This window comes from Trueperella bonasi (genome assembly GCF_030811535.1).
GTDB lineage: Bacteria > Actinomycetota > Actinomycetes > Actinomycetales > Actinomycetaceae > Trueperella > Trueperella bonasi.
On the sequence record NZ_JAUSQX010000001.1, the window covers coordinates 401166 to 1323911 of the forward strand.

The window sequence follows — 922746 nt, forward strand, 5'->3', positions numbered from 1 at the left end:
CGTCTTCGAGCACACTCGCGATTTCGGGATCGAGCTCGTCAAGGCTCTTATTGAGTAGGTCGGACATCTCGGCTTCTCCTTCTGCTCTGGTCTACCACCTGCGCTCTGGTCTACCACCTGCGCTCTGGGTTTCCAGTCTCGGGTTGGTCTACCTGCGCCAGTTTACAGCAGTATCTACGTTCAAGGTCTTGTCACGAACTCACGAGGCTACATCGATTCCTGAAATGGGCACACTCCTCCCTTGGTCATTCTCCGCGCATTTTCGCTTCCACCAATCGTCCCGACCCTGCCGATCATTCGGTTCCTGGACTACCCTGCCGTGAACGTCAACGAATTCCCACCCGTTCTCATAATGAATAGCCGTTATCTGTTCTCGATGGATTAGTGCATGATGATGCCAACACACCATTACCAGGTTGTCCAGATCTGTATTTCCACCGTTTTCCCAATAATGCGCATGGTGAATCCTGCTACTGGAATACGGTTGGGTGCATCCTGGAAATTGGCAGTGCCTGTCTCTAGCAATCACTGCCCTCGCCTGAGCCGGTGTGGCTGTTCGGTATCTTCGCCCCACATCCAGTACTTCCGATTCCTGCCCGAAAACCACCCTCGAAATTTGCGCGTCCGCCAAAATCATCTGCAGCTGACCCGGCGTTAAAGGCGTGCCGTCGTCCAAGGTGGCAGGCTCTAGACCTTCAAAGTAAGAAGCATCAACCCCGGGAGCAATCTCGGCAAGCTTGCGGCCGAGTGCGGAGGCTCTAAGCTCTGGCGCGCTATCTCGCGAGGTGCATCATCGCCGCTATACGCCGTACTCATCACCGCGTTCAGCAAATTGTTCACGAGCACGCCATTGATGGGCGTTAATCGCCCATTGATTACCCAATAATCGCCCCTATCGAAGAGGTGTAGTTTCTCTTCTTGCGCCTCTTCTTTTGCCTTGCGCTCCGCCTTTTTCGGCGCGTGCTTAATCGCCCACGCCTTAACTCTCTTAGCAAACCGTTCCACATCCATCGTGAGTGCGTAGCTCAGCAGTTTCCGTTCGCCGTCTGTTGCTCAAAAATCTCGGCCGTCCGGGCGCCAGAACCCTCCCAGTCACCTTCCCGGCGCACCGCATCCACGACGTCGTACCTCAACCCACGCACGCGCTTGGCTATCTGATCCATCCGGCTTGAGACGCTCAAGCGTGCTGTGGATCCAAGCTGATGCAAATCGATCCCCGCGAGAATATCCACAGCGCGCTCGATCTCATCAAGAGTGACGGCCACGATTTCTTCGGCGGCAACAATTCCAAAACCCGCGTCAACAGCACGCATGAGATACACCTCCTTCGGCAGTTCCTCCCGGTAGTAAGCGGGAAATGTTGATTAATGAAATTCTACAAACCGTCTCCGACAAATTTTTTCGCCACCAACACATGGCAGCATTCTCACAGACAACAACCGCCGTTTTTCACAACAAATGTTTAGCGCCTAAGCAACGTGGAATAATCGCTCCATGAGCCAAAACCCAAAAGAGCACCCAGACAGCAAAACCAGCGTCGTACTCGTCCCACTTCCCACACGTAACCCGCAGGAAACTGCCCAACAACTCGCCGAACACGTCAGCCCGGCCTGGCAACGGCTTTACGATCTCATCCGCGACCACCAGATCGAGCTCACCGACCACGCGGATAATCTCAGCCCCACAGTGGCTCAATTCCTCGAAGAATCGCTACAACCACTCAATCCCAATTTCCCAGTTCACAGGTTCGCCCTCGCACTAGCGCCCACCGCTACCGAGCCCGCCAGATTCAGTGCACTGCCAGCTCAGTCCATCGTCGGAGCAGCACACGCGATTCTCCCTCAGAACGAGAACACCTATACGGCTCACATCGACCTCTTCGTCGCACCCGCTTTCCGCCGTCGCGGCATCGGTTCATCAGCACTCGCACAGTTGTTGGAATTCCTGCGCGAAAACAACCGCACGCAGGCAGAAACTTGGCCGACGACGTCGTCGAATTCCGACGGCGAGCGGCTCAGCCCGCGCCTTGGCGTCGGTAGCCTACCGGCCGCAGACCCAACAGTCCGTTTCCTCTCCAGAAACAACTTTGGCCTCGAGTTGATCGAAAAGGTTTGCGAACTTCACCTCGAACATTTCGCAAGTCGCCTTTCCTCCGGCACACTCACCGTGCCCCAACTCGATTCCGACCTTGACATCCAGCATTACGGCAACGAGTTGGCAAACAGCATTACGCCCGAATTTATCGCGGCGATTAACGCGTTTAACGCCGAGCACCCACAGTCAGATTCGGCCACTCCGTTCACAACCTCGGCGCAGGAGTACGCGCAAGCCATGCGAAATTCAATTGATCGCGGAAACCAACACTGCGGGGTAATGATCCGCGAGCGGAAGTCTGGCCGCGTCGTCGCAATCACCGAAGCCCATTACCGCGGTTCGGTCGCAGCCCAATCTGACACCTGGGTGCATGCCGATTACCGCGGCCGCGGGCTTGCTACGCTTGCAAAAATCGAGCTGTACCGCATGCTCGTGGCACGCGCCCCGTCCGTCGTGAAAGTTTCCACCGAAAACGCCGAGTCGAATGTTGGTATGTGGAAGGTTAACGAACGGCTTGGCTTCAAGGTCGTGGCGGCGCAATCACACTGGGTATCCGTTTTCGGCGACGCCGGATGGGCATCGTATGGCGCTGGCTAAAGATCACCTTGTTAGCTAAAGATGACCGTGCGCTCACCGTTCATCATCACGCGGTGTTCGGCATGCCAGCGCACTGCCCGCGAAAGAACCTGCCGCTCAACTTCGGCGCCTTTGGACATGAGTTCAAGTTCGTCTTCGTCGTGGGCCACGCGTACCACGTCTTGCTCGATGATCGGTCCCTCGTCGAGGTCGGCCGTCACGTAGTGGGCGGTTGCGCCAATCAGTTTCACGCCGCGGATGTGCGCCTGCTGGTATGGCCGCGCGCCCTTGAAGGACGGCAAAAACGAGTGGTGAATATTAATTGCGTTACCGGCGAGTTTGCGGCACAAATCCTCGGATAGGATTTGCATGTAGCGTGCCAAAACCACCAGTTCGACGTCGCGCTCCTCGATCACTTTGAGCAGCTCGGCCTCCGCCTCCGGTTTCGTTTCGGCACTGATTGGGATGTGAATGAATTCCTTGCCGTAAAACTCGGCGAGCGAGCGTAGCGTTTCGTGGTTTCCTACGACGCCGACGACGTCGATCGGCAATCGCCCTTCGCGCTGTTTGGATAGCAGGTCCGACAGGCAGTGCGATTCTTTCGTGACCATGATGAGGGTGCGCATCGGCTGGCCGGCCGGTGAGATCGTGTAGTCCATTCCGTGGTTGCGCGCCAGCGCTGCGAACGCGTTTTCGATGGTGGGGATCCCGCCCGGAACTTCCGCTTCGATTCGCACAAAGAAGTAGCCCGATTCCCGGTCGTTAAACTGCTGAGATTCGAGAATGTTTCCGCCTACCGAGGCCAGCAAGCCCGTGATCGCGTAGGTGATTCCGGGCTTGTCGGGGCATTTTACGGTCAGAGTTAGATTGTCAGTCACGGGTTTAGGATAGGCCAAATGCACGGTTGGGGTGCAATCGGCTCATATTCGCTCCGAGCTTTCCGGCTAGGGATCCCACCCAGCTTCTACGAAGTCCGCTGAACCTTCGCCCAACCTGTTGCCACCGACGACGCGATCGCTAGCTTCAGCATGTCCCCCGGGATGAAGGGGATCACACCAGCGCCAAGCACTGCCGCTGACCACGGCGCGCCCATCCCGGTGGCCGCAGATAGCCAGATCAGGCCGGGTACGTATGGAATTGCGAGCCCGGCTCCAAACACCGCAATGGCACGCCAACCTTCGAGAGGCTTGCGTGCAGACATCCAGCCCACGAATGCCGCCGCGAGCACGAAGCCCACGATAAAGCCTGCCGATGCGCCTGCGCCCGAGCTGCCAGCTGCAAAGATCGGCATCCCTGCGGAGCCGAGTGCGCCATAAATCGCGAGCGAGGCTAGGCCACGGCCTGCACCGAGGCGCCATCCAACCAGCACGACTGCCAGGGTCTGCATGGTCACCGGCACCGGCTTGAACGGAATTGCGATCTGCGCTGCCAAAGCCAGGGCGGCCGTTCCGAGGACGATCGCGGCAACGTTACGAGCAATGTCGGCAGCTGTCCAGCGGGCGCTAGCCGCCCGGGCGGCCGCATGTGAAGAATTTCGAATCATTGTTATCTTTCGGTTAGGGGGTTCGCTCACGCGCAATCGGTTTCGGCGCAAACGACCTGGCAGACGGCGATCGCGTAGTCGCCGTCGTGGGAGAGGGAAATGAGGGCCCGCGTGCCGGGAACCGACTGGGCGTACGCCTCGCCGATCCGGCCCGTGAGAGTGATGTATGGACGCCCGTAGGCATCGCTTGTTATCTGGATTTGCGCCATGTCTACCGTCTCGACGACGGGCGCACGGCCCAGGAGCGCACCGGACCACGCTTTGATGAAGGCTTCCTTGCCTGCCCAGCGGGCGGCTAGGTGGTAGGCCTCATCGAGGCCGGTTTCAACGGCACGACGGCGGGCGGCCCGGCGTTCCGGCGCGGCAAAAGAGTTGCCGAAGCTGGTGCCGGGAGCCGCAAGCTGTTCGGCGAAGGACGAGATGTGGACGATATCCACGCCAAGCCCTAGCGTGCCGACTTTGCTTTCCACCGGCGGAGCCGTACGGGGCGCGGGAGGGAGATTGGCCTCCCGCGCCCTTGGTGAGCGGTTCTCGCCATTAGCCGGCATAAGATCCGCCGGCATAGAATCCATCCGCGCCAAGGCGTGCCTCAGGATCGAGAAGCATGGCTGCTTCAACCTCGTGGGCGTCGTAGTCCGCGGAGTCTTCCTTGAAGCGGCGGCCTTCGATCGGCTCGTACAGTTCGCGGCGGCCGATCATACCCTGCTCGAGGTGGCGGGCACCTGAGCGCATGCGCTCTTCGGCCCGCTCACGCCACCGATCTGCAGCCTCGCGGCCGTGCGCTCGTTCAACAGCGGCTTCGAATGCACCAGGGTGGACGAACGCCATCATCGAAGAAACGTGCCCGAAACCGAGCGAGGTGGCGAGCGCCGCCTTGATCGGGCTACGCTTGCCGAGGTTGAGCGGATCGCGCAACCACACCAGGTAGTCCCGGTCGTAGAACACCGGATCCAGGTTGTCGAGCGATCGATTCGCCGGAACAATGCCGTTGTTGAACACCTGGGTCAAGCCTGCAATCTGGAACAGCGCAGCGCCGCCCTTCGAGTGGCCCGTGAGCGTCTTTTGAGAGATCACGTGCAACGGATTGCCATCGGTACGCCCGAGAGCTTTCGCAAGGCGGTCATGCAGCTCCGCCTCGTTCGGATCGTTGGCATTGGTGGACGTGTCGTGCTTGGACAGCACCGCGATGTCGTCCACTTTCACGCCGAGCTTGGCGAGGTCGCGGGCCATTCGCGAGTTCTTGCCACCGTGTCCGGCCGCGAGTGCGCCGAGTCCGGGTGCGGGGATCGATGTGTGTGCGCCGTCGGCGAAGGTCTGCACATATCCGACCACCGCGTAGACGGGCAGCCCGAGCTCGAGTGCCAGATCGCCACGCGCAATCAGCACGGTTCCGCCGCCCTGGCCTTCCACGAAGCCGCCTCGGCGAAGGTCTCCAGCGCGTGAGAAAAAGCGATCATGGATGCCCTGCTCCTCAAGCGATGCCGAGTCGGCCGTAGCGTTCATGAAACCGAAGCCTTCTAGCGATTCCACGGAAATGTCATCGTTCGCGCCGGTCACAACGAACTTGGCTTTGCCAGTCGCGATCTTGTCAAGACCTTCCTCCAGCGATACGGCTGCCGATGCGCACGCCGCAACTGGCTGGACCATCGCACCGTAGCCGCCCACGTAGGACTGCATGGTGTGGGCCGCGATCACGTTGGGCAAGGTCTCTTGCAAGATATCCTGCGGAACGTCCTCGCCGAGGAAGCGCTCAACGAACAGCTTGCGCATTGAGCTCATGCCTCCAAAACCGGTGCCCTGCGTGGATGCGATCTGGGTTGGGTGCACTGCCTCAAGAAGTTCGGCCGGTTCGAAGCCTGCCGAAATGAAGGCATCCACGGTAGTCACGAGGTTCCACACGGCCATCTTGTCCGCCGATTCGATCATCGACGCCGGGATGCCCCAGCGGGTCGGATCGAAATCTTTAGGTAGCTGACCCGCGACGTAGCGCGAAAGAGTCGTCTTGCGCGGCACCATGGTCGTGGCACCCTTCTTGCGGGTGACGAGCCAATCGGGGTTCTCCGCCGACGGCGGGGTGATCTCAGTGAACTGCGGATCTGCGACCTCGTAGGCTCGCGCATCCTCTTCGGAGTCCACCGAGAACGTGATCGGGCGATCGAGGAACACCGTCACCATGTCAACGGTGCCGCCATCTTGGATCGGCCCATCGTCGGAAAGTCTGCGCACGCCACAGCGCGCCACGACTTCGTCACGGAAGCGTTCGTAGATCTCCGATTCATCGACGTAGTTATCTTCGGCGTCATACCAGCCGGCCTTAGGCGCTTCGTGCCAGGTCAGCAGACCCGTCATCCATGCGAGTTCGAGAACTCCTGCCGCGGTGAGGTCAACCTCGCCATCTGCCTGGATGCCGAGCTCTGCCGATAGGCGCGTACGGGATGAACCCCACGGCCCAGCCTCGCCGACGCCCACGATCACGATCGTGTCTTCCGGGCGCGCGCTGCCATCGGACCACACGTCCGAGTACTCGGGCAGGCCAACGACCTTCGGGCTGGGGAGCGCCGAAATGGTTTCGCCTTCGGGTTCGCTTGGAGCCGCTGGTTCCTCAACCTTCGCGTTCTTTGCCAGCTCGGGGAAATCGATTGCTTCCAGTCCGCCGGTTAGGTCCGCATCGATTGGCTCAACGCGAGCCTTTTCGCGGGATTCCTTCGATGCGAGGCCGACCAGCTGGTCCGCCATTTCATCGGTGGACCAGGTGCGAACGCCAGCGGCTTCCGCAGCTTCTACGAGCGGATCGTTCCCGCCCATGAGGCCGGTACCTCGCACCCACCCAATGCGGGCGTGTGCGAGGGTTACTCGATCGGCCCACGGTTCGACCTTCCACTTGTTAACGATCGCGTCAAAAGCGGCCTTGACCTCACCGTATGCACCGTCTCCACCGAATAGGCCGCGGTTGGGCGAACCGGGAAGCACCGCGTGCATGCGATGGCCCACAACGGTATCGGAACCGATCTTGGACAAGCCGGTGAGCAGGCGCTCAAGGCCCCACAGCATCAGGCGGGCCTGACTTTCGGTATCGGAACCAGCCTCATCCATCATGCCGAACACGCGCGGGGCAGCAAACGGGAAGAGCATGTCCGGTACCATCGCCGGCTTCTTCTCCTTCGTCTGCCCGCCCACGGTCTCACGCACCGGGTTACCGATCCACTCCACCAGCGAATCGATATCGCGATAGGAGGAAAGGTTGGCGGGAACGAGCCACAGGCTTGCGTCGCCGCGCGCATTTTCGCGGTAGAGCTTGCGCCCTGCGAGCAGACGCTTCTGGTCAACGCGCGAAGCGGTGGCAATCACGGTGGCACCACCCGCGAGCAGGCGTTTGGCTACGGCTCCACCGATCGAGTCGGGGGTCATTCCCGTGACGACGGCGATCTGGCCGCTGTATTCGCCAGTGGAGTTATCGACGGCAACTTTCGTGATCTCACCGAGGGCTCCCCGAATCTGGTCTGAAATATCGGCGTTGTCGATGTAGTACTGCGCCTGCCGTGCCACTTCAGCGCCAGTTCCGACGAAGCTTGACTCGTTCAGCGCTTCGATCGGTGTGTCACCATTGACCAGGCGTGCCAAATCTTCACGAGCGGTTGCCCACCTGTCGTTAAGCAAAACGGCCTTCTTCGCTGAGAATCCTGGCGCAACGAGCTTCGGCCAATTTGAGCCAAGCTCTGCGGTGACGGCCTCGACTAGCTCTGAGTCTTCCATCTGAGCTGCTGGCACAGGGGTGGTCTTGCCTAGCCGTTCGAGAAGATCGCGAGCGTTATCGGCGAGCACCGATGTGATTTCATCCGAGAAAGCATCGAGGGCGGCGGAATCAACCACAGCGCCGCCAGCTCCCCCACCAGCGCTCGGCTTAGCTACAGCGATCCCCTTCAACGCGCCCACGCGTTCAACAGCCGCGTCGATAAGCGCATCGACTTCAGCCACGGAGGTCGGGTTGGCCGGAAGCTGCGTGAGCTCGCCACCGCGAGCTGACTTGCCTTCGCGGGTATCAAGCAAAATAACTGCAGTGGCCCATGCCGTCCAGCCTTCGCCCAATCCCCAGGTGCCCGAGACGCGCTGGCCAATGTGATCCAGCCTCAGGCCGGCAGCGCCAAACAGCTTGCGGATGCGATCAGCCATCGCCTCCGAGAGAACCGGGCCGAATGGCTTGTAGTTGTGGGCCAGCTTGTTGACGGTCTTGGACAGCTCGGCCACGGATGCCTCCGCGGCGCCGTCGATTGACGACAGGTTGAGCTCGGACGACATGTCCATGAGCACCTGATTGCGCTTGGAAGACACACCATTGGTCAGCGATTCCACGTTATCTGCATCGCCCACCTGTTCGTAGGTGAGTTTGTTCGAATCGGCCAGCAACACGCGCGTGGCGTCCGCCGCGTCGAAGGTAATTTCTTCAATCGGCCCAGAAACACTAGCCGCAGGTGCGGGCGCTGCTGGCGTTGCCGGTGCCGAATCCACAGCTGGTGCCGCCTCCGCAGCGGGGCTCGCCTCTGCACCAGTTACTGCTTCGCCAGCACCAGTAGGAGCCGTATCACCCGCGGCCGGGCTACCACCTGCCGCCTCGCCGCCAGCCTCATCAGCGCCATCAGCCTGAACGGACACGAGTGGTTCAGCACTAGCCTGATCCTGGTTGTAGACGAGCTTCTCGTCGCGCTGCACGTTGTAAACGCTCACGCGGCGGTTGGCGAACTTCGGCTGAGCCAGCGTGCGCGAGGCGAGATTGGCCAGCGTCGGCGCGGCACCAAGGCCGATCTCCACGAGGTTTTCCACCCCGGCCCCGCCGTCGGCGATACCGCGGAAGAGGAAGTCCTGGGTTTCGATCCAACGCACCGGCGAGGCGAACTGCCACGCCAGCAGCTCCACGAGCAGGTCACGGGTGATCTTTCCGGCCTCGGCGCCAAGATCGACCTCGGACCACCGCTCTTTCAGACCGCGCACCGTCTCCGACGGCACGACCTCAAGGATCGAATCCAAGAAGTCCTCCGTCAGCTCGAAGGGGCGAGCCACAAGGTTCGGGATGTAGCGATCCACCAGCATCGCCGGGTCGATCTCGGCAGGCAACAGCCCGTCGAGCAGATTTCTGAAGTCTGGCACGCCGTCGCGCAATACCGTCGAGTGGAACGGCACGTCAATGCCCGGCACCAGCATGAACGGGCGCTTCCCACCAGCCTCTTCGGCCCGCCTTTCGGCATCGGCCGCGAGCGCCTCGATACCCGCAATGGTTCCGGCGATCGAATACTGCTGACCAGCCAAGTTGTAGTTAACGATCTCGATAAACTCGCCGGTCGCCTCAGCAACGGAGGCAACGTAGTCCTCCACCTGATCATCGCCCACGCCGAACTGGTTCGGCCGCAGGGCACCCATCTGGTAGTTGGAGAAGCCTTCCTCATCGCGCGGGACGAGGTTGTGCATCGTCGATCCGCGGTGGAACACGATTTCGATAACCGTCTCGAGTGGGAAGATCTGGCCGTAGGCGGCCAGCGCGTTGTACTCGCCAAGGGAGTGCCCAGCCAAGTACGAGCCTTCTACCAGTGCACCGGCCTCACGCAAACGTTCTGTCTGCGCAAATGCCACGGTTGCGAGCGCAACCTGAGTGAACTGGGTCAGGTTGAGCACGCCATTCGGGTGCCGGTAGGTCACGCCGTTGGCGGTCAGCACCTGCGGGTTATCCCGCACGATCGCCAGAATGGAGAAGTCGAGTGCGGCCCGCGTGTGTTTATCGGCGCGCTCCCACACGTCCCTAGCAGCAGCCGACGACGCCCGCTCGTCAAGCGCCATTCCTTGGGCTTGCACGCCCTGGCCGGGGTACACATAGGCAGTCTTGGCCGGAGTGACGGTGGCGGTCGCCTGCGAAACCACGTTCTTGTCCACACGGCAGTTAACTTCGAGGATGAGCCCGCCGCCCGGCACCGATCCGATGCGCTCGACGGAGATGTCCACCTCGTCGTTCAGATCTACCGTGCCGTACATTCGGTAAGTCCAGCCTTGGATGTGCCAGCGGTGGCCGTCCTCATCAGTCGCGGACACCGCGTGCTGGGCGGCGGCACACAGCCACATGCCGTGCACGAGCGGCGCTTCCATTCCGGCCACTTTAGCGGCGCGGTAGGAGGTGTGGATCGGGTTGTAATCACCCGATACCATCGCGAACGGGGTCATATCGCTTGGCGCGGTGACGCTCACGCGGCGTAGCACCGAGCGCGGCGTATCGCTAATCTCCTGGGCGATGCCGCCCGCGTAGGGTGGATCAACCGGGAGTTCCTTACCGAACACGCGGCCACGAATCGCAAAGCGCTCCATGAACGCTCCGATGAATTCGCCGTCGTGGGTGAGCTCCGTTTCGACGACGACAACGCGGCCCGAGCTGGATTCCGAATACGATGTGCAGCGGCTACGGGCGTCGAGGTGGTCGAGGCCGATCAGCCTGTCAGTGTCAAGGTTTTCAGTGTGGTCGAGGTGGACGGCGTTGAGTAGCCCCTCAATCACCGGATAGTCGTCCACGATCGCCGAGCCGAGCGCGGCGTAGATCGAAGGCCAGCACATGCCCAAAACGGCCGAAGGCACGATCGGCGCCAGCTTCAACGACGACGGCAGGCTATCAGCTGACACTCCTGCATGCAGGGTGCCCAGTTCGGGGCGGATGGAGAAGCGGTAGTGCGCTTCTCCGAATTCCGAATCGGGCGAGTTAGGCTCGATCCGTGGAAGTTCGGTGATCTGGTCACCCATCGGGTTGGGCGCACCCACACCCGCCGTCGCAGCTAACAGGCCGTACATCGCTTCCGGTAGACGCTCGTCGTCCACCACCGGCACGGCACCCGTCGTCGCTCCCTCCGGGATGATGAGCGGAACGCGCAGCTCGCGCACGGCGTGCTGCTTCGCGTCCGTGCCGTCCCACATCGTGTCGAGGTTGACCACGATGTCGTAGCCCTTCTTGGTTTGCACGAGGTTGTAGTTATCGACGACTGTCGCCGGGTTGGTCATAAGGTGGCCATGCCACTGGATGTGCGGCGTGGTCCGAACATAGTCCTCAACCGTTAGCGCATCGCGCGAGTAACGCTCGGCTGGCTCGGCCCCGTTGAGCGCCTCGATCGTGGCGTCCTCGTAGCGAGCCAAGATCTGCGCAACCGGCTCGTTCACCTTCGTGATGCCGGCAACGGACACCGGGCCTGGAATGATGCGCACCTGGTCGGCGATGTAGCGCGGATCGTGGCTCTGCCACAGGCCGTCGGTGCCCCACGAGCGCAAGAGCCCGCCGTCGATGATCGGCACGAACGGAACCGGCTTCGGATACTTGCGGCACAGCTCGACGAACCACGCGGCGTCAAACGTCGTCAATTCAATATCCTCGGCCTGCGGATATGCTTCCAAGATCTTCGAAATGACCACCTCGGGATCTTCCACCGATTCGACATCGGGAAACATCGAAACGATCTCCCCGGTCTCCACGGGCGCCAGGCGCGCCTCGACGCGCTGGGCGAGCTCGTGCCAGCGCTGAATCCACGAGATGTCGTTCCACGGGTGCGAGAGCTCGGCGTAGCGGCGCAGCACCTGCGCGTAGGTCATTTCGTCCAGATCGCCAAAGTATGGTTTGGCGGTTTTGTTGATGGCTTCCACGATCTCGTCGTGGCGTTCCACAAGCGCTTCGCGGTCGTTTTGTACCTCGATGATCAGGCGCGCAGCTGCCGAGGCGGAATTTTCGATTTCGTACATATCGGCGAGCAGGTGTGAAAGCCCGGAGGTCATTCCCCCGTTGATTTCCCCTTCACCAACCCAGCCTTCGTTGTCATCCGGCGACACGCCGGGGGTGTCGACGAGCAGCTGCTTGACGTCGTCGTTGGTCTTGGCTTCCTTCGCCGTCATCGCGGCGGTGCCGATCATGATCGCGTCAACAGGCATCTTGACGTTGCCGTGTTTGAGCGCCCATTCGCCGGTCATGAAGGCAGCGGCGCGTTCCGGCACGCCCAGCCCTCCTCCGGCAACGAGGATCGTGTTTTCTTCTGCGCGGATTTCTTCGTAGGTGGCGAGCAGGAGCTGGTCGAGGTCCTCCCACGAGTGGTGGCCGCCTGCGTGGCCATCTTCGACCATGAGCAGCACCGGCGCGCCTTCCACGCCGCGCGCGATCTCGAGCACTTGACGAATTTGCGCCACGGTTCCCGGCTTGAACGCCACGTAGGTAAAGCCCTTGGCGCGCAGGTCGTGAACGAGTTCGATGCCTTCTTCAAGTTCTGGAATACCAGCGGAGACGACGACGCCGTCGATCGGCGCCCCCGATTCGCGGTCACGGGAAACGATGTGCTGGGTGCCGAACTGGAGGTTCCACAGGTACCGGTCCATGTACATGGCATTGAACTGGACGGTACGGCCCGGCTCCAACTGCTCGACAAGGCCGGCGAGGTTGTCTTCGAAAACCTGCTCGGTCACCTGTCCGCCGCCGGCCATCTCCACCCAGTAGCCAGCGTTTGCTGCGGCTGCCACGATGTCGGGCTCGACCGTCGTCGGCGTCATTCCCGCAAGCAGAACGGGCGAGCGCCCGGTCAGGCGTGTGAACTTGGTGTCGACGACGATCTGGCCGCCGTCGAGCCTGGCGAGCTTCGGCGCGAATTCAGACCAGTCGGCGCCCTTCGTCCAATCGTTTCCGGGAATAGAAATTTGGTCGCGGGCATTCGAGGTCGACGCGTTAACGACGCCGATGCCTCGGCCCTTCGTGTTGTCTTCCGTGATCCGGTTTAGGCCAGCGCCCGGGCCAAGATCGATGATCCACTCGGTGCCTTCGGCTGCCTGTGCGAACACTTCGTCCCAATTGAGCCGCTTGGTGAGAACGGCGGCTGCCAGCGCGTCCACATCAACATCCGCGGACAGTCCGCAGGCGCCAACCCAATCGTGAACTTGAGCGAGTGCCGGTTCGAGCAGACCGGAATGGAAGGGGGCGGACACGTCGAGGAAGTCGACAATCGGTTCCATGGGTGCCCCGCCAATGGTCTTGTCTTCGCGGGCCTTCTTTTCGACTGCAGCGAGGTCTTCGAGATCGCGGCGCACGGCGTCGAGCTCTGCCGGCACGCCCGAAAGAGTGTAGGAAGTGCGGGTGTTACGGATTGCGAGCCACACGCCCGGGTGCCGCTTAACGATCTGCTTAAGCGCCGTTTCGGGGATGCCGCGTACCGCCATCATCGGGGTGAGTTCGCCGTGGCGTTCGGCGCCCGCCGCGCGCGTTTCCTTGGTCGCGGCCGCGCCAATCAGGCGTGCGAGCACAACGATCTTCGCCACGTGTTCGGCGTCGTCAACATGCTTGGCAAGCGCGACGGCGAGCACGCCCTGCGAGTGGCCGATCGTCGCCTGCGGTGCGGCGCTGACCGAAAAGTCGAGAAGCGCGCCGTACTGGGCAAGCAGAATTCCGGGCACCGATGCGAAAGCTTCGGCCGACGGGCTGTCGAACAGGTCAAGCTTGCCCGCGCTGATCCGCGTGATTTCGGGGAGCACGGGTGCAAGCAGCTGGTCGGTACGAGCGAGCACTCCATCGAGGGTCGAGCGGATGGCGGCGTCCTCGGACAGATCTTTCAGAGCCGAACGCCACGGGGTGGCCTGGCCTGCGAACTGGAGGACGTACGGCGCGCCGTCGTTGAGTTGATTAGCGAGTGTCATGTATTTCTCCTAGAAAAGGGCGTAAGTCGAGCCTTACATCGGCATGTTGCCGTGGCGGGCCGGGCCGGTGTAGATGGTGTTCTTGGTTTGAAGGGCCTCGAGTGAGGCGGAAATGGTTGCGCGCGTGTCGTTTGGCGAAATGATGCCGTCGAGCTCGCCGCGGGCAACCGAAAGATAGGGATTGACGTTATTTCGGGTGTAGGCGGCGGATAGTTCGGCGTGAACTTCGGCCTCGTTGCCCTCTTCGAGGGCTTTGGCCAGTTCGCGCCGGTGAATGATCGACACCGCGCCGTCGGCACCAAGCACGGCAATTTCTGCGCCGGGCCAAGCGTAGACGAGGTCGCCGCCAAGGGATTTCGACCCCATGACGATGTATGCGCCGCCGTATGCTTTGCGCAGGATCACGGTAACGAGCGGCACCGAGGCCGTCGCATACGCCCAGATAAGTTTGGCGCCGCGGCGAATAATTCCGGCCTGTTCCTGCTGGGTTCCCGGGCGGTAGCCGGGCACGTCCACGAGAGTCACCACCGGAATCTTGAATGCGTCGCAGAACTGCACGAAGCGGGCTGCCTTTTCCGAGGCATCCACGTCCAGCGTTCCGGCGTCGTGTATCGGCTGATTGGCAACGATTCCCACCGACCGGCCTTCGATACACGCGAAGCCGACGACGATATTACGCGCAAAGAACTCTTGGATTTGCACGAATTCGCCGTAATCAACGATCGCGGAAATAACATCGACGACGTCGTAGGGCACTTTCGTTTCATCGGGCACAATCGCGCCCACGTCGATGTGTACGTCCTCCTCGATGTAGTCGTAGAAGGGCACCGGTTCATCTGAGTTTGAGGGCAGGTAGGTGAGCAACGTGCGCGTGTAATCGAGCGCGTCATCCTCGTCTTCTGCGAGATAGTGCGCCACGCCAGATTGGAAATTGTGCACCTGCGCGCCGCCCAAGTCCGCGAACGAAACGTCTTCGCCCGTCGTCGCCCGAACTACGTCCGGGCCGGTGACGAACATGTGCGAATTGTCCTTGGTCATGATGATGAAGTCGGTGAGCGCCGGCGAGTACACGGCGCCGCCCGCACACGGGCCAAGGATGAGCGAAATCTGCGGGATCACGCCGGAGGCCTGGCAGGTTTTCTTGAAGATCCGGCCGTATTGGCCGAGTGCCACCACGCCTTCTTGGATGCGGGCGCCACCGGAATCCATGATCCCAATTACGGGGATGCGCAGCAGGAGCGCCTTGTCGATCGTGGCGATGATCTTGTCGCCTTCGGCCTCGCCGAGCGTGCCGCCCTGCACCGAAAAGTCTTGCGCGTAGATCGCCACCTGGCGGCCGTTAATTTGGCCAAGCCCACACACGACCGCCGCGCCCTTAAAACCTTCAGCCACGTTTCCGCCAACGAACTGGCCGATTTCGGTGAAGCTTCCCGGGTCGAGCAGGGTGTCGATGCGCTCCCGAGCGGTCATTTTGCCCTTGGCGTGCTGGCGCTGCTGGGCCTTTTCCTCCGCCTGCGCAGACAGCTCGTTCTGATAGGCAATGAAGCGCTCGCGGTCCACTTCGCGCGAGGAATGATCGATGGTTAGTGACTCGTCGGTCAACGTGATCATGGAATCGGACACGGATGCTCCTTTCGTTAGTTATTCGGCGTGATGGTGAGTAGTTGGTTTCCAGCGGCGACGTTTGCGCCTTGAGTGGTTGAGATGGATTCCACGACGCCGTCAATCGGCGCGTACACATAGCTCTCCATTTTCATGGACTCGAGCACGACGAGCAGATCGCCCTCTTTAACTTGCTGGCCTTCTTCGGCCACCACGCGCACCACAATCGCCTGAATCGGCGAGCGAACGTCGCCCGTCGCTGCTTCCCCGCCATTGGTCAGGCCTTCGCGTGTGCGGGGCGCGCGGCGCAGCGGCTGCGGGCGCGGCGAGGGCGCGGTAGCTCCACCGCCAAACAAGCCCTTGGGCACGCGCAGCTCGGAAAGCTTGCCGTCGATCTCGATGATGAACGTTTCACGCTCGGGTGTATTCGCACTGGGTGCCCCGCCTGGCTGTGGCGTTGACACTGCAACCGGTTGTGTACCTGCCGGTTTGGCTAATGCTAAGCCGGGCGCCGCCGTCGCGGACTGCTGCCAGCGCGGAAGGAAATCCTCTTCAAACCAACGGGTTGAGTACTCGACGTTCTTAAAGGTTTCGGTATCTATCACGTCCCGGTACAGGCCCATCGGCGTGGCGATGCCCTCGAAACGTAATTCGGCAAGCGCGCGCAGTGAGCGGGCGATAGCGATATCGCGGTTCGGGCCAGTCACAATGATCTTGGCGAGCATCGAATCGAAAGCGGAGGTAACGCAGTCGCCTTGCTGCACACCCGTTTCGATACGTACGCCGTGGCCGAGCGGCCATTGCAGGTTCGTGATCGTGCCTTCGGAGGGCATCATGTCGCGCGCCGGATCCTCGGAGGTGAGGCGGAATTCGAAGGAGTGGCCCACGGGTTCGGGCACCGCACTCATCGGCTGCCCGCTTGCGATCAGGATCTGCTCGCGCACGAGGTCAAGACCGGTGACCTCTTCGGACACCGTGTGTTCGACCTGCAGGCGCGGGTTGACCTCGAGGAAGAAAATCGCGCTATCTTCGCCCGCGACGGCGCGCTCAACGAGGAATTCGCACGTGCCAAGGCCAACAAAATCCGAACCCTCGAAGAGCGCTCGTGACCAGTCGAACAGCGTCTGTTCCTGCTCGGCGCTAAGCCCGGGCGCGGGCGCTTCTTCGATGAGCTTTTGGTTGCGCCGCTGGATCGAGCAGTCGCGCGTGGAAACCACCGCGAAGTTTCCATGCGAATCGCGCATGCACTGAGTTTCGATATGGCGGGCCGTTTCGAGGAACTTTTCCACGAAAATGCCCTGCGGGTTCGGTCCGGCTGCGGTGAAAAAGTGGTTGAGATCGTCGTCGTTACGGATAATCGTAATGCCGCGCCCGCCGCCACCGTCGGCCTTCTTCGTCACGATCGGGTACCCCCAACGTTCAATAAAGGCTTCGACTTCATCGCGGCCCGCGATCGCTTCGGAGATTCCGGGGACGGGTTGGACGCCGGAGCGTTCGGCGAGCTGGCGGGCCGAAATTTTGTCACCAAGTTCGCGCAAAGTGGCTGGTGAAGGGCCGATCCAGGTGATGCCCGCATCGGTGACGGCCTCGGCGAATTCGGGGCTCTCGGAGAGGAAACCGTAACCGGGATGAATCGCATCCGCGCCGGTTTGCTTGGCGAGGGCGATGAGCTTGGCGCCATTCATATACGTATCGGCGTAGCTTTGCCCACCGAGCGCGTGCGCTTCGTCGGCGAAGCGAGTGAATGGCGTTCCGAAATCTGCTTCGGCATAGCCCACCACGGTGGGGATCAGCATGTCTTTGGCCGTGCGAATCACGCGCATCGCGATTTCGGAGCGGTTGGCAATCAAAATCTTCACGGGGTTGTGTCCTTTGCTTAGTTGGCTGGCAGCTTGCCGTGTTCAACAAACATGGCGACTTCGGCTGGTGAGACCGTTGTTGCCCGTTCGCCTTGGAGAATGAGGTGGGCATCTTCGGTGAGTCCGGCGATCGTGCCCGTTTTTCCTGCCACGGTTACTTGAGTTCCGCGGCCGTGGAGGTGTGCGTTGAACTCTGCGATGAGTTCAGTTGCGTCTGCTTCACGAGCGAACGTGGCGATTCGGCTGGCTAGATGCGGGAGGTACAGCGCTAGTAGCTGTTGAGCCGGAAACGAGCACGTGAGTTCGGTGATATCGGAATCGTTGAGAACCGTGCCAGTGCCGGATACATCAAAGCCGGCGTGAGCGAGAGAGGTGGCGCCCTCCACGAGCTCGTGTTCGCGCTGGCTCACATTCACCCCGACGCCAATTGCCGCACACAGTTCTCCGCGCTGGGCCGAGTGTTCGGATAGGAATTCGCCGAGGATTCCGGCAATCTTCAAGCCGCCGAGCACGACGTCGTTGGGGAACTTCACCTCGAAACCATCGGCGCTCGCGGCGTTGGCCTTGGTGAACTCTGATTTAGTGAAATCAACGAGCGCCGCACGCATGGCAGCCGCACCAATCAGGGTAAGAAAGCCGATGCGCTCCCTCATGAGCTCGGAATCGGGGAGTGTGATGAACGTGGAGGCGAGGAGAGATTGGTTCGGGCCGGACTCCCAAGATCTGCCGAGCCTGCCGCGGCCTGCGGTTTGCTGGCCTGCACAGACTGTGGTGAGGTGCTCGGCGTTGGTGAGTGCCCGCACGTCGTCCTGAGTGGAGGTCGTGGTTTCCACAAAGCGAACGCTGTGGGCGCTTGGCCTGGCCGGAGCCTGCTGTAGCGGTCTATCCATGCAAGCTACCATAACGTAAGTTACCGAACGGTAGGGTAAGTTAGCTGTGCGAGTCCCCGCGAATCTCGCATCAAAAACCCCGCATTTTCGCAGGCTAACAGGGAAAAGTTACCCGCTTGTGACATTGCCTACGATACCGTAGGTCCATAATTGGACATCCCCGCTCCGGCGACACAGAGTTGGGCGGTGAACTATCTAAGAACGCGTAAGGGGCATGACCCTTGCAGATCATGCCCCTTACGCCAGTTCGGCTTCCGTGCAGGAACCAGCTGTTTTACTTGATCAGGCCCAGCGCGCGAACGGCGTCGAGCTCTTCTTGAGCAGCCTTGATGTTTCGGTCGATACCAGCCTGAGTAGCCTCGGAAATCTCCAAGCCCTCAACGATCTTCCACTCCCCGCCTTCTGCGGTTGCCGGGAAGCCAAAGATCAGGCCCTCGGGAACTCCGTAGTACGAGCCATCCGAGTAGATGCCTGGGGTCACCCAGTCGCCTTCCGGCGTGCCATTGACCCAGTCGTACATGTGGTCGATCGCGGCCGAAGCAGCCGAAGCGGCAGACGAGGCACCGCGCGCTTCGATAATCGCCGCGCCACGCTTGGCAACGGTCGGCACGAAGTAATCGTTCACCCATGCGTCGTCGACGAGCTCGGGAGCCGGGCGGCCACCGACGGTTGCCCACGTCAGATCCGGGTGCTGATCGGCCGAGTGGTTGCCCCACACCGTCATCTTCTTGATGTCCGCGACGCGCGCGCCGGTCTTTTCGGCAAGCTGCGAGATTGCACGGTTGTGATCGAGGCGCATCATCGCGGTGAAGCGCTCGTTCGGAACATCCGGGGCGTTCTGCATGGCAATCACGGCGTTCGTGTTGGCGGGGTTGCCGACCACGAGCACGCGAATATCGTCCGCCGCATGGTCGTTGATGGCCTTGCCCTGCGGACCAAAAATGCCGCCATTAGCTTCGAGCAGGTCGGCACGCTCCATGCCTTTTGTGCGCGGGCGGGCGCCGACCAGTAAACCAACGGAGGAACCGTCGAAAGCCTGGTTGGCGTCGTCGTAAATATTGACGGACTCAAGCAGCGGGAACGCCGAATCGTTGAGCTCCATTGCGGTGCCCTCCGCAGCTTTCAGGCCCTGCGGGATCTCGAGCAGATTGAGGCGGACCGGCACGTCGTTGCCGAGAAGCGCGCCGGAAGCGATGCGGAACAGTAGCGCGTAGCCGATGTTGCCTGCGGCGCCTGTAACTGTGACGGTAACTGGAGACTTTGCCATGTAGATAAACTCCTTTGGTGATTCCAACGCGCCGTTGCGCGTCCACCAGAAAGTCTAGCGGTTGGGGGTCACGACGGCGGCCGTCTTATGTCCCAAGCGAAGATCAGGCGACCAGCTTGGCTATGCTCAGCAGATCGGCGGGCATCGGGCGGTCAAGTTCCCACTCGATCGCCATTGGTTTCGAGCCGGCATGGCCCACGTACCTCGCCGTCCCCAGGCAGGTATACGGCTCCGTGCCGAGATCCCCAGTTTTTGCTTCCCTAACAAAAAGTACGACGCCGGAGCCACGGCTTTCGTGGTGAATGTAGCGTTGGCCAGTTGGTGAGTTTTCACCCGTCGTCGACTGGGACTCCCAGTGAAAACGGGTTGGCGAGATCGCGTAGTCGCGGTACATCGTGCTCGGCGAATAATCAGCTTCTGACTTCTTCAGCGTGATCAGAAGAAGGTCCACGTCCAGCTCTTTGACATGCTTGACGCCTTCACGAACATTTCCGGGCTTTTCCGAATCGAGCGTTCCAAGCCCGAACCCCGCGAGCAGCTCCTCGCGCGAATATCGGGCGTGGCTTTGAATCGGCAGTGACGCAAATTTGCCTTCAAGAGGACGGGCAAGCGTGCGGGAGATTTCCTCTCGTACATTCAACACTTCGCTGATTTCATCCCTAAGGATGCGCGACTTCGCAACCTCCACAAGCTTTTCGACCATTTCCTCACGTGCGCCGGTTGGCCACAGCGAATAGAAAAGCATCGGAACGAAGCTTTTCGCGTTACCCATTGCGTTGACAGCCTCGGTTGCTTCGTCGGTATCCGCGCTCAGGGCGAGTTCGCTCAGAATCCTGCGATACGCAGCGATGCGCGGAACGTCGTTCACGTGGGTAAACGCCCGAATTCTCTTAAGCAAATCAAGCTCGAAGAGGCTTGCCTGCTCAAGTTTCGCGCCGCCGTCGAAGGCAAGACTAGAAAAGGCCTGCCACGATCTGGGAATTTTACGCCCAGCTACAGAAGCGGTGGCAGCGCCCGCGCCATACACATCGCTCAGCGACCGATCGGCGTCATCCAAATAGGAACGCAGACTGTACGGGCGCTGTTCTCCCGCATGATCACGAATATCCTTGGTCAATTCCCGCGCCGACAGCGCGAGCGTGGATTTCAGGCTTTCAATCACTTCGGTTTTTGTTACGCGATCGAGAATGATCTGGGAACCAGCGGGCAAGAATGGAAAATCTGCCTCCACGGCCTTGCGAAGTTTCGCGCGCCCAAGTCCCGTAAGCGCTCGAAGCTTGATGTCGAAGCGGAAATTGGCGTGCTGGTGCCCAACAAAGTCGAGAACGGTCAGCACAGGCTTGGTTGGCGTGCGCCGCAGCCCGCGCCCAAGCTGCTGAAGAAAAATCGTTGCCGATTGGGTAGGGCGTGCCATGATAACCGTGTCAATTTCAGGGATATCAAGCCCCTCATTAAAAAGATCCACCGCGAACAGCGCGTTCACTTCACCGGCCCGAAGCGCGGCCAGCGCATCTGCACGCACCTCCTTGCTCGAACCACCGTGAAGTGCGACAGCCGGGATCCCAGATTCGGTGAAAAACTCCGCCATGAAATGTGCGTGCTCGACGCTGACGCAAAAGCCCAGCGCTTTCATGTGATGAACGTCAGTAACGATCCGGGTTGTGTTCTCAACGATCTTCGAAGCGCGCGCACGATCATCAATGTACAGTTGTGCAAGCTCGCTCTGGTCGTATTGACCGCGGCGGAATGTCACCCGGCTCAGATCAGTACCGTCCGCGATGCCAAAATAGTGGAAAGGCACCAAGAGAGCCGCATCCAGTGCATCCCATAATCTGAGCTCGGACGCGACTCGGCCACCAAAGAATTCAGTTGCGACGTTCACGCCATCTGCGCGCTCGGGTGTTGCCGTCAAGCCTAGGAGCTCTTTCGGGCGGAAATGCTCGAGAACTCGACGGTATGACGATGCTTCGGCGTGGTGAAATTCGTCGATGACGAGCACGTCGAAATGGTCCGGATCGAAAGTTGCCATCGTGTTCTGCAGACTTTGCACCGATGCGAAAACGTGGTCCTTGTGCTGCGGACGGTGACCCGCCACGAAAAGCTCACCGAACGAACCGTCGCGAAGTACGTCTCGATATATTCTTCGCGACTGCTCGAGAATCTCCTGGCGGTGCGCCACGAAGAGGAGCCTAGGTAAAATTCCTGGCGTATCAGTTGGTAGCTGTTGCGAGATACGTTGGTAATCGAGTGCTGCGATAACAGTTTTACCCGTCCCCGTAGCCGCAACCACGAGGTTTGCGTGCCGCCCTGCAACGCGCTCCGCTTCAAGCTCGTCAAGTATCACCTGCTGGTGCGGGTATGGGCGGACGAGTAAGGAACTGACAGTTCCCGCCGGCGACGGCGCGGTACCAGAGGAAATGCTGCGCGCACTTTGGAGCGCTTCGTCTAGTCGGCCTCGATCTGTGCTCGGATCGTATTGCTCATAATCGTTGGACGACCAATAGCTATCAAAGGTGGCATTGAATTTTTCAAGAACGTGCGCGGCAACGATTTCGCTCACCCGAACATTCCATTCGATTCCGTCGGTCATCGCGCTTCTCGACAAGTTCGATGAGCCGATATAGGCGGTGGAGTAGCCCGAACGGCGATGGAAGATCCAGGCTTTGGCGTGGAGCTTGGTAGACGCCGAATGGTAGTTAACTCGGATTTGGGCACCGAGGCGAGCAAGCTCATCGAGAGCTTTACGCTCGGTTGCGCCAATATAGGTGGTCGTAAGAACTCGAATTGGCACGCCGCGCCGGGCAAGGGATTCTAGCCCTGAAAGGAGAGTCCGCACGCCTGTCCACTTGATGAAAGAGCCGAGCAAGTCCACGCAGTCCGCCGATTTCATTTCCTTGATGATTTCCGCGGCAAGCCCAGGCTCGTGTGGACCGTTAGTTAAAAGTGCGATATCGGAGAGGGGAATTTCCGGGCGCTCTGGCGGCTCAGCGGCTGCTCCCTCTGTCAGGGAAAGTAGCTGCTCCGGGGAAGTCGCTCGGATCTCGAGGCCCTCGTTTGACAATTCTTTAAAGCTAAAGAGTTTTGTTGGTTCGGGCAGTAGTCCTAAAAGCTTGTTCGCCAGAGCCAGCCGCTCACCTTCTTGCGTTTGTTCGAGAGCGCTTTCGATTCGCGCTGCTAAGTGGGTAGTAAGCACGTGTGGCGCGTCTGCCGGATCGACAGCGGCGCTAGCCTTCACCAACGGCTCTGACTCGAGAAGCCGAGCCAATTCGTCGTCAATGAGTCGCTCGTATAGACCCGGCGGCAGCGCCTGCCAGCTCTTGCTGTTCTGCTCTTCCACGAAACCAGGGTAGCAGCCTAGCCAACAGTAGTTCTGCCGGCTCTCTACTACCATCTGGCGCCATTTGATGTGAGATTAGGGATTTTGCCGAGCGAAAACGGCCGAAAGGGCCGAAAAGTCACAGCAAATGGCCGGGGGTACGAGTAGCCAGCCGAGAAACCGGATAAAAGGCGCGGGCCTGGAACTGGTTGCAGCTCGTCTGCACAGTTCCAGGCCCGCGCCCCGCAAGAATCAGTCTCTACTTGCTCCGCTTTTCTAGGTAGTAGTTAATCAGGCCGCGCGTCGAAGAATCTTGCTTCGCGATCGCCTCCTGATCACCGGCAACCGCAGAAGTGAGCTGATTAGCCATCTGCTTACCGAGCTCAACACCCCACTGGTCGAAGGAGTCAATGCCCCACACGATGCCCTGAACGAACGTGATGTGCTCATACAGCGCAATGAGCTGCCCCAGCACAGACGGCGTCAGGGACGGCGCCATGATCGACGTCGTCGGCTTGTTGCCCGGGAATTCACGGGCGGTCACCAGGGCCTCGTCCACGCCCTCAGCGCGCACCTCATCGGCGGTCTTACCGAAAGCGAGCGCCTTGGTTTGGCCGAAGAAGTTACCGAGGAAGAGCTCGTGCTGATCGGCCTCGCTATCCTTGAGCGGGAAGGTCGGATTCGCAAAAGCAATGAAGTCAGCCGGAACCAGCTGCGTGCCCTGGTGGATCAGCTGGTAGAAGGCATGCTGGCCGTTCGTTCCGGGCTCGCCCCAGAACACCTCTCCGGTTTGCGAGGTCACCGGCGAACCGTCCCAGCGCACACGCTTACCGTTCGATTCCATGGTCAGCTGCTGCAGATATGCCGCAAAGCGGTGCAGATACTGCGAGTAGGGCAGGATTGCGTGCGTTGGCGCACCAACAAAGTTGACGTAAAAGATATTCAACAAGCCCATCAGCAGCGGCACGTTACGCTCGGCGGGCGCCGTCGCAAAGTGCGTATCCATAATCCTGAAGCCGCCCAAGAAATTCGAGAACGCCTGCGGGCCAATCGCAATCGCTAGCGGCATGCCGACTGCGGAATCCACCGAGTAGCGGCCGCCAACCCAGTCCCAGAATCCGAACGCGTTCTCCGGATCGATGCCGAACTCGGAAACCTTCTCCAGGTTCGTTGACACTGCGATGAAATGCTTGGCAACCGCACCATCGGTGGAAATGCCGCGCTCCTCGAGTTTACTCAGCAGCCACGAGCGCACCTGGCGCGCGTTCGTCAGCGTCTCGAGCGTCGTGAACGTCTTCGAGGCCACGATTACCAAGGTCGTCTCTGGATCGAGGTCCTTGAGCGTCTCGGACACGTCAGTCGGATCAATGTTCGAAATAAACCGGCACTCCAAGCCTTCCTTCACATAGGGCTTGAGAGCTTCGTAGGCCATCACCGGGCCGAGATCGGATCCGCCAATGCCGACGTTCACGATTGTCGTCAGCGGCTTTCCTGTTACGCCCGTCCACGACCCGTCCCGGACCGCGTCCGCGAACGTGTACATCCGCTTGAGAACCTCGTGAACCTGTGGGATCACGTTCTCGCCGTCCACAAGAACCTCGTCGTCCTTTTCGCGGCGAAGCGCGGTGTGTAGCACGGCGCGATTCTCGGTCACATTAATCTTTTCGCCGCTAAACATGGCGTCGCGACGTTCGGCCAGGTTAACCTGTTCGGCCAGCTCGATTAGGGCCGCCTTGATATCTTCAGTCAAATACGACTTCGACATATCAACATAAAGATCGCCTGCCTGGTACGTAAACTTCTCAGCGCGCGACTCGTCCTCGAACCACTTGCGGAAATCAACGTTGAGTTCCGCATGAAGCTGGCCAAGGCGGCCCCACGCATCGGTGAGTGTTGCATCAATAGGGGTTGTCATGTCACTCCTCAAAAAGACCATATTGGTAATGGCATTCTATCTAAGAACCAGTCGCAAAATGTGAGAGAATCGAAACGGACGCTTTCTTTGAAGGAGATCTCTTGGTAGCCGATACAAGCGCAACAAAAATCAAAATTGGAGTCCTCACCTCAGGCGGCGATGCTCAGGGGATGAACGCTATTGTCCGAGCAGTTGTTCGTACGGCCCTTCAACTCGGCGCGGAACCCTACGCTTTTCTCGAGGGTTGGCGTGGGCCCGTTGAAGGGGGCAACCTCATCAAAAAGATGTCTTGGAGCGACGTTTCCTCAACCATCAACAAAGGCGGAACAGCAATCGGCACGGCGCGTTCGGACGAGTTCCGTGAGCGCTCGGGGATGAAGAAGGCCGTCAAAAATTTCATCAAACACGGCATCGATCGGCTGGTTATCATTGGCGGAGACGGCACGCTGACGGGCGCCGACGAACTGCGTGCTCTGTGGCCAGAGCTTCTTCAAGAGCTTCTCGACGACGGCGAAGTGAGCCCCGAAGAAGCCGCCACTCACGAAAAACTGATGATTGCCGGCGTCGTTGGCTCAATCGACAACGACCTCGTGGGAACCGATATGACGGTCGGCGCGGATTCGGCGCTCCACCGCATTATCGAAGCGATCGACGCCATCCAGGCGACGGCGGCCTCTCACCAACGCACGTTCATCATCGAGGTGATGGGGCGCCGGTGCGGATATCTCGCCCTCATGTCGGCGATCGCGGGCGGCTGCGACTACGTGTTCATCCCCGAACTCCCACCGGCCGATGGCTGGGAGGAAGAGCTAGCTGACAAGCTTCGCCGGGGCCGCGAAAACGGCCGGCGTGATTCGCTGATCGTCATCGCCGAAGGCGCAACCGACCGGGATGGCACGCCAATTTCCGCCGACGACGTCCAAGCGGCCATCAAGGAACGTATGGGCGAGGATGCCCGAATTACGTCGCTTGGCCACGTGCAGCGCGGCGGAATTCCATCCGCCTACGACCGCTGGATGCCAACCCTCCTCGGCTACACCGCCGCTTATGAAATGTTCCACGCCACCCACGAAACCGAGCCCATGATCATCGGCACCCGCCGTAACAAGATCACGCGTTTGCCGATGATGGAAGCGATCGCGAACACACGCAAAGTCGCCGAATACCTTAAAGAGGGCGACTGGGATTCGGCAATGGCCTCACGCGGCGGGCACTACCGCGAAATGTACGACCTGTTTAACACCCTTTCCTCCCCCGAAGCTCGCGAGCGCTCGGAGGATTCCAAGCGGATCGGCATTTTGCATGCTGGCGGGCTAGCACCGGGAATGAATCCCGCTGCCCGCGCCGCGGTCAAGCTCGGCATCGACCGCGGCTACACGATGCTCGGCATCGAGGGTGGTTTCCCGGGTTTGCTCGATGGCAAGGTTCGCGAGCTGAAGTGGCACGACGTCGAAGGATGGGCCGAAGACGGCGGCGCCTACCTAGGCACGCGGCGCACAATCCCCGAGCTTGACCACTACTATGCGCTCGGCCGAGCCATCGAGGAAGCAAAACTCGACGGCCTTATCGTTATCGGCGGTTTCAAGGGCTACCGCATGGTTTATGAGATGCAGCGCGAGCAGGAACGCTACCCGGCGTTCAAAATTCCAATCGTGCTCGTTCCCGCTTCGATTGACAACAACTTGCCCGGTTCGGAGTTTTCGATCGGCGTGGACACCACGTTGAATTGGAACACGGCCACGATTGATCGGATTCGGCAGTCGGCTTCGGCTTCGCAGCGGTGTTTCGTCGTGGAAACAATGGGCCGTAAGTGCGGATATTTAGCGCTCATGAGTGGTTTGACGACGGGCGCCGAGCAGGTTTACCTGTATGAAGACGGCGTGACGCTCGGCCAGCTCGCTAAGGACACGAAGAAGATGATTCGTTCCTTTGATTCGGGCCGCCAGCTCTATCTGGTGGTGCGCAACGAGAATGCTTCGGAATATTACAGCGCCGACGTGATGGGCAATATTTTCGAAGAAGAGGGCGGCCATCTGTTCGATGTGCGTTCGGTGATTTTAGGGCACGCCCAGCAGGGCGGCAACCCCGTGCCTTTCGATCGAACGCTTGCGGTGCGGCTGGTTAACGTTGCGATGGCAAAGCTTCAACAGCAGCTCGATGAGGGTCGGCACGGTTCGTATCACGTTGGGATGATCGACGGTGAAATCCAGAGCCGGCCGGCGGCGCATATGCCCGAACTGATCGATATGAACGACCGGCTTCCCTACGATCCGTGGTACTTGCCGTTAAAGAACGTTGTTCACATCGTGTCCGATCAGACATACGACGGCGATCTCGAGCAGCTCCACATCGTGGCCGATGCCGAACGCTAGGTCTTAAATCCCCCTCGGAGGTCTCAGACTGGCGGAGTGTTACCCCAAGGTGCCAGCGCGATTAGCAAAACGGCGAAGATAACTGCGACGACGGCGTCGTGCGCTTTAGACCTGACCCGCGGCACGGCACCGTCTGGCAAGACTACTCGTGCGAATGCGAAGACGAGCAAGGAAACAGCCAGCGCGTACGTTGCCGTCTTCACGTCCGCAATAAAGCCAATTGCTACAACGGCGCCGATCCACCCTGCCAGCAGAACATAAACCGGCGCGGGAGGGAACTTGCGGCTTTTCGTCGTGTCCATAAAGCCAGTGTATGTTGTGGGCGATCAGTGGGCGAAGTGGCGCGTGTGCGTGAGATACATCGTGATTCCCGCGGTGCGGGCAGCTTCGATCACCTCATCGTCACGGATGGAACCGCCGGGTTGTACGACGGCGCGCACCCCGGCGTCGATGAGAACCTGCAGGCCGTCTGCAAACGGGAAGAAAGCATCCGAAGCGGCGACGGCGCCTCGGGCCCGCTCGGTGCCATGTGCGTTGGCCCGATCAACGGCGAGCCGACAGGAATCCACTCGGTTGACCTGGCCCATTCCAATACCGACGGTCGCGCCGCCGGCGGCCAGCAAGATGGCATTCGATTTCACGCAGCGCACAGCTCGCCAGGCGAATTCAAGATCGGCGAGTGTTTCGGCGTCGGCGGCCCCGCCCGCGACCAGTTCCCACGCGGCCGCCGAATCACGCGCCGGAACCAGCTCGTCGCGCTCTTGGATCACGGCTCCCCCACTAATCGGCACGACATCAAGGCCCGGTGCCGCGGGCGCAATACGAACGATTCGCAGGTTCTTCTTCTCTCGCAACACCTCCAAGGCTTCCGCCTCGAAGTCCGGCGCCGCTATAACCTCCGTAAAAATCGGCGCGAGCTGTTCGGCCAATGCCTTTGTTACAGGGCGATTCGAGGCCACCACCCCGCCGTAAGCCGAAACCGGATCACAGGCATGGGCACGCTCGTGAGCGGCGCGGACGTCTTGCCCTATCGCTACGCCACACGGGTTGGCATGCTTGACGATCGCGACAGCCGGCTGCTCGTGATCGTCCGCAGCGCGGATGGCCGCCTCCGTATCCTGATAATTATTGAAGCTCATCGGCTTACCGCCAAGCAGTTCAGCACTGGCTAGACCGGTTTGCGAGCCGTCACCGTAAAGGGCTGCCTTCTGATGGGGATTTTCGCCGTAGCGCAGGTCTGTCATCTTGACCCACGTTGGATTTAACGACGCCGGTAGCGCCGCGGCTTCTTGCGGATATTCGGGCGCATCCTGCGAATGTTCATCGCTTTGTAGCTGTTGGGCAAGCCAAGCCGCAATCGCGGCGTCGTAGCGGGCCGTCACCGCGTAGGCGGATGCTGCCAATTCCCGCCGAAACTCGGACGTAAAGCCGCTGTCGAGCGCGGCGACTACTCGCTCATATTGCGCCGGATCGGTAACTACGGCGACGTCGTCGTGGTTCTTTGCCGCCGCGCGAATCAAAGCGGGGCCGCCAATGTCGATCTGCTCGATGGCCTCCTCGAAGCTGGCTCCCCTGGCCACGGTTTGCCGGAACGGATACAGATTCACTACGACGACGTCGATCGGCGCAATCCCAAGCGCCGCCATCTGCTCGCCATGCAGATCGCGCCGGGCAAGGATCCCGCCATGAATATGCGGATGGAGGGTTTTGACTCGGCCATCAAAAGCTTCCGGAAATCCGGTCACGTCCTGAACTGGTATCGCCGGAATACCTGCGCTTGCGATGAGCGAGGCGGTGGATCCGGTGGCGATAATCTCGTAGCCAGCCTGATGGAGCGCGCGGGCAAAGTCGCTGAGACCGGTCTTGTCAGAAACAGAAATGAGGGCACGGCGTGTCACAAAAACCTCCTAGAGGGCAATGCCGCCATTGTACGTGCGTCTAAGAGTGCTCCTGCGAATCGTCCACGTCTTGCCCGGGCGAAGCCTCCGCTGGCTCACGATCTTCTTTGAACTCGTCAATCCGACTACGGACGCGCTCAATCGTTTCCTCGTGAGCCACGACGCTGCCGAGCAAAAACGGCAAACCGACAATGAGCAGCGTGAATCCGAAGAGCACAGCCGGGGTGGGTCCCGTTACTTGCATGCGGCCCGGGCCAATCGCACCGGATGCCATGAGGCCGAGCAGGGAGGCGATCATGGCGATAGTCGATACCGAGATCGCCGTGCGGATAAGGGTTTGCTTGAAAACGATATTTTCTCGGCGGGTGACGATCACGCCAAGAACAGTGAAAACTACCGCGATGATGATCAGCACCCATGGCCGCCCTTGAGACACTTCTGGTAGAGCGCCGAACACCGGAATCGCTGGAAGCGGTGCAGCCTCAACGCCAAGAACCGAGAATGCCGTCCCCTCACCAACAGCAAAGCCCGCTCCAAGAAACCAAGCCAGCGCCCAGACAATCCCCACAGGCACATATGCAAGTTGAAAGAGAACAAGCCCCACGCTGCCGATCATGCCGGTGAGATAAGAACCGTGGATCTCCAGTATCCGCGACCAACCTAAAATCACTGCTAGAACGCCGACAACCACGCTCGCGATTGCGAGTGCCCGCAGCAACAGCCTGATTCGATCCCAAGATTCGTACGCCCACTCCCATTTCAGCAGCTCATGGCGAGCGGCGGCAGTCGCCGTCGTCGCCCCAATCACGAACGCACCGAAAATCGCGGGCCACCAGGCACCGGAGGGCTGCATAAGCAAACCAATCACAGCGACTGTACCGGCTTGGGCAAATCCCGCGCTCGCAACCTCGCCCCACGTGGATACTTGACGCTTGCGGAAAGCCACGTAACTCGCGTAAATGGCGATAAAGGTGACCGTTAGCGGCATGAGCGAGACCGGAGTGCCACCGATGCTGAGCTCCCCGCCGTAGGCAGTCATCCACCAACCGGTCCCAAGGCGAGCGGCATCCGTCCAGGTGGTATCTCCAAGCATCGGAGCCGATGCCGTAAGGGTGTAGAGCACAACCGTGAACATGACCATGGCCAGCCACGTAAAAAATGGCGCCGCCAGCGCGCCGCGGGCTGCCACAATTTCACGGGAAAAGTCGATGGTTTTCACTCCTCCATCGTTCCCCGAACTTGGGCTCGGCAAGGAAAAGCGCAGCGGCGTGTTGGTCACTTCCTAAGTGAAGGCTTCAGCCATTTGCTGTGAGAAAACCCCCGGATTTATGCAAAATCGTTCACAGAAATCCTCAAACTCACAACAAATGGCTCGACCGCCCGACACCCCTACCGATTTGCCAGAATTTCCCGGGCCAGATTAGCGGTTTCAGTAGGGGTTTTGCCCACTTTCACGCCAACAGCCTCCAAGGCCTCCTTTTTCGCCTCCGCGGTTCCGGCAGAACCGGACACGATCGCGCCCGCGTGCCCCATCGTTTTGCCTTCGGGAGCCGTAAAGCCCGCAACGTAGGCCACAACCGGCTTCGATACGTTCTCCTTGATGTAAGTAGCCGCGCGCTCCTCGGCGTCGCCGCCGATCTCCCCGATCATCACGATCAGCTCGGTTTCGGGATCTTCCTCGAATGCTTTGATCGCATCAATATGGGTCGTTCCAATAATTGGATCACCGCCAATGCCGATTGCGGTGGAGATCCCGATATCCGCAAGTTCGTACATCATCTGGTACGTCAGCGTGCCAGACTTCGACACCAAGCCAATCTTGCCCGGACCCGTAATGTCGGGCGGCGTAATGCCCACGTTCGACTGGCCTGGCGTAATGATTCCCGGGCAGTTCGGGCCAATCAGCTGCACGCCTTTCTTCTGAGCATAAGAGAGGAATTCGGAGGCGTCTTTCACCGGAATTCCTTCGGTGATAATCACAACGAGCCGCATGCCGGCATCGACCGCATTGATCACGGCCTCTTTGGCAAATGCCGGTGGAACGAAAATCACGGACACCTCGGCCCCCGTGGCGTCCTTCGCCTCTTCCACGGTGCCAAATACGGGAACGGCTACCGTGCGTGCCTCGCGATTGTCCTTACCGTAGCCAATCGGCTCAACCTCAAATTCGATGGACTGGCCAGCTTTGCGCGGGTTAGTTCCGCCCACGATCTGAGTTCCGGCACCGAGCATTCGCCGAGTGTGCTTTTGGCCTTCGGCACCGGTCATGCCTTGGACGATGACCTTATCGTTTTTATCGAGAAAAATAGCCATTGTTCAACCTCTACTTTGCTGCCAGCTTGGCCGCCTGTGCGGCAGCGCCATCCATCGTGTCTGCGAGCGTGACCAGCGGGTGATTTGCTTGTTCTAAAATCGCCCGGCCTTCTTCGAAGCGGTTGCCGTCCAGTCGCACAACTATCGGTTTGTCCGCCGTATCACCAAGAATTTCCAAGGCGGCTACGATGCCACGTGCCACTTCGTCGCATGCTGTGATTCCGCCGAACACGTTCACGAATGCGGACTTCACATCCGGATCGTTGAGCACGACGTCGAGCCCGTTCGACATCACGGTTGCCGATGCGCCACCGCCGATATCGAGGAAGTTCGCCGGACCAACGCCGTATTCTTCGCCGGCATAGGCGACGACGTCGAGGGTCGACATGACGAGCCCCGCGCCATTTCCGATGATGCCGACGCAGCCGCCGTCGAGCTTCACATAGTTCAAGTCGAGCGCCTTGGCTTTTGCTTCAAGCGGGTTTTCGGTCCGCTTGTCAACGAGCTGCGCGTGTTCTTCGTGGCGGAATGCGGCGTTGTCGTCAAGCGTGACCTTGCCGTCGAGCGCGATGATCTCACCCTCCGGGGTTCGCACGAGCGGGTTCACTTCGACGAGCGTGGCATCTTCCTTCGCGTAAACATCCCACAGCTTGAGAATCACCTGCGCGACCCGCTTACCCAGCTCCGGTTCGAAGCCGGCCGCGCCGACGATCTCCTGCGCCTTCGTCTCATCGATCCCCACGAGCGGATCCACCGCGATGCGCGCGAGGGCCTCCGGGCGTTCCACAGCGAGTTGCTCGATATCCATGCCGCCCTCTTTCGAGCACATCGCAAGGTAGCGGCGCTCCGAGCGGTCGAGCAGGATCGAGAAATAATATTCTTCAGCTATGTCAGAACCAGCAGCGATAAGCACACGGTGAACGGTATGGCCCTTAATGTCCATCCCAAGGATGTCTTGAGCCTTATCGCGTGCCTCTTCCGCACTGCGAGCAAGCTTCACGCCGCCCGCCTTGCCGCGCCCACCGGTTTTCACTTGTGCCTTCACGACGACGAGGTCGGTTTCCTTAAGCAGCTGCGTTGCTGCGTCGAATGCTTCTTCTGGGGTTGATGCGATTTTTCCAGCCAACACGGGCACTCCGTGCTTGGCAAACAGATCACGAGCTTGGTATTCGTAGAGATCCACGAAGTGTCCTTTCGCTTGGCGAATCGGCCTAATTGTCTCGGCGTCGAGAGAATTTCTTCGAGCATACCGAAAATAGACGTGGATCACATGCTATTCGGGAAAGTTCCAGATACTTTTCTTCACATGAGTGCGGCACTACACTGCTATCCTTGGGTGCTCTCACCCAAGTGAAAACATGAATCGAAGAAGACGTAAAATTAAAGAAGTTCACCTCACTCGCAACTGTTGCGATGCAGTAACTTCTCTCGCTGCATGCAGCTCCGACGAGGACGCCGAAAAAACGTCAGCAGACAATGAAAGCTCACAAGAGGCAGCCCCCGGAGACGATGTCTCGAAGTTCAAAGAGCTACTCAAGACCCGATACGACGAAAACTGGCCATCGTCGATGGGCGTAGGTGCGGACGACTACGACGCGTGGGTGAACTGCGCGGCCGAGGCCGGTCTCGTCAAGGCTGCCGCCAATACCAGCTCGCTCAACGTCTCAGTAGAGAACGCCGAGGCGTGGGCCGCATGCGTGCTCCCCAAGATCGAGGATGACCTCACGGACCAAGACCGCAACAGTATTCTGCTCGGTCATACCCCAGTAGATGAGCCCGCAAACACCAAATTCTACGAAGCGTCCAAGGAGTGCTTAGACGCTGCGGCAACTGCAGAGAAAGAGGCGAATATGCCGACGGACGATAAGCTCCAGACCGGCATCCGTTCACTTCTTGACCGCGCTGAGGCACAGGAAAAGCTCGGAGTCGACTCCGCAGTTGTTGACGAAATTGCCCAGTGTATGGTTGCCCCCTTGAAGGAGGAAGTCGACGACGTTGACGTTCTGAACACGATTGCCAACGGAGATGCAAATCTCCCCATCGATGTGACCAGAAAGTTCACAAGCACTATGACTGATTGTGGTCTAGAGGTCATGGGACAGTAAATTCAATATCGCGAAAGCGATGAGGGGCGACGACGGGCGGCCGTCGTCGCCCCTTTACTGTTTATGTCACTCGTGTCCCGGCTTTCGATTGCTCACGCGAAATCCGGGAATTAGATGCGGCGAACTAATATTTTGGGCGCCCCTAACTTTTGCTACACTAAGCGGAGCTAATCCAGATAAGGCTCGAGAAAGAGGAAGCAGTGCGTTCACGCCCCACGTCCTCGCGCTTCACCATGCGGCCCATTGCGGCACAGGATTCCCCTTCCGTCGTGTACTTTTCGTCAGTTTCCGAGAACACAAAACGCTTTGTCGAAAAACTCGGCCTACCAGCCATTCGCATACCGCTGCGCCCCGCGCGTGAGGGCATGATCCAAGTCGTAAATCCCTACGTTCTTTTCGTCCCCACCTACGGCGGCGGCAAACAAGCCGCATCGGTACCAAAACAGGTGATCCACTTCCTCAACGACCCGACGAATCGATCCCTTATTCGCGGCGTCATTCCCTCTGGTAACAGGAACTTCGGCGTCGATTACTGCAAGGCTGGCGACATCATCTCCGCCAAATGCGACGTTCCCGAGCTCTACCGTTACGAGCTAACTGGTACAAGCCTCGATGTCCGGGAAGTCCGCGGCATCATCACGTCCCTTTTTGAAAACACCAATTCGCAAACCTGAGGAAATCATGACCAATAAAGTTCCCCCACATGTGCCCATCCGGCAAGCCACCGTCACGCCTCCGCACTATCCGAAGGATCCTCTGGCCCGATTTCGTCCGATCGATTGGAACACGCTCGTCGACGAAAAAGACCACGAGGTCTGGCATCGACTAACCACAAACTTCTGGCTACCCGAGAAAATACCACTGGCAAATGATATTCCTTCGTGGATGTCGCTCACCGATCAGGAGCGAGCAGCTACGCTCCGAGTATTCACGGGTCTCACAATGCTTGACACCCTTCAAGCATCGGTGGGAGAAATTAGCCAAATCCAAGATGCCCGAACCGAACACGAGGAGGCGGTCTACACCAATATCGCCTTCATGCAAGCCGTCCATGCCAAAAGCTATTCCTCGATCTTTTCCACGCTTTCTAATAGCGAAGATATCGAAGACGCCTATCGTTGGGTGGTCAACAACGACATCGCGCAAAAGCGCTTGACCATTGCGCTCGAACACTACTATGGGGATGATCCGTTAAAGAGCAAAGCCACCGCAACACTGGTTTCGTCACTACTTTTGTACCCAGGTTTCTACTTACCCCTGCATTGGGCAGCCCGCGGTAAGCTGATGAATTCAGCTGATATGATCCGGCTCATTCTTCGCGATAAAGCGGTTCATGGCTACTACTCCGGCTACAAGTACCAGCGCGGATTAGACACGGCGTCTGCGGAGCGCAAGGAAGACATGCGGATTTTTGTTGACGAGCTCAGCGATGACTTCTACGAGCTCGAGGTTGCTTACACCGAGGAGGTCTACGGCCCGCTCGGGCTTGCCGACGACGCCACCGCCTTTGTTCGTTACAACGCCAACAAGGCATACATGAACTTGGGTTATGAAGAAAAATTCACTCCCGAGGAATCGGCGGTAAAACCCGAAATACTTGCGGCCCTAGCTCCTGATTCCACCGAAACTCATGACTTCTTCTCAGGTTCAGGTTCCTCCTACGTCATTGGTGTGGCCGAAGAAACGGAAGACAGCGACTGGGAGTTCTAAAGCCTGCCCACTAGCGCATACCTAAATCATCGCGATCATGGTTGCGTGGAGCGCGGCTCCTCGGATAATTCAGCCGAAAACTCAGCCACGGATTCTGCCATCAGGTTGCCGTAAAAGTTCGCTCCCTCAAGTGAAGTGTGCGTTTGATCGACTTGCAGCAGCTCAGGATTCGCCGAAGCCGCCGCATGCCAATCGATCAGTGTAACGTTCGGGTACTGCTCGGCCACCTTGGCTAGGATCGCGTTCGAATCATCGATAAAAGTCGAGGGCGAATAGAGATTAACAAGCAAAATCATGCGTTCTTGACCGAGCGCTTGGATAACGCGATAAACATCGTTTTCGTCCGGGATACCCGCATTAGTACCAAAGTGAACGACGACGACCCGCCCGATCGAGTCCTCCGCCAGGCCCGCTTCAACCAGCCCAAGCGCATCCGACCATTTGAGATTTGATTCGGCAAGGAAGTTCATTCCCGGCATCGCAGCCTCAAGGCCGGTCTTTGAGGCCACCACCATCGAATCCCCGATCGCCGTGATCTCACTCCATTCCGGCATCGACGTATCCAAATTCGGAGACAGTTCTTCTGGCGGCGCCAAGATATCAGCCCCGGGGGTTGCCTCGCCGTCAGCTTTGTCGACCGCCGTTTCTGCCTCCTGCGCCTCGATCATGAGCTGCGTCTGGCTCTTCGCCGGCGCCACGATAAGCCCGACCGCCGTCGTTATCACTAAAGCCGCGAGCACAACCGCGCCGAACTTTCCAACCACGGTGTCAACGACGGCGTCGCGAACATAACGCATGGACGCCCGGATCCCATTTTTCCGAATTGGGGTTTCAACAAGGCGGTAAGACAGTTCGCAAATAATTCCGGTCCCAAGCAGGGCAACGGCAGAACGCAGGAGGTACTCTCCCGAGCCGATCGCGGCGGGCCATAAAACCGCGGCGATTACGAGCACTGGCCAATGCCACAGGTACAGCCCGTAGGAGCGTGTGCCCAGCCAGCGGGTAACTTTGCCTTCGCCAATCATGGCGAGAATCGAATCCGGGGCCAGCAAAGCCGCGATGAGAACCGCGGTGACAAGAGAGGCCAGGAACATGCCGCCGAGGTAGGCCCACGGCCCGGTATCGGGCATGATCCCCATAAAAATAATTAAGATCGCGAGCGCCGCCCAGCCGTACCCGGCCGAGTACCGCCGCCAATGTTCGCGCCCGAGTACGCTCGCGTTCGGATCAGACCAGATGAAGGCGAGCCCCACTCCGATCGCGATGCCAAAAGAATGGGTGTGCGTGCCGTAGTAAAGATTCGTGAGATTGTCGCCGTTGTAGAGGGCCATCATCAAACCGGCGGAAGTCAGCGCCAGTACAACAGCGAGGGCGAGCCGCGCCTTCCACGTTGCCAGCACTACCAGCACCACGATCATAATCAGCGGCCACAGCAAATAGAACTGTTCTTCGATCGCGAGCGACCATAGATTTTTGAACAGGTTGGGTGTGGTTTGGTCGAAGTATGAAGAGCCGTGCAGGATTTCGAGCCAGTTCGTGGTGAAGGTGAGCGCGCCGAGCACTTGGCGTGGTGTGCCGACGAGGAGGTCGCGGTGGGTGGCGAGTGCCGCGGGAATCACGATGATAATGAGGAGAATCAGCGCTGGGAGCAGCCTTCGGATTCGGCGCTGCCAAAATCCTTTAAGGTCAATGAAGTTGTAGGTGCGGTCTTCACGCAGGAGCAGGGTGGTGATAAGGAATCCCGACAGCACGAAGAACACGTCGACGCCAAGGAACCCGCCGCGTACAGCACTTGGGAACACGTGGTAGGCGATAACCGCAACGACGGCGAGTGCGCGCAAGCCGTCCAGCCCCTTAATGTATCCGCCGTGATCGGACATCGGCGAGGGCGGCGCTTTGACGGTCCGCCGCGAGCCTGGCCGGCTCCTGCCAACCGGATCGCGGGGCGCCAGTTTGCCGCTTTCGTCTCTTGACGCGATTCGAGACACTCGCTCTCGGCCATCTGTAGCGCGGGCGCGCGTCGTGCCAGACGCCGATGAACGTGAATCCAGCGAATGAGCGGGAGCGTTTTCACCGGGCACGCAAGCTGGCCGGTTCTCGCCTGAACCGCCGCGAGATGTTCGAAGTCCGTATTTGCTCATGCTTTCTCCAAAGGTGCGAAGCGAAGCATGAGGCGCTTCGTTGGCCCAGAATTAAATTTCACCTTGGCGATAGTGGATTTGCCTTTGCCCTCGAATGAGAGCACTTTGCCCACGCCGAACGACTTGTGCCGCACGGTATCGCCGACGGCGAGCCCGCCCGTTTCGGGCACGGCCGAGTTGGCGCCGGGCTCATTTGTGGCCGCTGCTGCACCAGCCTCGGGGCCGGCTGCTTCCGTCGCCGACGCCTTTCCGAATTTGCTCGCCTTAAACGTGGATGACGCAGGCTTTGATCGCCCATAAGCACCAGACCCGCTCCCGAAAGCCGGAGCGAAATCGTCGTCCTCGTCCCAAGTTTTGGTGTAACGCGCCCGTCCCCAAGCGGCGGAACCGCGCAGGGTTTGCATGGCGGATTCGTCGCGGCGCCAGTCGATGGTCTCGGCGGGAATTTCTTCAAGAAAGCGCGAGGCGGGCAGCTCTTGCGGGGCGCCCCACTGCGAGCGCGAACCGGCCCGCGTGATGAACAGACGTTGGCGGGCGCGCGTGAAGGCGACGTATGCGAGGCGCCGCTCTTCTTCGAGTTCATCCGGCGAATTCATGGCCCGAATGTGCGGGAATGTGCCGTCTTCCATGCCGGTCACGAACACGGCCGGGAACTCGAGACCTTTCGCTGTGTGAACGGTCATGAGCACGACCTCCCCCTCGCCGCCGTCCTCATCCGGGATCTGGTCGGCATCGGCCACAAGCGAGATCTGGTCAAGGAAATCCGCGAGCGTTCCCCCCTCGTTGACCACCCGAAAATCGGATGCCACAGAATGCAGCTCGGCAAGGTTTTCAACGCGTACCTCATCTTGCGGATCGTTCGACTTTTGGAGCGTTGCCACATAGTTCGAACGATCCATCACTTCGTCAAGAATATCGGCCGGTTCGGCACCTGCTTCCGCTTTGGCGCGCAGCTCTTCGAGCATTTCCACAAATTCGGTCATTGTTTTTGCGGCACGTGCCTGCGGGCCGTCGACGGGCGAGCGCCCGGCCTCGATCGCTGCCTCCGGATGCGCGACATCGGTGAGCGCAGCACCGAACGATATTCCCCAGCGCGCTGCGTGTGCGGCTACGGATTCCTCGGCTTTCGCGCCCAAGCCGCGCCGGGGCTCGTTGAGTATCCGGCGGATCGACACCGTGTCATCAGGATTGGCGATCGCCTGCAGGTAGGCGATCGCGTCCTTGATTTCTTTGCGTTCGTAGAACTTCGTGCCGCCTACAACCTTGTAGGGGATTCCCGAGCGCACGAACATTTCTTCGAGTGCTCGCGATTGCGCATTCGTCCGGTAGAACACCGCGACATCGCCGTATTTCAGTCCGGCATCGCGCAGGGTGTCAATCTCCTCAACGACGAACGAAGCCTCATCCGATTCCGCATCAGCGACGTAGCCGACGATCTTTTCTCCCGCGCCCGAATCGGTCCACAGCCGCTTCGGCCGGCGGCCCGCATTATTTGAAATCACTGCGTTCGCCGCTGAGAGGATATTTTGCGTAGACCTGTAATTTTGTTCCAACAGAATCGTCGTAGCGTTCGGGAAATCCTCCTCGAAGTCTTGAATATTTCGGATCGTGGCGCCACGGAAGGCGTAGATCGACTGGTCGGCGTCGCCAACCACCGTCAGCTCGCCGTGTGGCTCGTCGCTCTCCTCGCCCACCAGCTCGCGGATTAGTTCGTATTGGGCCACGTTCGTGTCTTGGTATTCGTCCACGAGCACGTGGCGGAACCTGCGCCGATAATGTTCGGCGATCTGCGGGTGCTGACGCAGTAGCTGGACTGTCAGCATGATCAGATCATCGAAATCCACGGCGTTCGCAGCTCGTAGGCGCCGCTGGTATCCGAGGTAAGCTTCGGCAACGACGGCGTCGTCGCGATCAAGCTCCCCGCGCGCGAATTCCTCTGCGCCAATCATTTCGTTTTTGAGGTCGGAGACTCTGCGCAGGAGCTTCTTGGGCGGATGTTGCTTGGTGTCGATGTTTTCCTCGCGGGCAACCATCGTCATGAGCCGGTTCGAATCTGCGGAGTCATAGATTGTGAACGTGGAGCGCATGCCGAGGGCTTTGTGTTCGGAGCGCAAGATACGCAGGCAGGCGGAGTGGAAGGTGGAGATCCACATGCGCCGCGCAGTTGGGCCAATCATGTGTTCGAGGCGCTCGCGCATTTCTTTCGCGGCCTTGTTCGTAAACGTAATCGCAAGAATTTCCGAGGGGCGAACGCGGCCCGCGGCGATCATGTAGGAGATTCGCGTGGTCAGCACGCGGGTTTTGCCCGAACCTGCTCCGGCTACAACGAGCAGGTGCCCGCCTTCGTGGGTAACAGCCTCGCGCTGTTGAGGATTAAGCCCGTCGAGCATCTCCTCGAGCTCGGCGTTGCTACGTTCACGGGCCGGCTGGCCGGTGCTGTGCTGGGTTTCCCATAGCGACTCTTGCACCTGGCGCGAGGTAGCCGGCGGGTTGATTTGTGGCTCGCAGCGGGAGATTCGCGCATTGCGTTCCTGCGCGGCAAGCACCTTGGCGCGCAAACGATCGGCTGGGGACATGTTCTGTTCAGACATAGCCCCTTCAGCCTAAATCAGCCCTCCGACAATTCACGGCAGGCACCCCGATGCCGCTCGGCACCGCACCTCAACTCGGTTGCTGACATTTGAGGGACGAATCCAGCACGATGTTGCTATATACGAAGATCGATCCGAAATCGTCCCTCAAATTCCTCGGCATTACGAATGTAGGCAAATAGGTGCCGTGGGCGGGCACCCAGAGTTCGGCAATTCGCGTGTTAAGAGCCCCGTTTAATTTGGGTTCCATGCACAACCCAAGCCTACATAATAGGATGAATACATCCTAGAGTTCGTTGTAAAGTGTCTACGGATAAGGAGATGCAAATATGAAGATAGACACCGAAACACTCGTTTCTATCACGGAAGCGAATCAAAATTTTTCTAGAGTTGCCCGCCTAGTCGACGAAAAAGGATCTGCAGTAATTTTAAAGAACAATGTGCCGAGGTACCTTATTGTTGAATTTGAAGCTGCCCAAGAAATGCAACTGGCATCAAACGAGACCGTAGACGAAATTTCTCAAAGATTAATTGAGAAAAATCAAGCAGCTTATAAAGAGCTAGCTAAATGATTCATCTTTCAAAAGAGCAAGTCTTAAAGCTTCACTCCGATCTCATCAGTAGCACTGGTGGATTGGAGGGAGTAAGAGATGCAAATCTCCTTGATTCTGCATTAGCATCCCCCTTTCAAAATTACGAGGGAAAAGACATCTTCCCTTCCCTCCACCAGAAAGCAGCGCGGCTTGGCTTCGGCCTCATTTCGAACCATCCCTTTGTTGACGGCAATAAGAGGACAGGCGTACACGTCATGCTTGTTTTTCTTGCTCTGAATGGAATTGAGCTGGAATATTCTCAAAAAGAACTTATTTCTCAAATATCAGCTATCGCCTCCGGTCAAGAAGGATATGACGAACTCCTTGATTGGATCATCACCCATCAAGTGGATTAAGCGCTAATTCGCATCATTCGCTAAGTTCCGTTTCCTCAAAGGCTCGCATTCACTAACACTATATTTTATTCCCACTCGATGGTGCCCGGAGGCTTGGCCGTCACGTCCAGCACAACCCGGTTCACACCATCAACTTCGGCAATGATCCGCTCCGAGATCCGCGCCAGCAAATCGTAATCAATCCGCGTCCACTGCGCGCTCATCGCATCTTGCGATTGCACAGGCCGCAACACAATCGGATGGCCGTAGGTGCGCCCACTCTCGCTCACGCCCACCGACCGAACGTCGGCCAGCAACACCACGGGGCACTGCCAAATTTCGCGATCCAGCCCGGCAGCACTCAGCTCCTCGCGCACGATTGCATCGGCTTCGCGCAACAGATCCAGACGCTCACGATCAACCGCGCCGATAATCCGAATGCCCAAGCCAGGCCCCGGGAACGGCTGACGCCACACCAGCTTCGCATCAAGCCCGAGCTCCTCGCCAATCACCCGCACCTCATCTTTGAAAAGATCACGCAAGGGCTCTACAAGCTCAAAATCTAAATCTTCGGGCAACCCACCCACGTTGTGATGCGATTTCACGGACACCCCGCCATCGGCGGCAAGCGATTCAATCACATCGGGATACACGGTCCCCTGCACGAGGAACTTGATGTCCGCGCCCTCGGTGCCGGCTTCCTCAAGAAGCTGCCGCTGCGCGGCCTCAAACGAACGAATGAACTCCCGCCCGATAATCTTGCGCTTTTCCTCCGGATCGCTCACGCCCTCAAGCGCGCTCAGGAAACGCTCCGATTCATCAATCGCTAAGATTCGCATGCCGCGAGCGCCCGCGTAATCACGCACAACCTGCTCGGCTTCGCCTTTGCGTAGCAAACCGTGGTCCACGAACACGGCCGTAAGCTGGTCGCCAATCGCTTCATGCACGAGCGCCGCCGCCACAGACGAATCCACTCCGCCTGACAGCCCAACAATCGCACGCTTATCCCCCACTTGGGTGCGGATTTTCGCGATCTGATCGTCAATCACCCCGCGCGCAGACCAATTCTTCTCCAGCCCGGCAACCGCCAAAAACTCTTCGATCGTCGCCGAATCGAATTCGCTAGCCTGCCAGTCCATTTCCAGCACAGGCGCGTCAAGCCCCTCAACGACACCAGTGGCACCTCGTGGCACGACCACCGCCTGCGGATCGCGCTCGAGCAACCGCTCCTTCGACCACGCCGCCGGCGCAAGCTCAGAAAAATATCCGGCCTTTCGGACCAGCCGTGCAACCAGTTGCACATTCGGGGAACCATCATCAATTACAAGCACAGGGCGTATTTCATTCACGCCACTAGTTTACCGCGCCCGGCTATCGTCCCGAAAGCTGCTCGCCACCGCCCCGAAAGCGGCCAGCCACCCCGAGCTACCACCCACACTAAACCACCAGCTCCGGCGCAAGCGCCAAGGTTCGCCGAGTTTTCACGACGACGTCCGTGCCATCCACCGGGTCCCTAAACGCCAACTGGGCCGCCAGCAACTGGGTCGGCAAATCGCGTGCCGCCGTCGCCTCCAGACTCAGCACATCCGGGTACAACGGATCGCCTACAATCGGCGCACCCAAATGATTCATCGTCGCCCGCAGTTGATGCAGACGCCCAGAAATCGGATGCAGTTCATACAGCGCAAGCCCATCCCCCAACTCGCGCACCATCCGAATATGCGTGCGCGAATTCGGCTCCCCATCCACAACATCGACGGCAATCGCGCCCGCCTCCCGCTCAATCCGCAGATCCACCGTCGCCCAACCATCACCGTACTCATCGCAGGCAACGCGCGCCCGGCCAGCCGCCACCGTCCGCATATCCACCGCAGGCGCCACCGCGAAATACACCTTGTGCACCTCCCGGCGCGCGAACAGATCCTGGTACGGCCCACGCCAGGCCGGCTCGCCCGTCAGCAACACGAGTCCGGCCGTCTCCGCATCTAGGCGATGGGCAGCCACGACGTCGTCGTTATGAAACTGCCGCCGCGCCGCCACCGTCACCGTTTTAGCCACGTACATCCCCCGCGGAATGGTCGCGATCCCATGTGGTTTATCGACGACGACGAAACGCTCGGCCCGGTGTACGACCTCCAGCACAATCGGCTCGTCCGGCTCATCAGGAACCGGGCGGAAGATCCACACTCGCTCACCTGCGCGATACGGATCATCGGCCCGCGCCGGAGCAGAAAAGTCAAAGAAAATATCGCCGCGCTCAAAAAGCTTACGCCCTGATTCACCGAACCGTTCCCGGGCCCACTCGCCCAAACACGCGAAATCCGCATCCGGCAACATCACCGGCGAGGCGTTTACTCCCGCGCGAAAAGCCGGCCGTAGCTCACGCTGGCGCTCGGAGCGGCGCTGGCTACGCGGGCGTCGTCGACTCATATAACCTCCTCTAACGCAACTATCGTGCGCCGGTTTTCGGCTGATTGCCAACTTGCCCACCGCCGCGGGTAAAAACGTGCGACGATAGTCCTGTTGCGCATGCTTAAGTCCGCATGCCTCACAATGACGAGAGGATGACATGACCAAGAGTGTCTATTTGACAGCAGCAGAGGGAAATTCTGGTACGCGCGCAGTGGCACGCGTCGTGATCGATCAGCTTTTGAACGATTATCCAAACCTCGGGGTTTTCCGCGCTTTCACGAACGGACCAATTAACTCCGACGACGAGTTCAAGGACCTTCTGGCGCAGGTCGGCCGTGAAGAGGACCTCGACGTCGCGTGGGGCACCACCAGGCAGGCGTACTTCGTTGATGAAGAGGCCGCCATGACCGACCTGGTGAAGCGCTATACCGATTACGCACACGGCTTTGACGCGGTTTTGATCCTTGGTTTACTCGATGGCGATCCCGTCAATCCAGACATGCTGGCTCGTACTGGCCGCGCCGCCGCCAACCTTGGAACGTCGGTCTTCCTCATCATGTCTGGCGCCACCCGCTCGCCGAAGGAAGTGGTAGACACCTCGCATCTTGTGGCGCAGGTGATCCAGAAGGAGAACGCGCCCATTTCCGCGATTGCTATGACGCATGCGGATCGCGAGCTTGAGCAGACTCAGGATCCGAAGGGCGAGCACACCCCGATTATCTACTTCTTCGACGGCGAAGAGGTGGTGCTCGAGGATCACGATCGCGAGGTTATTAAGGGCGCTATGGAACACGGCTCAGACGTGATCACGCCACTGAGCTTCCAGTCTTCGCTGATTTCCAGGGCGCGCGCGGATCGTAAGCGGATCGTGTTGCCGGAGGCTTCCGACGAGCGCATTTTGCGGGCTGCCGACGAGCTGATCGCCCGCGAGGTTGCTGACATCATTCTGGTGGGCGACGAGGCCGATATTCGCGGCCGGGCCGAGGCGCTCGGGCTCGATCTGAGCAAGGCCGAAATCGTTTCGGCGCAGGATCCGCAGCGCATCGACAAGTACGCCACCGAGTTTGCACTCCTTCGCGAAAAGAAGGGCGTCACCTACGAGCAGGCCGTTGAAACGCTCAAAGATCTATCCTATTTCGCCACCATGATGGTTCACATGGGCGACGCCGACGGCATGGTGTCCGGCGCTGTGAACACGACGGCGAATACAATCGTCCCGTCCTTCCAGATCATCAAGACCAAGCCGGGCACCAAGCTCGTTTCCTCGTGCTTCCTCATGCTGATGGAAGATCGCGTCTACGTGTACGGCGACTGCGCGGTAACTACCAACCCGAATCCGGAACAGCTGGCCAGCATTGCCGTGTCATCGGCCGAAACGGCCGTCCAGTTCGGAGTTGAACCGCGCGTTGCAATGCTGTCCTACTCGACCGGCACGTCGGGCGCGGGGCCGGACGTCGACGCCGTCGTTGAAGCAACCGCGCTAGCCAAGGAAATGGCGCCGGAGCTGCCGATCGAAGGGCCAATTCAGTACGACGCCGCGGTTGAGCCGAACGTCGCCGCTAAGAAGCTACCCGATTCCGAAGTTGCCGGGCGCGCCACCGTGTTCATTTTCCCCGAACTTAATTCGGGCAATATTGGGTACAAGGCCGTGCAGCGTTCCGCCGGTGCCGTAGCCGTGGGACCGGTCTTGCAGGGATTGAACAAGCCGGTCAACGATCTTTCCCGCGGCGCGCTCGTCGAGGACATCGTCAACACAGTTGCCATCACGGCAATTCAGGCGCAGGCATAGCAACCGCCGTCGTCGAAACGGCACAAACACAGGCACATACAGAATAGGAGAACTCCAGTGACAGTACTGGTCATTAATTCCGGATCATCGTCGATCAAATATCAGCTGGTTGACCCGAGTAGCGGCGAATCGATCGCCGTGGGTCTGGTGGAAAGGATTGGCGAGTCAACGAGCCATCTGGAACACGAGTACGACGGCGAAACCTACGAGTTGCACGAACGGATCGCCGACCACGGCGAAGGCTTGCGCCTCGTGATCGACATGTTCAACGAGCACGGGCCGAACCTCGAGGAGGCCGGCGTGCAGGCCGTGGGCCACCGCGTTGTGCAGGGCGGCAAGTATTTCGACAAGGCCGTGATCATCGACGACGACGTACAGGCCCGTATCGAAGAGCTCGCGCCGCTAGCGCCGCTCCACAATCCCGCGAACTTGAAGGGGATCGAGGTGGCGCGTGAACTATTCGACGTGCCAAACGTGGCCGTGTTCGATACCGCGTTCTTCCAGGCGCTGCCAAGGGAATCGGCCACTTACGCGCTTGATCGTGAGGTTGCCGAGAAGTATCAGATCCGCAGGTATGGTGCACACGGCACGTCGCACATGTTCGTCTCGCAAAAGGTGAGCGAGCTCGAGGGGCGCGATGATCTCAAGCAGATCGTGATGCACTTAGGTAATGGTGCATCGGTGTCGGCCGTGAAAGAAGGTAAGGCGGTTGACACGTCGATGGGCTTGACCCCGCTTGAAGGCCTCATGATGGGTACCCGCACCGGTGATATTGATCCGGCTGCCGTGTTCCATCTTGCGCGGGTGGGTGGCATGTCGATTGATGAGATTGACACGCTATTCAACAAGAAGTCCGGCCTAAAGGGGCTTGCCGGTGACAACGACATGCGCGCTGTGAATCAGCTTGCCGCCGACGGTGATGATAACGCGCTCGAGGCACTTGAGGTTTATGTGCATCGCCTGTTGCATTACATCGGCGCGTACTCGGCCGTGATGGGAGGGCTCGACGTGCTGACCTTCACCGCTGGCGTTGGCGAGAATGACAACCTCACGCGTGCCGCCGTCATCAAGAGGCTCGAACCTTTCGGGATCAAGCTCGATGAAGAAAAGAATGCGCAGCGCTCGAAGGAGCCGCGTGTGATTTCCACCGAGGATTCAACCGTGAAGGTGATGATTGTGCCGACGAACGAGGAGCTGTCGATCGCTCAGCAGGCGGTGGCGCTGCTCTAGGTATGGTACTGGTCTGGTGGTGCTGTCGCTCGGGCGGTGAGGCTTCATCCTTCGCACAGCACCACCAGACCAGTTTCGCCGCATCACTCTACTCACCGAGGGAGGTTCTTTTCGCCGCCGGAGGTCGATAAGCCAAGGAAGACCCGAAAAACACTGGCTTACGGATCCCCGCGAGGACTTACCAACCTCCGGAAACGTTATGGACCTCCGAGAATGCGATTAGCACCCGATTGGCTTATGACCACTTCTAAAAGTTGATCCCGTTTCACCTTTGCAGCCACTTTTCGATGAGGTTCGCACTGGTTTCGAAGATGTATTCCTTGTCGAAATCAATGGTGGCCACGTGATAGCTATTCCGTAATTCGTATTGGGCTAGATCCTGCACAGCAGTGCGCCTAGTTCCGCGAATTTATATTTGATTTCGTCGCTTCCCAAAGAAGGATTCACCAAAAATGCTCCGTCTATGTTTTCACGCTCGGCAAGCCGCACTGCGAGAGCACCACCCATAGATACTCCCGCTGAAAACACGTGGTCGCTTCGTTCGCGCAGCCAGTCATAGGCGCTTTCAATTGCGACATACCAGTCATGTCAAGGTGTTTTACTCATGTCTTGCCACGAGGTACCATGCCCCGGCAACACCGGCACCCCAACGCTCGCCCCTAGGGTGTGCCAATATTTTGCCCACGGCCGCATAACGGCGGGAGTCTGCCCGAATCCGTGTGCGAAAACGACGCCCGCGCCGTGCAACTTTCCCTCTTCGGTCTCCGCATAAAAACTTTGATTCTCTGGATCCGTAATGTCTACATCCCGGTGAGCCATATCCATGAGAATCAGCGAATAGCAACTCACCCGCTAGATAGTCGCTCACACAATAGCGGGGATTGGCTCACTTGGCAGTAGCGAGAGCAGCGAAAAATCCGAAAGCCACCGGAGACGCATCCCGCCACCGGAGGTCGGTAAGCCACGCACAATGCAAAAACCCGTGGCTTATGAACCTCCGCGGGGATTTATCAACCCCCGAAAACGTTATGGACCTCCGGTAATCTCACGACGCTTCCAAAATTCCACGAGTTCTCCTACTTGACGGCTTCCGCTGGGCCACAGTCGGAAAAACCTTTAGCCTTTCGCACCACTGAGCAAACCGCGCATCATTTCGGACGTCGTCCCACGTCATATGCAACACCCGGAAACCCAAAGCTTCGAGCTCAGCATCGCGATGCCGCTCCTCATGAAAGGCACCAATTACTCCACCGTCATGGAGTTCGTACTTTCCCTTGCCATCGGCTTCATAAATGAGCCGTTGCTGTGCGTCGAATCCGTCAGGACGCCGCTCGGACTGCCCAAATTTGATCCTGACTTGCGGTTCCGGGATCTCAAAACCACCGGAGTAAAACCTCCACCTCATCAGTGATTCGTGGGGAGATTCAACGCGGCCGTCAGCGACTTCATTCATCGACCAGAAATTTCGAATACCCGGTCGAGCTCCCTGCCTTTTGGCCACTTCCACGATTCGGGTTTTTGTTGTCAGTCCGTTGTGCAAAGCAAAATCCGCAGCGACGACGGCGGGTTCGGGGCCGTCCTCACATGCGAGATCGACAATCGTTTGCTCAAGACTAGTGACAATCACTCCCCCGAAATCGACGGCGTCGGGCTCCACCGAAGTACGCCTGGTTACGTGATTAACAGAACGCCCACCACAGTTTTTATTGGATGTTACGCGCCGCACCTTTTGCGGAATGTTTCGTATTCGCGGAAATCCCCAAACGAGCGCAGCAGACAAATCCGCGATAGCGGTTTGTGACTTCCATTGACTCAAGTACAAGATCTTATGGAAATGCATTCGTTCCTGCTCGACCCATTTTTTCAAATTTTCACGATCTGCGGGTTGTGCGAGGATTGCCGCATAACCTCGAGCGATTTTCTCGTAACCGCGAGTTTTCACATGTTTCCAAAAGTCTCGAGATCTTGCGAGAACCACTTGGCGGCCAGCGAGCTGTGCAGTGCGCCTATAAGACCAAAGCCGTTCTTTAGCCTGAGCTTCGAAGTGTGCACGCTGATGCTCCGCAAATTCTGGTTCCGCAGTTCGTATGATGCTCACTCTCCCGGAGCTCGTAGATGTTTGGGAACGAAAATCATAAGCAGGTTGTGACATGTTGCGATTTGATCAGAAAGCTAGAGTGCACATTCAGGGCTGCGGAGAATTTCGGCCAATTTTATGCATTTCACGGACTGTGGAGAAAACTTTGGGCGGCAAAGTAAGTTGCCGGAGGTGCTCGCCCGCGGAGATCCTCGCCACCGCCCGAGGCCCTTCTCGCCATCGGAGATCCCTCCCATCCCAAGAGGCCCATCCCGCCGCTGGAGATCCATCCCGCCGCTGGAGATCCATCCCGCCGCCGGAGATCGGAAAGCCAGGGAAAACCCGAAAATCGGTGGCTTATCGACCTCGTTGGGGATTTAGCGACCCCCGAAAACGTTGTGGATCCCCGGAAGCGCGATAGGCACCCGATTGGCTTAGGGATCTCCACGCGATTTAACGACCTCCAAGAGCGCGATCGACCGCCAAGAGCGCGATCGACTTCCTATAGCGGGGATTGGCTCACTTGGCAGTAGCGAGAGCAGCGAAAAATCCGAAAGCCACCGGGCTTAGCGGCCGCCGGGCTTAGCGGCCACCGGGCGGGGCGCCAACCCGGATCCGCGGCATTCCAAGACCAACCGGCACGGATTCCCCGGCGGCACCAGCACCGCCAATACCAACGCCACCAACGACGCCGGCATGGGCGCCACATCCACCAGGCCCGCCGCAGCCACAGCCACAGCCAGCGTTCATCTCAGCCGGATCCCATTCGCTCGGATCGCTCACAGCCAGATCAACATCGCCAGACAGGTCGAGCTTTTGCTCCCCCGCCTCGTGATTAATGAACGCCGTCGAGATCATGAGCTTGATGCGATTGAGCTGATTGACCTCGGAAGCGCCCGGATCGTAGTCGATCGCAACGATATTAGCCTCGGGATACTTCTGGCGAAGCGCCCGGAACATGCCCTTACCAACCACGTGATTGGGCAAGCACGCAAAAGGCTGAGCGCAAATAATATTGGGAGTGCCGTTTTCGATCATGTCCATCATGTCGGCGGTCAAATACCAGCCTTCGCCCGCCTGATTACCTAGCTGCGCGATCTCCTGCACCTTTTCGGCCAGCTCCTGGATCCGCGGCCCGGCCTCAAACCGCTCCGAGCGCGCGAGCGCCCTGCGATACGGCTTCTCATATTGCTGCAACACCCACAGCGCTAGATTCTGCAGCCGCCTACTCGTGTTCGAAATCGAGCCGAGCGTCTGATACTTCCAGTCGGCAGTCACCAGCGAGTTGTGGAAGAACTGCGCCAAGCTCGGCAGCTCGGCCTCGCACCCCTCACGCTCGATCACGCCAACCGCATCGTTATTCGCATCGGGGTGGTATTGCACTAAAATCTCACCCACCATGCCCACGCGCGGCTTGCGCGGAATATCCTGCAGCTCGACAGTGTCAAATTCGCGCGTAATCTCCTTAATCAACGCATGGAATCCGATCTTCCGCCCCAAAGTCGGCGAATACCCCCTGTACTCAAAGAACTCCCGGACGATCCGATCCCACTTCTCGTACAGCTCCACCACGTTGCCGTCGATCTGGTAGGGCCGCGTGCGCAGCACAACTTTTTGTAGCAGGTCACCCAGCGTGACCGACTGGATCGCCCTGTGCAGCATCGGCACGGTGAACTCGAAGCCCGGATTATCTTCCAGCCCCTGCGCAGACACCGCTATTACCGGAACCTGCGGATACCCCGCGTCGCGCAACCCCTTCCGCAACAGGCCCGCATAGTTCGTTGCGCGGCACATGCCACCCGTTTGAGTGATAGCCACGGCGGTCTTGTCCGGATCCGCCCGCCCTGCCAGAAACTCGTCCAACAGCTGCCCGATCACAACGATCGCCGGATAGCACGAATCGTTATTCACGTATTTCAGGCCGGTCTCAATGTTCGCCTTCGTCGTCTTTTCCAATAGCCGCACGTTATAGCCGCCGCGCCGCAGCACCGGCATGAGCAGGCGGAAGTGGATCGGCGCCATTTGCGGCACCAAAATCGTGTAGCCCTCTTCGCGCATTTCTTTGGTAAACGGCACTGGATCATAAATATGCCCGGCCTTGTATTCAATCTCCCCGGCGCGCCCCGGCGAAATCGCGTTCGTCCGGCGTCGCCCGTCCGCCTCGGCCTCGGAATCGAGGGACGCAGGATACGTCAAAACCTCCTCCGACTCCCGCTCGGCCCGCTCCTCCACCGCCGCCGCAAGCGAACGCAAGCGGATCCGCGCCGCACCCAAATTCGAAATCTCATCGATCTTCAGCGAGGTGTACACATCCCCGCGGCCTTCCAAAATCTCTTGCACCTGATCGGCGGTAATCGCATCCAAGCCACAACCGAACGAAACGAGCTGGACGAGCTGCATATCGTCGTCGTCACCGGCAGTGGCCGCCGCCTCGTAAAGCCGCGAGTGATAGGACCACTGGTCGCGTACGCGCAGCGGGCGTTCGAGTTTATTTTCGACGACGGCGTCCTCGGTCAGCACCGCCGCGCCAAGACCAACGATCAGCTCGGGAATGCCGTGGTTGATCTCCGGATCCAAATGATAGGGCCTGCCGGCAAGCACGATGCCTTTAATTTTGTTGTCCCGGATGTAATCCAGCGCTTCGCGGCCCTTCGCCTTGATCTCGGCCTGAACCGCGGCCATCTCCTCCCAGCCTGCGTCGCACGCCTCGCGGGCCTCATCCTCGGTGACGCCCCAGTCGGCGAAAGTCTCAGCAATCCGCCGCGGTAGAATCTCGCGATTCTTCAAGGAAAGGAACGGCGCGATAAACGTGGCTTTTTCCTCCGCCAGCCGCTCCATATTGTTCCGGATCACTTCGGGGTAGGTGGCGACGATCGGGCAGTTGAAGTTGTTATCCTGACCGCTGGTCGTATCCTCGGAATAGGACACGCACGGGTAGAAGATCGTCGTGATCCCCTTGTCGAGCAGGGATTCGATGTGCCCGTGGGCGAGCTTTGCCGGGTAGCACACGTTCTCCGAGGGAATCGACTCCATGCCGTCCTCAAACAGCTCGTGGTTGGAGCGCCCCGAGATCATCACCCGGAACTTCAGCTTGGTCAGCACCGTGAACCAGAACGGGTAGTCCTCGTACATGTTGAGCACGCGCGGAATGCCGATATCGCCGCGCGTCGCATCCTTTTCGCGCAGGCGCCGGTAACCGAAAATTCGCTTGTACTTCCACTCGTACATGTTCGGAATCGGTGATTTCGCGGGCACACGCTCAAGCGAGGCACCGCGCTCACACCGATTTCCGGACACGTGACGCTCGCCCGTCGAGAACGTCGAAATCGTCATATTGCAGTGGTTTTGGCACAGGCGGCAGGTTTTGAGCTCGGTTTCTACCGTGAGGCCTTCGAGTTCGTCCACCGTGAGCAACGACGACGGCCGTTCCGGATCCGCCTCCTCCGGCTTGTAATGCCGTTTGGCCGTGAGCGCCGCACCGAACGCGCCCATGAGTCCAGCGATATTCGGGCGCACGACCTCCCGCCCGGTCTGCAGCTCGAATGCGCGCAGCACGGAGTCGTTCAGAAACGTTCCGCCTTGGACCACCGGGTGATCCCCCAGCTCATCCGCATCTTTGAGTTTGATGACCTTATACAGAGCGTTACGCACCACGGAATATGCTAGACCCGCCGAAATATCGGCCACATCCGCGCCTTCCTTTTGCGCCTGCTTGACCGAGGAGTTCATAAACACCGTGCAGCGCGTGCCAAGATCCACGGGCGCAGTCGATTCGGTGGCGGCCTTCGCGAACGTGTAGATATCCGTGTTCATTCCCGCCGCGAAGGTTTGGAGGAAGGACCCGCACCCAGAGGAGCACGCTTCGTTCACGGAGATCGAATCGACCACCCCGTTTTTGATCTTCAGGTACTTCATGTCCTGGCCGCCGATGTCGATCACGGAGGTGACGCCGGGCTGCAGGAATTCTGCCGCCCGAAAGTGCGCCATCGTTTCGATTTCCCCTTCGTCCACCCCGATCGCAGACTGCACGATCCCCTCGCCGTATCCCGTTGAGCACGAGCGAACGATGCGCGCACCTTCGGGCAGGTCGTTTTGGAGGCGTTTTACAATCTCGACGGCGGCCGCCACCGGATCGCCCTCGTTCGAGGCGTAGTGGGTGAACACGATGCGGTCGTCTTCGTCGATGAGCACGGCCTTGATCGTGGTCGATCCGGCGTCGATCCCGAGGAAGCAGTCGCCGCGTGCCTGCGATGTTGGACGTTCTTCAACCGCGTTCTTGGCGTGCCGCTCGTAGAAGGCAGCCCGCTCGTCGTCGTTGGCAAAAAGCGGGCGCAGGCGGTTCGTCGTGGCGTCAACGGAACCCGCCTCGCGCAAGACGGTTGCCATCGTGTCGAGTTCCTTAACGTTGGCCTCGTCGGCGAGCATGGCCGCGCCAATTGCCACGTAAAGCTGGGCGCGCTCGGGCGTAACATAGGATTCGACCTTGTCGAGGATACGCTCGTAGGCGGCACGCAATTCGGGAAGGAAGTGGAGTGGGCCGCCGAGGAACATGACGTTGCCGCGGATCGGCCGGCCATTCGCCAATCCGGCAACCGTTTGAAGCGCAACAGATTGAAAAATCGAAGCCGCAATATCTTCGTGTGCAGCGCCCTGATTGAGCAAGGGCTGGACGTCCGTCTTCGCAAACACGCCACAGCGGGAAGCGATCGGATAAATGGTCTCGTAATCTTTGGCGAGTTCGTTCAAACCCGCCGCGTCGGTGTTCAACAAAGAAGCCATCTGGTCAATGAACGCGCCCGTTCCTCCCGCGCATGTGCCGTTCATACGCTGTTCTGGCGTGGGTTTGAGGTAGGTGAGCTTGGCGTCTTCGCCGCCGAGTTCAATAATGACGTCGGTGTCCGGGTAGGCTCTGCGCGTGGCCTCGGTTTCCGCGATCACTTCCTGCACGAACGGGATATCGAGGACCTCGGAAACACCCATGCCACCCGATCCTGTAACGGCCGCATTAACGTTGATTCCCGGATGTTCGAAAGCGATGTCATCAAGCAGCTTGGCCAACTCGGCGCGCACGTCGGCGTGATGGCGGCGGTAGTCTTCGAACACGACGTCGCTGCCGTCAAGCAATACCGCCTTGACAGTTGTTGAACCGACATCAATTCCCAAGCGAAAATTACTCATTCGAACCCTCATTCACGTGCGGGCGTGACGATCCCGTACACTGAAAACCGTAACGAAACGGCAAATCAATTTCAATGGCGCTGAAATTAGTAAATTCCACTGGCGAAACCGTGGAAATAGCAGGGAAAAATCGACTCGACTTTAGTCCCAATCTTTCCACGCCGTTGAAATTGGAGAGGAAAGAATGCAGGCTCCCAACACAAAGAGCCACGAAACACGCGGCCCCGCTGGCCGCCGCGGCGAAGTGCGCCAACGTTTGCTCGACGCCGGCAAGGATCTATTTTCACGCAAAGAATTTTCCGCCGTCACACTTCGCGATATCGCAGCACAAGCAGACTGCGACGCCGGCCTGATCAACTACTACTTCGGCAGTAAATCTGGCCTTTTCCGCGAAGCGATGTCCCTACCCTACGATCCGGTGGAAGTTATCCATGAAGCGTTTGGGAACGGCCGGCCCGGCGTCGGCGAGCGAGTATGCCTAGCTGTCATGCAACTGTGGGAAGAATCGACGGTCGAAACCAACATAAAAATTTACGGCTCGTCAATCCTCTCGCGTGAGGACACCTACGCCATGTTTTCCACCTGGGTCGAAGAGGAAATGTTGCGCCCCATGGCCGAGGCTCTTCCCGTTACCAATGCAATGCTCCGCGTTCAACTCGCGTTCGGACAAATACTTGGCCTGTGTTCGGCCCGCTATATTTTCGCTCGCGAACCGCTCGCCTCACTCCCTCGTGAGCAGGTGGCGCGAATTTACGGGCCCCTCGTCGACGCCGTCGTATTCGGTAAACTTCCAACTAATAAGCACGTCAAAGAATAGAACTAGGAAGCCATGCCAGTTGAAAGAGTAACTCGCGCCACCCCCGAACTCGTGGACGCCTTCAACCGCCTCATCCCACAGCTTTCGTCCACCGCCCCGGAGATGACGCTCGAGCGTCTAGAGGAATTCCTCAGCCTATATTCAACGAACCAATTCATTTTTCGCGGTGCCGACGGCGACATCCTTGGCCTAGCCATGCTCGTATGCTTTGAGATTCCGACCGGCAGGCGCGGGCGCGTTGAAGATGTGATCGTCGACGAATCCGCACGCGGCCAAGGCGCTGGACGCGCGTTGATTTACGCCGTCGTCGAACGCGCAAAAGAACTCGGCGTAAAATCGCTCGAACTCCAGTCTCACCCGACTCGCGAACCGGCGAACGCACTCTATCGCGGAACAGGGTTTTACGTACGTGAAATTAATTTGTACCGGCACGAAGACATCGGCCAAATTAAGCGGTAGTCACGCCGCTTTTCGCCGTAGACTAAGACTTGGCTGTTACAAGACGCGGCTGCGACAGGGCACGACTGCGCGGTGTAGCAACGACACAGGGCGCAGCAGTGATATAGAGAGGATCGACATGATCGAACTTGCCAGCTCGGCAACCCCAGACCTAGAAGAGGCATTCGCACGGCTCATTCCCCAGCTGTCCTCAAACTCGGCTCCGATGGACATCGAGCAGATCGAAGAATACCTCGCTCAACAGGCGATCGACCTCATTCTTTTCCGTGACGAGGGCGAAATCCAAGGCATGCTCACACTCGTTACCTTCACGATCCCGACGGGAACGCGCGCGTGGATCGAGGACGTCGTCGTTGATAATGCCGCGCGCGGCAAAGGTGCGGGCATGCAACTTGTGGAAGCCGCTATCGAACTTGCTCACTCACGCGGGGCGCATACCGTAGACCTCACCTCGCGCCCCTCGCGCGAGGCGGCAAACCGCCTATATCAGCGGGCGGGCTTCGAGAAACGCGAAACTAACGTGTATCGCCACGCTGCAGAAAGGTAAGCCTGCACCGTAGTTCCCCCCTCGAGCTACCCCAGCCCGCAAACGCGAGGACTCTTGGCCAAACGCGAGAGGAATTACCCCTCGCCGATGACCAAAAGTCCTCGCGCATGAGTGATCGAAAGTATCCAGCAGGCGGTTTAGTAATCGCCTACCATGGTCGTGACATCAAGAGCCGCGTTCAGCGTCTCCTCATCAATTTCGCCGCGCTCCACGAACCCAAGATCGATGGCAGCTTCCTTGACCGTCATGTTTTCGGCCACCGAATGCTTCGCGATCTTAGCGGCATTCTCATAGCCGATATGGCGGTTGAGCGGCGTCACGATCGACGGCGAAGACTCGGCAAGCTCAAGCGCACGCTCGCGGTTAACCTCGAGGCCATCGACAGTCTTCGTTGCCAGCACCTCACACATATTGCCGAGAATATTGATCGACTCAAGCAGATTCTGAGCCATCACCGGAAGTGTCACCAAAAGGTCAAAATTGCCCTGCGTGCCCGCAAAGGCAATCGCCGCGTCATTACCGATCACTTGAGAGGCCACCATGATCGTTGCCTCCGGAACCACCGGGTTCACCTTGCCTGGCATGATCGACGAACCTGGCTGGAGGTCGGGCAGGTGAAGCTCGCCAATCCCCGCGCGCGGGCCCGAGCCCATCCAGCGCAAATCGTTAGCAATCTTCACGAGCGAAACGGCCACCACGCGTAGGGCTCCCGACGTCTCCACCAAAGAATCTTGAGCAGCCTGCGCTTCGAAATGATTCGCGGCTTCCACGAACGGCAAGCCGGTGTTTTCGGCGATCAGCTCGATCACACGCTGTGAGAAGCCTTCGGGGGTGTTAATGCCAGTGCCCACTGCCGTGCCGCCAAGCGGAAGCTCCGCGAGGCGCTTTTCCGTGTCTTTCACACGCTCGATCCCGTAGCGGATCTGCTGCGCGTATCCGGAGAACTCCTGGCCGAAGGTAATCGGCGTTGCATCCATGAGATGCGTGCGCCCAGCCTTGACGACGTCTTTCCACTCCTGCGCCTTCGCCTCAAGGGAGGCAAGGAGCGTTTCCATCTTCGGATAAAGGGAGTCACGCAACGCTGCAAGTGCCGCAATGTGGATCGACGACGGGAAGACGTCATTGGAGGACTGCGAGGCATTCACGTGATCGTTGGGATGAATGTCGAGATCATCGGTTGAGGCGAGGGTTGCGATCACTTCGTTGGTGTTCATGTTTGACGACGTGCCCGAGCCGGTTTGGAAAATATCAATGGGGAAGTGATCGTCGTGCTTTCCGGCGATCACTTCCTCGGCTGCCGCCACGATCGCGTCTTTGCGAGCGCCATCGATCACGCCGAGTTCGTTATTGGCAATCGCCGCTGCACGTTTGATTTGGCCAAGTGCGTGGATGTGCGGAGGTTCGAGCCTCTTGCCTGAAATCGGGAAGTTCTCCACTGCGCGCTGGGTTTGTGCGCGGTACAGCGCGTCCTTGGGGACTTTCACTTCGCCCATCGTGTCGTGCTCAATGCGGTACTCGGTCATAACTCTCCTTCGAGAAAATATCGATTACTGGGTTGTCACAGAGCTATTTTCCCACTTTTGCCGGGGTTAATGAAGGAGTTACGCCGCAGGCAAGAGAAAACGGTTAGCAACTTCGGGGATCGATCACACCCACGGACGTCGATGACACTCGCCCGAGGTCGATAAACCAAGAAATTTGAGATTTTTCGCGGCCTATGGACCTCCCGCGGCAAGAGGGACCTCCGACGGTGGCAGCAACCCTGCCCGCCCCTACATACCGACGGAAACGAGCACTCGCTGGAATTCCTTCAGATCGGAATAGCCCGTCATCGCCATGGCGTGCCGAAGCGCTCCGGTAAAGTTCGTCAGGCCGTCAGCGCTGTTCGACGGGCCGTTAATGATCGTCTCCAAGCTCGCTACCGTGCCAACTTCCACGCGTTCACCGCGCGGCAGATCCTTGTGGTAAACCTCGGCGCCCCAGTGATATCCGCGCCCGGGCGCTTCACTTGAGCGAGCCAATGCCGTGCCAAGCATGACGCCATCGGCACCGCAAGCAATCGCCTTGACCAGATCGCCGGAGGTCGACACCTGCCCGTCCGCAATCACGTGTACGTACCGCCCGCCCGTTTCGTCCATGTATTCGCGCCGGGCAGCCGCCACGTCCGCAACAGTGGTAGCCATTGGTACAGCAACGCCGACAGTGCGGCGGTTCGCCGTCGTCGCTCCCCCACCAAAACCCGCAAGCACGCCAGCCGCGCCGGTACGCATCAGGTGCAGTGCAGCGGTATACGAAGCCGCACCTCCGACGACCACGGGCACATCCAGCTCGTAAATGAACCGTTTCAGGTTGAGCGGCTCGCGATTGGAGGACACGTGCTCGGCCGAAACCGTCGTGCCGCGGATGACAAACAAATCAACGCCCGCGTTCACCACCGTCCGCCAATGTTCCTGCGTTCGCTGGGGCGAAAGCGCGCCGGCCACAATCTGCCCCGATTCCCGGATCTCGTTCAGCCGCTCCTGAATCAGCTCCGACTTGATCGGCTCCCGGTAGAGCTTTTGCATCAGCGCCGTCGCCGACTCGGCGGGTTCGCGGGCAATCTGCTCGAAAATCGGGGTGGGATCTTCGTAGCGGGTCCACACGCCTTCGAGGTCGAGCACGCCCACGCCGCCCAACTCGCCCATCTTGATTGCCGTCCACGGGGAGGTTACCGAATCCATTGGCGCCGCCATAATTGGGATGTCGAGCAACGAGGCATCAAATTGCCAAGAAATCGACACATCCGCGGCATCACGGGTTCTTCGCGAAGGCACCACCGAAATATCGTCGAAAGAATAGCCGACCCGTGCGCGTTTACCGCGTCCAATCTCCGTTTCACTCATGTCCCCTATCCTATCGATTCAGACTCTCACCTGCGTGGGACTCGGCGTTTGTCGGAGCACCGCCCTAGACTTGAGCCATTCACCCAAGGAGACATGATGTGGACCAACCTCCCCCGCGCGGGATTCGACACCGAAACAACCGGCGTCAGCGTAACGAACGATCGCATTGTGACGGCCGCGATCATTATTCACGACGGTGAGCACGAGGAGCGCTATACGTGGCTTGCCGACCCGGGCATTGAGATTCCCGCTGCCGCCACCGCGATTCACGGCATCACCACCGAGAGGGTGCGGAAAGAGGGGCGGCCAAGCACCGATGTGCTCGCCGAGGTTGCCGAAATTCTGGAACGGCACATGGCGAACGGCAATCCCGTGGTTGCCTACAATGCTTCCTACGATTTCACCCTGCTTGAAAATGAACTGGCCCGGCATGGCCTGCCAACGCTCGCGCAACGGCTCGGAGGCCGGGTGCACCCCGTCGTCGACCCGTACTATCTTGACCGGCACGTGGATCGCTACCGCAAAGGCAAGCGCACACTCGAATACTTGGCGGCCCACTATGGGGTGCCAGCCGATGAGAATTTCCACGATGCCGAGGGCGACGTTTTAATGACCTTACGCGTGCTCGATACGATTTTGGCCAAATATCCCGAACTTGGCCAGACACCGCTTGATGTGATTGAAAATGATCAACGGGCCGCCTATGAAGAATTCACGGACTTCATATCACGGCGCTATCCTCGCCGGACTGGGGAGCCGCGCGGTTGGCCGGTGTCCCTCATGTCATGAGGATAACTAGTTCGAGGTGGGGGCGCCGATTTTTATTCAAAATGACCGCCGCATTCGGCGTAGCTATCCTTACCGCAATCGTATTCTTTGCGATCTTTGCTCGTAGTCCAGACTTGACTGTTCTGTGTTCGAATAACCGCGAATCGTGCATCGCGGTAGTTGAGGACTTTAACCAATCACGAGGGTATCGCGTCAAACTTCTGCGTGTTTCGACATCACAGGCTTTAGACCGCCTTCGAGGGGGGACGCAAGAGTTTGACGTCTGGATTGGAGGGCCAACGAGCGCATACGCGACCGCCGAAAGGGAAGGGTTTCTTGAACCTAGCGGGTTGGAGGTTAAAACACGGAGTGCTTCGATGACATCCGGCGCGTGGTTCGAAATTTACGGCGGAATTCTCTCCCTGTGTGTTGCGGATGGTATTGAGATCGACTCATGGGACGAACTAACGAATCCCGATTTCCGAATCGTCGCTCCCAGTCCCCTAACTTCCGGCACAGCAGGAACTTTTCTTTCTTTCCAACATCTTCGGCTAGGAAATAACGTAACACCGTACTTGCGCCAACTACATACAAATCTTGTAACTTATACCGATTCTGGCATTGCACCAGCCCACATTGTTGCGATCGGGCATGCGGACGTGGGAATAACCTTCGCTCCTTACTGCGAAAGGCTGCGTGCTGATGGAGCTAAAGTGCACACCGTCTTTCCAAAGGAGGGCACTGACTATGAAGTTGGCGGAGCCGCTCTTCTTCACGGCGCACGAAACCGCGAAATTGGAATCGAGTTCCTCGAATATGTCACGAGCGAAGAAGGGCAGCGCATTGGCGCACGTGCTGGACATCAAGTTCCTATTATTTCAAGCGAAGGCCACACTCTAGACGATCAATTATCCGAGCTAGAGGTGCCGCTTCTCCGCACCGATCCACGGCTACTCGCAGAAATTCTCCCGGGTCTGGTCGATGCGTGGAGACGGGAGGTTTACCATGCCCGCTCTTAGGCTGACAAAAACTCCTAGATCCTTGTGTTTTCTGACGATTCTTACAATTCCGAGCATGGTCCTTCTTGTCGATGAGATTATTTTGCGCACTTTCGTCAAGTCGTTGCTGGTAACGTTACCGATTGCATTTTGCTGCACGTTAATCGCGTTTCCACTTACAATTTTTGGCCGAGTATTTCACAAGAAAATAGCCACCATCCTTATTTTTTCTTCAGTCGCTTTCCTTTTGCTACCAGCTCCGGCAATCACGCTTATTCTCTTCAACTGGATCGCACCTTATTCATTCGATGCTTACGTGAGCACTGTGGCATTCGCATGCTTCCCAATAGCATTCGTTACTCAATACATCGTGTTTAACGTGTCTGCTCACCAACTTGTGGCTGCCAGCCAAACGCATCATTCCATAGTTCATTCCCTAACGAAGCTCTATCCAGACCAACTGCGTAGAGCGCTTGTCGCACCCACAATTTCAACGGGTGTTCTCATCACATTCGATCCGGGTATAGCAATGACTACGGGAACGACACAACCAGCATTTGGCCGGGCAGTTCTCGACTCACTTTCCTATTACGCCCCGCTACACGAACGAACAAACATTCTCATTCTGAGTGCGTTTGCGAGCCTGTGGATGGTCACGGCACACGCACGCCATGCGTCTAGTGGACTGCACGGTTTCGGCGCACGACCGAGAATGAAGCGCTGGCGCATCGTTCCGCGGCCTGAGTTTGCTGCACTTTGTTACATACTCTCAGCAGTTATTCTTGCTCTTTACTTCCTCGTATCTGGCCATTTGTTTGGCAGGGCCCTTCCACTATTTCCACATTCAGCGCACGCTCCGCTCGTAGTCACGTTACTTTCCTCGCTCTTCATCATCACCGTCAGCCTTTTGCTCGCGAGCATAGTTGCCACATGGAGCTACTGGTTTAAAGTTAAACACCGTCCGGCCCTCATCTGGCTGCACATGTGGCTAGCAGGGATCGGTCTTACCTGCGGCGGACTCGTCGTAGATTCTGTGTCTCGGACATTAGGACGCTTTGGACTGCCGCCTCTCTCGGGTGGCGCGGGAGTCGCAGGCGGCGCGATAGCCATAGTTCTCAGTCAGTTCTTAGTCGCTTACCCCGTTCTTTTTCTGCTGATTACCTATTTGCTGAGGCGCAACGCCCCAATCATCGCCAGCGCATACGACGCTGGCGCCAGTCGAGCTAGGGTATTCTTTTCTCTGTTTTCACACATCTCACGCTCACACTGGCTAATAGCCTGGGCTACGCTCGTTGCCTTCTTCATGACTCACGCCGCGCCGATCATTTTCGTCAGCTCACCCATTTGGCCGCAGCTGGGGCCGACCATCGCATTGGCAGCAAGTCAGGGAGCTATCGATAGACTGATCACGTTTTCCATGACTGGTTTCATCACCAGCACCTCATTTATTGGCTTATCAGCATTCGCGTTCACGCGCCTGACCAAAGGGGGATACGATGCCCGGGCTTGAGGTCACCAACCTACAAGTTTCAAACCGTTTCTCGGGCACTTTCACCGTTGAGCCAGGGCAGATACTTGCCGTCGTCGGGCCTTCAGGAAGTGGAAAAACTACGCTTGTTGAGGCGATTGCGGGGCTTGTCCCAGCATCCGGTTCGATAGCGTGGCAAGGCAAGGAAATCTCGAAATGTGCGCCGCAGAACCGGCCCACCGCTCTCGTCGCACAAACACCCGTCGTTTTCCCTGCTTTAACGGTTGCGGAAAACGTAGGATTTGCGCTTGATAACGCCAACATGTCAGAAGATATTCGCGTTTCACGTATTGACATCGCCCTTGCTGAAATGCGAATTACGGGAATCGCAGATCGACAACCTCATACTCTTTCCGGAGGTCAGGCACAGCGCACTGCTCTTGCGCGCACACTCGTACAAAGGCCAAGGATTCTTTTACTCGATGAACCTCTTGCGCATGTCGATTCCCATCTACGTATCGATCTTCAAGAAGTGTTGATCAACTATACGCGCGAACTTGGTGCCGCAACCATATACGTGACACACGATGTTGACGAAGCTTTTCACGTTGCAGATCGCATCGCGATCATCCATCATGGAAGCATTCTGCAAACGTCTGATCCAAGAGAGGTATATGAGCGACCCTCATGCCGCCACGTCGCACACATTCTCGGTATCTCAAATATTTTTAGTTGCTTTGTCACTTCAAGTTCGCTAGGTGAGTGCCGTGCGCAGATTGGTAACGTAGAGCTGAGCGCACGAGGTGATGTCAGCCGCGGCGAGGCACTGCTCTCATTTCCGGCCGAGTCCATTCGTTTCTCGGATCACGGGCTTATCCATGGGAAAGTTATGCGAAGCGTTTTCGTTCGATCGCACCTGTGGCATGACATTGAAACAAGCTTTGGGACTGTTCACGCGAGCACACCGACCACAGCACACATCCACCGAGGCGATCATGTTCATTTTGATATTGACTCACCGTGGATCATACCTAACGACGATTGCAACCCGCACAACCTTTCGAGAAGAAAATGACAGTACTGATAACATTTCTTGTTCTTCTGAGCGTTGGTTTGGCTACCACATGTACATACTTATTTTTTCAAACACGCACCCGACCAGACGTGGATGCCACGATCTCAGAAGACACGAAACTACCCGCAGTGATTTCACATGAATTACGAACCCCGCTCACGCTTATTCGAGGCGCTGCAGAGCTACTCGCAGAGGGCACACCCGGAACGTTGACCGACCTTCAGCAAGAGTTCGTAGGCACGATCCTTGACAACAGTCAGCTGGCTATCGATATTGCCGAAAACTTAGTGTCGAATATGCGATTATCGATATCTCAGCCAATTTTCACTCGAGTGGATGTTCGCCAAACAATAGCGCGAGCCGTCCGTGACATGCGTAGGTTCTCACCCGCTACTATTGAGGTTGACGCTCCGGGAGGACTACTGCCCATTTACGCTGATTCACAGCTTATCCACCAGCTAGTGTGGAACCTCGTCAACAATTCAGTTCGGCATGCGGGGCAAAATGCACTCATTCGCGTACGAGTCGCAAATGGCGAAAACGGCGGTCTCCACCTTCGAATTTCGGACAATGGCAGGGGAATGACTCCCGAAGAGCTCAAAAACCTTTTCGTCCCTTTCGTGTCGGGAACAGGAAGACGCCCCGGAGCTGGCATCGGAATGATGATTTGTCAAAAGATAGTCGAAGCGCACTCCGGGAAAATCATCGTAGATTCTGAGCCTGGCCGCGGCACCACTTTTCATGTCGCGCTGCCTCCACAACCGAAATTGTTAGACTTTCAGGCATGACAAAGCCTCTCGTCCTCGTCGTCGACGACGAAAAGCAAATGCTCTCGATAGTCACCTTTGCACTTAGCACTCAGGGATTCGACACTCGGACTGCTACGGATGTGGCAGGCGCGTGGAATCTTTTGACGACGACGGTTTTCGACCTCATCGTGCTCGATATCATGCTGCCGCACGGTTCGGGTTTAGACCTAACTAGACGAATACGAGCAAACGGCATGACTACACCGATCATTTTACTCACCGCTCTTGATGCGGAACACAACCGAATTGCGGGACTTGAAGCGGGGGCCGACGACTATCTGGCAAAGCCATTCTCACCTCGCGAGCTCGCACTTCGAGCCGAAGCCATATATCGCCGCACATCTGCAATCGAACCGCCAAAGGACTGCTTTGGTCCTCTCACAGCTTCACGCACAGGGATTTACACCGAATCCACTCTGCTAACGCTTAGCGCAACAGAGGCCCGCTTACTCAGGCGCCTCATTCGATACGCGCCGGAATCGGTTTCACACGTCCAATTACTCAATGAAGTATGGGAGACCACTGATCGGTCGGGGGCATCCGACATGATCAAGAGTACGGTTTACCGCCTTAGACGCAGACTTAGACAACAAGGAGTCAAGCAGGTGTCAATTGTCACCGTGCCAGGCGGGTATCAACTTGTCGAAAGCTCCCCGTCCATCAACTCTAATATTCCCACTCGGTAACAGAGCTGCCACCAACTGTTACTGCACAGAAAGATTTTGTTACTACGGCCACAGAACAATAGAAGCACAGATGAACAATGTTGTTTGAATGGAGGACTTCTATGTCACGCGCCGAGAGCACATCGGCACAGGAAAGCCGAAGTAAGTGGGGAATTTTAGCAGCCCCGTCACCGGCACCACGCCTTCCGAAAGAAAAGATCGATTCAACTTTTCGTAAGTACCGAGCTAGTTCATTCCTTGGAATTTTCATCGGGTATGCCGGATTCTATTTGATCCGTAATAACGTATCGCTAGTTTCTGGAATACTCAAAGAATACGACATTATGAATACCGTTGGGATCGGCATCGTTGCCAATGCCGTTCTCTTTTCCTATGGCTTATCAAAGTTCTTTATGGCCATGCTTTCCGACCGGGCAAACGCGAGATTCTTTTTACCCATCGGCCTTGCACTATCGGGCCTCATCAACATTCTCATAGGCATAGTGCCAGCATTGACAGCAACCGTTGGAATTTTCGCAACCGTCATGTTCATTAACGGCTGGGTACAAGGTATGGGCTGGCCACCTTCAGGCCGCACGCTCGTGCAATGGTTCTCCACTAACGAACGTGGAAGTATGACGGCAATTTGGAACACCGCTCACAATGTGGGTGGTGCTGGCGTCGGTGCAGCTGCGGCATTTGCCCTTCATCACTGGGCCAGCTCGCCCGCCGATTGGACACCAGCTTTTTGGTTCCCTGGCGCAATAGCAATCGTGGTCGCACTTATTGCCTTCCTGCTCATGCGAGACAATCCAGAAGCCATGGGCTTACCACCTGTGGAAGAATGGCGCAATGATCCCGCAAAGGTAGAGGGGACTGCCGAAGAAGCACAAGGTTCTTGGTGGCACATTGTTCGCAGGTATGTGCTGACGAATCCTGTGATCATTTTGCTGGCAGTTGCCAACGTCTTCGTGTATACGCTCAGATATGGCGTACTCAACTGGATCCCGGTCTACCTCACGGACGAAGTCGGCGCCGCGAACATCACTTCAGGCCTTGCTGGCTTCGCAATCTACGAACTTGCAGGAATTATTGGCACCCTTCTTTGCGGCTGGGTTTCTGACAAGATCTTTAAGGGATGGCGTTCGGGCGCTGGAATTCTCTTCCTCGTTCTGACAGGTATTTCGATCATCGCATACTGGCAGCTACCCCAAGACGCACCAATTTGGATGTACTACGTCCTGATTGCGATGATCGGCGGACTCATCTATGGGCCGGTTATGCTGATCGGCCTTCAGGCCATAGATCTCTCTCCTAAATTTGTTGCCGGAACAGCTGCCGGGTTTACCGGACTATTCGGTTACCTTCTTGGAGCAAGCCTCGCCTCAACCGGCGTTGGCGTTCTCATTCACAAATTCGGTTGGGATATTACTTACATGTTCCTTGCTGGAGTCGTAGTTCTCGCGATTGTGCTCATGGTAATCGTCGGGCGCTACGAACGTCGCCTTATGGACGAACACACACGGCGCACGCAAGCCTAGCTTTCAAAACACGTTGCCCCGGAGATTGATTTTCACATCAGTCTCCGGGGCATTGCATTCCTGTGCCCTGAGCTCTACTTAGCGCTATAGTTTGGTGCCTCGGCAGTCATCTGAATATCGTGCGGATGAGATTCACGTAGCCCCGCCGCAGTAATACGCACGAAACGTCCCTTATCCTGAAGTTCGGGAATCGTGCGAGCCCCGGTGTAAAACATCGTCTGATGCAGACCGCCCACGAGCTGGTAAATCACCGAACCGAGCGGGCCGCGATATGGCACCTGACCTTCGATCCCCTCGGGGACGATCTTGTCATCGGAAGAGACATCGGCTTGGAAGTAGCGGTCCTTCGAATACGACACGCGGCCACGCGAACTCATTGCTCCAAGCGAGCCCATACCTCGGTAGGACTTGAACTGCTTACCATGAACAAACACGAGTTCGCCTGGCGATTCCGCACAACCGGCCAGTAACGAGCCGAGCATAACAGTGGACGCTCCAGCTGCGAGTGCCTTACCGATATCGCCCGAGTACTGCAGGCCACCATCGGCGATCAGGGGAACCCCTGCCGGTTGACACGCTTGCGCGGCCAGCTGGATCGCCGTCACCTGCGGCACCCCGACGCCGGCGACCACTCGGGTTGTGCAGATCGACCCCGGACCAACGCCGACTTTCACGGCATCTGCGCCCGCGTCGATCAGGGCCTGTGCGCCTTCGCGGGTGGCGATGTTTCCACCGATCACATCGATGCCGTTGAACTTCAGATCGCTCTTGATGCGCGCGATCATCTCGAGCGCTAGCTTGGCCTCGCCGTTTGCGGTATCGACAACGAGGATGTCCACACCCGCCTCTGCCAATGCTTCCGCGCGCTCCCACGCATCGCCCCAATAGCCGATCGCAGCACCCACGCGTAGGCGGCCATCGCCGTCCTTTGTGGCATTCGGGTACTTCTCTGACTTGGTGAAGTCCTTCACGGTGATCAGACCCGTGAGCCGCCCCTCGCCATCAATCAATGGCAGCTTTTCAATCTTGTGTTCGCGAAGAAGCTGCTGGGCCTCTTCACTAGAAGTGCCATCCTGTGCGGTGACCAGTGGCATCGGCGTCATTGCTTCCGAAACCAGCATGGTGTCCCACTCTGTTTCCGGGATAAATACCAAGTCGCGGTTGGTAATGATGCCGAGCAGCTTATCACCGTCGTCGACGACGGGCAGGCCAGAAATCTTATACTGGCCGCACAGCTCATCCCATTCTCGGATGGTGGCGTTGGGACTGATGGTGACCGGATCGGAGACCATCCCGGATTCCGACCGCTTAACTACACGAACCTGATGAGCCTGCTCCTCTATCGAAAGGTTGCGATGCAAAATTCCTAGGCCACCTTGGCGGGCCATAGCAATCGCCATGCGTGATTCGGTCACCGTATCCATCGCTGCGGAAAGGAGCGGCACTTTCACACTAATATTGCGCGTTAGCCGGGAGGTTGTGTTTACCTCGGATGGAATAACATCGGTTGCGCCGGGAAGGAGAAGGACGTCGTCGTATGTCAAGCCCAATAGGCCAAAAGGATCTGTACTCACCCCTTCATTTAATCATGTTCAGTGCTGGCTCCCAAGGCAATATCCGAAGCACGTTCGCATGCGACCACGTGATTCGCCCGTTGATCGCAAAATTGCCGATTTCTGCTGTGCGGGCGGCCGGTTTCGATCATATATGAAATGTGAATTAGAACTATTCCAAAAACGGATTATTTCAGGTACCCTCGTCTCAGTGTTGAAGGTCGGGTCTCATTGCCGTTTAGGCAAAGCGGCCACGAAGGCATGATAAGGACGTGGTTGTGGTAGCTCGCATCAAGGATGTGCAGGGCGCACTCGTAGATTTTTGGGAATGGCAGGCGCTGGGATCATGCAACACGGTAGATCCCGAATTCTTCTTCCACCCGGAGGGCGAACGTGGCGGGCCGCGCAAGCGACGAATAGAACGCGCAAAGCGGATCTGCCGATCCTGCCCGGTGGTTGAGCAGTGCCGTGAATACTCGATTGTCAATCGCGAACCCTATGGTGTTTGGGGTGGCATGTCAGAAGAAGAGCGCCTGCGTGAAATCAGGAAGCGCAAGCACTCGCGAGCCTCTTAACACCCACTCAGGGAGCACCAATCGGCGCAGGGAGCGCCAAACGAGGGGGTGTTTCACCCGTTTGGCGCTCCGGTTAGGTCAGTTGGTGCTCCGCAAACGGGGTTCGAGCACAAAGCAAGAGCCCAAGCACGCAGCAAGGGGGCGGACCCATCGCGGATCCGCCCCCTCAAACTTCAGCTATTTAGCGAGTGACCACTGCAAGCACGTCGCGCTGGCTGAGGATGATGTACTCGTCCTCGCCATACTTAACCTCGGTGCCTCCATACTTGGAGTAGATCACAACATCGCCAACCGAAACGTCCATCGGGACGCGGTTGCCGTTGTCATCAACCCGGCCAGGCCCGACTGCAATAACGGTGCCCTCCTGGGGCTTTTCCTTTGCGGTGTCCGGCAAAACGAGTCCGGACGCGGTGGTTTCTTCAGCTGCAACCTGCTGGATGACGATGCGGTCATCGAGCGGCTTAATGGAAACCGACATTCGGCTCCCCCTTCTGTCTCAAATGTAAACAATTTTCGCTGGCTAACCGCCGTCGCGGGGGCCGGTAAAAACCAGGCGTAGCTTTTGCTACCTATAGAACTCTAACCATCTTTTGGCACTCGAGCAAGGCGAGTGCCAACCGCGCCGATAGTGGCTCGCTAACCGCGAACGCTGAACTGGTTGGCGTATGAGACCATTGAGACGTGTCTTTCACCGATCTACTCACCGAGGAGGGCCTCGAACTCCTCGATTCGCTTCCACCCTACGATTCCGAGAACGTCATGACTCTTTCGCAGCGATTGCGCCGCGAGGGGTACGACGCCGGCCTGGTCGCCGAAGCCCTCACACAGTCGCGGCTTCGCGATCGAGCCGCTGGCAAGTTCGGGCCGTTTGCGCAGCGAATGGTCTTTACGAAGGATGGGCTCGAGCAGGCGACAAGGCTTTCTGTCGGAGCTTTTCACGCCGAACGGTTTCGGGCAGCTGGCGCCTCGCACGTCATCGATTTCGGCTGTGGCATTGGCGCGGATTCAATGGCTTTTGCCGCACTTGGCCTGCGCTCGACTGCGATCGACATGGATCCGGATACGGCGGCCGCTGCTCGGCTTAATTTGCGGCCTTTCCCCGAGGCGCAGGTCTTGAATGAGAACGGTTTTGACCTCGATCTGGCCCAGCTTGGCGCCGACGCCATCTGGATCGATCCGGCCCGGCGAGCAGATGGGCGACGCCTCAAGGATCCGGAAGATTGGTCTCCCCCGCTCAGCGTCGCGAACGAGCTTGCGAGCCAGTTTCGCGCTGCCGGGATCAAAGTAGCGCCCGGCGTTGACTATTCTGCTCTGCCGCAGGATTCGCTTGTGGAATGGATCAGTGTCGACGGCGATCTGGTCGAGGCCGTCATCTGGCTCGGCTCTGCGGCTGCGCGACCTGGCAGGCACGCGTTGGTGATCAACTCTGATGGAAGCTCGCATCGTTGGGATTCCGGTATTCGTGATCCGCGCACGCCCGCAGTTCAGGTGATCCCTGATGCTCTCGGACTACTCGTCTACGAGCCTGATCCGGCGATTATCCGCTCGGGTTCGATCGCGTCCATATGTGAGCGCTACAACATTGCCCCGATCGCAGATGGCATCGCCTATTTGACCGGTAACGAATTGCTAGATTCGCCGTTTATTCAAGGGTTTACAGTTGTTTCGGTGATGCCCTTGGAACCCAAATCGATTCGTAAGGCGCTCGAGAAACTCGGCGTTGGCCGAGTAGAAATCAAAAAACGTGGCACAAACGTCGATCCCGAGGTTTTGCGCAAGAAACTGAAACTCGATCCGAAACTGCCCGGCGAGATGACCCTCATCGCCACGCCGACGATCACGGGAAAACATCGCGTGATCCTGTGCGAACGGGTCTAGCGCAAGACGATCTGTTCGCGCGGCAATCCCGTGTTGACCGTGACGTTCAGCGGCGATTCCGCCACGCCCTCGCGCACAAGTGACCACCCGAGTGCCGCGATCATCGCGCCGTTATCCGTACAGTAGCGAATCGGCGGGATGCGCACGCCAATCCCGTATTTTTCACCGCGCTCTGCGGCCATTTCCCGCAGCATCGAATTTGCCGAAAAACCGCCACCGATCACCAGCGTGTCTGAATCGAAAATCTGACATGCGCTGAACGCCTTTTCGAGCAAAACGTCGCACACCGCAAAAGAGAAGCCGGCCGCGATGTCCTCTCGCGGGATTTCCTCCCCACGTGCTTCGCAGCCTTCGATATAACGCGCAACCGCCGTTTTCATTCCAGAAAACGAGTAATTGAACTGGTGGCGTGCCTTATCCTTGCCGCGTGAAAGCCCGCGCGGGAAATTGATCGTGTGCCGATTACCCTGTTGGGCCAGCTTGTCCACGTGCGGGCCGCCCGGATATGGCAAACCGAGTAGCCTTCCAACTTTGTCGAAAGCCTCACCGGCGGCGTCGTCGAGTGTACCGCCGAGTTCTTCGATATCGGTGGCAATATTGCCGATCTTCAACAAATGCGAGTGCCCGCCGGACACCACGAGGCCAATAAAGCGCTCGGGAAACCCGCCGTTGACCAGCTTGTCGACCGCGATATGTCCCACGATGTGATTAACGGCGAAAAGCGGCTTATTCAGCGCCAGCGCTAGTGCTTTCGCGGCCGACATTCCGATCGTCAGCGGCCCAACCAGCCCGGGGCCAGCGGTGACGGCGATTGCGCCGACGTCGTCGAGTTCGACTCCCGCTGCGTCAAGTGCCGCATCGAGCGTGGGAATAAAAGATTCCAGGTGTGCACGTGAGGCGATCTCAGGGATGATCCCACCAAAGCGCGCGTACTCGTCCATGGAGGTTGCGGTGACATCGGCCAGTAATTCGCCATCGCGCACCAGCGCCACGCCGGTTTCATCGCAAGAGGTTTCAATGCCAAGAATCAGTTCATTCACGGCCGCCAGTCTACCCGTGCCAGAGAGCGTGTTTGGCCTAGCGTGCCCAGATTCATAACGTCGTCACGGGTTCCGTCATCTTGCGTTTGTTGCCTCCCACGGCGATAATTTAGCGTTCGCACTTTTTCAAGGATGTTCATTGCACGCACGCGTTACCGTCATTCAACCTGATCCGACCTCGCCTATTGACCTGTTTGGCGAATGGCTTCCCGAGCTTGGCGTGCAGATTGATCTAGTGGACGTCAACAAAGACCGGATTCCAAATGCCGATGCCAAGGATCTCGATCTGGGCGCCGGCCTCATCGTCCTCGGTGGTAAGTCGAATGCCTATTCCACCGCGCCGTGGGCCGAACCCGTCCGGGCCCTTCTTCGCCGCGCCGTCGCCGACGAGCTTCCCACGCTCGGCATTTGCTTGGGGCATCAGTTGCTTGCGGTTGCGCTCGGCGGCGAGGTATCGCTCGGAGAACCCGAGTCCGGTGAATTTGGTCCGACGACGATCGAGTGGTCCGATGCCGCACATTCGGATCCCGTTGTGGCCGGCATCGTTAGCGCTGATGGCGCGGGCAGAACAAGCGTTGTGACGCAAAACCACAACGACTGGGTTACCGCCCTGCCCGAGGGAGCTACCGAACTCGCGCATTCAGATCGCGGGCTTCAAGCCTTCCGCGCAGGTTCCGCGCTCGGTGTCCAATTCCATCCCGAAGGCTCTCCCGCTTCTGCACGCGATTGGCAACACCGCGACCGCGAAGCGCTCACTCTAGCTCTACACGCGGCCACTGAACCCATTTTGGTAACGGCCCGGGCAGTTGCCAAAGGTTATGCGAATCAGGTGCTTGACACGCATAAAAAGTAAGCTGCATCATATTCACATAGGCGCGTGGATGTGGGAGGCGAAATGGGACCTGCAGCAGTAGTAATTATTCTTGGAATTCTTGCAACACTCGCTGTCATCGGGGTCGTTGTCTGGTTCATTGTTACTCAGTACAGATGGTATAAAGGTATTCGTAGCGACGAACACGCTATGCGCCGCGAAGAACACGCAGTGCGCATGAAGAACCTGAATCAAAAATAGAGGCTCGCGCCAACGCCGTGTTCTAGCGATCTAGCCGCATGATCACGGCGTTGGCATTCCGGTAGTAGTTTTTCCGTAACCCCACCGGCACAAAACCCGCGCGCTCGTAGAATCCCTGCGCCCCGGCGTCGTTGGCACGCACCTCAAGGAATATCGCTTCGGCGCCCTGCCGCCACGCAATCTCGAGCAGCTCATCAAGAAGGAGCCGCCCCAAACCACGCCCGCGCACGTGCTCCGATATGGCGATCGTCAAAATCTCGGCCTCCGGGCCATGCGATACCCCGCCAACGCCCACAAGCGTTCCCTCGGCGCGGATCGGTCCGGGTTCCGACACCACGGCGCGATATGAACGCCCGGCGCTTTCCAGCTCGTACTCCCACATCGCGGTCGGCCAGGCATCGACGCCAAAGTTCGTCTTGTCGAACTCTGCGATTTTCCGCCACCACCTGGCAGGCGGGCTAACGATTCGAAAGCTCACCGCTAGGCCGCCGGTTGCGGGCTTCCGCCCTGGGTATCCGGCCGGCGCAGATAGAGCGGCTCCGTATCGAGCGATACCTTTTCGCCCGCATCGATCCGCGCGAGCCGCGATTCGGCAAGCCGGACCATCACAGCCGGCGTGACCTCCACAATTTCGCGCTCAACCCCGCGCACGTCATCCAGTTCGGGATACAGATCGGCACCAGTCGCGGCAAGTATCGCGGGCTCACGGCGCAAAATCTCCGCAAGATCCGCAGGTTTCATCACCGCATGATCGGCAATCACCGCCACGTCGTCGCCGCCCATCGGCCGCACCCGCATCGCGTACACCTCGCGGCGCCGGGCGTCGATCAGCGGCACGACCTCCTGCGCGCCCGCATCCACCGCGGCAAGCCCAAGAATCTCCAGCGAGGACAGCCCGTACACCGGCACGTTCCATGCCCGCGCGAGCGTGCGCGCGGTCACGAGTCCGGCGCGCAACCCAGTGAATGCCCCGGGCCCGGTTCCAACGACGACGGCGCCCGGCTTGGCCACGTCCGCATCGGCAAGTGCCTGCTCGACGAGCGGCGCCAGCTTTTCGGCGTGCTCACGCGTTGAATCACTCACGGCTCGCGAAAGCTCGACGTGCTGCCCCATCTCGGACGTGCACACGCCCACGGCGATCGTCGTCGAGGTATCAATCGTCAGGTAAATCACTGTCGTCCTTCGCCTTCTTGGTCCTGTAAACGTTGATCTTCTTTGCGGAATCCCTAAAGCGGGTCTTGGAGGCGGAATCGCCTTGGCTGCCCGTTCGCTGCGTACCCGAGAGCTCATCTGAATTCTGGGCCCCTTCGCGCCCTTGTTGCTCGGCTCGCAGCCACACGAGCGAGCCGACGAGAATCGCGATCACCCCTAAAATCATCGCCAAGGTCAACGCGAAGCTACGTCCATCTCTGGCCGCCGGCCTGATTGGATCTTCGGCCTGTGCACTCACCGGCTCCGGGCCCGATAAGATGCGTTCGCGCTGTTTTAAGAAATCGCCGAGCGGCACCGATCCAAGCACAATATTGGCGCCGGCGCTATCGGCGGGTTCGATCCTCGTTCCGCGCTGAAGATACCACGCGTCGAACCGCGTGTCCCACACAAGATTCGTGTCTTTATTTCCGCGCGCGATCGCGCTACCGAGGCGGGCATCGCCGCGCACGATCTCATCCCCGGCGATCCCATCGCTAAAATTCACCGAGACCGCCCCCACTGCCGATTCGCCGCTCATTATCGGGGCGATCCATCTTGAGGCTGGCTGGATGGCCGTTTCCGGAGTTTTGCCATTTCCCATGACCGAAGTCAGTTGTGGGCTTCCCACGGTCAGCGCAGCAATATCCTCCACCATCAGATCTGGAAAGGCTTGCTGGCCATACGAGCGCACGGTCGCCTGCGCCTTTTCCGAGAACCAGGCTGCCACCGCATCGGGAACCTTCGCGGGGTCCTCAACGGGGGCCGCGAATGCGGGCGTGGCGATGCCCAGAAGGATGGCAAGGGCGAGCAGGAGGCGTTTCATGTTTCCACCAAATCCTGTACTTCGGCGACGACGGCGCGGGCCAGCTCCTCCGCGCGGCTACCATGTGGGCGCACCGTCAGGGTTCGCGTCTCGTCAGCGCCAAGCTCCTCCATATCCGCGCGACCACCGACGGGCCGCTCAATGTCGATTTCAAGCCGCGAGCCGCTCAGGGTTTCCACTTTGCCGGCACCCCATTCAACGACGGTGAGCGAATCCTCGAGCGAGGCGTCGAGGTCAAGCGCGTCGAGCTCGTCGATTGACTCGAGGCGATAGGCATCGACGTGGACAAGGTCGATCCGGCCGGGGTGGATATGGGCAATCACGAAAGTCGGCGACGACACGTGGTCGGTTACCTCGAGTCCATCAGCGATTCCCTGCGTCATCGTGGTTTTACCCGCGCCGAGCGGGCCGTTGAGCATCACCAGATCGCCGGGCGCGGCGTGGCGGCCGATGGCTCTACCCACGCGGTGGATGTCATCAACGGTTGGAACAACGATGCGAGTCATATCTCCTACCTTTCGTCGATCATTGTACGCGCTTCCTAAGACGCATCCACGCGCGGGACGTGCCGGCCTATGCGGGTAACGATTTCGTATCCAATCGTGTGCGTTGCCGCAGCCCAGTCATCGGCCGTCGGCAGGCCATTTCTTTCGTCGCCCAACAAGATTGCCGTCTGGCCTGCCTCGAGGCCCGTGCCTTCGATCACGAATTGGTCCATGCACACCCGGCCTCGAATTGGGCACATTTGCCCACCCACCCGCACGTTGATGGCGTTGGAAGCAAGCCGAGGAACGCCGTCGGCATAGCCAAGTGGCACAACGCCGAGGCGTGCGGGCCGGCCCGTCACATAGGTGTGCCCGTAGGAAACTCCCGTGCCCGCCGGCACGTCGCGGACGGAGAAGATGCCTGCCTCGAGTTGCATGAGTCCGCGCAGGCCAAGTTCGGATGCGCGCTGGACCGCGGGATTCGGGCTGATGCCGTAAAGTGCGATGCCGGGCCGGACCAGATCGTAGTGCGCGGCCGGATGCCATAGCACGCCGGCGGATGCCGCCAGATGCAGGATGTGTGGCGTCACGCCCGCCCTCGCCAGTGCCGCACGTGCCTGCTCGAACACCGCAATTTGAGTTTCGGTTTTCCCGTTAGTTGACTGACCTGGGGCAGGTAGTTCGTCGGCGCAAGCAAGGTGTGACCACAGCCCGACGACGCTCACAACCCCCTCTGCTTCAAGTTCAGCGATGCGGGCCGAAGCCTTTGCCACGTCCGCGAGCATGAGCCCGCCGCGAGACATTCCGGTATCCACCTTCACGTGAATACGCGCCGTGAGCCCCGTTGCGTGAGCCGCAGCTTCGACGTCGTCGAGAGCCCACGCCGCGCCAATGGAAAGGTCGATATCGGCGCGCAAAGCCGCCGAAAGATCGGTGCCCGGCGTGAAGATCCACGTAAGGATGCGCGCGCTTGGCAGGTGCTCTCGCAGCTGCATAGCTTCGGTCAGTTGCGCGACGCCGAACCACCGCACGCCGTCGTCGAAAGCCCAGCGCGCAATTCGCTCCAGCCCGTGCCCGTAAGCGTCGGCCTTAAGGATCGCCATGAGCTCACTCGACGTGGAGGCGCGCAGTACGGCAAGGTTTTGGCTGAGCGCGCTTCGGGAAATCAGTGCGCGGGCCGGAAAGCTAGTCATTCAAGATCCTTTCGATGACGTGCGGGATGTGCGCGGCGATCTCACTCGCGCGGATTGGGCGGCCCACGCGACCCTGCGAGCAGGCAGCCGCGATCGCCGCCTGAGCGTGGATGTGGGATGCGGCGGCGGCAAGCTTCGCGGGCGTGATGCCCTGCAAATCGCCGGTTTGTAGATCGTGCGCGTGCATCGCCAAAAGTGCCCCCACGAGCCCGGCGAGCACGTCGCCGGCTCCCGCGGTTGCTGCCCATCCCGGCCCACCCGGTTGGGCGTACAGTTCACCGGAAGGAGCGGCGACGGCGTCGGTTGCGAACTTGGCGAGAACGGTCGCTCCCGTTAGCTGAGCGGCCTGCTTGGCTGCCCACGCTGGCCGGGCCTCCACGTCGTCCCGGGTAACAGCCTCGCCCTTTGCGCGAAGTAGCGCCGAGAGCTCGCCCGCATGCGGGGTGAGAACCACATGTTCGGGAAGGTCGCGCTCGTAGGCGAGCTCAATCCCGCCGGCGTCCAGCACGAGGGGCGTCCCAGCCGCAAGAGCCGCATCGTAGCGTGCCCTCGCCTCTGCGAGCGAAGTCAGGCCCGAGCCAATCACGAGGCTTTGCACCTGCCCGGCGGCGGGCACGACTTCCGGAAACGCTGGGACAACGAGCGGGGAATTGCCGAGATATCGCACCATTCCGGGCCCGGCGGCGAGCGCGCCCGCAGCGCTAAGAACGGCGGCGCCCGGGTAGGTATGCGAACCAGTCAGCAAACCGACGACTCCGCGAGTGTATTTGTGTTCCTTTTCGCCGGGTACAAGCCACAGATCTGCGACGTCGGCATCGGTGAGTGCCATCAATCCCGGTTCTGTTGGCAGATCCATTTCAGAGCCCAACTCGATTCCTCGGCCCATAACCCTCCCCTCAACATCCCCTATCCTACGCGGAGCACACATAAACCAAGCTGAACTCCCGCGATCCAATGCCACCAAGAAAATGTGCGAATTCGGCATGATCTTGGCACACTTAGGGAATGGCACACGATGAGATCTCCCCATACGTCACCTTCTCTCACGACGAATGGGCCGAACTGGCGCAAAGCACACCATTGCCGCTCACGCAGGCAGACCTTGACCGCATATCCACACTTGGCGATCCGATTGACCTCCAAGAAGCCGACGCGATCTACCGGCCGCTTTCAGCGCTCATGCAAACATACGCCAAATGCACTGGCCTGCTGTACAAAGAAACCAGCGGTTTTTTCGGCCGCCAAGCCGAGCGAACACCGTGGATCGTGGGGATTGCCGGCTCGGTCGCCGTCGGGAAATCTACGGCCGCGAGGCTTTTGCAACAGCTACTCTCCCGCTGGCCGCACACCCCGAACGTCGGCCTCGTGCCCACCGACGGTTTCCTCCACCCCAACGAGGTGCTCAAAGAACGCGGACTCATGGGGCGTAAAGGGTTCCCCGAATCGTACGACCGCCGCGCCCTCATCGACTTCCTCCACCGCGTGAAATCGGGAGAAGAAGAAGTTGACGTGCCTGTGTATGACCACGTGTCCTACAACATTGTGCCAGGGGAAAAGATCGTCATCCGCAAGCCCGATATCCTGATCGTTGAAGGACTTAACGTTCTGCAACCGGCTCACCCCAAGTCGCGTCCGCAGCTTGCGGTATCTGACTACTTCGACTTTTCCATCTACATGGACGCTTCCGAGGCCTCGCTACGCGAGTGGTACGTCTCGCGTTTTCGCTCGCTACGTTCAACAGCGTTTTCTCACGAGGATTCATACTTCCGCTCCTACGCCAATCTCAGCGACGACGAAGCGGAAGCCACCGCGCATCAGATCTGGTCCTCAATCAATCTGCCTAACCTACGCGAAAACATTGCACCCACGCGGTCACGGGCCACGGTGATCCTCACCAAAGGTGAGCAGCACAGGATTGAAAAGATTGCGCTCAGGAAAGTCTAGATCGAAAGCTTTTCCTGGACGATACGTGCCAAGCGTTCGGCCACGTCGTCGGTCTTATCCTGTGTTTTGGCTTCGACCATCACCCGAATGAGCGGCTCGGTACCAGAGGCTCGGATGAGCACCCGCCCGGTGTCGCCAAGTTCAGATTCGGCGGCGGCGACGTCGTCGTCGATCTCATTGACCCGCGTCTTATCCACATTTGAGACGTTAATCAGGCGCTGTGGCAACTCTTCAATGAACGACACCGCCTGCGCCAGCGGTTCCTGCCGGCGAGCGATCTCCGATGCGACCAGGATCGCGGTGAGTGTGCCGTCTCCGGTTGTTGCGTGGTTGAGGTTGATAACGTGGCCGGACTGTTCGCCGCCAAGGATATGACCGCCTCGTAGCATTTCCTCGAGCACATAGCGATCCCCCACTCCGGTGACCTCGTATTTGATGCCCTTGTCTTGGAGGGCGAGGCGCAAGCCAAGATTCGACATGACGGTGATCACCAGCGTGTCGTTTGGCAAGGTGCCGCTTTCCTTCATAGAAAGGGCAAGGAGGCCTAGGATTTCATCGCCGTTGACGAGCTGGCCGTAGTGGTCGACGGCCAGGCAGCGGTCGGCGTCGCCATCGAATGCGAAGCCCATATCGGCGTCGGCCGCTTTTACCATCGCTTGGAGGCGGTGGGTGTGGGTCGAACCCGAGTTGAGATTAATGTTTCGCCCATCTGGGCTCGCGTTGATCACGACGACGTCGGCGCCCAGTTCTTGGAAGACTTTCGGCGCCACGCGCGATGCTGCTCCGTTTGCGCAATCGAGCACGATCGAAAGGCCCTCGAGTGGGGCACCACAGCGCACGAGGTGATCCATGTAAACGCGGTCTGAAACCTCGGAAGATTCGTCAATATGGCCAACGTCAGCACCTATCGGACGCTCCCACGGATTGGTCATGGTGGCTTCGATCCGGTCCTCAATCGCGTCATCGAGTTTAAAACCTTTGGCATTGATGAACTTGATACCGTTATCGGGCATTGCGTTGTGTGAGGCGGAGATCATTACGCCCAGATCGTATCCGCGGGCCGAGGTGAGGTAGGCAATTCCGGGCGTTGGAATCTCTCGCACGTGCTCCACATCCACGCCGGCAGAGGCCAGGCCCGCGCCCACCGCGTGCGAAATCATCGCGGAAGACTGGCGAGTGTCACGGCCGATGATAGCTTTTGGCCGTTCATCGGCTTCTTCAGCAAGGACACGTGCTGCCGCCTGCCCAAGGATCAGTGAGAACTCTGGGGTGATCTCGCGATTTGCTAGCCCGCGTACACCATCAGTACCGAAAAGGCGTGCCATAAATTATTCTCCTTAAGCCCCAGCCTTATGTATTGGTAAAAGTATTGCACGAGTCTGCGCTAAGGAAGTGAAAGTAAGATTAGCGGTTTGCCACAATGTGGCCGACGCGTTGTGTGGCCAACATTTGAGGGATGTTTCCAGGCCGATCTTGCTATATATGGGGATCGTTCGAAAATCGTCCTCCAAATGTTCGACCTGCACAATCTGAACATCAAAACGGCCCGGAACCATCCGGTTCCGGGCCGTTGAGTGATGCACTTGCAACGCCGAGCTGCCAGTGCTCTGCGAAAATTAGCGCTTCGAGTACTGTGAGGCCTTACGTGCCTTCTTGAGTCCTGCCTTCTTGCGCTCAACTGCGCGAGCGTCGCGGGTCAAGAATCCAGCCTTCTTCAGGGCCGGGCGGTTCGCCTCGCGGTCGATCTCGTTAAGAGCGCGCGCGATGCCTAGGCGTAGGGCGCCGGCCTGGCCGGAGCTACCGCCGCCGCTAATCAAAGCGATAACATCGAAACGGTCCTTGAGATCAAGAAGCGTGAACGGATCATTGACGAGCTGCTGGTGCAACTTGTTCGGGAAGTAATCTTCTAGCGAGCGGCCATTAATGGTCCACTGGCCGGAGCCAGGAACGAGGCGAACGCGAGCTACAGCTTCCTTACGGCGTCCAAGGCCGGCTCCGGGAGCCATGAGGGAAGCTCCACGAGTGGCCTCTTCCTCGGATGGGTCGGTATTATACAAGCTCCAGTCTTCGAGCTCTTCGGTTTCAACGGTGGTCTCTGCCACGGTTCTCCTTCAATAAAAAATTCTTGCCAGTGGTTACTTGACGGGCTGCTTGAGTTCGTAGACCTCAGGCTGCTGAGCGGAATGCGGGTGCTCAGCTCCACGGTAGATCCTGAGCTTCGTCAGCTGCTTACGCCCAAGAGTATTCTTAGGAATCATGCCAGCGACTGCCTTGTAAACGGCGCGCTCGGGATTCTCCTCCAGGAGTTCAGCGTAGGACGTGGCCTTAAGCCCACCCGGGTATCCGGAATGGCGGTAGGCCATCTTCTGCTCATGCTTCATGCCGGTCAGTGCGACCTTGTCCGCGTTAATGATAATGACGTGATCGCCACAATCGACATTCGGAGTGAAGGTCGGCTTATGCTTCCCACGTAGCAGAGGGGCAACTTGAGCTGCCAGGCGGCCAAGCACAACATCGGTGGCGTCGATAACGTACCACTTGGTTTCGATGTCTCCGGCCTTTGGTGTAAAAGTGCGCACTTGCGTAGCCTTTTCTTCTCAGGTGTTGGCTAGCGGAATGGCTTGACCGCTATATGCCAATGGTCAAATCTTATTCGCCGTGCCGCGACGAGTGGGAAAGCATCATGGCACAACGATTTGCCAGTCTATCCGCGCGCCACTAACGAGGTCAAAGGTCTGCGGCCCTCTGTGGCAGGATTAACCCAAACGACGGCGGACGGCCGGCCATCGTACAACCGCACCAGCCAGCCAACACCACGACGCCACCCGTTGAGACGTCCTCGTCCACAAGCTGATACGGGCCCGCCGAAGAACCGCAAAAATCCTACGATGTCACACGTGAAGTCGAATAAGAATCCGCTAGTTACACAGTCAGATTTTGGTCTCGAGGACGGCGCCGTCGCGTCGATGTATGGCGTCGCCCTTTCAACCGATCCCGATCTACAGATCCATAATCTGACACACAATATTCCGCCCTACAATATCTGGGAGGGCTCATTCCGCCTTGCGCAGTCAATCGCCTATTGGCCGCAGGGCAGTGTTTTCGTTTCTGTGGTCGACCCGGGCGTTGGCTCGGATCGCCGTTCGGTCGTGGCTAAAACCGCAACCGGTCACTACATCGTCACACCCGATAATGGCACGCTCACACACGTTGATTCCATCCATGGGATTGCCGAGGTGCGCGAAATTGACGAAACACTGAACCGGCTCAAGGGCTCCGAAGCGTCCTACACGTTCCACGGTAGAGATGTGTACGCATTCACGGGTGCGCGCCTCGCTTCAGGAATTATTAGCTACGCTGAGGTGGGCCCCGAATGCGATCCGGCTTCGATCGTTCGCCTGCCGTATCGCACAACTGTAATCGACGACGGCGCTATCACCGGCATCGTCGACGCGCTCGACGTGCGTTACGGCTCACTGTGGACATCGATCCCGCGAGAGGAGTTCCTGTCACTCGGATTCGAGTTCGGTGATCGGGTGCGAGTTCACGTCAGCCATCAAGATGGTACCGTGCACGCCAATCACGTCACTTATGTGCCATCGTTTGCTTCGGTTGAGGTTGGCGAGTCGCTCGCCTACGTCAACTCACTTGACCGCATGGCGATTGCAATTAATCGTGGATCGTATGCGCGGGCTTTCGATATTTCCACCGGCCCGAATTGGCATATCACGCTTGGACATCCCGCCTAGTTTTATCTCACGGCAGTTTTTATATTGAGGAGACACAATGATTAACTCGCGAAAAGTCAGCCCGGTTGTTCAGGTTGTTGCCATCGGAATCGGCGCAGCCCTATTTTTTGTACTTGGTCGGTTTGTGGCTATTCCCTCCCCGATCCCAAATACGAATATCAGCCTGCAATATGCGGTGCTTGCAGTCTTTGCAGTGCTCTACGGCCCCATTGTTGGGGCGCTCACCGGTTTCATCGGCCATATTCTTATAGATGCCACATGGGGTATCTGGATCTCGTGGGAAATCGCCTCGGGAGTGTTCGGCCTGATCTTGGGTGCACTGCTGATCGGTAACAAGATCCGCGATGGCGAGTTCGGAACCAAGACGATCGTCCGGTTCAATCTCGGCGTGATTATCGCCCATGCGGTGGCATGGATCCTTGTTGCCCCACTTGGCGATATCTTGATTTATTCGGAGCCGGCGAACAAAGTATTCACGCAGGGGGCTATGGCCTTCGGATCCAACTCGATTATCACCTGCTTGTTAGGCACGATGATCTTGGCGATCTACGCGCGCACCCGCACCTCTTCGGGCACTCTTCGCCAAGAAGACTAGGCCATCAGAAGGTCTTACGATGCCGGAACCACTTATCGAACTTCGCGATTTCACTTTTCGCTATCGCAGTCAAGCCGATCCAACGCTACACGGCCTGAATCTAGTGATTCGTGCGGGCGAAAAGGTGGCGATCGTTGGGCGATCCGGGTGTGGGAAGTCCACGCTCATGAACGTGCTCAATTCCCTCGCGTTCAATCATCACGACGGGTTGATTGAGAGTGGTAGCGTGCGCGTCGCAGGCCTCGACCCCAGCGCGGCCAAGCTCGTGGACGTGTCGCGGCATGTGGGTACGGTCTTGCAAAACTCTGCCGATCAATTCGTCGGGCTCACCGTGGCCGAGGATATCGCGTTTTCGCTGGAAAATCAGGGCGTGCCTCAGGAGCGAATGCGCGAAGCGGTGGTGGAGGCCGCGCGCCGGGTTGGGATTGATGACCAGCTCGAATCTGCGCCCCAGGACCTTTCTGGTGGGCAAAAGCAGCGTGTGGCGATGGCAGGCGTGCTCGTGGACGACGTCGACATTTTGCTCTTCGACGAACCCCTCGCCATGCTTGATCCAGCCTCCGGCAGGGACACGATCGAGCTTATCGACCGTCTGAACACGGATCTTGGTAAAACGATCATTATTGTGGAGCATCGCCTCGAAGAGGTGCTCCACCGGCCAGTAGATCGCATCGTGCTCATCAACGACGGCGAAATTCTCGCCGATCTCCCACCTGACAAGCTCATTTCTTCCGGCCTGCTCGAGGTGAACGGCATCCGCCCGCCCCTGCACGTCACGGCCTTGCGCTACGCCGGGATTGATATCCTCCCCGAGATGCAGCCGTCGAATGCGGCGACGACGATCCTTTCCGACGCCGACAAGGCTCGGCTTCGTACGTGGGCTGGGGACGTCGACACCGAACCGGATAGCGCTGAGACACAAGCCGGACTGAAGCCAACCGACCAAGCCTCAGCCGACCAGGCCCCAGCCGAGCGGGAAGGTGCAAGCCGGGCGATCGACGTCGTCGATCTGAGCGTGGCCTACGAACAAAACGGTGACCTACCGGATATTCGGGTGCTCAATGACGTATCCACGCACGTGGAAACAGGATCTATGATCGGGATCGTGGGTTCAAACGGAGCCGGCAAATCAACGCTTGCCCGCGCAATCGCGGGATTTGTAGAGCCCAATGCAGGCAAGGTCACCATCAATGGTGAGGACGCGGCCACGTGGTCGCTGGCGGAGCAGGGTGAACGCGTCGGCTTCGTGCTTCAAGAACCCGGACAGATGATATCCACACCCTACGTGCGAGAAGAAATCGAACTGGGCCTGAAGGCCCGCGGCCTAGCCGATGACGACATCACGCAACGGGCCGATCAGGCGATGAGAGTGTGCGGACTATGGGCCATGCGCTCGTGGCCGATCTCGGCGCTATCGCACGGGCAAAAGAAGCGCGTGACGATCGCGATCATGCTCGCACTTGGCCCCGACATTCTCATTTTAGACGAACCGACAGCTGGCCAAGATTTTCGCCATTACACCGAGTTCATGGATTTCTTGCGCGAATTAAACGGGAACGGCACAACAGTCATCCTGATTACGCATGACATGCATCTGGCCCTTGAATACACCGATCGAAACCTCGTGATCTCGGACGGGCGGATCATTGCGGACGCGCACCCGTCTGTTGTGCAAACCACGCCGGAGGTGACACGGCGTGCCGACCTCGTCACCACCGGCCTATTCACAATCGCCAAGCGCGTGGGCGTCGATCCGGGGCGTTTGGTACGCCGATTCTTGGCGGTAGACCGCAAAAAGCGAGGCCAGGTAGGAACGGGGGATCTCAATGGCTAAGGCACTCTTGGGGTACATCGAGCGCCGCAGCCCGGTACACCGGCTGACTGGCACTGCAAAACTCCTGCTCGTCATTATGCTCATTATTGCCGCAGCCATTACTTTTGATGTGCGCCTGCTGGTGGTGCTAGCCGCGATGAATATCGGGCTGTGGTTCGCCTCTCACATCAAATTTTCGGACATGAAGGTAGTGATTACCATCATCGCCGTGTTCATGGTGCTCAATAACGTGATGATCTACGTGTTCTCCCCCATGTACGGAACCGAACTCTTCGGCACGACCCATATGATCTGGGATGGGCCTGGACGGTGGAATCTTACTTGGGAGCAGTTGTATTACCAGTCGTTGGTGACGCTGAAATACTTCGCAGTATTGCCCGCCGTTCTCGTATTCGTTGCGACGACGATTCCGTCCGAGTTCGCATCTTCGCTCAATAAGATCGGGGTGCCCTATCGGTTTTCTTATGCGGTTGCTTTAGCTTTGCGATTCATTCCGGACGTACAACGTGAGTTCAAAACCGTATCGCTTGCGCAACAAGCACGCGGATTGGATATTTCCCGAAAGGTCAGCCTTGGTACGCGGATCAAAAACGTTGCGCGAATTCTTATGCCGCTTTTGCTATCGACTTTTGACCGGATTGAAACAATCGCCGCGTCGATGGAATTACGCGGCTTTGGCCGCAATTCCAAGCGCACTTGGTTTGCCGCGCGTTCACTCAAAGCCGCTGATATCGCCGTCGTTCTTGTTGGCATAACGGCTGTTGGTGCCGCTATTGTTCTACTGAATGTGAACGACGGGCGGTTCTTTAACCCCTTTGTCTGATCGCTGTGAGCGGGCTACGTGCCAGTCCACTGCATGGAAAATTCTCCCCATTCACTACAATGTGCTCTAACCTTGGAAAGACTTAGCACAAGGAGGCCTTCGATGAGCCAGAAATCTTCACAAGAAGTCAAACAACGGAAAGGTTTGCTCAACCGTTTCCTCAACTTTGTTGAATGGACAGGTAATAAGCTCCCTGATCCGATCGTTATTTTCTTCTTGCTGTGCGTTGGCGTGCTCCTTCTATCTGCCGTGGCGGGATTGGCCAACTGGAGCGCAGTACATCCGGGCACGGGGGAAACGCTCACGGCCGTCAACCTGCTCAGCACGGACGGCATGCGGATCGTGATCGGCGATTCTGTTAAGAACTTTGGTGCGTTCCCGCCGCTTGGCATGGTGCTGATCGTCATGCTCGGAATCGGTGTTGCCGAGCGTTCGGGATGGTTCGAGGTTGCGCTACAGAACGCTGCGACGTCGGCTCCCAAGGTGCTCATCATTCCTTCGATTGCTTTTATCGGCCTGCTTGGCAACGTTGCCGGAGACGCCGCACCGATCGTGCTTCCTCCGCTGGCGGCAATGATCTTTTTGAAGATGGGCTGGCATCCGATCGCAGGCGTGGCTCTTGGTTACGCGTCAGCAACTGGTGGGTTCGCCGCGAATCTCTTGTTGGGGATGTCTGATGCTCTTGTTCAGGGATTTACACAACCCGCCGCAGAGCTCATCGACCCAACGATCGAAACAAACGTGGCCATGAACTGGTATTTCATTGCTGCGTCCGTATTTGTTCTGCTTCCCGTCATCTGGGTGATCACGTCCAAGGTGACCATCCCCCGTCTCGGTGTTTACGATCCTTCCGAGGGTGAGGACGTCGGATCGACGTCGCTTGAAATCACAGACCGCCAGCGCAGGGCTAATCGCTGGGCCTTCGTTTCGATCCTCGTGATGACAGTGCTCGTCATTGCCGTGACAATTCCAGAAAACTCTTTTATGCGGAACGCTGAAACCGGTTCAATTACCACGAACTCGCCATTGATGAACGGCATCGGACTGCTGCTTGCGATTTTCTTCTTCGTTCCGGGGTTGGTGTACGGAATTAAGGCTGGCACGATCAAGAAGTCTTCGGATGTTACGCGCATGATGACCGAATCAATGGCACAGATGGCCTCGTTTATAGTGATCGTTTTCTTTGCCTCCCAGATGTTGGCTTATATTACGGCGTCGAACATGGGCGCGATCCTGGCGATTCACGGAGCTAATCTGCTCAAGGGCCAAAACGGCATCGTTCTTATTGTGGGAATCATTGTGATCTCGGCGTTCATTAACCTGTTCATCGGTTCGGCTTCGGCAAAGTGGGCGATTCTCGCGCCGATTTTCGTACCGATGATGATGCTGCTCGATTACCATCCCGCGTTTACGCAGGTGATCTACCGTATAGGTGACGGCTTCACGAATCCGATCACGCCGATGTTCCCGTATTTCGCACTCGTGCTTGCCGTAGCGCAGCGATATGTGAAGAAGCTTGGTATGGGAACGTTTATTGCAACGCTGTTGCCATACTCGATTGCGATCGGCGCCGTGTGGACCGTGATGATGATCATTTGGTACGTACTCGGCCTGCCCGTGGGCCCGGGCGGCCCAATCTATCTGTAGCTATGCGGATAGCAGCCGGTCAGAGCCAATTAGGCAAACAATACGCTTCACAAACGCATATGATCGGTTTTAACTGCAGGAGAGGATATCGATGAGCGATACAGCCAAATATGTTGAAGATATGATCGCGTGGCGGCGCCACCTGCACATGTACCCGGAGGCGTCATTTGAAGAGCACGAAACAGTGAAGTATCTGCGCGAAGTTCTCACCGAACGGGCGCCGAGCGCCAAGCTTTCGCATCCCACGCCTACCTCGATGATCGCGGTATTCGATACGGGCCGTCCGGGCCCGAAGATCGGCCTGCGCACCGACACCGACGGGCTCATCATGAGTGAAGATCGCCCCGATCTCGAGTTCGCATCCAGGAACGAAAACCGGATGCACGGTTGCGGGCACGATGGCCACATGGCAGTGGTGCTTTCGGCAATGGCCTGGGTGGAGGACAATCTGGAAGACATGACGGGTACGATCGTCGGGATTTTCCAGCATGCTGAAGAGACCCCACCGGGCGGCGCTAAAGAAATGGTCGCCACCGGCCTTTTCGATGATTACGACTATATTTTCGGTTTCCACCTGTGGGCGACCTTGCCGATCGGCACGATTGACATCAAGGAAGGCCCCGCTTCTGCGAACTCTGATCTGTGGGAAATGACGTTCAAGGGTAAAGGCGCACACGCCTCAACGCCTGAAGACTCGATTTCTCCCACGGTGGCAGCCGCGAATATGACCAACCAGTTGTTGAACATCGCTTCGGTTCGCGTATCGGGGTTGGAGCCCGCCGTCGTTACGACGACGTTCATGGAGGCCGGTAGCGCCGATGCGCTCAACGTGATCCCGCCCGTCGCCAAAATCGGTGGCGTGGTGCGCACACATAACGACGACGTGCAGGTGAAAGTCCAGGAAATCATGCACGATCTTGTTGCCGCTGCCGAACGGGCCAATCCCGGCATGGAGATCGAGCTGGACTACCTCGTGGGGTATCCGATGGTGTGGAATGATCCCCAGCGCACCGCGATCGTGCGCGAGCTTGCCGAGGCGCGTTATCCGGGCAAAATTATTAGTGATCCGGCGATGCTTGGCGGCGAGGACTTCGCCGAATTCTCGCGTGTCGCACCTGCAACTTACATATTCGTGGGCGCGGGTAATCCAGAAAAGGGTTTCGACGCCGGCCATCACAACCCGCGTTTTGGCATCGACGAGGATTCGCTTGAGATTGCCCTGCAGCTGACGATAGACGTGCTCAAGAACCGCGAGCGCCTTGGCGGCATCCACAGTACTGATGCGTAGCTAGTTCCGCACCGATTGACGTGTGTCCTAGGATTCTAGTTTGGTCTGCGCATGCCGTTTCTAGTTCGGCGCATGCACACCGCTTCCCTTCGGACCGTCATCGGTGTTGAAACCAAATGCCTGCCGCTGTTGTTAATTCGCGTATCGCCAATGTAGACATCTCGCTGGGCTCCGTTTAGTGGCGACGCCGAAACCGCCATTGGGGTTCCTTCACCGTTCATCCACCAGCCACGATCACTGCCACCGGCGTACACGGCCATTTCGTTGGTAGCGTCCGGATCTGTTCTCACCGTTTCTTGCGTTTCTGGACCGCGCACGTCGCCGAAAAGCACCCAGCCCATTCCCGCTGCGGACTTTTTGAAACCGTCGGGGTTTGCCGCATAACCGCCAACCAAGATGTCTGGCTTCCATCACCGTTGAAATCACATGTGCTGGTTGATACCGCTAACCGGTAAAGGCTCGATGAGCGCCCATCCAGGTCAGGGGCTGAGGCATGTCGTCGTCGTTTGTGGCACTCGATTCTGGCACCTAACTGAAAAACCTGCGCCGCAGATCGCGAGCGCTCCAACACCCGCCATAAGCCGCTTTAAAATTTTATTTTTCACTTAGCTGTCATTCTCTTGCGAATAGTGAGCTGAACATTGAGCGAGAAGGCTCGCCATTCACAAACATCAATCACAGGAATTAGATAAGGCACGGGTTACCTGATTATTGTTTTGGTTGATTTCTCAACGATTACTAGCGGCGCCGAACAGGGTGCGACGCCCGTCTTAGCACGTGAAAAAGGGGACGCCTCGGATGAGACGTCCCCTCGCAGCTTGCATTATGCCACGCTAGACAATAACTTTTTGCTCCACATTGTCAATCACAGCGTACGGATCCCGTATGTCCGGGTTGTATACAGCGCGTTCGTAGCCGTCCTCGTAGAACAGTGGGCTGCCCACAAGGATGTCTGCGGTCGCGCGATTCATCGCGACAGGAATATTGTACTGAGTTGCAAGGCGCAACAGCGCCTTCACATCGGGATCGTGGGGCTGGGCAGTTTCGGGATCCCAGAAGAAGAACATCGCATCGAGACGATCTTCCACGATGCGCGCACCAATCTGGGCGTCTCCGCCCTTAGGCCCGGACTTCAAGATTTCGACGTCGAGGCCTGTCTCGTTGCGAATCAGCGTCGCCGTCGTTCCCGTACCGCACAGAATATGCTCCTTGAGCACGGGGCAATTGAACTGCACCCATTCCAGCAGTTCCTGCTTCTTACCATCGTGGGCAACAAGCGCGATTCTCATATGACACCTCTTTCTATTGTCTCTACCAGCCGGTTAGCTGGTCTCCAGATGAGTTCTGGCAACGGCACTTTGCCGTAGGCAACACGAAAGCCCCTTGGCGGGCTGCCAGGGGGCTTCTTTGCACTGAAAAGCATACCGACAGTTGCTGCCATGTCAAAGATCCGCGGGTGTGAAGCTCGCTACCGCCCTAGCCGCGGAATCTGCGCGCCGCCTGGGCCTGAGCTGCGTAGTCTTCAGCTTTTGGATAGCCAACGGCGTCGAGCGTCAGGGCATGAGGAGGAGCGACGACGACCTCCCCGTTTCTGCACGCTTCCGCTAGTCTGCGTGCGGGCCAGTCGTCACCTCGAACACCACGGCCGACCTCAATCAGCGTGCCCATGAGAGTGCGCACCTGCGAGTGGCAAAACGCATCCGCCTCTGCAATGCCAACGATGAGACCGGCGTCGTCGATAAACTCTAGCTTGCGCAAAGTCCGCACCGTGGATGCTCCCTCGCGAGGTCTGCAATAGGAAAGGAAATCGTGTTCCCCCAGCAGCGGCCTCGCGGCGCGGTTCATGGCGGTAACGTCAAGCTCCCGTTCTACCCACAGCACGTCCGTGCGACGCGGATCCCAATTGTTCGCCCCGTCGGCAATCCGATAGGAGTATCGCCGCCACAAAGCGGAAAACCTCGCATCGAAATCGGAGGGCACCTCGCGCGCTGACTTCACCACCACGTCGGTATACCCCTGTGGGCCCCGCGCATCGCGAGCCGTCATGGCATTAACCTTGCGCACGAGCGACTCCCCCGGCTCGCGCGCCGAACGTCCGGGCAGAGCCGCCCACCCGGCGTCGTCGACATCAAAATGCGCCACCTGCCCCGCCGCGTGCACGCCGGCGTCCGTGCGCCCCGCAACCGTTAACGCGATCGGCTCCCGCAAAACTGTCGAGAGCACGGCCTCCAACACACCCTGCACCGTACGCAAACCCGGCTGGGTGGCCCAACCGTGAAAGTTGGCGCCGTCGTAGGCAAGATCTAAGCGAATCCTCATGGCACTAGCCTACTGCTTGGCCGAAGTTTCGAATGTCAGGACTTTTGCGCTACGGTCTTTCCTATGGGAACCGAGGATCACACACGACTTGTCACGCTTTCCGTTGATTGCGGCGGAGGTGGCATCAAGTCGACCCTCTTGGATGCCGGGGGATTTCAACTCAGCGGCGTTGTGCGCACTCAAGTTCCTTACCCGTTCTCACCCGAGGACATGCTTCGGGTGATCGAGGCCCAACTCGAGGATATCGAGGCTGGCACGCGGCCAAATTTTCATCGCATCACGCTCGGGATGCCCGGGATGATCCGCCGCGGCGTGGTTGTGTACACGCCGCACTACATCCGCCGGGCAGGCCCACACACGCGAATTCTGCCCAACCTCGAACACGCGTGGACCGGCCAAGACATGCAGGCCGCGCTCGAAGCCCGCTTTGGCGTGCCCGCCCTCGTTCTCAACGACGCCGAAGTCGCTGCGGCCGGCATCGTTTCCGGCCGCGGGCTCGAACTCGTTTTGACTCTGGGAACCGGGCTCGGCTCGGCCTATCTGGATAACGGGACGCTCGCCCCGCATTTGGAGGTTTCCCATGCGCCGATGCGCTGGGGGCTCGTGTACGACGATGTTGTTGGTGAACACGAGCGGCTGCGGCTAGGTGACTCGGCGTGGTCACGCAGGGTGCTCAAAGCCGTGGAATCACTGTGGCCGGTATTCCGCTGGGACTCGCTCTATATTGGCGGCGGGAATGCCGCGCACATCACCAACTCCGTTCGCGCCCGCATGCCCGGCGTGAACTTCGTACCGAATATGGCGGGCATGCAGGGCGGCGTGCGTGCGTGGTCGATGGTGACCCGCGAGGAACGCAACCTCTAACCGGCAAACCCCTCAAATCCGGCTCAGGTATCGTGCCTCGCGTGAAAAAAGGGGGATACTCGCTGTCAGCATCGACGGCTAGCCAAAAAAACAGGCCCATTTATCCGAAGATTTTCCCGCGCAGGCCAAAGATGGGCCCGCACAGGCCTAAAATTTTCCCGGGCTAGCTAACGAAGTCGATCGCTCGAACCTCCACTGGCGGGTTGCTTTCGAGCCGGATACCGGTGATGGTCGAGCTGGCAACTTCGGCAGGAAGCTCGGTTCGAATCGTCGAAATCAGGTATTCACCGTTCGCGCTCTTCGAGGCCATGCTTACTAAGGCAGGGTTATTGTCACCAAAAGTGAGAACATGCTCGGCACCGCTCGCGAGTTCTAACGTGACGCTCAGCTCGGTGCGTTGCCCGTCCTGAGGTGTCCCAAAAGGAAGCAGATGCAAAGCTAAGTGCGTGGCATCCTCGATATTCACGTCGGCTCGCGCGCCGGTCAGATGCAGCACTTCGGAGCGCGTGGTGATCACTCCCATTTCCGGCTCCGGGCAAACGTTCGCAGGCGGGTTCGGATTCATTGGATCGGGATGGACGCAGACCTGAGCCGTTTCTCCCTTTAAAGCTGTGAAATCTGATAGTGGCACACCGGTGACATTCGGTGTATTCGTGGCCATCAACCACCGAATCTGGCTTCCTTCAAAGTCATCTGGAATTAGGTCTGTGGCCGAGATTGGAATCTCCGTATCCATATCGCTCAACGTTGAATTGATCCACTCGATGGTTGCATTAGCCAAAAAATCTTCGTGGTCCTTGGCATCTGGACAGTCTCTTTCGTCGCATCCAATACGATCATCCAACTCAGACTCCTGTAAGGCACGGTTAATGAACATATGACCGTAGCCGGGAATCTGCATCGAAAGTAGCGCCTCAGTGCGCGGCTCTTGAATGTGTTCGGTAAGCCACCAGTTCGCCGCACGATCGACGTCGCCGTCGTCGTCGCCGTTAAGCAGCAACGTTGGCACGTCTGGTAGCGGTGGGTCAATCCTTTCAAGGTCCTCGGCGTTGAAGGCTGCACCGTAGCCCAGCACCGACGCGAGCCGCTCTTCACCGAATAAGTCAATCGCGGTCGGGATAATCATGACGGAGCGCGAATGGACAACGAGGCCGGTCTTCGAGCTGTCGATTTTCCCTTTGATATCAAGGCCGAAGGTCTCGCTCTCGCCCGCAATGTCGGAGGCGAGCTGCCCATCAAGTGTCTGAACTATCTGTTGCCACATCTCCTGCTGACTGTACGGTTCGTCCTCCGCGTCACTCACCCACACCGGGGTCAAATCCGGGATCAAGGTGGCATATCCCTGTTCCGCAAGTCGTTCGCCAAGGTATTCCATTCCAAGGTCAAAGCGCCGTTCGTCTGAGCCATTCGTACAAGGCCAAGCGAAGGAATCGTCCGAGCAGTTGGGAGCACGCAAGTGGTTGACAACTATGAGTGGGGCGGGTTCATCAATGTCCGTTGGCACCACCAGTACACCACGCACTGGGGCAACATAACCGTCAACGTCAATATTTCCAAAGTCGACGATGCTGGTCTGCGCGGTTCCTGCGGCATTGGTTCGCGTTTCGAGGGGAGCGGGCTCCCTGTCCGGATCGGCCATCGGGCCGGGGAGGACGTTTGCGGCTTCGGTTTCCGATTGTGTTTGAGTTGGTTCTGCACTGGTGGTCGAATCAGAACACCCGGCAAGGACCAAAAGGGATGCTGTTGCTATGGCAATGGGAAGTTTTCTCATGAACACGATTATGCTCCTATCCGCACGTCCCTTCCGCGCCCGATATTCCACCCTCAGACGGATCCCCACACCACCCATACCACCCACATCGGGCAGGCTTATCTCGCCTCTCGTGAAAAAAGGGGGATATTCGCTGTCAGCATCGACGCCCAGCCAAAAACAGGCCCATTTATCCGAAGATTTTCCCGCGTCGGGCCCAAGACTGGCTGGTGGTGGCGGCGAAGCGAACCGACTGAGAGGCCGAGAAGGGCCCGGTTCCAAATACGGAACCGGGCCCCTTGACTGACAGCTTTCACAACAGTCGAGCTGCAAGCTGATTAACGAGTTGAGCTACTTCTCTTCTACATCATCTGCAGATTCGGCACTCTCCGCGCTTTCAGCGGATTCAGCAGACTCGGCGCTTTCAGCACTCTCAGCCGATTCGGCGCTCTCCGCGGATTCAGCGCTTGCTGCAGATTCGGCAGACTCTGCACTTTCGGCAGACTCAGCGCTGTCAACAGCTAAGTCTTCTTCAGCAGCAGTCTCCTCAGCCGCGGCAGCCTTCTGAGTAGCCTTTTCGGCTTCCTTCACAACGGCCTGCTTCGGTGAAACAGGTTCGAGAACGAGCTCGATCATCGCCATCGGCGCGTTGTCTCCCTTGCGGTGAGGAAGCTTGGTGATACGAGTGTAGCCACCGTTGCGCTCAGCAAACTTGGGCGCAAGTTCCTCGAAAAGAATGTACGCAGATTCGCGATCTCCAAGGACCTTGAGGGCGAGGCGACGATTGTACGTATCGCCCTTCTTTGCCTTGGTGATCAACTTTTCGATGTGCGGGCGTACGCGGCGTGCGCGCGCCTCGGTAGTCACAACTGATTCATTTTCGATGAGCGACTTGCACAGGTTTGCAATGATTTTACGCTCGTTGGCCGGGCTTCCTCCCAGACGTGGACCCTTTGGGGGCTTGGGCATGATTTCTCCTAAAATTCCTTCGCGGCTTAGGCTCTCACCTTTACCGCAGCCTTTCCCGACACGATCGGGTGGGCCAATCCAAACTTATGCGTCGTCGCTAAACTGCATGCCGTAGGCATCGTCTCCGAAACCTGACATGTAGCCGGCAGGCGAATCCTTCAGGCGCAGATCGAGCTTTGCCAGCTCATCCTTAACGTCCTCGATTGACTTCGCGCCAAAGTTGCGAATGTCAAGGAGGTCGGCCTCAGAACGCATAACAAGTTCACCGATCGTGTGAATCCCTTCGCGCTGCAGGCAGTTTTGCGAGCGTGCGGGGAGGTTGAGGATGGTGATGGGGCGCTGCAGGTCAGAAGACTGCTGCTCGACAACCGGGGCTTCCTTCAGCTCCAGGCCTTCCACTTCTTCATTGAGCTCGGTCATCAGGCCGAAAAGCTCTACGAGGGTTTTGCCAGCGGATGCGAAAGCATCGCGCGGCGCGGTGGATGGCTTGGTTTCGACGTCGACAATCAGCTTGTCAAAGTCGGTACGCTGGCCAACACGGGTGGCTTCGACCTTGTAGGAAACCTTGACAACCGGCGAATAAATCGAATCGATCGGGATTCGCCCAATCTCGTAGTCCGGCGAGTTGTTCTGCGCTGCGGAAACGTATCCGCGCCCGCGTTCAACCGTGAGGTCAACTTCGATCTTGCCCTTGTCGTTAAGGGTGGCGATCACGAGGTCCGGGTTGTGGATTTCGACGCCGGCCGGCGGCGTAATATCCGATGCCAGAACTTCGCCCGGGCCCTGCTTGCGCAGGTACATGAGGACGGGTTCGTCGTGCTCGGAGGTCACAACCAGTTCCTTCAAGTTCAAGATGATTTCGGCTACATCTTCCTTGCAGCCGGGGATCGTCGAGAATTCGTGGAGTACGCCGTCGATATGGATCGAGGTTACTGCCGCTCCTGGGATTGAGGACAGGAGGGTGCGGCGAAGTGAATTGCCGAGCGTGTAGCCAAAGCCGGGCTCGAGCGGATCGAGCGTAAAGCGTGAACGTGTTTCGGAAATTTGGTCTTCCGTCAGCGTGGGGCGCTGTTCAATGATCACTGATGATGTCCTTTCGTCGGGTGCCCGCTATATGACACCCTGAAAACTTCTTCTGTTGGGGCTTATCCCCAGGTAGTTCCGGGTTCCCGGTTCTACGGTGCCAGCCGCGCGTCCGATCGGCATGGACGGCTGGCAGTGGATCAAACGCGACGACGCTTGGGCGGGCGGGTTCCGTTGTGCGGGTGCGGGGTCACGTCGGAAATCGAGGTGACCTCGAGGCCGGATGCGGTGAGCGAACGAATCGCTGTTTCACGACCGGAGCCCGGGCCCTTGACGAAGACGTCTACCTTCTTCAAGCCTTGGTCCATTGCACGGCGCGCAGCGTTTTCCGCGGCGAGCTGTGCGGCGTACGGGGTGGACTTACGCGAGCCCTTGAACCCAACCATGCCTGCCGATGCCTGAGCGATGACTTCGCCCTTTGTGTCGGTGATGGAGACGATCGTGTTGTTGAATGTTGACTTGATGTGCGCCTGTCCATTGAGGACGTTCTTGCGTGCGCTGCGGCGCGGGCGGCGCGACTGTGACTTGGGTGGCATGTATAAACTCCTGATCTACCCTTACTAGGCCTTCTTCTTACCTGCAACGGTACGCTTTGGACCCTTACGGGTGCGCGCGTTCGTCTTCGTACGCTGACCGTGCACGGGAAGGCCACGGCGGTGGCGCAAGCCTTGGTAACATCCGATTTCAACCTTGCGACGAATGTCGGCCTGGATCTCGCGGCGGAGATCACCTTCGACCTTGTAGTTATCATCGATGTGATTCTTGAGTTTGACTAAGTCGTCCTCGGTCAGATCGCGGACACGCGTATCGGGGCTAACGCCCGTCGCCTCCAACGATTCTTGGGCACGGGTACGACCAATGCCGAAAATGTATGTGAGCGCAACCTCGACGCGCTTATCGCGCGGGAGGTCTACGCCAGAAAGACGTGCCATTGTTGGCTCCCTATTGTCTTATTCCGAAGGTGTGGAGCATTATCTTCCCGTTGGGCCTCAGCCTCCGGACTGAGGGTTGCGCTCCTCGCATGGATGTGCGCTGATAATGCAATTGCTTCGGGTGTTACCCCGATGTCAGCGTGTGCTGACGGATCTGCCGGGTTTAACCCTGACGCTGCTTGTGCCGCGGGTTGTCACAGATAACCATGACGCGGCCGCTGCGCCGGATAACCTTGCAGTTATCGCAGATCCTCTTAACGCTAGGCTTGACCTTCATTTGTGGTGCTTCCTATGCCGGAATTTCCGGCGGTCGATTGCGGTTTACTTGTAGCGATATACGATCCGGCCGCGATTGAGATCGTAGGGCGTGAGCTCTACGACGACGCGATCTTCCGGAAGGATCCTGATGTAGTGCTGACGCATCTTGCCTGAGATGTGCGCGAGCACGATGTGCCCGTTTTCCAACTCGACACGAAACATTGCATTCGGCAGGGCCTCTGTGACCGTGCCTTCTACTTCGATGACGCCTTCTTTCGCCATGTCCCCCGCTAACTTCATTCGAATGCATCGAAAGGAATCTTTCGACGGGTGCCGAGATGGCACCAACGCTCTAGCTTACGCGAAAGAGCGCTTGGTTTGAAAGGGCGTTCGTGGTGTATCTCGTCACGAACGCCACATGACTACTTCTTCCGTTCATCGGAGTTTCTCAAAACGGAGCCGAATCCGTTGCCTATCAAACCAACGACTCCTCACAGTAATGCCAGCCCGAGGTAGATCTCGAAAATTCCTATGTTCACCAGTCCGGGCGTTCCTTTGAACTCAGAGTTTAGCGGCACGAATTCGTCGTCGTTGGCGCCTGTGAAAACGGCGACCAGTCCGTTGGCAACGAACCCGACAGCCGCATAGATTACAGCTAACTCGAAGGATAGCGGAAATAGAACAGGCCAGATCAGGCCGAACGCCTGGATGGCTAGAGATGGAATGATCATCCACAAAAGATTAAATCCGTATAGGTAGCCATCGATACCGGAGACTATGAGGATGAAGATCGGAACACCGAATCTCAATAACGCCACGTCATGCTCAGAATAGGACATTCCCGTTTCGATGATCGCACATACATGGATCAGCACAATGAGAGCAGAAACACTGAAAACGCGGAGCATACCTGGCTGCATCGACTCAACCTGAGGAGTCTTTTTAGTTAACGGTCAAAAACTTTTGCGACGTTGATAACTCGATATCAGTCGATCGCTCGACGGAACTTGCGCCCCGCCAGGCGTCCTCGTTGCTCGCCTGCCGTTTTGCTCTTCGTTAGGCGGTTTAAAGAGAACGGCACCAAAGCAGTTGCCCATCAAAGCGTTCGCGCCGTAGATGAGCGTAAGCGACATTAGTTGGTCGCCCCCGCTCCGGTTGTGCCGGCGAGCAGGGTTGTCATTCGTGGGAAAATAGCCCAAGCAGATTCAGCCCCGAGATCGCGCCATCCAAACCAGCCGCTAAGAATAAGAAGGGTGGAACTAAGAGGAACGCACCAAGGGCAGTCAAAAGAAGATGAGTCATGTCCGCTGATGTTGCAGACATGCCAATGGTGACGAGGCGCAAAATTGATGCTCCGAATACTCGCCAATACTTCCCAAGGCTGTCACCTCCAGATCGCTCATAAACTTTGAGTTCTGAGAAAATTAGACTCAACGCCCCTTTCGGGATCGTCCGATATCCCACACCTTGGAGCGCGAACCACATTGACCGGCCAAGTGTGTACAGGCCCGCGATTACAATGACTTCTATCAGTACTCGTCAACGATTCACATCCGCCTACGAAGTAGGTGGGAACGTGAAAAGACGAACATGCAGTAATAGTTGAACACTTATGCCGCTAGGTATTAGAAGACTGAAGCACAGGAGGAAAGCATGGGAGAAATCTCCGTAGCGCAGATAAAGTCAGTGTTACTCGGAGCCGCTACAGGTGACGCTTTCGGAGTGCCGTTCGAATTTCTCCCGGCGTCTGCGGTAGCAGCGTTATCAATGGATGCTATGCGTGGCGCTGATGATAAGGAACCGGTTAATTCTCGCTGGGGACGAATTATCCCCGCAGGGTCCTGGAGTGACGATACGTCGATGGCCGTAGCTACGATGGAATCAATTATTCACAACGACGGCGAACTGAACCTAAGTAATCTGATGGATCGTTTTGTGGCGTGGTGGGAAAACGGTGAATATTGCGCCCTCGATCAACCGTTTGGGCTAGGGAAAACAGTTGCTGGAGCATTGGGTCGTTTTAAAAACGGAACTGATCCGCTTGATTGCGGCGGAACGCGCGTGTACGACAACGGCAACGGCGCTCTAATGCGCATTTTTCCGGTGGTGCTGTTGCTATGGAGAAAACCAACCGTCCGTGAGGAAAATTGGGAGACAATTAGCAAGGCTTCTCGGATTACGCACGGACATGCCATCTCGCAACTCTCCTGCATCATCTACAGCGAGTTTCTCAGTTCGCTCCTCGATGGAAAGAGCTTAGAGGGTGCCTACCAAGCTGCGGTTGATAAACCTTATCGGGATTGGCGAGAAAATGATGAAGAATGGCTTGCAGCTTTGGAAGCGCATCAACGAGTTTTGGATCCCAGCTTCCTTGCTCTCACACCAGCAGATTTAACCCCTTCAGGTTATGTTGTTGACACCTTGGAAATTGTTCTCCATTCACTTCTTCGTACCGAATCGTATCGGGAAGCGATTCAAACCACTGTTCGCCTTGGCGGGGACACAGACACCTACGCTGCTATCGCTGGAGCTGCAGCAGGCGCTTACTATGGGTTGGACGGAATTCCTCGGGAGTGGCCAGCCAAGCTCAAACGGCGAGCTTATCTCAACAACTTGGCCTTACGCTTCCACCAAGCGATCAAACCATCGTACTCCCTCTAGTTTCACCGAACGATCGCTTTCGTTGATCCGCGTACCAAGTGTTGGGATGACGGAACAGATGCGCGATGTGACACGACAGTAAAGAATCGGTACCACAACATGAAGGGCTCATCCCCGCCTTCGCGGGGAGCACTTTTGGGCGCAGTGAACGCCCTGTTGTGTGTAGGGCTCATCCCCGCCTTCGCGGGGAGCACACGGTACAGAATCGCGTCCTGTACTGGTCGACGGGCTCATCCCCGCCTTCGCGGGGAGCACTTTGAGGGCACGGTGGTTTCTGGGCGTTTGGCGGGCTCATCCCCGCCTTCGCGGGGAGCACTCGACGGACATTCTCGCGGAGGTTGCTGACCGGGGCTCATCCCCGCCTTCGCGGGAAGCACGTGGGAGTCCAGTTTGAAAGAGCAACCATATCAGGCTCATCCCCGCCTTCGCGGGGAGCACTTTGAAGCAAGGTTGGGGACGACGGAAGCGCAGGGCTCATCCCCGCCTTCGCGGGGAGCACCGGGCGTTTGTGTCGATTGGGGCGTCTGGGCCGGGCTCATCCCCGCCTTCGCGGGGAGCACGTCAAGGAGCTGGCTACGAAGGAGACGGAAGCGGGCTCATCCCCGCCTTCGCGGGGAGCACCGTACCGTTCGCCGCGTGTGGTTCGCGAACCGGGGCTCATCCCCGCCTTCGCGGGGAGCACTCTTGCTCGATCGAACCCGACTCACGCAACGCGGGCTCATCCCCGCCTTCGCGGGGAGCACTCTGCGCCTTGAGCTTCGCACCGTTTGCCCGTGGGCTCATCCCCGCCTTCGCGGGGAGCACGAAACCGGCGGAGAAGCGTACATTCCTTTAGCGGGCTCATCCCCGCCTTCGCGGGGAGCACTAAGCGTATGCGGCAGACATACAGCTACCCTCAGGGCTCATCCCCGCCTTCGCGGGGAGCACGCTCCCAGCCTGCGCGCACTGCTTCTGCTCGTGGGCTCATCCCCGCCTTCGCGGGGAGCACGAACGCCGCCCCCGCTGCCAACACAGGACCGTGGGCTCATCCCCGCCTTCGCGGGGAGCACGAAACCGGCGGAGAAGCGTACATTCCTTTAGCGGGCTCATCCCCGCCTTCGCGGGGAGCACTAAGCGTATGCGGCAGACATACAGCTACCCTCAGGGCTCATCCCCGCCTTCGCGGGGAGCACGCTCCCAGCCTGCGCGCACTGCTTCTGCTCGTGGGCTCATCCCCGCCTTCGCGGGGAGCACGAACGCCGCCCCCGCTGCCAACACAGGACCGGGGGCTCATCCCCGCCTTCGCGGGGAGCACCCCTAACCCATCGGTTAACCCTTACCCGAAGGGGGCTCATCCCCGCCTTCGCGGGGAGCACTACCACTATTTGCAAGACACGGGGTACACGAACGGCTCATCCCCGCCTTCGCGGGGAGCACAGTCTATCGTTACCGCACCCGAGGCGTTCATTCGGCTCATCCCCGCCTTCGCGGGGAGCACCTAGCCCCGTCTCGCCACAACATCAGGTCACGGGGCTCATCCCCGCCTTCGCGGGGAGCACCTCGCTGAGGTGGCTGACCGGTTTGGTTACCGGGGCTCATCCCCGCCTTCGCGGGGAGCACGTCATCTGCGCTGCTTGATCCACAAACCCGTTGGGCTCATCCCCGCCTTCGCGGGGAGCACAATAAGTGAGAGGGAAGGAGGGCGTGCCGTGAGGGCTCATCCCCGCCTTCGCGGGGAGCACGTCTCAGGCCGCGACTGGATCGACTTCATCTCAGGCTCATCCCCGCCTTCGCGGGGAGCACCTCAATTCCCGGCCACTACCTCCCGAGGGTGAGGGCTCATCCCCGCCTTCGCGGGGAGCACGCTTCTTTCCACATGTCGGTGTCTCCGAAGGGGGGGCTCATCCCCGCCTTCGCGGGGAGCACACACTCAGGTTGAATTCGCAAATATTGAACCAGGGCTCATCCCCGCCTTCGCGGGGAGCACGCGGAATGCGTCGGCGGCCGCCCCCGTGGCTGGGGCTCATCCCCGCCTTCGCGGGGAGCACCGGTCGATTCCGCGACGGGCGGCCGGGTCTAGCGGCTCATCCCCGCCTTCGCGGGGAGCACTTTGAAGGTTTTCTTTGAATTGTTTCAGCATGGGGCTCATCCCCGCCTTCGCGGGGAGCACGCGTTCTTGTTGTTCGATCCGGGTGTTTCGTTGGGCTCATCCCCGCCTTCGCGGGGAGCACGACCAGATAGAAAGTGTCGTCGTCGAAAGGCAGGGCTCATCCCCGCCTTCGCGGGGAGCACATCCGAGAGTTAGCGTGTTCATAGGATCACGTCGGCTCATCCCCGCCTTCGCGGGGAGCACTCGTCCACGACGGGAATTTGCCTTCAGGCGAGGGGCTCATCCCCGCCTTCGCGGGGAGCACTGGCACACAAGCAACAAGTGTTAGGCGCGAAGTGGCTCATCCCCGCCTTCGCGGGGAGCACTTATCCGGAAAGAGTTCAACAGCGATTACACGCGGCTCATCCCCGCCTTCGCGGGGAGCACCTGTCGAACAGATCAAGGCTTATTTGGCTGAGGGGCTCATCCCCGCCTTCGCGGGGAGCACTCTTGCTCGATCGAACCCGACTCACGCAACGCGGGCTCATCCCCGCCTTCGCGGGGAGCACAAATTCATCACGTTCGGTTGCGAGTTTGGCAAGGGCTCATCCCCGCCTTCGCGGGGAGCACTTCACGGCAGTTGGTGCACCGGGTTTCGACCGGGGCTCATCCCCGCCTTCGCGGGGAGCACTAGGCAGCGCTGGTTACTCATTCCCTGGTCTCCGGCTCATCCCCGCCTTCGCGGGGAGCACTCGAAGTGGCGGGGCGTGCTGGCGATGGTGAAGGGCTCATCCCCGCCTTCGCGGGGAGCACACTTGGTGACCAGCGCTTTTGATTCACCTTGGGCCATTCTACAGTTAACTTGGTCCGGGATTACGAACAATTTTAATTTTCTGAGACGGACAGGGCGTCTCCTCTCCCAACGTCACTCATTCTAACGAGGCCGCGGTCTCTTTCATCGTTCTAGATTCAGTTTGAGCTGAACTTTCTTCGTTGATGCCGAGCAGTCGACCACCCAGTCCGCCGCGGGTATCGAGACTTCTGTCGGCCATCTGGTCTGACCATTAGAGTGAGACCATCAAAATCAGTAGGTTTCCAGTCATGCCGGTGGGTTCGGAAAGCCATCCCTTGCTCATTATCCGAGGAATAAACCATGATGGCTCGGCCGTCTTTACATAGTTGAACTGTACGTTGCCAAACGAGATCACGGATTCTTGCACTTGGGTTTCCAACGAATACTCCCGGAGCAATTTCCATAAGCCACTTCGTAAGATCTCCTCGCAAGCCTGCGGGAACGGCAGTCACAGTCAAAACAAGCATCTCTACCCTTCAAAATCCCAATTGGTTCCCGCAGGAATCGTGTCAAGCTCACTCCAAAGAAACAGATCAACATCTGCATACGCATCTTCGCTATCGATTTCCATCACTTCTTGCAAATCACGAACCATCCGCTGCATCAAACGTGAACTGACAACCTTGTCTCGGATTCGTTTGCGAACGTTCAGCTCGTCATCCAAGTCGGTGGCCGCTACAGCTTCAAAAGCTGCAGGAATGGAAATCTCGGCCTTGTAGAGGTCAGCCACATCATATACGAATGCCCGATCAGTTCCTGAGTGAATAATTCCTAGAGAAGGGATGAACCCAATACCGACGATCACCGCATGAGCGATGCCGTATAGGGCCGCAGATCCCTCGGTAAGTGCGCGATTAATTGGATCACCGGAGTCGAAATCGTTGGGATCGTAAGACCTGCGGGACCACAAAACGCCCGTACGCTGCGCCTCAACCGCGTAGATAGTTTTCATGCGAGCACCCTCACGCCCGCGTAACTGCGCCATGGTCATTCCCTCAACGTCCTCGTTCGGGAATCTCTTCGCATACAATCGTCGAGCACACCTCAGCCGCGATCGCTGATTTGCCCAAATTTTCGCATGCGCTTCCGCAAATTTCGCTGTTTTCGCAGCTGGTCGACCGTGCGCGTAATACCGCACACCCTTCTCCCCTACCCACACAACCGATGTCCCGGCATCACCAAGTAGGGCCATGGCAGCATAAGTCACCTTTGTTCCGGGACCCATGAGAACGACGGCGATCTGGGTCGCCGGAACGTGGGCGATACCTCGTGAATCCTGAATAGTCAGTGCATTGCCGTCTCTATTGATGACCGCCCGTTCTACATAGAGAAAGGAAAGGCGATTTTCCATCCTCGTCAAATGCAGGCGTTCAATCGGATTCGCACTCGGATTCTCCGACACGTTTACTCCTGACTTCGAGCGAGAGTCAAGAGGCCGCAACCGTAACCTTTTGCCCGTCCAATACCGGCGACCAAGACCTGCCGAAGTTTCTCAGCGTCAACGATCTTCAGAGTACCTGCATACCGAGCTGTCACTAGATGCACCCGACCGTTCTTACTTTCGATCGACCGGCGGAAGTTAAGCGTTTTACTTTCGGTCACTTGGAACGATGGTTCGTCCGGTGGCCCTAAGTACACACCCATTGTCTCTGACTTTCTTTGAAGCCATTTCAATTGTTCGAAAATGCTGAGATGTGCGACCACCTTTCCGCGTGTGTCTCTACCGCGGTTGATCGTCTTCGTCGGGTTCGCCAAGAGTTCAAAATGCCATTCTTGACCTTGTTTAATTCGCGATAGTAAACGGTCATAATCGGCAGTTTCTTGGGGTCTAGATTCCCAGCCCGCTTCTTCAACAATGTGCGCAGCGGTCGGTTTTTCAGGACCGACGATGTAGAGAGCATGCTCGTGCCCTTGCTGGTCGAGTCGCCACAAAATCCTCTGACTACTTTGATCAATGTCAGGTGGGAAGCTCGCTCTTACCGCAGCGTGGAGTGCGTGAGGGTTTGCCAAGTATTTGCGTCCCTGACGACGCGCTGGATTAATTAGCACTCGAGAAAAAGTTGTCATGAGCTCACCACCTCGTCAAAGAAAGGATCACGGTTGGTACTTTCTTCGTTCGTGATCGTTTTAGAACCTGCGTATACAACCGTTCGCCAGTTATATTTTCTGTGTTCTTGAGCGTATGAGACGGGTACGTCCTGACGTGCGACGCCGTTCTCGCCGGGTTTTCCATCCCTAAAGATAGGCAACTCCACGGTCTGTAACGACTCTTTCTTGTGGGCCTTTGTTGCGTGCCACATACCGTGGTTGCGCAATGCGTCAACGACCGGTTCTTCTACAATTCCTTGGTCTAGATTCGGTGGTGCCGGGCAGGATCGCCGTCCTAAAAATAGTGGATATGCCGGTTCGCGCAAAGCCTTTTGGATCTCCTCGAGCTGGGCGCGGGATTCGCTTCCGATAGCAGCTAGAAAAGCAGCATCGGAAAGAAAGTATCGGGTGACCAGTTTCGCTGGGGCCGTGGCATCTTTCTGCCATGGCTGAGCCGTTTGATAGTCCCGAAGAAGTGAACCCGGCTGATCGACCCGGACTGCAAAGTCCAGAGACGCAAGATCGTCAACTGGCTCCTGCCTTTGGCGCCCAAGTGCGGCAGCTAGCAACCCGATCACGCCCGATTTACTCGGAGTGGACCCGGTTGCTCGTGTGGTGTATCGAGATTCGTCGCCCCAGGACTGCAGTGGGCCCTTTAGCAATAACAATAAAGAGTACGACATCTGCTACTCCGCTTTAGCTTGGCCGAGAACGTCAGCAACCTTCTCATAGAGTTGCGCGGAGTTAACCTTTTCTGCAAGACCCTCGAATTCTCGGGCGAGATTTCCGGTCCCGAGCACGAAGGCTGCTTTGGGTTTCATTCCATAAGTCTCTTCGATTTCTCGAGCTTCTCGCGCAAGCGCATCTGCGGCGGCCTCTCGCCGACTTCCATTGCCCTGCTCCACAGGTTCCTCGAAGGCATTAACTAACGAGACTGGGCGAGTGTTCCGCACCGCAACGTACACCATTTCTGGAAGCGTATTATTAGCGAAAGTATTTTGTTTGCCAGTGGGCATCGATTCAATAAAGGCCTTAATGAACATATTCGTTGCATCAACGGCCAAGTCCTCATTACCTAGATTTGAAGCGAGAGCCTCAACGTTGACGGTGGCGTAGCGGTAAAGAGTTGAAGACATCATCTGGGTCGTACCAATCATTCCCGCGCCTGTTTCTTCCGCATCCTCAAGAACATCATCGACCGCTGTGTAGTAGTCAAACTCAGGTTGCGATTCATGAACTCCTAAAGCATGAGCCACTTGCACGGAAGCATCCACGTTGAACGAAGGTGCATCAGCAAGCATGCGACCAAACATCGCTATATCAATCGAATGTTCAGTATCAAGAATGTCTTGAGCGTCTGCCTTCGTGATCTTGCCACCATCAGCATCGATAATCGCCTTGGCCGCACGTTCGATTTGGTGGGGGCTGAGGAAGAGGAGCGCCGCCGTCGTCGGATAATTCTTTTGATCCTCTGCTTCTTCGTCATCCTTTGCGGGCTTCGCCTCGACTAGCTTAATGCCATTTTTGGCTCCGGGAGCTTTAAACAAGGCACGAACGCCATCGATCGCTTGGTCTTCACCAAACTCCGGTGCAAGCTCCAGAACTCTCTTAACTATTACCTCCGGAAGGTTCCGTGAGCGGAAGCCGACTGTATCGCTCCCCTTCTCGAGTTCAAAGTGCTTTCTAATGGCGCGTTTCCAAGACTGTGATGAGACGCGCTGACGCGGGACCCCTCCGAAAATAGCCGACTTCGGCGCCCCCGTGTCATCACGATTAATGAGGCTCGGTGGGACCGTATGAAGTGCGTGAATATCAACGATGAGTGTCATGGTTTCTCCTAAATATCTGTATCAGTTTTCTGGTTCTTCAGTGTCTTTGGATGCCGAGTAGGTACCACGCGCAAATTCGCGCCCCCAACGAAGCTGTATTCCGGCACGCTTTTTTGGATTCGCCAGTGAACGAAGATCGGATGCTAAGCGCCCATAGTCAAAGCCAAGATCGTTCGAACGCATGAGCGTAACGAGTGAACGAATGTGAACAAGCCGAGCACTCTCACTGTTTGCGAGTAGCATCGCATCAATGCGTGGCTTAATAGATTTCGAAGCACTAATTGAATTCAGCGTGCCGCACGCCTGCGCGAAACTGACGTTGGTGACGTGAACAGGCTCTGAGGCTGACTGCATATGCACTGCGAAGAGAGTGAGAGCTACGTAGGCGGCATACTCTGACGGGGAGGGCTCGTCACCTTTTCCTTCCAGTTTCTCGCTGAAGTCTTCCCCCATGACAAAGAGAACATTGCCTAAAGCCAGCGGATTGTTCGCAAGATCCAAGCTAGCGTATCGACGCATTTCCGCGAGCGCGGCGCGAGCAGAACGATGGCTCTGCGAGTTCGGATCGGAAAAATAACCTCGTTGGAGGCGCTTGCACGTTAAATCAACTGCAGTCCCCAAGTGATTTTTTGACTTGTCTTCGTAGGCGACAGCTTCATCGCGCACTCCACCACCGAAATCCAGTTGTGTTTGCGTCATGACATACGCTCCTTATTCTCACTTGTACCTTTGCTACTCGAATTGGTGGTTTTTGGAAGGTTCTTGTCCAAAGCCCATTGCAAAAATTGGTAGTAACTAGCTGCAGAAACCATGCGCCCTGAGGACTCCTCGCTCTGGTCCAGTACGCGTCCAACAAATGCGCGAGGCCCGGCACCGCGTAATTCGATCTGCGCTTGCGCATCTATAACCGCGCGTACCTGAACTTGCCATTCCTTTGCCAAGTTCTCGACTTCCTCATTCACAATGGTGGCCTCCTCGTGTGAGAGCTGAGATAAATCCCGGAGCCAAGAATTGAACCGAGGTTCAAGATCGGCGAGAACACGATCTGTGCGTGAACTATCAAATTCATAGTCGCCGCCTGCGGCTAAGCGAAGATTCCCGGCGAATTGCCCCAGGGAAACAGCTGCCTTCATCGTGGCACCGGCGGCTTCCCTTATCTTTTGTCGAAGGTATCCGGCCTGCTCCATCAAAACAATGACAGGCATGCTCACCTGAGATGAGTATGTGGTCGAAACGGAGGAAGCCTGCGGCCCGTACTCGACAGACACGAGCTCTAAATTCAAAATGTCGGGTATCCCGTCAATTTCACGGCGAAGCTCGGAGAGCGCGTTTAGATTTCTTGGTCGTTTCGGAGCCTTTTCTTTATCGCTAAAACCGCCGTCAGTTTCCGAGACGACGAGTGCATCCAGAGCCTTCCAAAGTGTGCGATCAACGTCGTATGGCCTGGGATAATAGACATCTCTGCCTTTTTTCGATTTGTTTGTCGAATATCGATACGGAGTCATCGGATCGCCAAAAACGTTGGCTCCAGCATCGGGAATCCGGTCACCGTTACAGACCACCACTCCGGTAACCCTGTCGCCTTCCACATGCAATCGCACACGGCGTGCCTGCCAGGTAGCTAAGTCAGCAGCGCCCTGCGGATACGGATTTTCACCAACAGTTAAACGAGCATCAGGGCCGTCAGGGGTTCGCTCCCACACTGGATGATCATCGGGATTCGTGATGGCCGAAGAAGGCGAGTTAAGAATGAGGGTGTCCAATAGGTTCTCGCCTAGAACAAGGGTTCCACCCGTCATGCCGGACCACCCTGTCCCGATCGGATAGCCCTTACCCCCCTTAACCCGCGAGTCTCCCACTGCCCCAGATTTAATTCCCGAATAATCGAAGGCCTGCACATAAATGAGCCACCTCGCCGCTTCATCGAGACTAAGTGAATCTCGATCCTTGCCTGCTCGCATAGTAAAGTAATCATCCTGCGATTCCGGAACAATCGTGCTGACGTGTTTGATTTCGCCTGAAGCTACGTGAAGATCTGCTACTTGCATAAAAGGATGGGAAACATCAGTGAGTTTAAAACGATCTTCATAGTCAAACAAGTAGGTAAGCACTGCATCATCCCTACCCGTCTGCATTAAGCTTTCACGCAAATCTTCGAACCACTCGCCGTATTCGAACACCTCTCCCGGACCAACCCTTGTGTCTTTTTGATGAGCACGCCAGAAGATGGCCAGCAGAAGCCGAATAACCGCATAATTCTGCGCAGGAGAATCACCTTGGATTAGGGCAAGCTCATGGGATCCGTCAAAAACACCACGGATGCTGGTCGAGACGGGACCTCCGTTGCAATCAATAGCTTTAATCCACGGATCATCCAACAGGGAAAACATTGGATCTCCTTTCTTTACAGCACTTCTTTGCAATAAAAAGCATACCACAAGACTAATCTTCAAATGTTAATGAATTTAGGTTTCTATCGAAACGGTCCGATTTCACGTCCCGATTGCCATTATCACTCTTCAAGGTTGTATCGTAGGTGCCGATATATCCCTGAAATTTCAGGGATGAGCCTTCATTAACATTTGAAGAGTTCCCTTCCCCGCGCAGCGGGGTTACTATCTGACCGCTAGGCGTGTCTCTTATGACTCCGGCGTGTCGCATGGCACCCCCGAATCCGAATTGTCCCGAGCAGGGGCATCATTGACCTGAACGACAAGGCCGACTTCTTCGTCGTAGGAAACAAGAAAACGACCGAGCTCAGCTTTTCCAGACTCATCGAATCTCAGAGCTACTTGGCCACGAAGTATTCCTGACTCGCACCACTCACTAGGTGTCTGTGATTCCAGTGCACTAATAACCTCATCGAAATCACTCCCAGAGCGCGTCATTCGCGCCGGGAGTCGAACAGAACTAGCCCCAAGTTCAAGTGCCTGCTGGTAAGTAGGCAGAGCGCAGTCAAGTATTTCTCCGCTTTCGCCAAATGCTTTATAGCCGTGGTCGGTATCCCGAAGAGCGATGACTTCTACGCTAAACTCAGCATCACGCACTTGCGCAGAACCTCGTTGTTCATCACCCGGTCCAGGAGAATCATCGTGGACCAGATCGAAAAGCGCGTGGAGATTCGGCACGGTTGGTTCCGGAAAACGGAAGGTCTCTGCATTACGCGCAGACTTCGCCGTTGAATCCTCTCCAATACGGCACGCTTCGTCCCATCGTTCCTGCCACTCAACCGGAATCGTCGGGTTATCCGAATACACGTCACGCACTAAGCTGGAGACATCTGAAGGTCTACGAATGACATCCGGCATATATGCCATCGTTGCCAACAAAAGTTTTTCGCCATAGATCGCCACTGCGCCTCCATCAAACTCAGGCACATCCCGGTCGCGCTCTATGCCGCGAATGAAGATTTGAGGTACGCGCAATCCTTTAGGACGATCATCTTCAGGCCGCGAGTGCCGATGCAGACGGCCCGCACGTTGAATAATGAGATCAATCGGTGCAATATCCGTAACTAAAACATCGGCATCAATATCTAAACTCTGTTCAGCCACTTGGGTAGCAACGATGACTTTTCGTAGAGGTCTCCCCTCACCTCGCTTTGTGGAAGGGCCGAGTTCAGCACGTAAAACATCCTCTTTCTCGCTCCGATGAGACGCAATAAACGCAGAGTGATGGAGCTCGACCTCGTCGGGAAAGCTGTCGCGAAGATCTCGGTACGCATCCTGCGCCCTCTTAACTGTATTGCATATGACAAGGGCAATTCCGCCTTCTTCGAGAAGACTCTCAAGGGTACTCGTTAAGGTTGAAATCTCATCATTGATGTGTTGAATAGAGATTTCGGCATCATCAGGACGCGGCGGGACGGCTATAGCTCTCATTCCCTCCCTATCAACCACACTAATCAACGGATAGGAGGGGACATCGAGACATTGAGCGACTTCATCCGGTTCTGCAATATGCATCGATCCGTAAGCCGATGCTAGCTTCTTCCTCTGTGCAGGAGGTAGAGTCGCTGACATGAGGATCACGCTGACCCCATAGCGAGAAAGCCATTGAAGAACTCGATAGAGATACTGAGACATATAGGCGTCGTAAGCGTGAACCTCATCGATAATGACGACTTTTCCTGCAAAGGCTACGTGCCGAAGCATCGAGAATCGCACCTTCAATGCCATCATGAGCACCTGATCGATAGTGCCAACAACGAAATTTGACAGCAATCCCTTTCGAGAGCCCGACAACCACTGATTCGCTACCAGATCGCCAATGTTCTCTTGACGATCTGACCCCTCAGAATTAGCGCGCGCTTCCTGCCAGTTCGCACCTTCATGCAGACTACGAAATTGCTTTGAGAGACGATTCTTCGAGTGCGCCAAGTACATGGAAGACACACTCCCACCCTGCGAACTACGGCGCGCCCAATCGATCACACGTTCAAGCAAGCCATTTGCTGTCGCCATCGTTGGTGCGCCCAAGAAAACACCTTGGGCGCCCGATTTCTGCCCAAGAACATGAGCAGCGGCAAGCCCAGCCTCAGTTTTTCCTTCACCGGTAGGAGCTTCAATGATCATCAGAAGTGGACCGGATGCCTCCCGCGCAATCTTCACAGCAGCTTTCTGAACCGGACGTGCTTCTAAAGTTTTCTTCCAATCGAACGTTCTACCAAAAAGTTCAGCTGTGTCATCTTCAGGCGCCACAGGTTCCCAAGGCTTTGGAAGGTCAATGGAGTCCATTGCGACGGCAAGTCGATCTGGTTGAGGTATGATGACATCGTATGGGAAGGCATCCTCATTAGACGCAATCCAATCCGCCATAATCAGTAACCCAGTCATAAGCTGAGCGGCATCCGCGTATAGCTTTTTTACATCGCAAATGATCGCTCGAACCCCAGTCAAATCAGCCATCGAGTCAATTAACTCCCACGCGACATCATCGAATTTCGATGTGCGCCCTTCAAGCCGGTCCTCAGTCAAGTCCGTCGTTCTCGGCTCGGTAGTGAAACCATGATGGGCATCCACTACGGACGCAAGGCGAGCACTCACTCTCTTTGAAACAGAGTTTTCTAGAAGCCACTTTTTCAACAACCACGCCGAGGCAGTACCATGCGGAAGCTTCAGATCTGTTCCCTCTCCTTCCGGCCATTCAAGGGAAAGTCCGGCTTCCTCAATCGGCCGCAGTAGATAGAACGAGTCAGGACGGTGTTCAACAAGGCGCTGAAAGGACACCGTTGCTTTACCCACGTCGTGAACACCCGAGAAAAACACATAAAGGCGATGCACGCTTTCCTCTTTTACACCCCAACGTTCCACCATCGTGCGCTTCAAGGAATCCGAAACCCAGTTCTGCCATAGCCAGTCCGCAACACAAGCGGTATCTATGAGATGTTGGGGGAGTCGCAGATACGCATCTTCGCTGCCGGATTTAGCCCACAGGGAATGGGCCTGAGGGCTCAGACTTTTCAGCCACGTCTCCGCTTGATCGGCAATATTCACGAGGGCCTCCTCAAGGTATGGTTTAACCGTCCGCTTCATGGTGTCATGAGCCTCCGACACTTTTTGTACCGGAAAGGAAATCCTCCACTTTTGATCGCATATGTTCGCAAGAACCCAATGACGAAAGAAACACATTGGAGACGCCGATGAGCAGTAATGATATTGAAGTAAAACGATTCGCCAAACTACTCAGGAAACTGCCTGAACACTTACCGATTTCTGAGGCGATGGAGCAGGCTGACCCACAGAAGACTAGGCGCTGGTGGTCCTCGCAACGTGAACACATGGCCACCTGGTTCGCTTCGCAAGCTACTACTGGCAAGGGAGCTTTTACCCGAAAAACACCGAACCGCTCAGCAAAGAAAACCTACAACCGGTTGCAAAGTCCTGAAGGAATAGTCTGGATTGCAGAAGCTCTGGGAGCTGAACCAACTCTCCTCAAGCAGGTGGTTGACGAAGCACTAAAAGTTCCGAGGCGCAGGCGCAGCGGCTTCATCCGAAAACATCTGCCGTGGGACCTTATTGCTCACTTAGCAAAACACCATCTGGAATAAAGCAATAACTTACCGCGGTCACAGCTTTAATCAAACAACTCTCACACAATGCCGTGAGGCGCGAACCCGGATTACCCCTTAGGGACGCCCCGAAAGCATGTAGAAACCGGCTATCCTTCCTGTTTCGGTAGGAAGTCCTCCCCTGGAGGACTTGTCGCCGTTTCGACCTTGAGACTACCGACGATTGTCTGCAGAATCAACGAAAAAGTGAGTACAGGCTCAATTGCGGCCGTTTGTTTCAGTTGCATGACCACTTGCAAGTCACAGCTACCATGCATAACCTAGTAGTGCGCATAACCAATCAGCCACCATACAGCCCACTGAAAGGCGTTTCCATGCGAGAGACCTCGTCACAGATGCGCAAAGGCACTGTGGAATTAGCGATCCTCACCCTGCTCGCACGCCGGGATTACTACGGCGGTGAGCTCGTGAATGCGCTCGCTGAATATCACGGCTTAGATTCAAGCTCTGGGACGGTGTACCCCATCCTCAAACGGCTTGCGAAGGCCCGCCACCTCAGCACGCGCTGGGAGGAATCGCCGGCAGGCCCGCCTCGTAAGTACTACACATTAACCGATAGCGGACGGAAACATTTGCATTCCTTGACTGCAAATTGGCACGCCCTACAAGCCGCACTTAACGCAATTCTTTCCAAGGACTAATCACGAGACCAACATTCAACACAGCTGGCCTATCTGGCAATCCCGAAGCCCGAGAACGCTGGTGGGATCCGGCCGATCCCCGCGTCTTTGTTCCACGCGCCATCGGCATCGGATGGGACATCAACTTCGGCGCGATTGCCGTCAAGCTCGGCTGGATCCGCGAAGACGATTTTGACGATGACGTCGTTGCCGCCATCCCCCGCTCGTACCTGCAAGGTGCTCGCGCGGGGCTCATGCTCAGCAACGCCGGAGCGATCGGCGTAACACTGCTTAAGGCTGAAAAGTCGCGAGCTAAAACTATTGCAAATGCTGTTGGCACCGCCGCCATCACAGGATTCGCGACAACTCGAACGAATGCCGCAGACCGCCTCGCCACCGGAGCAATCGCAACCGGCATCAATACGGGGATCGCACTAAAAGGCCTAGAAAAGTCAGCTAACGCTGAAGGCTTACAGACGGGGGCGAAGATCGGTCAATTATTTGCTGTCTTTGGTCTACCTCTAGCGATCGTCACCGTCGGGCTACGCAAAGGTCTCGAACGCGTTGTCGAGCACACGAGGGCGGGCGCGGACCATGACTGACCTCCCACTCGACGTACAAATTACCCTGCTAGCGCATCATCGCGGCGCAAGTCGGGCTACAGATCTATGGGATTATCGTCTAGCTGCGTCTTTACCGTGGGCGAGCAGAAAGATTACGTGACCCTCGCCGTAATCGTCCTTGGACAACTGCTCGGCGCCATTCTCGGGGTGTCCGTGCTACTCCCCCAGCGCCGCGTAGAGCTTCAGACTCCACAGAAACATACGGAAATCGTCAATTCTCATACGGTCGACGAGCTACTTCACCAATGGCCGGATAGCGATGAGCACTCTGCTGTCACATTTTCCAACGTGACGAAAGAATTCGGTGACACGCGCGCATTGGACTCGGTGAGCATTAGAGTTCCAGGCCAGGGAGCGATAGGCCTTCTCGGCCCAAACGGGGCCGGAAAAACAACGCTCATTAAGATTCTCCTCGGCCTTACACGCCCAGACTTAGGCTCAGCCCAAATCGCCGGTGGCTTCCCACACTCTGACGCGCGTCGCCGGATCGGCTACTGCCCCGACGTTCCCTCCTTCGATTCATGGATGACAGGCCACGACGTCCTCAACATGGAGGCCCGCCTTCTCGGCCTCGATGAAAGTGATACGCGCCGTCGCGCAAGTGTGCTCCTTGCAATAATCGGATTGTCGAATGCGCAGGGCAAGGTTGGGGGATGGTCACGCGGAATGCGCCAGCGCCTCTCACTGGCACGCGCACTCGTCGGGTTTCCCACCCTCCTCGTTCTCGATGAACCCACGAGCGCACTTGACCCAGCCGGTCGTGCCGACGTCCTCGATCTGCTCAGCGCACTGGCGTCCAAGATCGCGATCATCTTCTCAACCCACCGAATTGAAGACGTCGAGCGGGTGTGCGATCGCGTCATTATGCTTGGCCAAGGCCGAGTAATTGCGTCACCCACCAAAGGACAATTCGTGGATGTAGCAACCACCAGCCCCGACATCGTCATTCACACTCCCAACAAGGAGCAACGCGACACGCTGGAACTGTTCTGCTCAGAACACGCGCTCAACTTCCTCGAACAGCATTCGCCGAAGTCGCTCGAAAACCTCTTTCTTGAACTCACGGGGGCACGATGATTACACGCTACGCATTCTCCCGGCTCCACGCTCTCCATCATTCACGCGGACTTGCCACAATAGTGGTCGCCATCTTCGCACTTGCAGGTTTTTCCATCATCATGGGCCGCTGGGGTGGGCAATTCCTTAGCTCCGCCACCGGCATGGATCTAGCCGCCATTATGGGACCACCGAGCACCCTCGTCATTTGGAATCAGTGGATGAGTAGCCTCAACCAGATCGTCCTTCTGGTGATTGCCATCTGGGCGGGCCATACCGCATACGCGCTGCGGCGCGATGGCACAGCAAAATGCCTACTCACAAAACCCATGTCACGCGAGGCCATACTGCACACGTCGTGGCTGGTTCCTCTCCTGCTCACAGTGGCAATTGCCGGCATTGGATCGATAGGAGTCACAGGCATCGGTCACGCACTTTACTCGGATGTATCCTGGTCACTAGCCGCAAGCTTTGGCCTATGGGTATTGAACGTCACGCTTTGGTCCAGTATCGGCGCACTCGCCGGCACTCTGACTTCATCCATAATTTCGGCCATTGTTGTACCAGTAGCAGCTCTTTTAATCGTCGGCATTTTCAGCTCGATCCTCATGATTGCAAACCACACTTTCGCGGGACTGTTTCCATTGTCGACAACCGCGGTAAGTAGCGGTATCACCGGTGATGCATGCTGGCCGATCATCTCAGCTGGCATCACGATAGTACTCGCTATTTCGGTAGCAACCTGGCTATTTGCACGCGAAGATCTCTGAAGCCGAACATTTAAGAGATGATCTCGGCGCGATCTTCGCATATAGCAAGATCGGCCCAGAATCGTCCCTCAAATGTCAGCGATAGCCAGAACAGCCAACTAGTCGAGCGGCACCGGCACAATGCCGTACGGCGCTAGCCCCTCGGCCCCTCCATCGCGAGCCGTCAAAACCCAAATCCCCCGCGAGTGTTTAGCCACCATATGCTCCCAGTGGGCAGTATCCGAACCGTCAACTGTCACAACGGTCCACTCATCATCAAGCACCTTGGTAGCCTGATTCCCCGCGGCAAGCATCGGCTCAATGCACACAACCATGCCATTCTTTAGCCTCGGGCTTCTACCCCGTGCACGGTAATTCAACACGTCCGGTTCTTGATGCATCGACGTGCCGATCCCGTGCCCCACGTAGTCACGCAAAATATCGGGCTGCTCACCCTTCGGCAAAGCCGTCACAAAATCGTCGATCGCAGCGCCGATATCGCCAACGCGCTTACCACGAGCCATAGCCGCGATACCAACCCACATCGCATCGTGGGTTATCTGCGAAAGTCGCTCGCGCCGAGCACTCACGGCCGGATCTCCACCGGGCAACACAATTGAAAACGCAGCATCGCCATGCCAGCCATCCACAACGGCCCCGCAATCCAAGGAAACCAAATCCCCCGGCTGCAAAACCCGCTCCCCTGGGATTCCATGCACTACAACCTCGTTCACGGATGCACAAATCTGCCCAGGATAGCCGTAATAGCCAAAGAAATTCGAGGTCGCTTCAGCCGCCTCCAACACCTCAAGAGCAACAGCATCGAGGTCAGCCGTGGTCATCCCTACATCAATCCGCTCGCGCAGAGCATCATGAATATCGGCAACCACCAACCCGGCTCTGCGCATCAGCCGAATCTGGTCGGGTGACTTGTATTCGATCACTCAGCGCTCTCGCCATTCTCGCGTAGGAACGCCCGCGTATTATCAACCAGCCGGTTACGAACCTCGTCAATAGTGCCAAGGCCGTCAATACCAACCAGCAGGTCACGGTCACGATACACCTTGAGCAGCGGTTCAGTCTTTTCGTGGTAGACGGCGATCCGGTGGCGAATCACGTCTTCGGTGTCATCCTTCCGGCCTTCCTTCTGAGCGCGGCTGAGCAAGCGCCCAACGATCTCCTCGTCCGGGATCTTTAACTCGATCACAGCATCCAGCGGCGCGTTATGTGCCTCAAGCATGCTATCGAGTGCATCAACCTGACTGAGCGTACGCGGATAGCCGTCCAGCAAAAACCCGTGCCTCGGATCGATCTCTTCCAAGTGGTTCTTGATCATCGCGTCCGTAACCTCATCTGGAACGAGGTTCCCGTTGTCGATATAAGAGGCGATCATTTCACCTATTTCAGATCCGGACCGAATCGCCTCCCGGAAAAGCTCCCCTGAGGAAATCCAAGTGATTCCAAGATCTTCAGAAACGTTTTTTGCCTGAGTGCCCTTACCGGCACCGGGTGGACCGACAATGACGAGCCGGTAGTTCATCGCAAAAATCCTTCATAATGACGTTGCTGCAACTGGGCATCGATATCCTTAACGGTCTGCAAACCAACACCCACAAGGATGATGATCGAGGTTCCACCGAAGGCCATCGACTGAATACCCATCGCGTTAAACACGAGCTGCGGGATGAGCGCAATCGTTGCCAAGTACAGTGCACCAACCCAGTTGATGCGATTAATGACGTAGCGCAGGTAGTCGGCAGTCGGCTGGCCGGCACGAATGCCCGGCACGAAACCGCCGTAGCGCTTCATGTTATCCGCGATCTCTTCCGGATTGAACGTGATCGAAGTGTAGAAGAACGCGAAGAAAATAATGAGCACGAAGTAGATCAGCAAGTACCAACCGGAGCTCGGCGCGAAATTATCCCGCAACCAGACCACCCAGCCCGCGTTCGGATCACCAAACTGGGCAATCATTTGGGGAAGCGCCAAAATCGAAGATGCAAAGATCACTGGGATCACGTTCGCCATGTTGATCTTGATCGGAATGTAGGTCGAGGTTCCGCCGTAAGTACGGCGCCCGACTACACGCTTGGCGTACTGCACAGGAATGCGGCGTTGAGACTGTTCAACGAAAACGACGACGAGCGTGATTGCCAAGAACATTGCAAGCACGATCAGCAGGCGGCTCACACCGCCGTCGGACTGATAAACGTTTCCAAGCATCGCGGGGAACGACGCAGCGATACCGGTGAAAATTAGAAGCGACATGCCGTTTCCAACACCGCGCTCAGTGATCTGCTCGCCAAGCCACATCACCAACGCCGTACCTGCCGTGACGGTGAGGATCGTGATCAGGTACTTCCACGGAGTAGCATTGGGGATCGGATCAAGATTACAGAGCGGGAACAGGGTCGAATTCGCGATTGTAACGACGACGGAGGCCTGGAGGATAGCCAAGAAGATCGTCAGATAACGCGTGTACTCAGTGAGTTTGGCTTGACCGCTTTGGCCTTCCTTATGCAGTTCCTCAAATCGGGGAATGACCACGCGCATGAGTTGAACGATAATCGACGACGTAATGTACGGCATGATTCCGAGCGAGAACACCGATAGCTGCAAGAGCGCTCCGCCCGAGAACATGTTCATCATCGTGAGCAGATCGTCCCCGCCTTGAACATCCAAACACTGTTTAACGTTCGCATACGATACGAACGGAGCAGGCAGGAAGGTGCCCAACCGGTAGATCGCCATGATGAACATGGTGAACAAAAGCTTGCGCCGCAGATCCGGAGTGCGGAATGCTGATGCCAGTGCTCTGAACAAGACAGTCCTCCAAGTGTCGGCCAAATGGCCTCGTGTTCGGAATTCCGAACATGTGTGTCGCCTATCCGGCACAGTGTCGCCTACGCGCCACCGTCTCACTATACCTGCAACTGGGAAATTCCCTAACAGTCACCAAATGCCGGATTGGCCACAGAATCCAGGTTAGCTAAATAGAACTAAATGTAAGGGGCCGGCTTCCAATAACGTGTGGAAGCCGGCCCAGCAAACATCTAGGCTTCGCGCTTTTCGAGCGAGCCGCCCGCGGCCTCGATCTTTTCCTTGGCCGAAGCGGACCATGCGTCCACGGTCACATTGACCTTCACGCTGATCTCGCCCGAACCAAGTACCTTCACGAGGCGGTTCTTGCGAACGGCGCCCTTCTCGACGAGGCTTTCCACGGTGACGTCGCCACCATCGGGGTAGAGCTCGTTCAAGGCATCGAGGTTAACAACCTGGTAGTACACCTTCGCCGGGTTCTTAAAGCCGCGAAGTTTGGGCAGACGCATGTGCAGTGGCATCTGGCCGCCTTCGAAACCTGGACGAACCGTGTTGCGAGCGTAGGTGCCCTTCGTGCCGCGGCCAGCGGTCTTACCGCGCTTGCCGCCCTCGCCACGCCCCACGCGAATCTTCGGCTTGTTCGAGCCGGGTGCTGGGCGCAGGTCGTGGAGCTTCAAAGGCTCTGATTTCTCAGTCGAATCAGCCATTAGTCGACCTCCTCCACTTCCACCATGTGACGAACCGTGTGGATCATACCGCGAACAGCGGGATTGTCCGGGCGCGTCACGGTCTGATGAATCTTCTTCAACCCGAGCGAACGCATCGTTTCGCGCTGGTTCTTCTTAGCGCCGATCAGGCTCTTCTTTTGCGTAATTTTCAGCATCATGCACCAACTCCTGCGGCGGCCGCTTCATTCTCTTCGCGCTGGGCTTCGAGTTCGGCATCTTCGCGTTCCTTGGCTTCGTGCTCTGCACGCGCCCGGAGCATCGCATGTGGCGCAACCTCGTCAACCGGAAGTCCGCGGCGTGCTGCCACAGCCTCAGGCTGCTCGAGTTCCTTCAATCCCGCAATCGTCGCACGAACGATGTTGATCGCATTGGCCGAACCGAGCGACTTCGTCAAAATGTCATGGATGCCTGCGGCTTCCATGACAGCTCGAACCGGGCCGCCCGCGATTACGCCGGTACCTGGTGAAGCGGGGCGCAGGAGTACGACGCCAGCGGCATCCTCTCCCTGCACCATGTGCGGAATTGTTGTGCCGATACGCGGAACCTTGAAGAAGTTCCTCTTGGCTTTCTCGGTACCCTTCGCAATTGCTGCGGGCACTTCCTTAGCCTTGCCGTAACCAACACCAACCGTACCGTTACCGTCACCAACCACAACAAGTGCGGTAAACGACATGTTGCGGCCACCCTTGACGGTCTTGGCAACACGGTTGATGGTCACAACACGTTCAATATATGCGTTCCTGTCATCGCGACGATCGGAACGACGCTCGTTACGACGCCCTTCGCGGCGATCTCGGCGCTCTTCGCGCTGATCGCCACCCTGGCGTCCACGCTGCTGTGCAGCCATGTCTATATCCTCTCGTTCCAGATCACAGGGCCAGGCCGGCTTCGCGGGCGCCATCGGCAACCGCGGCCACACGGCCGTGATACTTGTTTCCCGCACGATCAAAAACGACGGCGGAAATGCCGGCGTCGACCGCGCGCTTACCTACGCGTTCGCCAACTTCGCGAGCTACGGCAACCTTGTTCTCAAGATCGGACGGGAAGTCCGCTTCGAGACTCGATGCGTATGCGAGAGTAACACCCGCCGAATCATCAATGACCTGAGCGATCATGTTGCGATTCGAACGAGCAACCGCCAAGCGTGGACGATCAGCTGTGCCGACAACGCGCTTGCGCAGGCGGTGGTGGCGGCGCTTACGCGCTGCGTACTTTGACCTGTTAGCCATTACTTACCAGCCTTTCCAGCCTTGCGGCGCACGTGCTCACCCGCGTAACGAATGCCCTTGCCCTTGTACGGTTCAGGCTTGCGTAGCTTACGGATTCTGGCGGCAAGTTCGCCTACCAGCTGCTTGTCGATACCCGCCACCGAAAATTTGGTGGGGCTGTCAACGGTGAAGGTGATACCTTCCGGAGCTTTAACCGTGATTGTGTGCGAAAAGCCGAGGGAGAACTCAAGGTCTGTTCCCTTGGCAAGTACGCGGTAACCGGTGCCGTTGATCTCGAGATCTTTCTTGAATCCTTCGGTTACACCCACGACGTTGTTGTAGATCAAGGTGCGGGTCAAACCGTGCAAGGAACGCGATTCGCGTTCTTCGTTGGGGCGCTTGACGAGGATTTCCTCGCCTTCCACCTCAACAATAATCGGCTCGGGAATAGCCTGTGAAAGCTCTCCCTTGGGGCCTTTCACGGTGACGTTGCCGCCGTCGATCTTAACCTCAACACCGGAGGGGATGGCGATCGGGAGCTTACCAATACGTGACATTATGCTCCTTCCGATTACCAGATGTAGGCGAGGACTTCCCCACCTACACCCTTGTCCTTGGCCTCACGGTCAGTCAGCAGGCCGGAGGACGTTGACAAAATTGCCACGCCCAGGCCGCCGAGGACCCGAGGAAGATTCGTAGACTTTGCGTAAACGCGCAGTCCCGGCTTAGAGATACGGCGCAAGCCCGCGAGCGAGCGCTCACGATTCGGGCCGTACTTCAGCGTCAACGTGAGCGTCTTGCCCACCGTTGCGTCGTCGACCTTGTATCCGTCGATGTATCCCTCACGCTTGAGGATGTCGGCGATGGATGCCTTCATCTTCGAGTACGGCATATCAACCGACTCGTGAAACGCCGAGTTGGCGTTGCGCAGACGCGTGAGCATGTCTGCAATTGGGTCTGTCATAGACATCGGGCCTCAGCCCTTCCTCGTCGTGGTTTCCTCTTCGGACCTTCGACGTAGTTTCTTACCAGCTTGCCTTCTTAACACCTGGGAGTTCGCCAGCTAGGGCCATCTCGCGCAGGCAAATTCGGCACAGGCCGAACTTACGGTAGACGGAATGCGGGCGTCCGCAACGCTGGCAACGCGTGTAAGCGCGCACAGCGTACTTCGGCTTGCGAGCCGCCTTATTCTTCAGAGCAGTCTTTGCCATTGTCAGTTCTCCTTGAACGGGAAGCCGAGCTGACGCAGCAGAGCGCGCCCCTCGTCGTCGGACGTCGCGGTGGTGACAACGGTGATATCCATGCCACGGACGCGATCAATCTTGTCCATGTCAATCTCGTGGAATACGGTCTGTTCGGTCAGACCGAACGTGTAGTTACCATTGCCATCGAACTGCTTGGGCGAAAGTCCACGGAAATCGCGGATTCTCGGCAGTGCGGTAGACAGCAGTCGGTCAAGGAATTCCCACATGCGGTCACCGCGTAGGGTGACGTGGCAACCAATCGGCTGCCCCTCGCGCAATTTGAACTGCGCAATGGACTTGCGGGCCTTAGTGACCTGCGGCTTCTGCCCGGTGATCGCGGTGATATCGGCAATCGCACCGTCAAGGATTTTGGAGTCGCGAGCCGCTTCTCCAACACCCATGTTCACCACAATCTTTTCTAGACCGCCAACGGTGTAAATGTTGGGGTGGTTGAATTCCTTTTGCAGTGCCGGCAGGATTTCTTCGCGGTACTTAGTCTTCAAACGAGGCTGGCTCACAGCTCGATCTCCTTCCCGCCACGGCGACCAATGCGTTCACGCATGATCTTCTTACGGCCATCACGTTCCACCTCGACCTCGCGAAATCCCACGCGGACGGGCTTCTTGTCAGGGCCAACGAGCATCACATTCGACACGTGAATCGGCGCCTCAATGGTTTCGATGCCGCCGGTTGCGGCGCCACGATCGGTTCGCCCAACACGGGTGTGCTTCTTGACGCGCTGAACACCTTCAACGATCACGCGATCGTTACGGGTATCAACTTCGAGAACGCGCCCCTGAAGGCCCTTATCGCGGCCAGCGATAACCTGCACAAGGTCACCCTTCTTGATCTTCGCCATTAGATCACCTCCGGTGCCAGCGACACGATACGCATGAACTGCTTGTCGCGCAGTTCGCGAGCCACCGGGCCGAAGATACGAGTGCCACGTGGCTCATTTTCGTTCTTCAGGATGACTGCTGCGTTCTCGTCAAACTTAATGTACGAGCCATCTTTGCGGCGCGTACTCTTCTTCGCACGGACGATAACGGCCTTGACGACCTCGCCCTTCTTAACATTTCCGCCAGGGCTTGCGTCCTTGACGGAGGCGACGATCACGTCGCCAATTCCGGCGTAGCGCCGGCCTGAGCCACCGAGCACGGAAATGCAAAGAATTTCTTTCGCACCCGTGTTGTCGGCGACCTTAAGCCGCGACTCCTGCTGGATCATTTACTATCTCCTGTCGTCGTGCCGGTTCTCATTCCTGAGCCTTGCCGAACGGATGGGTTTTCTTCCTTGGGGGTATCCCCAAGAATCACTTGGCCTTCTCAATAACCTCGACCACGCGGAAGTGCACGGTCTTGGATAGCGGTCGGGTTTCCATGATGCGAACGAGATCGCCTTCGCGAACCTCGTTGGTGGCGTCGTGTGCCTTGATCCGCTTCGAGCGGGTCATAACCTTGCCGTAAAGACCGTGCTTGCGGCGGTCTTCGACAAGGACCACGACGGTCTTGTCCATTTTGTCACTGACGACATAGCCGGTACGCACCTTGCGGTAGTTACGCTGCGTCGTCGTTTGTTGCTCGCTCATCTGTGACCTCACTACTTCTTCTTAGCCGTCTTAGCCGTTGGGGCGGTGCGGATTCCGAGCTCACGCTCGCGTGCGATCGTGTAGATACGCGCAATGTTACGGCGCACTTCTTTTAGACGACCAGAATCTTCTAGGCGGTGGGTAACAGCTGAGAATCGGAGGTTGAAAAGTTCTTCCTTCGATTCCTTCAGGCGCTCGGCGAGCTCTGAATTACTGAGCTGATCGAGCTCTTCGGTAGTCATGCCCTTTGCCATTATTCACCATCCTCACGGGAAATAAAACGAGTCTTCATCGGGAGCTTGTGCTGAGCACGGGAAAGTGCTTCGCGAGCAAGCTGTTCGTCAACACCGGCGAGTTCGAAAACAACGCGGCCAGGCTTCACGTTGGCAACCCACCACTCGACGGATCCCTTACCCGAACCCATGCGGGTTTCGGCTGGTTTCTTCGTCAGTGGACGATCCGGGAAAATATTGATCCAGACCTTGCCACCACGCTTAACGTGACGGGTCATCGCGATACGAGCCGCCTCAATCTGACGATTGGTCACGTATGCCGGCTCAAGCGCCTGGATACCGTACTCACCGAATGCCAGGTTGTTTCCGCCCTTGGACATGCCCTTTCGAGTGGGGCGATGCTGCTTGCGATGCTTTGTTCGGCGGGGAATGAGCATGTAACTCAGGCCTCCTCTTGGGTTGCGGGCGCTTCGTTAGCCGGCGCAGCCTCTGGCTGCTTTGGCTCTTGCGCGCTTTCGGGCTGCGGGGTTTCAGGAGCAGCCTGCTGGGCTGCGGGCGCCTCGGTAGTTTGCGCTGCAGCGTTGGCTTCAGTTCGTTGCGGTTGGTTTTGACGACGACGATCGCCACCGCGTCCGCCACGCCCACGGCGTTCGCCGCCGCGTCCGCCACGCCCACCACGGCCACGCGAGGATTCTTCCTGCTGGCGGTAGTACTCGGCGTCGGTCAGATCACCGCGGTATACCCATACCTTCACACCGATGCGACCAAACGTGGTGCGGGCTTCGTAGAAGCCATAGTCGATGTTGGCGCGCAGGGTGTGCAGTGGCACGCGGCCTTCGCGGTAGAACTCCGAACGTGACATTTCAGCGCCGCCAAGGCGGCCGGATACCTGAACGCGGATACCCTTGGCACCAGCGCGCTCTGCCGACTGAATACCTTTGCGCATGGCGCGGCGGAACGACACGCGAGCAGCGAGCTGCTCAGCTATGCCTTGCGCGATCAGCTGCGCGTCAGTTTCCGGGTTCTTCACTTCGAACACGTTGAGAGCGACCGTCTTGCCAATAAGCTTGGACAGTCCCTGCTCAAGACGCTCTTTTTCAACGCCGCGGCGGCCGATCACGATGCCCGGACGCGCGGTGTGTACCTGGACCTGAACTCGGCCCGAGGACCGTTCGATATTGACTCGCGAAACGCCTGCGCGTTCAAGCTCCTTTTCGAGCTTTTCGCGGATCTTGATGTCCTCACCGATGTAATCGGCGTAGGTCTTACCTGCTTCGTTGGAATCCGTGAACCACTTCGACCGGTGATCGGTGGTGATTCCAAGACGGAAACCAATCGGGTTAACTTTCTGTCCCATTCTTAGGCTCCCTTCTCGTTCCCAACAATGACGGTGATGTGGCTCGTGCGCTTCAAGATGCGGTTTGCCCGCCCCTGTGCGCGTGGACGAATACGTTTCATCGTCGGGCCCTCATCAACGTACGTTTCAACAATCTTCAGCTCGCTGTCGTCGAATCGTTCGCCGGCCTGCTCGCTTTCGTAGCGGGCGTTGGCAATCGCGCTTTGGACGATCTTGCGAACGTCCCGAGCAACCGCCTGCGGCGCGAACTCAAGCAAGTCCAGGGCGTCGGATGCATTCATTCCGCGAATCTCATTGATGACGCGGCGTGCCTTCATGGGCGTGACGCGGACGTAGCGCGCCTGTGCCTTGGCTTCCATTTTCCTGCCTCTCCTGCCTTACCTGCGACGGCCCTTGCGATCGTCCTTATCGTGCCCTTTGAAGGTACGAGTCGGAGCGAATTCGCCGAGCTTGTGGCCAACCATGGCTTCGGTGATGAACACCGGCACATGCTTGCGCCCGTCGTGGACTGCGAATGTGTGACCGAGGAAGTCCGGGGTGATAACCGACCGGCGCGACCAGGTCTTGATGACGTTCTTCGATCCCTTTTCGTTTTGTTCATCAACCTTCTTTTGAAGGTGATCGTCAACGAATGGACCCTTCTTCAAACTACGTGGCATAGCGAACTACTCCTATCAGTGCTTCTTGCCAGTCTTGCGACGGCGCACAATGAGCTTGTCGCTGGGCTTGTTGGGACGACGAGTGCGCTGTTCCTTCTTGCCCCACGGCGATACCGGGTGACGTCCACCGGACGTCTTGCCCTCGCCACCACCGTGCGGATGGTCGAACGGGTTCATGACAACACCGCGCACTGACGGGCGAACGCCCTTCCAGCGCATGCGGCCTGCCTTGCCCCAATTGATGTTGGCCTGTTCAGCATTGCCGACCTCGCCAACGGTTGCGCGGCAGCGCGCATCAACATTGCGGATTTCACCAGAAGGCATCTTCAGCTGCGCGAGCTTTCCTTCCTTTGCAACCAGCTGCACGGATGAGCCGGCCGAGCGAGCAATCTTTGCTCCTCCGCCCGGGCGCATCTCAACAGCGTGGATCACGGTACCAACCGGGATGTTACGCAGTGGAAGGTTGTTGCCAGGCTTGATATCTGCCGACGGGCCGTTTTCTACGATCGTTCCCTGCTTCACATTTTCCGGAGCGAGGATGTAGCGCTTCTCGCCGTCTGCGTAGTGCAGCAGAGCGATACGAGCGGTACGGTTCGGATCGTATTCAATATGAGCGACCTTTGCCGGGATACCGTCCTTGTCGTGCCGACGGAAGTCGATCACGCGGTACTGGCGCTTGTGTCCGCCACCGATGTGACGGGTTGTGATACGGCCGTGATTATTGCGGCCGCCAGTCTTAGGGAGCGGGCGCAGCAGCGACTTCTCCGGCGTCGATCGTGTGATTTCGACGAAGTCGGCTACGCTCGAACCGCGACGACCCGGAGTCGTCGGCTTGTACTTGCGAATTCCCATGAGTTTTCCTCAATACTTCCCGCCGGCTTAGCCGACGATATCGCCGTAGATGTCGATGTGGCCCTCGCGCAGGGTGACGATCGCACGCTTAGTGTTCTTGCGGCGGCCAATGCCATCGCGGGTGCGGCGGGTCTTACCCTGGCGATTTTGTGTGTTCACGGATTCAACCTTGACACCGAAGATCTTTTCGATGGCAATCTTGATTTCCGTCTTGTTCGCGGAGGGGTGCACGATGAACGTGTACTTACCCTCATCTTCGAGGCGCGCTGCCTTTTCGGAGGCGACCGGCTCGAGGATTACGTCGCGCGGGTCCTTGTTGTGGAACGTTGCGTCAGTCACTTCGTCTCCTCCTTGGAGGTCCATGCCGTGTAGGCAGCTTCGGTGAATACGACGTCGTCGGATGCGAGCACGTCGTAAGCGTTGAGCTGGTCGGCGTAGATGATGTGCGCTTCAGGAGCGTTACGCAGCGAGAGAATCGTGATCTCATCGGTGCGATCGACAACGACGAGCGCCTTGTCGCGACCTTCAGTCACCTCGAGCAGGAGGTTCAAGGCCGTCTTCGTGGACGGCTTATCGCCTTCAACAAAGCCCTTGACGATGTGGACGCGGCCGTGTGCTGCACGGTCCGAAAGCGATTGGCGCAAAGCTGCGGCAACCATTTTCTTCGGGGTGCGCTGCGAGTAATCGCGCGGCTGCGGGCCGTGAACGACTCCACCACCAACCCACTGGGGTGCACGGATCGATCCCTGACGGGCGCGACCGGTTCCCTTCTGACGCCACGGCTTGATGCCGCCACCGCGGACTTCACCGCGGGTCTTGGTCTTGTGCGTACCCGCACGGCGTGCGGCGAGCTGCGCGTTAACAACCTGGTGCAAAAGGGCAATGTTCTTTTCTTCGACGCCGAACATGCCCTCGTCGAGCGTGATGTTGCCGGATTTCTTACCGGAAAAGTCGATGACGTCAACCTTGAGGTTCGCCATTGTTAGGCTCCCTTCGCGGCAGTACGGATCACGACGGCGCTGCCCTTGTTGCCTGGGATGGCGCCGGAGACAAGAAGAACGTCGTTCTCGGTGTCTACTGCGTGAATGGTCAAATTCTGGACGGTGACGCGGGCGTTACCCATGCGTCCTGCCATCTTCTGGCCGCGGAAGACGCGACCCGGGGTTGCTGCGCCGCCGATGGAACCGGGCTTGCGGTGATTGCGGTGTGCACCGTGCGATGCCTGGCCGCCGCCGAAGCCGTGACGCTTCATCGTGCCCGCGAAACCCTTACCCTTCGACTTGCCGACGACGTCGATGACGGTTCCGGCTTCGAAGGTATCGACGCCAAGTTCTTGGCCGAGCTCGTAGGAGTCGGCATCCGGCGTGCGAATTTCGGCAACGAACCGGCGTGGTTCCACGCCGGCCTTTTCGAAGTGGCCTGCAAGTGGCTTGGTGACGTTCTTGTTCTTCAGTTCGCCCGAAGCAATCTGCACGGCGCTGTAGCCGTCTGTTTCTTCAGTGCGAATCTGGGTGACAACGTTCTTGCCAACCTTGACCACGGTAACTGGTACGAGCTTTGCATTCTCGTCCCACACCTGAGTCATTCCTAGCTTTACGCCGAGCAGCGCCTTAACTGGCGCGGCGGCGGTCTTATTCTTCGTCATGATGCGTTACCTCAGAGCTTGATCTCTACGCTGACATCTGCCGGGAGATCCAGGCGACGCAGGGTGTCAATTGTCTTCAGAGTCGGATCGACAATGTCGATCAGTCGCTTATGCGTGCGCATTTCGAACTGCTCTCGACTGTCCTTGTACTTGTGGGGCGAGCGAATGACTGTGAATACGCTGCGCTTGGTTGGCAGCGGCACCGGCCCCACGACCGACGCTCCTGTACGGGTAACTTCGTCGACGAGCTTTTTCGCCGCGTTGTCGATGACCTCGTGGTCATATGACTTCAGACGGATGCGGATTTTCTGTCCCGCCATGGCGTCGTCTCCCTCTCTCTACCTCGGTGTTCGCTTCCCCCGCAGTCGGGCGTGTCGCACCTATGAGAGGTAGTTACGATGCCCTATACGATTGTTGCGATCCCATTGATGTACCGAGGGCGTCTTGCTCCCCGGCCAAATCTTTCGCTCGGCTGTTCCGAGCAACCTGAACAGTATGACAAAATCCGCGGACTTCCCGCAAATTACTTAACCATTTGGTGGCGTATCACACTGGCTTACGGAGGTTTTGCACCTCCAGGTTTGTCAGTCGTTTCTGACCTGGTGCACCACTTTATCAATATCTGCCGACGCGATCTATAGACAGCAGCTGTGAACCGAACCACCACGGGTATGATGTAAACGTATCGACGCACAGCAGGCAGGACGCACACACCTGATAACTACGCGCTCAGGCGAAGGAGCCGAGCAAATTACTGTAGGAGCACACGATGAGCAAGGGTTTGCACACCGCAGTCAAGAAAATGCGCGAGGCTGGCATGGGGGCCAGCGCTATTCGCTCATTCGAACACGCTTATGGCGAACTTGAAGCGGGCAAGACGGGCATCATTCCCGAAGCTTCGATAGATCCGGTGGCCGCCGTCGTGCGCGCAGCCGATATCGAGGCCAGCGACGACGACGCACACTCGACCCTCGCACAAACGGCTGTTATCCGCCTCAACGGCGGGCTTGGCACCTCGATGGGACTAGCCAAAGCTAAAACACTACTCAGAGCCCGCGCAGATAAAACTTTCCTCCAGCTCATCGTCGAGCAGATCATGTACCTACGGCAGCAAACTGGTTCGCTTCTTCCGTTGATCTTCATGAATTCCTTCCGCACGCGAACAGACTGCCAGGAACAGCTCGCTTCCTATCCCGACCTTCCGGTATCCGGAATCCCCCAAGATTTCATCCAAAACGCCGTGCCCAAGATTTCTCAAGAAACGCTCGCACCTGTCGAATGGCCGGCACATCCAGGCCTTGAATGGTGCCCTCCCGGCCATGGCGATATCTACACCACACTCGCCGACTCGGACTTGTTGCCGAGCCTTCTTGAACGCGGAATCAAATACCTATTTGTGGCTAACGGGGACAACCTTGGCGCGTATCCGGACGCCCGTATCGCAGCATGGTTCGCCAAAAGTGACGCACCATTCATGATCGAGGTAACCAAGCGCACTCCGGCCGACCTCAAGGGCGGGCATCTGGCACGCCGAAAATCGGATGGCCAACTCATTTTGCGTGAAATCGCTCAAACAGCTCCCGAAGATATCCAGCACTTTACAGACGGATCACGCCACCCCTACCTGAACTGCAACAACCTGTGGCTTGCGATCAAGCCGTTGCAGGAGCGCTTGAAGGAAACCTCGGGAGTGCTCCAACTGCCCCTCATCCGCAACGAAAAAACAGTGGATCCCACAAACCCGGCCTCCCCGAAGGTTTACCAGCTGGAATCGGCGATGGGAGCCGCCGTCGAACGTTTCCCCGGAGCGATCGCCCTCGAAGTTGGCCGCGACCGCTTCATTCCCGTCAAGACCACCAACGACCTCCTCGTTCTGCGTTCTGATGTTTACGACGTCGGCGAGGACTCGATTCCACGGCTGACGATCCCCGAAGCGCCGATAGTCATGCTGAACAAGAAGCACTTTGGCCTGATAGCTGACTTCGAGCAGCGTATCCCGGACGTCCCCTCGTTGCGCGAGGCGAACTCGCTCAAGGTCGAGGGCGATTGGACATTTGCCGAGGGCGTGCGCGTGATCGGAGATGTCACGCTGGCCGATCAGGGGCACCCGGCTACCGCACGTGGCGTGCTGACATAGTTGGTCAGCACAAGGCTGCCTTAGAGAAGCTTCGCAAGATCAGCCAACCGGTATTCGTTGACGTCCACAACATGCGCGCCACTGGCCCGCGCTGCCGCCAAGCCCGCTCTCGAATCCTCAAACGCTAGGCACTCGGTTGGCTCGGCTGCAAGCCGCTTCGCCCCGAGGAGGTAGGGACCGGGATCGGGCTTACCGGGCACGTCTTCACTACCCGTCACGACGGCGTTGAAATAGTTTTCGCCAAGCGCCTCCAGTGCGACATCGACGATGTCTTTCGGCGTGGCCGTCACCATCGCTTGGGCGATCCCGGCCTCGCGGAACGCTAGTAGGAGCTCGCGCGCCCCTTCGATGAGTGTGGCCGCGCCGTATACATCAGTTTTCATACGCTCACCGAGCTCTCTAAAAAGCTGGCTCGGGTCGGGGCGGGTGCCGACAGCGCGTTCTACGGCGTCAGCCATCCGCCCACCATGATCTTGAGTGTTGGCACCGCGAATAAAGGCGTCATCGTCGTCGTTCCACTCACCACCCTTGGCGAGGACGATCTGGCGGGTGATCTCGGCCCATTCCTCTTCGCTGTCAACGATGGTGCCATCCATATCCCACAGCACCGCCGCAGGAAGGCGCTCGCATCCAACATGATTCAAAACATCTTGTAAAGCCATGCCTCGATCCTACTATCTCTTGCTGGCAGCGGGCGCGGGTGGCAGTTTTCCATAACCGGGGAGCCAGAGCACTCCCCTGACATGATGTAGCAGGTCTACTACCTTTTATTTCGTTGAGCCTGCATCAGCGGGCTCGTATCTTAAGAAAGGCACAGCATGGTAGTTGCGATCGACAACCTCTCCTTCGCTTACGGGAAAGAGCCGGTGATCGAGAATCTCTCCTTCACAATCAAGCCGGGCGAAACCGTCGTCGTTCTCGGTCCGGACGGAACGGAAACACCACCCCAAGTGCAAGGTTGGCGAACAGCTACGGTGGATTGCATCTGCTTACCACAGCGCCGGGAAGAAAACCAAAGGCGTTGAAGAGGCGCTCTCCGAAGTCGAGCTCATGGATTTTATCGACCACCCACTCGGCGAACTCTCCGGCGGCCAACGACGCCGAGCCGATCGGCTAGCGCGCTTCAGCAGCCGTGGGGCACCTTGGTAGACGCTAGGGCCGATAACTCCCGCGGGACCAGTAGAGCACACAAGTAACGACACTCACCCAAAGGTCCATCTCACATCTGGAGGTCGGTAAATCACGTGGGGATCCGTAAGCCACTATTTTTTGGGGTTTCCGTGGCTTACCGGCCCCCGTACGTCGCAAGAACCCCCCCCCCCCGCGGGCAACAAGGGTCTCCCCGTGCCTGACTTGACTGCCAAAGGCCCCAACACCGCCACACCACAGCACCGAAGCACCCAAGAAAACCAACACGGACTGTCCTATAAGCCACACATCCAAGCACAGCAGTGGGCCCCGGCATAACTACCGGGGCCCACTGCATTAGGTCCTGTTGATACTAGCTATTAGCTGAGAATCTTGGTGACACGGCCTGAACCGACCGTGTGGCCACCCTCGCGGATAGCGAAGCCGAGGCCCTCTTCCATAGCGATCGGCTGGATCAGCTCGACCGTCATCTCGGTGTTATCGCCAGGCATAACCATCTCGGTGCCCTCAGGTAGCGTGATGACGCCGGTAACATCCGTGGTACGGAAGTAGAACTGCGGACGGTAGTTGGAGAAGAACGGATTGTGACGGCCGCCCTCTTCCTTCTTGAGGATGTAGACCTGAGCCTCAAAGTTGGTGTGCGGGGTGATCGTACCCGGCTTGGCAACAACCTGGCCACGCTCAACATCCTCACGGCGGGTGCCGCGAAGGAGCAGACCACAGTTTTCACCAGCATCGGCGTGATCCATCTGCTTGTGGAACATCTCGATACCGGTAACGGTGGTCTTCTGCGGTGCGCGGATGCCGAGAATCTCGACTTCCTCGTTCAGCTGGAGCTGACCACGCTCAACACGACCGGTAACAACGGTGCCACGGCCGGTAATGGTGAAGACGTCCTCAATCGGCATGAGGAACGGCTTGTCCATGTCGCGGACAGGATCCGGGAAGTAGTTATCAACCTGGTCCATGAGCTCTTCGACAGCAGCAACCCACTTCTCATCGCCCTCGAGCGCCTTCAGCGCCGAGATCTGAACGACCGGAGCTTCATCGCCGTCGTAGCCCTGCGAGGAGAGGAGGTCACGGACTTCCATCTCAACGAGCTCAACGAGCTCCTCGTCGTCGACCATGTCGGACTTGTTCAGTGCAACGATGATGTCCGGCACACCAACCTGGCGTGCGAGCAGGACGTGCTCACGGGTCTGAGCCATCGGGCCGTCGGTCGCCGCGACAACAAGGATCGCACCGTCCATCTGAGCAGCACCGGTAATCATGTTCTTGATGTAGTCCGCGTGTCCGGGAGCATCGACGTGAGCGTAGTGACGCTTCTCCGTCTGGTACTCGACGTGCGAGACGTTAATCGTAATACCACGCTGACGCTCTTCTGGAGCGTTGTCAATCGTGGAGAAGTCACGGCTCTCGTTGAGATCCGGGTACTTGTCCGCAAGAACCTTCGAGATAGCAGCGGTCGTCGTCGTCTTTCCGTGATCGACGTGACCGATGGTGCCGATGTTCATATGCGGCTTGGACTTGTCGTACTTGGCCTTGGCCACTTGCGCCCTCCTGGGACTAGATTTCTAAAGACTCGTTCAAACGAATCTTAACTGTCTGATGATATCTTGTAAATTTTGACAGCGAGCTACTCGCCGTGCGCTTTTTGAATAATCTCGTCCGAGACGTTCCTTGGAACCTCTTGGTACTTTGCGAACTGCATGGTGTAGACGGCACGTCCCTGAGTCTTGGAACGTAGGTCGCCAACATAACCAAACATTTCAGAAAGCGGGACCAGAGCACGAACGATCTTGACGCCGGTAGCGTCTTCCATCGATGCAATCTGGCCACGGCGAGAATTCAGATCTCCGATGACGTCACCCATGTACTCCTCCGGAGTACGGACTTCGACATCCATGACTGGTTCGAGGATAACCGGCTTGGCGCGCTTAATGCCCTCGCGGAATACCATCTGTCCAGCGATCTTGAACGCCATCTCCGAGGAGTCGACGTCGTGGTACGCGCCGTCTTCAAGAGTTGCCTTGACGTTCACCAACGGGTATCCGGCAAGAATACCGTTCTCCATCGCAGCCTGAATGCCTTCAGACACCGACGGAATGTACTCGCGCGGAACGCGTCCACCGGTCACTTCGTCGACGAATTCGTAGATCTCGCCTTCTTCGTTTTCCGGAAGCGGCTCGAAGGTCACGATGACCTTCGCGAACTGGCCGGAGCCACCCGTCTGCTTCTTGTGGGTGTACTCGATGGACTGTGCGGAACCGGTAATGGTTTCGCGGTAAGCAACCATCGGCGCACCAACATTTGCGTCAACCTTAAATTCACGCTTCATGCGATCGACAAGAATGTCGAGATGGAGTTCGCCCATACCGCCAATGACGGTCTGGCCGGATTCTTCATCAAGGCGCACCGTAAAGGTTGGATCTTCTTCGGCGAGCTTTTGAATAGCGGTGCCAAGCTTTTCCTGGTCTGCCTTCGACTTCGGCTCAATGGCCACGTGAATAACCGGCTCGGGGAAGGACATCGACTCAAGAAGAATCGGCGCGTCCTGCGCGGAAAGCGAGTCGCCCGTCGTCGTATCCTTCAAACCGATAACCGCGTAAATGTTACCGGCCGACGCGGAATCTACCGGCTGCTCCTTGTTGGAGTGCATCTGGAAGATCTTAGAAACGCGTTCGCGCTTGCCCTTGGTGGCGTTCAGGATCTGATCGCCCGCGTCGATCTTGCCCGAGTACACGCGAATGTAGGTCAGGCGGCCGAAGAACGGATGCGCTGCAATCTTGAACGCGAGGGCCGAGAACGGCTCGTCAACAGACGGCTTACGCTTCAGCTCAACCGATTCGTCCTTGACATCCGTTCCGAGGACGTACTCGACGTCGACCGGCGATGGCAAGTAATCAATGACGGCGTCAAGAACTGGCTGAACGCCAATGTTCTTGTAAGCCGAGCCAGCGTAAACCGGGAAGATCTCACCGCTGATCGTTAGACGGCGAATGACCTTCTTGAGCTCGGCATTGGAAATTTCCTCGCCGCCGAGGTACTTGTCAAGAAGTTCCTCATCGTTTTCCGCAACGGTCTCGATAAGTTCATTGCGGTATTCCTCAGCCTTGGCTTCGAGCTCGGCAGGGATGTCCTCGGTAACGACGACGGATCCCATGGTGGGATTACCCTTGTCGTCCTTCGCTGGGAAGCGGTAGGCCTTCATTTCCATGACGTCAACGACGCCGGCAAGCTGGTCCTCCGAGCCAATCGGGAATGCCAGGACAAGCGGGGTTGCCTTGAGGCGCTCCTTGATGGTCGTGACAGCGTGTTCAAAGTCTGCGCCCATCTTGTCCATCTTATTGATGAAGCAAACGCGCGGGACCTTGTATTTGTCAGCCTGGCGCCAAACGGTTTCAGACTGCGGCTCGACGCCTTCCTTACCGTCGAACACGGCAACGGCGCCATCGAGGACGCGCAGGGAGCGCTCAACCTCGACAGTGAAGTCCACGTGCCCGGGGGTATCAATAATGTTGATCTGGTTCTGCTTCCAGAAGGTGGTCACGGCTGCCGAAGTAATCGTGATGCCACGTTCTTTTTCCTGCTCCATCCAGTCGGTCGTCGATGCGCCGTCGTGGGTTTCGCCGAGCTTGTAGTTCAAGCCCGTATAGAACAGGATTCGCTCTGTCGTGGTGGTCTTACCTGCGTCAATGTGCGCCATAATTCCAATGTTTCGGACCTTGCGCAGATCCTTTTGTGGTTCGTGTGCCACTGCTTAGTTCCTTGTCCGGGCCCGCATGGGCCTCATTCGTAACTGGACGGCGAGTGTGCCGATCTTACCAACGGTAGTGAGCGAAGGCACGGTTGGCCTCTGCCATACGGTGGACATCTTCACGGCGGCGCACAGCGGCACCAAGGCCGTTGGACGCGTCCATGATTTCGTTTTGGAGACGCTCGAGCATCGTGTTCTCACGACGTTCGCGCGCGTAGTCTACGAGCCAACGAATGGCGAGCGCATTTGCACGGTTTGGCTTGACCTCGGTCGGAACCTGGTAGGTCGCGCCACCGACGCGGCGTGAGCGCACTTCAAGCGAAGGGCGAATATTATCGAGCGCCCGCTTGAGCACCGTCAATGCTTCCTGCTCGGTCTTTTCTTCGACGCCGGCAAGTGCGCCGTAGACGATACGCTCGGCTACTGACTTCTTGCCATCGCGCAGAACCCGGTTGATCACCTGGGTGACAATCGGCGAACCGTGGACTGGATCGTTAACTAGCGGACGCTTGCGGACTGGTCCTTTACGTGGCATCTTTACTTCTCCTTCTTCGCACCGTACTTGGAGCGGCCCTGACCGCGGGACTTCACGCCCTGCGTATCGAGCGCACCGCGCACAATGTGGTAGCGAACACCGGGAAGGTCCTTTACACGACCACCGCGAACAAGCACGATCGAGTGCTCCTGGAGGTTGTGGCCTTCGCCGGGGATGTATGCCGTAACTTCGATGCCCGTCGAAAGACGAACACGAGCGACCTTACGAAGAGCAGAGTTAGGCTTCTTCGGTGTAGTTGTATAAACACGCGTGCAAACGCCTCGACGCTGCGGGCTTCCCTTGAGGCCCGGGGTCGAGGAGGCTGCCGCCTTGTTTGAGCGGCCCTTGCGGACCAGCTGCTGAATAGTAGGCACTATTTCTCCTGTGTATGAGTTCAGATCGTCGAACTGCCCGCCTGTTCGGTTCGAACGTGCGAGAGGAAGGACACCGTACCTTCCTAGCGTCCGCGTGTCGTTTAAACTGCCGGTGGCTATTAGCAACTTTGACCATCCGACAAAGCAACGTCGACCCACGGAACGGGCACCGTGGTATAGATTAACGGTTTTGCGCTGGATCTGTCCAAGTTTGTGAGGTAAAACTGCCGTGGTACTACCCACATTGCGCGCCACGCTCAGTTCGACTCTAGCTATTGGTGCGTTAGCTTCCGGATGCTCTTCGGGGGAGGGATACCTTGCTCCAGTATTGCCAGCCGCAACTGAGGGAACGTTAGAGGGCGAATTTACGTGTGGCGGCATACATTATCCAGAGGCACTCCATTCGGTATTTGAGTGATCAGTCAATTCTGATAACAGGCCTAGGAATGCGGGCTGCGCAGGGATCAAGCCTGACCGCCCGGAGCAACCGTATTCCCAGACCCTCAGTGTTGCGCTACTCCTTAAGGGCACTAATTGAAATGACGTTGACCCCGTCCGGCCTGCGGTACGACAGTCCTCCGCCGGTAAACACAATCGCTATTGGCTCGGCAGGCAAGTGTTCACGAAAAGCTAGGAGATTACTTGCAGCACTATCGACGACGCTCTGGCTGTGCCCCAGTTTCGCCTCACAAATGACGGTGGTTTCACCCACGTCAAAGATGGCATCAACTTCAAGTCCAGATTGCAGCCGAGCATGAGCAATGTTGTTATTCCCGAGCAAACATCGCAGTTCGTGGATGACGAAAGACTCAAACAGCTGGCCAGCGTATTCCAAATCCTCGAGCAACAACTCAAGTGGCCGATCTAATGCAGCGACCGCTAGTGCTGGATCGACGAAATGCCGCTTTGGAGCCTTTCTCAGCGGCGTCCTTGACCGTAGTTGCAACGCCCACGCTGGCTGATCGACATGAATGAAAATCCTCCCCAACGCGTCAAGATAATCCATAACCGTGTCTCTAGTCAGGTTTGCATCCGTCGCCATCGTTGCAACTGTCATTTCGGTTCCCACCGCTCGAGCCAAACTATGCAACAATGCCAACACTCGAATCGGGTCACGCCGTTTTCCGTCGGGAGTGGAAATATCGATTTCGGCTACGGTCCGTAAGTAGTCACGATTGTTTGCCAGAGATTGCTCCGCACTCAGGCCCAAATTTCCCGGCCATCCGCCAACTGCGATGCGTTCCATAAGTTCCCGGAATCTAAGGCCTGAGTCTGCTGCACGTGGAGACTCGCCAGCAATAACCGCGCGCAGGGATACTTCTTCTGATGAGTGCCCAGACTCTTGGAGCGTCATTGTAGACATCACCAGCCGCGCAAAACGACCAGCTCCGGAATGGCGTGCTACCAGTTCCGAAGGTGCCGTGGAACCAGTCAGGATGAACTGTCCTTTCGCTTGACGCTCGTCGACGGCGTTGCGTACCACATCCCATAGCGCTGGCTGCTCTTGCCATTCATCTATCAGTCGCGGAGTGCTGCCCTCGAGGAGAAGGCTAGGCTCAACCTCCATCGCAGCTGGCACTCCTGGGTCCGTATTAACCCGCAAAACACTCTGCGCTACTTGCAGGGCGGTAGCGGTTTTCCCACACGCCTTTGGCCCCTCGATGAGCACCGCTCCCGCGCGCTTAAGAGCATCGGTTAATGCAGCATCCGCAACCCTTGGTAGATAGCGCACGTTTCCCCCAGTCGACATTTTCAAGCGATTCTAGTCGACATTTTCAAGCGATTCTAGTCGACATTTTCACGGCCCAGCCAAGAATCACCGAGCCCGACCGCCCGTCGCAACCGCATTCCCAGGCCCTACCACTGCATGATCGACAGCGAAAGGGACGCACTGCGTCGGGACGTAAACGGAGAGTCCCTAACAGTGCGCCCCTTGCGCGTACACATTTTAGAAGTTCAGCCCGAAGCCATACCCCATCGACGTGTCGTAGTCATCGAGTGAACCGTAGCCGTAGATGTCATCGAAGGAATCGAGACCGGCAAACGTGTTGAGTTGCTCGTATTCGGAGCGCGCCTCAGGAGTCGGCTCCACCTTCGGCTTACGCAGCTGCTCCAAGCCAGTACCGGCCGGGATGAGCTTACCGAGGATGACGTTCTCCTTCAGTCCCTCAAGCGGATCAGACTTGGCGTTGAGCGCAGCCTCGGTGAGAACCTTTGTGGTCTCCTGGAAGGATGCGGCAGAAAGCCACGAATCCGTTGCGAGCGAAGCCTTCGTGATACCCATCAGCTCTGGACGGCCCGACGCCGGCTTACCGCCCTCTGCCATGGCCGCACGGTTTGCCGTCTCGAATTGAGCAACATCCACCAATTCACCCGGCAATAACGTCGTCGTTCCCGAATCCAGGACGGTCACGCGGCGAAGCATCTGACGCACGATAACCTCAATGTGCTTATCGTGAATCTCAACGCCCTGCGAACGGTAAACGTCCTGGACCTCATCAACAAGGTGCAGCTGCGCAATACGGCGGCCAGAAATCCGCAGAACCTTCTTCGGATCTACCGAACCTTCCACGAGCTGCTGGCCAACCTGCACGTGCGAGTTTTCCGGCACGAGCAGCTTGGCACGTTTGCCAACGAGGTAGGTGAGGTCTTCGTCGCCGTCGTCGCGCTTGATAATCAAGCGCCGCGAACGCTCCAGTTCCTCAACCTCAAGACGGCCCGTCGCTTCAGCAATCGGCGCCTCGCCCTTCGGCGTGCGTGCCTCAAACAATTCCTGAACACGCGGCAGACCCTGGGTAATATCCTCCGCCGATGCCGCACCACCCGTGTGGAAGGTACGCATCGTCAGCTGGGTACCGGGCTCGCCAATCGACTGAGCCGCAACAATACCTACCGCTTCACCAATATCCACGAGCTTGCCCGTGGCGAGCGAACGGCCATAGCACATTGCACACGTGCCAACACGCGAATCACAAGTAAGCACGGAACGCACTGTAATTTCAGTGATGCCAGCGGCAAGCAGCGCCTCAAGAGCCACGTCACCGATATCCGTGCCAGCCTCAACGATCACGTTGCCCTCGGAGTCTTCAACATCCTTGGCAAGCGTACGAGCGTATACGGAAGTGTCGACGTCGTCGGCCTGGATGACTTCGGCACTTGCCCAGACCTCGGCGGAAACTTCCGCCTCGGTCACTTCGCGCTTAGCGCCGTCAACGTCGGCCAACTTGAGCTGATTACCCTCGTCGTCGACCAGTACGATGCTCTTCTTCAATCCACGCGAGGTGCCACAGTCGGACTCGCGGACAATCACGTCCTGAGCCACGTCCACCAAACGGCGGGTCAGATAGCCCGAATCGGCGGTACGGAGCGCCGTATCGGCCAAGCCCTTACGAGCACCGTGGGTAGCCGTAAAGTACTCGAGTGCCGACAGGCCCTCACGATAGTTCGACTTGATCGGACGCGGGATAATCTCACCCTTCGGATCAGCCACCAGGCCACGCATACCGGCAACCTGGCGAATCTGCATCCAGTTACCGCGAGCACCCGAAGTAACCATCTGGTTGATGTTGTTCAGGTCGTCGAAATTCTTGCGCATCTCGTCGGCAACATCGTCGGTTACTTCCGTCCACAGGGCAACAAGATCACGGCGGCGATCCTCATCGCGGATATTACCTTCCTGGAAGTCCTGCTCGATCTTCGCCGCCCGTTTCTCGGCCTCTTCGAGGATTTCTGCCTTGCTGTCAGGAGCGACGACGTCCGAGACGGCGATCGTCACGCCCGAGCGGCCGCCCCAATAGAAACCAATTTCTTTCAGGGCATCCAAGGAAGCGGCAGCATCAACCTTCGGGTAGCGCTCAGCAAGCTCGTTAACGATATTGCCAAGCACCTTCTTGTCGACTGTGCGGTTTACGTATGGGAACGTCGTCGGAAGCGCATCATTGAAGAATGCGCGGCCGAGCGTCGTGGCCAACAGGACGTCCTCGCCCTCTTCGTAGCCCTCGGGTGCCTGCCAGTCGCGCGGAAGCACAATTTCATCGGCCTTCCAACGGATGTGGCACGGTGCATTCAGGTGCAGTTCGCCCAGGTCGTAAGCCATTTCAGCTTCGGCCACCGACGTGAAGTAGCGCCCTGCGCCCGCCTCCTCATCGCGCTGCGTGGTCAAATGGTACAAACCAATGACCATGTCCTGCGATGGAACCGTGACCGGGCGGCCGTCGGACGGCTTGAGAATGTTGTTTGCCGAGAGCATCAAGATGCGCGCCTCTGCCTGCGCTTCAACCGACAGCGGCAGGTGTACTGCCATCTGATCGCCATCGAAATCCGCGTTGAACGCAGCACACACGAGCGGGTGCAAACGAATTGCCTTACCCTCGATCAGCTGCGGCTCGAAAGCCTGAATACCAAGGCGGTGAAGCGTGGGGGCACGGTTGAGCAGAACCGGGTGTTCTTGAATGATCTCTTCCAGAACGTCGAAGACCTCGTCGCGCTGGCGTTCGATCAGGCGCTTAGCAGCCTTAATATTCTTCGCCAGTTCAAGATCAACCAGACGCTTTTGCACGAACGGCTTGAACAGCTCGAGCGCCATCGTCTTGGGCAAGCCACACTGGTGGAGCTTGAGGGTCGGGCCAATCACGATCACCGAACGACCCGAGTAGTCAACACGCTTACCGAGTAGGTTCTGGCGGAAACGCCCCTGCTTACCCTTGAGCATGTCCGAAATCGACTTCAGCGGGCGGTTGCCTGCGCCCTGCACGGGCCGGCCACGGCGGCCGTTATCAAACAGCGCGTCCACGGCTTCCTGGAGCATGCGCTTTTCGTTGTTGACCATGATCTCCGGCGCGTTCAGATCGAGCATGCGCTGGAGGCGGTTATTGCGGTTAATGACGCGGCGGTACAGATCGTTCAGATCCGACGTCGCGAATCGGCCGCCATCGAGCTGCACCATCGGGCGCAAATCCGGTGGAATCACAGGGATGGCATCCAGAACCATGGCCTCTGGCGGGGTCTGCGAGTGCAAGAAAGCGTTTACAACCTTGATCCGCTTGAGGGCGCGGGTCTTGCGCTGAGCGGTACCGTTTTCGATCTGGTCAACGAGCAAATCGTGCTCCGCCTGCAGATCAAAGGTGCGAAGACGACGCTGGATAGCTTCGGCTCCGCGGTACGCTGCGAAGTAGTCGCCCCAGCGAGCCTCCATGTCGCGATATGCGTTCTCATCACCCTCAAGGTCACCGACCTTGAGCTTGGTGAACTTATCCCACACCTCTTCTAGGTTCTTAATGTCGTTCTCGTAGCGAGTGCGCACGCGACGCGTATCGGCCTGCACCGAACGCTTGATCTTGCCGATCGAAGAAGCATCTTCTCCCGCGGCCTCCGCCTTGGCGAGTGTTTCTTCCTCTTCCTTCAACGCGGCTTCGACGGCGGCGTCGCGTTCCTTTTCCAGGTTGGCGCGCTCAAGCTCGTACTCGGCCGTAAGGGTGGGCATGTCGTCGTGCCGACGCTGCTCGTCCACTTCGGTCACCATGTATGCCGCGAAGTAAATGACCTTCTCAAGATCCTTCGGCGCAATATCGAGCAGGTAGCCAAGACGCGAGGGCACTCCCTTGAAATACCAAATGTGAGTAACCGGAGCCGCGAGCTCGATATGGCCCATGCGCTCACGGCGCACCTTGGCTCGCGTGACCTCCACGCCGCAGCGTTCGCACACGATGCCCTTATACCGCGGGCGCTTGTACTTTCCGCAAGCACACTCCCAATCGCGGGTCGGGCCAAAAATCTGCTCGCCGAAAAGGCCATCCTTTTCAGGCTTGAGTGTACGGTAGTTAATCGTTTCAGGCTTGGTAACGGTGCCATGCGACCATTCACGCACGTCATCCGACGTTGCGAGCGAGATCGACAGCTGGTCAAAAAGATTGACGTCGAGCAAGATTCCTACTTCCTCAGTTCTTACGCCTTTATTGCCATTCGTCAGCGGAGCGGCGGGCGCTCACCGCACCACCGACGGTTAAATTGTTAAAAGTCTGCACCGGTTTCGAGATCTTCAAGACCCGTGGTGATACCTGCAGATTGCGGGGAACGGAACGCGTCGTCGTCGGAGTCTTGGAGCGAAATAGCATTCCCGCTCGCATCCAGCGCTTCGACGTTCAAACACAGCGAGCGCATCTCCTGGACGAGCACCTTGAAGGACTCCGGAAGGCCTGGTTCAGGAACGTTATCGCCCTTCACAATGGCCTCGTAAACCTTCACTCGACCAACCGTGTCATCCGACTTGATCGTCAACATCTCTTGGAGCGTGTGCGCGGCGCCGTACGCTTCAAGCGCCCACACTTCCATCTCACCAAAACGCTGACCACCGAACTGGGCTTTACCTCCCAGCGGCTGCTGGGTGACCATCGAGTACGGGCCTGTGGAACGCGCGTGAATCTTGTCATCCACAAGGTGGTGGAGCTTGAGCATGTACATGTATCCAACCGATACCGGATCCGGGAATGGATCGCCCGTACGGCCGTCAAACAGCCGTGCCTTACCGGTGTCGTCAACCATGCGCTCCCCGTCACGATTCGGCTTCGTCACGCTGAGCAGACCCTTGAGTTCGTCGGCTTCCACACCGTCAAACACCGGGGTTGCGACGGTACGGCCAGGTTCGGCCTCGATCGCATTCTCCGGCAGGCGCATCGCCCACTCTTCACCGGCCTTGCGCGCTTCAGTGGCATCCCAGCCGTGCTTGGCAACCCAACCCAAGTGGAGTTCAAACACCTGACCAAGGTTCATACGCGAAGGAACGCCGAGCGGATTCAAGACGATATCCACTGGCGTGCCATCCTCGAGGAACGGCATATCTTCAACGGGCAGAATACGCGAGATCACGCCCTTATTACCGTGGCGGCCCGCCATCTTATCGCCAATCGCGATCTTGCGGCGCTGCGCAATGTGAACGCGTACCGACTGGCGGATATCCGAGGGCAGTTCATCGTGGTTCTCTTCCGAAAACTCCTTGACGCCAATAACGATTCCTGCCTGGCCGTGCGGCACACGCATGGACGTATCGCGCACTTCCTTAGCCTTCTCACCGAAAATCGCACGTAGCAAACGCTCTTCCGAGGTCAGCTCCGTTTCTCCCTTTGGCGTGATCTTGCCAACGAGGATATCGCCAGCCGTCACCTCAGCTCCGACACGAATAATGCCGCGTTCATCAAGGTGGGCGAGCGCCTCTTCCGAAACATTGGGGATATCGCGCGTAATTTCTTCGACGCCAAGCTTGGTGTCACGAGCATCGACTTCGTGTTCCTCAATGTGGATCGAGGTCAATAGATCCTCGGACTGGCAACGTTGCGACAGGATGATCGCATCTTCGAAGTTGTAACCATTCCACGCCATGAACGCAACCAGCAAGTTCTGGCCGAGCGCAAGCTCGCCACCTTCGGTTGCAGGGCCATCGGCGATCAGCGAACCCGCCTCAAGCCGGTCGCCCTCACTCACCATGACTTTCTGGTTCGTGGAATTACCCGGATTCGAACGTTCAAACTTTGCAAGCCGGTATGTACGGTAGGTGCCATCGTCCTGTTCGACGGTCACGTGGTCGGCATCAACTTCGATCACGACGCCGGGAGCCTCGGCTACCAGCACGTCACCGGCGTCGACGGCCGCGCGGGTTTCGATACCGGTGCCAACCAGCGGTGCGACAGGCTTGATCAGCGGAACGGCCTGGCGCTGCATGTTCGCGCCCATGAGTGCGCGGTTGGCGTCGTCGTGTTCGAGGAACGGAATCGCTGCAGTGCCAACGGACACCATCTGACGTGCAGAAACATCCATGAAATCGACGTCGGCAGCCGGGATCAGCGCTGGTTCACCTCCGGGTAGGCGCACCAGCACCTCGTCCTCGGTGAACTCGCCCTTCTCGTTCATTGGAGCCGAAGCCTGGGCCACCGTGTAGCGGTCCTCATCTGCGGCATCGAGGTACTCGATCTCGTCGGTTACTCGCCCATCGACGACCTTACGGTACGGCGTTTCGATAAAGCCAAACGAGTTCACCCGACCATAGGTTGCGAGCGAACCGATCAGGCCAATATTCGGGCCTTCCGGCGTCTCAATCGGGCACATGCGGCCGTAGTGCGAAGGATGGACGTCTCGAACTTCCATCGAGGCACGGTCACGTGACAAGCCACCCGGGCCAAGCGCCGACAGACGGCGCTTATGCGTCAAGCCCGCCAGCGGATTGTTTTGATCCATGAACTGCGACAGCTGCGAGGTTCCGAAGAACTCTTTAATCGCGGCTACAATCGGCCGGATATTAATCAACGACGACGGCGTGATCGCCTCGGCATCCTGCGTGGTCATCCGTTCACGGACCATACGGTCAAGGCGAGCCAAACCGGTGCGTACTTGGTTTTGGATCAGTTCACCAACCGCACGGATACGGCGGTTACCAAAGTGGTCGATATCGTCACGTTCAACGATGACCTCGGCGCCGCCGTCGATCGTCGTCGTCTCTTTTTCTCCCGCATGCAAAGCGAGGAGGTAACGAATAGTCGCCGTCATGTCGGCAAGTGTGAGCTGGCGGTCATCAACCTCTTCGGGCAAGCCAAGCTTCTTGTTGACCTTGTAGCGGCCTACCTTGGCAAGATCGTAACGCTTGGGGTTGAGGTAGAAGTTATTGAGAAGTGTGCGGCCAGCTTCCGCCGTTGGCGGCTCACCTGGGCGAAGCTTGCGGTATAGATCCTGAAGGGCCTCTTCCTGGGTGTGCACCGCGTCCTTATCCAGCGCATCGAGCAGAAGCGGGTAATCCGAGAACTCTTCGCGAATCTCTGATTCCGTCATACCGAGTGCCTTGAGGAAGACCGTCACCGACTGCTTACGCTTGCGGTCCACGCGCACGCCCACCGAGTCGCGCTTGTCGATCTCGAACTCGAGCCAAGCACCGCGCGAAGGAATAATCTTCACATTGTAGATTAACTTATCCGAGGTCTTGTCCGGTGTTACCTCGTAATACACGCCCGGGGAACGAACCATCTGAGACACGACCACACGTTCCGTGCCGTTAATAATGAACGTGCCTTGAGGGGTCATCAGCGGGAAGTCGCCAATAAAAGTGGTCTGAGACTTAATCTCGCCGGTTTCGTAGTTCTGGAACTCTGCCGTCACGTAGAGCGCAGCCGAGTAGGTGAGATCCTTTTCTTTACACTCAGCGATCGACGCCTTCTCACCTTCAAGATGAGGATTCGACAGCACGAGCCCCATCGTTTCGGCCGTGTTTTGAATTGGTGAAACCTCGTCAAAAATTTCTTCGAGGCCTGACTTCTCCCCCGGCGCAGCATTCTCGCGCCATTCGTCTGAGCCAATCAGCCATCCGTAAGAAGAGGTTTGGAGTCCAAGTAGATCCGGTACCGGAAGTGGCTCCTCGATTTTCGCGAATGAGACGCGATCAGAAGTCAGCTTGCCGTTTACGACAGTTGTATTAGAGGTGCGCGAAGCAGCCAAAGGGCGATCCTTCCCTATAAATTGGTTAGGCCAGCGTGAGCCTCACATCTGTGCCACCGCCAAAGTTTTGGAAGTTTCAAGCACTTAACCAAACAAACTTGGGTACGACGAATGAGAGTGCACACAAGCTTCAAATTTACTCTCAAGGCGCATGAAAGTCTAGCCCCGCCCATGTGGAAGGGGTCACGACACCTAATAACATCCGTGATCCTCGAATCACCTCAGACTGTGTCTTCTTGAGGGTTCCTCGATACACGGAGTCTTTTTCGCGGATCTTCACCTACGTGCAATACCTCCGCTACACCGATGACTTTCGCACACTACGGCGCGATTTGCAAGCGACTCGCCCCGGTAGCATGAGAATCCCCCGGGTGCACGGTATGGAACCGTACTTCCCGGGGGATTCGTCTCAACCGCTGGTGATTCACCAACAAGTCAATATGCGGCCAGTGCCGCAAAAATTACTTGAGCTCGACGGTCGCGCCAGCTTCCTCAAGCTTAGCCTTCGCCTCGTCAGCTGCTTCCTTAGCTGCAGCTTCAAGAACAGGCTTCGGAGCTTCATCAACGAGAGCCTTGGCTTCCTTGAGGCCAAGACCGGTGATCTCACGAACGACCTTGATGACGGCAATCTTGGTGCCGCCTGCTTCGGTCAGAACGACGTCGAACTCCGTCTGCTCTTCGGCAGCGCCGCCCGCGTCGCCACCAGCTGCCGGCGCACCGGGAGCAGCAACGGCAACAGGAGCTGCAGCTTCGACGTCGAATTCTTCCTCAAACTTCTTCACGAAGTCGTTGAGCTCAACCAGAGTGAGCTCCTTGAACGCTTCAATTAGCTCTTCAGCAGTGAGCTTGGCCATGATAGACCTTCCTTCCTTTGCCTACTTGCGAGGCAGTCACCTCTTGCGAGGACTTTTACATTGTGTTTGATGCTGCGCTTAGGCAGCGGTTTCCTGCTTCGCACGCAGGGCGTCAACGGTACGAACAGTCTTCGTGGCGGGTGCCTTGAAGACGAATGCAGCCTTAACCAGCGAAGCCTTGAGGGCTCCTGCTGCCTTCGCGAGGAGGACTTCGCGCGATTCGAGATCTGCGAGAGCTTTAACGCCGTCAGCGTCGAGTCGCGCACCTTCCATCACGCCGGCCTTGAGAACGAGCTTGTCGTTCTCCTTAGCGAAGTTCTTCAGTGTTTTAGCTGCGGAAGCGACGTCACCGGTGACGAAAGCGAGAGCTGTCGGGCCTGACAGATCATCCGTGATGTCTGCGATCCCAGCTTCTTTTGCTGCGATGCGGGCGAGCGTGTTCTTTGCGACGTGGTAACGCACCCCGGCACCAAGCTCGCGGCGCAGAGACTTCATCTGCTCCACGGTCAGGCCGCGGTACTCAGTCAGCAGAACAGCGTCCGATTCACGGAACGAATCCGTGAGAACCGCAATCTCAGCCTGCTTCTCGGTCCTTTTCATGGGACCTCCTTCCGATACTTTGCCGCAGTAACCGGGCAATAAAAAACCTCGCGCACGCAGGCACGAGGTTACATGAGCGATTTACTCGACGTAAACGCATAATATTCTCTGCTATACCTGCGCGGGCTTCGATTGCTCGAAATCAACTCCGAAGAGACCTGCGGTCTTGGGCATGTTCAACAGTAATGGCTCGGCGCACCGGTTTCAAGGCACGCCTTGGGAACGTGCCCGACATAACAGGGCGGGGCCCGCATGATCGCGGGCCCCGCCTCGTTGAAAAGGTGCGCTAGTCTTCTTCCATGTCCTTGCGCGTCTTGGTGGCATCCAGGCGAATACCTGGGCCCATCGTCGTCGCAACGGTCGCCTTACGGATGTAACGCCCCTTGGCCGATGCCGGCTTCAGGCGGAGGATTTCCTCTTGAACAGCCGCGTAATTATCGAGCAACTGATCGAGCTCAAAGCTCGTGTTACCCACAATAAACGGAAGGTTACCGTGCTTGTCCACGCGGAACTCGACGCGCCCGCCCTTGATGTCCGAAACAGCCTTCGCAACGTCCATAGTCACGGTTCCGGTCTTCGGATTCGGCATGAGGCCACGTGGGCCAAGAACGCGGCCGAGTCGGCCAACCTTGCCCATCATGTCCGGGGTTGCGACTGCGGCATCGAAATCGGTCCAACCACCATCGACCTTCGCGATCAGATCGTCGTCGCCAACTTCGTCCGCACCGGCATCAAGTGCCGCCTGGGCATTCGGGCCCTGCGCAAAAACGATGACGCGGGCGGTCTTGCCCGTTCCGTGCGGAAGGTTAACCGTTCCGCGCACCAACTGGTCAGCCTTGCGCGGATCAACGCCTAGGCGGAACACAACTTCAACAGTTGATTCAAATTTGGTGACGGAGGTTTTCTTGGCGAGGTCGAATGCCTCGCGCGGGGAATAAAGTTCGCCGCGCTGAACGAGTTCAGCCGCCTTGCGATAGTTCTTTGAGCGCTTTGCCATTCTGCTTTTCTCCTTCGGCAGTCGTGGGAAGCGAGCCAGCTCCGGGCTCTACCACGTATCGCTATTAAATGTTGTCGGTCGTTACGCCCATCGAGCGTGCCGTGCCCGCAATGATGCGTGCGGCGTTGTCGATGTCGTTCGCGTTGAGGTCCGGCTCCTTGGTTTTGGCGATCTCGCGCAGCTGATCTGCGCTGAGGTGGCCAACCTTATCGGTGTGTGGAACACCGGAACCCTTCTTGATGCCCGCGTACTTCTTGATGAGGTCAGCGGCCGGCGGGGTCTTCGTAATGAAGTCGAATGAACGATCTTCATAGACGGTGATCTCAACCGGGATGACGTTTCCACGCATGGATTCAGTCGCGGCGTTGTAGGCCTTGACGAAGTCCATGATGTTAACGCCGTGCTGACCCAGCGCGGGGCCAATCGGTGGCGCAGGAGATGCTGCTCCAGCTTCAATTTGAAGCTTGATCAGACCTGCAACCTTCTTCTTCGGTGGCATATTTGATCCTTCTTTATTACTTGGAAACCATCACCATGGCAACGGTGATGGGCGTCAATCAGCGGCAAAGAAACGGGTGCCTTGCGGCGGTTTGGCTGGAGTTGCCGAACTACTCCATCTTCTTGACCTGGCTGAAGGACAGGTCGACCGGGGTTTCCTGGCCGACAAGAGTCATGAGCACGGTGAGCCTCTGGTTCGCCGCGTCAACCTGTGAAATTGTAGCTGGCATTCCGACCCACGGCTCCGTGGTAAGGGTCACGGTCTCGCCAACTTCGTAGTCGGTAACAAATTCCGGAGCGCCCGCAGTAACCGGTTTACCAGCGGCTTTAGCTGCTTCAGCAGCTTCTTGTTCGACGACGGGCGTGAGCATGTCCACGACTTCACGTTCAGTCAAAGCGACCGGATCGCGCCCATTGCCCACAAAGCCGGTCACACCGTTCGTGTCTTGAACAGCTCGCCAGGAGTCATCGGTCATTTCCATGCGAACAATCGCGTATCCGGGCATCCGAACGCGCGAAACAAGCTTGCGCTGGCCCTTTTTCACCTCGTAGACCTGCTCCATCGGAACCTGAACCTCGAAGATGTAATCTTCCATATTCAAGGTGTGGATACGGTATTCGAGATCCTGCTTAACCCGCTTTTCGTATCCGGCGTACGTGTGCAATACATACCAATCGCCAGGAAGTCCGCGAATTCGCTTGCGAACGGTCTCCTCGGTGACTTCATCCTCGCTACCTTCAGCCTCGACGTCAGCGGAGCTGGTGTTCTCGCCTTCCTCAGCGTCATTCTCGGCAGGGGTCTGCACCGCTTCGGTGTCCTCCACCGGTTCTTGATCGGTAGTAGACTCTTCGGCAACTTCAGGTTCCTGCGCAGGCGCGGAGGCATCCCCGGCACTTGCGGAATCAGAAAAGAGTTCCTCGCCTGCGAATTCTTCCTCGGACATCGTCCCTACTTTCGTTTCCAGTTGCCTAGCCAAAGATCCAGAACATGGACTGATTGAATACAACATCCAAGAGCGCAACGAAGATCATCACGATCGTCACAAAGAACACCACTGTAAGGAAAAGGTTCCACAGTTCTTTACGCGTGGGGCGCTGAACCTTCTTAAACTCGGCAATAACTTCCTTAAAGAAAGTGACGATTCGCCGCCACAGACTCTTCTTCTCGGCGGACTCACGGCCACGTGACGATGCGCTTGCTGATTGGCTCATCGATGTTGTCCTCTCGGTTTATGTGGAAAACGGCCCATTCTAGGGCCGCCTTCATTGCAGGGCAGGAGGGACTCGAACCCACAACCGCCGGTTTTGGAGACCGGTGCGCTACCAATTGCGCCACTACCCTATTGCCTGACATTCATGATGCCTGACGGGGTGTTACCAATAAAGGCAACTCGCACAAGTCTAGTCAGAATGACGCTAAAACTCTAGGTGGATAGCTCCGTTCGGCTGTAATTCTCACCACGTTGCCTGCCTTGACGACGTCGTTGGCACTAGTTTCGGTATCGCGCACGTCTCTCGTACGTACACATGCTGAACAAGCCAACCGGCTTTCATCTGAGTCTGCGAACATATTCCTATGGCTACACAACCTAAGAACAGAGTTTCCAAGCGCCTCGCAGCGCTTCAACCATCGGCAACCCTCGCCGTCGACGCAAAGGCAAAGGCTCTCAAGGCCGAAGGCAAGCCGGTCATCGGCTTTGGTGCGGGCGAACCGAACTTTCCCACCCCGGCTCATATCGTTGAGGCGGCGGTCGAGGCCGCAAAGGACCCCAAGAATCACAAGTACACCGTGGCTAAGGGCCTGCCCGAGCTGCGTGCGGCGATCGCCAAGAAGACCAAGGCCGATTCCGGAGTCGAGGTTGATCCCGGCAACATCATTGTGACCAACGGTGGAAAACAGGCCGTTTACCAGGCCTTCGTTTCCCTGCTTGACGACGGCGATGAGGTCATCCTGCCAGCCCCCTATTGGACGACCTACCCCGAAGCGATCGCGCTTAGCGGCGGTGTTGCAGTCGAGGTGCTCGCCGGTTCTGATCAGGATTACAAGGTCAGCATTGACCAGCTGAACAGGGCACTCACCGAGCGTACGAAGGTGTTGCTACTGTGTTCGCCGTCGAACCCGACGGGGTCCGTATACAGCGCCGATGAACTTAAGACGATTGGTAACTGGGCGCTCGAAAACGGCATCTGGATCATCTCAGACGAGATTTACGAACACCTCGTATACGAGGGTGACATGGCCTATATTTTGGCAGAAGTTCCCGAACTTCAAGACCAGACGATCATCGTCAATGGCGTAGCAAAAACTTATGCCATGACGGGTTGGCGCGTGGGCTGGATGCACGGCCCTGCCGACGTGATGAAGAAGGTGGCTAATTTCCAGTCGCACATTACGTCCAACGTATCTAACGTTTCCCAGCGCGCTGCACTTGCGGCGCTCGAGGGCGACCAGAGCGTTGTGGCGGAGATGAAAGAGGCCTTCGACCGCCGTCGTAAGACCCTCGTTGAGATGCTTCGTGAGATTGACGGTTTCGACGTTCCAATGCCGACGGGAGCCTTCTACGCGTACCCGAACGTGTCAGCTCTCCTGGGCAAGGACATCAACGGCCGGGTGGCGAACACGACCTCCGAGCTTGCCGAGCTCATTCTCGAAGAGGTCCAAGTTGCGGTGGTTCCTGGTGAAGCCTTCGGCGCTCCCGGCTACATCCGCATGGGATATGCCCTATCTGATGAGGACCTGGTCGAGGGCGTGGAGCGGCTCCAAAAGCTGTTCGCCTAGGCGCGGTTTGCGGGAAGGCGCGCTGGCAAAGCCGCGTCTGCCTCCCCCGCTTTGGCAAGCCACCATTCAACGACGTCGAGGCGCGAGCGAACCTGCGACTTCCAGTTCTTGCGCCCGCGATGGCGCGGCGATGCGACGAGCGAGAGCACGACGCCCGCAGCTGAAGCCGCGAGCGCAACCGGATCGACTTTCGAGCGCAACCGGTCAAACCAGCGGTCAGCAATTGCCTGGGCCTGCGCATATCTGGAGTTCAGGCCGGGGAGCACCGAAAGGTGCCCGAGGAGGCAGCCCCAGTCGTCTGCGCGGTATCCGGGGCCGAAGGAGTCAAGGTCGAGAAGGCCGCTGACTCGCCCGGTTGTGGGTGAGATCAAAATATTTGCCTCGTAGAAGTCGCCGTGGGTGGGCACGAGCGGGCCGTAATCGGCGGTCGAACGGTATTGGCGGATTGCGGCGGCGGCTTCCCGTGCACGCCCGGTGATCTCGGGCATGGCGATGCTTGCCGCATGCGCATAGTGTTCGCATCGATCGGCCCACACCGGGCGGCGTCTGAGCGCGCGCCCAATAATCGGCAGGGCGTCGAGGGTGCGCGTCAGCGAGTCGAAGGTGGCATCCAGGTTTTTTCCACTTGCATAGGAGGTGGACAGTGCCACTCCCGGCAGTGCCGAAGTTAGAACGAGGCCGTCTTTCGTGGCGGTAACCACCGTTGGAGCGGGCACTTTTGCCTGATCGAATGCGGCATGCCGGGCCGTGAGCGCTTCGACGACGCCGGGGCGCACAACCTTCACGTAGTACCGCTCAGTTTCTCCCTCAATTTTCAGTACGGCACGCCGCGTTGGCCGGTATCCGAGAAGTTCGATATCGACGTGTTGGCCGATGAATGCCGAAAGTTTTTCCGGATCGCACGCAAGCTCGAGGGCCGGCAGTTCCGGATCGGCCGGGTATTCCCACACGTGCACGGGCAGGCCGCCTGCGTAAAGTGTTTTTGCTCCTGCCCGTTCGAGCCGTTCTCGGCGAATGCGTGCCGTGGAGGCAAGCAGGTAAAGATCTTCACGGAGCCGGCGCTCGCCGTCGAACCGATCCCACACGAGAGAATAGCCAACCGAAACACTGGCGCCGGGGCGATGGTTGACCGCGTGTACGTGCCACGAACGTAAAATACCCGCCTCATCGAGTGCAAGCCGGAGCATGTCGCCTGCCGATTGCCCGGTGAGAAGGGCAAGTGCACGCCGTTCGTCGCTAACTCCCATAGCTCATTTATAGAAGTCTTTAAGCTTTGCCTCAACTCATCGGCGTGTAGTGTGCCGTGCAGGTGGGGTGGGCTGGCGGCTAAGCTATGGGTATGCGCAACCTGAAAACCCTTCCTAAAGCGCACCTTCATCTACATTTCACGGGATCGATGAGGGTGTCAACGCTCGCGGATCTCGCCCAGGAGCAAGGGATTCGGCTTCCGGCAAATCTCACTGATGCAACCGCCTTGCAAGTTCCCGCGGGCGAACGCGGATGGTTCCGTTTTCAGCGTGCCTATGACTCGGCGCGGAAGGTCGTACGCAGTGAAGCGGCGATGCGGCGAGTGGTGCGCGAAGCGGCTATTGACGATGCGGCGGAGGGTTCGCGCAGGCTCGAACTTCAAATCGACCCCACGTCATATGCCCCTTTCGTCGGCGGCATCACTCCGGCGCTTGAGATCGTGCTTGACGAAGCGGCGCTGGCCTCCACCGCCACCGGGGTTGAAGTGGCGATCATTGTGGCTGCCTCGCGAATCAGACATCCCCTTGATGCACGTACACTCGCCCGGCTTTCCGCCAAACATGCGGGCAACGGGCCAGGGCAAGTGATCGGCTTTGGGCTATCCAACGACGAGCGCCGAGGGGTCACCTCGAAATGGTCTGCGGCGTTCAATATTGCGCGCCGGGCTGGGCTTGCCTCCGTGCCCCATGCTGGGGAGCTACTTGGCCCCGAGCACATTCGCGAGGTCGTCACGCATCTGCGGCCCACGCGTCTCGGGCACGGCGTGCGCGCCGCCGAGGACTCAGACCTACTCGCGCGCATCGTTGGTGCCGGTATCGCGCTAGAGGTTTGCCCGACGTCGAACGTGCAGCTGGGTGTTTATTCCTCGCCGGACGAGGTGCCCTTACGCAGGCTTTCCGACGCCGGTGCGCAGATCGCGTTGAGCGCCGACGATCCGCTGCTCTTTCTCGCCCGGCTCAACGATCAGTATCAGATTGCGCGAGATCAGGGATTTTCCGACGCCGAACTTGCCGATTTCGCCCGGGATTCAATTACTGCGTCAATGGCCACGCTCGAATCTAAGCAAAAGTGGTTGGCCGAAGTTGACCAGTGGTTGGCGTCTCCGGCTTGATCGACGGGGATCGCTTCAACCGTGGGAGGTCGCTAAGGTTCCGCGGAGATCCGTAAGCCACGGAAAATCGAAAGATCGGCGTTTCACGGATCACCGCCAACGAGACGGACCACCACAAGACACGAAGCGCTCCCCTACCTTTAAGCATGCGTTAACCCTGAGTTTCATTAACCGTGTGAGAGTTGTGCAGTCTGCTCCTGCAGAAAATCAATTTCCATTACACACAGTAAGGCACAACGACATGACGATCTCAAAGAGCCGTAAGCTCAAGACACTCGTTCTTACTGGCGTTACCGCACTGGCCCTGACGGCATGCGGCAACACCGGAGCGCTAGACGAAAACGACGATTCCAACGGCGGCGCGAAGTCCACCGGCGGCCAGGTTATTACCTACAATTCACCTGCTGAATGGGGTAACTTCGGCAACGTTCACAAGGCGTTTACCGAAAAGACCGGCATCGACGCACCGAACGATCCAAAGAACTCCGGGCAGGCACTTGCGGCGCTACAGTCGGAAAAGGACAGCCCGGTAGCCGACGTCGTGTATACCGGCATCGCGTTCGCACCGCAGCTGATGGCTTCCGATCTGCTCGAACCCTACGTTCCAGAAAACGCTGATCAGATCGATGACAATCTCAAGGATCCAGACGGCCACTGGCACACCGTTCACTCCGGCGCCGTCGCCTTCATCGTCAACGAAGATTTCCTTGACGGCGCAGCCGTGCCCCAATCCTGGGACGATCTGCTCAAACCAGAATACGAAGGTAAGGTTGGCTTGCTCGCCCCAACACAGGCAGCCGTAGGCTACTCGGTAGCAACCGCCGTTAACTTCGCTATGGGCGGCGACTTCGAGAACTGGGATCCCGGCTTCGAATACCTCGAAGCGCTCGTGGATAACGGCGCGATCATTTCCGCGCAGACCGCGACAGCCAAGGTTTCGCAAGGCGAAATCCCGATCCTTATCGACGCCGACTTCAACGGTTACAAGCTCAAGTCTGAAGGCACCAACGTCACCGTTGTACTGCCAGAGGAAGGCACTATCCTTATCCCCTACACTATGGGTCTAGTTAAGGGCGCACCGAATCCGGAAAACGGCAAGGCGCTGCTCGATTTCTACTTCTCTGAAGAAGGCCAGGCTCTGTGGGCTGAAGGGTTTATGATCCCCGTTATCGGTGAAGTTGATAACCCAGACATGCTGCCGAAGTCCGAATACGACGAAAGGGCCAATGCTGTCGACTACATCAAGCAGGGCGAAGTCCAGCAAGACTTCAACGACCTGTACCGTCAGCGCCTCGGCTAAGACGCGAACCTGTGGTGGGCTGCGAATAAGCGCAGCCCACCCTTGTAGGACGTTCTATGACTGACATACTTATGGCCGCCCCGTCGGCACCAGCAAAACCCGAACGAAAGAAAAAGCGTGGCTTAGGATGGCTCCTTGCCGTACCCGCCGCTCTCGTCACCGCAGTGTTCGGGCTATACCCGCTATTCGTTTTGATCTACACCTCATTCGGATTGGGAGAACTGGGACCTTACGAATCAGAATCCTTTGAAGCGCGAGGTCCACTCAATGGTTACATTCGTGCGCTCGTCATCAATGACAGCGTTCGTGAAGCCATTAAGAATTCGCTCATCGTGGCCGGAGGAGCCGTTGTCATCACGGTAGCTCTCGCAATTCCCCTCGTTCTCTACTTGGCTCGCCAAGCGCGCGCGGGTAAACAAACAGGTGGAATTGATGTACTCATGACGTTTCCCATCGTCTTGCCAGGCATCATCATTGGCTTCTTTATGATCGTGCTTTTCGGCCGCAACGGCTTGCTCGTAGGGGCAATTCCGGGTACGCGCGGACTGGCCTTCACGATGGTTGGCCTCATGATTGCCTACGTGTACTTCTCAATTCCACGAGTCGTTGGGCCACTGCGTGGCGCAGCCGAAATGCTCGACCCCGATCTTCAAGACACCGCCTACTCTCTTGGTGCATCTCGAACCAGAGTATTCTTCACTGTCACGCTGCCACTAATTTTGCCGGCAGCGATTGAAGTCGCGGGTACAGCAGCCGCGGTCGCTCTGGGTGGATACGGAACGGTTGCGGCACTTTCCGAGGGTGTACGGCTATTGCCCCTCGACGTCGTCGACACGCTCAACAACGGTTATCACATCGCCACCGCATCAGCTTACGCGGTGATCTTGGCGCTCCTAACCGTGCTGTGCCTAGCAGTGGGCAACGTGTTGTCCAAACTCGTCAGGAGGGCATTCGCATGAGCGTACAACGCAATACAATCGGCCGGGTCATGGTCGTACTGGTGAGTCTATTCATCATAATCCCGGTGATCGCAACTATCGTGACCGCGATGTCCGTCAACTCCTCCCGTGGAGCTTTCGGCGACGGCGTCACACTCGACTGGTTCGTTATCGCGTGGAATAATATTTCCCCCATGATCGTGCGATCATTCTTGGTTGCACTGCTCGTGGTGGCGTTAAACATCCTCATCGTTTTCCCACTGGCGTGGTACTCGCCCAATCTTCCCGGTTGGATCCAGCGAATCCTCCTGCTATCGGTCAACCTACCGCTAGCGGTACCGGGCATCGCGCTCTCGATCGCACTGATCGGAACCTTCGCCGCACTTCGGCCGTCTGGAATACTTTTGATCTTCGGCCATCTTGTGCTCACGATGCCATTCACGCTTTCATCGCTCTTGCCCAGTTTGCGCGATCCAACCGTGCGGGAAGCTGAACAGGTAGCCAGATCTCTAGGTGCATCTTGGCCGCACGTCATCCGCACTGTCACGGTGCCCTGGGTCAACGTGGCACTCCTTCAAGCCATAACCATGGTATTCGCGATTTCGTTTGGTGAATTTAACATTTCGTTCTTCATCAACCCGCCGGCATCTCCGATGGCACCATTCGCACTATTCGACGCGTACTCGACCCAACGGCTCGAAATCGCGTCCGCACAGAGCGTTATTTTCATTTTGTTTACCCTCCCCATTCTCGCGGCTGTGACGTGGGCGCGCGGGCTGGTAACACGACGTAAGGCAGATTCATGACAACTCAAGATCCAGCCGTCTTTGACGGTCTAAAAGCAGATCAGGGCCTCGAAGTGGAAAACATCGAGGTTCGGTACGGCAAAAAAGTTGCCGTCACCAATATTTCACTCGGTGTAGAACCCGGGAAGATTACGGCAGTTATCGGGCCGTCCGGTTGCGGAAAGTCCACAACTCTGAAGGCCGTTGCCGGCTTGAACTTCGTTTCCGCTGGCAAGATTTTGCTCGGCGGTAAGGACATTACTGACCTTTCGCCAGACAAGCGCAATATCGGCCTCGTCCCACAGTCCTATGCTGTTTTTCCGCACATGTCCGTGGCGAAAAACATCGGGTATGGCCTGCGGGCCCGCAAAGTCGATTCAGCGCGGCTAGAAGAACGAGTTCAAGAAGTATTGGAGCTCGTGCAATTGACAGAGTTTGCTGATCGTATGCCCGATCAACTTTCGGGTGGTCAGCGCCAACGCGTTGCACTTGGCCGAGCCATCGCCGTCGATCCCGAGATCCTCCTCCTCGACGAGCCCCTCGCCGCTCTTGATCCGCAGCTGCGTTCGGACCTTCGCCGCCAGCTGGCCAACATTATCGAAGCGGCGGGAATGGGCACCCTCATCGTCACTCACGACCAGCACGAAGCCATGGCTCTTGCCGATCACGTGGCGATCCTCAAAGAGGGCGTTATGGTCCAGTACGGTACACCCGAAGAGCTCTTTGAGCGCCCCGTCAACACTTTCGTCGCGGACTTCCTCACGAATTCCACGCTCGTGGACGCCAAAGTCGAAGGTGACGTCGTCGAACTCTTTGACGGCGCATGGCAGGTGCCCGTCAGCGCGATGTCAAAGCAAGCCGATGCCCGCGACCCGCAGGTGCTCATCCGCAAAGATTCGCTCGAGGTGGTTGGTGCTGGTGAGCCAGGAAGCGTGCAGGGCACCTTCGAATCGGTCGAATATGCGGGCGGCAAGATGTTGACTGTAGTTAACATCGACGGCACGCGCATCCAAAGTGAAACCGAGGAGCTCGTCAGCGCCGGAGACACTGCGCACTTCGCAATCCGCCCGGGCAAGGCCGTGCTGATCGGAGGTGGAGCATGAGTCTCAGCGTAGAAGTTCTCGGTGCGAACGCCACTGCACCCGACGCCGTCGGCGCCGCATCCGGCTACCTCGTACAGGGTCAAACCGGTGTGGTGAAAGTCGACGCCGGGCCGGGCACCATGATGGCGTTCATGCAGGCGGGCCACCAGCTTGAAGACCTGCGCGCCATTGTCTTGACGCACCTGCATGCTGACCATTCGATCGACATTATGACGTGGGCCTACCGTTGGACCTTCCCCACCGTCAAACCGTCAATCCCGCTATATGTTCCACGTGGGGAGACGTACCAGCTCGAATCCTACGACGATCTATACGGCATTCCTACGCTGCCGACGATGAAACGGCCGATCACCGGCACCTTTGACATTCGGGAAATGGAGCGCGACGGCGAAAGCTCCTTCGAGGTTGACGGCCTGACATTGACCGCCTACCCGGCTCGTCACGCGGTGCCCTCGGCCGCTCTGCGATTCGAACGGGATGGAAAGTCCATCGTGTTCTCCTCGGATACGGGAGACTGCGACGGGCTTCGTGCGGCCGCGCAAGGCGCCAACGTGTTCATCGCGGAAGCTACCTATCTGGATCCCAATCCGGAGGCGATGGCGGCACACGGGCACCTCACGCCCGCGCTTGCCGGTGAAATCGCCAAGGAGTGCGGAGTAAAGAAGCTGGTGCTCACACACCTGTCTTTCTCCTCCGACGCCGAAGAGTCAGCCAAGCGAGCCGAGGCAACGTTTGGTTCACCAGTTGAGGTTGCCGTACCCGGACTGCGTATAACGGCCTAGCAGCTGGGCCTAACAGCTGATGGTATAGAAGCACGCAAGAAGTGGGCGGCAGGATCATCCTGCCGCCCACTTCGCATTGCTAAGACTTTGTCCAACTGGTTGAGCTCAGATATCTAGGCCGACAACTACCGGTTCGGGCACGAGCCGCACACCAAATTTTGCTTCGACGCCGTCGCGAATTTCACGTGCAAGCGCTGCAATATCTTCAGCTTTTGCTTGGCCGCGATTGGTGAGGGCCAGGCAGTGCTTGGTAGACAGCGCCGCCGGGCCGGGCATGTTGTAACCGGCTGGGAATCCGGCATGGTCGATCAACCAAGCCGCAGAGGTTTTCACCTGCCCCTCAATTCGCGGGGCGGCTGCGCCAATCTGGTTGACGGCGTCGTGCTTAGCCACGTCAAAACGCGGCGCGCCTTCAGGCAACCGTGCCGCTTCTTCTTCCGTGAGCACGGGATTCGTGAAAAACGAGCCGAGCGAATACGTGTCACGATCCGAATCATCCAGGACCATTCCCTTCGACCTGCGCAGCTCAAGTACCGCGGCCCGCACTTCGGAGGAGGGAGCGCGCTCACCTAGCTCAATATCCAGCTTCTTGGCAAGCTGGGCGTAGCCAACCGGGCGTGAAAGAGTTGCCCGGCGCATGTGCAAATCCACAGAAAGAACGATCCAGCGCGGGCTTGGCCCGAACTCAGCCAGTGAGCGCTTAAGAATCGAATCTCGGTAACCAAACTTCATATCGGAAAGAAACAGGGTGCGAATCTGCTTGGTCTGACGATCATAGGTGCGTACCGAAGCCAGTGTTTCCGCCAGTTCCTGACCGTAGGCGCCAATATTTTGCACGGGTGCGGCTCCCACCGAGCCCGGAATTCCTGATAGTGCCTCGATTCCCATCCAACCGCGCTCGACAGCGAACACGACGGCGTCATCCCACGGCGTACCTGCAGTCAGGCGCATTTGCGCTCCCCCGCAACCATCATCCATCAGCTCGGTGATTTCAGTGCGAGTATCTCTTACGACGACGCCGGGAAACGGCTCATCCGAAGCGAGGACATTGGACCCTCCGCCAATGACGAGAACGGGGAGCCCCTCGGAATCGGCCTGCGCTACGGCATCGATAATTTCTTCCTCGCTATCGGCGCTGACCACCTCGCGCGCCTGGCCGCCAACACCGATAGTCGTCATCTGAGAAAGAGATTCTCTGCCACGCATTCGGTGGGACGGAACTGGCGGTAGCGTCGTCGTTGGCTCAGAAGGTTCTGGAATGGAGCACGTCATGTCTTTTCCTTAACGTAAGTGGCGAAAATGTTAGGCGCCGTTGAGCCGGCGTGCCATCAGCCATTCAAAAGCGGCGTAAATCGGCCTGTTGATAACCAGGTCGAATTCGCCGATCTTTTCAAAGATTTCAGCGTTGAAACGCGATTTAAAGGAGAGCAACGAATCGTCCAGCGTGCCGTCCACCCCTCCCAGGGAAACGTAGTCAGCGCCGCCCGCAAAGGCGAGCTGGAGAGTTTCGACCCACAGGAGATCCTGGGCGGGGATTGTCCCATAATCACGGTTCGTACCGGCATACAGAAGTTCGAAACCAGTTCCATATCCAACCGCGAGGCAGCCCGCCAAGGTGACGACATCGCCGTCGGCCCTATGCCGCTCCTCCATTTCGGCAAGGCTCTTCTTTCGGCTCGCAATCTGTTCCGATAGCTGGTGGCGCTTCTTTTTTGCGTTCTCCTCAACGGCTTCTAGCTGTTCGTTGAGCTCCGCAATTTCCGTGTTGAAAACCTCGATTGCACGCGCAATATCGAGCTTACAGAGCATGAGATAGGCATCATCCCCGTAGGCGTTCAAGATCCGCTCGTAATAGCCGCGTGAACGCAGCGAAATACCTTTTTCTTCTTCGGTTGCTTCAATGACCTTCAAGAATTCATCGAGATAATGCATTCCTCCTCGCGCTACTTCAGCTTGGCGCCTCAAGGCTTGGCGGTAGTAGTTGCGAGTGCGCTTAGGCATCGCGGACAGCATATCTGTTGCGTCGCCTGGCCGAAGAGTCGCCGTCTGGAAACGCGGTTGCAAGGATTCGTGCAGCCCGGTAACGAAACCTCGATGTTTGAAGCCCGCCCCCTCGATCGTCTGGCGAACCACGGCTGCTTCTGGTGTACGTTCTTCAGGAAAAGCCTCCTTTGGACCCCGGTTGACAACCACTGGCGGATCGATACGGACCGCGATTGCGCGGGATTTCTTCGCGTAGTTGCCAAGCGCCTGTAAAAACCCCTGTATGACAGGCTCGTTGGAATAGTCGCCGATCGGCCCGTGCGGCACGTACCAAAACGAATAGCCGAGTGGAAGCGAGCGTTTGAGCACGAGCGCTGCGATCAGAATATCCCCACGTTCATCAACGAGTGCGGTGAGAGTGGAGTCCCATTCTGCTTTCACTTCCGCCCAGGCCGGCGACTGGAGGACGTTGCACTGTGGATGGCTCCGAACGAAATCCTCGTATTTTCTTCGGTCAACATCCGTCTCAAAAGTAAGCTTCATGTTTCCTTCCGGTTTTACCTTTGATTATCTCACGGGAAGTACTTGCATAGGAAAGAAAAATTGAGGCCCCTTGGGCCTCAATTTCTACGTGTTTAAGTTGTTTTCGCAACGCCTTGACTCACATAACGCGAGATCACATGACGCTAGGGCTTGGCCGTAATGGCGGCTGACACCATGCGAACTAGCGGGTTTCGCGATGCATGGTTGAGGAGTTGCAACGCGGGCAATACTTGTTGATTTCGAGACGATCCGGCGTATTGCGACGGTTCTTCTTCGTAATGTAGTTGCGCTCCTTGCAAACCTCGCATGCGAGGGTGATCTTGGGGCGAACGTCTGCAGACTTAGTAGCCACTGTTTTTCCTCACGTTCGGCTCAGAAGCTAATGCTTCGTTTTATTGTAGAGCGGGCGCCCTACTGGTCGTAGCGAGAGCGGGGTTTGAACCCGCGACCTCACGATTATGAGTCGTGCGCTCTGACCAACTGAGCTACCTCGCCTCAAACACTCCGCGGGAAACCGAAATTCCCCAAGAAATGAATGGAGCCCCGAGAGGGAATCGAACCCTCGACCTTCTCCTTACCATGGAGACACTCTGCCGACTGAGCTATCGGGGCGGCGCTGGCAAGCTTACCAACAAAGATAGGCTAACCAACATCGCGTGCGGTGAAGATCACCGCGTGCGCGCTACATACGTAGCGGTGGCGGATGAGGGATTCGAACCCCCGTAGCTTTCGCGTCTGATTTACAGTCAGATACCATTGGCCGCTCGGTCAATCCGCCCTGCAGTGGAAACCACGTGCGACTACCGAGATTAGCAAACTTCACCGTAGCACTGTCAAACTAAAAGGGCTTCTGGCACTGCCGTAATGGTCACACTTGGCGCGCTGGGCTAGTCTAGTGTGGATCAGCGCGCCCAACACGATCACTAAAAGGAGAAGAAGTGGCAGTTTCATCATTCGACATCGTGAGCCGATACGACATCCAAGAAGTAGATAACGCGGTCAACCAGACCGCAAAAGAAATCGGCCAGCGCTACGACTTTCGCAATGTGGGGGCCTCCATCGAGCTCAACGGCGAAGCCATCACGATGAGCGCGAACTCCGCCGAGCGGGTACTTGCCATCTGGGACGTCCTGCAAACGAAACTCATCCGCCGCGGCCTATCACTCAAGCAGGTCGATGTGGGCGACGCCGAACCCAAGGCTTCCGGCAAGGAATACAAGCTCGTTGGCGCGCTTAAAGAAGGCATCAGTCAAGACAACGCAAAGAAGATCACCAAGCTGATCCGCGACGAGGGCCCCAAGTCCGTCAAAGCCCAGATTCAAGGCGACGAGGTTCGCGTTCAGTCAAAGTCTCGCGACGACCTACAGGCCACAATCGCGCTTCTCAAAGACGCCAAACTGGATGTGGCACTTCAATTCGTCAATTATCGGTGAGCTCTAGTAGAGCTTGCCGTCGTGTTCTTCGCCGCGGGAGATCGCCGTCATGGTTTCGCGTTCGACAACCTTGATGCGGGCCCGCCCTTCCGCGGCTCCGAGTGCCATTTCAAACTCTTCCAAAAGCTGCCATCCGCGCCAAGTCGTGTAGCGAACCCCGCGTTCGTCGAGCACCGCCTTGGTTTCCTCCCAGCCGACGGCGTCGGTCGTGGCATGCAAGAGCCCGGCTTCGTAATCTTCAACCAGATGGCCAACCGTTTCCTGGGCGTCGGACTTGGTCGAACCGATAAGGCCAACCGGGCCGCGCTTAATCCAGCCGGTTGCATACATGCCTGGCACTACTTCCCCGCCAAGCTCGGCAGTCACACGGCCTTCAACATTGGGCACAATCCCATTCACGTCATCGAATGGCGCGCCAGGGATGGGCGAGGAGAAGTAGCCAACTGCACGGTAAACGGCCTGAACTGGATAGTCAACGAATTCGCCCGTCCCTTTCACTGAGCCGTCACCTTGTAGCGCGGTACGTTCCATCCGAATCGCCTCAACCTTGCCATCGCCCAAGATCTCCACGGGCGCTTGCAACATGTGGATGTGGATGCGGCGCGAGGCAGTCAGGTCCTCTTCCTCCTGAAACACCCATTCCGTTAGCTGTTCGACAACCTGACGGGTCATCTTTGAAGCTTCCATGTCCTGCTCAGAGCCTTCGTCGTAGTCGAAGTCTTCGGGATAGACGATAATATCGACGTCGTTCAGCTGCCCGAGCTCGCGAAGCTCCATCGGAGTGAACTTGACCTGAGCCGGCCCGCGACGCCCAAACACGTGCACATCCGTGATTGGTGAAGAGCGGAATCCCTCCTCCACATTCTTCGGAATTTCGGTGCTCATCAGATCTTCGGGATGCTTGGCAAGCATGCGCGCCACGTCAAGCGCTACATTACCCACGCCCAGCACGGCCACCTGCTCGGCTTCCAAAGGCCACGTGCGCGGATAGTCAGGATGGCCGTCGTACCAGTACACAAAGTCTGCAGCGCCGTAGACTTCGGGCAGATCAGCACCCGGGATGTCGAACGGCGCATCCTTATCGGCGCCGGTGGCCAAGATAATTGCGTCGTAATGCTCGTGGAGTTCGTCAAACGTGAGATCCTTACCGATCTCAACGTTTCCAACCAGCCGAATATCTCCGCGTTGCAACACGTTATAAAGCGCATTAATAATCGCTTTGATGCGCGGATGATCCGGCGCGACGCCGTACCGCACTAGCCCGTAGGGGGCGGGCAACTTTTCATAAAGGTCGATCTGAACGTCGATTCCCGATTTTGAGAGAATGTCCGACGCGTAGATACCGGCCGGGCCGGCCCCAATAACTGCAACATGGAGTGGTCGATCTGCCACGTGTACCTCTTCCAATTTTAGGCGCCGGCGCTACCGGCATAGATGCACCTCATCTTAGTTGTCACCGGACTAAGTTCCTATAGCAAGCTGGTGGCGGGTGACCAATTCGTCACCCGCCACCCCACATCACCATTGATGGGCTAGAGCATCAGGATTCTTCTCCGGGTCCGTAATCGGAGGTCGTTGCATCGAGTCGGATCACCCCGTACGTCCATCCGCGGCGCCGGTAGGCGGCACAGGGTTGCTTCGTCTCTTCGTCGATGAACAGATAGAAGGGATGGCCCACGAGTTCCATTTCGTCGATGGCCTGTTCGATCGACATTGGTTTGGCCTCATAGAGTTTCTGCCGGACAATCGCGGGCGAGTCACCGAGCGGGGTCTCCACTGTTTCACCGGGCTCACGCGGAATGCGCTGCTCTTCTTCTTCAACTTCCGGTTCGGGCTTCGATAGGAGCTCTTCTATAGGCAGATCTTCCACGGGATGTTCCCTCTTATCGCCCTTCCTGCGGTTCTTCAGCTTTTCGTGCTTGCGGCGAAGGCGCTCGAAAAGCTTTTGCGCGGCCAAGTCGAGCGCACCGTAACGATCGGAGGCTGAGGCCTCTGCTCGCACAACTGGCCCCTTATCCCGCACCGTGATTTCGATCCTTTCGGAGGTGTCATTTTGCGAAGGGTTAGGCTCGTGCGTGATTTCAACTTCGACGCGCTGAGTGTGCGGAGCAAATTGCTCAATTTTTTGCAGTTTGTCTGAAAGGTGCGTGCGGAAGGAGTCCTTGACTTCGGTGTTTCTGCCGGTAACTACAATTTCCATTTTGACCTCCTTTGGTCAAGAGAAGTGATCCGATACTGCGCGCTCGCCCCTGCGAGCATTTCATCACCTCCACCTGCGGTTTTGACCTGTGAGTTACCAAAAGTTTGGATGTCATTATTATATTGGCAATAAAAATTATTTGTGCTGTAACTCACGCATTTGCCGAGGATCGTGGGTCGCGGCAATCACCATCGCAGCGATAACGCGCCCGCCAGCCGATTTCACCGCACGCGAAGCCCCGGCCAAGGTAGCCCCGGTGGTCACCACGTCGTCCACGAGCACCACGTCGTAGCCCGTCAGATTAATTCCGGCTACGACGTCGATTGCCCGTGATTTGCGCTCGCGCGCGTCCATCCGCGTACCCCCGCGCACGCGTTTACGCACGAGCACATTTTCGTATCTGCCGTCAATCAAATCCGCTACCGCTTTGCCCATCACCCCGGTCACAAAGCACCCGGATCGTATGCGGGCGGATGAGGAGGGTGCTGGTACGACGACGGTCGGCGCGGCTCTGGCTAGAAACTCGGGGTTCTGCCGCGTGGCAATGAGGTCTTCAAAAGCCCAGTCGAGGCGGCGGTCAGTCACATTTTTCCATCGCACGATGGCGCGAGCCACGGGGCCGGCGTAATCCGCGAGCGCCAGCACGGCAAATGGAGAAGTGTCTGCCTTGCCATCGAAACTGACGTGACTGAGATATGGCAGGTGTTCTTCCACCCGAAACCAGGAGGTCGAGAATTCACCAAGGCAGTGGGCGCATAAGTCTTCGTCCCATTCCCCACACCCCGCACACCAGCGCGGAAAAATGATGTCGAGGATGTCATTCCATAGTTGCTTGGCTGGCACGCTCACAGTGTCGCACGGCTCCAGCGCATGAGACCACGTTCGGCACTACGCTGTGGATAGCCAGCGTTATTTGAGGGCTGTGAATATTCTTTGGCGCTCAGATGGGCTAACCAGGATACGCGGGCGAGGTCAGCGAGTCGGAAACAAGCCGCCAGCCTGCCCCGTCATAAGAAAAGAGGGTGTGCTGACTATTTTCGATGACGATCGAGTCAATTCCGCGCCCGGAGCTCAACGAAACCAGTCCGTCCACCGCGGCAAGGGAAACAGAGGAGGTACCAAGACCGACGATGTGGATCGAGCTGGTACTGGATCCCGGGTTGCGAGCAATCGCGGCCAGTCGAACTTCCGACACCCACGACACGTCGGTAACCTCAACCAACGACTGCCCGAATCTCACCGGATCCCCGATTTCGATGGGCGTGCCCGTTGCGTCGCGCGCGATGGAAACCGCGTTCATTTGCACGTCACCGGACTGCTCAGTCAAAATCACCATGCGAGCGCCCTCGCGCGAAACGGCAATATCTCGGACCGTCAATCCTCCCAACCACGGCAGCTGGAAAGTAGCGCGTTCACCGGTTTCAAGGTGGACGGCGAGAACCTCACCTTGCGATACCCTCTCTCCTGACCATACCCAGTCGTGGGCATCAATCGACGGTTCGACCAGCTGGCTACCTTTTAATAGTTCAGCCGTCGGGTTCCCCACGTAGCTCACCGCATAGATGCTCGCCCCGTCATTACCGAGCGCAGCGGCCACAGTCAAGGGATCGCTGTAGGCGGGCGCAATCGATGTCAGGCCAAGCCCGTCAACCAGCTCCGGATCAATCTGAGTCACCTCGCCGCCACTTACTTGTGCGGGCACACCATCACGCAAAGCAGCCAAAGTGTACGTTGCGTAAGGGTAGGCACTTAAGTCCACCTTGGAAGGAATGCTCATCTCCGCACCTTCGGAGGTGAGCACGACGCTTTGGACTCCCGGCACATTCATCAGCGTCTTCGAAACCTGTGCCTCGAATGCAATCAGATCCGTGCTCCGCATCGATGCAACGTCGGAGGAAAAGTCCACGCGCGCCACACCGTCGTTAACGCTCACGCCTCGGCTGGTCAGTGTGGTCTCTGGCGGAATCGCCGAGTGCGCACCGATCGCTAGCCATGTTGAGGGGCCTTCCAGTAGGCCATTGATGGCATAGGTTGCTTGCCCGGAGTTCAGGTACCACCGCACTTCGGGCACGAGGGCGGCCCTGTCTGCCGTGAGGAAATAGAGAAGGGTTTCGCTGTAAAGCGATGAAAAGATTGAGTTCGGGATGACGAGGCCATCATCCAGTGTGGCAATACGCCATTCCCCATCTTCATTTTTCACGAGGGAGAATTCAACGTTGATGATCGCTTCCGGGGTTGCCACGGAATAGCGGCCCCCACCATCGAGCGTTCCAGCCGCGCGAGCGCTAACACGAATAGCTCCGTTGCGCGTTTGCGAAATTGATGGAGTCTGGGTGTCCTCGTAAACGCGCAGCTCCGCTGACGGGTTCCACCTCGCTGCCGCCTCCTTAGTCAGAAATTGCCGAGCGACGCTAAAGTCACCGGATAGTCCCGCACCCGATGCGCGCAAGAAATCCGTGACGAGGTTCTCGGGCGAGGAACCCGGGGTGGGGCCCTGCGGGTCGAGAACGACCCCGCCATCAAGGCTTGCAGGCCGGGCTATCAACTCCGGCTCACCAGAAGTTGGCAGGCTCGCACATCCAGCAAGCGCGGTGGTGAGCACCATAAAAATCAAGACGAGACGTTTCATAGCTCGCCCCCTTCCGCTTTTTCATAGGGGCTCGGCGCTTCAAGCGGGATGGGCGGATCGAATGGGGCAAGAGGTTCTTTGGGCAGCGTCAAAAGGAAGGTTGATCCAACGCCCAGCTTTCCTGCGACCTCGAGTGTTCCGCCGTGGATCTGCGCGTCCTCGCGGGCAATGGTTAGTCCAAGCCCCGTTCCACCAGATTTGCGCACCCGCGAGGAGTCTGCCCGCCAAAAGCGTTCAAATACGTGCTCAATCTGTTCTGCGGAAATACCTATTCCGTGGTCTTGAACCATAACGCCCACGGCGGAGTCATTTGCTTCGACAACGACGTCGACGGGCCGCCCTTCAGCGTGTTCCAGTGCGTTGACCAACAAGTTCCGAACGAGTCTGTGAACTCTGCGTGGTTCAACTTCGGCATCCGTATCGCCGGCCGCCTGGTAGTTAACACGCACCCCGTTAGAAGCGGCAAGAGGTTCGGACACCTCGATAACATCTTCCACGAGCTCGCCAATATTGGCGTTTTCGGTTGCCAATGTCATGCCACCGGCGTCGTACCTGGAAATTTCGAGAAGATCGGCGAGTGTGGCATCAAGGTTGAGCACCTGTTTGTACTGGAGTTCTGTGGCTCGCTTCAGATTGGGCGAAAGCTGGTCACGGTTATCGTAAATTAATTGGCCGGCCATGCGAACGGTGGTCACCGGTGAACGTAGTTCATGCGAGACTGCCGACACGAATTCGGTTTGGACTTTGGAGATGCGTTCCATTTGATTGAACTGCGTCTCGAGGGATTCGGCCATCTGGTTGAAGGACTGCGCCAGTTGTGCGATTTCGTCTGTTCCGCGCACCTCCATTCGGGAGTCGAATTCGCCATCTGCAAGTTGGCGGGCGTTCTCGGATGCTTGGCGCACAGGGGTCAACACCCATCTCATCACCGCCCACGTCACCAAACCGAGAATCACGAGCAGAATGGCAACAGAAACCCACATCACACGAATCGTCGCATTAATGAGGTTCTGCTGGTTTTCAAGCGAATAGGCCGCATAGATTTCATAAATACCAGATCCTGGGATGTCGATGGACGTGCCGATCACCAAACCGGGCCGCACCGCGTTGTCGTCGGGAATACCTACTGACTGCCAGCCGATCTCGTTACCGCGGACCACAACTTGGCGTAATTCCGGTGTTACAAGGGATCGCACTCGGGTTGCCGAGGCTGTCGCGGGTTCAAAAATCTGGGTGGGTAGCGGATCTTGGCCGGGAGATCGCATCAGAACCGCGCCGAGCACACCGCGCGCAGGATCGTACATTGACGACACGAGTGTGTTGGCGATTTCCTGGGTTCTACCAACCGAGGGCGAGGTGGCTGCAAAACGTTCCTGCGCGAGCTGAACATCAGTGGAAAACTGTTCGACGTCCGTCTCAATCGCGGCATCGAAAACAGAGGCGCGCACCTGCGTTGAGATCGCTAGTCCCAAGATGATAATGCCTATCACACCGGCGGCTACGATGGAAAAAATTACTCTCAGCGACAGTGATGAATACCAGCGCTCACGTAGCGAATTTAAACGATGAGCGAGGGAACGAAAACGTTCAGAAACCGGCTCGCTCACGGATTCGAGGTTCCCGCACGGTATCCCACACCGCGAACAGTGATCACAACCTCAGGGTTTTCCGGATCTTTTTCTACCTTGGAGCGAAGCCGCTGAATGTGCACGTTAACCAGCCGGGTGTCCGAAGAGTGGCGGTACCCCCACACTTTTTCAAGCAGTTCTTCCCGGGTGAAGACTTGGAAAGGTTTTCGAGCGAGCACAGTTAGCAGATCGAATTCTAACGGTGTCAGGTGAAGAACCTCGTCGCCCCTGCGAACTTCGTGGGCTTTGAGATCAATCTCGAGATCAGAAATGCGCACAGTTTCCGATTCGGGCTCTTGGCGGCGCAAACGCGCCTTAACGCGAGCTAAAAGCACCGAGTTTTCAAACGGTTTGGTCACGTAGTCATCCGCTCCAGCTTCCAAGCCAGCGATGACATCCACAGAATCGGTCTTTGCACTCATCATAATGATCGGTACGTCAGACTCTTCACGTAGGGCGCGAGCGACCGACACGCCATCCATTCCTGGCAACATGACATCGAGGAGCACCAGGTCGGGATGTTCCGCACGAAATAGTGGGAGCACCGAATCGCCGCTCACACAGGCCGAGACTTCGTAGCCTTCGCTTTCAAGCAAGATGGCTACCATTTCGGAGATCGCCGGATCGTCATCTACTACAAGAATGCGCACTGACATCGTCTGCCTTCATCACCAGTCAACTAATACCCTGATCTTATCAGTCGGATCTTACAGTCTAGGGTCCGACCCGCAGTGGACTCTAAATCGGGTAAATTGGTCCTAGCACGTACTGAAAGGCTCATCATGACAGCTTGGAATAGCGATCCATACGGCAAGCCGAGCGAATCCGTGGCAAACTACCAGTCTCTGACAGGGCTAGGAGGAGTTTCGCGAAGCGTGATCCCGCTGCGTCCGCTCTCCGTTGGTGAAACACTAGATTCTGCCGTGCGCCTGATTCGGTTCAATCCCGTAGCGTTTATTGTGTTCCCGCTCATCGTGAACCTTGTAGCGGGAGCGTTCAACGTGCTAATAACCCTCCTGTTTGGGGAAACCACTATTCGCAACACTTCAATCAGTGCCGAGATACCAGTCATCTTTTCAATCCTGACGACCATAGTCGCGCTGATCGCGGGACTGATAGTGCTGGTTGCCGGAACGCGCGTCACACTCGCCTCAATCCGCGGCAAAAAGCTCACTTTGAACGAAACTTTCACCGAGGTTAAAGCCCAATTCGGCCGACTCTCAGTGCGAATGCTCGGCCTGCTACTGATCACGATTGCCGCTACGGTGTTATTTACATTTACAGCAATCTTTTTGGTGGTCAGTCTCGTTCGTGCATTCGAGCCAGGCGTGAGCGGCGTATTGTTTACTTTACTCATGATCCCGATGATCATCGGCGTTCTGGGCTTCCTCCTGTTTTACCGGTTCTCGGTAACGGCTCCCGCCATGGTTGCCGAGGATATCGGCCCACTGTCCGGGCTATCTCGCTCTTGGAGCCTAACCAAGGGCTCGTTGGGATACTTCATCGGTCTCCTGCTTACCCTGATTGTTATCGGCATCGCATTGAATATCGTCGCGGCGATATTCATAGCTTTGTTTGGTGGAATTGGCTTCGCAGGCAATTCGGAATCGGGCATGTTCCTCGCCGGTAGCGCGCTCGGAACCGTCCTCGTTGGGCTTGTGGTTTCGATTTTCATCGCGCCCTTTACTAGCGCGATCACGAATCTCGTTTATGTGAACATGCGGATGAGGCGAGAGAATTTTCATCAAGACGTACTATATTCAGCGGGTCCTGATCAATCTGCGGGCGGTTACATTCGCCAAGAAGGGCCGTACGGCCAGCCACCCCAATCGGGTTATGGCCAGTGGTCAAGCCCGCAACCACCAACCAACCCGGGATTCAACCAGTTCAATCACGGAACCGACCCCCAACGCCCCACGTGGTACGAAGGGAACTGGCCGAATTCGGCCGATCAGAGTTAGACCATGTTCGCAACGCCGTTCGCTCCAGATCGCGACGAAGCCCAAAGACTCGCCGAAGACGAGCTAGCCAAGGGCATGTACGCGGATGGCTCGTCACTGTTCGAGCGTTTCGCTTCCTGGTTAGAAAGAACTTTTGCACGCCTCGGATACGACTTCAATCCGACGACGGGCGGCGCGGGAAGCTACGCCGTTATCGTGATCGTTGTGCTCCTGATCGCTGCGATCATCTTTTTCTCTTTGAGGCGCTCACGCGTCGGTAGCTTGCGGCTTAAAGGCGCGGCCCGAACGGAACTTTTCGACGACGTCCGCTCTGCGAAACAGCTTCTCGCGGCCGCGAAGGCGGCAGAAGCAGCTGGAGATCTCACCTTGGCCGCGATCGAACTTTACCGCGCAATCATTCGCGAATTGGATGAGCGCGGTCTAATCAATGTTATTCCGGGGATGACGGCACTTGAGGCGGCTCGTGCTGGAGCTGAGAGCATTGGGGCCTCAGATCATTTTGCTCGGTGTGCAGGGATATTTAACGAGCTCTACTACTGGTCAGGTAGTGCGAGCCCGGAAGATCTCCACACACTACGCGCACTGCACGCGAAAGTGGACACGGCTCGCAGCCGCACCTTACAACAGGTGGAGGTACGCACATGACCGCCGTCGCAAAACCTGCGCCATCCAAGGGCACCGCCATTACCTTGACCCTCTTGGCCGCCCTCGCGCTGGCAATAATTATTTTCGTTCGCGTGCCCTCTCCCGGCAATCCCCTTTCGCCGTCGTCGACGAGTTCGAACGGCACCCATGCACTGGCCGAAATTTTGCGCGATCACGGGATGACCGTCGAAGAGATCAGCCCGGATCAAGCGCGTGATCTAGCCAGCCCGGACGTCACGTTCGTCGTTGACCACAGCGCCTACACCGAACCCTACATGCGCCAAGAGCTCATCGATTCGCGCGCAACGATAGTGCTACTAACCAACGTGGATTACGAAGAATGGGGCTTTGACGGGAAGCTGTTGAACCTGGATGGCGCCCGTCTGCGCGCGCAATGCGATGATCCTGATGCCATGGCCGCCGCTTCGATTGGGCCCATTAGCTGGCTTTTCGTGCCCGACGGCGCCGAAAGCGGCTGCTTCCCCGCCAATGGCGGATACGTCTGGACGCCCCAGGCCGACACCCCTCACCTTTCCTATTTGGCGGACGATTCGATACTTACGAATGAATACCTCGACGTCGATGGCAACGCCGCATTTGCACTTCGCAAGCTCGGCGCCAATCCGAAACTGTATTGGGTCGTTGGAGGAACGGATCCGCACCAGGAGCCGAAAGACCGTCGTTGGATAGGCCTACCGGACTGGTTCTTCCCTCTCGTGAGCGCCCTGACGCTCAGCTTGGGCTGGTGGGTGATCTACCGTGGCCGGCGCTTTGGCAAACTCGTGGCCGAGCCGCTGCCCGTCGTCGTTCCGGCCTCCGAAGTCACCGAAGGCCGCGCCATCCTGTACCAACGCGGAAAGAACCACGCCCACGCGGCCCGTGCGCTTCGTGCCGGCACGATCATGCGCCTTTCGCGCGGCCGAGGGATCAGCGACGACGCGAACCCCGACGTCGTCGTTTCAACCTTGGCGAATGCCAGCGGCTATCCGCCGGCCAAAGTCGCAGACCTCCTCTACGAGCGCCCAGTTTCGGGCGATTCAGACTTGATCGAGATCGCAGCCGAGCTCGAAAGATTCGAAAGGGATATCAATGGATAACTTCGCTCCCCACGGGTTTCGTCCCGTGACCCACGAACCCGCACCGGACGGGCCCGCCCAATCCGCGAGCGCGGAAAAGTTCCGTAGCATTCGCGGCGAAATCGCGAAGGCTGTGGTCGGCCAGGAGCACGGCGTGAGCGCCGTATTGATCGGATTGCTGTGTGATGGTCACGTACTACTTGAAGGCGTGCCCGGTACGGCAAAAACGCTGCTTGTGCGCTCACTTGCGGCAGCCCTCAATCTGGATGCCAAGCGGGTGCAGTTCACTCCCGATCTCATGCCCGGCGACCTAACCGGGTCACTTGTCTACAATTCTTCCGACGGGCAGTTCAGCTTCCGCCCCGGCCCGGTGTTTGCGAACCTGCTGATTGCCGACGAGATCAACCGAACCCCGCCAAAAACGCAGGCAGCACTGCTCGAGGCGATGGCCGAACAGCAGGTGTCGGTTGACGGCGAACCGCGTTCCCTGCCCGATCCGTTCATGGTTGTCGCCACCCAAAATCCGGTGGAATATGAGGGCACCTATCCCCTTCCCGAGGCGCAGCTTGACCGCTTCATGCTCAAAGTCCACCTTCCGCTTCCGCCGCGCGACGTGGAGCTCGAGGTCTTGCGGCGCCACGCATCTGATTTTGATCCGGGGAACGTGGACTCGGCGCAGATCCGCGCGGTTGCCAGCGCCGACGACGTGCTCGAAGCGCGCGCCGAAGTGCGGGCCGTGGAGGTGAACGAGCGGATTTTGGACTATATCGTTGACGTTGTGCGGGCCACCCGTGAGGCGCCAGCTGTTTTGCTCGGGGTTTCTCCGCGCGGAGCAACCGCACTCCTGCACGGCGCGCGAGCATGGGCGTGGCTGTCTGGACGCAGCTACGTCACGCCCGATGACGTCAAAGCTCTGGCTATCCCCGCTCTCAACCATCGCATCCAATTGCACGCCGAAGCTGAGCTCGATGGGATCAGTGCTCACGCAGTAGTCGAATCCGTGTTGAACTCGGTGCCGGTACCGCGCTGATGTTTATTCGCTGGCCAGCCTTTGCGCTTTCTGTGATCGGGGTCGTGCTCGCCGTTGCAACCCGTAGCTCAGCGTCTGCCTTGCTTGTTACCCTGATCATCGCGTGCGTGGCACTTTTGGACGCCGCTCTCGCGCCTTCACCGATGCGTGTGGACGTTTTCCGCTCTGGTGTTGCCTCAACGCGGATTGGCGAATCGGTGACAGCCCAGCTCACCGTTTCCAATCCGAGCCGGCGCAGTGTTTCTGGCCAGATTCGTGATGCGTGGCCGCCGTCGATGGGCGTTGAGCCATCACGGCACGTGCTCAAAATACCGGGAGGGAGCGAACAAACGGTCGAGGCACAGATCACACCCACCCGGCGTGGAACAGTGCGGTCGCATTCGGTCACGATACGCACTAACGGCCCCCTTGGCCTAGCGGGGCGCCAACGTTCATTTCCCACGAGCTGGTCGATGAAAGTGCTGCCCCCGTTTATTTCTCGGCGGCACATTCCCTCGCGTGTACGGCAATTGCGCGAGCTCGATGGTCAAGCGTTACTTCTGGTTCGCGGTGAAGGAACGGAGTTTGATTCGCTGCGCGAATACGTGGCTGGCGACGACGTGCGCGCGATCGACTGGCGTTCTTCGGCTCGCCTTGGCCAGACTGTGGTGCGAACGTGGCGCCCGGAGCGCGACCGGCAGGTCATCATCGTTGTGGACGCGGGCAGGGCGGGCGCGTTGCGAGTATCGCAGGCCCCGGCGTTTGACGCGTTTATCGAATCGGCGCTCCTGCAGTCGGCGATCGCAGGGCGCGCAGGGGATCAGGTCAGCGTGTTAGTTTTCGACGACGACGTCCGGGCACGGTTTGTGGGCAAGAAAGATCGTGCCATCACGCACGCCGTGGCCAACACTCTCGCAGATGTTGAGCCCACGTTGCGCGCCACCGATTGGACGGGCCTGCCGCGCCAGATCGCGGCGATCACCACACGCCCCGCATTCGTCGTCATTTTGACAACGCTTGGCGGGGGAACGCCCGCATCCGGGCTCATAGATATCGTGCCAGAGCTGGGCCGCTCGCATACCGTGCTCATCGCGTCGGCCACACTGGATGACGTCGACCAGCCCGGGGAACTAGATGCGAAAGCCGCTTTCAACAGGGCTGCCAGTGAACGCTCCAAGCTTGAGGCACGGAATCTGACTCGGATGATCGAACGGGCCGGGGCGTTCGTTATCCGTGAGGGAAGCGAAAACCTGCCCGTCGGCGTCGTCGATACCTATCTTGACCTCAAAGCCCGCGGACGGCTCTAGCTAGCCGCGTAAGCGACGAGTGTGTGCTCGTGGCGGTCCCCGGCTTGCCGGCCAAAGACGTAGACCCAGAGCCAAAAGGCCGCGAGTACGGCCGCGCCAATCGCAATTTTGACGCCCCAGGGAAGATAGGAGGGGGTGACGAATCCTTCCACGAGGGCGGACACGAAAAGAACTCCGATCAGCCCCAGCGCCATCACAATCGTATGCTTACCCTCCTCGGCAAGCGCAACCGTACGCGGGCGCTCACCCGGCATGAGCAACACCCAAAACAGGCGAAGTCCCGCCGCTCCGGCCACGAAGATTGCGGTGAGCTCCATCAATCCATGAGGCAAGATCAGCTGAAAGAACAGATCAAGCGAATCGTGATGATGCATCACGGCCCCGGCCTGCCCGATCGCAACCGCATTCTGTAGCAGTACCTTCACGGGGAAAATACCCGTGATTCCTCCACCGATCGCTTGCAGCGCGATCCACGCATTATTGGTCCACACCATTCCACCAAAATCAAACCCCGGATAGTCGCGGTAATAGGCCGCAAAAGCCTCGTTGGCGTACCAGGCTAGCTCGCTTGGCGTTCCAAGGAGTGCCAGCTGGCCGGGATTAGCCGCGAAATAACCCAAGACCAGCGCGAACACAGCTATGAATGCCAGGCCCACACTGTGAATCCACCAGCGGGTGCGATAAAAGGCGTACGGCATGGTGTTCGTGAGCGCGTGCCACAGGCCACGCAGGGTTGCCGAGCGTGGCTGGGTGAGCTTGCTACGCGCTGAGGAAACTATGGCCGAAAGAGTAAGGATGATGTCCGGGTCCGGAGCCTGCGTGCGAATCAGAGCCAAATGGGAGGCCGTGGCCTGATAGAGGCGCACGAATTCATCCGTTTCTTCACCGGTTAACGTGGCTTTACGAGAAAGATAGCGCAAGCGTTCCCACTGGTCCTCGTGGGCTTTCGCGAACGCCAAACTTTCCATACCTCTACAGTGCCACAGCAGGCACCCAATTTGCAGGTAATCTTGTACCATGATGGACGGATACAGTACACCCGAAGATGGGATCATGACCGGCGAGGGAGTCGAGCTCGAACTTCCGGCCGCCACGGTTCTTTCCCGAGTCGCCAGCGGTGTGGTGGATTACGGGCTTACTTTCATCACTTTCATCATCACTATGTTGTCCGCCCTACCGATCTTGAGAGAGTTCAACAAAGCACAGCTCACGGCTACCGTGATTGCCTCCATGGCGGTATTCTTCTGGCTCATTCCCGCGCTAATCACCACAGTAACGAAGGGGTCCTCGCTTGGCCGACTGATGCTGCGCACCCGCGTTGTCACGACCTCCGGCACCACTATCTCCGGGCAACAATCGTTCATGCGGGCAACCATTGGCATCGTCGAAATCTGGCTGACCTTCGGCGTGCTGGCCACGGTGGTCTCATTCCTGTCCAAGCGCGGTCAGCGCTTCGGAGACATGGCCGCTGGAACGTACGTCGTTCGCTGGCCAAAGAAAGCCACGTGGGCGCCCAATATCACCATGCCAGCAGAACTTGCCGGCTGGGCCCAACTGGCGCAAACCCGGCCGCTACCTACCGGACTGTCGCTGAACGCCGCAGCGTTCCTCAAATCCCGCACACGGTTATCGCTTCGGGCGCGCACGGCTCAAGCCCGCGCGCTGGCCACCGCCTGCGAATCATACGTCTCCCCGCCCCCGCCATGGGGCACCGATCCAGAAAGCTTTATTGAGGCCGTACTGCTCGTGCGCTACGACGTCGAACGGCGGCGCTACGAGGCCGTCAATGCACGACGCTCCAGGTTGGGGTGGCGAATCGGAACTGTTCCCTACGGTTTACCAGCGACGGGAAGGCGCTAAAGGTAGTCAATATCTTCCGGCAACCGGTTCAGGGCTGCGGCCAACTGGCTGGTCACAATCGAGTGGATCAGCATCCGCGGATCTGGATGGCTACGCATCGCATTCAAAATCGGCATGCGGTAAAAAATAATTCGCCCATGAATCTTAGCCGGACGTTCGAACGGCAAATATCTCGCGAGCGGCGCACCGCTTTCCCACGGCGCCGGATCCGTTCCGGGCACGTCCATGACCGCAAAATCGTAACGGTCCAATACCGGCCCCAAGTGCCTGCTGTATTCACCAAGTTCCCATCCCAAAAGATCATCAAACTGATCAGAGCGCGTTCGCCAACCGGGAATCGTCATCGGCAAAATGGGGCCACGAGGACCACGCCCGTGCCGGTCACGGCGCGAAGCATGCGATCTGCGGGGAATATGCATGGCACCACCCTAGCGCCTCAAACAACCACGCCCGGTGAAGCACTAGGCTTAAGGCCGTGAGTCCGATCCGAAAATGTTCCCGCGACAGGTGCCAAAAGCCCGCGGTGGCGACCATGACGTACGGCTACAAGGAAGCCACAGCCGTCATTGGTCCCCTATCGCCCATCCCGCAACCTGGCGCACTCGACCTGTGCAAAGATCATGCTCACTCCGTCACCGCTCCGGTCGGCTGGCAAATGGTGCGCCTACAGACCGAATTTGAAGATGCGCCCCCCTCACCAGATGACCTCCTAGCGCTCGCGGACGCCATCCGGGAAGCATCCAAACGTGATGTTCCCCCTCCGCAGCCTGCGCGGCGCGAGATCCGGCGGCCAGCAACGGACGTCAACGAGCGCCCACAGCCGCGGCCACGATTTACCGTCATTCCCGGCGGGGATGACGAGGTCTAGTTTTGCACGGTAATTCGAACGACCTGGCTCGTTGAAGAGTCCTCGGTAAGCGGGACCGATGCAATCCCATTGTGGTCGGCTATCCAAATGGCGCCATAGACTTCTGCATCGGAGGAAACCGCGACGAAGGCGGTATGTGCGGGAAGATCCACCGTACCCAGAGTATCGACGTTTATCGTATTTTCCCCCAGTTGCACGCCAGATTCATCGAAAGCCTGCCAGCGCGCCTGCGCTGTGCCCGCTAGCACCAGGCGCGCTGGCAACGGGCCAAAGGCTGCCGCGCCTGTCTGCATGATCGCCTCTTGCGCCGGTAACCACGCAATATCACGGCCAGCCTCATCGGCACGCACCACAGAAACTGCTGCTGATACATCGGCGGTCGATTCAACACGGATCGCATGGGACTGCGCGGAGAGGCCGTCAAGCGAAAGGTCAAGAACGGTTTCGGGTGCGATCTGGACCTGGGTGCCACCCGGTAGTGGGGCACTGCCATCGGCGGTGAGCACCGAAATTGTAATCTGCGCGGATTCGGTGTTCGGGTTCACAACGCGCAGCGCCGCCGTCGTGCCGGAGTCGGGCAACGGCCCGCCGTCGCGGCTATCCGAATCTCCATCAATCACCAAGCCCGGTATGACCAGATCGGTGCCGATGTTGGAAGCGGTTATCACGTCAACTCCTGCGGGCCGTGCGCCTTCGAGGGCCAAGCTTTGGAGCGAAGCGGTAAACGGCGCCGTCTTAGAAAACAGGTGGAGCGCGATCCGCGAATCTGTCGCTAACAACCCGTCTAATAAGATGGCCTGAGAGGACTGTGGAGCCAGGTGAATCATCGCATTCGATCCGAGGTCGAGCCGCCCGCGCGAAGAGTATCCGGACAGGGACACCGATACCTGAGTTGGGCCGGGATTAGTTACCTTAAGTTCAAGCGAAGAACCTAGTTCCGAAGATCCACCCACAAGCCACATCGAATGGGCCGGCCACTGGCACGGGCTGACGGCCACGGAATGTAAGTCACCGGCGCTTGCACTGTGCGTGGAAGCCCCGGCCACAATCCCGCCTTCCACTTCGAGCGTTCCGATTATTTGTGGCACGCCGAGCGCGGATTCTCCGAGCATCTGCGCAGGAAGAACTCCTTCGAAGGAATGTGCACCATCGGTGCCTTCGCGCGTGAAAATCACTTCTTGCCCGCTCAGCGCGCCAGCCCAGCCGGTGATGTTCTCCTCTACCTGCTCGACGTCGATTCCGCCTTGGATAGTTCGGCTGATCCCTCCGTCACATACGAGGGTCGAGATCGTATTCTTGGGCTCGCTCACCGGCGCGGATGCCGTCAATGACGCGGCGGGGGCTACGTGATGACCCACCACAGCCGCGCCCGCCGCCAAGCTAGCGGCTAGGGCCCCGGTGATGAACGCAAGAATCGAGCGGCCTAAGTTCTTCACTCCACTCCCCCTTTTCGGCGGCGAAGGGGCAGAGCAATGATCGCGCTCGCAATGAGCGAGAGCCCGCCCGCGGCACCGAGCACCTTGTGGACGGGATCATCGTAGGTGATCTCCACGGTTCCGGCCATGTTGGCAGGCACCGTCCACGCCTGGTACCACGCCGGATCGCCACCCGTGCTAACGCCGAGTTCGAGGCCATCGATGTGCGCTGACCAATGTGCGTTTGCGCGCTCTGCCAAGCGCAACTCACGTTCGGAAGGCTCGCCAGAAACTTCGACCTTCGCGTTGATGACGCCGGCATGGGTATTGGCCTCAGTGGTGTACGCGCGCGACGACGGCTCACTCACCCGCCAAAAAGTTCCAACCTCGGTATCGCTCACGTACTGCAGGCCGGGCGCCGATTGAATCCTGCCCACCAATTGGGCTCGAAATTCTGCCGATTCCCCTTGCTCAAGGGCCGGTACGAGCACCACCGAAACGGCGTGCTCACCCAAGCCTGACGCAGCATCTTGCGAGCCGGTTAGCAATCCCGAGGCCAATTGCGCGAGATCCTGCCCCGCCTCGTCGTTCCAAAATGGCGCCCCCGATTCGAGGGCTCGTGCTTGCGAAAGGCCGCGTGCCATCGTGTATTCGTGCAATTCCTGGCCGTTGCCTCGCCAAAGCTCAACCCCCACGCCGTCGGAAGACATGACCAGCGTGAGAACGCGCTCGTTGTTTTGAAAAGCCTCTTCAGCCAATGCCGGTACATCCGGAGCGTTATCGCCAAGTACGGGATCCGTTGTTTGCCACAGCGCGCGCCCACCGATAGCAATCGTGGCAATCGGTACGGCAACCATGGCCAGCCCGCCAATAATGTGGGTTGCGCCGAAATTTCGGCGTCGCATCGCGGTGCGAAGGGCGTGCGTGGCGCAGCCAAGGGCGAGCCACAGGCCAAACCATGCGATGGTGAGGCCAACGTGTGGGGAGGCGTCAACGCTTTCATAGCCACCGGGAATCCTGCGCACACCCACGTTGGCAAACTGCGCAAAAACCGCGTGCACGATTCCAGCTGCAACTATGACCCAACCGGCCCGAATCCACCACATACGGTGTAAACGCAAGAGCGCAAGCACGCCGGCACCCGCGATGACCGCTATCGGAAGCCACGCCAAAAGGTCCGCGCTCAGGGAATCAACCATGGAATGCGCACTTTGAGAACCGATCGGCACGCCTGTTTGAGCGAAGAAAAGGAGCGGATCGGGATGAGCCCTAAGCGTGGGAACTATCGCAAGCAGTGCGGGCACCACAAGCCACAGCCAACGCTTTCGCCGTCGATTAAACAGCAACCCGGACGCTGCAAGAATCGTGGTTGCAACGAGATAGATGGGTGCTGCCGCCGCCAGCAGGCCGAAGGTCAACGCGGCAAGCCCGAGCGCGGCCGCGCTCCCCCGCCATGCACCCACCACCGCGTACACACCGAGCGGGAGCAAAACGTGAGCGACGACGGCGCCAATCTGGCCCGTGTGCAACGCATCAAGAAATGACGGTGCAACCATCCACAGGGCAGCTAAAACAGATCGAGCAACCCATGATCTGGTGAGCCTGCCAGCCCCAAGATAAGCAAAACCTGCCGCTGCGGGAATGGCGAGGTAGAGGATCGCCGTAGCAAACCCACCCAGCGTTAACCCAAAAGGCTGGCCCAACATAACAATGGGAATCGCAGCGACCCAGAGCGGATCAAGTGGAAGGGGGTAGCCATCTCCGCTATCCAACCAGCCGGACCACGCGATGGCGGCAAGTTCACTTCCCACAGTCGCATCCGCTGCCAACCCGCCACCACTGAGCACACCCGAAGAAAACACCGGCAAATGAAAGACGACGGTGAACGCCGTGCCCAAGGCCAAAGTCAGCGCCGCACCGCGCCGAGTATGCCGCGCAAGATCCGCACGCGCCTTCATGGTGAGTGGATCGGGCTGCTCGGCAAGCATTTTGGCTTCTTTTTTCGATCGCCGCGACTCTTTGCGTGCAAGTCGAATTTCGGCTGGTCGCGCTTCAAGCCCAGCGAGCGCTTCGGGCCCGACTTGCGCAACCTTCGCGATCCGCCGTCGCCCCTTAACTACCGCACCAAGTGAAGCCACTAAGAGCACGGTGGCTTTCACCTCCGCCCAGGCGAGCACGTGCTCCTTAAAAACGAGCCGGGCAAGGGCCCGGAACGGGGCAGCCACAAGGTAAAAGACGGCGATAGCCGGCACCAGTGCACCGGGCGCGGCAAGCAGCGCGTTATACAGCTGGGCAGCGCGGCGCCGAGCGTATGTGGAGTCTGCTTCGCCTAGCCCTACTCGGGCGTGACGCACAGCGGCCTTCGGTTCGACGACGACGCGGTAGCCCGCTCGGCGTGCCCGCCTGGAAAACTCGAGCCCGTCGCCGAAGGGCCCCAATTGAGGATCGAGCCCGCCGAGCTTGTCCCACACTGCGCGGCGCACTAACATACCGGCCGTTCCCACTGCCAACACGTCGGTGCGCGAATCGTATTGGCCCTGGTCGCGTTCACCCTCTTCGATTTCGGGCACTCGGCGTGCGCTACGAGTTGCCCGGATCCCAACTTCTAGGACCACCGGCGCCTCGTCGTCGTTCCAAGCTATTTGCTTCGGGCCAACCACGGCAATCCGTTTGGAGGTTTCACCGCGGCGTAACAGGGCATCGAGAGCCCGTGGTTCCGGAGCCGAGTCCGCGTGCAAAAACCAGAGCCAATCGGCCCCACCCAGCTCGCCCGCGTCAATATATCGAATCATCTGGCCGAGATTCTCGGCATTTGACGTAACAAGCGATACCGCGTCGGAACCCGGTTCCAGATGCTCATGAATAGGCTGGACAGCCTCGGAATCGTGATTCGGTATCAGCACCACGATCCGATCGGGCTGATGCGTTTGCGCGCTGAGCCCGGAAAGCGTTGCGCCCAAAAAAGAAAGGTCACGGCCGTGGCAGACCACAATCGCCGTAACCTTTTCTCGAGTCACATCGGTGACCACTTACCGACCTCCGCCGCGCGCCGCCTTACGCTCCCGTGCCATTCGTTTGCGGTCATTATCAGACGTGCCGCCCCAAATGCCATGCCGAATATCGTTCGTTATCGCATATTCGAGGCACTCGGCGCGGACCGAGCAATTCTTACAAATCGATGTGGCCGGGGCCGTTGAACCACCCTTTTCCGGGTAGAAAATATCGGGATCGGTCTGCGCGCAAAGAGCATCCTCCATCCACCCAAGGTTCCCCTGATCGGCAAAACCGTAGCCGAGATCGAAGATCCCCTGCATGAGAGCCTGAGCCAGTTGAGGATCCTGCGATCTCTCGCGCAGGGCAGAGGTCGCCTTCGACAGCCTCATATATTCCTCCAATTTCAAATGTGTCTAGGTAAATTACATAGATGTAATCCGGCAAAGTCAAGGCGGATTGAGCACTTTGTTCATTCGACCGGCGTGTTGCCAAGCGTTTCGCCATGCAAATGTGAGATATTGCCAGCTTCAGTTTAAGGGTCTCATCACTCAAACAAGATTTCGCACGTTGTGTAAATGCGCGGGAGCATTTGCGAAAGCGTGACATCATAACCTTATGACTCCAAGCGAACTCGCAGATTTAGCCGAACTCGCAGCCCGCGCTGTTGGCCCCGCTCTTCTTTCCGCCTTCGATGATCCAGGCCCCGTTGAGTACAAGCGGAACTTTCACGACCCGGTCACAAAGCACGATAGGCGAGCCGAGCAGACAATTCGCGAACAGCTTTTCGCCGGCGCCCCGAGCACTCTTCTGCTTGGCGAAGAGGAAGGGCGCACGATCGACGCGCGGGGACGCACCGTCGTCGCCGGAACAGACGACGTCGTTTGGCTGGTTGACCCCATTGACGGCACGGCGAACTTCACCTCCGGCCTGCCATGGTGGTGCGTGTCCATTGCAGCCGCGAAGGGACCTTACGTGATTGCCGGCGTCATCTACCAGCCCAGCACAAACGTGCTGTACCGGGCAGACGATACGGGCGCCTACAAGAACGGCCAGCCGATCACCGTCACAGATGAGCCGCCACACCGCACGCTTTTCACCGGCGGCTTTCCGGGCGAAAAAATAGATGATTACGACGGCGCTGCCCGCGGCTACCAATTGCTCCTCGAAGGCACGAAGTCCATGCGCCGACTCGGTTCTACCGCCTTGCACCTCGCCGGCGTCGCCGATGGCACTTTTGGCGCAACCCTCGGAATGGGAACGCAACCGTGGGACATCGGCGCAGGAATCGCACTTATCCAAGCGGCGGGCGGCCTCGTCGTCGGATTGGATGACGAGCGCACCCAACACGACACCTACATCTACGATTGCCCGCATTACGTGGGAGCTGCGAACGCCCAAGCCTGCGATCTGGCGCTCGGGGCCATCGCGGAAGTTGGCCCGCAAAAGTTTTACACCGACTACTTTGGGAGAAGTTCATGACCATTACACCGACCGGGATCTACGAATCGCTTGTAGATACCGGAACCTCACCCGCGATCGTCTGGCACGAGCCCGATGGTCGCGTGGAGCTTTCGGGAAAAGTTTTCGCCAACCACATTGCCAAGATCGCCAATTACCTCGAACAGGAATGCGATCTCATGCCCGGCAGCCGGGTCGTGTTGGATTTACCCGCGCATTGGAAGTCGATCGCCTGGGCACTTGGCGGGCTGATGGCCGGCGGATTTGTGGTGATTGGCCGCGAGAAGATTCACGACTGCGAACCGGGCACAATCATCGTCACCGACACGCCTGATGAGGTTAGTGCTGATGATGCTGATGATCTCATTGTGGCGCTGAACCTTGACAGCTTCGGGTTTGCTTGGGACGGAGAGCTCCCCGATGGCGTGGCCGATGGAGCCGCGGAGGTCATCGGCCAGGCCGACGTTTTGTTGGTCGAGGGCCTCGATGAGGATTCAAACGCGTCATTCTGGGCGAATGTGCTTGGGGAAGTACCCGAGATCGAGCGGGCCGTTATGGCTGAACCAGCTCTCGCAGAAGCGGTCGCGCTCGCCTATCTCCAACTTGGGCGGGGTAAATCTGCAGTGTTTATCGCTACTGGAAACGCTGACGAACAGAAGATTGAGCAGATCGCTAAAGCAGAACTGGGGACGGTGTTGAACCTCTAGGCCGCGATGTGGCTCGGGTCACATAAGTAATATTTGATATCAAAGTTCCTTTATGTATAATTTGTGGTGATGAACGTGAACATGAATGATGCAGACCGCGAGATCCTCCCGGTCGTCGAACTATTTAAGGCGCTCGCGCACCCCATTCGTGTGCAGATCGTTCATCGGCTGACCGAGTCGCCAGCGCACGTTGGCGACATCGTCGAACACCTGTCCGGCGCTTCTCAGCCACTGGTTTCGCACCATTTGCGAATCCTGCGCGATGCCCACCTCGTTGAGGTCAACAGAGATGGGCGCAGCAACGAGTACTCCCTCGTTGACGATCACGTAGCGTCGATCTTCCTCGACGCCTGGAACCACATGAAGGAACATACCGATGACTGCTACCACTGACCATCGCCCGGCAGAAGCCCACGCGAACCACACCCACGGCCCGGACTGCGGCCACGAGGCGATCATTCATCTCGACCACGTCGACTACTTGCACGATGGCCACATCCATCGCTACCACGATGGCCACTACGATGAGTGCACCACATGCCAGTGCAATGATTGCTCAGATTTCTGTGCAACCTGCGAATGCGAGGACTGCACCTGCCCAACGTGCAACCACAACAAGTGCGAATGCGAGGACTGCTCCGATTTCTGCGCAACCTGCGTCTGCGAGGACTGCACCTGCGCGACTTGCGAGCACGCGGCCTAACACACTTCGGAGGGCCTGCAACACCTCACGGGGTGGGAGCCCCGGCTTTGGAACTCTTCGCTTACGTTCCTACGTCCGGGCTCCCACCCCGTTTTTCGCGCCTATGCCCAGAAGTGTCCATACCCAGAAGTGCCCGTATCCAGAAGCAGAAGACTCCCCGGGCGTATGAACAGCACAATCCGCAACTTCACCGACGGGGGCCCGTAAATCCCAGGGAGGTCCGTGACGCCCGGGGAGGCCGATAAACCACAGAAAGTCCGAAACCCCTTGGCTTACGGATCTCCGCACGACTTACCGACCCCCGACGCCGGGACGGGCCTCGCGCGGCGCGTCAGCTAGGCCGACTCGGCAATCCGCTTATCCGCGCGCACGGACCACAGGGCAAAGGCCATAAAGATTACGCCGCCAAAAAACGCCATCGCGGCCGACGTCGGCAAATTCAGCTTCCACGCGGTCCAAAAGCCAATTACTGCACTAGCGCAGGCTACACTCACGCTTACGCCGATAACACCGGGCATCGTCCGTGCCACGAGTAGTGCACACGCCACCGGAGATATCATGAGCGCGATAACGAGGATCGAACCCGCCACATTAAATGCGGTCACGATCGTCAAAGTCACAAGAAACATCAAAATATTGGACACCCGCCGCGCAGGCATTCCAATCACTTGCGCATATTCCGGATCGAACGTGCCAACGGTCAAAATTCGCCAATTCCGCACAATAAACCCCATGTTGATCGCTAACACTGCGATTAAAATCCACATCATTCGCGGGCCAATGTTGTAGCCAGCAATTACTAGATGTTCAGATGGAAGGGCCATTAAATTGAGGTCACCAGCTAACACCGTGTCAGCGCAGATATGCGCATCTGAAAACACCGTCGAAAGCATCAGAACACCGATTGCAAATAGCACCGGGAAAATGACGCCCTGATCGGCGTCTCCTTTGACGATATTCGAGTTGCGCAACCAATTTGCGCTAGCCACGATCAACAGTCCCATCAACGTCGCGCCCACAATCATCAACGGTGATTTAAGCGAACCGGTTAGCGCCACACCAAGCACAATCCCCGGTAGTACACCGTGAGAGATGGCATCAACCAGCATTGATTGTCTGCGCAGCACCACGAAGACACCGGGAACAGCGCACGTAACCGCCGTCGTCACCGATAGCAAGAAAGCCGCAACAATGAAAGACATGGTGGTCCCTATCGCCTCGCTCCCGTATGCCGGGGCCGGCGCGAGGTGCAAAGTGCGACGACGAAAACGGCGAATAGCACGACGACGACAACGGGACCAGTCGGAACGCGGCCCAAGTTAATCGATACGTACGCCCCCACCGCGCCAGCCAGCAGCCCAATAATCCCTGAACCTATGACAAGCTGCCCGAGCGAGCGCGCCCACTGATGCATGGCAGCGCCTGGGATGATCGCGAAAGCCACCATCAAAATCAGACCCACGGCCTTCACTCCCGACACGATGGCCACCGTGATGCACGTGGTCAAAACCGGGTTAATCACTTTTAGTTTAAAGCCATAAAGTTCGGCTGACTGCGGGTCAAAGATCGCGACCTTGATTTCCTTCCATCCAGCGCACAATACCAGGCCAAGCACCAAGGCAATCGCGGCGATGGTATGTCCATCGCTCGCTCGCGTGGTGGCTGCGTTGCCAAAAATATAATCCGAAAGCCCGGCCTTCCCGGGGATCGAGGAGTGGTTGAGCACGTGGAGTGCGCTGAGCCCTCCCCCGTAAAAGAGGGACAGGCTGATTGCCATCGCGGCATCCGCACCAATCACGGTGCGCTCGGTGATCCACTGCACGAGGAACACTGCGAGATAGCTGGAGATCGCGGCACCCGCAATTAAGACCGCAATGGATTGGCCGTTCGCCCCGAAAATACCGGCGGCGACGGCGAAACCGCCCACTACTCCCGCCAAGGAGGCGTGCCCCATGACGTCGGACAGAAGTGATTGCCTTCGCATATAAAGCAGAGACCCGAAGGAACCGGCTAGGAGCCCGACGAGAGCAGAGGTAAAGAAGGTAGTACGAAAACCGTACACGCTCAAGAAATCGAGCGGGCTGATCCAATCCATTAGAACCCAAGTCCGCCTATCTGGAAGGCCTCGGCGATTGCTTCACTGGTGAGAGCTTCACCGACGGGGCCGGTAGAAATAACCTCGCCCTCTCGAAGTAGTGTCGCATGCGTGCAAAATTCAGCAACTTGCGCGAGGTCGTGGTGGACGATCACAACGGTGCATCCCCGAGCCGCTTCCTCCTTAAGGATGTTGATGATGACGCTCTCCGAGGCGGCATCAACGCCCGCAAAGGGCTCGTCCATGATGAGCAGCTTGGCGTCTTGAGCAAGTAAGCGCGAAAGAAACACGCGTTGTTTTTGCCCACCCGAAAGCTGCGAAATGTGGCGCCCTGCCAGTTCGCTGAGCCCCACCTGAGCGAGGGCCTCACGTGCCCTTTCAAGATCCCGAGGCCGGGGCCTGCGAAACCACCCCAGCCTCGGGTATGTCCCCATCAAAGTCACTTCTTTGACGGTGATGGGAAAATCCCAATCGACTGCCGCTGCTTGCGGCATGTAGCCAACGCTTTTGCGGTGCTCGGCATAGGAGCCGCCAAAAAACAGGGCGGTTCCTTTCGTACCCGACAGCAGGCCGAGCACGGCCTTAATCAGCGAAGACTTCCCCGAACCGTTAGGTCCGACGATTGCGTGGATGTGGCCCTGCCCGACCTCCATCGTCACGCTCTTAACCGCTATGGTGTTGCGGTAGCCGGCCGTGAGATCACGAGTTGCGAGCGCCGGCGTGGCTACATCAGTCATTAGGAAAGGGCCTCCACGATCGCCTGCACATTGTGCTCGAAGGCGCCGAGGTAGGTGTCGGTTGGCGCACTATCACCAAGGGTATCGGCGTAGAGAACCTTGTCGGAAACTTCAACCTTGCCACCTTTCGCAACCACCGAATCCTGTAGGTGCTTGATGGCCTCGGGATTCTTCAGGTTGTCTTGGAAGATCACAGGAACCTTGTGGTCTGCGATCGTCTGGGCCAACTCATCAAGTTCGGCCGCCGAGATTTCGGCTTCCGACGTCACGAGATCCGTTGCCAAGACCGTCATGTTATAGGTGTCGCCAAGGTAATTAAACGCATCGTGACCCGTGATGAGGTAACGATTCTCCTCTGGAATCTTGGAGAGTTGCTCACTTGCCTTTACGTGGGCGGCCTGAATCTTTTCGTTGTAGGCAGCCGCGTTATCGCGGTAGGTCTGGGCATTATCGGGATCGATGTCAGCGAACTTCTCGCCGATACCCGTGACTACTTCCTGCCACAGCTCCGGGGAATTCCACACGTGCGGATCGTGCCCATCGACTTCGTCCTCCCATGGCAGGAGCTTCGATTCGTCAATGACTTCTGCGGCCGGGTGAGAGCGCTCGCCGAGCTTATCGAAGTGGTCACGCATCCGGTGTTCCATATCGTGGCTCGTCCACACCACGAGGTCCGCCTCGTTCACTGCCTCGATATCAGCGGTGGTTAGTTCCTGCGTGTGCGGATCTCCACCCGGCGCAACGAGCGTGCGTACCTCAGCATCAGGCGCAACATTGTTGATTGCGTCCGTGAGGTAGCCCGTCGTCGACACAACCGTCAAAGTTTCAGAGTTCGACGACGCCGATGTCTCGGCCGAGCCTGAAGAACCATTCGATTTATCTTCCGAGCAGGCACCTAGAACAGACATGCCCAACATCACCGAAAAGGCAATGCCAAGAATCCGCTTGACTTTCATAAATTTTCCTTCCAACTTTGGCAGATGCGCCAAATAGGCGCGACTAAACACACCATAGATTATGGGGCTCTAAAATAAAATTTGGAGATACCTAAATTCATTTGGTGCGAATATCCCCACAAGCGCACAGGCATGACTTTGCCCCGACGCGAAGCTAGGAATTGCGCTCAACGCGCCTAGAACGGCCATTCCCAGTGGGGCGACGTTCAGCGCTTCGACGGAAATAAAATGCCACTAGGGCTCCCGACATGTTGTGCCACACAGAGAAAATCACACCCGGAAGCGCCGCTTCGGGAGTGGCAGGAAAATGGGTTTTCGCAAGAGTTGCCGCCAGACCCGAATTTTGCATGCCAACCTCGATTGACACTGTCCGCGCCACCTGTGCAGAACTACCCGCAACACGGGTAGCCCAATACCCGGCAAAAAGGCCCGCGAGGTTATGTAAAATGACCGCAACGAAAACCACTGCAACTGCCGTTTGTAAAGCTTCAACCGATCCCGGCACCAACGCGGCCACCACCAACGTGATGCCAAGGGTTGATACCCATGGCAGAACGGGCAGTAGCCTATCCACAACTTTCGGGATCAGCAGACGTACAACCACGCCACCAACGACGGGAACGACCACGGTTGTCACGATCGACGCGGCCATGGCCCCGCTGTCGATCTGCGTCAGCGTGCCCGCTAGGGCCTGCACGAGGAGCGGGGTCAAAATTGGTGCCAGAAGAGTGGATACGGTCGTCAAGGTAACTGACAGCGCCACATCCGCTTTCGCTAAGTAGGCGACGACATTCGAGGCCGTGCCGCCCGGCGCGCAGCCGACGAGAATCACGCCGATGGCGATGCCCGTAGGCAGGTTCAGCAAGTGCACTAGGCCAAAAGCTACGAGCGGCGTGATCACGTACTGAGCGCTGACGCCGATGAGAACAGCTACGGGCCGCTGTGCCACGCGTTTGAAATCCTCGACCTGGAGGGTAAGCCCCATCGTGAACATGATGAACCCCAGGCCTGGCGACACGTACGGAGTGAGGTGGGCCGCCGTCGCCGGAAAAAAGTAAGCCCAGACCGCACCCGCGACGATAATCAGCGGAAAAACCGTCACCGCAACGAGCGCCGACCGATCCTCGGCACTCATGGCCGGCCCTTCGTTCATTGCCGCCACCTTTCAGCAGGTCGCACATCCGCACCTAAAATGAGCCATAATATAAGCATGCGTGGAATTATTCTGGCCGGTGGTTCAGGCACTCGACTTCATCCCATTACGCTCGGAACATCAAAACAGTTGGTCCCGGTTTACGACAAACCGATGATCTACTATCCGATGTCCACACTCATGCTAGCGGGCATTCAAGATATCCTCGTGATTACAACTCCGGAAGATGCGCCACAGTTCCACCGGCTTCTCGGTGATGGTCGTCAGTTCGGCATTAACCTTTCTTTTACCGTGCAAGAGGTTCCAAACGGACTGGCACAGGCTTTCGTACTTGGCGCTGACTTCGTCGGCAACCAGCCGGCCTCGCTGATACTTGGAGACAATATTTTCTATGGCCCAGGCATGGGCACCCAGCTACGGCGGAACACTGATCCTGAGGGCGGTGCGGTTTTTGCCTATCACGTCACCGATCCCGAGCGGTACGGAGTGGTGGAATTTGACGAAAATTTCAAGGCGGTTTCCATTGAGGAAAAACCGGCTAAGCCGAAGTCAAACTATGCGGTTCCCGGCCTATATTTCTACGACAACGACGTGGTGGAGATCGCGAAAGAGCTCAAGCCGTCGGCGCGTGGCGAGTATGAGATCACGGACGTCAATAAGGCTTATCTTGACGCCGGCAAGCTCTCGGTTGAGGTGCTCCCTCGCGGCACCGCCTGGCTGGATACCGGCACATTTGATTCGCTCGCCGATGCAACTTCTTATGTTCGCACCGTTGAGGCACGCCAAGGATTAAAGGTGGGCGCTCCGGAGGAGGTCGCCTGGCGTATGGGCTTCCTTGACGACGCCGGGTTGGCCGAGCGCGCCGAACCGCTCGTCAAGTCTGGGTACGGCCAGTATTTGTTGGACCTTCTCGAGTATGGGCGATAAGGCTTGATGGAAACTTTCGTCCACGTAAGCTACTACGAGCACCCTCGTGAGAAGGTTTTTGAGGCTCACCGTGATCCACAACTGTTGAAGGTTTTAACCCCACCCGGCAAGGGTCCTGTGGGCTTGCCGTGGCGAGTTCGCCCCACAGTGCTAGATCCGCCCCGCTTGTTCGAAGACGTACAGGTAAGCGGGCCGTTTTCCGCCTGGCGGCACCTATCGTACACGGAGAACTCACCAAGTTGTTCCAGTACAGGGAGCGCGCTCTGCGGGACTTTCTTGGTTAGGCTTGGGATGCGCGCTCCCATGAACTTTTACGGCAAGTTGTCGATCGCGTATTGTGCCTGCTCGTGCGTAAACCGTTCCCCATACCCACCAGCCAAATGGTCATAGATCTCTTGATCGGCGCTGTTGGCGTGAACTCCAAATGCTCCTCGGCAGCCCTCAATGCCTGCTCGTTCCAATCAACATCGAGGTTATCAAGCGCATACTCGGTTTCTTCTTTGGTGAAGTTGCTTCCGTACTCGGCCGTCAAACGCTCACGCAAACTTTCCTCTCAATAGGGCATTATTTCCAGTATCTGTTCAGCTGACTTTAAAGTGAAATGGTCCGGGTTTTCTTCCTAGGTGTTTACCCTGTTTTCTATTGTTGCTGTTTTTTCTCGTTGCTGCCAGTATTCCGTTTCGACCTCGTGTGGCGTGCGGTAGTTGAGTGCTTGGTGGAGACGCTTGGTGTTCCACCAGTGCACCCACTCGAATGTAGCGATCTCGACTTCGAGAACATCGGCCCATCGTCGGGTATGAATGATCTCGTTCTTGTATGAGCCGTTGACGTTCTCAGCCAGCGCATTGTCATAACTGTCACCCACACTGCCAGTGGATTCAACAATTCCAGCATCCACGAGATGCTGATGATAGGTCAAAGATACATATTGAGACCCGTGATCTGAATGATGAACCAGGCCTGTGGTTGAGCGAGCGTTCCAGATTGCTTGCTTGACCGCTTGGAGCGGTAATGCCTCGGTTTTCATGGAATCTGACAGCGCCCAGCCAACAATCTTCCTGCTAAAAGCGTCGATTACGAACGCCGCATACACGAAACCCGCAGTGGTTCTCACGTAGGTGATATCAGCGACCCACAATCGATTCGGAGCACTAGCTGTAAACTCGCGTTGAACCAAGTCTGGGCGAGTATCGATGTCCTTACTCTTGACTGTGGTGACAGGATTTTTACCTTTCCGTTTACCTGCCACTGCCGCCAATTTCATGATCCGCCGCGTTTGCTCACGACCAATGTCAACTCCTTGACGTTTCAAGGCACGCCACATCTTCCGCACCCCATACACCCCGTAATTCTCAGCATGAATCTGGCCAACGAGCTCGACCAGCTCGCGATCCCTGACCTGGCGAGCTGACGGGGCACGTTTCTTCGCATCCCGGTATCCACGGGAGGTGATAAAGCCTCCTTCACGGTGATTCTTCAACGTCTGACAAATGAACTCAACACTGAAACGATCGCGATACTCATCGATAAATGCGATCATTTCCGACGTTTGGGGTCGAGTTCGGACGCGAAAAAAGCCGATGCAGCCTTCAACAACTCATTCGTGTCACGCAACTCTTGAACTTCACGACGCAGTCTGGCATTTTCGGCAGCCAGATCTTCGGGCAGGCGTTGAGGAACTTCTCCTTCACGTCGAGCTGCCTGGGTCCATTGCCGGGCAGTATGCCACGAGACCCCGAGTTTTGGTGCAACTGCTTGGCATGCTGCCTGCATCGAAAGCCCCTCAGCAAGGATCCGATCCTCAACAAGACGAACCACACGATCCTTCGCTTCCTGATCAAACTTCTTCGCCATATTCCAGATTTTCCCATCTACTCAAACGGAAGAAAACCTAGACCATTTCAAAGCTTGTTCATTCCAATCGACGTCGACATTATCGACAGCATACTGGGCAGCTTCATGAGATAAGCCCTCGCCGTATTCGGAGGTTAGTTGATCATAAAGCTCACTCTTTGAGAAGGCGAATAATTCCAGATAAGACTCGGCATCTTTCATGGTCTCTTCGTACTCATCGGTTATTTCCGTTGGTTCATCGCCCCTCGCGGACGAATCATCTATCGGGTCATCTCCACCGCGAGTCGGTTGCAGTGTTTCCACAATCTCAGCCGAGGTAGCCATGTCTTCAGGATCATCGGAACCGCTAGCCAGCATCACAATACCGAATATCGCGGCTCCGGCGGCTAACACAAAGAGCATAATCGCCCACCACCGCTTGTACCACGGCTGACGCGGCTGAGGGCTGTAGGGGTTGGATCCCTGAGGTTGCCCGGGGGTGTCCGTATTGGTTACAAGCATTCCCCTGCAGCTGCGCATAAGAGTGCTGCTGATTCTGTCCTAGTACTGGCACGTATTGGCCCTGCCCGGGTCCGTTATGCCCAGCCCAGGTCTGTTGTTGGTTCGGCTGAGGCTGATAGGGCATCTGCTCAGTTGGGTTCTCGCCGGGCGGATTCTGGCTAGGCGGGTGTGGACGGTTCCCTGGTTGGAATCTACTTTGATCTTGCGCGGGGTCGACGTTGTTTGAGGACATGTCGATTTCCTTCGTGTCGTGTGCGCCGGTCGCTTAACCGTGCCGCGTCTGTTAGATCGTGGTTGAGTAAACGCTGGGATTTCGAGCCTGAATCGTCGGCAATTCTCATACTACCGTCACCTCGGTATGCGAAAAGTTCACCCACGAAAAGCATCGGCACTCGCGTTGTCATGAATAGCGCATGCGACAAACAATCGCCGATCCACCGCTCAACGTTGTTCCACGCAAATCCGCAAGGCGACGAACCGCCTCATAAACCTAGATATCTTCAATGTTCTTGGTCGCCATAGCTAAAATTCCACCATCAAGGCTCGAGTCTCACACGCATCCCTACTCCAAAGGCGGCGCAGTGAGATCGGCCGCGCTTTTAACACCCGCCTTTCGGCGACACCCGGATCACCCCGCCGCGAAAAATGCCATTATTTCAAGCAGTCAAAGCGAAATGTTAGCGACACCTTCATTTTAAATTGGACTATGGTGGCGGTTCGAGCAATAATCTTGGGCGTGGAAAATAATGCAACACCAAGCCCCAAACCAGCCCGCGAGGTCGCCTCATGAGCGATGCCTACATGCTACTTTCTTACGGCGGCCCCGACAAACCTTCCGACGTCGTACCGTTCCTACGCAACGCTGTGGCGGGTAAGGGGATTCCAGACGAGCGGCTCGAAGAAGTTGGCGAGCACTATTTCCTCTTCGGTGGCAAGTCCCCAATTAATGAGCTTAATTTCCAGCTCGCGCAACGTATCCGCGACGAATTAGCCGCTAGAGGCGACCACACGCCCGTCATCGTCGGCAATCGGAACTGGCACCCGTATGGCAACGAAGCATTGGAGGAGCTCTACTCCCAAGGCGCCCGGCACATTCGTGCGATTGCTACCGCGGCGTACGGTTCGTACTCCTCGTGCCGGCAATACCGCGAAGACGTCGCGCGCTGGTTAGGCGACCTCGAATACCCCGACCTACGCGTCGATAAGGTCAGGCCATTTTGGGAAACCTCGGGCTTCATGGAGGCCTACCTCGACGTCGTACGCAAGGCTCGCGAGCAAGCCGCACCACACGCCCGGGTCCTGTTCGTCACCCACTCGATACCGACGGCGATGGATCGGGCTTCTGGCCGCGCACTCAATCTGACTTACGAGCAGCAGCACCTCGAAGTGGCGCGCACCATTACACGTGAACTGGATATCACCGACTGGGATATGACGTACTGTTCCCGTTCGGGAAGCCCGCATACCCCCTGGCTGGAGCCCGACGTCAACGATCACATTGAAGAGTTAGCAGAACGCAGTGTGTCCGCTGTTCTCATCGTTCCCATCGGCTTTATTTCCGATCACATGGAAGTGATCTACGATCTGGACACGCAGGCCAAAGAAACCTGCGAGGCTCTCGGCATCGAACACTACCGCGCGGACACGATTGATCACTCGCCTGTTTTTGTCCAACAGCTTGCTGACCTGTTCCAAGGCGAAGGGGAAATATCATGCCCGTCCACGTGTTGCTGGGCGAGCGACTCTGCGCCCGCCCTGGCCGCAATATAGTCTGCCCAAGTCCACCACTATTGAAGGAGTTTTTATGAGCCACCACCCTGCACCCCATCACGGTGCCCCCCATCACGGTGCGCCCCACCACGGAGGCGGCCACGATTCGCACGGCCACCCCGATCCAGAGTTTGTTGATCACCTGAATTCAACGCGGCCGTTCGTGATGTGGGCCGTTTTCGCAGGCGGGCGCCATATCGACGACGTCGACGCCGCAGTTTCAGCCGCCGAATCGGCTATCGATGATTCGGGCGTGAAAGTGCGCGGCTTCTACGACCTAGCGGGCTACCGCGCGGACGCGGACCTCATGGCCTGGTTTATCGCGGACACCCCAGAGCAGCTGCAAGCAGCCTACCGCGCGCTCGCGAATTCGAAGCTGGATCTGACCCCCGTCTGGTCCGTCATCGCCCAGCACAAGCCGGCCGAATTTAACAAGGCCCACTTGCCCGGAATGTTCGTCCACGAGGAAGCGCCCGCCTACGCCTCTGTTTATCCATTCGTACGTTCCTACGACTGGTATTTGCTAGAACCGTGGAAGCGCGCATCGATCATGAAGAATCACGGCATGGCTGGCCGGGATTTCGGCGATCTAGTGACCTCCACGCTCGCCACCTTCTCGCTCTCGGATTACGAGTGGGTCGTGGCCCTCGAGGGCGATGATCTGACCCGCATCGTCGACCTCATGTACGCCTTCCGCAACACGGAGGCCCGCTTGTACGTGCGCCAAGACACCCCGTTCTTCACGGGCCGGCGCTGCGAGCTTCGCGACTGGGCCCGCCGCTAACCGCATGCGTCCACGCGTCCTAACTATCGGGGCGGTTATCCTCCTGATAGTTATGCTGGCGGCCGTTAGCATCGGCCCGGTGCTGACGCCGCCGGCTCACGTGTTCAGTGCCCTTGCCTCGATTTTCTCTGGCGCGGGCACCGCGTCTGATGCGTTAGTAACGGGAATTCGCCTACCCCGCGTGCTGATCGCGGCGCTGATCGGCGGCGCACTGGCCGTATCCGGAGCGGCGATGCAGGCAGTTTTCCGCAACCCGTTGGCCGAGCCCGGAATTACCGGCGTTGGTGCGGGCGCGGCCTGCTTTGCGGTTTTGGCGATCGTCACCGGCATGTCAGCTATCCACCCGCTTTTGCTTCCCATAGGCGCATTCTTGGGAGCCCTCGCCGCTACCTTTGTGGTTCAGCTGGTTGGCGGGCGCCGGATCGGCACTTCGAGCGCCACCCTCCTGCTGGTGGGTATCGCACTGAATTCTTTCCTGGGCGCGCTGATTGCAGCGATAATTGCAAATGCGCCCAACGCGGAAGATGCCCGCTCTGCCGTGTTTTGGTTGAACGGCGATCTGAGCGGGCGCACCATGGACGACGTCGGCCTCGTCGTCGTTCCCATATTGCTCGGCGTGGGAGTTGTGTTGCTGCACGCCCGGGAGCTCAATCTCCTCAGCCTTGGTGAGGCGACGGCACAAAGCAGCGGCGTGCCAGTCCGGCGCGTGACGCACGTCGTTCTCGCTTTCGCGGCGCTGGCGACGGCGGGGGCAGTGGCGACGACGGGGGTCATTTCCTTCGTCGGGCTCGTCGTTCCGCATTTGATCCGTTTGGTGGCCGGTGCGAATCACCGGTTTTTGCTACCCGCCTCCTTTATTTTTGGCGCAGTATTTCTGATCGTTGCAGACACAGTGGCCCGTATGCTGTTCAGTCCGGTGGTCTTGCAAACCGGTGTGATTACTTCACTGATTGGCGCGCCATTCCTACTCATTCTGGTGACGAGGCGGAGGGCGATAGCATGAGCCCGATCGAGCTTTCGCACATGCAGGTTTCCTACGGTAAACGCCGGGTGGTCAATATCGATTCGCTCCACCTGCGAAGTGGCGCCGTACACGGGCTAATCGGGCCCAACGGAGCTGGTAAATCGACACTCCTGAAAGCCATGCTCGGGCTCATCCCACACGCGGGCAGCGTCACGATTGACGGTGAGGATTTCACTACCCTGTCGGCCCGCGATAAGGCGACCAAGGTGGCCTACCTGACCCAAGATTCACTGGCCAGCAATTCTTTTACAGGCCGCGAGGTCGTGGACATGGCAAGGTATGCCCGCCAATCCCGTTTCGCGCCCCGAACAATCGACGACGAGAACGCCGTCGATCGCGCTCTAGCAACAACGGGTGCGGACGCGTGGGCGAACCGGCCCACTTCAGCAACCAGTGGTGGTGAGCGCCAGCTCACTGGGCTCTCCCGTGTGCTCGCCCAAGAAACTACGGTTCTGTTATTGGACGAACCCGTCTCGGCGCTCGACTTATCGCACGAGACCCGGGTGCTGAAAATGCTACGCGACTGGCTGGAAGCCAACGGCGGCCGCACCGTCGTCGTCGTGCTCCACGATCTGACGATGGCCGCGCGCTACTGCGATGAACTCGTGCTCCTCAAACCCGAAGAATCGGGGGCGACAGTCTGCGCACAGGGAACTCCGGAACATGTGTTAACCCCGGAGAAAATTGGGCAGGTTTACGACGTAGACGTGGATGTGCGGCGCAGTGCCGTGACGTCAAGTTTGGTGGTCACGGCACTGTGACCGGAATGTGATGGAGGATGGGATGAAACACTTACGAAAATTCGCCGGTGCGATTGCGATCGCCCTCGTTTTAGCTGGCTGCGGTTCGGATGACGGTGCGGCCGGCTCAACAGCAGCCCCGAGCGCGACGACGGCTGGCGCGGCTGATTCCGAACAGGCCAGTTCGGCAGCACCTGGTGAAGGGCAGGCAGAAGAGTCGAAATATGAGCGAATTGTTGCGGTTAACGCGGAAACAGCGGACTTGGCGCTCATGCTGGTCGGGCCGGAGAACATCGCCGCTATTTCAGAAACCGCGCAGTCGCCGCACATGGGTCAAGTTCCCGAGCTTGCGGAGCAGGTGAACAACACGCTGCCGCCGGGAATCGAACCGGATGCCGAGCAAATCCTCTCATTCAACCCGGACCTCGTACTGATCACCCCGCGTGCTCACGGCACGATGGAGTCGGTGCGCGATCAGCTCGTGGCAACAGGAGTAGAGACCCATCAGTTCACACCAACCGATTTTGACAGCCCGGAAGGATACGCTTCAGCTATCCGGGAATTGGGTGAGATTCTTGGCGTACCCGCCAAGGCCGAAGAGCTCGCCAGCGAGTTTGAACAACGAATCGCTGAACTTGACGAGCAAAAGGGCGATAAGTCGCCGTCGATGATTGCGTTGATGGCACGCGGGCCCTCGATCATGGTGTATGGCGAAACCAATGCGCTGCCGGGTCTAGCCATGCGCGCTGGGGCAACGAATGCTGCTGCCGATCTCGGTTTGACCAAGACTAGCCCAATCGATGCCGAACAACTCCTCAAAGCAAATCCGGACATCATCTTCCTCGAAGACTTCAACGGCGCGGGGATGGCGCCCTTCGAAGCGATGCTCGCCGATCCCGCGCTCGCCGAAGTTGCGGCGATTAAGAACGATCGAATCGTGCTTATTCCCATGACCGAGGCTTCCACGTTGGCCGGGTTGAACATGGTGACCGGCTACGAAAAAATCTTGGCCGAAGTTCAAAAATAGCGCGGTAGGGACAGATCATGAGCGGCAAACGCACGGACTTCTTCACGCCGGGTAACGCTCCTATTCGCTTGCAAACTGTGTTGCTCGCACTGCGCGCTCTTGGCGTGGGAGTGACGCTGTGGGCTGTCGGGCAACTGGTTGGTGGCGCTTTTGCTGGCGAGGTTTCCGGGGCGGCGATAGCCGCTGGCGTGGCTGGTGCGCTGGTCGCGGTGATGTGCGAATACGTGAACGGCATGTCGAAATCGGCAGGCGCGAGCCGGGAAGAAAAGCGTGTGCGCCAGGCGTTGTTGTCACATGCGTTCGGGCTTGGGCCAGCGCGTTTTACCGGTAAAGAAACCGGGCGGATCGTCTCGCTCATGACCGATTCCGTTGAACGGGTGGCCACCTATCGGCAGGGCTACCTAGGGCAGCTGATCGGCTCGGTGTTAAAGCCGTTTTTGACGTTGGCATTGATCGCTGTGCTCATCGATTGGTTGACCGCCCTTGTGCTGCTGGTGTGCTTGCCCTTCGTGCCGCTCGTGATCGGCGTTTTTCAGAAAAAATTTCGCAAAGATTCGGCCGGATCGCGAAGGATTCGCGGGAAGCTGGCAAGCCAGTTTTTAGAGGCTATTCAAAACCTGCCGACCTTGGTGGGGCTACGGGCTGCGGATCGGATTGGTGAGTCGCTTGCCGAGACCGGTGAAACCAACCGGAAAGCGCTCATGAAGGTGCTGGCACGCAACCAGCTGTTGCTGTTTGTGACGGAAGCAGTTTTTGCACTGTTCTTGGTAAGCGTGGGCGTGGCCATGGCGTGGGTGCGGCTTCGCAGCGGGGCAATCGGGATCGGTGATGCGGTGGCGCTGGTTCTCCTCACCACGCAGCTGACAACGCCCATCACGCAGGTTGGCGGCTTCTTCTACATCGGAATGGGCGGGAGAGCAGGGCAAAGCGCTATTCTCGGTTTCCTTGCGCGGAAGGCTTCGCAAGTTTCCGTTGCCCCCAGCGACAGTGTAGGCAACAGCACTGATGTCGGCAGAACCGCTGACGCGGGCGATACCGCTAATATCGGCGCCGTAGCAAACGATTCGGGGGCGCCCGAGTCAGCCGTCAACTTCAGCGATGTCGGCTTCTCATACACGAAAGATCAGCCGATTCTGCACGGCCTGAATCTTGATGTCTCCCCCGGCCAACGCACCGCGTTCGTCGGTTCTTCGGGCAGCGGCAAATCCACGATTCTCAGCATCATGGCTGGAGATCTTGTGCCGATCCATGGAGTAGCGAGCGTAGACGGCGTCGTGCTCGCGCCCATGACGCAAGAAGAGGTGCGGGGCAAAAGCGCGTGCGTCAATCAACAGACCTGGCTCTTCCATGGAACGCTGGCAGAAAACCTGCGGGTGGCGCGGTCGGATGCCTCCGAGGCGGAGATGTTGGACGCGCTCGAGGCGGTTAACTTGCGGGAATGGGTTGACTCTTTGCCGGAGGGATTGGGTACGCCGGTGGGCGAACGCGGGATGGCGGTCTCGGGAGGGCAGGCCCAGCGGATTTCGATTGCGCGGGCGATTTTAGCGGGGCGCGAACTCATCCTGTTTGACGAGCCGACCTCGCAGGTTGACCTGCATTCCGAACGCATCATCGAGCGGGTCATCGACGATTTGGCGCGGCGAGCTACCGTGGTGGTTGCCACCCATCGCCCCGCTTTGGCCAAGGGAGACGTGTACCGCGTTAGTGACGGCCATGTGGACGGGGCGAAGAATGATTAAAAGAATTTCTGCGATTAGCGACTGGCTCGTCTCGGTGACACGGCAGGTTCTGGCGCCATTGACGTGGTCGGTTTTATTCCGGCATCTTTACTTCGCGGCACATCTAGGACTGCTGACCGTAGGGGCGTGGGCGATCGGATCTTTGGCACGCGACCTAGCCAGCGGTGAACCGGCCTCGTGGAGTTTGTTGTGGCTCGTGAATGCGCTAATCGGCCTATCCTTGACGAAGGCTATCTTTAACTACCTCGAACATTTTCTTGGCCACCTCGTCGCATTCAAAGCGTTAGAGATCTTGCGGGTTGAACTGTATCGCAAGCTCGTGCCGCTAGCCACGCAGATTCGTAGCACATCAGGCGATCTCATGACCCGTGCTACAAAGGACATCGATCGGATCGAGGTGTTCTTCGCACACACTCTCGCGCCCGCATTTACAGCCGTTACCGTTCCGCTTGTGGCGCTCATTGTTGGGTTGTTCACGATTGGCTGGCAACTCGTGCTCATTGCGGCCATTGGCCTTCTTCTCGATGTACTTTTTGTGCCGTGGCTCGGCGCTCGGCGAAGCTTAGAATCCGCGCGAAAACTGAATGCCAGCCGTGCTGAACTCGCACAGCACGTAACAGATTCAGTTCAGGGCATGGCCGAAGTCACGGGATACGGGCACACCCGGGCTCGAATCGCGGAGATGGGCTCGGTTGACGAGCGGCTCGGGCAGGTGCAGAGGGTACGCGGCCGGTGGGATGCAATCCGGCAATCGGCGGCTATTGGGTTAAGGCTGTTGACTGTGTTGGCCGTAGCGATCGTGGGGGTGTCGAGCGGCGTGGATCCGGTCGCGCTGTGTGTTTGGGCGGTTGCCGTGTGGGGGCTGTATGACGTGACAGCTGGCATTCGCGAGTTCGTGGGCTCGCTCGACGCATCACTGGCTGCTGCCGAGCGTGTTCACCAAGTCGCAACGACGCCGCCGAAAGTCACTCAAATCGAAGCGCCGGTGGCGCTGCCCGAGTTCGGTTTAGATATCCGCGTGACCGGAGTGGACTACATCTATCCGAGCGAGCGTGTTCGGGACAATGCGCTAACAGATGTTGATCTTTATGTGCCCGCTGGTTCACATACGTGCCTGATTGGGACGTCAGGATCAGGCAAGTCTACGTTGCTGAAACTGATCGCCCGGCACGATGATCCCACGAATGGCAAGATCAGGCTTGCCGGCGAGGATCTGCGCGATGTGGCTCTCGATGATCTGCGCGTCCGTGTTCTACTCGTTGAGCAAACGGCCACTATTTTTAATGGCACCGTTGCGGAAAACTTGAGGTTGGCCGATGAGCACGCCGGGGACGATGCGCTTCGGCAGGCGCTCGAAGCGGTGAATCTGTGGGAGGAGCTTGAAGAGCGCGGCGGGCTCGAGGCCAAAGTGGGCGAACACGGGAAACTGCTATCCGGCGGGCAGAGGCAGCGTTTGGCGCTTGCCCGTGCGATTCTGGTCAAACCTGACGTGTTGTTGCTCGATGAGTTTACCGCCCATCTTGATGCCGAGAACGCGGCGGCGATGCGACGCAATCTTCAGTGTGAATTACCGGGTGTCACGATCATCGAATCAACACACACAGCGCTTGGACTCGAGGAAGCGGATCAGATCGTGATTCTCGATAATGGCCGGATTCACGAAAAGGGCACTCCCGCGCATGTGAAAGAATCGCTCAAACGACTTTTCGGGCTTCGCATCTGACCGTCCGAACATTTGAGGGACAATTCTGGCACGATCTTGCCAGATACGAAGATCGGCCCGGGATCGTCCCCCAAATGTCAGGTGAACGTGAGCTTGCGCTGATTGATCCGGCACTCGGTCAGATACATGTTGATAATCGTCTGGTACGGAACACCTGTACGCGCCGCTTCGCCCTTGAAATACTCAATATTGGCAACATCAAGGTTCATAGTTACGGGCTTGCGCAAGCGTTCAGCATAGGGGTTAGACTGACTTTCACTAAAATCGTATTCCTGCCTCATTTTCTTAATCTCCAATATTGATTTTCTTCGTTTCGAGTCGCTCTACGTGCGGAAAGAATGCGTATGACCGTCCCCTGCTGACGGACGCAGTGACTGACCGTCATAACCCGGGCAGACAAACTTAAGCCCAAGAGAATGAACCGTTCCTCTTCCGTTGAATGGTCTGGATCGTCAATCAAACGAGCATGCGGATCGTAGAAGGCCTCCACTGCCTCCGCGAAAGCTACTCCATGCTTGTGCTCATTAGACAGCGCTTTTCTATCATCCCACTCAAATTGAATGAAAGGTGGCTCCTCCATATGCACATAATACATATCCTATAAATATCTGTACGTGTTGGGTAACGAAAGTACTCGACTATTAGCCAACGGCGGCACCTAAAACCGCCGGTCCCGCTAGCCCTGTAAACATTTGAGGGATGATCCCAGCGCGATCTCGCCATATACGGAGATCGGCCCGGAATCGTCCCCCAAATGTCGCGAACTACTGAACCTCTTTCTCAGCTGAGCGGCGATAGAACATTGAGAGGAAGGCGCCGGAGAGGTTGTGCCACACCGAAAAGATCACGGCCGGAAGCGCGGTTTCCGGCGTGAAGTAGGTGCGCGAAAGCGTTGCGGCAAGGCCGGAGTTCTGCATACCAACCTCAACAGAAACGGTACGCGCCACCCGGTTATCAAGGCGGAACAGCTTCGCTGACCAGTATCCGATGATGTAGCCAAATAGATTGTGTAAAACTACGGCGGCGAAGATAGTAGCGCCAGCGGTGGCAAATGCTTCGGCCGAACCCGGGATCACGCCAGCTACAACGCCGCAGATTCCGAATGTCGAAATCCACGGAAGTACGGGCAAAATCTTATCGATCACCTTTGGAATCAAGAGCCGCAACAAAAGACCAGCAATCACCGGGATCAGCACGGTCTTCACGATCGACCATGCCATCGAGCCCCCATCAATTTCCATGTAGGTACCGGCCAGCCACTGCACTAGCAGTGGCGTCATGAGTGGCGCAAGCAGCGTGGAAATGGAGGTCATCGTCACCGAGAGTGCAACATCAGCCTTCGCAAGATAAGAAATAACGTTCGAGGAGGTCCCACCCGGAGCGCAGCCCACAAGGATCACACCAACAGCTACGGCATCTGGTAGGTTCAGAACCGTCGTTAGCAAAACTGCCATTGCAGGCATGATCACGTATTGCGCAATCACCCCGAGCAAAATCGGCAATGGGCGGGTAAAAACAAGCTTGAAGTCGGGAATGGTTAGCGTGAGCCCCATACCGAACATGATGATGCCGAGTAGCGTGGATACGTGCGGGGTAACATTCGATGCCGCACCGGGGAACATGAACGCCCAGACGGCGGCGATCACGATCAGGATCGGAAAAATGGTAACTGCGACGAGTGCCGCTTGGTCCTCCGCTGACCGCTTTGGTTGTGCATTATTTTTAGACATGGGCATATTGTTCCGCTAACAGCCCACAACGTGAACGCGGGTATCACATGGCGAAACAAACGTGGTCAAGCTCTCGCCCTCTATAGCTGCCACATGTTTCAGCCCACGTCAGCAAGCACGCTCGCAGCAGCCTCGTGCCAGCGCTGCTTCCAGTCGCCGATGGGCGCCACCCCGATCGCGTCAAGCTCATCGTGCCCGAGCACAGAATACGACGGCCGCGGCGCCGGTCGATTAAAGGCCGCGGCGGTTGTTTCCCCGACGATCTCAGGATCTTTCCCGTAAGCCCGCATGATCTCCTTGGTGAAACCGTGCCAGTTGGTCTGCCCAGATGCAGTCCCGTGGTAGATCCCGGCCGGCGCTTGCGCATCCACCAGTCGCCAAAGTAACTCCGCCAAATCCCTCGTCCACGTGGGCTGCCCGATTTCATCCGTCACAACCGAGAGTTCAGGATGCTTATCCGATAACCGCGCCATCGTCTTCGGGAAGCAGGTGCCATGCTCGCCATATAGCCACGCGGTTCGGACGATGAGGTAATCATCTGTTTCTGATCGCACTGCCCACTCCCCCGCGGCCTTCGTGCGCCCGTAAGCACTGGCGGGTGCGAGCGGGCCGTATTCGGCGTAGGGTTCGGTGGCAGTACCGGAGAACACGTAGTCGGTGGAGATATGCACGAGGCGGGCGCCCATGTCCCTGGTCTTCCGGGCGAGCAGTTGTGGCCCGACAGCGTTCACAGCGAAGGCTGTGGCCTCGTTTTCTTCAGCGGGGTCGACTGCCGTGTATGCGGCACAGTTGACGACGACGTCGGAGCTCGGAATAGTGCGCACGCTCGCCACGTCTGTGATGTCGAGTTCGGGTTGGTCAAGTTCAACGACCTCTTCGCCGCGTTCACGGAGCATCGTGACGACGTCGGTTCCTAGCATGCCGTTGGCTCCAATGATTGTCCAGCGCATGTTCTACTCCTTCGCTATCCGTTATCAGTCTTCTAATTCCGTGCCATTAAACATTCGCTACGAGTACAAAACGTCCCGTAAAGCGAGCAGATAGGTACGCCCGAATCTGGTGGTTGGTTCCAAGACCGCGCCCTCAGCCCATTCGTTCCATGCGTTGATGAACAGGATCCGGTCTTTCGGTTCCCGGGCAGCGAGTGAATTAACCAGTTCGCCTACCCAACGGCGGAAGGTGTAGGGATTCGATCCGAACCAGGCATCTGCCCGCCACTGGCGCCGAGCAGTATTGTCGAAGGTCACCATGGCGCCCGGGTAGTCGGTGTCACTCAGCTCGTTCGCCATCCGAACTGAGGCTGCTGCGGAAGCGTCGTAGCTCATGAGGTTACCGCGCCACCGGTGATCCAGCCCGATCTTCGCGGCCGGAGCTGCCACCCAGGGCAGGTTGTGCGGTGGGAATTGTAGCGTGCCGTCTAGGCCGTTGTCTGCGGCTGTTCCGCTGATTGCTCCGAAGTCTTTAGCCACGGAAACGGCCAGAATGTAGAGTTCGCCCAATCCGGCTGCGCGCGCACGTTCCCGCCACGTGGCAACCACCTGGGGGAAGTTCTCCATCTGGCCTGGTCGGTAGACGGCGAGGATCGGTTTACCTTCATAACACATGTACCGGGGATCCTTGAGGAAGTCCATGACGTCATCGATGAAGTCTTCTGCTGGCACCTCGTCATAGTTCTGGCCGATCAGAATGTCTTGCGAGCGACCGTCCCAGCGGCGCGTCCAGTTTTCGTTGGCCCACATGATGCAATATGGAATATCCAGTTCGGAGTCGTGCATCTTCTCGATGGGCCGGTTGAGCAGACGCTCACCGGAGAACCAGTAGTAGTAGTACATGAAACCGGCGACGCCGTGCTCCGCAGCAAGCTCGTGCTGCTTTGCACGGACCGAGTCCAGTTCGAGGTCATAGAAGCCCAGCTCTGTAGGGATACGTGGCTGGTAGTGACCGATATAAGCTGGCACTGCGGAGGTGACGTTCGTCCACTCGGTAAAGCCTTCACCCCACCACTTGTTGTTCTGCGGCGAGTCGTGGAATTGCGGCAGGTAGAACGGGATGACACGAGCACGCAGGCTACGCTCCGCGTCGACGAGATAGCGTTTCCACAGGTCGCTGCCAGACGAGGGTTCGAGATCGGCGGGCTCGGCAATCGTGAGCCCAGATTCTTCGGCCACGATCCCTAAAATTCGTTCGATGGCGTGTGCGGTTGTGCCGTCAATCTGGCCTGCTTCGTCGTCGAAATCATCTTTTTGCAGGTTGAACGCGCGTAAGCTTTGCAGAAGGAAGCCGCGTGTCCAGTACATCGAACCGGACGCAAAGCGTAGCTTGTCTGCATCAATAAACATCTCGATGCGCCGCATGAGTTGCTCGACAATGCGCTGGTTACCGCCCCAATGCTCGCAACCAACGATGGACCCGGTTGCGGTGACCGTGCCGAGCGAGGCGTCCGAGGCAAACGCGTCCAAGATAGCGCTCACCTTTTCTTCGCTGCCGACGAGGTCATCAAGGAACTGATCTTTCCATTGTTCACCGGTGCCAGACAGAGTTTCGTGATCTTCCCGCCATGCGCTTTTCTTGGTGTGGAGCTTCAAAATGAGCTCGTAGGGATTGAGAGCGCCATAGTTGACGAGCTGGACGGTGGGGAAAATATCACGACCGTGGTTAGCAACCTTGACGACGACGGTTGCACGGTGGCACGGGCTCACTTGCTCGGGCACGGGAAGCTCTTCGCCAGAAGCATTGGTGATAAAAAGATCGTAGTCGACGGGGATATTGGCGACGTGATCGAGCAACTCACTGAGTAGTTCCGGATAGAAGCAGTGAATGACGACGGCGACCTTCGCCGGCTGATCGATGTCAAACTGTGGATCGAGCCGCCACTTTTCGGGGAAACCGGGGTTTTGCCGCCCGCCTTGGCGGTCAACATAACGGCGGAAATCGGCAACATGTTTCGACCTATAGCCGAGAGGGCTACCGGTCATTAAGGTATTAACCGCTGCTGCGCGTAGCCGACCACCGACATATTGCACACGGCGAGCAAGCGTATTCTTTCGCTGGTTTTCCATGGTCACCACTCCGTGATCTCGTGCCCGAACCTGTTCTTAATAAAGGATCTTGCTTCTGATCCTTCCTGCTCGGTAGCAGGATGCGTGAGAAGAGTTCGCTTAATAAACGGTACTCCACTTTCGATCAGTCGTTGCCAACCTTCGACAGTTGGATTCCCAAAAGGCACCCCGAGCTCGCTGCCAGACACCCACTCTTCCATCGTGTATCCCTCGTAAAAGGCGAGTTTTGACATCCCCAGCTCGTAACGCATCACCACAGAATCTTTGTCATCCTGAACTCGGATGCCGTTGAAAAAATCTACCCACGGCCGATCAGCGAGGATTCCCCCGCGGAAGCAAACGAAGAAGCTCTGCAAGTGGTGACTAATCTGGTCCGAGCTAGTCAAAGCTCGGATATTTGGCTGCCCGGGTTCGCTTATCCACCGAAGAATCGGTGTGATGGAGTCAAAGGGACCAATCATCGAGTCGTTTGTGATAAGTACGCATGTCTTGTTCCGAACCTCAGGGAACATTCCCAGCGCAGTAGCCCACGATCCGAAATCGTATCCTAGGTTTGGTCTGCGTAAAATGATTGTCTCGGCTGGAAGCCCGAACGGGAATTTGAGTTCTTCGCGACCTTCCGTTACCGCGATAATGATTGGTAAAAATCCGTTATCAGCAAGGCTCCGGGCATAAATCGAGAGTGAGCGCGACTGCCGTGGGGTCGTAGAGTATTGAGCGATCAGTGCCACACGCTCGGCATGACGAATCGTATCGCGTTTGCCCTTTTCCAGTCGTATTCTTCCTGCAGTTTCGCTCGACACGAGCGGCCCGAGTTTCCTGGCTATTGTCACGGCAGCAGCTCTCCCACGCGCCGTTTGAAGGCGCGCATTGGGAGCGTGGCCTGCCACGAGGCCGACTTGCGTAAAGATTCGAGTTGTTCACGCGTGGTGGCTAACTGCTCTTCCGCTTTCCCTGCCCTTTTCTCGGCTTCTTCCCGTAACAGAACCTCTCGTGCAAGGCTGTTTTGGGTTGCCCGCAACGCCGTTCGAAGCTGGCGAATATCTTCATTCATAATTCCACTACCTCGATGTTTTACTCGACCTTCTCCTCCGGCCTCTCGGACCACTGGCCAGGCGGAAGCGAGATAATTCCGGGCTCTGTGGGAACCCAGTCTGATCGCACCCGGATCTCGGTTTGTCTATCTGAGTAGTCGAAAATGTGCCCATCACGTACAAGAGCTGTAGTCAGCCAGATGGAGCCCGGCTGGAAAAGTACCGAGTCTATGCGGTAATCGACGAAACTCTCACCCACATTAAACGTGTATGAGCGTCCTCCAGTCACCGAGTTTGGACCGGCGATCGACACTCCATTACCTATGGAGAAACCGAGGCCGACCTCGACATTCTCCTGGCGTTGCGTGGCTCGCACATGGATGCGCAGAGTCGCCGGTTCACCGGTTTTGAAGACGTCAGTTTCTTGGCCGTCGTCGTCGAGAATCTGCACGCCGACCATGCGTAACTCGCCACTGCCCTGATTCTCTCTATACTCGTCTGCGACGTTAGAGCTTCCACGCTTAGACGCCTCAATATGGTTAACGGACTTGAGGTATGACGATATGACGTCCGAGGCCGGCCCGACTTCTTGCAAAACTCCGTTATCGAGCCACGCAACCTCATCGCACATTTCTTGTGCGACGGAAAGAGAATGCGTAACCAGAACGATAGTGGTTCCCTTCTTTTTCATGTTCCGCATGAGTTCAAAAGACTTTCGCTGGAACTCCTCGTCGCCGACGGCGATGATTTCGTCAACTACGAGAATAGTTGGCTCAATCGCAACTGCGGTGGCAAAGCCGAGTCGCACAGTCATGCCAGACGAATAGACTTTTACTTGCTGGTCGATGAAGTCCCCGATGTCGGCGAAATCGAGGATCCAGTCGAACACGGCGTCAAGTTCTTCCTTGGTACGGCCAAGAATAGCGCCGTTGAGGTAAATATTCTCCCGTCCGGTCAGCTCGCCATGGAAGCCCGCTCCCAACTCTAGTAGTGCATCAACCTTATCCTCCACGAGCACCTCGCCAGAGCTCGGCAGGTACACCCCAGCAATGATCTTGAGAAGCGTTGACTTGCCACAACCGTTGTGCCCGATCAGTCCAAAGGTGGTGCCTTTACGGATGTTCAACGAGACGTCGTTGAGCGCATTAAAATCGTACTTCTGTTTCGCCTTGCCCTTCACGAACATCTCTTTCAGGCTGGTTCGTCTATCGTGGTGGCTCGCAAAAGTCTTGCTCACGTTGCGAACTTCGATTGCGATGTCTTGTGTTTCCATCTTTCCCACCTAAATCCGCTCGCCCAATTCTTGTCCCCAGCGTCGGTAGACCCAATAGCCCAAGGCCACCGAAGCCGCCGCCCATGCGAAACAGGTGAGCCACTCCTGCACTGTTCCCGGCCGCAGGTCGTAAACCAACGCGCGGAACAGGTTAATGAACTCAGCCATCGGTGTCGATTCAATCAGCCAGCGCAAGGGAATCCCATGCCACGATTCCGGAACGATTGTCGACGTGTAGATGATTGGCGTCGCGTAAAACAACAGCTGAAGAGCCACACCCACGAGGTGCGCCAGGTCACGCACGTAGATATTCCAGATGGAGATCGCTACCGCAATCCCGGCAGTGAACGCAACGACGAGAGCCACGAAGAACGGCAAGAGCAGCCATGTCCAAGAAACATTCGAAAGGAGCGCTAGTACCACTAGCAAGATCGCCACTTCAATGAGCGATTGCACTGCAATTGCGAAGCCCGCACCTAACACTGGAGCATAGGCCGGAAAATACACTTTCTGAAGCAAACCACCGGATGAAACTAATCCGTTAATGCCTGCGTTAATCGAGTTCTGGAAGAAACCCCAAATAATCAGACCCGCAAAAAGCCAGATCGCAAAAATGCCGATACCTTCATGCCGTGAAGCAATATTCGGCGGCACCATCCTGAATAAACCGCCAAATATAAGGGTATAGATCCCCAATGTTGCCATGGGGACAACGAGGGACCAGAGCCAGCCTAGCGCTGTTGCACTGAACTTCGCCTTCAGGTCACGGTTTCCGAAAGCTAAGATCAATGTCCACTGTTGCCCTAACGAGCGGCGTTGGCGCACATTACTTTTCCGTGACATGGTCACCTAACCTATCTCTATGCGCCGCGCTATGCGCTGGCTTGATACCGGAGTCGTTCGGCTCAATATGAGTGTTCGCAGTTTGTTTACTGTAACCGATTGCTGACCGCGCAGGTGAGTTATCCGTAACATTGTGGGGGTCACCGGTGAGTGGCCCCGTGGCAACTAGGCTTGCGGCTGCTGGCACAGCGGTAGAGTTCCCGGACCGTTCCAGGAAAAGCCAGACGTAGCCCACGAAGATCGCAAATGTCACACCACCAGCCAACGCGTACATCATCGGGTGCCACTGCTGTGTCACGCCAAGTTCGTTCGTATAGGCGGTGCCGAAGCGGTAGCGCAGCGCCACTGCACGCAGTGCGATCAGTTGTGCCACTGCGAGAGAAATCGTAATGGTGATACGTTGTGATCTCGTCAGTTCTAGGTTGGCATGAATAATGAGAATACCGAGGAATAAAACGAGGAGTGCCAACACATAGCGCGGTTGGAACCACTCGCCTACTGCCATACCTCGGTCGAAAAGTATGTATACCGGCACGAAAATCAGCACAGCAAGCACGCTGATTGAGGCGATAGCCGTGCGCCAGTAAATCTGACGCAAACTTGAAAAAACTAGTCCGCAGAACACGAAGATTGTGAGCGCCGGAACGCTCCATGGGATGGGCACGTCGAACCAGCCGAGCGGCCACGTGCCGAATGCACCAAGCCAGATGTACGGGACCGTCAGCGTATTATCTACGATGTTACGTCGTCCAACGTTTCCATCTCCTCCGGTCACGAGTGTGTCTATCATCGCCGATAACGACTCCAAGCCGGGCACCGAATCCAGCACCCCGGCAAAGAGCGCGAATATTCCCGTCACACCAAGTAGCCCTAGAATTGTTAATTCTATGGTGGTTCCACGCCTATCGAATTTTACGGTGACGAAGACAGCTAGGAACAATGCGAGGAGGCAGTATGCACCCGCGTCGTATCTGGCGCCGCCAACGAATAACAGTGCCGTAAGTGCAAGGGCAGCTAGCACATATCGCCGCCAGCCCGCTGTTTCGAAAACACCCACTACCGCGAAATAGATGAACAACGGCCCAAACACCGTCCAAGACGTCGGGTTGATCGACGCGATGATGAATAGGCCAAGTGGGACTACAGTCGCACTCACGGTCATCCATAACGCACGCCGCCTAGCCAGGGGTAGCACTGCCGCAAGCAGTCCAAGTCCAAAGCTCACAAGCGCAGAATTGAGCGTTCGAATACTGTAAAAACTTTCGCTCGTTTCGGCGTCGAGTGCAAGAGCCGCTGTTGTGTAAAAGAGCTGGGGATATTGCTCGCTAAAGTTTCCTCGGTCAGTCTCTACCAGCTGTCCGCTATTCACAGATCGGAGACGACACGGATCATTCTCGGTTTCTTCCTGTCCGAAGCACATCGTCTGCGTAGCATCTTCACGTACCAACCGGGTTGTAGGTGTAGAGCCTGGTTCGCACATTCCGTTCTCACCACCGGAGCAGTAAATACTGGCCAGATGATAGTCTGAGTCCGGTTCGCCAAACGGAGCCACCGCATAGCCCCATATAACCAAGGTGAAAAACAGCAAGAGCGGCGGTAGTACCACGTCGAGAACTCCGCGCACCTTCGACGTCGTTACTTCCGTATCCATAATTTCAATCTAGCTCAACGTATTAGAAACCAGTCTAATTCGCCTTTGCATCCCCGATCACGAGGCGAGGTGTCCCTTTCCACAGCTCGGGGTTCGTGATTCTACGGCCGTCGAACAGCAACTTGATTCCCGGGAAGTTCGCAGGAGTAATCTCCGCGTATTCCTTGTGATCGGCCTGCACAATGACGGCGTCGACGCCCTCCCCCAACTCGTAGGCGTCCCAACCGTATCCAGCAAGGTCATCGGCGCTGAACATCGGGTCGTGCACTCTTACCTGTGCGCCGCGTTCCTTAAGCCCGGCAACCGTGGCGAAAATGCCGGAGAACGCCGTCTCTTTGACACCGCCGCGGTAGGAGGCACCGAGAACGGCGATCTTTTGGTCTTTCAGATCGCCGAGTACGTCTTCCACCCGACCGATCACATATTCGGGCATGCCCGCGTTGAACTGGCGTGCCGTGCGAACGATGGAGGCGTCTGGATCGGTGGACAGGTACAAGCGCGGATAAACCGGGATGCAGTGCCCGCCCACGGCGATACCCGGGCGGTGGATGTGCGAGTACGGTTGGCTATTCGATGCGTCAATTACACGCTGGATGTCAATGCCCTCTTTGTCCGCGTAGACGGCGAACTGGTTGGCAAGCCCAATGTTGACGTCCCGATACGTTGTTTCGGCAAGCTTCGCCATTTCGGCTGCTTCCGCCGAGCCAAGATCCCACACTCCGTTGGGTTCGGCGAGGTCGGGGCGCTCATCAAACGTGAGCACGGCTTCATAGAAGTCGATCGCCTTCTGCGTGCCCTCCTCAGACAGCCCGCCAACGAGCTTCGGGTACTTGCGAAGATCTTCAAACACCCGCCCGGTGAGCACGCGCTCCGGGGAGAACACAAGGTGGAAGTCTTTGCTTTCTTTCAAGCCGGAGATCTCTTCGATCATCGGCTTCCAGCGCCCGCGCGTCGTGCCAACGGGGAGCGTGGTTTCGTATGCAATGAGCGTATCTGGGGTGAGGTTTTCAGCTAGCGACCGCGTAGCGGCGTCCATCCATTCAAAGTCCGGTTCCCACGTTTCGTCGTTAACAAATAGCGGCACAACGACGACGACGGCGTCCGCTCCCGGGACTGCCTCAGCGTAGTTCGTTGTCGCCTTGAAACGGCCTGCAGGGACGAGCTCGGAAAGCTTGTCTTGAAGGTGGGCTTCCCCAGGGAAAGGTTCCGTGGCTTCGTTGATCAGCCGCACGGTCTGTTCATTCACGTCGACTCCGATGACGTCGTGTCCCGCGTCGGCAAACTGGACGGCCAGCGGAAGGCCGATCTTCCCCATGGCGACAACTGCAATACGCATTAGTTCTCCTCCAGAACTCCAACAAAACTGAGACCAGTTTACCCCTTACCGCGCTTGATTGTGAATCATTCGCACTCTCCATGTATACGGCAACTCCACTCCGCGGATTTGACAGCAAAGATTTCTTCCGTGCTCAGCGGGGTGCGGCGCGCTACCACGTCCCACCAATCGATCCTCGGTGGTAAATCTTGGCCGGGGTGCAGGCATGCTGTGAACTTCCACAATGTTCCGCGCTCAGTATCGGCCACCTTCGTGAATCCCTTGGACGCGTCGACTCGGTACAAGCCAGGCCAACGCTCGGAACGCTGGCGCTTTTGGAACGTGAAATCCTCAGTCTGATAGAAATACTCGATGCCATATCGGGCGAGAATGCGGCAAATGTGCGGGTCATGAGCGATGTCGTCGACGTGGGTGACGAGGTAGGTGCCATCGTGATCCGCTGCCGTGCGGTTGACTTGGGTGAAGACAACGTCGACGCCGGAATACAGCGGCGCATAGCCGAGCCCGGTCGCAGGGTCTCCAAGCACGACGGCCCCTGGTTCGACGTAATCATCGAGGCTTGCGAAGAACTCGAAGTCGGCTCGAGTCATCATTTTACCCGCGCCGATGGGTGGCTGGCTTGCCGCCGCAAATGCACCCCACTGAATTCCGCCAGCGGCAACCGCCAGTGCCGCCGAACACACTATCGTTGCTCGAATGGTACGCGTGAGACGGCTCAGAAGCGCTACCAGAATGATCGCGCTGGGTATCGTCTGGACTGCGAGCAGGCGGTTCGGGTCGTGATACCAGATACCGGCGAGATTTGCGAAGGGGTTTCCATTCACGTAAGCGCCGAAAACGAGCAGCCACTGCGCGCACCAACCAGCGATAATCCAGCGCATGTTCCCCATCGGCCACAACGCGCGGGTTCCCAGAGTCGTGACCGCAAGAGTCACCACGGCGACGATGATCGCTAATACCCACACAACCCCGGGTCCGACACTGAGCTGTGCCGCGAGGGTGGCAATGCGTTCGGTCGTGTCCCAGTTACGCGGGTGTTCACGAATGATATATCCCCACACATTGGGGTTTGCGCACAGTGCCAGAGCAAGAACCAAGAAACCAAGACACGCGATGAAAACCCGTCGCCGTGTGCCAGATAATCCGGCACGTACCGCATGATAAGCAACATGCAGCGCTGTGGGAAGGAGCAACCATAGCACTGAAAAAACTGCAGAGGGATGGGTAAGCCCGATCCCTACAACCATGACCAGCACAAGTGTCACGTATCCCCCGAATCTGCTCCAGTCGGCCTCCGTGCCGGCGATCTGGCGCCACGCAAGCACGATGATCCCTAAAACCGCGGGGATGTGCGCGTATGCCAAAGCGTTCGGCCAAAAGCCGCGGGCGAGAGAGAGGAAGGTCAAGAAGTGTGGGAATACGGCCGCAACCAGCGGAGTCAGCACACCTGCAGATCCCAGCACCACACGGCCGAGAAAGGTTATCGAGCCCACCCATAGAATCGGTAGCACAAGGTACGCGAACACGTGAGAAGCAAGCGCAGGAGCTTGCGGGTTGATGAGAGCCAAAACCGCGTGCCATACTGCGGGGTAATTGGTGGGAATCGTATTAATTCCGTAGTTGGCCTGCATCGCACCGAACATCGAGGCATCCTGATGGTAGCCAATCGCGTGCAAGGCGTTGTAGTGATACATCGGATCGGCCTGTGAGCTCGGCAAGGACAGATCAACTCGCATCAATATCGGGACGACGAGAATCGCCACGGCCAACAAAGGAACCACGTAAGCGAACATCCGATAACGGCCCGGAGGAGCGCATTCTTGCCAGTCCGTCGGCAAGAAAGAAGGAATCAGCCGAGACAGGATGACGCCGAAGAAGACAAGGCTGGTCGCTCCAGTCGCGAAACTGCCAAGAGTCCACGCGATTGCGCAAAAATGGTAGACGTTGCTCAGCAGTCCGACAACGGCGAGGCTTAGTGCACCAGCGGAAGCTACCGCGATACGGCGCGGTATGCGCACTGCGCGCGCAAGAGCATAGCCCGGCGCCACATTCAGCACTAGCAGGGCGAGCGCATACCCGGCGATTATCATTGCAACGCTGTTTCCACCGCGTCACAGGCGACACGCCCGGTGGCGGCAAGCGAGTGGGTATCGACGACCCACGTGCGACGTCGGCGTTTTTCCGCTTCGTCACTCGGAGCGCCTAAAATGGATACCATGGCGGCAGCGACGGCGTTGGGTTCGTGTTCGGTCACCTCGCCGAGGTTTTCGTGTCGAATAGGTTCCCGCAGCGGCCCCGGGCCCGCATAGACGACGGGCGTGCCGGTGGAAAGCGCAGAATAGACCTTGGTAGGCATGGCGAAGTCGTAGCCGAGCCCGGGCTTAATCGATACAAGAGCGCCAACTGCGTGCCGTTGCCATGCTGCAGCTTCCTCTTGGCTCACCCGCCCGATCTGGGTTACCACCCCAGCTGGCAACTCGCTAGCAACCTGTGCGATTTTCGCCGCAGCGCTGCCCTGGCCGAGATAGTACAAGCGCACGTCCGGATGATCACGGTGAACCTGTTTCATCGCCTCAGCAAATACTTCCGCGCCCTGCCATTCCGAAGCCGTGCCCGCATACACGAAGTACCGCTCCCCCGGTCTGGGGTTTGGCAAAGCACTCTCCAGTGCAAACACGTCCGTATCGATTCCGTTGGTGGCAACACTAACACGGCTCACTCCAAGCTCGTGAAGGCGATCAGCAACCGCGTTCGATACGGTAATCACGCCGGCCGCACCTTTCATCGCCCAGGTTTCCACCTTGTGCAAAATCGTGACGATCAGGCCGGGTGCCGATGCCTCTGCCGCATCGGACCACACGTCTGCCGCGTAGTACACGTAAGGCACCCGGCGCAGCCGTGCGGCGATCCGGGTGACGAAGCCCGTCGTAGGCGGGGGCTCGCAAATGATGACATCGGGGCGCGGCGCGGCTAATAGCCGGAAAAAGACAGGGATGTCGAAGCTCAAATACTGCAGGTATCCGCGTACATATCCTTCCGAATCACGAAGTACCGGCATGCGCCGCACGGTGATACCCGGTTCGTTGGGTTGGGTGACCATCGTGGCGGGCGGCGTCGTCGTCACCACCCGCACCTTGCCTCCACGCGAAGCTATCTCCCGCGCAAGGGCGCGAAGTCGGAAGCTGGCGGCTGCCGGTTCCGGGGTAAAAATCCTCGTCGCGATTATCGCCTTCACTGTTTTCGCTCCTCATGCGAGTTGGCAGTTATCATGTGTCTATGCAGATTCTAAGTGTGGTTGGCGCACGCCCCCAATTTGTGAAACTCGCTCCCATCGCGCACGCGTGCGCGCGCGCAGGGGTCACGCACACAATCGTTCACACCGGGCAGCACTACGATCCCTTACTATCCGACGTCTTCTTTGACGAGCTCGGCATTCCCGAGCCGAATGAACACCTCGGGGTCGGCTCAGGTTCGCACGGTAAACAGACCGGCGCGATGCTCGCGAAGATGGACGACGTGCTGGACAAATACCGCCCGGATTGGGTGCTCGTGTACGGCGATACCAACTCGACTCTGGCCGCCGCACTCAGCGCCGTCAAGCTTCACTACCCGATTGCCCATCTGGAAGCCGGGCTGCGTTCCTTCAATCGCGCAATGCCCGAAGAACACAATCGTGTGCTCACCGATCACGCCGCAGATCTTCTGCTTGCTCCCACGCAGGTTGCCGCCCAGCACTTGGCGAACGAAGGGCTTGCCGAGCGCAGCGTCGTCGTCGGAGACGTGATGACGGACGTGTTGCTCTCCGAGCTGGCAAAACTTGATCCGGGGTATTCGCCCGTCGCTGAGAAACTCGGTATGGAATCCGGCGCGTACCTGCTCGCCACGATCCACCGTGCCGAGAATACCGATGATCCACAGCGGCTGGCCGCCATTTTGCGCTCGCTGGAGGATTCACCTGATCCCGTCGTCGTTCTCGCCCACCCCCGCCTTGTGGCAAAATGCGCCGAACACGAGCTTACGCTGGGCGGCGGTAACCTTCACGTTCATGATCCGCTTCCCTATGCCGACCTCCTCGCGAGCGCGACGCACGCCAAAGGTATCGTCACGGATTCTGGCGGCCTACAAAAGGAGGCATTTCTGATGCGAGTGCCCTGCACGACGGTACGGACGGAAACCGAGTGGGTAGAAACCGTAGAACTCGGTTGGAACATTCTCGCTGAACCGGGTGAACAGTTGGCCGACGCTATCTCACGCCCGCGTCCGACCGACACCGACGCCACTCCGTATGGCACCGGCGACGCCGCAGACCGCGTGGTCGCCGAACTACTGCGGCGCGGCTAATGATAGGTTGGCCCGCCGGGGCGAACTGGCGTCGTACCTGGCTCGGGATCCGTGAAGCGCCAGTTCGGATCGTTACACAAGTCAATCCGGAAGAGTCGTGCCCGGCCGCCGGAATCCACAAGAGTGAATCCCTTATCAGTGTTCACCCCATACAGACCCGGCCTCATCGAGGGTGTGAAACCGGAGTTATACCATCCGGGTAGGTCCTGGTAGAAGTGCGTGATTCCGTAGCGGCGTACCGTCGCGCACACCTGCGGATCGTGGTGAATGTCGTGAAAATTATTGATTAAGAAGGCATCCGCTTTACTCGAGTGCATGCCCGGATAGGGCCAGACCACGTGCCGGCCCGCCACGGGCTGGATGAGCGAGGCACCGGCAGCCGGATCACCAAGAACGAGGGAGTCGGGCGGTAGCGCGCGCGCACGCTTGATCATGTCGATCTCGGGAGCATCGGCGAGGAAGCGGTCGGCGCCACGCTCCGGGTAGACCATCTCGTGGGATGCCTGCGCGTTGGCTGGGTAAGACACCGACGTGAGAATGAGGAACGCGCCCGCCACCGCTACGATGGTCGCTGGCCTGGCGGCTAGTGCCGCTCGGCGCTTTGCTACCCACGCGAACCAGCACTCGGCGGCTATGGCCACCATCGGTACGAGAAAAACCGCAATTCCGACCAACCCGCGAGTCGGATTATTGTAATACAGCGACGTCAGCCGGCCAAAAATCGGTATGGGTATGTAGCAAGCAAGCACGAGCAGCACTTGTGCCAGCCACGCGACGACGAGCGCCCGATTACGGTACCCACCCTTGCGCCACACGGTCACGGCAGCAAGGAGACTGACGGCGAACACGCCAAGGTAGAAGGCGTAGGTCTCCAACCCGCCGCCTGGTGAGTACATCGTCAGAGTAAACACCAGCTTCGTGGGTAGCCCCGCGAAAGATACACTCGGGGAGCGATGCAGCTGCAACAAACTAGCGTACTTCGAGGTGTAGACGAGCACGGGTGAAGCTAGCAAGAAGAAGAGCGCGCCCGCCCACGCGGCAATCCGATAATTATCGCGGTTCGGCTGCCTCCATTCATGCCACAACCGTACGGCCACGAAGCAGATAAGACACAGCCATACCCCTGCCACCGGCGCGAGGAAAGCAGACGGGTGCATATTCGCCGTTCCCAGCGCGGGGATCACCCACCCGGCGAGCAAGCTGAGGGCGGGAACGAAGCTTAGTTTGCCGCCAGCGCACAAGCCGCCTGTTTCATGCAGGGTGCGCAGCTCGCACACCATCATGGCGAGCAAACCGGGCACAATTGCCATGCCGACGACAAACGGCCACAAGGTGGTGACCAGCTGTAGACGTACAAGCGCCATCGGCACCAGTGCGCTGCCCGCGAGCGCCCACCACATCACCGCGCGTGAGCCTGTGAGTGCCCATGTGAACGCCATCATCGAAAAGATCCATAGCATCGGAGTAATGACGAGTATGACGTTCGCCGTCACCAGAGCCTCGGAGGCGCTGCCCATGGTAAGAACAAGCAGCGCGTGCCAGGCGGTTGGATAGAAACTTGGGCTCGGGTCGAGCCCAAACATGGCGGAGCTTGCCGTGAGCGGCGAGGCATCCCCATTTTGTTGGATCTCCCACAACAGACCGATGTGGAACTGCGAATCTCCGCCCTGAATGATTCCAGTGGCAGGAATGGTCGTGAGAATTGGCAGCGCTGCCACGAGGCCAAATAGTAACGCGGCGAGCGCCGGTTGCCACAGCGGGGGTGCTGGTCGCCGATCAACAGCAGGGTAAGTCCCCGACCTGCGGCGTGACACAAAGGCCATGCCGAACGCGATCATAACAACGACTGCGAAGCCAACCAGCGCTGACGTCAAAGTCCATCCTATGCCAGCTCGGCCGTAGCCAATGGTGAGCACGGTAGCGACGCCAGCGCTCCACGCCGGTGCAATTGCCGCCTGCATGAACAGTGGCTGGTGGCGATGGGTAATCCTGGCGAGCACGAGCCCAGGCACAAAAAAGACGGCAAGGATCGCAACTAGTCGTGGTATTTCTGCCAACCACGTGCCCATAGAGATACTTCCTTTCCGGCAGGCTGACCGCCAGTTCAGCGGCTAACAGCCGCATTGTAAACGACGCGCGTTTTACTCGCGTAAGCCCCGGGGCCAACGCGTTCGAGAGCTGCTGCGCGGATATGCTCACGGGCAAAGTGACCGGATTCTTTCGCGGCGATCATCTGCAGCATCGCATCGGCCAGCGCGTCGACGTCGTCAATCGGCACGACGAATCCGAACTCCGGGAGCACGTTAAACGATCCCCCGTCGGTAGCCGAGGCAATTGAGGGGGTGCCGACAGCGTGCGCTTCAGAAAACACCGTCCCTCCGGCTTCTTGTGCAGAAAACAGCACGTGGCAATCCGCATTTGCCATAAAAGCGGGCACGTCCGCCCGCTCCACCCTACCCGTGCACGTCACGGCATGTGCGACACCGAGCTCTCGGGCAACGCTCGCGACCTCGGCAACCCGATCCGGGCTGCCTCCGCCGATTATCAGCCGTGTAGCTGGGCGTTGGGCGTGCACCCGTGCAAACGCGCGCACGGTTTCTTCCGGGCGTTTGTTGCGATCCAACACTGACAAGTGCACGAAAACGAACTCGCTGCTTTCCGAATGGGCACGAGCCTCAGGACTGATACGAGTGAATGCGGTTGGCACCGGCAACGGGAAAATCTCGAATGGGCGCCCATAGACTGCGCTAGCACACTGAGCCATGCCCTCCGACACGGAAAATCGGAAGCTTGTACCCGCCACGGCACGGTGAATTGCCCGGAAGCGCGGGCTACGCCGATCGCGCTCAAGTGAGGTTGGCCGGTGCTCGGTAATTCCGTACGGAACGCCCCAACGGTCAGACAACGCCTTCGCTAACAAGATTCCCGGGAACACCGAATGCGCATGAATCAGGTGCGGCACCCCGCAGGCTTGCTCGTAAGCGTCGGCCAACGGACCTGCATAGATATTGATAAGCGCCTGGTCTCCAGGAAAAATTCCTTTCGGTAACACGGGCACACCGCGGCGAAACACCCGGCCATTGCGCATGACTGGTTCCGGTTTACCCTGCCAAAACGAGTGCGGATCCAACGCAAGCACCCCCACGTCCATCCCGGCGTCGCGCAACATCTCCACCTGCTCGGCGAAGAAGATTCCGTTCAGCGGATTATCCGCGCTCGGATACCACGACGGTGTCCACACCACGTGTTCACTCATGGTTCTGGCACCACTTTCTGGTCCGGCACCCACTCGTTGGCGAGGAACAGATCGCAATAGACCCCCAGCGTGGACTGGCCGCGTAGTAGCCTGCGCGTAAACTGTTCCAAGCTCAGCGTGCCCGCCAGTGCTTCGAAAGCCATAGGATGATGACGTTCAGTGCGGATCCGGGCGAGGTTCGTCAGCGGGTCAAGAAGCCGAACTGCAGAGAGCACCGCCTTGATACGTTTCTTCCGTTCGGGTTCAATTTGGCCTACCCGCGGCGCAAAGTACTGCAGGTCAGCGTCGAAAGCACGCGCGAATCCCTCATTGACGAAACGTACATAGTGTTCGCGCTTGCCCGTGTGGAGCGCCCGCGGCCCGGAAAGCCACGCATCCCACACATCGGCGTTGAGCATAGGAAGCGCCCAGTTGAAACCGAAGTGTTCGTACCCGCGCATCGAGTTATTGATGTAGCGCGGCTGACGGGTCAGCGAATTGATATCCACAAGAACCTTGGCGTTATGTGCCGGGTCATTGGGGATCCACGTTTTTTCGAGATGATCACGCAGGCGCGCTACGAGAGGATCGGGCAAGTCAGCGAGGCTTGTAGCTCCGCGCAAGTGAAAGTGGTGGGCGGCCACGAGTCGCACGGCGTCGTCCACCGAGATCGCAGCGCCGGCCAATCGTTCGTCGTCGTGCTCATTTCCGACGATGGTGTGGCCGGCTAAAACGATTGCGCCGCTCTCGGTTTCTCCATGCAAATCGCCAAGCGCGTACCAGTCTTGGATATGCGGAAGCGCCTCCCCACTCCACGCGTACCGCAGAAAATCTCCCGTTTCAGGTCGAAGCCAGCGTTCCCTCACCACACCCGGCTCAAGCGTGATCCCACGCCACTCATACCCGGCACTCCGCGCTACCTCGCGCGACACCCGCACCTCCGTAGATCCGGCCGTGCCGTAGGTAAAAGCAAGCACGTTACTCGCGCCAAGTTCGCGTAGCACCATCATGATGAGCCTCGAATCGGCTCCGCCAGAAAGCGGTACAAGCAGTTGCCGTCCGCTGGCCACAATGGGCTCGAAGGCCTTCAGTATGACACGGTAGAAGTACTCCAAGTATTCGTCCGGATCCGCGTCGGCTTCTGTATACGAGGTCGCCATGCGGTACTCCGCCACCACACGCCCGGTTGAAATATCGGTCACCGCGCTTGCCCGCGCACTGGAGATTCCCGCGATGAGCGTCTGCGGACCGAACAGGTAACCGGCGTGCACAAATTCCGCTGCCGCGGCGCGATCAAGGCGGGGGCCACGCATTGCGTCTAACAGTGGTTCGGCGGTCGAGGAGACGAGCGGATCGGCGTCGTTGCTATATAGAATGGGAAAGCTGCGTAGGTTGTCCGTCACGGCGAAAGTTCCGGCCGTATTCACGACGACGGCGGCCCAGTGCCCGCGTTGTGCCAGCGCCCAGTCCACAACTTCCTGACACTCGACATCGATAGGCGTGGTGCCGAGGTTGGCACGCCAGTACACTGTTCCGATTCGCTGTTCGTATACGTCCCACAGCTCAGGATCGGCAAGCCTCATGTTCCCCGCGTTCCTCTCAGTTTCGCTGTGGCCATACTAGTATGTATCTACGTCGGAGTTCGAATACCTCAGCCATTGAGAACGGAGTGCACGTGCGCGTAGTCATGGTTACATCGTGGTTCCCCACCACGAAGAACCCCTCCTCGGGTTCCTTCGTGGTCAAAGATTGCCAGGCTCTCGCCCACGCCGGTGCTGACCTGTCGGTCGTTCATCTCGTGGCTCCGAACCTCGACGATGGCACCCGGCACACCACGGTACAGGGGATTCAAACAGCGCGTATCCCGATGGCCACGAACAATCCGTTGGCCATTGCCTGGGCTCGCCTTTTGCTCCAGCCATACATTGCCTCGGCGGATATCGTGCACACGCAGGCGATCTCAGCCATAGAACCCTTCGTCTTCCGCCGCCCAGGCAAACCGTGGGTACACACCGAACATTGGTCGGGCATTTCCAACCCGCATAACCTCTCCCCAACGTGGCAGAAACTCCAACCAGTGCTCAAACAACTTGAACGTTTGCCTGACGTCGTCGTAGCCGTTAATAACTATCTTGCCGAGCCGATCCGCGCGGTCCGTGGAAAAAAACCAGTCGCGGTGATCCCGTGCCAAGTGCCAAGCCCCGCGCAGCTCGTGGAGCGCAGACCTGTGCGCGCCCCCTTACGGCTGATTTCCACCGGCGGGTTGGTGCCCGGCAAACGCCCACTTCTTGCGGTGCAGACTCTGGCCGAGTTGCGCGAACGCGGGCGAACAGCCGAGCTCACGTGGCTCGGTGACGGGCCGCTACGCACCGAGGTTGAACAGCTCGCCGTGCGCCTCGGCGTCACAGTTTCCCTACTTGGCCACGTCTCGGCCGAGGACGTGCGCCGCCATCTTGGCGATGCCGATATGTTTATCGGCCCGAGTGAGGGCGAGAATTTCTTCGTTTCAGCGGCCGAGGCGATAGTCAACGGCCGTCCGCTCGTCGTCGGTGATGTCGGCGGGCACGGCGAATATATCTCGCCTGCTGTGGGCGAGCTGGTGTCCGGGGAGGATCCGGCAGACTATGCCGCGGCCGTTCTGCGCGTTGATGAGCGTACGGATGCGTTGAGTGCAGCCGATATCGCGGCTACAATCGGGGAACGTTTTTCATCTACCACGGTAGCAGGCGCTTACCTCGAGCTCTACGACCACCTCGCTTCCCGCTAGGAGGAACTATGGACGCGATGATTTTTCACGCTGCCTACCGGCTTAACCCTAATTCGGTGTCGGCATCGGCAATTCGCCCGCGGCGCATGAAACAAGCTTTCGCTGATGCCGACTATGAGGTTTTCGATCTCACGGGTACGGCGGCAGAGCGGCGCCACAAATTCCGTGAGTTAAGAACGGCCGTGCGTGAAGGTAAGCGCTTTTCCTTCATGTACTCCGAATCGGCAACTATCCCACCGATGATCGGAGATCCCAATCATTTCCCACACCCGTTCTTGGACGCGCAAATCTTTCGATTTCTCAAAAATCAGGGCATTCCGCAGGCGGTTTTCTACCGCGATATTTACTGGCGTTTCCCCGACTACGTGGAGCGAGTTGGGCGGCTGCTGGCCACAGTGATGCGCCCGATGTATTTGGCAGAGCTTGCGCTGTACAAGAAGTACATGACGAAGGTGTACGTGCCCTCACAGCAAATGGCCACGTACATTCCCGAGTTGAACGGCATTGACGTGGGCGCACTTCCACCGGGAGGTTATAACACCGACGCCTCAGCCTCGGCTCACCCAATCAACCTGCTATATGTGGGTGGAATCGGACCACACTATCAGCTCGACGAGCTTGTGGCTGCAGTGAAGGTTCTGCCGGACGTATCGTTGACGATCTGTACCAGTGCGGATGGCTGGGCGGGTGTGGCCGATCAGTACGCCGTCGAGGGATTTTCGAATATCGACGTGGTGCATCGCAGCGGGGATGGCCTTCATCAACTTTTCCAACGCTCGAATATCGCAGTCATCATGGTCAAGCCTTCGGAGTACTGGGGCTTTGCAGTGCCGGTGAAACTCTTCGAATACGTCAACTACGGAAAACCTGTTTTGGTTTCACGCGGAACACTTGCTGGCGAGCTCGTAGAATCTCATGGATGGGGTTGGGTAATCGACAACGACCGTACGGAAATCACCAGCGCGCTCAGTGAGTTAGCGGCAAATCCGGCGCAGATTGATGCCGCTGCGAAGCAGGTGATGGCTGATCGCGGCGGACACACCTGGCTGGCACGTGCCGAGCAGGTTGCGGAGGATCTGAGCTAACTTTGCGGCCGGATCTCATCCTCCGACTGCGCGTCTTCTGCTCGCCGCGCGTCATAACGCCGCGCGGCGAGCACTGCCATGATGAGCATGCCGGCCAGTAGCGCGGCGTTAACGCAGGACATGACCCAGACAGTCGCGAGCATGCTCCACGGTGAGAGCGCGAGCACACCGAGAGTGGCCACTGTGTAGATCGTAGAAAACACGAGCATCCATTTCTGGGTGTCTGTGACAATAAAGATGTTTGAAATGGGCGAGGTCATGACCAGCATAAACATCCAGGGCGTGATCGCCTGCGCGAAGTAGCCTGCCTGATCCCATTGCGGACCAAAGACAAACGGAAAGAGCCACGGGGCAATGAGACCGAGGACGAGAAACGGAAGGAAACCGACCATGCCCAGTTTCTTAACCGCCTCTTTGACGAGCGGAGTCATCTCCCCCGGTTTGATGGTCGCGAGCCGCTGGTAAAACACTTGGGTTACGGAGGCGGTGACGAAGCCGAGCGGCACCTGCATCATCCGATAGGCCTGACTATATTGGCCTACCACGTTCGCTCCCGCGAGGCCAATGATCATGATGATTCCGTTTGAGCGTACGCCATCAACCAGTGCTGTCGGAGCGTTGTAAATGGGCATGCGCCAATACTTCTTGGCCATCTGCCAACAAGTTGGTGCGTCCGTGAGATCAACTGGTTCGTCACTGCGGTTTTGATGGGTAAGGAATGCGAGGGCGAGGAGCTGGCCGAGGATCGTACCAACCAACAGACCTCTAAAATCCGGGAGCAGTTTATATAGCGCCAGCTGAAAAATCGCCACGCCCGTTGTTTGTAGTACGCGGTTGTATGCGATGACCTTGTAGCGCGTTTTGCGCGTGTACCAGAACTGCAGGTTCGCGGCTTGTGACGTGAGATAGGTGAGGATACCCGCCGTCCACATCCACTGCCCCAACATGTGTGAGTCGTAATGCTTCTCAAACCAACTCGACATGACAAGCAAGACAAGCGCACTCAGCAGGGAAACGACGACGATCGACCTTCGCGCGAGCTTCATGATGACACGTGCGTGCGAATCCTGCTCTGGCAAAACTATTGCCAGATCATATCTTGATGCTGCCACCGTAACGAGAACGGCAACAATTGCCTGAATGATCCCGAACAGGCCAAAAGCCTCCGGTGAGTAGAGCCAGGCCAGCGGGATGGCCAAGATGATTCCTACTGCCTGCGCGGCAGCTGTTCCCGACACCAAGGTGAGCACGTTCTTGAGAAACGGACGGGAGTCGAGGCTCTTGAGTAAACGCGAGCGGAAACTTCGGGATGTCATTGTTTCAGGCTAGCACCGTTTCATTCCTTGGAATCATTCCTGTAGTTCGTGCACGATGGCGGAAGCCGGCACGTCGTAATACTGACCTAGAAGCTCCGGCGCGTCAGCAAATTCGCCGATGTAGTACGATCCGTTGCTATGTTTTATAGGCATTTCGCGTGGCAGGTGTATCGTCGAGATATTGCCTTCCTTATATTCACGCACCTGAGCTGGGAAAGTAGCCCACGTTGCTTTGTTGATCCGATAATCGGTGACTGTGAAGTAACCCGCCCTAAATGAAGGCCCGACGACAGCAGCAAAAATTAAGAGACAGGCCGCCGCGCTGTAGTTCGCGCCCTGAGCGTGCGGGTTCTGAGTTGAGATTGCGGGCGAGTACATGAAGGCCACCGCAGCCGTCGTGAAAAGAAGAAAAAATAAGAAAAAGTAGGTTTGGCGCCCTTGAGGCGTTCCGAGGTACATCGGAAGAATAAACGCGGTTGGGGCTAAGATCCAGAGCGCTGCCGGGATACCATGAGCGTGATTTCGCCATAACAGCACCGCCTGCGTTACGAACAACGCGGCTAGGATGCTCACCAGCACGAGGAAGACGAGTGTACGCTTCGTGCAGAAAACTACCTCAATATCTGCGCGCGTGGCTATTTGAGCGTTCGTATTAATTGTACGGCTCACAACGAGTGTAAGCGCTGTGGTTACCCCTTGCACACAGAGTATCTTTCGGCTTAAACCTGTGTGCTGTGCAAACCTTTCGGATTCCCACCACATGTACACCGAGTATGCGATGGCGAACATAACTACGGCTATGAACTGGATATTTGTCATCCCCACAAGTGCCCGAATGGCCAACATAAGCTGACGCTCGAGTGTGGAAAGCTCATCAAATACCGCGGGCTGCCATACCCGTTCCGAACGCGAATACAGACCGGGGGTGAGAAAGCGCAGTGCGCTCAAAACTAAAACTACCACCGAGTACCACCTGAAGCGACTGGTTCTCCCCCTGGAAAAGACGACGGTGGCACTGACGAATCCGAATATAACGAGACCGACTATTTCGTTCCACAAGCCGCCAATTATGGCAAGAACGACAGATAGAGCTGCCCAAGTATTCCATCTTCTTCCGGACGTGTTCCGCGCCGAATACAGCTTGGTATGCAAAGTCAAAAACGCGAAAAGGAGCGCGCTTCCTCCGAAATATCCGATAGTTGCTGACATGAAGAACACGGTAGACTCTGCATAGTCAGGCTCGTGAGCCACACTCACCCACACGAACATTGCTGCCGTTACGAGCATTGTCAGATCACGCACCACGGTCGGAACCGCCTGATCGTCTCGGGCTCTAATCTTCACAAGTTCCCGGAGGAGTGCCCACACGCTCACGGAAAAAGCGGTAAGAATAAGCGCCATGATCGGGCCGATCAGGCCCTGCGTTGAGAAGATCAGCTGCGCCGCGCCGTCGGCGATCCGTCCGTTGCGATCCACCAGATCGTCCCATGTTGACGCCAGCACGGATCGTAAACTCGTTTTCCCGAACGCGTGTCCACTGCGGGTCGCCCACAACAGATCGTCGCGAGACGGTATTGGATTGGTCCAGATCCACAGCCACACGACGAATACGAGACCCCAGAAGATCCCGATGAATCTTACGCGGCCCGCGCTTGTTTTAGGCCTCATGGGTATCCTTAATTCTTATCCGCGAATGCCACGTCAATGCAGACAACGCCCCCAATGATGCCAGCCCCAGAAGAACTCCAACTCTTAGTCCGGGTTGCTCGAACGTGCAATCGATGCTCGTTGCATCAGTGATCTTAGTAGAGAGGAAACCGCTCAGCGGGTCAATGTCGCTGCGATGGCCATCAGCATCGCACTGCCATCCTTCAACAGCTGGGGTAGCAACGACGAGACGACCACTTGTTGGGGAATCGAAAGAGGCGGAGACTCGCCCCGGAGAGATATCAAGGTCAGCTGGAACAGTGAGCGATTCATACGCAGCCTGCAGTGCATCGATGTCTAAACAACCGACATGCAGCGTTTCACCTAAGACTTGGCTCTCCCCGAGTGTCATGCCGAACCGCTGTGAATCATCGAGTGCCCGGCCGCTTTCTCCCAGAATCCCAATAGTCGATTTCTCCACACCTTCAAGCGCAGACATTGACACTGGCAAGTCGGCCGACGGGGTGACGCTGTAATTCACCGGAGCAGCGAACACTATCGTTCGGGGCTTGCAATGTGTGATGATTTCGTACGTCTGCCCTTCTTCTACCTTGACAGGCTCACTGATTCGTTCCCCTTCTAGATCAATATCTGGGAAGTTGTAAACTGCTGGCGCGTTTGCCAGCGCTGCACGACGTTCGTATATCGACGGCACCGTTCCTTCCTCGGGATTAGCAGAATCCGCCTGCACTCTCACCATCGGGTAGACAGGGAGTTCGCCAACGCCAGCAGCGGCCACGATCCCGGCCACCAGTGAGTCATGCGGCATATACGTAAACCTTCCACCGCTGCCATGCAAGAAACCAATGCCTGTTACAGCGTCTACATATTCGGAAGTCGCCGTCGTTGAATAGTAGTCAGTGCCAGGATAGTGATAACGGGCGCTCATATTATCGCTCAGCCACCATTTTTCATCATCGACGATCCTCTTTCCATAGCGGTGCTGCGGCCATGACTGACTAACCTCTCGTGCAACGTGCTGATAAATCTGCGCTTCACTTGCTGAGCTAAACGGCGCCTCCCTAAAGAATCCATTTCTAAAATTATGTGCTGCGAAGACACCCGTCCCACCGATTTCCGCGACCGTAGTAACTAAAATAAGGGCACTTGCCGATGCTCTGCCTAATTTCGCTGGGGTACCGAATCGTTGGGCGCACATATGGACGACAATTAACGCGGCCGCAATAATGCCTGAGTACAACACAATTCGGCCTGCATACCCCTGTTGTAAATGCTCCGAGACGGTTGGTTTACCTACAACGAGCACGATGAGTAGAACACCCGCTAAAACGGCACCTATTTTTGCAACGCTGATTCCTTTCGTTTCCAGTCTGTCCTTGCCACCGATTGCCGGCCCGCCTTTGGACTCCACTGCTAACGCCGCCGTGACGACAAGCCAGGCAGTTACCACAAACGTCCAGCGATATGCTGAACCGTGCGGGAATTGGAAGATATTCCAAACTAGTAAGAGCGGTTTCATCACCAAGGAAAGCAGCAAGAAAATTGATCCGCCGAGCCAAGCCATCTTGAAGCGCAAGCTGAGGTCACGCGTCAGCAGGAACGCACACGCGAGTAAAATCGCAAGTATGCCCACATAGACAATAGGCGTCGCATAGATGTCATACGTGAACGGTAAGAATCTTCGCGCCACGTCACCCAGCGGGGGTGGTGTCAAGCTCTCCGGACTCTCCAGTCCTACTCCCATTGAAAGAGAACGCAGGACTGGTATGAAGGTCGGGGCAGTCAGTAACACCCCTAGCAAACCAACAAACACGAAACGGCTGACATTGCGTACAGCTTGTCTCGGCTTGTCAATTCCTATTGCGAGAACTATGCAGAATAGACCAGCGACCAAGCTTGCCATATATGCGACGTAGTAGTTCGACCACCACACCAAGCCTACGGCGAGTCCTGCCCATATCCAGCGCGGATGCGGTTTGCGCATTTCCAAAACAGCCAGGAATAGTAGTGGGACCCCATAGAGCACATCAAGCCACTGCAAGCTAACATAGCCCTGCTCGAAAATCCATGAGCTTGCCCCGTATGATACTGATAAAGCCAGCGGGATAGCTCCTGTCAGCCCCCTGCGTAACCGCATAATTAACAGCCGCATAACGCCTGCAGCAAGCGACGCTCTCAAGATGATTATTATTGTCATGCCCAAAAGAATTTGGTTTTGCGGAAACAATGCTATGAGGAAGGTCCACGGGCCGCCCAGGTACGTCGCATAATCGGGTAAGGCAGGCAGACCTAAGCCAAGATCCCACGAGAAAGTGAAACCTGACATGTTGCCGTCGACTATCACTTCCCTGAACCGTGAATAAAAGGGCAGGTATTGGGTGGCAAAGTCACCGATGGCTCCACTTTTTCCCAAAAAAGGAACCACGTTAGACCGCCACCGGACGAACAGGTGCAGGGCAAAAGTGGCAAGGAAGCTGGTAAAAAACAGTGTGACAGGATGGAAGCGGAGGTCACGTTTGCTGGCCAAAGCGTCAAGAGTATGCACCTGGTTCATCGAGTTCTTTCCTTGTCGCTGTTCCGCTCCGCAAAGCTCAAGGGCTGATTCATTTTCTAGACGGTTCATCTCGATCAAGAATAAGAGTTGTCAATGAAAAGGTAATTGGAATAGCCAAGATCCCCATAATCAAAGTCGCATATCGTTCATCAACGTGTAGTGTCTCCACAAGAAAGATAGAGCCCAACGACGTGAAAATGAGATTAACGATTGATGTTAGCGGGAATTGGAAAAACTTTCGCCACGTTGGGCGCACGCGATAGGTGAAGTACGAATTCATAAAGAACGAAAACACCACAGACACCACCCAAGCGAGCAAGTGTGCTGGAAGATAATGAAGTACTAGGAGAAAAAGCCGGTAGCTAAGATAGTAGACAGCGGTGTTCGCAACCCCAGTTATGCCGAATCTGACAAGCTGCCCGAACCTGGTTCTCATACCTTTCGGCTCTTTTTTACTCGTCACGTGAATCTTCCTCAATGATGTAGTGCGGGCGCCCTTTCACCTCGGAATAAATCTTGCCTACATATTCACCAAGAATACCCACAGATACCAATTGGAGGCCTCCCACCCCCACAATGACTGCAATCGTTGTGACATAACCCGGTACGTCCACGCCGGAAATCGCGACATTGATAACCAAGGCGATCAGATACGCAATGAAGAGCAGGAATGCGAATATCCCAACTTTAATAACGAGGCGTAGCGGCCGATCGTTGAACGCTATGATTCCATCGAGGCCATAGTTGAGCAGGGATCGGAAACTCCAGCTCGATTCGCCTTCGTACCTCTGGCGATTGCGGTAATACACCTTTTTGGTCGCCATGCCGACCCATGAAAAGAGCCCTTTGGAAAACCTGTTGTATTCGCGCATGGACAGGATCGCATCGACAGCTTTCCGCGAAAGAAGCCTGTAATCCCCCGCCCCGTCCTCCAGCGGAACATTCATGACTGCGGATGTAAGCGCATAATACTTCCGGGAAAACCACGTGCGTAACTTTCCGTCTCCGCTTCGATCCCGCACCGCGATAACTTGATGGAAACCCTCCGAGTAGCCTTCCATCAGATCGCGCAACAGTGAGGGGGGGGGTGCTGCAAATCCGAATCCATAATGACGACGGCCTCGCCAACTGCATGGTCAAGCCCTGCCAGCATCGCCGCTTCTTTTCCGAAGTTGCGACTAAGCGAGAGTACCCTCACTCTCGGGTCTTTGGTTAAGCTGTTGGCAACAGCTAAGGTCTCGTCAGAAGAGCCATCATTGACAATAATGATTTCGAATTCGGTGAGATTTCCGGTTGGCACGAACGATTCCACACACTGCCTATATAGTTCATTGAGATTAGGCGCCTCGTTGTAACAAGGGAAGATGATCGACAACAACCCGCCCAAGATAAAACTCCTCTACACACCCAGGACGCTCCAGAACCAATACTACTCTTTCGGGAGCCGTCATCGGAAAGGAACCTAACCCCCTGTCATCAGTACAGCACGTTAGTACTTGTCTGGCTCGACAATTCGAAAACAGCAGCTGGGATTGAAACGTGAAAACCTCATCGCCGTGTAAACGTTGCGAAAGTCAAACCAAAAACCATTACTCTGCCTGGTATTAAGGATCACTTATGCGCCGCACTTACAGATCACTCACTCTTATTCTGCTCAGTGTACTGATCATCTTTGGCGTGGCACCCGTATCACAGGCGAGCACCATCTCTGCCGGATACCCGGTTTCGCTTCTGGCGCGCCGTTCCGATAATACGTTGTATTCCTACGGCGGCGGTACTACTGGATACCTATCGTACGGCCGCCAAGTCGGTCACGGGTGGGGTGGGTTCAACTACGGCTTTCAAAATTAAATCGCTTCATAGCGGGCGTTACGACGACGTCATCGTGCGTGCTACAGACGGCTCGCTCCGACTTTATCATTCGAACGGCGATAGTCTAAGCGGCGGTTATCTAATCGGACAAGGTTGGAGTGGCATGACCGCGATGCTCGCCAGCGATGATTGGGATGGCGACGGAAACCCGGATATTCTGGCGCGCACTTCAGACGGCCGGATGCTGTTATACCCAACTAAGGGGCCTGGCCGATGGGGCTCTATCCGCCAGATAGGGCACGGTTGGAACAACATGAGCATGATGACCATTCCAGGTGACGTCACCGGAGACGGACATGACCGCCGTTCACGGGCCCAGTGGCAAGCTCCTTCTCTATCCAGGCAACGGGCATGGCGGTTTTCTCTCAAGCCGTGTGGTCGGGCAAGGGTGGGGTAACTTTGTGAATCTCACCTCGTTTGGAGACGTGGATGGCGATGGTATCCCCGATATCGTCGGCCAACGCGCCGATGGAAATCTCTACCGCTATTCCGGAATGAGTGACGGAACGTGGAGCTACGCTGTCAAGATCGGGCACGGGTGGCAAACCATGAGTCTGCCTGGTCCATGGCGAGCCACCAATGCTGCTGGCCCTCCGGCGCCAAAACCGCAAACGCTACGCCAGCCTTTCGTCTACGGCACACTTCGCACAGGTGACGAGGGTTATTTCATGATTGATGGCCGAGTACTGTCCGAACATAAAGCAACGGTGCCCGACTATCAGCTGTGGGTCACTCACGGGGGCACGTGGCCATGGGCAATCAAAGCTGATGCGGCATATCCGCTGGTTGGTCAGATCATGGAGTTCCCGGCGTCGACTCTCGCAAGGAACCTTGCCCGGCTCGATGTTTACGAAGGATATTTCCCAGATCGGGACATCGACACAATGCGTTATTGGAGGGTGCCTACGACTACAACGGATGGCAAGCCGGTGTGGATCTATGAAACCACTCCTCGCCAAGCGCGGTGGGTGCTACGCCATGGATATCAGGTGTTTAACGGTGATTGGTTTAGACAGGTTCGCACGTTCTCGCATACCTCAAGTGATGCCGGGCCTTTCGGCGTCGCGCAGACAGAGGCCGAAGTGGGCACGGCAGACGGTGTACTACCCCTCAACGAGGCCGCGCTTGGAACAGCGAGTACATCCGACCTTGGCACGCTCGACGGCGGGCAATTCCTCCAGCTTGACATCACCGTCAATGCGCCGCATGGCACGCGAGAGGGTTATATTTCCGTGCCGCCGGAAAGTTTCGTGGCCGTAGACTCACAGGGAGAACCTCTCTCACCATTCGATGAGGAGGCCAAGTTCTGTAGCGCGACACACGATCAGCTACCCTCATTCGTCGATGACGGTACGACTGCGGCAGGAACGCTCACGTTCAGCGGCGATGTTGCGCAGCTGTTTTGGATTAACGACGACGGCGCAGCGCAGCTGATCTGGAACGCACGGACAGGTTCATAAACAAGCAAGACACCAAAAGGGGCGGCGGTCATTGTGACCGCCGCCCACTTCGCCCTGCTTAGCAGATGTACCTAGTTTAGATATAGGTTCCATCCGGCTGCGGGAAGAAGCCGATGTGGCTGTAGAACACCGTGAAGGAGACGAACAGCCAGAGCATGCCAAAGCCCCACACCAAAATGGAGGTAATCTTGGCAACGGTCTTGTTCGTTAGCGCGAACGGGGTGAGCAACGCGGCCACACCCGTTCCCACGTACAGCGACATCACCATCAGCGGCTCAAGCAGGTTTCCTGCAAGCAGACGCGCAACCGGCTCGATGTCCGGCGGACGCCACATGCCAAAGTGCATACCGGCAATGCCGATGAGAATCAGGCCGAAGCCACCGATAGCGGCAACGTAGAGGATCGGGCGAAGGATGGCCACAACGTCCATCTTCACACCCGTGCGCTCAGCGGCACTTTCACCACGAATAATCGCGACACCAGCAACTAGCGCGAGCATGCCGTAGAAGGCAGCGGGCTCACCGAAAGTGATGTTGTCGACGGTACAGCAGAATGCACCCTCGACCTCGACCAGCGGCCACGTCAACGCCATGTGCGTACCGAAGATGGCGAGGTAGCCACCGGTCATGACGAAAGCCCAGCCGAATCCTGCCAGTGAACGACGGTTAGGCTGAGTGGCTGTGCGCGCAAAGAGCACCGCGAGCACCATGAGTGCACCCGTCACGAGCGCCATGGTGGTGTTATATGTTGGTCCTTGGAAAAGCATGCGTGTTACTCCTTCTCAGCCAGCAAAATCTGGCGGATCGACATGAAGGCAGTAGCCAGCGCAAAGGTGACGCACCAGACCACGACAGCTATGTCTTGGCCGGTAGAGCCGTAATTGGGCGACGGGTCAACCGGGCCGGTCCACGGCAACGATTCAACATTCGCGGTCGCCCACAGCAACACGCCAATCAGAATTCCTACCGGAAACGTGATGAGAGTTGCCTTAGTTAAAAGGCGTGCCCAACGGGCAGTCTTCTCTTCGTCGACGTCTACCGGAAGAATTTCAATTTCTTCGAGGGTAGCCATGTGTGATTCTTTCTCTAAAACACGGCGGTGTGCGCCGCCGCTCAATGGAACCATTCCATATAGCCACAGAGAATACGCTGACAATTAAATTAACTCAACTAAGGCACGCCCAGTATTAGGCCACTCCCGCGACACATAGAAAACTAGAAGCGGATCGCCTCACCATCATTAGCAGCCGAATCGAGCATGCCCTGCACAACCTTCATCGTCTTCAGAGCCTCACGCATAGTCACGTGATCGCTACCCTTACCAAGAATGGCGTCACGGAAGTTCTCGTGTTCCACGGCAAGGGGCTCGCGCTTTTCGAGCGCGTACCGAATAACCTGCCCTTCCGAAACGCCGCGGAACGCGGAAATCTGATCCCAGCCAAGCGGCAAGGAACCGTTTTCGTAGAAGGTCAAGTCCCCCATGATCGTTTCCGCAACAAGCGCGCCGTGCTCACCGAGCACCACGGTCTGGCGCTCCTTGTACGGGGTCAACCAATTCACCAAATGATTAACAAGTACGCCATTCTTCAGCTTGCCCGAGGCCGTCACGAGATCTTCATACTCGCGATCCGCACGATTAGCGCTCTGGGCCGAAATCGCAGCATAGTCCGCACCCGCAACCCAAGCCGCCAGATCGACGTCGTGAGTCGCCAGATCCTTGACCACGCCCACATCCGCAATACGAGCCGGGAACGGCGACTGCCGGCGCGTCGTAATCTGATACACCCGGCCAAGCTGACCATCGGCAATCCGGCGCCGCATCTCCAACAGGGCAGGATTACACCGCTCCACGTAGCCAACGGCACCAATCAGTCCCGCCGACTCAAACGCCTCAACCAGCTGCTCACCTTCTTCGATCGTGGAAGCGAGCGGCTTTTCCACCATCGTGTGAACGCCAGCCTCCGCCAGCTTGAGCGCTACCTCCGCGTGCTGGCCGGTCGGCACGGCAACCATCGCCGCGTCGATCCCAGCATCAATCAGGGCGTCGACATCCGGCAAGACCTCTAGCTCGCCGGCAACGTTGAACTTATCGCCATATGGATCGGCGACGGCGACCAGCTCGGCACCCTCCAGCGCCCGAATATTCCTGGCGTGGTGGCGGCCCATCGAACCTAGGCCAATGAGTCCGTAGCGAATCGTCATTACGCACCAGCCTTCGCAACAGCGTTGACAGCTTCGACGATCCGGTCCAGATCCTCTTGGCTGAGCGAGGGGTGAACCGGCAAGGAAATAACTTCGCGTGCTGCACGTTCGGTTTCTGGCAGATCCAGACCCGGTGCGTACGGAGCCAGCGAGGGCAGGCGGTGGTTCGGGATCGGATAGTAAACACCGCAGCCCACCTTGTACTCCTCGCGCAACGCGTTCGCGAAACCATCGCGGTCATCGCTCACGCGGATCGTGTACTGGTGGTACACGTGTACCGCACCGTCAGCGACGGGCGGTGTCACGACGCCGGTAAGGTTCTCATTCAAGAACTTGGCGTTTGCCTGGCGGGTGGCCGTCCAGTCAGCAAGCTTGGTCAGTTGCACGCGGCCAATCGCAGCGTGAATGTTCGTCATCCGGTTGTTCAGGCCCACCAGCTCGTTCTGGTACTGAACCTCCATCCCCTGATTACGCAACAACCGTGACTTACGCGCAACCTCGGCATCCGACGTCGAAATCATACCGCCTTCACCGGAGGTCATATTCTTCGTCGGGTACAACGAGAACGCAGCGAACGTGCCGAACGTGCCCACCATTTCGCCGTCCAGCGACGCGCCGTGTGCCTGTGCTGCATCTTCGAAAATCATCAGATCGTGCTCATCAGCAATCTTGCGCAGCTCAGCCATGTTCGCAGGGTGGCCGTACAAGTGCACCGGCATGATTGCCTTCGTCTTATCCGTAATCGACGCACGCACCGAATCCGGGTCGAGGCAGAAGTAGTCGGGCTCGATGTCTGCAAACACCGGGGTTGCACCCGTGAGCGCCACCGAATTACCGGTTGCCGCGAACGTGAAGGACGGCACGATCACCTCGTCGCCGACACCAATGCCGGAGGCCAGCAGACCGATGTGCAACGCGGAGGTTCCGGAGTTGACCGCAACAACCTGTGCGCCCGGGGTGAGCTGCTTGGAAAACTCTTCCTCGAAGGAGGCAACTTCAGCGCCTTGGGCGAGCATGCCCGAGGCAAGGACGGCGTCAACGGCTTTGCGTTCCTCGTCGCCCACAATTGGCTTAGCAGCCGGGATCATCTCAACCATTACTTAGTAACCTTTCGAATTGTGTTGTCGAATTTTTCATACACATCGCCTGTTTGAGGGCAAAGCAGCGTTCCGTCTTCTTGTTCTTCCAATTTGACGCCGGCATGGCCAACCCAGCCAATCTGCTTGGCTGGCACACCTGCAACGAGTGCGTGAGCCGACACGTCCTTGGTGACCACGGCACCAGCAGCAACCAGAGCCCACGCCCCAATCGTCACGGGAGCTACGCACACCGAGCGTGCACCAATCGCCGCCCCCGTCTCAATCGTGACTCCCACCTGCTTCCAATCCGAGGTGGACTTCAGCGTGCCATCCGGATTGATAGCCCGTGGGTAGTGATCGTTGGTGAGCACCACGGCCGGGCCGATGAACACGCCGTCCGCTAACTTTGCCGGCTCATAGACCAGTGCATAGTTTTGGATCTTGCAGTTATCACCAACCTCAACGCCGGTGCCTATATAAGCTCCGCGCCCGACCACGCAGTTGTGACCAAGCACCGCATCTTCGCGGACTTGAGCGAGGTGCCACACACTGGAGCCTTCCCCGATCTGAGCCTGTTGCGATACGTCTGCTGATGGGGCAATGCGCGGACCAGTTGTCATCCATCTCTCCTAGAGTGTTGAGGCCTCAATAAAGCAGTTCGACCTCATGCAATAATATATCGTATGCAGATAAGCACTTTACAGGACCTTTCGCGGGTGAGTTGGCTCGTCGTGCCGCTGTACAACGAAGCAACGGTTATTTTCGATGTGATCACCGAGGCACGCACCGTTTTCCCCAACATTGTGTGCGTCAACGACGGCTCAAGCGACAACGGAGCCGAACTAGCACGAAAAGCCGGCGCCGCCGTCGTCGATCATCCCATTAACCTCGGGCAGGGAGCGGCGCTCCAAACAGGAATCACTTGGGTACTCACCTACACCGACGCAAAATACCTCGTCACCTTCGACGCCGACGGCCAGCACCGCACCTCCGACGCACAAACCATGATCGAACGAGCTGAAGCCGAAGATCTTTCCTTCGTGCTCGGATCCCGCTTCCTTGGCGGCTCCCACCAAGCCGGCTGGCTCAAAAAACTCGTGCTTTCTACCGCTGCGAAAGTCACTCGCCTCCGTACCGGCATGGACCTGTCGGACTCGCACAACGGCCTGCGGGTGCTGCGCCGCGACGCCGCCGCACGGCTCGACCTCACCATGCACCGCATGGCTCACGCCTCGCAAATCATCAACCAACTCGCATCTATGAAACTACGCTGGGCTGAAGAGTCTGTGACCATCGACTACACTGACTATTCCAGATCTAAGGGGCAGAGCCTGTTGAACGGGGTCAACATTATGACCGACATGATATTCGCACCAAGCGAGAGTAGGTAACGATTATGCTCATCAAAATCATTCTGCTAGTCGCCGTGCTGGTGGCCGCAATCTTCCTCGTTAGAGGTACACAAGACACGAAGAATGTTGCGTTGCGCAGGCTGTTGCTTGTCGCCTTCGTTCTCATCGCCGTCGCTACCATCATCTGGCCGGATCTGGCCACCCGTGTGGCCCACGCCGTGGGCGTTGGCCGCGGCACGGATCTGTTGCTCTACCTGCTCATTATCGCGTTCCTGTCCTACGCGGTCGTCTCCTACCGGCGTATGGTCATTCTTGAAAACCGTCTCGTTGATCTTTCCCGGGAACTTGCGATCGCTCGCACACATCCGGACACGATCACGCGAGCAGACACCTTCGTACCAACTCCTGATCCCTCGCAGGCAGTACGCCACGGCGAGGATGCAACCCCAACAGAAAAGGAACAGGAATGAAAATTCTCGTCACCGGCGGAGCCGGTTTCATTGGTGCCAACTTCGTCAACTACACGGCATCTGAGGTTGCCGACGCCGAAGTCACTGTCGTCGACAAGCTCACCTACGCTGGTAACAAGGATTCCATTGAGGAACTCGGATCGAAGGTGACGCTCGTTGAAGGCGACATCGCCGACCGGGACGTTATCGATCCGCTCGTGGAACAATCCGACCTCGTCGTCCACTTCGCCGCAGAGTCGCACAATGACAACTCGCTGCGCGACCCATGGCCGTTCATCCAGTCGAACATTATCGGCACCTACCAAATCCTTGAATCGCTACGCCGCCACGGTGGCAGGCTCCACCACGTATCAACCGATGAAGTCTACGGTGACCTCGAACTTGGCTCCCCGCGCAAGTTCCTACCCGGTGACCCATACGTGCCCTCCTCGCCGTATTCCGCATCAAAAGCGGCATCGGACCACCTAGTTCGCGCATGGGTCCGCTCGTTCGGACTGGAAGCCACGCTCTCCAACTGCTCCAACAATTACGGCCCCTACCAGCACGTCGAAAAGTTCATCCCCCGCACGGTAACGAACATGATCGACGGCGTAAAACCGCGCGTTTACGGAACCGGCGAACAGGTACGCGACTGGATCCACGTTTACGACCACAACACCGCGGTATGGGACATCATCAACAAGGGCCGAATCGGGGAGACCTATCTGATCGGTGCAGATGGCGAAAAAACGAACCTCGAGGTCACTCAGCTGATCCTCGAAGAATTCGGGCACGATAAAGACGATTTCGACCACGTGGCCGATCGGCCCGGCCACGACCAGCGCTACGCCATCGACAACACGATGCTCGTCGAGGAACTTGGCTGGCAGCCACGATTCACGTCCTTCCGCGACGGATTGCGCGACACAATCGCCTGGTACCGCAACAATGAACAGTGGTGGCGCCCCCAGAAGGATGACGTTGAAGCCAAGTACCGCGAGGCCGGCCAATAATGATCGTGGCGGTCGTCGTCACGTACGGTCCCGACGAGCGCACGGCTGAACTCTTGCGGGCCGTGGCACCGCAAGTTGGGCGGATCGTCGTCGTCGACAACGGATCAGAGCCGGCAGACATGCAAAAGATCGCGAGCGCAATTGCCGAAGTTGGGGCGAGGGTTATCGAACTCGGGGAAAACACCGGGATCGCAAACGCCCAAAATGTTGGGATCCTATGGGCGAAGCAGGCGGGCGCCACGCACGTGCTCCTGTCCGATCAGGATTCGCTACCCGCACCAGATATGGTGGCGCGCTTGCGCGCACAATACGAGGGTGCGCCGGGCATCGGGGCCGTCGGGCCCTACATTGCGGAAAACAAACCGGGCGGGGACGAACTCGTCTACGTTGACCGCACGTGGGGGCCGCGCAGGGCCACGAAGGCCGAACTTGGCCAGCCGGTGCTGGATGCCGCGTTTTTGCTTGCTTCCGGATGCCTGATTCCCGTGGCGGTGCTTGACGATGTTGGCCCGATGAATGCCGAATATTTTATAGACCACGTGGATTTGGAATGGTGCCTGCGAGCCCGTAGAGCCGGATACCGCGTGGTTGTTGACACGGCCGCACGGCTCGATCATTCCCTTGGGGATGAGACCGTGACCTTACCTGGACGTGCGCAGCCGGTTCACGTGCACAGCCCGATCAGGTGCTACTACCTGGCTCGGAACACAATTTTCCTCATGCGATCGGGGCTTTTGCCGGCGGCCTGGCGTGTGGGCTACGCGCTGTGGCTGGCGAAATTTGCGGCATTCCACGGGTTGGTGGCAGATCGCCGCAGGGTTCGAATCCGGGAGCTTATCGCCGGTATTCGTGATGGGCTGCTGGGCCGGGGTGGGCGGCGCTAGACCTAGCCTTTAGCACTCTCTTCTTCCCACAGCCATTCTGTTCAGCTTCGATTTCCCTACTTGGCATCTTCCCTACCCCGCTTCGGAGGGAAAATCTTAGGACGATCGCCGGGGATTTTTTCTGAGCGTGGATGTCAGGAGCGTGTGTCATGGTTTTTTCACCATTTCTTCAGCGAGGCCGACCGATTCGGGGTAGATTTCTCAATTATCCTGACCAGCTTCGGACTTTGCGTAGATGTTTCCGGTCTATGATGAGGAAGTTCAGCATCTGCTTAGTCTGTTCCCAGTAGTCCCACACCTGTTCGTAGCTCAGGGATACCACGTTATATCCGAGCTCTTCGAACACCGCCATGCGCCGCTTATCCTTGAGGAATGCCTGCCTACTGCCGTGATAGGCATACGATTCCGACTCAACCACGAGGGAATCACCGACAACAAGATCAGCACGATAGTCCGGTGTTAAGCCCACCTGTTGACGCACTCGAAGGCCGCGCCGCCGAAAATGGTGAGCAACCCGCGTTTCCGTCCCCGATTCTGAACCCACTTGGAAATCTTGCAACTGCGCGCCGATTGTTCGCGGCAACCGGTCGATCATAGCCTCAATCCATTGCGGGCTCAGTTTGCCAAGATTGAGGGCTGATTCGATCACGACTAAGGCGGTTTCCCAATCATGCCACCTGGCAACTTGTTCCACCGCTTCTTCGACAGTTGCGATGAGAAGGCGTTTATCGCCGGGATACTGGTGGACGCAAGCCGCAGTCAAGCCACGTGAGGTTTTACTTATCCTTTTCCTGATTTCGCGAACATTTTCGTGCTTACTGGCAAGAAGGTGGACTTCGGAAGCAGGTCCGAAATTTGTGGGAATATACGACGTCATTTTCCCTAGCGGGTGAGGTTCTCCATTCGGCCCAATCCGCGGCTTTGGCACCCACAGGTTATGAAACTGAGCAGCCGACAGGCAGCCCACACGGATGTGGTTTTGCGCCGCGAATACACGTGTAAGATCCGCCCCGGGCTCGGCATACCAACCTTGGCTAAGATGCAGGATCCGCCCATTATCAACCAGTTGCTTAATCTGCCGCCAGGTGAGTCCTTGGGCGGTCAAATCTGGTCTTCGAAAAACGCGGGGCATGTGCCCATTCTCGGAAAATACTCACACGCACCGCTTGCCACACAGCCAAAATGTGGATAGGTACATCTCTTCGCTACCTGTGTAAAAACTTTCAGAAGTGAAACTTGAAAAAACTTCGCAGTTGAGCTTATTTTCCTTCAAACCGGGAATATTTTACGTCAAAAGCCCAATTTCTGGCCTAAGCGGCGACGCCACCAGCCAGAGTCATACTTTTTTCACCAAAAAGCGAAACAGAAGGAAAACTGGCGAGAAAATAAGGTGACAGGAAATTTTTACTCCCAGAAGCGCGAAAAGCCAAAGCCTAGAGAAGTGCCGAATTGGCTGAGGAATGGTAGCTTCTAAATTTTTCCGAGTTTGAGCAAAAATTTTAAACGTGCTTTAAGGCCCGCTTTCAAAGCACAACGCAGCAGGCCGTAGGCGGGGCCGGTATAAACTTTCGATAGGTAGGTGTATGCAGATTTATGGTGGGCGTGCAACATTGGAGCGGGTCTATCTCGCCAAGATTTGCCCTGGTCGTGTACAGCCGCGGCATCGTGTACAAAAACTCTTTCCCAGCCGGCAGCTTCCATGTCCTGGCCGAGCATCGTATCTTCGAAGAACATGAAGAATTCCGGGTCGAAACCGCCCACATCCCGGAACGCCTCGGTCCGCACGAGAAGGCACGAGCCGGAAAGCCAATCCACTGTGTGGGTTGAATTAATGTCACTATTTTTCAGGTAGCTGCGCGTCCACGGGTTTCCCGCGAAAACTTCACCAAACAGCGCGTGGCCAGTTCCAGATACGAGGCGTGGAAACTTTCGGGCTGACGGATAGATATCTGCCTCAGGCGTTAAAATCTTCGGCCCAAACATGCCGGCCTGTGGATAGTCTTCCGCGGTTTTCACCATCGTGGTCACGGCACCAGACTGGAACTTCACGTCGGGGTTTACGACGAGTAGCCACGGCCCGCAGTGGTCTTTGGCGCCGAGGTTGATTCCCCGCCCATAGCCTAGATTCGATCCGGCTTCGATCACGCGGGCACGGTCGGCAAGTTCGGCAAGTGCAGGTACAGGATCACCGTTGTTGACGACGACGATCTCACGGCTTAAATCCGACCCTGCGAGCGCGTCCTCCAGCGAATCGATCATCGCCGTAATTTCCCGGCCGGGATTGTACGCAACCGTCACAACGCGCAGATCAGCCACGGCACCTCCTTACTTGCCTATCGTCCCACATCAAGTCTGCCTCATTAGGTTAGCGAAGCGTTACTCTCGCCGCATTAGCCCCTAGCATTATCTCACTTACTCCGAACCGGTATTAGTATCTACTGCATGGCCAGTTCACGATCTGGGGATGGTCGCAGCCCCATTCATCGCAGTAGACCTCGCACCTCGACGTCGGTTTTACGCATCATTGGGCTCCTACTGCTCGGCCTAGTTTTGACAATGTTTTCAGCTGGCGCTGTCATGTACTCGAATTTGCAGGGTAACCTTACCCAACATGAATTAGATGAATATGTGGAATCTGAGGATCGGCCTACGACTCCACCTCCTCAAGATGGCTCTAGCGGGCGTCCACTCAATATCCTGGTCCTCGGATCTGACGTGAGGGAAGGAACGGCTGATATCGACGGCGCCGGGCGCTCCGGCCACGTTGTGGGAATGCGTTCAGATACCGCAATGATTGTTCATATTTCGGCGGACCGAAGCAGGGTTGATGTAGTTTCGATTCCGCGAGATACGCTGGTGGACATTCCATCGTGTCGTCTTCCGAATGGCGGGCGTACCGCACCTGAATCGCAAGCAATGTTTAACTCCGCGTTCCAGCGTGGTGGGCAGACCGGCGACGTCGGAGCGGCAGCCGGCTGCGCGATACGAACGGTAGAAGATCTAACTGGGATTTATATTGACGGGTTTATCGTCGTTGACTTTGCATCATTCCAAGATGTTGTTGACACGTTGGGTGGGGTTGACATCTGTTTGGCGGAATCTGTCTATGATGCGCCGGCCGGATTAGAGCTTGATGCAGGTTGCCAAACACTTGACGGTGAGCAGGCGCTAGGCTTGGCGCGCGCACGCAAGTCTCTTGGTGATGGTTCGGATCTTTCGCGCATTACCCGCCAACAACAACTCGTAGAGGCGATCGTTGCCAAAGCGCTTTCACTCAATCTTGTTGCCGATTTGCCTTCTTTATACGGCGTGGTGGAAAGCCTCAGTGAGCACGTCGAGCTGTCAACAAGTTTGGGCAATATTACCGATTTGGCCGGTCTTGCATATTCTTTACGTGACCTTTCGCTCGAGGATATGACGATGATGACGATGCCTTGGGATCCTGCTGGAAACCGAGTCGTGCCAGCTAGTGAGGCCGACCAGGTGTGGGAGTCGATTATCGCGGATCGTCCGCTACCCGCGTTGGATCCGCAGATTTCAGGTGGTAGCCCTATTATTGAAGGATCCGAAGTAGAAATTGAGCAGTTCCGCGACGCCGTTGGCGGCGGTGTGCTCTTGGAGGACTCATGACGCAGCCACCCTCGTTCGAACCTCGCCGGCGCGCACAACGGCCGACGGCGGAAGGTGCTCGCGCAACAGGTTCTCAGCCATCTGGCGCGCACTCGCACGGAACGCGCTCGTCTGGCACGCAGTCGCCTCAGCGCCCTTCCTCTCCGGTTCGTCGATCCGCGTTTCCTGATCGCTCCGGAAATGGCTCTTGGGAACGGCGATCACCTGAACCGGCTGGGCCACCGCCGGCCTACCCACCGAAGAGTCAAGCTCCCCACGTGCAGCAGCCGGCCGATGATCGAACTGCACACAGACCGGCACAAGCGCCGCCGCCCCAGCCACATCCCCAGCGGCCACAGCCCCATCCGCAGCCTCGGCCACGTAAGAAACGCTCCTTCGGCAAGATCTTGGTGGTTTGCCTGCTCGTCTTCCTGATTGCTCTGGGTGGTTGGGCTGCTTACTTGTATTCGTATGGAAATGGTCGGCTCACCAAGGTTGATGCACTCTCGGGCGCAGCCCCCACTTCCGGCACCACACACTTGATCGTGGGTTCTGATAAGCGCAGTGAAGCTGTTCCTGGCGAAGTTGAAGGCGAGCGAGCAGATACCATCATGCTTTTGCACGTTCCAGATTCGGGCCCAACGGCGCTAGTTTCAATTCCTCGTGACACCCTGGTGACCTTTCCAGGTAGCCAGAATACCGGCAAGATCAATGCTGCATATTCTTATGGCGGACCCGAGTATTTGGTTCAAACGGTCGAGGCACTGACAGGGCTCACTATCGATAGCTATGTGGAAATAGGGATGGACGGCGTTCTGAATTTGACGGATGCTGTTGGCGGTATTGAGCTGTGCTTGGATTATGACGTTTCGGATTCGATGTCGGGTCTGGAGTGGACTTCCGGTTGCCACACCGTGGATGGGCCGATGGCCCTTGCCTTTGCTCGGATGCGCTATTCTGATCCGCTCGGCGATATCGGCAGAAATGAGCGTCAACGCCAAGTGGTTTCTGCCATTATTGGTGAAGCTCTTTCTCCTGAAACCATTCTCAATCCGATCGCGCAGCGCGACCTCGTTGGAAGCGCTACCGAGGTATTGACGGTTCACGAAGGCGGTTCGCTGATGACGGTTGCACGGGCCGGCCTGGCTCTGCGTTCCGCCATCGGCGAGGGCGGTCTGATGGGCTCTCCGCCGATCGAGTCACTCAACTATCCGGGCCCCGGTGGTTCGTCGACGGTGCTTTTGGCGCCCGAGGCGAAACAGTTCTGGGTTGATTTGCGTGACGGGAACTTGACCGAAGAATCGTTCGCGAGCTTTTAAATGAGGCGGCTACGTGAGCACCTACTTCGCGGGCAAACCTATCGCGAGTGGCTACTGGAATTGCTCAGGTTCATCACGGTCGGTTTTGGCTCCTATTTCGTAGACGTCGGTCTGTTTAATTTTCTTGCCTATTCCGGGGTTGTGACGTTACCCGGCGATGCTCCGATGGTCGCGAAAACGATTTCCGTGAGCGTGTCCGTGGTATTCTCATGGATCATGAATCGGCTGTGGACTTTCAAAGATAAGTCCGACAAGTCCAAGCGCCGCGAGTTTGTGCAGTTCATTTTGGTTAATGTCGGCGGTCTTTTGTTAGCGCTTGGCAGCTTGGGCTTCTCCAGGTTTGTGCTCGGTTTGGATAGCCAACTTGCGGATAATATCGCGGCCAACGTTGTGGGGCTCGTTCTTGGCACGGCGTTTAGGTACGTGTGCTATCGCTACATTGTGTTTACGAAGTAATCGACGACGCACGGCGGCTTCCGGCAGGATCAGCGTACCATTTAGCGCCGGTTACGCCGGGCTCCGAGCGCCATAATTGCACCCTGTGGGAGCACGCGATCCGGGTCTAGTGCTTTTGGTAAGGCCGAGAGGGTAAGCGTAAATTCGGCTGGCTGTTTGTTGGTCAGTTCAAGGCGGCCGCCATCGGCTTCTGCTAGTTCTTTCGCAACTGCAAGCCCGATGCCTGTCGAACCACCGGTGGAAAATCCTTTTTCAAAAATTTCCTCTTCGTCTTCGATGTCCACGCCTTCGCCTTGGTCTCGGACTTTAAAGATAATGGATTTTCCGGATTGAGCGGCTGAAATGGATGTTTTCCCTTCGCCATATTTGAGCGAGTTTTCGATCAGGGTGGCAAGAATTTGGGAGAGTGATCCGGGTGTTGCGAGCACGGCTCCGTGGAATTCGAAGTCGAAAGTGAGCGATCGACCAGCGCGCTCGAATGGTTTGGTCCATTCATCCTTTTGGCGCTGGAAAGCCCGTTTGACGCTAATGGCTTCGGTCGTTCCACCCGATTCTGATTGGGAGGTGGCCATGAGTTCTTCGACTACGCCGCTCAGTCTGTCAATCTGTTCGAGTGCCTTGTTCGCTTCTTCAATGATTTCATCGTCTTCGGCCAGATATTCGATTTCTTCGATCCTCATCGAAAGCGCCGTCAAGGGGGTACGCAATTGGTGCGCCGCATCGGCCGCAAATTGCCGCTCCTTGGCTATGCGCCCTGCCATTCGATCAGCGCTTCGGGCGATTTCTTCTGAGATCAAATCGATTTCTTCGATTCCAGATCGTTTCACCTGGGGGCGCACCCTGCCCGCACCCAATTGTTCAGCAGCAGCTGCCAGATAAATGAGTGGCGCAGATATTTTTCGAGATTGCCGCATCGCTACGAGGACGCCTACGAAGAATGCCGCAAAAATGAGGCCAAAGCCAGCCACCACCATGAGCGCAAGACTTGGTATAACATCCGAACGTGGGCTAGAGACGGTGATGAGCACGCCGGAGGCGCTGACCACTCTCTGCTCGACCACGTTCTCAGCTTTCGCCGTTTCAGAAGTGATGGTTGTACCGTCCGGGTAGTCAACTTCCACATGTGTGCCGGCGGAACTTCCGTTATCTGCAAGGCGCGTTAACAGGGTTTCACTCACATAGATTTCGTCGGAGGCAAATCTATCCACGATCGTTGCAACCGCGGCGGCCCGCCCGCTCAATTCCGTGTGGGCTTGTTGCCAGCCTAGGGAGACGGCGAATATCATCCCCGGAATTCCCAGGATAAGAACGGCTACGGCAACCGCCGTCGTCGTCATTGCAATCGCACGACGGCGCATGTATTACTCCTCGAAACGGAATCCCATCCCACGAACGGTCGTAATGTAGTGGGGATCGTTAACGTCGTCGCCGAGTTTGCGGCGCAGCCAGGAGATATGCATATCGAGCTTTTTGGTGGAGGAATCTGAGTCGTCTCCCCACACTTCCCGAATCAAGTTCTCGCGCTCGACTACGCTTCCCGCTTCCCGCAGCAGCACCCTAAGGAGGTCGAATTCTTTTCCGGTGAGCTGGAGCTCCTTCGAACCTACATAGGCCCGGTGCCCGTCGATATCGATCGAGACGTCCTGCGCCTGAAGCGTCTCGGATTCCTCGTCGCCCGCCGTGGCTCGCCGCAAGAGTGCACGCACGCGCGCAAGGAGCTCTGCGAGCCGGAACGGTTTCGTGACGTAGTCATCTGCCCCGGCATCTAGCCCGACCACCATGTCAACCTCTTCGGAGCGAGCAGTCAGAATGAGAATTGGGAAAGTTTTACCCTGGGAGCGTGCGGTTCGAGCAACTTCCAGGCCGTCAATATCGGGCAATCCTAGGTCCAGGACCACAAGGTCGATGTCGGAATCCATGTGTTCCAGCGCCGCCCGGCCGGTTTCAACCGGATGGACGTCGTATCCTTCACGGGAGAAAGCTCGAACTAGAGGAGTTGAAATCGCGGAGTCGTCTTCGACAAGTAAAATCTTCGTCACTGCGCGTCCTTTTCTAGATTTAAGGCCTTAGGGCTGAGTTTAGTAAAGATTTTTTCAAGGTGGAAGTGCGCACGCTATGCGCTGCGATCTGAATCGGGCACGACTCGCAAGATTGCCGACTCAATGTACCCAAAGCCCTGGAGTTCGGAGCCGAAATTTTCGCTGATCTGATACTTGTCACGGTCAAGGGCAAGTAACGCTTCGGCAGTTTTTCGGTCGACGACGATCTCTCCTTCCGGAGCGATACCGGTCAGGCGCGAAGCCAAGTTAACGGTCGGCCCGAAAATATCACCGAAGCGGGAGACGATTCCGCCCCACACAAGAGAGGCGCGCACCTCTGGCATATTAGGTGTTGCATGGAGCGCGTTCACGATTTCCGAGACCACTTCCGCTCCAGTTTCCAGATCGTCAGCGACGTACAGGACGGCGTCGCCCACCATTTTGACAACTCGAGCACCAAGCCCGGAAATGACATCTCGGCAGGTGAATTCGAATGTTTGCACAAAGTCAACGAGTTGGTGTGGCGAGAGCCGGCCGGACCTGTCGGTGAAGGCCACAAGGTCAACAAATCCAAGGGCTCGCGTCAAGGGCATATCCGAATCCGCTCGCATGTCCTCAAGTTCAACTTCGGTGCGGCGCAAGAAGGAGGCAAGATGCCGCCGCCAGGCGTATTTCATCTGATAGACGAGGAACTCCTCGTATTCGTTGATGTGATCGAGCACCCAGTAACGGGCCGAAACTTCATCGAGTCCGTAGCGCGATTCGGCTTCTTCAACAAGTGCTTCGTACTGCCAGAGTACGAGCCTATCGGCAAGATGGGACTGCCCACGGATGAGGGAGTTTTGAGTGTCTTCATCGGTGCGGCCAAGATCAACCATGTCCTGATGCGCACGCATAACATCGACGTCGTACTCAGTGAAAAGCCGGGTTTGCGGATCCTGAATATACGGGAATCCCATTGCACGCCAAAAGCGCCGCGCGGAATCGGTGTCCATGTTCGCCAAATCTGCAGCTTGACGCAGGTCATATTTGGCAGGCCCGTCCAGCAGTCGATGCACGTGCGCCTCGACCGTCGTTGGCACGTCTTCTGGACGCTCGCTAAATGGTGTGCTCTGGATCACTTCGCTACCCTAACAAGTTGGCATTCATTTTCCAACCGATAAAACCAAAGTCGCAGGTCACGATCGATTCCGGGAGCCAATATTGGACTTGTCGGACGCGTGCGATGCCGCGACGTCGAAAACCGATTAATCTGGGTGCATGGCTTCAACTGATAACAACTTCGCCCGCCCAATGTCCCCTCTTGACGAACGTGCCAACCGCTACGTTTTAGACCTTCTTGCGTGCACGCCAGAACTCGTCACCTCACTTGGCCAAGGAGACGCCGACGAACGTGAGTATTCAGACTACTCCCCTGCCGGCGAGCAAGAGATGGCTGATCTCAAACGCGCCACACTCGCCGATATCCGCACGTTGGAGCCACTTGACGAGGTCGATGAGGTCACCAAAGCGGCCCTGACAGACGATCTCGAACTCGAATTGGAATATTTTGAGCGTGGCGAAATTGGCGACATTAACGTCATCGCCTCGCCGCTGCAGGGCATTCACGAAATTTTTGACAACATGCGCCAGGAAACTCCCGAAGATTGGGAGCTGATCCTCGGCCGCCTGACAAACGTAGACAAGGCCCTTGGCGGCTGGAAAGAAACGCTTGAGGCGCGCGCCGATTCTGGTCCACCGCAAGCAGCACAGCAAATTCACCTCGCAATTGGTCAAGCCGAATCACTTGCGGCCGATGATTCAAAGCTGGTGGCGCTCGCACGCGAAGGCGCGCAAGTCGCCCCGAATCTGGCGGAAAAGCTTTTGGAAGCATCGATGGGCGCCCGCGCAGCTTACTCCGAACTCGCCGACTTTTTGCGTAAGAATATCCTGCCCACCGGCGTCGCCAATGAGGCCTTTGGTCGCGAACGCTACGAGCCGCGCATCCGAAAATTCACTGGAGCGCGAATCGACGTGGACGAAACCTATGAGTGGGGATTAGCGGAACTGGCGCGAATCGTTTCCGAGCAGGAAGCTGTGGCCAAAGAGCTTTACGGCTCGGGCGTAAGCGTCACTGAAGCGATGGACAGGCTCAACACCGATCCGGCCTACCAGCTGCAGGGAACTGAAGCGCTCCAAGAATGGATGCAAAGCACCTCCGATCGCGCCCTCGACGACCTCCACGGCACGCATTTCGATATTCCTGAACAGCTGCGCAAGCTCGAATGCATGATCGCCCCCTCGGGAACCGGCGCGATCTACTACACCGGGCCCACAGATGATTTCTCACGCGGTGGCCGCATGTGGTGGTCGGTGCCAGATGGCACGGATACCTTCCACACGTGGCAAGAAAAGACCACCGTCTATCACGAGGGCGTTCCCGGCCACCATCTGCAGATTGGAATGGCCACCTATTTGAAAGACACACTCAATGATTGGCGGCGCAACCTCTCATGGAATTCCGGGCATGGCGAAGGTTGGGCGCTCTACGCGGAGGGCTTGATGGCTGAGTTGGGCTACCACGAAGACCCGGCTGATTATATGGGCGTGCTCGATTCGGAACGGTTGCGCGCCACCCGCGTTGCCCTCGATATCGGCTTCCACCTCGGCAAGCCCTCCCCCGTGGGCTACGAACACATCAACCCGACGTGGAATCGCGAGGTCGCCTGGCAGTTCTTGCAGGACAACGTGGCTATGGACCGTTCCTTCTTGGCCTTCGAGCTCAACCGGTATTTGGGTTGGGCCGGGCAAGCGCCGTCGTACAAAGTGGGACATCGCATCTGGAAGCAGCTGCGCACCGACGCCGAAAAGCAGCCGGGCTTTGACCTCAAGGCCTGGCACATGGCGGCACTTTCCTTAGGGTCGGTTGGTTTGGACGTTATGCGCGACGCGCTGGCACGGATGGACGCCGATGCCTAAGCGCCTCCTGCTCGCCTCGGCCTCCCCCGCCCGCAAGGCTACGCTCATTTCGGCTGGGATCACGCCGATAGTGGCGGTTGCGGACGTGGATGAGGACGGCCTGCTTGCCGCCAATCCCGGGCTTCCCGCTGCGGGCCAAGTGGAGCTTTTGGCGACGGCGAAAGCGCGGGCAATCGCCAATCAGCTCGGCTCGCCGGCCGGTCTAGCCGCGGTCCGTCCGAGCGTCGTCGTTGGCTGTGATTCCATGCTGGAGATGGACGGGCAGATCGTGGGTAAGCCGCATACTGCTGAGGTGGCCCGTGAGCGGCTGCGGGCGATGAGCGGCCGGCATGGGGATCTACACACGGGCCATTGTGTGATCGATATGCAAAGCGGCGAAATGGCGGTTGGCACGTCGTGCGCCACCGTCTATATCTGCGAGCTCTCGGAGGCCGAAATCGAGGCCTATATTGCAACGGGCGAACCCCTGGTGGTTGCGGGATCCTTCACGATTGACGGTTATGGCGGACCGTTCATTGAGAAAATCGAGGGCGATCACCACGGGGTTGTGGGGATTTCGCTACCGCTTTTGCGCAGATTACTCTCGGATCTTGGGCACTCGATCACGGAGTTTTGGGATGAGCGATAGTGCGGGTGGCGAGTTGAGCCCGCAAGAGCTTGCCGAACGTGAACGACGCCGGGCGCAGCGGCGTGCCCGCGGCGAAGACTTCGTGGATTGTGCCTGTGGGAATAAGCATTGGGGCTTGCTCGGCGCTGCCGGGATCCTGGCGTGGCGGCCAGCCGATGCCCTAGAACGCGTAGAGCCAGAGGTGCTCATGCAGTTGCGCGTCTCGTGGTCACATCACGGTGGCACCTGGGCTGTGCCGGGAGGTGCGATCAATCGCGGGGAAACTGCTTGGGAGGGAGCTCTACGCGAGTTCGCGGAAGAAGCTGGTTTCGAGCAGCTCGATGAACCGAATGGATCACACGTGCTTGAACATCCCGATTGGTCGTATACGACTTTCGTCGCACAAGTTTTAGATCCCCGAACTAAAATCTTGGCGAACAACGAATCCGAGGACTTGCGGTGGGTTCCCGTCAGCCAAGTAGTCGAACTTGATCTGCTCCCACCGTTCCGGGATGCCCTACCGGAGCTCATTCGGTTCATCCGCTAACCGGAAAAGAGACGTAGCCGATGCAAGCGGCCAATGGTTCTGGCGTCGTGCCCGCATTGGGTTGATGTACGTTTGCCGTCGGATCGCTCAGATCCTTGAATCGGCCGTGACGACTAGCGATATAGTCGTTCCATGAGGAAGATTCGTATCGCTTCACTCGCACTCAACACACTTGTGCTAGGTGCGCTTTCTGGTTGCAAAAACGCGAGCGCACCACCCGCTTCTAGCGCTACGACCCTCGCACCCGTGCAGGTTGAGCTACCTTCGATTATCCTGAAGAGGGCTGGAATGTGATCGAACAAGGCCGCGCTGAACAAAAACGAGATTCTGACCATGTTTTCGAAATTCTCGAACCGATCGAAGTTGACGGGAAAACATTCCATGGTTACGAAACACAATGGAATTCCGCGCATGCGCGACACGATCACCTGGACACAAGATCTAACTTGGCTCGAACACACCAACGTCTGGAACTCTTAGAAGTTAGAATCTGACAAAACGCTCGGTTTTCTAGCCCTCCGATTCGTCGGCTTTGGAAGGCTCCTTCCCAGGTTCGTCGTACTCCTGATCCGCTTTGAGTCCGCACAATTTAAACTGCGTGCCGCCGTGATGATCTAACGCAATAAACGATACAATGCAGCTCGCACCGACGATCGGAACATTCGGCCTAAACCGACTACACCTAAAGGGATACGAATGATATTTGGCGGCAAACGCAAACTAAAAAAGCCAACTCCGGAATTTCTGGCTCGAGAAGATGAGCTTGAACGCCACATCGCGGCCGCACCGCCGCTCACAGTGGTAACGGCAGAACAGCTATACAGCCCCGTCGTCGGGAACGCGCTACAGCTCTTTGAAGCAGGAGATTTTAGCGCCCTTGACGATAGGTATTCAACCTTGCCCGATATCGAACACCACACCATGTACGTGGTTGTTATGGGTAAACATCGCGAGCATATGGGCCACCAGAGAACGAGGAACGGGACTCGCAGATACATTCACCGAAACCGGTCAGCAAGGCTGGGATTATTGGCTCCAGAACATCACTTTGCCGATGGACTATCGCTGCACCGGCGACAAGACGATCCTGCCTAGTCTATCGAGATCCCGCAAATATTCAGAGCCTGCAAACCGCTTACGCTAAGTTCATTCAAGATACCAACCCCAGTCCGCGCACCTTAAGGAATTGGCAAAAGTTCGCCTATTCACTGGTTTTGACATCTTTACACGAAGAATTCCTGCATGCCGCAGACCAGACACCTGGAATAGTTGACGCACCCGCCTGGCATCGCGGTTCCGATCCCGTTTTCGCTCTTTACCTACAGGAGAGACCGGGCAATTGCGGCAAGCTACCGCAGGGCGAACCCGATGCCGCAAGATCCCCACATGGACTTCTACTGGGGGATCCGCGGCCACGGGCAGGATTAAACGATAAAGTCCATATCTTCTTCAAACTCGCGGTTCTGCTTCTTCCTTTCCGACATCGGCGTCCACTCACGCTCGGGTGAACCAACATAAACCTGGCGAGGACGGCCGATCTTCTGGGCCGGATCCAAAATGAGTTCACGGTACTGCGCGATCCAACCGGGAAGCCGGCCAAGCGCGAACAGCGGCGTGAACATCTTCGTTGGGAAGCCCATTGCCTTATAGAGCAATCCCGTGTAGAAATCGACATTCGGGTAGAGGTTACGTTCCACGAAGTAGTCGTCTTCAAGGGCGGCCTGCTCGAGCTCCATCGCCATATCGAACAGCTCGGTATCACCCTTGAGGCGCCCCAAAATGTCGTCGGCAAGGCCCTTGACGATCTTCGCTCGCGGGTCGTATGACTTGTACACGCGATGTCCGAAGCCCATCAGCTTCACGTCATTGCTCTTATCCTTGACCTGCTGCACGAAATCCTTGATCGCGGTGCCGGATTCTCGCAAGTTATCCAGCATCACCAGCACAGCTTCGTTGGCGCCACCATGCAAGGGCCCCGACAGGGCACCAACGCCGGCCGCAACCGAGGCATAGATCGACGCCTGAGACGAGCCGACAAGGCGAACAGTCGACGTCGAACAGTTCTGCTCGTGATCCGCATGCAAGATCAGCAACTTATCAAGCGCGTTCACGATCGTCGGATCGACGTCGTGTGTCTGGTATGGCAAGCCGAAGGTCATGCGGAGAAAATCTTCCGTGTAAGACTTGGTCGAATCCGGATAGAGCAGCGGCAGGCCAGTGGCGCGCTTCGAAATGAAGGCGATCATGGTCGGCACCTTTGCCATCAACAGTACCGAGGCGAGGTCACGCTGTTCGGCATCGAGCGGATCAAGCGTGTCCTCATAGTAGGTTCCAAGACCAGCAATACCCGCCTGAAGAATCGACATTGGATGGCCAGAGGACGGGAAGGCCGTAAAGAAGCTGCGGAAGTCCTCGTGCAAGAGCGTGTGCTTTTTAATCCGGCGGGTGAAGGCCGCCAATGACGACGCATCGGGCAGCTCACCGTAAATGAGCAGATAGGCCACCTCAAGGAAGGAACCCTTTTCAGCCAGCTGTTCAATCGGGTAGCCGCGGTAGCGCAAGATACCTTGTCCACCATCAATGTAGGTGATCTCAGATTCGCACGATGCCGTGTTTGTGAAACCAGGGTCGAGCGTAGTCGTCCCAGTTTCGCCGAGCATCTGATTAATCTTGAAGCCGTCATTGCCTTCGACAGCCTCTACTCGCTCAAGTTCGAGTTCTTGGCCGTTGACGATCAGCTGCGCATTATTCGGCATCGCGTCTCCTTTGCGTCATTTCCCAAAATTCGGGAGCGGTTGCAACACAGATCACACTACCCGAATTCGCAAAATTTTCACTCTCTTAAGCTCAAGAGATCTAGCGTGAAAAATTACCCAGCAATTCTGGAAGCCGCGCCAAACGTGCGCATGCCTGTTCGATAGCCGAATCCGCTGCCGTCAGCGCCATCCGCACATATCCCTCGCCCGCTTCGCCATAGAAAGTTCCCGGGGCAACCACGATTCCAAGCTCAGCGCAGGCGTTGACAATATCCCACGACGACGCCCCCTCGGCCTTCGCCCACAGGTACAGCCCAGCGGCCGAATTAGGATCGTTGGTCAGCCCTGCGCTATCCAGTGCGCCGAGCAATTTCACGCGGCGCGCCGCGTATACCTTTCGCTGGGCCGCCACATGCGCGTCGTCACCAAGCGCGACCGCCATGGCGTGCTGCACGGGCTGCGGCATCATGAAACCCACATGCTTCCGCAACTCAATCATTGGCGTAATGATTTGCGGATCGCCCGCGAGCCACGCAGCACGATAGCCAGCCATATTCGACTGCTTCGACAGCGAATACACCATGAGCAAACCCGAAACATCGCCATCGCACACCTCGTCGGCAATAATCGACGGCGAGGTGGTCCCCTCCCAGCACAGCTCGGCATAGCATTCATCCGATGCGACGACGACGTGATTGGCACGCGCCCAGGCCACGATGTCTCGCAACTGGTCACGGCTGAGCACGTGACCGTTAGGGTTGCCGGGCGAATTGAGCCAAAGAAGATCGAGGTCGGTTGGCCATGTGGCCGGATCGGCGTCGGTATCTATCACAACCGGACTTGCTCCGGAAAGCCGCGCTCCGACGTCGTAGGTGGGATACGAAACGTTCGGAAAGCCAATGCGCGAGCCGGGCCCCAAACCTAAAAGCGACGGTAGGAGGCCCACCATTTCCTTCGAACCGATCGTTGGTAACACCGAAACATCGGAGGTGATTCCTCGGCGCCTTGCCATCCACTGAACGATCGCGCCCTGAAGCTCGCCGGTTCCCACGACGAGCGGATAGCCGTGTGCGTTCGACGCCTCTGTTAGTGCTTCTTGGACGATTGCGGGTGTGTCATCGACTGGCGTGCCAATGGTGAGGTCGCACACCCCGTCAGGGTGCTCGCCTGCCCGCTTTCGCGCGGGAACTAGGGTGTCCCACGGAAAATCGGGCAGGGAGTCAGTATGGAAGGCCACGGCTAATCGTTGATGCCTTTGGGCAGGGCAGCAATAATTGGATGATCCATCGCAATCGGCCCCATACTGGTAGCGCCGCCCGGGGAACCGATCTCTTCGAAGAAGTCCACGTTCGCCTTGTAGTAGTCCGACCATTCATCAGGCAAATCATCTTCATAGTAAATGGCCTCGACAGGGCAGACCGGCTCGCAGGCACCGCAATCCACACACTCATCGGGGTGGATATATAGCATGCGCTCACCTTCGTAAATGCAATCGACAGGGCACTCATCGACACACGCGCGATCCTTCACATCCACACACGGTTGGGCGATAATGTACGTCACGCTAAACCTCTCTTCATTAGCTGCAAGCAGTCCATATTTTTCACGGATAAATCTAGTATAAATTCATCCGCACGTCACTGCATGAACCGGCTCATAGGTCCAAGTGTACTGATCTTTAGATTCGAGCTCCCCATTGAGGTGGACGTTTCGGCCGACTGTGATTGAAAAGCCACCCGCACCCGCCGGTGAAGGTACACAATCTGATGCGGGGTTTGTTCGTGTTTCAGGGTTCGTAAATGCGAACCTGTCAGACTGCCACACCTCCACATCCCAATACTTTGTGGACCACAGCCGCGAATGTACCTGGCCATCGGCAACCCAAGACTCAACTAGCACACCGTAGGGAGTGTTGTTCTCCCAGATCATCGGCACCTGTTCGCCCCACAGAGTAGCTTCCAATCCCGCCGGATAGCGGGAAAAGTACTTGGTGTGCGGGCGGTGGTACACGTCTTCCATTCCCGCTCGGTAGCCGATATTGAACATGTTCGTCGAAAGCTGGGATAGGCCACCACCCATCGCCGTCGAATTGAAACCATTGGCTACCACACCCGAAGACACGAAACCGTGCTCCGCATCGACCGGCCCTAGCTGGTCGCCCAAATGGAACTGCTCGCCCGGCTTGATGAGAGTGTTCGTTACCTTCGACGAGCCGACCACAAGGTTAGTCGTACGGACGGAATCGGATGTGAGCGGCGTCGAAATTGACGAAACAACTTCCTTAATTCCCATATCTTCAGCGTCTTCGGTGGTGAAATCAGCTTCTTCTTCCACCACGTTAGCGACGACGGTACGATCGCTACCCGCTGGAATTGCGAGCAGCTCCGCCGCGATTTGAGCAACATCTATAGATTCACCATTTTGTGACGGGGTGATAACCGGTGCCCCCTCACTGATCGTGATGATGGCATTAGTTGGCGACGCAAGGACTTCACCTGCCCGCTCTTGGACAATCTCTTCGAGTCCGTCTTGATCCACGCTCAACTTGGGATTACCGGCGTCGTTCGCGAATGTCAAAAGGTTTCCCGTTTGGGCCGGCTCAAGCTCCACCATGATTTCCTTGATCGTGATCGAAATCGGGCCGGATAGAAGCGGATCGATCGCATCTGCCGCGAAGCTTTCCAACGCCTCGGTACTGAGAGCCGGCTCAACGGTGGTTGATGGCAGCTGAATCGGGGCATCGCCTGCTAACCAGCCATCCAAAATAGCCGCCTTCGACTCCTCCTCGACAACGCTCGAGCCCTCTTGCGCGGGTTGAATGTTCACATTGGCATCGGTGATCGTCAGCGTCGCGTCTACGGGCTCACTGGAAAGCGAATCCGAAACTTGCTTCACTTCCCCATCCAGTGCCTGGTCATCGGCAGTTAGAACCGCATCGATATTTTCTCCGCCCGAAATATGGGACCACATTTTCCTCGGGTGGAGGGAGAAGCCAATGAGGCCATCAAAGGTTTCATCGAGATTGACGGCAAGTTCGATTGATTTAGGATCCACATGCTCGAGATTATCCGCGCTGGCTGACGTCACTTCACGCGGCTTGGTGAGCTCTTGTGCAAGTCCATCTTCAACGGCGGCGTATGCATCAACCTTTGACATTCCGCCTACCGGTACACCCGACACGGCCAGCCCACTGGGCGTGCGATCTTGCAAAGCATAGGCGGCTCCCACATAGCCGCCAACGAGTAAGATGAGCACGGCGACAAGCACGAATGGCCAGCGGCGTTTCTTCACGGACTCACCATCCGATTCGGAAACTTCCTCACCTTCGGGCTCGTTCGTGGGTTGCTCGTCGTCACCAAGCCGCCTGTCCAACCCGTCGAGCAAGGTATCGTCCGACTTATCAACCACGTCTACACTCCTTGAGCTAGTACCCAGTTAACTCTATCTATGCGCACCACGTTTGTGTGAAGTTCGCCCAGAAATGAGCGGTGGGGTGACTATCGAAACGGCTGAGAGTACAACCCAAGCATTGGTAAATCCGTGGTCGACGGCGGCCAGGTGGTCGTCGCCCGGCGGGAAGTACATGAGCACGATCGTGGTTACGAACGTCGCCAGAGCGTAGCTGCCCCACGTGGCAGCCTTTTTCCACTCCCACATCGCCCAAGCTCCGCTCGCCACGATCGCCGTCGCCACCAGGAGCCCAACTACGGGTTTATCAAGAGGGCCTGGATATACCACCACTCCAAGCACACCGGAAAGGATGCCTGCCGCGAACGCAACGAAAACTGGAAACACTCTCATCGTTTCCCTACCCCTGCGTTGCCCGCTTGCGCCGCGCCGCCTCGCGCGCTCGTTCCACCGAGTTAAGGATAACTTTGCGTAGCCGTACCGCCTCGGGCGTGACCTCAATACATTCGTCGTCGGCTGCGAATTCGATGGATTCTTCGAGCGTCATCTTCCGGCGCGCCTGCAGGGTTTCGTAAACGTCCGCAGTCGCCGAGCGCATATTCGTCATCTCCTTGGCGCGCACCAGGTTAACGTCCATGTCCTCGTTTCGTGGATTCTCGCCCACGACCTGGCCTTCATACACTTCCTCACCCGGATCCACGAAGAAAGTGCCGCGGTCTTCAAGCCGCTGCAAAGAAAACGCGGTTACCTGGCCCTGGCGGTCGGACACCAGCGAGCCGGTCTGGCGTGATTCGATCTCTCCCGCCCACGGCTTATAACCTTCTGAAATAGAGGCTGAAATACCCGTTCCGCGGGTGATCGTCAGAAAGTTTGTGCGAAAACCAATCAGCCCGCGTGCCGGGATCAGGAACTCCATTCGCACCCAGCCGGTGCCCCGGTTCGACATGGTTTCTAGGTGCCCGCGCCTCCCGGCCATCAGCTGAGTCACCGCTCCCAAATACTCTTCGGGAACGTCAATCGTGGAGCGTTCCCACGGTTCGTGGACGACGCCGTCAATCACCTTGCGTACGGCCTGCGGCTTACCCACCGTCAATTCGAAACCCTCACGCCGCATTGTTTCCACGAGCACCGCGAGCGCGAGCTCCCCTCGGTCTTGGACTTCCCACGCATCTGGCCTGTCAGTTGGTAGCACCCGAATCGATACGTTACCCACGAGTTCCTGCGCGAGCCGATCCCGGATCTGGCGGGCGGTCAGCTTGTGCCCCTGGCCGCCCTTACCGGCAAGCGGCGAGGTATTTGTGCCGATCGTCATGGAGATCGCAGGATCGTCGATATGGATCGGCGGGCGCGGGCGCGGATCACTAAGATCCACCAGGCTTTCCCCGATCGTAATGTTTGCAATACCTGCGACGGCGACGATATCTCCCGGACCTGCCGAAGGAGCCGAACTTCGTTCCAGCCCCTTGGTGCGAAGTAGCTCGCTGATATGGACTCGTTCGATTTGGGAATCTGGCCCATCGGCGCGCCCCACCCACTCGCCTTTCTTCAACTCGCCCGAAAAAATGCGTACGAGCGCGAGCCTGCCTAAGAATGGTGAAGCATCAAGATTCGTTACCTGCGCAACTAGCGGAGCACTTGGATCATAGGTTGGTGCCGGAATGTAGTGCAGTATTGCCCGAAAGAGCGGTTCTAAATTCGGCGAATCGGGTAGGTCACCGTCGGCCGGCTGCTCGAGTGAGGCCCGGCCTGCTTTGGCCGAGGCGAAGATAACTGGAGTGTCGAGAATAGCCTCGAGATCGACGTCGTGCTCGGCGTCAATCTCAATATCGGAAGCCAGTGAAAGCAGCAGCTCCATCGTCTCGTCCACAACTTCGCCGATGCGCGCATCCGGGCGGTCCACCTTGTTAATTACGGGGATCACCGGCAGACCAGCCTCGAGCGCTTTGCGGAGCACGAAGCGCGTTTGCGGCAGCGGGCCCTCCGCGGAATCAACCAGGAGCACGACGCCGTCAACCATGGATAGGCCGCGTTCAACCTCACCTGAAAAATCGGAGTGCCCGGGCGTGTCGATCACGTTGATCGTCACGCCACCTGGCGCTTCAAACTCTGCGGCCGACGGCCCGGTATAGGAAATCGCCGTATTTTTCGCGAGGATGGTAATACCTTTTTCGCGCTCGATATCACCGGAATCCATGACTCGTTCACCAGTTTTTTCCACGGTGGCATGCGAATCGAAAACGTTACCCTGCCAGAGCATGGCGTCAACGAGCGTGGTTTTGCCGTGGTCGACGTGGGCAACGATCGCAACGTTGCGCAGATCGTGGCGAGTTGATGTGGTCATGGGGTTCCTTCGCGCTGGGGACAGGCCATGAGACGATGGCCAGCACCTTATCTTAGTGCGCGGCGGTTATCTGTCTGTAGACCTGCGGAAAAATGCGAGCGAACGTACATCCGCCCCTGTGTCATGAGCCGCTGTTCTTGTGGGGCTACTCGGAGGGGTGCGTATTTCTACTCGAAAAAACGCGTTTTTCGGCTCGAGCATCGACGCGAACGCTCAAACTCAGCACTTTTACGCGCACCTCGATCTATACCGCTCCTTGCTAACCACACCCTTCGTGGCACAGTCTCTTCGCCGGAGTGGCTCATGTGTCGCGGGGACTTTCTCACAAGAGCTAAACCTTGAGACAATACCGTCATGACCCTTGTTCTGCGCGCAAAATCCACCCGTTTCTACGCCTACCTCCTATGGTTTTTGGCGGGGGTGATTTTGCTCGCCTCGGTCATGAACGGCGGTTTTAGTGAACTCATATGGGCGACGCCGGTCTCCGCGCTCATTGCGGCGATCGGCTGGGCAACGTTCTGGAATCCGCGAATTGAAGTTGGCCCCGGCGGTTTACGGATCGTGAACATCGTGCGTGAACACCTCGTACCATGGTCCGATCTTCACTTCGCGGAAAACCGTTGGGGGCTCTACGTTTACTCTAAAACCGATGCAAAGAAAATGAGCGTGTGGGCCGTGCCGTCAAATGCGGGAATCTTCTCGGGTTCCAAACGCAACCGCCCAGAGCCAGAGGCGATCCGATGGGACGACGGCGGAAAATTCGACCAACTGGCAGACTCCAAGTTCGTTGCCGCGCTCATTGAAACCCGCGCGGGTCAGATTCGCCGCGATGCCCACCTGCGTGCCGAGCTTGCCGAACAGGCTAACGACTGGCCGGCAGCTACAATGACGCGCATTCTGCCACTGCCTATCGCACTCGTCGGTGTGTTGACCGTACTCACCGCACTCATGTTCACCACGAATTAGTCCTGCTGCCACGCTTCCCCACAGCGAAGCATATTCACCGCCAAGAGCAACGAGCTCATCGTGCGAACCCAATTCGGCGAGCTCGCCGTCGATCATCACGGCTACCCGGTCGGCGTCGTAAGCCGTATACAACCGGTGTGCAATGGAGATCACGGTACGGCCTGCAAGCACCCGCGAAAGCGCCTGTTCCGCTGAGCGCGCCGCCGTCGGATCCAGCAGTGACGTGGCCTCGTCAAGAATCAATACCGCCGGGTCAAGCAAAACGATCCGCGCGAGAGCAAGCAAATTGCGCTATTTCCCCGCAGTAAGAGTGTCCAGCGGTGCGAAGCGATGGTGACTCCCCGCTGCGTCGAGGGGTTTTGGTCATCTGCGAGGGTAATTCCCCTCGCGTTGTGCCAAAGGTCCTCGCAGGTGGAAAGTCACTCGGGTGCGCGGGCATGCGGCGCCGGAAGGGCGGGGACGAAAACACCCGTTAGGCTCCGGCCCAGTAGGCTTCGAGAATTTTCGTCAGCGCCTCAATGTCTACGGGCGAAGATAATTCACGAACCGAATGCATCGAAAGGAGCGGAATCCCCGCGTCGACCGTAACGATGCCGAGCCTGGAGGCAGTGGCGGGGCCGATTGTCGAACCGCACGAGACGTCGTTATTCGACACAAATGACTGCGTGGCCACCCCGGCCAGGGCCGACGCGCGAAGCCACAGCGCTGAACCCTCCGCTTCGGTCGCATACCGTTGATTCGCGTTGAGCTTGAGCACGGGGCCTGCGCCGAGGACGGGATGATGATCTGGATCGTGCTTGGCAGCCCGATTCGGATTGACGGAATGCCCCGCATCCGCTGAAACACACGAAGAATTTGCCAGCATGCGGGCAAACCGCTCGTATCCGGAACTTTCAAGAGCGAGCCCCGCGCACTCCTCCAGTGCCTCACTTATGCGCCGCAGCGTGCTTTCCAAGAATGGACCATTCGCACCAGAATAGGTGGATGAGCCGACCTCTTCGTGGTCAAAAGCAACGAAAATGGAAATATCCTCGCATTCGTTATCACCGGCCAGAAAAGCGCTAAGTGATGCGTAGACCGAAGACAGGTTATCTTGACGCCCGGAGGCGAAAAACGCAGAACCGCCCGCCTCGCCGAGAACTGCGGGGTCTTGCACGTCGTATGCGAACAGCTCGTGGCCCGCTATCCGGCTTGGCGAAATCCCGGCATGATCCGCAAGATATTCGAGAAGCTCCTCATCGCCGATCGACCATATGGGCTTGTAGTCGAATTGCCTTGACAGCTCCAACCTATCGTTGGCGCTCCTATCCAGATGTGGTGCTAGCTGCGGGATCACCATCACCGCCGGGGTGCGTACGAAGTGCACACCTCCCTCAAGATCGGTGATGATTCCGGCAATCCCAAGATCGCGATTGAGCCAAGAGTTGAGGAGTGGGCCGCCATAAACTTCAATGTTGACCTGCCCAAAACCAAAGGCAGAGCTCGCTGGCGTTGGCTTGAGCTTAAAGCTCGGCGAATCGGTGTGCGAGCCAACGATTCGAAATCCCGTTTCCGGCGTAATCTCACCTATGCGCCAGGCAAGCACCGCCCCACCGCGAACGACGAAGCCGTTCCTGTGCCCAGCCCACGCAGAGCCCTCATCTTGCCGAGAAAATCCGGCAGCCTCAAGGCGGTGAGAAACTACATGGGCCGCGTGAAAGGATGTCGGAGAGTCCGAAATGAAATTCGAATAGTCACTGATCAGTTCATTCATGATTTCTAGTCTAAACGGCGAGGCAACGAGCGTCGATTTCTTATAATCACGCCAGCATTTAACCAAGATGACCCGAATCTAGCTACCATGTGCACATGTTCTTAGACGTGGAAAACTTTGGCGATCTCATCCTCGTGAGCAACGGGGAGGTCTGCGGCCCAGAAGGCTGCACACCGGCAAGCGCTTACCCTAATGTCGATGATTCTTCCGACGCTGATTTGCCCAACGCTGATTCAACGCCTGACAAGCAGAATCAAACGCAGGCCAATAAAACTCGGAACTAATCTTCTACGCTCGCGAGCGCGCCGAGCAGATATACCCATGCATCGTGATCGGGGCGGATAAGGTCTACATGGTTGGCACCTTCAACTATTGCCAGATTGAAAGGTTGCGAACGCAAATCATGTGAACGCTGAACCGGTACAGTTGCATCTGCCGTGCCGTGAATGATGTCTACGCTCAAAGCGTTTGCACGATACTTCGCATGCCCGAGTTGATAGAAATTAAAAATCGGATCGTATAGGGCATAGCGGTCAGGTAGCTCTTCGGGCGAACCGCCAATCCACCTGCAGGTATTTCCAGCTTCGAGCTCAGGATCTTCACGCATATCGCGAGCCAAATCCACGATGGGCGCGAGCAAGATTGCCTGCCGCGGCAAAAGTTCGCTCGCAAGCACAGCATTGAGGGCAAAGGCGCCTCCCGAGTTGTGCCCGATCCACACGGCATTCTTAAGTTCATCGTGCTGCGCGAGAGTGTGCACGTCGTTAGCAGCCAACTCCGGCCGTCCCGGTTCTAGGCGAAGCTCTGGAAGTGCCACACGGTATCCAGCCTGGGCAAGGGCTCGCGCTGCGGGGCGCGTGGCGGAAATAAAATCCTCGCCTAAAAATCGCCCACCGTGCAAAAAACAAATCGCTTTACTATTCTCGGCACCATACCACTCAATAAATTGCTTCGAATCAGATCCGTAGCGTTCGATCGAGTCAGGCAGGACCACCAAATTCTTAAGTTGCCCGATCGCCTGTGATTCGATGTCTCGCGGTGGCGGGGCTTCGTTACTATCACGCACATCCATTAGTTTTTCTCGGCGCCCATATCTCGCACGAACGCACGCTGGGCGGGGGTCTCAACCGAGTCCTGGTTGTAATGTTCCTTGACGAATTCTATTGCTTGTTGAGGTTCGAGCCCATCGAGCACACCGATAATCGCGAGTGCGGTACCAGTTCGCCCGACGCCGCCGCCGCAAACAATTTCCACGCGCTCCGTAGCCGAGCGCTCATATGCTTCCTTAAGAATTTCATGCGCTTGGGAGGTGCGGCGTGGAAGGCGCAAGTCGGGCCAGTCGATGGCAATCGTTTCCTTGGCGCTCGAGGTTAATCCTGATCGGCCAAGCCGCGATCCGACGCTTGTGGTCAGCATGATGCACAGGTCTGCGCGGTCCTCAACGTGCGTTCGCCACGATCTGCCCCTGATCCGCCTCCCAGAAGGAAACTCGACAACGCCCGGAGCGTGATTCCACTGCTCCTGGATGCGCCCTTGTTCCATGTATCCCTCCAACGTTGCCAAGGTGCTCTCACCGTACCAATCACCGGTAAAAACTGACGAGGCGTCTTACACAAAATCAGTGTTTAGATAATCACATCAACAAAAGCTCATGCGTTGAGAGTTTCCGGCAGATGCCCGGAAGGCGCCCGCCGCGGCCCAAATTCCGATAATCTTGAGATCAAGAGAACTTCGTTCGTGCCTACCACAGGAGCATTCATGGCCAAGATCATCTACACCCACACAGACGAAGCCCCCATGTTGGCAACCGGTTCCCTCCTTCCGATTATTGAAGGATTCGCAGCTAAAGCGGGTATCGACGTCGAAACGCGCGATATTTCATTAGCAGGCCGTATTATTGCCGCTTTTTCTGATCTCCTGCCCGAGGACCAGCGCTGGCCTGATGCTCTCGAAGAGCTCGGCCAGCTCGCAAAAACGCCCGAGGCGAACATCATCAAGTTGCCCAATATTTCGGCGTCGATCCCGCAGCTTAAAGCGGCAATTAAGGAGTTGCAGTCCCAGGGTTACGCCCTTCCCGGCTATCCGGAAGATCCAACGACGGCCGACGAACGCGACTGGCGCTCCCGCTACGACTCGGTGAAGGGCTCGGCGGTGAACCCGGTCTTACGAGAAGGAAACTCCGATCGGCGAGCACCGCAGGCCGTAAAGAACTTCGCAAAGAACCACCCGCATTCGATGAAGCCTTGGCACGAAGAATCAAAGACGCGTGTAGCAACCATGTCAGGCGGAGATTTCCGCGCGAATGAAGTTTCCGCCGTCGTACCAACACACGGCGAGGCGCAGATTGTACACGTGGGCGAGGACGGCACCCAAACAGTCCTCAAACAGGGGCTAGCCGTAACCGCGGGCGAGGTTTTCGACGCCTCCAAGCTGGAAGCTTCCGAACTGGGGGCCTTCCTTGCTGAGCAGGTTGACGCGGCGCGCGAAGATAACGTGCTCTACTCATTACATTTGAAGGCCACCATGATGAAGGTTTCGGATCCCATCATTTTTGGCCACGCGGTACGCGCCTTTTTCCCTGAAACTTTTGCGCAATACGGCGAGGATCTGGCAGCTGCCGGCCTGTCGCCAAACGACGGTCTTGGCAGCATCTTTTCCGGCCTTGCCAAGCTGGGCAATGGCGAAGAGATCCGCGCGTCATTCGAGCGGGAAATGGCGGGCGGCCCGCGCCTGTCTATGGTCAACTCGGATCGCGGAATTACCAATCTGCACGTGCCATCCGACGTGATCATCGACGCCTCAATGCCGGCTATGATTCGCAACGGCGGGCAGGTATGGGGCCCGGACGGCGAACCGGAGGACACGATAGCCGTCATCCCCGATTCTTCCTACGCCGGCGTATACCAGACGGTTATCGAGGATTGCCAAGCCAATGGCGCCTTCGATCCGGCCACTATGGGCACGGTTCCAAACGTGGGACTCATGGCGCAAAAAGCAGAGGAATACGGTTCGCACGACAAGACTTTCGAAATCGCTTCAGCTGGCACTGTTGAGGTGCGAATCGACGACGACGTCCTGCTTTCCCTTCCCGTGAATACCGGTGATATCTACCGCTCCTGCCAAACGAAAGATGCGGCCATCCGCGACTGGGTTCAGCTCGCTGTGCGCCGATCGCGCCTGTCGGGTATGCCAGCGATTTTCTGGCTGGACCCTCAGCGCGAGCACGATCAGCAGATTCGCAGGAAAGTCGAGGAATATCTCTCCGCGGAGGACACCGATGGTCTCGACATCCAGATCCTATCGCCGGTTGAAGCCACAAAAGCAACGCTCGAACGCGTGCGCCGCGGCGAAGACACGATCAGCGTGACCGGCAACGTTCTTCGCGACTACCTGACCGACCTCTTCCCCATCATGGAGCTTGGCACGTCGGCGAAAATGCTTTCCGTTGTCCCGCTCATGGCAGGCGGCGGCCTGTTTGAAACCGGCGCTGGCGGCTCTGCACCCAAGCACGTCGAACAGCTCGTCGAAGAAAATCATCTGCGCTGGGATTCACTCGGCGAATTCCTAGCACTGGCAGAATCGCTACGTCACCTCTCGCGCTTCGCGGGTAACTCGCGAGCCGGAGTCGTCGCAGATGCACTTGACCGTGCCACGGAAACCCTCCTGAACGAAGGCCGGTCCCCGCAGCGCCGAACTGGCGAGCCCGACAACCGCTCATCGCACGCTTGGCTGGCCACTTACTGGGCTCACGAATTGGCCGAGCAGGCCGACGATGCCGAACTGGCCGCAATTTTCGAGCCGATCGCAAAAGATCTGGCAGAAAACGCGCAGACAATTCAGCAAGAGTTGATCGATGTCCAGGGCCAGCCCGCACCGATAGATGGGTACTACCACCCGGATCCGGCCAGGGTTGCATCCGTTATGCGTCCGTCTGCAACCCTCAACCGAATCATTGATGGAATGCGCGGCTAGTTAACAATTTCGCCAGTTTCGGCGTCAACGTACACGTCCACATCGTTTGAGGCAGTGTCGATCTCAATTTCCCACCGGCCGTCGTCGTACGATGCTTCGTCGAGCTCGCCCGGGGTTGACTCCAAAGCGGTCTCAATCGCCTCGTCGATCGACACGGAGGCCGAGGCTGCGGCGGTATCGGCGTCGTCAATGTCGTCGGTGTCGCGCTCGATTACCTGATCGCCTTGAACTTCCAGTTCATACAGGGTGCTACCGGCGACGACGTCGATCTCCCACACGCCGTCTTCCCAATCCTGTGAGACGACCACGCCACCGGTGTCACCGGCCTCCGCGACGACGTCGAGCGCCGCATCGCGAGCAGCCTTGGCGCCATCGACTCCCCGGCTGGGGGTGGCGGCTGAGCCATTCCCACTGCCCGCGGTGTCATCGTCGCTAATCGCGGACGAGGCATCATCGGCAGCCTCTGATACGGCGGTCTGAGCGTCGCTAGCCGTATCTTCAACTTCGTCACTCGAGCATGCTGCCAAACCAAACGAGAGGGCGGCAGCGGCGAACATTGCAGTAAATTTCTTGATACTCATGGCCGCTAGGTTACGCCGAAAACACGCGGTGAGGTGGCTGATTTCACGGTCAGGCAAACATGAAAGGACTTCTCATATCTATCTCATGAGCCCCTTAAACGTCGGCCAACGCTACTGTGTTAGCGCTACTGGTAAGACACGAAATCGGGTAGCGGCTCCACCTGATAGGTTCCCACAGGGTCGAGCATGGGAATATCTTCGTCATAGAAGTTTTTCCATCCCCAGTATTGGACGTTCTGTGCGTTATTAACCAGCGTGCGCCACGTATCTTGCTTCGCGTTCTGGCTCCCCTGCCCGTCCACGTGAATAAGGATGGCAAGCTCAGAGCGCGACTGGTCGAGCTGCTCAATATCCCTGAGCATTTGGACTTGGAATTGATGCAGGATCAACATTTTTTGCGGCAGGTCCTGTTCGCGGGTGAAGTCGGCCAGATAGTCAACGACGGCGTTCACCTCATCAATCTCCACGTGCCCGATACGCGATAGCGGCATCTCATCTGGGCCAAGCCGCCATTCTGGATCGAGCGCGACCCCCACGTGCGGGTACTCGAAAAGTGGCTCGTACTGTTGCACCTGGGTGAGGAAATCGGCACGCCCGGGCTGGAAATCCAGCACGACGTACTGCCCGGCCTCTTGCGCAGCTTCAATGAGTGGGATGAAACCTTCAAGCGCCCATTCGTTGGAATAGTTGCCGTCGTCACCAGGCGCTCCAGAGGCTACCGTCACAATGATTTCCAGCGCTGGAATCACCTGATCGTCGGTGAGTTCCTGGTAGGGCGCGGCATGCTCTTGTGCTCGAACGATGGTTTCTTCTACTCCCTGTTCGCCAAGCACACCAAGCGTGCTCGTATGCGGGGATCCGTACAGGGCAATATAGCGTTTGCCGTCAAATACCAGTTGCCCGCCACCCGGTAATTGTGTTCCCGTCGTAGCCGTTTCGATTTGCCAGGGCAGATCGGGGTTTTCTTCACCAAATACCGCGGCAACGTTCTCGGCGCCGTCAAGCACTGTTATCGTCTGGCTCGAAGCGCGCGGATCGATCGGTGATAGTTGAACAGCTGCCCCGGCGCCAACAGCACTACCAATCGCAACCAAATGAGCACCGTCGGTGAGTACTACAGTATTTTCTGAGCGCTCGGCCTGCTTAAAGTCGCCCTCTACCGGCGTGAATTCGGCTGGTTCATCGGCGTAAACAAGGGAACCAAAACCCGCGAGGCCGGACTGGACATCGGCCGGTTCATCGGCAAAAGTCAGCTCGATACCGAGCTCCTGTGCAAATGTCGGAGCCGCTTCGGCTAAAGCGTAAGTCTCGTAGCCGGGGATTTGCTCAGCGGCAATTCCCTCCACTAGCACCACTTCGGCTTGTAACCTATCGAGCTCGTTGAACATTTCTTGGGAAATTTCCTGTTCCGCGGCCGAATTATCGGTAACGAGCGCTGGAACTCCCAATAAAGCGCCATACGAGGCCACGGCCCATGAGTCCTGCGCAGCCACAATCACGACCGGAGCCGATTCGAACAGCGCCTTCGAAATATCTAGTGTTGCCGCTTCAGCGGAAGTGTGATCAGCAATCGCGGGTTGTTCCAGCTGCGGGGAGGCCGCCGATATCGCTCGTGTTTCGTCTTCGCCTTCGGCGCCTTCAGATGCCAGCTCCGCTGATTCGTAGTCCCCACGGTCGCGGCTACTGAGGACGAGGGCAATGATCGCGCCGATCACTGCCGCGGCGATCGCGACGGCAGCAATGGCTCGCTTCGAGACGGACATGGTGGCCTCCCGGAAATAGCTTTAGACGGTAGACAACCCTAGCAATCAATGAGCGATGGACAGAAAATACCCTTAGCCATCGGCGTAAGTTTGCCAACTTTACCTGGCAACAGAAATTCCCGTGCGAAGATTTAGCCAACTCACCAATCTCGCGTATACATGACGGAGCGAATATGAAAATAGCGATTGTTTTAGGATCCGGCGGCGCCCGCGGGTGGGCACACATTGGCGTCATAGAGGAACTCGAAGCTCGCGGACACGAAGTCGTGACGGTGGCGGGAGCATCGATCGGAGCCCTCGTGGGTGGAATATATGCAGCTGGTAAGCTACCCGAACTTAAAGACTGGACTCTCGGACTATCGAAGTCTGACGTTCGCTCGCTACTTGATTTCACTCTTGGCCGGCCCGGCCTCCTCAAAGGAACACGTGTGCTAAAAGCAATCGAGGAAGTTACTGGATCGCACAATATCGAAGACCTCAAGATCCCCTTTACTGCCATAGCTGCCGATATTCTTACCGGCCGTGAAGTCTGGTTCCAAAAAGGGCCGCTCTACCTGGCTATTCGCGCGTCGATAGCCATCCCGACGTTCTTCACACCGGTACGGATTGGCAACCGGCTATTGGTTGATGGTGGTCTGCTAAATCCCGTCCCAATCGAGCCCACCCTGTCGATAGAAGCTGACGCTACTATCGCAGTGGATCTTCGTGGGCCGGCCCTCACAAACCCTCATGAGATCCTCAGACGCGACGATAGCGAAGCCGATAATTCCCAATCATGGATTGGGCGAGCGGCGGCAAGCGCACACGAAGGCCTAGCAACGATCGGCGAAGGCTGGGAGCGAACCAAGCGTTCTTTTCTGGAAACGGAGTTTTTCCAGCGGCTCGAGTCCGAGTGGTCTAACGATCCGGACGATGAAAACAATGAGGAGGCAGCGGGGGAGGCCATAGAAAACACGGATTCCACCTCGAATAGCCCGGATGCCAATCCAACTGGGGCGGCTGCATCGTCCGTACATGCGAGCCCGCTGCCCGAGAGCCTCACCACGATGGAAGTCCTCTCACTGTCGCTTGATGCAATGCAAAATACGCTGGCGCGGTACCGTGCCGCGCCGAATCCGGTGGCAGCGACTGTTCGTATTCCCAGTGACGCCGTCGGAGATCTTGACTATCATCGTGCGCGCGAACTGATCGACCTGGGCCGAAATCGAGCGATTGATGCGTTCGACGACGCGGGGCTGTGATCTCACCCGCGCTGCACTTGGGCATCCTCAGGCGTCAGGTCTAGATGCACGGCCTCGCGTCCAAAAAGCCACAGTAAGATTTCGCCGGGCTCCCCTTTTACTACGACGACCTCACCGAAATCGACTCCCCTGGGACGGATGTCCAGAGTGATCCGCCCGGGGATGACCAGGCACACCGCCTGCCGGGATCGTTTCAACATCATTTTTGCGCTCGTTACGATTGCGCTGACGAGGGCGGAATTTTCTTCCTCCGTCAGATCCCGTGGCGCGACCAGTGTGCCATCCACCATCCACTGCCCCCGCCGCACGTCTTCGTGGTGAACGAAATGCTCGGCAAGATTCATCCACCGATCTAAGAGACGAACGGGGTTCAAGGTTCCCGGACCATTTTGCCAATCCTTGACGATCTCCTCGTAGGGGCGTTCGCTGACTTTCGCCGTCGTCGACTCTAAGTGATCTTGAGCGGCAGAAATCATCATGCCCGCCGCGGCGTCCGGCCGATTCTCGCGGATCCACAGGTGGACTGCCAGATCGTGGGTTTTCCAGCCCTCGCACAGGGTCGGTGCATCAGGGCCTTTTTCAAGGAGGAGTTCGGCAAGGCGCTGACGTTCAGCACGGGAAAAGGTCATGCCATAAGCCTATCGAGAAGAGCTCCGAAGCGAGGTGAAAAACCTCGTTTCGTTACGAACCAACCGTAATTAGCCAAATGCCTTGCGCCCGGCCAACCTGTAGAGAGACGATGGTTCAGTTCGGAGTGACCTTCGAGCCAAAAGAACTTGGAGACGATATGGATATCGCAATTGTTGGCGCCGGCCCACGCGGGCTTGCGGCTGTTTACTCGCTTGGCCGCGAGGTTGAAGGGGCTATCCGAATTCATCTATTTGGAGCGGTGGATGAGGGCGAGGATGTGCTTGGCATCGGCACGCCCTATTCGCCCAAACAACCGGAATTTTCTCGCCTTAATGCGCATTCCTCAATCCTGGATCTATTCGGTGCGTACCGCCATACCGATCTGCCGGTTGGCCTGACTTTCGATGAATGGGCACGGGCGAAAAACCATGGTGAGCTCGCCGATAACTATCCACCTAGGGCTTTTGTTGGAAGATACTTTCACTACTGTGCCGATTTTGTTCGCCAAACGCTGCCATCTCACATCAAATTGTACGAGTATGGGAGGGCTCTTGCCATAACCGGGGAACCTGGCGCATGGACTATCGCGCATGCCCAAGGCGAGATCACGGTTCCGGAGCTTCTCCTGACGGTCGGTCACGCCTCCTCCCCTGCCTCACCGCTAACCGATGAGGACGTCAACCAGCCAGCCGGCACGGTCATTCCCATCGCCTATCCGCTCCATAACCTCGCCGGAATCGGCGCTGGAAGCACGGTTGCTACCCGTGGTGCCGGCCTGACTTTCGTCGACGTCGTCCTCTCACTAACGGAGGGCCGCGGAGGTCAATTCAGCGACGACGGCCGCACCTATACACCGTCCGGACGCGAGCCAGAATGCATTTGGGCCACCAATATCGATGGTATTTTCCCCGACTCCAAACCGCCTCATCGAGCTGTTCATGACCTCTTACCTGATGAGCGTTGGGAGACAGCCAAGGCGGCCGTTGCACAATCGACAACGCTTTCCGAGATGCTCGAAGCAATCCGATCCATTGCACTTGAAGCTATGGCCATGCAGGGAAACACCGATCCCGATATGTACAGGAAGGCGATGTCCAGCCCTCAGCCAGCGCCTGGCCTAGCGGTAGACAGGCTCACAGAATCGATTGCGGCTGCACGGCGCGAAATACCCTTGCCCGCCCGCCAGGTGGCTACGGAAACCTGGCAAGAACTGATGCCCGCAATTATTCGACGCGTTAGCAACAGGATGTTTTCCTCAGAAGAGTGGGGGCAGTTCACGGCCCTGTATGCAGTGGTTGCCGATTCTAGCTACGGCCCACCCCTGATCAACGCTCAAAAAGTTCTTACCCTTGTTGAACAGGGCCTGATAAAGGTTGAGCTGTTGGACCAGGCGATTGATGCTGAAAAGTTCCCATTCGAAGTGGACGCTTTCGTGGACTGCGTGCTGCCACCTGCCGGAATCTGGCCTGGCGCCTATGAGGAACTTGCCGAAATCGAGGATTATCTGTTGCTCTGGGCCGGACAGAACGTGGAGCGCACCGGAGTTCGTATCGACGATTCGGGGAGTGTATTAGACGGCAACGAGGCCCCAATTAAGGGGCTCGCTGCCGTCGGAAGAATGAACGAAGACTGGACTATCGACATGGATAACCTCAACGTCACCGATCATCCATTTATTCTGGGATGGGCCAAGCGAATTGCGCGCGCTGTGGCCGATCCAGCTTAGATGACAGAAACGTTCGCAGCCTGGAGACCCTTGGGGCCTTCCTCAACTTCGTACTCAACCTTGTCGCCCTCGTCGAGCGAGCGAAATCCGCTGGACTGGATCGCGCTGAAGTGCACGAATACATCCTCTGAACCGTCTTCGGGCTCAATAAACCCGAAACCTTTTTCGCCGTTGAACCATTTAACAATACCCGTCGCCATAACAATTTCCCTTCTGGCTTGGTTTCCAACCACCGTTTGGTTGCTCTATCACGCGAAGAAGGAACTGGCTGACCGTGGGGCCACGACAACGCCATCTGCGAGTAACAAAAACAGTCTAACTTGCCTGTGGGTGAAGTTCGAACCAAAAACAAATTAGTGGGATGTAGCTCCCAGACGCGAACTTTCTATACTGGAGACATGCTCGTCTTTGCTGGGGCAATTGCACTCCTTACCGCAACCTTTGCTCTCACCAAGAGGGCCGCCCGCCGCCCTTGGCCTGTTTTTACTATGGCCGCCGGCATTGGTCTTTTGTGGGTCGCGCTGATTTATGCCGCACAGGCCCGGGTAGGAGCCGGGCTAGCAGGTGGAACGTTACTCTATGCGTGTATAGCGAGCGTCTGTATCGCAACAATTTTCCTAGGCGGTTGGATGGCTGTGGCGGCATTTGTGCCCTCCGGCCGGAAAAAACTCAGCTCTTTTACGGCACTGGCAGGAGGCGGAGGCGTGCTTCTAGCGATCGGCGCGCTAGCGGCGCGAGTACTCGGCAGCCAGCAATTCGTGGCAATACTTCATGTTCCTGTTCTCGCCACCGGTCTACTCAGTTTCACATTCGCGGGTTATCTTTCCTACGGCAAGCTCTATTCGAGCGTTGCACACGGCTGGTTCGAATCCCTTCTAGATGAAGGGCAACGCCCAAACGCCGTGATCGTACTTGGTTCGCGAACGGTGGACGGGCAGCCGACTCCGTTGCTGTCTCAACGCGTTTGTCTCGGCGTCGAAATTGGGGAGCGGATCTGGCTTGCAGACCCTGGTTCGGATCGCGCGCTACTGGTGTGTAGCGGCGGCTCACCCGCTGGCTCGGTTGAACCGCCCGAAGCCCATGTCATGGCACGCGAGGCACGCGCACAAGGAGTCACCAACGTCCTCGTTGAAGACCATTCAACGACGACGGCCGAGAACTTTCGCTTTTGTGCACGGCTTCTCGACGAGCTGGGCGTACCCGAACCGTACATTGCGGTTACAAGCAATTTTCATGCCTATCGCGCGGCATTTCACATGGAACGTGCGGGAATTGACGGATACGTGATAGGTGGGCCATCGGGATCTATTTCCGTCCCCTTCCATATTCTGCGCGAATTTGCGGCATTCTTATTTGAGGTAGCGCGGCCTAGCTCTCCGCCTGAGAGCCCATCTTGATATTGACAAGCCAGGCAAACAGCCCGACGCACAGTCCCCCGCCCACAATGTTGCCAGCAGTCACTGGAATCAGGTTGTCGAAGAAAAACGCTTGAGCCGTGAGTGAGCTTGTCGCATCGGCCTGCACCAAGCTCGCCGCTGCCGCCGCTTCCGAATTCCACAACTGGGGCCCGCCCACTTCGGTGATCAACCGGGCGGCAGGAATGAGGAACATGTTCGCAACGGAATGTTCAAAACCGGTGGCGACAAACAGGGCAATCGGGCCCACGATTCCCAAAATCTTGTCTGCAGCGCTACGCCCCACATAGGCCAACCAGACCGCGAGGCAGACCATAAAATTACAGAAAATTCCCAAAAAGAATGCTTGGGGCCAGGTGTGTGAAACTTTCGCCATCGCCGTCGTAATCGCGGTAACGCCCCATGCGCCACCGCCCTGCAAATAGGTACCCGCCGCAACGATTCCGGCTGCGAGCGCAAGTGCGCCCACAAAGTTTCCGCTGTATACGGTGGCCCAGTGGCCAAGGAAGCGTCCTGCGCTGATCTTACGCTGGGCTAACGGGACGAGCGTCATGGTCGTGGATGTAAATAGGTCCGTTCCCGTCAGTACCACGAGGATAAGGCCAACTGAGAACGCTACTCCGCCAAGCGCCTTGGTCTCACCAATCCACTGCGCCGATGCAGCTCCCTGCTGGGTGGTCACGTAAAACACGAATCCGATTCCGATCATCACACCCGCTGCAATTGCCAGCAAAAACGTCTTACTCCACGGATTCTTCGCCTTTGCGAGCATCTGTTCGGAAAGATATTGGCTCGTTTCAAGGGGGCTTCGTGAACGGGTGAGATCGGTGGACATGTGCGCCTTTCTATTACCAAGCCAAATTTAGTAACCGCCAAAAATCTAGCACGGTATCGGGCGAAAATCGCCGTCAAGGCACTCCTTGATAGGGTGGTACTGCTGGTCGGCGCCAACGCCTGCCCGTATCGAAATGAAAGGACAGCTCATTGCGCACTTTAATCATTAGAGCACACCCACTCGAGGCCAACGCTTCACGATCAATGCACATGACTGACGTGTTCGTCGAGTCATTCAAAGAATCCCATCCCGATGCACGTGTGCAGGAGCTACGCCTATACGAGGTGGCCATTCCCGAAATCGATCTTGACCTCCTGACCGGCTGGAAAGCACTTGGCGATGGCGAACACTTTGCACACCTATCGTCAGCCCAGCAAAACAAAATCACCCTGTTCAACAACTACACCCAGCAATTCTTAGACAGCGACCTCGTCGTCATCGCCAATCCCCTGTGGAACCTATCTGTTCCCACCCGTTTGAAGGCGTGGATTGACACCGTCGTCGTATCCGGGCGCACCTTCCGTTATAACGAGCAGGGCGAGGCCGAGGGACTCGCGGGCGGCAAACGCGTCGTGCACTTGCAGGCCTCCGGCGGGCACTTCGACGCTCAAGACCCGGCCTGCCAGTACGTCAAGGGAGTCTTCAGCTTCCTCGGATGTGATGTTGACCAGATTGCAGCCGAAGGCATGGATCATGACCCCGATCGCGCAGAGGAGATCATGGAAGGCGCCTTCGAACGAGTCAGGGAACTCGCGCGTAGCATCTAGGCAGCGTAGGTAGCGCTTAGCCTTCCTCGTAGGGAGAATCCTCGCCGGGGATCCACTGGATCCCCGGTTCACCCCACTTTTCAGCCTTCATAATCTGCGACACTCTCTTCGCAGTTTTGCCCTGGAGCCGATCGACAAAAATACGGCCCTGAAGGTGGTCATATTCGTGCTGGAGAATGCGCGCAAACCATCCCTCAGCCTCCAGCTCGTACCATTGCCCTCGCTCGTTTTGCGCTCGCAAAAAAGCGTAGGGTGATCGGCGCAACGGAAATGGATAGCCGGGAAATGACAGGCAGCCTTCAGAGTCTTCCAGCTTGTCTGGCTCGAGGGTGTCAATTGGCTCAATAAGCAGCGTCGGATTGATTGCCACGCCGCGTTCTGGCCCGTCGTGATCTTCATACACCCACACGAACATTGCCATGTCCAAACCGATTTGCGGCGCGGCAAGCCCGACCCCGGGAGCTGCCACGGTTGTTTCGTACATATCTTCAACGAGCTGCGCCAGATCGTCGTCGAAATCCTCCACCGGCTCAGAAACTTTGTGAAGAACGGGCGAGCCGTACACGTGTATTGGATAAATCATGGCTTAAGGGTAAACCACCCGGTGATGTCCACGACAATCGAGAGCCTGAAATGGTGCACTGTTCTGGAATGGATAAAATCTAGTGGTGAGCGAGGGTGCCTTCATGCGGCCCTTGCCACATGCGGGGCCCACACACGAAAGGACTCCCATGCTTAAAGGTTTCAAAGATTTCATTGCGCGTGGCAACGTTATGGATCTCGCGGTTGGCGTGATCATCGCCGGCGCGTTTTCAGCCATTGTGACCGCGCTGAACGAGCAGATTCTCATGCCGCTGATCGGCGCCATCTTTGGCAAGCCAAACTTTGACATGATCTGGACGATCGATCTCAACGGCGCCAAGATTTACCCGGGCACACTCGTGACGGCCTCCGTCAATTTCCTCATAATTGCTGCGGCACTGTACTTCTTCGTCGTTGTACCAATGAACAAGCTAACCCAGCCGAAGGAAGACGAATCCCCGGTTAAGACCGACGAGGCGATCCTTCTCGAAGAGATCCGCGACCTGCTCAAGACCGGCCGCGAACTTTAAGAACCAGTACGTCTATAGCCCGTGTGCCTAGCGCGGCATGCGGGAGATAAACTGCGCCGGATCGAGTCTTCGATATTTCCCACGTAAAGCCAGCCCATGAGGTGCTCCTGGTCAGCTAGGCCGTGCGCCTGGCGAACAGGCCGAGAATTAGCGTAGATGCCGGTTCGCCACATCACTCCCCAGCCGCCGCGCCACAACGCGAGTTCCAGCAGGTGCCCGGCGCCCGCAGCGGTTGCGTGCTGTTCCCATTCGGGCACGTCCGGGTGCGGTTTCGGACTTGCGACGACGGCGATCAGCAGCTCAGCGCGGAACGGCTTGGTGTTGAACTCTCCTTCTTCCCGCTCGATGCTCTGCGCCTCGTCCAGGGCATTCGCGAGCGCCATTCGCTCATCCCCGCGGATCAAAATCAGCCGCCAGGGGCGCAAAGACTTGTGGTCGGCAACGGGCGTTACCGCCGCCAAAAGTTGGGACTGCTTACATTCCCCCGGTGGGCGGCATCTGATCGATGGCGGCCACAAGTAGCCCGCCGTCGGCGTCGTAGAGTAAACCCGCCCCTTCGGGGGAAAGATGAGCCGGCACGAGAATCGGCCCCGGCGTGCCTTCCACGTATGCCATCGCAACCGCGCCGGTCAACACGTTCAAAGCGCGCACGCTATCGTCACTGCGCAGATAGGCGAATACGCCGCCAACTGCTTCCAGCTTCGTCTGCTCCGCGACTGCGTGCGACCAGAGGAGATTTTTCTGCGCGTCAAATGAATGCAAGCCGCGTTCATCCAACACGATGAGTGCTCCCGTCATCGGGTCCTCGCCTATATCGACCGCCCGTTCGATGAGGACTTCGCCGGTCGCTAGATCTAGCACTGGACCGGGGCCACTATTGATCGATAGGAGCGCAAAATTCTCCGCGGCCAGTTCGTCGACAAACCCGCGTAGTTCCTGACCGTCCAACTGGTAATCTGCAAGCTCAATCTCCCACATCTGTTGCGAAGTGCTCGACGAATGCGCAAAAAGCCGTCCGCCGTCGGCAGCGAGCACTGTGCCAGAAAAATCGCCCAAGATCTGCGGGCCGCTGATCTCGTCTAAGATGACCGAGCCGTCGTCGGGATTAAGCGCAACTCGCGGGCCGGACTCCCCCATGAAGTCCTGCGGTGGCGAAGCAAACACCAAACCCGGCCCCTGGTATGGGCCGGGAACATTAATCGGACCCCAGACGGTTTCACCCGTCAGCAAATCGTAGGCGGTTGCCGTATTTTGCGAGAGCGCATCCTCGGTGCTTTCAATATCGAGCAGCACCGCAATTGAGCGCCCATCGCTGGTCTGCGCCACGGCAAAACCCGTGCACGAACGTGGGCGCTCCACCGACCACAACACCTCACCGGCCGCCGATATCGCGGTGAACTCGAGCGCCTCCCCCAGGTCCTTCGCACCCAAATAAACCCCAGAAGCGTACTGCGCCGGCGTGATCCAGTTGGGATCGATCACAGTCAAACCAACCAGTGAATTCGGCACGTTCATATCTGACACGTCAACCACTTCGGGGGCCAGATTCTCGGTTTGAACAGTGCGGTCCACAGCCGCATCAGATACGGAATCTTCCGAGGTGCAGCCGGCAATTGCTAGGGCGCCCACGAGTGCCAGCGCAGAAAAGCGAAGGCGCGTATTCATTCGCGTTCCTCAGGTTCAGGATTACTTGAAGGCTTAACAGCTTGATCGGCGGGATCGCTGGCGGATACAGCCGGCCCCCTAGGGTTCTCCGACCCGATCAAGTTGGGCGTGCCAAGGCTATCCGCGCCGGCAAAGCTGGGCTCTTGGGCATGCTCGGCGTCGTTTTTATCTGCCTCGCCGCGTGTCTGGTAACGGAACCAAAGCGCCAAGATCAGGGCCGCTATCAGAACAATTGCCACGATTTCCACAATGGGGTGCGATAGCGCTTGCGCCGCGCTTTGCAGCCGGGCCTGAGCGTCGATCGGAATAATTTCTGGCACGCCTATCAGCCCATTGGTGCGCCAGAACAGAACCCCAATACCTACGATCAGCAAGCCGGTGATGACTGAGGTGGTGTGGAATTGCCTGCCCAACATCGTGAAGGTGCGGCCGCGCAAAACGGATCGGCCACGCTCACCAAGCGGCCGCCACAGCACAACTATGACGATCAGTGGCACCACCATTCCAGCGCCATAAGTGGCAAGCAGCAGGCCAGCCGTGACGGTACTGCCGCTCGCAGCCGCCATCGTCAAAACCGCGCCCAGAATAGGCCCGGCACAAAAACCGGCGACCCCCGACGTCGTGCCAAGAAGGAAAGTCTTGGCGAAACCCGTGGCGGCCTTCGACTTGGACTGCCGCTCCTCCTGCCCGGGAATGAGCTTGCCGGGATCAAAACCGAATCCGAATATTTGGGCGATTCCTAGAACGATTAACAAAACCGAGGAGGCGGTGATCAAGGTGTTGCGGTGCGTGACGAACAGCGAACCAAAGGCGCCTGCTCCCACTCCGAGAGGTACGAGCACCACGATCAGCCCTAAATAAAACACGATCGAATGCAGCACAAGGCGTGCCCCAGAGTTTATTGTGGACGCAAAAAATGCTGGCAGGAGAAGTGCTGCGCACGGCGAAAGAAGGGCGAGCATCCCGCCGACGAACGCGGTGACAAACCCGATGTCCATGACTACCCCGCCGAAATCGCGGCCTCGACGGCGTCGGTAAACACTGGCGTCGGCTGAGCGCCAACGATTGGCTGGCCGTTAATCGTGAACGAAGGCGTGGAAAACACGCCGTATTCGAGGCCGGTGGACATGTTTGCCTCAACGGCCTGGCGCACTTCGTCCGAGGCGAGGTCGGCGGCGAATTGATCCGTGTCTAGGCCGAGTTCCGCCGCGTGTTCAATGAGAGCATCTTCGGTTAAATCTGACGCATCGAGGATGCCTCCGTTGGGGAAAAGCCGGGCATGATACTGCCAAAACTGACCCTGCTGGCCGGCCGCATATGCGGCAAGTGCAGCCCGATGCGAGTCCTCGCCAAAGATTGATACGTCATACCATTCGATCCGCAAATCACCGGCGTTGACATAGGGCTGAAGCGCAGGCAATGTATCGTTAGACCACTTGGCGCAGAACTGGCATTGGTAATCCGAAAAACCGACTAGAACCACCGGCGCATCAATGGCACCTATCGCGAGAGGATCGCCCTCAATTCGGCGCTCAAGGGCGGCATAATCGGGTCTGGCGGGCTGTTGGACGCTACTCGGCGCGCTGGGGCCTTGGACTGGCGCGTTCGTCTGAGTTTGGGCAGGCTGCGTTTCGGTACTGGACTGCTGCTTTCCAAGCACGTAGGCAATGAGCGCTACGGCAATAAGAATGACGACTATCGGCACTCCCCAGGTGAGCAGCTGATTGCGCTTTGCCATATTTCCCCTTCGCACATGGCGCTCGTTCCTCAACGAGCATCCATTGAATGTAATAACTCCAGATACAATAGACATCATGCCACAGGAGAGCAAAGGCGCACAGAGTGTCTCTGATGGCTCAGTGAAGGTTCTCATGAGAATCACCAATGCACGGCGACGCGGGCGGGAATTTATCCACAGCGGCGAAAATGTTGGCACTCTCCACATTTGGGCTGTTGTCGGAAGCTAACTTTGGCGGATTTCTTAACACTGTTCCCATGGATCAGATTTTTCGCAGATCCGCACTCGTTGAGCAGGGTTATTCAGCGCGAATGATAGAACGCCTCGTTCGCGAGGGCTCACTGCAGCGAGTGAGCCAAGGGTGGTACGCGATGGAAGGCGCCGACGAAGCGCTTATCCTCGCGGCGCAAGCTCACACTAGGCTAGGTTGTCTATCCGCCGCACAATATCACAGCCTGTGGGTGCCTAAGCCGCGGTTAGATTTCGCTGGAAATCCCGACCCGAAAGGAACAATGTGTTCCTATGTTCCCTCCTCAGGGCAGGCTGCCACCGATATCCATGTGCTGTTAAACAATTGGGACAGCGGCGAGATGACGAAGAAGCGGGTATGGAAAGCTACCGGTGGGCGATCGCGCGCGTGCCTACACCGGTGGCCCGGTAGCAAAGAGGAGCTGGTGGCATCGGTGGAAGATGCAGTGGAACAGGTTTCGCGCTGGCACGATTCGGAAACTGCGCTGGTCGTGATTGAATCGGCACTCAATCAGGGGCGTGTGAGTGAGGAGTGGGTGTGCGCGATGCTTGAGCGCCTGCCACCAACCGTGGCTCACAGGCTCTGGAACTTTCAAGTGCTCTCGGAATCTGGCTCCGAAACGCGGGTTGCACATCACTTCCGGCGCCGAGGCGTCAAGGTACAACAACAGGCACAGATAACTCCAAATATTCGGGTGGACGCCCTTGTTGGGCAATCTCTTGTGGTCGAATCCGATTCGATCGCCTTTCATGGCGCGCTTGCGGCTTATATCCACGACCGCCGGCGGGCGGCAACGCTCGAAGAACTTGGCTATAACGTTGTGGAATTGAGCTATGAACAGATCTGGGATCACTGGGGTGACACAGTTCGGATGCTGAACTCGCTTATTAAACAGCGTAAACATCTGAGAAAAGTGCGCGCTTAGCCAGGCTAGACCGTTGAACTCACCAATAGCGAGCGCGGAGGGTCGAAAAGTGCGCGCTTGGCCAAGCTAGACGGCTGGCGGGAAGGTGGGCTGGAGGCCGGGCTAGACGGCGAGCTGAGGCGGCGGCTACTCGGAGGGGCGCGCAAAAGTGCTGAATCGGAGCGTTTAGATCGACGCTCGCGGCGAAAAGGGCCGATTTTCAAGAGGAAATGCGCGGTGGGTGAAGTAGCTCGCTTGGAGTTCCATTTTTCGCCTGTCAGTGCTTAACTAGATAGTAGAATTTTCAACCACCCTAGGAGACGTATCATGACAGCAAACACCTCAACCACCTTCGCCAACCTCGTTCACGCGCGCCGTTCCGTCTACGAAATTGGCACCAACTCGGATGTCACCGTGGACGATGTCGCCGCCACACTTCGCAACATCACAGGCCGCTTACCCTCCGCTGTCAACAGCCAAAGCACTCGCCTCGTAATCGTCACCGGAGAAAAGAGTGATGCCGTATGGGACATGGTGCATGAGGACCAGAAAACCGCGCTAAGCCCCGAAATGTACGAAATATTTGCGCCGCGTTTTGAGCAGGCCAAGAAGGGCCTGGGCACGGTTCTCATGTTTGAAAGCCGGGACGCGGTGGAAAACATGGGGCTCAGCCCGGACCGCAACGAGCTCTACAAAGAAAACAACCACGGCATTGCCGCGTTCGGCGTATGGCTCGCACTGACCGAACTCGGTCTTGGCGCCTCGCTACAGCACTTCAACGTCGGCTACGAACAGGGATACGACGCGAAGATCCGCGAATACCTTGGCCTCCCGGCCGATTTTGAAATGCTCGCGCAAATGCCGTTCGGCTCCATCGAAGAGCCGGGCGCACAAAAACCTTCGATTGCGCCCGAGGAACACGTCTTTATCGCTTAAGTTCAGCCGCTATCGCCGAACTTCGTGGACACGCGCTCCCCACGCCCGCGAAGTGCCTATGATTGGAGTGAAAACTTTAAGGAGGCACCTCGTGAGCACAACGCCCACCCCCTACGATGACGCCAAAGCGCAGCTCAAGCGCGCGCAGGAAATCCTCGGCTTCAGCGATGACGATTACGCACTGCTTGCCACACCGCGGCGCGAAGTTACGGTAGCGGTACCGGTACAGCGCGACGACGGTACAATGACCGTTCTGCAGGGCTACCGGATCCAGCACAATTGGAGCCGCGGCCCGGGTAAGGGTGGCGTGCGGTACGCGGAAAACGTGGACATGGAAGAGGTCCGCGCGTTGGCAATGCTCATGACGTGGAAGGCGGCGCTCCTTAATCTGCCCTACGGCGGCGCGAAGGGCGGTATCGCCTTTAATCCCGCGGAGTACTCGCAGGCCGAGATCGAGCGGATCACGCGCCGGTACGTGCACGAATTGCTCCCTGTGATTGGCCCGGAGGTTGATATTCCGGCGCCTGATATGGGCACCGACGCGCAGACGATGGCCTGGTTCATGGACACGTATTCCCAAGCGGTTGGCTATACCGAGCCAGGCATCGTGACCGGTAAACCCGTGTCCTTGGGCGGTTCGCTAGGCCGCGCTGAGGCGACGTCGCTTGGCGTCTACATCACCACGCGTGCCGCGCTCGAACACCTCGGCATCCATGAAGAGGGCGCCACCGTGGCCGTTCAGGGTTTCGGCAAGGTTGGCCGCGGGGCGGCACGGTTTATGGACGACGCCGGGATGAAGGTCGTGGCGGTTTCCGATGTGTTCGGCGCGGTCTACAACGCCGATGGGATCGATACGAAGGCGCTTGCCGGGCACGTGGATGAGACCGGCAAGGTCGTAGACTTTGCGGGCGCGCAGGCGATGGATCCGGCTGAGTTGCTGTTGCTGGATGTCGACGCCGTCGTGCCAGCTGCCGTGGAAGCCGTGCTCACGGAGAAGAATGCTAGTGACGTCAAAGCGCGCGTCGTGGTTGAAGGCGCCAATGGCCCGACGACGGGCGCCGGCGACGCGATCTTGAACGAGAAGGGCGTGCTGGTCGTGCCAGATATTCTGGCGAATTCGGGCGGCGTGCTCGTGTCGTACTACGAGTGGGTTCAGAGCCGGGATAATTTCTTCTGGGATCTTGAGCGCGTTCAGGAATCGCAGGAATCGGCGATGCTTGCGGTGTGGGGCGACGTCGTGAAGTTCGCCGACGAGCACGGCGTGAACCTACGTGAGGCAGCCGTATCGATGGCTGTGGAGCGCGTGCTCGACGCTCACAAGATGCGCGGGCTATTCCCGTAAAGCGCCCGTACGTTTAGCTTGCTCGACTGCCCGCATCCCGGTGGATGCGGGCCAGTTCGTGTTGGGCATCAAGAATGGTTGCGTGGATCTGGTTGTGGGCTGTGCGGCGCATGGTGCGCGAGGCGCTGAAGTACGTTGCGGTACGCCACACGCCAACGAGCATCACGAGGATGGCAAGGCTGGCGATCAGCATGTAGCCAGCCCGCCATAGCGGTTCGAGCAGCGCAGAAATCCGCATGGCATGCGCAAATAAACCGGCGAACGCGATCACGGTGAACAAGCCAGAAAGCCCGAGCGAAAACGATCCTTGTAAAGTGGAGTGCCCAGTCTGGTAGCCGCGTAGCCCCATGACCGCCAGGCCGAGATCGCGGCCATAGGGAGCAAAATATGGACGTAAAGCGATGTAGTGAACAAATCCGCTCGCACCGGCGGCCACACCGATATACACGAGTTTGCGGGCGAGAAGGAAGTTACCGTCAGTGTTGCCAATCGCCACGTAGGACACCCCGATGAACAGTACCGCGGGCACGATGATCAACACCGCAGCCCGCAGGCTAATCACGTATGGCGAGAGTGCGAACCAGCTGCGCACATAGTTCAGTGGCCAACGATCGAAGGCGTGGCTTTGCGCGATGCCAGCCACGGCGTCGCTTTGGCGGGCCCGTTCTGCGCTGATACCGGAAAGGTGATCGTCGACGCCGTCGTGCCAATCGGCAAGCTGGCTGCCGACGTCGTCGCTGGTAAGCGTCTGGTGAATGAAATCGAGGCTGCGGGCCTGATCTTGGGCGTCGGCGTGCTTTTGGGTGATGGTTGAGTCGAGGCCGTCGAGGATTTTGGCGAGGTTTTGGCAGGCGAGCACAATGAGAGCGGTGGTCAGCAGCTGGACCCAATTGGGGTGGTCCGCGGCCGCGGACCACAGGTAGAAGAAGCTCCACGCGCCTAGAAGCGCGATCACCAGACCGGAGAAGTCGATGAAGGTGTGGAAGTTCCCGGAGCCGGTGTGCGAATCGGCTGGGCGGCGCTCGAGTGCGGCGTCAACGCGTTGGTCGAAGTCTTCTTCGAGCAGGGTCGCGCCGGCGAGCTGGGCGCGGAAGGAGCCGTGCTGTTCGCGGATTGAATCTTCGTCGCGCAGAACGTGGTCATCGGGGGCCGGGACCTGTGCGGCGATCCACTGCCGGATGCGTTCGTTGTCGCTTTCGAGTTCCTGTTGGGAGCTGGAATCGTCAGTTGCGACGTCGGCGAAGGACATCACCGTGGTCAGCAACGCGACGATAGTAATCCAGCCGACTGCGAGCCCCGTGTATTCGCCGAAATCTACCGAGTTTGAGATGAATAGTGCGCGCACGTGGTCCATAACGATGGCGAGTTCTTTCAGGCCGGAGGCCGGATCGGCTGCCCAGCGCGAGACGCCGTAAACCAGAGCCACGAGGATGACCGCCAAGAACGGCCACAGGAAATTGAAGATGAACCGCTTCGCGGTGGTTGTTTTGCGCACCGTGCACCCCTTTTCGCGTTAGGACTATCATCGGACATCTTTCGTGGGCGCGCTTGGGTTACCGGTAGGCGAACGACGACGGCGGGCGGCGGGCACGGGGCGGGTGCGAAAATTTTGTCGGAGGGTCTTTGTAGACTAAAAATAGTTACTCACCGTCGGGGTCCGCGTTCACCACGAAAGCCCCAAACCGTACCGAAGGAGGTGCTCACCGTGTCGTACGTAAATGTATCGGATCCCATTTTTTCTGACGATCTTGGCCGCGAAGCCCATTCGGAAAAAGCCGCTGCAGACCTCGAAGCGGCCGGTGTCGCCTTCGATCCTGCCACGTACGAGATTGACATGGTAATCGCGGGGCTAGATGTTTTAGCAGAGTTGAATGCCGATAACCTCGAGGCGGAATCGCGCATGGCGTTGCTGAAAGAGTTGGCCACGCAACGCAATCGGCTAAGCGCCATTCGGCACGATATTCTCGCGGCAGCCGATTCAAATCGAGATTGGGTTGGCAGGCCAATGCGCACGCTCGACGAATTTGAAAGCCAGGTCGCGCAAAATCCGCACAAAAAGGCGCGAGACACGGTGCACCGTGCGAAAGCAATGCGCGAGGATCTGCCGCTGTTTATGGCGGAGGCGAAGGCTGGGCGGTTGAGCGAATAATATATCGATCCGGTTCGGCATGCGCTCAAAGATGCTTGTCTGAAGCACAAGCTCGAATGCCCGGTGGAAGGCGAGGCCGCGTTGCTCGAAGCCGCACTCACGATGAACGTGGAGCGCTTCCGTCGTCGCGTCAAGGCGTGGGCCATCACATTCACACTCGTGGCGCAGGAGCGCGAAGCCGTTAAGGAGGCGCGCAAGCAGGTGCTTAACCTGTTCGAAAAGGACGAGGGCTGGATGCTCAACGGGTTCTTGACCGACAAGAACGGCGAGATGGTCAACAAAATGCTCAACGCCGCGATGGGTAGGAAAGCTCTGGGCGCCACGGGCGAGTATAACGAGCGGCGCGCGGGGGCCTTCATAAATATCTTCACGAAGGTCACGCAGTATGCGGATACACAGCCGTCGGCCCGCATGGTTCCGCACGTCTCGGTGCTCACCGATTTGTCAATGTTGGCTGTCGCGGGGCTGCGGGCGCGTGAGGCTGGCGATGCGGCAACGGTGGGAGCGGATGCAGCGGTTGATGCGACGGGTGGCGAATACTCAGCTGGCGCAGGCAGCATGGCTGGTAGCGAAGATGCGCAGCTTGGCAAGCTGAAGGCCGTCATTCCGGCCGGTATTGCAAGCTCACACTTCGAAGGGCTCGAACCCGCCGCTCTTGAAAATGGCAGGCCTTTAACGCCCTCCCAATTGCAAACGATTCTATGTGATTCGGAAATCGCGCGAATTGTTTTGGGGCCAAAATCGGCGGAACTCGATGTTGGGCGAAGTTCGCGAACTTGCACTCCCAAACAAGCTCGGGCAGTGATAGCACGAGATCGAACATGCCGATATCCGGGCTGCGATCAGCTCTATCAAAGTTCACACATTCACCACGTTCAACACTGGCGAGATGGCGGGCGAACCGACATCGATAACCTCATCATGCTGTGCTGGTACCACCACGAAAAAGTACATGCCGAAAACATTACGATCAAGCATTACGAGGGCGGCTGGGTATTTATTGATAAAAATGGGATTTGTATCCGAGATCCGCTCGACCGCAGACCGCCGCCAGATGGCCGAGAGTTATCGGGGCGCCGAAAGCTGCCAGATCGCCGAGAGGAGTCAGGTTACCAAGAGTTGTCAGATCAGGGGATATTGCTAGATCCGGAGAAAATTCATCGAGAACGCGCGGGCTAAAGGCGCGTTGCTCGCAAGATTGCATCGAACCGATGACGCTGGCTTTCGCCGTTATCGATGATCTCGAACCGGTCGATCCGCCACTCGCCAGTGGCTGGCTGGCCCGATGTGCGCCGCTCCAACACCGCTAGCACATCGAACGGACTCGTGAATCCCGGCCGATGCTCGCGGTAGCCCGCAGGGTGCTCGTCATCCGGGTGTACGTGATGAACAAAAATGAGCGTGCCACCAGGTGCAACGAGCTCGAGAATATGATCGAGCATGTCCGTCTCTTGCAAAACCGTGGCATAAAAGGCGGAAACAAGATCGAAACTGCCTGTCGTCGTCGAAATATCTTCAGCTCTAAAATCGATGGACACGCCAGAGTTCTTGGCATTACCACGCGCTCGCTCTACAGCTACCGAGGAAATATCGACACCTGTCACTTTCCAACCCTGCGTTGCGAGCCACACCGCATCGGCGCCCTCGCCCGAGCCTACGTCTAGTGCTGTGCCTGGGTTCAGGTGTTTGATTTCTTCAGGCAATAACCGATTAACCCGACCGGACCATACCTGTTCTGAGGCCGCGTACCGAGCATCCCACTCAGCAGCCATATTGGAATGATTCATAATAACTACCCTAGATCAATCTGCGCACACTCACCGAGTGGCACTCGTTTCTGCATTTTTTCGAACGTAGGCACGTCACCAACATCGCGGACCGCTACCTTATTGATGAGCACTGATTCCGGCCGACCTATGAACTGTATACCACCCCCTGGTTGGCTTGATGGGCGATTCAGATACTGATGGACATCGATATTTATGGACTTCGATATTAATGAGCGCGGATGTTCATGGGCGGGCGCCCGATGGGTGAGTGCGGCGCCCGCCCTGAGCGTGAAAGTCGCTGCCAAGAACGGGGGGGTAACCTTCTCGAAAGCCACGCCATGCCAGAGGCCCACATGACCGGGGCATGACACTCTTTTGGCAACTTGATGAATCTCAGCAAGGATCGACACAACCGATCCGCGGAACTAACAACGAGCCATGGAACCTCCTGAGCACACCCTGCAATGATAATCATTCTCATTTAAAATTCAAGTCTATGTGCATGAGTTGAATCCCGTCTCGGTTTGACTTGTGGCCATTCTTTGAAAGCTAACGGCACCACCAAGCCAATCGTGCCTCGACCATCGTCAGCAGCTCCACGGCCGGCGCCGGATCCGACGGAAGGCGCCCATACGTGTCGACGTCGATCCGCTCGCCGTCGATCAAAAACTTGGCCCGCTCGGTTCCCTCCTGTACGAAACCGGCGCGGCGGGCCACCGCGCCGGAAGCAGGATTGTTCACCCTGTGGCCGAGCTCGAGGCGCTCAAGGCCGCGCTCCGCGAAAGCCCAGTTGGCAACCGTAGCGGCTGCCCGCCCCATCCATCCTCTACCTCGCGCACTATCAGCCATCCAATACCAGAACCAGCCGCTCTTATTCTCCGCATCCACGGTCACGCACACGCACCCAACCAGCTCGTCACCCACGACCACTGCCCACGGCTCGTGAGGCGAATCCGGGTCTACAAGCTGGTCCACATAACGGCGAGCATCGTCGAGAGTTGTAATGTCACCTTGGCGCGCCATATCAGGATTCGAAATAAAGGCGAGATAGACGGCTTCAGCGTCACCACTTCGCAACCGCCGCAACTTAGGCTCACGAGATATGAACATGTGGACATTTAACCACAACTAGGCCCGCAAGCTCGGGCATGTAAAGCCAAACAGTAAGCTGGTGACATGGAATCTTTAAGGATCGAGCCCGGCCCGGGAGCGCCCGAGGGTCTCGTCATCCCGGCAGCAGACCTCACGGAGAAATTCGCCAAATCTTCCGGGCCAGGTGGGCAGGGAGTAAACACGACCGACTCCAAGGTGCAGCTCTCCATGGACCTCGGCTCTACCTCTGCCCTGAGTGCTAACCAGCGTGAGCGCGTAATTCAGGCATTGGGACATCGGCTTGACGGAACAGTTCTCACAATCAGCTCCACGGAGCATCGCTCTCAGATACGCAATCGAAAGGAAGCTCGAGCGCGCATGGCTACGATTATTCGCGATGCTCTAGCGCCACCGGTCCCACGTCGCAAAACGAGACCAACACGCGCCTCGGTTCGGCGCCGACTTGACGCCAAACGCCGTCGTTCTGAGCTTAAGTCTCTGCGGAAACGGCTCCGGCCCGGCCGTAACGACGCCTAGAGCCGAGGACACCTAAAACCGACGACGCCGGTCGTGGACCGGTTGCGCCAAAATTGTCCACGAATTGCTCGTGTGCGACACAGTGCTACTCTGGTGCCAGCCCGCTTGGCGCCCAGTTCTTAGCCGAACCTCGAATAAGTTCGTGGAGGCGAAAGGACGCAATATGACAGCGAAGAAGATTTTTGCCCTCACCATGGGCGCCGCTCTCACCCTTACCCTCGCCGTGCGGTATCCGCATCTGGTGCGATCGGTGTACGCTTCGGCGCCGGCGGTCAATCCGCCAAAAGCTGCACTGCAGTTTCAAAAGCTAGTGATGACAATCTTACCGGCGTGCCTGACCGTGCCAAAAGGATTGACGAAGATACAGCTTCTCCCACTCGTCGACGGCGCCTCGCACACATGGAACACCGATCAACCCGCGCTTGTCGCTCGATCGGTGAAAGAGCATTGAACGCGGGTCGAAGGCGCAGCTCGGCATGGCACTAACCCAGCTTGAGCATCACCTTAGCTGATCCGGTGGAATGGTCCGCCGCTGTTTCGAAGGCAGCGACGGCGTCGTCAATCGGAAACTCGTGGGTCATCACGGGCGAGACGTCGAGGCCCGCCGCCATCAGCTCCAACGCATCCGCCATCTCGTTAACGAAACGATAGGCACCCACATAGTGAATTTCGCGCGTGACCAAGGCGCCAAGAACCGCCGACACCTCATTTCCAGGCAGATTACCCACCTGCACCACAGTTCCGCCCCTTCGAGTCGCGTTGAGGATTCCGCCAAGCGCTGCGGCAGCTCCGGAAGCCTCGATTGAGATTTCTACGTCCTGCGGAAGTTCGTCGCCGCGCAAAATATTGACGAGCTCGTCGGCGCCTAACGCTTTCGCGATCTTGAGCGGCGTTTCCTGAAGGTCCGCAACGGTCACGTGAGCTGCACCTTTAGCACGCAACCCCGCAACGGCCAACAGTCCAATAGGGCCGGCGCCGTTAACTAGGAGACTCTTTCCCTTCACGTCACCGGCCTGATTGATCGCATGCAGTGCGACGCCGAAAGGCTCGGCTAGGGCCGCCTCTTTTGTCGAAAGATTTTCAGGTACCACGCGAAGCTGGTCGGCGCGCACAACTCGATATTCGCTAAAACCGCCCTGCTCGTGGGGCAAAAATGCGGCCGAACCAAAATATCGCACTTCCGGCCACAAATTCGTGCGATGTTCGAGCTCCGCCGGCATCTCGTGGTCGCCCACAAAGCTCGCCGGATGCGCCGTCACTGGGATGCCTTCTTCGATTCCGGACACCCCCGGGCCGATCTGCGCCACCCGGCCCGCTACCTCGTGCCCGAGTACCAGCGGCTCGCGCAATACCGCGGTGCCTGATACCCCGGTTTGCCAGTAGGCCAAATCAGAACCACAAATTCCACCCCACTCCATGGCAACAAGCACTTCTCCTTCGCCTGGCTCCGGGCGCGGAATATCTTCAACTCTTAAATCTTTCGGACCATGAACAATAACGGCTTTCATCATTACCTTTCGGAGATATAACGGAAACTTACTAAGTGTGCGGCAGCAGGTTCAAACTACTGAGTGGAGCGGGGGCTCGGCGCATGACTCATGCATATGCCGAGCCCCGCTCAGCTATGTTAGCCAGCAGCTAAGTCAGCCAGCCAAGCGGCACGGTGATCGTTTGCGGGATAAAAATGAAGATCAACAACAGGATCAGCTGCGTGACCAGATACGGCAACACCGTTATAGAGACGCGCTCAATCTTAACTTTACCCACGGCACTTGCAACGTTGAGCGAAGGCCCAACGGGCGGGGTAATGAGGCCCAACACGTTTGCCAGCGTGAAGACGATGCCGAACCACACCAAGTCCACACCGGCTTCTTGGAGCACGGGGACCATGAGCGGAGTGAGAATAAGGATCGTGGGAATAACGTCAAGAATAAGTCCGAGTAGGAACACGAACACCATTAAGACGAACACGAGCATCGTGGGGTTGTCAACAAGTGGCTCCATAATTCCAGCAACGACGTCAGGAAGCCCGGAAATCGTCATATAATAGCCAGCAACTTGCGCGGTTGCGGCAAGGAACATGACGACGGCGGACATCTTGGCCGCAGCAACAAAGGCTGAAATCAAGTCATCAAATTTCATCTCCCGATAGACCACCAGTCCGATGAACAGTGCGTACACGACGGCGACGACGCCGGCTTCCGTCGCTGTAAACACACCGGAGCGTAGCCCAACGAGGATGATGACGGGTAGCAAAATTGCCCAGAAACCCGAACCGACCAGCTTGAAGAATTGGCCCCAGCCCGGCCATGGAACATCAGTCTGTACGGCGTCCTTGCGTGATACCCAAAACCAAGTTCCGCACATGAGGATTGCAAGGTAGATAGCAGGTGCGATGCTTCCCATGAAGAGCTGGGTGATGGATACGCCGGCCGTAGCGCCGTAGACGATAAGAGGTATCGACGGCGGCATAATAGGCACGACCATGTTCGTTCCTGCGAGTAGGCCGGCTGCCTTGTCGCGATCATATCCGGCGGCTGCCATCATTGGAATCAGGATTGCGCCTAAGGCTGCCGTCGAGGCGACTGCGGAGCCAACGAGTGCTCCGAACATGAAGGTGGCCAAAATAACGACGTAGCCCAAGCCTCCACGTACACGGCCGATTGACACATTGAACATGCCAATGAGGCGCTTGGTCATCCCGCCTCGGTTCATGATTTCTCCGGTAAGGATGAAGAACGGAAGAGCCATCATGGAAACCGAATCGGTACCGCGCAAGAGTTGCGCTGCGATAATCGCGGGCTCGGTTGCCGTGCCCCCAATCATGAATGAACTGGCAACCGACGCAAACAAGAGTGCGAATGCGATCGGAACACCGATCGCAATGGCTGCAATCAGCCATCCAGACATTGCACCTAGGATTCTCATTTCTTTGCCTTTCCGTTAGAAGATCCTTCACGCGCGATCTGATCTTGAGCCTTCGCGTGAAGTTGACCACCGGAGAGTTCTGCGATGGTGTCTTCAAGTTCGTCTTCAGTCATGAAATCTGACAGATCCACGTCTTCTTCCATTTCGCCTTCGAGCAGCTGCTCAGCTGGAATCTTGCGGACAACGGCGTCGTAAATATTAGTCATTGCAAGAATAATGATCGCGACTCCCGTCACCGCGCCCATGCCGGAAACGATCCAACGCGGGAATCCGGTGGCAACCCAGTTGTCGTTAAACGACACCCCGGCAAGCCTGATCGCGCCCCACGCAAGCAGGATCATGACCCAGATGATGATGAGTTGGGTCAGAACGTAAACCCACCGCCCAACCGTGTGACCGAGTTTGTTGTAGATCAGGTTCACGCCCAGGTGTTGGTTGCTTCTAAAAGCGCCGATGGTTCCTAAGTAAACGAGGAATATGAACGCTAGTCGCGCAACTTCTTCCGAGGCGGCAATTCCTGAGTTGAAAATAAAGCGCATGACGATGTTAATGAACATGGAAATAATCATGATCGCCAAGAAGATCGCCATGAGATATTCGAGACTCCTAAAGAGCCGATCCAATGGTGTCTGTGTCTTTTTCATTGTGTAATTCCCTTATTTCAAACGCTTACTTTGCGTTCATGATTTGCTGGGTGAGTTCTTCGGACCAGTCATATTGCGCATGCAGGTCGTCGATAAGTGGTTGCGTCATGTCAATGAGACGCTCGCGTTCTTCTGGAGTGATCTGTGTGACGGTTACTCCGTGTTCTTCGAGGAAAGCACGGTCGGCATCGACGGAGGCGATGTACTCATTCCACGCCCACACGGCTGTCTCGTGCGCTGCATCGCGTACTATGCGTTGCTCTTCTTCCGTAAGCTCGTCCATGAAAGGTGCATGAGCAATAAACTCGAGCGTGGCGATAATATGATTGGTTTCGTACAGATAGTCCTGCACTTCATAGAAACCTTCCGAGATGATGGTGACCATGCCGTTGTCTTGCCCGTCAACCACACCAGTTTCCAGTGACGTAAACAGGTCGCCCAGTGGGATGACTTGAGCCGATGCACCTAGGTGCTCAGCTAGCCCGATGTGAATCGGATTAGAGGGCATCCGGAATTTCTGTCCGGAAAAATCCTCGACGGTTGTCAGTGGTCGCTTAGACGAAAAAGTTCGCGCCGAATTGGGACCCCACGCAAGGATCTCCGTCGTCGGGAACTTTTTCGCGAACGCATCGCTTTGTTCTTGGGCAATCGGACCTGTCCAAACACGTTTAGCGTGCTCAATATCTTCGTAAAGGAATGGCCAGTCAGAAATCAGCATCTGTGAGTATTCCTGATTCATAGGCGTTCCGATAAGGACCATTTCAATGGTGCCGAGTCGGACGCCGTCCCACAGATCAATCTCGTTGCCAAGGGTTCCTGCGTGGAATGTTTCTGCGGTGAGTGTGCCACCGGATTCTCGTTCAATAGTTGGGATAAAGACTTCGTCAATGGCGCGCGCCATCGGGTGAGTGGCAGCCCAGTTACTGCCGATACGAATCGTACGGCCTTCCGCTTCACTGCCACATGCAGCCACGTTCAAGGCCATCGTTACAGCCGCAACAAGTGCCATTAATCGCTTCATTGCGTTCCTCCAATTTGAAAGGGGTGGGAGCCCCTTTCACTGTCAAGTTTCGTACTCGTCTGGGCCTAAGCCCCTCCGAGCGGCTTCGCATACAACCTTGTATACATCTATGTATGGTAAGCCGAGCACGCTGGGGTGTCAACGATTTTAATCACGTATTATTAAGCTTGGAACGTGCGCCATTCGGGTTTAGCTCGATTGAAAAGGTTAGTAACATTATGAAACGTAATACGCGATACGAGGTGATCAAAGCTGTTCGCTCGAGAATCATCTCTCTCGATCTAGCCCCCGGAGCTCCGATCTCTGAAAACGAACTAGCCACAAACCTTGGTGTATCCCGCACTCCCGTTCGTGAAGCCCTACTCATTTTGGGTGAAGAACACCTCGTGGAAATCTACCCGCGTATTGGAACGTTCGTCACTCTTATCGATGTGCAGCTAGTTAGAGACTCGCACTTTATTCGAGAATCACTCGAACTAGCGTCCCTCGATCAGATGACCCTGCCCCTGACTCCTGAGAGCGCGGAGAATATCGCTGCAAATCTAGTGGCGCAAGAAGTTGCAGCTCAGCAGAACACGGCCGAATTCTTTCGATTAGATGAGGAATTCCATCGCTTGCTCATGGAGGCTGGCGGCCACGCCCACGCTTGGCACATCGTTAATAACGCGAAAGCTCATCTTGATAGGGCGCGCATGTTGGGCCTGAAAAAAGCTTCACCCCCGATCAAATATTATCGCGAGCACCTCTCCATTTTCGAGTCACTGAACGACGGCAAGCGCAATGACGCGCGCACGATGCTAAGGAAACATCTATCGAGAATTTTCGATGATATCGACACTGTTGCTCGAGAACATCCGCACTTCTTCGTCGCCGATCCGAACTCAAATAGCTCCAGCACAGATAGAAGTGCGAACGAAACGCAACGATATGCGTATTTGGCTCCGCATCAGCGCATGCAGGTTCATCAAGCTAGAAAGGCAGGGCCGACGAATCCGCAAAGCTAGACGTTGAACATGAATTCGACGACGTCGCCGTCGCGCATTTCGTAGTCTTTACCTTCCATGCGTACCCGGCCCGCGGCCTTGGCCGCCGCGATGGAGCCGAGTTCGTCGAGCTCCTCGAAGGACACAACCTGAGCCTTAATGAATCCACGCTCAAAATCGGTGTGGATGACGCCCGCGGCCTGCGGCGCCGTCCAGCCCTTGCGGATCGTCCACGCGCGCGCCTCCTTGGGCCCGGCCGTCAAATAGGTCTGCAATCCGAGCGTATCGAAGCCGACCCGCGCCAACTTATGCAGTCCCGGCTCGTCTTGCCCCGTTGCTTCCAGCAGCTCCTGCGCCTCGTCCTCCTCGAGTTCCACGAGCTCCGATTCGAACTTGGCATCCAAGAAAATCGCCTCAGCCGGGGCTACCAGCTCGCGCAGCTCAGCCTGCATCTGCTCGTTAGCCAACCCGTCGTCGTCGGTATTGAACACGTAAATAAAGGGCTTAGTGGTCATCAAATTAAACGACGTCAAAATTTCCTGGTCGAGGTGGCGCCCTGCCGCATACAGCGTCTTGCCCTCACCCAAAATCTCAAGCGCCTCCTGCGCCGCTTGCACAACTTCCGGGCCGATCTTCTTACCCGTCAATTCTTTTTGCAACCGCGGCAGCTGCTTTTCTAAAGTTTGAATGTCTGCGAGCACCAGCTCGGTCGTAATCGTGTCAATATCCGATTTCGGATCTACTTTTCCATCCACATGCGTCACGTCCGGATCGGCAAAAGCGCGCGTGACCTGGCAGATCGCGTCCGCCTCGCGGATATTCGCTAGGAACTGATTTCCCAGCCCCTCCCCCTCAGAGGCGCCACGCACAATACCCGCAATATCAACGAACGAAACGACGGCGGGCAGGATCTTTTCCGAGCCGAAAATCTCCGCGAGCCGCTCCAACCGCGGATCGGGCAGGGGCACCACGCCCACGTTCGGCTCGATCGTAGCGAACGGATAATTCGCGGCGAGCACGTTCGCGCGAGTGAGCGCGTTAAACAGGGTCGATTTTCCAACATTGGGCAATCCAGCAATACCAATAGTTAAAGACACGCGCCTAGTCTACGGCTTGCCCGGCGGTTTCCCGAACGCATTGGGCGGGAATTTGCTCACCACGGGCGCACACACCGCCAGAGCACCGGTGCCCACAGGCTGGGAACCGCCGCCCGAAACCGCCCGATAGGTCTACGGTCGAAGGGAAAGGATTTCATCATGACGACGCAAGCACACCCCACCCCGCCCGTACCAACCACCACGCCTCCCACACTTCGCGAGGTCCTGCCAAAGCACGTGATCGCCACAATTCTCGGCTTGGTAGCGGTGTACGCGATCACGGAACTGACCGGCAACTCGGTCAACGCCGTCGTGCTTGCAATCGTGGTCATGGTGGCGCTTTGCCTAGTGAAAGTCCCGGTTACGGTGGCGCTCATCGTGGCGGCGCTGCTGGGCGGCCTACAGGCGGGCCTAGGTATCGAAGGTTCAATCGCTGCGTTCCAAGGCAATATCTTGGGCGGCGCGCAGGTGGGGCTCACGTACATCATGGTGGGCGCACTCGCAGTCGCACTCGCCCGCTCGGGCATCATCGACCTGTTCGCCACGTGGGTCACGAAAAAGGCAGATTCCAACCATTCCGGCGTGCAAAAACGCGTCAAATGGGCGCTATACGGGCTATTCGTCGTGGCAGCGCTACTGTCACAAAACCTCGTGCCCGTTCACATCGCCTTCATCCCGATCCTCATACCACCCCTGCTGAACACGCTCAATAGGCTGCGAATTGACCGCCGCGCCGTCGCCGCGATTCTTGCCTGCTCGATGAGCGCGGCCTACCTGCTACTGCCCACGGGGTTCGGCGCGATTTATCTCAACGAAATCCTCGTGCCGAACGTCAACGAATTCGGCGCCGCCCACGGACTGGCGATGACGAACGACATGGCCGTCAAAGCCATGTTCTGGCCTGTCATGGGCCTCGTTGCCGGCATGCTTTTCGCGGTGTTTATCTCCTACCGCAAGCCGCGCGATTACGAGCCGCCCGCCGAGGGGTCAAGCCTTGCGACGACGTCGAGCGCGCCCGCCGTCCAGCTCCGCCCCTTTCCGCTCGTGATGACGCTCGCGGCGCTCGCGGTGTCGCTGTTCTTCCAGATCGTCTTCGATTCCCTTCTAGTTGGCGCGATGTTGGGCTTCATTTTGTTGTCGGTTGCCGGGATCTACCGGTGGAGCGAGCAGGACGACGTCTTCACTCAAGGCATCCTCATGATGGCGCAAATCGCCGTGATCATCACGGTTGCCTCCGGCTTTGCTGGCCTTCTCGCCGAAACTGGGCACATCGAACCGCTCATTGCCGCAACCGCCGACTTCGTGGGCGGAAACAAGGTTTTTGGCGCTTTCCTCATGCTGTTCGTGGGGCTGTTCATCACGATCGGTTTCGGCGATTCCTTCGCCTCGGTACCGATTCTGGCCCCGATTTACATTCCGCTCGCGCTCAGCCTAGGTTTCAGCCCGCTTGCGACGATCAGCCTGCTTGGCGCCTCCGCCGCGCTCGGCGACGCCGGCTCCCCCGCCTCAACGATCTCGCTTGGCGTAAGCGCCGGTTTGAACGCCGATGGGAACCATGATCACATTCGTGATTCGGTAATCCCCACCTTCTTGCATTGCAATATCGGCATGTTGCTGTTTGCCTGGGTGGCAGCCCTCATGTTGTGAGCCCCCTTCTTGAGAAGGTGTACTGTGAGCTTGTGGCTCGAGAAATTAAATCTTTCTGCTTTTTCGCCGTGGGCGTGGCATTCCTGGCTCTAGGTCTGGCTTTCCTGACACAAAGCAGACTTGGAACATCGCCAATCAGTGCTCCAATGTGGGTGTTTACACTCATGACGCCCCTGACCTTCGGTGTCTGGAACTTCATTTTCAATACGACGTTTGTGATTCTCCAATGGGTGCTCCTTCGCCGCGATTTTCCGCTGTGGTACTGGATTCAGGTTCCGATTACGCTCTTTTTCTCTCTGCTGTTGGACCTATTCATGGCTCTTGTTGAGCCATACGTGCCTCAGGCATACATTCCGAGGTTGATATTCGTCTGCGTCGGTGTCTTCTTTATCGCTCTTGGTGTGGCATTCGAAGTGGCCACCTCGACGTACTTCCTTCCCGGCGAAGGAATAGTTTCGGCGATCACACGGGTGTCGGGCTGGCGTTTTTCCCGAGTCAAAGTCGGCTTCGACTCATCGCTGGTTGCGATTGCAGTTGTCCTTTCACTGATTCTTTTTCAACGGGTCGAGGGGGTGCGTGAGGGCACGCTCGTCGCGGCCGTGTTCACGGGGTTCATCGTTGGCTGGATTCAAGGCCCGGTTAGTTCGTTGCACGACCGTTTCGTTGGACCAGCACCTTCGAATGGGAACAACGGCGGTAGCCCAGCAGACGACGGGTACGTGGCATCCGGTTCTTAACCCTAAGCTGTCGGAGGGGTCTTTTATGCTTGATGCATGACAATCTCTTCTGCTTCTCTGCTGTTATTTATCGCTCTGGCACTCGCTATCGGTGTGCTTGTGGGATTTTTACTGGGCAAATCGCGCGCGAATTTTGCAATTGTGAACAGCGCTCAGGAAGTGGCTAGCGCCCGCGAGCAGGCAGCCTCGGCGCAGGCACGCGCTGAGCGTTTACTGGAGGAAAACGAAAGCTTGATCGAGCGATCTAAATCGGATGCGGACGTCTTGCGCGCTCTGGGGCCGATCAATAAGCAGATTGATCTGGTTAGTGATCATGTTCGGCGCCTCGAGTCTAAAACTGCGTCCCAACATTCGGAAGTGGTCACCCAACTACGCAAAGACGCGCAGGTGAGCGTGGAATTAGCTGAAACGACGTCGTCGTTGAAGGCGGCCCTTCGCACGACGACGGCGCGTGGCCGCTGGGGCGAGGTCCAGTTGCGACGCGTTATTGAAGCGGCCGGCATGCTCGAACATGTCGATGTTGATTTCCAGGTGGGTTCCGCAAAGTTCGCGGACGGCAAGGAAACGAGGCTGCGCCCAGATGCAATCATTCACCTACCTGGAAACGGACATATTGCAATCGATGCGAAGGTACCGATGGACGCCTATCTGCTAGGCATGGAAATCAGCGCCGATGATCTCGAATCAGCAACAGAGCGCAGCGAGCTCTTGGCGCGCCATGCGAAAGCGGTGCGGGGGCATGTAGATGCACTTGTGAAGCGGGATTATTCGAAAGATTTTCCTGATTCTCCGCAGTTGACGATCATGTTTTTACCCTCGGAATCGCTGCTGGCGGAGGCCACACAATCAGATCCAACATTGCTGGATCACGCATTTACGAATGGGATCGCGCTTGCATCTCCCGTCACATTATTGGCCATATTGCGGGCTGTCGCATCCGTGTGGAGTTCATCTGCCGCGAGCGCCGAGGCTCGTGAGATTGTAAAACTCGGCCGCGAGCTAGTTGGGCGGATTCGCGTGTTCGCGGGGCATCTTGACAGGCTCGGAAAGTCGCTCGGGCTATCGATAAATCACTACAACAAAGCTGTGAGTTCGCTTGAAAGTCGGCTGCTATCGAAGGTAAAAGAGTTCGATTCTCTGGAGGCAAGCGAGCTTGACGTGCCCACTCAGGTGTCCCCGGATGCTGCGCAGGTGCGCGAAATGCGGGCGCCCGAGCTGACGCTGGAGAACCCAGAAATTACCTCGCAGCACCCGAAAATCGAGCACTAGCGCACTGAGCGGGCTAGCGCAGTGAGCGGGCTGACACAGCGAGAGTCGCGCCCAGCAGTGAAGGCCGCATTGTTAGATGGTGCCGCATTACTCTATAGCGATGCGTTACTTGATGATGTTGCCCGTTCCGCGCGCATTTGAGACCTTACCCTTGCCACGAGCGGGGCGCGCCCGGTGCGGGCGATCGGGTTCGATTCCGCTGGCCTTGAGGTCGGCGCGCAGATTCTTCGGTAGGGAGAAATGGACATCCTCATCGACTGTCGTCACGGGCACGACCTCCGTAAAGCCCTTAGCTTTGAGTGTCTCAACAACGTCACGCACAAGGATTTCTGGCACCGACGCGCCCGATGTCACGCCGACCGTCTTCGCACCCTCGAACCATTCAGCTCGCAATTCTTCGGCAGTATCCACGCGGTAAGACGCGCCGGCACCGGCTTCTAGAGCCACTTCCATCAGGCGCACCGAATTAGAAGAATTCGCTGAGCCCACCGTAATCACAACATCCGAGTGTGGCGCCATTTTCTTAACTGCCACCTGCCGATTTTGCGTGGCGTAACAAATGTTATCCGAAGGTGGATCCACCAGATTCGGGAAACGCTCACGCAACATTCGCACTATTTCCATCGTCTCATCAACCGAGAGCGTGGTTTGCGAAATCCACGAGACCCTATCCGGATCACGCACCTGGACCTTATCCACATCCTCCGGTCCATTAACGATCTGAATATGGTCGGGAGCTTCACCGTAGGTACCTTCAACCTCTTCGTGGTCTTCGTGCCCGATGAGCAAAATATCGTAGTCGCCGCCAGCAAAGCGGATTGCCTGTTTGTGAACCTTCGTGACCAGAGGGCAGGTCGCGTCGATCGTCTGCAGCTGGCGCTGGGCCGCTTCGGCATGCACCGCCGGGGACACACCGTGCGCGGAAAATACAACTCTTTCCCCTTCGGGAACCTCGTCGGTTTCCTCGACGAAGATCGCGCCGCGCTTGGTGAGGGTCTCAACGACGAACTTGTTGTGCACGATTTCTTTGCGCACGTAAACTGGCGCCCCGTATAGCTCTAGAGCTTTCTCGACGGCATCGACTGCTCTATCCACGCCAGCACAGTAACCGCGTGGAGTAGCAACCAGGACCCGTTTTCCGTCCGAATTCGGCTCCGACGGGATTGCCTGCGGAAACGCAGAGGCTCCCGCCAAAGTTTTAGGTGGCTTAAGCGAAGAGGGCCAAGGCAAAGAAATTTCGTTATTTGTCACGTTTCCACTCTACAGGCTTGGCTACCGCTTGCCCATTGGTGGCCCATTACTCCCGTATACCGACGGCCCCCAGACTCGCGTTCAGCGACCAACGCACACCGCACTCTTAACTCGCCAGGCTAGTAAGCTGTTGCCCGTGACTACGTCGATTCCGTCAGATCTGCCACAGATGGCTCACCTCACCACGCCCGAACAGCCCTGGCCGTTACGCCTCCTATCGCAGAAAATTGCCGAGTACGTATCGAAAATGTCACGCCTGTGGGTCGAAGGGGAAGTTATTCAACTAACACGCCGCCCAAATGCGCGCGTTCAATTCTTCACCCTTGCCGATCTTGAAGAGAAAATGACCATGACCGTCAAAATATGGTCCCATGCACTACCCGCAGGAATTTCCGAAGGCTCGCGAGTGATCATCGCTGCCAAACCGGACTTTTGGACCGGAAACGGCTCGCTTTCTTTGCAGGCCGACGAGGTCCGGGCCGTCGGAGTTGGCGATCTGCTAGCCCGTATCGAAGCGCTCAAAACCAAGCTCGCCGCCGAAGGTCTATTCGCCACCGAGCGTAAGAAAGCGCTCCCTTTCCTCCCAAACAAGATCGGCCTGATCTGCGGCCGCAACACCAAGGCGATGCACGACGTCGTCAACAACGCAACCCGGCGGTGGTCGGCCGTCCAATTCGAGATTCGCGAAGTTCAGGTGCAGGGTCAAGGAGCCGTAGAGCACATGATTCCTGCGATCGAAGAGCTCGACGCAGATCCGGCGATCGACGTCATCGTGCTAGCCCGCGGTGGCGGCTCGGTCGAAGATCTTTTCCCGTTCTCCGACGAACGCCTGGTTCGTGTGGCCGCTGCCGCAAAAACACCAATCGTGTCCGCAATCGGCCACGAAACAGACTCTCCCGTGCTTGACCTCGTTGCCGACTACCGTGCCTCAACCCCAACCGATGCGGCAAAGGCGATCGTTCCCGACGTCGACGAAGAAAAGCACAGCCTCACCACCACGGTTCGCCGAGGCCGGGTCGCCGTCGATAACATGCTCCACCAAGCACAAACCGAGCTAGACACGCTCAATGCACGGCCGGTGCTGGCATCACCTGAGGTCATGGTCGACAATCGAGCTGAAGACCTGGCAAATCTACGCTCATGGGCTAACCACCACATCACGCGGATCGTGGACGCACACGCAACCGCTCTAGCTGGCGACCTTGGCAAACTTCGGACTTTATCCCCACTCCAAACCTTAAAAAGGGGCTACGCTGTTCTCAGGACAGAAGGCGTGATCATCGCGAGCGTCAAGGACGCCGCCGCGAACGATCACATCCAAGCAACGCTCCACGATGGAAATATTGACCTCACCGTCGATACCATACGAGCCACAACGAAGGGATCATGATGGCAGACAAAAGCACACAACCTGCAGCCGTCCTATCACCGGAGGAACTTGATAAAAAGGTCGCGGACCTATCGTACGAAAACTCCCGTTCAAGACTCGTCGAAATCGTTACCCGGCTCGAACAGGGAAATATACCGCTCGACGAAGCACTCACCATGTGGGAGCTTGGCGAAGCCCTCGCAAGGCGCTGCGAATCCTGGCTTGACGGAGCCCGCGAGCGCCTTCGCGCAGCGCAGGCCCACGTGACCGAACAGACCGACACCACCGCACAGCCCGACACCTTCGAGGAGGCCGACCAATGACAGCCTGCCTAGTAATCGGGGAAGCCCTGATCGACGTCGTCAAACGTGCAAGTGGTGAAACCAACCGACATCCGGGCGGATCACCAATGAATGTCGCGGTTGGCCTAGCCCGCCTTGGCCGCCGTGTTCACTTACTGACCCGTTTCGGCGACGACGCCGACGGTGACACGCTACGCGAATACATCGAAGGGGCGGGAGTCACGATCGTGCCTGGCGCGGTCGATTCGGATGCCACGTCGATCGCGATCGCCTCAATCGACGATTCCGGCTCACCCACCTACCACTTCGACGTTTATTCGTCCTATGTTGAGCCGCCGTCTAGCCCGGAAAAAATCAACGAACTATTGGCCGAGCCACCCCTGCACGTCCACATCGGATCAATCGGTGCGCACCTGCGGCCCGGCGCCGAGACGGTACGCCGGTGGGTCGAATTACTTCACCCGCATTCGACCATCTCCTACGACCCAAACGTACGCCTGTCGATTTTGGGCTCGGCGCAGTCCGTCATAGACGACATGGAGGAAATCCTCCCCCATGTCGACATCGTCAAGGCCTCCACGGAGGACATGGAGGAACTGACCGGGGAAGAAGTTTCGCCCGACGAGGCCGCACAGTTCTTTTTGGCACGCGGCGTGAAATTTGTGGCAATCACAATGGGTTCAAAGGGCGTCAAGCTCTACACGCCCGTAACATCGGTTGCGATCCCAGCCCTCACTGTTGACGTGGTCGATTCGGTTGGTGCTGGCGATGCCATGATGTCGGCACTCATAGACGCCCTGGCACGCATCTCCGTGCTCGGTGAAGAACGGCAAGGCCTCACCGAAATTTCACCTCAAATGCTAACCTCGGTCGGCCAATTTGCGGCTACCGCCGCGGGGATCACGGTTTCTCGTGCCGGAGCAAATCCGCCAACGCGCGCAGAAATGAACGACCTGCTCGCCGAGCACCAGTTCTGAACGCCGGCTCCCCCTCAAGGTTCCCTGACGATCGCGCTTACCTGCCCATGCGGCGCTCGCGAGCCGAATAGTCTCGAAGCGCACGCAGCAAATCCGTGCGCCGAAACTCGGGCCAGAAAGCCTCGCAGAAATAGAGCTCGGTATGGACGGTTTGCCAAAGCATAAAACCGCTCATACGTTGCTCGCCGGAAGTCCTGATAATTAAATCCGGATCGGGCTGGCCGCTGGTGTACATGTGCTCCGTGATAGCAGAAACGTTCAATTTTTCTGCAACCTCCTCCAGGCTGGCTCCGGCGGCGGCCTGTTCACGCAGGTAGGCGCGAACAGCATCGGTAATTTCGTGGCGGCCCCCATAGCCAACAGCCACATTAACTTCCATCGATTCCGCGCCAGCAGATGCTGAAGCAGCAGCGCGAAGCCGGCTAGCGGCGTCTTTAGGAACCAAATCCAAATCTCCAATGATCCGAATCCGCCACTTGCCGCTCGAGGCCAGGTTTTCCACCGTGTCTGCAATGATTCCGATTAGCTCGTTGAGCTCTTCATCAGAGCGGGAAAGATTATCGGTGGAGAGCATCCACAGGGTCACGATGCTGATGCCCGCCTCTTTACACCAGCCCAGCACCTCATCAACATGGTCGGCGCCTTTACGGTGGCCTGCCGACGCCGAAGAACCCAGCTCGCGGGCCCACCGGCGATTACCGTCCAAAATGATTCCGACGTGACACGGGATACGGGTCTGATCGATTTCCCGAACGAGGCGCCGTTCATAAATCGAGTAGAGGAACTCCGGTATGCGCATCGGCCCGCCTTCCCGGCCACCCCGTGTGGCCACAAATTCAAGTCTAATACTACGAACAGCGCCGAAATTAGACCTTATCCGAAATGTTATCTGACGTCCGAAACGCTTATCGCTTCACAATTTCGCCACATGGGAATACCTTTGGAACTTAATAGCGGCACAGATAGAATCTGTGGGCAGGTAACCTACTCGCGAAGGATGTCAATGGCGGCACTAAAACGGGAGCGCGCCGGATCTCAGCGTGCGAACCTCAACCAAGAGCCGGTAACCGCAACTCCCGCTGGAACAGCAAGACCGGGAGCAAACCAGCCAGTCCCGTCCTCGCGTGCTGAACGCAAAGCCTATTTTGCGGCACTTCCCAAACCGAAAGCGCGCGGATGGATCCATGCTGTCATGGCTCCTCTTGCACTTGCGAACGGCGTCCTGCTCATTATTTTTGCGCCCACCATTCCCGCCCGTATTAGCGTGCTCGTGTTCGCAATTTCAGCGGTGCTCCTGTTTGGTAACTCTGGAATTTATCATCGCGGCAATTGGTCAGAGAAGGTTCACGCCGTTTTGCGGCGGATAGACCATGCAAATATTTTCCTGCTTATTGCAGGGACTTACACCCCGTTGTCCGTGATTTTACTCGAGCCGAAAAAGGCCGCACTTGTACTGGGGATCGTGTGGACCGGTGCGCTCATTGGCACTCTCATCCACGTCTTCCACATTGACGCCCCGCGGTGGTTCCAGGTCTTGTTATATGTGGCGCTCGGTTGGGTCGCCGTCTGGTTCATCCCAAGTTTTTGGAGCACCGGCGGGCCCGCGATCGTTTGTCTACTTATTGCAGGCGGCCTGGCCTATACAATCGGCGCACTCTTCTACGCCATGCGCTGGCCAAACCCGTGGCCGAAACATTTCGGCTTCCACGAATTCTTCCACATCGGTACAGTGATCGGTTACACCTGCCATTCCGTAGCAGTGTGGCTCGCAATTTTCGTTTAGGACCGGCAACGCGAACCAACAGTGCAATACAAAATTAACAAGGTGGTACAAATGAGCAAAGACGCAGAACAGTATGCTGGCAAGTGGACGACGTCTCCAACGATCGCGCTTCGAGCCACCGATGACTTCGAGTTGGCGACACTGAATCGCAACTCAACACCCGGCTGGGACGGCAAGAAAAAGCATGGAAAGGCGTTGACGAAGCAGCGCGGCAAAATTCTTGACGAGCTGCAAGAACGATTCTTTGCAAACGCCAGACTGGGCGACGAGCGCCGGATCTTACTCGTACTTCAAGGCTTGGACACGGCCGGAAAAGGCGGCATTGTGCGCCACGTGTTTGGCATGGTTGACCCTCAGGGTGTGCATATTGCGAATTTCGGTGTACCCACCGAAGAAGAGCTCTCACATCATTTTCTTTGGCGAATTAAAAAAGCATTGCCGCCCGCTGGGAAGATCGGCGTTTTCGACCGCTCCCACTACGAAGATGTTCTCATCGGCCGCGTCGACAAGCTAGCTCCCGCCGACGAGATTGATAAACGATACGACCACATCAATCGGTGGGAAGAATCGCTGGTCGAGGACGGCTACACCATCATCAAGGTTGCCCTCATGCACTCGCATCGTGAACAGGGGATGCGGTTAGCGAACCGGCTCGCCCGGCCGGACAAGTGGTGGAAGTACTCCACAAACGATATTGACACCCGCGGAAAATGGGATGCGTACCAAGAGGCTTACCAGATTATGTTCGACCGCACCTCAACCGAACACGCTCCGTGGCACGTCGTGCCAGCTGACCGCAAATGGTATGCGCGCCTGGCGGTCACCGAACTGGTCGTGCAGGCTCTTGTAGATTTGGAGCAGGAGTGGCCAATCCCGCGTTGGGATCTCGAGGTTCAAAGGCGCCGCCTACTAGAAACCATGAACGCCGAGGACGTGGAAAAAGCCCAAAAGAAGCTTCAATTAAAGCGCTCCGAGGTCAACGAAGAGATTCTCGAAGTTGATCGCGTTCGTAGAGCTATCGATGCGGTGGGCGAACTCGACGACGGCGAGCGCGTGGGTGGCGATGTCGTCGTTCCCAAAGCAACCATGGAAGAAGAAATCGCGAACCCCAACGGGAAATAACAACCCGCGTTAAAACATCGGCTCAACGCCGGGGACGCGTTCAAACAGATCGCGCTCTTGGGCCTTGCTGTGGCCGACGGTCGTCATCGCCAAGGAAAAGTCTTCCCATGGCCAAACCTCTGCCTCGAGATCACGGGGCATAAAGAAAAAGAATCCATCGGGATCGATTTGGGTGGCATGGGCACGCAAAGCCGCATCACGTTGCGGGAAGTAATCGGCGACGTGGATCCGTGCAGATACCTGCGGCGCCCTATAATCACGATTTGCAAGCCAGTCAGCAAAAGGGCTCGTACCTGTTCGCTCAGCTATTGCATTGTGGAAAGCTTCAATGCGATCGCGATTAAACCCGACGTCGTAATACACCTTGGACACCATCCACGGCTCGCCAGCATCCGGATAGGCATTCGGATCGTTTGCGGCGGCGACTGCGCCAACCGAAGCCGTGTGAACTCGGATGTGATCCGGGTGAGGATAACCGCCGATCTCGTTATAGGTTGTGACAACCTGCGGGCGGAACTCGCGAATTTCACGCACGAGCGCTTCCACCACGGCGTCCATTGGTTCGAGCGCAAAACATCCCTGTGGCAAAGGCGGCAGAGGATCGCCTTCCGGCAGGCCGGAATCGACGAATCCAAGCCAGGAGTGTTCGATGCCGAGCGCCTTCACAGCGGCGTCCATCTCCTTGCGGCGAATATCTGAGAGATTGGCCAGAATCTCGTCGTCGCCAACGAGCGCAGGGTTAAGAACCGAGCCGCGCTCACCGCCCGTCGCGGTTACCACCTTCACACGACCGGACGTGGCGTACTTGGCCATCATGCCCGCCCCTTTAGAAGACTCGTCATCCGGGTGGGCGTGGATCGCCATCAGTCTACGTTCGGTCATGACTCTCCTTGTGCATACCGCTATTCTGCGCGGCCGAGTATCGGCATCAAGGGAAATTATATGCACACGTTCAACTACTTTCGTAGTCCGCGGCCTGCGCCACGAGCAAACACTCGCAAAAGTGTTTGAAGACAGGCCACTGCGGTGTTAGTCTCTGCCACAGACACATGCCTATCTGGGCATGTGCTTTTCTATCATGACGCGGCGCACGGTTTGCGCCACCAGAAGGAGGAAGCTCATGGCTGAAACCACATGGCTCTCCCAGGAATCATTCGATCGCCTGAACGAAGAGCTCAACCAGCTGAAGACGTCCGGCCGTCAAGAGATCGCCGAGCGTATCGAGGCTGCTCGTTCCGAGGGCGACCTTAAGGAAAATGGCGGCTACCATGCAGCTCGCGAAGAGCAGTCGAAGATGGAGGGCCGGATTCAAGAACTCACCTATCTTCTTGAGCACGCGGAAGTTGGCGACGCTCCGTCCGATACTGACGAGGTAGCTCCCGGTTTGATTGTGACGGCAACCGTGAACGGCAACGAAAAAGTGTTCATGCTCGGCTCGCGCGAAGCAAACGACTGGATCGACGTCGATGTCTACCCCGAGTCGGCACCATTGGGCGAGGCCGTCATGGGCAAGAAGGTTGGCGACACGACGTCGTACACCGCGCCTAACGGCAAAGAATTCCAGGTGGAGATCTTGAAGATTGAGGCATCAAAATAGTGTTTATCCATCGTCCTGAGCCGGTCATGGTGAGCCCCGAGCAGGCATTGCCGGGGCGGTCGGCACCGGTGCTACCGGCCGCTGATCCGCATCTTGTTCTCGGTACGGACATGCTGCGGCCTGCCGGCGAGGGGGAGGAAGAGATCTTCCTTGCAGCTGGCTGCTATTGGGGCGTTGAGGAAATCATGTGGGCGCTTCCGGGCGTGGTGACCACCTCGGTTGGTTTCATGGGCGGGTTTACGCCCAATCCGACCTACCACGAGGTGACGACAGGATTGACCGGCCATACCGAGACGGTGCGCGTGGTCTACCGTGTAGACGGCGAGGGCTCTGCGCTGCCGTTAATTTTGAAGACTTTCTGGGAATCGCACGACCCGACGACTCTCAACTATCAGGGCAATGATGTGGGTACCCAGTACAGGTCAGCCGTGTTTACGACGACGCCCGATCAGGCCGAGCTGGCTACGTCCTCGCGCGATACTTACGACCAAATACTGCGAAAACACGGTAAGGGCAAGATAGTTACCGAAATTGTGGACGCGGCTGACACGACCGGCTATTTTCCTGCGGAGATTGAACACCAGCAGTATTTAATTAAAGTGCCGAACGGATATCGGTGCCACACCAAATCAGGTGTGGCGTGCCCGATGCCGGGTTCGGGGCCACTTGCAGATCTGTAACCCTGTAGGCCCTCGCATGGACCTGTAAGATAATGGTGGAACGAAAAGCTGCATAGTGGATAGCTACATAGCGGAAAGTTGCAGACCAAGTGTTTGCAGACGAATTACCGAAAGGTTGTCATGGACGTAGTTCTACCCACCGTTAAAGGTGAATATGGCGAGACCCCCGAGATTGAATTCCCCGAAGGCGTTGAACCGCCCGCGGGATTGCGGATCAAAGTTCTCCAGGAGGGCGATGGCCGCGTGGTTCGCGCCGGGGATGAGATCGAGTGCGAGTACCACGGTCAAATTTGGAACGGACCGATTTTTGACTCCTCGTACTACCGTGGCTCCAAGGCGATTTTCCCGATCGGCGTGGGCATGGTGATTGAGGCATGGGATGAGGCGCTTGTCGGCCGCCAGATTGGTACTCGTCTGTTGATCTCCGTGCCACCATTCAAGGGTTATGGTCCGAGCGGAAATCCGCGTGCGGGCATCAAGGGCGACGACACGCTCGTCTTCGTCGTGGATATTTACGGCATTAAAGAATCGGCGTTTAATTTCAACACGTTGCACGACAACTAAGTCCGGCTCCTCATGGGGCGCTGGAAGTTCGGATCCAATTGTGCCTGCCCCGTTTGTGGAATCGATAAGCTATTGTGCGAGCAAGCAAGCCCACACATGGGCAACGAGGGATCAAGCCTGACCGCCCAAGGTAACCATGTGTGAGCCCGCCACCTACACGAGCTGCCCGCCACCTACACGAGCTCTACTTGGGCAGCTCCATCTCTCCGCCATCCTCAGTGCGCAACGTCGCGGACCGCGGTTCATAACCGTCGGAATTTGCACGCCGGTACTCAGCCATTTCAGCTTCGTACTTAGCGTGGTTCGACCAATCCTTTGACAGCTCTGCCGCCATATCGAATTCGCGCTCGATGATGGCATTCGGCTTGTATGTCAGCTGTGAAATGACGATCGCTACAACGAGGTTAACCACGAAACCGGGCAGGATTTCGTAGAAGTTGAAGATGCCTCCGTCGATGTTCCCCCACACGGCAACAGTCACGGCTCCCATCGCCATGCCGGAGAGCGCGCCGAAGCCGGTGAGTTTTCGCCAGAAGAGGGCGAGCAGGATTGTCGGCCCGAACGAAGCACCAAATCCGGCCCACGCGAACGCGACCAGTCCGAGGATCGTATCGTTTGGCGTCCATGCCAATGCGGCTGCGAGGAATGCAATGCCCGCAACTGCGATACGCGAAAGCAGCATGCCTTTCTTTGCGTCGAGCTTTCGGTTGGTGAACGTCATGTACACGTCCTCGATGAGTGCCGAAGAGCTGACCAGCAGCTGCGAAGAGACGGTCGACATGATGGCCGCGAGAATAGCCGCCAACATGAAACCAGCAATCAGCGGGTGGAACAGCAGTTGGCCTAAGACGATGAAGACCTGTTCGGGATTCGCCAGCTGGCCGGAATCGTGCTGGTAAATGGCGATGCCAACGAACGCGGTACCCAGCGCTCCAATGACGGCGAGCAGCATCCAGCCGATGCCGATGCGCCTAGCAGAGACGGCTTCTTTCGGGTTTCGCAACGCCATGAAGCGCACGATGATGTGCGGCTGCCCGAAGTAGCCCAGGCCCCATGCGAGCGCCGAAATGAGTCCGACGGCGGTCGCTCCAGCAAACGGAGAAAGCAGGTTCGGATCGACCTCACGCACCGTATCCAACATCGAATCAAAACCACCGACGTGGGTAATACCCACAACCGGTACCATTATCAGCGCAAGCATCATCATCCCGCCCTGCACCACGTCGGTGTAAGACACGGCAAGGAAGCCGCCAACGAGCGTGTAAAACAAGGTGATCGCGGCAATAACTACCATGCCAATCCGATAGTCGACGTTGAAAGCGCCTTCAAAAAAGGTTCCGCCGGCCACCATGCCGGAAGAAACGTAGAAGGTGAAGTAGAACAGGATGATCAGACCGGCGATAATACGCAGCGCATGGGTGGAATCGCGCAATCGCGAATCGAGAAAGGATGGCACCGTGATCGAATTGTTCGACACTTCGGTGTAGGACCGCAAGCGGGGCGCCACGAATTTCCAGTTGAGCCAGGCGCCAACGGTCAGGCCGATGGCGATCCAAAATTCTACGAGCCCCGACACGTAAAGCGCGCCAGGTAGTCCCATGAGGAGCCAACCGGACATATCCGAGGCACCTGCAGATAGGGCGGCTACAACCGGGTTGAGCTGGCGGCCGCCAAGCATGTAGTCATCGACGTCGGTGGTGCGCCTGTACGCCCACACGCCGATGCCGATCATGATGAGGAAATAGACGCCCATCGTGATGATCTGCCACGTGGTATCACTCATAACAACCTCCTATCAAGGTGTGCAAAATGCGGATGTCCGCGGTTGTTTCGGCGTGAAACTCAGTGAGATAACTGGTACCCTACAATAATTCATTTCGATGTGAAGACAATTTCGTAAATTTACTACTAGAGCTTGCCTGCCGAAGGGCGACAACGAATAAGAGTTGGTTGGCTAGGACAAAGCGCTTCTTGGCCTAACTGGTGGATCCCCGTTGGTAGCGAGCGTACACTTAACGGTAAATTTTACGGGTGCCAAAGGCGGCACTTTAGCGACCCGTTGGATTGCATTGAGATCGAAAAAGGAGAGGGGCATGCCCGCTGTTAAGAACGATGTCGATTTTGTGCGGATTACCGAGGCTTCAATTGCGAAGGCACGAAGCTGGGCCGAGCGATCGGCAGATTTCCCGGAAGATCGTTCTGGAAAACTACTCTCTAAGGTGCTCGCAGATGAAGGGGGACTCGATTTTACAGTCCAGTTCGTTGATGGCGTGATCCGACCGGAGGACCCGAAGATTCGTGCACGCAACCTGCGGAAGCTAACAAAGCGAGAGGTAGGTTTTCTGCCGCCATGGCTATCTGCACCGGCGAAGATCGGGGGCGCGCTTTCACCAGCTTCCCCAAGGTTTATTTCCGAGGCTGCCTTCCGAGTTTTCCGCACGCTCGTCGGTAATCTAGTTCTCGATACGACGCCGAACAAGCTCGGCCCGGCCGTGAAAAAGTTGCGTTCCGATGGTTCGCGGTTGAACCTTAATTTGCTGGGCGAGGCCGTGCTCGGCAAGAAGGAAGCGAAGGCGCGTTTGACCGCTGTCAAAGAGTTGCTTGAGCATGACTTCGTGGACTACGTGTCGATTAAGGTTTCTTCCGTTCTCGGCGTTCACAACCCGTGGGGTTACGACCAAGCGGTTGACGAGGCCGTCGAGGGGCTGCTTCCCCTGTTCCGCACGGCAAAAGAGGGCGGTAAGTTCGTCAATCTCGACATGGAAGAGTACCGCGATCTTCATGTGACCATCGACGTCTTCAAAGCGATCCTTGATCGCCCAGAATTCAAGGATCTGACGGCCGGCATCGTGTTACAGGCCTATTTGCCGGACGCGCTGGACGCGATGGTCGAACTTCAAGAATGGGCCGCAGACCGGGTTGCCGGCGGCGGCGCGCCCGTCAAGGTCCGACTGGTCAAGGGCGCGAACCTTCCGATGGAGCGGGTGGACGCCGCGATGCACGGCTGGAATCTGGCGGTGCAACCGTCCAAGGCGGCCACGGACGCGAATTACATTCGCATGCTCGAATACGCGCTGCGCCCCGAACATATCGCCAACGTTCACCTCGGCATCGCGGGCCAGAATCTGTTCACGCTGGCTTTCGGCCTCGAGCTGGCAAAGGCGCGCGACATCACCGAGGGCTTCGACATCGAAATGCTCAAGGGCATGGCCACCAACCAGGCCCTTGCGATCCGCGAAGACGTTGGCCAGATTCTCTATTACGTGCCCGTGGTTGATCCGAAAAACTACGACGTCGCGATTTCGTATCTTGTGCGCCGCCTTGAGGAAAGTGCGGCACACGAGAACTTCATGTCGGGCGTGTTTGAGATCGCGGAGGACGAGTCCGTCTTTAATCGCGAACGCAAGCGGTTCACGACCGGCGTCGTCGGCGCTTTCCCGGAACTTGGCGGCGATCTAGAGACCAACGACGACGTACCAGCCCTGCACTTTGGCCCGAACCGCACACAAAACCGAGCCGCGGACGCTGTGCCGAAGCTCGAGAGCTTTGCTAACACGCCTGATTCTGATCCCTCGCTCCCCCAGAATGTCGAGTGGGCCAAGGAGATCTTTGCAAAGATGTCCGGTTCAGATCTGGGTACCGCGACGGCAGACGCGGCCCGGGTACGCACTGCGGATGAGATGAACGACATCATCGCAAAGGCGCGTAAAAATGCGAATGCTTGGGCGGATAAGCCGAACAGCGAGCGCGCCGATATCTTGCGGCGAGCGGGCCAGATTCTTGGCGAGCGCCGCGCACAGCTGATTGAGGTGGCGGCCTCGGAGTGCGGAAAGGTGCTGGCCGAGGCTGACGTGGAAGTTTCTGAGGCGATCGATTTTGCCAACTACTATGCGGATCTCGCCGAAGAATTGGACGAAATCGAAGGCGTGGAGTTCACCCCCGAGCAGGTGACGGCCGCGATTCCGCCGTGGAATTTCCCGCTTGCGATTCCGGCCGGATCGGCGCTCGCGCCGCTGGCCACCGGCTCGGTTGTGCTATTTAAACCGGCCGAGCAGGCCCGCCGTTGCGGAGCGGTGATCGCGCAGGCGCTGTGGGACGCGGGCGTTCCGCGCGAGGCCCTCGTGTTGGTGGATGTCCATCCCGATGAGATGGCCGAGGTTGGCAAGGCATTGGTGACGGGTTCGGATCAGGTGATTTTAACCGGCTCGATCGAGACTGCCAAGCTCTTCCGTTCGTGGGAGCCAGACCTAAAGATTTCGGCGGAAACTTCGGGGAAAAACGCCATCGTCGTCACCCCGCAAGCCGATATCGATCTTGCGGCGAAGGACGTCGTAAACTCGGCCTTCGGGCACGCTGGCCAGAAGTGTTCAGCGGCCTCACTGGCAATTCTTGTGGGGTCGATGGGCGAGTCTGAGCGGCTGATTGACCAGATCGTTGACGCTGCGAGCTCGCTAGTGGTGGATTGGCCGACGAATCCGACCGCCGAGATGGGTCCGATCATCGAACCTGCGGCGGGCAAGCTGAAGCGCGGCCTGACCGAGCTCGAGCCTGGCGAACGTTGGCTCCTCAAGCCGCGTCAGCTGGACGAGTCGGGGCGCCTGTGGTCGCCCGGCATTCGCGACGGCGTGAAGCCAGGTGCCGATGCGCACCTCACCGAGTACTTCGGCCCGGTCCTCGCGATCATGCGCGCCGAAACACTCGACGAGGCGCTCGCCATCCAAAACTCGGTGGAATTCGGCTTGACCGCTGGCATCCATTCGCTCGACAGCGAGGAGATCGCTTACTGGCTCGAGCGGGTCGAGGCCGGCAACGTGTATATCAACCGCGGGATTACGGGAGCGATCGTACGTCGGCAACCCTTTGGCGGCTGGAAGCGTTCGCAGGTGGGCACCGGTTCCAAGGCGGGCGGCCCGAACCACCTCATCGGATTGATGAAGGCGGCGTCGGCCCCGCGCGTCACCTCTTACGACGCCGAGCTCGAGGAACTTCAGTATCACAGCATGCTAGAGCTCGACGCCGTCGCCGAAAAGGCGAATGCCGATGGCGGGGACGGCGCTGCGGACGATTTCCGTGCCGCGCTGAGCTCAGTCCAAAGCGCTCTCCACAACACCTATCTGGCTGAGATTGATGTCAGCGATCTAGGCGTGGAGAAGAACGTGTTGCGCTACCGGCCGGCCGACGTGCTCGTTCGCCTCGAGAACCCGCGCGACTGGTGGAAGGTTGCGCCGATGCTGGTTGGTGCTGCCGAAGGTGGCGCCATGATTGATAGCGTTCAGGGCGCAGTGTTGATACTTTCGGTGGGTGATGACCTGCGTGACGGCGTCGCTCAGATTCTGCGCAAGGCCGGCATTGTGATTCGCACGGAGGCGACCGAGCAGTGGCTGGCAGGCTTGCGCGAAGAGCCTGCGGCTTTCCGGAAGATTCGGTACTTCGGCGACGACGCACGCGCGGTTGCCGAGGCCGTGGAAGGTTCGGTGGACGTGGCGATCTATACGGGCCCTGCCACGTTGAACGGGCGGGTGGATCTGCGCCCGTTCTTCCTCGAGCAGGCCGTGGCTGCCACGAATCATCGTTTCGGGGATCATACAAGGGTGCTCGACGAGGTTATCTGACGGGTACTGTGCGGATGCTTGCGGCGGGGCCCCGCCCCGCCGTTCTGTCGGCGACGCTCGGTCAACGCCGCATGGGGAGCGTGCGTAACATAGCCCACGCGAGCGCCCATGCCGCCACAACTGATGCGGCCAGTAAACCTGCTGCGTGTGCTTCAGTGAATTCGAACGAGACGACGACACGCGAGCTGGCCAGCCAAGATATGCCAACGGCGACGGCTTGCAGGATGAAAAGCCCGGCAACCGCCTTCCACCAGGTGAATCGCACGAAAAGGCATGTTGCAAACACTCCCAATGAGTAGGCAGCGATCTGCCCGAAGGGAATCAATAGGAGGCTTAGCGGGCTGACGCCGCGGATATGCGGCATCTCAAAGAGTGCCGCTACACCCCACAGGAGCGCCACCAACGCGCTCGCACCTACCGTGAATATTAGTCCGAGCATGGCGATACGCGCGTAGGTCTGCCGCCGAGTGAGCCCTGAACCCAGATAGGTGCGGTAATGGACGGCAAATACGACGCCGAAAGCTACGGCCGTTAGGACCAAGAATGCCGCCATGCCTGCGGTGATGTTCCATACGTAGTCATTCGAGTCGGTGGTCATGGGGCCCAAGCGGGATGCGACGAACAATCGGATATCTACGCGCTCGATTTCAATAAGCCTCAGCGCCAACGAGACCACCCACATCCCAATCAGCACCGCACCCGCCGCGCCGAAGTTGAGTATTTCGTGTCGAGTCAGTTTCATGGCTACCCCCTAGGATCTGCGCATTGGCAGCGTGGAAACTGCCGCGTAGGTGACGATGCTGGCAGCGAGGAGAACGAAGATGTTGGTGATGTAGTTGCTCGTGACTTCGCTGAGTCCAAAATAGTGAATTTCAGGTGGAGTCATGTTGATCGTTATTCCGCGGAGAGCTTTTCCAACCATCGAATCTATGGCCACGAATACTCCAGCTAGGCCAATGTAGCCTAGAACAACAGCACCCCAATGGAAACGCAGGAACAGTGCAGCAAACATGGCTCCCCACGCGAAGCCTGTGACTGTATTGAGCCCGATCAGTACCACCGTGGCGGGCGATACGCCTATAAGATCCGGGCTTGCGGCAAGGAAGCTGAGCCCCCACAGGAGCGCGATGGCTGCAAGATACAGCAGGATTCCGATCGCGCCGCTCCTAGCGAGCCGTGCCAACACCTGATGCCGGGTGCGGCCCGCGCCAAGATGGGTCCGCGCGGTGCCGAGCACCAAAATGGCACCGACGCCGGCAATGAACTGTGCGTTCTCAGCGAATCCGGCCGTCGCCGTCCACAAGAAATTTAAGGTGCGAGTCTCGATCCCGGCGCCCACTGCTATGTGGGACACTTCCACCGATCCGCACATGTAAAAGTAGGCCCTGATCATCGCAAGGATCACCGATACGACGATCGCAAGTAGCCAGTAGGCGGCGTGTTCAAGCCTCCGACGAGTTTCGTGTTTCATTGCCGAGCCTCCTCGTCTGAGAACTCCGCCTGATCTTGCTGGGCAACCTGATCTTGCTGGGCAGCCTGATCTTGCTGACCGCTTTCGGATTCTCCCAGGGCCTCGAGCCCGGTACGGCGCGTGTTGATCGCCGCAAGCACGTCGGTCAAAGACGCGAGGCGATCGGGACCCGAGTAAGCCGCCCGAACGTCGTCGGCGCTTCCCGCTTCGACTACTCGTCCGCCGTCGAGGATGATCACGTTTTCGATCAAGTTTTCAATCTCGTCTACGTTGTGTGAAGAGATGATGATCGTGCGCGGGTAGGCGATGAAGTCGTGGAGGAGCACGTCGTAGAAATCACGGCGAAGCACGGCATCCATGCCCACGTGCACCTCGTCAAAGATGGTGAGTGGAGCGCGCGACCCGATGCCAAGGGCCGCATAAAAGGCCGACTTTTGGCCGCGCGAAAGTTTTTCAGGCGCCTTCTTCGGGTTGATCTCCCAAGCATCGAGCAGACGTTCGACCACGTCACGTTGAAAAGTTGGCCGCACGTGCTCCCACAGGGAGATCGTATTGGCAAGCGCGCTGTCTTCGTACACGGCCGGAGATTCGGAGACGAGTGCTACGCCCGGCATGATCCGGGGATTTTCCCACACGGCTTGCCCACCCACCCGCACGGTGCCGGTTGCCTTCAGCTGCCCGGCGATCATCATTTCGAGCGTGGTCTTGCCCGATCCGTTGCGGCCAAGCAGCCCGGTAATTTTTCCAGCTTCGATGGTTGCGGTAACGTCCACAACGGCGGGGGTACGGCCGTACTTGTAGCCGACGTTGGTCATTTCAACGGTGTAAGGCTGGTAGATGGTGTTCATTGCTCCTCCAAGATGTCGTTTACGAGCTGGCGGATCTGTTGCGACGTGTAACCGAGTGCGAGGCCCTCGCGGATGACGGGGGCTAGGCGGTCGGATTCGTAGGATTCGCGGCCTTCGCCTCGGAGAATGGCGGCCGCATCGTCGGTGACGAACATGCCGATGCCGCGCTGCTTGTAGATGATGCCGTCGGCCGCCAACTGGTTAAAGGCTTTGTTCGCCGTTGCGGGATTGATGCGGTAGGTGGTGGCGTACTGTGTTGTAGACATGAGTTGATCGCCCGCCGCGAGTTCGCCCGCGAGGATTCTTTTCCGGATGTCTCGATCGATCTGCATGTAGATCGGCGTCTTCGAATCAAAATCTAGAGCGTCTGCCACGGGGCCTCCTTTCTGGCTTTCATGCCTTCCAACTTCTCCATGCTCCCTGGTTAGCTACATGACTAATTAACCCATAAACATAACCGCCTGTCAAGAAGGGATTGCGGATTGCCATATGACTAGGGCCGAAACGGAGGTTTTCTACGTCCCGCTTCCGACGACCCCACCCACCACAAGCAACGCGCCCCTCCGGCGACACGGGACCACACGCCGCTAGGCGCATAATATTGACGGCTGAGGGTTCAAGGGACGTCAAGGGTTCCTAAGCGCACGGCCGATTGCCGCGGGTACACATTGACCGGTGCGCAAAAGTGCTGAATCTGAGCGTTCAGATCGACGCTCGCGCCGAAAAACGCCCTTTTTCGAGCACAAATGCGCACCCCTCCAAGTAGCCGACCTGCCCCCACCCACAGCCACACGAGCAATTGGCACTACCGTCACCCGCCAAAACAAGCGACGCCAGACAAAACAGGTGGGGCGGCTCATACGAACCGCCCCACCTTTTGTTTCCGATTTACCGGCTCCTGGGCTTACCAGCTCCTAGATTTTCCTAGCTCCGAAATCCCTTCAGGCCCTAGACTTCAAGCCCTAAACGAACGCAAACACGAGCCACGTCAGCAAGAATCCGGTTACACCAAATACTGTGGTTAACACGGTCCACGTACGCAACCCATCCTTGACGCTTAGGCCGAGATACTTCGTAACGATCCAGAAGCCAGAGTCATTGATATGCGATAGTCCTAGACCACCGAAGGCAATCGCCAAAGTGACCAACACATTCTGAGTCATGCTATATCCGGCTGCGGCAATCGGCTCAGCCAGGAGCCCCGCCGCCGTCAAAATTGCAACTGTTGCCGATCCTTGCGAGGCTCGTAAAGCAGAAGAAATCAAAAACCCTGCGAGGATAATCGGCATATTCATGGAGATCAAAGCGTCTGCGAGAGCGGTTCCAATCCCAGACTTGACGAGGACATTCGCGAAAACACCACCCGCGCCGGTAACGAACACGATCACGGCCACATCCGGCAGCGCCGAATCCAAAACCTTTCCGCGCTTTTCCAAGCTCCAACCCATTTTTGAACCGATGACGAGATAGGCGATGATAACTCCCGTGAGCAATGCAATCGCTGACGAGCCGATCATCGACAGCCAGCGTTGAGCAGTGCTCCCCTCATCGAGAACCATGTTCCCGACAGTACCAAGCATGATCTGCAAGATCGGCAAGAGGATAAGCAGCACCACGGTGCCCGCTCCGATACTCTTAACCCGGTTTGTCATCGCGGTAGCCGTCTCCTTGACGGTTTCCCGAACCGTGAGATCCTCTGCTTTCATCGCCGGTGATTCCAAGAGGGATATCGACTCCGTACGAACAAGCTTGGCAGCCATGTAGCCAACAATCCCAGTCAACACACAAATCGGTAGCCCGAGCACAAGCATGAGCCCGACGTCGGCACCCGTAATACCCGCAGCGGCAACGGGGCCTGGATGTGGGGGTAATGCGACGTGCACTGTCAACATGACGCCGCCAACTGGTAGACCAATCTTGAGAGGGTTGATCTTTGCCACGCGGGCAAAACCGAAGACAATCGGCGCGAGAATGATGAAACCGACGTCGAAGAACACGGGTATTCCGAGCACGAACGCGGCGGCAGTTACCGCGCCGATAACCCGTTTTTCGCCCAATGCGCGCGTAAACGAGTGCGCAAGTGCATCTGCGCCACCTGCCACCTCAATTAACCTCCCGAGCATCGCGCCCAACCCGACCACCATCATGACCGAGCCAAGTGTGTTGCCCATACCCTCCGTCATCACGGGGACTACTTGCTCAACCGGAATCCCAGTAGCTAACGCCGTACCGACTGCCACTAGTAAGATCGCCACGAAGGCAGACATCTTGACTTTGATAACCAAAAACAGAAGAACGATGATCGCACCGATTGCGATACCCAGCAAGGCTCCAGTATTCATAGCTTTGTGACCACCCTCGCTCTATACACGGGTATCCGGAGCAATCACATGGATAACGGAGGAATCATCCATTGCGCCCTGCCCGTTGGAGAGCCCCATCAAGTACTCCTGCTCGGCTGCAGCCGCAACAGGGACTGCGATGCCTACAGATTTGGCCGCATCCGTCACGATCCCCATATCTTTCACGAAGATGTCGAGGCGCGATTTCACCTCCGCGGTCTCTCCCTCGTAAGCCTGAATGGAACGCGGGCCGCGGTCGCCCAACATAAACGACTCAGCAGCACCGGACATCAGAGCATCCAACGCGACCTTTTGGTCAATGCCTAGCTTGCCAGCGAGTGCCAAAGCTTCGGCACCTGCCGCGATGTGCACGCCGCACAGTAGTTGATTAACCGTCTTCATACACTGGCCCTTACCTGGCGCTTCTCCCACCCAGACGAGTTTCGAGGCCATGGCATCAAGGATCGGCTTTGCGTACTCATATTCCTCTGGGAAGGCGCCAACGGTCACAAGCAGGTCGCCCTTGCCAGCGCGGGCTGGTCCGCCCGACACCGGCGCGTCAACCAACCCGATACCCTGTTCCTTTAATTTAACCGCCACTTCCTCGACCGCTGAAACACCGATCGTGGAGGTCAACACAATTGCGGCCCCCTTTTTCATGACCGGAGCAACTCCGTCTGCGCCGTATAGCAAGTCCATGAGCTGCTCTTGATTTCGTACGGCGACCAGCACGATATCGGCGTCATCACATGCCGCACGGGCTGAGGCCGCTTGGGACACACCGCTTTGGCTGGCAAGGTCCATGCGTTCTTTGGACACGTCGAAGCCGGTCACGTCGAAGTCATTATTCAACCATTTGGCCATTTCTAGGCCCATTGCGCCTAGTCCTACTACTGCAACTTTCATTTTTCTCTCCTTTGAGCTATAAACACGTTGGGCATTGCTCGTGGTCATGGTGCCAGCCATGACCACGAGCTGATGAGTTCTACCGTGAGAGCTTGTCCACGACGTCGGCAAGCGACGTTTCACCACCAACATTTCCAGCAAACACGATGTATGGAATCCCTTGGGCGGGGCCGTCTTCGCCCGACCACAGGGACACGATTCCAGGAAGCATGGGGCCGATGACCGTGGCGTGTCTGATTTCGAGGCCCTTCGAGGCGGTGTCTGATGAGGTGATTCCGCCCTTGGCTACGACGAACCGCGGCGGATTCGCCTGCAGGATTCGCTTCACGACCTCGACGACGGCGGCCGAAACTTGCCGCGAAATGTCCAGTGAGCTGTCTGCGTCGTCACCTGTGACTAGCTTGCGCGAGGTGCGGATGACGACATTACCGGAATCCAATTCTTTCGCCGCATTATTTGCGACGTCGGCAACGTGCGAATCGCGCTGATCGGCGTCGATCACCTTGGCTACGTCGATCTCAAACTCGACCGGGTCTTGCTGCTGGCGCAGGTAGTCAAGTTGCCTCGTCGTCAAACCGACGTGCGATCCGACCACTACGAGACCACCTGCCGCGAGTTCACGGTCGCCGCGCGAGGCTTCGATTTCTTCGACGGTCAACGGCGCATGCTCATCTTGGCCAATTCGCGCCCGTACGAAAGGCGGACCAACTCGGTATACAAAGTTTGCTCCTTCAGCCTCCGCTTCGATCAGCGCCAGCGCCAAAAGTCTGAGATCATCTTCGGTCACGATGTCGGCCACAATCACGCCGCCGTCACGCACCTCGGCCAGTTTATCTACGACCGCATTCCTGTCAGTTCGCAGCATCTCCAAGTCGATAACGCCGACGGAATCGGCAGTTACATCGCCCGCCGTCTTTTCTTCAACCCATTCGGGCAAGCTGGAAGATTGGTACCCAAAAGTTGCATCCTTAGCGAATTCCGTTTGCCCTACGGGCACAAAGCCCTCATCTTCGGAACCCGCGTAGTGTACCCCGCCGATGGTGATTCGGCCGGCGTCGCCGAAAGCGGGAACAACCACGATTCCATCCGCTTGCTTTCCAGTTGCAGTCTCGAGTTCTTCCGAGATAGTAAGTGGTTCGAGCGGGAAGTGTCCGCGCAAGGTTGAGTCCGATCGGGAGACGAATGCCACTTTCGTGTCCGTTTCATCTGCGGCTGCTAGAGCAGCGCGCACGGCTTCACGGTTGACGCACTCGGCATCGCTGGGTGCCAGCGATCGCGAATTTATCATTACGTAAACCGCAGACTTGCCAGTTAAAAACGCCCAGGCGAAGTCTTCTTTTTCCCAACGTGTAAGTACTGGCAGATCGGATACCGACTGCGTTCCTGTCGGATCGTCGTCGAGCACCACATAGACAATGCTTTCCCCTGCCCGCTCTCGCGCTTCTTGGACTTGCTCGGCGGATACGCTGACATCATCTGGATAGCCAGCCAAAAGTTCCTGTATAGTTTTCATAACACCCCTTTGTGCTCAGACCTCTGAGGTCTTGAAGTTAGGCTACGCGGTATCAAACTGCTTGGCAAGCAATTTCGCAAAGTGAATCGGCCATCAGCGCGATATCGCACCGAGTTCCACGCAGATGTAGGCGCGGGTGGTACTGGGTTTAAATGAGCTCGAGGTCTTCTCTCGTTTGAGTCATATGCGCGCGCATCGCTTCCTTCGCAGCAGCCGCATCACCAGCCGCAATTGCTTTGTAGATCGCCACATGGTGGCCGCGCGCCCGTTGCCTGACCTCTCGGATCGACGTCGTTTCCCGCCTTGAGCGCATCAGCGGCGAGTGGAGAGCCACCATGATCGATCTGAGAAAGGGATTTCCCGAAGCTTCCACTATCGCATTGTGGAATGCAATATCCGCAACGAGCGCGCCTTCGATGTCCCCCAAACTTTCCGCCAAATCGAATTGCTCAAGGTGCAAGCGCATCGCTACCAGATCATCTTCGGTTCGATTTTCGGCGGCTAAACCGCAGGCACCGACCTCGAGCATTCGGCGGATCTCAATGAGTTGCTGACCTAATTTTCGTGGCTCGGTGGTCTTCCCCAACACCTCAACGATCGTGGCAAGATCGGTCCAGTCGCTCATCGGAGCGACATAGGTTCCCCGGCCATGCACGACGCTCAAAACACCGCGGTCTTTGAGCACTCTGACTGCTTCGCGCATGGTTAGCCGAGAAACACCGAGTATCTCAGCTAGATCTGCCTCCGGCGGTAACGCATCGCACTCTTGGAACTCCCCCGTAGCTATCCGATCAATGATTTGTTCAACTGCGAGTGCGCTCAGGCTTTTACTCATGTTCATAGCCTACGCCACTCAATTCTACCAACATGAGACGTAAGTAGAGCAGGATCGGCTTTGACTACTCAATAATTAACCCTGACCCGCACCAGTAGCCGGATATCACATCAGAAAGTGGCTCCGGGCACGATGCCCAGAGCGACTCAGTGAGGCGTGCGTATCACTACTTATTTGAGTAACCGCCATCCACCTCAAGGGTTGTACCTGTAACGAAAGAAGATAAATCGGAAGCGAGCCACAAGTATGTCTTCGCGATCTCAGCTGGGCGTCCGAAGCGCCCAAGCATGGATAATTCTTTCGCGTACTCTTCAGCGTCTAAGCCGAACTCTTCGATTGCGCCACGCAACATCGGTGTATCAATAGCTCCTGGCGCAACAGCATTGACCCGAATTCCGTATGGTGAGTAGTCCAGCGCCGCTTGTTTTGTTAGGCCGATCACCCCATGCTTGGCAGTCACATACGCAGGGGTGCCCGGCTGGGGCCGGATACCGGAAACTGACGAGGTGTTGATGATCGATCCGCCGTCACCCTGTTCCATCATCTGCTTTAGTTCGTACTTCAAACACAGTGCAACACCACGTAGATCTACACTCATAACTGCATCGAAAGCATCGATATCCATTTCGGACAGGCGGTTATTATCGGGCGTGCGAGCTGCATTGTTGATTGCAACATCAAGCCGGCCATAGCGCTCAACAGTGAATTCAACCATCGCCTTAACTTGTTCCTCGTTAGATACGTCAACCTTGAAGAATGAGGCTTCCCCGCCTGATCGTTTGATCTTATCGACGACTTCAGGGCCGGTTTCATCATTAAAATCAGCGACGACGACGCGCGCGCCAGCCTCGCCGAAAATTTCAGCGGCCGAAGCGCCCATGCCCTGACCAGCTCCAGTGATAATGACCGCCATGTTTTCAACGGAAAAGAGACTGTAAATCGCGCGTAGCGCGCGGACGTGAGGGACTACTGACATTTTTTCTCCTTAAACAGGGCCGCTCCTTTGCGGCACCGATGTCAACCATTGTAGCCCGCGCCCATGACTAGAGGGACCATTTTCCGCACTCGTTCACCGAAAATAGCGCCCCAGACTACCTTGCTTTTCAAGCCACGCATACGGTCAGGGGCAAGCGAGGGGGCGAGGCCGCTATTCGCAGCCTCGCCCCCAAGCACGAGTACACCTTAGTTAAGCGAACCTTTAGTCACGCCCATAGAGAATCGCGATAATGCGGAGCACCTCGATGTAGATCCACAGGATTGTCATAACGATGGCAATGCCCGTCGTCCACGCGAACTCCTTCGGAGCGCCGTTTTCGATAGCGATGTTGATGTCCTCAAAATCGGCCACAAGCATGTAAGCCGCAACGAGAATCATCACGGCGCCGAGAATAACGCCGAGCGGAATGCCGGCAATCTCATATCCACGCATTCCCCATGCCTGGTTGTCAAACACGCCGAACAGCATGAGGACAATATTCACCAAGGAGAACACGAGGTAGCCCAGCATGATGACGAGAACGATCTTGCGCCCCTTCGACGAGGTCCGCACCGCACCCGAATAGTGAAGCGCGTACGTCACGCCCACAATGATCGCGGTTGCCAAGATCGTCTGGAAGGCAATACCTGGGATGACCTGTTCAAAGGCCGCCGTGATCGCACCAAGAGCGACACCCTCGAGCACCGAGTAGGCAATCGCTAGACCGGGCTTGACCATGCGCTGGAACGGCATCACCAAACCGACCACGAAAGCTGCTACCACCGTGGCAATAGCGACAGGCATCCACAGCGCCGGCGGCAGGAGTACCGCGGTTGCTACACCAGAAATAATAGCCAACCCCAAAAGGATGCCCACCTTATTGAGGGCGTCCTGGTAAGTCATCCGCCCGTCGTCGGCATAAGGCGAACCGTAAGACTGGAAGGCTCCCTGCTGGTACTGATTTGCCTGGTACTGGCCCGAGTAAGTCTCGTATTGCTGAGCGTAGTTCTGCTGATCAGGATACCCATAGCCAGCTTGGCCCGACTGCTCGTATCCCTGTTGAAAGCCCTGCGGCGCCTGGTTGGGGCGGCGCTGGCCTGCCTTGAAGTACGGATTATTGCTAATAATCGGATTGCTCAATGGAGCCTCCTTGTCACTCACGCCGCATACACGGCACATTCGCACACCATCCTAGCCGAGCCATCACTGATCACAAGGGCTCAGCCTCACAAATTTCCCGCTGGGATTAAATTCTGCCGCCACGGGACCAATACAAAACTTGGGACGTAAGGCTCAGGTGGGACATGGCCCACAGCTTTCCTCTCCTACGATGCGCTACATTGTTGGCCTTGATAACCCGACGAAAGGCCGCGCCCTTATCTGCGGAACGGAATATTCCATGCTGCGCTCACCACTGACGACAGTTGGCGCACTGCTTGACGGCAAGGCTTTCCACCCCAAGCGCACGGCACGCCAGCATCTGCGGATCGTTGCGGCTACCCATGGTTTTCCCATGTCACGTGCAGACGAGGTGATGGATCTAACCGGAATTTCCAGCCTCGCCAAGAAAAAGGTGGCGATTTTTCGCTTGGCATGAGCCAGCGCCTTGGGATAGCGACGGCGTTGCTTGGCGATCCCCAAGTCCTGATTTTCGATGAGCCGGTTAACGGTCTGGATCCCGACGGCGTGCGAGTTCGCGTCCAGGGCCCCGACATGGATGGCATTCGTTCCGCGCTTCAAAAGGCGGGCTGGGTGGTCAACAATATTCAACCGAACCAGGGATTCCCCACCGGTGCTTTCGAAGTGCCCGGCGCCGAACGAGAAGTCATCGGCAACCTGCTCTTTACGCGCGGGGTTGAACTGCACGAGCTCACTGAATTGCACTCCTCACTCGAGGACGTGTTTATGCAACTCACCGCAGATTCCGTCGAGTACTTGACGGGTGGCACCGCTCAAGAGCCGCCTATCGCACCGTCATTCGATCCATCTGCACACGACGAGCCGTTGAACTAAACACCGCTGAACTAGATAAAGGGAGAAGATATGACTACTTCGGAAGCTCTCGCAACGTTCGCGGGCTTATCTGGCGAAGGTCGGTGCGGTGGCTATCGTCGTCGTTGCTTACGCTGTGATAGCGATCGCGCTTGGCTGGCTGGTTGCCACGTTGAAACGCAATAATTTTGATGCGTTCACCGGTGGTGTGACACCCTATGCGGGCACGGTGGGATCGATTTTAGCGATCGGCCTTGTGGCGTGCGGATTTGGATACCTTCTGCGGTCGACGGCCGGCTCGATCGCGTTGGTTGTGGGCTTGGTATACATGATCGACCTGCTGACCCTCATTCCGCAGACATTCTTCCGTGAAACCTTCGCGCAGCTCACGCCATCTTCCCTCATGTCCACGGCAACACTTAACGATTTCGCTATAGCTCATCCCAACCCCCTCTTCGACAGGCCTTGGACCGCGTTAGCAATCCTGTTCGGATACGCGCTAGCCGTGTTGCTCATCGGCTGGCTGGCATACCGCAAGCGGGACATTTAGTCCGGTAGCTACCGCACTACTCCATTTCGACCCCGTCTGGGACTCCCCCTGGTACCGGGATAAAATCAAACCGGGCCTAGCTTGAGTGCTAGGCCCGGTTCACGCTCGTAAGAAGATACGCCACAAGGAGACGCTCAAAGCGTCTACTTGCGCTGCATGCAGCCAACGATGACGAGTGCTTTCGCACGGCTAACCCACGTCATTGCCGCAAAAAACCAGCCCAGCGGCCCCGAGCACGGCCAACATCAGAGCGGCAGGCACAAGCCCCAGCTGCGCACCAAGAATTCCAGCAATCGGATAGGTAAGCAGGTAGCAGGCATGCGAGAGCGAAAACTGCGCAGCGAACACTGCTGAACGGTTCGCGGGCGTGCTGCCCCTCCGCAAGAGCCGCGACGACGGCGTGAGCACCATCGACGTCGTCGCGCCCGCAAGCGTCCAGATCACCAACAAGGCGAACCACGACGTCGTATTCTCGGCAAACTGCAAGACCGCTGCGCTCGCCACGAGCGCGAGTGGTAAAAACGTTGCTCCGGCAAACATGACCCGGCGGTCGGCGACCTTTTCAAGCACGGCCGGCAGTGCGAAAGCAACCACCATCGAACCTGCGCCATATGCAGCTAACAACAGTGCGACGTCGGATTCGCTGCGACCAAGACTTCCTTGGACAACCACGACGGTATTGACGATCACCATCGCGGTCATCGTTGCGACCACAAGGTTCAACCCGAGCAAACCACGGAGCTCCAAATCCCGCCAGAAAACCCGTGCACCTAGGGTCAGCCGATCTCTAAATGGCGCCTCCTCGGGCGCCTGCACATCTGGAAAATTCGCCCACAGCACGAGCACGGCCGATCCCACGAAACCAACCACAGTTCCAAGGAACAGGTTGTTATACGACATCACCGTCAGCAAAGCGGCCGCCAACATCGGGCTCACCACCGCCTCGAGATCGTAGGCAAGACGGGAAAGGGAAAGCGCACGCGTGTAGTCCCGCTCGTCAGGCAATACCTCTGGGATAACCGCTTGGAATGTCGGAGTGAACGTGGCCGAGGCGGACTGCAACAGGAAAATCAGCAGGTAAATCTGCCATTCGGCGTCGACGAACGGCAAAAACAGGGCCACACCGGCACGCACCACGTCGGCGAACACTAAAACCGGCTTGGCGGGCAGTGAAGAAACGACGGCGTTAACCACGGGTGCAACGCCCACGTACGTCACGATCTTGATCGTCATCGCAAGCCCCATGACGAAGCCTGCATTCGACCCCGCGATATCAAAGGCTAGTAGCCCCAAGGCCACGGTCAGAAGGCCGGTGCCCACCAATGCAATCACCTGCGCGCCAAACAATTTGGCGTAGGTCGGATGGCGTAGAACCTGAAGCACCACTATTCCTTCCACGTCAAGTGCCCCCAGTGGGACTCGAACCCACACTGGATCGATTTTAAGTCGACTGCCTCTGCCGATTGGGCTATGGGGGCGCAGACCTAAGATTACCCTTCCCATCGGTTAGCCCAAAATGCGGCACTTGCCACGGCGCTCGACGAAAAGCATCAAAGCGCATTAAGCTAGAGGAATCACGTCATTGCACATCCAATCGTGACAGCAACGAAGCATACATAGTGATTGGGGAACCTCATGGGTATCATCACCCGATACCGCGAAGCTCTCAAGAATGAGACCAACGCGGGCATCGTACTCATCATCGGCGCCGTCGTCGCGCTTGTCTGGGCGAACTTCCCGGCGCAGGCCGCACGCGATCTTTACGAAACGATCGCATTCACCGAACTATTCGAGTTCGCTGGCCACTCGATGACGGCCTCAGTCATCGCCTCCGACTTCCTGTTAGCGCTGTTCTTTTTCATCGTTGGCATGGAACTCAAACAGGAGTTCGTGATCGGCTCGCTTCGCGATCCCAAACGCGCTCTTGTGCCGATTTTGGCGGCCCTTTTCGGAATGGCCGGGCCTATCGCCGTCTACTCATTTGCCCAACTCATGTCAGAAAACCCGAACTGGTCCGGCTGGGCCGTTCCCGTTGCAACTGATATTGCATTCGCCCTCGGCGTGCTCGGGCTCTTTGGTAAAGGCCTACCCGTTGCACTGCGCACCTTCCTCATGACTCTCGCCGTTGTTGACGATCTGCTTGGCATCACGATCATTGCCGTGTTCTTCTCGTCTAATCTCAACTTCGTCTATTTGGCCGTGTCGATTGCGTTCGTTGCGGTGTTCGGATTCTGCGTCCAACGCCGGATCACTCACTGGTACGTGCTTTGGCCCCTAGGTCTGCTGGCGTGGCTGTTCATGTTCATGTCCGGCATTCACGCCACGATCGCCGGTGTTGCACTTGGCATGATGGTTCCCGCGATCCAGCGTAAGGACGAGCCTCTTCCACTCACCGAACACATTACGGAACGGCTCAACTTCTACTCTGCGGGTATCATTTTGCCGATCTTCGCGTTCTTTGCAGCGGGTGTCAATATTGTGGATTCCGGTGGCATCATGGCCATGCTGACCGATCCGGCCGCAATCGGCATCTACCTCGGCCTTCCCGTTGGCAAGACAGTCGGTATCACGTTGGGCGTGGCACTCATGGTCTACGTATTCCGCCTCAAGCTCGGCAAGGGCCTGAGCCTGCCCGACGTTATGGCAGTCTCCATGATTGCGGGAATTGGCTTTACTGTTTCGCTTCTGATCGCAACCCTGTCCTTCGCTGCTGATGATCCGGCTGGCCCACACGCCCGGGTGGCTGTGCTGCTCGGCACGTTCATCTCGCTCGTACTCGGCGCGATTCTGCTACGCTGGCGGGCCGCCTGGCATGCCAAGCACCCGGAGATCGCCGAGAGTGCAGACGGTGACGACGAACCAGTTGACGAGGTGCCAGCCGAGCCTTCCGATCGCACCTGGGGTGAGGTACCCGGCGGCGAACCGGAGGTAGAGCCCGGCCAGTACGACCGTTAAGCACCCCGCTGGCGGCGGCGCGTTAGTACGACGGTGGGTTCGGCTCTCGCGCCGCCCATAGGGCGAGGCCATCGAGGATGTCGTGCTCTGAAGTAATTGTGTGCGTGAGTGGCGTTTGTTGAGCCGTCTCAGCCGCAACGCGGCGAATCACTTCCTGCCACACAAGTGCCCCAGAATGGATAACGTCCACGCGCCCAGGATGCATAAACGGGAGCTGAGCCCGCTCACCCGCCGTGGACCGAATGAACCATTCACATACGCCGTCGACCTCCGCAAGCGACATCAGAGCACCATGGATCTTTGCCGGATCGTAACTTGGCAAATCGAGCGCCTTCGCGGTGATGGTGGTGATCGTTCCGGCTAGGCCGATTAGCGTGCGTGTCGGTGACAGGTCGAGGGCCGCCGAGTCCAAAGCCGCCTGCACATCTGCACGTGCACGCGCGATTTCATCGTCGGTCACCGGGTCGTGCGAGAAATGCCTTTCGCGCATACGCACGCAGCCCACGTTCATCGAAGCAGCACCGAGAATGGTGCCGTCGTTAAGGCCCAGAACCAACTCGGTGGATCCTCCACCCAGATCGACGGTTAAAAATGGTTCTTGCGCGACGTCACCGAACACCGCCGTCGCGCCCGTAAACGATGCACGCGCTTCCTCGTCTCCCGAAAGCACCTGGACATCCACGCCAAGACGCTGTTTAACGCCGTCCAGAAAAAGATCCCGGTTCGCGGCGTCGCGGGTGGCGGACGTTGCCGCAAAGCGAATTGATTCCACGCCGTGCTCGCGGCACTGGCGGGCATAATCGTCAACAAAACCGAGCGTTCGCTCCAGGGCCTGCGGGTCAAAATGCCCAGTGCGATCCACGCCCTGCCCAAGCCGAGCAACTTCCATGCGCCGAGTGACGTCGTCAAGCGGCTGGCTCTCACCAGGAACGTCCGCGATCAACAAGCGGATCGAATTCGTTCCACAATCAATTCCGGCAACTCTCATCGCTCACCTTCCTTGGCAGGTCCGTCTCCCGCAGACTCGTCTTCGTCTCCCCCGGGATCGGTTTCGTCTACCGCAGGCTCGGTGCACCGGCAGGTCTGCGGATCCCAGCCCGCCGCTTCGAGCGCCTCGTCGCCAACCTTCGTGATTCCTGGCCCAACCGCGAGCGCGTAACCCGCCAGCGCGTGCAAACACTTGACACGATCAGGCATTCCGCCGGCGGATCGATCTGTGATTTCAGGAACGTCATCAAGAACTTCCCGGCGCTCCACGTAGATCGCGTGAGCATGCTCGTGGCTGTCACGATATTCCGGATCCTCTGCGAGCCGGTCATTGAAGGGCACCATCCCGCCCGCACTTTCGATGCGAGAAATCTCCTTCACCAAGGAAGGTAAGGAAAGGTAAAACAGCGTGGGGAAAGGCGTGCCGTCGGGCAGACGAGGATAGGTGATGGTCACTGCCGGATTACCGCAGGCGCAACGCGCACCTATGCCAACGAGGCCGCGGGGGTAGCGGCCTAGCTGAGCGGTGATAATATCGCGATCCCCATCGCGAATTTCAGACGCGTTAACGGCTACTTTGCGCAGAGTTTCCAGCGCTATTGTGGGCGTTTGATTCATGAGAATAAGCCTACCGCGCGCCTTCGACACGGGCGAACATGGGCCGATTTCCGCTGCAGCTTGAGACGCTACCCGCCATTGTTTTCGGCTTCCTCGTCGATTGGATCGTTGGCTGGCGAGTGAGTGCCATCATCGTCAGAAGACTGCCCGGGTGCCTCGTTCGACGGTCCGATCATCGGCACGTTTGACGGATTTTCGACGTCGCCCGAAGCTCCCGCAACGGTTATCGAATCCCACATCGTCACGTAAAACGGGGTCGCCTGCCGTCGTCGATCGTTGACTTCCTGCGTCCGCTGCGCGAGCTGCTGATCCGGCGTTCCTTCCTCAGGATCCGAGACGAGGTACAACGTTTCACCGGGCATCACGTATCCTAGTCGCTCGCGCGCCTGGCTGCGCACAAAGTCGTCATCCTGCCAGCGCGCAAGCTCCTGCTCGAGCACCTTGACACGCGCCGTCGTGTCCTCCAAATCCTGCAACAGCTCCCGCTTTTGTTGCTGCTGATCGAGATACTGGGTGAGCGGGTTTGCCACGATAACCACCGCGAACACTGCAAACAGCAAAATGGCCAGTGAGCGGACCGAAAACTGGCGCGTTTTTTCGCCACTTGAAAAGCGGATACTGAGCTTTTTGTTGAACCGTTCGCCTGTTGCGGGCCTCTTTTTCATTTGGGATAGGCGGCTGGACGTCGAATTTGAGCCATGCGATGTGCGAAATTGTTTTGCACCCGTTGGATTCGTCTGTTTATTTCCCCTGTTCGAATTCGCCTGACCTCGCGGACGAGGTTGCTTGGGTGATTTGTGGGAGCCGGGAGAGCTCGGGCGTTGCTTCGACGTGGGCGAAGCCGCACGTCTACGTGCCGCGGACGCCGCAGAATTTTTTCTGGCATGCGGGCGTGAGCCGGATCCCGCCGGACCCGACCTACCAGAGGGGCGTCTCAAACTCATGACATTCAGTCTAAGTGGGCGGGACCTCGTACTCGGCCAGGGCAACGGGTGAGCCATCGCGCATGTGGAGATTGGATAGCTCGCGGCAGCACTATGAGCTCAGGCGCAAAAAAGGGGCTGAGGGTATTTCCCTCAGCCCCTTTTGGTTAGTCTGGCTAACCGGCGTCGCATTGAGCGACGGTGAATTCGTTAGGCCTTGAACCGCGGGAATGCGCTCGCGCCGGCGTAAACCGCTGCGTCGTCGAGCTCTTCTTCGATACGCAAAAGCTGGTTGTACTTATTGACGCGCTCGCCACGTGCCGGTGCGCCGGTCTTGATCTGGCCGGAATTGGTGGCAACTGCGAGGTCGGCAATCGTGGTGTCTTCGGTCTCGCCGGAACGGTGCGAGGTCATCGAGGTGTAGCGATTGCGGTGCGCGAGTTCAACGGCCTCGAGCGTCTCAGTCAGCGTGCCGATCTGGTTGACCTTGACCAGAAGCGAGTTTGCTGCACCCATCTCGATGCCCTTGCGTAGGCGCTCTGGGTTCGTGACGAACAGGTCATCGCCAACGATCTGCACCTTGTCGCCGAGCACGCGGGTCATCTCAACCCAGGAGTCCCACTCATCTTCCGAGAGCGGATCCTCGATGGACACGATCGGGTAGTCAGAAACGAGCTTCTCATAGTAGGCAATCATTTCGGCCGGCGTCTTCGCGCCACCCTCAAACTGGTAGGCGCCGTCCTTGAAAAATTCGGTGGATGCGACGTCGAGTGCGAGAGCGACGTCGGCACCCGGCTTGTAACCAGCCTTCTCGATCGCTTCAACGATGAGGTCGAGTGCTGCAACATTGGTCTCAAGGTTCGGGGCGAAGCCGCCCTCGTCACCAAGGCCAGTTGCAAGTCCGCGTTCCTGGAGAACTGCCTTGAGCGAATGGTAAACCTCGGCGCCCATGCGTAGCGATTCCTTGAACGTCGGTGCGCCGATCGGGGCGATCATGAATTCCTGAATGTCGACGTCGGTGTCCGCGTGTTCGCCACCGTTGAGGATGTTCATCATCGGGACGGGGAGGATGTGTGCGTTCGGGCCGCCGAGGTAGGCAAACAGGGAAAGGCCGGCGGATTCGGCTGATGCCTTCGCTACCGCAAGCGAAACACCGAGGATGCCGTTCGCGCCAAGCTTGCCCTTGTTGTCGGTGCCATCGAGGTCCCGCAGCACGGTATCGATGTAGCGCTGCTCGGAGGCATCAAGACCGATGACCTCCTCTTCCATTTCCTCGATCACGTTGGCAACAGCGTTAGCAACGCCCTTGCCGAGGTAGCGCGCGTCGTCGCCGTCACGCAGCTCAACTGCTTCGAATGCACCGGTGGATGCACCCGATGGGACTCCGGCGCGGCCGAAGTGACCATCGTCCAGCAAAACCTCGACCTCGACGGTCGGGTTACCACGCGAATCGATAATCTCTCGTGCATGTACGGCTTCAATGTTTGCCACAGGAACTCCTTCTATAGGTTACTCACGGGCAGAGCCGGGGGTGCCGGTCTGCCGCCTTCTCCATTGTCCTACGAATCTCCGACAATTAACACCGCCGTCCGCGCCTAACTTGCGAATTTTGCTCACGGGGCAATTTCCTTGTGTGACACGCGCCGCTTGTGGGCGGCTTTCGTCCCGCCCGCAGCGACGACGGCCAGGCAGCGCAGTTATGGCAGTGAGGCAAAGTGAACTGGGAACCTCTGTACGTTCCCTAATCGATGTCAACCTTGCTCGGCGTGTTCTGACGGTTCCTAGTATCGGGATCCCTGCGCGATATCCATGGCAGGTCTATATTTGCATAATGCGCGCCATTCGTGGCTATATACGCACCTTCCACCTTCAAAGCTCCACGATTAACCAGGTTCTTAAGACTCTGCACATAGCTTGGCAGAATGCTTTTGCGCCTTTTCTGCCGCTTTGTGTCCCGTGCCCAGCGTTCTTCGGTTCAATGTGTAGTACGACGCAAATTTTCGTAGCGTCCATTGCTTGCCGCGCAATAGATGCGGCTTCGGTGTCATCGTTGGCTCGCTGCCACTGATAGAGGCATGCCATTGTTCCAAGTACTTTTTGGCCAACGATTTTGGCAAGATCACCGGCTCGAGGCTCGCTCTCGGCACGCCCGGAATGATCGTAATCTTTAACTTCAACAAGCCAAAGAGTATGCTCATCCACGACGACAAGGGCGCAACCTTTGTGCTCGAAAACTCCGGCACTTCTCTGATATTCCGGCAATTCGTCGAACTTGCAGAACGTCACCCTGTCCGGAAACTCGAACTGCACCCCGTCCACATTGACAATTCGCCCACCGCCAGTCATGTCTACCAACTTAGGTAACGATCAGCATGTTCAAGTTCCGCCTCTAGCGAGGCGATATAGCTAAGTTCGTCGAGATCAGAGCGGAGTTCAGCAACAACCGCCGAATCTCCATCGGCGTCTTCCTCACGCACAAGTCCAATGAACGCAGGAGTGACCTGTGGAAAATCGTCCGCGCCCATCTGGAGTTCGCGCAAAAGATACATACTGTGTGTCGACACAAAGATTTGTGCCCCATTCTCAGCTAGCTGCAAAATCACTTTCGCTACTACTCGCAACGATTTCGGGTTGAGATTTGCTTCCGGCTCATCCCAGAATAAGTAACCGCCCTCGAGCAGTACTCCGTTGGAAACCAGCCGTGCAATCATCGCTAGCTTGCGTTGCCCTTCGGCGAGGAGTGTGGATTCGAGATTTCCTATACCCGGTTGACGGAGATAGAAGCGCCCGCCCGATTCGAATACCGTTCCGTGTAGAAGTTGGAGCACTGGTTCCAGGAAATCCGTGGCCTTTATCTCCCTAGGGCCGCGCAAAGCCGGCCTCCAAAGAAGTTCGGTCGTATCGCGCCAAGTTTCCTCGAATCCCGTTTCATAAGCGTCAAACATGCTCACGAAAGTGGCGGGCAGGCTGAAAAGTTCTTGGGCGGGATGAACACAGGCTGATCTTCGAGTGTGCGCGTCGGGAAATTACTTGTCTGCACTTCTTTCTTCGATCGCGAGTTGAACCCGAACGCTAAAGGTTCCTTAATTCCTGCATATTTAAGTTTTACGTTTGCGGTCGCTGCGCCTCTCGACCTCCGCGTTAAGCGCCCAAGAGAGTCGGGCCGGAAGACTCCCTGCAACTTATCAGCGACCGCCACGTTCAAGCTCTTCTTCGTTAGTTTGCCCTCTTTGGATTCAACCTCTCGCAACGCTCGCGTGGCGCTATACAACAGCTTCAACAGTTGGGATTTACCACCGGCGTTGTCACCAACCACCCGGCCACGGCGGCCGGGAGCGAAACCGTTCGGCAAGATTGCGCCGGCTGTGACGACATAGCGGCCTGCCTGAGAGGTACCAGACAGAAAAAGGGCCTGCGACGAGGTGTGTACTCGACCGGCTCCGGGGCGTTATCACCAGAAAAACCGCAGCAGAAAACCCGACAAAAGCACCACGCGCTCGGCTTAGCTGCCGATGGACGCCAGGAACACCGAATCGATCACCTGATTAACGAATTTGAGCAGTTCCTCGTTCGCCAAAGCCTGCGGCGCGCCGAGTTTCCGAGCATCCTTCGCCGGCGTCGGCACGATCAACGTGCGGATCGCCGCCTTGGCTATCGCCTTCGGATAGAGCCTGCGCAGTCGCGCCTGCCGCGAATCCGCCAGCACGACGGGCGCGAAACGCACGTTCGCCCCCTGCATCGTGATCTCTTCGATTCCAGCCTCGCCCGCCTTTTCTCGCAGCTCGGCCAACGCAAACAGCCGATCCACCTCGACGGGCAACGAACCATACCGGTCCAAAAGCTCCTGGCGCACGTCAGCTCGCTGGGCAGCCGCCGTCGTGGCCGCAATCTTCGTATAAATCTCAAGCCGCAAACGCTCCGAGGTTACCCAGTTTTCGGGCACGTATGCCTCCACCGGAATCTCGATCCGGATCTCGCCCGCCTTCTCAGCCTCGCTGCGCCCGTCCTGACCCGTCATGCTCGCCACCGCCTCAGAAATCATGCGAATGTACAGGTCAAAACCAACCCCGGCGATATGCCCCGACTGCTCCCCGCCCAACAGGTTGCCCGCTCCCCGGATTTCGAGATCCTTGAGCGCCACCTGGAAGCCGGCGCCGAGCTCGGTGTGCGAGGCGATTGTGCGCAAACGCTCGAGCGCGGTCTGCGTCATCGTGCCATCGCGCGGATAAAGGAAATAGGCGTAGGCCCGGTCGCGCCCGCGGCCCACCCGCCCGCGCAACTGGTGCAGCTGCGAGAGCCCGAGCTTGTGCGCGTTTTCCACGATCAGCGTGTTCGCGTTCGAAATGTCGAGGCCCGTTTCGATGATCGTGGTGGAGACGAGCACGTCAATCTCCTTGTTCCAAAACTGGTCGATGATCAGCTCGAGCTGGTGTTCGGTCATCTTCCCGTGCGCCACGCCAATCCGGGCGTCGGGTACGAGTTCTTGCAGCTCGGCGGCCACCCGGTTGATCGACTGGGTGCGGTTGTGCACGTAAAACACCTGGCCATCGCGCAACAACTCACGCTTGATCGCGGCCGCCACCTGCTGGGATTCGTGCACGCCAACGTAGGTCAAAATCGGGTGCCGCTCCTCCGGCGGGGTGGCCAGCGTGGACATCTGGCGCAGGCCCGTCACCGCCATCTCAAGCGTGCGCGGAATCGGGGTTGCCGACATGGCAAGCACGTCCACCGCCGGATACAGCTGCTTGAGCGTTTCCTTGTGTTCGACACCGAAGCGCTGCTCCTCATCGATCACCACGAGCCCAAGATCCTTAAACCGCACGTCGCCCGTGATCAGACGGTGCGTACCGATCACGACGTCGATCTTCCCCTCGCGCAAGCCCTTCTTCACCTCGTCCGCCTCCCGGTCGGATTGGAAGCGCGAAAGCTGCTCGACGCTCACCGGGAATCCGGCGTAGCGCTCCTTGAAAGTATCGAGATGCTGCTGGACGAGTAGGGTGGTCGGCGCGAGGATTGCCACCTGTTTTCCGTCCTGCACCGCCTTGAACGCGGCTCGTACCGCGATCTCGGTCTTTCCGTAGCCGACGTCGCCCGAAATCAGGCGGTCCATCGGTTCGGGCGCCTCCATATCGCGTTTAACCTCCTCGATCGTGGAAAGCTGATCGGGCGTCTCGACGTGTTCGAAGGCGTCCTCCAACTCGTGTTGCCACGGCGTATCGGGCGAAAATGCGTGGCCCTTGGTTGCCCGCCGCTGGGCGTAGAGCCGCACGAGTTCCTTCGCGATCTGCTTGACCGCCGCGCGCGCCTTCGACTTGGTTTTCTCCCAATCGGCTCCGCCCATTTTGTTTAGCGAGGGCGCCTCCCCGCCGGAATACTTGGAGATTTGATCGAGCTGGTCGGTGGGTACCCACAGCTGGTCACGCGCCTGACCACGCCGCGATGGGGCATATTCGAGCACGACGTATTCGCGCTGGGCGCCGTTCGGCCCACCGAGTTTTCGCTTGGCAAGTTTGACGAACTGGGCGACGCCGTGGCGGGCGTGAACCACGTAATCGCCGGGTTTGAGCTGGAGCGGGTCGACGGCGTTCTTCCGCCGCTTTGGCATTTGGCGCTGCTGAGCCGAGCGGGCGCGTTTGCGGCCGATCAGGTCACTGGAGCCGAGGAGGGCAAAGTGAGCATCTTCGGATACGAACCCCGATTGCACGGGCGCCACCACAATTGTCAGGACGCCGGGGCGCCTCGCCGTTATTTCTTCGGTGAAAGTCGCCGGCACATCGATATCTTGGAGCTGCTCCACTAGGCGCCGGCCAAGGCCCGCACCTTCAACCGCGACGATCACCTGCCACTGCGCCTTGGCGAGCTTGCCAACCTCAGCGAGAGCGTGGTCCACATTGCCCGCGAAACTCTGCGGTTCGCGCATCGGCAGTTTCACGGTATCGGCCGTTGCAAAACCGCCGATCGTCCACCAGCCGAGCCCGGTCGCGGTAGCCGCCCGTTCGACGTCGTCGATCTGCTCGAAGGAAGCATTCGATACCGAGATTGGAATCTCGCCTCCGGCCGCAGCCGACGACCATGCGGCGGCAAGGAATTCTTGGGTGGTTTCGTGCAACGATTCGGCGCGTTGGGCGAGCCGTTCGGGTTCGAGCATGAGAATGCGTGCCGATTCGGGGAGTTCGTGGACGAACAGGTGCATGTTCTCGACTAGTACGGGCTGGAGCGATTCCATGCCCTCCACCGCGATCCCGTTTGCGATCTTGTCGAGCATGTCGACGGCGCCGGGGAGCTCGTCGATCGCTTTCGCGGCCCGGGAGCGGACGTCGTCGCTGAGCAGGATTTCACGGCACGGCGGGGCGTACAGCTCCTTGACCTCGTCCATGGAGCGCTGATCTGCGACAGCGAAGCTGCGGATCTCGTCGATTTCATCGCCGAAAAATTCGACGCGAAGCGGATGGTCGGCCGTCGGCGGGAACACGTCGATAATGCCGCCGCGCACAGCGAACTGGCCGCGCGCCTCGATCATGTCAACTCGGGCGTAAGCGGCGTTCACAAGACGTTCTTGTACCTCGTTGAAATCGACCACGTCACCAACTCGCAACGTGACCGGCTCAAGCTCGCCAAGACCCGCTGCGATCGGCTGCAAGAAGGCACGGATCGGAACGATGAGCACGCGAAGTTCTGGGAAATCCTCGGGATGGGCGAGGCGGCGAAGAGTTGTCAGGCGTTCTGCCACCGTGTCCGAGCGCGGCGAGAGGCGTTCGTGCGGCAGGGTTTCCCACGCGGGGAAGATGGCAATATTCTCGGCAGGAATGTAGGCGCGCAGAGCATCGCGCAGGTCTTCGGCCTCGCGCCCCGACGTCGTGACGGCGACTTGGAGGTGCGATTCGCTGGCGGTGCTCGCCGCTGTGCCTGCCACGATGCCAGTGAGATAAGCGATCGCCGGTGCGAACGCGCCGCGCGGCATCGAGAAGTCGCCAAAGCGCTCGCCCGCATGGGGCGAAAGCACGTCAAACTGGGCAAGCAGGGGGCGCAGGTCCATGGGGTCCTAACGTTGGGTGTGCAGGCGAAGGGTTGCTTTTTCGAGGCCGTGGATCAGAACGTCTTCCACGGCGTCGGCGGCCTCATCGATCAGGTTATCGAGGGTTTTCTGCTCGGCGTTCGAGAAGTCAGACATGACGAAGTCGGCCGGGTTTTGGCGGCCGGGCGGGCGGCCAATACCAAAGCGGAGGCGAAGATAATCCGGTGTGCCGAGCGCTTTCGTGATGTCTTTCAGGCCGTTGTGCCCGCCGGAGCCACCGCCGCGTTTGAGTTTGAGGGTGCCGTATGGCAGGTCGAGTTCGTCATGGATGACGATCAGATTTTCGGGTTCGATCTTGAAGTAATTCATCAGCGAGGAAACTGGGCCGCCCGAAACGTTCATAAAGCCGTTCGAGATGCCGAGCAACGCGCGATCACCGCCGGCCAGAATCGTGGCTGCGTGCGTGTTCGACTGTTTGTGAGCTGATAGCGAGGTGCCCGCGCGGCGAGCAAGGAGGTGAACGACGTGCTGCCCGATGTTGTGGCGGGTTGCTTCGTAACGGGGGCCGGGATTGCCGAGCCCAATCACTGCAAACATGTGAACCTTTCCGCGAGCCAAACCTAGGCCAGACTACCAATCTGCTTCGGCTGAACGCTATTTAGCAATTGTGAACTGGCCTGATCTGCTCGCCCCGTGCTAACGGTTGTTACTCGCCCGGTGTTATCGTCCGGCTACCAACGCCAGTTTATCGCCGAATTTTATAGTTCTTTATAGTTCGCCGAATGTATAAAGAACTATAAAATTTGGCCGGCGTTGGCGGGGTATACATCGAAGGGTGCGCATTTCTCATGATTCTGAGCGCTCAGATCGACGTTCACTTCGAAAAACGCCCTTTTTCAAGAGGAAATTCGCACCCCTCGAGTAGCCAACCATTTCCGAGCCCGCTCGGCCCACCCGCTTTGGCCCACCCGCTTGGCGTGATTCGGGCAGGCGAACAGACGGCGAAGGCCCGCCGGGTTCGGCGGGCCTTCGCGCGACAGTGCCATATCCACCAAGTGGTATTAACACCAAATGTTAAAGAATCGGAAGCTACTACAATCTGTTTGTTGCTTCTTGAAATAAACAGCTTGAGGCAAAAGCGATTACTCCTCGGAGCCCTCGCCACCTTCGGCAGCCTCCTCGCCACCTTCGGCAGCCTCCTCGCCAGCTTCTTCCTCGCCCTCTTCGGGTTCGGGAAGCTCGACTTCTTGCGGCTCAGCAACCACAACGATAACTTCTTCCGGATCAAGTTCAGTGGTAACACCTTCGGGGAACTTGATGTCGCTTACCGAGAGGTTGTTGCCATCTTCAACGCCTTCAACATCGATCTGAAGCGTCTCCGGAATATCGGACACTGGCGCGAGAACGGTGATGGACATGAGCTCGAGCGTGGCGATCGCATTACCGGCCGGTTCGCCAACAATTTCGAGTGTGATGTCAACTTCAACCTTCTGGTCCGCCTTCACGCGAAGCAAATCGAGGTGCTCAACGAGGCGCGTGAGCGGGTTACGCTGGATCTCCTTGACGATGACGAGCTGTTTTTCGCCGTCGAGCTCAAGATTGATCAGTGCGTTCGGGTTACCGCGCACGATCAGGAAGGTGTCGTGGTAATCGAGTGTAAGGTGGAGCGGATCTTCGCCGTGTCCATATACGACGGCCGGAAGGCGGCCGTCGCGGCGCATGCGGCGCGAAGCGCCCTTACCAAATTCTTCACGCTTGACAGTCTCAAGCTTGGGCGTCTTTGATGCCATGTCTATTCTCCTGTTCTATGTGGCTCGCGATCTGCGAGCGGGGCCCCGAAACGGAGGCTATGACAGGCATAGACACCGCGTCGATAACGGAACCGCACACCAACAAAATTTTGCGAACAATGCGTTTCCCTCGCCGAGGCAACCACCCCACTATAACGCCGCGATCGCACCTCACAAAGCGAGCGTGCAAAAATCACAAGCCGGTGAATAAAACGGGAAAAACCGGGGCTTGTGCGAATGGGCGTCGATGCTGACAGTGAGAGTCATACTTTTTTCACGGAAAATCCCGAAGCCAAGCTTAAAACAGTAAGCGAAGCTAGAAACAGTAAGCGAAGCTAAAAACAGTAAGCAAGCCTAGAAGCAGTAAACCTCAGAGAGCCCCATCAAACAGGCTGGTCACCGAGCCGTCGTTAAATACTTCCTCAATGGCAGAGGCGAGCACCGGCGCGATCGGCAGTACCGTCAGCTGCGGGAAACGCTTTTCCACCGGGATCGGCAGCGTGTCCGTGATAACCACCTCGCGCACGCCGCAGTCCGCCAGCCTCTTCACTGCTGGATCCGAGAGCACACCGTGAGTCGCCGCGACCAGCACGTCCTTGGCTCCCGCCTCGAGCACCACGCGCACCGCTCCCACAATCGTGCCGGCAGTGTCAATCAGGTCGTCCACGATGATGGCGGTACGCCCACTCACTTCGCCCACCACGCGGTTCGCCGTCGCCTCGTTCGGCCGCGTAATATCACGCGTCTTATGCACGAACGCGAGCGGCACTCCGCCTAAGCGGTTGCCCCACTGCTCGGCCACCTTGATACGCCCCGCATCCGGCGAGACGACCACCGAGTTCTGCGTATCGATCCGTGTACGCACATATTCCACGAGTGTCGGCATTGCCCACAGGTGATCCACCGGCCCGTCGAAAAAGCCCTGCGTCTGCGCGGCATGCAAATCCACGGACATAATTCGATCCGCGCCCGCCGTCTTAAACAGGTCCGCGAGCAGCCGCGCCGAAATCGGTTCGCGCCCCTTGTGCTTTTTATCCTGGCGCGCATATGGATAGTTCGGCATGACGACGGTGATTCGCTTGGCCGACGCCCGCTTGGCGGCATCGACCATGATGAGCGCTTCCATAATCCATTTGTTCACGGGCACGGTGATCGACTGCAAAATAAAAACGTCGGTGCCGCGCACGGATTCGTCAAACCGCACGTAGATCTCAGAGTTTGCAAAGTCGTAGGCCGTCACCGGGAGCAGACTAATCCCGAGTTCCTCGGCCACCGCCGCAGCCAGCTCGGGGTGTGCCCTGCCGCTAGCCAAAACCAGATGTTTTTCACCGTGAACGTGGATGCCCGTCATCTATTTTCTTTCTGCTCAACCACAGGTGGCCCTGAATGCCCTCTCTACCTTACATCGCCCCGCGCGGCCCCGTCAGCCAAGTACCGAAAATGGCGGCACTTGTTCATCCGGCGCAATCTCGACGTCGGATGCCACCGCGTGCGGCACGCGCGCCCGCTCACCCACCGTCACATTAGTCAGTTCCGAGTTCGGGCCGACGACGGCGAACGCAGCCACGTGCGTCTTTCCGCGCAGGATCGTTCCGGGTTCGACGACGGCGTCCGGCTCGAGCGTGACGTCAACGTCAATGTGTGTGGTGGTCGGGTCTATGACTGAAACGCCCTGCAACATCCAACTTTCGAGGATGCGGCGATTCTTTTCAGCGCGTAACTGTGCACGTTGGATGAGCGTGTTCACGCCGGAGGCTTCCGCGCCGTCGTCCAGAACGAACGAACCGACGCCCCGGCCAGCTTCGTATGCGGCGGCAATAGCGTCGGTCAGGTAGACCTCTCCTTGGGCGTTATCCGTGCCGAGGGTGTTGAGGACTTCGCGTAAGAACGCGATATCGAAGATGTAGGTGGAGGTTCCTACTTCGCGGATTTTGAGCTGTTCGGGGGTGGCATCGGCATGTTCGACGATTCCGGTCACCGTTCCATCGCCGTCGCGAGTAATCCGCCCGTAACCGGTGGCGTCATCAAGAATGGCCGACAGCACCGTTACCGCATTGCCACCTTCTTCATGCACCTCAGCAAGCCGCTGCAGCGAACCTGCCGTGAACATCGGCGAATCGCCGGCGATGACGAGCACGGAGCCGCCCAGATCTTCGGGAAGAGCCTGCAGGCCACACCACGCGGCACGCCCGGTCCCCTTGATCTCATCTTGGTCAGCAATCAACGCTTGCGGGTTGATCTGTTGAATATGGGCGGCGACCTTCTCCCGTTCATGGCGTACTACGAAAACCGTGTGCTGGGCGCCAGCCCCGACGACGGCGTCGTTCACGTGCCCCACAAGCGAGCGCCCACACATTGGCAAGAGAACTTTGGGGATCGAGGACTTGATTCGGGTACCTTTACCTGCCGCCAGAATAATTGCGGCCGTCAACTCTGCCACGGTGCCTCCTGAGTTTGAGCGCTCCGCCACTAGGATTCGAACCTAGACTAAGGGTTCCAAAGACCCGTGTGCTGCCTTTACACCATGGCGGAATCTCCACCATTGTGCCAGCCCCCGGCACCCAATTTCCAATTGGACGCGCAACTCGGAAGGCGTTTGCAATAATGAGCACATGAACGATGAGATTTCCGAAGACTCGACGCCCCGCCCGAAACGCGCCCGGATGACCCGCATCGAACGGCGCGAGCAATTGATCACAATCGGCAGGCAACTCTTTGCCGCGCACGGATTCGACGCCGTGTCGGTTGAGGAAATCGCCTCGGCGGCGGGCGTATCCAAACCTGTTATTTACGAGCACTTTGGCGGCAAAGAGGGCTTGTATCAGGTGATCGTCGACCGCGAAACCACCACGTTGAACGAGATTCTAGAAGAACAGATCCGCCCCGATTTACATCCGCGCCAAGCGCTCGAGGGCACGATCGTTGGCCTACTGGATTACATAGAGATAAATCCGGACGGGTTCGGGTTGATGGTTCATCAGTCGCCCGATGTGCTTGCGGGCTCACAGTTTTCAACCATCATGTCCGACATGGGCGAACACCTGACCAAGTTGCTCGGCGCCTATTTCGGGCAGCTGGGCTTCGACGTGGAGACTGCGCCGCTGTACGGGCAGATGCTTGCGGGCATGGTGGGCACGATGGGGCAATCCTGGGCTAGGGAAAAGGAGCCGAGCAAGGATGTTCTGGCTGCTCATCTGGTGAATTTGACGTGGAATGGGTTGCGCGGCCTCGAGCACGATCCGGGCCTCGAATACGCCTAAGCTCGCCACCGCTCCCCGCAACAGAATAGCCCGCAAAATCACCCGTCCAATTACTTGCACTCAGGGAAAGTATCCCCCTATACTTGCACCAAGTGAAAGTAATCGATTCCCGAAAGATTGCGGGGTGAACCATGACCCACCATTCCCTGTCCGATCTCGAACGGGCCGAAGCCCTCCCCTTCACACAAGCTTCGCAATTCACGATTCCAGAAAAGCTCGCCTTCGCCGTCATGATGTCCGCCCTTGTGGCGGTGCAGATCCTCATGCGCGCCGGGCAAGGCATCGCCGCGTGGGCACTGATGTTCGCTGCTCTGCTTGTGCTCGCCACCTTCGCTTCCTTGGTTACGCGCCGACGGCGCACTCTACCGCGCATCTCGAGCGCGCCGCGGGAAATTAAACGTGCCTATCGGATCTACATAGTAGCCACTGCCATCGCTGGGTTCGCCGCACTCCTAGGCGTTCCGCTTTTGCCTCAACCTTGGGATTGGATTGGAGTTGGCGTCACCTTTGTAGTGATGTACGGGATCATCTCAGCCTTCGATACCCTCTACTACCGGGCCGTTCGCGAAGTTGAAGCAAGACTGAGTACACCTGAAGCGAGGCTCGGTGAATAGCAACCATCCCGATCGCGAGCGCATCGAGCTCGAACGCCCCACCGGCGTGCCCGACCTCGACCCCGTGCTTCACTTTCCCAAGCGCACGATGATCATGGCCGTGCTTTCCGCGTCAACGGTCGCCGACTTTTCCTTTCTCAAGGAACAGCTCGAACTCACAGATTCTGATCTGTCCAAGCAGATGCGCACGCTCGCCGAGGCCGGCTACGTCAACGTTCGCAAGATCGGCCACGGCCGCTCAGGCAGTACCGAATATTCCGCCACCCGCAAGGGCCGCAAAGCCTATGCCGCCTACAAGAAACAGCTGGCAGGCATGCTCGGTCTCGACCCCGAGGTGTAGCTCGCTGGGTTGTCTCGTAAAGAAAGAGTAGGGCAAAATAGCAGGGGCTTAGACTCCCGCTCTGCCCCATTGCAAGAGGAAGGCACACCTAGACGAATGAGTCTCGAGATCAAGCAGTTATATAAATCATTTGGGTCCACGAAGGCGCTCGATGGCATGGACTTTACCGTCCATCCGGGCGAGCTATACGGTTTCGTCGGCTCCAACGGCGCCGGAAAAACGACGACGATGCGCATCGTCCTCGGCGTACTTTCGGCTGATTCGGGCGAGGTCCGCATCGACGGGCGGCCGCTGACTTTCGAAGATCGGCAAAACTTCGGATACATGCCTGAAGAGCGCGGGCTCTATCCGAAGATGACGGTCGGTGAGCAGCTGGTTTATTTCGCCCGCCTGCACGGCATGTCGGAATCGGATGCTAAGAAGGCGATGGAGTATTGGACCGACCGACTAGGCGTCGGCATGCGCCGCGGCGACGAGGTACAAGCGCTTTCGCTTGGTAACCAGCAGCGCGTCCAGCTTGCGGCCGCGCTCGTGCACGATCCCGATGTGCTCGTGCTCGATGAGCCATTTTCTGGCCTCGATCCGCTTGCCGTCAACGCAATGAGCGAGGTGCTTCGCGAGAAGGCGGATCAGGGCGCTACCGTCGTTTTTTCCTCGCATCAGCTCGACCTCGTTGAGCGCCTGTGTGACCGCGTGGGCATCGCCTCGCTCGGCAAAATCGCTGCCGAAGGCCCAATCGACGAACTGCGTAGCGCGAGCGCGGACGTCGTGCTCGAAGTTGAAACGTCTGAACCACATGCACTCGCCGAAGCTCTCCGACAGCTTGGCCTGCATCCGGAAGCCGGCGATCGCAATGTCACGCGCGTCAAACTCGCGCCTGGCGCTTCCGACCAGGAGATCTTGCACGCCGCACTCGCGCTGGGCCCCGTCCACAGCTTCACGCACGTGCGGCCCTCGCTCACCGATCTTTTCGGCAATATCGTCGAAGTTCCAGAACCCGCACAGGACGAAAAGAAGAAGCCCGGCTTTTTCGCTCGTCTGTTTGGAGGTAAGAAGGCATGATTCGCCATATCATTCGGCGTGAATTTCAGACGCTGTCCAAAAGTAAGTCAATGCGGATTTCCACGGCGGTCATCGTCATTCTTATCTTGGTGGCCGGAGTGGTCGCACGCTTTGTTATGAGTGACGACGGCGATCAGGAGGAGGGCGCTCAACCGCCCGCCGCTTTGACCATCGCCGTGGAAGAGCAGATGGCCGATTACGCCGCACATCTGGAAGCATCTGGCCAGGGCGTGGTGGTCATCGAAAATATCGGCGAGGCCGAGGCGGAGAGTTTCTTGCGCGAGCGCGACGAAGCCGAGGTAGATGGCCCGGCCGTCGTTCTCGCGGGCGATCCGGGTGAGCCCCTAATCGTCGCACCCTCGGACGGCGTTTCCGGGGCTGACCGCGTCTTGACGCATCTAGTCAACACGGCGGCCACTGCGTGGTTCATGGAATCCGAAGGACTCCAGCTCGACGACGCCGATTACGCGGCGCTTTCTTCAACCATCGCCGTTCCGGTGGAGACGATCTCGTTCGGGGGCGCGAATCTGATTATGACTAACCCGGTGGGATACTTTACGTCCTTGGCCGGCATCTTTGTCATGTTCATGATGATCATGATGGGAATTACGACCATCGCAAACGGCGTCCTCGAAGAAAAGTCCTCGCGAGTGGTTGAGATCATTTTGACCACGGTTCGCCCGCGCACGCTCCTACTTGGCAAGGTGCTCGGGATTGGCCTGTTTTTGCTGGTGCAGTTTGCGCTCTACGTCCTCGCTATCGTCGCTGCGCTGAATATTGCCGGAGTGTGGATGAGCCTGAATCTTGGCCCGTATATCGCTTCGATGTTGGTGTGGTTGCTACTCGGATTCTTCTTCTACGTGACTCTGACCGGAGCGCTTGCGTCTACGGCTTCACGTCAGGAGGATTTGGGTGCGGTGACAACGCCGATTTCGTTTGGGATGCTCGTTCCGTTTTACGTTGGCTTTATCTTGGTACCAATGGCTCCCGAATCACTGGCCACTAAGATCGTGTCAATGATTCCCGGTTTCTCCCCGTTCGTCATGCCGGTGCGCCAAGCGTACGACGCCGTCACCACGGTCGAACTTGCTATCGCTGCCGTCCTTGCCCTGTTGGCTATCCCGCTGGTGGCGCGACTTGCCGGCAAGATCTACGAAAATTCGATCCTGCACACGGGCAAGAAGCTCAAGATTTCGCAGGCGCTACGCGCTAAGAATTAGCGATCATGCGCTAGATTCTGAACGCTCCTTGAGGGCAGCCAGAATTGCTCGCAGGTACTCGGCCGCTGGCTGGGTGTACTCATCGCCCACCTCGGCGAGCACTTGCCTCTCCAGATCGAGGGTGTCCCTCATCGCTAGGTCAACGGCCTGCACGCCTTTCGCGGTTGCGCACACTTGCACGATCCGCCCGTCGCTGGCTGAACTCTTCCGGCTGACCAGGCCGCTGGCCTGCATGCGGTCAATGCGGTTGGTGATGGTGCCGGAAGATACGAACGTGTCTTTCATGAGTTGGCCTGCGGTGAGCGTGTGCGAGGGCGCTCGGCGCAGGGCTGCGAGCATCTCAAATTCCCACGTTTCTAAACCGTGCTTTGCATAAATCGCTCGGCGTACCTTCGCGAAGTGACGGTTTATTCGCAGGAGGCGAGAAAAAATTTCGAGCGGTTCCACATCAAAATCGGGCCGTTGCCGGCTCCACGAAGCGACGACGTCGTCCACCTCGTCGCAGGTCATTACATTTTGAGCTGTCTCCATGCACCGAGTTTACTTCACGTTAAGATAACAGGGAATTATCCTGCACAATCGTGCATGGTGTCTCGAAGTTCTATAATCATTTCCGCGGCCCTACCACTATTTTTCACGTGAACTGCTCGGCAAGCTCGGCCGCCTCGAGCCAGTCCATTTCCAGCTCTTCCAAAGTGTCTCTAAGTTCGGCGATCTGTTTACCCAATTCGGCAAGCCGCGCATAGTCTTCGGTTTCGCTCACGGTGGCCGCCGCTTCGGTCTGCTCGAGGCCAAGCGCCTCAATCTGTTCGCGCACCCGCTTCATTTTGCGCTCTGCGCGCTCCATCGCCTTCCGGGCCTCGCGTTGTTTCGCGGCGTTCGAGCGCCCCTCCGGGGCAGCACCCGATACAGCACCGCCCGGCACAGCAGCGCCTTGCTCTTCGACGCGCACGAGCTCCATGTACTGCTCAACTCCGCTAGGTAAGTCCCGCAGTTTGCCATCGATCACGGCCACTTGGTGGTCGGTGGTTCGCTCCAGCAGATACCGATCATGCGAAACGACGACGAGCGTACCCGGCCAAGAGTCAAGCAGATCTTCGATCGCCGCGAGCGTATCGGTGTCCACATCGTTGGTCGGTTCATCGAGAAGCAGCACGTTGGGCTCACGCATGAGCAGGCGCAACAGCTGGAGGCGGCGTCGTTCCCCGCCCGAAAGCTCGGCGACCGGTGTCCAGGCTCGCTCCCGGGTAAAGCCGAGCTGTTCGACCAGCTGCGAGGCGCTCGTCGGCTTTCCACCGATCTCCACGTGCGTTTTGATATCCGCCACCGATTCCACAACCCGTCGATGAGCCACCTCGTCGAGCTCGCGCGTGTCCTGAGAAAGAACGGCCAGTTCGACCGTCTTCCCGGTTTTGACCGCTCCTGCCGTCGGCTCCAGCCGGCCCGCAATCAGGCCGAGCAGCGAGGACTTGCCAGCGCCGTTGGCGCCAAGGATTCCGATGCGCTCACCGGGCGCGAGGCGCAGCGTCACATCGCGCAAAACCGGCTCACTACTTCCCGGCCAGGAAAACGACACGTTTTCGAGATCCACGACCTTCTTGCCCAACCGCTGCGTTGCTATTCGGGCAAGTTCGACGGTATCGCGCGGGGGAGGCTCGTTCGCGATCAAGTCGTTGGCCGCCTCGATCCGGAACTTCGGTTTGGCCGTCCGTGCCGGTGCTCCCCTGCGTAACCATGCGAGTTCTTTCCGTAGCAGATTGGCACGTTTATCGGCGTCTTGCTGTGCGATCCGCTGCCGTTCGGCGCGTTGCAAAACGTAGGCCGCATATCCGCCCTCATAAGTTTCCACGTGGCCCGCCATCGGCGCTCGCCCGCCGGGTCCATCGTGTCCGGGTACCACTTCCCACAGGCGTTCGCACACGGCGTCGAGGAACCAGCGGTCATGGGTCACGACGACGAGCGCGCCGTCGCCACCGAACCGCTCCTTGAGGTAGCCCGCCAGATAGGTGACTCCCTCGATGTCTAGGTGATTGGTCGGCTCGTCGAGTATCACGACGTCGGCCGGTTTCACTAACGTTGCCGCGAGCGCTACTCGCCTGCGCTGCCCGCCGGAAAGCTCCCCCACATGGCGGGTCAGGTCAACGTCGGGAATAAGTCCCTGGTGGATTTCGCGGATCTTAGGATCGGATGCCCACTGGTAGGTTTCGGCCTTGCCGTGAATTGCTTCTCTCACACTTTGTTCGGGCGAAAAATCGTCAGCTTGGCCGAGCGTGGAAAAGCGCGTGCCTGACACCATGGTCACGCGCCCGGTATCGGGCTCGAGATCGCGAGTGAGCAGGCGGAGCAGCGTGGATTTTCCGCCGCCGTTGGGGCCGACGACGCCGATACGATCGCCGTCTTCGAGCGAAAGGTTCAGGCCGCCGAGGATCGGGCGAGCGCCGAGCGTGACTCCCACGTCTTCCATGCCGAGTATGTGTGCCATTAGTCCTCGCGAATGTGGGCGCCGGGGGCGGGCCCGTAGGCGGTGATCACCTGCGTGTCCGGGTAGCGGGCGGCAAGTTCGGCGGCGAGGGCGCGGAGCGTGGCTGGCTCGGTCAAGACGGCGACCGTCGGGCCCGATCCGGAAAGAATGGCGGCGTGCCCATCGGCGCGCACTTGCACGAGCACATGACCGAGTTCGGGATTGAGCGAGACGGCGGGCTGCTCGAGGTCATTGACCATCGCGGCCGCGACATCCGCGAGCGTTCCGGAGCTGAGGGCTTCCCGCAGTTCCACAGTGGAGGCCGGCTCGCCCGCATCCGGATTCAGGCGATCGAATTCGCGGAAAACCTCGGGGGTTGACAGGCCATCGGAACGAGTGAGCAGCACCCAGCCGTGAATCGCCATCACGGGGACCTCGTGCAGGTGCTCTCCCCTGCCCTGCCCATGGGCGATTGACCCCTTGAGCGCAAACGGCACGTCCGAACCAAGATCGGCAGCGATGTGTTCCAGATCGTGATCGGAAAAGCCCAAGTCCCACAGCTTGTTCAGCGCAACGAGTGTGCCTGCCGCGTCGGCGGAACCGCCGGCCATGCCGCCCGCGATCGGAATGCGCTTCGTGATTTTGATCCGCGCTCCGGGAGCGTCGGCCGATCCGAGCAGGCCCCGGCGTCGTAAAAGTTCGTGGGCAGCCCGCATCGCCAAGTTCGATCCGTCCACCGGCAGCTCTGCGACGTCGATCGATCGGTCCGGGCTTGTAAATTCGAGGCTCAGCTCATCGGCAGGGGTAACCTCGACGTCGTCGAAAATATCGAGCGCCTCAAAAACCGTGTCGAGCGGGTGGAAGCCGTCCGGGCGCGGCCCGCCGACGCGCAAACCGAGATTAACCTTTGCGGGAGCTGAAACTAGAACGCGTTGCACGTGCCTATCGTAGCCCAGCGGCGGCAATCGCCAGAAAATCCTCCACGCCAAGGCGCTCCCCGCGCAGCGACGGGTCGACGCCGGCCGCGCGGATCACCTCTTCGGCACGTTTGGAGCTGCCTGCCCAGGGACCAAGCGCAGCCCGCAAGGTTTTGCGCCGTTGTGCAAAGGCCGCATCGACCACCGCGAAAGTCTCCTCGCGAAGCTCAGCCGGGTATCGTTCGTGGCGTTCCATGTGCACCAGCGCAGAATCGACGTTGGGCACCGGCCAAAAGACGCTTCGCGATATCTTCGTACCGCGGCGTACGTTCGCATACCAATTCGCTTTCACCGACGGGATGCCGTAGGTACGCGATCCGGGCTCAGCCGCAAGGCGATCGGCCACTTCGAGCTGCACCATCACCGTCACGGATCGCAGCGATTCAAGCTCCTCGAGCAGTGTGAGAATGACGGGGACCGCCACGTTATACGGCAAATTTGCAACCAGGTATTCCGGCTCGAACCGCACACCACTTTCGGCGTCTTGCGCAGGCAGCACATGACCCTGCGCAGGTGGCACATCACATACAGCGTTTGGCACGGCGAGGTCACCGGCCCGCACATCCATCGCGTCGCTAGCAAGAACCGCGAATCGATCGGCGGCCTCGGGCATAAGATTGCCGATCGTCGTCGGTAACTGCCGGGCAAGTAGCGGATCAATTTCAACTGCCGAAACGAAAGCACCGACCTCCAACAGGGCAAGCGTCAAAGAACCGAGCCCCGGCCCAACTTCCAGCACGCGATCACCCGCGGCCGCGCCCGCGTCGCGAACGATACGCCGAACCGTTCCGGCGTCGTGCACAAAATTCTGGCCGAGTGTCTTCGTCGGCCGGATCCCAAGCTGCTCAGCCAGCTCGCGGATCTGAACCGGGCCAAGCACTAGTACCAGCCACGAGCTTGGGAATGCCCCCAAGCTCCACACGGACTACCGTAGCGGCCTTGAATATAGCCCAGGCCCCACCGGATTTGCGTTGCCGGATTGGTCTGCCAGTCCGCGCCTGCCGATGCCATCTTCGAACCGGGCAGGGACTGCGGAATACCGTAGGCACCCGAAGAGGGGTTCATTGCCGTGTGATTCCAGTTTGACTCCCGCTGCCACAGCGCATCCAAACACGACCACTGGTCCATCCCCCAACCGTAGGATGCCAGCATGCCCTGTGCGATCTGGCGGGAGGAACCCGCCGGAACCGGCGCCGCCGGTGGCGGGGCCACCTGGCCGCCTCCACCATGGCCTGATGCGGCGCCGCTGGGAGCGGGGGCCTGTTCTTGAGTGCCTACCCGAATGACCTCGGTTACCGGTTCGGCGGCAACTGTCTCGATGAGCAGCACACGCGAAGATTCTTCCCCGTCGCGGTAAGTGACCTGATAGTTCCGCGTACCCGATCCTGCGACGCCCGCGGTTTCAACCTCTTCCTCACCCTTGGGTAAGTTCGGATCCTCGATCCGCTCGGTCTGATGTTCCGCCGCGAACTCTTCGATAACCGATTCTGTCGTGACGCGCACGATCGTTACCGGCTGCTCGCTAACGAGCTCCGAAAGCGAGACAGACACCTCGTCACGAGCACCGATCTCAATTCCTGCCTGCGCGAAAGCAGCGGCATACGTCTGTGCCGTGTCGGTATCGATTCGCACGGTTTCGCCATCTACGGTGACGTCGAAGGATACGTCCGCAACATCTTGCACGTCGGTTTCTTCTTGGGTGGTTTCGACGACTGCCGCCATCGCGATCTCAGCCGGCGGCTTTCCCGAAGGTGTCAGCGGCAGGCCGATTGATAGGGTGGCGGCCAGTGACACCACGGATGCCGCTCCCGCCAGATGAAATGGTTTAGAAAGTTTGCGAGAGCCGAAAGATGGTTGCACGCGACTCGTCACCAATTCGTGATTCATCTTTTCCGCAAACGGCGTGCCACCGGCCACGGTGACACGTTCGACTACCGGTATCTCAGCGGTATCCGCAGACCGGCTCACCGGTGCTTGCGAAGCGCGCTCTGCCAGTCGGCGCGCCCGGCGCGAACCCGGTTTCGGGGGTGTATTAAGAAGCTCGGGGTCGAAAGGCACCGTTTTTCTATTGCTCGAGTTCCTGCTAGTCAAAATCTCTCCAGTGGGCCATGCTACAACTCGGCGGCCGTAACAATCTTGAGACCGATTGTAACCAAATTGTTATATGAAGCAACCGGGGTGTGCGTGATCTTACAGTGTTTCCACGGCTCGGGTGCCACCGCGGCCGCGTCTGCCGGTCAGATTCCGTAGACGTCCCGCGTCGTCCGATCGATCCGCGCGCAGAACTCGTCCAAGCCAAATCCTCGCAATTCAGCAAGGAATTTCGCCGTATACACCACTGCCCACACCGCGTTTGGTTGGCCACGATACGGTTCGGGCGTCAGGTAGGGCGCATCCGTTTCCACGAGCATCAGTTCGGCCGGAATATGTTCGGCCCCGTTGCGCAGATCTTTATTCGCCGGATAGGTCACGTTTCCCGCGAACGAGGCATACCAGCCGTTTTCCGCAAGAATACGGGCCAGATCGGCGTCACCCGAAAAGCAGTGGAATACCGTCCGCTCGGGCGCACCATCGGCAAGCAGGATATCGACGACGTCGGCGTGGGCTTCCCGATCGTGGATCTGTAGTGGCTTATCCAGCTCTTTCGCGAGCGCAATGTGCTCGCGAAACGAACGCTTTTGGGCGGCTCGCCCCTCTTCGCCGGTACGGAAATAATCGAGCCCGGTTTCCCCGACTGCGACGACCGCCTCGCTACTGCTCAGGCGCGCCACCTCGCCAATCGCCTCGTCGAGTGAATACTGCTCGTGATGCGGGGCCACGCGTGGTTCGTTACCATCCGGGCCTACCTCGCGCACGCCCGCATGCAGCGGGGCCTCGTTGGGATGGATCGCGAGCGCCGCCCACAGATTCGGATTACTAATGGCAAGATCGCGGGTCCATTCGAGCAGTGGGAGGTCGCAACCAGAGGAGATCGCCGCCCGCACGCCGGCCGCCTCCATACCTGCCAGATGATTGGCCAGCAAGAGCGGAGGCTTCCACCTGCCCTCGAGGTTCGTGTTTTGGACTAGCGGTTCGCCTACTTCGGGCACGGGATCGGGATAAAAATGAGTGTGGTTATCCACGATCGGCACGTCGAGCGCCTCCGGAATCTCAGGAAACGCGCGCTTACGGTCCCGCTTGGATCCCGGTTGCACTTTCGCGCCGGGCTGCTCGCCAGCCACCTAGTTTTCTTCCTTGAGCGGATTGCCGTCGACGTCGTATCCCAAGCGGGCAAGCTCCTCGGCCACCACGGAATCGTCCAGCTTCACGAAGGCCGGTTTCGGCTTGGAAATCGGCGTGCCCGGCTCGACGATGCGCCGCTCCCAGGTGCGAACATCCGCATAATCGCCCGTGATGATCGGATACGGGTAGTCGGTATCTAGGTCCGTGACTTCCTCAAGGCGCGGCATTGGCGCAATGTCACCGGTTCCGCCGAGCACCGCGTCGATTGTGTTCGAGGAGTGCGGCAGGAACACGCACATCATCGTGTTCAGATCAGAAACCGCCTGAATCAGTGTGTTCAGCACCGTTCCCAGGCGTTCGCGCTCTTCGGGGGCTTTAAGCTTAAAGGGCTCGGTTTTTGCCACGTAAGCATTGGCTTCTCCCACGAGCCGCATCACCTCGGCAAGGGCCGCCCGTTGCTGGTGACCACCGATCAGGGCGCCCACCTTGTCGAAGCCCGCGCCAACGGCGTCGAGCAGTTCACGATCGACGTCCTCGAGCTCACCGGCCTTGGGAACCTCACCGAAGTTCTTCGCGATCATCGCGGCAGTCCGGTTGACGAGGTTGCCCCAGCCGGCCACGAGCTCCGAATTATTGCGACGCACGAACTCGCTCCATGTGAAGTCCGAATCTTGGCTTTCGGGCCCGGCAATCGAGATGAAATAGCGCAGGGCATCGGGCTGGTAGCGTTCGAGCACGTCACGAACGTAGATGACGATCCCCTTCGAAGACGAGAACTTCTTACCCTCCATCGTGAGGAACTCCGAGGCCACCACCTGGGTGGGCAGGTTCAGCGTGCCGAACTCGCCGGGCTCACCGCCGCGCTCACCCTCGCCGTTGTAGGCGAGCAATTCCGCGGGCCAGATCTGGCTGTGGAACACAATGTTGTCTTTGCCCATAAAGTAATAGGACAGCGCGTCCGGGTTCGTCCACCACTGCTTCCAGTCCTCAGCGCTGCCCGTGCCCGCCTTTTCGCGGCGGCGCGCCCACTCGATCGACGCAGACAGGTAGCCGACGACGGCGTCAAACCACACGTACAAGCGCTTGTTCGGTTTGTCTTCCCAGCCGGGAACGGGAATGCCCCAATTGATGTCACGACTCATCGCGCGCGGGCGGACGTCGTCGAGCAAATGCTTCGAAAAGGCGATGACGTTCGGGCGCCACTTGCCGTCTTCTTCCACGCCGTCGAGCCACTGGCCAAGCGCCTGCGCGAGGGCCGGAAGGTCGAGGAAGTAGTGCTCGGTGTTCTTAAATTCCGGGGTCAGGCCCGAAACCTTCGAAACCGGGTCGATCAGATCGTGCGGATCGAGCTGGTTTCCGCACGCATCGCACTGGTCGCCGCGAGCGCCCGCCGCCTTACACAGCGGACACGTACCTTCGATGTAGCGGTCGGGCAGGGTGTTGCCCGTCTTCGGGTCGATCGCCACGGGCGTTTCTTCGACGATCATGTACCCGTTATCGCGGCAGCCCTCGAACAGATCCATCACCACCTGCTCGTGGTTCTTCGTCGTCGTTCGCGTAAACAGATCGTAGGACAGGCCGAGCTTGACCAGATCTTCAACGATGATCCGATTGTTCTTATCCGCAAGCTCCTGCGGGCCCACGCCCTCCTGCTCGGCCGCAACCAGGATCGGCGTGCCGTGCTCGTCCGTACCCGAAACCATCAGCACGTCGTGGCCGCGCATTCGCATGTATCGCGAAAAAACGTCCGAGGGCACGCCAAAGCCGGCAACGTGGCCAATGTGGCGTGGTCCGTTTGCATAGGGCCAAGCAACAGCTGAAAGGATTTTAGACATGCCTCAAGGGTAAGCGTTTTCGGCGCGCGAGGTGAAACCGCTCGCGGTTCGAGGCGCCGCTGCGGGTAGAATCGGGCGGCGATACCGCCACGACCGTGAAAATAACATGAGTTTGAGCCCGCGCATCGACGCTCAGCCTAAATAGCTCGTTTAAGTCAGTAGAAATTCCCGCCCGAAGGTCAAGTAAGATGGCGGGTAAGCTGATGTAAGCCGCGACCGAGGAGCATATTATGACCAACCGCGCATTGATTATTGTCGACGTTCAGCCGACCTTCACCGAAGGCGGCGCGCTGGGCGTTGAAGGCGGAAACGCTGTTGCCGAACGGATCGCAGATTTTGTAACCGAAAACGCTGACGAATACGGGTTCATCGTCACCACCCAAGACTGGCATGTGGATCCGGGCGAGCACTTCTCCGACAACCCGGATTTTGTGGATACGTGGCCCCCGCACGGAGTGGCCGGTACCGAAGAGGCCGAGCTCCACGAGGCGATTGCTTCGCTACCGCTCGACGACGGGGTGAAGAAGGGCGAATACGCGGCGGCCTATTCGGGATTTGAAGGCGTGAATGCGTCGGGCGACAGCTTGGAGATGATCTTACGCAATGCCGAAGTCACCGCGATTGACGTGGTTGGGATCGCCGAATCGCACTGTGTGAAGGAAACTGCGCTCGATGCGCTGAAGGCCGGCTGGCCGGTGCGAGTCTTTTCCGATCTGACTGTACCGACCTCCGAAGAACTCGGCGAAGCTGCACGGGTGGAGATGGACGAGGCCGGGGTTGAGCAACTCGATTCGGGTGAGGCCTTCGGCTTTTACGAAGAAGAAGAGGACGTGCCGATTCCGGGCTTTGATGACCTCGATGACCTTGATGACTTTGACGATAGCGACTTCGACACGGCTAACGAATACGACGTAGATGATGAATACGGCGCAGCAGATTTCAGCGACGACGAGTACAGCGCAGACGACGAGTTAGCGAGCGAAGACGCGTTGGTTGAAGATGGTGATCTTTATAGTCTCGATGACTTTGGCGAACGCTCAGACGCGGAGGTGACCACGGCTGGCGAGGAAGCGAAGATCTCGGAGGACCTTGCCGATTATGACCTGTCCGACTTCGACCTCGATATCGACGCGGACCAAGATGCGGAACTGGATTTCTCTGCGGATGCAGATGAGGCCGACTTCGATTTTTCGGATATTGACTACAAGCCGGAATTCTGACTGCTAGGTTTCGGCTGCGCCAGTTCTGGCTGCTCGGGTTCTGGTAGCTAGCGGGCCGCAAGCGCGAGGTCATACAGCTCACCCTTGCGAAGGCCTTCCCGTTTGGCCACATGCGCGGCGGCATCCTTGAGGCGCAAACCGGCTTCGGCAAGAGCGAGTACCTCGGGAACGTGTGTGGCGGCGTCGCCCACCTGCTCGGTGGCGCCTTCGACGACGATGGTGACCTCGCCGCGTAGATCGTGCGCCCAATCTGCGAGTTCACCGAGCGAGCCGCGCTTGACCTCCTCGTGCGTTTTGGTGAGTTCGCGGCATACGGCCGCACGGCGATCCGGGCCGAATGCCTCAGCCATGGCCGCAAGAGTTTCGGGGACTCGGCGGGGGCTCTCAAAGTAGATCGTGGTACGCGTTTCGGAGGCGAGGCCCTCGAAGTATCGACGCCGCTCCCCGGCTTTTCTAGGTGGGAACCCTTCGAAGGCAAAGCGATCGGAGGCGAGCCCGGAGATCGCTAGGGCGGTGAGGACCGCCGAGGGCCCGGGCACGACGGTCAGCGGCACGTACTCCTCGGCGGCGAGCGCGACGAGCCGGTAACCGGGATCGGATATCGAGGGCATTCCCGCATCAGTAACGACGACGACTCGCTCGCCCGCTGCCGCCTGTTCGATGAGCGTGCCGGAAACTTCGCGCTCATTGTGCTCGTGATAGGCAATGATTCGAGCCGAGAGCGTCAGACCGAGCCTGCCCGCGAGGTTCAGGAGGCGCCGGGTGTCTTCGGCTGCAATGAGGTCAGCGCCTTCTAATTCGGCGCGAAGGCGGGGCGAGGCGTCGTCGTCGTTTCCGAGCGGGGTGGCAGCCAAAACAATCATGAACTCAGACTATCTTGCCGTTCCACGACCAGTGGAATGCCACAGAAGCTAGCCTTCGGCAGACCGGACTGAAACTAGGCAGGCCGAGCTGAAAGGGCTCTCCAACCGCTACATATGGGAGCGCTTGCTCATAAGTGCGCCGATATCCCGAATTGCGGACGCTTACGTGTGATCCATTGCAACTTATTTCAGCTCCCTCGCACGGAGTCGCTAAGGTTGATGTCGGCACAATGGCCAGGCAGCGAAGATTTCGCTGCAACAACGAGGAAATCGAAGGAGGTCAGATGATGAGCTTGAGTAAGTTGATACGTCGGGAGCCCAACGCAAAAGCGAAGGCATCCCACAACGCCCTGCTGAATGCAGCGCGCGCACATGAGCACGGCGTTCGAGCAGAAGTGCTAGGCAACCGATAAATCAGAATAGATAGATCGGCATCGGCTGCCGGTCAACGAGAGAAAAGCGGACAACGAGGTCCGCATTTTTTCTGCCCAACAACAGCCGTGACAGAAACCGGACATTTGCTGTGACTTTGAGCGTTTCCGTGAACGTTTTGGCCATAAATCAGCTTTTCCTCACAACAAATGGCCCCGTTGCGGGCAGTGCAGAGGCTAGGCCCAGCCGGTTTCCCACAACAGGTCTTCCTCTATTCCGAAGTGGTGAGCCACCTCGTGGAATACCGTGATCAGCACTTCTTCGGCTACCTCGTCTTCGGTTTCACACATGCGCAACGTCGGCCCGCGGAAGATCCAAATCCGATTCGGTTCGGCGTAGCCGAAGAAGTCGCCGTCGGTAAGGGCGATGCCCTCGTAAAGCCCAAGCAGGTCTTCCCCGTCCGCGTCCTTGAGCTGTTCCTCGTTTGGTTCCTCCTCAATGAGGAACACCAAATTCTGCAATTGCGCCGCGAACTCTTCGGGAATTTCATCCAGCGCGTCGGCCACCAGCTCCTCGAAGCGTTCCGCGCTCATCTCCACAGCCATGGCACTTCCCCATTCCACATTTCGCGCGCTCTTCAAAGTTCCCATGACAACTCTACGCAGTGAACTCCCGCGATGACTAACATCCGGGCGGGGTAAGCTCATGCGCGTGAGTAGCAAAACCTTTCTTTTAAGCACAGGCCGAAGCGAGCACTATGAAAACGAGCTTCGCGGCCGTCTCGGACTTTTCCCGAAAGGAGCCACCCTCCCGGCCCAAATTCGCCTCAAGGGTTGGATCATCACCGCCATCGCCGCCCTCATCGCGGCGCTCACACGATTTTCGCGCCTCACTCACCCACACGCGATGGTCTTCGACGAAACTTATTACGTCAAAGGCGCCTTCTCCCTGCTTAATTACGGTTACGAGCGTAACTGGGAGGGCGACGACCAAAACGAACTCTTCGTGGCCGGCGATCTTTCGGCGTTGCAGGCCGAGCCCGACCGCTGGGTGCACCCACCCTTTGGCAAATGGCTCATGGGCGAAGGAATGCGGATCTTCGGTGACGACAACGGCTTCGGCTGGCGCTTCACCACCGCCCTTCTTGGCGTGCTCGCCGTTGCGCTGGTCGTCCGCCTAGCTCTACGCCTGTTTCACTCGCTCACCCTCGCCGCCTTCGCAGGCATTGCAATGGCCCTCGACGGGATGGGGATCGTCCTCGCCCGCACCGGCCTGCTCGACAACATCCTCATGTTCTTTGTGCTCGCCGGTTTCTGGGCCATCCTGCGCGACCGCGAGTATTCACGCGCAAAGCTCGCCCACGCCGTCGCCACGAGCGAACTGAAATTTAACGACGACGGCGCCCTAGTTCCCGCCGATCCGTGGGCCCCGCGCACCGGATTTCGACCATGGCTCCTGGCGGCGGGAGCGATCCTCGGTTTGGCATGCGGGGTGAAATGGTCGGGCGCCTATGCTGTGGCCGTCTTCGGATTATTCGTGTTCTTTTGGGGCGCTGCTGCTCGCAAGGCTGTTGGAGCGAAACTCTGGTGTGGCGCGGGAGTGTGGCGCGAGGGCTTCCCGGCGTTCATTCAGTACGTTCCAGTGGCATTCCTCGGATATCTCGCTGCGTGGATACCATGGTTCACCCATCCCGTTGGTTGGGATCGTCAATGGGCTCCCGAACAGCAAGCCCGCAACTCGGGGCTGCCGGCCGCAGAGCAAGTACCCATGCCGATCGACGGCGCCCCCGACGTCGTCAACTCTTGGCTTCACTATCACCTAGCTACGATGGAGTTCCACACCAGCTTGGACTCGGAACACACCTACCAATCCCAACCTTGGGCGTGGCTGCTGCAGATGAGGCCGGTGAGCTTCTACTGGCGCAATCAAGATAATCTTCCTGATGGGGCATGCGCTGCAGATGACTGCGTCGCGGCTATCACGTCAGTGGGCAACCCGTTCGTGTGGTGGCTGGCAGCCGCGGCTCTCCTCGTGATTATCTGGGCTGCGATCCGGCATCGTGACTGGCGCGCATGGGCTATTCTGTCGGGTTACATTGCGATGTATCTGCCGTGGTTCATGTACCTTGATCGGACAATTTTTCAGTTTTACGCGATCGCGTTCCTACCTTACGTAGTGCTTGCTCTGACGTACGGGATCGGATGGCTTACCGGGATGGTTAAGGTCCCGCACAGCGGCAATTCGCCTGCGCTAGATGAATTTGCCCCAACTGGATCAGCAATCGGGACTTGGGGTGGAATCGATATCGAAGTAGATATACGCGTGGAAGCTGGCGCACACGAGCTACGCCCCGCCGTCGTTGATATTCGCCCACCCGGAAAAGCTGCGTGGGCACTATTGGGACTCATCACCGGCTTCATCGTCGCCGCAGCAATTTTCTGGATGCCGCTATGGTGGGGAACGCCAATACCTCGCGGATTCTGGCAAACCCACATGTGGATGCCAAGCTGGATCTAGCCCCACCAATGTCCGAAAGGTGCGCACCCGGCGTCGTTCGCACATTTCGCGGCTAAAGTAGGCCACAGACGCCAAAACGTCCACACGATTCAAGGAGGCCTCATGCGAGACGAAACGAAGTTCATCCACGCCGGCTATCAGCCCGGAAACGGCGAGCCCCGCCAGTTGCCAATCGTTCAGTCGACGACGTACAACTACGATTCCTCCGAAGACATTGCCGCTGTCTTCGACGAACCCACCCATGCGCTGATCTATTCGCGCTTCGCCAATCCGACCGTGATGGCCGTCGAGCAAAAGGTTGCCGATCTGGAGGGTGGAGCGGCCGCGATGGCGACCTCGTCCGGGCAAGCCGCGACCATGATCTCCATCATGAACCTGTGCTCTGCAGGCGACTCGTTCGTCACCTCCTCCGAGATTTACGGCGGAACGGTCAACCTGTTTTCCGTCACGCTCAAGAAGTTCGGCATCGAAGCGATCTATGTCGATCAAGACGCGCCAGCCGAGGAAATTAAGGCCGCGTTCAAGGACAACACCAAGCTCCTGTTCGGCGAAACGATCGCCAACCCGTCCATGGCCGTGCTCGACCTAGAAAAGTTTGCGGGCATCGCCCACGATATGGGCGTGCCGTTCGTCGTCGACTCAACGTTTGCTACGCCCGTGCTGTGCAAGCCGATCGACTACGGCGCCGACATCGTCATCCACTCCACCTCCAAATATATGGACGGCCACGCCGTGCAGGTGGGCGGCATGATCGTCGATTCCGGAAAGTTCGATTACACAAGCGGCAAATTCCCGGACTTCACCGAACCGGACGAGTCCTATCACGGCGTCGTCTACACCAAGGACTACGCCGTAGCGCCGAACATCATCAAAGCGCGCATGCAACTCATGCGCGACTTCGGTGCGTATCCGGCCGCGCACTCGGCATTCATGCTCAACCTCTCACTTGAATCGCTCGACGTTCGCATGCGCCGCCACTGCGAAAACGCCCAGAAAATCGCCGAATACCTCGACACCCGCCGTGACGTGCTCACAGACGTGCGCTACCCCGGCCTGCCGTCCTCGCCTTACCACGAGATCGCCAAGAAATACCTCGACGGCGGCTTTTCCGGCGTCATTTCCATCGACGTCGGCAACCGGGAGAACGGCGTAACATTCATGGACTCACTCAAGCTGGTCGCCCGCGAAGTACACGTGGCCGATTCGCGTTCATGCGTGCTACATCCGGCTTCCATGACGCACCGGCAGCTCAGCGACGACGGCCTCGCTGAAGCGGGTATCACGCCCGGCTTGGTACGCATTTCGGCCGGTTTGGAAAACGCGGACGACGTCGTCGAGGACCTTGCGCAGGCGCTCGACGCACTGGCTTAAGGCCGCTTGCCATGAGCCAAACACAAAATCTCTTGTAATGTAGCTCTAGCAACAGTGTGGCCTAGGCAACACTGCCCGCATTTAGATCAAAAAGGGGAATACTCATGGCAGATTACAAGCTCGTTTTCCACATCAACGAAAATGACCGCTGGCCCTTTACTTTGCGCTCGGTGCGCAATTTCGTCCGCGCACACCACGGTAATAAAGCGGTAGTTGTTGCCAACGGTGGGGCCGTTCGATCCTTTTCCCAGCTCGAGGCGGACCCGAATCGCATGGCTCGAATCCGCGGGTTGGAAGCCGAAGGGGTCGATTTCGTCGTGTGTGAAGTGGCCTTGAAGGAACGGCAAGTTAAAACTGAGCTGATTCCAGATTATGTTCGTGCGGTCGAAGCCGGAATCGTGGAGATCGCCAAATTGCAATCGGAGGGATACGGCTATGTCAAGGCATAGTCCTGCATGTGGACGATTCCTGTAAAAACCAACTGTTTACGGGTTTTTAGACTAGGATTTACTCTGACAGCAAACACTCTGAAGATGGAGGAACCATGTCACTAGTTGACCTCAAAGGAAATATTGAGGCATTTAAAGACTGGCAAGAAGCACTGTACATTCACCTGCACCAAACACCCGAACTTTCCATGCAGGAGACCGAAACGCTCAAGCGCATCACACAGGAGCTCGAAGACATCGGCTACGAACCGGTTCAGGTTGGCGGTGGCGTCGTCGGCGTTTTGAAGAACGGCGAAGGGCCTACTATCCTTTACCGCGCTGATTTCGACGGGCTACCGGTCAAAGAAGACACCGGCTACGAGTACGCTTCGACGGCGAAGCAAGTTGATCGCAGCGGCGTTGAACAGGACGTGATGCACGCGTGTGGGCACGATATGCACACCGCCACCGCTCTCGGCGCGGCCAAGATTCTCGCAGATAACAAGGATGCCTGGTCTGGCACCTATTTGGCACTTTTCCAGCCCGGTGAGGAGACTGCCGAAGGCGCACAGTCGATGGTCGACGACGGCCTGCTCGACAAGATCCCGACCCCCGACGTCGCCATCGGATCCCACGTTTTGACGGCGCCAGTATCAGGCAAGGTCGGCACCACGGCAGGCCCCGTGCTATCCACCGCCGCGTCCATGAAGATCACGATCCACGGCAAGGGCTCACACGGCTCGATGCCACATCTTGGCATTGACCCCGTGGTCATTGCATCATCGGTGGTTATGCGCTTACAGTCCGTCGTCGCACGCGAAATCTCGCCGTTCGACTTCGGCGTTCTTACAGTCGGCGCATTCCAGTCCGGATCGAAGGCCAACATCATTCCGGCGTCAGCCGAGCTTTTGCTCAACATCCGTGCCTACAAGGATGAAGTTCGCGATCACATCATTGATGCCATTAAGCGCATCACGATCGCGGAGTGCGAGGCGGCCGGAACGGAGCGCGAGCCCGAGTTCGAGCTCTTTGACCGCTTCCCTTCCACAATTAACGACGAAGAAGTTAACGCGCGCATTACCGAATCGATGAAGAAGTACCTGGGTGAGGACCGCGTAGTCCAGCTTGACCCTGTGACTGCTTCAGAGGACTTCTCTAACGTCCCACGCGCATTCGGAATTCCGTACGCATATTACGGCGTGGGCGGCTTCCTCGAAGGCCAGCCGACCTACCCCAACCACAACCCCAAGTTCCTTCCTGCACTGCAGCCGACCCTCACCACGGGCACTGAGGCCGCAGCCGCAGCAGCACTCGCATACCTCGGCAAGGAGAACCAATGACCGAAAAATCCACGCAGGCAACCGAATTCAAGGGCAACGATAAGCTGCTCCTTGGTTTCGTCCTTGCCGTTGTCACGTACTGGCTATTCGCCGGTACGATTGGCAACCTCATTTCCACTATCGTCGATGACATCGGCACCGAATACATTTCGCAGTCGATCATGTCGCTCGCGGCGCCGATTGCCGGCCTGTTTTCGGGTCTGTTCATCGTTGTGCTCGGTGGTCTAGCTGACCGCGTTGGCCGCGTAAAGGTCACGCAGATTGGTCTGCTGCTTTCGGTTATCGGCTCGGCCTTGCTCGTATTTGCGATGGGGCCCGTTGCTACTCCATTCATGTTGGTCGGGCGCGTATTGCAGGGCCTTTCGACCGCCATGATCATGCCGGCCACCATGGCCCTTGTGAAGACCTATTGGGAAGGCGAAGCACGTCAGCGTGCCGTGTCGATGTGGTCGATCGGTTCGTGGGGCGGTTCCGGCTTCGCAGCACTATTTGGCGGAGTTATCTCGCAACAGATCAACTGGCGCTGGATCTTCATCGTGAACATCATCGTGTCAATACTTGCGATGCTGCTCATCGCGGGTACCCCGGAGTCAAAGGTTCCGCAAAAGGGCCCGAAGAAGCGTTTCGATTGGCCTGGCCTGATCGTGTTCCTGATTACGCTACTTGCGTTGATGGTTGCGCTCATCTTCGGTGCGAACATGCCACCGTATAACGACGCCGGCGAGCCGATGGGCTGGACCTCACCGATCACACTGATTCTGATAGCCGTTGCCGTGATCGGAATGGTGATCTTCGTGCGCATCGAAAAGAATGCAACTAACCCGTTCATTGACTTTGGCCTGTTCAAGAACACCACCTTTACGGGTGCAACGATCTCGAACTTCCTAGCTAATGCAACGATCGGTCTGCTAAATGTTTCGCAGCTGGTGCTCATCGGTGCCCGCACGGAGGGCCAGGAGGGTTATCTCGGAACTCAAGGTGCCGGCCTACTGACCCTCAGCTACGGCATCATGATCGTCACCTTCATCCGATTCGGTGAGAAGCTACTCCAGCGTTTTGGCCCGCGTAAGCCAATGATCTGGGGAATGCTCATCGTTATCGCTTCCGCCGTGCTGCTGGTACCGACTTTCGTGTATCTCGACACCTACAAGATCCTTGCGATCATCGCTTACGGCCTGTTTGGTCTGGGCTTGGCGTTTTACGCGACGCCGTCCACGGACGCAGCTCTGTCGAACCTGCCGGCTGATCAGGCAGGTGCCGGATCGGGTATCTACAAGATGGCCTCCTCGCTCGGTGGCGCACTCGGCTTAGCGATCTCGTTGGCCGTGTTCAACGCTCTGAAGGCTGGCGAACCAATGGCTGTCGGTGTGGATTACGTCGGCGTTCAAGACAACGTATCGCTCCGCTTCGCAGGCATGGTGGTCATGATCATTAATGCGGCTATGGCTTTGGCGGCGATTCTGTCCATTACTCTCACCGTTCCGAAGGGTGGCGGCAGCCAAGACGGCGGTCAGATGGCTGAATCAGCCGCACCCGCACCGCAACCGACCCTGGACGAATCGAAGATGCAAATCATGAACCGTTTGGCTGAGCTTCCGCTCAAGGATCTGCAGAGGCTTGAGAAGCAGCTCATAGTTAACGAACTGGCCGAGATGGATGAATCCGTCCTGCGCCGACTCGTTGAGACCAAACGCAAAGACTAGCCGTTGGTATGTTGATACTCGAGAGTTAGCGTACTAGCTCGGATCGGAGTTCAACTGCAACGAAGGTGTGGCCCGGAGAATTCTTCTCCGGGCCACACCCATTTACCCCAACGCCCCATGTGCCCAAAGGCCCACTTTTGCATGAGGCACCTCGCCGGGCGCATTTTGCTACAAACGGGGCATGGTTGTCGGCAAACGGGGCAGCAATCACTCATCCCGGGCATGTTAAACGTGCACCTTATCAGTGATTCCCACCCGGTTTGCCGGGGCGGTCAGGTTACCGAAGTTGGTCAGGCTCTCGGAGGTGGTCAGGCTCTCGATGGTGCTTAGCCTCTCGAGGGCCTCGGCTCAGCGAGGCGTACTCGCACGAAGAACCGTGAATTTCGGGTTTCGCGCCAGTTGTTGCACCTGCTCGAATCGCGCCTCCACTTCCGAGCGGTAGCGCAGGTGGTTATTGTGCACCATGTACAACCTGCCACTCGGGCGCAGCAGCCGCCTCGAGGCGTCGAGCAGGCCTTGAACGAGAGTGGCGTCAATTGCGGTGCCATCGTGAAACGGCGGATTGAGAAGAACGACGTCGGCACTCGCTTCTTCTTCCTCACCTGCAGCATCGTCCCAGGTGATCCGAGCTCGGCCACCCTCCACAAACTCACCTAGAGTCAGAGAGGCCGACACGATGGCATCCGCGTGGGTGTCGGTCGCAAGAACTCTGGCCTCAGGCAGAGCATCCAGCACCGCGAGCACCACTGCGCCATTGCCGCACCCAAGATCAACCACGTCCAGATTGTCAGTCCGACGCCCTTCAGAGGGACGTTCCCAACTACTCCATGGATCGAGCGCAGCCTTGTGAGCGATGTTCTCAGCTTTCATGTCATTAAGGGCATGATCGAGGAGGAATTTTCCGCCCGCATCCTCGTCCGCGCCGCTGAACACCCCACCAACTCCGAAGATAGGCCCGTATTCTGCCCTACCTACTGCCGGCGAGTAGGTTCGGCCAATCGCCTCACCACCGCCAATCAGCGTCCGGAATTTGCCCCGGCCGAGACTCGCCCGCACGTCGGTGAAATAGTTCGCGAGTGTGGCGTTGTGGCCGCGATCCATGTGTTTGTTGTTTGCACCAATCACAAGTATCCCACCGGCTCCGGCCACTGCGGCCGCAATGTAGGCAGTCTCTTCCAAGGATTTCGGTACACGACCAATCGCAAGATCGATGGGTTTGGCCAAAAACTCCTCCAGCCGTAACGGACTCTCGAAGCCTGCAACATGAACGATTTTTCCGCCTCTACCGCCGGGTGTTCCCTCCGTCTGGATGCTCGCGGCCTCGTGAGCTCCGGCGTCTAGTTGCGCTCCGGCGCGCTCGGCTACTTCCAAAGCCCGGTGCGCTTGATCGATCGTGCGCGTGCCGAAGTAAATTACCTCCACGCTGCTCGATTCCAAAACGCTAGCGAGTAAATCTCCGCTCGGGTCGTCGAGTACGGCGATCCTCCGAGGTTTGGGCACCTCTTCGTTGGCAACATCGAGTATGAGGCGATCAAGTGTCGAAATTTCCATTCTCACATCCTCGACTGGGTGGCATGCCACCACGTGTTGATTCCGGATTCCACGGCGTGTTCGTCAATGCGCCTCAGTTCTTCGGCACTGAAATCAGTGTTGTCGAGCGCTCCGAGCGTATCTTCAAGTTGGCGCACGGAAGAGGCACCGACCAACGCCGTCGTCACCGTGGCCTCACCCTGATCGCGCAGTATCCACGCAATCGCCATCTGCGCCAGGCTTTGCCCGCGTTCGGCCGCAATATCATTCAACGCTCGCACGTGGCCAAGATTCTCTTCGGTAAAGTAGGTTTCCGAAACTTTCCCCTTGCTAAGCCGCGAGCCCTCAGGCACACCGTCCAAATACTTGTTCGTCAGTAATCCCTGCGCGAGCGGGGAGAACGCGATCACGCCCATACCTTCGGCTGCCGCCGTTTCCAGCAGCGAGGGTTCACCTTCTTCAACCCATCGGTTCAACATTGAATACGAGGGTTGATGAATCACAATCGGCGTGCCCAATTCGCGCATGATCTCCTGCGCTTGCGCGGCCGCCGCAGCCGAATAGGAAGAGATCCCAGCGTACCGGGCCTTGCCGGAGCGTACGGCATCGTGGAGTGCGAGCATAGACTCCTCGAGCGGAACATCCGGATCCGGGCGGTGGTGATAGAAAATATCAACATAGTCCATACCCAGGCGCATCAAAGATTCGTCAAGTGAGTTCAACAGATAGGCGCGTGAGCCGCCAAATCCCGTCGGCCCGGGCCACATCGCCATGCCGGCCTTGGTGGACACGACAAGTTCGTGGCGGTGAGCTCGCAGGTCTTTGGCAACGATTCGGCCAAAGTTCTCTTCGGTTGAACCTGCCGGCGGGCCGTAGTTGTTCGCAATGTCAAAGTGGATGACGCCACGGCTAAAAGCGTAGCGCACGATGTCACGCTGGGTTTGAAACGGGGTGTCATCGCCAAAATTGTGCCACGTACCTAGCGCGATCCGCGGCAATTGTAGGCCGGATTTACCGCAGCGGACGATGGGGACGTCGTCGTACCGTGATTCGGCCGGGTTCCAGAAATCGTCGGTGGGCTGGAAGTTTTTTGGTTTCATATGTGCATTGTTTCACGACGACGATCGGTCCGTGAGCGTTGACACCTGCGGGCGAAATCGCATAGCCTAACACCATGGCGAACATTGAAGATTCAACTACATTTGATGCAGGCTACGTCGATACTGGAAACGCCTACGAGCGCGACATGCGCTACGTCACAACACGAATCACAAAAGACGGCCGTGATGGCCACACCCCCGAAGCTGGCCGCTACCGCCTGATTGCCGCTCGCGCATGCCCCTGGGCCAACCGCTCGCTCATCGTCCACCGAATCCTCGGCCTTGAAAACGCGATTTCCGTAGGCACCCCCGGCCCCGTTCACGATCACAACTCTTGGACCTTCGACCTCGACGAAGGCGGAAAAGACCCGGTACTCGGCTACGAACGCCTACAAGAAGCCTATTTCGCCCTCGATCGTGATTACCCGCTGGGGATCACTGTCCCGGCGATCGTGGACGTCACCACCGGCAAGCTCGTCACCAATGATTTCGACCAGATCACCCGAGATTTTTCTTCGCAGTGGACCGAATTCCACCGCGAAGGAGCTCCAGACCTGTGGCCAGCCGAACACCTCGAAGAAATGGAAGACGTCATGAAACGCATCTTCACCGAGGTCAACAACGGGGTATACAGGTGCGGTTTTGCCGGCTCGCAAGAACACTACGAAGAGGCCTACGACAGGCTGTGGACCGCGATGGATTGGCTCGAAGAAAGGCTAGCGGACCAGCGCTACCTGATGGGCGAACACATCACGGAGGCAGACGTGCGCCTATTCACCACGCTCGTCCGGTTCGACGCCGTCTACCACGGCCACTTCAAAGCCAACCGCAACAAGCTCACAGAGATGCCCGTGTTGTGGGCGTACGCGCGTGATCTATTCCAGACTCCCGGCTTTGGTGACACGGTGGACTTCCAGCAGATCAAGGAGCACTACTACGTCGTTCACACAGACATCAATCCGACCCAGATTGTTCCCAAGGGCCCCGCATTAGAGAACTGGCTGACTCCGCACGGGCGCGAGGCGCTCTCGGACAATCCATGGAAAGATGGCACAGCTCCGACGAACTAGTTTCCCGCCGAGCACTAATCCCGTTTCACCGTACGGGGATCGTTTTGGCCCAACCTTCCACGTCGCTTGGCACGTGGTCGAGCGGCTCGCTGCACCTTAATTTCCTCGCGCTCGCGTAACAACCGGCGTTCGACGGCGAGCTGGCGCTGGAAGCGTTGCTGTTCGCGTTCATCAAGATAGGCGACGTCGCTACGCAGGTCTTTGACGATCGCGAACATCATTGCTGCCACGATAAATAGGAACGGGGTGGCAGCCACGATCGTCACGTTTTGGATGTTCGACAGCGCCTGGTCTCCTCCCGAGATCAGAAGCGTCAAACCAATTGCTGCCGTGAGAACGCCCCACATGCCGGTCAACCACGTGGAAGCCGTCGCGCGGCCTCCCTGAGATATCGAGCCCATGACCGTCGATGCCGAATCGGCTGAGGTAATAAAGAAGGTGCCCAGTAGAACTACAGCCAAAATGCCGAAGTAAAAGCCGCCAGGAAGATTTTGCAGAAGATTAAACAGCTGGGATTCCGCTGATCCATCCCCGTAGATCGAGCTTCCCTCGTGTTCAAATTTGATCGCGCTGCCACCGAAAATGCTGAACCACACAAGAGATAAACCCGAGGGCACGAGCATCACGCCCAAGGCAAATTCACGAATAGTGCGACCACGTGAAATTCGTGCAATAAACATGCCTACGAATGGCGACCACGAAATCCACCAGGCCCAGTAGAAGATCGTCCAGCCAGAGAGCCACCCGGCTGCAGTACCGCCTTCGGCAGCCGCGGTTCGGCTGGCCATTTCAAAGAAGTTGTGGAAGTAGGCTCCAAGTGTTTCGGGCATAATGTTGAGCTGCGCGATGGTCGGCCCCAGAACAAACACGATGATTGCAAGCGCGGCAGCAATGATCATGTTGAAGTTTGACAGGTAGCGAATGCCGCGGCCAACGCCCGACATCGCAGAGATGAGGAAGGCAAGGGTCAACACAAGGACGATGCCCAGAATCAGGCCATTGCCCGGATTGTTGACCAGACCGGAGGCTTCCAGGCCGGCGCGGATTTGAAGAGCACCGAGCCCTAGTGAACATGCAGTGCCGAAAACAGTCGCGAAAATCGACAGTGAATCGATGGCCTTACCGAGCGCGCCGTCGGCTCTCTTCTGCCCGATCAGCGGAACAAAGGTGGAGGATATGAGCTGGCGCCTACCCACTCGATACGTTGAATAGGCGATCGCCATTCCCACGATCGCATACATTGCCCACGGGTGAAGAGTCCAGTGGAACATGGCCTGAGCCATCGACGTTCCTGCCTCACCTGAGCCGTGCCCTGGTACTCCATCGCGGTAGAAGGCCAACGGCTCTGAAGCTCCGTAAAACATCAAGCCAATGCCCATGCCCGCGGCGAACATCATGGCAATCCAGGAACTGTTCGAAAATTCGGGGGCCTCGTTCGGCCCGCCCAGTCGGATCGTTCCGAATTTCGATGCTGCAACCACGAGCACAAAAATGACGAAGATCGTGGTGAGCAAAACGAATGACCAGCCAAGGTTCGTCAAGACCCAGTCGAATGCGCCCGAAGCGAATGATTCAAAATGTTCGGGCCGCAGTAAACCCCAGGCCACGACGCCGACAATGAGTAGGAGCGCCGGCACTACCACGAGCCAGGAGATGCTGGCATCTTCGGATTCGGAGGCCAGCTGAACGGATTCTTCCTTGAGGTCAGAAGAGCTAATTTCCCCTTCGTGGGCTAAAAGTGCAGCGAGTTCCGATGTCGCCGAAACATCGTTCGTAGAATCCGCTACCTCGTCCGACTTTTCACTACTTGTCTTTTCCTGCATAAGTCCAGTCTTAACCAAAAAAAGGATAAGTCCACTCAGTTAAGGTTATTGTGAGCCGTATAAGTCCTTTCTCACATCTGCATCCTGCCCATTGACCAAACCGTATGCTGATGCAATGAGAGTATTTTTCAATCGCATCAAGCAAGTGCTTAACTCGCGGCTGTGGGCGTGGCCGCTGGTGACGGGCATCCTCGGGGCTGCGCTGGGCGTTCTCCTGACTTCCGTCTCGATCCCGGTAGACGCGGCGCTTTCGCGATTCTTGTGGCCGGGCGACTCCGAGTCGGCCGCATCGATGATCTCCTTTATCGCATCGACCCTTTTAACGGTTTTAACGACGACGATCTCGATGACCCTCATCGTGCTCCAGGTTGCCTCCGGCACTTTTTCACACCAACTGCTTCGCGACTTTATTTCTTCGCGTGCCGTCCGCGGAATCTTAGGGGTCTACGTTGGCCTATTCTCCTACACCGTGATGGTCGGCCGCGCACTGGACACCGATGACGAAATCCCGCCGCAGCTTGCGATGACAGTGGCAATGGTCGGCATTTTCGTGGCGGTTGCGACGTTCATTTGGTACGTTTCGCGCGTGGTAGACATGGTGCGGGCTGACACGATCCTTTCGACATCCGCAAGCCGCACGCTCAAGTTGGCGAAACCGTTGACGGAAGCAGAATCGGAAGACCTTTCTGAGGAGGATCTCAAGCGCCCCGAGGTTGCCGACGATGCAATCCCAATCCGTGCGGGAGTATTCGGTTTCGTGCAGTCCGTAGACGTCGAACACGCGGCTGACTGGGCGCGCGAACACGATTCGACCGTAGTGATCGACATTAGGCCGGGTGACTCAGTGTTGGAAGGCCAGCCGATGGGGTGGTACTGGGGAGGCGAAGAGGAAGAGGCACCCGAATTTATCTACATCGGGGAAGAACGCGCTTCCGGCTCTGACTTCTCATTGGGGCTCCAGCAGATCCTTGACATTGCTGTGCGTGCACTTGGCACGTCGACTAACGATCCGACGACCGTCACTCACGCGATTGGGCACGGCGGTCGGATATTGCGCGAACTTGCCGCCAACCCGTTGGAGCCCAAGGTGCGCTTCGACAAGCACAAGGACGAGGGTGAGGAGGAAGAACGCCGGGGGCGCCTGCTGGTGTGGGCTGCCACGCGGACAACCAATGAGCTGCTATCCCGATTCGTGGGCCATATTCGCCGGTACGCCAGCGGGGATGTTCCGGTGCTTACCCGGCTGTTGCTGATGTTGGACTCGGTGGATCACATTGCCCAAGACTCCACCCGCGAGGTCATTAACGAAGAACGCAAGCGCATCGTGAATTTGGCGCGGGCGAGCATCGAAGAAGAATACGATCTCAACATCGTTTTGGAAGCGGCACACTGGGATCACGATGAAGAGAAGCCGAACCCGGATGATGGCGATATTAGCGCTCACCACCGCACGCAGTTTGAGGTGTGAGAACGTTGCCTGCTGCGAGTATAAATCGCCTCGCTACAGGCGCATAAAGCTCACGGAACATGCGGTATTCTAGCTAGATAACCGCCCGGCACTTTACTCCTAGGAGCATCAATGGGTTTGCTTGATCGGTTCAAGCGGAGCACCACACGCGAGGTTGATGTGAACTCTGACAAGGACGCCGAAACTCGCCAGCTTCCGCCTTCCCAGCGGATCACTCACACCCACCTATCCACAATTGCGAAGAATAAATCGCAGGGCACCTGGGGTGGCATGGTTGCACCGCCAAACAGCCCGGTTTACGCTCTGGGCATCCCGCACTGGCTCGCTAAATACGGGCTGGGTGCGTGGATGCTCGTTGGCATCGCGCTCGTCGTCATTGGGATTACAACCGCACTTTCAACGGTGTCCGAGGTGTTCCTGGGCGTGTTCCTCGCATTCGTGTTGACCTCCGTGCTCCATCCGATGGTCGACTGGCTGGATCGATACATGTCTCGCTATCTCGCCACCGCCATCGCGATGATCGTTGGCTTCCTCGTTTTTGGCGGCCTTGTGACGTACGTGATCTATTCGGTCGCGAACGAATGGCACGGGCTTGCCAAACAGTTCGAGGAGGGCGTGGAAGAGATCTTAACGTTCATCACCGACGGCCCACTGCCCGTAGACATTACGCGTGAGGAAATTTCCAACGCCATCGATAATGCCGTTAGCGCGGGAACTGAATGGGTGCAGTCCAATGCTGGAACCGTCGCTTCCACAGTGGCCAGTAATGCCGGTCAATTCGCAATGATCATGACGATACTTGCGCTTGCCCTATTCGTAACGGCCACACTGTTAGCCCAGGGCCCCTCGATGTGGCTGTGGGTCATCAATCTTCTGCCGGGGCGTAATCGCGAGCGCGTGAACCTCGGTGCCTACGCCGGCTGGACGGCGTTTTCAGGGTATGCGCGCGGAACCGTCATCATCTCCATGATCAATGGGGTTTCGGCATTTATTTTCTTGACGATCGTTGGAGTTCCACTTGCTGCGCCGCTGGCCGTGCTCGTGCTTATCGGCACGTTTATTCCATTGATCGGTGCGCCCGCCGCAATGATCGTGGCAATGATCGTGGCGCTCGCTTCGGGCGGCGTGCTTGATTTCGTTATCGTTGGTCTGGGCATCGCGCTCATCGGCCAGCTTGAAGGTAACCTGTGGCAGCCGCTGATTATGGGCCAGCAGGTTTCGCTGCACCCTGCCGTCGTCGCTGTTGGCGTTGCCGCGGGCGGATTTGCGGGCGGTTTGATCGGTGCTGTGATCACAATTCCGATCATGGCGATTGTATGGTCGATTTACCGGACGCTCAACGAACCCGAACCGCCGCTAGCCGAAATTCCGCACGTTTCCAAAGAACGGGTTCTTCCCGAGGACGACGATTAGATTTGCGCCCGCGTGAGCGTATAACGCCGTAGAGTAGCGGTATGGAACTTAGCCAGAACCTCAAACCTGTGGAAGGCCTTCTTGGTACGTGGGAGGGCTCCGGCATTGGCGTCTACCCCACCATCAAAACCTTTGAGTACCGCGAAGAAATCACGTTTAGCAACATTGGCAAACCGTTTTTGCATTATATTCAGCGCACGTGGAATGCCGATGGCGTACCTATGCATACCGAAACGGGATACTTGCGGCTTCCCGTGCAGGACGCGGTCGAATTGATTCTCGCCCTGCCCACCGGCCAAACAGAATTGCTCGAGGGCACGATCCATAGCGACGATGCCGGTTTGCACATCGATTTGCGCGGCAGGGTGCAAAATTCTGCAAGCGCGAAACAGGTTGATGCCACCGAACGCACGCTGACGCTCACTGGTGAAGAGTTGAGCTCGTCGATGGCTATGGCGGCCGTGGGTGTTCCGATGACGAATCACCTGACTGCATCGTATAGGCGCAAGAACTCCTAGGGTTTCACACGGGCACCAAAAAATTGCGCTCGCCTTTCGATACCCCGCCCGGTATTGTGGTGGCATGCGCTTGAAACTCAAACAAGCCTGGTGGGCGCTCCGACTGTGGACGAGCCGGCAGTGGACTGTAACGGGCATTGCGGGCCTGATCGTCGGCCTCATTATCGGCCTTGCGACCGTGCTTATTCCCAACCCGATTTTCGGCCGTGATATCCCGCCGGTGTGGTGGAACTATCCGGTGTGGATTGCGACCTCCGCTTTGATGGGTATGCTTGTTGCTACCTATGTGAAATCACCACAGATGGACGAGAAGTCCGAAACGCGTACCACCGCCCTTGGCACGGCCGGAGGAATTCTTGCCTGGTTCGCCGTCGGCTGCCCGGTGTGCAATAAAATCGCACTGATCGCACTTGGCTACTCGGGAGCCATTACCTGGTTTGCGCCGGTTCAACCCTGGCTGGGCGTGATCGCGCTGATATTTACGGCGCTTGCACTCGTTTACCGGCTCAGCGGCCAAATTTCGTGCACGATCAGCACCAAGCCAAAGGCCGAGGCCGTGGCAAAAGATTTGACCACGGCCTCGGCCCGGAACTTTATCGGTTAAAACCTAGTCCTCAAGATTAAGAAGCGCGAATACCGCCGCGCCCCATCATTCCCGCACCGATAAGTAGTACCTTCACGTGTCCTCCTGTAGGTTTTACGGTCTGCTTTGACCGCCTTTCTCACCGTATCGACCATTCCCGTGAAGGTCACGCCTTTACCCTGACCGCTTAGCCCGCTATAAATCCGGCACATTACTCACATCCGGTTGCCATCTCGCAGAATGAAAACAGGTCCTTTCGCCCGGCAAAAGAACAGGGCAGAATTGAAATATGACTACTTTCGATACCAGCAAACTCACCGTCGTCGGCGCTGGCTCGGTCGGCACCGCTCTCGCCTACGCCTGCCAGATCCGCGGATCAGCCTCAACAATCGCGCTCTATGACATCAACGAACCCAAGGTCGAAGCCGAAGTGCTTGACCTCGCACACGGTTCGCAGTTCATGCAGGCAAGCCAACTCATCGGCGGGGCCGACATGGAGGTTACAGCCGGATCCGACGTCGTCGTTATCACTGCCGGAGCAAAACAGCAGCCGGGCCAAACTCGCCTCGACCTGGCCGCCAAGAACGTGGCGATCCTTGAAGACATGCTGCCCAAACTGGTGGAATACTCACCAGAGGCCGTCTTTATCTTGGTAACTAATCCTGTGGACGTGCTTACTTACGTGGCAACGAAAATCGTGGACCTGCCAGAAGGCAGGGTTTTCGGTTCGGGAACCGTGCTTGATTCCTCGCGGTTGCGCTGGCTGGTTGGAAAGAAGATCGGAGTCTCCGCACGGTCCGTACACGCGATGATGATCGGCGAGCACGGAGATTCCGAATTTGCGTTGTGGTCATCGGCGTCGATTGGCCAGATCCCGTTGCGTAAGTGGACCAACGACGACGGCGAGCACGTTTTCGATCCGGAAACACTCAGCGCGATCGAAAACGAAGTTGTGAATGCCGCCTACCGGATTATCGACGGCAAGGGAGCCACCAATTACGCGATCGGAATTTCGGGGGCGCGGATCGTTGAGGCTGTGCTAGGCGATCACAAGAGCGTTCTACCGGTGTCGTCCATCGGGAGCGGCGCCGACGCTGATATCGCGCTCTCGGTGCCGTGCCTAGTGGGGCGGACGGGCGTTCTGCGCACACTCGAGATTGACTTGGACGAGGCAGAACGCGAAAAATTCGAGCATTCAAAGGCAACCTTGCGTAAGACGATTGCCAGCGTCGGGTACTGACACGAGGCACTGCCGCCTTGACCGGAGAGCACCTAACGGGTTAAGACACCCCTCGTGTGGTGCTCCCTATGCCGTTTATGCTCCGCTCTTCACCAATTTGAAGATTCAATGATTATAACCCGCGTTAAACACCCGTGTTTTGTGTCAAAATGGAGAAACAGCTTTGCAATGGCGCCAATCGGATGGGGCAATACATGACCGAGGTCAGGGAATACCACGGAACCAAAACAGATCTGGCCGCACTGGTTATTTCAGTGCTCACGTTCTGGCTACTGGGCCAGTCGATGCTCAATGTTGGCTTAACGGTCGGCAACGATCTCGGCATGGCACAAGGGCTGACCAATCTCGCAGTATCGATGGGCTCGCTCGTGTGCGGAATGCTCATCGTTATGTGGGGTTCGCTTGGCGACATGTTCGGCCGTCTGAAAATGGTTCGAATCGGCCTGCTGCTCAATATCGTCGGCAGCCTGCTTCTCGTACTTGCCGCGGGCGGCCCCGCAATCGCCGGCGCGATGGTGCTCACCGGCCGCATTTTTCACGGCTTGGCCGGTGGTGCGGTCACGCCTGCGGCACTCGCCCTCGTTAACTCGTATTGGCACGGCGATAAGCGAGCTCGCGCGATTTCCTACGTTTCCATGGGCACCTTCGGTGGTATGGCCGGAGCTTCGATCGTCGGCGGAGCCATCGCCGGCAGTCCACTCACCTGGCGCGGTATTTTCGCGATCTCGGTTGTCCTGTCGATTCTCGCGCTTTTCATGTTGCGCAAGACCCCCGACGTCGCCCCTCTGGCCGGATCCGGCAAGAAACTGGACGTCATCGGTATCGTGACCCTCGCGCTCGCCATGCTCTCACTCCAGCTCTATATCACCCAGGGCCCGGCACTTGGCTGGACCTCCCCAGCAGCCCTCGGTATCGCTGCCGTACTCGTAGTTTCGATCATCGTGTTCGTCCGCCACGAACTAACCAGCAACGATCCGCTCATTGACTTCGCAGTTTTCAAGAACAGCACCTTCGCGGGCGCTATTACCGCGAATTTCCTAGTAACCACGACAGCCGGCATGATCACAGTCGCCCTGTGGGTTATGCAAGGATCCGATCAGGGGTATGACGCTACGCGCGCCAGCTATCTCACGATCGGCTACCTCGTCTGCGTCCTCGCGTTCATTACCACAGGCGAAAAACTGATGAAGTCGAAGGGCTACCGGATCCCGATGCTCGCCGGTGCCGTGCTCGTCGCACTCTCCGTAGTTTTGCTGATGTTCACCAACTTGATGGTCAGCCAGTACGTGGTAGTCGCCGTCGTCGCCTTCTCAATCTACGGAGTAGGCCTAGCGTTGTTTGCAACACCGACGACGACGGCCGCTCTCAACTCTCTCCCCCAAGATATCGTTGGCGCAGGTTCGGGTATCTTGAAGATGGCGTCCTCGCTCGGATCCGCGATTGGCCTGGCGATTTCCTCCACTGTTTTCACAACCTTTGCCCAGCGCGGCACAGGCTCAGAGATCGTAGGGCGCATCATCGAGTACACCGGCACCCAGGAAAATCTTGCGGTACGCCAGGCGGGCACGATCGCGCTTTTCACCCTGCTCGTCGGCGCGATTGTTGCGATTATTGCAGTCTGGTTCCTCATTCCCTCGCGGAAAGAGCAATTCGGGGAGTCAGCTGACTGATTTCATGTAGGTCTCTGCGTCGAATTCGGCCTTGTCGTGGAATCCTTCCACGTTCTCGGTCGCTTCAATCGCGTCGCCCTTGGCCATCTTGTCGATAACCATCGCGATCGCACCATCGCCGGTCACGTTCGTCGCGGTGCCGAACGAGTCGAGCGCAATGTAGGTGGCGATCATGAGACCAAGTGAGGCGTCGTCGAATCCGAGCATTGAGGCAAGCAGACCAACTGAAGCCATGATCGCGCCGCCCGGCACGCCGGGCGCCGCGATCATGATGATTCCGAGCATGAACACGAAACCAACAAGGGCACTAGTCGATACGCTCAGGCCGTTCATGACGATAATCGCCATCGCAAAAGCGATGATCTTAGACATCGAGCCGGCAAGGTGGATCGTCGCGCACAGCGGAACCACGAAGGAGGCTACCGTGCGCGAAACCCCGTTCTTCAATGTTTGCCGCAAGCTCACCGGAATCGTAGCAGCGGACGACGACGTGCCCAGCGCCGTAAAGTACGCGGGTAGCATTGTGGCAAAGGCCTTGAACGGGTTCTTCTTCGCAATCGCGCCTGCAACACCGTATTGCGTTCCAAGGATAATCACTTCGAGAACGAGCACGAAGACCACAATTTTGGCCACCGCCGCGATGATCGGACCGATGTTACCGGTGGAGGTGAGGTTGAGGAAAATGCCGAAAATATGCAGAGGTAGCAGCGGCACGATGACCTTCGAAATAAGGCTCGTGATAATTTCGCGGAACTCAACGAAGCCCTTGCGGATCACACCGCGCGGTGCGAGCGAAAGGCCGATGCCAATCACGAAGGCCAGCACGAGTGCCGTCATCACGCCGAAAACGGGCGGAATAGTGATATCGGAGATGTACCCGGTGAGGGCTTCGTTTTCGTCGCTGACGGTGAATCCGTCGTCGGCGGAAATAATGGAGGGGTAGATCGCTTTCGCGGCAAGGAACGTCAGGAACCCGGCGAATAGCGACGAACCATACGCGAGCGCCGCAGTGATGCCAAGCCATTTGCCTGCGCCGCGGCCGAGGTCGGCGATTGCGGGCACAATAAGTCCCACGATGATGAGCGGGATTGAGAAGCTCAAGAACTGGCTAAATAGATCGTTAAAGGTGACGAAGATTCGCGAGAGCCAGTCGGGGAAAACGAATCCGGCCGCGATGCCAAGGGCGATGGCGAGTATAACCCAGGGCAAAATTCCTGCCTGCTTGAGCTTAGATTTCATGTGATGCTCCTCCGGTGAAAGTTCTGTGCTCGGAGTATCATCTCGTTATTTGTTGGTTTGGCACGGAAATGTCCACGGTTTGGCCGCTTAGTTAGCCAGCTCACGCGCGGCACGCAGGGTTGGTGGGCAATCGGGCCTTGGTGCTTTTAGTCGAAGATGACGCCAGCCGCGGGATCTGCCGCGAGCTTAAGGCACATCGCGATTTGCTGCGGCGTGGTCTTGCCGAGCGCGAGCGGTGGCAGCTGGCCAGGGCTGAAATAGCGGGCGTCCGTGGTTTCAATATTCGGCTCGAACTTGCCACCCACCGCCTCACATTCGACGAAGATTTTCCAAATGCTCCACGGCAGCTCGGGTATGTTGTGCTTGGATCGATCCTGAATCGCGAGCACACGCTTTGCGCGGGCATCGAGGCCCGCCTCTTCCTTCACTTCTTTTTCGACGTTCTCCCGCAAAGTCTCGCCAATATCAGCCCAGCCGCCCGGGAGAGCCCAGCCATCGGCGTCGTAAACTAGGAGCACCCGGCCCTCGCGGATAATTACGGCCCGCGTATCGAGTTTCGGCGTCTGGTAGCCGGTTTCGTTGGCGAACAGATCAGCGACGACGTCGCACGGCAGCTCGGTGTATGCCGCGAGTATCTCCGTGGAGATTTCCCGAAGGCGCGTATAGCGCTCGTTGTCGAAGGCATCGGAGCAATAGGCTAAGCCGGTCTGGGCGATGGCCTGAATTTCCATCGCCCAATCGAGCCACTGTTCTTTGCTGCGCATGGATAAAAGCCTATCTTGCTGCGGAAAATTTAGGGAGCAAACCCAGCTTTTCTCAGCGAAAATCGACTCTAATCGACACACTTACGAATGGGCGGGAAGCACATTCCCGTTACTGTTTTGGGGAGCCCTGAGTGGGTTCCGGGTGACTACCAGCAGCGCATTCGGTATGCTACACGCTAGTTACCAAACAGCGTTCGTTCCAATTTCAGGGAGTGTGTTAATTCCGATGGTGCTGTGATCTCCACTCGGCTTTACCGAGAAGCAACCGGATGTTTCGACGGCTTTGGAGATCGCTATGCCCACTCTCGAGGTAACCAATCTTTCCTTTTCATTTTCCGCCCAACCACTCTTAGATGGCGTTTCGTTCAGCGTTGGCGACAGTGAGCGCGCGGTACTTGTGGGACCTAATGGTTCCGGCAAAACCACGCTGCTGCGCCTTGTACGTGGAGAACTCCGCCCCGATCGTGGACACATCACCATGAGCAGTGCGGGCAACACTTCTATGCGCTTCCCGTGTACATTCGTGATGCCACCGGTACGGTTCAAGACTATCTGGATGCCGTGTTGGCTGGCCCACGGGAGCTGCTCACTCGCTTCGACCACCTGACGAAGCAACTATCAGCTGCCCAAAGTTCCGCGAGTCTCGTTAAAGATTACGATCAGCTAATCACCAGCCTTACTCTGGCCGACGCATGGTCGCTCGAAGCTCGAATCGATGAAGTGTTAGGCGGTTTAGGTCTAGGTCAGCTGAGTGCGCGTGGACGACAACGCGAAGTCGGCACCCTATCCCCGGGACAAGCAGGCAGGCTCGAACTGGCGGGTATCTTGTTGGCTAGACCAGCAATTTTGCTCTTAGATGAGCCCACCAATCATCTTGATGACGAAGCCATTGCCTTTCTGATCCAGCAAATTATAGATTGGTCGGGGCCGGTGCTCATGACCAGTCATGATCGTACGTTCATCGAAGACACAGCCACGGTCATCTATGACCTTGATATTGCCCCATGGCAAGCTATAGCCACAGGGGAAGGTAGCGACGTGGTGTCTGGCGTGTACCGATGCTCTGGAACGTATAGCGATTATCTTGCCGCCAAACAACACGCCCGCATGCAGCATCACAAGCTTCACGCTATGCAGCAATCTGAAAAGCGCGCGATTCGGAGTCATCGCCGTCGCAGTGAAGATATTGCTCGTGGTGGAGTGAAATTAGCGACGGCTCAGGGTAAGGCGCGTAAGTTCTTTTCTGATCGGGCAGAAACGACCGCGCTGCGGCGCACACGTAACGACGATAAACGCCTAGAAGAGCTTGCTAAACGTGAGGTGCGAAAACCCCGCGACTACCAACTGCGGCTCAATCTTCCACACGTTGAGCCGCGTGGTGGGTTAGCTGTCATGGCACGACGCGCCACGGTTCCAGGCAGGCTTGCCCCAATAACGTTTGACCTTGCCACAGGCGAACACTTATTACTGACTGGCCCGAACGGAGCAGGAAAAACTACGCTTCTCACTTGGCTCGCAAACGGGAAACCACCAAACAGTATGGAAACCACATCCAGCGGCAGCATATTCGTCAATGGGACGCTGGCGTACGTCCCGCAACGACTACCACGCACAGGCGATCTCAACATCGCCCAGGAACATTGGACTGACGGGATCGGTGAATTAGGTGCGGGAATCCTCCACCCAGCCCTGTGGACCACCCCAGTCGGACAACTTTCAGATGGCAACCAGCGTCGAGCCCAGATCGCGTTAGCCGCGGCGCAGAAACCAGAGATTCTCATCATCGACGAACCAACCAACTACCTTGACCTAGCCGCGATCGAAAAATTCGAGAACGCGCTCCGCCAATGGAATGGCACACTCATCATCGCCAGTCACGACCGCTGGCTCATCAACCACTGGCAAGGAACACACATCGAATTAAGCCCAGCAGATCCAACGACTTGATCGCTAGACCTGCGTTAACACCCAACCGTCCCTGATTGAGAGGTTGTTTAACGATTGTAGATCGTGCCTCTTCGACCGATTGAGAAGACTTCAATGGTGATGATGCCGTGGATGAGTGCAAGGATTCGATATGAGCCAACGCGGTAACGCCACTCGCCCGAGCGATTAGCGGTCAACCCTTTTCCGAAGGCACGCGGATCAGCGCATCCATCGAGGTTGTTCTTCATCCATGCTGCAAGAATCCTCGCATCGAACCGATCCATCTTCTTCAATTGTTTGCGCGCACGCGCAGTAAGCTCAACACGCCACACAACGCTCCGCGATTCCGTCATGAAAGCTCAGACACGACGTCGTCAATACTGAATCGTTCACCAGAATCTTCAGCGATTGCCTCACGTAGCTCTTGAAGATCGTAGACGTCCTCAATCTTCTCCAAGATCGCATTACGAGCGAAGTCGGAAATCGTGACGCCCTCGAACTGGGCGAACCTGCGCACTAGTTCCGCATCCTGCTCGTTCATACGGATAGTCATCGTGGCCATAACGTTCCTCTCAAACCCCTCAATTTGAATACATCGTATTCACCAGCTGGCTGCTTCGCAAGAGAGAAAAACAAAAAGACGCTCACTTTGTATCAAAGTGAGCGTCCTAGTGGTGGAGCTAGGGGGATTCGAACCCCCGACCTTTTCATTGCGAACGAAACGCGCTACCAACTGCGCCATAGCCCCGCGTAGAAAAATCCTAACAAAGGGGCGCCTGCAACCCCGAATAAATTCCCGTCTATTGCGTCACGCTAGGCACGACGGCGATCGAGCAACGCGTCCAGAGTTGATCCCCCACCGAGTACGTCAGAGCGCAACTCCTCCGTGCCAGTTACCCCGGGTGCAGGATTCGCGGCTTCAATTGGCTCATCACCAATACGTTCACCAACGCGGGTGGGCCGGTAGGGCACATCCGCCTCAGCTGTTTCCGGCGCTACATAAGGCTTAACCGTACGCCGCTGGATCGTGGGCTTCAGCGTATACGAGGGCGCCTCGAGTAGATCAGCTTCTCGGCCAGACTTTTCGGCAAGTTCCTCACCGTTAACGATTCGATCAACGCGAGCCACTCGCGGGGCGGGAAGCACCCGCTCCGGCTTTTCGAAGCCCGAGTGCTCGGTCTTCTTGGAGAGTTCTTTCGCCGCGGTAACCGAGTCCGCCCGGACATCTGCTGATTCAACTGGCTTCGCAACGTTCGATTCACTGTGCGCCGCAGCACCCGCCGAGACGGGGGCGTCCTTCTTGGTGTGGCCCGTGAGCTGGCGCCGAACATCTCGGCGCGAACGCAGAACCTTGTTTGCGCGGGAAATACGTCCTTCATCCTCCTCGTTCAAGGAGCTCCAGTTTGAGACGAGCACGCCGAGCCCAAGGAGATACGCCCCGCCTAGGGCTGTCGATGCAATCGCAACGCCTGCCGGAACGGACGTCGCTCCCGCCAAAATCCACAGCAGAACGGTCACCCCGACAAGCGCGGCGGCACCAAACAACGCGCGCTGCTGTGCCGCTGCACGCTGAGCGATTCGAGCTCGAGCACGCGAACGATCACGCGCGGCGGCCCGCATCTTTGCCGCACTGGGAGCGCGGTGTTCGCGCTGGCCTTGTGGTGTGCTCATTGTTCGCTCCGTCGTAAAAATTTTTCCGTGTTCACCGGTGTCTTGTTGCAGTGTTCGTTCCGTGATGATCCTCAGGTCCGCCGAGTATCGTTCACCGATTGGCGCGTCCGCGAGAACGGATCGGTTTCTGGCTATTTGGGGAGCAACATAGGCTAAAAGCAAAAGCGCGCCAACTGCCAGTGCCGCCCCTTCAATACCCATGCATCAACGTTATGTCGGACGGCGAGTTTTAGCGGGTATCTCGCGGAGGCGTGTTGCTAAAACACCTCCGAATCAGCAGGGTCAAAGCCGCAAATTCAGACTTCTAAAACACCTGCAACACCAATCACACGCAAACAGCTCAGCACATCAAGCATTCAATACAACGCACTCTAAGGTGTCGCCCACCTGCACCACACGCTGCCCTTCGGGCACAATAGCCAAGCAGTTCGCTTGGGCCAAAGCCGTCAGCAGCGGCCGCGCCGGATCACCCAGCGGCTCAACACGATAACCATCATGAGGGTTGCCAACCACTCGCGCCCGCACGAATTCCCGCTCACCCTCCGGCGATTCCCAAGACTTCTCGACGCTCGCTTGAATCGACCTGCGATGGATATTCGAATAACCGGCCATGTGCCGCAGGGCCGGCCGGATGAAAACTTCGAACGCCGTCATCGCCGCAACCGGCGAACCCGGTAAACAAAATACCGTGGTGTCCCCTTCGATCCGCCCAACGCCCAACTGCCGCCCGGGCGCCATCGCAACGTTGTCGAAACGCACCGTACCCAAAGGCGAAAGCACTTCTTTGAGGGTGTCTCCCCCGCCGTATGAAAGCCCGCCGGTAGTGATGATAATGTCGGCGCGAACCAACTGGTCTTCAAGCATTTCCCTCAGGTCGCGCTTGTCGTCGGTCACGGCCCCGACTCGGAACACTTCCCCGCCAGAGTCTCGCACGGCGCTTGCCAGCGCATGAGAATTCGCGTCGTAAATTTTTCCGACGGCAGCGGGCATTCCGGGCTCTTGGAGCTCATCACCAATCGCCATGATGACCACCCGTGGCGAAGGATGGACCATCACCGTCGAGTGCCCGGCCGAGGCGAGAACTGCAATCTGCCGCGAACCGATTCGCACCCCCGCACGCAAAAGCACGTCTCCGGCAGCGAAATCTTCCGCCCGCTGGCGCACATTCTCGCCTTCACGCACCGACCGGTACACCTGCACTTCCGCACGTCCCTGATCCGTGCTTTCAATCGGAACGACGGCCTCGGTGTCGGCCGGTAGGGACGCACCCGAGGAAATTCGCACGGTGGCACCTGCAACCAGCCGCGATGGATCGATCGTGTCTGCGCGGATTTCTTCGACGACGGGAAGCGCTACGGGGTTATCACGTGAAGCCCCCTCGACGTCGCCCGCCAGAACAGCGTAACCATCGCGCGCGGCAAGGTCCGCCTGTGGAACGTCAACGAGGGAGCGCACGTCTTCGGCGAGAACGCAGCCGACGGCGTCGGACAGGGCAACCGCAAATGGCGGCAGCGGTGCGGCTACGGTAAGGCACTCGTCAAGGTGCTCGGCGACGGACTTCATTTTGCCTCCCTAAGAATCCTCAGCCAGTTTACCGGAGAGCGTAGCGCATACATGAGTCGGGAGGTTCCGTGAGAGAATGGGGCCATGTCCATCTCAGCGTTGAGTGTTCCTAATATTTCCAGCATGGAAGTCGAAGAAGGCAAGCAAGCCCTTCGCTCCGCTATCCGAGCTCACCGCAAGCAGCGGGGAAAGAAAATGTTGGAAAAGTTTTCCAAAGAATGGGCGCAAACGGTTTTGCATTTCGTTGGTGAGCGCGAGCTCGTAGCCTGCTACGTCTCCGTGAATAAAGAACCGCCCACGCGCGAAGTTGTCGCAGCCTTATGCGAGGCGGGAAAACGCGTGTTGCTACCCAAACTCGGCCCTGGCCTAACTCGTTCGTGGGGCTTGTATTCACCGCGGGAAGAGCTTGTGGAAATGGCTCCCGGCCGGCCTCCTGAGCCTCCCGGTGAGGCGCTCGGGCCCGAAGTTTTAGCCGACGTCGAGGCGCTCGTAATCCCGGCACTGGCGATTTCCCATCGCGGGGCGCGCCTTGGTCAAGGTGGCGGTTGGTATGACAGGGCGCTGAAGAAAGTCAGCCCCAATGCCCTAGTTGGCGCGATGATCTATCCCGAAGAGTTGCTTGAGGAGTCCATCCCGCAAGACGAAATGGACATGCGGGTTCCGTACGTTATCCATCCGACGGCGATCTTGCAGACAAGCGCCGCGAGAGAAGGCTGTCCACAGTTCGGCTAACATCTAGGTTATCCACAGTTGGCACCTTGCGAACCCGGGTAGACATGGGCCGTCCACCATAATGGGGGCATGGTTCACTCCCACCTTTCAAAGCCCCAGACGGCACGATCATCACCTTTGCGCGCCATTCTTTGGCGATGGCGATGGGTGGGCGCAGCTATCTTTGCGGTCATGGCAATCCAAGCTATCGCGCCCGTTCCCGGTGACGAGCCATCAACGCCTATCGTCGTGACCACCCGCGAGATAGCTGCCGGCGAACTGCTCGAATCTGGCGACCTCACCATCCAGCACATCAGCTCCAACATCGCAGGAACCTTAGAACACGTGGACGATGCGGCCGGAGAGTATCTGGTCGGCCCGCTCCCCGAGGGGGCGCCCGTGCTCGCAAGCCACCTGCTCACCTCCGACTTCCTAGACAGCGCCGCCGAGGGCACCATCATCGTGCCCCTCACCATCGTCGACTCCGGTGGCACCGCACTCTTACAGCCGGGCGTGCATGTCGACCTGTACGCAATGCCAGAAGAATTTTCCGAGATGACCGACGCCGAACGGCTTGTCGGCGGAGTCCGCGTTGCCGCGATCGCCACCAACAAGGGCACCTCTACCCTACTCGCCACCACTGAGGACACCCACGTGTTCTACTTTGAAATTCCAGAAAGCGCGGTCAAGCGCGTACTGGGCGCGGGATCACGAGCGCCGCTACATGCCGTGCTATCCGGCCCACGTAGACCTGGCTAGATGGCTACAAGTTCCCGAAATGGGGTGGCACATCCGCCAAAATTTCGCGATCGCGAGCAGACAGTACCGGCTTATCGGTAAAACTACTTCCGCCGTCACTGGTCTCACGGCTGTTATTCCGCTCGCCATCTGACTTGTGCTCCGGATTTCGCCCAGCTGATTTCTTCGCGGCTTGCCTTGGCTCTTGCCGAGTCCGGCGATCGCTCGCGTGCAAAACCTCTTCGGCGGACTCGAATTCACCCGCTTTGATCCGTTGGGCATCAACATCCGAGAGCATGACGACGCGGCGCGAGCCCCGGCGTCGTACCGGCTTACCAACGCTACGTACGGCATCATCGACCACCGGTTCCGATGACCGATCTGGGCTCCCGGAAGGATCGGATTTCTCGCTAGCGTTCACCGTCATCACCAAGAACCGGACCCTCATCACCCAAGTCCAAGCTACCCGTAACCGAGTGATCCTCAGCGGGTTCTCGTGGCTCGGCCGCCACGGCGATGAGCCCCGAACGCCGCGCAACATTGCGCAACACGACGTCGATCTGCTCACCGCGCCGCTCAATCCCAAGCTCGGCCCGCAATTCATCCACCAGCTCGTCCTCGCCGCGCACCTTGCCATCGGAGGCAATCCACGCGATCATGTCATCCAGCTGATCATCGGTATAGGCTGCCAAACTCAAACCGGGAGCGATCTGCGGCCGCTCACCGCGCGGGCGAAGTCCCTCATCCGGGTTATCGATCCCCGGATTCAGCTCGTCAAGTTCGGGCTCGTTCCACCCCTGCGCCAGCTCCACGCTCTCCTCTACCAAAGTTGGCACTCGCACCGGCGCGGGCTCATCAGGAAAACGTTCGCGTAACAATTCTTCAATCGCATTTACCTGGCCTTCCGGATCGATAAACAGCGAACTTGAGAACGTCTGGAACACCTGCCAGCCACGCGAGTGCAAAACGTCGATCCAGAACCGGTCCCTGCGCCGCAATGACTTCTCATTCACGTACGCCGGATCATCCATCACCACCGCGACCGCATACTCACCGCCACGTCCAACGACGAGCGGGATCCGCGGCGAACCCTGATAGCCGTAGGATGCGCGCGTTGACCAGCCGCGATCGTGCAAACGATTGGCGACGTCGGCAAGAAGCGGGGCGACCTCGTCGTCGGAAACGACGTGCGAAACCTCGCCACCACTTGCCTCATCAATCAGGCGCGAGAGCAAGCGCGGACCGGCAGTGGACACGCGGCGCGCGTCGATATCGCCGGGCCCAAGTGCAGAAACGATAGTCAGCTCCGAGCTCGCTGCGCAGACCGCGTCAATCAAACCGGCCGGACCGTCCGGCGTGGCCAGTGCACCAAAGCTGTGCAAAACCCGCCCGTGGACGGTCTTGCCATAGCCGACCGATAAGATCACGTGATCGCGCTTCAGCCCGGTTGCCTGCGTGATGTCAGTAATCACGAAACCGGCCAAATTTTCGACGTCCCGGGAACCGACCGTTTCAACCGCCTCCCGAACCCGATTCGCGTGAGTGGGCGACACCGTCACCACAGCAAGCGACTCCTCGGGGCGGCTCATCGCGTGGTCAAGAACCGCGTCAACAACCGCATCCACCTCAACCTGGGTCGACTCCACCGCGCCCTCGCCGGACGTGCCGGGCACGCCCCGCCCGTCGACGTACACGAGCTTGGAGCTCCGGGTGGCATCAACGCTCGGAGGAAGCGCCACGTGATCATAGCCGAGCTCTTTCAACGCGAAAGTCGATAACGCATCATGCTGTGCCTGGTAGGTGGGCAATTCGGCCACCGGAAGCACGTCTGCGAAAACCTGCACGTTCTCGGCGCCAGGCCGCTTCAAATCCGCAACGAGCACCGCCTGCCGACCTCGCATCATCGGCGAAATCAGCTGGGCCACCGAATTGGCAGCCTCCACGATCACTAGATCCGCCCACGGCATCGGCGGAATAAACTCGGCCAACACGGTTGCCGGAACCACCCACACCGGCCGGGCCGCCTGCACGAGCCGCGAATGGGTTGCAATCGCATCTCGCAGACCGCCCGTTCCCTGCTCGGCAAGAGCCTGGTCCAGTTTCAGGGTCTCTTGGCGCCTTGACTGCATCAGTGCACGCGAATTATTGACCACGGCACGCAACACGGGGCCTGCAAGCGTCCGAGTATGGGCACGATCGCACTCGCATAAGGTCTCGAGCAGCTTCACCAGATCGCGCGGGCCAAGGCTCGATAACGCGTCGGATTTCCCAATAATTTCTTCGAACACGGCGGAGGTGTATGCAAGATCGAGTTCCGCGGCAATACCTTCCGGTACAACGCCTCGGGCGACGACGTCGTCGAGAAATTCGCCAAAACCGGCCTCGCGCAAAGTGCCAAGCAGCGCATTGCGTTCGGGAAGGGTGGCCATGTGGTCCGCATCGGCACCGAGGGCGGAAAGCCGCGACTGCAGCTCTTCAAACTCCATGTCAAAGAACGGTTCACCATCGAGGTGACCCATGAGGGATTCGAGATCCTGCTGCACTTCGATGCGCGTAGCCCGAATTTGCGCCATGCCGTCGGGCAGCGTGGGCCAGCCGCCATCTGTGCTGTACCGGCGCCAAACCTCCCGGCGCTTTTGCACCTTAAGCAGTTCTTCGTGTAGGTTCGCGGTTGATTCCCCGGGGCGCACCAGATCCAGGGCCTGTTTTTTATAACGACGGCGGTCGGCAAGTTTCATCGAGTGCCCGTGCGAATCGCGCCAATCGCGCGGCGCGCAGGCGATCGCCATATTCAACGGCGAAGTTTCAAAAACTTGCGGAACGAACGTGTCAAGAGAATCAGAAATGCCGTCGAGCACGTCAATCTGTTCAAACCACTGCGCAAGCGTGGTGGGCTGCTTCATCGACGTTTCGCCAGCCGAGCGGGAAGATTGGCTAATTGCGGCCGGAACCCTGATATCACGGAGTCTGCGAACCGCATCGAGGGCTTTCGTGCCCTCGGAGGCGCTCGAAATTGTTGACGAGGCCCAGGCAGACGAAGAGATCTCGGGATCGAACGCACCCAGCTCCGCTGCTCTGTCCAAATCTGCACGTACTGCGTCGAAGCCCTGATCCTTCATCGTGTTAACAGCTTTTTGCCCGAGCCTTATTCGCGTTTGCGGGGCGTCATCTTGCGCCATCAAACTTGCGAGCTTTTCAAGGAGTTCGCGGACGGACGTACCCCATTCGGGCTCCTCACGATGCAAATCCCCCACAAAAGACTCGAGATCTTGACGTGCCGAAACCAAACGAGCTCGCAGCTCCAGCGTTTCGTCCGTAGGAAGTTCGGGGCGCTCCAAGCGCAAACCGGTTCGAATGCGCTGTGCAGCCCCGTCGACGTCGGAAAAATCCAGAACCAGATCGCCCAAGCCCAAGTGCTCGAGTTCGTCGATCAGTTGGCACCCGGAGGATAGCCTTGCCGGAACTACCAAAATGGAGCGATTCGACGCCGCGGCATCCGCACAGATTGAAGCTATCGTTTCAAACCGGCGCGAACCGGGCGGGCAATCCAAAACGACCGAACGGCCAGATGCCACCGCCTCTACGGCGTTAAGCTCTGCCACATCGAGATCACCGGCGCCTCGCTCAACTTCTGGTGCGCGGTCCTCGTCTTTGCCCGGTGGAAGCGGCGTTACCGAAAGCTTCCGAGTCTTGGCATCACCCGCAAGCGCCATCATAATGCCCGACGTGCGGATATAGGGTTCCATCGCCTCCAAGTCCGCGAGTAACGTGCGCTCGGGGCGTTCAAAGCAACCCAAATGGGCCACCATTTCACTCGCAAAACCGGGCAGGTACATTCGGCCAATTGACTCGGCCAACGCGAAAAGTTCGTCGAGATCTGCCGTGCGCTGGGCGGCCTGCCGCAGCTGGGTGAGATGCTCGGCTGTAGCACCGTTCTCACGCAATGCACGCAAAAATGCGGGATTGAATTCCGTGCGCTTCAACTGGCGAACAGCCGCGTCATCGCCGTCGAACTTTAGCTCGAGCGCACGAAACAACGCATATTCGTTAATTTCCTTCGCCTCGCGCGGCGGCTCGGCCTCAGCTGGCTCTGCCAACTGAGGCTGCTCTGGTCGGGCTCCGCCGTCATCAGCGGTGCTCGCATCTGGTTCGACGTCGCCGCTGGCCGGCTCGTCGCTGCTGGTCCATTCGTCGCCGTCACTTGCCGGTTCGACGTCGACCATCGCAAACTCGCCCGTCAGTTCGGGCGCGTCGAAATGGGCGGGCACACCCGGCTCAGTTGCGGGTGGTAACTCGGTCCAGGTGAACTGGCCTACTGCCAACGAGACCGGCGCATGACCATACTCTTCCGCAATACGCGCAGTTGTGGCATTCAGCCGCTGCAGATTCTTCATCGCGCGTTGCTGTGCAAAACTTTCCCGTACAAGCGAAGTGATACGCACGGGAGAACCGGAAGCAAACAGAGCGGACCCCGTGGGATGCGGATGGGTCAGATCTACGAGGGCGCTGCCCACATCGCTCGTCGTTTGGTCGGCTGTGAGGGCCCGCTCCGCCAGTTCTGCATGCCAATTTTCATACGCCTGATCGAGCAGTTCTTCGCGTGAGGCCGTCGGCTCGTCGCCGCTAACCTCCTGCTCCTGGGCCTCCTCGCCGGAGTCTGGATCTACGCTCTCTGCCACATTTTCAGCGGGCTCTACCGACTCATCGGCGCTCTCAACGCTCGGCGCACTCTGGCTAGGCTCATCTGGCGTTTGCGCACTAGGCACCGACTCCGGGGACTTTTTACGACGTCTAAAGAAAGGGCTCACCCCTCCACCGTACCGAGAACAGAATTGAAGTCGGTGCAAGCGCGCCGAAAACGACGCATTCGAATCACGCGGAAATCTAGCCTAACTCACTGTTTGGACCTGAGAGTGCTGATCGCAAAAGACGCTATCCCCACAGTTTTCGCACGTCACAAGCCGGGCTCGGCAACTTGGCTCATCGCAGTTGTGCAAGAGCGACGTAGGGCCCTGACACTTATGGCACCGGCCAATCACCTCCGGATTCTCACCAAAATCCATGACTTCACGGCCGTCAAATACCGTGAGCGCGCCCTTCCAACGGCCCTTGTTGCCGAACTTTTCTGCGTAGCGCACAATCCCGCCATCGAGCTGCATCACATTAGAAAAGCCGCGGTTCTTCATCACGGCCGTCAACACTTCACAACGGATACCGCCCGTGCAGTACGTGAGAATCGGAGTTTGCTTGAGATGATCGTACTCGCCCGCATCAAGCAGCTTAATAAAATCGTGCGTGGTGTTCGTTGGCGGAACGATCGCACCCTCAAAACGGCCAATCTCAGCCTCGATTGCGTTACGGCCATCAAAGAACACCAGATCGGGATTGTCGGCAATCACCTGCTCAACCTCCTCGGGCTTAACGTGCACTCCGCCGTCGATCACGCCACCACGATCCACCTTCAACTCGTCAGGCGCACCAAAGGCCACAATTTCCTTGCGCACCTTCACCGATAGACGTGGAAAGTCAAGCGAGTTGCCGCGCTCATCCAGGCCCGTCCCCTCGGAAATTTTCCACTCGATATCGCGGAACGGCTCATATTCTTTGGTGGCCTTCTGGTATGCCTTAACCGCCTTCAGCTCCCCGCCCACCGTGCCGTTAATCCCATGCTCAGAAATGAGGATACGCCCGCGCAGGCCAAGACGCTCGCACAGGTTCCACTGCCACAACCGCACCGCATGCGGATCTGAAAGCGGCGTGAACTTGTAATACAGCAGGATTCGAGTTTGCACCACGATTCTTCCTTTCCGCTCGCCAAGGCGGGATGCGAGTGCCCTCGATAGGAATCGAACCTACGACACCGGCTTTAGGAGAGCCGTGCTCTATCCACTGAGCTACGAGGGCGAGCTAGCTGGCGCCAGCGCGTAAATCCTACCGGATTGGCCCAGTGTGCGCGAAACTCAAGCTCGGCTAGCTTTCGGCTACGATTCCCGGCTCATCAGGATCGACGTACTGAACGGGTTCGGGCCCGACGTCGTCACCAAGCCGCACCCGGCGCGGAACAACCATCGTGGGGCACGCCGAATAGCCCAGGAGGGTTTGCGACGTCGATCCGAGTAACAAACCGGCGAATCCGCCGCGCCCGCGCGTACCAAGAACGAGAAGATCCGCTTCATCCGATTCGCGCGCTAAAACATGTGCTGGGCTACCTTCCACCGCCGTAATCTCGGTATCGATCTGGCGGCCTTCATCCACATCGGCCAGCGCTTGCCTCATTTCGACTTCCAACTCCTGAAGGTGTTCCTCGCGGAACGCATGGGCAGGCACCCAAGCTGCGGCCGCCGGATTAACTGCGGTAATAATCTTCAGCGTGGCATTCCACCGGTCCGCCTCCCACACCGCGCGCTGGAGTGCCATCTTCGAATGATGCGAACCATCAACACCGCATACCACACGCCTGATCGGAAGATGGGTATTCGGGCTCTCAGTTGGCACCACCACGGTTGGGCAGTAGGCATTGGCCGGCACGGCGGATGACACGGTGCGCAGCAGGCGATCGGCAAGCCGATTTGTACTCTGGGCCCTTCCTCCAACGACGACGAGGGCCACCCGTTTCGAAATCTCCACCAGCACCTCGGTCGGATCACCGAACTCGAGCGCGGACGTAACTTCCACGCCCTGGCCGGAAACGGATGCCACCGCGTCGTCAACTATCTGCTTTGCCGAATCGAACAGTTGGTTTGCCCTTTCCCGATTTTCTTGAAACTCCGGGGTCATATAGTGGGAGGGCAACTCGTAGCCACACACCACGTGGAGGCGGGCATCCCGTGCGCGGGCCTGCGCGTGTGCCCATTCGAGTGCTGCACCACCCGCTTCAGAACCATCTATTCCTACGACAACAATATTTTCATGCGCCATTGCATCCTCCTTACGGTCATTCTCCCATTGGTATGTGAGGTTTTCTAGTGTCGTAGATCTAGTGCCGCTCAATCCCCATCACGCTCTTTAAGCAACAAGCAACAGAAAAGGGATCCTCGCGGATCCCTTTTCATGAAAACTTAAGTCTGTCGGCTAAACCCAGCACCAACGGCGCAGTTTAGCCAAACACGCGGATGACGACGGGGGTTCCGATAACGTAGTCGGATCCCACCTGGGTGCCCATCGAGGGGTTCCAAGCGCCAATGTGCTGGCCACCGCCCACCGAAATGCCAACGTGCCCCGGCCAGTAGAGGATATCGCCTGGCTGGACCTGCGAGTACGGAACCTGACGGCCAACTGACAGAACGGAGCTGGTGTAACCGCCAATGTGCACACCGTGCTGGGCATAAACGTAACGAACGAACCCGATGCAGTCCCAGCCCGCGGGAGTAGTTCCGCCCCAGCGGTAAGGAGCACCCGCGTATGCAAGTGCAGTGCCCGCAACAGCGCTACCCGAACCGGAGTAGGACGCCGCAGGTGCCTGCTGAGCTGGAGCTGGAGCTGGAGCGTCACCTTGATCCGACGAAGCGCCACCTTGAGCCTGCTGACCGTATCCGCCATTTTGCGCGGCAGTTTCCTGCTGAACTACCTGTTCAGCAACCGGAGCTTCGGCTTCGATAACAACCTGTTTCATCTCCCAATCGCCGCCTGAAACGGTGTTGAGCTCAATCGAGGCAACCTCATTAGTCTCAACTGCAGGCGACTCAAGCGCCGCTGCAACCTTTTCAACCTCAACCTGATCTTCGGTCGGTGAGGCAAATGCGATTGGCGCACCGATACCCATCAGCATTCCTGCTGCGGATGCGGTGGCTGCTGTCGTCATGGTCGACTTCGAGAAGGTCTCCCGAGGCTTAACCATTTCGTGACGTCCCGCCATAAAAATCTCCGTAAAGCTACTGAACTAACGTTGACACCCGCAAAAGTCGCCATGACTTCTTGGGCACATGGATCAGCATAACGGCAGAATAACTTTTTGTCACGATTTGGTAACAATGACATCAGTCACTGAGATTTTTAACGAAAATTCCCTTGGCAACATCGGCGGAAAGCCGCACGGAATAAGCCCCCTGGCTCACCACTGCACTTTCAGATTCGACAACATCCACCGTTACCTTCGCACCCGGCAACAGCTCCTCGTACTCGAGCATCGCCAAAACATCAGCATGCAATTGCACCGCTTCGGCAATCCGCACGATCTCATATTCCGTCTCACCGTCAGCCTCTTCCACATCCATAATGGACACGAGCCCTGATTCGCTCACGTTATTGATCGTCGTCGCATCCTGAGAAGGAATCGGATTGCCGAACGGATCCGTCGTCGGATTGCCGAGAAGGGCTTCGATTCTATTGGCGACGTCGTTCGAAACAACGTGCTCCCACCGGCACGCCTCATCGTGAATATCGGGCCAGTCGAGTGTGATCACGTCATGCAGAAGTCGCTCGGCGAGCCGATGGCGGCGCATCACCTGGATTGCGCCTTCCCGGCCAATATCAGTAAGTATGATTTCGCGATTTGGCGCCATCGTCACCAAACCATCACGCTCCATCCGGCTCACCGTCTCAGAAACCGTGGGTCCCGACTGTTCAAGGCGCTCCACAATCCTCGCCCGCAATGCGGGGATGCCCTCCTCATAAAGCTCATAGATCGTTTTGAGGTACATCTCGGTCGTATCGATCAATTCATTCACGGAAACCCCCTCCTCCACTCGCCACCCGCTCATAATATCCAATTTGGTTCCTTGCCACAGGTTGAGCCCGTTGTACTACCCGTGCCACACAGTGGGAAACCTCCCCACGATTGGCCGCCGCTTTGAGACCATGGGGTATGACCACCAGTACTCCCCCACATCTACCAAAACTACCTCGCGACGGCCGGTTTGGCTCGGGCCCATCCAAGGTGCGGCCCGAGCAGATTGCCGCCATTCAAAGCCCGCCCATGGGCACCTCGCACCGCCAGACTGGCGTGCGCGAAGTCGTCGCTTCAATCCAAATCGGTTTGGCCGAACTTTTCCGACTACCTGAAGGCTACGAAGTGTTACTCGGCAACGGTGGGGCAAGCGCATTGTGGGACGCAATGAGTTTCGCCCTCGTTGAAAGTTCGGCACAGTGCGCCGTCGTCGGTGAATTCTCCGGCAAAGCCGCCCGCGCGCTCGAGCGCGCACCGTGGCTTAACACCCCGGACATTCGCAGGGCCGAGCCTGGCCAGGTGGTCCAGTGCGAATCAGCACCCGATATCGACGCCTACGTTTACGCACATAACGAAACATCCACCGGAGCACTGACACCGCTGCGGCGCTTTGGCGAAGAGAGCGCCCTTACGCTCGTCGATGGCACATCGGTAGCTGGCGGGATCGACGTCGACATCTCGGCTGCCGACTTCTACTACTTCTCGCCACAAAAATGCTTTGGTGCCGACGGCGGCCTGTGGCTGGCGCTCGCATCACCAGCCGCATTGGAACGGATCGAACGCCTGAGCGGGCAGCGTTGGATCCCAGACTTCCTCAATCTGCAACTCGCGGTCACGAACTCACGAAAGGCCCAAACGCTGAACACGCCCGCCGTTGCCACCTTGCTCATGCTCGCCAACCAGATCGACTGGATACTTGCCCAAGGCGGCCTGCCCGCGATGGAAGAGCGCACCCGCCTCAGCTCCGGAATCATTTACTCGTGGGCTGAAGAACGTAGCTTCGCCAATCCGTTTGTCGCCGCCGAATACCGGTCACCAGTGGTGTGCACGATTGATTTTTCCGACGACGTCGACGCCGCAGCTATCGCCCGCGAACTGCGTCAGCATTCGATCGTCGATATCGAACCCTACCGTTCGCTAGGGCGAAACCAGCTGCGGATTTCCACGTTCCCCGCCATCGAGGCTGACGACGTGCGAGCGCTACTCGCCGCAATTGACGCCGTCGTTGATTCGCAGGGAGTTGCGGATTAGGCGACGCCGAGCGCGTTCGTGATGGGCTCCAACAGGAAGTACACGACGAACAGAGCGGAGGTGAGCCACATGAGGGGGTGCACCTTGCTCGCCCGGCCGACCACCGTTTGCATGAACACGTAAACGATGAAGCCCACGCCGATGCCCACCGTGATCGAGTAGCCGAATGGCATGAAGATAATAGTGATAAATGATGGGATGGCGACGGCGAGATCCTGCCAGTCGATGTCCACGACCTGTTGCATCATCATGAAGCCGACCACGACGAGGGCTGGTGCTGCAGCTTGCGAGGGGACGAGGGCAAAAAGTGGTGCGAGGAACGTTGAGAGCAAGAAAAGGATGCCGGTAAAGATTGCCGACAGGCCGGTTCGGCCGCCTTCTCCAACGCCGGTCGCTGATTCGACGAACGAGGTGTTCGACGATACCCCGCCCATGCCACCGGCAATGGCGCCAACCGAGTCGATCATCAGGATCGCTTTCGTGCGCGGTGGGTTGCCGTCTTCATCGAGCAGATCGCCTTCGGCTGCGACTGCGACCATCGTGCCCATGGTGTCGAAGAAGTCTGCGAGCATCACGGAGAAGGAAAGAACGACGACGGCGATGATGCCGAGTTTCTGGAACGGGCCGGTGATGGAGAATTCTCCGAGTGTGGAAAATTCGGGAACATTGACCGGGGAGCCGGTGAGCTTGGGCTCGGTGAGCCCCCAGCCGCCGACTTTGCCGACTGCTTCGATGATGATGGCCAGGATGGTTGAAGCGATGATCGACCAGAGGATCGCTCCTTGAACTCCGCGCACCATGAGCGCGATGGCGAGGAAAAGTCCGAAAATAAACACGACGAGCGGCCAGGTAGAGATCGAGCCGTTGACGCCGAAGACGAGCGGTGTGCCCTCACCTGCGGAGACGATGCCCGCGTTGACAAGCCCGACGAGCGCGATGAACAGGCCGATTCCAACCGAGATGGCCGTGCGGAGCACCTTCGGTACTGCGCGGAAGATTGCTTCGCGCAGACCGGTCACAACGAGGAGCAGGATGACGATTCCTTCGATGACGATGATGCCCATGCCGTCTGCCCAAGTCATGCCGGGCAGCTGGACGATCGTGTAGGCGACGATCGAGTTGAGCCCGAGGCCAGCGGCGAGCGCGAGTGGGAAGTTTGCCACTGCCCCCATCAAGATTGTCATGAGACCGGCAACGAGTGCCGTGCCGGCAGCAATCGCTGGAATGTTAGGTTCCGCGCCACCGCCCAAGAACTGGCCAGTGCTATCGGGGCCGGAAAGAATGAGGGGGTTGAGGACGAGGATGTAAACCATCGAGAAGAAGGTTACGAGTCCGCCGCGCAATTCTTGACCGACTGTGGTTCCACGTTCGGTGAGCTGGAATGTGCGGTCGAACCAACCTTGTTGGAGCGGTGCTTGATGTTCTTTCTGCGTGGGCGCAGTGCCTTTTGAGTCGTTCACCCACTAAGTTTCACATTGCGAAGAACTGATCGCAAGCAAAATCTCACATCGTGGACGCTATCTGACTCACTTTCGTCTCACATTGCGAGAAGGCCCGATCTCGCCGGCCCTTTTGCCGCTGGATCTAGGGCACGGAAGCTTGCACGAATCGCCCGATCCCGCGAACTTTGGCAGGCCCGTCGTCAGCGCGCACGAACACCGCCTGGCCGGTATTGACCAAAAGATGCTGCCCCGATTCGACCCACAGATCGGCAGCGCCGTCTAGGCTCGCGATAATTCGCGGCCCCCCGCCGCTCAAACGGTAGGTGCGGCCGGCATTTCGAAGCTCAATGATTGAGAGTTCAAAGTCATCAACTGGAGCATAGAAAGTGGACTGAATTGGCGAGATTCGCTCTGGCGCTATTCGAATGGGCGGAGCAGCAACCGTTTCAACAACGGCAAGCAATTCTTTGACGTCGACGAATTTGTTCGTCAACCCGGCACGTAATACGTTGTCGGAGTTCGCCATGATTTCCAGCCCGAACCCGGCAGCGTACGCGTGAACGGTTCCAGCTGGCGTAAACATCGCCTCTCCCGGTTTCAACGTGACCGGATTGAGTAGTAGCGAGGCAACAATTCCCGGATCGCCCGGGTAGTGGGCGGCGAGCGTTCCCACCATATCGTCGGCTCGCGGCGAGGGCGAATCTTTCGTCAGCCTTTCGGCGCACGCTTCCACCACCTCGGCAACAGGATCGGCGCCCGGGCGCGAATCTTCTAACAGTAACGAGGCGAACGCGTTTCGAACGCCGTGCGCATTTGGCTCTTTACGGATATATTCCGCGATCTCCTGCGTCAGCCGAGCATCCAAGCCCTCCAGTACGCCTAAAATTCGCCGCGGTGTACGAAATCCAACCAAGGCATCGAATTTCGTAATTGCGTAAACGAGTTCGGGCTTATGATTTTCATCCTTGTAGGAACGATCCCACGCGTCGAGTTCAATACCCTTCGCGTTTTCGCGCTGATAGCCTACGCGAGCCTGTTCAGTGGACGGGTGAACCTGGAGGGAGAGCGGCTGGGCGGGGGCAATAAGCTTCAATAGAAAAGGTAGCTCGCCACCGTGATGTTTGGCCACCGCCGCGCTCAAGGAGCCCTGAGGGTCCGCCGCAATATAGTCACGTAAATCAGCACCAGCGCCCGCCCGCGAACGGACGCCTTGGCCCCCGTCGCTCAAGTCTTGGCGAGACAGCGCGCGGGCGCCGGCTCCAACGTCACAGCGCGCGGGCGCAGCCCGGTGGGCTCCCAGCCACAGTTCTGCAACCGGAAAATCGGCGGGCGGCAAACCGAAGAATCTCGGGATGAGATCCGGTGATCCCCAGTCGTAATCGCGAACGCGCCCTTGAATGACGTGCAAGAATTTATTCCTTGACGAGGTCCAAGCCGGCGTCGTCAAGCACGGGATCAGACTGGTCCCAGATCTTGGCGTGCGCTCGCACGTCGGTTTCCGAGTGGGCGCCGCAGCCGTGATCGAGTGAAACCACCCGTGCGTCGAACGCCGACCATTCGTTTGCACACACTCCGAAGAGTTGGCGTGCTGAACCGCCCATGTGCATAAGATATCCGCAACTGGAGCACGTGGCGCTAGCGGCTCGGGTGGACTGGTTGTCCGGCCCGCCCTCGCCTTCGTACCAGCGTTTAAAAGCTCCTGTGCGCCCTCGATCGGACAGGACGCGAGCGCGCCCTAAACCCAATTCGTATTCGGCGACGACGTCAGCATCCACACCCGTGGCCTCAAAGCCTTCGATGAGTTGTGAATCTTCTGAGGCCTGCAGGTTGTCGTCATCTGGCTTGTACGGGAGCCGGTCGGTTCCGCTTACGTCACCCGGGCGCACTCGATCGGCCCAGGGTATCCAGTCAGGGGCGAGCAGCGCATCTGGCCCGGGATGCACAGATATTTCGTTCACCTTCGCCGTCCGGCCGCGCGGTATGCGAGAGAGAGTAACGGTCCAAAACCAACCGCGATAGCCGGGGAGCAGGCACGTAAAGGCGTGCGTTACAACCCGTTCAGCTTCTTGGACGACGCCGGCGTGCTCGCCAATGCTGGAACGGTGTGCAACTTCATCCAACGCGGCGCGGGCCACGTCTACGGCGTTTGCGAGAGTTTTCTCTTTTGTGATTTTTTGGGTTGGGTTGATTCTATTCGACATCAAAATCCTCGGCCAGAGTTCGCAGGGCTTGAGCAATCCTCGGCCCTCCATTGGGGTAGCGCCCCCGGCGAAGCGTTGTGGATGCAGAGTCAAGGATCTTGATCAGGTCCTCAACAATTGGCACCATGTCTTCGGGCGATCGCCGGTTTGCGGCAGCCAGGGATACTTGTTTCTCAATGGGTGTCACGTGCATGGCGATAGGGCCGCGCCTAGTTTCCCCGACGATGTAATCAACACGAGTACCCGGGCGCAGGCGCGCGCCAATAGGGACGGAATGGGCCGGAAGATAGACTTCCTGACCGTCGTCGCCGGAAATAAAACCGAAGCCCTTCTTCTCGTCAAAGAACTTCACCTTGCCTGTTGGCACGTCGCGCTCTCTTTCATAGCAAATTAAAGTAGGTCCTATCATTATGGCACTTTCTTGCCCGCGGTAAATCCTTCCGCGCTTTCTCACAGTCACACGCCCGGTTCCACTTCGCCGTTGGCGCAGAATGCATTGTTCGAGCGCTAGTGTTGGTAAGTTGGTGGGGCATGCCACATTCGTGCCCGATTTTGGGAGGTTTGGTTGAGAAAGTTCCGCTTGGCCGCCGTCGGTTTCTTTGCAATCGGCTCCATCCTCGCGCCATCTTCGGCGCTTGCCGCACCGCCGCTAGATTTGGACGATAATTTCACTGACACCGCAGATATTGCGGGCAACGACGCCGAAATCGCCTCTGCGTTAGACGAGATTCCGGGTAATGATCTGTGGATCATCACGGTTGATAACACCGATGGTTTGGGTGTCGAGCAGTGGGCTCAGCAAACGCATGAGAAGTCTGGCTTGGAAGTGTATGACGGCGTGTTCGTTGTGGCTGTCGACGATTCCGAAGTTGGTTGGTATGCGCCGGGACCGGAACCTGGGGTTTCGGCGACGACCATAGCGAAGTCGTGGACCGATGAGATCCAGGAGTTATTCAGCTCTGGAAATTGGGATGAGGGGCTGCTCGGAATCGCCCAGAATGTTGCGGCCGTGGCAGATGGTGGCGATCCAGTTGTTGGCGGGCCAGAACCTTTCCCGTGGCTCGCAGTTGGCGGTGTCATCATAGTGATCGGCGGCGGTGTTGCAGGAGTTTCGACCGTGCGTAAGCGCCGTGCCGAGGCGCAGCTCGAGGCAGATTCGAATGCGAAAGTGATAGAAGCTTCCAGCGCTTTGTTGCAGACCGACGACGACGTGCGGGCAGCTACCGCTGAGCTTGAGTTTGCACGGGCCGAGTTTGGTTTAGAGGCGACTAAAGATTTTCAAAAGACACTCGGAGCGGCACGTGAAGCGACGCAGAAGGCGTTTAACATTCACGGACAGCTTCACGATGCCGATCCTGAAAGCCCCGAAGAAAAAGTTTCAATGGCGGCTAGGATCAACCAGTTGGTTTCGAGCGCTCAGGCCGCATTGGCGCAGCACACTAAGCAATTTTCCGAGTTGCGCAATCTGGCGGCTAATGCGGATACCAAGGTTGCTGAGATTGATACGAGGATGGACGAAATCAAGGATCGTTCAGATCTAGGCCGCCGCACGCTGGCCAATCTCGAGTTGAATTATCCGGCTACGGCGCTTGAGACTCTTCGCACTTATCCCGAGCAGGTGGCTCACCTACTCACAGCGACTGAAGAATCGCTCACGGCAGCACGGCAAGAAATCGAAGCCGGCGATCGCAACGGCGCGGTTCCCTACATTCGCATCGCGGAAGGAACGTTAGATCAGGCATCGCAGCTCAATGAGATGATCCTTGACGCTCCGCGTGTGCTTGAGGCCAAGCGGGAAGGTGTTGCGCGGCAGGTTGCCTCTCTTTCAGCAGATATTTCGGATGCAAACCGCTTGGCTTCCGATGATCCGACCGTGACGAAACTTCGCGTGCACGCCGAAAATATCGTACGCCGCGCGAATTCGGGCCAGTCCGATCCGTTTCTCATGGCCGAAGAACTCCACGAAGCCGAGGCAAATATAGACATGGCTCTCGAGCCTTTCCGGCAGGCTGACGAAAACCATAGGAGACTCCAAGCCGATGCCGAGCGGGCTCGCAGCCTCGCCCATGCGGCGATGAGGGAGGCGGATGCGTCTATTTCTCGCTATCGCGCCTCCACTCGATCAGGCGCTCGGGAGCAATTTGCGCGCGCGCAAAGTGACTATCAGGCTGCTGGCGTAGCTTCTGATCCGCAAGAAAAGATTCGGCTGTATGATTCCGCTAGGCAGGCTGCTAATCGCACGCGGCAAGCGGTTTTCAACGACATCGAACAGTCCTATTACGGCCACGGTCCTCACCGCTCGGCGGCCCGAGATTCCTACGCGGGCGCGATGGCAGGTTCGATCGTTGGCGGTCTTGCCCGCGGCCTGATCATGGGCGCATTGGGTGGCGGGGGTTCGCGTGGCCGATCGAGTGGCTTTAGTGGCGGCAGATCGAGTGGTTTTGGTGGCGGCCGAGGCCGGAGCAAGGGTGGCGGGAGCCGCCCTACCGGAGGTCGCCGCGGATTTTAGACGCCTGCCGCCCAGTCGGCGTCGTTTTACCTGTCCAGTTCCAACAATCAATTAACTAGAAAGGTCATTCTCATGGCAGAAAAGCAGTCCATCCTTGGGCGAATTTCCCAGTTGGCAAAGGCCAATATCCACGCTCTTATTGATCGCGCGGAAGATCCGCAGAAGATGCTCGATCAGATGGTGCGCGACTACACGAACTCCATCGCCGAGGCCGAAGATGCTGTAGCGGTGACGGTGGGCAACCTTCGCCTAGCCGAAGCGGACTACAATGAGGACATTTCCTCGGCCCGCGAATGGGGCCAGAAAGCTCAGGCGGCGGTAAACAAGGCCAAGGAAATGCGCGAATCGGGCAATGAGGAGGGCGCGGTGAAGTTCGACAATCTTGCCCGGGTCGCTCTTGAGCGCCAAATCCAGTACGAGGGCGAGGCGCGCGCAGCCGAACCCATGATTAACTCGCAGCAAGAAGTCGTCGACAAGCTTAAAGACGGCCTCAATGTTATGCGCAGCAAGCTCGATGAGCTCAAGCGCAATCGGGACCAGCTTGTGGCTCGCCAAAAGTCTGCCGAGGCCCAAAACCGCGTGCAGGACGCCATTGGCTCGATTAACGTTCTCGATCCGACCTCCGAGCTTTCCCGTTTTGAGGAACGCGTTCGGCGCCAGGAAGCTATTGCTGCTGGCCGCGCCGAAGTCTCGGCCTCATCGCTTGATGACCAGTTTGCCGAGCTGGAAGCCTCACGAGATACGACGGAGATCGAGGCTCGTCTAGCCGCTTTGCAGGCTGGTGAAGAGCCCAAGGCTATCGAGGGCAAAGAGTTCACCTCTTACTAGTCACCTCGGGCTAAAGATCCACCCCAATCAGGATACGTCTCGAATTGTGAGAAGCATTCTGGTCGGGGCGGATTTTTATCCGAAATAAATACAATACCAATATGTACTTTCTTATCGATGGCGAAAACATCGACGCAACTCTCGGGGTAAATATCCTCAAACGGGCCCCGCATCCGGAAGAGCGGCCCCGCTGGGATCGCGTGCTTAAATACGATCCGTGGGCACCTGAACATTTAGAAGCGGATGACCCCTCGCACGACGCGCGCACCGCCAAGGGCCTCTTCTTCCTCAACGCCAAGCAACGCACCGCGATGACCTTCGTCCAAGCACTCCTGGCCATCGGTTGGACCCCCATCCTGCTGACCTGTGAAGAACCTAGCGTCAAGATCGTCGACGCCGGTATTCAACGGACACTGGCAGCGATCGGCGAATCCCGCCCGGGGGCAGACATCATCATCGCCACTCACGACGTCGACTATCTCCCCCACATCGCTGACCTGCTCGACGCCGGACACCGCGTTGCCATCGTTTGCTTTCGCGAATTCCTTTCAGCACAGATTGCGGAATTGGAAAACCGCGGGCTCTTGATTGTTGACCTTGAATACGATGTGGGAGCTTTCAATCAGATGTTGAATCGGCTCTACCCGATTGACCTTAAAGATTTCGATCCGATGGACTTCCTCTAGCAGCTCTTCACACTTTTACCACTACCTCGGTTCGAGATCCCAGTGGCGTTTTGACACTTTTCGCCTATAGGGCAAGATTGACTTATGGTCTCACAGCTAGGTAACGATAAGCCCAAAATTTTAGTGGTTGACGACGAGCCCACGATTCGCGAACTCCTATCGGCGTCGTTGCGCTTTGCCGGTTTCGACGTTGCAACCGCCGAAGATGGCACTGCGGCGATCAATATCGAACGTAATTTTCAAGCGGACCTCGTCATACTTGACATCATGCTGCCCGACATGGACGGGTACGAGGTGCTCGAGGAGCTTCGCGAACGCGAACCAGACCTACCCGTGCTTTTCCTGACTGCAAAAGACGACGTGCAAGATCGCGTGCGCGGGCTCGAGATCGGCGCGGATGACTACGTAACGAAGCCCTTTTCGCTCGAGGAAGTTGTAGCTCGAATCCACGCGATTTTACGGCGAACAGCCCCCGAATCAAAGGACTCGGAAATCTTGCGCTACCACGATCTAGAAATGGACGAAGGCTCCTATGAGGTGCGCAGAGCCGGGCGCGAAGTTGAACTTTCACCCACCGAGTACCAGCTCTTGCGATATCTCCTCATCAATGCCGAACGGGTCGTGTCGAAAATTCAGATCCTTGAACACGTGTGGGACTACAACTGGGAAGGCGAAGCTTCAATCGTCGAATCCTATATTTCATATTTGCGGCGAAAGATCGACAGCGCTGAGGCGCTCGGCATGACAGATCCCGAGGAAGCGGCCGCACTCGAGCCGCTCATTCACACCAAGCGCGGGATAGGATACGTGCTCCGGCGAGCAAAATGACCTCGAAAAATTTCCCCGACGACCGGCCAACACCGAAGGTATGGCGCACGCTTTCGGTGCGCATCGTCTTCGTATTCATGTTGCTTATGGCCTTCGTGCTCATCATGATCTCCTGGCTCGCAACCGTCACGCTCCGCAGCTCGCTTATTGACGAAACCGATCGCAACTTACGCTCCTCGGGCCGAACCATGGCAACGGTCACCATTGAACAGCTCCTCGACGACTCCCAATCCCAGATTTTACCGAACGAGTTTTACCTCTACATCACATATGACAACCCCTACGAGTCGGAGCCGGTCACAGAGTTCACGGTTGTCAATCAGATTATCGCGGAGGAAAATGGCACGCCGGCCGATCCGCGCGAGTTGGCCCAGCGGCCCACCTCCGCGCCATTTACCGTGCCCTCCACGATCGAAGAGCAAGAGTGGCGGATTATTACTGCCGACCTTAGCTACTCACCCACCAATCTAACTTCCGTTGGTTCTGTCGTCATCGGCCTGCCCATGGAACCAATAGAAGAGACGGTACGCAACCTCGCTGGCGCACTTGCCACCCTCGTCCTCATTACCCTTGTACTCGGAGCGCTAACCGCCTATTTGCTCGTCGACCAGTCGCTCACCGGGCTTCGTGACATCGAACGCGCAACCCACGAAGTGGCTGCACGCAATCTGTCTGTTCGCGTTCCCACGGGCACGGATGGCTCCGAAGTGGCACTACTTGGCGCATCGATTAACCGCATGCTCTCCAGAGTCGAGGAGTCCTTCGAAGCGCAAGCCGCATCCGAACAGCGGATGCGCCAATTCGTCTCCGACGCCTCACACGAGCTACGCACACCTCTGGCAACGATTCGGGGCTATGCCGAGCTTTATCGGCTCGGCGGAGTGCCCGACGACGGCGTGGAACTTGCCATGTCCCGCATCGAATCCGAGTCTCAACGTATGGCTCACCTGGTTGATGACCTACTCCAACTCGCCCGGCTTGACGAGCGGCGAAAAATCAACATGCAAGCAGTTGACCTCGCCTCCACCGCGATCAACACAATCCACGATTTCCACGTTCGTGCCCCCGACTGGCCCGCCACCGTCGTCGGACTCGACGGCGGGGAGCCGCGCTCCGTCGTCGTCACCGCTGACGAAGAAAAAGTGACCCAAGTTATTACGAACCTGATCTCTAACGTGCGCACTCACACCCCGGAAGGAACTCCCATCGAGGTGGCGGTCGGAATTGATCCGGCGAATCCGAAGACGGGCGTGGTTGAGGTACGAGACCACGGGCCGGGAATCGCGCCGGAGGACGCCGACCGCATTTTCGAACGCTTCTACCGCACCGATTCCTCGCGCTCGCGGGTCAGCGGCGGTTCCGGGCTCGGCCTCGCTATCGTTTCAGCGATCATGCACATCCACGACGGGCAGGCCTCCGTATCCGAAACTTCCGGCGGCGGGCTGACCGTCCGCCTAGAATTCCCCGGCGTGCACGGCGGACAAACCGGCGATGAAAATCCGTGCGGGGTTTAGTCCTCTGAAAGTCTCGGATTTGCCGTTTCCTGATCGAGCATTTCTATAATGTGACGACGCACCCGCCCCGTGAAATCCTCTGCGCTCTCACCTTCGCGCGCCTTCATCGGCTTGCCAATGTACATGCTCACCGGCGGGCGGTTTGGTGTCGGCAAAACAGCGCCCACGGGCATGGCTTCGTGACCGCCGCTCATCGCGAGCGGCACGATCGGAACATCAAACTTCATGGCGAGCGCGGCGGCACCAGTTTTAAACTCCCCCAACTCGCCCGTGCGCGAACGGGTGCCTTCCGGAAATATAAGAATTGGAATGCCCGCACGTAGGAGGCGGGAGGTCATACCCTTGGCGCGGCCAGCATTTGGATCGCGCGGATCAACCTTGCGTTCAATCGGATAGGTGTTAAAAAACAGGGAGGTAAGTTTAGAAATGGTCGGTTTGCGATAAAAATAGTCTGCCGCCGCTCCAGTGGCGAGCTGGTCAGTCATGTGATCCGGCAAAAGAGTGAACACCATCGGCGCATCAAGATGCGAAGAGTGATTGCCCACCACAATGTAGGCTCCCTCCAGACCCTCGACGTTGTGCTGCCCCGACACGCTCGTATCGAGCACGGATTTAATCACCGGGCGGGTCAAGAACTTACGCACCCCGCGGCGCATATTCTTCTTCGACTCCGAATGGTAGTCGTCGAGCGGGTGCAGATTGGTCATCGACGGCCCTTATTCAATTTCTTGACAACCGCTGCCACAGCCGGCGCGGGCGCATGCTTGGCTAGAAATCCGGTGATCTTAAATCGTTTCGACGGCGTGGAGGTCGTTTTGCCTTTTTCCACGTCCGCAAGGCACTCTTCGATGACGCGATCGGCGTCCAGCCACAGCCAACTTGGGATCGACGACGTCGACACCCCGGATCGCTCATGGAACTCGGTTCTAACCCACCCGGGAATGAAAGAGACGACCTGCACGCCATGTTTGCCTACTTCGATTGCCAGCGAATCCGACCACACGCGCACGAAGGCTTTAATCGCCGAATACGCACCCATAGGCGCTGCTGCCGCCATCGAGGACGTGTTGATGATGACTCCTTCACCGCGTTCTTTCATTGCGGCCGCCGCTGCGCCGCCGAGCACCATCGGGGCCCTCGCCATCAGCTGCGTGCCCCGCAAAAGAGGTTCTGGATCCGCCGTCGCCATCCGCGTGTACAAGCCAGCACCGGCGTTGTTGACGAACACGTTAATCGGAGACTCGGTAGAGCTGAGCCGTTCGCTAACCGCCCGAACGCCGTCGTCAGAGCTCAAATCCGCCGGCAGGGCTTCCACACGAACACCATTTTTACCCAGCTCAACGGCAACTTCCTCAAGACGTTCGGAATTGCGTGCCACAAGAACGAGATCGAGCCCGCGCCGAGCTAGATGACGTGCGAACATGAGACCTAAGCCCGACGAGCCGCCAGTGATCAGCGCCCGCCCGCGTAAAGGTGAGTTGTTATCAGCCATGTGTCCTACGATAGTTGCGAAGCGGTGGGAAGTCTTACTGTTTAGATAATAGTCATTCTAGGTAGAATCTCGTTCGTCCTCGAATTAATGGAGTGAGATGTCGCAAATTGACGTGCCGGCGTGGCTCACGCCTTCTTTTGCGCGGTCGGCCTCGGCGGTTGGCGCGGCCGCCGAACGCGAGCACATCGAACGGGTGTGTGCCGAATTTATCAAGCTATGGTCGACGCCAAACCGCCATTTTCACGACATCCGACATCTGTGTGATGTGCTCACCCGCATTGACATGCTCAGCTCCGAGGCACACAACGTTGATGTGGTCAGGCTTTCCGCGTGGGCCCACGGGTGCGTGTTTAACTCGAGCGACCAACAGGCATACGTGCACCAAGGCGGGGAGAACCGCGCCGAATCTGCGCGCGTGAGTGCCGAACTGTTTGAGAAAATCGGAATCCCGAGCGAGGTGGTACAACAAATTTCCAAACTGATCTTAGATATGCGCAAACATCCGCTACCCACTCTGGAATCTCGAGTAGTCGTTGGGCAGGATTTGGATCTGCTAGTTTTGGTGGACGCCCACCTAGGTTTCCTTGCGAGCCAACCGCAAAAGTATCGGGATTACGTTGATGGTATGCGTGCGGAGTACTCGCATCTACCGTTGGAGGATTTCGCGAGCGCAAGACTGGCAGTGGTCAATAGTTTGCTTGACCGAAAACGATTGTTTTCCACACCCTTAGCTACTGACTGGGAGGCGCCGGCGCGCCAAAATCTCGAACTGGAAAAGGCGCGGTTAGAAGCCGAACTCTCAGATTTGCACGCTGGCTACCCCGTCCCACCGCACACGCTTCCTCAGCCAGAAATATCGGGCTCCCAAGAACTCCCGAATAGACAAGTGCCTATTCACCACCTCGCCCCATCGCAGGCTGATTACAGTGGCTCCACTCTGGAGGCGGCGGGCGATCACCTTGATCCGCGCAAATCCGGGAAAGTTTTACGTTCAGAGGACGCGAAGCAGGCCCGCCGGGATGCCATCACACACACTGTGCGAGAAAAGGCAAAGGGCGATAACGACGACGGGAAATGATCAGATCTGGCGAACGGGCAAAATTTAGACTGATACCGAAGGGCCCGAGGCTAATCGCCTCGGGCCCTTCACTCTGTAGCTCAGAGCTTATCCAGCACAACGCGGTTTAGTACATGCCACCTGCTGCTGCGGCAGCGGCTGCATCATCGGCACCGCCGGCAGGTTCTGGCTTGTTCGCAACAACTGCCTCGGTGGTGAGGAACAGTCCAGCGATCGATGCCGCGTTCTGCAGTGCTGAACGGGTCACCTTAACCGGATCCGCGATACCTGCAGCTAGCAGGTCAACATACTCGCCAGATGCAGCGTTCAAGCCTTCACCCGCAGGAAGCGAGCGGACCTTCTCCGCAACAACGCCACCTTCGTGGCCAGCGTTTTCCGCAATCTGCTTCAGCGGCGCTTCAACGGCGTAACGAACGATGTTCGCACCGGTTGCCTCATCGCCTTCGAGGTTGAGCTTCTCGAATGCCTTGTCGGCTGCCTGCAAAAGGGCAACGCCACCGCCGGCGACGATTCCTTCTTCAACAGCTGCCTTGGCGTTCAAAACCGCGTCCTCAATGCGCTGCTTGCGTTCCTTGAGCTCAACTTCTGTAGCGGCACCCGACTTGATGACGGCAACGCCACCGGCGAGCTTTGCGAGGCGCTCTTGGAGCTTCTCGCGGTCGTAATCGGAGGTGGAGTTTTCGATCTGAGTCTTGATAACAGACACGCGGCCGTCGATGTCTTCCTTGGTGCCGGCGCCGTCGACGATCGTCGTCGCATCCTTGGTCATCACAACCTTGCGAGCCTGGCCGAGCATCGAAATATCGGTGTTTTCGAGCTTGAGGCCAACCGTCTCCGAGATAACCTGACCACCGGTGAGGACGGCCATGTCCTGGAGCATTTCCTTGCGGCGATCGCCAAAGCCTGGGGCCTTCACGGCCGCGGACTTGAAGATGCCGCGGATCTTGTTGACCACGAGTGTTGCCAGTGCTTCGCCCTCGATGTCCTCGGCAATGATGACGAGCGGCTTACCGGTCTGCATGACCTTTTCAAGCAGCGGCAGCAGATCCTTCATGCCCGAGATCTTCGATTCGACCATGAGAATATAGGCATCCTCGAGCACGACTTCCTGACGTTCGGCGTCCGTGACGAAGTAAGGCGAGAGGTAACCCTTATCGAAGGACATACCTTCGGTGAGCTCCAGCTCGGTGCCGAAGGTGTTGGACTCTTCGACGGTCACAACGCCTTCCTTGCCGACCTTGTCGAGTGCTTCGGCGATCAGTTCGCCGATCTCCTTATCACCGGCTGAAATTGCTGCGGTTGCCGCGATTTCTTCGGTGGTTTCAACTTCCTTGGCGTCGTCAAGCAGCTGCTTGACGACGGCGTCAACCGCCACGTCGATGCCGCGGCGGAGCGCGATCGGGTTTGCACCCGCGACGACATTGCGCAGGCCTTCCTTGACGAGTGCCTGTGCGAGCACGGTTGCGGTAGTGGTGCCGTCGCCTGCGACGTCGTCCGTCTTCTTGGCGACTTCCTTAACGAGTTCTGCGCCGATCGATTCGAACGGTTCTTCGAGTTCGATTTCCTTGGCGATTGACACGCCGTCGTTGGTGATCGACGGGGCGCCCCACGACTTATCCAGTACTACGTTTCGGCCTTTGGGGCCAAGCGTTACCTTGACGGTGTTGGCGAGGACGTCGAGTCCTCGTTCCATTCCGCGGCGCGCTTCTTCATCAAAATGGATGATCTTTGCCATGTGTTCTTTTCCTCCACGAAGGTGGTTTCCAGCCGGTGCCCGCGACGGACGGTGTGCGCGTGGCCGTTCATGTCTCGGCCCAGTGCACCCCTCACCGACTGCACAATTATCACTCTCACCTCGAGAGTGCCAATAAAGATTCTGGCACTCGAAGCTCGAGAGCGCAAATTTTGCTCACTGTTTGGTAGCTGAGTTTCACCAGCGGCCAAAAGTTGAGTGAAGATGAATCAAGTAATTGGAGTGAGGCGGGTGCCGTCAGTTACTCCTCACGCGTGCCCATGCGTGAAGGCTCAGCGTATTACAGCGACGATAGGCGCTCCGTAGGCGACAATCACGTCTTCGCTTTCAGCGACGTCAGCGCCCAGTACCTCCGCTACAGCCCGTGCGGTTCCTTCGTATTCGGGATCGAAATAGTAGATCGTAGAATCCACGGGCTGCGTTCCACCGCGGTAGTCAGCCACTGAAACATTGCCGAAGCCCTGTTGCTCCAAGATCGCCTGGTTCTCACCGGCAAAGCCGACTGTGCCGCGGCCATTGAGGACGAGAATGTGATGGTTCAGGTTTGGCTCAATGGCGGCTTCACCTTCGTCAGCATCGGTCGCGTCCTCTGAATCGGACGCCTCGGCAGGGCCTTCCTCACCGTCTTCCTCTTGACCGTCTTCACTTTCGCCGTCTTCTGCAGCGGCCTGCTCGGAAGCGGTGGGTTCATCGGCCGTAGGATCGTCGTCGCTGGACATGGCATTGCCAATCCAGATTCCCACGATTGGCGCGATCATGAGCACCGCGAGCAAAGCGATCAGCCACGGGCGCGCGCTACTTGGGCGCCGGTGAGCGCCAACTGTTGTGCGCTCTTTGGCTAGCCGGTCAAATTCATCTTCAGGATATTCATGAGCCACGCACACATCCTACCGCGAATGGACCTTGACGCCAGATTTGACTACTGCGTTCTGCCTCCGCGCTCCGCCAAACGTTCTTCGCGCAAGCGGCGAAGCCGGTCAACCAACGCCGGATCGGCCCGCCAAAAATGTTCGGAGTCCAACAGATGGGTCAAAAGGAGGTGGTATCTGATCGGGCTCATCTGCATGGCGCGCCGAATGGCCTGATCGCGCGTCGCACCGTAGCGCCACCACGCTCTTTCAAATTCGAGCACGGACGCCTCAAATTCCGTAAGCTCTTCCATCTTTTCACTTTCTGACACAACCCAAGCCTATGGCGAGTCTCCTCCAAAGTGCTCGCCAGGTCCAACACCACTAACAACTGCGATACCGTTTTCCTATGAGTAACTTGGCTGACATCGTCCACCCGGAATGGGCTCGCGCACTCGAACCCGTCGCTGCCGACATTGCGACCATGGGAGATTTCCTCCGGGCCGAAAACAGGGCGGGCCGCGGATACCTACCCGAGGGCGATGCCGTATTACGAGCGTTCACCTACCCGCTATCGCAGGTGCGAGTGCTCATCGTTGGCCAAGATCCCTATCCCACGCCCGGCCACGCAATCGGGCTATCTTTCGCCGTCGACGCCGATGTGCGCCCCCTTCCGCGTTCGCTCAGCAATATTTACAAAGAACTTCACGAGGACCTTGGTATCCCTCCCGCCGAGCACGGCGACTTGACAGCTTGGGCCGAACGCGGAGTCATGCTCCTCAACCGGGTGTTGACTGTCGAGCCTGGCAAGCCGGCCGCCCACCGCGGGCAGGGCTGGGAAGCCGTCACCGATCACGCGATCCGAACCCTCGCACGCCAAGACCAACCCCTCGTTGGAATACTGTGGGGGCGGGTGGCCCAGGAGCTCAAACCCCTACTTGGCAAGACGCCCGTCGTCATGTCACCGCATCCCTCGCCACTTTCCGCAAGCCGCGGATTCTTCGGCTCCAAGCCATTTTCGCGTACAAACGCACTACTGATCGAACAGGGGGCCGAACCGATCAACTGGTCCGTGTAACTCGCGGCTCGTCGCAAGTCGCATGAAAAGAGCCCCCTGTCAGACTCGAACTGACGACCTTCGCTTTACAAGAGCGGCGCTCTACCAACTGAGCTAAGGAGGCACGCCCCGCCAGGCAAAACTGGCGAAGCCTCTCATAGTGTGCCAGAAAAAGCGGCCGGAGCCAAACGGGTGAGCGCTAGTTTTCGGGCGCCCCGGCGTCGATGGCCAGCTGCATGACCGAAGCCACGTCACCGTTTTCCAGCCAAGCCGTATTCTCCTCACCGTTCACCTCGAGGGTCGGAGTTCCAGAATACCCCTTGGCACGGAAGGCATCCGTGGCCTCGTCGGTTACCGTCTGCCAGTCATCGGAGGAAATTGATGCGGGAAGATCAGCGACGACGTCGGCAGGCACTCCCACCGACGCGGCGATTTCGGCAATGTCTGTTTCGGAAGGTGCCGGCCCGCGCTTAATCACCGTCGTGTAAGCCTGATCAAAAAGGGCTTCGTTGAACGCAAAGGCCTGCTCGGGAGCGTAGGTCGCGACGTAGAACATTGCCGCAGCCATATTGCTAGAGATGTCGTTGCCCAGCGTAGCTACCGGGTAAAAGCGCAGAGCCATTTGGCCCGACGACGTCAAGTTCCGGTAGTTTTCGGCACTGGCCGTCTCCAGGTGAATACAACCCGAACACGTGTAATCGGAATACACCGAGAACAGCCCAGCATCTGGCACCGGGCTACCTGCCGCGCCATTTTCGTCGATGTCGATGCCGTAATCGTCCGTGACGTTAGCTAGCTCAGCCGGCCGCACTTCGCCGTCGAAATCGGCTTTGTCATTACCGAAAATCTGCATGATGGCAAAAATAATGAGCACGAGTCCAATCACGCCACCAAAAACCGCAAGCGTGCGATTGCGCTTCTTACGCTTCTCCTCCTGCTCGCGCAGAATACGAGCCTTTTCGCGCGCAATTTCGCGTCTTTCTTTCTTCGTGACGGGTTTGCCCTGCGAGTTCGTCGCGCGGTTCGTGTCTGCCATGCCTGTCCCTTTACTAGTTAATCTGCCGAAATTCAATCACAAGCCCGTACCGTTTTCCACGGTTGCCCAGATTACTTTCCCGAAACGAGATTGTTTAATCCTAAATTATACTCAATCCGGATTGCCCCACAACCACCACCGCCGACATGGCCACCACCAATAAGATCATGAGCCAAAAAAGCCGGTAACCCGGGGTCGGCGCAATTGCCTCCAGTAAAATACGGGCTCCCTCACGGCCGTCTCTATTCGTCACCATCAACCACGCCACCACCATTGCCGATACCAGGCCAATCGGTTCATTCAGCTCGGGATCAGTGACATCTAACGCTTCGAGCGCAACGACCACCAACCACCCAAGCCCGCCGCCAACAGCCAACGAGACAGCACTGTGCAACAGCGCCCCAACCACAGTGAACGGTAGCCGGAGCACCATCCGCCCCACATCGCCCTCATGCGGGCCACCGCGAGCCACTCGCCTGTCCTTCAGTCCGCGATCCGCGCCGCCCACGATCGAGACGGCAACCACCAACGCGGCGACAGTCAGAGCCGCTGGCCCCGGCCACGCAAGTCCAAAAATAGCGACAATCGCGCCGATCAGCAACACGTGCAACCGGGCTTTTCGGGCCGGCAAAAACCAATCACCAACGGGCAAACGATCATGGCGCGCGGGGTCGAAAGCAGGCTCGTCCACTCCTAACACACCGGATTCATCCATCCCCGGCGCGTCCACCGTCTGCTCCAATGGCCGATCGAACATCGATCGGCGCTGCGGAACCACGACCGGAAGCTGTAAAGTAGGCGGGTTCCCACCTTCGGCAGCGACGACGGTTTCGCCAGTTGATACCGACTCCACCTCGCCGTGCTGCTCATCGCCGCCCCACTCTTCGACGTGCTGGCCCTGCAGGCTCTCATCGTGACCCGCTCCATCGGCAGTGCCGCCGCTGGCAACCGCGCCGGCCGCCGTCGTCGAACGCAACTCCTCCACGAGCGCGTCAAAGGTAATCCGGCGTGATCCATCCGGCTCGAGAGCTCGCCAAAAAGCGTTTTCAGCCCGCGGATCCAACCCCGGCACATGCGCCTCACCGTGCAGGACGCGATGCATCACGGCCGGCGTCGTTTCGGCAGCGAACGGCACAACGCCCGTCGCCGCGAACGCCAAAACAGCCGCAAGCGACCACCAATCAGCCATCTCATCCGGCGCCCCTCCGCGAATAACCCGCGGATCTGCCCAACCTGGAGTGTGCGAAAGAGAACCGGTACGAGTAATCCGCGTATCATGCCCGAGCTGAGCAATACCGAAATCAATGAGCACCGGCCCCTCCGCACCCATCATCACATTCGACGGCTTCAGATCACGATGCAGCACCCCCACCGCATGAATCGAACGTAACGCAGCTGCTAACTCCTCCCCAAGATCCACCAGGTCGCTGCCTTCATACCGGCCTGAATCCCGCACGTCGGCATCGAGAGTCGGCCCATCGATCAGCTGGGTGACGATGAAAACCTCGTCCTCTTCCGTCTCCGCATCGAGGATTTGCGCCACATATTCCCCGCGCACCCGCTGCAACATACGCACTTCACGGCGCAACCGATCACGCGAAACCGGATCCGCCGCAACCTCCGGATGCAAAAGCTTCAAAGCCACCTCACGGCCCTGGCCATCGACCGCCTTATACACGGTAGACATGCCACCGGATCCAATCCGCTTGACGATCTCGTAACCGCCAATAATCGATCGTTCTCGCATGTCACCCCTTGTGTGGCGAAGAAAATCTAGCCCCTCGCGCGAATGTGGCGCATACCGCTTGGGAAGTTCCAGTAAAGACAATCTTAAAATACGCGCAGTGTGCAACAATACTAGGGATGCCGGCCGTCGGCATCGTGTCAGAGTCGACACACTCCGGCACCTTTCACTACGGATCGTCCGGCACGTACCTGCCGGTGGAGGGAACCATAAACATGGCGACTGTCACATTCGAAAACGCCACACGCGTATACCCGGGGTCAACCACTCCCGCCGTCGATTCACTCAACCTAGAAGTTGAAGACGGAGAATTCCTCGTCCTCGTAGGGCCCTCGGGCTCCGGAAAGTCCACTGCACTGCGCATGCTGGCAGGCCTGGAGGACGTCAACACCGGCCGAATCTACATCGGCGAACGCGACGTCACAGACGTGACGCCAAAAGATCGTGACATCGCGATGGTCTTTCAGAACTATGCGCTTTACCCGCATATGACCGTTGCGGACAACATGGGCTTCGCACTGAAAATCGCCGGGGAGGACAAGGAAGTTATCCGCGAACGCGTAGAAGAAGCTGCGCGTATTCTCGACCTTGAACCATACCTCGAACGCAAACCCAAGGCGCTATCTGGTGGACAGCGCCAACGCGTGGCCATGGGCCGGGCCATCGTGCGCAAACCGCAGGTCTTCCTGATGGACGAACCGCTATCAAATCTCGATGCCAAGCTTCGCGTGCAAACCCGTACCCAGATCGCATCACTACAGCGCTCACTGGGCGTGACCACCGTTTACGTTACCCACGACCAGACTGAAGCGCTCACCATGGGGGATCGCATTGCCGTGCTGAAAGACGGCATCCTGCAACAGGTGGCCTCGCCAGCCGAAATGTTCTCCCGGCCAGCTAACGCTTTCGTTGCCGGATTCATTGGCTCACCCGCCATGAACCTTGGCGACTGGCGGGTCGATGGCGATCGCGCGGTATACGGCGATGCTTCGTTTAAGCTTCCTGCCGACGTCCTCGAGGCCGTTCGCGATGAAGGCAAAGTGACTGTTGGTCTGCGGCCCGAAGCGCTCGAACTCGCGAAAGAAGAAACCGGGATGCCGGTGAAGGTCACATTCGTTGAGTCCCTTGGCTCGGATGCCTACGTGTACGGCACGATCGTGGGGTCCGAGCGGGAAGAAGCCAATTTCGGATCGGGCGATTCTGCGCAGACCCTCGTAATCCGGATCGAGCCGCACGATGTTCCAAAGGCAGGCGAGATCGTGAACGCCCGCCCGCGCGGCGAATACACTCACTTCTTCTCGAGTTCGACTGGCGCGCGGATCGACTCCTCCGTCAACGAGTTCGCCATGGAAGATGTGGATAACGTGCAGGTCCAGCCCGTCATCCATGACGAGCTGGCCGACGAGCACGTGGCAGAATAGGCACTCTAGTTAGGCGACGCCGGGGCTTACGTTCGTGAACTGGGCTCCGGCGTCGTAGTGTTTAGGCGTAGTCTTGAACGGAAGGGAGGTGCCATGATTCGATCCTTACAAATCACATCCGCGCAGGTAGAGCCCGCCTTGCTAGATTTGCCGTGGGGTGTTGCACTCGAGGAGTGGCCCTCTGATGTGATCGCCGCGCTCCCCCGCGGCATTTCACGGCACGTGGTGCGCTTTGCCTACTTGGACGACCAGGTTGTGGCCGTCAAAGAAATCGGAGAGCGGGTGGCGTATCACGAATATGAGATGCTGCGCGATTTGAACCGTCTGAATGCCCCATGCGTGGAACCGCTGGCTGTTATCACCGGGCGCTTTGACGAATCCGGAGAACCGCTCAATGCCGCCCTCGTGACGCAGCACCTGGATTTCTCCTTGCCATACCGATCACTTTTCGGGAAGACGGCGATGCGTACCAAAACGGTGCGCAGGCTTATTGATGCTCTGGCCGTGTTGATGGTGCGCCTACATTTGCTGGGCTTTTTCTGGGGTGACGTTTCGCTATCAAATACGCTGTTTCGCCGCGATGCGGGAGAATTTTCAGCCTATCTAGTGGATGCGGAAACCGGCGAACTTGAAGACAACCTCTCAGAGCGCAAACGCCACTATGACATCGACGTTGCGCGCACGAATATCATCGGCGAACTGATGGACCTTCAGGCTGGCGGCATACTCGATCCCGAATTTGACTCAATCGGGGTTGGCAATAGGTATCTTGAGCGATACAAAGAGCTATGGGACGAGTTGACGAGCGAGGAGTCCTTCCAGTCCAATGAGCGTTGGCGGGTAGATGCCCGGATTCGGCGGCTTAACGATCTTGGCTTCGAAGTTGGCGAGCTTTCCATGGCTGCCGATATCGGTGGTACGACAATCTCGATACAGCCGAAGGTGGTGGACCCGGGGCATTATTCAAGAAAAATGATGCGGCTTACCGGGTTGGATGTTGAAGAGATGCAGGCTCGGCGAATGGTTAACGATATTGAGTCCTACCGTGCCGTGGCGGGGAAGTCGAATGTGCCTCTTGAGATCGTGGCTCACGAGTGGATCATGAACGTTTACGAGCCGACCATCCAAGCCGTTCCCTACGAGTTCCGCACTAAATTGCAGCCCGCCCAGCTCTTTCACGAGATTCTTGAGCATCGTTGGTACATGAGTGAGCAACAGGGCCGGGATATGCCGATGGCCCAGGTTGTGGATTCGTATGTGACTCAAGAGCTCGCCTACCGGCGCGACGAGGCGAGGCTGATCGGCCGCGATGATTAGAGCCCGAACCATTTGTTGTGAGAAAACTGCGGAAACAGCCGTTTTCATTCACCAAAAGCCCCAAACTCACAACAAATGGCCGGACACCCAGTAGACGAGCCAAAATTTAGCTGAGTTCCTCGATCAAAAGCTCGGCAATCTGGATCGTGTTCAAGGCCGCGCCCTTGCGCAGGTTGTCGCCAACCACGAAGAAGCTCAGGCCCTTGTTTTCATCGTCCGCCGCATAGTTTTGGCGCACGCGGCCAACAAAGCACGCGTCCTTACCGGCGCCCTCGAGTGGGGAGGGAACCTCGGCGTATTCAACGCCTGGTGCACTCTTGAACAGCTCAATCGCGCGCTCCACCGAAATCTTGTTAGAAAATTCGGCTGAAACAGCCATTGCGTGCCCGGAGAAAACGGGAATCCGCACGCAGGTTCCAGCCACCCGCAGTTCGGGAATTTCGAGGATCTTACGCGATTCGTTGCGGAGCTTTTGTTCCTCATCGGTCTCGAAGGTGCCGTCATCAACGATCGCGCCGGCAATGGCAACCGCATTAAAGGCGATCGGTTTCACGTAAGGCGCCGGATCGGCGGCGTGCTCAACGGCTTCGCCGTTCACGGCCAGGCCCTTCACGGCCTCACCCTTATCGAGTAGCGCCTTGGTCTGGTTGTAAAGGGCATCAACGCCCGCAAGCCCAGAGCCAGACACGGCCTGGTAAGAGGAAACGACCATATTGGTCAAGCCCGCTTCCTCGTGCAGCACTTTCACTACCGGCATGATCGCCATGGTCGTACAGTTCGGATTCGCAATAATGCCCTTGGGCCGGTTTTTCAACGCGTGCGGATTAACTTCGGACACGACAAGCGGCACGTCCGGATCCTTCCGCCACGCCGAGGAGTTATCGACGACGACGGCCCCAGCTTCCACGAATTTCGGCGCGTACTCAAGCGAGGTGCTACCACCTGCGGAAAACAGCGCAATGTCAATCCCGGAAAAGTCGGCCTTGGCAACATCTTCGACAACGATCTTTTCGCCGTTGAACTCAAGTTCTGTGCCGGCTGAACGGTGCGAGGAGAAGAAGCGCACCCTGTCAACCTTCGTACCGCGCGATTCCAAAAGGCCTCGCATAACTTCACCAACCTGCCCGGTGGCTCCTACAAGTGCAAGGGTGATGCTCATCGTCCTGTACCTCCGTAAACGATCGCTTCTTCTTCGGCGTCAAGATCAAACGCCTGGTGGACGACTCGCACGGCCGTGGCCACATCGTCCGCATCCAAAACGGCAGAGATTCGGATCTCTGACGTTGAAATCATGTCAATGTTGATACCTGCATTCGCGAGCGCCGCGAAGAATTTCGCCGTTACACCCGGGTGGCTACGCATTCCAGTACCGATCAGCGAAAGGATGCCCACGCCATCGTTCTGGAACACCTTGTCAAAGCCGAGTTCTTCCCGCTTTTCTTCAAGCACCCGGAAGGTTCGCTTCACATCGGTGATCGGCAACGTGAAGGAAATGTTCGCCATGCCCGGCGCATTGACCGGCACGTTTTGGACGATCATGTCGATAGACGATCCCGAATCGGCCACCACCTGAAAGATTCGGGCAGCGGCGCCGGGTTTATCGGGTACGCCCGTGATTGTGATTTTGGCTTGCGAGGTATCGTGGCTGATTCCTGAAATGATGGGAGCTTCGTTATCGCCCTCCCAGCGGCTGCGGGCGGATTCGTTCACGATCCACGTCCCTTCTTTGGTTGAAAACGATGAGCGTACGTGCAGTGGCACGTCATATCGGCGCGCATATTCGACGGCGCGCAGGTGCAAAATTTTGGTGCCGTGAGCGGCCATTTCGAGGGTTTCTTCGTAGGTGAGCGCCGGGATTTTCTGGGCTGCGGGCGCAACGCGCGGATCGGCGGTAAACACGCCGTCGACATCGGAGTAGATCTCGCACACGTCGGCACGGAGAGCAGCTGCGAAGGCGACGGCGGTGGTGTCGGACCCGCCACGGCCGAGGGTGGTCACGTCGTTTTCTTGGTTCACGCCCTGAAAGCCCGCAATAATCGCGATTTCGCCGTCTTGGATAGTGCGGGCTATACGTTCAGGTACAACGCCCACGATCGATGCCGCGCCGTAGGCCGTGTCGGTGTGCAAGCCGGCTTGCTGACCGGTGAAGGCGCGGGCTGGCACGCCCAGATCCGTTACGGCCATCGCTAGCACTGCCATGGAGATTCGTTCACCCGCGGATAGGAGGATGTCCATTTCGCGGGCGGAGGGTTCTTCGGTGATTGATGAGGCGAGGTCAATGAGGTCGTCGGTGGTGTCTCCCATTGCGGAAACGACGACGACGACCTTGTGGCCCGCCTTGTGCGTATCGACGATTCGTCGCGCTACGCGCTTGATGCCCTCAGCATCGGCGACGGAAGATCCGCCGAACTTCTGCACGATGAGTGACACGTGAACTCCTTGATATAGGTGGTTTTATCGTAGTTCAGGCGCGCTTGATGAGACAAAACTGTTCACGAAGTGGGAGTGTGAATCCGCTGACGCCCTTCGATGGCGCGCGAGATGGTGATTTCATCGGCGTACTCGAGGTCACCGCCTACGGGCAGGCCCGAGGCAAGCCGCGAGACGATCACGTTCATGTGCGACAGGTTGAGTGATAGGTAGGTGGCGGTGGCTTCACCTTCAACATTCGGGTCCATTGCGAGGATGATTTCTTTGACCTCGCCGTTCCCGAGCCTGGAGTAGAGTTCGCGGATGCGCAGATCGTCGGGGCCGACGCCGCCGATCGGATCGATGGCTCCGCCAAGAACGTGGTATTTTCCGCGGTATTCGCGCGAGCGTTCGATGGCGACGATGTCTTTAGCTTCTTCGACCACGCAGATGATCGAGTCGAGTCGGCGCGGATCGGCGCAGATTCTGCACTGGTCGTCTTCTGAGACGTTGCCGCACACGTCGCAGAATTTAACTTTGGATTTGACGGATTCAAGGGCGTCGACGAGCGCTTCAACTTCGGAATCTTCGGCTTCGAGCAGATAGAAAGCGATTCGTTGCGCGCTTTTGGGCCCGATTCCGGGCAGCCGCGAGAGTTCGTCGATGAGCGCTTGAACTGCGCCGTCGTACACACCGACCATTATTCCTCCATCCGTTCTTCGATCACCTTAGCGTTGAAACGGTCGAGGACCACCTGCAGACCCACGATTGACGAATGTGAGATTTCCGGATCGTCGGCGGAGGCGCCGTCCCATTCGGGATTGGCATAGTCTACGGGTTCGTTGGCCGGCAGTTCGTTAGCGGGTGGTTCTGGGTCGACGACGTCGGTGCCGCCGGTTTGCCACTCCCGCTCCGGCTGGGCCCAGCGTCCGCTGACGGTACTAACGTAGGGATCGGTGTTTCCGAAAGGATCTTCGAGTGGGGGCGGGCCGGGAAAGTTTTCCGCTGCAGAGCCAAGGATGTCGGCATCATCGAAGGCGTCAATCTTGGCAGAGGCTGTTTCGGTTGGCGTGTTATCAGGAGATGGTGCTGACACCGCTCGCAGGACGGGGCTGGGCGTTGGGGTGTCAAGTTGTGCCCGATCGGAAATTTGGGGGCCGGGCGATTGAATGCTTGCCGGTGAATCCGCGGGCTGACGAGCATCGGCTTGCTGGGGAGCTGCCGCGCCCGGCGCGGCATCAACTTTTGGGGCTGGGGATTCGCCTCCTGCCCTGCCCTCCACCTTGAGAGTCATGCCCAGATTCTGGCTGAGTAGCTGTTCGACTTCGCGAGCGCCACGAGCTGAGAATGCGCTGGCCACACCGGGCTGATCGAAGCCGACGATCAGCATGTCGTTTTCCACGGCCACAGGGCCGTTCGCTGCTGCAAGCTGAGCCTGTGCGATCTTTGACAGGCCGGCATCCGCGATGATCGAATCCCAGTTTTGCCGGATCTGATCGAGCGGGCCAGATCCCGGTTGTCCGTGTTCCGGTTGCACATGTTCAGATTGTGCAACTCCGGTTTGTCCTTCAGTTGCTGCCGTCGATTCGACTTGCGCAGCGGATCGTTCTTTACCGCTGAGCCCACCAGCGGGCGCACCTTGATCCGACCGTGGCACCTCTGGACGCTCCGCCGTGGCTTCCTGCCCATTCGGCTCAGGCGCTGGCTGATCGGGTATCGCGGGCATGGGCCGGTTGCGCGGATCCATCGTGGAATCATCACGCCTTCCGCTCGCCCGCGTAGTCTTTTCAACCTTTGGCTGCGGGGGTTTGGCGTACTTTGCAAGATTTTGCGCGATATCGGCCGATGGTTGCTCCGGCTGGCTTGCCTCACTCGAGCGCGCCCGCTCTCCATCCGACCGCGCCACAATCAGCCGCGCACAGAGAAGTTCCAGCTGCAGGCGCGGCGCGGTAGCACCAGCCATATCGGAAAGCGCTTCGTTCGTCAGGTCGGCAGCTTGTGAAGCCCGGCTCGCCCCCAGCTTCGTGGCCTGCTCTACCATTCGCCCATACTGGTCTTCGGGCACGGAAACGAACACGTCCTTCGCCTCATCACCCGCAAGCGAGATAATCACCAGATCGCGCAAACGCTGCAACAAATCCTCCACGAACCGCCGCGGATCATGGCCCGATTTCACCACCGCGTCAACCACGCCGAACAGGGCCGCGCCATCGCGCTCGGCAATCGCGGCAACGGCGTCGTCGAGCAAATTCGCCGACGTAAAACCAAGCAGCGCCACCGCGCGGTCGTAGTCGAGTACGGAGCCTTCCGAACCGCCAATGATCTGGTCGAGAACCGAAAGGGTGTCGCGAACCGAACCCGTACCGGCGCGTACGACGAGCGAAAGCAGGTCGTGGCCGGCCGTCACGCCTTCGGCCTGCGTCAACTGCGCCAAATAATCTTCAAGTTCGAGTGGCGGCACCAGCCGGAAAGGATAATGGTGAGTGCGCGAGCGGATCGTGCCGATCACCTTTTCCGGTTCGGTGGTCGCAAAAATGAACTTCACATGCTCCGGCGGCTCTTCCACGAGCTTGAGCAACGCGTTGAAACCTTGGTTCGTGACCATGTGTGCTTCGTCGATGATGAAGATCTTGAACCGATCACGCACCGGCGCAAATCCCGCCTGCTCACGAAGCTCCCGCGCGTCGTCGACACCGCCATGCGAGGCCGCATCCATTTCGACGACGTCGAGCGAGCCGGAACCCTCCCGCGCGAGTTCCATGCACGAATCACACGTACCGCACGGGGTAGCCGTCGGGTACTGTGCGCAATTCAGCGCGCGAGCCAAAATGCGCGCCGACGTCGTTTTACCGCAACCTCGCGGCCCCGAAAACAGATAGGCATGCGTTGTGCGGCCCGCCTCCAAAGCCGCCATCAAAGGCTGGACGACGTGATCTTGGCCAATCACTTCTTGGAACGTTTCGGGCCGGTAACGACGATACAGAGCAACACTCACGCCCACCAGTGTACGCAATTGCCGGGCGAGCGTTTACGTTATGCACAGCTCGGTGGCCGATTGGGCTGCTGCGCCCGATCAGTTTACGGAGGCTCTGGCAATGCCCATGAGCTGGTCGGCAACCTTTGAAACGACGCCGTCAACACCCCAGTTCACGAGTTGGTTGGCCCGCGCGGGATCATCGACCGTCCACACGTTGATGCCGTAACCGGCGTCGTGAAAAGCGTCCACGCGCTCCTTCGTGAGGGATGAAGCCTCGGGGTGGATGTATTCGGCCAACGAGTTCGAGGATGGATCGCCAATCGTCGTCAAGGGCGGTTGTTTCATACAAACAGCCCACGGGCAATTTGGGTGCGCGCTGTTTGAAGATGTAAAGAAGCAAGTGGTTAAAGCTCGATACGATCACTTGGCGCCCGGGCGCGCGAGCTAAGCCCTCGGTGTGCGATGAGCCGGCAAGTTTTCATTGTGACTGCCCTTCGTGTGGGGCGGAAGATCGGTTCCTTTTCTTACGCTCGAGTTTAACCGTGTGGGCAGTTCGCGTATCGCAAACGTCCTCGAGCTTGGGCTCATTTAAGCCGTTCGATTTGCAAAAAACTCGGCCCAGAATGGCCGCTCTTGCTTAAAAATCTCGACCTGCTCAGCGGTGAAATTGTGTGGATAGTCGGAGAACAAGTTGAGCACGTTCTCTTTGTCAAAAGTCACCAAATGGAGACCAATTATTTCATTTCCATCTTCGTCTACTTCGGTGACATCCCAAATTTGGTTACCCTCACGTAACGCCTCGTCGGAAATGAACTGGTTACTTTTCACCGTCACCTGCTCCCTGAACTTGATCGCGTTTGTACCTACTCAAATAGGATAACAAGCCCTGAAGTTAACGGCTTCGGCTACCGCGCCCAGCTACCTCATCCGCCTCACCCTCTCCGCACGCCTCACCCTCCCGCGACACCTAAACCGCTCTCGCGACACATTAATTGCCAATAAAAGTATCGCCGGAGCCATTCAAGTATCGCGGGAGCGGGGGTGGCCGACAAAAAGTAACGCGGGAACGAACGCTATTAACCGACGCGGACTGTCCTATAAGCCCCTGCGGCCGCAGGTTAATTGCAACGAAAAAGCCTCGCTTCCCAAATGGGAAACGAGGCTATCTGCGGAGGATGGGGGATTCGAACCCCCGAGGGCGTAAACCCAACCCGCTTTCCAAGCGAGCGCCATAGGCCACTAGGCGAATCCTCCAAGTGTTATGAACACGTCCAACTAGGTTACTTTGGTTCGCCCTAAAACGGAAATCTACAGAGGCAAAGTGGGCGTGCGGTCGCTTACAACCGCACGCCCCCGCCCCACACCGCCCGATCTCAGCACGAGCTGATTCAACCCGGTGCGATAACAGTTCTAGGCCTTACGAGACTCCAGCTTGCCAGAGTCATCGCGCTTGACCACTGTGCGCGATCCGAGAGCGCCCATGAACGCAGTGAACAGAGCTGCGATCAACAGACCTACAAACGCCCAAGTGGCTACCTTAGCACCGGCACTTGCAGCTTCATCCACCGCAACGCGAGCCTCCTCAACAAGCTCCTGCGCCTGCTCAGCAGCCTCCGGGATCGCTTCCTGAGCGGACTCGATAGCGCCCTTAGCCGCTTCGGTTCCATTCTCAACAGCCTCAACGGCGTTATCTACCGCCTGCTCGGCCTCGTCTCCCGTCAGATCCGTGTTTGCTTCAACCAAGTTAACGATCGCATCGCGATCAACGGACTCAGCAATATTTTCTACGCGCGCTCCAAGGGAGTCGCTCAGGTCACCCAAAATTGCTTCGTAATCCTCTGGGTTAACAATAAGTTCTTCGGCAGCGGCCTGAATCTCGGCGCCGGCCTCATCGAGCTGGTTTTCCAAATAGTCAGGGTGAAGTTCTTCAACACCGGTGCCGATGAGGATTTCTTCGGTCTGCTGCGCAATCTGATCGCCATCTACGTCGACGTTATCGGAAGCCACATCAAGCACGTTGCCAATACCGTCGCCCACTGCCGAGGCGACTGACGAAGCTCCGGAACCTACCGCCGAAGCGACACCGCCAACCACGTTTCCGGCAATGCCAAACGCTGCGGAAATGCCCATCGCACCGGCAACGAAAATTGCCAACAGCGACGACGCGAACGTTGCAAGCCCGTGAATAGCTCCGCCTCGAACGGCAAGAGCACCGGCAACATAACCGCCCAAACCAAAGGCAACAAGCAAGGTCACGATCAGCCAGATGATCATTCCGACGCCCATACCCTCAAACGGCTGGCTGGACTGGAGGTCGAAGATACCGAGCCCGAGCGCCACGCCCAGGAAGGAGAAGATCGCGAGCACCGCCAAGGTGATCACAAGACCAACAAAGATCGAGCTCCACGAAGCGTTATTGCTCGCGCCCCGCACGTCAGAGCCGAACAGCGCGGTTCGCCAACCTGGCTTTTCACCCTGCGAATCCTCATGATTCACATGTTGGTCGGCTTGAAGGTGGACGTTCGCCGCCGATGCAGTTTTGCTCACCACGACGGGATCGTCCACCTGGTCAGCGCGCCCGGCATCGGGCTGGTTAAATTCATTACGTGTCAAAATATTCTCCTCAGGTGCATGGTTATGCGGGGCGCGGCCCCGCGCTCTACTTTCGGTAAGTAGTACTCGTGCGATTTCAGTGAGTAGCACTTGTGCGGCTAGGTTGCCGCACGCACCATGCCAACCCTAGGAGCAACCCCTAACATGGACGTATTCTTATTTTCTAAGCTAAATTCCTCGCCTATCAGTGAAAGAATTTGGCGCCCAGAAACGCGCGAAAGGGACCTAACGCGCAATCTATCTACCGTCTTCCTCCGACCATGACCACACGCCGGAGGCGCGAATTTCCCTATTTCGACTCGAGTGCTCTGAACCTGACTCCGGTACCGAGGCGGAGTCGCATTCGCCGTCGGCGTCGTCGTTACCCTCCACGGCGTCTTGCCGCTGGGTTGGAGCGACGACGTCGTTCGGCTCAACCGCCGGCGGCATGTTCCGCTCGCGCTCATATTCCGCATGATCACCCATCGAGCTGGTAACCGAGATACGGCGCGGACCATCGCCACCGCGGCTGTGAACCTCCACCGTGGAGGCAGTAGCTGTTCCCCCGCTATGCTCCTCGCTGTGAGGTGACCGATCAGCGTCAACGACCTTCTTCCCGAGTAAAAGATTCGCCGCAACGATCGCCAAAATCAGGAAGCCGCCCAAGCCGAGCAGAACCATGGAGTTACGCGTCTGATTCTGAACCTCTTCCAGGCCGCCGAGATAGACGAGCGAGGCGAGGGTGACGGTTTCATTGCCAACGTTGAGGTTAACGGTCCGATGATAGAAATCTCCCACGGCCGATCCCACACGCCCCTCACCCACCGCCAAAATCTGAGCGCGCGCCTCGACATCTTGTAAAAGCCCAGACTGCGCCAAATCTGGCACCTGCGCCCCGAGCTTCGTTACGTCTTCGCCAGCACTATTAACGGCAAAAATTATGTCAGTCCGGCTCAAGCCGGTACGTCCGATCTTGTTCGCCACCCAGTCGGCCAAGGTAGTTTCACTAGCCGGATCATAAGCTTCAGGATGGTTCGTGATCCATTCAATCTGATGGTCAACCTGCCGGGCAGCATACTGGTTGATATTGCGTTCTTGAGCAATCAAACCGCCCAATACCGTTAAAACAATTCCAATCGCACTGGCAAGCAAAATAAGAAGTAAAGGCTTTGAACCGCGTGTTTTACTCACAATCAACGCTTTCACTAGAGGGAACTCTGCACTTTTGCAGACGCCTTCACGTTAACCGGCGTTATAGCTCACGGACATGACACATCAATGAAACTTTTTTAATGATAGGATCTCTAACGGCTCCCCACGTGACGTTATCTTGAGGAACTCCCCCAGGGCAGGAATGCAGCAAGGGTACTTGGGCTCTGGCGGGTGCGTGGGGAGTCCTTTATTTTTCATGACTTTGGTTTCCGGCCACACTGTCTCCCGCCATGTCGTGCCGCTATGGACTACATTAGTAGGGTGACTTCGAACGCCCGCGCCGAATACCGCAAGCGCACACAGCAACGCCAGACCGTCATTTTCGGGTCAATCATCGCCGTGATGGCGATTCTCCTCGTGCTCGGAACCCTGGTTTGGACAGGCCTACTACCCTTCCCGTTCAACCGCGATTATTCTCAGCCGCCCGACGAAACTGCTGTACCGTGCCCCGTTGAAGGTGCTGGGCCCCAAGATCCTACGACCATCACCGTTGCAGTTTTAAATGCATCGAATCAGACGGGCCTTGCCGGAAGCGTTGGCACGTCACTCGCAGCCGCCGGCGTGGTTGTTAATGAGGTAGCGAATTGGGCCGGCGAAGATTTCACCGAACCAGTGCGCTTATACGCGAGCCCATCGGGCGTGAATGGCGCATATACGCTGCGTGCCTTTTTCCCGGAGGCCGCAGTTCACGTGGATCCCAACCTAACTTCCGAAGTGGTCGAAGTTGTGCTTGGCGCTTCATATACCGATCTGGTTGCGACGCCTTCAGAAGAGCAGTTCATGCTCGCCATGGAACCGTTGCCCGGATGCGTGCCGCTCACCGAGTTCAGCGGCTAGCGGCGGCGCACCCCACACTATTCTTGCGGTTCGCGCTCCAACACGCCAGGTTCCAGTTCAGCACCGCCGGGGGCCGACGCCGGGCTCGCAGCTTCCATCGACGTTCCGCGCCAGTTCGAGATTGTGCGCATCGCGTGGTAGATGATGATCGCCGCGAATGAGCCGAGTGCAATTCCCTCGAAAACCATGTCGCCCCAATGCCAGGTGTAGTTAGCGATCGCGATCACCATGGCTACCGCCGCCGTGTTGAGGTTTACCGGGTCTGAGAAGTCGACTCGGTTTTGCACCCAGATTCGCACTCCAAGCATGCCGATCATTCCGTACAGAACGGTTGCCGCACCGCCGAGCACTCCCTGAGGGATAGTGGCGATAAGCTGGCCAAATTTTGGCAACATGGATAGGCCGAGTGCGATAATGGCAGCAACTACGTAGGCGGCCGTCGAATAGACCCGTGTAGCGGCCATGACGCCAATGTTTTCGGCGTACGTCGTCGTTCCTGAACCGCCGCCGGCTCCGGCGAAAACTGTGGAGACGCCGTCGGCGAAGAGTGCGCGGCCGGTGATGTCGTCGAGGTTTTCGCCGGTCATGGCGGCCACGGATTTAACGTGGCCAACGTTTTCGGCAACGAGCACGAGCACGACTGGCACGAACAGACCAAGGAGGGAGACGTCAAAGTCCGGGGCGCGGAAATTTGGTGCCCCCACCCAGGCGGCCTCCGCCATGGCATCAAAATTGACTTCGCCTCGGATGACCGCCGTGATGTAACCGATGACGACGCCGATCAGGATCGACAGGCGACCAATAATGCCCTTGAACAGGACGGTCACCGCCAAAATCGTGACGATTGTGACGATCGCGGTAACGGGTGCCGCTTGCACATTGCCCCACGCGGCGGGTGCGAGATTAAATCCGATCAGCGAAACGATAGCGCCGGTGACGATCGGCGGCATGAGCTTGTCGATCCAGCGTGCCCCGGCGAAGTGGACAATCAGTCCGACGACGGCGAGCGCTGCTCCCGCTGCCATCACGCCGCCTTGAGCGAGCGCTGCTTTAGATTCGTCGAGAGGTGCTCCTCCGCCAGCAACATATCCGGTCACAGCGCCGATTGGGGCGATGAGCGCAAACGATGATCCGAGGTAGGAAGGCAGGCGGCCCGCCGTAATCAGTAGGAACAGGATCGTTCCAATGCCCGTGAAGAAGAGAGTTGTTGCCGGTTCGAAGCCGGTGAGCAAGGGTACTAAAAAGGTGGCCCCAAACATGGCCACCACATGTTGCGCACCGATTCCGATTGTGATCGGCCACGACATTCGTTCGTGTGGAAGAACAACTTCCCCGGGTCGGATGGTCGAGCCATCGCCATGAACTTTCCAACTAAATCCAGCCACGCGAGCCTCCAATTCGTAAATCTTGAGGTGGCGCGCGGCTCCCTTGGCCGCGTTCACGACCCTAATCGATAGTACTCCTCAATCGGGTTGGCGAAAAGTTCTCCCAAAATTTGTAACGCACACCATTAGCGAATCGGCGGCTCGCCCCATCGGTAAATCGGCGGCTCGACGTTGAGTGCGGTCGGCTTAGGCACGGCCGGGGTGAGGGCTTCCTCCCAGCCGTTACCGGACTATGCTGCTCCCGCGAGACTTAGTTTGTTCTCGCGAGACCTTATGTGCGAATAAAGGTGCCGCGGGAGCCGGGGCTGGGGCGCAGAGGGCGGTCAGTGGGAGTACAGCACCTTGAAATATTCGACGACGACGTCCGCCTCCGGGTCGAAGTCCCGGTCAAGCATCTGCGCCTGTGCTGCGAAAAGCTCGCGATGCTCTGCGCGCCACCGCTCGAGATCAGCCTCACCCTCAGCATGTGCCACCTGCGCATCCACCTGCGAAAACGGAACGACCTCAACGCGGGTGTTGCATAGCAACGCCCGCGGGCGACCTTCACCATCGCACATGATCCACAGATCATCCACGGCTGGCCACTCTTCGCACTCCAGTTCGTAGGCAGGCCCATAACTCGTGGTTGCAGTTTTCGTTCCCGCCAATACCAGCTCGGCCAGATCATCGGCTTCCGTGCGCGAATCACCAAAAGCAAACGCGCCCGGCCGTAGCGATACCACGTTGGTTTGCCCGCCCACGGCCTCGATTGGATTCAGTTTGGCACGCGTTATCGCACGCACCCAAAACGACTCCAAGTCCCCATCCACGGGCTCAATCGGCAGTTCCTCACTAAACCCGCTCATTCAGCCGTGATCTTCCTGCAGGTTGCGCATCATCTTCCAGGTAGCAATATCGTTTTCGCGTTGGGCCACAACGGACTGCGCGTATGACGTCGTCGCAATCCGCGTCAATCCACCGACGAACAACCAGCCTCCCAACGCCGTGCGCATCTTCCACTTCTGCCCGCGCCCTGCCCGTGTAAACCCATTTGCCAACATTCCACCGGCGATCGCGGTTTGAACCGCGGACGCGATAGCTACAGCCCATGGTCGTTCCAAATAAATCTTCCGGTAGGCACCCATCACCTCGGGCTCCACGAAACCTTCGCCCGCAATTTCGTAAGCGATCCGATCCTCAAACGCGGATCCGGCTGATCCGGGCCTAAATAGTCTCGAGTTCGGGATCGCGTCCAAATCCTTGACACCTTCCAAGACGTCCGCAATCTCCTCGGGCAGGTTCAAGGCTTGCACAAGTGCTCGCACCCCATTTGGCGCAGACACTTGCAAAGCGGACCGAATGTCCGCAAAGCGTGCGTCAATCACATCCGCAACGGCTTTGCGCGCAACTGCGCCGGCGCCCGTTTCATCGACGACGAACTCATGCCCTTCGCTACCCGGTTCGATCCACGGGAATATTGGCAGTTCGCCTTCCCAATTCCACGTGAGCTTCTGATTGTCGCGGCGCACGTAGAGCGCCGGATTTTCCCTGCCGCGCTCGGCACATAAAACGATTTGATACGACGGGCGAGGGAACAGTTTGCGAACTCCCGGCAACGATCGTTCGGCAGTGATAACCAGAGCATCTCCAAGCTTTGACACCGCCACAGGCTCACCATCGGAGGCCACCAAACTCGGCACTTCAGACAGCGGCAAATCTACGACGACCATCATCGGCCCTTCGCGTTCAAGTGCCTCGTCCAGCTCGTCGTCGTGATCAGCGCCAGCCTCCTGCCCGGCAGCCTCTGCCTGCTCGCCGTCACTAGCCCCCTCGTCCGCCTCCTCGAGCAGGAAATCATTTGAAATGTCCACGGAACCAAGGTCAATTGGGCCGTGGGCAACCTCGCCGTCCAATTCCACCTCAACCTTGCGAAGCCGATCACGCATCAATTCCACAAGGTCATGAACAGAGCGCCCGCGGAACACCGTGCCCGAATCGTCGAGGGTCGCTACCCGGCGGCGCCGCCCCGCAATGGCAACCTCAAAATCGAATCCGCCCTCGCCGTCTCCCGAACCGCGCCCGAGAATGCGTTCTTCTTCGAAAAACGCCTGCACGTCCGCATCCGAAACCAGCCACCTATCGAGCTTGTGAATACGCCCGTGAACCGTACGCCAAGATGCCATGTTGCCTCCTTAGATTCAGCATATATCAGCGTTCCGACACGAACGCATCCAAGCACGCACCCAGCGAACGCGCTACAAATTCCGCCGTTTTTGGTCGATCTGGTAAAGGGCGATTCCCGTGGCTACGGCCGCGTTGAGCGATTCAGTTTCGCCGTCGATGGGAATGGACGCGACGACGTCGCACGTCTCACGTACGAGCCTCGACAGCCCGCCACCCTCGGAACCCGTCACGAGCACGAGGGGCACGTCGGCCAGGTCAACACCGCTCACATCGGCGTCCGCGTCACCCGCAAGCCCGACGACGAAGTACCCCCGCTTTTGCATGTCTTTCAGCGAACGTACAAGGTTGGTTTCCCGCGCAACCGGAATGCGCGCCACGGCCCCGGCGGAAACTTTCCACACCGTGGCGTTCACCGAGGCTGAACGCCGTTCCGGGATCAGCACGCCGTTGGCGCGAAATGCGGCCGCGGAACGCATGACGGCCCCAAGATTATGCGGGTCAGTCACCGAATCGAGTGCCACAATCAGGCCCGGGCGCCCAGACTCTTCGACGTGATCAACCAGGTCTTCGAGTTGCACGTACGAGTGCGGTGGCACCTCGATCGCAATCCCTTGGTGGACCTGCCCGTCAGTCATTTTGTCGAGTTCAGCTCGTGTAACCTCAACCAGCGGCGTACCGTTGGCCATTGCCGCGCGCGCAACTTCAGCCACCCGCTCATCGTTCGTCATGCTCGAAACGAGGAAAACTCGCTCGTAGGGAATCCCGGAAAGCACGGCCTCGTATACCGGATTGCGGCCGGCGACCAGCTCGAACCCCTCCGGCTGTTTCAAGATTCCGCGTAACTTCGGGCCGGCCGCTCGTTTGGCTGCCGCCTCGCGTGCCTTCTTTCTCTGATGGGCCGGATGGTAGGTACGATCCTCCGCCTTCGGCGTCGGGCCCTTCCCCTCAAGTCGGCGTCGGTTGTGCCCGCCGGTCCCCTTCGTGCTGCCCTTGCGCGCGTTCTTCCGCACGGCGCCGGGGCGTCCGCGGTGATTAGCCAAGACCGCCACCCACTTTCCACCGGGCCCCATCCGGCGAATCTTCGACGACGATACCCGCCTCAATCAGAGAGTTACGCAGCGCATCGGCGCGTTCCCAGTCTTTTTCCGCGCGGGCCTTGGCGCGCTCTTCGAGCACGTGGTTGACGAGCGAATCCAACGCGCCGCGTAAATTCGATCCATCCGGCTCGGTACGCCACGGCTGGGCCAGCGGATCCAAGCCGAGCACATCCAACATTGCACGCACCAGCACTTGCTGGGCCCGCACTTCTAGGTGGTCGTTGTCGGAAAGCGCATTGTTTCCCAGCGTCACGTGCTCATGAATCACCGCGAGCGCTGCGGAAACATTGAGGTCATCATCCATCGCCTCGGCGAACTCTTCAGGAAGTTCATCCTTCGCGAGCGCCGCAATCTCTTCGATGGGCACCTCGCCAACGGTTTGCACCGCCCGATCAACAAAGCCGGCAATCCGATCCCACACAGCTGCAGCTTCGGTGAGGGTGGACTCGGAATAGGCCACGGTCGATCGATAGTGCACGGTTCCCAAGGCTAACCGCACGATCACGGCCGAATTCTCGGCGAGAATATTTTCCACGGTGAGCGAGTTGCCAAGCGATTTACTCATCTTCTCGCCCTCGATCGTTACCCACGCGTTGTGCATCCAATAATTGGCGAAGCCGTAACCCGCTCCGTGCGATTGGGCCTGTTCGTTTTCGTGGTGTGGGAACCGCAAATCGATCCCGCCGGCGTGAATGTCGAAAGATTCGCCCAAGTATTTTCCAGCCATTGCCGAACATTCAATGTGCCAGCCCGGCCGGCCGCGCCCCCACGGGGTATCCCACGAGGCCGTCTCCGGCTCACCCGGTTTGGCAGCCTTCCACAGCGCGAAATCATGCGGGCCGCGCTTGTCGGTGGCCGCGTCGCCGTCGTCGGCGTTCAAATCCTCCAGCGACTGGTTGGTTAGCGAACCGTAATCCGGCAGTGAAGCCACATCAAAGTAGACGTTGCCCAGATCGCCCGCGTAAGCGTACCCACGATCGATCAGGCGCTGGATCATGTGAATCATTTCGGGAACGTGACCGGTTGCGCGCGGTTCGTAGGTTGGTTCAAGCACACCGAGCGCCCGGTAAGCTTGCGTGAATTCCTTTTCGTACGTGTAGGCCCATGCCCACCACGGGCGGCCAGCCTCCGCCGATTTAGCCAAGATCTTATCGTCGATATCGGTCACGTTGCGCACGAACGTCACGTCGTATCCGCTACGCCGCAACCATCGTGTCAGCACATCGAATGCCAAAGCCGAGCGCATGTGCCCAATGTGGGGAGAGCCCTGAACAGTGGCACCACACAGGTAGATTCCGACCTTCCCCGGCTCGATCGGCTCAAACTCTCGCAGGGACTTGGACTTTGAATCAAAAATCTTCACACCACCACAATACTTGCTTGCGGGCGGCAACGCTCACAAGGTAGAACCGTTTACCTATTCGTACGTAAAGCCACGTATCTTTAAGGTATGTCTGCAACCGAAACGCATACCGATAACTCACCGCGCGCCGTAGAGCCTAAAGCCAAAGTCTTCACCGGGAAGGTGTGGGCCTGGGGCCTGTGGGACTGGGGCTCTGCCGCGTTCAACGCGATCGTCACCACTTTTGTATTTTCCGTGTATTTGACTAACGCTGATCTGTTCGGCCCTGACGCTAATCGACTGCTTGGCTACGTGCTCGCCGCCGCCGGCATTTTCGTGGCTGTGATCGCGCCCGTGCTCGGCCAGAGCGTGGACCGAACGGGTAAATCTGCCACCGTGATGCGCGTAACGACCCTCCTAACCGCGCTTATCACTGCCTGCCTCTATTTCGTTTCCCCGGGCGAGGCTCAACTATGGCTCGGCCTGTTCCTGTTGGCGGCGGGCAATGTCGCTTTCGAAACGGGCTCGGTTGTGTACAACGCGATCATTACCGATATTTCCTCTCCCGAAAACGTCGGCCGCGTGTCCGGCTTCGGCTGGGGCCTTGGATATATCGGCGGAATTGTGCTGCTACTAATTCTGTTCGTTGGGTTTATTGAGCCCGACGTCGGCTGGTTCGGCGTAACGAGCGAAAACGGCTTGAACGTGCGGGTTGCCATGCTCGTGGCAGCGCTGTGGACGGTGGTGTTTTCCGCGCCGCTACTGATCGGGATGAGCAATAAGGCACCGCGTGGTGATACGCCGAAACTCGGTGTGGTTGGTTCTTATAAGCTGCTATTTGCCTCGATGCGCCGGTTGTGGAATACCGATCGCGGCGTGGTGTGGTTTCTGCTTTCTTCGGCGATTTATCGAGATGGACTTGCAGGTGCTTTCGCTTTTGGTGCCGTGCTGGCTGCAGCCGCGTTCGGTTTCGAGGCCGGTGAGGTGATCATTTTCGGCATTGCGGCGAATCTGGTGGCCGGAATCGCAACAATCGTGTTTGGTTGGTTGGACGACATCCTTGGCGCGCGCACCGTGATCATCATTTCGCTCGTGTCAATGGTCACGTGCGGGTTGATGATTTTCTTCTTCCACGATGGGCTTGCTGGCCTATCGCCGAAGATAGTCTACTGGATTTTCGGCCTGTTACTGTGCGTATTCGTTGGCCCCACCCAATCCGCTTCGCGCACATACCTCGCGCGCATCGCACCTCCGGGCGAAGAAGGTGAAATTTTTGGTCTCTATGCGACGACGGGCCGCGCGGTGTCTTTCCTTTCTCCCTTTATGTACTCCACCGCAATCACGATCGGCGCTGCCGTGGCAGGGATCGCCGTTGACGAGGCCGCCTATTTCGGGATTCTAGGAATCGCAATCGTGCTACTTGCTGGGCTCGTGGCCTTCCTGCCGGTCAAGGCACAGCCCAAAGCTGACGATGCGGAAAGCTAAGAATCAGCACTGCTTCAGCAGCGCGGTCGCGATTGCGGCCAGGCCCTCGTCGCGGCCGGTGAAGCCCATGCGGTCCGACGTCGTCGCAGAAACAATCACCGGCGCACCCACAATGTGGGACATCACCGCTTCCGCCTCCGCCTTACGCGGCGAAAATCGTGGCCGCTGGCCGATAATCTGCACCGAAATATTGGCGATCTCCCAACCGGCCTCCCGAACCAGACGCACAGATTCACGCAACAAAATCTCACCCGATACGCCATCCCACTCGGGGCGCCCAGTGCCAAAGATCGTTCCCAATTCGCCAATGCCAGCCGCCATCAAGACGGCGTCGCAAGCTACGTGCGCGGCCACATCAGCATCAGAATGGCCCACCAGCCCCGGCACGCCGTCCCACTCGAGGCATGCGAGCCACAGCGGCCGCGCCGGATCGTCCGAAAACTTGTGGGCATCGAAAGCCGTGGCTACCCGCATCGTCACAGCACACCCCTCGCGTTCAATACCATTTCAGCGACGACGAGATCCCACGGCGTGGTCACTTTCAACGCCTCGGGCGAACCCTCAACGAGCACGACCGGCTCACCCATCGTCTCAATCAACGCCGCATCATCCGGCGCCGAACTCGCTTCGTTCGCACTCATCTCGGCACCCAACCGGTGCGCTTCACGCACCAAGTCCGTGCGAAATCCCTGCGGAGTTTGCATCGCACGTAAAACACTTCGGTTCAAGGTACGCGCCACGGGTTCAACTACTAATTCGCCCGCCGTCTGAGTTGGACCCACTTCCTTGATCGTGTCCGTCACCGCGAGCGCCGGAACCACAGCATCATGCCCGGCTTTAAGCGCCGTCACCACGCGGTCAATCACCGCAACCGGCGTGAGCGCCCTAGCAGCATCATGAATCAGCACAAACTCGCTACCTACCACGCTCAAGCCGTTGGCAACCGAGCCCTGCCTCGTCGTTCCACCAACCACCAACCGCGCGCTCGCACCGCCGGCCTCAAGCGCCTCGCCAAACTGCTCGCGAGCCACGGGCCCGGGGGGAATCGTCACTACGACGTCGTCAATCCCCGCCTCATTAACACCGCGAATAGCGTGCACAATCAGTGGCACGCCGCCGAGCTCCACGAGCGCCTTCGGCACCTGTGCACCAAGCCGCGTGCCCGAACCGGCCCCCGCAATGACAGCCGCAACGTGCCCGCTCATTCGTCAAGCCTAGTCGGCAGACTCTGCAGATTCGGCCGGATCCACGCCCATGACCTCATCCATCAAGGCGTCCGCTTCCTCATCCGAAATCTCGCGCGCAAGTGCCACTTCTGAGCCGAGAATCGCCCGGGCCTGGCCGAGCATGCGCTTCTCGCCGGCAGAAAGGCCACGATCCAAGTTGCGGCGCGTCAGATCGCGCACCACTTCGGCCACCTTGTTGACGTCGCCCGATGTCAGCTTTTCACCGTTCGCCTTATACCGGCGCGACCAATTCGACGGCTCCTCGACATCTTCATCGCGTAGGACATCGAAAACCTTTTCTAGCTGCTCCTCATTCGACACGTCCCGAAGCCCGACCTGCTCGATCGATTCCTCCGGCACCTGAATAACAAGATCGCCCTGCAAGATTCGCAACGTCAGATATGTGCGCGTTTCGCCACGCATCGTTTTTTCCGAGATGTCCTCGATATACGCGGCACCGTGATGCGGGTACACGACAGTCTCGCCAACTTTGAATCTTGACACTAGCAGCTCACTCTTTCTAAGTAGACTAGCTCCCTATTCTACCACCGCTTGCACATCCGCGGCCGGCGCGGAATTTCGCCATTAAGATAACGACGCCGGCAGCCCGGTTACGGCCCGGCGGCCCGGCAGCTACTCCGGCTTCGAGACCAACTTGTAGCCGAGTCCGCGCACCGTCAGCAACGCGGATGGCTTCGACGCCGACTCCTCAATCTTCGACCGAATCCGCTTCACATGCACGTCAAGAGTTTTCGAATCACCGATATAGTCCAGGCCCCAAATCCGATCCAAAATCTGGCCACGGGTCAGCACACGATCCGGATTTTGCATAAACAGCTCAAGAAGCTCAAATTCGCGCAACGGCATCTTGATCTCTTCGCCATTGACGCGAACAACGTGCGCGTCCTGGTCCATTTCGATCCGGCCCACGCGCAGCACGTCAGAGTCCTCATCCACTTCTGGAGCATCCGCGATTCGCCGTAAAATCGCACGGATTCGGGCCACGAGCTCGCGATAGGAATACGGCTTAGTCACGTAATCATCAGCGCCAATTTCCAGGCCCACAACCTTGTCAATCTCCGAATCTTTCGCGGTCAGCATGATGATCGGTACATTCGAGTCTTGGCGAATTTGGCGGCACACTTCGTTTCCGCTCATGCCCGGCAACATCAGATCGAGCACCACCAGATCTGGCTCTACCGCGTCGAAGGCCTCGAGCGCTTTCGTGCCGTCAGCCGCCGTCGTCACGTCGAAACCGTCCCGGCTCAAATTAAATTCGAGCATCTCCCGATACGTAGGTTCATCTTCTACCACAAGAATGTGCGTCATCGCTTCTCTCCGTCAATCGCACCGACTTTTTCGCCCATGATTGCAACGGCATCCGGTAAGTCCTCCGGCGTAGAGGCGGACATATCCCCGCTGGTCGACAGGAAGGCTTCAGGCAAAATCATCGTAAACGTCGATCCTTTACCTTGCTGACTCCATAGCTTGATCCGGCCGCCATGATCGGCGGTCACATGTTTCACGATACTCAATCCAAGACCCGAACCACCGGTTTCGCGCGAACGCGCCCGATCGCCCCGGTAAAACCGTTCGAAAATACGTTCTCGCGCTTCTAACGGGATGCCTTCCCCAGCGTCGACGACGGCGATATGCACCTCACCCGAATCCGAGGTCACACCCACTGAAACCTGACCGTGCGGGCGAGAATAACGCACGGCGTTATCAAGAAGGTTGCGCACCGCCGTCGTCAGCAAACTGCGGTTGCCATAGACGTATAGGCCTTTTTCGCCGCCCGAAAACAGGCGCACACCGCGATCGTCGGCCTCCACGCGCACGCGATCGAGAGCCTCGAGCACGACGTCGTCGACAGCCACAAACTCCGAATCTTCCAGCACGTCCGCGTCCTGCAAGCGCGACAGCTGAATGATCTCTTGCACAAGATCGGCGAGCCGATGCGACTCAGTGGTGAGTTTTTCCGAAAATCTACGCACGTTATCCGGCTCATCCGCCACTTCATTAATCGCCTCTGCAAGTAGACCGATCGCTCCCACGGGAGTTTTCAATTCGTGCGACACGTTCGCAACGAAATCTCGGCGCGTTTCCTCAAGCCGCTTCTTTTCGGTGTTGTCCTCAAAAAGGATGAGCGTCTTGTCGCCAGACAGCGGGGTGGCACGCACCCACAGCCGCAAATCCGTAGCATTTTCGTGTTGACGCGACATCCGCAGTTCAAGGTCTGCAATTCCGCCCTCGTGCCGGGCCGCGTCTACCAGTTCGCACAGCTCTTCGCGTAGCTGGCCGTTGCGCACGAGGTTATAAGCGAAAGAGATCGAAGAGGCGCGCAGAACCGATTTATCGGAGTCGAGCACGATATGGGATTGGGGAAGCGCCATGAGCAAGGCGGTCACATTCGTATCATCGGCGGATGCGCTATCGGGTTCATCCGCCTGACCCCACATTCGCTGCGACATCCAATAGGCGATCAGAGCCACTCCGGCGACGGTTATCCCAATCAGGATCCCGAGCCCAAAAGCTACTCCATCTGTCATATTCTTAGATTAGTACACATCACTGCGATAACTTGAACTCGAAAACAACGGGCAACCCGCTGGTTTCCGGCCGTTAACCTCTTGGGGCAGTATTGTTCACATCGCCGTGATTTCATCGACTCGTGGTATGCCGTGGGATAGCCTTAACGCAGACCGCGGTACAGCGCCGATCACTGACTTAAGGAGCACGAGTGCGCGAACAATTCCGTCAGGAAATGAAAGAACTTACCGACACGCTGGTATTGCAGGCCCAAGCAGCCGCCAAGGCAATCAATGGCTCTGCCGCCTCGCTCAAGGACGCGAACCTCGCGCTCGCAGAGCGTGTTATCGATGCCGATCACAATATTGACCTCCTCGAGCGCAATATTGATGAGATGGGCGTTTCCCTACTCGCACGCCAGGCCCCCGTTGCCGGCGACCTTCGCACGGTTGTATCGGCCCTTCGGCTCTCTGCAACCTTAGAGCGCATGGGCGACCTTGCCCGCCACGTGGCCTATGTTGCCCGTGGCCGTTTCCCAAAGACGGTTGCCTCCGGCGAGGTTCAGCGCCTGTTTGAAGAGATGGCTGACAAGGCGGCTCAGGTTGGCGATCTCGTGGCCAAGCTCGTTGAGACGCACGATCTTTCGATTGCCGATGAGATCATCGCCGGTGACGACGAACTCGACAACATGCACGCGAAGACCTTCGAATTTGCACTTGATGAATCGTTGGATTTGAGCCGCCAGGAAGTTGTCGACATCATTCTGCTCGGCCGCTACTTGGAGCGCTTCGGTGATCACGGAGTGTCGGTGGCGCACCGCATGCGGTTCCTCGTGACGGGCATGGAGCCCGACGACGAGGCTCGCCGCGAAATCGAAGAATTCTAGAAGGCGGGTGGCCTGATTCTCTGCTGATGATGGGCATTCCTGTTTGGTGGAGGGCCTTGATAATGTAACGAGGTTCTCCACCAAACAGGAATGCCCTCCGTCGGGCGCTGTAAACGGCCCGAACGTTTCTCCACAATCCTCCCAAACGTTGGCACCGTCCACATTCGCACGTTCACCAGACTGCTTCGCCCTGCCGGCCTTATTAGATTGCTGGCATGGAGGTAGCTGGTCAGTGCAAAACATGATTCAAGTAGGCAGTGCCACCGTCAGATCGACGCGTGAACCAAACAGCCGCCGAGGACTGGCCCGTCACATCACGGCGTGCGAGGCAGAGTTGGCACGCGTTCGTTCTGACGGCATTATGCCAGTGAATGTCGGTAAACTCGATTCGCGCCAGTTTTGGGCCCACATCAGGGAGTTAGGCATGGAGCCTACCTTCCGTGGGTACGCGACACCGCCGTCGTCGGAATCGCTTAAACCTTGGGAGCGCCACCGGCGTCAGGTCTTGCACAAGGTCGACTACGTCCATCGTCGACGACGAGAGCAAACCGATAAAGATGGCCCATCGTATGCCGGTCCCACAGCAGCCCACCTTTTGGGACTACCGACGATCTCTCGGCATCCTCAGCGAGTCCTTAGGCAGACTGGACCAGCGGGAACTCCGTCGAGAAGTACGCATGTTCGAACCCTCCGGCTGGCCTACGAGCCTGCCACCATCAACCTTTCCGGGATTCAGGTCGCATCCCCAGCGCAGACAGCGATAGATCTTGCACGCTATGTGGGCGTCGCGGATGGGCTCGTCGCAGCCAATTTTGTGCTTCACAAGGAACTTGCTACGCGTGAAGACTTTCTCGAGATTCTTGAAACGTTGCCCCGAATACGCGGACTGTCGAATGTGCGCAGAGTGCTTAGCCTCATGGACGGGCGGGTTCAAACACCTGGCGAGTCCCTCGCTATGTTGCGTTTCGTCGATTACGGGCTACCACCATCAGAACCGCAGATGCAATTCGACTTTGGCTTCCAAAATTTCTACCCGGATTTCACTGATCTTGAAAACCGTGTCACCTACGAGTTCCATGGCACACAAAAGTTACTCGACCCTGCCATGTTGAACAACCTCAATTACCGACAGTCAATCGAGCATGAGGGACTGCGCGACCTCCACTTCCGACAGGCGGGTTTTTTACCTTTTCACCTCGGGTGGGACGACGTTCGGACCGCGGCGAGCTTCAAACACTGGCTTGCTCGGGCTCGCGCCGATGGGTTGCCTGTTTAGCCACCCCTGACTCTCCTGACCCTCCTTGATAAAGGGCCTTCCTGTCTGGCGGAGGGCCTTGATGTTACATCTAGGTCCTCTATCAAGCAGGAAGGCCCTTTATCAGCGGAAGCTAGGGAGCCGGTTACTTGCCTTGGTTGGCAACAGCCTCGATCGCAGCAGCCGCAGCCTCGGGATCGAGATACTGGCCGCCCTTGGTCACAGGCTTCAACGTTTCCTCGTCCAACTCGTAGTAGAGCGGAATACCGGTAGGAATGTTCAGACCGGAAATATCTTCATCCGAAATGTCGTCAAGCATCTTCACGATCGCGCGCAAAGAATTGCCGTGTGCGGCGAGCATGATGGTCTTGCCGGTCTTGAGGTCGGGCACGATCTCGCCGTCCCAGTATGGCATCAGCCGCTCGATAACATCCTTCAAGCACTCCGTGTCCGGGATTGGTTCGCCAGCGTAACGCGGATCGGCATCCTGTGAGAATTCGGAGCCCTTCTCGATCGGTGGCGGCGGCACGTCGAAGGATCGGCGCCACTGCATGAACTGCTCTTCGCCGTATTCGTCGCGGATTTCCTTCTTATTCTTGCCCTGCAGTGCGCCGTAGTGACGCTCGTTCAAACGCCAGTTGCGCTTGACGGGGATCCAGTGCAGATCAGCAGCATCGAGGGCGAGATTCGCAGTGGTAATCGCACGGCGCAGTAGTGAGGTGTGGAGAATATCGGGGCGGACGTCAGCATTGATGAGTAGCTCGCCAGCACGGGCGGCTTCTTTTACGCCCTTCTCCGACAGCGGCACGTCCACCCAGCCGGTGAAGAGGTTTTCAGCATTCCAGGTGCTCTCGCCGTGGCGGAGGAGGACCAACTTGTAAACCATGTTTTTCCTTCGTTCGTTGGTACGTGCACGCGCACGCTTCCACCTCTAGTCTATCCGTGGTTTTCGCGTTGGTCTGCCGATCTTCGTCCTACGCGAAAGGCAGAACGACGACGCCGTACCCCGGCTAGCGTCACACGCCCCGCAGGCGCACCACCCGGCCCTACGTCGCCAAGCCGCCATCAATCGGAAGCGAACGGTGCCCGTGCTTCGCATTGGTCACGCGTTCTTCGCGGGCCTGCGCCCACGGGACGGCAATTTCTTCCATCAGGGCGGCCACTTCCCCACTGCTGCCCCGCTGACGCAGGTGCTGGGCAGTATGTGCGATATCTGCTGGAGACATGTTCTGCCCAAGCTTTGCCTTACCCTCAATGCGTGCCACTTCCAGTTCCACACCGACCAACGCCACAAAGGCCGCTTCGGCAAGCTTGTAGGAGGAGTGTGTGCCCACGCGCCATTCGTCTTCGAATTCCTCGACGAGGGCCTCAAGGTGTGCGCGTTTCCATGCATCGTCATCGTGATAGCTGAGCCGCCCGTGAAAGTGAACGGTCACATAGTTGAGCGTGGGCACTGTAGGTAGTTTTTGCCCTTTGCGCTCGGCCGGCAAATCGGTGCCGGCCACATGCGCGCTGGGGCCTTGAACGATCAGTAGCGCATCCCCGTCGTCTTTCCATTGCGTATTAACGCGGTTGAGGTGGGCTTGTACGACGACGCCGTCTGCGCGGCTCACGATGTTGAACGGCACGAACGTAGCGTTGAGCCCGTGTTCGCCAACGCTAATAAGTTGGCCGACACCGATGGATCGTGCAATCTCTAGGGCTGCACTTTCACTCATGGAGTGTTGTTTCGCTACGTACATCTTGATCCTAGTTTGCTGGAGTCTTCCCTCTAGCTTGAGTCAAGGTGATTGCGAGCGCAAGCATCAGAGCATTTATTCACAGCGTCCCCATATGCCCGGCCAGGATTCACTTGGTTTTATTCAGCGATCACCTCCGGTGCAAAAGTCTTCTTCGAACCGAATGTCATCACGGCGGCAACAGCGAGCATGATCGCGCACACAACTAGCAGCACGTATATCGAGGACCGGTCGAGGATCGCACCGCCCATCGAGGAGGCAATCATGATCGATAAGTTGAAGGTACTCGATTGGATCGACGTCGCCACCGCTTTTCCTGATCTCACCTGCCGGGTAGTGCCGGCCTGGAACACCGACACGAGGGCGCCGAATCCAAAGCCCCACACGACGAAGGCAAGGTGGGCCACGATGATCATTCCTTTGAACACCACGAACGCCAAGAATGCGAGGGCGCCCAAACCAAGCATCGTTGTCATGAGCGCGCGCAGATGCAGATCTGAAAACTTTGCAGCCGCCCACACCGAAATGAAACAGCCGACGCCGAACAGAAGCTGTGCCAACCACAGCTTGCCACCCGGGCCGAAATTCGTGGTGCTCACAAGGTTGGTGATGTAAACGTAAATCGCGTAATTACCCACCACGGCAAGAAGCGTGAGGAAAACGAGCAACAAAACTCCACGATTACGAATGATCGTGAACACCGAATTTTCTTTCGCATGGGTCTCACCCGGCGCATCCGGGACGAAGAAAATCATCAGCAAAGCAATAATGATCGTCATCACCGCAAGCGTGTGAAATTCGATCCGCCATCCAAATGTGCGCCCAACCCACGTCATCACCGGAACTCCGATAGACATTCCCACGGTGGTACCCGCCATCACAATCGCGATGGCGCGGCCGCCATTTTCTGGCTTCACCAGCTTCATCGCATACGCCGCAATCATCGGCCACAACACGCCCGCACAAATGCCGCCAACGATTCTACCGGCCACTGCCATGCCGTAGTTCGAGGCAATACCCACCACGAAGTTCGATGCTGCAAACCCAATTAACAAGATCAGCAAAAGGCGTTTGCGCCGTAGCGGCTGAGTCAGAGCAATCAGGGGAATTGCTGAAATCGCAGACGCGATAGCGTAAAATCCTACAAGGTTTCCGGCCTGCGCCTCCGAAATATTCAAGCCCGCCATCAGTTCGGGCAAAATACCCGAGGGCACGAGTTCCGAAAGAATCGCCATCATCGTCACCGATGCCATGCACACCAGCACGAACATGGATACTTCTACCGGCGGATTCTTTGCTTTGGGCGGCGAACTTTGACCACGATCATCAACCGGGCCGCCGCGCTCCCGTGACTTACCAACTTCCCTATTCATTGATCTCAAGCCTTCCTACACGTATCCAACCCGTTCAACAGCAACGAGGGTGGCCGCGCAACCACGACCACCCTCAGTCCAGCTCTTGGCTGGCCATATTGCATCGTTATACGGTTGGCAGTTCGAGATCTTTTTCGATATTGATTGACCGCTCGAAGATGGTCTTACCGCGGCGTACCGAGCGGAGCACGTCGGCACGTTGGCGAACAGCCTCTAGTGCCGTGTCCGAGTTCAACACGATAAAGTTGGCGTCCTTGCCCTCTTCAAGGCCGTAAATGTCTTCGATAGACAGCGATTTCGCACCGTTGTACGTAATCAGGTCAAGCGCTACCTCCATCTCGTCGAAGCTCATGATCTGCGCAAGGTGGAGCGTGTTATCGAGAACATTCATCAAGTTTCCGTTTCCTGCCGGATACCACGGATCCACGATCGAATCCTGGCCGCACGAAACGTTGATTCCCTCGTCTAGGAATTCCTTGACGCGTGTCAGGCCGCGGCGCTTCGGGTAGGAATCTGCTCTGCCCTGCAGGTAGGCATTTTCTGTTCCCTGGGCCGTGAAATTAATTCCAGACTTCTTAAACAGGCCCATCATTCGAAACGCGTAGGCATTGTCTGCCGAACCGAAGGAACAGGTGTGCGACGCCGTCGTTCGCTTTCCGTAGTCTTCCGCCAGTACGCGCGCGTTCAGCAGCTCAACGAAGCGCGACATCGGATCGTCTGTTTCGTCGCAGTGAACGTCGATCAGCTTGTCGTATTTGAGTGCAAGATCGACCGTCTTGTGAACGGATTCTTCGCCGTATTGGCGGGCCCATTCCGAGTGCGGGATTCCGCCGACGACGTCCGCGCCCATCTTGAGCCCCTCTTCAACGAGTTCAGCACCGCGCGGATAGTTGTGCATGCCTTCCTGTGGGAAGGATACGATCTGCAACGTGACCGTGTCCTTGATCTCCTCGCGCAGTTCAAGCATTGCCTTCAAGCCGGTCAGCTCGGGATCGGTGACGTCAACGTGCGTGCGGATGTATTGCACACCGTGAATCATTTCGTCTCTAATTCCGCGAAGTGCCCGGCGCTTCACGTCTTCCACAGTGTGGTTCTTCTTGATGTGCGACCAGCGCGCAATGCCTTCGAATAGGGTTCCGGAGACGTTGTCGGCAGCGTCGTCGTCGCGACCGGTGTACACGTAGTCGAGGTGCAGGTGGGAATCGACGTAGGGTGGGACGACGAGTTTGCCGCCGAGGTCAACAGTTTCGTCAGCATCGGGCAGGTTTGTACCAAATTGCTTGAACGTGCCGTCTTCGACAAGGATTTCTTTCGCGTCTGGTTGGCGGTATACGCTGAGGTTGGTGAATTTTATGGTGGTCATGTGATCCTCCGATAGGTGAAATTCAACGGCGCAGCGTGCCAAGTTGATCGTCATCGACACCCGCCACGTCATCTGGGTGGAGATACGTGGCTAACGAGGGACACTTACCGTTAATTTCACCGTATCGAATTATGAAAATTTCGTGTCGGGACTTTCGCCTTTAACGTGACTTATGCCACATTTTATGTATACCAAGCATTCCCGCGAATTCGCGCAGAAAACAGTTTTAGTGGGCTGGCTCGGTTATCGCGCTCACATCGGATTCAATCCGCACCCGTTTGCGCAGATTAGCAATCAGCCCACGCCGCGGGGCGAAGAACCATACGAGCACGAAGATCGTCGTCGCAACCAGCACGATCGTCGCACCCGACGGCGTATCCCACACCCACGAGATCCAAATCCCAATAAACGCCGATATTCCGCCCACAATCGGGCCGATAAACATCATCGGCAAAACCCGGTCGGTCAGCATTCGAGCGGTAGCAGCCGGCGCGATCAACAACGCGAGTACGAGAATGTTACCGATAGTTTGCACCGAGATGACGACGGCGGCCGCGATCGTCACGTACAGCAGTAGGTCGACGAGTCCCACCCGTACCTTCGAGGCACGCGCAAATTCCCGATCCACCGACACCAGCACCAGTTGCGAATGGGCAGCGGCCAACACCGCAATAATGATGGAGCCGACGCCCGCCGTCACAAGGATGTCCGAGTTCGTGACGCCCGTCAGCGAGCCAAACAGCAGCGACTCGAGCGATCCTGTATATCCGGGGATACGCGACATGATGATCAGGCCGATAGCGAATGCTGCCACGAAGAATATGCCAATGATCGAATCCTCCCGCAGACGCAGATTCTGCGAAAATGCGGCGATTAAAACAGCGACGATGACTCCGGCAACCGCACCACCCAAGAGCACCGAACCCTGCAGGGCGAAAGCAATCGCAATACCCGGGAAAACGGCATGGGCGAGCGCATCGCCAACGAACGACAGCCCGCGCAACACCACGTGCACGCCAACGACACCCGTCACCACCGACGACAGTACCGCCACCAGCAGGGCACGCGGCAAAAACTGCAACGACGGATTCATTAAATCGCCAAGAAACTCGAAAAAGCTCATCTTCACATCCCCAGTGAACGAAGCAGCGCCGAATCACGGCGCACCTGATACGTATCCATCCACAGTTGCGGATCCATTAACGTCTTTGGAACCCCGTTCGCCCGCACACTACGGTTCAGCATCACAATCGAATCGCTAATATCCACTGCCTGGGTCAGATCGTGCGTCGACATCAAAATCGCCACACCACCACTCTTCGCAAGATCTACAAATAAATCAGAAAGCGCGTCCTGACTCGGATGATCCAAGCCGGTGAAGGGCTCATCCAACAGCAGCAAATCTGAATCGGGCGCAAGCGCCCGTGCGACGAGCACCCGCTGTTTTTGCCCGCCAGACATCTCCGAAATCGTCCGATCCGCAAAATCATATAAATCCACTTTGCGAAGCGCCCGATAGGTAGCTTCGAGAACATCGACCCGCGAACGGCGCCTCCCTGGCCCCACAAACGCACCGGCAACAAGCTGCTCAACGCTCATCGGGTAAGACCAGTCGATCTCCTGGCGCTGGGGAACGTAGCCAATCGGCGCGCTCCCCGGCACCTCAATCGTGCCGGACATCGTGGGAATTAACCCCATGATCGATCGCATCAACGTGGTTTTACCCGCTCCGTTCGGGCCGATCAAACCGACCAGCTCGCCCCGGCGAACCTCAAGCGAGACGTCGTGGAGAATATGGCGCCCAGACAGCGCTACGTTCAGGTCCGTGACCTTTAAAGCAGTCACTCGCGGTCCGCCGCCTCAGCCTCTACGGCCGCTTTGGCCGCCTCGCGCTTTTGCTTATTCCGGTTGCGCACCACGAGTGCAATCACCACGGCTACAAGAAGCAGCGCACCTAGGCCAATCGCCACGTACGCGGGAACATTCTCATTCTCGTCGACAGCCGAGGGCTCATCGATATCAGCGGGCTCCTCCGGCTCGGCTTCCTGTGTCCACTCTTCGCCTTGCGCTTCGCGCGTTTCCTCTTCGCCGTTGTCTCCTGCATCGTCGCCAGCCTCACCACCAATGGCGGCCGGCCGTGCGTCGTCGGGGTTCGTCTCGTTCCCCACGGCGAAACGCAACAGCTGTGTGTCCTGAACTGACGAGCCGTCATCCAATGTTGCCGATGCCGACATGCGCACCAAGTGCACTCCGGGCTCGGTGAAAATCCAGTTGGCGTGCGTGTGGTTGTTCAGCTCCACAGAAATTGGCTGGGACTCATCCTTCGCCGACGTCCACAGCTCTTGCGGCCCGCCAAAGTTACCCGCCTGAACGAACACGTTAAACGAACCATCGCCCTGGTGCCCGCCAAATACGAACGATACGGTGCCCTGCACCCGATGCGTTACCTCAGGATCTTGCGTGTTCCATCCCAACCAGACCACATCAGGAATCTCGGTCTGCGGAATCACCCACACTTCGCCGTCGGCGCCGATGAAATCGTAAGCCGGATCATCCGGTAGCTCCATGATGCCGCCGTCGTTAACTTGGAACACAACATCCTCAAGGTGGCGCCACACCGGCTCAATATCCGTGTCGTCACGAATCATCAGTGTCCACTGATCGTCGATAAACTTCGGGCCCATGTCGATGTGACCCGCATCCAACACAACCTCGGTGCCGCGCGGAGCGACTTCTTCCTCCGCATCCACCACCTGTGTCAGCGCGGGATCGACCGCCGAGGGGCCCTCCGTTTCCTCCGTATCGGCTACAGCCGCCTGGCTTAGCACCGGAATACCGGCAAGCGCCACGGCAAATCCGAGTGCACATCTGCGCATTTTCATATTAAGAATCCTTCCGTGTGGTGGGGATGTTCTGCTCAAAATAAGGCATTGAGGCGTGCTCCTCCAGCGGCCATGCCCACAGCGAGTCGCGGTCCAAACAGGATTTCAGCGAACGAATATTGTGGTCAAACATTGCGATATAGGTAGGCACTTCCGGCGTTAGCGTATCGGAATAAATGTTACAGATTCGCTTATCCGTTGCCTGGGCGACGGTGGTCAATTCGGCCACGTGCACCGCCGACGTCGGCTCCAAAAACACGCCCGCCGCCGGGGTGGCCTCCAGCGTTCGGGTGAGGTTAGCGATCTGCTGGATCGATGGTTCAAGCGAGGGATTGGGTGCAACGAATCCGGCAATGTCCAGGTCGTAAGCCCGGGCCATGTAGCCGAAAGAATCGTGTGCGGTGATCAGTGTGCGCTTGTCTGGCTCAATCGTTTGGAGCACACTGCGTGCCCAATCGTCGACCACCTCGAGCTTGGCGATATAGGCCGAGGCGTTATCCGCATACTCGTACGCATTTTCGGGATCAATCTTAGCGAGCTCATCCGCGATGACCTCCACGTAGGCGATCCCGTTGCGCACGTCATGCCACAGGTGCGGATCGATCTCACCATGCACGTGGCGCCCAATCACAGCCTGCGCGAGAATCCATGTTTCGTCACCAGGTGAGCCAAGGAAGCGCCACTTGTTATCGGGTACCACCGTGACAGTTGTATTTGGCACGGCTAGGACGACCGACTCCGGCCGCAAGTTGACGGTTCCCCCGTTCGGACCATCGCCAAACAAAGTCATTCCGCCCGCCATATGGGCAGTAATATCCATGTGCCCGGAGTTGATGACGGTCCGCCCATCCGCATGCGGATTATCGCCGACGACGAAGGTGAGGGTTGCGCTACCTAGGTGGCGATCACCGTCATCGCAATGGTGGGTAGCTTCGAGCGTCAGCGTGTACGTACCCTGCTCAGTGAAGCCCCACGACATGTGCGTGTGTGCGTTGGTGGGAAGTTCGACGGCGTCGTGCTCGTCTATCCCGTCGTGGGAAGAAATCCACGGCGTCGGCTCACCGAAGGTGCCGGTGGTGAATGCCGAAATGTTGCCCGGGCCGGTGGCCTCAGTGGCGGCGATGGTCACGGTCTCCGTGGTGCCGCCCGTGCCGTCGACTCGGAAGCCGAGCCACACTGTTGACAGCGCTACGTCTTCGACGAGCGGGATGTGGTAGCCGCCGAACTTGATGGCCTCTTCCCCGAGCCCTACGTGCGGGGCGCCCTCGGGTAGGTTCGCATCGATCGTGTTCGTGAGTGCTTGCAGCTCGAGGAGGAGCTGGTTCGAAAAGGCGACATCTGCCCGTGTGATGTCGCGAAGCGCCGCCATCGACGGTTCGTAGGCGTGGGGATCCGCACCCATGGGGATCAGCGTGTGGATCTGGGCATTCGGCGCCACGTTCGCCACAAGGTCCGCGATGATAGGCGTGGACGCGACGACGACTAGGCCGTCGTCGTCGGACGTTTCTGCACTCGCTACTGAACATCCTGCCAAAGCGAGCAGAATGGCCAATAGTGTGTAACGCAGGCGGTGCGCGCCGGTCGTTGCCCGGCGCGCACCTGTAAAGCTAGTGGTCATCAGCGAGAGCGTTCTCTCCTGCTAACCAGAGCAATACCTGCCAGTACCAGCGCTAGTGCAGCCGCACTAGCTCCTGCCGTCGAGGCACCGGTGTGGGAAAGCTTGCCTGGGCCTGTACCTGCCGGGCACTGGTATCCCTTGGGCTGCTTGCCCTCGGCGCAGAGCTGATTCTTCTGCTCCACCGTGAGCTCACAGGCCTCCCCATCCTTGGTACGGCCAACCCAGACCTCTTGGTCAACGAGTTCGGTTTCTCCGGTACTGGCAGCTGCGCGGCCGCCAAACCAGACGTCACCAATACCGCCGAAGTTAGCGGATGCAAAGACTCCCACCGATCCGGGGCCGGTGGCACCGATGAGGGTCCACGTGACCTCACCCGTGGTGTTCTTCAGCAGGTCGGGATGCTGGGTATTAGCTCCAACCCATGGAACGTTCGGCTCCTGCACGGAGGAGATCATCCAAATGTCTTGGCCCTTGTCAGCAATGAACCCAATTCCCGCAGGGGCCTTCAACTTTGCCGCGTTACCGAGGCCGAAAGTCAAGGAGCTTGGCTCAACCCACTTCGCGGGCTGCGTGCGATCATCCTTGATGAGCATCTTGATGCTCTTACCATCGGAAATCGTACCGATATCAAAGTGACCTTCGTTGGCGTTACCCTGACCGCCCACAATGAAGCGAATAGTTCCCGTGGTGGAGGCCTTGTCACCTGACTTCAGGGTAGCCGTCTGGCGGAAGGTTAGATCGTAGGTACCCGGTGCGGTGAACACCCAGTTCTGGTGAACATGTGTATTCTTCGGAACCGTGTACGAGCCGCCGAGCTTCGTGCCAGAGCTGCTGCCAGCCTTCGGCCGCTCGACCTTCTCGGTGATAGCGGTGGGGATGCACTGTTCGACCTTCCCACCTTCGAATCCTGCACCGCCCGTGAGCTTTCCTCCGCCGCCGGACTTGCCACCCCCGGGAGTGCCTCCTGGGGTCTTGCCGGGCTTCGGATCGGCAGGGTCAGCTGGGTCTGCCGGTGCTGGATCTGCAGGGTCAGCTGGATCTGCAGGATCGGCTGGATCTGCAGGATCTGAAGGGTCAGCTGGGTCAGCCGGATCGGCTGGATCTGCAGGATCTGCAGGATCTGAAGGGTCGGCTGGATCTGAAGGGTCAGCTGGGTCAGCCGGATCGGCTGGATCTGAAGGGTCAGCTGGATCTGCAGGATCGGCTGGATCTGCAGGGTCAGCCGGATCGGCCGGTGCTGGATCAACCGGGTCGGCCGGTGCTGGATCAACCGGGTCGGCCGGTGCGGCTTGGACTTCAACCTTGTTAATGGAGTATGCAGGCTGTGAGTCGATCGCTACGGCGTAGTGGTCACCTACTTCGGTGTCGGCCGGAATTGTGTAGGTAAACGTAATGTTGCCGTTCTCATCAGCCTTGGCGGCGCCGATCGTCGTCGGTTCACTGTAGAAATGGGCGTCTACATCGCCACCAGGGGTGAGTCCGGAGAAGCTGAGCTCGATCTCTTCGCCAACCTGTGTCGAGACCGTCTTCACGTCGAGATTATTCTCCTGAATGTACGCCTCAACCGCTGCGGTATCCTTGAACACTGCGTTGGCTCTACGTTCTGCCGCCTCCTGAGCCAAACGTTCTTCTTCAGCCCTCCTTGCGGCTTCCGCTTCCTCGGCCTTCTTCTGGTGCCACTGGTTCTTCGCGTTCTCGATTGCCTGATTTCCTACCGCAAAGGTGTACACCCCAGTGTTCGTCGTTTGCGGACCATCTCCGTAGTCACCCTCAGCGTGCACGGTAAACGTGTAAATTCCCGGCTTTGTGAACAACCAGTTAGTGTGAACATGAGCCGCATAAGTCTGGTGAATGGAGGCGCCGGCCTGAAGTATGTACCCATTGGGCCCTGCACCATTTGTTAGAGGGCTCACGAGCCCGCCAAGCAAACCTCCACTTTTGAAGAGATAAACGTCACCTGGTCCACTTACTTTGTCGAAGACAAACCGGTTTTCTTTAAATCCCCCGCTGTTCGCACCCATAGAATCCCAGCCTGGCCAAAGCAGGCTGTGATTTTGTGGGTCGGGCAACCAATATCCTGCAGCGCCCAAATTTTTTACCAAGTTGGGATCTTCACTATAAGCCTGATCGTTTACCCCGAAAATAACATTTTCTGGGGCTCTGCGAACTCCGTAACCACTCTCGTCCTCTTTAACATTGAGAATGACCTTTGTCGGATCCGTTGCATCCCGATCAAGGTGGAACACATCCGTGTGACCCTTAGTCATCACGTATAGCTCGTCATCGGTATCAGCAGCCGCAGCTGTCGGCACCGGTAGCAAGAGCGACAAACCCAAGGTGAGGGCTGCCAATAAACTAATGACGAGACTTGCGTGGAATCTGTTTAATTTCGCTGTAGAGCGCACAGTCATCGTACCTTTCTAGTGAATAACGATACCGCTAATCATAACCATTCTCATTTGCAAGTCAATAGTGAATGATGCCTCACTACTTGTTGCTTAGCCACAAATTATCAGTCGGGTTAACTACTGGATTCCCAACACCAGTTCGAGCTCTTTTAGAAGTTCCGCGGCTTCAACATTGGCGTCATGAACTTCATCGAATGCCCTCACAACAGCGTCGAAGTGAGGACGGTAGGTTACTTTTTTCGTCATCGGACAACGGCCGAGAAAATTCGGCGGTGAAAGCCGCAAGACCTGAGCTGTGCGGCTTCCTGGCTAAGAATAGTCTTGGCGCAATACGCTCAAGCCACCTAGACCGCAGTTGGGCTTCGTCCACGTCTACGCGCTCTGCTTAATTGCCCGCTCTTTGCATTCGTTCGCGAGCTTATGCCGTTTCTCAGTACAAGCAATGAGCGCTTCGCGGTCGTCGGGGTTTATGCTCGCGCGTTCTCGGTTCAATGCGAGGTGGCGCTCGAAGATCTCACGAGCACGCTCATGGGCACCACGAGCTTTCGCCTCATCTTCAAGCGCCGCTAAGACACCACCGTAGTAAGTGCCGGCTTCATAGAACACGTCGTACAAAACCGTGTCGCCGTAATCATCGTACGTGAATGTCATGAGCCCTCAACCTCCCCGATTCGCTTGGACCTATCGCACTCCCGAAATTCAAAGATAGCGATGACTGCGGGAAAATCCACTGACAGAAAGCTACTTTCGGGGCTGAGAGTAGACGCGAGCGCCCACAGTCATGTTATTTTCCCGCAGCGAACTATTTTCACAGGCCCTTGTTGCTGGCATCGGGAAATGCTGGACATGGCCCACCGGGCAGGGCCTACATCAGGAGATGCGCAAAACTGCTGAATCTGAGCGTTCAGATCGATGCTCGCGCCAAAAAGCGGCTTTTTTCGAGTACAAATGCGCAGGCCCTCAAGTAGCCCACCATTTCGCACCTCATGTGGCGCTACCACTTCTCGCTATTGCTCCCCTTCCGGCGACGCTTGTGACGAAACAAACGATCCCGGATTCATCTGAATCCGGGATCGGGCCGAGCCACCTGCGAGAATCGAACTCGCGACCTTCTCATTACGAGTGAGACGCTCTACCGACTGAGCTAAGGTGGCCTGCGCCGTTCAACTTACCTAACAAACAGGCAGTATTTCAAATAGTGCAACGTGATATTCGCCGCGCCAAGCGCAAATCCAGCTTTCGCGATCTACTCGTCCGCGCCGCAGGTCAACCCATCCTCCGGAACTTCCCCACGTAACAAGAACGCATCCAATGCGCCATTAATGCAGTCGCCCGCGCGCCCGTAAGCGGTGTGGCCTTCGCCCTCCCACGTCACGAACACCGAGTTTTCCATGTTGTCCGCAAAAGCCTCAGACCACTCATACGGCGTGGCCGGATCGCCCGTCGTTCCGACAACCACAATGGGCTCCGAATCGGCAGCGACGAACGGCCCCAACGGACCATCCTCCCCACCCGGCATAATCGAACACATGTACTGCGAATAGCCCATAACCTTGCCGAAAATGGGCGCCTCTTCGGTTAACTGCTCGGCCTTCGCCTCCCAATCAGCCACGTCACCAGTCACATGCGTATCAGCGCAGTTGATCGCCCAGTTCGCCTCGGTCATGTTGCTGCTAAACGAATCACCTTCGCGGGACATGTACAGATCAAACATCATCAAGAACATCTCACCAGTGCCGTCGTTAATGACCTCCTCAAATCCTGTTTCCAGCGCAAACCACGCAGAGTCGTCATAGAGAGGCATGATCACACCGTAAAACAAGCCCGTCTCCGATAGCTCCCGGCTACCCGCCGGAATCGGATTTTCCGCGACCTGATCGAACAGCTCAGAAAGCTTCGCCCGCGCTTCCTCAAGGGAGTCGCCGAGCACGCAATCGCCGTCAGCGATACAGTGCTCGACAAACGCATCGAAAGCCTGCTCAAATCCCTTCGCCTGCGCCAAATTCTGTTCAAAGCCCGAAATCGAATCATCCACCGCGCCATCTAAAATCACACGGCCGACATTTTCCGGAAACAGCTCAGCATACATTCCACCAAGCGTGGTTCCATACGAATACCCCACATAATATAACCGCGGATCGCCTAACACGTGGCGCATCACATCCATATCCTGTGCGGCCTCGCGCGTGCCAACGAACTCGAGTAGCGGACCCGTATTGTCAATGCAGCCCTGCACAAGATTATCGACGGCGGCCTGCTCCTGCGCCTTTGCCTCTTCAGTATCGGGGTAAGAGGTATCCAAATACGCAGCCAAATCCGCGTCGCTCAAACAATCAACCGGGGCCGAATCACCCACGCCCCGCGGATCAAAACCAATCACATTGAAATGGGTCAAAATATCGTCCGAAAAATAGGCACTGGCCATCGACGCCATGTCCTGCCCTGAACCGCCAGGCCCGCCCGGATTCACCAACAAATTCCCGATCGGCTCGCCCATCGCTTCAGCCTTTTTCATTCGGATCGTGATCGTTTCACCATCCGGATTTTCGTAATCCATCGGCACAGTCACATCCGCACATTCGAAACCGTCGCAGTCAAACCACTGGAGGTCCTGGTTGTAAAATTTCTCCAAGCCCGCAGGAATGTCCGGCATTGGAGCGTCTATAGCGACGGCATCCGCATCGATATCTACCGATGGCGAAGGGGAAGGCGACTCGGAAGACTGCGGGGGCGCGGGTTCCGAATCGCGCGATTGAACGTCAACCGTGTTCACACACGCTGCAAGGGCGAGAGTGGTGGCGGCAAGCAAAGCAATAGGTTTAAGTTTCACAGTTCCAATTTAGGCTATTTCAGTGGCGGTATCACCCTCGAATGTTCTCTTGTGGAAGGATTCCCCGCCAAGCTCACCGGTGGACAACTTCAGCCAGTCACACTACTTCCGGCAAAGCTCCACCAGCGCCGCCTCCATCAGCAACTGCACCGCCACATTACCGCGCAACCTCAGGCGCGCCTCACTCAGCGCATCAATTCGGGAAAGCGTCACTCCCGGCGTCGTATCCGTCGCAATCTGCTCAACCGCCGCCTCATAATCCGCATTCACCAGCGCAACGTCCGCGCCTAGCTGGCGTACCAACACATCCCGATACAGCGACGTCGCATAAATCAACTCGCGATCTACCATGTCCTGCATGTTGCGCGCTGCCCGGCGCTTTGAATCCACTCCCGCCGCCTTCACCTGGCTACGCACAGCCGCCGGCACGCGCGCCCCCGGCTCGAGCCCCATCGCCAACAAGCGCTCCTCGACCTCCCGCTCGGCAGCCTCCTCATCGGCCTTCTCACCCTCCGCGCCCCGCATCGCGTCCATATCGGTGAGCATCATGGCAGCCAGCACCGCATCGCCAGTCGTGCGGATCCCGACGACGGCGTCCAAAGTCTTCTTCCGCACCGCGGCCGCGTCCGGGTCGGTAGCCAGCGCCTTTGCCACCCCGATATGCGACTGCGCCGCCTGCGCCGCCACCAAAGCCCGCTGCGGATCAGCACCTTCACGCTCCACCAACAACCGCGCCACATCCTGTGGCGCGGGAGTCACCAAATTAACGTTCCGGGTACGCGAACGAATCGTCGGTAGCACATCGGCAACAGCAGCGGTACACAGAATCCACACCGTGCGCGGGCCGGGCTCCTCAATCGCCTTCAACAGCACGTTCGTCGTGCGCGGCAGCATCCGATCCGCATCCTCGACGATAAAAACCTTCCACGCACCCGAGGCCGGCGCCTGATAGGAACTCGCCACGTACTCGCGAACCTCATCCGCGCCAATCGTCACCAAATCGGTACTCAAAGCTGTCACATCCGGATGGTTCCCACCCATCACAGCCTTGCAGTGCGCGCATTCGCCAGCGCCCGGCTCGGTCTCCTCGCACTGCAGTGCCGCCGCAAACGCCCGAGCGGCCAGCGACCTTCCAGAACCCGGCGGTCCCGTAATCAACCAGGCATGGCTCATCGCCGATGCTCCTGGTGCGAGCTGCGCCCCGGCGTGGTCGCCAAAACTTTCGGAAATCCCGCGCGCGGCATGCGCCGCCCGGGTAAGCTCTGCCACCGCGGCCTCCTGCCCCACAAGATCATCGAAAACGCTCACGCCCGCTCCTCTAACAACCGCTCCACGACGCCGCGAATTTCCCCCGCAAGATCGTCCGGCGATCGCGAGGCGTCTAGAACGTAGAACCGCTCCGGCTCGCGCTCAGCTAGCTGACGGAACTGTGCCCGAACCGCCTCGTGAAACTCGGCGCCGGCCCGCTCGAGCCGATCCAGCTCACCGCCAGCGCGTGCCGCAGCCCGCTGCGCCGAAACCTGCGCCGAGACGTCTAATAAGAACGTCACATCCGGCAGCAGGCCACCCACCGCCCACAGCGACAACTCGCGAACCTCATCCGTTCCCAAATCGCGTGCCGCACCCTGATAAGCCACCGACGAATCCAGATACCGATCCGTAATCACCACGGCCCCGTGTGCTAGCGCCGGACACACCTTCGCCTCCACGTGATGCGCTCGATCCGCCGCATATAGCAACGCCTCCGCCCGCGCACCCATCTCCCCACCGTGCAAAAGCAGGTTACGAATCTGGCCGCCCATTTCCGTACCACCAGGCTCGCGAGTCACGACAACGTTGCGCCCGGCTTCACGTAGCGCCTCCGCAAGCGCTTCCACCTGGGTCGACTTACCCGAGCCGTCACCGCCCTCGAAGGAAATGAACAGGCCGGCCATTACTTCTTCGCCGGCTTTCTCGTAGTTTTCTTCGCGGCAGGCTTGCGTCCCTTCACCGTGTTCTTCGTCTTGTTACGTGCCTTCGGGCCACCTTGCTCGGCGATCTTGAGCCGCCGCTGGACCAGCAAATCCTGCGCGCGTTCGGGCGTGATCTGGTTGATGTCATCTGAACGCGGCACCGAAGCGTTCACTTCGCCGTCGGTCACATAAGGGCCAAAACGGCCATCCTTCAACAAAATCGTGCCACCGGAAACCGGATCCTTACCGAGCTCCGCGAGTGGCGGACGAGCCGCCGCACGGCCACGCTTCTTCGGCTCCGAGAAAATCTTCTCCGCCTCCTCAAGCGTGATCTCGAAAATTTGCTCCTCAGTGTCCAGCGAGCGCGAATCCTTGCCGCGCTTCATATACGGGCCGTACCGCCCGTTCGTCGCGATAATCATCTCGCCTTCGGATTCGCCCACTTCGCGCGGCAGCGATAGCAGTTTCAGCGCATCTTCGAGAGTGATGGTATCCGGGCTCATCGAAGCAAAAAGCGAGGCCGTCTTCGGCTTTGGCTTCACCTTTGATACCTTGCCCGTAGGTGTGTAAGCCACAGCGTCGTCTGGCAAAACTTCCGACACATACGGGCCAAAGCGGCCATCCTTCACCACGATCGGATAACCCGTTTCTGGATCCTTACCCAGCTCGCGGTCCTCCTGCATCGCCGCGTCGAGCAACTCGGTCGCTTTGTGCAGTGTCAACTCATCGGGGGCAATGTCCTCCGGAATGTTAGCCCTCCGCGTCATCTCACCCTTCTCGTTGACCTCCTCGAGATAGGGCCCATAACGCCCAACGCGCACCGCCACCCGATCCGACAGCTCGATCGTGTTCACCGCACGCGCATCAATATCGCCTAGGCCATCGACCTGGCCGTGCAAACCCTTCGAGCTATCCCCGCCGTGATAGAAGGAGTCCAAATATTCCACGCGGCCCTTCATGCCCGCCGCGATGTCATCCAGGTCCGCTTCCATGTCTGCCGTGAAATCGTAATCCACCAAATCTGGAAGATAGTCCTCGAGCAGCCGCACCACCGAGAACGCGAGCCACGTCGGCACCAATGCCTGGCCCTTCTTATAGACGTAGCCGCGATCAATAATCGTGGAAATCGTGGAAGCGTATGTTGACGGGCGGCCAATCCCCTTCTCTTCAAGCGTTCGCACTAGCGAAGCTTCCGTGTAACGCGGCGGGGGCGTCGTCTCGTGCCCGTCAGCTGTTGCCTCCTCGTTCGCCACAATCTCACCCTCGTGCAGATCCGGCAGCCGCGAGTCCGACTTATCCTCGTACCGGTTCGTATCCTTCGATTCCTCATAAGCCGCCAAGAATCCGCGGAACGTGATAATCGTGCCCGAGGCCGCGAGCATCGCCTCCTGCGCACCCGCAGCGCCGCCAATATCGGCAACCAGCCGCACCGAGGCCGTCGATCCGGTAGCATCCGCCATCTGCGAGGCAACCGTGCGCTTCCAAATCAACTCGTACAGCGCATACTCACGCCCACGCAGCTCACTTTCCACCTGTTGCGGGGTGCGGAACGAATCACCCGCCGGCCGAATCGCCTCATGCGCCTCCTGCGCACCCTTCGACTTCGAGGCGTACAGCCGCGGTTTATCCGGCAAACTTTCACCGCCGTACAATTCCTTGATCTGCTTGCGCGCCGCGGAGACGGCCTCAGCCGAAAGATTCGTCGAATCCGTACGCATATACGTGATGTAACCGTTCTCGTACAAGGACTGTGCTATCGACATCGTGTCACGCGAACTCATCCGCAACTTCCGCGATGCCTCCTGCTGAAGCGTCGAGGTGGTAAACGGCGCAGCCGGACGCCTGCGATAGGGTTTCGTCTCCACCGAAGCCACCGACGAGTCCGTCTTCGCAAGCGCTTGGGCAATCGCCGTCGCGTCCTCCTCGGTAAGCGTGCGGACGCCGTCGCGCTGCGGCTTGGCCTTCAGCTCGCCGTCGTCGTCAAAATCCTTACCCGAAGCAATCCGCGCATCATCAAGCGAATAGAGCTTCGACTCGAACTCCTCGCCGTCCTTGGCATGCTGAACCGCTACGTCCCAATACGACGCCGGTACGAACGCCATCCGCTCACGCTCACGCTCCACCACGATCCGGGTGGTCACCGACTGCACGCGCCCCGCCGACAAGCTCGGCGCCACCTTGCGCCACAGCAACGGGGAAACCTCGTAGCCAACCAGACGATCGAGAATTCGGCGGGTTTCCTGAGCGTCAACCAACTCGGTATCAATATCGCGCGTATTCTCCAGCGCGCGGTCGATCGCTTCCTTCGTAATCTCATGAAAGACCATGCGCTTGACCGGCACCTTCGGCTTTAACGCCTCCAGCAAATGCCAGGCAATCGCCTCACCCTCGCGATCCTCATCCGTTGCGAGATAGAGTTCGTCGGCGTCCTTGAGCAGCTTGCGAAGCTCAGTAACCTTCTTTTTCTTATCCGGGCTCACCACGTAGTAGGGATCAAAACCGTCCTCCACATTGACGGCAAACTTGCCGTACGGGCCCTTCTTCATGTCCGTCGGCAACTCCGACGGGCGCGGCAGATCGCGGATATGACCAATGCTCGCCTCCACAACGTATTCGGGCCCCAAATAACTCCCGATCGTGCGCGCCTTGGCTGGAGACTCGACGATGACAAGCTTCGTCATGCATTCCTCTTTCTATCCGCGAGCAACGCTCGCTCTGACGACGGGTTTTGCCCGTATTTCGCGACCGCTGGCTGCAACCGCGTCTCGACGCGCAACTGGCGCTGCGCGTTTTCGTGTTCGCACCCACTTTACGACGACGGCGAGCAACCACGTTTAAGTTACTCGCAGGGTGGGTCGTCGAATGTCAGCATACCTAACCGCTTCATTTCGACAACTTTCGGCAAGAGCTGACCGGCCAGATCGGCGGGATCGCTGTGGAGAATCTCAGCGAGGGCCGCAGTGATTTGCGCCGTTGTGAGTTCGCCGTCCGCCACCGACACGAAACCGGCTAGCTCCGTGGTAGCGAGCATCTCTTCGCCAAAGCCGTTCGTCTGTGTGAACTTAATAATCCACGGATCAGGCTCTCCCGGATGGTAAAACCTATGCTCCACAAGGTTTGAAGCGATCGGGGCGAGTGTGAGAACCTCGGCGGAACCGAGGTGGCGCTGGTGCCAGATCGCCTCCGTGTACTCGTGCAAATTTGCCGGTGGCGTGCCGCGCAGGTGCTGGCCAAGGAACAGCGGGGCTACGGGGGCGCGGCCAGAGGTGGGCTGGGCTTGGGTGCAGGCCGGGCCGGCCGAAATATAGCCAAGCCCAATCTCCGTGATGCCGCGCTTGTCAAAGTCCGCAAGCCATGCCGCGTATGAGCGTTCATAATCGGGGTGGCCGAGCCGCAATCCGCCGTCGGCGAGCCACGTCTCGATGTAGCTGGTAACCGGGAGACGCTCGCGCATGATGACATGCAGATCCAGGTTGGGCGCCGCCCACTGGCGAAGCGGTAGGTAGGGATCGCCGCCACCATCACTTTCTTCGGCGCCGGTCGGGATTTCCCAGTTAAGAAGCATCCAGGCCCGGCCGTCGTCGTACAGGTGCTCGGCAAGTGCGCGCACAACGTGCTCCGATAGCTGATCGCCCTCTAGGCCGCCGTCGCGATAGTTAAGCCGACCCACGCCGTCGCGCGCAGAGGGCGGTGTGATTACGAAAGGTGGGTTAGAAACGACGGTATCGAAACGTTCGGCGCGCACTGGATCGAACAGCGAACCGGAGCGAATATCGAGCCGGACTCCGTTCAGTAACGCGTTGAATTCGGCGAGTTGCAGAGCTGCTTCGGAGACGTCCGTTGCCGTGGCGCTCGCACCGCAAAGTGCGGCAAGGATCGCGTGGAAGCCCGATCCGGTGCCGAGATCGAGGACTCGAGTGCCGGGCTGATACGAAGCGAGTTGGGCGAGCGTTCGCGATGCGCCGCCAACTCCCATGACGAAATTTTCACCGTGGCGGGCTCCCTGGAGTGCGCCATGGCTCGAGGCAATCCACACAGTGTTGGTCCGGGCTGCCAAAGAATCCGGGTTAGCCTCGGCAATGATCGGCCTCAAGTGCTGCGGGATATCAACCGGCACCACCTGCCACCGAGAGCGCCAACGATCAGTGGTTGGGGCGAGCTGGCCAGTGGAGACCAACCCTTTACCGTTGCGGTCCGCTCCGCCGTCAGCGGGGCACAAGAACGGCAGGCGCCCTGAGTTTTGCGCACCTTGACTTTGAAAAGTGGCGGGTAGCGCGAGAGCGAGCTCCTGTTCGGTTAGCGAGTCACCAAGCCACAACAGGCGCGTGAGCAGTGCCGTCTGAGAGGAATGGCCCACCGTTTGAGCATTGCAGTCTGGCGGTTGCGAACTGTGACCTGCAGCGATCCGAGCCGGCACCGCTATATCGCGGTCTAGAGCTGCAAGAGCGCGCTCTCCCAAGTGGGAGGCGATAGCATCGCGGGTCCAACCCGCAAGATCGTGCCGTAACGTCATGAGTTCTTCCATCGAGTCCACACTGCCACATCCTCAAGCTCCGGCGACATCTGGACACCCATGCTCCCACGACATTTGTCACCCCCGCTCCCGCGACACTTAAACCGTTTTCGCGACGCATTACTTGCTCATAAAAGTGTCGCCAGAGCCATTCAAGTATCGCGGGAGCAGGGGGCGGCTGCAAAATGTGTCAAGGGAATATTCGCCGGCTCGAGTAAGCCCGAAGCAACTGGCACAATGACCCCATGCGCTCCCTGGTCAGCACCATGACGGATTACGCCGGCGATCAGCTCACCGGCCACGTCACAGTGCCCGAGCGCACCGCCAAATATGGCACGTGGGGCACCTGGGTTCCCGATTCTGTGCTCGGCGCACTTGCCGATATCGGCGTTCGCAAACCGTGGGCGCACCAAGCACGGGCAGCAGATCTCATCCACGCCGGTCAGAACGTCGTGGTCGCAACGGGTACCGGCTCGGGCAAGTCACTTGCGGCCTGGGTACCCGCACTGTCTGCCATCGCTAACGCACGCCAAGGAATCACCTCGCTTGCAACCGCCCGCTCGCGCCCGACGGTCCTGTATTTGGGCCCCACGAAGGCGCTCGGGGCAGACCAAGAAGAATCGTTGACGAGGCTCGCCACCACAGTGGACCCACGCATCGGTGTGGCTACCGTTGACGGCGACGCGGATGGGCCAACGCGCGCGTGGGCTCGTCAGTCCGCCGACATCGTGCTGACCAACCCCGATTTTGCCCACTTTGGCCTACTTGGCCGGCACGAAATGTGGCAGCGCCTGTGGCGCGGACTCCAGTTCGTTGTGGTCGATGAGTTTCACTCCTATCGGGGAGCTTTTGCCGCGAACGTTGCGTTGGTTGTACGCAGGTTACTGCGCGTGGCTCGCCACTATGGGGCCGATCCGCGTGTGGTTTTCCTTTCCGCAACCGCTTACCAGCCCGCCGAGTCTGCCCGCCGCTTCTTGGGCGAAGCTTTTGGGCCGGTAGTCGCGGTGGAAGAGGACGGCTCACCTACGGGCCAGCGCGATATTTTTACGATGGCCTGCCGTGCGGTTCCAGATGAAATTGCTATCGACGACGACGGGGCGAATCTTCGCCGACGCGCAGCCAACACCGAGGCCGGTGAATTAACGGCTAGGCTTGTGGCCGGCGATGCGCGGGTACTCACGTTCGTGCGGTCTCGACCGGGAACCGAACGGGTTGCTGAGGTTTCGAGGGAGTTCCTCGCCGATTCCGCACCGCATCTAGAGGGCACGATTGCCGCCTACCGCGGGGGTTACCTTCCCGAAGAGCGGCGCGCACTTGAATCTCAATTACGGTCCGGCGATTTGCGCGGGCTTGCGACGACGTCGGCACTCGAACTTGGTATTGATATCTCCGGCTTAGATGCGGTTATCGTGACCGGCTGGCCGGGAACTCGGGCCTCGTTCCAACAGCAAATAGGGCGAGCAGGCCGTGCCGGATCGGGTGGTGTTGGTGTTTTGATAGGCCGTGAAAATCCTTTAGATCAGTACATTTTGGCCCACCCACAGTTGCTGGTTGACGGAAGCCCGGAAATGAGCGTGTTTGATCCTAAGAATCCGTGGATTCTACCCGGTCATTTGTGCGCTGCCGCAACGGAGGTGCCTTTGACGGCAGCCGATACGGAGGTGTTCTCATTAGAATCTGTAGCACCATTCGTTGAGCTGGCTGAAGCGGATTTGCTTAAGGAGCGGCCCACCGGTTGGTATTGGAATCCCGCAATGAAGGTCAACCCTCACGATCTGGTTGATATTCGTGGCGGGGGCGCCACGAATTCGATTATCGACTCCGAATCGGGAGCGCTGCTCGGCACTGTCGACGAAGGTAGGGCCGATTATTCCGTTCACCCGGGGGCGATTTACCTGCATCAGGGTGTACCCTACCTTGTGGAATCACTCGATGAGGGAGTCGCTCTCGTCCACCGCCACCGCGAAGAAGAGATTCGTACCTTTGCACGAGACGAAACCTCTGTGGAAATTCTTAGCATCGAACAGAGCGTGGAACTTCCGTGGGGTACGTGGAATCACGGCGAGGTTGTTGTCCAGTCCCGCGTCGTTGGCTACGACGTCCGCCGGGTCAAGGACGGCATGTTCCTCGGGAACGTGAAACTCGACATGCCAGTTCGTACGTTGCAGACCTCTGGCGTGTGGATGACGATATCGCAGGCCGTGCTCGACGACGCGCGCATCAGTGCCGCCGACATTCCAGGTACGCTTCACGCAGCCGAGCACACGATGATTGCGCTGCTGCCATTATTTGCCACATGTGACCGCTGGGATATCGGAGGGCTGTCAACCGCGTTGCACAGCCAGACAGGCATGCCCACAATCATCGTCCACGACGCCATGGCAGGCGGATCGGGATGCGCCGATCGTGGATTTTCCGCCGGGTTAGACTGGCTAACGGCCACGCTCGACACTTTGGCGGCATGCGATTGTAGCCAGGGTTGCCCGCGATGCGTGCAATCACCGAAGTGCGGCAACAACAATGAGCCCCTCGATAAGGACGGGGCAACGAGGCTTCTGCGCCACCTCGTTGGAAAATCTACGAATTGGGCTTGAGCGCGTTCTATGGTTGCGCTAGATCGGCGGGCCCAGCGATCGCTTTCGCTTCGTGCATGTTGGCCAACCATGCAAAACGCGGTTGCTTACGTAGAACGAGGCTCACGATCTCACCTTCAGCAAAGCATTCGACGCTCATTTCCGCCGCGATTTCTTGAGCCCGCGTACAACCGCGCGCTGGAGAGCCCGTGTCTCGAAGTTCAATTGCCGCCGATACCGCAGCCAGATCCGCTGTATTGCGGACCTCTGCCCTTTCCCAAGCCGTATAGAACAACTGGAGTAACAGGATAAAAACGAGCGTAGTGGCCATGATCGTCAGAGCCATACCGGCGGTGCCAAAGCCCGCTTCTTCTCTGGGCCGAGATCGACGGCGCAGCCAGGTTCTATCAGCGCAGTGATTCGACATTACCCTGTGCTTTGGCAGCGCCCGCCAGTAACTCGAAGTTCCGTTACTAACCTCCTGCCTAGCCATCGCGCACCCCCGGTTCGACCACAGCCCGATGTTGCCCAATAAAATCGATTCCGATGAGATCGTAAACACCCGTTCCGTGCCGCGTGACGGTCACGTACACCAGATTCTCACTAACATCTATGTTCACCGCTGCGCCCGAATCCGAAACTGACTCGGCGATCTCCCGTGAACCGCCGATTGAGTATTCGCGCGCGATCTCTTTTGCTTCATTCGAGACTTCAATGGTTTTCCAAGCTCCGACCAAACCGCCAAGCATCAGAAAAACCACGAAGAAGTAGATGGGCGTGATAAGAGCAAATTCACTCGTCACCATTCCTGCTTCGGCAGTAGTTCTACGCCGCCCGTTCATAGCGCCTCCTTTCTCAGTGCTTCCTTTGTGCTTCCTCTGTGCTTGTTCTATGCGCTTTAGATAGTTCGCCTGCGCCGCGACTGGTGATCCCGCACTAGTCGGCAGGGGTGGGCCCGGTGTGGGATGCACCGGGCCCACCACGATTTACCAAATATGGAATCCGATAAGCGGAGGTCTTCAACCGAACTTGAAAATCATCCTGAAGATCGCCGCGATTCCTTCACGGAACCAATCCTGTTGGGCGAGCCAGACGAGGATGCCTGCAATCGACGTCGTCGCTACAGTTCCAACCGCGTATTCAGCTGAAACCATCCCAGATTCTTCCTGTGGTGTGAGGGCCGAGGCCAGTACGCGCTTCATCATGGTGTCCTTCTTTCTCTCTCCGCCATCTGGCGGTTTAACCGGCGTTGCCGGGTGTCACCGGATGTGACAACACCAGTGTGCGCGCTGTCAAAATTTCGTGATTTGGCGATTTGGAGAAAAGTGAATATTTCCCCCGCGCCAAAAACTGTGGACAAATAATCGCCCTAAAACAAGGTTCCAGCCGCCCCGGCCACAACCGGCACGACACCAATCAAAATGAACGCCGGCAAAAAGCACAGGCCGAGCGGCATCACAAGCCGGGCTCCAAGCCGCTCGGCGGCCTCTTTCGCATTGCGTTGGCGTTGAAGGCGAAGCGTGTGAGACGAACGCTCGATCAGGGGAACGGGAGCCGCACCGTCCGTCCAGGCGGCGCGTAAACTCTCCTGCAACCGTGTTCCCGCCACCCCTTCCCAGGCCTCCTCCCAACTGGCGCCGAGCAGGAGCAGCCGAGCGACAGTTGTACGCTCCTGGCCGCCCGTCGCAACATCAAGAGCCGCCAACGTGCCCGGTATCGACAGCCCCGAACCCAGTGCGGCGGCCGCTAAATCCAAGACCACCGCGGGATCAACCGACTGCCTTGTCCGCTCCCTTTTCTGCGGCGCCCCTACCGGCGGGGCCATCCACACCCAGGCAAGCATCCCCGCCATGATCGCAATCCAGATCACTGCTCCTCCTCGGCAGCCCGCGCCTCCCGCACTAATTTGACAGTCCACATCACGCCCGCAACCTCGAAGCCGATTCCGGCCACAAGCGCAAGCCTGCCCAGCCCAGTACCAAACAGGAACCCGATCGGGTTGGCACCGAGGGCAAAGCCAAGCGCAAGCCCAAAGACGGGCAGCGCCGCAAGCATCCGCGCGGAAGCCAGAGGCCCGGCCAGCGCAATGTCTCGCGCACTGCGGGCCTCACCCGATTCCGTAATGCCCTCAGCGCAGGCGTCCAAGACCTCCGCCATGGGAGCACCGGTGCGATAGCTCATCGTGCACACCGCGAATGTAGCCGGCAGCGTGTGCACAACGACGTCGTCCACGCCCACTTTTCGCCGCTCCCGCCAGTTCAATTCGCCCAACCGCCGCAGGGCACAGGGCACCCCGTACTCGTCTAGCACCTTCTCTCCCGGATCTAGGCCGGCGTGCTGGAGAGTTTGTTCCCATGCCCGCTCGGGGCTCGCTCCCGATCGCAACCGGCTTGCAACCTCAGTGACAATCGCGCCCATATCGATCGGTTTTCGCGCTTTTCGGACCGGTTTTTCACGAATTTTGCGCTCCCGCGCAACCCGAACCCGTGGCACCGTCACATAGGCCACCAAAATGAGCAGGCCGATCCAGATCACGAGTCATCCTTCGCGTCGAGCCGCTCGGCTAAGCGCTGCCACGCCTCTCCGTACTCCACCGCGCCCTCGGGGCTCACTCGAGCCGCAATCGGCGCAGCCAGCAATCCGCCACGTCGCTCAAACACAGCGATTTCACTCAGATACCTTCGCGAGCCCGATCGCCGCACGTGAATCGCGGCATCAAGCCCGGCCGCAGCTTGAGCGGCCACGGTGGGTTCGGTCATATCCGCGAGCGCGCCGAGCGCGACGAGGCGTGCAGGAATGTCGCCGGTTGAGTTGGCATGAATGGTGGCCCATCCGCCCTCATGGCCGGTATTGAGGGCGCCAAGTACGTCCCGTACTTCGGCACCTCGGCATTCGCCGAGCACGATCCTATCGGGCCGCATCCGCATGGCGGCTCGCACGAGGTCGCTCGTGGTGACCTCGCCGGCGCCTTGCACATTGGCTTTGCGCACCTGCAAGTGCACGACGTGCGGGTGGGAAGGGCGCAGCTCGGCAGATTCTTCGATCACCAAGATCCGCTCGTTTTCGGGTACGAGCGTGAGCATCGCATTTAAAAAGGTGGTTTTTCCCGCGCCGGTTGCCCCTGAAATCAGCACGTTGGCCCTGCTTGAAACGAGCCGTTTCACTAGCGGCACGAGCTTTCCAGCGATCGATCCACCGTCAGCTAGATCTTCGAGGCTGAGCACCCTCGCGCGGTGGGTACGCAACGAAATAAGCGTGCCTTCGGCACTCAGTGGCGGTATGACGGCGTGCAGGCGTACGCCCGAGGGAAAGGTGCCGTCCACGATCGGGCTCGCGTCGTCGAGCCGCTGGCCGCACGATGCGGCAAGCCGCACCGCCAAAGCGCGCGCTTCTTCTTCGCTATCAATCCCCGAGTTTTCCACCCGGTGCATGCCGTCACCGCGGTCTACCCAAACGTCGGTGCCATTGACCACCACGTCCGTCACGGCAGCTTCTTCGAGTAGCGGCGCAATCACCGGGCCGGCTCCGATGAGTTCGTGGCGCACCTGGGTCTGAACTGCGGCCAGTTCGGTGGTGAACAGCGCTCCGGGCAGGTCCGCAAGGGCCCCTGCCAAATCCTCACCCGCGGCGAGTTTTCGGCGAACTTTGGCCAGTTGGGAGTTGTTGAGCCTCACGCTACGGACTCCTGGAGGTGCAAGCGGATTTCCCGAATGTCTTTCTCCCCGGTAGATCGCGGGCGGTCTCCGGGAGCGATTCCGTGGTCGGTATCACCTCGTACGGCGCGCATGGGCCGCACGGGGAACACGTGATCGACTCCGATAATTTCCGCGGCGTGGGCGGCTTCCGCTTTACTTCGCATTCCCACGCCGGCGACGACGGCGCCCGGCACCTGTTTGGCGCGCACGCGGGCATGTGCGAGGGAGACGGCGTCCGAGCGGGTGACGAGAACGAGCCTGTCACACCATTCGATGATGCCTTCCGGCTGGGCACTTCCGGCATCGCCGGCCTGCTGGGGCACGAGCGCGGTTGGTGCGAAGTCGACGATAGTCCACGGCTGGGTTTGTGAGAGCGCTGAAATAACCTGAACTGCGAGTGCAGCGTTGGGTATTCCTCCTCGTTCGTCTGCTGATACGACGTGAACGTTGTGCCAGACGGGCAGCGCGGTGGCGAGTCGTCCGGCGAGGATCGCGCCGTCTCCAGCGAGGTCTGCCCACCGTTTTCCCGTGGCGGCGTCCATGGCGATTACGTGGTCAATGCCGACGGAGGCGGGGTTCGCATCGATCAATCCTGCCGAGCTTCCACGCGCGAGCTGGCGGGCGAGCCACGCGGCGATTGTCGTGGTGCCGGCTCCTCCATGGGCTCCGACGACGCCGATCACTCGCCCGCGCAGGGTGGCTCCTACGGCGGCCATAAGCTCGAGTATGTCCGCCGAGTCTTCCGATACGCGCAGTCGTGCCCGCCCCCGGGGGAAATAGGGGGCGAACATGTCGTTGAAGTAGGCAACGACGCCGTCGTCGGGCGCGTCGTCGAACGTGAGCACGGCTGGAACTTTGCCGCGCATGAAGTCCACGCCGACGAGGTCGGCAAGCCGTTCGAGTTCGAGTGCAACTTTGCCGCTCGAGCCCGTGTATACAACTGAAAAGAGGTCTTTTTCATTCATGGCTCCAGCTTTTCAAGCACTTCGCGAGCGCCGCAGAAAATCCTTCGCTTGTGGACAAGCCCGGTTATGCACAAAGGCACGCCGAAAAGTTCTTTCGCCGGGCCCTGTTTTGTCGTTACGCTGATGTCATCCCACCGATTGGAGAAACTTTGTCTACGCCAACAGATCCTTATAACTCAGGTTCGCGCCGCCCCTTCGACGATGACGCCGCCATTCTCGATCCCATCGATAATGGCACGTCTCCTGACGACGAGCAGGCCGCGTGGGATCGTGCTTTTGAGTCGGACGGCGAACTGGACGAGCCCTCGCCTGCCGAGGCGGAAACTGAAGATGATTCTAAGTCCAGCAACCCCACACTTGGCGCCTTTATTTCCGATCGTCACGAACCCGCAGCTAGCTGGACCAACAAACCTAGCCACACCGAGGAAAACCGGGCCTCAAGCGAGACGGAAGAGCCCGACGTCGATCCAATTCCCGTCCCTGCAGAACGTATCGGCCCAACCCGCACATCAGTCATGCCTACGGCCTCCGACGTGTCAGCCGAACACAGCCCGGATGACACTCCGCACGGACCGGCGCTCGGCACCCCAGTGGCTACCGCGACAACGGCGCCTGCCGATCCCGTGCCAAACACGACGCCGGAGCGCCGCGAGCACTGGGCCTCCGATCCGGGTGAGGCCGCATTCGCCCACGACATTCCCGAAGAACCAAAGGGCCGCGGCCTGGCTCACGCCGGCACGCTACTACTGACGTTGCTGCTCGTGCCGGTCGCTTGGTACCTGATCTCTGACGCGGGCGCCCGCCTGTCGGCCGTCGTCGACAATCCGTGGGACACCGGCTCATTCCAGATTTTCCCGTTCCTCGAGCTTTTGGGCGGCTTCGTTGTTTTGGCAGTCATCTGGCTGTTCGCACGCACGTCCTCGCTCGGCGCCCAAGTTATCGGTGCAACTACCGCAATCGCGGGCATCGTGGCGCTGGTAGCACCAAAGCTGGGTAACGACGTCGTCAACGCACTCGATCGCGCGATCGGCGACTACAACGATTTCACCGGCAACGTGGTACATCACCTGGGCAACGATCTCGGTTCCGGCAGAATAGCGACCTTTGGACTTCTGCTTTTCCTGACCGGCCTGGTTGCGCACGGTGCACGCAGGCGCGGCCAGCGTGTTGGCACCGCCCTGACTCGCCGGCAATTCCTTCTCGGAGATGAAAACACACAGGACTAATGCCCGCTGACACAAGCTGCGTCACGCTCCCCGGGCCGTGGCGCCACGAAAAGATCCAAGCCAACGGGGCACAGTTTCACGCTGCGGTGGCCGGTGAGCACCGTGAGGATCGACCCCTGGTGCTTCTGGTTCATGCCTTTCCGCAATACTGGTGGGCGTGGCGCCATCAGATCGGGCCGATTGCCGAGGCCGGATACAAGGTCGTGGCGCTAGACCGCCGCGGAATTGGCGGCTCTGATAAAACGCCCGACGCCGAGGACGGCCTCACCTTGGCCTCGGATTTGACCGCGGTGGTACGCGCATTCGGTGCCCGCAAATCCGTGTTGGTTGGAGCCGGCCGTGGCGGCGCCCTAGCATGGTCTGCGGTTTCAATGGAACAAGATCTATTCGCCGGGCTCGTCACCGCCTCATCACCACATCCGCGCACATTACACCGGGTTGGCATCCACGTCACATTCCGCACTTGGCGGCACGTGATCGCCAGCATGATGGGCCCGCTCAGCCGCCGCGGCCTTGTACGTGAGAACTCCGTTCGGGCTCTGCTCACCGAATGGTCGGCGCCCGGCAACGACGGCGCCACCCGGGAAGCGCACCGGTACACCCAAGCCCTCCAACTGCCCGGGGCGGCAAAGGTATCCCTCGAGCAACTGCGCTGGACGTGGCGTGCTCAGGGTTCGCCAAGCGGCCGCAAATATCTGCGTGAATCGGCCAATTCTGTGCACATACCGGTGCTTGCCGTTCGTGGTGACAAAGATCCCCTGCTGCCCGATCGTGCCTGGGACGGGGACTTGGAGTTCGCTGTCGGCCCCTATCGCAAACTGCGAGTGCCAAACGCCGGGCACTTCATTGCCGAAGAACAACCGGAAGCATTCACGAAGATCTTGCTCGATTTCCTGGCGGATATCGACATCTAGGTAGCTTCGGGTTTCTCGGCCGACGGGCACACATCCGCGAGTACGCACTTGCCACATTCGGGTGAGCGGGCGTGGCAGATACGCCGCCCATGATAAATGATCCGATGGCAGTCCACAGTCCAGTTGTCTTCGGGCATGACCTCCATCAGATCGCGCTCGGCCTTGACCGGATCCTTCTGCTCGGTCCAGCCCCACCGGCGCGCCAGCCGCCCCACGTGGGTATCCACCGTTATCGCCGGCACCCCGAACACGTTGCCGAGCACCACGTTAGCCGTTTTACGGCCCACTCCCGGAAGTTTCACCAGCGCGGAACGGTCGGCTGGCACAGCGCCCTCGTGCCGGTTGACCAGCTCGGTACCAAGGCCGTGGAGGGACTTCGCTTTAGCGCGGTGAAAGCCCAGCGGCCGCAAAATTTCTTCGAGATCCTCCCTCGATGCACTCGCGAGCGCCGCAGCATCGGAGTAGCGCGCAAACAGCTCGGGAGTGACCTGATTGACCCGCACGTCGGTCGTTTGCGCCGAAAGCACCGTTGCCACGAGCAGTTCGAAAGCGTTGGAGTGGTCCAGATCCGTCGTCGCATCTGGATAGAGTTCGTGCAGGCGAGCTAAAATTTCGGTAACCTGGCCGGGCGAACCCGGCAGCGGCGTCGTCATGGAACCCTCCCTCCTGCAAATGTGAACGGCATAAGGTTATCCTGAAAAGACGCGCCAATGTCGTGCACGGAAGGCGCTGACGTGGCAAGATAGGATGTATATGACCTCGGGCACACGCGCGGCCAATCCGCCAAGCGATGCTCACACCCGCAGCCGCGAGGCTAGCCGCTGTGGAAAGCTATAGAAGAAAGGTGGTCGGATGGAATCGAACATCCTTGCCAATGTTGAATTGTTCAAGGAGCTCGGCGACGACGAACGCGACGCCCTGCTTTCCCTCATGTCGGAAACGACGCTCAAGCGCGGTGAGTCCCTCTTCCACGAAGGTGATGCGGGTGACAGGCTGTACGTGATCGTTGAGGGCAAAGTGAAGCTTTCACACACCTCCGATGACGGACGTGAAAATCTGATCGCGATCCTCGGCCCGGGTGAAATCATCGGCGAGCTTTCGCTATTTGACCTCGGTGCGCGCTCATCCACTGTGACGGCGATTGCACCGTCGAAATTCTTCTACCTCTCGCACAAAGACATGATGGACTACATCGACGAACACCCGAAGATGGCCAAGTCCATGTTGCGTGAACTCGCCAAGCGGCTTCGCAATACCAATGATCAGATGGCCGATCTTGTGTTCTCCGATGTTCCAGGCCGCGTTGCCAAAGCCCTTCTCGACCTGGCTGAGCGGTTCGGCGAGCGCACTCCCGAAGGTATCTACGTGGCGCATGATCTCACGCAGGAAGAGCTCGCACACCTCGTGGGCGCCTCGCGTGAAACGGTCAACAAGTCGCTCGCTGATTTCACTGCCCGAGGCTGGATCCGCCTCGAAGGACGTGCAGTGTTGCTGATTCAGGTGGGCCGTCTCCAGCGGCGGGCGCACTGAGTCTCAAACTAGCGCTGAACCTAGGGTGCTGAGCTTGAAATCAATTGTGGGGGCCTAGAAAATCTAGGCCCCCACTTCTTGTGCTGTGTTGAAGTTAGCGGGATTTATGTAGCTCAGATACATGAGCAAGCACCCTTCGCACCAGTTAGCGCTTGCGGCCAGATGATCCCACGTAAATGCCAATGAAAATGATTGCCACGATAGTCACGACGATCCAGCGGATCCAATCAATTCCACGGGTGTCGGCAGGATAGCCAAATAGCGAAAGGATCAGGTTGCCCACGACAACACCGGCCACACCGAGCCCAACGGTAGCGGGCGCTGAAACCGAACCGGCATCTTGACGAATAAATTTAGCGAGGAATCCAATGACCGCGCCGAAAATAATTGTTCCAATAATATTAAACATGTCAGTGACCTTTCAGTCGATTGATTACGCCGCGGATGTGCCGAAGCGCGCTGTCACCGGTAAATAATCTACCGGCCCTAACCTAGAGAATTAGGAACCGAAAGTGAGAGATTTCTAATCTGCGCACATCGTTGCCGAACAGTGCTAGGTGCCTAGACCAGAACAGTCCTCCTACGTGCGTGGAGCGACGGGCATCATGCGCACTTGCATCGCCTTAACCTCCGCGAAAATTGGTGAACCAACCCGAATCTCCAATTCGGCCGAGGCCGCGCTCGTAATAGTTGCCCGAATCGGTGAAGTTGAGCCGATATCGATCCGTGTTTCAACGCCGCTTCGGCTGGCCTCAATGGCCACAACGGTGCCCGGTATCACGTTACGAATCGAACTGTTGCTTGGAGCGGTTCGAAGCGACACAGCACGCGGATCAAAGATCGCAGCAGCCCGATCGCCCTCATTCAGGTCGCCGATTTCACCTTGCAATCTAAGCTCGGTGCCCTCAAGCTCTAGCCCGCCATCGCGGACCTGCCCAAACTGCATATTCAACCCGGCAAAATTCGCCACGAACTCGGTGGGCGGCTCGGACAGCACCTTTTCCATCGAATCCACGCCAACAAGGCATCCATTGTCAAGGACGGCAACCCTGTCGGCGAGGGTGAGCACGTCGATCAGGTCATGGGTGACGAGCACTGCGGTCAGGCCGCGAATACGGCCGGAAATCACCGACCTCAAGGCTGCGCTCGATGCCGTATCAAGCGCAGCAAACGGCTCATCGAGGAGCAGCAGCTGCGGATCAACCGCGAGCACGCGGGCGAGCGCAACGCGTTGCGCTTGCCCGCCAGACAGCTGCCAGGGTGCCTTGTGCTCGTGTGCTTCAAGTCCGACGCCTCGCAGCTCAGCTCGCGCGCGTTCACGGGCTTGCACCTTTGGCACTCCATGGCATCTGGGGCCGAAGGCCACGTTATCAAGCACGCTCATGTGCGGGAATAGCGCCGGCGATTGGTCGAGAAAGCCCACTGTGTCCGGCACAGTGACGCTCGATTTCGGATCTGTGATGTCACCGGCCAGTAGGCGGATTCCGGTGGATTTCCCCGAGCCGTTGGGGCCTATAATTGCCAGTGTTTCGCCCGGTCGGCCGTCAAGTTCATAGGAAACATCACGCGCGGGCACGTTCGCGGTTAGTGCGAAGGGCATGGCCGTGGAACTTGGTCCAGATGCCGGGGAGCCAGCGTTGACATCATGCTCGGCCCGCCCATTTTCTGGCCTATCCTCCTCGGTCCCGGCCGGGGCGGCATCGTATTCGGCACCAGGGTTCGAATCGAAGCGCCGCATATTTCGTGCTTCCAGAATCGCGGTTGCCCCCGTAAGCACAATGGCAATCGCGATTAATACAAGGGAAAGCGCTATTGCCGTATCGGTGTCTTGTTCGCGCTGCAGGTAGACCTCGAGTGGTAGCGTGCGAGTGGTTCCCTGCATCGATCCAGCAAACGTGATCGTAGCACCGAATTCGCCTAGTGAGCGCGCGAAGGCGAGCGCACCACCCGAGGCAATTGACGGGCCGAGTACCGGGAGGGTGATTCGCGAGAACTGGATCCAGCGTGAGGCACCTAGGCCGCGGGCCGCATGCTCGAGGTCGGAACCAGCGGCTTTCGCGGCAGTTTCCACCGTGATCACCAAGTATGGGAGCGAGACGAAAATCTGCGCCAGAACGACGGCGAGGGTGGTGAATGGGATCTGAATTCCGAATGCTTCCAGGGCTGGGCCGAGCGTGCCGCGCCGGCCAAAGGTCGTGAGTAGAGCCAAACCTGAAACGACCGGGGGCATGACAAGTGGCACGAGCACCGCCGTGCGTGCGGGCGTGAGCCAGCGCGGGCGGCGGGGCAGTTCTGAAGCGCGCGCGAAAACGAGTGCGAGCGGCGTGCCCAGCGCAAGGCAAATAACCGTCGACACAAGGCAGGTTTTGAGCGAGAGCCATAGGGCATCCAGCGATGACTCCGAGGTGAGGATCGTGCCGAGGTCGGACCATGGCACTCGTGCCGTCATGCCTAGCAGTGGCAACACGAGTGCCAGTAGCGCCAGTAGCGCCGGCAATACGAACCACGTGGGAATTCCTCGTAGAGTTTTCACCATGCGAATCCGCTAGTTATCGCCAAAGCCGTATGTGGCCATAATTTCTTGCCCGGCATCGGACATGACGGCGTCCACGAAGGCCTGCCCCAAATCTGCTTCGGGTGCCTCCTTGAGCGTGGCGATCATGTAGACGGTTCCGACGTCGGTCATGCCCGGAACATCGACGATGTCGACGCCATCACCCGCAAGCATCGCATCGGTCAAATAGACCAGACCGGCATCGGCCTCCCCGGTTTCTACTTTAGTTCGAACGTCAGTGACGGACTGCTCTTCGGAAACGGGCGTGAATTCCATTCCCTTCACCTTGGCCAGCTCAGCACTCACAGCGCCACACGGGACCTGCGGAGCACACAGCACAAAATTTGCTGCATTTGCCGATTCCAGATCAGTGATGCCGGCGGGATTGCCCGCCGGCACGATCAATCGCAAGGTATTTTTGGTGAGTTCAACCGGATCGTTGACGAGATCGGCCTCAACGGCCTTGTCCATATTCGCCTCATTGGCAGAAGCGAAAACGTCGGCCTGAGCGCCCGATGTCATCTTTTCAACCAGAGCGGATGATCCCTCAAACGAAAAGTTGACGGCCACATCCGGATATTCTTCGGCGAAAACGGATTCGGCAATTTCGGGAAATGCGGCGTTGAGCGAGGCCGCGGCAAACACTGTGATCTCTCCGGATTGGCCGCCATTCGACGTCGAATCAGTGGCAGACCCATCGCCAGAACAAGCCGCGAGTGCCATGGTCAGTGAAAGCGCGCTAACGAGCGCGATTTTGCGGAACTTCATTGTATTCTCCTGTGTGCAACGTAGGTCCCTAGGCGCCACCGAGCTGTTGCTCTTCCCGGTGATAGGACGTGTGACGGCAGTTTGCGCCCTGCCGTGGCGTACTTTTTAGTCTAACCGCGTTATCGTGCGCGCGGGTGGACTTAAGCCCTGCCATGAGAGCGTGAATAACTCATGAGAAAACCCCGCTTTTTGGCGCGAGCATGGACGCCAGCGCTCACAGTCACACAATTTTCACGGCTCTCAGAACACCAAGGGCGTTTTCGTTCAAGATTTAGGAAATTATTGACTATTTCATTACTCGTTCTATGCTGGATGCATGGATATCAAAGCTGCAGTAGTTACCGTCTCGGATCGCGCGTCGGCCGGAAAGCGCGAAGACCTCTCGGGTCCAACCGCTGTCCGAATTCTCGAAGAAGCCGGCATTGCCGTGCTCGAAACCGCCGTTGTTCCAGATGATGTACGCGCGATTGCCGAAGCGGTCCAAACCGTTGCCTACGAAGAAATCGACCTTGTGATCACCACCGGTGGAACCGGGATCACGCCGCAGGATTACACGGCGCGCGCTATGGACCCGCTCCTGCGTTTTGACATTCCTGGAATCGCGGAAGCGATTCGCGCCAAAGGCGTCGAGAAAGGCGTTCCGGGAGCGCTTCTCTCCCGCGGGCGAGCCGGCGTGATGGTGGGCGGAAGAAACCGCACACTCGTGATCAACCTGGCCGGGTCGGTCGGCGCGGTCGAGGACGGCATGGAGGTCATTATTCCCGTCCTCGAGCACGCTGTGGAACAAATGCGCGGCGGCGATCACTAAAAGTCAATAATCTTTACCGCGTCCCCTTCGGCCACCGCCTCCACATCCGCTTCCACGACGGCGAGCACATCTGCGGCGTGCATCGCTGCCACGAGGTGCGATCCGGAGCCGAGTTCGTGGACTGGTACAACGACGGCGCCACCGCCATCTTCCTGCCACCCGGCTCCCGTCATCAGCTTTCCTGGCAGGAATTGGCGCCGCCCCGCCGAAGACCTCCACGACGCTCCGGCCCGGGCCATCGCACAACCGGGCGCTGCATCTACCAGGTCCTCGGGCTGGCCCAGAAGCCTGGTTAGGAATGGGCGTACGAACAGCCGGAAAGAAACCGCTACTGACACCGGGTTGCCGGGCACCGCAATTACCGGAATGTCACCGGCGAGCCCGTGCCCCTGGGGCTTACCCGGCTGCATGGTCACTTTTTCGAAGGTCCAGTCGTGCGCCAGGCCATATTCCTTGACCGGGTCAAACGCCCCCATTGACACTCCGCCAGAGGTAACGATTAGGTCCACGTCCACAGGTAGGGCGGCCCCAAATTCTTCGGCCGTGTCCGCAACCGTTCGTACAACCGTGGGTTCACCCCCGGCCTTGCGCACCAGAGTGGCGAGTAGCGTGGAGTTGGAATCCGGAATCATTCCCGGGCCGGGCTCCTTCCCGGGTGCAGTCAGTTCGGCGCCGGTGGAAAGCACGGCGACGCGCGGCTTCCGCCTGACTTCCACCTCGCCATAGCCGATCGAGGCAAGTGCCGATAGTGCGCGCGGCCCGAGCACCGTACCCGCCTCGATTGCGCGGGTGCCTGCCGTCAGGTCCTCTCCCGCGAAGCGTACATTCGCCTGCGGTTTTGGTCGCGCATCAATCCGCACCCGGCGCGGCATGGCTGACGCGCCGCGCGGTGCATCCGTGTCCTCAACCTTCACGACGGCGTCCGCCCATTTCGGTACTGGAGCGCCCGTCATGATCCGCGCGGCGATCGGCAAACCGCCCTCCCGCAGCTCGGCATCGCCAAGGCTGCGCTCCTGCCCGACAACCCCGGCTGCCACGTCTTCAACGACGGCGAACTCCCACGGCCCCTCTCCCCGAAAATCTTCACCTCGCACAGCAAAGCCGTCCATGGCCGAGTTATCGAAGGGCGGCACGTCCAACTTGGCGATCGCGTCGTGGGCGAGCGTGCGCCCAAGCCCGTCCGCGAGCGCAACAGCTTCAGTGCCTAACGTGGCGTGGGGCAGGTTGTCGTAAATCAGTTGACGATATTCTTCTGGAGTCATAATTTTCCTTAACCGCTTGGCGGGTTGTAGCCGTAGCGCTGTAACAACTGGCAGACGGCGTCGCTATGCCTGAACGGCCCGGTCCGTTTCGAAGCCGGGGCGCTCCCACGTGCCAGAACGCCCACCGGACTTGCGGGTAATCACGAGGTCGGTGATCGCGGCCGAACGGTCCACGCCCTTGACCATGTCAACCACCGTGAGAGCCGCTACTGACGCGGCGGTCAGGGCCTCCATTTCCACACCCGTGCGGTCAGCGGTCCGCACGGTGGTCCGGATCATGACGTGGTCTTCAGCAAGTTCGAGATCCACCTCGGCGCCGTGCACCCCGATCGTGTGCGCAAGTGGCAACAGATCGGGCACCCGTTTAGCGGCACTTATGCCGGCAACTCGCGCAACCGCCAACACGTCACCTTTTGGCACCCGCCCGTCATGCAAAGCTTCCATCACCGTCGGCGAAACCAGAACTTTTGCCTGTGCACTGGCCGATCGAATGGTGGGCTGCTTGGCTGTCACATCAACCATCCAAACCTTGCCCTCAGAATTGAGGTGGGGAAATTTCATGGCGCTCCTCTCGCTAACGTTAACCATCATGTTAATGTGATCTGCGAGCTTACCGGAAGGGGCCATTCAATGAGTACGCAAATTGGCGCAACGGGCGTCCAAGACACGCCATTAAACACCGCAGACGTCAGCCGCAGCGTCCGCACGGATACCTCGGGCGCGCTCGTCGTTTTCGAAGGTATCGTGCGCAATCACGACGACGGCCGCTCGGTTCGCGGAATTGAATATTCGGCACACCCGTCAGCAGGTCGCGTCGTTGGCGAGGTGGCTGAAGAGGTTGCCGAGCGCCATCCCGAGTGCAAAGTCGCGGTGGTGCATCGGGTGGGCGAACTGGGAATCGGCGAGTTGGCGATGGTCGCAGCGGTGTCAAGCGCGCATAGGGCCGCCTCGTTCGCTGCAATATCAGACTTGGTAGATACTGTAAAAGAGCGGCTTCCCGTGTGGAAACGGCAAGTATTTACCGACGGTAGCGACGAATGGGTGGGCAGCGCCTAACCACCAATTTCGGACATGTACCGATCGGGATAGACGAAGCCCGGATCGTCGATCCCGTGCCCGGGCGTTTTCTCCCACATCGCATCCGCCCACAGGTGCGCCAATTCAAGATCCGTGGCACCCGCCCGCATCGGTTCGCGCAGATCCGTTTCTTCGTTGGCAAACAGGCAGCTGCGAATCTGGCCATCAGCGGTGATCCGCGTACGATCACACGTACCGCAAAACGGCTTGGTCACCGACGCTATAACGCCCACTGTTCCACCCGGATGATCCTCGCCCGGGGCAACGTTCCACAGCTGTGCCGGCGCCGAAAGGTCCGTCCGCGGCGCTTCGCTGAGCTCAAATTCCTCGGAAAGGAATTCCAAAATTTCGTCCTGAGGCACCATGTTTGCTCTCGACCATGATTCGCGTGGCCCGAGAGGCATATGCTCAATAATCCGTAACTGCGCACCGGCCTGCAGAGCGTAGCGCAGCAAATCTTTCAGGCCGGCGTCGTTCACGCCCCGCATTGCCACGGCGTTGATCTTCACTGGCGTTAGCCCCGCCGCGCGCGCGGCATCAATGCCAAGAAACACATCGTGCAGCCGATCGCGGTGAGAAATGTGCTTATAAACTTGCGGATCCACAGAATCCATCGAAACGTTCACCCGGTTTAAGCCGGCCTGCGCGAGCGCGTGTGCCTTCTTATCCAAGCCGAGCGCATTGGTAGTCAGCGAAAGCTCGGGGGGCCGCCTAAGTGCGGTGCGAAGCGAACTGGCATAGGAAATAATGTCGATCAGCGAACGCCTGAGCAGCGGCTCCCCGCCAGTAAATCTGATCTCTTCAATACCGAGCATGGTGACGCCGATCCGCAACAGTCGCTTTACTTCGGCATCGCTGAGCGTCTGATCCGTCGGCAACCAATCAAGCCCTTCGGGAGGCATGCAATACGAGCACCGCAAATTACACCTGTCGGTCAGCGATACCCGTAAATCGCGCGCGACGCGACCCCACCGGTCCCGAAGTTCAAGTTGCCGTATTTGCTCAGTCGTCATACTCAACCATTCTACCGGGCTGGCCAACACGTTGCCCAGCGCCCAATGCTCCACCACGTTACGGGCCACGCTAGAATCTTGCAACAGATCCTATTCGGGCGCAGCACGCAAAAGGTGGAGTGGGTGAAATGGTAGAACGTATTTCAGGAATAGTCATCCTCGCCGGCGGCACGGCCCTCCGCCTTGGCGGCGTTTCCAAACCTGATTTCAACGTTGGCGGCAAGCGCCTGATCGACATCCTTTTCAACCAGCTTGATGTGCTCGGCTTGACCGGGCAGCGCGTCGTCGTCGCCCCAAGCGACGTCGACGTTCCACCCGGCGTAAAACTCACCCTGGAAGACCCGCCTCGCGGTGGCCCACTGGCTGGAATCGGCGCGGGCCTAGCAGCCCTCGACTTCGGCGAGGACGATCTGATTGCGCTTGCCACGTGTGACGCCCCGCTCGCGGTACGACTTTTACCCAGGCTGGCCCGCACGCTCACCAACCAGCGACCCAGCCGCACGAACATTGCGAACCAGTACGACGGCGTCGTCCCCGTTAACGCACAGAACTGGCCACTTTATACCCACGGCCTCTACCGCGGTCAAGCACTGCAATCGCTCAGCTTCACGCGCAACGGCAGCGTGCGCCGCGAGTTTGAAACCCTCAAGCTCGCCCAGATTATCGACGACAACCTGTGCATCGACGTCGACGAAGCTGCCGACGCACAAGCGCTCTTAGCCCGCCTGAAAAACTTGCAATAATTCGGCGAGTTTGGCCGCAAACGGCCGTAAGTCCCGTGAAATAATTCTGAGTGGCAATAGCATCGACAACAGAAACCAACCTGATCGGAGCTGACAGTGGTCGAACATCGAGCGCCTATGACTGCGGGAGCAATCTACGCTTCCATCGCCTCGCTCTCACCCGCCCAGCAAACGATGCTGACGGAAATCGCAAAATACACCAAACCAGTCACGGTAACCCAACTGGCCGATAGCCTCGGCCTCCACCCCAATTCCGTACGCGCCACCCTCGACTCGCTCTCAAGAATCCAACTAATCGGCCGGCAAGTCATCAAATCCGGTGGCCGCGGGCGCCCGTCGTGGGGGTATTACACACTTGCCCCCGACACCGAGTCCTTCGCCTCACACCAAATGGTTGAGCTAACCAATATTTTCTGTGACGCGATCCGGAAATACGCCGAAAATCCCGAAACTGAAGCCCGCCGAATCGGCCGCAAATGGGGAGAACGCGTCATCGACCATCTCGTGGAGCAGGGTGAGATCACCGGCACCACCCTCGATTTCGAGGCACAGATTTCTCAGCTACGAGTGCTCTACACCTCGCTAGGAACCTCGGCAACGATCAATCGCGACAACCCGGATGAGATCGACCTCCACTCGTGCCCATTCGTCAACCGGCACGGTGAAGTAGACCCGCTGGTATGCGTGATGCATAGCGGCATGATCAGCCGCGTCATGGAAGAAAATGATGGCACGGTGATAGGCGGGCAACTATATCCGATGGACCTGCCGGGCATCTGCAAAATCAAAGTTGAAACTACTCCCGCCCGGTAAATCAGCTATCAATGCCGCTTGGGAAGCTGTACTCCTCGCCGTCGCTAAACGATGCGGTAGCGATGGGCTCGGTTAAATCGATCGCGACCTCGACAAACTGTTGCACATCTGAGGAGCTCGACACACGATAGTTCAAACGCTCATTTTCTTTGTGGTGGATCTCGATCCGGCCATCCACAAGCCAAGCGTGCCGACGGCGCAGGCTGATGAGCGTTCGATAGTGATCAAACATCCAGCAGCCAAGCTCGGCAAGCTCGGCGGGCGATGGAGGAAGCGGCCCGCGGATAGGATCATCGGCAGCCACCCCGGTTCCTTTCTCACCGCGGAATGCTTGCTCATCACCCTGATACACGGATGGGATTCCCGGCAGCGTGAACAGGATCATCGCGGCAATTGCGGCGCCGTCGTCGCCAACAATCGAGGCAATACGATCGACGTCGTGATTGCCGACGAACGTTTGCATCGGCGCGGTGGCGCTAAATTCTGCGTGCCGTTCGAGGGCGTGGGCGAGCTCCCACAGGTTACGATCTTTCAGCGAGCTCCAGATGCCTTTCCACAGCTCATATTGGGTGACCGTGTCAAGGCCGCCCTCCGTGATCAGCGCGGTGTAATCACCGTGGATGATTTCGCCGAGGAAGACGGCGTTCGGGAAGCGTTCGCGCACACGGTTCGTGACGGTGGCCCAGAACGTGTTCGGCACGGCGTAGGCGACGTCGAGGCGCCATCCCGCGATACCGCGCTCGAGCCAATATTCCATCACGTCAACAGTGAGATCGGCGGTGGCCGGGTTTGTGTGGTCGAACTCCGCGAGGTCAAGATGGCCTTCCCAGTGCTGCGGGAAGCCATCATCCGCCACGAGAACCGGGGAGGGATCGCCGTTTAATGCCGCGCGGGTGAGCGGGTGTTGCACGCCAACGTGGTTAAAGACGCCGTCGAGGATAATCTCCAGCCCGCGCGTTGAGCATTGCTCAACGAGCCAAGCAAAATCTTCGTTTGAGCCCAGGCGCGGATCAATCCGGAAGTGATCCGTGGTGTCATAGCCGTGAGTGGTCGATTGGAACAGTGGGCCAAATAGCAAGCCGTTACATCCGAGTTCGACGGCGTAGTCTAGCCACGGTTCGAGACGGCGTAGCCGAGCGGTTTCGCCGTCGTCTGGGAACTCTGGGCGGATGGGGGCGCCAAGCGCACCGAGAGGGTAGACGTGCCACCAAATGGCATGTTCAAGCACGGAAATCTCCTCCAATGACGCGGCTGCAAAACCGCCGCGTGGGTCGTTCCCCATAGCCTATCCTGTATAAGCCCGCCCTGGCCCGTCGGGTGAGTGTGAAAACAAAAATCCCGCGGCACGAACATCCGTACCGCGGGAGATGGTCGGGGTGGCGGGATTTGAACCCACGGCCTCTTCGTCCCGAACGAAGCGCGCTACCAAGCTGCGCCACACCCCGGTGTGCAAACCAACTCAATCATGATAACGAACGGGCTCACTATTCCGAAATCCCTCGAGGCACTGCGCTTGAGTTCACATGGCCCAGGTTGACACGGCTCACGTTCACAGGGCCCAAGTTTGCATAGTCCGAGTTCGCTGCCGGCAATGCCCTGTTCTAGCTGGCTCCACCAACCGGAACAACGTCGATAAGAATTGCCTCGGGTGGGCAAAAAGTCCGCAAAGGCATGTACGTGGCCGTGCCGATGCCAGCAGATACCTGTACCCATGCCGAACCGGGCTTGTCCTTCACTATCACAGCTCCATCACCCGTAATATGCACGGGCTCACCGGCATCGGAATTTTCCTCCATCGGCCATGGAAACAGCCCAGAAGCGAGCGCTGGATCAAGATCGCAATTCGACACCAACGCGCGCCCGCCCGGCAGGCAAATCTGCCCGCCGTGAGTGTGCCCGGCGAAAATCATGGAACAACCGTCCGCCACCATCTCGTCCAAAATTCCCGTATACGGCGCGTGGGTTACCCCAATGCGCACGTGGGGACCTTCTGGTTCTTCCCAGGTCTGTTTTTCCGGAAACCTGTTGTAGTGGATGTGCGGATCGTCAACCCCCACGAAGTCTAAGGTCCACCCAGCAACCTCCAGACGAGCGCGCCCATTATTTAAGTCCACCCATCCGCGCCGCGTTAGCGCCGAACGCAACTCGCGCCAGTCAAGGCGCTCGTTATGTTTGGACGCCTTGCCGTTGAGCCCCCTATTCGACGGGCCGAGCAGGTAGCGGAACGGATTCTTAAACACGGGCGCGTAATAGTCATTCGAACCGAAAACAAACACGCCTGGCAGATCTAAAAGAGGCCCCAGAGCATCGAGCACGGGTTCGCGGGCCTGGTCTTCCGCCAAAATATCACCGGTGACGACGACGAGGTCCGGCTTGGTATCACCCAGTGCGCGTAGGAAGTCAATTCGTTTAGAATGCCTGGCCAGCGCGTGAGTATCTGAAATGTGCAAGACCCGTACCGGAGCGACGTCTCCGGGCGTTAACACAGACCTGCGGCGTAACCGGTAACTGTGTGCGTGCACGAGCCCATAGGCTAGGCCGGCCGCCCCCGCACCCAGTACTGTGACGCCAAACCCGAGGAGAAGTTTTCTTTTCACCGAACTCAGCCTCCTCCGGAAGATATCCAGATTTCTATTTGCGAACCACGATTTGACTTTTCACCGCCGGCCGGTGATTGCCGAATGACGGTACCCTCGGGCTCTTCCGATGCCTCCGCTCGCGTGATGTAACCATAGCCCTGAGCTAAAGCTTCGGACTGCGCATCCTGCTGGGACTTGCCCACCAGGTTCGGCACGGTTTGTTCGGGGCCACTGCCTTCGATTGGTTCGTCATTGGACTGTTCGTCTTCGGACTGCTGGCTTGAGTCGTTACCGCGTACTTTTCGCGGATCGATATTCGGCGGGGTGAACTGTTCGATCGGCTCATCAGCCAATGCCGCGTCCATGAACAATTTGAAGGTTTGGGCCGGATACAGACCGCCGTATACTTCGCGGTGATACCGGCCGTTAATGATCGAGTCGAACATCGAGATATAACCTTCGTGGTGGCCTTGCCACACGGCCGTGCCCAGCTGGGGCGTGTAACCCACGAACCACGCGTGCCAATCCATATTTGCGGTTCCGGTCTTGCCCGCGACTGGGCGGCCCTGTGCGAGCTCCGCGCGGAAGCCAGTCGCTCTGGGTGCAATGACCGTTTCCAGAACCGCTGTGGTTCGGCGGGCGAGCTCAGCGTCGATCACTTGCCGGCATTCGGGCTCTTTCGATGCGATCTCGTTGCCGTTGGCGTCCGTGATCTTGGTGAAGGACATCGGCTCACAAAACTTGCCATCCGCCCCAAGGGTTGCCATGGCGTTCGCCATCGACAGCGGAGTAACCGGGTTCGAACCCAGTGCAGCCGATGGATTTGGCAACAGCGGAAGAGGCTTACCGTGTTCAAAATCTAGTCCCGAAGCCGCGAATTCCTCAGTTTCCGGATCTCCTTCCATCGCCATTCGCCCGCGCTCAACACCAAGATCTGCAGCCATATCGACGATGTCGCACATGTCGAGCTGGTTGGCCATATTGACGTATGCAGCATTGACCGAGAAGCGAGTGACGTCAAGAACCGTCATATTTCCCGAACCGATTCCTTCAATGTTCGTTGGCTGGTAGTCACTTGCCAACTGCGGTGCACATCGAATGCTCCACGATTCGCGCGGGAACATTTGGTTGTTCGCATTCACCCTGTCGTTCGCACCTTTGCCCTGGTTGAGCCACTCCATCAGGGTGAACACTTTGAACGTCGAACCGGATTGGTAGCCAGAGCCCCCGCCCATCGTCATACCCACGTTCAAATTGAGGGTCATGTCGTCGGGGTTTTCGGCGGTCGGGTTTCCGTAGTTGGTATTTTGCACCATTGCTTTGATGTGGCCAGTACCCGCCTCGACGGAGGACAGTGACATGTTGATCGATGACGGGTCATTGACCGGTGTCGATGCGACGACGGCGTCGTAAGCAGCTTTCTGGTCGGCCGGGTCGATCGTCGTCGTGATCACGAGTCCGCCGCGGTAGAGCTTTTGCGTACGCTCTTCACGGGTTTCCCCGAGCTCCTTCCAGTTGAGCACGTCCTTGACGACGTATTCGCAGAAGTAGGCTGAGATTCCGGCTTCCGCGCAGCCGTTTGGTGTTTCGGTGACGTTGAGCATGTCCTCAATCGGCACGGCGACGGCGGCTTCGAACTCTTCACGGGTGATCATGTCGAGTTTATACATTTGACCCAGAACGGTGTCGCGCCGCTGCTTCGCTTCTTCCGGGTTGGTTACTGGGTTCCATCTGCCTGGCGCCTGCGTGATTCCGGCGAGCATCGCGGCCTGTTCGAGCGTCACGTCCGTGGCTGGAATGCCATAAAAGTAACGCGAGGCGGCCTCAACTCCCCACTGCGAAGGGCCAAACTGTGCAAGGTTGAGGTAGCCGGTGAGGATTTCGTCTTTCGACATTTGATTTTCGACGGCGATCGCGTAGCGGGCCTCGTTGAGCTTACGGGAAATGCTGCGTTCTGTGGCGCTTGCGATCATTTCCTGATCGCCAAGGATGCGCCCCTCTTCAATAATGGCGTTCTTGACGTACTGCTGAGTGATCGTGGAGCCTCCAGCGAGGCGGCCTCCGGTTAAGTTATTCCACGCGGCGCCGATGAGGCCCTGCGCGTCGATTCCGTTGTGCTGAAAAAAGCGTTCGTCCTCGATCGCGACCGCCGCGTCTTTGATGTACTGAGAAATTTCTTCAGATGGGACAATGATGCGATTTTCCGCATAAAACGTTGCCAGGTGCGATCCGTCTGCAGCTAGTATGACCGACTGTTGCGACGGGCGCGTGAAATCGATTTCAGTTGGGAGGTCGTCAAAGACGCGCGTGCCAGCGTTGGCGACGGTGCCCGTCGTCGCCGCCAAAGGCAGAGCGGCAGCTGCCAAAATGCCGCCGCCGATGGCCGTCAGCAGGAAGAAGCTGAGGAGGGCGACGATGAGCTGCCGTAAGGTCATCTTGCGTCCAGAATTCTGCATGATTCAACAATAGTGGCTTAGGCGCGGCAAGTGGCGTGAAGTCGACCATGTTCCGGAAATTTGCGGTAGGTCACGGGCAACGCAAGGGCGCAATATGCCCGACTTTGTGCGAAATGCGCAGGACTTCGGATATGAATCTGTCGGATTACCGTTGTAATATGATGTCAGGTGACGGCAGTCACCACGATAGACCAATCCGAAAGCAACGGCGCTTTTGGTGAAGGGACAGCTAATGACTCAGGTATACGAAGATCAAACGTGGGCGGTTCGGGCAATCTGCGCGGACTCTGATCCGGACGCTCTTTTCGTCCGCGGCTCCGCTCAAGCTGACGCGCGCCAAATGTGCTTTTCATGCCCTGTGCGGATTGAGTGCTTAGCCGACGCGCTAGACTCCGCCATGACCTTCGGGGTGTGGGGCGGGATGACCGAGCGGGAGCGGAGGGCTCTCGTTCGCCGTTTCCCGGGTGTGACGAATTGGTGGGAGTACCTTACTGAATCAGATGACACCGTGGCGGTTGAATTGCGCGCGGGCAGAATTCCTCGCCTTTCGCGCAGGCCGGCGGCCCGGTGACACTGGCCAGCGGCACGAAGATACAGGCCAGCGGCACCCTTGCCGAGGCACACTCGAAAACATAGGCTTTGATCATGACTACTTGGGAATACGTAACGGTGCCTTTGTTGGCACATAATACGAAGCAAATTTTGGATTCGTGGGGTAAGGACGGTTTTGAACTCGTGGCCGTCATTCCAGGCCCGAACGGCACGAATCCCGTGGCCTACATGAAGAAGCCGATTGAATGATCTCGCGTAGGCTTGCGGATTTAGGGATCGAGTTGCCCGCAGTTGCCGCTCCGGTGGCCGCGTATATTCCGGCGAAGAGAACTGGAAATGAGGTTCGCACGTCGGGGCAGTTGCCATTTGTGGATGGTGAGTTGGTTGCCCGAGGCAAGGTGGGCGCAGATGTGAGCCAAGCAGAGGCTTACGGTCTTGCGCGTCAGTGCGCGTTGAATGCGCTGGCTGCCGCCGCGGCTGTGGTTGGCCTCGACAACCTTGGTGGCGTCTCTCACGTCACTGGGTTCGTTGCCTCCGCACCTGATTTCACGAATCAGCCGGGAGTCATCAACGGCGCTTCAGATGTGCTTGGCGAGATTTTTGGTGAGGCCGGCGCGCATACTCGCTCAGCCGTCGGTGTTGCGGTGTTACCACTGGATGCACCCGTCGAAGTTGAGGTTACTTTCCTTGTAAGCTAACTCAAATCGCCGAGCCTCGGTTTGCCGTTATTTCCAAACCGGACAAGAATCACCCACAAGGTGCAGGTTTAACGTGCCCGGCATAAGTGATCGCTGACCCGTTTGTGGAGATGCGGCCCACATAAGTGATTAGTGCGCCGTTTGCGGGTCGAAGAAACAACATTCAAGAGGCGGGCGACCATCCACGCAATCAGGTCGCCCGCCTCGGGCAGACACGCGAGCCGAACTGAGAAGGTTGCACAAATTCCTTCTCCAGCCTGCGTGTCACGTTATTCAGCATCACACACATACGAAAGGTAAATCTGAAGGGATTTCCCTCGCGATGTCTCTAGTATGCACGCCGACCCTTAGATATCCATTGATTCACTCTGGGAATTGTCTGGGAAATTTTCCCGCCCGCGCAAGCCATTAGACCTAACACCGCGGGAAACAAACACATATATTAGGAATATGACTGAAGACGCGCCAACAAATTCCATGCCTGACGCACAGCCAACGCAAAAGAAACCCACGCGGATGCCTCGTCCGGCCCGCCGTAAAGTGCCCAAGCCACCAGCAGCGCATCGCCGCGCCAAGCTCGGCACGAAAGAAAAGATCGGGCTCGTCCTCGGCACGCTAGCATTCCTCTTCCCGCTCCTCGTTGACATCCCCAACCTGGCACCCCCGGGCGAACGCATGCTCGCCATCTTCCTGCTGGCGATCGTCTTCTGGATTACGGAACCGATTCCATTAACGGCGACGGCGGTACTCGTCATCCTGCTCGAGGTGCTTCTCGTATCTCAGGGTGCGATCGTCGACCCGGGTGGCGGCGATCCCGCTCTGGCTGAAGCGGCCCTGCCCGCCGCCGATTATTTCGCGGCACTCGCAAACCCCGTCATCATCCTGTTCCTCGGCGGATTTATGATCGCTCACGGCGCCGAAAAATACGGGCTTGATAAGAACTTGGCCTCGGTGATGCTCCGGCCGTTCTCCGATAACGCTCGAGCAACCACGGCAGGCCTCATGCTCATTACCGCCCTGCTGTCGATGTTCATGTCCAACACGGCGACGACGGCCACCATGTTCGCCGTCGTCGCCCCAATCCTGCGCGGCCTCCCCGAAGGCAAAGCGCGCGCCGGCGTCGCCCTGTCAATCCCGCTGGCTGCCAACGTCGGCGGCATCGGAACGCCCGTCGGCACGCCACCCAACGCGATCGCAATTGGCGCACTCGCGGAACGCGGCATCACCGTGTCCTTCGTGGATTGGATGATCCTAGCAATCCCATTCATGCTGGTGGTCCTTGTCTTTTCGTGGCTGTTCCTCTCCTTCGTGTTCCTTCCCAAAGACGCCACCATCCATATCGAAATGGACTCGAACTGGGATCGCTCCACAAACGCCAAAATCTTCTACGCCATCGCCGGCCTCACGATCCTGCTGTGGATGACGGAACCGCTACACGGAATCTCCTCCAACACCATTGGCTTCTTCCCGGTCGTCGCGCTTTTGTGCCTGAAAGTCATGGGCGGCGAAGACATCAAGGCACTCGACTGGCCAGTCCTTTGGCTCGTCTCCGGCGGTATCGCGCTGGGCACGGGCGTTGGTGCAACCGGGCTCGATGAGTGGCTCGTCTCCTCGGTCCCATGGGAGAGCCTGGGCGGCCTCGCAATCCTCGCCATCCTGGGCCTCATTGGCTTTGGAATGGCGAACGTCATCTCGCATTCGGCTGCGGCGAACCTCCTCGTCCCGCTCGCCGTTTCGCTGGCAGTTTCCCTGGACGGGATCGACACGATGACGGTGGCCGTCGTCGTCGCAATCGCATGTTCGCTCGGCATGTCGATGCCGATCTCCACGCCGCCCAACGCGATCGCCTACTCGACCGGCGAGATCAAGATCTCTGAAATGGCGCTGGTCGGTATGGTGGTCGGCTCACTCGCAACCGCCCTACTGATCTTCGGTTTGCCACCGATTTGGGAAGCGCTTGGCCTGCTGTCATGACGTACCCGGGCGTGATTCCACCAGCCGAACACGGCAGTTCGGAGATCGATACGCGCCCGCTCGACGTCGTCATGATCGGCGCAGACCCGCTTACCACCAGCGTTACTCCTTGGCTTCGGCAGGGCCTGTATGGCGAGTGCGATATCCACAATGTTGCAAGCTTTGCCGAGCTTCAAGACCGCGAACCGGGACTTGACGAGCTCGCGGTTATCACCATGACCGTGGGCGCGGAGGGCGCGGGCGAGGATCATCCGATCCACGAATTCCTGGCCGCACCCGAGCACGACGACGTCCGCATCGTCGTACTCGCCACCGAGCGCAACATATCGGGCCTGTCCTCACTCGCCCATAATTCGCGGCTCGACTTGGTGGCCTACCTGCCGGAGTTACAACAAAAGGCATTCACGCGCGACATGCGCACCCAGCTCCGCCGGTACCGCAAAAATACGCGGGCGAAGGCAGGCAAGCGCGAGCGTGCGACGGCCGATGAACGGTTCGCACTGAACATCGACATGTCGGACTTGGAGATCGTGCACGAGATCGTCGCGATCGCGGATCGATTGCTTGGCTATCAACCGCGCGTGCATTTCCCTCCGGATGTTTCGCTCACCACGGAGGGCCACCGGGTTGAAGAGGTGATGCTCGCGCTGTCGGGTCAGGTTTCACTCGAGCGCTCCTCGCACGCGGGCGATGTGATCATGCATCACGCGACGACGGGGCGGCTGATCGGCATGCTCGCACTCACCTCCGGGCGGGAGGCGTTTTTCACTTCGCGAACGACGACGAACGTCGTCGCCGTTCAGCTGACCTTCGAGCAGCTGAACTACATTTGGAATCACGATGCGAAGGTACCCGCGCTCGTTGCCGCGCTGTTCGTACGCTCCTTTGATCGGCGCTTGCGCAGAGCCGAAGATATTCAGATCGAGCAGCACGAGCTCACTGTCGAACTCGAACGCGAGCGCGCAAATCTTGCCACCGCGTTGCGCAATCTCGAGGCGGCCCGCACCGAACTCATGACCCAGGCACGCTTTGCTTCGCTTGGCGAGCTCGCAGCCGGCGTCGCGCACGAACTCAACAATCCGATGGCGGCGATAGACCGCACGTCGGAACATTTATTCGACGACGTGTGCAAGCTGATCGAATTGGCGCCGGATCGTAAGTGGTCGCGCAGGACGATGGCTGCCATTCGGGCGTCGCACAATTCGAAGTCGGTAACCACGCGGGAGGCGCGCGAGATTCGCCGCGAGCTGGAAAAGGTGACGAAGGACCGTGCGGTAGCCCAGCGGCTCGTACTGGCCGGTCTGCATGATCCCGACTTTGCGAAAGAGGTGAAGCGGGCGCGCAACATGGATTTCGAAACAATCGAGGTGGCGGCGTCAATTGGCACGGGCTTGCGTAACGTGTCGACGGCAACTCACCGGATCACTGAGCTCGTTGCCTCGCTTCGTTCGTATGCCCGCCCCGATGGTGATCCGATCACCGACGTCGATTTGCACACCGGGCTGGACGACACGATCCGCCTGCTGTCGCACAAACTGCTCAACGTCGAGGTGAAGCGTGACTATCACACGCTTCCACCGATCACGTGCCATCCGGGCCAGATTTCGCAGGTGTGGACGAACCTGATTACGAACGCGGCCGAGGCGATGGCCGACCAAGAAGACGCCCGCATTACGATCAGCACCGGTATTTTTGATGACGCACACGTAGTTGTGAAGATTGCCGATAACGGCCCTGGAATCCCCGAAGAGACCCGTCAAAACATGTTCCAACCGAGGTTTACCACCAAGAATGGGCAGGTGCGGTTCGGCATGGGAATCGGGTTGTCGGTGGTGCAGTCGATTGTGAATCGCCATCAGGGCACAGTTGATCTTAAATCGAGTCCGCAAGGCACGACTTTCGCCGTCGTTCTGCCTATCGACGGTCCTGCCGACGACGGCGAAATCCCTCTTGCTACCGAGCCGGTGGAGCCTCAGGTAGACCTCAACCCGACTGACTCCGGCATCATGCCGAGGATTATGGAGAAATAATGCAACTAGCGATTTTGATTGTTGAAGATGAGCCCGAGGTTCGCACCTCAATTGAACGCGATCTCGTGGAGTTCGCTGACACGGTGCGTATTGAGCCGACGGAGGATGTGGATGACGCGTGGGACGTGGTCGAGGAAATTAACGACGACGGCGATGTGGTGGCACTCGCGCTGTGCGACCACCGGATGCCGGGAACGACGGGCGTGGAGTTCCTGGTGCAGATGATGGACGATGATCGCACCGCGATGACCCGCAAAGTTCTCGTGACCGGGCAGGCTGATTTGGCGGATACCGTGCGCGCGGTGAATGATGCGGACTTGGATCATTACATCGCCAAGCCCTGGGATCCTGAGGAATTGCGCGAGACGGTGCGCCGGATGCTCACGGATTATGTTGAGGTTGCGGGGATTCATCCGCTGCCGCATTTACCGGTTCTGGATCAGGCCCGTGCGATGGAGCTCGCCCGGGATTTCTTGCGCGCCGACTAGGTGGTGGCGGGCTTTCGCCTTTCTCCCACCGCCCACGGGGATCGCTCTTGCCCGAGGGGGCCGGTAAACCCCAGGGGGATCCGTAAGCCAAGGAATTTCGAGACTTTGCTGGCTTACCGGCCTCCGCGGGTATTATGGACCCCCGCGGACGTTATGAACCCCCAGCGGGCCGAAGGGGATCTCGGATACCCTCATGCCCGAGCTGTCCACATACAAGATCCGTCCCACAAGCAGCCTTCCCGTGCCGGTGATCAGCTTGATCGCCTCCGAGGCCATGAGCGTGCCCGTCATGCCCGGCACGGTTCCCATGATCCCGACGTCGGCAGTCTTCGGCAGGGCATCCGCCGCCGGCTCGTGCGGGAACACATCCCGCAAGCTCAGTCCATCCGGCCCGGGAAAGCCGGCAGACACGGCCCGCTGCCCCGTCCAAAACACTGAGATCTGCGCACCCCACTGCAAAACGCTCCCGAAAACCTCCGGCATCCCCAAGCTCACGGCCGCATCAGAAATAAGATACCGCGTTGCCAGATTGTCAGTTCCATCGACGACGGCGTCCCAGCCGCGTAGCGTTTCCCACGCGTTTTCTTCGGTGAGGTGGATCGGGAAAGTCACGACTTTAAGCTCGGGGTTAAGTTCGCGCAAGCGCCGGGCCGCGCTGTCCACTTTGAGCTCGCCGATCGCGGCTGTCGAATGAATAATTTGCCGCTGGAGATTCGAAAGGTCGACGCGATCGGCGTCAACGATCCCGATCGTTCCCACACCGGCCGCCGCAAGGTAGGGCAAAGCCGTTGACCCGAGGCCACCCGCACCGACCATGAGCACTCGCGCATTGCAGAGCCTACGCTGCCCGATCTCGCCAATATCTTTCAGACTTATATGCCGGGCAAAGCGCTCGCGTTGGGCGGCCGTTAGCTCGGGCCCCGGTTGCACGAGCGGCCTGATTTTCGGACACTGCTCTTTGGCCTTCTGACTCCGGAATTCAACCATCACACTTTACCGAAGTAGTTTCGCGTGGCACCACTTGGCCAGTCATGCGATGCCACGCCTGCAGCCGGCTCTATCCTCAGGAGAGCATCCGCGGCCGATCCGCCTGCAAAAGGCGGCAGCACGTCCACCTCGGCATCGGCGGGCAGAATTTCACTCGGCTCGCACCGCTTTCCATTGACAAGGAATGACGCCAGATCCAGCACTCTCGCCAGCCGCTCCGAGTCCGGCCGGTCACGCTTAATCGCCGCCGCCAGATCGGCAACGCTCGCTCCCTCGTTGACGCCTAGCACCTCGGCATCCGTGCCAGCATAATCAGCCGCCGCCGCAAAATATCGAACGTGAACTTTCATCGCTTTTCCTAACCGTTGGTAGTTGGACGTTTGCTAGTTGGCTCTTGCGCTTCGTTGTTCGGCTCGTGCCCGGCGCCAACCGCCACGCTCCCGCCGCTGGCTGGATCGGGTACGTCACGATCGAAGAACGGTTCACGCTTCCACAGCGGTGTCGGATATTCGGACCGCGAGCGCAGCACCCACCACAGCACCTCGATGCACGCCGCGGCAATCAGGCCGATCACCGTGGCACGCATCATCATTCCGGTATTCGACGAGTCCAGGAAAAACAGCTCTTGAGTAAACGACCACATAAAAATTATTCCGTACCCCACCAGCGGCAACACAAACAGAAGGAGCTTCCACGGTGACAGCGGGCGGGCAACGGTCGCCACCACCCATGACGACGGTATGATCAGCGCCAACAGCGCTGCTGTCGATTCCTGCGTGTGCTCTTTGGGCACGTCCCAGCCCGAAACCACCATGTACGTTAAAAACGCGGAGGCACCTACGATCACGCCCGCCGGAATCGCGAACTGCAAAACACGCGGCACAAAATGAGGCCGGGCCCGATTGTTGTTCGGCGGCAGGGCCAGCAAGAACGCGGGGATGCCGATCGTGAACCAGCCCGTAATCGTCACGTGGATCGGCACGAACGGGAAGGGTACCGCCGCGAGAATCACCAGGATCGCGAGCATCGCCGAGTAGATGGTTTTCGTCAGGAACAGGTTTGCCACCCGTTCGATGTTCCCGATGACGCGGCGGCCTTCAGCGACGACGTACGGCAATGTTGCGAACCGATTGTCCAGCAACACGATTTTGGCGACGGCGCGCGTGGCAGCCGAGCCGGAACCCATCGCAACACCAATGTCGGCGTCTTTCAGGGCGAGCACGTCGTTGACACCGTCGCCGGTCATCGCCACCGTGTGCCCGTTGCCCTGGAGGGCTTTCACCATGTCCTGCTTTTGGTCCGGGCGCACGCGCCCAAACACCCTATTGTTCTCGATCGTCTGCGCGAACGCCGATTCGTCAATATGCCGGGCGTCCACGGCCTGCCCGGCCTCAATGCCGAGCCGTTGCGTCACCGCACCCACCGATGCCGCATTGTCGCCCGAGATTACCTTGACTTCCACGCCCTGCTCGGCGAAATATTCGAGCGTGTCGCGAGCATCCGGGCGGATCTTCTGGTCGAGCACGAGGAGCGCCATCGGGCGCACATCCACCGGCGCCCCCGGTGCGTCCACCGGTTCGGGCGAATGCGCGAGCAACAGCACGCGCCGTCCGCTCGCCCCGATTTCCTCGGCCATTCGGCCGGCCTCATGATCACCGGCCAGCACGTCGGGCGCGCCCATAATCCACGAGCTAACCGTGCCGTCGTCGTTAATAAACGTGGCGCCCGACCACTTGGTTGCCGACGTAAACGGTTGCCTTGGCCCTACTTCCCACTGCTCGCCCTCGAGCGGGAAACGCTCGATGATCGCGGCAGCCGTCGAATTTGGATCCGGATCAGTGGCGAGCAGGTGGGCGAGCACGTCCTCGCATTCCTCGATCGTTTCTGTGCAACCCTCCACGAGCACAATGTCGGAGAACTCGAGCGTGTTCTCGGTGAGCGTGCCGGTCTTGTCCGCACACACGACGTCGACCCGCGCCAGCCCCTCGATCGCCGGCAGCTCCTGCACCAGGCACGTGCGCTTGCCCAGCCGGATCACGCCGAGCGCAAACGCCGTCGACGTAATCAACACCAAACCCTCGGGAACCATCGGCACAAGCGCGCCAGTAATTTCAAGAACGACGGCGCGCCAATCGGTCGTTCCCCCGCGCACGGCCGAAATCACCGTCAAAATGCCCACCGGGATTAACACCCACGTGATGTACTTCAGGATCTTGTTGATGCCCGCCTGCAACTGCGAGTGGGCGAGCGAAAACCTGGAGGCCTCCTGCGCAAGCCTCGCCGCATAGGAATCCGCGCCCACCTTCGTCACTCGATAGTCCCCTGACCCGGAGACCACGTAGGAGCCCGACATGATCTCATCGCCCGGTTCCTTGCGCACCGCATCCGATTCGCCGGTCAGGTTCGATTCATCGACGGAAAGGTATTCGGAAGTTTCAACGACGCCGTCGACCACCACTTGGTTTCCGGCGCCCAGCCGAACGACGTCGTCAAGCACAAGTTCTTCTTGGGTGAGCTCGACCAGCTGCCCATCGCGCCACACGCGCGGATGCTCCTCGCCCACGATCGTCAGCGATTCGAGCGTGCGCTTGGCGCGCAACTCCTGGATGATGCCGATGCCCGAATTGACGATGATGAGCAGGCCAAATGCTCCGTTGATGATTGACCCGGTGGCTAAAACCATCGCGAACAGCACCGCGAGAATCGCGTTAATCCGCGTGAACATGTTTTGGCGAACGATCTTGCCCACTGACTTACCCGTGCGTGGCGGCAACTCGTTAGCGCGCCCATCGCGGCGGCGCTCTTCGACCTCGGCGCTGGTCAGCCCAAAATCTACGGCGGGCTCGTGCACCCGCTCAGTCGTTTGCTCAGCCATTCGATCAACGCTTCCGGTAGAGGGTCTTGCGCTGATAGCGCGGCTCGGAGGTTACCAAAATGCCGAGGTTACGGAAGATCGCTTCGTCCACCGAACCTAAGATTGTGGTGGTATGGACGTTACAGCCCTCCACGTTTCGCAGCTCATCCAAGGCCCGGCGCGAATCTTCGGATTCGGAGGCGGACACTGACAGCGCGATCAACACCTCATCCGTGTGCAGGCGCGGATTGCGCGAACCCAAATGCTGAGTTTTCAGCGTTTGAATCGGCTCAATCGATTCCGGTGATAACAGCAGGTGGTCGTCGCTAATCCCCGCCAAGTACTTAAGCGCGTTCAGGAGCATCGCCGCCGAACAACCAAGCAACGCCGACGTTTTGCCGGTGATAATCGTGCCGTCGTGTAACTCGATTGCAGAACCGGGTTCGCCCGTGCGCTCCTCAATCGCAAGCGCGGGTGCGACGACGCGGCGCTGGTCCGTCGACGTTTTCGCCTTGGACATGACGATCGCGATCCGTTCCGACTGCACGGGCTCCAGATCGTTGACCTCCTCGTCAACGAGCGCCTTGTAATACCTGCGGATAATTTCCTGCCGGGAAGCTTCGGCAACGATGCCGTCATCGCTAATACAGTGCCCTACCATGTTCACACCCATGTCGGTAGGCGACTTGTACGGGGATTGCCCGAGCATCATGTCAAGGAGCGCTTCGAGCAACGGAAATACCTCAACGTCCCGGTTATAAGAGGTGACCTGCTCCCCGTAAGCCACTAAATGATAGGGATCGATCACGTTGTTATCATCCAAATCCGCGGTGGCCGCCTCGTATGCAAGGTTGACCGGGTGGCGCAGCGGCAAATTCCAGATCGGGAAGGTTTCAAACTTGGCATAGCCCGCAGCAATTCCGCGCTTGTAGTCGTGATAGACCTGCGAAAGACACGTGGCGAGCTTGCCCGAGCCCGGGCCCGGCGCCGTCACCAAAATCAGATCCCGCGACGTCGGCACATAGTCGTTCGCACCAAAACCCTCATCGGACACGATCCGCTCGGTAGCCGCCGGATAACCCGGAATCGTGTGATGATGAAACACCTTCAAACCAAGCCGGCGAAGGCGCTCCGAAAAGGCGTGCGCCGCGTGATCGGCGTCGTCGATCTGAGTCATCACGATGTTCTCAACCAAAAAACCGCGTTCGCGAAACACGTCCACGAGCCGCAACAGATCGTCCTCGTAAGAAATCTGCAGATCCGCACGCTTCTTCTGCCGCGTAATATCCTTCGCGTTCAAGCACACAAGAATTTCGATCTCGTCTTTGATCTGCTCGAGCATCGCAATCTTATTGTCCGGCGTGAACCCGGGCAGAACTCGGGCCGCGTGGTTGTCATCGAAAAGCTTGCCGCCCATTTCCAAGTAGAGCTTGCCGCCAATCTCTTCGCGCCGCTTGGAAATGTGGGCGGACTGCATCTCAATATACTTCTCGCGATCAAAACCAATGCGCGGCATCGGGCTCCTTAACATCGATCCTCCCCGGTGGCTCCCAAACCCACGGCCCACAGCCCCGGTGGGTGCCACGCGCATCATTCTACGACACAACAAAGTGGGTGCTTCAAGGCAACCGCCAAGAAGCACCCACTTGCAGGACTCATGTTAGAGGTTCATGCGCTCGCGAACCTCGGGATTCTGCTCGAGCCACGCACCAACAGCCTGGTCAACTGGCTGGCCCGCGTTCTCGTTGAGCGCGTAGTTTTCGACGTCGGAAAGCTCCTCGGCGGTCAGCTCGAAGTTGCTGATCATCTCGGCGAGCTCCGGGTGATCTTCGGTAAATCCTGCACGCGCAAACGTGTGAACATTTTCAGCGCCGCCTAGAGCACCCTTTGGATCTTCCAGATCGCGGATATCGTAAGCGCCGTATGCCCAGTGGGGCGTCCACAGCGTCACAACGATGTCCTTTCCTGCGGCCATGGCCGAATCGAGCTCTGCGAGCATCGCAGCTGTTGAGGAGATCTTGAAGTTCATGCCCTCAAGACCGTACTGCGGGATGACAGCATTCTCGGTTGTCTGGGTCAGGCCCGCACCCGCATCAATGCCGACGATCTCGTTGCCGAAAACGTCCGCGTTGTCTGCGAGCTCTTCTAGCGAAGTGATGGGCGCATCGTTGTTGACTGCGATCGTGAGCTTGGCGTCGTCGTACCAAACACCCAAGTCTTCAAGGTCATCGCCGTACTGTTCGACGTAGTCGGCGTGCGTCAACGGCAGCCACGCATCAAACAAAAGGTCCATGTCGCCCGAGGCGATCGAGGTAAAGACAACGCCGATATCCGCATCGGTCAGCTCGACGTCGTAACCCTGCTCTTCGAGTGCGATCGCCATCATGTGCGACACGACGACGCCCTCATCCCAACCGGAGGGCACGCCAACGCTTACGGACTTGGCCGCCTCGCCGTCGCCCGAATCATCGGACGAGCAGGCTGCGAGGGTCACCGACAGTGCGAGGACCGATCCGATTGCCATTGCTTTCTTTGCAAACATAGTTGCCTTTCGTTGATTGTACGTTTCTTAGCTTTTAACAGTTCTTAGTTTTTGGCAGAGCGCTTGGTCTTGTTGCCAAACGCCGAGGTTACGCGGTCAAGGAACATTGCCAGGATGACGACGGACAGGCCCGCCTCGGCACCCAAGGAAATATTGACACGCTGGATAGATGCGACGACGGCGTTACCAAGGCCACCACCACCGACCATGCCGGCGATAACAACCATCGATAGCGAGAGCATGATGACCTGGTTAATACCGCCCATAATCGTTGGCATCGCAAGTGGTAGTTGTACCTGCCTGAGCACGCGCCCCGGCGTGGCACCAAATGCATAGCTTGCCTCGACGACAGATTCGTCAACCTGGCGGATGCCAAGCTCGGTAAAGCGCACTGCGGGCGGGATCGCGAACAGCACGGTTGACACGATTCCGGGCACGATACCGGCCGAGAAAATCATGACGAATGGGATGAGGTACACGAATGCCGGCATACTCTGCAGGAAGTCCATGATCGGCCGGGTTATGCGCGATACCCATTTCACGCGAGCCGCAGCAATACCCCACGGAACGCCGAACAATGTTGCGATCACTGACGCCTCAATAACCAGCGCCAATGTGGTCATGGCGTTGTCCCACTGGAACATTCCGTAGACCAGCAAGAAGCCCAAGACGGTACCGACTGCGAGCTTCCAGCCCTTCGCGAAGAAGGCCAGCAGGGCGAACACGATAATGATTGCCCAAAACGGCGGGGTAGCCAACACCCAGTAGATTGCCTCGTAGATCTTGGTGAGGATATCGCCGATAACATCGAAAAACGCATCCCAGGAACGGATCATCCAACGGACGATGGAATCGACCCAGTCTCCGAGGGGAATCGAGAATAGTAAATCGTTGCGTGTCACCGGGCATCCTCCATCCGCTCATCGGCATCTGTTAGTGCTGTGCCACCTGCTGGCGCTGTTTCTTCAGCTGGTGCCTGTGCGCCTGCCAGTGGTGCGTCGTCGTTACGGTTCACCGTTGCCAACGCAATCAAAACTGCAATGCGCGGAATGATTCCTGCCAGCTTGCCGTCAGACTCGACCACCGGAATCGTGATCGGGCTGCCGGCCGATAACGCGATAACATCCGCCAACGTGGCATCGGGATGCACCGAGACGAAATCGGTGCGCAGCAGGTCCTTGGTGGTATCTAAGTCGGGGTTCTCGCTCAGCGCGCGCACCACGTCCTCCGTGTGGATGAGGCCGCGCAGCTTACGTGTTCCGGCGTCGGTCACCCAACCGCCGTCTTCATCCCATTCCTCGAGCTTCTTCAGCACGACGCGTGGGCCGTCACCAGAATAGATTCGCGTGCCAGGCTGGCGCATCATCGCCGAAGCAGTGATCACTCGGGTGCGATCGACGTCCTGCACAAATCTTGCGATGTAATCGTTGGCCGGATTGGTAAGAATTTCTTCTGCCGTGCCAACCTGAACAACTTGACCTTCACGCATCACCGCGATGCGATCACCAACGTACATGGCCTCGTTGAGGTCATGGGTGATAAAGACGATGGTTCGGCGCTTCTGCTGCTGAATCTCCAAGAGCAGCTCCTGCATATCGCGCCTGATCAGGGGATCAAGAGCGGAGAAAGCCTCGTCCATGAGAAGAATATCGGCATCCGCAGTTAGCGCCCGAGCCAAGCCCACGCGCTGCTGCATGCCACCCGATAGTTCATCCGGGTATGCGTGTTCGCGCCCTTCCAGACCCGTAGTTTTCAGGGCCTCCATGGCGCGTGCTTCACGCTCTTTGCGATCGACGCCCTGAATCTCAAGCGGGTAAGCGGCATTTTCCAGAACTGTTCGATGCGGTAGAAGGCCGAAATGCTGGAAGACCATCGACAGGCGTTCTTCACGAAGCTTGCGAATTTCCTTCAACGACATCTGGGTGATGTCTTGGTCTCCCACAAGAATCGTGCCCGAGGTTGCCGGGCCTAGGGCATTCAGTGTTCGCAGTAGGGTTGACTTTCCCGAACCGGAAAGACCCATCACCACGAAAATCTCGCCTTCTTCGATCTCCAACGAGACGTTGTCCACGGCAACTGTGACATCTTCCGGCAAATCTTCACGCGAACCGCCAGCTTTTAAATGCTTGACTGCCTTTTCTGGATCTTTACCGAATATTTTATAAACATTTGTGCATCGGAGGGCTTTCACTCCACTTCCTCTCCATACGGCGGGCAAAGCTCGCCCACGACGTGAATGGTTTGGTTAAATCGATTCCACGGTGCATGCGCCGCGCGGAATTTTAAAACTCGCATTGGCCACTGCCAGGTTGGGTGCGTTCGCTCGAGAATCCTCGAACTGGCTATCACTCATTCCTATAGTTGACATTTACATGCGGTAGCGCGCGAGTGCGCTCGAAGGACATTTAAGAATCTCAAACGTCAGGGGCCTGTTCCAGTTTTGTCACCAAATCGTAATATTTGGCGCAGGCGTGGCGATTTTGCTGTTACGCCTATCAGGACGTGGGAATCTCGCCGCTGGCATGGCCGAATCCTCCGATGAAAATGTGGCACTAATCACCTTGACGGGCGGGTGCTGACGCGGGAATAAAAATCCCGTGACGCGGGCGAACCTGCGTCACGGGATATGGCGGTGGAGGTGGGATTTGAACCCACGGTGGCTATGAACCACACAGCATTTCGAGTGCTGCACCTTCGGCCGCTCGGACACTCCACCTCGGCACGCCGATCTTAACCGCTTTAGGCACCTTCGAGCAAAATGGCCGAGCCCATCTGGGCGAGAGCTCACACGCCCCGCGTCGGTGCGCATTCACCGCCGCGCCTCGAACCAGTCAACCAACTGGCGATTGGCCTTCGCCTCCAACACGCCACCGACTACCTCGACCACGTGATTCAATCGCGCATCACGCAGCACATCGCGCACAGACCCCGCAGCTCCCGCCTTGGCATCCCACGCCCCAAACACCACCCTCGAAATCCGGGCATTCACGATCGCACCAGCACACATCGTGCACGGCTCCAACGTCACATACAGAGTGCAACCGGTTAAATTCCAGCTCCCGCGCCGATGCCCCGCCTCGCGCAGCGCATTAATTTCCGCATGTCCCGCCGGGTCACCGCAGGCTTCCCGAGTGTTATAGCCGCAGCCGATTTCCTGCCCAGTTTCATCGACGACGAGCGCACCCACTGGCACATCACCTAGCGCACCGGCCTCATCCGCCAGCGCCAAGGCGCGCCTCAGCCACTCGTCGTCGTTCTTCATACACACCATCGTAGTTAAGGTCCCGCGAAAATTTATCGCCAAAGAATTCACCACACGCGCCCAATCCGCATTAGATTAGAAGTATGAAACTTCAGGTCATTGATCATCCTCTCGTTACACACAAACTAACTGTACTTCGCGATAAGACCACGCCGAGCCCGGTATTTCGCCAGCTCGTTGAAGAAATCATTATGCTCCTTTCCTACGAATCCACCCGTGACGTGGAAATCGTGGACAAGGCCATCGAAACGCCAGTCACCTCAATGACTGGCAAAGTGCTTGCCAAGCCGCGCCCCATCGTCGTGCCAATTTTGCGCGCCGGGCTTGGAATGCTCGAAGGTATGACCCGCCTCATGCCCACCGCCGAAGTCGGATTCCTTGGCCTGCGCCGTGACGAAGACACCCTCGAGGCCATCACGTACGCGAACCGCCTCCCCGAGGACCTCACCGATCGGCAGTGCTTCGTGCTCGACCCGATGCTTGCCACCGGTCACACGCTTATCGCCTCAATCGACTACCTGCTCGATCGCGGCGCCCGAGACGTCACGGCGATCTGCATCCTGGCTGCCCCGGAGGGCCTCGAAGCGCTCGAAGAGCACCTGTCCGACAAGGCCAACGTGCGGGTGGTCGTTGCCGCAGTTGACGAAAAGCTGGATGAGAGAGGCTTCATCGTCCCCGGCTTGGGTGATGCCGGCGACAGGCTCTACGGCGTCGTCGACTAACCGATGCCCGTCTACCCCACATGACTCATGCCGCCGGCCCCGATTATCTCGGCCCAGCGTGGCGGGAAGCGGGCGTCGGGTTGGTCGGGCTGGACCTTCGCCGGAGCGGGCGGGCACTTCGCGATACGCGCTATCGGGACGATATCCGTGATATTCGCGTGCGGCTCGCGCCTAATCTCGGATCGAATGTGACCACGCTCGAAATATCCGGTGGCCGCCACGATCTTGCCCTTTCCCAAAAGGCAGCGCGCGACTTCTACGCCCGGGAGTCGATCGCGTGGGCTAATATTCGTTTTCCATACTTGAGTCAACAAGGAAGCAAACCTTCCAAAAGAATCGTGAACTCAAGGTGAAAACATGAACAAGAAGATGACCTGGACCATCACCGGCTCGCATAGCAGCCCCGGCCCCTAAGCCTGCTCCCGCGCAAGTCCACTCCGCACCATCAGCTCACTCGTAAATCGCCGAGCTCAAGCGACCCTGCCAACATTTGAGGGACGATTCGGAGGCGATCTTCGTATATCACAGGATCGGTCCGGGATCGTCCCTCACATGTCAGCCCCGAAGGCAAATTTGCTATTCTGTGGTGGTTATCGTTTCCACGAGGAGATTTTATGGGCAAGCAAAGCCGGCGCGAACGCCGTAATCAAGAACGCAAGGACCGCAAGAAGAAGGCGCGGATCCAGTTCGTTGACCGCCCATTTGAGGGGATCCCGTTCGAATCGGACCTAGTTGCGATGCGCGAGATTATTCCGTCAGCATCGATGAAGGTGAAACTCACCGATGAATACGGTGGAAAAGAGGTCACGCTGGTGACCCTTCTACCCGGCATGGGAGCCGCCTTGCGCAGGTCTGACGGCAAAATCCTCGTGGCAGTTCAGACCGTGATGTCCTCCGGAGACGTCTCCCTCGACATCGCAGACCGCACGATTAAAGCACTCGGTCTCGAACCCGGAGAAACGATCGCCCAGGCCGATCAGCCCGAACCCGGGCCGCGCCTGCAAGACATCTTGGACCTTGAGGCCGCCACCGAGCTCGTTATGCACGATTCCTATGATTACTGGGTTGATCCTTCCGATGCGGAGAATCCGGACGTGCAGGCCGCGATCCAGCAGACAGCCGATCAGATGGTCCCCACCGCGCAGGTTTCCGGCGTTGAGGGGGCTTACTGGTGCCGGATGCAGCGCGAATTTGTGCGCTGGGTGCGCCCCGAACCAGAAGACGCCGTGCTCGACGCGCTCGCTCGTTTGCAAAACAGCCGTGAGCTCACCTTCGACGACGCGCGTTTCGTGGGTGCTTTCCGCGCCCTAGGGCTGCTGATTCCAGTATTCGAATTACCCGCCGGTGCCGAAGCTGACGAATTGGAAAAGCCACTGGCCGAATTTTCTAAGAAACTTGAAAAAGCAATCGCCAACGAGGAGCCTCTCAGCCCGGAAGAAAAGCGTGCGCGGTCGGGAATTATTTCGCGCCAGGTCACGCTCCGCTAGCCGCACCACAACTTCACTGTCCAAATCGCCAACATTTTTACGCACTCTTGACCATTTGCATATAGACTTTATCCGTGCGAGGCAATCGTGTTGCAGTGGTCATCCCGGCCAAAGATGAATCTGAGCGCATCGGCGCCACCATTCGTGCGGCGCGCGCAATTCCGCACGTGGATCTGATCGTCGTCGTTGATGACGGTTCGGAAGACAACACACGCGACATCGCTCGCGCTGCGGGCGCCACCGTCGTGCGCCATTCCGTCAATCGGGGCAAGGCCTCCGCGCTCGAAACCGGCTCATCCGTCGTCGCTATGCGCGACCCACAGGACGCTCCCCCACGAGCCGTACTGTTTCTTGATGCCGATCTGGGTGAATCCGCGGTTGAATGCGCGCCGCTCATTCAGCCCGTACTTTCCGGCGCCGTTGACATGACCGTCGCTTATCTGCCACCGCAGGCGGGCGCCGGCGGGCACGGCGTCGTCACTGGCTATGCGCGGCGCTGGATTCGGCGGCTCACCGGCTGGTATCCCCAACAGCCCCTGTCCGGCCAACGTTGCCTTACACGAGAAGCCCTGACGGCGGCGCACCCACTAGCTCCCGGCTGGGGGGTCGAAGTGGGCATGACGATCGACCTGCTCACCCAGGGTTTCACGGTTCAGGAAATCGCCTGCAAGCTCTACCATCGCCCATCAGGCAACGATTTGGCCGGCCAGTTGCATCGGGCAAGTCAATATCGCGACGTCGTTCGCGCGGTTATGGCACGCAGGGCTCGGCGCGTAGGTGTCTCACGCGAGGCGCGCAAAACGGGCAAGGTTGAGCCCGGCATGCCGTTCAATGCATTTGCATGAACGGTTCGTTGAAAATATTTCGGCCGTAACGGTCGTTCTCTTTACCATCGAGGCCGGCTACTGACCACAGCCCAACAAAATAGAGCCCGCCGATCAGCGGGATGACCAGGCCTGAATCGTTGATAAACATCGCGCTAACAAGCGTCACAAAAACCGCGATCGTCCCGAACCTCAGCTCGGGGAAGTCAGGCACACCCCGAAGCGGGCGAAATCCCGCTCGTATGGCCAGATAACAAATGAATGCGAAAAGTAGAATGCCGGCTACCCATCCAAACCACGGAACCTGGGTGGCCAACTGTTCAAGTTTTCGCAGCACAACATTTGCCGCATCCCCATCGAGTACGGATTGGAAAAACTGGCCAAGATGGCTCCGGGATTCGGGGGCACGTAGCCAGTCGGCGAACGCAATACCTATCGTGAGTACCACTGCTGCGAGTGCAAGGGCGCCGATCCGCGCTGGCGTCAAGCGCATGCCTAAAGCAAGAGCCAAGAACACGCCAAAGCCGAGCACGAGAGCGGGCGGCCCACCAAAATCCGCGCCCATATGCGGCGCGCCATCAACAAATATCGCAACGAATGCCATGCCGATCACAACGCCTGGCACCGCGGCCTTTGCCCGGTGATTTTTCGCAATCTTTGTGACGACGGCGGTCAGGAAAATCATGCTCACGGCCCAGATCGCAAACGGCGCATTGGAGATTCCATAGAAGCGGCCGCCAGATTGTGGCTGGTCGCCGAGCACGGAAATCGAGTGCAGGTTCGAGCCGAGTGCGGCGTCCAAGCCGATCGTGGCGGCGGTGACGAGGGCGATGAAGGTGGGGGCGAGTATAATGCTGGGTACGGTATCTTCGCTCACGGGCGTGCCACGCTTGGCGAGCTCCGCGGTTTCAACTCCGTGGTTTTGAGCCAGCCGCAAGGCTATCCCCGCGATTGCAAGGGCGATCGCCGTCATTCCTGTCGTGAACGTGGCGGCACTGTAGCGGCCAGCCAGCCACCAAGGAATCAGGTTGACGAGGAAGGACGCCGCGGGCAAGGCCGCCGATACAAGGATTGCGAACAGGTGATGCACGCCGAATCGGCTACCTCGAATCGTTGCCGTGACGCCGGCACAAATAATAATCGCACCCAAGACGAACAGGACGTAGAACAGCCCCACCATTGCCCGCGTTGACATTGCCCGCTGGTTGAGGTCCGCCAAATCGCCCGGATCGGCGTCGCTTTCCAGAACTGCCGGAGGCGTGCCCGCAGCGGCGGCCGGCACGGCGAGCCCGAACGCGTCGAAGATCGCCGCCTGCACGTCAACGTTTTGGATCAGGCCCGGCTGGCGGGTTGAGGCTGAGGTGGCAAGCGAGCCGGCGCCCTCGCCGATCACTGTTTGCAGATAGATCTGAAGCCGTGCCGTTTCACGGTCGGAATCGCCGAGTGAGGCCACGATGAGTGTGGTACCAGGCTCCAGGGCGTCAAGGAGTCGCCCCAGTTCCTCGTCGATGCGGGCGGTGGAGGCGCGCGTGCGTGCTGAGACTTCGCCGGGCGGGATGAACGTCATTTCCAGCTGGCTTGCCGGCGTTGAGTCCCGATGTGCGGAGCCCAAATCGACGACGACGAGGTCCGCGTCAGCTACCTGCCGATACCCGTCCACCGCTCGATCCGTCACCGACCCGTTCATCGGAGCTTGCACCACTTCGCCGAGCGGTTCCCCGGCCCGGTTCGCAATGGCCAGCGCGGCGCCCGGGCCAACACCTGCAACGCTCAGCCCGGAGCCGGCAAGCGTTTCCGCCAGCAAACCGAACCGCGGCTTGTACCGATTTTCCGCGTTATTGGTCAGGATCTGTTCCCACACATCCAGGTGGTCCACGCCGTCAAAGGGGTTCGAACTCAGCGCGTAAGAAAATTCCACGCACGACTGGTTTGAATCGGAGATGCCGTGCGTGCGCACGCCAGTATTCAGCGTCATCCAACCGCCGACACCGCACGTCGTCATAGAAAAGGTGCGCACCGAGGTGTTAGCGATCGCCGAGGTTTGTGCGAGCGAGGCCAAGTTCGGCGTACGCGAATCTACCGCTTCCCATGGCACGCCAACCATTCCAACGACGACGACCTTTCCGTTTCCCCGAGGCATCGGCTGCGGATCGTGGTCGCGTAGCATCGGCAGAAATAAGGAAAGAAGGATCGCTGCGAGCACGCCAAAGATCGCGCACTTCCACATGCGGCTTGGCGTTCGTGAGCGTTCCATGGTGTAAGCCTAAGGTTCTGCGCGGTTGGCAACAAAGTGGCACGCAAGCCGACATGTGGCCGATACCTTGGAAACGGCGTCGTCTCTATACAATGGGCGCATGAGCCAACTCCGTTTCGCATATCTCGGGCCACGCGGCACGTTCACGCAGCAGGCCCTGAACCAGATCGCTACCGAGGATGAGTCGGAGCATATTCCGGCCATAGATTCCCCGCGTGCGATCACAATGGTGCGCTCGGGGGAGGCGGACTTTGCTGTGGTGCCGATCGAGAATTCGGTTGAGGGCGGGATTAACGCGACACTCGACACACTTGCCAAGGATTCCGATCTGTTGATTTTTGCGGAAGTACTCGTGCAGATCGCGTTCACATTGGCCGTACGGCCGGGCACGAAGATGGGCGATATTACGCATATTTCTACGCATCATGCGGCGTGGACGCAGTGCCGTAACTGGCTGGGCGAACATTTGCCGGATGCGGTTCATTTGCCGGCGACGTCGACGGCGGCCGGCGCGGCTGGTCTGGCTGGCGATGGTGATCCGGGCTACCAGGCGACTCTCGTATCGGCGCTTGCGGCCGAACAATACAACCTTGAGGCGCTGAGCGATTCGGTGGCTGATAATCCGGATGCGGTGACGCGGTTCGTAATGGTCGGGAAGTCGGGCACATTGCCGGAGCGGACGGGCTCGGATAAGACCACGTTGATGGTGCAGCTTGCCACCGACGAGGCGGGCGCACTGCTCAACATGCTCGAGCAATTCTCCGCGCGCGGGGTGAATCTTTCCCGTATTGAATCGCGGCCTGTTGGGGACTCGCTTGGCCGGTACGCGTTTTCGATCGACGCCGAGGGGCACCTGATGGACGAGCGGATCCAGGCCGTGTTGCTCGGCTTGCACCGGGTGTGCCCGAAGGTGACGTTCCTCGGTTCCTATCCGACGGCCGACCACCGGCGAATCCGCCTGCGGCCGGGCACAACTGACGATGATTTCATTTCTGCCCGCGCGTGGGTGGATAACCTGATCGAGCGCTCGAGTTAAGCGGGCATCAATTTAGATCGCGCATTTACCTCGCGTCTTAGCCCCGGTTCACCCCAGACTTACCCCACGCGGACCCGCAACGCCGCCTCGTCGACGCGAGTTGAAATTTCGCGCGCATAGCCGAGCACATCGCCGTCGACCTGCACCGGCTGAGCCGTATTGGTCTCAATACGTGCCTGGTTGATTCGGTGCACGTTAATTTCGCCGGAGTTGTCGATTCCTGGGATCTTGACCGGCGCTAGGCCGAGCCCGTTGAGCCCAACTTGACGCACGACGTCGGCCCATCCGATCAGGCCGCGGCGAGTGTCGAGCACGGCCAGCTCGAGCCAGCCGTCACCGGGGTCGGCGTGCTGGTCAAGCACGAATCCGCCGAGGAGCTCTCCGCAATTGAGGGCCATGATTGTTCGGGCGTCAACGCTGAGAGGTTGGGCGGATTTGCCGGTGGTGACCTTTGCGCGCATCTTGGGGCCGAGCAGATGCGGGAGTGCCGCTTTGACGTAGGCGAGCCAGCCGATTTTCGATTTCAGGTCGGATTCTTCGTCCGCCGACGCCATGATCGCCGCGTCAAAGCCGATTCCCGCGTTAACGAGGAAGGCGTGTTCGCCAGGTGTGGCAAGGGTGACATCTTCGGCGTCGTCGGGGATGTCGGCGGGGGTGAGCTGTGCCTGCTCCGGGATCGCTAGCCAGCCGACGTCGATCTTTGTATCCTGGCCGGTCAGTGCGATGACGGCCATGCGGCGCGGACTTGATAGCGGCAGACCGAGGTTGCGGGCGAGCAGGTTGCCAGTGCCGACGGGAAGCATGCCGAGCGGGGTGGCCGTGCCGGTGAGAACTTCGCCAACGTTTCGCACCGTGCCGTCCCCGCCTGCGGCGATAACCACTGAGGCGCCGAGCTCGAGGGCTTCGCGCGTCTGGCCGAAGCCGGGATCGTCTTCTGTGGTTTCCATCCAGATGGGTTCGGGCAGATCGGCGTCTTTGGCGGCGCGGGCCAGCGTGCCTTTCAAGTAATCGAAGTCCGCGTTTTTGGTTGGGTTGTAGACGACTACCGCAGGGCCGGTTGGCTTTTGGTGCTCGGAGCCGGCAGATGCAAGTGCGGCGCCGTGGCGGTCGATCGCTTCGTCGTGGCGTTCGAGGCTTTGGCGTTGATCGGCCAGGTTCTGCCGCTGATCTTCGAGCTTTTGGGTCAGTTCTTGGATAGTGGCCCGATTTTCGTCGATTTGCCGGGCGAGGTTTTCGGTGCGGGCATTGAGGCGCGCCACCGTGACCGCCGCGTAAACCGCGACAACGATACCTAAAATTGCCGCAAGTAAAGCCCAATCCATGCACCTATCGTAATGGTCGCGCTGGCGGCTTGCACACTTCTTGTACGCCCCCCAGCCATTTGGTGTGAGTTAGAGGATTTCCTCGAACGTTTCAGCCTTAAAACGGCTTTTTCTCACAACAAATGGTCGCCTCCTCGAGTAGCAAGCCGCCCAACCGCTCTCAGAACACACGACAATCCGGTGATTCCGAACAAACCAACCGCCCTAAAAGAGTTAACCGTCAATTGCCCCCACCCCACATCCGACCTATCCTTATAAACATGATTGATATCCGCACAATCCGCGAAAATCCAGACCTTATCAAAGCTTCCCAGCGCGCCCGCGGCGCCAGCGAGGCAGACGTCGACGCCGTCGTCGCAGCAGACGAAGCCCGCCGCGCTGCCCTGCAAAACTTCGAGGATAAGCGTGCGGAACAAAAGGAACTCTCCCGCTCGATCGGCAAGGCATCTCCGGAGGAGCGGCCCGCGATCCTTGAGCAGGCCAAGGCGATGGCCGTGGAAGTCAAAGACCTCGAGCAAAAGGCCAATTCCGCGAACGAGGCATTCGAGGCCGCGATGCTCGCTATTCCCAATCTGATCGTCGACGGCGTTCCCGCAGGTGGCGAGGATGATTTCGAGATTCTTAAGCACGTGGGCGACATCCCCGAATTCAGCTTCGAACCCAAGGACCACCTAGATATCGCCGAAGGCCTCGACGCGATCGACATGGAACGCGGCGCAAAAGTTTCCGGCGCGCGTTTCTACTACATGAAGGGAATCGGCGCCCGCCTCGAACTGGCCCTGCTCAACATGGCGATGGATCAGGCCGAGCGCAACGGCTTCACCGCCATGATGACCCCCACCCTCGTCAAACCCGAGGTGATGGGCGGCACTGGCTTCCTCGGCGCACACGCGGACGAGATCTACTATCTACCCGCCGACGATCTCTACCTCACCGGCACCTCCGAGGTTTCGCTCGCCGGTTACCGCGCGGACGAAATCATTGACCTGTCAGCCGGCCCGCTCCGCTACGCCGGATGGTCCACCTGCTATCGCCGCGAGGCCGGCTCCCACGGGCGTGATACCCGCGGAATCATTCGCGTCCACCAGTTCAATAAGATCGAGATGTTCTCCTTCACCACGGCCGACGAGGCCGAGGCCGAACACGAACGCTTCCTCGCATGGGAAGAAGAGATGCTGGCCAAGGTTGAGCTACCCTACCGCGTCATTGATACCGCAGCCGGCGATCTAGGCGACTCCGCCGCCCGCAAGTTCGATTGCGAGGCCTGGCTGCCCACCCAAAACCGATTCATAGAACTAACGTCCACCTCCAATTGCACCACCTTCCAGGCTCGTCGCCTAAAAATCCGCGAGCGCACAGAGGCCGGCACGAACGTCGTCGCTACCATTAATGGAACGCTCGCAACCACGCGCTGGTTGGTAGCCATGCTGGAAAATCATCAGCAGGCCGACGGCTCGCTCTACATTCCCGAGGCGATGCGCCCCTACTTGGGCGGCCGCGAGCTAATTGAACCGGTGAAATAAATGGCCGACGAGACCACCCAGAACACCTACCCATCACCAGAGTTCGAGGGTGATCCCGCCAATCTTCCCGTCGAGGATTACACCCGCTGGCTCGCGCCCTACAGCGCGGGCCCGGATCTGTTGGTTGGCCTTGATGTGGATGGCACGATTTTGCACCACGACACCACGCTGTCCGCGCGGGTGCGCGAGGCCGTTCAGGCGCATATCGCTGGCGGTACGCATATCGTGATTGCCACCGGGCGCGGCGTGCAGGCTACGCAGATTGCGCTCGAGGCGCTGGGGATCGATAGCGGGATCGCCGTCGTGTCGAATGGTGCGATGATTTTATCGATTGGCGAGAGTGATGATGGGCTGGAAACCACGGAATTTAATGGCGGGGTGGCTTCGGCGAACGTGCCGGTCCGCCTTCTTCGTGCCCACACTTTCCATCCGCGCGAGGAGATCGAGCTGATTGCGAAGGGTTTGCCGGAGGCGGTTATCGCGGTGGAATCGCTCAGTGGGCCTACCCGGATTTCGGGGCCCTTCCCCGAGGGGGAAATGTTGACGGAGACGGTGCTCGTACCCGTTGATGAGTTGGTGGTTCCCGACACCACGCGCGTTACGATACGCGCCCCGCACATGAGCGCGCTCGAGATGCTCGAGGCGATTCAGGATCTTGGCCTGCAGGGCGTGGAGTACGCGGTTGGCTGGTCGGCGTGGATGGATTTGGCGCCCACCGGGATCAATAAGGCGGTGGGCTTGCAGGAGGTTGCGGATATTCTTGGCACGCGAGCGTCGATCACGGTTGGCGATTCGGGTAATGATTGCGAGATGCTCGCCTGGGCCGACGTCGGCGTGGCGATGGGCAATGCACGCCCGTATGTTGCATCGTTTGCGGATACGATGGCCCCGCACGTCGACGACGACGGGCTGGCGGTTGTGCTGGAAGAACTACTCTAGCTTCTAGGTGCTTCCCGCGAGATCTAGATCGTTCTCGCGAGACATGATTTCGTAATAAAAGTATCGCCAGAGCCATATTAGTGTCGCGGGAGCGATGCGGGCGGAAGGAATGCGTGTTTGCTCAGCTAGCGCATGCGTTCTCTACTAGCGAACACGGCACACTGCAATTAGTTCAGCGTTTAACTATTCGTGCAGGTGGTAGCTAAATGTCTGATAAGTAACGTTTTGGTAACTGTCTCATTACTTTGGCGTTAAACTATTTTCCTCACTATGATCAGGGCGACCCTTAACGAGGAGGAACGCAATGAAGCGAATTGCTGCTATCTCTGCAGTACTGCTCGCGAGCGCTTCGCTCGCCGCATGTAGCTCTGATGATCCCGAGAAGCCGGACACCGGAGCTAGCGAAGAAACAACTGCCACGCAAGAAGCACCCAAGGGTAACTGGCCCGATCTTTCGGGTGAGACCCTCAACGTCGCATCGGACTGGTCCGGTGCGGAACAAGAAAACTTCGAGAAGGTTCTGGCCGGTTTCTCTGAGGCCACCGGCGCCGAAGTTACCTACACCTCGCTCGGCAACAACGTTGCAACCGCACTGGGTACGCAGATCGAGGGAGGATCGCCTCCGAACATTGCGTTGATCCCACAGCCGGGCCTGATGAACCAGCTGGTGGCTGACGGCTCGATCGTGCCGCTGGCCGATGACGTTCTGGCCGAGGTTAAAGAGAACTACGCGCAGACCTGGATCGATCTCGGTTCGGTGGACGGCGAGACGTACGGCGTGTGGTTTAAGGCCGCGAACAAATCGACCATGTGGTACAACGTTGAGCTCTACGAAGCCGCCGGTGTTGATACTCCTGAAACTTGGGAAGATTACGTCACCACCCTTGAGACCCTCGCCGATTCGGGTACCTACGGCGTGTCAATCGGCGCCGACGTCGGTTGGCCACTAACCGACTGGTTCGAAAACGTGTACCTTCGCACCGCAGGCCCAGAAATGTACGATAAGCTGACCAACCACGAGATCCCGTGGACGGATCCGTCGGTCGAAGAAGCACTGAACGTGCTCGCCGAGGTGTGGGGTAACGACGCCGTGGTACAGCCCGGTGGCGCGCAGCGCACCTTCCCGGACTCGGTGACTGCAGTCTTCGGTGACAACCCTGAGGCTGCAACCGTCTACGAGGGCGACTTCGTGGCAGGCAACATTGCCGACCAGACCTCGTCGGTTGTTGGTCAGGACGCCAAGTTCTACGCCTTCCCGTCGATTAACGACTCCGAGCCGTCCGTCATGGGCGCCGGAAACGTCGCGGTTGCATTCGATGATTCCGAGGCAACCCAGGCACTCATGAAGTACCTGGCATCGCCGGAGGCAGCCAACATCTGGATCGGGCTCGGTGGCTTCACCTCGCCGAACCAGAACGCTGACATGAACCTGTACCCGGATGAGACGTCGCTTCAGATTGCTGAGGAGCTCGTCAACGCCGAGGTCTTCCGCTTCGACATGTCCGACCTTGTTCCGTCCGAATTCGGTGGAACCGAGGGCCAGGGCATGTGGCAGGAGTTCATCAACTTCTATGAAAACCCGGACGATATTCAGGGAACCATGGAAGCGCTTGAAGCGGCAGCACAGTCCGCTTATGGCAACTAATCAGTAACCGAACGTGGGCGGGGCTAGGAGCCCCGCCCACTTCGTTGCGGTGAACACAACCGCAACATTTCAGCACTGAGCACCTTGAGGAAGTACTCATGAGTACAGACACCGTCGCGAGTCGAACGCGCGAAGAGAAAACAAACTTTGAGGAACAACCCAGCCGGAAGAGAATCAATCCGATGCTCTGGTGGTTCCTCGGTCCAGCCGTTCTCATCCTGATCGTCATGATCATCTACCCCGCCGGCTATTCGGTGGTGCGATCCCTGTTTGACGATTCGGGTAACTTCGTCGGCCTCGACAACTACGTGCGCATGTTCTCGATGTCGTCGACGAAGCAGGCCATTCAAAATAACCTCATCTGGGTGCTCGCCGCTCCGCTCATTACTACCACGCTCGGCCTGATCTTGGCCGTTTTGATGGACAAGATTCGGTGGAAGACGGCCTTCCGCCTCATCATCTTCATGCCGATGGCGATTTCGATGCTCGCGGCCGGTATTATTTTCCGTTCGATTTTCCAGCAGAATCCGAATATCGGTTTCGCTAATGCGGCGATTGTGGCCGTCCAACAACTGGTCGGCGATTCGACCCAGTATCCGGGCGCCCGCCCCCGCGACACCGAAGCATTCACGCAGGGCGCTGACAATGCGATCGAATCGAACCAGACATTCAGCGCCGGCGACGTGGCGGCCGTTCCGCTGGTGGGCATCCGCCAAGACGCGATTCCCGACCCCGAAGACCAAACCCAGGCCATGCCCGCCGATTCGGTTGACGGCTCGATCACTGGCACGGTGTGGCTCGATTTCGCGCGCGGCGGCGGTGGCGAGTCCGGTGTGATCGATGACGGTGAAGCCGGCCTGGGCGGCATGGAAGTCGCGATCGTGGATCCGGCGGGCGGCGTCGTCGCTACTACTGAAACCAACGACGACGGCACGTTCGGCTTCGAAGAGATCGGCGGCGAATCCTTCACTGTGAAGCTCAGTGCCGCGAACTTCGCCGAAGCCCCCACGGGTATCGACTGGCTCGGCCCCTCGCTCATCACGCCGGTCATGATTGTGGCCTTCATCTGGATTTGGGCCGGTTTCGCGATGGTGATGATCGGGGCGGGCCTATCCGCCGTCGATCGTTCGCTCATGGAAGCGGCGCGCGTCGATGGCGCTAGCGAATGGCAAGTTTTCCGGCACGTCACGGTGCCGCAGCTACGTCCAACCATCACGGTCGTGCTCGTGACTCTGACCATTAACGTGCTGAAAATCTTCGACCTCGTCTACGTCATACCGCCGGGCCAATCAAAGGAGGCGGGCACCGTCGTCGCCGTCGAAATGTGGAAGCAATTCGGAAACTACAACTACGGAATGGGCTCGGCGCTCGCGATCTTGCTGGTCATCATGGTGTTGCCGTTCATGCTGTGGCAGGTGCGCAACTTCAGGAAGGGGAACTAGCGATGGCGGCTAAAGAAACGCAAGCAGCGCGGGTGGATTTAGCGACGACGGCGGGGCACGTGTCACAAGCGGGTCGAAGGCGTACGCTGAGCGAAAAAATCAACCGCGTTCTATCAAATTCTGTGGTGAACGTTGTGTTGCTGATCGTGGCCGCAATGTGGCTGCTGCCAACCGTTGGCCTGTTTTTCCAGTCGGTGCGCTCCCCTCAAGACAACGCGCAAACCGGCTGGTGGACGATCTTCGACAACTTCGAGCAGTGGACGTGGGGGAACTACGAGTCGATCCTCAATAATGACTCGATGATGCAATCGCTGTGGAATACCGTGCTGATCGTCGTGCCGTCGACGTTCCTCGTGGTGTTCATTGGCGCGATGGCCGGCTACGCGCTCGCGTGGATCGAGTTCCCCGGCCGCACTGCCCTTCTGACCGTCATTGTTGGCCTCATGGCTGTGCCGCTGCAGGTCTCCTTCATTCCGCTCGCTCAGCTGTTTGGCTCGGTTGGCATCTTTGGCACGCGGTGGGCCGTCATCCTGTTCCATACGGCCTTCGGATTGCCGTTCGCGGTATTCCTCATGCGCAACTACTTCCGGCAGATTTCGCCCGAGCTCATGGAGGCTGCACGCCTGGACGGCGCGGGTGAGATGCGGATCTTCGTGCGCATCGCGCTCCCGCTTGGCGCCCCGGCCCTAGCGTCGCTGACGATCTTCCAGTTCCTGTGGTCCTGGAACGACATGCTTGTGGCTCTGATCTTTGCAGGCCCGCAAGACAAGCCGATCACGGTGGCGCTATCCGAGCAGCTCAGGCTGTTCTCTTCGAATATTGACATCCTCGCCGCTGGCGCGTTTTTGTCGATGATCATCCCGCTGCTCGTGTTCTTCGCCGGTCAGAAGTACTTCGTCAACGCCCTCTTGCAGGGTTCAACGAAGTAACAATCAATGACGACGAGGCGGGGCTGGTGCTTCGCCTCGTCGTCGTTTGTGGGAGGCTTTTTGCGTCATATCTGCGGGCGTGTCACAATAGCAGATGGCTTTCTTGTGCCCGCGAGGGTATGGGCAAGTGCAGGAGGGTTGTCAGAGCGGCCGAATGAGGCGGTCTTGAAAACCGTTATACGGTGATCCCGTATCGGGGGTTCGAATCCCCCACCCTCCGCCAACATAACGAATAGAGGAGGTCGTGTGACGAATTCCGATTCTCTAACAATTGAAGACATTTCCCAAGAAATTGAGCACGCGCTCAGTCATGATTCGATAACACTTGCCGCTAAGGCGTTGCAATCGTTGCGTTCGCAAGACGTCGTGCAGCTCATGCACCGTCTCGATTTCAGAAACCGGGCGGTCGTGTACCGACTCCTTCCAAAGGATCGGGCATTAGCTGTTTTTGAAATGCTGCAACCGCGCCTTCAGGCGGATCTTGTCCATGCGTTGCACGATGAGGAAGTCACCGGCGTTTTCGCCGAGATGGATCCGGACGATCGCGCAACGCTTCTCGATGAGCTTCCCGCCGGCGTCGCCACCCGGCTACTGCGGGATCTGCCCGAATCCGAACTCGAGCTGACCTCAATTGTTCTTGGCTACCCGGCGAACTCCATCGGCCGGCGAATGAGCCCAGAATTTGTGAGCGCATATCAGGACGCAACCGTGGCCGAAACCCTTATCCGGGTTCGCTCGCGGATCGACGACGCCGAGACGATCTACACCATCCCGGTGGTTAATCGGCAGCGAAAGCTCATGGGGGTGCTCGACCTGAGCGCGGCCATGCGGGCTGATCATGACACGTCCATTGCCGAAATCATGGACGAGCCCTATTCGGTGCCCGCCACCGAGAGCGCGGAGCAGGCTGCCATTCGCTGCTCAAATCTCAGGGTCTTAGTGCTGCCTGTGGTGGATGACGAGTCGAGGCTGGTCGGGATTCTGACCGTTGACGACGCTCTGTCGATCCTCGAGGACGCCCAGGCTGAGGATCAGGCGCGTATCTCTGGTTCTGAGCCGTTGCGCCGCCCGTATTTGGCGACGCCGGTCAGGTCGATCGTCAAGTCGCGCGTGGTGTGGTTGCTCGTTCTGGCTATTGGCGCAACGATCACCGTGCAAGTGCTGGAGGTTTTTGAGGCGACGATCGAGCAGATGGTCGTGCTCTCCCTCTTCGTTCCGCTCCTGATTGGCACCGGTGGCAACACCGGCAATCAGGCTGCAACCACGGTGACGCGTGCGTTGGCGGTGGGCGACGTGCGGCCGCGCGACGTCTTTAAGGTAATCGCTCGAGAAATCAGGGTGGGGCTTACTCTCGGGTTACTTCTGGGCACCCTCGGCTTCGCCATCGCGTCTATATTCTATGGCGTGGCGATCGGGCTGGTTATTGGTCTGACCCTCATGAGCATCTGTACGCTGGCCGCCGCGGTTGGCGGCGGGATGCCACTGGTTGCAACAAAGATTGGTGTGGATCCTGCCGTTTTCGCCAATCCGTTTATTACCACGTTGGTGGATGCGACCGGTCTGGTTATCTACTTCCTCATTGCGCGAGCCGTATTGGGTCTGTGAGGCGTCGCCTGCCACGCCTCACGGGTGCGGCGGCCACTGCGACTGAACGTGATGAGCGCCCGGCACGTGCCGGGCGCTCATTGCTGTTGACGTTGTACCTAATTGTCGAATTGCTCCCGGTGGAGGAGCTCGGCTAGATCACGGAGGGCATCGTCGCACCTCGTGTAAAAGTTCTAGAAGATCATCGACAGGAGCCAGACCAATACGACGATAATGAGGATGAGTCCAATGATTCGAATAATGCCAGTCATTTTCATTCTCCGTTCAGAAGTCGATTGTTCAATTTCGTTAAGCATTCATCAAAAACTGGCTTAAACATAGGTAATCCGCCAATGGTGAATCAGGTAGCGACGCAACGCCGAGTACGCATTAACGCGGGTACCCGCTTAGACACAGGTCAGAGCGCACATGCGTCCGCCGAGCACCCGCGCTGGCACAATCCGGAGATAGGCGGGCGTGCACTCGGAGCGGGCGCAACGATGGCAGTGCCGGATGCAGCCGGCAAGGTGAGCTGATCGTCGTCGTTAGTGATTGTGGTGGCCGCAGACCAGTTGGCAACTAGGGCGCGGAATCGGCTAGTCTGGGGTGGCTTGGAGATATGGCTGAGTGGTCGAAAGCGCTCCCCTGCTAAGGGAGTAGTCGCATATACGCGGCTCGAGGGTTCAAATCCCTCTATCTCCGCGTGTGGCCCCTTCCGAAGAACTTTCGGGAGGGGCTTTTCGCGTCCCCGCCCCTGCTACACCCCCCCCCACGGGCGTCTCACGAAGGGCTTTCCTGCTTCACGGAGGGCCTTAATGCTGCATCTAAGCCCTCCATCAAACAGGAAAGCCCATCATTACGGCGAGGGTAGAGCGAGCCATAGCCACCCTGCCCCACGGGCCCAGCGCACCCAACGGCGTAGGATGGCCGCCGTTCAGTCAGCGCGAGTGCGATCAGCCCACGCGCGCTCGATGAGTTCGCGCAGCACCGTCACATCGATTCCCTCGAATGCGGGTAAGGCAATCGCGTTCCGGCCGGTCGTGACATCTCCCAGCCGCGCAAGGATCTCAGCGTAGTAATCGGCGTATCTGCGAAGAACGAGCACGAGGTGGCACCCGCGACGGGTGAACCCGATTTCAAAACCATCGTCCGGGGACTCTGGGTGGGCGGCGGGCTTCTTCTGCCCGAATCCAATTACGGACGGCCCCCTCATGACAGCCTCGCATCCGGTGACCTGACTCAGCAGGTCGAAGAGCGCGCGAGCATCGGATTGGAGTTCGAGCGGGTAGCGATCGATGCAGTCGATTGGCTGCAAGCACGACGCCGGCCTGCCAGCGCTCACGGGAACATCTTGCACAAATTCGCGGGCGGGCGAGGAGTGATCGGTGCGACGGGTCACAACTCCTCCTCGGGTCATCCAAGATTCGGACATTTAACCTTCCTCGATTCTACCGCCGGTGATCGAGTAAGTGTTGGGTAGTCAAGAGACGCGCGACCGACGAGCAGCGCGCTTTATAACATTTCCATAACGCCTCGACATCAAGGCTTTCAACGATCGCGAACCGTCGTATAGTTGCCAGCAAGCCTGTGGCTATTGCCTCATCGCACCAAAAAGCAATCATGCTCAGGCTAAAACACCAATCAGCACTCTGAGTTATTCACACACAGAAAAGAGGAATCCACATGAGTACCCCAAATCTCAATCAGGATTCAGCTGTCTCGCAGGGTCAACTTGATGGCTCGGACGAAACGATTATGCCGCCTGGTCGGCCTTGGATTCGCCACTTTGGCGGTCTGGCACTCGGCATTGTCCTAGCTCTGATCGTTTACTTTATTTTCCCTAAGGAACTATCCGCTGACCTCATCTCGAAGTTGATCGAAAAGGAAATCGAGCCCGACGGCCACAAGATTGCGCTCACGGCAGCCATCGCGGTTCTCATGGGCGCATGGTGGATGACGGAAGCGATTCCGCTCGCCGCCACTGCGCTCGTTCCCGTCACCGTTTTCCCGATTCTGGGAATCATGACCTACCCCGAAGTTGGAAGCTCCTACGCATCCTCCACGATCTTCCTGTTCATGGGCGGATTCTTCCTTGCCCTTGCCATGCAGCGCTGGAACTTCCACCGACGCCTTGCGCTCACGATCGTCCTCGCAGTCGGCACAAAGCCAAAACGCCTCATACTCGGCTTTATGGTGGCGACCGGCTTCCTCTCGATGTGGGTCTCCAACACTGCAACCGCGGTCATGATGCTCCCGATTGGCATCTCCGTGCTGTCTACGATCGGCCAGGTTGACGACGTCGGCGGCCAAAAGAAGCTCTCAAACTTCGGCACGGCGCTCATGCTGGGAATCGCCTACTCGGCGTCGATCGCCTCGCTGTCCACCCTCATCGGCACACCGCCGAATGCGCTGCTTCGCGGCTACCTGCAAGACACGCACGGCATGACCTTAAACTTCGGCCTGTGGATGGTGTTCGCGACGCCGCTCGCCTGGCTATTCCTACTCATTGCCTGGCAGTTTCTGATTCGGCTTTACAAGCCCGAGGTTGACGACATCCCTGGCGGCCGCGAGCTCATTAAGGGCGAGCTGGACAAGATGGGCCCGATGTCCACCCAAGAGAAGATCGTCGCCATCATTTTCGTGCTCGCCGCGCTCTCGTGGATCTTCATTCCAACCTTGTGGCCAGAAGGCCCGATCGGCGACACCACGATCGCAATGTTCCTCTCTATGGTTCTCTTCATCACGCCCGCCAAGCCTTCCGAAGGTGTTGCCATCCTTGACTGGGAGACGGCGAAAGAGATTCCGTGGGACGTGCTCCTTCTTTTCGGCGGCGGACTCGCTCTTTCATCCGCCTTTAGCAGGACGGGGCTTTCCGACTGGATCGGCGAACAGGCGGGCGCTCTTGAAGGCTTGCCAACCGTGCTGATTATCGCGGGGATCGCGGGAATTGTGCTCTTCTTGACGGAGATGACTTCCAACACGGCAACAGCGGCTGCTTTCCTTCCGATCATCGGCGCGGTTGCGATTGGCATGGGTGTGGATGTGCAGCTGCTGGTGATCCCGGTGGCGCTGGCCGCAACGTGTGCGTTCATGCTTCCGGTTGCGACCCCGCCGAATGCCATCGCATACGGCTCCGGCTATATCACGATCGCTCAGATGGTGAAGGCCGGTGTTTGGTTGAACATCATCGGAATCGTTCTGATCACGATCTGGACGGTGGTGTTCGGCCCGATGGTGCTCGGGATCGCCATTTAAGGTGAGCTGCCCGTAAGCAAGAACACTATCGAACAATTGGCAATTGCCCGGCTCGGGCGCGTAGACTAAACGTCGTTCTTAGGAACTATGCGCCCGTAGCTCAACGGATAGAGCGTCTGACTACGGATCAGAAGGCTGGGGGTTCGAGTCCCTCCGGGCGCGCTTCGGCCCAGTGGTTGACTTAGGTGTCCCGCTGGGTCGAGCTATTTTGTAAGGTAGCGCCATGACTATGACTCCCGATTCCGTGCTGGCCAACATGCGCGAGTGGACGGTTTCGCCCGCCGATGACGACGCCCAATACAGCCTCGCTTCTTACCGTGAACTTGTGGAGCGGCAAGGCGATGGCGCTCTGTGGAAGGGCGAGCATCCGGCGCACCTGACCAGCTCGCTGTTCGTGCTTTCAACAGACCTCAGCCAGGTTCTTCTTGCTTTCCACAAGAAGGCACACATGTGGTTGCAGTTTGGCGGGCACCTTGAACGCGCAGATTCATCCTTGGCTGACGCGGCCTTGCGTGAGGGGCGCGAAGAATCCGGGCTTTCCGCGTTTTCTAGATTCTCGGATCAGCCGTGTGATCTTGACATCCATGAACTTGGTGGCGGATTCGGCTCTATGTGCCGTGAACACTGGGATATTGGTTTCGTTGCGTTAGCCGAGCGCGACGCCGTCGTCGCCGTATCAGAAGAATCGGATGACGTGCGCTGGTTCGACGTCGATAACCTTCCGGACGCGGGAGCCGGTGACATGTATCCGCGGGTGCGAGCTGCACTCGCTCACGCACGGGCCAAGTTCTAACCAAGCCAAGTTCTCACCAATATGAGAACTTCCTCATGTAGGTGCTACGGCTTCTTTCACACTCGCCTTTCATACTTGAGTCAACGGCGACCCGATCGGGTTCGCGAGACAGAAAGGCACAACGATGAATAACAAGAAGAAGCTCTGGACAATCTCCGGCTCTCTCGCTGCCGCAGTTCTTATTACCGCGGGCGCGGGCCTTGCAATGGCCAACGATAACGATGATCGCGACCGCGATCGCGCCCACACCGTCACCATTCCTGGCAACCAAGGGGCTGGCGACGCCGACTCGGCACAGTCAACGCCCTCTGCCTCATCCGTCTTATCAGCACAGTCGGCGGCGTCCACCCAGTCGGCCGTGTCCGCTCCTTCTCCCGCGGGCGTACAGGCACCGGCTCCAAAGCCCGCCCCAGCCCCAGCGGCCGATTCTTACTCGGCTCCGTCGGCACCATCGCCTGCTCGCGTTCAAGCGCCGGCTCCGAAGCCGAAGCCAGCACCGGCACCCGTGTACTCGGCTCCATCGCCGTATTCGGCCCCATCGCCGGTCTCCGCCGATTCCTACTCGGCCCCTTCCGCAGATTCCTGATCTGCCCTCAAACTAGCGGGCCCGGCTTTGCGTGTGGCCGGGCCCGCGCCTGCGGTAACTCGTAATGGTGAGTCACAATATTGTGGCGCGGGACTTGGCTCACCGCTTACACACGCGTTAGATTAAAAACAGGAGGTCGCATGGCTAGTCCCAGAAAAATGTGGACAATCACCGGTTCGCTCGCAGCAGTTGCGCTCATCACAGCCGGCGCGTCTTTTGCGATCGCTGAAGATGATGGCCCGCGCGAGCGCGGTACAGTCGTACGAATTCCTGCGCCAACTGCCACCGATGATGGGGCGACTTCAGCGGAGTCTGCTTCGGCGAGTGGTTCTTCTGCCGAAGCCGAGCCTGAGCCCACGCCAGAAACTGCGCAGCAGCAAGGCGGCTCGCAGCGGGCTCCAGCGCCAGCGCCTCAACCGGCACCTCCAGCTCATCAAAAGGCTGCGCCTGCACCTCAAAAAGCTGCACCGGGCCCGGCTCCTGCCCCACAGCCACGGGTCTATCAGGTCACTTCAGCTGATTCGTATTCACCCTATTCGGCTCCATCCGTAGAGTCTTAAACGGGTGGATTCCTCCGCAAACCGGGTACCAATCACTCATCCCGGGCACGTTAAACATGCACCATATAAGTGATTCCTGCCCGCTTTGCGGCGGGAGGGGAACCTTACAGATAGTTCTTGCGCAACTGCGCCGCTGATTTGGGCGATAGGTCCGTGAGCGTCACATCGAAAAGAGTGACGGCACCCGTTTGTCCACGCGCTGCCATCCGAGCAACAGCCCGCCCGGCGGCCACGAGCACCGAACCCGTAAACTCCGGATTCGATCCCAATTGCAGCTGGTAAGTGATGGCCGAATCAATGCCATCATCAGTTTGGCCTGCCCGGATCACCTGGCCCCCGTGCGGGATCCCTCCGTGCTCACGAGCCAACTCTTCGGCGGACACAAAGTTCACCGCCGTGTCATAGTCGGCGAAATAGTTCGGCATCTCCACAATTTCCCGCTCGATCCGCTCCAGATCCGCACCTTCATCGGCAACTACATAGCACACGCGCTCGTGCATCGTCCGAGGACTCAGCTCGACGTTCTCACCGTTCTTCACAGCCTGCACCGTTTCCTCAACAGGAACGGTGTACTGCCTCGCATCAGCCACTCCTTCTACCCGGCGCACCGCATCCGAATGCCCCTGTGAAACGCCAGGCCCCCAGAACGTCGTCGTCGAACCGGAAGGAAGAACCGCCTCCCCAAGCACCCGCATGATCGAAAACAGACCCGGATCCCAGCCCGCAGAAATCAGTGCGAGGGTTCCCGCCTCTTCGGCAGCGGCGTCAAGGGCTTCAAAGTGCTCGGGAATCTTCGCGTGGGTATCAAATGAATCAACGGTATTGAACAGCTTCGCCACCTGCGGGCCCTGCGTCCTCAAATCAGTGGCCGATCCGCCACAGTTCAACACCACATCGAGCTTGCCCACATACTCAGCCATCTCGTCGACGTGTGCGACGGGCGCACCCAAAGTTGTCACCTTGCCCGGATCGCGGCGTGTAAACACGACGACGCACTCCATGTCCTCCAACTGGCTCAGCGCAAGCTCGGCGCCGCGGCCTAGATTTCCGTATCCGTTAATCCCTACCCGAATCATGTGCTCTCCTCCACGGCTATGCGTTTCCTTAACCTCCGCAATAAACTTTACGAGAACTTGGAGTTGTTTGCTGTTCGGACCAGCCGCAGTGCTCAACCCTAGGCCGCAGGGCCAATACTTGAATAGCTCCATTGTCTGGGTCATAATCGATGTCGTGATCACCGGCGACCGGTACTAGCCGTTACGGAGGCACACATGGGAATCTGGCGGCGCGCCAAAATTGCAGCATTAGCCGCGCTAACAGCAGCAACGCTCACCGCATGCGGCTCGGTTTTAACTGACGATGAATTATCGAACACAATATTCCAGCGTGGCTCGATCTACGGCCCGAATGCTACCCAGGATGCCCTCGAGCATATCGCCGAGATAGCCGGCTACAGCGATACGGACGCCATGATGATTCGCAGGCTTACCTTGCGTGGCAATAATTATGACATTAGTGCGATAGTCTCCCTCCCCGATGATCCGCTCGCTTACGACCACATAACCTCAGATTCAGACGAAGCATCGGAATGGGGCTACGACGGGGACACATATTTCTTCCCCGAAGACCTGCCGCCAATCTTGTTCGAGGATCCGAATGTTTTGTTTAAGAACATGCGCGACGCCGTCGGCGATCAAGAGATCACCGGTTTCGATGTGACGGTTCGGCCGGAAGTCGGCGCCATCGAATACCGTGATTTCACCGAAGAAACCGGGGAAGAAATGATGCATTCACCGGGCGTAACGCTTGAAGGAAGCGTCACGGGAACGCGTCGGATCAATATTTCCTTCAAATTCGACCCGGATACTGGCGAAATTATCGCCCAAGAGTAGGGAGCCGCCATGTCTGCTTTCGAGCCGAAGAAAACCTCCGCTTTTCAACCAAGGAAACGGCGCCTCAGCTTCGGAATGTTCCTCTTCGCGATCATTACTGCGGCGGTCATTTCTTCGTTCGTGCTTGCGATCGCTATAGCGGTGCTCGGCCACCTGTATCCAGATATCGTCAAGCCGTTGGCGCGGTTTATCTGCAATGCCGACGACGCCGAAATCTTCGCCATGGAGCACTTCGGTGAACGGCCCGCCGAACATTGGGTATGTATCTCGCCAACCATGGGCACTTACGATGCGCTGTTCGTAGATTTCCTGCCCGTTCTCGGGGCCGCATGGGGTATCGGCATACTTCTGCTGTTACCTTACGCGTTTGGCGCGGCGCGCCGGCCGCTCGCAGGGCCGGACGACGACGTCGTTCAGCTTTCCGATTCTGTTCACTACATGTACAAGCCGGGCGAAACCTCTGGCCCGAACGACCGGTTTTCGCTGATCGAAAGGATTGAGGAAGGCGGGCGCGTCTTCCTTGTGGACGTTGGCCCCAGCAAAATCAACACGATCAAAACTATTCGCGAACATATCAAGATCGGCCTGAACGAGGCCTATCAGCTCACGAACTCGCTACCCGCCGAAGTCGGCGTTGGCCTGCCAACCGAAAAGAAGGTGCAGCTCGTGTGGGAGCTGGACCAGATAGGCGCCCGGCTGGACGTCCGGTAGTAAAACGACTCGCCCATCCCGGCCAGCAGGACGGGTAAGCCGACTCTTTGACAGCCCAGCCGATCTCTACCCCGGCCGCCGACCATTTTCTGTGACTCTGGGGCTTTTTGTGGACGAAACCGGCCGATTTCGCGATTTTCTCACAACAAATGGCTCGGCGCCCGAATAACCCTAAGCTTCAACCCGCGTTTTCACGCCGGTGCGCTCCAGTTTGTTCCATTCCTGCTTCTCGCCCCGGATTTCCTTCCAAATCGCGCTCACAACTACGCACGATAGGAAAATCGAGAACGGCAAAAGCAGTGGCAACACGATCAGGTGCCGGAAATTACTCCAAGCCCGATCGAGGACCAGCGCAAGAACAATATTGACGGCAGACACGCCAAAACCGAGTACGAGCCACAGGTTTGGAAGCCCCGCCGTCCAGTCGTCGAATTCCATGATGCCGGCAAGCACAAGAAGCGGAAATCCAACCATCCCAAGGAGCTGCAAGATCGGCTGAATGATCTGCACGAAGAAGTTCACGGGAAGGTACAGGTGGAACATCGATTTGACTGGCGATAGGAACTCTTGCCGGTGCACGCGCGCCGTCTGGATCAGGCCGCGAGCCCAGCGAACACGTTGTTTCCACAGGTCGCTGAGCTGATCAGGCACTTCGGCGAGGACGATCGCGTCGGGTGCGAATTCGACTTCGTATCCGGCTTCTTGGATGCGCCAGGTCAGTTCAAGATCTTCACCTAGGGTGTCGTCACGAAAGCCCCCAACCGCCCGTATAGCCGAGGCCCTGAAAGCGCCAGAATTTCCGGCCACGATTGGCAGCATGCCCAGCAGCGCGACTCCGCGCCGAGCCAGTCCGGTTCCGGTGTGGGTCATGAGGGTCAGAATGCGCGTCAGCACATTGTGTGTGTTGACGGGCTGGTCGTTGCCGCACACTGCGCCAACGTTCTTATTCCTAAATCCGGCGAGCATATTAGGGATCGTGTCTTCGGTAAAGATGCCATCGGCGTCAACGAACATGAGGATTTCGCCGCTTGCGCGTTCGATTCCGGCATTGAGGGCCGAGCCTTTTCCGCCATTTTCTTGGGTGATGGTGATCGCCCGGTCGGAAAACCGTTCCATCACTTCTTCGGTGTTATCGGTTGATCCATCGTTGACCACGATGACTTCGAGCCTGGGATAGCCGGAGTTGAGGATTGATCCGATGCAGTCGCCAAGCACCACGCCTTCGTTGTAAGCAGGCACGATCACGCTTACGGAGGGCGTCGGGTCGATCGTCGCGGGTTTGGTGCGCGGCCGTAGTTCGGCAAGGATCGCCCCGAGGGAGATCATTGTTCCGACAACCGCCGAGATGGCAAGGGGAATGGCGACTAGTGCTGTCAACCAGGTCACGAGGCCACCGCCTCGCTATCGGCCGAGTTGCCGTCGGCTAGCTCGCCGTCGGCCGGGTTGGCCCGGAACAGTGCGGCGTCGTTTTTGAAAGCATCGAGTACGGCTTCCACAATGATCGGCGCTTTGGCCGAGTTCGCGCCGAAGCGAGCGTTGATTTCGAGCACGACGGGCGTTCCGTCTGCGAGCCGCCGGATATCGACGTCGGCCGGGCCGGTAACCCCGATCGCGCGGGCAGCGTCGATTGCAAGCTGGGCGATTTCCGGTTCGTCAACGACGACGGTCGAAACGGCATTGCCGTGTAGGCCGTGTGCAAGTTCGGTCTTTTTGAGGACCACGCATTCGATACGCTCGTCGGAAACGAACACGTTCGGGGCATATTCAACGCCGGATGCGAATTCTTGGATGATGGAATCTTCCGGCAGTGTGGCAAGTTCGTGGGCGTGCGGGTTTTCGTGAACGAGTACTCCGCGACCACCGCGCGATTTACGCGGTTTGGAGATAACTGGCGAACCCATCCACAGCAGGGTTGCAGTGTCGATCGATTCGGGCGTCGTCGACTTTGGAACATTGACTCCGCAGCGGTTGAGCTGGTGGTAGGTCAGCCACTTGTCGTCTGCTACGTCGATCGCGAGGGGTGAGGATATGAGAACCGGAGCGAATCGTGATGCTTTTGCGAATACCGGTAGCTCTTCTTGGACGGTAGGAATGATGGCGTCGATATTTTCTTCAAGCACCAGATCCCAGATCGCACGAACGAAGGTGTCTTCCCCGGCAGCTGGAACCTGATGGATTCCTTCGGCTCCGGCCATGTCAACTTGTACGACTTCCACGCCGCGCTCGATGAGTTGCGGTACGAGGGCCCTTCCTGCCGGGCCGGCAGCTCCTGTTACGAGGATTTTCACGAAAGTGCACCTCCAAGTGCGTCGAAGCGGACCGGTTCGAAGCCTTCTGCTCGTGACATTTTGGCTTGGTCGCCTCGGAAGTGGGCCATGCCGGACACTCGATCTTCGGTCATGTAGGGCTTACCGGCCTGGTTTTCGTGGATGGCAACGGCCGAGCTTTTCACGCCGACGTAGTCGTCAATGTCTACGAATACTTTGGGTGTGAACTGGGTTGTTACCGATGGCGATTCGAAGCACAGGATTGCGCGATGGCGACGGCCGGCGCGCAAGGTTGCGAGGTGGACGGCGGCGTGGTCTTGGTGCTGGTCATTTGCCGAATGAGTGAAGATGATGTCCGGGTTGAACTGGTTGATCTTCTTTTCGATGGCGGCGATCATTCCGTTCATATCGGTTTCTAGCTTGGTGTCGGTGAAGTCGTACACGTCGCACCGGGAGGCACCGAGGAATTTCGAGCCGTTGATTGCTTCTTGTGCGCGAATTTCCGGATCACCGCCGACGGCCCCGGCCGTCATGATCATGGTGTGGATTTCGTGGCCCGAATCTGCCAAGCGGGCAAGGGTACCGCCAACTGCGAGTTCGAGATCGTCGGGATGGGCGCCAATTGCCAGCACGCGGCGCGGTTTGGCTGTTTTGTTTCCGTGAATCTTGTGCAGCTGGTACATCACGAAGGCGCCTAAAATTCCGGCGAGGCTCGCAACGATAATCACGGCTTGCCACAGTTGTGACACGTCCCGAATGGTTGCCCACACATTGGCGGGCACGAGCAATATGGCCGAGATGACGGCAAAGATTTGCGGCGGGCGATAGTTCACGACCCGGCGGCGGAGCTGTTCTTCACCGGCCACGCTTACGATTGCGGTTACTGCAATAATCGCGGCGAATATCCAATGAAGTGCGTGTAGTGCATTCATGTGTATCCTTTCAGAATCTTCTTGGCCTGGTGGTGGCCACGCCTTTAGTTTGATTGCTGAAAGAAAGAGCTGCGATGGATGAAAATGAGTAAATTCTCATCACTGTGAGAGTTCATTTACCTTGAACCAGCCGGGCTCTCAGCACCCCCAACCATTTGTTGTGACTTTGAGGGTTTTCGTGAACAAAACCGGCCGATTTCCCGGTTTTCTCACAATAAATGGCCCGGTGTCCGACTAGCCCTAGCGTTTGCGGGGCTTGGCGCGGCTTGTGGGGGTGGCAGTGAGCGGATCTTCGGGCCACGGATGGCGCGGATAGCGCCCGCGCATTTCGGCCCGCACATCCTTGTAGGGCCCGGCCCAAAATGATTCGAGGTCTTCGGTGATTGCCAGTGGCCGCTGCGCCGGCGAAAGCAATTCGAGCGTCACGGGCACGCCGGCCAGCCGGGGAGTTGACGTCCATCCAAAGGCCTCTTGGATCCGCAAGCGAACGGTCGGCTTCCCGCTTGAATAAACAACTTTTGCAGTGCCGACGGGCGTGGTGATCCGTTCGGGGGCTAGATCATCGAGTTTCGCGGCTTCAGGCCAGGGCAGCAACGCCCGCAGCCCGGCGAGCAGGTCTGGGTTCGTGGCGCCTAACTGGGGTTCGAGCCATTCCTTCACACGCGCCGCGAGCGCCTCGTCGGACACGTCCGGCCATGGTTCGCCGACGGCGCCGTGCAAGAACGCCATTCTCTCCCGTAAGCTTCGCGCGGCAGCCGGCCAAGAAAGTGTGCCAATGCCTCTGCTCGCGATGTCCTCGGCGCGAGCTTGTGCCACTTGCGCGGCGCTTAGGGTGACCGGCTCGCTGGCTAAGTCGATTGCGCCGAGTGAACGCACAATCCGCCCGCTGACTTTCGTGCCAGCAACCACGGTTTCGAGCCGTTCGGCCAGCATGTCGGCTCCTAGTTCGAGCGCGCGATCCTGGTCGATAGGCACGGCCGCCCGAATCACAGCATCGGCTCGGCCCTGCGTTTGGCCAAGATCGGCGACGGCGAGCCAGTGCGAACCTTCCAACGGGCTGCCTTTTGGTAGCACGGCGCCCGCGCCGTTTGCCAGCAGATAGCCCTTCCCACGTTCGCGAGCAATCCACGTGGGATACGCGAGCCCGACGACGGTGGCAAGCGCCTCGTCGCCCAATGTTCCGTTGTTCGCTTGCTCGGCATTGGGGAAAGTTTTGGCGGACGAATGATCTTGGGTTGTCGAATGGGCGTGGGTCATGGTGGAAGAGTCGAGAGTGGAATCGGAGCCAGACGTGGCGCGCGCAATTTTTTCCAACCGCGTTCTTTCCCGGGGCCACTGGCGTGCTGAGCTGTTTGCGTGGCCGGGCCTGTCCCCGCGGCTAACGCTTCGCAAGGCTGCCGCTAAATCGGCGCCCGGCACGCGCGTATCCACATTGAGCAGCGCAATGATCGCGGCGGCGGTTTCAACTCCGACTTCGCGCGCGCCAGCAATGAGGCCGCGTGCTAGCTGGGGCGAGGCCGGAATCTGGGCCAAGCTACGCCCGAGCTCGGTGATTGCCCCCGCGTCGTCAACCGCGCCTAAGGCCCGCAAGGTTGCCTGCGCCGATTCGAGCGCTGCGGGTTGCGGATGATCCAGTAGTCGCAGTCCTTCCATCCGCGGATTACCCCAGGCAGCGCACTGTAAAGCGGCATCCGTGATATCGGCGGTTAAGATTTCCGGCGCGGAAAACTCTGCGGCACGTCCAAAGGCCAGGCACCTGAATGCCCGGCCCGGACCTTCTCGGCCAGCTCGGCCCGCCCGCTGAGTCATCTGCGCACGCGAAGCATGGACGGTTACAAGCCCGCCGATGCCGGTTCGCGGATCGAAGCGTGCTTCCCTAGCAAGCCCCGAATCCACAACCGTCCGCACACCCGGCACCGTCAATGAAGATTCGGCCACCGCCGTCGCAATGATAATCCGGTCCTCCTCGCTTGAAAGTACGCGATCCTGTTCGCGCGCTGGCAGTGAACCGTGCAGGGAGCACACCGGTAGCCGCGCTCCAGCAAGCAGGCCCCGCAGTTTTTCGATCTCGCCAACGCCGGGCATGAAAACCAGAACCGATCCCTGCTCACCATTCGCGGCCTCCTGAACCACGCGGGCTACATGGCTCAAAAAATCCCGGCTTACCGTGATTCCGTGACCGAAGTCCCCAAGCGCTTGGGGGCCGATCCGCTCGGAGATCTCAACGGGGTGAATCGCGCCCGGCACATCCACCACCGTGCCACCGACGAGTTCAGCCACCTTCTGCGCCGCCAAGGTTGCTGACATCGCAACTACACGCAAGTCCGGCCGAAGCGCATCTTGGACGTCCAAAGCAAAAGCCGTCACCAGGTCGGTTTCTAGATCACGCTCGTGGACCTCGTCGATCACGATCGCACCCACGCCGGGCAGGTCTGGTTCGGAGTGCAAGATCCGCAGCATCACGCCCGGGGTCACCATTTCAATGCGCTCACCGGGAACGCTTTCGCCCCGCACCCGGAATCCCACCTGTTCGCCCACTGGCTCACCGATCAGGGACGCGATCCGCCGGGCGGCTGCACGGGCGGCCACCCGGCGCGGTTGAACCACGAGCACCTTGAGCGCCCTAGCCCGCCGAGCCTCATCATCGTCGGAAAGGATTTTCGCGAAAAGCGGTGGAACGAGTGTCGTCTTGCCGGAGCCGGGCGGGGCCGTCACCACCGCGTTTCCCTCCTGGGTGGCGATTTCTGCCAGGCCCTCAGCGACGGGAAGATCGGGCGGTCTGAGGATGAGGCGGTCAGTCACCGGCGCGCAGCGCGTCGAGTACCCGCATCGACGTCGCCTTCACCCTTTCCACATCCTGCCCCTGATCGAGAAGCTTCAACCCAGCATCCAACAGCGAACGCGTCATCCGCGCATTAATCGCGGCATCCGCCGGCATTAACTCTTTCCACAGCTGCGCGATGTTGCGGGCGAGTTCCTGGTGAAAGTTCATGACGGCGCCCGAGCGGCTCTGAACCTCCCGCCCCGACGGCGGCTCCCCCGACTTCTTGCCGCGCGTCATCCCGAAGGTGAGCACGTCGACCAGCCACTGGTGGCCCGCTTCCGCACCAATATCGAGGCTTAGCGCAATCAGGCTCTTCAGCCGGTCATAGGGCTCCTCGTGATCGTCGATCGCCTGGGCGAGCCGCTCACCCCAGTGCGGGATGTAGCGCTCTAAAACCAGCACCCGCAGATCATCAACCGAGTCAACATAGCGGTAAATTGAATTGCGTGCAATTCCGGCCGACTTCGCCACCACGCCAGCGGTAAGCGCCGCCGGACCATCGTTGCGCAACACGTGTTCTGCCGCATCGATGAGCCGTTCGAACATCATGTCGTGATGCTCGCGAACAGATGGGGCAGAAATCTTCGGACTCATACCTCTATCCTTCACTCATGACCCGCACGGCGGGAAGACCTTATCGCCTTATTCTATGCGTTCATCCTCCGCATCGCCGCCCTGTGCTGTGACATCGAGAGCCGCCTCGTCGAGCGCCTTTTCAATTTCGGCTGCCTGCTTTTCGTGCCGGCGCTTTGTGTAACGCTTCTTTGCGCCCTCGATTAGGCGATACAGCACGGGCAGCAAGATCAACGTCAGCAAGGTGGAGGTGATCAAACCGCCGATTACCGTGATGGCCAGCGGCGTGGAGATAAAGCCCGTCGCGGAGGATATCCCCAGCGCCATTGGAATCATGGCGGCGATTGTTGCGAGCGAGGTCATGACCACCGGCCGCACGCGGCGCATCGCACCGTCGTAAATCGCCTGATCGAGTTCGTAGCCACGTTCGCGGTACTGGTTCATCAGGTCTACGAGCACGACGGCGTTGGTGACCACGATTCCGGTGAGCATGAGCAGGCCGATCATCGCCGACAGGTCGAGCGCAGTATCGGTGATCAGCAGCGCCCCAAACGAGCCGATCGCCGCGAACGGGATCGCCACCAGCAAGATTGCTGGCTGGATGAGCGATTTGAAGATCCACACGAGCACCACGTAGATCAGCATGATCGCGGCCGCGAGCGCAAGGATCAGCTGTTCGAAGGACGTGGCGAGCTGCTGCGCCGAACCGCCAATTTCTGCTACTGCGCCGTCGGGTAGTTCGGTGCTTGCAAGTGCCGATTCGACGGCGGCCGACGCTTCGCCTAGGTTGTCTGCGGCCACCGGCGTGGCGGAAACCGTGGCCGTGGTTTGGCCGTTGATCGTCACGATCGTGGGAATCGAGCCAACTTCTTCGATGCTTGCAAACGCCTCGATCGGCTGCCCCAGGATCTGGAGTGAGCGCAGTTCGTCAACGGTTGTCACAGGATCGTCGATCGACAAATACACCGAGGTGTCAATGTTTTCGATCGTGATCTGGCCGATTTCCGGTTCCACCATTTGCGCCGCGATCAGGCCGACGATGTCGTTTTCGGTCAGGCCTACACTCGCCGCGGTGTCACGATCAACGGTTACCTGCACTGCGGGTGCTTCGGCCGCTAGGTTATCTTCGACGCTGCTGACTTCCGGCACGTCTTCAATCGCCACCCGTACCGCATCCGTTGCCGCTCGCAGCGAGTCCGGATCTGGCGCCGTGATATTGACGTCGATGGTTCCGGTTCCCAGGATTCCTTCGGTTGAGGTGGTCATAGCACCCTCGCCAGCGACGGCGTCCCCGGCAGCCACGAGGCTTTCCGTCAGGGCGTCGATATCGGCTTCCTCGTCCACGGCCACGATATAGGCGATTGCCTCGCCCCCGGCAGCTGTTGCGCCAATGATGACGGCAACCGACCGCGCACCGTCAACATCCGCGAGCGCAACTTCCACCTCTTCAGCTGCGGCGACCTTTGCTTCGGTCGATGAGCCAGGCTCCACGGACTGGGTCACGAACACCGATCCCTGGTTCGCACTTCCCAGCAAGTTGATCTTCAGCATGGGAATGAGGGCTACCGACGCCGCAAGGATCGCGACCGCCACAATCATCGTGATGACCGGATGCTTTTGCGTGCCCGTCAAGACCGGCGCGTAACCGCGGCGTAACCAGTAGCGCGCTTCTTTTTCTTCGGCCTGCTCACGGTACGTTTCGAGTCCGTCCGTCCGCCGCGCGACCAGAGCGGCTTTCGCAGGTTTCAGGAACCAGTACGCAAGCACCGGAACTATCGTCAGCGCAACGATCAGCGAGGCAGCCAGCGCAATCACCACGGTGAAGGCGAAGGGCCTGAACAGCTCGCCGACCAGCCCGGGCACGAGGCCAACCGGCACGAACACGATGAAGGAGACGATGGTCGAAGCCGTGATCGCCGAGGCTACTTCCCGGGTGCCGTCGAGTACGGCGTCGCGCTTGTCCTTACCGTAGTCGAGGTGGCGCTTGATGTTTTCGATGACGACGATCGAATCGTCCACCACCCGCCCGATCGACAGCGTCAACGCCGCGAGGGTGAGCATGTTGAGTGAATATCCGCCCACGTACATGCCAATGAATCCGGCAAGTAGTGAGGCGGGGATTGAGATTGCGGTGACGATCGTGGAACGCACCGATAGCAAGAACACGAGGATCACGAGTACCGCGAAAATCAGGCCGAGCACGCCTTCCTGAGCAAGGGATTCGATCGACCCCGTGATGTAGGGTGCCTGATCGAACAGCATCGTGAATTCGGTGTTTCCACCCACCGAGGGGGCGAGCTCATTGAGAGTGGTCTCAACTTCCGCCGAGGTGTCCACAATGTTGGCGTTCGCGGTGGGGAAGATGACGATCGCAATGGCCTCTTCGCCGTCAAGACGGCCCACCATGTCCATCCGCCCGGCGCTAAATTCAACCTCCGCGATTTCCGAAAGCGGATAAACAGTGGCGGGCGTCCCGGGCTCGGCTTCGCCTGCCACCACGGGAATTTCACGTAGCGCCTCGATAGAATCGAGCGGTACGCCCACCGTGACGTCCTTGGCCTCCCCATTCTCAACTAGAGTGCCCACCGGCACGGATAGGCCATTTTCATCAAGAGCTTCTTCAATCGCAGATGGCTCGATGCCCAGTTCGGCGATGCGTTGCTGGTCAAGCCTGATGGTGATGTTTTGCTCGGGTGCACCAATCAACTCAACCGAGGCAACTCCGCTGATCTGTTCAAGTTCGGGCAGCACGGTATTACGAATTCGCTCCGAGGTTTCCAGTGGCGTGCCATCGGAGGTGATTCCCACATAAGACAGCGGAATATCAGACGAGCCTCCCGAGATCACCTCGTAGTCGGCGTTCTCCGGAAAGTTTTCGTCCGCGCGGGTGATCGCAAGCTCCACGCGGTTTGAGGCGCGGGCGACGTCGGTACCGTAATCAAGTTCGATCGTCACGAAAGATACCGACGACGACGAATACGTCTTCGTGTTTGAAACCTCCGGGATGGTCATAACCTGCTGTTCGACGGGCACAGAGACCCGGTCACGCATCTGCTCAGATGTTGCTCCCGGGCTAATCGTCACCACGTTGATGACCGGCAGCTCCACGCGCGGGAGGAGTTCTTGGCGAAGCAGGCCCATCGAAAAGATTCCGAGCACGAAAATGACTACGGAAACGAGCGCAACAAAAGCGCGATTCTTCAGGGAGCCCTCGGTAAGTTTAAACATGCCGTCCTCGATCTATGCTTACTATCAGCCTACGCCCGCCTTCCGACATCGCGCCACAGCGCTAGCTACGCGCAACGGTTTCCTTACTCCTGCCACCTTTGAAACAATGGGGTATGACTTTTATGGAATGGGCACTTGGGCGCGCCGCCAAGCATCCGAAGTTGGAAAACGCCTTTGTGAACGCCAACGGGGATTGGCTCGACATTCTGCTTCCTGACGGCCGGGCATTCCGTTTCCGCCCGAACGCAATGATTAAGTCGGACGCGACGGTGGAACAGCGCGAGATCCTGCTGGATCGGCTGATTGATATTGGCGTTGAGCAAGCCGAAGAATCTCAGCTCGCCGAGGCGGCAGATTCCGCAGCTGAGGGCACGGAAGATTCCAGCGCGGACCAGCCAGACGGCGTCGCGGAGCTAAGCGAGAACTCCACCGATGCGTACGTGCCGGTGGACGCCGAGTGGGATGAAGCAAAGAAAGACGCTCCCATCGTGCCGATTGTGCGGGCGGCGGACTATTTCTTGCCTTCGCACAAAAGCTCGGATTCGATGGTCTATCTGCCGCTCACGGATTTCCTAGCCGTGGGAATTGCCCACGATTTGCCTGACACTATCGAACCGATTTACTACACGCAGCTCGAAGACGATACCCGCGAACTGGGCGAGGTTATGAGCGACGCCGTTTCAACCTTGCGGCATATGGCAAGCCAGAAAACTGACACGGTGGAATTACAGGTGACCGAAATTGAAGGCGCCCGCGTCTTGGCCTTCATTCAGCCGCCGAACTACGAGCTGTCCTGGTTTGCGGATCTCGACATGATCCAGCAAATAGCCGAGCGAATCGCCCAAGAGCGGCCGGATGCGATTCCGCTGTTTGTGCCGGCTGCGCGTACAAAGTTATTAATAGTTTTCTCCGACGATCCGAATTTGGCGAAATTCTTTAAGCAGCTGTTGGCTCACCGTGATTCTGCCGACGCCGTCTACCCGCTTCCACACACGGTTGCGGCTGATGGTTGGCTCGAGTGGCAGCCTTTTCCTGACTCGGAGCTTGCCGAGGTGCTCGGGGCGTTACGTAATCATTTCCGGGAGCGGATTTACAGTTCGCAGGTGATGATCATGGAAAAGTGGAAGGACGTTGGTGCGCTCAAGCCGTTCGTGCCGCGTCGATTGAAATCGGGGGAGCGGGTATCGGCTACTCTGTGGGATGCGACCGACGGTCACGGAACGATTCCAGTTACCGATTTCATTACCTTCACCCGCCAGGAATCCCCGCATCCTTGGGAGGAGGGAACGCCCGTGAACATCACGGTTCGTTCGCATATTGCCGCCGAGCTGTGGCCCGAGGGTTTTTCGCAGGACGACAACATGTGGCCCCCGCGCTACACGGTCAAAGGTTTTCCCGACGACGAGACGCTGATCAAGCTGCGCGATGCCACCGATCGGCGGTTCTAGGCCGGCCGCTCGGCTTTTCCGCAAGCGCGAGGGGTTCTACCCAAACGCGAGGGGTACTTCCCCTCGCACCTAACCAAGACCCCTCGCAGATAGATGGAGGTAGCTTGCAGATGGGCGAATATAGCTCGCAGATGGGAACGGCCAGCTAGCGCAGCACTTCGCCCGAGCCGATGTTGGCGGCCGCTAGCGCCGCGCGCGTGGGAGCACCCTCCCAGTCACCGATCGAGCCGACTGCGAACGCCCCGCACAGGTGGCCGCGCTCGAGGCAAGTTCCAGGGTCCGCGCCGTCGAGCACTCCGGATAGGAAGCCGGCAACGAATGCGTCGCCCGCACCAATCGTGTCTCGTACTGTAACGTTGTGCGACGCGCGCGTCGTCGTCGAGTTGGCGCTGTAGGCGGTGGCGGTACCGGAATCCTTGGTCACGACTGTTTGTACACCCGCTGCCAGCAACGCCTCAACGCCCGCCGAAACATCCGATTCGCCAGTCAGAAGCTCGAGTTCTTCCGGGCCGCCACATACGATGCTTGCTGCGCCTGCGATCTGCGCCAGTACCGGCTGCGCCTCCCGCGCAGCCCACAGCCGCGAACGGAAATTCACATCGAAGCTCACGGGAATGCCCGCCTCCCGGGCGCGTTCGGCCACGGTAACCGTAGCCTGCCGAGCAACCTCACCGAGCGCGGGAGTAATGCCGGTTAGGTGCACAATTCGGGGCTTAAGTGAAAACAGGTAGTCAATCTGTTCGGCCGAAAACTGCCGGCCTGCCGATTCGGTTCGGTGATAGTCAACAGAGAACGCACCCATGCCCGCGGGCCTGGAGACGAGCAAGCCCGTGGCCCTATCCGTCAGCCGCCGAACGCCGCCCACATCCACGTTTTCGGCCAGCAGGCTACGCAGGATCAGTTCACCGTAGGTATCGGCCCCCAACGAGCCAATCCACGAAACCTGATGCCCCAGCCGAGCCAGACCGATTGCAACATTGGATTCAGCTCCCGCGTGCGAGCTGCGCGTGTTCGTTGCTGCGGTCGGAAAATCTTGGAACCGGACGGTTCCCATCGTTTCCCCAAAAGTAGCGAGATCGATCATGCTCCCGCCTCATTCCACACGTCCACGATTGCTCGGGCGCGGCCAGTGATTTCGCTCCACTCGCCTGCGGCCACGAGCGCTTCTGAGACGATCGATCCGCCAATTCCAACACCGGCGCAGCCAAGTGCGCGGTAGGCGGCTACGTTCGTGGCGTCCACGCCGCCGGTTGGGTATAGCGGAATGTCTGCAATCGGATCCATGACGGCCTTGAGATAGCTTGGGCCGCCCAGTGGCCCCGCCGGGAACACCTTAACTCCCTTGACCGCCGGATAGCGGTAAGCCGCCTCGATTTCGGTGGGGGTCATCGCGCCGCAGTACACGTCAATGCCGGCTTCGTGGGCAATGGCTAGCACGTCGTCGTCGATTGTGGGGGTGACGAAAAACTTAGCCCCCGCATCGGCGGCTGCGCGCGCGTCGGGTGCGTGGCGAACGGTTCCCGCTCCCATCAAAACGTCAGAGCTGGCGGACCAGGCGGCGATCGTGTCGTAGGCGCCGGGGGTTGGCACCGTGACTTCCACGTGCTTGATGCCGCCTTCTATGAGTGCCTCGATTAGCTCGTTTGGCACGCGCATGTTGCGTAGGCGAATGATGGATATCAGCATGACTTCTTCCGTTCTCAAGGTTTGGCAACGAGTGAAAGTGAGCGGCCCGCAATCGCAGACCGCTCACGTCAGTTAACGAGCGTCCGGATCTTGCAGATCCCTTGCTTCGGTTTGTTGCTCCGGCGGACTTGGTTCGTGTACGACGCCGGTTGGCTCGGCCGCGTTGTCCGCCACTACTTTTTCGGCCACTGCCGGCCCAGCTGCATCGTCTTCGCCGTCAAGTGCACCGACCTCGGCAAGGCGCTTTTCGGCCGCCTTCTCGGTCCGCTTGTTGAAGGCCTCCATAGCCTTCGGTGCGAACAGCATGAGCAGCGTGAGCACAATCAGCACCGCTGAAATCGGCCGGGTGAAGAACTGGGTGAGATCCCAGTCCGTCTTGATGACCGAGGATAGGAAGTTGCGTTCAACAACCGGCCCTAACACGATTCCCAGAACAACTGGCGCGAGCGGTATTCCGAAGCGTTCGAAGAGCACTCCGAACAGGCCGAATACCAAAACGATGATGATTTCGAGGTAGCCGTTGTTAATCGCGTACGCGCCCATCACCGATACGGCAACGATGATCGCCATCAGGATGGACCGCGGGATCTTCAGGATCGTCGAGGCGCCTCTGATGAGAAGGAAGCCCAGCGGCAAGAGAAGCAGGTTCGCGATGAAGAACATGATGTACAGGGCATACAGCGTGTCCGTGTTTTGCGTGAACAATGACGGCCCAGGCTCAATTCCCTTCACCACAAGCACGCCAATCAGGATTGCCGTGATCGTATCTCCGGGAATTCCGAAGGCGAGCGTTGGAATGTACGCCGAGGAGAGCGCCGAATTATTCGCCGACGACGCACCCGCGATAGCCTCCGTTGACCCGCGGCCGAACTTCTGCGGAGTACGCGAGGTTGCCTTGGCAACGCCGTAGGAAATCCATGCGGCAATATCGGCACCGGCGCCAGGCAGCACGCCCGCAATCGAACCCGTAACTGTTCCCTGTGCGACTGCACGCTTATTCTTGCCCACTTCGGCAAACGAATCGCGAACCATGCCCTTGGTTTTCACCTGCGGCATCTTACGCACCTGCGACGAACGTGACGTTACGTTACGCAGAACCTCGGAAAGTCCGAACAGGCCAATCATTGCTGGAATGAAATCGATACCGCGGTACAGTTCGGCCATTCCGAACGTGAAACGCGGCTGGCCAAGGGTGATATCTAAACCGACCGTCGAAATCAGCAGGCCGAACACCAGTGCGAGCGCTCCCTTAACCTGCGAGCCCTGCGAGATAATCACCGCTGCGGTTAGGCCTAGGACAGCCACCCAGAAGTACTCGAAGGACGTAAAGTTCATAGCGAACCGGCCCAAGATCTGGGCGAGGAAGATCAGCACAACCGAGCCGATCAAGCCTCCGATCGCGGAGGCGATGAGGGAAACGCCGAGTCCGACGGCACCCCTGCCTTGACGGGTTAGCGAGTAGGCATCTTCCACGTATGCTGCCGACGACGGCGTACCCGGCATACGTAGCAAGGCGCCCGGAACGTCCCCGGCGAAGATCGCCATAGCGGACATCGCAATAATCGATGCGATGGCTGGCACCGGATCCATAAAGAAGGTGAATGGAATGAGCAGCGCCGCGCCAAGCGTGGCCGTCAATCCTGGAATCGCGCCAATAACCAGGCCGAAGACGGCCGCAGCTAGCACGATAAAGATAGTCGAAGGATCCGATGAGATAAGTGATAGCGCAGAACCAAGATTGTCGATCATGTTAGAACCCCACGATCCCGTCCGGTAGCTGCACGAGCAAAGCTACCTCGAAAGCCAAATACAAAATCGCGGTAATGACCGCGGACATAAGTGCCGCTCGCCAGATCTTTTCTTTGAGTGCAACCATGATGGCGAACAGTACGAGGAACATCGTGAGGATGAATCCGAGGTGGTCGGCAAGCAGCATATAACCAATGATTCCGCCAATAACCACGAGGCCATTAACAGCTAGTCGGCCCGCACTTTCGGAGGTGAACTCGAAGGATCCACCCTCACCGAGCTCTTCCTCTTTCGCACCTTCGGCAGCGTTACGTTCGAGAATTTCCTCAAGTTCATCCGCGCTGGTGGTTCCGCGGAGGGCTTGGATAAGCAGAATACCTCCGAAAATGACGAAGAGAATTCCACCGACGATGGGGAATAGACCGGGGCCAAGCTGACCCGTCACGAGCCGTTTCAGACTAAAACCGTAGATAATAACGGCAATTCCGGAAACGATGGCGATAGAGCCGATGACTGCATCGGGAACGTTGATTTTAGGCTTGGTGCCTTGCGAGTTTGGTGAGCTCACTGGTGAACTCATGATCCACCTTTCTTTTAAGTTAAAAAGTGGTGGCGGCTTGCGCCGCCACCACTAGGAGATTAGTGTGCGAGGCCAGCGCTTTCCATGAGCGGGCCGAAGGATTCGTCCGCTTCCTTCATGAACTGCGCAAATTCTTCAGCATTGCGGTATTTGATCTTGAAGGCCGAAGCATCCATGACCTCTGTGAAGCCCGGGCGCTCAACGATTTCCCCAAGGTAGCATTCAAGCTCAGCGACGATTTTTTCATCGGTGCCAACAGGTGCGGCAAATCCACGCCACGTACCACCGGTGTAGTCGTTGCCGTATTCGGAAAGGAGCGGAACATCCGTGTACTTCGGGTCCTTTTCCGTGCCCATGATCGCGAGCGCGCGAACTTCGCCGTTCTCGAGCATGGTGCGCACCTCTCCGATCGAGGAGGTCACGATGAAGTCAACGCCACCAGCAACGAGCTCCTGGACTGCGGGAGCTGCGCCGTCGGACGGAACCCAAGTTACGGCGTCGTCGGCAAGGCCTGCGCCGCCGAGGAAGCCGATCATTGCGAGGTGGCCGATGCCACCCTGAACGGTTCCCGAGGCGTTCTTAACATCGCCGGATTTAATAGCGGCAACAAGCTGGTCGATATCCTCGTACGGAGAGTTTGCCGACACCGAAATAACGGCCGAGTCCTCGTTAACCTGCGAGATCCCTGCAACGCCTTCGGGGGTTAGGTCGGTCAGACCCTGCCAGTGCATCATCGCAAGTTCAGCGGTAACGAGTCCGATGGTGTGGCCGTCATTTTTCGCACTAGCGATAGCTTGGTGACCTACCACGCCGCCACCGCCGGTACGGTTAACGACGTTGACCTGGACGCCAAGATCTTGGGAAAGCTCATTAGCTACCGCGCGAGCAACCTGGTCGGTTCCACCGCCAGCCGAGAACGGAACGATAACTTCGATCGGGCCGCTCGGGTAGTCAGGTGCGACGTCACAGACGTGGCCGGATCCGCCGCCGGCTTCACTGCCGCCGTTATCAGAACCGTTATCGCCGTTGTCGCCGCCACATGCGGAAAGCAGGAGCGCGGCCGAAGCCAAAACTGCAAAAATACTGCGCTTGTTTGTACTCATTACAAATTCCAATCATCACGAAATTTTCAGTACCAAAAATTTCTTCTTCGAAGTGTGCTGCAATGTCGGGCTTCGATGCCCCATTGCAACGGTAATCATTGGTGATCCCTTATATTCTCGCTAGAAATTACCGGTTTGTCGACGTAATTTGTGCTTGAATTGGAGATACCAGTTATCACGAAATCAAATAACCACAGGAGACCTGCATGGCTATTATCGACCGTGTGGACTGGCTGGAGTCGTTCGTGGCTGTGGCGGACTATCTTTCCTTTTCGGCTGCGTCTGAATCTTTGCACTGCAGCCAGTCGCGAGTATCTACACACGTGTCCGCACTGGAGCGGGCGATCGGCTACAAGCTGGTCGACAGGTCCTCAATCCCCTGCCGCCTCACCGAAAAAGGAATCATGTTTCATGCGCGCGCCGTTGAGATTCTGGAAATCTTCGCGGTGTCTGTGGCCGAGCTGCACAGCGAATCCGGCAAACTATCGGGCACGGTAGTACTGGGGACCATTCCCTCGATTTCAGCGGCGTTCATACCCCACGTTGCCAAGCGCCTGCGCGCCGAGGAGCCAAGCTTAGAGTTGAACATCGTGGAACGCACCTCCGCTGAACTCGGCAATTTACTCAACGCGGGAATATTGGACCTTGCCATAGGTTCCTTCGCGAAAATATCCGACCATGATGAACCCTCTACCGCAGAACACGGCAACCCGATTCGCACGCTATGGGTTGAGCCCTACGTGGTGGTCTTCCCCGAAGATTCGCCCCACATGCTAAATACAGACGTGGCTACTCCCGAGCAACTCGTTGGACTTCCACTCGCTGTTACTGGTGCCCCGGGCGCCGCGCTGGATCCCGAGTGGGAAGAGATTCTTGATATGTGGGATATCCAAACCGAGCCCGCGCGGCTACGCACCGAACAGCCGCAGACGTTGATCAATCTTGGGCGTGCGGGCCTAGTTGTGCCTGTCATGAATTATCTTGCCTACCAAAGCTGCGACCATCAGGGGTTGCGCGCGCTACCCATCCAAAGCGGGCCGTTATGCAGGCAGGTGCGGATGCATTGGAGCCCGAAACGCTATCGATCGCTCGAGGTGCAAAAGGTGATCGAAACGGTCCTGCGCACGCCCCCGCCAGCGGGGCTTGACATGACCCTCTAACAACTCCGTGAACCCTTCGGCGCCCTTTCCGCAAACGCAGCGTCCTCCCCCCATCGCGCGCCGGCCGCATCAGACCGTAGTATGGGAAAGTTCAGGGCAATTCAGGGAATTTTCTTCCCATAACCTTGAGCTCACCGGCAAAGCTGGACTTAGCACACAGAAGTGAGGACAGCTAGCCGTAGAGCAGCCTCAGCCAAACTGACGCAGCACACAAGAAAGTGGGAAGGCACATGGCACAGGTTCACACCTCGCGGTTTTCACGCGTTATGGCAATTATTCGTCTCGTAGTTTTGACGGTCATAGCGGTTGCGCTGGTCAAGTTCGCGTTTTTCCCATCGCAAGACACGGCCGAGGGCCCGGATCTCGATCCGACCTTCGACATCCCGCAAATGACCACCTTCCCCGAAACGTCCACGATCAGCAATTCGATCGATCTCAAGGGTTCCATCCAAGCGGATCCGAGCATCGACGCGAAGTCGCCCTCCGAGGGCGTGGTTGACACGATTTTCGTAGACAACGGCGTGCGAGTCGAGGCAGGCCAAGACCTCGTCGAGCTGAAGATTGAGATGCCTAGCGAGGATCGAGAAATCACGGATGAGGAAGGCAACGTCACGTTCGTCGCCGGCCAGCCCTGGTACAAGTACGTGCGCGTCAAGGCACCTACCGCAGGCACTGTCGAGATGGACGTGATGCGCGGCCAAAGTTGACGAACTGCTCGAGCGCTTCCCGCTCGGCGGCCCGATCGACGGCGAAGAAAACCAAAAACAATTCGTCGGAATGTTTGGGGCGATTCTGCGGCTGATCAACATCCTCGACTCCTTCCCCGAATTCGAAGGCGCCCAACTCCTCAGCCCGCGCCAAGTTCAGGACTACGAAGGGCTGTACATTAACCTCTACGAACTCTTCCGCGAGCGCGCCCGAGCTGACAAGGAATCGATCGCTGACGACGTCGTGTTTGAAATCGAACTCATCAAACAGGTGGAAGTCAACGTTGACTACATCCTCATGCTCGTCAAACGCCACCTCGAAGAACACGGCAACTTTGAGGACCGGGAGGTGCGCGCCGACATTGAACGTGCCATCAACGCCAGCCCAACGTTGCGCAACAAACGCGACCTCATCAAAGAATTCCTCGATCGGATCAACGCTTCCACCGACGTCGACGAAGACTGGCAACGCTACATTCGCGCACAGTTCGACGGCGAGCTCGACTCGATCATCGCGGAGGAACAGCTCAAAGCCAGGCAAGCGCGGGAGTTGGCCGAGAATATTTTCCGCGACAACGGGGACGTGCCGGTTGAGGGTACGGCCGTCAGCGACGTGATGCCGCCGGTATCACGCTTCCGGCCCGAAAGCGGACGGGCAGAAAAACGTGCCCGTGTGATCGAGCGGCTGCAAGGCTTCATCGACCGCTTCCGCGGACTGCTCAACCTTGGGTGAGTTATTGGCTTGTTCGCGGGGCGAAAGGCTTCACGGCCCCAAAAGTGCTAGCGGGATCACTGCCACGCCGTCGTCACGCCGATACGCAAACTCTCCCGTGTTGATCACAATCTTGTCAATAACGCGCTCGCCCAGCTGGTCCTGCAACCAGTTAAGGTGGCGGACATCGGCGTCGTTAATCGCACTCGCTAGCTTTACTTCAATGGCGACCACTCCAAGGTCTGCGCGCTCGACAATCAGGTCGATCTCACGCTCCGTGGACTGAGTTCGCAAATGGAAAATGTTGGCGCCGGCAGCTTCTGCGTACACGCGCACGGCCTGGGTAACTAACGATTCGAACAATGCGCCAAGCCAGGTGCCCGTCGCCGGATTTACACGCCCGCCTTGTCCCAGCAGCAAGCCAGTTTGCCCGACCCCCACTAGCCGCGCTGCCAATGCTGGATCTACAAGGTGGTGCTTCGGAGTCTTCGTAAGCCGCTTCAAAGGCGAAAAGGTCGGCGTCCAAGCGGGAAGAGGATCGAGAATAAAGATGCGGGAAAGATGGTCGCGGTAAATGTCAGCCGTCTGGCGGGCAGGCTTCGAGCCTTCACCCGGCGTCGCCGCGTCTAATATCGACGTGTAAGCCGCGTCTGTGCTGGTCGCTGCCGCATATGCGGTGAGCCACGCCCGCAAAGCTGCCGGACGGCGAACCTCTATAGCGTTTTCAACTAGCTCATGATCGACGATCCGCGCCAAATACCCATCGAGCTGCAATTCACGAGCCCGCTGCGGCAACTGCCGAATTCCAGGGAAGCCAGAACGTAAGATTTCGCTCGTATAGTTAGCGAGCTCCACTTCACTACGACCTTCAACGGCTGGCTTTTCCCCGCCCAGAATCTGCTTGAAAGAAACCTCGGGCTGGTACACGCCGCGTTCGCTAAAAGTCATTGGCCTCATCACCAAGCGCACGATTCTTCCAGCGCCTGAATGTATCCGAACACCCGGATCTGGCGAAGCAGAACCTGCCAGCAAAAATCGCCCACCAGCGGAATTGCGATCCACCTCCACGCGTACCTGCTCCCACACTTGAGGCTCTAATTGCCATTCATCAATGAGCACAGGCGGCGGGAGTTGAGCTACAAAGCCCGGGTTGGCTTTAACCATTTCGCGGCTGGCCTGCTGATTGAGCGCAAGAACTGTTTGCGCGCGTTGCGTGGCAGTTGCTGTTTTTCCCACGCCTTTGGCGCCCTCAATTGCGATCGCAGCTAAATCGCCAAAAACCTCATCTAAAAGGCGATCTACAACTCGTGGCTGATACTTCATAATCTCAATCTAACATTCTACGGAATCTCTATCTAACAAATTACATCTAATCTATCTAACATTTCACGGATATACTAACTAACAATCTACGGAATGTACTTCGTGTTTTCGTTGCGCTGTAACTCCAACTCGTGGAAAAAGTGTGACACTGGGCGTTCCTATCGACGCTCACGCTCAAAAGCCGGTGTTTGTCAGATTATTTTCACGGATCCTCGTCAACGAGAAAGCTATTAAGGCATAATCAGAGCCCATACAATTACGATTTAAGCACCTAACTCATAATCGCAAAGGTAGATACTGAGTTGCGCCTGAACCGCTTGCAACCCTCGACGATTTTGCTAAGCGGGCCGGTCGGCGTCGTTAGCTTAACCGCCGCTAGGTTAGCCGCCGAAGTGCAGGTTCGCCGTGAACTGCGAATGGTCGTGCAGGTTGGATTGCCACAACACAGGCTCATTTCTTCGCGTAGAAACGGCCAAGCATCTCGGCCTTAAGCTCCCAATATGAGCCATCTTCGATGGAGGCGCGGATCGAATCCACGAATGCCACCGTGAAGTACTCGTTGTGGATCGTAGCCAAGGTCGCAGAGAGAATTTCCTTCGCCTTAAACAAATGATGAATATAAGCCTTCGTGTAATTCGTACACGTGTAACAGCCACATCCCTCCACAAGCGGCGAAAAATCACGCTTAAATTCGGCACGCGTAATATTAAACCGACCGTCAGGCGAATAGATAGCCCCATTTCGAGCCACCCGCGAAGGATTCACACAATCAAAAGTATCCGCACCGTTTTCAATGCAGGCAAAGAAATCATCCGGCTCCGAGATGCCAAGCATATGCCGCGCGCGATCTTCCGGAAGCTCCTCGCTCACCCAACCGACGATCGTCCCCAAATTCTCCTTCTCCAACGCACCGCCGACGCCAAACCCATCGAAACGTTGGCCATCAACCTCCATCGCACCCAAGTCCCTCGCAGCCTTACGCCGCAAATCCTCGTACTGCGCGCCCTGAATCACGCCAAACAACTGCTGATACGGCTTGTCCGCGCGCTCCTGCGTCAGCGTCTTATGTGCAACCAAACAACGCTGCGCCCACAGGCGCGTCCGCTCAAGCGCCTCTTCTTGATAGCCGCGTGAGTTCATCAACGTGGTCAGCTCATCGAAAGCAAAAATAATGTCCGCACCCAATTCGTGTTGGATACGCATCGACACTTCCGGAGTAAACCGATGCAAATCGCCGTTGAGGTGCGAGCGGAACCACACGCCGTCGTCGTCCACGTTTGCGAGACGTTCCTTGCCCTCGGCTACCGCGTCGTCGGCGATCTTCTTTCCCGAAAACTCCTCGCTCAACACCTTTTTAAAACCCGAACCCAGGCTCATCACCTGGAAACCGCCCGAATCGGTATACGTGGGGCCGGGCCAATTCATAAACGCACCAAGCCCGCCGGCCTCATCCACCACATCCGAACCCGGCTGCAAATACAGGTGATAGGCGTTAGCAAGCACGGCCTGCGCTCCCACCTGCGCCACTTCCTCCGGAGTAACCCCCTTGACGGTCGCCTTCGTACCCACCGGAATGAAGGCCGGGGTTTGAATATCACCGTGCGGGGTATGGATCGTACCCGTGCGGCCAAGCACTCCCTCAAGCTTCGTGCCCAACGTAAAACTCATAACCTCACCTTGAATCCTTCTCGCCTCCCGGCCCGCGCTCACCCGGCCGGCTCTCGTCAGCACCCGGCCCGCGCCCGCCATAACCCGGCTCATTGTTCTTCACCCAGTTGATCACCACGTAAGTGATCGGCAAAAGCACGATCTCCACGATCACCTTGTAGCCAAAACCGGTGGCCGTCAAATTCAAGATTGTGCCCCACGAAACAACCCCGCCCCAAGCGACCACGCAAAACAAAATCGTGTCAACGAACTCGCCCACCACGGTGGAGCCCACCAGCCGCGCCCACAGGTGCTTTTCACCCCAGCGGTTCTTAATCCACGTCAGAACATAGGCGTTCAACAGCTGGCCAACGATATAACCGCACAGGGAGGCAAGCACGAATCGCGGCACCACGCCCAGCACGGCCTCGAAGGCCGCCTGGTTTTCGTACTCGGCCGCGGGCGGCGCGATCTGCACCAAAGAAAAGGTCAGCGCCCCAATAATCGACGCCACGAAGCCTAAACCAATCGCCTTACGCGCAGCCTTAAAGCCATACACTTCGGCAAGCACGTCACCGATCACATAGGTCAGCGGAAAAAGCAGCGCACCGCCGTCGAAAACGAGCGGCCCCACGCCAATGAGCTTCGTCGCCGCGATGTTAGATAGTAGCAAAAAAGCCACAAACAGGGCCACGAACACGTCGTAATAACCGCGCCTTATCGGCGCATAGGCAGCTTTCATGAAAACTCCATGCGATCTACAAATAACCACCGGGCGCTGCCACCACCCGAATACGAGCCGATCGGCTTACACCGGTTTTCCCGGATGTCACGTCTCGCCCGGAGCGCCGATCACTCGCACACTCAGCGGCATCGTACCACCCCTGAGGCCATTGATACACCGACCACCGCGCAAAAGTTCTGACTTTGAGCGTTCACATCGACGCTCGCGCCGAAAAACGCCGATTATCAAGAGGAAATGCGCACCCCTCCGAGTATCAATCCCCCGCAGCCAGCTCGCGGTCAACCAATTCGAGCAGATACTCCTGGTGCGCCGGCACTGAAAGATCGTAACGATCCGTGTCGAACACGAGCACGGGCGATTCGCTGTACTTGTTTTCTACCCAGTCGCGGTAACCTTCCCACAGCCGCCGGAAATAGGCCAACTGCGAGTCGTCCTGCTCGAAGTCGCGCCCGCGCCGAGAAATTCGCCGCAAAATCGTGTCGAACTCAGCATGCAGGAACACAAACAAATCCGGCGCCTTCTTCGGGAAGAACGTCAGCTCCTCCATCATGTTCGCAAGCAGATCCTCATATATCGAAAATTCAAGCTCCGAAATCCGGCCCATGTCTGTATTTACCCGCGCAAAGTACCAGTCTTCGTAGATCGAACGATCCAGAACCGCGTGCCGCTCAACGAGTGCCCGCTTGATGTCTGAATAGCGCGAGTTTAAGAAACTGAGTTGGAGCAGGAATGGGTAGCGCTTGGACTGCTCTTCTTCGGGGCTGGCAGTGTAGAACTTCTCTAGGATCTTGTTGCCGTCCACTTTTTCTAGGTGGAGGGGAGCATCCAAGTGAGATGCGATCAGATTGGCCGCCGTCGTCTTGCCAACGCCGATCATTCCACCAACCGTTATCAGTGCCAAAACTACTCCATGTTCGGGTCTAAAATATTTACACCACCATATCTAGTGGTTAGGCAAAGTCCTAACCACCGCTTGTGATCTGTGGAACAGTAGGCGCCCTAGAAGTCGATTCGGATCACGGTTGCCCCGTCAGCCTGCGAAACTTCCTGCGAAATTGCGAGCGCCTCACCATCGGCGTAGCTCAATGTTTGGCTGGGTAAAAGGAAGGTATCGCCGGTCACTATGTAGTTCGAGACGTTCATGAGTAAGTTGTATACGTCTTCGTCCGAGCGCGTTGATTCGCGGATTTGCAGGTCGAGGTGGCCAAAAATGGGCAATCCCAGAGTTCGGCCGTGAGTGAGATCGTGTTTGCTCACCCGCACGTTGATCCACAGCGGTAGCGGAGCCTGGCCTTTGCGCAGCAGGTCAGACAGTTCGGTCACCATTTTTGGCGGCATGAGCACCCCGAGTTCGTCGCGGTATACGCCGATTGCGGCCGGTTCACGCATGAGGGCGTCCATAACTTCGGTGTATGCGATGTGCGCGGAAACCATTCGGTGGCGACGCCGTAGCTCGTGTAGCGCCGTTTGCTCGCTTTCTCCAGCCCGCGCACCTTCGCCTGCCCGATCTTCCGGCGCGAAGAAGGAAGCCGCAACGTGAAAACGATGGAGCGGTAGCTGGCCTTTATCTAGCTTTAGCCCGTGGTTGACCGGTGTCAGAAGCACTCGTACGCCATCAATCTCAAAGTGCATAATCCGCGTGTTGGGATCGGATTGATCGGCCTGTTCCCACACGGGTTCGATGGTTTCTCCCCACAGTGCGCCGAGCCGCCCTACGGCCTCTTCAAGATCAATCGGCGCACGCATGATTGCGGCGGCTGAGAAGATGCTGGGAGCTTCCGGGTGTACCGAGGAGATTCCGAGTTCGCGCATGGGCACAGTCTAGCGGTTCTTTAAAGCACCGCTCCCGAACGCGATAGGCACACCACTATGCGTGAAATCTTGAAAAGCCCACATTGACCTTAGTATCGTGGGTTTCAAGAATTACGCGATAGGCTGGTTTCAAATACTGCTACTTCCACGACGATCATCTCTGCCTGGGGTTAAAACCCGGGTGTACCCGGAGCGTTTATGACCTCGCATTCTCTCGTTCAAGCATTGGCACGGCCAGGTTCTTTGCTACTTGCACTTGTTCTTGCTTTTTCGGCTATTTTTGCCACACCGGCGCCCGTGCGGGCCGCGGGCTTTGCTCCAGATGACACGGCAACGATCGAGCTGATCTCCGACGGCACTCACGCAGGCCCCGGAACTGAGACCTTCCTTCGCTCAGAGCATGGTTATTCACCGGCCGATGATGACCCGCACGACGGCGTTATTTCTTCGGGGGACGAGGCCATTTATTTGGTCGAGTTAAAGATCAAGGCTGGGCCTGCTCGAAAGGTGACGCTTCGGTTTTCTGAGGCGGGCACAGCAGGTGATAACTATGCCCTGCGGCTGGCGGACTTCGCGAATCTGAACATGTCGACGCCGATCGTTCGGGGAACGTGGGATTCCGACCTTAACGCTTGGACTTTTGACGTCCCACGAGGCGCTGTCACCACGATTACCGGAACGGTGGCGGTTCGCGGCGAGGATACGCGAGCAAACGCTATCGCAGACAATCGGCTTCGGCTTGAATTAACCAGTTCGATGGCTGGTAGCGACGATCCTATTTTCACTTCGGTCACCGAACCGGTCACGGTTATTTCCGCTCCGATGGCTGACTTGACGATTTCTGGTGGCCGATTCACCCAGAATTCCACGTCGGGCTATTTCACGATCGAGCCGAGGGTGATTACTCCCGAGGGTTATTCGTCGAACGGTTTAACTCGAGAAACTGATTGGATTACCGACGTCGATGTTTCGGCTTTTCCCGCTGGTACCACTTGGTCGATGGGAGGGGCGGAATACACTCCAGAAAACGGTGTTCTGAAAGGCTTAACTGCTAACGGAAGGCAGCGCCTTACATACGTTTTACCGCAGGAGGCCATGCCGAGCGAGGACAACCCGGAGGTGTCTTACACCGTTTCGTTGAACGTCCATCCGGATTCTTTTTCTGCCGGCGATTTGAGGAATGTGCCGGATCCAGGCAACGGGCAGCCGCAACAGTATCGCACCTCGACCTACAAGGTTGGAGACACCGATTTTTCGGTCAGCGATGGTCGTGATTTCCCGAACAACAATTGGGCGCGCGGGTCGTGGACGTGGGAGGAGCCGCCCGCACCAGGTGCGATTTGGCGCTACGAAGTTTTCAGCCCGAGGAACGCGAATCAAACACCGTTCGAGGATGGAAATATTTACTGGAATTCGGGATCACAGTGGTGGGAGCAGAGCCGCTCGCAGCCGAATTACCACAGGCCGGTCACGTGGGATTCGGATCTTTCTCATCGCATGAGCGTTTCGGTTCAAGATATTGATCTTGCCACGTGCCCCGCCGACGCTTCCGCGATCACCGTGGTGGACGAGATTGACGTTCACTCGAATAACGCAAGCTACCAAGCCCACGGCTATGACACTGGGCGCAACGTGGAAGTCGCCGTCGGAGGAACACTCCTAGACCGTTCCAAGTACAAGGTCGAGTGGAAGATCGGCGAACGTTGGTATACCACCAGCCGCGCGCCCGCGGACGCCGCGGCAGGCAGGGTAACGTTCGCTCCGGATGCCTTCGTGGTGGGCGATGGCGGCTCAACCGTCGAGGTGTTTTGGCCTGCGAAAGCCCGAGATGACTACGAGGCATCAGTAGATGCCGGAAAGTTGCTGAATTCACGGGGCAGCGTGACCGTTAGAGACTGCGAACTGGGCGGGGAACGCGAACGTAACGTCCCGCTCATCTTCCCGGTGGAGCCGCGCGCCTACGCCAGCATCTCACTCGATCAGGGCCCGGATCTCGTACCAAACTCTGGTACTTTCAGAACAACCTGGAAACTGGAGGATCGCATCTTGGATCCGGTGGTGACGATTGGTAACACGGCTCGCACGGTGTTGACCTTCGATCAGGCTTTCGATCCATCAACGTTCAGCTTTGTCGAGTCCCACGGCTGGCAGATCGAGTCCGTCTCAGGCAATCAGGTTGTACTTGTTCATCCCAATCCAACCCTGAGCGATCCACGCTCGAATGGCTGGAGCCTGGGGAACGTTACTTTCACGGTGGACACCGTGCCCTACCTGTCCGATGATGCTTGGAAAGTTACTGGCGTCATCAGGGAAGATCTCACCGTCTACTATCCGGGCGTAGCCTCCAATCCCCCCGGCGAGGCGCACGCTAGTTCGGCTTCTTCGGCCGTGTTCACGACGGTTAATTTCACGTCCTCTGTGATTGCGGCGGTTGACAAGGTCCGTGAGGTTGGCGATCCGCACACCTGGGTGTTGAACGTTGCCGCCGGTAAATTAAAAGACGGCGAAAAGTGGTCTCAGGAAGTTCGTCTGCCGGCCAACGATGACATCGCTTGGATGAGAGAGGTCAACGAGTCTAACGGAAGGGACTACGACATCGACCCGGAAACTGGCCTGGATCGAAACCGGGGGCCGGAGGGGCGCGGAGGCTACCCGGATATCGGCAGGTCGAAGTTTCATGGCGATTACTCGCTGGCAACTATGAAGGTGGAGCACGTAAACGAGCACACCACGGTTACGTTCTACGACAAGGACGATCAGGGAAATCCGATCAACGAAGTTGTTCGCCAGGTTGGCCCAGATGGCACGGTTGACCTAACGGGCGTTGAAAACGTCGGTTTCTTCAAGATCGGCTCAACGGGCAATATTTCGGATCAGCAATCGGCCGGCGCCCAGGTGACGTTCTCGATCCAACCGCGCGATAGCGTGGAAGGCGACGATTATGTCGCTTGGCTTTCACCTCTTGATAGTCCCGCTACCGCGCAGACGTTGATGCCCTGGCCGGATAACACGAAGGTCGTCATGTCTGAAATCGCGGGTACCGTATGGCAGGACGCTAACGACAACACGAATCTCGACGACGCGGAGCCTCGGCTTGGCGGGGTGCAGGTGGCGCTCGAACAGCTGGTTGACGGCCAGTGGGTAGCGGTTCCAGACCGCGCGGGTTATACGTATTCAACGACGACGGACGGGAGCGGCTCCTACCTATTCGAAGGCTTATTTTCGGGCAAGTACCGCGTGGTTCTCCCCGGAGTGGAACGCGGGCAGGGCCGTGAAGTCTCCGCTATCAACGGCGACCCCGAGGGGGCCAGCGGCGATTTGGTTGCCGGGAAGCGCAATCGCTTCAACGTGTTGATGCCAACGGAGCAGACCCGTTCCTATCAGTCGCTTAACCGCGCGGCAGGCTCGGTAGCGGAAGTTGATCTGGGAATCGATCAGCGCCTGGATAACGTCAATTTCGGCTTTGTAGAACCAAAAGTTGATGGCACGCTGGATAAGTCCCCTGCCGCCGTCGTTGATCACGGTGATTATGTGGACGTTTCGTGGGATGTCACGATCACGAACTCGGGGAACACTCCGATTAAAGGGATCGACTTACACGACCGGACTTCCAAAGAAGTTACGGATCTAAATACCAAGGTCAGCTACTTAAAGAAATGGTCAGAATTCGCCGGAGAGCCACTCGATATCGTCCGAGTACCTGGAAGCACTAACGTCGGAGTACTCACAAGCGAAGGATATTGGATATCTAAGACCGATCCGCAACTCACGGAAAGTCAAAGCAAACGTGTCGAAGGCATGACGGGAACGCACTATTCCGCACATGCCGTGTCTCATTGGTATGGATCACGTACGTTTGTTTCAACAAGTGATGGTTTATGGTTGGTGACGGCCGATCAAGAACTTCGGGATACCCGAGCCACTAAAATTGATGGCGTAACTGGACAAGTTGTAAAAATACTCCCTCTTGACAATGAACAAACGGCCGTTCTCACCGATGCCGGAATGTGGTTTGTTAACGGTAAAAATGAAGCCTCCAAGGTGGATATCACCGGCACCCCGATTGCTATGAGTGGGAACTTAGACCTCCCAGGCTTAACGGTGATCACTAGTGATGGTGTCTGGGACGTGTCTAAAAACACGGAGTTTAAGGGGCAAGTCGAGGGTGAATTCCTCGGCATGGATGAACGCGAGGGAACGTTTATCTCGACGACCGAAGGGCTATTCCGGATGCGATGGAACAGCCAAACCAACAGCTTTCATAAGTACACGGGATACACCGGAAAGCCCCTTGCCTTTGCTGGGGCTGGCCCATTCTTGCACGCAGACTATGGAAATTACCTAGTGACCACAGAAGGACTATGGCACTTCAAAGATTGGAAGGATGACCGGGAGGCTCCAACCCTGTATAAAAAATTCCTTTTCTCGGCATCCCGCGGAGCAGGTGCATGGCAGAAGGAGAAAGATCTCCTCGTGTTTACGGGCAAGAAATTCGAAATGTTCCACGACGGCAAAAAGGTTTCACTAGACGAGATCACGGGCACCCCCATTGACGTTGGCACTACTGACGATAGAAAATTCAACATACTTACCACAGATGGCTTTTGGCATCTCACATTCGTCGATTCAAAACCCACGATTTTTAAAATTACGGGAATGACCGGTACACCCATAGCGCTCGCGGACAATCAAACCGCTTTCGATTCGAAGAAGACCTCTAGAGTCACATTTCCGGAAGTGTTGACCAGCGACGGCGTCTGGGTGGTCAATTTAGGGTCCAAGGTTGCCAGCCCCACCGGCCAGCACTACGAGTTGATCGCGGGGCAATCTCTAACGACGGCGAACCAGCCCGTTACCGAGACCGGCGCTGACGGCCGCGATTGGGTACGCCGCACCTACGATCTGCCTACCTTGCAGCCGGGTGAAAACATGGTCATCACACTGACCGGCACGATGCCTAAAGACAAAGTCGAGCAGGTCGTGGGTAATCAGGCTTGGGTCACCTCGCCGCTCACGCCACGAGAGGGCATGGAGTACATCGCTGATCCAAACCTGAAGATGACGGTGACCGGTTCGGGTATGGCACCCGGAGTTCCCGACATCCCGGTGCTCCCGGCGCCGTCGGATGTGGATCCTGCGGGAATCGAGGGTACCGACACGGTGTCGCTCAACCCGGGCGGCGCCGATGCCGGTCAGGTCGACGATCTTGCCGATCAGACCCCGGCGCTCATTCCGGCGTCGCCAAGCGCTGATCTCAGCGGCCAGATTGGCGGCCACGTCTGGTACGACACCGACGATCCACTCGATAACTTGCGCGCGGGCGACGACGCCGATCCATCCGATCCCACCCGCGAAGAGCGCGTCGCCGGTATGGCCGTCACGATCCGCGATCCGCAAACCGGCAGGGTGCTCGCCGAAACGGTGACCGACGCGAACGGCCGCTGGGTCGCTGACCGCCTGCCTATAGGTATTCCAGTCGACGTGCAGTACAACGTGCTCGGCTGGGAACACGACGGCAAGATCTGGACGCCCGTGATTCAGGGTGACGCACCCGGAAGTGCTAACGCGAATATCGATTCCGACGCCGACGCCACCGGTTACATCAACGGTACGGCTCGCCAAGTCGTGACCGTTTCCCAGAGCGGCCCCGGCGTAAATCCGGACGCTTTCGGCCGCGCCGATCTCGGGCTGCGCGTACTGGATGCCGGCATTCAGCTGCAAAAGGGCGGCGCCGATGATTTCGCGCCCGGCGCGAGCGAAGTGAGCCCCGGTACCGAAATCGAGCGCCACGAAGTCCGCTCCGATCGCACGCTCGAAGCAACGGCGCCAACACTGCGCGCCGATCTCAACCTCGACGAGCTCGGCGAGCCCACCGGCCCGCACGCACTCTTGAACGACGGCGACGGCGATCCGCGTACCAACGCCTACGTGTTCACGGTCACCAACCCGGCGAACGAAAACCTGACGAACATCGCACTGTCCGATAACACCACGGCTGGCAATCCGGCCGTTATTGGAACCGACCTGCGAGTCGAGCGTGCTGATAACGCAGGGCAACCGACCGGCGTCGTCGAAAAGGCGCAGCTGGTGAACGGCGATGTGGTGGACGAAAACGGAAAGCCAATCGTGCTGGCAAAGGGCGAGGTGATCCGCGGATACTTCCATGTCGGCTTCTCAGAGGGTAAAGCCACTCACACAAACACGCTCACGGTGAACGCCACCGCAACCAGCGCGAGCGGCGACGTGATCGGCGGAGTCAGCGATACCGATCCGTTCTCGAGTAACTACGAGAAGGCCCCCACATACTCGCTTGCACTGCGCAAGGTTTCCGGCGAAGGATTCAATACGACGCCGGAGGTTACGCCGCTCGCGATGGCCTCGATCAAACTGCAGGCCACGAACCTCAACGAGTTGCCTACGTTCGCCCAAGAACCGGACGGCTACGCGAATCAAGTCGTCACCCGCGAATTGGGGACGTACCTGACCGATTCCGACGGCTATTTCGGCCTCCAGCTCGCACCTGGCGTATATCGAGTTTCGGAAACGACGGCACCCGACGGCTACGTACTACCGAGCGGCGCTTGGTATATTCAGCTCGGATACGCGGTTAACGGTGATCCGGTGGTGAGCGTGAAGGCCATGGGAGATCAGCCTTATGCGCAGGCCTATCAAGTGGGCGACCTTAACATCCAGCGCGATTCGCAGGGCCGGATAGACTCGAGTTGGTCGGGCGCCCAGTACATGGACGGCGCCGACGACGTGTGGGGCGCGGTTTATCTGACGAATGCTCCGATCATTAGCCCTCCGGTGACCGGTGGGATGATCATCTGGATTGCCCTTGCCGGCATCAGCCTCGCGCTGATTGGCGTGGCACTCTTTGCAAGGCGAGGTGCCACTGCGGAATAAAAGAACTTCTCACACCACGAACTACGAAATTTAGAACTAAAATTTTCAGGAACACGAAAGGTACACTCATGAAAATCGGAAAGAAGCCTGGCATCTTAGCCGGCTTGGGCTTGGCTCTCGCCCTGCTATTAGCTCCTGGCGCGGCATACGCCGTCTCGCCTGACGGCGACAAGGGAACTATCAACGCAACCCTCGAAGCAACAGAAACCGGTGACGTGGTCGGTACCGCCTGGCACATCACCACCACCAACTGGAACGACGATGCCCAGCAGTACCAGGCTCCGCAGTATTCGTGGGCAAGCGATTCACTGGCTGACTGGGTTCGCGCAAATTACAGTCCTTACATCGGTGAGCGTAACGCCGTCACGGCAGCGTTTAATGACGAGATCGAGCAAGGTTCAGCCGATCAGTTCTACGCTGAGCTGGCAAAGGCTCTGAAGGACGGCACGGTCACGGGCATTGGCTCGACTACCGCGCAGGCTACCGGCGGTTCAGCAAGCTTCGCCGATATGGATTGGGGTGCACACCTCGTTACCTTCGCGGGTGGCGTGGACGTGTACCAGCCGTCCGTCGCCGTCGTTAAACCAATCCAAGACCCGGATACCGGCGATTGGACGATGGAAGACCCGACGCTCGAGATCAAGTCCACCCCGGTTCCGCTAACCAAGGCCGCCAGCGTTGAAACCGTGGCAATTGGCGACACGGTGACCTTCACCGTAACCGTTGCGGTGCCAAAGTACCCGCTCGAAGCGGTGGATACCGTCTACAACTTCTACGATAACCTTCCGAACGAACTGACGTATGTTTCCGGCTCCGCGAACGTCACGGTGGGTGGCGTCGATCTGGCAGGAACCGCCTTCTCGGAGGCAAGGAATCTGCCACAGAACGCAGACTTCGGACTTGAATTTAACTATGGTTCTGTTGACAACGCACTCGGTACCAACGATCCGCGTGAAATCACCATCACTTACCAAGCCAACGTTAACGAGGGCGCAGTTCCGGGAACGGCGATCACCAACGATGCGTGGGTTCAGTACTCGAACGATCCCTACGATCCTGCGAAAGCTAGCCACAAGACCGTGTCTGCTAGCGACACAATCCACACCTATGGTATCGACGTGACCAAAGTTGATGGGCAAACGCCGCTTCCGGGTGCCGAGTTCACACTCAGCAAGGAGGGTGCTGAACTGAACTTCGTGGAGATTGCTGCTGGTCACTACCGTCTGCCAGTCTCCGGTGAGACCGGCGATCCCAAACTCGCTACTGACTCTGAGGGCAAGCTGCTCATCGATGGCCTGAACGTGGGCACGTACTCGCTGACCGAAACCAAGGCGCCACAGGATTACGTCGTCCGCGAAGTTGACATCGAAGTAACGATCGCCGACGACAACCTGGACGGCGTCGTCGATGCTGATAAAGCAACCGATAACGAAGGCCGTGTGGCACTGAGCGTAGAAAACACCAAGGGCTTCGACCTGCCAATGACGGGTGCTCAGGGTATCGTGCTTACAACTTTGATCGGCGCGGGCCTGCTCGGCACGGGCGCCTACCTCGTTCTGCGCACGCGCAAGAAGTAACCCAATCGCTGAAACAGGGCCTCATCGGCCACACACATGAAAAAGAGCCTGACTCGTATCGTCGCAGTCATCTTCCTCATTCTCGGGGTGGGGTTGATGAGTTATCCGTGGATCGCGAACAAGATCTCGGAGCAACGGATGAGTCAGGCTCTTTCTTCATACGATGCTTCAGTGGAACAGATCGACGACGCGGAACTTGCCGCCGAAATAGAGAAAGTTAAGCGCTACGACGATAACCTCACCGGGCAGCCGGTGCACGATCCATTCGACCCTGATGCTGGCTACGTTCTACCCGGCGACTATGAAGACGTGTTGAACGTCAACGGGGACGGGATCATGGGATCCATCTCGATTCCCGTGATTGACATTAAACTACCGATCTATCACGGTGTTGGTGACGAGGCGTTGGCCAAGGGCGTGGGCCACATTGAATACACCTCGACGCCCTATGGCGGGCCTGGGCGCCATTCGTGGATGTCCGCACACCGCGGGTTACCGCACGCGTTGCTTTTCACTGATCTAGACAAGGTGCAAGTGGGAGATTCCTTCTTCATCGACGTGCTCGGGGAAAGGCACGCATATCGGGTCACAGAGATTGAGGTGGTTAAACCAGAGGGTATGCGCGAATTTCGGCCGACGCCGGATAAGGACCTCGTCACGCTCGTTACCTGCACGCCTTACGGGATAAACACCGAAAGGCTCCTGGTGACCGGAGAACGCTACCCCTACACCCCGGGCGGTCCTGGCGGTGGCGCCGTCGCTGTTGCATCCAGAGGAATGAAAGACTGGTACTTCGTGCTGTTTGCCGGGGCGATCGGCGTCGTTATCCTAACGGTTGCGATCAAGCTTCGCCGCGATAGAAAGACCACTGCCACTGACGCCAGCCAAAGCGCTTAGAAACCTCGCCGAGGGCCGCTTTCGTCCAGGGAAGATGCGGGTCTACAAAGCGCCTCGTGGGGATCCTTACCGCCCAGGGAGGTCCGTAAGTCGCGCGGGGATCGATAAGCCACAGATTTTGCGGGTTTCCGTGGCTTACGGACCCCCGGCGGCGATAGCGACCCCCGCGGGCAACACCAACCCCCGCGACTAATGCTCCCACCCGGCTAACGTTGCACCAGCTTCTTCAGCTGTGGATCAAACAAAAGCCACTGACGCGGTCATGCGACTATGGATGACGTGGTCAGACAGTCCGGTTCGAAACAAAATGATAACCAATCCGCACCAAAATTCCCGCCGAGGAACATTCATGACGAAAACAGATCACAGATTTTCCCAGTAACCGAGGATACCTTTAGCAACGAGTGGGCCCTTAGACGGAAAGCTTTACAGTCTGATTTACAGGGTGAGAGTCTCTACCCACACGAGATCAGATTCCTTGAAAAATTTGAACATCTTGGACATCGCGCGAGGTGGATTCCACGTGACACGCTGAGGTTTAAATCTACGAATGATTTCATTTGGATAAATTTGGACGAAGAAGTTTGTGAACTGAAATCGATTACTGCGAAATACTCGTCGATTAAGGATGCGATCCAGAAGGCTGTGTTACGCGCACGGGACAATCATCAGGTTGTTAAGGATTTCTTCATCATCGATCTTGGAATGAAAAGCGCGAGTGAAAAGCTACGGCGGCAACTTGCCTTATATAACAAGCGTATTAGGGATGGTCATATCCGACGTCTTTGGATAATGAGCAATGACGGCAAAGACTTTTTCGAAATCAATCTAAAATGATGACGGGACGCCGATCCCGCCCGTTCAGTCGTCCTATTCTTTCAAGGATTGCGCGGGGACATCCCGTCAATCTCAGGCTACCTTGAATGCTGTTCGATTCCAAGGGAGAAATGGCGGGAAAATTGACAAACCACGTCCGTCTATATTTTCGAGCCCAACTACTTCCACAGACCACACTAAGATCGCAGCCGTTGTTGCTGGGGTCGGGAAATGCGGGACATGGCCACCGAGCTAGGGTCTACATCAGACGTCTACATCAGACAGTGCGCAAAACCGCTGACTTTGAGAGTTCAGATCGATGCTCGCGCCGAAAAACGGCTTTTTTCGAGAGGAAATACGCACCCCCTCAAGTAGGTCACTATTTCGCGCCCCATTTCGCACCTCGTCTGGCGCACCCAATTCTCACGCGTATTAGTTTCCTCCCCTCCCGCACGTGCGTGTTTGGGGCTACCACTTCCCGTCACGCTTTTCGTGACCGCCCGTTCAGTCGTCCTAATTCTTTCAAGGATTGCGCGGGAGCCCATAAATCGCTCGGGGAAATCCTTAAAGCCCAGGGAGGTCCGTAAATCGCGCAGGGATCGATAAGCCACAGATTTTGCCGGTTTCCTTGGCTTACGGACCCCGGCGGCGATAGCGACCCCCGCGGGCAACACCAACCCCCGCCGAGCCCATGCAACTGGAGCCCATACAACTGGGCGTCCGTACAACTAGGGGAGAAATGGTGCTCGAGGGGGGAGTTGAACCCCCACGCCCTTAACGGGCACATGGACCTGAACCATGCGCGTCTGCCTATTCCGCCACTCGAGCAAGCGCTCATTACCTTACACCGCCGCTCTCAGCGGATCCAAGTTTGCCCACCGATGTCACGATTCTCACGCCTTTTTATATAGGCTTCGGCACGGCACTACCTGCCTAGCTGTCACGAAATTATCCGCCCTCTGTGCCCACCATTTCCGCAACCATGTCCGCCACGAGATTCCCCGCGAAATAGGATGGATAAGTCCACAGCCTACTGCCCACTTGCGCGTCAAGCGAGTACTCTAGTGCCATACGGTCTGCTACTATACGGTTCGCTCACACGTGAGCGGGAGAAAGCAAGGGAGAGGGATGAGCGCATTCGACAGGATCGAACGGGGCGTGGAGAACGCATTCGACAGCATCTTTTCTCGCGCCTTCAGATCGGACCTCAAACCCATTGAACTCGCCTCGGGAATCAAAAAAGCGATGGATGATCGGGCGGCAACAGTTGGCCGCGATCGCGTCGTCGTTCCGAACGAATTCCAAATCATCCTCGCGCAAGCCGACTTCACCAAGATCGCCGACTGGGGTGAACAGGCCATGCGTGAAGAGCTCATCGATGTGGCAACCCAGTATGCCGCAGAACAGCGCTACACCTTCCTCGGCCCAATCAAAATCGAATTCACCTTCGATTCCGAACTTTCCCGCGGCAAACTTATCGTGCGCGGCAGGTCCAAGCGAGGCTCTGCGGCTCCCGCAACCACCCGCGATGCGACGCCGGAAAATCCCATTATCGACGTCGACGGCGAAAAGTACCTGCTCACCGGAACCGTCACAGTGATCGGCCGCGGATCATCAGCCGATATCACCGTCGATGATCCGGGCGTGTCCCGCAAACATTTAGAATTGCGCGTTACCCCCGGGGGCGTAATCGCCACCGACCTCAACACGACGAACGGAACTTTCGTTGAAGGCCACCGAATCACTGCCGCAACCTTGCTGGACGGCAACACCATCACCATCGGCCGCACCCGCATCATGTTTTGGACCAGCCCGGAGATGCCATGAGCGCCATCGTTATCACCCTGCTTCGCTTCGGCTTTCTAGCCCTCCTGTGGATCTTCGTATTCTTCGTTCTGCTCACGATCAAAAATGATGTTTTCGGAACGCGAATTACTGGCCGCACGGGCAGGGCGTCACCACCCAGAGTCAGATCTCAACCCAAAGCGCAGGCGAGCCAAGCACGGCCGGTAACCTCACACCTCGTCGTCAGCGCAGGCTCCCTTAGCGGCACAACAATTCCGCTTTCCGGCACGCCAATCACCGTGGGCCGCTCCCCCGATTCGGCGCTCGTGCTCGACGACGGCTACACCTCAGCACGCCACGCCAGATTCTTCAACAGCGGCGGTGACTGGTTCGTCGAAGACCTCAACTCCACGAACGGAACATGGGTGGGCAACGAGCGCATCTACCAGCCAACACGCCTCAGCCACGGAACGCCGATCACCATCGGCCAGACGACCTTGGAGCTTCGCCGGTGACGATCTCATTGCGATACACCGCCATGTCCGACGTCGGATTGATACGTCGGTCCAATCAGGACTCCGGTTACGCATCGGGTAATCTCCTCGTGCTCGCAGACGGCATGGGCGGCGCGGCAGGCGGAGATATCGCCTCGTCCGTCGTCGTCGCACACCTTGCGCACATCGACGACGCACACCAGGCCGAAGACCTCCTCCCACTCCTGACTGAAACCCTTGAGGAAGCCCACGCCGAACTCATCGAATGCTCACGCGAGGAAACCAAACTCGCAGGCCTTGGCACCACCTGCATTGCAATCCTGCGCGCCTCTAATAAGCTCGGCATGGTGCATGTGGGTGATTCGCGCGCCTACCTGCTTCGCGACGGCAAACTTACCCAGGTCACACGCGATCACACCCTTGTTCAATACCTCGTCGACAGCGGTGAAATTACCGAAGAAGAAGCCGAACATCACCCCAAGCGCAACGTCATCATGCGAAATATTGGTGACGCGCCAGAACCACTAGAAATTGACGAATCCGTACGCGAAGCCATTCCCGGCGACCGCTGGCTACTCAGCTCGGACGGACTGTTTGGCGTCGTTTCCGATGAGAGCATCGAAAAAACTCTCACCGAATATGAGAACCTGGACGAGTGCGCTCGCGAGCTCATTGACCTTGCGCTCGCCGCAGGAGCTCCCGATAACGTGACCGTGGTGATCGCCGACGTCGTCGAAGATGATCCGGAACCCGTCCGCAAACCCGTCGTCGTGGGATCGGCAGCTGCCGACTCGCGCAAACCAACCCGGGCCGGCAAATCCGCGGCCGGAAAACTTAGCCGCCTACGGCGCAGGCACGAACCAATAACCGACGACGAAGCGGAACTCAAGCCCATTAAGCCGAGCAGGGGAGCAAGGTTCGCGGCTGTTTTAGCGCTCATTCTTTTACTTGTCGGCGGTGGAACAGCCGCCTACGCATGGAGCCAAACGCAGTATTACGTGGCCCCTGCCGACGGCAACATTGCCATCTACAAAGGCGTTCCAGCCGCGCTCGGCCCACTGAAATTCTCCGAAATTTACGAGCGCTCCGACGTCGAGATATCAACATTAACCACGGTTGCTCAAGACCGCTTGGAAGAGCCAATTACGCGCGGCTCGCTAGCAGAAGCTCAGAAAGTGGTTGACGACCTCGCCGCCCAAGAACAGCCCTCACCAAGCGAAAAACCGACGGGTAAACCGACGCCTAAACCATCGCCGTCCGTTTTCCCCACCACTCGGACTTCGCCTGATCCTACCGAGAAACCGAGCGGCGATGAACCGAGCCCAACGCCGACTACCGAGGGTGACGACTCATGAGTGTGATCACACAGCAGGAATCTCGTAGTGGGCGGATCCGCGAATTTATCCTGCTCGTCATCGCTGTTGGTATTTGCCTGCTCGGATGGGTGCTGGTCCATCACGGGGTGGGCACACCCGAAGCTTCTGAACTACCCGAAAACTTTCCGAAGATCGCGGGGATCGCCGGCGCCGCAGTGTTGATCGGCCACGTGATAATCCGCTTTGTAACGCCGTGGGCTGATCCCGTCTTTTACCCCTCGGCCGTATTGCTCACCGGTTTGGGGCTCGTGATGATTCATCGGATCGACAACACGCTGATCGCCCGGGGTGGAAGCGCGGAAGCTGGCGGGCAGCTGATGCTCGCCGGCGTTGGCCTGATCCTCATGCTCGTCACCATTGTGGCCATCCGAGATCACCGCAAACTTCGGCGCATCACCTATATTTCGCTCATTGCGGGCACCGTGCTCCTCTTGCTACCGATGGTGCCGGGGCTGGGCCGCACAATTTACGGCGCGCGCATCTGGATCAACGTTGCCGGTTTTTCCTACCAGCCGGCCGAACTTGCAAAAATTTGTTTCGCCATCTTTCTTGCGGGATACCTGGTGAGCCAACGCGATAATCTTGCTCTTGCTGGTAAAAAGATCCTGGGCGTCCAACTTCCGCGCGCCCGCCACTTCGGGCCGATCCTCGTCGGCTGGGCTGCCTCGATGGCCGTGCTCGTCCTCGAGCGCGATTTTGGCACCGCAATCCTTTTCTTCGGGCTGTTCGTGGCGATGTTGTACGTGGCCACCGAACGAGTCTCATGGCTGATTATTGGCGGCCTGTTGACCGCCGTCGGCGTCTATTTCATCGTGCAGGTGATGCCGCACATTCAGGCCCGGTTCGCAATCTGGCTCGATCCACTCAGTCCCGAACTCTACGACGCCCAGCACGGCTCCTACCAAATCGTGCAAGGCTGGTTTGGTATGGCGTCCGGTGGCCTCTTCGGTACGGGACTTGGCCACGGATATCCCGCAATCGCCTCGCAATCAAATTCGGACATGATTATCGCTTCGTTCGGCGAAGAAATAGGGCTTATCGGCCTGCTCGCAATGCTGAGTGCCTACCTAGTCTTTATAACTCGAGCATTAAAAACAGCGATCGATCTACGCGACGGTTTCGGTAAGCTACTCGCCTCCGGCCTGGGGTTCACGATTGGCCTGCAGTGTTTCATCGTGGTTGGCGGCGTCACCGGCGTTATTCCGCTCACTGGCCTTGCGATGCCGTTCCTGGCCCTTGGCGGTTCGGCACTGCTGACGAACTGGATTATCGTCGGTCTTCTTCTTCGGATGTCTGACGCCGCCCGGCGCCCATACGTTCCCGCTTCCAGCCCGCTTCCAAGCATTTCCGACGACGCCGAATCGCCGGCTTCCAGCGCCGAGTCCCCAGATTCAAACGACGCCAAGTTTGCCGATACGAGCGACGACTCTGATTTCGAACAAGATCGCTACCCTACGGAGGTGGTCCGGTGAATCCGCCCCTTCGGAAACTCGTCATAGTCGTGATCATTATGTTCGTGACACTCATGGTGGCCGCCACCTCGATCCAGTTCTTCCGCGCTGATTCCCTCAACGCCGATTCGCGTAACGTGCGCACGTTATATAAGGAATACGGCGTGGACCGCGGCCCAATTATCGTGGCCGGGGAACCGATCGCGGATTCCGAACCCGTTAATTCGGTGTATAACTATCAGCGCACCTATCTTCGCCCCGAAATGTATGCCCATCTGACCGGCTACTTCTCTGTGACACACAATTCGATGACGGGTATCGAACGGGCAGAAAACTCGATCCTTGGTGGCAGTGACTCCGCGCTTACCCCGCAGCGGATCGAAGAACTTTTCACGGGCGCAGAACCCGAAGGCGGAGCCGTTGAACTCACCATTGACCCCGCCGTTCAACAAGCAGCCTGGGACGCGCTCGGAGACCGCCGCGGCGGCGTCGTCGCCATCGAGCCGGAAACCGGCAGAATTCTTGCGCTGGTGTCAAAGCCGGCCTACGATCCCAACCTCATTGCCTCCCACGATGCAACGGTGGCACGGGAGGCCTATCAAAACTATCTGGCAGCCGAATCGCAGCCACTGCTCAATCGCGCGATAGGCGATAACTTGTACGCTCCCGGCTCGGTTTTCAAGATCATCACCACGGCGGCCATGATTGAAAACGGCGATTTGACCGCCGAATCCATGGTTGAAGCACCCTACACTTACTCTCCGCCGGGAACCACGCACGAAATTTATAATCCCCTTCAGCGCCAGTGCGGCGATGGCTCGGGCAAAGTTCCACTGCGCACCGCCTTCGTCGAATCATGCAACACCGCCTTCGCGATCGGTGGTCTCGAAGTTGGTGACGAAGAGATGATCGCGATGAGCGAGAAGTTTGGCTTCCATCAAGAGTTGACAATCCCGCTACCCGTGCGCCCCTCCCGATTCCCCGAGCCGCAGGATGAGGCCGAACTGGCAATGGCAGCGTTTGGCCAACGCGATGTGCTCACCTCTCCGCTGCAGATGGCAATGGTAGCCGCGGCGGTGGCCAACGACGGCACACTCATGAGCCCCTACCTCGTCGAACGCACACTAACCGCAGATCTCGCCGTCATTTCCACCACCTCACCCTCTACGTTGAGCACTCCCATCAGCGAAAAAACCGCCGGAGAACTGGAATCCATGATGATCGACGTCGTCAACCAGGGAACCGGCGCCTATGCGGCTTCCAGCTTCGTGCAAGTGGCAGGAAAAACGGGGTCCGCGCAAATTGCTGACGGAGTATCGCCCCACGCGTGGTTTGCAGGCTACGATGCCAGCGATAGCCCACAGGTAGCGGTAGGCGTTTTTGTGGAAAACGGTGGCGACGGCGGCCAGGTGGCAGGCCCAATCGCCCGAGCCGTCATCGAGGCGGTGGTCACCCAATGAGCGAGTTGAACACCGCGCTTAAGAAATGTAACCGTATTGTGACTTGCCTAGAGATGCTTACAACCCCAAACTCAGGCAGTATGTTTAATGATGTGGAACTGAAGAAGGGCAGGCGGCATGGCTGACGTACCACGCATCCTCGGCGACCGATACGAGGTCGGCGATCTCATTGGGCGCGGAGGAATGGCACAGGTGCACTTGGGATACGACACCCGACTTTCACGCACAGTAGCAATTAAAGTCCTCCGCACCGATCACGCTACCGACCCCACATTCATCGCCCGCTTCCGCCGCGAAGCGCAATCCGCTGCCGCTCTCAACCACCCGTCAATCGTTGCCGTGTATGACACGGGTGAAGAAACTGTGACGTCCAGTTCGGGGCGCGACATATCGCTTCCCTACATCGTCATGGAATACGTCAAGGGCCGCACAGTTTCTCAGCTGCTATCCAATGGTGATGCACTGCCGATCGATGAAGCCGTACAGATCGTAATTGGCGTGCTATCCGCCCTCGAATATTCGCATCGGGAAGGAATCGTTCACCGCGACATCAAACCGGGCAATGTCATGCTCACACCCGACGGCAAGGTCAAGGTCATGGACTTCGGTATCGCGCGCGCGATCGCGGATTCCTCGGCCACCATGACGCAAACGAACTCCGTGGTGGGCACGGCACAGTACCTCTCGCCCGAACAGGCCCGCGGCGAAGTGGTAGACGCACGCTCCGACCTATATTCGACGGGCTGTTTACTTTTCGAACTGCTGACCGGCCAACCACCATTCCGCGGTGATTCGGCGGTTGCTGTGGCCTACCAGCACGTTTCCCAAACCCCGCCAAGACCGACGACGATCGCGCCCGACGTTCCAGATCAGCTCGACCGCGTAGTTATGAAATCGCTGGCCAAGCGCCGCGAAGATCGCTATCAAAGCGCGGCTGACATGCGCGCAGATCTGCTCGCCGCCTCACGCGGGGAAGGCGTGTCCGCACCCGCCGTGGGCACCTGGCAAACACAAACGGTTCCACCGCCAACCGAAGTTGCACCCATTCCCCCTGTGCATAACCACAGCCCCGGGCCGACCACCGCCACCCAAACCAACGTCGAACCGGAGCGGGACGATAGCGGTCGGAACCGTACGTTCATCATCGTGGGCGTGATTCTCTTGCTCTTAGCGGCGATTGGTATCGGATGGGCAATTATGAACGCCAATAACGATCCGGGTGAGGACGAAACCACCGCCGTACAAACCACCGTACCTGATCTAGAAGGCATGGACGAAGCGGAAGCTAGAGCCGCTCTTGCCGCCGTCAATCTTGTGCTGAATGTGGGCGATCCCGTGGAGGACGACACCATCCCAGAAGGAATTTATGTTTCGTCCAATCCACAAATCGGGGCGAACATTAACGAGGGCGAATCCGTCACCGTCCACTTCTCTTCCGGTGTAGGCAACGTGGAAGTTCCCGACCTTGCCAACGGTACCTACACACAAGATCAGGCGAAGAAGGCACTCGAAAGTCTTGGACTTGAAGTCGGCAGAGTTGATACCGCAGACGTTCCCGGCCGTGCAGCTGACATCGTCACCGAAACCTCACCGATTGCTGGCACAAAAGTTGAGCGCGGAAGTTCCGTCAACCTCGTGGTTGCTTCCGGCGAGATCGTGTTGGAGGACGTGCGCGGAATGAGTCAAGCCGACGCCGAACAGTTCTTACGCGATGAGTTGAAGATTCCGATCATTTCGGTGATCGAATCTGAAACTCCGACAGCCGAGCCTGGAACCGTTATCGGCATGGATCCGATGCCTGGAAAGGTTCCCTACGACCAGCGGGTTGAGATCGTCGTCGCACGTGAACCAGTTCCGATACCCACACCTGATCCGATACCCACACCTGATCCGATGCCGGAACCTGATCCGGATAACCCGTCCGAGGGTGAAAACGACGAAGAATCAGCCAGGTAAATCACTCGCCGATCGTGTTATCCACGATGTTCGTGTTTTCCATGACCCATGGGAATGCGTATTCGAATAGGAGGAACACGGCGAGGGCAATAAGTGCCAGCGCCTGAATGACCTTCAACCAGGTAGGCCCGGGAAGGGCACGCCAAATCGCTCCGTACATTAGTTCACCTCTTCCAGCTGCTGGGTGACACCCGGTTCTACCAGTGCCTGCGGCAAGCCGTCTTCACGTTTGGTCCAATACTTAAATTCGGCGTGGACAACCCACCGTTCGTTCGAAACAAATGGCGGATGGCAGGTGGTAATTGTTAGCAGCCTGCGGGTGGGTTCACTGAGATTGCCACGGCCCTGAAGTTGTTCGTACGCTAAAAATGGGTCCGGGGCGATCGTCCAAATTTCCGTCGGATCCACAATTTCGTCGTTGATAATGGAATACACGAGGTAGGAATTTTCCATTTCGACAACGATCTCATCGCCTTCTTCGAGCTGGGGCACGTGTAACATTGGCGCGCCGTACGTTTGCCGATGTGCCGCCGTCGCAAAATTTCCGATCTGACCGGGCAGCGCCGTGTCCTCATAGCGGCCAAACGCTCCCGTATCAAGGATCGACGTCATGTCCGTGCCGTTTCGAATGGTGTAACCATAGTCGTACCCGAAAGCCGGAATTCTCATAATGCCAAGAATTTCCCCGAATTCCGGTTCGTGCGTCCATTCGGGTGGTGGCCCCTCCTGAGGTTCGGCTATCCCGTCATCTTCAACGGTGACGACTCCGTATTCCTGTTGCAGCTGTTCGATCTCTTCGGCCTGCGCTGCATTGGCGATAATGTCCGTCCACCAGATCTGCCACACAATAAAGAGTGCGATGACCAAGCCTGCGGTAATCAGCAATTCGCCAATAACACCGAGAATGCGGTTAAAGAGGGAAGGCTTCCTCTTGGCGGTGCTTTCCGCAGGTGTCATGCTATCGTCCTTTTCGGTAGTGGTACGGCATAAGCTTAGCCGAAGCGGGAGCTTGGGATAGTTTTATGTTTTTTGTGTGCCCGTATAGGATTTGCGTAGGAACGAACAAAGGAACAAGATGGCCGAGTCTAAGAAGCGCAAGAAGGTTGAACAGCGCCGTATTGCACGTCAGCAGGCAGAAGAGCGCCGGAGTAAATCATCAGATGCTCCACAGGCTTCCCCTAAGTGGTGGGTACCCGTCATGGTTGGGCTTGCTGTACTTGGTCTGATCATCGTCGTTATTGCCTATATCAGCGGTGGCAGGTATCCGATTCCCGGCTTGGATAACGGCAATATCAATCTTTTTGTTGGTATCGGAATCATGCTCGTTGGTTTCTTAATGACGATGGGATGGAAGTAGCCGACCGGGCTTTTACCTTTCGAATGACATCGATGTAATTATCCACAGATGTGTTCACAGCTGGGGATAAAACTGCCGAAAGGATGAGTCGGTGTGGGATTCGCCGTGCGGGGTTAAATCCACGCCAAGGCAAGCAAGATGGCCAAGATGGCTATTGAAATGGCGATGTCAACGACCTTGCGTAAAGTTTGGCGTTGACCTTTAAACCGCGTTCCCGTGGCTATCCATAACCACGTCAAAATGCTACCGACAATCAGACCGCCAAGATGCGACTCCCACGAGATACCGGGAACCACGAATCCGAGGACAACGTTAATCACCAATAGCGTGATGATCCCGGACATGTTTGCTTTAACCCTGCGATATAACACCGCGAGTGATCCAAAAAGTCCGAAAATCGCGCCTGAGGCACCTACGGCTCCGATATTCCATTCGCCCGTCAGATTCGATAACAACATAATCGCGGTGTTACCACCGATTGCCGACACAATATAAAGCGATAGAAAACGCAATTTACCCAACGCGGATTCTAAAAGACGCCCCAACAGCCACAGGGCATACATGTTGAAAACGAGGTGCCAAAAACCTCCATGCAACACCGCTGACGTCAGGAATCGATAGGGCTGCGCGGTAGCTAACGGCGGATAAAACATCAGCTCTACCGTGACCTGGGGCTGCATGCGCCCCACCACCGCCATGAGGACGCAAATGAGGATCACGGCCGTCGTTATCGGCGGCCAATGAGATAAGCGACGCCGAACAGCGTTGCCTTGCGGCTCAGGTTGGTGCTGTTCGGCGTCGCTCATAAATATCTTTAACGGCCTTTAGTTGAACACACTGATCGAGCTGATCACGACGTCTTCGAGGGGGCGATCCATCGGATTCGTCTCCGTCTTCGCGATCTTATCCACAACCTCCTGCGAGGCAACATCCGTCACCTTGCCGAAGATCGTGTGCTTGCCCTGCAACCATGTGGTTGGGGCAACCGTGATAAAGAACTGTGAACCATTCGTACCACGGCCACCTTGCTTACCGGCGTTCGCCATGGCGAGCATGTACGGCTCGGTGAAGTTAAGTTCGGCCGCGATTTCGTCGTCGAACCTATAACCTGGCCCGCCCGTTCCAGTGCCTAGCGGATCGCCGCCCTGGATCATGAAACCGGGGATAACACGATGGAAAATGACGTCCTTGTACAGCGGTTCGTTGGTCTCAACGCCCTGCGGGTTCGTCCATGTCTTCTCACCGGTCGCTAGACCGGTGAAGTTCGCGACTGTCTCTGGAGCGTGCTCCGGATACAGCTCAACCTTGATGTCACCAAAATTAGTATGCAGTGTAGCTTCCATAGTGCCTATCTTGGCACACAGCCGCCCAACAACCGAAACAGGTAGCGCTTTCGTGCCTTAAACGCGCTATCGGCGAAATTTACTCTCTCGAAGAAATTTAGCAGCAAATCGGCACTAAACCAGGTCCGGAGCCTGCAAAACGCTCATCTACATGGAAAGATAGGGAGATGTAACTGGCGGTACTCGACCGTCCCAGATGTGGAGGTAAGATATGTCCTTTCTACGCAGAAAAAAATGCACGAAGGAAAACGTCGTAGACCAAGTTGAACCGGCCATTGACAAGGCCTCTGAAAGTGCCGATAAGGTTCGCAATGTGGTTATTGACGCTCTCGAAACTGCAATTTCAGCAGCTAAGCCAAAGGTTGAACAAGCTGCGAGCAAGGCGAACGACGTCGCACACGATGCCTACGATCGCGCTCGCCCGTATGTGAAAGATGCCTACGAGAAGGCGAACGATGTGGCTCATGATGCTTACGATCGTGCCCGCCCCTATCTCGAAGATGCCGCGAAGCGAGCTGAAGATGCTACCGAAAATCTCCGTGAAGATTACATTCCGCGCGCGCGGCGGGCAGCAAATGCCGCTATCGATGAGGCACGCTCTGGATCCGGTGATCTGCAAACGCGTGCGAAGGACGTCGTGAAAGCCTCGCGCAAAGAACTCGAGAAGCCGGAGAAGAAGGGCCGTGGCCGCAAGGTTTTCGGATTCCTCGCCGTTGCCGCTGTAGGTGCAGCAATTGCTTACTATGCGTGGGCTCGCTCAAAGCCTGTGGCCGATCCTTGGGCAGAAGCTTACTGGGAGGACGTCTCGATTCCAGAAGACGCCGTGGATGAACCTGCTGAGGATGCAGAGGATCAGTCAGCGGAGGTTGAGGAAACAGAAGAAGCTGCCGAATCCGACGTTGAAGCTGAGGACTCCGAGAAGGAAGAAGCCAAGAACTAATCGCATCATTGCGAACTTGGGGGCTGTGCTCGTGGAGCACAGCCCCCACTGCTTTTTCTACAGCTGCGCACGTGACTTCGAGGCCTCTGGCTCCCGCGACACTTAGATCGGTCCGGCGCCACTTTATGTGGTAATAAATCTCTCGCGGGAAGCAGCTAAGTCTCGCGGGAAGGAATCGGGGAGCGTCATACCAGCAAAGCAAAAGCCAGCAAAGTAAAAGAGGGAAACGCGTTGGCGTTTCCCTCTTTGTGGAGCCGAGGGGACTCGAACCCCTAACCCCCTGCTTGCAAAGCAGGTGCGCTACCAATTGCGCCACGGCCCCCTAGAAATCGACCGGATCAGTTACCTGCTGCCAAACTGCTTGACGTTGCAGATTCTCCTGAACCCTTAGGAAGATTACTACTCCTCCCATCAAGGCCGCAACTGCGAAAAGAAATTTTCTCATTTTGACCTTTCTCGATTCCCGGAGTGGGCGTAGGTGGACTCGAACCACCGACCTCCACATTATCAGTGTGGCACTCTAACCGGCTGAGCTATACGCCCCGGGTTTGCGCCTCTAATCGGGCGCCGAATTAGATTAACTCATTTCCTGTTCGATATTCAAACCACCAGCATAGCAAGCGCTACACCTCACAGTTTGATTTGCGCGATTACACAGCGCTTCACTCGGCGGGCTCTCCGCTTTGTTCGGCCGGCTCTACTCGTCCGTCACCGTGATTGAAAGCCCTCCAATAAGCATCGCAATCACGTTGTAAAGTAGCGCTGAAACCGTGCCTAGCAGGGTAAAAAGCACAACCTCAATCACGCCAACAACAACGGAGAACGATACTACACGCCCAAATTCCATGAACTGCCCAAGTTCAAGAAGCGGCTCAGAATTCAACGTCACAAGAAGGTCTTCGATACGCGCCCACACGTGCATCGCATCCATCACGGACCATAGAATAACCGTGGCGATCACGATCATTATTCCGATGCCCACGGAAATGAGAAACGATAGTTTCATTGCCGAAAGCGGGTCGATTCGCGAGATCGTCATTTGCACACGTCGAATTCCCACATCCTTTCGGGCGGGAGGCGCCACTTGGGGAGCTTGTCCATCGCTTTGCTCCGCGTGTGGAGCGGAAGAATTCGTGTGATCCTGCTTGGTCTCGGTCATGGGCTTTCTCCGTCAGTTATTCGATAGGTATGACGCTACCGCGTTTTTTCAGTTTGATCATCACTCTTGGGCGGATCGTCCTGAGTTTCGTCATTTTCAGGCACTGCTTCCTCCTCTTCCTCCGGTTGCGCAGATTCGTCGGCGGCTTCCTGGTCGACGACGTCGGAATTATCGTCCTCCAAATGCGGCGCCATAGCGATCACATGATCCCCATTATCTGGCCGGACGAAACGCACGCCCTGAGTGTTGCGACCGGTCAGGTTCACTTCGTCAACTGCCGAACGTACAACCTTGCCACCGGCCATAATTACGAGCACCTCATCGCCGGGCTGCGTGATGAGCGCGCCCACGAGGTCGCCCCTCGTTTCGACGATTTTTGCAACGCGAATGCCAAGGCCGCCCCGGTTTTGCGGGCGATACTCTTCGATGCTTGTACGTTTAGCAAAGCCACCCTCGGTAATAACGAAAACCTCAGAGCTAGGCCGCACAACCTCCATGGTTAACAGCGAGTCACCGTCACGGAATTTCATTCCACGAACACCAGCAGTTGCGCGCCCCATTGGCCGCAGCGCCTCGTCGTCGGCAACGAATCGTAGAGACTGGCCCTTGCGCGAAACCAGAATCAGCTCATCGCCCTCGTCAATCAGCCGGGCAGAAACCACCTGATCGGTGCTGCCATCAACATGTTCGCGCAAGTTGATGGCGATCAGACCGCCGGTACGCGTGGAATCGTAGTCAGATAGCCTGGTTTTCTTCACCAGGCCATCTTCGGTTGCCAACACGAGGTAGTCGGCCTGATCGTAGTTCCGCAAAGTGATCGCCGAGGCAATTTCTTCACCCGGTTGCATCGCCAACACGTTCGCAACATGCTGGCCTTTAGATTCGCGCGAACCTTCAGGAATCTCATAACCCTTCACACGGTAAACTCGGCCCAAATTCGTAAAGAACAGGTGCCAATCGTGGGTTGAGGCGATACCCATATGTTCAACCACGTCGTCGGAGCGCAACGTTGTTCCTTTAATTCCTTTTCCGCCGCGGCGCTGGGCACGGTATTCCGAAAGCTTCGTGCGTTTGATGAATCCTGAGCGGGTCACGGTTACGACGACGTCCTCTTCCGTGATCAGGTCTTCCTCGGATACCTCGCCGTCGAAGGGCAAGATGGTGGTGCGGCGGTCGTCGCCGTATTTTTCGACCACGCCGCTCAGTTCTTCTGAAACGATCGCGCGTTGACGTTCGGGTTTGGCCAGAATGTCCTTGTAATCGCGCACTTCGGCAAGCTTTTCATCGCGCTCATCGTTGATCTTTTGGCGTTCGAGAGCTGCAAGCCTTCGCAACTGCATGGCGAGAATGTGATCGGCTTGAACCTCGTTGATATCGAGCAGTTCGATCAGGCCCTGCCGCGCGTCATCGGCGGTGGCTGAGCCGCGGATCAACGCAATCACTTCGTCAAGCATATCGAGAGCCTTAACCAGACCCTCCAAAATCATCAGCCGCTCTTCAGCCTTGCGCAATCGATAAGCGGTGCGGCGCGAGATAACTTCTATCTGGTGTTGCACCCAGTGGTAGATGAACCCGTCCAGGGAAAGTGTGCGCGGAACGCCGTCCACCAGCGCCAGCATATTGGCCGAGAAATTCTGCTGTAGTTGAGTGTGCTTGTAAAGGTTGTTCAGTACCACCTTTGGCACGGCGTCGCGTTTCAGAACGACGACGATACGCTGGCCGGCTCGCCCAGAAGATTCATCGCGAATATCGGCAATTCCGCTCAGGCGGCCGTCTTTGACGCCTTCAACCATGCGGTCGAGTAGTCGATCGGGGTTGACCTGATAGGGCAGATCGGTGACGACGAGGCACTGGCGCCCGTGGATTTCCTCAATCTCTACGATCGCTCGCTGAGTGATCGATCCCCTGCCCGTACGGTATGCCTGTTCGATGCCTTTTCGGCCGAGGATGGTAGCGCCGGTCGGGAAGTCCGGCCCAGAAATTCGTTCGAGGAGAGCCTCAAGAAGTTCATCGCGGCTCGCATCCGGATTTTCTAAGAACCACTGTGCACCGGCGGCAACTTCGCGCAGGTTGTGCGGCGGAATCGACGTCGCCATTCCAACCGCGATACCTTCCGAACCGTTTATCAACAGATTCGGGATCCGCGCTGTGAGAACCTTCGGTTCCTCTACCGATCCGTCAAAGTTCGGCTCGAAATCAACCGTATCTTCGTTAATATCGCGAACAAGTTCGACGGCGAGCGGCGCCATTCGAGCTTCGGTATACCGAGCTGCGGCAGCGCCCAAATCACCGGCAGTACCAAAATTTCCTTGGCCCGCAACCAGTGGGTATCGCATCGACCACGGCTGGACCAGGCGCACCATCGTGTCGTAAATCGCGGCATCACCATGCGGATGGTAGTGGCCCATCACGTCGCCAACAATCTTCACGGATTTCGAAAACGCTGAATCATGCCGGTAGCCGCCATCCCACATTGCATAGATTACGCGCCGGTGCACGGGTTTCATGCCATCGCGAACATCGGGCAAGGCTCGCCCGACGATCACGGACATCGCATAGTCAAGATAGGACGTCTCCATCTCCTTTTGGAGGTCAACATCCTTCACGGAGTCAAAATCGGGCTTTTCGGTAGTCGTATCTTCGCTCACGGTTATCCTTAAATATCGAGGAATCGCACGTCACGGGCATTGCGCTGGATAAAGGAGCGCCGCGATTGAACGTCCTCGCCCATGAGTACAGAAAATGCTTCATCGGTGGCCGCTGCCTCGCCAATGTTCACTCGTTTGAGTGTGCGAGTTTCCGGGTTCATCGTGGTATCCCACAGTTCTGAGTCATTCATTTCACCTAGACCCTTGTAGCGCTGGATTGCTTGACCCTCAGCCTTGGGGAGCTTCTTACCAGCTGCCAATCCCGTTTCTAAAGCCTCGTCGCGTTCCTCGTCGGAAAAGACGTATTCGTGTGGCGCGTTCGTCCACTTGATTCGGTACAGCGGTGGCATCGCCAAATAGATATAACCGCCTTCGATCAGCGGCTTCATGTAGCGATAAACCAGGGTGAGCAGGAGGGTGGCAATGTGTTGGCCATCCACGTCCGCATCGGCCATGAACACAATCTTGTGATAGCGCAGTTTCTCGATATCGAATTCTTCTCCCACACCCGTACCGAAGGCGGTGATCAGGTTTTGAATCGTATCCGAGCTCAGGGCGCGATCGAGGCGCGCCTTTTCCACGTTGAGGATCTTTCCACGAATCGGCATGATCGCCTGGTTGTAGGGATCTCGGCCATTGACGGCAGATCCGCCCGCCGAATCACCTTCCACAATGTAAATTTCGCACTCTTCAGGATTTCGCGACGTGCAGTCCTTGAGTTTTCCGGGCATGGCAGCAGATTCGAGCACGGACTTGCGCCGCGTGGCCTCGCGCGCCTTGCGGGCCGCCATACGCGCCTGGAAAGCCTGAGTTGCTTTCCGGATAATCTCGCGCGCATCTGACGGGTTCATGTCGAACCAGTCGCTGAGATGCGCATACGTTTGTTGCTGAACGTAGGTCCGAGCTTCGGTGTTGCCAAGCTTCGTCTTAGTCTGGCCCTCGAACTGCGGTTCGCCAAGCTTGACGGAAAGAACGACGGCGAGACCCTCGCGTACGTCGTCGCCTGAAAGGTTTGGATCCTTGTCTTTCAGCAAATTCTTTTCGCGTGCGTACTTGTTAATCACCGAGGTCAGAGCAGTTCTGAAACCCTCTTCGTGAGTACCACCTTCGGTGGTGTTAATGGTGTTGGCAAAAGTGTGCAGCGTTTCCGAATAGGCACTCGTCCACTGCATGGCCACTTCGAGGGAGATCTTGTTATGTTCGTCCTCAGCCTCGAAATAGATCGGTTCGCCGTGTACGGGCTCAACTTTCTTCGTGTTGACCAAGTGTTCGACGTAGTCGCGCAGACCGCCGTCGTAACGATACGAAACTTCGAGTTTAGGCTGATCCTCGATCACATCGGGGCCGACCACTTCTTCACCTTCGGCGACAGCCTGCTCACGCTCGTCAATGAGCGTGATGCGCAAGCCCTTGTTGAGGAAAGCCATCTGCTGGAGCCGGTGGCGCAACGTTTCGAAATCGAACACCACAGTTTCGAAGATATCGGCGTTGGGCCAAAAGGTCTGCGTAGTACCGGTTTCCGAGGTCTTTTCACCCTTTTCGAGCGGTGCTACCGGAACGCCATCCTCATAGGAAATACGCCAAACGTACCCATCGCGCTTAACCTCGGTATCCATCCGGGTCGACAGCGCGTTGACCACGGAAACGCCAACGCCGTGCAATCCGCCAGAAACAGCGTAGGATCCGGAACCGAATTTACCTCCGGCGTGTAGCACCGTCATGACCACCTGGACTGCAGGAACTCCTTCACCCGGATGGATATCAACGGGAATTCCACGGCCGTCGTCAACTACTCGCACACCGCCGTTTTCCAGTAGCGTCACTTCAATATGGCTCGCAAATCCCGCGAGGGCTTCATCTACAGAATTATCAACGACCTCGTAAACCAGGTGATGCAAACCGCGTTCCCCGGTAGAACCGATATACATGCCAGGACGCTTGCGAACAGCTTCGAGCCCTTCGAGGACGGTGATATTAGACGCGTCGTATGATTGCTCAGACGAAACTTCGCCTACTTTCGACGATTCCTCGCTCATATTTTCTGCCACGCTTGGCATCTCCTAACGCTCGCACATGTGGTGTGCGTCTCTTAAACAGGCCTAAATGCCTTTCTTAGGCTTTGAACCCTGATTTGGTGGGTACCTACTGATTCGGTCCGACACGTAATTGTACCGCTTGCACGGCCCTTTTTCGAGTTTTGCTAGCCGCCTGTCGATACTTTCGGCACTTCATCAAGTGTGGAGAAATTTAGCGTCTAACCATAGGTATCGCGCGGTCCACGTCCGGGTACCGAATACGGTCCGTGCTTCCACGAGGGAACGTGCGGGCCGTTGACAACGATGTCCTTAACCACGCCTTCCCCAAGTTCTTCGGCAAGCTTTTTATCCAGAAAAGCCAAGAGTGCCCGAACTTGAGTCTGCCACGACGTCGACTTTGCCCGCAGAGTCAAGATGCCGTCGTCGGAAAAATCTTCCACCACGCAATTTTGCGCAATAGCCGGGCCCACGATAGCCGGCCAGCGAACGGATACCGCCCCCACATCGAGGCGCTCTTTCCACCCCATTCGGTCAACGATATTGGGATAAATGAAGCTCAAGGGCTTCGGATCGCGCTTGGAAGGGCGCGCGCCCGATCCGACCTCTTGACCGGGGCTTGGCACAAAGACGTCCTCACCCATTTGTTCTTCCTCGCGCAGAGGAATGTGGGTTTCGATTCTGCGGCGCACCCAGCCGTGCCGTTCGGCCATGCGGCGCGCCCGATCCAGAGCTTCCAGAGGCAGCCGGTCACCATATTTATCTGCTGCAAGTTGCTTGGCACGTGCAATTTTGACATTTGCCGATCTGCCAGTTGACGCGGCAGTCATTAACCACCACCGCCAGTAACGACCCCATCGTGTACAACGAACCGCGTTCCGCCAAGTTCTGGTAGATCCTCGCCCACAGCGGCCGTGACAAAAACTTGCTCCGCCTCTTTCACAATGTCAGCCAACCGAGCCCTGCGCCGTGAATCGAGCTCGGCAAAGACGTCGTCGAGAATGAGGATTGGTTCTTCACTTGGAGCCCAATCCCCTTCCTGGCCGCACAGTAACTTCCACGATGCTAGGCGCAACGCCAAAGCGTATGACCACGATTCCCCGTGGGAGGCGAAGCCCTTTGCCGGCAACGTTCCAAGGCTCAGTTCGAGCTCGTCGCGGTGCGGACCAACAAGGTTGACCCCGCGTTCGATTTCCTCATCGTGCCATTGACGCAAAGTTGCGAGCATCGCACGTTCGGTTGCTTCGGCGTCTTGCAGTTCAGTTTCGTGTTCGGCGACGCCGGCTCGGTGGGCCTCACCATCTTGGCCAACGAGCTCTTGCGGGCTGGGTAACACCCAGCCTCTGCGCTCATCAAGATTTGCGCCGTAGTCAATGCGCGCGATTCCACGGCCTCCCGAAACATCGGCGTAATATTTCTCGACAAGGGGCCGTAATCCAGCGATGATCTTGGCGCGCTCGGCGATGATTTGCGCGCCGAATTTAGCAATCTGAGCGTCCCAGATTTCAAGTGCCGCCTCGTCGTAGAATCCGCCGCGCCGCCTGGCTTTCTGCATTGTTTTCAGTAGCGCGCCGCGCTGGCGCAGGGCCTTATCGTATTCGCTTTTCACGGCAGCTAGCCGGGGGCGGAATTGAATCATCAGATTATCGAGGAAACGCCGTCTAGCTCCCGGATCTCCCTTGATCAGTTCGAGATCTTCGGGCGCAAAGACCACTGCGCGAACAATTCCCAGAAGTTCTGCAGGGCGAACATTTCCCCGATTTATTCGTGCCCGGTTTGCTTTTCCGGTGAGAATTTCGATCTCAACTATAGTTTCGGAATCCCCGCGGCAGACCTTTGCCCGCACCACGGCTGCGCTTGCCCCTTGCCGAACCAGCGCCGTATCAGCAGCCACCCGGTGGGAGGTAAACGTTGCCAAATATCCGATCGCTTCAACGAGGTTAGTTTTTCCCTGCCCGTTTTCGCCCACGAAAATGACGACGCCGGGTTCTAGCTCAAGCACAACCTCTCGATACGAACGGAAATCGTGTAGTGCCAGATCTGATATGTACAAGGATCTTAACTACGCCTAGTTAGCACCGAATGTGCGGATCGGCATGAGGAGGAGGCGGAAATCGTCATTGACGTTTCCTTCCTCATCTTGAGCGGTGACCACCGCGGGTTTGGTTGGGTGGGTGAAGGATAGGCGAATGAACTCCATGTCGATCACCGAAAAACCTTCCTGCAAGAAGGCGGGGTTGAAGGCCATTTTGAGTTCTTCGCCGTCAAGCTGTGCGGGCAGAACTTCCGAGACTTGGGCGTTATCTCCGTGACCGGCTTCTAGGACGATCTCCCCTTCAGCAAAAGATAGACGTACCGCCGCATTTTTTTCGACAACGAGGCGCGAGCGTTTGATCGCGTCGAGGATTTCTTGACGGTCCATGACGACGTGTCCGTTGACTTCGGTTGGGAATAGCGATCGCACTTGCGGATATTCGCCGTCGATAAGTTGAATCGTATTGCGCCGTTTCGTGTCAAAATTACCGTCGGCCAAGAAGCCGATCATGGCTCCCATTCCTTCATCTTGGAGGGAGATTTCGATTTCGCGTGCGGAACCAAGTGCCTTGGCGACGTCGAGCAGGCGCGAGGCGCGTACAAGTATTCGCGTGGACATATCCGAAGATGAGGGACTCCACTGAAGATCCCTGATCGCAAGGCGATACCGATCGGTTGCCATGAGGGAAATTTGATCGCCTTCAATTTCGATACAGACCGAGACGAGCATGGGCAACGTGTCGTCATTCGAGGCCGCAATCGTCACTTGGGAAACAGCTTTTTCCCATTCCGCCGCATTCACTTTCCCAATAACGGGCGGCATTTCTGGCAGTTCTGAATAGTCCGCGGTCGACATCGTTTTCAACGAGAAGTGCGCGTTGGCGCAATCAATCTCGAGCTTTCCGCCTTCAACTTCAAGATGTATCTGGCCCGAAGGAAGTGAGCGTGAAATATCTGCGAGCAATTTTCCGTTGACCAGCACGTCACCTGGCTCATCAACATCACCAGTAATGGTGATGTGAGAAGAGATATCAGAATCGCGTGATCCAAGTGAAATAGTGCCGTCTTCAGCTGCAACAATGTGCATACCTGCAAGCACTGGAATGGCAGGGCGGTTGGGGATAGTACGGGATGCCCACGTGACCGCATCAGTGAAGACCTCATGATCGACGTTAAGTTTCACCGTCAAACCTACTTTCATCTAATTCTGGCTCTACTTTACGTGAGGACGAGCAGTTTTGTTTAGCGATCCACATTCGACGTAACTTGAAAATGAGTTGGTGGCCGAAGTTAGTCATGGAGTTTTATTAATTAGTAGTAGTTATAGCGTCTGTGGAGTTCGTGGATAACCAGATTATTTAGCGGTATTGCGCCAGCTTCAGCCTGTGGAAAGTGTGGTTATAAGGTTGCGAGGAAAATTAGGATTTTGTGGATGGAACACTTTGGATTGCTAATTATCCGCAGTAAATATTCGTTTTTCCACTGAAGATTTTTAAGAGCTCAACTATCAGTCCACAGTAATTGTGGATAACTTTGATTTCGTTCCTCAGTGATTTTCTGCCAGTTGAGCCTGTTCTTTAGCTGCTTGCTTGATACGAGACGTCAACTCGGAGACTTGATTGAAAACCGTCTGCTTTTCAGCCATGAGTTTTTCGATTTTGTTCAACGCGTTGAGAACAGTCGTATGATCCCGACGATTAAAGGATTCCGCTATTTTTGGTAAGGAAAGATCCGTCATTTCACGGCATAGATACATGGCAATGTGACGAGGCTGAGTGAGGGTACGAGTGCGCGTGGGTGATTTGAGATCGTCGGACGTCAAACCGAAGTAGGAAGCCGTCTGGTTCATAATCAATGCGGCCGTCACCGTCACCGAGCTGGGATCCGACATAATATCTTTGAGTGCCGTTTCAGCGACTTCGATCGTGACCGGTAGATTAAAAAGTCCTGCATAAGCAGTGACGCGGCGGAGCGAACCTTCCATTTCGCGGACGTTGGTCGTGATCCGCGAAGCGATGAATTCCAGAACCTCCCGCGGTACTTCTAGCTTTTCTGAAGCTGCCTTCTTTTCCAAAATTGCGATTCGGGTCTCGAGATTGGGAAGGTCGATATTAGCCACAATTCCAGATGCGAATCGAGAGATCATTCTGTCTTCAAATCCATCGAGGAGTCTGGGCGCGACGTCGGAGGTAATCACGATTTGCTTGTTCGCATTGGCCAACGCATTAAACGTATTGAAAAATTCTTCCAAAGTTCCTTCCTTGTTGGATAGGAACTGAATGTCGTCAATGAGCAAAATATCGACCGAGCGGAAAAGGTTTTTAAAGTTGTGGCCTTGCTGGGTACGCATGGCGTTAATAAACATGTTTGTAAATTCTTCAGAACTTACGTATAGAACGCGATGGCCGGGGAAAAGGTTGATGTAGTAATTCCCGATCGCATGTAAGAGATGCGTCTTTCCCATACCCGAATCCGAATATAGAAAGAGCGGGTTGTAGGTGGATCCGGGTGCTTCGGCAACCGCAAGGGCTGTGGCATGGGCGAATCGATTAGAATCTCCAATAACGAAGTTTTCAAATGTGTAGCGCGGATTTAAGTGGGCGTCCGACTGGTCTTTGTTCGTTTGGATCCGAGGTAGGAATGGGCTCAAGCGTTCATTGGAATCCGCCGGTGATTCAGAAAAATCCTGTTCGGGAATATCGACGGCGTGTAACATCCGCTCCGCATGTTTCGAATCTTCAGGTTCTTCCACGAAAGCAGGATCCGGATTGTCGAACACGGAATGATCCTGCCAGGCTGGTTCGGGTTGCTGCCAAGATTGAACGGCGGCTGGTGTTTGAGGGGTCGCCTGTTCGGAAAGCGATGGGTCAACGGATATAACTAGGCGAACAGTACGCCCAAGAATGTCAGACAGACGATCTTCCATAATCGACGCCACATTCTCGTTTAACCAATCTTTAACGAATTCTGACCCAACGCCGATCATGAAAATGTCATCGGCCGTGGCGAGTGGGTGAGCAAGGCGAACGAATGCGGTTTGAGAATCGGAAAGCTCGCCCTGAGCGCGAAGTAACTCGGTCGTGGCCGTCCACGCGTCGCGTGCGGGTGAGCTTTCCATTTTTCCCTCGATTCGTTTTGCCAATATCGAGCCATCCTAGAGCATAAGATGTGGAAAGTCAGACGAGTTATCCACAAAGTTGTTCACATGTGTGGATATTACAACGTTGTAATTCAAATCGTCGATCCTTGGCGATCCGCCACAAACCATGATCCACAGAACTTCCCACAGATGTGGAGATCACCGATAAGTGGAATTGGTCAAACTTTTCCTCATCTGTGGTTAGATGGCCTGCTTGTTATATCTGTCACCGCCAGCCCTCCTTTCGTTGACCTTTCGGCGCAAACTTCAGTAAAGTCAGTGAGTCATGTGTGCCATGCACACTGCTTTTCCAAAGCGATCCAACATTACGATTTAGAGGTTGTCCCACAATGACTACGAAGCGCACGTTCCAGCCGAATAACCGCCGCCGTGCCAAGGTGCATGGCTTCCGCAAGCGCATGTCCACCCGCGCCGGCCGCGCAATTCTCGCGTCACGCCGACGTAAGGGACGCGCCAAGCTTTCTGCGTAAATGCTGCCTGCAGTCAACCGAATGCGGGATTCGGCGGACTTTCGGTCCGCCACTCGTAAGGGGTTGCGCTCAGCATGCAGGTATTTCGTCATCCACGTTGTGGCTGGCAATCCCGAAGCCGACCTTCTGGTCGGCTTCACTGTTAGCAAGAAAGTAGGCAATGCCGTCACCCGGAATCGGGTGCGCAGGCGGCTGCGGCACATCATGCGCGAATACCTCGATGTTCCGGCAGAGAAGATTGTGATTCGCGCCTTACCGGTAAGTGCGACGGCGTCGTCGGGCGAACTGCGCCACGCTCTACACAGCGCACTCGTTCGGCTAGGAATCATCCATGACTAACTTCACCGGCAAAGCACTCAGCGGTGCGATTCGTTGGTATCAGCGCAATATTTCTGTGAATTTTCCGCGCCGTTGCCGATACCAGCCCACATGCTCGGCCTACGCCCTAGAATCAATTCAGGTTCACGGCACAATTAAAGGTACACTCTTAGGTGTGTGGCGGGTTCTTCGTTGCAATCCTTGGTCAAAGGGTGGCGTGGACTGGGTGCCGGAAAAGGGCAAATGGCCGAAGAAGCCGCTGGGATATAAGGAACTCATCGCATTACGCGACAAGGATTTAGATCATCAGGTCACCTGTGACCATGGCGATGATCACGACGCATAGGAGCTCAGGTTGGATACCATCCTCTACCCCATTATGTGGGTCATTTCGTACATCATGTACGGAGTGCATGCACTTCTCACCATGCTGGGAATGCAGGACGGTTCAGGGCCGGCGTGGGTCCTGTCCATCGTCGGTCTAACCATCTTCATTCGCATTCTTATTATCCCTTTGTTTAATCGGCAGACCCGCGCTTCTCGTGCAGGCCAAGAGCTCCAGCCGGAGATTCAAAAGATTCAGAAGAAGTACAAGGGACGCACCGACCAGGTGTCGCAGCAGCGTCAGCAAGAAGAACTCATGGCGCTTTATCGCGATCATGGAACTTCTCCGTTTGCCGCGTGTATGCCGATGCTGATTCAGATGCCGATATTCTTCGCTCTGTTCCGCCTCCTGTACGCGGTTCTCCCGCTCTCGAACGGCACCTACGGGCGTGATTCGATCGGGCCTATCGATCAGGATGTTGCTACGGAAATCGCACGGTCGACAGTCTTTGGCGCACCGATTTCTTCCTCAATCTCAACGCGCAACGAGTTCAGTGATCCGACTGCCGTGTTGGTAGTCGCCGTCGTTCTCATTGCACTCATGATTGTGACTCTGTTCTTCTCGCAAAAGCAGATTATGACGAAGAACTTGCCAGACTCTGCGCGCGATCCGGATAATCCGGCTTTCAAGATGCAAAAGTACATGCTCTATGGCATGCCTTTGATCTACGTATTCTCGGGCGGAGTCTTCCAAATCGGCGTGCTGGTGTACTGGCTTACTGGAAATATCTGGAATATTGGCCAGCAAACTTGGCTGATCACTACGAATCCAGCACCTGGTTCCGAGGCATATCGAGCCCGTCAAGAGCGCTTGGCACAAAAGCGTAAGCGTAAGGGATTGCCAGAGGAAGATGACTCTGAAAGTCGTGAAGCTACGCAGGAACAAACCGGTCAGCGAGCCCAACCACTAGGCAAGAAGCGCTCCAAAAAGGCGCGCCAAACTGGCCAGATACCTGAAAATGCCATAGTTCCGAAAGAAGACGGCGAGTCTGATGCCGGCGAGGTTCGCGGATCAGACGGCCTGACTGATGCGGAACGTGCACAAAAGCGTTACCAACGGCGTATGGCAGAACGACAACAATCTAAAAAGAAGCGTAAGAAGAAAAAGCGCCGGTAGAAAATAATTTAGACCACTTAAAGGATTCCTTATGACTGACTTGAATAAGCTTGATCGCGAAGGCGATATTGCAGCTGACTACTTGGAAGAACTACTTGACATCGCCGATCTCGATGGAGACATCGAAATCGGTGTTGAAGCAGATCGGGCATCCGTCGCTATCGTTGCTGATGATGGTGGGGATAGGCGACTCAAGCGCCTCATTGGTCGCAGGGGTGAAGCTCTTGATTCTTTGCAAGAACTGACTCGGCTTGTTGTCCAACAGGATACGGGTGAACGCTCCCGTTTGATGCTGGATATTCTTGGATACCGTGACAACCACAGGGCTCACATTTCCGAGATTGCTCAGCGCGCTATCGAACGGGTCGAAGAAACGGGTGAACCGTACTCGATGAAGCCCATGAATCCTTTCGAGAGAAAAGTTGTTCACGACGTCGTGGCTGAAGCCGGATTCTTCTCCGATTCCTCCGGTACCGGACATAACCGACATGTAGTTATTTACCTCGAAGATGATTTCGAGTCCGAATTTGAAGATGAGGACGTTGATGAGGACGAGGAACTCGAGAACGAATAGTCTGGCGAATCCATGGCTGAGTCCGTTCATGTAGAGGAAGTTCCCCGCGCAGGAGCAGAGCATTTTGGCGAGCACGCGTGGTCGAGATTAACGCGCTTTGCGCAGATGCTCGTGGATGAAGGTGAGCTACGCGGACTTTTGGGCCCTAGGGAATTAGATCGCCTTTGGACCCGTCATATTTTAAATTCGACGGCGGTGGCTTCTTTTCTCCCCTCTTCTGGGAGAGTCGCCGACGTCGGATCTGGAGCTGGATTCCCAGGTGTAGTCTTGGCCACTATGCGACCAGACTTAAATTTTGACCTCATTGAAACTATGGAGCGGCGCGCTATCTGGTTGTCGGATGTTAAAGACGAACTCAATTTAAAGAATGTGAACGTCATCCGCTCTCGCGCCGAGGATATGCCGAAGAATTATTCGGTGGACGTAGTGACGGCTCGGGCCGTTGCTGCACTAAAGAAACTCGTTCCGTGGACTCTCCCGTTGCTTAAGCCCGGCGGTAAGTTACTCGCTTTAAAAGGGGCGCGGGCCGAACAGGAAATTGAAGAAGCGGATCAGGAGCTTTTCAAATTTCAAGCGCAGTCGGCACGCGTTTACGATGTCGACGTATGGGGAACAAAGGAAGGTACTCGGGTTCTCGAGGCCGTGAAAGTCGGATAATCCGTGATGGCTGTTCCACCTCCTGGGCCGAATGTTTCACGTGAAACATTCGGCCCAGTCACTTTATTGCGCCACCGGTTCACATGAAAGCGTTTCACGTGAAACATGCGGGAGATCTACTACGCATCGAAAACTCCGCCATTTCACTATCGTAATGTTTCACGTGAAATATCTGCTCCAGATCTTTGGGTTAATAATTGGTGTATGCTAAATTCCAATGTTTCACGTGAAACAATTTTTCCTCACACGTTTCAGAGTATCGTCACGGGAAATCAGCGGTAGGATGAAGTGTCCAATAGTTAAGGAGAAATAGTGGCTGATCCTATGCGGGAAGCAGAGCGTCGAAGGAAAAGCACGCCCACTGTGAAATCTTTTGAAGAACAGTTCGGAGATGATGTTAGTCCGGTAGGTGCGCAACTAATTAAAGATCGTGAAGTGCTGAAAAAAATCAGCGGAAGCACTCTCCCAGCACCCGTAGAAACACGAATTATTGCAGTTGCCAATCAAAAGGGTGGCGTAGGTAAAACAACTACTGCAGTGAATATTGCTGCCAGTCTGGCACTCGGCGGATTAAAAGTACTTGTCATAGATTCCGATCCTCAAGGTAATGCCTCCACAGCCCTGGGAATAGAACACACTAGTGGAACTCCATCACTGTTCAGCGTCATTACACAAGAACTATCCATTAATGATGTGACGAAGAAAAATCCACAAATCGATAATCTTTGGGTTGTTCCATCTACGATCGATCTTTCAACCGCAGAAATGTCTTTGATGCTAGAAGACGAGCGTGAATATCGTTTAAAGCACGCGATCGATCAGATTCCAAAAGACTTTGATTACATCATTATTGACTGTCCGCCCAGTCTCAGCCTTCTTACTCTCAATTCGCTGGTAGCTGCGAAGGAAGTCCTCATTCCTATACAGACGGAATACTACGCATTGGAAGGATTGACACAACTTGTCAACACTATCCAAGCCGTCAGAGAGTCAACCAATTCCACACTGACCATCTCGACCATCATTTTAACGATGTATGACAAGCGAACCAATCTTGCTAATGAAGTTGCACGTGAAGTGAGGTCGTATTTTCCGGATCAAACATTGGAGACGGTGATTCCTCGAAACGTAAAGATTTCTGAAGCTCCGAGCCATGAGCAAACTGTTTTGACTTACGATCCAAGATCAAGTGGAGCCGTAGCCTACCTAGCTGCAGCACACGAAATTGCTCATCGCGCGTAGCTGGTTAACTCTAGATTTGAAAAGGAAGAAATATGTCAGAAAAACGAAAAGGACTTGGTCGCGGCCTTGGTGCGCTGTTTCCAGAAGAGCAGAAAGAAACAAAAAGTAGAGCGATCGATGTTTTCTTCAGCAACCCGACACGTGTGAATAAGCCTGAGACGGACAAAACCGAAGATCATTCGACCCTCAGGGGCGAGAAGAGCCTTGCCGAAGCTGGCCATAGATCAGATCAGGCTGGAAATCATGATAAAGACAATGCGCAAGCTCATGAGCTGGTTCCGATTCCAGGAGCGACGTTCGGTGAGATTAACCTCGAAGAAATCATTGCGAACACTCGCCAGCCTCGTGAAATCTTCGATGAAGACGAACTCCAGGAACTAGCTGATTCGATCAATGAGGTAGGCGTCCTTCAACCTATTGTTATCCGACCAATTCAAGAAGCTCCCGAAGAATCGCCGAATGCGCGTTACGAGCTCATTATGGGTGAACGTCGCTGGCGAGCTTCGCAGCGGGCAGGAAAAAAGACGATCCCAGCCATAGTTCGCCGAACGGAGGATTCAGATCTCCTTCGTGATGCTCTGTTAGAAAATCTTCACCGATCTAATTTGAATGCATTGGAGGAAGCCGCAGCCTACCAGCAACTATTGGAAGATTTTCAGTGCACCCAAGAAGAGCTTTCTAAGCGAATCGCCCGTTCACGTCCGCAAATTTCCAACACATTGCGCCTCATGAAACTTCCACCGCTCGTCCAACGGCGCGTAGCGGCGGGAGTCATTTCAGCGGGACATGCGCGAGCGTTACTTGGGCTCCAAGATCCAGCGGCGATGGAACGGTTGGCCCAACGAGTTGTTGCTGAAGGCCTCTCGGTTCGCCAAGTCGAAGAAATCGTGGCCGTGGGTGAGGAAGGTACACCATCCAGAACGCGAAGAAGCAGACAAACCAGATATCAAGAAGAGCTTAATGAACTCGCAACTCGCTTATCCGACCGGTTTAACACCCGCGTCAAGGTAAATTTGGGTGTCACAAAGGGCCGGATCGCCATCGAATTTGCTTCAATAGAGGATCTCAACCGTATTTTGGACAACCTCGACGAACAAAACGTAGAGATCGCCCAGAACTAACTCGTGGAACCCTCGTCAGCCGAAACGGCCGCCGTCTTTAAAATATCCAAATAGATATCATCCAAAGTGCGGCCCTGCTGCGCCGCTAAGGCAGCAGCAGCTTGCGGAAAAATTGATGTCTCAGTCATGCCCGGCGCCACGTTCACGTCGAGGAACCATGCCTCGCCCGTGTCATCAACAATGATGTCCGTCCGCGAATAGTGCCGCAGACCCAAGGTTTCATGGACGGACTCGGCCATCCGCCCAACCTGCGCAGCCTCATCACTAGTATCGTCAATAACGTATTCAACCCGACCGGGATTATAACGAGCGTCGAAATCATAGGGCCCAGAAGCGCGAATCTCGACTGCAGGTAAAGCCACCGGACCTTCACCAAGGTCAGCCACGCTCACACCAAATTCACGGCCAGCAACATATTGCTGAATCAGGGCAACATCCCCGTATGCGAAACAGTCCACCATAGCACCCGGTAGGTCGGCGCGATGATCAACGATTGATAGGCCCATCGAAGAACCCGCATTCGTGGGCTTCACAACCAGAGGGAAAGAAAAGCGCTTTTCTACCAGATTTAAAATATTTTCCACGCCAACCTCGCGGAAAAGGCTTTGTGGCAAAGCGGTCGAAGATGGAACTCGTAATCCAACTTTTGACAATACTGACGAGGCCACCGACTTATCGGATGCTAGCCGGCAACCATAGGACTCAGTTCCAACAAAAGGATAACCTGCGAGCACCAAAAGATCCTGAAGCGAGCCATCTTCACCAATCGAGCCGTGAACGAGTGGCCACACGACGTCGGGCTCAATCGCCTCAAGCCGATGGATGAGATGGGCATCAACGTCGAGAACCTTTACTTGGATACCCGAAGAACGAAGCGATTCCGCTACCCGCCGCCCAGAATTAAGAGAGATTTCTCTTTCGTGTGTAAGCCCGCCAGCCAGAATAGCAACCGTCATATGACTCATGGGTACCTACCTTAAATTCGACTTAGGAGTTTCAACTCCGGTATTTGGATATCGGGTGGGATGACCAAACATTTCGATCGTCTCTAGCTCGTTTTCGATCACCGTGGCCAGTCGGCGCACCCCTTCCTCAATCCGTTCGGGGGTGGGATAGCAAAAAGATAGACGCATGTGATCGGAACCTTGGCCATCCGCATAAAATGCTGTGCCCGATACGTAAGCAACCAAATTAGTCGTCGCACGCGGAAGCATAGCCTTCGCGTCGATACCATCGGGCACTTTCACCCACGTGTAAAATCCGCCCTCCGGCACATTCCACGAGGCCCTAGGCAGGTGTCTATCCAATGCGGCACTCATCGCATCGCGCCGCTCGCGATACATGGACCGATATTGTTTGATCTGTGCCATCCAATCGTAGCTACGCAAATATTCAGCAATCGAAAGTTGCCCCATCTTCGTTGGTGAAAGAACAGCGTTTTCATTGGCAAGAATCAGCCTTTGAGTCACCGCATGATTAGCGAGTGCCCAACCCACCCGATAGCCAGGAGCGAAAGTTTTTGAAAATGATCCAAGGTAAATCACGCCATCGGGATTGAGCCGCTGGAGCGGCGTCATCGTTTGGTCGTCAAAGCCGAGCATGCCATACGGATTATCCTCAAGTATGAGCACGTGGTATCGCTCGCAAATTTCCACGATTTGCGGCCGGCGTTCGGCAGACATCGAAACTCCCGCCGGGTTGTGGAAGTTTGGCACTGTATAAAGAAACTTTACTTCACGGCCTTCTCGCGCAAGTTTGGCCAGAGTCTCTTCTAGTGCTTCCGGAATCAACCCATCCTTATCAAGCGGCACGTGCACAACGTTGGCTTGGTAGGCACGGAACACCCCGAGGGCGCCCACGTACGAGGGCGCTTCAGCCACAATCACATCACCGGGATTAATGAAAATCTGTGTAATGATATCAAGCGCCTGCTGCGAGCCAGTAGTAATCGTGATGTCGTCAGGGTGAGCGCGAATTCCTTCTGGCCGCATCACGTCGACGATCATTTCCCGCAGTTCTTCTTCACCCTGACCTCCGCCATATTGCAGAACTTGCGGCCCGCGTTCACGTATGAGTTTCGCCGTCATGTCGGCAAGAAAATCGAGTGGGAGACCCTCAATATTTGGCATGCCACCAGCCAGCGAGACCACCTCGGGGCGGTTTGCCACCGCGAACAGTGAGCGGGTTTCGGATTGCTTCATTCCCAAAGCGCGATCAGCATACCGATCAAACCATGGGTCGAGCCGCGTGCCCGCCCCTGTGGAGGCATCGAGTTTGCGCGCAATGCGCGAATCATTCATCGACATCTTCGCTTTCTATCGAAAGGGAGTCCAGGTACTCTTCGGCGTCGAGCGCGGCTTTGGCACCGGTACCGGCTGCGGTGATCGCCTGCTGGTAGTGGGAGTCGACGACGTCGCCGCAAGCGAACACGCCCGGCAGGGAAGTCCTGGTCGAAGGTTCGTCGACGACGATGTATCCACCTTCGTCTAGTTTGAGGGCGCCTTGCAAAAATTTGGTGCGTGGCTCATGACCGATCGCTACGAACATGCCGGAAACAGGAAGATCACTAGTTTCTCCCGTTTCTGTGTTGCGTAGGGTGAGAGATTCAAGCCTGTCGGTACCGTTAATTTTTTCCACCACGCTATTCCAGTGCATGGTGACCTTGTCGTTGGCCAACAGACGGTCAGCCATGATCTGGGAGGCACGAAGCTCGTCGCGGCGGTGAATCACGTGAACCGTGGTACCGAATCGCGATAGGAACTGCGCCTCGGTCACGGCCGAATCGCCGCCCCCAATTACTGCGATTTCGCGATTTTTGAAAAAGAAACCGTCACAGGTGGCGCAGTAGGAAACACCCTTGCCGGTAAACAGTTCTTCACCTTCAAGCCCGAGTTTCTTGTAATCGGAACCCACCGCGAGGATCACGGATTTGGTGCGGTAGGTCTGTTCGTCGGTGCGAATCTCTTTGATTTCACCGTCAAGTGTGAGTTCGACGGCGTCCTCGTAGCGCATGTCAGCACCGAATCGGACCGCCTGTTCTTCAAATTTTTGCATGAGCTCCGGGCCCATGATGCCCTCGGGCCAGCCGGGAAAATTTTCCACTTCCGTGGTGGTCATCAAGGCACCACCCGCGTTGAGAGTTCCCGCAAGCAGAATGGGATTCAGGCCCGCGCGGGCCGTGTAGATGGCAGCGGTCCAGCCGGCTGGTCCAGAGCCAACGATAACGACGTCGTGAATCTTAGTCACTGTTCCTCTTTTCTAGGTGTGGGCTCTAGTTAACCGTGATCTCGTTGAGGACCAACTGGTTTTCGCCCGCAACATTTTGTGGGAGTTCGGTTATCCATACGACGAACGAGCTCGCGGTTAGCGGATCATCGAGCGTCATGGTTGTGCCTCCAGCTGTAACGGGCCCTTCGGCCACTATTTTGCCAGACGACGGTGCATCTGGAACGGTGTCACGGATCTGAATATTCCCACCGTTGCCAGATACATCCAAGACGACTTCTGTGATAACCGCCTCTTCTTCGAGTTCGATATGTAGGCCGATGCCGGACATGGGGGACATCGTTGGTGAGGTGTATGTCCATGAATTCCATGCCGTCGATGGATCCGAATCGATTGCATGACCAACAGAGCCGGGATTATCTTGCTGTGCCGGATCGATTCCGGCGATCATTCCCGCATCCGGTGAAACTAATGAAGCGTTCGCAATTTCCGGTGCGGTGGTCGGGGTCGTGGTCTCAGGTGCGGGCGTGTCTTCCTGTGTTTCGGTCTCTGCGGGAGTGTCGGTTGTAGAGCTTGAGTTGAGATCAGAATCCGGATCTGTCAAAGTCACCGGATCGAAGGGGGATGTGAGTTTACGAAGCCCCATGATGCCAATGACAATTACGCCAATCACGAATAGGACGAGCACGATGCGTGTTGCATCAAATTTCTTTTCGCGCTCACTGTGTGCTTCAAGAGAGGCTGGGCGCCGGTGCTCGGGCTCCTCGTGGCTCTGAACATCATTGGTAGCAGTTTGCGGCACTTGCACTTTGGCTGTGGGCGCCGTGGCATCCGGGTCAAAACCACTCGGTGGAGCTGTTTCCGATTCCGCGTCATGAAAACGTTCAGCAAGGGCCCGCCGTTCGGGTGGAAGTGATACCCGCTCGGATTCCTTCGCCGCGGGAGCGGCACTTGCCATGGAGGCCGCAGCGTTGGATAGGCCCGGCCACGCATAGTTAACTTGCGGGCTTTTAGAGGCATCCAGGCCAAGTGCCTCATCAATGAGGCTGGTCGCCTCATCATGCGTGGTAGCTCGTGGTTCAGAATTCCCGGAAGGCTGCTCTGCCGGCTCGGCCTGGTCCGTTAACTCAGTTGCAGATGCCAGCTCCTCATCAGTATCACCCTGCGGCGGATTCTGTGCCGGAGGCGCACTTTCTTCACTTGGCGCAGTCTCTTCCCGCGGCGCAATTTCTTCCCACGGAACAAGACGCCGGGTGAGATCCGATGGCGACGCCGCGCCGTCGCCATCGCGTTCGCTCGCCAAAGTCGCTGCCAGCTGGGCGGGTAGTTCAAGTTCGGCCGCTTGAGCAATGACGGCGTCATGTTCTGCCGGGTCGGGAAATTCGCGGCCAAGGAGCAAAGAGGCAAGTAAAACTGTTAATCCGCGTGCCTCGTCGCGATCAAGCTCGGAGGCGGACTTCGAAGTATCGGCGCTGACAAGTGCGCTATAGACTCCTAGGCCGTCCACAACAACTTCGCCTTCTGGCGTTATAAATATTGCATCTGGGCGCACCTGTAAATGGCGAACACCGCGGCGGGCACCGGTTGCAATTGCGCTTGTGGTTTCACCGATGATCGCGTGGATTTGCTCTGCTGGTAGCGCCTCGTCCGCCAAGAGTTCCGCAAGTGATTTCCCGGGTGGAATTTCAGTGATATACGCGTGATCTTCGCCAGACACCACCTGCACGATTGCCATCAGGTGAGGATCGGTAACAAGGGCCGCTCGGCGCGCCGCATCAATGACATCGGTGACCTGGTCGGCATTCGGATCGATCACGACCACCCTCACATGCCGAGATAGGGCTACGTCATGCGCGATCCAGGCGCGCGCGGCGTTACAGGAGGGATGCGCATACGGACTCACCAGTTCGAAGCGATCGGCAATGCGTTGTCCTGGCCGCGCGTATGAAGTGCTCACTCATCAACTCCCTTTGTCGTCCAACCTAGTCTAACTACGATTGGGTTATTGAAATGGTACATCTATCTTCATTGCCGTGAAGCAGCAACAAATTCGTTAGGTTCGATCGGTTGAGATCGGCGACCGTCCCGAATCGAGCGAATTAGCCCGAAAATAAACACGGCACCGACGATCGCTGCAAGCACAGCTGTTCCCACATTTTCCCAGTCCGCTCGAACTCGAACATGTAAAATATCCGGGCTTCCCACAAGGTCACCGTGAGCGTTTTTAACAAACACTTCAACATCCACGTTTCCTGAGCCGTGAGCTTCAACCGGAACCGGCACCGTCGCCGTCGACGACGCTTCTAGGCGAACGGGAACAGGATTGGGTGCCACAAGCCGAAAATCCGGGGTGTCTAAATGGACGACGATGTTCACCGGCTCCGAAAACTCATTCGTCACTTGAATTGGCAGAGCCGAGCTTTCCGAAATCATGTTGATGGTAGATAAGGTGTTGACCGTGATGGCTTCCATTTGCTGCGCGGTAGGAGACAAGTGCGCAATGTGTGCTTGCCGAGCGGCCGGATCACTACGCCACAAGACGGAAAGCAGATGATTGGCCCGCTCGGTTGCAGCTGCGAATAGTTCAGGGCCGTTGTCGAAAATTGTGACAAGGCGAGTGAATTCCGCCAAGCCTTCGTCGATTTGTGTGAGTTCTAAAGCGGTGATGGCACCGCGAGCAAGTTCATCGGAATCTGTAAAATCTCGTTCCGCCCAAGAATCGCCATCCGAGATTTGAGTGAGAGTAGTGCGCTGGACCCACGGCAAATCAAGTATCTCCAAGGCTGTTTCACGGTCAGTTGAACCGTCACGGCCTGCAGTAATCACAATGGGTCGCGGATCATTTGGCCGCTGCCTGTGATGAATGGCAGACAGGGCGATGGCCACTTGGCGAGAATCAACCTGATGAAGTTCGATCTCCGGATTGTCGCCGACGGCGAGTTGCCCTTCCAGTGCAGAGCCAATCTCTGCGTGCGTGGCGATTGCAGGGTATTCACCGTCAACTTCGATGGACGTCAGTGCCCCCGGTGTGTAGGTAAGACCCGCGATTGGGGCAAGTTCAGTATCCGAAATCAGAAGTTGCATATTCAGATCCGCGGCAAGCGTGAGAGTTTCACGATCTGGCGCGCTAGCAGGAAGAAAAACAGCATTTTCCCCGAGTTCGCGAGCTTGGGCGATCCGGCCGGCCGCTAGGAGTGCGGCAATATCCGCGTCATATTGGGGAAGCGAAAGTTTTTCGGCGCGGCTCGGCGTAATTTCAAGGGTCGGATCGGCCAGGATCGTGACGCCGGGGTGATCCCACTGATCGACGTATTGGTCAACGTTTGAGAAAGCCGCTGGATCACCTTCGCTGGTCATGAGGATTTCGTTGACCGGAGTGAGGTTTTCAATATCGGTATCCGTGATCGGAACGACGACGCTGGCTGGGTAGGGAGTCAGATCGTGTTCTGAGGCGACGACGATCATGGTGCGATCGGCAACTACATCCGAATCCGTGACGGCTCGAACTTCAATACCGCGAGGCCCCCACGTGAATTCTCCGGACTCCCATGGAAGATTTTCACGAGGGATGGTCAGAGTATGTTCAATCGTGTGGCCGGGGGGAACTTCTAGATTAGTGGGAATCGAATAAATGAATCTGGCCAAACTTTTGCCATCCATCCAGTTATAGACGGACTGGCTAGATATCGCGGTAGAGGATTGGGCGAAAAGTTCGATGTCCGTCACCGTGACTTGGCCTTGGCTACTGTTTGTATAGGCAACCGTGAGGTCAAGGTTCTCACCGACGTCGAGAACAGGTTCTCCCACATCAACGATGTCCAGTGAATCGGTGACCGGGGGGATGATATCGGTGGCGTAGCTGGGGGAGAAAGCAGCCGTGGCCAGTGCGCTGATACCTATCAAACAGGTGGCCCGCTTCATCGCTTATCCCCGTATAGCAGGCCTTTGGCCATATTGATGATGCGCCGTTCGTTGGGATAGGCAAGGCGCGAAGCTACCTGATCAATACGAACCCATTCGACGATTTCAGCTTCCTGATCTGGATCGTTTTCTACCGTGAGTTCTCCAGATAACGCTTCTAACAGAAAATGATGAACCACCTTGTGCACGCGCCTGTCCGATCCCGAGAACCAGTAGTCAATTGACGAAAGGTGAAGCAGAACTCGCCCAAAGATTCCTGTTTCTTCAGAGATCTCGCGAACGGCTGCTTCTTCTGCAGTTTCCGTTCCTTCAAGATGACCTTTGGGTAGACACCATTCGAGCCGCCCAGAACGGTTTCGACGGGCAATCACCGCGATGTAGGCGTGTCCGTTTTGCACCGAGACGATCACGCCGCCGGCCGACGTCTCGTTGACGACGGGCAGGGGACGCCGATTGCGAGCCATGTAGCGCCTTCGGCGTGGACCCTTCGAGGGAGGGGTCGGTAATCTCGTGGACATATGTCTCTACTGTAGTGAACTAGGTCTGCGAGCGTGCCTTCGCGCGTGCTTTTCTGGCACCCTTAAGGGGTGAACACTGAACGCGAAACCACTTCCCATCAGACGACGGCCAGCGCTGACGTCAATCAGCGTGCCCAGCTCCTTGGTCGAGGACAGCAGACCCTAACCAAGTTGCCTCGGGCAATTCTTGAACTGGGATCTATTTTCGCACGTTCTGGGCATGAATTGGCGCTGGTTGGCGGACCAGTTCGTGATGCTTTCCTCGGTCTGCCCGTTCACGACTTCGACTTCGCTACCTCTGCCCGCCCGAAACAGACGCAGGAACTGCTCAACCAGTGGGGCGATTCGACCTGGGATATCGGTAAGGATTTCGGAACAATCGGAGCCGCTCGCGACGGGCTCGTCGTCGAAGTAACCACGTACCGAACAGAAAGTTACGTCCCGGCCTCGCGCAAACCCCAGGTTTCCTACGGCGACACGCTCGAAGGGGATCTCACCCGGCGCGACTTCACGGTCAACGCGATGGCCGTGCGGCTACCCGAAATAGAATTAGTTGATCCGACAGGTGGCTTCGATGACCTGATCGACGGCGTGTTGGACACCCCGGCACCGGCCGAACAGTCTTTCGACGACGATCCGTTGCGCATCATGCGCGCTTGCCGATTTGCCTCACAGCTCGACTTTTACGTGTCAGAAACGGTGATGCGAGCGATGGCCGACATGGCAGATCGGCTAGAAATTGTTTCTGTGGAACGCATTCAGGCCGAGCTAGAACGGTTAATTATCGGGCGCAATCCACGGGCGGGCCTGGAGCTCATGGTGGAAACCGGAGTGGGCGACGTCGTGCTTCCCGAACTGTCAAACCTGCGTGAAACCGTGGACGAACACGGTAGGCACAAGGATGTTTACGAGCATACGCTCACGGTATTGGATCGGGCGATTGCGCTGGAAACCGAAGCTGATGGGCCCGTTCCGCGGCCGGACTTCGTATTGCGATTCGCGGCTGTCATGCACGATGTGGGCAAACCGGCTACCCGCAAGTTTGAAAAGGATGGGACTGTATCCTTCCACGCTCACGACATTGTTGGCGCGCGGATGACAACCAAGCGGATGCGCCACTTGCGCTTTGATAAGGCGACGACGAAGGACGTGGCGCGGCTTGTGGAATTGCACTTGCGTTTTCATGGCTACGGTGAACAGAAATGGTCAGATTCTGCCGTGCGCAGGTATGTGACCGACGCCGGGCACTTGCTCGAACGCCTGAATCGGCTGACCCGCGCGGACGTCACTACCCAAAACCGGCGCAAAGCGCGGTGGCTTTCAGCCGGTATGGATGATTTGGAACAGCGAATTGCCGAGCTGAAAGCGCAGGAAGAAATCGATGCGATTCGGCCTGATCTGGACGGCTCGCAAATTATGGAAATTCTGGACTTGAAGCCCGGGCCGGACGTGGGCCGGGCACGCGCTTACCTGTTGGAATTGCGGATGGAAGAGGGCCCGCTCGGCGAAGAGGAAGCCACGAAACGTCTGCTTGCATGGTGGGAAGAGCAGAACCGGTGAGCGGGGACTTCGGCGCAGAGATCCAGGGCGGCGAAGATCAGCACGGCAAGTCTCAGCGCGATGAGTATCACGTTGGTGAAGAGCTTGCAGAAAAGCTTGGGCTGATAGAGCAGTTGAAGCGAGTTTTGCGCTACCCGAAATACCGTAAGTTGCTCGCTATTCGCCTCGTCTCGCAGGCGGGTGATGGCATGTTCCAGGTTGGGCTTGCCAGCCTCTTCTTCTTCAATCCGCACAACGCGACGACGGCCGGCGGGGTCGCCGCGGCCTTTGCGGTGCTACTGCTGCCATTTACGATCGTGGGCCCGTTCGCCGGCCCGCTGCTTGATCGGTGGAGCAGGCGCAACGTATTGCACTACGCGAACTTGGTGCGCGTGGTGTTCGCGCTTATTTTGGCCGTTCTGATTTACTACGTTCCCACCCATTGGATGATTTACGTTTTGGCGCTCATCACCCTTGGCGTTAATCGATTCTTGCTATCCGGGCTTTCCGCCGGGCAGCCACACACGCTCCCCAAACACCTGCTCGTGATGGCCAATTCAATTACGCCGACTCTCGGTTCCGTGTCAGCCGTTGTTGGAGCCGTGCTCGGCTTGGTACTCAACTGGATCTCATCCGAGGGGCTAAGAAACGCGATTGCGCTGGTGATGGCGGCAATTATTTTCGCGATGGCTGCAATGCTGGCCTTGCGGCTTGGCCAATGGGAACTGGGCCCGGACGAGAAGCCGAAAACCACGCTTACCCAAGATTTCCGCAAGGTATTACGAAAAATGGCCGACGGCGTCGTGTATCTCACCCGCCGTGGAACGCCCATGTACGGCCTTGGGATCATGGCGATTCACCGCTTCTTATACGGCGTCAATTTCATCGCTTTGTTGTTGATCTCGCGCAACTTGCTTTCCGATCCGATGGATGGCGACGCCGGGCTCGCTACGTTTGCGCTCGTTGCCGGCGTGTCAGTCGTCGGCAATGGCCTGGCGATCATTTTGACCCCGACCGTCTATCAGTGGATGACACCTGCAAGATGGATCATGTTCTGCTTGGGAATCTCGGTCATATCCCAGGCTCTGCTGATGATCACTTACCGCGCTCCGCTGATCTTCGTTTCGGCCATCCTGCTAGGCCTAGGTGTGCAGGGGGCCAAGATCGCCGTCGACACTATCGTGCAAGCAGATACCGCTGATGCTGTCCGCGGTCGAGCATTTGCCCTTTACGACATGATGTATAACGCCGCATTCGTGGCAGCCGCACTACTAGCGGCGCTCGCCCTGCCGGACACGGGCTGGTCACCCCAGGTGTTTGCCGGCTTGACTGCCACCTACATCGCGGCAGCAGCCTGGTACTGGTACAAAGTAAGATCCGTGAACTTCCAACCGCGCCCGGTATCAGCACCCCGATAAATCAAAACGCCATCTGATGCGAGTAGGAGCGAAGTGTGAGTAGCCCTGCTTTTGCCAGCCCAGATAAGTGAGAAGATAGAGCCATGAACAAAGAGGAACCCGCGCAGGTCGCGAGCGAAAACGATGAGCTCAGCTCGCGCCCAGTCGATTCACCTGAAATCGAAGAAGACGTATCAGCGACCGAATCGGCCGAAGAATCGGCGGGTAAGCCAGCCGAGGAACTCGCCGTCGTTCCGCCAGAAGATCGGGAAACCTCCGGTGTGAAGATCCTCGTTGTGCTCGCCCTGCTTGCCGTGCTCGGAGCTGGGCTGCATTCAATTTCAGAGGTGTTCACCCCCATTTTCTTAGCCTTGACACTGGTCCTCGCGGTGCGGCCCGTGGGGCAAAAGATGATTGCCAAGGGCTCGCCGGCATGGTTGGCAGCCTGTGTAGTCATCATCGTGCTGATTGTTATCGTTTTTGGGGTATTGGGCGTGACGGTGCTGTTACTGACACCCGTGCCGCAAACGCTCATGAACTATTCGGTGAACTTCGAGGCGACCACCTACCAGTTTATGAACTGGTTGGAAGAACTCGGCGTGGAAACCGTTGATCTGACGAACTTCGTCGATCAAATCAACTTCAACTCGATTATCGGGTTCGCGTGGGAACTAGTAGATCGGCTGTCGGCTGTTGGCGGGTTGATCGCCATCATCATCGTGGCCGCATTCTTCATCACGATTGACACGACCATTACGAAGCGGCGCGTTTCTCTTGTGAATCAACGCCACTCGAACCTTGGCCGCGCCATGTCCGATTTTGAACGGCGTGTACGCTCATACTGGATCGTGTCCACCGTGTTTGGTCTGATCGTGGCAATCATCGATGGCTTCGCTTTGCAAGTCATGGGGATTCCATTGGCGTGGACGTGGGCATACTGGGCTTTTGTCACCAACTACATCCCAAACATTGGCTTCGTTATCGGTGTGATACCGCCAATGGCCATGGCTTTGCTCGATCAAGGCTGGCAGTCAATGGTGTGGGTATTAGTTCTCTACTCCGTGATCAACGTGGTGATCCAAACATTCATTCAGCCCAAGTTCACCGGCGACGCCGTCGGACTATCGCCCACGGTGACCTTCATTTCCCTAGCGTTGTGGACGAGTATCGTTGGTATTCTGGGTTCAATCCTTGCGGTACCGTTGACGTTGTTCTTCAAGGCTCTGCTCATCGACTCCGATCCACGAGCCAGATGGCTAGATGCCTACCTGATTTCCGAAGAACACATCGAGCGAAAGAAAAAACAGGGCGTCTACGAAGTACCCAGGGCTGGCGCGCGGAAATCGCGGCGTAAATTACGTTCGCGATCGGACCGACGCAAGAAATAGGCGCGATAATAGGTAACACGACGAGGGGGCCCGATGGCGAAGAAGAAACGGCAGGCAGGAAAGCAACGCCGCGGAAGCGGCTATCCTCGTGCCGGAATGGGCCCGATTCGCAGGTGGCTACCCTCCTGGCGGATGGTGCTCGGAACGTTGCTCGGCGTCATCGCAATCGCATTCGGCGGTCTGATCGGAATGTATGTCACGACCGAGATTCCTGAACCCGACGAATTTGCGCTCGCGCAACGCACCACGGTGTTCTACGAGGACGGCGAAACCGAACTCGGCGCGTTTTCCGAACTCAACCGTACCTCGGTGCCGCTCGAGCAAATTGCACCGCACATGCAACACGCCGTGATCGCATCCGAAGACTCCTCCTTTTACGAAAACTCGGGAATTGACCTGCGCGGTATCGCTCGCGCATTGTGGAACAACATCCAGGGCAAACCCCTCCAAGGGGGATCAACCCTGACGCAACAGTACGTTGAGCGCTATTACATGGGAACGACGACGTCGATCCCCGGCAAGGTCAAAGAAGCGATTTTGGCGATCAAAATCGACCGTGAACAGTCGAAGGAAGAGGTGCTTGAAAACTATCTGAATACGATCTATTTCGGCCGCGGTGCATACGGTGTTGAAGCGGCGGCACAGGCCTATTTCGGGTTATCTGCAGCAGAACTTGACCTTGGCCAGTCGGCCATGTTGGCGGGAATTATTCCTGCGCCAAGTGCATGGGACCCGGCAGTTGATCCACAACGAGCCGAAAAGCGCTTCCACCGGGTACTCGCACTCATGGTGGACGACGGGTGGATTACGCAAGCTGAAGGCGATGCGGCGTCGTTTCCTGACGTGCTGGAGCCCGGCGCGGATAATGCGTTTGCCGGGCCGGACGGATACCTTATGGACCGGGCGCGCACAGAACTTATTGCGAACGGATTTTCGGAACAGGAATTGGCAACCGCCGGATACCAGATCGTGACCACAATCGATCAGGACATGCAGCAGGCGGCCGTGGATGCAGTGAATGCTTTGCCAGACGACCGCCCAGAAAACAACCACGTGGGCCTGCTGTCAGTTGACCCGCGAAACGGTGAAATTTACGCCATGTATGGCGGCGCCGACTACCTGGAGCGTCAACGTAATTCCGCAACTCAAGATCGCGCCCAAGGAGGATCGACCTTCAAGATGTTCGGCGTTGTTGAGGCAATGGATCAAGGAATGTCACCGGAAGAGCGCTTCGATTCGCCCGCACAGTACACCGTGGAAAACCCGAATGGCGAAGATTTGGTTTTCAACAACGTGGATCAGCGTAGCTACTACGATGTGCCCCTGACCACCATGACGGCACGTTCGTTAAACACCGGATTTATTGAGCTCAATGAGGAACTTCGGCCCCACAATACGATGGAAATGGCCATCACGCTCGGATTACCGGAAGATACGCCCGGTCTGGACGCGGGAGTTGGAAACGTGCTCGGTTCGGCGTCTCCGAACGCAGTCGAGATGGCCACAGCGTTCGGTACGCTCGCCAACGACGGCGAACGGATCAAACCGCACATCGTGCGGGAAGTCTTCGATCGAGACGGAAATCGAATCTACACGGGTGACACCTCGAGTGAGCGGGTGATCAGTTCACAAACAGCACAGCTGTCCAATTACGTCCTCGAACACACCCTGAAGCCGGGCGGTACGGCTGCGGATGCGGCGTTACCGGGGCGTCCCTCGGCCGGAAAAACGGGAACCTCATCGGGGCCGATGTCGGCATGGTTCGCCGCCTACGTGCCGCAGATGGTAACGGTGGTGAACATGTTCGCGATCGCCGATGACGGCTCGGAAGCACTACTTGAGCCTTTTGGTGGTGTGTATCAGATCGCGGGTGGTAACTTGCCCGCCCAGGTCTGGCACGACTACATGGTCGTTGCCACCGAAGGCATGGAAGTCATCGATTTTCCAGATGTGAGTGGATTGTTGGCCCAACGTCAGCCAACTCCTGTGTACACGCCGGAACCCACCGAAGAGCCAACGGAAGAGGAAACGGAAGAACCGACCGAAGAAGCCACTGTGGAGCAGGAAGAGCCCGTTGAACAACCCACCGAAGAGACCAGCCCGCAAGAACCGGGCGATCCCGTGGAAGAGCCATCGGATGAGAGTCTCGAAGAAGACCAAGACTCGGGCGAATAGGGCGGGCTTATCCACATGTGGCCAATTGCGCACATTGGCCAGCTACGATCTGAGCTAGAATGGTGTGCTGTCTGTCCAAAGTTACTGAAGTTACCAAGGGCAGCGCATGACCCTCCTGTCACGGAAAGGCCGTGACCGCGAAGACCAAAGGAGGTGGGTATACATGCGTCAATACGAGATGATGATCATCCTCGATCCCGAAGTGGACGAGCGCAACCTCCAGCCCACGCTGGAAGCCATGCTTTCCGTCATTACTGACGACGGCGGTGTGCTCGACAATGTGGACATCATGGGCAAGCGTCGCCTCGCCTATGAGATCAATAAAAAGACCGAAGGTGTGTACGTCGTTATTTACATGACCGTCAACCCTGAAACTGCCAAGGAACTCGACCGCCAGCTCGGCCTCAACGAAAGCGTAATGCGCACCAAGCTGCTTCGTTACGAGCCCGCTTCGGCACCGGCAAACGAGTAAGAAGGAGTTTAAGACATGGCAGGCGAACCAATAATCACAGTCGTCGGAAATCTCACTGCAGATCCCGAACTCAAATACGTTGGCTCGGGTACGCCAGTCGCTTCCTTCACGGTCGCTTCAACCCCGCGTACCTTCAACCGCAACACGAACGAATGGGAAGATGGCGAAGCCATGTTCATTCGTTGCTCAGTGTGGCGCGACTACGCCGAAAACGTCACCGAATCGCTCGCAAAGGGCATGCGCGTTGTCGTTCAAGGCAGACTCCAGGTTCGCAACTACCAGCGTCAGGACGGCTCACAGGGCACGTCCGTTGAAATGCAGGTAGATGAGGTTGGCCCCTCGCTTCGTTACGCTACCGCGCAGGTTACCAAGACCTCCGGGCGTGGCTCGGGCGGCGGATACAACCAGCAGAACCAGGGATATGGTCAGCGAGGTCAAGCTTCCTACAACGCGCCTCAAGGTGGCTCGGGTCAAGACCCGTGGGCACAGGCGCCAGGCGGATCGGCATTCGACGACGACCCGCCGTTCTAAGCACAAGGTCAATATTTTTCCGGACCCGTAGCTAGAAGTGCGGGCCGTGTTCACAAGAAATAGAGGATTTATTATGGTTGCAAAACCAGTTTTGCGGCAGCCAAAGAAGAAGGCGAACCCGCTCAAGGCTGCAAAAATTACGAAGGTTGATTACAAGGACACCGCAACACTTCGCAAGTTCATCTCCGATCGCGGCAAGATCCGTGCTCGCCGCGTCACCGGAGTCAGCACGCAGGAACAGCGGCAGATCGCACGCGCAGTGAAGAACGCGCGCGAAATGGCCCTCCTGCCGTTCTCTAGCTCGAACCGCTGAGGAAGGGGATAAAAAATGAAGATCATCCTTACTCACGAAGTTGAAAATCTCGGCCAGCCCGGTGACGTTGTTGAGGTTAAGGACGGCTACGGCCGTAACTACCTGATCCCGCGTGGCTATGCCACGGCTTGGACCAAGGGTGCACAGCGTCAGATCGACCAGATCAACGAAGCACGCCGCCGTCGCGCAACCGAAAACATTGAGTCGGCACGCGAATCGCGCGAAGCACTCGAAGCTTCAACCATGACTATCACCAAGACGGCTGGTACCAATGGTCGCCTGTTTGGTGCAGTTACGACTCAGGACGTCGCGGAGGCTGCTTCCGAATTGGCCGGCAAGAAGATCGATCGCCGTCAGATCCATCTGAATGGAACGATCAAGTCGGTTGGTGAATACACCGGTTCGATCAAGCTCGCTGAAGAAATCACCGCGAACATCAAGATCGAGGTTGTTGCCGCTAAGTAGCGGCTGGAATCGGGTGCACAATGAGCCAGACCCAAGATTAGCTGGGCTTGGCATGAGCCGGGTGGGAGCCCGTCTTTGGAACTCTTCGTTTACGTTCCTGCGGACGGGCTCCCACCCGCTTTGTTTTGACGCGGCGTCTGGCCAAAGTTTCAAGTTAGGTGTCCAGGCTCATCCACTCGTCCTTACGTACACGCCACAGCATCGTGCCGCCCCGCACCGCCATGAACAGCACTGCATAGCCCACCCACAGCCAGATCATGCCAGCTGCACCCCAGCCAGCTCCTGGCCCAATAAAGAACAGGGCCACGGGCGTGAATGCGATGAGAGCACCAACCATGTACCAGGCCAACCGCTTGGTGTCGCCAGCACCAATCAGCACGCCGTCGAGCATGTAGGCCACTGCCGCGATAGGCAAAGCCGCGCTCGTGACCCACATTGCCTGGGTTGCAAGCCATGCGACGTCGTCGTCGATCGTCATAACGTGCGGAATAACGAAGGAAAGCCCGGCCAACAACACACCCAACACCACGCCAATGCGAACGCCGACCACAAGATTTCGTTTGAGAACCAAGCGAACGCGCTCGCGGCTACCCGATCCCAAACCTTGGCCGACAAGAATTTGCGCGGCCGTTGCCAAAGCGTCAAGGCCGAATGCGGCGAAATTCCACATCGTCATCACAATCTGATTCGTGGCTAGGGCGAGCGTGCCGAGCGAGGTGGCGGCGGAGATCTGCAAGATGATCGCACCGCGTAGGGAGAGCGTTCGGATCACAAGCGGAATTGCATCCCGCAAGGATTTCAGCACCCCCGCGCCGCTAGGACGCAGCGCCACCGCGTGTGTGCGGGCCAAACGGTAGACGGTGTAGCCAAGATAGGCACCCATGAAAGTTTGCGCGATGGCGGTGCCAAGCCCGGCCCCTGCCACACCGAGTTTTGCCCCGTAGATGAGTGCCGCGTTCAGTGGAATGTTTACTAAAGCGCCGGTTGTTGCCGCAATGAGCGGCGTGCGGGTATCGGCAAAACCACGCAGCGTTCCATTCGCAGCAAGAACAAGAAGCATGCCCGGCAGACCGACGGCGGAAGCGCGCGCGTACCTTACAGCCTCGGCCAAAACCTCCGGTTCAGGGCCGAACCATCCTAGGATCGTGGGAGCGAAAGCTGCCAGCAGCATGCCGAGCACGACGCCGAGAGAAAGGCCCAGCCACATACCATCGATTCCCTGCCGCAGGCCCCTATCTGGATGGCCGGAGCCAACATGGCGAGCCGTGGCAGCAGTGGTCGCATACGACAGGAAAATGCATATTCCAACCACGGTGGCTAACACGGTGGATGCAAGCGAAAGGCCAGCTAGCGGATGCGTGCCGAGCCTGCCCACCATCGTTGTATCCACTGCAATAAGGAGTGGTTCGGCAAGCAACGTTGCGAGCGAGGGCAGTGCCAGCTTGCGGATAGAGCGGTCGATATCGCGTTCGGTCACGGCCCTAGTATTAAGTTGCTATGCGAGAAATACAAATTTACGGAGCCTTCGAACCCTAAGCGCTTGAGACCTAAAGCGCTGGAGTCAGGAAAAGAACTCCGCGATCCACGAGAAAAATTCTCCAAGCAACGTAAGAACGACAATAATTATGAACACTCCGCCTATGACGTTGCCTATCTTTCCGTCTTCCTTCTCAGACGTCTCCTCGTGCGGAACCGCTGGGCTCTCGCTTGGGGAATCGGAAGAATAGTGGACGACGGGCCTCGCCGCATTCTCGGCAAAATTCGCATTATCGAAGTTCGCACCGTTGTGGCTTGCTGCTTCGACGGTGAGAAAAGCGTTCGAATTGGGATCTGACTTGATCCAGGCGTCGTACTCCTGCTTTGTCAGTTCTACACCGTCGAGGGCGAATCCGGATGAGTCAAGGATCGTCTCTTTGTGGGTGGTGAGGCGCGAGTTGGTGAAGTTACGGGCAGTTCGAGCGAGTTGAGCGAAAGGCGAGCCATCAGCTGCGATCACCACGTTGTTGAGCCTGCCAACTGACCGCATATTCTCATAGGCGGAAGGAGTTGCCGAAGCCGAATGGACCGGTGCCGTTCCGCTGGCATCGTGCGTGGGGTTCGATTCCCGCGGGGAAGCCGTCCAGGAGTGCGGCTGCCTGCGTGCGCTTTTTGCTCGTGAGAGTTTACGACGACGCCGTTTGCTCGCTTTATCGTAGTTGCCCGCAAGGAAATCAGATTCTAGCCTTTCTGGTCTTTGCGGAAGGCGAAAGCGCGAGCCTGACTCAACCCACGCTGAGCCGGTTGGGTTATCCGACCGAAAAACAGCCATGAGCACCCCTTTCAGTTTCCCGAACTGCGTTAGTAAAAACGTCCAATGGCCTACTGCTAACCATACGCGACGGGAAGGAGGGTGGCCTCAAATGTCTGTTAAGTGCTTTGTTTACTTTTCGGTAAACCGGGCGACACGCAGGGTTAAAACTTCAAGGTAGATAACTGTGGAAATATCTCACTGCCTAGTGTTGTTATCCACGGCTGTGGACGAACCTGTGTACGGAAATTCGCAGAAAATCACACGTCTATCCACGACTGTGGTTAACTCTTTTACGTTTTGTGGATAAGTTGAGGTAGTTCTCCCCTGATTCTCCACGAACTCGGAATCAGTTTCCACGCAATTTCTTAAAGAATCCACAGCATTTCCAAAATTCTGTGGATAACTGTCTTCCCTCGATTTGACACGGCCGGAGGACCAAGCTAGCTACCCTCCTCTGCGACTGTCTCGATCTTTAAGAAGGTATGCCAACCGAATTGGTAGCGCCGAGCTAAGCTCGGTAAAGTTCAGACCACTGGTTCACGCGAATCAAGGAGTGATCGTGACTATCAAAACTACCCACGTTGGTTCTCTCCCACGTACAAAAGCGTTGCTCGAAGCTAATACCCAGCATGCAAATGGACAGATCTCCACTGAGGAGCTCAATAGCGTTTTGGAATCCGAAGTTGCCGGCGTCGTTAAGCGTCAAAAGGACATCGGGATCGACGTCGTTAACGAGGGCGAATATGGCCACATCATGCAAGAAAGCGTGGATTACGGAGCCTGGTGGTTCTACTCTTTCACTCGGCTTGGTGGTATTGAGTTTGAGGAAGTTTCGACGCTCGACGGCGGAGGGCAGCGACTCTCAACTCCTGGAAACATCGTTTTGACCTCATTCGAAGATCGCCGTGACCGTAAGGTTTTCGCAGGAGCATATGCGGACCCCGAATCTGGAATCTATACGGGCGGCGAAATGACCGAGGCTCCCGTTTTCACCGGTGACATCACATATATCGGCGAGCAGGCCACACGCACGGATGTCGATCTTCTCAAGAAGAACATGGATGCCTACGGAATCGAAGATGGCTTCATGCCCGCCATTTCCCCTGGTTCGGCTGCGCGAATCCAAAACAGGCGTTACGACAGCGAAAAAGAGCTGCTGGACGCCGTCGCCGATGCGCTCCATGAAGAATACAAGATCATCACCGACGCCGGCCTAACTGTACAGATTGATGCCCCAGACCTTGCTGAGTCGTGGGACCAGATTAACCCCGAACCGACGATCGCTGACTATCAGGATTGGCTGCAGTTGCGCATCGATGCGATTAACCGTGCACTTCAGGGAATTAATCCCGAGCTTGTGCGCCTGCATATTTGCTGGGGTTCGTGGCACGGCCCGCATTCGACGGATATTCCGTTCGATGCAATCGTCGATCAGTGCCTCGAGGTTAACGCTAAGGAGTTCTCATTCGAGGCGGCATCGGGTAGGCATGCTCACGAGTGGAAGATTTGGCAGGACGGCAAGTTGCCGGCTGGTAACGTGATCGTACCGGGCCTCGTATCGCATTCGACGAATATCATCGAGCATCCGGAGCTCGTAGCGGAACGTTTGATCCGATTTGCGGAGATCGTTGGTCCTGAAAACGTGATTGCCTCTACCGATTGCGGCCTTGGCGGGCGTGTTCACGAGGAGATCGCATGGGCGAAACTTGAAACGCTTGTTGAAGGAACGAAGATCGCTAATAAGCACTTTGGTCTTTAAGCTGCTGTGATCTTCGGTTTGTGGCCGGACGGTGTCGGAGTTGGGGTATAGATTGAGTGGTGCGCTGATCACTCGAAGGGAGCCCAATGTCGGAAGTGTCCACGATGTCGTTTGAGCGCGTTCCGCCGCAGGATGTGGAAGCGGAACGCTCGGTTCTTGGTGGAATGATGCTCAACAAGGACGCGATAGCGGACGTCATTGAGGTACTCATCCCTAGTGACTTCTACCGCCCGGCTCACGAGATCATTTTTAATGCGATCCTCGAAATCTTTGGTCGTGGTGAACCCGCTGATGCGATCACCGTCTCTTCCGAGATTTCGAAAAAGGGGGATCTTGAACGGGTTGGTGGGCGCACCTATATTTTTGATCTAGTCAATTCCGTGCCGACGGCGGCAAACGCCGGCTACTATGCACAGATCGTTGCGGATCAGGCGAAGTTGCGCACGCTGATCGAGGTGGGTACGCGGATTACTCAGCTTGGTTACACCACTGACGGCGGCGATGTGGCCGAGTTGCTGAACACCGCACAGGCCGAGGTCTATAACATGACCGAATCGCGAGCCACGCAGGACCACGTCGAGATGAAAGACCTCGTGGGTGAGCTGCTGGCTGAAGTTCAGGCAAACGCGAGCCGTGAAGATGGGGTGACCGGGCTGTCCACCGGCTTTCACGCACTGGATGACACGCTCAACGGGCTTCGTCCAGGCCAGATGATTATCGTGGCCGCCCGCCCGGGTATGGGAAAGACGACGATCGCCATGGACTTTTGCCGTCACATTGCGATCAGAGAAAAGAAACCGGTTGCGTTCTTCTCCCTCGAAATGAACCGAGTGGAACTTGGCCTGCGTATCCTAGCCGCTGAATCCGAGGTCTTTTTGAAGAACCTCATCACCGGTGATGTGCGCCAGAGCCAGTGGGCACGCATTTCGAAAACACTTGATCGTATTTCCTCAGCACCTTTCCTCGTTGATGATTCGCCGAATCTGACCATGATGGAGATTCGTGCCAAAGCCCGTAGGTTGCGCCAACAGTACGATGTCGAGCTGATCGTGATCGACTATCTGCAGCTATTAACGTCCGGGGGCCGCACCCCAGAATCACGTCAGCAAGAGGTATCGGAGTTTTCCCGATCGATCAAACTCCTTGCCAAGGAGCTGGAAATCCCTATCATCGCGATTTCGCAGCTGAACAGGAATCCGGAACAGCGTGGAGATAAGCGCCCGGCCGTTTCCGACCTTCGAGAATCGGGTTCGCTGGAACAGGATGCGGACGTCGTCCTGCTCATCAATCGCCCTGAAAATGTTGATGGCTCCCCCGACGATCCGCCGGCCGAAGTGATCGTCGGAAAGAATCGTTCCGGCCCAACCGATACAATCGAGCTGGCCTTCCAGGGTAACTACACAAGGTTCGCGAATTTTGGTGAGGGCTAAGTCAATCTGGAACACAGCTAAGGAGTTATGTGTCACGCACCTTTGCGTCTTTTGAAGTCAAGAACTATCGGCATTATTTTGCGGGAGCGTTGATTTCAAACATCGGAACCTGGGTGTATCGAATCGCGCAAAGCTGGCTAGTGTTAACGATCCTTACGGATGGCTCCTCATCAGCACTCGGCTTGGTCACAGCTTTTCAATTTCTTGCCATCCCGTTTCTTTTCCCCTATGCGGGCGGGGTGGTTGACCGGTTTGCAAAGCGGAACGTGCTGATCGTAACTCAACTACTGCTGATGTTGAATTCGCTGGTCATGTGGCTTGTGGTTTTCGCGGGGGTGGTTGAGCTTTGGCACGTGTACTTGCTCGCGTTCGTGCAGGGAGTGATCGTTGCGTTCGATAACCCGGCGCGGCAGGCGCTCGTACCCGAAATTGTTTCCCAAGACCTGCTGGCGAATGCGGTGGGGTTAAATTCGACGTCGTTCAACGGCGCGCGTCTTGTGGGCCCGGCAGTAGCAGGATTGATGATCGCTGCGTTTAACGACGACGTCGGCCCGGCACTCCTGTTGAATACTCTTACGTTTTTGGCGATGCTTATGGCGTTGGTATTGATGGACGTGAAGGAATTGCATCCGGCCCCGAGGGCAGAGCGACGTGGTGCGGGGCGCGGTGGTTTGAAGTATTTGAAGACGAAGCCGGATATCATCGTGTTGCTCGTCGTGGTTTTCATGATCGGAACTTTCGGCCTCAATTTCCAAATTTTCAACGCGACTATGGCCACCCAGATTTTTGGTCAAGGCTCGAGCGAATATGGCATGCTCGGCACGATCATGGCGGTGGGAACGCTAGCGGGAGCGCTTATGGCTGCTCGCCGCAGAAGGCCGAGGATGCGCACGATCCTGCTGGCGTTACTCGCATTTTCGGTGTTAACTATCGGTTTGGCCCTCGCGCCAAACTATTTCGCCTATGCCGTATTGCTGGTGCCGACTGGATTCTTTTCGCTGACCGTCATGACTTCCGCGAATGCTGCAGTCCAGCTCAGTTCTGACCCGCTGTTCCGGGGTCGAATCATGGCGATCTACATGGCGATATTCCTTGGTGGAACCCCAATTGGTGCGCCGATAATTGGCTGGCTCGGTGATGCCTTTGGCCCTCGAGCAACGCTTATATTTGGCGGCGGAATGAACGCGCTCGCCGTCGTTGGAATTCTGATCTTTTTCTGGACGAAGGGAATGCGCCTGCGCTTGACGTACTCAAGATATCTCCCTCGAGTGCACGCTGAATGGACATATCAGGCTAACGAAAAGGAAATTGGCCACTAGCTCGCCAGTCGAGGGTTAGCACTGCCTGGGCAGGCCTGCCTTGCCGTGGGAGGTCGGTGTTACCGCAGGAGGTCCGTAAGCCAAGCGAAATTCGAAATGCCTTGGCTTACGGACCCCCTTGGGATTTAGCAACCTCCGCGGGCGGTATGAATCCCTGCGGGCGGTACTACCTCCGGTGGTTGTACGGGCTGACCGTTTTACAGGCCGACCGTCCCGACTTCTGAGAGTAGGCGCATGAAATATTCCTGTTGGAAGTCGAGCCGATCGATCCACATTTCCTGAGCGGCGTCGGTGGAACATTCGTAGTCGTAAAACCCGCGTAGGTTGTCCAGGTAGTTCGCGATGAATTCGCGTTGTTCTTCGGTGGACTTGTCCATGAATTGCACATAGTTCAGCGTGTCAGCGATCCGGTAGGATCCGAAACGATCAATGTTGTCGCAATCCCCGATAGAAACGGCAACCGGCCCGGGCACGCGGTCGAACAGCATGTACGGCCGGCCGGCGGCGTCGTGAGCACTGCCCTGGGCATCCTCGCGCGGGTTAAAAAGCCCGTCCACATGCATGGCTATGCCCTGTAAAACTTCGTCGGCGGCGGGCCCCGAAAAACCCTCGGCAGTGAACCATTCGCGCACAACCAGCGCTCCCGCGCGCCCGTGATCAACAGGTTGTTCGGCGTCGAACTTTCCAATGTCGTGTAGCAGGCACCCCAGCTCGAGCAGGTCGGAGTCAAGAAATGCCTTGTTGGCAACCATTCGCCCGATTCGCGCTACTCGTAGCGAGTGTTCGAAGCGGTAGCGCTTGGCCGCGTCTGAGGCGTGCGCGCCGGCTAAATGAGAACGGAGAAACTCTTGAGCCTTCTCAAATTCGGGATAGTTTCCCACGGCTACACTCAACTGCTCGTAACTTTACTGTTGGCAGCCACAGCCGTCTGGCCCGCAATTGCCCTCGCCCGGACCGCCGCATTCGCCCTCCTCGGGTTCCATGTCGGAGTAGTCCATCTGGGCTGGGAACGTGTAATCTTCCATCGGCTGGAAAGCGCCTTGCCACACGGTGTTAAACGGCGTGTTCGCACTTACTTGCGCATCGATACCCTGGGTCACGAAATCCTTGGCTATGCGCATCGCCTTGTGAATGTTCGATCCCTTTGCTAGTTGCGCTGTGATGGCGGCCGCCAGTGTGCATCCGGCACCCGATACGCGCGCGGTGCCGATCTTGGGCACAGAGAAGGCGATGGCCTGTTCGCCGTCCCACAGTACGTCGACGGCGTCTTCACCTGGAAAGTCCATCCCGCCCTTGACCACCACATACTTGGGCCCCAACTCTGAAATGCGCTGCGCGGCTTCAGCGAGATCTTCGAGCGTTTCCAGCTCGTCTATACCCGCGAGCGTGCGGGCTTCAAAATTATTCGGTGTAGCTACCGTGGCAAGCGGCAATATCTTTTCTCGTAGCGCATTATCGGTGTCCAACGCCTGCCCCGGCTCCTGCCCTTTGCAGATGAGTACGGGATCGAGAATGATATTCTTCCACTCCTGCTTTTTCAGACCCTCAGCGACGACGTCGATCGTCTCCGGCGTGCCGAGCATGCCGATTTTCACGGTGTCAAGGTTCGCATGACCGGTGGCCGCTTCCATCTGCTGCTCAATAATGTGCGGCGGAATAGGAGTAAAACGGTGATCCCAGCCATTGTTTGGATCGAAGGCCACAATGCATGAAAGTGTGCCAAGCCCGTATGTGCCGAGTTCGTGAAACGTTTTCAGATCAACTTGAAAGCCGGCACCGCCGGTCGCTTCCGATCCTGCGATTGTGTATGCGTACGTGACCATCTTTTACCTTTCGAGTAGGCGCAGGTTATATCCTACGCCTATCTACATGCGGTCAAAAACATCTGGGTGTTTACCCGTGCGGCCCTCTTCACCCTGATCGAGATCATCGATGCGGGCGATGTGCTCCTCGCTGAGCCTCACGTTAAGGCCCTCAAAGTTTTCTCGCTGCCGCTGTTCATGAGCGGACTTGGGGATGACCACATATCCCTTATCAAGGTGCCATGCCACCACAACCTGGGCTGGGCTCGCCCCGACCTCGCGCGCAATTTCGGCAATCACCGGATCATCCAGTACGCCGCCACGGCCAAGCGGGCTCCACGATTCGACGGCGATCCCGCGCTCTTTACAGTAGTTCGCCACTTCACGGTTTTGGCAGTAGGGGTGAATTTCGATCTGGTTCACGGCCGGTACGATTGAGGCGTCAGCAATCAGCTTGTCCAAGTGGTAGGTCTCAAAGTTCGATACGCCAATGGATTTTGCCCGCCCGTCGGCAACGAATTCTTCCATCACCTTGAATGTGGTGACGAAATCGCCGTCGTAAAACATGGGCATCGGCCAGTGGATAAGGAATAGATCGACGTAATCGACACTCAAATCCGCAAGAGATTGGGCGAAACTGGACCGCACGTCATCTTCTCGATGGTTCGGCGTGTTGAGCTTGGTCGTCACGAAAACTTCATCGCGCTCAAGCCCAAGTTCGCGGCCCATTGCCGTCAACGCAAGGCCCACACCCTTTTCGTTGCCATACATTTGCGCCGTATCAAGGTGGCGATAGCCCACGCTGAGCGCCGAGAGAACAACCCGTTCGGCGTCGTCGTTACCAATCTTGTAGGTGCCAAAGCCAAGCTGTGGAATCTGGGCACCGGAGGAAAGTTCAATGAGTGGTTGAGTCATGGCGTCAGTATCGCACGCGCAATGCCGGCGGTCAGCGGTTTTCGTTGATAGCGAGCTAGGTTAGCGGAGTGTCGGGATCGCGCTCGGGATTGCCCGGGAGCGAATCGTCGCCTTCACCGCGCAGGCGCGGCCACGTATTGCCTTCGGGGTGGAAGCCGGAGGTGTTTTTGTAGACTTCACGCACGCGATCCATGTCGGCTCTCATATCGCCGGAGATCTCGATGGATTCACGCCAGCCGTATACCTTGCGGGTGGAGTCAATGTAGGCGAGTGTGACGGGCAGCCCGGACTGTTGAGCAATATGCCAAAAGCCGGACTTCCAATGATCTTGCCTTTTGCGGGTGCCCTCCGGCGCGATGACCAACTGAAAATCCTCAAGTTCTGCCAGCTGCGCCACAATGCCGTCCACCATGCCAGTCTTTCGCGACCGGTCAACGGCGATGCCACCGACTGCTCTGATGATTGGGCCGGTGATCCCCTTCGCCAGAGAATTTTTGACGAGGAACTTGAACGGCACCCCCAAATCCCATAGTGCCATCAGCATAAACCAGCCGTCCCAGTAGGAAGTGTGATAGGCGCCGATAATAATGCCCTTGTTAGGTAGCGGGCCAGGTTCGAAGGTCCACTTCGAAAACTTTTGGTAGGTGCGGGAAATGAACCGTTTGATTCCCAACGAAACTCCTCGAATGTGCTGGTTAGTGGTCGTGCTGATTATTCGGTTGGCCGGGCCAGCTCGGCGTTGACCACCTGAACGAACGTTTCGTAGGGAATGTACCCCGGAATGTAGCTGTAGCCGATGATAAACGCTGGTGCGCCGGTGATTCCTAGGCCTTGGGTAGCCCGCGCAAGGTCTTTTTGAACCTTGGTGGCAATCTCGTCCGAGGTCATATCCGCGGTGAACTGGTCAATATCGGCGACGCCCACTTCACGAGCGGCATCCGCCAGCCCTTCTTCCGTGAAGGCCACGGGAGTTTGGTTTGCGTTCTGCTCGAAAAGATAGTCCCGGAACTGTGCAAACTTACCCTGGTTGGCGGCGGCGAGTGAGCCTTGTGCCGCCAGCACCGACCCTTCTCCGAGTACCGGCAGATTATGGTATTCAATGCGGATCGTGCCATCTTCTACTAGCGGCTGAAGCTGGGGTTCAAGTTCGGTTGCCGCCCGGGTGCAATATCTGCACTGGAAGTCGTAGTAGACCTGCACAAGCAGCTCGGAATCCAGATCACCGGCTGCGAGCTGATCATTGTCGTCTAGCCGCCACTGGGATTCGATGAGTTCCTTTTGATCTGCTTCAACCGGGCCAAGTTCTGGAATTTCTGCGGCGCCCTGGCCGCGCCCTTGCCCCTGGCCGCGCCCTTGCCCCTGGCCGCGCCCTTGCCCTTGACCCTGGGCCTGACCTTGACCCTGGGCCTGACCTTGACCCTGGGCCGCTACCTGCTCTGTTTCCTGTGCGGGAGCTCCACCGCCGCCGTCGTTCTTACCGAGGTTAAAGAAAATGATGGCAATGAGGAGCGCAATGATCGTCACGCCAATCACCACAAGGGCGATCATCAGGTTCCGATTCGAACCCGAATCGCGTGGGGGCTGTGCCATGTTGAGTTCTTCTGCCATATCTCCTCCTTCGGACATCCTAGAGGACGAAGGAGAAAGCAGGTGAATTAGGTTCGAGTTTTTCGATCGCGAGCTCGGAAGCGGCCATTCGGCTCAGCAACTCGTCCAGGTGGCCCGGATCATCAATTTCGATGCCCACAAGCGCCGGCCCAGTTTCACGGTTGTTCTTCTTCGTGTACTCGAATTGGATGATGTCTTCCCCTTCGGCAAGCACCTCGTCGAGGAAGCCGCGCAATGCTCCGGGCTTCTGCGGGAAAGTGACAAGGAAATAGTGGCGCAAACCCTCGTGAATCATGGAGCGTTCGACGATGTCGTCATAGCGTGAGACGTCGTTGTTCCCACCGGTCACAATACACGCAACCGGGCCGGGTGGGAGCTCGTCGACGTAGCCCAGCGCCGCGCTCGCGAGCGCCCCCGACGGTTCGGTGATAATCCCTTCAACTTGGTACAGCTCGAGCATTTCGGTGCAGATGGCTCCTTCGGGAACGACGACGATTTCGTCCAGTAACTCGCGCACAATCTCAAAGGTGATGTCACCGGCGCGCGCGACGGCGGTACCATCGGCAAAATTGTCAATCTCGGCAAGAGTTTGCGGCGCTCCGGCCTCCATCGCAGCCTTCATAGAAGCCGCACCTGCCGGTTCAACGCCGATTACTTTAACTTCTGGATGGAACTGTTTCACCCATGCGAGTGTGCCGGCAACGAGTCCGCCGCCGCCGATTGGAACGATCACCGATCCGGGCGGCTGCGCGGACTGTTCGAACACTTCCTTGATAACCGTGCCCTGGCCGGCGATGGTGCGTTCGTCGTCGAATGGGTGCACGTAGACGGCACCGTGTTCGTTCGCGTATTTCACGGCTTCGATGGAACATTCGTCGAAAGTGGAACCAAAAATCTTGAGCGTCACCCAGTCTCCGCCAATGTCCGCGATCCGGGCGCGCTTCTGACGCGGCGTCGTCGACGGAATGAAAATCGTGCCGTGAATCTGCTTCTCGTTACAGGCGTATGCCACACCTTGTGCATGGTTGCCCGCCGAAGCGCACACCACTCCGTTGGCGCCTTCGCTGGAGTCCATCGTGGCGATGAAATTGTACGCGCCCCGCACCTTGTACGAGCGGCCCACCTGAATGTCCTCCCGCTTAAGTAGCACCGGCCGGCCAAATTTGGCACTGAGCCGGGGCGATTCTTCGAGCGGGGTGGTACGAACAGTGCTGCCAAGCGTCTGGGCGGCAAGCACCACGTCTGTTCCAGTCAGGGCTGTGTGTGTCATGCTCTCATTTTCCTAGGCCGGGTTGCTGAAACCAAATTACCGTGAGCGAATGGGCAGCGGTATCGTAGACGGTAACGGAAAGGACGCGGATGAAGAAGCTTCCAATTGTTGCGGGCATGGTGGTATTGCTGGCCGGGTGCTCCAGCTCGGTTACGCAGCCCGCCTCGCCTTCGGCCCCGCCCGAACCGCCACCGTCGAGCGCCGCTCCCGAACCGGAACCCGAACCTGAACCTGATCCAGTGCGAAACCCGTACGAGGCCGGCGCGGAACGCGACTGGGCGATCGAACTTGATGACGAGCCAAGCGCCGTCGTTTACGATCGGCAAGCCGGCACTGCCGTCGTCGCTTTTGAAACTTCGCGCGGAACATTACTGGAGGCATTTTCGGTAACGAATTCTGGCCGGACCCTTCCCATCTGGAACTACGAAGTTGCCGACGGCGGGATCGTGGGAGCCATGGACGCGGCCAGCGGATTAATCTACGTCCAGGTTGGCGATGGAAACAATTCGGATGACTTGGTAATTTTGAACGCTCGCACGGGTAATGAGGAACTCGTGTGGTCGCGTGCGCACGTGCTTGATGCTGACATTCCGATGCTGGTAGGTGCCTACGATTCAGGTGGTGGCATCGTCAAACTATCCCGGGAGTCAGTGCTGGCCGCGATTGTTGACGAATCCGGAGAAGCCATCGAAGATGAGCGCCTGTTTATGCTTGACCGCTCCACCGACGAGGTCGAGATTGATACTGACCTCGTGTATACGTATTTGGGTTCCAAGGATGGGCCAGCGAACCTTGCCTACCCCGAACTCAGCGTGGTGTATGGCCACAAATGCTGGTCGGTGACTGACGGCATTGTGTGCATGAGGTTGACGCAGGACTCCGTAGTTCAATATGACCGGCGAGGTAACTTGGTAGCCGAAACCGACGTAGATGAGTATGCGGCGATGTTCCTTTACGACGTGGTGGGACTTAACGACGACGTGACGTCGGATGAACTCGCCAAGGCGCTGGCGCAGAACGTGGACGAGCGTGGTGAAGCGGCTGAAACTGGAGAGGCGGAAACTCGCGAGGAGTCCGCGAATGCCGAGGAATCGGCTGAGGATGCAGAGGCGGCAGAGGAAGGAGAAACGCATGGAGAGGCCGGCGAGGGCGATGATGCTACAGACGGCTCACAGTTTCCGGGTTATCGCATACCCGCCATTTTGCACGACGGTGAATGGATCACCGAACTGCCATCCGATGCTACTTTCTTGCCACGGGGAGCGCCGTTCGCCCATGTTGAGGGTAGCTTGATCGACGTCGTTACGGGCACGGAGCTCGTGGACAACCCGGTGCTTGTGGGTGAAGGCAACAGCGCCAACATGTTCTTCGAATGGGACGGCAGAGCGCTGCACTACCTACGCCCACTGGGCTAGAGCTGCATCTGCGCCGCCGGAGCACCATTCGGCAGGAGCACTATACGAGGGGTGTTTTAACCCGTTCGGTGCTCCGCAGAGGTCCATGGCGTGTGGGACAATGGTTCAATGGATGCCAAGCGTGATTTCCCGTTCGAGTTTGAACGCAAGTTCCTCGTCAAGGAGTTGCCTAACGGCGTCGTCGATCACGGTGCCGCGCAGGTTATTATTCAGGCCTATGTGTTCGCTGAGGCCGGGTATGCGATCCGCGTGCGCCTCCAATTCCGTGGGGCACGCCTACCTGAAGAGCCCTTTAATCCCGCCGTCGACGAACTTGGGGCCTACGAGCGGCGTCTTCTCGCCGCGCTAATACGGGATCGGCGCGACGACGCTGTCGCCACCATTGCCGTGAAATCCCCGTCGGTGAGCGGGGAACGCTATGAGATGGAAACCGAACTGGACACCGACGTCGCGATTCAAATCATCCAGCGATCAGCACGCGTGATTGCCAAAACGCGGCACTCGCTGTGGTTTAACGAAGACGGCTGGGAATTCGACGTATTCGCAGGCCAAAACACCGGATTGATCGTGGCGGAAATCGAACGCCTCACGCCCGTCACCAACGTGGAAATCCCGGAATTTTGCGTCACAGAAGTGACCACCGATCCGCGATTTACCAACGATTCGCTATCGAAAGAGCCGTGGCTGCACTGGGACGCCCTATATATGAACGAACTATCCCAGCGTGGGCCGTACTTCCTCAACCTCACGGATTAACACAACGAGGCTGTGGCACGACGTCGTGCGCGCGGCTAGTGCACGCACGTTCCTCACCGCTGTGGTTCAGTCCTGGGGTCGATACCAAAAGTCCAGCGATGCGTACACAATGGGTCTATGCCTGCTTATAAGAAAACGACAGTAATCCCCCAGGCTCTCATCGCGTTGGGACTGACGCTCATCGTTATCGTCGGTATGAGTATGGCTCGCGCGAACGCGATTGCGGAGACCACGGGCGAGAAGTTCGTGACGTACGAAAACCATGATCTGGCAACCATCGGGGACTATACGTCCGAATTTGTTGGCGATAACGCCAATACCGTCCAGTTATTGCATGCCCTGCCACTCGGAGACAGGATCGACAGGGTGGAGATTCACGAGACTGACGTTGACGTTATTCTCAGCGAAGATACCAAGGCCGAATGGTTAGACGAACGAAACGATGCCCTTTATTCGGCTATTGCACTATTCGCGAGTGTCGACAACGCCACGGGCGTGACGTTCTATTCGCCGAGTGCGCAGTATTCGGTGAGCCGCCGATCGGTTGACGATCGTTTCGGCGCTCCACTTAGTGATTTGTTGGAATCGGCGGATGCGTGGCAGTGGGTACGAACCTTGATTCCGATCGAGTCAGAGGCGCTTGTACTCACGGACGAGCAATAGTTGAGGGCTTGAACCCTCCCATATTTACGTGATTGAGAACTTTCCCAAGTCGAGTGAGATAATGCCTTAAATCGCTTTGACATGGGCTCATGTTTCGATATGATAATTTCAAGCTTGCGCACCAGATATTGCTGTGTCGCGCTCGGTAGGGTCCTTCGTGATCGACAACTGAGGTGAGCGGTTCTCTATCACTTCCCTGCCAAACTGGCTGGTACGAGGTGTTTGCTGTCCTCTCGTACCAGCCAGTTCTTTATTTCGGGATATGAGTCCAGACACCGGCGCGGGGAGCCCTTCAAGCTCCCCGCGCGAGCGGTACACCGATTAGATTCGCCTTAGATTCGAGGTATCCGCATGTGTAGTTCCGCTTAGAGTTGAGCCTTGCGGTTAATCACGAGCACCGCGCCCGATACGAGAAGCATCACCTTTAGAAGAACCAGACCGACAACCCCTGCACCGGTAAATGCGAGCGGCGTGTCTGCCTTTGGAACATGAGATGGCTTAGGCGAGGGCTCAGGCGAGGGCTCAGGCGTTGACTCTGGCGAGGGCTCAGGTGTTGGCTCAGGTGTTGGCTCTGGCGAGGGCTCAGGTGTTGGCTCTGGCATTGGCTCAGGTGTTGGCTCTGGCGAGGGCTCAGGTGTTGGCTCTGGCGAGGGCTCAGGTGTTGGCTCTGGCATTGGCTCAGGTGTTGGCTCTGGCATTGGCTCTGGCGTTGGCTCTGGCGAGGGCTCAGGTGTTGGCTCTGGCGAGGGCTCAGGTGTTGGCTCTGGCATTGGCTCAGGTGTTGGCTCTGGCGAGGGCTCAGGTGTTGGCTCTGGCGTTGGCTCTGGCGTTGGCTCAGGTGTTGGCTCTGGCGTTGGCTCTGGCGTTGGCTCTGGCGTTGGCTCTGGCGTTGGCTCAGGTGTTGGCTCTGGCGTTGGCTCTGGCGTTGGCTCAGGTTCAGGAACCTTGACGTACCCAAAGTTCAAGCCGTCAATCTGCATCAGAGCTTCCGGAGTCAAAGTCGCTGTCGTTAGACCGTCAAGTTCCCCATCGGGATCAACGATCAGTTCGAAGCCGTCCAGCTGCGTAGCCTCTTGGTCGATACGCACCGTATATTGCCCGGGCACCAACTGTGTAAAGCTATATTCGCCATTGCGATTAGTTGCCGTTGTAGCGACGACGTTGCCATCGGCGTCCACTAGCTCAATACCGACCTTGGGGAAGCGCATTTCCGATTCCCCAACCGCGCCGTCTCGATCGTCGTCTTCCCACAGGATTCCCGTGAGTGAACCCGCGCCTATGAGACCAAGATCCGCATCAAGGTAGCTTCCTTCTGCTACCAATTCGGGAATGTCTACCTGAAATGGTCCGGGTTTTCTTCCTAGGTGTTTACCCTGTTTTCTATTGTTGCTGTTTTTTCTCGTTGCTGCCAGTATTCCGTTTCGACCTCGTGTGGCGTGCGGTAGTTGAGTGCTTGGTGGAGACGCTTGGTGTTCCACCAGTGCACCCACTCGAATGTAGCGATCTCGACTTCGAGAACATCGGCCCATCGTCGGGTATGAATGATCTCGTTCTTGTATGAGCCGTTGACGTTCTCAGCCAGCGCATTGTCATAACTGTCACCCACACTGCCAGTGGATTCAACAATTCCAGCATCCACGAGATGCTGATGATAGGTCAAAGATACATATTGAGACCCGTGATCTGAATGATGAACCAGGCCTGTGGTTGAGCGAGCGTTCCAGATTGCTTGCTTGACCGCTTGGAGCGGTAATGCCTCGGTTTTCATGGAATCTGACAGCGCCCAGCCAACAATCTTCCTGCTAAAAGCGTCGATTACGAACGCCGCATACACGAAACCCGCAGTGGTTCTCACGTAGGTGATATCAGCGACCCACAATCGATTCGGAGCACTAGCTGTAAACTCGCGTTGAACCAAGTCTGGGCGAGTATCGATGTCCTTACTCTTGACTGTGGTGACAGGATTTTTACCTTTCCGTTTACCTGCCACTGCCGCCAATTTCATGATCCGCCGCGTTTGCTCACGACCAATGTCAACTCCTTGACGTTTCAAGGCACGCCACATCTTCCGCACCCCATACACCCCGTAATTCTCAGCATGAATCTGGCCAACGAGCTCGACCAGCTCGCGATCCCTGACCTGGCGAGCTGACGGGGCACGTTTCTTCGCATCCCGGTATCCACGGGAGGTGATAAAGCCTCCTTCACGGTGATTCTTCAACGTCTGACAAATGAACTCAACACTGAAACGATCGCGATACTCATCGATAAATGCGATCATTTCCGACGTTTGGGGTCGAGTTCGGACGCGAAAAAAGCCGATGCAGCCTTCAACAACTCATTCGTGTCACGCAACTCTTGAACTTCACGACGCAGTCTGGCATTTTCGGCAGCCAGATCTTCGGGCAGGCGTTGAGGAACTTCTCCTTCACGTCGAGCTGCCTGGGTCCATTGCCGGGCAGTATGCCACGAGACCCCGAGTTTTGGTGCAACTGCTTGGCATGCTGCCTGCATCGAAAGCCCCTCAGCAAGGATCCGATCCTCAACAAGACGAACCACACGATCCTTCGCTTCCTGATCAAACTTCTTCGCCATATTCCAGATTTTCCCATCTACTCAAACGGAAGAAAACCTAGACCATTTCAACCACCAGACCCTTGGAATTAATCGTGTGATCCTCACCGGCACGCACGGGTGCCAAATTGTAGCCGCCGGGTAAGCCGAACTTGACGCGGTAATCGCTGCCTGGTAAGCGCCCCTCGAAAAGGTAACGGCCGTCATCGTTGGTCGTCACCCTATCCACTAGCTTATTGCCCTGATACAGGTCAACGCTCACGCCCCCAATGCCTAGTTCACCGTCGTTTTGAATACCATTGAAGTTTTCATCAAGCCAGACGAAGTCACCAATCGACACGGGCTGCGTCAAGCCGAAATTAACGTCGGTGCGGTTTTGCCGGTCGAGGGTAATCGTGGCATTACCATCTGGCGTACCATCGACATCGTGGGTGTCGATCCACGGACTATCCTTTTGTGGGAGGGAATCGCGGTCGATCTCTACCGTGTAACCAGCTGGCTGAATACCCGTAAACTTGTATCGACCATTCTCATCAGTCACGGCACGCTCAATTTCTGTGCCAGCGGAGTCCTTCAAGATGACCGTAACGTTCGGCAAGCCTTGCTCACCCTCGTCAAACTGGCCATTGGCGTCAGTGTCATACCACACCAGCTCACCGATCTCGACGCCTACGATGAAACAATCCTGGGCCTCGACAGCTTCTCGGGCTTCTAGAGCATCAGCTTTCACATGATTGCACAGCTCTTGCCCCTCGGTTGCTTCGTCAACGGTGGCGCGAAGCTTGAGGGTTGCCGAAGCATCTCGAGGAAGTCCCTTTTCGCGCATTTCCGTGACGACGTTACCCTCGACGTCGCGAACTTCATTACCTTCGAAGTCCAAAACGGGGAATGATACTTGATCGTTGAGCGTCCAAATCCCGGTGTCGAAATCGAAGGAGCCGTTGGAAGCCTCTTGGAAAGAGGTGTCCCAGGTCAGCCCCATAGGAAGAGTATCTGCGACCGCCGTCTCGGTCAGATCACCAGGGCCGTTGTTAGTAACCTTAATTAGATACTCTACAGTGGCTCCGGGCTGATACTTACCATTGGGAAGTTTCGCGCCGGCGTCGTCAACAATATGATGGCTCTTAACTAGTTCTAGCTCACCTGGAACGAGCAAACCAACCTTCGCTGGTTCAACTGGTAGCAGGAATTGATCGAGCGAACGATCGCGTGCTGCAACCGCGAAGGAATTCCACGCGACGCGGCGTGCGCTTTTCTCAGGAGCGTTGACGTCGATCAACAGGTTCCATACCTTTTCAGGCTCTAAAACGGTGTCGCCAAAGTCTACGCGAACGGCGCGTACCTTAGACCAATCGGTGACCTCCGGCTCAGCAACCCAGCTATCGTTGCATCCATCGGGTGCTGAAGCGCGTTGCGCGCCGCTGGTCACGACCTCGCCACGGCAGGGATTCGATGACAGGCTGTATCGGACGTCAGCTTCGGGTGTTTCCGGGTCGAACCTGACCGGTCCAGTCATGAGCGGACGATACGAAGAATCACGATTATTCTCATGGACGCGAACTCCCGGATCACCAATGAATGGTAGAACATCGTAAACGATGACCTTGTCAAGATCAATATTGCCGGAATTAACGATCTCTAGTTTGAACTCGGCTGGTTTCTCTGGAAGTACGTTTCCGAATTCCGGGCTTAAACGGAAGTCCGAATCCTCAGATCCCTTCACGTACTTTTTCGACTCGAGGGAAGCTGAGGGGCCAACCTCATAGTGATCTGTATCGGTGCATGCGAACACATGGGGAACATCGAGTCCGAGCAGGTTGCCGGTATCTTCCCGTGGTGTAGCAAAAACGTTAAACGTGCGAACGCACTGATCGCCAGCCGTAGCCGGATTCTTTCGGTCAGCGATGTAGACCGTGTTTGAGTACAGACCCTCTGGCTTATAGTCCTTCATCTCTTGAGACGGGCGAGTACTTGATTTGACTTTGACGTCGAAACCGAAAATGAACTTCGGAGAGTTTCCGGGCACGGAGTACTGATCGGGCCAAGAGATGCGGACCAGGGTTCGCCCGGTTCCCTCAAAGTTCTCGATGATCTCGACCTGACGCGCATCCCATGGCAGGTACTGTTCGGGCCAGTTACCGTGAGTGAATTCAGAATTAGGAATGTATTCCAAGGAAGGGTCGAGCAAATCGGCGACGACGGGATAAAATTCGGCTTGGGTATCCCCGTTGGTGAACTCCATCAGAACCTGCGTGGTTTGGCCTGCCGGAACCATGACGTGGCCCTGATTCCCGCCGGGCTTAAGGCAGTAGCACTTGAGATGCCTTCATAGTGCCGTGGAGTTGGGCCCATCCATTTGACGGTGCCTATTTTCGGGGATGGGGCAACAACGTGAAAACCAGCGCAACTATTCGTCTCGTCGACGATGGTTGTGCCCTCGTTGGTCAAGCGTAAAACCGACGCACAGTTTTCGACGCGGGTGCCGCCGTCTTGCGGGTTTACATGCTTATACGGTGTGTTCGCGGGTGCCTCCTCCGGAATGTCTTCGACTACCGTGCCCTGCAGGCGGATCATGCCTTGCGAGGTTCCCGCAGGAATACCTTCGGCCGTTATCTTCAGGTAAGTCACCCATTCAGTGTCTTCTACGGGAAGGCCTATAACCCTAGTTGAGCTATTTTGTATGTGCTCCAACGTACGGCCCGTGTTGGTGGTGTACTCAACGTGAATCGAGGTGCCAATTCCTCGGGGCATGCTTAATTTAATGTCTTTCAAGGCGGGAGTAGTACAGTCAGTGCTTCCATCTGTGGGGCTGGTGAGCGGGCAGGGAAGATAATCTTCAATCACAACATCTAAGGGCACGTTGCCCGTATTGTCAATGCGGAAATTGTAGCCGGCCTGTTCCCCGCGTGAAACGCGATTTTTCCAGACATGTTTAGAAATCTTGCCGCTGGCTTTCCGATCTTTAAATCCATGCGTCCACGTACTGGTATCGGAGAGCGTTTCGCCAGTATCTAGGCGTTTACCCGCCATTGTTGCGGTGAGTGAGACGGTGGACGTCTTTGGGAAATGCTCGGCCGGATATTTCACGACGAGTCGGTAGCGTGGTGAGAATAATTGTTGCGGTGCTGACCATGCCGGCCAAGATACCGAGTGCGTTGCAGGGTCGTACACTCCGTCGTGCGTAGCTGATTCAAAAATAGCGTTTTTGGGTAGCGCTACAGTGGTCAAAACATCCGTCATCCCTAGGGTTCCGCTGTTAATCTTATCGTGATTGAATCCCCAGCCAGAGCGTAGATCGTTGTAGCTGCCCTCATAGCCGGACTGTACGCGATACTCCACCAGAGCGCCGATGGCGGGCCAAGTACTTTCTGGGTCGTCGCCTTGCGGGCCTACCCGGGAAGGTGCGAGTTCGCGACGGATTTCCACGTCTGGGCGCGGCTGTGCACTCACAACCATGTCGGCGGTGTCGTTAGTGCCGGTCACGCCGGTTCCGGAGGTTTCAGCTGTCGCGGTGTAGGTAGCACCATCCGGGGTAATCAGGTTCGGGGTTTTAATACGAACACCCATTTGGCCATTAGCGCCGGCCGCTACGTCGCCAAGATTCCATACGACGACGCCCTCAGTTTTGGCTTTCGAGGTGTCTGGCTTAGACACGTAGCTGCCCGTAGATTGCTCGGCGAGCTGAATTTGCGCGGTCGGTTGATTGTGAATTGTTTCGGTCAGTTCGTCTAACTTAAACGTCACCGTAGCATCAGCACAGCTGGAATCAACTGCCGAACAGCTCCAATCGATACGGAAGGTTGTTGCTTCGCCAGATTCGATAGGTGTTTCGGTGGCTCGGATGCTCACCTCAAGGCGGGCCTGATTGGCGTTTGTAGCTAGGGCTGTGCCAGTCGGAGTGGCGACTAGAAATAAACCGAGGACGAGAGTAAGAAATCTGCTAAAAGTAGACTGCATGTGAATGAAACGCCTTTTCACAACAAGACAAACAAGAAAACGCCCACAGTCTATATTGCCCAATACTGGTTCTCAAGCAGCTGAATATGCGGAAAATTCGGCAAAAGATTACATGTTGAACTAGTCAATCCAGGTGTTGAGGACGTCAGCGTAAACGAGCGCATCCTCCTCGCCCTGCACCGAAAACACGATGAGATCGAGATTCTGCCCGTGTGCGTCCATCCAGTTATTCACCGCGTCGAGCGCGATTTGAGCCGCCTCACGAATCGGGAAAGCATTGTAACCAGTTGCGATCGCCGGGAAAGCGATCGAACGGATGTCCGGCATCTTGCCAGCGAGCTCCAAGGAGTTCCAGTAGCAGTTATACAAATTCTCCCGATCGTGCTCTTCAACCTTGCCGTCCTTAACATTAGGACCAACGGTATGAATCACGTACTTTGCGGGAAGGCGGTAACCGCGGGTGACCTTCGCATTGCCGGGAGGTTCCTCATCCAGGCCCTGCATCTCCATGATTTTCGCGCAGTCATTACGCATCCACGGGCCAGCCTGGGCGTGCAGAACAGAATCGAGGCAGCCGTGGAGCGGAACACGGCATCCCGTCAGGGAGGGGAGCGCGGTGTTCACTACCGCGTCAATGACAAGCTGGCGCATATCCCCGCGATAGAGAACGGTATCGGAGGCCTGCCCAAAGTCATTTTGCGGAAGCAGGTCGTGCACGCGGCGAAGATTAATCGCCTCAACACGCCCATGTTCGCCTACCTGGCGATACAACAAAGTGTTAATCGCACGCGATGCCACCGGATTCAGCGGAGCCGGTTCGCGAAGGGCCAGCTCGGCCTCGAGCCAGCGAGTCAGGCCATCGTCCGTTGAAAGATGCGCCATCGACGTCGTTCCCGTGTAGTGCTTGTCGGGAAGTCCGCCAAGGGCAGTCATGAGTAGATCGTAAGTGGAACGCGTGTCGTCCACCGGTACCGGAAACGGTTCCGAGAGTTTGATGGCGTCCTTATATTCAGACAGTGACAGCATCGCAAACCTTCCTGAAGTCGCTACCACCAAGGTTACCCGACTTCCTAGAGCAGGGTGGCACTCGGACGAGCCAGATTTGCTGACAGTGGAGAACACCCAAGGCACGCGATGAACTCGCGTAAGCTGGCAGGCATGGGAAAAACTATCGGACAGCCGCGCCCCGGCTTTGACCTCGTCATCGCAACCGACGGATCGTGCTCCGGCAACCCCGGCCCCGGTGGATGGGCGTGGGTCGAGCAACTAACGGGTACGACGAACGCCGGGGGATCGGCGTCGACGACGAACAACATCATGGAACTGACCGCCATGATTTCCGCGCTCGAATACGCTGGCCCCGAAGGCGACCTCCTGCTGCGCTCGGACTCGAGCTACGTCATCAAATCCCTCACCGAGTGGGCGCCCGGCTGGCGGCGGCGCGGATGGAAGAAGGCCGACGGCAAACCGGTAGCCAACCGCGACCTCATCGAACGGATGCTCAACCTATACGAGGCACGAACGGGCCGCACAGAACTCGAATGGGTGCGCGGGCACAGCGGGGATGAGGCCAACGAGATGGCAGACCGGCTCGCCGTCGAACAAACGGCGAAATTTTCCTAGCCGCGGCGGCTAAGCCTCCGGATCGGCGGGCGCGCCCTCGACAGGCACCTCCTGCGCCTGCGCGTAGCGAAGCTCATCGACCGCCCGGTTGATCGTCTCCGCGAACACCTCCGGCGGCTGAGCGCCAGAAATACCGAATTTTCCGCCGACGACGAAGAACGGCACACCCTGAATGCCGAGGCTACGGGCGTCACGGATATCACCGCGCACCGCATTGGCGTGCTCACCGGATTCGAGCTCGTCTTCCACCTGCTCGACATCTAGGCCCATCTCTTCGGCCAGTTCAAGCAGGGTGTCGGTGTCGGAGATATTCAAGCCTTCGGTGAAGTGTGCCCGATAGAGGCGCTCGAATGCCGCGGTGCCCAGTTCGGCGGCCTCTTCGGCCGTGCTCCCGTGAGCTTTGGCGGCATAAACGAACTGGTGAGCTTCAAACGTATTAACGTGCTGGGCCCGATCCCAATCCATGGTCAGGCCCTCTTCGCGAGCAACCTCGCCCACGCTTTCAACCATCGAACGCACCTCGGCCTCGTCAAGGTTCTTGATCCCAGCCAGCGATTCGATATAGGACGCGGGTGCGGATGAGGGCGCCTCCGGGTAGAGCTGATAGGAGTGATACTCAACCGCGACCTGCTGGCCGGACTGCTCGATGCCCTGCTCGAGGCGCTGTTTACCGATCCAACACCACGGGCAGGCGATATCGGACCAGACGTGAACAACAATCTCATGTGTCATGCGAACTAGCCTACAAAGGTTTGCCAAAGTTTTGTTAACCTATGCCACCCACGCTTTAGACGTGACTGGCGGTGCAATGTGCCAGCTAGGGTTAGGCCGCGCACTCGCCCTACAATGGGTGTATGACATTCGCGAATGCTGGCGCTCCAAGCGCGCAAAAACACCCTGTTGAACGAACCTTCCACGGGCATACCATTGTGGATAACTATGAGTGGTTCCGGGACCTCGGCAACCCCGCCGTCATGGAACATATCGACGCTGAGAACGCCTGGTTTGAACAGCACACGCACGACCAACATGACCTGCGCGCCCAAATCGTCTCCGAAATAGCGGCACGCACACAAGAAACCGATGTTTCCGTGCCCGTGCGTGAAGGTGACCATTGGTACTGGGTCCGCACGTGGGAAGGCAGACCGTATGCGGGCTTGTTCCGCACACCGTTAAATACAAACGCGAAACAGGTGGAAAAGGGGCAGGGAAGTGTTCGCCCAATACCTGGGCAGTGCGGAGAAACCAGAGTTTACGACGGCAACGTGCTCGGCGCGTCCGAAGAGTACTTCGCGCCCGGATCTTCCGCCGTTTCCCCCGACGGCAAATATTTCGCACTTGCGATCGACACCAGTGGTGATGAGCAGTTCACCTTGCGTGTTAGTGACATTGACGGCGATCTCGTCGTCGACGACGCCGTGGAAGGCATCGGCTATGGGCTCGCGTGGCTTGCCGACTCCAGTGGCGTTTTTTACACGCGAACCGACGACGCCTGGCGGCAAAACCAAGTGTGGCTGCATAAAATCGGCACGCATCCCGACCACGACGTGCTCATCTTCGACGAACCTGACGAACTGTACAACGTTTCTTTTGGTGCTTCGCGTGACGGTAAGTGGATCGTCATCACCGCCGAATCTACCGACACCACCGAAGTTCACCTGGTTTCGACGGCGAATATCGACGAGCGTTTCCAGGTGCGCAGGCGCGAACACGGCCTTTACTACACGGCTGAGGTAGCTGGAGACGAGCTTTTTATCATCCACAATCTGAACCACGAAGGCTTCGAACTTTCCCGCGCACCGCTCGAGCCGAGCGAGCCGGAAGACTGGCGCAGCGTCGTCGTTGCAGCCGAAAGCGAACGGCTCCTTGGCGTCGAAGCATTCAAGGACTTCGCTGCGCTAGAGCTACGCTCGCAGGGCAGCCAGCGCGTGCGGATCTTGGAACGTACGGAAAACGGCTGGGCCGAGCCCGAAGATCTGCCCATCGCGGAAACGATGACGCTAGAAATTGGTGATAACCGCGAGTGGGAGACGAGCGAGCTCGTCGTCGTCGCTGAATCCCTCATCCAGCCGCGCACCTGGTACAGCTGGGACGTCGAGGAAAAGGAACTGACGACGCTCAAGACGCTCGACGTTCCGGGCTACGACGCCGACGATTACGTGGAATATCGCGACTGGGCGCAAGCCGAAGACGGCACGAAAATCCCACTGACTATCGCGCACAGGGCCGATCTTGACCGTACGGGCGCCAATCCCGGATTCATCTACGGCTACGGCTCCTACGAAATCTCGATCGACCCGCACTTTACTGCGCTCCGGTTGCCGATCCTCGATCGCGGCGTGGTCTACGTGATCGCGCACGTGCGCGGAGGTGGTGAAATGGGCCGGCATTGGTACGAAGATGGCCGCCTGCTCAATAAAAAGAACACCTTCACCGATTTTGTGGCCGCCTCTAAACACGTGGTTGCTAGCGGGCTCGTTGAAGAGGGCCGACTGGCAGCCGAGGGCCGATCCGCGGGCGGCCTGCTCATGGGAGCGATCACGAATTTGGCGCCGCAACTGTACCGGGTGGTGCACGCGGGTGTGCCCTTCGTTGACGCCCTAACCACGATCCTCAAACCCGAACTGCCATTGACCGTGGGCGAATGGGAAGAATGGGGCAACCCGATCGAATCGGCGGAAGTTTACGAGTACATGGCCGAATACTCGCCCTACGAAAACATTTCCGCCGAACGCTACCCGGCTATCTTGGCAACGACGTCGATCAACGACATCCGTGTCTCCTACGTCGAGCCCACGAAATGGGTGCAAAAATTGCGCGATACCGTGAGCGAAGACTCGGGCCTCATCGTGCAGTACACCGAAAAAGTCGCGGGGCACTTCGGCGGTTCTGGCCGATATCACATGTGGGAGCGGCGCGCTCGCGAACTAGCCTTTATCTTCCGCCAGCTCGGCGTGGCCTAGCCAATAGATCCGTGGCTAAGCATCCGTGCGTAAGGCAGCGGCGGCGAGCGCCTCGCGCCACGAACCAAAGCGTTGCCGAATCGCCGCCCCGGAAGGAAGCTTGCCCGTGTTATCTGTCCTTTCGAGCCACAGCGAATAGTTGTTAAACGAAGGCTGGCGGTGTGCGCGGCGCGAATCCACGACGTAGGAACGCACCGCGAAGAGGTAGTCATCAGGCGTGAACTTCAGGCCGCCGCGGTTGCGCCCGCGGCGCGGAGTAAGCCCAATGGCTCCGAGCGCATCATTCCAGTAGCCGTTAAAGCGTTTGATCACGGTTTGGGAGGTGGGTGGCCAGGCGAATCCGGAGCGGTCAGCTTCGGGATAGCGCTCGATGAAGTTTGTTCGGTGCGTATCAAAATCTTTTGCGGTCAAACTCGCCGATGGATTCGTTTGCGCAAGCGCGAATCCGGCGCTGACAAGGCCCAGGATTCGGTGCCTTTCCGAGGTGGTCAGGCCCTCAAGGTGCCTGTTGACTTCTCGTTCGATGTCGCTAGGAAGCTGGTAGGAGCTCGGTTCCAGGCTGTGGGATTGCGCAAGCATGAAGTACAGCGCGGCCTGTAGGGATTCCCTCGAAAAGTGTTGAGCAGGGCCGTGGCCGGAGCGTCGCACTTTGAGTGCCTGAGCGTTGAGCAGCAACTCTTTGGTTGCGCGGGCCGCGGCAAATGCGGCGTCGTCGAGTTTGGAGTTGAAGGTTTTGGCTTGCTCGGCCGAGCGTTCTGCGCCAACGACGTCGGATATTGAGCGGATCGAAGCGAATGGAACTTTGAACGTGTGGCAAACCTGGGCGAGCGCGTGGGATTCCATATCCGCCGAAAGTACGCCTGGAAAAGCCTCGCGTAGGTCGGCCACATTGTTTTCGGTAACGAAGGTATCGGAGGAGGCGACGGTACCCACGTGCATGACGTCTTTATGGGCCGCTTGTAGCGTTTGAATAGGCTCAACCAGGTTGTGGTGTACGGCAAATGACTCGGGTTGGCCGGGAATCTGCCCGATTTTATAGCCGAACGCCGTGGCGTCTGCGGTTCCGTGAACATAGTTGGTTCCAATGACGACGTCGCCAATGCTCAGCTTGGAATCGAGGCCGCCAGCCGAGCCAACTGAGAGGATCAGGCGTGGTTTGAACTTGCTCAGCACCCAGCTAAGCAAAGTGGATGCGGCCACCATGCCCACCCCCGTGGTGAGGAAAAGTACTGTGGTGTGCCCTCGGGTAGCCAGTTTCGCGGTTCCGGCAGGCACGTCGCACGTGGAAAAGGTGAAGTCATTAAAAATTTTGGTGAAGGGGGCCGTTTCTTCCTCCATGGCCGCCACGATGATGGCGTTGACTTGGCGCATTAGTAGACATCGCCCCATTCGCCGCGGCTATCGAGCATCTTTTCGACGGCGGCTTGTGCTCCTTCAAGCGAATGGCTTTCTCCCCAACCGCACTGGACCTCGTTCGCGGCGGGCACGCTAGTTGCGGCCAAAATGTCGCGGAAGGACGTTTCTACCAGGTTCATTGTTCCGTCAAGATCGGGCTTGCTCGAGCGTAGAAGGTAGAACCCGGTTTGGCAGCCCATGGGGGAGAAGTCGACGACGTCGTCGGCGTGGTTTCGGGAGTATTCGGCAAAAGAGTGCTCGATTGAGTGCATGACTGGCATGTCGAGGTGATTCACGTTTGGTTGGCAAAAGCGAATGTCGTACTTCGTGAGTGTGACGTCGCCAAATTCTTTGACGTCAGCCACGCGAACAAAAGGTGCTTTTACCTTCGTGTGATCGAGGTTGAAAGATTCTACGTTCGTTTTTTGCATCGGATACTTCAATCGTTCTGGTTAGGTTTGTTTCTCTTGGCATTGGGGGCAGCGCCCCCAGAACACAACTTCGGCTTCATCAAGTTCAAAGCCGTGATCGTCGCTAGGCGTAAGGCATGGAGCCGCGCCAATCACGCACGGGATATTGATAATTTTCCTGCAGGCACGGCACACAAGATGATGGTGGTTATCGTGGCGCGCGAGTTCGTAAAGAGGCACGGATCCATGCGGTTCAACTTCGCGCAGAATTTGTTTTTTGGTGAGAGTGTGGAGAACATCGTAAATCGCTTGGGTTGAAACGGAGCCCAGCCGGCGTTCGACACCTTGGCGCACTTGATCCGCGCTCGAATGGGGGTTGTCCCTGAGTTCTTCGAGGGCAGATATACGTGGTTTGGTGACGCGAAGTCCCGCATCACGTAGCTGATCTTCGAATGACATCTCCATGTCGAATATTTTGTTAGGAATCAGTTCGGAAAGCAAGAGATATCGCTACGGGAAAAGCTATAATTCGGGGAGGGGTATGTGGTGTTTTGACTGCAGGCGGCGGGCGTAGTGAGCCGCGCCATGCCATGGTGTCGATCGTGCAGTAGCTTTCCACGGCTGTGGATTAAGTTCTCAGGAGCTGTGGAAAGGTGGATTTCTTTTCTCCACAATGCTGTGGATATGTGGATTGGGTTTTGTGTCGGAGGCGGCTGCGACGATGAAATCGCGGCGGTGCGAAGCATGCGGGCGTGATGCGGCAGCCGGGGTTGTGGACACCCTCGTGGCTAACTCAGCTATGAGATTTGCCTCGAGTTTCGGAAACTGGAACGTATCCACATTGACCTTTGCGCGGCTTCATGCGAAGGCAGTTTTGACACGCCGAAAGCACATTATCTAGTGGTCATTGCAAATTGATCCACTAGGTGTAGTGTTGATATCCGTATCCACTCGAGATCGTAATGATCCCAATTTTGAGCACAGAAGGAGCCATACGATGGCAATCACCGTCTACACCAAACCATCTTGCGTACAGTGCACCGCCACCACTCGCGCCCTGACGAAATATGGTCTGGAATTCACTGAAGTAGACCTTGTGGAGGACGCCGACGCACTCGCAACCGTGAAGGCACTCGGCTATCAGCAGGCGCCAGTTATCTTTGCCAACGGCGATCACTGGGCGGGCTACCGTCCAGACAAGATCAAGGCCCTCGTTCCCGCTCAGGTTAGTGAGTCCGCCACCGCCTAAAGGTGGTCGATCTGCGCACACGCGCCAGAGCCTTGAGGGATCAGGGCTCTGAAGGGTCGGGGCTCTGAAGGATCAAGGAGTGACGTCGATGGTGCATATCATTTACTTCTCTTCGGCTACGAACAACACGCACAGATTCGTCGAGAGATTGGGTTTTCCGGCCGAGCGCATCCCGCTGCGACGTACGGATGAGGCTTTGACGGTGAACCAAGAATACGTTCTGATTACGCCAACATACGGTGGTGGCACACCCCGGGGAGCCGTACCAAAACAGGTCATCAAATTCTTGAACGACGAACATAATCGTTCACTGATCAAAGGTGTTATCTCTGCCGGAAATACAAATTTCGGTGAGGCATATTGCCTTGCAGGAGACATCATCTCCGCAAAAACTAAAGTTCCACACATGTACAAATTCGAACTACTGGGCACGCCAAGAGACGTCCAGGTTGTTCGTGAGGGATTGGAAGAATTTTGGAAGCAACTATGACGGACACGGGCGAAGAAATGTTGCCGCCTGAACTCGACTACCATTCGCTGAATGCGCAGCTAAACCTGTACGACGCTGACGGCAACATCCAGTTCGACGCCGACAAGCAGGCAGCCCGCCAGTATTTCCTTCAGCACGTCAACAAGAACACTGTTTATTTTCATGACTTAAAGGAAAAGCTGGACTACCTGGTCGAAGAAGGGTATTACGAGCCCGAAGTACTCGAACAGTACTCCTTCGACTTCATTAAAAAGCTTTTCAAGGCGGCCTACGCTCACAAATTCCGCTTTCCCACCTTCCTCGGTGCGTTCAAGTACTACACCTCCTACACGCTCAAAACCTTTGACGGCACTCGTTACCTCGAGCGTTTTGAAGATCGGGTGTGCATGGTGGCGCTTTTCCTCGCCCGCGGCGATGAGGACATGGCGATGGATCTCATGGAGGAGATCATCACGGGCAGATTCCAGCCCGCAACCCCCACCTTCTTGAATGCTGGCAAAACGGCTCGCGGTGAACTGGTCTCTTGCTTCCTTTTGCGGGTTGAAGACAACATGGAGTCAATTGCGCGGGCTATCAACTCCTCCCTGCAACTGTCGAAGCGGGGCGGGGGCGTCGCTCTCAACCTCACCAACCTGCGCGAACAGGGAGCGCCAATTAAGCGCATCGAAAACCAGTCCTCGGGCGTCAACCCTGTGATGAAACTGCTCGAAGATTCATTCTCGTATGCGAACCAACTCGGAGCGCGCCAAGGCGCCGGCGCCGTCTACCTGCACGCGCACCACCCGGACATCATGCGCTTTCTAGACACCAAGCGCGAAAATGCAGACGAAAAGATTCGAATCAAAACCCTCTCGCTTGGCGTCGTCATTCCAGACGTGACGTTCCAGCTTGCTCGCGATAACGCGGACATGTACCTGTTCTCGCCCTACGACGTCGAACGCGTCTACGGCGTACCGTTCACCGAGATTTCAGTGACCGAAAAGTACGCCGAAATGGTGGACGACAAGCGGATAAAAAAAACCAAGATTAACGCGCGTCAATTCTTCCAAACTCTTGCCGAAATCCAGTTCGAATCCGGCTATCCGTACATCGTTTTTGAAGATACCGTCAACAAGGCGAACCCAATTGAGGGGCGTATTACGATGTCGAACCTGTGCTCGGAAATTCTGCAGGTTTCCACGCCGTCGACGTATCACGCAGATCTTTCTTACGACCACGTCGGGCGTGATATCTCCTGCAATCTCGGCTCGCTCAATATCGCCAAAGCCATGGATTCGCCAGACTTTGCGAACACGATCCGTATTGCTATTCGCGCGCTGACGTCCGTCTCCGATCAGACATCTATTGAATCGGTGCCGTCGATCAAGCGAGGAAACGACCTTTCCCATGCGATCGGGCTCGGAGCAATGAATCTGCACGGATACCTTGGCCGTGAACGGATCTACTATGGATCACCCGAAGCGCTCGACTTTACGAACATTTACTTCTACACCGTTGCCTATTACGCCATTAAAGCCTCTAACGAGTTGGCAAAAGAGCGCGGAGAATCGTTCTACAATTTCGAGAATTCCGATTACGCGAATGGCACATATTTCGACAAGTACATCGACCAAGAATGGGTACCCGAACACGATCGGGTGAAGGAGCTCTTCGCGGGGATCCATGTACCCACTCAAGATGACTGGCGTGAGCTTAAGGCCGAAGTGCAAAAGTACGGGATGTACAACCAGAACCTCCAGGCCATTCCGCCAACCGGTTCGATTTCGTACATCAACCACTCGACCTCCTCGATCCACCCGATCGTCTCGAAGATCGAAATCCGCAAGGAAGGTAAGCTCGGCCGCGTCTACTATCCAGCTGCGTACATGAACAATGACAACCTCGAATATTTCCAGGACGCCTATGAAATTGGCCCGGAAAAAATCATTGACACGTATGCGGCTGCCACCCAGCACGTTGATCAGGGGCTTTCCCTCACGCTGTTCTACCCGGATACCGTGACAACGCGCGACGTCAACCGAAACTACATTTACGCGTGGCGCAAGGGCATCAAGACGCTCTATTACATGCGTATTCGGCAGGCCGCACTCGAAGGCACGGAAGTTGAAGGTTGCGTGTCGTGCATGCTGTAACGGGCTAGCACCCGGGAGGTCTGTTCGATAACGGGAGCTCCGTAACTCCTCGGGAGGCCCGTAAGCCAAGGAAAACTGAGAAATTCTTGGCTTACGGGCCTCCCTGCGACTTACCAGCCCCGGGATTTACCGGCCACCGTATGCGACCGTGGGCGGACTCCACACGTTCTGAATAGGCAGTAAGTTAGCGGATGTTGGCACAGGCCGAGATACGCAAACGAACTGTGAAGGGGCCGCAGTGATGCGACGTGAACTGGCACTATTGGCCGTGCTTAGTGTGCTCGGAGCAAGTGGCGGCTGTACCGTTGCCACCTCGTCGGACGTATGTGTTGACCAGACCGGCGTCGAAGCAGAGCCGTACTCGAGTTTCGTGGTAGAACCGGGAACAGGTGCCGATCCAGCCACTCACGCACACGACGTTACGATTGTGGACGGGGACGTGTCATTGGCCCTAGGAACTGACAGCATCCCCTTGAAAGTTAGCGACATTCCCGGAAATCGTGGCTATGAGACTGTGCCGGTCGAAGGCGGAAAGTACTATTTCTTCGTCGGTGAAATAGTGGAAAACGACGACGGCAGCGCTAACTGGTACGTAAACGTCCCAGCGCAGGCCCAAACGCAACTGAGGAAAACCAACAGTTTTCACATGGTTGATGCCAACGGAAACTACACGCAAAAGTTCGTTTTATGGAGCCACGCAGATGAAAGCGGCGACACAACATACTTGCTGTACGATCCTGAGCTCGGGCCTGCATGCCACGAAGGGTGCGAAGAAATTGTGGGCACGCCCGAGGGCAGATTCATCGCTATCGCCCCTGGCGATTAGGCTTAAAGTTCGCCCGCCCGCCACGTACGCTTAGAAACCGTAAGGCCGCGTTCCACTCACTGGAATGGGAGCTAACGAAAGGAATTTAATGGCAGGCGAAGACGTTCAGCGCACGAAACAAAACTGGACATGGCACTGGGCCGCACTAATCGTGGCACCAGTAATGATGTTGATTGGCATATTTGTTTTAGCCAATCCTAAAACGACGATCGCGATGATCTCATTCGTCATAGGCGCCGTGGTAATTCTGCGCGCCGCAATGCTCATCATCAATGGCCTGCGAGTAAAAAACACCGAAGATTCGATGGTCACCATATCCTCACTCGTCTTTGGTGGTGCGCTCCTCATCATTGGCATCATTCTGGTTGCACGACCAGAATTTGCTAGCGATGCGCTGATCTACATCGTCGCGCTTTTCTTGATCGTTGATGCGATAGCGAATATACCGCTATGGCCACGGCTTAACCGACACAATGGTGCCATGCTGATCCTCGCCGTTATCGCAACGGCTGTTGTGCTCGCTGCGGCGATCATGTTGCTCGTGCGCCCCGAACTTGACTGGTTCACCCTGCCACTTGGCGTGGGAGTAGCGCTATGTGCGCAAGGAGTGAATTACGCGCTGTTCGGGCTCGCTTCGCGCGACTGGCTCGGGCGGCGCCAAGCGGTGGTGGAAGGGAAGTAGCTAGCCGTAGCTTTTTCGTGCTGAAGAAGCCACGATTTGCGCCCAATTCCCCCGGCTTAACCAGTCAGACTTCCGCTTGCGCCGACGACGCGATGGCAAGGAACCACGATCATAAGCGCATTCTTCGCCACGGCTCCGCCGATGGCTCGCGCCGACGAGGGAGCTCCGCGGCGCTCGCCTACGATCTGCGCAACCGCGGAGTACGTAGCCATTTCGCCGTAGGGAATGTCGAGCAATGCGGACCACACGGCCAGTTGAAAATAGGTGCCCGCAGGCCGAACGGGGAAACTCAGGCCGGGGCGAGAGCCTGCAAAGTAATCGGTGAGCCATTGGGCTACTACACCGCGAGCGGGTGGAAGGGGTGCAGACCGGGCTGCTGCGATAGCCTCGTTAGGAAAGTTCTTTTGGTTTTCCATCCATAGGCCGCAAAGTGCGCCCGCCTTCATTTGGATCGTCAGTGGGCCGAGTGGTGAATCAAAAACTGCGAACTCATCCATGGCGATCCACTGAAGGACGTGCGAACCACTGAGAAAACTTCCAAGTTAACCATTCCAGTGGACCGCGCCGCAGCGGTAGAAGACACCACAGCGTGCAAAAGATGAGGGCTCCGCCGGCCAGCCAGAAGAATGGCACTACTGACTCTCCGAAGAACCAGTTTTCGTTGAAGTGAAGGAAGAACGCATGGCCGAAATAGGCAGTCAACGACAGTGAGCCAACAGCTGCCACGGGGTAGAGCACGTGCCTAGCGAGCGGTGAAAGCCATAGGCAAAGGCTGATAATGGCAAGCCCAACCCCAAGATTTCCCAGCACTTCGGGCGTCGTGTTCGAATGTGGGGTTGCGTTAAAGAAATCGAAAAGCGTGACTCCTGGTTCGGCGAAAGCGGGCTCTTCGGCAACATCCACGTCGAAGCTCGGAAGTTCGCCGCTAAGCACCTCGAAACTCGGTAGATCAAGATCAGACTTATAGATGCCGTCGTCGATATCAAAACCAGATCCGCCAATACCATATTCTATATTCCAACCAGGTTCTTCGGGAGCAAATGAGTTCGTGGCCACCCATGCGGCGCCATACCCAAGCACAGCAAGGCAGACACCTACGATAAGCAGTTGCCAACGGAGAAGAACTTGGGTCAAATCCAGCCGGCCCAGCGCCATGCCCGCAAACACCAAAGCCATGTAAGCCAGTCCCGGATAAGTTCCGGTAATAAGAGTGTCCGTCAGAATACTTGAGCCCCACAAAGCCATGCTTTCAGTTAGCCATTGGAAACCGATAATAAGTTGTGGACCTACGAATGCGACGACGAGCGCAGAGACAGCAAGTCGGCGAGCCGACCAGTGTACGAACGGAATCGATAAGAGGAACCACAGCGCGTAGAAGTCGAGAATGATGGCTATCGGCGTTGAAAACAGTTCGAGAATTCCGGCAAAGATGAATAGCATGATGGCTCGCCCCGCAATTCGAAGTTGAGCGTGGCGCATACGCTCACCGGAATACGCTGCGTTACGGCCCGTCAAAATCGCGATAGAGACCCCGGCCAGCAGGGCGAACAATGCCGAGGATCGGCCAGAGGGAATTTCTGAAAGGAGGTGCGCTAGGCCGTCGTCGTCGGTGAGTGGTTTCACGTGTGCCCAAATCATGCCGATGATCGCGATCCCACGCGCTAGATCAAGGCCGCGAATCCGGCCGCTGTAGCGAGTGGAGACAGGTGCGGTGTGTGGGTTGTCAGCTGTGCTCTCCATACGACTAGCGTAAGCCTTTCACCTGAAAACGAGATCGCTTCGAAAGACGATGTGACCAGTTCCCGTTCGGACACCCGGGCTAAAGTCCTAGCAACATGAGAGCATGGAATCTAGAAAACTTTCGTGACATACCCGTTGAGGTTAAGGAGAAGTATGGCCGCCGAATATGCCCCGATTGAGGCGATCAACTGGAACCGGATTGAAGATGAGAAAGATCTGGAGATTTGGGATCGTTTGACAGCTAATTTCTGGCTACCGGAAAAGATTCCGCTTTCGAACGACATCCAGTCGTGGAATACGCTGAAGGAACACGAACAGTTGATGACAACCCGCGTGTTCACCGGGCTCACCTTGCTTGATACGCTGCAGGGAACCGTGGGCGCGATCTCCCTTATTCCAGATGCTGTCACTCCGCACGAGGAAGCCGTGTACACAAATATTTCCTTCATGGAGTCAGTGCACGCAAAATCCTACTCCTCGATTTTCTCCACCCTTATTTCAACCGAAGAAATCGACGAAACTTTCCGCTGGTCGCAGGAAAATAAGAACCTGCAGAAAAAGGCTCAGATCATTAACGAGCTCTACGAGGGCGATGATCCAGACAGGCGGAAGGTTGCCTCGGTCATGCTTGAATCCTTCCTGTTCTACTCTGGCTTCTACGCGCCCATGTACTGGTCCGCACACGCGAAGCTCACGAACACCGCTGACCTCATCCGACTCATCATCCGCGACGAAGCTGTGCACGGCTACTACATCGGCTACAAGTACCAGGTGTCGATGAAGAAACAAAGCCAGGAGCGCCAAGACGAGATGAAGATGTGGACTTATGAACTTTTGGACGAGCTGTACGATAACGAAGTTGAATACAGCGCTGCGCTTTACGATCCACTAGGGCTGACCGAGGACGTGAAGATGTTCTTGCGCTACAACGCCAACAAGGCACTAATGAATCTCGGTTACGAAGCGCTGTTCCCGGCCGAGGAGACGGCGGTCAATCCGGCGATCCTGGCGGCACTCTCACCTGGCGCAGACGAAAACCACGACTTCTTCTCAGGATCTGGTTCCTCCTACGTAATCGGCACTGCCGAAGCAACAACAGACGACGATTGGGACTTCTAAGAATCTCTCGCCTACATCCACAGTTCGGCGAGGAGGCGAAGGCTCTTGTGCCAGTTCTCCTCGTCGAAAATGTAGGACGTGAAAATAAATTCGTCGGCTTCGGTGCGGTTTTGAAGCTCGGTGAGCTTCGCTTCCACCGTGGCCGGTGATCCCACCGCTCGAACGCGGAGCGCGGCGCTGACGAAAGCCGCCGCCCGGCCGTCGGCGAAACTCGAAACCTCTGCGGGTGGCTGGACTTTGCGGCGCTTGTTCGTGGTGCCGTCGAGCATCATTCGCATGTGGGAGGTGAATTCGTGTTCGGCAGCCTCGTCCGAGTCGGCAACAAGGATATTCACGCCGACCATAACTTTGGGTTCGGAAATCTGCGCCGTTGGGGCATCGGGGTCGAAGTTTGCACGGTACACGGCGATAGCGTCCTCGAGCGAATCGGGCGCGAAATGGGAGGCAACCGAAAACGGCAACCCTAGCTGAGCCGCGATTGAGGCGCCGTTGACCGTTGAGCCCAGCACCCACATCGGTACCTTCGTTCCCGCAGAAACCGCCGAGCCAATCGGGATCGAATCCGGTGCGCCGTCGTCGGAAAACCAGCCTTGCATCCGATAGATTGCCGTGGCGAAAGATTGCGGATCGGCTGATGTTCGCCCGAGCATTTGAGCCGTCATCTGATCGGTGCCCGGTGCGCGGCCGAGTCCAAGGTCGATACGGTCGCCGAACATGTTTGCGAGCGTGCCGTAATTTTCGGCGATCACAAGCGGAGCATGATTTGGCACCATCACGCCACCTGCGCCAACCCGGATTCGGTTAGTGCGAGAGGCGGCCCGCCCGATAAGGAGCGCTGTTGCGGAAGAGGCAAGGCTAGTGGTGTTGTGATGCTCGGCGAACCAGTACCTCTTATAGCCGAGCTCATCGGCGAGTTCGGCCCCGCGCATGGAACGTTCGATGGCGTCGGCGGCGGTTGAACCCTCGGTGATCGACACGAGGTCAAGGATGGAAAGTTCGGCGTTCATCATGCTCCTTTGCGCAGTGTTCCTTTCACGCTAGCAGGGAATTTTCTGGGCCTTGCTCCGTGAACGCCGCTAGCGGAAGGGATCGTGCACAAAACCGTGTTTGTGGAGAGCGATATTTTCTATGCGGCGCTATCGTGGCGCCAGAACACGGCGAATGGATTGGGTACGATGGCACTATGACGTATCGCGTTTTAGTTATATGCACTGGAAACATTTGCCGATCGCCAATGGGCGAGGTCGTTTTACGTGACCGCCTCGCCGAACAGGGAATCCACGATGTGGAAGTAAGATCCGCAGGTGTCTCTACGGAAGAAACAGGAAACCCGATAGATAGCCGAGCTCGTGCCGTTCTTGGCGAGTTTGGCCACGAAGTTCCGGCCGATCACCACGCCCATCGCGCAACAGCCGAGGAGCTTCGCGAGGCCGACCTCGTTCTCGCCATGACCACCGGCCACGCGCATTCGTTGCGGTCCATGATGGATAAGCTGGATGAAAACCCGGCGAAGATCCATCTGTGGCGCGAATTTGATGGCACGCTCGACGTGGCCGAAGGAGGAGCATTCGGCTCCGGCGGGGCGCTCGCGGAGGATCTCGCGCAGCGCTCACAGTCCGCTAACTTCTACCGGTCAAGCGGAGAGTTCGACGTTCCCGATCCGTGGTACGGCGATAAAGAAGGTTTTTACGATACCTACCAAGTCGTGAGCCGTGGAGCGGATGGAGTTGCCGATTATATTCGAGATCAGCTCCAGAACTAGCGTTTAGTGCTGCCCAGGTGGTGTGGGCTCGGGCTGCCGGACTACTTGCGCGGTTCGGCTCCGGCCTCATTGCCGGCAGCATTGTTGGAAATCCCGGATTCCTCATCGGTTTCGAACCGCGGATTAATGATTTCTTGAGGTTCGTCGATGGTGGTAAGAACACTTGCTCGTACCTGGCCGGTGCCATTGACGTAGAACGTTGTTTCTGATTGCACCACGACGTAATCGTCTCGAATGTAAAGCCGTGATTCGCGGGTGTCACCATCTTCGGCTTCACTCGAAATGTGAAGCGAAAGCACCGTCACCCGCTCACCGTCGATTTCTTCACGGCCGAGTACGTTGTAGGTCAGGTCGGGATTTGTTCCCGCGGCGCGAATCGCCGGGTTTAAGAGCGCTTCGAAGCGCATTGGCATGGTTGCTTGGTAGGCCATGGTCTCGTCTTCTGAGTCCGTGGTGGTTTGGATCCACTGCCCGTCGCGTTCTAAGAAGGTGTTGCCGCGCACGAGGATTGCGCGTGGGCCGGGTGCGCCCGAAGCTGCGTAGGCTTGAATTTCAACGGCTAGCGGATCGATGTTGACGCGGGAGATAGAGGCCAGTTTGCCATCGACCGTATCTTCTTGAACCCAGCCGGCAATTGTTCCGAGTGCTTCGGCTTGGCAGTAGGCAAGTTCCTGGGCGTTGACCTGCGTGGGCTGGCCAGCTAGTGGATAGGTGCAGTGATCAACGACGGCGGTCTCAGTAGGTTCTGCGGTAACTTCATCTTCGGCATCTGCGCAAGCGGTAAGCGCTAAGGACAGGGCGCCGAGAGTGGCCACACACCTCGTTGAAACCATCGCACCTCCATTTCAGACGCTTATCCGGACACGCAACTCCACAATGGATACCCCCGAGCGTATCGGCTAAACCCGGAAGATTCCCGATCACAACCTTGGGGTTGGCTGGGAATTGCCTGAAAACGGATGGCTGGCGAAGTGGTGGAACGTGCGAGGCCCCGGTGGGATACGCCCACCGGGGCCTCGCGTTTAGCCTTTTGGATAGCTATTTTTAGTGGTTCATTGCCGCATTGCCAAGGTCCTGAGCTTCTTGGAGGCCCTGCTCAACGGGGACGGCGCCGAGAAAGATGTCGAGCAGTTTTGGTGTCAACGCCATCGTTCCGGCATTGACATCCGGCCCGAATGGCGACTTGGCGGTGTCACCGTTTGCCGCGTCAATAAAGACTGACACGTCAACGCCCTTGGCGGCCCAGTAGTCCACGTAGGCAGACTGCGCATCAACCGCACCCGGGAATGAGACGCCCATTTCTCCAAGTGGCATCTGGCCTTCCGCGGAGCCGAGCCACTTGAGCACGCGGATGGTTTCTTCACGGTTTTCGGTCTGCTCATTACCCACAGCTACCACGCCGTGCGAGCCGGAGAACGATCCTTCCGGGCCGGGTAGGAGCGGTGCGAGAGCCCAGTTGATCTCGGCGTTCTCGTCGATCGTCTTCAGGTGGTATGGGCCGGATTGGAAGAGGGCGAGCTCGCCACGCACAAACATGTCGCGCGTGATGTCACCATTCGTGTTGGTCTCGGTGGCTGGTGGTGCTACGTGGTGCTCGTTGATGAGATCCACGAGGTACTGGAAGGATTCCACGCCCTCGGGTGTGGCGAAGTCAAAGTGGCCGTCTTCGTCCTGGAATTGCGCACCATTGGAAGCAAGGAACGGATTGTAGATCGCCTGGAGGTTCGCCTGGGCATTGAAGCCGTAAACCTCGACGTCATCCGGGTTGAAATCCGGAGAGTCGGCGGTGTTGCCCGCCCCATCGACTGTCAGCGCCTGCGCCGCGGGCAGGAGCGTGTCGTCGTCGCCACCCCACTTCAGATCCGTGGGATCAACGCTCGCCTCCTTGACCATGTCCACGTTGTAGAACAGCGCGATCGAATCCCAAATCTGGGGCACGCCCCACAGAGCCTCGTCGCGCGTGTAGAGATCGACGATCGATTGCTGCCACTTATCGTGCTCGGTGCCGAGTTCTTCGGTGATGTTAATGAGGTTACCGTTGTCCGCGTAGAGGGCGAAGTTGGAGGAGTTCACCCAGTAGATATCTGCCATATCGCCAGATGCGACGTCGAGGGGCAGCTGATCCCAGTATTCGCTCCATGGAACCAGTTCGATTTCGACTTTGATATCGGGGTTCTGCTCTTCGAAGTTGGCGAAAGATTTTTCGTAAGCGGGGGCGGCCACGTCGTCCCAGAGGCGGAACGTCACGGTGGTCTTTTCGCCACTGTCGGTTGCGCTCGCACTCGCGCCATTGCCGGGGTCGTCCGAGCCGGGCGAGCACGCCGCGAGCACAAGGCTCAGCGCGCCGACCACGGCACCCGTTGCGAGGGTTGATCTCTTCATAGAAGCTCCTTGAAATTTCAATTGAATGCGTGGGGGCGTGTCAACGCCAACTCGACCAGCCTACCAGCCAGAGACTATTGAAAATGCAATTAATTGAAAAGTCTCATTGGGTGAAATCTCAGCGCTCTACGCGGGAGCGTTCGTCAGGTACACAGTGTTGCGGATTCCCTGTCCTCCACTACGCCGTACAAGATGCGCATCGTGGAGCGCGTTGAGTGCGTAGCGAACCTGTTGGGCCGTGAGACCGGCCGCGTTCATGATTTGACGAAGTGTTGCCGATCCGCCGTGCGCCGCGATGGCGTCCATAACGAGCTCGCCATTCTTCGTGACGTGCGCGGCAGAGATAGGCTGCGCTCGCGCCGGTGTGCCCGCTGAGTGTGTGCCCTCGCTAGGCATCTGCGCAGGTGGCACCCTGGGGGTGGGGCTTTCGTGCGAGTTCGTCGCCCCGGGCGCAGGAGGCTTTACCCTGTGTTCCGGCGGGATTCGATGGAAGATCACGGTGACTTTCACTCCCGTGTCAACAATGACGGGCTTGGGTAGTCCGGCGCGTAGCATCTCGTGGATCATGGTCTGAACGCCGCCGCCTTCGCCTTCAATTAGTTTGTTGCCTTCGGCGTCAGTTAAAGTTCTCGCAATGCGATACAGGTGTTGATTCACCTCTACCCGTGTGAGTTCTTCACTGTAAAGCTGCGAAACCGTGACGGCTTTCAAGCCGCCGGGTGAGGAGATCACGAGTCGATCGGGGTGAAGGCGTACGTCGATGGCTTTTCCGGCTTCCACGGTGTCTGGCCCGAGATCACGGTGAATGAGAGCGTTGGCTACGGCTTCCCGGATGGCTGTGAGTGGGATTTCGGGTACGCTGCGCTGATCGCCCGAATCTTGGTATTGCTGATAATAGGTAATGTTGCGCCGGATCCAGTCCGTAGTTTGATGGAACAGATCTAGAACGGAGCCGTAGAAGGTTGAGAGGTTAGAGGTGCGCACGTTTGCTGGTGATGAATCGTGCCGCCTAGCAACCGTGACCGCCAGGGAAGGAAAAGCACCCTGCGGAAACTTACCCAAGCCGTAAAGCCCGGCGCGCGTGAGTTTACCGTTTTGGAGCACGTGTGTGGTTGCGAGTATGCGTTCGTCTGATTCGCCGCTGATTTGGCGGATGGCGCGGCGCATTTCGGCGATGAATTGACCGGTGGATTCCGGGTCAAGATCGTCGATGGATGTTCCTGGCACTTCTCGCAATTCGTAGGCGGCTTCCTCGCGGCGGGTCAATTTGGCCACCTCTAGCATGCGCTGCTCGTTGGCGGGCATCAGGTAGTCGCCATCGGCTTGCCGAAGATATGGATTGCCAGCGAAAGTTGCGGGTTTGAATGAGAGTCCTAGCGGGTATACGTGAGCGATCACCACAGCTTTAGCGCCGACTGTGATCGTTTGCGTGGCAACGGTAGGTGAGGGCACAACGGCAGAAAGTGCGATGTTCGCAATCCGCGCCTCGTAATCTGCCGGGTTTTCGACGCCGACGATCTCGAAACTTGGTTCCGTGACTCCAAGAATGATTGTGCCGCCTTCTGGCATGTTCGCAAACGCACAGATGGTGGCGCCAAGACTCTCCGGAAAACCACCCTGCGCGGATTTTACTTCAATTGCGGTGGAATCGCCTTGGCGTGCACGTAGCTGACTGAGCACCGAGTTCAGCTGCTCCAAAGTGGTAATTGGATTTTTCATAGTTTCATAGTATGACTCAAAGTATGAAAATTCCAGAGTTTGAGCCGCCTGCTGGTCTGAATCGGCCGAATCAAGGGGTTTTCTCGCGTTAAGCGCTGATCTTGGAAGGGGAAATTAACAGAGATATTTTCATAGTATGAATGAAGTTTTCACAGTTTAAGCTGTGAGTGCACAGACGCTTGGCAGGGAAACTCAGTCAATGATCCGCGCGCGTCGTGGAGTTTAACGTAGCTACTCTAACATTTACTCTAACGTACTCTAACTCTAACATTGTTAGAGTTAGAGTACGTTAGATCTGTTGAGCAGGCGCTAAGTGTTTACTGTGTGATCTTTGAGGAAGAGCATGGCTTTGGCAATGCCCGCCGTCTATTGGAGTGCTGCGGGATCTGAATTTGCTAGGCTTCCAAAGGGAACGAAAGGCACGATCTCGGCAGCTCACCACGTAGCACCCACGCCCCGGATCGGCATCAGGGCAAGGAATATCAATGGCGATGAATGAGTCAACCTCTGCGCACGCTGCGGACCAGGCAGTTAAAGAGACACTTGGCCACGGCGACGTGGCACTGGATGGGCAACGTGAAGCGGCTCGAAGCGTGCACGCGTTTGAGGAGCTGCTTTTCCAACTCCGGGACATGAGTGATTCCGAGCGCGTTAAGGGTAATTTCTTTGAGCAGTTAATCCGCGTTTATCTATTGAATGATTCGGTGATGAGCCGGCAGTTTGCGCGCGTGTACTTGTGGCGGGATTGGCCAGGAGGCGGGGTGATCGGTCGCGGCGATACGGGCATCGACCTCGTGGCAATCGAGCATGAGGACATGCCTACCAGCGGCGAAGTTGGCCCCGATACTCCGGCCGTGGCGATTCAGTGCAAGTTCTATGCTCATGGAACAACGATTCAGAAGGGGCACCTCGATTCTTTCCTTTCCGAGTCCGGTAAGAGCCCGTTTAAGCGCCGTATTTTTATCGAAACTTCGGGCGTGCCGTGGGGGAGGAACGCGGAAGAGACGATTCGTAACCAGCAGGCGCCTGTTACCCGCATCGGGCTGACGGATCTGAAGAATTCAGACATCGATTGGAGCAGCTATAGGCTTTCCACTCCAGAGCGTTCGCCGGATAAGCAGGCGCGAAAGCTGCTTCGGGAGCATCAGGTCAATGCGATTAGCGATGTTCTTGATGGGTTTGCGAGCCACGATCGTGGAATTTTGGTGATGGCGTGCGGCACGGGCAAAACTTTCACGTCGCTCAAGCTGGCGGAGAGGATGGCGGAGAACAACGGTGGTTCGTTGCGCATGATGTTCATGGTGCCGTCCTTGGCTTTGATGAGCCAAACGTTGCAGGAGTGGAGCGCCGAGTGTTTGCTACCGTTTTCGGCGTGGAGTGTGTGCTCTGATACGAAGGTGAATCGCAAGCGGGCCGAACACGAGGACCTCGTTGATATCGCGATGGTGGATTTGAAAACGCCGCCCACTACGGATGCGCGCAAGCTTGCGGAGTCTTTGGTGGATACCGAGCACGACGACGGCCTGCAGGTTGTGTTCGCCACCTATCAAAGTATTGACATCGTTCATCAGGCGCAGGAGATCGCAGGCGATGAGTGGCGGGATTTTGATCTTGTTATTTGCGATGAGGCACATCGAACCACGGGCGTCACACTTGCTGGTGAGGACGAGTCAGCGTTCACCCGCGTCCATTCCGATGCGTATGTCCGTGCTGACAAGCGGCTTTACATGACGGCCACCCCGCGCATTTATCAGCCGAATGTGAAGAATTTGGCTAAGGAGAAGGATGCGGTATTGGCGTCGATGGACGACGTCGAGGTGTATGGCCCGGTGTTCCATCGCCTTGGTTTCGGAGCGGCGGTCACTCAGGGGTTGCTGACGGATTACAAGGTGGTGGTTCTTGCTGTTCCGGAAGATCAGGTTGCACGGAAATTCCAGCTTGCAGAGGGTGAGGCTTTCGGTGAACTTCCGCTGAACGAGCTAGGCAAGCTGGTGGGCTGTTGGAACGCGTTAGCCAAGCGGAAGAATCCGTATGGCGAAACGTATTATGGCGCCAACCCCGCCCCGATGAAGCGCGCTGTTGCGTTCGCTAAAGATATCAACACGTCGAAGCAGATCACCGAGGAGTTCCCGGAGCTGGTTCGCGTCCATTTACAAGATTTAACGAACGACGACGAGTCGGACAATCTTGAGATTCAGTGCAAGCACGTGGACGGCAAGATGAACGCGATCACTCGTGGCGAGGCGTTAGATTGGCTGAAGGACGATCCGGGTAAGGATCATCCGGTGTGCCGGATCTTGACGAACGCTCGTTGCCTTTCTGAGGGCGTGGATGTTCCGACGTTGGACGCGGTGCTGTTTTTGAATCCGCGCAAGTCGCAGGTTGATGTGATTCAGGCTGTGGGCCGCGTGATGCGGAAAGCTGAAGGTAAGGATTTCGGTTATATTATTTTGCCGGTGGCGGTACCTGCTGGCATTCCTGCGGATGAGGCGCTTAATGACAATGAGCGTTTCAAGGTGGTGTGGCAGGTTCTTCAGGCGATCAGGGCGCATGATGAGCGTTTTGACGCCACGGTTAATTCGATTGAGTATAACGATGCTCGGCCGGAGAATATTTTGGTAGACGTGGTGGATCTTGGTATGCGCAAGCGCCCGGATCCGTTTGATGGTTCGGCCCCAAATGAGGCGGGGGGGGGGTGATCCAGGCTCAACGGATCACCAGCCGGCTTTCGTTTTTCCAGGTGAAGCCGGTGATTGGAAAGACTCTGTCTACGCCAAGATCGTTAAGAAGGTGGGCAACCGGGAATATTGGGATGACTGGAGTAAGGACATCGCCGATATTGCCTCGAGGTACATTAATCTAATTGAGCTCCTGCTGGAGGATCCGGATAATCAGGATGAGTTTAAGTCGTTTGTGGAGGCGCTGCAGAGCACGTTAAATCCGTCGATTGATTCGGCGCAGGCGGTGGAGATGCTTGCCCAGCATCTGATTACGAAGCCGTTGTTTGATGCGATGTTCCCCGATCAGGAGTTCACGGCGCTGAATCCGGTGAGCCGGGCGATGCAGGGAATCGTCGATCGGTTGGCTACGAGTAAGCGCTTTGAGGTTGAGCGCGAGCCGCTGGCTGATTTCTATGCGACGATGACGGCCAAGATCGAGCAGATCGATAACTTGGCTGGCAAGCAGGATATTATGCGCACGCTTTACGATCGGTTTTTCACGAAGGCGTTTTCGCGCCTTCAGGAACGCTTGGGCATCGTGTTTACCCCGGTTGAGGTGGTGGACTATATTCTGCATTCGGCTGAGGCCGTGATGCAGCGGCATTTTGGTAAGAGTTTGGCCGACGACGGCGTGGCGACCATCGATCCGTTCTTGGGCACGGGCACGTTCGTAACGCGTTTACTGCAAAGTGGGATCATTCCGGCGGATAAGTTGGAGCGCAAGTATCTGACGGAGATTTTTGCGAATGAGGTTGTGCTGCTGAGCTATTACATTGCCTCGATCAATATTGAGCAGGTGTATCGGGAGGTACGCAAGGAGCAGGGGGCGAGCGATGAGTACGTGGAGTTCCCCGGTATTTCACTGACTGATACGTTCCAAATGTATGAGTCGGATGACAAGCTTGATCGCGCGGGTGGTTATTTTGAGGACAATACTGCGCGGGCTCTTCGGCAAAAGGACGCCCCGATTCGCGTGGTGGTGATGAATCCGCCGTATTCAGCGGGTCAGAAATCGGCTAATGACAACAATCAGAATCTGAAATACCAGCGGTTGGACTCCCAGATTGAAAAGACATATGTGGCGCTCTCGACTGCGACGAATAAGAACTCGCTTTATGACTCGTATTTCAGGGCCTTGCGCTGGGCTACCGACCGGATCGGTGAGGAGGGCGTGATCGCTTTCGTATCAAATTCCTCGTTTATTGACGGCAATACCGCCGACGGCGTGCGGCTCACCTTTCAAGACGAGTTCAGCGACATATACGTGTATAACTTGCGTGGAAATGCGCGTACACAGGGCGAGCGGAGGCGCCAAGAAGGTGACGGGATCTTTGGTGAAGGATCGCGAACAGGTGTTGCCATCACCCTGCTTGTGAAGACCAAGAATAAGATCGGTCCAGCGCGAATCCGGTACGCCGAGGTGGGCGATTATCTTTCCCGGCAAGAAAAGCTTGATATTTTGGTGGCCGAACACGATGTGCTTGGCACCGGATTCACCCGCATCGAGCCGAATTCGTACGGCGATTGGCTCAACCAGCGCGATGACCGTTACCTTACGTACCAAGAAATCGGAAACAAGAAGGCAAAAGGAAAGGAGCATACGCCAGCGGTCTTCCGCCTGTATTCGCGCGGTTTAGCAACTGCTCGAGATGCGTGGTGCTACAACTTCTCTCAGGATGCGGTGGCAACCAACATGTCTCGTATGATTAAAAATTACAATGCTGAGGTTGCAGCCGGGCACACGTCGCAAACGGCCAATAACGATCCGAAGCTTATTTCATGGAACCGGCAACTGCGCAAAGATCTAGATCGCCAGGTTGAACACACATTTAGACAGGATGCGTTACAGGCATCTGTCTATCGGCCTTTTGTAAAGCAGTCGGTCTATTTCGAGCGTTCCATGAATGACATGGTTTATCAGCTGCCGCAGATTTTTCCGACACCCGCCCAGCCGAATCTTGCTTTCGGGCCTCAGGGTATCGGTGCAAATCGAGAGTTTTCGGTGTTAATGGCGGACATTCTGCCTGACCTCGAGATGGTTTCTAAGGCTCAATGGTGCCCGCTTTACACGTGGCATCTCGTTGAAGACGATGGCGGTTTTGACCTTGAAGCGCTTGCTCAGGGCACACCGGTCGAGTTCTCGGGCACTTTCGATTTCACCAAGCCGATCGGATCGCAGGTGCCGCTCGAAGTTGGCGGGTACCGCCGTCGGGAAAACATTACCGACGCAACCTTGAACGCATACCGCGATCATTACAAGGATGCCCGCAACCCCAAAGGTGAGCGAATCTCAAAAGAAGATATCTTCTTCTACGTCTACGCGCTGCTTCATCACCCGGAATATCGGGAGAAGTACTCGGCTGACCTGAAGAAGATGCTCCCACGCATCCCCAAAGTGGCAGATTTTTGGAGCTACGCGAACGTGGGCCGCGAGCTGGCAGAACTCCACGTCAACTACGAAAACATCGAGCCTTATCCGGATGTCTCTGCAGAGTGGCCGCTCGCATCCGAAGCTCTCGATCCGTGGGAAAAGTACCGCGTGGAAAAACTCGCTTGGGCAAAGAAGAAAGTGGATGGCGGCCGGCGTCGTAAAACTATCGACGATTATACGACGCTGATCTACAACCCGCACCTGACATTTACGGGCATCCCCGAGGAAGCAAACGAATACCTCATCGGCGGGCGCAGCCCACTTGAATGGATGGTGGATCGGTACAAGATCACCACGGATAAGGAGTCTGGCATCGTTAACGATCCGAACGACTACTGCCGTGAAATCGGCAACCCCGCCTACATCGCAGAACTCGTACCCAAGCTGGTCACGGTGTCAATCCGCACGCAAACGCTGGTGGCCTCCCTTCCAGCGCTGATCATCGAGGAGTAAGTCGGTAATGAGGTAATCATTTCGGATAATCTCAGGTGTTCCAGATAGATAGCGGGCGAGAATTAATCTCTCGCGCTCGCCTGCTGGTATCTCAATGGACAGACCGCTAGGCTGAATTGCATCGGCAATCTTTAAGGGCTACCTCAGCTCACAAAATATTCGGATAAATCGAGAGAAGCAAACGCAACAAATACTTAAACCTGCGGATCAAAAGCTAGATCGCTGTGCATTCCGTAGTGACAGTTCACGATTCCCATCCTGAACACATTCTTCCTTGGTAGGTGAACGAGTTTGATTACGAACAGCTGGGAACCACGCACAGACTTGGAAATGCTCCGCAATCTCCTGTTACAAACCGAGGGCGAGCACCTGGACTTCAAACTCCAATTGGATCTTGAAAGCACTGAAGGCAAAGTGAAATTCGCCAAAGACGTGGTAGCTCTAGCGAATACCCACCCCGGCGGTCATCTTGTTGTTGGTGTAGAAAATAGCGGTGCAATCCCTGATACTGGGCAAATACTCGATCCGAAACAATACGACAGTGCGAGACTTCGTGATGTCGTATCCAAATACGTAGATGGCCCGATCAATATTCGCGCACAGATCCACAGCATGAATGGCAACGATGTCTTATTGATTGCTATTTCTTCTGGCACTACGTACCCCATACCTATGAGCAAACAGGGCAACTACGAGGATTCTCATGGCAATCCATGTCAAGTCTTCCGTGTGGGAGATGTGTATTTACGCGAAGGAAGCCAGAATGTTTCCTTGCGGTATGCACATTGGGAAAGGCTCCTGGCTCTTCACGATCGTCAGATGCGTGATGAAGCTCGCCGAATCATTGAAACGATCGTCAAAGAACTCGCGAAACTACAGGTCAATGATCCGGCTAGTGCAATACGCATTCCGCTCTCTCTGGATATGAACTACGGTTCATTGGGAGCAGCGATAGCTTCGCACGTTGCGAACGGCAGCAAAGTACCACTCGAGCGGCTAATCCGTCAGGCGCTGAATGCGGACGATTCCCAATGGGAACGGAATCTGACGGTTATAGCTATCGCAGCAGTCCGAGCGCTCGAATACAACGACTCCGAGCTAGTCTCATTCGCGGTGGATTGCCTGTTTGAGATGTACGAGAGATCTACCAACAACCGGAATCGACAGCTTGAGATTATCGTATTCATTTACGTTATCGGGGCTGCCGCTGTCCGGTATAAACGGTGGAGTACTTTACTTCCTATGGTGTTGCGGGGAGGTTCTGGGAATACTTACCGGTCGTGGATAAGGGAAACGCAAGTGGATGCTTCGAGAGCGGATCTTTTCTCAGGACAGTCTGGGATGATGATTGACCTAGCTCGAGGTCTGATGGCGAACGTTCGGGAGCTCCGCCCCGACATTGCGGGAGACCTGCCAGTTGACGATGCGCCTAGGGATGATGCGTCTTTGAACTCACTTTGTCAGTTTGACTTTATACAGGTACTAGCACAAGAACTTGTGCCAGAATCTGGGCGAGCCGAAGGTTACCCAGCATGTGCGATTTATTCGGATGAAAGAGTCAAGTCATTTGCTAACGAATATGTCTGTCACTCCATGGTGCGTAGTGAATTGACGCATCAAAGCGATGAAGACATGAGCCGTGAAGTCTTTGCGTCAACGTGCAATATTACTCGCCAAGCCTCGTCCTCATTGGGATTTTGGTGGGATATCCCTAACCAGAGAGCAAAGAACTATATTCACGAAGCATCTGATGCGTAGTCACATCTTTCGATGATCGTCGGATGCTTCAGATACCTTCTTTGACAGGGCACCGGCGAGATCGAAAAATTAAACGGTTTGGCTCGGCCAACAGTTTTGCGTCATTTGCGTTCGCTACAAGAACAAGGAGTGGTGGCTTGGCAGGGAAACTCGGTCAATGATCCGCGCGCGTCGTGGAGTTTAACGTAGCTACTCTAGTATTTACTCTAACGTACTCTAACATTGTTAGAGTACGTTAGACCTGCTGAGCAGATGTTCGGGGTACTTCAGGTAGTGCGGATTTCCTCTGACTTTGAGCGTTTTGAGCGATGCTCGCGGCGAAAAGCGCTGTTTTTCAAGGGGAAATACGCACCCTCCGAGTAGCCCACCAGCTTCTAGCTCACACAGTAGTTTCCGGGCGTCACGCGGAACCTAAGTTCTTTTCTCAAAATCGTTGATTTACCAAGCCTTTGCGGGGGGGGGGGGGGGGGGGAGTGCGAGATGATGATTCTCGAAGATTTACCACCCGATTCTCGAAGATTTGCCAACCTGTTTTCATGGAATCCGGCGGCCTATTTCAAACCGGTAATACCGATCGAACGCACGATCTGCTTATTGAACACGACGAACAAAATCAACAGCGGCAAGATCGACAGCGTTGTAGCGGCCATCACCAGAGTCCAATTCTCCGAATATTGAGACTGCAATCCCGCCGTCGCAACCGTGAGCACATTCCACTCTTTGCGCGGCGCAATAATTGACGGCCACAGGAAATTATTCCACTGAGTAACCACCGTAATCAGCAGCAGCGTCACCAAAATAGGCTGATTCAGCGGCAGTACGATCGACCATAGCTGCCGCCAAAAGCCAGCACCATCAAGCTCAGCCGCATCCAAAATTTCCTGCGGCACGGCCTTAAAGTTTTGCCGTAGCAAGAAAATCGCATACGGCGATCCAAGCATGAACGGCACGACGAGGCCTGCAAAAGTATTGCGCAAACCCCACTGCGACATCATGGTAAACAGCGGAATCATCGTGACGATCGCAGGGATCATCATCGTGGCAATATACGCCCAAAACAGCACGTCGCGCCCAGGAAATTCCAGCCGCGCAAACGCATAGGCCGCCAAGATCGACGAGATAAACTGCCCGATCACCATCACGATCACCACTTGCACGGTCACGGCAAGCGGCACGATAAAGTCGTGGTCGGTAAACAGCCGCACGTAGTTATCAAACGTGATCTCTTCGGGCATAGATAGCGCGCCATTCAAGAGCAGATCACGCTCGGTGCGCAGGGAAACCAAAATCGAAAACACCAGCGGCAGCACGGTCAGCAACGCCCCCGCGATCAATACCGCGTAGGTCAAAAGCACGGACCATATCGAATTCTTCTTGCGCAACCGAGTCGCCGAAACAGGCGTAACCTTCCACGTAGCGCCCGCGTCTGTGCCAGTGCGCTCGACAGTTTCAGTAGCGCCATCTACCCCGCGTCGAATATCGCTCATGGCTAGCTCATATCGTAGGTCATGCGCGATGAAAAATAGCGCTGCTGAACAAGGGTCACAATCACGATGAGCACCATCAAGAACACGGCCATCGCCGCGGCGTCACCAATCTGGTGGGACGTAAAAGCCGAGTTATAAATCCGCGCCGCAATCACATCGGTTGTACCCCCCGGATACCCCGGATTGCCATCGGTCAGGCCATACACCAGGTCAAAGACTTGGAACGAGGCAATGAGCGAGGTGACGCTCACGAAGAACGTGGTCGGCCTGATCAGCGGCAACGTGATCGACCACAGTTTACGCACCGGGCCCGCCCCATCCAGTTCCGCCGCCTCGTACACATCCTTCGGAATTGACTGCAAGGCCGCCAAGAAGAACAGCGAAATGTAGCCGATGTTCTGCCACACGTACACGAGCGCGACGACGGGCAACGCCGTCGTCGTATCTGCCAGCCACGCGGTACGCGTGCCGAGCACCTCGTTAATCAACCCCGACGGCGCAAGCAGCCAGGACCACACGATGCCAAGCGCGAGCGGCGCCGCCACCCACGGGATTACGTACATGATCTGCAAAACGCCCGAGCCGGGAAGCTTGCGATTCAGCCCGAGCGCAATCAGCAAGCCGACAATGATCGCCCCGGGAATCGCGATCAGGGAAAACTTCACGGTCACCCACACCGAGTTCCAAAACCCGTTCGAGGCGAACATGTTCTCGTAGTTCGAAATCCCAACGAACACCGGATCGGAAATGAGATTCCACCGCAAAAAGGAGATCACGATGACCAGCACGATCGGCACCATGAGGAACAGGCCCACACCGATAAACGACGGAATCAGCATCGTAAACGCCGTCGCCGCCTCTTTGCGCTTGCGCGGGCTGCGCGGGCGAACTTCCGGTTTCCGAACTTCCGTGGCTTGAGTCATGCGATTACCTCTCCTGTGCGTACATTACGCCAAGTAATCAGGAAGTTGGGTGAAAAAGTCCGGGTACATATCCCGCATGAAGTCCTCCCAGCCGGGCGGCGGTGGCGTGAATGGCCGTGACCGTTCGGGCATTGCCCTTCCCACAGGGCTTCGGGTTCGGGCCAACTAGGATCGACGCGCGTATGGCCACTGCCGCCGATCGCTAGACAGATTTTGCGCCAGTGAGAGTCGTGACCGTGGCCCGGCCCGGCAAGCGCGTGAGCAATCTCGTGCAGCGCCAGTTCACGGACTTGTTCGGGTGAATACAGCTCAAGATGTGGGCGAGATAGGGAAATCACGCGCTGGATGGTGTTCGCGCTACCGGCACGGCGTTTCGCGCGATCAAGGCGGAGCGACCAGTCGGAAAGGCCGTGGCCGTCCATAAGACCACGCACCATTTCCAGCGCCTCTTCCACATTCACACCCCGATCCTAAGCGCCGCGGCCGCGAGAACGAATCGATGTCCACACTCGTGGGGTACGTTTAACACATGACTAGCTTCAGCGATGGCCGGCCCGGAGCGGCGTGGGCGGTTGACGTCGTCGTGATCGGTGCCGGGCAGGCCGGGCTGGTGGCCGCCTACGAGTTGCAGCGCCGCGGCGTGGTAGGCTACTCGCCGACATCGCGTCCGCAGGGCTTGAGCGCCCGGACGTTCGTGGTTCTCGACGCCGAGGCGAGGCCCGGCGGGGCGTGGCGGCACCGGTGGCCCGGCCTGAGGATGTCCACCGTGAACATGATCGCTGACCTGCCCGGCATGGCGGCCCAGCCGCACTCGGGAAGCGAGCGGGCGGCGGAGTTTATCCCGGAGTATTTTGCCGAATACGAATCCGAATTCGACTTACCGATTATGCGCCCAGTCCGAGTCAAACAAGTGCGCGCCGACGACGACAGGTTTTGGTTAACGACGACGATCGGCAATTTTCGCGCCCGAGCTATTTTGAACTGTACCGGCACGTGGGATACCCCATTCATCCCGTGGTATCCCGGTCAAAATCAGTTCCGCGGTATTCAGTTGCACACGCGGGACTACAAGGATCCCGAACTGTTTTGGCGAAAGCGGACCCTCGTCGTCGGCGGTGGCATTTCCGCACTCGACCACCTCGACGAAATCTCGTGGGTCACGGAAAACGCGTATTGGGCTACGCGCACGCCACCCCGATGGAAAGATGCCGAACACTTCAGTTCGGGCAATACCGGCCGAGGCCTCGGGGTGGAGGCGGGTAGAGCCGTGGAACGGCGAGTGCGAGAGCGAACCGAGGCTGGGCTGAGGCCGCTGCCCGTCGTCGCCACAACCGGGCTACCACGTAACGAAAAGGTGCTCGACATGGAAGAACGCGGCCTGTTGAATCGGCGGCCCATGTTCGACAGGCTCAACGCGCACGGCGCCTGGTGGGGCGAAGAGTTCGTGGAACTTGACGCAATCGTGTGGGCCACCGGCTTTCGAGCTAATCTTCGGCATTTGGCGCCGCTGAAACTACGGAGCGAGGGCGGTGGGATCCTTATGCGCGGCACGCGTGTGGCAGCGTATCCCAACCTGCATTTGCTTGGCTACGGAGCCAGTGCGTCGACGGTCGGGGCTCGGCGGGATTCACGCGCGGCGGTACGCGAAATCGTGGACTATCTCGCAAGCGATTAGGATAGGTGTGGACAGGAGGAATATGGCATCTCACACCGATCTTGTTGCCCGGATTGCCGAATCGGGTGCGATCCCGGCAGACCGCCCGATCGACCATGCCCGCCGGATCATTACCGCCATTACCATTGGCACATTCTTAGGAACTTTTGCCGGGATTTTCGCGAATTTTTCCGAGTTCACGCTGGGTAAAATGCTTGTAGCCTTCGTGCCAAGCCTGGTGATGGTGATCCTGTTTCTTGTGGTGTGGCAGGTGGTCAAAACGCCGCGGACGGGCGATCCCGTTCCCGTGATAGCACGCACGCTTGCGACTTCCGAGAGCCCATTTCTTCGCTATGTGAAAAACGGTTCGAATAAGGGCCTGCTCGTGCCCGTGGTGGTGGCACCCACCGACGGTTCGGATGCCTTCCGCTCAGTTATTCTTCTTCGGGAAACCGTGCCGGGCGTCGAGGTGACAGAACCTGAGGTTGGCACGCTGATGGCCCTGCAACAGGTGGAGCCTGGCATGGGGGAACTGGCTAATATTGCCGAGGTGACACCGGAACAAGTTGAGCTGCGCGATCGGCTGATGCGCCGCCCGCGTATTCTTTCCAACAGGGCGCCTGCCCTTCCCATGCGGCGCGGCGTATTCGAGCGGATTCCGGGGTGGGCGGCCGCGCAATGGTGGGGCGGTATTGTGATTGCTGGCCTGCTCGTATTTGCTGTAATTTCGTTACTCGCTTAGGGAACTTTTTGTGAACCAAGAGAATTTCTCAGGCCAAGCCGGCCCGAACGTGCAGCCGCGGCAGCCAGGGCAACCCGGGCAGCGAGGGTATGGCGGGCACGTATCGGTGCGTCCGCCGAACGAACTTGCAGGTGCGAAGCCCGTTAAGAAACGCGGGTGGAGCCCAGCGCGAGCGTTTATCGCGGTGCTCATCGCGTTCGCGATGGTGCTTGCAGGCGTGATTGTGAGCGTCGCCGTGCTTCGCGGCCCCGAAGTACGTGCGGATGCACCGTTGGATCCCGCCACCCCGGCGGTGCACGGCGGGGAATCGGGGCAAGGCGAGGCAGACCCCGTTGAAGCACCAGATCTGAAAGGCCAGTCTTTCACTATCCCCGTTCCAGATTCCGAGGGAGAAACTCTCACCCTCGAGGTAGATGGCGCGTGGCGCTACGATTCTTCGGACGGTAATAGCATTCATGGCCACTATCCGTGGCTTAATGACGACGTCGCCCACACGGTGATTGAAACTACCGTGACGAATAACGGGAACACCGCCGTATTCCTACAGGGGACTTTCCAAGCATTCGTAAGAACCGACACCGGAGATTATGTGCGCGCAGAGGCCGTCTTCCTCACCAACGATTCTTATGCGCTCGCCGAGGTGGATCCCGGAGAAACCGTTGATGTCACGCTTGTTGTTCCCACCTTGAAGGAACAGAACGCTGAAGCGTTCGGTATCTCGATCGGTTCGAACTGGCACGACTCGGCCACGTGGCTTGATTTAAATGTGTTGCCAGTACTTGATTACTCAGATTGATTTGGAGCGCGGTTCCGCAGCCACGTTTTGTTCATTGTTGAATAATGAGACGCCACAACTGAAACGGAATTTTTGTAACATAATTGTTGCATCCTGCTCCACTTCATGAGCTCGGGATGCAAGACAGCGAAGAAAGAAGAAACATGAAACACGCAAGTGTGAGGATATGTTCATCATATTCGGCGCGCTTTTCGCCGGTTTATGTGCTCCGCAAGTAGCGATTGCAGACTCGGACCCAGCAGCTGCGGACACGCCTAAGATCTTGGCGCCGCGACATCATGATTATGGCTACATCGTTTCAGGAACACGAAACGGTCGAGTGCACCGCTCTCAGCCGATACTTTTCTCGGTATCGACGAATGGTTCTAATCAGCCGGACCTAAGGGCGTATTGTCTTGAACTTGGTATTCCTGCTACTCACGACTCTTTCGCTTATGTGAGCCCATGGGATGAATTCCAAGGTAACAACAGTTTTAAAAATTCAGATGTCCAGCAAAAAGTTGGATGGATAGTTTTGAATTCTTACCCCAATGTTGAATTAGACAAGCTCGCCCAAACGGTGGGAATTGTTGACGGTCTTACTAACAAGGTTGCGATTGCGGCTACGCAAAGTGCGATCTGGCACTTGACGGATGGCTTGGAAAACCCGCAGATTGTCGATGCGGCGACAAGTCAAAAGGCGACTAATGCGGAAAAAGCGGCTTTTCAGGCGTTATACGGCTACCTAATTGGATCTGAAAACATTGGCATATCAGAGGGTGATGTCCAAGCTTCTGTTGAAATTAAAGCCGACAACATTGAGGGCAATATTGGCGAGACGCTCGGGCCTGTCCGGATTGAATCCGCGCAGAATTCCATCAGCGTCACTCTAAACGGTGACATCGTACTAGTTGACGCAAATGGTGATGAAATCGACCCGACTACAATAGACCCTCGAACAGAGTTTTACGTGAAACATAATCAAACTAAAGAGGATTCGGTCTCAGGAAGCATACACTCCTATGTGAATGTGACAGGATACAACGGCAAGTTAATCACACCGCCTGCGATCAAATCTCAGGTGGCGCTAACTTCTGCGCCGACTGGTGGGCGCGGCCAGGCTTTGATTATTGTTGAAGAGAAGCGGGATGCCGCCGATTCTGCGGCTCATTTCACGTGGAAGCGGACGCCAACGCCAACGTCGACTCCTACTCCGGAGCCAACCCCGACTCCGACTCCAACTCCTGAAGCGCCGAAGCCCAAGCTCGTGCACACGGGTGCATCCGTTGGAATCCTCGCGATCCTCGGATTTGTTGCAGTTGGCAGCGGCGCCCTCCTGGTGAGGCGCTCGCGGGCTTAAAATTTGACTCGAACTGAGTTCAGCTGATCACAGTTGAATACAGCGAAAGGGTGGATGGGAATTCCCAGCCACCCTTTCGTGGTTTATGAACGCTATTGCAACAATTTACGAATCCGCTGAGGAGAAACCTTACCGGCCGTGCCCAGTTGCTGAGCAAAAAGTGACACGCGCAGTTCTTCCGCCATCCAGCGCGCTTTTTCCAACGTGGCAGCTCGTTTCGGATCGTAGGCAGAGTTAGCCGCATCGGCTTGTTCGGCCTCGATCCGTTCCTCAATGTCTGCCACCTGCCAAGCCAGTGAATCATCGGCGGCCGGGTTCGAATCCGCCTTTTCGATGCGCATCTTCGCGGCCTGCATGTATCGAATCAGGTGGGGTAGAACCTCTTCGGGAGTTGCGGAAATGAAGCCGTCGTAGACGAGTGCGTCGGATTGTGCGCGAACGTCAGTTAGCGTGTTGATCAGTGCCAACGACGACGTCTCCCGGATGAGCGCATCAAGTTCGCCATAGGCTCGCATAATCCGTACCGCAATTTTCACCAACTCGTAAACCTCATCTTCGAGCCGCTCGCGCGCATACGAGCGAAGTTCACGATAGGTGCTGAGCGTACGCAAACGACCTAACGGATTGTCTGTTTCACGAGCCCAGCGGTCAGCAATATTTCGCGTTGCCGCCAGTTGTAGATCCTCGACGAGTCCAGCTGTACTCGCGTAAGGGGTTGCGGCCAAAGTGAGCGCCTCCTCCCCCGACCACCGCGATATCACTCGCGCTTCGGGAAGGGCCAGATCTGTGGCCAGTAAACGAATTAACCCTCGGCGGTGGTCTCGCACTTGTTCGGCCGGTTCGGCCACCACCCGCAACTCAACACTGCCTTCGGCTTCCACGAATGCAGGATAGCCGCGAACCGACATCCCTCCAGGTCCTTTCGTTTCGACGACGTCCGGTAACTCCACCACATTTTCTGGCCAAGTTTCCAGGCCGGTGGCGTTAGGAACCTGCCACGTGGAGCCTTGCTGCGCGGAGCTGAAAGGGGAGGCAGCGCCGTCGTTATTACCCTCGGTTTCGCGAGCTGCTTCACGCAACAGTTGGTCGCGAGCCTCATCCAATGCCTGTGCAACTGCACCCTTGACCACCGACTCGACTGCAGACCGGGTTTGCGGCGCGAGCTGACGTTGCAGCTCGGTCAGCGAAGGCCCTTCTTCGAGCACGGCGCCACGTTCAGAACGCACCCGAAATGTGATTTCTAAATGCGGCGGCAACGTGACAGCGGCCCAATCCGCCAGCTCGATATCGATTCTTCGCAAGCGGCGGACAGCAGCCGTAAACGCCTCCCGGAACGACGGCGCCCCGGGCTGGCCATGGGCAACCTCCTCCCACGGCGGAAGCAGGGTCAAAATTTCCCGTGCCACATCGGGGGCAGGCACGAGATTACGCCGCACCGGCTTGGGCAGTGCTCGAATCGTGGCAATGACCAGGTCGCTCAACATTCCGGGAACGAGCCAGTCAAAGCCCTCATCTTTGAGCTGCGGCAACAGTGTTACTGGCACCTCGACCGTCAGACCGTCAGAGTATGTGCCGGGGGAAAAGTCATATTCGATCGGAAGGGCGATATCTCCCTGAATCCACTCTGTCGGGAAATCTTCCTCCGAGACCTCCGTTGTACCAAGTAAAAATTCCTGCGTGAAATTCAGCCACTCTGGATTCTTCCGCTGCTCTTTTTTCCACCACGAATTAAAGTGCCCGCCAGACACGATCCCCGTTGGAAGCCGCTCATCAAAGAACGTGAACTGCGCGTCGTCGTCGGCAACTAAACCCGCCTGCCGCAAGCGTTGCTCAACCTCGCGGGCCTGCTCAAGCTGGCGTTGGTTGTGCTTGGCGAACGCGTGGTGATGGCGCCAGGCGCCCTCGACCAAACCGTGGCGAATGAACATTTCACGGGCCAATTCGCGCGCGGAATCGGTGCCGAGCTTTGATAGGAGCACGCGGCGGTCGGCAATGATGGGCAGGCCGTAAAGTAGCACCTTTTCGTGAACCATTGCGGCGCCTTTGCGCGTGGACCAAAAGGGCTCCGAATACTGCCGCTTGACCAGATGGCTACCAGCACCCTCCACCCATTCAGGCTTAATCCGCGCCACCGTACGAGCGAAAAGCCTCGAGGTTTCTACGAGTTCAGCCGCCATCACCCAATCGGGATTGCGCCGGTGCAGCCCCGATCCGGGCCAGATCACGAACCGTGTGCCGCGAGCGCCCAGATAGTCTTTTGTGCGCTCGTCCCAGTAGCCCAAGTTGGAGAGCAGGCCAACCAGCATCGACTTGTGGATCGCTTCTGCAGCCGGGGTGCCAGTGGACTGGCCAAGAGCCTTCACCGCGCGAGCAACATCCTGATTGTGGGAGTTGTCCTTCCCGTCCTCGGCAGCCGAACGAAGCTGAGCCCGGGTGGGCAACTTCATGGGTTTTAAGGTAATACCAAGCGGGCGGGATAGTTCGCGAAGCTGCTGGACGACGTCCTGCCACTCGCGGAACCGCAACCAATTCAAGTATTCGGCCCGGCACATGCGCCGGAACGCTGAACCGGATAGCTCACGTTGCTGGGTGCGCAGGTAGCGCCACAGATTTAGGTAGGCCAAGAAATCGGAGGTGCGGTCAACGAACCGCGCGTGTAGCTGATCGGCCTGCGGCCGGAATTCGGCGGGGCGCTCGCGAACGTCCTGGATCGACATGGCCGCAACAAGAACGAGAACCTCCGAGGCGGCGTCGTTCTCCACTGCTTCCAGGAGCATGCGGCCAAGCCGGGGATCGATGGGAAGTTTGGCGAGGGCGCGGCCCGTGTCTGTGAGCAGGTGGGAGCCGGACCCGACGACGGCGCCGCGGGCGTTCGCGGTGACCGGTTCGAGTGCTCCGATCTCTTCGAGAAGTTGGATGCCGGAGCGTACGGCGCGCATGTCAGGCGGGTCAATGAACGGGAAGTCTTCAACCGAACCAAGCCCCATCGAAGCCATTTGCAAGATCACTGAGGCGAGCGATGTACGCTGAATTTCCGGCTCGGTAAATTCTGGCCGGGAGGCGAAGTCTTCCTCGGAATACAAACGGATCGCGATACCGTCGGCGACTCGGCCCGAACGGCCCGAACGCTGGTTTGCCGAGGCTTGCGAGATCGGCTCAATCGGCAGGCGCTGCACCTTAGTTTTCGCAGAAAAGCGCGAGATGCGGGCCGTGCCCGGGTCGATCACATAGCGGATGCCGGGCACTGTGAGCGAAGTTTCCGCGATATTGGTGGCCAAAATGACGCGCCGATAGGCACCTGGCTGGAAGATTCGGCGCTGCTCGTGGCCCGATAGACGCGCAAATAGCGGTAACACCTCCACGGCCCCCGGGGCCGACGAACGCCCACCCGGCGGCACGTAGCGGTTACCAAGCTCTTCCTCGAACGCCTTTTCGGTATCGCGGATCTCGCCCTCGCCGGAAAGGAACACGAGGATATCGCCAGGGCCTTCGGCCATGAGTTCCGCCGCGGCGTCAAGGATGCCAGAAACTTGATCCTGCGCTTCGGCACGGCTCAGGCGCTCACGCGGCTCTTGAGAATCCGATTCGGTGACGGCGGTCGGTGCTGCGGCGTCGTCGTAGAGCGGACGGTGGCGGATCTCAACAGGATAAGTGCGCCCGGAAACCTCGATGATCGGGGCTTCGTTGCCTGGAAAGCCGCCGTGCATGTGTTCGCCGAAGTGCGCGGCAAACCGTTGGGAATCGATCGTTGCGGACGTGATGATCAACTTCAGGTCCGGGCGGCGGGGAAGAAGACGGGCGAGATAGCCGAGCAAGAAATCAATGTTAAGAGAGCGTTCGTGGGCTTCGTCGATGATGATGGTGTCGTATTTACGAAGCTCGGGATCGGATTGGGTTTCGGCGAGGAGGATGCCGTCGGTCATGAGTTTGACGAGGGTGGTGCGCGAAACCTGCTCTGTGAATCGCACCTGGTAGCCGATCGCGCCGCCGAGCTCAACGCCGAGCTCTTCACAGATGCGGTCTGCCACCGAGCGGGCTGCGATCCGGCGGGGCTGGGTGTGGCCGATCATGCCGGTGATGCCGCGGCCAAGTTCGAGGCAAATCTTTGGGAGTTGGGTGGTTTTACCCGAGCCGGTCTCTCCGGCAACGATCACCACTTGGTTGTCGCGGATTGCTGCTGCGATGTCTTCTTTACGCGCGGAGACGGGAAGTTCGGGCGGGTAGCTAATCGGTGGCAGTGCGGTGCGCCGGGCCTGGAGTTCTTGCGGGGAGTATGGGCGCGGGCCACGGTGTTGGTTGGGCTTGCCGGTGCTGCGCGGAGAGCGTTTACCCCGCTTCCTGCGAGGTTGCTTGGGGGTGGGAGTTGATTGAGTCATCGGGACTATTGTGCCAGACGCGGTTATAGCTGAGAACCGAGCCATTTGTTGTGAGAAAATCGGGTTTTTGGACTGTTTCGTTCGAGGAAATGTGCAGATTCACAACAAATGGCTGGGTGGCCTGGTTTTTAGCCAAGTTGAGCCACACGGACCTCGGCGAATTCCCCCAATTCTTCGACTTTTTCGGCAGGAGAGTTTGAATCGGTGATGATCACGTCGAAGTCCGATAGCGAGGCGGTTTGTTGCCACGCACGTTTATGAAACTTGGCCGAGTCAACGAGCAGGATATTCATATTGGAGCTCGCGAGCATCTTTCGCTTCATGTCGATCACGTAGTCGATTGGGTTGTAAATTCCCCCGTCACAAAGAGCCGCGTCAGACATCAAGCAGATGTCGGCACGGATTCCGGCCAGGCTGTCGGTAGCCATCGTCCCGTAAAGGGCGTTTGCCCATCGGCGGAGTTTGCCGCCGGTGAGCACGACGTCGATATCCGTGATCGTCTTAGCGCGTTCTTGGGCTGTAATCGAATTGGTGATCAGCGTAAGGGGCGCGTGCTCGGACAGCAGGGGAATAAGGGGGAGCACGCTCGATGAGTCATCGACCATCACCGCCATGTGCGGGCGAATGTACTCGGCTGCAAGTTCGGCGATGGCTTCTTTTTCTTTTGCCGATTGCTGGGATCGGAGTTGGGGTGGCAATTCTATGGTGGACGTGCTGCGGACACTGACTTCACCGCGATCAAGCCGCAGGATGCCGCGCTCGACGAGGTGTTGTACGTCGCGATACACGGTCACTTGGGAAACGTCGAGCTCTTCGGCGAGTTTTTCAATCCGTTCAGCCCCTGAATCAATAATTGCATTAACCAGAAGGCGCTGCCGAGCAGAGCGTTGATTTGTTGATTTGCCAGCCATCGTTTGAAGTCCCTCCGTTTGGAGACATGATATTGGAATGGCGCCAATTTCTTAAAAACAGAGAATAATATCTATTCGTCTGATAAAAATATCTTGTAGGCAGAAAATTTTGTCCATTTAACTCAATGAGGAGTGAAATTGAAAGAAGTTATTATTGGTGTAGACGGCGGCACCACGGCAGTAAAAGCCGTTGCATTTGATCTCGACGGCGAAATTGTGGCATCCCATCACGAAGGCGTGCCGGTGGAGTATGGCTCGCGCGGAGAAGCCGAGCAGGATATGAACTCCATATGGGAGGCGGTGGCCTCGTGCCTGCGTTCGGTTTCCGCGAATGTTAGCGATTCGAAAATTATTGGTCTCGGGCTTACTGGCCAGGGCGACGGCGTCTGGCTGGTTGACGAGCAGGGCGAGCCGGTTCGAAAGGCGGCAAACTGGCTGGATGGCCGGTCAGCGGATCGAGTCGATCAGTGGCAAGAAGATGGCAGGTCTGAAAAGTTACTCGAGCTAACAGGCACCCCGGCGTTCGGCGGGTTCTTCCCCGTTCTTTACGAGGAGCTACGCGAAGCCGAGCCGGATACGATCGCCCGTGCACAAACACAGCTTTACTGTAAAGATTGGATCAGGTTTAAGTTAACGGGCGAACGGCTAACGGATTACACCGAGGCGTCTAGGACGTTCCTCGACGTGAACACCGTTGAGGGCTACGATATGTCTGTTCCCGAGGCGCTTGGAATTGGCGACGCGGCCAAGCTTTTGCCCGAAATCCGTCATGCGGACGGACCTCCAGCACATGTGACGGAGGCGGCGTCCGCTGAAACCGGCATCCCGGCAGGTACGCCCGTCGGCATCGGAATGATCGACGTAGCCGTTACGGGCATGGGATTGGGAACGGTCGACGACGGCGAAACTTGGCTCATTTTAGGCACAACTGGATTCGTTGGAACACTCTTGCCAAGCGCTGCCGAGCGTAAGTCGAAGGAATCTTCGATTCTGGCCACGGGTATCGGGACGCAGGTTTTGGAATTCATGGCTCCGATGACGGGAACGCCGAACCTCAATTGGATTCGCGAAATCCTTCGCGTAGAAGATGCCACGTGGGACGAAATCGAGGAGGCTGCAAAGAAATCCGCGGTTGGTAGTGGGGGCATTATTTACCTGCCCTACGCTTCCCCAGGCGGCGAACGCGCACCCTTCCTTGATCTCAATGCCTCGGCGTCCTGGCAAGGGCTATCGTTGACGAGTTCTCGGGCAGATATTCTGCGCTCGGTATACGAAGGCGTGGCGCTATCACTGGTTGAGTGTATTCGCGTACTTGAAGTTCAACGAGATCTCGTAGTGTCAGGTGGTGGCTTCCGCTCGGACTTCCTGTGCCAACTACTCGCGGATATCTCCCACTTGAATGTCGTGCGGCAAGACGCGCCGGAGGCCGGTGCACGTGGTGCCGCGGTTCTCGGCCTTGTTTCTGCCGGAAGGTTCGATTCGCTGAAGGAGGCCGCGAAGGCACTCGGTGCTACCACCGAAACGTTTACACCCAACGAAGAAAATCACGAGAAGTACAAGCAAGTCATGGATTTGTTCCTTCGCACACGGGAAGCTGTTCAGCCGCTGTGGAAGGACATGAGGAGCCTGCGCCAACTCTAGGCGTAGCAACAAGAAGAGGAAAGAATGAAAATTCTGCTTGCATCAGACCAATTTGTTACCGGTGATGTGATGCGTTCGGCCTTGGAACAAGAAGGTGTGCAGGCCGAAACCACCAACATTGCTTCGTCATGGCCAGTTCCCCCGTTTGAAGATATCGGAGATGTTCGAGAAGCTTCGGGTAACGAGGAGGAGCTCATCGAAGCCCTGCGTGGATGTGACATCGCAATGTCACACACGTTTCCGTTCACGCGCAAGGTGATCGAATCTAGTCCCGAGCTCAAACTTATTGCCATCGGCCGTGGCGGACCTGTGAACGTGAACATCGAAGCTGCCACCGACAACGGCGTGATTGTCACATACGCTCCCGGGCGCAACGCAATCGCGACGGCCGAGCACTCACTGGCCATGATCCTTGCCGCCACCCGCCAGATCGCGCAGCGAGATGCCGAAGTGAAGGCGGGCCATTGGGGTTCTGACTTCTATATTTACGATAAGGTCAGCCCCGAAATCGCGCGGTCAACGGTGGGTGTGTTCGGCCTTGGCGCAATCGGCAAGCGCGTCGCGCGAGCATTGATCGCACTAGACGCCAACGTTATTGCCTACGATCCCTTCGTCGAGCGTGCCGACGTGGAAGAAATCGAGTTAGTTGATGACCTAGAAGAGTTCTTCAGCCGCTCAAACATCCTGACACTGCACGCGCGTGCCACGGAAGACAACAAACACATCGTTAACGCTGGCGCACTGGCGAAGATGCCGGAGGGGGCTATCCTCGTTAATTGCGCTCGCGGAAGCCTTGTTGACTACGACGCCGTTTGTGACGCCCTCGAATCTGGCAAGTTATTCGCTGCTGCATTCGACACACTGCCAGAAGAACCACTGCCGCACGACCACCGTCTCCGCTCTTTCGGCAACGTCACAATCACGCCGCATCTGGGCGGCGCATCTAAAGGTGCCGCACAACTTGCGGCACGCATTAATGCGGCAGATATTGCTGCCTTTGCAGCCGGGCAACGGCCTACGTACGTTACCAATCCCGAGGTTTTGAAAGATAAGTGAGGAAGAAAAATGTTAATGGAAGATGCTCGCAAGGAGATCATCGAGATCTCACTGTGGATGCAGGAACAAGGTTTAGTAGTTGGAACGGCAGGTAACGTCTCGGTAAGGGACGGTGATAACTTCGCGATTACCCCATCCGGCGTGCCGTATGAAGATCTCGTTCCGGAAGACGTCGTCGTCTATAACATGTCCGGCGAAAAGGTGGATGGTGAACTGAAGCCGTCCTCGGAATTCCCGCTGCACCTGTCGGTCTACCAAAACACTGATGCGCAAGCGATTACGCATACCCATGCCCCGGCGTCGACTGCGCTTGGGCTCGTCGTCGATGAGATTCCGGTATCGCACTACTACTCGCTGATGTTTGGCGGGCCGATCCGCGTGGCTCCGTACTTCTACTTCGGGTCTGATGAACTAGCCAAAGGTGTTACGGAAGCTTTGCGCGGCCGCACCGGTGCGCTTATGAAGAATCACGGCGCTATCACCATTGGGCCAACGCTGAAGAAAGCAGCGGATATGCTGCCCATTTTGGAATACATTTGCGAGGTCCACCTAAGAGCCATGGCAACGGGCACGCCGATCGCGCTTCTTTCACAGGAAGAGCAGGAGCAGGCAGCTGGGCCAATTCAGTCATATGGGAATCAAAAATAGTGAGACACCGGGGCTGCCCGGCCATTTGTTGTGAGAAAATCGGGTTTTCGGGCTGTTTCGTTCGAAGAAACGCTCATTTTCACAGTAAATGGCTGGGCGTCGAGGCTGATGCCCAGCCAGCTATAGCCAACCGAGTTCGTTAGCACGCCGAGCCGCCTCGCCACACGTTTCCGCCCCCATTTTTCCTATCGCGGAAGGCAGGTGATTGCGCACCGTGCCTTCCGAGAGGAAGATCTGGGCCGCAATATCAGAAACCCGCCCGCCGGTTGCTAGTCGTTTCTGCGCGTGTTTTGCCGTAGCAGCGTGCGCTGAATCGGCACGGTGGCCAGTACGGCGGCAAAGGTGAGAACGACGCCGATCGCGATGACGACGCCGAGCATCGCCAAGTTGTCTGGATCGGGGGAGACGTTCTGGCCAATCCCAAATATTGCGCCGATTCCGATTGCAACAGCAAGCATGAGCAGCAGGGGTGGCATCACCTGCCATAGCCGTGCACGCAGGTGGATGGCGGGCGGCATGCCCATCTTGTGAAGGGAGTGCGCTTCGTCTAGGCGGTCGAACACATCGGAGGTTTGTTGGATGAGAGTGGACGTGGCGCCCAAGATGAGCGCAACTGCCAGGGCGATGGCAACGCCTTGGACGATGTCGCCGCGGATCGTGTGCAGGAGTCCCATCGCCGCCGCATCATCGCCGTCGACGGTGAGCGAAAACCTCGTGCCAAAGACCACGATTGAAGCGACGAGGCCCATGAGCGAAATCGCTGAAACGGTTCGCCATGCCGCTTGCGGATTGTCAATCACTCGACGGGCTCCCAGCAGCCGCGCCGCGTTTCCAGTGCGAGCAAACGGGCGTGTGGCAACCTGAATAAACCACGGGCCGGCGATGGACACCGCGAGAAATAGGAACGTCAAAACGGTGGCAAAGCCAAGAATTTGCATGGTGGTCGATTCCAGACTCGTCTTTCGAGCCAGATGAATCAGAAGGGGAAATACGACGAGGATCCCGATCGCACGCCAATGTTTCACGACGGCAGGGGTCTCCCGGCGCGATACGCCAAGCGGCGTGATGGAGACGCGGCGTAGCCCCAGCACGGTGGAAATTAGTGTAATCAGCGCGACCAGGGCGAACGCCGCGATGAACCCCCACCATGGCAGAAGCATTTCCCTGCTGGCGATGTTAAAACTCGTGAAGCTGACGTTCTCCCACAATGGGAGTGAGGCCAGGTAGATGCCGATTCCGATAGTGAATCCCGCGAGTGCCTGAAGTGCGGTCTCTACGATGGTGATGAGATTGACCTGTAGGGCACTCATGCCGATCAGGCGAAGTGAGGCAAGCCGCCGGCTGCGCCCGTTCGCGCCCAGCCGCGTTGCAGCAGCGCCCAAGCTCAGCAGTGGAACAATGAGCAAGCTAAGAGCGACGATTGCTAGCCCGAAATAACTTCCACCAACTCCTGAGGCAAAGCCTGGTTCCACGCCCATGGCGCGCACCAGATCCTCGCCTACCGTTTCCATCCGGTTATAAAACATCCACACGCCGCCCAGCACGGTGAGCAGTAGCCATGCCGACACCGAGAACGCAACAACCGCGAACACGTCGAGTAGAGCGCTTCCACGAGCGTTGCGGATCCGGGCCGTGGCAAGATTCGATGCCATTGTGAACGTGTTCACGCCCCCACCTCCGGATCTGTCGAATTGCCGAGCTGTGCTAGGCAGCCAAGCTGCACCGGGTTGCCCGGCTGTGCAGCTTCAACTCCAGCGTTAGCTAGCACCTGCGCCATCGGGCGGTCGGTGTGGATCAGTCCGTCGCGGATTTCGATGAGCCGGTTCGTCCACGAGGCCACCTTGAGATCGTGAGTGACGACGACGAGCGTGGTTCCGTTCATCCGCGCCGTCGTCGAAAGTACCTGCATCACCTCGTGCCCCGTGGCCTGGTCGAGCGCGCCGGTGGGCTCGTCGGCAAAAATAATCGCCGGATTAGCTACCATGGCCCGCGCAATCGCCACGCGCTGGGCCTGGCCGCCAGACATCTCGCCGGGTCGCTTCTTCTTTTGATCTCCCACGCCGAGGCGAGCGAGCCACTCGTCGGCAGCCCGTAGCGCCCGCCCGCGCGAAGCTCCACTTGCCATCAGCGGTAGCCCCACGTTTTCGCGCGCGCTGAGTTCGGGCACAAGCTGGCCATCTTGGAACACGAAGCCGAAGCGTTCGCGCCGCAGCTTCGAGCGCTCGGAATCTTTCAGTGCGGTGACGTTCACGTCGCCAAGGCGCACCTGGCCGCCGTCGGGAAGCAAAATTCCGGAAAGGACGTGAAGAAGCGTCGATTTGCCCGAGCCCGAAGGCCCCATAATGGCCACGAGCTCTCCCTCGTCAATCGTGATGTCCACCCCGGCAAGGGCGTGGACGGAGCCGAATAGTTTTATCAGGCCGCTGGCCTGCAGTTGTACGTTCATGGTTCCATTCAAATCGCTGAACTCTGGTTTTAACATGGTGCCACATGGCGAATTCGAGGTAGAGCTAGGTCTACCATTGAGCTTGCCAGCCCGGCGACCACGCGCGCGTGGCTATGCTAGACGCATGAGGTTACGCAAACGCGCCGTCGCGGAGGAGATTGCGCAGCTCACCGAATCGCGCAGGGGCATCGTGGAGGCGTTCGAAATTGAACGACGCCGGATCGAGCGCGACCTCCACGACGGCGCGCAACAACACCTCGTCGCCTCCGGAATGGCGATCGGCGAAGCGATTTTCATGCTCGAACAGGCGGGGAGTGTGCCGCCCGCACTCGCGGATCTGCCTAGCGTGTTAGCGCGGGCGCTTGACGCCAACGAGGCGGCGCTGAAAACGCTGCGCGAAACCGTGAATCAGATCCATCCGAAGGTGCTGTCCGATCTAGGGCTCGAACGCGCGATTCGCGACGCCGCAGAGCGCAGCCCGGCCACCGCCCGAGTGGTGGTTCCCCACCCGCTGCCCGCGCTGCCAGAAGGCGTGATGGCAGCCGCCTTCTTCCTCGTAAGCGAGGCGCTCACAAACATGGTGAAATACGCACCCGGCGCGAATGCGACCGTGCTACTTGCCGCAGATCAGGCGCTGAAGGTTTCCGTTGTCGACGACGGCCCTGGCGGGGCAACCATCAAGCCGGGCGGCGGGTTGGCTGGCTTGCGCGAACGGCTTGCAGCATTTGGCGGCTCTTTGGACGTACACTCACCGCCCGGCGGCCCCACCACGATCGCGGGCACAATTCCGCTACTGTTGCGCCGCGGGGAAAGCGCAATCAGCACCCAAAAGACGGGTGACGCGGATGAAAGGTAACCCGTGCGGGCTGGCAAGTAGGGGACGGGCAAGTTCGGGACGAAAAGGAGCGTAATCGTGAAGGTATTTCTTGCAGACGACGCCGTGTTGGTGCGCGAAGGTTTAGCCGGCATTTTAGAACGGGCGGGTCACGGCGTCGTCGGCAGAACCTCCGACGCGCCTGCCACGGTAGCCGAGGTACGAACGCTTCTGAGCGCCGACCCGCAGGCGATCGACGTACTGGTGACGGACGTTCGCATGCCACCGGGCATGGCGGACGATGGCCTGCGCGCCGCCGCCCAGCTTCGAGCAGACTTCCCGGAGCTGAACATCATGGTGCTCAGCCAATACGTTGCACCAGCTTACGCTTCGGCGCTGTTCGACCCTGCGGCGATGGCGCGGCCGGGCGGCGAACACGGCGGGCTAGGATACCTGCTCAAGGAACGCGTATCCCGGGTGGCCGATTTTGTGCGATCGCTGGAAGTGGTGGCCAGTGGCGGGATCGTGGTTGACCCAGAGGTGGCCGCGGGGCTCGTGCGCGGGAAGGCGAGCGCCCTTGACGCACTCACTCCACGCGAATCAGAAGTGCTCGAGCTGATGGCTCAGGGAAAATCCAATGCGCAGATCGGCGAGGCGCTGGTGCTCTCGGCCGCCGCAGTGTCAAAGCACGTTGCGAACGTGTTCTCCAAGCTCGGGCTGGCACCGGGCGAGGACAACCGGCGGGTACGGGCCGTTCTCACCTATCTCACCGCCACCGGAGCGGTGTAATCGGCTCGCCCAATTCCCTGCTCTTCTCCTGGGCTAGGCCCTAGCGGGGGTTGCTAAGGCACGCCCGGAGGTCCCTTGTGCCTAGGGAGGTCGATAAGTCGCAGGGGGATCGGTAAGCCAGCAAAATCTTGAACTCCCTTGGTTTACGGACCTCCTTGGAATTTATCGGCCCCCGCGGGTGAGAGCGACCCCCGTGGGCAAGACCAACCCCCGGAACGAGCCAACATTGTTCCAGTGAGCGTCGCATTGGTAACTTTTGAACTATGCCTCGCGATCGAATAAAAAAGACCTGCCCCTCGAAGGAGGCAGGTGGTATTAGTTACATAGTATGCGCCTAACGTTTATTCTTGCAAGTCATGTGTATCTCTGTTGTAGGGAGCGCGGAAACTAGAATTAAGCGGCAACCAATATTTGAGAATGGGCAATAACAGAGGCCAAGCATTTTCACCAATCCTCAGGTTTTGAAAGATTTCCGATTTTCGTGGGTAATTGGCTATTGAGAATGTCTGAGGGCGTGAGACGATACCACCAGTGATTTCCAACGCCATCATCTGGCGTACCTCTGAGGTCGCCTGCCAATGGGGATCGGCTTGGATTTACCACGCCGACGGGAACTTGTTTTCGTGCGTAACGAATGGGAAATGCGAGATCAGAGTCATTACTTATTGCGATGGCACCATCAATTCGTTTTTCTAGGATGTCAATGAGTAAGTGAGAAGCGATGTTGACGTCGCTTCCTTTTTCTTCTCGCCGGGAGACGCTGGCCATAAACAAGCCGTCAGTAATATTGCCATGTTGGTCGCTTGACACTTTAATTGGCCAGGCCGGACGGACGATGGAAGGTTTTCCGTGTCTATTCTTAATGGCAAGCGGCGCGTTGGCTACGCGCTCTACGTAATGGCCTAATTCCAAGCTGTCTATGGAACCCGAATCTTGAAGCGCTCGAATGTATACATCCTGATCTCGGGGGCCAGTTAGATTTGGAGCTGACGAGCTCGCTTTGATTTTCGCGGTGCAGTAAACGACCCTTAAGTTTGTGGCTTTCCATCTCGGCTTCGTCGCCAAGATAGTTTTCGAGAGTTTGCGCAGATCGATCCAGCGCCAACCAGCTGTTCCTCTAGAGAAAAGACCGCGGGCCCCATAGTACAAATTGAAACCGTCAACATATACGCCTATTCGCATGCCCTGATTTTATAAAGTGTATTCTAGGTGTGCCCGAGTTATACACAGGGCGATGTTTGGGTGTGAAAAGTGACGCCCGGGCATAGACGTGAAGCAATCTAACCGGAGCTGGTATAAGCCAACATTGTTCCAGTGAGCGTCGCATTGGTAACTTTTGAACTACGGCTCAGCCTCACGAGCGCATAAAAAGACCTGCCCCTCGAAGGAGGTAGGCGGTCTTGGCACCATGGTATATATGTGAAGGCAATCGATTGCAATGGAGTAAGGAGAGCACATGAGCGAACCGGTGTTCGTGATGCGCTCGCCCGGCCAGGCCATCAAGTTCGCCCTAGCCGCAGCGTTTTTAGTATTTCTGCTGGTCATCACATACGTAGACAGCGCGGCAGTGGCCACCTATCAGCCGATTTTAATCGCCGGCGGTGCGCTTGCGATTGCCGCATCCTTGTGGCTCCTGCCGCGTATTGAAGCAAGCCCGGCGGGAATTATGATCGTCAATGCACTTCGGAATGAGGTTCTTGACTGGGCGCACGTATCCGGTTTCGATCGTAAGTATGCGCTGACGATCCTGACGAACGACGACGAGCGGATAGTCTCCACTGCCTTTCCTTCGGGAGGCGGACTGTCCGCTGGGATATCCCAACTGCGAGGCGACCGCCAGGCTGCCGAGCCGGTGCGCTGGCATTCCCAAGGCCGCCATACGATCCGAGTCAGCCAGAGTCAAGCCCTCCAGATTCTGGAACGGCTCGAAGAGGCTTCTGCGCGGGCGCAACAGCCTGGGCACAGACGGTCAATATGGAACACTCAGAGCCTTGCTTTAATCGTAGGCGGAACAACGGTGTCGACTGCCGGGTTTGCATTGCTTCTATAAGCCGTCTCAATAAATGGTCACATGAAAAGCGCGTGTTAAAGTGTTGCGGAAAAGTTATAAAAGAAAGTTATGAAAGATTTTGAAGACCGTTGGGCACGCCCGAGTTGGCGCCATTCTAGCGGTATTTTCTCGTTTAAGTGCCGTGGCGCGATTGTTATCAAAGGAAGATTTCAGGAGCAATGATAGCGCCATATGTGGCTGTATAAATGAGTAAGAGTTTCGGTTCCGTAAGTAATGTGCGCTAATATGTGCGAAACGTTGTGAATACTTCGCAACGTGGAGAAAGATCCACGCAATCCGCGCAAGGGGCTGGCCAAGGTCGGCAGATCAGACACTCCGCATTTTCTATACAAGAGAGATGGCATATGAAGAATAGAAAGTCACTTTCACTATTCGCCGGAGCGGTAACAATCGCTCTGGCTTTGGGCGCTTGTTCGTCCAACGATGCAGACGACGTCGTCAAGGGTGGCGACGACGGCGCCGAGACCGGCGGCGGCACCGTAGCATTTACCACCGGTGCTGAAGAATACGCCGGTTACAACACGCAGATTTCAGCGAACTATTCGACCGGTAACCGTGTTGTTGCTGACCGTATGGGGGTTGGCTTCGGCTACTTCAACGCCAATGGCGAGTGGCAGAAGGGCACCGAGCTCGGCGACTACGAGATGGTCTCTGAAGACCCGCTCACAATCAAGTACACGATCAATGAGGCCGCCGTATACGAGGGCGGAACGCCCATCACGTGCGAGGACTACTACATGGACTGGGTCTCCCAGAATCCACAGTGGATCATGGATGCCCAGGAAGCAGCTGGCAATACGGACGACGCCGGAAACACGGCTCCGTTGTTCGACAACGTCTCCTCACCGGCCTCCTACGCGAACCCGGTTGCGAATGGTCCAGAGTGTGAAGCTGGCGACCGCTCCTTCACCATCACCTACAGTGAGCCAAACCCGGACTGGGAGCTCGTCGTCTCGGGCGCTCTGCCTTCGCACGTTGTGGCTGAAGCCCTCGACATGAGCAAGGAAGATCTTTTCAAGGCATTAAAGGATCAGGACTTTGAAGTGGCCCAGAAGGCAGCCGACTTCTGGAACAACTGGTACTCGCCGAACCCGGGTGAGCTCCAGCCGCGTGAGCAGGTTCCTTCCTACGGCCCCTACACCTACAAGGATGGTGGCTGGCAGGCTGGCGAATATATCACGCTCGTGCGTAACCCTGACTGGTGGGGCGAGCCAGCCGCAACCGAAGAGTTCGTGATTCGTCAGGTTGCCCCTGAAGGCCAGATCCAGGCACTCGCTAACGGCGATGTCAACGTGATCGAACCGCAGGCGACCCAGGATGCGATTGACACCCTGAACGCCACTGACGGCGTCAGCTTGCTGACCGGATCCACCATGATCTGGGAACACCTCGACTACAACTGGGCGGAAACCTCCGTCTTCCACGACAACCACGAGCTCCGTGAGGCATTCGCATACTGTGTGCCACGCCAGGAGATCGTTGACAAGCTCATCAAGCCGCTCAACCCTGACGCAGAGGTCATGAACGCACGTGAGTACTTCCCGACTGACTCGGACTACCAGGAAGTGGTTAATCACGCATACGACGGCCGCTACGACGAGGTCGACATCGAGAAGGCGAAGGAACTCATTGCAGCCTCAGGCGTCGAGAATCCGACGGTCCGTATTGGCTACTCGGCACCTAACCAGCGCCGTGCCGATCAGGTGAGCCTCATCCGCTCTTCATGTCAAGAGGCTGGTTTCACCATTGAAGACATCGGAGCTGAGAACTTCTTCGCCCCAGATGGCGCGCTAAGCACCGGCCAGTTCGATGTCGCACTGTTCGCATGGTCCGGCTCCGGCCAGATCGTCTCCGGTGCAAACATCTACGAGACCACCGGTCAGCAGAACTTCTCCAAGTGGGCAAATGACGAGGTTGACTCTGAGTGGGCGCGCGTGCGCCAGTCGCTTGACCCGGCTGAGCACCTCGATGCCAAGAAGAACATCGAGAAGCTGCTGTGGGACGAACTGTACAACCTGCCGGTCTTCGCGCACCCCGGCGTCGCCGCACATACCGACGGTCTAAAGAACGTTGAGCGCAACGTCACACAGGTTGGTATTCCGTGGAACGCTGAAAAGTGGGCTTGGTAATCACTTGATTGCCTTAGCAGTCCATTAACCGATTCGGGGCACTAGCAGAATTGCTGTTAGTGCCCCGAATCACGCGGGCTATCTCTTCTTGGGTGGCATTGCGAACAAAATTTTTTGCAAATTAAAGAACTCGGGTAAGGTGTGCTCGTTAGGTCGCATGACCTTTACCCTGAAAAATTATTGGCGATCGTCTCGGGCGGAGCTGAAATAGAACAAGGAATCCAACCATGGCCAAGTTCATAGCGAAGCGGATAGGCATTTCCGCATTAGTGCTTTTTGTTGCCTCGGTGTTGCTGTATGTGCTTGTGATTAACTCGGGCGATCCGTTGGCGGATCTGCGCGAGTCGAATGACATTAACCGCGAAAACCTGATGGAGCAGCGTGCGGCACGGATGGGCTTGCACCTGCCGTGGTATGAGCGTTACGCCTCGTGGCTGCGCGGCGTTCTTGGGTGCTTTGTTGGCCAGTGTGATTTTGGTGTGAGCCGCAACGGGCAGTCCGTGAATGCGTTGCTTGCCGACGCCGCCAGCTCAACTATCCGGTTGGTTCTCCTTGCGACGATCTTGGGTATCGTCGTTGGCATTTTCTTCGGTGCGATGACGGCGATCCGCCAGTACTCCGGCTTCGATTACGTTGTGACGACGATGGCATTCATCTTCTACTCGTTGCCATCGTTTGTGTTCGCCGTGTTGCTCAAGGAGTACGGCGCAATCCGCTACAACAACTGGCTTGCGGACCCGTATATTTCGGTGCTGGGCGGACTATTGTTTGCCGCCTTGTTTGGCCTGTTCATGCAGGCCATGGTGGCTGGCGACAAGCAGCGCCGCGTGATCACATTCACGGTGAGCACGGTTGCCGTGTTTGGCTTCGTGCAACTGCTGTCTGTGACAGGTTGGTTCAGGGATCCGCAGGGCAGCATCCTCATGGTTGTGATCGTCGGCGTGGCAGCTGCGGTACTGTTCACGGCTCTTCTTGTGAGCCTGTCGAATCGCCGGGCAGTTGTAGTGACGCTTGCGGTTGCCGGTAGCTACCTTGCCGTCATGATCGCAATGAACGGCGTCTTGATCGATCCGAGCTACCCCATTTTGGGCTTGGTGCTGATAATTGGCATCGCACTGGCCGTGATTATTCCGCGCTTCTTTGGCGGGTATGCCCGCGAAGCGATTCGCGGGGCCTCGATCGCGACAGTGATTTCCATGTTCGTGACGATGATCGTCATGTACGTTGCTCGTTTTTGGACCCACTACACCAACATGGTGGGCGGGAGGCCGATCTCCACGATCGGTTCAGGAACGCCTAATTTCCGTGGTGGGGATATCTTCTGGCTCAGCTTTACCGATTCGTTCACACATCTCATCTTGCCGACGATTTCGCTGACGCTGATGTCTGTGGCCTCGTACACGCGTTACACGCGCTCCTCGATGCTTGAGTCGCTTGGCCAGGATTATGTGCGTACGGCCCGCGCGAAGGGCATGCCGGAACGTACGGTGATCACCCGCCATGCTTTCCGTAATGCGCTTTTGCCGATCACGACGATCGTCGCCTTCGACTTTGCGGGCTTGATCGGTGGCGCGGTGATTACGGAGAAGGTGTTCGGCTGGAAGGGAATGGGTGACCTTTTCCGGGTTGGCCTCGAACAGGTTGATCCCAATCCAGTGATGGCGTTCTTCGTTGTGACCGGAACGGTGGCCGTTTTGATGAACATGTTTGCAGATATTGCTTACGCTTCGATCGACCCGCGGATTCGGAGGTAGTGGCAGTGATGATCGTGAAATTTGTGGCACAAGGAGGCTCTCATGCGTGATGAGACCAATCCGAGATTCCCCGAGCCGATGCCCGATGGTGAACCGGATCGCTTAGGCGAGGTTCAAGATTCTTCGTTAAGTGCAGATATTCACCACCCTGCCGTTCAAGAAGACGGAACCGGGCCGGCGTCGCAGGCTCAGGCTGACGCTGTGAAAACGGCGGTTGCTGGCAGTGAGAATTTTGACCTCGTTGAGCTCGAGGATGAGGTCCTGGATAACACCGCTGATCGCTCGTATTCGCAGGGGCAGTTGGTCCTGCGCCGGTTTTTGCGGCACAAGGGTGCGATGATTTCCTTGGTGGTGCTGATCGGCATCATTGTGCTGGCGTTTACCTCGCTTGGTTTTGGCCCAATTCCGGGATGGTATCCGCATTCGTATATCACGCCGATGCCAATTGAAAACGGTGGTGCCCCAACCATTTCTTGGTCTGGCTTTGGTACGCATCCGTTCGGGCAGGACAACGTGGGTGTGGACTACTTCGCGCTGGTGAAGCGCGGTACGCAAAAGTCGATCATTATCGCGTTGATTGTTGGTTTGGTGTCGACGGCGATCGGCACGGCTATCGGCGCTATCGCGGGTTATTTCCGTGGCTGGACAGAGGCTATCCTCATGCGTATCACGGATTTGTTCATCGTGATTCCGATGCTGGTTCTTGCTGCTGTGATCGGTCAGATGGTTGGCGGCGGCGGTATCGTGCTGCTCGCCGTGATGTTGGGGCTGCTGTCCTGGACGGGCTTGGCGAGGTTGGTGCGCGGTGAAGTTCTTTCGCTGCGTGAACGGGAATTCGTTTCTGCCGCGCGCGCCGTTGGTGCTCCCCCGAGCCGAATCATTGTGCGCCACATTCTTCCCAATGCGCTTGGCACGATCATCGTGTCTGCGACGCTGTCGATCGCCTCGGCGATCTTGTTGGAGACATCGCTGTCCTATCTTGGCTTTGGCGTACGAGCTCCGGAAACGTCGCTTGGCTTGCTCATTAATAACTATCAGCAAACGTTCTCGACCCGCCCGTGGCTGTTCTTCGCCCCGGCGGCGATGATTTTGGCGATTGCCCTGTCGATTAATTTCATTGGCGATGGCCTGCGTGATGCGTTTGATCCGCGGCAGAAGGCAAAGGTGTAGGTCATGGATAAGGCAAAAGTGCCCGCGGGCAAAGTTCTTTCTTTCGATAATCTTGACGTTCAGTTTAAGACCGAATTCGGCCGTGTTCATGCGGTCCGGGGAGTGTCGATCGATGTTAAAGCCGGCGAAGTTGTTGCCCTTGTTGGTGAGTCTGGCTCCGGTAAGTCAGTGACCTCGATGACGGCGCTTGGGCTGTTGCCCGGAAATGCGGCGATCGAAGGCGATATCAAGGTGGGCGATTACAATATTCGCGCTCTGAGTTCGCGCGGGTTGCGCAATGTGCGTGGCAACGAGGTTGCGATGGTGTTCCAGGAGCCGATGACGGCTCTTAACCCGGTGCTCACCGTGGGCTTTCAGATCGTTGAGGCACTCGAAATTCACGGCCTGTACTACGGGGCAGCTGCGCGTAAACGCGCGATTGAGTTGCTCGAGATGGTTGGGCTAGATAATCCGGAGATGCGGTTTGATCAGTATCCGCACGAGCTTTCGGGTGGTCAGCGCCAGCGCGTCGTCATCGCGATTGCGATTTCGTGTAACCCGAAGGTGATCATTGCTGACGAGCCGACGACGGCGCTCGACGTCACCGTTCAGGCAGACATTCTTGATTTGTTGCGCTCGTTGAAAGACAAGCTGAACACGGGCATTCTTCTGATTACCCATTCGATGGGTGTGGTTGCCGATATGGCCGATCATGTTCACGTGATGTTCCGCGGCAACATCGTGGAATCCGGGACGGTTGAGGATGTGCTGATGAGGCCCGAACATCCGTATACGAAGCGTTTGCTACGTTCGGTGCCCAGGTTGGGCCAGGGACGCAAACAGTTCGGGCTTCGGGAGATGTCGGAGGATTTCGACATCGACAACAAGGTGCTCAAGGTTAAAGATCTCGTTGTTGAGTATGAGATGCGCGGGCGTGAACCTTTCCGCGCGGTCGACGGTGTTTCGTTCGATGTGGCGCACAGCGAAATCGTTGGCCTGGTGGGCGAATCTGGCTCTGGTAAGTCAACGATTGGTAAGACCTTGTTAGGTCTGCAGCCTGCTGCGGATGGCGAGGTGGAGATTTTCGGGGAAGACCTCCTGTCTTTAAAGGGCAAACAACGGCGCGAACGTTCCAAAGACATCGGCGTGATTTTCCAAGATCCTGCAGGTTCGCTCAATCCGCGATTCCCGATCGGTAGCTGTATTTCGGAGCCTCTCGAGGTGCATAAGATCGGTAATGCGAAGGAACAGGAAAAGCGCGTTTACGAAATGCTGGACGCGGTGCAGCTGCCCTCGTCCACGTTTAATCGCTATCCACACGAGCTTTCGGGCGGTCAGCGCCAGCGTGTATGTATCGCGCGCGCGTTGATTACGCGGCCGGGCTTGCTGGTTGCTGATGAGCCGACGTCGGCACTCGATGTGTCCGTGCAGGCGAACGTGCTGCAAATGCTGGCCGATTTGCAGGCCGAATTCGGCTTTGCGTGCCTGTTTATTTCGCACGATCTGGCGGTGGTGGATCTGCTCGCGAATCGTGTGGTGGTGCTCCAAAACGGCAAGGTGGTTGAGCAGGGCGATCGGAAAGACGTGCTGCACAATCCTCAGCAGGATTACACGCGCCGCCTCATGGCTGCGGCGCCAGTGCCGGATCCGAACGAGCAGCGTGAGCGCCGCGAATCGCGCCATACCCTGCTTCGGGAGCTTGGCGAGGAGATCTCCGAACTGAAGATCTAAGGGGCTTTTTAGCTACCCGAAAGGGTGGCGATCGCAGCGGGGTGGGAGCAAGAGGGTGTCACCCACGCCTGCAGCAGGTCGGGTGAGGGCGACACGCCGAAAAGTTCAAGTAGTTTTTAGATCTTTGCGCCAGAACCCGCCAAAGCATGCATGAGGTGCTGTTCACTTCCTCAAATAACATGCATGTAGTTCTAAAGTGGCTACTATATGTAGTGTTCGAAAAAAATCAACGCACCACATTTAGGGATTAACGAAAATTTCGCATAGCAGCGTTATTTCCGTGAATTCACCGCAAAAGATCACCATCGGGGCGTTGACTAGGAGATCACGCAACGAGAGAGGCTCACACATGTCGCTTGACGTCACCACGAAAATTACAGTTCTCAAGCGGGATGGGCGCTCGGTTCGTTTTGATGCCTCCAAGATCTACCGCGCAATTGAAGCAGCGCTCAACAGCCGAGGTATAGAGGATCACGAGTTCGCCGCGCAGGCCACCGACGCCGTCGTTGCCAACCTGCCGCACGAAAACCTCGACATCCCAACGATCCAGCGCGCCGTCGAAGATCACCTCATGGGCTCAAAGTACCCGGAAGTTGCGCGCGCATACATCGAATACCGCCATGACCGCGATGTTGCCCGCGACCAGGCGATGGACGTCCAACACTCGGTGGGCAAGCTGCTCTCGCGCGATAAGTCAGTCGTCAACGAGAACGCGAACAAGGACGCCACGGTCTTCAACACTCAGCGAGATCTCACCGCCGGTTCGGTCGCGAAGGCTTACGCGCTTAAGCACATGTTGCCCAAGCACGTGGCCAACGCACACATCAAGGGCGATATCCACTTCCACGATCTTGATTACAACCCGTTCCAGCCGATGACGAACTGCTGCCTCATCGACATCCCCGGCATGCTCCGCGATGGCTTCCAGATCGGCAATGCCCGCGTGGAATCCCCGAAGTCGATCAACACGGCCTCCGCGCAGATTGCGCAGATTATTGCCAACGTGGCCTCCTCGCAGTACGGCGGCACGTCGGTGGACCGCATCGACGAGGTGCTCGCACCGTACGCGCAGCTTAATTACAACAAGCACATGGTCGACGCCGAAAAGTGGGTGGCGCCGGAACTGCGCGAAGATTACGCGATGGCGAAGACCCGCAAAGATATCTACGACGCCATGCAGTCCCTCGAGTACGAGATCAACACGCTTTATACTTCGAACGGTCAAACCCCGTTTGTCACGCTCGGTTTCGGCTTGGGCGAGGGCGTGTTCGAGCGCGAGATTCAAAAAGCAATTCTCGAAGTGCGCATCGGTGGCATCGGTAAGGACAAGCACACCGCGATCTTCCCGAAGCTCGTCTTTGGTCTGCGCCGCGGCGTCAACCTCGAGCCCAGCGACCCGAACTATGACATCAAGCAGCTCGCTCTCGAATGTTCGGCAAAGCGCATGTACCCGGATGTGCTCTCCTATGATCGCCTCGTGGAAATCGAGGGCGATTACAAGACGCCGATGGGTTGCCGTTCCTTCCTGCCGAAGTGGGTAGATCCGGAATCGGGCGAGGCCGTCAATGCCGGCCGCAACAATCTCGGCGTCGTCACGCTAAACATCCCGCGCATCGCCATTGAGGCGCGCGGAAGCATTGACGCGTTTTGGGAAATTTTCGACGAGCGCATGGAGATTATGCGTGAAGCGCTCCTCTTCCGCACCGCACGCTGTGAGGACGCGACGCCGGCCAACGCGCCGATCCTGTACAAGTTCGGTGCTTTCGGTAAGCGCGCAACGGAGGAGGAAACGGACGTCAAGAAGTTCTTCCGCAACCATCGTGCCACGGTGTCGGTAGGCTACATCGGCCTGTACGAAGCGGCCACGCTGTTCTATGGTCCGGAATGGGAGTCCACCCCGGAGGCCAAGGAATTCACCTTCGAGATCCTGCGCGCGCTGAACCGCTACACGGATCAGTGGAAGCGGGACTACCCCTACTGGTTCTCGGTGTACGCAACGCCGTCGGAATCGCTCACGGACCGCTTTAACCGCCTTGACCGTGAAAAGTATGGCGTGATCGAAAACGTCACCGACAAGGAGTACTACACGAATTCCTTCCACTACGACGTTCGTAAGAAGATTTCCCCGTTCGAGAAGATCGACTTCGAGGCGCCCTACGCCGAGCTCACCAAGGGCGGTTTCATCCACTACTGCGAGTACCCCAAGCTCACGCACAACACGAAAGCATTGGAGGCCGTGTGGGATTACGCGTACGATCGCGTGGCCTACCTCGGCACGAACACGCCGATCGACAAGTGCTACGAGTGCGGTTTCGAAGGCGAGTTTTCAGCGACGGCGGAAGGCTTCGAGTGTCCGGATTGCCACAACACGGATCCGGCCACCTGCGACGTCGTCAAGCGCACCTGCGGCTACCTCGGTAATCCGCAAAAGCGCCCGATGGTACACGGCCGGCACGTGGAGATTTCGTCACGCGTGAAGCACATGGATGGCCCCACTCGTGAAATCTAAAGATCGCGCGGAATGCGCGCGATGGATCGGATGATGTTCAGTGCGGGTGGAAGATAGCGACGGCGTCGTCATTCCCGAACCCGGGCAATGGCGGGGCGAAGCGCTGTCTGCCGGCTATGTTGCAGACTATAAGCCGTTCAATTTTGTGGACGGCGAGGGTGTGCGCTGCTCGTTGTACGTGTCGGGTTGCCCGTTCAAATGCCCAGGCTGCTATAACGCCGCCGCGCAAAGCTTCCGCTACGGCAGGCCGTATACGGACGAGCTCGAGGAACAGATCTTCGAGGATCTGAGCCAGCCATACGTGGCCGGGCTGTCGCTCGTGGGCGGCGAGCCCATGCTATCTACCCCGATCCTATTGCCGCTCGTCAAACGAGTGCGCGAACGCTTCGGCCCCGCCAAGGATGTATGGATTTGGACGGGTTACACCTACGAGCAGCTGCTGGCGGAAACCGCAGATAAGCGCGAGCTTCTCGAGCTTTGCGATGTTGTTGTGGACGGCCCGTTCATCCAGCGGCTCTACCACCACGATCTGGCCTTCCGCGGCTCGAGCAACCAGCGGATTATCGATCTTGGGGCTTCCCGCGACGACGCCGGCCGACTCGCTCCCGAACCAGTGCTCTGGTCCTCCGGGCGGCGGGACACGGAGGGTACGACGTCGTTCGTCAACTCGGCTCCGCCGTTAAGCTAAACAGCGCAGCCGACTTTCAGACAACCTTGGAATTAATTGGCCGGTTTGGTGCGGGCATGTAGGCGCTGCCCACGCACTCTTGTACAATTTCGAGGCTGCCCTGAATGCCGTCGCCCAAAACCAACGCATTCGCGCTCAATATACATAAGGTACGCCGATGACTTGAATCGACTCCATTTCGAAATTACACTGAGCGTCACAATGCTACTAGGCACGACACCAAGGAGCGGTCATGAAAAGAGTACGCATATCCGTTTTTGTTTCAAGTGTCGTTATTCTCCTGATTGGGGGCGCATTTACTGCTCAAGCAGAACCTACCGACAGCTCTCCAGCTACAATCGAGACCCTTGATGGTTGGGAAACAACTTTCAACGAAACCACCCAGAGTGAAGATCCTACAGCCCCTAATTTCGTACCCGCCCCGACCGATTCACGTTACTACCCAAGTTTCCGCTTTCCTTTAGATCAGATTCGACCATTAGATGCCAGCGGTACTCAGTTTTCAGGAGGATTTACAATCACGGTTAAGGGAGTTCCAGTGAGAATCCCACGATTGGCACTCGATCACCAAATTTTCGGGAAGGGTCTAGTTGTTTCAAGCGAGTGGGCTAAGATAATTGCGCTTGGAGGCAACATTTGTAACTACCAAATTGAATTTCAGAATCGATGGGGAAATACCGTTTACCGAACTGATCGATCACCGATCTACAATCGATGCGTGTCGATTGCGTCTAACAGCGGTATGATTATGAATCCATCGTTAAACCCCGCACGACCGCGAACAATGAATCGTGGCGTCCAATGTGCGCGGCTCAAAGTCAATGGTGTATTCGTAACCGAGCAGTGCCATTCAATAGTGAGGTGAAATCGGTGAGAGCTTCAGTAAAAATACTATTGGCCACCGGAATCATAAGTGTGATCGCATCGATTGGTCTGCTTATAGCTTCACTTAATGGACTATACCGAACCCATGCGTGGCTTCACGACGGCATGCCGGTAGATAGTTTCTCGCTAGCGCCGATTCTATCCGCATTCTCTTACCTACAATGGGCGGTCGGCTTGGTTGTGCTTGCCATCCTGTGCTTTGGATTCGCGTTCGCCCTCTCAAAGCGCGGCGAGTTGCCGAATAGCAATCCCTATAGAAGCGAAACCAATGTACTTGTCGCGCCAAAAGCCTAGTCAAACGAAGCGCAGGTAGGGAAATCACGTCGATAATAGGCCGATTAGCGAAACTAACGATGGCTGGCGGACCCCCAGCGCGATTGGAATCCCACTGGTCCTATCGCAACCATAGGCAGGCTCTGGGCTAATCGCTTGCCCCCGGAAGAGCATTAGTTTGCAGATTCTGGTGCGGGCATGTAGGCGCTACCCACGCACTCTTGTACAATTTCGAGGCTGGCCTCCATGTCCTCGGCCGAGGGCTGGTAGGAATCCCGATCGTTAATGATTCCATCGATGGCCTCGTCAGACATCTTGGAGTCAATTCCATTGGCCATGCAATCAACGAATTCGTCGTAAGCCTTGCGTTCTTCGTCGCTAAGGTTTTCCACATCTCCGCCGAATTGGGATTCCGCCGATTCGGCGATTGCTTTTTTGATCTCGCCGACTCGTGAACCGGCGTCGTTCCCACAGGCGCCAAGGGCGAGTGCGGCGGCTAGAAGTGCTGGAAGTTTGCGGCTCATGTTCCTCTTTCCAAAGATAACTAGCGTGGGACAATAGGAATCATGCACACAACGAAGTGCGGGAGGTTTTCGCGGATATTTGGTGTCGACGAGGATTCTCATGAATTGCTTCGCAGGCCATCCACCAGTGCCTGAACGTCGTCCTCACTTTCTAGTCCCATTTTTTCTGCAACTCCTTTGAAAGTGGACTGGGCCTTATAAATTGCTTGCTCGGAGGCGTTGCCGATGGTGAAAAGGCCGTCCTGATTTTGCATAAATAAGACTTTGTCGCCGGTTTTCAGCTTCAGTGCTTTCCTGATTTCGAGCGGCACGGTAATCTGCCCATTTGCGGAAACTTTGGCTAAATTCACGGATCCACCTTCCATAACTCAACTAAATCAAGAATTCTTGTTTTAGTTGAGTTTATCAAGAAGCGTTGCGGCATGTTGTTGAGAAGAGTGTAGACGGCCAGGAGTGCCCGGTTGCCCTCGGAGGTTCGTCCCGTCGCTGGAGGTCCGTCCCGTCGAAGGGGATCGGTAAGCCACGGAAATCGCGGAAATTCGTGGCTTATCGACCTCCGCGCGACTTATCGACCTCTGCGGGCGCGATCAATCTCCGTAAGTGTAACCATTCCACGCGCGGCAGGTAAGTGAACGCGCGGCGCGCATGTGTGAGTACGGTGGGCATATCTACAAACCGTACGTGGATATACGAATGCCGAGGAGTTCGGGGAGGAAAGGTAAAGCCCCGAACGCCTCGGCAGTGAGGAAAGCGGCCTGTTTAGCCGCCCATCACCGCCTCCGTGAGGATGTGCTGGCAGGCTGACGCGGCCTCTATGATGGCAGTCTTCTCTTCTTCGGTTGCTCCGGCGTTTTCGTCCTTTTCGACGAGGTGCACGAGGGTTTTCTCTGAGACGTCATCGTAGAAGCCGTCCGCCCAGCACTTCGAGAACTCTGCAAGAGCATCGTCGCCAACGTGCTCGCCGACAGAGCCCATGGAATCGGCGCCAATTTCGGTGAGCGCTTTGACTACCTCGTCTTTGCTTGGCTTACCTGAATCAGAGCATGCTGCCAGGCCGAGGGCGAATGCGGATGCGGAAATAATTGCTGCGATCTTACGCATGAGGTTCTCCTTGTGGGTCGTTTAGAAGCGCAGTGTTGACAATACGGGTATTCGTTGAATCTTTCCGCCGTTAGCTGGTGCGCGAACATCTATTCGGTGATCGGCCGCAGGCACAGGGGTAGATCAGATGGTAGCTCAGCTAGTTCGGCTCGGATGCCGGCGGCGATTTCGGCGCGGTATGCGGTGGTCATCCGCTCCGCCGGGGCAGACACGGAAATCGCGAGATTTTCTGTGCTTTCGCTGATGAGTGGCACGGCGACGCATGCGATGCCCGGTTCATTTTCTTCAAACTCTTCCGTCCAGCCGCGTTCGTCGAGGTTGGCGAAGTTGGCGACGACGGCGGTGTGCAGCTTCTCCTTGTCGGCTGCTGTGCGGGCTTCTACTTGCGTTGCGCTCATATACCAGTCGATGAGCTCTTCGCGGTTTTCGAATGTGCCGATGAGGGCGCGGCCAAGGGCGGTTGATATGGCGGGCGTGCGTTTACCAACGGCTGAGATCACTCTGACAGATCTGTCGGGTTCGACCTTGTCGAGGTAAATGATGTCGGTATTGACGAGTCGGCCAAGATGAACCAGCTCGTTGAATCTTTGCCCTATGTGGACCAGTGCGGGGCGGAGTTTATCGACGATGTGGGAGGTTGCTGTTCGGTATTGTGCGATTGGCGCTATCCCGTTGCCCAGGCGGTAGTAGCCGGTGTGTTGGTCTTGCTCGACCCAGTCGTGTTCGCGCAGCGTAGCGAGGGTGTTGTAGGCGGTCGCTTTGTTGATGCCGAGATCTGATGCGAGGACTCCCAGTGAGGTGCCCTGCGAACTCTGTTTTGCGAGGTATTCGATGAGCGTAATTGCTCGGCTCACACTGGCTAGCGGCTTTGGTTTTCCCATGTTCCAAGCATAATCGAGCCCGGTTTGCTATGTGAAATGTTGGTTCAATTCCGCTTAAAAGCATGTATATGTGCCTGCGAACACAGTAGACTATTGTGGGTGACAGCACCCGCAGAAGGCGCTATGCTTTTAGTGTGGATAAATTAGCGTTTATCATAGATAAACGCACGTGGTTCGATGGAGAGCATACATGGAATTAACTTTAAGCGGTATTGAAAACCGCGCAGATTTTGATCGGGCAGACGTCCAGCTTCCCAGTTTCGACGTCGCTGACATGCAGGAAAAGGGCAAGGAAGACCCGCGGTGGATTCACCTCGGGCCTGGAAATATCTTCCGTGCATTCCCGGCAAGGGTGGCGCACGATCTGATTGCCGACGGCGAGCACTGGCCGATTACCGCCGTCGTGCCGATGAATCCGGAAGAGCTCGACAAGCAGCTGGGCGCAAACGATCTGATGACCCTGTCCGTCACCCTCAATCCAGACGGCACGCGTGACTTAAAGGTGATCGCCGGTATTTCTGAGGGCCTGGCCTGGTCGCGAGCCGAGGATTACAACCGGCTCGTCGACATCGTGAAGCAGCCGAAAGTCTCTATGATTTCGATGACGATCACGGAAAAGGGCTACGGCATCCATGATTCTCAGGGCCAGCTTTCAGAACAGGTGCGCGAGGACATTGATTCTGAACCGCGCGGTTTCCACAAAAATACGATGGCGACGCTCGCCGGACTGCTCGTCCACCGCTTCGACGCCGGTGGCGAACCGATCAACCTCATGTCCTTCGATAATTTCTCCCACAATGGTGACAAGCTCAAGGACTCGATCCTTCAGGTCATGCGCGGCTGGGTGGCCGGAGGAAAACTCGACGCCGAAGTGCTCGCCTGGGTGGAAGATCCCGAAAAGGTGTCATTCCCCGTCACGGTGATCGATAAGATCACCCCACGCCCGAATGAGTCAGTCAGCGAAGACCTCAAGGTTCTCGGTTTCACCGATATGGATATCGATCACGTGGGCCGTACACCGGTTGCGGGTTTCGTGAACGCGGAACCGACCGAATACCTCATCATTGAGGATGTGCTGGTGGGCGAGGTGCCGGACTTCGATAAGTACGGTGTGAACGTCACCTCGCGTGAAGTCGCAGATGACTTCGAAAACATGAAAGTGACCACCTGCCTCAATCCGCTCCATACGGCACTGGCCACGGCCGGCGTCGTGCTCGGATTCCCAACGATCGATTCCGAAATGCGCGATCCGGCGCTGCGTGCCTTCGTCGAACGCCTCGGACGCGTGGAAGGCCTGCCCGTCGTCGTCGATCCGGGCATCGTCAGCCCCGAAGAGTTCCTCAACGAAGTGCTCGAGGTTCGCTTCCCGAACCGCTACCTGCCAGACGATCCGGCGCGCATCGCGATGGATACCTCCCAAAAGGTTGGCATTCGATTCGGCGAGACGATCAAGAAGTACATTGCTCAGGGCCGCGACCTTAACGAACTGAAGGCAATTTCGCTCGCGATCGCGATCTGGATGCGCTACCTGCTCGCCGTCGACGACGAAGGCCAGCCCTTCGATCCCTCGCCGGACCCACTGCTCGAGGAACTGCAGGGGCACCTCAAAGGGGTTGAACTTGGGCAGCCCGTCGATGCGCACCTTGTTCTCCAGCCGATCCTGTCCAACCCGTCGATTTTCGGCGTCGACCTCTACACAACTCCGCTCGCAATGCGGATCGAACAACTATTTACCGAACTTGTGGCCGGCCCGGGCGCCGTCCGCACCACCCTCAACAAGGAGATGATGGCATGAAGATGACATTCCGCTGGTACGGCGAAGGGCATGACCCAATCCCGCTCCAGTACATTAAGCAAATTCCGGGGGTCACCGGGATCATGGGCACGCTGAGCTACAAGCAGGCGGGTGAAAACTGGGAGAAAGACGAGATCAAGGAGCTCGTCGAGGGCGTCAACGCTGCCGGCCTCGAATGCGAGATCATCGAATCGGTGAACGTGCATGAGGACATCAAACTCGGCCTCGACACCCGAGATGAGCACATCGAAAACTACAAGACCACCCTCGAAAACCTCGCCGATTTCGGTATCAAGGTAGTCGTGTACAACTTCATGCCGGTCTTCGACTGGCTGCGCACCGATCTCGCTCACGAGGATCCCGAAGATGGCTCCACCGCCCTGTACTACGATCACGACAAGATTCAGGGCATGACCCCGCAGGACATCGTGAACAACACCGCCGAAGAATCGGGCGGCCTGACGTTGCCGGGTTGGGAGCCCGAACGCCTTGCTCGCCTCGATGAGGTGATGGAACTCTACCAGGACATGTCGGCCGATAAACTGCGCGAAAACTGGAAGTACTTCCTCGATGCGATTATGCCAACCTGTGAAAAGGTCGGCATCAAGATGGCCTGCCACCCAGACGATCCGGCTTGGGATCTGTTCGGAATTCCGCGCGTGTTCAAGAACAAGGAAGACGTGGAAAAGATCCTTGACCTGCACGAATCCAAGCACCATGGCCTGTGCGTGTGCATCGGCTCGCTCGGCTCGGAAGTGAAGAACGACGTCGTCGAAATCTTGCGCTACGCCGGGGAGCGCGGCCGCCTACACGCCGCACACCTGCGCAACGTCATTCACTTCTCGGATCGGGTCTTTAAGGAATCGCCACACCTGTCTCGCACGGGCGACAACCCGATGGAAGAAGCCGTCGAGGCGATTTACGACATCGAGAAGGCGGCCGCCGACGCGGGCGAGCCGTTCGAAGTGTACGTGCGCCCGGACCACGGCCGCATGATCTGGGGTGAAGAGGGCCGCCCGGGCTACCCGCTGTACGACCGTGCACTTGGCGCCCAGTACCTGCTCGGCCTGTGGGACGCCATCGCCCTACTGAAGGAAAGGAACGCCAATGCCTAAGCAACTACCCGATGCACGTCCGTTTTTGAAGGAGAACCCGATTGTGCCCGTCGTCGTGATTGACGATGCCGCGGACGCGGTTGCCGTGGGTGAGGCGCTCGTTGCGGGCGGAATTGCTTGCGCCGAAGTGACCTTCCGTACCGAGGCCGGGCCGGAGGCGATTAAGAACATGAGCGCTGTTGAAGGCATGACGGTTGGTGCCGGCACGATTCTCAACCGCGAGCAGGCCGAACGCGCCGCCGACCAGGGTGCGAAGTTCTTCGTCTCGCCAGGCTGGGATCCCGGCGTCGCTGACGTTGCGGCGGAACGCGACATCCCGTACCTGCCCGGTGTGCAGACGGCCACCGAAATCATGATGGCCGTCAATCGCGGCGCGACTGCGGTGAAGTTCTTCCCCGGTGGCGAGGCTGGCGGACTGAAGATGGTTAAGGCGCTGCGTGGCCCGTTCCCGAACACGGCGTTCGTGCCCTCTGGCGGCGTGAACCCCGGCAATCTCGAAGAGTGGATCACCGATCCGGCGATTGCTTCGGTATCGGGCTCATGGATGATCAAGCGCGACCTTATCAACAATAAGGAATTCGACAAGATTACCGAGCTTTCAAAGGAAGCATCGGAGCGAGTAAAGGAGCTACGCAAATGAGTTTGATTGAACTAAGACCAGCGGACGAGGTTCGCTACGACGTCGTATCCCTGGGCGAGGTTATGCTTCGCCTGGATCCGGGCGAGGGTCGCATCCGGACCACCCGGCACTTCCGCGCGTCGGAAGGCGGGGGCGAATACAACGTAGCTCGTGGTATGCGTAAGGCTTTCGGCAAGCGCTCGGCAATCGTGACCGCCCTTGTTAAAGACGAGGTAGGGCGCCTGGTGGAGGACATGATCCTTACCGGTGGCGTGGACACCCAGTGGATCAAGTGGGTTGAATCCGACGGCTACGGCGGGGCAGCGCGCAACGGCCTGAACTTTACCGAACGCGGCTTTGGTATTCGTGGCGCCGTGGGCACCTCCGATCGCGGGCACACCGCTGTATCCCAGATGAAGCCCGAGGACATTGATTGGGACAAGCTCTTTGGTGAATACGGTTCGCGTTGGTTGCACACCGGCGGTATTTACGCAGCCCTTTCGCCGCAGTCGGCTGAAACGGCAAAGGCAGCAATGCAGGCTGCAAAGAAGCATGGCACGATCATTTCCTACGATCTGAACTACCGCCCATCGCTGTGGAAGGCACACGGCGGGCTCGAAGAGTGCCGCCGCGTGAACCGCGAACTAGCTCAGTATGTGGACGTGATGATCGGTAATGAGGAAGACTTCACGGCCTCGCTCGGTTTTGAAATTGAGGGTGCGGGCGAGAATCTGGATAACCTCGAAGTTGAGTCTTTCCGCCAGATGATCGAGAAGGCCCGCGCGGACTTCCCGAACTTCCAGGTGATCGGCACGACGATGCGCGAGGTTGTGACCGCGTCGATCAACAACTGGTCGGCCGTGGCATGGCACAAGGATCAGGGCTTCGTGAAGGCTACCCAGCGCGATGGCTTGGAGATCATGGATCGCGTTGGCGGCGGCGATTCGTTCGCGACCGGCCTGATCTACGGCATCCTCGAGAAGGATTCGATCGAGGAAGCCGTGGAATACGGTGCGGCGCACGGTGCGCTCGCACAGACCACACCCGGCGACACGACGATGGCCTCGCTCGAAGAGATCGAGCGTGTTGTTGCAGGTGGCTCGGCGCGCGTGCAGCGCTAGAGTGGCGGCTTCGGCTGAACGCTGCCTAGCGGTCTGAAGTTGCTGAGTGGCCTGAGCTACTGAGCGGCCAGGATTACTGGGTGGTGCAAGGCTCCGGAAGGGGCACTGAGCTTTGGCTCGGTGCCCCTTCTTTATGTTGTAAATGCCATTAGTCGGATGCTCGGAGCTGTCTCCCGCCGCCCGCAGCACTAGGTGCGCCCTTGCAAGTGCCAGCCGCAGCACCGAATGGCACAGGGAGCACCAAACGAGGGGTGTTTGAACCCGTGTGGTGCTCCCTATGCCGTTTGGTGCTTCGGGGAGGGTGATCGGGGAGGTTGGTGCGGTTTCCGGGGGTCCGTGCGTCGCGCGGAGGCCCTTAAAACGCGGCATATCGGGCGCGAAGTGGTTTATCGGCCTCCGGTGATTTTATCGACCTCCGCCGGATTTACCGACCCCGATGAATTGGAAGCAACCTACTTGTGGTTGGTTTGCGATACTCCGTATCGATATGTGTCATTGGAGCCAACAAGTTGAAGAATCGTTTCTAAATCCTGTTTCTTTGCTTCAATTTTCTGTTGAAAGTTGGCAACGTTGGCGAACGCCATCAACTGGGACTTAGAGTCGACTCCGCGCAGTTGCTTTTCAAATATCTTCGGTTTCTTAGGAGAATATGTTGCAGGGCGCATCCACTATCGTGCGTGATGGCAAACGAGGTTTCGAGTTATTGATAAAGATTCAATTTCAGTAGCGTAAACGGGTGCTTTCATGTCTAAACTGGCCGCCAGTTTTCTCCAAGTTCTTTCCGAATGTTCGTCGATCTCAAGCGGCAGTTTTTCGAAGCGACTTTCGTCAAGGTACCTCGTCGGCGAGCCATTGGCGCAAAAGAAATCTACGGTCTTAGTGCGAAGATTTAATTCAACTTGCCTAATCAAGTCGAAAAGGCAGTTCGAGACGTTCTGGTCCAAGGCGATCAGATCGAAGACGTCTTGAGGATCACGGGGCCTGAGAAAATTTCTCGATCGAATAGCATGCCGTAGTTCCGTGCATATCCGAGAAAATAGCGGAAGTTGATCCTTGACAGAGCTGCGATCTGAGCATCGTTGAATTGCTGCGCGCCTAATTCGTTTGAGCGATGCAGTTCTGTTCGCGGCTGCGAAGTCCCCAGCCCAATGTGACGCGTGTCCTTTTTAAATTCTGAACTTTAGGCCTAAAGTGGAGCAATTCCATTATCACCGGTGTTAAGGGGTTAAATTGTTCTTTACCGAAAGACAAGATTCGTTTGAAGATTTTATGCGCGGGCTTGAAAGCCCCGGCCTGATCGACTGGGCGGCCATGCCCACGTACAACACGATCATGGCGCTCGCGGCCGGCACTGGCCTCGTTATGGTGGCCATGTTCATTCGGGATTTCGCACGTGTGCGCAAGGGCGAAGATAACTCGTTCGTTAACACGAATGGTTATGCGACAGGTTTCCTCGTCGTCGGCATCATCCAGTTCCTCACTGGTTTGCACATGACTGTCACCTGGCCGCTTGCCGAAGGCGGTTTCGCGTACGACAACATTATTTTCGGCGAGACCACGCTTGCATTCGGAACACTCCTCATTATCGCTGGCATTTTCCTTTGGAAGAAGGGCCCCGAACTCTTGTCCGCGCCGGACCCAACGGTGTCCACGATGTCTACGCTCAAGCCGGTGTCCATTTTCGTCGGGGGCCTCGGGCTCGCACTATTCGCCGTCACGCTTGCCGGCTTGGTCTACCAGCTGTATGCCGCTCCGCCGCAGGAGCCGGTCTCTGGATTCTTTGCGCCCTACCCGTGGTTCGAGGCGATCTTCCTTTCGGCGCTGTTCTTCATTGTGGGCCTTGGTGCCTTTCTCTTCCCGATCGCGGTGTTCCGTACGGCGGAAAGCAAGATTGCGACGACGGGCGAGGGGTTGTGGAAGACCATCTTCTGGCTTTGGATCGTCGGCGGCGTTATTTTTGGCCTGTTTGGTGCGATGAACTTCTACACGCACATCGGATTCATCATTAACACCCAGTAGTTTCACTGCAGTGAGCGGGGGCGGGAGCGATTGGTTCCCGCCCCCGCCCTTTTTGAGCTGGCTCTTGCCGGCCGGAGCGCCAAACGGGTCAAAGCACCCCTCGTTTGGTGCTCCCTATGCCGTTTGGTGCTTCGGGGAGGATGATCGGGGAGGTCGATGCGGTTTCCGGGGGTCCGTGCGTCGCGCGGAGGCGCTTAAAACGCGGCATATCGGGCGCCGGGTGATTTATCGACCTCCTCCGGCCTTACCGACCTCCGGCGGGCAGGGCTGATCTCACACGCGGGCTTAAGTGGGTCTCATCCAAACTAGCCACTTCAGATCGCTAGAATCAGTTCCGGGCAACGAGCGCGGTTGGTGGAACCACTCAAGTAGCGCTTACACCGCCGCGCAATACGAGAAACAAGGCGCATCTGTTAGCTGGCGATGGTTGGAAGCTGAGGTAGATGAAATACATTTGGGGGCTATTGGCTCTGGTCGTTGTATTAGCCGGTGCGCTCACCCTGCGCCCAGACCTTGTACCCGGCTTCACAGACATTGCGCTCTCCGCGCCGATCGCCCACCTGATCGCTTTGCGCTCGTGGCTACTCATCTCGTTCTTGGGAATCGCAATATTCCTATTCTTTTTTGCTGCCATTCGTTACAAACTTGTCGGTATGGGCCGCATTGCCCTCGCAACGGGCTTGGCATACCTCGCGATGGCGATTTTCCACGGTGGCACCGTCTTCGCACGCGGCCTAGATAGCCCGGAGCAACTTGGTCCTGACCGCGGCATCACGAGCGCCGGCCAGGGAACCGGCGAAATCACGGTGCTCACCTACAACACGCTGGGTGGCAGCGCGGACCCTGAAGCGCTGGTGGCGGCGATCCAACACAACGGGGTCGACGTCGTCGTGCTCACTGAAACTTCCACCGCGCGCGGAACAGAAATGGCGGAAATGCTCGCCACCGAAGGCCTCCAATTCCAACACTTCAACACCGGAACCGACGAATACGCAACCGAATTCGAATCAACAGTTGTTTTGATAACGACGGCGATGGGCGAGTACGTCCAAATCGATTCGCCGGAAAACCTGCGCAGCTCAGTCACTGTTGTACCAGCCTCGGGGCAGGGACCAACAATCATCGCAGTTCATCCCTACGCGCCCACGCTCGAGGGTATCGACGGCTGGCGTTCCGACATCACGGCCACCTATGCCATGTGTTCGCAACCTGGCCCGTTCATCATTGCCGGGGACTTCAACTCCACGATCGATCACCAAATGGTCGTCGGCGGAACTTGCGAAGATGGCGCGATAGAGGCGGGCTCGGGCGGATTGGGAACATGGCCCACCGGTATCCCAACCTTGCTTGGCACGCCCATCGATCGAGTTCTGCACGATGGCTCTTACGAAGGAGTCGACGCGATGCTCATCGAATCAGGTGATACCGATCACCGGGGGGTCATCGTGCGGCTGGCGCCAGTGGCAGATTGAAACTGACCCGGGGTAAACTTGGGCAGATCGACATAAGGAGTGAGAATGGGTTTTCTGAAAACGCTAACTGTGGGTGCAATTGGCTACGTGCTCGGAGCGCGTGCCGGGCGTGAACGCTACGAACAGATTAAGACCAACGCCCAAAAACTTTGGAACTCGGGCACCGTGCGCGAGGGTCGATCGAAGGTGCGCAACCAGGCAGCAGAAACCTTCCAGCAGGCCCAAGACGTGGCGGCAGTGAAGTTCCAAGAGGCGGCTGAGGCCGTAAAAGACAAGGTCAACAGTGACGACGACGAGATTCACGTCGAAGCCGTGCACGTCCCTAGCGACGGTCGGTCTTAAATCCGCATCACTCTTAAACCAATACCGGGGCGTGTGATCGGCGCTACACTGAGGGTGTCTCGTAGGAGGTATCCATGGAAAACTTCGAGCTCACCGATCTGATGATTGACCGCGCCCGGGGCACGCTACTCGCGTCCGCCGCGGGTGACGCCCTTGGCGTGCCCTATGAATTCGCCAAACCAACCGACGATCCAGAAATGATTGGCGGAGGGCTTGGCCCCTACGCGCCAGGCGAATGGTCGGACGATACGCAAATGGCAATCTGCATCGCAAAGGTTGCCGCTTCGGGCGTCCGGCTCACCTCTGATGCGGCGCACGATGAGATCGGCCAGAACTTTATCGATTGGATGCACGAGGGCGCCACAGACATCGGCATCCAAACCCGCGCGGTTTTAAGTCGGGCAGCCAAAATGGAAGGCGATGTGTCGGACCGGCTTCGCCACGCAGCCCGTGAATTCAGCGCAAACACTGATCGAGCTGCCGGAAACGGCGCCATCATGCGAATGGCGCCCATCGGAATTTCAATGCTGTGGGACCGGGACGCCACGGCACAGGCAGCCAAAGATAACGCCTCGCTCACCCACCACGACCGCGAAGTGGAAGAATCCTGCGTGCTGTGGGCGGAGGCGATCCGGCTCGCCGTCGTCGAAGGTGTGCTCGACGTTCGCGCGGGACTCGACCTTTTGCTTGAAGATTCACGGGACAAGTGGGCGGCACTTATCGACGACGCCGAACGCGGCCTAGTCACGCCCAGGACGAACGGCTACACCGTCTCCGCCCTGCAATGCGCGTGGTTCGCGGTGAAATCCACGCTGGAATACTTTGGAGAGGCTGCCGTTGACGACGGCGTGCGCCGGGCAGTCAAGCTAGGCGGCGATACCGATACGGTCGCAGCTATTGCGGGCGCTCTACTCGGAGCGCGATGGGGCGAAAGCGCGGTCCCACACAAATGGAAGGACGCGCTCTTTGGTTGGCCGGGTCTGACCGGCGCTGACCTAGCCGACATGGGCGAACGCATCGTGCGAAACTCCCAGCCGCGCGGATTTTAGAACTGCCAGGCCGTTTCTCTCACGCCCTAGTTATTGTGTGAATTGGGACGATCCGAGCCGGCCATATCGGCAAGATGCTGAGCCTTGGAAAGTAGCTCGTGGCCATCCGCGCCGCGAATGATTGGCACGCCGTCGTCTTCAATATCGGAATCTTGGCGCGTGCCCTGAGTTGCCTCCGTCGTTCCATGAGACAACACCTGCTCAATCGGATCGAGTGTGCGAAGACCAATGCCCCGCACCCGGCTCGGATATTCGCGGGCCAACTCGTCGTAGATAATCGGATCGTGCTGCCCGTCGTCGCCAATCAAATGCCACTGAATGTTCGGGAACATGATCAGCAAATTGCGGAGCTGCGTTTTTTTGTGTTCCATGCCCGAACGGAACAGCCCCGTGGGTGTTGGGCCCCAATCGGTCATGAGCATAGGGCCAATCGGTAGATCATTTTGCTGGATGAAGGTGAGCATCGAAGAATAGACGTTCCATGCGCCCGTTGACAAGTAAAACACCGGAGCATCCGGGAAGGGATCAAGCAAATAGTTGTAAAACTCGGCCATGCCCGGGATCGCCTTGCGCATGTTTGTGTGCAAAATAAACGCGTTGTAGGCCGCGATCATCGCTCGCGGTAGGGACGTGACGACGATCGTGTCATCAATGTCGGAGACCAGGCCACTCGTGGCTGTGGGCGACACGATCATGACCGGCGCGGTGATCGGCTCGCCAGCGGCCGGTTCCAGCGTGGCCGAATGCCACCCCGGTTCCAAACCGTGGTTTTCCACCAGCAAATCCACGTACCCCGAACGGTCAGTGCGCGTGCGAATCGTCTGATTTCCAAGCGTTATCGTGACCGGTAGAAAGCCCACCTGGGTGGTGAAAAACTGGCGCCAGCCGCGCTGAGCATGTTCGGCGTGCTCGGCCGCCAGCGCTGCGATGTCGCGCATACCTTGCGTGGTAAAAGAGTGCGTGTTCGAGGGAAGGAAGGGTAGTTGGAAGGGCTTCGCATTCTCCTGCGGATCCGCCATGATCGCGCGCGCCAACACTTTGGCGGCGTGAACAGAACCGTAACCGGTGTACCCGGTGAGCTGGGGCAGCCAGCCCTGATTCCGGCGTCGGACGATATTTCGCCGATTCAGGCTGTCTTCAAAATTACGAGCAAAATTCGCTAGAGCCACAGTGTAATCCTACTTGATAGGCACGGGCAGGCCGGCGGATCACGCTGAGAACGTAGACAGCTCCAAACCGAAAGCTTCCGCGACTCCGGGTTCATAGAGCTTACCGTCAAAAGTTGACAGCCCCTCGGCAAGATCCGGCATCTCGCGCATCGCCCGCTGCCAGCCGACGTCGGCAATTCGGGTAACGTAGCGCAAGGTCGCCTTCGTCAACGCGTAGGTCGAAGTGTAGGGAACCGAGCCAGGCATATTGCCCACACAGTAAAACAGTTTGCCGTCAAATTCGAAAGTCGGATCGTCGTGGGTGGTGGGCCGCGACGCTTCGAAACACCCACCCTGATCGATGGCCACGTCCACGAGAACGGAACCCTTCTTCATGTCGGCGAGCATGTCATTAGTGACGAGCTGGGGCGTACGAGCTCCTGGAATGAGCACCGATCCGATGACGGCGTCGGCATTTTTCAACCCCTGTGCCACCGAAAGTTCGGTCGAATACTCGGTATGGATCCGGCCGGCCGTAACGTCGTCGATATAGGACATGCGGCGGAAATCGACGTCGTACACGGTGACCTGCGCTCCCATGGCCGAGGAGATTCGTGCGGCTTGGAAGCCGACCGTGCCACCACCGAGCACCACAATTTTAGCCGGACGCGTTCCGGGCACCCCGCCCATGAGAATGCCCCGACCGCCGGCTACTTTGAGCATCATATGCGCCGCGATTTGCGCGGCGAGACGCCCGGCTACTTCGGACATGGGTGCGAGCAAGGGCAACGAGCCGTCGGGGGACTGCACGGTTTCGTATGCAATAGATGTGACTTTGCGGTTGAGCAATTCGTGGGTGAGTTCCTCGCAGGCCGCCAAGTGCAGGTAGGTGAAAAGGATCTGCTCCTCGCGCATCAATTCATACTCTTGCGGCAGCGGCTCTTTTACCTTCAGAATCATCTCAGCCTGCGACCACACGGCATCGGCGCCCTCGACGATTCGCGCCCCAACCTCGGCGTATGCTTCGTCGGTTATGGACGAGCCCGCCCCCGCCCCCGCCTGGACGAAAACTTCGTGGCCGGCCCGGACCAGTTCGTTGACCGTGAGCGGGGTGACCGCCACTCGGAATTCATTATTCTTCAATTCTGTAGGTACGCCGATGCGCATGAGACCTCCTTGACTGGTCAAGTCTACAGCGCGCTTGCAACAGCTCATGGGCCCTTTGATAGGCGTGGCGGGTGCAATAGGGCGGGCCTGGCTAAAAGTGGCCAGGCCCGCCGTCAGTTACAGGTATTCAGCTTTGAATTTACTCGCGACCAGCCGCGTGGCGAGCCGCCGTGTAGGAGTAAACAAGGCCCTGGCCGATCGTCGCACCTGGGCCAGGGTACACGCGGCCGAATACGTTTCCGGCAGCGTTGCCAGCAGCGTACAGCCCTTCGATGACCGAGCCGTCTTCACGCAGTGCGCGCGCCTTGCCATCCGCGGCAATACCACCACACGTACCAAGATCGCCAGGCACGATCCGGATCGCGTAGAACGGAGCCCGCTTAATTTCACCCAGGCACGGATTCGGCCGGACGGTAATATCGCCGTAGTAGCGATCGTAAGCGGACTGGCCGCGCTGGAAATCAGAATCGTGGCCGTTAGCGGCGTGCAGGTTAAACCTGTCGACAGTCTTCGGCAAGTTTGGCATGTCGAGCTTGCGGCCAAGCTCCTCCAGCGATTCTGCCTTGATGAGCGAACCGGAGTCATACCACTCTTGCGGGAAGGGCATGCGCGGCAGGATAGCCCCGCCCACGATGTACCGATTCTTGAACGTTTGATCCATGATCATCCAGAACGGCTCATCTTCCTTGAGCATGATCTGCCCGGCCGTCATGTAGTTGATCGCCTCGTTCATGAAGCGTTCGCCCTTGGAGTTCACGATGATCTGATTCGGGAGCGAGCGCTCAGAAAGCATGAAGGTTGGCCCAGTGGGCAACGGCATCGCTGGGAACCACCAAGCTTCTTCCATGAACTTCGTGCCCGCTCCCGCGTCGCGCTGTGCAATGTTGATCGCGTCGCCAACGTTACCCGGAGCGCCAAACGACCAGTCGCCGTCGATCTTCTCGGATTGGTACTCGTGGCGCATCTCCTTGTTGCGCTCGAACCCGCCCGCCGCGAGCAAAACGCCCTTCTTCGCGCGGATCTCGATCTCTTTGCCATCCCTCTTGGCTTTGACGCCAACAACGCGGTCGCCTTCGGTGATGAGTCCAGTCATTGAGGTGTCGAACCAGATCGGAATACCCGCATCCACGACACCCTTGTACAGGCCAGCCGAAAGCGCTCCGCCACCCGAAACGTATTCACGCCCGATTGCCAATCCGCCCACGCCCTGAATAGCCTGGCGGCCCGCCTCGTAAAAGCCGCGCGGATGACGGCTGATGACGTTCATCCAACGGAAGGACTTACCCGTGACCGGCATGGGGATCGGGGCCTTGACACCCGGTGGGCGCAGGCGCTTTTGATCATCACCGAGCTTGCGGATATCGAAGGGCTTCGGCTCGACTGCGCGGCCCATCGGTGAACCACCTGGTAGTTCAGGGAAGTAGTCCGAGTATTCTTCCATCGGGTTGAACTCGAGTGGTGTCCTGCGGCGGAGCAGTTCCACCGCTGCCGTGCCATTGGTTAGGTGCGTGTCCCAGCGGTCTTGCGATTCTTCGCCGTCGACTGCGGCGGTGATGTATTCTGCCGCGCGCTCGTAGCTATCTTTCAGGCCGTGCTCTTTTAGAACATTGTTTCCGGGAATCCAAAAGCCACCGCCGGATAGTCCGGTGTTTCCGCCGACGTACTTGTCCTTTTCGATAACGAGTACGCTCATTCCCTCTTCTTTGGCTGCCAGCGCGCCAAGAAGGCCGGTTCCTGAGCCGACGACGACGAAATCGTATTCGTGGGTGTGCGTCATAAGATCTCTCCAAAATGTAATGGGCGCCACTTTGCGCCTTTATGCCACGGTATCGAATGGAGCGTGGTGGGGCAATGGCTGGGACTTCGCAGGTAGAATAATTCCATTTTGCGGCTGGCTTCGAGGTGATGCAGCCATTTGTTGGGAGAAAAAGCCGTTTTAAGGCTGAAACGTTCACTAAAACTCCCAGACTCACAGCAAATGGCCGGGTGGGTGGCTAGAGTGGCTACTTTTGCGCGACGACGGTGGACTGGTAGCGATACAGGTCAGCTCGGTAAATGTGGAACCCCCACTCGACGATCTTCCCACGCGCATCGAATGCCGTGCGGTCGATGGTGAGCACGGGGTCGCGCATCGAGATCGAAAGCAACGCTGCCTCGCGCTTATTGGGACGCTCAGCACCCACGGACTGGCGAGTTGAAGTCGGTGAATTTCCGCTGGCGCGCAGCAGTTCATACAGGCCGGACGTCTCCAGCGCGTCTCGGGGTGGCACAATCGCGGCAGGTAACCAGTTGTACAGAATCGCCACGGGCTCACCGTCCCGCAAGCGTAGCCTTTCAAGTTCCACCACGGACGCCTCGACCTCAATCCCCAACTGCTTCGCGATGGCCTCAGTTGCGCGCCGGTGATTGTACTGCAGTATATGAGTGCTTGATTCGTGGCCAGCCTCTTGGATCTCCTCGTGTAGTGACGGTAATTGGAGCAGCTGGTGATGGGGGTTCGGGGAAACGATCGTGCCAACTCCCCGGCGTCGTTGAAGAAGGCCGGCCTCGACCAGCGTTTGCAAAGCTTGACGCGCAGTCGGCCGGGAAACTTGCAAACGCTTGGCCAGTGAAACCTCGTTCTCAATAGGTGTGCCTGGACGCAAAACGCCATCGAGGATTGCGCGCCTGATCGGCGCCGAAATTTGAGCATGGAGGGGCGCGCTCGAATTGCGATCCAGCTCGATAGCCGGCCGAAACTTTTCGATCATGGCCCTCCTGTGAATTTCTCTTGTGCGTCCTATCTCAGTTTATTGGCACGTGCTGGAAAACGATACAAAACTTATATGTCATGACATATGCTGTTGTCCATTGGAAAGGAATTCTGAAAGAAAATTTCATAAACGGCTAAATTGCACGCTTTAATGGCTTCGTTTTTCACTCACCTATAACACTATGAATCGAGGATCTGACCAAATGCTTCTTCAGGCCACTCAGATCAGCAAGCACTACCCCGGAGTGCAAGCTCTGGATCGAGTCAATTTCGATCTGGAGGCCGGGCAGATCCACGCCCTCGTTGGTGAGAACGGTGCGGGCAAGTCCACGCTCATGAAAATCTTCGGTGGGATCGTGCGTCCCGATTCGGGCGTGATCACACTTGACGGCAACCCCGCACAGTTTAGTAACCCGCTCCAGGCCCAGCAGGCCGGCATCGCACTCATCCACCAAGAACTCAACCTGATGTCCGACCTCACCGTGGCACAAAATATCTTCTTCGGTCGCGAACCGAAGCGGGGCCCTGTGATTGACGATGCCGCAATGGTGCGGCAGGCTTCGAAGATTCTGCAGCGAATCGGCCTCGACGTCAATCCTGGAATGAAGCTCGGCACCCTGACCGTAGCCGGGCGTCAAATGGTCGAAATCGCCAAGGCTTTATCCATGGATGCTCGCGTGCTCATCATGGATGAGCCAACAGCCGCGCTATCCGCACACGAGGTCGAGCAACTTTTCGCGATGACGCGCGAGTTCATTGCCGGCGGCATCGGGCCGATAACGGGAGTAGACAGCGAGGAGCCGCCGACGCCGGGCCACCCCGGCCAGCGCGCGGTTATCTACATTTCGCACCGGCTCGACGAAATCCAGGAGCTGTGCAGCCACGTGTCCATTTTGCGCGACGGCCGCAACGTCTCCACCGACCGAACCTCCGAACTCACCCGGCAAGAAATGATTGCCCGCATGGTCGGCCGCGCCATCGACACCTCGCACCGGCCACAACCAGCGCCGAGCGCTGGAACCGGCACGGCCCCCGACGTGAGGCCTGGCCCCGACGCGATCGGCTTCGAAGTCCGGAACCTCAACGCGGGCATGGTCACCGACCTTTCTTTTACGGTCAACAAAGGCGAAATCTTCGGCGTCGCAGGCCTTGTCGGAGCAGGGCGAACCGAAGCCGCGCGGGCAATAGTCGGCGCGGACGCGAAGGAAACTGGCACCGTCGTCGTCGGCGGAAAGGAAGCCCGCATCGCCACGGTGGAAGACGCCGTGCGGGCCGGGATCGGCTACCTCTCGGAAGACCGCAAAGAGTACGGCCTCCTGCTCGAACAGTCGATCACGCAAAACGTTGCGCTGCCTTCGTTGGGGCAGTGGGCGAACGTGGGCGGAATTATCGACGACGCCGAAGCGGCGGGCATCGCGCAAAAGGCCGTGGACGAGCTGGGTATTGCCACGCCGTCCACCGCTCAGGCCGTGCGGAATCTTTCGGGCGGGAACCAGCAGAAGGTCGTGATCGCTAAGTGGGTGGCGCGTAACTGCGACGTGCTGATTTTCGATGAGCCAACCCGCGGGGTCGACGTCGGCGCCAAAGACGATATCTACACCCTCATGGAAGATCTCGCCGCCGAAGGCAAAACCATCATCGTCATTTCCTCGGAAATCGAGGAACTGCTTCGGGTGTGCCACCGGATCGGCGTTATGTGCGAGGGCCGCCTCACCGGCACGCTTACCAACGCCGAGGCCACTTCGGAAAAAATCATGGAACTGGCCACCCGCTTCGGCGCCGGGCACCAAGCCGCCGGCTGCGAGACCGCCGCGCACGAAAAGGAAAGAGAACAATGAATCCAATTGACCCCGATCGCGCCCTTGTGGCGGAGGCAACCACCGAAGCGAAAACCACGGCGGAGGCGCAGCCGCAGGCGAAAGAGCGCGGCCCGCAGACCAGAGCGCGCGGCCCGCTCGGGTGGATGCGTAGCATGTACAAACGCCATCCCGCCCAGGTGCTGATCGTCGTTTCTGAGCTCGCTCTGATCGTGATCTTCTCCGTGATCAGCCCGTACTTCCTCGATCTTGGCAACATTTCGGCGCTGCTGCTGGATGCCTCCGTGTACATCTTGTTGGCGCTCGGGCTCACGTTCGTGATCGCCACCGGCGGTATCGACCTGACTCCAGGATTCGGTATGGCCTTCACCGGTGTGATCACGGCGCTCGTCATGACCAATGTGGGCGGGCCGATGTGGTTGGCGATCGCCGCAGGAATCGCGGCTGGAATTGCAGCCGGCCTGGCGCTTGGCACAGTGAACGGCTTCCTTGTGGCCAAACTCAACATGCAACCAATGGTGGCAACGCTTGCCATGATGCTCGTGGCCTGGGGTGCGGCGCTGTCGATCACCGGCACGTCGTCGATCCCGCTCAACGACTACCGCCCTTTCCTCGCGCTCGGCAACGGCAAAACCTTCGGGCTGACCAACGCGATCTACGTGTGCATCCTCGCCGCGATTATCGCGCATGTGCTCCTTAAACACACGCTGATCGGCAGGTATGCGCTCGCGATGGGCTCCAACGAGGAGGCCACTCGGATGTCAGGCGTGAACGTCGAGAAGTGGAAGTGGCGAGTTTACGCGCTGGCCGGCATGTTTACCGGCCTTGCGGGAGTGCTCATGGCGTCGCGGCTTGCCTCCGGTAAGCCCGACGTCGGTCAATCCTACGAAATGTATGCGATCGCCGCGGCCGTGCTCGGCGGGGCCTCGCTGCGCGGCGGCCAGGCATCGGTGTTCGGCTCGGTGATCGGCGCGATCCTCATCGCAACAATCCGCAACGGCGCCGTGCACATGGGCGTATCGGATCAGAACCAGAAGATTTTGCTCGGCGTGGTCGTGTTGATTGCAGTGTACCTTGACGTGCGCCGGCCAAAGGAGCGCGCATGATTCGGCGTTTTGAACGACGACGTCGGGCGGCGCTCGCCACACTGATCGGCGCGCTCACTTTCGGGCTGGCCGGATGTGCCGGGCTCGGAGAGCGCTTGACCGACTCCGACGATAAGTTGGACATCGCCGTCGTCGCCAAAGGATATGCAAGCCCATTCTGGGCGGCCGTTCAGTCCGGTGCTTTCGCCGCGGGGGAGGACTTGGGCGTCAACGTCACGTTCAACGGGCCGGACACCGAATCTGACGTGGTGCGCCAGGTGGACCAAATCAACCTCGCACACGTCATGGCCCCGGACGCGTTCGTGTTCTCGGCGCTGGATTCATCGGCCTCGGTGATCGCGTTGGAGCAATTCGTCGAATCGGGGATCCCCGTGGTGGCCTTCGACTCGGGCGTGCCGGGCTCCGATATCCCGATCTCGACGGTAGCGACGAACAACCGAGCGGCCGCCGCTGCCGCCGCCGCGCACATGATCGAGCTGACCGGGGGCGAGGGCGAAGTGGCGATCCTCGCGCAATCCTCCACATCCGTGACCGGCACCGACCGGCGTGACGGCTTCGTCGACCACCTCGCCGAGCACGCGCCCGACCTCAAAGTTGTGGATATCCAATACAATGATTCCGATCAGGCCAAGGCCGAACAGCAGGCCTCGGCCATCATTCAGGCCCACCCCAATTTGAGCGGCATTTTTGCAACTGACGACGACGGCGCCGTGGCCGCCGCGCAAACCGCCCGACGGGTGGGGGCCGATGTTCACGTGATCGGATTCGACTCGGGAGCGGTGCAGGTGCAGTTGGTCCGCGAGGGCCATATGGCCGGGGCGGTCACCCAAAACCCGTATTTGATGGGCTACATCGCGGTGGAGACGGCAGTGAAAGCGGCGCGCGGTGAAGAGGTTGAACCGGTGATCGACTCGGGCTTTTACTGGTATGACGCCGAGAATCTGGATGATCCCGATATTCAGAAGGCGATCTACGATTAGGGGCTTGAGCCGCCGGAGGGACGGCTCACCCGAGGAGGCGACGAATGACGTCGGCGGGGTTGGGAACATGCCTGGCGCCTTGCCCCTCGGCCCGGCGTAGCGTGTCGGAATCGGCCGAGCGCAGCTGGCCAGAATCCGCCCAGCGAACCAGCTCCTCCGAGGTTGGCGCGGAAGCGGACCCGCCGGGGCGCTCCACGGTCCAAGCTGCCGTGACCTGGCCGAGCACAGCCGCCTCAACCAGCGAAGCGCCGGCCACGAGTCCGCGCACAAGCCCGGCCGTAAACGAATCGCCCGCTCCCGTGGTATCGAGAGCTTTCACTGTGATTGCGGGGAGCTCGATGAACGTCGGCTCGGTGTAGGGCGGGGCGCCGCCCGCTGGTTCATCTCCCCGGGAGCTGCCGAGCTCAGCCGCCATCGCTCCCCGTTCCGCCACGATCGCACCCCTTTCGCCGCGCGTGATCACCATGGCCGGCACCGCCTCCAAGAATTTAGCGGCCCCCTTGAAACAGCAATCTTCCTGCGTGTATTTCAAGCATTCGACCTCGTTGGGAACGAAGATGTCCGCCTCCGCGATCGGCGCCATGTTCTCCAGATCCCACTTCTGGGCGGGATCCCAGCACGAATCGACAATCACGGTAGTGCCGGCTTCGCGCCAGCGGCGCACCGTATCGCGAGCTGCGGAAAGATACGGCACTGAAGCTAATAAGTAGTCTGGCGCGGGCATATCGGCCGGCGGCAAAGGAGCACCATCCTCACCCCAAGTGGTCAAGGCGCGATCGCCGTCGAAAAACTGGGCGATCGTCACGGACTGCCGCTCGACAGTCGTCGACCCATCGAAGCGAACGTCCTCCCCGTCAAGCAGTTCGCGCACCCACCGGCCGGCCCGGTCGGTGCCGAAAGCCGTGAGAATGTTGACGTCCAGCCCGAGGCGCGCGCAGGCCACAGCCTGATTGGCGACCCCGCCGGCCATGATCTCCCCACCGTCGACCCACTGCTCCTCGCCGGGAACGGGCGCGTGCTTGAGCCCGTAGCTGACGATGTCCAAGAAGATCGGCCCGGCCGCTACCACTTGCGCTTTGTGCATGCGCCCAGCATACCCATAGATAGCTACAATGCGCGCGGCGTTGATCGGCGGCGGGCGCAGCCGTAGTCTGGAGGTGAGATCCTCAGCAGACCCGGAAGGCGCTATGAAACTTACTCTCATCGGCGGTGGCGGTTTCCGTGTGCCGCATATGGCTTCGGTGTTCCAAGAAGGCTCGAGCGTGCGGCTGAGCGAGCTGGTCCTCTATGACATCGACGCCGAGCGGCTTGCGACGATGCGCAACGTTCTCGAGCAGCTCGGTTTGATGGGCGCGATAGGGAAGGTGACCACGACGACGTCGCTCGAGGAAGCCGTGCGCGGGACGGACTACGTGTTCTCGGCGATGCGGATCTCGGGTGCGTGCGGGCGAGTGATTGATGAGCGCGAGGCGCTCGACCGGGGGCTTCTTGGCCAGGAAACTGTGGGGATCGCGGGCTATGCTTACGCCTTTCGGCAGATCCCCGAAGCGCTCCGGTTGGCCGAGGCCGTGCGCGATCTCGCGCCCGAGGCGTGGATTATGAACTTCACGAATCCGGCGGGAATTATCACGCAGGCGATGCGCCGGGTGTTTCCCAAGGTGGTGAGCATTTGCGATACGCCGATTGGGATGGTGCGGCGGGCGATGCACCTGATGGAGCTCGACGAGGCGGAGGTGGACTTCGATTACGTGGGGCTGAATCATTTGGGGTGGTTGCGGTCGATGAAGGTGGGCGGCGTGGATTACCTGCCGAAGCTTCTTGGCGACGACGAGCTTTTGCCGCAAATGGAAGAAGCCAAAGAGATCGGCATGGACTGGATTCGTGCACTTGGCATGATGCCGAACGAGTACCTGTTCTATTACTACAAGAACCGGGAAGTGGTGGCGAGGCTTCGCGAGGGGGAAACTCGCGGCGAGTTTTTGGTGCGCCAGCAGGGTGATTTTTATGAGGGGGCGGCCGCTGATCCGGAGGGCTCGGGGGAGCTGTGGCGGCGCGTGAATGCCGAGCGGGACGCGACGTATATGGCCGAGGCACGCGAAGAGGGCGAGGCCCGCCCACTTGCCGATGTTGATACCGGCGGTTACCAGCGCGTGGCGCTTGAGCTGATGGATGGGCTGACCAATGGTAACCCCTCGAATTTTCAGATGATCTTGGGTGTTGGGAACACGGATGCCGATGACTATGCGGAGAACGGACTACTGGTGCCCGAACTTCGCGAAGACGCGATCATTGAGCTGCCATGCACCGTGGATTCGGATGGTATCCACCCGCGGCGGCCCGGCCCGGTGACCGGCCCGCCGCTCGGGCTCATGACTGCGGTGAAGGCGTGCGAGGAACTGGTGATTGATGCGGCACTCGCGGGGGATAAGACCCTCGCCTGGAAGGCGCTTGGCCATCATCCGCTTGTTGATTCCATTGATGTGGCAAAGGACGTGCTCGAGGCGTACATCCGGGCGAACCCGGATATTGGGAGGGTGTTCGAACGCTGAGTTGCTGCGGCAGGGCTTATCCCAAGAGTGCGAGGGGGACGACAGCAACGCCGTCGCTCCGCCGGTATGCATCTTTGCCGGTTGTGATGATGACCTTGTCGATTAATCGTTCGCCAATTTGATCGCCTAACCAGTGTAGGTCGGAAACATCTGAATCGGATACAGTTTTGGCAAGTTTGACTTCGAAACCGAGCACATTCCCGTCGTACCGCTCAGCGACTGCATCAACTTCGTGCTCTCCGCCTTTAGTTCGTAGGTGGAAGACACGCGCCTCAGCGGCTTGGCTAGCCGCTCGAATCGTCATAACTGCTAGAGATTCAAAAAGCTGACCGAAAATTTCTCCGGTCCCGGGGCTGGCGCTCGCTAGTAGTTCGGGTGTGAGATTGAGCAGGTGAGCGGCAATGCCTGGATCGCTTAGCTGGTGTTTTGGTCCGGTGTTAAGGCGTTTGAATGGATTGGCATTTGGCAGCCAGGCTTCAACGGGGTCAAGAATCCACAGTTTGGTGAGCATGTCACGGTACGTTAAGGCCGTGCTTTTGGCGACTTTGTCGTCGTCCGCTGGTGTGGCCGCGTTGAGGATGGTTGTGTACGAGGCCGTGGTTGATGACGCTGCCGCGTATGCGGCCAGCCATGCCCGTAGCGCGGCGGGCCGCCGGACATTGAGGCCTTGGTCTGGAATGTCCCGATCGATAATACGGTCAACGTATCCTGCGATGGCTGTGCGGTGTGGTCGGCCAGAGAGTTGGAAAATATCGGGCAGTCCGGTTTCGCATACGGCTCGTGCATAATCGGATAGCTCGAAGTGGGTATGCCCAGTGATTGTTGCGCGCCCAGCGAAGAGATCGCTAATCCAAACAGACGGTTGAGTACTTGGACGTTCTGCCAGAGAAAATGGGCGCATCCGCAAAGACACGATTCGCCCCGCGCCGGAATGAGTGTCCGTGCCATCAATAGGTGTGGCGGATCCGGTAAATAGAAAAGTAGTGTCTGACTTGGCGTCGATGAGTCGGCGGGCTGCGTCCCAAAGTGGTGGGTAATGTTGCCACTCGTCAATCAGCACCACAGGTGCAGACGTCAAGAGATTATGCGCGTCGGCTGCGACTATTTGGCGCGTCGCTGGATTGTCGATCGCAAAAGTTTTCGCGGCACGGCGCGCGGCTGTTTCCGTCTTGCCAATTCCTTTAGGGCCATCAATGGCAATTCCTGGCAGTGTGTCCAATAAATCATCCAGTTCGTCGTCAATATATCGTCCGAGATAGGTGGAGGTGGAACTAGGTAACATGGTGCTTTCAGGTTTCTATCAGTCGTTTCGTCGGCATTCTATCAGTCGTTTCGTCGGCACTTGGGAGCCCGGACGCAGGAACGTAAACGAAGAGTTCCAAGGCCGGGCTCCCACCCGCGTGGAAGCAGCTCCCACCCGCGCTGATCAATCCGTACTCACACGGCTTGCCCGGCTAGAAGAAATCCGGCGCCGGCATACCCACGTACACGGTCTGCAGGTAGTCCTCGATGCCTTCTTTGCCGCCCTCGCGGCCCATGCCCGAATGCTTCATGCCGCCAAACGGAGCGCCGGCATTGGAAATCGTTGCGGAGTTAACGCCCAGCATGCCAATTTCCAGCCGCTCGGCAAGGCGCATCACGCGGTTCATGTCCTTGGTGTGGAAGTAGCCGCCAAGGCCAACCGAGTCTTTGTTGATCGTCTTGATCAGTTCGGCCTCGTCCTCAAAGCGAATCACGGGCGCGACCGGTCCGAAGATTTCGTCCTTCACGATGTCGGATTCAGGGTCGACATCTACCAGCACTGTCGGTTCGAGGAAGAATCCGGTGTTGAACGGCTTCCCGCCACCGGCCGCGATCTTTGCGCCGGCTTCGACGGCGCGGTCGATCATTGCGGAAACATCTTCGAGCTGTTTTTCGGACACGAGCGGTCCAACGTCCACGCCGTCTTCAAGCCCATTGCCCACCTTCTTTGCGGCAATCCGCGCCGTAAACTTTTCGGCGAATTCCTCGTAGACGTCCGTGTGGACGAAGAAGTGATCGGCCGCGTTGCAGGCCTCGCCCATGTTACGCAGCTTTGTAGCGACGGCGGCCTCCACGGCCTTGTCAATATCCGCATCCTCGAAGACGATGAACGGCGCATTTCCGCCGAGCTCCATGGAGGTGCGCAGCACGTTGTCGGCAGCTTCTTTGAGGAGTGCCTTGCCCACCTGGGTGGATCCGGTGAACGAAATTTTACGCATGCGCGGATCTTGGATGAGCGGGCCGGTAATCGGCCGCGAGCGCTTTGAGGGCAGCACGGCGAACACGCCCTTGGGCAGCCCGGCTTCGTTCATGATCTGCGCGAAGAGCAAAGCCGTCAACGGAGTGTCCTGCGAAGGGCGCATAATCGCCACGTTTCCGGCAGCGAATGCGGGCCCAGCCTTGCGGGTGGCCATCGCGAGTGGGAAGTTCCACGGGGTGATAAATAGGCATGGGCCGACGGGGCGGCGTACGACGACGGCCTGCAGGTGGCCTTCAGGCACCCGGAAGTAGTCGCCACGGATACGGGCGGCCTCTTCGGAGAACCAGCGCAAGAATTCTGCTCCGTATGTGACCTCACCGTAGGACTGGTCGAGGGGCTTGCCCATTTCGAGTGTCATGACGGTGGCCAGGTCATCCCGGTATTTGCCGGTGGCAAGGTCAAAGGCGCGGCGGAGAATTTCTGCGCGCTCGCGAGGAGCCGTGACCGCCCAATCCCACTGGGCTTCGGCCGCGAGGTCCATAGCGCGAGCGGCATCTTCGGGCGTCGCGTCCGCTACGGTGGTCAGCACTTCGCCGGTGGCCGGGTTAAGCACGTCGAAGCGTTCGCCGGATGAGGAGTCGGTAAATTCGCCGTTGATGAAAATTCCGGTTGGAATCCTTGCGAGGAGGTCTGTGATTCGTGATTCTGCCATGGGTTTGCCTTTCCGCTTTGGCGCACATCGGCGTGCGCTTTGTGGTTTGTGGAGCGGTATTCGATTTTAAGAGTTTAGTAATTTGGCCCTGTGACCTGCCGTTTTAGAGGTAATTTGGGTCAATTTCCAAAATCGCCTTGACGTCGAAGCATTTTGCAACGAAGATCATATACAAGATCATATACGATCTGCGTCGAAGGGGCACATGCCTCTGAGGCAAATACTGAGAGGGCTATCGCTCTTGAAGGAAAATCTGGAGTCGTGCAAAGGAGCGGGCTTTGAGCCACAACATCGTTTCCCAAACCCTCGGCCGCGAGGTCGGCAAGATTATCGCCGTCCACCTGTCCTATCCGTCGCGTGCAAAGCAGCGTGGCCGTATCCCCGCCGAGGCTTCGTACTTCATGAAGGCTTCGTCCTCGTTGACCGGTCCCGGTGAGGTCACCCGCCCGGAAAATACCGATCTATTGGTTTTCGAGGCGGAGATCGCCGTCATTATTGGTAAGCCGGCGCGAAATGTTTCCGAAGAAAACGCGTGGAATTACGTCAGCCACGTCACGGCAGCGAACGATATGGGGCTGCTTGATTTCCGCGCGGCAGATAAGGGCTCTAACGTGCGCTCCAAGTCGGGCGATGGGATGACCCCGATCGGCCCGCAGCTGATTGATGCCACCAAGATTTCGCCTGATGCTTTGCGTGTGAAGGCCACCGTGGATGGCAAGGTGGTTCAGGATGATTCCTCTTCCACGCTCCTGTTCTCCTTCGCGCACTTCATCGCTGACCTTTCGCGCTTCATGACCCTCGAGCCCGGCGACGTGATCCTAACCGGCACGCCGTCGGGTTCTTCGGTTTTGCAGCCGGGCCAGTCGGTCACGGTTGAGGTGTATTCGGAAGACGATCCGTCGATGACGTCCGGTGAGTTGACGACGACGGTCGTGGCCGGCGATCCGGTGGCGGACATCGGCTCGGCCCCGAAGGCGGATGAAAAGCAGAAGATCGACGCTTGGGGTTCGCGCGAAGAAGCGGGCCTCGAACCAGAATTTGAGTTGACCGACGATCTGCGCGAACGCCTATCCAAGCTCGCGCTCGCAACGCTTTCCTCGCAGATGCGCCAAAAGGGCTATCCGAACGTTTCCATCGATGGAGTTCACCCGCAAACCCCGGGAACAAAGCTCGTCGGCCGGGCTCGCACGCTGCGCTACGTCGGCCACCGCCCGGACCTGTTCAAGAAATTCGGCGGCGGATATAACGCTCAAAAGCGCGCAATCGACTCGGTCAACCCGGGCGAGGTGCTCGTCATGGAGGCCCGAGGCTACGAACACGCGGGCACACTCGGTGACATTCTCGCTCTGCGCGCCAAGGTGCGCGGCGCGGCAGGCATCATCACCGACGGCGCGGTGCGCGATTGGGCGCCGGTTGAAGAGGTCGGCCTGCCCGTGTTCGCGCAAGGCGCCCACCCATCCGTGCTCGGTCGGGTCCACATCCCGTGGGATACCGACGTCACCATCACCTGTGGCGGCGTGGCCGTTCAGCCTGGCGACGTGATCGTTGGCGACGACGACGGCGCGATCGTCATCCCACCGCACATGGTTGAGGAACTGGTTGCCGACGCCGAGCAGCAGGAATCCGAAGAAGAATTTATCGCGGAAATGGTTGCGAACGGCGAGTCTGTGGACGGCCTGTATCCGCTCAATGCCCAGTGGCGCGATCGCTACAACGAGTGGCTTTCAGCTAAATAACGATACCAACTGCTAACGAGTTCGAAAGAGGACATCATGGCACAAAAGCCTGCGGGAATTCCCGAAGAAATTAAGCATTACATCAACGGTGAGTACGTGGATTCGAAGTCGGGTGAAAGATTCGACATTCTCGAGCCAACCACCAACGAAAACTACCTGAGCGCACCGCTGGGTGGTCAGGAAGAAGCGGATGCAGCCGTCGCAGCAGCTAAGGCAGCATTTGACGAGGGTTCGTGGGCGAACATGCTTCCGCGCGCCCGCTGGAAGATCCTCAACGCGATCGCGGACGAAGTTGCAAAGATCAACGACGAGCTCGCCGAAATCGAGTCCTTTGATTCCGGTCTGCCGATCCGCCAGGCCCGCGGCCAGGCAAACCGCGCTGCGGAGAACTTCCGCTTCTTTGCCGATCTGATCGTGGCGAATGAGGATAAGGCGTTCTCGATGCCCGGCCGCCAAATTAACTACGTGAACCGCAAGCCGCACGGCGTCGCTATTTTGATTACCCCGTGGAACACGCCGTTCATGCAGGAATCGTGGAAGCTCGCTCCGGCGCTCGCCTCCGGTGCCACCGTCGTGCTCAAGCCCGCCGAGTTCACCCCGGTTTCGGCCTCGTTGTGGCCGGGAATCATGGAGCGCGCGGGCGTTCCCAAGGGCGTGTTTAACATTGTTTACGGTGATGGCACGACGGGCGACAAGCTCGTCACGCACCCGGATGCGCCGCTGGTGTCCTTCACCGGTTCGCTTGCTACCGGCAAGAAGATCTTCGAGCGTTCCGCGCCGTACATGAAGCATCTTTCGCTTGAGCTCGGTGGTAAGTCGCCGGCCATTATTTTCGAGGATGCAGACTTTGAAAAGGCTCTCGACTCCACGCTCTTTGGTGTTTTCTCGCTTAATGGTGAGCGCTGCACGGCTTCATCGCGTCTGCTGGTCCAGCGTTCGATTTACGACAAGTTCGTTGAGGCCTATGCCGAGCGTGCCAAGAAGGTTGTCGTTGGCCCGCCGTCGGACGAAAAGTCGGAAATCGCGGCACTGGTTCACCCGGAGCACTACGAGAAGGTCACCTCTTACATTGAAATCGGTAAGAACGAAGGCCGCCTCGTCGCCGGTGGTGGGCGCCCTGAGCACCTTCCCGAGGGCAATTACGTTGAGGCCACCGTGTTCGCGGACGTGCCGGCCGATGCCCGGATTTTCCAGGAAGAAATCTTCGGTCCCGTCGTCGCTATCACGCCTTTCGATACGGAGGAAGAAGCGATCGAATTGGCCAACGACGTCGAATACGGGTTAGCAGCCTACGTGTGGACGAACGACATCGCCCGCGCGCATAACGTCGCCCACCAAATCGAATCCGGCATGGTCTGGATTAACTCGCACAACGTTCGCGACCTGCGCACCCCGTTTGGCGGCGTGAAGGGTTCGGGCCTTGGCCACGAAGGTGGCTACCGCTCGCTCGACTTCTACTCCGTCCAGCAGGCCATACACGTCACCCTCGGCGACGTGCACACCACGCGTTTCGGTGCCACCGGATACGCAGACAACGATCTTGGCCTCGGAGGACCGAGCGCCTAACACACTTGGCGGGCACGCCTGGTCCACCTAGCGTGCCCGCCGCTCGTTTTGAGCAATATTAAAAATCTGCCGACCCTCAACGGAGAGGCATCAGCCAAAGGAGACTGAATATGTCCGATTACACGAAGCAGCCACAGGCACCAGCACCAGATATTGTGCGTTGTGCATACATGGAGCTCGTCGTCACCGATCTGGAAAAGTCGCGCCACTTTTACGTGGACGTTCTCAACCTGGTGGTGACTAAAGAAACCGAGGATGCGATCTACTTGCGCTCGGCCGAAGAGTTCATCCACCACAACCTGATCCTGCGCAAGGGGCCAGAGGCAGCGGTGGCGGTTTTCGCGTTCCGCGTGCGCAGTCAGGAGGAAGTGGAGAAGGCTGCGGCTTTCTACGAAGAGCTCGGTTGCGAGGTGCGCCGGGGTGATTTCGTCGACGGCGTTCGCAACGCCGTGCGTGTTGTGGATCCGCTAGGCTTCCCGTACGAGTTCTTCTTCGAGGTAGACCACGTTGAGCGTTTGGCTTGGGCATACGACCGGCAGGCTCCAGGTGAACTCGTGCGCCTTGATCACTTTAACCAGGTCACACCAGATGTGCCAAACGCGGTTAAGTACATGGAAAATCTTGGCTTCCGCGTTACGGAAGATATCAAGGACGATGAGGGAACGACGTACGCCGCTTGGGTACGCCGCAAGCCCACTGTTCATGACACCGCCATGACAGGTGGAGATGGCCCGCGCATGCACCATATCGCGTTCGCAACCCACGAAAAGCACAACATTCTCGCGATCTGCGATAAGCTCGGCGCCCTGCGCATGTCCGATCAGATCGAGCGTGGCCCCGGCCGCCACGGCGTCTCCAACGCCTTCTACCTGTACCTGCGCGATCCGGATGGCCACCGCGTTGAAATTTACACCCAGGACTACTGGACCGGTGATCCGGACAACCCAGTCGTCACGTGGGACGTTCATGACAACCAGCGTCGTGACTGGTGGGGCACGCCCGTCGTACCGTCCTGGTACACGGACGCCTCGCGCGTGCTCGACCTCGACGGCAACCTCCAGCCGCTCGTCGAGCGCACCGACGCACGCGAAATGGACGTCACCATTGGTGCGGACGGCTTCTCCTATACCCGCAAGGGCGATGAAGAGAAGGGCTTCAAGCTAGGAGAACAAATCTGATGGCACCAGAAGCACATCCACACAACCGCGAGGACCTCGTTCTTTCAACCAAGAAGAGCGAAGATCGTCGCGTTGCCGTTGGCACACTCGTTGGCACCGCCGTCGAATGGTACGACTTCTTCATCTATGCGAACGCGGCGGCAATCGTTTTTGCGCCGCTGTTCTTCGATCCGTTCGTTCAGGGCGCGGGAGAAATTGCCGGCCGACTAATTTCCTTCGCGACGGTCGGTATTTCCTTCTTCTTCCGCCCGCTTGGCGCTGCGATTGCAGGCCACTACGGCGATAAGCTCGGCCGCAAAGCCATGCTCGTCGCCACCCTGCTAATGATGGGTATTGCCACCTTTGTGATCGGCTTGCTGCCCACGTACGCAAGCGCGGGCGTCATCGCACCGATCGCACTGCTTATCCTCCGTATTTTGCAGGGCCTAGCGGCCGGCGGGGAATGGGGCGGTGCGGCTCTCATGGCCGTCGAACACGCACCCGTGAAAAAGCGTGGCCTGTACGGCGGCTTCCCGCAGATCGGCGTGCCGCTAGGCATGCTGATGGCAACTCTCGTGCTGACTGTCGTATCCGTGCTGACCACCGACGAGCAGTTCATGAGCTGGGGTTGGCGAGTGCCCTTCCTCTTCTCGCTCGTTTTGATCGGCATCGGCATGTGGATCCGCCTCGGCGTTTCCGAATCGCCAGTCATGGAAGAAATTCGTGAAGCGGACGAGAAGGACGAACAGGTTCGCCTCCCGATCGTTGACATGTTCAAGACCGCCTGGAAGCCGCTCATCCAAAGCGCGCTCGTCTTCGCCGGAAACGGTGTAGCAGGCTATATGATCACCGGCGGCTTCATCCTGTCTTACACCACGCAAGATCGCGGCCTAGATCGGGACACGATCCTGAACTTCATCTCGATCACGGCCGTCATGTGGATCATCTCCACAATCTTCTCGGCATGGCTTTCGGACAAGATCGGCCGCAAGCCCGTGTACATGATCGGCTTCGTCATCCAGATCGTTTGGGTATGGGTACTGTTCGGCTTCGTCCAAAACGGCACCATGACCCAGATCCTGCTCGGAATGCTGGTGTGGGCAATACCCATTGGCTTCACCTACGGTCCGCAAGCGGCAATGTTCGCCGAAATGTTCCCGGCGAAGATCCGCTACTCGGGTGCAGGCCTCGGTAACGCCTTCGGCGCGATCCTCGGCGGCGCATTCGCTCCGCTCATCGCCACTTACCTTGTGGCGCAGACTGGCACAACGAACTCGGTGGCAATCTACATCGCGATCGTCACGGTTGTTGCGGCGATCGCGCTCGTGACCATTCCGAATTCAACCGGCCGCGACCTCAGCCCGGCAGCCGACGGCGAAATCAACGCCGAGATCGAAAAGATCGCGGCCGAAGAAGAGGGCGTCATCGAAACAACCTTCGAACGCGGAGCTGGTTTCTAAGGTTACACGTAGAATCTCTACAGAGATTCAACCAAAGCTGTGGGGCCATTCCCGGCCCCACAGCAACAACAAGAAAGTAGAAAGTCCATGGGAATGCAGAAGTCGAAATCCGCCGGAGTATACGAGGCCGTCCGAGAAGCCATCGTAACCGGCCGGTTCTCGCCAGGCTACAAGCTGACCATCAGCACGCTAGCCAAAGAGTTCGGCGTATCTGCTGTTCCCGTGCGTGAAGCCATCCGCTGGCTTCAGGCAGAAGGACTCGTCGAATACACCCATAATGTCGGTGCGCAAGTCACGCACGTGGATGTTTCAGGCTACGCGGATGCGCTGCGGGTTCTCGCACTGCTTGAAGGTATGGCGACGGCGTCGTCGGCACCTTACCTGAACGAAAGCCACATCGACGAGGCGCGTAAACTCAATGAGGACATGCGCTACCTCGTCGACGCCCCGGTTTTTGATTCGGCGAACTACCGCAAACTCAACAACGATTTTCACGCGGTGTTGACTTCGCAATGCCCTAATCCTCGCCTCATTGACTTGATGAATATAGAAGCGGAGCGGGTTTCGCTGATGCGCCGCACGTCATTCGAATTCGACGAGCAGCGCTCGACGTCCTCCGTCGAACAGCATTCGCATCTGCTGAAACTTATGACAACTGGCGCAACGGCCCAGGAGATCGAGGCCTACGCCCGCGCGCACAAGTTGGAGTCGCTGGAGCGATCACTCCGGGACGCCGCATAGATGAAAGGTTTTTACAGTGCAATTTCACCACCACGGTTACATTTCCGAAGATCCCCGCGTCAAAATTGTTGACGACGCTTGCGTTGACCGCAATCCGGACCTGCCCGACGAAGTAGATGTTCTGATCGTGGGCTCGGGCCCCGCCGGAATGATCACGGCCGCGCAGCTGTCAGTTTTCCCTGATATTGAGGCAAGGATTATTGATAAGCGCGACGGGCGGCTGCCGCTTGGTCACGCGGACGGTATCCAGTCCCGTTCGGTCGAAACTTTCCAAGCTTTCGGTTTTGCCGAGGAAATCATTGAAGAAGGCTACAGAATTACGGAGACGGCGTTCTGGAAGCCCGATCCAGACAACCCCGATCACATTGTGCGTACCGGTTGGACTGACGACGACCCGTCCGGGCTTTCCGAATTCCCGCACCTGATTGTGAACCAGGCCCGCGTACTCGACTATTTCCGCCGCTTCATGAGCCGTCAATCCTCGCGTATGCCGGTCAATTTCGGCTGGGATTTCGTGACCCTCAAGATCAATGAAGGTGAGGAATACCCGGTTGAGTGCGAGATCATCGGAAGCGGTGCCGATAACGAAGGTGAGAAGCGGACGGTACGTGCCAAGTACGTCGTCGGCGGAGACGGCGCCCGCTCCAACGTACGCGCAGCGATCGGCGCAAAGAATTCCCGCGTGATCTCCAACCACGCGTGGGGCGTGGCCGATATCCTCGTGGATACGGACTTCCCGGATGCGATGACGAAGGCGATCATTAACTCCAGCCACGGATCGATCCTCCACATTCCACGCGAGGGCGGCTACTTATTCCGTACCTACGTGGATCTTGGCGAGGTACCGGAAGACGACAACCACCAGGTCCGCAACACTCCGCTCGAAGAAATCGTGGCCAAGGGCAACCGCATCATGGCTCCGTACTCCTACGAAGTTAAAGAGGTTGCCTGGTGGTCGGTCTACGAAGTTGGGCACCGGGTAACCGAACGTTTCGACGACGTGCTACCGGAAAACCGCGGCTCGCAAGATCCGCGCGTGTTCATCGCTGGCGATGCCTGCCATACCCATTCGGCGAAGGCAGGCCAGGGCATGAACGTGTCCATGCAGGACGGCTTCAACCTCGGTTGGAAGCTCGCCCAGGTGCTGCGCGGATACTCCTCGCCGGCACTGCTCAATACCTATAATTCCGAGCGTCAGCCAGTGGCGCAGGACTTGATCGATTTTGATCTCGAGTGGTCGAGCCGCATGGCTGCCACTGCTGCGGACGATGAGTCGATCGAGGAATTCTACGTTCGTACGTGGGAGTTCCCATCCGGGTTTAGAACCGAGTACCCGCCGTCGTTGCTGATCGCCTCCGATGCGAAGCAGGAGTTGGCCACCGGATACCCGCTGGGCAAGCGCTTTAAGTCGGCGCGCGTCATGCGCCGCTCGGACGCTCATGACGTCCACCTTGGCCACCTGCACGAGGCGGACGGCCGCTGGCGGATCTACGTGTTCGCCGATCGCCCGAAGGCCGACGCGCAAGATTCAAAGGTACGTGCGTTCGGTGACTGGCTCGAAAATTCGCCGGACTCTCCGGTTGTGCGGCATACCAAGCCGGGCGACGACGTCAACTCGGTATTTGACGTGAAGGTGATCTACCAGCAGCCGCACCGCGAGTTCGAACTTGGTGATGCGCCGGAGATTTTCCGGCCGCGCGTTGGAAAGTGGCAGCTCGAAGATAAGAATCAGGTGTTCGGTATCATCCACCACCCGGGTATTCCCGAGAAGCGCGATGCGGTGGTTCCGATGACGACCAATCTATTCCAGAAGGAAGACATCTTCGACATGCGTGGTATCTCCCGCGATGGTGCAGTTATCGTGGTTCGCCCCGACATGTACGTGGCGCACATTGCCTCGCTGGAAGACACACAGTCCATCGCGGATTTCTTCGCTCCGATTTTTGATCTGAGCTAAGCGCTGCTGGATGGAATCTTGCTTTGGGTGGCCGCTCGCGATCCGCGGGCGGCCACCGGAGCAACGATCATTGAAAAGGGACATCATGCTTGAAAAATCAGTACTTGAAGAGATTGCGGCCGAGTTGGCCGAGGCTGATCGCACGCGCAGTGTGATGCCTCGAATTACCGCACGCTACCCGGAGGCCACGGTAGAGGACAGCTACGCTATTCAGGCCGCGTGGCGCGATCGTGAAGTTGCCGCTGGCCGGAAGATCGTGGGCCGGAAGATCGGGCTCACGTCGAAGGCCATGCAGGCTGCGACTGGGATTTCGGAGCCGGATTACGGCGTTATGTTTGAAGACACGGTGTATGAAAACGGTTCCGTGATCGACTATGACCGGTTCTTGAATGTTCGCATCGAGGTGGAACTGGCGTTTGTGCTCAAGGATTCACTCGAGGGGCCGAACTGCACGTTGTTCGACGTGTTGCGGGCCACCGAATACGTGACCCCTGCGCTGGAGATTCTCAACTCGCATATCGAGCTTGAGGGGCGGACCATCGTGGATACGATCTCGGACAATGCGGCTTATGGCGGGATGATCTTGGGCGGAAATCCCACCCGGCCGGAAGACATCGACCTGCGGTGGGTGGGTGCGCTCTTGTATAAGAACGAGACGATCGAGGAGACCGGCGTTGCCGCCGGGGTTCTCAACCATCCGGCAACCGGCGTGGCGTGGCTGGCGAATAAATTCCACCAGCACGGGGATCGTTTGGAGGCCGGCGAGATTATTCTGGCCGGATCTTTCACGCGGCCCATGTGGGTTGAGCGCGGCGATACTGTTCTATGTGATTACGGGCCGATGGGGACGATCTCATGTCGTTTCGTGTAGAACTTCCCCCGACTTTTGCGCAGAGGCTTTCTGAGCAGCGCGGCGCGGACTTAGGTCAGCCGCACGGCGGAGGGCGTTCGCTTATCGGCATGTGGGTAACCTCAGGCTCGCAGGTGAACGCCGAGATTGCGGCCGGTTCCGGGCTTGACTGGATTTTGATCGACGGCGAGCACGCGCCGCTTTCGCTGGCGGACATCCAGGGGCAGTTGCAGGCGATTGCACCCTATCCGGCTACGCCGGTTGTGCGCGTGCCGTTTAACGATCAGGTGATGATCAAACAGTATCTCGACTTAGGCGCGCAGAACCTGTTGGTGCCAATGGTGCATACTGCGGACGACGCCCGGGCAGCTGTGCGTTCGCTGCGGTATCCGCCGGAGGGCGTGCGCGGGGTTGGTTCGGCGCTCGCGCGCGGGGCCCGGTGGAACCGGGTTGAAAACTATTTGACTCGTGCCAACGATGAGCTCGTTTCGCTGATTGTGCAGATCGAATCGGCCGAGGCTGTTGAAAACGCGCAGGCTATTGCCGAGGTTGACGGCGTTGATGCCATCTTTATCGGACCTTCCGATCTGGCTGCCTCGATGGGGCTGATTGGTCAGCAGGGCCATCCCGATGTGGTCGCCAATGTTCACAAAGCAATCGAAGCCGGGCGCGCGGCTGGCAAGCCGGTTGGGATCAATGCCTTCGATCCGAAGCTGGCGAATAGTTATATCGATGCCGGGATTGATTTCATCCTGGTCGGGGCGGATGTGGCGATCTTGGCCCGGCAATCCGAGGCTTTGGCCGTGCAGTACATAGACGCCCGCGAGGGTAGGGATGCAGGCGAGGAGCCAGATTCTTACTAGGGCTTTAGGCCTCGTGACATTTGAGGGACGAATCCGGGCCGATCTTCGTATTTAGCAAGATCTGGCTGGGTTCGTCCCTCAAATTTTTGTTCTCGAAAATATTTGGCGCTTTTCTGCGTTAGTGCGCAAGGGTGCTCATAGTCCTAAACTGGGAAAGATGAAACCCGCACATTAGGTAGGTTGCAATATGAGTAATAAACCGGATCTTGATCAGACGCAGAATGATTCGTATGAACCTTCTGATGAGCTTGTGAGCCTAACCAATAGCGAAGACCTTGGGGTCGCTCTTGATGGGCTTGGCGATGGTTTCCTCTTTGAATACGAAACCAAGTCAGACGATTCAGAAATTCTGCGATTTGAGGATATTCCCGAATTCCAGTTTGAAAATATTGAGAGTGTGATTTCAAAAGTCGCGAATGCGAGCACCCTTACCGGAAATGGGATAACACTGTACCAATCTTTGAAAGGACTCTACGCTCTTGCTCCGGAGACCCAGATGTTGCTCGGCACAGGTGCCAAGTTATCAACTAAAGGTGGGGCGAAAATTGGTTCCGTGATGAAAAACGGAAAAATAATCGCACAAGCGAGATTCGTTCCGGTGTCCCTCGCCGGAGTCGGAGCGATCATGGGGGAAATCGGGCCCGCAGTCGCAATGATAGTGATCCAGCGACAAATTGATCGAATCGCTGAACAGAATCAACGGAACATTGCAATCTCTAAACAAATTCTCGATGAGGCTAGAAGGGAACGAGAGAATGAGTTTCAGGGCCACCAAGACTCGCTTTCAAACGCACTGAAGGAAGTTGTAGAGATCGGAGGGATGACCGACACGACGTGGGATCAGGTCAGAGCTTCGGATCCGAAGATTAATGAGTTTAGGCGTCGATACAACAAAGATATCGATTCGCACGTCTCCAAAATTCGAGAGTTTCAGGAGGAAAAGCTCTGCGATTATCTGCTTGATAACGGTGAAAAAATTATTAAGGATGCCTACGCGCAAATTGATTCCTTGGTGCTCTACGCGCGATACCGAGTTTTGCGCGCGCTTCGTGCTAAGCAACTCGCTCCGCACGATCCAAGTGAAGCCCTTCATTATGAAAAATTGACACGTGAAACGCCAAATGAACTCGATGACTATCTTGATGAGATTCGCGAGCTGACTGTCTCGCTCTATCGAGAGCTCGACCATATTGTTCGGCTTGATGGGAGACGCACCTTTAAGGATCCCCTAAAGAAAGATAGGAGAAGGGTAAAAGAACGTGCCGAAGGTTTGTTACTTGCTTTGGAACCACTCGTGGAAAAGCTGAGCCCCAAACACGCTTCGGTGAACATCCCCGAAATTGTATGCTCGCCGGAGGAAATGGATATTGAATCGTACTTGAAGATTCTTCGGTGGTCTTTGGACGCGGATGAGATAGTCGAGGTCATTGCATTTGTAAATGAATCCGATTTGAACTTGAAAATTGATGGCTTTAGGTCCGCAGTTGGCAAGGTATCTGGAGTTCTAAAATTGCCGAAACTCGATTTTGCTGGGAATTTCGTTGTTTTAACAAATGAGCGTTTGCTGGTTGCCGAGGCCAAAAAATTTATGCAGACCGGTAAGTTCTCCCATAAGATTCCGCGTGATGATGTGAAATATGTGCGGCCACGAGCAAATAACAAGGATGGGAATCAGCCGAAGATCCGTCTCACATGCACAAATGAAGACATCGATTTGGTGTTTGGGAATGAGGTAGACAGCGATCAGTTGGATGCTTTTGAGGGTCTCTTGCTAGAAATTCCTACGGAAAGCGAGCTCCCAACACCGATTGAATCTTCCGAATCAGTACAAGATCAAGGATAGATACGCCAGATGCGAGGGGTTGGTCAGATGCGAGGGGATCTTCCCCTCGCGTTTAACCACAACCCCTCGCAGGTGGGCGGATTCTCGAGCTGTGCGTGTGGCCGCTCGAGTTGCTCTGGTTAGCCTTCGATGTCTGGGTTGACGTCCACAAACGGGGTAATCGGCTCCACTTCCTCGCGCACCTTCTGAGCTTCAGCCTCGGATGTGATCCCCTCCGCCTTGTCTTCCGCTTCGCAACGCGCCCTGTACTGGTCGATCTCGTTTTGGCGGGTCGTCTTGTTCCAACCGAGGAGCTCAGCTGCGATATCCGCAACCTCCTCCGCTTGGTCCAAACCGCGGTTACGATGCTCGTACTGCAAGCGAGTGCGGCGGGTTAGAAGATCTTCCAGGTGAAGTGCGCCTTCATGGAGAACGCCGAAAGCGATCTCTGCCCGCAGGTATTCTTCCGCACCCTCAAGGCCCTTACCGAGTGTCTCATCTTCTTCGATCATCTCGAGAATCTTCATCGTATCCGTGCCGTACCGATCCAGGAGATCCTCGATGTGGTCCAACGAGAGCCCGGACTCGTCAACAAGGCGATGACGCGAATCCCACAACGCTTGATATCCGGCTGCGCCAACAAGCGGCGTATCTTTCGTGCGGCACTCACGCTCGGCTAGATTCGCCGTCTTGAGTGCGAAATCGACCGCGTCTTCCGCCATTTGCCTGTACGAGGTCAGTTTGCCGCCGGCAATAACTGTCAGCCCCGGTGCGGCCTCTGTGACCGTATGCTCGCGAGATACCTTGGTGGACTTCGACTCGTCTCCATCCAAAGTTCCCGGCTGGAGCAGTGGGCGAAGGCCAGCGAACGTGCCAACCACGTCATCCTTCGACAGCTTGTCGGCTAGTACCGAATTAGCCTGCTCGAGCACATAATCGATGTCCTCTTTATTTGCCACAGGTTCGAGCCTGTTCTCGTGATACGCCGTATCGGTCGTACCGATCACCCAGTAGCGCTTCCACGGAATAATGAAGAGAACCGACTTCTCCGTGCGTAGGAAAATTCCGACCTTGGAACGAATTCGATCCTTAGGAACAACGATATGGATACCCTTGGATGCCAGAACTTTGAGACCGCCACCCGTCTCCGCCAGTGACTGCGTCTTTTCGGTCCACACGCCGGTTGCGTTAATGACCGCCTTCGCGCGAATATCGTATTCGTCGCCAGTCAGGGAATCACGAACCTTCGCACCAATGACGCGCTTGCCTTCCTTGAGCAGCTCGACCACTTGAGTGCGATTTGCTGCGTAGGCGCCGAACTGTGCTGCCGAACGAACAAGATTGACCACCAGCCGTGCGTCGTCGACGCGCGCATCGTAGTAGACGAGTGAACCGATGAGCGATGACGGATCAAGCGCCGGCGCCAATTCGAGGGAACTCTTCTTCGAATGATGCTTCTGGACTGGCACGGAGCCGCGATGGTAGCTCTGCGCAATCGCGTCATACATTCCAACGCCCACTGCCGAATAGCTCCGCTCGATGACACGCATCTTCAGCGGCCACAAGAACGGCTGAGCCTTGACCAGATGCGGAGCCGTCTTAGTGAGAAGCAAGCCGCGCTCGCGTAAAGATTCCGCCACGAGTGCGAAATTTAGCTGGTAAAGATAGCGTAAACCGCCATGCACGAGCTTCGAGGAACGCGACGACGTGCCGGACGCCCAATCCTGAGCTTCCACGATGCCGGTGCGCAGCCCGCGTGTGGCGGCATCAAATGCGATACCCGCGCCAGTCACGCCACCGCCGATCACGAGGATGTCGAGCTCTTCCTCCGTCATCGCCTTGAGTGATTCTGTGCGAGTTTCTGCTGAAAGTGTTGACGTATACACGAGTTCCTCCAAACTGTTGCTGTCACATCAGCCTCCGTTGGCTGATATATTATGGACGTCCACATTTTTCACGGATATAACAAGTTTAATCGGGTGTTGCGTGGCTAACAAGGTGGTGCACATCTGTTAATAGTTCCAAGGCTAACTGCACGTTTGCTTGCCCCCGGAACAGCTCGCGCCTCGGCAGAAAAATGAGGGACGATCCCGAAGCGATCTTCGCTTGTACGAAGATCAGTCTAGGATCGTCCCTCAAATGTTAGAGATCCGCTACTTATTCAAAATGTCACCAAGTTTGAAAGCACGAATCGGGTTATTCACCGTCAACTCATGAATAGCTTCGACAGCCTCATCCATCTCCAAGCGGTGCTCGGCAACCAGCTTCGCGATGTAGCCAGAGTCAACACGGCGAGCCACATCGTGGCGAGCCGGGATCGACAGGAATGCACGAGTATCATCGATAAACCCAGAGGTCCGGGTGAAGCCCGCAGTTTCGGTGATCGCGCCGCGGAAACGAGCCATTGCCTCCGGAGCGTCGATGAACCACCACGGCACACCGATGAAGACCGATGGGTAGAACCCGGCCAGAGGAGCAAGCTCGCGAGAGTACACCGTCTCATCCATCGTGAACGGGATGATGTGCAAGTTTTCCGATGTACCGAAATCGGCGAGCGCTGGCTGAAGATTTTCGGTGAACTCCGTCTTGAGAGGAATATCTGTACCGACATCGGCGCCGTACTTTTCGAACGTCGGCGTGTGATGGTTGCGGTACACGGCAGGATGCAGGGTCATAACCAAGCCATCCTCGCTCGCCATGCGCACCTGCTCGTACATCATTGACCGGCGCAGCGCATCCGCATCCTCCTGGCTAACCTTACCGGCCAGGGCCTCCTTGTAGATACGCTCGGCATCCGCGTCAGATAGCCGGGCTGTGCCCGGATCCCGATGGGAATGATCGGTAGAAATCGCGCCGTTTTCCTTGAAGAAAGCGCGGCGGTTTTCCATTGCCTCGTTGAAACCGGCCCAGGTGCTCGTGTCAATGCCGGAGACGTCGGAAAGGTCCTGCATGAGCTGCGGCCAGTCTTCGCGTGCTGGTTCAAGATACTTATCCGGGCGGAAGGTGGGGCGTACTTCGCCGTCCCAATCCGGATCTTCGGCAAGCTTCTTGTGATGGCGCAGGTCGTCAACCGGGTCATCGGTGGTCGCAAGGAAAGCAAGCGGGAAGCGCTTGTACAGAGCACGCGGCCGGAACTCGGGCTTCTCGAGCTTTTCAGCGATCGCATCATAGATTTCATCGGCTGTTTCTTCAGACGGGCGCACCCGGATGTCAAAGTAGTCGTACAGTTCATTTTCCATCCAGTACTTGACTGGAGTGCCTCGGTAGAGCCACCAGTGCTTGAACAGAAGCCAAAATGCCCTACGCGAATCCTCTTCGGAAAATTCGGTTTGCCCCACGCCCAGTGAGGAGAGCGGTATGCCGTGGTTGTGAAGCATTCGGTTGACGTAGTGATCTGGAGTGATCAGGAGCGAGGTCGGGTCCTTGAACGGGATGTCTTCAGCAAGCCATTCTGGCGGGACGTGGCCGTGCGGAGAGATGATTGGCTCGTCCTTGATCGTGTCATGCAACTGTCTTGCGATGTCGCGAGTGGTTGGATCGGCCGGGAACAGGCGATCTGGATGTGGCTGGAGTTTCATAAGTGCCTTCCTATTGGTGGGCCTGCCTGCTGGCGAGGTGTCGGTCATCTGTGAGCCGAGCTTGCTATCAAGGATAGTGGTTAATGTGGGCAGAGCCTAGCGTTTTATATGGATAAATACGGGTAAGGTATTTCGGCTTGCGGAAAAAGTTGCTACGCTCTTCTCATCTCGCCTTTCCGCCGCCGACGGCGGTGCTTACGCGAGCGTTAACGCAGCGTTGCGAAACGCACACATACTACGTGTGAACCCGACAGCACAGTCAGTTCACAGTAAGGAGTTCCAATGAAGAAACGTTGGAAGCTTCTCACACTGCTTGCCAGTTCGCTCATTGCCCTCACCGGATGTGCAGGTTTTGGCGGTATCGATCTGGATAGCGTTGGAGAAGAAGACACCGTCTCATATTTTAAAGTGGCTTTAAATCAAACGGAAAGCCACCCGTCATTTATTGCTCTAGAAGCATTTGCCGAAGAGCTGTACGAGAAGACGGACGGCCGCTACGTCGTCGAAGTCTTTCCGAACGAACAGCTCGGTTCCCAGCAGGAAGTTTTGCAAATGGTGAAGTCCGGCGCGATTGAAATGGCAATCGTGTCAGGCACTCAGCTCGAGAATGTGAACGTCGATTTCCGGGTTTTAAACATGCCGACGACGTTTAGTTCCATTGCCCATCAGATCGACGTGCTCCAGCAGCCTGAGATTGTTGGTGACCTGTTTGCCTCCCTCGAAGAAAGTGAGAACATCACGGTTCTGGGTGGTTACACCCAGGGCGAGCGCCACATTTATTCGACATTTGGCCCGGTCACAACTCCGGACGATCTGAATGGCAAGAAGATCCGCGTCCAGGAATCCGATATGCATATTCGCATGATTGAGCTGATGGGAGGATCGGCCACTCCGCTGTCTTATGGCGAGGTATATTCGGCCCTTCAAGCGGGAGTGCTCGACGGGGCGGAAAATAATATCGTCTCCTACCTAACAGCCCGTCACTTTGAGGTGGCACCCTACCTGTCCTACACCACGCATCTGGTTGGTTTGGATTACATGATCATGCGCCACGATTTGTTGCAGGCGATGCCCGAGGCAGATCGGGAATTGCTCTACGAGGCGTGGTACGACTCGATGGATCACCACACTGAACTATGGCTCGAAGAAACTGAGGCGGCTAAGGCTGAAACCGAAGCTGGCGGTGCGACCTATCACGAGGTTGATAACGAGGCCTTCAATGAAGCTCTCCAGCCGATCGTTGATCAGTATGTGGTCACGGACTATCAAAAGAGTCTGTTTGAGGCGATCCGCTCCGCCGATACGGGTGAAGGGAGTACTAACTAATGAATACCGTAATTGAAGTACTTAATCGGTTCTTGCAAGTTGTGTGTGCCATCCTTTTCACGTTGCTCGTATTGGCGACGACGTGGCAGGTTTTTTCCCGCCTCGTTCTGAATTCGCCGGTCACCTGGTCTGAAGAACTGGCAAAAATGTTGTTCGTGTGGCTGTCATTCCTTGGTGCCGCGCTCGTCTATGGCGAACGTGGACACATGGCCGTTGAATACGTGGCACGCAAATTCGATGAGAATAAGGAGCGCGTCTTTGCTATCTGGACGCACGTGGTATCCCTGATCTTCGCGGCCCTCGTCCTCGTGTGGGGCGGCTGGAATGCGGCGATGAATGCGTGGTCACAGAATCTAACGGCCTTGCCGGTCAACATCGGTTCGGTGTACCTGGTGATCCCGATCGCTGGTGTTGCAATCGTGCTGTACGCGATTTACCACATCATCGAAATCTCGGCTGGTCGCGAATCGAATTACCCGGTGCCAGAAGCTGAGGCTGCCGCTGCCGAGGCAGAGAAACTTGCCGAGGAAGCCGAGGAAGAACTGCACCTCGCTGAAGACGGCTCTTTCATCGAAGATGAGGAAGAGGCAAAGAAAGTGCACGTGACTTACGACAACACCGATGTCAATGCGCGTGAGAAGGGAGCAGGCAAGTGACACCTACAGCTGCCGCAGGTCTGATCCTGCTTGTTGGAATCGTCGTCTTGATCGCCACTTCGGTGCCGATTGCTATCGCTATCGGCTTGCCGACGGTCATCGCCGCAATGGCTGTGATGGCCCCGGATGTGGCCGCGATGTCGATCGCCGGCCGAATGTTCACCGGCGTGAACTCGTTCTCACTCCTTGCCATACCGTTCTTCATTTTGGCCGGTGTGCTCATGAATCAGGGTGGTATTGCTGCCCGGTTGATCGATGCCGCCAAGGTTCTTGTCGGCAAGCTACCCGCCGCGATGGCGCAGACGAACGTCGTCGCCAACGGCCTGTTCGGTTCGGTCTCGGGCGCCGCAGTTGCCGCGGCCTCCGCGATCGGTACGATTATGAATCCGCGGATGGTCAAGGATGGCTACTCGCGCCCTTATGCCGCTGCGGTCAACGTTGCCTCGGCGCCTGCGGGCATGTTGCTGCCGCCGTCGAACACGTTCATTGTCTACTCATTGGTCTCCTCGACCTCGATTGCCGCGCTGTTCATGGCGGGCGTTGGCCCCGGCGTGCTGTGGATCGTCGCGTGTTTAATTGTGGCGGTTATTCTTTACTACCGGCATGAGAAGAAGAATGTCGTTCAGCCGGAAGAACGCCCGTCGGCGAAGGTCATTGGAATTACGCTTTGGCGTGCCTTCCCATCACTGCTGATGATCATCATCGTCATTGGCGGTATTTTGGGCGGCTTCTTCACGGCAACCGAATCTTCGGCGATCGCCGTGGTCTACTGCCTGATCCTCGGATTCATCTATAAGAACATCAAAGTCTCGGACCTGCCAGCAATTTTGGTAAGCGCCACCCGCACCACCGCCGTCGTGATGCTTCTCGTGGCCGTATCTTCGGGACTGTCCTGGGTGATGGCGTTCGCGCGCATTCCGGACATGATCGCGAGCGGTCTGCTGTCCGTAACCGAGTCGAAGACGGGCATTTTGCTCATCATCATGCTCATCTTGCTCCTAGTCGGCACATTTATGGATCCGACGCCGGCCATCCTGATTTTCGTGCCGATCTTCCTGCCGATCGTAACCGAACTGGGCGTTCACCCGGTTCACTTCGGAGCGATGGTCGTTATGAACCTGTCGGTGGGCGTGATTACACCGCCTGTGGGTAACGTGCTCTTTGTTGGCGCGAAGGTTGCAGGCTTACGGATCGAACCGGTTATCGGAAAGCTATGGCAATTCCTTGTTGGAATTTTGCTGTCGCTATTCGTGGTCGTGTTCGTTCCTGCGATTTCGCTCTGGCTGCCGGGGGTCTTTGGGCTCATATAGCGGATTGCCAGCAAAGTAGCGGGGGCGCGGTATCAGCCGATACCGCGCCCCCCATTGTTTCACTTTGATAGCAGGCGCATGCGTAGGCGGAGTAGGCGGTCACTCAAACGGGGTAGATTCCCCCGGTATAAGTGATCCCTTCCGGTCTGCTATGAGCCAGCCGCTAATCCCATTGTTCTTCGTCGCGATCCTCTGACCAGTTCGTGTGGAATGTGCCCGGCATGTCAACGCGGCGGTAGGTATGCGCGCCAAAGAAGTCTCGCTGCGCTTGGATGAGCGAAGCGGAAAGGCGCGGGGCCCGGACGCCGTCGTAGTAAGCGAGCGAACTGGAGAAGGCAGGGATCGGAATTCCGGCGCTGACAGCAGCACTGATGATGCGCCGCCAGGCAGCCACGGACTTGGCGATTTCGGCCACAAAGAATTCATCTGCAATCAGTAGCGGCAGCTGCGGATTGCGGTCGTAAGCCTCGGTGATGCGATCGAGGAAGCGGGCGCGGATAATGCACCCTTCGCGCCAGATTCGCGCCATAGCGCCGAGGTCAATGTTCCAATCGTATTCGGCCGAGGCTGCGCGGATCAGCTCGAAGCCCTGTGAATAGGCCACCATTTTCGAGCTGTAAAGTGCGAGTCGAATGTCTTCGATGACCGCGTCGCGGTCGGCAATTTCAACGACGCCGCCGTGGCCCGGCAGCACACCCTGCGCGGCTTTTCGCTGGGGAACGGAACCGGAAAGGGAGCGGGCGAAGGTGGCCTCGGCGATTCCCGTGGTGGGAACGCCGAGCGCGGCAGCGGTTTGAACAGTCCACGCGCCCGTGCCCTTTTGTGCGGCCTGATCGAGCACGATATCAACGAAAGGCTGACCAGTCTTCGGGTCGTGGTGCCGAAGTACCTCGGCGGTAATTTCAATGAGGTAGGACTCGAGATCGCCCTTGTTCCACTCGGCGAAAACCTCTCCAATCTCGGGGGCGCTCATGTTGAGAATCTGGCGCATGAGGTCGTAGGCCTCGGCGATTAACTGCATGTCCGCGTATTCAATGCCGTTGTGTACCATCTTGACGAAATGGCCGGCGCCGTCCGGTCCCACGTGAGTGCAGCAGGGTTTGCCGTCTTTCTTCGCGGCAATGGTTTCGAACATCGGGCCGAGGCGATCATAGGATTCGACGGTACCGCCGGGCATGATTGACGGGCCGAGGAGTGCACCTTCTTCGCCGCCAGATACCCCGGCTCCCACGAAGTGAAGCCCACGTTCGCGTAGTGAAGCTTCACGCCGCCGGGTGTCTTCATATTGCGCGTTGCCGCAGTCGACGATGATGTCGCCTTCTTCCATTTGGGCGGCGAGCTGTTCGATGACGGCGTCGGTCGGCGTGCCTGCGGCCACCATGATGATGGCCACGCGCGGCTTTACCAGAGAATTCACGAAATCCTCAACCGAGGTGGACGGAAAGAACTCGCCCTCGCCGCCGTGGTCGGCGATCATGCGCTCGGTGCGCTCAGGGGAGCGGTTATGCACGGCTACCTTATAGCCGTTGCGGGCAAGGTTGCGGGCAAGATTTGATCCCATCACTCCCATGCCGGTAACTCCAATGTCGGCAATTGCATGCTGTGGTGCGGGGAAGGTCATCTGGGCTCCTCGGGGTTTAGGCAACACCTTGTGCGCGGCGAACGTTCCGCCGTCGTCATGTTAAATCTACCTAATTTCATCGCCTCTCACCCAAGTGTCCGCATCCGAGGGAGGGTTAACTGCACGTTAAAAGCGATTTACTTTCAAGGACGTTAGTCCCTGTCGATTTTTCACAGGTTGCCCTAACCTAATTAGGTAAGCAAAGGCTTGCGTATTATGTTGTTGGTCGGATGTCCGGCCCCTAGCAGGAGAATCTATGCAACTCAGGAAAATGGCTGCCCTATTTGGGGCCATCGCCCTTCTTGTCACCGGCTGTTCTAACAGCGACGACGGCGAAAAAGGTAATGGTGCGCAAGCCACCGATACGGCCAAAGAAACAACTGCCGAAGGCGCAGACGAGACCAGCGGCAAATCTGCCTTTCCGCAGACAATCACCCATGCCTCCGGCGAAACCGTTATCGAGAAAGAACCCGAATCGATCGTGGTTCTCGACATGGCTGCGCTTGACACGATCGACGCGCTCGGTGTTGGAGACAAGGTAGTCGCAACTTCGGCAGCCTTCGTTCCAAGCTGGCTTTCGGACGACGACGGCGTTGACTACACCAAAGTCGAAGACATCGGCCGACTCCAAGAGCCAGATATGGAAGCGATCGCCAAGCTCAACCCAGATCTCGTGATCGTCGGTGCTCGCTCTTCGAAGTACTATGAAGACTTCGCGAAAACGTTCACCACCATTGATGCTTCGCATTCGTGGGATAACCCTGATTACTCAGAGACTGTGCCTGAAACTTTCACCATGATCGGCCAGGCTGTCGGTCAGCAAGAAAAGGCTGAAAAGTTTGCGTCCGACCTTGAGAACCTCATGGAGGAATACAAGGATACAGCAGCGGACAAGGGCAAGGCGCTCGTCGTCATGACGAACGCCGGTGAGATCTCGGTCCATGATTCTGGGTCGCGTTGGGCGCCGATCTTCCAGGTATTCGGATTCGAGGAAGCCTACAAGCGCCCCGAATCAGACGAGGGCCACAAAGGTGAAAAGGTCTCCTTTGAGACGGTCAAGGAGATCAATCCGGACTGGATGTTCGTCGTTGACCGCGACGCCGCAGTTGGAAAGTCGGAACCTGGCCAGACCGCGAAAGAAGTTCTGGACAACGAACTGATCCACGCTACGACAGCATGGCAAAACGACCAGGTCGTGTACCTATCGCCAGAGCGGTGGTACATGGTTATGCAGGGAGCCTCGAACTTCCCGGCAATGCTGGACGAAATTGCAGCTGCAATCAAGTAATCGATCAAGTCATCCATCGAGTGGTGGTAGGCGTGCCAGTGGCACGCCTACCACCGTTTCTTCGTTGCAACCCCTCAAACTTGAGCCGGACCGCCCGTGCCTCACCCCCGAGACCTGCAACCATGCGCCAACCTGTAAAAGATCAGCCCGCCGAGGAAAGTATGTCCTTTGGCTTACGATCTGTATCGCCGCGGTCCTTATTCTTGGTGCAATCTCGATGTTGATCGGCGGGGCACGAATGTCGATCATCGACATCCTGCTCGGCCGGGCCAGCGCTGATGACATGCAGATCCTGCTCGCATCGCGCCTGCCGCGCACGCTGGCCATCATGCTGTCGGGTGCAGCAATGGCCGTTGCCGGACTGGTCTTGCAACTCCTCGTTCGTAACAGATTCGTGGAACCGTCGACGACGGGGGTCACCGAATCTGCAGGCCTTGGCATTCTTGTTGTCACGATTTTCCATCCCACGCTGAGCCTGCCTGCGAAGATGGCCGTTGCCGTCGTTTTTGCCCTTCTGGGCACGGTTGTGTTGACGGCAGTAATCCGTACCCTGCCATACCGTGACATCATCGTTGTGCCGCTGATCGGACTCATCCTGTCAGGTGTCATCGGCGCCGGCGCTACCTTCCTCGCTTGGGAATTCAGCTTGCACGGAACCTTGAATGCGTGGATGACAGGCGATTTTTCCGGAATCATTCGCGGGCGTTACGAACTGTTGTGGATCGTGGCTGTGGTGGCCGCTCTGGCTTACCTTTATGCGGATCGCTTCACCGTGGCAGGCCTAGGCGAAGATTTGGCTCGCAATCTTGGGCTTAACTTTAGATCCGTTCAAGCGGCGGGCTTGACGATCGTCGCCGTCGTCACCGGAATCACCACGGTGGTTGCCGGACCGCTACCATTCCTCGGCCTCGTGGTGCCAAACCTCGTGTCCATGATTCAAGGCGACTATATCCGCCGCTCCCTGCCGCTCGTCGCGCTTGTTGGAGCGGCCTTCGTGCTTCTCGCCGACATCATCGGCCGACTCCTCATCTACCCATCCGAAGTTCCGGTGGGCGTTGTGATGGGAGTCCTCGGCGCGGGTATTTTCCTCGCCATTTTGCTTCGGAGGGTCAAGTGAGCGCGCAGTCAACTACGAGCAGGACGGCGAGCATCGCCGAACACCGCGACATCGACGTGGCGATCAACGGGCGACGCCGCCAAATCCTTATTCGGCTCCTTGTTATTGCGCTCGCGGCGGTCGCGATGAGCGTGTTTTTCCTCCTCTACGACGCGCTGGATGCGTGGGCGATCATCGGTCAGCTTCGGAAAACACGACTGGCCGCGCTGCTCGTCGTCGCTATTTCACTCGCTACTGCAACGGCCGTATTCCAAGCCGTGACGCGCAACCGGATCCTCAGCCCCTCGGTGATGGGCTTCGACTCGATGTACCAGCTGATCGCCACCGCGACCGTGTTTTTCTTGGGCTCGGCCGCCGCCGTGCGAATCCCAAACTGGACCATGTTCGTGATCAACGCTGGAATCATGACGGGCGTGGCGGTGACACTCTTCTTATCCGTGCTGCGGCGCGGGCGATCAAATGTGTACCTGCTCGTACTGGTTGGAATCGTTGTTGGAACGTTCTTCCGCGCCTTTACCGCCCTGCTTTCGACCGTGATGGACCCCGGCGAATACCTGACGGTTGCAAGCCTGACGACGGCGTCGTTCTCCGTGATCAATACCGAATCTCTGGCCATCGCGAGCGTTCTTGCCGGGCTTGCGTTGATCTACATTTGGCGAAAGTGCTGGCTGTGGGACATTCTCGCGCTCGGCCCGGATCTTGCTCGCGCGCTTGGCCTGCGCTACGCAACCGAGGTGCGCAGGGCGCTGACGGCGTCGTCAATCTTGGTGGCGAGCGCGACCGCTTTGGTGGGGCCGCTGATGTTCTTCGGCCTACTGGTTGTTAATATCGCCGTGTATGTGGTGGAATCGAACCGTTTGCGTGACCTGATCGTGGCCGCGAGCGGGATTGGCATTGTTGTGATGGTAGGTGGCCAAGCCATTTTGGAGCACCTGCTTCACCAGGCCACCGTGTTGCCAGTTATTTTGGAATTGGTTGGAGGCCTGTTGCTTTTGGCCATGATTTTACGGGGGATTCGCCGATGATCGAGATTGTCAACGTGTCGATGGCCTACGACGCCGATCCGGTCGTTCGCGATGTGACGCTCACGATCCCAGAATCGGGTGTGACTGCCTTGATTGGCCCGAATGGTGCGGGCAAGTCGACTCTCATATCCGGCATCGGGCGGCTGCACGACCTGCGTTCCGGTGAGATTTCGGTCGACGGGAAAGGTCTTTCTGACTGGGACACGCAAGAGCTAGCGCAGACGATTGCGATTTTACGCCAGGAGAATCATTTGGCTGTGCGGTTGACGGTTGCCGAGCTGACGATGCTCGGGCGGCATCCGCACTCAAAGGGGCGGCGAACTCGCCTGGACTATGCGCATGTTGCTGACGCGTTGGATTGCGTGAATATGCGAGACCTCGCGGATCGCTTCTTGGACGAGCTTTCTGGCGGACAGCGCCAGCGCGCGTTTATCGCTATGGCGCTTGCGCAAGATACAAAGTATTTGCTTCTTGACGAGCCGCTGTCCGCGCTGGACATGCGCCACGCCCGCGATATGATGCGTCACCTGCGGCACGTGTGCGATCACCGCGGACTGTCGGTTGTGATCGTGATTCACGACGTGAATACGGCTGCGGCCTATGCGGACACGATGGTGGCCTTGAAGGACGGGCGCCTTGCCACTGTTGGAACCCCTGAAGAGGTCATGCGCCCGGAGCGGCTCGAGGAAATCTTCGGCGTCGATGTTGAGGTTGCGCGGGTGGGTGAACGACTTGTTGCAATGCCCGTTGCCTGAGCGTGTGCAGTTGTCTGAACGCGCACGTTGAGCCACCCATCGCACGGCCTCGCTCCGGTGTCGCCGGAGTGGTTGGCTTAGAATGCGTATTCGGTTACGTCCGTTGGTAAGAGTAAGATCCCGACGACGTAACCGTCGCGATCGATTGCAACTCGGGCCATCAGCTCACCGGCCTCGTGTTCGAGCGTCGTGACGACCACGCAGGTGCCGATGATCTTCGTGTAGAGCTTGGTAAGCAAGGATTCCTTTGTTCGGTCGCCTTTCACGGTGGTCACCACGGTGTCTGAAAATCCTTCAAGCTCTCCGATTTCGGTGATGACAGAATTCCAGACGGACATGATTTCCGGCCACGGAAGGTCCTTATGGAATCGCTTGTGAAGCATAGCCATAGTTTGGGCCTCTTCACCGGCCGCGATGTGCCGGATAAATTTTTCCGCAATAGTGGGAATTGTTGTTGTGTCGCGGGGAGTCATCATTTCTCCTGTCGTTGGATCTTTGACACTTCCAAACCGTTTGAAAGCGGCTTGCCGCGAGATGTTCATTACTGCGCCAATCTCGGCCCACGAATGACCAGCTTCGCGGGCTTGAGAGACTGCGTCATCGAGCTGAACTTCGGCCAGGTTGACGGCTTGGAGGTGGTGTTGAATGTTGGTTAATGGATCCATGGAGTCAGTCAACCAAAAGTTGACGCCGCTGTCAACCGTAGGTTGACGCATTGTAGGTGATTCGCAAGCGAAAGGGATGCGCGGTACGGGAGATAAAACGTTAAATTCCCAAACCTCGCATCCCTTTCGGTATGAGATGCGAGTTTATCTAAAGTGCTACTTTCCGAGCGCTCCGTTCACGACCTCTTTGGCTTCAGCCTGAACCTTGGCCAGATGATCTTCACCAAGGAAAGATTCCGCGTAAATCTTGTACACGTCTTCCGTGCCAGACGGGCGTGCAGCGAACCATGCGTTCTCCGTGGCAACCTTCAGGCCACCAATTGCCTCGTTATTACCCGGAGCGTTGACCAAGCGTTCCTTAATCGGCTCGCCTGCAAGCTCCGTTGCCGTGACGTCCTCGGGTGAGAGCGCCTTCAATTTCGCCTTTTCATCCGGTGTGGCAGCAGCATCGATACGCGCGTACGCGGATGCGCCATACTGATCGGTCAGTTCGCGATGAAGTGCCGACGGCGACTTCCCGGTCACGGCCATGATCTCCGATGCGAGCAAGTCAAGGATGATGCCATCCTTGTCCGTGGTCCACACTGTGCCATTCTTACGCAGGAATGAGGCACCGGCCGATTCCTCACCACCGAATCCAATGTCGCCCGAGATCAGGCCAGGCACGAACCACTTGAAGCCAACTGGAACTTCCACCATCTTCTTGCCCATTCCCGCAACCACGCGGTCAATGAGCGAGGAAGACACGAGAGTCTTGCCAACACCAACAGAGTCAGCCCACTGTCCGCGATTGCTAAACAGGTAGTTGATCGCAACCGCGAGGTAGTGATTCGGGTTCATCAACCCACCATCGGGGGTCACGATCCCGTGCCGATCGGCGTCGGCATCATTTCCAGTGGCGATATCGAACGGCACTGAACCATCAGCGCCCGGCTTCATCCGCTCCAGCAAAGAAGCCATCGCGTGCGGGGAAGAGCAGTCCATGCGGATCTTGCCGTCCCAGTCGAGCGTCATAAACCTCCACGTGGGATCTACTTCGGGATTGACCACTGTCAGATCGAGCCCGTATCGTTCGCCGATCGCACCCCAGTACTCGGCCGAAGCGCCACCCATCGGGTCCGCACCGATCCGGATCCCGGCAGAGCGGATCGCTTCGAGGTCGAGGATGGAGGAAAGGTCGTCCACATATGCGGAAAGGTAGTCATGCCCGCGAGTCGTGTCCTTGATGCGCGCCTGCTCGTAGGGCACGCGCTTCACGTTTTTCCAGCCGTCGCGCAAAAGCTCGTTCGCGCGGGCTGCGATCACTGAGGTGGCATCCGTGTCGGCCGGGCCACCGTGCGGCGGGTTGTATTTGAAGCCGCCGTCGCGAGGCGGGTTGTGCGACGGCGTGATCACGATTCCGTCAGCCAGGCCCGGGCCGCGCGTGCGCACGCCCTCCGCGGTGTCCGCTCCGTTCGCGGTGAGAATTGCCAGCGATACAGCCGGGGTGGGCGTCCAGGAATTCCGGGCGTCAATCCGCACCTCGACGTCGTTCGCAGCGAGCACCTCGAGAGCCGTTTTTTCTGCCGGCTCGGACAAGGCATGGGTGTCACGCCCGATGTAGAGCGGGCCGTCAATTCCCTGCGAGGCGCGATATTCCACGATTGCTTGCGTGGTAGCGACGATATGAGCTTCATTAAAGGCGCCGTCAAACGCGGAACCGCGGTGGCCGGAGGTGCCAAACACGACCTGCTGGGCAGGGTTATCGGCATCTGGCTCTACGTCGTAGTAGGCCGAAATAAGGGCATCAACATCGATGAGATCTTCTTCTTGGGCAAGCTTGCCAGCACGTTCATTCATGACTGTATGTTCTCACTTTTTGTGAGCTAGATCTACAGATTTCGCGAACTGCGACTTTCCGAGCTTTGCGCGGCGAAATTGGGCTCAAATTCGGCGTTATCCATCGGCGTTGGTCAGCAGTGCCACGTGGCCGAATGTTTGAGCTTCCCATGCTCCGCCCCACCGCGCCTCAGCGTAGGCAACCTTGGTGTCCGCGGGCTCATCGAGCTCCACTATCCACGCGTCCGGCACGACTGTGCCCATTGATCCGGTCCAGTACGTTTCGTAATGCGGTGCCAGATAGGCAAGGTGCGTCACGTCAGATGCGACGGCGGCGTCTGCGCCGGCCTCCAGATCCGCCAATTCTTCGAGCGCGGCATGCGAACCTTGCGGGTCCCAAACGTAATAGCCGTGCCACACATGTTTAAGCGGTCCGCTGCCAACCATCGCGAGCGCCGAGGCTAGAGCGACGACGCCCGCTGCTAGCGCTAACCGCCCGGTCGTGCTCTGGTAGTTCACCGGATCATCGCTTTCTGCTGAGTCAGCGCGGTCAGCCTTCCACCGCGCAAAACCGTCAACAGCCGCCACCGCCACGATCGGCATTAATACGGCAGAGTAGTGCCATGTCCATCCCCAGTAATATTCCACGTTGCCAATAAACCGCCACGCGAGAGTCGGCACCACCAGGAACATGAGCTGAGATCGCAGTGCGATAACCCCACCCAGCGCAATGAGCAGCCCCACCGTGATCCACTTTTCGGTGGGCGTCACGAAGTTCAGTAACTGGCTGCCGAGGCTCACGTCTTCCACACGGTTCGTATAATCCCATTGCCCGGCAGTATTGAAGGCCGGCAGAATAACAAAAATACTCAGCACAAACCAAGCAATTCCCCAAAGCCCGGCGGCAATCCACGGCCCGCGCCCGCGCCCCTTCTGCCACGCATCCCACAGCCCAACGGCGCCAAACGCGGCCACGGTCAGGCCCAAATCTTCCTTGACGAAAACCAGCGCACCAACCGCAATGATCGCGGGCCACACCCGGTCAGTCACGTAAAATACAAGGCCATACGCCAGCAGTGGCACGGCAAACGCTATCTCGTGAAACTGCACTGCCACAGCATGAGCAAGGCCCCAACTCAGCGCATATGCCACCGCGACGAACGTTCCAGCCTGGCCCATACGATCGCGCGCCAGCCACGTAATCGGAACCACCGACACCGCGAACAGCGCATTTTACGCAACCATCAAGGTCAGCCCCGACGGGAAAAGCGCATATAGCGGCGTGAGAAGAACCAGAATGGGATGGAAGTGATCGCCCCATAGGTTGTAGCCCGGCCCCTTGATCTGCACGATCGGCTCCGAAAGCGTGCGATACCGCTCAAGCAGCTGGGTAAAAATTCCCAAATCCCAGCTTGGAGCCGCAAAATTTCGCCATTGCCACACTGAAAACGCGGTGTAACCGGCAAACATGACGCCCGCGAGCACCCACCCCAGACGATCGGAGTGAACCTCGCGGATGATCGACGCCCGCCGGACCACCGGCGCTCGCGAATCTTTACGCTCCGCCATTTAAACGACGTTTCGTTTCTGTGCGATCTGCAGCGCAACCCAGCCCAGCGGCACACGCCCCCAGAACGTGAAAAGCCGGTACACAATCGCAGTGGAAAATGCGACCGACGACGGAATGCCCGCAATCACCAAGCCGCCGGTGAGCGCAGCCTCCACCGGGCCAATACCACCTGGCGAGGGCACAACCGAACCAACCGAGTTTGAAAGCAGATACGTGATCGCCAAGGTGATAAGCGGTAGTTCATAACCAAAAGCCCGCAAACTCATCCCGAAGGTGCCAATGAACGCAATCGACTGGAATATGGCACCGCCAGCACCGAGAGCAATGCGCGATGGGTTGGTCGCCAACCATACCAGCCGTGGCCAAATCTGCTGCAGAGTCGGGCGGATGCGCGCGAGAAGCCACTGACGCGCAGGTCTAATAACTACAATCGCACCAACGATAAGGGCGATTACTCCGATTGCGATCATCACGGATCCGGACGGCAACGATAAACTGCCAAGATCGCCGGTGAAAAGCGAAAGAATGATCAGCAAGATCACCGTCACGAGGAATTGACCGATCTGAGTGATCGAAACTGTGGCAACGGCCGGGACAGTGGCAACTCCCTGCTTTTGGAGGAAGCGTAGATTGAGCGCTGCGGGCCCGATCCCGGCGGGCGCAACCAGGGTAACAACCGAGGCGGCAACCTGCACGAGCAACGTCTGTCCGAACGGTACATCTTCCTGGGCGTATGCCTTGAGCGCGATTGCCGCTCCCACGTAGGTTCCCAGGCCGGTGAGGAATGCCGCCACCATCCACCACGGATTCGCGCCGGTAATAGCTTCTTTGAGGTCTTCGAAATTTAGCGAACCGAGAAGCACTGCGATGGCGACAACACCGATAATGACGGTCACGATCGTTTTGACAGAGAAGCGTGTGAATTCAACTGCTGGAAGTGTGGTTGTATCCGGTACGTCTTCTGCGAGCGCGTCGCGCAATGCCTGCAGTTCCTTCTTCGAGAAGAAATCGCGAGTTGGCCGTGGCAGGATCGTTTTTTGGAGGAAGGGCGCCACCGACGCCACGATTGGCCCGGGAAGTGCACGCCGAAGCGAAGCTACGGCCCGTTCGATGCCGACGGCGCCGGCCAGCATCGCCACTGTCTGTGCGATATCCACCTGCCGCGAAGCGTCCGTTGAGAGAACCGAACCATTGTGCCATGATGTGATTTGCAGTCCGTCCGGGTGTTTTTTCACGTATTTTGCCTGCATGTGCCCGTGGGACATTCCGGAGCGATGGGCGCGTTGAAGTTGGTGCCACAGGCTGTCCAGATCGGCATCGGAGATATCTTCGCTAAGCACGTCTTCCAAAAGTGGGGCTTGATCGGCATGGTCCACAATCACAATGGACGATTCGAATCTGGCCAAAGAGACGAATTTAGTGGCGCCTAGGCCGAGCTGTTCGGCACGCATCGCCAGCAGTGCCATGTGCTCGGCTGTGGCTTCGATTGTTGAGCGAGTTTGCCGGATCGTGGTGCGCAGTGTGAGGCGCGCCCACAGGTCATCGAGGACTGACATGATTTGGCGGTCAGCGTCGAGAAGCTTGAGATGGTAGGCCTTTCCATCCACATCGGTAGCGATGTAATTGCGGGAAATAAGTGATGAGCAGGTGGCGGGGTAGCGTTCGACCATGTCCTTGCGAAATGTTTCCGCGTCGAGCCCGTTAATTTCGGTCGCCTCGTCGGAGGATGCCATGGACTCAATTTCGTGGATGAGGTTTTGAGCTTCGGTAGCATGGTCGTCGCTAGGTGGGGTGGTGGCCAGTATTTGGCGGATGTGATCGAGCCCGGCCATATTGGTGTGGCCGATGGGCGCTGTCGAGGCGATATCGTAGGCATACAGAGGATCGTCGGCGGTGAGGTCGTCGATGCGTACGACGGTGGCGACGTCGATTCCGGCTCTGCGAATCATCGCGATGAGCTGGGGGCCGGTTGTGCGCTCGGGTTCTCCGCCAATCGCGTAGCGTGTCAGCAGGCCAGAGATGACCCCGACGAGCACTGTCAGTAGCGCTGCCGTGAGGGTTTGATTTCCCTGCAGCACCGAAAGTAAGAGGACGACGGCCAGTAGCCACCAACCGGTACGGGTCAGGCTCGAACCCTTAGATGATCCGGAAACTGCAAGCAGCGCCGAAACGAGTGCCACGTAGGGTACGAGCGCGATATGGGATTGCTGTTCGACGGCGTCCGAGAGCTGGTCCACCAGGGGCGATCTTGGCCACCAATGGTCGCCGGCCCAGAGGACTAAGTTTGTGAGCGCAACCGAGAGTATTGCGGCCACGCCGGCTGTGGCAAGTGTGCGCCATCGGCGCCGCACGATCATTTCGATGACGATCGCGAGCGGGAGGAAGAAGGAGAGAATACCTTCGAGTGCGTTGATTGGTAACGCGAGGACTGTTTCGAGAACGCCTCCGGTTGCTCGGCGAACATCAGCAGCCACGGCAATTGTGGTAGTGCGGCCGTAGACAGCTACAAGTCCGACGAGCGCTGCGCCGATAAAGGCTAAGATGACGCCGAACAGATCTGCAGGATTCCGGGCCCATCGCTGTGGGGAGTCGATGAGGAGCACGTCACGGCGAGGTTTGCGGATGCGCACACCTTGAGAGCCGCTCGCTGTGTGTTTGCTGGGCGGCCTGGAGTCGGGCGAGTGCGTGCTCACACGATGATCCTAACGAAAACACGGGTTATCTAGGCAATACCTCGGGGTGAGGAAGCCCATGCACCTAGGCCCCGCGTAGGCGAAGTGAGTTGAGCACGACGATCACCGACGAGCTGGCCATCGCTAGCGCCGCGATTCCGGGAACGATCACGCCAAACATCGCGAGCGGAATCGCAATGAGGTTATACGCGAAGGCCCACAGGAGGTTTTCTTTGATGATTCGCAGGGTTTTTTCAGAGACGCGCAGCGAGGCTGGGATGGTGCGAATATCGGAGTTGACGATTGTGATGTCGGCCGCGGCTTTCGCGACGTCGGTGCCTGATCCCATCGCGATGGACAGGTCTGCGCCTGCAAGCGCTGCCGCGTCGTTGACCCCATCGCCAACCATGGCAACGGACTTTCCGGCCTCCTTCAACTCGCTTAAAATTTCCACTTTTCCTTCTGGTAGTACCCCGGCGTGAACTTCGGTGATGTCCAGTTCGCGGGCTACTGCTCGGGCTGCTCCCGCGTTATCACCGGTGAGAAGGATGGGCGTGAGGCCGCGGCCGCGAAACATATCGATCGTTTCGCGAGCTTCGGGTCTGATCGAGTCGCGAATCGCTAGCACGCCGGCAGCCTGACGATCTATGGTGACGGCGACGGCCGTCGCACCCGAATGAGCAAAGGCCTTCGCGCGCTCGCGAAGCGGTTCGACGTCGTGGCCTTCGGCATCCAACCAATTGAATTTGCCAACTGCCACCGATTGCCGCCCAATGCGCCCAACCACCCCGTTGCCCGCCAGGTTTTCAAATCCGGTTACTTCGGGAAGCTGGACGCCGAGCTCTTTGGCGTGCGCCGTGATTGCCTTAGCCACGGGATGCTCGGAGAAAGATTCGACACCGGCCGCGATGGCGACAAGCTCATCGTCGCTCAAATCTCCCGCTGCTTCGACCTCGCTGACAGTCATGACGCCCGTCGTTAACGTGCCGGTCTTGTCGAGCAATATCGTGTCTACTTGGTGGGCGCTCTCCAAAACTTCGGGGCCGCGAATAAGTGCGCCTAGCCGAGAAAGCCTGCCGGAGCCAACCAGCAGTGCCACCGGTGTGGCAAGGCCGAGCGCGCACGGGCATGCCACCACGAGCACGGTAATCGCGGAGGCAAGCGCCATTTCAAGCGGGTTTCCAATCGTGATCCGGATGCCGAACGTTGCGAGCGCAATCACGATTACGGCTGGAACGAACACCGCCGAAATGCGATCCACAATCCGCTGTACGGGAGCTTTGCCGGTCTGGGCTTCGGTTAATAGCCGGCCCATCTGAGCGAGCGTCGTTTCTTCGCCAATGCGCGTGGCTCGAACTTCGATTGAGCCCTGGTTGTTGATAGTCGCGCCCGTAACCGGTGAATCTGGCCCGACGTCGATGGGTACGGATTCGCCGGTGACAAGCGAAGCGTCGATCGAAGAATTTCCCGCGAGGACGACGCCGTCGGTGGCCACCGTCTCCCCTGGTCTGACGCGGAAGACATCGCCAACTTGAAGTTCAGAAACGGGAATGGTCGCATACACCTCTGTACCATCCGCGCGCCGCAGCAAGAAGGCCTGATCGGCGCCAAGATCGAGGAGCGCGCGCAGGGCATCGCCCGCGGAACGGCGCGATTTCGCTTCGAGCCACCTGCCGATCAGCAAGAAGGTGACGATCATAGCGGCCGATTCAAAATACAGGTGCGGATGGGCGTTATCGGCAAGACCGTGGATGCCGGTCATGCGCATCGTGTAGCCGATATGGCCAGCCCCACCAAACAGTAGCGCCCACAGCGACCAGCCCATCGAAGCCACGATACCCAGCGAGACGAGCGTGTCCATCGTCGATGAACCGAAACGTGCGGCACGGAACGCGGCCCTGTGGAAGGGCCAACCGCACCAGAAGGCAACCGGCAAGCTGAGTGCGCCGATCAACCACTGCCAGCCCGGAAACTGTAATGCGGGGAACATTGATAGGGCGATCACTGGCACGGACAGCACGGCCGAGACCACGAAACGGCGCCACAGATCATCCACGCGAGCTTTCGCAGCTGCTTCCGTGGCCGCTTCAACAGCCGCCGGATCGGCCCCGCCAGATGACACGCGGCCGCCGTCGTCGTCGATGTCAACGCGGCGAATGAGCGTGGCGTCGTAACCGGCCTTGGTAACGACCTCGACCAGATCATCACCGGTGAGATCCGCGGAGTCGAGGTGGACGTGCGCGCGCTCGGTGGCCAGGTTCACCACGGCGGTAACGCCGGGAACCTTGTTCAACTTTTTCTCCACCCGTGCAACGCAGGCGGCGCACGTCATACCTTGGACGGCGAGGTCGATCTCCGCTCGGCCCATGGCTTATCGCACGATATCGACGATGTGGTATTCGCCAGCTTCGTCAACCGCTTCACGCAGCTGCTCGTCAGTGACCTCACCATCGGTAACCACCTGCACTTCGGAAGTGCCGGACGTGTTTAAAGTGATAAGGACATCTGCGACGCCGTCAAGCTCAGTAAGTTCTTCACTGACGTGTGCCACGCAGTTGTCGCAGGTCATGCCATCGATTCGAAGTTGGATATGTGCCATGTTTTCCACCTTTCTTTCGTGCCCGCAGTGCGGGTGATAGTACTACGCTTCTTCATTGGTTAGATCGTTAATCCAATGGATATTAGCCGTGAGGTCTTGCGGATAGGGGGTCAACGAAGGAGTTTGCTCCTGCTGTTCGGGCGGGTCGTGGGAGACTCGATCCAACAGCCAATCGGGCATCGTGGTACCCGTGCGTGGGAAGGCGGCGACTTCGTGATGCCATTCCTCGGGCTCTACGAGATCCGCCCACGGGGGCTCTTGAGAACCGTTGAGATTGAGCGTTCCCTTGCCATTGTTCTCCAGCCGCAAAACCGCTACCACGAATGGTTCCTCGCCGGCTAGCGCGCGGTCTTGTTTGAGCCGGCGCATGTGGTGAATGATTGCCGTCGGAATGACTCGCAGTGCGGCAAGCTTGTTTTCCGCTAGCTTGGCAAAGCCCTCGTAAATTGCGGACGTTCCGATAATTTGCGTCCGTAACGTTACTTCCTGCCAACCCGGAGGTGCTGTTTTAGCGATGAGTGCGAAGGTTTCGCGAAGCAGCGAATTCGGGTCTGAAAAATCCACCGGTTTTAACGGACGCGTGGCTACCGCCGGACGGCTTGCCACGTCCCATACGGTGGGTTTTGCTTCTTTGCGGCTTTGATCGGTGATGTGTGTGGAGTCGACGAGCGCGGTGTACGTTGCGCCCGACCAGCGGTGGAATTTTGCACGATTAAGATAGAGCGCGTCAGTTAGCGTCGATGCGACTTGAAATAGGATCTTGTTATCTTTGCGAACCGATCGCACGATTCGCACGGGTATTCCCGATACGTGACCGGTTACGACATCTGTGAAAATGTCAGCTGTTTCATCAACCTCGATACGTTTTGCCCACATGCCCGATTCCACCTGCTCGAAACCGTCCTCCCCTTTGGGCTTAACGGGGGAGACCATGGTGACGGACGCCGGTTTGCCGTTCTCGCCCAGCTCCACATTACACGGAATCGAGCCCCAGCTGCGGCGAATGAGCGGGCCAAGGTAGGGGGTGGGGATCCCCGCCTTAAACGTTCCGGACTCGGCGTTTTCCCAACCAAATGCCAGCCCGTGGTAGGTGCCGCGATGTTCGGGTTCGGGTTGGCCGGGATAGAAGCGCCACAGGGTGGATCCGGCGGTGATCCGGCACGGGTCAAGTAAGAGTAGCTCGGTTTCCACCCCTCCTCCGCGGGCGACTCCCGAGCCGTCATAGTTGCCACATTCGATAACGCCACCCTGAATCGCCTGCGGATGCAATGGGCCAACAGCAAGCCGGTCCGTCGTAAAGGGATCAGCCGGCACGTGGATAATATCTATCGGCTTATCGTCGGCAAACGGCGAATCTGGAAAACGCAGACACAGTAGATCGATGAGGTCCCCAACTTCGGCGACCGATGCGGCAGCCGCAGCATCAACCGCAAATCCGGAGACGACGTCGTACCCCGTTTCTAACAGTGCGCGCGCCTGTGGCTCGGAAACTGCAAGCATAAAAGTAACCATGTGACTCCTTGACCCTTACACCTACTCTAGTGGTAGCGACGATGAGGGCACACCGCTGCCAGAGCGGTCACGCTGCTATGTGGTTAAAAGATCTGCTCAAACCACAAAAGTGGACTACCCTTGTGACATGCGTCTCGGAGTTTTAGATATTGGTTCGAATACTGTTCACCTCATCGTTGTGGATGCCTATGCGCGGGCCAGGCCCGATCCGTTTGCGGACGAACGATCCGTGGTGCGGCTCATGCAATACCTTGAAGATGACGGTTCGATCAACGATGAAGGTATTCGCGCGCTTGAAGATGCAACCCGCAAAGCGGCAGCTTTTTCCCGCAAACACAATGTGGAGGCAATGATCGGCATCGTCACTTCCGCAATCCGGGAGGCCACAAATGGACCCCACGTGCTGGAACGGCTAGAGAAGATTGCAGGAGCGAAATTCGGAGTGCTCAGCGGTGCTGAGGAAGCCGAGCTGACCTACTTCGCGGCTCGGCGCTGGCACGGTTGGGCGGCCGGCCGCATTATGGTGCTCGATATCGGCGGAGGCTCGTTTGAGGTGTCGCTCGGTATCGACGAGGAACCAGAATTTGTGGCTTCCGTGCCGCTTGGGGCCGGGCGGCTGACGAAGGATTTCCTCAAGCATGATCCACCTCGGGCTTCTGAGCTTGTGATGTTACGGCGCGAGATCGAAAAGGAACTTGAGCCGTTAGCGGCTGCGCTAGACGATCTTCCCACACCTGATCACGTGGTAGCGACATCGAAGACCTTCCGTTCGCTGGCTCGGCTTGCCGGAAACAGGATCAGCGTGGTGGGGCCGGAGGAACGGCGCCGGATGAGCAGATCGGATTTGGGTGACTGGGTGGACCGGATTGCACGTATTCCGGCTGCGGCACGAGTGGAACTTCCCGGCATCACGCCAGAGCGTACGTACCAGATCGTTGCGGGCGCCGAGGTTGCCCATCGGGCGATGAAACTGTTCAAGGTGAAACGTTTAGAAATCTGCCCGTGGGCGCTACGCGAAGGCGTGCTCCTTGAGCGCATCGACCAATTTGAGGTGATCCCGCGCGAATCCGGCCTCGACCTATCCGATCTCGGCTAGTTTGGCGGCCAGCCCCGTGTAGCTAGCGGGCGTGAGTTCGGTTAGCCGTTGCTCAACATCCGCCGGCAAATTCAGCGACCGAATGAAAGCGCGCATCTCTTCTTGGCCAACGGCATGGCCGCGAGTGAGGTCTTTGAGCCGCTCATAAGGATCTTCCATGCCTTCGGCGCCGGCAATGGACGCCGTGCGCATCACCTGCTGAATTGGTTCGGCGAGAACCTCCCATGCGCCGTCGAGATCCTCGGCGAGGCGCTGAGGGTGGGCGTCAACTCCGGCGAGCCCGCGCCGTAAATTCTTTACCGCTAGAAGCGAATGACCAAACGCAACACCCACGTTTCGCAACGTTGAGGAATCGGTTAAATCACGCTGCAGCCGCGAGGTGACGAGCGTTGCGGCAAGCGTGTCCAGCAGCGCACACGATAGCTCGAGGTTTGCCTCCGCGTTTTCGAAACGAATGGGATTAACCTTGTGCGGCATGGTTGACGATCCGGTGGATCCGTGCGCGGCCAGATTCTGCTTGAGGTAACCTAACGAAATGTAGGTCCAAAAATCGGTGGCCAGGTTGTGTGCGATTCGGTTAAAGCGCGCAACATCGGCAAATAGCTCGGCCATCCAGTCATGTGATTCGATCTGGGTGGTAAGCGGGTTGAAAGTCAAACCGAGGCTCTCAACAAACTCTTGGGTGAGCGCCGGCCAGTTCGCATCCGGCACTGAAACCACATGCGCGCCGTATGTGCCCGTGGCTCCATTGAATTTGCCCAGATACTCAGCGTCGCGGACCTTGGCGAGTTGACGGCTCAGCCGCCAGGCAAAGATCGCGAACTCCTTACCCAGTGTGGTTGGCGATGCCGCCTGCCCGTGCGTGCGAGCAAGCATTGCAACATCTGCATATTCGCGCGCTCGGTCAGATAGCTCTGCCACGAAATTTTCCACCTCCGGCAGCCAGATTTGCGTCACGGCGTCTCGAATGTTTAACGCGTGTGCCAGGTTATTGATGTCTTCCGAAGTAGCAAAAATATGGACGATGTCATGCATGTCAGGCAGAGAGGTTTCGCCCAGGACTCCTGCAGCTGCATCCATTTTCTCTCTGAGGAAGTATTCCACGGCCTTGACGTCGTGCCGAGTCTCTGCCTCGATCTCACCTATCCGCACAATATCGTCTTCGCCAAAGTGTGTCACCAAAGAGCGCAGGTAGGATATCTCGTTTTCACTTAGCACGGGCGCACCGGGGAGCACCCCGTTCAGGGAGAGGAAGACGAGCCACTCAACCTCAACCTTGAGTCTTGCTCGGTTGAGCGCCGGCTCAGATAGGTATTTCACGAGCGGGGATGTTTCGTTGTGGTAGCGGCCATCGAGCGGCCCCAGTGCAGCGGTAAAGTTCGTCATGCCCCGATTCTTGCACATCTATAGGTAGGGCTTCGCAGTCCGAATCGTCTGGGAACCGTAGCTACCTCCGAAAAGGGCCGCGTGGATGATGAGGATGTGGAGTTTATGCAGTCCGATCCGTTCTTCCCAGCCTTCGGCTAGCGGAGATGCCTCGTTGTAGCCAGCGTAGATGTGTTCCACGTGGTGGGCGCCAAAAACGTGTAGTTGCGCGAGGTCTGATTCTGCGTGTCCGCCGTGGCATGCGGGATCAATAACGACGCCGATCGGCTCGCTAGTGCCGGTGGTTCGGCGCTCGCCCGGTGCGGGATAGGAGGGCGAGCCGTGAGCTTGGCCCGCGCCGTCGATGATCGAATCAGCCCTGGCCCACAGAAGGTTTCCGGCCCATAGATCGCCGTGGAGAAGGGCCGCGTCAGTGTGAACGAGGCAGGGCTGCGGGGCGTCGAACACGCCGTCTCGAAGGCGTTCGGCCAAACGCTCGATCACCTCAGCGTCGCCGGAATGAAATGCCCCGTTTTTTAGCGCGGCTTCGATGTATGGGAGCAGGCGATCTTCGGCATAGAACTCGCCGAATGTGCGTGCGGGTGAATCGGCGGGGACCATGGTCAGCAAGGCGGAGCCCATGTGGCCAACATGGCCAAAGCGCGCGGGAAAAGTGGGTGGTTCTTCGCCAAAAACACGTTTACCCGCCGGGGAGTAGGCATGCGTGCGCGCGAGGCGAGCGCCGAATTCGTGCGCAGCTTGAACGGTGGGGGAAGTTTCGGTGAGGGCATAGGTTGCGAGCGAGGTAGCCGAGGACTTCGCGATACGAGCCACGGGAGCTCCGCCGTGGCGAGCAGCCTGCGATAGTGCTTCTAGGCCGGCAACTTCGTGAGCTATTGCCCGTTCGCGGGCAGATTTCGTAAATGTCTTAGGAATGGCGCTCATCCTCCTCAAATATTCCACCCAGTATCCAGTTCACCAGGCCGACGATGATGCCGGCGCCCACCGCCCACCAAAATGAAGCGACGGAGAGCGATAGGTCGAAGAAGCTGGTGATCCATGCCGTCAGCATAATCATCAGCGCGTTAACCACGAGGAAAAATAGGCCGAGGGTCAGCAGATAGAATGGAAGGGAAAGTATTTTCACAACGGGGCGAATCAGCATATTAACAACGCCGAGTACCGCGCCGGCCAGAAGGAAGTAGACGCCCCGTTGGCCCGAGGGATCGAGCTCAGCGAGGAAAGAATCGGCAGGCACTGCGCCCTCGAGCCGGACCCCCGAAAGAAACAGGGTGGTGAGCCAAAGTGCGACGGCGTTGACCGCAGCGGTGATGAAGAACTTCATGATTCCAGCTTAGTCATCCGCTGGCACAGGCTCGAGATGCCTTGCCGTGGTGCGTGCGCCCCGAAATGGGGGCAAGATAGGGCTATGACCTATTTCAGACCCGAACTTTCTCAGCTACCAGCCTATATAGCTGGGCGTGCTTCCACGGATCCGGAGATCATCAAGGTCTCTTCCAACGAGATGCCGTTCCCGACCTTACCCGGTGTGGAAGCGGTGATCGCCGCTCGGATTGGGGACCTGAACAGGTACCCCGATATGGGCAATGGGGTTTTGCGCGAGGCGATCGCTGCCTATCACAAGACCTCGGTGGCAAACGTGGCGGTGGGAAACGGTTCGACTGCGTTGATCGAAAAGTTCTTGACCGCAATCTGCACCCCGGCCTCGGAAGTCGTGATGCCGTGGCGGTCTTTTGAGGCCTACCCGATCGCGATTCAGGTGGCGGGCGGCACGCCCGTCGGCGTGCCATTGCGCGCAGATGGCAAGCCGGATCTTGCGGCGATGCTTGATGCAGTGACGCCCAAGACCCGGGCAATCCTCGTGTGCACGCCGAACAACCCGACGGGTGCCGCACTTACCCACGATGAGCTCCATCGTTTCATGCGTGCAGTTCCACGTGAGATCCCCGTGCTGATCGACGAGGCTTATGAAGATTTTGTGACCATGAACGATCCCGTACGCGGGCTCGAACTGGTCCGCCAATTTCCGAACGCGGTATCGTTGCGCACCTTTTCCAAGGCGTACGGGCTGGCTGGAATACGCGTGGGCTACGCGCTTGGAGTGGAGGACATTGTGTTAGGTCTTGACAAGGTGGCCACACCTTTCGGCGTGAATATGCTGGCACAGGCGGCTGCGGTGGCAGCTTTGCAGGTTCGCCCCGCCGTCGATCAGCGCGTTGCAGCGATCGTTGCGGAACGAGAAAAGCTGATGACAGCCCTGCGGGCTCTCGAGTGGAACGGACCGGACTCGCAGGCAAACTTTGTGTGGTTCGAACTTGGTGAGGGCTCGGAAAGATTCGCACGCCACTGCGCAGAGGAAAAAATCGTGGTGCGCACCTTTGCAGACGAGGGTGTGCGCGTCAGCGTTGCCGAACGGGAAGCTTCACTTAGACTCCTGCGGGCCTACAAGAAATTCCGCGGCTACGCGGGGTAAAGTTGCGCGGCCAGTCGGCCCCGCTACCAGGGCCCATGTCAACGGCGACGAGCAATGTTAAGCACGCGGCTCCTACCGTGGCGATATTGTTGACCATCGATCGGTCTTTCCGATGCGTCGATGCCCACGCGGTGATCGCGATAAGTGGAGCGTCAACCGGAAGCCAGCGAACCAGGTGAGGGCGGCGGATCTGCGTGATCAGGTAACCAGTTGTTGGTCATTGCTGCCCCTTCGTTCGCTCCACTTTCGCCAATCTTCAACTACCAGCACGTTCTTCGTGTCGGCTTCGCGGATGATGAATGTGCGTGTGGTGACCCGTACAATTGGCCACGGTAGTTTCCAAATGCAAGGACGAAAAATGAAAGCACTTGCCAGTGGTCAGATTAATGACGAAGAGATGACCAAATCTGCCGATCTTATCGGCCGCGTGAAAGCTATTTTTGAAGGCAGAGTTGTTGGTCAGGCAGATCTTTCTACAGCGCTCATAACAACCCTGATCGCACGTGGGCACGTGCTACTTGAATCCGTGCCAGGTCTGGCAAAGACGACGGCGGCTGTAACTGTGGCGGACGCGATTTCTGGATCATTTTCCCGGATTCAGTGCACGCCTGACCTCATGCCCAACGATATTGTTGGAACCCAGATTTACTCCTATGAAACCGGTGAGTTTTCCACACAGCTTGGCCCGGTCCATGCGAACATGGTCCTCCTTGATGAAATCAATAGGTCGTCGGCCAAAACCCAGTCAGCGATGCTGGAAGCGATGCAGGAGCGGCAAACGTCGATCGGCGGGACTATCTTTAAGCTTCCTGATCCGTTCATGGTGATGGCTACCCAAAACCCGATTGAAGAGGAGGGTACCTATGTTCTGCCAGAGGCTCAGATGGATCGCTTTTTAATCAAGGAAGTGCTCACCTATCCGGAGCCGGATGAAGAATTCGAGATTCTCACGAAAACTGCGGAAGGTTCCTTTGGGCGGCCGAGCGGGGTCGAACCGATTTCCACCGGCGACGTGCAGTATCTTCAAGAAGTCGCCCGGCGCGTATACGTCGACGATTCGATCAAGCGATACATCGTGGACATCATTAATACGACGCGCGGCAAGGGGCCGCGCCCGATCCCCGAGTTTACACGCCACGTGCGCGTGGGATCCTCGCCACGAGGAGGGCTTTCCCTGATGCAGGTTGGGCAGGCGCTCGCCTTGCAAGCCGGGCGCAACTATGTGATTCCGGAGGACGTTACACGGCTTCGCCACCAGATTTTGCGCCACCGGCTCGTGCGCACGTACGATGCGCTTGCCAATGGCGTTAATCCAGAATCGCTCATTGATGCTGTTTTCCAAGCCGTACCAACCCCGTGATGGTGGCGGAGATCGACAGTGAGACGACTTTCAGATCAGTCCAAGGCAACGCGTGCAGCGCTCGTTCGGGCAAAAGTTGCGCTACCGGTGATACGGCGCGCCTCGGGAATGTACGAGGGTCACCACGCTTCGATTTTTACCGGGCACGGCCACGACTTTGAGGATCTCGTTGAATACGAACATGGCGACGACGTGGCCGATATCGATTGGAAAACATCCGCTCGTGCAGGCCATCCGATCATCCGCCGGTTTGAGCGCGAGTCAGACATGTTCACGCAGCTCGTGATTGATACGGGGCGTGACATGCTCGGCGCTGCACCTTCGGGCCAGACCAAGGCCGATATTGCGATGTTTGCCGCGGATATTCTCGGCTATTTGGCGATACAGCGCGGCGATAGGCTAAGTGTCGTCTACGGGGACACCCGGGGGATGGTCCGAGTTCCCGCGCGCAACGGCAATAACCATTTGGATTTTTCGCTCGACGCGGCGCAGGAGCGTTTGGATAATACTTCCGGCTATTGTGACGTGTCGGCCATGCTCGAAGAGATCTTGCGTGTGCCGCAACCCCGAGCGCTTTTGCTCATTGTGACGGACGAATACTGGCCGCAACAGGCGGATGAACAAACTTTGCGTCGAATCCGAACCAAACACGAGGTGTTGGTGATGCGGGTGGCGGATATGAACGTGGCTAGCGAAGGAATTCGGCACATGGTCGACGTGGTTGACGGCTCGGCCATTCCGCGCTTTGTTCGCGAAGATAAGATACTGCGCCAAGATCTGGAAAATGATAGGCGCAGGGCGCACCAGCACGCGCGTGTCATTTTGCGATCCACCGGCGTCAGGAATGCAACAGTGACCTCTTCGGAAGAAGTTCCGGGCGCACTGATCGAATTGTTGCGGAGGCGCCGTGCCAGTTGACAAACTTATTGACCCAACGGGCGCATCGGGAACCTTGATAGCGATCCTGGTTGGAAGCCTAGTCGCGATGAGCGTGATTCTCCTCGTTGGCATGTGGTACTTCCACCGTGATCCCGTACGGAGGATGAAGCTCCACGCTCCGAGTGGAAACGAACGTGACCGGTGGATTCGCCGGATCGACGACGTCGTCGCCAGACACTGGCACAGCGCAGATGAGCAGGCACGCGAACTTCACATCGAACTCGCGGCGGAACTACGTGCAATTTTAAGTGAACGTGCCGGAATGGACGTGCGCGCATGGCAGCCTTCGCACTTGCGCCGGGTGGGAGCGTTTGAGAAAGCCGCCGACGCGATTTCTTCGTGGGAGGAGCCGTCATTCGCGCCCTATGCTCGTGCGGACATACCGCGCGCCCGCGATCGGGCGGTTGAGGCGGTGCTCGCATGGTAACGACCTGGCTGTTCATACTGCTGATCGGGATACTTTTAGGCGCCGCCGCCCTGGGGTGGCTGCTGAGCGTGCGACGCTCGCGAACTGGGGGAGTGGCCGTGGCCCATACGCAGCGCGCGCGGCAACACCCCCGGTTCCAGCGCCGGTTGCTAATGTTGCGCGTCGCGCTCGCGGCGATGATGGCGGCCGGACTTTTTAGCGGCGTGGCAGCGGCGTATCTGGCGGGCAGGCCTTCGGATGAGGTGAATACCGAATCGAAGCTTGCAACTCGGGACATCATGCTGTGTTTGGACGTTTCCGGCTCCGTGATCGAATTCGATGCTGAGATCGTCCGGTCGTTTTCGCGGGTGGTGGAGAATTTTGAAGGTGAACGCGTGGGAATGATGGTGTGGAATTCTGGTGCCCGCCTCGTTTTCCCGCTGACCAGTGACTACGAGCTTGTTCTCGATCAGCTTGAGCAGGCCGAAAACGCATTAGCCGATGCCTACGAGTGGGAAGAGTTCGCGAAATTGGTTGCTGGGACCGAGGCAGGTATCGCGTATGGCTCCTCGCTCATTGGTGATGGGTTGGCTGCATGTACACAATCCTTCGATCAGCAAGATGAGGAACGTTCGCGTTCCATGATTTTCGCAACGGACAATGAATTGGCCGGTAACCCCGTCTTCACGCTCGACGAAGCTGTGCAACTCGCGGCCGATAGGGGAATCGTGGTTCATGGGCTTTACACCGCAAGCCCGTGGCGCGACGATGATGAGGAGATGAAAGAATCTCTTGAGTCGCGCGGAATGTACTACTACAAGGCTAGCGACGCGTCTGCTGCAGACGGGATCGTCAAAGCTGTTCAGGATCAAGACGCCGTGGATTTGGGGAGCGTCGGCGAGACCTTGACGGTCGATACCCCCGGGAGGTGGCCAATCTTTATAGGTCTTGCCTCCTTGGTGCTACTGGGTGTGGCGTGGAGGTTTAAGCTGTGAACTTCCAATTTCTAATCCCCGCTTGGTTACTTGCGGCAATCGGCGTGTTTGGCACGATTTTCATCGTGCTCGGGGCAATCAAGGATCGTCGGCGAATATTGGCCTGGTTGCGACGAGCCGGGATGCTGCTCGCGGTGATCGCGATGGGCCTCGCGCCGGCAACTCAGCTGACCGTAACGACGTCGACCTCGAATCTTGCGGTCTATTTCGTCATCGATGCGACGGGCTCGATGGCCGCCGAAGATTACGGCCCCGATCGGCAACCTCGAGTGGAAGGGGTGCGTGCGGATGCGTTGGCGTTGATGGAAGAATTGCCGAGCGCCCACTATGCCATCATTGAATACTCTTCGACCGCCAGCCAGCAATTGCCGCTCACGTCTGACAAGAATGCCGTGGCGACGTGGCTCGAGGTTTATGATCGGGAACCCACCGACTATTCGGGTGGTTCATCGATGAATAGGCCGGTTGAATTGGTGGCTGAGATCGTGGGAAGGCAGACGGATCCGACGCAGGTGCCGATCATTGTTTTGATGACGGACGGTGAATCAACCGACACGTCCTCGTCGAGCCGTGACGAACAGCCCGATTTTTCTTCGTGGAAGGGCCTGTTCCAAGGCGGCATGGTGCTCGGCTATGGCACCGAAGAAGGCGGCCGAATGTTGAAGCACCACCTGTGGAGCCAGGACGAGGAATACATTCGAGATCCGGCAGGTGGGGATGCGATATCGCGAATTGATATTAATGCTCTCAATACTGTTGCACAGCAAATTGGCGTGCCGTTCTTCCACCGCACCGCTCCTGGTGGAATGGAAGAAATTGCGGAGACTATAGGCGCGCAAGCCCTCCTCAGCCAGTCAGACGAACAGCAAACCTATAGCCCAACAATTTGGCCATGTGCGACTGTGTTTGCGCTGTTGACGGCCTGGGAAATTGCACACCTCATTCCGCAAGTTCGATCGGCTGGAATGTTTGCAACGCGGCGTCCCGGAAGGCAGGGACGGACATGAGCCACGGTTTGAAGCAAAGAATCGCACTTGCGCTCTCGATAGTCTTAGCGCTTGTGCTCGCCGGTGTCGCCGTCGTCGCCGGCGTTGCCGTTTATTCGATGGGATCGGGAAAATCCCGGTACGCTGCTGGAGACTATGGGCATAGCTCAAGGTCGTACGGCATCGGCACTCGCGTTATTCCCGAAAGGTTCGATAGCTGGGAGGCGTACTTCGGGCAGGGAACGGCGGAAATCCGTGCCGACGCCGTCGATGCCGGTATGCAGACGTTGACCGTGGCATTGGAGCTGGTTCCTAAGGACGAGGACTTGGATGAACCGATGCCGGCAAATGTGGAAGAACCGGAAGATTTCACTCCCGAATGTCGAGTGCGGATGAATCTGGCCATTGGGCACGAGATCCAGGGCGACCGACTATTTGAAGCGGGCTACTTCATTGAGGCTCAGGCTACCTACATGACCGCCTCTGATACGGTGGCTCAATGTGTGCCCCAAGGGCAAAACGCGGAACAGCAAAAGCAAGATACCGACGGCAAGGCGCAAGAGGCGAGCGAGCAAAACCAGCTAGGTGAGGGCCAATCCCAGGGTGGTGATTCACCAGGGGGCGAAGACCCACCGGATGGTCCGAACGGAGATGAACCGAAACCATCAACTGGCGAGCTCAAGGCGAAAGAGCTTGAGCGCCGCGCCCAAGAGGCCGAACGTCTGCGCCGTGAAGCTCAGCAACGCGATGGAACATATGGAGACTGGAAGGGGGAAAACTGGTGATTTTCGATAGCCCGGGCCGGGTCGGGCCCGCAATCATCGTGCCGCTGGTTGGCACAACCGCCGAAGTCATCGTAGAAGAGGCGATTGCCCGGCAAAACGCTGGCGCTGACGCGCTTGAATTTCGGGCGGACTATCTGCTTGCTAAACACCCGGAAGCAGATGTTGACGGCCTCGTTCGCGACGTGCTGCGCGAACTTTTCGCTCAGACCAAACTGCCGATCCTGTTCACTGTGCGTAGCCGGGAGCAGGGCGGTGAACTTCCGATTACGCCGTTTAGGTATCGTGTCTTACTCGCCACCGCGCTGGATATCCTGATGCAGGAGCGCGTGCCGGCCGAACGAGTGGGAATAGATTTTGAGTTTCACTCCGCTGCGACGCCCGATTTGGCGCGGCGAGCGGCCGGGCTAGGTTACACGCCGGTGGTCTCACATCACGACTGGAAGGAAACGCCGGACGCGGAAATCATGTACGTCATGCTCGACGACATGTTGAAGATTCCGGATGCGGTAGCGAAACTTGCCGTCATGGCATGTAGTGAAGAAGACACCGCGCGCTTGCTCGATGTGACGAAAGCCGTTGCCGGCCAAACGCGCCGACCGCTGATGACCATTGCGATGGGGGAGGCTGGCCAGCGTTCGCGATTGGACGGCTGGAAATATGGTTCGATTGCGACCTTTGCTTCCGCGGGTGCGACGACGGCGCCCGGCCAGCCTACGCTCGCTGATTTGCGCGCGTATCTTGGCCGAGTTTAGGAACGGCGGTGTGAGCGTACGAGGTAGATGACCACGCCCAAGAGAATTGCCCCGTAAGCTACTGCCCACCAGGGGAATCGGGGAAGGTTGGATTGTTCGCCTGCTTGCGCGAGATCACTGGCGGGTGTTGGGATGACGCGCTCTCCGGTGACGAGGATGCGGTGAGTGTTGATTCCTAGCGGCGTGCATGTGATGAGCGTGACGAGGTCTTCGCCGGGAACAATCTGAATTTCTTCAGTGGCCTCGGGTGGTACCACTTGAATGTCGATCACGGAATAGGTGAAGGTTTCGCCGAACACTTCGATCACGAAGGTGTCACCTTTAACCACTTTGTCGAGATTCGTAAACATGGTGGCGTTTGCCAGCCCCCGGTGGGCCGTGATCACCGATCGGGTTGATTCACCACCTACAGGAAAGGCGGTTCCCTCTAGGTGGCCGGCCCCTTTGAGGAGTGTGTCTTCTTCGGTGCCGTGATAAACGGGAATATCGACATCGATTGATTGGATTCGTAAACGGGCCATGACGTCGGTTTGTTCAGTGCTCAAAATATCTTCGTAGTGCCATTCGATACCGTGGGCACTGACGTGATCGGAGTGAACCGAGTCGGCTTCCGGCAGATTATTCCACGCGCCCACGAGTACTCCGGAGCTGAGGGCCGAATTGTATTCTCTGGCTGCCGAAAGTTGTAGCGTGGCTTCGGGTTTGGCGTCGTCAATCTGCGCGGAGTATTCGGCTGTGATCTGCGTTTGGTTGGCAAGGGCGAACCAGGATGCGGCTGCGGGGTAGAAGAGCAAGGTTGCTCCGAGTGCGACGAGCAATGCAGTCGCGTAATTCAGCGCGAGTTTTGGCATGTTCCTTCCACATGTACGTGCTCCCGGGCAGTCGTGGTGACCTGCCCGGGAGCACCGCCTAGATGATTATCCGTATAGCACGCAGTGATCCGCTATGCCCGGCGGTTACGGCGTGAGGCGATCACACCCAGTGAGATACCGCCACCGATAAGGGCCGTTCCGGCAAGGCTGAGAACTACGATGCCTGCGGCACCGGTCAGCGGGAGATCGGGCTGATCAGCTTTGGTGTTCGGCACCGTCTGCCCGATCGGATCAGAGTCTGTGAACGTACCGTTTTTAACGTCGATCTTGACCTCATTGGTGATCAGCTTGTACCCGGCCGGAGCTTGAGTTTCCGCGATCCAGAACGTCTTCGTGATCGTGCCCTTTGCCTGCTCTTTGGCGTGTTCGCCAAGGTAGAGCCCATTGATCTTAACAACGCCATCAGCGCCAGACGTCAGACCTTCGTAGATCGGGTTAGTGCCATTCTTTGCATCATCTTCCGTAGCGTAAACCGCGAAGGTCGCATCCTTTAGCGCGGCACCGGAATTGGAGTCCGTCTTCTTGAAACGGTATTCGCCAAAGTAGGGAGTTTTCTCCGGGTCGATTGGTGGATTGTTCGGATCATTGGCCTCAAAAGGATCATAATCGTTTGTGTGCGGGTAGAAGGAATTCTTGACCTCGCCGCTTTCAATGAGTGAATTGACGGTGACATCGTAGGAGAACACGACCTCTTTGCCTGCTACTTTCTCAAGCCCGCCGCCGATCACCGAAATCCGGTAAGCGTTGCGGGTTTCACCGCGGACGTCACGCGTGCCCTCGGACTCGACCTTAAACTCTTGCGGGTCGAGGTCGACGCCGCCTGCACTCACTTTCACCGAATCCGTGTTGAACGTGACGTTGGTTGCTGAAAGGTCAACCACGCCGAAGGCAGTCAGTGGGTTGTCAGTCGAGGAAGCCGGCGCGGTACGCGTAATTGTGTACGGAATCTTGTCGCCAACCTTAAGCGCCTCGTTGCTCGCGGTGTTGACTTCCTTCTTACCATCATCTGCAAGAACATTCTTCGGGTAGGTGTGGACATCGTATAGCCAGCCGCGTTCACCTTGCGGAAGCGGAATGGAGACGAAGAAAGGCTGAGCCTTTTTGGAAATATTGTTCGGCCCGACGTCGGTCTCCACCACGTAGTAAAGCCCGACTGGTAGGTTGTCGAATTTAGCTGATCCGTCGGTTTTGGTCTTTTCTATCCCAACCTGAACCAGGTCGTATTGCGTGCCACCAACCGTAGCTTTCGTGGCATCCGGGGTGGCCGTGGCTGCCGAGATGTTTTCCCACAGCTTCGAGTCGGCCGTGTCACCGGCGGTCAGGTCAAGATCGTCAACGCGGTAGATAGTAAACTCAACGTCTTTCAGAGCCTTCGATGAATCCAGCCCGGAGATTTCTTGACCGTCGTGGCTCGGGTTGCCGGTTCCAGGGCCGGTTACGGTGCTGTCGTACTTGTGGACAGTCACCGATCCTTCTTTGTCTGTGTCGATGTTCTGAGCATGTGCCGACGTCGGGGCGAACACGAGCCCGATAAACGCCAGCACAAAAGCTGTAGCCAGTGCGAAGACCTTCTTCGCGTGTGAGACTGCCATAATTTTCCTTTCATAAATGTAGGTTCTTTCCTCGCCCGAAGTGCTTTCGGGGAGGCAAGTTTTAATGGGCGCGGCGTTTTGCGATCGCCGCCGTGAGCGCCGCGAGGGCCAGTGTGAGGCCTCCGGCCGCAATGTAGGTGGTGGTTGCTGTTCCTCCTGTGAAGGGCAGCGAGGGCGGGGTGGCCTTTGTGTTTTCTATGTTTCCGAGGTCAATGCGGATCACGCGGCCGTCGTTTTGAGCGGTGTTATTTGGATCGAAAGTAATCGTGCGGCTTTCGGGGTCCAATTTGTATCCGGCTGGCGCCTTGACCTCGCGCAGCTCGTATTCAGCCGCCCAGTCGAGCCCGGCAATCTCGAACTTTCCTGCTTCGGGATTCTGATCTGGTCCGCTGCATGCGGAGACGGATCTGGCTTCGCAATCCTCAACGGCTTGCCATTGCGACCAGCTGGCGCCCTGAGTTCGCGAGCGATACTCCCACTGCGAACCAGACAGGTAATCCGGATTAGCCGCGCTGTCAGCACTGATCTTGCCCCACGTGAACGCGGCTGGAAGCTTGTGATTTTCGATAGTTTCTTCTCTATCAGATTCATGTGCGACGACGACGTGCGGCTCTTTTAGCGCCTGATATCCAGTTGCTGGTTTGATTTCTTCGATAAGGTACTTGCGTCCGGAAATAATGCTTGGTCCGCTCCACGTGATCTTACCGTCGTCGTCTGTTAAGGCTAGTTCGCCAATCTTCTTGTCTGCTCCACGATCGAGACGGTCATTGTTATTGACGTCTTCCCACAGTTGAAAGCCCACACCTTTTAGAGGCTCCTTCGTATTCGCGTCAATCTTGGCGATTGTGATGGTTTGCGATTTCAGATTTTTGATCTTACCGAGTTCAACGAGTGCGCGTGGTTCGCCATGCTCGTCGTTGAAATCGATTGTCCATTGAGGGTGTTCTTGCCCCTCTTTTAGTGTGTCTGGATCAAACATATAGTGTTCTGGCGGTTTTACTTCGGTGAGCCTGTAGGTTTTACTCGCGTCGAGCTTCACCTCGTATCCGGCCAATGCGCTATTAAGGTCAGTGCCTAGGCCCGTGCCACACGTTTCCGTGCAGTCATCGATTGTGTAGGAGTATCCGCCCGGTATTGGCTGGCCGGTAGTTGGATGCACCTCTTCGATCGTCCATTTCGCGCCGGTAAGAGGGTGGCCATCCTGGTTCACTTTATTCCAGGTGACTTCGCCAATCGGCGTGTTTGTGATCGTGCAGTTGATCTGCGCAATATCGGTTGGTTCACCAGTAGGAATAGGTACGCCGGTGGCGTCGTAAAGCTCTAAGCTCGCCTGAGTGCCTTCGACGTACTTCTTTTGATTGCCTTTGAAGTCGAGCGCTTTGCAGACCCACGTTTTCTGATAGTCATCCAAAGTTGAGGTTGATCCGGGGGCCATTTCTTCCTTGACCACTAGAGCGCCGTCTTGTGTGACGGGGAAGGGACCTACTTGGTGGTTAAACTGCGGGCCCGAGGAATTGCCTGCGGTGGTGTTCGATGAAATTTCGGTGCCGCCCAGTGAGTAACTTATCCTGAACTGATCATCAGGAAGGCGACGCTGCCCATCGATCTCCTTCCGAACAGTAATAACCGGATAGGGTATGCCAGAGCTGGCAAGATCGGTCACCATACGGCGAGTTGAGTGATTCGTCGTTTGCCCGTGCACATGTTGAACCTCGCCTATTTTCTTTAGCCCACGAGTTTTGTAATAAAAGCTCTTACTGCCGGTTGTTTGGACATGAAGATTTCCCTGGTAGTCGAATGCTAAGCCATGGGCAGCGATATTGACGCCGGTAAGATTAAGATTCGAAGCCTGAAGTTGTGTGTCCGGTGAGAGGCTTTCTAGGGTCTCGTGACCCACCGTAAAGAGCTCAGCTTTTCCTGGAGACTGGCCGATGGGTGGAGACGCTACAAGAATATACATGTTCCCAGACTGGTCGAAGGCCATGTCCCCGTTGGCTCCTCCTGCAGGGCCGCCAACATTCTGCCCCAAATCAACATAGCCTACTGGGAGGTATTCGCGCTTTCTGGCATCTTTGGAGTCAAACCTGTAGATCACAAACTCCGTGTTGTCGGCGTTTTTTGATCTGCGGTATCCGCCGAAGTAGAACTGCTTATCTTTCGGACTAATTGCTCCGCTGACGATATTAACCGGCGCTTTCATCGTCCACCAGTTATCGTCGAGAGCTTCAACTTGTGGATGTTCTTGCCTCAAGTCTAATTTTGCTACTCGCAGTGAGTGCCTGCCGCTCTGAAACCTCCGATACACCGCATATAGTGTGTTGTTTTCCTCGTCATATCCTAGTGCGTTCCACTGGCGATTAGTCCAATTTGGGTAAGAGTTGTTGTGAAAGGTTCCCACGTAATCGTCATCAGTTTCGGAATGATCTCCGGAAATGACCCCAGCAGTCTGTCGTTGATACACTGTGCCATCATGTCCAAGAGAGAACATTAAACCGCTACGTGGATTGAGTTCGTCGGCGCCTCTTTGGCGACCAGATCGAGCAGCGCGTGGTTGAAAGTCGTCTTCGGGGCTCAACTCAAGATCTGGGCTAGCAGGAAGATTTAGTTCGGAATCCTCACGGAAGCTCCTGTCAGGTGGTGTGTCGGTCTCGAGCGAATCCGGATCCGGTATCGCTTTAGGTGGATCCTCGCGCTCAACTGGTTCTTCAACGCTGGATGTGCTCGGGGGGGGGGTCGCTATCTTGCAAGCCAACCGCTACAGACGGTGGAAGGCTTGCCCCATACACGTAAACGAAAGTGAATGCAGTGCTAAGAATTACGAGAAGGGTTCTCCTTAGCCGCACGTTGTGCGGTTTAAATCGCGCTTTGTTCATGGGTGTTCCTAAAATTTTAAAATCTAACAGAGCCCTTTGGTGCGTTTCGGGCACGAAGGCACACACGAGAAGGTGAGTTTACAGAACTAGTTGCGAGATTTCAATAATTGACATTTCGACATTAACGCCGGTGAAGGTCGCCGCGTGTGCTTGAGCTCAATCTGCGCCACGGCCGGGCCGTCGCTAGGTGTGTACACCCAAACGAAAATGGTTTAAGGTTCAACTATGAAGGCTTTTGGATTTCTTAGTTTTGGGCACCATGCTGTTGCCGGCCAGCGCGGGATGAACGCCCGCGATACTTTACATACCCAACTCGAACTGGCAAAGGCGGCCGATGAAATCGGGGTAAATGGCGCCTACTTCCGCGTCCATCACTTTGCGCCGCAAGGCGCTTCGCCCATGCCCCTACTTGGCGCTATCATCGGTGCCACAAAAAATATTGAGGTGGGTACCGGCGTGATCGACATGCGCTACGAAAACCCGTTCTATTTAGCGGAAGAAGCCGCGGCGCTCGATCTCTTGGCGGACGGGCGCCTGGCGCTCGGGCTCTCACGTGGCTCACCCGAACCGGCTAAAAAAGGCTGGGAAGCCTTCGGATACACCGGCGAAGCGCCCAACGGCGCGGACATGGCACGTAAGAAGTTCGAGCTATTTCTTGCGGCCATCCGCGGCTATGGCATAGCGGAAGCGGCGCCACTTGAGGAGCAGTACCCGCGCATGTACCAGCCAGGGACTGCGCTTCCGATCTTCCCGCACTCGGAAGGCCTGGAAAAGCGTGTGTGGTGGGGATCTGGAACAAATAAAACTGCGCAGCAAGCCGCCCGAGACGGGGTGAACCTTATGTCCTCAACACTCGTTTCAGAGGCCGATGGTAGCTCGCTAGGTGAACTGCAAGCAGAACAAATACGGGTATACCGCGAGGCATGGCAAGAAGCCGGCCACGACTGGACGCCACGCGTGTCTGTTTCCCGGTCGATTTTCCCGATCGTTTCCGAGGAGGATCATCAACAGTTTGGCCTGCTCGCCTCCGACGAAGACCAAATCGGTTACATCGAAGGGGAGACCAAGACGACCTTCGGACGCACGTATGCCGCCGAACCCGACGTCTTGGTTGAACAGCTCAAAGCCGATCCGGCCATCGCTGCCGCCGATACGCTGATGATCACGATCCCCAATCAGTTAGGGGTGGAGCCTAACCTGCGGATCTTGCAAAACTTTGCGGAGCATGTGGCCCCAGAGCTCGGCTGGATTCCGAACACGGAGGGGCTAGTCGCGCCTTAGCGATCCGGTGTAGCGTGGGTGCATGACAACTCAACTACCGCAGATGCCATATAACCGGCTAGGAGCGGCCGGTTTGCAAGTTTCTCAATTCAGTTTCGGTTCGTGGGTGACGTTTGGGAACTCGGTTGACACCGGGATCGCCAAGGAGCAGCTCCAGGCTGCCGCTGAGGCCGGCGTGAATTTCTTCGACAATGCCGAGCGTTACGCCGGCGGCAAATCCGAAGAAATCATGGGCCAGGCGATCCGGGAACTGGGCTGGAAACGCCACGAATACGTAATTTCCACGAAGTTCTTCTGGGGCATCAACGGCGCCATGCCAAACATGGAGAACACGCTCAATCGCAAATACCTGTTGCAGGGTATCGACGGTTCTTTGGAGCGTTTAGGCCTAGATTTTGTTGACTTGGTTTATTGCCACCGGCCCGATCCGCACACTCCCATTGAGGAAACCGTGTATGCGATGAGCGATATGGTCGAGTCCGGAAAGGCCCTTTATTGGGGCACGTCAGAATGGAGCGCGGATGAAATCCGCGCGGCCTGGGAAATCGCGGACAAGCGCAACTTGCGCAAACCCGTGATGGAACAGCCCCAATATAACCTCCTCAATCGCAGGCGAGTCGAAGACGAATATCGAAGGCTCTACGAGGATATCGGCCTCGGCCTCACCACGTTTAGCCCGCTCGCCGGTGGGATTTTGACTGGCAAGTACCTAGAAGGCGTGCCAGAAGGCTCGCGTGCGACGATTGACGGGCACACCGGTTTGGTTCAGGACGCCGAAAACAGTGTCAAACAGGTCAAGAAGTTCGCGCAGATTGCAGGTGAGCTTGACGTGACGATGGCTCAGCTTGCACTCGCGTGGACGGCGTCGAACCCGCACGTATCCACAGTGATCCTCGGTGCCTCCTCGCCCGAGCAGCTGAACGAAAACCTCGGTGCGCTCAACGCTTTGGAGCGGCTGACACCTGAAGTGAAGGCCCGAATCGAGGAAGTTTTCCCGAGGTAGTCTGGACATTTGAGGGACGATTCCTAAACGATCTTCGTATATGCCAAGATCTGTCAGGGATCGTCCCGCATATTTTCGGCTGTGCGAAGTTCCAATCAATAATGGACACCCCGATGCAAGCGAACCAAACTTCGCTAGGGTAAATGGGCATCTATCGAAGAGGAATCCAGATGGCCAACGTTTCGTTTTACGGGGATCAGCAGTTTCCACTTGAAATGCACAAGGTGCGTATTATTCAGAAGTTGCACTTGTTGCCCATCGAGGAGCGTTTGGCGGCAATAGAGGGCGCTGGGTTTAACACCTTTTTGCTAAAGAACAAGGACGTCTTCCTAGACATGCTGACCGATTCAGGCGTGAACGCCATGAGTCAAGAACAGCAGGCTGCGATGCTTAACGCGGATGATGCCTATGCCGGTTCAGCCACGTACTTCCGATTGGAGGACAAGGTTACTGAGCTTTTTGGCATGGACTATTTCTTGCCAGCTCACCAGGGGCGTGCGTGCGAAAACATCATTTTCTCGACCTACGTGAGCCCGGGCGACTTCGTGCCGATGAATTACCACTTCACAACCACCAAGGCGCACATTGTTGCCAATGGCGGCACGGTGGTGGAGTATTTGCGCCCCGAAGGCATCGACGTAAAGATTGACCACCCGTTCAAGGGCAATATGGACACTGATGCGCTGCGTGAGTTGCTCGAGTCAGATGCGTCGGTGCCGGTGGTGCGAATGGAAGCGGGCACAAACCTGATTGGCGGCCAGCCTTTCTCGCTTGAAAACCTCCGAGAAGTCCATGCTCTGCCAAGAATTCGGCGTGCCACTTGTGCTCGACGCCTCACTGCTTCAGGACAACCTTTACTTCATTAAGAAACGCGAAGAGCAGGCCGCGGATATGTCTATCCGCGAGATCGCCCGCGCGATTGCGGATGCTTGTGACATCTTCTATTTCTCGGCTCGCAAGCTCGGCTTTGGCCGTGGCGGTGGCATTCTTATTCGCGATGAAGATGCCTATAAGCGGATGCGTGGCCTTGTGCCGATGTTCGAAGGCTTCCTTACCTATGGTGGAATGTCGGTGCGTGAAATGGAAGCGATCACGGTTGGTCTCGAGGAAACGATGGACTACGACATGATTTCCCATGGCCCGCAGTTCATCGAGTACGCGGTGCGGGAGCTGGACCAGCGCGGCGTACCGGTTGTTAAGCCCGCCGGCGGTCTAGGAGCTCACCTGAATGCAATGGAGTTCGTTGACCACCTCGATCAGCGAGAATATCCGGCGGGAGCTTTGAACGCCGCGCTGTACTTGGCATCTGGCGTGCGTGGCATGGAGCGCGGGACGATGTCCGAAGAACGTGACGCCGACGGCGTCGAACCGCTCGCCAACATGGAGCTGGTGCGGCTTGCGATGCCGCGCCGCGTTTTCACTCTTTCACAGGTGAACTACCTGATTGACCGGGTGAAGTGGTTATACGACAACCGCGAGATGATTAGGGGTCTCGAATGGGAGGAAGAGCCGGAGATCCTGCGCTTCTTTTACGGCCGTATGCGTCCGCTCTCAGATTGGCCCAACCAGCTGGTGAAAAAGTTCCGCGAAGATTTTGGCGATTCGCTCTAGCGCCGGCCGGCGGAGCCGTCGGCGTACGGTAGCTGTTCCCAGCGCACGCTCGTTCCTTCGAAGGTGCCAAAGTGGGCGACGGCGTCTTCGGCTGCGTAGCTGATGGCATCTGCGACGTCCTGCCCGCCGGCCGTGAAGTCGATGATCCGGCTGGTTGCCGATGGGTCAGGAGTGAGCGTGCGGGCTACCCACCCGCCGCTACCGGGAAAACCGTTCTCGGCGATGAGGATGTCCAAGAACTTCGTAACAGCGGTGTCTGCGGTCTTGCTGTCAGTAAACTCAAGGTGGGCGCGTAAGGTCACGGGGTCGCCGAAATTCTTCGGCCCCCACGCCCAGCCGTAGTCAAGTTCGTAGTTTTGTATGGTTTTCCTAGGTGGTAGACATTCGCGATTGGACTAAAAGGACATCGTACAGGCACCTGACCATCACACTCGGCCATTTGTTGTGAATCTGAGGATTTTGATCAACAAAAGAGGCGAAAATCGGCTTTTTCTCACAACAAATGGTCGCCGGGCCGGGGAGCTAAGGCTTTGGCCGGTGCAAACGTGGAGCGGGTGACGAGAATCGAACTCGCGCCGGCTGCTTGGGAAGCAGCAGTTCTACCATTGAACTACACCCGCCGGTGACATGATCATAGAGAATTTCGGTCTCGACTGCCAAAACCGTCCAACATCGCCCTGCGCAAGCAATAACTTTCTGCACGGGTAATCGGCCCGTGAGAGAATCGAGCCATGCTTCTTTCAGATCGCGATATCCGCACGTACATCGAACAGGGCAAAATCGCGCTCGATCCGTGGGATCCGCAGATGGTCCAGCCCTCATCGATCGACATTCACCTCGACCGCTTCTTTCGCCTCTTCGACAACCACAAATATCCGATGATCGATCCGTCGCAGCCCCAACCCGAGCTCACCCGCCTTGTGGAAGTCCCCGCCGACGGTCACCTCGTTCTCCATCCCGGCGAGTTCGTACTCGGCTCCACCTACGAACAGGTCACGCTGGCCGGCGACGTCGCCGCCCGGCTCGAAGGCAAGTCCAGCTTGGGCAGGCTCGGCCTGCTCACGCATTCGACCGCTGGCTTTATCGACCCTGGGTTCTCGGGTCACGTGACACTCGAACTGTCCAACACTGCGACCATGCCAATCATGCTCTTCCCCGGCATGAAGATTGGCCAGTTCTGCTTCTTCCAGCTGAGTTCACCGGCCGAGGCTCCCTACGGCCAGGGCGCACACGGTTCGCGCTATCAGGGCCAGCGCGGCCCAACGGCATCGCGTTCCGATTTGAACTTCCATCGCATCGACGTCTCGGACCACAACTTCAGCGACTAGCGCGTGAGATTCGTCTGAAAGGAATGAGACGGAGCGACTTTCGGTGTCGCTTTCTTTAGGATGGTGGAGACACCGGAACAACATATCGGGAGCATCATGCTGATTTTGTTAGCCGCCTTCGCGATAGGCGCTCTTGCGGCGCCCATTATCATGCGGCGCGGCAGGCTCGGCTACGTGATTTTGTCACTGATTCCGTTAGCTTCCTTCGTCTTCTTGGCGATGCAGGGCTCGCGGGTGCTCTCGGGGGATTTTCCCACAGAATCTTGGGCTTGGGTTCCGCAGCTGAGCCTTGAGCTCACCTTCAGACTCGATCACCTGGCGTGGGTGATGTCGCTCATCGTGACGGGCGTGGGAGCTGCCGTCCTGTTTTATTGTTCGCGGTACTTCTCTGCGGCCGCATCAGGAATGGGGCGTTTTGCCGGCGTGTTTGTCGCCTTCGCCGGCGCAATGCTCGGCTTGGTCACAACCGATAACACGCTTGCCCTGTACCTGTTTTGGGAGTTGACCTCGGTCTTCTCCTTCCTGCTCATCGGTTTCAATTACGAAAAGCGTTCCTCGAGGCGTGCGGCCGGCCAGGCTTTTATCACGACGACGTTCGGCGGCTTGGCCATGTTGGTCGGCATTATCACGCTCGGCAATATCCCTGGCGGCTCCTATTCGCTGACGGAGCTGATCGAATCGGCGCAAGCTGGCACGCTCGGCGTCGCGCCGATTGCCGCAAACTCGACTCCTTCGGGCGTGATCGTCGCCGCCGTGGTTCTCATTTTGCTCGGCGCGATGGGTAAATCAGCGATCATTCCGTTCCACTTTTGGTTGCCGGCAGCGATGGCTGCCCCAACACCTACGTCGGCCTACCTGCACGCTGCGGCCATGGTCAAGGCAGGCGTTTACCTGGTCGCCCGGCTCGCTCCCGGTTTCTCGGACATAGCGGCCTGGCGTTGGATGATCCTTATCGGAGGTATCGGCACGCTCTTGCTCGGCGGTTACCGAGCGCTGAAGCAACACGATCTCAAACTGGTTCTCGCCTTTGGTACCGTCTCGCAGCTGGGTCTGATCATGATCATGGTTGGCTACGGCACGCCCGCCATGTTGCTGGCAGGCCTGGGGATGTTAGTTGCCCATTCAATGTTCAAGTCCACGCTCTTCTTGGCTGTTGGTCAGGTGGACTGGGCCACCGGAACGCGTGACCTGCGCGAGCTTTCCGGGCTTGGCCGCCAAATGCCGATCACCAGCACAGCTGCTGCACTCGCCGGGCTATCTATGGCCGGTTTCCCAGGATTTGCAGGCTTCGTCGCCAAAGAAGCTGCGTTGCATGCGCTCGTGGGCGCAGGCCTCGTCGATACCATCACGCTTATCGCAATCGCCGTGGGTTCGGCATTCACAGCTGCCTACACACTGCGTTTTTGGTGGGGTGCCTTCGCCAATAAGGATGGGGTTGCGGACGTCAAGGTGAAGAAGCGTTCGTGGATCATGACCACCCCGGTTGTCGGACTCTCGCTCGGCGGCCTCGTCTTTGGCATCGGAGCGCATTGGCTCGACGCCGTTCTTTCGCCGCACGCCCAAAAGATCCCGGGGGAGGCCGGTCACCTCGTAGCGTGGCCTGGTTTTGGCGTGCCGTTCGTGTTGACGCTGGTTATTCTGGCTGCGGGCGCCGCGATCTTTGCCGCTCGTGGCCCACTCGAGCGTACGCTTGGAAACCGGCACTTCCCGATTGCAGCGGATGCCACCTACCATCACATGTTGGATGGGCTGGACAACCTTTCCGGGCGAGCAACGGCATTCACCCAGAGAGGGTCATTGCCCGCATACCTATCGACGATCTTTACCTTCACGGTGGGCTCGGTAGGTATCGTGCTGCTCGTTGGTGACATCACGGGAATGATCCACCTGCGGGCCTACGATTCAATTGCGCAGATGTTCGTCGTCGCCGTCACAGTCCTCGCGGCCGTGCTGGCCGCTCGCGCCCGGCACCGGCTAAAAGCCGTTCTCCTGATGGGAATCTCGGGATATGGGGTCGCACTCACATACGAACTGTACGGTGCGCCGGATCTAGCGCTGACGCAGGTGCTGGTTGAAACCATGTCGCTCGTTGTTTTCATCCTTGTTCTGCGCCGGTTGCCCCAATATTTCTCGAACCGTCCGCTGCGTATTTCACGCATGTGGCGTATCGGGTTGGCGGGGCTGTTCGGTGCTATGACAGCCGTTGTCGGCGTGCTCGCCGCGGGCGCTCGGGTGCACGAACCGATATCGCTATTTTTCCACGATGAGGCCTATCAGTACGGCTACGGCAAGAACATCGTTAACGTCACACTCGTCGATATTCGGGCGTGGGACACAATGGGTGAAATCTCAGTGGTCGTGGCGGCCGCAATCGGTATTTCCTCGCTCCTGTTCATCCGGGACCGCGGCGGTAGAATCGATCGATTCCGAAACTTGCAAGCACCGCTTACCAATGTTGCAGGTCAAGTTATTCGCACGTCACGCGACGTCGAGAGCCCGTTCAAGCGTGCGGGGCGCACGCGCCGAGTTGAGCCGGCAGTGACCTCGCCAGGGCGCAACCGACGCTGGCTGGAAGGAACTGACCAACTGCCCTTCTGGCGCAGATCCGTCATTCTCGAAGTCGGCACCCGATTGATCTTCCACACGATCATGATCGTGTCCGTGTTCTTCCTGTTCTCCGGCCACAACGCGCCAGGTGGCGGATTCGCGGGCGGTCTGCTCGCAGGTATCGCCCTCGTGCTGCGATATGTTGCCGGCGGACGTTACGAGCTCGGCGCGGCCGTGCCACTGCATCCCGGCCACCTGATGGGAGCGGGCCTAGTCGTCGCGGGAATCTCCGCCGTGACACCCGTGTTGCTGGGAGGCACGATCCTTCAGTCGGCCAAGATCATCGTGAACCTGTGGGGCTTCGGCGAAGTAGCGATCGCGACTGCGGTGTTCTTCGACATCGGCGTCTACCTCGTCGTCGTTGGTCTGATTTTGGATATCTTGCGCTCGCTCGGCGCTGAGATCGATCGGCACGGCGAAGTTGAGGGACTTGACGAGGAGGACTACGAGATCCGTCCTTCCCAAGACGAGCGCCGTGAAACCACTGACGCTCGCGAAGCACGCGACTTTGACGCTGACGAAAAGCGCGAACATGTGCACGGCAAGGATCGCGCCGATGCGCGCGAACAAGAACTTGCTTTGGTGGGCTCTCGGGCAGCGGAAGGTAGCGCTGAAGGGACCGAAACGCAGGCTGATGCCGCAGTCGCAGCGCCCTCGTCGCCCGTTGAACATGATCCCGATTCGCCCGAGGTTTCCGACCAGGCCCAGCGCCAGGCTCTCGAAGCTGCCGAAGCGGTGAAAGACGCTCAGCCCGACGTCGTCGACCTTGAAGAGGAAACCGTGGATCCAAAGACAGGCTTAACCACCGTGGCAACCGACCCGGAAACGACCAGCGGCATGCAAGCCGTGACGGATGAGGAGGAAAGCTCGTGACCTCATCTTTTGCTCTCGCACTTCTCGCTGGCGGGTTAGTCGCGGTGGGAATATACCTCGTGCTCGAAAGATCGTTCTCGCGGATCATCCTTGGCATGTCCGCAATCACCAACGGTGTAAACATTCTGTTCTTGATCGCGGGTGGGCCCTCTGGTGAGCCGCCGCTGGTGGGCGCGGCCGAAAAAGAAGACATGTCAGACCCGCTCGTGCAGGCCATGATGCTCACCGCGATCGTTATCGGGCTAGCCACCACCGCATTTATGCTGGCCATGGCCTACCGATCCTGGCAGCTCAACGGTAATGACGAAGTGCAAGACGACTTGGAAGATCGCCGGATCGCCAAGCGCGAAGGTGAGGAAGAATTCGACGCCCGCGCAGACGGCGCAACTGACCTCGCCACCGACTCGGTCGAAGCGCATGATGAAACCGAAGGTGAATTCGAAGATCACGAACTTGCCGGGACGATCGACCCGGTTCATGACCGGCCACGCAATAGGGAGGAGACTAAGTGACCTGGACTTTCCTCGTTGCCCTACCCGTCGCCCTTCCGATTTTTGGCGCGGGGCTCTCGCTCGCATTCGCCTCTGTACGCCGCATGCAGGGCTGGCTGTCAGCGGGCGTACTTGCCATCGTGTGGGCGGTGGCGGCGGTGCTTCTCTACCAGTCGACCAAGGGCCCGGTGGTGCTCGACGTAGCATCGTGGGCGGCCCCGGTAGGTATTTCCCTCGTGGCCGACCGCCTGTCGTCGATCATGCTGCTGACCTCGGTGACTGTAACCCTCACGGTTTTGTTATATTCCTTGGCCCAGGGCGCCGCTGACGGCGACGACGCCGCGCCGATTGCCGTCTACCATCCCGCGTTTTTGCTGCTCTCCGCAGGCGTTTCCAACGCGTTCCTGTCCGGTGATTTGTTCAATATCTACGTCGGCTTCGAGCTATTACTCGTTGCTTCGTTCGTGCTGATTACGTTGGGTGGCACGCGCGAACGGATCCGTTCGGGAACTGTTTACGTGGTAGTTTCGCTGATTTCCTCGGTGATCTTCCTGATTGGAATTGCGCTTGCTTACGCGGCTGCGGGAACCGTGAATCTTGCGCAATTGGCGCTGCGTCTGCCAGAAATCGATCCGACTGTGCGCTTGATTATTCAAGTGATGCTGCTTGTGGGCTTTGGCATTAAGGCCGCCGTCTTCCCGCTATCGGCCTGGTTGCCCGATTCCTACCCAACTGCCCCAGCGCCCGTGACCGCGGTGTTTGCCGGCCTTCTGACGAAGGTAGGCGTGTACACGATCATCCGCACGCAGACCCTCCTCTTCCCCAACAACAGGCTTTCGATCGTTCTCGGCCTGATCGCCGTGGCGACGATGATCATGGGCATCCTAGGTGCGGTGGCGCAGCAGGACATCAAGCGGCTGCTGTCATTCACGCTGGTCTCCCACATCGGCTACATGATGTGGGGAATCTCCATTGCGACAGTGGCAGGGCTTGGAGCGACGATCTACTACGCCGTCCACCACATCACCGTTCAAACGGCGCTGTTCCTCGTTGTTGGACTGATCGAACGGAGGGGCGGAACGACGTCGCTCGTCCGGCTTGGCTCACTGGCTAAGCTCGCCCCCGTGCTAGCTGCGCTTTACCTCGTGCCAGCCTTGAATCTGGCGGGCATCCCCCCAGGCTCGGGCTTCTTCGGCAAGGTGGGACTGATCCAGGCGTCGATTGACCGCTTGGCATGGATTGACTGGCTACTGATCGCGGCGGGAATTATTTCGTCGCTTCTGACCCTGTACGCGGTATCTCGTGCGTGGAATATGGCGTTTTGGCAGACCGCGCCGGAGCCGCTTCCCGAAAAGCCGATCCCATGGGGAATGACAGCCTCTGCAGGTGGTCTCGTAGCAATTTCACTGTTCATTTCGTTCTGGGCAGGCCCAATCAACCAGTTCACTGAAGGCGCTGCGGTCGAGCTCAAGTCGCGCAGCCCCTACATTGTGGCAGTACTGCCCGAAGACGGGCGCGGTACGGGTGAAAGCCCGCGCGTTGAGGGCGAGGACCTCCCGGAGGTTGAGGACACGGAGGCGCCCGACTGGGCACCTACCCCGGACGAAGGAGGCACCCATGGATAGACCTCAGTGGAGTAAATCCGCCCGGGCCATCCACCGGGTAACCCGCCGTCCCGGGCGCTTCCCCCATGCTTCCGCCGGAATGCTCATGTGGCTCATGTTCGTTTGGGTGTTGCTGTGGGGAGACCTTACGGCCGGCAACTTCCTTGGCGGCCTACTCGTCGCACTGTTTGTAACCACGGTGGCGCCATTCCCTGCCACACCGTTCGACGGGCGCTTCAGACCCATGGGTGTAGCCCATCTCGCGCTACGATTCTTCTGGGATATTCTCGTCTCCTCCTTCCAACAGGGAAAGTTCATTTTGACGGGTGGCCAACCGCAGGCGGCCATCATCCGTATCCATCTGCGTTCCCACTCTGATGTGTATCTTTCGATGATTTCCGGAATGACCGCGCTCGTGCCGGGTTCCGTCGTCGTTGAAGCGCACCGCGTAACCGGAACGATATACGTGCACGTGTTCGATACGCGCCTGGCCGGAGGGATTGAAGGCGTACACAAGACGGTGCTGGAGCTTGAAGAACGAGTGCTACGTGCCTTTGCGTCGCACGATGAGCTTGTGGACGCTGGCTTCGTGCCGGGTGCCACGCCGCGAGCTGGGCGCCTACCAACACCGTACGCTCCGGCTACCGGCAAGCCGATTGAGCAACCGGTTTCGGAAGCCGAAGAACTGGCTCGTGTTCAAGAATCTAAGCGCGAAGAACGCCACGAGCGCACACAACGCATTGCGGGCAATATCCTGCAGGCGGAGGTGGAGGAATGATTTACGTTCTAGGTGCATGCATGCTCATGCTCGTCATTGCGGCCCTCCTAGTCACAGCTCGAGCCGTGAAAGGTCCCACATCGCTTGACCGCATGGTCTCTGTCGACATGATCTCTTCTATTTTGATTGGCTCGGTGGCTCTGCTGGCCGCACTGACGAGACGATCGGATTTGCTGGCACTTTTCATCGTGCTCTCACTTGTTGGTTTCGTGGGGTCGATGACTCTGGCCCGTTTCATCACCCCGGTCGATCCGAGTGCGAAGCGGACCTTCTGGAAAGATACGCAGCACGATGAACCTGCCCAAAAGGTCCACCCCGATAGCGCGGCTGTGAAACACGAGGTGGATGCGCTCGAGAATGGGAGTGGCTCGTGAACTGGGAAATAATAGCAGACGTCGTTGGCATAGTCCTCATTGTGGCAGGCTCCATCTTCACCCTCATTGCCGCCATCGGAGCGTTTAGATATAACGATCTTCTTGCCCGCCAGCACGTGGCAACCAAGCCGCAGGTGTTCTCGCTGATCATGCTCATGGTTGGTGTATCACTCATGGTTCGCGAGGCGTCAATGACGTGGACCATGATGCTCGTGATTGGATTTCAGCTCGTGAGTTCGCCAATATCTGCCCACATGATGGCTCGTGCTGGCTACCGCACTGATCGCATCGATCGCAGCCAGCTCGTGCTCGATGAGCTAGGAGAAGATATTGCACGCGGTGAAGAGGGCGACTAGCAAACGCCGCTGGCACGATTGAAGCCCAGATGGGGCGTGACACGTGGCCCGCTGGCGACGATAATGGAAGGCGTCACGATCTTTTGGAGGCAAGATGAATATTGGTTGGAAGCTCATCAGCATGGGTATTACCGCCGCTGCCGGTGCAGCGGCTAATACAGCTGCCGGGCAGGTCTGGGAAAAGGGATTGGGTAAGTCCCGGCCCAAAGATGATGACGAAATGGAAAGCTTGCCCGTCAAGGAAGTTGTCCTCTTCACCGTTATTACTGCCGTGGTACACGCCACCATCACCACTTTGCTGAAGCGTAAAGCCGCTCAGTGGTACGGGAACGATTAGGCGCTGAGGGGCTCACAAGTGCGGGCTACGAGGGATCAAGCCTGACCGCCCGAAGTAACCGCACTTGTGAGCCCTATCTGCTATAGTGCCTAGCAACGACAGGGGAGCGCATAGGCGCTGAGAGTGCGGATAGGCCGCAGACCCTCGAACCTGCTCCGGTTAGGACCGGCGAAGGAAGTCGAGTTTCTCTCCCCACGTTGCCCGGCATCCACTGCTACGCGCGACGCGGGCCCTCCCGGAGGGAGGATCCATGAAGGCAACGCGCCTTTTAACACGAGTTTTCACAGTACTGCTGCTTGGAGCACTCGGTTCCTGCTCCGCAATTGGCCGATCAAGTACTGGCGAGACCGTAACTCTTTTGACCCACGATTCATTCGTTATTAGCGACGAGGCGCGGGCGGCATTCGAAAAACAGTCCGGTTTGACGCTCCAAATTACCTCGCCAGGTGATACGGGTATGGTGCTCAACCAGCTTATCCTCAATAAAGCAAATCCGACTGCCGACGCCGTATTCGGAGTTGATACCCTCTCCGCCGGGCGAGTGATTGACGAGGGCATCATCGAGAATTACATACCGGAAAATGATCCGGATGCGGCGCTCCGAATAGATGGGCTGACAGCAGTTGACCGGGGTGATGTGTGCGTCAACGTCGATACCGCCTATTTCGAAAAACGAAACCTGGCACTTCCTGATTCGTTCAAAGATTTAACCAATCCGGAATATGAAGGCCTTCTGGTTGTAACAAATCCCGTACTTTCCAGCCCGGGGTTCGCCTTTTTGGCCGCAACAGCTGTGGAAATGGAGAACTGGCAGGAATATTGGCAGGCGTTGCTAGATAACGAAACTAAAGTGGTCGATTCTTGGTCCACTGCTTTTTACACGGACTTTTCAATCTCCGATGGTGACTATCCGCTCGTGCTTTCCTATGCATCAAGCCCCGCCGCCGGTGGTGGAGCTTTCGACATCATTGAGGGAACCTGTATCCGCCAGGTGGAATACGCAGGAGTTGTAGCGGGAGCACCAAACCCTGAAGGCGCGCGGATGCTGATCGATTTTATGGTTGGGGAGGAGTTTCAGTCCGAAATTCCGGAAACAATGTTCATGTACCCCGTCGCAGATGTGCCACTGCCACAAGAATGGGTAGCGTATGCCCAGCAACCGGACGATTCGATAGTTTTGGATCCCGCGCTTGTCGCCACACATCGCCAAACTTGGCAGGATGAGTGGACTCGGCTCTTCGAAGCGCATAACTAGGTGCGAAGGCTGATAATTGCCGTTGAAATCGGATCAGGTATTCCATCGTGTTGGTTGGTTGATAGTCATTGCAATACCGACTATTTTCCTCCTGCTGTTTTTCTTATGGCCCGTAGGTTCTTTGCTCTCCAGAGGCCTTGGTGATTGGGGGAGGGCCATCGAAGTTGTGTCCCAGCCCAGAACCTGGCGCATAGTTGGCCAAACGATTGGGATGGCGCTCGTGTCTACAGCGGGTTCGATCGTGCTCGGAATTCCTGGAGCTTACGTACTCTATCGACTTCGCATCCCGTTTCGGCGAGCGCTTCGGGCGTTTGTCACCGCCCCGTTCGTTTTGCCGACGGTGGTTGTGGGCGCGGCGTTTCGTGCGCTCTTCGACGACGGCGGTGCGCTCGGGTTTCTCGGGCTTGGCCAAACGACCGCGGCGGTTATTTTGGCAATGATCTTCTTTAACTATGCCGTAGTTGTGCGAACGGTAGGTACGATGTGGGCATCGCTCAAAGATATGACTCCAGCTGCTCGAATGCTTGGAGCGGGCCCTGCTCGAGCCTTTGCGAGTGTGACCTTGCCCCAGCTTAGCCCAGCAATCGCTGCGGCGGCAGGGTTAGTTTTCTTGCTTTCTTCCACGTCTTTCGGCCTAGTGCAGACGCTTGGCCGGCCGGGATATGGCACTCTTGAATCAGAAATTTATGTGCAAACCACCGCGTATCTAAATCTCGACGTGGCGGCGGTGCTCTCCATTGTGCAACTGGTTATCGTTGCCGCCGCTTTATTAGTATCACATTCTTTGACATCGCGTACGCAACGCGCATTAAAGGTGGCGCCTTCGAAAGCTTTAGCCCCCTCTCGTCAAGACGCTCCGGCCCTTGCGGTCACGGCGGGAGCACTTGTTTTTCTTGCCCTTCCGCTGCTTGCTTTGATCAGCGAGTCGCTGAAGGTGCAAGGTGAGTGGTCGTTTCACAACTATCGTCTTTTGACTGAGGCAGGTTACGGTGTGGCGAGCTCAGTGACAGTGTTTGAGGCACTCGAGCACTCCGGTCGAATTGCCCTTGATGCTGCGATGCTCGCCCTTGCCGTGGGAGTGGTGGTAGCGCTCGCGTTATCGCGCCGCGTAGCCAGTTCTATCTTGGCAGCCGGTCAGCGTTTACTTGACGGCGCCATTGCACTGCCGGTCGGGATGTCGGCTGTTACGGTGGGCTTGGGATTTCTAGTTACGTGGGGTGCACGCCCGGGGGTGTCACTTGCTTATCTGATTCCCGCCGCGCAGGCGGTGATCGCTTTGCCGTTCGTTGTACGTTCGCTGGTTCCCCTATTGCGAGCGATTGATCCGCGAATGAGGCAGGCGGCTGCGACTTTGGGAGCGAGTCCGAACCGTGTTCTGCTCACAATCGACATTCCGATCATGGCACGCGGCTTGAGCGTGGCTTTCGGTTTCGCATTTGCCATCTCGCTCGGAGAGTTCGGTGCGTCGGCGTTCCTCGCGAGTCCCGACTATGTGACGTTGCCGGTGCTCATTGAGCGTTTGCTGGCCCGCCCTGGTGCGGACAATTTTGGTATGGCACTCGCCGCGTCCGTGATCCTCGCGCTCGCGACGAGCGTCGTCGTATTTTTAGCCGATGCCCTTCAGCCGCGAGGTGCCAAAGGAGTGAGTTTCTAATGTTGAAAATTGAGAGCTTGAGTGTGGCATATGAAAATCCGCCGGTGAGTGCAGTGAACAAAGTAAATCTCGAGGTGTCTGCCGGGCAGACGGTGGCGATCCTGGGGGAATCCGGCTCCGGCAAATCCTCGCTTCTTCGCGCGGTTGCGGGCCTCGAACAGTCAGCAGGCGGCGTACATGTGAACGGAACGGAAGTCAGTTCATTGCCCGCTCATAAGCGAAATATCGGCATGGTATTTCAAGAGGGCATGTTATTCCCGCATCGCAATGTGGCGCGCAATGTTGCCTACGGACTCGAGATTCAAGGAATTTCAGCGCGGGAGCGCTCCGCGCGAGTGGCACAGATGCTGGAATTGGTGGGGCTAGGGGGTTTTGAGAACCGCCAGATCTCAACGTTGTCCGGAGGGCAGGCGCAGCGCGTTGCCTTGGCACGAACACTTGCTCCGCAGCCGCGGGTTGTGTTGCTTGATGAACCGCTGTCCGCTCTTGATCGGATAACTCGCACCCAGTTAGCTGAGGACCTGCGCGATATTCTTGACGAAGCTGGTGCGACGGCGCTGTACGTCACTCACGATCGGGATGAAGCTTTTACTGTTGCCGACCAGCTTGGGGTAATGGCCGCAGGCGAGCTCGTTCAGGTCGGATACCCCGAGGACGTGATCGCAAATCCGGTTTCCGACGTCGTGCTTCGCCTACTGGCCGAATAGTACAGCCAGCTACTGGAGCTGCGGATTGTATTTCAGCGAGTTGACCTCGCACAGGCATTCGGTGGCAATGTTGATATTGCGGGCGAGTTTACCCTCTGCTCGCAGCTCGAGAAGACGTGGAACGACGCGGTCACGCACGGACCACGGGTCGATGGTGTTCACGTAGATTTTCGTGCCACCTTCGAATCCAGCAAGGGTGGATACTCGCCATTTGAGGAGTATTCGCCACGGCATGTTAACGTCGGAATCCATCGGCTTGGTATACCACTCTTCGTTACTGGGCACGTCCACCCCGGTTGCGGCATGCATGGCGTGCACGAGGTCCGACATGGCGGTTTGTTCTTCGCGGGTGTGCTCCCACGGCTGAATATTCGCCGATTTGGACCAAACTTCCAGGGTTGGGTAGCGGTGGCCAAATCCGGCTATCGCGACCGCATGCTTATTTTCAGCAATGACGAGGTTGTGGTAGGCCGCGTAGTTGAGACCCGCCTCGTTGTAGAGATTGGGATTTTTGCGGACCTTTTCAACTTCGATACGGCCGTTGACGGTGCGTTGATCGATGGCGACGAGCTGCTTGTGCAGGTGGTCAAATGATGCGCCGGCCGGTTTAAGCCAGTTTTGGAAAACTTGCACGTAGCGCACATAGCGGTTGCTGTTGTACAGGTCTTCCATCGCGTTGATGGTCAGCCGCATGTACCATTCGTGCTCTTGCGGGGTGAGGGTGCCAGAGCCGGCAAGCTGGGCGTCGTCACTCGCACCGTCGATGAAGTGGCGCTTGGCCAGAATAAGATCGTGGCCCCCACCGAAGAAGGAGTAGGCTCCGGCCATTTTCTCCCCTTCGGATAGTTTCTCGAATTCTTCGGCAGACATCCTCGCCGAGTACTTGTTGCGCAGTACGCCCATCACGTGGGAGCGGCCTGCGGGGTCCGCAATGTACGCTTCGAGCCGTTTCGAGGCTTCGGGCGTGAGGCGGTAGTCGTAGTTCATCGCCCAGTAGTCGAAGGAGAGGATTTCAAACAGGTTGGGAACCCGCCGGAATTCCCACTGGCGCCAGAGCATGTCAACGCTTTCGGTGCGGATGATCTCCGCATCATCTCCCTTGCGTACCAGACGGGCCTTTTCTGGTGGAGTTTCGAGGATGCGCTGGGTGCAAAAAGCGCAGTGATGGCCGATTTCTTCGGGGTCGATTGGCTGCGGATCGGGATTTTTAATGCCTAGCGGACGGTTGGCCCGCCCCGGCACAGTCCACACCTCGGTGCCAGAAAAGGGATTGAGTTGCTTGATCGTTCCGTCCGCCATTGTGGTGAGCGGTTCGCGGAAAGATTCATAAGCTGGCATGCGAGATCCTTTCAGTTGCTGCGGGCCAATCCTATCAGCGCGGCGCGGGGCCCGCGTCAAGAAAACGACGCCGGATATCCGGCGTCGTTTTCTTGGTGTCTTCGTGCTGACGTTAGTAGACGGTGGTCTGTGAGCGAGGCCGCAGGCCGTGTTCGGTGACCACCTGGTTGGCCTGTTCAAGGAACTCGGAGCGTACTTGCACTTCGTAGCGTTGTGCACGAAGTGTGTGAATGGAGGAGAAGTCGCGTTGACCGCGGGTCGCCCAGTGAGCGGCAGCGCCCCAAATCGCACCAAACACTGCACCGAAGAGAATTGGCCAGCCGAATGTTGCCAAAAGCCCGAGCCCCGGAGCCAAAATAAAGAACATGAGCCCGAGGAAGACGCCAAGCCAAATGCCGCTGAGCGCACCTTGACCAGCCGCCGATGCGACAGTTTTGCGGCCGCGCACATCTTCCACGGTTTCAAGCTCGGTGCCGATAATTCGGGTGTGTTCCACCGGGAAGCCCGCATCGGATAGGCCGTCCACGAGGAATTGGGCCTGCTGATAATCTTCCACTTCCGCAAGCATTCTGTAGTCTGTCATTCAATCTCCTGCATGAAATCTGTACTGGGCGCGTTTTCGTGCCCGTCTATCGGATCTATTGTCTGGTGCGAACCTGAATATCGGCACCTGATTTGTGGTTAATTTGCCACAAGCAATATATTTCCCCCATCGGCTGACAGGATGAGGACTGTGTTTGCTTTCGCTGTCGCCTTAAACGTGACCTGTGCGCTTTCGATGTGGCCCGCGCGGTGATACAACGAGAGGGTGTCTAAACGCGTAACTCTTCCTCGGGAAATTTGGGTGCTGGTGGCAGCCGCTGTTGCGGTGTCGCTTGGCTACGGCATCGTTGCTCCAGTTCTTCCGCAGTTTGCAAAGAGCTTTGGTGTGACGACGACGGCGGCAACGTTCGTCGTCTCTGCATTTGCTTTAATGCGCCTCGTGTTTGCGCCGGCCTCCGGGCGGCTGTCTACCACGTTTGGCGAGCGTTCGATGTACATACTGGGGATGGCGATCGTGGCGGCGTCCTCGATTGCGAGCGGGCTCGCGCAGACCTACACGCAACTGTTGATTTTCCGGGGTTTGGGTGGCATTGGTTCGGTCACGTTCTCGGTTGCAGCGATGTCGCTCATCTTCAAGCTCGCCCCATCGGGGGCGAAGGGCCGTGCATCGGCTGCATACGGTTCAGGTTTTTTACTGGGCAGTATTTTCGGACCGGCGGTTGGTGCAGTTCTTGCGCCGCTTGGATATCGCTGGCCTTTCATGATTTATGCGGTCCTATTAGCAGTGGCGGGTGCGATCGTCTTCTTTTTAGTGCCTGCGGATGGTAAAGAATCCGAGCGCGCTGTACGGAGGCGGGACGACGACGGCGTAGGTGCCGATCAAACGGAGCTGAGGCATGATCTAACTGCTCGAGATGTCGAGGGCGGAAGTAATAAAAAGGTGCCAATGACGGTCCGCGAGGCTCTGCAGGTTCGTCGCTTTAAGATCGTGCTGTTGACTGCTTTTGCTCAAGGGTGGACGAATATGGGCGTGCGGGTCGCCGTCGTACCATTGTTAGCCGCTTCGATTCCGGGTGCCCCAACGTGGTTGCCAGGTGGCGCGCTCGTCGCTTTCGCCGCTGGAAATGCGCTAGCTTTGAGCCGGGCTGGTTACTATTCGGACGTTTACGGACGCAAACCAATTGTGGTATTCGGGTTGTTGGTATCCGGTATCTTCACAGCACTTATGGGAATGTGGGACACGACAGTTGTGGTGATGGTGGGAAGCTTTTTCGGCGGCTTCGGCTCGGGTTGTATTCAACCTTCTCAGCAGGGAGCCGTAGCTGATATCGTTGGCGACCGGCCGGGCAGCCGAGTGGTGTCATTTTTCCAGATGTCAGCAGATTTTGGGCAGATTCTCGGGCCAGTACTGGCCGGCTTCATGATCGACTACTCCGGCTATTTGCTCGCGTATGGGTTTTCGGGTGCGATCCTCATTGCGGTGGCAGTGGGGTGGATATTTTTCGTCCGTGAACCGCACGGTTCCGTGGCTTAATTAGGTGGGCCTTATTATTCGGCAAGCGAATCTTCGCACGAAGGATGAGCTTTGCGCGCGATAATTGTGCTGTAACCACGTGTGAATATTTAGGAGGAGAAATGGCTAAGCAGTACGCGGGCGTGTACGACGACCAGGGCACGAAGCCGTGGGTTGTTGACATCGAAAAGGAAACTCTCGACAACACGAATTTTCGGACGACGATGTGGACGGGCAAGCATTTGCAGATGACGGTGATGGAAATACCGGTCGGAGGAGACATCGGGCTTGAAGTTCACCACGGAGTCGATCAGTTCTTGCGCATCGAGCAGGGAACGGGCAAGTGCCAGATGGGGCCGGCGGAAGATGATCTGAATTTTGAAGTTGATGTGAAACACGATTCGGCCGTGTTCGTGCCGGACGGCGTGTGGCACAACATTACTAATACCGGCGATGAGCCGTTGAAGCTATACACGATTTACGCTGCGCCGGACCATGAGCCGGGAACCGTTCATGAGACTCAGGAGGACGCGGAGAGCGATCCGAACGAAGAGCATTGATGCCCTAAGCGCAAACCGACGGGGCGTGGCGGCTCGGAACCGCCACGCCCCGGTTCGTTTTGCCAGTGTTCTGGAACGTGGACAAATCGAAAGATAAGTTGCAGCTGCAGTGATAACTGAACGGCAGGTATTGGGAATGGTACGTTCCATCCTCAAACGCTCACACGCAGTACCGTCCACGAATAACGAAGTTTGATGTGATGAGTCGTCCATTAAACACAACCCGAAGACAGCGAACTTTAGCTGTCGTTGCGGCACTCTTAGGCGCGCTCGTCATGTTCTTTGGAATTCTTGCAACAACGTCAGCGCAGGCTATCTCCCCCCCCCTTTTCTTTTTCCGATTTCAAAGCGGAAAGGCGTGGTGTTGCTACCGACCCCGAGCTGAAGAACCATGATTTCTATAGGTGGGATTGGGCTGAGCTTACCTTTAACTGGAAGTCTGAGCGGCCAGATGGCATTGTCAAGGATGGCGATTCTTTCACATCGAATATCCCACCGTTAGTGGCAACGGATAAGCGTTACGACTTAACTATCAAGGCCGATGGAACGCCAGTGCGTGGACTGAAAGAACTGAACGTGGGAGACACGGTTACTCTTAAGGAAATTACTCTTAAGGAAATTGAGCTCCCAACCATTGAGGGCGTCGAATGGGGTATCCCCCCAGTTCGGTGCGGGCGAGACCATTGAGCTACGCGACGGCGGTAAAACTGCGGTTGCGACGGTCAAATCCGGTGAGAACATCAAGGTTTTACTGACGAATACAGCGAAGCCGACGGCGCCTCCACCAACGGAGCCTCCAACGACGGTTGGAACACCCAAGGAGGCGCCGAGGAGCTCGTTGCCAAGAACTGGAGTTACAGTTGCGAGTGGAGTTGCTGCGGCGGCTGGCATGTGGCTAGCAGGATCGTTGATTGTGCTAGCACGACGCTATACAGCACAGTAAAAGGCCGTTAGGGCCAGTTTTCGCACTTGTCGACGGGGAACTATTTCGTCGGCGGGGATCGATGTCTCCTTCGGGGGTCGGTAACTCGCGCGGAGGTCCGTCAGCCACGGAAATACCGAAAATTTGTGGCCTTCGGACCTCCTGCGGCAGGACGGACCTACTTAGAGCGAAAGGACCCCCGCGAGTATCAGCGCTGAGCTGCAAGATCAGCGGCGCCGATAATTCCGGCATCGTTGCCCAATGAGGCGAGAACTACCGGAGCAACCTCGCGATATTCAACTGCTGTTAATTTCTGCTCATAAGCTTCCCGAGCCGGTTCTAAAAGCACATGGCCCGCCTCGGAAACCCCACCAGCCAAAACGAAAACTTCGGGATCTAAAATAGCTCCCAGATCGGCCATACCCTGACCAAGCCAGTGGGCAATTTCCCGAAATGCATCCACAGCGCCAGAACAACCGGCTTGCGCGGCCTGCGTTACCATCAATCCCGTGATTGCCTCAGGATCCCCGCTTGCCAAATCGAGGAGGAGGGTTGCGCGCTCGCGATCCGTACGGGCAATTTCACGAGCTGCACGAAGCAGTGCTCCGCCGGAAGAATACACTTCCCAGCAACCGCGCTGCCCACACCCACAGGGCAAACCATCTGAGACCATATTGATATGGCCGATCTCGCCGGCAAACCCCGCTGTTCCTCGACGTAGCTGACCGTCAATAATAATTCCTCCGCCGATTCCTGTTCCGACGGTAATAACCGCCGCAGAGTTAAACTCCCGCGCGGCGCCAAATCGGAACTCGCCCCAGGCGGCGGCATTAGCATCGTTTTCCACCACGACGGGCAGGCTGGTCGCCTCCTCTAACCGGTCTCCAAGCGGCTCGTCACGCCATGCTAAATTGGGGGCAAAAATCACCCGGCCGCGGCCGGTATTCACGAAGCCGGCTGCGCCGACACCGATAGCTTCAACCTCATGGTCTTTTTTGAGTGAACCAACGAGATTGACCACCGTGTCAACAACCGATTCGGAGTCACGTGCCGGGCTTGGCTGGCGGAGCATGCGGAGAATTTCCCCATTCTCATCAACCACACCTGCCGCTATTTTTGTGCCACCGATATCAACGCCAATAGTGAGAACCATGCACGCATTCTCTCACGGTAGGCAACGAAAATCATTGCTCGGTTGCGATCTCGAGAACTTCCACGAGCTGTTCCAAAGCGCCGAGCGAAAGAGACATCACTCCGCGATAAAAATGCGTCTGGGCTGCCTCGCGAGCTGTGGCCAACATGTCCGGAGCCCACAGCGCAAGGTGATGAGAATAAAACCGGTGCACGATCGCCACGTAGCGTTCGGCGTCGCGCGGAGCATGATGCTCGAGTGCCGTCAGCGCCCTAACAAGCCCTTGCGAAACGAAGTCGAATTCTAGACCAATATGATCGTCCGGTTCTTTGTGGAGATTGGGTGCCTGCAAGCCGAGTTGCTTGTACTCTTGCCGTACCTGGAGGGTTTCCTCATCGAAAACGAGCCCATCGCGCCCTCTGTGAACCGACTCGAACGGTGGGACCTTCGCGCGCGCCGTTCGGCCGTACAGATCATTGAGATCGGTTCGTAACTCCTGCGCAGTTTCGCCTTCACTGAACGATCGCTCCCACTGTTCAATTCCCGTGGCCGTTTCGCCATCTAACGGCAGCGGCCACTCCTGATACATCTGGGAAAGTTGCGTGATCGTCTCCTCTTGAGGCGCATCTAAATGAAGCCGACCGAGCGTGAGGAAGGCAGCTGCGAGAGCATCGAGATCATCCATGAGATTCCTCCATTATTCGAAATCCTCCAGTGTGGGCGGGTGAAACTGTTGCAGTCGGCTATTTGGCAAGCTTTTTATCAAGAAACGAAAAGACGAGAGCGTTCATGCGTGCTTGCTGATCGATGTCCGCAGCGCCGGCATGGCCGCCTTCGGTGTTTTCATACAGATAAGACTCGAGCCCCTTTTCCTGTAACAGAGCATGGAACTTCCTGGCATGCCCCGGGTGGACGCGGTCGTCCCGGGTGGAGGTGGTGAGCAAAATTGGCGGGTGGGGGCCATCTGTCACATTGTGGTAGGCCGAATATTGCGCCATGAACTCCCAATCGTCTGTATCAGGATCGCCGTATTCGGCTACCCACGAGGAGCCGGCGAGCAAATGTGAATAGCGCTTCATGTCCAGTAGGGGAACCTGGCAGACGATCGCCCCAAAAAGTTCGGGATACGTCGTATACATGTTTCCCATCAAGAGGCCACCGTTTGAACCGCCTATAGCGGCAAGCTGGTCCCGCGACGTCACATTTCGGTCCACGAGGTCGGCTGCCACGGCTGCGAAATCTTCGTAGGCTTTCCTGCGGTTTTCTTTCAGGGCCGCTTGATGCCAGCGAGGGCCGAATTCACCTCCGCCACGAATATTGGCGACGACGTACACCGCTCCTTCTTCTAACCACACCTTGCCATAGGTCGGTACATAGCTGGGGAGCAACGAAACTTCGAAACCTCCGTAGCCGTCAAGGAGCGTGCGGCTCGGCTGCGTGCCATCGAGAGCGTCCTGCGGGCCCACGGCGAAGTAGGGAACGTTTGTGCCATCTTTCGACTTTGCCCACAACTGCCGAATTTCTAATCCGTGAGTATCGAAGCGCTCGGGTTCAGCGTGCACCTTGCGAACCTTGAGTTCCTTGGTTGACACATGGCCGTGATAGAGGGAAGAGGGAGTAAGAAAATCGGACACGATCATCCAAATGTCGCCAGACTCAAAAGGATCAACTGCGCTGACTGCCACCGACGCGAATTCCGTAACCTCCGGGGTGACTTCGACCAGGTGCCACCGGTCATCCCCACCCTCGTCATCCACATGCGGATCGACGGCAAAGAAGATTCGGGTCTTAACATTATCGAGAATGGTGAGAACCACGCCGGTGGCCGTGCTTGCCACGTCAAGTAGTGAGGAAGTCTCAGTTGGGGTGTAGAGAATGTGGACGTCGCTCGCCTGTGGCCCTTCCAAACTTGCTGCATAGGGAAGGATAAGCACTGATCCCGCTACGAAGATCTCGCTGCCAAGCTCCCAGTCATGGCGTAGCGTAACGAGCAACCAATCTCTTACCGCATCCGTCCCGGCCGTATCGGGCACCTGAATCTCACGCCGTGCGGATTGGAAAAGTTTGGCATCGAGCTTGACATCGGGGTTTTCAAGCTGAGAGATCTCGATGTCGTACGCGATTGCGCTCCGAAAATCAGTTGCGCGGTACGCGACGAGCTTTTCGTGGCTCGGAGTGGGATCATAGCTTGCTCCCGCAACAACATCGGTGTACTCGCCTTCGATGATTGTGGGGGCGTCCGCAAGGGCTTCCCCCCGCCGCCATAGGCGTGCCGTGCGGGGATAGCCCGACTCGGTGAGGCTGCCTTCCCCAAAATCAGACTCGATGATGACGGTGTCGATGTTGACCCAGCTCATCGATCCTTTCGATTCGGGTTTAACAAAACCATCGTCGAGGAATTGCTTGCTTTCGACATCAAATTCACGAACGACATTCGAATCGGAGCCACCCACAGAAAGAGTAATGAGCGCGCGCTCGCCCCCTGGGTAGAGCAGATTAGCCCCTAAAAAGACCCACGACTCATCTTCTTGCTCGCCGAGTTTACCGACGTCGAGCAAGATTTCCCATGTAATTTTGTGTTGCGCTTTCGTGAGGTAATCCGTAGCTTTTGTACGGCGCCACAGGCCACGCGGATGGTCGCCGTCGGTGTAAAAGTTGTAGATCCACTCACCGTGCTTTTCACCGAGCGGTAGTTCATCTTGCGCGGAGAGAATTTCGGCAATCGCCTTTTCACGGGCTTGAAAACCACGTCCGCCGAACTCCTTCAGGGCCGAATCGGAGTGTTTAGTTACCCATCGATGATTCTTTTTATTGAGTTCTTCAAGGTGGATAAAGGAGTCTGGAGGATTATGCATGAGTGAAGTTTAACTTAGCCGATGCCGACAAGGAACATGGAGTCGTAGTGGAGTGAACGGCCCATGAATTCGGCAATTAACATGATCGCAAATCCAAGCAGTACCGTGCCTGCCAGAGGTGTTGGGTTTTCAAGCGCATCAACTTTGGCTAATCGGAAGGATACGAACGCGATTGCAACGGCTCCGATTCCCAGTAGGATCAACCTCGCCAGGAAGAATCCGCCGGAGAAAATAGCAACCGATGAGGTGGCGGCAGGTTCGGGGTGCATTGCAAGGCTTTGCACGTGCATCACATACGAAATGAGAATGACAACGGACGCTAGAGCGGCAATGATGGCCGCCGCGCGAATAATGATCGTGGTGTACTTCCACTCCTGCGTGGTTGGCCGGGCGTGGATTGCGCGCACATTCTTAGTGAACCCGAGTTTTTCCTTCCAGCTATCCGCACTCGATTCTTCACAGGCCTGTTCGCTCTGATTTTCTGCTGGGCGATCTTCAACGACGACGCCCCCGGATTCGGCTCTCACCTTGGCCGAGACTTTCACTCGGGCCTCGTGCGAAGTTTCGTTTTGACGCTCGGTACGTTTGCGGATGAGCGTCATCACCGCAAGCGACGTCGATACCGCGGCAGCGCCCAGCATGATGGTAGTCATGAAGAACTGGACCGGAACCACCCAGGTGTGCCACGCGGGGATCGTGGGAACAGAAGCGTAGATCATCGATTCGCATAGAACGAGAATCACGCCGGCAACCGCAGCACCAAAAGCAACGAGTTGCCGGAGTCTACGGCTGCCAAACCGGAACCACTGCATAACGGCATACAGAGCTCCTAATCCAGCAAAGGCGCCAAGCGAGAGAATTTCACGCGAGAGCCACGAGGATCCCCAGTTTCGAATAACATTCAACATGTTGGTGATGTCATTCATGTGGAACATGGAGCTGATCATCGCGAATACGAGTGTGGGACCAATAACATAGACGATCGGGGTGACGAGCCGGTCGGCAGTCTCATCGTTCACTTTCGTGCTCAACCACAGGTCAACGATACCGAGGACGATGAACATTCCCACGGCCATTTGTGAAACCACCGTGAAGATGATCATGGGTAGTTCATGCAGATTCATTAGATCTCCTTCGGGTTAGCGATCGTACCTGTGGCAGAATCCCAAGGCTGCGCATTGCGGTGCGGCTTGATTACCAGGCGTGGCTTCGTGACAGCGGGATCAGGAAGGGGAGCCGTTGCATCTTCGGTACCGTATTCAGCACGCAGTACGTCGATCGGACCCCAGTCGAGCGCACGCGATGGGCATGCTTCAACGCAGGCGGGGTCTTGCCCTTGTTCGCGATAGTCGTAGCACAGGTCACATTTGGTCATTTGACCGACTTCGGCATTGAACTGCGGTGCACCGTAGGCGCATGCCCACTCGCAGTAGCGGCAACCGACGCACTTGCCGGGATCAACGTAGACCGTTCCGTCATCACGCCGGCTCATCGCCGTCGTCGGGCATACCGTCATACAGATCGCATCTTCACAGTGATTGCACGCAATTGATGTGTAATACGTGAAGATGTTCGGGGTAACAACATTACCGCTTTGCTGCCACGAACCACCCGAGTATTCGACTACCCGGCGCCAGTTTACTCCTACGGGAAGATCGTGCTTATCCTTACACGCAATCTGGCAGGCTTTGCATCCGGTACAGATTTCTTGGTCGAAGAAGAACCCGTAGTTTGCTCCTGCTTGAGTCAACATGTCAGTCATTAGTTCTCCTCAGACATTCCGACAGCGTCTGCGCTGTACGGCTCGTAGTAGCGGTCTTCGATATCCTCGAGCGCTCCCGAGCCTGCCTTCGTGACTTGTGCAAGCGTTGTGTGGCTGGGCAGCCCCTTAGCTAGAGGAGTCGGATGAAGCGAGGTTAGCGAATTTACCGAACCGCCGACGTCCACCGGCTTCTCAGGATTCGTGCCTTCTGGAAGGGAGAAGTCCGCGGACGGAAGGGGCTTGTACCAGGCTCCCTGGGGGATCGAAACCGATCCTGGGATGATCCGCGGAGTGACGAATGCGCGTAACTGGACGGTGCCACGTTCGTTGAATACGAAGACGGCATCACCGTTTTCAATACCGCGTTCGTCAGCGTCGATCGGATTGAGCCATGCGGTCTGAGTGTGCGCTTCTTTCAAAACCTTGACGTTTCCGTAGCTGGAGTGGGTGCGGCCCTTAAAATGGTGCCCGATCACCTGAAGTGGATACTCCTCATTTTCACGAGCTTCCAGTGCACCTTCCCATGTCGCAGTGAATTCGGGTAGTGGCGTAATTACGTCACCTTGGCGCTTCTCCCGGAATGTGCCGAAGTCCCACGCTTGCGCAAGTGTTGCTAAACGATCGGAATAGATTTCAATCTTGCCCGACGGTGTTCCAAGTGGATTAGCTTCCGGATCCTCACGGAAATCGGTCATGGAAACTACTGGTCCCGCATTGCGGCGGTAGATGCCCATTTCTTTCCACTCGTCCCACGTGGGGAGGTCTGGATCCTCCTTGCGTGATTCCTCGATGGTTTGGCGTAGCCAATCCTCACGGGATTTACCGTCCGTGAATTCCTCTTCGATGCCGAGCTTTGCGGCAAGCTCGGTGCAAATGTCAAAGATCGACTTCGTTTCATACATCGGCTCGATGGCCTGCTCAGAAACAATGCCGTACGCCATCGGCCCACCATTTTGCCCGTTGTGGAAATCGAATTCTTCGGAGGTTGACGTGCCGGGCAGAATGTAATCGGAGTAGCGAGCCGTTACCGTGTACATAATGTCGCACGTGACAACTAACTCTGCCATGGATTCATCCTGAAGAATGTCCACCGACTCGTTGTTATCACCAGTCTGATTTACGAGCGAATTCGAGCCGTATTGGAATAGCGCCTTGATCGGTACTTCGAGGCTGGTGTTCTCCGGGTTGCCCTCGTCGTCAACGGGAACTTTCAAAGCTCGCACGCCTGGCGCTGGCTTTACTCCGACGGCGGAGTTATATGTGTTCATTTCAGGACCGCGCATGATCGCATCGAGCCACGAGAAACAGGAGATGATTTTGTCCGAGGGGTTGGGATACTGGGAGTAGAACGGGCTGGCAATCGCAAGCCCGGATGAACTTTCGCGAGCTCCGGTGCCGCCGCCGGGGATGCCGGGATTTCCAGTTACGCAGGCCAAGAGGAAAATAGCACGTGCAGTATTTTCGCCGTTGGCGTGCCGCTGAGGACCCCAGCCTTGGGTGATTGCGCACGGCTTAGCGTTGGCGATTTCACGAGCAATTCTGCGTATTGTCGAGGCGTCAACGCCCGTAATTTCCGCTGCCCATTCGGGCGTTTTCTCAACGCCGTCTGGGCCCTTTCCTTCCAGGTAGGAGCGGTACGAGGCGTTCTTTGGAGCGCCTTCTGGCATGTGTTCTTCGTCGAAACCGATGCAGTATTTGTCTAGGAACTCTTGATCATGTAGATCCTCTTCTACCATGACGTAGATCATGCCTGCGATGAGGGCCGCGTCCGTTCCGGGGCGCAGTGCGATCCATTCGTCGCCAAGGGCCACCGAAGTTTCGGAGTAGCGCGGGTCGATCACGATTGTGCGAACCCCGTTTTCCTTCTTAATCTGCTGGGATACGAATACGTGCCCGCCGCCTGACATTCGAGTTTCGAGTGGATTGTTGCCAAACATTACTTGGAGTTTGGAATTGGCGACGTCGTCCAGCGAGTTTGAGTTAACCCATCCGCCATAAAAGTAGGGGTATGCCTGGGTAATCGCAGTCGTTGAGTAATCAGAGTAGTGGTCGAGGTAGCCACCATAGAGCGACAGCAGTCGGGCCGGTGGTGTGGCCTCGGGCGGCCAGGAGCAGGCCATCGTGGAACCCAGAACGCCGGTACCGTACTGGATGTAGAAGGCTTCGTTGCCGTAGCGCGCCTTGATGTCGTCCATCTTCTCGGCAATTTCAGTAAGTGCTTGATCCCAGGAAATTTCTTCCCATTGCTCTTCGCCGCGCTTGGTGCCTGCCTTGCGCTTCATCGGCCGCTTGAGACGATCTGGGTTGTAGATGCGCTCGCGGATTGACCGACCGCGCACACAGGCGCGCACCTGCTGAGAGCCGAGTTGGTCATCGCCGGTGTTATCTGGAAGGACCCGCACCACGGTGCCATCCTTGACTTGAAGGCGTAGCGGGCAACGTGAGCCGCAATTGACTGTGCATGCCGACCAGACGGTGCGATCGGCGTCGGCCATGCCTTCCGTGGCTGCGCGTGCCGGGCTCGGTGATCCCAGTCCGGTAGTGGTTGCAGCGAGACCGGCGACTCCGGCGGCAACGCCCGACCACTTGAGGAACGTACGACGCGAGGGCCCTACGTTTTGCGCCGTTCCGCTATCGCTTTTCGAGGGGAGGGTTTGAGTCATAAGTCTTGTCACCTTGGTCTGGGTGCGGATTAATGCGCCGCGTGGGCGCATCAATTTCCATGGGAGTATGTGTTAAGTATAAGACTATTGACCAACCGTTCGTTAGACGTAGGTCCTCAATCTGGGCGATGTGGCGCCAATGTCGGATTTGCTCGGTGCGATATACGTAATGATTTGCTTGTGAAAACGCGCGCTCGGAGGTGGGCTCCGCTACGCCAGTGAAATAAAGGCCTTTTGTAGCTCTTCTGGGGTGTGCTTGGGCTCGTCAGCGATCATGCAGTTCTTCATCGCCGAGGCCATAATTGAGTAGCCCGCTCGGTTCAGCGCCGAGGTGACGGCAGAAAGCTGGTGGATGACGTCAGTGCAGTCGCCGCCGTTTTCAAAGTTCTCGATAACGGCGTTGAGTTGGCCTCGGGCTCTCTTGAGGCGGTTGAGGGCGGCCCGATGCTCCTTTTCCCAATCAATGTCGTTTTCTGCCATGAGCCCAGCTTATTCCACTTTATTTGCCTTCTGCATACTCTGACCCTACCCTATACCCTAGGGGGTATCGATAGTGGTAGGAGAGTACCAATGAAAATTGTCGTCGTTGGTGGTGTTGCCGGCGGAATGAGTGCCGCGGCTCGCTTGCGCCGTCTGCGCGAAGATGCGCAGATCATTGTGCTAGAAGCAGGGCCGGAGGTATCGTTTGCGAATTGCGGGCTACCGTACTTCGTTAGCGGTGAGATCGAGGACAAGTCGGCGCTTCTGGTCCAAACACCACAGTCACTAAAGGCATCGCTCAACCTCGATGCCCGGGTTAATTCCAAGGTGACCAGCCTCGATCCAACTGCCCGGAAAGTGGTGGTAGAAGGCCCTGAAGGCACCTACGAATTGCAGTACGATGAGCTGATCGTCTCCCCGGGAGCGGAGGCATTCCGCCCTAATATTGAAGGAATCGATTCACCGCGGGTGACTACGCTGCGCACCGTATCAGACGCACTCAAACTCGATGACATGGCGAAAACTGCGCAGTCCGCCGTCGTTATCGGAGCCGGATTTATCGGCCTAGAGGCCGCCGAGGCGTTGCACATGCGCGGCGTGGAGACCACCGTCGTCGAATTTGCTGACCACGTACTGCCACCGCTCGACACCGAAACCGCGTTTTACGTCACCGAAGAATTGCACAGGCTCGGCATCGACGTGCGTGCCGCGACATCCGTTGACAAGATTGAGGTAAGTGATGACGCCGACACGGCCGTCCTTTCCGATGGATCACGCGTTGTAGCCGACATCATCGTGCTGTCAGCCGGCGTTCGCCCGCGCACCCAGATCTGGGAAAAGGCGGGAATCGAAGTCGAAAATGGCGCCATCGTCGTCGACGAATACGGGCGCACGAACGTTGCCAACGTGTGGGCGATGGGTGATGCGGCGACGTCCGTGGATCTCGTGACTGGAATTCGCCGGCCCGTTGCCCTTGCCGGCCCTGCCAACCGTGCAGGCCGCCTGGTTGCAGACGCGATCTCGGGCAACCTCGCTCACGCAGTACCAAAGACGAGCGGAACGGCAATCGTCCGCATCGGCGAACTCACCGCCGCGATGACCGGCGCAAACCAGCGCGCGCTCGAAGCTACCGGCATTATCCACCACACAATCAGCCTCCATCCACTCAACCATGCGGGCTACTTCCCGGGTGCCTCACAGATCCATCTGCGTGTGCATTTCGGTGACGACGGCAAGGTGCTCGGCGCGCAGGCGGCGGGTAAGGACGGCGTGGACAAACGTATTGACGTGCTTGCCACCGCCATCAAAGCGGGCATGAGCGTCCATGACCTGATCGATCTTGACCTGGCATATTCCCCACCGTATGGATCGGCGAAAGACCCGGTTAATATGGCGGGAATGATTGCCTCGAATGTGCTCGATGGAACGATGCCTGTCTGGCACACGAAAGACCTCGATGCAATGCTTGAAAATAGGCTCATTTTGGATGTGAGGTCCGCGGCAGAATTCGCCGGCGGGCACCTGCCTGGGGCACTCAATATCGCGCACACCGAATTGCGTGATCGCCTCGACGAAGTGCGTGAAGCTGCCGCCGGGCGTGCGATCGCGGTGCACTGCTTGTCTGGAGTGCGCTCATATCTCGCCTTGCGAATCCTCCAGCAAGCAGGTTTTGAGGTCGCAAACTACACTGGCGGTCTGATGACTATGCGAGCGGAACTCGGTGAGCGGGCAAACGAGATTTTCGTACATTGATTGCGAGCTACCTAAATTTTAATTCGACCAGAAAAGATTGGAAATACGAATCATGTGTCAACGAATCACTTGTAACAAGTGCGGAAAACCGACCTGGACGGGATGCGGCCAGCACATCGAGCAGGCACTCGCGGGCGTTCCCGAGTCTAAGCGGTGCCAAGGTCACGCCCGCGAAAGCGGCTCCTTCTTCTCCAAAATTTTTGGCTAGTGCCTAACCTATACCCACGAGCTGGATGGAATCGTAATGCAGTGAGCGGCCCATGAACTCCGCGATAAGGATGAGAACGAAGGCTGTCACGACCACGGCCGCCAAGGTGCCTGACCTGTTCAAACCCTCTTCACTCGCGAGGTGATAGGCCACAAAACTAACTGCTACGGCACCGATGCCAAGCAAGATGAGGCGCGCCCAGAAGAATCCACCCGTGAACACCGCTAATGAAGTCGCGGCTGCAGGTTCGGGGTGCAACGCTAGATTCTGGATGTGAACGATATAGGAGATGAAGATTGCGACCGCCACAATCGCGGCCACTGCGGCGCATGCGCGTACGATCTTCACTGACGCCGCCCATTCGCCGTCCGTCGCGGGAGCGTTCATGCTCGCCACATTGCGATCGAAACCGAGCCTCTGACGCCACCCACCGGCAGAGTCTTTCTGCGTGGCGGCCTTCCTTTGCGAAGTTCCTACCGCAACGGCCGACGATCGCTGGCGAATGCGGGTCATAACCACAATCGAGGCCGCAACCGCGCTTGCGCCTAGCGCGAGCGCCGTCGCGAAGAACTGGAACGGAACAACCCATGTATGCCAAGCCGGAACAGTAACGAGCGAGGCATAAATCATGGCCATCGACCACACTAGCCCGATTCCAAACAGGGCCGTGACGAGCGCACACGCCCTGCGAAGAGTTTTTCCGCCCACACGGAACCATTGCAAGATCGCATAAAGAAAACCAAACCCTGCAAATCCCACGCCGAACACGATTTCGCGCGAGAGCCACGAGCTTCCCACGTTACGAATCACATTGAGTGTGTTCGTCACGTCGTTCATGTGGAACATTGACGCGATTAGACCGAACACCATCGCCGGGCCAATCACATACACGATTGGGGCGACGAGCCGATCGGTTGTCTTTTCATCTGCCTTCGCGCTGAGCCACAGCTCAACCACGCCGAGGATAATGAACATACCCACGCACATTTGTGCGATCACGGTAAATAAAATCATTGGTAATTCGTGAACGTTCATTTTAGATCTCCATCGGGTTCAGGATCTCACCGTTGGCGGAATCCCACGGCTGGGCGTCCTTATGGGGTTTGATAACGAGGCGAGGATTCAACACGGTGGGATCGGGCAGCGGCGCGACGCCGGCCTCCGTGCCATACTCTGCGCGAAGGTCCTCGATCGGGCCCCAGTCAAGTGCACGCGAGGGGCAGGAAGTCACACAGGCGGGTTCCTGGCCCGTTTCACGGTAGTCGTAACACAAATCGCACTTGGTCATCTGGCCGTCATCAGGATTAAACTGCGGCGCACCATAGGAGCAGGCCCACTCGCAATACCTGCATCCAACGCACTTGCCCGGATCCACGTAGATTGTTCCGTCCTCGCGCCGGCTCATCGCTGTCGTCGGGCAGACCGTCATACAAATTGCATCCTCACAGTGGTTGCAAGCGATCGACGTGTAGTAAGCGAAAACCGATGTTGTAAAAGCGTCACCGGTGGTCGTCGTCGTTGCTCCACCGGCGTACTCAACTACGCGGCGCCAATTGACTCCGATTGGTAAATCGTGCTTATCTTTGCATGCAATCTGGCAGGCCTTGCATCCGGTGCACAGCTCCTGATCGAAAAAGAAGCCGTATTTACCATTGGGCAGAACATAGTCGGCCGGATCTCGTTGCGTCATGATTCCCATAGTGATCACGCCTTCCTAACTTCTACGAGTGCCGTATGCCCAGGATTGCCCTTGGCAAGCGGAGATGGGTGGTACTTCATGATGGTGTTGACGTTTCCGCCGATATCGACTCCTTCGGCGTTCGGCTTATACCATGCGCCTTGCGGCAGCGACACAGTTCCCGGGACGATGCGCGGTGTAACTCGGGCTTCGGTTTGGATTGTTCCACGATCGTTGAAAACCAAGATCGTATCGCCGTTGTCGATTCCACGTTCGCGCGCATCAACCGGATTGATCCACAGCATTTGCGGATGCATTTCCTGGCTCATAGCGAGGTTCGCATAGCTCGAATGGGTGCGCCCCTTGTAATGATGGGCGATGCACTGTAGCGGGTACTTCGTGTCGGCGCTGCGTGCTTCGGCCTGCCCCTCCCACTGTTCGATATATTCGGGTAGGGCGGTGACCTTGTCACCTTCACGTTCCCCTTCAAATACCCATGTTTGGGAATATTCGTAGAGCTTGGTAGAAAAGAGCTCGATCTTGCCCGAAGGGGTGTCCAGTGGGTTGGCTTCGGGATCTTCACGGAAGTCTGCCATTGCGACCCTGTGCTTGCCTGTGTGCTTACGGAACACTCCAACCTCGGGCCATTCTTCTTCTGTTGGGAAGTCCGGTTCGGCTTTGCGCGTCTCTTCGATGATCCAGCTTCGCCACTCTTCTTGGGTGCGGCCCTGTGTGAATTCCTCTTCAATTCCTAAACGCTTAGCAATTTCGGTGCAGATTTCGTAGCCAGTCTTGGCTTGGTAGAGAGGTTCTATGGCCTTGTCAGCCCAGATCGCCCAGCCCATGTCTCCGCAGGAGGCGCCAGGAACGAGGTCGATTTCTTCGAAATTCGTTGTTGCTGGAAGTACGATATCTCCCCAGTCACACGAGGGAGTCCACTGATGGTCAACGACGACGATAAACTCGAGCTTCGAGTCATCTTTCAGTGTCTCTTGTGTTACGTGCACGTCGTTGTGCTGGTTAATCAACGTGTTGGAGGCGTTGACGAACATGAACTTAATGCCCACGTCGAGCTTGTCTTTGCCGCGCACCCCATCCTTTTCGGCCGTCATGGAGGGGCCATCGTTGATGGCATCAATCCAGTTGAAACACGAAATCTGAGTGCTCACCGGGGCGGAATCGCCGTCGAAATCGGGAAATGCCTTGACGGGGATCTTCGTGTTACCTTCACGCATGCCGTTTCCACCACCGGGAATTCCAATGTTGCCCGTGGCTGCGGCGAGGAGCATGATTGCGCGAGCAGAGTTTTCGCCGTTTGCATGGCGTTGCGGTCCCCAGCCTTGGCCGATCGCAGCAGGTTTCGCGTTTGCAATTTCGCGGGCGAGCCGCCTAATCGTATCGGCTGGCACTCCAGTAATATCCGATGCCCACTCCGGCGTTTTCTCGATGCCGTCCGGCCCCTTCCCTTCGATATAAGAGCGGTACGATAGATTTTCCGGAACACCCTCGGGCATCGTTGCCTCGTCAAAACCTTGGCAGTATTTGTCTAGGAACTCCTGATCATGCAGGTTTTCTTCCAGCATGACATGGATGAAACCTGCGACGAGGGCCGCGTCGGTTCCCGGGCGTAACGCAACCCATTCATCGCCCACGTTTAGTGCGGTGTCAGAATAGCGCGGGTCGATAATAATCGTTCGAATTTCGCCTTCTTGGCGCATCTTTTGAACGACTGCGAGTTCGCCTCCGCCAGACATGCGCGTTTCAAGGGGGTTATTCCCGAACATGACAATGAGCTCGGAGTTCCGATTATCTTCGAAGGAATTTGAAGCTATATTTGCTCCGTAGTGGAATTGGGATGCGGCGGTTATTTGGGCCGTCGAGTAGCTTCCGTAGTATCCGAGATAGCCTCCGTAGCTGTTCATCAATCGACGCGATGAGCCTCGCTTCGTGATGTTTCCACCGGTTGAGCCCGATCCGTAGTGATTAAAGAGCGCCTCATTGCCGTACTCCTCTTTGATGCGCTTCATCTCGGAAGCGATGGTGTCGAAAGCTTCTTCCCATGAGATTTCCTCCCATTGGCCGCCGCCGCGTTCGCCGGTTCGGCGCATGGGGGCTTTAATGCGATCTGGGGAGTATATGCGTTCGCGCTGATTGAGTCCGCGTACACATGCCCTGATCTGGAAATCGCCCAATTCGTCAGAACCCGTGGTGTCGCCAAGTACGCGAACGATGGTGCCGTCCTTGACCTGCAGGCGCAGCGGGCAGCGGGACTGGCAGTTTGCCAGACACGCGTTCCAGACAGTCTTATCAACGCTTTCCATTCCGACGACGTTTTCGGCGCGGGCGGTTGGCGTGCCTAGACCCTGAGATGTGGCGGCGAGACCGGCTACTCCTGCGGCAACTCCCGACCATTTAAGAAATGTCCGACGCGAGGGGCCTTGCGCGGTCCTTTCCGGTGGATTAATTGTTTGGCTCATAACAGCTCCTTTCATAGATGCTGCGCCTGCGCCTTTGCTTGCGAAGCCACGAATTAGTTAGCGTATTTGAACCAAAGCTAATATCTACTGAACATGTGTCATAGGGCAAAGGTCCTGCGTTTGCGCGAATTTTGGCCGAGATTAGAATTTGTGCGAAACCTTTACGTGATACTCGGTTTTCATATATTGAACAAGTGTTGCATAGTGTGGATTTGCTCCAGATAGCGATGTTTTCCTGCCTTGCGCGAGGAGGATTACACTGTGTTTAACATTATGTGGCACTAGGAGGCCCGCCATGGCCGCAATGAATTCGGATCCGCGCTATGTTCGAGTGCGCTCACGACTTACCGAAGCCGCCCTGCGGCTCGTTTTGCAAAAGCCGCCGGATACTATCACGGTTTCGGAGCTCGCCCGGGAGGCGGGAATTTCACGGACGACTTTCTATCAGCATGGCGATACGCCGGCGCAATTCGTGGCGGACGTCGTCGTCGATATCATGCAGCCGTACCTCGACGAGTTAGTCGCGGCAATCGCTCAGGCCTCCGACGATTATCTGGTGCGCTGGCGAGAAATTGGCGTGCGAATGCTGGGGGCGCTTAAGGAAAACAGCGACGTCGTCCGGCGAATATTCTTGGCGGACCATCAGTCGGTGGTGCTCGGGCACATCTCTGTGCGACTCACCCAATCCTTCGAAGCGTACGTGGAAGAGTTTGAGGCGAGGCTATCGGGCGAAGAAATCTCGAAGCTGTGGAAAGAGATGGCAATCGCCCAGCAGGTATACAACCTCATGGCTGTGATCGTCGCCTGGTTGCGCACCGACATGAGCGAATCACCAGAGGCAGTTGTCAACACCTACCTGACGCTAGCTCCGCCATGGCAGCTGGCGCGGTTTGAGGAAGGTGGCACACTCTCGCTGAAGCGCTCGCGGGCCATTTCGGATATTGTTGCTGATTCTTATCGTCGTAAGTCCGAGGGCGCTGGCCTGAGCTAGGCCGTAGCCAGCCGGAGCGCCAAAAATAGCCAGCTGGAGCACCAAACGGGTTAAAGCACCACTCGTTTGGTGCTCCCGATGCCTTTTGATGCTCCCCATGCCGATTGGTGTTCGGGTTTGTGGAGGTGGCCAAGGCAAAGTTCTCCAGGAAGGCCAGTCGATCTACTCGGGAATAAAAACGCAAATTTAAAGTTGAGTTAAGTGGACTCAATAAAAGGGTAGCTGGCTTGACGCAAGTAACTAGAGCGGCATATCCTTGACGAGGAAGAAAATTTGGTCCCGGGCTGCGGCTCGGAAGGGGTTGTCGCCGCTAGGCGTAACCCGAGAGAAGGAGATTTATTTATGGCACGTGCAGTAGGAATTGATCTTGGCACCACCAACTCCGTGGTTTCCGTTCTGGAAGGCGGCGAGCCGACGGTGATCGCGAACGCGGAAGGGCAGCGCACAACCCCGTCGGTGGTTGGCTTTTCGAAGACGGGCGAGGTGCTTGTTGGTGAAATTGCCAAGCGCCAGGCGGTGACCAACGTCGAACGCACCGTTCAGTCAGTCAAGCGCCACATGGGCGATCCGGACTGGAACATCAAGATTGACGATAAGACGTACAATCCCCAGCAGATTTCGGCGTTTATTTTGCAGAAGCTGAAGAAGGATGCCGAGGCATACCTCGGTGAAACCGTGACGGATGCGGTGATTACCGTTCCGGCATACTTCAATGATGCGCAGCGGCAGGCAACGAAGGACGCCGGCCAGATCGCGGGCCTCAACGTCCAGCGAATTGTTAACGAGCCCACCGCCGCCGCACTTGCGTACGGTTTAGAAAAGGGCAAGGAAGACGAGCTCATTTTGGTCTTCGATCTCGGTGGCGGAACGTTCGATGTCTCGCTCCTTGAAGTTGGCAAGGATGACGACGATTTCTCGATCATCCAGGTCAAGGCAACCTCGGGCGATAATAAGCTCGGTGGTGACGACTGGGATCAGCGCATCGTCGACTGGTTGGTCCAGCAGGTGAAGAATGGTTACGGCGTGGACCTGTCGAAAGATAAGATTGCGCTGCAGCGGTTGCGTGAAGCAGCCGAGCAGGCGAAAAAGGAGCTGTCGTCTACGACGTCGACGAACATTACGCTTCAGTACCTGTCGATGTCAGAAAACGGACCAATCCACTTAGACGAGACGCTCACTCGTGCGAAGTTTGAAGAAATGACCCGCGATCTGCTCGAGCGCACTAAGGCGCCGTTCAAGAAGGTCGTCGAAGACGCCGGTATTCAGCTTTCCGAGATTGACCACGTCGTGATGGTTGGCGGCTCCACTCGTATGCCGGCCGTTTCTGAGGTCGTTAAGGAGCTCTCCGGTGGTCGCGAGCCGAATAAGGGTGTTAACCCGGATGAGGTTGTGGCCGTTGGCGCAGCTCTCCAAGCCGGTGTTATCACGGGTGATCGTACCGATGTCCTACTTATTGACGTCACCCCGCTCTCGCTTGGTATCGAGACCAAGGGCGGAGTGATGACGAAGCTGATCGAACGCAATACGGCGATTCCGACGAAGCGTTCAGAAGTGTTCTCGACAGCGGAAGATAACCAGCCCTCGGTGCTGATTCAGGTCTACCAGGGCGAACGCCCATTTGCTCGCGACAACAAACAGCTGGGCACGTTTGAACTGTCGGGTATCGCACCGGCGCCGCGAGGCATGCCGCAAATCGAGGTGACCTTCGATATCGATGCGAACGGTATTGTCCACGTTTCTGCCAAGGATCTTGGCACTGGCAAGGAGCAGTCCGTCACGATCACTGGCGGTTCAGCCCTGTCGAAGGAAGATATCGAGCGCATGGTCAAAGAGGCCGAAGACAACGCGGCTGAAGATGAGAAGCGCCGCGAAGAGGCTGAGGTTCGCAATACGGCAGAACAGCAGGCCTACTCGATCGAGAAGCTCCTCGATGAAAATAAGGACAAGCTCGAGGACTCGGTTGCAACCGAGGTCCGGGAAGCCGTTGACGCTTTGAAGAAGGCGTTGGAAGGCGAGGACGTCGAGGCAATCAAGGCGGCCCAGGAAGACTTGAATACCAAGGGCCAGAAGATTGGCGAGGCTCTGTATGCAGATGCGCAAGCCCAGCAGGCTGGTGAAGGTTGGACTGAGGCGGCGAAGGCTGCGCAAGAGTCCGCTGGCGCTGGGGACGACGACGTCGTTGATGCCGAGATCGTCGACGACGAAGAATCAGACGACTCGAAGAACTAAAAGTGATCTGGGGGGCGGCGAGATCTCGCCGCCCCCGTTTAGAAAGGGAACGAATATGACGAACGATCAAAATTTCGTGCCAAACGATCACGAAGAGCCCGAAGAGTCAGGGCAGGAAACGGCTGACCAGCACTCGCAGGTAAACGAGGATCAAGGCGAATCGACAGACCAAGATGCGGCTCCGCAACTCACCGAATTAGACGAGGCGTTGCTGAAAGTTGCTGAACTGGAGGAAAACTTAGCTCGGCGCAACGCAGACGTATATAACCTGCAGCAGGAATATAACGGCTATGTGAAGCGCTCGAAGGCTGAGGGGCGGGTACAGTACGAAAACGGAATCACGAAGGTGCTAGATACCCTGCTTTCCGTGCTCGACGACGCGGCTCTGGCCCGCGAACACGGCGATCTTGATGGGCCGGCCGGTACGATTGTGGACAAGCTTGAGCAGACCCTCGAAACTAACTTTGGCCTCGTGCGCTACGGCGCTGAAGGTGATGAATTCGATCCGGAGTTGCACGATGCTTTGATGAATGAAACGTCGGCCGAGGTTGAAACCCAACACATCGCGCAGCTCATCCAGCCCGGCTATCGGCAGGGCGATAAGGTAATCCGCCCGGCACGCGTGGGAGTGATTTCCCCTGAATAAAGATTGCAATGAAAGGTTTTTCGGTAAGGAGGTGAACGATGGCAGCTAGCCAAGATTGGATGATGAAGGATTTCTACGCCGCACTTGGCGTGGACAAGAACGCAAGCCAAGCGGATATTAAAAAGGCATACAATTCCTATGCTCGTAAATATCACCCGGACCGAAACCCTGGCGATAAGTCGGCGGAAGAAAAATTCAAGGCGGCCTCGGAAGCCTACCAGGTGCTTTCCGATGAGGAAGACCGCAAACAGTACGACGCGATCCGCGCTATGGCAGGTGGCGGCCCACGCTTCTCCTCGGGTTCTGGCGGCGGTTTCGACGACATATTCTCGCCGTTCCAAGGCGGTGGCGGAAGCTTCCGCTATTCCACGGGAGGCGCAAACGCGCCAGGTTTTGAAGATATTCTTTCGCAAATGTTTGGCGCGGGAGCTCCGCAGCAAGATGCAGGGGGCTTCGGAGGTTTCGGTGGGTTCGGCTCGCGGCGCCGACCCGAAAAGGGTGCGAACGTGACGGCGTCGATCTCGATTCCGCTGCGGCAGGCAATGGATGGGACCACGGTGACCGTGACGTCAAACGGTGAAAAGGTAACCGCGAAAGTGCCTGCCGGTATTACGGATGGGCAGAAGGTCAGGATTAAGGGCAAGGGGCGCCCGGGCAAAAATGGTGGCGAAGCGGGTGACGTGCTGGTGACCGTGAACGTGGAACCCCATCCCGTCTACGAACTAGACGGCTTGAACGTGTACGTGAATGTTCCGGTGTCCTTTGATGAGGCCACGCTTGGTGCAACGATCGAAGTGCCAACCATTTACGGCAAGACCGTGAAAGTTAAAGTGCCGGCTGGCTCGTCGAGCGATAAGGTTTTGCGGGTGCGGCGCAAGGGCGTAGATAACGGGCGTGCGGATGTGGGAGACATGTACGTGCGGATTAAGGTTGTTGTGCCCAAGCGACTCTCCGATGAGGCCCGTGAGGCAGTTGAGCAGTTCCGCGATGCTTCTGCTGATGCCGATCCGCGCCGGGATTTCCGAGATATGGCTAAGATTTAGGTATCTGAGAACTTTTTGAGAGGAGGAGACATGGCAAAAGTACCGAGATCAACTCCGATTCTGTCGGTCACCGTAGCGGCTGAGCTCGCTGGAATGCACCCGCAGACGGTGCGGCAATATGACAGGCTAGGCCTCGTTGTGGCCAAACGTACAAAGGGCGGAGGCCGGCGTTACTCCCTCAACGACGTCGATAGGCTTGGTGAAATTCAACGCCTTTCACAAGACGAAGGCGTTAGCCTAAACGGCATTGCGAAGATTTTTGATCTTGAAGCAAAGTTGGAAAGGGCTGAACGTGCTGCCTCGCGTGCCGAAAGTGCCCGAATGCGGGCCGAGGAAGAGGTTGCGGAGCTACGCGAAGCCGTAGCGTATTTGCATGACCAACTTACTCGCTACGATCGGCGCCTGAGTCGCGTTTTTGCGGCTGATATGGACGGTGATGTGCTCATGGCCGACCGCCGTGAGCACGCGCGTGAAACTTTACGTGCTCACATGCCACGATCGAGTCGGGATGTTGTGATCTGGCGCCCGCGATCTCTTATTCCGCATAGCTTATTCGAGGAGTAACGTATTGGCAGGCAGCGAATTCGACAGACTCGAATCGGCTCTTGAGGGTGAAAATATTGGCAGCCGCCTTCCGGCTCCCGACATGGGGATGCGGAAGGCGGCCGTTTTAATTCTGCTGACTAACGAGCCCGATCCGAAGATAATTTTGACGTTGCGGGCCACTCATTTGCGTAAGCATGCGGGGCAGATCAGCTTCCCGGGTGGGAGCCGGGACGGAACGGAGACGCCGGAGCAAACGGCGCTTCGGGAGGCGCGGGAAGAATGCGGGATTGATCCAGAGGGAGTTCGATTGCTTGGGCGCTTGCCCGCTAGTTCGCTGCCAGTTACCTCATATGCGGTGACTCCCGTTATTGGCGTGTGGGATTCACCAGAGCATCTGGAATTGTTGGCGGATCCTGCCGAAGTGGCCGGAATATATCGCGTTCCTGTGAGTGCGCTAGCTAACCCGGAAAATCGAGGAACGTGGGTGTGGGGCGAGCTTGGCCACACAGAAAAGCAACCGGCGAATGCCGGGAGCTCGGGCCCGGCATTCGTTTACGGTGATCTTGTGATCTGGGGATTTACCGCAATGCTCATCGATAGTTTGCTAGAGCTTGCTGGGTGGCAGCAGCCTTGGGACCGCGGGCGAACAGTTGCCATGCCGATGAAAAAGTGGGGCTCAACCTCTAGTTGATGGACGATCATCCACACTAGCGGGTAGTGTCACACTTGTGCCGCGAGATCCCAGCCCGGAGGCTGGTGGGCTACTGCGTTTTCCGAGCTTCGCGACGATTGAGGAAATCGAGTCCCCACGCAGCTGCTGCGCCAACGAGTGACACGATGATTGTAATCATGAATACCTGCTGGTATCCGGCTGCCGGATTGTCGCCGGCTCGTTCAACAAGCCCAGCCGTCAGCGGATTTGCCCAGAAAATAGAAGCGTAGGCAAGGAAGGAGCCCACGGCCATCGCAGATCCGTTAATTGACTCGGGTAGTTGAAGTTCGGCGATCGGTGCCAGAATGACGGCCTTGCCCATAAATACGCCGAAGGCCATCACAATCAGTAGAAGCATTGCCATCACGACGTGTGCGCCCGGCATCAGGAATATTGCGATGGTTCCGAGCGCAATGATCGTGAGCGACACCCCCATCATCCTCGTTGAGGACTTGAAAACGTAGTCGGCTAGGAGGCCCGCTATGAGCCCAGCAAAAATTCCAACTAAGCCGGTGTTAAAGATACCGAACGCGCCCGCCTGGGCGGCGTTGGCATTGTAAACGAGCTGTAGGTACGGCGCGGAAGAGTAAATGAGGTTGACGTAGCACCAATAGACGCACATGGCGGCTACGCCGGCCATCCAAACTCGTGGTTTGATGAGCACGTGAGCAAGTCCGCGCAGGGCAGCTTTATTTTCCGTGTCGTCCTCGTTCTCAGGTGCGGCTGTTGCATTCTTTGGAACGAATTTTAGGATTGCTAAAATGAGCGGAATGAGTATCAACGTGTAGGTGATCGCAGCAATCCGCATCACGGTGGTAGCATGTTCGGCGAAAACGGCTAAGAGTCCGATGACGGCCGCGTTCATGAGAAATTCAACAGCGCGGCGGATCGATTCGAGTAACCCCATGGCTAGGCCGCGGCCTTCCTTGTCCTGATCTTGGGACAGAAATGCCACACCGTTGACGACGGCGGGCCAGCCGATCGCATCCCAGACACCCCACGAGATCGCGATAGCAATCATCATGTTGAAAGAAAGTCCTGGAATGGTGAACAAAGCGAGTCCCGTGATGAGACGCCAACCCGCCCAAGCAACGAGGATCTGTCGGATCGTAAATCTGTTGTTTACCCACCCGCCAGGGACATATAGGAACATGGCAATGCCAAGCCAGCCCATGAGGACGCCAAATTGACCGATGGAAATCCCAAGCGCCTCGGTCAGTGGAAGCATCAGCGAGCCTTTAAATGCCTCAAATGCCGAATAGGTCAATTGGCCCGCAAGGACGACCGTGAGGAACGGTGCGATCCTGCCTCTGCGTAGAAAAATAGGTATCTGAAATCTCTTCTTATCAGAGTTAATTTTGGCGGCTTCGTTGCCGGTCATTATTTCTCCTTTATGGTTTTTCCAAAATCGACTGAAAATAAGCGTTGAGGCTATCGGTCGAGGAGTAAATGGGGGACGTCAGAAAAGATTCCGGTAACGCCCCAGGTGAAAAGCTCACTTGCTCGTTCAGGAGTGTTAACTGTCCAGACATTGACTCCGTAGCCAGCGGATCGGAATTTGGTGACCATTTCTTTTGTAAGGCCGTCTGATTCGGGGTGAATGTGTTGTGCCTCGAGCAACTCAAGAATCGATTTCCAGTCGGGCCACAGATTTTCTTTGACGAATAGTGCTCCGATGGGCACCTCGGAATTTCTGTCCCTGACCTCTTTGAGGAGGAGGTGATTGAAAGACGAAAGGATAACTTCCGGGCCGTTGAGACGCTCTAGCTCCGACAGGACGCGGTCGATCAGTTGTCGGCTCATTTGTGCGCCAGCCTCGTTTGACTTCAGTTCGATGTTGGCATTGAGCCCGGTCTCGTTCATGAAATCGACGAGCTCGCGCAGTGTCGGAATAGGTTCTCCTGCACATTCCGGTCCAAACCAAGATCCAGCATCAATATTTGCTAAGTCAGACTTTGTCAGTGAATAGTAAGAGCCCGATGAGTCGGTAGTGCGATCGAGCGAGGTGTCGTGAATGAGGATAGGGGTGCCATCACCGAGAATATCCACATCAGTTTCTATCCAAGTCAATCCCAAGTTTACGGCTTCGTTAAAGGCTGCCATCGTGTTTTCAGGTTTGAGGCTACTGACGCCTCGATGTGCGAAAATCCGTTGCGTCATCAAGTCCAACCTCCATTGTGTGACTATGTGCGTGGAGAAGCCCCTATGCAAGTGTAAACATGGGGTAAACAATGGGCAAACAAAAGATAACGTAAGGTTAATTTTGAAAATATGCGCAGCGGTTTTCCCGAGTTAAGAAATTCCGGCCCGTTTTGGAATGTGCTAGCCAAGCAGCTCTGGCTTCGACCACTCTTTTCCAAGAACGTGATGGTCGAGGAAGGCCATCACGGTTTGATACCACACCATCGAGTTCGACGGCTTCAGAATCCAATGATTTTCGTCGGGATAATAGAGGAACTTGTGGCCGCGAACGTGTGCCACCCGATTCAGCGCTTGCCAAAGTGCGTGTGACTGGCTGATAGGAACACGGTAGTCCTTATCGCCGTGGATGACGAGCATGGGAACTTGAATTTGATCTGCAAAACGATGCGGCGAGTAGATGGCTTCTTGACTAGGCATCATCCACTCATACCACGAGCCGTTATCGGTAGTGCCAGCCATGTGCGCGATGTTCCAAAGCGAAGCGTGGCTAACGATGCAGGCGAATCGTTTCCCAGTGTGCCCGGCCATCCAGTTGGCCATATAGCCGCCGTACGATCCGCCTAGCAGAGCGGTCCGCTTTTCGTCAATATCTTCTCGTTCCTCGGTGGTGGCAATGAGTTTGAGAATGTCGGTGTATGGTGCATCGCCGATCGCGTCGTTTCCACGATCGATCATTGCTTGCCCATACCCGGTGGAAATTGCGGGGTCTGGCAGAAGAACCGCGTAGCCCTTGGCGACGAACGGCCAGGGATTCCAGCGCCATGTCCAGTCATTCCACGTGCCCCACGGGCCGCCGTGCACGAAAGTTAGAAGCGGTGCGGGTGAGTTAGTATCTTTTGGTAGGCAGAGCCATGCCCGGATTTCGGTGCCATCGGTTCCGTGGGTTGTAACGTTTTCGGTGCGCCCTGGAGCGTGAACGTCGGGGGTCAGCTCAGTCAATTCTGTCACCTGGCCGTCGAGGTTGACGCGCACGGGCTGACCGGGCTCGGTGATTGCCGAACGGAGGGCGTAGATTGCGCCGTCGCGAACGCCGATATTGGTGTAGGCATAGTCGTCGTCCGTGAGCAGATTAGCGTGGCCCGCCGTCGTAACGAGGTACAGCGACTGCCGTCCGCGCCGCGGCGCACTCAAAACGAGAGTGTCATTACTAACCCACGCACATTCCGAGGGCCAGTCGTCAAAATCAGCCGGAATACGACGTCGCTCGCCACCTTCTGCGATTTCTATCCACGCGCGTAGGGGATCGCCGTCCATGTTTCCGCTGGAGGCGTGAACCAGGACTTGAGAACCATCCGGGCTGTAAGGACCTGCCGTGTAACTTGTATAGTCGGCCACCAGGGAATGCTGGCGCGGCGCGACGGCGACTTCGCGGCTCGCGCCCGTTTCGACGTCAATTTCGTAAACAGAACTGACTTGCTCCGTGGAATTTTTGACTGTTCGACCGATCGTTACAAGGGCGCGAGTCCCGTCGGCGCTAACGTGTACATCGCTCAGTTTCCCCTCGGGTAACCGAATCGGGCGTAAAGCAATCTCCGATTTCGGAAGCGCAAGCTCTTCCTCGGGTTCGTCGGGAACAACCGCTGCGAAGTCATCTAAATCGGGCGTATCTGCCACAAAAAGGTGGGGATAGGTTGGGCCGAGGTCGCTATCCCAGTAGCGCACGGGAAAGTCTTCGTGCAAGATCGCGGAGACTCCGAGGTCGGCACGCTTTTTGGCGAGTTCTGCTGCTTCTTCAGCGTTGCGCTTTGGAAAGGTCTTTGCGGTTATAAAAAGCTTGCCGCCTGCGGCAATCACCGCCAAGATCTCACCGGGAGTTCTTGCAATGACCCGCGCTTCGCCGGATGGGGGAAGCATCCAAAGTGCGTGAGCGTTTTCATTTCCGTGTTCGTCGTTGCGGCCGGAGGCGAAATAAACTTCTCCGCGTTCGCCAATTGCCATCAGGCTTTCACCCTTCATTGATCGTGTCAGGGTGCGCGGGCGGTCGTTGCTGATGTCGACCAGCGATGACACGTAGGAATCCTTCGCTTGAGAAATTCGGGCAACAGTTGCGATGGTCCGACCGTGCTTGGTGGTCAGCGCACTGATGCGCGGGTGAGATACGAAGTTTTCCAGGGATTCAAAAATTGTCATGAGCGCATTCTAGAGCACGCTGACAAATGTGTGTTCACGGCGTTATGAAAGAAGAAGAGCCTTTGCTGGATAGTCGGTTCTGCGCCTTAAAATTCGAGCAATCTGCTCGGCTGTGCGCCACCCACCATTAAATATTTGCGTTCCCGGCCCGAACATTCGCCCATTGATGAGCGGGCCTGCATCGACGGCATCAAATCCCATGGTGTCTACCAGGTATGCCGCCCGATGCCGGGCTTGCGCATCGTTGCCAGCCACTGCTTGTGCGCGGCGGTATGCGGAGGATCGGGGGCGCGCATCGAAGCTGATGTCCGAGTAGGCCATGTGGTTCAAAGTTTTCACGACTGCCGAGTCCCGGAAGTGCTGTTGTGTTACGAGACTTGTATCTCTCGGAGCGTCGGCGAATTCTGTGGCGGCATCTAATTTTGGCCAGAAGTTAGCAACGTCGATCACGAGCTTGCCCGCGAGTGTTGCCGGTGGAATCGTGTGCATTTCCGAGAGGGGGATTGCTAAAAACACCGGCGTTTCGTCTGGAAGATTGGCGATTTTGGCGACGTCGATGGCCCTGGCCCCCGGAACGGTATTGGCGAGCTCTGGCGCAAGCTTCTCAGCTGGGCGCGAGGCGGCCACGAACGTCGTCGTACCTAGTGACACAAGCCTTTCGGCGATCGCTGTTCCCTCGAGACCTGCTCCGATGACGGCCGCGCCAGATGCTAAAACATCCATAACTCTCCCCTTTTACTCGTCATCCTAAACAGTGTTTAGTTTCCGTTCACTTTCTTGCCGAAAATGAAAGCTAGTCTCGGTTATACGGTTGCGCTTTGCGCGCAAATGTCACACACACGAAGGGATGTTCTGCGAAAAAACGATCAATTGCCACGAGTTTTGCGGCTGTAGCGTTGGCCATGCCCCTGGTGGCTACTACCTAGTTTTGGGCGCGAATCATACGCACATGACGGAGCTTTACGCGGACGCCGGTGGCGGGGTGAATATGAGTGCCTCGGCGGGATCGGTGGCACTCTTGAGCTCAGTAGAGTCTTAAACTCTTGCAAGCACTGGCGATGTGAGCTCGAACGATCTGGTCATCGGCGCTTACGGCTGGGGTAATTCACAAAATTACGAAGGTGAGGCCAAGAGAGGGGCGACCAACCACGGAACCTGAGCCGAGGCCGCCTCGCAGATATTAATACCCTCGGCATGGAAATTTTAAGCACCTATGAAAGAATCTGCACATGAGTGGCAGATATGCGCCGTCCCCCTCCGGGGAGCTCCACATAGGTAACCTACGCACAGCCCTACTGGCTTGGGCCTTCGCCCGCCGGGAAGGTCTTGGTTTCCATATGCGCATGGAAGATCTCGACGAGCGCTCACGCGAAGAGTTCTATTCGCCCCAACTGGCAGATCTTCGAGCTATTGGCATCGACTGGGACGGCGAGGTTTTGTTCCAATCGAAGCGGCTGGTTCGTTATGAGGAAGTTTTTGAAAACCTTCGGGAACGCGACCTGCTTTTCGAGTGCTACTGTACGCGCCGCGAGCTTGCCGACGTCGTAACCGCTCCGCATCGCCCGCCCGGGGCCTACCCGGGCACGTGTCGCGAGCTCACCGCTAGCGAACGTCGGGCCGGCATGGAAAAGATCGCAGAAATGAATCGCGGCCCCGCGTACCGTCTGAAAACTGACGTTCTCGAGCTGGAAATAACAGATCGAATCTCCGGTCGGTACACGGGTGCAGTCGACGATTTCGTTATTCGCCGTGGAGACGGCACCTATGCGTACAACTTTGTTGCCGTCGTCGATGATGGCGATTTTCAGATCACGCAAATTGTCCGGGGCGACGATCTGCTCTCCTCAACCCCGCGCCAGGTTTACCTGCAACATTTGCTCGGCTATCCCATGCCGGAATATATCCATGTGCCGCTCGTGCTGAACCTCGAAGGCGCGCGGCTTGCCAAACGTGACGGCGCGGTTACGCTCGGCGATCTAGCCAAACACGGTTGGAATGCCGAGGATGTGCGTGCGCTCCTACTCGAGTCGCTCGGACTGGTAGCGGACGCTAAGCTGGCTGACATTTCACCGGAGTTGATCCCTCGAGAGCCGTGGTTTGTGGATGTTAGCGCTCTTGAGAAGGGGCCTCGGTGAAAGACTCAGCGCGGAGCTCGGCAGGATGCGGGAAATCTAATTTTGTTTCGCCGAATTCGCCGTCCTGATAGCCGTGGTGCTGCGCGAGCACCGGATCTACATCAGCGTTTGGATCTGCTTCAATTTCAGCCACAATCTCGTCACGAACGGCTAGCGCTACTTCGTGATTATCGAGGGTTGATGCCTCAATGTGCTTAGTCAGTTCTTCGTGGTTTTCGGGTGAGTAGGTTGCCTGCTTTTCCCAGCGTAGGCGGAAGAGTCTGCGAATCCGAGCGCGGCGGCTTGTCTCTTCCGAAATTTTACTCCGCGCAGTGAACCAGCCGACGATGATGAGAACAGTAAGAGCGATGCCCACGTATCCAATAATTGGGTAAAGGGTGCCGACGAGCTCCTCAAAGCCAAGAAACGAGAGCGCGAAACCGATGGTAACGGTTCCGAACAAGGTGGGCTTAAAAAAGGTCTTTCGTACGCCAGCTGCGCGCTTTGCGAGTGCATAATACATGCCGATCGCGGTGTTGAAGATCATCCCGTAAATCACCAAAGCTGCAATGAGGCCGAAGGTGGGATTGATCGAATCGATAAGTGCAAGGGTGGGCATGGGGGAGGTTGATACGGACGGGAGTTTGAGAAATAGTGCCATGGTGGACAGCACGAGGAGAGTGCCAAACCCGAGGCCACCGAGAAGGCCGCCTACGCCAGCCTCTTTAGGGTTGAACATGTCTCCACCCATGACGATCATCATCGACGCGCCTGTGGCAAACGCGAATGCGACGTAGTTGATCGTTGACAGTGCGAGGTTAGACAAAGCGGGTTCAACAGTGTACGAATACACTTGCATTTCTGTTATCGAACCATCCGGATTGAGGAATGCGTACACCGTTGCTGCGAGGATAATGACGACCATGAGTGGGGTCAGCCCGCCAATGATGTTCGTAACCTTTTCGACATCAAGCATGCCTACGGACACAACTAAGGTAACCATAATTGCTGATCCCACCCACACGGGTAGGCCGAACTGCTGTTCCAGATTCGACCCGGCTCCTGCGATCATCACAAAGCCAATGCCAAATAATGTGAAGACGATAAATGCGTCCAATGCTCGGGCGATCAAAGGATGGGCAATTTGGTTAAATACCGTCGAGTGTTCCTTCGCTCCAGCATAGGAACCCAGTTGAAGCGCGGCAACGCCAATCGCTGCCATGAGGGCTGCGGTGATAGCAACTGCGACGATTCCAGAGCGGCCGTGAGCGACGAAATACTGAAGAACCTCTTGGCCAGATGCAAATCCGGCGCCGACCACGACTCCAATGTAGGCGAGAGCTATCACTATGACGCGTTTGAGCATTGTCTTCTACTTCCTGTAACTGAGATTTGCATCCGCAGGTACGGTATCGGCCCGCGCATGAGATCGTGATCTTGTGGGAGGAACTTAGAGCATTCTCACCTTTGCTGGCGGTAGTTTTGCACATTAGTGCTGGCAGCCCGGGCACCAAAATAGGCGCCTGCCCTGCATGAGTTTCTCTCGAACCGTAACGCCGCAACGCAGGCAGGGCCGGCCCGTGCGATGGTAGACCGCCCAGCGTGAAGCCTCAGGATCGCCCTCGATTGGCAGCTCGGGTGCGAGGTCGTTTTGGATGGTCTGGATGGTTCCTGTCTCCAGCCCATTGGTCATCGTTTCGACGAGATCGTCCCACAGGTAGCCAATACGCTCCCGAGATACTCTGGAGCCGGGACGATACGGGTGGATGCCAACTCGGAAAAGTGATTCTGCGCGGTAGATGTTACCCGGACCCGCAGCTATCGATTGGTCCATGACAAGCCCCCCAATGGGGGAACGTCTCTTGCGAACTAAATCGATGAACAGTGAACGATCGCCGGGTGCATTGCGAAGCGGATCCGGCCCGAGCCGTTCTAGAACTTTGTTGACCTCCGTGCCGGTTTTCACTTCGCACTGATTCGGGCCGGAAAGATCGGCCGCGCCGCGGTCGGTCAAAATGCGAAGCCGGACGGCGCCTCGAGGTGGTGGTGCCTGCCACGGCTGCGACGGGGATGCGGCTTCTGTTGAGCGTGTCCGGGCTCCGAACTGTACATCATCCGATGGGTCGGTGATCGCAGAGCGGATCTCATCACCTTCGCCGATAATGATGTGCGGCACGCCTAGTAGTTTGGACTTGAGGAATGATTCATCGCCGTTAAAAACCCAGCGCCCGTAAAGACCGAGATGGACGTGAATCCACCTGATGTGAGGGTGCTCTGCGATCTGTTCAAGGGTGAATGCCGCTGCCTCGTGAGGAACGGTTGCATCCACGAATGGAATGAATAGGTGTTTACCCCACGCCTGCGAGGGGAGCACGCGGCTGCCATCGAGAATTTCCGCTCCCGCAGAAAACCGGCCCTGCGGAGAGGAGGCTGCAACGACTTCTCCCGCGAAGAGCTCGGTAAGAACGAGGGCAAGGCGATGAACGGAATGACCTTCTGGCATGGTTCTAGGTTACCCGGCGCGCCCGTTTTTGCCGGTGCGCCACGTCGTCTTCGCCTGTAGTGCACACCACACCCACTCGTTTAGTTGAGTGGAATAGACTCAACTTAGTTGACGTTGTTACTAGTGGATAGATTTTTATAGCGGGCTCCATGCGAGCCTAACGGAGGTACAGATGGATAAGCTGACAACCAAGTCACAGGAGGCCATTGCTGACGCGTTAACTGCCGCAACCAGGGCAGGTAACCCGCAGCTTGAGCCCACCCATATTCTTGCCGCACTTCTCAATCAGAAGGACGGCGTGGCAAACGCGCTGTTAGAAGCAGTCGGCGCGGATCAAAATACGATTGCGCAACGAGTGAGCGCGCAACTGGCTACTTTGCCCGCTGTGCAGGGGAGTTCCGCGGGTAATCCGCAGGCGTCCCGGCCCACGAACCTGGTCTTGTCCGATGCGGGCAAGGAAGCAACTGCGCTTGGCGATTCCTATATTTCAACGGAACACCTGCTACTTGCACTTTCCAGTTCGCAGCATTCAGCGGGTGAAATTTTGCGTTCAACGGGTGCGGGCCACGATCAATTGATGGCCGCGTTGCCCAATGTTCGAGGCAACCGAAAGGTAGATAGTCCCGACCCGGAGGGCACCTTCCAAGCTCTCGAAAAATACGGTACGGATCTTACGGCCATGGCTCGTGAAGGAAAGCTCGACCCCGTGATTGGCCGAGACTCCGAGATTCGGCGGGTTGTGCAAGTGCTCTCGCGCAGAACAAAGAACAACCCCGTTCTTATCGGTGAGCCAGGCGTCGGCAAAACGGCCGTCGTTGAAGGCCTTGCGCAGCGGATCGTTGATGGCGATGTGCCCGAATCCTTGCAGGGTAAGAGGCTTATTTCGCTCGATATTTCGGGTATGCTCGCGGGTGCTAAATACCGTGGTGAATTTGAGGAGCGGTTTAAGGCAGTCCTGCAAGAGATCAAGGATTCCGACGGCGAGGTCGTTACCTTTATCGATGAGCTCCACACAGTGGTTGGCGCTGGAGCCGGGGGAGATTCATCGCTCGATGCTGGCAATATGCTCAAGCCGATGCTGGCTCGCGGCGAACTTCGTTTGGTGGGTGCAACCACGCTGGATGAATATCGCGAAAATATTGAAAAAGACCCGGCGCTAGAGCGGCGTTTCCAACAGGTATTTGTAGGTGAGCCTTCGGTGGAGGATACGGTGGCGATTCTGCGCGGTATCGCACCCAAGTACGAGGCCCACCACAAGGTAACGATCTCGGACGGTGCGCTTGTAGCCGCTGCTAGCCTTTCCGATCGTTACATTTCTGGCCGCCAACTACCGGACAAGGCGATTGACCTCGTTGATGAAGCGGCCTCGCGTTTGCGCATGGAGCTCGATTCATCACCTGAAGAAATCGACGTGCTTCAGCGCCAAGTTGATCGCCTCAAGATGGAAAAAGCCTATCTTGAGGACAACGACGAGCAGGATGAAGCCGCTACGGAGCGCCTTGAGCGTCTTGAAGCAGAGCTCGCAGACAAATCTGAAGAGTTGGCGGCGCTCAATGCGCGGTGGGAATCTGAAAAAGCTGGCCGCAACAAGGTCGGTGACCTGCGCGTGCGTTTAGATGAATTGCGTACGGAACTTGAGAAGGCTATCCGCGAGGGTCGATACGAAGACGCAGGCCGAATCCAAAACGGCGATATCCCGAATATTCAGGCCCAGATCGATGCCGGTGAGGCAGAAGAAGAGTCCGATTCCAGCGAATCTGCGCCGATGATTGCGGAGAAGGTGGACGCCGACGGTATCGCCGAGGTCGTGGCTGCGTGGACGGGTATTCCTGTTGGGCGGCTCATGCAGGGCGAGACCCAGAAACTGCTCAGCATGGAAGATCACATTGGGCAGCGCCTAATCGGACAGCGCGAAGCCGTGGCAACGGTCGCGGACGCCGTGCGCCGTTCACGCGCGGGAGTTGCGGATCCAAACCGGCCCACGGGATCTTTCATGTTCCTGGGCCCGACCGGTGTCGGCAAAACGGAGCTCGCCAAGTCGCTTGCGGACTTCCTCTTCGACGACGAACGCGCCATGGTGCGTATCGACATGTCGGAATACGCCGAAAAGCACTCGGTCGCGCGCCTGATCGGTGCGCCACCGGGATACGTCGGCTACGAGGAGGGAGGCCAGCTTACGGAAGCAGTCCGCCGACGTCCATACGGTGTGATTTTGCTCGACGAAATCGAAAAAGCACATCCGGAGGTCTTTGACATCCTGCTTCAGGTTCTTGACGACGGCCGCCTCACTGACGGCCAGGGTCGCACGGTCGATTTCCGCAACACGATCCTGATCTTGACGTCGAATATCGGCTCGCAGTTCCTAATGGACGAGGATCTGACGCAAGAGGGCAAACATGATGCGGTGATGACCGCAGTTAGGGCACATTTCAAGCCGGAGTTCCTTAACAGGTTGGACGACATTATCGTGTTCGATCCATTGAATGTTGAGGAGATCGGCAAGATTGTTGATCTGCAGATTGAACAGCTCATGGCGCGCCTAGAGTCCCGCCGAATCACGCTCGAGATCACGGAGTCGGCTAAGAATCTCCTCACGCTCGAGGGATATGATCCGTCTTATGGTGCTCGCCCGTTGCGCAGGTTGATCCAGCGTGAGATTGGCGATCAGCTAGCTCGTATGCTCCTGAGCGGCGAGGTTGAAGACGGGGATACTGTCCGCGTGGATTCTCCTGAAATCGATACGTCGTTCCTTAGCTCGCAACCTTCTGCGGAGAGCGGCGACGGTTCAGCCCCGCAAACGGCCCAGCAAAAGGACGAGCCCGTGCGTAAGCACAAGCTTGTACTCACAAAAGTGGAGTAAATGGACGGTGGCCTGGCCCTTGGGCGAGGCCACCTCCACTATCCTTCGACTATGTGAAGCAGTGCGTTTTCAATAAGTTCTGGCATCGCGGGATGGATCCAGTGTTGAGCCCGCACGATATCGCGGGCGGTCTGACCCGTGGCCATCGCTTGCACGATGAGCTGCACGAGCGTGGGTGCTTGCGGGCCAATGATGTGGCAGCCAAGGATTGCGGTGGTCTCCCGTTCGGCTACGATTTTTGCAAATCCTTCCGGCGCCTCCATTGCCCAACCATAGGCAATATCGGCGTACCTTTGAATTCCAACGACGACGTCGATGCCCGCATCGGCTGCGGCCTGTTCGGTGATTCCCACGGTGCCTATCTGCGGATGTCCGAAAATCGCGGCGGGAACAACTTGGTGATTGACCTTGATCATGTCGTGCGGGTTGAGCAGGTTATGGCGTACTACCCGCATCTCATGGTTGGCAATATGTTTGAGCATGTAGGCAGAGGAAGCGTCTCCGAGCGTGAAGAGCCCATCGATCGGCGTGCGATCCAGGCCGAGTACGCGTTGGTATTCGTCCGCACACACTCGCCCATCTTCAACGAGGGCTCCGGCGTTTTCTAGACCCAGTTGATCCGTGTTGGGAATGCGGCCGGTTGCCACGAGAAGTTCATCGGCGACGAGCGTGCGCTCGCGGCCATCTTGTACGCCGGTTAGGTGAACCTGGCCGTCGATGTGTTCTACTTTCGTAGAGTTGAAGTTCAGCTCAACACCGTGGGAGCCGGTCGCCAGTTCAGTGTAGGTGCGCGAGATATCCGCGTCTTGGGAACGCAATAGCGCGCCACTGCGGGCTACGACGGTCACGTTCACACCCAACGCCGAGAACACGTAGGCCATCTCGACGGCGATATAGCCAGATCCCAGCACGAGCAAGGAATCTGGTAGTTCCTCCATTCGCATGACGGAGGCGTTATTGAAGATGTCGACGTCGTGGATACCAGCCAAGTTTGGAAGTGCGGGCCGCGATCCCGTGGCTATCACGATCTTGTCCGCAGTGAGTTCCACCAGTCCGTTTTCTGTGGCAACCTCGAGTTGTTTGGGCCCTAGGAAGCGAGCGCGGCCACGATATAGATCGAGATTCTCGTTATCTGGATGGGAGTTTCGATACTCCTCGCCCGCCTGTGAAATCGGATCGATTCGGCCAAAAATACGCTCGCGGATAGCTGGCCAGCTCGCGCCGTTAAACGATGTGTTCAGGCCGAAGCGTGCGCCATCGGCGGCTTGGCGTGCAAGATCGGCAGTATGGACGAACATTTTTGTTGGGATGCAACCGACGTTGAGGCATGTGCCTCCGAAGGTGCCTTCTTCAATGAGCGCGATTTTCTGGTTTGCGAACTCCGGCCCGGGAATCGAATTTGCTGATCCGGATCCGATAATGACGAGGTCGTAGTGCATGAGCCTAGACTAACGATTCTTTCGCGGCTCACGCCGGGCGCTATGCTACCCGCTGATCTTGCTTGCCTAAGCACTCGAAGCATCCCGCCAAAATTATTTCCATGCCATACTTTTGTCATGAACCTGAACGAAATGACTGCCCGTGAACTTGCCGGCGCTTTGAAGAACCGAGAGGTCTCAGCGGTTGAAGTGACTGAAAATGCGCTCGAGCGTGCCGAACGCGTTGGCGCCCAGGTGGGCGCGTTCGCTCACCTTACGCCCGAACTTGCCCGCGAGCAGGCAAAGCGCGCGGATCGCGCTCTCGCCGACGGCGATGCCCCTGCCTTCGCCGGTGTACCCCTTCCGATCAAGGACATCAACCAGGTTGCCGGCCAGCCGATGGAAGCCGGGGCGCGGATCATGCGCGGGCACGTTGCCGAAACGAACGACGCCGTCGTCGAACTTCTGGCCGAAGCTGGCACGGTGTGCATCGGCAAAACCTCCACCCCGGAGTTCGCCTTTCCGCCGTATACCGAACCTGTTGCTGGGCCGAAAGCTCGTTCGCCGTGGGATCTGAGCCGCACCGCGGGTGGATCTTCGGGCGGAGCCGCAGCGGCAGTAGCCGCTGGCATTGCACCGGTGGCCCACGCTTCCGACGGCGGCGGATCGATCCGCATTCCTGCTTCGGCGACCGGCCTGGTTGGGCTCAAACCTTCACGTGGGCTTGTCTCGGCGGCGCCCGGCGTCGACGGTGCTGGCCTGCCAACAAACGGTGTGATTACGCGCGATGTACGTGACACGGCCGCTTTCCTTGACGTTCTTTCCCAGTACCAGCCCGGTGATCCATGGTTGCGAAACCGCCCGCACACCACCTACCTCGACGCGTGCGATCGGCCGCAAAATGAGCTGCGCATCGGCATCCTTTGGGAACCGCTCAATGTTGAAGAAATCGATATGCACCCGCATTCGAGAGAGGCGGTAGAGCTGACAGCCCGCACCCTCGAGTCGCTCGGTCACCACGTGGAGATCGCTTCCAGGCCGATGAATTCACAAGATTGGGAAACCTTTATGCCGCTGTGGTCGACTTCCGCGGCCCAACTGCCCGTGCCCGAGGAAGCCGTTGACCAGCTTGAGCCCCTGACGCGCTGGCTACGTGACATGGGCCAAGGATTTTCAGCTGTCGAATACGCGAACGCGGTGAGCGGAGCGCAGGCGCTAACTCGTAAGGTGGTTAGCGAATGGGCAGACTTCGACGTGATCCTCACAGCCGCACTGCCGCCGGGCACGCTCCGGCCCGAGGATCTCATGAAAGAGGACCCGGCAGAGGATTTTTACTCCCAGCGGCGATTCACGCCGTGGACGAGCGTGTGGAACATGCTCGGCGCGCCATCGATCGCGCTCCCCGTACTCGCTGGAAAAGTGGGCCAAGACTGGCCGAACGGCGAGGCGTTAGACGAACACGACGGCGTCGTTCTTCCGTTCTCGATCATGCTCAACTCAGTGCATATCGGTACCGATGAGATGCTCCTCGGGCTGGCAGCTCAGATTGAAAGAGCGCTACCTTGGCGCGAACGTCAACTTGAAGTGATCCGCCGCTACGCGTAATCGCCTGTGCCGCGCCAGATTTGTGTGCATTCGACAAGTACGAGCGCGACGATCGGTAGCATGAGTAAAAGGTTGCCGGTTGCCGAGCTTGAGGCGAGGCCGATCAGCCAGACCACAATGTTGACAATTGCTCGCTGAGTCTTGCCAAGGAAAAAATTGTGAGCGCCCAGCGTTCCAAATAGTAATCCGAGGCAGATTGCGATCATCCTCTTGCCCCGATTCGCCGGTTTGGAAATTTCAGGGTGGGCGGTTCGCGGTTTTGAAGACGTGCGACCGAGCTGGGATGGATGCGCGCGCAATGCCGCTTGGCGCTGGCGAGCATAGTGCTGGTTGTGCAACGTCTTTGCGTTACATTGATGATAACTAGCACCGCGGAAAAGCCCGAGAGGGCCGGGGGCGTATAAGTTAGGGCCAAAGTTGTTTTCAGACTCGACAAGTAGCGGATCAGGCGACGTTTCAAATCGAACCTCGTCCGCGGACAACCTCGGCGTCTCGTCCTTCATACGGCCATACTAACGGATTTGGCGAACGAGGCTAAATGCGCCAAAAATTGCACGGCACTTACATGCCCAAAGAAGAGCCTAATGTGTAAGAGTTGGCTCATGATCACTGAACCCCTACCGGAAGATAAGTTCGCGTTCGAACGCGCATACGTGGCTTTTGATGCCAACAACATCATGCTCGAGGTGGGTGATGTTGAAAAGATTTATCAGTACAAATCCGTCACTAAGCCGATTGCTGCTTGGGGAATTCTTGTGGCAATAGCCAAGGGCAAGTTCGACTTGGATACGCCGGCCGGTCCACCGGGATCCACCTTTAGGCATTTGCTCGCGCACGCCTCTGGATTGCCACCCGAGGAAGGCGATCCGCTTGCCATGCCCGGGCGGCGGCGAATCTACTCCAACTACGGTTTTGACGTGATGGGGCAAGAAGCAGAAAAGTATCTGGACGTCTCGATTCAAGATTGGGTCGAACGCGAAGTGCTTGATCCGCTTGGCATGGAATCTGTACGAATTGTTGGTTCGATCGCGCACGCCGGAACCGGTTGCGCTAGATGCTTGGTGCCCTTTGGCCGGGAAGTCCTAAAACCAACGCTTATCCCGCGTGATCTGGCTGAAAAAGCATTCCAGTCCCAATTCGCGGGAATACCCGGAGTGACGCCCGGATACGGACGCCAGCAAAACAATCCGTGGGGGCTCGGATTTTCGATCCGAAACCCGCTAGAACCGCACTGGACCGGGCACGAATTCTCGAACCACGTCGTCGGGCACTTTGGTATGTCAGGATCCTTCTTTTACATGGACCTATCCAAGGGCAAAGGCGGGGCATTCCTCGGTGTTCAAAACTTCAACAAGGAACACATCCAGCATTGGCCCGCCTTGACCGATGCAATGATTCAGATCGACCCCGAACCAAGCGGGCAAATGGATATCCTAAACTCGATCCTGCCTTGAGAGCCTGAATTTTCCTGCGGGTCGTGCGCGCTCCAGATCGAATCGTGCACCCTAGAGCTCGAACTCAACGATCACGGGCACATGATCTGACGCCCCCTTACCCTTGCGTTCGTCGCGGTCAATCTGCGCGCCAGTCACCCGAGCTGCAAGCGCCGGGGAAGCGTAAACGAAATCAATGCGCATGCCCTCGTTTTTCGGGAAGCGTAGCTGTTGATAGTCCCAAAAGGTATAGTTTGTGGCGTACTTTCGGGTAACTTCCGTGAAGCCTGCATCCCCGAAAGCGAAAAAGGCGTCCCGTTCGGCTTGGGTTAAATACAGGCCACCGGTGCCGTTCACATCCCAAATATCAGCGTCGGTAGGAATGACGTTCCAATCGCCAGTAAGGGCGATGAGGACGTCGGGGTCCTCGGCAAGGCGTGCTTCGGCACGTTCTTTCAACGCGGCGAGCCAGGCCAGCTTGTAGTGATAGTGGGGGTCATCGATGGCCCGCCCGTTCGGCACGTACAGGCTCCACACCTCGATATTTCCCGTGGTCGCACCGATCGCTCGCGCCTCCGGATCCCCGCCGATGAAACGTTCTGGCCCATCCGGAATGCCCTTGGTGAAACCGGGCTGACCTGCAAAGCTATTTTTCACGTTGTCTAGTCCAACACGCGAGGCAATAGCGACCCCGTTCCACTGGTTGTGCCCCTCGATTGCGACCTCGTATCCAAGATCCGTGAACTGCTCGATCGGGAACTGTTCGGGTTTGCATTTGATTTCCTGCAGTGTGAGAACGTCGAGGTCATGGCGTTGTAGGACGTCGATGGCGCGGTTTGTGCGGGCACGAATCGAATTAATATTCCAGGTCGCAATCTTCATGCCCACTACCCTAGCGAAGCTGAGCGGCGGGGGCGCGGTGCGCTAACCTTAGAGCATGTCGAGAGCACTCATAACCGGAGCCAGCGCGGGCTTGGGCCGCGAATTCGCGCGCACACTGGCAGCCGAAGGGAACGACGTCGTGCTCGTTGCCCGCAGCGCAGATCGGCTTGAGGAGCTCGCAGCTGAACTTGCACCCACCGGTGTGAACATCGAGGTGCTCGCTGCGGATCTTGGTAACGAAACGGACCTTGCGCGTGTGGCGAGCAGATTGCGGGCTACTGACGATCCCGTAACGCTACTCGTCAATAACGCCGGCTTTGGGCTCGGGCAAGACTTCGTGGGCGGAACACTTGAGCGTGAACTCGAAGGGTTGAACGTGATGGTTCGTGCCGTCTTGGTGCTTTGCCACGCCGCGGCGCCCGCGATGCGCGGACGCGGATTCGGATCGATCATCAACGTCTCATCAATGACGGCACTTACCGCGCAGGGCACCTATTCCGCACACAAGGCGTGGGCGCGCACCTTCACCGAAGGGCTTGCCGCCGAGCTGGCAGGTACCGGCGTGACCGCAACAGTTGTGACCCCCGGACTCATTCGGACTGAGTTCCACGAGCGCTCAGAAGTTGATTCCTCGCAGTGGCCGGATTTCGTTTTCGCGCAGCCGCGGCAAGTTGTAGACGAGGCGCTCACGGCCGCGCGTCGTGGCCGGGTGATCGTCACCCCAACGCGTTTATACAAAGCGGCATCGGCGCTCGCGAAGTTCGCTCCCCGGGCCCTTGTTCGCAAAATCGCGGGCCCGGGCCTTTCCGGGCGCAATGGGTGACATCTCGGAATTGAAGCCTTGTGGAATGATACGAAAATATGTAACCTAGATCTCAGGAGCGGTAGCTTACATGTGTGCTTGCGTGGCTCCGACGTACCTTGGTTGGGAGGGGTGGACGAATGCACCAACATGTTCTCTCGAAGCGCCGTCTTTCATTTATTGCTTGGGGTGTTGCGTCACTGTTGTTAATCTCGACCATCATTTTTCGCGACTATGCCGTGTTTTTAGTGGTAGTGGCAGTATTTCTTTGGGCGTTATCTTTGGGCTTGTATATCTCGAGCGAGAATGATCGGAGGAACTCGTAATGAAATATGAAGGAGCATGGAGTCAGGGTTGGCAACTATTGTCAATTTTCTTAGTAGCGCTATCTTTGACGTTTGTGAACATTGCGCCGTCAACAGCTGTTTCCCATGTGCTGTTACCGAGCGGACATGTCGCGAGCAATAGCTACACAGATTTCACGTCGGCGGCGATGGGTCAGTGCTCCATACGGCCGCCGACTGGAATCACCACAGTTCAAAGTCAACTGGAAGAGGTCGACTATATTTCGATCGCTCAGTCGGAAGGCTATGTGACGCAGGGTGGGCAGATTCAGGATTTTTCAAGAGCAACGGTTACGCAACTTGACGGGGTAACGGTAGTCGCCGTTCCAACTTCCTCGCCACATAAAGATCTTGAGCCGGTCAATCACGTTTCCTATGTGTTTACCGGTGAATTGCTCACGGACACGCTCGAGTTGAAGAGCAGTTATACGGCGGGCTACCTTGGGGCTAGTTATACCATGTGGGTGAATGGTGAACACGTTGTGTCAGATCAGGTCACCTATTGGCAGTACGTATTAGGTCAGGTGAATGACAAACATGGAAACGGCTATTCGCCAACCGGCCTATCTTGGAATGACTTTAGAAGGTGTATTTCAGAACAAGGAATTAGCTGGGTTGCCATCACGATAGCGGCCTCAGTGTGTGGGCTCGCATGTACATTCGTGCCATTTTCCTGTGCTTACTGTACGGCTGGAGCTTTGGGAACTAACGTAGGGGTGGTTCTTAGTTGTGTGCAGTGGGCGTGGAAATAAGTTGGACGGTAGGCCCAATATGCAAAGAAATCCTAGCTTTGAAGCGGACCCTTATAGTATGGTGTCCTTAAAAAGGACTTTAGGCAAGAGTGTGATTGTCTACTAGCTGAAACACGTATCCCTTACCCCGGGAGATCACTGACAGATAGAATCGGCCAAAAGGAGTGCCGATGCTGTCGTATTTCACCTCGTGGCCCGTTCATCCTGAGTGGTACCTCGATACTGTTCCGCCCGGCACTTTTACGTTCAATTTCGATAATCGTGCTTTCCACATGTGGGCCGAGCCGCTGTTTACCGAGGAGATATTGCGTATCGGCCAGCCCAATGTGGATACGGGTGAAGGCTTTATTTTCACCTGTTACACCAACGCGGATGGGCTTACCCAATTTGACGCGGCTTTTCGGCTCGAACCCTTTGAAGATGGCAGCGAACTCATCATGCGTTATGTGCTCGACACCGAAACGTGGATTGCTGGCCCGACCCTCGGCCACGGCTCGCAAGTGGCCGTTCTGCTCGCCGACATGCTCGCCCGGCATCACAAAGATAAGCCGCGCGCGCTTGCTGTTGGTGAGGTTGCGATTGAAACGTTCGGCGCAGACCATGTCGTGGTGCACGTTTGCCTACCGGATAGCGTGATGCGATTGATCCACGTCGGGGATCACGTGGAAGCCGAGTCTGGCACCGTGTTCGCAAGGCGTTTTCAAGTTGTGCGAGCACACTTAGACGGACCGCTGGGAGAAGCCGGAGGCTCGCTCGTCGTCGACGATCAAGGGGTGCGAAAATACTGCCCCGATGTTGACACCGGGCAGTATATGCGGCCGCGGCTCGGCGAAGAGGTGCCGCAGTTGCTTCGCGACCTCGCTCCGCGCCTGTGGAATGGTGGCGAAGCGCTCGGCCAAAATTTGGACGTATGAAAGAATTGCACTGTGAATGAGAACGATCCACACGGATTCAACGAGTGGGGCAACGGAGAAAAGATCGGCGGGATAGTTGGGGTCGGGCCGTGGGAACAGGAATACCCAGACGTGCCCAGACCGAGCGACCCGCGCTTCGATCCCGAGTTGCTCGACAATGGCGACAGGCGCAATGTGACCGACCAATTTCGGTATTGGACCGTTGAAGCTATCCATGCCGAATTGGAAAAAGATCGCTCCGCCTTACACGTAGCAATCGAAAACCTCGAACATGACCTCAATATCGGTTCGATCGTGCGAACGGGCAACGCGTTTAATGTGGGCGGGGTACATATCGTTGGACGGAGAAAGTGGAACAAGCGCGGGGCTCTTGTGACTGACCGCTATTTGAACATCCACCATCACGCCGAACCGACAGGGCTGGCCGAATGGGCGCAGGAACACGGATACACGCTCGTAGCCGTCGACAATACCGGCCAGACCCGCGCGATAGAAAACGTGGCGTTGCCCGAGCGATCAATTTTAGTGTTCGGCCAAGAATCGACCGGAATATCCTCGGAACTGCGCCATGTGTGTCCGATGGCGGTGTATATCCCGCAATTCGGATCGACCCGTTCCCTGAATGTGGCCGCCGCTGCCGCGATCGCCCAGCACGAATGGGTGCGCCAACATCGCCCTCCAGCACCGGATAGGTGATGTGATGCAGGGGCGAAACAGTGAAGGCTGCTCGGGGCACGAGGGCGCGAAAAGGACGCCCAAAAGCATCCACGTCGTGGGTGCCATCTTTGTGCGCGACGGAAAAATCCTTGCAGCCCAGCGTGGTCCGGGTTCTTCCATGGCCGGCTATTGGGAATTTCCCGGCGGCAAAATTGAGCCGGGTGAAACGCCTGAAGAGGCATTAGTCAGAGAACTACGCGAGGAACTAAAGCTTGACGTGGAGGTCGGCGAGTTTGTAGCGAGGGGAACCTACGATTATTCGTTTGGCACGGTGCTCCTTGATGGGTACATGTGCGAGATTCCGGCCGGCGCGACCCCGAAGCTCACCGAACACGCCCAAATTCGGTGGTTGGCACCTGAACATCTGCAGTCGGTGCAGTGGGCACCGGCTGATGTGCCGATCGTTGAGGTACTTTTGAGAACATTTGAGGGATGATTTGGAACCGATCTTCACATATACGAAGATCGTGCTGGAATCATCCCCCAAATGTCAGCCCAGGAGTAAATCAGCGAGGGCTGTGAGGGTTTCCGACGCTCCGGCATCGATCCGAAGGTCAACGATGCCATCGGCTGCCGTTGGGCCATGGTTGATAATTGCAAGTGGTGATCCGGTTCCCCATGCTTGCCGAGTAATCCACATGCCGGTATTGACCACTAGCGAGCTACCCACGACCAGCGCAACGTCCGCCTCGCTGGCTGCTTCCATAGCCGCTTCCATGTCTTGACTCGGGAGCCCCTCGCCGAAGAATACGACAGCAGGCTTCATCAGTCCGCCGCACTCGGAACACGGCGCCACCCTGAAGTTGGAAGCCTCGGCTTCAGGCCGATCGGCCGTGGCGAGCACGGCCGGATCACGATCATATTGAGGCCAGCCGGGGTTGAGCTCATCCAAGTCCACTGCGTATTCTTCGCGGGCAATCACCCGATCACAATCGAGACAGCGAACGCGCGCAAATGAGCCGTGGAGCTCCCATACTTTGTGGGAGCCAGCTTTCGTGTGCAGGCCATCGATGTTTTGAGTGGCAACCCCCGAGATTAGGCCGGCTGACTCAAATCGGGCGAGAGCGATGTGCCCTCCCGACGGCTCGAGTGACTCGAAGACCCGCCAGGTTTCATGATTGCGCTGCCAAACCCAGCGTTGCCACACCGGATCGGCCACAAACATGTCGTACTCAATCGATGGCTTTTCCGTTGAACCCTTCCCACGGTAATCGGGCAGGCCGGAATCTGTGGAGATGCCCGCGCCTGTTATGGCTAGTGTTTTCCTGCCATCCATAAGTTCAGCAAGTGCTTGCGCTGCTTCGATCGAATCCGAAATCACCATGTGACCACCTCGCCTAACATCCTAATGGCTGAACATCGCGCGCCTAGATTTCAAGGCCAAGACGGCTGTGGGAGAAACTGCCTAGGCCGAATGCGGCAAACGTGAGATAATGATTGCGAAAAGTTTTGACTAGTAAAGGAGCAGCATGGGTATCGCAACACCCGAGGTATACAACGAGATGATCGATCGCGCGAAGGCAGAAGGCTTCGCATACCCGGCGTTTAACGTCACCTCATCCCAAACACTCATCGCAGCTTTGCAAGGCTTGGCCGACGCAGAGTCTGACGGCATCATCCAGGTTTCAGTTGGTGGTGCAGAGTACCTGTCCGGTTCTACGGTTAAGGATCGCGTCGCAGGTTCACTCGCCCTGGCTGCTTTCGCACGTGAAGTTGCAAAGAACTATCCGGTGACGATCGCGCTACACACAGACCACTGCGCCTATGAAAACATCGACTCGTGGATTCGCCCTCTTATCGAAGCGTCTATCGCCGAGGTTAAGGCTGGCCGCGAACCGATTTTCCAGTCGCACATGTGGGACGGATCGGCTGTGAGCCTTGAAAAGAATCTTGAGGTTGCTCAAGAACTTCTAGACCTGACGAACCAAGCCAAGCAGATCCTCGAGATCGAAATTGGCGTCGTCGGAGGCGAAGAAGACGGCGTCGCCCACGAAATTAACGAAAAGCTCTACACCACCGTCGAGGACGGCATGGCCACCGTTGAAGCACTTGGCCTTGGCGAAAAAGGCCGGTACATTACGGCGCTAACCTTCGGTAATGTTCACGGTGTGTACAAGCCTGGTGCCGTCAAGCTTCGTCCGGAACTACTCGGTGAGATTCAGACTGCCGTTGGCGAGAAATACGGCAAGGAAAAGCCGTTCGACCTGGTCTTCCACGGAGGTTCAGGCTCGTCGGCAGAAGAAATCGCGACAGCGGTTGGCCACGGCGTCATCAAGATGAACATCGATACTGACACCCAGTACGCGTTCACCCGCCCGGTTGTTTCCCACATGTTCGAAAACTACGACGGCGTGTTGAAGATCGACGGCGAAGTTGGCAACAAGAAGATGTACGACCCTCGTACATGGGGCAAGAAGGCAGAAGCGGGCATGGCGGAGCGTGTTGTTGAGGCCGCTCAGCAGCTGGGCTCGGCAGGCAAGAAGCTGAAGTAACTAGCGGAGAGTTCTGGTAGCTCACCGGAACTCGAAGGGCTTGACCGCTCCCAAAATGACGTGCTCCCCGGAAGTAGGTACCAACTGGTCTAACTTCCGGGGAGCTTTTCTATCTTGTAGCCTCCATCCGCACGGACCTTCTCATCTTCCCGCGACTCTTAGATGGCTTCGGCGACACCTTGTATTGGCAAGTAAAGCCTCGCGGGAACAATATTAGTGGCGCGGGGAGGGTGTTATTAGTCCTCGTGATTGGCGTCAAAGGTGTCAATGATTCTGACGACTATATGGGTCAAAGCCCCGAGAACCAATCCCTGCTTGAGGTGGGCGAATCGGTCACCAGCTGCTCGCTTGCGTTCACCGCGACGCAGGATCGCACGTTCTGCAGATATTATTGTGGCGATTGCGCCAGCGCCGGCCATCGTAGTTAGCGCAGCTGCCAGCGCCGGATTCTCAGACATTCGTTTTACTAACTTTAATGCTGGGCCTTGAGTAAAGTTAACTTCTTCATCGAGGTTATTCGCGAACTCTTCGTAATCTGCGCCATTGAAATCGTCTTGTGGATCGTCGGCAGAAATCTTCATCGTTGGTTCAAGTGGCCAGAATTGGAATTCGTTATAGGCCATTGCGCCAATGATGCCGGTTCGGAGTAATTTACGCAATGCGTTTGAGCGAACGATGTCAGGCAACGCATAGTAGACGATCGTGTTTGCAGTTTGCGCCAACTGATAGCCGACTTTATGAGAACTATCAGGCATCATGAGCTCCTTTAATGTCTGGAGAGCGAACTCGGTCTTGGCAATTTATCATTCACATGCAGAGTATCAAGCGATGAGACTCACGTCGTCAAACCTAAGGGGTACCTTTATCTAAGAGAAATCTTCTCAGAGAGTAAGAAATAATTGCCCGCATTCCGATACGGGACTACAATTATCCTGCTCGTTGGACACCCCCGCGAGTACCATCTAGCAAGGAATTAGCCATGCCAGCAATTGTCATCGTCGGAGCCCAATGGGGAGACGAAGGAAAAGGCAAAGCATCAGATCAGCTTGGCACCGAAGTCGATTACGTTGTGAAATTCAACGGAGGAAATAACGCCGGCCACACCGTCGTGGTTGGCGAAGAATCTTTCGCTTTGCATCTATTGCCCGCCGGAATTTTAACACCGGGATGTACGGCCGTGATTGGCAACGGCGTCGTCGTTGATCTTGAAGTGCTATGTGAAGAAATCGCACAACTCGAATCGAGAGGTGTGGATACCTCGCAGCTACGTATTTCAGCCTCGGCGCATATCATCCCGCCTTACAATAAAAAGTTGGACTCCGCCAATGAACGCCTGCTCGGAAAACGCAAGATCGGTACCACCGGCCGAGGAATTGGTCCAACTTATGCCGACAAGATGAACAGGATCGGAATTCGAATCCAGGACCTCTTCGATCCGTCAATTTTGCGGCAGAAAGTCGAAGGGGCTTTACACCGGAAGAACCCTGAGCTCCAGCACATTCACGGTGAAGATCCGTTCGATGTGGATGAGGTGACCAATGAGCTTCTTTCTTACGCCGAGCAGGTGGCTCCCATGGTGATCAACGTGTCCGCCACGTTGAATCATGCGCTCGATAAGGGAGAGACGGTCGTCTTCGAAGGCGGTCAGGCTGTCATGCTCGATATCGATCACGGCACGTACCCATTTGTCACGTCATCATCGGCGACGGCGGCCGGCGCGTGCACGGGATCGGGAGTTGGCCCGCGGCGGATCGACCGCGTGGTGGGTGTTGCCAAAGCTTATGTAACTCGCGTTGGCGAGGGGCCATTTCCCACCGAACAGCTCGGTGATGAAGGGGATTGGTTAAGAGAAAACGGCGGCGAGTATGGGACGACCACCGGACGCCCTCGTCGTACTGGATGGTATGACGCTGTGGTGGCACGTTTTGCCTCTCGCGTGAATTCGTTGACGGATATCGTTTTGACGAAACTCGACGTGCTGACCGGGATTGAGCAGATCCCGGTCTGTGTTGCTTATCGCATTGATAACGGGCGAGTGGAAGACATGCCAGAAAATCAGTCCGATATGCATCATGCTGAACCGATTTATGAATACCTGCCGGGATGGAGCGAGGATATATCGCAGTGTCGTGACTTTGCGGATCTCCCGGAGAATGCGCAAAAATACGTGCTGCGGCTCGAAGAGCTATCAGGTTGCAGAATTTCATCGATCGGCGTGGGGCCGGAACGAAATCAGACGATCGTCCGCCACTCGCTGAATAGCTAGTCTTTTCGTTGCGAATTTTCCAGCCGGCGGCTGTTCGTTTAATCGCCGCACGTGTCATCGCTCTAGCCCACTAGCGAAAACTGGAAGGTCTATTTAGAGAGTGCTCTGAAAAATAGGGGAGGGTCAGCACACTTAATGTGTACTGACCCTCCCCCGCTCGATTTTCGAAAGGTGCTCAGTTAGGGCAGATCCCTAACTGTTCGGGTTATTGCCGTCAGACTTCGGCATTTCGCCTGTCTGGTTTAGCCCACCCTCGGCGCCGCCGCGGCTGAAGCTTGAGGTATTTGGTGCACCTTGTTCGCCGCCGTAGTACCCACCTTGAGCTCCACCTTGACCATAGGAGTGCTGGGGGCCGCCAGATTGCGGCACGTTTGGCGCCTGTGCGTAGCCGCCGGGATTGCGAGGCTCTGGATGGCCGGCGCTACCGTACTGTTGCTGACCGGGGGCAAACTGCTGGGTTGGCTGGCCGTATGGCTGCTGACCGGAAGCCGATTGGCCGGGCCCATACTGCTGGGTTGGCTGGCCGTATGGCTGCTGACCGTAGCTGGGCTGGCCAGATCCTGGCTGGCCGTAGCCGGGGCCACCTTGCTGTGGTCCACCCGGGTAGCCGCCCGGGCCACCAAATCCATCATGGCCGCCATCTTTCTTTCGAGTGACGGCGAATACGATGCCACCGATGGCCGCGACGGCAACAACCGCGATGACGATCCATACCCAACTGGGGATACCTCCTTCATCGCCTTCAGCTTCAGCTGGATCTTCGCCAACCGGATCGGTGGTCTCGCCACCGGTTGTCGTGGGCTCGTCCTCTACGGGTTCGGTGGGATCGTCGGTGGGAGGGGCATCCGTAATCGTGCCACCGCCACCCGGGCTTTTATTGCCTTCAACCAAGATTCCCGAAGAAAGCTGAGTAAAATCGGTGTAGGTTGCACGGTTACCGTCGATGTTGGCGCCTTCGGCCCTAATGATGTCGCCCGGCATTTCGACGGTAAATGTAAAATTGAAGCCCATCGATGAGAACAGCTCCATCTGGTCCGTGGAAAGCATATCGTCGGTTTCGCCCGAATCGAGCTCAAAGATGTAGGTCGAATCTGTTTCTTTCAGCGTTTTACCGTCAACTATAGAAATGCCAGACTCGGTGCTTATCCTGCAGCCCAGCTGGTTGCCTGACGAGATGTCTTCGACCGTGAAGTCAGCGGCATCGGGGACGTCTCCGACGAATTCATCGCACGATTTTAGGCCGCCCATTTCGAGTAGTCCTTGGGTGTCTCGGATCTCCATGACGAGGGAGCCCGCGCCGTCCTCTGTCACAGAAAATACGTTGTCAGATTCGCATGCTGAGACTGTTAATGCCAGTGGGGCAAGGAGTGTGAGTGCAAGGAGCTTCTTGCGAGAAGTTGTCATGCTCATGTGTTACCTTTTCGTATTGTCTGGTGGTGGGAACCATCCTGCCATCCCCAGGTGAATTACATCTTAATACGGTGTGGTGTCTTTGAAGTGTCTCATAGTTCAGAATAATTCTTCATACATCCGTAGGACGCCCTCGGTTCCTCAGGGTGGTTATGCTGATTGCGCAATGCCCGATAGTCCCAAGAAATTCACGTTTCCTTTAAGAATAATAGGGGTTGGAAATAATCCAAACATCGCCAGTCTCTAGGAGGAAATGCGATGACAGAAAAAGCGTTCAATGTTGAGGATGTCCGTAGCGGCGCGCCGGAATTTGCGCCGAACGACCTCGTCGAGTGGGTAACCGAGGTTGCCAATATTACGACGCCGAAAGACATCTACTGGGTAGATGGCTCAGAAGAAGAGTGGAAGCGTCTCACTGATGAGATGGTTGAGAGCGGTACGTTCACCCGCCTCAATGAGGAAAAGCGCCCGAATTCGTTCTTGGCACGCTCGCTCCCGTCAGACGTGGCGCGTGTTGAGTCGCGCACCTACATCTGTTCGGAAAAGGAAGAGGATGCAGGGCCGACCAACAACTGGGCCGATCCCAAGGAAATGAAGGAAACCCTGATTGGTGACGACGGCGTATTCCGCGGCTCCATGGCAGGCCGTACGATGTACGTTATTCCGTTCTCGATGGGACCTCTCGGTGGCCCGATCTCGCAGCTCGGTATTGAACTGACTGACTCGCCCTACGTCGTCGTCAATATGCGAATCATGACCCGCATGGGCGCCGAAGCGCTGAAGCTTATTGGCGAAGGCCAAGTCTGGGTGCCGGCCGTCCACTCGGTGGGCTACCCGCTGATCGATGCCGATGGTAACGAACGTGAAGACGTGACCTGGCCATGCAATGACGAGAAGTATATTACGCACTTCCCGGAAACCAACGAGATTTGGTCTTACGGCTCCGGCTATGGCGGTAACGCTTTGCTGGGTAAGAAGTGCTACGCCTTGCGTATTGCTTCCACGATGGCTAAGCGCGACGGCTGGATGGCCGAGCACATGCTTATTCTTCGTTTCACGAACGAAGAGACGGGCAAGCAGTACCACGTCACCGCGGCGTTCCCGTCTGCATGTGGCAAGACGAATCTGGCCATGCTGCAGCCCACCATTCCGGGCTGGAAGGTTGAGACGATCGGCGACGATATCGCTTGGCTGCGGCCAGGCCCAGATGGCCGCCTGTATGCGATCAACCCAGAGGCTGGTTTCTTCGGCGTTGCTCCGGGTACGTCTTACAAGACGAACCCGATGGCGATGGATACCGCTCGTGCGAACTCGATCTTCACCAATGTTGCGTTGACCGACGACGGCGACGTGTGGTGGGAAGGCATCGACGGCGAAACGCCGGATCACCTCATCGACTGGCACGGAAATGACTGGACGCCCGAGTCCGGTGAGCTTGCGGCTCATCCGAACTCGCGTTTCACGGTTCCAGCTTCGCAGTGCCCGATCATCTGCCCTGATTGGGAAGCCCCCGAGGGTGTGCCGATCGATGCGATCCTGTTCGGCGGCCGCCGTGCAACCAACGTTCCACTTGTTGCAGAGCAGAAGGAGCCTGCACACGGCGTGTTTATTGGCGCTTCGGTGGCTTCGGAAGTCACCGCGGCTGCGACGGACGTCAAGGCTGGATCGCTACGCCATGATCCGTTCGCAATGCTTCCGTTCTGTGGATACAACATGGCGGACTACTGGGGCCACTGGCTTGAGATGCAGGAAAAGGTTGGAGACAAGTTCCCGCAGATCTTCCAGGTCAACTGGTTCCGCCGCGATGACGAAGGTAACTTCCTGTGGCCGGGCTTCGGTGAAAACTCGCGCGTGCTCGACTGGGTTATCCGCCGCGTTGCCGGTGAAGTTGACGCGATCGAAGGCATGACGGGTAACTACCCATACAAGGAAGACTTCAACCTTGATGGTCTTGATGAAGTCACCGATGAAGTCTGGGATGAGCTGTTTGCGACCGATCCGGACTCGTGGGCGGCTGAAATCGATTCGACGGAAGAGTACTTCGCTCAGTTTGGAGACAAGCTCCCGAAGGAGATGACCGAGCAGCTCGAGAAGTTCCGCGAGCGGATTCAGGCTGCTAAGGCCTAAGGCATGTGCACATAAGGCGCATATCTGAGTGGAGGGGAAGCTTGGGCTTCCCCTCCACTCGTTTTACCAGCGCGCCGAGCTTCCTTGCGGCGCCGACCCCGCTCGCGGCACCGATGCCGCTGGACCAGCAACTGAGTGGCGCGGAATAAGCGGAGAGCTGACGGCCAACGGCCTGAGCTGGCATATAATTAGAGAGTCCACATTGCCGAGGATGTGAGGAGCTTGAGTTGGTATCTATTCCGAACTGGTCTCGCGTCTATGCCGGTAAAGTGCATGATGTATATGCCCCGATCCATGCGTTGGCGCATTCAGGAATCGAAGTGCTCATGCTGGTGGCGACCGATCGGGTCAGCGTGCTCGATAGGGTTCTTCCAATCGCGGTGCCGGGCAAGGGCGCGGTTGTAAATGCAATCTCGAAGTGGTGGTTTGAACAGTTGGCCGATGTGGCCAATAACCATTACTTCTCCGACGACGTTCCGCCGCCGCTCAAAGAGCGGGCGGTAGTTGTGCGAAGGTTGCGGATGTACCCGATTGAATGCACGGTTATTGGATATATGACGCGGCCCGTTTATGCGAGTTACGAGGCGAGCGGAGAGTTCCAGGGTGCGCCCCTGCCTGCTGGTTTACGGGTGGGTGATCGCCTTCCGGAACCGATTTTCTGCCCCGCGATTAAAGCGGAGGTGGATTCCGACGACGAGCCGATCAGCTTCGAACACATGGGGCAGATTCTTGGTTCCCAGGTTGCGGAACGTCTGCGTGAGATATCGATCGAACTGTACCGTGCTGCCAATGAGATTGTTGCGCCGAAAGGGCTGACGATCGCCGATGCCAAGTTGGAATTTGGCTCTTCGAGCGATTATGGTGACGACGAGTTCGTATTTGCCGACCAGGCGTTCACTCCCGATTCGGCCACCTATTGGATTTCCGAGGAGGCTGAAAAAGGCAATCCTCGAACTTTTGGTAAGGACTATGTTCGTGAGGCGATTGGGGACGAGGTGCTCGCCTGGGTTTCTGGCACTAGCTCGCAGCTGAATGTGCCGGAGCAGGTTCTTGAAGAGGCCGGTAGCAGATATCGGCATGTTGAGTCCGTGATTTTTGGTCGATAGTGGCGATTTTGAGCCGTCCTCTGCCCCGGTGAAGTAAGTGGGGAGCCCAGAATTTGAGCGTGGTTGGGCCAATAAATTATTGTTGGTGCGTCCGGCCATAAGGCTGGTAAAGAATCCTGTTAAGGAGTTCCTATGGATGCTCGCCTCGAGGCCGTTTACGAAGAAGCACTCAAACGCAATCCGACCCAGCCAGAATTTCAGCAGGCAGTGCGCGAGGTTATCGAAAGCCTGGAAACGCTGTTGTTGAGTCGCCAGGACTATCAAGACGCCGGGATTCTTGAGCGCATCATTGAACCTGAACGCCAAATCATGTTCCGCGTCGCTTGGCAGGATGACAACAATGTTGTGCGGGTCAACCGCGGATATCGTATCCAATTCAACTCCACGCTAGGGCCGTACAAGGGTGGTCTACGCTTCCATCCGTCCGTGACGCTGTCCGTGATCAAGTTCCTCGGATTTGAGCAAATTTTTAAGAATGCGCTCACCGGGCAGGGTCTTGGTGGCGGCAAGGGTGGTTCAGATTTCAACCCACACGGTAAGTCTGACGACGAGGTGATGCGTTTTTGCCAGGCCTTCATGATGGAGCTTTCGCGGCATATAGGCGCCGACGTCGACGTCCCGGCTGGTGATATCGGTGTCGGTGCACGTGAGATAGGTTACCTGTTCGGCCAATATAAGCGGATTGCCAATCGAAATGAAGCGGGGGTGCTCACCGGTAAGGGAGTGGGCTGGGGTGGCTCGCTCGGACGCCGGGAAGCGACCGGATACGGGCTCGTGATGTTCGCTGACAACATGCTGGCACAGCGCGGCGATTCCATCGCGGGTAAGACGGCCATCATTTCGGGCTCTGGAAATGTGGCAACTTACGCGATCGAAAAGTTGCACCAGCGGGGCGGTAAAGCGGTGTCCATTTCAGATTCTGGCGGCGCGGTTTACGATCCGGATGGAATCGACGTCGAACTGCTGAAAGAAATTAAGGAAGTGCGCCGCGGAAGGGTTGAGCACTATGCGGCTGAGCGGCCCAATGCCGAATTCCGTAAGAACCGAAAAGTTTGGGATATTGAGGCGGATTTGGCGCTTCCATGCGCAACTCAGAACGAGATTGATGCGAACGATGTGCGGGCGATGAACGCCAACGGGCTCCAGCTTATCGCGGAAGGCGCAAATATGCCGCTAACTCCGGGGGCTGTCGAGGTCGCGCAAAATTCCCGTATCCTTTATGCACCCGGAAAAGCGGCCAACGCGGGAGGTGTGGCTACATCCGCCTTGGAAATGCAGCAGAACGCCTCACTTCAAGGTTGGTCTTTCGACGTCGTCGAAGACAAGCTGGAAGCTGTCATGCGTAATATCCATGATACGTGTTTGAGAACTGCGGAAGAGCTGGATGATCCGGGGAATTACCTGGTGGGCGCAAATGCTGCAGGGTTTATGAAAGTTGCAGATGCGATGATTCAGCAGGGCGTAATTTAAACTACCAATGCAACGGGCTTGACGATCCATTGCGTTATCTTCCCGTTTCCTTGACCTTAGCGAGGCGATTAACTCGCCGGGAATAGCGTGGTCGGGCATGTGATGTCACCATGAAAGGACATCCGTGATGACGCAGCCTTCGCGTAAACGCTTGAGCTCCTCGGTGAACCTTGCGGCGGCAGTACTGCTTGGAACTGCAGGCCTTGCAGCTCCCGCAATGGCTACAACAGGCCCGGCGGCAGACTCGGCGACTGAAAGCACAGCCGAGCAGACCGTGAGCTCTGAGGAAGCCGAACAAGAATCGACGATCGAATACATCGTGAGCCCGCAGGGTATGTCGGGTACGGAAAAGATTGGTTACGGCTGGCAGAACATGTCGCACATCAACTTACTCACGACGCTGAGGGTGGGCTGTAGCGCTATCCGCGCGGGCCCACCCTCAGCGTTTATGACAGCTGGACTAGACTGACATCATGAGACGCCGTATCGACCCGGGGCAGGGGATGGAGCTAGTGCGTTCCTTCGCCGATGGAAGCGTGCTATCCGATGCCGAACACCGTTTAGCGGTGCGGTTTGTGCTGGAAGAATTTGGTTCACGTCACCCGGGGCGTAGCGTCGAAATCCGGGTACCGTGGATCGGGGCGGTCCAAGCGATTGCAGGCCCGGTTCACACTCGTGGCACACCGGCAAATGTTGTGGAGTTGGGTGGCGATACCTTGCTGTGCCTCGCTGTTGGCAAAGAGGTAGAGAGTTCATCGATCACCTACTCCGGTACGCGCGCAGACCTATCGCAATACTTTCCCCTCTTTGACACCGGGCAGCTGACGGGTGATAAACCCGGGCGAGCCCGTGGTAAATCCCGATAGGCTATTCTTGTGCGCCAGCGCTTTATCAATCCGAATATCGTCAGTATTGAGACGATGAATTCGACGATCACGGCCCTTGCAGAGAAAACTGAGGCTTCGGGAGGCGTTGGAAGTTGAGCGTGGGGGTGTTTCACTCGATCTTCCCGAGCAGCGTGTTGAACGCGATGAGCACGGTTTTCGACTATCTTTTCGTCAGATCGCTGAAATCGAAGGATCCCGCTGCGCTCGCGTTCATGCACGAAGCAGTAACTTTATTTAGGGGTGCAGGCTACCTTGCCCTTCCCGCTGGAGTTAAACCGCAAGAGGAGCTGGTCCACAATGCGATAGCTGCACCTTATGCGCATGTGACTGCTCCGTTGCGGCGCTTGGTTGACAGGTATGGACTTGAGGTGTGCAGGTGTTTGGTGGCTGGCATTTCGATTCCGGCCTGGGTGCTCGAAGCGCTCCCACAGCTACCGAAAGTGATGAGCAACGGGATAAGAATTGCGAATACGCTTGAAAATCGTGCTATCGAGGCAGTTGAGGCGCTCACCTTACAGGGCCGCGAAGGTGAAGAATTCGATGGGGTAATCGTCGATCGGCTTAAGTCCAATGATGGGCCGGGGGAGCGAGGATTGGTTTCCGTTTTTGATCCGGCGCTGGAGGTCGTTGTCAACGCGGAATATGTTCCGGTTGGTGAGCGCGTGCGGGTGCGGTTCGTGAGCGTTGATGAAAATCTCGACGTTCACTTCGAGCTTGTCTAACCTATAACTTGTGTTAGCGGCGAGGCGACCAGTCGTCCTCATCCCATTCATCTGTTGCTGGAGGGATTTCGTATGAATCTGGGTCATATTCATCCCAGCTTTCGTAGTCGTCTGCTTCGTCTTTCGATTCAGCCTTGCCCGAAAGCTCCCGCTGGAGCGCCTCGTAGTCAGTCTCTGGGCTGAAATACTTAAGATTACGTGCGACTTTACGCTGTTTGGCTCTTTGACGGCCGCGCCCCATAGTTGGCTCGACCCCCCTCAACTTGTCTTGGAGCAGGCACTGAGTGCGGCTCTTGCTTATTTTCTTAATTGGTTCGTGCTCATACCTTACCCCGAATCGGGTCTAAAACTCCACGTGGAGGGCGGGCAATGTGGATAGTTACGCTAAAAGAATTACCGCAGCGCCCGTTCCCTCCGTCTACTACCCCGGAAGGTCTGCGCGAATGCGCGAATTTACGGGTTACGATTGGGAAAATGTCACTCTCGTGACAAGTAGGTAGATTGGCTGAATCAACTGAAGATACGGTACTGTAAACGTTAATGATCTTGGCTTAGTGGACCTTGCTGAGCCTTGAAAGTATGCGGCTGGCAACCGCCCTTGCCAAGCCAGAATCAGAGATTTTCCGCATCGTGACTCCGTTTCGCCGTGGAGGATCTCGTTAATGCGAGGATGAAATTAAGAATATGAATATTGAAGAAAACGATTTGATGACCCCCGCCGAGGTTGCAGCCTTGTTCCGCGTGGATCCGAAGACGGTCGCTCGCTGGGCTGATAGTGGGAAACTACCCTCAGTGCGTACGCTCGGAGGTCATCGACGTTTCCCGCGCAAGGACGTGCTGGCGACTATTCAGCAATCGCAGGAGACGAATAACTAAGCAAACTGTTGGCCCGGTGGGGCCAGAAACAGAAAAAGGTTGGCGGGCTGTGGTTTTCCACAGCCCGCCAACCTTTTCTTGTATGAGAGATCTTCAGCTAGTCGAAGATTTACTTGAAGATTTTCCGTAGGACGAAAGTGGCAACAGCCACGGCAGCTGTAGCAATCATCGCGATTGCGGGTATATCTCCAGCTTTCGCGTCTTCGGCAAGATTGCGTGCCTTGGTCTTGCCTTCGTCGGTCTTCTCCTTGGCAAAAGCCTTAGCCTGATCCTTGAGCGTGTCGGGATGTAACTTGGCGGCGATCTCATTGACCGTCTCAGTCATCTCATCGCGGACGCGCTGCATATCTTTTTCGATTTCTTCGGCCGAGCGGTTATCTGGAACACCCTTGGGCGCTTCGTAATCAACAGCCTTTTTGTGGCGTGCGTTAGTCACTAGTTCAGTCCCTTCTTCACCGCGTCAACATTCTTTTGGATGCCGGCGCCCGGGTTGATCTTGTGCTTTTGGGCAGCCTTCATCCGGCCAAGACCAACAAATGCAAGGATAAGGATGATGAGGAGCAAGATTCCGGAAACGACCAGGAATCCTGCCCACACCGGCATGATTTGCGCAAATGCGAAAGCGGCCGCGATGAGCAATAAACCGAGCAGATACAGCGCGAGGATGCCCGCGACGGCAAGAAGCACCCCGCCGATGCCCAGCTTTTTAACTTTGGATGTTGCCTGTAATTTCGTATAGGAAATCTCATCCCGCACGAGCGCGGAAAATTGCGCGGTTACTTTAGCGATGAGCTCGCCAATGGACTGGCCGCTCTCAGGTGCTATCGGGCCTTGCCCGGCAAGCGAAGTGGGCCCTTCCGGCGCATGGTCGGTCGGAGCGGGCCGATCCGGCGCGGCGTTCGTATTTCTATTAGTCACGTGTTCTCCTTTATGCGAGCACAGATGCCCAAATACATGTAACTAGTTTGTCATGGAAACGCGTCATCTTTCGACTTTTGCAGGAATTTGGCCAAATGTAGATACATTATGCTGACTGCGTGAGAGACTTTAGCTTCGCAGCTAACGCCGTTACCGTAATTCCATGGCGAAAATTACATTTGATGGAAACCCGGTTACCACTTTGGGAGACCTGCCCGCGGTCGGAACTCAAGCGCCCGAATTTACTTTGACGGGCGCAGACCTCGGTGAGGTTAAGCTCTCCGACTTCGTTGGCAAGCGGATCGTGCTTAATATCTTTCCGTCGTTAGATACGGGCATTTGCGCGCAGTCGGTGCGCGAATTCAACAAACTTGGCGAACAGTTCGATAACACCGTGGTGATAGCTGTCTCGATGGATCTTCCCTTCGCGCACGACAGGTTCTGTGCGGCAGAAGGAATTGAAAACGTCGTTACCGGATCTGCTTTTCGCTCCTCATTTCCACAGGACTACGAGGTCTTGATGATTGATGGTCCACTGAGCGGCCTGCTCTCCCGCGCCGTCGTCATCATCGACGAAAACGGAAAGGTGACGTACACCGAACAGGTACCCGAAGGGCGCACTGAGCCAAACTATGAAGGAGCAAAGGCCGCACTGAGCTAGACCAACGCTAGGCGAGAACTCGCACATCCGATGACACTCCGAATGATTGAAGATACCGCCCTCGTTCTCGAAGGCGGAGGGATGCGCGCGAGTTATACCGCGCCCGTCGTGCAAACACTCCTCGACCTCGGCGTGAACTTTCCACTGGTTGCAGGAATATCGGCGGGCGCTACACACGCCGCTAATTTTCTTTCGCGTGAACGAGAGCGTGCACGCAGCGGATTCGTTGAATTCGCCGGCGATCCAAAATTTGGCAACCTACGTTCATTCGCTGAGGGAAAAGGCCTATTCAACGCGCGGTACATCTACGAGGAAGCCACGGTCGACGACGGTCCGCTCCCGTACAACTTTCAGACCTATCGTACTAACCCGGCTGACGTGCGGATCGGTTCGTTTAACTCGGTGACCGGCAGCACCCAATACTGGACCAAAGCGGAACTCGATGAGCCGGACAAGCTCATGCGAGCCGTTCGAGCGTCGTCGACCATGCCCGTCATCATGCCACCTATCGAAATCCGCGGCGAACTCCACGTCGACGGCGCCCTCGGAAGCTCCGGCGGAATTCCACTTGACGCTGCGGAAGAAGCGGGTTGTGAACGCTATATTGTCGTGCTTACCAGGTCGCGAGATTATGTTAAACGCCCTCCGCGTAACCCTCGAATTCTCGAACGCTTGCTTCCGGACTTACCGCTGGTGGCGCAAGCGGCCAATGACAGATGGCGCAACTACAATACCGCACGAGAGCGCATACGCGAGCTCGAATCAGCGGGAAAAGCATGGGTGTTTTGGCCCCGGCACATGATGGTCAGTAACCAGGAACGCAACGTCAGCCGCCTGCGGCGAAACTATAATCGTGGCCGCCTGCAAATCTTGGAGCAATTACCGAGCTTGCGCGATTTCTTGGGGATATAGTACTTGGTGTAGACCGGTAGCGTTGGAGCCCACATGGCTGTAGAACTCAAAAATTTCGCCTCCCAGATTGATGAACAGACCCTGGAACAGGCGCGCATGGTAGCGCGTTTACCGTTTGTATATCCGCACGTGGCCCTCATGCCGGACGCGCACTTCGGCTTGGGCTCATCGGTAGGAACGGTGTTTGGGACGGTGGGCGCGGTTTTGCCAGCCGCCGTCGGCGTAGATATCGGCTGCGGAATGATCGGCGTGCGCACGCAATTTAGTGCAGCGGATCTTGCAGGCAAGGACTTGCGCCGCCTACGTGATGCGATCGTGGATTCGATTCCGCTTTCGCCCGGAAATTACAACAGGAAAGTCGCTGGGCAGTCCGCCAAGGAACGCATAGCGGAGCTGGAAGCGTTAGCGAAAGACAACGACGTCGATTTATCCCACTCCCCGAAGTGGCACATGCAATTGGGCTCGCTTGGCGGCGGCAATCACTTCATTGAACTGTGCTTAGACGAATCGGAAGCCGTATGGATGTTTCTACATTCCGGATCGCGCGGGGTGGGCAATAAAATCGCTAAAAAACATATCTGGGAGGCCCAAAATTATTGCGGGATGAATGGCATCGAGCTTGAACATCGCGACCTTGCCTATCTGGAACAGGGCACGGAAAGCTTTGCCGTCTATATGCGCGATCTCGAGTGGGCCCAACGCTTTGCGTGGCTGAACCGGGAAGAAATGATAGACCGGTTTTCGGCCAGGCTCGGTGAATTTGTGGGCCGCCAGGTGCGTGAGGAAGAGCGCATTAACTGCCACCATAACTACACCGTCGAAGAACGACACGGAGGAAAAGACGTGTGGCTGACGCGCAAGGGTGCAATCCGAGCAGACGCGGGAGTCAAGGGTCTTATCCCGGGTTCGATGGGTACGGCGTCGTACGTGGTTGAAGGTTTGGGCAACGACGACGGCCTGCGCTCGGCCCCGCACGGCGCGGGAAGGCGCTACTCACGCAACGAGGCCAAACGACGGTTTACCGAACATGATTTAGACAGACGGATGAAGGGGATCGTATATCGGCCTGGAAAAGCCTGGGTGGATGAGATTCCTGACGCCTATAAGGATATCGATCAGGTCATGGAAGATGCTGCCCCGCTGGTGCGAACATTGCACAAACTGCGCCAGATTGTGAACGTGAAGGGCACGTAGTGACTGTAGCTATCCGAAAGTCGAAATGTGCCTCGGGTGGCAAAAACTACCCGAGGCACATTTGGCTTTAGACGCTAGCTGATGTGTTTCATGGTTTGCCAGCCGTGACCGATCTGGACGGCGGGCTTGAAATAGCCCCTGCCAGTATTTTCATAGAAGAACATCTTGCCATCTCCACGAATACCAATCAGATCAAGCCGGCCATCGTTGGTGAGATCACCCGGAACGAAAGCGTTCACGAACGAGGTCCACCCTTGACCAATCTGACCAAAGGCAGACACCGTCCCATCGCCATGGCCCTGATAAGCAAACATCTTCCCATCAGATCGAATACCAACCAGATCCGGATTGCTATCACCAACAATGTTGCCAACGGCTAAAATACGGGTCATCTTCCCCCACCCGTGGCCAATCTTGGCCGATGCAGTCAAACCACTAGATGTCAGGGTATAACGATACAAATCACCACTAGCCACCTGACGAGCAATCACATACTCCTGTGAACCGGCTCCCAACCGGCCAACATAGGTGATGTTATCCATCCCATTCCAGCCATGCCCAACCTGGGCACCTTGAACAATATGACCATCAGCAGACACATGGTAGACAAACAACCGCCCATCATCATGCCGGACCAAGAAATCTGGCCGCCCATCACCATTGACATCACTGACCTTGGTCAACGACGTTCCACCAAAACCAGAACCAATCGGCCCAACATGATAAATGCCCCCGCTATGACCAGCATAGAAATGGACCACCCCATCACTACCAACAGCCAACACATCGGCATATCCATCACCATCAACATCGCCAAACCGGCCACTGCCAACCACACCCGCCAACGGCGACGGCTGCAGTTCTGGACTCGGTGCAGGTTCGGGCGCTTTCTCGCCGGGAGCTAGCGTGAGAGTGAAGGTTGTCGAAGAGATACGAGGGATTCCAGTGCCATCCTCAGCTTCTTCAATTGTCACACGGACGTCGAAACTCGCGGCTTCTGAGAGGCCTTCCTTCGGCGTACCCGAGATCGTTCCAGTAGCGGGGTCGATGTCGAGCCCGGAAGGCAAGCCTTCAGCAGAATAGGTATCCGCTAGAGAGGGATCATTGCCCGTCGTCGTAACCTCAATCGGTTCAATGGCTACCCCGTCAGTTGCCGATACATCTTCAATAGCGCCGAGCTTGACTTCGAATGGCAGTTCAGGCTCGAGGTAGCTGAGAGAGAAATTGATGTAGCCGATGTCGTTCCAAATATTGGGTTCCATCAGCAGACCAATTGTCCCACCCTGTTGAACAGCCATCGTGGTGTAACCGGTTCCGCCCGTGCGAACCTGCTTAGACACGGGCCAGGACGCGCCGTCGTCGTAAGACATCGACACGTGACCGTTGACGCGGTTCCAATGATTCTTTGTGTTCGAGAACAGCAGAACTTTCGAACGCAATGTTCCCTTGTTCGCCGTCGGGAACGGGCGAAGCAATTGTGCATTATTCTGAGAATCCTGCAATTGCTCATCGATACGATACTCTCCCCAGTTCATGCCGCCGTCTTCCGAGATTGCGACGAGGCGGTAGCCAGCGCCGTGGGAACCGCGTGGAATGCGCGAATTGAGCATGAGGCGGCCATCGGAAAGTTCGGCGACCTTGTTTTCGTCATAATTCCAGCGGAAAAACTGGGCGCCCTCCGTGGCAGAGGCGAAATTGCCGCTTTGCCAGGTCTTGCCGTGGTCATCTGAGAAGATCGTTAAGGCGCGGAATCCGCCATCCTTATGCCGACAGGCGGCTTGTTGGAGCAGACGCCCCTTGTGCGGTTCGTGTTGCTTTTGTATGCCTGCACCGGACGTTGCGAAACAGCCTGTAACGTCTGCTGCACGCTCGCCGAGCACGTCGTTCGTGATTGTGCGCAACTTCCAGGTGTAGCCGTTGTCTGTCGAGTTTGCGACGGTGAAATTCATCGTGCGGCGATGGCTTTCATCAACCTGTCCGTTCTCGTCTAACTTGTAGGAGGGGTTGTTCGGCAAACCGGCGTCGAGAGAACCCACAAAGAAGTTGAAGATTTCCCCGGTTTCGTGATCGACGACGTACGACGGGTCAGACCAACCATAACGTTGTCCTTCGGGTGCGACGTGGCCCTTGGCAATTGTCGTAAGCGGTCCCCAAGTTTTACCGCCATCTTTTGACCGACGCTGAACGATTGAGTTTTCGTTTGGCGAGTCTCCGCCGCTCCCCGCGCCATTAGTTGGGCGCAGGTCATACGATGCCAGAATGTCGCCGTTGGGTGCTGCGGCAATTGCTGGAATGCGAATGTTGTATCTGCCCGGCACGTGAGTTTCAACCTTCGTCAGATCCGATAGTGCTGGCGCCAAGCGAGGATCCGCGTTTGGCGCAGGGAATGGCTGCGCTGTCGGCCACGTGGTTGGTGTAGGCGTGGTTGCGGTAGCTGTTGCAGTTCCAGTGAGCTCGCCAGATGACGCATTCACGACGACGCTCAGCTCGGCTTGACCGCGCTCCAAATCTTCGCGGGTCACCGAGTAGGTCAATGAATCACACGTGAGAGAGGATCCCGGGAGGATAGCGCCCGAACACTTAAGGTCGTCGTCGTTGAGCGACACGTTCACTGTTTCATCGAAGACATTTGTGAGTGTCAGCGAGGCAGTGAGTTCATCCCCGGCGCTGTAATTGTCTTTATTCGTCCCGTCCGTGAACTCAAAGTTGTTGATTGTGACGAGGCGTGGAGATACGCCTACCGGATTACCCTCGAAGGGTGCCGCCGGCGTTGCAGGGCCAGAGTAGCCGGTGCGATCGTAAATCTGGAATGTGATCGTCGGCGTGAATCCGCCTGCCTTGACGTCCTCATCAGTAACCGTGTGCGTGGGGAATGGGCACGACTGCGTATCGCCGGCGCGTAGCGCGCTCCATTTGCATCCGCGCCAGTTATCGAGGTTCGAAGCCGTGGATTCAAATGAGCGATCGATGCCGGTATCATTCGTGACTTTAAGCTCGAACCGGATAGTTTCACCCACTTCGAAGGCTGCGCCTTCGGGTTTCGGATTCATGATAGAAAATGTTGCGTTGAGTTTTGGGGCGGGCGGAGGCTCTGGGAGCTCTAGAGCGTCGATCGATGCCGAAACCTCTGCGGCCGTGAGTGCCCGGTTGTAGATTTTTAGTTCATCGACGAGGCCGCTGAAACCTTTGCCTCCGAGCTTGTCGGCAGGAATCGTGATTGGGTTTTGAACAGACCAAGTCTTGTTTTCGCGTAGCTGGCCATCGACGTAAAGTGACAGGCCTTCAGTTGAACTTTGCGTCCACGTGATGTGAGTCCACTCGTTATCCGGAAGTGTGGACCCGTAAGTAAGGAAGCCACCGGTGTCAGGCCGGACGTACATTCCCATCTTGTCGCCCTTCTCACTATTGATTCGCTGCGAGAAGGCTCGGACGCCATCGGAGGACTCAAGAATGTTTGATTTGTCGTGTGCCGTTGGGGCTTTGACCCAGAAACCAACCGTCCAGTCAGAGCCGAGATCGGCTGTGGGGAAGGCGATCGAATTCCCTTCAACAATGTGGGCTGCTTTTCCTGCCTTTCCTTCAACTAGTGGCACGTCGCCGGTGATGGTGCCAGAACGCTCGCCCCAGGAATCGGTTGTGGCTTCCTCGTCGAACGAGTAGTAAGAAACCTGTGCCTCGGTAAGGTCGGGGGAAGTACTGGCCATGGCAAGGGGTGCTACTGGTGTGATTAACAGTGCGCCGGCACTGGCGAGGGTGAGTCGCCGTCGCCAAGAGTTTTTGAATGACATGAGTTGTACCTTTCGCCTCATTGCGAATAGTGATTTTGATGCCAAGGCGGCATCTTTAGCACAGTTGTCAGACAACTGTATGGAGAGTCTATGGCGAACCGCTGCTTGTGGCAACGACTTTTTGTGAATTCGCGGGCGGTGATAGGCGGATTTCGGGCAAGTCGGAAAAGCTTCCAGAGTCCGCGGTGCCGAGCGGTGAGATGGCGCCCTAGGGCAGGATCGCCGAGAGTAGGTCGGCTATCCCTGACTGCGGGCGCCACCGCATTCACTAGGAAATTGGGGGAAATATAAGAAGACGGATCTTCGGTTACTTTCAGCTCGGTCATGGCTGTTTGGATTGCGCCGCAGCGTTCGTGACCTACCACGACGACGAGAGGCACTTTGAGCACTTCGATTGCGAAGGAGAGCGAGCCTAAAACGGACTGATCCACGGTATGGCCCGCAGTGCGCATAACGAAGAGATCGCCAAGCCCTACGTCGAACACGATCTCGGTGGGAACTCGCGAATCGGAACAGCCGAGCACCGCCGCTATTGGGCTTTGGCCGCTTCGCAGGTTTTCTCGCCACTGCAGGGTTTGATGAGGCCGTGTGGCATTGCCGTTGGCAAAGCGTTCGTTGCCGGCAATGAGTGCCTCGAGTGCCACGGAGGCAGTGGATGGTGCCGTGCGGCGCAATTGACTCATAGGTCCATTTGATCGGTTCATGTTGTCCTGCGCGTAAATGCTGTGGAGTTGAAGCTGGGCCGCAAAGTTAACACTCGGATTACTGGAGCCGCTTGTGCGTCCGAAAGTGGGCAATAAGCCAAAAATTCCCGCGATACTTCGCGGGAATTTTATGGTGGCTCCGACCGGCGTCGATCCGGTGACCTTTCGATTTTCAGTCGAACGCTCTACCAACTGAGCTACAGAGCCTAGAGAGAAAAATACCCGGTGGAAACCGGGTGATTTCTCTGCGACCCTGACGGGACTTGAACCCGCGACCTCCGCCGTGACAGGGCGGCGCGCTAACCAACTGCGCTACAGGGCCAGATTTGGCATCGCTACCAGCTTCTGGTGAAGCAGTACCCCCAACGGGATTCGAACCCGTGCTACCGGCGTGAAAGGCCGGGGTCCTAGGCCGCTAGACGATAGGGGCAAAGACCGAAGTCTTTTTTATCCCAGCCAGCTTAGCGTTGGTGGAACGGACACTAGCCTATGCGAGCCGGGTGCAGAAAAGCAAAATCGACGCCGGGTGGTGTTAACCACGTTTGTGTTCTCGCGTGCGCCGAGACTATGCCGCAGCGAGTCAGAACCGCGCATCTGCCGGAGTAACTCTCACACTCGCCTCTTCCTCGTGAGTTATCGGCGAACTAACTCGAACCGCGAGCGCGCGTGCTCTAGCCTTAATCCATGACGAACTTTGCCACGAACGTCATGGCGAAAGCGATGACGATGCAGCTTGCTTTGACGCAGGCTCCTGAAGACGGCGTCACGCCGCAGCCGGTTGAAGAAGTGGTCGAAGCGACTGTTGAGGCCACGGTTGACACCCTGCGCATGGTGCTCACCATTGGTGTGGGCGCAGCAGCCGGTGTGCTTGCGGGCTTGCTCGCGATTGCACTCCTGCGCATATTTTCGCGCAGCGGAAGCCACATGGAGTTTGTTGTTCGGGCTATTTCCCGCAGACTTCAGATCCTGCTCATAGCCATCGGTGGATTCTTCGGATTCCGGTACGGTCGTTCAACACTTAGTCACGAAGCTCCGGGCTGGTTCGAATTCGTTAACCACATGGCGATCATCGTGATTATCCTATTGGCAACCTGGGTGCTGTCGGGGCTCGTTAATGGTGTCACCCAAGCTGTCAACGAGAGCATGGCTGAGACATCCGAGGGGCGCGCCGCCCGAGTGAAAACTCAAACTCAGATTTTGCGCCGCGTTGCAGTGGTTGTCGTATGGATTCTTGGTATCGCGGCGGTGCTTTTGACCTTCCCCGGAGCCAGAGCTGCAGGTGCATCGATTTTCGCCTCGGCGGGCATCGCCTCCGTCGTCGTCGGCCTTGCCGCTCAAACGACACTTGGAAGCGTCTTCGCAGGGCTGCAACTCGCCTTTACGGACTCAATCCGCGTGGGCGACATCGTGCACTATCAGGGCAATTACACGACAGTTGAAGAAATCACGTTAACTTACGTTGTGCTAGCAGTGTGGGATGGGCGCAGGATTATCGTTCCGTCTTCAATCATGACGACGGAGTCCTTCGAAAACTGGACTCGCCGAGCCCCCGAAATGACTGGCGATGTTCTTATCAAGGTCGATTGGCAGGTACCGATTGACGCTGCACGCTTGCGCCTCGAACAAATCCTCGCCGAAACGGACCTGTGGGACGGCCGAACTGGCGTTCTGCAAGTCAACGACGCCTCAACCACCGAAGGGATTGTACTTCGATGCCTCATTTCTGCGGAATCTTCCCCGAAACTAACGGATTTGCGCAACCACGTACGCGAGGAGATGGTGTTATGGATCCAGGAAGAAGCACCGCAGGCGGCACCGCACACGCGCATTTACAAGGATGAGAAAGGTGATTTTTGGGAAACTCGGCAGTACACGGAGGCTCTCGTGCGTAAGCGTGAAGAGCTCAAGCCTCCGGTGTTCGTGCCTGTCGCCGGTGCTGATGGATCGGCGTCGGGTATCACTCAGGAGACGGAAATTATTTCGGGTGACGACGTCGAACGGTTACGCCGGATACCTATCAGCGAACGCGGCTCCCAGCTGGACGACCATAGCGCTGCCAGCGGGCAAGATCGTGGCCGCGACGGGGATGATGACACGGCCGAAGTGAGCATGACCTCGCAGGCTTCAACCACGCAATCCGGTACGGTGAAATCCGCGATCTTTTCCGGCTCACCTGAAGCTGAGGCCCGAGCACGCGCCTACGCTGGTCCGGGCGACGAGGTGTACGAAGAAAGAAAGCGTAAGATTGAGGATTCACGCTCAGATCTTTCCACCGCTGATGATGACGATTTAGAAAATTCCGAGGAGACTTTATGACCTTTCCCGTTTCAAAATCCGACGACGAATGGCGCAACCTGCTTACTCCGATGGAGTTCCATGTGCTACGAGAGGCGGGTACGGAGCGGCCTGGTACGGGAGAACTCCTGCACGAAGAGCGGGCGGGCATGTACCACTGCAGGGCGTGCGACGCTGAGCTTTTTCGGTCCACAACCAAATTCGATGCCCACTGTGGGTGGCCGTCTTTCTATCAACCCGATGAACAGGGTGCGGTAGCTTACGTTGAGGATCGCTCGCACGGAATGGTGCGTACGGAGGTGCTGTGCGCGACGTGCGGCTCTCACCTTGGTCACGTGTTCCCGGATGCTCCACATATGCCAACTGGCCAACGGTATTGCATGAATTCGGTGTCGCTGAGGTTCGCACCGGAAACGTGAGTTGGGGGAGCCGTATGATTAGGTTCGGCACTTTCAATATTCAATACGCGAGTCCAATCCCCGCTCGATATAGATCGAGTACCTCGGTGATTGACGGTCCAGGAGCGAAATCTACATTGCGCTTGGCCCGTGAAATTTCTGCTCTTGAGGTCGATGTTCTTGGCCTTCAAGAGGTCGATTGAGGAAAGTTGCGCTCCGGTGTTCCCGCCGTCGTCGCTGAAATTCGTTATGTGGGAGAATGGGAAAATGGCTAGCGGGCGGCGATACGAGACGGGCAGCATCCGGAACATGACCGGCGATGCAATGCGTCATGCGGCGCCGGGCATTTTGTTGGCCTCGGGAATAATTCAGTACGTGGGCGCTTCGATTGCGGTGACTTTGTTCGCAGCGACGAGCGTTGCTGCTGTTGCCTGGGGAAGAGTGGCAGTCGGTGCCATCGTGATGATGGCCTGGCGCCGACCAACTATCGTGTGGCGGCAGCTGTGGCGACCTGCCGTGTTGGGGATCGCTTTGGTGACGATGAACGTGCTGTTCTACCAGGCGATTGCGCGAATTCCGCTCGGCACTGCAGTGGCGCTTGAGTTTATCGGACCGGTTTTGCTGGCCGCGGTGACTGGACGAGGTTGGCGAATTTGGGCCGGAATTGTGTTGGCGGTTTCCGGGGTTTTTCTTATTTCTTGGATTGGTGTGGATACGAGCGAGCCAGGCGTGGCTGCGGGTGTCGCCTTCGCCGTCGCGGCGGGTGCGGCATGGGCGCTGTACATGTGGATGGGTTCGAAGGTAGCGACGGCGGGAGCTGGGCCGGACTCGTTGGCGCTCGGTATGGCGATAGGTGCGATACTCTATGTGCCGTTGGCAATCCCGAATTTCGGCGTGATTTTAACGGATGTGAAATTGCTGGTGCTCATGGTGGCGGTTGGCTTGTTTTCCTCGGTCGTGCCGTATTTCCTCGAGGTCACTGTCTTGTCCAAAGTCCCGGCTTCAACCTTCGCGCTCTTGAATTCTTTGTATCCGGCTACATCGCTAGTTGTGGGAATGGTACTTCTGCGCCAGTTCCCAACTGCGGGGGAAATCTTAGGTTTGCTGCTAATTTCGATAGCTGTGGTGCTCGTGACGTGGCGGCCGCGAAAGAACCATTCGGTTAAGCGCCGCGCGTGATTCCCGCCGCGATTGTGGCGGATAATTTTTCGCTTGGCGCCGGTGGCGGTAGACTCAGTGGAGCTGCAGCGAATTTGTTGTGGTATCAGACTTAAATGTCTGGGCGGGCCTCTAGCTCAATTGGTTAGAGCTGCGGACTTTTAATCCGTAGGTTGTGGGTTCGAGTCCCACGGGGCCTACTGTGAGTTTCGGCCGGTATCTCACCGAAAACGAGATGCCGGCCATCACTGTTTTACGGGTTCACTTCCTTATTCACTCCCTATCCAAACGGGGGCATCAATCACTCATAGGGAGCACATGAAACATGCCCGGGATAAGTGAAACCTTCTCCGTTTACAACCTACTCCGTTTACAAGGGAGGCATTCCCCGAATGCGGCCGTTGTCAAATAACGTCCCACATGAGAGCAAGTTTTGCGAGACAATGGTGCCAATCGAACGGAGGCAACCATGAGACAGCCACGCAGGCCAGCACAATTGAAACCCGAGCAGATCGACATGATCGAAGGTGAGGTGGATACGGCCACTTCATCCGAACTTGCACATACGTCAGCTCAAGCGATTGTCCCTATGGGAAGCGGCCGGCAGGAGGACGTTGAAGTGCTTGAGCGGGTGCAAGCTCTGATCCGTGAAGAAGGCGTGGACGTGCTCGCAGAATCTTGGGTGAATTCGCCCGAGGATTCCCTACCAGGAGTGTTGTGGCGGGGCTTCTTGCTCGCTGAATGGATTCGGCGTTTTCCTGAAGAAGCAGAAGTGCGCCATGCGGCAGCGCAAAAGGTCGCGAGCGAAAGCGCCCCCGAAAAGCTGGATCAGGTGTGTCCTCCTCGCGATGTTCGTGCAAAGTGGGACGAGGTGTTCAAGGGTAATTTCCGCGGTGATTTCGCGGACGTGCTTCGTTCATCCGCGCGTTTTACAGACTTCTTAGGTCACGTCCAACCGAGCTGGATTACCGATGATGACCACGAGCTTGCCACGGAGGTGACACGTCGAGATACGGCGATGCTCCGAGTGTCGGAAGAATTCCACATTGCTGGCGAACGGCTTGTCAAGGGCAGGCTCGGCTAGATGGCAATTGACATTCGCGCACTTGGCACACCGGTGGGTTTTGAAACCGAGATTCGCGAGCTTGCCCAACACGTTTACGAGGCTGATGGCTTCGCGGCCTTCGACGAACAAACCCTTCTTAACCTCGACTCGCCCGGCGCTGCAGAGTATCTGCTTGTAGTTGATGGTGGCGACGCCGACACCCCGGCCAACGTTATCGGCGGGGCTATTCGGGACGTGCGCAATGGGAGCGTCGAGCTTGCAATCAAGCCGGAGTACCGGCGTCGTGGACTGGGGCGGCGCCTGCTGGCAGAAGTCCGTGGGCGTTTTCCCGAATCACAACTGTGGGCGCATGGCACATTGCCGGCGGCACAGGCGCTCGCGGAGTCCGAGGCGCTCAAGCCGGAGCGAACGTTGTTGGTGATGAGCCGCCCGCTGGTAGGAGTCGCCGAGCCGGTTGACTTGGAAAATGCGATTCCAAATTGGTCGATTGAGCCGATCCGTCCCGACGTCGATCTCGATGCCTTTACAGAGTTAAACGCCGCCGCGTTTGCTCAGCATCCCGAGCAGGGGCAGCTCACAGTTGAAGACATGAAGCAGCGTTTTGCTCAGGACTGGTTTGACCCCGAGCTTTTATTGCTCGTGCGGCCGAAGAGGATCGACAGGCCGGAAGATATCGCAGATGGGGCGGCGATGAGCGCCTCGGTGGCCTCTGCAAGCGGGCTGAACGGAGATAAACCGCTGGCCTTCCTATGGCTAAAACCCCAGTCCCAATCTCTGGTTGAATTGTATGTGCTTGGCGTCCATCCGCAGATTCAGGGGCAGGGCCTTGGCGGTTCGCTGGCGAATCTGATGTTGAAGATCATGCGTGGGCACGGGTTCCAGCAAGCAATTCTTTATGTTGACGCGGATAATGAGCCGGCCGTGCGTTCCTATCGGCGTGCCGGCTTCGACATTTCGCAAACGCACACCCAATACGCATTTTGAGCTTCTGCCCGCAGCTACTTGCCGTTGATATTGCCGTCCAAAATCTGAGAACATTTCGGTATGAGCGAGCTAAATCCTGATTTAACCCCGTCAACACCCGCAGACCACTTCGACCTTGGTGAAGCTCTTCCCGAAGTTTTGGAAGAGATTATCGAAGGCGATGAAGAACTCGCCGAGATGTCTAATGACGACGTGCAGGCCCTGCGTGCTCGCGTACTCGAAGGTTTACGGATGGGGGCCGGTGTTTCCACCGAAGAACTCGTCGAAGAGGCAGAAGAGTTAGTACGCGAGGCCGAGGCTGAGGAAGAGGCGCTGCATGAAGGTGATCTTCCCACGGGACGTTTCCTAGACCGTGAACTTTCGTGGCTCGCGTTCAATGAGCGCGTACTTGATCAGGCGGAGGATCAGGAGCTACCAATTTTGGAACGCGCATGGTTTTTAGCGATTTTTGCTTCGAATTTGGACGAATTCTACATGGTCCGCGTGGCCGGTTTGATGCGGCGTATTGCTACGGGAATGGCGACGACGAAAGCCTCCGGCCTAGCACCGCGCCAGGTGCTCGAGGGCATTACGATCCGCACGAAGGAGCTGCAGGAGCGCCACGCGCGAGTGTTCCGCGACGACGTTCAGCCCAAGCTCGCCGAGGTGGGCATTGTGATCCAGCACTGGTCGGACTTGAATGATAAGGAAAAGGATCGCCTGTCAAAGTTCTACCGCAAGCAAATTTTCCCGGTTCTGACTCCGCTGGCAGTAGATCCGGCACATCCGTTCCCCTACATTTCGGGTCTGTCTTTGAATTTGGCGGTTTTGGTACGAAATCCGAAGAATGACAAGGAATTATTTGCCCGGGTGAAGGTTCCGCCACTGCTGCCGCGTTTCATCGCAGTGGATTCGGACGGGCGTCCGTACCGCCCGGAGGACGTGCCTGTTGATGAGTATGGCAAGACCGCCTATATCCCGCTGGAAGAGGTCATCGGTGCACATCTCGATTCCCTGTTTCCGGGTATGGAAGTGGTCGAATATTCCACTTTCCGGGTGACTCGTAACGAGGATCTTGAGGTGGAGGAAGACGACGCCGAAAATCTCTTGAAGGCATTGGAAAAAGAGTTGTTACGGCGCCGTTTTGGCCAGGCTGTTCGGTTGGAAGTAGAAGAGGATATTTCCAAGCGGGTGTTACAGCTTCTCGTGCGTGAACTTGGCGTTCGCGACGCCGATGTGCTCGCCCTTCCCGCCCCGCTCGACTTAACCGGTTTGAACGTGATCCACGATCTGGACCGCCCGCATTTGAAGTACAAGAAGTTTGTGCCGGTCACGCCGAAGGGTATTACGGATATTGAGTCCTCGTCGATGCCGGATATTTTTGCCGCGATTCGCCGCAAGGAGATCCTGGTTCAACATCCGTATGACTCGTTTGCGACTTCGGTGCAGCATTTCATTCGCCAGGCTGCCGAAGATCCGAAGGTGCTAGCAATTAAGCAGACCCTGTACCGCACTTCCGGTGATTCTCCGATCGTCGATGCTCTGATTAAGGCGGCGAATCTTGGTAAGCAGGTGCTCGCCGTCGTTGAAATTAAGGCGCGTTTCGACGAAGAAAATAATATTGAGTGGGCGCGAAAATTGGAGCAGGCGGGCGTACACGTGGTCTATGGGATTGTTGGGCTGAAGACGCACTGCAAGCTTTCGTTGGTTGTCCGCCAAGAATCGGATGGCCTGCGCCGGTACTGCCACGTGGGGACAGGTAACTACAATCCAAAAACAGCTCGCGGATATGAGGATCTTGGCTTGTTCACGTGCGACCGGGATGTGGGCCAGGATCTAACTCGCCTGTTTAACCAGCTTTCGGGATACGCGCCGAAAGCGAAGTTTCACCGCTTACTCGTGGCGCCGACCGGTATTCGCAAGGGCCTGATCGAGCAGATTGATCGCGAGATAGAACACCACGAGGAGGGTAAGCCAGCCTGGATTCGACTCAAGTGCAACTCGATTGTGGACGAACGTATTATCGACGCGCTGTATCGTGCCTCGCAGGCCGGTGTGCCGGTAGATATTCAGGTGCGTGGAATTTGTTGCTTGCGCGCTGGAATCCCGGGACTGTCTGAGAATATTAGGGTGCGTTCGATCCTTGGGAGGTTCCTCGAACATTCGCGGATTTACGCCTTTTGTAACGACGACGATCCGCAGGTTTGGATTGGATCTGCAGACCTCATGCATCGCAACTTGGACCGCCGGGTTGAGGCTCTAATTCGAATTGAAGATAAAGATCAGAAAGAGTTCCTGATTGAGCTCGTTCGCCGGGCGACTTCTGATGAGGTGCAGTCGTGGCACATGAAGGCTGATGGTTGGGAGCGAGTGGTGACGGATTCCGAAGGGGAGAGGTTGCCGCACATTCAAGACCAGCTCATGGTGCGCGCTCGCGAAAATGTGGCAGACCGCGGTTAGCGCGCGGTACTAGCAGGTGAGTTTCGTGGTGAAACCAGATGTTCGTGGCGCCGGTGCGGTCATTTGGCGAAAGAAGGATCGCAAGACCCAGGTTTTAATAGTTCATCGGCCTATGTGGGATGACTGGTCCTTTCCGAAAGGTAAGGCGAAGAAAGGCGAGTCGTTGCACGAGTGTTGCATCCGGGAGATGCGCGAGGAAACGGGCCTCGACGTCGTTCTTGGGGTGCCCCTTGGGTGGCAGCACTATACGATCGCCGGTGGGCGTAAGAAAGAAGTGCGTTACTGGCTTGCGGAGGTGGCCGAGAAATCGAATCCTGCCGTGAAGTTGCGTCCGAAGGTGGGCTTGGCCTCTAAGAAGGAGATCGACGACGCGCGGTGGGTGACGATCAAGCAGGCGAAGAAGCTGCTCACCCACAAGGGGGACCGCACGATTCTCGGGCATATGAAGGACTTGTGGTCTGACGATAAGCACGAGACGGTTCCGCTGTTGCTTGCTCGGCACACGCGCGCAACTAAGCGCTCGGCGTGGATGGAAAAGGGCAAGCGTGGGCGGGAAGAGACGCGTCCGCTGACCAAGACGGGCTACGAGCGAGCCGAGTCGCTTGTGCGGGTGTTTTCGGCCTATGGCGTGGAGAGAATCGTGTCCTCGCCTTGGCGCAGGTGCGTGGAATCCGTGACTCCTTACGCGAAGGCGGCAGGGTTAGCTGTGGAGACTCATGACGAGCTGACGGAGGCTGCGCATGCGAAAAAGCAAAAGCCGGTTGCTTCTTTGATTCGAAACTGGCTTCGTAAGGAATTGCTGCCCACCGTCGTGTGCTTGCATCGCCCAACCCTGCCCACCGTTATGCAAACGATTGAGGATTACACTCCCCAAGTGATTATGCGGCAAGTGCCGGAAAAGGATCCGTGGTTGAAGACCGGCGAAGTTATCGTCGTTCACGTTGCGAATCGGCGGGGTAAGGCGCCCACTATTGTGGCTCTTGAGAGGATCCGGCCCGTTATTGAGTAAGCAATAACGCCACCGAAAGAGAACTGATACCGATCTGTTACCTTCGATAAAGTGTTGATTATCCACCGAAAAACAGGGGAGTGTGTGGTAACTTATAGCTTGTTAACCCATTGTTAACCCTGTGATTGCTGAACGTCAATCAAGCCCTTTTATTGTAGTTCGTGGCAAGAGGCTTCCAGCCTCTGACGAAACCCGCATCTAGAAGGATGGAAAACTGTGAAGATTGCACGTAACCGCGGAATCGCCGGCATTGCAGCTTTGACGCTCGCACTTGGCTTGGCCGCTTGTTCGAATGGCAACGAAACCACGTCGACCAACGATGGTGAAGGATCAGGTGTCACCATCAACGGCTCGGGCGCTTCGGCTCAGGTAAACGCACAGCAGGCATGGCGTGATAACTTCACGGCACAGGCCGGTGCGATCGTCAATTACGATTCGACTGGCTCCGGTACGGGCCGCGACCAGTTCATTGCTGGAGAAGTCCACTACACGGGCACCGACTCGATGCTTGACGCCGAAGAGATCGAAGGCGCAACCGAGCGTTGTGGTTCCGAGCCAATCGAACTTCCGCTCTACATTTCACCAATCGCTCTCACCTTCAACCTTGACGGCATTGACAACGTCAACATGACCGCCGACATCATTGCACAGGTATTTAAGGGCGAAATCACAGAGTGGAACGACCCGGCTCTCGTTGCGATCAACGATGGCATCGAGCTTCCGGCGCAGCCGATTATCCCGGTCAACCGCGCCGATGATTCCGGCACTACCGAAAACTTCCAGCAGTACCTCGCGGAAGCCTCTGACCTTTGGGAGCACGAGCCTTCCGACACCTGGCCACTGACCGGCACGCAGTCTGCTGAGCAAACCGCTGGTGTTGTTAATCTCGTGAAGTCGACCCCTGGCGCGATCACCTACGCGGATGCTTCGCAGATTGGCGATCTAGGCACCGTTGCTGTTGAAGTTGCAGGTGAATTCCTCGAGTACTCGCCCGAAGCTGCCGCTGCAATCGTCGACGGCTCGCCGCGTACAGACCACGCAACCGACCGCATCATCACGGTTGACCTCAAGCGTGATGGCTCGATCGAAGGCGCGTACCCGATCGTGCTGATCTCCTACCTCGTTGCTTGCACCGAGTATGACAACGCTGACGAAGCAGAAGTTGTCAAGGAATACTTCACCTACATGGCTTCGCCAGAGGGCCAGGAGGCTGCGGCCAAAGCGAATGGTGGTAACGCACCGATTTCTGACGAGCTTCGCGAAGAAGCAATGGCTGCGATCGAACAGATCCAGACCAACTAAAATGACACTCTCAACGTCATCGCGGGCCAGCCTTTCTTTGGGCTGGCCCGCGGCACGTAAATGATCGGAGTATGACGTGACTCACGTTGACAACTCTGCCGAATCGCAGGTGGAAAAAGTGCCGGATCATCCCCCGACACGTAAACTCTCGGCCGGCGAACGGCGAGCCGCATTGGCACCGGGTGCCGGTGGAAAGAGAACGGGCGATAAGGTCTTCGGAGGAATTTCGACGGCCGCCGGCGTTTCAATTCTTCTCTTGCTGGCCGCGGTCTTTATCTTCCTCCTGTTCTCTTCAGGCAATATTCTTATTACACCAGGCGAAGAACTCGCTGAGCGTGTCGGATTCACGCGAGGCAAAACTTTCTGGGAGTTCGCCGGGGTAACAGTTTTCGGCACGCTCCTTGCAGCTATCATTGCACTTATTATCGCGGTTCCCTTTGCGGTCGGAATTGCACTCTTCATTTCGCACTACGCACCACGCAAGCTTGCCTCAGCTTTTGGCTACATGATTGACCTGCTCGCCGCTATTCCCTCGGTTGTCTTTGGTCTGTGGGGAATGTGGACGCTCGAGCCGGTCATGCGACCCATCTTCTCGTGGCTTTCATCGTTTCTAACCCCGATTTTCGAGTGGATTTCGGGAACGCCCGAAAAGCTCGAGAATGGGGAAGTGGTTTGGCAGGGTGGTATCCCCGGCTTTAACTACGCTGCGGCCAACTGGGATTGGTGGCCTTTGGCCCCCGACGCGGCCGCGTTCATTCCTCCAGCCCGTAACATTTTGATGGGTGGAATCATCCTTGCAATCATGATCCTTCCGATCATCACCTCGCTCGCGCGCGAAGTCTTCCTCCAGACCCCGCGCTTGCAAGAAGAAGCGTCCCTCGCACTCGGCGCAACCCGTTGGGAAATGATCAAGATGGTCGTGCTACCGCACGGCCGATCAGGAATCGTCTCGGCCTCGATGCTAGGCCTTGGCCGAGCACTTGGTGAGACGATGGCATTGCTTATGGTTCTTTCACCAGGCCTAGAAATTAACTTCAAGCTGATGAGCCCGGGCCAGCACTCGACCATTGCATCGCAGATCGCGTTGAGGTTCCCGGAAGCCTCAGGCATTGAATCAGACTTCCTGATTGCTCTTGGCCTGATCCTGTTCGTCATTACGTTCGTGGTTAACTTCATCGCTCGTTCGATTGTTGCCCGGTACGCAGAGTTCTCAGGAGCAAACGCATGAGTGTTGATACCCTTACATCCCCAGGTGGCGTGAAAGCACGCCCCCAGAAGTACCTGCCGAAGTGGTTTAACCTTGCAGCAATCGCTGTAGCTTTAGTTCTCGGAGTTTTCGTCGCTCAGGTTGCCGGTAGCGGTGTCGGCGGCACGCTAACTTTCTTAGCCGTCTACTTCCTGATCGTCATTGTTGCTGGCTTTAGCGTGGAAGGCCGCCGTTACGGCACCGATCGCCTCATGACTTCGGTTATCGTTGGCACCTTCATCGCCGCCGTCATTCCGCTGGTTTCACTTTTGTGGACCGTCTTTGTGCAGGGCTGGTCACGAATGACTGCCGGTGGCTTTTTCACGGCGACGACGTTCGGCCAGTCCGATCCGAATGCGGTAACGGGAGCCGGCCACGCCGTCGTCGGGACCTTCCTCATTACGGGAATGGCCGCGCTGATCGCAGTTCCGTTGGGAATCCTGACGGCCGTCTACCTCGTTGAATACGGGCGCGGGATACTCGCACGAGTCACCACCTTCATGGTTGACATCATGACTGGTATTCCCTCGATCGTTGCCGGTTTGTTTGCAGCTGCAATGATTCCGATGATCAACCAAGCGCTGTTTGGGCAGGCCCAGTTTAAGAACGGCTTTGCCGGCGCTATCGCTCTGGTTGTGTTGATGACGCCGATCGTGGTGCGAAACACCGAGGAAATGTTGCGGCTGGTGCCAAATGAATTGCGCGAAGCTTCCTATGCTCTTGGTGTTACCAAGGCAGGAACAATCGTTCGCGTTGTCTTGCGTACCGCTCTTTCGGGCATTGTTTCCGGAGTTTTCATCGCTACCGCACGCATCATCGGCGAATCAGCACCGCTCATGATTACGGCGGGGACGACCGACTTCTACAACTACAACATTTTCCAAAACCAGATGTACACGTTGCCCGTGTACGTTTACAACCAGTACAAGTCCGGAAATTCCGCTGAAGCCTGGGCAGGCGCACTCCTGCTAATCCTGATCGTTCTCATATTGAACCTGCTGGCTCGTTTCATTGCCAAGAAGTTTGCTCCGGCGGGCGAGAAGTAGCCAACGTAGAAAGCGGCAACGGCCGCGTGAGGCGTGAGCCTCACGGGTGAGAGCCCAAGAAAGGAATCTCAATGTCTGAAGGCATTAAGGTCAAAGACCTCAACATTTACTACGGCGACTTCCTCGCGGTAGAAAACGTGTCGGTTGAAATTCCGCCACGTTCTATTACAGCCCTCATCGGCCCCTCCGGTTGCGGCAAGTCAACGTTTTTGCGCACACTGAACCGCATGCACGAGGTAATTCCTGGTGCGCGAGTTGAGGGAAGCGTGATGGTTGACGGGCAAAACATCTATGACCCGGGCGTTGATCCGGTGCAGGTTCGCCAGCACGTGGGCATGGTGTTCCAGCGTGCGAATCCGTTCCCAACGATGTCGATTGCCGACAACGTGCTGGCGGGTTTGCGGCTTAACAATCGCAAGCTTGGTAAGTCTGAGGCGCAGGATATCGTCGAAGAGTCGCTGCGCGGCGCGAACCTGTGGGAAGAAGTGAAGGGGCGGCTCGAAAAGCCTGGCTCTTCGCTATCTGGTGGTCAGCAGCAGCGGCTGTGTATTGCGCGCGCGATTGCTGTGAAGCCCGAAGTGCTCCTGATGGATGAACCGTGTTCGGCGCTCGATCCGATTTCTACCCTCGCAATCGAAGATCTCATGCAGAAACTGCAAAAGGACTACACGATTGTGATCGTGACGCACAACATGCAGCAGGCTGCGCGAGTTTCGCAAAAGACCGGCTTCTTCAATATTGAAGGAACCGGCAAACCTGGGCATCTGGTTGAGTATGACGATACCGACAAGATCTTCTCCAACCCGGCACACCAAGAAACAGAAGATTACGTTTCTGGCCGTTTTGGTTAAACCAAGCGTTCCAGCGACTTTCGGGTAGTCGGGTGGAACGTACAGGCGGGGCGCTCATCTCCTCTTGAGCGCCCCGCCTTTTAATGCGTGCTTTTCCGGAGGGCTAACGAAGAGCTGCAAAAGCTGAAAAGTGGTAGCTACGTAAGCTGGCTGAGTAGCAGCGCGAGTACGGAGGCGATCATGCCGGAGGCCAGTGGCGTAATAAGCCAAGCGCCCACAATGCTCCCAGCAGTGTTCCATCGCACCGCAGAGCGCCGGGTGGCTGCACCGACTCCCACCACTGAAGCTACAACCGTGTGTGTGGTAGAAATCGGTGCAGCAAACACGAAGGCAGTGGTGTATAAAATGCCCGCCGAAACCGTTTCGGCCGCAAAACCTTGCGCCGGATTGAGGGGATAAATCTTGGTGCCCACAGTTTTAATGATTCGCCAACCGCCAGCGTAGGTGCCGGCAGAAATAGCTGCCGCCGCTGAGAGTTTTACCCAAAGTGGTATCGAAGTATCGTCATGGTATCCGCCCGCAACAAGCGCGATCACGATCACGCCCATGATTTTTTGGGTATCTTGCAAACCGTGGCCAAGAGCCACCGCTGCCGCCGAAATCGTTTGCGCAGCCTGAAAACGCCGCATTGCCTGCTTGCGTGGGGCGTTGTGGAATACTTTTGCAATCGCCTTCATCAGCAACAACGCCAGCACGAAACCGGCCGCAGGTGCGATAAACATCGGCACAATCACTAGCGCACCAATCACATCCCAGTGCACGGTAAACGCAGCTGCAAGCCCAGCGCCCGCCAGCCCACCAATAAGCGCATGCGAGGACGATGAGGGTAGGCCAAACCACCACGTCACCACGTTCCAACACATCGCCCCAAGGAGGGCCGCAAGAACGACGACGATCCCGGTAACGCCGTCGTCGGCGCTCACCTCCACTATTCTCGAGCCGATGGTGACCGCAATTCCCGTACCAAGAAGCGCTCCCACGAAGTTCATTGCCGCAGTCATCATCAGCGCGATGCGCGGGGCGAGTGCGCGCGTGGCCACAGACGTCGCTATTGCGCCGGAGGCGTCATGAAAGCCGTTGGTGTAACCGAAAATCAGGGCGACGGCGACGGTGATGATAACGAGCGCCACGTCCACCTAGTCAGGACTCCTTCAAACTGAGCAGTTCGATTGCGGCTGCCAGTTCCTCGAAAGTATCAACTGCGATCTCGAAAGAATCCAACGTGATTTTACCGGCCAATAACTCTTTCGGCGTGAAATCGGAGTTGAATAGTTCAATCGTGAGATCCCTGTGTAGGGAGTCGGCCCGGTTTTCAAGATTGTTTATCTCAAGCCACGTAGTGCGAATCGAGGAGTCGATTTTTCTAAGCTTGCCGACGGCAATCACCGCGTATTCGGCGCATTGCACGATAATGTCTGCCATTTGGTGGATCTTAGGTGGAAGCTTACCAATACGATAAAGGACGAGATTGTCGCCAGCTTCGTCAATAGCGTCAACACAATTGTCGATAGCGTTCGAAAGATGAATCAGATCTCCACAGTCATAGGGGAGGACGAATCGCGAGCCAACTTCTTGGAGAACGTTGTGCAAGGCGGTGTCCGCATCATTTTCGATACTGTGCAAACTAGCGTTGAGGTCTTTGCGCGATGGCGAATTTGCTCGGACCATTTCGGCGAGCACATTAGCTGCCAGCACTAGATGAGATGCTTGCGCGTTAAGTAACTCCTGCACATTGTGTTGACCGCTGAACCGGCTGAAGAATCTAGACAAGGGGCTTGTGCCTCCATGGACCTATCGTCAATCTGTTACGCCGATGCTTGAATCCTTTGCGCTTCTCAAGCCCTATGACCGGCGTAAACATATGTCAACGAGTAGATTACGGCAGGGTTAACAAGATTGCCAATGCTGAGATCAAAATAACCGACAAAGCACGCTTCAGCTGATCATATGCCGGCCTGTTCTCCGTTCGCGCGAGCGATGTGGGAAACTTGGCTTCGCTAAGCCTGCGGGCAACTAGGACGTAAACATTTCCGAAGGGCGATCACATGGAACAGATTCAGCAATGGCTTGACTCGGCCACCGGCCCGCTTACGGGCTTTCTAGGGGGAATCAGCGACTGGCTATACACCTGGATCATGCTCGCGGTGCTCACCGGAACCGGCATCTACCTCACCTTCCGGTCAAAAGGTTTGCAGTTGCGCCACTTTGGGACCATGACTAGGTACATTGTGCAATCTCGCAAGGGCTCGCGAGGGGGAATTTCCTCTTTTCAAGCATTTGCCATCGGCATGGCGACCAGGATTGGAATCGGTAACATCACGGGCGTCGCACTCGCCATGATCCTCGGTGGTCCCGGCGCACTATTTTGGATGTGGGTTGTGGCAACGTTTGGAATGGCGACGGCGTTCGCAGAGGCCACACTCGCTCAAATCTTTAAGAAACGCCACCCGGACGGCACGTTTCGCGGCGGTCCGGCAACCTATATTTTGCGCGGACTGAAATCTCGGCCTCTGGCAGTTGCATTCGCGGTGGCCATGGTCTTTTCAATGACTGTCGCAATGCCCATGGTGCAGTCCAACGCCATCGCCGGCGTTTTGGCTAACTCGCACGGAGTTGAGCCATGGGTAACCGGGCTCGTCGTGGCTGTCCTGACCGGCGTCGTCGTGGTGGGCGGGGTGCGCGGCGTTGCGCGGGCAACCGAAGTGATCTCACCCGTCATGGCGATCGCTTATCTGATCACTGCGCTCGCCGTGATTGTGCTCAACATAGGCGCACTTCCGGGATTCTTCGCAGACGTCTTCATGTCCGCATTCGGGCTACGTGAAGCGCTTGCGGGTACGGCTGGCGGCATTATCGCGGCTCTGGTGAATGGTATGCGCCGCGGACTGTTTTCCAACGAGGCGGGAATGGGTACGAATCCGAATGCAGCGGCAACTGCTACCGTTTCCCACCCGGTACAGCAGGGGCTTATTCAGTCGTTTGGAGTATTCCTCGACACCATGCTGGTGTGTACTGCAACCGGCTTCATCATTATGACATCGGGCGTGCTCGACCTGTCCACGGTTACTCCTGACGATTCGGGTGTGCTCACCACCGTCGGGGTCATTGACACGCTTGGTGGTTGGATGGCCTGGCCCATGTCAATCATGATCTTCTTCTTCGGATTCTCATCGATTCTGGGTGCGTATGCATACGGCGAAGCAAATCTCGTGTTCCTCAACGCGAGCCGGACAGTCCACATGGCAGCTCGGGTATTGCAGGTAGTTTTCTCCTTTGTGGGCGCAGTGCTGGCTTTGACGTTCGTATGGACACTCATGGATCTTGCGATGTTCGTTATTACCATTCTCAACCTCGTTGGGGTTCTTTCCCTATCCGGCTGGGTGCTAGCGGCACTGAAGGATTACGAGCGGCAAATTGCCGCGATCAAAGGTGAGGGTTACGTGGAAGTGATCGGAAGCGACGGCGCCGTGCGACGCTACGTGACACCCGTCTTTGTGCCTGATAGTGCTGGCCTGCCCGGTGATCTTGGAGGAGACGCGTGGACTGAAGCTGCTGCGTCGGGGCAGTTGGCTGATCCGAGCTGAATTTATAAGGGAAGGGCCGCATCCGAAGATGCGGCCCGAAAGCTTAGGACACCGAACCCGAGAGCGCCTGTCGGCGCGAAGGCCGCTCGTAGCGGCAAATTTTTGGAGCCCGGGGCTTTCGCGATCCGGTGTCTTGGCACTTAGCCTAGCCTACAAAAAATTGCGTGTCACCCTTTCGCAAAGCACATTTTCCACCGCGAAGCTGAGCCGTTGCACGCCTTCCAAAGACACGTTAATAACGCCACAACCTCTCAAAAGATTGGTAAAGTTCTACTACCGGACTACGGGGATATACACTGTTATCTATGACTCCGTCCACGCAGGGGCCTGAATCCGATCGCGGCCAATCCTTGATTGACCTACTTTTTGACCGCGAGACCCCTGCCCGGCCCTCAGCCGGCATGCGCCCACCACTAGTTTGGGCGTCAATGGGCGCTTTTTTCGCGGCCATCCTCGCACTTGGCGTTAGCTTTGGATCACTGACCTCAGCTTTTGCGGCAGTGGCGATCGGCGTCGTAATAATCCCGGGCTGGCCCGTCCTTCTCGGGTTAACGAACCGCGCAGTTTCCCGAGTAATCATGCTGATCACCCTCGCGGCCGCCGTGCCAGCCGCATATTTCGGTACAGTCACGACGACGATGGGTGTTGCGACCGGCGCGATTTTGTTGAGCTTCGTTGGCGAAATGTTTCGGCGCGACGGCCGGATCCACCTGGTCGAGCACGTTTCGGCATCTGCGGGCGGTGCGATGATGATGGTCTCGGTGTCGTTTTGGGTGCACGTCGGCGGTGCCCACGTTGGCCTCGAGCAGATGAGGTCGAACCCGGGAGTCGTCGTCGGCTTAACTTTCGCGATTTGCATAGCTGTGGCAGCCTTGATTCACGGCTTTGATTCAGATCGGGCTAACTGGCTCGGCATAGTTAACGCAACGCTCGTGGGCGGCGTGTCAAGCTATCTATTTGGATACCCCCTGTGGATAGGACTGCTTTTCGGATTGTGTGTGGGAATGGTCTACGCCGTCATTTGGAGAGGTCTACAGCCTTTCAAACGCCCGCTCACGTGGGTGCAGGGAATCACGAAATCCCTGTTACCCCATTGTTCGCTTGGCGTGATTGGCTACGTGTTCACCGCCGTTCTGCTCTAACCTAGTGGCATGGCAATCCGACTTCCTGAAAATCTTGCACCAGAGAACTATCCGCTCGGTTGGCTGATCGACACCTGGCACGGGGGCGGCATTCTTGAGTATGACAACATCGAACCTGCTGCCTACCTTCACGAATTAACGATCGACGCCGTCGATGCCGGCCCGTTTGTTCGGTTCGTGTCACGCGTGTGGCTTGCCAATGAGTCGGCGGGAGCGGTCGATAAGGAAGCCCCTGGTCAAGTCACCTACGATTCGCTCACCAAGGAACGTTTGTGGCAGACAGAAACGGGCTACTTGCGGGTGAACCCCGAGGCGCAGGCGCGCGAGGATGGCGCTGTCGAGCTCGAAGCCACAGTCGCATCGCCAACCGGCACGTCACAGCTGTGGGTCGGTCTCATTTCCGGCCCGCGTATGCACATGGTTACAGATACGATCATCCGTTCGGGGGCGGCAGCAGATCTGCAGGCCGCCAAATTCGTGGGCGGCAATGTCGCCTCGGATTTCTTTTACGCCTACGACATGGAAGCCTTCGGATACGAAATGCGCAGCTATCTAGCTGGCCGGCTTTCGCGTCAGTTCGACGACGACGTCGACGCGCCGGCAGCGAACAGCAGTTAAATCAAAAAATAAGGAGACGACATGGGCAACGGTAAGCATTGGGGAGCTGACTTTTACGGCGGTAAGGAGGCCGAGGGCTCCGACGTGAAAGCTGCGAAGGCGGCTGGCGAACAGTCTGCTGATCAGCTGGAAGAAGTGGCAGAGCAAGCGATTGAGTCCGAAGCTGAAAACCCACACGAGCCGTCCCACTGGGGGATTGGCGTGTATGGGAACAAAGATCAGCAAAGTAACGAGGAGAAGCAGGACCAGTGAAAGTTTCGCGTTCTCTTCCGGGCGCAGTAATGGACGAGGATCTTGGCGTTCCGGCCCATTACTCGAATCAGTTCGCCGAGGAAAATCAGCTTGCATCGGGCAAGGCGTTTACTGACCTGTCCTTCTTGGAAGTCGTCACTGTTTCGGGAGCCGATCGCGCTACGTGGCTCCACAATCTGACAACCCGGGACTTCTTGGCGCTCGCGGCAGGGCAGTCATCCGAGATGATGCTGCTAGGTCCGAACGGTCACGTCGAATCCGCAGCGGCCGTGATTGACGACGGCGAACGCGCCTGGTTCATTCTTGACAAAGGGCAGGCGCAGCCCTTTGTTGAGTTTCTGGATTCGATGATGTTCCGAATGCGAGTGAAGATCGAACGGCCGGAATTCGACGTCGTCGGCGTGATGGTTCCCGAAGCTGAACTGTCTGACCAGGCGCGAGCCCTCGCCTCCGTGATATGGGAAGATCCCTGGCCACGAACGCTGCCCGGCGGAGCGCATTACGGGATAGCCGACGCCGACCATCCGGCGAAGAACTCGAGCCGAACCCTGCTCGTCGTCGGCAAAGATGAACCCATCGTTGAAACGCTGATTGCAGCGGGGATGGTTCCTGCGGGTGTCACTGCGTGGGAAGCAAAGCGGATCACGGACTGGCGCCCGCGCCCGAACTTGGAGGCCGCCGCGCAGGTGTTGCCACACGAACTGGACTGGTTGCGAACTGCCGTCCACCTGGACAAGGGCTGTTACCGCGGGCAGGAGACCGTGGCCAAGCTCGTCAATCTGGGTAAGCCGCCGCGCAGACTCACCTATCTGTATTTGGAAGGGCCGGAGGGTGATTTGCCGGCGCCCGGTGACGACGTGATGCTCGGTGAGCGAGTGGTGGGTCAACTGACGTCGGTTGCTCGTGACGCCGAAGAAGGTCCGGTCGCGCTCGCCCTTTTGCGGCGCAACACCGCCGACGACGCCCAGCTGACAGTGGGTGGATTTCAGGCCGCACAAGAGCCGATCGTGGCGCGCGAGGGGAAGTCCTCGGCGTCGCCGCAGGAGCGGCCCGGGCAGGGGTTACGTCGGGGCAACCGGGGTGGCGGCCCGGGAAGTACCGATGGGGGTGCAGGTGGCTTTGGCAGTGCTCGCGGTGGGCTGGGAAGCCGTTAGAGAGCAACGTCGGGTTGGAGGCTAATTCGTTGTTAAGCTTGGTGGTTTTCAGAATTTTGCCGCTCGCGTTAACCGGTCTGTTTGTGTGGGGATTTTTCGATGCGTTAGCGCGCCCGGAACGCCAGTTTGGGCTGGCGGGAAGGTCGAAGAATTTCTGGTTAGCAGTGCTTGGCGGGGGCGGAGTACTTTATTTTCTCGTGCGAGTTTTGAGATTTTGGTTCCCGCTGGCTGGGCTGGTGAGTCTTGGTTTCTTGATAGCGGCAGTTTTTTATTTGGGGCCGGAAAGGCAGCGGATGGGGCCGCGGTGGCATGGGCGCGAGTCACGTGATTCGGGAGGTGGATGGTAATGCGTAGCGTTATTCAGCGCGTGAAACGTGCGAAGGTGATGGTGGGCGACCGCGTGACCGGTGAGATCGGCGCCGGGTTGTGCGTGCTGGTGGGTGTGACGCACGGTGATGGAGCGGCCGACGTCGAAAAAATGGCGCGGAAAATAGCACAACTGAAACTTTTACGTGGGCCGGATGGTTCCGACGACGCCGGGGCGCGGGTTTGCGCGGAAGAATCGGGTTCGCCGGTGTTGCTGGTTTCGCAGTTCACTCTTTACGCGGACGTGCGCAAGGGGCGAAAGCCGAGTTGGTCGAATGCGGCCGGGGCGGACGTGGCCGAGCCGATATTCAATGAGCTTGTGTTGGCTGTGCGGAACTATGGTGTTCCCGTTGAGACCGGTGAATTTGGTGCGATGATGGATGTGGAGCTCGTGAACGATGGCCCGTTCACGGTCCTGTTCGAAACCTGAGGTTACGAATCCGGGAGCAAAGTTCGTGCTCTGTTCAATGTTGCTTGAGTGCGAACAAGCCCGAGTAATGGGCATTTTCGGCAAATCTTACTATGATGGTTCTGACAGCAAATGCACTTTATCGCGTCAAAGAGGACGCGGATTGGAATTGGCATGAGTATACAAACGGGTAAAGTGGCCACAACTCGATTATCAAATGGGCAAGTACTGTCCTACGCCTTAGGCGATGTGGCAAATAACCTCACCTTCATGATGACCTCGATGTTCCTCGTGGTTTACATGACCGATATCGCCGGAGTGAGCGCGGGCGTTGCCGGCGCGATTTACGGCGTCACCAAGATCTGGGCGGGTGTCACCGATTTGACAGCCGGCCAAACCGTGGACCGCTTCGACACCCGATGGGGGCGTTTGCGGCCGTGGATCCTATTCGGTTCGGCGCCGCTCGCGATTATGTTCGTGGCGCTGTTCTCCGTGCCGTCGGGATTGAACGCGACTATGGCGATCGTCTGGATTCTCCTCTTCGACGCCGCTTACCAGCTGATGTACTCGTTTGTGAACATCCCGTACGGCTCACTTTCAGCAGCTCTCACCCAGGATCCGGTCGATCGTTCTCGCCTATCGGGTGCTCGTTCGATTACGTCGTCGCTTTCTTCTGTTCTTCTCGCGTTCGTCGTGGCTCCCCAGTTCCAAGACACGACGGCGGATAACATCCGGCTCAAGTTCACACTGACCACGCTGGCGCTCGGTGTGGTAGCCGTGATCTTGTACCTGATCTGTTTCAAGAACACCAAGGAAGTTGTAGAACGGCCGCAGGCGAAGGTGACGCTTAAGGGCACTTTGAGGACTGTTGCTCAGAATCGCCCGTTGCTGATCTTGTGTCTGGGTGCATTCTTCCTGCTGGCAGGCATGTTTACCATGTCGGCAGTAGCGATGTTCTATGCCCGTGAAGTGCTTGGCAATGCGGGGTGGTTTGCATTCTTGCAACTGGCTCAGACTTTGGGCGGAATCATTATGGCCTCGCTTGTGCCTACCGTGACCGTGCGGCTTGGTAAGCGACTCGGGTATGTCAGTGCGGGCGTTGTGACCATCATTGCTTTCCTTCTGATTTTCTTTGCTCCGGCCGGTTCTTTGCCCGTGGCTCTTCTTGCTTGGTTCCTCTACGGAATCGGTATTGGCGGTACGAATGCTCTCATGTTTTCGATGCAGGCCGACACCGTGGATTATGGTGAGTGGAAGACGGGCAATCGCTCCGAGGGCGGTTCTTACTCGATCCTTTCGTTCATCCGTAAGGTTGGTCAGGGCGTTGGTGGCTGGGCCGGCGCCGCGCTGATTGGCGCGTTTGGCTACAATGCTGAAATTGCCACTCAAAGCGATCAGGCCATTCAAGGTATACGAATTGCCACCGGAGGCCTGCCGGCGGCTCTCACGTTCCTCGCAATCCTCGTCATGTTGCGCTACCCGCTCGGTTTGGAAGAGCATACGAAGATTGTCCGTGAGCTCAATGAACGTCGCACCCAGAAGGCCGTGACTGATATGACGGGCGTTGGCAGAGATGACGTTAAGGTCGCGACCGTTGGCGATGGCCGGACAACCCGCTTGCGCAAGAAGGGCGAGCCCGCACCGCCGATCGTGACGGTCTTTGGGTTGTCAGGAGCTGGTGCATCCGCGATTGGGCCGATGCTTGCGCGCAAGCTTGGGGTTCCGTACATCGGCCAGAGATTCTCTTCGGAGGAATTGGCGCTTGTGGACAAGGAAACGCTCGTTTCCGACTCCGCATTCGATCGCTGGCTACGCACCGTGGATTATTCGGGAACTCAGGATGCCACGATGGCGATGGCGTACGACGAGGCGCAGAATTTCCATGTGGCCTCGGAGAATACGCGGACGGTTCTTTCTGAAGTTGAACATGGTGGCGTTGTTCTCGGGCGTAACGGTGCATTCGTGCTTCACCACGCCGTTGGAGCAATCCACGTGCGCCTCATTGCGCCGAAGGCAAAGCGGATTGAGCGCGTTATGCATCGCACCGGTTTGAACATGAGCGATGCGACTGCGCAGCTCGAAGCTGAAGACCGGATGAGGGCCGAAATGTCCCGCCATCTGTATCAGTGGGATCCGAACAACGATAACTACTACGACCTCGTGATCAACACCGGTTCGATTACCTACGAGCAGGTCGTTGAGACGATCGTAGATATGTATCGTTCGAAGTATCCGCTCAATGAACCTGATCCGACGGTTGACACCGGCGAGATTCCACTCCCGCCGTACGCCAAGCCCGATGCCCGCGAAGGCTCGGAGGAGGACGTGCTGAAGTAGAGCGCTCCCGACTGTGAATGCCCGGCCCAGCTAGCTAGTTAGCGGGGCCGGGCATTCCCGTGTGCCTGAGTTCCCGCTCGCGTTTGGATGAGCTGCCCCACCTTTCCATGTGGATCTTTCCCCAACGGAGCGAAGCTCCTACGCTGTCCACATTTTCCACGTTCGTAGAAACGCGGAAGCTGCCGTCGCCGTAGGCTCAGCCAACATATAACTGTTAAAGCTGGAGGCGAGGACGTGGGTGGTGCAAATATGCAACGAGTGCAAGTAGAGGTAACTCCAATTGTCGAACACGATAACTTTCTTGAATCTTGATGCGCCCAACGAGAGAAGGCTTTCTTAACAGTGCGAAGTCAATCGGCGCGGTTTGGCGAGACGCGCGAATTATCGCGAATCCGGCTATGCGAAACGGGAAATCTTTCGGCGAGTCGATGGCTGATGACATGCGTCGACAACGCGAGTTAAGGCAGGTAGAGATCGAAACCTTTCGCCTGGAATGGAAGGGCGTAGTTGCCGGTGGTGCTTTCGTACACTGGTTGATGAAGATGCGCATTTACGGCCTCCCCTATTGATTGTCCACTGCACCTGCGAGGGTTTTTGCCTAATTGCGAGGGCTTTTACCCCTCGCATGTGGATAGGACCCCTCGCCGACGGGGCCGAGACGGGGCAGGAATGGGCAGGGAGGGGATAGGGATGCGGCGGGCGGAAGTCACGCCAGCGGCGAAACGGCGAATAAACGCGGCGTGCCGATCGCTAAGGTTATTGAGGAATCGTACAGGTGCGCGCACAGGCGCCTTAGCGAAAAATATTTCAGAGGAGTCCAACATTGTTTGAACGGTTTACAGATCGCGCGAGGCGGGTCATTGTGCTCGCCCAAGAATCTGCGCGAAACCTCAAGCACAACTACCTTGGCACAGAGCACATTTTGCTTGGCCTGATTAAGGAAGGCGAAGGTGTCGCTGCGAAGGCGCTCGAGTCACTCAACGTCACATACGACGCCGTTCAAGAGCAGGTCATTGAGATCATCGGCGAGGGGCAAGAGCAACCCTCAGGCCACATTCCCTTCACGCCACGGGCGAAGAAGGTTCTCGAGTATGCAATGCGCGAGGGCTTGCAACTCGGCCACTCCTATATCGGCACGGAGCATTTGTTGCTCGGTCTATGCCGTGAACAGGACGGCGTGGCCGCCCAAGTTCTGGTGAAACTCGGGGCAGATTTGCCGCGCGTTCGCCAACAGGTCACACAGCTGCTGTCCGGATACCAGGGCAAGGAAGCTGTGGGAGTTGGCCCTGGTGGGCCGCGCGAAGGGCAAAAGGCCGGTTCGACGATCCTTGACCAATACGGGCGCAACCTCACGCAGGCCGCACGAGAAAACAAGCTAGATCCGGTGATCGGGCGGCACAATGAAACCCAGCGCGTCATGCAGGTGCTCTCCCGGCGCACCAAAAACAATCCCGTATTGATCGGTGAACCCGGTGTGGGTAAGACCGCCGTCGTCGAAGGTTTGTCACAGGCGATCGCGGCGGGTGACGTACCCGAAACCCTGAAGGACAAGCAGCTGTATTCGCTTGACATGGGCTCGCTTGTGGCAGGTTCGCGCTACCGTGGTGATTTCGAAGAGCGGATGAAGAAAATCCTCAAGGAGATCAACACGCGCGGCGACATTATTCTTTTCATCGACGAAGTCCACACGCTTGTCGGGGCGGGCGCCGCAGAGGGCGCGCTCGATGCAGCCTCGCTGCTCAAGCCCATGATGGCTCGCGGCGAGCTGCAGATTATCGGCGCCACGACGCTCGATGAGTACCGGAAGTACATTGAGAAGGACGCCGCCCTCGAGCGCCGCTTCCAACCGATTCAGGTTGATGAGCCAACGGTGAAGGAAACGATCGCGATCCTTGAAGGCTTGCGTGATCGTTATGAGGCTTTCCATCGCGTCACGATTACTGACGACGCGCTCGAATCGGCTGCAACTCTTGCGGATCGGTATATTAACGACCGTTTCCTGCCAGATAAAGCCATCGATTTGATCGATGAGGCCGGTGCACGGCTTGCGATTCAGAAGATGACGGCCCCACCAGAATTGCGCGAGCTTGATGAGCAGATCAACGAAGTTAAGCGTGCCAAAGAAGCTGCCATCGACGGGCAAGATTTTGAGAAAGCCGCTTCCTTGCGGGATAAGGAACAGCAGCTTACCGAGAAGCGCGCCGAACGTGAGAAGGCTTGGAAGGAAGGTGACCTCGACGTCGTTTCGGTGGTTGATGAAGACATCATTACAGAGGTCCTGTCGATGTCGACTGGCATTCCGGTCTTCAAGCTTACGGAAGCGGAATCCGAGAAGCTGTTGCGCATGGAAGACGAGCTACACAAGCGTGTGATCGGCCAGAACGAAGCCGTTACCGCGCTGTCGCAGGCAATTCGCCGTACTCGCGCCGGTTTGAAAGATCCGAATCGCCCGGGCGGCTCGTTCATCTTCGCCGGCCCGACAGGCGTCGGCAAAACCGAGCTCGCCAAGGCACTTGCCGAATTCCTGTTCGGCGACGAGGACGCGCTGATCACCCTCGACATGTCCGAGTACTCGGAGAAGCACACGGTCTCGCGGCTGTTTGGTGCGCCTCCGGGATACGTGGGCTACGAGGAGGGCGGTCAGCTCACGGAAAAGGTTCGCCGCAAGCCGTTCTCGGTGGTCCTGTTCGATGAGATTGAGAAGGCCCACCAGGATCTGTTTAACTCGTTGCTCCAGATTCTCGAAGAGGGGCGCCTGACTGATTCGCAGGGCCGCGTTGTCGATTTCAAGAACACGATCATCATTATGACCACGAATCTTGGAACTAAGGACATCGCCAAGGGCGTGCAGACCGGTTTCCAGTTTGACGCCGATACCCAGACTTCTTACGAACGGATGAAGGGGCGCGTGGGCGAGGAGCTGAAGAATCACTTCCGCCCGGAGTTCTTGAACCGAGTGGACGACATCATCGTTTTCCCGCAGCTCAACAAGGAGGAGATCTTGCAGATCGTGGATCTCATGATCGGCAAGCTTGGCGCGCGCCTGTGGGATCAGGGCATGTCGATTGTTTTGACCGACGATGCCAAGCAACTTCTGGCGGACCGCGGCTATGATCCGGTTCTGGGTGCTCGTCCGCTGCGCCGTGCGATTCAGCGCGACATTGAGGATACTCTCTCAGAGAAGCTCTTGTTTGGTGAGTTCCAGAAGGGCCAGACGATCGTCGTCGACGTCGATCAGGAAGCGGTGCCTAAGGCATTCACCTTTACGGGCCACGATTCGGATTACCAGTTGCCTGAGGGTGTGAAGCCCGCGCAGGAAACCGAGGAGATTAACGGTTTAGCGCAGCCCACGACGGTCGGACCGTCAGGCGGCGATAGTGACGGCACCCAGATGGCGAGCGAGCCTTCGCACGATGGTGGTGGCACGCGAACCGAGTAGAGCTGACGGAAGCTGTTTGGCGCTGCACATCAAAGAAGCTGCGAACAGTGCAAAAGGGGAGGGGCCAAAATGGACCCTCCCCTTTTGCCTGCATATTAGTTAACATCAGCTTAGACAGCACAAGTATCGAAGGAGGACCATGAGTTTGGATTTAGTCACGATCGGTGAGGTTATGGGAACCCTTCGATTGCGCGGGCAATTTGGTGTTGGCAATGAAGCGGGCATCACCATGTCGGGCGCGGAAGGCAATGTTTCGATTGCCTTGGCACGTCTCGGGCATAACGTGCAATGGGTGGGCAGCCTTGGGCCGGACACTTTTGGTGAGGGGATTTTACGAACCTTGCGGGGCGAACGGGTCGGCGTCGATTTCGTCGAGCGACGAGAAGAGCAGACGGGCCTGGTGGTCGTGCGAGGCATGGGTTCGGAAGCTAAGCGCGTGGATTACCATCGCGCAGGTTCAGCAGGAAGCCACTTCTCGCAGGCACAGATTGCTGCGGCGATCGAGGCTCGGCCGCGGATTGTTCATCTCACGGGGATCACTCCGGCGTTGAGCGAATCTGCGCGTGAGGCGACATTCCAGATGGTGCGCGAGGCAAAAGAGGCGGGCATTAAGATTTCTTTCGATCTCAATTACCGTAGCCGCTTGTGGTCACGTGAGGAGGCGACACCGGTACTGCAGGAATTAGCGAGTATGGCCGATATCGTCATTGGCGGCACCACGGAGTACGAAATACTCACAACATATCCAGACCCACGTAAAGCCATGGAGACCGTGTACAAGCGCGGAGTTTCTGAGGTTGTGTGGAAAACGGACGACTTGGCACGAGTGCAAACGAACGAGGGCGTGATCGAGTGCCCGAATCGCAAGGTTAGGGTTGTCGATCCGATTGGCGCTGGTGACGCGTTCGTGTCCGGCTACCTGTCGGCATGGCTTGATGGTTTGGGTCCGTATGATCGACTCGCTCGGGCCCACATGCTTGGTGGTTTGATCGTTGCTTCCGACGGCGACTGGGAAGCTCTTCCGCTGAGGCGTGAATTGGAGATGCTTGAGGCTTTGCCGGGCCGTAGTTTGCAGTCAGGCGAGGTTCTTCGCTGAGCCACATGCCAGGCTCTGCAATAATTCTCACCGAATCGGCTCTGCAGAAATTCCGTGCAGTTTTCAAAGATTGTGTGAAAAGTATCAACCCCGGTGCTACCTTGGTGGTTAGGTGGGAATCTGGTCACAGCGAGGTCGCTAGATTTGTGGCCTGAGGTTGCCTAGGTTTCCGGCTAGAACGAACGCAAGCCAACCAATGTCGGTTGGTGGGGCGGGAGTTCACGTCATCACACCCTGACAAAGGAACTCACATGGAAATTGATATCTTTTGGCTCATTGCAGCCTTTGGTGGAGGCGCTTTCGGCGCTGCCATTGGCGGCCAGACGGCCTTCATTTTCACCGGTCTGATGTACCTCATCGGTTTAGGTACATATATGGCTGGTTTTGACGCCGGGCCATACATGAATTCGGTTGTCTTCGGACCGGTCTTCGGTCCGCATATCGCCTTCTTGGGAGGTGCAGCGGCCGCGGCCTATGCTGCAAAGGTCGGTGCTATGCCGAAGGGCGTTAACGGCCGAGATATTGTTAGCCCTCTAGCTGGACTTGGCCGTTCGGACGTGCTCATGGTCGGCGGTGCCTTCGGCATTTTCGGCTACATCGTCAACAACTTTTTTGCATGGGCGCTGCCGACATTCAAGGCTGGCGATCCTGCCCTGCACTACGGAAACGAAGTGATTGGTGCGACTGATACCGTTGCGCTCACAATTATCGTTTTGTCGATTGTTATCCGCTTCGCATTTGGTAGCACCGGTCTTTTCCAGAAGACCAATGGTCTTGGCCTGCTCGAGGTGGGCGAGGGCAAGCACTGGGTGGAACATCAGGAAAAGTGGGGAGTTACGGCCGCACACGGTTTGACCTCCGGCTTGATGTCCGCCTTTGCAACCCTCGTAGTCGTTCAGTACTTCTTCCCGGCATCCCCTAGTATCGTCAACCACGCACAGCTGATCGGCTGGGCGATTTCGGCGGTTACCCTCGTCTTCTTGACCTGTGGTCTGAAGACGCCGGTTACCCACCACATGACGATCCTCGCTTCGATCGCTGCGCTCAAGTTCGCTCCGATCATTGCGGGCACGTCGGACGTGCTTGCCTGGTCCTCGAGCCATCTGGCGATCGCAGTCGTCATCGGCGGCATCGTTGGCGCGCTCGGTGGTTTGCTCGGCGAGGCGCTCTCGCGTATGACTAACGCCAATGGCGACACCCATATTGATCCCCCTGCATTCGCAATCTGGACCGGAACAACCGTCCTGTTTGCAATCACGGCGATCCTTGCCTAAAATCCTTGGGCTCGCCCGATTCAATCGGGCGAGCCCAATTTTTCATCACTTGAGCGGGGTGGAGCTAGACGGGTGCTGAACTCTACCGAAATTCTCCTCGTCAAGCCCCCCCCAGTTTTACGCCGTACTCATACGCGGTTTTAAAAAAGGACAATCATGCAGTTTTCCTCACCGACCCAGTTGTACGATGCCTATGTTTTTGACCAGGATGGAACCATCTATCTCGGTGAAGAACTCCTTCCGGGAGCAAAGCGCCTCATCGAAGGATTGCGCAAGCTCGGCAAACCCGTCCGCTTCCTATCAAACAATCCAACGAAGGATCCGAGCGAGTATAAGGAAAAACTCGACCGCCTCGGAATCCCAACACCGCTCGATGAGATCGCCAACACCGTGGTGACGACAACTCGTTGGTTGAAGATGCATCACCCGGACGCCGTCGTCTATCCAATTTCGGAAGAGCCACTTAAACGTGCGCTGCGCGATGCGGGAATTAAAATGAGCGAAAATCCCGAAGAGATCGACATCGTGATCGCTTCCTACGACCGCACTTTCGAATACAAGAAACTGCAAATCGCATTCGACGCGATTTGGTATCACAAGCGCGCATTTTTAATCACCACAAATCCGGATAAGTACTGTCCGTTCCCGGGCGGGCGAGGCGAGCCCGATGCTGCCGCGATCGTCGGAGCGATCGAGGCATGCACCGGCACCAAGCTTAAGGCCAATATGGGCAAGCCCGAACCGGAAATGCTCGAGGCCGCGCTCGGAGACTTAGATGTAGACCCCAAGAATTGTATGATGGTCGGTGACCGTCTCGGCACTGACATCGGCATGGCCGTCCGGACCGGCATGGCTTCAACGCTGGTTTTGACGGGAGATAACACCGCCGAGGACGCTCAGGAGCTGCCCGAAGATGAGCAGCCAACCTACGTACTCGAACGCATCGATCACCTTATTCCTGCGCAAATTCGCGAGGAATGGGGATGGTCTGACGACGACGTCGCATAATCACGAGAACCCCTCGATTCACTAGGAAAGAATATGACTAAGAAAGCAGTTAATTTTAGGTACACTCACGGTCCCTATTTGATGGGTATTGATTTTGGCACGGAGTCGTGCCGCGTGGGAATTTTTGATCCTGTCGGCTCGCCTCTCGCGTTTGCGGCGACGCCGTACAAAACTACCTACCCGCACCCGGGGTGGGCAGAACAGGATCCGGAGGATTGGAAGCAGGCGCTCGTCGCCTCGACTCGCAAGGTTATGGCGCGCGCGGGCATTGAGCCTCCGGAAATTGCGGGTATTTCGTATGATGCGACGACGATGACCGTGGTTCCCGTGGACGAAAACGGCGATCACCTGAGCAACGCGATCATGTGGATGGACGTGCGAGCAACCGAGCAGGCTGCCCGCGTGGTGGAATCACAATCTCCAGCAACGCGATACACCGGCGGCGGTACGCTCCCGCCCACGGCGGAGTGGTTCCCGTTCAAGGCCGCGTGGTTGCGTGAAAACGAACCGGAGCTTTATAAGAAGGCCTACCGCCTTGTGGATGCCCCCGACTGGCTGACATATCAGCTGACCGGCCGGTGGACGGTCAACATTAACACTGCCGCCCATCGTGCCTACTACGACCGCGACAATGGTGGCTGGCCAGTGGACCTATACGAAGAGGCCGGAGCGGGCGACGTTTTCGACAAGATTCCGGAAGACGTCGTGGACCTCGGCGTTCACATCGGCGGGCTAACCAAATGGGCTGCAGAAGCACTTGGACTGCTTCCGGGCACGCCGGTTGCCCAAGGAGGCGGCGACGCCTGGCATGGCCAGATCGGCCTGAACGCGTTGAGCCCGGGCAAGATGTCGCTCGTGACGGGCTCCTCGCACGTCATGTCCGGCCAGGCCGACCAGCCAGTCTCCGGCCCGGGCTTCTTCGGCGGGTACACCGACGGCGTCGTGCCCGGCCAGTACACGGTGGAAGCCTCGCTAACATCGTCGGGCTCAGTGCTGAAATGGTTCAAGGATCAGTTCTGCCAAGACATCGAAAAGGGCGCCAACGAGCTCGGCATTTCCGCCTACGACGTGCTCAACCAGCGCTCGCGTGAGATCCCGATTGGCTGCGAGGGCCTCATCATCAACGAATACTTCCAAGGTAATCGCACGCCGTGGTCAGATGCGAAGGCGCGCGGCGTGTTTACCGGCCTTGCACTTGGGCACACCCGTGAACACATGTATCGCGCGATCCAAGAGGCGGTGTGCTACGGCGTCGAGGCGTCGATGCGCAAGCTCAAGGAGGCCGGTTTTGAGGTCGAACAGTTTGTGGCCGCTGGTGGCGCGACCAAGTCGCGCGACTGGATCCAGATGCATTCCGACGTCACTGGTATTCCGATTGTGATGACTGAGGTTGGCGACGCCGTCACCCTCGGCTCGTGCATCCTTGCGGCAACCGGTGCAGGCATGTACGACTCGATGCAGGAAGCTGCCGACGCCATGGTTCACGAGCGCGAACACATCGAGCCAAACATGGCAGCTCACGAAGAGTACAAGTTCTACGCGGATAAGTACGTGGAACAGTACGCGCTGAACCAGGATCACATCCACGCGGTTGTGGATCACGTGTCAGCAAGGCGCAAGTAGGGGCATGATGATGGCGGTCAAGCAGACACAGGAAGAAAGGCAGACGGGCATTATCGAGCTCATTATCGAGCGCGGTACTACCCGGGTTGAAGAGCTGTCCGAGCACTTCGACGTCTCTGCCATGACCCTGTATCGGGACTTGGCCGCCCTCGAAGCACGCCATATTATTACGCGAAACAAGGGTGCTGTATCGCTTCTTGTGAGCTCCATTTCGGAAACACCATTTGAGTTTCGGCTCGGCCAAGAACAGGACGCAAAGAGCACCGTTGGCAAGGTAGCTGCGAAGATCGTGGATTCGTATTCCACGATCTTCGTAGACGATTCCACAACCGCGTACTACGCGATTGACCATATTGCTGATCCGGGTGCGAAAGCGTTCATCACGAACTCCCTGGCTGCGGCAAGCAAAATATCGCAAGGTGAGCACAAGAGCTTGACCGTGCTTGGCGGGCGGCACGTGCGCCAACTAGATGCCATGTTCGGGCCCTCGGCGAGCCGCACCGTACGCGAACTGGCATTTGAAACCGGGATCTTTGGTGCCGCCTCGATCAAGGACGGCTCCATTTTTCACCCCTACTCAGACGCGGCATCGTTCAAGAGCGAGCTGATCAAGCGGGTGAATGTGCCGATCTTGCTCGCTACCGCTTCGAAACTCGACAGGGTGGCGCTTCACAGAATCACCAACGTTGCCGATTTCACGTACCTCGTGATCGACGATTCGATAACCGAGGCCGCACTAAGCGAATTAAGTATTCAAACTAACGTGATCGTAGCCGATCGCTAGGAAAGGAATTTACAATGACTGAACTCATCAAGAAGGCGCTTGAAACCGCTACAGAAACCAAAGACATCATCTTCGGTCACGACGTCAACAAAGAAATTGGGCCAATGTTTAAGCGGCTCTACCCGGATATGAAGGCGATCGTCGTTGCCGACGACAACACGTGGGGAGCGGTCGGCGACGTCGTCGTGAAGTCCCTCGAAGAAGCGGGCGTGGAGTTTGCGGACGAACCCTATATTTTCCCTGGAACTCCAACGCTTTACGGTGACTACGACAACACGGAAAAGCTGCGTGAAGCCATCCGGCCCTACGAAAACACGATCATGGTCTCCCTCGGAGCTGGCACGCTGAATGACATCGCCAAGCTGGCATCGGGTGAGCTCGGCCGTGAATACATCAACGTGTGCACGGCGGCCTCAGTTGACGGCTTTGCCTCGTTCGGTGCGTCGATCTCGAAGGATGGCTTCAAGATCACCCGGTCCTGCCCGGCGCCAGCCGCTCTGATCATGGACGTACCGACGATGGTCGAAGCCCCTTACCGTCTCACGGCCACGGGCTATGGCGACCTCATCGAAAAGATCCCCGCAGGGGCGGACTGGATCCTCTCCGACGAGCTCGGAATTGAAGCAATCGACGACTACGTGTGGAGCCTCGTCCAGGGTAACCTTATGGAATCGCTCGACGATCCGCAGGCCGTACGCGATACCGATCCGGATGCGATCGCCAAACTCGGTGAAGGTCAGCTCATGTCCGGCCTGGCCATGCAGGCACATCAGTCTTCGCGCCCCGCATCGGGAGCCGGCCATCAGTTCTCTCACACCTGGGAAATGGAAGGCCACGGACTTGACTGGGAGCCGCCCCTCAGCCATGGAAACAAGGTTGGTGTGGGCACGGTTGCGTCGCTTGCCCTGTGGGAAGAGTTCCTCAAGCTTACGGAAGAAGATTTCGACGTCGAACGTGCGGTAGAACGGCTGAAGACGCCCGAAGAGGTCGAGGCCAACGTGCGTGCCGCACTCAATGAGAACCTGCAAGAAGAAGCGGTCAAGCATTCGCTGAGCAAGCTACTTACCGAAGAACAAGTGCGCGAACGAGTGGCGTTGCTGAAGGAAAAGTGGCCAACCATCAAGGAGCGCTGCGAAAAGCAGATCATTCCGGCACGTCAGGCGATGGACATGCTCAAGACAGCGGGGGCTCCCTACCATCCGGAGCAACTCAAGGTGGATTGGGATCGCTTCCGTGAAACCCACTTCAAGGCGCAGATGATCCGCCCACGCTACACGGTTCTCGACATCCTCACCGACCTTGGCATTTTTGAGGAGACTGTTGACAAGTTGTTTGCCGAGGATGGCTTCTGGGGCCAAAACCGCCATCCGGATGCGGAATAACCTCAGCGAATTAACTCACTAACGCAAAGGAGCGTCATGTCAGAAAAATATTTGATTGGTGTTGATTTTGGTACGTTATCTGGCCGCGCCGTCGTCGTGCGCGCCTCGGATGGCGTGCAGGTTGGCACCGCGGTAACGGAATACAAGTACGCGGTCATGGACCGCACTTTGGACGCGGGCGACGGGCAGAAACTTCCGCCCGAATTTGCACTGCAAAACCCAAGCGACTACGTGGACGTGCTCGGTGAAGCGATCCCGAATGCGATCAAAGACGCTGGAATTGATAGGGACGACATCGTTGGCGTCGGGATCGATGCGACATCGGCAACCGTGTTCGTCACCGACGAGGACGGCAAGCCATTATCCGAATACGACGAGTTCAAAAACGAACCGCACGCCTACGTGAAACTGTGGAAGCACCACGGTGGGCAAGACCAAGCTGATCGCATTATCGCGCTTGCCGAGGAACGTGGCGAACCGTGGCTCGAGCGTTACGGTGGGATTCTCTCCTCCGAAATGCTGTTCCCGAAAGTTCTGGAAACCTTCGAAAAGGCGCCGCACGTATACGAAAAGGCCGCGCATTTCGTGAACCTGGTTGACTGGGTGACCTGGAAACTCACCGGTGAGCTGAGTTTTGCGGCCTCCGATTCGGGCTACAAGCGCATGCTCACCGACGGCGAATACCCCTCGGTGGAATTTAACGAAGCGCTCGCGCCGGGCTTTGGCGACGTGTTCGAAAAGAAGATGAACGCGCCCATTAAACAGCTGGGCGAAAAGGTCGGCACCGTGACGGAAGAGATGGCCGAGCTGACTGGGCTGCCCGCAGGGGTTGCCGTCGCTGCCGGAAACATCGACGCGCACGTCGTCGTCGCCGGTGCAAACGCAGTCAAGCCAGGCCAAATGACCGCCATCATCGGAACTTCCGGCTGTTACGTGATCAACAGCGAGGAATACCACGCTGTGCCGGGCGTGTTCGGCAATGTCGAAGGCGGAGCCGTGCCGAAGCTATGGGGCATTGAAGGTGGCCAAACCGCCGTCGGTGATGTGTTCGCATGGTTCGAATGCAACAGTGTGCCCGAAGCATACGAGCAGGCGGCACGTGAGGAAGGTAAATCGATCCTTGACTACCTGATGGACAAGGCGTTCGAGCAGGAGATTGGCGAACACGGGCTCGTGGCGCTCGACTGGCTAAACGGCAATCGTTCCATCCTTTCCGATGCCCGCCTATCAGGTGGCATTATTGGCCTGACACTGCAGACCACACCGGATGAAATTTACCGCGCGCTCATGGAAGCCACGGTGTTTGGCATCCGCGTGATCGTGGAAAACTTTGAAGAGCACGGCGTGCCGGTCACTGATATTGTGGCCGCCGGTGGTCTGCTGAAGAACAGGCACTTCATGCAGTTGCTTGCGGATATTACGCGCAAGCCGGTATCGGTTTCCGAGGCGGAACAGACGGGCGCGCTCGGCTCGGCGATCTTCGCATCGGTAGCGGCAGGCGTTTACGACGACGTGTACGAAGCGGCTGAGAAGATGGCGCAGGTCAAAGAAAACGCTTACGTACCAAACGAAGAAGCGGCAGCCAAGTACGATGAACTGTTTGCTATCTACAAGCAGCTTCATGATTACTTTGGCCGCGAAGAAACCGGGATCATGTACAAGCTCAAGGACATTCGCGCTCGTGCCTTCGAGGAGTCGGCCAAGTGAGACTTGTTGACGAGCCAGCACAGGTGCAGGAAGCCGTTGAGCAGACTCGACGGCGAGTGTCCGAGCTTCATGCCGAATTACCAGCCAATGGCCTAGTCGTATGGACGGCGGGTAACGTCTCGGAACGAGTTCCAGGGACCGACCTATTCGTCATCAAACCCTCGGGCGTGCGCTACGAAGAGCTCACGCCCGAGGCGATGGTCGTATGCACGCTGGATGGCAACAAAATCGAGGATGGCACGCCAGCCGAGCTGACGCCGTCGTCGGATACTGCCGCCCACGCCTACGTGTACCGGCACATGCCGGAAGTAGGCGGGGTGGTACACACTCATTCGCCGTACGCGTGTGCGTTTTCAGCTGTATACCGGCCGATTCCGTGCGTGCTGACCATGATGGCGGACGAGTTCGGCGGGGACGTGCCCGTTGGTCCGTTTGCGATCATCGGCGACGATTCGATCGGGCAAGGAATCGTGGAAACTCTGAAAGATTCACGTTCGCCTGCCGTGCTCATGGGAAATCATGGACCGTTCACGATCGGCAAAAATGCAAACGCCGCGGTCAAGGCCGCGGTCATGGTTGAAGAGGTAGCCAAGACGGTCGCGATCGCTGAATCGCTCGGCGAGCCGCGCCCGATCGCGCAAGAGCACATCGACGTGCTCTATGACCGCTACCAAAATGTGTACGGGCAGGGCCAAGCTGGCTCCGGCTCGGAAGCTTGAAAGAGGAATAAAATGGGAGATGGACCACTGGTCATAGCTCTGGACTCGTCCACGTCGGCAACGAAGGCGGTTGTGGTTGGAGATTCGGGGCAGGTTGTAGCCTCGGGCAGCTCACCAATCGAACTGCTCACGCCCGGGATGGATCGTTACGAACATGATCCGCAGGAATGGTGGGCTTCGACGCACATCGCGATTTCCTCGGCACTGTATTCGATGTCGAGCTCGCAGAAGAAACGGATCAAGGGAATCTGTATTACGCATCAGCGCGAGAGTTTTGCGTTGGTGGACGAGAACGGTAAGGCGTTGCGGCCGGCTATTTTGTGGCTGGATTCGCGGGCGGGCGTGGAAATTAAGGAATACGGTTCCGATGAGATTCACGAGCTGTCCGGTAAGCCTGCCGATACCACACCGGCCATTTACAAGATGGCATGGCTGAAGAAACACGAGCCGGAAGAGCTGGCCGAAGCGGCGAAGGTCGTGGACGTGCATGCCTATCTGGCCTACCAGTTGGTGGGTAAGTGGGTATCGGCCATGGGATCAGCCGACACGCTAAATCTGATGGATATCGAGGCCCAAGACTACTCCGACAAGTTGCTTGAGATCGCCGGGGTTCGGCGTGACCAGATGGCAGAGTTGGCCCGGCCGACGGAAACTATTGGCACGCTCAAGCCCGAGCTGGCCAGCGAGTGGGGGTTGAACGACGACGTCGTGTTGATCGCCGGTGTTGGCGATGGGCAGGCCGCAGGGCTGGGTACGAATGCAATCGAGGAAGATGTTGCGTATGTGAACGTTGGCACCTCGGTTGTGTGCGGTATCCACTCGAAGAAATTTGCATACGATCCGTCCTACCGCACATTGCTTGCTGGGATTCCCGGGCAGTATGTGCTGGAGATCGTGCAGAATTCTGGTTCTGTGCTACTCAACTGGTTCCGCAAGGAGCTGGGTGATCCCGCGCTTGATGGGCGGATCGATCCGGCGTTGGATGAGGCCGCGGCCCAAGTGCCGCTTGGTTCGGAAGGGCTGCTGACGGTGCCGTATTGGAATGCCGTGCAGTCCCCATACTGGGAGCCGTTTGCGAAAGGCATCATGGTGGGCTTTGGTTCTGCGCATACGCGTGCGCATATGTACCGTTCCATCATGGAGGGCATCGCGATCGAGTTGCGTGAAAATATTCGTAGGGTTGAGAAGTCGACGGGTAGGGAGATCCGGGAACTGCGTGCCACCGGTGGCGGTTCGCGCAACTTGCTGTGGCGGCAGATTTTCGCGGACGCGACCGGTAAGCCGATCATCGTATCGGGCGTGGACGAGGTATCCGCGCAGGGCGCGGCGATCATGGGCATGGTAGGTATTGGGGCTTTCGATGACGTGGCCGCTGCCGCCGAGGCGATGACGACCTTCACTGCTAGGACCGAGCCCAACATGGACACCCACGAGCGCTATGGCAAGCTCGCCGAAGTGCAACAGGAGATCTATCCGAAGCTGGAAGACATCTTCGAAAAGATCAACCAGATTTAAAAGCGGTGGGGGCCGGCCTGGCGTGTAGCGAGGCCGGCCCCTTTAGTCTCGGCAACCGGCAAATTTGACCTATCCATCACTCTGGCTACCCACCGACCCAGCCATTTACTGTGACTTTCAGTGTTTTGACGAATATTTTGGCCTATTTAAGGAAATATTTCACAACAAATGGCCTGTAGCCATTGGCCAACTCTGAGTCCTTAATTCCGAAAGGTGAAACAATGACGTTTTTAGTAAATAATCCAGAAGAGTTTGCGGGGGAGGCGCTGGCTGGTTTTGCCGCCGCGTACTCCAACTATGTTCAACCCATTCATGGCGGAGTAGTCCGTTCGACGGCCAGCCCCGAGGGTGAAGTTTCCATCGTTGTAGGTGGAGGCTCCGGCCACTATCCCGCATTTGCAGGTTGGGTGGGAGAAGGAATGGCTCACGGCGCAGTGGCAGGAAATATTTTCTCATCACCGTCAGCATCTCAGGCCGTGTCGGTCGTCAAGGGCGCCGATAACGGCGGCGGCACGCTCATTATGTTCGGCAATTATGCCGGGGACGTGCTCCATTTCGGTAATGCCGCTGAACAGTTGCGCGCCGAAGGCGACGACGTTCGGATCTTCACAATTTCGGACGACATCGCATCGAACTCACCTGAAAATCATCGTGACCGCCGAGGAATTGCCGGTGATCTTTTGGTTGTGAAGGTTGCGGGTGCTGCGGCTGCTGACGGTAAGAACCTCGATGCGGTTGAGAAGGTTGCTCTTCGTGCCAACGATCGAACTCGCACACTGGGCGTGGCCTTTACGGGCTGCACTTTCCCGGGTGCGAAGGAGGCACTCTTTGAGGTTGAGGATGGCACTTTCGGCCTTGGGCTTGGAATTCATGGCGAGCAAGGAATCTCGACTCACGAGATGATGAGCGCCAATGAGATCGCAAAGATGCTCGTGGAGAAAGTTCTGGAAGAAGAGCCTGAGCGAGCCGGCGGCTATGACGGCCGGGTAGCAGTCCTCGTCAACGGCCTTGGCGCCACCAAATATGAGGAAATGTTCGTTTTCTATGGTGCGGTCAAACACTTGCTCGAAGAACGCGGATTGACGATCGTTGGGCCCGTCGTCGATGAGCAGGTCACCTCACTCGACATGGCAGGAATCTCGCTGTCTCTCATGTTCCTCGATGAGGAGCTGGAAAAGTATTGGCTCGCCCCGGCGAATACGCCTGCCTTCCGAGTTGGCAACATCGAATCGGACGCGGCTCCACGTGAAATCCACGAAAGGGCGGACGAGGAGATTCCGCAGGGCGCTCCGCCGTCGCAGGAACTGGCAAAGAAGATTGCCGCAGTACTCGAGGCTTTCGAGAAGAAGGCTCGCGAGGCTGAAAAGGAACTAGGCAAAATGGATGCCGTAGCTGGCGATGGCGATCACGGACAAGGAATGGTGCTCGGTTCGACTGCCGCCGCGAAGTCTGCACGAGAGTCAGTGGAAGCAGGGGCAGGTGCGCGGACGCTGTTGGCTCGTGCCGGTGCGGCATGGTCAGAGGGGGCTGGCGGAACAGCCGGCGCTCTTTGGGGAGGCGCACTTTCCGCAGTTGGCTCCACGCTTTCGGATGAAGACGGAGCTGATCAGCAAACTCTGCGTGAAGCGGTGCTTGCTGGAACTCGTTCCTTCGTGACGCTTGGCGGTGCCGACGTTGGTGATAAGACGATCGTCGATGCTTCCGAAGTGTTTGCCGGTGAACTTGAAAATGACGACGCCGAACTTTCGGTCGTTTGGAAGAATGCCGCGGACGCTGCCGCCAAGGCCGCAGAAAAAACAGCCGACTTCGTCGCGAGGAAGGGGCGGGCGCGTACTCACGGTGAGCAGTCGATCGGAACTGCAGATCCGGGAGCGACCTCCTTCGCGATGCTCATGGCGGTGGTCCCCGAATACCTGTAAATTCGTGGTGTATAGGAACCTTTCGCGGGTATTGGTTACTCGCGCATTTTAAGGAGAAATAATGCTTGCAGCGCAGTTGAATGCGCCCGAAGATCTGAAATTGGTTGAAAAAGATAGGCCGACGGCCGGGCCGGGAGAGGTCTTGCTGAAGATCGAGGCCAATACGATGTGCGGTACCGATTATCGCCTGTATACCGGAGCGAAAACTGCTGGTGTGCGAGGTGGCGTGGTGCCCGGTCATGAGATTGCCGGAAGAGTCGAGGAAATTGGTGAGGGTGCGGAACAAATCGTGCCTGGGCTTGAAGTGGGGCAGCAGGCTACGGTGTCGATCGTCGTCTCGTGCGGTTATTGCCGTAACTGTCTGAATGATCGTGAGCATCTGTGCGTGAATCTCGAGTTATTCGGCTATGCCATCGATGGAGGCTTGCAGGAGTACATGGTCGTGCCAGAGCGCGCGTTGCGGCGTGGCAATTTGATCACGACTTCCGAAGAACTCGATCCCAAAGCGCTGTGCCTAGCGGAACCGATCTCCTGCTGTTTGAACGGCCTCGACCAGTTCAAAGTGGAGGCTGGGGATACTGTGGCGGTTCTAGGTGCGGGGCCAATTGGCCTTATCCACGCCCAGCTTGCGCTCGCGAGCGGCGCGAAGCACGTTTTCGTGTCGAATCGCAGCGAGGAGCGTCGCAAGGTAGCTGATAGGCTCGGCGCGATTGGCGTCGGGCCTGACGAGCTGGCAGAACGGGTAGCTGCGGTAACTGATGGTGCGGGAGCCGACGTCGTGATCGTGTGTATCGGCGCGCCGGATCTCGCTCAGGAAGCTTTGGAGCTGGCAGCAGAAGGAGGCCGCGTGAATTATTTTGCCGGCTTCCCGAAGGGCTCTACGTCCGAGATGGAGCCGAATCTGATCCACTACAAGGAACTGAAGGTTACGGGTGGATCGAATGCCCGGCGTCGCGATGTTGTGCGCGCGATAAAATTACTGGAGAAAGGCGTGATCAACGTGGGTGAAATCGTGACTCACACCTTCCCGCTTTCGAAGGTGAAAGATGCCTATGCGGCCGTTAATGATCGGCTTGGCGTGAAAATCTGCGTGGTGCCGGACTCGCTGTATCAGGGGTAGCTGTTCCAGCCATTTGTTGTGACTCTGAGCGTTTTGATGAATGTTTTGGACGGTATCCGGGTAATTCTCACAGCACATGGCCGACTAGCCAGATAGCTAATACAAAAAGTGGTGGCCCGTTTGAGGCCACCACTTCTTTTGCTGGTCGTATTTTGAACGGGCTTACTTCTCGTCGCCAGCTTCAAAGCTGCAGATCGCATCAATCTTCTCTTTCGAGCGCGAATTCGGATCGAACTCGTACTTGAGGTACTCCTCCAGGAGCTTTTCAGCGAGCTTGGTGCCGATAACCTGCGATCCCATGGAAATCATGTTGGCGTTATTGGATAGCACGGCGCGCTCTGCCTGGTATACGTCGTGAATCATTGCGCAGTAAGCACCTTCGACTTTGTTGGCCGCAATGCCAACACCGATGCCGGTACCGCACACGAGGATGCCACGATCGTATTCCTTGGCAGCAACGGCCTTGGCGACGTCGATTGCCACGTTCGCGTAGATCGGATCGTCGGAGCCGAGGTCGTGAACTTCGTGACCTAGTTCCTCAGCCTTGGCTTTGAGGATTTCTTTAAGTTCTGATGCGTTGGGATCGCCACCGAATGCGAGCTTCATGTTTCTCCTTAAATTGTGGGGATGAGTCCGTTTCAGTCTATCGCGCGGGTAGCGGTTTCAGCGGGTGTTTAGCCAATGACGAAGCGTTTAGGATTGTTTGGATCCACATAAATTTGTACGGCTTGGCCGACGTCGAAAAAGGGCCTTACGCCCGGGTATTCCTTGGTGAAAGCGCGAGTGTCATCGCCGCGCGTGCCCGTGGCTGTGAGGGTGTAGGTGGTGCTGCCTGTAATAGACGATTTGATTTCGCGATCGATGGAGGTGATGATGGCGTCGTAAATCAATCCGGTTTCTTTAAGCTGGTTGTCTGCCGCGTTGGTGCGCAGATTGTAGACGGCAAGGTAGCCGCCCGCGACGACGAATGTGAGGCTTACGAGAAAGAATATCCAGGCAGTCGCTTCGGCTCCGCGTGAGTTGATGAAGGTCGCGATCAGAGCCACGACTCCGAACGCGGCGATCACGCCGCCGACGATGGCAAGTGCGATGCGTCTATTCATTTTTCTCCTGTGCGAGCTGCTTTTGTGCGATTTTCTTCTTGCAGGGTGTTGGGCACGATGATGAGGTACTTTTCGGGGTCATCGGGGTCGATTCCAACTTCGAGTTTCTGCCCTTCTCGCACGTCCGGCTTGTGGAAAGAAAAGCTTTGCTGGAAGACGCGCACTGCGCCGTCGTCGGCTTTGCCACGCGCTTCAACGAGCCAGGGGTGCTGGCCGGCAATCGTGATGTCGGGATTGACGCGAATTTTGGTAACTTTCGCGGTGATTCGAGGGCAGGCGAGTAGGCGGGCTTCTTCGGCGACGAAGGCACTGCGCGTGCGGCGGAAGGAAAACACGCTAGAAATTAGCATGAGTACGCCAGTAATCGCCACGACCGCACCGACCGGGGTGAACGTGTCAAAGCCTTGCCAAAGCCCAAAGAGGGCAATGATTGCGCCGCCCAGAATCACGATCGGGGCGAGCGCACTGAGAACGGCGAACTTACGTAGCGAATATTCCATGTTGCTAAGTCTAACCGCACATGTATTTGTACTGTTCACTGTGAGACTTAAGGCTATTTTTTACTTGTTCAGGGCAGTAAAATTTGAGGTGGTTATCGATGAGCTAATTTAAGGAGAAAAGGTGGCTCTTGAAGGTAAGGTCGCGCTGATCACGGGCGCGGGTTCTGGTTTCGGCAAGGCGACTTCGCTACTGTTTGCGAAGAACGGCGCGAAAATCGTGGCTGTCGATCTGAATCTTGAGGCCGCGCAGGACGTGGTTGCTGAGATCGAGGCTGTAGGAGGTTCGGCTCTGGCGTTGAAGGCCGATGTGTCTCACGAGGATGAAATTAAAGCGGTAATTGACCGCGCGGTTGAGGAGTACGGCCAGCTCGACATCTTGTTCAATAATGCTGGCACCTACGTGCATGGCAACGTTGAGGAGACGAATTCGGAAGGCTGGCACAAATCGCTTGACGTTAACCTGAGCTCGGTGTTCTACGGCGTGAAGCACGCCATTCCGCACCTGAAGAAGACGAAGGGGAATATTATTTCGACGGCGTCCGCGGGCGGCGTTATTGGTTTCCCGTCGGCTGTCTCTTATGCGGCGACGAAGGGCGGCGTGATTTCGTTGACGCGTGCCGTGGCTGTGGATTACGCGGGCGACGGTGTGCGGGCCAACTGTATCGCGCCGGGCACGGGCGAGACGGGCATGACCCACGACCTGCTCGAGGACCCGTCCATCAAGGAGGGCTTCTTGGCGCCGATTCCGATGAAGCGGCTCGGCCAGCCTGAGGACGTGGCGAAGGCTGCGCTGTTCTTGGCCTCCGACCAGGCTGATTACCTCACAGGTGTGGTGCTGCCTGTTGATGGTGGCTGGACCATGTCGTAGGAGATTCTGAGTAACTCAAGTGCCCGGTTTATGCTGCACAACTGTGTGGTTAAAGACCGGGCACTGCTCTTATTTGGCCACTTTAGTTCGGCATGTGCATAACTAATCACCCGGTTCCGGAAACCTAATACACTGAGTTAAACGCGCGCAAGACAGTAGAGAAGGGAGTGGAGTATATGACTGTATACGTCGACGTAGCTCCTGAACTCTTGATGTGGGCTGTTGATCGCGCGGGCTGGGATGAATTCGAAATCGCGAAGAAAGAACCGCGGCTCCATGAATGGGTGGGTGGTCAAAAGAAACCTACTTTGAAGCAATTGCAGAAGTTCTCCCATTCCACTCACACACCTTTTGGTCTGCTATTTTTGCCTGAGCCGCCTGAGGAAGAGATTCCAATTCCGGATATGCGCACTATCGGAAACGTGGCCGTTGGACGGCCGTCTGCGGACCTCCTTGATACGATCCATCTGTGCCAGGAACGGCAGGATTGGTATCGATGGTACGCCCGTGATAACGATTTTGAACCTGTAGGTTTTATTGGTTCGGCGGCTCTTACAGATCGCCCTGAGAAGGTTGCCTTGGAAATCCGTGAAATCCTTGAATTTGACAAGGAGAAGCGGAAAATGTTTTATCGCTGGGAAGATTCTCTGAGCTACTTACTTCATGCCATAGAAGGCTTGGGAGTCATGGTGATGATCAATGGGATTGTTGGCTCGAATACCAACCGCAAACTAGACCCGAACGAGTTTCGTGGCTTCGCTTTGGCAGACCCTTTGGCACCGTTGATTTTTGTGAATGGTGCGGATACGAAGTCGGCACAGATTTTCACTCTGACCCACGAACTTGCGCATCTTTGGCTTGGTCATTCTGCTCTCTCTGATATGCAACTGGCGAATCGGGATGTTCCTGACGAGGAATTGTGGTGTAACTATGTGGCGGCGGAAGTGCTCGTTCCCTTGAGGGAGTTCGAAGTCGCCTACCGGGGCGAGACAACCGTTGCGGAGCTGGAGCGGCTCGCTAAAGAGTTCAAGGTAAGTACGCTGGTTATCCTGCGAAGAATTTACGACGCCAGCCTGCTGTCCTGGAATGACTATCGCAAACAATATATTGAAGAACGTGAACGTGTGCTGGAGCTTTATGTAGGTAATGAGTCCACAGGAGGCGGGAACTTTTACAACTCACAGATGCGGCGTCTCGGTCGGCGATTTGGAAGGGCGGTAGTATCTAGCGTTTATGAAGGATCTACGAGTTTTCGCGAAGGCTATCAGCTTCTCGGTACGAGAAAACACGACACCTTCACGAACTTAGCTGCAAAGCTTTTGGAGACGTAATGTTCATTCTAGATTCAAATGTGTTCATAGAAGCAAAGAATAGGTATTACGGATTCGATTTTGCTCCGGGGTTTTGGGATTGGCTTGAGTGTGCACAGCAGCAGTCTCAGATCTGCAGTTTGGAGGCAGTTCGAAAAGAACTGGAAGCCAGACAAGATGAACTGTCAAAGTGGGCGGTGAGGAATAAACCCCTTTTTCGGAAATTGGATCAAAAATCTGCTGACGTGTTTCCTGCACTTACTTCGTGGGCGAAAGGCCAAAACTATAGCCAAAGCGCGATCACAAAATTTGCGAACAATTATGCGGATTATGAACTGATAGCTTATGCGAAAGCACATTCCTTGGTTCTTGTGACACACGAGAAGTCAAGTCCGAATTCGCGTACGTCGATAAAAATTCCCGACGCCTGTCGCGCCATGGGTGTGAAAGTTGTGGATACTTTTGAGATGCTGAGGAGCGCAAGTGCGCGCTTAATCTTAGCGTGACACGTATGCCGGCATTGATTCCAAAGACCCAAACTGTACAATCGGCTCACTTCAACTTGACGAAACATAATCGGGGGGGGAAGCGAACTGATTCCCAGCATGACCGTCCCGAAGCGCTGCTGGAAGTCGGTTTTGCAGGGTGCTGCGGTTGCCGAGCCTGTCGTCCATTAGCTACTTGTCGTAGAAGGCACCGTGTTGCGGGGGGGGGCTGCTCGAGCCCGATCCGTTGTTGACTCTTGGGTAGCTTGCGCCAGTGGCGCGGATGTTGACGTGGGCATTGTGCTCACCCGTATATTTGGCCATTTCGGGGGATGAGTATGGCGAACTTGGTGGGGGCGTGCGGGCAGGCTGGAAAGCTTCCGTGCGAGCGCGGAGTAGCTTCCAACAACGCGGGAGAACTGCTATCCGGTGGAGTTCGTTTCCGCGACGGAGACGAAGAAATCCGACACCACATCGGAGTGTGCGCATTTTCGCAGTACACCATCGTCGACCAGGCCAGCGTGGTTAAAGTGCCGCGCGAGCTGCCTGCCGAAATTGCCGCACTGTTCGGGTGCGCGATGATCACGGGCGGTGGTGCGCTCATGAACGACGCTCAGCCAAAGTCAGGTGACACTATCATGGTCGTAGGCGTTGGCGGCGTCGGTTTGGCGACCATCCTGATGGCCCTCACGATTAAAGAGGCGACTGTGATCGCCGTCGACGGTTTGCAAAACAAATTAGAACACGCGCTCGCGATCGGTGCCCACAAGGCAATGACGCCGGCAGAGGTAATTGAAAAGGGCGTCAAGGCTGATGTCGTTATCGAAGCTGCTGGCAATGTCAAAGCATTCGAAACCGGTGTCAAAGCTTTAGCTGTAGGTGGCACATTGGTCACGGTGAGCTTGCCGAAGGCGTCAGATATGGCAGAAATTTCGCCACAGCAGCTAACCGCCGGCGGGCGCACACTACGGGGGAGCTACATGGGGTCTGCTGTTCCCAATGTGGATATTCCAAAATATGTGGAGCTCTATCAGGCGGGCAAGTTACCTCTCGAGCATCTGGTCTCCTCGTATATTGAGTTAGATGAGATCAACGAGGCGATGGATCGATTAGCTAACGGATCGGAACTGCGGCAGATAATTCGGTTCTGATCACCGCGCACGAGAGCCCTCTGATACTAACAGGCGTGCTTAAGTACCAGAGGGTTCCGTGCTCTGTAGGCAATCGTTCGGGCCATAGTTTACTTGGTTCCTCGGAAGCGCTGATGCGGCCATCAAATTCAGCTGGCCTCAAGTTATTCCTGACCTCGAAATAGTGTCAAAGAGTTATATGTTTATGTGTGCATGATGTTTGGGTGGAGACCTGACATTTGAGGGACGATCCCAGCGCAATCTTGGCATATACGAAGATCGGCCCAGAATCATCCCTCAAATGTCAGCCACCGGGCAATAACAAGGCAAATTTCGTGGGATCCTCAGGATCTACGGCGATCGCGAGCCCGAATAGTCCGAAGTTCCCCGGCGATCCTGAGCCACCTGGTTCTGCGCCGCTTCTGTGAAATCTTCGAGGGCAGAAAATGGTTGGTATTCCGGAAGATCCGCAAAGCCAGAGAACATGTTGCCGCAAGGATCACTGGAGGGCTTTCTTTGCCCGTGAGCAACAGGACAGCGCCAAGGCCATGAGGTAGTCGGCGTACGAATCCTCGCTTTCACTTGCAAGAATTTCCGCCACAAGCGCGCCTGCCCGCATCACAACATCGCGAGTCGAAAATCCAGGCAGGATGCCATCTTCGTTCATCGGCCAGTCTTTGAGCAGGGCGCGGCCGCGCGGCGTAGCTTTCAGGTTCTTGCGGTATTGGCGAAGATGCTTCGCGCTTCGCAACGTGTGATGGATATTTGAGAAATTTTGCGTATTCATTTCATTGGGGCGGGAAGCTTCGAGGCTGCGCTTGTTGATGCCGGTTTCGTTGCAAAGAAGCTGGAGCGAGGCCCCCGTCAGATTCCCCGTGTCCGTCAGTTTCAGACGATCCTCAGCGGCGAGGGTCAGCGTCACCAGGTAAGGCCGGAAAACTTGATGGACAAGCTCGGGGTCAACATTGTCGTCCGTGAACGGAATCGCCTTCTTGGCGGGTGCGACGCCGTTCACCACAGCCAGCGCCTCGGGTTCGCGGAACTTCTTGAGCCGGACTTCAAGTGCAATCGCTTCAGCCGTGGATTCGGGTGAGTCTTGAGCCGTGTTTGTAGAATACCTGTGCCCGTAGTGAACCGCACCTGTTCATTCGTTCCGATAGATTGATCCGCGCGAATTTGAGGAGGGCATTTGGGAGGGGCAGTCGACGAATATTCGCGTTGAGCGGCCATCAATTTCCCAAGAAGAGCTCGTGAGTGTGAGCGTTAAAATTTCTGCGTCGATGCTCAAAGACATCGACGCCAAGTCTTCCAACCGCTCTGAATTCATCCGAGAAGCAATTGCCCAAGAGCTGAGGGCTTAGCTCGTAGCGAGCCTACGATCGGGAAACTGGAAAGAGAGCCTAAAGGTTCTCGATAATTCGAGCCTTTGCCTGGGCGAACTCTTCGTCGCTCAGAATGCCTTCCGTGTGAAGGATGCTTAATTTCCGAAGTTTCTCCGGAGCTGATGGTTCTAGGCTCTGTGCCTGGCTTTAGAAATTTGCGGCTGCACTGGCGCTTCGTTCGAAAGAGGCTTACCAAGTGCCTTCATTGCGGCACGGTAAAGCGATTCGCCCATGGAAATATGTGAACGTTCAAATTTCTGGTCAGCTATCACTTCGTTCGTAAGTGAATGCACGGTGTATTCACTTACGAACGTCAGGCATGCCTTGCCATGCCTTTTCGATAGGTAGTGCCCAACGCCTGCCACTGCCAGCCCGGGTAGGGAGCCACGAAACCCGCGCAAAGTACCGCCGATGATCGAGACTGCCGATCCGATTAACGTGGCTCCAGAGGCATCGGTGCCAACACTTGAGCCAGGGTCAAATGAAGCGTCAATTAACCGTTCAAATGGGGCAAAATCGCCGTTGGGGGCCAACATTTTACGGGACGTGGAGATGCGAACATAGGCGAATTAATACACCTCGATGTAAAACATGTGGCTCATGTGGGTTCGAAGCGTACACGGCTAATCTCCATTGGTTAGTGGCTCGGCCCGCTAATGTTATTTTCGTTGATTATATTGAGTTTTGCTCTCGGTCGGAAGTATGGACTAAGCGCTTTTCGATCACGACAGCGCTCAGAGCGATCGCCACGGCCAACATCACCCCAACCCCGGGTAGGGCCAACGGCGTCACCCGGGTTAGCAGCAGACCCGTAAGCGGGGGAGCGATCAGCATTCCCGTGTAAGCCAAGCCCATTTGGATGCCCATCATGCGCTCGGTGTTGAGGGCGCCGAATCTGCGCGCCGTTTCTTGCAGCATCATGGGATAGATCGGCCCGCATCCAAAGCCAGCCACGGTAAATCCGGCCAAGCTCACTGCCGGCACTGGAGCAAATAATGCCACAGCGCCCAACACGAGCACGCCAGCCCCGGCCCGTAATAGCTCGTAATTTGATAGCCGACTCGCAGCTACGCCGGCTGCGATGCGCCCCGCGGTGATCCCGATATAGAAGGCCGCGCCGCCGGCTGCCGCCGAGTCCTCTTCAAGTCCGAAGCGGCTGACGAAATATGTGGCTCCCCACAGACCCAGCGTCATCTCCACAGCTGAGTAGGAAAAGAAACCCACAAGAATAATTGCCAAGTTCGGCATTTTAAACCAAGGTTTGGATGTGGGATCGGCTCCCGTTGGTACGTTCGGCAGTTCCGCATCGTCGACGACGGCCGACGGACTTTCGCCGTCGCTGTGTTCTGCCCACAACCCGCGCGAGCCTAAGAAAACTACGAATAGCAGCGCCTGCAAAATCCCGATTGTTACGTACGCTGGCCGCCACTGGTCACTAATATTGAGCCAAAATCCCACGATTAACGGTCCGAGCGCAGCGCCCACGCCCCAGGAGGCATGCAGGAAATTCATGTGCCGTGAGGAGTAATTGACCGCTACAAAGGCATTCAGAGCGGCATCGATAGCTCCACCACCCAGTCCCAGAGGCACAGCTAAAACCAGTAGCCACCCAAAGCTTGGTACGAATGCGTAGCCAAACAGTGCCAGCGCAGTCAGAGCCACTGACGTGGCGGATACTGCGAATGTGCCGAATCGGCGCAACAGCCATCCAGACGAAAAGGAGGCCGTGATCGTCGAGAGCACCACCACTATCGTAACCAGTGCGGCCGCGGCACTATCTGCCCCAAGTTCCGTGTGCATCGACGGCCAGGCGGCGCCCACAACGGCATCGGGGAGTCCTAAGGAAATGAACGCGGCGTAAATGATCGCGAGGAGAACTGTCACGCACCCAGCCTACCGGGGCGCACCAAAATTCACCCATGGCCACCCTGAGGGCCCTAGCACGGCGGTGCTAAGAACTCCTCTCCAACCTAGGAGCCGTGCCCAATAAAAAGGTGGGCGTCCCAGTTTTCCCGGGACGCCCACCGTCGTTAGAGCGCCTCTTCTAGCCTGAGTAGCTATCTGAGGTCGCCCTCGGTAAATTCACCACTGCCCGAAGAGCCGGCTCCACCAGGACCGGCAGCTCCACCATGACTAGCGGCTCCATCAGGGCTAGCCGTGCCGTAGGCGCCAGCACTACCTTCACCCTGATATCCTGCCGCGGCACCAGCTGCTGCAGCTCCGGCGGCCGCCGAAGCGCTTGCCGCTTTCGCTGACTGCCCGGCCTTCGAAAATGCTGCGGCGATCTTCTTGCGGAAGATGATCACGAGCACGACCACAACAAGGAGCACGACACCGGCAATGATCCATCCGATCAGGGCGCTCTGGGTGGGCCCCGAAGCGTATCCGTAGAATGAATCAAAATAGCCGGATGTCGTTTGGAACGTGGCCGTCGAACCATCAACGTCCCACGAGTTCGAGTAATCATCGAAGGAGTTACCCGTTCCGAGGTTAATTGTTCCAGTGATCGATTTGATCTCCGCAGTACCGAGGAACTCATGGGGATACACCACGAGCTTAACCTCGTAATCTGAGTCAATCCATTCCTTTTCGATGCCATCAATCTCCTCGGCACCTATCAAACCGCCGGTGTAGTTCGAAGCGGGGCCGCCCACGCCCTCATAGGAGTTAAAGGAGATCGTGTAAGTGCGCATGCCATCGGCGTCGGAAGTGGACATCGTCGCGCCGTCCTGCGTTGGGGTCAGGCTTTCTTCAATGCCGTCAAGGAATGGTTCGAACTCCTCGGTGTCCACGACGACGTCAAGCGTGAGAGTCCACGAACGGGACATGCCAATATCCAGCACAACGTTGAGCGATTCAAACGTGATGCTCTTGTCGAAGACCAGGTTGAACGAGTTTAAGCTACTCGTTCGCATTTCGCCTTCGGGGTAGTATTCGGATTCGTATCCTTGGGGAGTTACCACACCGAATGTTTCGTTGCAGTAGCTGGCACACAGCCGCGAGGATTCGATGCCGCCCGAAAACTCACGTTCCATGCGGCCCATGCCCAAGTCTGAAGTATTTTCTACGTCTTCAAACACCGTGGTGTTTTCACCGAAGATCGCCTCTGATTTATTGATGAGATCTTCTTTGTCACCTGCGGTGAAACTGAGCGTGCGCTGATAGCCGGATGCACTAGGATCTACATCGGTATCAAGGCTGGTGTCTTTCAGGTCGAGCGAGGCAAAGAATTCGTCGTCGAGTGCGCGTTCTTCGTCGGAGACGCTACCGTTGCGTTCGAATCGAACGACGACGTCGTAGGTCCCGTTGGCTAGCGGCGTTAATTCGACGTGAACCCCGTCGAAACCGCCGTCTTCGACCTCGTCAATATTCAGCCTGCCTCCGTATGGTTGTTCGAAGGTTTCGCCGTTGTAGGTGAGGGTGGTTTTGTCTTCGCCGTCGATAACGCTCGACGCGTTTTCCTCTTCAAGGACGCCGTCGGCGACGAGCGCCTGTGGCGCCCAGGCAAGTAGCTCGGAGGAGGTGAAGTTTTCCTCGTAACCAAAGCCGGATTTGAGTGCGTCGTCAGAAGTGACAATTTTAATCTCGGGTTCGAGATCGACACCGCCGGTCTCGAGAAGTTTACCAACTTTGGCCTCGTAGTCCTCGAGCGAGGAAAAGGCGAGTGTGAACGAGCCGGTGATTTCCTCATCCGTGATCGTGAGCCCTGAAAATTCCAGTTCTTCAGGAAGATGGCTTTTTAGTGAGGTATCAACGGCCTCATAGCCGCCGTTAAGCGCATTTTCAGCATCGGCGTCCCGCTGTGCAACGAAAGACATCGTGCGGCTGCCCGCACCTTCTTGGTCCACATCAATATTGGTGCTAATGCGAGCTCCACAACCGGCGAGAAAAATGATCAGTGCCGCGAGGAAGGCGAGCGCTCCCCGGCGCGAACGCGGGGCGGGCGTCGTCGGCTCCCGTAGCGTTGAGGTAGGTGTGTGCGTGGCCATTAGCTCACCAGCAATTCGATAATGACAAAGCCAATGAACCCGGCTACGAACACCGACAGCGCGGTGAACAGCGTGTGTGGAATCAAAATCGACTTTTCGGGGCGCGCGACCTGGTTAAGCCCTACGTAGATGGAAAGCTCGCTCATGAATGCCGCCATGATTCCGAGAATTCCAAGGATCATCGAGGCAAGGATTGCGGTGACGGTCACGGGAATAATGCCGAAAATTGCGCCCAGCGCGAGAACGAAAACTAGTGGGATCACTGACACGGACCAGATGGTTGCCGCCATGGCAAAAGTTGCTTGGACACCACGGACCTTCAGAGTGAAGTAGAGGCCGGCGATGCGCGCAAAGATGAAAAGTGCTGAGGCGACCGCTCCAACCAGGAACAGTTTCAGGCTTGTTGTCAATGCGTTGTCAACGTAGCACATTCCGCCACCCAACATGGCCGTCAGTGCATTATCGACTCCTCGGGAAGCGGATATGGCGAAGCCGAAATAGAGCAGGCCGGTGAGAACGATGTAGGAGATCGTAGCGACTGGCCATAGGCGGCGGAAGGAATGGCCCATGCTCAACGCGTCGACGAGTCGACCAGAGAAAATCAGTTTCAAACCGGTCCAAAGCGCCCCGAAGGCGCCGCCGATCGACTCGGTTGGTGGGGTGGTAACCTGATACGGAATCGAATCGTGACCAGCATGTGGTTGATACTGCTGCTGCGGTGCCTGTTGGCTGCCGTCCGGCTGCTGATTCGAGTATGGCTGCTGGTTTGAGTAGGACTGTTCGGGTGAGGCTGGTTGAGTGGTGCCCTCGTCCTGCAAGTTACCGGCGGGAGATGGCGAAAACTCATTATTGTGTGGTGGCTGAAAGTGCTGGGTTTCCCCGGAATTTGACGTGGGATTTTGTTGATTTTCCACAGGTCCTCTTTCAACTGGCCCGGTTAAAGCTAACCAGATGCGTGCAATTTCTTCGGAATCCCCGCGGTATCAACCTCTGCAAAATGTTGTCCGCGCGTCTCAACACCGTGGTAAGAGGCATTGGCGGAGCTCCGACTAGGCGTTGGCGGTGTCGAAATTAGTCGGCGGCCAATGGTAGATTCGAGGGTACGATTCGATCATCCCAACGGAGGGAAAATGACAAAGTACGTATACGACTTTACCGAGGGAGACAAAGAGCAGAAAGACCTGCTTGGCGGTAAAGGCGCAAATCTTGCCGAGATGACCAACTTGGGCCTGCCAGTCCCACCCGGCTTCACGATTACCACAGAGGCGTGCCGGGTGTACCTGAAGAACGGGGAGTCGCCCGACGAGCTCGCGGTGCAGGTCACTGCGGCAATCCGCCAGGTTGAGGAGAAGATGGGGAAGGACCTCGGCGATCCGAAGGATCCGCTCCTGTTATCCGTCCGCTCCGGCGCAAAGTTTTCCATGCCCGGAATGATGGAAACCGTGTTGAACATCGGGTTGAATGACGAGTCCGTGGTCGGCCTTGCCGAACAGTCTGGTGACGACCGGTTTGCCTGGGATTCATACCGACGCCTACTTCAGATGTTCGGCAAGACGGTTTTGCACATTGAGGGTGAACCTTTCGCCGATGCCTTGCATGCGCTCCAAGATGAGAAGGGCTATTCTGGCGATCCGGATATGACGACGGACGATCTGAAGCGCCTCGTGACAGAGTTTAAGACCATCATTAAGGACGAGACGGGGGGAGACTTCCCGCAGGATCCGCGCACTCAGCTTGACCTCGCAATTGAGGCCGTTTTTAACTCATGGAATACAGAACGTGCAGTAATCTACCGGCGCCGTGAGCACATTCCTGCCGATATTGGTACTGCAGTGAACGTGCAGACCATGGTCTTTGGCAACATGGGCGAAGGTTCGGGTACAGGCGTGTGCTTTACTCGTGATCCCTCTACCGGCCACTCCGGTGTTTACGGTGACTACCTAGAAGACGCTCAGGGCGAGGACGTCGTCGCTGGAATCCGTAACACCCTACCGCTGTCGGCGCTGGAGGAACTTGACAAGAAGTCCTACGACGAGCTGATCGCGATTATGGACAGGCTCGAAACGCACTACCGAGATCTGTGCGATATCGAGTTCACAGTCCAGCGTGGCAAGCTGTGGATGTTGCAGACCCGTATCGGCAAGCGTACAGCAGCTGCCGCTTTCCGTATTGCTGACCAGCTTGTTGACGAAAAGCTCATCACTCGTGATGAGGCCGTGACCCGCGTGACCGGCGAACAGCTCACCGCACTGTTGTTCCCGCAGTTCGATAAGGATGCGAAGAAGATCGACATTTCGCGGGGTATGCCTGCTTCGCCAGGTGCAGCTGTCGGTGAGATCGTCATGGATAACGCTACCGCCGTCGAACGTACCAAGGCGGGCGCCAACGTAATTTTGGTGCGTCGCGAAACCAATCCTGATGATCTCGAAGGAATGGTCGTTGCCGAAGGTATCTTGACTGCGCGCGGTGGTAAGACCTCCCACGCCGCCGTCGTCGCTCGTGGCATGGGCCGATGCTGTGTTGTCGGCGCTGATGATCTGGTGATCGATGAATCGGCGGGCACGATGGACGTGAAGTCTACCGGCAAGCAGTACAAGGTTGGTGACGTGATCGCCATCGACGGTGCTTCTGGCGAGATTTTTGAAGGTGACGTGCCGGTTACTGATTCGCCTGTTACCGCCTACCTGACTTCCGGTCTTGAAGCTGGTCTTGAAGCCGCGCCGGACGAGGGAGCGAAAGAGCTCGTCCACGCCGTTGACCGCATTTTGACGCACGCTGATTCCAAGCGCCGCATGAAGGTACGCGCCAATGCGGATAGCCCCGAAGACGCCAAGGCTGCTCGCGATTTCGGTGCCGAAGGTATCGGCCTATGCCGTACCGAGCACATGTTCCTTGGCGAGCGCCGCAAGCTCGTTGAAGAAATGATCCTTGCGAAGGACGCCGAAGCCCAGGCGGCCGCGTTGGGGAAGCTGCTGCCGCATCAGCGCGAGGACTTCATCGGTATTTTCGACGCGATGGATGGCCTGCCTGTTACAGTCCGGCTGATTGACCCGCCGCTGCATGAGTTCCTGCCAGATCTCACGCAACTATCGGTGGATATTGCCGTCAAGGAGGCTAAGGGCGAGGAGGTTACCGACGAGGAATACGAGCTCCTTCGCGCGGTTCGCCAGAATCACGAGCAAAACCCGATGCTCGGCCTACGAGGCGTACGTCTCGGGTTGAAAATTCCCGGCCTGATCAAACTTCAGGTGCGTGCGATCGCCGAGGCTGCGGCCAAGCTTGTTAAGGAAGGCAAGGATCCTCAGCCGGAGATCATGGTTCCGTTGGTTGGCGCGATTCGCGAAATGCAGATTGTACGGGAAATGACGGAAGAGGTTATCGCGGAGGTTGAAAGCGAAACCGGAGTCAAGCTCGATATTCCGATTGGCAACATGATCGAGCTTCCGCGTGCTGCCATCTCAGCCGACACGATTGCGACCGAGTCCGACTTCTTCTCGTTCGGCACGAATGATCTCACGCAGACCGCGTGGGGCTTCTCGCGTGACGATGTGGAAGGCGCGTTCTTCAACGAGTACTTCGACTACGGAATCTTCGGTATTTCGCCATTTGAATCCGTGGATCTTGGTGGCGTTGGGCCGCTCGTTGACATTGCGGTTGAGCGTGGCCGTAACACCAAGCCCGATCTGAAGATGGGCGTGTGTGGTGAGCATGGCGGTGACCCGCACTCGGTTCACTTCTTTGAGAAGGTGGGCCTCAACTACGTGTCGTGTTCGCCGTTCCGCGTGCCGATCGCTCGGCTTGAGGCGGGGCGTGCGGCCATCGACAACGAGACCACCTACCTCACGCAGTTCGATCCGCGGAACTAGCTCGATACCTCGACAAGGGGATTTGTGTTTAGCAAGTTCGGGTTGATAACCGTATAGCTAGTCACAAAAGTTTTCGGGAAACTACGCAATGCTAGGACCGGCCGCTCCGTAACGGGGCGGCCGGCTTTTCTCGCTCTCGACATGCATCGCGCATAGGTCCCGAAGCGGTCCGTTCGTAACCGGCTAAGATGGGAGGGCACATGCGCTCTCGATGGCAAAGCCAGGGAGCTCCCGAGGAGGAAAAATGACCGCGCAGTTTAAAACACTGACATTCGCCGAGCACATTGCACAGCGAATTTCCGGTGAGGTCGACGATTCCACCCGGGCACGAGCCGAGTACTCAACGGATGCCTCGAATTACCGAGTTCTGCCAACCCTCGTTGCCTTCCCAAAAACTAGCGAAGACGTCGCCGCCGTTCTGCAGCTGTGCCGCGAACAAGGGGTGCCGTTCACGTCCAGGGGAGGGGGAACCTCGGTAGCGGGAAACTCGATCGGTACCGGCGTGGTGCTCGATTTTTCGCGGCATATGAATGGCATCCTCGAGATTGACCCCGAAGCGCGAAGTGCTCGCGTTCAACCCGGCGTCGTTATGAGCGACCTCCAGCGCGAAGCCGCTAAGTACGGTCTTCGATTTGGCCCCGATCCCTCCACCCAAAACCGTGCAACTTTCGGCGGGATGATTGGTAACAATGCCTGTGGCCCTCACGCGGTTGCCTGGGGGCGCACCGCAGATAACGTGCTTGCCCTTGAATGCATAGACGGCCAAGGGCGGAAATTTACAGCTGGAGCGGGTGCCGGAGCGCTCGACGTCGTACCGGGCCTAGAACCGCTCATCTCCGCCCACCTCGCCGATGTCCGCACCAACTTTGGTCGTTTTTCGCGCCAAGTATCCGGCTACTCGCTCGAACATCTACTCCCAGAAAACGGCCGTGATCTTGCCAAAATGTTGGTTGGTTCAGAAGGCACGCTCGTTGTCATTACCGAGGCAACCCTTCGGCTCGTACCGCTCGCGCAAGCCCCCACCCTGATAGTTCTTGGCTATCCGGACATGGCCGCGGCTGCCGACGCTGTGCCCGCCCTCCTCGAGCACGCCCCGCTCGCGGTGGAAGGTATCGACGCCGAACTTGTAGACGTCGTTCGACGCTCGAACGGCACCGTGCCCGAACTACCTCCCGGCGGCGGCTGGCTCTTCATAGAAGTTGGCGCTCAAGAAGGCGAAGATGTGTCGGTGGTCGGCGAACGCGTCGAAGCGATCACGCGCGATGCCGGTACCGATGCCGTCATGGTTCGCCCACCCGGGCCCGAAGCAACCGAACTGTGGCGGATCCGTGCCGACGGCGCCGGGCTCGGCGGCCGCACTCCCGAGGGCAATCCCGCGTGGCCCGGCTGGGAGGACTCCGCCGTACCACCCGAAAAGCTCGGCGACTATCTGCGCGACCTGCGCGCGCTCATGGACCACCACGGGCTCGACGGGCTCATGTATGGCCACTTTGGCGATGGCTGTGTACACGTGCGCATCGACTTCCCAATCGACGAGGCATCGGGCTTGCCAATCATGCGGCAATTCATGGAAGAGGCAACGGATATCGCCGTAAGGTACGGCGGTTCAATCTCCGGCGAACACGGCGATGGGCGAGCCCGCTCAGAAATGCTCCAGCGCATGTACCCGCCGAAAATCATTGAACTATTTTCAGCAGTCAAGAACCTGTTTGACCCAGAAGAAGTGCTCAATCCCGGTATTCTTGTGGATCCCAAACCGCTCGACGTCGATCTGCGCCGCCCCGTTGCCAAACCCACCGAGTATGCGGGCGGTTTCCATTTCGTTGAAGACGACGGCGATTTTACTCGGGCCGTCCACCGCTGTACGGGAGTGGGGAACTGCCGGGCTGACCGGGGTGCGGCCGGCTTTTTCATGTGCCCCTCGTATTTGGCTAGCCGCGACGAAAAGGATGTCACACGCGGCCGAGCCCGCGTGCTACAAGAAGTTACCAACGGCAGGCTCGTGAAGGATTTTGCCGACAAGGCGGTCGCCGAAGCGCTCGACTTGTGCCTGGCGTGTAAAGCCTGTGGACGCGACTGCCCAACCGGTGTCAACCTGGCCAAATACAAGTCCGAAGCGCTCTATCGCGGATACAAAGGAAAACTTCGGCCACGCACTCACTACGTACTCGGCAATCTTCCGATCCTTGGGCGGCTTGTTACCTGGCTACCACCCGTGGCGGCCATCGCCAATGCGGTACTGAAGATCAGCCCGATCCGCAAACTCGCCTTTTCCGCTTTAGGGATTGACGCCCGCCGGCAAATGCCAGGATTTTCCACTAAACGTTTTTCCCGGATTGCGCGTTCCCATCGGGCCGCAGCTCGGCAAGCCCGCGAGGAACTCGAACCGGGCCGCGCCGTCGTCGTGCCCGAAGCTGCTGGACGGAAAAGCAACGCCAAGAAATACGTGATGCTCTGGGCCGACTCCTTCTCCGAAACGCTTGATACTACAGGTGCACAGGCGATGGTCTCCGTTTTGCAGGGTGCTGGATACACTGTGCTCATTCCGCCGGAGGATGCCTGCTGCGGGCTCACCTGGATCACCACCGGGCAGCTTGGGCACGCGAAAAAAGAGCTCACGAACCTGCTCGGCATTCTCGCGCCGTTCGCGGCTTCCGGTATTCCGATCGTGGGCGTCGAACCCTCCTGCACCGCCGTGCTTCGCGAAGATATGCGCGATCTTTTGCCGGAGGACAAGCGGGTCGAGGTCGTCGCCGACATGACATTCACACTCGCCGAACTACTGAGCGCTCCCGACCCCATCGGCCCTGGAAACGAATGGAACGCCCCGGATCTGACCGGCATGGAAATCGTGGCCCAACCCCACTGCCACCACTATTCGGTCATGGGCTGGGAAGCCGACGCCGATCTCCTGAAAGCTGCGGGCGCTCAAGTCACAACGATCTCGGGTTGCTGCGGACTTGCCGGAAACTTTGGAATGGAGCAAGGCCACTACGATATTTCCGTGAAAGTTGCTGAAAATAACCTCCTACCCGTCCTGAAGAACTCCGCGCCCGATACCGTTTATCTTGCGGATGGGTTCTCCTGCCGCACCCAAGCCGAACAACTCGCCGGGAATCAAGGTGTACATCTGGCCGAGCTCCTTCGCGACGGGCGTTCCACGCGCAGGCGAACCGCTTAGCGAACTCCTACCGTGCTACTACGTCAGATGGCTTGGCGTCAGGTAACCTAGTTCGGAGAAAGGGGAACGCTTGGGAGTTTACAATGTGCGAGAGGGGCGGCTCGTCGCCGTGCAAGAATCGGCAATCAGCGACGTCGAAGATGCCGTTCTTGACGCCGTACGCGCGCAATCCCTTGAACTCATCGATAGTCCGCTGTTCCCAGTCCGGCGGATCGGTGACAACGAAGAAACCCTCATCGCTTTAGACCCAAGCGGCCAAGTGGTAACGGTTCTTGTAGTTCCTACATTGACCGCCCAGAATTTCGTGACGGCCTTGATTTACTCGGGCCGCCACTCGGTGATGAGCCGGCGAGAATTGGCAGACCTATACGTGGGCGGCAGCGAGGCCTTCGAAGCCGACTTTGAGGAATTTGTTAGCCGTTCCTTCCCGCTTAGTAAGCCCGGGCCGCGGCTGTTCATTTTTTCGGTCCATACCGAACCGGAGTTACATTGGGCGCTCGAAGGTTTGCGCGACGCCGGAGTGGAGGCTCTTCGAATAGTGCGCCACCAGGGTGGGGCAGATTCATTCGTTGAGATAACTCCCAACTATGAATCCCGCGCGGCCAGGGGCCAAAGCGCACCCGAGAGTGCAACTGCCAACGTGGAGGAGCAAGCCCCGCAGGCCACCGAACCGGATAATGCTCAACAGCCAAATGACGCTGTCCACACGCGTGCTGACACAGATTTCCGCCAGGTGTTTACCGATGTTTACCCGGCGACCAGCGAAGAACCGCCAGTTGAAACAACACTTTACGAAAGCATGCCCGACGCCGCCGAAATAGCGGACAGCGCGAGACAATACGATACGGCTTGGGATATCTCGGGCTGGAGATTCGAAAAAGAGCGCCCGGCTGCCCGTGCTGCGGAAGAAGTTCTGGATTCTGCCGCAAAACGTCAAGCATCGCGCCGAGAGCGCGTTGCGGAGCAACAAAGAATGCTTGAGCGCCTTGAACGTGAACGCCAAAGCACGGGGACTACCCTGTACGAACAGACCGTGGAAGCAAGCAAGCGCCCCGAGCAGCGCCTGTGGGACAAGAGTGCAGTAACGCAAAGCGCTGAGCTACCCCAGCCGACGCCGACCTCGCCAGATTTTGCAAACCACTCGGCCGCGCACGAGCCCGCTGTAGGGCTTACACCGGATCCTCGAATGAAGCGGATCGTTGACCAGGTTGGTGCGGTTAAAATTTCGTGGCGTTCACGGCGTAGGCGGGCTTCCCTCGATGGGCATCTGACCAATGAGGGACTCATTGAGATCATCGGTGTGGGGATATTTTCAGATCCAACGCAAGCGGCGGTTGAAGCTTCAGGCAACACCGCCGTGAATGGCTGGCGAATCTGGCAGGTTCCAGACGGCCGTAGATTAGCCGATTTCCCTTAATTTAACGCATGCGGAAATAAATTCGCGGATGTGGAAGTAGCCAACATCCCGTGCGCTCTTGCGTGAAAGCAACACGTCATGGATGGCGTTTTCAATTTTCACGAGGGTGGTCACCGCGCCAAGTGTAGGAACGCGCTTCCAGATCTGCTCCACGTCGAGAACGGTATCTTGCGCTCGCACCTCATCACTCCAGGAGTCAGGAAAATCACTTGAATCGCTGGTGAGCACCAGAATCGGGCAATCAATGGCGAGCCCCTGAGCAACGCGTTCGTGCCCGGTCAGAACTGCTGCCAGCCATCCTGGCCGAACGGGAAAAGAGGGGTAGTGGCGATAGTCGGGATTGGGTTTCCAGCCGCCCTCGCGAAAGAAGGGATCAAGGTCACCGTCGGCAATACCAGCCCGAGCTTGATACTCTTCGATTTGGGCTCGTTCCTCTTCCGTCATCCACCCGGTGAGCACTCGCTGATAATAACCGTTGTCGCTAAACGGTAGCTCGGCTGTTGGAGACATTTTCTGCAAGGCCTCCAAGATTGGTTGACCGATATGGCGTAGAGCGGTTGGGGCTTGTATTTCAAGCCACGGCGAGTTCAAAAGCAAGCCGTGTAGTACTCCTGGATGTCGGTCGGCCCAAAGCGTCGCTGTTAGGCCGCCGGTTGAGTGGCCGTATAAAAATACTGGGATGTCAAGGCCGTGTTCTTCATAAATGACGTTAAGCGCTTTACCAATTTCCTCATCGTAGGTAGACAGATCTTCGACGTACCCCCACATCTGGCCGTCGATGTGAGCGCGGCCGTATTTTCGCAGATCAATGGCGAAAAATTGCCCGCCCATGCGGGCAATCTTCTCGGCAAATTCGCCGTGGTAGAAATAGTCGTTCCAGCCATGAATCGCGAGCAGCGCGAAACGTGCATCGCCGCCTCGTCCGGCTTCTTGAGCCTCATTTAAGGTGTTAACCGGTTGATGATCCGGCTCCCCGTGTTCGGAAGTCTGCGTATGCCAATCGGGCCGGTAGGTCACAAGAGCGGCCCGGTTTGGTCCATATTCGTCGTCGTGAAGTTCAAGGATGCGCTGGTAAAAGCCCTCACCAAGGGGGTCTGGAGTCCACGTCATAGCTTAATTATTGCGTGAAAAGGCTGGGATCGTCGAGGAAGTCGCGCAGGATCTTGGTGACCTGATCGTTTTCGATGAGGAAGCCGTCATGCCCATAGTCCGATTTGACGTAGACCGCCGGCCCCGAACCGGGAAGCTGGTCGGCTAACGCTTCGACGTCGCGCGGATAGAACAATCGATCCGTGTCAACCGTGACGACGAGCGCCGGCATCGTCAGGGCCGCAACGACGACGTCGGTACCGCCACGTCCACGCCCGACGTCGTGCGTGATCATTGACTGGGAAATGGCGATATAGGAGTTCGCGTCAAAGCGTAAGGCGAGTTTGTATGCGTGGTGGTCGAGGTAGGAGGAGACGGCGTAACGCCCGCCGGCGAGTGGATCTTCGCCCTGTTGGGGGGTTCTGCCAAAGCGCTGGTCGAGTTCGGTGGGGCAGCGGTAGGTGATATGGGCCAATTCGCGCGCGAGCCCAAGGCCCCGGTGCGGCCCGCAACCATCTGGTTGCGAGTAGTAGTCCCCGCCATTGAACGCGGGGTCGAGGGCAATCGCCTGAATTTGGGTTTTGGCGTAGGCGATCTGTTCCGCGGTTGTGGCCGCTGCCGATACGAGTACGGCGATTGCGCCGGTCATCTCCGGATAGGAGGCGGCCCACTCCATCACTCGATTGCCCCCGAAGGAGGCACCCGCGATGAGGGCCCACCGGGTAATTCCCAGCGTGTCGGCGAGCCGTTTTTCGGCGTCGCACATGTCGCGGATAGTGATTTCTGGCCATCGTGAACCCCACGGTTTGCCATCGGGGGCGGCTGAGGCTGGGCCGGTGGATCCTTGGCAGCCGCCGAGCGCATTTGGGCACACGACGTACCAGCGATCCGTGTCGATTGCTTTACCCGGGCCGACGATGTTGTGCCACCAGCCATCTGTGCCATCTTTTGAGGTGGCGTGAGAATCTCCGGTCAGGGCGTGGCAAAGCAGCACGGCGTTGGTGCCCTCGTCGTTGAGTTCGCCCCACGTTTCATAGGCGAGCGTGATGGCAGGAAGAAAGCCGCCGAGTTCTAGGCTCATCGGGCCGACGTGGGCAAATTGGCGCTCGCCGGGAGGATCGCCGGGCAGCCAAGCGCCGGTGGCGGGTATCGGTTTGTGGACGAGTGGTGGGTGGTATCCGGTGTCGTAGTCGCCTACTGGGGCGGCGTCGGTGACCGGGGTCAGTGGCGGATAGCCAACGAGATAAGCGGGGTGAAGGTTTTGATTCGTCATGGGTCCTCTTTGAGTGATTGCATTGAACGATCAAGGGCGCCAAGCCGGATTCTGGGCCTGCGCCCGCTTCACATTCGCTTCATGATCTTGAGCCTAGGGTGTATACCTAAGTTTTGCAAAGAGTTGCTTTCGGAGCGTGAATTTGGGCTGAAAGAAGTTGAGAAACGAGTCGTGGACAATGTTTCCGGTGAGACTGCTGTTGCGTTTGAGGTAAATGTTGCAGATGTATGTCGTGTGAATTTTGATTCTGGTGTTTCATTTTGTAACGGTTTGGTATACGGTCTTATCGGAAGGTTGCCTAAAGTCAAGGCGACACGCCAAGCAATTCATGTACAACAACGGAGGTACGAGTGGCCTGGGCACGGAAGTCACTAGTTCTCATTGCGGTTGCCGCGCTCGCGGCCTCGCTGGCCGGACCCGCAGTAGCTACGCCGGTGACAGACCAAGATATAGAGGACGTGTATGCGCAACAAGCGCAAACCGAACGTACTCTCGTAGATGTGGAAGTTGAACTCGCTGAGCTTTCATTAGAAAGCAACAGGCTTGCTGCCGATTCCACACAGAAGCAGGCCGAAGCTATCTTGGCCCAGGCGGATTTAGCGGAAGCCATTTCCTTGGCTGTCGAGGCTCAGGAAAAGGCGAATGTCGCGCTTGCTGATCTGGAAGCTGCACGCAAGGAACTCGGTGGCGTTTCGCAGGCCATGTACCAAAATTCCGCGGGCGAAATCACGCAGTCGTACTATATTTTCGGTGCGGAATCGGTGGACGAAGCCAATCGGCGTTCGCAGGCGTACGGCGCTCTAGCGGGCCAGGTGGATTCGAAGGTCAAGAGGTTCCGTGCATTGGAAGAGGTTGCGCGCGTACTGCAAGAAGATGCGGACTTAGCGGCTGCCGAGCAGGCGGAAGCTGCACAGGCTGTGATAGATACTGCTGACGAAGCCCAGCGTGCGGCAGATGAACAGGCAACTCAAGTGGCTGAAGCTTCAGCCCGTCGTGAGAATTTGGCTGCCGAGCTAGCGGTGCAGCGAGGGACAACCATTGAACTGGAGCGCGAGCGCCTCCAGCAGATAGAGGATGAGCGGCGCGCACAGGCTGAGGTCCAAGCGGAGCAGATACTCATCGAAGCGCAGGAGCATAGCCAGGCAGTCCATGAAGAACGGGCACAACGTGAAGCGAGTCGTGATGTGGCCCGAGCAGTGTTAACTGTTCCAGAGGCGCCGGCACCCGCGCCTTCCTCGAGCCCGACACCGGCGCCGTCACCTAGTCCAGCGCCGAGTCCAACTCCAGCGCCTGCACCCGCACCCGCGCCGGCCCCTGCACCGTTACCTAGTCCTACGCCGCCCCCTGCACCGGCCCCGGCACCCAGACCGGCTCCGCAGCCAGCACCAGCACCACGGCCTGCTCCGCGCCCAGCGCCCGCGCCGCCGCAGGGTACCAATGGCCAGGCAGTGGTTAATTACGCTCGCCAGTTTGTCGGAGCGCCTTACGTTTGGGGAGGTACTTCTCCCACGTCCGGTTGGGATTGTGTGGGCTTCGTCTGGTATGTCTACCAGCAGTTTGGGCACACGACGCCGCGCCGAACCGGTTCGCACGTCGGGCAATTCTGGGGCGGTTACTCCCGAGTCCCAGCCTCGCAAGCGCAACCTGGTGACATCATGTGGTGGCCCGGGCACGTCGGAATTTACACCGGCAATGGCATGCACATTGCGGCATGGAACCCATCAATGGGCACCCAAGAGCGGGCAGTTTGGGGTAACCCGGTCTACTTACGCGTGGGCTGATCACGCGTAGGCTAGTAACGCGGCCGGGCCGCGTTACTAGCCGGTATATAAACGTGAGGGGTTTTGGCTAAACACGAGGGGAATTAACCCTCGCAGATGACCAAAACCCCTCACACGTTTAACAGGTGGCGGTTTTACCCGCGCTCATCTAAACCTTTTACGAATCGACGTTCGACGGGTTCGCTTTCGGATGCTCGTCGTAATATCCGGTATCGATTGCACGCTGGAAAGAATCACGGATTTCCTGCTCGGCCTCTTCGCGGCCCACCCAATGGGCGCCCTCAACAGATTTACCGGGTTCGAGATCCTTATAAACTTCGAAGAAGTGCTGGATCTCGAGGCGATGAAACTCCGATATATCTTCGAGCTCGGTACGCCACGATGCGCGCTGATCTCCTACGGGAACGCAAACAACCTTGTCATCGCCGCCGGCTTCGTCCTTCATGCGGAACATACCCAGAGCGCGGCACCTGATCACGCAGCCCGGGAACGTGGGCTCGTCGAGAAGTACGAGCGCGTCGAGCGGATCGCCATCTTCGCCAAGAGTGCCGTCGATGAAACCGTAATCATCGGGATAGCGGGTTGAGGTGAAGAGCATGCGGTCAAGCCGGATGCGGCCAGTTTTATGGTCGAGCTCGTACTTGTTGCGGTTACCCTTCGGAATCTCGATCGTGACATCAAAGTCCATTGATTCCTCCTTCTAACAGTTCATTCTGTGCCCATTCTAGCCCGTAGATGCACAAGTTTTCGCGCGATGAGGAAGGTTGGCTCGCACGGTTACCCACAACACGCGTTCGGTGTGGGAAGATATGCGAGTGTGGAAGAGGTTAGTGGCGGTTCTTGCCCTTGTGTGTACCGGAGGGTATATCTTTGCTGACGCGTGGGATATTGTGCCGGGCCCGTTTACTAATACCCCGAAGCCTGCTGATCCCAAACCTTATCCGACCATCCAGCACGTGAGTCCGACCGCGCCCGCCCCTCTTGCCGATGTCACGGGCACGCCGCCATCGAGCGAGCCCGTGTCCGAGCTCATTGCCTCCTTGGAATCCGATAGTCGCAATACGGGCGCGATTTCCGTCGTCGTTGCAGACTCGTTGACAGGTGAGCCGATTGCCACCTGGGGCGCTGACCGCCCTGCCGTTCCGGCGTCAAACATGAAAATTGTGACGGCGGTGGCCGCGCTACACGCTCTCGGCCCGGAAACCACGCTACCTACGATTGCTTCACTGTCGGGAACAACCGTCCACCTCATAGGCGGGGGAGACGTACTACTAGCTGGTGGCGCAGGCGAAGAAACAGCGACGACGGGGCGCGCAGGTCTGGCTGACCTAGCGGCCGATACGGCCAGCCAGTTGCAAGACCGCGGTGTCAGCTTGGTCAATATCGCCGTCGATTCGTCACTATTTACCGGTCCCCAATATCACCGTGATATCGAGGGCGTGGACCGCAGTTACGTGATGGAACTACGGCCGATCGCGGTGGATCGCGGCCGCGTTGACGGCGTCGGCTACCTCGCAAATCCGGATCTCGTGGCGGGCGAAGCCTTTGCCGAGAGCTTGCGTGATCAGGGCATCGAGGTAACGACGGTCGAGCGTTCGTCTGCTCCCGCAGATGCGGCGGAACTTGCCCGCGTTGAATCGGCGCCAGTGCGCGAAATCGTGGACTACATGTTGGTCACCTCAGACAATTCGGTGGCAGAGGTACTCGGCCACCTCGTGGGAATCGAATCAGGGCTTGGCGGTAGCTTTGACGGCGCGAACGAGGCGCGCATGCGTGTGCTCGCTGATCTGGGCGTGGGTAGCGAAGGGGCCGTGTTGGCAGATTCTTCCGGCCTGTCCACATCCAACCGGCTGACCGCAAATCTACTCCTAGATCTGCTGAACCACACCTGGGAATGCGATGCGTGCTCGCTTGCGGCGCTTCCTTCTGGGCTTCCGGTGGGCGCGCTGGACGGTACGTTAACCCAGCGATTCCACGGCACTGATATCGAGGGGCAGGTACGAGCAAAGACGGGCACGCTCGTGCGCGCGATCTCCTTGGCGGGATACATGCTGACTGACTCGGGATACCCGCTCACATTCGTGATTCTCATGGACGATTTAGAACCGGGAACCGCGCCGGCCTCGAGAGTTTTGCAAGACGAGTTTCTTGACGCCCTCGCCAAACTTTAAGCCGCGTTAGCCACGACGGCAGGGCTTTCACCCTGAGCAACTTTCGAGGCGTGGCGCCGAAATGCCGACTATTCTTGGCTTCATGATTGAACCAAGAAAAGTGCAACGAGTTGCGAGAGTTATGTCCGGGGGTGGCCCCCGGATGTCAGAAGCGAAGGCGCAAGCTGTGGTGGATGATCTGCGCGCCCAGGCTGAGCTTGCTCCCACGCTCGTTGCACAGATGACCGAACTATCCGAGGCGGCTGAGCGCGCTTCGAATACCGAAGTGCTGGTTGTGGATCGGGCGGCGTGGGCCGCCGCCGCGGCAGTTTCCATAGAGGCGATGCTCCCGCCGGGTAGTGACATGCTCGGCACGGGCGAGCTTGCGCTTGTTCTTTCGGCCATTTCTCCTCGGATACTTGGCCAGTTTGATCCGTACTCCTCGGGTGATGGCCGCCTGTATCTCGTTGCCCCGAATGTGGCAGCTTTTCGGGAATCCTATAATCTTGATCAGCGCGACCTGGCGTTGTGGGTGGCCGTTCACGAGTTGACGCATGCGGTCCAATTCGCAGCGGCGCCGTGGTTGAAAGATGAGATTATCCGGCGCGCACATCTGCTCCTTGGGCTTGACGACGGTGTCACGGAATCGAAGGGTGCTGGTGCCGAGCATTCCGAAAGCGCTGATTCCCACGGCGAAAGCGTCTCGAAGCTTCTCGAAGAAGTGACGGCGATTATGTCCCTCCTCGAAGGGCATGCCGAGTATGCAATGAATCGGGTGCCACGCCAGCGCATGCTTGGCCGTGACCGCATTATTCAGGCGATGGCAGACAGGCGCGCGAACAAGAATCCGCTGATTGCCCTCATTTCCAAACGGATTGGAGCCGCCGACAAGCTCAAGCAGTACACGGGTGGGGAAAAGTTCGTCGAAGCCGTGATTGACAGGGCCGGAATGGAGGTTTTCAATCTCGTGTGGGAACGCTCAGAAAACCTGCCCACCGCCGCTGAAATCAAGGATCCCGCGGCCTGGATCAAGCGCGTGGGCTGATGTCTTTCCCGCATCCCGCGCTCACGGCCGCCCGTCACTCCATGACGGAGGCGCTCGCCGCCATTCCCGACGGCGGTGCTGTACTTCTTGCCGTATCCGGCGGTTCCGATTCCATGGCTTTAACGAAAGTTGCCATGTGGGCGGCGCGCGGGCGTATCGAAGTGTTAACGACGACGATCGATCACGGCCTGCGCCCGGAGTCCGCAGATGAAGCGAAGGAAGTTGATCGATATTTGCAACGCGTTGTTGATTCCACGGTGGTTACCCGCGTTATACCGCAGGGAGACGAGGGCCCGGAAGGCAATGCTAGGAGGGCCCGCTACGATCGGCTTGCCGAAATCGCTCGTGCGGGAGGTGAAATGATCGCCGGGCGGCACAGGGGATGGAACCCGGCGGGCCCGCTTGCCCAGTGGACTGACTGGCCTGACGCGCCACTGCCTGTACTTACCGGGCACACTGCTGACGATCAGGCAGAGACCGTGATCATGGGACTAGGGCGAGGGTCGGGCCCGCGCTCGATCGCGGGTATGCGTTCGATTGATTCGATGCCCGGGCACCCGGATGTGCCGCTCATGCGGCCCTATTTATCGATGCGCCGTAGCGACTTACGGGTCGTCTGCCGAGAGCTCGACCTGCCGTGGGTAGACGACCCGACGAACGAGCCCGATGGGCAGTGGCGCGCTGCCGACGGTGGCCCGCTACGGCGCAACGCGATCCGTCACGAGATCTTACCCAAACTCGATACCGTGCTGGGCGGAGGCGTCGTCGATGCCCTGATCCGAACTGCCAGTATCGCCCGTGAAGACGACGATTTACTCTCTTCGCTCGCGCAGGCGATCAGCCGGGACCTCCTGCGAAGTCGCGGTGCGGGCGTCGTCATAAACTGCGCGGCGCTTGCCACGCACCCTCGCCCGCTACGTGCACGTGTGTTGCGCGCGGCCGTACAGGAAATCGGATCGGGTGAACTTGCGTACTGGCATGTTGATGCACTTGATAGGCTCGTCACCGGAGAAGATAATAAAATCCATATCGATCTTCCCGGCGCATACGCGCGGCGGGAAAGCGATCAGTTATATATCGCCCCTCAACCGCGGAGAAATCATGAGACTCGAGGATTGTAAGGACGACATCGTTCGCGTCGTCGTCACCGAAGAACAAATCAAAGAACGCCTGGCCGAAATGGGTGCGCAGATCAGCGAGGACTACGCCGGTGAGCCGCTCGTCGTCGTCGGCGTATTGCGAGGTGCGGTCATGGTGGTGGCGGATCTGGTGCGTGAAATTTCAATCCCGCTGCACATGGATTGGATGGCCGTCTCCTCCTACGGAGACTCCACCAAATCATCGGGCGTCGTTCGCATCTTGAAGGATTTGAACTCCGATATTGCGGATGTGAACGTGCTGATCGTCGAGGACATTATCGATACCGGCTTAACGCTCGACTACCTGAAACAGTACCTAGAGGCACGCGGTCCAAAATCGGTGCGTATCGCCACGTTCCTACGTAAACCGGACGCTGCACAGGTAGACGTACCGGTAGACTATGTTGGTTTTGATATTCCTAATGAATTCGTGGTCGGTTACGGCCTCGATTACGCGGAGGACTACCGGCACTTGAATTTCGTCGGAACGCTGGCCCCGCACGTATACGGAGGTTAAATGAGCGATCGGCAACGCCGCATCCTCGAAGATTTCAATCGCACAGGTCGAAAGACCGCGAACGACGAGGCAGACAAGAACGCAAAACGTTCTGAAAAAAAGAACGAATCGGGGCGCCCAGATAAACCTTCCGCAGACAGCGAGAAGGATAAGCGGCAACGGATCACGTTTTGGTCGGTGATGGCCGCTCTCGTCATCGGTGCGATTCTGCTGTTTTTCGTGATCCGCCCGGCGGGATTCGTGTCTATAAAGACGAGCGAGGGTAAAGAAATCCTAGCTTCGCAGGCGATCGAGCGAATTCAGGTGACTGATGGCTCGCAGATCGTGCAAATCTGGTTAGAAAACGACTATAAACCGACCGATCTCGAGGGCAAGGAACAGGACGCGACGAAGAAAGTCCAGTTCCAGTACACCGATCCAGAAGCTGAAACGGTGGCACAGCTCGTAGATTCGGCGAACTCCAAACACGGGTACAACTCGGTCGTCCCCCAGCAGTCCGTTTTCTTCTCGCTGTTCACGTTCATGCTGCCCATGCTGCTGATCGTGGCACTGTTTTTGTGGATGATTCCACGGATGCAAAATCGGATGGGAGAGTTTGGCAAGCTGAAGAAAGACGGCGTGGATTCGGACTTGCCCGAGGTAACTTTCGACGACGTCGCAGGCGTCGACGAAGCCGTCGAGGAGCTTCGCGAGATCAAAGAATTTATAGAAACTCCGGAAAAGTTCCGAGACATGGGCGCAAAGATTCCTCGAGGAGTGCTTTTGTACGGACCGCCGGGAACTGGTAAAACCCTGCTTGCCCGCGCGGTTGCGGGCGAGGCGGGAGTGCCCTTCTTCCAGATTTCAGCCTCTGAATTTGTGGAAATGTTCGTTGGTGTGGGTGCCTCACGCGTGCGTGACCTGTTTGACAAGGCGAAAAAGGTTGCGCCCGCAATCATATTCGTGGACGAGATTGACGCCGTCGGCCGTAACCGCGGATCCGGAATTGGGGGCGGAAACGACGAACGTGAACAAACGCTTAACCAGCTGCTTGTCGAGATGGACGGTTTCGACGAGCGTACGAACGTGATCGTGATCGCGGCCACTAACCGGCCCGACGTGCTCGATTCGGCGCTGCTACGCCCGGGGCGATTCGACCGTCAGATTGCCGTGGATGCTCCGGATCTAACTGGGCGCGAGGCTATTTTGCGCGTGCATGCCGACGGCAAACCGCTTGCTGACGGTGTTTCCGTGGAGGCGATCGCTCGCCGGACACCCGGTTTTTCGGGCGCGGATCTTGCGAATTTGCTGAACGAGGCGGCGCTTTTGGCGGCCAGGCGTGGGCACAAGAAGATTATGGAAGACGACGTCGACGAGGCCATTGATCGCGTGATAGCGGGTCCGCAGCGGCGAACGCGGGTAATGAACGCTGAAGAAAAGCGAATGACGGCCTATCACGAGGCTGGGCACGCCGTGGCAGCCGCAGCGCTCAACCATACGGATCCGGTGACTAAGGTGACTATTTTGCCACGTGGGCGGGCGCTCGGGTACACGATGGTCATGCCGACGGAAGATCGTTATTCCACCTCGCGCCACGAGTTGCTCGATCAGCTCGTCTACGCGATGGGCGGGCGCGCCGCGGAGGAAGTGGTTTTCCACGATCCGACGACGGGCGCAGAAAACGACATCCAAAAGGCCACCAAGATCGCACGCAAAATGGTTGCCGAATATGGAATGTCTCAGCGGGTTGGCGCAGTTCGGCTGACCACCGAGCAGGCCGATCCGATGACGCGCATGGCAGGCGGAGGCGGCGGATGGGAACATTCGGACCAGCTTGCCCACGTGGTGGACGAAGAAGTGCGAACACTCATGGACACGGCCTCGCAAGAGGCGTGGCAGATCATGATTGACAACCGCCACGTACTCGACCGGCTCACGAGCGTGCTGCTCGAAAAAGAAACGGTGTTGGAAAACGAGCTGAATGAGATTTTCGTCGATATCGTCAAGGCGCCGCCGCGGGATCTGTGGCTCTCCTCGCCTCACCGGCCCGTATCGGATGCGCCACCGGTGCCGATTCCGGCCACGGATGCGCAAGCTGGGGAGAAACCAGCTGAGCCGCCATCCGACTCCGCTCGAGAGGGTGAGAGCTAATGGCTTACGATGCTGCCGGTGTTGAACGCGCTGTGCGCGAACTGCTCGTCGCGATCGGAGAAGATCCCGATCGTGATGGCTTGCTCGATACTCCGAGCCGGGTGGCTCGCTCCTATGCGGAAATTTTCGGCGGCCTGCACGAAAATCCGGCCGAACATCTGGATAAGGTTTTCGATGTGGGCCACCAGGAAATGGTGCTCGTTCGCGACATCCCGCTGTATTCGATGTGCGAACATCACCTGCTGCCTTTCCATGGCATCGCACACGTTGGCTACATTCCCGCCGACGACGGCCGGGTGACCGGCCTGTCCAAACTCGCCCGGCTTGTCGAAGGCTATGCCCGCCGCCCGCAGGTCCAAGAACGGCTCACCAGCGAGGTTGCCGACGCGATCGCAGATCGACTCGGCGCTTCGGGCGTGATCGTCGTCGTTGAAGCCGAACACTTGTGCATGTCAATGCGCGGGGTGCGAAAGCCCGGCTCGAAAACAGTGACCTCCGCGGTGCGCGGCACGATGCACGACCCGGCCACCCGCGCCGAGGCGATGAGCCTCATCATGGCGGGCTCGGCCCTCAGATAGGCGTGCAGGCAGGTCGCTCTGATGAAACATCAGTAACTCACGTCAACCCGAAAGCGAGGCCCACATGCAGATCATGGGAATTTTAAACGTTACGCCAAATTCGTTTTCCGACGGCGGGCGCTACACCGATCCGGAAGTGGCGATCGAGCACGGGCGTACACTGATCGAGCACGGTGCGAGCATCATTGACATCGGCGGGGAATCGACCCGGCCCGGCGCCGAACCCGTGCCCGCCGAACGGGAATGGGACCGGATTGCTGACGTCGTCGCCACGCTTGCAAAGGAAACCACCGTGTCGGTGGATACCTACCACGCTTATACCGCGCGCAAATCGGTGGAGGCGGGCGCGCATATCGTCAACGACGTGACCGGCGGGCAGGGCGATCCGGACATGTTTGCGACCGTTGCGGGTCTGGACTGCGATTATATTTTGCAGCACGGGCGCGGCAATGCCCGTTCGATGAATGATTTGGCGAGTTACGATGACGTCGTTGCCACGGTTCGCGAAGAGCTGCTCGGCTCGCGCGATGCGGCGGTTGCGGCCGGGATTGCGCCGGAGCGGATCATCCTTGATCCGGGGCTCGGCTTTGCGAAGGTGGGCGATCAGGACTGGCAGGTGCTGCGCGGCGTGGACGCGTTCTTGGGCGAGGGCCATCAGGTACTGATCGGCCAGTCACGCAAAAGATTCTTAAGCCCGGTAACGGTGAACGAGGAGCGCGACGTGGCGAGCGCCGTCATCTCCGGGCTGCTCGCAGGCACGGGCGTGTGGGCGGTGCGGGTGCATAACGTCGCCGCAACACGTACGGCGCTGAACGTGCATGCGGCGATGTTGGCGGGCGGGGTGAGCTCAGATGATGAATAAGATTTCGCTCACCGGCCTGCGCGCTCGCGGAACGCACGGCGTGCTCGA

General features: G+C 57.5%; 820 protein-coding genes, 24 tRNA genes, 1 other RNA gene, 7 pseudogenes, 1 CRISPR repeat array and 1 riboswitch (2 of these 854 running past the window's edge). Of the genes and pseudogenes, 384 read left to right on the forward strand and 468 right to left on the reverse strand.

Annotated features, from left to right (window positions below; genetic code table 11):
• From glyA to J2S70_RS01930, 4 genes are all read right to left on the reverse strand, one after another.
• Positions 1-67: the 5' portion of a serine hydroxymethyltransferase gene (gene glyA / locus J2S70_RS01920; RefSeq protein ID WP_307682062.1), read on the reverse strand. It extends 1220 nt beyond the left edge of the window; only the first 67 of its 1287 coding nucleotides appear in the window; the start codon lies at positions 65-67; its stop codon lies off the left edge, out of view.
• Between the two features lie 132 nt (positions 68-199).
• Positions 200-637, reverse strand: coding sequence for an HNH endonuclease signature motif containing protein (locus J2S70_RS08820; protein ID WP_407702644.1), 438 nt, complete (start codon positions 635-637; stop codon positions 200-202).
• A gap of 50 nt (positions 638-687) precedes the next feature.
• Positions 688-1011: a hypothetical protein gene (locus tag J2S70_RS01925; RefSeq protein WP_307682063.1), complete on the reverse strand. Its 324-nt coding sequence runs from the start codon at positions 1009-1011 to the stop codon at positions 688-690.
• A gap of 14 nt (positions 1012-1025) precedes the next feature.
• Positions 1026-1313, reverse strand: a complete 288-nt coding sequence (locus J2S70_RS01930; RefSeq protein ID WP_307682064.1) for a hypothetical protein — start codon at positions 1311-1313, stop codon at positions 1026-1028.
• Between the two features lie 181 nt (positions 1314-1494).
• Between J2S70_RS01930 and J2S70_RS01935 the strand changes: the two genes are divergently transcribed.
• Positions 1495-2691, forward strand: coding sequence for a GNAT family N-acetyltransferase (locus J2S70_RS01935; protein WP_307682065.1), 1197 nt, complete (start codon positions 1495-1497; stop codon positions 2689-2691).
• 11 nt (positions 2692-2702) lie between these two features.
• Here the strand turns inward: J2S70_RS01935 and purU are convergent, their stop codons facing one another.
• From purU to pgi, 10 genes are all read right to left on the reverse strand, one after another.
• A complete protein-coding gene (gene purU, locus J2S70_RS01940; RefSeq protein WP_407702622.1) occupies positions 2703-3566 on the reverse strand; it encodes a formyltetrahydrofolate deformylase in 864 nt (287 codons plus the stop codon).
• Positions 3567-3634: 68 nt separating this feature from the next.
• The gene (locus J2S70_RS01945) at positions 3635-4213 is read right to left on the reverse strand and encodes a biotin transporter BioY (protein ID WP_307682067.1); all 579 of its coding nucleotides are present in this window, start codon (positions 4211-4213) and stop codon (positions 3635-3637) included.
• A gap of 26 nt (positions 4214-4239) precedes the next feature.
• The gene (gene acpS / locus J2S70_RS01950) at positions 4240-4683 is read right to left on the reverse strand and encodes a holo-ACP synthase AcpS (RefSeq protein WP_307682068.1); all 444 of its coding nucleotides are present in this window, start codon (positions 4681-4683) and stop codon (positions 4240-4242) included.
• Positions 4684-4750: 67 nt separating this feature from the next.
• Entirely contained in the window at positions 4751-13897 is a 9147-nt protein-coding gene (locus tag J2S70_RS01955) for a polyketide synthase (protein WP_307682069.1), read from the reverse strand.
• Between the two features lie 33 nt (positions 13898-13930).
• Positions 13931-15508: an acyl-CoA carboxylase subunit beta gene (locus J2S70_RS01960; RefSeq protein WP_307683354.1), complete on the reverse strand. Its 1578-nt coding sequence runs from the start codon at positions 15506-15508 to the stop codon at positions 13931-13933.
• Between the two features lie 26 nt (positions 15509-15534).
• The gene (locus tag J2S70_RS01965; RefSeq protein WP_307682070.1) at positions 15535-17358 is read right to left on the reverse strand and encodes an ATP-binding protein; all 1824 of its coding nucleotides are present in this window, start codon (positions 17356-17358) and stop codon (positions 15535-15537) included.
• A gap of 17 nt (positions 17359-17375) precedes the next feature.
• Positions 17376-18248 carry a biotin--[acetyl-CoA-carboxylase] ligase gene (locus J2S70_RS01970; RefSeq protein WP_307682071.1) on the reverse strand — a complete coding sequence of 291 codons (873 nt, stop codon included), beginning with the start codon at positions 18246-18248 and terminating at the stop codon, positions 17376-17378.
• A gap of 274 nt (positions 18249-18522) precedes the next feature.
• Positions 18523-19515 (reverse strand): malate dehydrogenase, encoded by a 993-nt coding sequence (locus J2S70_RS01975; RefSeq protein WP_307682072.1) that lies wholly within the window; start codon positions 19513-19515, stop codon positions 18523-18525.
• 103 nt (positions 19516-19618) lie between these two features.
• The gene (locus tag J2S70_RS01980) at positions 19619-22852 is read right to left on the reverse strand and encodes a DUF3427 domain-containing protein (protein ID WP_307682073.1); all 3234 of its coding nucleotides are present in this window, start codon (positions 22850-22852) and stop codon (positions 19619-19621) included.
• 238 nt (positions 22853-23090) lie between these two features.
• A complete protein-coding gene (pgi, locus tag J2S70_RS01985) occupies positions 23091-24746 on the reverse strand; it encodes a glucose-6-phosphate isomerase (protein ID WP_307682074.1) in 1656 nt (551 codons plus the stop codon).
• Positions 24747-24847: 101 nt separating this feature from the next.
• Between pgi and J2S70_RS01990 the strand changes: the two genes are divergently transcribed.
• A complete protein-coding gene (locus J2S70_RS01990; protein ID WP_307682075.1) occupies positions 24848-27118 on the forward strand; it encodes a 6-phosphofructokinase in 2271 nt (756 codons plus the stop codon).
• Positions 27119-27141: 23 nt separating this feature from the next.
• On the opposite strand, the gene J2S70_RS01995 is transcribed toward J2S70_RS01990, so the two are convergent.
• From J2S70_RS01995 to sucC, 5 genes are all read right to left on the reverse strand, one after another.
• On the reverse strand, positions 27142-27420 hold the full coding sequence (locus J2S70_RS01995; RefSeq protein ID WP_307682076.1) for a DUF3017 domain-containing protein: 279 nt from the start codon (positions 27418-27420) through the stop codon (positions 27142-27144).
• Between the two features lie 24 nt (positions 27421-27444).
• Positions 27445-29016, reverse strand: a complete 1572-nt coding sequence (gene purH, locus J2S70_RS02000; RefSeq protein ID WP_307682077.1) for a bifunctional phosphoribosylaminoimidazolecarboxamide formyltransferase/IMP cyclohydrolase — start codon at positions 29014-29016, stop codon at positions 27445-27447.
• Positions 29017-29056: 40 nt separating this feature from the next.
• On the reverse strand, positions 29057-30235 hold the full coding sequence (locus J2S70_RS02005) for a cell division protein PerM (RefSeq protein ID WP_307682078.1): 1179 nt from the start codon (positions 30233-30235) through the stop codon (positions 29057-29059).
• A gap of 170 nt (positions 30236-30405) precedes the next feature.
• A complete protein-coding gene (sucD, locus tag J2S70_RS02010; RefSeq protein WP_307682079.1) occupies positions 30406-31329 on the reverse strand; it encodes a succinate--CoA ligase subunit alpha in 924 nt (307 codons plus the stop codon).
• 10 nt (positions 31330-31339) lie between these two features.
• Complete coding sequence (gene sucC, locus J2S70_RS02015) at positions 31340-32512, reverse strand: ADP-forming succinate--CoA ligase subunit beta (RefSeq protein ID WP_307682080.1); 1173 nt, start codon at positions 32510-32512, stop codon at positions 31340-31342.
• A gap of 175 nt (positions 32513-32687) precedes the next feature.
• Between sucC and J2S70_RS02020 the strand changes: the two genes are divergently transcribed.
• From J2S70_RS02020 to nrdF (J2S70_RS02030), 3 genes are all read left to right on the forward strand, one after another.
• Positions 32688-33434 (forward strand): hypothetical protein, encoded by a 747-nt coding sequence (locus tag J2S70_RS02020; RefSeq protein ID WP_307682081.1) that lies wholly within the window; start codon positions 32688-32690, stop codon positions 33432-33434.
• Positions 33435-33667: 233 nt separating this feature from the next.
• Positions 33668-34108 carry a class Ib ribonucleoside-diphosphate reductase assembly flavoprotein NrdI gene (gene nrdI, locus J2S70_RS02025; RefSeq protein ID WP_307683355.1) on the forward strand — a complete coding sequence of 147 codons (441 nt, stop codon included), beginning with the start codon at positions 33668-33670 and terminating at the stop codon, positions 34106-34108.
• 7 nt (positions 34109-34115) lie between these two features.
• Complete coding sequence (gene nrdF, locus J2S70_RS02030; RefSeq protein WP_307682082.1) at positions 34116-35144, forward strand: class 1b ribonucleoside-diphosphate reductase subunit beta; 1029 nt, start codon at positions 34116-34118, stop codon at positions 35142-35144.
• Between the two features lie 35 nt (positions 35145-35179).
• Here nrdF (J2S70_RS02030) and J2S70_RS02035 read toward each other — a convergent pair whose 3' ends face one another.
• Positions 35180-37285 (reverse strand): acyltransferase family protein, encoded by a 2106-nt coding sequence (locus tag J2S70_RS02035; protein ID WP_307682083.1) that lies wholly within the window; start codon positions 37283-37285, stop codon positions 35180-35182.
• Positions 37282-39876, reverse strand: coding sequence for a DNA helicase PcrA (pcrA, locus tag J2S70_RS02040; RefSeq protein ID WP_407702623.1), 2595 nt, complete (start codon positions 39874-39876; stop codon positions 37282-37284). Before pcrA ends, J2S70_RS02035 begins: the two co-directional genes overlap by 4 nt.
• 329 nt (positions 39877-40205) lie before the next feature.
• On the opposite strand from pcrA, the gene J2S70_RS02045 reads away from it, so the two are divergent.
• Both J2S70_RS02045 and J2S70_RS02050 read left to right on the forward strand, forming a co-directional pair.
• Positions 40206-40448, forward strand: coding sequence for a type II toxin-antitoxin system Phd/YefM family antitoxin (locus J2S70_RS02045; protein WP_307682084.1), 243 nt, complete (start codon positions 40206-40208; stop codon positions 40446-40448).
• Positions 40445-40825, forward strand: a complete 381-nt coding sequence (locus J2S70_RS02050; RefSeq protein WP_307682085.1) for a type II toxin-antitoxin system death-on-curing family toxin — start codon at positions 40445-40447, stop codon at positions 40823-40825. The genes J2S70_RS02045 and J2S70_RS02050 overlap by 4 nt, the downstream gene beginning before the upstream one ends.
• Positions 40826-40890: 65 nt before the next feature.
• Here the strand turns inward: J2S70_RS02050 and guaA are convergent, their stop codons facing one another.
• Positions 40891-42153: a glutamine-hydrolyzing GMP synthase gene (gene guaA, locus J2S70_RS02055; protein ID WP_407702624.1), complete on the reverse strand. Its 1263-nt coding sequence runs from the start codon at positions 42151-42153 to the stop codon at positions 40891-40893.
• 88 nt (positions 42154-42241) lie between these two features.
• Complete coding sequence (locus J2S70_RS02060; RefSeq protein WP_307682086.1) at positions 42242-43234, reverse strand: pseudouridine synthase; 993 nt, start codon at positions 43232-43234, stop codon at positions 42242-42244.
• Positions 43235-43373: 139 nt separating this feature from the next.
• On the opposite strand from J2S70_RS02060, the gene pta reads away from it, so the two are divergent.
• Together pta and J2S70_RS02070 are read left to right on the forward strand one after the other, a co-directional pair.
• Positions 43374-45005: a phosphate acetyltransferase gene (gene pta / locus J2S70_RS02065; RefSeq protein WP_307682087.1), complete on the forward strand. Its 1632-nt coding sequence runs from the start codon at positions 43374-43376 to the stop codon at positions 45003-45005.
• A 57-nt stretch (positions 45006-45062) separates the two neighbouring features.
• Entirely contained in the window at positions 45063-46235 is a 1173-nt protein-coding gene (locus J2S70_RS02070; protein ID WP_307682088.1) for an acetate/propionate family kinase, read from the forward strand.
• A gap of 588 nt (positions 46236-46823) precedes the next feature.
• On the opposite strand, the gene J2S70_RS02075 is transcribed toward J2S70_RS02070, so the two are convergent.
• The 3 genes from J2S70_RS02075 to J2S70_RS02085 all read right to left on the reverse strand — a co-directional run bounded on the left by J2S70_RS02075 (position 46824) and on the right by J2S70_RS02085 (position 53502).
• The gene (locus J2S70_RS02075; RefSeq protein WP_307682089.1) at positions 46824-47060 is read right to left on the reverse strand and encodes a hypothetical protein; all 237 of its coding nucleotides are present in this window, start codon (positions 47058-47060) and stop codon (positions 46824-46826) included.
• 220 nt (positions 47061-47280) lie between these two features.
• Positions 47281-48333 carry a PDDEXK family nuclease gene (locus J2S70_RS02080; protein ID WP_307682090.1) on the reverse strand — a complete coding sequence of 351 codons (1053 nt, stop codon included), beginning with the start codon at positions 48331-48333 and terminating at the stop codon, positions 47281-47283.
• A 561-nt stretch (positions 48334-48894) separates the two neighbouring features.
• Positions 48895-53502: an acyl-CoA dehydratase activase-related protein gene (locus J2S70_RS02085; RefSeq protein WP_307682091.1), complete on the reverse strand. Its 4608-nt coding sequence runs from the start codon at positions 53500-53502 to the stop codon at positions 48895-48897.
• A 172-nt stretch (positions 53503-53674) separates the two neighbouring features.
• Between J2S70_RS02085 and J2S70_RS02090 the strand changes: the two genes are divergently transcribed.
• The 3 genes from J2S70_RS02090 to J2S70_RS02100 all read left to right on the forward strand — a co-directional run bounded on the left by J2S70_RS02090 (position 53675) and on the right by J2S70_RS02100 (position 55313).
• Complete coding sequence (locus J2S70_RS02090) at positions 53675-54307, forward strand: TetR/AcrR family transcriptional regulator (RefSeq protein WP_307682092.1); 633 nt, start codon at positions 53675-53677, stop codon at positions 54305-54307.
• A 12-nt stretch (positions 54308-54319) separates the two neighbouring features.
• The gene (locus J2S70_RS02095; protein ID WP_307682093.1) at positions 54320-54766 is read left to right on the forward strand and encodes a GNAT family N-acetyltransferase; all 447 of its coding nucleotides are present in this window, start codon (positions 54320-54322) and stop codon (positions 54764-54766) included.
• Between the two features lie 118 nt (positions 54767-54884).
• Positions 54885-55313, forward strand: coding sequence for a GNAT family N-acetyltransferase (locus tag J2S70_RS02100; RefSeq protein WP_307682094.1), 429 nt, complete (start codon positions 54885-54887; stop codon positions 55311-55313).
• A 137-nt stretch (positions 55314-55450) separates the two neighbouring features.
• Here J2S70_RS02100 and J2S70_RS02105 read toward each other — a convergent pair whose 3' ends face one another.
• On the reverse strand, positions 55451-56836 hold the full coding sequence (locus J2S70_RS02105) for a class II fumarate hydratase (protein WP_307682096.1): 1386 nt from the start codon (positions 56834-56836) through the stop codon (positions 55451-55453).
• 249 nt (positions 56837-57085) lie between these two features.
• Positions 57086-58195 (reverse strand): GuaB3 family IMP dehydrogenase-related protein, encoded by a 1110-nt coding sequence (locus tag J2S70_RS02110; protein ID WP_307682097.1) that lies wholly within the window; start codon positions 58193-58195, stop codon positions 57086-57088.
• A gap of 93 nt (positions 58196-58288) precedes the next feature.
• Between J2S70_RS02110 and J2S70_RS02115 the strand changes: the two genes are divergently transcribed.
• The 7 genes from J2S70_RS02115 to J2S70_RS02145 all read left to right on the forward strand — a co-directional run bounded on the left by J2S70_RS02115 (position 58289) and on the right by J2S70_RS02145 (position 65519).
• Positions 58289-58984: an exonuclease domain-containing protein gene (locus J2S70_RS02115; RefSeq protein ID WP_307682098.1), complete on the forward strand. Its 696-nt coding sequence runs from the start codon at positions 58289-58291 to the stop codon at positions 58982-58984.
• 41 nt (positions 58985-59025) lie between these two features.
• The gene (locus J2S70_RS02120) at positions 59026-59982 is read left to right on the forward strand and encodes an extracellular solute-binding protein (protein WP_307682099.1); all 957 of its coding nucleotides are present in this window, start codon (positions 59026-59028) and stop codon (positions 59980-59982) included.
• Positions 59983-60037: 55 nt separating this feature from the next.
• Positions 60038-61471: a hypothetical protein gene (locus tag J2S70_RS02125; protein ID WP_307682100.1), complete on the forward strand. Its 1434-nt coding sequence runs from the start codon at positions 60038-60040 to the stop codon at positions 61469-61471.
• Positions 61458-62504, forward strand: a complete 1047-nt coding sequence (locus J2S70_RS02130; RefSeq protein ID WP_307682101.1) for an ABC transporter ATP-binding protein — start codon at positions 61458-61460, stop codon at positions 62502-62504. Before J2S70_RS02125 ends, J2S70_RS02130 begins: the two co-directional genes overlap by 14 nt.
• Positions 62501-63292 carry a sensor histidine kinase gene (locus J2S70_RS02135; protein ID WP_307682102.1) on the forward strand — a complete coding sequence of 264 codons (792 nt, stop codon included), beginning with the start codon at positions 62501-62503 and terminating at the stop codon, positions 63290-63292. The genes J2S70_RS02130 and J2S70_RS02135 overlap by 4 nt, the downstream gene beginning before the upstream one ends.
• The gene (locus J2S70_RS02140; protein ID WP_307682103.1) at positions 63289-63999 is read left to right on the forward strand and encodes a response regulator transcription factor; all 711 of its coding nucleotides are present in this window, start codon (positions 63289-63291) and stop codon (positions 63997-63999) included. Before J2S70_RS02135 ends, J2S70_RS02140 begins: the two co-directional genes overlap by 4 nt.
• A gap of 101 nt (positions 64000-64100) precedes the next feature.
• Positions 64101-65519 (forward strand): MFS transporter, encoded by a 1419-nt coding sequence (locus J2S70_RS02145; protein ID WP_307682104.1) that lies wholly within the window; start codon positions 64101-64103, stop codon positions 65517-65519.
• A gap of 74 nt (positions 65520-65593) precedes the next feature.
• Here J2S70_RS02145 and guaB read toward each other — a convergent pair whose 3' ends face one another.
• Entirely contained in the window at positions 65594-67093 is a 1500-nt protein-coding gene (gene guaB, locus J2S70_RS02150; RefSeq protein WP_307682105.1) for an IMP dehydrogenase, read from the reverse strand.
• A gap of 257 nt (positions 67094-67350) precedes the next feature.
• Between guaB and J2S70_RS02155 the strand changes: the two genes are divergently transcribed.
• A complete protein-coding gene (locus J2S70_RS02155) occupies positions 67351-67647 on the forward strand; it encodes a WhiB family transcriptional regulator (protein ID WP_307683358.1) in 297 nt (98 codons plus the stop codon).
• Between the two features lie 181 nt (positions 67648-67828).
• On the opposite strand, the gene groES is transcribed toward J2S70_RS02155, so the two are convergent.
• Complete coding sequence (gene groES / locus J2S70_RS02160; protein WP_307682106.1) at positions 67829-68125, reverse strand: co-chaperone GroES; 297 nt, start codon at positions 68123-68125, stop codon at positions 67829-67831.
• A 203-nt stretch (positions 68126-68328) separates the two neighbouring features.
• Here groES and J2S70_RS02165 point away from each other — a divergent pair, with 203 nt between their 5' ends.
• The gene (locus J2S70_RS02165; RefSeq protein ID WP_307682107.1) at positions 68329-69525 is read left to right on the forward strand and encodes a class I SAM-dependent methyltransferase; all 1197 of its coding nucleotides are present in this window, start codon (positions 68329-68331) and stop codon (positions 69523-69525) included.
• On the opposite strand, the gene tsaD is transcribed toward J2S70_RS02165, so the two are convergent.
• The gene (gene tsaD / locus J2S70_RS02170) at positions 69522-70565 is read right to left on the reverse strand and encodes a tRNA (adenosine(37)-N6)-threonylcarbamoyltransferase complex transferase subunit TsaD (protein ID WP_307682108.1); all 1044 of its coding nucleotides are present in this window, start codon (positions 70563-70565) and stop codon (positions 69522-69524) included. The genes J2S70_RS02165 and tsaD overlap by 4 nt on opposite strands.
• A 139-nt stretch (positions 70566-70704) precedes the next feature.
• Here tsaD and J2S70_RS02175 point away from each other — a divergent pair, with 139 nt between their 5' ends.
• Both J2S70_RS02175 and J2S70_RS02180 read left to right on the forward strand, forming a co-directional pair.
• Entirely contained in the window at positions 70705-71418 is a 714-nt protein-coding gene (locus J2S70_RS02175; RefSeq protein ID WP_307682109.1) for a type 1 glutamine amidotransferase, read from the forward strand.
• Between the two features lie 42 nt (positions 71419-71460).
• Positions 71461-71637: a hypothetical protein gene (locus J2S70_RS02180; protein WP_307682110.1), complete on the forward strand. Its 177-nt coding sequence runs from the start codon at positions 71461-71463 to the stop codon at positions 71635-71637.
• Positions 71638-71659: 22 nt separating this feature from the next.
• On the opposite strand, the gene J2S70_RS02185 is transcribed toward J2S70_RS02180, so the two are convergent.
• Genes J2S70_RS02185 through J2S70_RS02210 form a run of 6 tightly spaced genes read right to left on the reverse strand, consistent with a single transcriptional unit; the run spans position 71660 to position 76215 of the window.
• The gene (locus J2S70_RS02185) at positions 71660-72115 is read right to left on the reverse strand and encodes a GNAT family N-acetyltransferase (RefSeq protein ID WP_307682111.1); all 456 of its coding nucleotides are present in this window, start codon (positions 72113-72115) and stop codon (positions 71660-71662) included.
• A 2-nt stretch (positions 72116-72117) separates the two neighbouring features.
• The gene (gene tsaB / locus J2S70_RS02190; protein WP_307682112.1) at positions 72118-72810 is read right to left on the reverse strand and encodes a tRNA (adenosine(37)-N6)-threonylcarbamoyltransferase complex dimerization subunit type 1 TsaB; all 693 of its coding nucleotides are present in this window, start codon (positions 72808-72810) and stop codon (positions 72118-72120) included.
• On the reverse strand, positions 72791-73651 hold the full coding sequence (locus tag J2S70_RS02195; RefSeq protein WP_307682113.1) for a hypothetical protein: 861 nt from the start codon (positions 73649-73651) through the stop codon (positions 72791-72793). Before J2S70_RS02195 ends, tsaB begins: the two co-directional genes overlap by 20 nt.
• Positions 73648-74157, reverse strand: coding sequence for a tRNA (adenosine(37)-N6)-threonylcarbamoyltransferase complex ATPase subunit type 1 TsaE (tsaE, locus tag J2S70_RS02200; protein ID WP_307682114.1), 510 nt, complete (start codon positions 74155-74157; stop codon positions 73648-73650). The genes J2S70_RS02195 and tsaE overlap by 4 nt, the downstream gene beginning before the upstream one ends.
• 35 nt (positions 74158-74192) lie before the next feature.
• Positions 74193-75329 (reverse strand): alanine racemase, encoded by a 1137-nt coding sequence (gene alr, locus J2S70_RS02205; protein ID WP_307682115.1) that lies wholly within the window; start codon positions 75327-75329, stop codon positions 74193-74195.
• Positions 75322-76215: an ADP-dependent NAD(P)H-hydrate dehydratase gene (locus tag J2S70_RS02210; RefSeq protein ID WP_307682116.1), complete on the reverse strand. Its 894-nt coding sequence runs from the start codon at positions 76213-76215 to the stop codon at positions 75322-75324. Before J2S70_RS02210 ends, alr begins: the two co-directional genes overlap by 8 nt.
• A gap of 119 nt (positions 76216-76334) precedes the next feature.
• Here J2S70_RS02210 and coaA point away from each other — a divergent pair, with 119 nt between their 5' ends.
• Positions 76335-77273, forward strand: a complete 939-nt coding sequence (gene coaA, locus J2S70_RS02215; protein ID WP_307682117.1) for a type I pantothenate kinase — start codon at positions 76335-76337, stop codon at positions 77271-77273.
• Here coaA and glmM read toward each other — a convergent pair.
• From glmM to rplM, 3 genes are all read right to left on the reverse strand, one after another.
• Positions 77270-78598 carry a phosphoglucosamine mutase gene (glmM, locus tag J2S70_RS02220; RefSeq protein WP_307682118.1) on the reverse strand — a complete coding sequence of 443 codons (1329 nt, stop codon included), beginning with the start codon at positions 78596-78598 and terminating at the stop codon, positions 77270-77272. The two genes, coaA and glmM, sit on opposite strands and share 4 nt — an antisense overlap.
• 291 nt (positions 78599-78889) lie before the next feature.
• Positions 78890-79330 (reverse strand): 30S ribosomal protein S9, encoded by a 441-nt coding sequence (gene rpsI, locus J2S70_RS02225; RefSeq protein WP_407702645.1) that lies wholly within the window; start codon positions 79328-79330, stop codon positions 78890-78892.
• 78 nt (positions 79331-79408) lie between these two features.
• Positions 79409-79852 carry a 50S ribosomal protein L13 gene (rplM, locus tag J2S70_RS02230; protein WP_307682120.1) on the reverse strand — a complete coding sequence of 148 codons (444 nt, stop codon included), beginning with the start codon at positions 79850-79852 and terminating at the stop codon, positions 79409-79411.
• Positions 79853-80161: 309 nt separating this feature from the next.
• Here rplM and J2S70_RS02235 point away from each other — a divergent pair, with 309 nt between their 5' ends.
• From J2S70_RS02235 to J2S70_RS02260, 6 genes are all read left to right on the forward strand, one after another.
• Positions 80162-81022 (forward strand): SAM hydrolase/SAM-dependent halogenase family protein, encoded by an 861-nt coding sequence (locus tag J2S70_RS02235; protein WP_307682121.1) that lies wholly within the window; start codon positions 80162-80164, stop codon positions 81020-81022.
• Positions 81023-81059: 37 nt separating this feature from the next.
• Positions 81060-81617 (forward strand): ECF-type riboflavin transporter substrate-binding protein, encoded by a 558-nt coding sequence (locus J2S70_RS02240; RefSeq protein WP_307682122.1) that lies wholly within the window; start codon positions 81060-81062, stop codon positions 81615-81617.
• 19 nt (positions 81618-81636) lie between these two features.
• Positions 81637-83451: an ABC transporter ATP-binding protein gene (locus tag J2S70_RS02245; protein ID WP_307682123.1), complete on the forward strand. Its 1815-nt coding sequence runs from the start codon at positions 81637-81639 to the stop codon at positions 83449-83451.
• Positions 83444-84274 carry an energy-coupling factor transporter transmembrane component T family protein gene (locus J2S70_RS02250; protein WP_307682124.1) on the forward strand — a complete coding sequence of 277 codons (831 nt, stop codon included), beginning with the start codon at positions 83444-83446 and terminating at the stop codon, positions 84272-84274. Before J2S70_RS02245 ends, J2S70_RS02250 begins: the two co-directional genes overlap by 8 nt.
• Before the next feature lie 102 nt (positions 84275-84376).
• Positions 84377-85921: an AbgT family transporter gene (locus tag J2S70_RS02255; protein WP_307682125.1), complete on the forward strand. Its 1545-nt coding sequence runs from the start codon at positions 84377-84379 to the stop codon at positions 85919-85921.
• Positions 85922-86012: 91 nt separating this feature from the next.
• Positions 86013-87209: a M20 metallopeptidase family protein gene (locus J2S70_RS02260; RefSeq protein WP_307682126.1), complete on the forward strand. Its 1197-nt coding sequence runs from the start codon at positions 86013-86015 to the stop codon at positions 87207-87209.
• Between the two features lie 35 nt (positions 87210-87244).
• On the opposite strand, the gene J2S70_RS02265 is transcribed toward J2S70_RS02260, so the two are convergent.
• From J2S70_RS02265 to truA, 3 genes are all read right to left on the reverse strand, one after another.
• Positions 87245-87604 (reverse strand): hypothetical protein, encoded by a 360-nt coding sequence (locus J2S70_RS02265; RefSeq protein WP_307682127.1) that lies wholly within the window; start codon positions 87602-87604, stop codon positions 87245-87247.
• A gap of 438 nt (positions 87605-88042) precedes the next feature.
• Entirely contained in the window at positions 88043-88498 is a 456-nt protein-coding gene (locus tag J2S70_RS02270; protein ID WP_307682128.1) for a methylglyoxal synthase, read from the reverse strand.
• 187 nt (positions 88499-88685) lie between these two features.
• The gene (gene truA / locus J2S70_RS02275) at positions 88686-89528 is read right to left on the reverse strand and encodes a tRNA pseudouridine(38-40) synthase TruA (protein WP_307682129.1); all 843 of its coding nucleotides are present in this window, start codon (positions 89526-89528) and stop codon (positions 88686-88688) included.
• Between the two features lie 63 nt (positions 89529-89591).
• Between truA and J2S70_RS02280 the strand changes: the two genes are divergently transcribed.
• Entirely contained in the window at positions 89592-90392 is an 801-nt protein-coding gene (locus tag J2S70_RS02280; protein WP_307682130.1) for an ROK family protein, read from the forward strand.
• 163 nt (positions 90393-90555) lie between these two features.
• Here the strand turns inward: J2S70_RS02280 and J2S70_RS02285 are convergent, their stop codons facing one another.
• The 9 genes from J2S70_RS02285 to J2S70_RS02325 form a co-directional block, all read right to left on the reverse strand.
• Entirely contained in the window at positions 90556-92163 is a 1608-nt protein-coding gene (locus J2S70_RS02285) for a dienelactone hydrolase family protein (protein WP_307682131.1), read from the reverse strand.
• A gap of 330 nt (positions 92164-92493) precedes the next feature.
• A complete protein-coding gene (gene rplQ / locus J2S70_RS02290; RefSeq protein WP_307682132.1) occupies positions 92494-93111 on the reverse strand; it encodes a 50S ribosomal protein L17 in 618 nt (205 codons plus the stop codon).
• An 84-nt stretch (positions 93112-93195) separates the two neighbouring features.
• Positions 93196-94194, reverse strand: coding sequence for a DNA-directed RNA polymerase subunit alpha (locus tag J2S70_RS02295; protein ID WP_307682133.1), 999 nt, complete (start codon positions 94192-94194; stop codon positions 93196-93198).
• 140 nt (positions 94195-94334) lie between these two features.
• Positions 94335-94730 (reverse strand): 30S ribosomal protein S11, encoded by a 396-nt coding sequence (gene rpsK / locus J2S70_RS02300; RefSeq protein ID WP_307682134.1) that lies wholly within the window; start codon positions 94728-94730, stop codon positions 94335-94337.
• A gap of 24 nt (positions 94731-94754) precedes the next feature.
• A complete protein-coding gene (rpsM, locus tag J2S70_RS02305; RefSeq protein ID WP_307682135.1) occupies positions 94755-95126 on the reverse strand; it encodes a 30S ribosomal protein S13 in 372 nt (123 codons plus the stop codon).
• A gap of 163 nt (positions 95127-95289) precedes the next feature.
• Positions 95290-95403: a 50S ribosomal protein L36 gene (rpmJ, locus tag J2S70_RS02310; protein ID WP_307682136.1), complete on the reverse strand. Its 114-nt coding sequence runs from the start codon at positions 95401-95403 to the stop codon at positions 95290-95292.
• A gap of 44 nt (positions 95404-95447) precedes the next feature.
• Positions 95448-95666: a translation initiation factor IF-1 gene (infA, locus tag J2S70_RS02315; protein ID WP_307683359.1), complete on the reverse strand. Its 219-nt coding sequence runs from the start codon at positions 95664-95666 to the stop codon at positions 95448-95450.
• A 209-nt stretch (positions 95667-95875) separates the two neighbouring features.
• A complete protein-coding gene (locus J2S70_RS02320) occupies positions 95876-96292 on the reverse strand; it encodes a hypothetical protein (protein ID WP_307682137.1) in 417 nt (138 codons plus the stop codon).
• Positions 96293-96560: 268 nt separating this feature from the next.
• On the reverse strand, positions 96561-96818 hold the full coding sequence (locus J2S70_RS02325; RefSeq protein ID WP_307682138.1) for a hypothetical protein: 258 nt from the start codon (positions 96816-96818) through the stop codon (positions 96561-96563).
• 219 nt (positions 96819-97037) lie between these two features.
• Here J2S70_RS02325 and J2S70_RS02330 point away from each other — a divergent pair, with 219 nt between their 5' ends.
• A complete protein-coding gene (locus J2S70_RS02330) occupies positions 97038-98045 on the forward strand; it encodes an ADP-ribosylglycohydrolase family protein (RefSeq protein ID WP_307682139.1) in 1008 nt (335 codons plus the stop codon).
• A 104-nt stretch (positions 98046-98149) separates the two neighbouring features.
• Positions 98150-100926: direct repeats of the CRISPR family, unit length 29 nt; unit sequence GGGCTCATCCCCGCCTTCGCGGGGAGCAC.
• A gap of 156 nt (positions 100927-101082) precedes the next feature.
• On the opposite strand, the gene cas2e is transcribed toward J2S70_RS02330, so the two are convergent.
• The 8 genes from cas2e to cas3 form a co-directional block, all read right to left on the reverse strand.
• A complete protein-coding gene (cas2e, locus tag J2S70_RS02335) occupies positions 101083-101433 on the reverse strand; it encodes a type I-E CRISPR-associated endoribonuclease Cas2e (RefSeq protein WP_307682140.1) in 351 nt (116 codons plus the stop codon).
• Between the two features lie 2 nt (positions 101434-101435).
• The gene (gene cas1e / locus J2S70_RS02340; protein WP_307682141.1) at positions 101436-102368 is read right to left on the reverse strand and encodes a type I-E CRISPR-associated endonuclease Cas1e; all 933 of its coding nucleotides are present in this window, start codon (positions 102366-102368) and stop codon (positions 101436-101438) included.
• 2 nt (positions 102369-102370) lie between these two features.
• Positions 102371-103033, reverse strand: coding sequence for a type I-E CRISPR-associated protein Cas6/Cse3/CasE (gene cas6e, locus J2S70_RS02345; protein WP_307682142.1), 663 nt, complete (start codon positions 103031-103033; stop codon positions 102371-102373).
• On the reverse strand, positions 103030-103737 hold the full coding sequence (gene cas5e, locus J2S70_RS02350) for a type I-E CRISPR-associated protein Cas5/CasD (RefSeq protein WP_307682143.1): 708 nt from the start codon (positions 103735-103737) through the stop codon (positions 103030-103032). Before cas5e ends, cas6e begins: the two co-directional genes overlap by 4 nt.
• 3 nt (positions 103738-103740) lie before the next feature.
• On the reverse strand, positions 103741-104883 hold the full coding sequence (gene cas7e, locus J2S70_RS02355) for a type I-E CRISPR-associated protein Cas7/Cse4/CasC (RefSeq protein WP_307682144.1): 1143 nt from the start codon (positions 104881-104883) through the stop codon (positions 103741-103743).
• 21 nt (positions 104884-104904) lie between these two features.
• Positions 104905-105582: a type I-E CRISPR-associated protein Cse2/CasB gene (gene casB, locus J2S70_RS02360; RefSeq protein ID WP_307682145.1), complete on the reverse strand. Its 678-nt coding sequence runs from the start codon at positions 105580-105582 to the stop codon at positions 104905-104907.
• Positions 105579-107273 (reverse strand): type I-E CRISPR-associated protein Cse1/CasA, encoded by a 1695-nt coding sequence (gene casA / locus J2S70_RS02365; RefSeq protein WP_307682146.1) that lies wholly within the window; start codon positions 107271-107273, stop codon positions 105579-105581. Before casA ends, casB begins: the two co-directional genes overlap by 4 nt.
• Positions 107274-107522: 249 nt before the next feature.
• Positions 107523-110378 carry a CRISPR-associated helicase Cas3' gene (gene cas3 / locus J2S70_RS02370; protein WP_307682147.1) on the reverse strand — a complete coding sequence of 952 codons (2856 nt, stop codon included), beginning with the start codon at positions 110376-110378 and terminating at the stop codon, positions 107523-107525.
• Between the two features lie 146 nt (positions 110379-110524).
• Between cas3 and J2S70_RS02375 the strand changes: the two genes are divergently transcribed.
• The 5 genes from J2S70_RS02375 to J2S70_RS02400 all read left to right on the forward strand — a co-directional run bounded on the left by J2S70_RS02375 (position 110525) and on the right by J2S70_RS02400 (position 114022).
• On the forward strand, positions 110525-110932 hold the full coding sequence (locus tag J2S70_RS02375; RefSeq protein ID WP_307682148.1) for a hypothetical protein: 408 nt from the start codon (positions 110525-110527) through the stop codon (positions 110930-110932).
• Between the two features lie 335 nt (positions 110933-111267).
• Positions 111268-111594 carry a PadR family transcriptional regulator gene (locus J2S70_RS02380; RefSeq protein ID WP_307682149.1) on the forward strand — a complete coding sequence of 109 codons (327 nt, stop codon included), beginning with the start codon at positions 111268-111270 and terminating at the stop codon, positions 111592-111594.
• 233 nt (positions 111595-111827) lie between these two features.
• Entirely contained in the window at positions 111828-112175 is a 348-nt protein-coding gene (locus J2S70_RS02390) for a hypothetical protein (RefSeq protein ID WP_307682151.1), read from the forward strand.
• A 66-nt stretch (positions 112176-112241) separates the two neighbouring features.
• Positions 112242-113273, forward strand: a complete 1032-nt coding sequence (locus J2S70_RS02395; protein WP_307682152.1) for an ABC transporter ATP-binding protein — start codon at positions 112242-112244, stop codon at positions 113271-113273.
• A complete protein-coding gene (locus J2S70_RS02400; RefSeq protein WP_307682153.1) occupies positions 113270-114022 on the forward strand; it encodes a hypothetical protein in 753 nt (250 codons plus the stop codon). Before J2S70_RS02395 ends, J2S70_RS02400 begins: the two co-directional genes overlap by 4 nt.
• Before the next feature lie 98 nt (positions 114023-114120).
• On the opposite strand, the gene map is transcribed toward J2S70_RS02400, so the two are convergent.
• The 24 genes from map to rpsJ form a co-directional block, all read right to left on the reverse strand.
• A complete protein-coding gene (gene map / locus J2S70_RS02405; protein WP_307682154.1) occupies positions 114121-114945 on the reverse strand; it encodes a type I methionyl aminopeptidase in 825 nt (274 codons plus the stop codon).
• On the reverse strand, positions 114942-115541 hold the full coding sequence (locus J2S70_RS02410) for an adenylate kinase (RefSeq protein ID WP_307682155.1): 600 nt from the start codon (positions 115539-115541) through the stop codon (positions 114942-114944). Before J2S70_RS02410 ends, map begins: the two co-directional genes overlap by 4 nt.
• Positions 115538-116824, reverse strand: a complete 1287-nt coding sequence (gene secY, locus J2S70_RS02415) for a preprotein translocase subunit SecY (RefSeq protein WP_307682156.1) — start codon at positions 116822-116824, stop codon at positions 115538-115540. The genes J2S70_RS02410 and secY overlap by 4 nt, the downstream gene beginning before the upstream one ends.
• Positions 116825-117054: 230 nt before the next feature.
• On the reverse strand, positions 117055-117528 hold the full coding sequence (gene rplO / locus J2S70_RS02420) for a 50S ribosomal protein L15 (RefSeq protein WP_307682157.1): 474 nt from the start codon (positions 117526-117528) through the stop codon (positions 117055-117057).
• The gene (rpmD, locus tag J2S70_RS02425; RefSeq protein ID WP_307682158.1) at positions 117528-117707 is read right to left on the reverse strand and encodes a 50S ribosomal protein L30; all 180 of its coding nucleotides are present in this window, start codon (positions 117705-117707) and stop codon (positions 117528-117530) included. Before rpmD ends, rplO begins: the two co-directional genes overlap by 1 nt.
• Positions 117704-118396 (reverse strand): 30S ribosomal protein S5, encoded by a 693-nt coding sequence (gene rpsE / locus J2S70_RS02430; RefSeq protein WP_307682159.1) that lies wholly within the window; start codon positions 118394-118396, stop codon positions 117704-117706. The genes rpmD and rpsE overlap by 4 nt, the downstream gene beginning before the upstream one ends.
• Positions 118397-118418: 22 nt before the next feature.
• On the reverse strand, positions 118419-118778 hold the full coding sequence (gene rplR / locus J2S70_RS02435) for a 50S ribosomal protein L18 (RefSeq protein ID WP_307682160.1): 360 nt from the start codon (positions 118776-118778) through the stop codon (positions 118419-118421).
• Positions 118778-119314 carry a 50S ribosomal protein L6 gene (rplF, locus tag J2S70_RS02440; protein ID WP_307682161.1) on the reverse strand — a complete coding sequence of 179 codons (537 nt, stop codon included), beginning with the start codon at positions 119312-119314 and terminating at the stop codon, positions 118778-118780. The genes rplR and rplF overlap by 1 nt, the downstream gene beginning before the upstream one ends.
• A 14-nt stretch (positions 119315-119328) precedes the next feature.
• Positions 119329-119727, reverse strand: a complete 399-nt coding sequence (gene rpsH, locus J2S70_RS02445; RefSeq protein WP_307682162.1) for a 30S ribosomal protein S8 — start codon at positions 119725-119727, stop codon at positions 119329-119331.
• A gap of 55 nt (positions 119728-119782) precedes the next feature.
• Positions 119783-119968, reverse strand: a complete 186-nt coding sequence (locus tag J2S70_RS02450; protein WP_307682163.1) for a type Z 30S ribosomal protein S14 — start codon at positions 119966-119968, stop codon at positions 119783-119785.
• A gap of 2 nt (positions 119969-119970) precedes the next feature.
• Complete coding sequence (rplE, locus tag J2S70_RS02455) at positions 119971-120519, reverse strand: 50S ribosomal protein L5 (RefSeq protein WP_307682164.1); 549 nt, start codon at positions 120517-120519, stop codon at positions 119971-119973.
• On the reverse strand, positions 120516-120860 hold the full coding sequence (gene rplX, locus J2S70_RS02460; RefSeq protein WP_307682165.1) for a 50S ribosomal protein L24: 345 nt from the start codon (positions 120858-120860) through the stop codon (positions 120516-120518). Before rplX ends, rplE begins: the two co-directional genes overlap by 4 nt.
• Positions 120860-121228: a 50S ribosomal protein L14 gene (rplN, locus tag J2S70_RS02465; protein WP_307682166.1), complete on the reverse strand. Its 369-nt coding sequence runs from the start codon at positions 121226-121228 to the stop codon at positions 120860-120862. Before rplN ends, rplX begins: the two co-directional genes overlap by 1 nt.
• 85 nt (positions 121229-121313) lie before the next feature.
• Positions 121314-121589, reverse strand: coding sequence for a 30S ribosomal protein S17 (gene rpsQ / locus J2S70_RS02470; RefSeq protein WP_307682167.1), 276 nt, complete (start codon positions 121587-121589; stop codon positions 121314-121316).
• 11 nt (positions 121590-121600) lie between these two features.
• Complete coding sequence (gene rpmC, locus J2S70_RS02475) at positions 121601-121843, reverse strand: 50S ribosomal protein L29 (RefSeq protein WP_307682168.1); 243 nt, start codon at positions 121841-121843, stop codon at positions 121601-121603.
• Complete coding sequence (gene rplP, locus J2S70_RS02480) at positions 121843-122259, reverse strand: 50S ribosomal protein L16 (RefSeq protein ID WP_307682169.1); 417 nt, start codon at positions 122257-122259, stop codon at positions 121843-121845. The genes rpmC and rplP overlap by 1 nt, the downstream gene beginning before the upstream one ends.
• A 5-nt stretch (positions 122260-122264) precedes the next feature.
• Complete coding sequence (rpsC, locus tag J2S70_RS02485) at positions 122265-123179, reverse strand: 30S ribosomal protein S3 (RefSeq protein ID WP_307682170.1); 915 nt, start codon at positions 123177-123179, stop codon at positions 122265-122267.
• Between the two features lie 2 nt (positions 123180-123181).
• Positions 123182-123538 carry a 50S ribosomal protein L22 gene (gene rplV, locus J2S70_RS02490; RefSeq protein WP_307682171.1) on the reverse strand — a complete coding sequence of 119 codons (357 nt, stop codon included), beginning with the start codon at positions 123536-123538 and terminating at the stop codon, positions 123182-123184.
• A gap of 18 nt (positions 123539-123556) precedes the next feature.
• Complete coding sequence (gene rpsS, locus J2S70_RS02495) at positions 123557-123838, reverse strand: 30S ribosomal protein S19 (RefSeq protein WP_307682172.1); 282 nt, start codon at positions 123836-123838, stop codon at positions 123557-123559.
• A 15-nt stretch (positions 123839-123853) separates the two neighbouring features.
• Positions 123854-124690, reverse strand: a complete 837-nt coding sequence (rplB, locus tag J2S70_RS02500) for a 50S ribosomal protein L2 (protein WP_307682173.1) — start codon at positions 124688-124690, stop codon at positions 123854-123856.
• Positions 124691-124717: 27 nt separating this feature from the next.
• Entirely contained in the window at positions 124718-125029 is a 312-nt protein-coding gene (gene rplW / locus J2S70_RS02505; RefSeq protein ID WP_307682174.1) for a 50S ribosomal protein L23, read from the reverse strand.
• Entirely contained in the window at positions 125026-125670 is a 645-nt protein-coding gene (gene rplD / locus J2S70_RS02510; protein WP_307682175.1) for a 50S ribosomal protein L4, read from the reverse strand. Before rplD ends, rplW begins: the two co-directional genes overlap by 4 nt.
• Before the next feature lie 2 nt (positions 125671-125672).
• On the reverse strand, positions 125673-126335 hold the full coding sequence (rplC, locus tag J2S70_RS02515; RefSeq protein WP_307682176.1) for a 50S ribosomal protein L3: 663 nt from the start codon (positions 126333-126335) through the stop codon (positions 125673-125675).
• Between the two features lie 11 nt (positions 126336-126346).
• On the reverse strand, positions 126347-126655 hold the full coding sequence (rpsJ, locus tag J2S70_RS02520) for a 30S ribosomal protein S10 (protein ID WP_024963332.1): 309 nt from the start codon (positions 126653-126655) through the stop codon (positions 126347-126349).
• Between the two features lie 449 nt (positions 126656-127104).
• Here rpsJ and J2S70_RS02525 point away from each other — a divergent pair, with 449 nt between their 5' ends.
• Positions 127105-128472 (forward strand): UTP--glucose-1-phosphate uridylyltransferase, encoded by a 1368-nt coding sequence (locus J2S70_RS02525; protein WP_307682177.1) that lies wholly within the window; start codon positions 127105-127107, stop codon positions 128470-128472.
• 20 nt (positions 128473-128492) lie between these two features.
• Here the strand turns inward: J2S70_RS02525 and J2S70_RS02530 are convergent, their stop codons facing one another.
• A complete protein-coding gene (locus tag J2S70_RS02530) occupies positions 128493-129134 on the reverse strand; it encodes an HAD family hydrolase (protein ID WP_307682178.1) in 642 nt (213 codons plus the stop codon).
• Positions 129135-129290: 156 nt separating this feature from the next.
• Here J2S70_RS02530 and J2S70_RS02535 point away from each other — a divergent pair, with 156 nt between their 5' ends.
• Positions 129291-129497, forward strand: coding sequence for a hypothetical protein (locus tag J2S70_RS02535; protein ID WP_307682179.1), 207 nt, complete (start codon positions 129291-129293; stop codon positions 129495-129497).
• A gap of 483 nt (positions 129498-129980) precedes the next feature.
• On the opposite strand, the gene tuf is transcribed toward J2S70_RS02535, so the two are convergent.
• The 14 genes from tuf to J2S70_RS02605 form a co-directional block, all read right to left on the reverse strand.
• Entirely contained in the window at positions 129981-131171 is a 1191-nt protein-coding gene (tuf, locus tag J2S70_RS02540) for an elongation factor Tu (RefSeq protein ID WP_307682180.1), read from the reverse strand.
• 86 nt (positions 131172-131257) lie between these two features.
• Positions 131258-133327 (reverse strand): elongation factor G, encoded by a 2070-nt coding sequence (gene fusA / locus J2S70_RS02545; RefSeq protein ID WP_407702646.1) that lies wholly within the window; start codon positions 133325-133327, stop codon positions 131258-131260.
• A 115-nt stretch (positions 133328-133442) separates the two neighbouring features.
• Positions 133443-133913: a 30S ribosomal protein S7 gene (gene rpsG, locus J2S70_RS02550; RefSeq protein ID WP_307682182.1), complete on the reverse strand. Its 471-nt coding sequence runs from the start codon at positions 133911-133913 to the stop codon at positions 133443-133445.
• A 2-nt stretch (positions 133914-133915) separates the two neighbouring features.
• The gene (rpsL, locus tag J2S70_RS02555; protein ID WP_307682183.1) at positions 133916-134287 is read right to left on the reverse strand and encodes a 30S ribosomal protein S12; all 372 of its coding nucleotides are present in this window, start codon (positions 134285-134287) and stop codon (positions 133916-133918) included.
• Between the two features lie 514 nt (positions 134288-134801).
• Complete coding sequence (locus J2S70_RS02560; RefSeq protein WP_307682184.1) at positions 134802-136037, reverse strand: ATP-binding protein; 1236 nt, start codon at positions 136035-136037, stop codon at positions 134802-134804.
• Between the two features lie 198 nt (positions 136038-136235).
• The gene (gene rpoC, locus J2S70_RS02565; protein WP_307682186.1) at positions 136236-140210 is read right to left on the reverse strand and encodes a DNA-directed RNA polymerase subunit beta'; all 3975 of its coding nucleotides are present in this window, start codon (positions 140208-140210) and stop codon (positions 136236-136238) included.
• 86 nt (positions 140211-140296) lie between these two features.
• On the reverse strand, positions 140297-143761 hold the full coding sequence (rpoB, locus tag J2S70_RS02570; RefSeq protein ID WP_307682187.1) for a DNA-directed RNA polymerase subunit beta: 3465 nt from the start codon (positions 143759-143761) through the stop codon (positions 140297-140299).
• A 461-nt stretch (positions 143762-144222) separates the two neighbouring features.
• Entirely contained in the window at positions 144223-144615 is a 393-nt protein-coding gene (rplL, locus tag J2S70_RS02575) for a 50S ribosomal protein L7/L12 (RefSeq protein ID WP_307682188.1), read from the reverse strand.
• A 78-nt stretch (positions 144616-144693) separates the two neighbouring features.
• The gene (rplJ, locus tag J2S70_RS02580) at positions 144694-145215 is read right to left on the reverse strand and encodes a 50S ribosomal protein L10 (protein WP_307682189.1); all 522 of its coding nucleotides are present in this window, start codon (positions 145213-145215) and stop codon (positions 144694-144696) included.
• 286 nt (positions 145216-145501) lie between these two features.
• Entirely contained in the window at positions 145502-146212 is a 711-nt protein-coding gene (gene rplA, locus J2S70_RS02585; protein WP_307682190.1) for a 50S ribosomal protein L1, read from the reverse strand.
• 64 nt (positions 146213-146276) lie between these two features.
• Positions 146277-146711 (reverse strand): 50S ribosomal protein L11, encoded by a 435-nt coding sequence (rplK, locus tag J2S70_RS02590; protein WP_307682191.1) that lies wholly within the window; start codon positions 146709-146711, stop codon positions 146277-146279.
• A gap of 109 nt (positions 146712-146820) precedes the next feature.
• Entirely contained in the window at positions 146821-147654 is an 834-nt protein-coding gene (gene nusG / locus J2S70_RS02595) for a transcription termination/antitermination protein NusG (protein WP_307682192.1), read from the reverse strand.
• A gap of 25 nt (positions 147655-147679) precedes the next feature.
• A complete protein-coding gene (gene secE / locus J2S70_RS02600) occupies positions 147680-147922 on the reverse strand; it encodes a preprotein translocase subunit SecE (protein WP_307682193.1) in 243 nt (80 codons plus the stop codon).
• Between the two features lie 57 nt (positions 147923-147979).
• Positions 147980-148052: transfer RNA gene (locus J2S70_RS02605), tRNA-Trp, on the reverse strand.
• Between the two features lie 234 nt (positions 148053-148286).
• Here J2S70_RS02605 and J2S70_RS02610 point away from each other — a divergent pair.
• Positions 148287-149489: a pyridoxal phosphate-dependent aminotransferase gene (locus J2S70_RS02610; RefSeq protein WP_307682194.1), complete on the forward strand. Its 1203-nt coding sequence runs from the start codon at positions 148287-148289 to the stop codon at positions 149487-149489.
• On the opposite strand, the gene J2S70_RS02615 is transcribed toward J2S70_RS02610, so the two are convergent.
• Positions 149486-150736, reverse strand: a complete 1251-nt coding sequence (locus J2S70_RS02615) for a phosphotransferase (RefSeq protein WP_307682195.1) — start codon at positions 150734-150736, stop codon at positions 149486-149488. The genes J2S70_RS02610 and J2S70_RS02615 overlap by 4 nt on opposite strands.
• 92 nt (positions 150737-150828) lie before the next feature.
• On the opposite strand from J2S70_RS02615, the gene J2S70_RS02620 reads away from it, so the two are divergent.
• From J2S70_RS02620 to J2S70_RS02645, 6 genes are all read left to right on the forward strand, one after another.
• Positions 150829-151848: an adenosine deaminase gene (locus tag J2S70_RS02620; RefSeq protein WP_307682196.1), complete on the forward strand. Its 1020-nt coding sequence runs from the start codon at positions 150829-150831 to the stop codon at positions 151846-151848.
• A 241-nt stretch (positions 151849-152089) separates the two neighbouring features.
• Complete coding sequence (locus J2S70_RS02625) at positions 152090-153148, forward strand: extracellular solute-binding protein (protein ID WP_307682197.1); 1059 nt, start codon at positions 152090-152092, stop codon at positions 153146-153148.
• A gap of 56 nt (positions 153149-153204) precedes the next feature.
• Positions 153205-154107, forward strand: a complete 903-nt coding sequence (locus J2S70_RS02630) for an ABC transporter permease (protein ID WP_307682198.1) — start codon at positions 153205-153207, stop codon at positions 154105-154107.
• A complete protein-coding gene (locus J2S70_RS02635; protein ID WP_307682199.1) occupies positions 154104-154892 on the forward strand; it encodes an ABC transporter permease in 789 nt (262 codons plus the stop codon). The genes J2S70_RS02630 and J2S70_RS02635 overlap by 4 nt, the downstream gene beginning before the upstream one ends.
• On the forward strand, positions 154889-155974 hold the full coding sequence (locus J2S70_RS02640; protein WP_307682200.1) for an ABC transporter ATP-binding protein: 1086 nt from the start codon (positions 154889-154891) through the stop codon (positions 155972-155974). The genes J2S70_RS02635 and J2S70_RS02640 overlap by 4 nt, the downstream gene beginning before the upstream one ends.
• Entirely contained in the window at positions 155971-156756 is a 786-nt protein-coding gene (locus J2S70_RS02645) for an MBL fold metallo-hydrolase (protein ID WP_307682201.1), read from the forward strand. The genes J2S70_RS02640 and J2S70_RS02645 overlap by 4 nt, the downstream gene beginning before the upstream one ends.
• 105 nt (positions 156757-156861) lie before the next feature.
• Here J2S70_RS02645 and J2S70_RS02650 read toward each other — a convergent pair whose 3' ends face one another.
• The 6 genes from J2S70_RS02650 to J2S70_RS02675 all read right to left on the reverse strand — a co-directional run bounded on the left by J2S70_RS02650 (position 156862) and on the right by J2S70_RS02675 (position 160060).
• A complete protein-coding gene (locus tag J2S70_RS02650) occupies positions 156862-158028 on the reverse strand; it encodes a UDP-N-acetylmuramate dehydrogenase (RefSeq protein ID WP_307682202.1) in 1167 nt (388 codons plus the stop codon).
• 30 nt (positions 158029-158058) lie between these two features.
• Positions 158059-159282 carry a peptidoglycan bridge formation glycyltransferase FemA/FemB family protein gene (locus J2S70_RS02655; RefSeq protein WP_307682203.1) on the reverse strand — a complete coding sequence of 408 codons (1224 nt, stop codon included), beginning with the start codon at positions 159280-159282 and terminating at the stop codon, positions 158059-158061.
• Positions 159283-159463: 181 nt separating this feature from the next.
• Positions 159464-159634, reverse strand: coding sequence for a 50S ribosomal protein L33 (gene rpmG / locus J2S70_RS02660; RefSeq protein WP_307682204.1), 171 nt, complete (start codon positions 159632-159634; stop codon positions 159464-159466).
• A gap of 69 nt (positions 159635-159703) precedes the next feature.
• Positions 159704-159777 (reverse strand) — tRNA-Met (locus J2S70_RS02665).
• 41 nt (positions 159778-159818) lie between these two features.
• Positions 159819-159894, reverse strand: a tRNA-Thr gene (locus J2S70_RS02670).
• A gap of 85 nt (positions 159895-159979) precedes the next feature.
• Positions 159980-160060 (reverse strand) — tRNA-Tyr (locus J2S70_RS02675).
• Between the two features lie 160 nt (positions 160061-160220).
• On the opposite strand from J2S70_RS02675, the gene J2S70_RS02680 reads away from it, so the two are divergent.
• Positions 160221-160715 (forward strand): YajQ family cyclic di-GMP-binding protein, encoded by a 495-nt coding sequence (locus tag J2S70_RS02680; RefSeq protein ID WP_307682205.1) that lies wholly within the window; start codon positions 160221-160223, stop codon positions 160713-160715.
• Between the two features lie 3 nt (positions 160716-160718).
• Here the strand turns inward: J2S70_RS02680 and J2S70_RS02685 are convergent, their stop codons facing one another.
• From J2S70_RS02685 to mtrA, 6 genes are all read right to left on the reverse strand, one after another.
• Entirely contained in the window at positions 160719-162107 is a 1389-nt protein-coding gene (locus J2S70_RS02685) for an FAD-dependent oxidoreductase (protein WP_307682206.1), read from the reverse strand.
• 148 nt (positions 162108-162255) lie between these two features.
• Positions 162256-162915, reverse strand: a complete 660-nt coding sequence (gene hpf / locus J2S70_RS02690) for a ribosome hibernation-promoting factor, HPF/YfiA family (protein WP_307682207.1) — start codon at positions 162913-162915, stop codon at positions 162256-162258.
• Between the two features lie 135 nt (positions 162916-163050).
• Entirely contained in the window at positions 163051-163758 is a 708-nt protein-coding gene (locus J2S70_RS02695; protein ID WP_307682208.1) for a ComF family protein, read from the reverse strand.
• Between the two features lie 106 nt (positions 163759-163864).
• Positions 163865-165544: an LpqB family beta-propeller domain-containing protein gene (locus J2S70_RS02700; protein ID WP_307682209.1), complete on the reverse strand. Its 1680-nt coding sequence runs from the start codon at positions 165542-165544 to the stop codon at positions 163865-163867.
• A complete protein-coding gene (mtrB, locus tag J2S70_RS02705; RefSeq protein ID WP_307682210.1) occupies positions 165541-167151 on the reverse strand; it encodes an MtrAB system histidine kinase MtrB in 1611 nt (536 codons plus the stop codon). The genes J2S70_RS02700 and mtrB overlap by 4 nt, the downstream gene beginning before the upstream one ends.
• A complete protein-coding gene (mtrA, locus tag J2S70_RS02710; protein ID WP_307682211.1) occupies positions 167148-167828 on the reverse strand; it encodes an MtrAB system response regulator MtrA in 681 nt (226 codons plus the stop codon). The genes mtrB and mtrA overlap by 4 nt, the downstream gene beginning before the upstream one ends.
• 126 nt (positions 167829-167954) lie before the next feature.
• Here mtrA and J2S70_RS02715 point away from each other — a divergent pair, with 126 nt between their 5' ends.
• The 5 genes from J2S70_RS02715 to J2S70_RS02735 are packed head-to-tail and all read left to right on the forward strand — an operon-like array spanning position 167955 to position 173170.
• Positions 167955-169133 (forward strand): hypothetical protein, encoded by a 1179-nt coding sequence (locus J2S70_RS02715; protein ID WP_307682212.1) that lies wholly within the window; start codon positions 167955-167957, stop codon positions 169131-169133.
• A gap of 3 nt (positions 169134-169136) precedes the next feature.
• The gene (locus tag J2S70_RS02720) at positions 169137-169778 is read left to right on the forward strand and encodes a DUF4129 domain-containing protein (protein ID WP_307682213.1); all 642 of its coding nucleotides are present in this window, start codon (positions 169137-169139) and stop codon (positions 169776-169778) included.
• Positions 169775-170875, forward strand: coding sequence for a DUF4350 domain-containing protein (locus J2S70_RS02725; protein ID WP_307682214.1), 1101 nt, complete (start codon positions 169775-169777; stop codon positions 170873-170875). The genes J2S70_RS02720 and J2S70_RS02725 overlap by 4 nt, the downstream gene beginning before the upstream one ends.
• A complete protein-coding gene (locus J2S70_RS02730; RefSeq protein WP_307682215.1) occupies positions 170868-171884 on the forward strand; it encodes an AAA family ATPase in 1017 nt (338 codons plus the stop codon). The genes J2S70_RS02725 and J2S70_RS02730 overlap by 8 nt, the downstream gene beginning before the upstream one ends.
• Positions 171884-173170 (forward strand): DUF58 domain-containing protein, encoded by a 1287-nt coding sequence (locus J2S70_RS02735; protein ID WP_307682216.1) that lies wholly within the window; start codon positions 171884-171886, stop codon positions 173168-173170. Before J2S70_RS02730 ends, J2S70_RS02735 begins: the two co-directional genes overlap by 1 nt.
• On the opposite strand, the gene J2S70_RS02740 is transcribed toward J2S70_RS02735, so the two are convergent.
• Complete coding sequence (locus tag J2S70_RS02740) at positions 173167-174138, reverse strand: stage II sporulation protein M (RefSeq protein ID WP_307682217.1); 972 nt, start codon at positions 174136-174138, stop codon at positions 173167-173169. The two genes, J2S70_RS02735 and J2S70_RS02740, sit on opposite strands and share 4 nt — an antisense overlap.
• Positions 174139-174187: 49 nt before the next feature.
• Between J2S70_RS02740 and J2S70_RS02745 the strand changes: the two genes are divergently transcribed.
• Positions 174188-175030: an RDD family protein gene (locus tag J2S70_RS02745; RefSeq protein ID WP_307682218.1), complete on the forward strand. Its 843-nt coding sequence runs from the start codon at positions 174188-174190 to the stop codon at positions 175028-175030.
• Here the strand turns inward: J2S70_RS02745 and J2S70_RS02750 are convergent.
• A complete protein-coding gene (locus tag J2S70_RS02750) occupies positions 175027-175449 on the reverse strand; it encodes a metallopeptidase family protein (protein WP_307682219.1) in 423 nt (140 codons plus the stop codon). The genes J2S70_RS02745 and J2S70_RS02750 overlap by 4 nt on opposite strands.
• Before the next feature lie 56 nt (positions 175450-175505).
• On the opposite strand from J2S70_RS02750, the gene J2S70_RS02755 reads away from it, so the two are divergent.
• Positions 175506-175898: a DUF3499 domain-containing protein gene (locus J2S70_RS02755; protein WP_307682220.1), complete on the forward strand. Its 393-nt coding sequence runs from the start codon at positions 175506-175508 to the stop codon at positions 175896-175898.
• Here J2S70_RS02755 and J2S70_RS02760 read toward each other — a convergent pair.
• From J2S70_RS02760 to J2S70_RS02770, 3 genes are read right to left on the reverse strand one after another with little or no spacing between them, the layout of a single operon-like run.
• Positions 175895-177334: a DUF5719 family protein gene (locus tag J2S70_RS02760; protein ID WP_307682221.1), complete on the reverse strand. Its 1440-nt coding sequence runs from the start codon at positions 177332-177334 to the stop codon at positions 175895-175897. The two genes, J2S70_RS02755 and J2S70_RS02760, sit on opposite strands and share 4 nt — an antisense overlap.
• Positions 177331-180342, reverse strand: a complete 3012-nt coding sequence (locus J2S70_RS02765) for a glycosyltransferase (RefSeq protein ID WP_307682222.1) — start codon at positions 180340-180342, stop codon at positions 177331-177333. The genes J2S70_RS02760 and J2S70_RS02765 overlap by 4 nt, the downstream gene beginning before the upstream one ends.
• Positions 180343-180696, reverse strand: coding sequence for a WhiB family transcriptional regulator (locus J2S70_RS02770; protein WP_456124418.1), 354 nt, complete (start codon positions 180694-180696; stop codon positions 180343-180345).
• Positions 180697-180922: 226 nt separating this feature from the next.
• Here J2S70_RS02770 and J2S70_RS02775 point away from each other — a divergent pair, with 226 nt between their 5' ends.
• The 3 genes from J2S70_RS02775 to J2S70_RS02785 all read left to right on the forward strand — a co-directional run bounded on the left by J2S70_RS02775 (position 180923) and on the right by J2S70_RS02785 (position 182865).
• On the forward strand, positions 180923-181786 hold the full coding sequence (locus J2S70_RS02775; RefSeq protein ID WP_307682223.1) for an inositol monophosphatase family protein: 864 nt from the start codon (positions 180923-180925) through the stop codon (positions 181784-181786).
• On the forward strand, positions 181783-182472 hold the full coding sequence (locus J2S70_RS02780) for a TIGR03089 family protein (protein ID WP_307682224.1): 690 nt from the start codon (positions 181783-181785) through the stop codon (positions 182470-182472). Before J2S70_RS02775 ends, J2S70_RS02780 begins: the two co-directional genes overlap by 4 nt.
• 69 nt (positions 182473-182541) lie before the next feature.
• Positions 182542-182865 (forward strand): ArsR/SmtB family transcription factor, encoded by a 324-nt coding sequence (locus J2S70_RS02785; RefSeq protein ID WP_307683361.1) that lies wholly within the window; start codon positions 182542-182544, stop codon positions 182863-182865.
• A gap of 645 nt (positions 182866-183510) precedes the next feature.
• Here the strand turns inward: J2S70_RS02785 and J2S70_RS02790 are convergent.
• The 5 genes from J2S70_RS02790 to J2S70_RS02810 form a co-directional block, all read right to left on the reverse strand.
• Entirely contained in the window at positions 183511-184377 is an 867-nt protein-coding gene (locus J2S70_RS02790; protein WP_307682225.1) for a metal ABC transporter permease, read from the reverse strand.
• 8 nt (positions 184378-184385) lie between these two features.
• A complete protein-coding gene (locus tag J2S70_RS02795; protein WP_307682226.1) occupies positions 184386-185270 on the reverse strand; it encodes a metal ABC transporter permease in 885 nt (294 codons plus the stop codon).
• Positions 185270-186007, reverse strand: coding sequence for a metal ABC transporter ATP-binding protein (locus J2S70_RS02800; protein WP_307682227.1), 738 nt, complete (start codon positions 186005-186007; stop codon positions 185270-185272). The genes J2S70_RS02795 and J2S70_RS02800 overlap by 1 nt, the downstream gene beginning before the upstream one ends.
• Positions 186007-186963: a metal ABC transporter substrate-binding protein gene (locus J2S70_RS02805; RefSeq protein ID WP_307682228.1), complete on the reverse strand. Its 957-nt coding sequence runs from the start codon at positions 186961-186963 to the stop codon at positions 186007-186009. The genes J2S70_RS02800 and J2S70_RS02805 overlap by 1 nt, the downstream gene beginning before the upstream one ends.
• Before the next feature lie 154 nt (positions 186964-187117).
• Positions 187118-188116, reverse strand: a complete 999-nt coding sequence (locus J2S70_RS02810; RefSeq protein ID WP_307682229.1) for a bile acid:sodium symporter family protein — start codon at positions 188114-188116, stop codon at positions 187118-187120.
• A gap of 57 nt (positions 188117-188173) precedes the next feature.
• On the opposite strand from J2S70_RS02810, the gene rfbA reads away from it, so the two are divergent.
• Positions 188174-189043: a glucose-1-phosphate thymidylyltransferase RfbA gene (rfbA, locus tag J2S70_RS02815; RefSeq protein WP_307682230.1), complete on the forward strand. Its 870-nt coding sequence runs from the start codon at positions 188174-188176 to the stop codon at positions 189041-189043.
• A gap of 280 nt (positions 189044-189323) precedes the next feature.
• Here rfbA and J2S70_RS08925 read toward each other — a convergent pair whose 3' ends face one another.
• The 3 genes from J2S70_RS08925 to J2S70_RS02830 all read right to left on the reverse strand — a co-directional run bounded on the left by J2S70_RS08925 (position 189324) and on the right by J2S70_RS02830 (position 191398).
• Complete coding sequence (locus tag J2S70_RS08925; RefSeq protein ID WP_307682231.1) at positions 189324-189587, reverse strand: Ltp family lipoprotein; 264 nt, start codon at positions 189585-189587, stop codon at positions 189324-189326.
• A 75-nt stretch (positions 189588-189662) separates the two neighbouring features.
• Positions 189663-190897, reverse strand: a protein-coding gene (locus tag J2S70_RS02825; RefSeq protein ID WP_307682232.1) for an IS3 family transposase whose coding sequence is annotated in 2 segments (ribosomal slippage) — positions 189663-190606 and positions 190606-190897 — 1236 coding nt in all. Because the reading frame shifts where the segments join, the coding sequence is not laid out codon by codon here.
• A gap of 21 nt (positions 190898-190918) precedes the next feature.
• Positions 190919-191398: an Ltp family lipoprotein gene (locus J2S70_RS02830; protein ID WP_307682233.1), complete on the reverse strand. Its 480-nt coding sequence runs from the start codon at positions 191396-191398 to the stop codon at positions 190919-190921.
• A gap of 786 nt (positions 191399-192184) precedes the next feature.
• On the opposite strand from J2S70_RS02830, the gene hemH reads away from it, so the two are divergent.
• The 7 genes from hemH to J2S70_RS02865 are packed head-to-tail and all read left to right on the forward strand — an operon-like array spanning position 192185 to position 200205.
• A complete protein-coding gene (gene hemH, locus J2S70_RS02835; protein WP_307682234.1) occupies positions 192185-193168 on the forward strand; it encodes a ferrochelatase in 984 nt (327 codons plus the stop codon).
• 34 nt (positions 193169-193202) lie between these two features.
• A complete protein-coding gene (gene hemQ, locus J2S70_RS02840; RefSeq protein WP_307682235.1) occupies positions 193203-193952 on the forward strand; it encodes a hydrogen peroxide-dependent heme synthase in 750 nt (249 codons plus the stop codon).
• A 4-nt stretch (positions 193953-193956) separates the two neighbouring features.
• Positions 193957-194955, forward strand: a complete 999-nt coding sequence (locus tag J2S70_RS02845; protein ID WP_307682236.1) for a FecCD family ABC transporter permease — start codon at positions 193957-193959, stop codon at positions 194953-194955.
• Positions 194952-195737 (forward strand): ABC transporter ATP-binding protein, encoded by a 786-nt coding sequence (locus J2S70_RS02850; RefSeq protein ID WP_307682237.1) that lies wholly within the window; start codon positions 194952-194954, stop codon positions 195735-195737. Before J2S70_RS02845 ends, J2S70_RS02850 begins: the two co-directional genes overlap by 4 nt.
• Positions 195738-195759: 22 nt before the next feature.
• A complete protein-coding gene (locus J2S70_RS02855) occupies positions 195760-196743 on the forward strand; it encodes an ABC transporter substrate-binding protein (protein WP_307682238.1) in 984 nt (327 codons plus the stop codon).
• A gap of 17 nt (positions 196744-196760) precedes the next feature.
• Positions 196761-198482: an ABC transporter ATP-binding protein/permease gene (locus tag J2S70_RS02860; RefSeq protein WP_307682240.1), complete on the forward strand. Its 1722-nt coding sequence runs from the start codon at positions 196761-196763 to the stop codon at positions 198480-198482.
• Positions 198475-200205 carry an amino acid ABC transporter ATP-binding/permease protein gene (locus J2S70_RS02865; RefSeq protein ID WP_307682241.1) on the forward strand — a complete coding sequence of 577 codons (1731 nt, stop codon included), beginning with the start codon at positions 198475-198477 and terminating at the stop codon, positions 200203-200205. Before J2S70_RS02860 ends, J2S70_RS02865 begins: the two co-directional genes overlap by 8 nt.
• Positions 200206-200282: 77 nt before the next feature.
• Here J2S70_RS02865 and J2S70_RS02870 read toward each other — a convergent pair whose 3' ends face one another.
• The 13 genes from J2S70_RS02870 to J2S70_RS02925 all read right to left on the reverse strand — a co-directional run bounded on the left by J2S70_RS02870 (position 200283) and on the right by J2S70_RS02925 (position 214366).
• Positions 200283-200486, reverse strand: a complete 204-nt coding sequence (locus J2S70_RS02870) for a hypothetical protein (protein ID WP_307682242.1) — start codon at positions 200484-200486, stop codon at positions 200283-200285.
• On the reverse strand, positions 200483-200800 hold the full coding sequence (locus tag J2S70_RS08835; RefSeq protein WP_407702625.1) for a BrnT family toxin: 318 nt from the start codon (positions 200798-200800) through the stop codon (positions 200483-200485). The genes J2S70_RS02870 and J2S70_RS08835 overlap by 4 nt, the downstream gene beginning before the upstream one ends.
• Before the next feature lie 169 nt (positions 200801-200969).
• Positions 200970-201935 carry a bile acid:sodium symporter family protein gene (locus J2S70_RS02875; protein WP_307682243.1) on the reverse strand — a complete coding sequence of 322 codons (966 nt, stop codon included), beginning with the start codon at positions 201933-201935 and terminating at the stop codon, positions 200970-200972.
• Between the two features lie 98 nt (positions 201936-202033).
• On the reverse strand, positions 202034-202885 hold the full coding sequence (gene rfbD, locus J2S70_RS02880; RefSeq protein ID WP_307682244.1) for a dTDP-4-dehydrorhamnose reductase: 852 nt from the start codon (positions 202883-202885) through the stop codon (positions 202034-202036).
• A gap of 57 nt (positions 202886-202942) precedes the next feature.
• Positions 202943-204994 carry a glycoside hydrolase family 99-like domain-containing protein gene (locus tag J2S70_RS02885; RefSeq protein WP_307682245.1) on the reverse strand — a complete coding sequence of 684 codons (2052 nt, stop codon included), beginning with the start codon at positions 204992-204994 and terminating at the stop codon, positions 202943-202945.
• A 2-nt stretch (positions 204995-204996) separates the two neighbouring features.
• Positions 204997-205827, reverse strand: a complete 831-nt coding sequence (locus J2S70_RS02890) for a rhamnan synthesis F family protein (RefSeq protein WP_307682246.1) — start codon at positions 205825-205827, stop codon at positions 204997-204999.
• Positions 205824-206048, reverse strand: a complete 225-nt coding sequence (locus tag J2S70_RS02895; RefSeq protein ID WP_307682247.1) for a hypothetical protein — start codon at positions 206046-206048, stop codon at positions 205824-205826. Before J2S70_RS02895 ends, J2S70_RS02890 begins: the two co-directional genes overlap by 4 nt.
• A 20-nt stretch (positions 206049-206068) precedes the next feature.
• Positions 206069-207301 carry an ABC transporter ATP-binding protein gene (locus tag J2S70_RS02900; RefSeq protein WP_307682248.1) on the reverse strand — a complete coding sequence of 411 codons (1233 nt, stop codon included), beginning with the start codon at positions 207299-207301 and terminating at the stop codon, positions 206069-206071.
• A gap of 9 nt (positions 207302-207310) precedes the next feature.
• Entirely contained in the window at positions 207311-208144 is an 834-nt protein-coding gene (locus J2S70_RS02905) for an ABC transporter permease (RefSeq protein WP_307682249.1), read from the reverse strand.
• On the reverse strand, positions 208128-209795 hold the full coding sequence (locus J2S70_RS02910) for a DUF2142 domain-containing protein (protein WP_307682250.1): 1668 nt from the start codon (positions 209793-209795) through the stop codon (positions 208128-208130). The genes J2S70_RS02905 and J2S70_RS02910 overlap by 17 nt, the downstream gene beginning before the upstream one ends.
• Before the next feature lie 34 nt (positions 209796-209829).
• Positions 209830-211131, reverse strand: coding sequence for a nucleotide sugar dehydrogenase (locus J2S70_RS02915; RefSeq protein ID WP_307682251.1), 1302 nt, complete (start codon positions 211129-211131; stop codon positions 209830-209832).
• A gap of 65 nt (positions 211132-211196) precedes the next feature.
• Complete coding sequence (locus J2S70_RS02920) at positions 211197-213221, reverse strand: DUF6541 family protein (protein WP_307682252.1); 2025 nt, start codon at positions 213219-213221, stop codon at positions 211197-211199.
• On the reverse strand, positions 213218-214366 hold the full coding sequence (locus J2S70_RS02925) for a glycosyltransferase family 4 protein (RefSeq protein WP_307682253.1): 1149 nt from the start codon (positions 214364-214366) through the stop codon (positions 213218-213220). The genes J2S70_RS02920 and J2S70_RS02925 overlap by 4 nt, the downstream gene beginning before the upstream one ends.
• A 41-nt stretch (positions 214367-214407) precedes the next feature.
• Here J2S70_RS02925 and wecB point away from each other — a divergent pair, with 41 nt between their 5' ends.
• Positions 214408-215472: a non-hydrolyzing UDP-N-acetylglucosamine 2-epimerase gene (gene wecB / locus J2S70_RS02930; protein ID WP_307682254.1), complete on the forward strand. Its 1065-nt coding sequence runs from the start codon at positions 214408-214410 to the stop codon at positions 215470-215472.
• On the opposite strand, the gene J2S70_RS02935 is transcribed toward wecB, so the two are convergent.
• Genes J2S70_RS02935 through J2S70_RS02945 form a run of 3 tightly spaced genes read right to left on the reverse strand, consistent with a single transcriptional unit; the run spans position 215469 to position 220290 of the window.
• Positions 215469-217541, reverse strand: a complete 2073-nt coding sequence (locus J2S70_RS02935; RefSeq protein WP_307682255.1) for a DUF6541 family protein — start codon at positions 217539-217541, stop codon at positions 215469-215471. The two genes, wecB and J2S70_RS02935, sit on opposite strands and share 4 nt — an antisense overlap.
• Positions 217542-217576: 35 nt before the next feature.
• Positions 217577-218728 carry a glycosyltransferase gene (locus tag J2S70_RS02940; protein WP_307682256.1) on the reverse strand — a complete coding sequence of 384 codons (1152 nt, stop codon included), beginning with the start codon at positions 218726-218728 and terminating at the stop codon, positions 217577-217579.
• The gene (locus J2S70_RS02945) at positions 218725-220290 is read right to left on the reverse strand and encodes an asparagine synthase-related protein (RefSeq protein ID WP_307682257.1); all 1566 of its coding nucleotides are present in this window, start codon (positions 220288-220290) and stop codon (positions 218725-218727) included. The genes J2S70_RS02940 and J2S70_RS02945 overlap by 4 nt, the downstream gene beginning before the upstream one ends.
• A 92-nt stretch (positions 220291-220382) precedes the next feature.
• Here J2S70_RS02945 and J2S70_RS02950 point away from each other — a divergent pair, with 92 nt between their 5' ends.
• Positions 220383-221474, forward strand: coding sequence for a glycosyltransferase family 4 protein (locus J2S70_RS02950; protein WP_307682258.1), 1092 nt, complete (start codon positions 220383-220385; stop codon positions 221472-221474).
• Between the two features lie 8 nt (positions 221475-221482).
• A complete protein-coding gene (locus J2S70_RS02955) occupies positions 221483-222559 on the forward strand; it encodes a glycosyltransferase (protein WP_307682259.1) in 1077 nt (358 codons plus the stop codon).
• Here the strand turns inward: J2S70_RS02955 and J2S70_RS02960 are convergent.
• From J2S70_RS02960 to J2S70_RS02980, 6 genes are all read right to left on the reverse strand, one after another.
• Positions 222556-223875 (reverse strand): lipopolysaccharide biosynthesis protein, encoded by a 1320-nt coding sequence (locus tag J2S70_RS02960; RefSeq protein ID WP_307682260.1) that lies wholly within the window; start codon positions 223873-223875, stop codon positions 222556-222558. The genes J2S70_RS02955 and J2S70_RS02960 overlap by 4 nt on opposite strands.
• Before the next feature lie 33 nt (positions 223876-223908).
• Positions 223909-225543 carry a hypothetical protein gene (locus J2S70_RS02965; RefSeq protein WP_307682261.1) on the reverse strand — a complete coding sequence of 545 codons (1635 nt, stop codon included), beginning with the start codon at positions 225541-225543 and terminating at the stop codon, positions 223909-223911.
• On the reverse strand, positions 225533-228166 hold the full coding sequence (locus J2S70_RS02970; protein ID WP_307683362.1) for a YfhO family protein: 2634 nt from the start codon (positions 228164-228166) through the stop codon (positions 225533-225535). The genes J2S70_RS02965 and J2S70_RS02970 overlap by 11 nt, the downstream gene beginning before the upstream one ends.
• Positions 228147-228533 (reverse strand): GtrA family protein, encoded by a 387-nt coding sequence (locus J2S70_RS08840; protein ID WP_407702648.1) that lies wholly within the window; start codon positions 228531-228533, stop codon positions 228147-228149. Before J2S70_RS08840 ends, J2S70_RS02970 begins: the two co-directional genes overlap by 20 nt.
• 16 nt (positions 228534-228549) lie before the next feature.
• Positions 228550-229044 (reverse strand): hypothetical protein, encoded by a 495-nt coding sequence (locus tag J2S70_RS02975; protein WP_307682262.1) that lies wholly within the window; start codon positions 229042-229044, stop codon positions 228550-228552.
• A 113-nt stretch (positions 229045-229157) separates the two neighbouring features.
• Positions 229158-229484, reverse strand: coding sequence for a glycosyltransferase (locus tag J2S70_RS02980; RefSeq protein WP_307682263.1), 327 nt, complete (start codon positions 229482-229484; stop codon positions 229158-229160).
• Positions 229485-229714: 230 nt separating this feature from the next.
• Here J2S70_RS02980 and J2S70_RS02985 point away from each other — a divergent pair, with 230 nt between their 5' ends.
• The 3 genes from J2S70_RS02985 (at position 229715) to J2S70_RS02990 (ending at position 231429) form a co-directional block, all read left to right on the forward strand.
• A complete protein-coding gene (locus J2S70_RS02985; protein WP_307682264.1) occupies positions 229715-229948 on the forward strand; it encodes a hypothetical protein in 234 nt (77 codons plus the stop codon).
• A 202-nt stretch (positions 229949-230150) separates the two neighbouring features.
• Entirely contained in the window at positions 230151-230366 is a 216-nt protein-coding gene (locus J2S70_RS08845) for a hypothetical protein (RefSeq protein ID WP_407702649.1), read from the forward strand.
• On the forward strand, positions 230266-231429 hold the full coding sequence (locus J2S70_RS02990) for a gamma-glutamylcyclotransferase family protein (protein ID WP_307682265.1): 1164 nt from the start codon (positions 230266-230268) through the stop codon (positions 231427-231429). The genes J2S70_RS08845 and J2S70_RS02990 overlap by 101 nt, the downstream gene beginning before the upstream one ends.
• Before the next feature lie 76 nt (positions 231430-231505).
• Here the strand turns inward: J2S70_RS02990 and J2S70_RS02995 are convergent, their stop codons facing one another.
• The 5 genes from J2S70_RS02995 to J2S70_RS03015 all read right to left on the reverse strand — a co-directional run bounded on the left by J2S70_RS02995 (position 231506) and on the right by J2S70_RS03015 (position 235329).
• Entirely contained in the window at positions 231506-232195 is a 690-nt protein-coding gene (locus J2S70_RS02995; protein ID WP_307682266.1) for a DUF981 family protein, read from the reverse strand.
• Between the two features lie 5 nt (positions 232196-232200).
• Positions 232201-232500, reverse strand: a complete 300-nt coding sequence (locus J2S70_RS03000; protein ID WP_307682267.1) for a hypothetical protein — start codon at positions 232498-232500, stop codon at positions 232201-232203.
• Between the two features lie 143 nt (positions 232501-232643).
• The gene (locus J2S70_RS03005; RefSeq protein WP_307682268.1) at positions 232644-233630 is read right to left on the reverse strand and encodes a Gfo/Idh/MocA family protein; all 987 of its coding nucleotides are present in this window, start codon (positions 233628-233630) and stop codon (positions 232644-232646) included.
• Positions 233630-234727 (reverse strand): DegT/DnrJ/EryC1/StrS family aminotransferase, encoded by a 1098-nt coding sequence (locus tag J2S70_RS03010; RefSeq protein WP_307682269.1) that lies wholly within the window; start codon positions 234725-234727, stop codon positions 233630-233632. The genes J2S70_RS03005 and J2S70_RS03010 overlap by 1 nt, the downstream gene beginning before the upstream one ends.
• Positions 234727-235329 carry an acyltransferase gene (locus tag J2S70_RS03015; RefSeq protein ID WP_307682270.1) on the reverse strand — a complete coding sequence of 201 codons (603 nt, stop codon included), beginning with the start codon at positions 235327-235329 and terminating at the stop codon, positions 234727-234729. The genes J2S70_RS03010 and J2S70_RS03015 overlap by 1 nt, the downstream gene beginning before the upstream one ends.
• Before the next feature lie 63 nt (positions 235330-235392).
• On the opposite strand from J2S70_RS03015, the gene J2S70_RS03020 reads away from it, so the two are divergent.
• From J2S70_RS03020 to J2S70_RS03035, 4 genes are read left to right on the forward strand one after another with little or no spacing between them, the layout of a single operon-like run.
• Positions 235393-236100, forward strand: a complete 708-nt coding sequence (locus J2S70_RS03020; RefSeq protein ID WP_307682271.1) for a glycosyltransferase family 2 protein — start codon at positions 235393-235395, stop codon at positions 236098-236100.
• 5 nt (positions 236101-236105) lie between these two features.
• Complete coding sequence (locus J2S70_RS03025) at positions 236106-236531, forward strand: DUF2304 domain-containing protein (protein ID WP_307682272.1); 426 nt, start codon at positions 236106-236108, stop codon at positions 236529-236531.
• The gene (gene rfbB / locus J2S70_RS03030; RefSeq protein ID WP_307682273.1) at positions 236528-237523 is read left to right on the forward strand and encodes a dTDP-glucose 4,6-dehydratase; all 996 of its coding nucleotides are present in this window, start codon (positions 236528-236530) and stop codon (positions 237521-237523) included. The genes J2S70_RS03025 and rfbB overlap by 4 nt, the downstream gene beginning before the upstream one ends.
• A complete protein-coding gene (locus tag J2S70_RS03035; protein ID WP_307682274.1) occupies positions 237523-238407 on the forward strand; it encodes a glycosyltransferase family 2 protein in 885 nt (294 codons plus the stop codon). Before rfbB ends, J2S70_RS03035 begins: the two co-directional genes overlap by 1 nt.
• 205 nt (positions 238408-238612) lie before the next feature.
• On the opposite strand, the gene J2S70_RS03040 is transcribed toward J2S70_RS03035, so the two are convergent.
• On the reverse strand, positions 238613-239539 hold the full coding sequence (locus J2S70_RS03040; protein ID WP_307682275.1) for a hypothetical protein: 927 nt from the start codon (positions 239537-239539) through the stop codon (positions 238613-238615).
• A gap of 338 nt (positions 239540-239877) precedes the next feature.
• Positions 239878-240723 carry a glycosyltransferase family 2 protein gene (locus tag J2S70_RS03045; protein WP_307682276.1) on the reverse strand — a complete coding sequence of 282 codons (846 nt, stop codon included), beginning with the start codon at positions 240721-240723 and terminating at the stop codon, positions 239878-239880.
• Positions 240724-240849: 126 nt separating this feature from the next.
• Between J2S70_RS03045 and J2S70_RS03050 the strand changes: the two genes are divergently transcribed.
• The gene (locus J2S70_RS03050; RefSeq protein WP_307682277.1) at positions 240850-242037 is read left to right on the forward strand and encodes an LCP family protein; all 1188 of its coding nucleotides are present in this window, start codon (positions 240850-240852) and stop codon (positions 242035-242037) included.
• Here J2S70_RS03050 and J2S70_RS03055 read toward each other — a convergent pair.
• Positions 242032-242397, reverse strand: coding sequence for a hypothetical protein (locus tag J2S70_RS03055; protein ID WP_307682278.1), 366 nt, complete (start codon positions 242395-242397; stop codon positions 242032-242034). The genes J2S70_RS03050 and J2S70_RS03055 overlap by 6 nt on opposite strands.
• 29 nt (positions 242398-242426) lie before the next feature.
• Here J2S70_RS03055 and J2S70_RS03060 point away from each other — a divergent pair, with 29 nt between their 5' ends.
• Together J2S70_RS03060 and J2S70_RS03065 are read left to right on the forward strand one after the other, a co-directional pair.
• Positions 242427-243335 carry an LCP family protein gene (locus J2S70_RS03060; protein ID WP_307683363.1) on the forward strand — a complete coding sequence of 303 codons (909 nt, stop codon included), beginning with the start codon at positions 242427-242429 and terminating at the stop codon, positions 243333-243335.
• On the forward strand, positions 243336-243791 hold the full coding sequence (locus J2S70_RS03065; RefSeq protein WP_307682279.1) for a GtrA family protein: 456 nt from the start codon (positions 243336-243338) through the stop codon (positions 243789-243791). It begins immediately after the preceding gene.
• A 41-nt stretch (positions 243792-243832) separates the two neighbouring features.
• Here the strand turns inward: J2S70_RS03065 and J2S70_RS03070 are convergent, their stop codons facing one another.
• The 3 genes from J2S70_RS03070 to J2S70_RS03080 form a co-directional block, all read right to left on the reverse strand.
• Positions 243833-245149 (reverse strand): sensor histidine kinase, encoded by a 1317-nt coding sequence (locus J2S70_RS03070; RefSeq protein ID WP_307682280.1) that lies wholly within the window; start codon positions 245147-245149, stop codon positions 243833-243835.
• A gap of 3 nt (positions 245150-245152) precedes the next feature.
• Positions 245153-245830 (reverse strand): response regulator transcription factor, encoded by a 678-nt coding sequence (locus J2S70_RS03075; RefSeq protein WP_307682281.1) that lies wholly within the window; start codon positions 245828-245830, stop codon positions 245153-245155.
• A gap of 74 nt (positions 245831-245904) precedes the next feature.
• Positions 245905-246951 (reverse strand): adenylate/guanylate cyclase domain-containing protein, encoded by a 1047-nt coding sequence (locus J2S70_RS03080; protein ID WP_307682282.1) that lies wholly within the window; start codon positions 246949-246951, stop codon positions 245905-245907.
• A 139-nt stretch (positions 246952-247090) separates the two neighbouring features.
• On the opposite strand from J2S70_RS03080, the gene J2S70_RS03085 reads away from it, so the two are divergent.
• From J2S70_RS03085 to J2S70_RS03105, 5 genes are all read left to right on the forward strand, one after another.
• Positions 247091-248788: a DUF885 domain-containing protein gene (locus J2S70_RS03085; RefSeq protein WP_307682283.1), complete on the forward strand. Its 1698-nt coding sequence runs from the start codon at positions 247091-247093 to the stop codon at positions 248786-248788.
• Positions 248781-249416, forward strand: coding sequence for a Maf family protein (locus J2S70_RS03090; RefSeq protein ID WP_307682284.1), 636 nt, complete (start codon positions 248781-248783; stop codon positions 249414-249416). Before J2S70_RS03085 ends, J2S70_RS03090 begins: the two co-directional genes overlap by 8 nt.
• On the forward strand, positions 249406-249942 hold the full coding sequence (locus tag J2S70_RS03095; protein ID WP_307682285.1) for an NUDIX domain-containing protein: 537 nt from the start codon (positions 249406-249408) through the stop codon (positions 249940-249942). The genes J2S70_RS03090 and J2S70_RS03095 overlap by 11 nt, the downstream gene beginning before the upstream one ends.
• Before the next feature lie 132 nt (positions 249943-250074).
• Positions 250075-250236, forward strand: a complete 162-nt coding sequence (locus J2S70_RS03100; protein WP_307682286.1) for a hypothetical protein — start codon at positions 250075-250077, stop codon at positions 250234-250236.
• 402 nt (positions 250237-250638) lie between these two features.
• Positions 250639-251037, forward strand: coding sequence for a hypothetical protein (locus J2S70_RS03105; protein ID WP_307682287.1), 399 nt, complete (start codon positions 250639-250641; stop codon positions 251035-251037).
• A 329-nt stretch (positions 251038-251366) separates the two neighbouring features.
• Here J2S70_RS03105 and J2S70_RS03110 read toward each other — a convergent pair whose 3' ends face one another.
• The 6 genes from J2S70_RS03110 to typA all read right to left on the reverse strand — a co-directional run bounded on the left by J2S70_RS03110 (position 251367) and on the right by typA (position 258447).
• A complete protein-coding gene (locus J2S70_RS03110; RefSeq protein WP_307682288.1) occupies positions 251367-252698 on the reverse strand; it encodes a citrate synthase in 1332 nt (443 codons plus the stop codon).
• Between the two features lie 100 nt (positions 252699-252798).
• The gene (gene dapC, locus J2S70_RS03115; protein ID WP_307682289.1) at positions 252799-253935 is read right to left on the reverse strand and encodes a succinyldiaminopimelate transaminase; all 1137 of its coding nucleotides are present in this window, start codon (positions 253933-253935) and stop codon (positions 252799-252801) included.
• A gap of 2 nt (positions 253936-253937) precedes the next feature.
• Positions 253938-254261: a ferredoxin gene (gene fdxA / locus J2S70_RS03120; protein ID WP_307682290.1), complete on the reverse strand. Its 324-nt coding sequence runs from the start codon at positions 254259-254261 to the stop codon at positions 253938-253940.
• A 63-nt stretch (positions 254262-254324) separates the two neighbouring features.
• The gene (locus J2S70_RS03125; RefSeq protein WP_307682291.1) at positions 254325-256106 is read right to left on the reverse strand and encodes a VanW family protein; all 1782 of its coding nucleotides are present in this window, start codon (positions 256104-256106) and stop codon (positions 254325-254327) included.
• Positions 256107-256139: 33 nt separating this feature from the next.
• The gene (locus J2S70_RS03130) at positions 256140-256499 is read right to left on the reverse strand and encodes a hypothetical protein (protein WP_307682292.1); all 360 of its coding nucleotides are present in this window, start codon (positions 256497-256499) and stop codon (positions 256140-256142) included.
• 7 nt (positions 256500-256506) lie between these two features.
• Positions 256507-258447, reverse strand: a complete 1941-nt coding sequence (gene typA / locus J2S70_RS03135) for a translational GTPase TypA (protein ID WP_307682293.1) — start codon at positions 258445-258447, stop codon at positions 256507-256509.
• Positions 258448-258801: 354 nt separating this feature from the next.
• Between typA and J2S70_RS03140 the strand changes: the two genes are divergently transcribed.
• Positions 258802-259413 (forward strand): PH domain-containing protein, encoded by a 612-nt coding sequence (locus tag J2S70_RS03140; protein WP_307682295.1) that lies wholly within the window; start codon positions 258802-258804, stop codon positions 259411-259413.
• Here J2S70_RS03140 and J2S70_RS03145 read toward each other — a convergent pair.
• Both J2S70_RS03145 and J2S70_RS03150 read right to left on the reverse strand, forming a co-directional pair.
• Positions 259410-259695: pseudogene (locus tag J2S70_RS03145) on the reverse strand (ABC transporter ATP-binding protein); the annotation flags it as partial. The gene J2S70_RS03140 and the pseudogene J2S70_RS03145 sit on opposite strands and share 4 nt — an antisense overlap.
• A gap of 190 nt (positions 259696-259885) precedes the next feature.
• Positions 259886-261166 (reverse strand): M18 family aminopeptidase, encoded by a 1281-nt coding sequence (locus J2S70_RS03150; protein ID WP_307682296.1) that lies wholly within the window; start codon positions 261164-261166, stop codon positions 259886-259888.
• 95 nt (positions 261167-261261) lie between these two features.
• Between J2S70_RS03150 and J2S70_RS03155 the strand changes: the two genes are divergently transcribed.
• On the forward strand, positions 261262-261450 hold the full coding sequence (locus J2S70_RS03155) for a hypothetical protein (protein ID WP_307682297.1): 189 nt from the start codon (positions 261262-261264) through the stop codon (positions 261448-261450).
• On the opposite strand, the gene J2S70_RS03160 is transcribed toward J2S70_RS03155, so the two are convergent.
• Positions 261447-262238, reverse strand: a complete 792-nt coding sequence (locus J2S70_RS03160) for an alpha/beta hydrolase family protein (protein WP_307682298.1) — start codon at positions 262236-262238, stop codon at positions 261447-261449. The two genes, J2S70_RS03155 and J2S70_RS03160, sit on opposite strands and share 4 nt — an antisense overlap.
• Complete coding sequence (locus J2S70_RS03165; RefSeq protein ID WP_307682299.1) at positions 262238-262708, reverse strand: protein-tyrosine phosphatase family protein; 471 nt, start codon at positions 262706-262708, stop codon at positions 262238-262240. Before J2S70_RS03165 ends, J2S70_RS03160 begins: the two co-directional genes overlap by 1 nt.
• 216 nt (positions 262709-262924) lie before the next feature.
• On the opposite strand from J2S70_RS03165, the gene J2S70_RS03170 reads away from it, so the two are divergent.
• Positions 262925-265138 (forward strand): NADP-dependent isocitrate dehydrogenase, encoded by a 2214-nt coding sequence (locus J2S70_RS03170; RefSeq protein ID WP_307682300.1) that lies wholly within the window; start codon positions 262925-262927, stop codon positions 265136-265138.
• Here the strand turns inward: J2S70_RS03170 and J2S70_RS03175 are convergent.
• Both J2S70_RS03175 and J2S70_RS03180 read right to left on the reverse strand, forming a co-directional pair.
• The gene (locus tag J2S70_RS03175; RefSeq protein WP_307682301.1) at positions 265135-265719 is read right to left on the reverse strand and encodes a PepSY domain-containing protein; all 585 of its coding nucleotides are present in this window, start codon (positions 265717-265719) and stop codon (positions 265135-265137) included. The two genes, J2S70_RS03170 and J2S70_RS03175, sit on opposite strands and share 4 nt — an antisense overlap.
• 125 nt (positions 265720-265844) lie before the next feature.
• Entirely contained in the window at positions 265845-267482 is a 1638-nt protein-coding gene (locus tag J2S70_RS03180) for a hypothetical protein (RefSeq protein WP_307682302.1), read from the reverse strand.
• A 173-nt stretch (positions 267483-267655) separates the two neighbouring features.
• Here J2S70_RS03180 and J2S70_RS03185 point away from each other — a divergent pair, with 173 nt between their 5' ends.
• On the forward strand, positions 267656-268723 hold the full coding sequence (locus J2S70_RS03185) for a patatin-like phospholipase family protein (RefSeq protein ID WP_307682303.1): 1068 nt from the start codon (positions 267656-267658) through the stop codon (positions 268721-268723).
• Between the two features lie 2 nt (positions 268724-268725).
• Here the strand turns inward: J2S70_RS03185 and J2S70_RS03190 are convergent, their stop codons facing one another.
• Positions 268726-269352, reverse strand: a complete 627-nt coding sequence (locus J2S70_RS03190) for a TIGR03085 family metal-binding protein (RefSeq protein ID WP_307682304.1) — start codon at positions 269350-269352, stop codon at positions 268726-268728.
• Between the two features lie 110 nt (positions 269353-269462).
• On the opposite strand from J2S70_RS03190, the gene J2S70_RS03195 reads away from it, so the two are divergent.
• Positions 269463-271079: an FAD/NAD(P)-binding protein gene (locus J2S70_RS03195; protein WP_307682305.1), complete on the forward strand. Its 1617-nt coding sequence runs from the start codon at positions 269463-269465 to the stop codon at positions 271077-271079.
• On the opposite strand, the gene J2S70_RS03200 is transcribed toward J2S70_RS03195, so the two are convergent.
• Positions 271076-271279: a cold-shock protein gene (locus tag J2S70_RS03200; protein WP_307682306.1), complete on the reverse strand. Its 204-nt coding sequence runs from the start codon at positions 271277-271279 to the stop codon at positions 271076-271078. The genes J2S70_RS03195 and J2S70_RS03200 overlap by 4 nt on opposite strands.
• A 198-nt stretch (positions 271280-271477) precedes the next feature.
• Here J2S70_RS03200 and J2S70_RS03205 point away from each other — a divergent pair, with 198 nt between their 5' ends.
• Entirely contained in the window at positions 271478-272476 is a 999-nt protein-coding gene (locus tag J2S70_RS03205) for a YdcF family protein (protein ID WP_307682307.1), read from the forward strand.
• On the opposite strand, the gene J2S70_RS03210 is transcribed toward J2S70_RS03205, so the two are convergent.
• Positions 272448-273329, reverse strand: coding sequence for a formate transporter FocA (locus J2S70_RS03210; protein WP_307682308.1), 882 nt, complete (start codon positions 273327-273329; stop codon positions 272448-272450). The two genes, J2S70_RS03205 and J2S70_RS03210, sit on opposite strands and share 29 nt — an antisense overlap.
• Positions 273330-273478: 149 nt before the next feature.
• On the opposite strand from J2S70_RS03210, the gene J2S70_RS03215 reads away from it, so the two are divergent.
• On the forward strand, positions 273479-274096 hold the full coding sequence (locus J2S70_RS03215) for an FMN-dependent NADH-azoreductase (protein ID WP_307682309.1): 618 nt from the start codon (positions 273479-273481) through the stop codon (positions 274094-274096).
• Positions 274097-274112: 16 nt separating this feature from the next.
• Here J2S70_RS03215 and def read toward each other — a convergent pair whose 3' ends face one another.
• On the reverse strand, positions 274113-274679 hold the full coding sequence (gene def, locus J2S70_RS03220; protein WP_307682310.1) for a peptide deformylase: 567 nt from the start codon (positions 274677-274679) through the stop codon (positions 274113-274115).
• Between the two features lie 148 nt (positions 274680-274827).
• On the opposite strand from def, the gene mscL reads away from it, so the two are divergent.
• Positions 274828-275208, forward strand: a complete 381-nt coding sequence (mscL, locus tag J2S70_RS03225) for a large conductance mechanosensitive channel protein MscL (RefSeq protein WP_307682311.1) — start codon at positions 274828-274830, stop codon at positions 275206-275208.
• Here mscL and J2S70_RS03230 read toward each other — a convergent pair.
• From J2S70_RS03230 to J2S70_RS03245, 4 genes are read right to left on the reverse strand one after another with little or no spacing between them, the layout of a single operon-like run.
• Entirely contained in the window at positions 275205-275726 is a 522-nt protein-coding gene (locus tag J2S70_RS03230; RefSeq protein WP_307682312.1) for a nitroreductase family protein, read from the reverse strand. The two genes, mscL and J2S70_RS03230, sit on opposite strands and share 4 nt — an antisense overlap.
• On the reverse strand, positions 275683-276873 hold the full coding sequence (locus tag J2S70_RS03235; RefSeq protein ID WP_307682313.1) for a PQQ-binding-like beta-propeller repeat protein: 1191 nt from the start codon (positions 276871-276873) through the stop codon (positions 275683-275685). The genes J2S70_RS03230 and J2S70_RS03235 overlap by 44 nt, the downstream gene beginning before the upstream one ends.
• Entirely contained in the window at positions 276870-277871 is a 1002-nt protein-coding gene (locus J2S70_RS03240) for a cytochrome c biogenesis CcdA family protein (protein ID WP_307682314.1), read from the reverse strand. Before J2S70_RS03240 ends, J2S70_RS03235 begins: the two co-directional genes overlap by 4 nt.
• 2 nt (positions 277872-277873) lie before the next feature.
• A complete protein-coding gene (locus J2S70_RS03245) occupies positions 277874-278611 on the reverse strand; it encodes a thioredoxin domain-containing protein (RefSeq protein WP_307682315.1) in 738 nt (245 codons plus the stop codon).
• 257 nt (positions 278612-278868) lie between these two features.
• On the opposite strand from J2S70_RS03245, the gene J2S70_RS03250 reads away from it, so the two are divergent.
• The 3 genes from J2S70_RS03250 (at position 278869) to J2S70_RS03260 (ending at position 282043) form a co-directional block, all read left to right on the forward strand.
• Complete coding sequence (locus tag J2S70_RS03250; protein WP_307682316.1) at positions 278869-279786, forward strand: type IV toxin-antitoxin system AbiEi family antitoxin domain-containing protein; 918 nt, start codon at positions 278869-278871, stop codon at positions 279784-279786.
• A gap of 306 nt (positions 279787-280092) precedes the next feature.
• Positions 280093-280701 (forward strand): nitroreductase family protein, encoded by a 609-nt coding sequence (locus tag J2S70_RS03255; protein WP_307682317.1) that lies wholly within the window; start codon positions 280093-280095, stop codon positions 280699-280701.
• 91 nt (positions 280702-280792) lie between these two features.
• The gene (locus tag J2S70_RS03260) at positions 280793-282043 is read left to right on the forward strand and encodes a Glu/Leu/Phe/Val family dehydrogenase (RefSeq protein ID WP_307682318.1); all 1251 of its coding nucleotides are present in this window, start codon (positions 280793-280795) and stop codon (positions 282041-282043) included.
• Positions 282044-282056: 13 nt separating this feature from the next.
• Here the strand turns inward: J2S70_RS03260 and J2S70_RS03265 are convergent, their stop codons facing one another.
• Positions 282057-283538 (reverse strand): hypothetical protein, encoded by a 1482-nt coding sequence (locus J2S70_RS03265; protein WP_307682319.1) that lies wholly within the window; start codon positions 283536-283538, stop codon positions 282057-282059.
• Positions 283539-283748: 210 nt separating this feature from the next.
• Here J2S70_RS03265 and J2S70_RS03270 point away from each other — a divergent pair, with 210 nt between their 5' ends.
• The gene (locus tag J2S70_RS03270; protein ID WP_307682320.1) at positions 283749-284192 is read left to right on the forward strand and encodes a DUF222 domain-containing protein; all 444 of its coding nucleotides are present in this window, start codon (positions 283749-283751) and stop codon (positions 284190-284192) included.
• A 63-nt stretch (positions 284193-284255) separates the two neighbouring features.
• The gene (locus tag J2S70_RS03275; RefSeq protein WP_307682321.1) at positions 284256-285371 is read left to right on the forward strand and encodes an HNH endonuclease signature motif containing protein; all 1116 of its coding nucleotides are present in this window, start codon (positions 284256-284258) and stop codon (positions 285369-285371) included.
• On the opposite strand, the gene J2S70_RS03280 is transcribed toward J2S70_RS03275, so the two are convergent.
• Both J2S70_RS03280 and J2S70_RS03285 read right to left on the reverse strand, forming a co-directional pair.
• On the reverse strand, positions 285368-285979 hold the full coding sequence (locus J2S70_RS03280) for a class I SAM-dependent methyltransferase (protein ID WP_307682322.1): 612 nt from the start codon (positions 285977-285979) through the stop codon (positions 285368-285370). The two genes, J2S70_RS03275 and J2S70_RS03280, sit on opposite strands and share 4 nt — an antisense overlap.
• A 531-nt stretch (positions 285980-286510) precedes the next feature.
• A complete protein-coding gene (locus J2S70_RS03285; RefSeq protein WP_307682323.1) occupies positions 286511-287071 on the reverse strand; it encodes a GNAT family N-acetyltransferase in 561 nt (186 codons plus the stop codon).
• 66 nt (positions 287072-287137) lie between these two features.
• On the opposite strand from J2S70_RS03285, the gene arfB reads away from it, so the two are divergent.
• Together arfB and J2S70_RS03295 are read left to right on the forward strand one after the other, a co-directional pair.
• Positions 287138-287590, forward strand: coding sequence for an alternative ribosome rescue aminoacyl-tRNA hydrolase ArfB (arfB, locus tag J2S70_RS03290; RefSeq protein WP_307682324.1), 453 nt, complete (start codon positions 287138-287140; stop codon positions 287588-287590).
• A 163-nt stretch (positions 287591-287753) separates the two neighbouring features.
• Entirely contained in the window at positions 287754-288041 is a 288-nt protein-coding gene (locus tag J2S70_RS03295) for an alpha/beta fold hydrolase domain-containing protein (RefSeq protein ID WP_307682325.1), read from the forward strand.
• A gap of 31 nt (positions 288042-288072) precedes the next feature.
• On the opposite strand, the gene J2S70_RS03300 is transcribed toward J2S70_RS03295, so the two are convergent.
• The 4 genes from J2S70_RS03300 to dctP form a co-directional block, all read right to left on the reverse strand.
• The gene (locus J2S70_RS03300) at positions 288073-289101 is read right to left on the reverse strand and encodes an L-idonate 5-dehydrogenase (RefSeq protein ID WP_307682326.1); all 1029 of its coding nucleotides are present in this window, start codon (positions 289099-289101) and stop codon (positions 288073-288075) included.
• Between the two features lie 127 nt (positions 289102-289228).
• Positions 289229-290518: a TRAP transporter large permease gene (locus J2S70_RS03305; RefSeq protein WP_307682328.1), complete on the reverse strand. Its 1290-nt coding sequence runs from the start codon at positions 290516-290518 to the stop codon at positions 289229-289231.
• Positions 290515-291162: a TRAP transporter small permease gene (locus J2S70_RS03310; RefSeq protein WP_307682329.1), complete on the reverse strand. Its 648-nt coding sequence runs from the start codon at positions 291160-291162 to the stop codon at positions 290515-290517. The genes J2S70_RS03305 and J2S70_RS03310 overlap by 4 nt, the downstream gene beginning before the upstream one ends.
• 25 nt (positions 291163-291187) lie before the next feature.
• Entirely contained in the window at positions 291188-292183 is a 996-nt protein-coding gene (dctP, locus tag J2S70_RS03315; RefSeq protein ID WP_307682330.1) for a TRAP transporter substrate-binding protein, read from the reverse strand.
• Positions 292184-292401: 218 nt separating this feature from the next.
• Here dctP and J2S70_RS03320 point away from each other — a divergent pair, with 218 nt between their 5' ends.
• The gene (locus J2S70_RS03320; protein WP_307682331.1) at positions 292402-293187 is read left to right on the forward strand and encodes a GntR family transcriptional regulator; all 786 of its coding nucleotides are present in this window, start codon (positions 292402-292404) and stop codon (positions 293185-293187) included.
• Here J2S70_RS03320 and ychF read toward each other — a convergent pair.
• On the reverse strand, positions 293184-294263 hold the full coding sequence (gene ychF / locus J2S70_RS03325) for a redox-regulated ATPase YchF (protein WP_307682332.1): 1080 nt from the start codon (positions 294261-294263) through the stop codon (positions 293184-293186). The genes J2S70_RS03320 and ychF overlap by 4 nt on opposite strands.
• A 159-nt stretch (positions 294264-294422) precedes the next feature.
• Here ychF and J2S70_RS03330 point away from each other — a divergent pair, with 159 nt between their 5' ends.
• From J2S70_RS03330 to J2S70_RS03340, 3 genes are all read left to right on the forward strand, one after another.
• Entirely contained in the window at positions 294423-295910 is a 1488-nt protein-coding gene (locus J2S70_RS03330; RefSeq protein WP_307682333.1) for a Na+/H+ antiporter family protein, read from the forward strand.
• Between the two features lie 74 nt (positions 295911-295984).
• A complete protein-coding gene (locus tag J2S70_RS03335) occupies positions 295985-296647 on the forward strand; it encodes a YczE/YyaS/YitT family protein (RefSeq protein ID WP_307683364.1) in 663 nt (220 codons plus the stop codon).
• Positions 296648-296683: 36 nt separating this feature from the next.
• Complete coding sequence (locus tag J2S70_RS03340; RefSeq protein ID WP_307682334.1) at positions 296684-297916, forward strand: DNA recombination protein RmuC; 1233 nt, start codon at positions 296684-296686, stop codon at positions 297914-297916.
• Positions 297917-298021: 105 nt separating this feature from the next.
• Here the strand turns inward: J2S70_RS03340 and J2S70_RS03345 are convergent, their stop codons facing one another.
• The gene (locus J2S70_RS03345) at positions 298022-299110 is read right to left on the reverse strand and encodes a 4-hydroxy-3-methylbut-2-enyl diphosphate reductase (protein ID WP_307683365.1); all 1089 of its coding nucleotides are present in this window, start codon (positions 299108-299110) and stop codon (positions 298022-298024) included.
• 193 nt (positions 299111-299303) lie between these two features.
• On the opposite strand from J2S70_RS03345, the gene xseA reads away from it, so the two are divergent.
• Genes xseA through J2S70_RS03360 form a run of 3 tightly spaced genes read left to right on the forward strand, consistent with a single transcriptional unit; the run spans position 299304 to position 301815 of the window.
• On the forward strand, positions 299304-300557 hold the full coding sequence (xseA, locus tag J2S70_RS03350) for an exodeoxyribonuclease VII large subunit (protein WP_307682335.1): 1254 nt from the start codon (positions 299304-299306) through the stop codon (positions 300555-300557).
• Positions 300554-300859 (forward strand): exodeoxyribonuclease VII small subunit, encoded by a 306-nt coding sequence (locus J2S70_RS03355; RefSeq protein WP_307682336.1) that lies wholly within the window; start codon positions 300554-300556, stop codon positions 300857-300859. Before xseA ends, J2S70_RS03355 begins: the two co-directional genes overlap by 4 nt.
• Positions 300856-301815, forward strand: a complete 960-nt coding sequence (locus tag J2S70_RS03360; protein WP_307682337.1) for a carbohydrate kinase family protein — start codon at positions 300856-300858, stop codon at positions 301813-301815. Before J2S70_RS03355 ends, J2S70_RS03360 begins: the two co-directional genes overlap by 4 nt.
• Positions 301816-301852: 37 nt before the next feature.
• On the opposite strand, the gene J2S70_RS03365 is transcribed toward J2S70_RS03360, so the two are convergent.
• On the reverse strand, positions 301853-302614 hold the full coding sequence (locus J2S70_RS03365; protein ID WP_307683366.1) for an isoprenyl transferase: 762 nt from the start codon (positions 302612-302614) through the stop codon (positions 301853-301855).
• Between the two features lie 204 nt (positions 302615-302818).
• Between J2S70_RS03365 and trhA the strand changes: the two genes are divergently transcribed.
• Positions 302819-303598 carry a PAQR family membrane homeostasis protein TrhA gene (gene trhA / locus J2S70_RS03370; protein ID WP_307682338.1) on the forward strand — a complete coding sequence of 260 codons (780 nt, stop codon included), beginning with the start codon at positions 302819-302821 and terminating at the stop codon, positions 303596-303598.
• 51 nt (positions 303599-303649) lie between these two features.
• Positions 303650-304720 carry a PPK2 family polyphosphate kinase gene (locus J2S70_RS03375; protein ID WP_307682339.1) on the forward strand — a complete coding sequence of 357 codons (1071 nt, stop codon included), beginning with the start codon at positions 303650-303652 and terminating at the stop codon, positions 304718-304720.
• A gap of 9 nt (positions 304721-304729) precedes the next feature.
• On the opposite strand, the gene mca is transcribed toward J2S70_RS03375, so the two are convergent.
• A complete protein-coding gene (gene mca, locus J2S70_RS03380) occupies positions 304730-305602 on the reverse strand; it encodes a mycothiol conjugate amidase Mca (RefSeq protein ID WP_307682340.1) in 873 nt (290 codons plus the stop codon).
• A 238-nt stretch (positions 305603-305840) separates the two neighbouring features.
• Here mca and greA point away from each other — a divergent pair, with 238 nt between their 5' ends.
• From greA to J2S70_RS03395, 3 genes are all read left to right on the forward strand, one after another.
• A complete protein-coding gene (greA, locus tag J2S70_RS03385; RefSeq protein ID WP_307682341.1) occupies positions 305841-306317 on the forward strand; it encodes a transcription elongation factor GreA in 477 nt (158 codons plus the stop codon).
• Positions 306318-306343: 26 nt separating this feature from the next.
• The gene (gene msrA, locus J2S70_RS03390; protein WP_407702650.1) at positions 306344-306997 is read left to right on the forward strand and encodes a peptide-methionine (S)-S-oxide reductase MsrA; all 654 of its coding nucleotides are present in this window, start codon (positions 306344-306346) and stop codon (positions 306995-306997) included.
• Between the two features lie 120 nt (positions 306998-307117).
• Complete coding sequence (locus J2S70_RS03395; protein WP_307682343.1) at positions 307118-307561, forward strand: FKBP-type peptidyl-prolyl cis-trans isomerase; 444 nt, start codon at positions 307118-307120, stop codon at positions 307559-307561.
• Positions 307562-307745: 184 nt separating this feature from the next.
• On the opposite strand, the gene putP is transcribed toward J2S70_RS03395, so the two are convergent.
• The gene (putP, locus tag J2S70_RS03400; protein WP_307682344.1) at positions 307746-309344 is read right to left on the reverse strand and encodes a sodium/proline symporter PutP; all 1599 of its coding nucleotides are present in this window, start codon (positions 309342-309344) and stop codon (positions 307746-307748) included.
• A gap of 310 nt (positions 309345-309654) precedes the next feature.
• On the opposite strand from putP, the gene J2S70_RS03405 reads away from it, so the two are divergent.
• Positions 309655-313173 carry a bifunctional proline dehydrogenase/L-glutamate gamma-semialdehyde dehydrogenase gene (locus J2S70_RS03405; RefSeq protein WP_307682345.1) on the forward strand — a complete coding sequence of 1173 codons (3519 nt, stop codon included), beginning with the start codon at positions 309655-309657 and terminating at the stop codon, positions 313171-313173.
• A gap of 61 nt (positions 313174-313234) precedes the next feature.
• On the opposite strand, the gene J2S70_RS03410 is transcribed toward J2S70_RS03405, so the two are convergent.
• From J2S70_RS03410 to J2S70_RS03455, 10 genes are all read right to left on the reverse strand, one after another.
• A complete protein-coding gene (locus J2S70_RS03410; RefSeq protein WP_307682346.1) occupies positions 313235-313915 on the reverse strand; it encodes a hypothetical protein in 681 nt (226 codons plus the stop codon).
• Positions 313916-313924: 9 nt separating this feature from the next.
• Complete coding sequence (locus J2S70_RS03415; RefSeq protein ID WP_307682348.1) at positions 313925-314644, reverse strand: hypothetical protein; 720 nt, start codon at positions 314642-314644, stop codon at positions 313925-313927.
• A complete protein-coding gene (locus J2S70_RS03420; protein ID WP_307682349.1) occupies positions 314641-315492 on the reverse strand; it encodes an ATP-binding cassette domain-containing protein in 852 nt (283 codons plus the stop codon). Before J2S70_RS03420 ends, J2S70_RS03415 begins: the two co-directional genes overlap by 4 nt.
• On the reverse strand, positions 315489-315866 hold the full coding sequence (locus J2S70_RS03425; RefSeq protein WP_307682350.1) for a GntR family transcriptional regulator: 378 nt from the start codon (positions 315864-315866) through the stop codon (positions 315489-315491). Before J2S70_RS03425 ends, J2S70_RS03420 begins: the two co-directional genes overlap by 4 nt.
• 588 nt (positions 315867-316454) lie before the next feature.
• Complete coding sequence (locus J2S70_RS03430) at positions 316455-317834, reverse strand: GntP family transporter (protein WP_307682351.1); 1380 nt, start codon at positions 317832-317834, stop codon at positions 316455-316457.
• A gap of 21 nt (positions 317835-317855) precedes the next feature.
• Positions 317856-318872, reverse strand: coding sequence for an NAD(P)-dependent oxidoreductase (locus J2S70_RS03435; RefSeq protein ID WP_307683367.1), 1017 nt, complete (start codon positions 318870-318872; stop codon positions 317856-317858).
• Positions 318820-320253, reverse strand: coding sequence for a four-carbon acid sugar kinase family protein (locus J2S70_RS03440; RefSeq protein ID WP_307682352.1), 1434 nt, complete (start codon positions 320251-320253; stop codon positions 318820-318822). Before J2S70_RS03440 ends, J2S70_RS03435 begins: the two co-directional genes overlap by 53 nt.
• A gap of 148 nt (positions 320254-320401) precedes the next feature.
• A complete protein-coding gene (locus J2S70_RS03445) occupies positions 320402-321088 on the reverse strand; it encodes a FadR/GntR family transcriptional regulator (protein WP_307682353.1) in 687 nt (228 codons plus the stop codon).
• A gap of 166 nt (positions 321089-321254) precedes the next feature.
• A complete protein-coding gene (locus J2S70_RS03450) occupies positions 321255-322064 on the reverse strand; it encodes an SDR family NAD(P)-dependent oxidoreductase (protein WP_307682354.1) in 810 nt (269 codons plus the stop codon).
• 222 nt (positions 322065-322286) lie between these two features.
• A complete protein-coding gene (locus J2S70_RS03455) occupies positions 322287-323204 on the reverse strand; it encodes a Bax inhibitor-1/YccA family protein (protein ID WP_307682355.1) in 918 nt (305 codons plus the stop codon).
• Positions 323205-323394: 190 nt separating this feature from the next.
• On the opposite strand from J2S70_RS03455, the gene J2S70_RS03460 reads away from it, so the two are divergent.
• From J2S70_RS03460 to J2S70_RS03470, 3 genes are all read left to right on the forward strand, one after another.
• The gene (locus J2S70_RS03460; RefSeq protein ID WP_307682356.1) at positions 323395-323661 is read left to right on the forward strand and encodes a hypothetical protein; all 267 of its coding nucleotides are present in this window, start codon (positions 323395-323397) and stop codon (positions 323659-323661) included.
• Positions 323658-324077 carry a hypothetical protein gene (locus J2S70_RS03465; RefSeq protein ID WP_307682357.1) on the forward strand — a complete coding sequence of 140 codons (420 nt, stop codon included), beginning with the start codon at positions 323658-323660 and terminating at the stop codon, positions 324075-324077. The genes J2S70_RS03460 and J2S70_RS03465 overlap by 4 nt, the downstream gene beginning before the upstream one ends.
• An 88-nt stretch (positions 324078-324165) precedes the next feature.
• Complete coding sequence (locus tag J2S70_RS03470) at positions 324166-324606, forward strand: hypothetical protein (RefSeq protein ID WP_307682358.1); 441 nt, start codon at positions 324166-324168, stop codon at positions 324604-324606.
• A gap of 189 nt (positions 324607-324795) precedes the next feature.
• On the opposite strand, the gene J2S70_RS03475 is transcribed toward J2S70_RS03470, so the two are convergent.
• Together J2S70_RS03475 and J2S70_RS03480 are read right to left on the reverse strand one after the other, a co-directional pair.
• Positions 324796-326037 carry an MFS transporter gene (locus J2S70_RS03475; protein WP_307682359.1) on the reverse strand — a complete coding sequence of 414 codons (1242 nt, stop codon included), beginning with the start codon at positions 326035-326037 and terminating at the stop codon, positions 324796-324798.
• Positions 326011-326084: transfer RNA gene (locus J2S70_RS03480), tRNA-Leu, on the reverse strand. Before J2S70_RS03480 ends, J2S70_RS03475 begins: the two co-directional genes overlap by 27 nt.
• A 157-nt stretch (positions 326085-326241) precedes the next feature.
• Here J2S70_RS03480 and nhaA point away from each other — a divergent pair.
• On the forward strand, positions 326242-327561 hold the full coding sequence (gene nhaA, locus J2S70_RS03485; protein WP_307682360.1) for a Na+/H+ antiporter NhaA: 1320 nt from the start codon (positions 326242-326244) through the stop codon (positions 327559-327561).
• A gap of 22 nt (positions 327562-327583) precedes the next feature.
• Here the strand turns inward: nhaA and J2S70_RS03490 are convergent, their stop codons facing one another.
• The 12 genes from J2S70_RS03490 to J2S70_RS03545 form a co-directional block, all read right to left on the reverse strand.
• Positions 327584-328549 carry a Ppx/GppA phosphatase family protein gene (locus tag J2S70_RS03490; protein WP_307682361.1) on the reverse strand — a complete coding sequence of 322 codons (966 nt, stop codon included), beginning with the start codon at positions 328547-328549 and terminating at the stop codon, positions 327584-327586.
• Positions 328546-329166 carry a DUF501 domain-containing protein gene (locus J2S70_RS03495; protein ID WP_307682362.1) on the reverse strand — a complete coding sequence of 207 codons (621 nt, stop codon included), beginning with the start codon at positions 329164-329166 and terminating at the stop codon, positions 328546-328548. The genes J2S70_RS03490 and J2S70_RS03495 overlap by 4 nt, the downstream gene beginning before the upstream one ends.
• Before the next feature lie 68 nt (positions 329167-329234).
• On the reverse strand, positions 329235-329831 hold the full coding sequence (locus tag J2S70_RS03500) for an FtsB family cell division protein (protein ID WP_307682363.1): 597 nt from the start codon (positions 329829-329831) through the stop codon (positions 329235-329237).
• Positions 329832-330299: 468 nt separating this feature from the next.
• Positions 330300-331580, reverse strand: coding sequence for a phosphopyruvate hydratase (gene eno, locus J2S70_RS03505; RefSeq protein ID WP_307682364.1), 1281 nt, complete (start codon positions 331578-331580; stop codon positions 330300-330302).
• A 378-nt stretch (positions 331581-331958) separates the two neighbouring features.
• Complete coding sequence (locus J2S70_RS03510; protein ID WP_307682365.1) at positions 331959-332435, reverse strand: hypothetical protein; 477 nt, start codon at positions 332433-332435, stop codon at positions 331959-331961.
• A 2-nt stretch (positions 332436-332437) separates the two neighbouring features.
• Entirely contained in the window at positions 332438-333034 is a 597-nt protein-coding gene (locus J2S70_RS03515) for an AAA family ATPase (RefSeq protein ID WP_307683368.1), read from the reverse strand.
• Positions 333035-333591: 557 nt separating this feature from the next.
• A complete protein-coding gene (gene mfd, locus J2S70_RS03520; protein ID WP_307682366.1) occupies positions 333592-337125 on the reverse strand; it encodes a transcription-repair coupling factor in 3534 nt (1177 codons plus the stop codon).
• Positions 337126-337131: 6 nt separating this feature from the next.
• Positions 337132-337701, reverse strand: coding sequence for an aminoacyl-tRNA hydrolase (gene pth / locus J2S70_RS03525; RefSeq protein ID WP_307682367.1), 570 nt, complete (start codon positions 337699-337701; stop codon positions 337132-337134).
• Positions 337702-338246: 545 nt separating this feature from the next.
• Positions 338247-338894 (reverse strand): 50S ribosomal protein L25/general stress protein Ctc, encoded by a 648-nt coding sequence (locus tag J2S70_RS03530; RefSeq protein ID WP_307682368.1) that lies wholly within the window; start codon positions 338892-338894, stop codon positions 338247-338249.
• A gap of 370 nt (positions 338895-339264) precedes the next feature.
• Complete coding sequence (locus J2S70_RS03535) at positions 339265-340245, reverse strand: ribose-phosphate diphosphokinase (protein ID WP_307682369.1); 981 nt, start codon at positions 340243-340245, stop codon at positions 339265-339267.
• Positions 340246-340317: 72 nt separating this feature from the next.
• Positions 340318-341334, reverse strand: coding sequence for an NTP transferase domain-containing protein (locus tag J2S70_RS03540; RefSeq protein ID WP_307682370.1), 1017 nt, complete (start codon positions 341332-341334; stop codon positions 340318-340320).
• 21 nt (positions 341335-341355) lie between these two features.
• Positions 341356-341426, reverse strand: a tRNA-Gln gene (locus J2S70_RS03545).
• An 80-nt stretch (positions 341427-341506) separates the two neighbouring features.
• On the opposite strand from J2S70_RS03545, the gene J2S70_RS03550 reads away from it, so the two are divergent.
• The 5 genes from J2S70_RS03550 to J2S70_RS03570 all read left to right on the forward strand — a co-directional run bounded on the left by J2S70_RS03550 (position 341507) and on the right by J2S70_RS03570 (position 345390).
• Positions 341507-342154, forward strand: a complete 648-nt coding sequence (locus J2S70_RS03550) for a TetR/AcrR family transcriptional regulator (protein WP_307682371.1) — start codon at positions 341507-341509, stop codon at positions 342152-342154.
• Positions 342155-342285: 131 nt separating this feature from the next.
• Positions 342286-342768, forward strand: a complete 483-nt coding sequence (locus J2S70_RS03555; protein ID WP_307682372.1) for a hypothetical protein — start codon at positions 342286-342288, stop codon at positions 342766-342768.
• Positions 342761-343108, forward strand: a complete 348-nt coding sequence (locus J2S70_RS03560; protein WP_307682373.1) for a transcriptional regulator — start codon at positions 342761-342763, stop codon at positions 343106-343108. Before J2S70_RS03555 ends, J2S70_RS03560 begins: the two co-directional genes overlap by 8 nt.
• Positions 343109-343204: 96 nt before the next feature.
• Entirely contained in the window at positions 343205-344170 is a 966-nt protein-coding gene (locus tag J2S70_RS03565; protein ID WP_307682374.1) for an ABC transporter ATP-binding protein, read from the forward strand.
• 50 nt (positions 344171-344220) lie between these two features.
• Positions 344221-345390, forward strand: coding sequence for an ABC transporter permease (locus tag J2S70_RS03570; RefSeq protein WP_407702626.1), 1170 nt, complete (start codon positions 344221-344223; stop codon positions 345388-345390).
• Positions 345391-345393: 3 nt separating this feature from the next.
• Here J2S70_RS03570 and J2S70_RS03575 read toward each other — a convergent pair whose 3' ends face one another.
• The 7 genes from J2S70_RS03575 to metG form a co-directional block, all read right to left on the reverse strand.
• Positions 345394-345921, reverse strand: coding sequence for a MarR family winged helix-turn-helix transcriptional regulator (locus tag J2S70_RS03575; protein WP_307682376.1), 528 nt, complete (start codon positions 345919-345921; stop codon positions 345394-345396).
• A 103-nt stretch (positions 345922-346024) separates the two neighbouring features.
• Entirely contained in the window at positions 346025-347872 is a 1848-nt protein-coding gene (locus J2S70_RS03580; RefSeq protein WP_307682377.1) for an ABC-F family ATP-binding cassette domain-containing protein, read from the reverse strand.
• Positions 347872-348789 (reverse strand): 4-(cytidine 5'-diphospho)-2-C-methyl-D-erythritol kinase, encoded by a 918-nt coding sequence (locus J2S70_RS03585; protein ID WP_307682378.1) that lies wholly within the window; start codon positions 348787-348789, stop codon positions 347872-347874. The genes J2S70_RS03580 and J2S70_RS03585 overlap by 1 nt, the downstream gene beginning before the upstream one ends.
• A 4-nt stretch (positions 348790-348793) precedes the next feature.
• Complete coding sequence (gene rsmA / locus J2S70_RS03590; protein ID WP_307682379.1) at positions 348794-349741, reverse strand: 16S rRNA (adenine(1518)-N(6)/adenine(1519)-N(6))-dimethyltransferase RsmA; 948 nt, start codon at positions 349739-349741, stop codon at positions 348794-348796.
• Positions 349708-350796 carry an aggregation-promoting factor C-terminal-like domain-containing protein gene (locus J2S70_RS03595; protein ID WP_307682380.1) on the reverse strand — a complete coding sequence of 363 codons (1089 nt, stop codon included), beginning with the start codon at positions 350794-350796 and terminating at the stop codon, positions 349708-349710. The genes rsmA and J2S70_RS03595 overlap by 34 nt, the downstream gene beginning before the upstream one ends.
• A 269-nt stretch (positions 350797-351065) precedes the next feature.
• Positions 351066-352049: a TatD family hydrolase gene (locus tag J2S70_RS03600; protein ID WP_307682381.1), complete on the reverse strand. Its 984-nt coding sequence runs from the start codon at positions 352047-352049 to the stop codon at positions 351066-351068.
• Positions 352050-353885: a methionine--tRNA ligase gene (gene metG, locus J2S70_RS03605; protein ID WP_307682382.1), complete on the reverse strand. Its 1836-nt coding sequence runs from the start codon at positions 353883-353885 to the stop codon at positions 352050-352052.
• Positions 353886-354115: 230 nt separating this feature from the next.
• Here metG and J2S70_RS08850 point away from each other — a divergent pair, with 230 nt between their 5' ends.
• A complete protein-coding gene (locus J2S70_RS08850) occupies positions 354116-355105 on the forward strand; it encodes an isochorismatase family protein (protein ID WP_407702627.1) in 990 nt (329 codons plus the stop codon).
• A gap of 47 nt (positions 355106-355152) precedes the next feature.
• Here the strand turns inward: J2S70_RS08850 and rsmI are convergent, their stop codons facing one another.
• Both rsmI and J2S70_RS03620 read right to left on the reverse strand, forming a co-directional pair.
• Positions 355153-355968 carry a 16S rRNA (cytidine(1402)-2'-O)-methyltransferase gene (gene rsmI, locus J2S70_RS03615; protein ID WP_307682383.1) on the reverse strand — a complete coding sequence of 272 codons (816 nt, stop codon included), beginning with the start codon at positions 355966-355968 and terminating at the stop codon, positions 355153-355155.
• A 608-nt stretch (positions 355969-356576) separates the two neighbouring features.
• Positions 356577-356990 (reverse strand): metallopeptidase family protein, encoded by a 414-nt coding sequence (locus tag J2S70_RS03620; RefSeq protein WP_307682384.1) that lies wholly within the window; start codon positions 356988-356990, stop codon positions 356577-356579.
• A gap of 61 nt (positions 356991-357051) precedes the next feature.
• Between J2S70_RS03620 and J2S70_RS03625 the strand changes: the two genes are divergently transcribed.
• From J2S70_RS03625 to J2S70_RS03645, 5 genes are all read left to right on the forward strand, one after another.
• The gene (locus J2S70_RS03625; RefSeq protein ID WP_307682385.1) at positions 357052-358857 is read left to right on the forward strand and encodes a dolichyl-phosphate-mannose--protein mannosyltransferase; all 1806 of its coding nucleotides are present in this window, start codon (positions 357052-357054) and stop codon (positions 358855-358857) included.
• Between the two features lie 102 nt (positions 358858-358959).
• Positions 358960-360228 carry an O-acetylhomoserine aminocarboxypropyltransferase/cysteine synthase family protein gene (locus J2S70_RS03630; RefSeq protein WP_307682386.1) on the forward strand — a complete coding sequence of 423 codons (1269 nt, stop codon included), beginning with the start codon at positions 358960-358962 and terminating at the stop codon, positions 360226-360228.
• A gap of 104 nt (positions 360229-360332) precedes the next feature.
• Entirely contained in the window at positions 360333-360677 is a 345-nt protein-coding gene (locus J2S70_RS03635) for a DsrE family protein (RefSeq protein WP_307682387.1), read from the forward strand.
• 95 nt (positions 360678-360772) lie between these two features.
• Positions 360773-361996, forward strand: a complete 1224-nt coding sequence (locus J2S70_RS03640) for an amidohydrolase (protein ID WP_307682388.1) — start codon at positions 360773-360775, stop codon at positions 361994-361996.
• The gene (locus J2S70_RS03645) at positions 361993-363699 is read left to right on the forward strand and encodes an MFS transporter (RefSeq protein WP_307682389.1); all 1707 of its coding nucleotides are present in this window, start codon (positions 361993-361995) and stop codon (positions 363697-363699) included. The genes J2S70_RS03640 and J2S70_RS03645 overlap by 4 nt, the downstream gene beginning before the upstream one ends.
• A 348-nt stretch (positions 363700-364047) precedes the next feature.
• On the opposite strand, the gene J2S70_RS03650 is transcribed toward J2S70_RS03645, so the two are convergent.
• Both J2S70_RS03650 and J2S70_RS03655 read right to left on the reverse strand, forming a co-directional pair.
• The gene (locus J2S70_RS03650; RefSeq protein ID WP_307682390.1) at positions 364048-365250 is read right to left on the reverse strand and encodes a class I SAM-dependent methyltransferase; all 1203 of its coding nucleotides are present in this window, start codon (positions 365248-365250) and stop codon (positions 364048-364050) included.
• A 2-nt stretch (positions 365251-365252) separates the two neighbouring features.
• Positions 365253-366329: an aldo/keto reductase gene (locus tag J2S70_RS03655; RefSeq protein WP_307682391.1), complete on the reverse strand. Its 1077-nt coding sequence runs from the start codon at positions 366327-366329 to the stop codon at positions 365253-365255.
• 74 nt (positions 366330-366403) lie between these two features.
• Between J2S70_RS03655 and J2S70_RS03660 the strand changes: the two genes are divergently transcribed.
• Positions 366404-367399 carry a glutathione S-transferase family protein gene (locus tag J2S70_RS03660; RefSeq protein ID WP_307682392.1) on the forward strand — a complete coding sequence of 332 codons (996 nt, stop codon included), beginning with the start codon at positions 366404-366406 and terminating at the stop codon, positions 367397-367399.
• 14 nt (positions 367400-367413) lie between these two features.
• On the opposite strand, the gene J2S70_RS03665 is transcribed toward J2S70_RS03660, so the two are convergent.
• Positions 367414-369222, reverse strand: coding sequence for a BCCT family transporter (locus J2S70_RS03665; RefSeq protein WP_307682393.1), 1809 nt, complete (start codon positions 369220-369222; stop codon positions 367414-367416).
• Positions 369223-369337: 115 nt separating this feature from the next.
• On the opposite strand from J2S70_RS03665, the gene J2S70_RS03670 reads away from it, so the two are divergent.
• From J2S70_RS03670 to J2S70_RS03695, 6 genes are all read left to right on the forward strand, one after another.
• Positions 369338-370690 carry a DUF2254 domain-containing protein gene (locus J2S70_RS03670; protein ID WP_307682394.1) on the forward strand — a complete coding sequence of 451 codons (1353 nt, stop codon included), beginning with the start codon at positions 369338-369340 and terminating at the stop codon, positions 370688-370690.
• Positions 370691-370801: 111 nt separating this feature from the next.
• Positions 370802-372103: an AI-2E family transporter gene (locus tag J2S70_RS03675; RefSeq protein ID WP_307682395.1), complete on the forward strand. Its 1302-nt coding sequence runs from the start codon at positions 370802-370804 to the stop codon at positions 372101-372103.
• A gap of 41 nt (positions 372104-372144) precedes the next feature.
• Positions 372145-372621: an FABP family protein gene (locus J2S70_RS03680; RefSeq protein ID WP_307682396.1), complete on the forward strand. Its 477-nt coding sequence runs from the start codon at positions 372145-372147 to the stop codon at positions 372619-372621.
• Positions 372622-372685: 64 nt separating this feature from the next.
• Positions 372686-373225 (forward strand): hypothetical protein, encoded by a 540-nt coding sequence (locus J2S70_RS03685; RefSeq protein ID WP_307682397.1) that lies wholly within the window; start codon positions 372686-372688, stop codon positions 373223-373225.
• Positions 373226-373493: 268 nt separating this feature from the next.
• Positions 373494-374444 (forward strand): L-lactate dehydrogenase, encoded by a 951-nt coding sequence (locus J2S70_RS03690; RefSeq protein WP_307682398.1) that lies wholly within the window; start codon positions 373494-373496, stop codon positions 374442-374444.
• A 194-nt stretch (positions 374445-374638) separates the two neighbouring features.
• Positions 374639-376114 carry an MFS transporter gene (locus J2S70_RS03695; RefSeq protein WP_307682399.1) on the forward strand — a complete coding sequence of 492 codons (1476 nt, stop codon included), beginning with the start codon at positions 374639-374641 and terminating at the stop codon, positions 376112-376114.
• On the opposite strand, the gene J2S70_RS03700 is transcribed toward J2S70_RS03695, so the two are convergent.
• Both J2S70_RS03700 and J2S70_RS03705 read right to left on the reverse strand, forming a co-directional pair.
• A complete protein-coding gene (locus J2S70_RS03700; RefSeq protein ID WP_307682400.1) occupies positions 376103-377353 on the reverse strand; it encodes a dicarboxylate/amino acid:cation symporter in 1251 nt (416 codons plus the stop codon). The genes J2S70_RS03695 and J2S70_RS03700 overlap by 12 nt on opposite strands.
• A 146-nt stretch (positions 377354-377499) precedes the next feature.
• Positions 377500-378117, reverse strand: a complete 618-nt coding sequence (locus tag J2S70_RS03705; RefSeq protein ID WP_307682401.1) for an NUDIX hydrolase — start codon at positions 378115-378117, stop codon at positions 377500-377502.
• Between the two features lie 295 nt (positions 378118-378412).
• On the opposite strand from J2S70_RS03705, the gene J2S70_RS08930 reads away from it, so the two are divergent.
• Both J2S70_RS08930 and J2S70_RS03710 read left to right on the forward strand, forming a co-directional pair.
• Positions 378413-378724, forward strand: coding sequence for an ATP-binding cassette domain-containing protein (locus tag J2S70_RS08930; RefSeq protein ID WP_456124419.1), 312 nt, complete (start codon positions 378413-378415; stop codon positions 378722-378724).
• Positions 378631-380064: an ATP-binding cassette domain-containing protein gene (locus tag J2S70_RS03710; RefSeq protein ID WP_456124420.1), complete on the forward strand. Its 1434-nt coding sequence runs from the start codon at positions 378631-378633 to the stop codon at positions 380062-380064. The genes J2S70_RS08930 and J2S70_RS03710 overlap by 94 nt, the downstream gene beginning before the upstream one ends.
• Before the next feature lie 47 nt (positions 380065-380111).
• Here the strand turns inward: J2S70_RS03710 and J2S70_RS03715 are convergent, their stop codons facing one another.
• From J2S70_RS03715 to J2S70_RS03735, 5 genes are all read right to left on the reverse strand, one after another.
• Positions 380112-380396, reverse strand: a complete 285-nt coding sequence (locus J2S70_RS03715; protein WP_307682402.1) for a type II toxin-antitoxin system RelE family toxin — start codon at positions 380394-380396, stop codon at positions 380112-380114.
• The gene (gene relB, locus J2S70_RS03720) at positions 380393-380605 is read right to left on the reverse strand and encodes a type II toxin-antitoxin system RelB family antitoxin (RefSeq protein WP_307682403.1); all 213 of its coding nucleotides are present in this window, start codon (positions 380603-380605) and stop codon (positions 380393-380395) included. The genes J2S70_RS03715 and relB overlap by 4 nt, the downstream gene beginning before the upstream one ends.
• A gap of 110 nt (positions 380606-380715) precedes the next feature.
• A tRNA-Ala gene (locus J2S70_RS03725) sits at positions 380716-380791 on the reverse strand.
• Between the two features lie 65 nt (positions 380792-380856).
• A complete protein-coding gene (locus J2S70_RS03730) occupies positions 380857-381915 on the reverse strand; it encodes a DUF6667 domain-containing protein (RefSeq protein WP_307682404.1) in 1059 nt (352 codons plus the stop codon).
• Between the two features lie 147 nt (positions 381916-382062).
• Complete coding sequence (locus tag J2S70_RS03735; RefSeq protein WP_307682405.1) at positions 382063-383277, reverse strand: molybdopterin molybdotransferase MoeA; 1215 nt, start codon at positions 383275-383277, stop codon at positions 382063-382065.
• An 84-nt stretch (positions 383278-383361) separates the two neighbouring features.
• On the opposite strand from J2S70_RS03735, the gene J2S70_RS03740 reads away from it, so the two are divergent.
• A complete protein-coding gene (locus J2S70_RS03740; protein WP_307682406.1) occupies positions 383362-384009 on the forward strand; it encodes a 5-formyltetrahydrofolate cyclo-ligase in 648 nt (215 codons plus the stop codon).
• Positions 384010-384180: 171 nt separating this feature from the next.
• Complete coding sequence (locus tag J2S70_RS03745; RefSeq protein WP_307682407.1) at positions 384181-384747, forward strand: SAF domain-containing protein; 567 nt, start codon at positions 384181-384183, stop codon at positions 384745-384747.
• Positions 384748-384751: 4 nt separating this feature from the next.
• Here J2S70_RS03745 and J2S70_RS03750 read toward each other — a convergent pair whose 3' ends face one another.
• The 7 genes from J2S70_RS03750 to J2S70_RS03780 form a co-directional block, all read right to left on the reverse strand.
• Entirely contained in the window at positions 384752-385147 is a 396-nt protein-coding gene (locus tag J2S70_RS03750) for a hypothetical protein (protein WP_307682408.1), read from the reverse strand.
• A complete protein-coding gene (locus tag J2S70_RS03755; RefSeq protein WP_307682409.1) occupies positions 385137-389405 on the reverse strand; it encodes a hypothetical protein in 4269 nt (1422 codons plus the stop codon). Before J2S70_RS03755 ends, J2S70_RS03750 begins: the two co-directional genes overlap by 11 nt.
• A 210-nt stretch (positions 389406-389615) precedes the next feature.
• On the reverse strand, positions 389616-390521 hold the full coding sequence (gene trhO, locus J2S70_RS03760) for an oxygen-dependent tRNA uridine(34) hydroxylase TrhO (RefSeq protein ID WP_307682410.1): 906 nt from the start codon (positions 390519-390521) through the stop codon (positions 389616-389618).
• A 36-nt stretch (positions 390522-390557) separates the two neighbouring features.
• A tRNA-Arg gene (locus tag J2S70_RS03765) sits at positions 390558-390630 on the reverse strand.
• Positions 390631-390696: 66 nt separating this feature from the next.
• Positions 390697-391644: a universal stress protein gene (locus tag J2S70_RS03770; RefSeq protein WP_307682411.1), complete on the reverse strand. Its 948-nt coding sequence runs from the start codon at positions 391642-391644 to the stop codon at positions 390697-390699.
• A 178-nt stretch (positions 391645-391822) separates the two neighbouring features.
• Complete coding sequence (locus J2S70_RS03775) at positions 391823-392581, reverse strand: C40 family peptidase (protein ID WP_307682412.1); 759 nt, start codon at positions 392579-392581, stop codon at positions 391823-391825.
• A gap of 121 nt (positions 392582-392702) precedes the next feature.
• Positions 392703-393392, reverse strand: a complete 690-nt coding sequence (locus J2S70_RS03780) for a metal-dependent transcriptional regulator (protein WP_307682413.1) — start codon at positions 393390-393392, stop codon at positions 392703-392705.
• A gap of 137 nt (positions 393393-393529) precedes the next feature.
• On the opposite strand from J2S70_RS03780, the gene serC reads away from it, so the two are divergent.
• Positions 393530-394642 (forward strand): phosphoserine transaminase, encoded by a 1113-nt coding sequence (gene serC, locus J2S70_RS03785; RefSeq protein ID WP_307682414.1) that lies wholly within the window; start codon positions 393530-393532, stop codon positions 394640-394642.
• On the opposite strand, the gene J2S70_RS03790 is transcribed toward serC, so the two are convergent.
• The 4 genes from J2S70_RS03790 to J2S70_RS03805 form a co-directional block, all read right to left on the reverse strand.
• Complete coding sequence (locus tag J2S70_RS03790) at positions 394639-396102, reverse strand: NCS2 family permease (protein ID WP_307682415.1); 1464 nt, start codon at positions 396100-396102, stop codon at positions 394639-394641. The two genes, serC and J2S70_RS03790, sit on opposite strands and share 4 nt — an antisense overlap.
• A 124-nt stretch (positions 396103-396226) precedes the next feature.
• Positions 396227-397492 carry a mannose-6-phosphate isomerase, class I gene (gene manA, locus J2S70_RS03795; RefSeq protein ID WP_307682416.1) on the reverse strand — a complete coding sequence of 422 codons (1266 nt, stop codon included), beginning with the start codon at positions 397490-397492 and terminating at the stop codon, positions 396227-396229.
• A gap of 4 nt (positions 397493-397496) precedes the next feature.
• On the reverse strand, positions 397497-398285 hold the full coding sequence (locus J2S70_RS03800) for a DUF3027 domain-containing protein (RefSeq protein WP_307682417.1): 789 nt from the start codon (positions 398283-398285) through the stop codon (positions 397497-397499).
• A complete protein-coding gene (locus J2S70_RS03805) occupies positions 398275-398694 on the reverse strand; it encodes a cold-shock protein (protein WP_307682418.1) in 420 nt (139 codons plus the stop codon). Before J2S70_RS03805 ends, J2S70_RS03800 begins: the two co-directional genes overlap by 11 nt.
• Before the next feature lie 156 nt (positions 398695-398850).
• Between J2S70_RS03805 and J2S70_RS03810 the strand changes: the two genes are divergently transcribed.
• From J2S70_RS03810 to J2S70_RS03830, 5 genes are all read left to right on the forward strand, one after another.
• A complete protein-coding gene (locus tag J2S70_RS03810) occupies positions 398851-400794 on the forward strand; it encodes a TPM domain-containing protein (RefSeq protein ID WP_307682419.1) in 1944 nt (647 codons plus the stop codon).
• Between the two features lie 72 nt (positions 400795-400866).
• On the forward strand, positions 400867-401622 hold the full coding sequence (locus tag J2S70_RS03815) for a PspA/IM30 family protein (RefSeq protein WP_307682420.1): 756 nt from the start codon (positions 400867-400869) through the stop codon (positions 401620-401622).
• A 101-nt stretch (positions 401623-401723) separates the two neighbouring features.
• On the forward strand, positions 401724-402308 hold the full coding sequence (locus J2S70_RS03820) for a P-loop NTPase family protein (protein ID WP_307682421.1): 585 nt from the start codon (positions 401724-401726) through the stop codon (positions 402306-402308).
• 84 nt (positions 402309-402392) lie between these two features.
• Positions 402393-403136, forward strand: a complete 744-nt coding sequence (locus J2S70_RS03825; protein WP_307682422.1) for a response regulator transcription factor — start codon at positions 402393-402395, stop codon at positions 403134-403136.
• Positions 403133-404650 carry a sensor histidine kinase gene (locus J2S70_RS03830; protein WP_307682423.1) on the forward strand — a complete coding sequence of 506 codons (1518 nt, stop codon included), beginning with the start codon at positions 403133-403135 and terminating at the stop codon, positions 404648-404650. Before J2S70_RS03825 ends, J2S70_RS03830 begins: the two co-directional genes overlap by 4 nt.
• Here the strand turns inward: J2S70_RS03830 and J2S70_RS03835 are convergent.
• On the reverse strand, positions 404647-405357 hold the full coding sequence (locus tag J2S70_RS03835; RefSeq protein WP_307682424.1) for a lysophospholipid acyltransferase family protein: 711 nt from the start codon (positions 405355-405357) through the stop codon (positions 404647-404649). The genes J2S70_RS03830 and J2S70_RS03835 overlap by 4 nt on opposite strands.
• The gene (locus J2S70_RS03840; RefSeq protein ID WP_307682425.1) at positions 405354-406142 is read right to left on the reverse strand and encodes an SDR family NAD(P)-dependent oxidoreductase; all 789 of its coding nucleotides are present in this window, start codon (positions 406140-406142) and stop codon (positions 405354-405356) included. The genes J2S70_RS03835 and J2S70_RS03840 overlap by 4 nt, the downstream gene beginning before the upstream one ends.
• 97 nt (positions 406143-406239) lie before the next feature.
• Here J2S70_RS03840 and J2S70_RS03845 point away from each other — a divergent pair, with 97 nt between their 5' ends.
• On the forward strand, positions 406240-407220 hold the full coding sequence (locus tag J2S70_RS03845) for an HD domain-containing protein (RefSeq protein WP_307682426.1): 981 nt from the start codon (positions 406240-406242) through the stop codon (positions 407218-407220).
• A gap of 106 nt (positions 407221-407326) precedes the next feature.
• Here the strand turns inward: J2S70_RS03845 and groL are convergent, their stop codons facing one another.
• From groL to J2S70_RS03860, 3 genes are all read right to left on the reverse strand, one after another.
• On the reverse strand, positions 407327-408955 hold the full coding sequence (gene groL / locus J2S70_RS03850) for a chaperonin GroEL (protein WP_307682427.1): 1629 nt from the start codon (positions 408953-408955) through the stop codon (positions 407327-407329).
• Positions 408956-409245: 290 nt separating this feature from the next.
• Positions 409246-409851, reverse strand: a complete 606-nt coding sequence (locus J2S70_RS03855) for a LytR C-terminal domain-containing protein (protein WP_307682428.1) — start codon at positions 409849-409851, stop codon at positions 409246-409248.
• 41 nt (positions 409852-409892) lie between these two features.
• Entirely contained in the window at positions 409893-410153 is a 261-nt protein-coding gene (locus J2S70_RS03860; RefSeq protein ID WP_307682429.1) for a DUF3263 domain-containing protein, read from the reverse strand.
• A gap of 77 nt (positions 410154-410230) precedes the next feature.
• On the opposite strand from J2S70_RS03860, the gene J2S70_RS03865 reads away from it, so the two are divergent.
• A complete protein-coding gene (locus tag J2S70_RS03865) occupies positions 410231-410899 on the forward strand; it encodes a uracil-DNA glycosylase (RefSeq protein WP_307682430.1) in 669 nt (222 codons plus the stop codon).
• A 30-nt stretch (positions 410900-410929) separates the two neighbouring features.
• Here J2S70_RS03865 and J2S70_RS03870 read toward each other — a convergent pair.
• The 3 genes from J2S70_RS03870 to J2S70_RS03880 form a co-directional block, all read right to left on the reverse strand.
• Positions 410930-411002 (reverse strand) — tRNA-Thr (locus J2S70_RS03870).
• Between the two features lie 75 nt (positions 411003-411077).
• Positions 411078-411914 (reverse strand): DsbA family protein, encoded by an 837-nt coding sequence (locus tag J2S70_RS03875; protein ID WP_307682431.1) that lies wholly within the window; start codon positions 411912-411914, stop codon positions 411078-411080.
• A gap of 100 nt (positions 411915-412014) precedes the next feature.
• Positions 412015-413661 carry a serine/threonine protein kinase gene (locus tag J2S70_RS03880; protein WP_307682432.1) on the reverse strand — a complete coding sequence of 549 codons (1647 nt, stop codon included), beginning with the start codon at positions 413659-413661 and terminating at the stop codon, positions 412015-412017.
• Between the two features lie 212 nt (positions 413662-413873).
• Here J2S70_RS03880 and J2S70_RS03885 point away from each other — a divergent pair, with 212 nt between their 5' ends.
• Positions 413874-415079, forward strand: coding sequence for an ABC transporter ATP-binding protein (locus J2S70_RS03885; protein ID WP_307682433.1), 1206 nt, complete (start codon positions 413874-413876; stop codon positions 415077-415079).
• Between the two features lie 93 nt (positions 415080-415172).
• Entirely contained in the window at positions 415173-416396 is a 1224-nt protein-coding gene (locus J2S70_RS03890; RefSeq protein ID WP_307682434.1) for a DUF4032 domain-containing protein, read from the forward strand.
• Between the two features lie 106 nt (positions 416397-416502).
• On the opposite strand, the gene J2S70_RS03895 is transcribed toward J2S70_RS03890, so the two are convergent.
• From J2S70_RS03895 to J2S70_RS03935, 9 genes and pseudogenes are all read right to left on the reverse strand, one after another.
• Positions 416503-417555 (reverse strand): aspartate-semialdehyde dehydrogenase, encoded by a 1053-nt coding sequence (locus tag J2S70_RS03895; protein ID WP_307682435.1) that lies wholly within the window; start codon positions 417553-417555, stop codon positions 416503-416505.
• Positions 417552-418826, reverse strand: a complete 1275-nt coding sequence (locus tag J2S70_RS03900; protein ID WP_307682436.1) for an aspartate kinase — start codon at positions 418824-418826, stop codon at positions 417552-417554. The genes J2S70_RS03895 and J2S70_RS03900 overlap by 4 nt, the downstream gene beginning before the upstream one ends.
• 62 nt (positions 418827-418888) lie before the next feature.
• On the reverse strand, positions 418889-419506 hold the full coding sequence (gene recR / locus J2S70_RS03905; protein ID WP_407702628.1) for a recombination mediator RecR: 618 nt from the start codon (positions 419504-419506) through the stop codon (positions 418889-418891).
• Positions 419506-421800, reverse strand: a complete 2295-nt coding sequence (locus J2S70_RS03910) for a DNA polymerase III subunit gamma and tau (RefSeq protein WP_307682437.1) — start codon at positions 421798-421800, stop codon at positions 419506-419508. The genes recR and J2S70_RS03910 overlap by 1 nt, the downstream gene beginning before the upstream one ends.
• A gap of 78 nt (positions 421801-421878) precedes the next feature.
• A pseudogene (locus tag J2S70_RS03915) lies at positions 421879-422218 on the reverse strand (glycerophosphodiester phosphodiesterase family protein); the annotation flags it as partial.
• A 152-nt stretch (positions 422219-422370) separates the two neighbouring features.
• Positions 422371-422616 carry a DUF7675 family protein gene (locus J2S70_RS03920; RefSeq protein WP_307682438.1) on the reverse strand — a complete coding sequence of 82 codons (246 nt, stop codon included), beginning with the start codon at positions 422614-422616 and terminating at the stop codon, positions 422371-422373.
• Positions 422617-422951: 335 nt separating this feature from the next.
• A tRNA-Ser gene (locus tag J2S70_RS03925) sits at positions 422952-423036 on the reverse strand.
• Between the two features lie 156 nt (positions 423037-423192).
• The gene (locus tag J2S70_RS03930) at positions 423193-424395 is read right to left on the reverse strand and encodes a YrzE family protein (RefSeq protein ID WP_307682439.1); all 1203 of its coding nucleotides are present in this window, start codon (positions 424393-424395) and stop codon (positions 423193-423195) included.
• A 237-nt stretch (positions 424396-424632) separates the two neighbouring features.
• Positions 424633-425565 carry a hypothetical protein gene (locus J2S70_RS03935; protein ID WP_307682440.1) on the reverse strand — a complete coding sequence of 311 codons (933 nt, stop codon included), beginning with the start codon at positions 425563-425565 and terminating at the stop codon, positions 424633-424635.
• A gap of 115 nt (positions 425566-425680) precedes the next feature.
• On the opposite strand from J2S70_RS03935, the gene ffs reads away from it, so the two are divergent.
• Positions 425681-425777: signal recognition particle sRNA small type (gene ffs / locus J2S70_RS03940), an RNA gene on the forward strand.
• Positions 425778-425829: 52 nt separating this feature from the next.
• Positions 425830-426423 carry a LytR C-terminal domain-containing protein gene (locus J2S70_RS03945; protein ID WP_307682441.1) on the forward strand — a complete coding sequence of 198 codons (594 nt, stop codon included), beginning with the start codon at positions 425830-425832 and terminating at the stop codon, positions 426421-426423.
• Between the two features lie 17 nt (positions 426424-426440).
• Here the strand turns inward: J2S70_RS03945 and J2S70_RS03950 are convergent, their stop codons facing one another.
• From J2S70_RS03950 to cysS, 5 genes are all read right to left on the reverse strand, one after another.
• Positions 426441-427808, reverse strand: coding sequence for a uracil-xanthine permease family protein (locus J2S70_RS03950; RefSeq protein ID WP_307682442.1), 1368 nt, complete (start codon positions 427806-427808; stop codon positions 426441-426443).
• Between the two features lie 323 nt (positions 427809-428131).
• Positions 428132-428653, reverse strand: coding sequence for an ASCH domain-containing protein (locus J2S70_RS03955; RefSeq protein ID WP_307682443.1), 522 nt, complete (start codon positions 428651-428653; stop codon positions 428132-428134).
• Positions 428654-429970, reverse strand: coding sequence for a hypothetical protein (locus J2S70_RS03960; protein ID WP_307682444.1), 1317 nt, complete (start codon positions 429968-429970; stop codon positions 428654-428656).
• Between the two features lie 72 nt (positions 429971-430042).
• Complete coding sequence (gene rlmB, locus J2S70_RS03965; RefSeq protein WP_307682445.1) at positions 430043-431011, reverse strand: 23S rRNA (guanosine(2251)-2'-O)-methyltransferase RlmB; 969 nt, start codon at positions 431009-431011, stop codon at positions 430043-430045.
• Positions 431004-432431 (reverse strand): cysteine--tRNA ligase, encoded by a 1428-nt coding sequence (gene cysS / locus J2S70_RS03970; RefSeq protein ID WP_307682446.1) that lies wholly within the window; start codon positions 432429-432431, stop codon positions 431004-431006. Before cysS ends, rlmB begins: the two co-directional genes overlap by 8 nt.
• 87 nt (positions 432432-432518) lie before the next feature.
• Here cysS and J2S70_RS03975 point away from each other — a divergent pair, with 87 nt between their 5' ends.
• Entirely contained in the window at positions 432519-433895 is a 1377-nt protein-coding gene (locus tag J2S70_RS03975; RefSeq protein WP_307682447.1) for an MFS transporter, read from the forward strand.
• Between the two features lie 3 nt (positions 433896-433898).
• On the opposite strand, the gene ispF is transcribed toward J2S70_RS03975, so the two are convergent.
• From ispF to J2S70_RS04000, 5 genes are all read right to left on the reverse strand, one after another.
• Positions 433899-434369: a 2-C-methyl-D-erythritol 2,4-cyclodiphosphate synthase gene (gene ispF / locus J2S70_RS03980; protein ID WP_307683370.1), complete on the reverse strand. Its 471-nt coding sequence runs from the start codon at positions 434367-434369 to the stop codon at positions 433899-433901.
• 2 nt (positions 434370-434371) lie between these two features.
• The gene (gene ispD / locus J2S70_RS03985) at positions 434372-435100 is read right to left on the reverse strand and encodes a 2-C-methyl-D-erythritol 4-phosphate cytidylyltransferase (RefSeq protein WP_307682448.1); all 729 of its coding nucleotides are present in this window, start codon (positions 435098-435100) and stop codon (positions 434372-434374) included.
• Positions 435101-435109: 9 nt separating this feature from the next.
• Positions 435110-435625, reverse strand: coding sequence for a CarD family transcriptional regulator (locus J2S70_RS03990; RefSeq protein ID WP_307682449.1), 516 nt, complete (start codon positions 435623-435625; stop codon positions 435110-435112).
• A gap of 129 nt (positions 435626-435754) precedes the next feature.
• Positions 435755-436450: a response regulator transcription factor gene (locus J2S70_RS03995; RefSeq protein ID WP_307682450.1), complete on the reverse strand. Its 696-nt coding sequence runs from the start codon at positions 436448-436450 to the stop codon at positions 435755-435757.
• On the reverse strand, positions 436447-437670 hold the full coding sequence (locus tag J2S70_RS04000) for a sensor histidine kinase (protein ID WP_307682451.1): 1224 nt from the start codon (positions 437668-437670) through the stop codon (positions 436447-436449). The genes J2S70_RS03995 and J2S70_RS04000 overlap by 4 nt, the downstream gene beginning before the upstream one ends.
• Before the next feature lie 191 nt (positions 437671-437861).
• Here J2S70_RS04000 and phoU point away from each other — a divergent pair, with 191 nt between their 5' ends.
• Both phoU and J2S70_RS04010 read left to right on the forward strand, forming a co-directional pair.
• On the forward strand, positions 437862-438536 hold the full coding sequence (phoU, locus tag J2S70_RS04005) for a phosphate signaling complex protein PhoU (protein WP_307682452.1): 675 nt from the start codon (positions 437862-437864) through the stop codon (positions 438534-438536).
• Positions 438537-438768: 232 nt separating this feature from the next.
• Positions 438769-439812, forward strand: a complete 1044-nt coding sequence (locus J2S70_RS04010; protein ID WP_307682453.1) for a hypothetical protein — start codon at positions 438769-438771, stop codon at positions 439810-439812.
• Between the two features lie 124 nt (positions 439813-439936).
• Here J2S70_RS04010 and J2S70_RS04015 read toward each other — a convergent pair whose 3' ends face one another.
• From J2S70_RS04015 to J2S70_RS04095, 17 genes are all read right to left on the reverse strand, one after another.
• Positions 439937-440677: a phosphoglyceromutase gene (locus J2S70_RS04015; protein ID WP_307682454.1), complete on the reverse strand. Its 741-nt coding sequence runs from the start codon at positions 440675-440677 to the stop codon at positions 439937-439939.
• A gap of 160 nt (positions 440678-440837) precedes the next feature.
• Entirely contained in the window at positions 440838-441533 is a 696-nt protein-coding gene (locus tag J2S70_RS04020; RefSeq protein WP_307682455.1) for an FMN-binding negative transcriptional regulator, read from the reverse strand.
• A gap of 116 nt (positions 441534-441649) precedes the next feature.
• Entirely contained in the window at positions 441650-442903 is a 1254-nt protein-coding gene (locus J2S70_RS04025; RefSeq protein ID WP_307682456.1) for an MFS transporter, read from the reverse strand.
• Between the two features lie 106 nt (positions 442904-443009).
• Positions 443010-444266 (reverse strand): amidohydrolase family protein, encoded by a 1257-nt coding sequence (locus J2S70_RS04030; RefSeq protein WP_307682457.1) that lies wholly within the window; start codon positions 444264-444266, stop codon positions 443010-443012.
• Positions 444267-444492: 226 nt separating this feature from the next.
• Positions 444493-445389, reverse strand: coding sequence for an anchored repeat-type ABC transporter permease subunit (locus J2S70_RS04035; RefSeq protein WP_307682458.1), 897 nt, complete (start codon positions 445387-445389; stop codon positions 444493-444495).
• Between the two features lie 2 nt (positions 445390-445391).
• Positions 445392-446111 carry a metal ABC transporter ATP-binding protein gene (locus J2S70_RS04040; protein WP_307682459.1) on the reverse strand — a complete coding sequence of 240 codons (720 nt, stop codon included), beginning with the start codon at positions 446109-446111 and terminating at the stop codon, positions 445392-445394.
• Positions 446108-447148 (reverse strand): choice-of-anchor M domain-containing protein, encoded by a 1041-nt coding sequence (locus J2S70_RS04045; RefSeq protein WP_307682460.1) that lies wholly within the window; start codon positions 447146-447148, stop codon positions 446108-446110. Before J2S70_RS04045 ends, J2S70_RS04040 begins: the two co-directional genes overlap by 4 nt.
• Position 447149: 1 nt before the next feature.
• Positions 447150-448766: an anchored repeat ABC transporter, substrate-binding protein gene (locus tag J2S70_RS04050; protein ID WP_307682461.1), complete on the reverse strand. Its 1617-nt coding sequence runs from the start codon at positions 448764-448766 to the stop codon at positions 447150-447152.
• Complete coding sequence (locus tag J2S70_RS04055; RefSeq protein ID WP_307682462.1) at positions 448766-451177, reverse strand: choice-of-anchor M domain-containing protein; 2412 nt, start codon at positions 451175-451177, stop codon at positions 448766-448768. The genes J2S70_RS04050 and J2S70_RS04055 overlap by 1 nt, the downstream gene beginning before the upstream one ends.
• A 114-nt stretch (positions 451178-451291) precedes the next feature.
• Entirely contained in the window at positions 451292-451420 is a 129-nt protein-coding gene (locus J2S70_RS04060) for a hypothetical protein (protein ID WP_307682463.1), read from the reverse strand.
• A 126-nt stretch (positions 451421-451546) separates the two neighbouring features.
• A complete protein-coding gene (locus tag J2S70_RS04065) occupies positions 451547-451825 on the reverse strand; it encodes a hypothetical protein (RefSeq protein WP_307682464.1) in 279 nt (92 codons plus the stop codon).
• Positions 451826-452255: 430 nt separating this feature from the next.
• Positions 452256-452328, reverse strand: a tRNA-Thr gene (locus J2S70_RS04070).
• Between the two features lie 92 nt (positions 452329-452420).
• Entirely contained in the window at positions 452421-454004 is a 1584-nt protein-coding gene (locus J2S70_RS04075; RefSeq protein ID WP_307682465.1) for an alpha/beta hydrolase, read from the reverse strand.
• A gap of 102 nt (positions 454005-454106) precedes the next feature.
• Positions 454107-455312, reverse strand: a complete 1206-nt coding sequence (locus J2S70_RS04080) for a DNA polymerase III subunit delta' (RefSeq protein WP_307682466.1) — start codon at positions 455310-455312, stop codon at positions 454107-454109.
• Positions 455309-455938, reverse strand: a complete 630-nt coding sequence (tmk, locus tag J2S70_RS04085) for a dTMP kinase (protein WP_307682467.1) — start codon at positions 455936-455938, stop codon at positions 455309-455311. Before tmk ends, J2S70_RS04080 begins: the two co-directional genes overlap by 4 nt.
• A complete protein-coding gene (gene topA / locus J2S70_RS04090; RefSeq protein ID WP_307682468.1) occupies positions 455938-458637 on the reverse strand; it encodes a type I DNA topoisomerase in 2700 nt (899 codons plus the stop codon). Before topA ends, tmk begins: the two co-directional genes overlap by 1 nt.
• Before the next feature lie 158 nt (positions 458638-458795).
• Positions 458796-460469, reverse strand: coding sequence for a methyltransferase (locus tag J2S70_RS04095; RefSeq protein ID WP_307682469.1), 1674 nt, complete (start codon positions 460467-460469; stop codon positions 458796-458798).
• 245 nt (positions 460470-460714) lie between these two features.
• Here J2S70_RS04095 and J2S70_RS04100 point away from each other — a divergent pair, with 245 nt between their 5' ends.
• Entirely contained in the window at positions 460715-463063 is a 2349-nt protein-coding gene (locus tag J2S70_RS04100) for a DEAD/DEAH box helicase (RefSeq protein ID WP_307682470.1), read from the forward strand.
• Between the two features lie 7 nt (positions 463064-463070).
• On the opposite strand, the gene J2S70_RS04105 is transcribed toward J2S70_RS04100, so the two are convergent.
• From J2S70_RS04105 to J2S70_RS04135, 7 genes are all read right to left on the reverse strand, one after another.
• Positions 463071-463469: a hypothetical protein gene (locus J2S70_RS04105; RefSeq protein ID WP_307682471.1), complete on the reverse strand. Its 399-nt coding sequence runs from the start codon at positions 463467-463469 to the stop codon at positions 463071-463073.
• A gap of 58 nt (positions 463470-463527) precedes the next feature.
• Positions 463528-463884 (reverse strand): hypothetical protein, encoded by a 357-nt coding sequence (locus J2S70_RS04110; RefSeq protein WP_307682472.1) that lies wholly within the window; start codon positions 463882-463884, stop codon positions 463528-463530.
• Between the two features lie 177 nt (positions 463885-464061).
• On the reverse strand, positions 464062-464247 hold the full coding sequence (locus tag J2S70_RS04115) for a DUF4244 domain-containing protein (RefSeq protein WP_307682473.1): 186 nt from the start codon (positions 464245-464247) through the stop codon (positions 464062-464064).
• 164 nt (positions 464248-464411) lie between these two features.
• Positions 464412-464912 (reverse strand): type II secretion system F family protein, encoded by a 501-nt coding sequence (locus J2S70_RS04120; protein ID WP_307682474.1) that lies wholly within the window; start codon positions 464910-464912, stop codon positions 464412-464414.
• Positions 464909-465577 (reverse strand): type II secretion system F family protein, encoded by a 669-nt coding sequence (locus tag J2S70_RS04125; RefSeq protein WP_307682475.1) that lies wholly within the window; start codon positions 465575-465577, stop codon positions 464909-464911. Before J2S70_RS04125 ends, J2S70_RS04120 begins: the two co-directional genes overlap by 4 nt.
• Positions 465574-466716, reverse strand: coding sequence for a TadA family conjugal transfer-associated ATPase (locus J2S70_RS04130; RefSeq protein ID WP_307682476.1), 1143 nt, complete (start codon positions 466714-466716; stop codon positions 465574-465576). The genes J2S70_RS04125 and J2S70_RS04130 overlap by 4 nt, the downstream gene beginning before the upstream one ends.
• Positions 466713-467702 (reverse strand): hypothetical protein, encoded by a 990-nt coding sequence (locus J2S70_RS04135; protein ID WP_307682477.1) that lies wholly within the window; start codon positions 467700-467702, stop codon positions 466713-466715. Before J2S70_RS04135 ends, J2S70_RS04130 begins: the two co-directional genes overlap by 4 nt.
• Before the next feature lie 149 nt (positions 467703-467851).
• Here J2S70_RS04135 and J2S70_RS04140 point away from each other — a divergent pair, with 149 nt between their 5' ends.
• Both J2S70_RS04140 and J2S70_RS04145 read left to right on the forward strand, forming a co-directional pair.
• Entirely contained in the window at positions 467852-468928 is a 1077-nt protein-coding gene (locus J2S70_RS04140) for a hypothetical protein (protein WP_307682478.1), read from the forward strand.
• A complete protein-coding gene (locus J2S70_RS04145; RefSeq protein ID WP_307682479.1) occupies positions 468928-469842 on the forward strand; it encodes an alpha/beta fold hydrolase in 915 nt (304 codons plus the stop codon). Before J2S70_RS04140 ends, J2S70_RS04145 begins: the two co-directional genes overlap by 1 nt.
• On the opposite strand, the gene nth is transcribed toward J2S70_RS04145, so the two are convergent.
• Positions 469839-470495: an endonuclease III gene (nth, locus tag J2S70_RS04150; RefSeq protein WP_307682480.1), complete on the reverse strand. Its 657-nt coding sequence runs from the start codon at positions 470493-470495 to the stop codon at positions 469839-469841. The two genes, J2S70_RS04145 and nth, sit on opposite strands and share 4 nt — an antisense overlap.
• 199 nt (positions 470496-470694) lie before the next feature.
• Between nth and J2S70_RS04155 the strand changes: the two genes are divergently transcribed.
• On the forward strand, positions 470695-471372 hold the full coding sequence (locus J2S70_RS04155; protein ID WP_307682481.1) for a Crp/Fnr family transcriptional regulator: 678 nt from the start codon (positions 470695-470697) through the stop codon (positions 471370-471372).
• 145 nt (positions 471373-471517) lie between these two features.
• Here J2S70_RS04155 and J2S70_RS04160 read toward each other — a convergent pair whose 3' ends face one another.
• From J2S70_RS04160 to modA, 3 genes are all read right to left on the reverse strand, one after another.
• A complete protein-coding gene (locus J2S70_RS04160; protein ID WP_307682482.1) occupies positions 471518-471781 on the reverse strand; it encodes a GlsB/YeaQ/YmgE family stress response membrane protein in 264 nt (87 codons plus the stop codon).
• 171 nt (positions 471782-471952) lie between these two features.
• Positions 471953-473908 (reverse strand): ABC transporter permease, encoded by a 1956-nt coding sequence (locus J2S70_RS04165; RefSeq protein ID WP_307682483.1) that lies wholly within the window; start codon positions 473906-473908, stop codon positions 471953-471955.
• 9 nt (positions 473909-473917) lie between these two features.
• Complete coding sequence (modA, locus tag J2S70_RS04170) at positions 473918-474694, reverse strand: molybdate ABC transporter substrate-binding protein (protein ID WP_307682484.1); 777 nt, start codon at positions 474692-474694, stop codon at positions 473918-473920.
• A 316-nt stretch (positions 474695-475010) separates the two neighbouring features.
• Here modA and J2S70_RS04175 point away from each other — a divergent pair, with 316 nt between their 5' ends.
• Positions 475011-475502 (forward strand): MogA/MoaB family molybdenum cofactor biosynthesis protein, encoded by a 492-nt coding sequence (locus J2S70_RS04175; protein ID WP_307682485.1) that lies wholly within the window; start codon positions 475011-475013, stop codon positions 475500-475502.
• Here the strand turns inward: J2S70_RS04175 and J2S70_RS04180 are convergent.
• Both J2S70_RS04180 and moaC read right to left on the reverse strand, forming a co-directional pair.
• Positions 475499-476764, reverse strand: coding sequence for a molybdopterin molybdotransferase MoeA (locus J2S70_RS04180; protein ID WP_307682486.1), 1266 nt, complete (start codon positions 476762-476764; stop codon positions 475499-475501). The two genes, J2S70_RS04175 and J2S70_RS04180, sit on opposite strands and share 4 nt — an antisense overlap.
• A gap of 63 nt (positions 476765-476827) precedes the next feature.
• On the reverse strand, positions 476828-477325 hold the full coding sequence (gene moaC / locus J2S70_RS04185) for a cyclic pyranopterin monophosphate synthase MoaC (protein ID WP_307682487.1): 498 nt from the start codon (positions 477323-477325) through the stop codon (positions 476828-476830).
• A gap of 69 nt (positions 477326-477394) precedes the next feature.
• On the opposite strand from moaC, the gene J2S70_RS04190 reads away from it, so the two are divergent.
• Entirely contained in the window at positions 477395-477820 is a 426-nt protein-coding gene (locus J2S70_RS04190; protein ID WP_307682488.1) for a molybdenum cofactor biosynthesis protein MoaE, read from the forward strand.
• Here J2S70_RS04190 and moaA read toward each other — a convergent pair.
• Positions 477817-478854, reverse strand: coding sequence for a GTP 3',8-cyclase MoaA (gene moaA, locus J2S70_RS04195; RefSeq protein ID WP_307682489.1), 1038 nt, complete (start codon positions 478852-478854; stop codon positions 477817-477819). The genes J2S70_RS04190 and moaA overlap by 4 nt on opposite strands.
• Before the next feature lie 128 nt (positions 478855-478982).
• On the opposite strand from moaA, the gene mobA reads away from it, so the two are divergent.
• Both mobA and J2S70_RS04205 read left to right on the forward strand, forming a co-directional pair.
• Positions 478983-479597, forward strand: a complete 615-nt coding sequence (gene mobA, locus J2S70_RS04200; protein WP_307682490.1) for a molybdenum cofactor guanylyltransferase — start codon at positions 478983-478985, stop codon at positions 479595-479597.
• 96 nt (positions 479598-479693) lie between these two features.
• Positions 479694-480410 carry a helix-turn-helix transcriptional regulator gene (locus J2S70_RS04205; protein ID WP_307682491.1) on the forward strand — a complete coding sequence of 239 codons (717 nt, stop codon included), beginning with the start codon at positions 479694-479696 and terminating at the stop codon, positions 480408-480410.
• 1 nt (position 480411) lies between these two features.
• On the opposite strand, the gene J2S70_RS04210 is transcribed toward J2S70_RS04205, so the two are convergent.
• The 4 genes from J2S70_RS04210 to J2S70_RS04225 all read right to left on the reverse strand — a co-directional run bounded on the left by J2S70_RS04210 (position 480412) and on the right by J2S70_RS04225 (position 485445).
• Positions 480412-481692 carry an alpha-amylase family protein gene (locus J2S70_RS04210; RefSeq protein WP_307682492.1) on the reverse strand — a complete coding sequence of 427 codons (1281 nt, stop codon included), beginning with the start codon at positions 481690-481692 and terminating at the stop codon, positions 480412-480414.
• Positions 481693-481778: 86 nt separating this feature from the next.
• Positions 481779-481855 (reverse strand) — tRNA-Pro (locus J2S70_RS04215).
• A 156-nt stretch (positions 481856-482011) separates the two neighbouring features.
• On the reverse strand, positions 482012-483007 hold the full coding sequence (locus tag J2S70_RS04220) for a metallophosphoesterase (protein WP_307682493.1): 996 nt from the start codon (positions 483005-483007) through the stop codon (positions 482012-482014).
• 5 nt (positions 483008-483012) lie between these two features.
• Positions 483013-485445, reverse strand: coding sequence for a penicillin-binding protein (locus tag J2S70_RS04225; protein WP_307682494.1), 2433 nt, complete (start codon positions 485443-485445; stop codon positions 483013-483015).
• 232 nt (positions 485446-485677) lie between these two features.
• On the opposite strand from J2S70_RS04225, the gene J2S70_RS04230 reads away from it, so the two are divergent.
• From J2S70_RS04230 to J2S70_RS04255, 6 genes are all read left to right on the forward strand, one after another.
• Positions 485678-486016, forward strand: coding sequence for a WhiB family transcriptional regulator (locus J2S70_RS04230; RefSeq protein ID WP_307682495.1), 339 nt, complete (start codon positions 485678-485680; stop codon positions 486014-486016).
• Positions 486017-486090: 74 nt separating this feature from the next.
• On the forward strand, positions 486091-486246 hold the full coding sequence (locus tag J2S70_RS04235; RefSeq protein WP_307682496.1) for a hypothetical protein: 156 nt from the start codon (positions 486091-486093) through the stop codon (positions 486244-486246).
• Positions 486243-486695, forward strand: a complete 453-nt coding sequence (locus J2S70_RS04240; protein WP_307682497.1) for a RidA family protein — start codon at positions 486243-486245, stop codon at positions 486693-486695. Before J2S70_RS04235 ends, J2S70_RS04240 begins: the two co-directional genes overlap by 4 nt.
• A gap of 516 nt (positions 486696-487211) precedes the next feature.
• The gene (locus J2S70_RS04245) at positions 487212-488669 is read left to right on the forward strand and encodes an SLC13 family permease (RefSeq protein ID WP_407702651.1); all 1458 of its coding nucleotides are present in this window, start codon (positions 487212-487214) and stop codon (positions 488667-488669) included.
• Entirely contained in the window at positions 488666-490699 is a 2034-nt protein-coding gene (locus J2S70_RS04250; protein WP_307682499.1) for an ATP-binding protein, read from the forward strand. The genes J2S70_RS04245 and J2S70_RS04250 overlap by 4 nt, the downstream gene beginning before the upstream one ends.
• Positions 490699-491187 carry a response regulator gene (locus J2S70_RS04255; RefSeq protein WP_307682500.1) on the forward strand — a complete coding sequence of 163 codons (489 nt, stop codon included), beginning with the start codon at positions 490699-490701 and terminating at the stop codon, positions 491185-491187. Before J2S70_RS04250 ends, J2S70_RS04255 begins: the two co-directional genes overlap by 1 nt.
• 132 nt (positions 491188-491319) lie before the next feature.
• Here the strand turns inward: J2S70_RS04255 and J2S70_RS04260 are convergent, their stop codons facing one another.
• The 9 genes from J2S70_RS04260 to tadA all read right to left on the reverse strand — a co-directional run bounded on the left by J2S70_RS04260 (position 491320) and on the right by tadA (position 500832).
• Positions 491320-492174, reverse strand: a complete 855-nt coding sequence (locus tag J2S70_RS04260; protein ID WP_307682501.1) for a HesA/MoeB/ThiF family protein — start codon at positions 492172-492174, stop codon at positions 491320-491322.
• Positions 492174-492524 carry a MoaD/ThiS family protein gene (locus tag J2S70_RS04265; protein ID WP_307682502.1) on the reverse strand — a complete coding sequence of 117 codons (351 nt, stop codon included), beginning with the start codon at positions 492522-492524 and terminating at the stop codon, positions 492174-492176. Before J2S70_RS04265 ends, J2S70_RS04260 begins: the two co-directional genes overlap by 1 nt.
• A gap of 8 nt (positions 492525-492532) precedes the next feature.
• On the reverse strand, positions 492533-495049 hold the full coding sequence (locus J2S70_RS04270) for an HAD-IC family P-type ATPase (protein ID WP_307682503.1): 2517 nt from the start codon (positions 495047-495049) through the stop codon (positions 492533-492535).
• Between the two features lie 4 nt (positions 495050-495053).
• A complete protein-coding gene (locus J2S70_RS04275) occupies positions 495054-496544 on the reverse strand; it encodes a DUF1846 domain-containing protein (protein WP_307682504.1) in 1491 nt (496 codons plus the stop codon).
• Between the two features lie 144 nt (positions 496545-496688).
• Entirely contained in the window at positions 496689-497570 is an 882-nt protein-coding gene (locus tag J2S70_RS04280; protein ID WP_307682505.1) for a glycine betaine ABC transporter substrate-binding protein, read from the reverse strand.
• A 44-nt stretch (positions 497571-497614) separates the two neighbouring features.
• Entirely contained in the window at positions 497615-498472 is an 858-nt protein-coding gene (locus J2S70_RS04285; RefSeq protein ID WP_307682506.1) for an ABC transporter permease, read from the reverse strand.
• Entirely contained in the window at positions 498469-499761 is a 1293-nt protein-coding gene (locus J2S70_RS04290) for a quaternary amine ABC transporter ATP-binding protein (protein WP_307682507.1), read from the reverse strand. Before J2S70_RS04290 ends, J2S70_RS04285 begins: the two co-directional genes overlap by 4 nt.
• A gap of 436 nt (positions 499762-500197) precedes the next feature.
• Positions 500198-500286 (reverse strand) — tRNA-Ser (locus tag J2S70_RS04295).
• Positions 500287-500379: 93 nt separating this feature from the next.
• Entirely contained in the window at positions 500380-500832 is a 453-nt protein-coding gene (gene tadA, locus J2S70_RS04300; RefSeq protein ID WP_307682508.1) for a tRNA adenosine(34) deaminase TadA, read from the reverse strand.
• 83 nt (positions 500833-500915) lie between these two features.
• Here tadA and upp point away from each other — a divergent pair, with 83 nt between their 5' ends.
• The 4 genes from upp to J2S70_RS04320 all read left to right on the forward strand — a co-directional run bounded on the left by upp (position 500916) and on the right by J2S70_RS04320 (position 503886).
• Entirely contained in the window at positions 500916-501554 is a 639-nt protein-coding gene (upp, locus tag J2S70_RS04305; RefSeq protein ID WP_307682509.1) for a uracil phosphoribosyltransferase, read from the forward strand.
• 20 nt (positions 501555-501574) lie between these two features.
• Complete coding sequence (locus J2S70_RS04310) at positions 501575-501907, forward strand: hypothetical protein (RefSeq protein ID WP_307682510.1); 333 nt, start codon at positions 501575-501577, stop codon at positions 501905-501907.
• 261 nt (positions 501908-502168) lie between these two features.
• The gene (locus tag J2S70_RS04315) at positions 502169-503041 is read left to right on the forward strand and encodes a DUF5926 family protein (protein WP_307682511.1); all 873 of its coding nucleotides are present in this window, start codon (positions 502169-502171) and stop codon (positions 503039-503041) included.
• Positions 503042-503115: 74 nt separating this feature from the next.
• Entirely contained in the window at positions 503116-503886 is a 771-nt protein-coding gene (locus J2S70_RS04320; RefSeq protein WP_307682512.1) for a glycosyltransferase family 2 protein, read from the forward strand.
• On the opposite strand, the gene J2S70_RS04325 is transcribed toward J2S70_RS04320, so the two are convergent.
• The gene (locus J2S70_RS04325) at positions 503870-506119 is read right to left on the reverse strand and encodes a hypothetical protein (RefSeq protein WP_307682513.1); all 2250 of its coding nucleotides are present in this window, start codon (positions 506117-506119) and stop codon (positions 503870-503872) included. The genes J2S70_RS04320 and J2S70_RS04325 overlap by 17 nt on opposite strands.
• 100 nt (positions 506120-506219) lie before the next feature.
• Between J2S70_RS04325 and pheA the strand changes: the two genes are divergently transcribed.
• On the forward strand, positions 506220-507155 hold the full coding sequence (pheA, locus tag J2S70_RS04330; RefSeq protein ID WP_307682514.1) for a prephenate dehydratase: 936 nt from the start codon (positions 506220-506222) through the stop codon (positions 507153-507155).
• A 59-nt stretch (positions 507156-507214) separates the two neighbouring features.
• Here the strand turns inward: pheA and J2S70_RS04335 are convergent, their stop codons facing one another.
• Complete coding sequence (locus tag J2S70_RS04335) at positions 507215-508477, reverse strand: diacylglycerol/lipid kinase family protein (protein WP_307682515.1); 1263 nt, start codon at positions 508475-508477, stop codon at positions 507215-507217.
• A 260-nt stretch (positions 508478-508737) separates the two neighbouring features.
• Here J2S70_RS04335 and serS point away from each other — a divergent pair, with 260 nt between their 5' ends.
• From serS to mgtE, 7 genes are all read left to right on the forward strand, one after another.
• Entirely contained in the window at positions 508738-510000 is a 1263-nt protein-coding gene (gene serS, locus J2S70_RS04340; RefSeq protein ID WP_307682516.1) for a serine--tRNA ligase, read from the forward strand.
• Positions 510001-510939 (forward strand): HAD family hydrolase, encoded by a 939-nt coding sequence (locus J2S70_RS04345; RefSeq protein ID WP_307682517.1) that lies wholly within the window; start codon positions 510001-510003, stop codon positions 510937-510939.
• Positions 510940-511243: 304 nt separating this feature from the next.
• Complete coding sequence (locus J2S70_RS04350) at positions 511244-512584, forward strand: ABC transporter substrate-binding protein (protein ID WP_307682518.1); 1341 nt, start codon at positions 511244-511246, stop codon at positions 512582-512584.
• Positions 512585-512682: 98 nt separating this feature from the next.
• Positions 512683-514026 (forward strand): ABC transporter permease, encoded by a 1344-nt coding sequence (locus tag J2S70_RS04355; protein WP_307682519.1) that lies wholly within the window; start codon positions 512683-512685, stop codon positions 514024-514026.
• 2 nt (positions 514027-514028) lie between these two features.
• The gene (locus J2S70_RS04360) at positions 514029-514955 is read left to right on the forward strand and encodes a carbohydrate ABC transporter permease (RefSeq protein WP_307682520.1); all 927 of its coding nucleotides are present in this window, start codon (positions 514029-514031) and stop codon (positions 514953-514955) included.
• Positions 514956-515087: 132 nt separating this feature from the next.
• A tRNA-Ser gene (locus tag J2S70_RS04365) sits at positions 515088-515178 on the forward strand.
• Between the two features lie 23 nt (positions 515179-515201).
• On the forward strand, positions 515202-516560 hold the full coding sequence (gene mgtE, locus J2S70_RS04370) for a magnesium transporter (protein ID WP_307682521.1): 1359 nt from the start codon (positions 515202-515204) through the stop codon (positions 516558-516560).
• Between the two features lie 173 nt (positions 516561-516733).
• Here the strand turns inward: mgtE and J2S70_RS04375 are convergent, their stop codons facing one another.
• Positions 516734-516856 (reverse strand): hypothetical protein, encoded by a 123-nt coding sequence (locus tag J2S70_RS04375; RefSeq protein WP_307682522.1) that lies wholly within the window; start codon positions 516854-516856, stop codon positions 516734-516736.
• A 36-nt stretch (positions 516857-516892) separates the two neighbouring features.
• On the opposite strand from J2S70_RS04375, the gene J2S70_RS04380 reads away from it, so the two are divergent.
• Both J2S70_RS04380 and J2S70_RS04385 read left to right on the forward strand, forming a co-directional pair.
• A complete protein-coding gene (locus J2S70_RS04380) occupies positions 516893-517075 on the forward strand; it encodes a hypothetical protein (protein ID WP_307682523.1) in 183 nt (60 codons plus the stop codon).
• A gap of 77 nt (positions 517076-517152) precedes the next feature.
• A tRNA-Ser gene (locus J2S70_RS04385) sits at positions 517153-517241 on the forward strand.
• Positions 517242-517473: 232 nt separating this feature from the next.
• On the opposite strand, the gene J2S70_RS04390 is transcribed toward J2S70_RS04385, so the two are convergent.
• A complete protein-coding gene (locus tag J2S70_RS04390) occupies positions 517474-517971 on the reverse strand; it encodes a hypothetical protein (protein WP_307682524.1) in 498 nt (165 codons plus the stop codon).
• A gap of 251 nt (positions 517972-518222) precedes the next feature.
• On the opposite strand from J2S70_RS04390, the gene J2S70_RS04395 reads away from it, so the two are divergent.
• From J2S70_RS04395 to J2S70_RS04415, 5 genes are all read left to right on the forward strand, one after another.
• The gene (locus tag J2S70_RS04395; protein ID WP_307682525.1) at positions 518223-519794 is read left to right on the forward strand and encodes an SLC13 family permease; all 1572 of its coding nucleotides are present in this window, start codon (positions 518223-518225) and stop codon (positions 519792-519794) included.
• A gap of 89 nt (positions 519795-519883) precedes the next feature.
• Positions 519884-519956, forward strand: a tRNA-Arg gene (locus tag J2S70_RS04400).
• A 61-nt stretch (positions 519957-520017) separates the two neighbouring features.
• Entirely contained in the window at positions 520018-520587 is a 570-nt protein-coding gene (locus J2S70_RS04405) for an NUDIX hydrolase (protein WP_307682526.1), read from the forward strand.
• A gap of 124 nt (positions 520588-520711) precedes the next feature.
• Positions 520712-521173, forward strand: a complete 462-nt coding sequence (locus J2S70_RS04410) for a hypothetical protein (protein ID WP_307682527.1) — start codon at positions 520712-520714, stop codon at positions 521171-521173.
• 140 nt (positions 521174-521313) lie between these two features.
• Positions 521314-521733 carry a hypothetical protein gene (locus J2S70_RS04415; protein WP_307682528.1) on the forward strand — a complete coding sequence of 140 codons (420 nt, stop codon included), beginning with the start codon at positions 521314-521316 and terminating at the stop codon, positions 521731-521733.
• Positions 521734-521837: 104 nt separating this feature from the next.
• Here J2S70_RS04415 and J2S70_RS04420 read toward each other — a convergent pair whose 3' ends face one another.
• A complete protein-coding gene (locus J2S70_RS04420) occupies positions 521838-522809 on the reverse strand; it encodes a diaminopimelate dehydrogenase (RefSeq protein ID WP_307682529.1) in 972 nt (323 codons plus the stop codon).
• 195 nt (positions 522810-523004) lie between these two features.
• Here J2S70_RS04420 and J2S70_RS04425 point away from each other — a divergent pair, with 195 nt between their 5' ends.
• Together J2S70_RS04425 and J2S70_RS04430 are read left to right on the forward strand one after the other, a co-directional pair.
• Positions 523005-523625, forward strand: coding sequence for a hypothetical protein (locus J2S70_RS04425; RefSeq protein WP_307682530.1), 621 nt, complete (start codon positions 523005-523007; stop codon positions 523623-523625).
• Positions 523626-523634: 9 nt separating this feature from the next.
• The gene (locus tag J2S70_RS04430) at positions 523635-524336 is read left to right on the forward strand and encodes a ribosomal protein L7/L12 (protein WP_307682531.1); all 702 of its coding nucleotides are present in this window, start codon (positions 523635-523637) and stop codon (positions 524334-524336) included.
• Between the two features lie 171 nt (positions 524337-524507).
• Here J2S70_RS04430 and J2S70_RS04435 read toward each other — a convergent pair whose 3' ends face one another.
• The 7 genes and pseudogenes from J2S70_RS04435 to J2S70_RS04460 form a co-directional block, all read right to left on the reverse strand.
• On the reverse strand, positions 524508-525722 hold the full coding sequence (locus J2S70_RS04435; protein ID WP_307682532.1) for a glycosyltransferase: 1215 nt from the start codon (positions 525720-525722) through the stop codon (positions 524508-524510).
• Entirely contained in the window at positions 525719-526366 is a 648-nt protein-coding gene (locus J2S70_RS04440; protein ID WP_407702652.1) for an ATP-grasp domain-containing protein, read from the reverse strand. The genes J2S70_RS04435 and J2S70_RS04440 overlap by 4 nt, the downstream gene beginning before the upstream one ends.
• Before the next feature lie 141 nt (positions 526367-526507).
• Positions 526508-526624: pseudogene (locus tag J2S70_RS08855) on the reverse strand (NAD-dependent epimerase/dehydratase family protein); the annotation flags it as partial.
• Entirely contained in the window at positions 526621-527535 is a 915-nt protein-coding gene (locus tag J2S70_RS04445; RefSeq protein WP_307682534.1) for a PIG-L deacetylase family protein, read from the reverse strand. The gene J2S70_RS04445 and the pseudogene J2S70_RS08855, both read right to left, overlap by 4 nt.
• A gap of 240 nt (positions 527536-527775) precedes the next feature.
• Complete coding sequence (gene hrpB / locus J2S70_RS04450; RefSeq protein WP_307682535.1) at positions 527776-530337, reverse strand: ATP-dependent helicase HrpB; 2562 nt, start codon at positions 530335-530337, stop codon at positions 527776-527778.
• Positions 530330-530953 (reverse strand): TetR/AcrR family transcriptional regulator, encoded by a 624-nt coding sequence (locus J2S70_RS04455; protein WP_307682536.1) that lies wholly within the window; start codon positions 530951-530953, stop codon positions 530330-530332. The genes hrpB and J2S70_RS04455 overlap by 8 nt, the downstream gene beginning before the upstream one ends.
• 48 nt (positions 530954-531001) lie before the next feature.
• On the reverse strand, positions 531002-534160 hold the full coding sequence (locus J2S70_RS04460; protein WP_307682537.1) for an efflux RND transporter permease subunit: 3159 nt from the start codon (positions 534158-534160) through the stop codon (positions 531002-531004).
• A 113-nt stretch (positions 534161-534273) separates the two neighbouring features.
• Between J2S70_RS04460 and J2S70_RS04465 the strand changes: the two genes are divergently transcribed.
• Positions 534274-535608: a hypothetical protein gene (locus J2S70_RS04465; protein WP_307682538.1), complete on the forward strand. Its 1335-nt coding sequence runs from the start codon at positions 534274-534276 to the stop codon at positions 535606-535608.
• A 145-nt stretch (positions 535609-535753) separates the two neighbouring features.
• Here the strand turns inward: J2S70_RS04465 and J2S70_RS04470 are convergent, their stop codons facing one another.
• From J2S70_RS04470 to J2S70_RS04490, 5 genes are all read right to left on the reverse strand, one after another.
• A complete protein-coding gene (locus J2S70_RS04470; RefSeq protein WP_307682539.1) occupies positions 535754-536692 on the reverse strand; it encodes a sugar kinase in 939 nt (312 codons plus the stop codon).
• The gene (locus J2S70_RS04475; RefSeq protein ID WP_307682540.1) at positions 536689-537294 is read right to left on the reverse strand and encodes a bifunctional 4-hydroxy-2-oxoglutarate aldolase/2-dehydro-3-deoxy-phosphogluconate aldolase; all 606 of its coding nucleotides are present in this window, start codon (positions 537292-537294) and stop codon (positions 536689-536691) included. The genes J2S70_RS04470 and J2S70_RS04475 overlap by 4 nt, the downstream gene beginning before the upstream one ends.
• Positions 537295-537366: 72 nt before the next feature.
• Positions 537367-539043: a tripartite tricarboxylate transporter permease gene (locus J2S70_RS04480; RefSeq protein WP_307682541.1), complete on the reverse strand. Its 1677-nt coding sequence runs from the start codon at positions 539041-539043 to the stop codon at positions 537367-537369.
• Position 539044: 1 nt separating this feature from the next.
• Positions 539045-539623 (reverse strand): tripartite tricarboxylate transporter TctB family protein, encoded by a 579-nt coding sequence (locus J2S70_RS04485; protein ID WP_307682542.1) that lies wholly within the window; start codon positions 539621-539623, stop codon positions 539045-539047.
• Between the two features lie 59 nt (positions 539624-539682).
• A complete protein-coding gene (locus J2S70_RS04490; protein ID WP_307682543.1) occupies positions 539683-540726 on the reverse strand; it encodes a tripartite tricarboxylate transporter substrate binding protein in 1044 nt (347 codons plus the stop codon).
• A 206-nt stretch (positions 540727-540932) separates the two neighbouring features.
• Between J2S70_RS04490 and J2S70_RS04495 the strand changes: the two genes are divergently transcribed.
• The 3 genes from J2S70_RS04495 to J2S70_RS04505 all read left to right on the forward strand — a co-directional run bounded on the left by J2S70_RS04495 (position 540933) and on the right by J2S70_RS04505 (position 543326).
• Positions 540933-541886, forward strand: a complete 954-nt coding sequence (locus tag J2S70_RS04495; protein WP_307682544.1) for a LysR family transcriptional regulator — start codon at positions 540933-540935, stop codon at positions 541884-541886.
• Between the two features lie 230 nt (positions 541887-542116).
• Positions 542117-542593, forward strand: coding sequence for a hypothetical protein (locus J2S70_RS04500; RefSeq protein WP_307682545.1), 477 nt, complete (start codon positions 542117-542119; stop codon positions 542591-542593).
• A 34-nt stretch (positions 542594-542627) separates the two neighbouring features.
• Positions 542628-543326, forward strand: coding sequence for a type I restriction endonuclease subunit R, EcoR124 family (locus J2S70_RS04505; RefSeq protein ID WP_307683371.1), 699 nt, complete (start codon positions 542628-542630; stop codon positions 543324-543326).
• A gap of 30 nt (positions 543327-543356) precedes the next feature.
• Here J2S70_RS04505 and J2S70_RS04510 read toward each other — a convergent pair whose 3' ends face one another.
• The 5 genes from J2S70_RS04510 to J2S70_RS04530 all read right to left on the reverse strand — a co-directional run bounded on the left by J2S70_RS04510 (position 543357) and on the right by J2S70_RS04530 (position 548832).
• A complete protein-coding gene (locus J2S70_RS04510; protein ID WP_307682547.1) occupies positions 543357-544628 on the reverse strand; it encodes an ATP-binding protein in 1272 nt (423 codons plus the stop codon).
• Between the two features lie 450 nt (positions 544629-545078).
• On the reverse strand, positions 545079-546296 hold the full coding sequence (gene tgt / locus J2S70_RS04515; RefSeq protein WP_307682548.1) for a tRNA guanosine(34) transglycosylase Tgt: 1218 nt from the start codon (positions 546294-546296) through the stop codon (positions 545079-545081).
• A 4-nt stretch (positions 546297-546300) separates the two neighbouring features.
• Positions 546301-547017: a queuosine precursor transporter gene (locus tag J2S70_RS04520; protein ID WP_307682549.1), complete on the reverse strand. Its 717-nt coding sequence runs from the start codon at positions 547015-547017 to the stop codon at positions 546301-546303.
• Positions 547018-547273: 256 nt separating this feature from the next.
• The gene (locus J2S70_RS04525; protein ID WP_307682550.1) at positions 547274-547921 is read right to left on the reverse strand and encodes a deoxynucleoside kinase; all 648 of its coding nucleotides are present in this window, start codon (positions 547919-547921) and stop codon (positions 547274-547276) included.
• A 98-nt stretch (positions 547922-548019) separates the two neighbouring features.
• A complete protein-coding gene (locus J2S70_RS04530) occupies positions 548020-548832 on the reverse strand; it encodes a DUF4261 domain-containing protein (protein ID WP_307682551.1) in 813 nt (270 codons plus the stop codon).
• 198 nt (positions 548833-549030) lie between these two features.
• Between J2S70_RS04530 and J2S70_RS04535 the strand changes: the two genes are divergently transcribed.
• The 4 genes from J2S70_RS04535 to J2S70_RS04550 all read left to right on the forward strand — a co-directional run bounded on the left by J2S70_RS04535 (position 549031) and on the right by J2S70_RS04550 (position 559049).
• Positions 549031-555738 (forward strand): SdrD B-like domain-containing protein, encoded by a 6708-nt coding sequence (locus J2S70_RS04535; protein ID WP_307682552.1) that lies wholly within the window; start codon positions 549031-549033, stop codon positions 555736-555738.
• Between the two features lie 68 nt (positions 555739-555806).
• Positions 555807-557315: a SpaH/EbpB family LPXTG-anchored major pilin gene (locus J2S70_RS04540; protein ID WP_307682553.1), complete on the forward strand. Its 1509-nt coding sequence runs from the start codon at positions 555807-555809 to the stop codon at positions 557313-557315.
• A 36-nt stretch (positions 557316-557351) separates the two neighbouring features.
• Positions 557352-558212 carry a class C sortase gene (locus J2S70_RS04545; RefSeq protein WP_307682554.1) on the forward strand — a complete coding sequence of 287 codons (861 nt, stop codon included), beginning with the start codon at positions 557352-557354 and terminating at the stop codon, positions 558210-558212.
• A 270-nt stretch (positions 558213-558482) separates the two neighbouring features.
• The gene (locus J2S70_RS04550; protein WP_307682555.1) at positions 558483-559049 is read left to right on the forward strand and encodes a hypothetical protein; all 567 of its coding nucleotides are present in this window, start codon (positions 558483-558485) and stop codon (positions 559047-559049) included.
• Between the two features lie 719 nt (positions 559050-559768).
• Here the strand turns inward: J2S70_RS04550 and J2S70_RS04555 are convergent.
• A tRNA-Leu gene (locus J2S70_RS04555) sits at positions 559769-559856 on the reverse strand.
• Positions 559857-560156: 300 nt separating this feature from the next.
• Here J2S70_RS04555 and J2S70_RS04560 point away from each other — a divergent pair.
• The 6 genes from J2S70_RS04560 to pknB all read left to right on the forward strand — a co-directional run bounded on the left by J2S70_RS04560 (position 560157) and on the right by pknB (position 567550).
• Complete coding sequence (locus J2S70_RS04560; RefSeq protein ID WP_307682556.1) at positions 560157-560855, forward strand: FhaA domain-containing protein; 699 nt, start codon at positions 560157-560159, stop codon at positions 560853-560855.
• Positions 560852-561328, forward strand: a complete 477-nt coding sequence (locus tag J2S70_RS04565; protein WP_307682557.1) for an FHA domain-containing protein FhaB/FipA — start codon at positions 560852-560854, stop codon at positions 561326-561328. The genes J2S70_RS04560 and J2S70_RS04565 overlap by 4 nt, the downstream gene beginning before the upstream one ends.
• Positions 561325-562662: a PP2C family protein-serine/threonine phosphatase gene (locus J2S70_RS04570; RefSeq protein ID WP_307682558.1), complete on the forward strand. Its 1338-nt coding sequence runs from the start codon at positions 561325-561327 to the stop codon at positions 562660-562662. The genes J2S70_RS04565 and J2S70_RS04570 overlap by 4 nt, the downstream gene beginning before the upstream one ends.
• Positions 562659-564155, forward strand: a complete 1497-nt coding sequence (locus J2S70_RS04575; RefSeq protein ID WP_307682559.1) for an FtsW/RodA/SpoVE family cell cycle protein — start codon at positions 562659-562661, stop codon at positions 564153-564155. The genes J2S70_RS04570 and J2S70_RS04575 overlap by 4 nt, the downstream gene beginning before the upstream one ends.
• Positions 564152-565594, forward strand: coding sequence for a peptidoglycan D,D-transpeptidase FtsI family protein (locus J2S70_RS04580; RefSeq protein WP_307682560.1), 1443 nt, complete (start codon positions 564152-564154; stop codon positions 565592-565594). Before J2S70_RS04575 ends, J2S70_RS04580 begins: the two co-directional genes overlap by 4 nt.
• A gap of 117 nt (positions 565595-565711) precedes the next feature.
• Positions 565712-567550, forward strand: coding sequence for a Stk1 family PASTA domain-containing Ser/Thr kinase (pknB, locus tag J2S70_RS04585; RefSeq protein WP_307682561.1), 1839 nt, complete (start codon positions 565712-565714; stop codon positions 567548-567550).
• Position 567551: 1 nt separating this feature from the next.
• On the opposite strand, the gene J2S70_RS04590 is transcribed toward pknB, so the two are convergent.
• Together J2S70_RS04590 and J2S70_RS04595 are read right to left on the reverse strand one after the other, a co-directional pair.
• Complete coding sequence (locus tag J2S70_RS04590) at positions 567552-567710, reverse strand: hypothetical protein (RefSeq protein ID WP_307682562.1); 159 nt, start codon at positions 567708-567710, stop codon at positions 567552-567554.
• Positions 567710-568507: a class E sortase gene (locus J2S70_RS04595; protein WP_307682563.1), complete on the reverse strand. Its 798-nt coding sequence runs from the start codon at positions 568505-568507 to the stop codon at positions 567710-567712. Before J2S70_RS04595 ends, J2S70_RS04590 begins: the two co-directional genes overlap by 1 nt.
• A gap of 118 nt (positions 568508-568625) precedes the next feature.
• On the opposite strand from J2S70_RS04595, the gene J2S70_RS04600 reads away from it, so the two are divergent.
• Positions 568626-568907 (forward strand): cell division protein CrgA, encoded by a 282-nt coding sequence (locus tag J2S70_RS04600; protein WP_307682564.1) that lies wholly within the window; start codon positions 568626-568628, stop codon positions 568905-568907.
• 113 nt (positions 568908-569020) lie between these two features.
• Here the strand turns inward: J2S70_RS04600 and J2S70_RS04605 are convergent, their stop codons facing one another.
• Complete coding sequence (locus J2S70_RS04605; protein ID WP_307682565.1) at positions 569021-569713, reverse strand: rhomboid family intramembrane serine protease; 693 nt, start codon at positions 569711-569713, stop codon at positions 569021-569023.
• Positions 569714-569731: 18 nt separating this feature from the next.
• On the reverse strand, positions 569732-570250 hold the full coding sequence (locus J2S70_RS04610; protein ID WP_307682566.1) for a peptidylprolyl isomerase: 519 nt from the start codon (positions 570248-570250) through the stop codon (positions 569732-569734).
• 211 nt (positions 570251-570461) lie between these two features.
• Between J2S70_RS04610 and J2S70_RS04615 the strand changes: the two genes are divergently transcribed.
• Positions 570462-571190, forward strand: a complete 729-nt coding sequence (locus tag J2S70_RS04615; RefSeq protein WP_307682567.1) for a hypothetical protein — start codon at positions 570462-570464, stop codon at positions 571188-571190.
• Between the two features lie 249 nt (positions 571191-571439).
• On the opposite strand, the gene J2S70_RS04620 is transcribed toward J2S70_RS04615, so the two are convergent.
• From J2S70_RS04620 to dnaA, 10 genes are all read right to left on the reverse strand, one after another.
• A tRNA-Ala gene (locus J2S70_RS04620) sits at positions 571440-571512 on the reverse strand.
• A complete protein-coding gene (locus J2S70_RS08860; RefSeq protein WP_407702629.1) occupies positions 571513-571695 on the reverse strand; it encodes a DLW-39 family protein in 183 nt (60 codons plus the stop codon).
• Positions 571660-571733, reverse strand: a tRNA-Ile gene (locus J2S70_RS04625). Before J2S70_RS04625 ends, J2S70_RS08860 begins: the two co-directional genes overlap by 36 nt.
• Before the next feature lie 154 nt (positions 571734-571887).
• Positions 571888-572349 (reverse strand): DUF3566 domain-containing protein, encoded by a 462-nt coding sequence (locus tag J2S70_RS04630; RefSeq protein WP_307682568.1) that lies wholly within the window; start codon positions 572347-572349, stop codon positions 571888-571890.
• 35 nt (positions 572350-572384) lie between these two features.
• Positions 572385-574997 carry a DNA gyrase subunit A gene (gene gyrA / locus J2S70_RS04635; RefSeq protein WP_307682569.1) on the reverse strand — a complete coding sequence of 871 codons (2613 nt, stop codon included), beginning with the start codon at positions 574995-574997 and terminating at the stop codon, positions 572385-572387.
• A gap of 8 nt (positions 574998-575005) precedes the next feature.
• On the reverse strand, positions 575006-577033 hold the full coding sequence (gene gyrB / locus J2S70_RS04640; protein ID WP_307683372.1) for a DNA topoisomerase (ATP-hydrolyzing) subunit B: 2028 nt from the start codon (positions 577031-577033) through the stop codon (positions 575006-575008).
• Between the two features lie 218 nt (positions 577034-577251).
• Positions 577252-577860 (reverse strand): DUF721 domain-containing protein, encoded by a 609-nt coding sequence (locus J2S70_RS04645; RefSeq protein ID WP_307682570.1) that lies wholly within the window; start codon positions 577858-577860, stop codon positions 577252-577254.
• Positions 577860-579083, reverse strand: coding sequence for a DNA replication/repair protein RecF (recF, locus tag J2S70_RS04650; protein WP_307682571.1), 1224 nt, complete (start codon positions 579081-579083; stop codon positions 577860-577862). Before recF ends, J2S70_RS04645 begins: the two co-directional genes overlap by 1 nt.
• Before the next feature lie 15 nt (positions 579084-579098).
• Positions 579099-580265 carry a DNA polymerase III subunit beta gene (gene dnaN / locus J2S70_RS04655; protein WP_307682572.1) on the reverse strand — a complete coding sequence of 389 codons (1167 nt, stop codon included), beginning with the start codon at positions 580263-580265 and terminating at the stop codon, positions 579099-579101.
• Between the two features lie 345 nt (positions 580266-580610).
• The gene (gene dnaA / locus J2S70_RS04660; RefSeq protein WP_407702630.1) at positions 580611-582206 is read right to left on the reverse strand and encodes a chromosomal replication initiator protein DnaA; all 1596 of its coding nucleotides are present in this window, start codon (positions 582204-582206) and stop codon (positions 580611-580613) included.
• A gap of 347 nt (positions 582207-582553) precedes the next feature.
• On the opposite strand from dnaA, the gene rpmH reads away from it, so the two are divergent.
• From rpmH to J2S70_RS04700, 8 genes are all read left to right on the forward strand, one after another.
• A complete protein-coding gene (gene rpmH / locus J2S70_RS04665; protein WP_307682573.1) occupies positions 582554-582694 on the forward strand; it encodes a 50S ribosomal protein L34 in 141 nt (46 codons plus the stop codon).
• On the forward strand, positions 582695-583033 hold the full coding sequence (rnpA, locus tag J2S70_RS04670; protein WP_307682574.1) for a ribonuclease P protein component: 339 nt from the start codon (positions 582695-582697) through the stop codon (positions 583031-583033). It abuts the gene before it with no gap.
• Positions 583026-583358, forward strand: coding sequence for a membrane protein insertion efficiency factor YidD (gene yidD, locus J2S70_RS04675; protein WP_307682575.1), 333 nt, complete (start codon positions 583026-583028; stop codon positions 583356-583358). The genes rnpA and yidD overlap by 8 nt, the downstream gene beginning before the upstream one ends.
• 9 nt (positions 583359-583367) lie before the next feature.
• Positions 583368-584513, forward strand: a complete 1146-nt coding sequence (gene yidC / locus J2S70_RS04680; protein WP_307682576.1) for a membrane protein insertase YidC — start codon at positions 583368-583370, stop codon at positions 584511-584513.
• Positions 584514-584544: 31 nt separating this feature from the next.
• Positions 584545-585087, forward strand: a complete 543-nt coding sequence (locus J2S70_RS04685; RefSeq protein ID WP_307682577.1) for a Jag family protein — start codon at positions 584545-584547, stop codon at positions 585085-585087.
• 12 nt (positions 585088-585099) lie between these two features.
• Positions 585100-585744, forward strand: coding sequence for a 16S rRNA (guanine(527)-N(7))-methyltransferase RsmG (rsmG, locus tag J2S70_RS04690; RefSeq protein WP_307682578.1), 645 nt, complete (start codon positions 585100-585102; stop codon positions 585742-585744).
• Between the two features lie 312 nt (positions 585745-586056).
• The gene (locus J2S70_RS04695; protein ID WP_307682579.1) at positions 586057-586986 is read left to right on the forward strand and encodes a ParA family protein; all 930 of its coding nucleotides are present in this window, start codon (positions 586057-586059) and stop codon (positions 586984-586986) included.
• Between the two features lie 32 nt (positions 586987-587018).
• The gene (locus J2S70_RS04700) at positions 587019-588107 is read left to right on the forward strand and encodes a ParB/RepB/Spo0J family partition protein (protein WP_307682580.1); all 1089 of its coding nucleotides are present in this window, start codon (positions 587019-587021) and stop codon (positions 588105-588107) included.
• On the opposite strand, the gene J2S70_RS04705 is transcribed toward J2S70_RS04700, so the two are convergent.
• The 6 genes from J2S70_RS04705 to J2S70_RS04730 form a co-directional block, all read right to left on the reverse strand.
• Entirely contained in the window at positions 588104-589072 is a 969-nt protein-coding gene (locus J2S70_RS04705) for a D-alanine--D-alanine ligase family protein (RefSeq protein WP_307682581.1), read from the reverse strand. The genes J2S70_RS04700 and J2S70_RS04705 overlap by 4 nt on opposite strands.
• Positions 589073-589078: 6 nt before the next feature.
• Positions 589079-590413 carry an aminotransferase-like domain-containing protein gene (locus J2S70_RS04710; protein WP_307682582.1) on the reverse strand — a complete coding sequence of 445 codons (1335 nt, stop codon included), beginning with the start codon at positions 590411-590413 and terminating at the stop codon, positions 589079-589081.
• On the reverse strand, positions 590400-591353 hold the full coding sequence (gene trxB / locus J2S70_RS04715) for a thioredoxin-disulfide reductase (RefSeq protein WP_307682583.1): 954 nt from the start codon (positions 591351-591353) through the stop codon (positions 590400-590402). The genes J2S70_RS04710 and trxB overlap by 14 nt, the downstream gene beginning before the upstream one ends.
• 25 nt (positions 591354-591378) lie before the next feature.
• Entirely contained in the window at positions 591379-593289 is a 1911-nt protein-coding gene (locus J2S70_RS04720; RefSeq protein ID WP_307682584.1) for a protein kinase family protein, read from the reverse strand.
• 68 nt (positions 593290-593357) lie between these two features.
• Positions 593358-595253 (reverse strand): DUF6049 family protein, encoded by a 1896-nt coding sequence (locus J2S70_RS04725; protein WP_307682585.1) that lies wholly within the window; start codon positions 595251-595253, stop codon positions 593358-593360.
• A complete protein-coding gene (locus J2S70_RS04730; protein WP_407702631.1) occupies positions 595250-595771 on the reverse strand; it encodes an NUDIX hydrolase in 522 nt (173 codons plus the stop codon). Before J2S70_RS04730 ends, J2S70_RS04725 begins: the two co-directional genes overlap by 4 nt.
• Before the next feature lie 69 nt (positions 595772-595840).
• Between J2S70_RS04730 and J2S70_RS04735 the strand changes: the two genes are divergently transcribed.
• The 8 genes from J2S70_RS04735 (at position 595841) to rplI (ending at position 604051) form a co-directional block, all read left to right on the forward strand.
• The gene (locus J2S70_RS04735; protein WP_407702632.1) at positions 595841-597331 is read left to right on the forward strand and encodes a CCA tRNA nucleotidyltransferase; all 1491 of its coding nucleotides are present in this window, start codon (positions 595841-595843) and stop codon (positions 597329-597331) included.
• Entirely contained in the window at positions 597307-598728 is a 1422-nt protein-coding gene (locus tag J2S70_RS04740; RefSeq protein WP_307682587.1) for an MFS transporter, read from the forward strand. Before J2S70_RS04735 ends, J2S70_RS04740 begins: the two co-directional genes overlap by 25 nt.
• An 83-nt stretch (positions 598729-598811) precedes the next feature.
• Positions 598812-600095 carry an AI-2E family transporter gene (locus J2S70_RS04745; protein WP_307682588.1) on the forward strand — a complete coding sequence of 428 codons (1284 nt, stop codon included), beginning with the start codon at positions 598812-598814 and terminating at the stop codon, positions 600093-600095.
• A 33-nt stretch (positions 600096-600128) separates the two neighbouring features.
• Complete coding sequence (locus J2S70_RS04750) at positions 600129-602270, forward strand: transglycosylase domain-containing protein (protein ID WP_307682589.1); 2142 nt, start codon at positions 600129-600131, stop codon at positions 602268-602270.
• A 163-nt stretch (positions 602271-602433) separates the two neighbouring features.
• Complete coding sequence (rpsF, locus tag J2S70_RS04755; RefSeq protein WP_307682590.1) at positions 602434-602742, forward strand: 30S ribosomal protein S6; 309 nt, start codon at positions 602434-602436, stop codon at positions 602740-602742.
• A 15-nt stretch (positions 602743-602757) separates the two neighbouring features.
• Positions 602758-603273, forward strand: a complete 516-nt coding sequence (locus J2S70_RS04760; protein ID WP_307682591.1) for a single-stranded DNA-binding protein — start codon at positions 602758-602760, stop codon at positions 603271-603273.
• A 73-nt stretch (positions 603274-603346) separates the two neighbouring features.
• Complete coding sequence (rpsR, locus tag J2S70_RS04765; protein ID WP_307682592.1) at positions 603347-603586, forward strand: 30S ribosomal protein S18; 240 nt, start codon at positions 603347-603349, stop codon at positions 603584-603586.
• A 15-nt stretch (positions 603587-603601) separates the two neighbouring features.
• The gene (rplI, locus tag J2S70_RS04770; protein ID WP_307682593.1) at positions 603602-604051 is read left to right on the forward strand and encodes a 50S ribosomal protein L9; all 450 of its coding nucleotides are present in this window, start codon (positions 603602-603604) and stop codon (positions 604049-604051) included.
• Positions 604052-604205: 154 nt separating this feature from the next.
• Here rplI and J2S70_RS04775 read toward each other — a convergent pair whose 3' ends face one another.
• Together J2S70_RS04775 and J2S70_RS04780 are read right to left on the reverse strand one after the other, a co-directional pair.
• Complete coding sequence (locus J2S70_RS04775) at positions 604206-605528, reverse strand: MATE family efflux transporter (protein ID WP_307682594.1); 1323 nt, start codon at positions 605526-605528, stop codon at positions 604206-604208.
• An 84-nt stretch (positions 605529-605612) separates the two neighbouring features.
• Positions 605613-606359, reverse strand: a complete 747-nt coding sequence (locus J2S70_RS04780) for a hypothetical protein (protein ID WP_307682595.1) — start codon at positions 606357-606359, stop codon at positions 605613-605615.
• A 541-nt stretch (positions 606360-606900) separates the two neighbouring features.
• On the opposite strand from J2S70_RS04780, the gene J2S70_RS04785 reads away from it, so the two are divergent.
• The 3 genes from J2S70_RS04785 to J2S70_RS04795 all read left to right on the forward strand — a co-directional run bounded on the left by J2S70_RS04785 (position 606901) and on the right by J2S70_RS04795 (position 610849).
• Complete coding sequence (locus J2S70_RS04785; protein ID WP_307682596.1) at positions 606901-608100, forward strand: cobalamin-independent methionine synthase II family protein; 1200 nt, start codon at positions 606901-606903, stop codon at positions 608098-608100.
• A gap of 86 nt (positions 608101-608186) precedes the next feature.
• Positions 608187-609530 (forward strand): replicative DNA helicase, encoded by a 1344-nt coding sequence (dnaB, locus tag J2S70_RS04790; protein ID WP_307682597.1) that lies wholly within the window; start codon positions 608187-608189, stop codon positions 609528-609530.
• Positions 609531-609559: 29 nt separating this feature from the next.
• On the forward strand, positions 609560-610849 hold the full coding sequence (locus J2S70_RS04795; RefSeq protein ID WP_307682598.1) for an MFS transporter: 1290 nt from the start codon (positions 609560-609562) through the stop codon (positions 610847-610849).
• A gap of 197 nt (positions 610850-611046) precedes the next feature.
• Here J2S70_RS04795 and J2S70_RS04800 read toward each other — a convergent pair whose 3' ends face one another.
• The 6 genes from J2S70_RS04800 to ilvA are packed head-to-tail and all read right to left on the reverse strand — an operon-like array spanning position 611047 to position 616444.
• Positions 611047-611730, reverse strand: coding sequence for an HD domain-containing protein (locus J2S70_RS04800; RefSeq protein ID WP_307682599.1), 684 nt, complete (start codon positions 611728-611730; stop codon positions 611047-611049).
• A 24-nt stretch (positions 611731-611754) separates the two neighbouring features.
• Complete coding sequence (gene thiD, locus J2S70_RS04805) at positions 611755-612672, reverse strand: bifunctional hydroxymethylpyrimidine kinase/phosphomethylpyrimidine kinase (protein ID WP_307682600.1); 918 nt, start codon at positions 612670-612672, stop codon at positions 611755-611757.
• A 42-nt stretch (positions 612673-612714) separates the two neighbouring features.
• A complete protein-coding gene (locus J2S70_RS04810; protein ID WP_307682601.1) occupies positions 612715-613566 on the reverse strand; it encodes an aldo/keto reductase in 852 nt (283 codons plus the stop codon).
• Positions 613567-613621: 55 nt separating this feature from the next.
• The gene (locus J2S70_RS04815; protein ID WP_307682602.1) at positions 613622-614239 is read right to left on the reverse strand and encodes a 1-acyl-sn-glycerol-3-phosphate acyltransferase; all 618 of its coding nucleotides are present in this window, start codon (positions 614237-614239) and stop codon (positions 613622-613624) included.
• Positions 614240-614277: 38 nt separating this feature from the next.
• Positions 614278-615174, reverse strand: a complete 897-nt coding sequence (locus J2S70_RS04820) for a DsbA family protein (RefSeq protein WP_307682603.1) — start codon at positions 615172-615174, stop codon at positions 614278-614280.
• A 19-nt stretch (positions 615175-615193) separates the two neighbouring features.
• Entirely contained in the window at positions 615194-616444 is a 1251-nt protein-coding gene (gene ilvA / locus J2S70_RS04825; protein WP_307682604.1) for a threonine ammonia-lyase IlvA, read from the reverse strand.
• An 89-nt stretch (positions 616445-616533) separates the two neighbouring features.
• Here ilvA and J2S70_RS04830 point away from each other — a divergent pair, with 89 nt between their 5' ends.
• The 3 genes from J2S70_RS04830 to J2S70_RS04840 all read left to right on the forward strand — a co-directional run bounded on the left by J2S70_RS04830 (position 616534) and on the right by J2S70_RS04840 (position 619278).
• Positions 616534-617859, forward strand: a complete 1326-nt coding sequence (locus tag J2S70_RS04830; protein WP_307682605.1) for a hypothetical protein — start codon at positions 616534-616536, stop codon at positions 617857-617859.
• A 108-nt stretch (positions 617860-617967) separates the two neighbouring features.
• Entirely contained in the window at positions 617968-618615 is a 648-nt protein-coding gene (locus J2S70_RS04835) for a CYTH domain-containing protein (protein WP_307682606.1), read from the forward strand.
• Between the two features lie 117 nt (positions 618616-618732).
• Positions 618733-619278 carry a DUF4825 domain-containing protein gene (locus J2S70_RS04840; protein ID WP_307682607.1) on the forward strand — a complete coding sequence of 182 codons (546 nt, stop codon included), beginning with the start codon at positions 618733-618735 and terminating at the stop codon, positions 619276-619278.
• A gap of 365 nt (positions 619279-619643) precedes the next feature.
• Here J2S70_RS04840 and J2S70_RS04845 read toward each other — a convergent pair whose 3' ends face one another.
• From J2S70_RS04845 to J2S70_RS04865, 5 genes are all read right to left on the reverse strand, one after another.
• Entirely contained in the window at positions 619644-620600 is a 957-nt protein-coding gene (locus J2S70_RS04845) for an SdrD B-like domain-containing protein (RefSeq protein WP_307682608.1), read from the reverse strand.
• A gap of 38 nt (positions 620601-620638) precedes the next feature.
• Positions 620639-621873, reverse strand: a protein-coding gene (locus tag J2S70_RS04850) for an IS3 family transposase (RefSeq protein ID WP_307682232.1) whose coding sequence is annotated in 2 segments (ribosomal slippage) — positions 620639-621582 and positions 621582-621873 — 1236 coding nt in all. Because the reading frame shifts where the segments join, the coding sequence is not laid out codon by codon here.
• A gap of 37 nt (positions 621874-621910) precedes the next feature.
• Positions 621911-624127, reverse strand: a complete 2217-nt coding sequence (locus J2S70_RS04855; RefSeq protein ID WP_307682609.1) for an SdrD B-like domain-containing protein — start codon at positions 624125-624127, stop codon at positions 621911-621913.
• Positions 624094-625809, reverse strand: coding sequence for a hypothetical protein (locus J2S70_RS04860; RefSeq protein WP_307682610.1), 1716 nt, complete (start codon positions 625807-625809; stop codon positions 624094-624096). The genes J2S70_RS04855 and J2S70_RS04860 overlap by 34 nt, the downstream gene beginning before the upstream one ends.
• A gap of 120 nt (positions 625810-625929) precedes the next feature.
• Positions 625930-626835 carry a macro domain-containing protein gene (locus J2S70_RS04865; protein WP_307682611.1) on the reverse strand — a complete coding sequence of 302 codons (906 nt, stop codon included), beginning with the start codon at positions 626833-626835 and terminating at the stop codon, positions 625930-625932.
• 108 nt (positions 626836-626943) lie between these two features.
• Between J2S70_RS04865 and J2S70_RS04870 the strand changes: the two genes are divergently transcribed.
• The gene (locus tag J2S70_RS04870; protein WP_307682612.1) at positions 626944-627432 is read left to right on the forward strand and encodes a ribonuclease H family protein; all 489 of its coding nucleotides are present in this window, start codon (positions 626944-626946) and stop codon (positions 627430-627432) included.
• Between the two features lie 9 nt (positions 627433-627441).
• Here J2S70_RS04870 and J2S70_RS04875 read toward each other — a convergent pair whose 3' ends face one another.
• Positions 627442-628164: a DsbA family oxidoreductase gene (locus J2S70_RS04875; protein WP_307682613.1), complete on the reverse strand. Its 723-nt coding sequence runs from the start codon at positions 628162-628164 to the stop codon at positions 627442-627444.
• A 122-nt stretch (positions 628165-628286) separates the two neighbouring features.
• Between J2S70_RS04875 and J2S70_RS04880 the strand changes: the two genes are divergently transcribed.
• A complete protein-coding gene (locus J2S70_RS04880; RefSeq protein WP_307682614.1) occupies positions 628287-630395 on the forward strand; it encodes a S9 family peptidase in 2109 nt (702 codons plus the stop codon).
• A 15-nt stretch (positions 630396-630410) separates the two neighbouring features.
• Here the strand turns inward: J2S70_RS04880 and mtnN are convergent, their stop codons facing one another.
• Genes mtnN through J2S70_RS04895 form a run of 3 tightly spaced genes read right to left on the reverse strand, consistent with a single transcriptional unit; the run spans position 630411 to position 632665 of the window.
• A complete protein-coding gene (mtnN, locus tag J2S70_RS04885) occupies positions 630411-631766 on the reverse strand; it encodes a 5'-methylthioadenosine/S-adenosylhomocysteine nucleosidase (RefSeq protein WP_307682615.1) in 1356 nt (451 codons plus the stop codon).
• Positions 631766-632221: an S-ribosylhomocysteine lyase gene (locus tag J2S70_RS04890; RefSeq protein ID WP_307682616.1), complete on the reverse strand. Its 456-nt coding sequence runs from the start codon at positions 632219-632221 to the stop codon at positions 631766-631768. The genes mtnN and J2S70_RS04890 overlap by 1 nt, the downstream gene beginning before the upstream one ends.
• 21 nt (positions 632222-632242) lie before the next feature.
• Positions 632243-632665: a Fur family transcriptional regulator gene (locus J2S70_RS04895; RefSeq protein ID WP_307682617.1), complete on the reverse strand. Its 423-nt coding sequence runs from the start codon at positions 632663-632665 to the stop codon at positions 632243-632245.
• A gap of 532 nt (positions 632666-633197) precedes the next feature.
• Here J2S70_RS04895 and nrdH point away from each other — a divergent pair.
• From nrdH to J2S70_RS04920, 5 genes are all read left to right on the forward strand, one after another.
• Positions 633198-633449, forward strand: coding sequence for a glutaredoxin-like protein NrdH (gene nrdH / locus J2S70_RS04900; protein ID WP_307682618.1), 252 nt, complete (start codon positions 633198-633200; stop codon positions 633447-633449).
• Positions 633450-633537: 88 nt separating this feature from the next.
• The gene (nrdI, locus tag J2S70_RS04905) at positions 633538-633939 is read left to right on the forward strand and encodes a class Ib ribonucleoside-diphosphate reductase assembly flavoprotein NrdI (protein WP_307682619.1); all 402 of its coding nucleotides are present in this window, start codon (positions 633538-633540) and stop codon (positions 633937-633939) included.
• Positions 633936-636071: a class 1b ribonucleoside-diphosphate reductase subunit alpha gene (nrdE, locus tag J2S70_RS04910; RefSeq protein ID WP_407702633.1), complete on the forward strand. Its 2136-nt coding sequence runs from the start codon at positions 633936-633938 to the stop codon at positions 636069-636071. The genes nrdI (J2S70_RS04905) and nrdE overlap by 4 nt, the downstream gene beginning before the upstream one ends.
• 238 nt (positions 636072-636309) lie before the next feature.
• Complete coding sequence (locus J2S70_RS04915) at positions 636310-636897, forward strand: hypothetical protein (RefSeq protein WP_307682621.1); 588 nt, start codon at positions 636310-636312, stop codon at positions 636895-636897.
• Positions 636898-636985: 88 nt separating this feature from the next.
• A complete protein-coding gene (locus tag J2S70_RS04920; RefSeq protein WP_307682622.1) occupies positions 636986-637579 on the forward strand; it encodes an HdeD family acid-resistance protein in 594 nt (197 codons plus the stop codon).
• Positions 637580-637635: 56 nt separating this feature from the next.
• On the opposite strand, the gene J2S70_RS04925 is transcribed toward J2S70_RS04920, so the two are convergent.
• Both J2S70_RS04925 and J2S70_RS04930 read right to left on the reverse strand, forming a co-directional pair.
• The gene (locus J2S70_RS04925; protein ID WP_307682623.1) at positions 637636-638076 is read right to left on the reverse strand and encodes a methylated-DNA--[protein]-cysteine S-methyltransferase; all 441 of its coding nucleotides are present in this window, start codon (positions 638074-638076) and stop codon (positions 637636-637638) included.
• Positions 638069-639319: a heparan-alpha-glucosaminide N-acetyltransferase domain-containing protein gene (locus tag J2S70_RS04930; protein ID WP_307682624.1), complete on the reverse strand. Its 1251-nt coding sequence runs from the start codon at positions 639317-639319 to the stop codon at positions 638069-638071. Before J2S70_RS04930 ends, J2S70_RS04925 begins: the two co-directional genes overlap by 8 nt.
• A gap of 153 nt (positions 639320-639472) precedes the next feature.
• On the opposite strand from J2S70_RS04930, the gene nrdF (J2S70_RS04935) reads away from it, so the two are divergent.
• Positions 639473-640438 carry a class 1b ribonucleoside-diphosphate reductase subunit beta gene (gene nrdF / locus J2S70_RS04935; RefSeq protein ID WP_307682625.1) on the forward strand — a complete coding sequence of 322 codons (966 nt, stop codon included), beginning with the start codon at positions 639473-639475 and terminating at the stop codon, positions 640436-640438.
• Positions 640439-640449: 11 nt separating this feature from the next.
• Here the strand turns inward: nrdF (J2S70_RS04935) and J2S70_RS04940 are convergent, their stop codons facing one another.
• Positions 640450-641448 carry an LLM class flavin-dependent oxidoreductase gene (locus tag J2S70_RS04940; RefSeq protein WP_307682626.1) on the reverse strand — a complete coding sequence of 333 codons (999 nt, stop codon included), beginning with the start codon at positions 641446-641448 and terminating at the stop codon, positions 640450-640452.
• 173 nt (positions 641449-641621) lie between these two features.
• Between J2S70_RS04940 and J2S70_RS04945 the strand changes: the two genes are divergently transcribed.
• The gene (locus J2S70_RS04945) at positions 641622-642200 is read left to right on the forward strand and encodes a low molecular weight protein-tyrosine-phosphatase (RefSeq protein WP_307682627.1); all 579 of its coding nucleotides are present in this window, start codon (positions 641622-641624) and stop codon (positions 642198-642200) included.
• 41 nt (positions 642201-642241) lie between these two features.
• Here the strand turns inward: J2S70_RS04945 and J2S70_RS04950 are convergent, their stop codons facing one another.
• The 3 genes from J2S70_RS04950 to J2S70_RS04960 form a co-directional block, all read right to left on the reverse strand.
• Positions 642242-643033 (reverse strand): hypothetical protein, encoded by a 792-nt coding sequence (locus J2S70_RS04950; protein WP_307682628.1) that lies wholly within the window; start codon positions 643031-643033, stop codon positions 642242-642244.
• A 211-nt stretch (positions 643034-643244) separates the two neighbouring features.
• Positions 643245-644582, reverse strand: coding sequence for an ABC transporter substrate-binding protein (locus tag J2S70_RS04955; RefSeq protein WP_307682629.1), 1338 nt, complete (start codon positions 644580-644582; stop codon positions 643245-643247).
• A gap of 126 nt (positions 644583-644708) precedes the next feature.
• A complete protein-coding gene (locus J2S70_RS04960) occupies positions 644709-646301 on the reverse strand; it encodes an ATP-binding protein (protein WP_307682630.1) in 1593 nt (530 codons plus the stop codon).
• Between the two features lie 485 nt (positions 646302-646786).
• On the opposite strand from J2S70_RS04960, the gene J2S70_RS04965 reads away from it, so the two are divergent.
• The 4 genes from J2S70_RS04965 to J2S70_RS08865 all read left to right on the forward strand — a co-directional run bounded on the left by J2S70_RS04965 (position 646787) and on the right by J2S70_RS08865 (position 653852).
• Complete coding sequence (locus J2S70_RS04965) at positions 646787-649000, forward strand: restriction endonuclease (RefSeq protein WP_307682631.1); 2214 nt, start codon at positions 646787-646789, stop codon at positions 648998-649000.
• Entirely contained in the window at positions 648981-651905 is a 2925-nt protein-coding gene (locus J2S70_RS04970) for a type ISP restriction/modification enzyme (RefSeq protein WP_307682632.1), read from the forward strand. Before J2S70_RS04965 ends, J2S70_RS04970 begins: the two co-directional genes overlap by 20 nt.
• Positions 651906-652235: 330 nt before the next feature.
• The gene (locus tag J2S70_RS04975; RefSeq protein ID WP_307682633.1) at positions 652236-653663 is read left to right on the forward strand and encodes an AlbA family DNA-binding domain-containing protein; all 1428 of its coding nucleotides are present in this window, start codon (positions 652236-652238) and stop codon (positions 653661-653663) included.
• A gap of 60 nt (positions 653664-653723) precedes the next feature.
• Positions 653724-653852: a hypothetical protein gene (locus J2S70_RS08865; protein WP_407702654.1), complete on the forward strand. Its 129-nt coding sequence runs from the start codon at positions 653724-653726 to the stop codon at positions 653850-653852.
• A 362-nt stretch (positions 653853-654214) separates the two neighbouring features.
• Here J2S70_RS08865 and J2S70_RS04980 read toward each other — a convergent pair whose 3' ends face one another.
• From J2S70_RS04980 to J2S70_RS04990, 3 genes are read right to left on the reverse strand one after another with little or no spacing between them, the layout of a single operon-like run.
• Positions 654215-655150, reverse strand: coding sequence for a carbohydrate ABC transporter permease (locus J2S70_RS04980; RefSeq protein ID WP_307682634.1), 936 nt, complete (start codon positions 655148-655150; stop codon positions 654215-654217).
• A gap of 2 nt (positions 655151-655152) precedes the next feature.
• Positions 655153-656073, reverse strand: a complete 921-nt coding sequence (locus tag J2S70_RS04985) for a carbohydrate ABC transporter permease (protein ID WP_307682635.1) — start codon at positions 656071-656073, stop codon at positions 655153-655155.
• A complete protein-coding gene (locus J2S70_RS04990) occupies positions 656070-656534 on the reverse strand; it encodes a SprT-like domain-containing protein (RefSeq protein WP_307682636.1) in 465 nt (154 codons plus the stop codon). Before J2S70_RS04990 ends, J2S70_RS04985 begins: the two co-directional genes overlap by 4 nt.
• 68 nt (positions 656535-656602) lie before the next feature.
• Between J2S70_RS04990 and J2S70_RS04995 the strand changes: the two genes are divergently transcribed.
• From J2S70_RS04995 to J2S70_RS05010, 4 genes are all read left to right on the forward strand, one after another.
• Entirely contained in the window at positions 656603-657748 is a 1146-nt protein-coding gene (locus J2S70_RS04995) for an NAD(P)-binding domain-containing protein (protein ID WP_307682637.1), read from the forward strand.
• A gap of 22 nt (positions 657749-657770) precedes the next feature.
• Positions 657771-658469, forward strand: a complete 699-nt coding sequence (locus J2S70_RS05000; RefSeq protein WP_307682638.1) for a hypothetical protein — start codon at positions 657771-657773, stop codon at positions 658467-658469.
• Positions 658470-658479: 10 nt separating this feature from the next.
• The gene (locus J2S70_RS05005; protein ID WP_307682639.1) at positions 658480-659265 is read left to right on the forward strand and encodes a hypothetical protein; all 786 of its coding nucleotides are present in this window, start codon (positions 658480-658482) and stop codon (positions 659263-659265) included.
• Between the two features lie 166 nt (positions 659266-659431).
• Positions 659432-660604, forward strand: coding sequence for a thioester domain-containing protein (locus J2S70_RS05010; RefSeq protein ID WP_307682640.1), 1173 nt, complete (start codon positions 659432-659434; stop codon positions 660602-660604).
• A gap of 92 nt (positions 660605-660696) precedes the next feature.
• Here J2S70_RS05010 and hrpA read toward each other — a convergent pair whose 3' ends face one another.
• Both hrpA and J2S70_RS05020 read right to left on the reverse strand, forming a co-directional pair.
• A complete protein-coding gene (gene hrpA, locus J2S70_RS05015) occupies positions 660697-664980 on the reverse strand; it encodes an ATP-dependent RNA helicase HrpA (protein ID WP_307682641.1) in 4284 nt (1427 codons plus the stop codon).
• A gap of 128 nt (positions 664981-665108) precedes the next feature.
• Complete coding sequence (locus tag J2S70_RS05020; protein WP_307682642.1) at positions 665109-665891, reverse strand: DeoR/GlpR family DNA-binding transcription regulator; 783 nt, start codon at positions 665889-665891, stop codon at positions 665109-665111.
• Between the two features lie 138 nt (positions 665892-666029).
• Between J2S70_RS05020 and J2S70_RS05025 the strand changes: the two genes are divergently transcribed.
• The 3 genes from J2S70_RS05025 to J2S70_RS05035 are packed head-to-tail and all read left to right on the forward strand — an operon-like array spanning position 666030 to position 669236.
• Positions 666030-667532, forward strand: a complete 1503-nt coding sequence (locus tag J2S70_RS05025; protein ID WP_307682643.1) for an FGGY-family carbohydrate kinase — start codon at positions 666030-666032, stop codon at positions 667530-667532.
• A gap of 24 nt (positions 667533-667556) precedes the next feature.
• Positions 667557-668588 (forward strand): 2-hydroxyacid dehydrogenase, encoded by a 1032-nt coding sequence (locus tag J2S70_RS05030; protein WP_307682644.1) that lies wholly within the window; start codon positions 667557-667559, stop codon positions 668586-668588.
• A 9-nt stretch (positions 668589-668597) separates the two neighbouring features.
• Positions 668598-669236: a class II aldolase/adducin family protein gene (locus J2S70_RS05035; protein ID WP_307682645.1), complete on the forward strand. Its 639-nt coding sequence runs from the start codon at positions 668598-668600 to the stop codon at positions 669234-669236.
• Positions 669237-669356: 120 nt separating this feature from the next.
• Here the strand turns inward: J2S70_RS05035 and J2S70_RS05040 are convergent, their stop codons facing one another.
• The 3 genes and pseudogenes from J2S70_RS05040 to J2S70_RS05050 form a co-directional block, all read right to left on the reverse strand.
• Positions 669357-669482: a hypothetical protein gene (locus J2S70_RS05040; protein WP_307683375.1), complete on the reverse strand. Its 126-nt coding sequence runs from the start codon at positions 669480-669482 to the stop codon at positions 669357-669359.
• Positions 669483-669505: 23 nt separating this feature from the next.
• Positions 669506-670903 carry an FtsX-like permease family protein gene (locus J2S70_RS05045; RefSeq protein ID WP_307682646.1) on the reverse strand — a complete coding sequence of 466 codons (1398 nt, stop codon included), beginning with the start codon at positions 670901-670903 and terminating at the stop codon, positions 669506-669508.
• Positions 670900-671625 (reverse strand): annotated as a pseudogene (locus tag J2S70_RS05050) (ABC transporter ATP-binding protein); the annotation flags it as partial. The pseudogene J2S70_RS05050 and the gene J2S70_RS05045, both read right to left, overlap by 4 nt.
• A 181-nt stretch (positions 671626-671806) precedes the next feature.
• Between J2S70_RS05050 and J2S70_RS05055 the strand changes: the two are divergent.
• On the forward strand, positions 671807-672538 hold the full coding sequence (locus J2S70_RS05055; RefSeq protein ID WP_307682648.1) for a sensor histidine kinase: 732 nt from the start codon (positions 671807-671809) through the stop codon (positions 672536-672538).
• Positions 672539-672595: 57 nt separating this feature from the next.
• On the forward strand, positions 672596-673285 hold the full coding sequence (locus J2S70_RS05060) for a LuxR C-terminal-related transcriptional regulator (protein WP_307682649.1): 690 nt from the start codon (positions 672596-672598) through the stop codon (positions 673283-673285).
• A gap of 444 nt (positions 673286-673729) precedes the next feature.
• Here J2S70_RS05060 and J2S70_RS05065 read toward each other — a convergent pair whose 3' ends face one another.
• Positions 673730-674467, reverse strand: a complete 738-nt coding sequence (locus J2S70_RS05065) for an NYN domain-containing protein (RefSeq protein ID WP_307682650.1) — start codon at positions 674465-674467, stop codon at positions 673730-673732.
• A gap of 274 nt (positions 674468-674741) precedes the next feature.
• On the opposite strand from J2S70_RS05065, the gene J2S70_RS05070 reads away from it, so the two are divergent.
• From J2S70_RS05070 to J2S70_RS05105, 8 genes are all read left to right on the forward strand, one after another.
• Positions 674742-675335: a PH domain-containing protein gene (locus J2S70_RS05070; RefSeq protein ID WP_307682652.1), complete on the forward strand. Its 594-nt coding sequence runs from the start codon at positions 674742-674744 to the stop codon at positions 675333-675335.
• A 365-nt stretch (positions 675336-675700) separates the two neighbouring features.
• Entirely contained in the window at positions 675701-677485 is a 1785-nt protein-coding gene (locus J2S70_RS05075; protein WP_307682653.1) for an ABC transporter substrate-binding protein, read from the forward strand.
• A 227-nt stretch (positions 677486-677712) separates the two neighbouring features.
• Complete coding sequence (locus J2S70_RS05080; RefSeq protein ID WP_307682654.1) at positions 677713-679239, forward strand: ABC transporter permease; 1527 nt, start codon at positions 677713-677715, stop codon at positions 679237-679239.
• 42 nt (positions 679240-679281) lie between these two features.
• Positions 679282-680409, forward strand: coding sequence for an ABC transporter permease (locus J2S70_RS05085; protein WP_307682655.1), 1128 nt, complete (start codon positions 679282-679284; stop codon positions 680407-680409).
• A 3-nt stretch (positions 680410-680412) separates the two neighbouring features.
• Complete coding sequence (locus tag J2S70_RS05090; RefSeq protein ID WP_307682656.1) at positions 680413-682119, forward strand: ABC transporter ATP-binding protein; 1707 nt, start codon at positions 680413-680415, stop codon at positions 682117-682119.
• 349 nt (positions 682120-682468) lie between these two features.
• Positions 682469-684628, forward strand: a complete 2160-nt coding sequence (gene nrdD, locus J2S70_RS05095; protein ID WP_307682657.1) for an anaerobic ribonucleoside-triphosphate reductase — start codon at positions 682469-682471, stop codon at positions 684626-684628.
• Between the two features lie 46 nt (positions 684629-684674).
• Complete coding sequence (nrdG, locus tag J2S70_RS05100; protein WP_307682658.1) at positions 684675-685316, forward strand: anaerobic ribonucleoside-triphosphate reductase activating protein; 642 nt, start codon at positions 684675-684677, stop codon at positions 685314-685316.
• A gap of 232 nt (positions 685317-685548) precedes the next feature.
• Positions 685549-686181, forward strand: coding sequence for a hypothetical protein (locus J2S70_RS05105; RefSeq protein WP_307682659.1), 633 nt, complete (start codon positions 685549-685551; stop codon positions 686179-686181).
• Positions 686182-686647: 466 nt separating this feature from the next.
• Here J2S70_RS05105 and J2S70_RS05110 read toward each other — a convergent pair whose 3' ends face one another.
• The 4 genes from J2S70_RS05110 to J2S70_RS05125 form a co-directional block, all read right to left on the reverse strand.
• On the reverse strand, positions 686648-686998 hold the full coding sequence (locus tag J2S70_RS05110; protein WP_307682660.1) for a hypothetical protein: 351 nt from the start codon (positions 686996-686998) through the stop codon (positions 686648-686650).
• Between the two features lie 98 nt (positions 686999-687096).
• The gene (locus J2S70_RS05115; RefSeq protein ID WP_307682661.1) at positions 687097-687348 is read right to left on the reverse strand and encodes an AbrB/MazE/SpoVT family DNA-binding domain-containing protein; all 252 of its coding nucleotides are present in this window, start codon (positions 687346-687348) and stop codon (positions 687097-687099) included.
• A gap of 409 nt (positions 687349-687757) precedes the next feature.
• A complete protein-coding gene (locus J2S70_RS05120; protein ID WP_307682662.1) occupies positions 687758-688099 on the reverse strand; it encodes a hypothetical protein in 342 nt (113 codons plus the stop codon).
• Positions 688100-688188: 89 nt separating this feature from the next.
• Complete coding sequence (locus tag J2S70_RS05125; protein WP_307682663.1) at positions 688189-688980, reverse strand: IclR family transcriptional regulator; 792 nt, start codon at positions 688978-688980, stop codon at positions 688189-688191.
• A gap of 190 nt (positions 688981-689170) precedes the next feature.
• Between J2S70_RS05125 and J2S70_RS05130 the strand changes: the two genes are divergently transcribed.
• Genes J2S70_RS05130 through J2S70_RS05145 form a run of 4 tightly spaced genes read left to right on the forward strand, consistent with a single transcriptional unit; the run spans position 689171 to position 693630 of the window.
• Positions 689171-690775: a mannitol dehydrogenase family protein gene (locus J2S70_RS05130; RefSeq protein ID WP_307682664.1), complete on the forward strand. Its 1605-nt coding sequence runs from the start codon at positions 689171-689173 to the stop codon at positions 690773-690775.
• Positions 690772-691890 (forward strand): mannonate dehydratase, encoded by a 1119-nt coding sequence (locus J2S70_RS05135; protein ID WP_307682665.1) that lies wholly within the window; start codon positions 690772-690774, stop codon positions 691888-691890. The genes J2S70_RS05130 and J2S70_RS05135 overlap by 4 nt, the downstream gene beginning before the upstream one ends.
• Positions 691883-692530: a bifunctional 4-hydroxy-2-oxoglutarate aldolase/2-dehydro-3-deoxy-phosphogluconate aldolase gene (locus tag J2S70_RS05140; RefSeq protein ID WP_307682666.1), complete on the forward strand. Its 648-nt coding sequence runs from the start codon at positions 691883-691885 to the stop codon at positions 692528-692530. The genes J2S70_RS05135 and J2S70_RS05140 overlap by 8 nt, the downstream gene beginning before the upstream one ends.
• On the forward strand, positions 692527-693630 hold the full coding sequence (locus J2S70_RS05145) for a sugar kinase (protein WP_307682667.1): 1104 nt from the start codon (positions 692527-692529) through the stop codon (positions 693628-693630). Before J2S70_RS05140 ends, J2S70_RS05145 begins: the two co-directional genes overlap by 4 nt.
• A gap of 668 nt (positions 693631-694298) precedes the next feature.
• Here J2S70_RS05145 and J2S70_RS08870 read toward each other — a convergent pair.
• Positions 694299-694730, reverse strand: a complete 432-nt coding sequence (locus J2S70_RS08870; RefSeq protein ID WP_407702655.1) for an Abi family protein — start codon at positions 694728-694730, stop codon at positions 694299-694301.
• Between the two features lie 130 nt (positions 694731-694860).
• On the opposite strand from J2S70_RS08870, the gene J2S70_RS05150 reads away from it, so the two are divergent.
• The 4 genes from J2S70_RS05150 to J2S70_RS05165 all read left to right on the forward strand — a co-directional run bounded on the left by J2S70_RS05150 (position 694861) and on the right by J2S70_RS05165 (position 698512).
• Positions 694861-695649 carry a DUF981 domain-containing protein gene (locus tag J2S70_RS05150; RefSeq protein WP_307682668.1) on the forward strand — a complete coding sequence of 263 codons (789 nt, stop codon included), beginning with the start codon at positions 694861-694863 and terminating at the stop codon, positions 695647-695649.
• A gap of 443 nt (positions 695650-696092) precedes the next feature.
• Positions 696093-697121 carry an endonuclease/exonuclease/phosphatase family protein gene (locus J2S70_RS05155; RefSeq protein ID WP_307682669.1) on the forward strand — a complete coding sequence of 343 codons (1029 nt, stop codon included), beginning with the start codon at positions 696093-696095 and terminating at the stop codon, positions 697119-697121.
• A gap of 45 nt (positions 697122-697166) precedes the next feature.
• The gene (locus tag J2S70_RS05160) at positions 697167-697463 is read left to right on the forward strand and encodes a hypothetical protein (RefSeq protein WP_307682670.1); all 297 of its coding nucleotides are present in this window, start codon (positions 697167-697169) and stop codon (positions 697461-697463) included.
• Between the two features lie 74 nt (positions 697464-697537).
• Positions 697538-698512: an ADP-ribosylglycohydrolase family protein gene (locus tag J2S70_RS05165; RefSeq protein ID WP_307682671.1), complete on the forward strand. Its 975-nt coding sequence runs from the start codon at positions 697538-697540 to the stop codon at positions 698510-698512.
• A 26-nt stretch (positions 698513-698538) separates the two neighbouring features.
• On the opposite strand, the gene J2S70_RS05170 is transcribed toward J2S70_RS05165, so the two are convergent.
• The 4 genes from J2S70_RS05170 to J2S70_RS05185 form a co-directional block, all read right to left on the reverse strand.
• On the reverse strand, positions 698539-699681 hold the full coding sequence (locus tag J2S70_RS05170; protein WP_307682672.1) for an App1 family protein: 1143 nt from the start codon (positions 699679-699681) through the stop codon (positions 698539-698541).
• 39 nt (positions 699682-699720) lie between these two features.
• Positions 699721-700827 (reverse strand): alanine dehydrogenase, encoded by a 1107-nt coding sequence (gene ald, locus J2S70_RS05175; protein ID WP_307682673.1) that lies wholly within the window; start codon positions 700825-700827, stop codon positions 699721-699723.
• A gap of 139 nt (positions 700828-700966) precedes the next feature.
• Positions 700967-702604 carry an FAD-binding protein gene (locus J2S70_RS05180; protein ID WP_307682674.1) on the reverse strand — a complete coding sequence of 546 codons (1638 nt, stop codon included), beginning with the start codon at positions 702602-702604 and terminating at the stop codon, positions 700967-700969.
• A gap of 226 nt (positions 702605-702830) precedes the next feature.
• On the reverse strand, positions 702831-703577 hold the full coding sequence (locus J2S70_RS05185; RefSeq protein ID WP_307682675.1) for a GntR family transcriptional regulator: 747 nt from the start codon (positions 703575-703577) through the stop codon (positions 702831-702833).
• A gap of 184 nt (positions 703578-703761) precedes the next feature.
• Between J2S70_RS05185 and J2S70_RS05190 the strand changes: the two genes are divergently transcribed.
• Genes J2S70_RS05190 through J2S70_RS05200 form a run of 3 tightly spaced genes read left to right on the forward strand, consistent with a single transcriptional unit; the run spans position 703762 to position 707482 of the window.
• Positions 703762-705417: a sugar ABC transporter ATP-binding protein gene (locus J2S70_RS05190; RefSeq protein WP_307682676.1), complete on the forward strand. Its 1656-nt coding sequence runs from the start codon at positions 703762-703764 to the stop codon at positions 705415-705417.
• Entirely contained in the window at positions 705414-706502 is a 1089-nt protein-coding gene (locus J2S70_RS05195; RefSeq protein ID WP_307682677.1) for an ABC transporter permease, read from the forward strand. The genes J2S70_RS05190 and J2S70_RS05195 overlap by 4 nt, the downstream gene beginning before the upstream one ends.
• Entirely contained in the window at positions 706499-707482 is a 984-nt protein-coding gene (locus tag J2S70_RS05200) for an ABC transporter substrate-binding protein (protein WP_307682678.1), read from the forward strand. The genes J2S70_RS05195 and J2S70_RS05200 overlap by 4 nt, the downstream gene beginning before the upstream one ends.
• A 25-nt stretch (positions 707483-707507) precedes the next feature.
• Here the strand turns inward: J2S70_RS05200 and J2S70_RS05205 are convergent, their stop codons facing one another.
• The gene (locus J2S70_RS05205; RefSeq protein ID WP_307682679.1) at positions 707508-708566 is read right to left on the reverse strand and encodes a carbohydrate kinase family protein; all 1059 of its coding nucleotides are present in this window, start codon (positions 708564-708566) and stop codon (positions 707508-707510) included.
• Between the two features lie 103 nt (positions 708567-708669).
• Here J2S70_RS05205 and J2S70_RS05210 point away from each other — a divergent pair, with 103 nt between their 5' ends.
• Positions 708670-710031, forward strand: coding sequence for a family 4 glycosyl hydrolase (locus tag J2S70_RS05210; RefSeq protein ID WP_307682680.1), 1362 nt, complete (start codon positions 708670-708672; stop codon positions 710029-710031).
• 16 nt (positions 710032-710047) lie between these two features.
• Here the strand turns inward: J2S70_RS05210 and J2S70_RS05215 are convergent, their stop codons facing one another.
• On the reverse strand, positions 710048-711313 hold the full coding sequence (locus J2S70_RS05215) for an ATP-binding protein (protein ID WP_307682681.1): 1266 nt from the start codon (positions 711311-711313) through the stop codon (positions 710048-710050).
• A 172-nt stretch (positions 711314-711485) separates the two neighbouring features.
• Positions 711486-712964 carry an NAD-dependent succinate-semialdehyde dehydrogenase gene (locus tag J2S70_RS05220; RefSeq protein WP_307682682.1) on the reverse strand — a complete coding sequence of 493 codons (1479 nt, stop codon included), beginning with the start codon at positions 712962-712964 and terminating at the stop codon, positions 711486-711488.
• Between the two features lie 278 nt (positions 712965-713242).
• Here J2S70_RS05220 and J2S70_RS05225 point away from each other — a divergent pair, with 278 nt between their 5' ends.
• The 9 genes from J2S70_RS05225 to J2S70_RS05265 all read left to right on the forward strand — a co-directional run bounded on the left by J2S70_RS05225 (position 713243) and on the right by J2S70_RS05265 (position 725137).
• On the forward strand, positions 713243-714700 hold the full coding sequence (locus J2S70_RS05225; RefSeq protein WP_307682683.1) for a fumarylacetoacetate hydrolase family protein: 1458 nt from the start codon (positions 713243-713245) through the stop codon (positions 714698-714700).
• 36 nt (positions 714701-714736) lie between these two features.
• Entirely contained in the window at positions 714737-716266 is a 1530-nt protein-coding gene (locus tag J2S70_RS05230; RefSeq protein WP_307682684.1) for an aldehyde dehydrogenase, read from the forward strand.
• A gap of 110 nt (positions 716267-716376) precedes the next feature.
• Positions 716377-717444, forward strand: coding sequence for a 3,4-dihydroxyphenylacetate 2,3-dioxygenase (gene hpaD / locus J2S70_RS05235; RefSeq protein ID WP_307682685.1), 1068 nt, complete (start codon positions 716377-716379; stop codon positions 717442-717444).
• Entirely contained in the window at positions 717444-718883 is a 1440-nt protein-coding gene (locus J2S70_RS05240; protein ID WP_307682686.1) for an MFS transporter, read from the forward strand. Before hpaD ends, J2S70_RS05240 begins: the two co-directional genes overlap by 1 nt.
• 87 nt (positions 718884-718970) lie before the next feature.
• Positions 718971-719624, forward strand: a complete 654-nt coding sequence (locus tag J2S70_RS05245) for a GntR family transcriptional regulator (RefSeq protein ID WP_307682687.1) — start codon at positions 718971-718973, stop codon at positions 719622-719624.
• A gap of 16 nt (positions 719625-719640) precedes the next feature.
• A complete protein-coding gene (locus J2S70_RS05250) occupies positions 719641-721581 on the forward strand; it encodes an FAD-dependent monooxygenase (protein WP_307682688.1) in 1941 nt (646 codons plus the stop codon).
• A gap of 85 nt (positions 721582-721666) precedes the next feature.
• Complete coding sequence (hpaH, locus tag J2S70_RS05255) at positions 721667-722452, forward strand: 2-oxo-hept-4-ene-1,7-dioate hydratase (RefSeq protein ID WP_307682689.1); 786 nt, start codon at positions 721667-721669, stop codon at positions 722450-722452.
• Positions 722437-723294, forward strand: a complete 858-nt coding sequence (locus J2S70_RS05260) for an HpcH/HpaI aldolase family protein (protein ID WP_307682690.1) — start codon at positions 722437-722439, stop codon at positions 723292-723294. Before hpaH ends, J2S70_RS05260 begins: the two co-directional genes overlap by 16 nt.
• A gap of 187 nt (positions 723295-723481) precedes the next feature.
• Positions 723482-725137, forward strand: a complete 1656-nt coding sequence (locus tag J2S70_RS05265) for a hypothetical protein (RefSeq protein WP_307682691.1) — start codon at positions 723482-723484, stop codon at positions 725135-725137.
• 119 nt (positions 725138-725256) lie between these two features.
• Here the strand turns inward: J2S70_RS05265 and J2S70_RS05270 are convergent, their stop codons facing one another.
• On the reverse strand, positions 725257-727002 hold the full coding sequence (locus J2S70_RS05270) for a glycerol-3-phosphate dehydrogenase/oxidase (protein ID WP_407702634.1): 1746 nt from the start codon (positions 727000-727002) through the stop codon (positions 725257-725259).
• 267 nt (positions 727003-727269) lie between these two features.
• Positions 727270-728694 carry a glucuronate isomerase gene (gene uxaC, locus J2S70_RS05275; protein ID WP_307682692.1) on the reverse strand — a complete coding sequence of 475 codons (1425 nt, stop codon included), beginning with the start codon at positions 728692-728694 and terminating at the stop codon, positions 727270-727272.
• A gap of 282 nt (positions 728695-728976) precedes the next feature.
• Between uxaC and J2S70_RS05280 the strand changes: the two genes are divergently transcribed.
• From J2S70_RS05280 to J2S70_RS05290, 3 genes are read left to right on the forward strand one after another with little or no spacing between them, the layout of a single operon-like run.
• Positions 728977-730020, forward strand: coding sequence for a TRAP transporter substrate-binding protein (locus J2S70_RS05280; RefSeq protein ID WP_307682693.1), 1044 nt, complete (start codon positions 728977-728979; stop codon positions 730018-730020).
• Complete coding sequence (locus tag J2S70_RS05285) at positions 730020-730676, forward strand: TRAP transporter small permease (protein ID WP_307682694.1); 657 nt, start codon at positions 730020-730022, stop codon at positions 730674-730676. The genes J2S70_RS05280 and J2S70_RS05285 overlap by 1 nt, the downstream gene beginning before the upstream one ends.
• A complete protein-coding gene (locus J2S70_RS05290) occupies positions 730673-731986 on the forward strand; it encodes a TRAP transporter large permease (RefSeq protein ID WP_307682695.1) in 1314 nt (437 codons plus the stop codon). The genes J2S70_RS05285 and J2S70_RS05290 overlap by 4 nt, the downstream gene beginning before the upstream one ends.
• Positions 731987-732149: 163 nt before the next feature.
• Here J2S70_RS05290 and gndA read toward each other — a convergent pair whose 3' ends face one another.
• Positions 732150-733607: an NADP-dependent phosphogluconate dehydrogenase gene (gene gndA, locus J2S70_RS05295; RefSeq protein WP_307682696.1), complete on the reverse strand. Its 1458-nt coding sequence runs from the start codon at positions 733605-733607 to the stop codon at positions 732150-732152.
• Between the two features lie 256 nt (positions 733608-733863).
• Here gndA and J2S70_RS05300 point away from each other — a divergent pair, with 256 nt between their 5' ends.
• From J2S70_RS05300 to J2S70_RS05315, 4 genes are all read left to right on the forward strand, one after another.
• Positions 733864-734895: a siderophore ABC transporter substrate-binding protein gene (locus tag J2S70_RS05300; protein WP_307682697.1), complete on the forward strand. Its 1032-nt coding sequence runs from the start codon at positions 733864-733866 to the stop codon at positions 734893-734895.
• Positions 734896-735073: 178 nt separating this feature from the next.
• The gene (locus J2S70_RS05305; RefSeq protein WP_307683377.1) at positions 735074-736012 is read left to right on the forward strand and encodes an ABC transporter permease; all 939 of its coding nucleotides are present in this window, start codon (positions 735074-735076) and stop codon (positions 736010-736012) included.
• Complete coding sequence (locus J2S70_RS05310) at positions 736009-737037, forward strand: iron chelate uptake ABC transporter family permease subunit (RefSeq protein ID WP_307682698.1); 1029 nt, start codon at positions 736009-736011, stop codon at positions 737035-737037. The genes J2S70_RS05305 and J2S70_RS05310 overlap by 4 nt, the downstream gene beginning before the upstream one ends.
• Positions 737034-737792, forward strand: coding sequence for an iron ABC transporter ATP-binding protein (locus tag J2S70_RS05315; protein ID WP_307682699.1), 759 nt, complete (start codon positions 737034-737036; stop codon positions 737790-737792). Before J2S70_RS05310 ends, J2S70_RS05315 begins: the two co-directional genes overlap by 4 nt.
• A gap of 77 nt (positions 737793-737869) precedes the next feature.
• Here J2S70_RS05315 and J2S70_RS05320 read toward each other — a convergent pair whose 3' ends face one another.
• From J2S70_RS05320 to J2S70_RS05350, 7 genes and pseudogenes are all read right to left on the reverse strand, one after another.
• Positions 737870-738457: a hypothetical protein gene (locus J2S70_RS05320; RefSeq protein WP_307682700.1), complete on the reverse strand. Its 588-nt coding sequence runs from the start codon at positions 738455-738457 to the stop codon at positions 737870-737872.
• Positions 738458-738613: 156 nt separating this feature from the next.
• Positions 738614-740296, reverse strand: a complete 1683-nt coding sequence (gene pgm, locus J2S70_RS05325) for a phosphoglucomutase (alpha-D-glucose-1,6-bisphosphate-dependent) (protein ID WP_307682701.1) — start codon at positions 740294-740296, stop codon at positions 738614-738616.
• Positions 740297-740392: 96 nt separating this feature from the next.
• A pseudogene (locus J2S70_RS05330) lies at positions 740393-741844 on the reverse strand (DUF2079 domain-containing protein).
• The gene (locus tag J2S70_RS05335) at positions 741845-744538 is read right to left on the reverse strand and encodes a lysylphosphatidylglycerol synthase transmembrane domain-containing protein (RefSeq protein ID WP_307682702.1); all 2694 of its coding nucleotides are present in this window, start codon (positions 744536-744538) and stop codon (positions 741845-741847) included.
• 64 nt (positions 744539-744602) lie between these two features.
• Complete coding sequence (locus J2S70_RS05340) at positions 744603-746885, reverse strand: heavy metal translocating P-type ATPase (protein ID WP_307682703.1); 2283 nt, start codon at positions 746883-746885, stop codon at positions 744603-744605.
• Positions 746886-746888: 3 nt separating this feature from the next.
• Complete coding sequence (locus J2S70_RS05345; RefSeq protein ID WP_307682704.1) at positions 746889-747116, reverse strand: heavy-metal-associated domain-containing protein; 228 nt, start codon at positions 747114-747116, stop codon at positions 746889-746891.
• 42 nt (positions 747117-747158) lie between these two features.
• Positions 747159-748628, reverse strand: coding sequence for a hypothetical protein (locus J2S70_RS05350; protein WP_307682705.1), 1470 nt, complete (start codon positions 748626-748628; stop codon positions 747159-747161).
• Positions 748629-748755: 127 nt separating this feature from the next.
• Between J2S70_RS05350 and J2S70_RS05355 the strand changes: the two genes are divergently transcribed.
• Positions 748756-749724, forward strand: coding sequence for a Ppx/GppA phosphatase family protein (locus J2S70_RS05355; protein WP_307682706.1), 969 nt, complete (start codon positions 748756-748758; stop codon positions 749722-749724).
• Here J2S70_RS05355 and purB read toward each other — a convergent pair.
• The 3 genes from purB to J2S70_RS05370 are packed head-to-tail and all read right to left on the reverse strand — an operon-like array spanning position 749707 to position 752434.
• Complete coding sequence (gene purB, locus J2S70_RS05360; protein WP_307682707.1) at positions 749707-751110, reverse strand: adenylosuccinate lyase; 1404 nt, start codon at positions 751108-751110, stop codon at positions 749707-749709. The genes J2S70_RS05355 and purB overlap by 18 nt on opposite strands.
• Before the next feature lie 18 nt (positions 751111-751128).
• On the reverse strand, positions 751129-752034 hold the full coding sequence (locus J2S70_RS05365) for a fructosamine kinase family protein (RefSeq protein WP_307682708.1): 906 nt from the start codon (positions 752032-752034) through the stop codon (positions 751129-751131).
• A complete protein-coding gene (locus tag J2S70_RS05370; RefSeq protein ID WP_307682709.1) occupies positions 752018-752434 on the reverse strand; it encodes a phage holin family protein in 417 nt (138 codons plus the stop codon). Before J2S70_RS05370 ends, J2S70_RS05365 begins: the two co-directional genes overlap by 17 nt.
• Positions 752435-752518: 84 nt before the next feature.
• Between J2S70_RS05370 and J2S70_RS05375 the strand changes: the two genes are divergently transcribed.
• Positions 752519-753583, forward strand: a complete 1065-nt coding sequence (locus tag J2S70_RS05375) for a histidinol-phosphate transaminase (protein WP_307682710.1) — start codon at positions 752519-752521, stop codon at positions 753581-753583.
• Here the strand turns inward: J2S70_RS05375 and J2S70_RS08875 are convergent.
• Complete coding sequence (locus J2S70_RS08875; protein WP_407702656.1) at positions 753537-753785, reverse strand: YwiC-like family protein; 249 nt, start codon at positions 753783-753785, stop codon at positions 753537-753539. The two genes, J2S70_RS05375 and J2S70_RS08875, sit on opposite strands and share 47 nt — an antisense overlap.
• A 156-nt stretch (positions 753786-753941) precedes the next feature.
• Between J2S70_RS08875 and J2S70_RS05380 the strand changes: the two genes are divergently transcribed.
• From J2S70_RS05380 to aroD, 7 genes are read left to right on the forward strand one after another with little or no spacing between them, the layout of a single operon-like run.
• The gene (locus J2S70_RS05380) at positions 753942-754943 is read left to right on the forward strand and encodes an AAA family ATPase (RefSeq protein WP_307682711.1); all 1002 of its coding nucleotides are present in this window, start codon (positions 753942-753944) and stop codon (positions 754941-754943) included.
• 18 nt (positions 754944-754961) lie between these two features.
• Complete coding sequence (locus J2S70_RS05385) at positions 754962-755861, forward strand: DUF58 domain-containing protein (protein WP_307682712.1); 900 nt, start codon at positions 754962-754964, stop codon at positions 755859-755861.
• Positions 755851-756309: a hypothetical protein gene (locus J2S70_RS05390; RefSeq protein ID WP_307682713.1), complete on the forward strand. Its 459-nt coding sequence runs from the start codon at positions 755851-755853 to the stop codon at positions 756307-756309. Before J2S70_RS05385 ends, J2S70_RS05390 begins: the two co-directional genes overlap by 11 nt.
• The gene (locus J2S70_RS05395) at positions 756303-757283 is read left to right on the forward strand and encodes a VWA domain-containing protein (RefSeq protein WP_307682714.1); all 981 of its coding nucleotides are present in this window, start codon (positions 756303-756305) and stop codon (positions 757281-757283) included. Before J2S70_RS05390 ends, J2S70_RS05395 begins: the two co-directional genes overlap by 7 nt.
• Entirely contained in the window at positions 757280-758290 is a 1011-nt protein-coding gene (locus J2S70_RS05400; RefSeq protein WP_307682715.1) for a vWA domain-containing protein, read from the forward strand. Before J2S70_RS05395 ends, J2S70_RS05400 begins: the two co-directional genes overlap by 4 nt.
• On the forward strand, positions 758287-759054 hold the full coding sequence (locus J2S70_RS05405; protein WP_307682716.1) for a hypothetical protein: 768 nt from the start codon (positions 758287-758289) through the stop codon (positions 759052-759054). The genes J2S70_RS05400 and J2S70_RS05405 overlap by 4 nt, the downstream gene beginning before the upstream one ends.
• Positions 759051-759806 (forward strand): type I 3-dehydroquinate dehydratase, encoded by a 756-nt coding sequence (gene aroD, locus J2S70_RS05410; RefSeq protein ID WP_307682717.1) that lies wholly within the window; start codon positions 759051-759053, stop codon positions 759804-759806. Before J2S70_RS05405 ends, aroD begins: the two co-directional genes overlap by 4 nt.
• On the opposite strand, the gene J2S70_RS05415 is transcribed toward aroD, so the two are convergent.
• The 3 genes from J2S70_RS05415 to J2S70_RS05425 form a co-directional block, all read right to left on the reverse strand.
• A complete protein-coding gene (locus J2S70_RS05415) occupies positions 759803-760657 on the reverse strand; it encodes a class C sortase (RefSeq protein ID WP_307682718.1) in 855 nt (284 codons plus the stop codon). The genes aroD and J2S70_RS05415 overlap by 4 nt on opposite strands.
• A 92-nt stretch (positions 760658-760749) precedes the next feature.
• On the reverse strand, positions 760750-762270 hold the full coding sequence (locus J2S70_RS05420) for a SpaH/EbpB family LPXTG-anchored major pilin (protein ID WP_307682719.1): 1521 nt from the start codon (positions 762268-762270) through the stop codon (positions 760750-760752).
• A gap of 61 nt (positions 762271-762331) precedes the next feature.
• Positions 762332-764521 carry an MSCRAMM family protein gene (locus J2S70_RS05425; RefSeq protein WP_307682720.1) on the reverse strand — a complete coding sequence of 730 codons (2190 nt, stop codon included), beginning with the start codon at positions 764519-764521 and terminating at the stop codon, positions 762332-762334.
• A gap of 847 nt (positions 764522-765368) precedes the next feature.
• Here J2S70_RS05425 and J2S70_RS05430 point away from each other — a divergent pair.
• The 3 genes and pseudogenes from J2S70_RS05430 to J2S70_RS05440 all read left to right on the forward strand — a co-directional run bounded on the left by J2S70_RS05430 (position 765369) and on the right by J2S70_RS05440 (position 769038).
• Positions 765369-766424 (forward strand): LLM class flavin-dependent oxidoreductase, encoded by a 1056-nt coding sequence (locus tag J2S70_RS05430; protein ID WP_307682721.1) that lies wholly within the window; start codon positions 765369-765371, stop codon positions 766422-766424.
• Between the two features lie 22 nt (positions 766425-766446).
• Positions 766447-767427 carry a potassium channel beta subunit family protein gene (locus J2S70_RS05435; RefSeq protein WP_307682722.1) on the forward strand — a complete coding sequence of 327 codons (981 nt, stop codon included), beginning with the start codon at positions 766447-766449 and terminating at the stop codon, positions 767425-767427.
• Between the two features lie 386 nt (positions 767428-767813).
• Positions 767814-769038 (forward strand): annotated as a pseudogene (locus tag J2S70_RS05440) (tryptophanase).
• Here the strand turns inward: J2S70_RS05440 and J2S70_RS05445 are convergent.
• Together J2S70_RS05445 and J2S70_RS05450 are read right to left on the reverse strand one after the other, a co-directional pair.
• Complete coding sequence (locus J2S70_RS05445; protein WP_307682723.1) at positions 769035-769340, reverse strand: hypothetical protein; 306 nt, start codon at positions 769338-769340, stop codon at positions 769035-769037. The pseudogene J2S70_RS05440 and the gene J2S70_RS05445 overlap by 4 nt on opposite strands.
• A gap of 244 nt (positions 769341-769584) precedes the next feature.
• A tRNA-Gly gene (locus tag J2S70_RS05450) sits at positions 769585-769658 on the reverse strand.
• A gap of 111 nt (positions 769659-769769) precedes the next feature.
• Here J2S70_RS05450 and dcd point away from each other — a divergent pair.
• The 11 genes from dcd to J2S70_RS05505 all read left to right on the forward strand — a co-directional run bounded on the left by dcd (position 769770) and on the right by J2S70_RS05505 (position 781402).
• Positions 769770-770366 carry a dCTP deaminase gene (gene dcd, locus J2S70_RS05455; RefSeq protein WP_307682724.1) on the forward strand — a complete coding sequence of 199 codons (597 nt, stop codon included), beginning with the start codon at positions 769770-769772 and terminating at the stop codon, positions 770364-770366.
• 96 nt (positions 770367-770462) lie between these two features.
• Positions 770463-773846 (forward strand): Na+/H+ antiporter subunit A, encoded by a 3384-nt coding sequence (locus J2S70_RS05460; RefSeq protein WP_307682725.1) that lies wholly within the window; start codon positions 770463-770465, stop codon positions 773844-773846.
• Positions 773843-774358, forward strand: coding sequence for a Na(+)/H(+) antiporter subunit C (locus J2S70_RS05465; RefSeq protein ID WP_307682726.1), 516 nt, complete (start codon positions 773843-773845; stop codon positions 774356-774358). The genes J2S70_RS05460 and J2S70_RS05465 overlap by 4 nt, the downstream gene beginning before the upstream one ends.
• A complete protein-coding gene (locus J2S70_RS05470; protein WP_307682727.1) occupies positions 774355-775962 on the forward strand; it encodes a Na+/H+ antiporter subunit D in 1608 nt (535 codons plus the stop codon). The genes J2S70_RS05465 and J2S70_RS05470 overlap by 4 nt, the downstream gene beginning before the upstream one ends.
• Positions 775955-776719 carry a Na+/H+ antiporter subunit E gene (locus J2S70_RS05475; protein WP_307682728.1) on the forward strand — a complete coding sequence of 255 codons (765 nt, stop codon included), beginning with the start codon at positions 775955-775957 and terminating at the stop codon, positions 776717-776719. Before J2S70_RS05470 ends, J2S70_RS05475 begins: the two co-directional genes overlap by 8 nt.
• Entirely contained in the window at positions 776716-777093 is a 378-nt protein-coding gene (locus tag J2S70_RS05480; protein WP_307682729.1) for a monovalent cation/H+ antiporter complex subunit F, read from the forward strand. The genes J2S70_RS05475 and J2S70_RS05480 overlap by 4 nt, the downstream gene beginning before the upstream one ends.
• Positions 777090-777449, forward strand: coding sequence for a monovalent cation/H(+) antiporter subunit G (gene mnhG / locus J2S70_RS05485; protein ID WP_307682730.1), 360 nt, complete (start codon positions 777090-777092; stop codon positions 777447-777449). Before J2S70_RS05480 ends, mnhG begins: the two co-directional genes overlap by 4 nt.
• A 94-nt stretch (positions 777450-777543) precedes the next feature.
• On the forward strand, positions 777544-777786 hold the full coding sequence (locus tag J2S70_RS05490; protein ID WP_307682731.1) for a DUF4235 domain-containing protein: 243 nt from the start codon (positions 777544-777546) through the stop codon (positions 777784-777786).
• A gap of 90 nt (positions 777787-777876) precedes the next feature.
• A riboswitch (TPP riboswitch) is annotated at positions 777877-777980 on the forward strand.
• A 56-nt stretch (positions 777981-778036) separates the two neighbouring features.
• Positions 778037-779041: a thiamine ABC transporter substrate-binding protein gene (locus J2S70_RS05495; protein ID WP_307682732.1), complete on the forward strand. Its 1005-nt coding sequence runs from the start codon at positions 778037-778039 to the stop codon at positions 779039-779041.
• A 16-nt stretch (positions 779042-779057) separates the two neighbouring features.
• Positions 779058-780695: an ABC transporter permease gene (locus tag J2S70_RS05500; RefSeq protein WP_307682734.1), complete on the forward strand. Its 1638-nt coding sequence runs from the start codon at positions 779058-779060 to the stop codon at positions 780693-780695.
• Between the two features lie 44 nt (positions 780696-780739).
• Complete coding sequence (locus tag J2S70_RS05505; RefSeq protein WP_307682735.1) at positions 780740-781402, forward strand: ABC transporter ATP-binding protein; 663 nt, start codon at positions 780740-780742, stop codon at positions 781400-781402.
• Positions 781403-781411: 9 nt separating this feature from the next.
• Here J2S70_RS05505 and J2S70_RS05510 read toward each other — a convergent pair whose 3' ends face one another.
• The gene (locus J2S70_RS05510; RefSeq protein ID WP_307682736.1) at positions 781412-782740 is read right to left on the reverse strand and encodes a DUF4921 family protein; all 1329 of its coding nucleotides are present in this window, start codon (positions 782738-782740) and stop codon (positions 781412-781414) included.
• 112 nt (positions 782741-782852) lie between these two features.
• Complete coding sequence (locus J2S70_RS05515) at positions 782853-783323, reverse strand: general stress protein (protein ID WP_307682737.1); 471 nt, start codon at positions 783321-783323, stop codon at positions 782853-782855.
• Between the two features lie 225 nt (positions 783324-783548).
• Here J2S70_RS05515 and J2S70_RS05520 point away from each other — a divergent pair, with 225 nt between their 5' ends.
• The gene (locus tag J2S70_RS05520) at positions 783549-784817 is read left to right on the forward strand and encodes an MFS transporter (protein ID WP_307682738.1); all 1269 of its coding nucleotides are present in this window, start codon (positions 783549-783551) and stop codon (positions 784815-784817) included.
• Between the two features lie 101 nt (positions 784818-784918).
• Positions 784919-785356, forward strand: a complete 438-nt coding sequence (locus tag J2S70_RS05525) for a cupin domain-containing protein (protein ID WP_307682739.1) — start codon at positions 784919-784921, stop codon at positions 785354-785356.
• A 525-nt stretch (positions 785357-785881) separates the two neighbouring features.
• Here J2S70_RS05525 and J2S70_RS05530 read toward each other — a convergent pair.
• From J2S70_RS05530 to J2S70_RS05565, 8 genes are all read right to left on the reverse strand, one after another.
• Complete coding sequence (locus J2S70_RS05530) at positions 785882-786247, reverse strand: hypothetical protein (RefSeq protein WP_307682740.1); 366 nt, start codon at positions 786245-786247, stop codon at positions 785882-785884.
• A gap of 239 nt (positions 786248-786486) precedes the next feature.
• A complete protein-coding gene (locus J2S70_RS05535; protein ID WP_307682741.1) occupies positions 786487-787431 on the reverse strand; it encodes an ROK family glucokinase in 945 nt (314 codons plus the stop codon).
• Positions 787432-787462: 31 nt separating this feature from the next.
• Positions 787463-788095, reverse strand: coding sequence for a TorD/DmsD family molecular chaperone (locus J2S70_RS05540; protein WP_307682742.1), 633 nt, complete (start codon positions 788093-788095; stop codon positions 787463-787465).
• A gap of 58 nt (positions 788096-788153) precedes the next feature.
• Positions 788154-790265: a prolyl oligopeptidase family serine peptidase gene (locus tag J2S70_RS05545; RefSeq protein WP_307682743.1), complete on the reverse strand. Its 2112-nt coding sequence runs from the start codon at positions 790263-790265 to the stop codon at positions 788154-788156.
• A 14-nt stretch (positions 790266-790279) separates the two neighbouring features.
• On the reverse strand, positions 790280-791389 hold the full coding sequence (locus tag J2S70_RS05550) for a dimethyl sulfoxide reductase anchor subunit family protein (RefSeq protein ID WP_307682744.1): 1110 nt from the start codon (positions 791387-791389) through the stop codon (positions 790280-790282).
• Positions 791389-792027 (reverse strand): DMSO/selenate family reductase complex B subunit, encoded by a 639-nt coding sequence (locus tag J2S70_RS05555; protein WP_307682745.1) that lies wholly within the window; start codon positions 792025-792027, stop codon positions 791389-791391. The genes J2S70_RS05550 and J2S70_RS05555 overlap by 1 nt, the downstream gene beginning before the upstream one ends.
• Complete coding sequence (locus J2S70_RS05560) at positions 792027-794690, reverse strand: DMSO/selenate family reductase complex A subunit (protein WP_307682746.1); 2664 nt, start codon at positions 794688-794690, stop codon at positions 792027-792029. The genes J2S70_RS05555 and J2S70_RS05560 overlap by 1 nt, the downstream gene beginning before the upstream one ends.
• A 210-nt stretch (positions 794691-794900) precedes the next feature.
• Positions 794901-795170: a metal-sensitive transcriptional regulator gene (locus tag J2S70_RS05565; RefSeq protein ID WP_307682747.1), complete on the reverse strand. Its 270-nt coding sequence runs from the start codon at positions 795168-795170 to the stop codon at positions 794901-794903.
• A gap of 90 nt (positions 795171-795260) precedes the next feature.
• Here J2S70_RS05565 and J2S70_RS05570 point away from each other — a divergent pair, with 90 nt between their 5' ends.
• Positions 795261-796922, forward strand: coding sequence for an FAD-dependent oxidoreductase (locus tag J2S70_RS05570; RefSeq protein ID WP_307682748.1), 1662 nt, complete (start codon positions 795261-795263; stop codon positions 796920-796922).
• A gap of 211 nt (positions 796923-797133) precedes the next feature.
• Here the strand turns inward: J2S70_RS05570 and J2S70_RS05575 are convergent, their stop codons facing one another.
• Genes J2S70_RS05575 through J2S70_RS05585 form a run of 3 tightly spaced genes read right to left on the reverse strand, consistent with a single transcriptional unit; the run spans position 797134 to position 801285 of the window.
• Complete coding sequence (locus J2S70_RS05575) at positions 797134-798165, reverse strand: dimethyl sulfoxide reductase anchor subunit family protein (protein ID WP_307682749.1); 1032 nt, start codon at positions 798163-798165, stop codon at positions 797134-797136.
• A gap of 1 nt (position 798166) precedes the next feature.
• A complete protein-coding gene (locus J2S70_RS05580; protein WP_322790530.1) occupies positions 798167-798829 on the reverse strand; it encodes a DMSO/selenate family reductase complex B subunit in 663 nt (220 codons plus the stop codon).
• A 5-nt stretch (positions 798830-798834) separates the two neighbouring features.
• Positions 798835-801285 (reverse strand): DMSO/selenate family reductase complex A subunit, encoded by a 2451-nt coding sequence (locus tag J2S70_RS05585; RefSeq protein WP_307682750.1) that lies wholly within the window; start codon positions 801283-801285, stop codon positions 798835-798837.
• A 295-nt stretch (positions 801286-801580) separates the two neighbouring features.
• On the opposite strand from J2S70_RS05585, the gene J2S70_RS05590 reads away from it, so the two are divergent.
• The 6 genes from J2S70_RS05590 to J2S70_RS05615 all read left to right on the forward strand — a co-directional run bounded on the left by J2S70_RS05590 (position 801581) and on the right by J2S70_RS05615 (position 807431).
• Entirely contained in the window at positions 801581-802276 is a 696-nt protein-coding gene (locus tag J2S70_RS05590; protein WP_307682751.1) for a TetR/AcrR family transcriptional regulator, read from the forward strand.
• Between the two features lie 342 nt (positions 802277-802618).
• Positions 802619-804505, forward strand: a complete 1887-nt coding sequence (dnaK, locus tag J2S70_RS05595) for a molecular chaperone DnaK (protein WP_307682752.1) — start codon at positions 802619-802621, stop codon at positions 804503-804505.
• Positions 804506-804560: 55 nt separating this feature from the next.
• Entirely contained in the window at positions 804561-805151 is a 591-nt protein-coding gene (locus tag J2S70_RS05600; RefSeq protein WP_307682753.1) for a nucleotide exchange factor GrpE, read from the forward strand.
• A gap of 38 nt (positions 805152-805189) precedes the next feature.
• On the forward strand, positions 805190-806194 hold the full coding sequence (locus J2S70_RS05605) for a J domain-containing protein (RefSeq protein WP_307682754.1): 1005 nt from the start codon (positions 805190-805192) through the stop codon (positions 806192-806194).
• A 30-nt stretch (positions 806195-806224) separates the two neighbouring features.
• Entirely contained in the window at positions 806225-806758 is a 534-nt protein-coding gene (locus tag J2S70_RS05610) for a heat shock protein transcriptional repressor HspR (RefSeq protein WP_307682755.1), read from the forward strand.
• Positions 806759-806762: 4 nt separating this feature from the next.
• Positions 806763-807431 (forward strand): NUDIX hydrolase, encoded by a 669-nt coding sequence (locus tag J2S70_RS05615; RefSeq protein ID WP_307682756.1) that lies wholly within the window; start codon positions 806763-806765, stop codon positions 807429-807431.
• A gap of 70 nt (positions 807432-807501) precedes the next feature.
• On the opposite strand, the gene J2S70_RS05620 is transcribed toward J2S70_RS05615, so the two are convergent.
• From J2S70_RS05620 to J2S70_RS05635, 4 genes are all read right to left on the reverse strand, one after another.
• A complete protein-coding gene (locus J2S70_RS05620; RefSeq protein WP_307682757.1) occupies positions 807502-808833 on the reverse strand; it encodes an MFS transporter in 1332 nt (443 codons plus the stop codon).
• A 50-nt stretch (positions 808834-808883) separates the two neighbouring features.
• Complete coding sequence (locus J2S70_RS05625; RefSeq protein ID WP_307683379.1) at positions 808884-809612, reverse strand: glycerophosphoryl diester phosphodiesterase; 729 nt, start codon at positions 809610-809612, stop codon at positions 808884-808886.
• A 162-nt stretch (positions 809613-809774) separates the two neighbouring features.
• Positions 809775-811784, reverse strand: coding sequence for an alpha/beta hydrolase family protein (locus J2S70_RS05630; RefSeq protein ID WP_307682758.1), 2010 nt, complete (start codon positions 811782-811784; stop codon positions 809775-809777).
• 42 nt (positions 811785-811826) lie between these two features.
• Complete coding sequence (locus J2S70_RS05635; protein WP_307682759.1) at positions 811827-812507, reverse strand: NADPH-dependent F420 reductase; 681 nt, start codon at positions 812505-812507, stop codon at positions 811827-811829.
• 506 nt (positions 812508-813013) lie between these two features.
• Here J2S70_RS05635 and gluQRS point away from each other — a divergent pair.
• Positions 813014-813919: a tRNA glutamyl-Q(34) synthetase GluQRS gene (gene gluQRS / locus J2S70_RS05640; RefSeq protein WP_307682760.1), complete on the forward strand. Its 906-nt coding sequence runs from the start codon at positions 813014-813016 to the stop codon at positions 813917-813919.
• Here gluQRS and J2S70_RS05645 read toward each other — a convergent pair.
• Both J2S70_RS05645 and J2S70_RS05650 read right to left on the reverse strand, forming a co-directional pair.
• Positions 813891-815264, reverse strand: a complete 1374-nt coding sequence (locus tag J2S70_RS05645; RefSeq protein WP_307682761.1) for a YkvI family membrane protein — start codon at positions 815262-815264, stop codon at positions 813891-813893. The genes gluQRS and J2S70_RS05645 overlap by 29 nt on opposite strands.
• A 123-nt stretch (positions 815265-815387) precedes the next feature.
• Positions 815388-816401 carry an Fpg/Nei family DNA glycosylase gene (locus J2S70_RS05650; RefSeq protein ID WP_307682762.1) on the reverse strand — a complete coding sequence of 338 codons (1014 nt, stop codon included), beginning with the start codon at positions 816399-816401 and terminating at the stop codon, positions 815388-815390.
• Positions 816402-816573: 172 nt separating this feature from the next.
• Here J2S70_RS05650 and clpB point away from each other — a divergent pair, with 172 nt between their 5' ends.
• A complete protein-coding gene (gene clpB / locus J2S70_RS05655) occupies positions 816574-819261 on the forward strand; it encodes an ATP-dependent chaperone ClpB (protein ID WP_307682763.1) in 2688 nt (895 codons plus the stop codon).
• Positions 819262-819299: 38 nt separating this feature from the next.
• Here the strand turns inward: clpB and J2S70_RS05660 are convergent, their stop codons facing one another.
• A complete protein-coding gene (locus tag J2S70_RS05660) occupies positions 819300-820700 on the reverse strand; it encodes a mycothione reductase (protein WP_307682764.1) in 1401 nt (466 codons plus the stop codon).
• A gap of 117 nt (positions 820701-820817) precedes the next feature.
• On the opposite strand from J2S70_RS05660, the gene J2S70_RS05665 reads away from it, so the two are divergent.
• Complete coding sequence (locus J2S70_RS05665) at positions 820818-822284, forward strand: amidase (protein WP_307682765.1); 1467 nt, start codon at positions 820818-820820, stop codon at positions 822282-822284.
• Here the strand turns inward: J2S70_RS05665 and J2S70_RS05670 are convergent.
• A complete protein-coding gene (locus tag J2S70_RS05670) occupies positions 822275-822787 on the reverse strand; it encodes a TM2 domain-containing protein (protein WP_307682766.1) in 513 nt (170 codons plus the stop codon). The genes J2S70_RS05665 and J2S70_RS05670 overlap by 10 nt on opposite strands.
• 99 nt (positions 822788-822886) lie before the next feature.
• Between J2S70_RS05670 and J2S70_RS05675 the strand changes: the two genes are divergently transcribed.
• Entirely contained in the window at positions 822887-823738 is an 852-nt protein-coding gene (locus J2S70_RS05675; protein ID WP_307682767.1) for a serine hydrolase domain-containing protein, read from the forward strand.
• Positions 823739-823789: 51 nt separating this feature from the next.
• On the opposite strand, the gene J2S70_RS05680 is transcribed toward J2S70_RS05675, so the two are convergent.
• Complete coding sequence (locus tag J2S70_RS05680; protein WP_307682768.1) at positions 823790-824599, reverse strand: exodeoxyribonuclease III; 810 nt, start codon at positions 824597-824599, stop codon at positions 823790-823792.
• 55 nt (positions 824600-824654) lie between these two features.
• On the opposite strand from J2S70_RS05680, the gene J2S70_RS05685 reads away from it, so the two are divergent.
• From J2S70_RS05685 to J2S70_RS05705, 5 genes are all read left to right on the forward strand, one after another.
• Positions 824655-825422: an SDR family NAD(P)-dependent oxidoreductase gene (locus J2S70_RS05685; RefSeq protein WP_307682769.1), complete on the forward strand. Its 768-nt coding sequence runs from the start codon at positions 824655-824657 to the stop codon at positions 825420-825422.
• Positions 825423-825726: 304 nt separating this feature from the next.
• A complete protein-coding gene (locus tag J2S70_RS05690; RefSeq protein WP_307682770.1) occupies positions 825727-826497 on the forward strand; it encodes a hypothetical protein in 771 nt (256 codons plus the stop codon).
• A 170-nt stretch (positions 826498-826667) separates the two neighbouring features.
• Positions 826668-827411, forward strand: coding sequence for a hypothetical protein (locus J2S70_RS05695; protein WP_307682771.1), 744 nt, complete (start codon positions 826668-826670; stop codon positions 827409-827411).
• Between the two features lie 12 nt (positions 827412-827423).
• The gene (locus J2S70_RS05700; protein ID WP_307682772.1) at positions 827424-828107 is read left to right on the forward strand and encodes a TrmH family RNA methyltransferase; all 684 of its coding nucleotides are present in this window, start codon (positions 827424-827426) and stop codon (positions 828105-828107) included.
• Positions 828108-828111: 4 nt separating this feature from the next.
• Positions 828112-828564: a (deoxy)nucleoside triphosphate pyrophosphohydrolase gene (locus J2S70_RS05705; protein ID WP_307682773.1), complete on the forward strand. Its 453-nt coding sequence runs from the start codon at positions 828112-828114 to the stop codon at positions 828562-828564.
• Positions 828565-828618: 54 nt separating this feature from the next.
• On the opposite strand, the gene J2S70_RS05710 is transcribed toward J2S70_RS05705, so the two are convergent.
• Complete coding sequence (locus tag J2S70_RS05710) at positions 828619-829452, reverse strand: Sir2 family NAD-dependent protein deacetylase (RefSeq protein WP_307682774.1); 834 nt, start codon at positions 829450-829452, stop codon at positions 828619-828621.
• Positions 829453-829597: 145 nt separating this feature from the next.
• Between J2S70_RS05710 and fbaA the strand changes: the two genes are divergently transcribed.
• Positions 829598-830620 carry a class II fructose-bisphosphate aldolase gene (fbaA, locus tag J2S70_RS05715; RefSeq protein ID WP_307682775.1) on the forward strand — a complete coding sequence of 341 codons (1023 nt, stop codon included), beginning with the start codon at positions 829598-829600 and terminating at the stop codon, positions 830618-830620.
• Positions 830621-830856: 236 nt separating this feature from the next.
• Here the strand turns inward: fbaA and J2S70_RS05720 are convergent, their stop codons facing one another.
• Positions 830857-831375 (reverse strand): hypothetical protein, encoded by a 519-nt coding sequence (locus tag J2S70_RS05720; RefSeq protein WP_307682776.1) that lies wholly within the window; start codon positions 831373-831375, stop codon positions 830857-830859.
• A gap of 224 nt (positions 831376-831599) precedes the next feature.
• Between J2S70_RS05720 and J2S70_RS05725 the strand changes: the two genes are divergently transcribed.
• Complete coding sequence (locus J2S70_RS05725) at positions 831600-832886, forward strand: adenylosuccinate synthase (RefSeq protein WP_307682777.1); 1287 nt, start codon at positions 831600-831602, stop codon at positions 832884-832886.
• Between the two features lie 192 nt (positions 832887-833078).
• On the opposite strand, the gene J2S70_RS05730 is transcribed toward J2S70_RS05725, so the two are convergent.
• Positions 833079-834296: a hypothetical protein gene (locus J2S70_RS05730; RefSeq protein WP_307682778.1), complete on the reverse strand. Its 1218-nt coding sequence runs from the start codon at positions 834294-834296 to the stop codon at positions 833079-833081.
• A gap of 258 nt (positions 834297-834554) precedes the next feature.
• Between J2S70_RS05730 and J2S70_RS05735 the strand changes: the two genes are divergently transcribed.
• The 6 genes from J2S70_RS05735 to J2S70_RS05760 all read left to right on the forward strand — a co-directional run bounded on the left by J2S70_RS05735 (position 834555) and on the right by J2S70_RS05760 (position 840608).
• Positions 834555-836423: a phosphoenolpyruvate carboxykinase (GTP) gene (locus J2S70_RS05735; protein ID WP_307682779.1), complete on the forward strand. Its 1869-nt coding sequence runs from the start codon at positions 834555-834557 to the stop codon at positions 836421-836423.
• A 227-nt stretch (positions 836424-836650) separates the two neighbouring features.
• Positions 836651-837529, forward strand: coding sequence for a phosphoribosylaminoimidazolesuccinocarboxamide synthase (locus J2S70_RS05740; protein ID WP_307682780.1), 879 nt, complete (start codon positions 836651-836653; stop codon positions 837527-837529).
• A 132-nt stretch (positions 837530-837661) separates the two neighbouring features.
• Positions 837662-838999, forward strand: coding sequence for an NADP-specific glutamate dehydrogenase (gene gdhA / locus J2S70_RS05745; protein ID WP_307682781.1), 1338 nt, complete (start codon positions 837662-837664; stop codon positions 838997-838999).
• A gap of 127 nt (positions 839000-839126) precedes the next feature.
• Positions 839127-839468 (forward strand): hypothetical protein, encoded by a 342-nt coding sequence (locus J2S70_RS05750; RefSeq protein ID WP_307682782.1) that lies wholly within the window; start codon positions 839127-839129, stop codon positions 839466-839468.
• A gap of 4 nt (positions 839469-839472) precedes the next feature.
• Positions 839473-839865 carry a sterol carrier family protein gene (locus J2S70_RS05755; protein WP_307682783.1) on the forward strand — a complete coding sequence of 131 codons (393 nt, stop codon included), beginning with the start codon at positions 839473-839475 and terminating at the stop codon, positions 839863-839865.
• A 164-nt stretch (positions 839866-840029) separates the two neighbouring features.
• Positions 840030-840608: a hypothetical protein gene (locus tag J2S70_RS05760; protein WP_307682784.1), complete on the forward strand. Its 579-nt coding sequence runs from the start codon at positions 840030-840032 to the stop codon at positions 840606-840608.
• Positions 840609-840621: 13 nt separating this feature from the next.
• Here J2S70_RS05760 and J2S70_RS05765 read toward each other — a convergent pair whose 3' ends face one another.
• Positions 840622-840849: a DUF3073 domain-containing protein gene (locus tag J2S70_RS05765; protein WP_307682785.1), complete on the reverse strand. Its 228-nt coding sequence runs from the start codon at positions 840847-840849 to the stop codon at positions 840622-840624.
• 443 nt (positions 840850-841292) lie between these two features.
• Between J2S70_RS05765 and J2S70_RS05770 the strand changes: the two genes are divergently transcribed.
• Positions 841293-841484, forward strand: coding sequence for a BldC family transcriptional regulator (locus J2S70_RS05770; RefSeq protein ID WP_307682786.1), 192 nt, complete (start codon positions 841293-841295; stop codon positions 841482-841484).
• Between the two features lie 109 nt (positions 841485-841593).
• Here J2S70_RS05770 and J2S70_RS05775 read toward each other — a convergent pair whose 3' ends face one another.
• Together J2S70_RS05775 and J2S70_RS05780 are read right to left on the reverse strand one after the other, a co-directional pair.
• On the reverse strand, positions 841594-841920 hold the full coding sequence (locus tag J2S70_RS05775) for a DUF3618 domain-containing protein (protein WP_307682787.1): 327 nt from the start codon (positions 841918-841920) through the stop codon (positions 841594-841596).
• The gene (locus J2S70_RS05780) at positions 841920-842402 is read right to left on the reverse strand and encodes a phage holin family protein (RefSeq protein ID WP_307682788.1); all 483 of its coding nucleotides are present in this window, start codon (positions 842400-842402) and stop codon (positions 841920-841922) included. Before J2S70_RS05780 ends, J2S70_RS05775 begins: the two co-directional genes overlap by 1 nt.
• 163 nt (positions 842403-842565) lie before the next feature.
• Here J2S70_RS05780 and tpx point away from each other — a divergent pair, with 163 nt between their 5' ends.
• From tpx to J2S70_RS05795, 3 genes are read left to right on the forward strand one after another with little or no spacing between them, the layout of a single operon-like run.
• Complete coding sequence (gene tpx, locus J2S70_RS05785; protein WP_307682789.1) at positions 842566-843063, forward strand: thiol peroxidase; 498 nt, start codon at positions 842566-842568, stop codon at positions 843061-843063.
• A gap of 42 nt (positions 843064-843105) precedes the next feature.
• Positions 843106-843975, forward strand: a complete 870-nt coding sequence (locus J2S70_RS05790; protein ID WP_307682790.1) for a patatin-like phospholipase family protein — start codon at positions 843106-843108, stop codon at positions 843973-843975.
• A gap of 33 nt (positions 843976-844008) precedes the next feature.
• The gene (locus J2S70_RS05795) at positions 844009-845169 is read left to right on the forward strand and encodes an RtcB family protein (RefSeq protein WP_307682791.1); all 1161 of its coding nucleotides are present in this window, start codon (positions 844009-844011) and stop codon (positions 845167-845169) included.
• 74 nt (positions 845170-845243) lie between these two features.
• Here J2S70_RS05795 and J2S70_RS05800 read toward each other — a convergent pair whose 3' ends face one another.
• From J2S70_RS05800 to J2S70_RS05820, 5 genes are all read right to left on the reverse strand, one after another.
• A complete protein-coding gene (locus J2S70_RS05800; RefSeq protein WP_307682792.1) occupies positions 845244-848957 on the reverse strand; it encodes a LamG-like jellyroll fold domain-containing protein in 3714 nt (1237 codons plus the stop codon).
• 17 nt (positions 848958-848974) lie between these two features.
• A complete protein-coding gene (locus J2S70_RS05805; RefSeq protein WP_307682793.1) occupies positions 848975-849640 on the reverse strand; it encodes a carbonic anhydrase in 666 nt (221 codons plus the stop codon).
• Between the two features lie 152 nt (positions 849641-849792).
• Positions 849793-849868, reverse strand: a tRNA-Phe gene (locus tag J2S70_RS05810).
• 41 nt (positions 849869-849909) lie between these two features.
• Positions 849910-849983 (reverse strand) — tRNA-Asp (locus J2S70_RS05815).
• 35 nt (positions 849984-850018) lie between these two features.
• Positions 850019-850091: transfer RNA gene (locus tag J2S70_RS05820), tRNA-Glu, on the reverse strand.
• A 254-nt stretch (positions 850092-850345) separates the two neighbouring features.
• On the opposite strand from J2S70_RS05820, the gene J2S70_RS05825 reads away from it, so the two are divergent.
• The 12 genes from J2S70_RS05825 (at position 850346) to pstB (ending at position 863455) form a co-directional block, all read left to right on the forward strand.
• The gene (locus tag J2S70_RS05825) at positions 850346-851977 is read left to right on the forward strand and encodes a mechanosensitive ion channel family protein (RefSeq protein WP_307682794.1); all 1632 of its coding nucleotides are present in this window, start codon (positions 850346-850348) and stop codon (positions 851975-851977) included.
• A complete protein-coding gene (gene msrB / locus J2S70_RS05830) occupies positions 851974-852375 on the forward strand; it encodes a peptide-methionine (R)-S-oxide reductase MsrB (protein WP_307682795.1) in 402 nt (133 codons plus the stop codon). Before J2S70_RS05825 ends, msrB begins: the two co-directional genes overlap by 4 nt.
• A 246-nt stretch (positions 852376-852621) precedes the next feature.
• Complete coding sequence (locus J2S70_RS05835) at positions 852622-853533, forward strand: EamA family transporter (RefSeq protein ID WP_307682796.1); 912 nt, start codon at positions 852622-852624, stop codon at positions 853531-853533.
• A 105-nt stretch (positions 853534-853638) separates the two neighbouring features.
• Positions 853639-853712, forward strand: a tRNA-Lys gene (locus J2S70_RS05840).
• Positions 853713-853981: 269 nt separating this feature from the next.
• A complete protein-coding gene (locus J2S70_RS05845; protein WP_307682797.1) occupies positions 853982-854596 on the forward strand; it encodes a hypothetical protein in 615 nt (204 codons plus the stop codon).
• Positions 854597-855562 carry a mycothiol synthase gene (gene mshD, locus J2S70_RS05850; RefSeq protein ID WP_307682798.1) on the forward strand — a complete coding sequence of 322 codons (966 nt, stop codon included), beginning with the start codon at positions 854597-854599 and terminating at the stop codon, positions 855560-855562. It abuts the gene before it with no gap.
• Positions 855563-855622: 60 nt separating this feature from the next.
• Positions 855623-858001 (forward strand): RNA degradosome polyphosphate kinase, encoded by a 2379-nt coding sequence (locus tag J2S70_RS05855; protein WP_307682799.1) that lies wholly within the window; start codon positions 855623-855625, stop codon positions 857999-858001.
• A gap of 25 nt (positions 858002-858026) precedes the next feature.
• Entirely contained in the window at positions 858027-859010 is a 984-nt protein-coding gene (locus tag J2S70_RS05860) for an NUDIX hydrolase (protein WP_307682800.1), read from the forward strand.
• Between the two features lie 216 nt (positions 859011-859226).
• Positions 859227-860312 (forward strand): phosphate ABC transporter substrate-binding protein PstS, encoded by a 1086-nt coding sequence (locus J2S70_RS05865; RefSeq protein ID WP_307682801.1) that lies wholly within the window; start codon positions 859227-859229, stop codon positions 860310-860312.
• A 76-nt stretch (positions 860313-860388) separates the two neighbouring features.
• Entirely contained in the window at positions 860389-861540 is a 1152-nt protein-coding gene (locus J2S70_RS05870) for a PstC family ABC transporter permease (RefSeq protein WP_307682802.1), read from the forward strand.
• Positions 861537-862604, forward strand: a complete 1068-nt coding sequence (gene pstA, locus J2S70_RS05875; protein WP_307682803.1) for a phosphate ABC transporter permease PstA — start codon at positions 861537-861539, stop codon at positions 862602-862604. The genes J2S70_RS05870 and pstA overlap by 4 nt, the downstream gene beginning before the upstream one ends.
• Positions 862605-862675: 71 nt before the next feature.
• Positions 862676-863455: a phosphate ABC transporter ATP-binding protein PstB gene (gene pstB, locus J2S70_RS05880; protein ID WP_307682804.1), complete on the forward strand. Its 780-nt coding sequence runs from the start codon at positions 862676-862678 to the stop codon at positions 863453-863455.
• A 137-nt stretch (positions 863456-863592) separates the two neighbouring features.
• Here pstB and J2S70_RS05885 read toward each other — a convergent pair whose 3' ends face one another.
• Both J2S70_RS05885 and J2S70_RS05890 read right to left on the reverse strand, forming a co-directional pair.
• Positions 863593-864591: an inorganic phosphate transporter gene (locus J2S70_RS05885; protein WP_307682805.1), complete on the reverse strand. Its 999-nt coding sequence runs from the start codon at positions 864589-864591 to the stop codon at positions 863593-863595.
• A 4-nt stretch (positions 864592-864595) separates the two neighbouring features.
• On the reverse strand, positions 864596-865186 hold the full coding sequence (locus tag J2S70_RS05890; RefSeq protein WP_307683380.1) for a DUF47 domain-containing protein: 591 nt from the start codon (positions 865184-865186) through the stop codon (positions 864596-864598).
• A gap of 314 nt (positions 865187-865500) precedes the next feature.
• Between J2S70_RS05890 and J2S70_RS05895 the strand changes: the two genes are divergently transcribed.
• The 20 genes from J2S70_RS05895 (at position 865501) to J2S70_RS05985 (ending at position 890903) form a co-directional block, all read left to right on the forward strand.
• The gene (locus J2S70_RS05895) at positions 865501-867039 is read left to right on the forward strand and encodes an alanine/glycine:cation symporter family protein (protein ID WP_307682806.1); all 1539 of its coding nucleotides are present in this window, start codon (positions 865501-865503) and stop codon (positions 867037-867039) included.
• 305 nt (positions 867040-867344) lie between these two features.
• Positions 867345-868181: a hypothetical protein gene (locus J2S70_RS05900; protein ID WP_307682807.1), complete on the forward strand. Its 837-nt coding sequence runs from the start codon at positions 867345-867347 to the stop codon at positions 868179-868181.
• Positions 868182-868190: 9 nt separating this feature from the next.
• A complete protein-coding gene (locus J2S70_RS05905) occupies positions 868191-868799 on the forward strand; it encodes an FABP family protein (protein WP_307682808.1) in 609 nt (202 codons plus the stop codon).
• Positions 868800-868820: 21 nt separating this feature from the next.
• Complete coding sequence (locus tag J2S70_RS05910; protein ID WP_307682809.1) at positions 868821-869051, forward strand: hypothetical protein; 231 nt, start codon at positions 868821-868823, stop codon at positions 869049-869051.
• Positions 869048-870205 carry a CAF17-like 4Fe-4S cluster assembly/insertion protein YgfZ gene (ygfZ, locus tag J2S70_RS05915; RefSeq protein ID WP_307682810.1) on the forward strand — a complete coding sequence of 386 codons (1158 nt, stop codon included), beginning with the start codon at positions 869048-869050 and terminating at the stop codon, positions 870203-870205. The genes J2S70_RS05910 and ygfZ overlap by 4 nt, the downstream gene beginning before the upstream one ends.
• Positions 870206-870246: 41 nt before the next feature.
• The gene (locus tag J2S70_RS08880) at positions 870247-870552 is read left to right on the forward strand and encodes a DUF2516 family protein (protein ID WP_407702659.1); all 306 of its coding nucleotides are present in this window, start codon (positions 870247-870249) and stop codon (positions 870550-870552) included.
• Positions 870552-871001, forward strand: a complete 450-nt coding sequence (gene dtd, locus J2S70_RS05920) for a D-aminoacyl-tRNA deacylase (protein ID WP_307682811.1) — start codon at positions 870552-870554, stop codon at positions 870999-871001. Before J2S70_RS08880 ends, dtd begins: the two co-directional genes overlap by 1 nt.
• 153 nt (positions 871002-871154) lie before the next feature.
• Positions 871155-873317 carry a cytidylate kinase family protein gene (locus tag J2S70_RS05925; protein WP_307682812.1) on the forward strand — a complete coding sequence of 721 codons (2163 nt, stop codon included), beginning with the start codon at positions 871155-871157 and terminating at the stop codon, positions 873315-873317.
• Between the two features lie 823 nt (positions 873318-874140).
• Positions 874141-876756, forward strand: a complete 2616-nt coding sequence (locus J2S70_RS05930; RefSeq protein ID WP_307682813.1) for an ATP-dependent Clp protease ATP-binding subunit — start codon at positions 874141-874143, stop codon at positions 876754-876756.
• 139 nt (positions 876757-876895) lie between these two features.
• The gene (locus tag J2S70_RS05935; protein WP_307682814.1) at positions 876896-877852 is read left to right on the forward strand and encodes a sugar kinase; all 957 of its coding nucleotides are present in this window, start codon (positions 876896-876898) and stop codon (positions 877850-877852) included.
• A 251-nt stretch (positions 877853-878103) separates the two neighbouring features.
• Complete coding sequence (locus J2S70_RS05940; protein ID WP_307682815.1) at positions 878104-879126, forward strand: hypothetical protein; 1023 nt, start codon at positions 878104-878106, stop codon at positions 879124-879126.
• Positions 879127-879282: 156 nt separating this feature from the next.
• Positions 879283-880134, forward strand: a complete 852-nt coding sequence (locus tag J2S70_RS05945; RefSeq protein WP_307682816.1) for an HAD-IIA family hydrolase — start codon at positions 879283-879285, stop codon at positions 880132-880134.
• A gap of 33 nt (positions 880135-880167) precedes the next feature.
• Complete coding sequence (locus J2S70_RS05950; RefSeq protein WP_307682817.1) at positions 880168-881757, forward strand: FGGY-family carbohydrate kinase; 1590 nt, start codon at positions 880168-880170, stop codon at positions 881755-881757.
• Positions 881758-881761: 4 nt separating this feature from the next.
• A complete protein-coding gene (locus J2S70_RS05955; protein WP_307682818.1) occupies positions 881762-882541 on the forward strand; it encodes a DeoR/GlpR family DNA-binding transcription regulator in 780 nt (259 codons plus the stop codon).
• 14 nt (positions 882542-882555) lie between these two features.
• Positions 882556-883923, forward strand: a complete 1368-nt coding sequence (locus tag J2S70_RS05960) for a sn-glycerol-1-phosphate dehydrogenase (RefSeq protein WP_307682819.1) — start codon at positions 882556-882558, stop codon at positions 883921-883923.
• A 36-nt stretch (positions 883924-883959) separates the two neighbouring features.
• Positions 883960-885630: a ribulokinase gene (locus tag J2S70_RS05965; RefSeq protein WP_307682820.1), complete on the forward strand. Its 1671-nt coding sequence runs from the start codon at positions 883960-883962 to the stop codon at positions 885628-885630.
• Positions 885627-886349 (forward strand): L-ribulose-5-phosphate 4-epimerase, encoded by a 723-nt coding sequence (locus tag J2S70_RS05970; RefSeq protein WP_307682821.1) that lies wholly within the window; start codon positions 885627-885629, stop codon positions 886347-886349. The genes J2S70_RS05965 and J2S70_RS05970 overlap by 4 nt, the downstream gene beginning before the upstream one ends.
• A gap of 12 nt (positions 886350-886361) precedes the next feature.
• Positions 886362-887864 (forward strand): xylulokinase, encoded by a 1503-nt coding sequence (locus J2S70_RS05975; protein WP_307682822.1) that lies wholly within the window; start codon positions 886362-886364, stop codon positions 887862-887864.
• Positions 887865-888085: 221 nt separating this feature from the next.
• The gene (locus tag J2S70_RS05980; protein ID WP_307682823.1) at positions 888086-889783 is read left to right on the forward strand and encodes a dihydroxyacetone kinase family protein; all 1698 of its coding nucleotides are present in this window, start codon (positions 888086-888088) and stop codon (positions 889781-889783) included.
• 61 nt (positions 889784-889844) lie between these two features.
• Positions 889845-890903 (forward strand): alcohol dehydrogenase catalytic domain-containing protein, encoded by a 1059-nt coding sequence (locus J2S70_RS05985; RefSeq protein WP_307682824.1) that lies wholly within the window; start codon positions 889845-889847, stop codon positions 890901-890903.
• 162 nt (positions 890904-891065) lie between these two features.
• On the opposite strand, the gene J2S70_RS05990 is transcribed toward J2S70_RS05985, so the two are convergent.
• The 3 genes from J2S70_RS05990 to J2S70_RS06000 form a co-directional block, all read right to left on the reverse strand.
• Entirely contained in the window at positions 891066-891509 is a 444-nt protein-coding gene (locus J2S70_RS05990; RefSeq protein WP_307682825.1) for an RpiB/LacA/LacB family sugar-phosphate isomerase, read from the reverse strand.
• A gap of 68 nt (positions 891510-891577) precedes the next feature.
• A complete protein-coding gene (locus tag J2S70_RS05995) occupies positions 891578-892006 on the reverse strand; it encodes a DUF3592 domain-containing protein (protein ID WP_307682826.1) in 429 nt (142 codons plus the stop codon).
• Complete coding sequence (locus J2S70_RS06000; RefSeq protein ID WP_307682827.1) at positions 892003-892506, reverse strand: hypothetical protein; 504 nt, start codon at positions 892504-892506, stop codon at positions 892003-892005. The genes J2S70_RS05995 and J2S70_RS06000 overlap by 4 nt, the downstream gene beginning before the upstream one ends.
• A gap of 121 nt (positions 892507-892627) precedes the next feature.
• Between J2S70_RS06000 and J2S70_RS06005 the strand changes: the two genes are divergently transcribed.
• The 4 genes from J2S70_RS06005 (at position 892628) to J2S70_RS06020 (ending at position 896320) form a co-directional block, all read left to right on the forward strand.
• Positions 892628-893374, forward strand: a complete 747-nt coding sequence (locus J2S70_RS06005) for an SDR family NAD(P)-dependent oxidoreductase (RefSeq protein WP_307682828.1) — start codon at positions 892628-892630, stop codon at positions 893372-893374.
• A 176-nt stretch (positions 893375-893550) separates the two neighbouring features.
• Complete coding sequence (locus J2S70_RS06010; protein WP_307682829.1) at positions 893551-894705, forward strand: ImmA/IrrE family metallo-endopeptidase; 1155 nt, start codon at positions 893551-893553, stop codon at positions 894703-894705.
• Positions 894705-895190, forward strand: coding sequence for a DUF4411 family protein (locus J2S70_RS06015; protein ID WP_307682830.1), 486 nt, complete (start codon positions 894705-894707; stop codon positions 895188-895190). The genes J2S70_RS06010 and J2S70_RS06015 overlap by 1 nt, the downstream gene beginning before the upstream one ends.
• Before the next feature lie 317 nt (positions 895191-895507).
• Positions 895508-896320: a zinc-binding dehydrogenase gene (locus J2S70_RS06020; RefSeq protein WP_307682831.1), complete on the forward strand. Its 813-nt coding sequence runs from the start codon at positions 895508-895510 to the stop codon at positions 896318-896320.
• Positions 896321-896798: 478 nt separating this feature from the next.
• Here J2S70_RS06020 and J2S70_RS06025 read toward each other — a convergent pair whose 3' ends face one another.
• The 6 genes and pseudogenes from J2S70_RS06025 to J2S70_RS06050 form a co-directional block, all read right to left on the reverse strand.
• Positions 896799-897317, reverse strand: a complete 519-nt coding sequence (locus J2S70_RS06025) for a hypothetical protein (RefSeq protein WP_307682832.1) — start codon at positions 897315-897317, stop codon at positions 896799-896801.
• A gap of 382 nt (positions 897318-897699) precedes the next feature.
• Positions 897700-897783: pseudogene (locus J2S70_RS08885) on the reverse strand (hypothetical protein); the annotation flags it as partial.
• A 26-nt stretch (positions 897784-897809) separates the two neighbouring features.
• The gene (locus J2S70_RS06035) at positions 897810-898217 is read right to left on the reverse strand and encodes a hypothetical protein (RefSeq protein ID WP_307682834.1); all 408 of its coding nucleotides are present in this window, start codon (positions 898215-898217) and stop codon (positions 897810-897812) included.
• A gap of 136 nt (positions 898218-898353) precedes the next feature.
• A complete protein-coding gene (locus tag J2S70_RS06040; protein WP_307682835.1) occupies positions 898354-899565 on the reverse strand; it encodes an MFS transporter in 1212 nt (403 codons plus the stop codon).
• A 173-nt stretch (positions 899566-899738) separates the two neighbouring features.
• Positions 899739-901670: a hypothetical protein gene (locus J2S70_RS06045; protein ID WP_307682836.1), complete on the reverse strand. Its 1932-nt coding sequence runs from the start codon at positions 901668-901670 to the stop codon at positions 899739-899741.
• Positions 901670-902584: a hypothetical protein gene (locus J2S70_RS06050; RefSeq protein ID WP_307682837.1), complete on the reverse strand. Its 915-nt coding sequence runs from the start codon at positions 902582-902584 to the stop codon at positions 901670-901672. Before J2S70_RS06050 ends, J2S70_RS06045 begins: the two co-directional genes overlap by 1 nt.
• 216 nt (positions 902585-902800) lie before the next feature.
• Between J2S70_RS06050 and ppdK the strand changes: the two genes are divergently transcribed.
• The 3 genes from ppdK (at position 902801) to J2S70_RS06065 (ending at position 910134) form a co-directional block, all read left to right on the forward strand.
• On the forward strand, positions 902801-905536 hold the full coding sequence (gene ppdK, locus J2S70_RS06055) for a pyruvate, phosphate dikinase (protein ID WP_307682838.1): 2736 nt from the start codon (positions 902801-902803) through the stop codon (positions 905534-905536).
• Positions 905537-905780: 244 nt separating this feature from the next.
• Positions 905781-908717: an FAD-binding and (Fe-S)-binding domain-containing protein gene (locus J2S70_RS06060; RefSeq protein WP_307682839.1), complete on the forward strand. Its 2937-nt coding sequence runs from the start codon at positions 905781-905783 to the stop codon at positions 908715-908717.
• Positions 908718-908787: 70 nt separating this feature from the next.
• Positions 908788-910134: a hypothetical protein gene (locus J2S70_RS06065; protein WP_307682840.1), complete on the forward strand. Its 1347-nt coding sequence runs from the start codon at positions 908788-908790 to the stop codon at positions 910132-910134.
• On the opposite strand, the gene J2S70_RS06070 is transcribed toward J2S70_RS06065, so the two are convergent.
• Together J2S70_RS06070 and metX are read right to left on the reverse strand one after the other, a co-directional pair.
• Positions 910117-911244 carry an alpha/beta hydrolase gene (locus J2S70_RS06070; protein WP_307682841.1) on the reverse strand — a complete coding sequence of 376 codons (1128 nt, stop codon included), beginning with the start codon at positions 911242-911244 and terminating at the stop codon, positions 910117-910119. The two genes, J2S70_RS06065 and J2S70_RS06070, sit on opposite strands and share 18 nt — an antisense overlap.
• A gap of 7 nt (positions 911245-911251) precedes the next feature.
• Complete coding sequence (gene metX, locus J2S70_RS06075) at positions 911252-912496, reverse strand: homoserine O-acetyltransferase MetX (RefSeq protein WP_307682842.1); 1245 nt, start codon at positions 912494-912496, stop codon at positions 911252-911254.
• Positions 912497-912846: 350 nt separating this feature from the next.
• Here metX and J2S70_RS06080 point away from each other — a divergent pair, with 350 nt between their 5' ends.
• Positions 912847-914277: a C40 family peptidase gene (locus tag J2S70_RS06080; RefSeq protein WP_307682843.1), complete on the forward strand. Its 1431-nt coding sequence runs from the start codon at positions 912847-912849 to the stop codon at positions 914275-914277.
• Between the two features lie 157 nt (positions 914278-914434).
• Here J2S70_RS06080 and J2S70_RS06085 read toward each other — a convergent pair whose 3' ends face one another.
• A complete protein-coding gene (locus J2S70_RS06085) occupies positions 914435-914965 on the reverse strand; it encodes an inorganic diphosphatase (RefSeq protein ID WP_307682844.1) in 531 nt (176 codons plus the stop codon).
• A gap of 76 nt (positions 914966-915041) precedes the next feature.
• Here J2S70_RS06085 and dacB point away from each other — a divergent pair, with 76 nt between their 5' ends.
• From dacB to folK, 8 genes are all read left to right on the forward strand, one after another.
• On the forward strand, positions 915042-916448 hold the full coding sequence (gene dacB, locus J2S70_RS06090; RefSeq protein ID WP_307682845.1) for a D-alanyl-D-alanine carboxypeptidase/D-alanyl-D-alanine endopeptidase: 1407 nt from the start codon (positions 915042-915044) through the stop codon (positions 916446-916448).
• Between the two features lie 82 nt (positions 916449-916530).
• Positions 916531-917472, forward strand: a complete 942-nt coding sequence (locus J2S70_RS06095) for a zinc-dependent metalloprotease (protein ID WP_307682846.1) — start codon at positions 916531-916533, stop codon at positions 917470-917472.
• 41 nt (positions 917473-917513) lie between these two features.
• A complete protein-coding gene (locus tag J2S70_RS06100; RefSeq protein WP_307682847.1) occupies positions 917514-918593 on the forward strand; it encodes a tRNA lysidine(34) synthetase in 1080 nt (359 codons plus the stop codon).
• Positions 918574-919128, forward strand: coding sequence for a hypoxanthine phosphoribosyltransferase (gene hpt, locus J2S70_RS06105; protein ID WP_307682848.1), 555 nt, complete (start codon positions 918574-918576; stop codon positions 919126-919128). Before J2S70_RS06100 ends, hpt begins: the two co-directional genes overlap by 20 nt.
• Positions 919129-921258: an ATP-dependent zinc metalloprotease FtsH gene (gene ftsH, locus J2S70_RS06110; protein WP_307682849.1), complete on the forward strand. Its 2130-nt coding sequence runs from the start codon at positions 919129-919131 to the stop codon at positions 921256-921258.
• Complete coding sequence (folE, locus tag J2S70_RS06115; protein WP_307682850.1) at positions 921258-921836, forward strand: GTP cyclohydrolase I FolE; 579 nt, start codon at positions 921258-921260, stop codon at positions 921834-921836. Before ftsH ends, folE begins: the two co-directional genes overlap by 1 nt.
• A 73-nt stretch (positions 921837-921909) precedes the next feature.
• Positions 921910-922698 (forward strand): dihydropteroate synthase, encoded by a 789-nt coding sequence (folP, locus tag J2S70_RS06120; protein WP_307682851.1) that lies wholly within the window; start codon positions 921910-921912, stop codon positions 922696-922698.
• Positions 922688-922746, forward strand: the start of a protein-coding gene (gene folK / locus J2S70_RS06125) for a 2-amino-4-hydroxy-6-hydroxymethyldihydropteridine diphosphokinase (protein WP_307682852.1). Its footprint extends 790 nt past the window's final position; 59 of the gene's 849 nt are visible here — the first part of the coding sequence; the start codon lies at positions 922688-922690; its stop codon lies off the right edge, out of view. Before folP ends, folK begins: the two co-directional genes overlap by 11 nt.

Excerpts from the sequence above, each read along its gene's own strand:
- J2S70_RS08820 (WP_407702644.1), bottom strand. The coding sequence starts at position 637 with ATGATTTTGGCGGACGCGCAAATTTCGAGGGTGGTTTTCGGGCAGGAA.
- J2S70_RS01925 (WP_307682063.1), bottom strand. The coding sequence starts at position 1,011 with ATGGATGTGGAACGGTTTGCTAAGAGAGTTAAGGCGTGGGCGATTAAG.
- J2S70_RS01930 (WP_307682064.1), bottom strand. The coding sequence starts at position 1,313 with ATGCGTGCTGTTGACGCGGGTTTTGGAATTGTTGCCGCCGAAGAAATC.
- J2S70_RS01935 (WP_307682065.1), top strand. The coding sequence starts at position 1,495 with ATGAGCCAAAACCCAAAAGAGCACCCAGACAGCAAAACCAGCGTCGTA.
- J2S70_RS01945 (WP_307682067.1), bottom strand. The coding sequence starts at position 4,213 with ATGATTCGAAATTCTTCACATGCGGCCGCCCGGGCGGCTAGCGCCCGC.
- J2S70_RS01955 (WP_307682069.1), bottom strand. The coding sequence starts at position 13,897 with ATGACACTCGCTAATCAACTCAACGACGGCGCGCCGTACGTCCTCCAG.
- J2S70_RS01960 (WP_307683354.1), bottom strand. The coding sequence starts at position 15,508 with ATGATCACGTTGACCGACGAGTCACTAACCATCGATCATTCCTCGCGC.
- J2S70_RS01970 (WP_307682071.1), bottom strand. The coding sequence starts at position 18,248 with ATGGATAGACCGCTACAGCAGGCTCCGGCCAGGCCAAGCGCCCACAGC.
- J2S70_RS01975 (WP_307682072.1), bottom strand. The coding sequence starts at position 19,515 with ATGGCAAAGTCTCCAGTTACCGTCACAGTTACAGGCGCCGCAGGCAAC.
- pgi (WP_307682074.1), bottom strand. The coding sequence starts at position 24,746 with ATGACAACCCCTATTGATGCAACACTCACCGATGCGTGGGGCCGCCTT.
- J2S70_RS01995 (WP_307682076.1), bottom strand. The coding sequence starts at position 27,420 with ATGGACACGACGAAAAGCCGCAAGTTCCCTCCCGCGCCGGTTTATGTT.
- sucD (WP_307682079.1), bottom strand. The coding sequence starts at position 31,329 with ATGGCTATTTTTCTCGATAAAAACGATAAGGTCATCGTCCAAGGCATG.
- J2S70_RS02020 (WP_307682081.1), top strand. The coding sequence starts at position 32,688 with ATGAATCGAAGAAGACGTAAAATTAAAGAAGTTCACCTCACTCGCAAC.
- nrdI (WP_307683355.1), top strand. The coding sequence starts at position 33,668 with ATGCGGCCCATTGCGGCACAGGATTCCCCTTCCGTCGTGTACTTTTCG.
- nrdF (WP_307682082.1), top strand. The coding sequence starts at position 34,116 with ATGACCAATAAAGTTCCCCCACATGTGCCCATCCGGCAAGCCACCGTC.
- J2S70_RS02035 (WP_307682083.1), bottom strand. The coding sequence starts at position 37,285 with ATGAGCAAATACGGACTTCGAACATCTCGCGGCGGTTCAGGCGAGAAC.
- pcrA (WP_407702623.1), bottom strand. The coding sequence starts at position 39,876 with ATGTCTGAACAGAACATGTCCCCAGCCGATCGTTTGCGCGCCAAGGTG.
- J2S70_RS02045 (WP_307682084.1), top strand. The coding sequence starts at position 40,206 with ATGAAGATAGACACCGAAACACTCGTTTCTATCACGGAAGCGAATCAA.
- J2S70_RS02050 (WP_307682085.1), top strand. The coding sequence starts at position 40,445 with ATGATTCATCTTTCAAAAGAGCAAGTCTTAAAGCTTCACTCCGATCTC.
- J2S70_RS02060 (WP_307682086.1), bottom strand. The coding sequence starts at position 43,234 with ATGAGTCGACGACGCCCGCGTAGCCAGCGCCGCTCCGAGCGCCAGCGT.
- pta (WP_307682087.1), top strand. The coding sequence starts at position 43,374 with ATGACCAAGAGTGTCTATTTGACAGCAGCAGAGGGAAATTCTGGTACG.
- J2S70_RS02075 (WP_307682089.1), bottom strand. The coding sequence starts at position 47,060 with ATGGATATGGCTCACCGGGATGTAGACATTACGGATCCAGAGAATCAA.
- J2S70_RS02085 (WP_307682091.1), bottom strand. The coding sequence starts at position 53,502 with ATGAGGGTTCGAATGAGTAATTTTCGCTTGGGAATTGATGTCGGTTCA.
- J2S70_RS02090 (WP_307682092.1), top strand. The coding sequence starts at position 53,675 with ATGCAGGCTCCCAACACAAAGAGCCACGAAACACGCGGCCCCGCTGGC.
- J2S70_RS02095 (WP_307682093.1), top strand. The coding sequence starts at position 54,320 with ATGCCAGTTGAAAGAGTAACTCGCGCCACCCCCGAACTCGTGGACGCC.
- J2S70_RS02100 (WP_307682094.1), top strand. The coding sequence starts at position 54,885 with ATGATCGAACTTGCCAGCTCGGCAACCCCAGACCTAGAAGAGGCATTC.
- J2S70_RS02105 (WP_307682096.1), bottom strand. The coding sequence starts at position 56,836 with ATGACCGAGTACCGCATTGAGCACGACACGATGGGCGAAGTGAAAGTC.
- J2S70_RS02110 (WP_307682097.1), bottom strand. The coding sequence starts at position 58,195 with ATGAGTGAAACGGAGATTGGACGCGGTAAACGCGCACGGGTCGGCTAT.
- J2S70_RS02115 (WP_307682098.1), top strand. The coding sequence starts at position 58,289 with ATGATGTGGACCAACCTCCCCCGCGCGGGATTCGACACCGAAACAACC.
- J2S70_RS02120 (WP_307682099.1), top strand. The coding sequence starts at position 59,026 with ATGACCGCCGCATTCGGCGTAGCTATCCTTACCGCAATCGTATTCTTT.
- J2S70_RS02125 (WP_307682100.1), top strand. The coding sequence starts at position 60,038 with ATGGTCCTTCTTGTCGATGAGATTATTTTGCGCACTTTCGTCAAGTCG.
- J2S70_RS02130 (WP_307682101.1), top strand. The coding sequence starts at position 61,458 with ATGCCCGGGCTTGAGGTCACCAACCTACAAGTTTCAAACCGTTTCTCG.
- J2S70_RS02135 (WP_307682102.1), top strand. The coding sequence starts at position 62,501 with ATGACAGTACTGATAACATTTCTTGTTCTTCTGAGCGTTGGTTTGGCT.
- J2S70_RS02140 (WP_307682103.1), top strand. The coding sequence starts at position 63,289 with ATGACAAAGCCTCTCGTCCTCGTCGTCGACGACGAAAAGCAAATGCTC.
- J2S70_RS02145 (WP_307682104.1), top strand. The coding sequence starts at position 64,101 with ATGTCACGCGCCGAGAGCACATCGGCACAGGAAAGCCGAAGTAAGTGG.
- groES (WP_307682106.1), bottom strand. The coding sequence starts at position 68,125 with ATGTCGGTTTCCATTAAGCCGCTCGATGACCGCATCGTCATCCAGCAG.
- J2S70_RS02180 (WP_307682110.1), top strand. The coding sequence starts at position 71,461 with ATGGGACCTGCAGCAGTAGTAATTATTCTTGGAATTCTTGCAACACTC.
- J2S70_RS02195 (WP_307682113.1), bottom strand. The coding sequence starts at position 73,651 with ATGAAACGCCTCCTGCTCGCCCTTGCCATCCTTCTGGGCATCGCCACG.
- tsaE (WP_307682114.1), bottom strand. The coding sequence starts at position 74,157 with ATGACTCGCATCGTTGTTCCAACCGTTGATGACATCCACCGCGTGGGT.
- alr (WP_307682115.1), bottom strand. The coding sequence starts at position 75,329 with ATGACTAGCTTTCCGGCCCGCGCACTGATTTCCCGAAGCGCGCTCAGC.
- J2S70_RS02210 (WP_307682116.1), bottom strand. The coding sequence starts at position 76,215 with ATGGGCCGAGGAATCGAGTTGGGCTCTGAAATGGATCTGCCAACAGAA.
- coaA (WP_307682117.1), top strand. The coding sequence starts at position 76,335 with ATGGCACACGATGAGATCTCCCCATACGTCACCTTCTCTCACGACGAA.
- glmM (WP_307682118.1), bottom strand. The coding sequence starts at position 78,598 with ATGGCACGCCTTTTCGGTACTGATGGTGTACGCGGGCTAGCAAATCGC.
- J2S70_RS02235 (WP_307682121.1), top strand. The coding sequence starts at position 80,162 with ATGTCACACGTGAAGTCGAATAAGAATCCGCTAGTTACACAGTCAGAT.
- J2S70_RS02240 (WP_307682122.1), top strand. The coding sequence starts at position 81,060 with ATGATTAACTCGCGAAAAGTCAGCCCGGTTGTTCAGGTTGTTGCCATC.
- J2S70_RS02245 (WP_307682123.1), top strand. The coding sequence starts at position 81,637 with ATGCCGGAACCACTTATCGAACTTCGCGATTTCACTTTTCGCTATCGC.
- J2S70_RS02250 (WP_307682124.1), top strand. The coding sequence starts at position 83,444 with ATGGCTAAGGCACTCTTGGGGTACATCGAGCGCCGCAGCCCGGTACAC.
- J2S70_RS02255 (WP_307682125.1), top strand. The coding sequence starts at position 84,377 with ATGAGCCAGAAATCTTCACAAGAAGTCAAACAACGGAAAGGTTTGCTC.
- J2S70_RS02260 (WP_307682126.1), top strand. The coding sequence starts at position 86,013 with ATGAGCGATACAGCCAAATATGTTGAAGATATGATCGCGTGGCGGCGC.
- J2S70_RS02270 (WP_307682128.1), bottom strand. The coding sequence starts at position 88,498 with ATGAGAATCGCGCTTGTTGCCCACGATGGTAAGAAGCAGGAACTGCTG.
- truA (WP_307682129.1), bottom strand. The coding sequence starts at position 89,528 with ATGAGGATTCGCTTAGATCTTGCCTACGACGGCGCCAACTTTCACGGT.
- J2S70_RS02280 (WP_307682130.1), top strand. The coding sequence starts at position 89,592 with ATGGGAACCGAGGATCACACACGACTTGTCACGCTTTCCGTTGATTGC.
- J2S70_RS02285 (WP_307682131.1), bottom strand. The coding sequence starts at position 92,163 with ATGAGAAAACTTCCCATTGCCATAGCAACAGCATCCCTTTTGGTCCTT.
- rplQ (WP_307682132.1), bottom strand. The coding sequence starts at position 93,111 with ATGCCCAAGCCCCCAAAGGGTCCACGTCTGGGAGGAAGCCCGGCCAAC.
- rpsK (WP_307682134.1), bottom strand. The coding sequence starts at position 94,730 with ATGCCACCCAAGTCACAGTCGCGCCGCCCGCGCCGCAGCGCACGCAAG.
- rpsM (WP_307682135.1), bottom strand. The coding sequence starts at position 95,126 with ATGGCACGTCTTTCTGGCGTAGACCTCCCGCGCGATAAGCGCGTCGAG.
- rpmJ (WP_307682136.1), bottom strand. The coding sequence starts at position 95,403 with ATGAAGGTCAAGCCTAGCGTTAAGAGGATCTGCGATAACTGCAAGGTT.
- infA (WP_307683359.1), bottom strand. The coding sequence starts at position 95,666 with ATGGCGAAAGAAGGCGTCATCGAAGTAGAAGGCACGGTCACAGAGGCC.
- J2S70_RS02320 (WP_307682137.1), bottom strand. The coding sequence starts at position 96,292 with ATGCTCCGCGTTTTCAGTGTTTCTGCTCTCATTGTGCTGATCCATGTA.
- J2S70_RS02330 (WP_307682139.1), top strand. The coding sequence starts at position 97,038 with ATGGGAGAAATCTCCGTAGCGCAGATAAAGTCAGTGTTACTCGGAGCC.
- cas2e (WP_307682140.1), bottom strand. The coding sequence starts at position 101,433 with ATGCTTGTTTTGACTGTGACTGCCGTTCCCGCAGGCTTGCGAGGAGAT.
- cas6e (WP_307682142.1), bottom strand. The coding sequence starts at position 103,033 with ATGACAACTTTTTCTCGAGTGCTAATTAATCCAGCGCGTCGTCAGGGA.
- cas5e (WP_307682143.1), bottom strand. The coding sequence starts at position 103,737 with ATGTCGTACTCTTTATTGTTATTGCTAAAGGGCCCACTGCAGTCCTGG.
- cas7e (WP_307682144.1), bottom strand. The coding sequence starts at position 104,883 with ATGACACTCATCGTTGATATTCACGCACTTCATACGGTCCCACCGAGC.
- casB (WP_307682145.1), bottom strand. The coding sequence starts at position 105,582 with ATGACGCAAACACAACTGGATTTCGGTGGTGGAGTGCGCGATGAAGCT.
- casA (WP_307682146.1), bottom strand. The coding sequence starts at position 107,273 with ATGTTTTCCCTGTTGGATGATCCGTGGATTAAAGCTATTGATTGCAAC.
- J2S70_RS02375 (WP_307682148.1), top strand. The coding sequence starts at position 110,525 with ATGAGCAGTAATGATATTGAAGTAAAACGATTCGCCAAACTACTCAGG.
- J2S70_RS02380 (WP_307682149.1), top strand. The coding sequence starts at position 111,268 with ATGCGAGAGACCTCGTCACAGATGCGCAAAGGCACTGTGGAATTAGCG.
- J2S70_RS02390 (WP_307682151.1), top strand. The coding sequence starts at position 111,828 with ATGCTCAGCAACGCCGGAGCGATCGGCGTAACACTGCTTAAGGCTGAA.
- J2S70_RS02395 (WP_307682152.1), top strand. The coding sequence starts at position 112,242 with ATGGGATTATCGTCTAGCTGCGTCTTTACCGTGGGCGAGCAGAAAGAT.
- J2S70_RS02400 (WP_307682153.1), top strand. The coding sequence starts at position 113,270 with ATGATTACACGCTACGCATTCTCCCGGCTCCACGCTCTCCATCATTCA.
- J2S70_RS02410 (WP_307682155.1), bottom strand. The coding sequence starts at position 115,541 with ATGAACTACCGGCTCGTCATTGTCGGTCCACCCGGTGCCGGTAAGGGC.
- rplO (WP_307682157.1), bottom strand. The coding sequence starts at position 117,528 with ATGGCTGATTCGACTGAGAAATCAGAGCCTTTGAAGCTCCACGACCTG.
- rpmD (WP_307682158.1), bottom strand. The coding sequence starts at position 117,707 with ATGATGCTGAAAATTACGCAAAAGAAGAGCCTGATCGGCGCTAAGAAG.
- rpsE (WP_307682159.1), bottom strand. The coding sequence starts at position 118,396 with ATGGCTGCACAGCAGCGTGGACGCCAGGGTGGCGATCAGCGCGAAGAG.
- rplR (WP_307682160.1), bottom strand. The coding sequence starts at position 118,778 with ATGGCTAACAGGTCAAAGTACGCAGCGCGTAAGCGCCGCCACCACCGC.
- rplF (WP_307682161.1), bottom strand. The coding sequence starts at position 119,314 with ATGTCACGTATTGGTAAGCTCCCGATCGCCATCCCCTCCGGTGTTGAG.
- rpsH (WP_307682162.1), bottom strand. The coding sequence starts at position 119,727 with ATGTCTATGACAGACCCAATTGCAGACATGCTCACGCGTCTGCGCAAC.
- J2S70_RS02450 (WP_307682163.1), bottom strand. The coding sequence starts at position 119,968 with ATGGCAAAGACTGCTCTGAAGAATAAGGCGGCTCGCAAGCCGAAGTAC.
- rplX (WP_307682165.1), bottom strand. The coding sequence starts at position 120,860 with ATGGCGAAGATCAAGAAGGGTGACCTTGTGCAGGTTATCGCTGGCCGC.
- rplN (WP_307682166.1), bottom strand. The coding sequence starts at position 121,228 with ATGATCCAGCAGGAGTCGCGGCTTAAGGTCGCCGACAACACGGGTGCG.
- rpsQ (WP_307682167.1), bottom strand. The coding sequence starts at position 121,589 with ATGAGCGAGCAACAAACGACGACGCAGCGTAACTACCGCAAGGTGCGT.
- rpmC (WP_307682168.1), bottom strand. The coding sequence starts at position 121,843 with ATGGCAAAGGGCATGACTACCGAAGAGCTCGATCAGCTCAGTAATTCA.
- rplP (WP_307682169.1), bottom strand. The coding sequence starts at position 122,259 with ATGCTCATTCCCCGCCGAACAAAGCATCGCAAGCAGCATCGCCCCACT.
- rpsC (WP_307682170.1), bottom strand. The coding sequence starts at position 123,179 with ATGGGACAGAAAGTTAACCCGATTGGTTTCCGTCTTGGAATCACCACC.
- rplV (WP_307682171.1), bottom strand. The coding sequence starts at position 123,538 with ATGGAAGCCAAGGCACAGGCGCGCTACGTCCGCGTCACGCCCATGAAG.
- rpsS (WP_307682172.1), bottom strand. The coding sequence starts at position 123,838 with ATGCCACGTAGTTTGAAGAAGGGTCCATTCGTTGACGATCACCTTCAA.
- rplB (WP_307682173.1), bottom strand. The coding sequence starts at position 124,690 with ATGGGAATTCGCAAGTACAAGCCGACGACTCCGGGTCGTCGCGGTTCG.
- rplD (WP_307682175.1), bottom strand. The coding sequence starts at position 125,670 with ATGGCGAACCTCAAGGTTGACGTCATCGACTTTTCCGGTAAGAAATCC.
- rplC (WP_307682176.1), bottom strand. The coding sequence starts at position 126,335 with ATGACGAAGAATAAGACCGCCGCCGCGCCAGTTAAGGCGCTGCTCGGC.
- rpsJ (WP_024963332.1), bottom strand. The coding sequence starts at position 126,655 with ATGGCGGGACAGAAAATCCGCATCCGTCTGAAGTCATATGACCACGAG.
- J2S70_RS02525 (WP_307682177.1), top strand. The coding sequence starts at position 127,105 with ATGAGCAAGGGTTTGCACACCGCAGTCAAGAAAATGCGCGAGGCTGGC.
- J2S70_RS02530 (WP_307682178.1), bottom strand. The coding sequence starts at position 129,134 with ATGGCTTTACAAGATGTTTTGAATCATGTTGGATGCGAGCGCCTTCCT.
- J2S70_RS02535 (WP_307682179.1), top strand. The coding sequence starts at position 129,291 with ATGGTAGTTGCGATCGACAACCTCTCCTTCGCTTACGGGAAAGAGCCG.
- fusA (WP_407702646.1), bottom strand. The coding sequence starts at position 133,327 with ATGGCGCACATTGACGCAGGTAAGACCACCACGACAGAGCGAATCCTG.
- rpsG (WP_307682182.1), bottom strand. The coding sequence starts at position 133,913 with ATGCCACGTAAAGGACCAGTCCGCAAGCGTCCGCTAGTTAACGATCCA.
- J2S70_RS02560 (WP_307682184.1), bottom strand. The coding sequence starts at position 136,037 with ATGTCGACTGGGGGAAACGTGCGCTATCTACCAAGGGTTGCGGATGCT.
- rplL (WP_307682188.1), bottom strand. The coding sequence starts at position 144,615 with ATGGCCAAGCTCACTGCTGAAGAGCTAATTGAAGCGTTCAAGGAGCTC.
- rplJ (WP_307682189.1), bottom strand. The coding sequence starts at position 145,215 with ATGAAAAGGACCGAGAAGCAGGCTGAGATTGCGGTTCTCACGGATTCG.
- rplA (WP_307682190.1), bottom strand. The coding sequence starts at position 146,212 with ATGGCAAAGCGCTCAAAGAACTATCGCAAGGCGGCTGAACTCGTTCAG.
- rplK (WP_307682191.1), bottom strand. The coding sequence starts at position 146,711 with ATGCCACCGAAGAAGAAGGTTGCAGGTCTGATCAAGCTTCAAATTGAA.
- nusG (WP_307682192.1), bottom strand. The coding sequence starts at position 147,654 with ATGTCCGAGGAAGAATTCGCAGGCGAGGAACTCTTTTCTGATTCCGCA.
- secE (WP_307682193.1), bottom strand. The coding sequence starts at position 147,922 with ATGAGCCAATCAGCAAGCGCATCGTCACGTGGCCGTGAGTCCGCCGAG.
- J2S70_RS02610 (WP_307682194.1), top strand. The coding sequence starts at position 148,287 with ATGGCTACACAACCTAAGAACAGAGTTTCCAAGCGCCTCGCAGCGCTT.
- J2S70_RS02615 (WP_307682195.1), bottom strand. The coding sequence starts at position 150,736 with ATGGGAGTTAGCGACGAACGGCGTGCACTTGCCCTTCTCACCGGGCAA.
- J2S70_RS02620 (WP_307682196.1), top strand. The coding sequence starts at position 150,829 with ATGCGCAACCTGAAAACCCTTCCTAAAGCGCACCTTCATCTACATTTC.
- J2S70_RS02625 (WP_307682197.1), top strand. The coding sequence starts at position 152,090 with ATGACGATCTCAAAGAGCCGTAAGCTCAAGACACTCGTTCTTACTGGC.
- J2S70_RS02630 (WP_307682198.1), top strand. The coding sequence starts at position 153,205 with ATGACTGACATACTTATGGCCGCCCCGTCGGCACCAGCAAAACCCGAA.
- J2S70_RS02635 (WP_307682199.1), top strand. The coding sequence starts at position 154,104 with ATGAGCGTACAACGCAATACAATCGGCCGGGTCATGGTCGTACTGGTG.
- J2S70_RS02640 (WP_307682200.1), top strand. The coding sequence starts at position 154,889 with ATGACAACTCAAGATCCAGCCGTCTTTGACGGTCTAAAAGCAGATCAG.
- J2S70_RS02645 (WP_307682201.1), top strand. The coding sequence starts at position 155,971 with ATGAGTCTCAGCGTAGAAGTTCTCGGTGCGAACGCCACTGCACCCGAC.
- J2S70_RS02650 (WP_307682202.1), bottom strand. The coding sequence starts at position 158,028 with ATGACGTGCTCCATTCCAGAACCTTCTGAGCCAACGACGACGCTACCG.
- J2S70_RS02655 (WP_307682203.1), bottom strand. The coding sequence starts at position 159,282 with ATGAAGCTTACTTTTGAGACGGATGTTGACCGAAGAAAATACGAGGAT.
- hpf (WP_307682207.1), bottom strand. The coding sequence starts at position 162,915 with ATGGAAATTGTAGTTACCGGCAGAAACACCGAAGTCAAGGACTCCTTC.
- J2S70_RS02700 (WP_307682209.1), bottom strand. The coding sequence starts at position 165,544 with ATGAAACGTCTCGTCTTGATTTTTATGGTGCTCACCACCGCGCTTGCT.
- mtrA (WP_307682211.1), bottom strand. The coding sequence starts at position 167,828 with ATGTCAGTGCGCATTCTTGTAGTAGATGACGATCCGGCGATCTCCGAA.
- J2S70_RS02715 (WP_307682212.1), top strand. The coding sequence starts at position 167,955 with ATGACAGCTTGGAATAGCGATCCATACGGCAAGCCGAGCGAATCCGTG.
- J2S70_RS02720 (WP_307682213.1), top strand. The coding sequence starts at position 169,137 with ATGTTCGCAACGCCGTTCGCTCCAGATCGCGACGAAGCCCAAAGACTC.
- J2S70_RS02725 (WP_307682214.1), top strand. The coding sequence starts at position 169,775 with ATGACCGCCGTCGCAAAACCTGCGCCATCCAAGGGCACCGCCATTACC.
- J2S70_RS02730 (WP_307682215.1), top strand. The coding sequence starts at position 170,868 with ATGGATAACTTCGCTCCCCACGGGTTTCGTCCCGTGACCCACGAACCC.
- J2S70_RS02735 (WP_307682216.1), top strand. The coding sequence starts at position 171,884 with ATGTTTATTCGCTGGCCAGCCTTTGCGCTTTCTGTGATCGGGGTCGTG.
- J2S70_RS02740 (WP_307682217.1), bottom strand. The coding sequence starts at position 174,138 with ATGGAAAGTTTGGCGTTCGCGAAAGCCCACGAGGACCAGTGGGAACGC.
- J2S70_RS02745 (WP_307682218.1), top strand. The coding sequence starts at position 174,188 with ATGATGGACGGATACAGTACACCCGAAGATGGGATCATGACCGGCGAG.
- J2S70_RS02750 (WP_307682219.1), bottom strand. The coding sequence starts at position 175,449 with ATGCATATTCCCCGCAGATCGCATGCTTCGCGCCGTGACCGGCACGGG.
- J2S70_RS02770 (WP_456124418.1), bottom strand. The coding sequence starts at position 180,696 with ATGAGGCTGTCGAAGGCGACCTCTGCCCTGCGCGAGAGATCGCAGGAT.
- J2S70_RS02775 (WP_307682223.1), top strand. The coding sequence starts at position 180,923 with ATGACTCCAAGCGAACTCGCAGATTTAGCCGAACTCGCAGCCCGCGCT.
- J2S70_RS02780 (WP_307682224.1), top strand. The coding sequence starts at position 181,783 with ATGACCATTACACCGACCGGGATCTACGAATCGCTTGTAGATACCGGA.
- J2S70_RS02785 (WP_307683361.1), top strand. The coding sequence starts at position 182,542 with ATGAACGTGAACATGAATGATGCAGACCGCGAGATCCTCCCGGTCGTC.
- J2S70_RS02790 (WP_307682225.1), bottom strand. The coding sequence starts at position 184,377 with ATGTCTTTCATTGTTGCGGCTTTCTTGCTATCGGTGACGACGGCGGTT.
- J2S70_RS02795 (WP_307682226.1), bottom strand. The coding sequence starts at position 185,270 with ATGGATTGGATCAGCCCGCTCGATTTCTTGAGCGTGTACGGTTTTCGT.
- J2S70_RS02800 (WP_307682227.1), bottom strand. The coding sequence starts at position 186,007 with ATGACTGATGTAGCCACGCCGGCGCTCGCAACTCGTGATCTCACGGCC.
- J2S70_RS02805 (WP_307682228.1), bottom strand. The coding sequence starts at position 186,963 with ATGAAAGTCAAGCGGATTCTTGGCATTGCCTTTTCGGTGATGTTGGGC.
- J2S70_RS02810 (WP_307682229.1), bottom strand. The coding sequence starts at position 188,116 with ATGAACGAAGGGCCGGCCATGAGTGCCGAGGATCGGTCGGCGCTCGTT.
- rfbA (WP_307682230.1), top strand. The coding sequence starts at position 188,174 with ATGCGTGGAATTATTCTGGCCGGTGGTTCAGGCACTCGACTTCATCCC.
- J2S70_RS02830 (WP_307682233.1), bottom strand. The coding sequence starts at position 191,398 with ATGCTTGTAACCAATACGGACACCCCCGGGCAACCTCAGGGATCCAAC.
- hemH (WP_307682234.1), top strand. The coding sequence starts at position 192,185 with ATGAGCGATGCCTACATGCTACTTTCTTACGGCGGCCCCGACAAACCT.
- hemQ (WP_307682235.1), top strand. The coding sequence starts at position 193,203 with ATGAGCCACCACCCTGCACCCCATCACGGTGCCCCCCATCACGGTGCG.
- J2S70_RS02845 (WP_307682236.1), top strand. The coding sequence starts at position 193,957 with ATGCGTCCACGCGTCCTAACTATCGGGGCGGTTATCCTCCTGATAGTT.
- J2S70_RS02850 (WP_307682237.1), top strand. The coding sequence starts at position 194,952 with ATGAGCCCGATCGAGCTTTCGCACATGCAGGTTTCCTACGGTAAACGC.
- J2S70_RS02855 (WP_307682238.1), top strand. The coding sequence starts at position 195,760 with ATGAAACACTTACGAAAATTCGCCGGTGCGATTGCGATCGCCCTCGTT.
- J2S70_RS02860 (WP_307682240.1), top strand. The coding sequence starts at position 196,761 with ATGAGCGGCAAACGCACGGACTTCTTCACGCCGGGTAACGCTCCTATT.
- J2S70_RS02865 (WP_307682241.1), top strand. The coding sequence starts at position 198,475 with ATGATTAAAAGAATTTCTGCGATTAGCGACTGGCTCGTCTCGGTGACA.
- J2S70_RS02870 (WP_307682242.1), bottom strand. The coding sequence starts at position 200,486 with ATGAGGCAGGAATACGATTTTAGTGAAAGTCAGTCTAACCCCTATGCT.
- J2S70_RS08835 (WP_407702625.1), bottom strand. The coding sequence starts at position 200,800 with ATGTATTATGTGCATATGGAGGAGCCACCTTTCATTCAATTTGAGTGG.
- J2S70_RS02875 (WP_307682243.1), bottom strand. The coding sequence starts at position 201,935 with ATGTCTAAAAATAATGCACAACCAAAGCGGTCAGCGGAGGACCAAGCG.
- rfbD (WP_307682244.1), bottom strand. The coding sequence starts at position 202,885 with ATGCGCTGGACAATCATTGGAGCCAACGGCATGCTAGGAACCGACGTC.
- J2S70_RS02885 (WP_307682245.1), bottom strand. The coding sequence starts at position 204,994 with ATGGAAAACCAGCGAAAGAATACGCTTGCTCGCCGTGTGCAATATGTC.
- J2S70_RS02895 (WP_307682247.1), bottom strand. The coding sequence starts at position 206,048 with ATGAATGAAGATATTCGCCAGCTTCGAACGGCGTTGCGGGCAACCCAA.
- J2S70_RS02900 (WP_307682248.1), bottom strand. The coding sequence starts at position 207,301 with ATGGAAACACAAGACATCGCAATCGAAGTTCGCAACGTGAGCAAGACT.
- J2S70_RS02905 (WP_307682249.1), bottom strand. The coding sequence starts at position 208,144 with ATGTCACGGAAAAGTAATGTGCGCCAACGCCGCTCGTTAGGGCAACAG.
- J2S70_RS02910 (WP_307682250.1), bottom strand. The coding sequence starts at position 209,795 with ATGGATACGGAAGTAACGACGTCGAAGGTGCGCGGAGTTCTCGACGTG.
- J2S70_RS02915 (WP_307682251.1), bottom strand. The coding sequence starts at position 211,131 with ATGCGTATTGCAGTTGTCGCCATGGGGAAGATCGGCCTTCCGCTGGCC.
- J2S70_RS02920 (WP_307682252.1), bottom strand. The coding sequence starts at position 213,221 with ATGATAATCGCCGGGTATGCGCTCGCCCTGCTAGTGCTGAATGTGGCG.
- wecB (WP_307682254.1), top strand. The coding sequence starts at position 214,408 with ATGCAGATTCTAAGTGTGGTTGGCGCACGCCCCCAATTTGTGAAACTC.
- J2S70_RS02935 (WP_307682255.1), bottom strand. The coding sequence starts at position 217,541 with ATGGGCACGTGGTTGGCAGAAATACCACGACTAGTTGCGATCCTTGCC.
- J2S70_RS02940 (WP_307682256.1), bottom strand. The coding sequence starts at position 218,728 with ATGAGTGAACACGTGGTGTGGACACCGTCGTGGTATCCGAGCGCGGAT.
- J2S70_RS02945 (WP_307682257.1), bottom strand. The coding sequence starts at position 220,290 with ATGAGGCTTGCCGATCCTGAGCTGTGGGACGTATACGAACAGCGAATC.
- J2S70_RS02955 (WP_307682259.1), top strand. The coding sequence starts at position 221,483 with ATGGACGCGATGATTTTTCACGCTGCCTACCGGCTTAACCCTAATTCG.
- J2S70_RS02960 (WP_307682260.1), bottom strand. The coding sequence starts at position 223,875 with ATGACATCCCGAAGTTTCCGCTCGCGTTTACTCAAGAGCCTCGACTCC.
- J2S70_RS02965 (WP_307682261.1), bottom strand. The coding sequence starts at position 225,543 with ATGAGGCCTAAAACAAGCGCGGGCCGCGTAAGATTCATCGGGATCTTC.
- J2S70_RS02970 (WP_307683362.1), bottom strand. The coding sequence starts at position 228,166 with ATGAACCGTCTAGAAAATGAATCAGCCCTTGAGCTTTGCGGAGCGGAA.
- J2S70_RS08840 (WP_407702648.1), bottom strand. The coding sequence starts at position 228,533 with ATGAGAACCAGGTTCGGGCAGCTTGTCAGATTCGGCATAACTGGGGTT.
- J2S70_RS02975 (WP_307682262.1), bottom strand. The coding sequence starts at position 229,044 with ATGAATGTTCCGCTGGAGGACGGGGCGGGGGATTACAGGCTTCTTTCG.
- J2S70_RS02985 (WP_307682264.1), top strand. The coding sequence starts at position 229,715 with ATGCGCCGCACTTACAGATCACTCACTCTTATTCTGCTCAGTGTACTG.
- J2S70_RS08845 (WP_407702649.1), top strand. The coding sequence starts at position 230,151 with ATGCTGTTATACCCAACTAAGGGGCCTGGCCGATGGGGCTCTATCCGC.
- J2S70_RS02990 (WP_307682265.1), top strand. The coding sequence starts at position 230,266 with ATGACCGCCGTTCACGGGCCCAGTGGCAAGCTCCTTCTCTATCCAGGC.
- J2S70_RS02995 (WP_307682266.1), bottom strand. The coding sequence starts at position 232,195 with ATGCTTTTCCAAGGACCAACATATAACACCACCATGGCGCTCGTGACG.
- J2S70_RS03000 (WP_307682267.1), bottom strand. The coding sequence starts at position 232,500 with ATGGCTACCCTCGAAGAAATTGAAATTCTTCCGGTAGACGTCGACGAA.
- J2S70_RS03005 (WP_307682268.1), bottom strand. The coding sequence starts at position 233,630 with ATGACGATTCGCTACGGACTCATTGGCCTAGGTTCGATGGGCCGCCAC.
- J2S70_RS03010 (WP_307682269.1), bottom strand. The coding sequence starts at position 234,727 with ATGGTTGAGATGATCCCGGCTGCTAAGCCAATTGTGGGCGACGAGGAA.
- J2S70_RS03015 (WP_307682270.1), bottom strand. The coding sequence starts at position 235,329 with ATGACAACTGGTCCGCGCATTGCCCCATCAGCAGACGTATCGCAACAG.
- J2S70_RS03020 (WP_307682271.1), top strand. The coding sequence starts at position 235,393 with ATGCAGATAAGCACTTTACAGGACCTTTCGCGGGTGAGTTGGCTCGTC.
- J2S70_RS03025 (WP_307682272.1), top strand. The coding sequence starts at position 236,106 with ATGCTCATCAAAATCATTCTGCTAGTCGCCGTGCTGGTGGCCGCAATC.
- rfbB (WP_307682273.1), top strand. The coding sequence starts at position 236,528 with ATGAAAATTCTCGTCACCGGCGGAGCCGGTTTCATTGGTGCCAACTTC.
- J2S70_RS03035 (WP_307682274.1), top strand. The coding sequence starts at position 237,523 with ATGATCGTGGCGGTCGTCGTCACGTACGGTCCCGACGAGCGCACGGCT.
- J2S70_RS03040 (WP_307682275.1), bottom strand. The coding sequence starts at position 239,539 with ATGCCCCGCGTTTTTCGAAGACCAGATTTGACCGCCCAAGGACTCACC.
- J2S70_RS03050 (WP_307682277.1), top strand. The coding sequence starts at position 240,850 with ATGGCCAGTTCACGATCTGGGGATGGTCGCAGCCCCATTCATCGCAGT.
- J2S70_RS03065 (WP_307682279.1), top strand. The coding sequence starts at position 243,336 with ATGAGGCGGCTACGTGAGCACCTACTTCGCGGGCAAACCTATCGCGAG.
- J2S70_RS03070 (WP_307682280.1), bottom strand. The coding sequence starts at position 245,149 with ATGCGCCGTCGTGCGATTGCAATGACGACGACGGCGGTTGCCGTAGCC.
- J2S70_RS03085 (WP_307682283.1), top strand. The coding sequence starts at position 247,091 with ATGGCTTCAACTGATAACAACTTCGCCCGCCCAATGTCCCCTCTTGAC.
- J2S70_RS03090 (WP_307682284.1), top strand. The coding sequence starts at position 248,781 with ATGCCTAAGCGCCTCCTGCTCGCCTCGGCCTCCCCCGCCCGCAAGGCT.
- J2S70_RS03095 (WP_307682285.1), top strand. The coding sequence starts at position 249,406 with ATGAGCGATAGTGCGGGTGGCGAGTTGAGCCCGCAAGAGCTTGCCGAA.
- J2S70_RS03100 (WP_307682286.1), top strand. The coding sequence starts at position 250,075 with ATGAGGAAGATTCGTATCGCTTCACTCGCACTCAACACACTTGTGCTA.
- J2S70_RS03105 (WP_307682287.1), top strand. The coding sequence starts at position 250,639 with ATGATATTTGGCGGCAAACGCAAACTAAAAAAGCCAACTCCGGAATTT.
- J2S70_RS03110 (WP_307682288.1), bottom strand. The coding sequence starts at position 252,698 with ATGCCGAATAATGCGCAGCTGATCGTCAACGGCCAAGAACTCGAACTT.
- J2S70_RS03130 (WP_307682292.1), bottom strand. The coding sequence starts at position 256,499 with ATGAGAGTGTTTCCAGTTTTCGTTGCGTTCGCGGCAGGCATCCTTTCC.
- typA (WP_307682293.1), bottom strand. The coding sequence starts at position 258,447 with ATGACCACATCAACTCGCCACGATCTGCGCAACGTTGCGATCGTTGCC.
- J2S70_RS03140 (WP_307682295.1), top strand. The coding sequence starts at position 258,802 with ATGACCCTTGTTCTGCGCGCAAAATCCACCCGTTTCTACGCCTACCTC.
- J2S70_RS03150 (WP_307682296.1), bottom strand. The coding sequence starts at position 261,166 with ATGAATGAACTGATCAGTGACTATTCGAATTTCATTTCGGACTCTCCG.
- J2S70_RS03155 (WP_307682297.1), top strand. The coding sequence starts at position 261,262 with ATGTTCTTAGACGTGGAAAACTTTGGCGATCTCATCCTCGTGAGCAAC.
- J2S70_RS03160 (WP_307682298.1), bottom strand. The coding sequence starts at position 262,238 with ATGGATGTGCGTGATAGTAACGAAGCCCCGCCACCGCGAGACATCGAA.
- J2S70_RS03165 (WP_307682299.1), bottom strand. The coding sequence starts at position 262,708 with ATGGAACAAGGGCGCATCCAGGAGCAGTGGAATCACGCTCCGGGCGTT.
- J2S70_RS03170 (WP_307682300.1), top strand. The coding sequence starts at position 262,925 with ATGGCCAAGATCATCTACACCCACACAGACGAAGCCCCCATGTTGGCA.
- J2S70_RS03175 (WP_307682301.1), bottom strand. The coding sequence starts at position 265,719 with ATGAGTATCAAGAAATTTACTGCAATGTTCGCCGCTGCCGCCCTCTCG.
- J2S70_RS03180 (WP_307682302.1), bottom strand. The coding sequence starts at position 267,482 with ATGTCCGTCTCGAAGCGAGCCATTGCTGCCGTCGCGATCGCCGCGGCA.
- J2S70_RS03185 (WP_307682303.1), top strand. The coding sequence starts at position 267,656 with ATGAAAATAGCGATTGTTTTAGGATCCGGCGGCGCCCGCGGGTGGGCA.
- J2S70_RS03190 (WP_307682304.1), bottom strand. The coding sequence starts at position 269,352 with ATGACCTTTTCCCGTGCTGAACGTCAGCGCCTTGCCGAACTCCTCCTT.
- J2S70_RS03195 (WP_307682305.1), top strand. The coding sequence starts at position 269,463 with ATGGTTCAGTTCGGAGTGACCTTCGAGCCAAAAGAACTTGGAGACGAT.
- J2S70_RS03200 (WP_307682306.1), bottom strand. The coding sequence starts at position 271,279 with ATGGCGACGGGTATTGTTAAATGGTTCAACGGCGAAAAAGGTTTCGGG.
- J2S70_RS03205 (WP_307682307.1), top strand. The coding sequence starts at position 271,478 with ATGCTCGTCTTTGCTGGGGCAATTGCACTCCTTACCGCAACCTTTGCT.
- J2S70_RS03210 (WP_307682308.1), bottom strand. The coding sequence starts at position 273,329 with ATGTCCACCGATCTCACCCGTTCACGAAGCCCCCTTGAAACGAGCCAA.
- def (WP_307682310.1), bottom strand. The coding sequence starts at position 274,679 with ATGATTTATCCAATACACGTGTACGGCTCGCCCGTTCTTCACAAAGTT.
- mscL (WP_307682311.1), top strand. The coding sequence starts at position 274,828 with ATGCTTAAAGGTTTCAAAGATTTCATTGCGCGTGGCAACGTTATGGAT.
- J2S70_RS03235 (WP_307682313.1), bottom strand. The coding sequence starts at position 276,873 with ATGAATACGCGCCTTCGCTTTTCTGCGCTGGCACTCGTGGGCGCCCTA.
- J2S70_RS03240 (WP_307682314.1), bottom strand. The coding sequence starts at position 277,871 with ATGGACATCGGGTTTGTCACCGCGTTCGTCGGCGGGATGCTCGCCCTT.
- J2S70_RS03245 (WP_307682315.1), bottom strand. The coding sequence starts at position 278,611 with ATGGCAAAGCGCAATCAGCTGCTCACCTGGGGAGTGCCGATAGTCGTC.
- J2S70_RS03250 (WP_307682316.1), top strand. The coding sequence starts at position 278,869 with ATGGATCAGATTTTTCGCAGATCCGCACTCGTTGAGCAGGGTTATTCA.
- J2S70_RS03255 (WP_307682317.1), top strand. The coding sequence starts at position 280,093 with ATGACAGCAAACACCTCAACCACCTTCGCCAACCTCGTTCACGCGCGC.
- J2S70_RS03280 (WP_307682322.1), bottom strand. The coding sequence starts at position 285,979 with ATGAATCATTCCAATATGGCTGCTGAGTGGGATGCTCGGTACGCGGCC.
- J2S70_RS03285 (WP_307682323.1), bottom strand. The coding sequence starts at position 287,071 with ATGTTCATATCTCGTGAGCCTAAGTTGCGGCGGTTGCGAAGTGGTGAC.
- arfB (WP_307682324.1), top strand. The coding sequence starts at position 287,138 with ATGGAATCTTTAAGGATCGAGCCCGGCCCGGGAGCGCCCGAGGGTCTC.
- J2S70_RS03295 (WP_307682325.1), top strand. The coding sequence starts at position 287,754 with ATGACAGCGAAGAAGATTTTTGCCCTCACCATGGGCGCCGCTCTCACC.
- J2S70_RS03300 (WP_307682326.1), bottom strand. The coding sequence starts at position 289,101 with ATGATGAAAGCCGTTATTGTTCATGGTCCGAAAGATTTAAGAGTTGAA.
- J2S70_RS03305 (WP_307682328.1), bottom strand. The coding sequence starts at position 290,518 with ATGAGAATCCTAGGTGCAATGTCTGGATGGCTGATTGCAGCCATTGCG.
- J2S70_RS03310 (WP_307682329.1), bottom strand. The coding sequence starts at position 291,162 with ATGAAAAAGACACAGACACCATTGGATCGGCTCTTTAGGAGTCTCGAA.
- dctP (WP_307682330.1), bottom strand. The coding sequence starts at position 292,183 with ATGAAGCGATTAATGGCACTTGTTGCGGCTGTAACGATGGCCTTGAAC.
- J2S70_RS03320 (WP_307682331.1), top strand. The coding sequence starts at position 292,402 with ATGAAACGTAATACGCGATACGAGGTGATCAAAGCTGTTCGCTCGAGA.
- J2S70_RS03330 (WP_307682333.1), top strand. The coding sequence starts at position 294,423 with ATGACGACGCAAGCACACCCCACCCCGCCCGTACCAACCACCACGCCT.
- J2S70_RS03340 (WP_307682334.1), top strand. The coding sequence starts at position 296,684 with ATGACAATCTCTTCTGCTTCTCTGCTGTTATTTATCGCTCTGGCACTC.
- J2S70_RS03355 (WP_307682336.1), top strand. The coding sequence starts at position 300,554 with ATGATGGCAGACAAAAGCACACAACCTGCAGCCGTCCTATCACCGGAG.
- J2S70_RS03360 (WP_307682337.1), top strand. The coding sequence starts at position 300,856 with ATGACAGCCTGCCTAGTAATCGGGGAAGCCCTGATCGACGTCGTCAAA.
- J2S70_RS03365 (WP_307683366.1), bottom strand. The coding sequence starts at position 302,614 with ATGCGCATACCGGAGTTCCTCTACTCGATTTATGAACGGCGCCTCGTT.
- trhA (WP_307682338.1), top strand. The coding sequence starts at position 302,819 with ATGGCGGCACTAAAACGGGAGCGCGCCGGATCTCAGCGTGCGAACCTC.
- J2S70_RS03375 (WP_307682339.1), top strand. The coding sequence starts at position 303,650 with ATGAGCAAAGACGCAGAACAGTATGCTGGCAAGTGGACGACGTCTCCA.
- mca (WP_307682340.1), bottom strand. The coding sequence starts at position 305,602 with ATGACCGAACGTAGACTGATGGCGATCCACGCCCACCCGGATGACGAG.
- greA (WP_307682341.1), top strand. The coding sequence starts at position 305,841 with ATGGCTGAAACCACATGGCTCTCCCAGGAATCATTCGATCGCCTGAAC.
- msrA (WP_407702650.1), top strand. The coding sequence starts at position 306,344 with ATGGTGAGCCCCGAGCAGGCATTGCCGGGGCGGTCGGCACCGGTGCTA.
- J2S70_RS03395 (WP_307682343.1), top strand. The coding sequence starts at position 307,118 with ATGGACGTAGTTCTACCCACCGTTAAAGGTGAATATGGCGAGACCCCC.
- putP (WP_307682344.1), bottom strand. The coding sequence starts at position 309,344 with ATGAGTGATACCACGTGGCAGATCATCACGATGGGCGTCTATTTCCTC.
- J2S70_RS03405 (WP_307682345.1), top strand. The coding sequence starts at position 309,655 with ATGCCCGCTGTTAAGAACGATGTCGATTTTGTGCGGATTACCGAGGCT.
- J2S70_RS03410 (WP_307682346.1), bottom strand. The coding sequence starts at position 313,915 with ATGAAACTGACTCGACACGAAATACTCAACTTCGGCGCGGCGGGTGCG.
- J2S70_RS03415 (WP_307682348.1), bottom strand. The coding sequence starts at position 314,644 with ATGAAACACGAAACTCGTCGGAGGCTTGAACACGCCGCCTACTGGCTA.
- J2S70_RS03420 (WP_307682349.1), bottom strand. The coding sequence starts at position 315,492 with ATGAACACCATCTACCAGCCTTACACCGTTGAAATGACCAACGTCGGC.
- J2S70_RS03430 (WP_307682351.1), bottom strand. The coding sequence starts at position 317,834 with ATGAATACTGGAGCCTTGCTGGGTATCGCAATCGGTGCGATCATCGTT.
- J2S70_RS03435 (WP_307683367.1), bottom strand. The coding sequence starts at position 318,872 with ATGTTGGTGGTGAAACGTCGCTTGCCGACGTCGTGGACAAGCTCTCAC.
- J2S70_RS03440 (WP_307682352.1), bottom strand. The coding sequence starts at position 320,253 with ATGAAAACTATACAGGAACTTTTGGCTGGCTATCCAGATGATGTCAGC.
- J2S70_RS03445 (WP_307682353.1), bottom strand. The coding sequence starts at position 321,088 with ATGAGTAAAAGCCTGAGCGCACTCGCAGTTGAACAAATCATTGATCGG.
- J2S70_RS03450 (WP_307682354.1), bottom strand. The coding sequence starts at position 322,064 with ATGTCAGTAGTCCCTCACGTCCGCGCGCTACGCGCGATTTACAGTCTC.
- J2S70_RS03460 (WP_307682356.1), top strand. The coding sequence starts at position 323,395 with ATGCGCTACATTGTTGGCCTTGATAACCCGACGAAAGGCCGCGCCCTT.
- J2S70_RS03465 (WP_307682357.1), top strand. The coding sequence starts at position 323,658 with ATGAGCCAGCGCCTTGGGATAGCGACGGCGTTGCTTGGCGATCCCCAA.
- nhaA (WP_307682360.1), top strand. The coding sequence starts at position 326,242 with ATGGGTATCATCACCCGATACCGCGAAGCTCTCAAGAATGAGACCAAC.
- J2S70_RS03490 (WP_307682361.1), bottom strand. The coding sequence starts at position 328,549 with ATGAGAGTTGCCGGAATTGATTGTGGAACGAATTCGATCCGCTTGTTG.
- J2S70_RS03495 (WP_307682362.1), bottom strand. The coding sequence starts at position 329,166 with ATGAATCAAACGCCCACAATAGCGCTGGAAACTCTGCGCAAAGTAGCC.
- J2S70_RS03500 (WP_307682363.1), bottom strand. The coding sequence starts at position 329,831 with ATGAAAAAGAGGCCCGCAACAGGCGAACGGTTCAACAAAAAGCTCAGT.
- J2S70_RS03510 (WP_307682365.1), bottom strand. The coding sequence starts at position 332,435 with ATGACTGGCGGTGGGCGAATTGTCAATGTGGACGGGGTGCAGTTCGAG.
- J2S70_RS03515 (WP_307683368.1), bottom strand. The coding sequence starts at position 333,034 with ATGTTTGACGCTTATGAAACGGGATTCGAGGAAACTTGGCGCGATACG.
- mfd (WP_307682366.1), bottom strand. The coding sequence starts at position 337,125 with ATGGACCTGCGCCCCCTGCTTGCCCAGTTTGACGTGCTTTCGCCCCAT.
- pth (WP_307682367.1), bottom strand. The coding sequence starts at position 337,701 with ATGTTTGCAGTGATTGGGCTCGGCAATCCCGGCCCCCGTTACGAAGCA.
- J2S70_RS03530 (WP_307682368.1), bottom strand. The coding sequence starts at position 338,894 with ATGGCATCAAAGACGCCCAAGCTTGAGACTGTCAAGCGTGAAGAATTT.
- J2S70_RS03535 (WP_307682369.1), bottom strand. The coding sequence starts at position 340,245 with ATGACGGGCATCCACGTTCACGGTGAAAAACATCTGGTTTTGGCTAGC.
- J2S70_RS03550 (WP_307682371.1), top strand. The coding sequence starts at position 341,507 with ATGAACGATGAGATTTCCGAAGACTCGACGCCCCGCCCGAAACGCGCC.
- J2S70_RS03555 (WP_307682372.1), top strand. The coding sequence starts at position 342,286 with ATGACCCACCATTCCCTGTCCGATCTCGAACGGGCCGAAGCCCTCCCC.
- J2S70_RS03565 (WP_307682374.1), top strand. The coding sequence starts at position 343,205 with ATGAGTCTCGAGATCAAGCAGTTATATAAATCATTTGGGTCCACGAAG.
- J2S70_RS03570 (WP_407702626.1), top strand. The coding sequence starts at position 344,221 with ATGCGGATTTCCACGGCGGTCATCGTCATTCTTATCTTGGTGGCCGGA.
- J2S70_RS03575 (WP_307682376.1), bottom strand. The coding sequence starts at position 345,921 with ATGGAGACAGCTCAAAATGTAATGACCTGCGACGAGGTGGACGACGTC.
- J2S70_RS03580 (WP_307682377.1), bottom strand. The coding sequence starts at position 347,872 with ATGGCACACATACTCGGCATGGAAGACGTGGGAGTCACGCTCGGCGCT.
- metG (WP_307682382.1), bottom strand. The coding sequence starts at position 353,885 with ATGTCTAAAATCCTTTCAGCTGTTGCTTGGCCCTATGCAAACGGACCA.
- J2S70_RS08850 (WP_407702627.1), top strand. The coding sequence starts at position 354,116 with ATGACCAACCGCGCATTGATTATTGTCGACGTTCAGCCGACCTTCACC.
- rsmI (WP_307682383.1), bottom strand. The coding sequence starts at position 355,968 with ATGATTGTTTTGGCTGCCACCCCGCTCGGAAACGACGACGACGCCTCG.
- J2S70_RS03620 (WP_307682384.1), bottom strand. The coding sequence starts at position 356,990 with ATGGGAACTTTGAAGAGCGCGCGAAATGTGGAATGGGGAAGTGCCATG.
- J2S70_RS03630 (WP_307682386.1), top strand. The coding sequence starts at position 358,960 with ATGCGAGACGAAACGAAGTTCATCCACGCCGGCTATCAGCCCGGAAAC.
- J2S70_RS03635 (WP_307682387.1), top strand. The coding sequence starts at position 360,333 with ATGGCAGATTACAAGCTCGTTTTCCACATCAACGAAAATGACCGCTGG.
- J2S70_RS03640 (WP_307682388.1), top strand. The coding sequence starts at position 360,773 with ATGTCACTAGTTGACCTCAAAGGAAATATTGAGGCATTTAAAGACTGG.
- J2S70_RS03645 (WP_307682389.1), top strand. The coding sequence starts at position 361,993 with ATGACCGAAAAATCCACGCAGGCAACCGAATTCAAGGGCAACGATAAG.
- J2S70_RS03650 (WP_307682390.1), bottom strand. The coding sequence starts at position 365,250 with ATGGAAATTTCGACACTTGATCGCCTCATACTCGATGTTGCCAACGAA.
- J2S70_RS03655 (WP_307682391.1), bottom strand. The coding sequence starts at position 366,329 with ATGAAACCAAAAAACTTCCAGCCCACCGACGATTTCTGGAACCCGGCC.
- J2S70_RS03660 (WP_307682392.1), top strand. The coding sequence starts at position 366,404 with ATGGCGAACATTGAAGATTCAACTACATTTGATGCAGGCTACGTCGAT.
- J2S70_RS03665 (WP_307682393.1), bottom strand. The coding sequence starts at position 369,222 with ATGCAGGAAAAGACAAGTAGTGAAAAGTCGGACGAGGTAGCGGATTCT.
- J2S70_RS03670 (WP_307682394.1), top strand. The coding sequence starts at position 369,338 with ATGAGAGTATTTTTCAATCGCATCAAGCAAGTGCTTAACTCGCGGCTG.
- J2S70_RS03675 (WP_307682395.1), top strand. The coding sequence starts at position 370,802 with ATGGGTTTGCTTGATCGGTTCAAGCGGAGCACCACACGCGAGGTTGAT.
- J2S70_RS03680 (WP_307682396.1), top strand. The coding sequence starts at position 372,145 with ATGGAACTTAGCCAGAACCTCAAACCTGTGGAAGGCCTTCTTGGTACG.
- J2S70_RS03685 (WP_307682397.1), top strand. The coding sequence starts at position 372,686 with ATGCGCTTGAAACTCAAACAAGCCTGGTGGGCGCTCCGACTGTGGACG.
- J2S70_RS03690 (WP_307682398.1), top strand. The coding sequence starts at position 373,494 with ATGACTACTTTCGATACCAGCAAACTCACCGTCGTCGGCGCTGGCTCG.
- J2S70_RS03695 (WP_307682399.1), top strand. The coding sequence starts at position 374,639 with ATGACCGAGGTCAGGGAATACCACGGAACCAAAACAGATCTGGCCGCA.
- J2S70_RS03700 (WP_307682400.1), bottom strand. The coding sequence starts at position 377,353 with ATGAAATCTAAGCTCAAGCAGGCAGGAATTTTGCCCTGGGTTATACTC.
- J2S70_RS03705 (WP_307682401.1), bottom strand. The coding sequence starts at position 378,117 with ATGCGCAGCAAAGAACAGTGGCTCGATTGGGCGATGGAAATTCAGGCC.
- J2S70_RS08930 (WP_456124419.1), top strand. The coding sequence starts at position 378,413 with ATGCCCACTCTCGAGGTAACCAATCTTTCCTTTTCATTTTCCGCCCAA.
- J2S70_RS03715 (WP_307682402.1), bottom strand. The coding sequence starts at position 380,396 with ATGACGGAATCGCGGAGCGTTGTGTGGCGTGTTGAGCTTACTGCGCGT.
- relB (WP_307682403.1), bottom strand. The coding sequence starts at position 380,605 with ATGGCCACGATGACTATCCGTATGAACGAGCAGGATGCGGAACTAGTG.
- J2S70_RS03730 (WP_307682404.1), bottom strand. The coding sequence starts at position 381,915 with ATGGGTATTGAAGGGGCGGCACTGGCAGTTGGCGCGCTTTTGCTTTTA.
- J2S70_RS03735 (WP_307682405.1), bottom strand. The coding sequence starts at position 383,277 with ATGAAGTCCGTCGCCGAGCACCTTGACGAGTGCCTTACCGTAGCCGCA.
- J2S70_RS03740 (WP_307682406.1), top strand. The coding sequence starts at position 383,362 with ATGTCCATCTCAGCGTTGAGTGTTCCTAATATTTCCAGCATGGAAGTC.
- J2S70_RS03745 (WP_307682407.1), top strand. The coding sequence starts at position 384,181 with ATGGCAATCCAAGCTATCGCGCCCGTTCCCGGTGACGAGCCATCAACG.
- J2S70_RS03770 (WP_307682411.1), bottom strand. The coding sequence starts at position 391,644 with ATGGCGCATGAAAATATTGTTGTCGTAGGAATAGATGGTTCTGAAGCG.
- J2S70_RS03775 (WP_307682412.1), bottom strand. The coding sequence starts at position 392,581 with ATGGCGGGACGTCACGAAATGGTTAAGCCTCGGGAGACCTTCTCGAAG.
- serC (WP_307682414.1), top strand. The coding sequence starts at position 393,530 with ATGACCACCAGTACTCCCCCACATCTACCAAAACTACCTCGCGACGGC.
- J2S70_RS03800 (WP_307682417.1), bottom strand. The coding sequence starts at position 398,285 with ATGTCGAATAGAATCAACCCAACCCAAAAAATCACAAAAGAGAAAACT.
- J2S70_RS03805 (WP_307682418.1), bottom strand. The coding sequence starts at position 398,694 with ATGATAGGACCTACTTTAATTTGCTATGAAAGAGAGCGCGACGTGCCA.
- J2S70_RS03815 (WP_307682420.1), top strand. The coding sequence starts at position 400,867 with ATGGCAGAAAAGCAGTCCATCCTTGGGCGAATTTCCCAGTTGGCAAAG.
- J2S70_RS03820 (WP_307682421.1), top strand. The coding sequence starts at position 401,724 with ATGTACTTTCTTATCGATGGCGAAAACATCGACGCAACTCTCGGGGTA.
- J2S70_RS03825 (WP_307682422.1), top strand. The coding sequence starts at position 402,393 with ATGGTCTCACAGCTAGGTAACGATAAGCCCAAAATTTTAGTGGTTGAC.
- J2S70_RS03830 (WP_307682423.1), top strand. The coding sequence starts at position 403,133 with ATGACCTCGAAAAATTTCCCCGACGACCGGCCAACACCGAAGGTATGG.
- J2S70_RS03835 (WP_307682424.1), bottom strand. The coding sequence starts at position 405,357 with ATGACCAATCTGCACCCGCTCGACGACTACCATTCGGAGTCGAAGAAG.
- J2S70_RS03840 (WP_307682425.1), bottom strand. The coding sequence starts at position 406,142 with ATGGCTGATAACAACTCACCTTTACGCGGGCGGGCGCTGATCACTGGC.
- J2S70_RS03845 (WP_307682426.1), top strand. The coding sequence starts at position 406,240 with ATGTCGCAAATTGACGTGCCGGCGTGGCTCACGCCTTCTTTTGCGCGG.
- groL (WP_307682427.1), bottom strand. The coding sequence starts at position 408,955 with ATGGCAAAGATCATCCATTTTGATGAAGAAGCGCGCCGCGGAATGGAA.
- J2S70_RS03865 (WP_307682430.1), top strand. The coding sequence starts at position 410,231 with ATGAGTAACTTGGCTGACATCGTCCACCCGGAATGGGCTCGCGCACTC.
- J2S70_RS03875 (WP_307682431.1), bottom strand. The coding sequence starts at position 411,914 with ATGGCAGACACGAACCGCGCGACGAACTCGCAGGGCAAACCCGTCACG.
- J2S70_RS03880 (WP_307682432.1), bottom strand. The coding sequence starts at position 413,661 with ATGCGAGAACGATCGATTATTGGCGGTTACGAGATCGTCAAGCGGATT.
- J2S70_RS03885 (WP_307682433.1), top strand. The coding sequence starts at position 413,874 with ATGGCGACTGTCACATTCGAAAACGCCACACGCGTATACCCGGGGTCA.
- J2S70_RS03890 (WP_307682434.1), top strand. The coding sequence starts at position 415,173 with ATGATTCGATCCTTACAAATCACATCCGCGCAGGTAGAGCCCGCCTTG.
- J2S70_RS03895 (WP_307682435.1), bottom strand. The coding sequence starts at position 417,555 with ATGAGCATCACCCTTGCACTTGTAGGAGCCACCGGGCAGGTTGGTGAA.
- recR (WP_407702628.1), bottom strand. The coding sequence starts at position 419,506 with ATGGTCGGTGTGTACGACGGCGCAGTTCAAGCGCTCATCGACGAACTC.
- J2S70_RS03945 (WP_307682441.1), top strand. The coding sequence starts at position 425,830 with ATGGACTACATTAGTAGGGTGACTTCGAACGCCCGCGCCGAATACCGC.
- J2S70_RS03955 (WP_307682443.1), bottom strand. The coding sequence starts at position 428,653 with ATGAGCGGGTTTAGTGAGGAACTGCCGATTGAGCCCGTGGATGGGGAC.
- J2S70_RS03960 (WP_307682444.1), bottom strand. The coding sequence starts at position 429,970 with ATGGCATCTTGGCGTACGGTTCACGGGCGTATTCACAAGCTCGATAGG.
- J2S70_RS03975 (WP_307682447.1), top strand. The coding sequence starts at position 432,519 with ATGTCTGCAACCGAAACGCATACCGATAACTCACCGCGCGCCGTAGAG.
- ispF (WP_307683370.1), bottom strand. The coding sequence starts at position 434,369 with ATGCGGGTAGCCACGGCTTTCGATGCCCACAAGTTTTCGGACGATCCG.
- ispD (WP_307682448.1), bottom strand. The coding sequence starts at position 435,100 with ATGAGCGGGCACGTTGCGGCTGTCATTGCGGGGGCCGGTTCGGGCACG.
- J2S70_RS03995 (WP_307682450.1), bottom strand. The coding sequence starts at position 436,450 with ATGACGCACATTCTTGTGGTAGAAGATGAACCTACGTATCGGGAGATG.
- J2S70_RS04000 (WP_307682451.1), bottom strand. The coding sequence starts at position 437,670 with ATGACAGATGGAGTAGCTTTTGGGCTCGGGATCCTGATTGGGATAACC.
- J2S70_RS04015 (WP_307682454.1), bottom strand. The coding sequence starts at position 440,677 with ATGGTTTACAAGTTGGTCCTCCTCCGCCACGGCGAGAGCACCTGGAAT.
- J2S70_RS04020 (WP_307682455.1), bottom strand. The coding sequence starts at position 441,533 with ATGTACGTAGCGAAACAACACTCCATGAGTGAAAGTGCAGCCCTAGAG.
- J2S70_RS04025 (WP_307682456.1), bottom strand. The coding sequence starts at position 442,903 with ATGAATAGGGAAGTTGGTAAGTCACGGGAGCGCGGCGGCCCGGTTGAT.
- J2S70_RS04030 (WP_307682457.1), bottom strand. The coding sequence starts at position 444,266 with ATGACCACCATAAAATTCACCAACCTCAGCGTATACCGCCAACCAGAC.
- J2S70_RS04035 (WP_307682458.1), bottom strand. The coding sequence starts at position 445,389 with ATGAGCTTTTTCGAGTTTCTTGGCGATTTAATGAATCCGTCGTTGCAG.
- J2S70_RS04045 (WP_307682460.1), bottom strand. The coding sequence starts at position 447,148 with ATGAAAATGCGCAGATGTGCACTCGGATTTGCCGTGGCGCTTGCCGGT.
- J2S70_RS04050 (WP_307682461.1), bottom strand. The coding sequence starts at position 448,766 with ATGACCACTAGCTTTACAGGTGCGCGCCGGGCAACGACCGGCGCGCAC.
- J2S70_RS04055 (WP_307682462.1), bottom strand. The coding sequence starts at position 451,177 with ATGACTGTGCGCTCTACAGCGAAATTAAACAGATTCCACGCAAGTCTC.
- J2S70_RS04060 (WP_307682463.1), bottom strand. The coding sequence starts at position 451,420 with ATGACGAAAAAAGTAACCTACCGTCCTCACTTCGACGCTGTTGTGAGG.
- J2S70_RS04065 (WP_307682464.1), bottom strand. The coding sequence starts at position 451,825 with ATGACATTCACGTACGATGATTACGGCGACACGGTTTTGTACGACGTG.
- tmk (WP_307682467.1), bottom strand. The coding sequence starts at position 455,938 with ATGGCCGGCCTGTTCATTTCCTTCGAGGGCGGTGACGGCTCGGGTAAG.
- topA (WP_307682468.1), bottom strand. The coding sequence starts at position 458,637 with ATGACGAAGCTTGTCATCGTCGAGTCTCCAGCCAAGGCGCGCACGATC.
- J2S70_RS04095 (WP_307682469.1), bottom strand. The coding sequence starts at position 460,469 with ATGACGTTACGGCACGATCTTGCGGGTTGGACCCGCGATGCTATCGCC.
- J2S70_RS04100 (WP_307682470.1), top strand. The coding sequence starts at position 460,715 with ATGCGCTCCCTGGTCAGCACCATGACGGATTACGCCGGCGATCAGCTC.
- J2S70_RS04105 (WP_307682471.1), bottom strand. The coding sequence starts at position 463,469 with ATGTCGAATCACTGCGCTGATAGAACCTGGCTGCGCCGTCGATCTCGG.
- J2S70_RS04110 (WP_307682472.1), bottom strand. The coding sequence starts at position 463,884 with ATGAACGGGCGGCGTAGAACTACTGCCGAAGCAGGAATGGTGACGAGT.
- J2S70_RS04115 (WP_307682473.1), bottom strand. The coding sequence starts at position 464,247 with ATGATGAAGCGCGTACTGGCCTCGGCCCTCACACCACAGGAAGAATCT.
- J2S70_RS04135 (WP_307682477.1), bottom strand. The coding sequence starts at position 467,702 with ATGAATGAAAAAGACCTCTTTTCAGTTGTATACACGGGCTCGAGCGGC.
- J2S70_RS04145 (WP_307682479.1), top strand. The coding sequence starts at position 468,928 with ATGCCCGCTGACACAAGCTGCGTCACGCTCCCCGGGCCGTGGCGCCAC.
- nth (WP_307682480.1), bottom strand. The coding sequence starts at position 470,495 with ATGACGACGCCGCTGCCGGGTTCGCCCGGCCAGGTTACCGAAATTTTA.
- J2S70_RS04155 (WP_307682481.1), top strand. The coding sequence starts at position 470,695 with ATGGAATCGAACATCCTTGCCAATGTTGAATTGTTCAAGGAGCTCGGC.
- J2S70_RS04160 (WP_307682482.1), bottom strand. The coding sequence starts at position 471,781 with ATGTTTAATATTATTGGAACAATTATTTTCGGCGCGGTCATTGGATTC.
- J2S70_RS04165 (WP_307682483.1), bottom strand. The coding sequence starts at position 473,908 with ATGGTGAAAACTCTACGAGGAATTCCCACGTGGTTCGTATTGCCGGCG.
- modA (WP_307682484.1), bottom strand. The coding sequence starts at position 474,694 with ATGAAGTTCCGCAAAATCGCGCTCGTTAGCGCGCTTTCACTGACCATG.
- J2S70_RS04175 (WP_307682485.1), top strand. The coding sequence starts at position 475,011 with ATGGATATCAAAGCTGCAGTAGTTACCGTCTCGGATCGCGCGTCGGCC.
- J2S70_RS04180 (WP_307682486.1), bottom strand. The coding sequence starts at position 476,764 with ATGACTCCAGAAGAATATCGTCAACTGATTTACGACAACCTGCCCCAC.
- moaC (WP_307682487.1), bottom strand. The coding sequence starts at position 477,325 with ATGAAATTTCCCCACCTCAATTCTGAGGGCAAGGTTTGGATGGTTGAT.
- J2S70_RS04190 (WP_307682488.1), top strand. The coding sequence starts at position 477,395 with ATGAGTACGCAAATTGGCGCAACGGGCGTCCAAGACACGCCATTAAAC.
- moaA (WP_307682489.1), bottom strand. The coding sequence starts at position 478,854 with ATGACGACTGAGCAAATACGGCAACTTGAACTTCGGGACCGGTGGGGT.
- mobA (WP_307682490.1), top strand. The coding sequence starts at position 478,983 with ATGGTAGAACGTATTTCAGGAATAGTCATCCTCGCCGGCGGCACGGCC.
- J2S70_RS04210 (WP_307682492.1), bottom strand. The coding sequence starts at position 481,692 with ATGGGGAACGACCCACGCGGCGGTTTTGCAGCCGCGTCATTGGAGGAG.
- J2S70_RS04225 (WP_307682494.1), bottom strand. The coding sequence starts at position 485,445 with ATGCAGAATTCTGGACGCAAGATGACCTTACGGCAGCTCATCGTCGCC.
- J2S70_RS04230 (WP_307682495.1), top strand. The coding sequence starts at position 485,678 with ATGACTCAGGTATACGAAGATCAAACGTGGGCGGTTCGGGCAATCTGC.
- J2S70_RS04235 (WP_307682496.1), top strand. The coding sequence starts at position 486,091 with ATGACTACTTGGGAATACGTAACGGTGCCTTTGTTGGCACATAATACG.
- J2S70_RS04240 (WP_307682497.1), top strand. The coding sequence starts at position 486,243 with ATGATCTCGCGTAGGCTTGCGGATTTAGGGATCGAGTTGCCCGCAGTT.
- J2S70_RS04245 (WP_407702651.1), top strand. The coding sequence starts at position 487,212 with ATGCCTCGTCCGGCCCGCCGTAAAGTGCCCAAGCCACCAGCAGCGCAT.
- J2S70_RS04250 (WP_307682499.1), top strand. The coding sequence starts at position 488,666 with ATGACGTACCCGGGCGTGATTCCACCAGCCGAACACGGCAGTTCGGAG.
- J2S70_RS04255 (WP_307682500.1), top strand. The coding sequence starts at position 490,699 with ATGCAACTAGCGATTTTGATTGTTGAAGATGAGCCCGAGGTTCGCACC.
- J2S70_RS04260 (WP_307682501.1), bottom strand. The coding sequence starts at position 492,174 with ATGGTTGAATTCCGGAGTCAGAAGGCCAAAGAGCAGTGTCCGAAAATC.
- J2S70_RS04265 (WP_307682502.1), bottom strand. The coding sequence starts at position 492,524 with ATGAAAGTTCACGTTCGATATTTTGCGGCGGCGGCTGATTATGCTGGC.
- J2S70_RS04270 (WP_307682503.1), bottom strand. The coding sequence starts at position 495,049 with ATGGCTGAGCAAACGACTGAGCGGGTGCACGAGCCCGCCGTAGATTTT.
- J2S70_RS04275 (WP_307682504.1), bottom strand. The coding sequence starts at position 496,544 with ATGCCGCGCATTGGTTTTGATCGCGAGAAGTATATTGAGATGCAGTCC.
- J2S70_RS04280 (WP_307682505.1), bottom strand. The coding sequence starts at position 497,570 with ATGTTTGCAAAGAAAGCAATGGCAATCGGATCGGTCCTCGCACTGTCG.
- tadA (WP_307682508.1), bottom strand. The coding sequence starts at position 500,832 with ATGAAGAACGACGACGAGTGGCTGAGGCGCGCCTTGGCGCTGGCGGAT.
- upp (WP_307682509.1), top strand. The coding sequence starts at position 500,916 with ATGAAACTTCAGGTCATTGATCATCCTCTCGTTACACACAAACTAACT.
- J2S70_RS04310 (WP_307682510.1), top strand. The coding sequence starts at position 501,575 with ATGACTCATGCCGCCGGCCCCGATTATCTCGGCCCAGCGTGGCGGGAA.
- J2S70_RS04315 (WP_307682511.1), top strand. The coding sequence starts at position 502,169 with ATGGGCAAGCAAAGCCGGCGCGAACGCCGTAATCAAGAACGCAAGGAC.
- J2S70_RS04325 (WP_307682513.1), bottom strand. The coding sequence starts at position 506,119 with ATGGAACGCTCACGAACGCCAAGCCGCATGTGGAAGTGCGCGATCTTT.
- pheA (WP_307682514.1), top strand. The coding sequence starts at position 506,220 with ATGAGCCAACTCCGTTTCGCATATCTCGGGCCACGCGGCACGTTCACG.
- J2S70_RS04335 (WP_307682515.1), bottom strand. The coding sequence starts at position 508,477 with ATGGATTGGGCTTTACTTGCGGCAATTTTAGGTATCGTTGTCGCGGTT.
- serS (WP_307682516.1), top strand. The coding sequence starts at position 508,738 with ATGATTGATATCCGCACAATCCGCGAAAATCCAGACCTTATCAAAGCT.
- J2S70_RS04345 (WP_307682517.1), top strand. The coding sequence starts at position 510,001 with ATGGCCGACGAGACCACCCAGAACACCTACCCATCACCAGAGTTCGAG.
- J2S70_RS04350 (WP_307682518.1), top strand. The coding sequence starts at position 511,244 with ATGAAGCGAATTGCTGCTATCTCTGCAGTACTGCTCGCGAGCGCTTCG.
- J2S70_RS04355 (WP_307682519.1), top strand. The coding sequence starts at position 512,683 with ATGAGTACAGACACCGTCGCGAGTCGAACGCGCGAAGAGAAAACAAAC.
- J2S70_RS04360 (WP_307682520.1), top strand. The coding sequence starts at position 514,029 with ATGGCGGCTAAAGAAACGCAAGCAGCGCGGGTGGATTTAGCGACGACG.
- J2S70_RS04375 (WP_307682522.1), bottom strand. The coding sequence starts at position 516,856 with ATGCTTAACGAAATTGAACAATCGACTTCTGAACGGAGAATGAAAATG.
- J2S70_RS04380 (WP_307682523.1), top strand. The coding sequence starts at position 516,893 with ATGGTGAATCAGGTAGCGACGCAACGCCGAGTACGCATTAACGCGGGT.
- J2S70_RS04390 (WP_307682524.1), bottom strand. The coding sequence starts at position 517,971 with ATGTCCGAATCTTGGATGACCCGAGGAGGAGTTGTGACCCGTCGCACC.
- J2S70_RS04395 (WP_307682525.1), top strand. The coding sequence starts at position 518,223 with ATGAGTACCCCAAATCTCAATCAGGATTCAGCTGTCTCGCAGGGTCAA.
- J2S70_RS04405 (WP_307682526.1), top strand. The coding sequence starts at position 520,018 with ATGACTATGACTCCCGATTCCGTGCTGGCCAACATGCGCGAGTGGACG.
- J2S70_RS04410 (WP_307682527.1), top strand. The coding sequence starts at position 520,712 with ATGAATAACAAGAAGAAGCTCTGGACAATCTCCGGCTCTCTCGCTGCC.
- J2S70_RS04415 (WP_307682528.1), top strand. The coding sequence starts at position 521,314 with ATGGCTAGTCCCAGAAAAATGTGGACAATCACCGGTTCGCTCGCAGCA.
- J2S70_RS04420 (WP_307682529.1), bottom strand. The coding sequence starts at position 522,809 with ATGATTCGGGTAGGGATTAACGGATACGGAAATCTAGGCCGCGGCGCC.
- J2S70_RS04425 (WP_307682530.1), top strand. The coding sequence starts at position 523,005 with ATGGGAATCTGGCGGCGCGCCAAAATTGCAGCATTAGCCGCGCTAACA.
- J2S70_RS04430 (WP_307682531.1), top strand. The coding sequence starts at position 523,635 with ATGTCTGCTTTCGAGCCGAAGAAAACCTCCGCTTTTCAACCAAGGAAA.
- J2S70_RS04445 (WP_307682534.1), bottom strand. The coding sequence starts at position 527,535 with ATGAATGCACTACACGCACTTCATTGGATATTCGCCGCGATTATTGCA.
- J2S70_RS04455 (WP_307682536.1), bottom strand. The coding sequence starts at position 530,953 with ATGAGTCCGAAGATTTCTGCCCCATCTGTTCGCGAGCATCACGACATG.
- J2S70_RS04460 (WP_307682537.1), bottom strand. The coding sequence starts at position 534,160 with ATGTTTAAACTTACCGAGGGCTCCCTGAAGAATCGCGCTTTTGTTGCG.
- J2S70_RS04465 (WP_307682538.1), top strand. The coding sequence starts at position 534,274 with ATGACTTTTATGGAATGGGCACTTGGGCGCGCCGCCAAGCATCCGAAG.
- J2S70_RS04470 (WP_307682539.1), bottom strand. The coding sequence starts at position 536,692 with ATGATCGATCTCGCTACTTTTGGGGAAACGATGGGAACCGTCCGGTTC.
- J2S70_RS04475 (WP_307682540.1), bottom strand. The coding sequence starts at position 537,294 with ATGCTGATATCCATCATTCGCCTACGCAACATGCGCGTGCCAAACGAG.
- J2S70_RS04480 (WP_307682541.1), bottom strand. The coding sequence starts at position 539,043 with ATGATCGACAATCTTGGTTCTGCGCTATCACTTATCTCATCGGATCCT.
- J2S70_RS04485 (WP_307682542.1), bottom strand. The coding sequence starts at position 539,623 with ATGAGTTCACCAGTGAGCTCACCAAACTCGCAAGGCACCAAGCCTAAA.
- J2S70_RS04490 (WP_307682543.1), bottom strand. The coding sequence starts at position 540,726 with ATGAGTACAAACAAGCGCAGTATTTTTGCAGTTTTGGCTTCGGCCGCG.
- J2S70_RS04495 (WP_307682544.1), top strand. The coding sequence starts at position 540,933 with ATGGCTATTATCGACCGTGTGGACTGGCTGGAGTCGTTCGTGGCTGTG.
- J2S70_RS04500 (WP_307682545.1), top strand. The coding sequence starts at position 542,117 with ATGGCACAGGTTCACACCTCGCGGTTTTCACGCGTTATGGCAATTATT.
- J2S70_RS04510 (WP_307682547.1), bottom strand. The coding sequence starts at position 544,628 with ATGAAGTATCAGCCACGAGTTGTAGATCGCCTTTTAGATGAGGTTTTT.
- tgt (WP_307682548.1), bottom strand. The coding sequence starts at position 546,296 with ATGAGTTTTACGTTGGGCACGAAGCTTGAGGGAGTGCTTGGCCGCACG.
- J2S70_RS04520 (WP_307682549.1), bottom strand. The coding sequence starts at position 547,017 with ATGAAAGCTGCCTATGCGCCGATAAGGCGCGGTTATTACGACGTGTTC.
- J2S70_RS04530 (WP_307682551.1), bottom strand. The coding sequence starts at position 548,832 with ATGCGCGAACTCGGAATCTCCTCGGTACACCCGGAAGCTCCCAGCATC.
- J2S70_RS04535 (WP_307682552.1), top strand. The coding sequence starts at position 549,031 with ATGACCTCGCATTCTCTCGTTCAAGCATTGGCACGGCCAGGTTCTTTG.
- J2S70_RS04540 (WP_307682553.1), top strand. The coding sequence starts at position 555,807 with ATGAAAATCGGAAAGAAGCCTGGCATCTTAGCCGGCTTGGGCTTGGCT.
- J2S70_RS04545 (WP_307682554.1), top strand. The coding sequence starts at position 557,352 with ATGAAAAAGAGCCTGACTCGTATCGTCGCAGTCATCTTCCTCATTCTC.
- J2S70_RS04550 (WP_307682555.1), top strand. The coding sequence starts at position 558,483 with ATGGATGACGTGGTCAGACAGTCCGGTTCGAAACAAAATGATAACCAA.
- J2S70_RS04560 (WP_307682556.1), top strand. The coding sequence starts at position 560,157 with ATGAGCGCATTCGACAGGATCGAACGGGGCGTGGAGAACGCATTCGAC.
- J2S70_RS04565 (WP_307682557.1), top strand. The coding sequence starts at position 560,852 with ATGAGCGCCATCGTTATCACCCTGCTTCGCTTCGGCTTTCTAGCCCTC.
- J2S70_RS04575 (WP_307682559.1), top strand. The coding sequence starts at position 562,659 with ATGAGTGTGATCACACAGCAGGAATCTCGTAGTGGGCGGATCCGCGAA.
- pknB (WP_307682561.1), top strand. The coding sequence starts at position 565,712 with ATGGCTGACGTACCACGCATCCTCGGCGACCGATACGAGGTCGGCGAT.
- J2S70_RS04590 (WP_307682562.1), bottom strand. The coding sequence starts at position 567,710 with ATGTACGGAGCGATTTGGCGTGCCCTTCCCGGGCCTACCTGGTTGAAG.
- J2S70_RS04595 (WP_307682563.1), bottom strand. The coding sequence starts at position 568,507 with ATGACACCTGCGGAAAGCACCGCCAAGAGGAAGCCTTCCCTCTTTAAC.
- J2S70_RS04600 (WP_307682564.1), top strand. The coding sequence starts at position 568,626 with ATGGCCGAGTCTAAGAAGCGCAAGAAGGTTGAACAGCGCCGTATTGCA.
- J2S70_RS04605 (WP_307682565.1), bottom strand. The coding sequence starts at position 569,713 with ATGAGCGACGCCGAACAGCACCAACCTGAGCCGCAAGGCAACGCTGTT.
- J2S70_RS04610 (WP_307682566.1), bottom strand. The coding sequence starts at position 570,250 with ATGGAAGCTACACTGCATACTAATTTTGGTGACATCAAGGTTGAGCTG.
- J2S70_RS04615 (WP_307682567.1), top strand. The coding sequence starts at position 570,462 with ATGTCCTTTCTACGCAGAAAAAAATGCACGAAGGAAAACGTCGTAGAC.
- J2S70_RS08860 (WP_407702629.1), bottom strand. The coding sequence starts at position 571,695 with ATGTGGAGGTCGGTGGTTCGAGTCCACCTACGCCCACTCCGGGAATCG.
- J2S70_RS04630 (WP_307682568.1), bottom strand. The coding sequence starts at position 572,349 with ATGACCGAGACCAAGCAGGATCACACGAATTCTTCCGCTCCACACGCG.
- gyrB (WP_307683372.1), bottom strand. The coding sequence starts at position 577,033 with ATGAGCGAGGAATCGTCGAAAGTAGGCGAAGTTTCGTCTGAGCAATCA.
- J2S70_RS04645 (WP_307682570.1), bottom strand. The coding sequence starts at position 577,860 with ATGACTGCCGCGTCAACTGGCAGATCGGCAAATGTCAAAATTGCACGT.
- dnaN (WP_307682572.1), bottom strand. The coding sequence starts at position 580,265 with ATGAAAGTAGGTTTGACGGTGAAACTTAACGTCGATCATGAGGTCTTC.
- rpmH (WP_307682573.1), top strand. The coding sequence starts at position 582,554 with ATGACTACGAAGCGCACGTTCCAGCCGAATAACCGCCGCCGTGCCAAG.
- rnpA (WP_307682574.1), top strand. The coding sequence starts at position 582,695 with ATGCTGCCTGCAGTCAACCGAATGCGGGATTCGGCGGACTTTCGGTCC.
- yidD (WP_307682575.1), top strand. The coding sequence starts at position 583,026 with ATGACTAACTTCACCGGCAAAGCACTCAGCGGTGCGATTCGTTGGTAT.
- J2S70_RS04685 (WP_307682577.1), top strand. The coding sequence starts at position 584,545 with ATGACTGACTTGAATAAGCTTGATCGCGAAGGCGATATTGCAGCTGAC.
- rsmG (WP_307682578.1), top strand. The coding sequence starts at position 585,100 with ATGGCTGAGTCCGTTCATGTAGAGGAAGTTCCCCGCGCAGGAGCAGAG.
- J2S70_RS04700 (WP_307682580.1), top strand. The coding sequence starts at position 587,019 with ATGTCAGAAAAACGAAAAGGACTTGGTCGCGGCCTTGGTGCGCTGTTT.
- J2S70_RS04705 (WP_307682581.1), bottom strand. The coding sequence starts at position 589,072 with ATGAGTCATATGACGGTTGCTATTCTGGCTGGCGGGCTTACACACGAA.
- J2S70_RS04710 (WP_307682582.1), bottom strand. The coding sequence starts at position 590,413 with ATGTCGATGAATGATTCGCGCATTGCGCGCAAACTCGATGCCTCCACA.
- J2S70_RS04725 (WP_307682585.1), bottom strand. The coding sequence starts at position 595,253 with ATGAAGCGGGCCACCTGTTTGATAGGTATCAGCGCACTGGCCACGGCT.
- J2S70_RS04730 (WP_407702631.1), bottom strand. The coding sequence starts at position 595,771 with ATGTCCACGAGATTACCGACCCCTCCCTCGAAGGGTCCACGCCGAAGG.
- J2S70_RS04740 (WP_307682587.1), top strand. The coding sequence starts at position 597,307 with ATGGTGGGAAGAGCAGAACCGGTGAGCGGGGACTTCGGCGCAGAGATC.
- J2S70_RS04745 (WP_307682588.1), top strand. The coding sequence starts at position 598,812 with ATGAACAAAGAGGAACCCGCGCAGGTCGCGAGCGAAAACGATGAGCTC.
- J2S70_RS04750 (WP_307682589.1), top strand. The coding sequence starts at position 600,129 with ATGGCGAAGAAGAAACGGCAGGCAGGAAAGCAACGCCGCGGAAGCGGC.
- rpsF (WP_307682590.1), top strand. The coding sequence starts at position 602,434 with ATGCGTCAATACGAGATGATGATCATCCTCGATCCCGAAGTGGACGAG.
- J2S70_RS04760 (WP_307682591.1), top strand. The coding sequence starts at position 602,758 with ATGGCAGGCGAACCAATAATCACAGTCGTCGGAAATCTCACTGCAGAT.
- rpsR (WP_307682592.1), top strand. The coding sequence starts at position 603,347 with ATGGTTGCAAAACCAGTTTTGCGGCAGCCAAAGAAGAAGGCGAACCCG.
- rplI (WP_307682593.1), top strand. The coding sequence starts at position 603,602 with ATGAAGATCATCCTTACTCACGAAGTTGAAAATCTCGGCCAGCCCGGT.
- J2S70_RS04780 (WP_307682595.1), bottom strand. The coding sequence starts at position 606,359 with ATGGCTGTTTTTCGGTCGGATAACCCAACCGGCTCAGCGTGGGTTGAG.
- dnaB (WP_307682597.1), top strand. The coding sequence starts at position 608,187 with ATGTCGGAAGTGTCCACGATGTCGTTTGAGCGCGTTCCGCCGCAGGAT.
- thiD (WP_307682600.1), bottom strand. The coding sequence starts at position 612,672 with ATGGTCACGTACGCATACACAATCGCAGGATCGGAAGCGACCGGCGGT.
- J2S70_RS04810 (WP_307682601.1), bottom strand. The coding sequence starts at position 613,566 with ATGACTCAACCACTCATTGAACTTTCCTCCGGTGCCCAGATTCCACAG.
- J2S70_RS04820 (WP_307682603.1), bottom strand. The coding sequence starts at position 615,174 with ATGGCAGAAGAACTCAACATGGCACAGCCCCCACGCGATTCGGGTTCG.
- ilvA (WP_307682604.1), bottom strand. The coding sequence starts at position 616,444 with ATGACACACACAGCCCTGACTGGAACAGACGTGGTGCTTGCCGCCCAG.
- J2S70_RS04830 (WP_307682605.1), top strand. The coding sequence starts at position 616,534 with ATGAAGAAGCTTCCAATTGTTGCGGGCATGGTGGTATTGCTGGCCGGG.
- J2S70_RS04835 (WP_307682606.1), top strand. The coding sequence starts at position 617,968 with ATGGATGCCAAGCGTGATTTCCCGTTCGAGTTTGAACGCAAGTTCCTC.
- J2S70_RS04840 (WP_307682607.1), top strand. The coding sequence starts at position 618,733 with ATGCCTGCTTATAAGAAAACGACAGTAATCCCCCAGGCTCTCATCGCG.
- J2S70_RS04855 (WP_307682609.1), bottom strand. The coding sequence starts at position 624,127 with ATGGTTCCGGCAGGCCAAACCACGCAGGTTCTGATGGAGTTCACCAAC.
- J2S70_RS04860 (WP_307682610.1), bottom strand. The coding sequence starts at position 625,809 with ATGCAGTCTACTTTTAGCAGATTTCTTACTCTCGTCCTCGGTTTATTT.
- J2S70_RS04865 (WP_307682611.1), bottom strand. The coding sequence starts at position 626,835 with ATGCTGTCACTGTCTGAATATAAGGACGCCATCAAACTCTCGGAACCG.
- J2S70_RS04870 (WP_307682612.1), top strand. The coding sequence starts at position 626,944 with ATGAACTCGCGTAAGCTGGCAGGCATGGGAAAAACTATCGGACAGCCG.
- J2S70_RS04875 (WP_307682613.1), bottom strand. The coding sequence starts at position 628,164 with ATGACACATGAGATTGTTGTTCACGTCTGGTCCGATATCGCCTGCCCG.
- J2S70_RS04880 (WP_307682614.1), top strand. The coding sequence starts at position 628,287 with ATGACATTCGCGAATGCTGGCGCTCCAAGCGCGCAAAAACACCCTGTT.
- mtnN (WP_307682615.1), bottom strand. The coding sequence starts at position 631,766 with ATGCGCCAAGTCAACGCCATCATCGTGGCGGCCATGGAGGAAGAAACG.
- J2S70_RS04890 (WP_307682616.1), bottom strand. The coding sequence starts at position 632,221 with ATGCAAAAAACGAACGTAGAATCTTTCAACCTCGATCACACGAAGGTA.
- J2S70_RS04895 (WP_307682617.1), bottom strand. The coding sequence starts at position 632,665 with ATGGAGATGTCATTCGAAGATCAGCTACGTGATGCGGGACTTCGCGTC.
- nrdH (WP_307682618.1), top strand. The coding sequence starts at position 633,198 with ATGGCAATCACCGTCTACACCAAACCATCTTGCGTACAGTGCACCGCC.
- nrdI (WP_307682619.1), top strand. The coding sequence starts at position 633,538 with ATGGTGCATATCATTTACTTCTCTTCGGCTACGAACAACACGCACAGA.
- nrdE (WP_407702633.1), top strand. The coding sequence starts at position 633,936 with ATGACGGACACGGGCGAAGAAATGTTGCCGCCTGAACTCGACTACCAT.
- J2S70_RS04920 (WP_307682622.1), top strand. The coding sequence starts at position 636,986 with ATGGCAGGCGAAGACGTTCAGCGCACGAAACAAAACTGGACATGGCAC.
- J2S70_RS04925 (WP_307682623.1), bottom strand. The coding sequence starts at position 638,076 with ATGGATGAGTTCGCAGTTTTTGATTCACCACTCGGCCCACTGACGATC.
- J2S70_RS04930 (WP_307682624.1), bottom strand. The coding sequence starts at position 639,319 with ATGGAGAGCACAGCTGACAACCCACACACCGCACCTGTCTCCACTCGC.
- nrdF (WP_307682625.1), top strand. The coding sequence starts at position 639,473 with ATGGCCGCCGAATATGCCCCGATTGAGGCGATCAACTGGAACCGGATT.
- J2S70_RS04940 (WP_307682626.1), bottom strand. The coding sequence starts at position 641,448 with ATGATGAACGCCGAACTTTCCATCCTTGACCTCGTGTCGATCACCGAG.
- J2S70_RS04945 (WP_307682627.1), top strand. The coding sequence starts at position 641,622 with ATGACGTATCGCGTTTTAGTTATATGCACTGGAAACATTTGCCGATCG.
- J2S70_RS04950 (WP_307682628.1), bottom strand. The coding sequence starts at position 643,033 with ATGGTTTCAACGAGGTGTGTGGCCACTCTCGGCGCCCTGTCCTTAGCG.
- J2S70_RS04955 (WP_307682629.1), bottom strand. The coding sequence starts at position 644,582 with ATGAAGAGATCAACCCTCGCAACGGGTGCCGTGGTCGGCGCGCTGAGC.
- J2S70_RS04960 (WP_307682630.1), bottom strand. The coding sequence starts at position 646,301 with ATGAAAAATCCAATTACCACTTTGGAGCAGCTGAACTCGGTGCTCAGT.
- J2S70_RS04965 (WP_307682631.1), top strand. The coding sequence starts at position 646,787 with ATGGCGATGAATGAGTCAACCTCTGCGCACGCTGCGGACCAGGCAGTT.
- J2S70_RS04970 (WP_307682632.1), top strand. The coding sequence starts at position 648,981 with ATGAGGCGGGGGGGGGGTGATCCAGGCTCAACGGATCACCAGCCGGCT.
- J2S70_RS04975 (WP_307682633.1), top strand. The coding sequence starts at position 652,236 with ATGCTCCGCAATCTCCTGTTACAAACCGAGGGCGAGCACCTGGACTTC.
- J2S70_RS04980 (WP_307682634.1), bottom strand. The coding sequence starts at position 655,150 with ATGAGCGATATTCGACGCGGGGTAGATGGCGCTACTGAAACTGTCGAG.
- J2S70_RS04985 (WP_307682635.1), bottom strand. The coding sequence starts at position 656,073 with ATGACTCAAGCCACGGAAGTTCGGAAACCGGAAGTTCGCCCGCGCAGC.
- J2S70_RS04995 (WP_307682637.1), top strand. The coding sequence starts at position 656,603 with ATGACTAGCTTCAGCGATGGCCGGCCCGGAGCGGCGTGGGCGGTTGAC.
- J2S70_RS05000 (WP_307682638.1), top strand. The coding sequence starts at position 657,771 with ATGGCATCTCACACCGATCTTGTTGCCCGGATTGCCGAATCGGGTGCG.
- J2S70_RS05010 (WP_307682640.1), top strand. The coding sequence starts at position 659,432 with ATGTTCATCATATTCGGCGCGCTTTTCGCCGGTTTATGTGCTCCGCAA.
- hrpA (WP_307682641.1), bottom strand. The coding sequence starts at position 664,980 with ATGACTCAATCAACTCCCACCCCCAAGCAACCTCGCAGGAAGCGGGGT.
- J2S70_RS05020 (WP_307682642.1), bottom strand. The coding sequence starts at position 665,891 with ATGGCTGGCAAATCAACAAATCAACGCTCTGCTCGGCAGCGCCTTCTG.
- J2S70_RS05030 (WP_307682644.1), top strand. The coding sequence starts at position 667,557 with ATGAAAATTCTGCTTGCATCAGACCAATTTGTTACCGGTGATGTGATG.
- J2S70_RS05035 (WP_307682645.1), top strand. The coding sequence starts at position 668,598 with ATGTTAATGGAAGATGCTCGCAAGGAGATCATCGAGATCTCACTGTGG.
- J2S70_RS05055 (WP_307682648.1), top strand. The coding sequence starts at position 671,807 with ATGAGGTTACGCAAACGCGCCGTCGCGGAGGAGATTGCGCAGCTCACC.
- J2S70_RS05065 (WP_307682650.1), bottom strand. The coding sequence starts at position 674,467 with ATGCGAATAGGCGTATATGTTGACGGTTTCAATTTGTACTATGGGGCC.
- J2S70_RS05070 (WP_307682652.1), top strand. The coding sequence starts at position 674,742 with ATGAGCGAACCGGTGTTCGTGATGCGCTCGCCCGGCCAGGCCATCAAG.
- J2S70_RS05075 (WP_307682653.1), top strand. The coding sequence starts at position 675,701 with ATGAAGAATAGAAAGTCACTTTCACTATTCGCCGGAGCGGTAACAATC.
- J2S70_RS05080 (WP_307682654.1), top strand. The coding sequence starts at position 677,713 with ATGGCCAAGTTCATAGCGAAGCGGATAGGCATTTCCGCATTAGTGCTT.
- J2S70_RS05085 (WP_307682655.1), top strand. The coding sequence starts at position 679,282 with ATGCGTGATGAGACCAATCCGAGATTCCCCGAGCCGATGCCCGATGGT.
- J2S70_RS05090 (WP_307682656.1), top strand. The coding sequence starts at position 680,413 with ATGGATAAGGCAAAAGTGCCCGCGGGCAAAGTTCTTTCTTTCGATAAT.
- nrdD (WP_307682657.1), top strand. The coding sequence starts at position 682,469 with ATGTCGCTTGACGTCACCACGAAAATTACAGTTCTCAAGCGGGATGGG.
- J2S70_RS05105 (WP_307682659.1), top strand. The coding sequence starts at position 685,549 with ATGAAAAGAGTACGCATATCCGTTTTTGTTTCAAGTGTCGTTATTCTC.
- J2S70_RS05110 (WP_307682660.1), bottom strand. The coding sequence starts at position 686,998 with ATGAGCCGCAAACTTCCAGCACTTCTAGCCGCCGCACTCGCCCTTGGC.
- J2S70_RS05120 (WP_307682662.1), bottom strand. The coding sequence starts at position 688,099 with ATGCGTAAGATCGCAGCAATTATTTCCGCATCCGCATTCGCCCTCGGC.
- J2S70_RS05125 (WP_307682663.1), bottom strand. The coding sequence starts at position 688,980 with ATGGGAAAACCAAAGCCGCTAGCCAGTGTGAGCCGAGCAATTACGCTC.
- J2S70_RS05130 (WP_307682664.1), top strand. The coding sequence starts at position 689,171 with ATGGAATTAACTTTAAGCGGTATTGAAAACCGCGCAGATTTTGATCGG.
- J2S70_RS05135 (WP_307682665.1), top strand. The coding sequence starts at position 690,772 with ATGAAGATGACATTCCGCTGGTACGGCGAAGGGCATGACCCAATCCCG.
- J2S70_RS05140 (WP_307682666.1), top strand. The coding sequence starts at position 691,883 with ATGCCTAAGCAACTACCCGATGCACGTCCGTTTTTGAAGGAGAACCCG.
- J2S70_RS05145 (WP_307682667.1), top strand. The coding sequence starts at position 692,527 with ATGAGTTTGATTGAACTAAGACCAGCGGACGAGGTTCGCTACGACGTC.
- J2S70_RS05155 (WP_307682669.1), top strand. The coding sequence starts at position 696,093 with ATGAAATACATTTGGGGGCTATTGGCTCTGGTCGTTGTATTAGCCGGT.
- J2S70_RS05160 (WP_307682670.1), top strand. The coding sequence starts at position 697,167 with ATGGGTTTTCTGAAAACGCTAACTGTGGGTGCAATTGGCTACGTGCTC.
- J2S70_RS05165 (WP_307682671.1), top strand. The coding sequence starts at position 697,538 with ATGGAAAACTTCGAGCTCACCGATCTGATGATTGACCGCGCCCGGGGC.
- ald (WP_307682673.1), bottom strand. The coding sequence starts at position 700,827 with ATGCGCATCGGCGTACCTACAGAATTGAAGAATAATGAATTCCGAGTG.
- J2S70_RS05180 (WP_307682674.1), bottom strand. The coding sequence starts at position 702,604 with ATGACGCACACCCACGAATACGATTTCGTCGTCGTCGGCTCAGGAACC.
- J2S70_RS05185 (WP_307682675.1), bottom strand. The coding sequence starts at position 703,577 with ATGATCGAAAAGTTTCGGCCGGCTATCGAGCTGGATCGCAATTCGAGC.
- J2S70_RS05190 (WP_307682676.1), top strand. The coding sequence starts at position 703,762 with ATGAATCGAGGATCTGACCAAATGCTTCTTCAGGCCACTCAGATCAGC.
- J2S70_RS05195 (WP_307682677.1), top strand. The coding sequence starts at position 705,414 with ATGAATCCAATTGACCCCGATCGCGCCCTTGTGGCGGAGGCAACCACC.
- J2S70_RS05200 (WP_307682678.1), top strand. The coding sequence starts at position 706,499 with ATGATTCGGCGTTTTGAACGACGACGTCGGGCGGCGCTCGCCACACTG.
- J2S70_RS05205 (WP_307682679.1), bottom strand. The coding sequence starts at position 708,566 with ATGCACAAAGCGCAAGTGGTAGCGGCCGGGCCGATCTTCTTGGACATC.
- J2S70_RS05210 (WP_307682680.1), top strand. The coding sequence starts at position 708,670 with ATGAAACTTACTCTCATCGGCGGTGGCGGTTTCCGTGTGCCGCATATG.
- J2S70_RS05215 (WP_307682681.1), bottom strand. The coding sequence starts at position 711,313 with ATGTTACCTAGTTCCACCTCCACCTATCTCGGACGATATATTGACGAC.
- J2S70_RS05220 (WP_307682682.1), bottom strand. The coding sequence starts at position 712,964 with ATGGCAGAATCACGAATCACAGACCTCCTCGCAAGGATTCCAACCGGA.
- J2S70_RS05230 (WP_307682684.1), top strand. The coding sequence starts at position 714,737 with ATGGCACAAAAGCCTGCGGGAATTCCCGAAGAAATTAAGCATTACATC.
- hpaD (WP_307682685.1), top strand. The coding sequence starts at position 716,377 with ATGTCCGATTACACGAAGCAGCCACAGGCACCAGCACCAGATATTGTG.
- J2S70_RS05240 (WP_307682686.1), top strand. The coding sequence starts at position 717,444 with ATGGCACCAGAAGCACATCCACACAACCGCGAGGACCTCGTTCTTTCA.
- J2S70_RS05245 (WP_307682687.1), top strand. The coding sequence starts at position 718,971 with ATGGGAATGCAGAAGTCGAAATCCGCCGGAGTATACGAGGCCGTCCGA.
- hpaH (WP_307682689.1), top strand. The coding sequence starts at position 721,667 with ATGCTTGAAAAATCAGTACTTGAAGAGATTGCGGCCGAGTTGGCCGAG.
- J2S70_RS05260 (WP_307682690.1), top strand. The coding sequence starts at position 722,437 with ATGTCGTTTCGTGTAGAACTTCCCCCGACTTTTGCGCAGAGGCTTTCT.
- J2S70_RS05265 (WP_307682691.1), top strand. The coding sequence starts at position 723,482 with ATGAGTAATAAACCGGATCTTGATCAGACGCAGAATGATTCGTATGAA.
- uxaC (WP_307682692.1), bottom strand. The coding sequence starts at position 728,694 with ATGAAACTCCAGCCACATCCAGATCGCCTGTTCCCGGCCGATCCAACC.
- J2S70_RS05280 (WP_307682693.1), top strand. The coding sequence starts at position 728,977 with ATGAAGAAACGTTGGAAGCTTCTCACACTGCTTGCCAGTTCGCTCATT.
- J2S70_RS05285 (WP_307682694.1), top strand. The coding sequence starts at position 730,020 with ATGAATACCGTAATTGAAGTACTTAATCGGTTCTTGCAAGTTGTGTGT.
- gndA (WP_307682696.1), bottom strand. The coding sequence starts at position 733,607 with ATGACCTTCCCCGCACCACAGCATGCAATTGCCGACATTGGAGTTACC.
- J2S70_RS05300 (WP_307682697.1), top strand. The coding sequence starts at position 733,864 with ATGCAACTCAGGAAAATGGCTGCCCTATTTGGGGCCATCGCCCTTCTT.
- J2S70_RS05315 (WP_307682699.1), top strand. The coding sequence starts at position 737,034 with ATGATCGAGATTGTCAACGTGTCGATGGCCTACGACGCCGATCCGGTC.
- J2S70_RS05320 (WP_307682700.1), bottom strand. The coding sequence starts at position 738,457 with ATGGATCCATTAACCAACATTCAACACCACCTCCAAGCCGTCAACCTG.
- pgm (WP_307682701.1), bottom strand. The coding sequence starts at position 740,296 with ATGAATGAACGTGCTGGCAAGCTTGCCCAAGAAGAAGATCTCATCGAT.
- J2S70_RS05340 (WP_307682703.1), bottom strand. The coding sequence starts at position 746,885 with ATGGGCCGAGCGGAGATCGACCTCGCCGTCCAAGGTATGACGTGCGCC.
- J2S70_RS05345 (WP_307682704.1), bottom strand. The coding sequence starts at position 747,116 with ATGGCACATATCCAACTTCGAATCGATGGCATGACCTGCGACAACTGC.
- J2S70_RS05350 (WP_307682705.1), bottom strand. The coding sequence starts at position 748,628 with ATGGTTACTTTTATGCTTGCAGTTTCCGAGCCACAGGCGCGCGCACTG.
- J2S70_RS05355 (WP_307682706.1), top strand. The coding sequence starts at position 748,756 with ATGCGTCTCGGAGTTTTAGATATTGGTTCGAATACTGTTCACCTCATC.
- purB (WP_307682707.1), bottom strand. The coding sequence starts at position 751,110 with ATGACGAACTTTACCGCTGCACTGGGGCCGCTCGATGGCCGCTACCAC.
- J2S70_RS05365 (WP_307682708.1), bottom strand. The coding sequence starts at position 752,034 with ATGAGCGCCATTCCTAAGACATTTACGAAATCTGCCCGCGAACGGGCA.
- J2S70_RS05370 (WP_307682709.1), bottom strand. The coding sequence starts at position 752,434 with ATGAAGTTCTTCATCACCGCTGCGGTCAACGCCGTCGCACTTTGGCTC.
- J2S70_RS05375 (WP_307682710.1), top strand. The coding sequence starts at position 752,519 with ATGACCTATTTCAGACCCGAACTTTCTCAGCTACCAGCCTATATAGCT.
- J2S70_RS05380 (WP_307682711.1), top strand. The coding sequence starts at position 753,942 with ATGAAAGCACTTGCCAGTGGTCAGATTAATGACGAAGAGATGACCAAA.
- J2S70_RS05395 (WP_307682714.1), top strand. The coding sequence starts at position 756,303 with ATGGTAACGACCTGGCTGTTCATACTGCTGATCGGGATACTTTTAGGC.
- J2S70_RS05405 (WP_307682716.1), top strand. The coding sequence starts at position 758,287 with ATGAGCCACGGTTTGAAGCAAAGAATCGCACTTGCGCTCTCGATAGTC.
- J2S70_RS05415 (WP_307682718.1), bottom strand. The coding sequence starts at position 760,657 with ATGCCAAAACTCGCGCTGAATTACGCGACTGCATTGCTCGTCGCACTC.
- J2S70_RS05420 (WP_307682719.1), bottom strand. The coding sequence starts at position 762,270 with ATGGCAGTCTCACACGCGAAGAAGGTCTTCGCACTGGCTACAGCTTTT.
- J2S70_RS05430 (WP_307682721.1), top strand. The coding sequence starts at position 765,369 with ATGAAGGCTTTTGGATTTCTTAGTTTTGGGCACCATGCTGTTGCCGGC.
- J2S70_RS05435 (WP_307682722.1), top strand. The coding sequence starts at position 766,447 with ATGACAACTCAACTACCGCAGATGCCATATAACCGGCTAGGAGCGGCC.
- dcd (WP_307682724.1), top strand. The coding sequence starts at position 769,770 with ATGCTTCTTTCAGATCGCGATATCCGCACGTACATCGAACAGGGCAAA.
- J2S70_RS05460 (WP_307682725.1), top strand. The coding sequence starts at position 770,463 with ATGCTGATTTTGTTAGCCGCCTTCGCGATAGGCGCTCTTGCGGCGCCC.
- J2S70_RS05475 (WP_307682728.1), top strand. The coding sequence starts at position 775,955 with ATGGATAGACCTCAGTGGAGTAAATCCGCCCGGGCCATCCACCGGGTA.
- J2S70_RS05480 (WP_307682729.1), top strand. The coding sequence starts at position 776,716 with ATGATTTACGTTCTAGGTGCATGCATGCTCATGCTCGTCATTGCGGCC.
- J2S70_RS05490 (WP_307682731.1), top strand. The coding sequence starts at position 777,544 with ATGAATATTGGTTGGAAGCTCATCAGCATGGGTATTACCGCCGCTGCC.
- J2S70_RS05495 (WP_307682732.1), top strand. The coding sequence starts at position 778,037 with ATGAAGGCAACGCGCCTTTTAACACGAGTTTTCACAGTACTGCTGCTT.
- J2S70_RS05510 (WP_307682736.1), bottom strand. The coding sequence starts at position 782,740 with ATGCCAGCTTATGAATCTTTCCGCGAACCGCTCACCACAATGGCGGAC.
- J2S70_RS05515 (WP_307682737.1), bottom strand. The coding sequence starts at position 783,323 with ATGACAGACTACAGAATGCTTGCGGAAGTGGAAGATTATCAGCAGGCC.
- J2S70_RS05525 (WP_307682739.1), top strand. The coding sequence starts at position 784,919 with ATGGCTAAGCAGTACGCGGGCGTGTACGACGACCAGGGCACGAAGCCG.
- J2S70_RS05530 (WP_307682740.1), bottom strand. The coding sequence starts at position 786,247 with ATGCCAGCCGCCGCAGCAACTCCACTCGCAACTGTAACTCCAGTTCTT.
- J2S70_RS05535 (WP_307682741.1), bottom strand. The coding sequence starts at position 787,431 with ATGGTTCTCACTATTGGCGTTGATATCGGTGGCACAAAAATAGCGGCA.
- J2S70_RS05540 (WP_307682742.1), bottom strand. The coding sequence starts at position 788,095 with ATGGATGATCTCGATGCTCTCGCAGCTGCCTTCCTCACGCTCGGTCGG.
- J2S70_RS05545 (WP_307682743.1), bottom strand. The coding sequence starts at position 790,265 with ATGCATAATCCTCCAGACTCCTTTATCCACCTTGAAGAACTCAATAAA.
- J2S70_RS05550 (WP_307682744.1), bottom strand. The coding sequence starts at position 791,389 with ATGAATCTGCATGAACTACCCATGATCATCTTCACGGTGGTTTCACAA.
- J2S70_RS05555 (WP_307682745.1), bottom strand. The coding sequence starts at position 792,027 with ATGACTGACATGTTGACTCAAGCAGGAGCAAACTACGGGTTCTTCTTC.
- J2S70_RS05560 (WP_307682746.1), bottom strand. The coding sequence starts at position 794,690 with ATGACTCAAACCCTCCCCTCGAAAAGCGATAGCGGAACGGCGCAAAAC.
- J2S70_RS05565 (WP_307682747.1), bottom strand. The coding sequence starts at position 795,170 with ATGGCAGAAAACGACATTGATTGGGAAAAGGAGCATCGGGCCGCCCTC.
- J2S70_RS05570 (WP_307682748.1), top strand. The coding sequence starts at position 795,261 with ATGAAAATTGTCGTCGTTGGTGGTGTTGCCGGCGGAATGAGTGCCGCG.
- J2S70_RS05575 (WP_307682749.1), bottom strand. The coding sequence starts at position 798,165 with ATGAACGTTCACGAATTACCAATGATTTTATTTACCGTGATCGCACAA.
- J2S70_RS05580 (WP_322790530.1), bottom strand. The coding sequence starts at position 798,829 with ATGGGAATCATGACGCAACGAGATCCGGCCGACTATGTTCTGCCCAAT.
- J2S70_RS05585 (WP_307682750.1), bottom strand. The coding sequence starts at position 801,285 with ATGAGCCAAACAATTAATCCACCGGAAAGGACCGCGCAAGGCCCCTCG.
- J2S70_RS05590 (WP_307682751.1), top strand. The coding sequence starts at position 801,581 with ATGGCCGCAATGAATTCGGATCCGCGCTATGTTCGAGTGCGCTCACGA.
- dnaK (WP_307682752.1), top strand. The coding sequence starts at position 802,619 with ATGGCACGTGCAGTAGGAATTGATCTTGGCACCACCAACTCCGTGGTT.
- J2S70_RS05600 (WP_307682753.1), top strand. The coding sequence starts at position 804,561 with ATGACGAACGATCAAAATTTCGTGCCAAACGATCACGAAGAGCCCGAA.
- J2S70_RS05605 (WP_307682754.1), top strand. The coding sequence starts at position 805,190 with ATGGCAGCTAGCCAAGATTGGATGATGAAGGATTTCTACGCCGCACTT.
- J2S70_RS05610 (WP_307682755.1), top strand. The coding sequence starts at position 806,225 with ATGGCAAAAGTACCGAGATCAACTCCGATTCTGTCGGTCACCGTAGCG.
- J2S70_RS05620 (WP_307682757.1), bottom strand. The coding sequence starts at position 808,833 with ATGACCGGCAACGAAGCCGCCAAAATTAACTCTGATAAGAAGAGATTT.
- J2S70_RS05625 (WP_307683379.1), bottom strand. The coding sequence starts at position 809,612 with ATGACGCAACGGATTTTCGCACATCGAGGCGTCAGTAGCCTCAAACCT.
- J2S70_RS05630 (WP_307682758.1), bottom strand. The coding sequence starts at position 811,784 with ATGACAATTTTTGAATCCCTGGAAAACTTCGTATCTCACCCGCGCATC.
- J2S70_RS05635 (WP_307682759.1), bottom strand. The coding sequence starts at position 812,507 with ATGGATGTTTTAGCATCTGGCGCGGCCGTCATCGGAGCAGGTCTCGAG.
- gluQRS (WP_307682760.1), top strand. The coding sequence starts at position 813,014 with ATGAGTGGCAGATATGCGCCGTCCCCCTCCGGGGAGCTCCACATAGGT.
- J2S70_RS05645 (WP_307682761.1), bottom strand. The coding sequence starts at position 815,264 with ATGCTCAAACGCGTCATAGTGATAGCTCTCGCCTACATTGGAGTCGTG.
- J2S70_RS05650 (WP_307682762.1), bottom strand. The coding sequence starts at position 816,401 with ATGCCAGAAGGTCATTCCGTTCATCGCCTTGCCCTCGTTCTTACCGAG.
- clpB (WP_307682763.1), top strand. The coding sequence starts at position 816,574 with ATGGATAAGCTGACAACCAAGTCACAGGAGGCCATTGCTGACGCGTTA.
- J2S70_RS05660 (WP_307682764.1), bottom strand. The coding sequence starts at position 820,700 with ATGCACTACGACCTCGTCATTATCGGATCCGGATCAGCAAATTCGATT.
- J2S70_RS05665 (WP_307682765.1), top strand. The coding sequence starts at position 820,818 with ATGAACCTGAACGAAATGACTGCCCGTGAACTTGCCGGCGCTTTGAAG.
- J2S70_RS05670 (WP_307682766.1), bottom strand. The coding sequence starts at position 822,787 with ATGAAGGACGAGACGCCGAGGTTGTCCGCGGACGAGGTTCGATTTGAA.
- J2S70_RS05675 (WP_307682767.1), top strand. The coding sequence starts at position 822,887 with ATGATCACTGAACCCCTACCGGAAGATAAGTTCGCGTTCGAACGCGCA.
- J2S70_RS05680 (WP_307682768.1), bottom strand. The coding sequence starts at position 824,599 with ATGAAGATTGCGACCTGGAATATTAATTCGATTCGTGCCCGCACAAAC.
- J2S70_RS05685 (WP_307682769.1), top strand. The coding sequence starts at position 824,655 with ATGTCGAGAGCACTCATAACCGGAGCCAGCGCGGGCTTGGGCCGCGAA.
- J2S70_RS05690 (WP_307682770.1), top strand. The coding sequence starts at position 825,727 with ATGAAATATGAAGGAGCATGGAGTCAGGGTTGGCAACTATTGTCAATT.
- J2S70_RS05695 (WP_307682771.1), top strand. The coding sequence starts at position 826,668 with ATGCTGTCGTATTTCACCTCGTGGCCCGTTCATCCTGAGTGGTACCTC.
- J2S70_RS05705 (WP_307682773.1), top strand. The coding sequence starts at position 828,112 with ATGCAGGGGCGAAACAGTGAAGGCTGCTCGGGGCACGAGGGCGCGAAA.
- J2S70_RS05710 (WP_307682774.1), bottom strand. The coding sequence starts at position 829,452 with ATGGTGATTTCGGATTCGATCGAAGCAGCGCAAGCACTTGCTGAACTT.
- fbaA (WP_307682775.1), top strand. The coding sequence starts at position 829,598 with ATGGGTATCGCAACACCCGAGGTATACAACGAGATGATCGATCGCGCG.
- J2S70_RS05720 (WP_307682776.1), bottom strand. The coding sequence starts at position 831,375 with ATGCCTGATAGTTCTCATAAAGTCGGCTATCAGTTGGCGCAAACTGCA.
- J2S70_RS05725 (WP_307682777.1), top strand. The coding sequence starts at position 831,600 with ATGCCAGCAATTGTCATCGTCGGAGCCCAATGGGGAGACGAAGGAAAA.
- J2S70_RS05730 (WP_307682778.1), bottom strand. The coding sequence starts at position 834,296 with ATGAGCATGACAACTTCTCGCAAGAAGCTCCTTGCACTCACACTCCTT.
- J2S70_RS05735 (WP_307682779.1), top strand. The coding sequence starts at position 834,555 with ATGACAGAAAAAGCGTTCAATGTTGAGGATGTCCGTAGCGGCGCGCCG.
- gdhA (WP_307682781.1), top strand. The coding sequence starts at position 837,662 with ATGGATGCTCGCCTCGAGGCCGTTTACGAAGAAGCACTCAAACGCAAT.
- J2S70_RS05750 (WP_307682782.1), top strand. The coding sequence starts at position 839,127 with ATGACGCAGCCTTCGCGTAAACGCTTGAGCTCCTCGGTGAACCTTGCG.
- J2S70_RS05755 (WP_307682783.1), top strand. The coding sequence starts at position 839,473 with ATGAGACGCCGTATCGACCCGGGGCAGGGGATGGAGCTAGTGCGTTCC.
- J2S70_RS05760 (WP_307682784.1), top strand. The coding sequence starts at position 840,030 with ATGAGCACGGTTTTCGACTATCTTTTCGTCAGATCGCTGAAATCGAAG.
- J2S70_RS05765 (WP_307682785.1), bottom strand. The coding sequence starts at position 840,849 with ATGGGGCGCGGCCGTCAAAGAGCCAAACAGCGTAAAGTCGCACGTAAT.
- J2S70_RS05770 (WP_307682786.1), top strand. The coding sequence starts at position 841,293 with ATGAATATTGAAGAAAACGATTTGATGACCCCCGCCGAGGTTGCAGCC.
- tpx (WP_307682789.1), top strand. The coding sequence starts at position 842,566 with ATGGCGAAAATTACATTTGATGGAAACCCGGTTACCACTTTGGGAGAC.
- J2S70_RS05790 (WP_307682790.1), top strand. The coding sequence starts at position 843,106 with ATGATTGAAGATACCGCCCTCGTTCTCGAAGGCGGAGGGATGCGCGCG.
- J2S70_RS05795 (WP_307682791.1), top strand. The coding sequence starts at position 844,009 with ATGGCTGTAGAACTCAAAAATTTCGCCTCCCAGATTGATGAACAGACC.
- J2S70_RS05800 (WP_307682792.1), bottom strand. The coding sequence starts at position 848,957 with ATGTCATTCAAAAACTCTTGGCGACGGCGACTCACCCTCGCCAGTGCC.
- J2S70_RS05805 (WP_307682793.1), bottom strand. The coding sequence starts at position 849,640 with ATGAGTCAATTGCGCCGCACGGCACCATCCACTGCCTCCGTGGCACTC.
- J2S70_RS05825 (WP_307682794.1), top strand. The coding sequence starts at position 850,346 with ATGACGAACTTTGCCACGAACGTCATGGCGAAAGCGATGACGATGCAG.
- msrB (WP_307682795.1), top strand. The coding sequence starts at position 851,974 with ATGACCTTTCCCGTTTCAAAATCCGACGACGAATGGCGCAACCTGCTT.
- J2S70_RS05835 (WP_307682796.1), top strand. The coding sequence starts at position 852,622 with ATGGCTAGCGGGCGGCGATACGAGACGGGCAGCATCCGGAACATGACC.
- J2S70_RS05845 (WP_307682797.1), top strand. The coding sequence starts at position 853,982 with ATGAGACAGCCACGCAGGCCAGCACAATTGAAACCCGAGCAGATCGAC.
- mshD (WP_307682798.1), top strand. The coding sequence starts at position 854,597 with ATGGCAATTGACATTCGCGCACTTGGCACACCGGTGGGTTTTGAAACC.
- J2S70_RS05855 (WP_307682799.1), top strand. The coding sequence starts at position 855,623 with ATGAGCGAGCTAAATCCTGATTTAACCCCGTCAACACCCGCAGACCAC.
- pstA (WP_307682803.1), top strand. The coding sequence starts at position 861,537 with ATGAGTGTTGATACCCTTACATCCCCAGGTGGCGTGAAAGCACGCCCC.
- pstB (WP_307682804.1), top strand. The coding sequence starts at position 862,676 with ATGTCTGAAGGCATTAAGGTCAAAGACCTCAACATTTACTACGGCGAC.
- J2S70_RS05895 (WP_307682806.1), top strand. The coding sequence starts at position 865,501 with ATGGAACAGATTCAGCAATGGCTTGACTCGGCCACCGGCCCGCTTACG.
- J2S70_RS05900 (WP_307682807.1), top strand. The coding sequence starts at position 867,345 with ATGACTCCGTCCACGCAGGGGCCTGAATCCGATCGCGGCCAATCCTTG.
- J2S70_RS05905 (WP_307682808.1), top strand. The coding sequence starts at position 868,191 with ATGGCAATCCGACTTCCTGAAAATCTTGCACCAGAGAACTATCCGCTC.
- J2S70_RS05910 (WP_307682809.1), top strand. The coding sequence starts at position 868,821 with ATGGGCAACGGTAAGCATTGGGGAGCTGACTTTTACGGCGGTAAGGAG.
- dtd (WP_307682811.1), top strand. The coding sequence starts at position 870,552 with ATGCGTAGCGTTATTCAGCGCGTGAAACGTGCGAAGGTGATGGTGGGC.
- J2S70_RS05925 (WP_307682812.1), top strand. The coding sequence starts at position 871,155 with ATGAGTATACAAACGGGTAAAGTGGCCACAACTCGATTATCAAATGGG.
- J2S70_RS05935 (WP_307682814.1), top strand. The coding sequence starts at position 876,896 with ATGAGTTTGGATTTAGTCACGATCGGTGAGGTTATGGGAACCCTTCGA.
- J2S70_RS05940 (WP_307682815.1), top strand. The coding sequence starts at position 878,104 with ATGGAAATTGATATCTTTTGGCTCATTGCAGCCTTTGGTGGAGGCGCT.
- J2S70_RS05945 (WP_307682816.1), top strand. The coding sequence starts at position 879,283 with ATGCAGTTTTCCTCACCGACCCAGTTGTACGATGCCTATGTTTTTGAC.
- J2S70_RS05950 (WP_307682817.1), top strand. The coding sequence starts at position 880,168 with ATGACTAAGAAAGCAGTTAATTTTAGGTACACTCACGGTCCCTATTTG.
- J2S70_RS05955 (WP_307682818.1), top strand. The coding sequence starts at position 881,762 with ATGATGATGGCGGTCAAGCAGACACAGGAAGAAAGGCAGACGGGCATT.
- J2S70_RS05960 (WP_307682819.1), top strand. The coding sequence starts at position 882,556 with ATGACTGAACTCATCAAGAAGGCGCTTGAAACCGCTACAGAAACCAAA.
- J2S70_RS05965 (WP_307682820.1), top strand. The coding sequence starts at position 883,960 with ATGTCAGAAAAATATTTGATTGGTGTTGATTTTGGTACGTTATCTGGC.
- J2S70_RS05975 (WP_307682822.1), top strand. The coding sequence starts at position 886,362 with ATGGGAGATGGACCACTGGTCATAGCTCTGGACTCGTCCACGTCGGCA.
- J2S70_RS05980 (WP_307682823.1), top strand. The coding sequence starts at position 888,086 with ATGACGTTTTTAGTAAATAATCCAGAAGAGTTTGCGGGGGAGGCGCTG.
- J2S70_RS05985 (WP_307682824.1), top strand. The coding sequence starts at position 889,845 with ATGCTTGCAGCGCAGTTGAATGCGCCCGAAGATCTGAAATTGGTTGAA.
- J2S70_RS05990 (WP_307682825.1), bottom strand. The coding sequence starts at position 891,509 with ATGAAGCTCGCATTCGGTGGCGATCCCAACGCATCAGAACTTAAAGAA.
- J2S70_RS05995 (WP_307682826.1), bottom strand. The coding sequence starts at position 892,006 with ATGAATAGACGCATCGCACTTGCCATCGTCGGCGGCGTGATCGCCGCG.
- J2S70_RS06000 (WP_307682827.1), bottom strand. The coding sequence starts at position 892,506 with ATGGAATATTCGCTACGTAAGTTCGCCGTTCTCAGTGCGCTCGCCCCG.
- J2S70_RS06010 (WP_307682829.1), top strand. The coding sequence starts at position 893,551 with ATGACTGTATACGTCGACGTAGCTCCTGAACTCTTGATGTGGGCTGTT.
- J2S70_RS06015 (WP_307682830.1), top strand. The coding sequence starts at position 894,705 with ATGTTCATTCTAGATTCAAATGTGTTCATAGAAGCAAAGAATAGGTAT.
- J2S70_RS06020 (WP_307682831.1), top strand. The coding sequence starts at position 895,508 with ATGGCGAACTTGGTGGGGGCGTGCGGGCAGGCTGGAAAGCTTCCGTGC.
- J2S70_RS06035 (WP_307682834.1), bottom strand. The coding sequence starts at position 898,217 with ATGTTGGCCCCCAACGGCGATTTTGCCCCATTTGAACGGTTAATTGAC.
- J2S70_RS06045 (WP_307682836.1), bottom strand. The coding sequence starts at position 901,670 with ATGGCCACGCACACACCTACCTCAACGCTACGGGAGCCGACGACGCCC.
- ppdK (WP_307682838.1), top strand. The coding sequence starts at position 902,801 with ATGACAAAGTACGTATACGACTTTACCGAGGGAGACAAAGAGCAGAAA.
- J2S70_RS06060 (WP_307682839.1), top strand. The coding sequence starts at position 905,781 with ATGACCGCGCAGTTTAAAACACTGACATTCGCCGAGCACATTGCACAG.
- J2S70_RS06070 (WP_307682841.1), bottom strand. The coding sequence starts at position 911,244 with ATGACGTGGACTCCAGACCCCCTTGGTGAGGGCTTTTACCAGCGCATC.
- metX (WP_307682842.1), bottom strand. The coding sequence starts at position 912,496 with ATGACGAATCAAAACCTTCACCCCGCTTATCTCGTTGGCTATCCGCCA.
- J2S70_RS06085 (WP_307682844.1), bottom strand. The coding sequence starts at position 914,965 with ATGGACTTTGATGTCACGATCGAGATTCCGAAGGGTAACCGCAACAAG.
- J2S70_RS06095 (WP_307682846.1), top strand. The coding sequence starts at position 916,531 with ATGATTGAACCAAGAAAAGTGCAACGAGTTGCGAGAGTTATGTCCGGG.
- J2S70_RS06100 (WP_307682847.1), top strand. The coding sequence starts at position 917,514 with ATGACGGAGGCGCTCGCCGCCATTCCCGACGGCGGTGCTGTACTTCTT.
- hpt (WP_307682848.1), top strand. The coding sequence starts at position 918,574 with ATGAGACTCGAGGATTGTAAGGACGACATCGTTCGCGTCGTCGTCACC.
- ftsH (WP_307682849.1), top strand. The coding sequence starts at position 919,129 with ATGAGCGATCGGCAACGCCGCATCCTCGAAGATTTCAATCGCACAGGT.
- folE (WP_307682850.1), top strand. The coding sequence starts at position 921,258 with ATGGCTTACGATGCTGCCGGTGTTGAACGCGCTGTGCGCGAACTGCTC.
- folP (WP_307682851.1), top strand. The coding sequence starts at position 921,910 with ATGGGAATTTTAAACGTTACGCCAAATTCGTTTTCCGACGGCGGGCGC.